Annotated in this window: 837 protein-coding genes, 2 tRNA genes, 8 pseudogenes, 3 riboswitches and 1 other annotated feature (2 of these 851 cut by a window edge); of the genes and pseudogenes, 204 read left to right on the top strand and 643 right to left on the bottom strand. The window is 42.7% G+C overall.

Annotated elements, in window-relative coordinates; all coding sequences use genetic code 11:
* The 4 genes from NSQ55_RS14660 to NSQ55_RS14645 all read right to left on the bottom strand — a co-directional run.
* On the bottom strand, positions 1-102 hold the 5' end (the start) of the coding sequence (locus tag NSQ55_RS14660; protein WP_339174241.1) for a glycoside hydrolase family 95 protein. The gene continues 2,259 nt to the left of window position 1, outside the view; only the first 102 of its 2,361 coding nucleotides appear in the window; the start codon lies at positions 100-102; its stop codon lies beyond the left edge, outside the window.
* A 170-nt stretch (positions 103-272) separates the two neighbouring features.
* Positions 273-2,087, bottom strand: a complete 1,815-nt coding sequence (locus tag NSQ55_RS14655; RefSeq protein ID WP_280752949.1) for a hypothetical protein — start codon at positions 2,085-2,087, stop codon at positions 273-275.
* Positions 2,088-2,377: 290 nt separating this feature from the next.
* Positions 2,378-3,361: an aldo/keto reductase gene (locus NSQ55_RS14650; RefSeq protein ID WP_076217576.1), complete on the bottom strand. Its 984-nt coding sequence runs from the start codon at positions 3,359-3,361 to the stop codon at positions 2,378-2,380.
* A 15-nt stretch (positions 3,362-3,376) separates the two neighbouring features.
* Complete coding sequence (locus NSQ55_RS14645; RefSeq protein ID WP_339174237.1) at positions 3,377-3,967, bottom strand: SDR family oxidoreductase; 591 nt, start codon at positions 3,965-3,967, stop codon at positions 3,377-3,379.
* Positions 3,968-4,123: 156 nt separating this feature from the next.
* Here NSQ55_RS14645 and NSQ55_RS14640 point away from each other — a divergent pair, with 156 nt between their 5' ends.
* Positions 4,124-5,032 (top strand): AraC family transcriptional regulator, encoded by a 909-nt coding sequence (locus tag NSQ55_RS14640; protein ID WP_076184576.1) that lies wholly within the window; start codon positions 4,124-4,126, stop codon positions 5,030-5,032.
* 565 nt (positions 5,033-5,597) lie between these two features.
* Here NSQ55_RS14640 and NSQ55_RS14635 read toward each other — a convergent pair.
* Positions 5,598-7,094, bottom strand: a complete 1,497-nt coding sequence (locus tag NSQ55_RS14635; protein ID WP_339174233.1) for a glycoside hydrolase family 43 protein — start codon at positions 7,092-7,094, stop codon at positions 5,598-5,600.
* A gap of 143 nt (positions 7,095-7,237) precedes the next feature.
* Between NSQ55_RS14635 and NSQ55_RS14630 the strand changes: the two genes are divergently transcribed.
* Positions 7,238-8,101, top strand: a complete 864-nt coding sequence (locus NSQ55_RS14630; protein ID WP_339174230.1) for an AraC family transcriptional regulator — start codon at positions 7,238-7,240, stop codon at positions 8,099-8,101.
* A gap of 460 nt (positions 8,102-8,561) precedes the next feature.
* Here NSQ55_RS14630 and NSQ55_RS14625 read toward each other — a convergent pair whose 3' ends face one another.
* Positions 8,562-9,542: an aldo/keto reductase gene (locus NSQ55_RS14625; protein WP_076125870.1), complete on the bottom strand. Its 981-nt coding sequence runs from the start codon at positions 9,540-9,542 to the stop codon at positions 8,562-8,564.
* A 352-nt stretch (positions 9,543-9,894) separates the two neighbouring features.
* Here NSQ55_RS14625 and NSQ55_RS14620 point away from each other — a divergent pair, with 352 nt between their 5' ends.
* Positions 9,895-11,025, top strand: coding sequence for a glycosyltransferase family 61 protein (locus tag NSQ55_RS14620; protein WP_280752945.1), 1,131 nt, complete (start codon positions 9,895-9,897; stop codon positions 11,023-11,025).
* Positions 11,022-11,441: a TetR-like C-terminal domain-containing protein gene (locus tag NSQ55_RS14615; RefSeq protein WP_339174227.1), complete on the top strand. Its 420-nt coding sequence runs from the start codon at positions 11,022-11,024 to the stop codon at positions 11,439-11,441. Before NSQ55_RS14620 ends, NSQ55_RS14615 begins: the two co-directional genes overlap by 4 nt.
* A 319-nt stretch (positions 11,442-11,760) precedes the next feature.
* Here NSQ55_RS14615 and NSQ55_RS14610 read toward each other — a convergent pair whose 3' ends face one another.
* From NSQ55_RS14610 to NSQ55_RS14560, 11 genes are all read right to left on the bottom strand, one after another.
* A complete protein-coding gene (locus NSQ55_RS14610) occupies positions 11,761-13,626 on the bottom strand; it encodes an ABC transporter ATP-binding protein (RefSeq protein WP_339174225.1) in 1,866 nt (621 codons plus the stop codon).
* Positions 13,613-15,352: an ABC transporter ATP-binding protein gene (locus tag NSQ55_RS14605; protein ID WP_339174223.1), complete on the bottom strand. Its 1,740-nt coding sequence runs from the start codon at positions 15,350-15,352 to the stop codon at positions 13,613-13,615. Before NSQ55_RS14605 ends, NSQ55_RS14610 begins: the two co-directional genes overlap by 14 nt.
* Positions 15,353-15,370: 18 nt before the next feature.
* The gene (locus NSQ55_RS14600; protein WP_076184571.1) at positions 15,371-15,856 is read right to left on the bottom strand and encodes a nitroreductase; all 486 of its coding nucleotides are present in this window, start codon (positions 15,854-15,856) and stop codon (positions 15,371-15,373) included.
* Positions 15,843-16,235, bottom strand: coding sequence for a hypothetical protein (locus NSQ55_RS14595; RefSeq protein ID WP_076217567.1), 393 nt, complete (start codon positions 16,233-16,235; stop codon positions 15,843-15,845). Before NSQ55_RS14595 ends, NSQ55_RS14600 begins: the two co-directional genes overlap by 14 nt.
* A 200-nt stretch (positions 16,236-16,435) precedes the next feature.
* Positions 16,436-18,040 carry a response regulator gene (locus NSQ55_RS14590; RefSeq protein ID WP_339174220.1) on the bottom strand — a complete coding sequence of 535 codons (1,605 nt, stop codon included), beginning with the start codon at positions 18,038-18,040 and terminating at the stop codon, positions 16,436-16,438.
* The gene (locus tag NSQ55_RS14585; RefSeq protein ID WP_339174217.1) at positions 18,030-19,796 is read right to left on the bottom strand and encodes a sensor histidine kinase; all 1,767 of its coding nucleotides are present in this window, start codon (positions 19,794-19,796) and stop codon (positions 18,030-18,032) included. The genes NSQ55_RS14590 and NSQ55_RS14585 overlap by 11 nt, the downstream gene beginning before the upstream one ends.
* Positions 19,797-19,899: 103 nt before the next feature.
* Complete coding sequence (locus tag NSQ55_RS14580) at positions 19,900-20,739, bottom strand: carbohydrate ABC transporter permease (protein ID WP_076302063.1); 840 nt, start codon at positions 20,737-20,739, stop codon at positions 19,900-19,902.
* Complete coding sequence (locus tag NSQ55_RS14575) at positions 20,739-21,638, bottom strand: sugar ABC transporter permease (RefSeq protein ID WP_076125692.1); 900 nt, start codon at positions 21,636-21,638, stop codon at positions 20,739-20,741. The genes NSQ55_RS14580 and NSQ55_RS14575 overlap by 1 nt, the downstream gene beginning before the upstream one ends.
* Positions 21,639-21,695: 57 nt before the next feature.
* The gene (locus NSQ55_RS14570; RefSeq protein ID WP_339174215.1) at positions 21,696-23,051 is read right to left on the bottom strand and encodes an extracellular solute-binding protein; all 1,356 of its coding nucleotides are present in this window, start codon (positions 23,049-23,051) and stop codon (positions 21,696-21,698) included.
* A gap of 219 nt (positions 23,052-23,270) precedes the next feature.
* The gene (locus NSQ55_RS14565) at positions 23,271-23,600 is read right to left on the bottom strand and encodes a hypothetical protein (RefSeq protein ID WP_339174213.1); all 330 of its coding nucleotides are present in this window, start codon (positions 23,598-23,600) and stop codon (positions 23,271-23,273) included.
* Between the two features lie 110 nt (positions 23,601-23,710).
* A complete protein-coding gene (locus NSQ55_RS14560) occupies positions 23,711-23,920 on the bottom strand; it encodes a hypothetical protein (protein WP_339174210.1) in 210 nt (69 codons plus the stop codon).
* 154 nt (positions 23,921-24,074) lie between these two features.
* Between NSQ55_RS14560 and NSQ55_RS14555 the strand changes: the two genes are divergently transcribed.
* On the top strand, positions 24,075-24,521 hold the full coding sequence (locus NSQ55_RS14555; RefSeq protein ID WP_339174208.1) for an OsmC family protein: 447 nt from the start codon (positions 24,075-24,077) through the stop codon (positions 24,519-24,521).
* A gap of 121 nt (positions 24,522-24,642) precedes the next feature.
* Positions 24,643-26,535, top strand: coding sequence for a squalene--hopene cyclase (gene shc, locus NSQ55_RS14550; protein WP_339174205.1), 1,893 nt, complete (start codon positions 24,643-24,645; stop codon positions 26,533-26,535).
* A 1,212-nt stretch (positions 26,536-27,747) separates the two neighbouring features.
* Here shc and spoVB read toward each other — a convergent pair.
* Positions 27,748-29,304, bottom strand: a complete 1,557-nt coding sequence (gene spoVB, locus NSQ55_RS14545; protein WP_339174202.1) for a stage V sporulation protein B — start codon at positions 29,302-29,304, stop codon at positions 27,748-27,750.
* A 476-nt stretch (positions 29,305-29,780) separates the two neighbouring features.
* On the opposite strand from spoVB, the gene NSQ55_RS14540 reads away from it, so the two are divergent.
* The gene (locus tag NSQ55_RS14540; RefSeq protein WP_339174199.1) at positions 29,781-33,260 is read left to right on the top strand and encodes a sugar-binding domain-containing protein; all 3,480 of its coding nucleotides are present in this window, start codon (positions 29,781-29,783) and stop codon (positions 33,258-33,260) included.
* A gap of 91 nt (positions 33,261-33,351) precedes the next feature.
* Here the strand turns inward: NSQ55_RS14540 and NSQ55_RS14535 are convergent, their stop codons facing one another.
* From NSQ55_RS14535 to NSQ55_RS14500, 8 genes are all read right to left on the bottom strand, one after another.
* Positions 33,352-36,141 carry a glycoside hydrolase family 3 C-terminal domain-containing protein gene (locus tag NSQ55_RS14535; protein ID WP_339174196.1) on the bottom strand — a complete coding sequence of 930 codons (2,790 nt, stop codon included), beginning with the start codon at positions 36,139-36,141 and terminating at the stop codon, positions 33,352-33,354.
* 180 nt (positions 36,142-36,321) lie between these two features.
* Positions 36,322-37,803 carry an Lsa family ABC-F type ribosomal protection protein gene (locus tag NSQ55_RS14530; RefSeq protein WP_339174192.1) on the bottom strand — a complete coding sequence of 494 codons (1,482 nt, stop codon included), beginning with the start codon at positions 37,801-37,803 and terminating at the stop codon, positions 36,322-36,324.
* A gap of 301 nt (positions 37,804-38,104) precedes the next feature.
* Positions 38,105-39,013 carry an NAD(P)/FAD-dependent oxidoreductase gene (locus NSQ55_RS14525; RefSeq protein WP_076280663.1) on the bottom strand — a complete coding sequence of 303 codons (909 nt, stop codon included), beginning with the start codon at positions 39,011-39,013 and terminating at the stop codon, positions 38,105-38,107.
* 279 nt (positions 39,014-39,292) lie between these two features.
* Entirely contained in the window at positions 39,293-39,805 is a 513-nt protein-coding gene (locus NSQ55_RS14520; protein WP_076125721.1) for a DinB family protein, read from the bottom strand.
* A 413-nt stretch (positions 39,806-40,218) separates the two neighbouring features.
* Positions 40,219-40,764 carry a CueP family metal-binding protein gene (locus tag NSQ55_RS14515; RefSeq protein WP_076278438.1) on the bottom strand — a complete coding sequence of 182 codons (546 nt, stop codon included), beginning with the start codon at positions 40,762-40,764 and terminating at the stop codon, positions 40,219-40,221.
* 212 nt (positions 40,765-40,976) lie between these two features.
* Positions 40,977-41,843 carry an SDR family oxidoreductase gene (locus NSQ55_RS14510; RefSeq protein WP_339174188.1) on the bottom strand — a complete coding sequence of 289 codons (867 nt, stop codon included), beginning with the start codon at positions 41,841-41,843 and terminating at the stop codon, positions 40,977-40,979.
* A gap of 195 nt (positions 41,844-42,038) precedes the next feature.
* Positions 42,039-43,790 (bottom strand): HAMP domain-containing sensor histidine kinase, encoded by a 1,752-nt coding sequence (locus NSQ55_RS14505; RefSeq protein ID WP_339174185.1) that lies wholly within the window; start codon positions 43,788-43,790, stop codon positions 42,039-42,041.
* Positions 43,787-44,542, bottom strand: a complete 756-nt coding sequence (locus tag NSQ55_RS14500) for a response regulator transcription factor (RefSeq protein WP_076125728.1) — start codon at positions 44,540-44,542, stop codon at positions 43,787-43,789. Before NSQ55_RS14500 ends, NSQ55_RS14505 begins: the two co-directional genes overlap by 4 nt.
* A gap of 191 nt (positions 44,543-44,733) precedes the next feature.
* On the opposite strand from NSQ55_RS14500, the gene NSQ55_RS14495 reads away from it, so the two are divergent.
* The gene (locus NSQ55_RS14495; RefSeq protein ID WP_339174183.1) at positions 44,734-45,765 is read left to right on the top strand and encodes a M23 family metallopeptidase; all 1,032 of its coding nucleotides are present in this window, start codon (positions 44,734-44,736) and stop codon (positions 45,763-45,765) included.
* 200 nt (positions 45,766-45,965) lie between these two features.
* Positions 45,966-46,841, top strand: a complete 876-nt coding sequence (locus tag NSQ55_RS14490) for a deoxyribonuclease IV (RefSeq protein ID WP_339174181.1) — start codon at positions 45,966-45,968, stop codon at positions 46,839-46,841.
* Positions 46,842-46,885: 44 nt separating this feature from the next.
* Here NSQ55_RS14490 and NSQ55_RS14485 read toward each other — a convergent pair whose 3' ends face one another.
* The 10 genes from NSQ55_RS14485 to NSQ55_RS14440 all read right to left on the bottom strand — a co-directional run bounded on the left by NSQ55_RS14485 (position 46,886) and on the right by NSQ55_RS14440 (position 58,126).
* Positions 46,886-47,209 carry a hypothetical protein gene (locus NSQ55_RS14485; protein WP_076302052.1) on the bottom strand — a complete coding sequence of 108 codons (324 nt, stop codon included), beginning with the start codon at positions 47,207-47,209 and terminating at the stop codon, positions 46,886-46,888.
* Positions 47,210-47,293: 84 nt separating this feature from the next.
* Positions 47,294-48,514, bottom strand: coding sequence for a GNAT family N-acetyltransferase (locus NSQ55_RS14480; protein WP_076184556.1), 1,221 nt, complete (start codon positions 48,512-48,514; stop codon positions 47,294-47,296).
* A 94-nt stretch (positions 48,515-48,608) separates the two neighbouring features.
* Positions 48,609-49,976, bottom strand: coding sequence for a Na+/H+ antiporter NhaC (nhaC, locus tag NSQ55_RS14475; RefSeq protein ID WP_339174178.1), 1,368 nt, complete (start codon positions 49,974-49,976; stop codon positions 48,609-48,611).
* 223 nt (positions 49,977-50,199) lie between these two features.
* Positions 50,200-50,826 carry an HAD family hydrolase gene (locus NSQ55_RS14470; protein WP_076184554.1) on the bottom strand — a complete coding sequence of 209 codons (627 nt, stop codon included), beginning with the start codon at positions 50,824-50,826 and terminating at the stop codon, positions 50,200-50,202.
* Positions 50,827-50,884: 58 nt separating this feature from the next.
* Entirely contained in the window at positions 50,885-52,366 is a 1,482-nt protein-coding gene (locus tag NSQ55_RS14465; RefSeq protein WP_339174176.1) for a DUF4179 domain-containing protein, read from the bottom strand.
* 17 nt (positions 52,367-52,383) lie between these two features.
* Complete coding sequence (locus NSQ55_RS14460) at positions 52,384-52,881, bottom strand: RNA polymerase sigma factor (protein ID WP_076125874.1); 498 nt, start codon at positions 52,879-52,881, stop codon at positions 52,384-52,386.
* Positions 52,882-53,047: 166 nt separating this feature from the next.
* A complete protein-coding gene (locus NSQ55_RS14455; RefSeq protein ID WP_339174174.1) occupies positions 53,048-55,432 on the bottom strand; it encodes a polyprenyl synthetase family protein in 2,385 nt (794 codons plus the stop codon).
* 76 nt (positions 55,433-55,508) lie between these two features.
* The gene (locus NSQ55_RS14450; protein WP_076184551.1) at positions 55,509-56,279 is read right to left on the bottom strand and encodes a flavodoxin family protein; all 771 of its coding nucleotides are present in this window, start codon (positions 56,277-56,279) and stop codon (positions 55,509-55,511) included.
* 165 nt (positions 56,280-56,444) lie between these two features.
* Positions 56,445-57,011 carry an adenylyl-sulfate kinase gene (cysC, locus tag NSQ55_RS14445; protein ID WP_076302047.1) on the bottom strand — a complete coding sequence of 189 codons (567 nt, stop codon included), beginning with the start codon at positions 57,009-57,011 and terminating at the stop codon, positions 56,445-56,447.
* Between the two features lie 35 nt (positions 57,012-57,046).
* Positions 57,047-58,126, bottom strand: a complete 1,080-nt coding sequence (locus NSQ55_RS14440; protein ID WP_076184549.1) for a saccharopine dehydrogenase NADP-binding domain-containing protein — start codon at positions 58,124-58,126, stop codon at positions 57,047-57,049.
* Between the two features lie 128 nt (positions 58,127-58,254).
* Here NSQ55_RS14440 and NSQ55_RS14435 point away from each other — a divergent pair, with 128 nt between their 5' ends.
* On the top strand, positions 58,255-59,340 hold the full coding sequence (locus NSQ55_RS14435; protein WP_076184548.1) for a helix-turn-helix transcriptional regulator: 1,086 nt from the start codon (positions 58,255-58,257) through the stop codon (positions 59,338-59,340).
* A gap of 79 nt (positions 59,341-59,419) precedes the next feature.
* On the opposite strand, the gene NSQ55_RS14430 is transcribed toward NSQ55_RS14435, so the two are convergent.
* Complete coding sequence (locus NSQ55_RS14430) at positions 59,420-60,943, bottom strand: MDR family MFS transporter (RefSeq protein ID WP_076184547.1); 1,524 nt, start codon at positions 60,941-60,943, stop codon at positions 59,420-59,422.
* Between the two features lie 276 nt (positions 60,944-61,219).
* Between NSQ55_RS14430 and NSQ55_RS14425 the strand changes: the two genes are divergently transcribed.
* Positions 61,220-61,642 (top strand): MarR family transcriptional regulator, encoded by a 423-nt coding sequence (locus tag NSQ55_RS14425; protein WP_172628892.1) that lies wholly within the window; start codon positions 61,220-61,222, stop codon positions 61,640-61,642.
* An 80-nt stretch (positions 61,643-61,722) separates the two neighbouring features.
* Here NSQ55_RS14425 and NSQ55_RS14420 read toward each other — a convergent pair whose 3' ends face one another.
* From NSQ55_RS14420 to NSQ55_RS14395, 6 genes are all read right to left on the bottom strand, one after another.
* Positions 61,723-62,064: a DUF1801 domain-containing protein gene (locus NSQ55_RS14420; protein ID WP_036677965.1), complete on the bottom strand. Its 342-nt coding sequence runs from the start codon at positions 62,062-62,064 to the stop codon at positions 61,723-61,725.
* Positions 62,065-62,356: 292 nt separating this feature from the next.
* Positions 62,357-65,875 carry a discoidin domain-containing protein gene (locus NSQ55_RS14415; protein ID WP_339174166.1) on the bottom strand — a complete coding sequence of 1,173 codons (3,519 nt, stop codon included), beginning with the start codon at positions 65,873-65,875 and terminating at the stop codon, positions 62,357-62,359.
* A gap of 290 nt (positions 65,876-66,165) precedes the next feature.
* Positions 66,166-66,525: a multidrug efflux SMR transporter gene (locus tag NSQ55_RS14410; protein ID WP_076217536.1), complete on the bottom strand. Its 360-nt coding sequence runs from the start codon at positions 66,523-66,525 to the stop codon at positions 66,166-66,168.
* Positions 66,526-66,542: 17 nt separating this feature from the next.
* Positions 66,543-66,869, bottom strand: a complete 327-nt coding sequence (locus tag NSQ55_RS14405) for a multidrug efflux SMR transporter (protein ID WP_339174161.1) — start codon at positions 66,867-66,869, stop codon at positions 66,543-66,545.
* 13 nt (positions 66,870-66,882) lie between these two features.
* Positions 66,883-67,416, bottom strand: a complete 534-nt coding sequence (locus tag NSQ55_RS14400) for a TetR/AcrR family transcriptional regulator (protein WP_076125775.1) — start codon at positions 67,414-67,416, stop codon at positions 66,883-66,885.
* A 115-nt stretch (positions 67,417-67,531) separates the two neighbouring features.
* Positions 67,532-68,008 (bottom strand): GNAT family N-acetyltransferase, encoded by a 477-nt coding sequence (locus NSQ55_RS14395; protein ID WP_339174157.1) that lies wholly within the window; start codon positions 68,006-68,008, stop codon positions 67,532-67,534.
* Between the two features lie 129 nt (positions 68,009-68,137).
* On the opposite strand from NSQ55_RS14395, the gene NSQ55_RS14390 reads away from it, so the two are divergent.
* Positions 68,138-69,799 carry a ribonuclease J gene (locus NSQ55_RS14390; RefSeq protein ID WP_076302129.1) on the top strand — a complete coding sequence of 554 codons (1,662 nt, stop codon included), beginning with the start codon at positions 68,138-68,140 and terminating at the stop codon, positions 69,797-69,799.
* 72 nt (positions 69,800-69,871) lie between these two features.
* Here the strand turns inward: NSQ55_RS14390 and NSQ55_RS14385 are convergent, their stop codons facing one another.
* Positions 69,872-70,987 (bottom strand): phosphotransferase, encoded by a 1,116-nt coding sequence (locus tag NSQ55_RS14385; protein ID WP_076302041.1) that lies wholly within the window; start codon positions 70,985-70,987, stop codon positions 69,872-69,874.
* 110 nt (positions 70,988-71,097) lie between these two features.
* Positions 71,098-72,654: an ABC-F family ATP-binding cassette domain-containing protein gene (locus NSQ55_RS14380; RefSeq protein WP_036677991.1), complete on the bottom strand. Its 1,557-nt coding sequence runs from the start codon at positions 72,652-72,654 to the stop codon at positions 71,098-71,100.
* 231 nt (positions 72,655-72,885) lie between these two features.
* Between NSQ55_RS14380 and NSQ55_RS14375 the strand changes: the two genes are divergently transcribed.
* Entirely contained in the window at positions 72,886-73,470 is a 585-nt protein-coding gene (locus tag NSQ55_RS14375; RefSeq protein ID WP_339174151.1) for an AAA family ATPase, read from the top strand.
* An 848-nt stretch (positions 73,471-74,318) separates the two neighbouring features.
* On the opposite strand, the gene NSQ55_RS14370 is transcribed toward NSQ55_RS14375, so the two are convergent.
* From NSQ55_RS14370 to NSQ55_RS14335, 8 genes are all read right to left on the bottom strand, one after another.
* Positions 74,319-75,206 carry an RsiV family protein gene (locus NSQ55_RS14370; RefSeq protein WP_076134938.1) on the bottom strand — a complete coding sequence of 296 codons (888 nt, stop codon included), beginning with the start codon at positions 75,204-75,206 and terminating at the stop codon, positions 74,319-74,321.
* A gap of 1 nt (position 75,207) precedes the next feature.
* The gene (locus NSQ55_RS14365; RefSeq protein ID WP_076125785.1) at positions 75,208-75,714 is read right to left on the bottom strand and encodes a sigma-70 family RNA polymerase sigma factor; all 507 of its coding nucleotides are present in this window, start codon (positions 75,712-75,714) and stop codon (positions 75,208-75,210) included.
* 90 nt (positions 75,715-75,804) lie between these two features.
* A complete protein-coding gene (locus NSQ55_RS14360; protein WP_339174147.1) occupies positions 75,805-77,670 on the bottom strand; it encodes an acyltransferase family protein in 1,866 nt (621 codons plus the stop codon).
* 170 nt (positions 77,671-77,840) lie between these two features.
* Positions 77,841-78,911 (bottom strand): stalk domain-containing protein, encoded by a 1,071-nt coding sequence (locus NSQ55_RS14355; RefSeq protein WP_248548228.1) that lies wholly within the window; start codon positions 78,909-78,911, stop codon positions 77,841-77,843.
* 72 nt (positions 78,912-78,983) lie between these two features.
* Positions 78,984-79,445 (bottom strand): NUDIX hydrolase, encoded by a 462-nt coding sequence (locus NSQ55_RS14350; protein ID WP_339174518.1) that lies wholly within the window; start codon positions 79,443-79,445, stop codon positions 78,984-78,986.
* 36 nt (positions 79,446-79,481) lie between these two features.
* Positions 79,482-81,281 carry a peptidase gene (locus NSQ55_RS14345; RefSeq protein ID WP_339174144.1) on the bottom strand — a complete coding sequence of 600 codons (1,800 nt, stop codon included), beginning with the start codon at positions 81,279-81,281 and terminating at the stop codon, positions 79,482-79,484.
* Between the two features lie 2 nt (positions 81,282-81,283).
* Entirely contained in the window at positions 81,284-82,345 is a 1,062-nt protein-coding gene (locus NSQ55_RS14340) for a MoxR family ATPase (protein ID WP_076125793.1), read from the bottom strand.
* Positions 82,346-82,473: 128 nt separating this feature from the next.
* Positions 82,474-82,962 (bottom strand): hypothetical protein, encoded by a 489-nt coding sequence (locus tag NSQ55_RS14335; RefSeq protein WP_339174142.1) that lies wholly within the window; start codon positions 82,960-82,962, stop codon positions 82,474-82,476.
* 205 nt (positions 82,963-83,167) lie between these two features.
* On the opposite strand from NSQ55_RS14335, the gene NSQ55_RS14330 reads away from it, so the two are divergent.
* Entirely contained in the window at positions 83,168-83,596 is a 429-nt protein-coding gene (locus NSQ55_RS14330; protein WP_036678010.1) for a MarR family transcriptional regulator, read from the top strand.
* A 29-nt stretch (positions 83,597-83,625) separates the two neighbouring features.
* The gene (locus NSQ55_RS14325) at positions 83,626-85,260 is read left to right on the top strand and encodes an MDR family MFS transporter (protein ID WP_076184535.1); all 1,635 of its coding nucleotides are present in this window, start codon (positions 83,626-83,628) and stop codon (positions 85,258-85,260) included.
* 91 nt (positions 85,261-85,351) lie between these two features.
* Here the strand turns inward: NSQ55_RS14325 and NSQ55_RS14320 are convergent, their stop codons facing one another.
* Positions 85,352-85,903: a YdhK family protein gene (locus NSQ55_RS14320; protein WP_339174138.1), complete on the bottom strand. Its 552-nt coding sequence runs from the start codon at positions 85,901-85,903 to the stop codon at positions 85,352-85,354.
* A 223-nt stretch (positions 85,904-86,126) separates the two neighbouring features.
* Here NSQ55_RS14320 and sleB point away from each other — a divergent pair, with 223 nt between their 5' ends.
* A complete protein-coding gene (gene sleB, locus NSQ55_RS14315) occupies positions 86,127-86,720 on the top strand; it encodes a spore cortex-lytic enzyme (RefSeq protein ID WP_248548334.1) in 594 nt (197 codons plus the stop codon).
* 190 nt (positions 86,721-86,910) lie between these two features.
* Here the strand turns inward: sleB and NSQ55_RS14310 are convergent, their stop codons facing one another.
* A complete protein-coding gene (locus NSQ55_RS14310; protein ID WP_076184532.1) occupies positions 86,911-87,462 on the bottom strand; it encodes a GNAT family N-acetyltransferase in 552 nt (183 codons plus the stop codon).
* A 326-nt stretch (positions 87,463-87,788) separates the two neighbouring features.
* Here NSQ55_RS14310 and NSQ55_RS14305 point away from each other — a divergent pair.
* Positions 87,789-88,429 (top strand): annotated as a pseudogene (locus tag NSQ55_RS14305) (DUF2935 domain-containing protein).
* A gap of 251 nt (positions 88,430-88,680) precedes the next feature.
* The gene (locus NSQ55_RS14300) at positions 88,681-89,478 is read left to right on the top strand and encodes a hypothetical protein (protein ID WP_076184531.1); all 798 of its coding nucleotides are present in this window, start codon (positions 88,681-88,683) and stop codon (positions 89,476-89,478) included.
* A gap of 64 nt (positions 89,479-89,542) precedes the next feature.
* Here the strand turns inward: NSQ55_RS14300 and NSQ55_RS14295 are convergent, their stop codons facing one another.
* The 8 genes from NSQ55_RS14295 to NSQ55_RS14260 all read right to left on the bottom strand — a co-directional run bounded on the left by NSQ55_RS14295 (position 89,543) and on the right by NSQ55_RS14260 (position 98,413).
* A complete protein-coding gene (locus NSQ55_RS14295; RefSeq protein ID WP_076184530.1) occupies positions 89,543-89,809 on the bottom strand; it encodes a CD3324 family protein in 267 nt (88 codons plus the stop codon).
* Between the two features lie 187 nt (positions 89,810-89,996).
* Positions 89,997-91,391: a protoporphyrinogen oxidase gene (locus NSQ55_RS14290; protein WP_339174135.1), complete on the bottom strand. Its 1,395-nt coding sequence runs from the start codon at positions 91,389-91,391 to the stop codon at positions 89,997-89,999.
* Positions 91,392-91,534: 143 nt separating this feature from the next.
* Positions 91,535-94,138, bottom strand: coding sequence for an FtsX-like permease family protein (locus NSQ55_RS14285; RefSeq protein WP_339174132.1), 2,604 nt, complete (start codon positions 94,136-94,138; stop codon positions 91,535-91,537).
* A complete protein-coding gene (locus NSQ55_RS14280; protein WP_076280380.1) occupies positions 94,135-94,818 on the bottom strand; it encodes an ABC transporter ATP-binding protein in 684 nt (227 codons plus the stop codon). Before NSQ55_RS14280 ends, NSQ55_RS14285 begins: the two co-directional genes overlap by 4 nt.
* A 95-nt stretch (positions 94,819-94,913) precedes the next feature.
* Positions 94,914-95,915, bottom strand: a complete 1,002-nt coding sequence (locus tag NSQ55_RS14275; RefSeq protein ID WP_339174131.1) for a HAMP domain-containing sensor histidine kinase — start codon at positions 95,913-95,915, stop codon at positions 94,914-94,916.
* On the bottom strand, positions 95,916-96,599 hold the full coding sequence (locus NSQ55_RS14270; protein ID WP_339174128.1) for a response regulator transcription factor: 684 nt from the start codon (positions 96,597-96,599) through the stop codon (positions 95,916-95,918).
* A 34-nt stretch (positions 96,600-96,633) separates the two neighbouring features.
* The gene (locus NSQ55_RS14265; protein WP_339174125.1) at positions 96,634-97,434 is read right to left on the bottom strand and encodes a GNAT family N-acetyltransferase; all 801 of its coding nucleotides are present in this window, start codon (positions 97,432-97,434) and stop codon (positions 96,634-96,636) included.
* 211 nt (positions 97,435-97,645) lie between these two features.
* On the bottom strand, positions 97,646-98,413 hold the full coding sequence (locus NSQ55_RS14260; RefSeq protein WP_076184525.1) for an SDR family NAD(P)-dependent oxidoreductase: 768 nt from the start codon (positions 98,411-98,413) through the stop codon (positions 97,646-97,648).
* A 257-nt stretch (positions 98,414-98,670) separates the two neighbouring features.
* Here NSQ55_RS14260 and NSQ55_RS14255 point away from each other — a divergent pair, with 257 nt between their 5' ends.
* The gene (locus NSQ55_RS14255) at positions 98,671-99,279 is read left to right on the top strand and encodes a TetR/AcrR family transcriptional regulator (protein WP_076184524.1); all 609 of its coding nucleotides are present in this window, start codon (positions 98,671-98,673) and stop codon (positions 99,277-99,279) included.
* A 99-nt stretch (positions 99,280-99,378) separates the two neighbouring features.
* Here the strand turns inward: NSQ55_RS14255 and NSQ55_RS14250 are convergent, their stop codons facing one another.
* The 5 genes from NSQ55_RS14250 to NSQ55_RS14230 form a co-directional block, all read right to left on the bottom strand.
* Positions 99,379-99,696 (bottom strand): iron-sulfur cluster biosynthesis family protein, encoded by a 318-nt coding sequence (locus tag NSQ55_RS14250; protein WP_076125818.1) that lies wholly within the window; start codon positions 99,694-99,696, stop codon positions 99,379-99,381.
* 121 nt (positions 99,697-99,817) lie between these two features.
* Complete coding sequence (locus NSQ55_RS14245; RefSeq protein ID WP_339174120.1) at positions 99,818-100,276, bottom strand: DMT family transporter; 459 nt, start codon at positions 100,274-100,276, stop codon at positions 99,818-99,820.
* 31 nt (positions 100,277-100,307) lie between these two features.
* Complete coding sequence (locus tag NSQ55_RS14240; protein WP_076280686.1) at positions 100,308-100,733, bottom strand: DMT family transporter; 426 nt, start codon at positions 100,731-100,733, stop codon at positions 100,308-100,310.
* Positions 100,734-100,923: 190 nt separating this feature from the next.
* The gene (locus NSQ55_RS14235) at positions 100,924-101,325 is read right to left on the bottom strand and encodes an NUDIX domain-containing protein (RefSeq protein ID WP_248548222.1); all 402 of its coding nucleotides are present in this window, start codon (positions 101,323-101,325) and stop codon (positions 100,924-100,926) included.
* 56 nt (positions 101,326-101,381) lie between these two features.
* A complete protein-coding gene (locus NSQ55_RS14230) occupies positions 101,382-102,611 on the bottom strand; it encodes an MFS transporter (RefSeq protein WP_036678069.1) in 1,230 nt (409 codons plus the stop codon).
* 133 nt (positions 102,612-102,744) lie between these two features.
* Here NSQ55_RS14230 and NSQ55_RS14225 point away from each other — a divergent pair, with 133 nt between their 5' ends.
* A complete protein-coding gene (locus NSQ55_RS14225; RefSeq protein ID WP_076184522.1) occupies positions 102,745-103,641 on the top strand; it encodes a LysR family transcriptional regulator in 897 nt (298 codons plus the stop codon).
* A gap of 26 nt (positions 103,642-103,667) precedes the next feature.
* Here NSQ55_RS14225 and NSQ55_RS14220 read toward each other — a convergent pair whose 3' ends face one another.
* Both NSQ55_RS14220 and NSQ55_RS14215 read right to left on the bottom strand, forming a co-directional pair.
* Positions 103,668-105,431 carry an ABC transporter ATP-binding protein gene (locus NSQ55_RS14220; protein ID WP_339174115.1) on the bottom strand — a complete coding sequence of 588 codons (1,764 nt, stop codon included), beginning with the start codon at positions 105,429-105,431 and terminating at the stop codon, positions 103,668-103,670.
* Positions 105,424-106,965, bottom strand: a complete 1,542-nt coding sequence (locus NSQ55_RS14215) for an ABC transporter ATP-binding protein (RefSeq protein WP_339174113.1) — start codon at positions 106,963-106,965, stop codon at positions 105,424-105,426. Before NSQ55_RS14215 ends, NSQ55_RS14220 begins: the two co-directional genes overlap by 8 nt.
* A gap of 330 nt (positions 106,966-107,295) precedes the next feature.
* Here NSQ55_RS14215 and NSQ55_RS14210 point away from each other — a divergent pair, with 330 nt between their 5' ends.
* On the top strand, positions 107,296-108,096 hold the full coding sequence (locus tag NSQ55_RS14210) for a polysaccharide deacetylase family protein (protein ID WP_339174110.1): 801 nt from the start codon (positions 107,296-107,298) through the stop codon (positions 108,094-108,096).
* A gap of 74 nt (positions 108,097-108,170) precedes the next feature.
* Here NSQ55_RS14210 and NSQ55_RS14205 read toward each other — a convergent pair whose 3' ends face one another.
* The 16 genes from NSQ55_RS14205 to NSQ55_RS14130 all read right to left on the bottom strand — a co-directional run bounded on the left by NSQ55_RS14205 (position 108,171) and on the right by NSQ55_RS14130 (position 128,617).
* A complete protein-coding gene (locus tag NSQ55_RS14205; protein ID WP_076302022.1) occupies positions 108,171-109,313 on the bottom strand; it encodes a copper amine oxidase N-terminal domain-containing protein in 1,143 nt (380 codons plus the stop codon).
* A gap of 68 nt (positions 109,314-109,381) precedes the next feature.
* Positions 109,382-110,542, bottom strand: a complete 1,161-nt coding sequence (locus NSQ55_RS14200) for a DHHA1 domain-containing protein (protein ID WP_339174108.1) — start codon at positions 110,540-110,542, stop codon at positions 109,382-109,384.
* Positions 110,543-110,671: 129 nt separating this feature from the next.
* Positions 110,672-110,899: a hypothetical protein gene (locus NSQ55_RS14195; protein ID WP_036678084.1), complete on the bottom strand. Its 228-nt coding sequence runs from the start codon at positions 110,897-110,899 to the stop codon at positions 110,672-110,674.
* Positions 110,900-110,988: 89 nt separating this feature from the next.
* The gene (locus NSQ55_RS14190; protein ID WP_339174104.1) at positions 110,989-112,614 is read right to left on the bottom strand and encodes a DUF4179 domain-containing protein; all 1,626 of its coding nucleotides are present in this window, start codon (positions 112,612-112,614) and stop codon (positions 110,989-110,991) included.
* Positions 112,592-113,182 carry a sigma-70 family RNA polymerase sigma factor gene (locus tag NSQ55_RS14185; RefSeq protein ID WP_339174102.1) on the bottom strand — a complete coding sequence of 197 codons (591 nt, stop codon included), beginning with the start codon at positions 113,180-113,182 and terminating at the stop codon, positions 112,592-112,594. The genes NSQ55_RS14190 and NSQ55_RS14185 overlap by 23 nt, the downstream gene beginning before the upstream one ends.
* 169 nt (positions 113,183-113,351) lie before the next feature.
* Complete coding sequence (locus tag NSQ55_RS14180; RefSeq protein WP_339174100.1) at positions 113,352-114,641, bottom strand: amidase; 1,290 nt, start codon at positions 114,639-114,641, stop codon at positions 113,352-113,354.
* A 95-nt stretch (positions 114,642-114,736) separates the two neighbouring features.
* On the bottom strand, positions 114,737-116,302 hold the full coding sequence (locus NSQ55_RS14175) for an ABC-F family ATP-binding cassette domain-containing protein (RefSeq protein WP_339174097.1): 1,566 nt from the start codon (positions 116,300-116,302) through the stop codon (positions 114,737-114,739).
* A 446-nt stretch (positions 116,303-116,748) separates the two neighbouring features.
* Positions 116,749-118,059 carry a voltage-gated chloride channel family protein gene (locus NSQ55_RS14170; RefSeq protein ID WP_339174094.1) on the bottom strand — a complete coding sequence of 437 codons (1,311 nt, stop codon included), beginning with the start codon at positions 118,057-118,059 and terminating at the stop codon, positions 116,749-116,751.
* A gap of 67 nt (positions 118,060-118,126) precedes the next feature.
* Positions 118,127-118,189, bottom strand: a riboswitch (Fluoride riboswitch).
* Positions 118,190-118,196: 7 nt separating this feature from the next.
* Positions 118,197-118,919, bottom strand: a complete 723-nt coding sequence (locus NSQ55_RS14165; protein WP_036678376.1) for a YebC/PmpR family DNA-binding transcriptional regulator — start codon at positions 118,917-118,919, stop codon at positions 118,197-118,199.
* Between the two features lie 164 nt (positions 118,920-119,083).
* The gene (locus NSQ55_RS14160; protein ID WP_339174091.1) at positions 119,084-120,211 is read right to left on the bottom strand and encodes a 5-methyltetrahydropteroyltriglutamate--homocysteine S-methyltransferase; all 1,128 of its coding nucleotides are present in this window, start codon (positions 120,209-120,211) and stop codon (positions 119,084-119,086) included.
* 139 nt (positions 120,212-120,350) lie between these two features.
* A complete protein-coding gene (locus NSQ55_RS14155) occupies positions 120,351-121,466 on the bottom strand; it encodes a 5-methyltetrahydropteroyltriglutamate--homocysteine S-methyltransferase (protein ID WP_339174088.1) in 1,116 nt (371 codons plus the stop codon).
* A 16-nt stretch (positions 121,467-121,482) separates the two neighbouring features.
* Positions 121,483-122,415 (bottom strand): LysR family transcriptional regulator, encoded by a 933-nt coding sequence (locus NSQ55_RS14150; RefSeq protein ID WP_076105621.1) that lies wholly within the window; start codon positions 122,413-122,415, stop codon positions 121,483-121,485.
* A 120-nt stretch (positions 122,416-122,535) separates the two neighbouring features.
* The gene (locus NSQ55_RS14145; protein ID WP_339174084.1) at positions 122,536-123,663 is read right to left on the bottom strand and encodes a phosphodiester glycosidase family protein; all 1,128 of its coding nucleotides are present in this window, start codon (positions 123,661-123,663) and stop codon (positions 122,536-122,538) included.
* A 175-nt stretch (positions 123,664-123,838) separates the two neighbouring features.
* Positions 123,839-125,368 (bottom strand): TPM domain-containing protein, encoded by a 1,530-nt coding sequence (locus NSQ55_RS14140; RefSeq protein ID WP_339174081.1) that lies wholly within the window; start codon positions 125,366-125,368, stop codon positions 123,839-123,841.
* A gap of 1,181 nt (positions 125,369-126,549) precedes the next feature.
* Positions 126,550-127,482: a cysteine synthase A gene (gene cysK, locus NSQ55_RS14135; protein WP_076129370.1), complete on the bottom strand. Its 933-nt coding sequence runs from the start codon at positions 127,480-127,482 to the stop codon at positions 126,550-126,552.
* A gap of 112 nt (positions 127,483-127,594) precedes the next feature.
* A complete protein-coding gene (locus NSQ55_RS14130; RefSeq protein WP_076185862.1) occupies positions 127,595-128,617 on the bottom strand; it encodes a LacI family DNA-binding transcriptional regulator in 1,023 nt (340 codons plus the stop codon).
* Positions 128,618-128,932: 315 nt separating this feature from the next.
* Between NSQ55_RS14130 and NSQ55_RS14125 the strand changes: the two genes are divergently transcribed.
* A complete protein-coding gene (locus NSQ55_RS14125; protein WP_076129368.1) occupies positions 128,933-129,985 on the top strand; it encodes a 2,3-butanediol dehydrogenase in 1,053 nt (350 codons plus the stop codon).
* A 687-nt stretch (positions 129,986-130,672) separates the two neighbouring features.
* Here NSQ55_RS14125 and NSQ55_RS14120 read toward each other — a convergent pair.
* Entirely contained in the window at positions 130,673-131,269 is a 597-nt protein-coding gene (locus tag NSQ55_RS14120; protein ID WP_339174077.1) for a GNAT family N-acetyltransferase, read from the bottom strand.
* A complete protein-coding gene (locus NSQ55_RS14115; RefSeq protein WP_076185867.1) occupies positions 131,266-131,946 on the bottom strand; it encodes an HAD family hydrolase in 681 nt (226 codons plus the stop codon). The genes NSQ55_RS14120 and NSQ55_RS14115 overlap by 4 nt, the downstream gene beginning before the upstream one ends.
* A gap of 129 nt (positions 131,947-132,075) precedes the next feature.
* On the opposite strand from NSQ55_RS14115, the gene NSQ55_RS14110 reads away from it, so the two are divergent.
* Positions 132,076-132,570, top strand: coding sequence for a DUF6803 family protein (locus NSQ55_RS14110; RefSeq protein ID WP_339174075.1), 495 nt, complete (start codon positions 132,076-132,078; stop codon positions 132,568-132,570).
* A gap of 78 nt (positions 132,571-132,648) precedes the next feature.
* Here the strand turns inward: NSQ55_RS14110 and NSQ55_RS14105 are convergent, their stop codons facing one another.
* Entirely contained in the window at positions 132,649-134,097 is a 1,449-nt protein-coding gene (locus NSQ55_RS14105; RefSeq protein ID WP_339174072.1) for a DHA2 family efflux MFS transporter permease subunit, read from the bottom strand.
* 153 nt (positions 134,098-134,250) lie between these two features.
* Between NSQ55_RS14105 and NSQ55_RS14100 the strand changes: the two genes are divergently transcribed.
* Positions 134,251-134,799 (top strand): PadR family transcriptional regulator, encoded by a 549-nt coding sequence (locus NSQ55_RS14100; protein WP_076129363.1) that lies wholly within the window; start codon positions 134,251-134,253, stop codon positions 134,797-134,799.
* A 60-nt stretch (positions 134,800-134,859) separates the two neighbouring features.
* Here the strand turns inward: NSQ55_RS14100 and NSQ55_RS14095 are convergent, their stop codons facing one another.
* From NSQ55_RS14095 to msrA, 5 genes are all read right to left on the bottom strand, one after another.
* The gene (locus NSQ55_RS14095; RefSeq protein WP_339174069.1) at positions 134,860-136,257 is read right to left on the bottom strand and encodes a HAMP domain-containing sensor histidine kinase; all 1,398 of its coding nucleotides are present in this window, start codon (positions 136,255-136,257) and stop codon (positions 134,860-134,862) included.
* The gene (locus tag NSQ55_RS14090; RefSeq protein ID WP_339174068.1) at positions 136,254-136,961 is read right to left on the bottom strand and encodes a response regulator transcription factor; all 708 of its coding nucleotides are present in this window, start codon (positions 136,959-136,961) and stop codon (positions 136,254-136,256) included. The genes NSQ55_RS14095 and NSQ55_RS14090 overlap by 4 nt, the downstream gene beginning before the upstream one ends.
* A gap of 97 nt (positions 136,962-137,058) precedes the next feature.
* Positions 137,059-137,616, bottom strand: a complete 558-nt coding sequence (locus tag NSQ55_RS14085) for a hypothetical protein (RefSeq protein ID WP_339174066.1) — start codon at positions 137,614-137,616, stop codon at positions 137,059-137,061.
* Between the two features lie 14 nt (positions 137,617-137,630).
* Entirely contained in the window at positions 137,631-138,248 is a 618-nt protein-coding gene (locus NSQ55_RS14080) for a hypothetical protein (RefSeq protein ID WP_339174063.1), read from the bottom strand.
* Between the two features lie 169 nt (positions 138,249-138,417).
* Positions 138,418-138,930, bottom strand: a complete 513-nt coding sequence (gene msrA, locus NSQ55_RS14075; RefSeq protein WP_339174060.1) for a peptide-methionine (S)-S-oxide reductase MsrA — start codon at positions 138,928-138,930, stop codon at positions 138,418-138,420.
* Positions 138,931-139,091: 161 nt separating this feature from the next.
* Between msrA and NSQ55_RS14070 the strand changes: the two genes are divergently transcribed.
* A complete protein-coding gene (locus tag NSQ55_RS14070) occupies positions 139,092-140,000 on the top strand; it encodes an aldo/keto reductase (protein ID WP_339174058.1) in 909 nt (302 codons plus the stop codon).
* Between the two features lie 342 nt (positions 140,001-140,342).
* Here NSQ55_RS14070 and NSQ55_RS14065 read toward each other — a convergent pair whose 3' ends face one another.
* The 21 genes from NSQ55_RS14065 to NSQ55_RS13965 all read right to left on the bottom strand — a co-directional run bounded on the left by NSQ55_RS14065 (position 140,343) and on the right by NSQ55_RS13965 (position 159,079).
* The gene (locus tag NSQ55_RS14065; RefSeq protein WP_076275684.1) at positions 140,343-141,035 is read right to left on the bottom strand and encodes a class I SAM-dependent methyltransferase; all 693 of its coding nucleotides are present in this window, start codon (positions 141,033-141,035) and stop codon (positions 140,343-140,345) included.
* A gap of 108 nt (positions 141,036-141,143) precedes the next feature.
* Positions 141,144-141,542 (bottom strand): Rrf2 family transcriptional regulator, encoded by a 399-nt coding sequence (locus NSQ55_RS14060; protein ID WP_036678138.1) that lies wholly within the window; start codon positions 141,540-141,542, stop codon positions 141,144-141,146.
* 288 nt (positions 141,543-141,830) lie between these two features.
* Positions 141,831-142,916, bottom strand: a complete 1,086-nt coding sequence (locus NSQ55_RS14055) for a CHAP domain-containing protein (protein ID WP_339174052.1) — start codon at positions 142,914-142,916, stop codon at positions 141,831-141,833.
* Positions 142,917-142,991: 75 nt separating this feature from the next.
* Positions 142,992-143,681 (bottom strand): hypothetical protein, encoded by a 690-nt coding sequence (locus NSQ55_RS14050; RefSeq protein WP_076302003.1) that lies wholly within the window; start codon positions 143,679-143,681, stop codon positions 142,992-142,994.
* Between the two features lies 1 nt (position 143,682).
* Complete coding sequence (locus NSQ55_RS14045) at positions 143,683-145,071, bottom strand: serine hydrolase (protein WP_339174049.1); 1,389 nt, start codon at positions 145,069-145,071, stop codon at positions 143,683-143,685.
* 116 nt (positions 145,072-145,187) lie between these two features.
* Positions 145,188-145,424, bottom strand: a complete 237-nt coding sequence (locus tag NSQ55_RS14040; RefSeq protein WP_076219092.1) for a DUF3977 family protein — start codon at positions 145,422-145,424, stop codon at positions 145,188-145,190.
* Positions 145,425-145,454: 30 nt separating this feature from the next.
* Positions 145,455-145,970 (bottom strand): GNAT family N-acetyltransferase, encoded by a 516-nt coding sequence (locus NSQ55_RS14035; protein ID WP_076219091.1) that lies wholly within the window; start codon positions 145,968-145,970, stop codon positions 145,455-145,457.
* 150 nt (positions 145,971-146,120) lie between these two features.
* The gene (locus NSQ55_RS14030) at positions 146,121-146,777 is read right to left on the bottom strand and encodes a CatB-related O-acetyltransferase (protein ID WP_339174046.1); all 657 of its coding nucleotides are present in this window, start codon (positions 146,775-146,777) and stop codon (positions 146,121-146,123) included.
* A 184-nt stretch (positions 146,778-146,961) separates the two neighbouring features.
* Entirely contained in the window at positions 146,962-147,738 is a 777-nt protein-coding gene (locus NSQ55_RS14025; RefSeq protein ID WP_339174043.1) for a DUF817 domain-containing protein, read from the bottom strand.
* 2 nt (positions 147,739-147,740) lie between these two features.
* Positions 147,741-147,956, bottom strand: a complete 216-nt coding sequence (locus NSQ55_RS14020) for a helix-turn-helix transcriptional regulator (protein WP_339174041.1) — start codon at positions 147,954-147,956, stop codon at positions 147,741-147,743.
* 10 nt (positions 147,957-147,966) lie between these two features.
* Positions 147,967-148,449: a DUF2975 domain-containing protein gene (locus NSQ55_RS14015; protein WP_038570783.1), complete on the bottom strand. Its 483-nt coding sequence runs from the start codon at positions 148,447-148,449 to the stop codon at positions 147,967-147,969.
* Positions 148,450-148,657: 208 nt separating this feature from the next.
* Complete coding sequence (locus NSQ55_RS14010; protein WP_339174038.1) at positions 148,658-149,872, bottom strand: hypothetical protein; 1,215 nt, start codon at positions 149,870-149,872, stop codon at positions 148,658-148,660.
* A 24-nt stretch (positions 149,873-149,896) separates the two neighbouring features.
* Complete coding sequence (locus tag NSQ55_RS14005; protein WP_339174036.1) at positions 149,897-150,742, bottom strand: hypothetical protein; 846 nt, start codon at positions 150,740-150,742, stop codon at positions 149,897-149,899.
* Positions 150,739-151,425, bottom strand: coding sequence for an ABC transporter ATP-binding protein (locus NSQ55_RS14000; protein ID WP_076280707.1), 687 nt, complete (start codon positions 151,423-151,425; stop codon positions 150,739-150,741). The genes NSQ55_RS14005 and NSQ55_RS14000 overlap by 4 nt, the downstream gene beginning before the upstream one ends.
* The gene (locus tag NSQ55_RS13995; RefSeq protein ID WP_076129346.1) at positions 151,422-151,838 is read right to left on the bottom strand and encodes a GntR family transcriptional regulator; all 417 of its coding nucleotides are present in this window, start codon (positions 151,836-151,838) and stop codon (positions 151,422-151,424) included. The genes NSQ55_RS14000 and NSQ55_RS13995 overlap by 4 nt, the downstream gene beginning before the upstream one ends.
* A 135-nt stretch (positions 151,839-151,973) precedes the next feature.
* Positions 151,974-153,482: a malate:quinone oxidoreductase gene (locus tag NSQ55_RS13990; RefSeq protein WP_076129345.1), complete on the bottom strand. Its 1,509-nt coding sequence runs from the start codon at positions 153,480-153,482 to the stop codon at positions 151,974-151,976.
* A 216-nt stretch (positions 153,483-153,698) separates the two neighbouring features.
* Positions 153,699-154,739, bottom strand: a complete 1,041-nt coding sequence (locus NSQ55_RS13985; protein WP_076185905.1) for a hypothetical protein — start codon at positions 154,737-154,739, stop codon at positions 153,699-153,701.
* Positions 154,740-154,975: 236 nt separating this feature from the next.
* Positions 154,976-155,977: a Gfo/Idh/MocA family oxidoreductase gene (locus NSQ55_RS13980; protein WP_339174031.1), complete on the bottom strand. Its 1,002-nt coding sequence runs from the start codon at positions 155,975-155,977 to the stop codon at positions 154,976-154,978.
* A 30-nt stretch (positions 155,978-156,007) separates the two neighbouring features.
* The gene (locus NSQ55_RS13975; protein ID WP_076278977.1) at positions 156,008-157,096 is read right to left on the bottom strand and encodes a Gfo/Idh/MocA family oxidoreductase; all 1,089 of its coding nucleotides are present in this window, start codon (positions 157,094-157,096) and stop codon (positions 156,008-156,010) included.
* Positions 157,097-157,128: 32 nt separating this feature from the next.
* Entirely contained in the window at positions 157,129-157,890 is a 762-nt protein-coding gene (locus NSQ55_RS13970) for a sugar phosphate isomerase/epimerase (protein WP_076185913.1), read from the bottom strand.
* Between the two features lie 25 nt (positions 157,891-157,915).
* Positions 157,916-159,079, bottom strand: a complete 1,164-nt coding sequence (locus tag NSQ55_RS13965) for a Gfo/Idh/MocA family oxidoreductase (protein ID WP_076185915.1) — start codon at positions 159,077-159,079, stop codon at positions 157,916-157,918.
* Between the two features lie 154 nt (positions 159,080-159,233).
* Between NSQ55_RS13965 and NSQ55_RS13960 the strand changes: the two genes are divergently transcribed.
* The 4 genes from NSQ55_RS13960 to NSQ55_RS13945 are packed head-to-tail and all read left to right on the top strand — an operon-like array spanning position 159,234 to position 162,378.
* Positions 159,234-160,070 carry an AraC family transcriptional regulator gene (locus NSQ55_RS13960; protein ID WP_305953559.1) on the top strand — a complete coding sequence of 279 codons (837 nt, stop codon included), beginning with the start codon at positions 159,234-159,236 and terminating at the stop codon, positions 160,068-160,070.
* A 29-nt stretch (positions 160,071-160,099) separates the two neighbouring features.
* On the top strand, positions 160,100-160,576 hold the full coding sequence (locus NSQ55_RS13955) for a GNAT family N-acetyltransferase (protein ID WP_339174515.1): 477 nt from the start codon (positions 160,100-160,102) through the stop codon (positions 160,574-160,576).
* 34 nt (positions 160,577-160,610) lie between these two features.
* Positions 160,611-161,465, top strand: coding sequence for an SDR family oxidoreductase (locus NSQ55_RS13950; protein WP_339174026.1), 855 nt, complete (start codon positions 160,611-160,613; stop codon positions 161,463-161,465).
* A gap of 22 nt (positions 161,466-161,487) precedes the next feature.
* Positions 161,488-162,378 carry a LysR family transcriptional regulator gene (locus tag NSQ55_RS13945; protein WP_036678189.1) on the top strand — a complete coding sequence of 297 codons (891 nt, stop codon included), beginning with the start codon at positions 161,488-161,490 and terminating at the stop codon, positions 162,376-162,378.
* A gap of 24 nt (positions 162,379-162,402) precedes the next feature.
* Here the strand turns inward: NSQ55_RS13945 and NSQ55_RS13940 are convergent, their stop codons facing one another.
* The 9 genes from NSQ55_RS13940 to NSQ55_RS13900 form a co-directional block, all read right to left on the bottom strand.
* Positions 162,403-163,086, bottom strand: a complete 684-nt coding sequence (locus NSQ55_RS13940; protein WP_076129337.1) for an ABC transporter ATP-binding protein — start codon at positions 163,084-163,086, stop codon at positions 162,403-162,405.
* A complete protein-coding gene (locus NSQ55_RS13935; RefSeq protein WP_076185926.1) occupies positions 163,083-164,201 on the bottom strand; it encodes an ABC transporter permease in 1,119 nt (372 codons plus the stop codon). Before NSQ55_RS13935 ends, NSQ55_RS13940 begins: the two co-directional genes overlap by 4 nt.
* 69 nt (positions 164,202-164,270) lie before the next feature.
* On the bottom strand, positions 164,271-165,647 hold the full coding sequence (locus NSQ55_RS13930) for a HAMP domain-containing sensor histidine kinase (protein WP_076185929.1): 1,377 nt from the start codon (positions 165,645-165,647) through the stop codon (positions 164,271-164,273).
* Entirely contained in the window at positions 165,644-166,321 is a 678-nt protein-coding gene (locus tag NSQ55_RS13925; protein ID WP_076129334.1) for a response regulator transcription factor, read from the bottom strand. The genes NSQ55_RS13930 and NSQ55_RS13925 overlap by 4 nt, the downstream gene beginning before the upstream one ends.
* A 71-nt stretch (positions 166,322-166,392) precedes the next feature.
* Entirely contained in the window at positions 166,393-167,199 is an 807-nt protein-coding gene (locus tag NSQ55_RS13920; RefSeq protein WP_076129333.1) for an NmrA family NAD(P)-binding protein, read from the bottom strand.
* Positions 167,200-167,216: 17 nt separating this feature from the next.
* Entirely contained in the window at positions 167,217-167,666 is a 450-nt protein-coding gene (locus tag NSQ55_RS13915; protein ID WP_076129332.1) for a MarR family transcriptional regulator, read from the bottom strand.
* Positions 167,667-167,806: 140 nt separating this feature from the next.
* On the bottom strand, positions 167,807-169,000 hold the full coding sequence (locus tag NSQ55_RS13910; RefSeq protein ID WP_076129331.1) for a metallophosphoesterase: 1,194 nt from the start codon (positions 168,998-169,000) through the stop codon (positions 167,807-167,809).
* Positions 169,001-169,152: 152 nt separating this feature from the next.
* The gene (locus tag NSQ55_RS13905) at positions 169,153-169,563 is read right to left on the bottom strand and encodes a bacteriohemerythrin (protein WP_051491008.1); all 411 of its coding nucleotides are present in this window, start codon (positions 169,561-169,563) and stop codon (positions 169,153-169,155) included.
* Positions 169,564-169,698: 135 nt separating this feature from the next.
* A complete protein-coding gene (locus NSQ55_RS13900) occupies positions 169,699-170,568 on the bottom strand; it encodes a cation diffusion facilitator family transporter (RefSeq protein WP_076129330.1) in 870 nt (289 codons plus the stop codon).
* 249 nt (positions 170,569-170,817) lie between these two features.
* Here NSQ55_RS13900 and NSQ55_RS13895 point away from each other — a divergent pair, with 249 nt between their 5' ends.
* A complete protein-coding gene (locus NSQ55_RS13895) occupies positions 170,818-172,176 on the top strand; it encodes a PQQ-binding-like beta-propeller repeat protein (protein ID WP_339174020.1) in 1,359 nt (452 codons plus the stop codon).
* 37 nt (positions 172,177-172,213) lie between these two features.
* Here NSQ55_RS13895 and NSQ55_RS13890 read toward each other — a convergent pair whose 3' ends face one another.
* Positions 172,214-172,717, bottom strand: a complete 504-nt coding sequence (locus tag NSQ55_RS13890) for a ferritin (protein WP_076129328.1) — start codon at positions 172,715-172,717, stop codon at positions 172,214-172,216.
* A gap of 127 nt (positions 172,718-172,844) precedes the next feature.
* On the opposite strand from NSQ55_RS13890, the gene nagZ reads away from it, so the two are divergent.
* The gene (gene nagZ / locus NSQ55_RS13885) at positions 172,845-174,143 is read left to right on the top strand and encodes a beta-N-acetylhexosaminidase (RefSeq protein WP_076301986.1); all 1,299 of its coding nucleotides are present in this window, start codon (positions 172,845-172,847) and stop codon (positions 174,141-174,143) included.
* 19 nt (positions 174,144-174,162) lie between these two features.
* Here nagZ and NSQ55_RS13880 read toward each other — a convergent pair whose 3' ends face one another.
* From NSQ55_RS13880 to NSQ55_RS13825, 12 genes are all read right to left on the bottom strand, one after another.
* A complete protein-coding gene (locus NSQ55_RS13880) occupies positions 174,163-175,251 on the bottom strand; it encodes an efflux RND transporter periplasmic adaptor subunit (protein ID WP_076129326.1) in 1,089 nt (362 codons plus the stop codon).
* Positions 175,252-175,281: 30 nt separating this feature from the next.
* A complete protein-coding gene (locus NSQ55_RS13875; protein ID WP_175619944.1) occupies positions 175,282-176,670 on the bottom strand; it encodes an ABC transporter permease in 1,389 nt (462 codons plus the stop codon).
* A complete protein-coding gene (locus NSQ55_RS13870; protein ID WP_076129325.1) occupies positions 176,660-177,379 on the bottom strand; it encodes an ABC transporter ATP-binding protein in 720 nt (239 codons plus the stop codon). The genes NSQ55_RS13875 and NSQ55_RS13870 overlap by 11 nt, the downstream gene beginning before the upstream one ends.
* Before the next feature lie 39 nt (positions 177,380-177,418).
* A complete protein-coding gene (locus NSQ55_RS13865) occupies positions 177,419-180,016 on the bottom strand; it encodes a hypothetical protein (RefSeq protein ID WP_339174016.1) in 2,598 nt (865 codons plus the stop codon).
* A gap of 132 nt (positions 180,017-180,148) precedes the next feature.
* A complete protein-coding gene (locus NSQ55_RS13860) occupies positions 180,149-181,477 on the bottom strand; it encodes a hypothetical protein (RefSeq protein WP_076185943.1) in 1,329 nt (442 codons plus the stop codon).
* Complete coding sequence (locus tag NSQ55_RS13855; protein WP_076278984.1) at positions 181,474-182,562, bottom strand: DUF58 domain-containing protein; 1,089 nt, start codon at positions 182,560-182,562, stop codon at positions 181,474-181,476. Before NSQ55_RS13855 ends, NSQ55_RS13860 begins: the two co-directional genes overlap by 4 nt.
* Positions 182,563-182,565: 3 nt before the next feature.
* Positions 182,566-183,543 carry a MoxR family ATPase gene (locus tag NSQ55_RS13850; RefSeq protein ID WP_076194299.1) on the bottom strand — a complete coding sequence of 326 codons (978 nt, stop codon included), beginning with the start codon at positions 183,541-183,543 and terminating at the stop codon, positions 182,566-182,568.
* Positions 183,544-183,675: 132 nt separating this feature from the next.
* On the bottom strand, positions 183,676-184,764 hold the full coding sequence (locus tag NSQ55_RS13845) for a GerAB/ArcD/ProY family transporter (protein WP_076280720.1): 1,089 nt from the start codon (positions 184,762-184,764) through the stop codon (positions 183,676-183,678).
* Between the two features lie 21 nt (positions 184,765-184,785).
* Positions 184,786-185,937, bottom strand: a complete 1,152-nt coding sequence (locus NSQ55_RS13840) for a Ger(x)C family spore germination protein (RefSeq protein WP_076185953.1) — start codon at positions 185,935-185,937, stop codon at positions 184,786-184,788.
* The gene (locus tag NSQ55_RS13835; protein ID WP_076129319.1) at positions 185,934-187,376 is read right to left on the bottom strand and encodes a spore germination protein; all 1,443 of its coding nucleotides are present in this window, start codon (positions 187,374-187,376) and stop codon (positions 185,934-185,936) included. Before NSQ55_RS13835 ends, NSQ55_RS13840 begins: the two co-directional genes overlap by 4 nt.
* Positions 187,377-187,575: 199 nt before the next feature.
* Positions 187,576-188,853 carry a right-handed parallel beta-helix repeat-containing protein gene (locus NSQ55_RS13830; RefSeq protein WP_339174513.1) on the bottom strand — a complete coding sequence of 426 codons (1,278 nt, stop codon included), beginning with the start codon at positions 188,851-188,853 and terminating at the stop codon, positions 187,576-187,578.
* Positions 188,854-189,713: 860 nt separating this feature from the next.
* Complete coding sequence (locus tag NSQ55_RS13825) at positions 189,714-190,574, bottom strand: DUF421 domain-containing protein (protein WP_076129318.1); 861 nt, start codon at positions 190,572-190,574, stop codon at positions 189,714-189,716.
* Between the two features lie 207 nt (positions 190,575-190,781).
* Here NSQ55_RS13825 and NSQ55_RS13820 point away from each other — a divergent pair, with 207 nt between their 5' ends.
* Positions 190,782-190,988 (top strand): DUF1657 domain-containing protein, encoded by a 207-nt coding sequence (locus NSQ55_RS13820; RefSeq protein WP_036678243.1) that lies wholly within the window; start codon positions 190,782-190,784, stop codon positions 190,986-190,988.
* A gap of 37 nt (positions 190,989-191,025) precedes the next feature.
* On the opposite strand, the gene NSQ55_RS13815 is transcribed toward NSQ55_RS13820, so the two are convergent.
* The 9 genes from NSQ55_RS13815 to NSQ55_RS13775 all read right to left on the bottom strand — a co-directional run bounded on the left by NSQ55_RS13815 (position 191,026) and on the right by NSQ55_RS13775 (position 201,356).
* Positions 191,026-192,819, bottom strand: a complete 1,794-nt coding sequence (locus tag NSQ55_RS13815) for a sensor histidine kinase (protein WP_339174007.1) — start codon at positions 192,817-192,819, stop codon at positions 191,026-191,028.
* Positions 192,820-192,835: 16 nt separating this feature from the next.
* On the bottom strand, positions 192,836-194,416 hold the full coding sequence (locus NSQ55_RS13810) for a response regulator (protein WP_076185961.1): 1,581 nt from the start codon (positions 194,414-194,416) through the stop codon (positions 192,836-192,838).
* Between the two features lie 171 nt (positions 194,417-194,587).
* Positions 194,588-196,273: an extracellular solute-binding protein gene (locus NSQ55_RS13805; protein ID WP_175617374.1), complete on the bottom strand. Its 1,686-nt coding sequence runs from the start codon at positions 196,271-196,273 to the stop codon at positions 194,588-194,590.
* 72 nt (positions 196,274-196,345) lie between these two features.
* Positions 196,346-197,242 carry a carbohydrate ABC transporter permease gene (locus NSQ55_RS13800; RefSeq protein WP_036678249.1) on the bottom strand — a complete coding sequence of 299 codons (897 nt, stop codon included), beginning with the start codon at positions 197,240-197,242 and terminating at the stop codon, positions 196,346-196,348.
* 29 nt (positions 197,243-197,271) lie between these two features.
* Positions 197,272-198,240, bottom strand: coding sequence for an ABC transporter permease subunit (locus NSQ55_RS13795; protein WP_076129315.1), 969 nt, complete (start codon positions 198,238-198,240; stop codon positions 197,272-197,274).
* A gap of 244 nt (positions 198,241-198,484) precedes the next feature.
* Positions 198,485-199,705 (bottom strand): FAD-dependent oxidoreductase, encoded by a 1,221-nt coding sequence (locus tag NSQ55_RS13790; protein WP_076185964.1) that lies wholly within the window; start codon positions 199,703-199,705, stop codon positions 198,485-198,487.
* A gap of 84 nt (positions 199,706-199,789) precedes the next feature.
* Positions 199,790-200,350 carry a YeeE/YedE thiosulfate transporter family protein gene (locus tag NSQ55_RS13785; RefSeq protein WP_232061338.1) on the bottom strand — a complete coding sequence of 187 codons (561 nt, stop codon included), beginning with the start codon at positions 200,348-200,350 and terminating at the stop codon, positions 199,790-199,792.
* 22 nt (positions 200,351-200,372) lie between these two features.
* Complete coding sequence (locus NSQ55_RS13780) at positions 200,373-200,600, bottom strand: sulfurtransferase TusA family protein (RefSeq protein WP_076129313.1); 228 nt, start codon at positions 200,598-200,600, stop codon at positions 200,373-200,375.
* Positions 200,601-200,666: 66 nt separating this feature from the next.
* The gene (locus tag NSQ55_RS13775; protein ID WP_076135115.1) at positions 200,667-201,356 is read right to left on the bottom strand and encodes a YeeE/YedE thiosulfate transporter family protein; all 690 of its coding nucleotides are present in this window, start codon (positions 201,354-201,356) and stop codon (positions 200,667-200,669) included.
* 173 nt (positions 201,357-201,529) lie between these two features.
* Between NSQ55_RS13775 and NSQ55_RS13770 the strand changes: the two genes are divergently transcribed.
* Positions 201,530-202,414, top strand: a complete 885-nt coding sequence (locus NSQ55_RS13770) for a LysR family transcriptional regulator (protein WP_076135116.1) — start codon at positions 201,530-201,532, stop codon at positions 202,412-202,414.
* 2 nt (positions 202,415-202,416) lie between these two features.
* Here NSQ55_RS13770 and NSQ55_RS13765 read toward each other — a convergent pair whose 3' ends face one another.
* The 8 genes and pseudogenes from NSQ55_RS13765 to NSQ55_RS13730 form a co-directional block, all read right to left on the bottom strand.
* A complete protein-coding gene (locus tag NSQ55_RS13765) occupies positions 202,417-202,632 on the bottom strand; it encodes a sulfurtransferase TusA family protein (protein WP_339173995.1) in 216 nt (71 codons plus the stop codon).
* A 31-nt stretch (positions 202,633-202,663) separates the two neighbouring features.
* A pseudogene (locus tag NSQ55_RS13760) lies at positions 202,664-202,972 on the bottom strand (PhzF family phenazine biosynthesis isomerase); the annotation flags it as partial.
* A gap of 43 nt (positions 202,973-203,015) precedes the next feature.
* Entirely contained in the window at positions 203,016-203,741 is a 726-nt protein-coding gene (locus NSQ55_RS13755) for a DUF5071 domain-containing protein (protein WP_339173994.1), read from the bottom strand.
* A gap of 44 nt (positions 203,742-203,785) precedes the next feature.
* Entirely contained in the window at positions 203,786-204,226 is a 441-nt protein-coding gene (locus NSQ55_RS13750) for a hypothetical protein (protein WP_175618980.1), read from the bottom strand.
* Between the two features lie 332 nt (positions 204,227-204,558).
* Positions 204,559-205,062 carry a GNAT family N-acetyltransferase gene (locus tag NSQ55_RS13745; protein ID WP_339173991.1) on the bottom strand — a complete coding sequence of 168 codons (504 nt, stop codon included), beginning with the start codon at positions 205,060-205,062 and terminating at the stop codon, positions 204,559-204,561.
* 10 nt (positions 205,063-205,072) lie between these two features.
* Complete coding sequence (locus NSQ55_RS13740; RefSeq protein ID WP_076185973.1) at positions 205,073-205,588, bottom strand: TlpA disulfide reductase family protein; 516 nt, start codon at positions 205,586-205,588, stop codon at positions 205,073-205,075.
* A 15-nt stretch (positions 205,589-205,603) separates the two neighbouring features.
* Complete coding sequence (locus tag NSQ55_RS13735) at positions 205,604-206,131, bottom strand: ClbS/DfsB family four-helix bundle protein (RefSeq protein WP_076275707.1); 528 nt, start codon at positions 206,129-206,131, stop codon at positions 205,604-205,606.
* Between the two features lie 171 nt (positions 206,132-206,302).
* Positions 206,303-207,169: a S66 peptidase family protein gene (locus NSQ55_RS13730; protein WP_248548187.1), complete on the bottom strand. Its 867-nt coding sequence runs from the start codon at positions 207,167-207,169 to the stop codon at positions 206,303-206,305.
* A gap of 170 nt (positions 207,170-207,339) precedes the next feature.
* Between NSQ55_RS13730 and NSQ55_RS13725 the strand changes: the two genes are divergently transcribed.
* Positions 207,340-207,834, top strand: coding sequence for a hypothetical protein (locus NSQ55_RS13725; RefSeq protein ID WP_339173986.1), 495 nt, complete (start codon positions 207,340-207,342; stop codon positions 207,832-207,834).
* 63 nt (positions 207,835-207,897) lie between these two features.
* Here NSQ55_RS13725 and NSQ55_RS13720 read toward each other — a convergent pair whose 3' ends face one another.
* The 3 genes from NSQ55_RS13720 to NSQ55_RS13710 are packed head-to-tail and all read right to left on the bottom strand — an operon-like array spanning position 207,898 to position 210,350.
* On the bottom strand, positions 207,898-208,371 hold the full coding sequence (locus NSQ55_RS13720; protein WP_076194362.1) for a GNAT family N-acetyltransferase: 474 nt from the start codon (positions 208,369-208,371) through the stop codon (positions 207,898-207,900).
* Between the two features lie 41 nt (positions 208,372-208,412).
* On the bottom strand, positions 208,413-209,444 hold the full coding sequence (locus NSQ55_RS13715) for a Gfo/Idh/MocA family oxidoreductase (RefSeq protein ID WP_076129304.1): 1,032 nt from the start codon (positions 209,442-209,444) through the stop codon (positions 208,413-208,415).
* Positions 209,445-209,462: 18 nt separating this feature from the next.
* Complete coding sequence (locus NSQ55_RS13710; protein WP_339173980.1) at positions 209,463-210,350, bottom strand: sugar phosphate isomerase/epimerase; 888 nt, start codon at positions 210,348-210,350, stop codon at positions 209,463-209,465.
* A 124-nt stretch (positions 210,351-210,474) separates the two neighbouring features.
* Here NSQ55_RS13710 and NSQ55_RS13705 point away from each other — a divergent pair, with 124 nt between their 5' ends.
* Together NSQ55_RS13705 and NSQ55_RS13700 are read left to right on the top strand one after the other, a co-directional pair.
* Positions 210,475-211,359, top strand: a complete 885-nt coding sequence (locus tag NSQ55_RS13705; protein WP_076185982.1) for an AraC family transcriptional regulator — start codon at positions 210,475-210,477, stop codon at positions 211,357-211,359.
* A gap of 28 nt (positions 211,360-211,387) precedes the next feature.
* Positions 211,388-212,209: a DUF2785 domain-containing protein gene (locus tag NSQ55_RS13700; RefSeq protein WP_339173977.1), complete on the top strand. Its 822-nt coding sequence runs from the start codon at positions 211,388-211,390 to the stop codon at positions 212,207-212,209.
* Between the two features lie 89 nt (positions 212,210-212,298).
* On the opposite strand, the gene NSQ55_RS13695 is transcribed toward NSQ55_RS13700, so the two are convergent.
* The 7 genes from NSQ55_RS13695 to NSQ55_RS13665 all read right to left on the bottom strand — a co-directional run bounded on the left by NSQ55_RS13695 (position 212,299) and on the right by NSQ55_RS13665 (position 219,428).
* A complete protein-coding gene (locus NSQ55_RS13695) occupies positions 212,299-213,093 on the bottom strand; it encodes a hypothetical protein (protein WP_339173974.1) in 795 nt (264 codons plus the stop codon).
* 75 nt (positions 213,094-213,168) lie between these two features.
* Positions 213,169-214,272 (bottom strand): Gfo/Idh/MocA family oxidoreductase, encoded by a 1,104-nt coding sequence (locus tag NSQ55_RS13690; protein WP_076185988.1) that lies wholly within the window; start codon positions 214,270-214,272, stop codon positions 213,169-213,171.
* A 20-nt stretch (positions 214,273-214,292) separates the two neighbouring features.
* Positions 214,293-215,015 (bottom strand): ThuA domain-containing protein, encoded by a 723-nt coding sequence (locus tag NSQ55_RS13685; protein ID WP_339173969.1) that lies wholly within the window; start codon positions 215,013-215,015, stop codon positions 214,293-214,295.
* Between the two features lie 25 nt (positions 215,016-215,040).
* The gene (locus NSQ55_RS13680) at positions 215,041-216,201 is read right to left on the bottom strand and encodes a Gfo/Idh/MocA family oxidoreductase (RefSeq protein WP_339173966.1); all 1,161 of its coding nucleotides are present in this window, start codon (positions 216,199-216,201) and stop codon (positions 215,041-215,043) included.
* A 10-nt stretch (positions 216,202-216,211) separates the two neighbouring features.
* A complete protein-coding gene (locus NSQ55_RS13675; protein WP_076194330.1) occupies positions 216,212-217,255 on the bottom strand; it encodes a LacI family DNA-binding transcriptional regulator in 1,044 nt (347 codons plus the stop codon).
* A 188-nt stretch (positions 217,256-217,443) separates the two neighbouring features.
* Complete coding sequence (locus NSQ55_RS13670; RefSeq protein ID WP_339173964.1) at positions 217,444-218,193, bottom strand: sulfite exporter TauE/SafE family protein; 750 nt, start codon at positions 218,191-218,193, stop codon at positions 217,444-217,446.
* Positions 218,194-218,552: 359 nt separating this feature from the next.
* Positions 218,553-219,428: a LysR family transcriptional regulator gene (locus NSQ55_RS13665; RefSeq protein WP_076278999.1), complete on the bottom strand. Its 876-nt coding sequence runs from the start codon at positions 219,426-219,428 to the stop codon at positions 218,553-218,555.
* Between the two features lie 128 nt (positions 219,429-219,556).
* On the opposite strand from NSQ55_RS13665, the gene NSQ55_RS13660 reads away from it, so the two are divergent.
* Positions 219,557-220,450, top strand: a complete 894-nt coding sequence (locus NSQ55_RS13660) for a DMT family transporter (protein ID WP_076129293.1) — start codon at positions 219,557-219,559, stop codon at positions 220,448-220,450.
* A 71-nt stretch (positions 220,451-220,521) separates the two neighbouring features.
* On the opposite strand, the gene NSQ55_RS13655 is transcribed toward NSQ55_RS13660, so the two are convergent.
* The 6 genes from NSQ55_RS13655 to NSQ55_RS13630 form a co-directional block, all read right to left on the bottom strand.
* On the bottom strand, positions 220,522-222,021 hold the full coding sequence (locus tag NSQ55_RS13655; RefSeq protein ID WP_076129292.1) for an MDR family MFS transporter: 1,500 nt from the start codon (positions 222,019-222,021) through the stop codon (positions 220,522-220,524).
* A 247-nt stretch (positions 222,022-222,268) separates the two neighbouring features.
* Positions 222,269-223,009, bottom strand: coding sequence for a stalk domain-containing protein (locus tag NSQ55_RS13650; protein WP_076186004.1), 741 nt, complete (start codon positions 223,007-223,009; stop codon positions 222,269-222,271).
* A 131-nt stretch (positions 223,010-223,140) separates the two neighbouring features.
* Positions 223,141-223,905 (bottom strand): M15 family metallopeptidase, encoded by a 765-nt coding sequence (locus NSQ55_RS13645; protein ID WP_217696913.1) that lies wholly within the window; start codon positions 223,903-223,905, stop codon positions 223,141-223,143.
* Between the two features lie 14 nt (positions 223,906-223,919).
* The gene (locus NSQ55_RS13640; RefSeq protein WP_076306756.1) at positions 223,920-224,831 is read right to left on the bottom strand and encodes a hypothetical protein; all 912 of its coding nucleotides are present in this window, start codon (positions 224,829-224,831) and stop codon (positions 223,920-223,922) included.
* Positions 224,832-224,890: 59 nt separating this feature from the next.
* On the bottom strand, positions 224,891-226,216 hold the full coding sequence (locus NSQ55_RS13635) for an FtsW/RodA/SpoVE family cell cycle protein (RefSeq protein WP_339173957.1): 1,326 nt from the start codon (positions 226,214-226,216) through the stop codon (positions 224,891-224,893).
* The gene (locus NSQ55_RS13630) at positions 226,213-226,545 is read right to left on the bottom strand and encodes a PadR family transcriptional regulator (protein WP_076186012.1); all 333 of its coding nucleotides are present in this window, start codon (positions 226,543-226,545) and stop codon (positions 226,213-226,215) included. Before NSQ55_RS13630 ends, NSQ55_RS13635 begins: the two co-directional genes overlap by 4 nt.
* Positions 226,546-226,779: 234 nt before the next feature.
* Here NSQ55_RS13630 and NSQ55_RS13625 point away from each other — a divergent pair, with 234 nt between their 5' ends.
* The 4 genes from NSQ55_RS13625 (at position 226,780) to NSQ55_RS13610 (ending at position 229,373) form a co-directional block, all read left to right on the top strand.
* Entirely contained in the window at positions 226,780-227,154 is a 375-nt protein-coding gene (locus NSQ55_RS13625; protein WP_339173955.1) for a hypothetical protein, read from the top strand.
* 159 nt (positions 227,155-227,313) lie between these two features.
* On the top strand, positions 227,314-227,808 hold the full coding sequence (locus tag NSQ55_RS13620) for a hypothetical protein (protein WP_076309349.1): 495 nt from the start codon (positions 227,314-227,316) through the stop codon (positions 227,806-227,808).
* A 210-nt stretch (positions 227,809-228,018) separates the two neighbouring features.
* Entirely contained in the window at positions 228,019-228,552 is a 534-nt protein-coding gene (locus NSQ55_RS13615; RefSeq protein ID WP_339173953.1) for a PadR family transcriptional regulator, read from the top strand.
* Between the two features lie 59 nt (positions 228,553-228,611).
* A complete protein-coding gene (locus NSQ55_RS13610; RefSeq protein WP_339173951.1) occupies positions 228,612-229,373 on the top strand; it encodes an SDR family oxidoreductase in 762 nt (253 codons plus the stop codon).
* 250 nt (positions 229,374-229,623) lie between these two features.
* Here the strand turns inward: NSQ55_RS13610 and NSQ55_RS13605 are convergent, their stop codons facing one another.
* Positions 229,624-231,078, bottom strand: coding sequence for a DHA2 family efflux MFS transporter permease subunit (locus NSQ55_RS13605; RefSeq protein ID WP_076130929.1), 1,455 nt, complete (start codon positions 231,076-231,078; stop codon positions 229,624-229,626).
* Positions 231,079-231,128: 50 nt separating this feature from the next.
* On the bottom strand, positions 231,129-231,698 hold the full coding sequence (locus NSQ55_RS13600) for a TetR/AcrR family transcriptional regulator (RefSeq protein ID WP_339173948.1): 570 nt from the start codon (positions 231,696-231,698) through the stop codon (positions 231,129-231,131).
* An 810-nt stretch (positions 231,699-232,508) separates the two neighbouring features.
* On the opposite strand from NSQ55_RS13600, the gene NSQ55_RS13595 reads away from it, so the two are divergent.
* Positions 232,509-232,943, top strand: coding sequence for a DUF4395 domain-containing protein (locus tag NSQ55_RS13595; protein WP_339173945.1), 435 nt, complete (start codon positions 232,509-232,511; stop codon positions 232,941-232,943).
* 11 nt (positions 232,944-232,954) lie between these two features.
* Here the strand turns inward: NSQ55_RS13595 and NSQ55_RS13590 are convergent, their stop codons facing one another.
* The 16 genes from NSQ55_RS13590 to mraY form a co-directional block, all read right to left on the bottom strand.
* Positions 232,955-233,488: a hypothetical protein gene (locus NSQ55_RS13590; protein ID WP_339173942.1), complete on the bottom strand. Its 534-nt coding sequence runs from the start codon at positions 233,486-233,488 to the stop codon at positions 232,955-232,957.
* Positions 233,489-233,552: 64 nt separating this feature from the next.
* Complete coding sequence (locus tag NSQ55_RS13585; protein WP_076305477.1) at positions 233,553-233,993, bottom strand: NUDIX domain-containing protein; 441 nt, start codon at positions 233,991-233,993, stop codon at positions 233,553-233,555.
* Between the two features lie 26 nt (positions 233,994-234,019).
* Positions 234,020-234,895 carry a serine/threonine protein kinase gene (locus tag NSQ55_RS13580; RefSeq protein ID WP_339173939.1) on the bottom strand — a complete coding sequence of 292 codons (876 nt, stop codon included), beginning with the start codon at positions 234,893-234,895 and terminating at the stop codon, positions 234,020-234,022.
* A 46-nt stretch (positions 234,896-234,941) separates the two neighbouring features.
* On the bottom strand, positions 234,942-235,211 hold the full coding sequence (locus tag NSQ55_RS13575; protein ID WP_076126195.1) for a PQ-loop domain-containing transporter: 270 nt from the start codon (positions 235,209-235,211) through the stop codon (positions 234,942-234,944).
* Positions 235,212-235,291: 80 nt separating this feature from the next.
* Positions 235,292-236,281, bottom strand: coding sequence for an ROK family protein (locus NSQ55_RS13570; RefSeq protein WP_339173935.1), 990 nt, complete (start codon positions 236,279-236,281; stop codon positions 235,292-235,294).
* Positions 236,282-236,317: 36 nt separating this feature from the next.
* On the bottom strand, positions 236,318-237,817 hold the full coding sequence (locus tag NSQ55_RS13565) for a PLP-dependent aminotransferase family protein (protein WP_280752836.1): 1,500 nt from the start codon (positions 237,815-237,817) through the stop codon (positions 236,318-236,320).
* A gap of 31 nt (positions 237,818-237,848) precedes the next feature.
* Complete coding sequence (locus NSQ55_RS13560; protein ID WP_036686713.1) at positions 237,849-238,160, bottom strand: AzlD domain-containing protein; 312 nt, start codon at positions 238,158-238,160, stop codon at positions 237,849-237,851.
* Complete coding sequence (locus tag NSQ55_RS13555; protein ID WP_339173927.1) at positions 238,157-238,873, bottom strand: AzlC family ABC transporter permease; 717 nt, start codon at positions 238,871-238,873, stop codon at positions 238,157-238,159. Before NSQ55_RS13555 ends, NSQ55_RS13560 begins: the two co-directional genes overlap by 4 nt.
* A 148-nt stretch (positions 238,874-239,021) precedes the next feature.
* Positions 239,022-240,125, bottom strand: a complete 1,104-nt coding sequence (locus NSQ55_RS13550) for a PRK06851 family protein (RefSeq protein ID WP_339173924.1) — start codon at positions 240,123-240,125, stop codon at positions 239,022-239,024.
* 135 nt (positions 240,126-240,260) lie between these two features.
* Positions 240,261-241,793 (bottom strand): M56 family metallopeptidase, encoded by a 1,533-nt coding sequence (locus tag NSQ55_RS13545; RefSeq protein ID WP_339173921.1) that lies wholly within the window; start codon positions 241,791-241,793, stop codon positions 240,261-240,263.
* An 11-nt stretch (positions 241,794-241,804) separates the two neighbouring features.
* Positions 241,805-242,164 (bottom strand): BlaI/MecI/CopY family transcriptional regulator, encoded by a 360-nt coding sequence (locus NSQ55_RS13540; protein ID WP_076126183.1) that lies wholly within the window; start codon positions 242,162-242,164, stop codon positions 241,805-241,807.
* Between the two features lie 207 nt (positions 242,165-242,371).
* Positions 242,372-242,812 carry an NUDIX hydrolase gene (locus NSQ55_RS13535; RefSeq protein ID WP_339174510.1) on the bottom strand — a complete coding sequence of 147 codons (441 nt, stop codon included), beginning with the start codon at positions 242,810-242,812 and terminating at the stop codon, positions 242,372-242,374.
* A gap of 67 nt (positions 242,813-242,879) precedes the next feature.
* Positions 242,880-243,500 carry a thermonuclease family protein gene (locus NSQ55_RS13530; RefSeq protein ID WP_076126181.1) on the bottom strand — a complete coding sequence of 207 codons (621 nt, stop codon included), beginning with the start codon at positions 243,498-243,500 and terminating at the stop codon, positions 242,880-242,882.
* Positions 243,501-243,652: 152 nt separating this feature from the next.
* The gene (locus NSQ55_RS13525; RefSeq protein ID WP_339173916.1) at positions 243,653-244,816 is read right to left on the bottom strand and encodes an MFS transporter; all 1,164 of its coding nucleotides are present in this window, start codon (positions 244,814-244,816) and stop codon (positions 243,653-243,655) included.
* Positions 244,817-244,897: 81 nt separating this feature from the next.
* The gene (locus tag NSQ55_RS13520) at positions 244,898-245,209 is read right to left on the bottom strand and encodes an ArsR family transcriptional regulator (protein WP_280752997.1); all 312 of its coding nucleotides are present in this window, start codon (positions 245,207-245,209) and stop codon (positions 244,898-244,900) included.
* Between the two features lie 106 nt (positions 245,210-245,315).
* Positions 245,316-246,269, bottom strand: coding sequence for a phospho-N-acetylmuramoyl-pentapeptide-transferase (gene mraY / locus NSQ55_RS13515; RefSeq protein WP_076183800.1), 954 nt, complete (start codon positions 246,267-246,269; stop codon positions 245,316-245,318).
* 296 nt (positions 246,270-246,565) lie between these two features.
* Between mraY and NSQ55_RS13510 the strand changes: the two genes are divergently transcribed.
* Complete coding sequence (locus NSQ55_RS13510; protein ID WP_076126175.1) at positions 246,566-247,186, top strand: TetR family transcriptional regulator; 621 nt, start codon at positions 246,566-246,568, stop codon at positions 247,184-247,186.
* Between the two features lie 47 nt (positions 247,187-247,233).
* Positions 247,234-249,537, top strand: a complete 2,304-nt coding sequence (locus NSQ55_RS13505; RefSeq protein ID WP_339173911.1) for an MMPL family transporter — start codon at positions 247,234-247,236, stop codon at positions 249,535-249,537.
* Positions 249,538-249,638: 101 nt separating this feature from the next.
* On the opposite strand, the gene NSQ55_RS13500 is transcribed toward NSQ55_RS13505, so the two are convergent.
* The 6 genes from NSQ55_RS13500 to NSQ55_RS13475 all read right to left on the bottom strand — a co-directional run bounded on the left by NSQ55_RS13500 (position 249,639) and on the right by NSQ55_RS13475 (position 255,136).
* Entirely contained in the window at positions 249,639-250,769 is a 1,131-nt protein-coding gene (locus NSQ55_RS13500; protein WP_339173908.1) for a GNAT family N-acetyltransferase, read from the bottom strand.
* A 36-nt stretch (positions 250,770-250,805) separates the two neighbouring features.
* Positions 250,806-251,435, bottom strand: coding sequence for a hypothetical protein (locus tag NSQ55_RS13495; RefSeq protein WP_339173905.1), 630 nt, complete (start codon positions 251,433-251,435; stop codon positions 250,806-250,808).
* 115 nt (positions 251,436-251,550) lie between these two features.
* Positions 251,551-252,336 carry an ABC-2 family transporter protein gene (locus NSQ55_RS13490; protein WP_076190041.1) on the bottom strand — a complete coding sequence of 262 codons (786 nt, stop codon included), beginning with the start codon at positions 252,334-252,336 and terminating at the stop codon, positions 251,551-251,553.
* A gap of 6 nt (positions 252,337-252,342) precedes the next feature.
* Positions 252,343-253,092 (bottom strand): ABC-2 family transporter protein, encoded by a 750-nt coding sequence (locus NSQ55_RS13485; RefSeq protein ID WP_051491475.1) that lies wholly within the window; start codon positions 253,090-253,092, stop codon positions 252,343-252,345.
* 127 nt (positions 253,093-253,219) lie between these two features.
* On the bottom strand, positions 253,220-254,275 hold the full coding sequence (locus tag NSQ55_RS13480; RefSeq protein WP_076126169.1) for an ABC transporter ATP-binding protein: 1,056 nt from the start codon (positions 254,273-254,275) through the stop codon (positions 253,220-253,222).
* A gap of 78 nt (positions 254,276-254,353) precedes the next feature.
* On the bottom strand, positions 254,354-255,136 hold the full coding sequence (locus NSQ55_RS13475; protein WP_036686690.1) for a GTP cyclohydrolase II: 783 nt from the start codon (positions 255,134-255,136) through the stop codon (positions 254,354-254,356).
* Between the two features lie 194 nt (positions 255,137-255,330).
* Between NSQ55_RS13475 and NSQ55_RS13470 the strand changes: the two genes are divergently transcribed.
* Positions 255,331-255,657 carry a helix-turn-helix domain-containing protein gene (locus NSQ55_RS13470; protein WP_076301891.1) on the top strand — a complete coding sequence of 109 codons (327 nt, stop codon included), beginning with the start codon at positions 255,331-255,333 and terminating at the stop codon, positions 255,655-255,657.
* 77 nt (positions 255,658-255,734) lie between these two features.
* Here NSQ55_RS13470 and NSQ55_RS13465 read toward each other — a convergent pair whose 3' ends face one another.
* The 11 genes from NSQ55_RS13465 to NSQ55_RS13415 form a co-directional block, all read right to left on the bottom strand.
* Positions 255,735-256,619: an ABC transporter permease subunit gene (locus NSQ55_RS13465; protein WP_076126165.1), complete on the bottom strand. Its 885-nt coding sequence runs from the start codon at positions 256,617-256,619 to the stop codon at positions 255,735-255,737.
* A complete protein-coding gene (locus tag NSQ55_RS13460; protein ID WP_339173901.1) occupies positions 256,616-257,608 on the bottom strand; it encodes an ABC transporter ATP-binding protein in 993 nt (330 codons plus the stop codon). The genes NSQ55_RS13465 and NSQ55_RS13460 overlap by 4 nt, the downstream gene beginning before the upstream one ends.
* Positions 257,608-258,693: a DUF4179 domain-containing protein gene (locus NSQ55_RS13455; protein WP_339173899.1), complete on the bottom strand. Its 1,086-nt coding sequence runs from the start codon at positions 258,691-258,693 to the stop codon at positions 257,608-257,610. The genes NSQ55_RS13460 and NSQ55_RS13455 overlap by 1 nt, the downstream gene beginning before the upstream one ends.
* A gap of 46 nt (positions 258,694-258,739) precedes the next feature.
* Positions 258,740-259,258: a sigma-70 family RNA polymerase sigma factor gene (locus NSQ55_RS13450; RefSeq protein ID WP_076301889.1), complete on the bottom strand. Its 519-nt coding sequence runs from the start codon at positions 259,256-259,258 to the stop codon at positions 258,740-258,742.
* Between the two features lie 119 nt (positions 259,259-259,377).
* A complete protein-coding gene (locus NSQ55_RS13445; RefSeq protein ID WP_036686678.1) occupies positions 259,378-259,695 on the bottom strand; it encodes a hypothetical protein in 318 nt (105 codons plus the stop codon).
* A 143-nt stretch (positions 259,696-259,838) separates the two neighbouring features.
* Entirely contained in the window at positions 259,839-261,293 is a 1,455-nt protein-coding gene (gene nagE, locus NSQ55_RS13440) for an N-acetylglucosamine-specific PTS transporter subunit IIBC (RefSeq protein ID WP_036686675.1), read from the bottom strand.
* Between the two features lie 47 nt (positions 261,294-261,340).
* Positions 261,341-261,847, bottom strand: a complete 507-nt coding sequence (locus NSQ55_RS13435) for a PTS glucose transporter subunit IIA (protein WP_076126158.1) — start codon at positions 261,845-261,847, stop codon at positions 261,341-261,343.
* A 22-nt stretch (positions 261,848-261,869) separates the two neighbouring features.
* On the bottom strand, positions 261,870-262,742 hold the full coding sequence (locus NSQ55_RS13430; protein ID WP_076126156.1) for a PRD domain-containing protein: 873 nt from the start codon (positions 262,740-262,742) through the stop codon (positions 261,870-261,872).
* A gap of 213 nt (positions 262,743-262,955) precedes the next feature.
* Positions 262,956-263,339 (bottom strand): DivIVA domain-containing protein, encoded by a 384-nt coding sequence (locus NSQ55_RS13425; RefSeq protein ID WP_036686669.1) that lies wholly within the window; start codon positions 263,337-263,339, stop codon positions 262,956-262,958.
* 93 nt (positions 263,340-263,432) lie between these two features.
* Positions 263,433-263,792 carry a helix-turn-helix transcriptional regulator gene (locus NSQ55_RS13420; RefSeq protein ID WP_036686667.1) on the bottom strand — a complete coding sequence of 120 codons (360 nt, stop codon included), beginning with the start codon at positions 263,790-263,792 and terminating at the stop codon, positions 263,433-263,435.
* 1,230 nt (positions 263,793-265,022) lie between these two features.
* A complete protein-coding gene (locus tag NSQ55_RS13415; protein WP_254847608.1) occupies positions 265,023-265,214 on the bottom strand; it encodes a GNAT family protein in 192 nt (63 codons plus the stop codon).
* Positions 265,215-265,465: 251 nt separating this feature from the next.
* Here NSQ55_RS13415 and NSQ55_RS13410 point away from each other — a divergent pair, with 251 nt between their 5' ends.
* A complete protein-coding gene (locus NSQ55_RS13410; RefSeq protein WP_076183777.1) occupies positions 265,466-266,356 on the top strand; it encodes a GNAT family N-acetyltransferase in 891 nt (296 codons plus the stop codon).
* 35 nt (positions 266,357-266,391) lie between these two features.
* Here NSQ55_RS13410 and NSQ55_RS13405 read toward each other — a convergent pair whose 3' ends face one another.
* From NSQ55_RS13405 to aroC, 8 genes are all read right to left on the bottom strand, one after another.
* A complete protein-coding gene (locus tag NSQ55_RS13405) occupies positions 266,392-267,330 on the bottom strand; it encodes a GNAT family N-acetyltransferase (RefSeq protein WP_339173888.1) in 939 nt (312 codons plus the stop codon).
* A 102-nt stretch (positions 267,331-267,432) separates the two neighbouring features.
* Positions 267,433-267,885 carry a hypothetical protein gene (locus tag NSQ55_RS13400; RefSeq protein WP_175619023.1) on the bottom strand — a complete coding sequence of 151 codons (453 nt, stop codon included), beginning with the start codon at positions 267,883-267,885 and terminating at the stop codon, positions 267,433-267,435.
* Between the two features lie 150 nt (positions 267,886-268,035).
* Positions 268,036-268,320 carry a hypothetical protein gene (locus tag NSQ55_RS13395; protein ID WP_339173884.1) on the bottom strand — a complete coding sequence of 95 codons (285 nt, stop codon included), beginning with the start codon at positions 268,318-268,320 and terminating at the stop codon, positions 268,036-268,038.
* Entirely contained in the window at positions 268,295-268,792 is a 498-nt protein-coding gene (locus NSQ55_RS13390) for a hypothetical protein (RefSeq protein WP_339173882.1), read from the bottom strand. Before NSQ55_RS13390 ends, NSQ55_RS13395 begins: the two co-directional genes overlap by 26 nt.
* A 36-nt stretch (positions 268,793-268,828) precedes the next feature.
* On the bottom strand, positions 268,829-269,008 hold the full coding sequence (locus NSQ55_RS13385) for a hypothetical protein (protein ID WP_076305492.1): 180 nt from the start codon (positions 269,006-269,008) through the stop codon (positions 268,829-268,831).
* Positions 269,009-269,068: 60 nt separating this feature from the next.
* On the bottom strand, positions 269,069-269,263 hold the full coding sequence (locus NSQ55_RS13380; RefSeq protein ID WP_076126143.1) for a hypothetical protein: 195 nt from the start codon (positions 269,261-269,263) through the stop codon (positions 269,069-269,071).
* 33 nt (positions 269,264-269,296) lie between these two features.
* Positions 269,297-270,154 (bottom strand): NAD(P)-dependent oxidoreductase, encoded by an 858-nt coding sequence (locus NSQ55_RS13375; protein WP_339173878.1) that lies wholly within the window; start codon positions 270,152-270,154, stop codon positions 269,297-269,299.
* Positions 270,155-270,315: 161 nt separating this feature from the next.
* A complete protein-coding gene (gene aroC, locus NSQ55_RS13370; RefSeq protein WP_076126139.1) occupies positions 270,316-271,371 on the bottom strand; it encodes a chorismate synthase in 1,056 nt (351 codons plus the stop codon).
* Between the two features lie 71 nt (positions 271,372-271,442).
* Here aroC and NSQ55_RS13365 point away from each other — a divergent pair, with 71 nt between their 5' ends.
* The gene (locus NSQ55_RS13365) at positions 271,443-272,375 is read left to right on the top strand and encodes a LysR family transcriptional regulator (protein WP_076308077.1); all 933 of its coding nucleotides are present in this window, start codon (positions 271,443-271,445) and stop codon (positions 272,373-272,375) included.
* A gap of 679 nt (positions 272,376-273,054) precedes the next feature.
* Here NSQ55_RS13365 and NSQ55_RS13360 read toward each other — a convergent pair.
* Both NSQ55_RS13360 and hrpB read right to left on the bottom strand, forming a co-directional pair.
* Positions 273,055-273,639 (bottom strand): general stress protein, encoded by a 585-nt coding sequence (locus tag NSQ55_RS13360; RefSeq protein WP_076126136.1) that lies wholly within the window; start codon positions 273,637-273,639, stop codon positions 273,055-273,057.
* A gap of 98 nt (positions 273,640-273,737) precedes the next feature.
* A complete protein-coding gene (gene hrpB / locus NSQ55_RS13355) occupies positions 273,738-276,230 on the bottom strand; it encodes an ATP-dependent helicase HrpB (RefSeq protein ID WP_339173873.1) in 2,493 nt (830 codons plus the stop codon).
* Positions 276,231-276,369: 139 nt separating this feature from the next.
* Between hrpB and NSQ55_RS13350 the strand changes: the two genes are divergently transcribed.
* Positions 276,370-276,792, top strand: coding sequence for a GNAT family N-acetyltransferase (locus NSQ55_RS13350; RefSeq protein WP_339173870.1), 423 nt, complete (start codon positions 276,370-276,372; stop codon positions 276,790-276,792).
* Between the two features lie 138 nt (positions 276,793-276,930).
* Here the strand turns inward: NSQ55_RS13350 and NSQ55_RS13345 are convergent, their stop codons facing one another.
* The 3 genes from NSQ55_RS13345 to NSQ55_RS13335 all read right to left on the bottom strand — a co-directional run bounded on the left by NSQ55_RS13345 (position 276,931) and on the right by NSQ55_RS13335 (position 279,765).
* On the bottom strand, positions 276,931-277,329 hold the full coding sequence (locus tag NSQ55_RS13345; protein ID WP_076183752.1) for a DnaJ family domain-containing protein: 399 nt from the start codon (positions 277,327-277,329) through the stop codon (positions 276,931-276,933).
* Between the two features lie 453 nt (positions 277,330-277,782).
* Entirely contained in the window at positions 277,783-277,932 is a 150-nt protein-coding gene (locus NSQ55_RS13340; protein ID WP_175617296.1) for a hypothetical protein, read from the bottom strand.
* Positions 277,933-279,621: 1,689 nt separating this feature from the next.
* Positions 279,622-279,765, bottom strand: a complete 144-nt coding sequence (locus NSQ55_RS13335) for a hypothetical protein (protein WP_339173866.1) — start codon at positions 279,763-279,765, stop codon at positions 279,622-279,624.
* 326 nt (positions 279,766-280,091) lie between these two features.
* Between NSQ55_RS13335 and NSQ55_RS13330 the strand changes: the two genes are divergently transcribed.
* Positions 280,092-280,568 carry an SRPBCC family protein gene (locus NSQ55_RS13330; protein ID WP_339173863.1) on the top strand — a complete coding sequence of 159 codons (477 nt, stop codon included), beginning with the start codon at positions 280,092-280,094 and terminating at the stop codon, positions 280,566-280,568.
* Here the strand turns inward: NSQ55_RS13330 and NSQ55_RS13325 are convergent.
* The 4 genes from NSQ55_RS13325 to NSQ55_RS13310 all read right to left on the bottom strand — a co-directional run bounded on the left by NSQ55_RS13325 (position 280,560) and on the right by NSQ55_RS13310 (position 284,946).
* Positions 280,560-281,369 carry an SDR family NAD(P)-dependent oxidoreductase gene (locus NSQ55_RS13325; protein ID WP_036686506.1) on the bottom strand — a complete coding sequence of 270 codons (810 nt, stop codon included), beginning with the start codon at positions 281,367-281,369 and terminating at the stop codon, positions 280,560-280,562. The genes NSQ55_RS13330 and NSQ55_RS13325 overlap by 9 nt on opposite strands.
* 221 nt (positions 281,370-281,590) lie before the next feature.
* Positions 281,591-282,457, bottom strand: coding sequence for a transglutaminase family protein (locus NSQ55_RS13320; RefSeq protein ID WP_339173860.1), 867 nt, complete (start codon positions 282,455-282,457; stop codon positions 281,591-281,593).
* A complete protein-coding gene (locus tag NSQ55_RS13315) occupies positions 282,454-283,407 on the bottom strand; it encodes an alpha-E domain-containing protein (protein WP_076104260.1) in 954 nt (317 codons plus the stop codon). The genes NSQ55_RS13320 and NSQ55_RS13315 overlap by 4 nt, the downstream gene beginning before the upstream one ends.
* Positions 283,408-283,482: 75 nt before the next feature.
* Entirely contained in the window at positions 283,483-284,946 is a 1,464-nt protein-coding gene (locus NSQ55_RS13310) for a circularly permuted type 2 ATP-grasp protein (RefSeq protein ID WP_036686502.1), read from the bottom strand.
* 354 nt (positions 284,947-285,300) lie between these two features.
* On the opposite strand from NSQ55_RS13310, the gene NSQ55_RS13305 reads away from it, so the two are divergent.
* Positions 285,301-286,179, top strand: coding sequence for a DUF1835 domain-containing protein (locus NSQ55_RS13305; protein WP_339173855.1), 879 nt, complete (start codon positions 285,301-285,303; stop codon positions 286,177-286,179).
* Between the two features lie 124 nt (positions 286,180-286,303).
* On the opposite strand, the gene ftsY is transcribed toward NSQ55_RS13305, so the two are convergent.
* From ftsY to NSQ55_RS13245, 12 genes are all read right to left on the bottom strand, one after another.
* Complete coding sequence (gene ftsY, locus NSQ55_RS13300) at positions 286,304-287,311, bottom strand: signal recognition particle-docking protein FtsY (protein WP_076183732.1); 1,008 nt, start codon at positions 287,309-287,311, stop codon at positions 286,304-286,306.
* Positions 287,312-287,347: 36 nt separating this feature from the next.
* Entirely contained in the window at positions 287,348-290,917 is a 3,570-nt protein-coding gene (gene smc, locus NSQ55_RS13295) for a chromosome segregation protein SMC (protein ID WP_076126122.1), read from the bottom strand.
* A 197-nt stretch (positions 290,918-291,114) separates the two neighbouring features.
* Positions 291,115-291,819 carry a ribonuclease III gene (gene rnc, locus NSQ55_RS13290; protein ID WP_038570606.1) on the bottom strand — a complete coding sequence of 235 codons (705 nt, stop codon included), beginning with the start codon at positions 291,817-291,819 and terminating at the stop codon, positions 291,115-291,117.
* Between the two features lie 15 nt (positions 291,820-291,834).
* On the bottom strand, positions 291,835-293,070 hold the full coding sequence (gene fabF, locus NSQ55_RS13285) for a beta-ketoacyl-ACP synthase II (RefSeq protein WP_076101782.1): 1,236 nt from the start codon (positions 293,068-293,070) through the stop codon (positions 291,835-291,837).
* 218 nt (positions 293,071-293,288) lie between these two features.
* Positions 293,289-293,522: an acyl carrier protein gene (locus NSQ55_RS13280; RefSeq protein ID WP_036686493.1), complete on the bottom strand. Its 234-nt coding sequence runs from the start codon at positions 293,520-293,522 to the stop codon at positions 293,289-293,291.
* 125 nt (positions 293,523-293,647) lie between these two features.
* Positions 293,648-294,397 (bottom strand): 3-oxoacyl-[acyl-carrier-protein] reductase, encoded by a 750-nt coding sequence (gene fabG / locus NSQ55_RS13275; RefSeq protein WP_036686492.1) that lies wholly within the window; start codon positions 294,395-294,397, stop codon positions 293,648-293,650.
* Positions 294,398-294,451: 54 nt separating this feature from the next.
* Positions 294,452-295,375, bottom strand: a complete 924-nt coding sequence (fabD, locus tag NSQ55_RS13270) for an ACP S-malonyltransferase (protein ID WP_339173847.1) — start codon at positions 295,373-295,375, stop codon at positions 294,452-294,454.
* Positions 295,376-295,396: 21 nt separating this feature from the next.
* Positions 295,397-296,386 carry a beta-ketoacyl-ACP synthase III gene (locus tag NSQ55_RS13265; protein WP_139329841.1) on the bottom strand — a complete coding sequence of 330 codons (990 nt, stop codon included), beginning with the start codon at positions 296,384-296,386 and terminating at the stop codon, positions 295,397-295,399.
* An 8-nt stretch (positions 296,387-296,394) separates the two neighbouring features.
* Positions 296,395-297,384, bottom strand: coding sequence for a phosphate acyltransferase PlsX (gene plsX, locus NSQ55_RS13260; RefSeq protein ID WP_038570599.1), 990 nt, complete (start codon positions 297,382-297,384; stop codon positions 296,395-296,397).
* On the bottom strand, positions 297,368-297,964 hold the full coding sequence (gene fapR, locus NSQ55_RS13255) for a transcription factor FapR (RefSeq protein WP_036686484.1): 597 nt from the start codon (positions 297,962-297,964) through the stop codon (positions 297,368-297,370). The genes plsX and fapR overlap by 17 nt, the downstream gene beginning before the upstream one ends.
* Positions 297,965-298,322: 358 nt before the next feature.
* A complete protein-coding gene (gene rpmF / locus NSQ55_RS13250; RefSeq protein WP_019911234.1) occupies positions 298,323-298,496 on the bottom strand; it encodes a 50S ribosomal protein L32 in 174 nt (57 codons plus the stop codon).
* Between the two features lie 69 nt (positions 298,497-298,565).
* Entirely contained in the window at positions 298,566-299,078 is a 513-nt protein-coding gene (locus tag NSQ55_RS13245; RefSeq protein WP_036686482.1) for a DUF177 domain-containing protein, read from the bottom strand.
* 209 nt (positions 299,079-299,287) lie between these two features.
* On the opposite strand from NSQ55_RS13245, the gene NSQ55_RS13240 reads away from it, so the two are divergent.
* Complete coding sequence (locus tag NSQ55_RS13240) at positions 299,288-300,526, top strand: nucleotidyltransferase (RefSeq protein ID WP_076308082.1); 1,239 nt, start codon at positions 299,288-299,290, stop codon at positions 300,524-300,526.
* Here the strand turns inward: NSQ55_RS13240 and NSQ55_RS13235 are convergent.
* Entirely contained in the window at positions 300,516-301,553 is a 1,038-nt protein-coding gene (locus NSQ55_RS13235) for a SepM family pheromone-processing serine protease (RefSeq protein WP_076308083.1), read from the bottom strand. The genes NSQ55_RS13240 and NSQ55_RS13235 overlap by 11 nt on opposite strands.
* Before the next feature lie 152 nt (positions 301,554-301,705).
* On the opposite strand from NSQ55_RS13235, the gene NSQ55_RS13230 reads away from it, so the two are divergent.
* On the top strand, positions 301,706-302,932 hold the full coding sequence (locus NSQ55_RS13230; protein WP_339173818.1) for a nucleoside recognition domain-containing protein: 1,227 nt from the start codon (positions 301,706-301,708) through the stop codon (positions 302,930-302,932).
* On the opposite strand, the gene coaD is transcribed toward NSQ55_RS13230, so the two are convergent.
* From coaD to NSQ55_RS13190, 8 genes are all read right to left on the bottom strand, one after another.
* On the bottom strand, positions 302,910-303,422 hold the full coding sequence (gene coaD, locus NSQ55_RS13225; protein WP_339173816.1) for a pantetheine-phosphate adenylyltransferase: 513 nt from the start codon (positions 303,420-303,422) through the stop codon (positions 302,910-302,912). The genes NSQ55_RS13230 and coaD overlap by 23 nt on opposite strands.
* Positions 303,406-304,014: a 16S rRNA (guanine(966)-N(2))-methyltransferase RsmD gene (gene rsmD, locus NSQ55_RS13220; protein ID WP_076183712.1), complete on the bottom strand. Its 609-nt coding sequence runs from the start codon at positions 304,012-304,014 to the stop codon at positions 303,406-303,408. Before rsmD ends, coaD begins: the two co-directional genes overlap by 17 nt.
* 362 nt (positions 304,015-304,376) lie before the next feature.
* Positions 304,377-305,333, bottom strand: a complete 957-nt coding sequence (locus tag NSQ55_RS13215; protein ID WP_339173814.1) for an alpha/beta hydrolase — start codon at positions 305,331-305,333, stop codon at positions 304,377-304,379.
* Positions 305,334-305,562: 229 nt separating this feature from the next.
* On the bottom strand, positions 305,563-305,667 hold the full coding sequence (locus NSQ55_RS13210) for a sporulation protein YjcZ (RefSeq protein WP_081389784.1): 105 nt from the start codon (positions 305,665-305,667) through the stop codon (positions 305,563-305,565).
* 121 nt (positions 305,668-305,788) lie between these two features.
* Positions 305,789-306,211 (bottom strand): hypothetical protein, encoded by a 423-nt coding sequence (locus tag NSQ55_RS13205; RefSeq protein ID WP_076183705.1) that lies wholly within the window; start codon positions 306,209-306,211, stop codon positions 305,789-305,791.
* 112 nt (positions 306,212-306,323) lie between these two features.
* On the bottom strand, positions 306,324-306,608 hold the full coding sequence (locus NSQ55_RS13200) for a holin (protein ID WP_076101776.1): 285 nt from the start codon (positions 306,606-306,608) through the stop codon (positions 306,324-306,326).
* A 20-nt stretch (positions 306,609-306,628) separates the two neighbouring features.
* Positions 306,629-307,438 carry a glycoside hydrolase family 73 protein gene (locus NSQ55_RS13195; RefSeq protein ID WP_248548157.1) on the bottom strand — a complete coding sequence of 270 codons (810 nt, stop codon included), beginning with the start codon at positions 307,436-307,438 and terminating at the stop codon, positions 306,629-306,631.
* A 989-nt stretch (positions 307,439-308,427) separates the two neighbouring features.
* On the bottom strand, positions 308,428-309,036 hold the full coding sequence (locus NSQ55_RS13190) for a pentapeptide repeat-containing protein (protein WP_076126101.1): 609 nt from the start codon (positions 309,034-309,036) through the stop codon (positions 308,428-308,430).
* Between the two features lie 123 nt (positions 309,037-309,159).
* On the opposite strand from NSQ55_RS13190, the gene NSQ55_RS13185 reads away from it, so the two are divergent.
* Positions 309,160-309,540, top strand: a complete 381-nt coding sequence (locus NSQ55_RS13185) for a PilZ domain-containing protein (protein WP_076126099.1) — start codon at positions 309,160-309,162, stop codon at positions 309,538-309,540.
* Between the two features lie 114 nt (positions 309,541-309,654).
* Here the strand turns inward: NSQ55_RS13185 and NSQ55_RS13180 are convergent, their stop codons facing one another.
* Genes NSQ55_RS13180 through NSQ55_RS13160 form a run of 5 tightly spaced genes read right to left on the bottom strand, consistent with a single transcriptional unit; the run spans position 309,655 to position 313,164 of the window.
* The gene (locus NSQ55_RS13180; RefSeq protein ID WP_339173806.1) at positions 309,655-310,383 is read right to left on the bottom strand and encodes a hypothetical protein; all 729 of its coding nucleotides are present in this window, start codon (positions 310,381-310,383) and stop codon (positions 309,655-309,657) included.
* Positions 310,377-311,078 carry an ABC transporter ATP-binding protein gene (locus NSQ55_RS13175; RefSeq protein ID WP_339173803.1) on the bottom strand — a complete coding sequence of 234 codons (702 nt, stop codon included), beginning with the start codon at positions 311,076-311,078 and terminating at the stop codon, positions 310,377-310,379. The genes NSQ55_RS13180 and NSQ55_RS13175 overlap by 7 nt, the downstream gene beginning before the upstream one ends.
* A 13-nt stretch (positions 311,079-311,091) precedes the next feature.
* Positions 311,092-311,466 (bottom strand): GntR family transcriptional regulator, encoded by a 375-nt coding sequence (locus NSQ55_RS13170; protein ID WP_076101764.1) that lies wholly within the window; start codon positions 311,464-311,466, stop codon positions 311,092-311,094.
* Between the two features lie 2 nt (positions 311,467-311,468).
* Entirely contained in the window at positions 311,469-312,215 is a 747-nt protein-coding gene (locus tag NSQ55_RS13165; protein ID WP_339173799.1) for an ABC transporter permease, read from the bottom strand.
* Positions 312,208-313,164 carry an ABC transporter ATP-binding protein gene (locus tag NSQ55_RS13160; RefSeq protein ID WP_339173797.1) on the bottom strand — a complete coding sequence of 319 codons (957 nt, stop codon included), beginning with the start codon at positions 313,162-313,164 and terminating at the stop codon, positions 312,208-312,210. Before NSQ55_RS13160 ends, NSQ55_RS13165 begins: the two co-directional genes overlap by 8 nt.
* Positions 313,165-313,359: 195 nt before the next feature.
* Here NSQ55_RS13160 and NSQ55_RS13155 point away from each other — a divergent pair, with 195 nt between their 5' ends.
* From NSQ55_RS13155 to NSQ55_RS13145, 3 genes are all read left to right on the top strand, one after another.
* The gene (locus NSQ55_RS13155) at positions 313,360-313,731 is read left to right on the top strand and encodes a hypothetical protein (RefSeq protein WP_076126089.1); all 372 of its coding nucleotides are present in this window, start codon (positions 313,360-313,362) and stop codon (positions 313,729-313,731) included.
* Positions 313,732-313,882: 151 nt separating this feature from the next.
* Entirely contained in the window at positions 313,883-314,254 is a 372-nt protein-coding gene (locus NSQ55_RS13150) for a hypothetical protein (protein WP_076126088.1), read from the top strand.
* Positions 314,255-314,355: 101 nt separating this feature from the next.
* Complete coding sequence (locus NSQ55_RS13145; protein ID WP_339173794.1) at positions 314,356-315,192, top strand: sulfurtransferase; 837 nt, start codon at positions 314,356-314,358, stop codon at positions 315,190-315,192.
* An 83-nt stretch (positions 315,193-315,275) separates the two neighbouring features.
* On the opposite strand, the gene NSQ55_RS13140 is transcribed toward NSQ55_RS13145, so the two are convergent.
* Positions 315,276-315,659: a helix-turn-helix domain-containing protein gene (locus NSQ55_RS13140; RefSeq protein ID WP_076183618.1), complete on the bottom strand. Its 384-nt coding sequence runs from the start codon at positions 315,657-315,659 to the stop codon at positions 315,276-315,278.
* A gap of 138 nt (positions 315,660-315,797) precedes the next feature.
* On the opposite strand from NSQ55_RS13140, the gene NSQ55_RS13135 reads away from it, so the two are divergent.
* Positions 315,798-316,151 carry a DoxX family protein gene (locus NSQ55_RS13135; protein WP_339173790.1) on the top strand — a complete coding sequence of 118 codons (354 nt, stop codon included), beginning with the start codon at positions 315,798-315,800 and terminating at the stop codon, positions 316,149-316,151.
* 356 nt (positions 316,152-316,507) lie between these two features.
* Here the strand turns inward: NSQ55_RS13135 and NSQ55_RS13130 are convergent, their stop codons facing one another.
* Positions 316,508-316,975, bottom strand: coding sequence for a hypothetical protein (locus tag NSQ55_RS13130; RefSeq protein ID WP_076126071.1), 468 nt, complete (start codon positions 316,973-316,975; stop codon positions 316,508-316,510).
* An 84-nt stretch (positions 316,976-317,059) separates the two neighbouring features.
* On the opposite strand from NSQ55_RS13130, the gene NSQ55_RS13125 reads away from it, so the two are divergent.
* On the top strand, positions 317,060-317,440 hold the full coding sequence (locus NSQ55_RS13125) for a hypothetical protein (RefSeq protein ID WP_076126069.1): 381 nt from the start codon (positions 317,060-317,062) through the stop codon (positions 317,438-317,440).
* Here the strand turns inward: NSQ55_RS13125 and NSQ55_RS13120 are convergent, their stop codons facing one another.
* The 3 genes from NSQ55_RS13120 to NSQ55_RS13110 form a co-directional block, all read right to left on the bottom strand.
* Complete coding sequence (locus tag NSQ55_RS13120) at positions 317,441-317,899, bottom strand: hypothetical protein (RefSeq protein WP_076126068.1); 459 nt, start codon at positions 317,897-317,899, stop codon at positions 317,441-317,443.
* A gap of 113 nt (positions 317,900-318,012) precedes the next feature.
* On the bottom strand, positions 318,013-318,198 hold the full coding sequence (locus NSQ55_RS13115) for a hypothetical protein (RefSeq protein ID WP_076126066.1): 186 nt from the start codon (positions 318,196-318,198) through the stop codon (positions 318,013-318,015).
* 212 nt (positions 318,199-318,410) lie between these two features.
* Positions 318,411-320,366: an AraC family transcriptional regulator gene (locus NSQ55_RS13110; protein ID WP_339173787.1), complete on the bottom strand. Its 1,956-nt coding sequence runs from the start codon at positions 320,364-320,366 to the stop codon at positions 318,411-318,413.
* A gap of 374 nt (positions 320,367-320,740) precedes the next feature.
* On the opposite strand from NSQ55_RS13110, the gene NSQ55_RS13105 reads away from it, so the two are divergent.
* Positions 320,741-322,804, top strand: coding sequence for a methyl-accepting chemotaxis protein (locus tag NSQ55_RS13105; RefSeq protein ID WP_339173784.1), 2,064 nt, complete (start codon positions 320,741-320,743; stop codon positions 322,802-322,804).
* Between the two features lie 165 nt (positions 322,805-322,969).
* Here the strand turns inward: NSQ55_RS13105 and NSQ55_RS13100 are convergent, their stop codons facing one another.
* Entirely contained in the window at positions 322,970-325,189 is a 2,220-nt protein-coding gene (locus tag NSQ55_RS13100) for a M56 family metallopeptidase (protein ID WP_339173782.1), read from the bottom strand.
* Between the two features lie 5 nt (positions 325,190-325,194).
* On the bottom strand, positions 325,195-325,575 hold the full coding sequence (locus NSQ55_RS13095; protein ID WP_256716494.1) for a BlaI/MecI/CopY family transcriptional regulator: 381 nt from the start codon (positions 325,573-325,575) through the stop codon (positions 325,195-325,197).
* Positions 325,576-325,775: 200 nt separating this feature from the next.
* Between NSQ55_RS13095 and NSQ55_RS13090 the strand changes: the two genes are divergently transcribed.
* From NSQ55_RS13090 to NSQ55_RS13070, 5 genes are all read left to right on the top strand, one after another.
* Complete coding sequence (locus NSQ55_RS13090; RefSeq protein ID WP_076304233.1) at positions 325,776-327,266, top strand: 4-hydroxyphenylacetate 3-hydroxylase N-terminal domain-containing protein; 1,491 nt, start codon at positions 325,776-325,778, stop codon at positions 327,264-327,266.
* 214 nt (positions 327,267-327,480) lie between these two features.
* The gene (locus tag NSQ55_RS13085) at positions 327,481-328,140 is read left to right on the top strand and encodes a response regulator transcription factor (protein ID WP_076135640.1); all 660 of its coding nucleotides are present in this window, start codon (positions 327,481-327,483) and stop codon (positions 328,138-328,140) included.
* A 1-nt stretch (position 328,141) separates the two neighbouring features.
* Entirely contained in the window at positions 328,142-329,515 is a 1,374-nt protein-coding gene (locus NSQ55_RS13080) for a HAMP domain-containing sensor histidine kinase (RefSeq protein WP_076126055.1), read from the top strand.
* A 60-nt stretch (positions 329,516-329,575) separates the two neighbouring features.
* Entirely contained in the window at positions 329,576-330,385 is an 810-nt protein-coding gene (locus NSQ55_RS13075) for a hypothetical protein (RefSeq protein ID WP_076279081.1), read from the top strand.
* 80 nt (positions 330,386-330,465) lie between these two features.
* The gene (locus NSQ55_RS13070) at positions 330,466-330,843 is read left to right on the top strand and encodes a PilZ domain-containing protein (protein ID WP_076126051.1); all 378 of its coding nucleotides are present in this window, start codon (positions 330,466-330,468) and stop codon (positions 330,841-330,843) included.
* A 133-nt stretch (positions 330,844-330,976) separates the two neighbouring features.
* Here NSQ55_RS13070 and mnhG read toward each other — a convergent pair whose 3' ends face one another.
* From mnhG to NSQ55_RS13035, 7 genes are all read right to left on the bottom strand, one after another.
* On the bottom strand, positions 330,977-331,375 hold the full coding sequence (mnhG, locus tag NSQ55_RS13065) for a monovalent cation/H(+) antiporter subunit G (protein ID WP_076126049.1): 399 nt from the start codon (positions 331,373-331,375) through the stop codon (positions 330,977-330,979).
* Positions 331,350-331,643, bottom strand: a complete 294-nt coding sequence (locus NSQ55_RS13060; RefSeq protein ID WP_036686407.1) for a Na(+)/H(+) antiporter subunit F1 — start codon at positions 331,641-331,643, stop codon at positions 331,350-331,352. The genes mnhG and NSQ55_RS13060 overlap by 26 nt, the downstream gene beginning before the upstream one ends.
* Complete coding sequence (locus NSQ55_RS13055; protein ID WP_076126047.1) at positions 331,643-332,116, bottom strand: Na+/H+ antiporter subunit E; 474 nt, start codon at positions 332,114-332,116, stop codon at positions 331,643-331,645. Before NSQ55_RS13055 ends, NSQ55_RS13060 begins: the two co-directional genes overlap by 1 nt.
* Positions 332,117-332,120: 4 nt before the next feature.
* Entirely contained in the window at positions 332,121-333,599 is a 1,479-nt protein-coding gene (locus NSQ55_RS13050; protein ID WP_339173775.1) for a Na+/H+ antiporter subunit D, read from the bottom strand.
* Positions 333,596-333,931 (bottom strand): Na(+)/H(+) antiporter subunit C, encoded by a 336-nt coding sequence (locus NSQ55_RS13045; RefSeq protein WP_036686402.1) that lies wholly within the window; start codon positions 333,929-333,931, stop codon positions 333,596-333,598. The genes NSQ55_RS13050 and NSQ55_RS13045 overlap by 4 nt, the downstream gene beginning before the upstream one ends.
* Positions 333,931-336,795, bottom strand: a complete 2,865-nt coding sequence (locus tag NSQ55_RS13040) for a Na+/H+ antiporter subunit A (RefSeq protein WP_339174507.1) — start codon at positions 336,793-336,795, stop codon at positions 333,931-333,933. The genes NSQ55_RS13045 and NSQ55_RS13040 overlap by 1 nt, the downstream gene beginning before the upstream one ends.
* Before the next feature lie 127 nt (positions 336,796-336,922).
* Positions 336,923-337,561, bottom strand: a complete 639-nt coding sequence (locus tag NSQ55_RS13035; protein ID WP_232061321.1) for a universal stress protein — start codon at positions 337,559-337,561, stop codon at positions 336,923-336,925.
* A 345-nt stretch (positions 337,562-337,906) separates the two neighbouring features.
* On the opposite strand from NSQ55_RS13035, the gene NSQ55_RS13030 reads away from it, so the two are divergent.
* Positions 337,907-338,239, top strand: a complete 333-nt coding sequence (locus NSQ55_RS13030) for a metalloregulator ArsR/SmtB family transcription factor (RefSeq protein WP_076183577.1) — start codon at positions 337,907-337,909, stop codon at positions 338,237-338,239.
* Positions 338,240-338,291: 52 nt separating this feature from the next.
* Positions 338,292-338,828 carry an SRPBCC domain-containing protein gene (locus tag NSQ55_RS13025; RefSeq protein WP_076183573.1) on the top strand — a complete coding sequence of 179 codons (537 nt, stop codon included), beginning with the start codon at positions 338,292-338,294 and terminating at the stop codon, positions 338,826-338,828.
* Between the two features lie 63 nt (positions 338,829-338,891).
* Here the strand turns inward: NSQ55_RS13025 and NSQ55_RS13020 are convergent, their stop codons facing one another.
* The 7 genes from NSQ55_RS13020 to NSQ55_RS12990 all read right to left on the bottom strand — a co-directional run bounded on the left by NSQ55_RS13020 (position 338,892) and on the right by NSQ55_RS12990 (position 344,592).
* The gene (locus NSQ55_RS13020; protein WP_339173770.1) at positions 338,892-339,644 is read right to left on the bottom strand and encodes an alpha/beta hydrolase-fold protein; all 753 of its coding nucleotides are present in this window, start codon (positions 339,642-339,644) and stop codon (positions 338,892-338,894) included.
* Positions 339,645-339,655: 11 nt separating this feature from the next.
* Positions 339,656-340,456 carry an alpha/beta hydrolase-fold protein gene (locus NSQ55_RS13015; protein WP_339173768.1) on the bottom strand — a complete coding sequence of 267 codons (801 nt, stop codon included), beginning with the start codon at positions 340,454-340,456 and terminating at the stop codon, positions 339,656-339,658.
* 19 nt (positions 340,457-340,475) lie between these two features.
* Entirely contained in the window at positions 340,476-341,480 is a 1,005-nt protein-coding gene (locus NSQ55_RS13010; protein ID WP_076144064.1) for an iron ABC transporter permease, read from the bottom strand.
* A 25-nt stretch (positions 341,481-341,505) separates the two neighbouring features.
* Complete coding sequence (locus tag NSQ55_RS13005; protein ID WP_076135621.1) at positions 341,506-342,522, bottom strand: iron ABC transporter permease; 1,017 nt, start codon at positions 342,520-342,522, stop codon at positions 341,506-341,508.
* Between the two features lie 13 nt (positions 342,523-342,535).
* Positions 342,536-343,552, bottom strand: coding sequence for an ABC transporter substrate-binding protein (locus NSQ55_RS13000; RefSeq protein ID WP_076126035.1), 1,017 nt, complete (start codon positions 343,550-343,552; stop codon positions 342,536-342,538).
* Positions 343,553-343,773: 221 nt separating this feature from the next.
* Positions 343,774-344,226 (bottom strand): hypothetical protein, encoded by a 453-nt coding sequence (locus NSQ55_RS12995; protein WP_248548136.1) that lies wholly within the window; start codon positions 344,224-344,226, stop codon positions 343,774-343,776.
* Between the two features lie 27 nt (positions 344,227-344,253).
* The gene (locus NSQ55_RS12990; RefSeq protein WP_076135615.1) at positions 344,254-344,592 is read right to left on the bottom strand and encodes a winged helix-turn-helix transcriptional regulator; all 339 of its coding nucleotides are present in this window, start codon (positions 344,590-344,592) and stop codon (positions 344,254-344,256) included.
* A gap of 165 nt (positions 344,593-344,757) precedes the next feature.
* On the opposite strand from NSQ55_RS12990, the gene NSQ55_RS12985 reads away from it, so the two are divergent.
* Complete coding sequence (locus tag NSQ55_RS12985) at positions 344,758-345,486, top strand: SDR family oxidoreductase (protein WP_076279085.1); 729 nt, start codon at positions 344,758-344,760, stop codon at positions 345,484-345,486.
* Between the two features lie 171 nt (positions 345,487-345,657).
* On the opposite strand, the gene NSQ55_RS12980 is transcribed toward NSQ55_RS12985, so the two are convergent.
* The 8 genes from NSQ55_RS12980 to NSQ55_RS12945 all read right to left on the bottom strand — a co-directional run bounded on the left by NSQ55_RS12980 (position 345,658) and on the right by NSQ55_RS12945 (position 354,358).
* Positions 345,658-347,049 (bottom strand): alpha/beta hydrolase-fold protein, encoded by a 1,392-nt coding sequence (locus NSQ55_RS12980; protein ID WP_339173760.1) that lies wholly within the window; start codon positions 347,047-347,049, stop codon positions 345,658-345,660.
* Positions 347,050-347,409: 360 nt separating this feature from the next.
* The gene (locus NSQ55_RS12975) at positions 347,410-347,535 is read right to left on the bottom strand and encodes a hypothetical protein (RefSeq protein ID WP_339173757.1); all 126 of its coding nucleotides are present in this window, start codon (positions 347,533-347,535) and stop codon (positions 347,410-347,412) included.
* A 14-nt stretch (positions 347,536-347,549) separates the two neighbouring features.
* A complete protein-coding gene (locus tag NSQ55_RS12970) occupies positions 347,550-348,272 on the bottom strand; it encodes a sensor domain-containing protein (protein ID WP_076280779.1) in 723 nt (240 codons plus the stop codon).
* Positions 348,273-348,427: 155 nt separating this feature from the next.
* Positions 348,428-349,567, bottom strand: coding sequence for a toxic anion resistance protein (locus NSQ55_RS12965; RefSeq protein WP_339173753.1), 1,140 nt, complete (start codon positions 349,565-349,567; stop codon positions 348,428-348,430).
* Between the two features lie 24 nt (positions 349,568-349,591).
* Positions 349,592-351,280, bottom strand: a complete 1,689-nt coding sequence (locus NSQ55_RS12960) for a VWA domain-containing protein (RefSeq protein WP_339173750.1) — start codon at positions 351,278-351,280, stop codon at positions 349,592-349,594.
* A 13-nt stretch (positions 351,281-351,293) separates the two neighbouring features.
* A complete protein-coding gene (locus NSQ55_RS12955) occupies positions 351,294-352,037 on the bottom strand; it encodes a hypothetical protein (protein ID WP_339173748.1) in 744 nt (247 codons plus the stop codon).
* Between the two features lie 151 nt (positions 352,038-352,188).
* Positions 352,189-353,430 (bottom strand): molybdopterin-dependent oxidoreductase, encoded by a 1,242-nt coding sequence (locus NSQ55_RS12950; RefSeq protein ID WP_339173746.1) that lies wholly within the window; start codon positions 353,428-353,430, stop codon positions 352,189-352,191.
* 49 nt (positions 353,431-353,479) lie between these two features.
* Positions 353,480-354,358, bottom strand: a complete 879-nt coding sequence (locus NSQ55_RS12945; RefSeq protein WP_339174505.1) for a LysR family transcriptional regulator — start codon at positions 354,356-354,358, stop codon at positions 353,480-353,482.
* Between the two features lie 115 nt (positions 354,359-354,473).
* On the opposite strand from NSQ55_RS12945, the gene NSQ55_RS12940 reads away from it, so the two are divergent.
* Positions 354,474-355,763, top strand: coding sequence for an adenylosuccinate synthase (locus NSQ55_RS12940; protein ID WP_076189928.1), 1,290 nt, complete (start codon positions 354,474-354,476; stop codon positions 355,761-355,763).
* A gap of 142 nt (positions 355,764-355,905) precedes the next feature.
* Here NSQ55_RS12940 and NSQ55_RS12935 read toward each other — a convergent pair whose 3' ends face one another.
* Positions 355,906-356,094 carry a hypothetical protein gene (locus NSQ55_RS12935; RefSeq protein ID WP_036686376.1) on the bottom strand — a complete coding sequence of 63 codons (189 nt, stop codon included), beginning with the start codon at positions 356,092-356,094 and terminating at the stop codon, positions 355,906-355,908.
* Positions 356,095-356,213: 119 nt separating this feature from the next.
* Entirely contained in the window at positions 356,214-357,455 is a 1,242-nt protein-coding gene (locus tag NSQ55_RS12930) for a stalk domain-containing protein (protein ID WP_339173744.1), read from the bottom strand.
* A gap of 167 nt (positions 357,456-357,622) precedes the next feature.
* On the opposite strand from NSQ55_RS12930, the gene NSQ55_RS12925 reads away from it, so the two are divergent.
* Together NSQ55_RS12925 and thyX are read left to right on the top strand one after the other, a co-directional pair.
* The gene (locus tag NSQ55_RS12925; protein ID WP_339173743.1) at positions 357,623-358,159 is read left to right on the top strand and encodes a GNAT family protein; all 537 of its coding nucleotides are present in this window, start codon (positions 357,623-357,625) and stop codon (positions 358,157-358,159) included.
* Positions 358,156-358,872 (top strand): FAD-dependent thymidylate synthase, encoded by a 717-nt coding sequence (thyX, locus tag NSQ55_RS12920; protein ID WP_038570515.1) that lies wholly within the window; start codon positions 358,156-358,158, stop codon positions 358,870-358,872. The genes NSQ55_RS12925 and thyX overlap by 4 nt, the downstream gene beginning before the upstream one ends.
* Positions 358,873-358,925: 53 nt before the next feature.
* Here thyX and NSQ55_RS12915 read toward each other — a convergent pair whose 3' ends face one another.
* The 10 genes from NSQ55_RS12915 to NSQ55_RS12870 form a co-directional block, all read right to left on the bottom strand.
* Positions 358,926-360,332 carry a GNAT family N-acetyltransferase gene (locus tag NSQ55_RS12915; RefSeq protein ID WP_081391841.1) on the bottom strand — a complete coding sequence of 469 codons (1,407 nt, stop codon included), beginning with the start codon at positions 360,330-360,332 and terminating at the stop codon, positions 358,926-358,928.
* An 81-nt stretch (positions 360,333-360,413) separates the two neighbouring features.
* Positions 360,414-360,794, bottom strand: coding sequence for a hypothetical protein (locus NSQ55_RS12910; RefSeq protein ID WP_339173738.1), 381 nt, complete (start codon positions 360,792-360,794; stop codon positions 360,414-360,416).
* A 279-nt stretch (positions 360,795-361,073) separates the two neighbouring features.
* Positions 361,074-361,568 (bottom strand): PQQ-binding-like beta-propeller repeat protein, encoded by a 495-nt coding sequence (locus NSQ55_RS12905; protein ID WP_339174504.1) that lies wholly within the window; start codon positions 361,566-361,568, stop codon positions 361,074-361,076.
* An 88-nt stretch (positions 361,569-361,656) separates the two neighbouring features.
* The gene (locus NSQ55_RS12900) at positions 361,657-362,034 is read right to left on the bottom strand and encodes a hypothetical protein (RefSeq protein ID WP_339173735.1); all 378 of its coding nucleotides are present in this window, start codon (positions 362,032-362,034) and stop codon (positions 361,657-361,659) included.
* 701 nt (positions 362,035-362,735) lie between these two features.
* Positions 362,736-363,743 carry an ROK family protein gene (locus tag NSQ55_RS12895; protein ID WP_339173732.1) on the bottom strand — a complete coding sequence of 336 codons (1,008 nt, stop codon included), beginning with the start codon at positions 363,741-363,743 and terminating at the stop codon, positions 362,736-362,738.
* Positions 363,736-364,422 carry an N-acetylmannosamine-6-phosphate 2-epimerase gene (locus NSQ55_RS12890; protein WP_038570497.1) on the bottom strand — a complete coding sequence of 229 codons (687 nt, stop codon included), beginning with the start codon at positions 364,420-364,422 and terminating at the stop codon, positions 363,736-363,738. The genes NSQ55_RS12895 and NSQ55_RS12890 overlap by 8 nt, the downstream gene beginning before the upstream one ends.
* An 8-nt stretch (positions 364,423-364,430) precedes the next feature.
* On the bottom strand, positions 364,431-365,348 hold the full coding sequence (locus NSQ55_RS12885; RefSeq protein ID WP_076310420.1) for a dihydrodipicolinate synthase family protein: 918 nt from the start codon (positions 365,346-365,348) through the stop codon (positions 364,431-364,433).
* Between the two features lie 58 nt (positions 365,349-365,406).
* Complete coding sequence (locus NSQ55_RS12880; RefSeq protein WP_051491452.1) at positions 365,407-366,294, bottom strand: carbohydrate ABC transporter permease; 888 nt, start codon at positions 366,292-366,294, stop codon at positions 365,407-365,409.
* 12 nt (positions 366,295-366,306) lie between these two features.
* Complete coding sequence (locus NSQ55_RS12875; RefSeq protein WP_052097471.1) at positions 366,307-367,155, bottom strand: sugar ABC transporter permease; 849 nt, start codon at positions 367,153-367,155, stop codon at positions 366,307-366,309.
* A gap of 129 nt (positions 367,156-367,284) precedes the next feature.
* On the bottom strand, positions 367,285-368,676 hold the full coding sequence (locus NSQ55_RS12870) for an extracellular solute-binding protein (protein ID WP_339173727.1): 1,392 nt from the start codon (positions 368,674-368,676) through the stop codon (positions 367,285-367,287).
* A gap of 262 nt (positions 368,677-368,938) precedes the next feature.
* Here NSQ55_RS12870 and NSQ55_RS12865 point away from each other — a divergent pair, with 262 nt between their 5' ends.
* Both NSQ55_RS12865 and NSQ55_RS12860 read left to right on the top strand, forming a co-directional pair.
* A complete protein-coding gene (locus tag NSQ55_RS12865) occupies positions 368,939-370,567 on the top strand; it encodes a response regulator (RefSeq protein ID WP_339173724.1) in 1,629 nt (542 codons plus the stop codon).
* 5 nt (positions 370,568-370,572) lie between these two features.
* Positions 370,573-372,378, top strand: a complete 1,806-nt coding sequence (locus NSQ55_RS12860) for a sensor histidine kinase (protein ID WP_339173722.1) — start codon at positions 370,573-370,575, stop codon at positions 372,376-372,378.
* Between the two features lie 2 nt (positions 372,379-372,380).
* Here NSQ55_RS12860 and NSQ55_RS12855 read toward each other — a convergent pair whose 3' ends face one another.
* On the bottom strand, positions 372,381-373,952 hold the full coding sequence (locus NSQ55_RS12855; protein WP_076126001.1) for an ABC-F family ATP-binding cassette domain-containing protein: 1,572 nt from the start codon (positions 373,950-373,952) through the stop codon (positions 372,381-372,383).
* 167 nt (positions 373,953-374,119) lie between these two features.
* Between NSQ55_RS12855 and NSQ55_RS12850 the strand changes: the two genes are divergently transcribed.
* The 3 genes from NSQ55_RS12850 to NSQ55_RS12840 all read left to right on the top strand — a co-directional run bounded on the left by NSQ55_RS12850 (position 374,120) and on the right by NSQ55_RS12840 (position 377,477).
* Positions 374,120-376,429 carry a hypothetical protein gene (locus tag NSQ55_RS12850; protein ID WP_339173720.1) on the top strand — a complete coding sequence of 770 codons (2,310 nt, stop codon included), beginning with the start codon at positions 374,120-374,122 and terminating at the stop codon, positions 376,427-376,429.
* 616 nt (positions 376,430-377,045) lie between these two features.
* Positions 377,046-377,198 carry a hypothetical protein gene (locus tag NSQ55_RS12845; RefSeq protein WP_179086799.1) on the top strand — a complete coding sequence of 51 codons (153 nt, stop codon included), beginning with the start codon at positions 377,046-377,048 and terminating at the stop codon, positions 377,196-377,198.
* 120 nt (positions 377,199-377,318) lie between these two features.
* Positions 377,319-377,477, top strand: a complete 159-nt coding sequence (locus NSQ55_RS12840) for a hypothetical protein (protein WP_339173716.1) — start codon at positions 377,319-377,321, stop codon at positions 377,475-377,477.
* Positions 377,478-377,580: 103 nt separating this feature from the next.
* On the opposite strand, the gene NSQ55_RS12835 is transcribed toward NSQ55_RS12840, so the two are convergent.
* Both NSQ55_RS12835 and NSQ55_RS12830 read right to left on the bottom strand, forming a co-directional pair.
* Positions 377,581-378,702: a DUF4179 domain-containing protein gene (locus NSQ55_RS12835; protein ID WP_339173713.1), complete on the bottom strand. Its 1,122-nt coding sequence runs from the start codon at positions 378,700-378,702 to the stop codon at positions 377,581-377,583.
* The gene (locus NSQ55_RS12830) at positions 378,695-379,231 is read right to left on the bottom strand and encodes a sigma-70 family RNA polymerase sigma factor (protein ID WP_036686352.1); all 537 of its coding nucleotides are present in this window, start codon (positions 379,229-379,231) and stop codon (positions 378,695-378,697) included. Before NSQ55_RS12830 ends, NSQ55_RS12835 begins: the two co-directional genes overlap by 8 nt.
* A 224-nt stretch (positions 379,232-379,455) precedes the next feature.
* Here NSQ55_RS12830 and NSQ55_RS12825 point away from each other — a divergent pair, with 224 nt between their 5' ends.
* Positions 379,456-379,839 (top strand): winged helix-turn-helix transcriptional regulator, encoded by a 384-nt coding sequence (locus tag NSQ55_RS12825; RefSeq protein ID WP_076125996.1) that lies wholly within the window; start codon positions 379,456-379,458, stop codon positions 379,837-379,839.
* 150 nt (positions 379,840-379,989) lie between these two features.
* On the opposite strand, the gene NSQ55_RS12820 is transcribed toward NSQ55_RS12825, so the two are convergent.
* Positions 379,990-380,415, bottom strand: coding sequence for a hypothetical protein (locus tag NSQ55_RS12820; protein WP_036686349.1), 426 nt, complete (start codon positions 380,413-380,415; stop codon positions 379,990-379,992).
* 197 nt (positions 380,416-380,612) lie between these two features.
* Positions 380,613-380,895: a binding site (T-box leader), on the top strand.
* A 102-nt stretch (positions 380,896-380,997) separates the two neighbouring features.
* Here NSQ55_RS12820 and trpS point away from each other — a divergent pair.
* Complete coding sequence (gene trpS / locus NSQ55_RS12815) at positions 380,998-381,993, top strand: tryptophan--tRNA ligase (protein WP_339173709.1); 996 nt, start codon at positions 380,998-381,000, stop codon at positions 381,991-381,993.
* A gap of 69 nt (positions 381,994-382,062) precedes the next feature.
* Here the strand turns inward: trpS and NSQ55_RS12810 are convergent, their stop codons facing one another.
* From NSQ55_RS12810 to NSQ55_RS12800, 3 genes are all read right to left on the bottom strand, one after another.
* Entirely contained in the window at positions 382,063-383,295 is a 1,233-nt protein-coding gene (locus tag NSQ55_RS12810; RefSeq protein WP_076189916.1) for an aminopeptidase, read from the bottom strand.
* Between the two features lie 104 nt (positions 383,296-383,399).
* Positions 383,400-383,858, bottom strand: coding sequence for a hypothetical protein (locus tag NSQ55_RS12805; protein WP_076219157.1), 459 nt, complete (start codon positions 383,856-383,858; stop codon positions 383,400-383,402).
* Between the two features lie 103 nt (positions 383,859-383,961).
* On the bottom strand, positions 383,962-384,309 hold the full coding sequence (locus tag NSQ55_RS12800; protein ID WP_076125990.1) for a hypothetical protein: 348 nt from the start codon (positions 384,307-384,309) through the stop codon (positions 383,962-383,964).
* 152 nt (positions 384,310-384,461) lie between these two features.
* Between NSQ55_RS12800 and NSQ55_RS12795 the strand changes: the two genes are divergently transcribed.
* Both NSQ55_RS12795 and NSQ55_RS12790 read left to right on the top strand, forming a co-directional pair.
* Positions 384,462-385,598: a VanZ family protein gene (locus NSQ55_RS12795; RefSeq protein ID WP_076125988.1), complete on the top strand. Its 1,137-nt coding sequence runs from the start codon at positions 384,462-384,464 to the stop codon at positions 385,596-385,598.
* An 87-nt stretch (positions 385,599-385,685) separates the two neighbouring features.
* Entirely contained in the window at positions 385,686-387,125 is a 1,440-nt protein-coding gene (locus NSQ55_RS12790; RefSeq protein ID WP_339173704.1) for a serine hydrolase, read from the top strand.
* A gap of 67 nt (positions 387,126-387,192) precedes the next feature.
* Here NSQ55_RS12790 and NSQ55_RS12785 read toward each other — a convergent pair whose 3' ends face one another.
* Positions 387,193-387,957, bottom strand: a complete 765-nt coding sequence (locus NSQ55_RS12785) for an exodeoxyribonuclease III (RefSeq protein WP_076126218.1) — start codon at positions 387,955-387,957, stop codon at positions 387,193-387,195.
* A gap of 191 nt (positions 387,958-388,148) precedes the next feature.
* Between NSQ55_RS12785 and NSQ55_RS12780 the strand changes: the two genes are divergently transcribed.
* Together NSQ55_RS12780 and NSQ55_RS12775 are read left to right on the top strand one after the other, a co-directional pair.
* Positions 388,149-389,294, top strand: a complete 1,146-nt coding sequence (locus NSQ55_RS12780) for an MFS transporter (RefSeq protein ID WP_076183499.1) — start codon at positions 388,149-388,151, stop codon at positions 389,292-389,294.
* 162 nt (positions 389,295-389,456) lie between these two features.
* A complete protein-coding gene (locus tag NSQ55_RS12775; protein WP_076125983.1) occupies positions 389,457-389,744 on the top strand; it encodes a hypothetical protein in 288 nt (95 codons plus the stop codon).
* A 60-nt stretch (positions 389,745-389,804) separates the two neighbouring features.
* Here the strand turns inward: NSQ55_RS12775 and NSQ55_RS12770 are convergent, their stop codons facing one another.
* Positions 389,805-390,665: a helix-turn-helix transcriptional regulator gene (locus tag NSQ55_RS12770; protein ID WP_076183496.1), complete on the bottom strand. Its 861-nt coding sequence runs from the start codon at positions 390,663-390,665 to the stop codon at positions 389,805-389,807.
* Between the two features lie 127 nt (positions 390,666-390,792).
* Here NSQ55_RS12770 and fabF (NSQ55_RS12765) point away from each other — a divergent pair, with 127 nt between their 5' ends.
* Positions 390,793-392,031: a beta-ketoacyl-ACP synthase II gene (gene fabF, locus NSQ55_RS12765; protein WP_076183494.1), complete on the top strand. Its 1,239-nt coding sequence runs from the start codon at positions 390,793-390,795 to the stop codon at positions 392,029-392,031.
* An 84-nt stretch (positions 392,032-392,115) separates the two neighbouring features.
* Here the strand turns inward: fabF (NSQ55_RS12765) and NSQ55_RS12760 are convergent, their stop codons facing one another.
* From NSQ55_RS12760 to NSQ55_RS12745, 4 genes are all read right to left on the bottom strand, one after another.
* Positions 392,116-393,582, bottom strand: coding sequence for a family 43 glycosylhydrolase (locus NSQ55_RS12760; protein WP_076183492.1), 1,467 nt, complete (start codon positions 393,580-393,582; stop codon positions 392,116-392,118).
* 189 nt (positions 393,583-393,771) lie between these two features.
* On the bottom strand, positions 393,772-394,839 hold the full coding sequence (locus NSQ55_RS12755; RefSeq protein WP_076135552.1) for an ABC transporter ATP-binding protein: 1,068 nt from the start codon (positions 394,837-394,839) through the stop codon (positions 393,772-393,774).
* Between the two features lie 139 nt (positions 394,840-394,978).
* Positions 394,979-395,518, bottom strand: a complete 540-nt coding sequence (locus NSQ55_RS12750) for an HXXEE domain-containing protein (RefSeq protein WP_076125975.1) — start codon at positions 395,516-395,518, stop codon at positions 394,979-394,981.
* 67 nt (positions 395,519-395,585) lie between these two features.
* Positions 395,586-396,584, bottom strand: coding sequence for an aminoglycoside phosphotransferase family protein (locus tag NSQ55_RS12745; RefSeq protein ID WP_339173697.1), 999 nt, complete (start codon positions 396,582-396,584; stop codon positions 395,586-395,588).
* Positions 396,585-396,728: 144 nt separating this feature from the next.
* Here NSQ55_RS12745 and fabV point away from each other — a divergent pair, with 144 nt between their 5' ends.
* Entirely contained in the window at positions 396,729-397,919 is a 1,191-nt protein-coding gene (fabV, locus tag NSQ55_RS12740; protein ID WP_076183490.1) for an enoyl-ACP reductase FabV, read from the top strand.
* 18 nt (positions 397,920-397,937) lie between these two features.
* Here fabV and NSQ55_RS12735 read toward each other — a convergent pair whose 3' ends face one another.
* The 6 genes from NSQ55_RS12735 to NSQ55_RS12710 form a co-directional block, all read right to left on the bottom strand.
* Positions 397,938-398,195, bottom strand: coding sequence for a DUF2164 domain-containing protein (locus NSQ55_RS12735; RefSeq protein WP_076183488.1), 258 nt, complete (start codon positions 398,193-398,195; stop codon positions 397,938-397,940).
* Between the two features lie 72 nt (positions 398,196-398,267).
* The gene (locus NSQ55_RS12730; RefSeq protein ID WP_254857018.1) at positions 398,268-399,257 is read right to left on the bottom strand and encodes an aminoglycoside phosphotransferase family protein; all 990 of its coding nucleotides are present in this window, start codon (positions 399,255-399,257) and stop codon (positions 398,268-398,270) included.
* Positions 399,245-400,213 (bottom strand): sugar phosphate isomerase/epimerase, encoded by a 969-nt coding sequence (locus tag NSQ55_RS12725; RefSeq protein ID WP_076101695.1) that lies wholly within the window; start codon positions 400,211-400,213, stop codon positions 399,245-399,247. Before NSQ55_RS12725 ends, NSQ55_RS12730 begins: the two co-directional genes overlap by 13 nt.
* Positions 400,214-400,247: 34 nt before the next feature.
* A complete protein-coding gene (locus NSQ55_RS12720) occupies positions 400,248-401,318 on the bottom strand; it encodes a Gfo/Idh/MocA family oxidoreductase (protein ID WP_076183486.1) in 1,071 nt (356 codons plus the stop codon).
* A 22-nt stretch (positions 401,319-401,340) separates the two neighbouring features.
* Entirely contained in the window at positions 401,341-402,438 is a 1,098-nt protein-coding gene (locus tag NSQ55_RS12715) for a Gfo/Idh/MocA family oxidoreductase (protein WP_036686323.1), read from the bottom strand.
* On the bottom strand, positions 402,431-403,198 hold the full coding sequence (locus NSQ55_RS12710) for a sugar phosphate isomerase/epimerase (RefSeq protein WP_076125967.1): 768 nt from the start codon (positions 403,196-403,198) through the stop codon (positions 402,431-402,433). Before NSQ55_RS12710 ends, NSQ55_RS12715 begins: the two co-directional genes overlap by 8 nt.
* Positions 403,199-403,475: 277 nt before the next feature.
* Between NSQ55_RS12710 and NSQ55_RS12705 the strand changes: the two genes are divergently transcribed.
* Positions 403,476-404,294 (top strand): AraC family transcriptional regulator, encoded by an 819-nt coding sequence (locus NSQ55_RS12705; RefSeq protein WP_076125965.1) that lies wholly within the window; start codon positions 403,476-403,478, stop codon positions 404,292-404,294.
* A gap of 105 nt (positions 404,295-404,399) precedes the next feature.
* Here the strand turns inward: NSQ55_RS12705 and NSQ55_RS12700 are convergent, their stop codons facing one another.
* Positions 404,400-405,131: a class I SAM-dependent methyltransferase gene (locus tag NSQ55_RS12700; RefSeq protein WP_076218191.1), complete on the bottom strand. Its 732-nt coding sequence runs from the start codon at positions 405,129-405,131 to the stop codon at positions 404,400-404,402.
* Between the two features lie 61 nt (positions 405,132-405,192).
* Entirely contained in the window at positions 405,193-405,399 is a 207-nt protein-coding gene (locus NSQ55_RS12695) for a hypothetical protein (RefSeq protein ID WP_076125962.1), read from the bottom strand.
* A 162-nt stretch (positions 405,400-405,561) separates the two neighbouring features.
* On the opposite strand from NSQ55_RS12695, the gene NSQ55_RS12690 reads away from it, so the two are divergent.
* Positions 405,562-406,242, top strand: a complete 681-nt coding sequence (locus tag NSQ55_RS12690; RefSeq protein ID WP_036686316.1) for a TIGR00266 family protein — start codon at positions 405,562-405,564, stop codon at positions 406,240-406,242.
* Between the two features lie 73 nt (positions 406,243-406,315).
* Here the strand turns inward: NSQ55_RS12690 and NSQ55_RS12685 are convergent, their stop codons facing one another.
* Positions 406,316-406,795 carry a transcriptional repressor gene (locus NSQ55_RS12685; RefSeq protein ID WP_036686314.1) on the bottom strand — a complete coding sequence of 160 codons (480 nt, stop codon included), beginning with the start codon at positions 406,793-406,795 and terminating at the stop codon, positions 406,316-406,318.
* Positions 406,796-407,113: 318 nt separating this feature from the next.
* Here NSQ55_RS12685 and NSQ55_RS12680 point away from each other — a divergent pair, with 318 nt between their 5' ends.
* On the top strand, positions 407,114-407,770 hold the full coding sequence (locus NSQ55_RS12680) for an S-layer homology domain-containing protein (protein ID WP_076125959.1): 657 nt from the start codon (positions 407,114-407,116) through the stop codon (positions 407,768-407,770).
* Positions 407,771-407,865: 95 nt separating this feature from the next.
* Here the strand turns inward: NSQ55_RS12680 and NSQ55_RS12675 are convergent, their stop codons facing one another.
* Genes NSQ55_RS12675 through NSQ55_RS12665 form a run of 3 tightly spaced genes read right to left on the bottom strand, consistent with a single transcriptional unit; the run spans position 407,866 to position 410,190 of the window.
* A complete protein-coding gene (locus NSQ55_RS12675) occupies positions 407,866-408,618 on the bottom strand; it encodes an amino acid ABC transporter ATP-binding protein (RefSeq protein WP_076125957.1) in 753 nt (250 codons plus the stop codon).
* A 13-nt stretch (positions 408,619-408,631) separates the two neighbouring features.
* Complete coding sequence (locus NSQ55_RS12670; RefSeq protein WP_076125956.1) at positions 408,632-409,300, bottom strand: amino acid ABC transporter permease; 669 nt, start codon at positions 409,298-409,300, stop codon at positions 408,632-408,634.
* A gap of 53 nt (positions 409,301-409,353) precedes the next feature.
* Positions 409,354-410,190 (bottom strand): amino acid ABC transporter substrate-binding protein, encoded by an 837-nt coding sequence (locus NSQ55_RS12665; RefSeq protein WP_076183478.1) that lies wholly within the window; start codon positions 410,188-410,190, stop codon positions 409,354-409,356.
* Between the two features lie 222 nt (positions 410,191-410,412).
* A riboswitch (TPP riboswitch) is annotated at positions 410,413-410,516 on the top strand.
* Positions 410,517-410,714: 198 nt separating this feature from the next.
* On the opposite strand from NSQ55_RS12665, the gene NSQ55_RS12660 reads away from it, so the two are divergent.
* From NSQ55_RS12660 to thiE, 6 genes are read left to right on the top strand one after another with little or no spacing between them, the layout of a single operon-like run.
* Positions 410,715-411,410, top strand: a complete 696-nt coding sequence (locus NSQ55_RS12660; protein ID WP_081393938.1) for an ABC transporter ATP-binding protein — start codon at positions 410,715-410,717, stop codon at positions 411,408-411,410.
* Complete coding sequence (locus NSQ55_RS12655) at positions 411,391-412,167, top strand: ABC transporter permease (RefSeq protein WP_081393937.1); 777 nt, start codon at positions 411,391-411,393, stop codon at positions 412,165-412,167. Before NSQ55_RS12660 ends, NSQ55_RS12655 begins: the two co-directional genes overlap by 20 nt.
* A complete protein-coding gene (locus NSQ55_RS12650; RefSeq protein WP_076183474.1) occupies positions 412,164-413,201 on the top strand; it encodes an ABC transporter substrate-binding protein in 1,038 nt (345 codons plus the stop codon). The genes NSQ55_RS12655 and NSQ55_RS12650 overlap by 4 nt, the downstream gene beginning before the upstream one ends.
* Positions 413,202-413,242: 41 nt before the next feature.
* Positions 413,243-414,037 (top strand): hydroxyethylthiazole kinase, encoded by a 795-nt coding sequence (gene thiM, locus NSQ55_RS12645; protein WP_076125949.1) that lies wholly within the window; start codon positions 413,243-413,245, stop codon positions 414,035-414,037.
* Between the two features lie 24 nt (positions 414,038-414,061).
* Complete coding sequence (thiD, locus tag NSQ55_RS12640; RefSeq protein WP_339173680.1) at positions 414,062-414,892, top strand: bifunctional hydroxymethylpyrimidine kinase/phosphomethylpyrimidine kinase; 831 nt, start codon at positions 414,062-414,064, stop codon at positions 414,890-414,892.
* Positions 414,882-415,538 (top strand): thiamine phosphate synthase, encoded by a 657-nt coding sequence (gene thiE / locus NSQ55_RS12635; RefSeq protein WP_339174501.1) that lies wholly within the window; start codon positions 414,882-414,884, stop codon positions 415,536-415,538. The genes thiD (NSQ55_RS12640) and thiE overlap by 11 nt, the downstream gene beginning before the upstream one ends.
* Here the strand turns inward: thiE and NSQ55_RS12630 are convergent.
* The 14 genes from NSQ55_RS12630 to NSQ55_RS12565 all read right to left on the bottom strand — a co-directional run bounded on the left by NSQ55_RS12630 (position 415,519) and on the right by NSQ55_RS12565 (position 431,096).
* Entirely contained in the window at positions 415,519-416,211 is a 693-nt protein-coding gene (locus tag NSQ55_RS12630; protein ID WP_339174499.1) for a pseudouridine synthase, read from the bottom strand. The genes thiE and NSQ55_RS12630 overlap by 20 nt on opposite strands.
* 109 nt (positions 416,212-416,320) lie before the next feature.
* Complete coding sequence (locus NSQ55_RS12625; protein ID WP_076218200.1) at positions 416,321-416,503, bottom strand: DUF3934 family protein; 183 nt, start codon at positions 416,501-416,503, stop codon at positions 416,321-416,323.
* A gap of 116 nt (positions 416,504-416,619) precedes the next feature.
* Entirely contained in the window at positions 416,620-417,018 is a 399-nt protein-coding gene (locus NSQ55_RS12620) for a hypothetical protein (RefSeq protein WP_076280801.1), read from the bottom strand.
* 121 nt (positions 417,019-417,139) lie between these two features.
* On the bottom strand, positions 417,140-418,225 hold the full coding sequence (asd, locus tag NSQ55_RS12615) for an aspartate-semialdehyde dehydrogenase (RefSeq protein ID WP_036686293.1): 1,086 nt from the start codon (positions 418,223-418,225) through the stop codon (positions 417,140-417,142).
* 473 nt (positions 418,226-418,698) lie between these two features.
* Complete coding sequence (locus NSQ55_RS12610; RefSeq protein ID WP_036686291.1) at positions 418,699-419,301, bottom strand: response regulator transcription factor; 603 nt, start codon at positions 419,299-419,301, stop codon at positions 418,699-418,701.
* On the bottom strand, positions 419,301-420,437 hold the full coding sequence (locus NSQ55_RS12605; protein ID WP_076279793.1) for a sensor histidine kinase: 1,137 nt from the start codon (positions 420,435-420,437) through the stop codon (positions 419,301-419,303). Before NSQ55_RS12605 ends, NSQ55_RS12610 begins: the two co-directional genes overlap by 1 nt.
* Positions 420,438-420,595: 158 nt before the next feature.
* Positions 420,596-421,660: a fatty acid desaturase gene (locus tag NSQ55_RS12600; protein WP_076125939.1), complete on the bottom strand. Its 1,065-nt coding sequence runs from the start codon at positions 421,658-421,660 to the stop codon at positions 420,596-420,598.
* A gap of 143 nt (positions 421,661-421,803) precedes the next feature.
* A complete protein-coding gene (locus NSQ55_RS12595) occupies positions 421,804-423,000 on the bottom strand; it encodes a hypothetical protein (protein ID WP_076125937.1) in 1,197 nt (398 codons plus the stop codon).
* Between the two features lie 14 nt (positions 423,001-423,014).
* The gene (locus NSQ55_RS12590; protein WP_076183463.1) at positions 423,015-424,613 is read right to left on the bottom strand and encodes a response regulator; all 1,599 of its coding nucleotides are present in this window, start codon (positions 424,611-424,613) and stop codon (positions 423,015-423,017) included.
* A 17-nt stretch (positions 424,614-424,630) separates the two neighbouring features.
* The gene (locus NSQ55_RS12585) at positions 424,631-425,950 is read right to left on the bottom strand and encodes an extracellular solute-binding protein (protein WP_076183887.1); all 1,320 of its coding nucleotides are present in this window, start codon (positions 425,948-425,950) and stop codon (positions 424,631-424,633) included.
* A 62-nt stretch (positions 425,951-426,012) separates the two neighbouring features.
* On the bottom strand, positions 426,013-427,737 hold the full coding sequence (locus NSQ55_RS12580; RefSeq protein WP_076183461.1) for a sensor histidine kinase: 1,725 nt from the start codon (positions 427,735-427,737) through the stop codon (positions 426,013-426,015).
* An 83-nt stretch (positions 427,738-427,820) separates the two neighbouring features.
* Positions 427,821-428,684 carry a carbohydrate ABC transporter permease gene (locus NSQ55_RS12575; protein ID WP_038570403.1) on the bottom strand — a complete coding sequence of 288 codons (864 nt, stop codon included), beginning with the start codon at positions 428,682-428,684 and terminating at the stop codon, positions 427,821-427,823.
* Entirely contained in the window at positions 428,681-429,634 is a 954-nt protein-coding gene (locus NSQ55_RS12570; protein WP_036686279.1) for a sugar ABC transporter permease, read from the bottom strand. The genes NSQ55_RS12575 and NSQ55_RS12570 overlap by 4 nt, the downstream gene beginning before the upstream one ends.
* A 103-nt stretch (positions 429,635-429,737) precedes the next feature.
* Entirely contained in the window at positions 429,738-431,096 is a 1,359-nt protein-coding gene (locus NSQ55_RS12565) for an extracellular solute-binding protein (protein WP_076125933.1), read from the bottom strand.
* 270 nt (positions 431,097-431,366) lie between these two features.
* Here NSQ55_RS12565 and NSQ55_RS12560 point away from each other — a divergent pair, with 270 nt between their 5' ends.
* The gene (locus tag NSQ55_RS12560; RefSeq protein WP_076125931.1) at positions 431,367-431,579 is read left to right on the top strand and encodes a hypothetical protein; all 213 of its coding nucleotides are present in this window, start codon (positions 431,367-431,369) and stop codon (positions 431,577-431,579) included.
* 78 nt (positions 431,580-431,657) lie between these two features.
* Here the strand turns inward: NSQ55_RS12560 and NSQ55_RS12555 are convergent, their stop codons facing one another.
* The 4 genes from NSQ55_RS12555 to NSQ55_RS12540 form a co-directional block, all read right to left on the bottom strand.
* Positions 431,658-431,819, bottom strand: a complete 162-nt coding sequence (locus NSQ55_RS12555) for a hypothetical protein (RefSeq protein WP_172628809.1) — start codon at positions 431,817-431,819, stop codon at positions 431,658-431,660.
* A gap of 144 nt (positions 431,820-431,963) precedes the next feature.
* A complete protein-coding gene (locus NSQ55_RS12550; RefSeq protein ID WP_339173667.1) occupies positions 431,964-432,857 on the bottom strand; it encodes a polysaccharide deacetylase family protein in 894 nt (297 codons plus the stop codon).
* A gap of 144 nt (positions 432,858-433,001) precedes the next feature.
* Complete coding sequence (locus NSQ55_RS12545) at positions 433,002-433,595, bottom strand: TIGR00730 family Rossman fold protein (RefSeq protein WP_076125930.1); 594 nt, start codon at positions 433,593-433,595, stop codon at positions 433,002-433,004.
* An 89-nt stretch (positions 433,596-433,684) separates the two neighbouring features.
* Positions 433,685-435,244: a hypothetical protein gene (locus NSQ55_RS12540; protein WP_339173665.1), complete on the bottom strand. Its 1,560-nt coding sequence runs from the start codon at positions 435,242-435,244 to the stop codon at positions 433,685-433,687.
* A gap of 194 nt (positions 435,245-435,438) precedes the next feature.
* On the opposite strand from NSQ55_RS12540, the gene NSQ55_RS12535 reads away from it, so the two are divergent.
* Positions 435,439-436,110, top strand: a complete 672-nt coding sequence (locus tag NSQ55_RS12535) for a tetratricopeptide repeat protein (RefSeq protein WP_076218208.1) — start codon at positions 435,439-435,441, stop codon at positions 436,108-436,110.
* Positions 436,111-436,195: 85 nt separating this feature from the next.
* On the opposite strand, the gene NSQ55_RS12530 is transcribed toward NSQ55_RS12535, so the two are convergent.
* The 5 genes from NSQ55_RS12530 to rpiA all read right to left on the bottom strand — a co-directional run bounded on the left by NSQ55_RS12530 (position 436,196) and on the right by rpiA (position 441,578).
* Positions 436,196-439,357, bottom strand: coding sequence for an MMPL family transporter (locus NSQ55_RS12530; protein ID WP_339173662.1), 3,162 nt, complete (start codon positions 439,355-439,357; stop codon positions 436,196-436,198).
* A complete protein-coding gene (locus NSQ55_RS12525; RefSeq protein WP_038570382.1) occupies positions 439,354-439,809 on the bottom strand; it encodes a MarR family transcriptional regulator in 456 nt (151 codons plus the stop codon). The genes NSQ55_RS12530 and NSQ55_RS12525 overlap by 4 nt, the downstream gene beginning before the upstream one ends.
* A gap of 171 nt (positions 439,810-439,980) precedes the next feature.
* The gene (locus NSQ55_RS12520) at positions 439,981-440,421 is read right to left on the bottom strand and encodes a GNAT family N-acetyltransferase (protein ID WP_076125920.1); all 441 of its coding nucleotides are present in this window, start codon (positions 440,419-440,421) and stop codon (positions 439,981-439,983) included.
* Between the two features lie 3 nt (positions 440,422-440,424).
* Positions 440,425-440,850, bottom strand: a complete 426-nt coding sequence (locus tag NSQ55_RS12515) for a VanZ family protein (RefSeq protein ID WP_339173657.1) — start codon at positions 440,848-440,850, stop codon at positions 440,425-440,427.
* A gap of 47 nt (positions 440,851-440,897) precedes the next feature.
* Positions 440,898-441,578 (bottom strand): ribose-5-phosphate isomerase RpiA, encoded by a 681-nt coding sequence (rpiA, locus tag NSQ55_RS12510; protein WP_339174496.1) that lies wholly within the window; start codon positions 441,576-441,578, stop codon positions 440,898-440,900.
* An 81-nt stretch (positions 441,579-441,659) separates the two neighbouring features.
* Between rpiA and NSQ55_RS12505 the strand changes: the two genes are divergently transcribed.
* Positions 441,660-441,857: a hypothetical protein gene (locus tag NSQ55_RS12505; RefSeq protein ID WP_076183447.1), complete on the top strand. Its 198-nt coding sequence runs from the start codon at positions 441,660-441,662 to the stop codon at positions 441,855-441,857.
* A 149-nt stretch (positions 441,858-442,006) separates the two neighbouring features.
* On the opposite strand, the gene NSQ55_RS12500 is transcribed toward NSQ55_RS12505, so the two are convergent.
* Positions 442,007-442,462 (bottom strand): hypothetical protein, encoded by a 456-nt coding sequence (locus tag NSQ55_RS12500; protein ID WP_339173651.1) that lies wholly within the window; start codon positions 442,460-442,462, stop codon positions 442,007-442,009.
* 231 nt (positions 442,463-442,693) lie between these two features.
* Between NSQ55_RS12500 and fsa the strand changes: the two genes are divergently transcribed.
* A complete protein-coding gene (gene fsa, locus NSQ55_RS12495) occupies positions 442,694-443,341 on the top strand; it encodes a fructose-6-phosphate aldolase (RefSeq protein WP_036686257.1) in 648 nt (215 codons plus the stop codon).
* Between the two features lie 56 nt (positions 443,342-443,397).
* Here fsa and NSQ55_RS12490 read toward each other — a convergent pair whose 3' ends face one another.
* The 3 genes from NSQ55_RS12490 to NSQ55_RS12480 all read right to left on the bottom strand — a co-directional run bounded on the left by NSQ55_RS12490 (position 443,398) and on the right by NSQ55_RS12480 (position 448,458).
* Complete coding sequence (locus NSQ55_RS12490) at positions 443,398-444,711, bottom strand: MFS transporter (protein WP_081383235.1); 1,314 nt, start codon at positions 444,709-444,711, stop codon at positions 443,398-443,400.
* Positions 444,712-444,843: 132 nt separating this feature from the next.
* Positions 444,844-447,195 carry an RNA polymerase recycling motor HelD gene (gene helD / locus NSQ55_RS12485; RefSeq protein WP_339173647.1) on the bottom strand — a complete coding sequence of 784 codons (2,352 nt, stop codon included), beginning with the start codon at positions 447,193-447,195 and terminating at the stop codon, positions 444,844-444,846.
* Positions 447,196-447,414: 219 nt separating this feature from the next.
* Positions 447,415-448,458, bottom strand: a complete 1,044-nt coding sequence (locus tag NSQ55_RS12480; RefSeq protein ID WP_076125912.1) for an aromatic acid exporter family protein — start codon at positions 448,456-448,458, stop codon at positions 447,415-447,417.
* A 184-nt stretch (positions 448,459-448,642) separates the two neighbouring features.
* Between NSQ55_RS12480 and NSQ55_RS12475 the strand changes: the two genes are divergently transcribed.
* Complete coding sequence (locus tag NSQ55_RS12475; RefSeq protein WP_076183438.1) at positions 448,643-449,146, top strand: hypothetical protein; 504 nt, start codon at positions 448,643-448,645, stop codon at positions 449,144-449,146.
* Positions 449,147-449,214: 68 nt separating this feature from the next.
* On the opposite strand, the gene NSQ55_RS12470 is transcribed toward NSQ55_RS12475, so the two are convergent.
* Positions 449,215-449,856, bottom strand: a complete 642-nt coding sequence (locus NSQ55_RS12470) for a phosphatase PAP2 family protein (RefSeq protein WP_339173644.1) — start codon at positions 449,854-449,856, stop codon at positions 449,215-449,217.
* A gap of 111 nt (positions 449,857-449,967) precedes the next feature.
* On the opposite strand from NSQ55_RS12470, the gene hfq reads away from it, so the two are divergent.
* The gene (gene hfq / locus NSQ55_RS12465; RefSeq protein WP_036686247.1) at positions 449,968-450,189 is read left to right on the top strand and encodes an RNA chaperone Hfq; all 222 of its coding nucleotides are present in this window, start codon (positions 449,968-449,970) and stop codon (positions 450,187-450,189) included.
* A 136-nt stretch (positions 450,190-450,325) separates the two neighbouring features.
* Here the strand turns inward: hfq and NSQ55_RS12460 are convergent, their stop codons facing one another.
* Positions 450,326-451,432, bottom strand: a complete 1,107-nt coding sequence (locus tag NSQ55_RS12460) for a lactonase family protein (protein WP_339173641.1) — start codon at positions 451,430-451,432, stop codon at positions 450,326-450,328.
* 207 nt (positions 451,433-451,639) lie between these two features.
* On the opposite strand from NSQ55_RS12460, the gene NSQ55_RS12455 reads away from it, so the two are divergent.
* Together NSQ55_RS12455 and NSQ55_RS12450 are read left to right on the top strand one after the other, a co-directional pair.
* On the top strand, positions 451,640-451,975 hold the full coding sequence (locus tag NSQ55_RS12455; protein WP_036686243.1) for a hypothetical protein: 336 nt from the start codon (positions 451,640-451,642) through the stop codon (positions 451,973-451,975).
* 185 nt (positions 451,976-452,160) lie between these two features.
* Entirely contained in the window at positions 452,161-453,318 is a 1,158-nt protein-coding gene (locus tag NSQ55_RS12450; protein ID WP_076125905.1) for a peptidylprolyl isomerase, read from the top strand.
* Positions 453,319-453,402: 84 nt separating this feature from the next.
* On the opposite strand, the gene NSQ55_RS12445 is transcribed toward NSQ55_RS12450, so the two are convergent.
* Both NSQ55_RS12445 and NSQ55_RS12440 read right to left on the bottom strand, forming a co-directional pair.
* Positions 453,403-453,597, bottom strand: coding sequence for a hypothetical protein (locus NSQ55_RS12445; RefSeq protein ID WP_036686240.1), 195 nt, complete (start codon positions 453,595-453,597; stop codon positions 453,403-453,405).
* A gap of 71 nt (positions 453,598-453,668) precedes the next feature.
* The gene (locus tag NSQ55_RS12440) at positions 453,669-454,268 is read right to left on the bottom strand and encodes a nitroreductase family protein (protein WP_076125903.1); all 600 of its coding nucleotides are present in this window, start codon (positions 454,266-454,268) and stop codon (positions 453,669-453,671) included.
* Between the two features lie 272 nt (positions 454,269-454,540).
* Here NSQ55_RS12440 and NSQ55_RS12435 point away from each other — a divergent pair, with 272 nt between their 5' ends.
* The gene (locus tag NSQ55_RS12435; RefSeq protein WP_339173635.1) at positions 454,541-455,938 is read left to right on the top strand and encodes a metallophosphoesterase; all 1,398 of its coding nucleotides are present in this window, start codon (positions 454,541-454,543) and stop codon (positions 455,936-455,938) included.
* Positions 455,939-456,035: 97 nt separating this feature from the next.
* Here the strand turns inward: NSQ55_RS12435 and NSQ55_RS12430 are convergent, their stop codons facing one another.
* Together NSQ55_RS12430 and NSQ55_RS12425 are read right to left on the bottom strand one after the other, a co-directional pair.
* Positions 456,036-457,553 carry a copper amine oxidase N-terminal domain-containing protein gene (locus NSQ55_RS12430; protein ID WP_339173632.1) on the bottom strand — a complete coding sequence of 506 codons (1,518 nt, stop codon included), beginning with the start codon at positions 457,551-457,553 and terminating at the stop codon, positions 456,036-456,038.
* A 92-nt stretch (positions 457,554-457,645) separates the two neighbouring features.
* Positions 457,646-458,314 (bottom strand): TraX family protein, encoded by a 669-nt coding sequence (locus NSQ55_RS12425; RefSeq protein WP_076301820.1) that lies wholly within the window; start codon positions 458,312-458,314, stop codon positions 457,646-457,648.
* A 474-nt stretch (positions 458,315-458,788) separates the two neighbouring features.
* On the opposite strand from NSQ55_RS12425, the gene thrS reads away from it, so the two are divergent.
* Positions 458,789-460,702 carry a threonine--tRNA ligase gene (thrS, locus tag NSQ55_RS12420; protein ID WP_339173628.1) on the top strand — a complete coding sequence of 638 codons (1,914 nt, stop codon included), beginning with the start codon at positions 458,789-458,791 and terminating at the stop codon, positions 460,700-460,702.
* 80 nt (positions 460,703-460,782) lie between these two features.
* Here thrS and NSQ55_RS12415 read toward each other — a convergent pair whose 3' ends face one another.
* From NSQ55_RS12415 to NSQ55_RS12360, 12 genes are all read right to left on the bottom strand, one after another.
* Positions 460,783-461,772, bottom strand: a complete 990-nt coding sequence (locus NSQ55_RS12415; RefSeq protein WP_076183424.1) for an aldose 1-epimerase — start codon at positions 461,770-461,772, stop codon at positions 460,783-460,785.
* An 84-nt stretch (positions 461,773-461,856) separates the two neighbouring features.
* Complete coding sequence (locus NSQ55_RS12410; RefSeq protein ID WP_036686231.1) at positions 461,857-462,573, bottom strand: MgtC/SapB family protein; 717 nt, start codon at positions 462,571-462,573, stop codon at positions 461,857-461,859.
* A 181-nt stretch (positions 462,574-462,754) separates the two neighbouring features.
* A complete protein-coding gene (locus tag NSQ55_RS12405; RefSeq protein ID WP_248548095.1) occupies positions 462,755-463,546 on the bottom strand; it encodes an SDR family NAD(P)-dependent oxidoreductase in 792 nt (263 codons plus the stop codon).
* Positions 463,547-463,658: 112 nt separating this feature from the next.
* On the bottom strand, positions 463,659-464,771 hold the full coding sequence (locus NSQ55_RS12400) for a rhamnogalacturonan acetylesterase (RefSeq protein WP_076279782.1): 1,113 nt from the start codon (positions 464,769-464,771) through the stop codon (positions 463,659-463,661).
* Between the two features lie 57 nt (positions 464,772-464,828).
* On the bottom strand, positions 464,829-465,668 hold the full coding sequence (locus tag NSQ55_RS12395) for a carbohydrate ABC transporter permease (RefSeq protein ID WP_038570347.1): 840 nt from the start codon (positions 465,666-465,668) through the stop codon (positions 464,829-464,831).
* A 3-nt stretch (positions 465,669-465,671) separates the two neighbouring features.
* Positions 465,672-466,592 (bottom strand): sugar ABC transporter permease, encoded by a 921-nt coding sequence (locus tag NSQ55_RS12390; protein ID WP_076105030.1) that lies wholly within the window; start codon positions 466,590-466,592, stop codon positions 465,672-465,674.
* Positions 466,593-466,735: 143 nt separating this feature from the next.
* Positions 466,736-468,064, bottom strand: a complete 1,329-nt coding sequence (locus NSQ55_RS12385; protein ID WP_248548093.1) for an extracellular solute-binding protein — start codon at positions 468,062-468,064, stop codon at positions 466,736-466,738.
* A 127-nt stretch (positions 468,065-468,191) separates the two neighbouring features.
* The gene (locus NSQ55_RS12380) at positions 468,192-469,760 is read right to left on the bottom strand and encodes a response regulator (RefSeq protein ID WP_076183420.1); all 1,569 of its coding nucleotides are present in this window, start codon (positions 469,758-469,760) and stop codon (positions 468,192-468,194) included.
* Positions 469,753-471,519: a sensor histidine kinase gene (locus NSQ55_RS12375; protein ID WP_339173617.1), complete on the bottom strand. Its 1,767-nt coding sequence runs from the start codon at positions 471,517-471,519 to the stop codon at positions 469,753-469,755. Before NSQ55_RS12375 ends, NSQ55_RS12380 begins: the two co-directional genes overlap by 8 nt.
* Before the next feature lie 223 nt (positions 471,520-471,742).
* Complete coding sequence (locus tag NSQ55_RS12370) at positions 471,743-472,537, bottom strand: ABC transporter ATP-binding protein (protein ID WP_076135466.1); 795 nt, start codon at positions 472,535-472,537, stop codon at positions 471,743-471,745.
* Positions 472,530-473,453 (bottom strand): ABC transporter permease, encoded by a 924-nt coding sequence (locus NSQ55_RS12365; RefSeq protein WP_036686219.1) that lies wholly within the window; start codon positions 473,451-473,453, stop codon positions 472,530-472,532. Before NSQ55_RS12365 ends, NSQ55_RS12370 begins: the two co-directional genes overlap by 8 nt.
* A gap of 61 nt (positions 473,454-473,514) precedes the next feature.
* Positions 473,515-474,585, bottom strand: a complete 1,071-nt coding sequence (locus tag NSQ55_RS12360) for an ABC transporter substrate-binding protein (RefSeq protein ID WP_076125887.1) — start codon at positions 474,583-474,585, stop codon at positions 473,515-473,517.
* A 324-nt stretch (positions 474,586-474,909) separates the two neighbouring features.
* On the opposite strand from NSQ55_RS12360, the gene NSQ55_RS12355 reads away from it, so the two are divergent.
* Positions 474,910-475,845 (top strand): NlpC/P60 family protein, encoded by a 936-nt coding sequence (locus NSQ55_RS12355; protein ID WP_339173608.1) that lies wholly within the window; start codon positions 474,910-474,912, stop codon positions 475,843-475,845.
* Between the two features lie 90 nt (positions 475,846-475,935).
* Here NSQ55_RS12355 and NSQ55_RS12350 read toward each other — a convergent pair whose 3' ends face one another.
* Positions 475,936-478,632 carry a calcium-translocating P-type ATPase, SERCA-type gene (locus tag NSQ55_RS12350; protein ID WP_339174493.1) on the bottom strand — a complete coding sequence of 899 codons (2,697 nt, stop codon included), beginning with the start codon at positions 478,630-478,632 and terminating at the stop codon, positions 475,936-475,938.
* A gap of 126 nt (positions 478,633-478,758) precedes the next feature.
* On the bottom strand, positions 478,759-479,172 hold the full coding sequence (locus tag NSQ55_RS12345; RefSeq protein WP_339173606.1) for a DUF2500 domain-containing protein: 414 nt from the start codon (positions 479,170-479,172) through the stop codon (positions 478,759-478,761).
* Positions 479,173-479,356: 184 nt separating this feature from the next.
* On the opposite strand from NSQ55_RS12345, the gene NSQ55_RS12340 reads away from it, so the two are divergent.
* Complete coding sequence (locus tag NSQ55_RS12340) at positions 479,357-479,719, top strand: hypothetical protein (protein WP_339173604.1); 363 nt, start codon at positions 479,357-479,359, stop codon at positions 479,717-479,719.
* Between the two features lie 356 nt (positions 479,720-480,075).
* Here the strand turns inward: NSQ55_RS12340 and NSQ55_RS12335 are convergent, their stop codons facing one another.
* Positions 480,076-480,246: a hypothetical protein gene (locus NSQ55_RS12335; RefSeq protein ID WP_175617292.1), complete on the bottom strand. Its 171-nt coding sequence runs from the start codon at positions 480,244-480,246 to the stop codon at positions 480,076-480,078.
* A gap of 424 nt (positions 480,247-480,670) precedes the next feature.
* Here NSQ55_RS12335 and NSQ55_RS12330 point away from each other — a divergent pair, with 424 nt between their 5' ends.
* Complete coding sequence (locus tag NSQ55_RS12330) at positions 480,671-481,531, top strand: YitT family protein (protein WP_076125880.1); 861 nt, start codon at positions 480,671-480,673, stop codon at positions 481,529-481,531.
* Positions 481,532-481,833: 302 nt separating this feature from the next.
* Here NSQ55_RS12330 and NSQ55_RS12325 read toward each other — a convergent pair whose 3' ends face one another.
* The 5 genes from NSQ55_RS12325 to NSQ55_RS12305 all read right to left on the bottom strand — a co-directional run bounded on the left by NSQ55_RS12325 (position 481,834) and on the right by NSQ55_RS12305 (position 487,904).
* The gene (locus tag NSQ55_RS12325; protein ID WP_339173600.1) at positions 481,834-482,055 is read right to left on the bottom strand and encodes a hypothetical protein; all 222 of its coding nucleotides are present in this window, start codon (positions 482,053-482,055) and stop codon (positions 481,834-481,836) included.
* A gap of 702 nt (positions 482,056-482,757) precedes the next feature.
* Positions 482,758-483,045 (bottom strand): stage VI sporulation protein F, encoded by a 288-nt coding sequence (locus tag NSQ55_RS12320; RefSeq protein ID WP_036686212.1) that lies wholly within the window; start codon positions 483,043-483,045, stop codon positions 482,758-482,760.
* Between the two features lie 66 nt (positions 483,046-483,111).
* On the bottom strand, positions 483,112-485,163 hold the full coding sequence (recG, locus tag NSQ55_RS12315; protein ID WP_036686210.1) for an ATP-dependent DNA helicase RecG: 2,052 nt from the start codon (positions 485,161-485,163) through the stop codon (positions 483,112-483,114).
* A gap of 9 nt (positions 485,164-485,172) precedes the next feature.
* Positions 485,173-486,036 (bottom strand): DegV family protein, encoded by an 864-nt coding sequence (locus NSQ55_RS12310; RefSeq protein ID WP_036686209.1) that lies wholly within the window; start codon positions 486,034-486,036, stop codon positions 485,173-485,175.
* 83 nt (positions 486,037-486,119) lie between these two features.
* The gene (locus NSQ55_RS12305; RefSeq protein ID WP_339173594.1) at positions 486,120-487,904 is read right to left on the bottom strand and encodes a DAK2 domain-containing protein; all 1,785 of its coding nucleotides are present in this window, start codon (positions 487,902-487,904) and stop codon (positions 486,120-486,122) included.
* A gap of 190 nt (positions 487,905-488,094) precedes the next feature.
* On the opposite strand from NSQ55_RS12305, the gene rpmB reads away from it, so the two are divergent.
* On the top strand, positions 488,095-488,283 hold the full coding sequence (gene rpmB, locus NSQ55_RS12300) for a 50S ribosomal protein L28 (protein ID WP_036686205.1): 189 nt from the start codon (positions 488,095-488,097) through the stop codon (positions 488,281-488,283).
* A 102-nt stretch (positions 488,284-488,385) separates the two neighbouring features.
* On the opposite strand, the gene spoVM is transcribed toward rpmB, so the two are convergent.
* From spoVM to NSQ55_RS12220, 16 genes are all read right to left on the bottom strand, one after another.
* Complete coding sequence (gene spoVM, locus NSQ55_RS12295; RefSeq protein ID WP_020431362.1) at positions 488,386-488,466, bottom strand: stage V sporulation protein SpoVM; 81 nt, start codon at positions 488,464-488,466, stop codon at positions 488,386-488,388.
* A 177-nt stretch (positions 488,467-488,643) separates the two neighbouring features.
* Positions 488,644-489,309 (bottom strand): ribulose-phosphate 3-epimerase, encoded by a 666-nt coding sequence (gene rpe, locus NSQ55_RS12290; RefSeq protein ID WP_076136152.1) that lies wholly within the window; start codon positions 489,307-489,309, stop codon positions 488,644-488,646.
* 4 nt (positions 489,310-489,313) lie between these two features.
* Positions 489,314-490,219 carry a ribosome small subunit-dependent GTPase A gene (gene rsgA, locus NSQ55_RS12285; RefSeq protein ID WP_339173591.1) on the bottom strand — a complete coding sequence of 302 codons (906 nt, stop codon included), beginning with the start codon at positions 490,217-490,219 and terminating at the stop codon, positions 489,314-489,316.
* Between the two features lie 96 nt (positions 490,220-490,315).
* A complete protein-coding gene (gene pknB / locus NSQ55_RS12280) occupies positions 490,316-492,577 on the bottom strand; it encodes a Stk1 family PASTA domain-containing Ser/Thr kinase (RefSeq protein ID WP_076183400.1) in 2,262 nt (753 codons plus the stop codon).
* Positions 492,577-493,350 (bottom strand): Stp1/IreP family PP2C-type Ser/Thr phosphatase, encoded by a 774-nt coding sequence (locus NSQ55_RS12275; protein WP_339173586.1) that lies wholly within the window; start codon positions 493,348-493,350, stop codon positions 492,577-492,579. Before NSQ55_RS12275 ends, pknB begins: the two co-directional genes overlap by 1 nt.
* 6 nt (positions 493,351-493,356) lie before the next feature.
* The gene (gene rlmN, locus NSQ55_RS12270) at positions 493,357-494,397 is read right to left on the bottom strand and encodes a 23S rRNA (adenine(2503)-C(2))-methyltransferase RlmN (RefSeq protein ID WP_036686196.1); all 1,041 of its coding nucleotides are present in this window, start codon (positions 494,395-494,397) and stop codon (positions 493,357-493,359) included.
* Positions 494,398-494,548: 151 nt separating this feature from the next.
* Positions 494,549-495,880, bottom strand: a complete 1,332-nt coding sequence (gene rsmB / locus NSQ55_RS12265; protein ID WP_339174487.1) for a 16S rRNA (cytosine(967)-C(5))-methyltransferase RsmB — start codon at positions 495,878-495,880, stop codon at positions 494,549-494,551.
* A 137-nt stretch (positions 495,881-496,017) separates the two neighbouring features.
* Positions 496,018-496,953, bottom strand: a complete 936-nt coding sequence (gene fmt / locus NSQ55_RS12260; RefSeq protein WP_076304161.1) for a methionyl-tRNA formyltransferase — start codon at positions 496,951-496,953, stop codon at positions 496,018-496,020.
* 5 nt (positions 496,954-496,958) lie between these two features.
* The gene (gene def / locus NSQ55_RS12255; protein ID WP_036686193.1) at positions 496,959-497,438 is read right to left on the bottom strand and encodes a peptide deformylase; all 480 of its coding nucleotides are present in this window, start codon (positions 497,436-497,438) and stop codon (positions 496,959-496,961) included.
* An 85-nt stretch (positions 497,439-497,523) separates the two neighbouring features.
* Entirely contained in the window at positions 497,524-500,055 is a 2,532-nt protein-coding gene (priA, locus tag NSQ55_RS12250) for a primosomal protein N' (RefSeq protein ID WP_076189879.1), read from the bottom strand.
* Positions 500,055-501,290, bottom strand: coding sequence for a bifunctional phosphopantothenoylcysteine decarboxylase/phosphopantothenate--cysteine ligase CoaBC (gene coaBC, locus NSQ55_RS12245; protein ID WP_339173578.1), 1,236 nt, complete (start codon positions 501,288-501,290; stop codon positions 500,055-500,057). Before coaBC ends, priA begins: the two co-directional genes overlap by 1 nt.
* Before the next feature lie 216 nt (positions 501,291-501,506).
* Positions 501,507-501,707 (bottom strand): DNA-directed RNA polymerase subunit omega, encoded by a 201-nt coding sequence (gene rpoZ, locus NSQ55_RS12240; RefSeq protein ID WP_036686188.1) that lies wholly within the window; start codon positions 501,705-501,707, stop codon positions 501,507-501,509.
* A gap of 51 nt (positions 501,708-501,758) precedes the next feature.
* On the bottom strand, positions 501,759-502,328 hold the full coding sequence (gmk, locus tag NSQ55_RS12235) for a guanylate kinase (protein WP_339173576.1): 570 nt from the start codon (positions 502,326-502,328) through the stop codon (positions 501,759-501,761).
* Positions 502,329-502,347: 19 nt separating this feature from the next.
* A complete protein-coding gene (locus tag NSQ55_RS12230) occupies positions 502,348-502,608 on the bottom strand; it encodes a DUF370 domain-containing protein (protein WP_006209218.1) in 261 nt (86 codons plus the stop codon).
* Positions 502,609-502,656: 48 nt separating this feature from the next.
* Positions 502,657-503,550 (bottom strand): YicC/YloC family endoribonuclease, encoded by an 894-nt coding sequence (locus NSQ55_RS12225; RefSeq protein WP_076129143.1) that lies wholly within the window; start codon positions 503,548-503,550, stop codon positions 502,657-502,659.
* Positions 503,551-503,588: 38 nt separating this feature from the next.
* Positions 503,589-505,457 (bottom strand): bifunctional homocysteine S-methyltransferase/methylenetetrahydrofolate reductase, encoded by a 1,869-nt coding sequence (locus tag NSQ55_RS12220; RefSeq protein WP_076183386.1) that lies wholly within the window; start codon positions 505,455-505,457, stop codon positions 503,589-503,591.
* Positions 505,458-505,642: 185 nt separating this feature from the next.
* Here NSQ55_RS12220 and NSQ55_RS12215 point away from each other — a divergent pair, with 185 nt between their 5' ends.
* Complete coding sequence (locus NSQ55_RS12215; protein WP_036686181.1) at positions 505,643-505,900, top strand: hypothetical protein; 258 nt, start codon at positions 505,643-505,645, stop codon at positions 505,898-505,900.
* Here the strand turns inward: NSQ55_RS12215 and NSQ55_RS12210 are convergent.
* The 5 genes from NSQ55_RS12210 to NSQ55_RS12190 form a co-directional block, all read right to left on the bottom strand.
* Positions 505,873-506,973, bottom strand: a complete 1,101-nt coding sequence (locus tag NSQ55_RS12210; protein WP_339173571.1) for a GerAB/ArcD/ProY family transporter — start codon at positions 506,971-506,973, stop codon at positions 505,873-505,875. The genes NSQ55_RS12215 and NSQ55_RS12210 overlap by 28 nt on opposite strands.
* Before the next feature lie 22 nt (positions 506,974-506,995).
* Positions 506,996-508,282: a Ger(x)C family spore germination protein gene (locus tag NSQ55_RS12205; protein ID WP_339173569.1), complete on the bottom strand. Its 1,287-nt coding sequence runs from the start codon at positions 508,280-508,282 to the stop codon at positions 506,996-506,998.
* Entirely contained in the window at positions 508,200-509,861 is a 1,662-nt protein-coding gene (locus NSQ55_RS12200) for a spore germination protein (protein WP_076310393.1), read from the bottom strand. The genes NSQ55_RS12205 and NSQ55_RS12200 overlap by 83 nt, the downstream gene beginning before the upstream one ends.
* A gap of 146 nt (positions 509,862-510,007) precedes the next feature.
* Positions 510,008-510,844: a diaminopimelate epimerase gene (dapF, locus tag NSQ55_RS12195; protein ID WP_339173564.1), complete on the bottom strand. Its 837-nt coding sequence runs from the start codon at positions 510,842-510,844 to the stop codon at positions 510,008-510,010.
* Between the two features lie 137 nt (positions 510,845-510,981).
* Positions 510,982-513,798: a calcium-translocating P-type ATPase, SERCA-type gene (locus tag NSQ55_RS12190; protein ID WP_076280363.1), complete on the bottom strand. Its 2,817-nt coding sequence runs from the start codon at positions 513,796-513,798 to the stop codon at positions 510,982-510,984.
* A gap of 291 nt (positions 513,799-514,089) precedes the next feature.
* On the opposite strand from NSQ55_RS12190, the gene NSQ55_RS12185 reads away from it, so the two are divergent.
* Positions 514,090-515,979 carry an NFACT RNA binding domain-containing protein gene (locus tag NSQ55_RS12185; protein WP_339173561.1) on the top strand — a complete coding sequence of 630 codons (1,890 nt, stop codon included), beginning with the start codon at positions 514,090-514,092 and terminating at the stop codon, positions 515,977-515,979.
* An 87-nt stretch (positions 515,980-516,066) separates the two neighbouring features.
* Here NSQ55_RS12185 and NSQ55_RS12180 read toward each other — a convergent pair whose 3' ends face one another.
* The 10 genes and pseudogenes from NSQ55_RS12180 to NSQ55_RS12135 all read right to left on the bottom strand — a co-directional run bounded on the left by NSQ55_RS12180 (position 516,067) and on the right by NSQ55_RS12135 (position 525,357).
* On the bottom strand, positions 516,067-516,954 hold the full coding sequence (locus tag NSQ55_RS12180; RefSeq protein ID WP_339174486.1) for a PHP domain-containing protein: 888 nt from the start codon (positions 516,952-516,954) through the stop codon (positions 516,067-516,069).
* Between the two features lie 72 nt (positions 516,955-517,026).
* A pseudogene (locus NSQ55_RS12175) lies at positions 517,027-517,479 on the bottom strand (GNAT family N-acetyltransferase); the annotation flags it as partial.
* 23 nt (positions 517,480-517,502) lie between these two features.
* Positions 517,503-518,402 (bottom strand): selenium metabolism-associated LysR family transcriptional regulator, encoded by a 900-nt coding sequence (locus NSQ55_RS12170; RefSeq protein WP_076129135.1) that lies wholly within the window; start codon positions 518,400-518,402, stop codon positions 517,503-517,505.
* A 161-nt stretch (positions 518,403-518,563) separates the two neighbouring features.
* Positions 518,564-519,001: a hypothetical protein gene (locus tag NSQ55_RS12165; protein WP_076129159.1), complete on the bottom strand. Its 438-nt coding sequence runs from the start codon at positions 518,999-519,001 to the stop codon at positions 518,564-518,566.
* A gap of 164 nt (positions 519,002-519,165) precedes the next feature.
* Positions 519,166-519,429, bottom strand: coding sequence for a YlbG family protein (locus tag NSQ55_RS12160; protein ID WP_036686170.1), 264 nt, complete (start codon positions 519,427-519,429; stop codon positions 519,166-519,168).
* Between the two features lie 40 nt (positions 519,430-519,469).
* On the bottom strand, positions 519,470-519,907 hold the full coding sequence (locus tag NSQ55_RS12155; protein WP_076129134.1) for a YlbF family regulator: 438 nt from the start codon (positions 519,905-519,907) through the stop codon (positions 519,470-519,472).
* A gap of 20 nt (positions 519,908-519,927) precedes the next feature.
* Positions 519,928-521,853 carry a helicase-associated domain-containing protein gene (locus NSQ55_RS12150; protein WP_339173557.1) on the bottom strand — a complete coding sequence of 642 codons (1,926 nt, stop codon included), beginning with the start codon at positions 521,851-521,853 and terminating at the stop codon, positions 519,928-519,930.
* Positions 521,850-523,562 carry a DNA repair helicase XPB gene (locus NSQ55_RS12145; RefSeq protein ID WP_339173554.1) on the bottom strand — a complete coding sequence of 571 codons (1,713 nt, stop codon included), beginning with the start codon at positions 523,560-523,562 and terminating at the stop codon, positions 521,850-521,852. The genes NSQ55_RS12150 and NSQ55_RS12145 overlap by 4 nt, the downstream gene beginning before the upstream one ends.
* Before the next feature lie 119 nt (positions 523,563-523,681).
* Complete coding sequence (locus NSQ55_RS12140) at positions 523,682-524,113, bottom strand: CBS domain-containing protein (RefSeq protein ID WP_076129131.1); 432 nt, start codon at positions 524,111-524,113, stop codon at positions 523,682-523,684.
* 62 nt (positions 524,114-524,175) lie between these two features.
* Positions 524,176-525,357, bottom strand: coding sequence for a M20 family metallopeptidase (locus NSQ55_RS12135; protein WP_076304154.1), 1,182 nt, complete (start codon positions 525,355-525,357; stop codon positions 524,176-524,178).
* A gap of 239 nt (positions 525,358-525,596) precedes the next feature.
* On the opposite strand from NSQ55_RS12135, the gene NSQ55_RS12130 reads away from it, so the two are divergent.
* On the top strand, positions 525,597-525,944 hold the full coding sequence (locus tag NSQ55_RS12130) for a YugN family protein (RefSeq protein WP_036686159.1): 348 nt from the start codon (positions 525,597-525,599) through the stop codon (positions 525,942-525,944).
* Positions 525,941-527,182, top strand: a complete 1,242-nt coding sequence (gene ftsW / locus NSQ55_RS12125; protein WP_081388260.1) for a putative lipid II flippase FtsW — start codon at positions 525,941-525,943, stop codon at positions 527,180-527,182. Before NSQ55_RS12130 ends, ftsW begins: the two co-directional genes overlap by 4 nt.
* Before the next feature lie 88 nt (positions 527,183-527,270).
* Here ftsW and NSQ55_RS12120 read toward each other — a convergent pair whose 3' ends face one another.
* Positions 527,271-527,636 (bottom strand): Asp23/Gls24 family envelope stress response protein, encoded by a 366-nt coding sequence (locus tag NSQ55_RS12120; RefSeq protein WP_019911482.1) that lies wholly within the window; start codon positions 527,634-527,636, stop codon positions 527,271-527,273.
* A gap of 154 nt (positions 527,637-527,790) precedes the next feature.
* Here NSQ55_RS12120 and cax point away from each other — a divergent pair, with 154 nt between their 5' ends.
* Complete coding sequence (cax, locus tag NSQ55_RS12115) at positions 527,791-528,861, top strand: calcium/proton exchanger (protein ID WP_036686157.1); 1,071 nt, start codon at positions 527,791-527,793, stop codon at positions 528,859-528,861.
* 87 nt (positions 528,862-528,948) lie between these two features.
* Here cax and NSQ55_RS12110 read toward each other — a convergent pair whose 3' ends face one another.
* The 6 genes from NSQ55_RS12110 to NSQ55_RS12085 all read right to left on the bottom strand — a co-directional run bounded on the left by NSQ55_RS12110 (position 528,949) and on the right by NSQ55_RS12085 (position 534,375).
* A complete protein-coding gene (locus tag NSQ55_RS12110; protein ID WP_036686156.1) occupies positions 528,949-529,245 on the bottom strand; it encodes a YlaN family protein in 297 nt (98 codons plus the stop codon).
* Positions 529,246-529,447: 202 nt separating this feature from the next.
* The gene (locus NSQ55_RS12105; RefSeq protein ID WP_036686154.1) at positions 529,448-529,693 is read right to left on the bottom strand and encodes an HPr family phosphocarrier protein; all 246 of its coding nucleotides are present in this window, start codon (positions 529,691-529,693) and stop codon (positions 529,448-529,450) included.
* A gap of 106 nt (positions 529,694-529,799) precedes the next feature.
* Positions 529,800-530,915, bottom strand: coding sequence for an aminopeptidase (locus NSQ55_RS12100; protein ID WP_036686152.1), 1,116 nt, complete (start codon positions 530,913-530,915; stop codon positions 529,800-529,802).
* A gap of 95 nt (positions 530,916-531,010) precedes the next feature.
* The gene (locus tag NSQ55_RS12095) at positions 531,011-531,838 is read right to left on the bottom strand and encodes a hypothetical protein (protein ID WP_143762422.1); all 828 of its coding nucleotides are present in this window, start codon (positions 531,836-531,838) and stop codon (positions 531,011-531,013) included.
* Between the two features lie 104 nt (positions 531,839-531,942).
* Positions 531,943-532,095, bottom strand: a complete 153-nt coding sequence (locus NSQ55_RS12090; protein WP_280752774.1) for a hypothetical protein — start codon at positions 532,093-532,095, stop codon at positions 531,943-531,945.
* A 276-nt stretch (positions 532,096-532,371) separates the two neighbouring features.
* A complete protein-coding gene (locus NSQ55_RS12085) occupies positions 532,372-534,375 on the bottom strand; it encodes a sensor domain-containing diguanylate cyclase (RefSeq protein ID WP_076129127.1) in 2,004 nt (667 codons plus the stop codon).
* A gap of 400 nt (positions 534,376-534,775) precedes the next feature.
* On the opposite strand from NSQ55_RS12085, the gene rpsD reads away from it, so the two are divergent.
* Together rpsD and NSQ55_RS12075 are read left to right on the top strand one after the other, a co-directional pair.
* Positions 534,776-535,375, top strand: coding sequence for a 30S ribosomal protein S4 (gene rpsD / locus NSQ55_RS12080; protein ID WP_036686147.1), 600 nt, complete (start codon positions 534,776-534,778; stop codon positions 535,373-535,375).
* 244 nt (positions 535,376-535,619) lie between these two features.
* The gene (locus NSQ55_RS12075; RefSeq protein WP_339173536.1) at positions 535,620-538,535 is read left to right on the top strand and encodes a transglycosylase domain-containing protein; all 2,916 of its coding nucleotides are present in this window, start codon (positions 535,620-535,622) and stop codon (positions 538,533-538,535) included.
* 83 nt (positions 538,536-538,618) lie between these two features.
* Here NSQ55_RS12075 and acsA read toward each other — a convergent pair whose 3' ends face one another.
* Positions 538,619-540,343, bottom strand: coding sequence for an acetate--CoA ligase (gene acsA / locus NSQ55_RS12070; RefSeq protein ID WP_076129125.1), 1,725 nt, complete (start codon positions 540,341-540,343; stop codon positions 538,619-538,621).
* A 159-nt stretch (positions 540,344-540,502) separates the two neighbouring features.
* Between acsA and NSQ55_RS12065 the strand changes: the two genes are divergently transcribed.
* A complete protein-coding gene (locus NSQ55_RS12065; protein ID WP_248548071.1) occupies positions 540,503-541,135 on the top strand; it encodes a GNAT family N-acetyltransferase in 633 nt (210 codons plus the stop codon).
* 3 nt (positions 541,136-541,138) lie between these two features.
* Here NSQ55_RS12065 and NSQ55_RS12060 read toward each other — a convergent pair whose 3' ends face one another.
* The 3 genes from NSQ55_RS12060 to NSQ55_RS12050 form a co-directional block, all read right to left on the bottom strand.
* Positions 541,139-541,834: a 5'-methylthioadenosine/adenosylhomocysteine nucleosidase gene (locus NSQ55_RS12060; RefSeq protein ID WP_339173528.1), complete on the bottom strand. Its 696-nt coding sequence runs from the start codon at positions 541,832-541,834 to the stop codon at positions 541,139-541,141.
* A 92-nt stretch (positions 541,835-541,926) separates the two neighbouring features.
* Entirely contained in the window at positions 541,927-542,937 is a 1,011-nt protein-coding gene (gene ccpA / locus NSQ55_RS12055) for a catabolite control protein A (RefSeq protein ID WP_036686140.1), read from the bottom strand.
* Positions 542,938-543,189: 252 nt separating this feature from the next.
* Entirely contained in the window at positions 543,190-543,654 is a 465-nt protein-coding gene (locus tag NSQ55_RS12050; protein ID WP_076129122.1) for a hypothetical protein, read from the bottom strand.
* Between the two features lie 209 nt (positions 543,655-543,863).
* Between NSQ55_RS12050 and NSQ55_RS12045 the strand changes: the two genes are divergently transcribed.
* Positions 543,864-544,388, top strand: coding sequence for a type 1 glutamine amidotransferase domain-containing protein (locus NSQ55_RS12045; protein WP_076189861.1), 525 nt, complete (start codon positions 543,864-543,866; stop codon positions 544,386-544,388).
* Positions 544,389-544,481: 93 nt separating this feature from the next.
* Here the strand turns inward: NSQ55_RS12045 and NSQ55_RS12040 are convergent, their stop codons facing one another.
* The 7 genes from NSQ55_RS12040 to aroA all read right to left on the bottom strand — a co-directional run bounded on the left by NSQ55_RS12040 (position 544,482) and on the right by aroA (position 553,895).
* A complete protein-coding gene (locus tag NSQ55_RS12040) occupies positions 544,482-545,882 on the bottom strand; it encodes a DUF4179 domain-containing protein (RefSeq protein WP_339173524.1) in 1,401 nt (466 codons plus the stop codon).
* Entirely contained in the window at positions 545,875-546,405 is a 531-nt protein-coding gene (locus NSQ55_RS12035; protein WP_339173521.1) for a sigma-70 family RNA polymerase sigma factor, read from the bottom strand. The genes NSQ55_RS12040 and NSQ55_RS12035 overlap by 8 nt, the downstream gene beginning before the upstream one ends.
* A 177-nt stretch (positions 546,406-546,582) precedes the next feature.
* Entirely contained in the window at positions 546,583-548,352 is a 1,770-nt protein-coding gene (gene ptsP, locus NSQ55_RS12030; protein WP_076183352.1) for a phosphoenolpyruvate--protein phosphotransferase, read from the bottom strand.
* Positions 548,349-550,235 carry a glucose PTS transporter subunit IIA gene (locus NSQ55_RS12025; RefSeq protein WP_036686132.1) on the bottom strand — a complete coding sequence of 629 codons (1,887 nt, stop codon included), beginning with the start codon at positions 550,233-550,235 and terminating at the stop codon, positions 548,349-548,351. Before NSQ55_RS12025 ends, ptsP begins: the two co-directional genes overlap by 4 nt.
* Positions 550,236-551,042: 807 nt before the next feature.
* The gene (locus NSQ55_RS12020) at positions 551,043-551,711 is read right to left on the bottom strand and encodes a hypothetical protein (protein WP_076183350.1); all 669 of its coding nucleotides are present in this window, start codon (positions 551,709-551,711) and stop codon (positions 551,043-551,045) included.
* Positions 551,712-552,092: 381 nt separating this feature from the next.
* On the bottom strand, positions 552,093-552,527 hold the full coding sequence (locus NSQ55_RS12015; protein ID WP_076104783.1) for a CoA-binding protein: 435 nt from the start codon (positions 552,525-552,527) through the stop codon (positions 552,093-552,095).
* Between the two features lie 75 nt (positions 552,528-552,602).
* Positions 552,603-553,895 carry a 3-phosphoshikimate 1-carboxyvinyltransferase gene (aroA, locus tag NSQ55_RS12010; protein WP_076279824.1) on the bottom strand — a complete coding sequence of 431 codons (1,293 nt, stop codon included), beginning with the start codon at positions 553,893-553,895 and terminating at the stop codon, positions 552,603-552,605.
* 110 nt (positions 553,896-554,005) lie between these two features.
* On the opposite strand from aroA, the gene NSQ55_RS12005 reads away from it, so the two are divergent.
* On the top strand, positions 554,006-554,311 hold the full coding sequence (locus NSQ55_RS12005) for a rhodanese-like domain-containing protein (protein ID WP_076183347.1): 306 nt from the start codon (positions 554,006-554,008) through the stop codon (positions 554,309-554,311).
* Between the two features lie 4 nt (positions 554,312-554,315).
* Here NSQ55_RS12005 and NSQ55_RS12000 read toward each other — a convergent pair whose 3' ends face one another.
* From NSQ55_RS12000 to NSQ55_RS11985, 4 genes are all read right to left on the bottom strand, one after another.
* The gene (locus tag NSQ55_RS12000; protein WP_254847616.1) at positions 554,316-554,864 is read right to left on the bottom strand and encodes a shikimate kinase; all 549 of its coding nucleotides are present in this window, start codon (positions 554,862-554,864) and stop codon (positions 554,316-554,318) included.
* Between the two features lie 144 nt (positions 554,865-555,008).
* A complete protein-coding gene (gndA, locus tag NSQ55_RS11995) occupies positions 555,009-556,424 on the bottom strand; it encodes an NADP-dependent phosphogluconate dehydrogenase (protein ID WP_038570246.1) in 1,416 nt (471 codons plus the stop codon).
* A gap of 259 nt (positions 556,425-556,683) precedes the next feature.
* Positions 556,684-557,280, bottom strand: a complete 597-nt coding sequence (locus NSQ55_RS11990; protein ID WP_036686566.1) for a hypothetical protein — start codon at positions 557,278-557,280, stop codon at positions 556,684-556,686.
* A gap of 377 nt (positions 557,281-557,657) precedes the next feature.
* On the bottom strand, positions 557,658-558,947 hold the full coding sequence (locus tag NSQ55_RS11985; RefSeq protein WP_076183344.1) for an MFS transporter: 1,290 nt from the start codon (positions 558,945-558,947) through the stop codon (positions 557,658-557,660).
* Between the two features lie 97 nt (positions 558,948-559,044).
* Between NSQ55_RS11985 and NSQ55_RS11980 the strand changes: the two genes are divergently transcribed.
* Complete coding sequence (locus tag NSQ55_RS11980) at positions 559,045-560,520, top strand: aminotransferase class I/II-fold pyridoxal phosphate-dependent enzyme (protein ID WP_036686120.1); 1,476 nt, start codon at positions 559,045-559,047, stop codon at positions 560,518-560,520.
* A gap of 130 nt (positions 560,521-560,650) precedes the next feature.
* Here the strand turns inward: NSQ55_RS11980 and NSQ55_RS11975 are convergent, their stop codons facing one another.
* On the bottom strand, positions 560,651-560,962 hold the full coding sequence (locus tag NSQ55_RS11975; protein ID WP_036686118.1) for a DUF1292 domain-containing protein: 312 nt from the start codon (positions 560,960-560,962) through the stop codon (positions 560,651-560,653).
* Between the two features lie 80 nt (positions 560,963-561,042).
* Entirely contained in the window at positions 561,043-561,597 is a 555-nt protein-coding gene (locus tag NSQ55_RS11970; RefSeq protein ID WP_036686116.1) for a copper amine oxidase, read from the bottom strand.
* A gap of 164 nt (positions 561,598-561,761) precedes the next feature.
* On the opposite strand from NSQ55_RS11970, the gene NSQ55_RS11965 reads away from it, so the two are divergent.
* Positions 561,762-562,499, top strand: coding sequence for an MBL fold metallo-hydrolase (locus tag NSQ55_RS11965; protein WP_076129115.1), 738 nt, complete (start codon positions 561,762-561,764; stop codon positions 562,497-562,499).
* A gap of 62 nt (positions 562,500-562,561) precedes the next feature.
* Here the strand turns inward: NSQ55_RS11965 and NSQ55_RS11960 are convergent, their stop codons facing one another.
* From NSQ55_RS11960 to NSQ55_RS11945, 4 genes are all read right to left on the bottom strand, one after another.
* Entirely contained in the window at positions 562,562-562,801 is a 240-nt protein-coding gene (locus tag NSQ55_RS11960) for a DUF3892 domain-containing protein (protein WP_036686113.1), read from the bottom strand.
* Between the two features lie 85 nt (positions 562,802-562,886).
* Entirely contained in the window at positions 562,887-563,330 is a 444-nt protein-coding gene (locus NSQ55_RS11955) for a GNAT family N-acetyltransferase (protein ID WP_076136093.1), read from the bottom strand.
* Positions 563,331-563,437: 107 nt separating this feature from the next.
* On the bottom strand, positions 563,438-563,650 hold the full coding sequence (locus NSQ55_RS11950) for a hypothetical protein (RefSeq protein WP_076219148.1): 213 nt from the start codon (positions 563,648-563,650) through the stop codon (positions 563,438-563,440).
* 99 nt (positions 563,651-563,749) lie between these two features.
* A complete protein-coding gene (locus NSQ55_RS11945; RefSeq protein WP_076219152.1) occupies positions 563,750-564,823 on the bottom strand; it encodes a site-2 protease family protein in 1,074 nt (357 codons plus the stop codon).
* Between the two features lie 202 nt (positions 564,824-565,025).
* Between NSQ55_RS11945 and NSQ55_RS11940 the strand changes: the two genes are divergently transcribed.
* The 3 genes from NSQ55_RS11940 to NSQ55_RS11930 all read left to right on the top strand — a co-directional run bounded on the left by NSQ55_RS11940 (position 565,026) and on the right by NSQ55_RS11930 (position 566,929).
* Positions 565,026-566,240 (top strand): copper amine oxidase N-terminal domain-containing protein, encoded by a 1,215-nt coding sequence (locus NSQ55_RS11940; protein WP_339173508.1) that lies wholly within the window; start codon positions 565,026-565,028, stop codon positions 566,238-566,240.
* A 162-nt stretch (positions 566,241-566,402) separates the two neighbouring features.
* Positions 566,403-566,705 carry a hypothetical protein gene (locus NSQ55_RS11935; protein ID WP_036686108.1) on the top strand — a complete coding sequence of 101 codons (303 nt, stop codon included), beginning with the start codon at positions 566,403-566,405 and terminating at the stop codon, positions 566,703-566,705.
* Between the two features lie 152 nt (positions 566,706-566,857).
* A tRNA-Val gene (locus tag NSQ55_RS11930) sits at positions 566,858-566,929 on the top strand.
* Positions 566,930-567,023: 94 nt separating this feature from the next.
* Here NSQ55_RS11930 and NSQ55_RS11925 read toward each other — a convergent pair.
* Positions 567,024-567,362 (bottom strand): ArpU family phage packaging/lysis transcriptional regulator, encoded by a 339-nt coding sequence (locus NSQ55_RS11925; protein WP_339173504.1) that lies wholly within the window; start codon positions 567,360-567,362, stop codon positions 567,024-567,026.
* A 1,376-nt stretch (positions 567,363-568,738) separates the two neighbouring features.
* Here NSQ55_RS11925 and NSQ55_RS11920 point away from each other — a divergent pair.
* The 6 genes and pseudogenes from NSQ55_RS11920 to NSQ55_RS11895 form a co-directional block, all read left to right on the top strand.
* Positions 568,739-569,486: pseudogene (locus NSQ55_RS11920) on the top strand (dihydrodipicolinate synthase family protein); the annotation flags it as partial.
* A gap of 246 nt (positions 569,487-569,732) precedes the next feature.
* Complete coding sequence (locus NSQ55_RS11915) at positions 569,733-569,918, top strand: hypothetical protein (RefSeq protein ID WP_038570197.1); 186 nt, start codon at positions 569,733-569,735, stop codon at positions 569,916-569,918.
* 638 nt (positions 569,919-570,556) lie between these two features.
* A complete protein-coding gene (locus tag NSQ55_RS11910) occupies positions 570,557-571,642 on the top strand; it encodes a hypothetical protein (RefSeq protein ID WP_081383511.1) in 1,086 nt (361 codons plus the stop codon).
* A 618-nt stretch (positions 571,643-572,260) separates the two neighbouring features.
* Positions 572,261-572,512, top strand: a complete 252-nt coding sequence (locus tag NSQ55_RS11905) for a DUF3951 domain-containing protein (RefSeq protein WP_036686019.1) — start codon at positions 572,261-572,263, stop codon at positions 572,510-572,512.
* Between the two features lie 572 nt (positions 572,513-573,084).
* The gene (locus NSQ55_RS11900; RefSeq protein WP_339173500.1) at positions 573,085-573,615 is read left to right on the top strand and encodes a GNAT family protein; all 531 of its coding nucleotides are present in this window, start codon (positions 573,085-573,087) and stop codon (positions 573,613-573,615) included.
* 721 nt (positions 573,616-574,336) lie between these two features.
* Positions 574,337-575,164, top strand: a complete 828-nt coding sequence (locus NSQ55_RS11895; protein WP_076189826.1) for a hypothetical protein — start codon at positions 574,337-574,339, stop codon at positions 575,162-575,164.
* A 162-nt stretch (positions 575,165-575,326) separates the two neighbouring features.
* Here NSQ55_RS11895 and NSQ55_RS11890 read toward each other — a convergent pair whose 3' ends face one another.
* From NSQ55_RS11890 to NSQ55_RS11880, 3 genes are all read right to left on the bottom strand, one after another.
* Positions 575,327-575,653, bottom strand: a complete 327-nt coding sequence (locus tag NSQ55_RS11890) for a YolD-like family protein (protein ID WP_076279830.1) — start codon at positions 575,651-575,653, stop codon at positions 575,327-575,329.
* Between the two features lie 313 nt (positions 575,654-575,966).
* On the bottom strand, positions 575,967-576,164 hold the full coding sequence (locus tag NSQ55_RS11885; RefSeq protein WP_282579736.1) for a hypothetical protein: 198 nt from the start codon (positions 576,162-576,164) through the stop codon (positions 575,967-575,969).
* A 419-nt stretch (positions 576,165-576,583) separates the two neighbouring features.
* Positions 576,584-576,823, bottom strand: a complete 240-nt coding sequence (locus NSQ55_RS11880) for a hypothetical protein (protein WP_076189823.1) — start codon at positions 576,821-576,823, stop codon at positions 576,584-576,586.
* A gap of 134 nt (positions 576,824-576,957) precedes the next feature.
* Between NSQ55_RS11880 and NSQ55_RS11875 the strand changes: the two genes are divergently transcribed.
* On the top strand, positions 576,958-577,917 hold the full coding sequence (locus NSQ55_RS11875) for a hypothetical protein (protein ID WP_339173497.1): 960 nt from the start codon (positions 576,958-576,960) through the stop codon (positions 577,915-577,917).
* A 33-nt stretch (positions 577,918-577,950) separates the two neighbouring features.
* Here the strand turns inward: NSQ55_RS11875 and NSQ55_RS11870 are convergent, their stop codons facing one another.
* The 5 genes from NSQ55_RS11870 to NSQ55_RS11850 form a co-directional block, all read right to left on the bottom strand.
* Entirely contained in the window at positions 577,951-578,385 is a 435-nt protein-coding gene (locus NSQ55_RS11870) for a hypothetical protein (protein ID WP_081386269.1), read from the bottom strand.
* 79 nt (positions 578,386-578,464) lie between these two features.
* Positions 578,465-578,929 carry an NUDIX domain-containing protein gene (locus NSQ55_RS11865; protein WP_339173494.1) on the bottom strand — a complete coding sequence of 155 codons (465 nt, stop codon included), beginning with the start codon at positions 578,927-578,929 and terminating at the stop codon, positions 578,465-578,467.
* Between the two features lie 48 nt (positions 578,930-578,977).
* A complete protein-coding gene (locus tag NSQ55_RS11860; RefSeq protein WP_339173492.1) occupies positions 578,978-579,421 on the bottom strand; it encodes a hypothetical protein in 444 nt (147 codons plus the stop codon).
* Positions 579,422-579,546: 125 nt separating this feature from the next.
* Entirely contained in the window at positions 579,547-579,837 is a 291-nt protein-coding gene (locus tag NSQ55_RS11855) for a DJ-1/PfpI family protein (protein WP_339173490.1), read from the bottom strand.
* Positions 579,834-580,625, bottom strand: a complete 792-nt coding sequence (locus NSQ55_RS11850) for an AraC family transcriptional regulator (protein ID WP_076141723.1) — start codon at positions 580,623-580,625, stop codon at positions 579,834-579,836. Before NSQ55_RS11850 ends, NSQ55_RS11855 begins: the two co-directional genes overlap by 4 nt.
* Before the next feature lie 311 nt (positions 580,626-580,936).
* On the opposite strand from NSQ55_RS11850, the gene NSQ55_RS11845 reads away from it, so the two are divergent.
* Complete coding sequence (locus NSQ55_RS11845; protein ID WP_339173487.1) at positions 580,937-583,435, top strand: Ig-like domain-containing protein; 2,499 nt, start codon at positions 580,937-580,939, stop codon at positions 583,433-583,435.
* A gap of 118 nt (positions 583,436-583,553) precedes the next feature.
* Here NSQ55_RS11845 and NSQ55_RS11840 read toward each other — a convergent pair whose 3' ends face one another.
* Together NSQ55_RS11840 and NSQ55_RS11835 are read right to left on the bottom strand one after the other, a co-directional pair.
* Positions 583,554-583,949 carry a GNAT family N-acetyltransferase gene (locus NSQ55_RS11840; protein ID WP_339173486.1) on the bottom strand — a complete coding sequence of 132 codons (396 nt, stop codon included), beginning with the start codon at positions 583,947-583,949 and terminating at the stop codon, positions 583,554-583,556.
* 12 nt (positions 583,950-583,961) lie between these two features.
* Positions 583,962-584,603: a phosphoribulokinase gene (locus tag NSQ55_RS11835; RefSeq protein WP_248548052.1), complete on the bottom strand. Its 642-nt coding sequence runs from the start codon at positions 584,601-584,603 to the stop codon at positions 583,962-583,964.
* Positions 584,604-584,721: 118 nt separating this feature from the next.
* Here NSQ55_RS11835 and NSQ55_RS11830 point away from each other — a divergent pair, with 118 nt between their 5' ends.
* Together NSQ55_RS11830 and NSQ55_RS11825 are read left to right on the top strand one after the other, a co-directional pair.
* Positions 584,722-584,970 carry a hypothetical protein gene (locus tag NSQ55_RS11830; RefSeq protein WP_076136059.1) on the top strand — a complete coding sequence of 83 codons (249 nt, stop codon included), beginning with the start codon at positions 584,722-584,724 and terminating at the stop codon, positions 584,968-584,970.
* A 133-nt stretch (positions 584,971-585,103) separates the two neighbouring features.
* Positions 585,104-585,781 carry a DUF1796 family putative cysteine peptidase gene (locus tag NSQ55_RS11825; protein ID WP_076189817.1) on the top strand — a complete coding sequence of 226 codons (678 nt, stop codon included), beginning with the start codon at positions 585,104-585,106 and terminating at the stop codon, positions 585,779-585,781.
* Here NSQ55_RS11825 and NSQ55_RS11820 read toward each other — a convergent pair.
* Complete coding sequence (locus tag NSQ55_RS11820; RefSeq protein WP_339173481.1) at positions 585,771-586,091, bottom strand: hypothetical protein; 321 nt, start codon at positions 586,089-586,091, stop codon at positions 585,771-585,773. The genes NSQ55_RS11825 and NSQ55_RS11820 overlap by 11 nt on opposite strands.
* 257 nt (positions 586,092-586,348) lie before the next feature.
* Complete coding sequence (locus tag NSQ55_RS11815) at positions 586,349-587,245, bottom strand: SDR family oxidoreductase (RefSeq protein ID WP_076141729.1); 897 nt, start codon at positions 587,243-587,245, stop codon at positions 586,349-586,351.
* 256 nt (positions 587,246-587,501) lie between these two features.
* Between NSQ55_RS11815 and NSQ55_RS11810 the strand changes: the two genes are divergently transcribed.
* Positions 587,502-587,693, top strand: coding sequence for a DUF6199 family natural product biosynthesis protein (locus NSQ55_RS11810; RefSeq protein ID WP_076130567.1), 192 nt, complete (start codon positions 587,502-587,504; stop codon positions 587,691-587,693).
* Position 587,694: 1 nt separating this feature from the next.
* Here the strand turns inward: NSQ55_RS11810 and NSQ55_RS11805 are convergent, their stop codons facing one another.
* Entirely contained in the window at positions 587,695-589,290 is a 1,596-nt protein-coding gene (locus NSQ55_RS11805) for a helix-turn-helix domain-containing protein (RefSeq protein ID WP_076183302.1), read from the bottom strand.
* A gap of 121 nt (positions 589,291-589,411) precedes the next feature.
* Positions 589,412-590,434, bottom strand: coding sequence for an ABC transporter substrate-binding protein (locus tag NSQ55_RS11800; RefSeq protein WP_076183299.1), 1,023 nt, complete (start codon positions 590,432-590,434; stop codon positions 589,412-589,414).
* Positions 590,435-590,722: 288 nt separating this feature from the next.
* Between NSQ55_RS11800 and NSQ55_RS11795 the strand changes: the two genes are divergently transcribed.
* Both NSQ55_RS11795 and NSQ55_RS11790 read left to right on the top strand, forming a co-directional pair.
* Entirely contained in the window at positions 590,723-591,778 is a 1,056-nt protein-coding gene (locus NSQ55_RS11795) for a LacI family DNA-binding transcriptional regulator (RefSeq protein ID WP_036685989.1), read from the top strand.
* A gap of 176 nt (positions 591,779-591,954) precedes the next feature.
* Positions 591,955-594,390, top strand: a complete 2,436-nt coding sequence (locus tag NSQ55_RS11790; RefSeq protein WP_036685988.1) for a glycosyl transferase — start codon at positions 591,955-591,957, stop codon at positions 594,388-594,390.
* Between the two features lie 99 nt (positions 594,391-594,489).
* Here NSQ55_RS11790 and NSQ55_RS11785 read toward each other — a convergent pair whose 3' ends face one another.
* The 4 genes from NSQ55_RS11785 to NSQ55_RS11770 form a co-directional block, all read right to left on the bottom strand.
* On the bottom strand, positions 594,490-594,798 hold the full coding sequence (locus NSQ55_RS11785) for a hypothetical protein (protein WP_076130570.1): 309 nt from the start codon (positions 594,796-594,798) through the stop codon (positions 594,490-594,492).
* 104 nt (positions 594,799-594,902) lie between these two features.
* Entirely contained in the window at positions 594,903-595,538 is a 636-nt protein-coding gene (locus NSQ55_RS11780; RefSeq protein WP_076303388.1) for a pyridoxamine 5'-phosphate oxidase family protein, read from the bottom strand.
* A gap of 18 nt (positions 595,539-595,556) precedes the next feature.
* The gene (locus NSQ55_RS11775) at positions 595,557-596,126 is read right to left on the bottom strand and encodes an HIT family protein (protein ID WP_256721407.1); all 570 of its coding nucleotides are present in this window, start codon (positions 596,124-596,126) and stop codon (positions 595,557-595,559) included.
* 91 nt (positions 596,127-596,217) lie between these two features.
* Positions 596,218-598,185, bottom strand: coding sequence for a beta-L-arabinofuranosidase domain-containing protein (locus tag NSQ55_RS11770; protein ID WP_339174483.1), 1,968 nt, complete (start codon positions 598,183-598,185; stop codon positions 596,218-596,220).
* Positions 598,186-598,347: 162 nt separating this feature from the next.
* Between NSQ55_RS11770 and NSQ55_RS11765 the strand changes: the two genes are divergently transcribed.
* From NSQ55_RS11765 to NSQ55_RS11745, 5 genes are all read left to right on the top strand, one after another.
* Positions 598,348-599,214 (top strand): AraC family transcriptional regulator, encoded by an 867-nt coding sequence (locus tag NSQ55_RS11765; RefSeq protein ID WP_076183289.1) that lies wholly within the window; start codon positions 598,348-598,350, stop codon positions 599,212-599,214.
* 2,240 nt (positions 599,215-601,454) lie between these two features.
* Positions 601,455-602,057 carry a YitT family protein gene (locus tag NSQ55_RS11760; protein ID WP_339173468.1) on the top strand — a complete coding sequence of 201 codons (603 nt, stop codon included), beginning with the start codon at positions 601,455-601,457 and terminating at the stop codon, positions 602,055-602,057.
* A gap of 81 nt (positions 602,058-602,138) precedes the next feature.
* Positions 602,139-603,401 (top strand): DNA polymerase IV, encoded by a 1,263-nt coding sequence (locus tag NSQ55_RS11755; RefSeq protein ID WP_076189810.1) that lies wholly within the window; start codon positions 602,139-602,141, stop codon positions 603,399-603,401.
* Positions 603,402-603,558: 157 nt separating this feature from the next.
* Positions 603,559-604,323: a threonine/serine exporter family protein gene (locus tag NSQ55_RS11750; RefSeq protein WP_076129956.1), complete on the top strand. Its 765-nt coding sequence runs from the start codon at positions 603,559-603,561 to the stop codon at positions 604,321-604,323.
* Positions 604,324-604,351: 28 nt separating this feature from the next.
* Positions 604,352-604,780, top strand: a complete 429-nt coding sequence (locus tag NSQ55_RS11745) for a threonine/serine exporter family protein (RefSeq protein ID WP_036685970.1) — start codon at positions 604,352-604,354, stop codon at positions 604,778-604,780.
* Positions 604,781-604,889: 109 nt separating this feature from the next.
* Here NSQ55_RS11745 and NSQ55_RS11740 read toward each other — a convergent pair whose 3' ends face one another.
* The 4 genes from NSQ55_RS11740 to NSQ55_RS11725 all read right to left on the bottom strand — a co-directional run bounded on the left by NSQ55_RS11740 (position 604,890) and on the right by NSQ55_RS11725 (position 609,312).
* The gene (locus NSQ55_RS11740; RefSeq protein ID WP_076183845.1) at positions 604,890-605,774 is read right to left on the bottom strand and encodes a DegV family protein; all 885 of its coding nucleotides are present in this window, start codon (positions 605,772-605,774) and stop codon (positions 604,890-604,892) included.
* 528 nt (positions 605,775-606,302) lie between these two features.
* Positions 606,303-606,764 (bottom strand): DIP1984 family protein, encoded by a 462-nt coding sequence (locus tag NSQ55_RS11735; RefSeq protein WP_076129955.1) that lies wholly within the window; start codon positions 606,762-606,764, stop codon positions 606,303-606,305.
* A gap of 2 nt (positions 606,765-606,766) precedes the next feature.
* Entirely contained in the window at positions 606,767-607,291 is a 525-nt protein-coding gene (locus NSQ55_RS11730; RefSeq protein ID WP_254847619.1) for a GNAT family N-acetyltransferase, read from the bottom strand.
* A gap of 2 nt (positions 607,292-607,293) precedes the next feature.
* On the bottom strand, positions 607,294-609,312 hold the full coding sequence (locus NSQ55_RS11725; protein WP_076306228.1) for a Na+/H+ antiporter: 2,019 nt from the start codon (positions 609,310-609,312) through the stop codon (positions 607,294-607,296).
* Between the two features lie 251 nt (positions 609,313-609,563).
* On the opposite strand from NSQ55_RS11725, the gene NSQ55_RS11720 reads away from it, so the two are divergent.
* Entirely contained in the window at positions 609,564-610,325 is a 762-nt protein-coding gene (locus tag NSQ55_RS11720) for an MBL fold metallo-hydrolase (protein ID WP_339173461.1), read from the top strand.
* 77 nt (positions 610,326-610,402) lie between these two features.
* Here the strand turns inward: NSQ55_RS11720 and NSQ55_RS11715 are convergent, their stop codons facing one another.
* The 37 genes and pseudogenes from NSQ55_RS11715 to NSQ55_RS11535 form a co-directional block, all read right to left on the bottom strand.
* Entirely contained in the window at positions 610,403-611,038 is a 636-nt protein-coding gene (locus tag NSQ55_RS11715; protein WP_076189805.1) for an NAD(P)-dependent oxidoreductase, read from the bottom strand.
* A gap of 18 nt (positions 611,039-611,056) precedes the next feature.
* Complete coding sequence (locus tag NSQ55_RS11710) at positions 611,057-611,950, bottom strand: beta-1,6-N-acetylglucosaminyltransferase (RefSeq protein ID WP_143762697.1); 894 nt, start codon at positions 611,948-611,950, stop codon at positions 611,057-611,059.
* Positions 611,951-612,017: 67 nt separating this feature from the next.
* Positions 612,018-612,884 carry a VOC family protein gene (locus NSQ55_RS11705; RefSeq protein WP_076189804.1) on the bottom strand — a complete coding sequence of 289 codons (867 nt, stop codon included), beginning with the start codon at positions 612,882-612,884 and terminating at the stop codon, positions 612,018-612,020.
* A 154-nt stretch (positions 612,885-613,038) separates the two neighbouring features.
* On the bottom strand, positions 613,039-613,347 hold the full coding sequence (locus NSQ55_RS11700) for an N-acetyltransferase (protein WP_256717149.1): 309 nt from the start codon (positions 613,345-613,347) through the stop codon (positions 613,039-613,041).
* A gap of 41 nt (positions 613,348-613,388) precedes the next feature.
* Positions 613,389-613,733 (bottom strand): annotated as a pseudogene (locus NSQ55_RS11695) (protein tyrosine phosphatase).
* A 36-nt stretch (positions 613,734-613,769) separates the two neighbouring features.
* On the bottom strand, positions 613,770-614,321 hold the full coding sequence (locus NSQ55_RS11690; RefSeq protein WP_076183268.1) for a GNAT family N-acetyltransferase: 552 nt from the start codon (positions 614,319-614,321) through the stop codon (positions 613,770-613,772).
* On the bottom strand, positions 614,318-615,076 hold the full coding sequence (locus NSQ55_RS11685; RefSeq protein WP_081387708.1) for a peptidase E: 759 nt from the start codon (positions 615,074-615,076) through the stop codon (positions 614,318-614,320). Before NSQ55_RS11685 ends, NSQ55_RS11690 begins: the two co-directional genes overlap by 4 nt.
* A 5-nt stretch (positions 615,077-615,081) precedes the next feature.
* Positions 615,082-615,684: a GNAT family protein gene (locus tag NSQ55_RS11680; RefSeq protein ID WP_076189803.1), complete on the bottom strand. Its 603-nt coding sequence runs from the start codon at positions 615,682-615,684 to the stop codon at positions 615,082-615,084.
* A gap of 81 nt (positions 615,685-615,765) precedes the next feature.
* Positions 615,766-616,500 carry a metallophosphoesterase family protein gene (locus NSQ55_RS11675; RefSeq protein ID WP_076189802.1) on the bottom strand — a complete coding sequence of 245 codons (735 nt, stop codon included), beginning with the start codon at positions 616,498-616,500 and terminating at the stop codon, positions 615,766-615,768.
* 727 nt (positions 616,501-617,227) lie between these two features.
* On the bottom strand, positions 617,228-617,752 hold the full coding sequence (locus NSQ55_RS11670) for a hypothetical protein (RefSeq protein ID WP_076189801.1): 525 nt from the start codon (positions 617,750-617,752) through the stop codon (positions 617,228-617,230).
* A 177-nt stretch (positions 617,753-617,929) separates the two neighbouring features.
* Entirely contained in the window at positions 617,930-618,352 is a 423-nt protein-coding gene (locus NSQ55_RS11665; protein WP_076100677.1) for an Rrf2 family transcriptional regulator, read from the bottom strand.
* Between the two features lie 455 nt (positions 618,353-618,807).
* Positions 618,808-619,635, bottom strand: coding sequence for a HEAT repeat domain-containing protein (locus tag NSQ55_RS11660; protein ID WP_076183259.1), 828 nt, complete (start codon positions 619,633-619,635; stop codon positions 618,808-618,810).
* A 377-nt stretch (positions 619,636-620,012) separates the two neighbouring features.
* A pseudogene (locus NSQ55_RS11655) lies at positions 620,013-620,603 on the bottom strand (4'-phosphopantetheinyl transferase superfamily protein); the annotation flags it as partial.
* A gap of 56 nt (positions 620,604-620,659) precedes the next feature.
* Positions 620,660-622,084 carry a radical SAM protein gene (locus tag NSQ55_RS11650; protein WP_076183254.1) on the bottom strand — a complete coding sequence of 475 codons (1,425 nt, stop codon included), beginning with the start codon at positions 622,082-622,084 and terminating at the stop codon, positions 620,660-620,662.
* 18 nt (positions 622,085-622,102) lie between these two features.
* Complete coding sequence (locus NSQ55_RS11645) at positions 622,103-622,846, bottom strand: hypothetical protein (RefSeq protein ID WP_036685943.1); 744 nt, start codon at positions 622,844-622,846, stop codon at positions 622,103-622,105.
* Positions 622,847-622,867: 21 nt separating this feature from the next.
* On the bottom strand, positions 622,868-624,040 hold the full coding sequence (locus tag NSQ55_RS11640; protein WP_076183251.1) for an FAD-binding oxidoreductase: 1,173 nt from the start codon (positions 624,038-624,040) through the stop codon (positions 622,868-622,870).
* Positions 624,037-625,044: a hypothetical protein gene (locus tag NSQ55_RS11635; RefSeq protein ID WP_076129942.1), complete on the bottom strand. Its 1,008-nt coding sequence runs from the start codon at positions 625,042-625,044 to the stop codon at positions 624,037-624,039. Before NSQ55_RS11635 ends, NSQ55_RS11640 begins: the two co-directional genes overlap by 4 nt.
* On the bottom strand, positions 625,037-625,297 hold the full coding sequence (locus NSQ55_RS11630; RefSeq protein ID WP_175617289.1) for an acyl carrier protein: 261 nt from the start codon (positions 625,295-625,297) through the stop codon (positions 625,037-625,039). Before NSQ55_RS11630 ends, NSQ55_RS11635 begins: the two co-directional genes overlap by 8 nt.
* Before the next feature lie 18 nt (positions 625,298-625,315).
* The gene (locus NSQ55_RS11625) at positions 625,316-628,657 is read right to left on the bottom strand and encodes an amino acid adenylation domain-containing protein (RefSeq protein WP_339173442.1); all 3,342 of its coding nucleotides are present in this window, start codon (positions 628,655-628,657) and stop codon (positions 625,316-625,318) included.
* A 38-nt stretch (positions 628,658-628,695) separates the two neighbouring features.
* Positions 628,696-628,983, bottom strand: coding sequence for a hypothetical protein (locus NSQ55_RS11620; RefSeq protein WP_076129939.1), 288 nt, complete (start codon positions 628,981-628,983; stop codon positions 628,696-628,698).
* A gap of 27 nt (positions 628,984-629,010) precedes the next feature.
* Positions 629,011-630,663 (bottom strand): carbamoyltransferase C-terminal domain-containing protein, encoded by a 1,653-nt coding sequence (locus NSQ55_RS11615; RefSeq protein ID WP_339173440.1) that lies wholly within the window; start codon positions 630,661-630,663, stop codon positions 629,011-629,013.
* Complete coding sequence (gene uvrA, locus NSQ55_RS11610; RefSeq protein WP_339173437.1) at positions 630,657-633,242, bottom strand: excinuclease ABC subunit UvrA; 2,586 nt, start codon at positions 633,240-633,242, stop codon at positions 630,657-630,659. Before uvrA (NSQ55_RS11610) ends, NSQ55_RS11615 begins: the two co-directional genes overlap by 7 nt.
* Positions 633,235-634,968: a hypothetical protein gene (locus NSQ55_RS11605; protein ID WP_139329832.1), complete on the bottom strand. Its 1,734-nt coding sequence runs from the start codon at positions 634,966-634,968 to the stop codon at positions 633,235-633,237. Before NSQ55_RS11605 ends, uvrA (NSQ55_RS11610) begins: the two co-directional genes overlap by 8 nt.
* A gap of 10 nt (positions 634,969-634,978) precedes the next feature.
* Positions 634,979-636,172 (bottom strand): glycosyltransferase, encoded by a 1,194-nt coding sequence (locus NSQ55_RS11600; RefSeq protein ID WP_339173433.1) that lies wholly within the window; start codon positions 636,170-636,172, stop codon positions 634,979-634,981.
* Between the two features lie 2 nt (positions 636,173-636,174).
* Positions 636,175-636,441 carry an acyl carrier protein gene (locus NSQ55_RS11595; protein WP_036685924.1) on the bottom strand — a complete coding sequence of 89 codons (267 nt, stop codon included), beginning with the start codon at positions 636,439-636,441 and terminating at the stop codon, positions 636,175-636,177.
* 14 nt (positions 636,442-636,455) lie between these two features.
* On the bottom strand, positions 636,456-637,625 hold the full coding sequence (locus tag NSQ55_RS11590) for a peptidase U32 family protein (protein ID WP_339173431.1): 1,170 nt from the start codon (positions 637,623-637,625) through the stop codon (positions 636,456-636,458).
* A 3-nt stretch (positions 637,626-637,628) separates the two neighbouring features.
* Complete coding sequence (locus tag NSQ55_RS11585; protein ID WP_076129933.1) at positions 637,629-638,825, bottom strand: nucleotide disphospho-sugar-binding domain-containing protein; 1,197 nt, start codon at positions 638,823-638,825, stop codon at positions 637,629-637,631.
* The gene (locus NSQ55_RS11580; protein ID WP_339173428.1) at positions 638,822-639,736 is read right to left on the bottom strand and encodes an NAD(P)-dependent oxidoreductase; all 915 of its coding nucleotides are present in this window, start codon (positions 639,734-639,736) and stop codon (positions 638,822-638,824) included. Before NSQ55_RS11580 ends, NSQ55_RS11585 begins: the two co-directional genes overlap by 4 nt.
* A gap of 8 nt (positions 639,737-639,744) precedes the next feature.
* Positions 639,745-641,226 (bottom strand): class I adenylate-forming enzyme family protein, encoded by a 1,482-nt coding sequence (locus tag NSQ55_RS11575; RefSeq protein ID WP_339173425.1) that lies wholly within the window; start codon positions 641,224-641,226, stop codon positions 639,745-639,747.
* Between the two features lie 12 nt (positions 641,227-641,238).
* A complete protein-coding gene (locus NSQ55_RS11570; RefSeq protein WP_036685913.1) occupies positions 641,239-642,033 on the bottom strand; it encodes an ABC-2 family transporter protein in 795 nt (264 codons plus the stop codon).
* A 5-nt stretch (positions 642,034-642,038) separates the two neighbouring features.
* A complete protein-coding gene (locus NSQ55_RS11565; RefSeq protein ID WP_038570104.1) occupies positions 642,039-642,830 on the bottom strand; it encodes an ABC-2 family transporter protein in 792 nt (263 codons plus the stop codon).
* A complete protein-coding gene (locus NSQ55_RS11560; RefSeq protein ID WP_076129930.1) occupies positions 642,827-643,834 on the bottom strand; it encodes an ATP-binding cassette domain-containing protein in 1,008 nt (335 codons plus the stop codon). Before NSQ55_RS11560 ends, NSQ55_RS11565 begins: the two co-directional genes overlap by 4 nt.
* Positions 643,831-644,979: a DegT/DnrJ/EryC1/StrS family aminotransferase gene (locus tag NSQ55_RS11555; protein ID WP_218641646.1), complete on the bottom strand. Its 1,149-nt coding sequence runs from the start codon at positions 644,977-644,979 to the stop codon at positions 643,831-643,833. Before NSQ55_RS11555 ends, NSQ55_RS11560 begins: the two co-directional genes overlap by 4 nt.
* A 12-nt stretch (positions 644,980-644,991) precedes the next feature.
* Positions 644,992-645,849 (bottom strand): hypothetical protein, encoded by an 858-nt coding sequence (locus tag NSQ55_RS11550; RefSeq protein ID WP_076129929.1) that lies wholly within the window; start codon positions 645,847-645,849, stop codon positions 644,992-644,994.
* Between the two features lie 26 nt (positions 645,850-645,875).
* A complete protein-coding gene (locus tag NSQ55_RS11545; protein WP_036685905.1) occupies positions 645,876-646,571 on the bottom strand; it encodes a hypothetical protein in 696 nt (231 codons plus the stop codon).
* Positions 646,568-647,770 carry an electron transfer flavoprotein subunit alpha gene (locus NSQ55_RS11540; protein ID WP_076129928.1) on the bottom strand — a complete coding sequence of 401 codons (1,203 nt, stop codon included), beginning with the start codon at positions 647,768-647,770 and terminating at the stop codon, positions 646,568-646,570. Before NSQ55_RS11540 ends, NSQ55_RS11545 begins: the two co-directional genes overlap by 4 nt.
* The gene (locus NSQ55_RS11535; RefSeq protein WP_256715848.1) at positions 647,767-648,570 is read right to left on the bottom strand and encodes an electron transfer flavoprotein subunit beta/FixA family protein; all 804 of its coding nucleotides are present in this window, start codon (positions 648,568-648,570) and stop codon (positions 647,767-647,769) included. Before NSQ55_RS11535 ends, NSQ55_RS11540 begins: the two co-directional genes overlap by 4 nt.
* Before the next feature lie 222 nt (positions 648,571-648,792).
* On the opposite strand from NSQ55_RS11535, the gene NSQ55_RS11530 reads away from it, so the two are divergent.
* Entirely contained in the window at positions 648,793-649,779 is a 987-nt protein-coding gene (locus NSQ55_RS11530; RefSeq protein ID WP_076129926.1) for a hypothetical protein, read from the top strand.
* 33 nt (positions 649,780-649,812) lie between these two features.
* Positions 649,813-650,901 (top strand): hypothetical protein, encoded by a 1,089-nt coding sequence (locus NSQ55_RS11525; protein ID WP_076129925.1) that lies wholly within the window; start codon positions 649,813-649,815, stop codon positions 650,899-650,901.
* A 196-nt stretch (positions 650,902-651,097) separates the two neighbouring features.
* Here NSQ55_RS11525 and map read toward each other — a convergent pair whose 3' ends face one another.
* From map to NSQ55_RS11495, 6 genes are all read right to left on the bottom strand, one after another.
* Positions 651,098-651,844: a type I methionyl aminopeptidase gene (map, locus tag NSQ55_RS11520; RefSeq protein WP_339173408.1), complete on the bottom strand. Its 747-nt coding sequence runs from the start codon at positions 651,842-651,844 to the stop codon at positions 651,098-651,100.
* Positions 651,845-651,876: 32 nt separating this feature from the next.
* Entirely contained in the window at positions 651,877-652,824 is a 948-nt protein-coding gene (locus NSQ55_RS11515; RefSeq protein WP_339173405.1) for a hypothetical protein, read from the bottom strand.
* Positions 652,825-653,031: 207 nt separating this feature from the next.
* On the bottom strand, positions 653,032-653,658 hold the full coding sequence (locus tag NSQ55_RS11510; protein WP_339173402.1) for an SGNH/GDSL hydrolase family protein: 627 nt from the start codon (positions 653,656-653,658) through the stop codon (positions 653,032-653,034).
* A gap of 164 nt (positions 653,659-653,822) precedes the next feature.
* Complete coding sequence (locus NSQ55_RS11505; RefSeq protein WP_036685891.1) at positions 653,823-655,001, bottom strand: NAD(P)/FAD-dependent oxidoreductase; 1,179 nt, start codon at positions 654,999-655,001, stop codon at positions 653,823-653,825.
* A gap of 40 nt (positions 655,002-655,041) precedes the next feature.
* Positions 655,042-655,485, bottom strand: a complete 444-nt coding sequence (locus NSQ55_RS11500) for a DUF1641 domain-containing protein (RefSeq protein ID WP_036685888.1) — start codon at positions 655,483-655,485, stop codon at positions 655,042-655,044.
* 200 nt (positions 655,486-655,685) lie between these two features.
* Positions 655,686-656,528 carry a DUF2785 domain-containing protein gene (locus NSQ55_RS11495; protein ID WP_339174480.1) on the bottom strand — a complete coding sequence of 281 codons (843 nt, stop codon included), beginning with the start codon at positions 656,526-656,528 and terminating at the stop codon, positions 655,686-655,688.
* A 221-nt stretch (positions 656,529-656,749) separates the two neighbouring features.
* Here NSQ55_RS11495 and NSQ55_RS11490 point away from each other — a divergent pair, with 221 nt between their 5' ends.
* A complete protein-coding gene (locus tag NSQ55_RS11490; protein WP_076129923.1) occupies positions 656,750-657,367 on the top strand; it encodes a nitroreductase family protein in 618 nt (205 codons plus the stop codon).
* 110 nt (positions 657,368-657,477) lie between these two features.
* On the opposite strand, the gene NSQ55_RS11485 is transcribed toward NSQ55_RS11490, so the two are convergent.
* From NSQ55_RS11485 to NSQ55_RS11455, 7 genes are all read right to left on the bottom strand, one after another.
* Positions 657,478-658,098: a hypothetical protein gene (locus NSQ55_RS11485; RefSeq protein WP_076183201.1), complete on the bottom strand. Its 621-nt coding sequence runs from the start codon at positions 658,096-658,098 to the stop codon at positions 657,478-657,480.
* A gap of 3 nt (positions 658,099-658,101) precedes the next feature.
* On the bottom strand, positions 658,102-658,986 hold the full coding sequence (locus NSQ55_RS11480; RefSeq protein WP_076179332.1) for an EFR1 family ferrodoxin: 885 nt from the start codon (positions 658,984-658,986) through the stop codon (positions 658,102-658,104).
* 1,240 nt (positions 658,987-660,226) lie between these two features.
* A complete protein-coding gene (dnaN, locus tag NSQ55_RS11475) occupies positions 660,227-661,369 on the bottom strand; it encodes a DNA polymerase III subunit beta (protein ID WP_339173397.1) in 1,143 nt (380 codons plus the stop codon).
* Positions 661,370-661,705 (bottom strand): hypothetical protein, encoded by a 336-nt coding sequence (locus NSQ55_RS11470; RefSeq protein ID WP_248548037.1) that lies wholly within the window; start codon positions 661,703-661,705, stop codon positions 661,370-661,372. It abuts the gene before it with no gap.
* Positions 661,706-662,567: 862 nt separating this feature from the next.
* Entirely contained in the window at positions 662,568-663,053 is a 486-nt protein-coding gene (locus tag NSQ55_RS11465) for a DUF3888 domain-containing protein (RefSeq protein ID WP_254848934.1), read from the bottom strand.
* A gap of 60 nt (positions 663,054-663,113) precedes the next feature.
* Positions 663,114-664,076, bottom strand: a complete 963-nt coding sequence (locus NSQ55_RS11460) for a phosphotransferase (protein WP_076129919.1) — start codon at positions 664,074-664,076, stop codon at positions 663,114-663,116.
* Positions 664,073-664,234: a hypothetical protein gene (locus NSQ55_RS11455; RefSeq protein WP_179087399.1), complete on the bottom strand. Its 162-nt coding sequence runs from the start codon at positions 664,232-664,234 to the stop codon at positions 664,073-664,075. The genes NSQ55_RS11460 and NSQ55_RS11455 overlap by 4 nt, the downstream gene beginning before the upstream one ends.
* Before the next feature lie 174 nt (positions 664,235-664,408).
* On the opposite strand from NSQ55_RS11455, the gene NSQ55_RS11450 reads away from it, so the two are divergent.
* Positions 664,409-665,623 (top strand): MFS transporter, encoded by a 1,215-nt coding sequence (locus NSQ55_RS11450; protein WP_076129958.1) that lies wholly within the window; start codon positions 664,409-664,411, stop codon positions 665,621-665,623.
* A 77-nt stretch (positions 665,624-665,700) separates the two neighbouring features.
* On the opposite strand, the gene NSQ55_RS11445 is transcribed toward NSQ55_RS11450, so the two are convergent.
* Entirely contained in the window at positions 665,701-666,411 is a 711-nt protein-coding gene (locus tag NSQ55_RS11445) for an SAM-dependent methyltransferase (RefSeq protein WP_339173391.1), read from the bottom strand.
* A gap of 388 nt (positions 666,412-666,799) precedes the next feature.
* Positions 666,800-667,693: a LysR family transcriptional regulator gene (locus NSQ55_RS11440; RefSeq protein ID WP_076278074.1), complete on the bottom strand. Its 894-nt coding sequence runs from the start codon at positions 667,691-667,693 to the stop codon at positions 666,800-666,802.
* A gap of 131 nt (positions 667,694-667,824) precedes the next feature.
* Here NSQ55_RS11440 and NSQ55_RS11435 point away from each other — a divergent pair, with 131 nt between their 5' ends.
* On the top strand, positions 667,825-668,565 hold the full coding sequence (locus NSQ55_RS11435; protein WP_076129915.1) for an SDR family NAD(P)-dependent oxidoreductase: 741 nt from the start codon (positions 667,825-667,827) through the stop codon (positions 668,563-668,565).
* 476 nt (positions 668,566-669,041) lie between these two features.
* Here the strand turns inward: NSQ55_RS11435 and NSQ55_RS11430 are convergent, their stop codons facing one another.
* The 3 genes from NSQ55_RS11430 to NSQ55_RS11420 form a co-directional block, all read right to left on the bottom strand.
* Entirely contained in the window at positions 669,042-672,374 is a 3,333-nt protein-coding gene (locus tag NSQ55_RS11430; protein WP_339174478.1) for a X2-like carbohydrate binding domain-containing protein, read from the bottom strand.
* A 350-nt stretch (positions 672,375-672,724) separates the two neighbouring features.
* A complete protein-coding gene (locus NSQ55_RS11425) occupies positions 672,725-673,483 on the bottom strand; it encodes a DUF6612 family protein (protein WP_339173384.1) in 759 nt (252 codons plus the stop codon).
* Between the two features lie 214 nt (positions 673,484-673,697).
* Positions 673,698-674,939 (bottom strand): metallophosphoesterase family protein, encoded by a 1,242-nt coding sequence (locus tag NSQ55_RS11420; protein WP_339173381.1) that lies wholly within the window; start codon positions 674,937-674,939, stop codon positions 673,698-673,700.
* 226 nt (positions 674,940-675,165) lie between these two features.
* Here NSQ55_RS11420 and NSQ55_RS11415 point away from each other — a divergent pair, with 226 nt between their 5' ends.
* The 3 genes from NSQ55_RS11415 to NSQ55_RS11405 are packed head-to-tail and all read left to right on the top strand — an operon-like array spanning position 675,166 to position 678,610.
* Entirely contained in the window at positions 675,166-675,879 is a 714-nt protein-coding gene (locus tag NSQ55_RS11415; protein ID WP_076179754.1) for a polyphosphate polymerase domain-containing protein, read from the top strand.
* Positions 675,880-675,881: 2 nt separating this feature from the next.
* Positions 675,882-676,610: a DUF4956 domain-containing protein gene (locus NSQ55_RS11410; RefSeq protein ID WP_036683492.1), complete on the top strand. Its 729-nt coding sequence runs from the start codon at positions 675,882-675,884 to the stop codon at positions 676,608-676,610.
* A gap of 29 nt (positions 676,611-676,639) precedes the next feature.
* Complete coding sequence (locus NSQ55_RS11405) at positions 676,640-678,610, top strand: CotH kinase family protein (RefSeq protein ID WP_339173378.1); 1,971 nt, start codon at positions 676,640-676,642, stop codon at positions 678,608-678,610.
* A 112-nt stretch (positions 678,611-678,722) separates the two neighbouring features.
* Here the strand turns inward: NSQ55_RS11405 and NSQ55_RS11400 are convergent, their stop codons facing one another.
* From NSQ55_RS11400 to NSQ55_RS11355, 10 genes are all read right to left on the bottom strand, one after another.
* Positions 678,723-679,364 (bottom strand): DUF1775 domain-containing protein, encoded by a 642-nt coding sequence (locus NSQ55_RS11400; protein ID WP_076130655.1) that lies wholly within the window; start codon positions 679,362-679,364, stop codon positions 678,723-678,725.
* A gap of 63 nt (positions 679,365-679,427) precedes the next feature.
* Complete coding sequence (locus NSQ55_RS11395; protein ID WP_038570057.1) at positions 679,428-680,087, bottom strand: response regulator transcription factor; 660 nt, start codon at positions 680,085-680,087, stop codon at positions 679,428-679,430.
* Positions 680,084-680,857 carry a histidine kinase gene (locus tag NSQ55_RS11390; protein WP_254857126.1) on the bottom strand — a complete coding sequence of 258 codons (774 nt, stop codon included), beginning with the start codon at positions 680,855-680,857 and terminating at the stop codon, positions 680,084-680,086. The genes NSQ55_RS11395 and NSQ55_RS11390 overlap by 4 nt, the downstream gene beginning before the upstream one ends.
* Positions 680,858-681,143: 286 nt before the next feature.
* Entirely contained in the window at positions 681,144-682,037 is an 894-nt protein-coding gene (locus NSQ55_RS11385; RefSeq protein ID WP_339173373.1) for a hypothetical protein, read from the bottom strand.
* A 20-nt stretch (positions 682,038-682,057) separates the two neighbouring features.
* Positions 682,058-682,978 (bottom strand): cysteine synthase A, encoded by a 921-nt coding sequence (gene cysK, locus NSQ55_RS11380; protein WP_076193883.1) that lies wholly within the window; start codon positions 682,976-682,978, stop codon positions 682,058-682,060.
* A 147-nt stretch (positions 682,979-683,125) separates the two neighbouring features.
* Positions 683,126-687,028, bottom strand: a complete 3,903-nt coding sequence (locus NSQ55_RS11375) for a discoidin domain-containing protein (RefSeq protein WP_339173370.1) — start codon at positions 687,026-687,028, stop codon at positions 683,126-683,128.
* A gap of 266 nt (positions 687,029-687,294) precedes the next feature.
* Positions 687,295-688,989 carry a methyl-accepting chemotaxis protein gene (locus tag NSQ55_RS11370; RefSeq protein WP_339173368.1) on the bottom strand — a complete coding sequence of 565 codons (1,695 nt, stop codon included), beginning with the start codon at positions 688,987-688,989 and terminating at the stop codon, positions 687,295-687,297.
* A gap of 161 nt (positions 688,990-689,150) precedes the next feature.
* The gene (locus NSQ55_RS11365; RefSeq protein ID WP_036683474.1) at positions 689,151-689,849 is read right to left on the bottom strand and encodes a cyclic nucleotide-binding domain-containing protein; all 699 of its coding nucleotides are present in this window, start codon (positions 689,847-689,849) and stop codon (positions 689,151-689,153) included.
* 94 nt (positions 689,850-689,943) lie between these two features.
* Positions 689,944-690,468 (bottom strand): hypothetical protein, encoded by a 525-nt coding sequence (locus NSQ55_RS11360; RefSeq protein WP_076130648.1) that lies wholly within the window; start codon positions 690,466-690,468, stop codon positions 689,944-689,946.
* 24 nt (positions 690,469-690,492) lie between these two features.
* Positions 690,493-692,004, bottom strand: a complete 1,512-nt coding sequence (locus tag NSQ55_RS11355; protein WP_339173365.1) for a DUF4173 domain-containing protein — start codon at positions 692,002-692,004, stop codon at positions 690,493-690,495.
* A gap of 112 nt (positions 692,005-692,116) precedes the next feature.
* Between NSQ55_RS11355 and NSQ55_RS11350 the strand changes: the two genes are divergently transcribed.
* Positions 692,117-693,808, top strand: a complete 1,692-nt coding sequence (locus NSQ55_RS11350; RefSeq protein ID WP_339173362.1) for an ABC transporter substrate-binding protein — start codon at positions 692,117-692,119, stop codon at positions 693,806-693,808.
* A 71-nt stretch (positions 693,809-693,879) separates the two neighbouring features.
* Here the strand turns inward: NSQ55_RS11350 and NSQ55_RS11345 are convergent, their stop codons facing one another.
* The 7 genes from NSQ55_RS11345 to NSQ55_RS11315 form a co-directional block, all read right to left on the bottom strand.
* Positions 693,880-695,868 (bottom strand): CotH kinase family protein, encoded by a 1,989-nt coding sequence (locus NSQ55_RS11345; RefSeq protein ID WP_076148115.1) that lies wholly within the window; start codon positions 695,866-695,868, stop codon positions 693,880-693,882.
* Between the two features lie 88 nt (positions 695,869-695,956).
* Positions 695,957-696,448, bottom strand: a complete 492-nt coding sequence (locus NSQ55_RS11340; protein WP_076187349.1) for a DinB family protein — start codon at positions 696,446-696,448, stop codon at positions 695,957-695,959.
* Positions 696,449-696,479: 31 nt separating this feature from the next.
* On the bottom strand, positions 696,480-696,923 hold the full coding sequence (locus tag NSQ55_RS11335) for a GNAT family N-acetyltransferase (RefSeq protein ID WP_339173359.1): 444 nt from the start codon (positions 696,921-696,923) through the stop codon (positions 696,480-696,482).
* A gap of 124 nt (positions 696,924-697,047) precedes the next feature.
* A complete protein-coding gene (locus NSQ55_RS11330) occupies positions 697,048-697,182 on the bottom strand; it encodes a hypothetical protein (RefSeq protein WP_256715869.1) in 135 nt (44 codons plus the stop codon).
* A gap of 79 nt (positions 697,183-697,261) precedes the next feature.
* On the bottom strand, positions 697,262-697,795 hold the full coding sequence (locus NSQ55_RS11325; protein ID WP_339173356.1) for an AAA family ATPase: 534 nt from the start codon (positions 697,793-697,795) through the stop codon (positions 697,262-697,264).
* Between the two features lie 116 nt (positions 697,796-697,911).
* On the bottom strand, positions 697,912-699,330 hold the full coding sequence (locus tag NSQ55_RS11320; protein WP_339173353.1) for an NAD-dependent malic enzyme: 1,419 nt from the start codon (positions 699,328-699,330) through the stop codon (positions 697,912-697,914).
* A 323-nt stretch (positions 699,331-699,653) separates the two neighbouring features.
* Positions 699,654-700,229: a hypothetical protein gene (locus NSQ55_RS11315; RefSeq protein WP_339173351.1), complete on the bottom strand. Its 576-nt coding sequence runs from the start codon at positions 700,227-700,229 to the stop codon at positions 699,654-699,656.
* A 139-nt stretch (positions 700,230-700,368) separates the two neighbouring features.
* Here NSQ55_RS11315 and NSQ55_RS11310 point away from each other — a divergent pair, with 139 nt between their 5' ends.
* Positions 700,369-701,364 (top strand): acryloyl-CoA reductase, encoded by a 996-nt coding sequence (locus tag NSQ55_RS11310; RefSeq protein ID WP_076187339.1) that lies wholly within the window; start codon positions 700,369-700,371, stop codon positions 701,362-701,364.
* Between the two features lie 51 nt (positions 701,365-701,415).
* Here the strand turns inward: NSQ55_RS11310 and NSQ55_RS11305 are convergent, their stop codons facing one another.
* A complete protein-coding gene (locus NSQ55_RS11305) occupies positions 701,416-702,204 on the bottom strand; it encodes a cupin domain-containing protein (RefSeq protein WP_339173349.1) in 789 nt (262 codons plus the stop codon).
* A 183-nt stretch (positions 702,205-702,387) separates the two neighbouring features.
* On the opposite strand from NSQ55_RS11305, the gene NSQ55_RS11300 reads away from it, so the two are divergent.
* Positions 702,388-703,245 (top strand): alpha/beta hydrolase, encoded by an 858-nt coding sequence (locus tag NSQ55_RS11300; RefSeq protein ID WP_339173346.1) that lies wholly within the window; start codon positions 702,388-702,390, stop codon positions 703,243-703,245.
* A gap of 1,487 nt (positions 703,246-704,732) precedes the next feature.
* Here the strand turns inward: NSQ55_RS11300 and NSQ55_RS11295 are convergent.
* Positions 704,733-705,239 carry a hypothetical protein gene (locus NSQ55_RS11295; RefSeq protein ID WP_339173344.1) on the bottom strand — a complete coding sequence of 169 codons (507 nt, stop codon included), beginning with the start codon at positions 705,237-705,239 and terminating at the stop codon, positions 704,733-704,735.
* A 202-nt stretch (positions 705,240-705,441) separates the two neighbouring features.
* On the opposite strand from NSQ55_RS11295, the gene NSQ55_RS11290 reads away from it, so the two are divergent.
* The gene (locus NSQ55_RS11290; protein ID WP_076130327.1) at positions 705,442-705,711 is read left to right on the top strand and encodes an excalibur calcium-binding domain-containing protein; all 270 of its coding nucleotides are present in this window, start codon (positions 705,442-705,444) and stop codon (positions 705,709-705,711) included.
* A 2-nt stretch (positions 705,712-705,713) separates the two neighbouring features.
* Here NSQ55_RS11290 and fetB read toward each other — a convergent pair whose 3' ends face one another.
* The 5 genes from fetB to NSQ55_RS11265 form a co-directional block, all read right to left on the bottom strand.
* Positions 705,714-706,475: an iron export ABC transporter permease subunit FetB gene (fetB, locus tag NSQ55_RS11285; RefSeq protein WP_076280315.1), complete on the bottom strand. Its 762-nt coding sequence runs from the start codon at positions 706,473-706,475 to the stop codon at positions 705,714-705,716.
* Positions 706,472-707,221, bottom strand: a complete 750-nt coding sequence (locus NSQ55_RS11280; RefSeq protein WP_179088807.1) for an ATP-binding cassette domain-containing protein — start codon at positions 707,219-707,221, stop codon at positions 706,472-706,474. Before NSQ55_RS11280 ends, fetB begins: the two co-directional genes overlap by 4 nt.
* 122 nt (positions 707,222-707,343) lie before the next feature.
* Positions 707,344-708,969: a glycoside hydrolase family 9 protein gene (locus tag NSQ55_RS11275; protein WP_339173338.1), complete on the bottom strand. Its 1,626-nt coding sequence runs from the start codon at positions 708,967-708,969 to the stop codon at positions 707,344-707,346.
* 157 nt (positions 708,970-709,126) lie between these two features.
* On the bottom strand, positions 709,127-709,876 hold the full coding sequence (locus NSQ55_RS11270) for a GTP pyrophosphokinase family protein (RefSeq protein WP_076130330.1): 750 nt from the start codon (positions 709,874-709,876) through the stop codon (positions 709,127-709,129).
* 764 nt (positions 709,877-710,640) lie between these two features.
* Positions 710,641-711,219 (bottom strand): TIGR00730 family Rossman fold protein, encoded by a 579-nt coding sequence (locus NSQ55_RS11265; protein WP_339173335.1) that lies wholly within the window; start codon positions 711,217-711,219, stop codon positions 710,641-710,643.
* A 97-nt stretch (positions 711,220-711,316) separates the two neighbouring features.
* On the opposite strand from NSQ55_RS11265, the gene NSQ55_RS11260 reads away from it, so the two are divergent.
* On the top strand, positions 711,317-711,634 hold the full coding sequence (locus NSQ55_RS11260; protein ID WP_036689803.1) for a MazG-like family protein: 318 nt from the start codon (positions 711,317-711,319) through the stop codon (positions 711,632-711,634).
* An 82-nt stretch (positions 711,635-711,716) separates the two neighbouring features.
* Here the strand turns inward: NSQ55_RS11260 and NSQ55_RS11255 are convergent, their stop codons facing one another.
* The 3 genes from NSQ55_RS11255 to lepB all read right to left on the bottom strand — a co-directional run bounded on the left by NSQ55_RS11255 (position 711,717) and on the right by lepB (position 714,560).
* A complete protein-coding gene (locus tag NSQ55_RS11255) occupies positions 711,717-712,577 on the bottom strand; it encodes an alpha/beta hydrolase (protein WP_339173331.1) in 861 nt (286 codons plus the stop codon).
* A gap of 263 nt (positions 712,578-712,840) precedes the next feature.
* Complete coding sequence (locus NSQ55_RS11250; protein ID WP_076130334.1) at positions 712,841-713,878, bottom strand: HD domain-containing phosphohydrolase; 1,038 nt, start codon at positions 713,876-713,878, stop codon at positions 712,841-712,843.
* Between the two features lie 184 nt (positions 713,879-714,062).
* A complete protein-coding gene (gene lepB / locus NSQ55_RS11245) occupies positions 714,063-714,560 on the bottom strand; it encodes a signal peptidase I (protein WP_076130335.1) in 498 nt (165 codons plus the stop codon).
* 156 nt (positions 714,561-714,716) lie between these two features.
* On the opposite strand from lepB, the gene NSQ55_RS11240 reads away from it, so the two are divergent.
* Positions 714,717-715,694, top strand: a complete 978-nt coding sequence (locus NSQ55_RS11240; RefSeq protein ID WP_076187003.1) for an alpha/beta hydrolase — start codon at positions 714,717-714,719, stop codon at positions 715,692-715,694.
* An 84-nt stretch (positions 715,695-715,778) separates the two neighbouring features.
* Here the strand turns inward: NSQ55_RS11240 and NSQ55_RS11235 are convergent, their stop codons facing one another.
* Both NSQ55_RS11235 and NSQ55_RS11230 read right to left on the bottom strand, forming a co-directional pair.
* The gene (locus NSQ55_RS11235) at positions 715,779-716,180 is read right to left on the bottom strand and encodes a DUF4265 domain-containing protein (protein WP_076130337.1); all 402 of its coding nucleotides are present in this window, start codon (positions 716,178-716,180) and stop codon (positions 715,779-715,781) included.
* Positions 716,181-716,549: 369 nt separating this feature from the next.
* Positions 716,550-717,407 carry an SDR family oxidoreductase gene (locus tag NSQ55_RS11230; protein ID WP_339173325.1) on the bottom strand — a complete coding sequence of 286 codons (858 nt, stop codon included), beginning with the start codon at positions 717,405-717,407 and terminating at the stop codon, positions 716,550-716,552.
* 204 nt (positions 717,408-717,611) lie between these two features.
* Between NSQ55_RS11230 and NSQ55_RS11225 the strand changes: the two genes are divergently transcribed.
* Entirely contained in the window at positions 717,612-718,421 is an 810-nt protein-coding gene (locus NSQ55_RS11225) for a hypothetical protein (RefSeq protein ID WP_339173323.1), read from the top strand.
* Between the two features lie 24 nt (positions 718,422-718,445).
* Here the strand turns inward: NSQ55_RS11225 and NSQ55_RS11220 are convergent, their stop codons facing one another.
* The 14 genes from NSQ55_RS11220 to NSQ55_RS11155 all read right to left on the bottom strand — a co-directional run bounded on the left by NSQ55_RS11220 (position 718,446) and on the right by NSQ55_RS11155 (position 725,958).
* Positions 718,446-719,237: a lipid II flippase Amj family protein gene (locus NSQ55_RS11220; RefSeq protein ID WP_036689792.1), complete on the bottom strand. Its 792-nt coding sequence runs from the start codon at positions 719,235-719,237 to the stop codon at positions 718,446-718,448.
* 24 nt (positions 719,238-719,261) lie between these two features.
* A complete protein-coding gene (locus tag NSQ55_RS11215) occupies positions 719,262-719,657 on the bottom strand; it encodes a DUF2809 domain-containing protein (protein WP_339173318.1) in 396 nt (131 codons plus the stop codon).
* A 24-nt stretch (positions 719,658-719,681) separates the two neighbouring features.
* Positions 719,682-720,107, bottom strand: coding sequence for a hypothetical protein (locus tag NSQ55_RS11210; RefSeq protein WP_076130341.1), 426 nt, complete (start codon positions 720,105-720,107; stop codon positions 719,682-719,684).
* The gene (locus NSQ55_RS11205) at positions 720,104-720,691 is read right to left on the bottom strand and encodes a histidine phosphatase family protein (protein ID WP_076130342.1); all 588 of its coding nucleotides are present in this window, start codon (positions 720,689-720,691) and stop codon (positions 720,104-720,106) included. Before NSQ55_RS11205 ends, NSQ55_RS11210 begins: the two co-directional genes overlap by 4 nt.
* Before the next feature lie 16 nt (positions 720,692-720,707).
* A complete protein-coding gene (locus NSQ55_RS11200; protein ID WP_076130372.1) occupies positions 720,708-721,181 on the bottom strand; it encodes an NUDIX domain-containing protein in 474 nt (157 codons plus the stop codon).
* Between the two features lie 30 nt (positions 721,182-721,211).
* On the bottom strand, positions 721,212-721,661 hold the full coding sequence (locus tag NSQ55_RS11195; protein ID WP_076130343.1) for a DUF4362 domain-containing protein: 450 nt from the start codon (positions 721,659-721,661) through the stop codon (positions 721,212-721,214).
* 168 nt (positions 721,662-721,829) lie between these two features.
* Positions 721,830-721,976 carry a hypothetical protein gene (locus NSQ55_RS11190; protein WP_155288116.1) on the bottom strand — a complete coding sequence of 49 codons (147 nt, stop codon included), beginning with the start codon at positions 721,974-721,976 and terminating at the stop codon, positions 721,830-721,832.
* 49 nt (positions 721,977-722,025) lie between these two features.
* On the bottom strand, positions 722,026-722,502 hold the full coding sequence (locus NSQ55_RS11185) for a DUF523 domain-containing protein (protein WP_339173307.1): 477 nt from the start codon (positions 722,500-722,502) through the stop codon (positions 722,026-722,028).
* Positions 722,503-722,648: 146 nt separating this feature from the next.
* Positions 722,649-723,215, bottom strand: coding sequence for a putative ABC transporter permease (locus tag NSQ55_RS11180; RefSeq protein ID WP_036689784.1), 567 nt, complete (start codon positions 723,213-723,215; stop codon positions 722,649-722,651).
* Between the two features lie 164 nt (positions 723,216-723,379).
* The gene (locus NSQ55_RS11175) at positions 723,380-723,559 is read right to left on the bottom strand and encodes a hypothetical protein (RefSeq protein ID WP_038570027.1); all 180 of its coding nucleotides are present in this window, start codon (positions 723,557-723,559) and stop codon (positions 723,380-723,382) included.
* 166 nt (positions 723,560-723,725) lie between these two features.
* A complete protein-coding gene (locus NSQ55_RS11170) occupies positions 723,726-723,905 on the bottom strand; it encodes a hypothetical protein (RefSeq protein WP_036689781.1) in 180 nt (59 codons plus the stop codon).
* Between the two features lie 94 nt (positions 723,906-723,999).
* Positions 724,000-724,686 carry an LrgB family protein gene (locus NSQ55_RS11165; RefSeq protein WP_076130346.1) on the bottom strand — a complete coding sequence of 229 codons (687 nt, stop codon included), beginning with the start codon at positions 724,684-724,686 and terminating at the stop codon, positions 724,000-724,002.
* Complete coding sequence (locus NSQ55_RS11160; protein WP_036689778.1) at positions 724,686-725,096, bottom strand: CidA/LrgA family holin-like protein; 411 nt, start codon at positions 725,094-725,096, stop codon at positions 724,686-724,688. The genes NSQ55_RS11165 and NSQ55_RS11160 overlap by 1 nt, the downstream gene beginning before the upstream one ends.
* Positions 725,097-725,283: 187 nt before the next feature.
* Positions 725,284-725,958 carry an NAD(P)H-dependent oxidoreductase gene (locus tag NSQ55_RS11155; RefSeq protein ID WP_076130347.1) on the bottom strand — a complete coding sequence of 225 codons (675 nt, stop codon included), beginning with the start codon at positions 725,956-725,958 and terminating at the stop codon, positions 725,284-725,286.
* Between the two features lie 150 nt (positions 725,959-726,108).
* Between NSQ55_RS11155 and NSQ55_RS11150 the strand changes: the two genes are divergently transcribed.
* Positions 726,109-726,501 carry a helix-turn-helix domain-containing protein gene (locus NSQ55_RS11150; RefSeq protein WP_076130348.1) on the top strand — a complete coding sequence of 131 codons (393 nt, stop codon included), beginning with the start codon at positions 726,109-726,111 and terminating at the stop codon, positions 726,499-726,501.
* Positions 726,502-726,517: 16 nt separating this feature from the next.
* On the opposite strand, the gene NSQ55_RS11145 is transcribed toward NSQ55_RS11150, so the two are convergent.
* The 10 genes from NSQ55_RS11145 to NSQ55_RS11100 form a co-directional block, all read right to left on the bottom strand.
* Positions 726,518-726,895, bottom strand: a complete 378-nt coding sequence (locus tag NSQ55_RS11145; protein ID WP_081383451.1) for a YkvA family protein — start codon at positions 726,893-726,895, stop codon at positions 726,518-726,520.
* 110 nt (positions 726,896-727,005) lie between these two features.
* The gene (locus NSQ55_RS11140; RefSeq protein ID WP_076130349.1) at positions 727,006-727,644 is read right to left on the bottom strand and encodes a Vat family streptogramin A O-acetyltransferase; all 639 of its coding nucleotides are present in this window, start codon (positions 727,642-727,644) and stop codon (positions 727,006-727,008) included.
* Between the two features lie 165 nt (positions 727,645-727,809).
* Positions 727,810-729,084, bottom strand: a complete 1,275-nt coding sequence (rhaA, locus tag NSQ55_RS11135; protein ID WP_312151373.1) for an L-rhamnose isomerase — start codon at positions 729,082-729,084, stop codon at positions 727,810-727,812.
* Positions 729,085-729,731: 647 nt separating this feature from the next.
* Positions 729,732-731,222, bottom strand: coding sequence for a rhamnulokinase (gene rhaB, locus NSQ55_RS11130; RefSeq protein WP_280752758.1), 1,491 nt, complete (start codon positions 731,220-731,222; stop codon positions 729,732-729,734).
* Positions 731,223-731,248: 26 nt separating this feature from the next.
* Entirely contained in the window at positions 731,249-731,977 is a 729-nt protein-coding gene (locus NSQ55_RS11125) for a lactate utilization protein (protein ID WP_339173290.1), read from the bottom strand.
* Positions 731,970-733,523 carry a LutB/LldF family L-lactate oxidation iron-sulfur protein gene (locus tag NSQ55_RS11120; protein ID WP_339173288.1) on the bottom strand — a complete coding sequence of 518 codons (1,554 nt, stop codon included), beginning with the start codon at positions 733,521-733,523 and terminating at the stop codon, positions 731,970-731,972. Before NSQ55_RS11120 ends, NSQ55_RS11125 begins: the two co-directional genes overlap by 8 nt.
* A complete protein-coding gene (locus NSQ55_RS11115; protein ID WP_076130354.1) occupies positions 733,520-734,248 on the bottom strand; it encodes a (Fe-S)-binding protein in 729 nt (242 codons plus the stop codon). Before NSQ55_RS11115 ends, NSQ55_RS11120 begins: the two co-directional genes overlap by 4 nt.
* A 26-nt stretch (positions 734,249-734,274) precedes the next feature.
* Positions 734,275-735,033: a DeoR/GlpR family DNA-binding transcription regulator gene (locus tag NSQ55_RS11110; protein ID WP_076130355.1), complete on the bottom strand. Its 759-nt coding sequence runs from the start codon at positions 735,031-735,033 to the stop codon at positions 734,275-734,277.
* 40 nt (positions 735,034-735,073) lie between these two features.
* Positions 735,074-737,143: a bifunctional aldolase/short-chain dehydrogenase gene (locus NSQ55_RS11105; RefSeq protein ID WP_339173286.1), complete on the bottom strand. Its 2,070-nt coding sequence runs from the start codon at positions 737,141-737,143 to the stop codon at positions 735,074-735,076.
* Positions 737,144-737,359: 216 nt separating this feature from the next.
* Positions 737,360-737,860 carry a GNAT family N-acetyltransferase gene (locus tag NSQ55_RS11100; RefSeq protein ID WP_248548008.1) on the bottom strand — a complete coding sequence of 167 codons (501 nt, stop codon included), beginning with the start codon at positions 737,858-737,860 and terminating at the stop codon, positions 737,360-737,362.
* Positions 737,861-738,241: 381 nt separating this feature from the next.
* On the opposite strand from NSQ55_RS11100, the gene NSQ55_RS11095 reads away from it, so the two are divergent.
* The 4 genes from NSQ55_RS11095 to NSQ55_RS11080 all read left to right on the top strand — a co-directional run bounded on the left by NSQ55_RS11095 (position 738,242) and on the right by NSQ55_RS11080 (position 742,641).
* Positions 738,242-739,150, top strand: a complete 909-nt coding sequence (locus tag NSQ55_RS11095) for an alpha/beta hydrolase (protein ID WP_339173283.1) — start codon at positions 738,242-738,244, stop codon at positions 739,148-739,150.
* A 29-nt stretch (positions 739,151-739,179) separates the two neighbouring features.
* A complete protein-coding gene (locus NSQ55_RS11090) occupies positions 739,180-740,046 on the top strand; it encodes a sugar phosphate isomerase/epimerase family protein (RefSeq protein WP_339174476.1) in 867 nt (288 codons plus the stop codon).
* 440 nt (positions 740,047-740,486) lie between these two features.
* A complete protein-coding gene (locus tag NSQ55_RS11085; RefSeq protein WP_339173280.1) occupies positions 740,487-741,515 on the top strand; it encodes a glycosyltransferase family 4 protein in 1,029 nt (342 codons plus the stop codon).
* A gap of 157 nt (positions 741,516-741,672) precedes the next feature.
* Positions 741,673-742,641, top strand: a complete 969-nt coding sequence (locus NSQ55_RS11080) for a glycoside hydrolase family 43 protein (protein ID WP_076130361.1) — start codon at positions 741,673-741,675, stop codon at positions 742,639-742,641.
* Positions 742,642-742,714: 73 nt separating this feature from the next.
* Here the strand turns inward: NSQ55_RS11080 and NSQ55_RS11075 are convergent, their stop codons facing one another.
* The gene (locus NSQ55_RS11075) at positions 742,715-743,509 is read right to left on the bottom strand and encodes an AraC family transcriptional regulator (protein WP_076130362.1); all 795 of its coding nucleotides are present in this window, start codon (positions 743,507-743,509) and stop codon (positions 742,715-742,717) included.
* A gap of 133 nt (positions 743,510-743,642) precedes the next feature.
* On the opposite strand from NSQ55_RS11075, the gene NSQ55_RS11070 reads away from it, so the two are divergent.
* Positions 743,643-744,986, top strand: coding sequence for a glycoside hydrolase family 30 protein (locus NSQ55_RS11070; protein ID WP_339173277.1), 1,344 nt, complete (start codon positions 743,643-743,645; stop codon positions 744,984-744,986).
* A gap of 89 nt (positions 744,987-745,075) precedes the next feature.
* Here the strand turns inward: NSQ55_RS11070 and NSQ55_RS11065 are convergent, their stop codons facing one another.
* The 5 genes from NSQ55_RS11065 to NSQ55_RS11045 form a co-directional block, all read right to left on the bottom strand.
* Positions 745,076-747,493 (bottom strand): TIM-barrel domain-containing protein, encoded by a 2,418-nt coding sequence (locus NSQ55_RS11065; protein WP_339173274.1) that lies wholly within the window; start codon positions 747,491-747,493, stop codon positions 745,076-745,078.
* Positions 747,494-747,515: 22 nt separating this feature from the next.
* Entirely contained in the window at positions 747,516-749,120 is a 1,605-nt protein-coding gene (locus NSQ55_RS11060) for an extracellular solute-binding protein (protein WP_339173271.1), read from the bottom strand.
* 48 nt (positions 749,121-749,168) lie between these two features.
* Positions 749,169-750,092: a carbohydrate ABC transporter permease gene (locus NSQ55_RS11055; RefSeq protein ID WP_076130365.1), complete on the bottom strand. Its 924-nt coding sequence runs from the start codon at positions 750,090-750,092 to the stop codon at positions 749,169-749,171.
* 17 nt (positions 750,093-750,109) lie between these two features.
* Positions 750,110-751,033 carry an ABC transporter permease subunit gene (locus NSQ55_RS11050; protein WP_076130366.1) on the bottom strand — a complete coding sequence of 308 codons (924 nt, stop codon included), beginning with the start codon at positions 751,031-751,033 and terminating at the stop codon, positions 750,110-750,112.
* 82 nt (positions 751,034-751,115) lie between these two features.
* Entirely contained in the window at positions 751,116-752,720 is a 1,605-nt protein-coding gene (locus NSQ55_RS11045; protein ID WP_076186969.1) for an extracellular solute-binding protein, read from the bottom strand.
* 256 nt (positions 752,721-752,976) lie between these two features.
* On the opposite strand from NSQ55_RS11045, the gene NSQ55_RS11040 reads away from it, so the two are divergent.
* A complete protein-coding gene (locus tag NSQ55_RS11040) occupies positions 752,977-754,701 on the top strand; it encodes a histidine kinase (protein ID WP_339173267.1) in 1,725 nt (574 codons plus the stop codon).
* A 14-nt stretch (positions 754,702-754,715) separates the two neighbouring features.
* Positions 754,716-756,326: a helix-turn-helix domain-containing protein gene (locus NSQ55_RS11035; protein WP_339173263.1), complete on the top strand. Its 1,611-nt coding sequence runs from the start codon at positions 754,716-754,718 to the stop codon at positions 756,324-756,326.
* Positions 756,327-757,862: 1,536 nt separating this feature from the next.
* Here the strand turns inward: NSQ55_RS11035 and NSQ55_RS11030 are convergent.
* Positions 757,863-758,957 carry a glycosyltransferase family 2 protein gene (locus NSQ55_RS11030; RefSeq protein WP_076193817.1) on the bottom strand — a complete coding sequence of 365 codons (1,095 nt, stop codon included), beginning with the start codon at positions 758,955-758,957 and terminating at the stop codon, positions 757,863-757,865.
* A 181-nt stretch (positions 758,958-759,138) separates the two neighbouring features.
* Between NSQ55_RS11030 and NSQ55_RS11025 the strand changes: the two genes are divergently transcribed.
* Both NSQ55_RS11025 and thiD (NSQ55_RS11020) read left to right on the top strand, forming a co-directional pair.
* Positions 759,139-760,020, top strand: coding sequence for a DUF4850 domain-containing protein (locus NSQ55_RS11025; RefSeq protein WP_076303047.1), 882 nt, complete (start codon positions 759,139-759,141; stop codon positions 760,018-760,020).
* Between the two features lie 131 nt (positions 760,021-760,151).
* Entirely contained in the window at positions 760,152-760,964 is an 813-nt protein-coding gene (gene thiD, locus NSQ55_RS11020; RefSeq protein ID WP_038570000.1) for a bifunctional hydroxymethylpyrimidine kinase/phosphomethylpyrimidine kinase, read from the top strand.
* Positions 760,965-761,164: 200 nt separating this feature from the next.
* Here the strand turns inward: thiD (NSQ55_RS11020) and NSQ55_RS11015 are convergent, their stop codons facing one another.
* The 6 genes from NSQ55_RS11015 to NSQ55_RS10990 form a co-directional block, all read right to left on the bottom strand.
* Positions 761,165-762,508, bottom strand: coding sequence for a glycoside hydrolase family 30 beta sandwich domain-containing protein (locus tag NSQ55_RS11015; protein WP_076193812.1), 1,344 nt, complete (start codon positions 762,506-762,508; stop codon positions 761,165-761,167).
* 63 nt (positions 762,509-762,571) lie between these two features.
* Entirely contained in the window at positions 762,572-764,209 is a 1,638-nt protein-coding gene (locus tag NSQ55_RS11010) for a sugar ABC transporter substrate-binding protein (RefSeq protein WP_038569996.1), read from the bottom strand.
* A 55-nt stretch (positions 764,210-764,264) separates the two neighbouring features.
* Positions 764,265-765,152, bottom strand: coding sequence for a carbohydrate ABC transporter permease (locus tag NSQ55_RS11005; RefSeq protein ID WP_036689738.1), 888 nt, complete (start codon positions 765,150-765,152; stop codon positions 764,265-764,267).
* A 14-nt stretch (positions 765,153-765,166) separates the two neighbouring features.
* On the bottom strand, positions 765,167-766,108 hold the full coding sequence (locus NSQ55_RS11000; RefSeq protein ID WP_036689816.1) for an ABC transporter permease subunit: 942 nt from the start codon (positions 766,106-766,108) through the stop codon (positions 765,167-765,169).
* Between the two features lie 179 nt (positions 766,109-766,287).
* Positions 766,288-767,295, bottom strand: a complete 1,008-nt coding sequence (locus NSQ55_RS10995) for a LacI family DNA-binding transcriptional regulator (RefSeq protein WP_036689737.1) — start codon at positions 767,293-767,295, stop codon at positions 766,288-766,290.
* Positions 767,296-767,466: 171 nt separating this feature from the next.
* Entirely contained in the window at positions 767,467-768,369 is a 903-nt protein-coding gene (locus NSQ55_RS10990) for an ArsR family transcriptional regulator (RefSeq protein ID WP_248547998.1), read from the bottom strand.
* Between the two features lie 150 nt (positions 768,370-768,519).
* Here NSQ55_RS10990 and NSQ55_RS10985 point away from each other — a divergent pair, with 150 nt between their 5' ends.
* The gene (locus tag NSQ55_RS10985) at positions 768,520-770,025 is read left to right on the top strand and encodes an alpha-N-arabinofuranosidase (RefSeq protein WP_339173253.1); all 1,506 of its coding nucleotides are present in this window, start codon (positions 768,520-768,522) and stop codon (positions 770,023-770,025) included.
* Positions 770,026-770,097: 72 nt separating this feature from the next.
* On the opposite strand, the gene NSQ55_RS10980 is transcribed toward NSQ55_RS10985, so the two are convergent.
* Positions 770,098-772,479, bottom strand: a complete 2,382-nt coding sequence (locus NSQ55_RS10980; RefSeq protein ID WP_339173250.1) for an alpha-L-arabinofuranosidase C-terminal domain-containing protein — start codon at positions 772,477-772,479, stop codon at positions 770,098-770,100.
* A 172-nt stretch (positions 772,480-772,651) separates the two neighbouring features.
* Positions 772,652-775,318: a family 78 glycoside hydrolase catalytic domain gene (locus tag NSQ55_RS10975; RefSeq protein ID WP_339173247.1), complete on the bottom strand. Its 2,667-nt coding sequence runs from the start codon at positions 775,316-775,318 to the stop codon at positions 772,652-772,654.
* Positions 775,319-775,455: 137 nt separating this feature from the next.
* On the opposite strand from NSQ55_RS10975, the gene NSQ55_RS10970 reads away from it, so the two are divergent.
* Positions 775,456-776,325 carry an AraC family transcriptional regulator gene (locus tag NSQ55_RS10970; RefSeq protein ID WP_076130584.1) on the top strand — a complete coding sequence of 290 codons (870 nt, stop codon included), beginning with the start codon at positions 775,456-775,458 and terminating at the stop codon, positions 776,323-776,325.
* Positions 776,326-776,372: 47 nt separating this feature from the next.
* Here the strand turns inward: NSQ55_RS10970 and NSQ55_RS10965 are convergent, their stop codons facing one another.
* Positions 776,373-777,278 carry a hypothetical protein gene (locus NSQ55_RS10965; protein WP_076130585.1) on the bottom strand — a complete coding sequence of 302 codons (906 nt, stop codon included), beginning with the start codon at positions 777,276-777,278 and terminating at the stop codon, positions 776,373-776,375.
* 167 nt (positions 777,279-777,445) lie between these two features.
* Positions 777,446-778,270, bottom strand: a complete 825-nt coding sequence (locus NSQ55_RS10960) for an AraC family transcriptional regulator (protein WP_076143215.1) — start codon at positions 778,268-778,270, stop codon at positions 777,446-777,448.
* Between the two features lie 120 nt (positions 778,271-778,390).
* On the opposite strand from NSQ55_RS10960, the gene NSQ55_RS10955 reads away from it, so the two are divergent.
* Positions 778,391-781,501 carry a glycoside hydrolase family 2 TIM barrel-domain containing protein gene (locus tag NSQ55_RS10955; RefSeq protein ID WP_339173242.1) on the top strand — a complete coding sequence of 1,037 codons (3,111 nt, stop codon included), beginning with the start codon at positions 778,391-778,393 and terminating at the stop codon, positions 781,499-781,501.
* 66 nt (positions 781,502-781,567) lie between these two features.
* Here the strand turns inward: NSQ55_RS10955 and NSQ55_RS10950 are convergent, their stop codons facing one another.
* Complete coding sequence (locus tag NSQ55_RS10950) at positions 781,568-782,398, bottom strand: AraC family transcriptional regulator (RefSeq protein ID WP_076100780.1); 831 nt, start codon at positions 782,396-782,398, stop codon at positions 781,568-781,570.
* Positions 782,399-782,518: 120 nt separating this feature from the next.
* On the opposite strand from NSQ55_RS10950, the gene NSQ55_RS10945 reads away from it, so the two are divergent.
* On the top strand, positions 782,519-783,979 hold the full coding sequence (locus tag NSQ55_RS10945) for an alpha-L-fucosidase (protein ID WP_339173238.1): 1,461 nt from the start codon (positions 782,519-782,521) through the stop codon (positions 783,977-783,979).
* Between the two features lie 91 nt (positions 783,980-784,070).
* Here the strand turns inward: NSQ55_RS10945 and NSQ55_RS10940 are convergent, their stop codons facing one another.
* Entirely contained in the window at positions 784,071-785,276 is a 1,206-nt protein-coding gene (locus NSQ55_RS10940; protein ID WP_248547992.1) for a mannitol-1-phosphate 5-dehydrogenase, read from the bottom strand.
* A gap of 42 nt (positions 785,277-785,318) precedes the next feature.
* On the bottom strand, positions 785,319-785,981 hold the full coding sequence (locus NSQ55_RS10935) for an HAD family hydrolase (RefSeq protein WP_036689719.1): 663 nt from the start codon (positions 785,979-785,981) through the stop codon (positions 785,319-785,321).
* A gap of 526 nt (positions 785,982-786,507) precedes the next feature.
* Here NSQ55_RS10935 and NSQ55_RS10930 point away from each other — a divergent pair.
* The 6 genes from NSQ55_RS10930 to NSQ55_RS10905 all read left to right on the top strand — a co-directional run bounded on the left by NSQ55_RS10930 (position 786,508) and on the right by NSQ55_RS10905 (position 793,119).
* A complete protein-coding gene (locus tag NSQ55_RS10930; protein WP_339173231.1) occupies positions 786,508-787,533 on the top strand; it encodes an ABC transporter substrate-binding protein in 1,026 nt (341 codons plus the stop codon).
* Positions 787,534-787,672: 139 nt separating this feature from the next.
* Positions 787,673-789,340, top strand: a complete 1,668-nt coding sequence (locus NSQ55_RS10925) for an AraC family transcriptional regulator (protein ID WP_339173228.1) — start codon at positions 787,673-787,675, stop codon at positions 789,338-789,340.
* Positions 789,341-789,388: 48 nt separating this feature from the next.
* Positions 789,389-789,530: riboswitch (cyclic di-AMP (ydaO/yuaA leader) on the top strand.
* Positions 789,531-789,670: 140 nt separating this feature from the next.
* The gene (locus tag NSQ55_RS10920; RefSeq protein WP_076187287.1) at positions 789,671-790,840 is read left to right on the top strand and encodes a KamA family radical SAM protein; all 1,170 of its coding nucleotides are present in this window, start codon (positions 789,671-789,673) and stop codon (positions 790,838-790,840) included.
* Between the two features lie 142 nt (positions 790,841-790,982).
* Positions 790,983-791,894: a YafY family protein gene (locus NSQ55_RS10915; RefSeq protein ID WP_076193790.1), complete on the top strand. Its 912-nt coding sequence runs from the start codon at positions 790,983-790,985 to the stop codon at positions 791,892-791,894.
* An 83-nt stretch (positions 791,895-791,977) separates the two neighbouring features.
* A complete protein-coding gene (locus NSQ55_RS10910; RefSeq protein WP_339173223.1) occupies positions 791,978-792,493 on the top strand; it encodes a DinB family protein in 516 nt (171 codons plus the stop codon).
* A 56-nt stretch (positions 792,494-792,549) separates the two neighbouring features.
* The gene (locus tag NSQ55_RS10905) at positions 792,550-793,119 is read left to right on the top strand and encodes a YdeI/OmpD-associated family protein (protein ID WP_339173220.1); all 570 of its coding nucleotides are present in this window, start codon (positions 792,550-792,552) and stop codon (positions 793,117-793,119) included.
* 191 nt (positions 793,120-793,310) lie between these two features.
* Here NSQ55_RS10905 and NSQ55_RS10900 read toward each other — a convergent pair whose 3' ends face one another.
* The 3 genes from NSQ55_RS10900 to uvrA (NSQ55_RS10890) all read right to left on the bottom strand — a co-directional run bounded on the left by NSQ55_RS10900 (position 793,311) and on the right by uvrA (NSQ55_RS10890) (position 797,309).
* On the bottom strand, positions 793,311-793,709 hold the full coding sequence (locus tag NSQ55_RS10900) for a hypothetical protein (protein WP_339173217.1): 399 nt from the start codon (positions 793,707-793,709) through the stop codon (positions 793,311-793,313).
* A 134-nt stretch (positions 793,710-793,843) separates the two neighbouring features.
* Complete coding sequence (locus NSQ55_RS10895) at positions 793,844-793,984, bottom strand: hypothetical protein (protein WP_339173214.1); 141 nt, start codon at positions 793,982-793,984, stop codon at positions 793,844-793,846.
* Between the two features lie 820 nt (positions 793,985-794,804).
* Positions 794,805-797,309, bottom strand: coding sequence for an excinuclease ABC subunit UvrA (gene uvrA, locus NSQ55_RS10890; RefSeq protein WP_339173211.1), 2,505 nt, complete (start codon positions 797,307-797,309; stop codon positions 794,805-794,807).
* Positions 797,310-797,566: 257 nt separating this feature from the next.
* Here uvrA (NSQ55_RS10890) and NSQ55_RS10885 point away from each other — a divergent pair, with 257 nt between their 5' ends.
* Positions 797,567-798,004 (top strand): MarR family transcriptional regulator, encoded by a 438-nt coding sequence (locus NSQ55_RS10885; protein WP_076130010.1) that lies wholly within the window; start codon positions 797,567-797,569, stop codon positions 798,002-798,004.
* A gap of 69 nt (positions 798,005-798,073) precedes the next feature.
* On the opposite strand, the gene NSQ55_RS10880 is transcribed toward NSQ55_RS10885, so the two are convergent.
* From NSQ55_RS10880 to NSQ55_RS10845, 8 genes are all read right to left on the bottom strand, one after another.
* On the bottom strand, positions 798,074-800,827 hold the full coding sequence (locus NSQ55_RS10880) for an alpha-mannosidase (RefSeq protein WP_339173208.1): 2,754 nt from the start codon (positions 800,825-800,827) through the stop codon (positions 798,074-798,076).
* A gap of 45 nt (positions 800,828-800,872) precedes the next feature.
* Entirely contained in the window at positions 800,873-804,025 is a 3,153-nt protein-coding gene (locus tag NSQ55_RS10875; RefSeq protein WP_339173205.1) for a beta-galactosidase, read from the bottom strand.
* Positions 804,022-805,341, bottom strand: coding sequence for a glycoside hydrolase family 125 protein (locus NSQ55_RS10870; protein ID WP_339173202.1), 1,320 nt, complete (start codon positions 805,339-805,341; stop codon positions 804,022-804,024). Before NSQ55_RS10870 ends, NSQ55_RS10875 begins: the two co-directional genes overlap by 4 nt.
* 122 nt (positions 805,342-805,463) lie before the next feature.
* Positions 805,464-806,981, bottom strand: coding sequence for an ABC transporter substrate-binding protein (locus tag NSQ55_RS10865; protein WP_076129999.1), 1,518 nt, complete (start codon positions 806,979-806,981; stop codon positions 805,464-805,466).
* 85 nt (positions 806,982-807,066) lie between these two features.
* Positions 807,067-807,990, bottom strand: coding sequence for a carbohydrate ABC transporter permease (locus NSQ55_RS10860; RefSeq protein WP_038569957.1), 924 nt, complete (start codon positions 807,988-807,990; stop codon positions 807,067-807,069).
* 18 nt (positions 807,991-808,008) lie between these two features.
* Positions 808,009-808,938: an ABC transporter permease subunit gene (locus NSQ55_RS10855; RefSeq protein WP_076129998.1), complete on the bottom strand. Its 930-nt coding sequence runs from the start codon at positions 808,936-808,938 to the stop codon at positions 808,009-808,011.
* A gap of 280 nt (positions 808,939-809,218) precedes the next feature.
* On the bottom strand, positions 809,219-810,793 hold the full coding sequence (locus NSQ55_RS10850) for a response regulator transcription factor (protein ID WP_076195203.1): 1,575 nt from the start codon (positions 810,791-810,793) through the stop codon (positions 809,219-809,221).
* Positions 810,768-812,606, bottom strand: coding sequence for a sensor histidine kinase (locus NSQ55_RS10845; protein WP_339173197.1), 1,839 nt, complete (start codon positions 812,604-812,606; stop codon positions 810,768-810,770). The genes NSQ55_RS10850 and NSQ55_RS10845 overlap by 26 nt, the downstream gene beginning before the upstream one ends.
* Positions 812,607-812,856: 250 nt before the next feature.
* On the opposite strand from NSQ55_RS10845, the gene NSQ55_RS10840 reads away from it, so the two are divergent.
* The 3 genes from NSQ55_RS10840 (at position 812,857) to NSQ55_RS10830 (ending at position 818,043) form a co-directional block, all read left to right on the top strand.
* Positions 812,857-816,003: an alpha-mannosidase gene (locus tag NSQ55_RS10840; protein ID WP_339173194.1), complete on the top strand. Its 3,147-nt coding sequence runs from the start codon at positions 812,857-812,859 to the stop codon at positions 816,001-816,003.
* 167 nt (positions 816,004-816,170) lie between these two features.
* Positions 816,171-817,361 carry a pectin acetylesterase-family hydrolase gene (locus tag NSQ55_RS10835; RefSeq protein WP_175617385.1) on the top strand — a complete coding sequence of 397 codons (1,191 nt, stop codon included), beginning with the start codon at positions 816,171-816,173 and terminating at the stop codon, positions 817,359-817,361.
* A gap of 46 nt (positions 817,362-817,407) precedes the next feature.
* A complete protein-coding gene (locus NSQ55_RS10830; protein WP_076129994.1) occupies positions 817,408-818,043 on the top strand; it encodes a TetR/AcrR family transcriptional regulator in 636 nt (211 codons plus the stop codon).
* Positions 818,044-818,045: 2 nt separating this feature from the next.
* Here NSQ55_RS10830 and NSQ55_RS10825 read toward each other — a convergent pair whose 3' ends face one another.
* The 5 genes from NSQ55_RS10825 to sbnA all read right to left on the bottom strand — a co-directional run bounded on the left by NSQ55_RS10825 (position 818,046) and on the right by sbnA (position 825,504).
* Positions 818,046-819,398, bottom strand: a complete 1,353-nt coding sequence (locus tag NSQ55_RS10825) for a HAMP domain-containing sensor histidine kinase (protein ID WP_076186489.1) — start codon at positions 819,396-819,398, stop codon at positions 818,046-818,048.
* Positions 819,395-820,072, bottom strand: coding sequence for a response regulator transcription factor (locus NSQ55_RS10820; protein WP_076100805.1), 678 nt, complete (start codon positions 820,070-820,072; stop codon positions 819,395-819,397). Before NSQ55_RS10820 ends, NSQ55_RS10825 begins: the two co-directional genes overlap by 4 nt.
* Before the next feature lie 59 nt (positions 820,073-820,131).
* On the bottom strand, positions 820,132-822,105 hold the full coding sequence (locus NSQ55_RS10815; RefSeq protein WP_248549223.1) for a serine hydrolase domain-containing protein: 1,974 nt from the start codon (positions 822,103-822,105) through the stop codon (positions 820,132-820,134).
* Positions 822,106-822,306: 201 nt separating this feature from the next.
* Complete coding sequence (locus tag NSQ55_RS10810; RefSeq protein ID WP_076186487.1) at positions 822,307-823,272, bottom strand: 2,3-diaminopropionate biosynthesis protein SbnB; 966 nt, start codon at positions 823,270-823,272, stop codon at positions 822,307-822,309.
* Positions 823,273-823,296: 24 nt separating this feature from the next.
* A complete protein-coding gene (sbnA, locus tag NSQ55_RS10805; protein ID WP_306066622.1) occupies positions 823,297-825,504 on the bottom strand; it encodes a 2,3-diaminopropionate biosynthesis protein SbnA in 2,208 nt (735 codons plus the stop codon).
* A gap of 162 nt (positions 825,505-825,666) precedes the next feature.
* On the opposite strand from sbnA, the gene NSQ55_RS10800 reads away from it, so the two are divergent.
* The gene (locus tag NSQ55_RS10800) at positions 825,667-826,476 is read left to right on the top strand and encodes a YheC/YheD family protein (RefSeq protein ID WP_076129991.1); all 810 of its coding nucleotides are present in this window, start codon (positions 825,667-825,669) and stop codon (positions 826,474-826,476) included.
* A gap of 71 nt (positions 826,477-826,547) precedes the next feature.
* Here the strand turns inward: NSQ55_RS10800 and NSQ55_RS10795 are convergent, their stop codons facing one another.
* Positions 826,548-827,570 carry an NADP-dependent oxidoreductase gene (locus NSQ55_RS10795; protein WP_339173183.1) on the bottom strand — a complete coding sequence of 341 codons (1,023 nt, stop codon included), beginning with the start codon at positions 827,568-827,570 and terminating at the stop codon, positions 826,548-826,550.
* Positions 827,571-827,697: 127 nt separating this feature from the next.
* Complete coding sequence (locus tag NSQ55_RS10790) at positions 827,698-827,994, bottom strand: helix-turn-helix transcriptional regulator (protein WP_339173181.1); 297 nt, start codon at positions 827,992-827,994, stop codon at positions 827,698-827,700.
* Positions 827,995-828,123: 129 nt separating this feature from the next.
* Here NSQ55_RS10790 and NSQ55_RS10785 point away from each other — a divergent pair, with 129 nt between their 5' ends.
* Positions 828,124-828,903, top strand: a complete 780-nt coding sequence (locus tag NSQ55_RS10785) for a helix-turn-helix domain-containing protein (protein WP_076186480.1) — start codon at positions 828,124-828,126, stop codon at positions 828,901-828,903.
* A gap of 44 nt (positions 828,904-828,947) precedes the next feature.
* On the opposite strand, the gene NSQ55_RS10780 is transcribed toward NSQ55_RS10785, so the two are convergent.
* Entirely contained in the window at positions 828,948-831,815 is a 2,868-nt protein-coding gene (locus NSQ55_RS10780) for a glycosyl hydrolase 115 family protein (protein ID WP_339173179.1), read from the bottom strand.
* A gap of 241 nt (positions 831,816-832,056) precedes the next feature.
* Between NSQ55_RS10780 and NSQ55_RS10775 the strand changes: the two genes are divergently transcribed.
* On the top strand, positions 832,057-833,799 hold the full coding sequence (locus NSQ55_RS10775) for an SGNH/GDSL hydrolase family protein (RefSeq protein ID WP_076280302.1): 1,743 nt from the start codon (positions 832,057-832,059) through the stop codon (positions 833,797-833,799).
* 86 nt (positions 833,800-833,885) lie between these two features.
* Here NSQ55_RS10775 and NSQ55_RS10770 read toward each other — a convergent pair whose 3' ends face one another.
* The gene (locus NSQ55_RS10770) at positions 833,886-834,836 is read right to left on the bottom strand and encodes a 5,10-methylenetetrahydrofolate reductase (protein WP_339173175.1); all 951 of its coding nucleotides are present in this window, start codon (positions 834,834-834,836) and stop codon (positions 833,886-833,888) included.
* A gap of 239 nt (positions 834,837-835,075) precedes the next feature.
* Here NSQ55_RS10770 and NSQ55_RS10765 point away from each other — a divergent pair, with 239 nt between their 5' ends.
* The gene (locus tag NSQ55_RS10765; RefSeq protein ID WP_076186474.1) at positions 835,076-835,474 is read left to right on the top strand and encodes a cytidine deaminase; all 399 of its coding nucleotides are present in this window, start codon (positions 835,076-835,078) and stop codon (positions 835,472-835,474) included.
* Between the two features lie 533 nt (positions 835,475-836,007).
* On the opposite strand, the gene NSQ55_RS10760 is transcribed toward NSQ55_RS10765, so the two are convergent.
* A complete protein-coding gene (locus NSQ55_RS10760) occupies positions 836,008-836,379 on the bottom strand; it encodes a hypothetical protein (RefSeq protein WP_339173171.1) in 372 nt (123 codons plus the stop codon).
* A gap of 421 nt (positions 836,380-836,800) precedes the next feature.
* On the opposite strand from NSQ55_RS10760, the gene NSQ55_RS10755 reads away from it, so the two are divergent.
* Positions 836,801-837,256, top strand: coding sequence for a hypothetical protein (locus tag NSQ55_RS10755; RefSeq protein ID WP_339173167.1), 456 nt, complete (start codon positions 836,801-836,803; stop codon positions 837,254-837,256).
* Between the two features lie 350 nt (positions 837,257-837,606).
* Here the strand turns inward: NSQ55_RS10755 and NSQ55_RS10750 are convergent, their stop codons facing one another.
* From NSQ55_RS10750 to NSQ55_RS10725, 6 genes are all read right to left on the bottom strand, one after another.
* A complete protein-coding gene (locus NSQ55_RS10750; RefSeq protein WP_339173164.1) occupies positions 837,607-843,693 on the bottom strand; it encodes a hypothetical protein in 6,087 nt (2,028 codons plus the stop codon).
* A gap of 17 nt (positions 843,694-843,710) precedes the next feature.
* Entirely contained in the window at positions 843,711-846,998 is a 3,288-nt protein-coding gene (locus tag NSQ55_RS10745; RefSeq protein ID WP_339173161.1) for a hypothetical protein, read from the bottom strand.
* Positions 846,999-847,042: 44 nt separating this feature from the next.
* On the bottom strand, positions 847,043-847,894 hold the full coding sequence (locus tag NSQ55_RS10740) for a hypothetical protein (RefSeq protein ID WP_339173158.1): 852 nt from the start codon (positions 847,892-847,894) through the stop codon (positions 847,043-847,045).
* A 3,432-nt stretch (positions 847,895-851,326) separates the two neighbouring features.
* Positions 851,327-851,989, bottom strand: coding sequence for a hypothetical protein (locus NSQ55_RS10735; protein WP_339173155.1), 663 nt, complete (start codon positions 851,987-851,989; stop codon positions 851,327-851,329).
* Between the two features lie 847 nt (positions 851,990-852,836).
* The gene (locus NSQ55_RS10730; RefSeq protein ID WP_339173152.1) at positions 852,837-856,133 is read right to left on the bottom strand and encodes a hypothetical protein; all 3,297 of its coding nucleotides are present in this window, start codon (positions 856,131-856,133) and stop codon (positions 852,837-852,839) included.
* A gap of 16 nt (positions 856,134-856,149) precedes the next feature.
* Positions 856,150-857,142 (bottom strand): MBL fold metallo-hydrolase, encoded by a 993-nt coding sequence (locus NSQ55_RS10725; RefSeq protein ID WP_339173149.1) that lies wholly within the window; start codon positions 857,140-857,142, stop codon positions 856,150-856,152.
* A 366-nt stretch (positions 857,143-857,508) separates the two neighbouring features.
* On the opposite strand from NSQ55_RS10725, the gene NSQ55_RS10720 reads away from it, so the two are divergent.
* A complete protein-coding gene (locus NSQ55_RS10720) occupies positions 857,509-857,682 on the top strand; it encodes a hypothetical protein (protein WP_339173146.1) in 174 nt (57 codons plus the stop codon).
* A 346-nt stretch (positions 857,683-858,028) separates the two neighbouring features.
* Here the strand turns inward: NSQ55_RS10720 and NSQ55_RS10715 are convergent, their stop codons facing one another.
* The 7 genes and pseudogenes from NSQ55_RS10715 to NSQ55_RS10685 form a co-directional block, all read right to left on the bottom strand.
* The gene (locus NSQ55_RS10715; RefSeq protein ID WP_339173144.1) at positions 858,029-858,601 is read right to left on the bottom strand and encodes a transposase; all 573 of its coding nucleotides are present in this window, start codon (positions 858,599-858,601) and stop codon (positions 858,029-858,031) included.
* A gap of 63 nt (positions 858,602-858,664) precedes the next feature.
* Positions 858,665-860,608, bottom strand: coding sequence for an AAA family ATPase (locus tag NSQ55_RS10710; RefSeq protein WP_339173141.1), 1,944 nt, complete (start codon positions 860,606-860,608; stop codon positions 858,665-858,667).
* A 417-nt stretch (positions 860,609-861,025) separates the two neighbouring features.
* A complete protein-coding gene (locus NSQ55_RS10705) occupies positions 861,026-861,856 on the bottom strand; it encodes a metallophosphoesterase (protein WP_339173138.1) in 831 nt (276 codons plus the stop codon).
* Positions 861,831-862,373, bottom strand: a pseudogene (locus NSQ55_RS10700) (metallophosphoesterase); the annotation flags it as partial. The pseudogene NSQ55_RS10700 and the gene NSQ55_RS10705, both read right to left, overlap by 26 nt.
* 59 nt (positions 862,374-862,432) lie before the next feature.
* The gene (locus tag NSQ55_RS10695; protein WP_339173135.1) at positions 862,433-862,975 is read right to left on the bottom strand and encodes a hypothetical protein; all 543 of its coding nucleotides are present in this window, start codon (positions 862,973-862,975) and stop codon (positions 862,433-862,435) included.
* A 158-nt stretch (positions 862,976-863,133) separates the two neighbouring features.
* On the bottom strand, positions 863,134-864,372 hold the full coding sequence (locus NSQ55_RS10690; RefSeq protein ID WP_339173132.1) for a hypothetical protein: 1,239 nt from the start codon (positions 864,370-864,372) through the stop codon (positions 863,134-863,136).
* A gap of 1,289 nt (positions 864,373-865,661) precedes the next feature.
* Positions 865,662-866,780: a DUF3800 domain-containing protein gene (locus NSQ55_RS10685; RefSeq protein ID WP_339173129.1), complete on the bottom strand. Its 1,119-nt coding sequence runs from the start codon at positions 866,778-866,780 to the stop codon at positions 865,662-865,664.
* Between the two features lie 209 nt (positions 866,781-866,989).
* Between NSQ55_RS10685 and tcmP the strand changes: the two genes are divergently transcribed.
* The 4 genes from tcmP (at position 866,990) to NSQ55_RS10665 (ending at position 872,280) form a co-directional block, all read left to right on the top strand.
* Positions 866,990-868,273, top strand: a complete 1,284-nt coding sequence (gene tcmP, locus NSQ55_RS10680; protein ID WP_339173126.1) for a three-Cys-motif partner protein TcmP — start codon at positions 866,990-866,992, stop codon at positions 868,271-868,273.
* A 51-nt stretch (positions 868,274-868,324) separates the two neighbouring features.
* Positions 868,325-869,071 carry a phage Gp37/Gp68 family protein gene (locus tag NSQ55_RS10675; protein ID WP_339173123.1) on the top strand — a complete coding sequence of 249 codons (747 nt, stop codon included), beginning with the start codon at positions 868,325-868,327 and terminating at the stop codon, positions 869,069-869,071.
* Positions 869,072-869,377: 306 nt separating this feature from the next.
* On the top strand, positions 869,378-871,264 hold the full coding sequence (locus tag NSQ55_RS10670) for an AAA family ATPase (protein ID WP_339173120.1): 1,887 nt from the start codon (positions 869,378-869,380) through the stop codon (positions 871,262-871,264).
* Positions 871,261-872,280, top strand: a complete 1,020-nt coding sequence (locus NSQ55_RS10665; RefSeq protein ID WP_339173117.1) for a hypothetical protein — start codon at positions 871,261-871,263, stop codon at positions 872,278-872,280. Before NSQ55_RS10670 ends, NSQ55_RS10665 begins: the two co-directional genes overlap by 4 nt.
* A 432-nt stretch (positions 872,281-872,712) precedes the next feature.
* Here NSQ55_RS10665 and NSQ55_RS10660 read toward each other — a convergent pair whose 3' ends face one another.
* Positions 872,713-872,964, bottom strand: a complete 252-nt coding sequence (locus NSQ55_RS10660) for a hypothetical protein (RefSeq protein WP_339173114.1) — start codon at positions 872,962-872,964, stop codon at positions 872,713-872,715.
* Between the two features lie 1,001 nt (positions 872,965-873,965).
* Between NSQ55_RS10660 and NSQ55_RS10655 the strand changes: the two are divergent.
* Positions 873,966-875,159, top strand: a pseudogene (locus NSQ55_RS10655) (IS256 family transposase).
* A gap of 147 nt (positions 875,160-875,306) precedes the next feature.
* Here NSQ55_RS10655 and NSQ55_RS10650 read toward each other — a convergent pair.
* Positions 875,307-876,659, bottom strand: a complete 1,353-nt coding sequence (locus NSQ55_RS10650; RefSeq protein ID WP_339173111.1) for a TniQ family protein — start codon at positions 876,657-876,659, stop codon at positions 875,307-875,309.
* Between the two features lie 306 nt (positions 876,660-876,965).
* Here NSQ55_RS10650 and NSQ55_RS10645 point away from each other — a divergent pair, with 306 nt between their 5' ends.
* A complete protein-coding gene (locus NSQ55_RS10645; protein WP_339173108.1) occupies positions 876,966-878,204 on the top strand; it encodes an FRG domain-containing protein in 1,239 nt (412 codons plus the stop codon).
* A 9-nt stretch (positions 878,205-878,213) separates the two neighbouring features.
* Positions 878,214-879,128: a hypothetical protein gene (locus NSQ55_RS10640; RefSeq protein WP_036689462.1), complete on the top strand. Its 915-nt coding sequence runs from the start codon at positions 878,214-878,216 to the stop codon at positions 879,126-879,128.
* Positions 879,129-879,281: 153 nt separating this feature from the next.
* Here NSQ55_RS10640 and NSQ55_RS10635 read toward each other — a convergent pair whose 3' ends face one another.
* From NSQ55_RS10635 to NSQ55_RS10605, 7 genes are all read right to left on the bottom strand, one after another.
* Positions 879,282-879,545 carry a hypothetical protein gene (locus NSQ55_RS10635; protein WP_339173105.1) on the bottom strand — a complete coding sequence of 88 codons (264 nt, stop codon included), beginning with the start codon at positions 879,543-879,545 and terminating at the stop codon, positions 879,282-879,284.
* 267 nt (positions 879,546-879,812) lie between these two features.
* Positions 879,813-881,513, bottom strand: coding sequence for a TniQ family protein (locus tag NSQ55_RS10630; RefSeq protein ID WP_339173102.1), 1,701 nt, complete (start codon positions 881,511-881,513; stop codon positions 879,813-879,815).
* Positions 881,514-881,686: 173 nt separating this feature from the next.
* On the bottom strand, positions 881,687-882,697 hold the full coding sequence (locus NSQ55_RS10625; RefSeq protein WP_339173100.1) for a TniB family NTP-binding protein: 1,011 nt from the start codon (positions 882,695-882,697) through the stop codon (positions 881,687-881,689).
* Between the two features lies 1 nt (position 882,698).
* Positions 882,699-884,822: a Mu transposase C-terminal domain-containing protein gene (locus tag NSQ55_RS10620; RefSeq protein WP_339173098.1), complete on the bottom strand. Its 2,124-nt coding sequence runs from the start codon at positions 884,820-884,822 to the stop codon at positions 882,699-882,701.
* 3 nt (positions 884,823-884,825) lie between these two features.
* The gene (locus NSQ55_RS10615; RefSeq protein ID WP_339173095.1) at positions 884,826-885,470 is read right to left on the bottom strand and encodes a TnsA endonuclease N-terminal domain-containing protein; all 645 of its coding nucleotides are present in this window, start codon (positions 885,468-885,470) and stop codon (positions 884,826-884,828) included.
* A 357-nt stretch (positions 885,471-885,827) separates the two neighbouring features.
* Positions 885,828-887,333, bottom strand: coding sequence for a DUF6119 family protein (locus NSQ55_RS10610; protein ID WP_339173092.1), 1,506 nt, complete (start codon positions 887,331-887,333; stop codon positions 885,828-885,830).
* 245 nt (positions 887,334-887,578) lie between these two features.
* Positions 887,579-890,236, bottom strand: a complete 2,658-nt coding sequence (locus NSQ55_RS10605; protein ID WP_280752732.1) for an adenosylcobalamin-dependent ribonucleoside-diphosphate reductase — start codon at positions 890,234-890,236, stop codon at positions 887,579-887,581.
* A 386-nt stretch (positions 890,237-890,622) separates the two neighbouring features.
* On the opposite strand from NSQ55_RS10605, the gene NSQ55_RS10600 reads away from it, so the two are divergent.
* From NSQ55_RS10600 to NSQ55_RS10590, 3 genes are all read left to right on the top strand, one after another.
* The gene (locus tag NSQ55_RS10600; protein ID WP_076129985.1) at positions 890,623-892,368 is read left to right on the top strand and encodes an SNF2-related protein; all 1,746 of its coding nucleotides are present in this window, start codon (positions 890,623-890,625) and stop codon (positions 892,366-892,368) included.
* Positions 892,365-893,429 carry a YqhG family protein gene (locus tag NSQ55_RS10595; RefSeq protein WP_280752731.1) on the top strand — a complete coding sequence of 355 codons (1,065 nt, stop codon included), beginning with the start codon at positions 892,365-892,367 and terminating at the stop codon, positions 893,427-893,429. The genes NSQ55_RS10600 and NSQ55_RS10595 overlap by 4 nt, the downstream gene beginning before the upstream one ends.
* A 156-nt stretch (positions 893,430-893,585) precedes the next feature.
* Positions 893,586-894,608 carry a hypothetical protein gene (locus NSQ55_RS10590; RefSeq protein ID WP_076186466.1) on the top strand — a complete coding sequence of 341 codons (1,023 nt, stop codon included), beginning with the start codon at positions 893,586-893,588 and terminating at the stop codon, positions 894,606-894,608.
* A gap of 68 nt (positions 894,609-894,676) precedes the next feature.
* Here the strand turns inward: NSQ55_RS10590 and NSQ55_RS10585 are convergent, their stop codons facing one another.
* Positions 894,677-894,865, bottom strand: a complete 189-nt coding sequence (locus NSQ55_RS10585; protein WP_036689445.1) for a YqzE family protein — start codon at positions 894,863-894,865, stop codon at positions 894,677-894,679.
* 183 nt (positions 894,866-895,048) lie between these two features.
* On the opposite strand from NSQ55_RS10585, the gene NSQ55_RS10580 reads away from it, so the two are divergent.
* Entirely contained in the window at positions 895,049-895,801 is a 753-nt protein-coding gene (locus NSQ55_RS10580; protein ID WP_248549233.1) for an N-acetylmuramoyl-L-alanine amidase, read from the top strand.
* Here the strand turns inward: NSQ55_RS10580 and NSQ55_RS10575 are convergent.
* The 3 genes from NSQ55_RS10575 to NSQ55_RS10565 form a co-directional block, all read right to left on the bottom strand.
* Positions 895,788-896,648 carry a divergent polysaccharide deacetylase family protein gene (locus NSQ55_RS10575; protein WP_339173083.1) on the bottom strand — a complete coding sequence of 287 codons (861 nt, stop codon included), beginning with the start codon at positions 896,646-896,648 and terminating at the stop codon, positions 895,788-895,790. The two genes, NSQ55_RS10580 and NSQ55_RS10575, sit on opposite strands and share 14 nt — an antisense overlap.
* A gap of 105 nt (positions 896,649-896,753) precedes the next feature.
* Positions 896,754-897,839 carry a glycerol dehydrogenase gene (locus NSQ55_RS10570; RefSeq protein WP_339173080.1) on the bottom strand — a complete coding sequence of 362 codons (1,086 nt, stop codon included), beginning with the start codon at positions 897,837-897,839 and terminating at the stop codon, positions 896,754-896,756.
* An 83-nt stretch (positions 897,840-897,922) separates the two neighbouring features.
* A complete protein-coding gene (locus NSQ55_RS10565; RefSeq protein ID WP_076301191.1) occupies positions 897,923-898,666 on the bottom strand; it encodes an SDR family oxidoreductase in 744 nt (247 codons plus the stop codon).
* Between the two features lie 68 nt (positions 898,667-898,734).
* On the opposite strand from NSQ55_RS10565, the gene NSQ55_RS10560 reads away from it, so the two are divergent.
* Positions 898,735-899,499: a hypothetical protein gene (locus NSQ55_RS10560; RefSeq protein WP_339173075.1), complete on the top strand. Its 765-nt coding sequence runs from the start codon at positions 898,735-898,737 to the stop codon at positions 899,497-899,499.
* Between the two features lie 7 nt (positions 899,500-899,506).
* Here the strand turns inward: NSQ55_RS10560 and NSQ55_RS10555 are convergent, their stop codons facing one another.
* From NSQ55_RS10555 to NSQ55_RS10505, 11 genes are all read right to left on the bottom strand, one after another.
* Positions 899,507-900,097: a TetR family transcriptional regulator gene (locus tag NSQ55_RS10555; protein WP_076186459.1), complete on the bottom strand. Its 591-nt coding sequence runs from the start codon at positions 900,095-900,097 to the stop codon at positions 899,507-899,509.
* A gap of 465 nt (positions 900,098-900,562) precedes the next feature.
* Positions 900,563-901,492 carry an alpha/beta hydrolase gene (locus NSQ55_RS10550; RefSeq protein ID WP_339173070.1) on the bottom strand — a complete coding sequence of 310 codons (930 nt, stop codon included), beginning with the start codon at positions 901,490-901,492 and terminating at the stop codon, positions 900,563-900,565.
* A gap of 68 nt (positions 901,493-901,560) precedes the next feature.
* Entirely contained in the window at positions 901,561-901,968 is a 408-nt protein-coding gene (locus tag NSQ55_RS10545; protein ID WP_051491619.1) for a MerR family transcriptional regulator, read from the bottom strand.
* A gap of 185 nt (positions 901,969-902,153) precedes the next feature.
* A complete protein-coding gene (locus NSQ55_RS10540; protein ID WP_339173066.1) occupies positions 902,154-902,579 on the bottom strand; it encodes a DinB family protein in 426 nt (141 codons plus the stop codon).
* Positions 902,580-902,582: 3 nt separating this feature from the next.
* Positions 902,583-903,110, bottom strand: coding sequence for a pyridoxamine 5'-phosphate oxidase family protein (locus NSQ55_RS10535; RefSeq protein WP_076280563.1), 528 nt, complete (start codon positions 903,108-903,110; stop codon positions 902,583-902,585).
* Between the two features lie 44 nt (positions 903,111-903,154).
* Positions 903,155-903,934, bottom strand: coding sequence for an ABC transporter ATP-binding protein (locus tag NSQ55_RS10530; protein WP_339173062.1), 780 nt, complete (start codon positions 903,932-903,934; stop codon positions 903,155-903,157).
* A gap of 1 nt (position 903,935) precedes the next feature.
* Positions 903,936-904,925: an iron ABC transporter permease gene (locus NSQ55_RS10525; protein WP_051491618.1), complete on the bottom strand. Its 990-nt coding sequence runs from the start codon at positions 904,923-904,925 to the stop codon at positions 903,936-903,938.
* 16 nt (positions 904,926-904,941) lie between these two features.
* On the bottom strand, positions 904,942-905,979 hold the full coding sequence (locus NSQ55_RS10520; RefSeq protein ID WP_081394070.1) for an ABC transporter substrate-binding protein: 1,038 nt from the start codon (positions 905,977-905,979) through the stop codon (positions 904,942-904,944).
* Between the two features lie 232 nt (positions 905,980-906,211).
* On the bottom strand, positions 906,212-906,763 hold the full coding sequence (locus tag NSQ55_RS10515) for a GNAT family N-acetyltransferase (RefSeq protein ID WP_339173058.1): 552 nt from the start codon (positions 906,761-906,763) through the stop codon (positions 906,212-906,214).
* Positions 906,764-906,788: 25 nt separating this feature from the next.
* Complete coding sequence (locus NSQ55_RS10510; protein ID WP_076129972.1) at positions 906,789-907,490, bottom strand: hypothetical protein; 702 nt, start codon at positions 907,488-907,490, stop codon at positions 906,789-906,791.
* Positions 907,491-907,686: 196 nt separating this feature from the next.
* Complete coding sequence (locus NSQ55_RS10505) at positions 907,687-908,058, bottom strand: hypothetical protein (RefSeq protein ID WP_076129971.1); 372 nt, start codon at positions 908,056-908,058, stop codon at positions 907,687-907,689.
* A gap of 166 nt (positions 908,059-908,224) precedes the next feature.
* Between NSQ55_RS10505 and NSQ55_RS10500 the strand changes: the two genes are divergently transcribed.
* Positions 908,225-909,472: a S8 family peptidase gene (locus tag NSQ55_RS10500; RefSeq protein ID WP_339173055.1), complete on the top strand. Its 1,248-nt coding sequence runs from the start codon at positions 908,225-908,227 to the stop codon at positions 909,470-909,472.
* Here NSQ55_RS10500 and NSQ55_RS10495 read toward each other — a convergent pair.
* Positions 909,464-910,273, bottom strand: coding sequence for a class I SAM-dependent methyltransferase (locus tag NSQ55_RS10495; RefSeq protein WP_339173052.1), 810 nt, complete (start codon positions 910,271-910,273; stop codon positions 909,464-909,466). The two genes, NSQ55_RS10500 and NSQ55_RS10495, sit on opposite strands and share 9 nt — an antisense overlap.
* Positions 910,274-910,472: 199 nt before the next feature.
* On the opposite strand from NSQ55_RS10495, the gene NSQ55_RS10490 reads away from it, so the two are divergent.
* The 3 genes from NSQ55_RS10490 to NSQ55_RS10480 are packed head-to-tail and all read left to right on the top strand — an operon-like array spanning position 910,473 to position 912,414.
* A complete protein-coding gene (locus tag NSQ55_RS10490; RefSeq protein ID WP_036689422.1) occupies positions 910,473-910,844 on the top strand; it encodes a GntR family transcriptional regulator in 372 nt (123 codons plus the stop codon).
* On the top strand, positions 910,841-911,731 hold the full coding sequence (locus NSQ55_RS10485) for an ABC transporter ATP-binding protein (protein ID WP_076301198.1): 891 nt from the start codon (positions 910,841-910,843) through the stop codon (positions 911,729-911,731). Before NSQ55_RS10490 ends, NSQ55_RS10485 begins: the two co-directional genes overlap by 4 nt.
* Positions 911,731-912,414, top strand: coding sequence for a hypothetical protein (locus tag NSQ55_RS10480; RefSeq protein ID WP_076186438.1), 684 nt, complete (start codon positions 911,731-911,733; stop codon positions 912,412-912,414). Before NSQ55_RS10485 ends, NSQ55_RS10480 begins: the two co-directional genes overlap by 1 nt.
* A gap of 1,008 nt (positions 912,415-913,422) precedes the next feature.
* Here NSQ55_RS10480 and NSQ55_RS10475 read toward each other — a convergent pair.
* A tRNA-Leu gene (locus NSQ55_RS10475) sits at positions 913,423-913,506 on the bottom strand.
* 182 nt (positions 913,507-913,688) lie between these two features.
* On the opposite strand from NSQ55_RS10475, the gene NSQ55_RS10470 reads away from it, so the two are divergent.
* Positions 913,689-914,135, top strand: a complete 447-nt coding sequence (locus tag NSQ55_RS10470) for a hypothetical protein (protein ID WP_051491615.1) — start codon at positions 913,689-913,691, stop codon at positions 914,133-914,135.
* A 95-nt stretch (positions 914,136-914,230) separates the two neighbouring features.
* On the opposite strand, the gene NSQ55_RS10465 is transcribed toward NSQ55_RS10470, so the two are convergent.
* From NSQ55_RS10465 to NSQ55_RS10455, 3 genes are all read right to left on the bottom strand, one after another.
* Positions 914,231-914,449 (bottom strand): hypothetical protein, encoded by a 219-nt coding sequence (locus NSQ55_RS10465; protein WP_076186635.1) that lies wholly within the window; start codon positions 914,447-914,449, stop codon positions 914,231-914,233.
* Between the two features lie 115 nt (positions 914,450-914,564).
* The gene (locus NSQ55_RS10460) at positions 914,565-914,882 is read right to left on the bottom strand and encodes a hypothetical protein (protein WP_036689410.1); all 318 of its coding nucleotides are present in this window, start codon (positions 914,880-914,882) and stop codon (positions 914,565-914,567) included.
* Positions 914,883-914,983: 101 nt separating this feature from the next.
* Positions 914,984-915,556 carry a xanthine phosphoribosyltransferase gene (locus NSQ55_RS10455; protein ID WP_038569895.1) on the bottom strand — a complete coding sequence of 191 codons (573 nt, stop codon included), beginning with the start codon at positions 915,554-915,556 and terminating at the stop codon, positions 914,984-914,986.
* A 196-nt stretch (positions 915,557-915,752) separates the two neighbouring features.
* On the opposite strand from NSQ55_RS10455, the gene NSQ55_RS10450 reads away from it, so the two are divergent.
* Entirely contained in the window at positions 915,753-916,874 is a 1,122-nt protein-coding gene (locus NSQ55_RS10450; protein WP_076191400.1) for a hypothetical protein, read from the top strand.
* Here the strand turns inward: NSQ55_RS10450 and NSQ55_RS10445 are convergent.
* From NSQ55_RS10445 to NSQ55_RS10435, 3 genes are read right to left on the bottom strand one after another with little or no spacing between them, the layout of a single operon-like run.
* A complete protein-coding gene (locus NSQ55_RS10445) occupies positions 916,861-920,100 on the bottom strand; it encodes an AAA family ATPase (protein WP_339173045.1) in 3,240 nt (1,079 codons plus the stop codon). The genes NSQ55_RS10450 and NSQ55_RS10445 overlap by 14 nt on opposite strands.
* Positions 920,090-921,442, bottom strand: a complete 1,353-nt coding sequence (locus NSQ55_RS10440; protein WP_339173042.1) for a DNA repair exonuclease — start codon at positions 921,440-921,442, stop codon at positions 920,090-920,092. Before NSQ55_RS10440 ends, NSQ55_RS10445 begins: the two co-directional genes overlap by 11 nt.
* Positions 921,443-921,448: 6 nt before the next feature.
* Positions 921,449-922,585 carry a glycosyltransferase family 4 protein gene (locus NSQ55_RS10435; protein ID WP_076191391.1) on the bottom strand — a complete coding sequence of 379 codons (1,137 nt, stop codon included), beginning with the start codon at positions 922,583-922,585 and terminating at the stop codon, positions 921,449-921,451.
* A 157-nt stretch (positions 922,586-922,742) separates the two neighbouring features.
* Between NSQ55_RS10435 and NSQ55_RS10430 the strand changes: the two genes are divergently transcribed.
* Positions 922,743-922,746, top strand: the 5' portion of a protein-coding gene (locus tag NSQ55_RS10430; protein ID WP_339173039.1) for an RsmB/NOP family class I SAM-dependent RNA methyltransferase. It continues 1,397 nt past the right edge of the window; the window shows 4 of its 1,401 coding nt (coding positions 1-4); it begins with the start codon at positions 922,743-922,745; its stop codon lies beyond the right edge, outside the window.

Below are 922,746 nucleotides of genomic sequence, written 5' to 3'. Positions count from 1 at the left end.
CCAATTTGACGCCGGGCTTGTATACCATAATCGAAGACGTTCTGATTCCTGCTTGGTTGCCGGTAATGCTACCTCTTGTTTCGCTCGTCTTCTTTCACTCAACTCTTGTTCACCTGGCCTTTCCTATTTTCAGTTCATATCATTCGTCAGTAACTCCACTTCCTATGCTACTCTTGATCCTGATGTCTCTCCATGGCATAGATTGTTAGGGGTTGTGTTTTTTTATGATCCAAACTAAAAAGGATGCGGAAAATTCCGCACCCTACTGTAAATTATTTTTTTATATTACTGAGCGCATTTCGACCTAAACGTTCCATCAGCTGCTGCTTGTAGAGACTATTAATGACGACATGTTGACCGCAACTGCACCAATATCCATCTTCACGGGGCCGGGAATCATAATCGTTAGGAACCAGTCCGGGTACCTTGCTACCAACATGGCCAATGGCGTAATTTTGAGCGGTTGGTGGCCGCTGTAAAGTGAGCTCTCCGTGTGTATTCCAAGTCACATAATTCGCACCTGCCCAACCATGTCCGCTGCCTAACCACGCCCTATCCCGAATAGAGATGGGAGCTTTGATATTATCGAACAGGCCTCCGACTGACCAGCGATGATGAGGTTCACTGGTGTTATAATTTTTAACAGCTTCTCCATCCAGAAATACATTCGGCCCCGGTACCCAGCTATCGACGGTGAACGCATGCCGCGCCGTCTCTGTATAAATACGTTGAGCGAGATTTAGCTGGCCCATCTGATGTATGACATAACGGCGACCCCCAGTAACCACACTGATCATATCGTACATTTGACAGTCCTGAACCGTAATCCATTTGGAATAACGCTTCATTTGAACGAGAGAATAGGACAGATGATAACCTCTCACCTCTCGAACCCAGCCATTCTTCACACTGTTGAACACGACGAAGCGTTCAGCATGCTTTTCGTCCGCATAATAAGGATCTGTTGTATCGTTATCCATCTTAATATCTATAATACTTGGGTCAAAATCGGACTCTACCCTCATATTCTCTACCCCAACCTGCTGAATGCGGACATCGTCCGTATATTTATAGATCTCTCCGCCGCCCCACTGACGTTCGATAGCATTCGCCAATGGGGCATCGACCGTAATCGTATTACCTACAATAGCAGTGATGACTCGGTCAAAATCCAGATTGAACGGTGACCATTGGGTTACGGTTCCACCCGGGCGCTTATATATGTTACCCATACCAATTTCGTGAATCCAATTTTTATTACCTATTCTGCGGACTATGATCTGATCGCCTACATTGTAAGCACCCCCGTCTTCTACATGGAAAGAACGCGAGCCTGAGGGTACATACAAATCTGAAATCATCTGCTTCGAGTTGCTGTCCAGCATAAGATCTGCATTTTCACCAATTTCAATTAGATTTCGCAGTTTCGCTCCGGTACCATAGAGAATAGTGCCCTCTTTTTCCTGACCTTCACCGCGAAGGACGATCCCGCTTGCTTTAATGAACAACGTGCCTCCGACTTCATATCTGCCTTTTTTCAACAGGACTGCCCCGCGGAATCCGTTCTTATCGAGCGGGAGCATAGCCAACTGGTCAATTGCCACCTGAATACGTTCCGTCGCGTCTCCGTCCAAGGGTAGAACGGTCGACTTAACGGGAATATTCGGGATCTCAACACCACCACCCCTATAACCCGCATTAGAAAAGTCCAAGATCCGATTACCTCGATAATCACCGGTATACATCATCATTCCATCGTTACCAAGGAAAGCGATTGTGCTCTGTCCCGCGGGGATGCTCTTTGGATCCAGCACGGTAAAATAATATGAGTCATACTGAGGAGCTTTTCCGTCCTGCTTGAGGGTCATTCGCAGTTCATAAGTACCCAGTAGATCAGCCGTGCCTAACGGTGTCCATTCCATTAACGAGTCTTTAACCATAGGAGTCTCAGGCAACTCAGTCACCAGTTTCGTTCTATCAAAAATCAATTCACCGGCAACCCTTCCGTTAACACACGGTGTGAAGGAAACCGTCGGGTACACCTGACTTGGATTGAGGATGGCTGGTTGGCCAATTTCAGTATTCATGTGCGTATGCTTCAATGTGGAATTAATAATAAAGAGTTCATCTCCTTTTCTATATTCACTCTCACATGTCGGATACATATTACCTTGGCTAAAGAAGAATGAACATGTCATTTTTATCGATTGGAATGTGTTTTCTTATTCACCTATTTATGCAAACCCTTGCACCCGCATGGTGCTGAGCAACGATTAAGCCAAACTAAAGACAAGTTTCTAAAGGCACTAAATGGTAGATGAAAGTTTAGCTTAGGTAAAAAAAAGGCGCGATCCCCAAGGGTATCACGCTTTTTTATCTAGCTTAGATTTCCTATAACTGGGTGTGGCACATAAGGCTCTTCCAGACTCGCTATTTCACTTGGCTCCAGCTTCACCGATAACGCTGAAACGGCGTCCTCCAGATGATTTGCTTTGGTTGCACCAATGATAGGCGATGTTACTGGCTCTTTTTGCAGAACCCAAGCAAGCGCTACTTGTGCACGTGGAATCCCGCGCTTTGCCGCAATTTCGGCAACTACCTCAACAACCTTGCGGTCAGCCTCAGCCATTTTTGCATAAAATGCCTTTCCGACTTCGTCTATCTCTGAACGAGCTGTTTGTTCATTCCAATCACGGGTTAGTCGACCTTTAGCAAGCGGACTCCATGGGATCACACCGATTCCTTCTTCCCGGCAAAGAGGCAACATTTCCCGTTCTTCTTCCCTGTAGAGTAGATTCAAGTAATTTTGCATAGAGACAAATTTAGTCCAACCGTTACGCTCAGCAACATGCTGTGCCTGCAAGAACTGCCAAGCATACATAGAGGACGCACCAATATATCTAACTTTACCTGCCTTTACTACGTCATGAAGGGCCTCCATGGTCTCTTCGATAGGAGTGTCATTATCCCAACGATGGATCTGGTATAGGTCCACATAATCTGTGCCCAGCCGTTTTAGACTGTTGTCTATTTCGGTCATAATCGCTTTGCGTGAAAGTCCTGCTCCATTTGGTCCCTGATGCATCCGGAAAAACACCTTTGTAGCAATGACTACCTCATCGCGGCGAGCGAATTCTTTTAAGGCACGTCCGACAATTTCTTCGCTTGTTCCGTCTGAGTATACATTAGCCGTATCAAAGAAGTTGATGCCAAGCTCCAGGGCTCTTTTAATAAAGGGTCTGCTCTGCTCCTCATTTAGCGACCACGGAGCCATTCCACGTTCAGGTACTCCGTAACTCATACAACCAAGACAAATTCTAGATACATCCAAACCAGTACGACCAAGTTTTGTATATTCCATTAGTTTGTGTCTCCTTTAGATTTTGGGTTTGTTTACTCCTAAACTGCGGCGAATTTCCATATCTGGTGACTCGGCCAATTTAACAACTAATGCAGCCACACTTTTTCGCGACACTTCTCTCCCTTTAAAAGGTTCACCTTTCTGAGTTGTTTCGTAGTCTATCTCGTCTTTATAGGTAAACCATCCAGGTCTCAGAATTGTATAGTTAAGATTTGAAGCTTCAATAATTTCTGCAGATTTACGATATGGATCCAATATACTGCTGTACTTCTCTCCTGGAACTTCATCGTAAATGCCCATTGAGCTGATAAAAATCAAACGTTTAAGACCAGTGGTGTTCATTGCTTCAACGAGAGTCTTAGACATTTTCTCCAAATTACCTGCCAGATTAGCATAAACAACATCTTGCCCGATCATCGCTTCTTTTAATTGCTCACTATCCAACACATCTCCTTCAACTACTCGAGCACGGCTGGATGTTATATGGCTTAATCTGTCCGAGTTACGGAGATAAAGTGTTAACCGGGCATCGGTTTCGTTCAAAAACAAATCAATCGCATGTCGTGCAATTCCGCCATTAGCGCCTAAGATCAAAACATTGCTCAATTTTAAAACTCCTTTCTTAGTTCTAATTATGCGATAAATGAAGTGAACGCCGTTATCTCAATTATCTTAAATGATTGCCTATTCCTCTCACTATCACTAACACAAAAGATGTTTTTACTTTATAATTGAATAAGAACAAAACATTAGGAGGAGCACATGTCTAAAGAATTACTAGAGCGGAAAGAAGAACTCGCCAGATTGATTGAACATCATTCGAGCCAGGATGGAGTATATGAGACCGCTATCCCCTCATTATTTGTGATTCGTAACTCCAATGTGACCGAGCCAGTATACAGAGTATACAAACCTTCTTTATGTTTCATTGCGCAGGGAACAAAGGAGATCTTATTGGCCAAGGAGCGTTTTGAGTATGGTCCCGCAAATTATCTAATATCATCAATGAATTTACCCGTTATCGGTCAGATTATAAAAGCTTCTCCCAACGCACCCTATTTAAGCTTTAAGCTAGAATTCACGCAGAGTCAGATTTTGAAAGTACTAAATGATTCCGAATTTAAACTCGCTCCGAAAGAAAATGCTAAGCGCGCTATGTATGTCGGGCAGATAGAGTTACCACTATTGGATGCGATCCTGAGATTGGTACGTTTGCTGGATGATCCCAAGGATATTCCGTTTTTGGCTCCGATTTATACTGATGAAATTCTATACCGGCTTCTGCAGGGACCCTATGGAGTTACACTCGCTCAAATTGCGATGGAAGGTAGCAGCACCTACCGCATTCGGGAGGCCATCGAACAGATTATCGAGAACTGTGATAAACCTTTGCGGATTGAAGAGCTTGCTGAAACAGCCAGTATGAGTATTTCTTCGTTCCATAGACACTTCAAAGAGGTAACTGCCATGAGTCCTATTCAGTTTCAAAAGCATCTGCGCTTACAGGAAGCTCGCCGCCTTTTATTATCTGAATCAGCGGATGCAGCGGATGTCGCGTTCCGTGTTGGCTATGAAAGTGCATCACAATTCAGCCGCGAATATTCTCGGATGTTTGGTTCACCACCTAGAGCAGACATCAAGCGTTTGAAGGAAGATATGCTCATTGGATAAAAGCGAACGTGTTCTTCATTCACAATATGGAACTATCCGCTAAAGACCAACATGTATAGGTAACCTTTGCGCACAGGCTGATTCTATCGGGCTGGTCCTATCAGGTTTATCCTATCAGGTTTATCCTATCAGGCTTATCCTATCTGCTGATCACTATCGGACCCAGAGGACCTTAAACGCAGTATTATCTCACATTTGGGATGCTAAAGGACCGCATAGCCGCTATTGGCTCAAAAAACACTCAATATGAATCTATTTCGAAGTAATAGCTGCATTGGGGTCCGAAACTATGCTTAAAAAGTGATAAATACGCAAATAACGTCCTCTGAGTCCTTAAGCCTAAGAGGTTGATAAATACAAGCTGAGGAAGACAACCAACGACGATAAAAAAACAACGATATCCAAACAACAACAACAACAACAACAACCAAAAAACAACACCAACCAAAAACCACAACAACCAAAAACAACAAAGCAGCGATTCATCCATACTTGGAGAATCGCTGCTTTGTATTTTTCACAAGCTAACACTGCTTTTTCTGACGATCACGTAGCCGACCGCCTTTTATTTCTTTTGATAACTAAACCAATCATAATAAGCAGTTGTACCATTAGGAGAGTAGTTATACATGCCGAAGAATACTCCAGTAAATCCGCCTGCGACTTCAGTAGATATCAAGTGTGTCTCGGCTTCGCCAAGCAGATGCCATATTTGATCCACACCTCGATAGTAAAATATATATTTTTCAGGTAATGCCTGGATTCTCAATTCTACCCCTGTTCCTTCGAAAGCCGAAGAATATGCCACATCAATTATGCTCCCTACCTGTCTGCGCAGCGTAATAACATTTTCACCTTCCATCTGCGTTAGTCCAATTGCGTAGTGATACTTCTGATCCATAAAAACTACAAGACCAGCTTCGTCACCATCAAGAGGGCTAAATTCCATTTTGGTGGTAATTTCACAATTCACATGCCGCTGTCTACAGCCAATAAAAGCAGGCGTTCCCTTTTCGTTTAATCTCACATCTGATCCACGTAAAGCTAGCCACCCTTCCCGTTCCTGCAATGACCAATCCACCTTATTAGCATTACGAATGAAATTCCAGCTCATTCTTAGGTCAGATTGATCAAAATCGTCGGTTTCAGGCTCTTCTTCCCACGGCATTGGTGAGGGCAGGTCAGCTTCCATTTCTAAACCAACCACTCCGTTATCACCAATCATTGGCCACCCCTCCTCCGTCCACTGAACCGGAGCCAAATATGTCTCTCTGCCAAGATGATGACGGTAAGGATAGCCTACTGGTCGAATCCCCAGAAAAACCGCCCACCAGCTACCATCCTGTGCTTCAACTAAATCGGCATGCCCTGTAGCTTGAATGGGGTAATCTGAACTTCGATGTGTCAAAATGGGATTGTGAGGAGACGATTCATAAGGCCCATATGGCGATCTACTTCTTGCAATAGTCTCCATATGTCCATATTCTGTCCCACCTTCCGCACACATCAAATAGTAGTAATCGTTTATTTTGTAAAGATGTGGACCCTCAGGGAATTTCCCTCCGCTGCCAGTCCAGATCAAGCGTGTATCGCTAAGCTTTTGACCCGTTTCAATATCAATCTCACATTGGTAGATCCCCATCCCTTGCTCGGAGCCTGTGCTTGTGAAATAAACCTTTCCATCGTCAAAAAACAAGGAGGGATCAATGCCTTCTTGCTCCACATAAAGTGGATTCGACCATTCGCCTGCCGGGTCATCCGCCCAAACGTAGAAATGACCTCCGCTATCCTGATTTGTCGTAACCATATAAAAACGACCGTTATAATAACGAAGAGTCGGCGCCCAAACACCTCCGGACACCACGGATTCATCAAATTGAAGCTGATTCTCACGAGTCAAACAGTACCCAAGCTGCTTCCAATGCACCAAATCCTTGCTGTGCCAAATGGGTATTCCTGGAGAATAGGCAAATGAACTGTTTACCAGATAATAATCCTCGTCTACTCTGCAAATGCTTGGATCTGGATAAAACCCCGGGATAATCGGATTGTTATATTTCATGTAATATTCTCCTTCTCTATCTTAATCACTGAAACCTATGTCAAGGATTATACTGCTTCAACTGGATAGAAAGCCTTGATTATTCGGTCCTAAAATAGCATGATATAGACATTCATCTAGACAAGCTTTTGGAGGGTAACGAGTTGAGTGAATTTTATTTAAAATGGTTTACATCTGATCGTCAATTTCCATTTTTTATTCAATACGGCTATCATGACGAAGACACCGATCTACATAGACATGCGGACTTTTCAGAGCTCGTAATTGTATTGAGTGGCACAGCTACACATATTGTTAATACTGAGGAGTCTTTTATCAAAAAGGGAAATGTGTTTGTAATTAATGGTTCGACCCCGCATGCTTTTACAGATCCTCAGGATTTCAAGATCTGCAATGTTATGTTTCAGCCTGAATTGCTATCGACAGCTGGGGCAGATTTGCGGACATCCAACGGCTTTCAAGCCTTATTTGTGTTGGAACCCCTGTATCGCCATAAACATTCCTACACAAGCAAACTCAGCTTGCCGATTCCTAACCTGGAGTATGTCTCTTTTCTCATTGCGGGCATGATTGAAGAATATCACAACAAGCTACAGGGTTATCAGACCATGCTGGGCTCCAAGTTTATGGAACTGGTCGTCTATTTGTCCAGACAATATGACCCACAGGAAAAAGGGATTCAGGGGAACCATCTGATGCATTTGGCGAATGCACTCTCATATATGGAAGATCGTTATCTTGAGCCGTTAACACTGGATCAGATCACCAAACATTCGGACATATCAGTCAGACACTTAAACCGGATCTTTCGCTCCTACTATCAGACAACCCCGATCGCTTATCTTCATCGTTTACGTCTGGAACGGGCTTGCGGGTTATTAAAGCATTCTAATCTCAGTATCACCCAAATCTCACATGAATGCGGGTTTAGTGATAGTAATTATTTTACTCGCCAATTCACTAAAATCTATGGGATGTCACCCAAGGTCTATAGGAACAAGCTTTGAGGGTAAAAAAAGAACACCAGGCAGCGATTCTCCTATTATTGGAAAATCACTCCCTGGTGTTTTTGAATCAATGCGCATTACCTGATCAGATTATGGGCAAGTGAATATAAACAGACTAATGGTCGCTAATCGCTTTTAACAAACCTTGAACTTGAGGCGATCGGAAGTTCCTCTCCGCATTCATGTAGCTCTACGTTTTAATGGAATCTGGGAGATAACTGCATTCTATACACTTATTCCGTACGCAGAAAGAACCTTCATACTTTAACTGCACTTTATACAACTAAAAACATCCAAACCTACCTAATGGGTAGAAAATCAAGGAAATAGATGTACGAAGTACACTTATATCCACGAGCTGAGTGATTTGAAGGAATATAGCTGTACAAAATACAGTTAAACGTTGGTAAACATCGCTGACTTCGGCTCTACGGGATTATCCTCCCCCATTGATTTTTTATTAATTAAAACCAACGATGGAATGTGGTACATAAGGCTCCTCTAAAAACGCAATTTCTTCAGAGGTTAAAGTAATGGATAACGCACCTACGGCATCTTCGAGATGCGATGTTTTTGTAGCCCCGATGATAGGTGCTGTAACTGGTTCTTTTTGAAGCAACCAAGCAAGAGCGATATGAATCCGTTGAACACCGTGTTTTTCGGCGATTGTCGCAACTCGCTCCACGACTAATTGATCGGTATCGGCAGTTCCATCATATTTAGATTTTTGAATCTGATCAGTTTCTGAACGATGAGTTGATACCGCCCAGTCTCGCGTAAGTCTTCCTGATGCAAGGGGACTATAGGGAATAACACCAATATTCTCTTCCTTACAAAGCGGCAACATCTCTCGTTCTTCTTCACGATAGATAAGATTGAGATGATTTTGCATAGATACAAATCGGGTCCAACCGTTTTTCTCCGCTACATATAACGCTTTTTGAAACTGCCAAGCATACATTGCTGAGGCACCTATGTATCTTGCCTTACCAGCCTTCACTACATCATGAAGAGCTTCCATCGTTTCTTCGATAGGTGTGTGATAATCCCAGCGATGAATCTGATATAGATCTACATAATCTGTTCCCAATCTCTTGAGACTCTTATCAATCTCACTCATAATTGCTTTCCGGGATAATCCTGCTCCGTTCGGACCTTCATGCATACGGTTAAAGACCTTAGTTGCTAAAACAATCTCGTCTCGATTGGCATAATCCTTAAGCGCTCGTCCAACGATTTCTTCACTCGTTCCATCGGAGTATACATTCGCTGTATCAAAAAAATTAATACCCAGGTCAAGCGCTTTTTTTATGATAACACGGCTCTGCTTTTCATCAAGCACCCATTGATGGATCCAACGTTCGGCAACGCCAAAGCTCATACAACCTAAACACAGTTGGGATACGTCCAGCCCCGTTTTTCCAAGTTTTGTATACTTCATTTATCTCGAATCCACACTTTCCAATTAAATTGTAATATCTTAATGCCCTATCTTAAAGGGGTACATATTAATTCATAAAACAGCTCCAACGCATACCGATGAAAAGGAACTGGGGAATAGTTAACACTTCCGGCAGTACATTGCACCTAATCGATGATTTAAACGGCGTTTGAATAAACTGAATTTATATTCAATCCTAGTCCATGTCAAGCCTATTAATCAAGTAATAACAGCATTTGAATCAAATCTTGTTCATCCGCCTCTTTCCGTGTAAGTCTGTGTCCGAAGATTCTTCATTTCATAAAATAGCTTAATAAGTTTTCTGCGCTTCTACTTGGGAATATGAGGTGACATGATGTTATTTTCTGCACAAGGGGTACCACCCCAAGGATATTACCAAAGCATCTGGGACTTTACTTCCCACAACGAAAACAGTACAAAGGAAGCTGGGAATGTCGTTCCTTTTGACTTCGGACGGGCGGCTGAGTTCAGAGCGCCTAAAAGCATTGAAACGAGTATTGCTCCAGCACTAACACCTTATTGTTTAGAGCCCTTTGGCGGATACGTTGCCACCATTTCCAGAGGGAAGGTATGGGGAGAATCTGGTGCTGTTCTAACACCAGAAGGGAAATTGATCTTTGATCTTTCCCAAGAATATGACGCCAAGCAATATAGGATGCTTGAAGCAGATGAGCACCCAGTGTTTCACCGGTGGAATGATCCGCAGCTTCAACATTTTGCCGGGACCGCGGCGGTGTTAACCTTTTGCGGAGCCCATAACTATTTTCATTGGATGTATGATGTGCTTCCTAGATTAGCGATGCTTCAATCGAGCGGAATCACTTACTCCACTATTATCATGAATCCAAATCCGTATGGACCCTTTGTGGAACAAACGTGGGCCATGCTTGGGATATCCGAGTCATGGGTGATCCGGACGAATTCAGAAGCATATGTTCAGGCTGACCAGCTACTTGTCCCTTCCTTAATGATGAATTCACATTATCCTCCTTGGACCACGGATACACTGCGGAGATTTTTGTTACCGCATAGAGAAACAACACTAGTCACTCCAGAACGTTTTTATATCTCACGAAAAAAAGCAAGCTCAAGACGGTTGGTTAATGAAGATGATGTCATCCGCTGCCTTGAGAATTTTAATATCGTACCGATTTGTCTAGAGGACTGGACGGTTGCCCAGCAAATCCAATTATTCGCCTCAGCGAAAGTAATCGTAGGTCCACATGGTGCTGGACTCGCTAATCTGGCTTTTTGCCAGCCTGGAACACAGGTCATTGAAATTTTCCATGCCCAGCATGTTGTTCCAACCTATTGGATGATCAGCAACCATAATAATCTCGAATATTATATGGTGTACGGGCAAGGTGTACCCGATCCTGCGATTCGTTTTCCAGGATTGGAGGACATCTATGTGAACGTAGATCGTCTGAAACAAACGATGCATCTGGCAGGCTTGGAATGAGAAGAATGCTTACTACTTTCTCGAATTCAAAAAGCGCAAAGCATATTTTGCTTTGCGAAGAACATATAGAGGTCCTAAGAACACTTTGTGAATCGGCGTCTGAATTGGGGTTTATCGAGGCAACGTTGACCTGGACGGAATACTTCGATAGAAATTATTCTTTCTTCTCTATGATGCTAGCGAGTAAAGGTGCTCCTTATTTCCGAAATCGTTTCTTAAACTTTCTTCTCGACGAGTTTCGGCATGAAGTAAATGTCACCGCAGGAATAAACCTAGGGTTAAATGAAGAGGTTATTATTAGTTTTGTTGCATCAGCTTATGCAGGGGTAGTGGAATGGTGGTTCAAGAATGAAAGACCTGTGACCTATCAAGTCTTGGCTGAACAACTCGGAACGTTATTAGAGAGGAATTTATAAAAAAAAAGCGGCGATTCTCCTATAATAGGTGAATCGCCGCTCTTTTTTATCGGGCATTAATTACGCCGATAGATTACACATCTTTTTAAGGACTTCGGTCCCAGATGACGTTATTTGGTAGTTTTCAGCTCTTGAAGCAGGGCTTCGGACCTCAAGGATGTTATTCCTTAGAAAGTGACTTATATTTGGTGTTTTTCACGCCAATAGCTGCAGTGGGGTCCTTTAACATTCTGAAAATCAGAAAATCTCGCCTTTAAGGTCAGAGGAGTCCGATAAAAGCATCTACTTACAAATGTTATCGGTTCAAGTAAGGATTCTTTCAAATCGCTCGTTTGAACTGGGTATTGTACAGCTCGTAATAAACGCCTTGCAGCGCAAGAAGCTCTTTATGACTGCCTTGCTCGGCAATTCCGCCACCCTGAATAACGAGTATACGATCAGCATCTTGGATGGTACTAAGCCTATGGGCGATCACAAAGCTTGTTCGTCCCTTCATTAGCTTTTCCATCGCCTGTTGAATATGCATTTCCGTACGCGTATCCACACTGCTGGTTGCCTCATCTAGGATCAAAATAGCTGGATCAGCTAGAATGGCGCGGGCAATCGTTAAAAGCTGACGCTGGCCGTGGCTCAAATTACTGCCTTCCGCATGGAGAATAGTCTCATATCCATGCGGAAGTCTATTGATAAAGGCGTCTGCATTAGCCAATCTTGCCGCTTCCTCTACCTCTTGGTCAGTCGCATCAAGACGGCCAAAGCGAATATTTTCCCGAATCGTTCCCGAGAATACATGCGCGTCTTGCAATACCATTCCCAATTGACTACGAAGTGCATTTTTATCCAGCTCTCCAATATCGCGCCCATCAATGAATATGGAGCCGCCGCTCAAATCATAGAATCTGATCAGCAAGTTGACAATGGTCGTTTTTCCAGCACCCGTTGGGCCAACAAGCGCAATTTTCTCTCCGGGTTTTGCTTCAAACGTAACCCCGCTCAGAATCGGTGAATCCGGCTTGTAAGCAAATGAAACGTCTTTGAAAACAACCTTCCCTTTTAACCTTGGCAGATCGTCACTTTGTTCATCACCGTCACCGTATTCGGATGGCATATCCATAACTTCAAACACACGCTCCGCACCAGCAATTGCCGACTGAATTAGATTGTACTGGTTAGCAAGATCGGAGATCGGTCGTCCGAACTGTTTGGAATACGTAAGGAAGCTAACGATTACGCCAACCGTAGCCATGTTATGAAAAGCCATCCAGCCACCCACCCCGGCAATGATCGCAAATCCAAGGTTATTAATCATGTTCATGACCGGTCCCACTAATCCGGAAACAATTTGTGCTTTAATGCCGACTTTATTCAACTCTCCACTGATTTTGCGGAACCGTTTCACTTCTGTCTCTTCCCTGCTGTATTGTTTGACTACTTTTTGTCCGCTGATGGTTTCTTCGATAAATCCACCCAACTCACCTAGATGGCGTTGCTGATTTTTAAAATAAGTTCGACTTAAACCTATGATTTTACGGCTGGACAATAACACAAGAGGGATCGTTATCAGTGAAACTGCGGTCAACGGAACGTTCATCATTAACATGATCACTAGTGAACCGCTTAAGGTGATCAAACTGTTTAATAACTGGGTCACACTCTGATTAAGTGTACTGGATACGCTCTCTATGTCGTTGGTTGCCCGGCTCATTAGTTCTCCGTTAGCTTGCGTGTCAAAAAACTTAATCGGTAGCTGTTGATATTTGCTGAACAGATCACGACGCAGCTCAAACACGGTATTCTGTGAGACGGATGTCATAACATAGGCTTGCACCCAAGCAACCACACTGCTTAGCCCATAAATACCTATTAGGAGTAGACAAAAACGAATAAGACCCTGATAATCGTGAGGAATTACCGCAGTATCAATCGCTTTACCGATTAGATAAGGCCCAATCAACGAAAGAATTGCATTTAACACAGTAAATACATACACAATGATTAACCCGAACCGCTGGCGGTTCAAATACATCCAAATGCGTTTGAGTGTGCCCGCTTGATTCTTAGCACGTACGATTGGCACAGCTCCGCCCCGTCCGGGGCCAGATCCCGGTCCAGATCCAGATCCAGGTCCGAATCCGCCTGATCGATTAAAAGGAGTGGTGTTCATGCCATTATTAAGCTTTGACATAAGGCACCTCCTCTCCCTTCATCTGTGATCTCCAAATATCTCTGTATATTTCACTGCTGTTCATAAGACCATCATGTGTACCTTGTACAGCAATTCGGCCGTTTTCTAATACCAGAATACGATCAGCGTCAATTACAGAGGTGACACGCTGAGCTATCAAAATATTCGTGCTGCTGCGCAGCCGTGTTTTTAACATCTGCCGGATTCGTGACTCTGTCGCTGCATCGAGCGCACTAGTGCTGTCATCCATAATGAGGATTGTTGGCTGAATTAAAAGTGCCCGTGCAATCGAAAGCCGCTGCTTTTGCCCACCGGACAGGTTAATGCCACGCTGGCCGAGCTCTGTATCGTAACCCTGTGGAAGTTCTAAAATGAAATTGTGAGCTTCAGCGGCTATTGCTGCTTCTTCCACTTCCTCATCTGTGGCATCCGGTCTGCCGTATCGGATATTATCGCGGATAGTACCGCTGAACAGAATAGCCTGCTGCATAACATATCCGATTCTGCTACGCAAATCTTCCAGAGCAATCATACGAGTGTCGGAGCCATCAATTGTAATGGATCCAGAGGACACTTCGTAAAACCGGGGAATGAGGCTGACCAATGATGATTTACCAGTACCGGTGGCACCAAGAATGGCCACTGTTTCTCCTGGCTCCGCAGTGAAATTAATATCGTCTAACACTAGATTTTCATCCGAAGGATCATAAGCAAAAGATACATTGTCAAATACAATCCGACCGTTGTGTATGGCATCTTTTTTAGCGTTGGCAACTTCTTTAATCTCACTAATGGTGGAAAATACTTCATTCTCCCGATCGGCAGAAACCTTGGCTCGTGAGAAGAAGGTCAACATATTGCTTAACATCAGCATTGACATCAACAATTGGGTTATATAGTTAATAAAAGCGATCAGCTGACCAACTGGCAGCCCACCGTTCCAGCTTTGCACTCCCCCAAACCATAGTACAGCAACAATACTGGCATTTAGTACAAGCATCATTAGCGGCATATTTAATGACATTAACCGTACCGCTTTTATCGCAATTTCTGTATAATCCTTGTTAGCTGTATTAAAGCGTTTCTGTTCATGGTTAGCGCGGACGAATGCTTTGACTACACGAATGCCTGATAAATTTTCCTGCAACACTGTGTTCACACCGTCTAATTTGACCTGCATTTTCTGAAACAAAGGAAAAGAAAGGCGGATTAACCCATACAAAATTAAACTCAAGAGTGGCACGGCAACGGCTAGGATGAGGGTCAGCATAGGACTAATCCGAATCGCCATCACCAAGCTTCCGACTAATAGCAAGGGAGATCGAATACTCCGCAAAATCATTTGCACAAAGGTTTGCAGCTGTACCACATCATTTGTTAATCGTGTAATCAGTGAGCCCGTCTTCAATTGATCCAGGTTCTTATTAGAAAATTTCTGAATATGTTCAAACAAGCTAATCCGCAAATCATTTCCGAAGTTTTGAGAAGCAATACTCGAAAAAATAGTGCAGCCCACCCCACCAATTAGACCGATAAACGCTACACCAAGCATGATCAGTCCGGTCGAGAAAATATGAGACAAGTCTTTTGTCATGACACCCTTATCCACAATGCTCGCCATGAGCGTGGGCTGCAGTAAATCCATAGTCACTTCGACCAGCATCAGCAATGGTGCCAACACACACCACACCCAATATGGCCTCAAATAATGCTTAAGCTTCCACATTCCGCCACCTTCAATTGTTTAAGATAAATAAGTGATTTTAGAACTAATCGGTGTTCTAGGTTTCGCATTCGGCACTTCCTCCGGATACCCCATTCCAAATATCCCAATAACATCGTAATTTTCTTGAACACTAAGAATCTCACGATTATGAGGCAAAGCCCCCAGCGAAGCCCAATACGTACCTACACCTGCTTCATGTGCAGCTAATAAGAAATTTTGTACGAAACAAGCAGCAGCCATAACATTCTCATCGCGTTCAAACGCAGTTGCGGCAGGCTTAGACAGAACTGCAAAAACAACAGGTGCGTTGCCAAAATCCGTTTTATGCTTTAATTTCGCTCTAGTATTGGGTCCGATGAAAAGAAGCTCCCAAGGTTCGGTCATACGATGATTAGGAGCGTAACTTGCAGCCTCCAGCCATGAATGTAACTCCTCTTCACGAATTGGAGTCTGTTTGAATTGTTTTGTACTTCTACGGGTTTTAATGAGCTCAGTTATTTTCATCTTTTTCTTTACTCTCCTCTTTATTAACATTTGATGTTGTATCTTCTGGAGCGATCTCATGAATCTGAAAGATTTGTTTAAACTCTTCAATGATCGCTTCCGTTGCTTTTAATTCACCGCTAACCACTTGTTTAATCGATTCAAGCTCAGGCTGATTTAACTGCCGCTGTAATGTAGCCCGGTTAACCATAAGCTTATCTAAAAAAGCGATGGCTCTGCCACGGCGAAAAGTTTGAGCACTTTTAGGATGTGGATCCATTGATTCCGTCATCCCATGTTTCATAAAGCCACGATCTCTGTGTTCGCCACGTCCCTCACGATCTCTATGCTCTCCATGCTCCCTATGACCGCCACGTTTGCCGACATGTCCTTCACGCATTTTATTTCCTCCTTTTGCGGTGTATACATTTGTATACGCGCTCTTCATGTATACAAATGTATACGATATAAACCATTTCTGTCAAGATCATTTTTCCATTTTGTAACATCATTATTGCTTACTTTATATCTTAAAAAACAATAAAAACCCGCATAAAGTGCGGGCTTAAAGAGAAAAATTATCAAATTCAACGGAGTGATTTATAGGGAAAAGCTATTTTTCTTATACTCCTGAACGGATACTCCCATTACTTTTTTAAAACAGTTACTGAAGTAAAATGGATCTTTAATGCCGACCTTTTCAGCAATTTGATAAGCTTTCCAATCCGTTTCATTCAGAAGCTTCACCGCTTTTTCCATTCTGCACTTGAGAAGATAATCCGTAAAGCTAATCCCTGTGTCCTGCTTAAAGATCCGGCTAAAGTAACTGGAATTCATGTGGAATTTATTCGATACATAGGATAAAGACATCTCCGGAATGTGCATCTCCTGTTGAATAAATTCTTTAACTTCATGGATAATATTATTAGTTTTTTTGCTTCGTGCCCGGGTTACTTGAGAGGTTACCTTCTCTGTGAGTTCAAGTAATGTCTGTTGCATGTCTGGCAGGCTATCGAGCTCAAAAATCCTTTTATATGGCGAAATATCGAAAGAAAGATTATTATCTATTATAACTCCCATTTCAGCGAGTGAATTGATTAATGTGGAGACAAATTGGGCCGAAACCAGCCTAGCTCGTTCCACAGAAAAAGCCTTGGACTTCTCCAAATCCTGAAACATTTTCTCAATGGATTGCACAGCCTTGTCTAAGACACCAGCTTTTACAAAAAACAAAATTTCCTCAATTTCATTCGTCTTAACTTCCCAGGATCGGCCCCCGAAATGAATTTCATCATTAAAAAAATAAATGGCGTTACTGCCCTTTAACTTACCATATCTAACTGCCTCCAGCGCCTCTTTATAGGATTCTTTGATCCTATTGAAATCCGTACAGGTACTACCTACGCCAATGCAAGCTTTACATCCAAGCTTTTCATGGAGCGATTGGGCCAGCCACTCTCCAATCTTCGTAAGATTCTGATTATCTTTTCTATTAAGAAGGACAATCCGTTGACTGTTATCAAAAAAAACTTCGATTCCCTCATACTCTTCAAGCGCGTAATCAATAAACCTCTTACAACGCAAAGACTGCAGGATTCGTTGTTCCTCCCCTTCTTCTAAGGGAATTTGAAGTTCAATAAGCATGATTGAAAACAAGCTGTTCGCTGATTCAGGAAAAAAGTAATGGAATCGGCTATCCAGCTGATCGGGGTCCCAGAGGCCTGATAGCAAATCATTTAGAAATTTTTCTTTTAGTTGAACGGCGTTTTCATTTAACTGTCGATTCAGCTCCTGATATTCGTTCCACCGCTCTGTCTCTTCCCGGATTTTTCCATGAAGATCTACCGCAACTCTTCGTACCTCCTCGGCTTGGAGCGGCTTCAAGATAAAATTTTGCACTCCAATGTCCAGGCTTCTTTTTGCATATTCGAATTCGGGATGTGCAGTGATGATCACAATTTTGACTAGCGGATACCTTTCTTTTATCAACCGGCTTAATTCCAGTCCATCCATAAAAGGCATACTGATATCTGTAAATACTACATCCGGTTTCATGGTTTCGATCAGATCTAACGCTTCGCTTCCATTCGAGGCCTCACCTACGAATCTGTAACCAACCGCTTGCCAATCTATAATGATGGGAACAATTTTTCTCGCATTAATTTCATCATCCACAATAATGGCTCTGAGCAGTTCAAGCTCCATGACTATTCCCCTCCTCAAGCGGTAGTTCCAATTCAATCCGAGTTCCTTCTCCCGGTGCACTGACCAAACTACAATTCATGTCCGCCCCATAGTACAGCTTCAAACGCATCAAAGTACCGCGCAACCCAAAACTGGACTCATTTTGCCCATAGGGCTCAGCTTGCATTTCCCGACGTTTGTCTTCATTCATCCCCACACCATCATCTTCCACGACTAGCTTCAGTCGATTCCCCTGAATACGGGCAAGGATGCGAATCTTACCACACTCCCCTAAAGGGCGAATACCATGATAAAGCGCATTTTCTACAAGCGGCTGAAGCGTCAATTTGGGTATCCGAACATACTCAGCTTCTTCCGACACCTCAATTTCACTGATGAAAATTTCTGGATAGCGAATATTTTGTATACTCAAATAACTTTTAGTGATCTCTACTTCTTCTCTTAACGTTACTACATCACTGCCCTTACTAAGACTCTGACGATAGAAGGCTGCAAGCTCAGAAATAATCTGGTACGCCTCATTATTATTTCCTGACAAAGTTAAATAGCCAGCTGATTCTAACGTGTTATATAAAAAATGTGGTTTAATTTGCTGCTGCAAAATATCCAATTCGAGTTTTCGAATCAATTTCTGTTCTTCTTTCTCCCGCTTCAGCGCTTGCTCAATGGTCATAATCATATTGTTATACCTATCTTTCAACTGGTTCAGCTCATCCGTTCTCGCCTCGTACCGAACCAAACTGAAATCTCCAATCTCCACTTTTTTCATGGATCGCAGCATATGTAAAATAGGTGTAGTAATGAATCTAGAAATCCAGACGGAACCTAAAAATATAGAAATGAAATTAAACAACATAATCATTAACAGCATCAGATTAAATTGACGATAGGGGCTTTCCCATTCTCCCAGAGGCTGAGCGCTAGTAAACTTCCAACCACGATCCATTGAAACCAGAGAAGAGATCAGATAATTATGATCTTTGATCTTTACGATTTTGCTACTACCGAGTGGCACATCAAGCATAGAAGAGTTTGTATAGTTCGATAATTCAGGCCGTGTAAAATCAAGGAGTGTCTCATATCCAGTTTCGATCATTAAATCAGGTTTATTATCGTTGATCGAACGTTCATAGCTTTTTTTCAGCTCCTGAACTGTAATGTTCACGACTAATACTCCTATTTTCTTAGAAGTGTTCATGTCGTTTACGATGCGAATCAGAGAAATATATTGTGGATCCTGCTGGGGTTCCTTCGTCTCAAAATTGAAGATACCTCCGGCATTTTTCCTCCAAATTGATTTTCCGTCTAAGGTGACCGCCTCGGAGTACCATTCCGCTGACTCGATCCCATCCGTTCTGATCGGTTTTGCAGACTGCAAATCAATCGCAAACTTACGTCCTGCATTATCGAATAGATAGACAGAAGAGATAGAGGGCTCTGCGAGCATAAAATCTGACAGAGCCACCTCTAGCTTGTAAGTTAAAATTCCGATGTCGTTACCCGCCAGATCACTGCCCAAAATTTCCTGAACCGTATTGTTCGACACGATCATCTTGGAATAATTATTCGTGCTGTCAAGAAGTGATTCGATTCCGGAATTCATGGCGTTCAAGGTTTGAAGCGATACCTCACCTACCTTTTCCTCGGTGAATTTCTCATTGATTCGTTGGTACATAATACCGCTTGCAATCATGGAAACCACTAATAAGGCCAAGTAGTAAAAAACGATTTGTGATCGGATACGTGCAAACCTCATCGGTAACCTCCTGGCCGACATTAAGCGAATACGGACTTTTATTTATAGCTTCTTCAATACGACACTAGTATAGCATTTATCGAAAGATTCCTATCCCATTGCTTTAACCCTTAACTGCCCCGGCAATAATGCTTTTTTGGACTTGATTACTTAGGAACAAGTAGATAATGATCATGGGTAGTGTAGCCACAACCATTCCTGCGAACATAGGTCCAAATTCTGTGGCATAGGCACTTTTAAACGAATTGATGGCGACGGTAATTGTTGCTAAGTCAGGATCATTAATGAATGTATTGGCAAACATCAGTTCGTTCCAAGCGGATAAAAAAGTAAAGATGGAAGTGGTTACGATAGCCGGCTTTACAAGCGGAAGCATAATACGGAAAAAAACCTGATAAATATTGCAGCCGTCTACAACGCTGGCTTCTTCCAACTCCCCTGGCAGCGCTCTAAAGAAACCAATCATGATAAAGATTGTAGTAGGAAGTGCACTAACGGTATAAGGAATGATTAAGGCCCAAGGCGTATTCAGCAAGCTTGTCATTTTTAACATCTGAAAGACAGGTAGCAGCGTAGCATGAACGGGGATCATCAATCCCAGCATGAAGAAAGTAAGCACCACATTATTAAGCTTCCACTTCATTCTTGCGACAGCAAAAGAAACCATTGCCGATAACAGAGCAGAAATAATGACAGTTACCGTTGTATACATAAGGCTGTTCAAAAAGTTACGTGCGATATTCCCCTTAAAAAGTGCGTAGTCGTAGTTCGCCCACCGCCACTCATTAGGCAAGCCCATCACATTTGAGCCTGTAATTTCTATGTTTGTTTTAAAGGAGGAAAATACAAGCCACACGAGCGGATACAGTTGAATAACTGCGAAGATTAGAAACGCAATCTGCAAAACAACCTTTGGCCAGCGGCGGTTATGTGTTGTTGTCATTAGCTCTCCTCCTTATCATCGTAGGTTCTGATCAGTTTTTGTAGAACTAAGTAGAAAAAGAGACATTCCACAACCATAAACACGGCCATCGCGCTGCCGTACCCATACATATTGCGATTAAAAATCGACGAATACATCAATGTACTTGGAACACTAGTTTCCGGTGTAGGGTAGCCATTGGTCATAATGAAGACTAAATCGAAAAACTTCAATGATCCCAAAACAGCAAATATGACGCATACCTTCAGGATCGGTGAAATAAGTGGAATAGTGATAGAGAAGGCGGTTCTTATACTTGATGCTCCGTCAATTTTCGCAGCCTCGTACAAATCTTCAGGAATCCCTTTGATGGCAGCGTACATTAGAAGCATATGGTAGCCGATATATTGCCAAACGATTGGAATCATAACACTTATTAGTGCAGTTCCGCTTTCCGTTAACCAATCATGTGTCCAGGAGGACAAGCCTAATTGATTGAGTATCGTATTCAGCAAGCCATATTCAGGCTGATAGATTTTCAGAAACATAACCCCGATGACAGAGGAGGATACCAAGACTGGAATGAAATACAAAGTACGATACAGCTTTTCACCCCACACCCCTCTGGCAAGAACCAGAGCGAGCACCAGAGCTATCGGAAGTTGCATGAAAACAGAAAGAACTGCCAGATACAACGTATTAAGTATCGAATGATTAAAATCCATGCCGTACGTATCTGCAAAAAATAAATCCTTATAAGAAGCTAAACCAATAAATTTAGCCGGTTGTATCCCATCCCAGTCCAGCAGACTGTAATACATAGACTGAAGGATCGGGAAAAAACCAACAAGAATGTATAAAATCAAAGCAGGAACAACAAATACGGCGATAGCCTTTTTGTTTCCGAATACTTGATGCATGCTTCACTCCACCTTAAATCGATCAGGCAGCGAACAATTCTCGCCGCCTGACGCAGATTATTGTCCTTGATTGACCTTGCTCTGTAGTTCTTTCGTGTAGTCTTCAGGTGTTGTTTTTCCGGCGACGAATTTCATCAGCGAACCAAACATAGATTCAGTGTCATTACCATTCAGCATTTGATCCCACCAGTAGGAGAAACCAGTTGCTGAAGAGGACAATTCACCAATTTGCAGAGCCAGTGGATTCATTTGAGAAGTGTCACCTACATCAACTTTCCATGCTGAGGAGCCTGAACCAGCCAGAAATACTTCTTTAGACATGGTCTCAATAAAGAACTTGTATACTTCCCATATTCTTTCCTTGTTTTTCAGATCGGCATTGAGCACGAATGTTTCACCCGAACCTCCGAACCACTCGTCAGCATTTCCTTTCCCCCCTGGAATAGTTGGGAATTTAATCGGCACCACTTTACCTTTGACCAGAGAGTTGTCATCTTCAATCTGTCCGTTGACCCAAGCGCCCATGAACATCATAGCTGCTTTGCCTGATAGGAACATATTTGTCGCGTCATCATAAGAAGTTCCAACAAAATGTTTGCCGAAGGAGTCCGCATCAATCAATTGTTTGTATTTCGCAGCAGCTTCTGTGAATTCAGGTGTGTCGAATGATCCTGTTTTCGTTAAAGCAGCATTTACAGCATCCACGCCTGCCATCCGGATGGCTAGAATCGCGTTCCATTGCATTGCTGGCCATCTGTCTTTAGCCCCAAGTGCAATCGGCTGAATGCCTTTTGCTTTTAGTGCTTCAATCGCAGCAACAAGCTCATCCCATGTTTCCGGAATTTTTGCTCCTGCTTGCTCAAATAGTTCTTTATTGACGTACATTTGAGCAGTAGCTATATTGATCGGCAAACCGTAAAGCTTGCTATCGAAGATGAAATTGTCTGTCGTACCTGGTACGATTTGGTCCAGCGTTCCATCTTTTGCGAGATCATCAATGGACAGAATCCGGTTCCCCGCTATAAATGGCTCAGAGAATCCACCACCCCAGGTGTAAAAAATGTCGGGCAGTTCATTGGCTGCTGAAGCCGCTTTCACTTTCGTTTTATAAGATTCGCCTCCAACACCTACATGCTCGATTTCTACATTAGGGAATTTAGCCTTGGTTGCCTCAAGTGCTTTATAAAAACCAACAAACCCGCCGTCTTTAGAATTTGGATCCGCGAATTGGGACCACATGGTAATCTTGAGCTTCTCTTCCGACACAGGTGTTTTTCCCGTATTGCCTGCGTTTGCATTAGCCTCAGAATTCACTTTATTCCCGTTGTTCCCACCACAAGCAGTGATAAGCATGGACATAGCCATCAACACTGTTAAAGTTAGGTTAATCCTTTTTTTGTTGACTTTTTTCATTCTTTTTCGCCCCCCTTTTTATATTACTTACAGGACTAATTATATAAATCAATTTATCGAGTGAACATGAAAGCGTTTTACTTAATGATGTATTCTCTTTACATTAGACATTTTTCTTTATTAGCTACACATAAAGAAGACCTCTGATTTCTTCAGAAGTCTTCTTTTTTCATTCATATCAAAACCTAGGGCATGAACACCTCTATATAGCTGAGTGGCTTAGGTTCTATCTTCTCTATTATTAGAAGTTATCTCATGAATCTGAAACATATGTATGAACTCATCGATGATCGCTTCCGTAGCTTTTAGTTCACCACTAATGACTTGTTTTGTCGTTTCAATCTCTGACTCTTTTAGCTGCTGCTGCAACGCCGAACGATTAATCATTAGCTTGTCCAAAAATGCGATAGCCCTAGCACGACGAAAGGTCTGAGCGCTTTTGTGAGGATGCTCCGAACCCTCCTTGACTCCATTTATATTCATTTCTCCATGCTCTCCGTATTCTCGATGCTCGTTATAACCGTGCTTTTCTATGTGTCCTTCGCGCATAATTATTCCCTCCTCTAATTCCACTTACAAATCCATAACCCATTAATAAGACCGAGCAAGATGGAAGCCGTCTGACTCCTTATCCCAAATAATGTATATACCATCTTCACCTATATACTCACAACCGGCTTTAGATCTCCATGTGATGAGTTATTAATTATAGCATTGTATAGATCCTCAGTTACAGGATAGGGTGCAAGAAGAAACGGTTTGATTTCTGCTTTCCATCTACGCTTTATCCCATCGTCTCTTAATTCTATTTCTCCCCCTAAAATTTGCAACCTAGGATAGTCCAAATAGCTCTCAATTTCGGTCGACACTCTAGTTGCCTCCTAACTATTATTTTAATCATGTATTGACGGGTATACAGAATAGAACTATAATCTATACAATTCCTAGAAATATACTATGAATTACAAAAAATAAGAAACATTAAATCATCCTTAGTTTGTCCACAAGAAGGAGTGTAAACACATGCCAAATGTTCAAACTTTCAAAGCAACTGCTCATTTGCAAGACGGCGTAAAGGTCGTTACTAATGCAAGACAATTCGAGCTGGTCATCGATGAACCGACAAGTCTTGGGGGCACAGATACAGGAATGAATCCTGTTGAAGCTTTGCTCGCTTCTTTGGGTGCCTGCCAATCCATTGTAGCTCGGGTCTACGCCTCTAAATTTGAGGTGGAGCTTGAAGATTTCAGAGTAGATGTGGAAGGTGACTTGGATCTCGACGGATTCTTCAACCGCTCTGAAGTACGTCCTGGCTATTCCGATATTCGGTATACATTCTACATAAAGACTCCATCCCCTGCTGAGAAGGTCGAACAGTTCGTACAATTTCTGGAGAGCAAATGCCCTGTAGGTGACACCATTGCAGCTCCGGTTAATCTCAAGCTAAATCGTATTGTGATTAAAAATTAACCGTTTAATAATGCTAAAAGAGCTGCAAAGTTGCGTAAAAGCGACTAAGCAGCTCTTTTTCATGTCCTGTTCTCCGACTTCATATAATGTTAAAAATGATGCCTTCGGAGGAACCCAAAAAATGACGGATATACTAAGTAAAGTAGATGAAGAAATCGAACGTTTGTCAACGTTCTTGCTACAACAGCAGAAGGATGACGGCTCATGGCATTTTTGTTTTGAGAACGGGATTGTGATCGATGCTTATATGATCATTCTCTTTAGGGTGTTGAACCTGCAGAATGAAACGCTCATTCGGCAGCTACATGATCGCATTCTTGATGCACAACAGCGAGAGGGTTGCTGGCAGTTATATAAGGACGAAGAAGCTGGGAACTTATCCACATCAGTCGAAGCTTATTATGCCCTGCTCTATTCTGGATACAGTAAGATAACAGACGAGCCAATACTGCGGGCTAAACGTTATATACTGTCTAAAGGTGGATTAGGCAAAGTCACAAGTATCTTAACTAGAGTCATACTCGCTGCAACGGGTCAAAGCAAGTGGCCTTTAGCAATTTCTTCGATTCCACTGGAGGTGCTTTTGTTTCCCTCTTACTTCCCTATTAACTATTTCGAATTCTCTGGCTACTCTAGGGTACACCTCACTCCTATGCTCATTATGGCCGATCGGCGATTTTCGATCACTACAGCCCATGCTCCTGATCTGTCAGATCTTATAGAGACACGATTGGATACAGATGAATCGCCTACCCGTGGATATCAGGAAATGCAGGATGTTATTCAAATGGGTTTGAGCAGATTACTCGGGAGTCCACACTACATACATGAAGCTGCCAAAAACAAAGCGGAACAATATATGCTCCAGCGAATCGAATCCGACGGTACCTTTTACAGCTATGCCAGCAGTACAATTCTTATGGTTTTTGCCCTGCTTGCTCTCGATTATGATCGGCAGCATCCAATAATTACACAGGCCATTCAAGGTCTCACCGCACTGCAATGCCAATCAAATCATAATACTACAATTCAAAACTCTCCATCTACAATATGGGATACAGCGTTAATCTCCTATGCTTTACAAGAGGCTCAAATTCCGGTTGATCACAAAGGAATAAAACACGCTGCATCTTATCTTCTGGATAAACAGCATCATAAACCTGCTGATTGGAGCATCCATAATCCGGATACAGTTCCCGGTGGATGGGGATTCTCTGAGTCTAATACAATCAATCCGGACGTAGATGATACAACGGCAGCCTTGCGAGCCATCCGAAGCTTATCAACCATTCACCCTTCATATCTGGAATCATGGAATCGCGGACTGAATTGGGTCCTATCGATGCAAAATAACGACGGCGGCTGGCCGGCATTCGAAAAAAACACCAATAAAGAAATGCTCACATGGCTCGCTATCGATGGTGCTAAATCTGCAGCCATTGATCCTTCGGAAGCAGATCTTACCGGACGAACTTTGGAGTTTCTCGGAAACTTCGCTGGTTTAAATACACAACACGAGTTCATTAAAAGGGGTACAAAATGGCTGATTCAACATCAGGAGAAGGATGGTTCGTGGTATGGAAGATGGGGGGTATGTTATATTTATGGCACTTGGGCATCATTAACAGGCCTGCAGGCTGTTGGTGTCCCTATAAATCATGATACATTGCAAAAAGGAGTGAAGTGGCTTCTAAGCATTCAGAACCCGGACGACGGTTGGGGGGAGTCTTGTCACAGCGACCGGCTTCTACAATATGTTCCTTTAGGAGAAAGCACACCTTCACAAACCGCCTGGGCACTTGATGCGATTATCGCCGTTCAGCCAGAGTCAACAGCTGCGGTGGAAAAAGGAATTCAAAGACTAATCACGTCTATTCATGAAGAGGATTGGAAAACTTCTTATCCCACTGGCGCTGGTCTCCCCGGTAATTTCTATTCCAATTATCATAGTTATCGGTATATCTGGCCACTACTCACACTGAGTCATTACAGAAAAAAATACGGTCAAGGTTAGTACTCGGTAATACTCGGTAATAACTAGCGTTGTCCTGCTCCACTTTTTAACTGTCTCGTAAAAGCTTGAATCGCGCCCTATGCCGTCCTTTTTGACAAACTCTCCTTATCAGTTCTTACTTAATAGTCTACATCTCCATTTCAGTCGGTCCGTAAACGGGTACGACCCAGTAATGCAACCAAATCATTCATTAAATGCCATAGAGATTGGTATATCAGCTACCCTACCCTCTCCAATAACTTACTCCAGTACGTATTCCTTTGTTCAAACTAAACTACATGTTTTCTTTCCATAAAGACCGCCTACTATTTCTTTTAGTAAAAAACAGCAGAGCAGCGATCATCCGTTATAGGAGAATTGTTGCTTTGCTGTTATGAACCGGGGGTAGAATGCTTTTGTCCGTTGTACCTACCTCTAAATCACCCAGTCTTGATCAAGTTTAGAGCTTTTCGGACTCAGAAGACGCTATTTGCTTGTTTTTAGGATTTTTAGTTAGGTTACGGACTCCAGTGCAACTATTCCTCAAAAAGAGAGCCATTTTTGGTTTTTTTCATGGTAATAACTGCGATGGGGTCCGATAAAATTCCAAATGTAAGCTAAATCTGCTCTTAAGGTCAGCTGTGTCCGATAGAAAATACGTGTGCGAAAAATGTTACCTAATCAATCCAATTTGCTATTTGGAGCAGCCCTATAGAAATCACTTAGATTACTTATGAGATAGATTCCATTTTTGCATGGAGTCAATTGAGCGTAGTTAACACATAGTCAATCAGGCGCAATCTCCGATAATCAAGGATCGCTGCCTGATATTTTGGATCACTGGCGTTTTGCCTGAGCAAATTATGACTGTAACTTCTGATATCCCCACTCCGTATATTTGTAGCGCAAGATTTTAACGCAATCTGATGAAATAACTGTATTTTATACACTTAATCCATATTGCTAGGGAATAACTCCGACTTTAACTGCATTCTATACAATTAAAATCAAGAGAAATCACCTAATAGGCTTAAACTCGTGAGAATAGATGTAAGAAATACAGCTATTTTCAATGTGTAACTGTTTTGAACGATTATAGCTGCACAAAATACAGTTAAACACCTCGCTGCTCCCCATCCATTACCTTCATCCGCCTCCATACTGTTACACAGAGGGTTGCATAATCAGTCAATTTACTTTTTGGAGCACGGTACCGGAATATCCCCTCCTCTTTCAAGAAACAGGTGTAATCGTTGGTGGTTTCGGTGCCCTTTCCCACGCATGGGTTACCTGCAATGTTGCTGCATAGGTGATTAACGAAACAAGCAACGCTCCGAACAGTTGAATAATCTGCCCCAGGTCCAATCGCTCCAGAATTCCGTGAGCCGCCAACCCGCTAAGCGCCATGACAATTCCTCCTGCTCCAACCTTGAATACAATACGAAAGTCAAAATAAAACCCGATCGTTCCTGCCACAGATAAAAAATTCAACAGTGTCAGCAGCAAGAGCCCCAGTCCGAATCCCATGGCCACCCCTTCGATTCCAATATTAGAACCTAGAACAAAGATCGCAATCACTTCAAAGACATTCGTAAGAATATGATTCCACATAACCGTTGATGCTTTCCCCAAACCAAGCAAAATTGCTTGCAGTGGCGCTCCGAAATAATAAAGAAAAAATAAGGGTGCTATTAACTTTAACAGCTCGCCCGCTTCTGGCGAATGATAGATCATGGTTGTTAAGGGTACAGCCCATAAGTACAGGATGATTGTACATGGGAAACCTACTATAAGCGCGGATCGCATAGCCATATCCATCCGACTATGCATAAGCTTGCTATTGTTGCTCACACTTGCTTCGCTGATCGCCGGAATTAATGCAGTCGACAACGATTGTGTGAAGAAGCTGGGGAGAAACAACATGGGAAGAGCATAACCCGCCAGAAGTCCGAATTGCTTGGTCGCCATCTCAACACCCACACCAAACAGTACTAGACTTTTCGTAATCAGCAGTGGTAGAAAGGCATGATAGAGAGAATGAATAAAACCGCTGCCTGTCATCGGTAAGCCGATGCGCAGCAAATCTCTCAACGTACTGTCTCCTTTAAGTGAAATTCTTGTCGTAGGTGGTGAAGAGGTTTTGACCTTACCTCGATTTGCCCATTTGAAAACAGCGAATAAATAGAGCAAACCAAAACCTTCCCCAACAACGGAGGCAGCCATTGCACCAGCAGCCGCATAGGCAATACCGTAGGGCAACAAAACGTTGACCACACCGATAATGACAATGATTTGCGCCAGATTCTCAATAATATCGGAAAAGGCAAGTGGGTTCATGTTCTGTTTTCCACGAAAATAACCTTTCAGTACAGCAGACATCGCAATAATTGGAATGATCGGCGTAATAGCAACCATAGCATAATACGCCCGCTGATCGGCCAAAAAAATCGATGCGATCCATTTGGAGCCAAACAGAGCCACTAAAGTTAATATAATACTCAACGTACCCGTAATGCTTAAGGATACTGTGAGAATACGCTTTACTCGCGCTTCATCCTGCTTAACCTCAGCTTCCGATACAAGCTTTGAAATCGCAACAGGAAGCCCCAGCTCTGTCAGCGTAATAAATAAGGGAAGCAGTGGATGAGCAATCATAAGCAGCCCTACTCCCTCTGCTCCCAAAAAACGTGCCAGCAAGACTCCGTTCAAAAAACCAAGCCCTTTTGTGAAAAATGACGACACGGTTAATATGAACGTGCCACGAATAAAACTTTGTTTACGCATCCCCATTTATACGCATCTCCACCTATGGTTTGTCCTGTCCTTCTTTCTAACTTATTCGAACAAACACAAGTACATGCAGACAAGTATTTGTAAAGTATTAAATCAGCGATAAGCCCAACACATCTTAGCCGGTGTACCAGGCAATTTCCCTCACTTCACTTTCATTAGCTTCTGTAGCGAAAATCTTTTTCATAGATCAGAGATACTTCTTTGCATCATTCATTAGTACTGTTTTTGTATAAATTTCATCCTCCGCAATAAAAGATATATTAAGAAATAAATAGATAATTTACCAATAGCATGTTATCATTTTGAATGCGATTTCAATAGCTTTGTTATAACAGTTTTTTCACTCTTCTTCGTGAATGTCTTTTTGCAAAATCTTTGATATGATAAAAAAGAATACAAAAGGCTTTACGGAAATCATTCACATCGTTAATAACCACTTCTAAATTTTCCAAAGATAAAGGAGAACTTCATTCATGAGTCAGAAAACAAGATTAAATAATGACTGGTTATTCAGCAAACAGCCGCTTAAGTCCACTTTAGAATCGGTGATAGCAGCTGATTCGGAGTGGATCGACGTAACCTTACCCCATGACTGGCTAATTTTTGATACACATAATCTATATGAAAGTGGAGAAGGCTGGTACCGTAAAAGCATAGTTGTAGATGAGAAAGTGCCAAATAGTCGTGTCTCGCTTCGTTTTGAAGGCGTATACATGGACTCCACTCTCTATGTGAACGGCCATATCGCAGGCGTCTGGAAAAATGGATACTCCACTTTTGAAATAGATATCACGCCATACATATTTGAAGGTATCAACGAAATCTATGTTCAAGTGGTTCATGAGTCTCCTAATTCACGCTGGTATTCCGGTGCGGGCATCTATCGGAGTGTATGGCTGAAGACGTATCCAGGGACACATATTGTGCCTGATGGTATTTATATCTCTACTCATAAAAAAGAGGATTCCTGGAATGTTGAGATAGATACCGAAGTATTGTGCAATGATCTATTACAAACCGCAAATCACTACATAATTCGTCACAGTATACTGGACGCTTCAGGTATCTGTATCTCTCATGCAGAGAATGAAAGTCCAGTACAAGTCGGGTCTGCTGTATCCAGCTCTGCCCTCTTATCCGTCAATAATCCAATGCTCTGGGATATTAACCAGCCTTACTGCTATTCCCTAAAAACGGATCTGCTGGAGAATGATCAGGTAATTGAAGAAGAAATCCAAACCTTCGGATTCCGTACGATGGAGTTTGACAGCCAACAAGGTTTCTTTTTGAATGGCCGAAAGGTGAAGATTCATGGCGTATGCCAACATCATGATTTGGGATGTTTGGGGGCTGCGGTGAATAAGGTAGCTCTAAAAAGACAGATTATCCTCCTGCAGGAGATGGGCGTAAACGCTATTCGTACGGCCCACAATATGCCAGCCGTTGAACTGATGGAACTAGCGGATGAGATGGGCGTGCTCATAGTTTCCGAAGCATTCGATATGTGGGAACGCAGTAAAACTCCTTTTGACTACGCCAGATTTTATCCGGATTGGTGGAAACAAGATATTGCCAGCTGGGTACGCCGGGATAGAAATCGCCCCTCCATGCTCATGTGGAGTATCGGAAATGAAATATACGACACCCATGCTGATGAACGTGGGCAAGAGTTGACCATAGAATTACGCGATCTGGTGCAGGTTCATGACCCTAAAGGAAATGCAGTAGTTACTATCGGTTCCAACTATATGCCATGGGAGAATGCACAGAAATGCGCAGATCTAGTGAAGTTCGCAGGATATAACTATGCCGAAAAATACTATGACCAGCATCATGAGGAACATCCCGACTGGATTATTTATGGTAGTGAAACTTCGTCTACTGTACAGAGCAGAGGCATCTACCACTTCCCTTATGCTCAGTCTGTATTGTCTGACGATGATGAACAATGCTCAGCCTTAGGGAACAGTTCTACTAGCTGGGGTGCCAAAAACACAGAAGCTTGCATCATCGCAGATCGTGATGCGACCTACTCGCCTGGACAATTTATTTGGACTGGATTTGACTATATTGGGGAGCCGACCCCGTACTTCACTAAAAACTCGTATTTCGGTCAACTGGATACCGCGGGATTCAAAAAGGATTCCTATTATATTTATCAAGCAGAATGGACGGATTACAAGGACGCCCCGATGATTCATATTTTTCCGTACTGGGATTTCTCTGAAGGGCAGCTTATTGATGTGCGAGTATGCTCCAACGCACCACAAATCGAATTGTTCTTTAATGATCAATCCATGGGCACGGTTAACATTGACCATAAACATGGTAAAAAGCTGCTTGGGGAATGGCAGCTCCCCTATAGCAAAGGTACTCTCCGAGCAGTCGCTTATGATGAACACGGAGTACAGATCGCTGATGATACGGTAACTTCTTTCGGAGATTCGGCCACTGTGGTCATGAATCCTAATAAAACTCAGATGACTGCTGACGGATCGGACTTGGTATTTGTTGAGATCTCGACCCTCGATCAAGAAGGACGTCCCGTAGAGAACGCCAATAATCGTATTCAAATCTCTGTAGAAGGACCGGGGCGTCTTGTTGGTTTAGATAATGGTGACAGCACTGACTACGATTCATATAAAGGAACAAGTCGCCGGATGTTCAGCGGCAAATTGCTTGCGGTCATTGCCTCTTCATTGGAGTCAGGTACAATCGTTGTACGTGCATCTTCCCATGGCTTACAGTCTGCTGAGCTTACACTGACTTTGGAAGCACGAGAGCTAGATCATTCTAAGGACGAAGAGCTTGTACTTTATCAACACTCATCACAATCACTATCGGATGTGAGCGAGTTATCCCAAAACTATTTATCAGATGAAATTCCCGTTCGCAAGCTGGAAATCATATGCCCGCAAGGAAATCAACTAACTAAGGACACCCGTTCACTTCCGGTTCGTGTGCAAATTCATCCAGAGAACGCATCCTATCAGGAAATTGAATGGCGAGTTACGAATGCTGCCGGTATTGACGCCAATATAGCCGTTCTTGAGGCAAATGGACATGAAGCAGTAATTTCGGCTTTGGGAGACGGAGACGTCTATGTACGATGTGCAACGAAAAACGGTGCAGATCAAGTGCGCCTGTATTCGCTTATGGAATTCCATATTCGAGATATGGGAGCTGCCTTTTTGAATCCTTATGAGTTTGTTTCCGCTGGTTATCATAGCAATACGAGCCGGAACTTAACAAATGGGAATGAACGCGGAGTGGCTACTGCAAGAGAAGGAGAAAGCTGGATCTGTTTTGACAACATCGATTTCGGTGATTATGGAGCTACTGAACTTACCCTTCCTATCTTCGCGCTAGATAACGATAAATATACGATTGATATATGGAAAGGTACACCGGATGCTCCAAATTCAGCTCTGCTGACACAGGTAACCTATCAAAAACCATCCATATGGAATGTATATCAAGAGGAGACCTACCCATTACCTGAGCGAATAAAAGGTGTCACCACCCTTTGTTTTGTTCTTCATAAAAAGATTCATCTCAAGGGCTTTCAGTTTAACAAGCCTTTAAAAGCGTACGAACAACTTAACGTTCTAGAATACAATCAGATTTATGGGGATTCCTTTACGCTGGCAGATGGACAAATCAAAAATATTGGTAACAACGTCTCTCTCATCTTTAAAGATATGGACTTCGGTCATACTGGAAGCACTAAACTAACCTTATGCGGGCATTCGCCTATCGATAAAAATACTCTGCATATTCTATTTAGCGGACCAGAGGGTGAAAAGAGACAGCTTGTGGAGTTTACACAGTCAAGTGATTATTGCGAAAGAGAATTTGTATTGGAGCGCATAACCGGTCCGCAAACCGTCACCTTTATATTTCTACCGGGGAGCCAGTTTGATTTTAAGTGGTTCCAGTTCCAAGCAGAGTAAGGTATTTTCAACTTTAAACTAATCGATTAGCAAAAGGAAAAACCCTGCGCATTAGCGCAGGGTTTTTCCTTTAACTTATATTTAGAGCTACTTAGTCAACTTTATTAAATTCGATCCAGTCGATCTGTAAACCTGGTTTAATGAATTCCAGTTTCATTTCATAAAGACCTGCTTCGAGTTCTACTTTCACAAGCTTTTGTCTAATCCATTGACCTTCTGTCCCGTTGGTTTGAATGGTTGTCATCAATTGATCATTCAAATTAACATTGCATGCACTTTGAGCCAGCTCAGGTTCTGTTGACATGATATGCACGAGGATCCGATATTGTCCAGCTTGGCCAACTTCAAAGAAAGTCGATCCTTCAACGGCTGGCTTAACCTGTGGATTTTGAGATAAGGATTGTACTTGTTCTGCAGTAAGTGAAGGATTAGCCTTAAAGGACTCAACTGTTTCAACAATTTGCTGTTTTCTCGAGAATACTGGAGCATGTATGATGAACTCACAAATATTCATTGCAGAACGTTGCAGCTCTCCTCTAGTCAAAGATCCATTTTCCAAGGATTCAATGGTGTTGTCATTCCATCCATTAATTTCGGCGCCATAGTTAGCTACAACCATGTACAGGTCATTTTGTGCACGGACCATCCAATTTGTAAATTTCCGGTCTGCAGCTCCACCATTAACGACATCATTCATGATAGCCCACCAGTCTGTCATGACAATACCTTTGAAGCCCCATTCTCCGCGGAGAATTGTAGTGTTCAAATCGTAATTTGAAGCGGCCCAATGTCCATTAACAGGGTTATAGGAGGTCATAATTGAATTCGCTCCACCCTGCTTCACTGCAATTTCAAAACCTTTCAAATAAATCTCGCGAAGCGCACGTTCCGACACAACAGCGTCCACTTTACTGCGATGTTTCTCCTGATTATTGCAGGCAAAATGCTTCAGCGTGGCATTAGAGCCACCTTTCATAATCCCACGTGTACATGCAGCCGCAAACACCCCAGAGATCAAAGGATCTTCAGAAAAATACTCAAAGTTGCGGCCATTAAGCGGGCTGCGACGAATATTTAGACCTGGTCCAAGTAAGGTGTCTATGTTGTTTCTTACCAACTCTTGTCCTTCTAACACATACAGCTCTTCGACTAATGCGGCATTCCAAGTAGCTGCAAGAAGCGTTCCGATCGCAACCTGAGTCGCTTTCGCTCCACTATCCATACGAATTCCTGAAGGACCATCTGCCGTACATGCAACAGGAATTCCTAAGTTATATAGACTATCACTTACTCCTCCAAATGCAGAAGCTGTACCCGGTGTAACTAAAGGGCTGCTCATGCCTTCACCCCGTACAATGGCAGCCAAATCATCGTCACTAAGCTGGGCAATAAAAGCTTCCATACTAACTTTTTGTTCAAATACATCTCTTAATTTATGCCCTTGATTGCCTGTCTGGGAGATCGTTGTTGGTAGATTGCTCTCGATCCGTTCAGCTAACGAAATCTTGCGTGTTGGAACCTCTACATAAACAAGTTCATACGAGCCGTCTGCTTTTTGAACGCCAGGTTGCATTCTTGTAAAGCTTTGCGTGGGTGCAAGAACTTCTTGTAACTGTTCCACAACTTGAAGAGTTTCCACGACATAGCCGCTATTCCCTTCAACTTTGACTTCCTCCACTTTTTTAACACTCGTTCCCACAAATATGCGGTACGTGCCTTCTTCTAGCACATAAGCGGAAGCATGCCCTGACACACCAGCATCATCATAGGAAGCCATTGAATGAACAGGGAAACTCACGGTAAGACGTTGAGCTTCGCCTGGCTGAAGGACTTCTGTTTTTGCGAAGGCTGCCAAAGCTTTAGCAGGCTGTCCCAATTTTCCTTGTGGAGCTTCATAATAGACCTGAACAACCTCTTTTCCAGCAAAGGTAGTTCCTGTATTAGTTACGGTTACGCCGACTTCAACATTAAGTTCGCCAGCTTTGTAAATAAGTTTAGCTTCTTCTGACTCGAGCTTAAACGTGGTATACGATATTCCATAACCAAATTCATATTGAACCTTTTCTGGGCAAAATGTCTCGAAATAACGATAACCAACATAGATATCTTCCTGATAAAGGTTTGTAAATTCATTACCGTAGTTGTGTGTTGACGGGTAATCGTTGATGGAATATGCGATCGTGTCTGTTAATTTTCCGCTTGGAGTTACTTCTCCAGCCAGCACGTCCGCAATTGCATTACCACCTTCCATTCCCCCCTGCCAAGAGTAGATGACAGACGAAATCGGATTTTTATAGCTTTCATCGTTCAGCCAGCTCATATCAATAATATTAGAGACGTTCAGTACAACAATCGTTTGCTCAAAATATGTAGTTACCTGCTTCAGCATCGCTTTTTCATCAGCTGTTAGTTGGTAGCTTCCTGAACCATCGACATTATCCTGATCTTCTCCTGCTGTACGTCCGATTACAATGATTGCTTTGTTCGATTTACTTCTAGCCTCAGCTACCAATTCGTCGGATAAAAGCATTTCCTTCTGGTTCCATGGCTCTGCAGCCCAAACGCCGCCACCATTATCAAATGGATTTTGCTCAATCCACTTCTCATATAATGCTGCCAAATCTTCGTTGACCGTAAGGTTCTTTTTACTGCGAAGACCGCCCAGCAGGTTGGTCGTATAAGTAACGTGAACACTACCGCCCGAACCAGTACCACTGCGATAATAATTCACTTGAGTTCTGCCAAAAACAGCAACATTATCACTTTCACCAAGCGGAAGCACCTGATGATCATTCTTCAACAGTACCGCACCTTCTGCTGCTACCGTCCGGCTAAATTCTGCAAAACCTTCTAATGGAATTCCCACACTCTGTGTACTCAACTTGTTTCCTCCTGTTGTTCAATTCTATAGGTTGTTTCTTTAGGCATCAATTACATATCATAAAGTTTAACTATACCATTATAGTACATTGGATAACTGTAATATATATAATAATTATCTTTATTAATATAATAATATTGGTCTGTTAGAGTTGGAAATTTTCAATCGATGTTAAAAATATCAGCTAAGTTCAATGATCTTCGTGGCAACATTATGGCAAAATTCGCGATCATGCTCCACAAAAACGAGTGTTGGTGTATATTCAAGCAATAGCTCCTCAATTTGCATACGTGAAATAACATCAATAAAATTAAGCGGTTCATCCCAAATATACAAATGAGCTTTTTCACTAAGACTTTTGGCGATCAGGACTTTTTTCTTTTGGCCGCCACTGTAAGTGGATATATCCTTATCAAATTGAATTCTGGAGAAATCAAGCTTTCGCAGAATAGATTTAAAAAGACTTTCATCTATCCCATTCTCTCTAGCATAATCTGATAAATCGCCCCGTAGATCTGAAGTGTCTTGTGATACGTAGGAAATGATAAGCTGGCTATCCTTAGTGAAGGTGCCGGTATAATCTATCTCCTCACCGCAGATCAATTTGATGATACTTGATTTTCCGGAACCATTTTTACCCGAGAGTGCAATTCTCTCCCCCTGCTCAATGGTAATGCTTACTTCTGAACATACCCTTTTCTCTCCGTAAAAAACCGAAACATTGTCCAGCTCCGCAAGATGACGTTTATGATAAGCAAGTTGCGTAATCTCTAAGTTCTCAGAATTTTCGATGTTTTTAAGAAGCTTAGACTTTTCGTTGATGGCAGATTGCTGTCTCTGCTCGATGGCTTTAGAGCGTTTCATCATTTTAGCGGCCTTGTGTCCAACATAACCTTTATCTAACTTAGATCCAGAATTTCTAGTTCCATTTTTAGTTTTTTCCACCTCATGTGACCAGTTACCTGTTCGTTTAGATGAGGCTGACAAGCGTTTGATATCTCTTCTAAGTTTTTCGTCTTCCGCTATCTCAAAGTTATCTTGTCTGACTTTATTCTCCCACCAGCTAGAAAAATTGCCCTTTTGAATCTCTATATTGGTTTTGTTAATTGACAAGATGTGGTCCACACAATTATCAAGAAAGGATCTGTCGTGAGAGACCAGAATATATCCACTTTTCGTATTGAGGTAATCACTGACAAGCTTTCTTGCCGTCATATCCAAATGATTTGTAGGTTCATCAATCAACAGGAAGCTATTTTCCTTAATGAATAATGTGGCTAACAGCACTTTCGTTTGCTCTCCGTTAGACAATGAATCAAAGGGACGATATAACACATCCTCAGAAACCTTTAGCAAAGAAAGCTCACGCATTAACTTCCAATGAATATAATCCGGAAAAATCTCGCTGATCACATCTATGGTGTTAAGCTCCTTGTTATTCACCTGAAAGGGGAAATATTCAAAGCTGACATGAGCAGAAATATTACCGCTGTATTCATGCTTTCCAAGCAATAAGCTAAGAAATGTAGTCTTTCCTCGACCATTTCTCCCTGTGAAACCTAATTTCCAATCGGTATCGATTTGAAAGTTTACGTTCTCAAATATGTTATCGTAGCTGCCTTCATAGGCAAAGGTTAGATTTGTGACATTTATTAATGACATAAAATAATCCTCCTGTATTTTAACAAAATAAAAGCCACAAGAAAGTTACTTTCTTGTGACTCAAATAAATACAGCAAATCCAGCCCCAAATGGAGTTAGATATGGATATATTTTCGAGTGAAAAGAAGTAGTAACTTTCTTGCATACAAAGAATAAAACAAACGAAATAAACCATTGTTGTTGTTTTATTCATCATGGGACGCAAGAATAATTACTACACTATACTTTTCAACTCCGATCATTAATTTGTAATTATGTTATCATGCATACTTATTATTTTCAACTTCCTACCCATAATTCGTTAAAAAAGTTCAAATTCTTCTTCTGTAAGATCCATATTTACACTCATAGCTGTCCGACTCCCGTCAGCCGCGGCAAACACTAACTGAGAAGGCATAAAATAAGAAACATCTCCAGCCGAATATAATCCTGGAATCGAGGTTCTCCCCGACCCATCCGTGCTAAACCCACCAGAATCATTCCGCTCTACAGTCAAATGATCTACCATTGATGCCGTTTGGATCAAATTCGGAGAAATAAACCCTCCCGTTCTTAAGATCTCAGTACCATCTGCAAAACGAACCGCCTGAAGTTGCCCGTCATGACCCATAAAAGAGGAAACTGTTTGTTCATTGACTACAACTCCCTTAGCCTCAAGACTTTTTTTCTGTTCATCTGAAAGGAATGTCTTGCCGTTCGTGCAGATAACCAAATCTTTACTCCAATTGAGCAGCATTTTAGCCATATGAAAAACATGTGGATTTTCGCAAACAACGACAAGGGGTTGATCTCGTAGTTCCCAGCCGTCACAATACGGGCAATTAAACAGACTTTTTCCGTATAATGGTCGTAAGCCCTCTATCTCAGGAAGGACCTCTTTTAACCCAGTCGCCAAAATCAATCTGCGAGCTTCAATGTGACGACCAAACGAATCATGTACCGCAAATCCAGAATCAATTTTGTTAATCAAAATAATCTCAGTCTGGATATGCTTAACAGACGGATAACGTAGTACCTCTTCATACGCAATGCGACGAAACTCGGCTGGTGTAACCCCGTCTCTTGTAATAAAACCATGTGATGCATGGGTAACAGCATTCCTTGGCTGATTATTATCAATTAAAGCTACTTTTCTTCTTGCCCTACCAAGAACAAGGGCTGCGTTCAAGCCTGCGGGTCCACCACCAACAATAATGCAATCGTAAATCATATGAATCATCTCCTATATGCAGATATTAAAGACTCTTTTTGTCTATTATTAAACCAAAAAAATATTCGTTCCATCATAGACTTAATGAATCTATAATATCTCCAAATTAGCTAAAGTGTCAACCCAAACTTTCCGATCCTCCGTGAGTTTTATTTAGTGTAATACTAGAAAAAAGTAAATAAGCCCATTACCGTATGTTTGGAGGTAACTTAATACTCCAATATATCAGGTAAGAGCTATATGTTGAACTTACTTGGCAGTGCAGGGCTTCCTCACTTATCAACCTTCACCGTTTGCTAATTCTAAATCATCAGCCGAGGGTCCGTAAAGACCAGGTACCGGCACGTCAAGCAGCCGCAGATAAACTCCAAGCTGCGCCCGGTGGTGAACCATATGATTCAATCCGATGGTACGAAGCGCAGCTGCCCGTGTCTGACGACGGATGATCTGCTCCCCGTTCCGCAAGGTCCACTCCGCGCCGAGCATCTCCACATTGCTTGCAGTAATTAATTCCTCAATCTCACGAGCTTTCAGGTCGAACTCTTGTAGAACCGCGTCGGGACTCTCCAGTGCTTCTCGTCGATATGCCACAGATGCCAAATCAAACTCCGAGTAAAGTAGAATTGCAGATTGCCAGCTCAGAAGGTTAACGAGGTGTGTGGCCAGCCCACCCAGGCTCATTGACTTAGAGTGTGGTTTCCATGTCATATTCTCTTGAGGCAGCTTCTCCAGTATCCGACGTGTACCAGCCAGCTCTTGCAAAACATCCCCAATGATCAGCTCTTTAACCATTCATCTCTCTCCTCTCTTCTGTAAAGCAATTTCTTTTGATCATTCGTGTGATACTTTTGATTTCTTTTCCCAAACACTTTCTAACTCTCCGCTAGATCGGACCGAGGTGCACTTATTTCGTAGATTTATAGCATTTCACCAGGTTATCGGACCCAGATGCAGTTATTTCCCTAAATACACTCCAATTCTGTGCCATTACAAGCCAATAAGAGCTATGCAGTCCGATAAGCTTGAGAAATGCCGCGAAAATTTAAAATAGCTGCAATGGAGTCCGATACGATGGACATTTGGCGAAAGTCCAATACAGAATACATCAGAAGGAAGATCTAATTGGATTATCAATAACGACTTCGACATCGCTTAAGAAACATCCTGCTGAGCATTCGCTTTTCAAGTCTTCTCTCTGCAACTTTTTAGATACTTTCTGCCAATTGCATAGTGGTAACACATGTATTATCACTCTTAAAAGTGGAAAGCTCAGATTTTGCTGTTTTTCCGTCCTGCTCAATGGTTACGTTATATTGTTTGTCCCGGGGCAACCAAAGATCAATAAATCCGTTAGATAGCGATTTCATTTCTTGATCCACAATCACATTGCCTTCGCTGTCTTCGATATATACTTTAAACTCATCATCCGTTAATTCCCCTTGGCAGCCAGTCAAGCTATGTGTTGCGCAAGGATGCGTATTCTCCACATATGGAGCTATAGAAACAAAAAACTCATCTTTAGGCAAGTCGTAAGTTTTCTCTTTATTGTTACTATCGGTTACAATAAGTTGCTCAGAAGTGATAGACGCGGACAGGTTTTCCAGACTGCTTGAACTATATTCTTGCACTAATTGCTTAATGTCGGTTGTATCTTGTGCTGAAGGCGTATCTTTATCGATACCTCCCAATAACAAATACGCACCTAATGCAACAACCGCCGCTCCCGATACCACCAAGATATTTCTTTTCATTTGTAATCATCTCCTTCGCTTATTCGCCAGATTATGTACTCACTCAAAGTATCTTCCATTTCTTTTAGTATAACTAGTTAAACTAAACTAACACAATTATGAACAAGGCAAAATAGTGAAAAGTTATGTATTTGATTCATCCTCTATCAACACAAAAAAAGGCCTCCTCACTGGTTTTTCAACCTCGAGGAAGCCTTTTATCTTTTATATTATTATGCTTGTAAATTACCGACCATAACACGAATGACATCCGCAAGAGGAGTAGCTGAACGTTTCAGCAGTTTCTCTAAATCGCTACTTTCAATATTAAGCCAACCTTCACGAATCCCACGTTGTATAGCTACAACTATTGGAAGCGCAGCTTCTGGGACACCCACCTCCGACATGGTCTTGGCATAAGCCTCGTCGTCAACCTGGATTACTTTGATTTCTTTACCGATTACACTGCCTATGATCTCAGTCAATTCCTCTTGTGTTAAAGGGTTGCCAGACAATTCATACACTGTGTTCTCATGTCCGTCACCTGTCAGAACATTTGCTGCAGCTTCTGCATAATCTCCGCGTGTAGCCCAGCCAACTTTACCATTCCCTGCTGAAGTCACCCATGGGGCACCTGCTAGAGCACCTTGAATGGAGCCGATCTCATTCTCCAAATACCAGTTATTACGGAGGAAGCTGTAAGGAATGCCTGTTGCGCGAATAGCTTCTTCGGTGATGCGGTGAACTTCAGCAAGAAATAGTTCACTCTTGTCTGCTTGTCCTACACTTGTGTAGGCAATGAAGCCGACGCCTGCTTTTTCCGCAGCAGCAACAGCTGCTTTATGTTGACGAATCCGGGTTTCATTATCACCATCTGCAGATACAATTAATAATCGATCCACACTGGCAAATGCTGATTCCAGCGTCTCAGGTTGATCAAAATCACCATGACGGACTTCCACTCCACGTGCCTGAAGATCACTTGCTTTTTCTGGGTTCCGCACACTAACTACAAGATCACTTGCGGGTACAGTTTTAAGTAAAGCTTCTATCACCAATGATCCGAATTGACCTGTTGCTCCTGTTATTGCTATTTTCATTTTTACTTCCTCCTCAAATTAGGATGATAAATTTATTTTAACCACTACCTGTAACTATTGTAGTTACAATCAGTTTGGATGTCAACTTATTTATGATCCCAACTCTGGCTGGATAATAAACAGGAGAATTAAAAAATTATATTCAGAACAAAAAAACCACCGTCATTTCCGTTAGGAAAAACGCTGGTTCTATGATTAGCTCCAACTCAACTTAATAATGGTCCCTTGTCCAGGGCTACTCTCAACAGCAATTCTGCCCTCCATACATTCGATTAATCCCTTGGAGATCGCCATGCCAAGGCCGGATCCGTTGGAGCTAGATACGGTGTCCGTTCCTCGATAATAACGTTCAAATAATCGGTTAAGTGTGACTTCATCCATTCCATCGCCATCATCGGAAAATTGAATAGTAAATCCACTGTCCAAATCATTCATAGTAAGCGAAACCGTTAAAATCGTATCCGAGGGGTTATGAAGTAAAGCATTCGCAGTCAAATTGTTCACAACCCGCTCTAGCCATGGAGTATACAATCGGGCCCTCACTTCGTTTGGTGCCGGCACAAATATAATTCGCTGCTTCCCGTATTCGGGATTTGCAGCAGCTTGATCAAGGGTTTGATGTAACCAAGAGTTCAATTCCACTTCCATCAGCTCTGGTGGCTTGATCCCTGTTTTTAGCCGATAGGTCATGGCAAGATCACTGATCAGCATGTCCATATGGGCTGATTTATCCAGCATCGTCCTTGTAAACTTGCGAACTTCCTCTTTCGACCAATCATACGAAGGCTCCGCCAGTAAATGAGCATAACCAGTTATAGAAGATAAAGGAGTTTTTAAATCATGTGTAACACCTGCGATCCATTCTTCCCTCAAATTCTCTGTTTGTTGCCGCAACGCCTGATCTCTCTGCAAATTAGCAGATAATTTCTCTATGGAGACCATTACATCAGAAAAAACCCGGTATCTCCGCCTCCATTTACCTACGTGTGTTCGACTACGACGATTTCCTTTACGGTCCAAAGGCTCTGTATATATGGCATTTCCAATAGAATCGAGCCATACAAGCATATGCAGCATTGGCGCTCCAAACCTATGAGCTTGCCATAAAGATAGCAATATAAATGCAAGCAATAAAGCCGCGAGCATTGCTAATGAGCCTTTAATGACAATTTTAACCTCTTCAGGTACCCATACCTTTTGTCCTGTATCTGCACCCTTTACGTTCGGTTGTCCAACGATCCATGTTTGGCCCGTTTGTTTATCAAAAGAAGATCGGACATGATAGCCGTAACGTTCACTGTAGAGAGTGCGTAGTGCTAGCTCTGGCACTGAGTACTTGGTGGGAATCATCTTTGGCCTATTATAGGAGAGCAGCTCCGTACCCGATGAATCAATGAGTTGAACAAAAGCCTGTGATGATTTAATTTCTCTTTCAATCGAATCAGGCAGAACCAGATCTCCATCTACTGCATCAAATGTACCTTCGCTCATTTTTTTTAACAAAGGATCTAGTGTATTTGGCGCGCCATAAAGAAGCGTGAATTGTCTCCCATTTTTCTCTTGAATCCATACAGCCAGAGTATACGGAAAAGGCTGAGTCCCTGTCCAATAGGCGACTACTTCACCCGGTCCATATTGAATTGGGACATCTTTTGGAGTGTTGTAGGCACTTTCAACTTTTCCATTTTCATCGATATTTTGCAGCCAGCCCTTATTCTTCTTCACTTGCTCCAGCAAGCTCGGGGAAAATTGAATGCCCTTCTCATCGATTTTGGAGGATTCAACCAGTTGCTCTAAGCCAACATTAGCAAAATCACGCGTAATACTGATATCGAGAAAACGCAACAGCATCCAAGTAAACGTTACTGCTGCAATAGCGAGAACAACCATTCCCGTAATTGCTAGCTGTAGAACGAACCTTAACGTTAACCGACGTTTGATATTCATGGCATGGACAACTCCTGGCGGTCTACCTTCACCAGCTTATAACCAAGACCCCTAACGTTAACAATAAATTTTGGATCGGACGGGTCTGCTTCGATACGTTCTCTAATTCGATGAATATGAACCATAACCGTATTATCATCGCTCAGTGCTTCATCGCCCCATACTTTCTCATATAACTCACTTTTGCTGAAAATCTGATTGGGATGTTTGCATAAGAAGACCAGCAGTTGAAATACAAGTGCCGGACAAGCAACAGACTGACCCTCTACCAGGAGTTCTCCCGCTGTCTCATCTAGCTTAAACCTTCCGTAATCATATACATTTGCAGATTTATGGGGGACTATTTCTACACTCTTGCCAGTAGCCTGTTGGTTAGCAGAAGCAAAATATCTCCGCAGTTGTGCTCTTATACGAGCCACCACTTCAAGCGGGTTAAAGGGTTTGGTAATATAATCATCTCCGCCTATAGCAAATCCCGTTAATTTATCGAAATCAGACGTTCGAGCAGTCAGAAAAAGAATAGGGGCATCCGTCGTCTGACGGATAAAAGGGCAGATTTCGATACCACTTCGTCCGGGCAGCATTACATCCAGCACAATTAAATCATATTTTTTGGATTCACAGGCACTTACTGCTTCTTCACCTGTTTGCACTGTATCTATATTGGCGTAGCCTTCCTTACGCAGCACTGTCTCCATAATGTCTAAAAGCGATACCTCATCATCAACCAATAAAATTGAAGCCTCATTCATATAAATTTTCCCTTTCACAATAGACGTTTTTAACATCATAGCATGATTTTTTTGGCTAGCAATCTTACTAATCTTAACGGAAGCTTAATTCGTATTCATTAAATAGCTAGTAAATTATGTAAGTGTTAATATAGAATTTCAGAAGAGCTAAGGATAGACTGCTACAATCGTAATACTGGGAGGCGATATATATGAACAAAAAACCTAAAAAAATCATTCATAAAGTTATTTTGAATACAAGAACTGCCTTGGCTGTAGGGTCACTGTCTTTATTAATGGCTGCCTGTGGAGGAGAGAATGCAGATGTGCCGACTACTGAAAAGGCGGAGCAGACAACAAGCCCGGCCACAGTTGCCATTCTGAGCGGATTTGCTCCAGATGAACTATCAAAGATTCTACTGGACGGGAAGTACAAGGAGTTGTATGCCCGCTTTAATCAGCCTTTAAAAGATGAAATAAGTGAAGCAGAATTAACAGAGACAGGAAAAGAATTCACTAAGGGTATCCATACATTGGAAAAGGCATCGACCATGCAGCTTAATGGATTTGATCGACGCACATGGGTTAGTGATGCTGGCAATAAGGGGCTTGTCGGGATGTTTGATCCGGATGGGACGATTACATTAATTCAAGTTCAAGAGCTTACCCCTTCTCCTGAAACCGACAATGTACTAAGCAAACATGAATACGCACTGCCGTTTGAGGGAGATTGGTATGTATTTTGGGGTGGTGAAAATGTGCTTGTGAATTATCATTATGAGTTAGAAATCCAGCGGTACGCTTACGATTTTATACAAACCAAAGATAACTATTCCTATACAGGAGATCCACTAAAAAATGAAAGCTATTATGCCTTTGGCAAAAACATTCTCGCTCCAGCGGACGGCACTGTTGTATCGGTTGTGAATGACATTAAAGACAATGAGCCAGTTGGGGTCATGAATCCGAATCAAGCTACCGGAAATATCGTTGTCATTGATCATGGCGGGGAATATAGTCATTTGGCGCATCTCAAACATGGGTCAGTTACTGTAAAACCGGGGGATAAAGTCGAAAAAGGTGAAGTTATTGGCTTAACAGGTAATTCTGGTAATACGAGCGAGGCCCATCTACACTTCCAAATCTCAGATGGAGCTGATCTATTCACTTCCCGGGCAATCAGAGTTAAATGGGAGCAAAATTTAAAACCAATTCAAGGTGAGACTATTTCCGCTGCTAATTAGCGCTAAATTCCGGGTCGCTAAGGTTGTCTCTCATAAATAATAAATCAGATGAGACAACCTTGATCTTCCCTAAAAAACATCCTACTTTCTTGTAATACCAATACATATAATCCGGGTAATTCACAAATAATAATAGACATATAGGATATATAGTAACTAAATATGGCTCTCTTTTCAGAGGAAAGGAAGTGTCAACCCCGATGTCTTTACTCCTAGGCTCTCATGTGTCTATGACCGGAACAAAAATGCTCCTTCGAGCTAGTGAAGAGGCAGCCTCTTATGGAGCGACCACCTTCCTTTTTTATACCGGAGCCCCACAAAATACACGCCGCAAACCCATTGAAGCTTTGAATATTGAAGCAGGACATGCTCATATGAGAGATAACGGTATTTCTAATATTATTGTACACGCTCCATTTATTGTTAACTTAGGAAATGCACTTTCGGCACAGGTCTTTGAGCATAGTATAGAGTTTCTTCAATCAGAAATCATAAGAACAGAAGCTTTGGGTTCAACCCAAATCGTCCTACATCCTGGCTCCCATGTTGGTGCTGGCTCTCAAGCTGGAATCTCTCGGATCGTGGAAGGCTTAAACGAAGTGCTAACAGATAAACGAAATGTTCAGGTTTCATTAGAAACTATGGCTGGAAAAGGTAGTGAATGTGGAGTCTCTTTTGAAGAACTCGCAGCTATTATTGATGGAGTGACCCATAATGAGCGTCTATCAATTTGTTTGGATACTTGCCATATCCATGATGCCGGTTATAACGTAAAAGAAGATTTTGATGGCATATTGGATAAATTTGATCGATTGATCGGAATAGAGCGCCTAAAAGTCATTCACATCAATGATTCAAAGAATATTATGGGCTCACATAAAGACAGGCACGAAAATATAGGGTACGGATATATCGGCCTTCAGGCGCTAAGATATGTGGTCCACCATCCTCAACTAACAACTATCCCCAAACTCCTAGAGACTCCCTCCATCGGTGAAAAGAAATATGTAAACGCACCCTATAAGCATGAGATTTCCTTGTTAAGGGGAGAAACAAATGAGCTGGTAAAAAAATAAAAACCGCCAATTACGCGGTTTTTCATCTGTGCAGCCATGATCGACTATCCTTTTGTGGAATCAATTGTAGTAGGTGCGGTTCCATTTAGCTGGAGTTTTTTTAACGAGTTTTTCTTTGCTGTTAATTCTTTGGAAAGATCAGCTTGCAGGCGATTCATGTTCTTAATTTCATCGTTAAGCTTTTTGATTCGCGTCATTTTACTGCTCAAATCTGTGTGAGACTTGCTAAATTTCATATCCTGTTCTAATTGATTAATTTTGAATTTGGATTTTTCTTTTTTGTTCTTCACGTTTTTGAGCTTGCTCTCTACCTCTATGATTTCTTGTTCTAACCTTTGGATCATTGGTTTGGTGAAATTAATCGCCATTCTTACACCCCATATCATTTAGTGTTGCCGAGAATCAATTCTACTATAAAAGAACAAAAAAGCACACTCATTAGAGTATGCTTTTTAAAAATAATCAGAGAAATAGGGATGTTCTGGCCTGATTAACCCTTCCAGGAATTGAACTGTAGCTTCATCTGCCTGGATCCGACCGATCCTAGCCAAATAGGTAGGTCGCTTATAGCCCATTAACATCGTGGTTAAAGTAGGAATGTCAATCAACAAGGAAGGGTTAGTCCCCCCTGCGTGCAAAACACCTGTTCCATCCTTATCCACATTAAGTGTAAATGTACCCCGGTTCCATTCCAGCATCGGATCACTCAAGGTGAAGATAAGGCAACCATCTTTATCCTGTTTTTTAAACGGATACTGTTCGATAAATAATTGCACATCCACTATCCGGGCCATAAAATAAGGAGCAATGGTTTCCTTGATGTCACCATCATCTAAAACGAAGGAAAGCGGCTCCCCTTTATAAATATCCCCTTTGACAAGAGTAATCATCGAAAAATGTGCACTTATAAAGTTCCATAATCCCACGCGAGCTTCTTCGTTAATATATACCATTTCTTTGATGTAAAAGATCTCCTCAGCAACCCAATACAACAAATACCCTGTGGGCAAATCATCATTGTTATAGTAGATGCCCACTGTCATTTCATCCAGATCCCAGCGTAAATATTCTTCCCAAGCCAACTTATTTCGAAGCATAGCTCCATGATGCTGCATGGAGAACTGATCATATATCTCCTTGATATCTGGATGTTCAATAGTTACCCGCTCCACGTTCCCAGGAACTTTTTTAGTTTTCGGCAGCTGGGTATCCGGAACTTCAAATGAGATTTTATCGGTAATGATCTCCCAGCCTTTCCGCCTATAATACGGAATAGAATACGGAAATAGATAAGAAATTGATTGCTTGCGGCCCCGCATTTTAGTTAATGCATGCAACATCAGCTTATTCATTAAACCTAAATTAGCATATTCGGGATAGGTTCCAACGCCCGTCAGGCCACCCATCTCATAAATTCGCCCAAAAATATTTACTTGAAATGGGTATACTGCTAACTGTGAAATCAATTTATCACCATCAAACCAACCGACCACATCAGCATACTTTAGAACTGGCAGCTTCGCTTGGGTGATTTCACGATTTTCCCAACCAAAGATTTGTAAATCACGATTCGTCACTTGAAATACATAACGTAATAAATTATTAAATTGCTCTGCATGTTTAGTCTCGACATTTGCTAACCTGATTCTATCCTGCAACTTATTGCGACTCACTAGCAATACCCCCGCTGAATTCCCCAGATATAAATCAGAAATCACTCTTATTATTCTTAATATCCGTACAATAAATACATTCTTTCAGAGAAGGTTAGCCTAACGAGTTCTTTTGCAGCTTCGGGATCAAAGCATACGCAAACGTGATGAATGGGCTTAACCACAGAAGGGTGGCATAAGGTATATATTCAATTACCGGCACACCTAGTGTAGCAGCGAAAAAAGCACCGCTAACTCCCCAAGGAATTAAAGGATTAACAAGGGTTCCACAATCCTCTAACGTACGGGATAGTGTCTTTGCTGGAATGCCTCGGCGATTATATTCATCTTTGAACATTTGACCAGGCAACAAAATAGAAAGATACTGTTCACCAGTCATCCCATTAACCGCAATGGATGATGCACCGCTCATAAGCACGATACTGCTTTTACGTTTGAGGGGTTGAATGATTTTGCGAAAAAAAGCCTCTATGACACCACAATGTTGTATTAGTCCGCCTAATGATAAAGCAATCAAGATAAGTGAAACGGAACTCATCATTGATTGCATTCCACCTCGGTTAACGATAGAAGCAACGGTTTCATTGGCAATAGTACTTTCGTATCCATTCTGCATCACACTGAACCAGACACCGATTTCTGCCTGCTGCTGAATAATAGCGGTCACCAGAAGACCAGTAACAATGCCAACCATCAGTGTAGGAAGGATTGGGATTCGTTTGATTGAGCAAATAATAACGGCAAGTGGTGAGATCAAAGTCAACCAGTGGATACGAAATCCATCTTGTAGAGCAAACTTAATCCCCTGAATCGACGATAAATCAATCGCATCGGCTTTTGGTGCGAACAAGAAAAAGACAGTAGTTATTATAAGCGCCGGAATCGTTGTGTACATCATATTACGAATATGTGTGAACAAGGATATACCTACCACTGCAGGTGCAAAATTTGTAGTATCAGATAAAGGTGACATTTTATCACCAAAACAAGCTCCGCAAATGATCGCTCCAGCAGCAAGTGTGGGAGAAATCCCTGTCGTCAAAGCAATACCCATCAAAGCTACGCCGATCGTGCTAACGGTGGTGAATGAGCTTCCAGTAAACATAGAGACGACAATTGTGACATATAACGCGCTTACTGCAAAGTAGTTCGGATTAATATAATCCATACCATAAAATAAAAGTGTAGGCACCGTACCACTCATCATCCATACAGCGATCAATATTCCGATCAACATGAGGATAAGAATGGGCATTATAGCTGTTTGGATGCCTTTAATGATAGCTGCCTCAATATCTTTCCATGACACGCCAAATAAACCCAATAAGACTGCTGTGCCAACTGTGGTTGCGAGAAGAGGGATATGAGGTTCTGCTTTCAATAGGAAAATAGATACAAAAAGAAGTGCAAAAATAAAAGCGATAATAATCATACTTTTTGAAAAACTAAGCTGACGGTCCATAACGATAGTGCTCCTTAACATTGTGATTGGGATAAAATTCGGAGATTGCGGTGCTTCCTTACTTTTAAGCTTTTAAGCTTTTAGGCTTTTGGGCAATGAAGCACAGAGGTAATATTAACGATAAGATAGAGAAGAGTCAATGTTAAGAACATACAATGAAGGTTTTTCCATTAAAAAAACAGAGGGCAAAATGCCTCTCTGCTATATATTCACCCTATTCACTTTACAATTGCAGCTTTAAAATATCCTGCGGAGTTTCAAATTTATATTTCGCGGGAATATGCTCATGCTGCTTGCATCCCCATAAAGCTAATCCAAAATCGACACCAGCATCTCGTGCACATTCATAATCATAAATCGTATCCCCTATGTAAATAGATGATTCAGGGTTTGCTTTTGATACTCTAATAAATTCTAGCAAGGGGTCTGGATGTGGCTTATGCTTTGCTGTATCTTCTGCGATAACGGTATATGATAAATATTTAGTTAAGCCAAATGGAACGAAATCATCATTTAGCTCAGCTCTTGTCTTGGAAGTCACAATTCCTTGAACGATCTCTTTTGACTGTAATGAACTCATTACATCTACAATTCCGTCAAAGATGTTAATAGTATCATAGAAATCTTTCATGAAAACATTCCATCTCTCATTGCCCTCATGAATATCTTCGATCCCAAGTTGTGGTAATGAAGCTGAACCGGGAATACCTAACACAAAATAGAGCTCTGACAATTCATACTCTCTGTTATGATCCACCTTTAACATCTTTTGCAGAGAACTCAGAACAGCGATTTCTGTATCAATTAAGGTTCCATCCACATCAAAGATTACAGTGTTATATTTACGCATAACTACCTCCTATAGGATTACAACAAATACAAGATTATTAATCGTTAAGCTTAATCTATTACTTAGAAAATAACTCTACGGCTTGTGTATCCATAATCGGATTGATATATTTCTCTAGCGTAATCGTTAGGGGTTGAGGATAATCTTTCGCTCCCTTTCCAAAAGTATAACGCATTTCATCCACGGCTGTACCCTCCTTTGAAGTCATGTAGCCACCGAAGTTTCCTGCCGAAGTTGTTTTGATTGCTCTTTTATGCACATTTCCTTCCGCATCAGTAAAAGTCTCAGCAAGTCTAGTATAGTATTTTAAATATTCGGCATCAGTAATTGTATGCCGTAACAAGATCTCTCCTTCATCTGCATAATTCTCTTGCGTTGGAGAAACAAGCTCAAGGCCGCTTCCCGGTGCTTCAATGATTTGCTGCTTATTGAGATCGACAACAATTTTCATTTTATTCTTTTCCACTGCCGAGATACCAAAGGTTTTTAATGAAACGGTGTCTGGCTGACGGTTTAGGCTGCTCTGGCTGTTCCTGAACACCAGCGTAAACTTGGTGTTGTCCGAATAGACTTCAGAATTGTCAGAGTTGACGATGTCGGGGTAAAATAATTTTTCGGTAGCTCCCCCATTTGTATTAATCAGAACTGGATTAATCAATTGAAAAATTTGTTTATCATTGTTCAGATCATACTCCAAATCTACATAGGTACTAAGCGGTGTATATTGCACTAGATTCACTTTAATCTTTTGCCCGTCAACTGTCAGCGTTTTATCCGTTTTTAGAATTCTTTCCTGTGCTTTGAGCATATCAGGATTAAGTTCGAAAGCAACATCCAGATTAGTCCGGTACTTATTACTACTGGATTGTAGCGCCTTATCTGAAGTTTCAGTGATAATGACATTATAGTTTACTTCCTTTGGATATTTAACCGTTGGTGAAAGACTAGTAGTGTATATAAAATCCTTAGACTGGCCTGGTTGAATTCGGTTATCGCTGGCAAGCATACTTAGTGCAGCACCTTTATGTAGATTCGACTCCTGTATGCCTTCATATTGAAGCGCAAAATTCGCATGTATAACTTCTTTGTCTGTATTGTTCTGAACACTGTATAGAATATACACCTTCCTTCCATCTGTTACTGCACCAGTTACATCTACTCGGTACCCCTTGTTTTCCGCGCTCTGACCCACCGGCATCACGAGATTCTGTTCCAGAGCACTAGCAAGCGCTGGTTCTAACCTTGAAAATGAACGATACGCTGCAAAATCATCTGTATTTTTAGGGCTGGCGGTTTGAACTGAAGGTTGAGCCACTTCCTTGGCCGGTAACCCGATTGAAGAGTATGTAAATAATAGGGCTGCGGCTGCAGCTGCGATCACTCCCAAACCTGCGGTAAAAACGCGGCGTTTCTCACGTTTTTTTCCTTCCCTAATTCCCTTTCGCATCGCGTTATAAATTTTCATTTCCTGTAAAGTTTCAGTATTCTGATTCATTTCATCAACATTTTTCTGCAAAATACGATCTTCTTTATCTGTCACTCTGTTCACCTCCCATATCACTTCAACACATTACGAAGCTGTTTAAGTCCCTCGCGTAACCAGGTTTTGATTGTACCTTCAGGTTTTTTTAGCACTTTTGCGATTTCGATTGTAGTCATGTCATTGTAATATTTAAGAAGTACCACATGCCGATATTTGGGCTTTAATCGGTTCAGAGCACGTTCCAGATCAATCCGGTCGTTACTTTTCATTTCCTGAGTTGCAACCTCTGCCAGCTTCTCCGTAGGAATCACTCGTTTTTTTCGTCGTAGTTCATCCATACAGCAATTGATCGTAATTCGAATCAACCAAGGTGTAAATGACTGTTCATCTTTAAGCTTCTTACGTTTCATCCAGGCTCGACATGAAGCCTCTTGTACAACTTCTAACGCGTCCGCTTCTGTCCGTAGATAACTATAAGCGACGGTGTACATTTTCCGATGCTCCACATACAGGCGTTTAAAGAAAACTTCCTCATCCATTCGGGCAAAATCAACCATTCTGACCTCGTCCATCGTCCTATCCACCACTCACCACACCCCCTCTTTTTTTGTCAGTGTCGGTATTAGGATAAAGTCATCGTTCTGATGTTCTTATAAGTAAGACGGAGTTGAACGTAAAAACGATTGATTTTTTTCATAAAAAAGTGCTGGCAAAGATGCCAACACTCCATTTTCATATTTATCGATTACGATTAACCATATAATTCAATAGATGTTTTAAAAAATTGATATTGCGGGGGATCTCTTTTAGCGCCTCCATGGCAAGACAATAGTGCTCCCACATCTCTTTTCTAGCGCCTTCTGAACCCAGAATGGAGACAAACGTTGCATTGTTATTCTCAACATCCTGCCCTGTGGGCTTACCCAGTAATTGTAAATCCCCTTCCAAGTCGAGTAAATCATCTTTAATCTGAAAAGCAATCCCCGCATGATAAGCGAATTTCTTCAAAGCTTCAATTTCTGTCTCCTTAACCTGTGCGAGAATCGCTGGCATAACTAGTGAAGCTTCGAACGCAATGCCCGTCTTATAGAAGCAAATCATATTTAATTGCTCTAGCGTCAATGCTTTCCCTTTAGAATTCAAATCCATCGCTTGCCCCATGCAGGTATCTTCCGCCTTTTGAGCTGAATATTGCATTAAAGCAATTACGGATTTAGCATCGAATGTAGAAAGGGATGCCTGTTCCTCAATCGACTTCTGAATTAGAAAGAGTCCTGTCAATTCCGCCGTTGCGCTATTATACACCTCATGTAGAGTTGAACGGCCTCTTCGAGTGGGGGCATTATCCTGAGAGGGCAGATCATCGAAAATTAAGGATGCAGTATGCATATATTCCAAAGACCTCAAAAGCGGCACAATTGCCGCGCTGTCTAATCCGTATTCGTTCACCCCCATAACCCAAGTCAGAATAGGTCGTATTCGCTTGCCATCACCCTCTAAACTATAATTGGCTGCATCAATTAACATTTCTTTCATAGCTGGTGTCCCAACAGGTTTATTAATCGGCAATTGATTGTTGATTTCACCACGAACCTTTTGAATCGTATTGTGAAAATCCACCTTTTCCTGCTTGTTGTTTTTTAAATTCGTAAGCATTTGATCTCTTAGTAGTTTGTCAAAAAAATCCACATCATCAGCTTTCAACACCATTTGCTGCACGAGTCGATTAAATTCGGGTTGACCCGAAGCAAAGATCTCCATAATCTCTTTATACTTTTCAGTACCCACACGTACTTTACAACGCTTCAAACCGTTAATTGCTCGATCTAGAATCACTTCACGGGTTTTGGCATCGGAGTGATATACGGAATGGATTAGATGAGAGATGACGGTCCAGTATAATTCAAAAGGGTTTATCAAATCTGAACGTTGATCACGGTATTTCAGAAAATAGGTATACGGCGTTACCGCTCCCTCTTTCATATCGTCAAACATATCTGCAAAATCATCAGCCAGTTGATTGTAAAGACCATAATAAAAAGTGCGTTGATCAAATCCATCATCTGTAGGTGCACTAATAACGGATCGGACAATTAAACGGGAAGAAGAGGATTTTAAGATAATGGGGATATAAAGCTCTTCATTGGTGTAATTAGCGTTGGAAAGTTCCTTAACACGGTCCAGCTCCTGAGATTGAAAAAACACAAAGGATTGCTCGAAAAATATGTTCTGCATTTCTGGACGTTGATAGCTTTTAATATATTCGAAAGCTTCACTAAGCTCCGAATGTACGTATCGAATGAATTCCATGTTCTCTCCGGACCATTCTCCAAGCTCAGGCACAGATCTAGTAAGGATAGCGTCGCGTATCATGAGGGAAAATTGCTCTTTTTCTTGAACCGTTAAGACACTGGAATCGAGAAGATCATCAATAAAAGGGTAAGTCAGCCCATAAGAATAACCAAGTCTAATGGCTTCACTAAGCTTCTTAGAACGTTCCAAAGGTGGGGTACTCTCCCCCATTTCCTCCATTACATGCAGAATGACCCCGATAATGATCTTAATTAACTTACGCTGTGCTTGTTCGGCATTCATTTCCTGCGGAATATGGGTTGATACGTTCTTTAGCTTGTCGATCACCCAGATGGTGGCGGTCTCGACGCCTTCTTTCTGCGCCCAGCGATATACTCCTGCCAAGCTCATAAATTCTGATTGATCTCTTATCGTTGTTGAATCGTCTGGGATCAATTGAGATCTAATGTCAGCAACCATTCGCTGAATCCTGTTTTGTGTATCAGTAGAATCCAAGGCTTTGCCCAGATCCCTCATATATAAATAGGACACGCTGCGATCTAAATAATCATCCAATTTACCGTTAAGATTCAGCCAGCCTATATACCTATGATAATCCTGCGAATCAGGTTTCCTTTTCCCTCTAGAGAAAAATGACAACCATGAGCGGCGATGAATATGATGTTTTTTCCATAATTGAATATCTTCAGTGAGAGTAGATACATAAGTTTTTTCTTTGAACTGCATGTGCAGTGAAACAAAATACTGAGCCGCCCTCTGCTCAGCTAGCGAATAGGCTGAATCGGCATGATCGGTTACATTCACATTCATAGGTGGATTACCTCAACTTCTCTTTTGGTTAATTGTCGGTCATGTTCATATCTTATACGGAGAAGTGTCTTTATGGTTACGAATTCTTCGCCATACGTTTCCCAATAAAGTCAAAGATCAGACCCGCTGTCCTTTTTATAGGACCCAATGAAACAGGATAATAATAACCCGACTCAAACCAGCCTTGTTCTTTGTAATAACGATAATCCTTGGAATGATCATCAAGCATTGTTTTTATACTTGTACGTGACATTCGAAACAGCATTAATCTGAGAAAAGAAGGAACTGGAGTCTTGGGCGACATAAGGTCCTTATAGAATCTTTCGGAGGCTTTCTTTATTTCTCTCGTCATTTTTTTCTGCGCAACTTCTGTTCTTGGCTCCAAAGTAGTCAAGACACAGCCTTTTGTAACTTGAAATCCGAAATTCTCGCCCATATTACTAAGGTATTTCACAATTTTGCTGCCTCCAAAGATCCCCTGATTGACAATAGCCGTGAAGGTTTTCCCGAAGAATCGAGGTCTATGAAATACAAAAGCAAGCCGGTCCAAGAGGTTCTTCATCGGTGCCGATACATGAAATGCATAATTAGGCGTGGCGAAAATAATTCCGTCAGAATGGATCATTTTCTCCATCAATACATCGCGATCATCCTTTAGTGGACAATATTCCTCACCTTTATTGAAACATATCTTGCAGCCCCGGCAATATTCAAGCCGATAATCTTTTAAAAAGACATACTCAAATTCAATATCACCATATGCTTTTAAATTATTGCCAAATTCACAAACCGCTTCAAAGGTCGCATGCTTTTGTTGATTCCCAATAAATGCAGTAACTTTTTTCATTTGAACCCCTCCATATATGCATATTTTGAATAACACCCATCAATATGAATGAATATTTTTTTATTCATTCATATTGTAGCACCTTGATCCCTTTTATGCGATATAATTCCATTTGAGAATGCAAAAAAAGAAGCCCGACTTGACCAGGCTTCTGTTAACTTCCCTCTATATCTTTTTAGCGTAATTATGTGTAACAAAATCAACTAGCAGATTCACACTGCTCTCCATATCGTAAATCTCTGTGTTAACTGTCAATTCGGCATGTTCAGGGGCTTCATAAATAGCATCAATACCTGTAAATTCACGAATTTCACCTTTTCTAGCTTTCTTATACAGCCCTTTAGGATCACGTTGTTCGCAGGTTTCTAATGAACATTGCACATAAATCTCTGCAAACTCGCCAGACTGAAAACGATATCTAATCGCTTCTCTAGCAGCTGAAGAAGGTGAAATCATCGGGACAAGCACTATAAAGCCTAGATCCAAAAACATAGATGCTACTTCGGCTGCGCGACGCATATTTTCTTTACGATCCTCTTCTGAAAAGCCTAAATCAATATTCAAACCTTTCCTTAGCTGGTCGCCGTCGATCACAGCACATCGGATGCCTTGCTTAAACAATTCTTTTTCAGCTTGTTGTGCTAGTGTACTTTTTCCTGAACCTGAAAATCCTGTGAACCAAAACACGCCCGCTTTATGACCGTTCAACAGCTCCCAATCTTTTCTATTCATTCTAAGACGCCCCTTTCTATATGATTAATATTATACTAGTTTACCGCAGTCTTGAGAGAAATGGCTGATCCTAATTCCTTCTGTATATACGCTATATCAGTCATCTGCTCAATATGGTAAACTCCACCTGGGGGTGGTGAATCATATAGATGTTTTGCTACTGCCGCTGTTACTTTTGCCGTAATGATAGATTGATTCTTTCCTTGTAATAAAAAATCCGCATGAAGTAATTTACCTTCTGAATTTCTTCCATGTGCCTCAACCTTAATAGCGAACCCATCATCCCCCAAATGCAGCCGCCCCATAACACGAACAATTGAATTCTTCAGCCAGCCTATTTGCAGTAAGCGAACGGCTCCAGTTCTTTTCGTTATTGCCAGTATTTTAGTAACTACAGCTGAATCAAGACAAAATCGTGTAGAGATAGACGATGATTTTAGTGTTCTGCTAAGTGTCTGTTGATCTGAGAATGGAAAACGGTAAGCATATCGCTTACCCATCTCATCACCAAAATGATACAACCTTCTGTCTGTAAAGCTCTCCACCTCAACCTGGCGATTATCCTGCTTCACTTCGAACTTAGCTGCTAAACTGTCAACTGTCCATTCTAGCGCCGCTTTGCCATGAGAATCACCTAATCCGAGCATAATCGCAATTTCTATCTCCTCAATCTGATCCATCTGCCGCTCTGCTTCAAGGGCCAGGAGATTAGTGATGCCGGGAGCAAGTCCTACACTTAAGACAGCACTTGACCCATTGTCTTCAGCTTCTCTCTTGTATTTCTCAATTTCATTCAAAAACAAACCGTTCGCAGATACATCCACATAATGAATACCGCTTCGAAACACCGCTCTTATAAAATCCGTATCCGTTTGATCTAAGCACATAATGATTAATTTCACTCGTTCTAACTTATCAGTAGGTAAAGGTTTATTAATATCCAACTGCATCGGCTTAATTTTCCCATTAGTTGCTTGACTGAATTGCTTTGCTTTTACAAGGCTTCGCCCTGCAGCATATACTTTTCCAGGATATTTTTTCTCTAAGATTTCACAAATGGTACGCCCTACATGGCCATATCCACCGACGACTACAATATCTTCTTTTCTCTGCATTTTATCACCGCATCCTATATAATAGAAATAATTAAGAACCATTCTCAATTATACGGATATGGTTTACATTCACTATCCCATAAATGTGGGATACTTGTTTTTATACTCCATGACTAGAGGGCTGACCTATGAAAACCATAAGACAACTTAATCATATTAAACAACAAATCATAAGGTTAGGTGCTGTTTCTGAATCTTCACATAGCTACCGTACTTCATTACTGTCGATTTTACGCGAGGCTGTACCCTTTGATGCTGCCTGTTGTACCCATGTTGATCCACAGACACTACTCTCGACAGGTGCGGTTACAGAAGATAACGTGGAATCCATTCATCATCACTTGTTCCAGATCGAATACGGTGAAGACGATATTAATCCCTATGAGCAAATGGTTCATAGTAAAGTGCACGTAGCTACTTTATATGAAGCAACCGAAGGGCAGCCAGATTTGAGTGCTCGCTATCAAAAAGTACTGTCTCCGGCAGGATTTGAGGATGAATTACGCGCTGTACTTGTTCATGGAGATGCGTGTTGGGGGTATCTGACACTTTACAGAAAGTCCGGTCAGCCTGTATTTTCACTGGAAGATTGTGAGTGGATAAGCTTAATGCTTCCTGAGATTGCCGCTAGAATGCGGGCTTTCAGTCTTGAGTTGCCTGAGAGAAATCAGACTTGGCTGGAAGAAGATTACGGTTCCGGAATTGCCGTCCTTTCTGATCAACTAATGCTCCTCTCCTCTAATCCTACAGCGGACCGTTGGTTAGAGAAACTTCGTTCATTAGAAAAAATTGATCACCATATCCTGCCACGACCAATTCGGGCGGTGAGCACACAAGCAATCAATAGTCCCTCTGAATCTTCGGGGATGGCAAAGTCCTGTATCCGGATGTCAGACGGACCTTATCTAGTGATCCTGGCTAGCCGGCTTCATGCATACGACGGTCAGACGCAAATTGCCATTTCATTCGAGCCTGCACGTCCAGCAGATATGCTTCCTATCATTGCAGAAGCGTATGATCTAACGAAACGGGAACAGCATTTACTTGAAGGAGTAATTCGCGGATTATCTACTAAAGAATTGGCTGCTGAGTTACATATTTCTGCTTACACGGTTCAGGATCATTTAAAATCCATTTTCGCTAAAGCAGGTGTCAGCAGTCGTAGAGAGCTTATCTGGCATTTACATTCTCGTTATAGCATTTCAGAGAAATAGGGTCGCCGAACTTCTTATCAAAAAAGCCCAAGCCTTTATTAACAAAGGACTTGGGCTTTAATTTTTATCTTTTATTTCCTTAATGCGATGCCGTAAATTCTTCCAGCTCAGAAGCAGGGTCAAACTTCTCCCTGCTCATCACAAATGCTGCCATTAGAGCTATAACAGATGGAATAATCGCCCAAGCAAAGGTATGAACAAGAGAAGAAGATAATCCTTCGGTGATTTTATCAAGAACCTCAGAGGGAATTTTGGCCCGTGTGTCGGGAGTCAAAATTGTACTTGGATCACTTAGATTAACACCTTCTGGTGCCGCGCCTCCCTTACTGAACATGGAAGCTAGTTTATTCGAAAAAATGTGACTTTGAATAATACCAAATACCGTAATGCCAAGTGTCATTCCCAGCTCCCGTGTGAAGCTAAGTGTCGAACTTGCAGAACCCCGTTGTCTTGCTGTAAATCCATGAATCGCTGCATTGCTTAGAACAGAAAATGATGAACCTATGCCAAGACCCACCAGAAACATAAAAATAGTGACTATAAACCGGGAGGAGTCTGGTGTTAGTGTGGTAAGTAGAGCCATACCTGCAACAAGGAGTACTAACGTAGAAATCATGATCGTGCGATAATTAAATTTAGAGAGCAAGAATCCTCCGCCAGCAGCAGTGATAACAGAACCAATCATCATCGGAAGTAGAACAAGCCCCGAATTTGTGGCAGACCCGCCAAGAACCCCTTGAATATAAATTGGAATGTACACCGAGGCTGTAATAAATGCTGCTCCGCTAAATATCGCCATAACATTACTCGTAGAATAGAGACGATTCTTGAACATACCAAAGGTAATGATTGGCTCTTCTGCACGACGTTCGATAACAATAAAACCAATTAAAAACACAACAAAAGCCATAAACAATCCCAGAATCATTGTCGAGTCCCAAGCATATTTCTTACCCCCGAGCTCAATCGCAAACATGAGACAAAGGATTGAAGCTACAAGTGTAAAAGCCCCAAGATAATCAATTTTCTCTTTGGAATGCTCAACAGATTCTTTGTAGAAGAAAGCGATCATAAAGAATGCAATAACACCAATGGGTAAATTGATATAAAAGACCCAAGACCAATGAATATAATCCGCTATATAAGCGCCAATAAGGGGACCAAATATACTGGAAATACCATAGGCAGCACCGAATAACCCACCGATTTTCCCCCGTTTTTCTGGGGCCACTACATCGAACATAATCGTGAATGCAATAGGAACGAGTGCCCCTCCACCAATACCCTGAATTGCCCGATAAATACTAAGCTGGACAATAGAATTTGCCGTACCACATAAAGCTGAACCAATCATAAAAACAATAATACCGAAAATAAAAAATCGCTTACGTCCATACATATCCGATAATTTACCGAAAATCGGCATACCCGCCATCTCAGCTATCATATAAGCGGACGTAACCCACATCAATTTGTCAAAGCCGCCAAGGTCACCTACAATGGTTCCCATTGCGGTTGCAAGTATAGTATTATCCATTGATGCCATAAGTGTAGCCAACAATAGAGCTACTATAATAACCCCAACTTTATTTTTCTTTTCCATGCTCCTTTTTCTCCTCCACTTTTCCCAAATGTTTAGTTCTACTCTAATTGTTAAAGGATTGTGCACAGGCTTCATTCCAAACCATGTGATGTTATACCCTTTGCAAATTAGTGAATAATTCGATAAAATCAAGACAATTAATTAGATGTTCATCAAGCATCTCGTTCATTGATTATCTTGACTATCAAGATATAAACATTTTAAAAGGAGGGTCCTCTTTTGTCAAGAGATCGACACAATCAAGTTACAATTCAGCAGGAAGACTTAACTTTACGCATGCGGGGCCTAGGCAGCCGAACGGTTTTGTATCAGCAAAAAGTAGCAACTTCTCTAGGGTTATACAATAACGATTTTCTATCTATAGATATCCTTCATGAAAAAGGTCCTATCACCGCAGGCGAGCTATCCAAATTAACTGGACTTACTACAGGCAGCATTACCACATTAGTTGATCGACTTGAAAAAAACGGCTTTGTTCGCAGAGAACATGATCCCAATGACCGTCGTAAGGTGATTATTGTTCCTTTATATGAGAATAACGAGGTTGGAAATGCCTACCTTCCTTTGCACACTAAGATGGTTAAACTGGCGTCTTCCTTTACTGAGCAGGAGCTTGAGCTTATAACAACATTTTTAGGCAAAGCAAGTACCATCCTGGAAGAGCAGATTCACTATCTCAGCACTACAACGAGTAACTAAAACTGTATAATCGTCAAAAAGGACGATCTCCCATGAAGTCAAATGACTTTGAGATATCGTCCTTTTAATATAAGTATGGATCAAAGTGAAGCTGAAGCTTGAGCAACTAAAGAGACCAACTGTGCAGAATCAAATGTGTCTCCTTTTCGAAGCTTCAGGGTTTTCCTTTCAGGTGGTCCCTCAAATGCTCCCTCTGGAAGCGTTAGCTCGGTTGTATTAAAGATTACAAAGCTGACTGCGTCTTTTGATGTCGAGATGGCCGCAGCGTATTTTCCATTTTTCAAAAAATGAGGTTTCTTATACTGAATACGTTCCTGCACATCCGGTATAGCCTGATGAACAACCTCACGTAGTGAGGTGGACAACTCCACCTGCCATGATTCTTTTAGCGCTTCAATAAAATCGATTACTTCCTGATTCATTTTTCATCTCTCCCTTTAAGTAATTAAATGGTTTGCCTGAATAAGCGCAGTAAGTTGTTTAACAAAATCAGGAGGTCCTTTGAGATCCGACGCATCTGCTATGACGAACATAAGATGATGAAATCAACACATCTGCAAAAGAATTTCAAAAATTTAATAGTTTAAATTCCCCTTATATTAATTTCTTGTTCATGTAGTCATTATCCTTCTGGCAATTTAGAGATATCCAGCTCGTTACAAGCTAAAAAGGGAAAAGCTCCTAAGAGCTTCTCCCTTAACCTCGTACATAAAATTAATGAATCGTTAGATTAAAACCGCTCTGAATATAATTCAGATTCGGATAAGCAATGTTGGAAGTTGTCAGGTTATTAAAGGTTGCAGCACCATTGCCTGTATAGGTGTAAATAGCTGCACCTTTATGTGGACCTGAGAACCGTGAAGTTGTTATTCCATCAAGTCCTGTACCGTTAATATTGATGTTGTTGAACACGATGTTCTCGAATCCACCACCATATCCAAATTGAATCGCATCACGCTGGGTATTAATGATGTCTATGTTATTAAATGTAACGTTCTTGATAGCATCATTTGATGCTTCAAGATCAATTGCGCCACGTTCACCCCCATAAAGATCTTTACTCGTGCCACTGTTAATAATGGTTGTGTCTGAGAAAACTACACCCGTATTATTCTGGAAATGATAACCTGGAAAAACGGTATTCATACGTATGCCGGAACCACCAACTGTATCAATGATATAGTTATGATCAGCCTTATGACCACTTCCTCCAAAGAAAGCAATCGCTGCCGCACGCCAGTTATTCTCAATGGTGTTATACGAGAAGGTATTATTCACACCAGCAGGTGCACCATTTGTGTTACTGGTCCATACTGCAAGACCATCGTCACCATTATTTCGCACACTGCTATTGCGTACAATTGAATTGCTAGTTCCTTGCGAGAAGTTGATGCCGTCTGCAAGATTGTTCCGAATCCGACTGTTTTCAACTACCAGCCCGGTAGCATAAATAGCAGGTGTATGAGCGTAGTCGCCTACCCACATTCCGCATTCAAAATGCTCTACCCAGACATCATGGATAATAGAGTTGGTTCCAAAGTTATCCATAAAACCTTTGTAAATTGCATTTTGTCCATAACGTGAGCGCAAATTAGAATTCATATATACATTACTGAAATCTAGCTTACCTGAAATACGGAGTGAAATACCACCGCCCGCAGCATTAGGATTGGTGAACTGAATATTGGTATGCCAGAGACCAGCACCAGTAATAGTGAGGTTATTGATCATATTACTAGCAGAACCAATCTCCCACATACTGCTAAGATTAAAGGTACCTGCTGGAATATAAATAGACTTTCCGCTTGCCACGGCTGCATTTACAGTAGCTTTAAAAGCTGCCAGATCATCTTGTCCGTCGTTTGCCACAGCACCGTAATCTGTTACAGATACGGAGTTAGCTGGGCGGGCAATTGCTGTTGGAACAGATTCAATTTCAAGGAAATCCACACCATATTCCAAGCTATCTCCATTGTTCTTCTGGATTCGAATCTTATCCCCAGGTTGGAGGGGTGTATCCATCTTCCAGTGAACTTCATCAAAACGGAATAGTGGACGTCCAGCACTAGGTGTATCGCCAGGCATATCACCTGAGAAATACTGCCAGCTGTAGTATGAGGTTAAGGAAACTGTTTTTACTTTCGCTCCATTCACATACACATCCAGTGAACCATTCAATCCCATCCCATCTGCAGAGTCAGGCATTGTAAATCTCATAGTTACACCTGCGCCGCCTTGACCCTGTCTGACCGTCCACTCTAAGTTCGAACCATTCGAAGGAAGAGCTATATAACGCTGGCCAGAAGCCTCAGAGGCGATTAATCCTTGATCAAAGGTTGGCGCCGATTTCAATGTCGCGCCACCCCCGAGTGTAGCATCCTCGGTATCATATCGACTATACGGCATGCTTGCACCACGCGCAGCATAGACAACGAGATTAGAAACACTTACATTATTCGCTTGCTTGGCAGCTATCTCATTAGCATCCACTTCAACAGTAGTGGTGACTGTGTAGTTACCATTAATCGCTGTCCAAGTCCCTGGAATCGCTACATTAACTATTGCCCCCGCTGCTAAGGCACCGTTATAAGATCCATTATAGGTTTGAATAGTGGAACCCGCAGAGTTTTTAAGAACAACGCTTATACCATGTGAACCACTTGCAGAGGCAATGGTTCCTTGATTCTTAAGATTTACATTAAACGCTACATTGTTATTAGCAACAGGATTACTTGGTGTCCATGTAACAGTTCCCACTAAGTCAGAGCTGGACACTGGAGCGATAATAAGTGACGCTGGGTTCGTGTAGCTGTTATTCGCTTCATTTTGTTCGATAACTAGGTTGTCTTCATCAACTTTGGCACTAACTGAATACGTTGCGGCAGGCTTAACTCCTGCGGTAAGTGTCATCGATGCTGTTGTCGATGCTCCAGTTGCTAGTACACCTACCGGAGCTGAGCCTACAAGCTCATTATTTAAATAGAAATTAACAGTAGCAGCTGGAGAGCTGGCATTGCCGATATTCTTTACGATTGCGTTCAGCGTAATCGCATTAGACTCAACCGGATTCGTTGGTGACCAGGACATGCCAGTAATCACCAAATCCGGATTCGGAGCTGGAGTACCGTATACTTCAAATTCGGCGATCTGTCCAGCTGGAGCACCCGAGTTGGCAGTAATATTAAGCTGTAGACGTTTGACAGTTGCGGAAACAGGAATGGTTACTGTATTTCCTGAAGCTGGATTAAACGAATACGATTGTGCTGACACCAGATTCCCAAATGTCGTTGTGTTCTGATTGTGACCGAGCACTTGAATCGTTTGGGTACGTGCTCCCCATGCAGCGGCTGGATTTAACTTTAGAACGATGGAGGAAACGTTGTAGTTTGACCCCAGGTCAAGTATCAATGAACTAGGATTACTGCCACCTTCCCAGTATGTGTTGGTGTTGTTGTCATTAGCATTTGCTGCCACAAATGATTGCGTATTAGAGGATGCGGTAATCGATTTGCCAACCGCGATATTACTGCCCGCAACAGGCGTGGCTGTTGGCGTTGCTGTCGGTATGGCTGTTGGCGTTGGTGTGACTGTTGGTGTGGCTGTTGGCGTTGGTGTCGGTGTGACTGTTGGCGTTGGTGTGACTGTTGGCGTTGGTGTGGCTGTTGGCGTCGGTGTAACTGTTGGCGTTGGTGTGGCTGTTGGCGTCGGTGTTGGTGTACTAGCTCCATAAATTTCGAACTCAGATACTTGCGCTGCCGGCCAACCCGTATTGCCTGTTACATTCAGGCGTACATAACGAGTGCTGGTTGCTGAAAAATCAATCTTAACGGTGTTCCCTCCTGCTGAAGGATTGAACACATAATCAGCTGAACCAACAATGTCAGTGAATGTAGATCCATTTGTGCTGCCTTGAACGGCGAGTGTTTGCGTACGCGTCTCCCAGCCCGTTGGCAGCTTCAATACGATTTGGTCAATACTTGTCTCTGTACCGAGATCTACTTGGATCCATTGCGGAAATGCATTATTGCTGCTTTCCCAATACGTCTCTTGATTGCTGTCTTTCACATTGTTTGGACTATACGTTTGTGATTGACCACTAGCCGTCACAGTTTTGCCCAGCGTCAAATTCGCGCCACCAGAGGCACTAACAAATGTGAACGGACCCGCTGCCAGGTATAAACTTGAAATCAACAGGGTTACTACAAGCGACCATACGACATACTTGTTGCGCATTATAATCCTCCTCTTAATGTAGATACTCACTAACGTGTCGCCTTATCGGAGTGCTCAAATGATAGCGTTTACAATCAAATTCATCTCAGAGCACATTAAATAACAACCGATCCTCCTTTCAATGTGAGACACTCTCATTATAGAGAAAGAGCGGATCAAGCTATAAGATGTAATTCTACGGAAAAGATATGTGATACCAATATCGCGAAACTACCCTAAATATGGAATCTATTAACATCACGTCCATCAAATAAAGGCCTGATTTCTCAGGCCTTAGTTTTTTATGAAGATTAACTTGTGGTTTTAAGTTCTTTTTCATTAGCTGAATCTGGAGAGTTTAATAAAACCACACCTCCAACTATTAATACTATGCCTGCAAGTGTAAGCATACTAAATGGATCCCCCCATATTACGATACCAACGATTGCGGTTAGAACTGTACCTACACCTGCCCAAATCGCATAAGCTAGGCTTAAAGGTAAAACTCTGAGACTTATGGACAAACTATAAAATGCGATAATAAAACCAATAATAACACCTATAGTAGGCAATATTTGTGTGAACCCTTCTGACATTTTCAGCATAGTTGTACCTATTACTTCGCTTATAATAGCTACCCCAAGTACCCAAAAACCCTTATTCTTGTTCATAACATTTCCTCCAAGCTCTAATGAGATCCACCAGAAAGTTTCATAATGACTACTCCACCAATGATAAGAATCAGGCCGAGTAGTTTTTTCAGATTGAAGTTTTCTTTATAAATGATGACTCCAATTAACGCAGTTAAAGCCGTACCTACCCCCGACCAAATAGCATAAGCCGTCCCTAGTGGAATCGTTGAAAGCGCTAAAGAAAGACAATAAAAGGCTGAACCCATGCCGAGTACGACTCCTATTGAAGGTAAAATCTTTTTAAACCCGTTAGAAACCTTAAGCATGGAGCTACCAAATACCTCGCAGATAATCGCTGTTGCCAGTAACATATATGAATTCAACAATAGCCCCTCCTTACTCCGTCATGTTTATTAATTCTTGAATTACTTTATCTCGTAAATCCTTATCTAAAGCTCCTAATCCGAACATTTCTGAATACCATAAACCGTCCGCTGCCAGCCTGACAATTGTGGAACGTACAGGATCTATTCCATCGTTCTCTATATTGTTTTGCCATACTGAGTATTGATCTTGAAATTTCTTAAGGATATCCGGATTCGTAAAAAGAGCAGCCGAAAGCGCGGTGCTAATCTCTTGCTCTTCCTTAAGATCGTCGTCAATCGCCTGAACAAACGCTCGTCCCCACTTCCCCGTTTCTCTAGATGCATTCGCTACTCTTTCTTGAACATTACTGAAAAAATCACTTGTTAACTCTTCCACCATACTTTTTATTAAAGCTTCCTTATTCGGAAAATGGTGCAGCAGTCCACCTTTACTGACCCCCGCTTCTTTGGCAACGGCTTCAAGCGTAAGCTTCTCCACCCCATTATTTTTAACTACTATAGAAGCTGCTAATAAAATACTACTTCGTTTTGAATTACTGTTCACGATAATCACCTCTGTTATTTACTATACCGTCTGGACGGTTTTATTGTCAAATAAAAAATCATTACCTTATATCAAAAAAAGCCTGGTAATCCAGGCCTCCAACATTTTAAAGCAATTACATTAATTTTTTAATATACCAAGCATCACAAGCAAAATGCTCCGACCCATCAAGCGGTTCATCCAAAAGCTCAAATCCATTTTTCATATAGAAACGGTTAGCTGCGTGCATGTTTTGAAGTGTCTCCAAATAACATTGGTTGTAATGAAGCTTGGCAAAGTCCAGCGCTGTGTTTAAAAGTTCGTTGGCTATCCCGTTACCTCTAATCGACTGAGATAAATACATTTTTTGCAACTCACATATCTTGTCATCATTCCCGAAAGGAGCAATGCCACACCCCCCTAATACTTCCCCTCCCTCTTCGACAACCCAATAAGCCCGATTCTCACTATGATTATAATCATCTGATAAATGATGCAGGCTGTCATCCTCCCAGGCTAGACCCGAGCGATTCCCGCCAAACTCAATTAGGCAGTCCCTAATGACCTTTTCAATGGAGCTATTATCTTTCATTTGTAATAGTCGGATATTCATGAGTAACGTTCTCCTATCTTTCGATTAGCTTTCTTCAGTTATTATATTGTATCAAGCTTCAGAATGGATAATTATAATGGGATTCAAACATAATATAGAGAAATTTATTTAGGAGGGGCTTCAATGAAAATGGCAGCTAAGCAACTCTCGATTGCAGCATTAGGTGGGGTTCATGAAATTGGTAAAAATATGTATATCCTGCAATATGCAGATGATATTGTTGTCATTGATTGCGGCTCTAAATTCCCAGATGAAAGTCTCTTAGGGATTGACCTAATTATTCCTGATGTTTCGTATTTATTAAATAATATTGATAAGGTACAAGCGTTGGTGGTGACTCACGGACATGAGGATCATATCGGCGGGATTCCTTACCTGCTTAAACAGTTGAATATCCCAATATATGCTTCCCGTTTAACCTTAGGATTAATCGAAAATAAACTTAGGGAACATGGAATTTTACGACAAACGAAACTCCATTGTATTAATTCAGAATCTACGTTAACCCTGGGAGCCATTACTACAACATTTTTTAATACAAATCATAGTATTCCAGATTGCCTTGGCGTAGTATTCGATACACCTGAAGGTATCGTAGTTCATACGGGAGACTTCAAATTTGACATGACGCCTGTCAACAAGCAGTATCCAGATATACATAAAATGGCCGATATTGGGAAAAACGGTGTAAAGATCTTGCTGTCAGAAAGCACTAATGCTGAGCGTCCTGGCTTCACCCCTTCTGAAAAGCTTGTTGGCGCTCACATAGAAGAAGCCTTTTTAAAAGCAGACCGTAGAATTTTTATTTCTACCTTCGCCTCAAATGTACATCGTCTACAGCAGATCATTGATGCTTCTCACTTAACTGAACGTAAATTGACCTTACTCGGCAGAAGTATGGTAAATGTAGTCAGAGTGGCCCAAGAACTAGGTTATTTGAACATTCCGGACGATATGCTGATCGAACCTGCAGAAGCTGCTAAGCTCACTCCGGCACAGGTAACTGTTTTATGTACAGGCAGTCAAGGAGAGCCCATGGCCGCACTATCCCGCTTAGCGAACTCAAGCCATCGATTGATGGAGATCCAGGCTGGGGACACGGTGCTGCTCGCAGCCAATCCCATCCCGGGGAATGAACGGAATGTTTCAAGGATTGTCGATAATTTATATATGCTGGGCGCTAAAGTCATCTATGGTTCACGCAGTGAGCTTCACGTCTCAGGACATGGCAGCCAAGAGGAGCTTAAGCTAATGCTGACTCTAATGAAACCTGAATACTTTATTCCGATTCATGGTGAATACCGTATGCTGCATCATCACAGCTTGTTAGCGGAGGCGGTAGGCGTCAAACCGGAAAATATCTTTATTCTAAAAAATGGAGACATCGTCGAGTCATCGTCTGGTGTTGTCCGCCAATCCGGTCGAGTGACCGCTGGGCAAATTCTAGTGGATGGCCTTGGGATCGGAGATATTGGAAATGTTGTGCTTCGCGATCGTCGCCAGCTGTCAGCAGACGGCATACTGATTACAGTGATTACACTGAGCCAAACCGATGGACGTTTATTAAACGAGCCAGACACTATTTCCAGAGGATTCGTTTATGTCCGTAACTCCGATAATTTAATGGACGAGATCAACCAGCATGTAACATCGACCCTTAAAAAAATGAACGAAACTGATCTAGGCCAATGGAATATCATCAAGCAGACCATCAAAGAATCATTAAGTAAGTTCCTATACGAAAAAACGAAACGGCGGCCAATGATTCTTCCAATCATCATTGAGGTTTAATAAAAAGGAGTTCCCGTGGGGAGCTCCTTTTCTCTTTGTATCCAGTTGTAGAGGATAGATTTTAACTACATTTCAACTAAATTGCGCCCATGTATTCATCTTGATACATTCTGTCGCCATATTCCGTTGAATATTAATAATTTGCTCCAATTGGGAAACTCGATCTTGAAGCTTTAGGTTAGTTGGATCCGTTTTTAACTGTGCGGCCAATGAAAAGTATTGAGGCACTTCCCAGATACAACGTAAAGCAGTGCCTAAACAATAACCATATCTTGCAAGGGACTCGTCCCCCTGCCATCCTGAATCTTTTAATCCCTCGATATAGTTTTGGAATAAAGACTCTTTATATTCCTCGTAGCGATGATTAGGAAAAACTCCTAAGCTCATATTTACGCCAAACATTTTGCCAAGGTCTTCACCTATCCCCGATATACTCATAAATTGCCAGTCAATTAATATTAGCCGTTCGCCGTCCGTATCACTTTGAGTTAGCAGCATATTCATTTGACTGAGGTCTTGGTGTGCAAGCACTCGCGGCAAGCTATTCAAAGAACGCAAGCTTCTGTCAATCTGGTCTGTGAAGTCTTGGAACCATGTCCAGATACTACGTTCATTATCATTGTGTAATTGATTTATATATTTTGCTGGATTAGGGGCGTAGATTTTACTCGAGGTAGTCCATGATTTAAGCCAGTTTCTGCAAATCCACTTCTCATCAGGAATTTTCTTTCCTGTCAGATAAGTTCCATTGAAACGACCTAACTGTTCAGCGATGTAATCAAACTGTTCCTTTGTGTAAGCATATTCCCCATCTATTCGTTCCATCCATAACCATACGGTACCATCTGCTTGTTCCTCAACAAGATAACACTTAGGTGCCTTGATTGAGCTAGGAAGCTCGTCGAGAATCTTGGATTCAAAGACTAGAGCTTCTCGTCGCCAGTAATTGTGATGCTGAAGATTATCTTTCTCCGCACTATCTGGCTTGATTATCTTTAATATGATTGACCATGGAAGCTGCTTATGATTAATAGATGCAAAACCGCTTAGACGAAAGATACCCGCTGTTGTAAAGTTAGGTGTTTTATAATCTAAATCTTCACATGTAAAATTGACTATCTTTGCTTCGGATTCTTCAAAAATCCGCTGAACACAGCTGTTAAGCTGATCCATTTTATTCTCTAGCACATAGACCCTCCCTGTCTCTGTTAAGATCCCATTCTATTCCGCTAAAAAAAGCCTATGAAGCGTAACAGATTCGTTATCACTCATAGGCTTGTTCATCAAAGACTTACTTATTAGAATACTTTCGTTGTCCAATCTTCGCAATTCCAGATATCGGTTACGATGTCCTGATAAAAATCGGGTTCGTGAGAAATCATAAGAATGCTTCCTTTGTATGCTTTTAGAGCGCGTTTCAGTTCATCTTTGGCATCGATATCCAAGTGGTTCGTTGGCTCATCTAATACGAGAATATTAGTTTCGCTATTAATCAGCTTACATAGACGAACTTTAGCTTTTTCCCCACCACTTAGTACAGCAATCTTACTCTCAATATGCTTCGTGGTCAATCCGCATTTAGCAAGGGCAGCACGTACTTCGAATTGTGACAGAGACGGGAATGTATCCCAGATTTCCTCAATACAAGTCTTGTAATTGCCTTCCTTCATCTCTTGCTCAAAATAGCCAATCTCCTGATGGTATCCACGTTCTACCGAACCGGACAAAGCAGAGATTTCACCTAAAATGCTGCGCAGCAATGTTGTTTTACCAATTCCGTTTGCCCCAACCAACGCGATCTTCTGTCCACGTTCCATCAACAAATTAAGCGGTCTGGACAATGGAGAGTCGTAGCCGATAACCAATTCTTTTGCTTCGAAAATCATCTTGCCGGCAGTTTTACCTTCTTTAAAGTTAAACTGTGGTTTCGGTTTCTCCTTGGCAATCTCGATGATCTCCATCTTGTCGAGCTTCTTCTGTCTGGACATCGCCATGTTACGGGTAGCCACGCTGGCTTTGTTACGAGCTACGAAATCCTTCAGCTCTGCTATTTCTTGCTTTTGGCGATTATAGGCAGATTCAAGCTGTTGTTTTCTCATTTCGTAGACTTGTTGGAATTGCTCATAATCCCCCACATAACGGGTCAGCTTTTGATTTTCCATATGGTAGATCAGGTTGATAACACTATTCAAGAATGGCATATCATGTGAGATCAGAATAAAAGCATTATCATACTCTTGAAGGTAACGTCTCAGCCATTCAATATGCTGCTCATCCAAATAGTTCGTAGGCTCATCGAGGAGCAAAATATCTGGTTTTTCAAGCAATAGCTTAGCAAGCAAGATTTTGGTGCGTTGACCACCACTAAGATCGGCTACATCGCGATCCAATCCAATGTCAGTAATCCCTAGTCCACGCGCGGTTTCTTGTACTTTCGCATCGATCATGTAAAAGTCTTGATTTGTAAGTGTATCTTGGATGGTACCTACTTCTTCAAGCAGCTTTTCCAGCTCTTCAGGTGAAACGTCACCCATTCTGCCATACATATCGTTCATCTCTTGCTCAAGATCGAACAGGTACTGGAAAGCACTTCTGAGTACATCTTGAATCGTCATTCCTTTGGTTAACACTGCATGCTGATCGAGGTAGCCAACACGCACCCGCTTGGACCATTCGACTTTACCTTCATCAGGTTGCAGTTTGCCTGTAACAATATTCATAAAAGTGGATTTTCCTTCGCCGTTAGCGCCGAATAATCCGATATGCTCGCCTTTTAGGAGACGGAATGAAACATCCTTAAAGATCGCACGATCTCCAAAGCCATGACTTAATCCTTCAACATTTAATATGCTCATTTATGGACACCTTTTTCTTATTTTTCTCGCTATATTATAAGCAGGATTAGCTAAAAACTCAATGGAGAAGCAAAAAATTATCATTTTATGGGCTAATCCGCGAGCAATTTTAGTTTTGTGGACCGTCATTTGCCGAGAATGGGATTACGCTGGCGATTGCTCGTCATCTTTTATATGATAGTATGCATAGATACACATTGGAGTTGACTTGAGAACTAAGGAGAATTAGAAATGAATAAACTTGTATTTTTTCTTGGTCCAGCTGGAGCAGGCAAAACAACGTTAGCTAAAGCGATTGCTTCGCGGCGCAAAATACCTTTTTTCGATATGGATATTCTACTACGGCCTGCTGCTGACGCGATAATGACTTTACACGGACTGGATCCGGCAGATAGAGACTCAGCAGAGTACAAAAGGTTATGCCGCGATTTAGGTTATCGAATCACTATGGATGCTGCAATGGATAATATTGGCTTGGACGTCGATGCTTTTGTGGTTGGTCCCTTTACCAAAGAGGCGGCCAATCCTGACTGGATCAGCCATGAGTTAGCTCGGATCGGGCGTTCCCTTCATGATGTTGAGGTCAAGGTTGTCTTGGTAGGGTTAGCCAACGAGGAATTGTACCGGGAACGAATTCAAGACAGACAATCACCACTAGATGAATGGAAGTTCCAGCATTGGAATGAATTCCGCACTTCTCTTGGCAACCGTACGGTAGAATGGCCGCTCCCGGCTGAAAATATTGCGTTGATCGACAATTCTAACCCGGATATTACTGCTACTGCTGCGGCAGTAGAACGATTTATTTACGGCTAAACTTTCGGACCCAGATGACGTTATTTCCACTTTTATCACCTTTTGTGCAGAGTTTCGGACCCCAGTGCAGCTATTCGTTAGAAAAGTGCGCTTGGGGCGTGGTTTTCATGCCAATTGCGACTATGCGGTCCGATAGAATTGCAAAAGTGCGATAATGCTGCGTTTAGGGTCAGCTGAGTCCGATAGCAGCAGCGTTCGCGTCAAATAATGAGAGCAAACGATGTTTGAGGCTTGGACAAAGAGCCTTGGCTAAACTTTCGGACCCAGATGACGTTATTCCCACATTTATCAGCTTTTGTGCAGAGTTTCGGACCCCAGTGCAGCTATTCGTTAGAAAAGTGCGCTTGGGGGATGGTTTTCGTGCCAATAGCGACGATGCGGTCCGTTAGGATTGCAAAAGTGCGATAATGCTGCGTTTAGGGTCAGCTGAGTCCGTTAGCTACTGCGTCACCCGTAAAATAATGAGAGCAAACGATGTTTGAGGTTTGGACAAAGAGCCTTGGTTAGACTATCGGACCCAGATGACGTTATTTCCGCTTATATCACCTTTTGTGCAAAGTTTCGGACCCCAGTGCAGCTATTCGTTAGAAAAGTGTGCTTGGGGCGTGTTTTTCGTGCCAATAGCGACTATGCGGTCCGATAGAATTGCAAAAGTGCGATAATGCTGCGTTTAGGGTCAGCTGAGTCCGTTAGCTGCTGCGTCCCCCGTAAAATAATGACATCAAACGATGTTTGAGGCTTTGACGAAGAGTTTTGGCTAAACTTTCGGACCCAGATGATCTTATTTCCACTTTTATCACCTTTTGTGCAGAGTTTCGGACTCAGATCACGTTATTCCCAGAATTCTTTTATTGAATATACTTCTGACTGACCAAATCATCAGCAAGCACCGCGGTTGGTATCACAAATTCAACGGAGCCCATATAACCCGGTGCGACATCGTATTTATTAAACACAATTACAAGCTTACCTTCGGTGTTGATATAAAAGCTCTGATCCTTCGTAATGGAGGTAAACTGATCCGTTGGCACATCATCGCCATACTCAGGGATCCAGTAAACTTTCTCAGAGTCTGCTTTCATTTGAGCAATCATCTGTTCTTTAATATTTTCACTGATGCGTTCAATGTATTGATCATCTTTAAATAGCATTGGCAATGTAATAAGGATCTGGTTCACTTTGTCTATCGTATCAAAAGTAACTTCCATTGAAGATGAACCAGCGGTTTCCTCAACATATCTGCCAATGGAGAAAATGCGCTCATTATCCGTTTTCACTTCATAACCTACATCCAGCCCCAAATGGCCCCCACCTTGTTCCTTCAACGCTTCGATCTCCGCTTGGAACTTTTCGTATAGTGCTTTATTCTCACTTAAATATTTGCTGTTCAATCCAAGCTCCAGTTCTTTGTTTTCCATATCGGTAACGGCTGGAACTTTGATATTAGCATCGTAGTTCTCTTCTTCTACAACGTATTCTTTAATAGTTAGTACTTTTATTATCCGATCAACGCCTGGAATGGAAGATAATGCACTAGCTACGGTTGTACTAGTGTTTATGGCTACTAGAAAAATAACTGCGGCCGCACCAACACTAGCCACCCACTTAGTTGTCGTGTGTTTTTTTCTATTGGCTTTAAGTGACTGCTTTATAGAGCGGTTTACAATCAAATCAAGTTCTTCCGGAATGGGAATATCGGTATACTCTTTATGTAATTCTTGTATTCTTTCGTCCATCTTACTTTATCTCCTTTAAGGCTTCATCATTCAGCTTCACCCGCAATAACTGAAGGGCCTGATACAGCCTTGTCTTTATTGTATTGGTGTTCTCGTTAAGAACTTCAGCCACTTCATTAATCTTCATATCCTCAAAATATCTAAGCACAATCACACTTCGGTATTTCGCCGGCAGCTCTTCCAGTGTTCTTTTCAAATCCATATCTGTATAGCTATCCTCAACAGCCGGACTATAGGTTTCTATTATCTCTGGCTCCATCGTCTGAACCTTCTTGTTTCTGCGCAAAAAGTCTAAGGAAGTATTCACGACAATCCTGTAAAACCAGCTTTTCACGGCATCGTGATCCTTTAGCAAATCCATTCGTGTCATCGCTTTATAAATAGAATCCTGCACAATGTCGAGGGCATCCTCTTTGTTTTTCACATAACTGTAAGCAAGCCGGTATACATTTTCTTTGTTTTCTTTGATACATCGCGTCAATATTTTCTCGGTTTTCCTATTCAACATGGTCGATTATCCTTCTCTGTTTGTGATCTGGTGTTGTAACAGGAGTAAGACGTTTGGTGAGTATAAAAAAGTTTGGAGATTCCAAATAAATTATTTATTTTCTTTTTCCAAAGCTTTAATTAGAATTGATGCATAATACTTGGCACCCTCACGTTTCAAATGAACACCATCTTTGTAGAAGTAGTCGTCTTTTCCTTCACTAGCTGAGTACCAGTCTACTATGGTCGTATTCCTGAATTCACTGGAAACTTTTGAAAGGGTGGAATTCACAGTCTGCTCCCACTTTCTCGGCACACGTGTATTGACCAAAATAATCTGCTCCGCATCGCTTAACGAGTTTAGTAGTTTACGTAATTGCTTGGAGTTAAAGGCTCCATTCGTCCCCAGCTCTATGATCATCCGCTTCCCTAACCGTCCTTGTGCTCTAAGCTGATCAATTACCTCCTGTGCCTGCATCATCTGTCTGCCGACCTTTCCATCGATGACAATACCAGGGAGACTTTCTACTAAAAACGGTGCTGCATCCAAAATGACAGAATCGCCAATGGCCGTAATATTCTTTCCGGTTTGATTTTTCTCGGTTACCGCTATGTTTCCTTCTGGTTCAACTTGTTGCTCTTCAGTGTCAGGTTTTTGCTTCTCAACATCAGTCGTATATTTTTCTGCGGGTGGTGCCAATGAATTGTGATCTATTGGATCCTGCGCTGTTCTCTCTTGCTGTACATTCTGCTTATCTGCAACTTCGATTGTAGGTGTGTCAGATTCAGCATTGGATAAATATCCATTGCAGGCAATCGGAATAAGAACCAAAAAGATCATGGTCATAAGAAAGACAGGGCGGTAGCTGCGGCGTTGCTTTGCACTCCAATGGTTCCAAATATCTCTTAATGATCTCCGCCGGAGCGGCTCCTCCACATATTTGTATGATAAGGCTGCCAGTAGAAAACTTCCTGCTAACTGAAGGATAATTCGAAGCACGCCGCTCTCATCTGGATTCCCATTAGGGCTAGTAAGAATAATTACGGGATAATGCCAAAGGTATAAGCTATATGAACGTACACCTATCCATCGCAAGGGTTTACAGCCCATTTTCCGTCCAAGAGAACTGGCAGGATGAGCAAGCACAGCAATCACTACTGCAGTAATGATAGAGATGATCAAAAATCCACCCCGATATAGTGATTCATCAAACTCGTTAACCCGGTAAACTAGCACCATTAATACCAGCAGTCCCAGAGCACCAATGATATCAAACATATAACGAGATCTTTCTGTGACTGTATTTTTAAGTTTCTGACTAGGCCATGCAACGGCAAGCGCCGCTCCAATTAGAAGTGCAAATATGCGAGTATCTGTTCCATAATAGACCCTGCTTGGATCTGTGCCCGGTACATAGAACATAGCCATAGTTAAAGCTGAGACAGCAGCACAAGCCAGAATCCAGGCAATAAGTTTACTTCGACGAGGTATGATCTTTAGTCCTAATACGAGCAGCAGCGGCCATAGAATATAAAACTGTTCTTCAATAGAAAGTGACCATAAATGTCCGATCGGTGAAGGAGGTCCAAAGCTTTCAAAGTACGAAACATCATGAAATATTAACCACCAGTTATTAACGTAAAATAGTGATGACATGAAATCTCCTGTCAGCCCATTTAATCTCGTGGGATCTATGATTAAGAGCCATATGGTGACAACGATCAGCATGACTATCGTCGCCGGCAGCAACCTCCGTGCTCTACGTATCCAAAAGTCCAGAAGGTCCAATCTTCGATGACGCTCCCATTGGTTAATGATTTGGTCTGTGATGAGATAACCCGAGATCACAAAAAAGATTCCCACTCCCAGCAGTCCACCCCCAGCCCATTTCAAATTCAAATGATAGGCTATGACAGCGAGTACGGAAAAAGCTCTTAGTCCATCAATACCAGGCATATAACGCTTGTTGTCATTCATTCTGTTTCAGTCCTTACCCTTAATTTGTTGTTCATAGGCAGGACGCAGGAGCAGCTCAAAAAGTTCTTTAAACTGGCTAATCTGTTATCAAAAGTAAAAAACACCCGCGCAAGAATTACCCTGCTGGATGTTTTTAATAATTCTAACTACTTTTACAAACTTCTAAATGGTTATTTCTGAACTTCAACCTGTAGAATTTCTGATACGAATTGAACAGGTACATAGGTTTTGTTATCTTGCAGAACAGGTGCGGCACCTAAAGCTTTAGGAGTCATTTTTGCGAAGAAGTATGAATCTTTGTTAAGCGTAACACTTGTCCACTGCGCTCCTTTCATCAACTCAGCGGTTTTGGTAGACTGATTCCATTTCAATTCATAGTTTAGTTGACTGGCCACATCACGAAGCGATACCATGAGCACGCCTTTCTTATTCGTGAAAGTAGCTACTTTTTTCAAATCTAGCTTAGTTGTATCCGTTGAACTATGATTTAAGCTGAACCGAAACTCTGGTGAACCTACATAACCTGGTGCAATGCTGTATTTAGGGAATACGATTACTAAGTCACCTTTATCGATATAGAACGACTGCTCAGTTGAAGTTCCTGTGTACTCTTCTAAGAAATACTTATCTGAATCCTTTTTAATCTCTGCCAGAATGTCTGCATCGAGCTTCTCTTTGTAGTTAGCGCCCAGTAGATCCGTTAGTGCAACAGGTTCTGCCTCAGCTATATTTTTCACATTATAAGTATCGATCCGCGGCATGCTTGTTCCACCTTCAGAACCTTCAGTAGTAACAGTCAAGGAGATAACGCCTGCTGGAGAACCTGTTCCATCTGATTTCAGATCATAAGTAATGTAAAGAGTATAAGGATGAAATTCCATTTGATCAGCCTGTGCTTTTTTGCCCATTTCTGCGGCGTCTTTCTCCCACTGTGCCAGATCCTTTTCAGCATGAGAGAGGATAATATCGTTCAGTTCATCTTGATAATGAGTATCCAGCATTCCTGTTAGCTGTGGTACTTTTAAATCTGCAATCAGGTATTTACTTGTTGTGTTAAGTACTTTTTCTTGTACTTCAATGCCAGCAAGGGCTGGTGCCTTCGACGGTAAAGCCGCAGAAACATTAGCTGTTACTTGTGTGGAAACCATAGCATGAACCGGTAAAGAAGCTGCACTCACTCCCATAATGGCTACACATCCAACTGCACTCATTTTAAATAGATTTTTTGTTCTTTTGTTCATATCTCGTCATCCTCCATCTCTATTTATAAGTGCCTTCCGATGACACTCATTAGCTAGGACGCAGGAGGACCTCTAAAAAGTTTGCTGGTTTTCTAATTTAAATATAATTTTTTCAACTTCTGTACCCCGTAACTCTACGTAAAAAGGCTGCACCTTATCATTTAGACAATACTCCAGCCGCAGTCTGAGGTTTTTCCATGTGACCATTTCCAATGCTTGTTCTATCGAAAAAAAACCAACTTCTAAGCTCTCGGAACTAGTAGCAGGTTCGCCGCCGATGGCTTTCCCTAGAAATAGGTTAGTACAAATAGATCGATCAACATTTTGAAAAACTCCGCAGAACTTATTTATCTCTATATCAATGCCCGATTCTTCTTTGGCTTCCCTGATTGCTGCTTCTATAAGGGACTCCTCCTCTTCAACCTGTCCGCCTGGCATCTCCCATCCTCTACGTGGACCTTTTATTAATAAGATTTCTTCTTGATCATTGAATACAACTGTAGCTGCTGAAAGAATATGTTTTGGGGGATTCATATCCATTGTTACCTCGCTCTAAATTTATTCTAAGCCCTAATTAATTCTGAATACAGGTCCTTTGGGTGAGAAAGGCAAGTCATTTCCCTTGGGCAAAATATAAGCATGGTCTCTTTTAATGGTCAGCTTGTCACAATAACCATCCGTAATAATTAGAAGTGGTCCTTTTTTCGGAAAATCCTCAGCTTGTTGAATCAAATCAATAGCTGGTTGTAAGATCGTTCCCCCTCTTCCCTTCACTTGTACCCGATCCGCGATAGCCTCCGGGGGCATGAAACCTGCATCATAAGGACAAGCATCACAAAAGATAATCCGTGCAAAAGGAACATCACGAGCCTGCGCATAACTTGAAATGGCTCCTAATGCTTTGGCCAGAAGCTTTTTATCCATTGAGCCTGAGGTATCTAAAATAACTCCAAAAGTACGGCCATCATCTGCAGCACCGCTATGAACCCACTGTGGTCGAGGGATATCAGGTGTAGAAGATTGACGTCTGCTAATTCGTGAATAAGATCTGGTCTTCTCAAGCGGTGAAAAATAATGATCAAACCACCGAGCAAGCTCTACATCCCATTTAATAGGTGGCTGGCCTAGCGCTCTAATCTCTTCAACTAGGCCTGATGGCAAAAGACCGCGGCTTTGCTCTTCATGATACATCAGTCCTTGTTGCATAGCATTTTTACAGAAATCATCTAACGTCTGTCCTTCTCTCGCATCCCAAAAACTTGATGAACCGTTATCTAAAATGTCACCAAGTCCATTCCCTCTCAAGGTCGCCAGTTTCTTATAAGTGCGGATATCTCCGACCATACGATCATAAATCGTTTCAGCAGATAAACCTTTAAGCTCAGGATCTAATAAGAGTCCAATTCGCGGATACTCCCCCACACTCATTTCTACTAGCCATAGATTTATTACGTAGTCACAAGCCACATTCCAAAGATAATGATCCCGGCCAAGACATCGCTCGTGATGCTGAAGCCCCGCGTGCAGAAGCTCATGCGCCATCACGAAAATACACTCCTCATCGTTTAGTCCGGCTGCAGGGTTCATAAATATTTTACGCTCAATAACGTCAATGGCAGCTATGGAAATATCAAATCGCCGACATATCGCTGGATCTTCTATAATCTCAAAGCCGGCGGCAAGCGCACCTAATAAAGGATATCTGTCCATAAACCATCGTTTTGCACGTTGTGGAGCGGTTAATGAAAGTGCAGGGGCACTAATAGTATTAGCATGGCCTCCAGCAACACTTACTGCATTCGTCACAGCATTAGATAACCCATAAGCAAAATAGGCTTCCCAATCCGGTGCTTTTCCCCAGTATCTTTTGGTGGTTTCTCTAACATTCATATCCAGTTTTGAAACACCCGCAGTCCCAAAATATCTGGAGGTGTCCGGAATTCCTTTTATCATAAACTGCTCGTAAAGCTGTTGTTCATCTTTAATTGTAAGATCAATTCGCGACTCCATATCTGCGGGTATTTTCCCAAGCTTCAAGTCATTTAAAAACTTTGCTATGTACACATCACATGCAACGTTCCACGCCACTTGATTCTCTTTAATCTTTAAATGTCCAAGACCTAAATGAAGAAAACAATGTGCCAAAACGTACATCCATTCAGCAACCTCGCCACGCCGTTTAGGATGAGTGTAAATATAACCGTTATTAGTGACAATTGCCCAGCCGTCTTCAGGATAGGGACTATTTTCATTATGAATAATCGAAGCTCGAACAGATAACGGCGCAAAAATAGGATGATCCGCGATTAACGAACATGCTTCATTAAAATTTTTCAAAGCGGGATTATCTGGAGTTGTTTTTTTAGCCATATTTACCCCCGCTCTTTTATTGCAAGACGTGGTAAATCACGTACAATTTCAACCATTAACCAATCTGGAATATTATCACTTTGCTCCTGCTTAGCAACTACTAGCTGTGCAATTTCAAAGCTAATGACGGACAGGTCTTTAATCAGCTTTTTAACAGTGTGTGCAAATTGGCGATGTCCATCTCGTACGTTATCTTTAATCGGAGGGAGTTCTTTGATAATCTGGGCACGCAAGGATTGCGCCAGGAAATACAGGAGATCCCGATCTTCTGGAGCCGTTGGAAATGAGGATTTACCATCTATAATTTGATTAAGTTCATATTTTCCAGTTAGATTTTTATAAAAAGCCCTGAATTGTGTGGCGTGAGCAGGTGTCAGTGAACCATTCGCTAAAATCCCCACGGTATCCGCATTTATATCATCGCCAAACTCATGTAGTGCATCACTAAGCATATGCCAAGAGCGTGGCGTGGAGAAAGGCTCTTCAGTCTTTGGAGGTGCACTCCACAAATGATCGGGACGCAATTCCAGATATTCAATAACCATAGGATGAATGCTATGCTCATATGCCCAAGAGATCCAATTTTGAAACGATACATTTAACTGTATATGGAACATCCGATTGATAAGCGCGGATGACATAGGTTTAACAATTGCACTATCTTGTGCACGGTTACCAGCTCCTATTACTATAGAGCCCTCAGGTAGGTGATAATCGCCTATGCGGCGTTCGTGGATGAGACTATAAAAAGCTTTTTGCACTTCTTGAGAACAGGCATTAAGCTCGTCCAGGAACAAACAATAAGGTTCATCCCGAGCAATCATTTTTGGAGGACAGAATTGGCTCTTACCGTTAACGATTTGCGGGACTCCAATGATGTCTTCAGGTGCTAATTGAGAACCTAATAGAGACACACAAGGAAGACCCACCTGATCAGCAAAAGCTTCTACTAGCGAAGATTTCCCAATACCAGGCGCCCCCCAGATAAAAACAGGCCGAATCACAGAAACGTTTAGAAGTACTTGCATAAGTTGAATAGGTGTTACAGGAGTTGCTAGATTCAAATAAATGCTCCTTTTTTAATGAAATGATAATAACGATAACTATACACAGTATAACAAATAATTCATTAGCTCAGGAACGAACTTCAACAACAGATGAATAACCCCACATCCTAGTCGAGGGTTACTATTTATTTCAGGGGAGGTTGTTGCGCAGATTTTAATAATTTCCCACCGTCATAATGTTTCCCATATTTTTTCACTATTTCTTTAATTTCATTATCTTCAGGAATTGAGTTTGAGATTTTCCATGTTAAAAAGTAAGCCTGTACTTTCCCGCCATAAAAAACCCATGAAAAAAATCTCATAGCAAATTTATGTGCACCTTTTTTCCTGAAATTATTCATGGAGCTTCCTTTTTTCCACACCGTTATAGTCTGCCCGACACCTCCCTGAAGTTGTCCAGAGAGCTCAGCATATAGGAGATTTTCATTTTTCTGAAGTTGCTTCTTAACGAAATTATTAATAGTTCCATTAATCATAATTCTGAATATATTGAAATTTTCTCCTCGTGTTACTGAGATAATCGCCGTTTGGGGTAACTCTACAGCTCTATCGCCTAAAGTGAACTTTGCACCGTACTTATTGTTTGGATCTTGATGCTTAACCCATTCTCTCAATATAAACTCCCCCGATCCTTTCCCTATATATATTATCAACCCACTCTATTTCATTCGAAAAAACAAACCTTTTCTTGACGAGATATAAAAAAGGATGATATATTGTTTCACGCTTTAATAATTAAGTAGTTAATCATTTAGTTGTTATCTAAAATTTAATGGAATTACTTATTCCGCCCTATTTCATAACTTTAGGAGGCGTGATTTGGCTAATAATGAAGATTTTCTTCAGATTTCTACTATGTTCAAATCCTTTTTAAAAGGAATCTCTCAAGATTGGAACAAACAAGACTACCCCCTAAATATTACACAGTTCAAGACCCTCAGGACTTTATCTAAGAACGGTCCACAAAACGTATCACAGATTGCTGCAGCTCTTGGTATTACCTCAGCAGCAATTACAGGCGTAACAGACCAATTAATCGCTGAAGATTACGTAAATAAGGAACGCGCCAAGGATGATCGAAGGGTGGTACACATCACCATTACGCAGAAAGGAGAAGCAACGATTAAAGAGGTGCAGGAACGCCATCAAGAACTTATGGAATCTTACTTTAAGATACTGCCCGATGAAGATATTGAGCATTTAAGAAGAATTTTCGCAGTTATAATTTCTGATTTAGACAAGAGATAAAATTTAAAAAGTGGCGGGGAAACAATCGAATGGAACATTTATCCAGCAAACGAAAACTTAGTATTATGATAGCTATTATGGCTGCAATGCTGTTCGCAGCGATTAATCAGACAATTACAAGTACTGCTATGCCGCGTATAATCGCAATTCTTGATGGCATGGATTACTATACTTGGACTATTAACATTTATTTATTAACATCAACAATAGCAACCGTTCTTGTCGGTAAGTTATCTGATATGTTCGGACGTAAACCCTTTCTATTAGCAGGTATTCTATTATTTATGGTTGGGGCTTTTCTGACAGGAACATCTTCCGATGTTTATCAATTTATCATTTATCGTGGGATTCAAGGGGTAGGTGCAGGTATTATTCAATCCACCGCATTTACTGCTGTAGGTGACTTATTCCCTCCGCGTGAACGTGGTAAATGGATGGGGTTGATGATGGCCGTATTCGGTTTCTCCAGTGTGCTTGGACCAACGCTTGGAGGCTTTTTGATTGACAATATGGATTGGCATTGGCTGTTCTGGATCTTCCTACCGCTAGGTGTAGTAGCCTTCGTCATGATTCTTACCTTATTTCCTAAAGGCAAACGCGGGGAGTCAACCAGCATCGACTATTTAGGTTCCTTGCTAATGACAACCACCATCGTGCCTCTACTGCTTGCCTTCACCTGGGCAGGTACAGAATATGATTGGGGTTCTTCGCAAATTCTCGGCCTGTTGGCGGGAACTGTCGTTTCGGCACTTCTCTTTATTTTTGTCGAATCCAAAGCTAAAAATCCAATCCTTCCGCTTCATCTATTTAAGAATAGTGTAGTTACCATATCTAATATTATTGGTTTTATTATGAACTTCGGTATGATGGGAGCTATGATCTATCTTTCCTTCTTCGTACAAGGTGTTCTGGGGATCTCCGCGACATATGCAGGGTATGTTACTATGCCAATGTCGATCGTTATGGTTGTAGCCAGTGCCCTTACCGGACAAAAGATGGCGAAAAAAGGGAAGTATAAACGTTACGCATTAATTGGAATACCCATTATGATTGCTGGTATGACAATTATGGTATTTATGAATAATGTACCGATGGCTGTCCTAAGTATGATTGTGTTTGGTCTTGGGTTGGGATTGGGGATGCCAGTATTCTCACTAGCTACTCAAAATGCGGTTTCACACACCGAACTGGGTGTAGTAACGGCCTCCTCACAATTATTCCGTAATTTAGGCGGTACGATCGGTATCGCAGTCATGGGTACCGTTATGTCCAATAGTCTTACCAAAAACTTGAAGGAAGCTCTGCAATCGTCATCAGCACCGGATTTCACACAGATTGATCCAAAACTTGCTGAGCAAATGCTCTCCTTCGCTAATCCACAGGCATTAATGAACAAACCATTGCTTGAACAGACTCAAGCTAGTCTGCCAGCCGATGTGCAGCCTGTCTTCTTACAAATGATTGAGGGTATCCGTGACGCTTTAGGACAGACATTATCATCCGTGTTCTTAACCGGGACCATTGTGCTTGTTGTAGCTTTCGTGCTTGTCTTCTTCCTGAAGGAGCTTCCACTTCGTACTTCTAACCAAATGCCAGTTCCTGAAGAAGCTGAACAGGACCCGTCAAACATGAAATCTTCAAAACTTGCAGTGGATAAAGCCTAACCGCAAATTACTTTGAAACTGACTATAAAACAACAAAAACTGCAACGTACTCATGCGTAACTGAGTAAGTTGCAGTTTTTGTGTTGATCTATTATTTTACAGGTGAAAGCTCATCTTCTGTTACCCACTTATGATTTTTCACTTCATCTCCACCCGTAGTAGGTTTGTAATTAATCATATAGACAGTGGTTTTTTCTGCTGAGTTAATCTGAGCCGTTGCACCCTTCATATCCTTCATATGATCAGATTCCATAATGACCTCTGAGCCTGGTTGATAGGATATATCCTCTGCTTCTTTTATTTCTTCATGAATAATCCACTTATGATTTGTGACCGGCTGACCTCCTGTAGTAGGTCTATAGGAAACATTATATGCTGTCGTCTCATAAGCTCCCACAATTGTCGCAATGGCTCCCTTCATCCCTTCCATATGGTCAGTTTGGATCACAGCTTCACTTCCTTCTTTGTAAGTAGGATTCTCCGCTACCCTCAGATCTTTTGGAACTTCATCTGAACTTGAATGTGAGTTATGTTCCATTTGTGTATCGTTAGAAGACATCTGATTGCCATAGCTATTGTCATTACTACAAGCACTTAAGCTGAAAGCAGCTGCGACGACTAGTAGAAATAATTGCTTTTTCATATAAAAGACCTCCGAAATTTTATCTGCCTATAAGTATTATTTTACCCATTTCAGAAAATCACAAACGGAACTAAGGATTCACAGTTTGTAAAACAGTAATTTATTTTCCATTAAATGAGTATTGTCTCAATGCTTAAACTATATTTATAATGTTTTCTGAAAGGAGGCTGCTATAATGAAGACTAAAATATTCACTTTGTTGCTTCTTTTGGGTCTGGTGAGCATGGCTACTATGATCGGTTCTGCTAATGCAGCTCCGGTATTAACCATAGGAAGTTCTTCAGGAGATGTATGGGATCTACAATATAGATTAAAAACCCTTGATTTCTATACTGAGCCCTTAGATGGGGTATACGGATCACAGACGAAAGCAGCGGTTGCTAAATTTCAAAAGGCCTATGGCATAAGCGCTGATGGGATTTCGGGGACAAAAACTTGGAATATTTTAAAAAAACACACGCTTAATATTAATGAAATGGATATTTTGGCTAAAGTTATCTACAGTGAGTCTCGCGGTGAGCCTTATGTTGGACAAGTTGCAGTGGGTGCAGTAGTCATGAATCGTATACAATCTAGTCAATTTCCTGACAATATCAAAGAAGTTGTATTCCAAAAAGGAGCTTTCACAGCCGTATCTGACGGCCAGTATTGGCTTACACCAAATCAGACAGCTTATTTAGCTGCTCTTGATGCTGTTCGAGGTTGGGACCCGACAAACCATTCAATCTATTATTTCAATCCCGATACAGCAACTAGTGCATGGATTTGGTCACGTCCGCAAAACTTAAAAATTGGTAAGCATATATTTGCAAGTTAAACGCATCAAATAGCTAAGATCAACAAAAGCCGATCTAACTACGATAGTTAGATCGGCTTTTATTATTAAACCTATTCGATAGTGATAGCATCCATTCCAAGCACTAAAGCTACCAAATATTGCAGTCAATTGTACTTATAAGCTTTCGCTTTTAAGAATGAAATCTTAAACATAACTTCGAAATCCCCTTTTATGGATTCGATAATTTTGTTTGGTTATTGAATGTAAAAATCATCTTTAATTCATCATCATATGACTTCCCGCATTCCTCTAAATAACTATCACCAGTGTATTCTTTTAAAGTTTTCCTCCAAAAATGCTGTGCTCTCCTATTTGTATCCGTGGGATTCGTTTGCAGCTCCCAGTTACCCAAATGAAGCTTAAAGACTTCCTTAGCCGCATATTCAGCGATCCCCTTACCACGGAAGGGCCGTAGAATAAAAAATTCATTCAAATAGAATTCACAAGCAGACGGTGTGTATGGTGGTGTAGCAACTAATGCAAACCCTACTGGAATATCATTTTCTTTTATTAAATAAGGATACAAAATGCCAGCTTTCTCCCACCAAATGTCGAAGACTTTATTCTGTTCCTGCAGTGACTGTGTCTCGTCCTCCTCGAATATCCCATATCGATTAGGAATCGTCCCCCATATTTCTGATAGATCGTGTAAGTATAGTGGGTAAAGGTTGTTAATAATAAACTTCGAGGCACTGTCAGTTAAGGTTATTGTAATATTCATGTCGTTCCCTCCTTACCTTCTGTCGAATTCCTGAATATATTTATGGAGATCACTCAAATATTATGGTTACTGGAACAAGCTTAATCTCCATCATACCTCCACAATTTCTTCTCAATAATTACTTCTTTTCTCAGTATAATTAGGACCTCACTCTAGTTATATGCCATATTCGATTAGAATTATTTTTTATATAATGTCACCATTTATATTTGATAATTAAGTTAAGCGTACCTACTGTACTTCTATATACTCGTCTTAACTTTTGCGGATATAGTATAAACCTCACGCAGATTATAATTGTATGAAAATGGGGGGGGTACTCAGATATGCCGGATCCTTTTGTTTCGAGACCTCTAGATGAAATAAGATTCTGGTCACGAATCATCAAAGAACACTCTTTTTTTCTTAAACCTTGGGTTTCGTTGTGAAGACACGCAACAATTTAATGAAGCAAACCATTTCTATGCCACATTCGAAGCCATAGAGAATAAATCACTCGGATTCACTGTGGATTCTGATCCAGCAGTAATATGGAAGTTTAATGAGGAAGTTCATAGTGCAGCTTCACATATCTGGGCGTTTAAAAGGAAAATACTAGGTCTAATTCTACAATGTAAGCTTCCAGGCGGAACGAACTTTCCCTTATTAGTGGATCATGTCAGTGGGGAAGCCAACTATTTTCGAAATCGACTGGAAGAACTGAATCAGGGTAGGTTAGATCTTTTATCAGACGCAATTATTAATGAAAACCAAACCCCTGCTCAGTCAGCAACTTGACGAGAATAAAGTCTCAGTTAAATCTCTCCGTGACTTTAAGAAAACGGCACGTGATCTTATTGAGGAATGCCGAATAAAGAGCATCATCCATCCATTGCTTGCGGATCATGTATTTCGAGAAGCAGAACGATTCCTGTATATAATTGATGCATTTGAAGCCTCTTTGAATATGAATAAACAAATCGTATAGCATTACATATTTAATGGATAGGGCTACTACTTGTATCAAAAAATACAGGTTGTCGCCCTATCTATCTTTATATTTGACTTCATTTAATTCAGTAATCCATTCCCAATCGATGTATAGAGATTTAAAGCACAAAAAGTAGTTGGTATTTGAGAAGAAACACTTTATAGTAAAACTCAGGGAGGAATAGTAAGTTTATGGAAGACGAGATTGCTACCAGTAAATACAAAATCAATAGATAAGGATGATTGAAAATGAAAAGGTTTGGTCGATATTTGATACTATGCACTATGGTTATTGCTCTATTAATGCCATCCACTGTGTTTGCTGCTGATAAGAAATTGCTCAACGAAGCGAGTATTACTTTATCTAGTGATGTTATTCCCGTGGGTGGGACCACAAAAATAAAAGTTCGCTTACTAGCTGAAATGACCAGTCTTACATATGCAAAATTGACACCTGAAGTTTCTGATGAATCTATACTTACCATTGAATTGGATGGTTACTCAGATTATATTATTACAGGAGTTCAAGAAGGTTCTGCAGAAGTAGTCTTCAACATTCCTGGTTGGTCTGAAGAAAGATTCCCTATTACCGTTCTATCTGAGGCAGATTATGAAGAAAAGATGAAAACGCCACAAGAAGTAATAGATTTCACAACCTATTCTAATCAAATAGCAGCGATTTTTAAATTTGACGAAATTGCCTCTGAGGCATATGTAAAGAACAGAATAGATACAGGTAACAATAGAAAACAACGCTATACAGCTTTTAATAATGTGATCATTCCTAATTACACTAAGTTGGTAATAGAGGCGAAAAAGATTAAAGCACCCAATACAGAATTGCAGGCGTTACATGAAATCTACTTAAAAGCGATTAAGTTGCAATTAGAAGCAATGACAATGATGAAAGAAGCACTATACAAAACAAAGGTTTCTAGTACAGCTATTAATGCCGCAAATAAAAAGATGGAAGAAGGCGTGAAGTATGAAGGACAGTTTGTAGATGGGATCAATAAATATCGGAAAAAGTATGGTATTTCAGATTAAATTATAATTAAATTCCAATAACCACGTCAGAGTTTCCTCTAACGTGGTTTTTTTGGATGATAAGCTATTTTTTTGAATAAATGATTTTCTTAATACTATCCCTAGATAGGCAATATTCATCTGAAAGCTGGTCAACCGTTGCACCCACAGCAAACCTTAGACAGATTTCGATGTTTCTAGATCTTAAGTATTTTCTGCTCCCTGACTTTTCGCCCCATTTTACATGTGATTCTTCAGGTTTAGGGATATAAACCATACCCCCGTTGATATATTTCTGAATTTCCTCTAATAATTCTTTTGGGAAAATCGTATCTGCATTTACATATTTCATAATCGCTCTGCTCCTTAAACTTTTTATGAGTTTGAAGGTAGCAAAGTCTATTCTTTAAACAACCCATGCACACTGCACTAGCGGTAAAATCAATTTTTCGCTCTATACAAACAACCGCCGTTGTTTATAAGTCTAGACTTTGCATAGAGCTGATCGCTAATCTTCTCACGATTGTACACCCTCCTTTTTAATGTGTAATTACTTGTTCCAAAATACGCTCTGCTGTTTTTTCTCCATTCGCAATACAATCTGGAATGCCTACACCATAATAGGAGCATCCAGCAAGGATAACATTAGGATACCTGTCTGTCATCTTCTTCTCTAAGGATACTACAATTTGATGATGAAGTTTATGGTAATTTGGCATTACATCATGCCATTTGGTCACATCGTAGGTAGCTGGCTGTCCTGTTATCCCGAGACTGGTCTGTATATCTTTCAAAGCCACCTTCAATAGTTCCTCTTCAGATAGCTTGATCAACGAATCATAATGAGGGTTTGAGCTTTTATAAAAGAGTCTGACAAGCAGACGCTGTTGTCCTGACGTATGCTCCCACTTGCGACTTGTCCACGTACACGCATTACATAGAACATCATCGCTGTTGGCAGTGATGAACCCTGTGCCATTCGCAGGCAGCTGACTGTCGGGGATATCAAATCCTAAATATACACTAATCATAGAACTATTATATAACTGATTGAAATCTTCATTTAGTTCTTCGTCTTGAAGTAGCGCTTGTGCAGTAGAATGCATCGTTCCAAGTACGACAACATCGGAGTCTATGATTCGTCCATCTGCCAAAGTTACCTGGTACTGCTCTCCACGCTTCTCAATTCTTTCGGCACGAATCCCTTTGATGATCTCCGAATTAGAAAGATGTTCTTCCATAGAGTCGATCAAGGCAGATACACCTCCCTTGAATGACATGAACTTCTTATCACCATTCCCTTGAAATTTGGCTTTATTTGCGGATAAGCCTTGAATAATACTGCCGTATTCATTCTTATAATCAATCAAATAAGGCAGCGATGAGGCAATTGTAAGTTCGCTTAGCTTCCCGGAATATACACCTGAAAGAACCGGTGAAATTTGCTTCTCGACAAGTTCTTTTCCAAAGAAAGCTTCTAGAAAATCACCCACGGAATCGTTTTTCGTAAACTTATTATTGGGAGTGTAGAAATCTTTGAGTGCTTCAACCTTTCCTTCAGCTGAGATCAGTTCTGTTGTAGCAAGCGACTCCATACTGAGCGGAATGCCAAAGACTGCATCTTTAGGAATTTGCTTCAGTTTACCTTCTGTATAAATAAAGGATATTCCTGTCGCGTTATATACAACCTCATTTTGTATACCCAACTCTTCAATCAGAGGTGCAACATTCGTTTTACGGGTGACAATAGAATCTGCCCCAGACTCCATAATGAAGTCTTCTTGTTTTAGTGTTCTGATTTTGCCGCCCAGTCTATCGCTGGCTTCAACCAAAATGATTTTTACATCTAGCTTGTTATGCTCTATAGATTTCTGTAAATAGTAAGCGGTAGACAATCCAGTAATTCCCCCGCCAATCACGACAACTGTTCTCAATTCGTTGACACCTACCTCGTGGTTATAATCTGTTCAATTCAATTGTGTACATTATATCATAGGAATTTATAAGAATTTACATACCAACGTGTCAGATATGACACAAAAAAGCCGCGTTAAACGCGGCAATGTTGGGGTAATAGTTATATATTTTCCTGTTTCAATGCATCGATAATGTTCTCTTTTTTCACTTTTGAGCTTGAATATAACATGGCTGCGCTAACGATGATAAACACTGCCAATATGACACACAAGATACTCATCCACGGAAGTGTGAATCCATAAGAGAAGCTGCTCATCATTGATCTATAAATCAAGTACATAATAACGATACTAATCGGAAGCCCATATAGTAGTGACTTTATTCCATAAAAAACACTTTCGTAATTAATCATTTTATTAAAACCGTTTGGCGTCATGCCCACAGACTTCAGCATCGCAAACTCTCTTTTACGAAGAGATATGCTAGTTGATATCGTATTAAAAATATTCGCAATTGATATTAAAGTAATCAAAGCAATAAAACCATAGGTGAAAATAGACATTAACATGATCATCTGCTCACTATTTTGTCTATTTTGATACACATTTTGAACATAGATATTCCGCTCTTTCATTTCCTCTATGGCTTGTTGTGTTGCTAATGGGTTTGTGCTATTCAAGTTAAGCCGGCTTTGAATATCTTTGCTCATCGCATCATTTGTTAGTTTATCGAAGACTTGTTCAGAGACGATGATGTTTATTCCACCAACCATTGCTGAATGTACTCCCATTGGACGTTTATCAGTTAAAGCGACAATTTTTACTGGTGATAAATCCGTCTCTTTTTTGGTATCCCAATCCGTATAAATAAGCTCAAGCTTTTGGCCGACTTCAGAGTGAAAAGTTTTGGTCTCAACAATTTTTTTGGCTTTCTCATCCTCAAAGGTAACCGTATCATTCACAATAGCAGTCATCTGATCAAGCTTCGTTAGTTGTTCATAATTTATACCGACCGTTTCTGCATAGGTTTTCAAACTCTGTTCATTTAGTGCAAAGATCTGAATATAGTAAGGATATTTCCCGTTCTTTAGAACACTCTTATCCGCCTGCACAATCTCTTGCAATTCTTTCGCCATATTTTTCTCATCAATCCATGAACTCACACTAAGTTCCCTAGTCACATTATATTCCGTTATATTAGGTAATTTGGATATCGATTTCGTCAACCGGTCCACTTTTTGAGCGTCCTCAGTCCCCATATATACTTGAATATCATAGTTCAAACCATCCTGTGAGAGTTCTACCGACCTTCTCATATTAGAAGTGAACGCTGATACAGATAAAAACAAAACAATACTAATGACAAGTGAGAACACGGTTGCTTGGTACCTGCGTTTATTTCTCTTTAAATTCTTCAAACCAATTTCTGCTTCAATACCAAACAATCTGCGCACGAACTTGGATGTTTTCACCGCTTTACCTGAGAGCTTAACATCGGTTGTTTGTCTGATCGCATCAATTGCCGAGATCTTTGAAGCCTTTCTGGCTGGAAGATAGGTGGATATAAAAATTGTCAGTATTGAAACTAAACAAGCGGTTAGTAGAGACAGAGGTGTAACAATCAACGTTAATCTCTCAGTTATCCCTAATACATCTTGAATCATCGAATTGATAAACATAAAAGTGATCCCGATGCCTGCTATACCACAAATGATCCCAATTGGAATACTAATTAAACCGATAATCATTCCTTCAAAAAACACTGAATTCTGCTTTTGCCACTTTGTAGCCCCTACACTGGAGAGCATCCCTAAATGTCGTGCACGCTCCGAGACAGAGATCGCAAAAGCATTATAGATTAAAGAAACGGAACCAATGATAATCACAACCATAATAATTACTGACAATGAAAGAAGTGTGTTACGTAAGCCATCGTTATTCGTCACACCATAATAGCGGAGCAGACTATTATTATAAGAGATCGACTCGATCTTATTTTCTTTTGCCAATTCCTCTGCATGCTTGTATATGGAGCTGTCCACCTTTTTTAATACAACCGTCGCTGTGGTTTTTTCAGCTGCTCCAATCATGCTTTCATCCACATAACTTATGGCAGTATAACCCGGAGACCATGTTGGTTCCCAAGTAGGACGTTTTATCACTCCCACAATCGTATAGTTCATTGATTTTTTATGAATAATCTTTTCAAGCAGGGTATCCTCTTCAGTCCGTAATCGTTCATTCTGAGATAGGGGTTGGCCACTATTTTCATCATCGCTAGTGACACGTTCACCCACATCAAGCGTTAAAGTTTCACCAATCTTGTAAGAGACTTTTGCATTCTTTGCAATCTCCTCAGAAATGACTACTTCGTGGTTTGTCTTCGGGAGTCTACCTTCCAGCAGTTCAATCGGAAATTGTTTAAAACCAGCTGCATTATATTCCTTGATATACCAATAGGGTTTATTCTCATTCTTCCCACCCTCTAAAGGGGCGTAGCCACGATCGTTGGAGATCACTAGGGCTTTTGTCGCATCATCTGTTTCAATCGCTTTGAGCTGAGCTTTAGTAACATTTCTATATTGGACATGCCATTCTCCATTTGTAGAGATACTTTGCTTCTTCATTAATTCCATAAAAGAAAAACCTAACGTCGCCACAGCCGTTACCATAGCTACTGAAATGATAACTCCAATGATAGTTACCAATGTTCTTCGCTTATTCTGTTTCAAATGTCTTATAGTTAATTTGTTTACGATATTCACGGACGAATCACCTCATCTTTAGCGATCCTTCCATCTTCAATAGTAATGACCCGATCTGCTTGCAAGGCAATACGTTCATCGTGAGTAATCACAATCAGTGTTTGATTATACGTTTTATTAAACATTTTTAATAATTCAATAATTTCACTGCTATTCTTGCTGTCAAGATTACCAGTTGGCTCATCTGCCAGCATAATTGCAGGGTTACTAATTAATGCTCTGCCTATGGATACCCGCTGCTGCTGTCCGCCTGATAGCTGATTCGGCAGATGGTTTAAACGATTTTCCAAATTTAACGCCTTCACGGTATCTGTAAATTGCTTCTTATCCACTTTATGCTGATCGAGCAGCAACGGAAGTGTGATATTCTCTTCAACCGTCAGCACCGGTATGAGATTATAGAACTGATAAATAAGACCAATTTGTCTGCGTCTAAAGATCGCCAGCTGTGTTTCATTCAAATCATAAATATCCGTGTTATCTACAAATACTTTACCGCTTGTCGGTCTATCCACCCCACCTAATAAATGCAGAATCGTTGATTTTCCTGAGCCGGATGGTCCAATAATCGCTACGAATTCACCTTTTTTAATTGAAAAAGATACATCATCCAGAGCCTTTACTGCGGTCTCGCCTTTACCATATGTTTTAGACAGATGTTCAATCTTTAAAATATCCATTGTTAGACCCCCATTTGTTGATGAGACCAGTATATCTGTCTACAATGACTCTTCAGTGACTCTTAAGTGACATTCTAGTCACTAAGCCATAAGTGTTAAATCACTTGCTTGTAAAATTTGATCCGAAATTGTGTACCCTTTCCTACTTCACTCACCACATCAATCGTGCCGTTTTGTTCAGTGATAATACTTTGCGCCAAGGCAAGTCCAATTCCAACGCTGTCTTCGTTTGCATTTGTACCCTTGTAGAATCGTTTGAAAATAAAGGGGATCTCTGCTTTAGGAATTCCTTTGCCATTATCAGTAATGACAATTTCCGTGAACAGCGTGTTTTCTGCAAAAGAAATCGCAATCTCTCCCCCAGCAGGTGTATGCTCTACACAGTTTTTCAGAATATTAATCATCGCCTCAGTTGTCCAATTGTAATCGCCTATAAATGAGGTAGCGTCTTCACCTTCGATTTGGATCCGTTGCTCTTTAATATCCATTGGAATCAGTATGGGCTCCATAGATTTCTGAACAAGCTTCTTTACTTTTATTGAATCTTTTTTGAATTGAATGGTTCCGGCATCGATCTTTGAGAACTTTAATAATGAAGAAACCAGCCAGCCAATTCGATCGAGCTGAAGGCTGATTTTCCGCGTAAATTCTATTCTTTTCTCAACGTCCAGATCAGGATCACTTAATAAATCTGCCATCACGGTCATGGAGGTAAGTGGTGTTTTGAGCTGATGGGAGATGTCGGAGATCGCATTGGTAAGCTTTATTTTATCCTCTTGCAAAAGCAAACGCTGCTCCGATAACATCAACGTCACCTTATAAATATCATTTTTCAGGATACTAAGCTCGCCTTCCTGATTATCACGAACATCGAGCGAATAATTACCGCTGCTAATTTGACGTAGATACCCTGAAAGCTTCTCAATTTCGCGGTATCTCCAGCGGGTAAATAATAAACAACAACCTATAAGCAGAACTGAAGTTACCGCCGTGATCCCCATCGCTGCTGATGAAATAAATGCCGTTCCTATAATCGCCAGAAGGCTGATCGTAGACATCGTTAGTAATAACCATCTAAATTCTCTGTTTCGTAACATCTAATCACCAACCTTATACCCTAAACCGCGTACTGTTTTGATCAATGTGGGTTCTTGCGGGTTATCCTCTAACTTTTCCCTTAAGCGTTTAATATACACAGACAATGTATTATCATTTACAAATTCTCCGGCGACATCCCAAATCCGCTCTAACAACTGATTTCTGGAAAGGACTTGTCCCACATGATTAGCAAATATCAGAAGCAGACGATATTCTAATGCTGTTAGCAGAACTTCATCGCCGTTCTTATAAACTTTTCCTTCAAGCGTATTAATCCGTATATTCTCTAGTTCAAAATTAGATAGAGTTTGAGCCTGCTTGTTATATCTCCTTAACACCGATTTAATGCGTGATAACAGCTCGCGAATCCGAAATGGCTTAGTTATGTAATCGTCTGCTCCCATATCAAGTCCCATCACTACATTAACTTCGTCATCAATCGCAGTTAAAAAGATGACCGGAATATCGCTCCGCTCCTTCACGATCTTACACAGATCATATCCGCTGCCATCCGGTAGAGAGAGATCAAAAATGCAAAGTGTTACTTCAGATAACCGCTCCGCCAACACCCTCCTAGCAGAGGTTGCATCATAACATAAAATAGTTTCAAAATGATCCTGCTGCAAGGAATATTCAAGTCCTGAAGCAATCGTTCTATCGTCCTCTACGAGCAATATTCTCATAATGTTCATCCTAACCTAATAATTTGCGAAACCGTCATATTGAAAAAGCACTACACTTATATTGATGAATTTGCTGAAATCCTAAACGGAGAGCTAGCTTTTGGGAAGCTTCATTATCTAATGAACAGTCCCAGTAAGGTGTAAAACCATTTGTAAGTATATCCTCCGCTACTAAGGCCGCTAAATGAGTCCCCACTCCTCTATTCCGATACTTGGAGAGAGTTTCAATTCCGATAGCATGTGTATCCTCCGTAACGAAACTAGAATAACATACACCCATAATCTCAGTTCCCTCAACAGCAGCATATCCATAGCCTTTTGCCCTAAAGTCTTCTTTCGATGACCAGAATAAATCAATATTATCATGTACAAATTCTATATTCTTTAGATCTAAGTCCTCCCAGTCCAGCATTTTAAGATTTATAATTCTAATCGCATTATTAAGGGACTCAACGGGCTTGTGGAATAACTTGAACACCATTTGTTCAAAAGGATATAGCTTCCTAGAAGGAAACATCAATGCCAGATTCCATTCATTGTGTTGACCTGAGACTTCAAAATACTCCAGCCCAAGCTTTTTCATCCTCGGTGCAATATGACTGGATATATAACTATCTAAGCTCTTAATAAATAACTCATTGGTGTGATCGCCTATAATATAAAATCCTTGCATCCCCTTACTCCATACCAACGCGCTTTTTGGTGTTACAAGTTGATCTACAAAAATCCAGCCCGGATTATTTCCCTCGATAATGGAGAGAATTTCAGGATGAATAGGAGCACCTGTAAGTAACGGTTTCACTTCATTAAAATCCTGTTGAGATAATTCATGCATATGAACACTCCTCGCCAACAATTTATCTAAATCACTGATCAATACTTAAAAAGATTAAATCCCCTTTGTATATTCTATAAGATAATTCAGCAAATTGCTTATTATAAAATCCGATCCGGGTATCCTAAATAAAAAAGAATTGGACCCAATGCTTGACGCACAGGCCCAATCCTTTATTTGAAGTATCCTTAATGATCGAAATCAGCTTGCATTATTGACCTATCATACCACCATCGACTGTATATAGAGAACCCGTTACGAATGAAGCCTCATCCGAAAGAAGGAAGTTCATCACAGCGGCAACCTCTTGCGGTTCTCCGTAGCGTCCCATAGGTGTTGCAGCTTCGTTAGCTGCCTTGTATTCTTCTGCGCTTCCAAAATTATTTTCAATTTTACGCATCATTTGTGTATTGATCGTTCCTGGGAGTACCGCATTAACACGAATACCAAGTGGTGCAAGCTCATTTGCAGCTACGCGAGTCAGACCAATTACAGCATGCTTAGACATAATGTAAGGGGCCATGCCTGGTGCACCCATGAGTCCTGCCAGAGAAGAAGTGTTCAGAATAGCGCCTGAGTTTTGTTTTTTCATCACAGGAATTACATAGTGTAGTCCAAGAAATACACCACGTACATTGACGTTATATACAAGATCAAGTGCTTTAACGTTAAGCTCTTCGATTTGACCTGCTGGACCTTCAATTCCGGCATTGTTTGCAAAATAATCAATGGTTCCAAATTTCTCTATCGCTTTATTAACATAATTCTGAACGTCTTCTTCATTAGAGACATCCGCAGCTACAGCTAAAGAGTTAGATTCATTTAAGCCTAAATCTTGGATGACATTTTTTATCGCTTCTTCATTCAGATCGACAAGTACAAGATTCAGTTTACGATCAGACAATCGACGGGCAAGCTCTTTACCTATTCCACCTGCAGCTCCAGTAATTACAGCAGTTTTTACATTTGATTCACTCATTGTATGTTCGCATCCTTTGTTATGAATTGGCTATATATTATAGTCTTAGGAGATGGGATAACCTATCTCTATTACTAGAGTACACCCCATTAGTTAACCTATTCAATAATCAGAATTTTAAGTAATGTCGCCTAACCAACATACTTGCTCTCCGTGTTTACTTATGTCTAAATCTTGAACATTAGCTGATCTTTTGTTACTTTTAAAGTAAGAACTATAAATGAACGATAAAAAGATCATAGCTGGAGGTAGTTTTTTTGATACAGGAAGAACATGAAGACAGAAGAACCAGAAGAACACGCCAAGCTCTGAAATCTGCATTCGTTGAGCTAATATTGGAAAATAGTTATGATTCAGTTACGATTTTGGACGTGACTAATCGAGCGGATTACAATCGAGGGACTTTTTATAAGCATTTTGAGAGTAAAGAGGCTTTGCTTAAGGAAATACATGATGAATTTCTACAGGGTATTGGTGAGGCGCTATTAGACCCTTATGAGGGATTGGAACGTATTGAGGCAACGGAGGTCTTCCCTTCCATTCTGCAGCTGTTCGAATATATTGAGGGGCATAAAGCGGAGTTTTTAGCCTTATCCGCAGTGGAACGAGGGAAAATGACTGTTGAACTGTTCGACCGTTTACGGGAATCCATGCGTGAGGATATGCGAATTGAGATAGAAGCTGATGCTGCTCCTGTGGATTATGAAATTATGTTGAGTTACCAAATGTCTGCTACAGTAGGTGTCATTATGCACTGGGCTGAAGTCAATTTCAAATATTCGGCGAGCTATATGGCAGAACAGTTAATTACACTGGTTAACAGCAAAATAGACCATATAGCTTTTATGAAAAAACCCAATGGGTAAGAAACGAATTGCAAGTGCCATATATAGGAACGAAATTTAAAAAACCAGCGCATTGAGAGATGATCTCAAATGCTCTGGTTTTTAGTAGCAGTGCTCTACTCAGCGAATATCTTTTACTCGAATATTGCTTCCTAACAGGCCCGAATCACTACTTAATCTGAATGACGGGTAATTCTCATCTGCTTCAAGTCGCATCTGTTCATCAAATAAAGATTCCTGTTGACGGTCCACAAAAAAAGTAAAGGGCTCTTTCTGAACTTCAATATCTGTAGCATGGGGTTCACTAATAATCTGAATTACGATCACGCCATTACAACCACAGCCCTCTGTATCGAAGAACAATTTAAAATAACCTGGTCGTTCACCAAGGTTTTCATTTAACTTTTCTGTAGTTAGAGAGTTCAATTGTATGAACATTGGATGATCTGCTCCTTATTTATAATTGAGTTACTACTTTCCCAAAGTATAGATTGATTTGCTTTCACTCTCGTGTGACTGCCATCACTTCTATTTTGACAAACATGAGTCTGAGGATAAATTAAGCCGACTTTTGAGTCTCCCGGGCACCACCTAGCTTAAACACTAGAATACCGCCAACAATCACGAGTACTCCGACCAACTGCTTCCAGGTGAATGGAACCTTTTCAAGCCCTAACCAGCCGAGGGAATCCCACAATAAAGCAAACCCAAGCTGAGAGATTAATACGATCGAGATCGCATAGGTTGGCCCAAGACGTTTGGTGCCTTGCACGAGACAGATTACTACACCCACCCCGATCAATCCGCTGATCCAGTACCAAGGCTCCATATTTCGCAAAGTAAATATTCGGCCGCCTTCAAAGATAAGACTCATGATAAAGGAAGCCAGAAAACCCAACCCTAATACTAACGTCGTTGTGGCCCAAGATCCAACCTTTTGATTAACCTTCGTATTAAAAATATTTTGTAAACTAACGAATGAACCCGCGACAAGCGCTAATATTAACCCAAAAATCATAACGTAACTCCTCCAGTTGTTGATTGTATTCTCAGAATTTCAAAATCACTACTCCCGCAATCATCAACCCTATCCCAATAAACTGTGGGAGTCTCATTTGTCGTTTTTCCATCCCAAACCAGCCTTTAATATCAATTAAGAAGGTCAAGCATAGCTGTGCAATCAGCAATGTCGATATAGTAAAAGTAACGCCAATCTGTTGAATGGCAGTGACTTCACTGAAAATAACGACTGCGGCAAAAGATCCGCCAATTAGATATAATGGTTTTACTTCTTTTATTCCTTGCCATTTCCCATCTCTAACAAATAAGAGGATTAGTAACGACATGATAAATCCTGTTAACTGTGTAATTGTCGCAGCTTGCCAAGTCCCAATATCTTGACTAATTCGAGCATTAGATACTCCTTGCAGAGTGATACAAGCCCCCGCTAAAAACGCAAATATAATTCCTCTCATTTCTCTCTCTCCTCAACTTCGATCTCTTACATATTAAAAAGCAATTCAGGCCTTTAAAAAAGGACATCTGTCCCAAAGCAAAATAAACGATGTTGTTGCCCCTATAAGCCTTTCGTATATTTTCAAAAAAAAGACCGCCTCAAGCCATCTCTTAGGCTTAAAACGGGCTTTCAGAACTTTAAATTGTGGATTAGGAAAGTAATTTATGCTCATGCAATTGATCAAAAATGATCTGTGTAACAACTGAAACACGATTTCTATCCTTATAAGATAACCAGGATAACTCTTCAATTTCCGACGCAGGACTAAGTGTACCTTCAAAATCCGCGATATAACATGTCATTTTAACTATGACGCCTTCCTCTTTACCGTGAGCTTCCGCTTCAAAGGTTCCAAAATAGGAGATGGTTTCTGGTTTAATACGAACAGAGATCTCTTCCTCGATTTCGCGCACGAGCGTCTCCTCGTCTGTTTCTCCAGCTTCTCTTTTTCCTCCAGGCAAATAATAGGTATCTTTCCCTTTGGAACGCGCACACAAAACTTGTCCATTCTGAATATGAATCCATGCAATTTTATCAATGATTGTAGTCATACAGTTCTCCCCATATTTTTTTCTAATAATTATATCATACAGCCAAGACCATCTATTTATACAACGTCTATATTTGATTTTTGTATGTGCAGCTTAGCTTTGGCCTGAGGTACATGATGAAGCAAATAGTACGCAGCAAGCGAAAGAAGTGTTACTCCCCCTGCAACCTCATACATCATTCGGTAATCCGTATAAGAAGCAATTAAACCCATGAAATAGGAGCCCGCTCCATAACCCAAATCAAATAACAAGAAAAAGGTCCCATTCGCACTACCTCTACGATCTTTAGCCGCTAATTTAAGCGCAAGAGTCTGGAAACATGGCATAAGTGCACCATATCCAATTCCCATAATGACACCAGACATCATTAACATCAAACCAGACCGAGCTTGACTTAAACTAAGCAATCCAACGGCGAAGATTAGAATTCCGGGATAGATGAGAATATGCTCATTATATTTATCGAATACTTTACCTATAACCGGGCGAAACAATACAATCATAATTGCAAAAGCCACAAAAAAATAACCAGTTAGCTGTGATTGATGAATTTCTTTCGTAAAAGAAGCTATAAATCCAGACAAGGAGCTGTAGGAAAAAGCAAGCGTAAATCCGACAAGTGATATCGGCAAGGCTTTCGGCTCGATTACGTCTCTCCAGCGAAGCCCTTTTCGCGTCTTAGCAGGTTCCTTAACAGCTTCAATAACGTTAGCCTTATCTTCTTTTGGCATCCGAACACCTAACGTGAATAACAGCGAGAGAGCGGCAATCACACACACGCCTAACAGTAGTACATTAATATTCTCATCTTTCCAGAGAAAAAGACCCAATGCGGGTCCAATGACCATAGCAATGCTCATAAACATGCTAAAATAACCGATGCCTTCTCCTTGACGTGAATAAGGAATTAGCGTCGAGGCTATTGTACTAGTAGCTGTCGATGCAACAGCATAACTCATTCCGTGAAGGAAACGAATTACCAGGAATAATACAATCCCATTAGATCCGAAGTAACCAATACAGGCGATTAGAAATATGGTTAGCCCAATAACCGCCATTTTCTTTTTGCCGAATTTATCGACCCATTGTCCCGAAAAAGGACGGATCAATACTCCCCCTATTACATAGATAGTAATCGCTAACCCCATTTGCTGCTGATTCCCGTGTAAGCTTTCCTTTACGTATAACGGGAATGCAGTTGCCAGAATGTAAAAGGTCAGGAACATAAAAAAACTACTTAAGCAAACAACAATAAAATTCCGGGTCCATATTTTCTCTCTAATCACAACAGACTCTCTCCATCCTACCTATAACTTTTTATATGTTACAATAGTATAGGACTGAAAATTAATTAAGTAAAATACATATTATATGATCGATAGATCACATTAGAGTTATAAGTAAAGTGAGGTTTTTGTTATGGAATTCCTTCAGCTTCAATATTTTCAGGCAGTTGCACGCCATGAACACATGACTAAGGCCGCAAAAGAATTAAATGTATCTCAGCCCTCCCTTAGTAATTCCATACAGCGTTTAGAGAAAAACTTAGGTGTTCCCTTATTCGAGCGACAAGGCAGAAATATAAAATTGAACGAATTCGGAAAAACCTATCTGCAACGTGTCGAGCAAGCTTTTATGGAACTTGAAGAAGGACAGCGTGAGCTCACAGATATGGCTGGACTTGAACATGGTGTAATTTCCATTGCGGCCACACTCCCGTATGTATTGCCCACTTTACTAAAAGAATTTCTTACCCTTCATCCGTATGTACGGATCATCCAACGTCAGCTCGGCTCTGCGTTAGAAATGAGAAATGATTTAGAGAGTGCAGCGATTGATTTTTGCATATCATCTACACCTGTTACCGGACCAGATATCGAGTGGCTTACCTTAGCAGAAGAAGAATTATGTTTAACTGTGCCCAAGAATCATCGCTTTGCTAATCGAAAGAGTATTTCTTTGATAGAAGCTGCAGGTGAGAATTTCATTTCTTTATCTTCTAGATATAATTTCCGTGAAATTTCAGATGAATTTTGCCGACAAGCTGGATTTGAACCTCAAATTACGTTCGAGCTTGAAGAAGTAAGCGCCATTCAAACCCTAGTAGAAATGGGACTAGGAATCACCTTCACCCTCCCTCTCTCCTTAGGCAGAAGAAGTCAAAATACAGAAATTGTTCAATTAAAAATAACAGAACCACTATGTCAACGCTCTTTTGGCATCGCATGGAGCAGAAAGCACTTTTTATCGCAAGCAGCTATACATTTCCGGAAATTTGCTGTGGATTTTTTCAGTAAACCTCATGAATATAATTAAGGTAAAAACTACTATGCTAAGCATTTTTAGTTATACCAAGATGATTGTAAAACGTACATATCTGCATAAATCCCTTTATTATTTATTAAGTCTTGATGCTGCCCCACTTCAGCTATACTTCCATTATCAATAACATAGATCGTATCAACATTTTTCGCCCAGCCCAGTCTATGTGAAATGAAGATGGCAGCTTTATCTTGGCAGATATCTAATAATTGTGTATAGATCTGCATCTCAGCATTCGGATCAATCGCAGAAGTAGGTTCGTCAAACACTATAAGATCCGCATCATTATATAACGCACGCGCTATCGCCAGCTTTTGCCACTGTCCGCCTGATAGCTGCCTGCTTCCTTCAAGCATTTGACCTAACCTTACATCTAGTCCCCCTAATTCGTAAAACAAATCCATCAGCTCACATTTTTCCAGAATACTTAGTATTTTCACATCGTCCGCCGAAGATTTGGCATCACCCAACAGGATGTTTTCTCTTAGTGTCATTTCGAATTTAATAGAATGCTGGTACACGACGGATACTTTACCTTGAGGTTCTGGACTGTCTTTCCAGTAAATAGATCCAGAACTAGCAGTGTACTGCCCTAATAACAATTTGATCAAGGTAGACTTTCCTGCTCCATTTTCTCCAACGATGGCTATTTTCTCACCGGGCTTTATGACCATATTGATGTTAGATAAAACAGACTTACTGGATTTGGCGTATTTAAAATAGACATTTGAAACGGTAATAGGAAGCATAGCTTCAGAGCTGTTATTGATATTATTTTTTCGGAAATCTCTATTTTTATAGGTAAGCACTTCATTTAAGTCATATAATTTACTGCTGCTGATGTAAAGCTTGCTTAGCGGCCAAGTCAAACTCATGATTTTACCACCACAAGTTAACAAAGCCAGAAATAATACTGAGATTGTCCCCACAGTAACTGTATTTGACTCCCCCATTTTACTTAACAGATAGACCAATACGATAAAAATAGCACTCGTCTGAACCATAGCCACAATCATCCCTGTTTTGATCTCGAATTTCCTGGCACTATACCTTTTATCATGCTGCTTTTTCATAAGCTTTGCCCAGAGATCCGTAAAATAGGAGATAGAGTTATAGATTCGCATTTCCCTAATCGCATTAGGATCTTCCAAAGTTACAGCTAGATAATCTCCCATTCTTCCGTCAAAAGTAAGCTCTCGCCCTGTTCTTCTAACTTTAATCTCTGTAAACATTCGAAAAGATAAAGTAGATACGATCATTAAACCCACCACCAGTGTGACAAAAAAATATCCACTTGTAGCCGATAACCAGATGATACTTATAAGTCCTGAGACATTCCCTACACTGGACACCAAAAAACCAGTAATTCCCTCTAAATCTTCTCCAACTATTGTTTTAGCTCTTTGCAGCTTGTCCCCAAACTCTTCATCATCAAAATCCTCAAAGTCAACTTGGTTTGCAATATCTATCAGCTCGGATTGGAAAGCGAGAGTTAGTTCCGCATTCATTCGACTTTTCATTATGTTGGTTATACTCACTGAACAGGCTTGTACCCCATGAATTAAAACAAACCATAGAATCGGAAGAAAGGTTATCGCACCAGCAGCTACTGCATTAATGATATGAACTTGAACAGAATACGAGTAAAAAGTTAATAATCCACTGATTACAGGAACTATGATCGTTATTGTTGAGATTGCTGGACTTTTTCCAATCATCCGTGCCAGTATCGTTAAAATATTCTTAAGGTCTCTTCTCAGCAGAATCTCTCCTTTCTCAGCCATATAAAGAGGACTGGCGGTTAAACATTCCCCTGTACTTACCATCCAACTTCATTAATTCTTCATGTGTTCCACTTTCAACGATTTCTCCATGCTCAAACAGAAAAATTCTATCAACGAATTTGGACATATATAGCCGATGTGTCACAATAATGGAGGTCTGCTGCTCTCCTAATTTCATAAAGGTTTCAAACGCCTGCTGTTCCGCGTAAGGATCAAGGGCTGCAGTAGGTTCATCAAAAATCGTAAGCGAGCCGTTGTTGAGGTAAGCACGTGCAATCGCAAGTCTTTGCCATTGTCCACCAGACAGATCGATCCCCCCAAACTGTGGACCTACTAAAGTGTCCAACGCAACACCATAAGAATCGGCTTCTGCTTTTCTCATCGCAGCTAATAATCTTGAATCGTCATACATGGCAGCAATATTCCCCATGGCTATGTTTTCTCGAATTGGTCTATGTAATTTAGTGAAATCCTGAAAAACAACTCTCACACCCTTTGTGACGTTATGAGCCAGAACTTCCTGCTCTCCATTAAACCACTGGATGTTTCCCGCTGTTGGATGATATAACCCTGCTATCAGCTTGATGAGCGTGGATTTTCCTGAACCATTCTCACCTACAAAAGCAACTCGTTCACCAGGTTTGAGGGTCATGTTTATATTTTTAAGCGTGTCCTGTGCATTGGTTGCATAACGATAATTCAACTGCTGAATTATGATCTGCATCGCATCGGTATTCCTTATGGAATCTTCCGGATCTCTTTGAACTTGCTCTTCAAGTTCCAAATACGCACTATACTCATTGAAGCGCACGCGACTTTTGGTCAGATCAGAATACATCCTTGTTAGTGCAGGAATGACAATAAATAATTGACTAGATATCTGAAGTAATAATACGAAAAGTCCGGCGCTCTGCCCGCTACCTCCAAGCGTAATTGCTAAAATAGCAATCGTAAGCCCGTTTAATAAAGTCATAGTTATACTTTGGGAGAAGCTTAAGGTCTCAGATAAAATAACTTTTCGGTGCATTTGTTTGAAATTCCCATTAAAGATCTCTTTCATTGTGGTAACCAAGTAGGAGGACATTCCGTACATTCTTACTTCCGGGAGGGTATTTCTACTAACCAGCAAATCAACGATATAATTAATCATTCGTACAGAGGAGGTTTGATTCGCTGAAATGGCCTCTACTTTCCGAGACATCCATCTGATGAGGTAAAGCTGCAGAATTTGTACTACTAAAATGAACATTGCCAGGATATAAAAGCCATAACAGGATAGGACTACGATTAGTGCGATCAATGTTATAAAGTGGATTGTCACCCCGGTCCATTGATCTAACAAATCGATCAGGGAAAGCCTTTTTGCTTTTTCTCTAATCGTTTTTGTTGCGGGATCTTCCAATAAAGCCGTCGATAATTTAGAGGTCTTAGCCAAAATACTATGTTCCAGTTCATAAATACTAGTTGCCGTTAAATTGGTTACAGAAATGGCTCGAAGAGAACCATTGATGCCAGCCAGATATAAAATTAACATCAGTGAACTTACCAATAGTAAGATATGTAGGTAGGCGTTAGTCGTGAAGTTCTGAATGAGGTCAACCACATATTTCGTTATGAACAGCTCTGCAAATAGAATTGGTGGGCTCAGCAGGTTAGTGATAAAATATAAAAGTGAGTTTCTTTTGTCTTTTACATAGAGTAGTTTTACAACGTAGAGAAAGTCAGGCAGATAGCATCTCTCCTTAAGTGTATATTTTTCACTGAAAACTCTTTCCTTTTCAAACGTGGAATCTGATTATAACGTTAATTGTTTATAATTGGAAGAAGTAATTTCGAGCTTACCAAATTATAGGAGTGTGAATTCATGAAACTTCAATTCAACTTATTCCCAGGCGGATTATCTAAGGCGCTCACTATGAGCTATGATGACGGCCAGAAACACGATATCCGCTTGGCTGGTATTTTTGATCATTATGGAATCAAAGGGACCTTCCATTTAAATAGTGCAATGATCAATGCACCTGGGTTCTTATCGCCCGCTGATGTTAAGCATTCGCTCAGGAATCATGAAGTGTCCGCCCATTCCGTTACTCACCCACATCTAGAGCGTCTTCCTTTACCGATGGTAATTGAAGAGCTGTTCGAAGACCGTAAACGATTGGAAAAGCTGGTGGATTATCCAGTGCGAGGCATGTCCTACCCCTACGGTACATACTCTCAGGAGATAATTGCACCACTTCAGTCCGTTGGAATTGAATACAGCCGCACTGTTCACTCTACTAAACAATTTGATATGCCTCTTAATTTCATGGAATGGCATCCAACCTGCCACCATATTGAAGATCTGCATCAGGTTTGGGAGCGATTCACAATGGAAGGACCCTCCCAGAAACTAAGACTCTGTTATGTTTGGGGCCATAGCTATGAGTTCGCACAACAGAACAATTGGGAGCTAATCGAAACTTTTTGCCAACAAGCAGGTGGACATTCAGATATTTGGTACGCTACTAATATTGAGATTTATGATTATGTCACTGCCCTGTCTTCACTGAAATTAAGTGCCGACAAAACGATTATCCGCAACAATTCTGCCATAGATGTTTGGGTATCTATAAATGATCAACCCGTTCAGATTAAGGGTGGAAGTATGATGACAACGAAATAATCATAAATACATAAAAAAGAGCGATGTTCAACATCGCTCCTTTTTTGTACTAATTATATTGATGTGATTCCGAATTATTTCGCTAGAAGTGTATATGTCACTGTTTTTGCTTTTTCCTCAAGGATTGGCGTATAGGTGAATGTCAGCACATTCCCCTTACGGCTTTTCATCCCTAACATTCTGCTCAGAATGTATTGATCTCTGCCATCATTTACTTTATCCCATTCTTTACGATCCTCACTAGTAATCAGTTGTTCACTGAGATTGACGATTTCTCCTGTACTGCTGTAGACAATATATAATTGTGTTGTATCTAATAAGCGAACAAGTGCCACATCCTCTGCGGCGTACTCCACTATGAAATCACCGGTTGCCCCGGTTAATTTCTCCATCTCAAACAACTTGCCCAAACCGCCATCCTTAGTAATATACTGAACGTTCTTCCCATCGGTCATATACACCTGAGTGGAGGGCACTTGAGGCGCATGAGGATAAGCAGAGATCATATAATGATAATCCATTTGCTTAATTATTGTACCTGCTTGAACTAGTACCTGATAGCTGTTGCTGAAATCATTAAACATTGCATAGTGATTGTCCGTTAACTGGAGTAAGTCCGTGCCATTTCCAAGTTTTTTAATCTCAAATCCATGATTGTAAGCTGACTCCTTAAGGGGTAGTTGGCCAATAATTACTGGTTTCCCGGCTGCCGTAGCCCGGTAATATAAATTAGCGTTTTTTTGAGATATCCAATAGGATCTACCTTCTACAGAAGCAGCAACAAATCTAGGTTCATCTACGATTTGGATAACCCCATCCGTTTTATTGAGCGCGGTTTTACCCCCAAGTACACTGACTGCAGAGACCAATGGCAAGTACAACGAACCTTTTATGATACGAGGAGATTTTGTTAATGCCATCGCTGCCCCGTTCACTTTTGACGTTGCAGCACCCGCGGTGAAGATGACTTCACGCTCTGGACGTACCAGCTTGGCCATTTTGGATTTTTGATCCCACGATAACGTATAACCCATAGCATCTGCGAGTGATTTCAAGGGTACAAAAGTTGTATTCTCCGCGATCACTTGTTTACTGCTGATTCCAATTTCTTTATAGTTAAATTGAATTTGCTTGTCTGCTTGCGCAGATACCGATCCATATCCAGTACTTAAAATCAAAACAGCAAAGATCCCTAGCGTTACCTTCCATTTATTCATATCTATCCGTCTCCTTCGACATTATAATCATATGTAATTAGACGGAAGATAATGGAAAAAGTTTCTTCTCACCCTCTAGCAAACTCATAAAATGCCAAAGCATCCTCCCAAGTTGGGAATCCTGCTTGCGCCAGTTTATCGCTGCCCCCGCCTTTACCATTATAGCTGCCAAGATGAGCTTTGAAAAAAGCTCCACAGGAAATCTCCGTGCTCCCGTTCTGCGCAAAAACAACCTTATTCTCCGCAGAAGTAGCTAATAATACAGGAAGATCACATTTCGAAGTCAGCTTATTAGCTAAGCTCTGTAGATCTTTTAGAGATTTACCCTCAAATACTTGTGCGATCATCTTTCCCGCTTGCTCATTTAAAAGCTCTTGCACAACATAGTCGTCATTTTTTTCTTTAAGCAGGTAAATTTCAGCTTGCAGCAGCTTTTGTTCATTTTCCCATTTTTCAATTCGATCAATAATCTCATCTTTGCCTGTGTTGAATTTGGAAGATAGTGTACCAAGGATTTGCTGACTAGTATTAAATTCCTCTAAAGCACGATATCCACATTTAAAATAAATCCGCGTGTTCGCTTTTATTTTCTCAGCTTTCAAAAGCTTAATCATTCCAATTTCACCCGTTGAGGACACATGTGTCCCCCCACAAGCGTTGTATTCAACATCTTTGATCTCAACAATCCGGATGTTCTCTGTCACTTTTGGCTGTTTAACCAATTTAAGCTGTGAAGCCTCTTCCCCTGTTACGAAATAGCTGAGAATATTGTGATTTAAGTAAATCTGCCGATTAACTTCTCTCTCTATGGAGTACAGTTGATCAGCAGACAGTTCTGGCACTTCTATATCAATAGTGCAATAGTCCTCACCTAAATGAAAGCTTAAGGTCATAAAGTTATATTTTTCTAGACAAACCGCTGAGAGCAAATGCTGGCCACTATGCTGCTGCATATGGTCAAATCTTCTATTCCAATCGATCTGACAAGTTACCGATTCCTCATTAGGTAAACGTTCCAGCTTATGCAGTACAAGCTCTTCCTCACTGATTACATCAAGCACAGGGATTCCCTGAATAGCTCCAAGATCACAGGGTTGTCCACCACCATGCGGATAAAAAGCCGTCTCCTCTAAAAGAACATAAAGACCATCTTCTCGTTCTATGGTTTCAGTCACACGGGTTTGCCAATCAGTCTGGTATGTAGAATTGTAGTATAGTTTGTTGGTCATAAATGGTTTCCTCTCTTTTTTACGTTATCGACATATTAAGTTTATAGTATCATAACGGATAGTTTGAATCTTATTATTTCAAAAAAACCAGCTCCACGCAAAAACTGCGTAGAACTGGTATAAGGGTAATTAACAAGAACAAGTAGCATCTTTTAAATTTCTAATGGCAATTGCATTTAGTCGAAGCGCCTCTACTATTGAGTCTCTTACTGCTAACAATTCAAATCTTTCACGACTGCCAATAGGCAACCTGCAAAGAATGGCTTCAATTCTTTTAAGACTTTCTTTCAGAATCACTCTTTGCTTACGCAATGCGTTCAAAGCTCTTTGAATTTTTCTCTTCTCTGCAGCAGTCATAAACTACCACCTCTTTTCGATTGTGATAGTATATGAGATGCTTATTCCCCCTTATTTGCTTGTACAATCCGGAAACCAAATAACTATATTTACTCTTTTTTGCTAGCTTCCATGATAGGAACGGACCAGTCTACATTAGTATACATTCGATTGTTTATCGTGCGTACTAATTGAAGCTGCTCGGGAATTTGTGTAAGGCCTTCGGCACGGAATTGGAAATATTTCTTTTGATTATTTGACTGAGACTCGATAAATTCAATATAACCATCTTTCCATCCTACCCCTTTAGTAGTAAAAGCTCCTTGTTCAGTGAGTTTGTACTCCTTGCCATCTAGTGTCTTAAATATCCATTCACTATTTAAAAACTCATTTCTCAATCTTCCTCTAAAATGTAATACACCTTCCTTCGCTGATACATTGTTATCGGGAGATGACTCCACTGTAAAATCATTTAACATCAGTTCATCCCCGTCAAATGCAAAGGGAATCGGCTGTTCTTTCAACTTGGCAGGTTCAAATTGCACACTAGAACCATCCTTCTCTGGGATGAAATATCCATCCAATACGAAAGTATAAGGCGTATCCTGAGGTAAATATTTAAACGTATAGCTCCAGTGCATAAGTCCCTTTGTTGCCCCGGGAAGGTTAGAGTAGGACATCACGCTATTCTTATTAGGAAACTTTCTAGCATTAACACTGTGAATCTCTTCGCCTGCTGTATCCTCAAAATGGAATTTCAATCCCTGTTGCTTCCATAGTTCGCCAGGAGAACGGGTCAATGCCTCTTCACTCAATTGCGTATCAAACTCAAAACGAACACCTTGCACCATATGAGTTAATTTTTTCAAGGTCACAGTTAAACCGTCCGGGGAGGTGTAGATACCCGTTAGTGGCATGGAGGTTGTTTGTTTATTCGCTTCTGTCATATCCATAGAAAAATTGAAATTCCAATCGCCTTTAAGAGTAGGGATGTTCTTGCGTTCACTTCCCAATTCAGTAATATGACCTTCGACCGTAATTCGATCAGTTTGCAGAGGTTCAGTGAAATTAGCGATCAAATAGTAAAAGTCACTGGTAAATCCTATATCGTATAACTCCCCAACAACCTTCCCTTGATCATCCTTAATCGCAATACTGTTCCCATCATTAAGGGCCAACCGCTTTTTATCATGCTTTCCATCTGGTCCAAACAACTGTAACGCAACAATTACCCGTGTAGGATCTGCCACTGCTTCATCTATTTTGATTGTGTAGCCCTTATCCTTCACCTTAATATTAGGATGCTCTACCAACCCAAATTCTTGTGCCCGTAGAAGGCCAATGTCCATGTTGTTTTTTACAAAAAGAGAACGTAAAGTCTCTGCCAGTGTAGGAACGGAATATAAGATCACGGCACTTAGCACAACCAGTAACAACGCCGCACCCATAAATAATCTCAGCAACTTATTGCGCTTCGGATGCTTGCGATTCCTTTGTGTTGGAGTGAATTCCTCTAGCTCTACTTGTTCCAAAGAAGCCATTACTTGAGCAGTAAATGAATCTGGTAAGCGCTCTTCATACATAGCCTGCGACCATTCAGCTTGTTCTTCAAGCTCTGCTTCGTAGATCATATTACAATGCGTACAAGTTGCCATATGTTCAGCTACGGCTTGATCTCGAAAGATAGATTTGCTTAAAATATATTCTTCGATCTCATAGGAATTTAAGCACCTCATCGGTCTTCACCTCCTGGAGTGTAATTAGCTGCTTCAAACGCTGTTTAGCCCGGTATAAATCATTTTGAATCTTGCTTAATGGAACATCTAGAACCATACACATTTCTTCATAGCTTAAATCATTGGTATAACGAAGCAGTAAAGCCGTACGATAATTAGACGGGAGCTTCTGCATCAGGTGAAGCAGCTCTGTGCGATGCTCCGATCGCATTAATTCTTCTTCTGGATTATCCGAAAGAGAATGTTCGGCATTGTCTTCCGGCAAACTCGCTGTCGGTCGGTCTTTTTTCCACAAATCCTTCAGTAAATTAGTCGCGATAGCATATAGCCACGCCGCAAAATTCTTATCCAAATCATGTGAGGCCAGCTTGCGGTAAGCTTTAATAAAAGTCTCCTGCGTTATGTCTTGTGCATCTTGATGATTGGCTCCCATTCCTCGCAAAAGCCCATAAATTTTATTCTTATATCGATTTACAAGATACGAATAGTCTTCTTTATGTCCATCGAGAACATTTTGGATCCATAGCCTCTCATCCTCTTTTTCAACTTTCGGTACATGTCCCTTCACCTTGAAGCCTCCTTGAAGCACGATACTATATAGACGATCCCTATTAAAAAAACTCTCACTTTATACAAAAAAAAGTAGATCTTCAAATAAAACGAAGACCTACTGTGTAATCTACCGATTACGTTTTAGAACAAAATACAACAATTGATCCATTTCTAAAGCCATAGAATCACTGAAGCGCTAAAGAAACCACTTTACTCCAATAAATTAACTCTTCATCCCTGCCATATGCCCCGATACATTGAAATCCTAATGGCATGTTATTTATAGAGGCAGCTGGAATACTCACCGCAGGCGCTCCAGCATATGACCAAATGGCCGTCATTCCGGTCCATCCGGTTCGTGAACCCCACAGCGGAGCTGTTCCTGCCTGAGCTGGCGAAATCCACAAATCAATCCCCTGTGACTTCTGCACATCTAAAAGATCATTTCTGAGCTTGATTTGTCCGCTACGATATCCTTCCAGTTCTTCCTCAGTGATGGTTCGTCCAGATAAAATAGCCTGCCGTACGGTATCCTCATAAAGATCTTTATAAATATCAAATAGTGAATGATGGACTTGCGCCATTTCTCCGTGAACAAACCGCACCATGGCATCTCCGTAGATAAAGCTATCTTCCCACGGCATCGCAACTGTTTTTATGCTGAACCCTGCTTCCTCAAGCTTCTTAAGCTGCTTCTGAAAGGTTATCTTGGTGTCATCCTCCAATAATGTCATGTATACACCTTCGGGTATCCCTAGCACAGGTTTACGAGCTTCATTAAATGGTTTCCATTCTGTTACTAGCTCCGCGGCGAGAAAGTCCATACCCTCCATATCCTGAGTGAAAAATCCAAACGTATCAAAAGATGGCGACATCAATTGGACACCATCTATAGGGATACGCCCATAACTAGGTTTAAAGCCGACCACTCCGCAAAATGAAGCAGGTGCCATAACAGAACGCAAGGTTTGTGTACCTATCGCAAATGGACAGATACCCGCGGCAACCGCAGCAGCAGAGCCTGCACTAGAGCCGCCAGGCGTATGATCCAGCTGATGAGGATTGCGGGTTGTGATAGGTCCGGCATAAGCAAATTCCTCCGTCACTGTTTTGCCGGTGAACCAAACCCCTTTTTGCCGAAGCTTTTGAATAAAACTGCCCTCAGACTTCGTCAAAGCTTGTGGGGGAAGGTTCGACCCTGCACAGGTAGGCAACCCGTCTAAGTGAATTAAATCTTTGATTCCAACAGGTATTCCATATAGCGATGGTTTAGGAAATTCCGAATACTTCTCTCTTACCCTAGCCACTTCATTTTTTATTCTATCTGCTCGGTTCTCCTCTGGCACAAAAGCACGCACGTGTGGTTCTACCTTATCGTAAAGATCTAAATATTGTGTAAGATATCTATCCATGGTCACATCTGAGGTCTTATTGCCCTGAGCAAACTGAGCTAACGAAGATTTATTAATGTACATGTCTGATTGGAGCCCTCCTTAATATTCACTTAAACCAGGAAGCCATTTAAAGATGATTGTATTAATTTGGAACAGCTTCATGTTACTAGGTAACCTTATCTATGGCTATACTTTAGTTCTCTATTTCTATTTTCATCCACAATATTGATTACACGATCCACCCACCCTTGATAAAATTGCTCCTCATGAGAAACCAGAATCACTGTACCTTTAAATTGGATTAAAGCATTCTGTAAAGCATCTTTTGTTTCGGCATCTAAGTGATTAGTGGGCTCATCTAAGATTAAGAAATTGCATGCTGTAAGCAATAAAAGACACAGCTTAACTTTGGATTGTTCGCCACCGCTGAGTGTACGGATAGGCTGTGTAACGTGACTATCTTTTACAACACATAATGCTAGATGACGACGTATTTCCTTAATAGTCAATTTTAGATAAAACGATGAGACGATTTCAATAGGTGTCATGTTATCGTTTTCCCAAATTAAATTTTGCTCGTAGTAACCAATAGAGACTTGTTCCGCAAAGCGGAATGCCCCGTCAACACTGGGGATTTGACCAACTAATGTTTTCAGAAATGTTGATTTTCCGATGCCGTTAAAGCCTGCTATGACTATCTTTTGTCCTCCTCGAATGGAAAATGTTAATTTTGGCAGCAGCGGCTTATCGTATCCAACCACAAGATGGTCTACTCTAAGCGCAACTTGTGCATTAACAGGAAGCTCTTGAAAACGGATAGATGCTTTAGTGACAAACGTCGGTGCTTCGATTCTCTCCATACGATCCAGCTGCTTCTGACGGCCACGGGCGATTCTAGAATTAACACCAGCACCATTTTTCCGGATATATTGCTCAGTGGCTTCAATTTTTTTCTGCTGTGCATGGTACTGCCGGATATGGCTTTCTCGAAAATGCTCCTTCTGTCTCAAAAAATCAGCATATTTGCCATGATATTTTTTAATCGTTTCCCCTTCAATATCGCAAATGCTTGTTGATATTTTATCGAGAAAAGTGTAGTTATGAGAGACCACAATGAAGGCTTGATCGAACGCTATCAGATATTCAGCAAGCCAGTTAATATGCGTGGTGTCGAGATAATTGGTGGGCTCGTCGAGCAATAACACATCAGGTTGTTCAAGCAACAGCTTTGCCAATATAACTTTGGTTCGCTGCCCCCCACTAAGCTGATCAATAGGACGGTCCATCCCCATTGCATTTAATCCTAGCCCCGTAACCACTTTACTGATATTGCTCTCGATAGAATAATAGTCGAGCGCCTCAAGTCGTTCCTGAAGGTCTGCTGCCTTCTGCAAAAGCACTTCATTGCCAGTAACAGCACATTCCGCATAAAGTGCATTCATCTTTTCTTCCATTTCGTATAATTCAGTGAACGCTCTCCTTAAATAACTTTGAACGGTACCTGACCCATCAATAACCGCGTATTGATCAAGATGACCTATTTTGATATTGGGCTGCCATTTAATCGTTCCACCATCAGGAATCACCTCGCCTGTCAGAATACCAATCAATGTGCTTTTCCCTGTTCCATTCTGACCCACTACACCTACATGCTCCCCTTTGTAGACTTCCAAAGAAACCTGTTTATACAGCACTTTATCACCAAAAGCATGTGATACATTAGAAACCTCAAGTAAACTCATTTGCTTTCCTCTTTTCTATAATTGTTTTTAAGCACAAAAAAAAGCAGAAGACACCGCGCCCTTGGGCGCAAGCCTTCTGCTTATTAGTGCACGAATAGACGGCACAAATAGATAATTGTCAGTTTGGAAACTGAACATTATAAACACAAAAGGCTGTAGACGAAAATTGTCTACAGCCTCTTAATCATTAACATCGGAAGATGGCGTAATCAAATAAGCATGAATAATCACACTAAAATGACCTAGCTATCTTTCGATGATATAAAAAGCGATTCGCTTTTTGATTAAGCTCCGGACAACGTTTCATCGTTTGTATCCGATTGTTCGGAGCAGCTTCTGGTATATAATTTTTCAGTTTCCACATGAATCATGTTGAACCATCCCTTCGTTTGGCTACATTTTAAATCGTGTAACCGCACTTGTCAACCATCATCCGAGAGGTCCTCTTATTTTTTGCGGGGGCGTTTGACCGTACCGATCCTAGTTCCTTGAGGAATTGTAATGAACTGGCTCTTCGATACACCGATAAGCTGTGAAGTATAAATACTACTATGTCCGGAGAATAAATAACTCACCACACAAGCGATAAACATGTATATGGCTCCTTCCGAACCAAACAGCTCGATCCCCATTAAGAAGCAAGCGATAGGCGTGCTAGTAGCTCCACAGAAGACAGCAATAAAACCGAGGGCACCTAAAAAGGGTCCATACACATGTAATATTTCAGCCAAAGCATTGCCTAGTGTGGCACCAATCACAAATAACGGAGTAACCTCACCACCCTGAAATCCTGATCCTAAGGTAAAGGCAGTAAAGATCAGCTTCCATAAAAAAGCGAACGGTGAGATATCTCCCTCAAAAGAATCCTTGATTAATGGAATTCCGAGGCCTAAGTAATCACGAGACCCTACAAGGAATACTAAGACAATGATAATTAATCCACCTACTGCACCTTTTATCATTGGATTGCTTATCCTGGCGGTGAAGGTTCTTTTTAGAAAATGAGTCAGTTCACTGAAAAGCATACTCACGAGACCAAAAATTACAGAGGCCAATACCACTTTTAGAATAATCATTAAACTTAAGGCTGGAAATTCATTCACTACATAGTGTGTATGATGAACGCCCCACAATCGAGTGGTGACCAGATCACCAACAAAGCTAGCCACAAAACATGGAAGTAATGCCTGTTGGCTAATAAGTCCAATGGTTACTACCTCTAGACCAAATAAGGTTCCAGCCAGCGGTGTTCCGAAAATAGAACCAAAGCCTGCACTGATCCCGCACATTAACAGTATCTTACGATCCAGAGGACTGATTTTAATCAGCTTTCCGAACCATTCCGCAAGGCTTCCGCCCATTTGAACAGCTGTCCCTTCACGCCCAGCGGATCCACCAAACAAGTGGGTTACTAATGTTCCGAACAACACCAATGGAGCCATTCGCAAAGGTATAGTCTCTTGGCCGTCCTGAATTTGTTCTATAATAAGGTTATTTCCTTTAGCGCTGTTTTTTCCGTAACGCATATATAGGAAACTAACAAATACTCCCCCAAGAGGCAACAAATAAAGTAGCCCTGGATGCTCTAAACGTACATCTGTTACGTAATCCAAGCTTTTTAGAAAAAAAGCAGAGGCGGTGCCGGATAAAATACCAACTACACTGCCGAGCACAATCCATTTGATAAATGTACTCCAAAGAGCAAAATAACTTCGCTTCTTAGTGATTTCAAACCATCGGGTAGACCATGGATTCATCTCGACAGCTCCTAAGGACAAAATAAATTAGTCTCAACAATAAAACAGACTCCTACCAGGGAAGCTCACACTGGTAGGAGTCATTAGTCTCAGAGAGACAGTTACGGCGAACTCCATCGCCCTTTATAAAACTTAAATTATTCTTCTTCTGAATCTACGTTATGATACACTTGTTGAACATCTTCCAGGTCTTCCAAAGCATCAATCAATTTCTCGAATTGAGCTTGAGCATCTTCTGGGAGTGCCACATAGTTTTGTGGAAGCATGTTTAACTCAGCAACAGTAAATTCAGTGATGCCTGCATTCTTGAATACTTCTTGCACTGCATTGAACTGATCAGGCTCTGCATAAACAATAACTGCATCATCCTCTTCCAGCACATCGCGTACATCAAGTTCTGCATCAAACATCATTTCAATTACTTCATCAGCAGTTTTACCTTCCACACCTATAACGGCCGTAGAGTCAAACATGTAAGCTACTGATCCGCTGACACCCATATTTCCGCCATTCTTACTGAAGGTTGAACGGATCAATGGAGCTGTCCGATTAACGTTATTTGTGAGCGCATCAACGATGATCATTGAACCGCTAGGTCCAAATCCTTCATAACGAAGCTCTTCATAATTTTCTTCAGCGCTACCTTTAGCCTTATCAAGCGCACGGTCAATGATCGCTTTTGGTACATTGTAAGTTTTTGCACGTTCTAATACAACTTTCAGGGCCCGGTTCGCTTCTGGATCGGGTTCACCCTTCTTTGCTGCTACATAAATCTCAACACCAAACTTTGCATAAACACGACTTGTGTTTGCGTCTTTGGAAGCTTTCTTTTCTTTAATATTATTCCACTTACGACCCATATTGTTCCCGCTCTCTTTCAACATGAATTAAAAACAATTGTTACTTATTATACCCTTCTTCGATAGCTCTAGTAAAGTGCAGTAGTAGGTTAATCCTCTAAGCTGTCACAATACAGATAGAAAAAGCCCCTGATTCGATCAGGAGCCTGCTAATTTTTTATAGATTACTGCCAAATTTCATCTGCAATCTCTTTAATAAACTGCAGTTTATTCCATTGCTGTTGATCTGTCAGATGGTTTCCTTCTTCCGTAGAGGCAAAACCACATTGTGGGCTCAGGCACAACTGATTAATATCCACATATTGCGAAGCTTCTTTAATCCGTCCAATGATTTCTTCTTTATTCTCAAGCTCACCTGACTTCGAACTGAACAAACCTAAAACTACTTGTTGATCTTTAATAAATCTAAGGGGTGCAAAGTCTCCGGCCCGATCCGTATCGAACTCCAGGTAGAAACCATCTACATCCACCGTTCCAAATAACACTTCTGCGATAGGCTCGTATCCGCCGGATGCTGCCCAAGTGGACGCGTAGTTCCCACGGCATACATGCATCGTGATAACCATATCTGCTGGATGATCTTTTATCGCTTCGTTATTTACAAATGCGTATAACTTAGCGATTTCGTTAACATCTACACCCTCTTTTTGACGGGCTTCCCAATACCCTTTATCACAGAGCATCCCCCAAGTGCAGTCGTCCAATTGCAGATTACGGCAACCTGCCTCGTAGAAATCGCGAATAACTTCACGATAAGCTGCAGCAATATCAGCCACTAATTCATCCTGGTTGTCGTAAACAGCTACAGTAGTCTTTTGGTTGCGCTGAAGTTCAGCAAGGAACTGCGCTGGCGAAGGAATCGTTTGGCGCGCTACTACATCATTTCCCGCTATGCTAACCAATTGTCTGTAGTCAGCGATCATTGGATGGTTAGTCCCACGGATTTTACCGGATAATTCTGCAGTTTCCGCTCTGGTCTCTACACCATTAAACAGGTAGCCCACTGGGCTGACTTTCTTTGTTACCCCTTCAAGGCCCCACATAAAATCTAAATGCCACCAGGAGCGGCGGAACTCTCCATCCGTTACACCTTTTAATCCAACCGCTTTTTGTTTTTTCACAACTCTGGCAATCTCTGTATCTTCTACCTTGCGCAATTCATCAGCGGAGATTTCATTATTTTGATATTGGACACGAGCTCTCTTAATCGTTTCCGGACGTAAGAAGCTGCCAACGATATCTACTCTGAATGGCACTTCAGTTCTTTGTTTTCCTTTTTGGATGGTACTCATAGGGGTTCGTCCTCCTTCATTGTCTGTGCTTTTCTGTTGAATTCACTATAGCACTGTACAATCAGGACAGGGTAACTCCTAAAAACTATGGCCTACCATAAGCTTACGCTATAGCAGGCCACCAAATTAGCTTATTTAATTATAACCAGACCTCTCGGGCGGTTTCGATCACAAGGCGTATTTTATCCCACTGCTCTTCTTCAGTTAGAATATTTCCTTCCTCCGTAGAAGCAAATCCACACTGAGGGCTTAGGCACAGCTTCTCAATATCTACATATTGCGCGGCTTCTTCGATTCTTGCCTTAAGCTGCTCTTTACTCTCCAGACCCCCATGTTTAGTTGTTACTAATCCCAACACTACAAATTGGTCTTTAATAAATCGTAAGGGCTCGAAATCGCCAGCTCGTTCATTATCATATTCCAAGAAAAAGGCATCAACTTTGGTATTGGAAAAAAGCACCTCGGCAACAGGCTCATAACCGCCAGCAGCGAACCAAGTGGAGCGAAAATTACCTCGGCAAACGTGCAGCGCAATGGTCATATCATGCGGACGATTCGCAATACTCTCATTGATCAGCCTAACGTAATCCTTTGCTAACTGATCGGGATCTGTACCTCTACTTCGTAAATGGGCGCGATGTCGGCCACTGCTCAGCGTTCCCCAAGTTGTGTCGTCTAACTGAAGATAACGGCAGCCTGCATCGTAAAAGGCTTGAATCGCAGTTTGGTAAACCGCGATGATATCTTGAAATAGAGTTTCCTTATCAGGGTAAACTTCATTTCCATTAAACTCCTCCACAAAGTGAAATAGGGCAGGTGAAGGGATCGTCATTTTGGGTAACCGGTCTCCCGCCATTTCCTTGAGCTTTATAAATTGCTGTAGCATGGGATGATCTTCAAAGGAAATCCGGTCCACAATTCGGAATGATTCTGCACGCTGAACCGTTTCGGCTCTTCCATTCCCTTGGTTTAAGTTAATCTTTTCAGTTCCTTTAATTCCGACAAAGAAATCAAGATGCCACCAGGAACGGCGAAACTCACCATCTGTTACTGCTAATAATCCTACTTCCTTTTCTAATTCCAGTAGTTTAGCAATCTCAATATTCTCTATTTCATTAAGCTCACTACCTGTAATTTCACCATTCTCATATTGGAGGCGGGCTGCTTTAATCTCTTCCGTACGCAAGAAGCTGCCGACGATATCATAGCGAAAGGGTGGAGCATTTCTCTGGGTGCCAGTTACGGGTCTAATCATACCGATCCTCCTACAGCTATAGTAAAAAATGATTTAGATCAAAATAACTTCCGGAAACCAAGTCATTTAAGATTTCTATATACTTGGATGCCATCACACTAGGTCTTCGATCTTTATGCGCAATCCAACCAACCGTAAATACTTCATTACTCTCAAATGGAATCGTCTTCAGTCCATTACCGTTCAGATCGGATGCCATGATTCCTGTACCCACTGTATAACCGTCCGTGCCCATTAATAAATTGGTCAAGGTTGCCCGGTCATTCACTTTAATATTCTTCTCAATCTGAGAAAAACTTAACATTTCCTCCGAGAAGTGAAGTGAATTGTTCTCACCCTGTTCAAAAGTAATATACGGAAAAGGTAAAATATCGTCCTGCGAGATCCTTTCCTTCTGGGCAAGCGGATGTCCAGTTCTAACATAAAGATGTGGGTCAGTATTAAAGAGTGGCGTGAATTTCAGATTACCGTCACTGAACAGCTTATTCATATGCTTATAGTTGCTCTCGTTAATATAAAGAATCCCCAAATCGCTACGGAGAGTACGCACATCTTCGATGATGTCGTAGGTTTGCGTCTCTCTCAAGCTGAAGTTGTACTCTGAGACATCACTTTGCTTCATGAGACTCACAAAAGCATCTACCACAAAAGCATAATGCTGAGTCGAAATGGAAAAATAGATTGGGCTACGCTTTTTCCCAGTATAACGATTCTCCATAAGCTCTGTTTGTTCAATGATTTGACGGGCATATCCGAGAAATTCCATTCCTTCTACAGAAATGCTGATTCCACGGTTCGTCCTTTCAAAGATGGTAATCCCAAGTTCATTTTCAAGCTCTTTAATAGCGTTGGACAGGCTCGGTTGAGAAACAAAGAGTTTCTTTGCCGCCTCATTCATGGAGCCACTATTTGCAATTTCGATAGCGTAGCGGAGCTGCTGCAACGTCACTCCTATTCCCCCTGTTCCAGACCTATTCGTACTACATTCTGTTTCATACTAGCTGATATCGTAGCATAAATACACATCTCATTCCAAGATAATCCTTATTATGTGCCCAATAACGCGTACTTATTGTGTTCTCTTTTTCCCAGCATCAATCTTGGCAGGATCTAGTCCTTTCCAAATATTTGGCATATCAACCTGTTCTGGATGCTCAAAAACTAAAAAAGCTGTAGGCAAATACCGCTCACCATATTGGGATGAGGGTTTATTCATAATCTCATTATCTTTTACTAGTACCGTAGAAGATCCACCATCCAGATTAGCCGCTATCACAGCTCCATGCTTAAGCAAAATTTGCTGCACATCATAGAGATTTGCTCCAATACTATAAGTAGGCTGTCGTCCGTCAATTACCACAAAAATAATAGCGCCATCTGCCCGCTGACCCATTGCTGTTCTAGGTGCAATCCCCCAACCTTCCGCTGCATTCTTAATCAATCCTTTGCCATTAACGATTAGCCGCGGGCTAAAAGTAACTGCCTCCTGAACCCCCATTTTACTAATCTCATCTAGCGTATAATTCCCGGCAACCATTTTTCCTTGTTTATCCAGACCAACAATCTGTGTAGATTTTTTACCGCCAAGACCGTTGTAATATAACTTACCTTGTGAGACTACAATTCCTATGGGTTTAAACCCGTTACCTTTCCAGTTCGGATCAGCGAACCCACCACCGTTAACTCCAGCGATAGCGCCTGTACGCTTCGCCATACTGGTTACTTTTTCACCTGAACCAATCTTATTAGGTATTCCTAGTCGGACTTTGGTTGGATCATTAACAATCATTACATATCCGGTATAGCCACTGCCTGAGACATTCTCAATCTCGACAAGCGGCTTCTCTACCACCTCAGGTTCGGGAGCGATCGTATGTGTATCTATTTCGTCCCCCATCTCTTCAAAACGGGCGGTATATTCGGTTACCCGTTCCTTCAGTTGATCTTCACCTATAATATATTTAGCCATATAGCGATGTTGTGTTGTAATTAACGTATCTGCGATTGTATAACGTAAGTTCTGAGCCGAGGGTGCAAAATAAAGCCATCCACCAGCAGCGATCATTAAGAATAAGCAGAATAAAAAAACTTTGGATAAGGTGCGAAAAAAACTCCGTTTCTTCCGCTTTTTTATTGGTTTCTTTACAGGTTTCTTATTGCGTGCATTGGAACGTTGAGGTAATGATGAAGTGCTCACTTCTGAGTATTCCTCCCTAAATATTACTAATTTGATAATATGTACAACTCGTCCTTATCATAGACGATGATTTTCGTTAAAAGTTTCTGTTTGAGTAATAGTCAGCATTCAAAAACAAAAAAACGAGCAGGTTTCCAATATCTTGGCTTCCTGCTCACATATAGCTAATCAAATTCTAATGTCTTCCTACTCCCCCGCCGCCGCTAGCGCTACCGCCGCCACCTGATGAGCCACCACCGCCGGAATAACCGCCGCCACCTGATGAGCCTCTATCATCATCATCTGAGTAGCTGCGGCTGGATGAGCTTGAAGAATGTCTTCCTGCTCCTCCACCACTGCTGGAACCTCCACCACCATGGTTCTCGTTGCTTGAGGAATACCGTCCTGCACCGCCACCGTTAGTAGAGCCTCCGCCACCACTGTTTCCCCAGAAACTTGATTGCGAATTGTTTGTATTCCTATGGTGGTGATGATAATAACGTCTGTGCCAGCGTCTGCCATAACCGTAATCCGCTTGACCATGCCAAGGACCATAACGGCGTATATTCCTTTGGCTATATGGATTAAATGGCAAACCATACATTTCTATATATCTATTGCGTCGTGAAGCAGTAAATCCAAATAAGATAAGCGAACCAAAAATCGCTGAGAAAATTAGAAAAGCCTTGCTTTTACTAACCCCCTCACCTCCACTTGTAGCTGTAGTAGAGGAAGTACCAGAATTCGTTGTAGTTCCAGGATTAACTTTGTTTCCGTTGTTTCCTGTGACTCCTTGCGGATGATCCGCTCTCGCTAACAAGAAGCTGTAGAACGAATTAACTGTCGTTGTAGCTCCCGTTCCGTAATTTTTTTTCACAAATTGGGGTTCAAGCACGGTATTTAAAATATTACTAATAGCCTCATTGGTTAAAACCTTGTCGATATCCTTGCCTTGTAGAACATGATAGTTGTCTCCGCCTATGTCCAATACAAGCATAACATCCTTAGGACCAGCACCTACCGAAGCAAACTTCATATAGGTATAGTCCTGCAATGTTTTATCTCCAGCATTTTTTACGGTGACCACATAAATTCCACTTCCGGTTGTTGTTTTATATCTGTTGCTGGAATCGTTCAGATAGTCTTTAGTTACTTTTTTGAGCACACCCGCATTATCGGATACGTAATTTTTGGTGCCAACATTTTCTGCCCAAGTGCCACCCATAGCTTGAATAAAAGCTCCATACGTCTTCCTAGCACCATTACTGTATGTTTTAGCTGCGAAATCCGGCTCAAGATATTGTGAAAGAATCTCTTTAATCTTACTGTTAGGCAATGATTCCTCTATACCTTTACCTTGTACCGCCCAATAATCATCATCTTTTATAGAGAGCAGCAGCAGGAGACCATTATTTTTATCCGCAGCCCCCACACCCCAGCTATTGAAAAGCGATTTTGCATACTCTTCCATCGAAACCCCTTCAGTAGAATCCACAGTTACAAGCACAACTTGAGCTCCAGTAGCCTGATGTAATCGAATGCCGTAGTTCACCATGTAATTCTCTGCTTTCTCGTCAATCACATTCGCAAAATCATTCACATAAAATGACCCTGTATGCTTAGGTACAGCAGTTTTGGCTAAACTTACAGCCGGCAAAAGCAATACACTTAACAATAAGGCAGCAAGTGTGGTATGTAGCAGTATTTTTAGAGTTCTCGTGTTCATATGTACCTCCTGATCTATCATTATCTCTCTTATTTATCGGTTACGCGCGGTTAGCGGAATAGTTCCATTTTATTCTAAACTGGAAATTACACAACAGGAAAAAACGCTTAGAGTTTGTGAGGCGGGTGATTTGAGGCGTGCAAGTCGCTTTAGGGGCAATCATCGTGTTGTGTTGATGGATCACACTCAAGATCATTGGAGATTTGGAACCCCCTGCTGGATAACATACTTTTCGCCGATGGATCGGACTCAGGAGTCGTTATTTTGTTCATTTGCGGGTTTGCGGCAGGCTATCGGACTCAGTTGCAGCTATTTACTCAAAACCACACTGTTTATCCACAAATGTTGGCCAATAAGTGCTATACAGTCCGTTATCTCGGCAAAATGAGCTAAAAAGGCGAAATAGCTGCAATACGATCCGTAACACACTGAACTTCCTTGGCTACTATACAAAATGGGAGATTTGGAATCCTCCTACTGGATAACATACTTTTCGCCGATGGATCGGACTCAGGAGTCGTTATTTTGTTCATTTGCGGGTTTGCGGCAGGCTATCGGACTCAGTTGCAGCTATTTACTTAAAACCACACCACTTATCCGCAAATGTTGGCCAATAAGTGCTATACAGTCCGATACCTCGGCAAAATGAGCTGAAATGCTGAAATAGCTGCAATACGGTCCGTAACACACTGAACTCTCTTAGTTACTTGAGATAATGGGAGTTTTGGAATCCCCTGCTGGATAACACACTTTTCGCCGATGCATCGGACTCAGGAGACGTTATTCTGTTTATTTGAGCGTTTGCGGCAGGCTATCGGACTCAGTTGCAGCTATTTACTCAAAACTACACTGTTTATCCACAAATGTTGGCCAATAAGTGCTATACAGTCCGATAACGCAGCAAAATGAGATTAAATGGCGAAATAGCTGCAATACGGTCCGTAACACACTGAACTTCCTTGGCTACTATACAAAATGGGAGATTTGGAATCCCCCTTGAACTTCTTAGCTACTTGTAATAATGGGAGTTTTTGAATCCCTCTTAAACTTCTTAGTTACTTGAGATACCCGTTATCTGGAGATATACAGCCAATACTCAAACAACAAAAAGGCTCAGCCTATAGCTGAACCTTTTGTTTGCTTTTTAAAGCCAATTAATTGGATCTAGCGCTCATGTTCCGTTAAAAATCAAACAGCGTAGTGGTTAAGTAACGTTCACCGGTATCCGGCAGAATCACCACGATGGTCTTGTCCTTATTCTCAGGACGCTTAGCGATTTGTGTAGCTGCGTAAACAGCTGCTCCGGAGGAGATACCCACCAGCAATCCTTCTGTTCGCGCAAGTGCACGTGATACGCTATAGGCATCATCATTTTTCACCTGAAAAATCTCATCCACTACTTCATTATCGTAATTCTCAGGAATAAAGTTTGCTCCAATGCCCTGAATCCCATGTCCCTTAGGACGGCCTCCTGATAAAACAGGAGAGTCAAACGGCTCGATGGCGACAATTTGGACTGCGGGGTTCTTTTCTTTCAACGCTTTCCCAACACCCGAGATAGTGCCTCCAGAACCAACACCCGCTATGAAAATATCAACATCTCCATCGGTATCCCGCCAAATCTCCTCTGCTGTAGTCGTTCTGTGTATTTCCGGGTTCGCAGGATTGCTGAATTGTTGGGGAATAAATGAATTTGGAATTTCCGCAGCTAATTGTTCTGCCTTTCTTACAGCTCCGCTCATTCCTTCAGTTCCCGGTGTTAACACAAGCTCAGCACCTAATGCCAGCATTAATTTACGGCGTTCAATACTAAATGTATCTGGTAGGACGATGATCAGTGAATACCCTAAGCTAGCAGCTGCAAAAGCAAGTCCTATCCCAGTGTTTCCACTAGTAGGCTCAATAATGACAGAATCTTTATTAATGAGACCTCTCTCTTCCGCATCTTTGATCATTGCATATCCAATACGATCTTTAACACTACCTGCAGGATTAAAAGATTCCAGCTTGGCAAGAACTCTTGCTTCTACGTTTTGGGTTTTACTATACTTTGAAATCTCTAATAACGGTGTATTTCCGATCAGATCGGTTAAGCTCTTATAAATATTAGCCATAATGATCCGCACCTCATTTCTTAATTTCCAATCAAATTACTCTGTATTAAGTCTAGCAGGATTTAAAGGATTTACAACCTATTCATTCTTAGTAGTCGCAAACTTAAGGTCTTTAATTCGTACTACGTCTAACCGAAACACTTGACTCTCGCACGATTAATCGCGGATCAAGCTGCACCCTTTGATACTCCCCGGTAATATTATCCTGAATACGTTGCAAAAGAAGCTGTGTGGCTAATCGTGCCACTTCATTCCCCATGATGGAAACTGAACTAATCTGAGGCGTTGTGATAGTAGTCCATGCGTTATTATCTACCCCAACCACCGCCACATCTTCTGGAACACGAACGCCTAATTCTTTAAACCGATTCACAATACCTATGGCCACCATGTCATTCACTGCATAAATAGCGTCTGGCATATGCGTCAGGCTGTAGAAATAGTCAGCGGCTTGTAGTCCAGTTTGCAAGGAAAAGTCTTCTCCAAAATAAACAAGCGAAATATCCACTTGATTTAAAGCTTGCTGATAAGCAAGATAACGATCTTCAATAAGATCTTTTTGTGCCCCTGCATATGCAATTCTAGAACGACCGATATTGATTAAATGCTCCATCACTAATTGTCCTTCAAAACGTGACAAACTAACGACGTCAGCTTTCACATTTTCTGTGATTCTTTTCCCGTAGTTAATGATGGAGACCGGAACACTCGATTTATTAATTAACTCTACCATGGTCTTTGGATAAGCAAGAGGCATGATAATGAGTCCATCTACATGTAATTTTTTGACCTCACGAATCGTTTCGAGCTCAGTGCGCGGGTTGCCAGAAGTATTAATTTGAATTACCCGATAGCTATGTTGTTTGGCGGCTTGCTCTACGGACCAGGCGATATCCGGAATAATTGCGTTGCGAATGTCAGGAACGGCCAGAGCAATCTGCTTCGTTTGGCGGATTTTGAGGCTTTGCGCAGAGGTATTTGGAGTGAAACCCATCTCCTCAATCACTTGCAGTACTAGCGCCTTAGTCTTGGAACTAATTCCCTCTGAATTATTAATGGCTCTTGAGACAGTAGCAATACCTACCCCCGCCCGTTTCGCTACATCCTCTATGGTTACTTTGTTTTTATTAGCCACTCTGATAGTCCCCTTATTTCCGGAATCGTTTTCGTATTTATCTCTATTCCACTCATCTAAAATCAAAATTCCAATGTATAGATTATAACATAATAGTACATAGAAGAATACTTATCTCAGCTGCCACTGTGAGCCTAAAGGCTTGATATAACTCTGTTTTAGTGAAATATTTCACTAATTTTCGATATTAATATTTTCATTATTTAAATTTGACAATATGAAAATTATGTGACATATTTGTTCTCGGAAACGTTTCCTCTTTTCCAGAAATAAAATACTATTTATTATCAATTATTAATCTAGGAGATGAATGATATGCAAGCATTAAGATGGCATAACGTCAAAGATCTACGGTTAGAAACGATTGAAGAACCAGCAGCCCTTGAAGGAAAAGTGAAAATCAAAATTGAATGGTGCGGAATTTGTGGCAGCGATCTTCACGAATATGTAGCCGGCCCTATTTTCATTCCCCAAGGAACAGATCATCCCCTTACTGGTGAAAAAGCTCCAGTCGTAATGGGACATGAATTCTCTGGACAAATCGTAGAAGTAGGTCAAGGCGTTAGCAAGTTTAATGTTGGTGATCGCGTCGTCGTCGAGCCTGTTTTCGCATGTGGTGAATGTGTGGCTTGTCGACAAGGTAAATATAATCTTTGTGAAAAAATGGGCTTCCTAGGTTTGGCTGGTGGTGGCGGTGGATTCTCAGAATACGTCGCAGCAGACCAACATATGGTGCACAAAATTCCAGACAGCTTATCCTATGAACAAGGTGCTCTCGTGGAACCTTCTGCCGTTGCTCTACACGCTGTTCGTTCCAGTCAACTGAAGGTTGGAGATAAAGCTGTAGTATTCGGTGCTGGCCCAATCGGTTTGCTGGTCATTGAAGCTTTGAAAGCATCCGGCGCTGCTGAAATCTATGTAGTAGAACTTTCCGAGGAACGTAAGAGTAAAGCTGAAGAGCTTGGTGGTATTGTAATCGATCCTAAACAATATGATGTGGTCGAAGAAATTCAAAAACGTACCGATGGTGGCGTAGATGTTGCGTTTGAAGTGACAGGTGTACCTCCCGTTCTAACCCAAGCCATTAATTCCACTAAATTGAGTGGACAAATCATGATCGTTAGTATTTTCGAAAAAGATGCTACGATTACTCCAAACAATATCGTACTTAAAGAACGCAACTTAACTGGTATCATTGGTTACCGTGATGTTTTCCCAGCTGTAATTAGCTTGATGGAACAAGGGTACTTCCCTGCTGAAAAACTTGTTACTAAGAGAATTAAACTGAATGAAGTGATTGATCACGGGTTTGAGGCTCTTTTGAAAGAAAAAAATCAAGTGAAAATCCTTGTAAGTCCTAAACAATAACCATAAGCAGCCTATTGGCTGAATCATAAAAGAAGGCGCTGCTCCAAGCAGCTCTTTCTAGAATTTGTAGCGGTCTCTGTTATTAAAAAACAACCAGGCAGCGATTCTCCGGGATTGGAGTATCACTGCCTGGTGTTTTTGATCTGTGGGGGGTGTTTAAGCAAATTTATGGGCAAATCCTTATACGCTCTGGCTTAACTCGCTTAATCATCCGCTGATCCACCAAGTATATTCATCCTCACTAAGCAGGAGTTGCAAGTCTGATGCCTTGAAGAAATCCTTTCAGACAGAACGTAGCTTCCGGTGCATTCCCTCTTGTTATACTTCTAGCACCTAATTTAAAGGATTCGAATGAGATAATGGAGAGTGATATAGGGTAAATGTGAAATAACTGTATTCTGTACACTTATTCCGTGTGCAAAAGTAACTATTCTTGTTTTAATTGTATTCTGTACAATTAAAACCCTGAAAATCCACCTATAAGAAATTAAATGAGGAATATAGATGTACTAAATACAGTTATATCTATGCCCCGACCAATTAAGGAATTATAGTTGTACAAAATACAATTAAACGCTCACTTTGCTTTAACAAATTGCTTCCGTCACCACTCTGATTCATCAATTATAAATGAAGTGTAGCTCCCTATGGAACGGCCCTTAGCCCGTTTGTTTGCTTCATCTATACTTATGCGTATTTATCATTTATCAAATAATGCAGATTCTCTTTTACAGCAGGCCATTCGGTATCCAATATGCTAAAGACCACATTATCATGAATCGATCCGTCAGACTTGATTCTATGCTTGCGCAGAACCCCTTCTTTAACCGCCCCTATTCGTTCTACTGCTCTTTGTGACCTCAAGTTGTTCGCGACCACTGTAAATTCTACGCGGATCAGCTTTAGTTCTTCAAAACAATAGTGTAGCAGCAGCGACTTGCCTTCTGTGTTCACACTAGTTCTCCAATAGTCTGGTGAGATCCAGGTACATCCAATTTCAGCGTTACGATGAACCAAATCCGGATGCATAATACGAGTGGTTCCGATAATTCGCTCCGTTGCTTTATCAATGATAGTAAAGGTAATTTGTGAACCGTTCTTTTGATTCGCTAAAGCTGTTGAGATTAATCCTTGCACCTGCTCGTCCGACGTTATTTTTCGCCAGGTAAATTCCCAGATGTCTGGATTTCTTAACACTTTCGCCAATCCTTCTGCATGACTTTCATCTATTGGAACCAGCTTAATCGATTTCCCGTCAAGTATTACAGTATTCATAACACTCATTTGGTGCACCGTTCTCTCAATGAAATATGCTGAATGATATCTGCAATTTCTTCCACACGAAAGGCGATATGGTCTGCTCCGGCTTGTTCAAGCTCCTCCTTGGGACCATAACCAAAAGTCACTCCAATGGATTCGACACCACAGCCAATAGCACCGATGATATCATGCTTACGGTCTCCTATCATTACCGCTTCCTCTGGATGTATATCATTCTCATCAAGCACGTACTGAATAACCTCTTGCTTCTTAGAACGGGTACCGTCCAGATTACTTCCTCCGATATGTTTGAAATAATGATCGAGCTTATAATGCTCAAGAATCTGTGCTGCAAAAACAGTCGGTTTGGAGGTTGCTACATACAATGAGTATCCATTCGTCTTAAGTCCCTCCAGCAATTGGGGTATACCTTCAATCACCATATTCTCAAATAATCCCGTGGCACTGTAACGCTCCCGGTAAAAAGCAACCGCTTGAAGCGCTTGTTCCTCAGTGAAATGGTGCAGCTCGATAAAAGAATCATATAACGGAGGACCTATGTAAGGAAGAAGCTCATCCAAATGTTCGATCTGTATATCAAATTTGTTCAAAGCATATTCTACGCTTTTGGTGATGCCTTCTTTGGGGTCTGTTAAAGTACCATCTAAATCAAATAAAATGTTTTGTAATCCTCTTCCCACGGTTGTCTTGCTCCCCTCGACTGTTATTATTGCATATATTTATCATACCTTCGTTTCCACATACTTTCCACATACTTCTCGAATACGATAAGTAACCGAAGCTATTACATATTATCGGAGGAGTATCTTATGAACATGACGCATTACATGTCTTTGCTAGCGGACAACCAGCCTTGGAACTTGATTATATTCATGGCAATCCCCGTGATTTTCGCTGAGACGATTACCATTACAGAGTTTATTATTTTGTTCACCAAGAATCTAACAGGCCCGCTACGATCCTTCAACAAAGTCTGCAGCATACTCGCAGGGATATATTTCACAGGTGTATTCCTCTACTTGTTCCTAACTGCGTTTATTCCTTTGTCTGTGAATGGGGATTGGCACACATGGGTTGATATCGTAGCCGTGGGCTTCTATTTAAGCGGAGTACTCTTCTTATTGCCACAAGCTTTGTTAGATCTTGGTCTGATTGCCCGTAAACGATCGGAAGAGCACAAGATGAAGCTGCATTTTCTGCTTATTAGTGGATTCTTGGTCGTGGCGCATATCGCGATGATATTCGGGATGATTAATCCGGAAATTGTAGGCAGTATGAGTGGCATGGGCGATATGATGCATTAAAGTTTATTAACATAACGTAATCTAAGTCAAAAAGCAGATCAAGGATAAACCCTTGATCTGCTTTTTTTATCGCACCGGTCATCCCGCGTTTTGTACAGTTACCACAGTACGCTTCTTGCGTAATAAAAACATCAGTGGAAATCCAAACAACACAATAATGGAACCCACCACGAAAACATCATTCACCCCCATCGTGAACGATAGTAAACGTATCGAATCTGTATTACTTGCGCCGGATCTGATCAACTCTTTAGAGTGGAGTAAAGATCTACTCGACAGCATGGAGGTGAATACTGCAATCCCAAGTGAACTTAACACATTGCGGACCCAGTTATTGATCGACGTAGCATGCCCAGACCATTCGACGGGAATTTCCTCCATTGAGGCTGTACTGCTTGGAACATTGGCTAGTCCAATGCCGAGATTACGAACGACCATCGCCCACATAATAAAGCTATAAGATATGTTCGTTTGCAGCCGACTAAGCATGAATAAACCGATGAATATAAATAAAATACCCGCAGAAATCAACTTCACAGGTCCGAACTTTGGATACAGCTTACCTACGATTGGACTCAGCAAGGCAAGGAGGATCGAGGACGGCAATAAAATCAGCCCTGTTTTAAGCGTTGTAGCCCCTTCTACCGTTTGTAAGAACAAAGGGGTTAAATAGGTTCCGGCATACATCGCAATCGTAACTAAACTATAGATACTAAGCATGGCGGTAAAACGGCGATTACGGAATACACGCAAATTCAGCAGAGGTACCTCCGCCTTCAGCTCGCGCAAAACAAACAAAGCTAACAATACAACTCCCAAAAGGATTAACGATAAGGTTTTCCACGAAGTCCATCCCCAGCTATTGCCTTGGCTAAATGCAGTTAATAATGATAAACTACCGAGGACAACGGTAAGGAAACCAGGAATATCAAATGACTTCGGAATATTCATTCGATAATATGGAATTAACGTTAGGGTTAGAATAACAGCTATGATTCCAATAGGGATGTTAATTAAGAATAACCAATGCCAGCTGGCATATTGGAGCAGCCACCCGCTAAACGTTGGTCCTATGGCTGGCGCGACCATCGCGGATAACGACCAGAGGCTTACTGCAAAAGGTCTGCGTTCTCCCGGTATTACTTGAAATATGATGGTCATTGTACAAGCCATGATGAGACCGCTGCACGAACCCTGTAGCATCCGAAATACAATTAATGATGTTGGATCCCATGCTAAAGCACAAAGCAAAGAGAACATGGTGAATCCCATCAAGGCGAAAAGATAAAGCTTTTTGTAGCTGAATCTTCCTCCGAGATATCCGGCGAGTGGTGCGGTTACTCCTGTCGCCAGCATAAAACCCGTGACCATCCATTGCATGGTGTTCAGACTCGTATTGAAATGATCCATTAAAAGAGGAACAGCAATGTTGATCGTCGTTGTACTTAAGACAGAGACGAAATTTCCGAAGAATATGGCAATCATGATCGGCCAAAAATGTATTTTGCTTGCTTGATTTTCTTCCATGCTTCCCCTCCTCATTATTTTTTATATGTCTACTTTTACATATATAAGGTGACTTGAATAATGTTATAATCGTATGATCAATATGTCAATGATGACATATCCCCGAAAAATTCAATGAAAACGGATTTATAATAACTGGAGGGCTTTATAGTAATGAATACACTGTCTTATGGACTTCTAGCTTTACTTAGCGCTAACTCATTGTCTGGATATGAATTAACTCAGAATATCAAGCCGCTCTGGCGTGCTGGACATAGTCAAATCTACCCTCTATTAATGAGCATGGAGCAGCAAGGTTATATCACCTTTAAGCTCATTGAACAGACCGATAAACCGGATAAAAAAGAATACTCCATTACGAAAGCAGGACTGGAGCAATTGCGGCAATGGGTGGAAACTACTGCAGAGCCTCCGGTGCTACGGGATGAGCTGCATTTTAAGCTGTATAGCTTATGGCTATCCAACCCGGAAGAAGCCAAGGACCTATTGCTAAAACGTGCAGAGTTTTGTAAAAGTGAGCTGGAGCGATACAAGGTTTTGCTCAAAGCAAACGAAGTCTTACGTGATGAACGCGGTGAGACGCGTGAGTTAAAAGCCACCACTTTTGGACGTTATTTACTGATCCACAAACGTGTGCTTGATATGGAGAGCTCTATACAATTTTGCGAATGGGCACTTGAAGAGCTTGAGTCGAATAAATAACATTATAAACATGCAAAAAAGAGACCTCATTTTGTATCTGAAGTCTCTTTTTACTTACATTTATTCGGATTTAGATAGATTAAATAGTTGCACCTCGCAACGAGTACCCGCTCCAGGCTGACTCATCATTCGAATCTTGCCTCCATGCAATTCCACCAGCTTTTTAACAATGGAAAGTCCCAGACCTGAACCTCCGTATTGTCTTGAACGTGATTTCTCTACCCGGTAGAAACGCTCGAAGATATAGGGAAGCTCTTCCTCAGGAATACCTATTCCTGTATCTTCAACTATTAGAGTTGCAGCATCCGCTGCAAATTCCACATGAATAATAATCTCGCCTTCATCCGTATAACGAATTGCATTTTCCAGAAGGTTCATTATAATCTGTTCCATACGTTTTTGATCTCCACGGATCATATACGCATATCCGCTAAGCTGAAGCTTCAGCTGTAACCCCTTCTCTTTTGCTTTCAGTTCAACTCTGCGCACGGCTTGTTCCGTTAGCTGACTGAGATCGATCCACTCTTGGGTAAGTGTAACCTTTCCTTCCTCCATCTTTGCCAGTTCAAATAAATCATCCACCAGATGCTGGAGCCGATGTGCTTCCTGATGAATGATATCCAAGTATAGATCCCTTTCCCCCTCGGTCTCGTAAAGCCCATCTTTTATAACCTTGGTGTACCCCTCCAAATATGTAATGGGCGTTCTCAGCTCATGTGAGATATTTGCCAGAAATTCCTGCCTTGTATCCCTGTATCGTTGTAGATCGACAGCCAGATCATTTATGGCTGCAGCCAAAAAACCAATCTCATCGTTACTACGTATAGAAAGTCTCGTTTCCAGCTCGCCAGCCGCGATTTTCCGGGTTGCCTTTTGCATCTTGATCAGAGGTCTAGACAAAATCATGGCGATCACACCAGTGATCCCTAAAGCCAATATAAAAGCCCCTATTCCTGCAATCAGCAGGAGGTTCCGGATGGAAGCCAAAGATTGCTTCATACTCTCTGTAGAGGACATTACATAAAGTGCAGACTGAGTTGTATCCCCCTCCATTATTGGTTTTCCAATGATAAAATAAGAATGTCCAGCAGGATCTTTATACTCAAAATCAACACTTTTCCCAGCAAAAATCCTACTAACATCCGAAGCATGGATGAATGAACGATCCATACGATCATGCACACCCGAGTGGAGTATCATTTTGCCATCCTTCGAGATATTAAAGATACTGACATCCGAAAATTCTGCAAAGGTACTCATCATCTGCTCGTTTGAACTATCCTGCGATTCCGCCATTCCAATAAAATGTGAGGTGAGTTCCTCCGTCTCTTTTTGCATCTCGTTGTAATAGAAGCTTGTAAACATCCGGTCTATAGTAATTCCAAGAACAAGCAAAACAACCACAAAAACAGACATAATAACAAAACCGAGCTTAAGTCCGATGATGTTATTTTTCATACCTGATTACCGGGAGCATGAAATTTATAACCTAATCCCCACACCGTTTGAACCGGATTATAGGCTAGGCCTGCTTTATGTAGTTTCTCGCGGATATTCTTAATATGGGTGTCAATAACACGATTCTCCCCCTCATAATTATTCCCCCATAATCGCTCCACCAGTTCTTCTCTCGTAAAAACCCGGGTAGTATTTTGCGCCAAAGTGGCCAGTAGATCAAACTCCTTGAGCGTGAATTCAATGGATGTATCCTGAATATGTACCTCCCTAGCTTCTGGGTATATTTTAAAATTAGGGTATGTGAGCACCTTTTCCTGAGATTGCCAGGCAAATGTAAGTGTTGAACGCCGCAGCAGAGAATAAATCCTAGCCACTAATTCTTCCGGCTCAAACGGTTTAGTAAGATAATCATCTGCACCTATACCGAGACCACGTACCTTATCCTTGGTTTCAGAACGTGCGGTTAGCATTAGAATTGGGATAGAGCTTGTCTCCCTCACCAGCTTGCAGACCTGCCAGCCATCCATATCCGGCATCATCACATCCAGCAAGATTAGGTCAAAGCTGTGTTGTTTCAACAGTTGAAGTGCCTCATGACCCGTTGACGCCTCTTTTGTAGACATCCCTTCTTTACTTAAATAAATCCGCAATAAATTCCGCATGTTCCATTCATCATCTACGATCAGTATCTGTAGCTTATTCAAGCCGTTCACCCTCTTTATGACCTAGTTCTTCTCATTATACAAAAAAACACAGAACAAGCCGACATCATCCCTAAATGATGCCAGCCTCTGATTATGGTTAGTGGCCGGAATGCAGATTGCCTCCTGCAGCAGGTGAGATTTCTAGCATGTCATCGATTTCACTTTGTGCTCGCTCATTTATTGTAAGGTTATCCCCAGTTATCCAAGCATGATTGTAAGGACCTTCTGCTGGTGAATCTTGAAATTTAGGTTGAAGCTCCATCATATACTCCATTACTGAATCTGGCAGCCCGTCTTTTTCCGTAAAAATAAGCGGCGCATGTTTCCCCAAATGAGAAAAAGGCGCAGCGGCGATAGCTATCATCGTTGAATCCGTGGTTAACAAAGACAGGTTATGACCGGGTGTATTGATTCCCCAGCCGAATCCGTTATTGGCATCCTTAAAACTTGCAAAAGCTATAGCGTTCTTAAAAACATCTTCTCCAGCTATACGGAGAACTGTTCCGTATTCTTTTAATTGCTTTTCTACATCTGCTGAGACAATGTCTTCTGGTCCTAGGATGTAAATGGTTGCGCTACCTCCACGTTCTTTTAAAGCCTCGACCGTTGAGTTAGGAATTTCGTCTTTGGTTACAAAGAGAAGAGGTTCAGGCATATGTGCGATCCAATTCACTGCGGCAACGTGTACTCAGGGCTATCCATAGAACCAATAATGACCGACTTTGGAAGTTCACCCGCTGCTTTGGCGTAATAAGTATCTATAGCCTGAGCTACTGCCGCTGGCTCATCCCCTTCTATCCGGTCTACTTTTAAATCAATGGCCTTTAATTGTTGTTCGACATTGGATGCCATAGGCCCAACAAGCACTACCTGAACCCCTTTATTGCCTTCAGCACCTATTGGATTCAGTCGCTTAAGTTCAGCGAGAGTAACCTCAGGAACCCCTTCTTTTGTGGTATACAGTACAGGCCCATTACTGGGATGATGAATCAAATCTGCACTAACTGCGGCGATCTGCCAATTACTCACATCCGTCAAAACTACACTTGAAGGTCTATTATTCTTTGTTTGCGCAGTCCATAAAGTCTGAGAAACTAACACTGCGGCTTGAATCGGATCTGAAGTGTTAATACGAGTAGTATTCTTCGTAGCTATCCATGGTTGCTCCACCGTTGCAGAACTAGCTTGCGAATTAACCTTAGATGGAGAATTATTGCCTGATTGGCAGCTTGTTAACACTGTACTCAAAAGCAAACTAACGGCAACAAATGGTATGATTTTTTTCATCCTAAACCCTCCTGTGTGATGTTCTCGCTTGATTTAGAGTAGTTTAGTCTACAAATGTGTGGAAAGTATGTAGAATTTAAAATAAATAAAATTTGTATATAATGCAAAAAGAGCATCCCGTAAGCCATGAATGACTCAGGATGCTCTTGGTTTAAAGTTTTTTCAACACTTACCAGTGTTTAGCGATAAAAGTATCCCGACCGGATTGCTCCCGATCTTCTTTGTAGTGCTTGGGATTCTTATGATGATAATCCTGATGATACTCTTCTGCACGATAAAAAGCTGGCGCCGGAAGAATTTCCGTAACGACTGGACCGGAGAATCTGCCGCTGCCCGCAACCTGTTCCTTCGAGGCAAGAGCTGCTAAACGCTGTTCTTCATTATAATAGAAGATCGCTGTCCGGTACTGAGTTCCTCGATCCTGGAATTGCCCACCATCATCGGTAGGGTCAATCTGAGGCCAATATAATTCAAGCAGCTTCTCGTATGAAAAAAGCGCTGGATCAAACGTAATCTGCACAACCTCGTAATGCCCCGTTGTTCCGGTTTTGACTTCTTCGTAGGTTGGATTCTCAGTTAACCCTCCCGCATATCCCGATACAATTCCTTGAATGCCTGGTAATTCCTCAAACGGTGTCACCATGCACCAAAAACATCCGCCTGCAAACATCGCTTGTTCCATATGATCCAATCTCTCCCTATCTATCTTCATCTAATAAATAATATATGCTATGACGATAAAGCCAAAAGATCATAAAGTCAATGGAAGTCCGAAGCACCATTAGAATTCAATTCTCCAAAACGTTATAATATAACAACAACAGAAGTAGAAAGGAATGCGCTATGAGAAAAAATCGTTTAGGACAATCCGATTTGTATGTAAGTGAAATAGGACTTGGCTGTATGTCTTTGGGTACGGATGAGGCGAAAGCCATTTCCATTGTTCATGAAGCACTCGATCAAGGAATCAATTTTGTTGATACAGCAGATCTTTATGATGAGGGCCGTAATGAAGAGATTATTGGCCAAGCCATTCGTCAACATCGACAGGATGTAATCCTGACCACAAAAGTTGGCAACCGCAGAATTCCCGGCCAAGATGGCTGGAGCTGGGATCCTTCAAAAGCCTATATTAAAAATGCAGTCAAAGATAGTCTCAAACGGCTGCAAACCGATTACATCGATCTATACCAGCTGCATGGCGGCACTATTGAAGATCCAATTGAAGAAACGATTGAAGCTTTTGAAGAACTTAAGCAAGAGGGTCTTATCCGCTATTATGGGATCTCTTCTATTCGTCCTAATGTAATTAGAGAATATGTGAAAAAATCAAATATCGTAAGTGTTATGAGCCAATATAGCATTTTAGATCGACGTCCTGAGGAAGAAATCCTTCCTCTGCTAGCTAAGCATGGAATTAGCATGATCGCACGCGGGCCTTTAGCAGGGGGCATACTGTCAGAGCGTGGTCGCAGCAAAGCCGAGAAGAATTACTTAGATTACAGTAGTGAGGAACTTCTGAATTTGCATGATCAGCTTTCGCAGGAAACTAGTGACTCGCGCAATCTTGCACAAACAGCGCTTCATTATCCACTAGCTAATCCATCTGTAGCCGTTATTATTCCTGGGGCAAGCAGTCTGGAGCAATTAAAAAGCAATGTAATGGCTGCTGATGTAGCTCCACTCACTTCGGAGGAACTTGCAGACATTCAGCGGATAAGCAAAGCAAATCGTTACAAGCTTCATGTATAGATTAGTCACTTTCGTTAAAAACAATGGGGTGTCCATAGCCATACAATGGCTGTTGGGCACCCCCTACTTTTTGGAGCTACCTGATCGCTGAACTAATCCTTAAACTTGGTTTAATTAAGTACTAATCACACTTATGAATCGCACTATAGGACATAGTTGACCTTATACGCTACTTTTTCCTATATTAAGGGTGCTCGCGGACTCCATAGTCGCTATGAGCATGATAATCACCATATATCACCCTCTATTTAAGAAATAGCAGCACTGGAGTCCGAAATCATGCTCCAACGCCTAAATATATACAAATAACGTCATCTGGGTCCGGGTCCGAAAGTATTCAAGTCACTCCGCGTGACACATCCAGCCTGCCATAATTCCAGTAGAATAAAATCGAGTGATTCTCGTGAAGCCTGATTCTTTCAATAACTCTTCAATTTGTTTTTCAGGAAGGAAAGAGATTTTCGTAATATTGCTACTTACATTATCAAACGCTTCGGGAGATTCATACCCTGCAACCCAAAAGCTTTTCCATACGTTTATTCTGTCGTGGAGTTCAGGATCATCCAAATCTCCATATGCACTTACGAGAACAAATGGAGCACCCGGTTTCAGATTATCCTTTATGGAGCGAAGTAATTTCAATTTTTCCTGAACATCATGGATGAAATGAAGGACCAAAATACAACTTGCCACATCGAACTTTGAGTCCTGCTGAGGAAGATCATCGATTGTCCCAGGAATCAGACTGACACGGCTCTCTAAGCCCAGTTCATCTATCTTTAATTTCGCGATCTTAAGCATATCTTCCGAAGGATCCACTCCAGTAAATGTCCAGTTTGGGTTAGATGGCCCCCATGCCGAAAATTCATTTCCTCCCCCCGCACCGACCACGAGCATAGATACAGGGATGTCACCTAACTCGAAGCGAAAATAAGATTGGATCATCGAAAATAATGAATCATAAGAGGGAATCGAAATATGAGTGGTTTTTTCATAGGTCGCCCTCTTGGCATTTAATTTTTGCTCTTCAGTCATTGTAATCATCCTCCATTGTTTTAAACTTCACATTTCAATATCAAAACCCACATTAAAGTCATTACGGATTTATATTGTCTCTAATAACCCCGAAAAAAGAACGGATCTTTACTCCGTCTTCATCGTTTTTGCCAAATCTGCAATTTTCGTGTTCTCTAAGTACTGCTCCATCTGTCGCTCAGCGTCAATCACAACCTGTTGAATCAGACATTCACTTCCGTGATCTAGACTGCATTCAAAAAAGGAAGCCGTTCCTTCGATTGCATGGATAATATCCAAAAAAGATATTTCTTCCGACTTGCGTCTGAGACGATAACCACCATTAGCACCAGGTGCAGATTGAATCAATCCAGCCTTCACTAGCTTAGTCATCATTTTGGACAGATAGGTTTGGGAAACACCTAACTTCTCAGCAAGCAATTGAACACCCACCGGCTTATCAGACGCCACCGTCACCATATAGAGCATTGCATGAAGTGCATAATCTGTCGCTTGGGAATATTTCATTCAGCACCTCCATTAACGACTTTAGAAATCTATGATAACTCTAACATTGCTAAAAGGCAAGTATGTTTGCTTTTTAAAAGAGAAGAAGCTCAAGAATCTTTGTCCCAAGCTGGCTCATTTTTTGCTTCAAAAGTAACGATAAAAACCGGAGTTTTATATAGATGTTTTTGCTGTTGCAGCGTATTTTTTTTCCAGAGCTTGTTCTGAAAACAATTCAAAATTAGGGTTAGACATTAATAAATACTCAGCCATAATATTCTTAACTGTGATCATCCGAATGAACTCCCCTCAACTAATTGGAGTATACTCACCATTAAACTCAAATTCATAGTCATTAGCGATACGGATATAGCCATATACGCAATGCCAGCGATCTCTGTAGAAAACACTGGAATAATTCTGATTATCCCTATTTCCTTCAGCAACTAAGATCTCCTTGTCATCGCATGCTAAAACAATACCTGTATGATCGTGAGGGTCATTAGTTAGCAATTTTTCATAAATCACAATATCACCACGTTGAGGAGTAAACCCCTCTTGCCCGTCAAAATAAAAAAATGCGGTCTCAGGTAGTTGCGCCCACTCTAACCATGCCCCTACGCCAGCTAATCGAAAATCAGCATTCGGATATCGAATCGGCAGCAGAAATCCAGCTTGCATACAGCAGTAATATACAAATGCTGCGCACCAATTGTTTTGTAATACTTTATAAATCGCTTGGTCAGGCCAATATTTACAGATTTCTCGATATCGTTCGTTTCCTGGTATTCCAACAATGTTTTCTTTTCCAAATGTTTCAGCAATATTAGCTAACTTGCCTCGTTTATCCGTAGGCTGGAGAACTTCAGCCCCGCTACTGTAATCTATCTCTTCCAAAAAATCCTCTGGAATCGTCATTTCACGAAGTACATTCCGAAGTCTAGTATTGTCCTGAGGCATTAAGATACAATTCCTATTCTGAAAATATGATTGTAGAACTTGAGCATCCTTTAGAATCTCTTCATAGGGACCCTGAACTTTATTCCTGTCCCCTTGATGGAAGATTGCCTTTAGAATTTGAGTCAGCTCTTCTTTGGTAAACATATTCAAGTCTCTTAATAAAGGCCTTACGGTATCAGCACTGTTGGGACCTGGAAATTCCTTGACTCCGGTTTTGAAGAAATAATAATTATGAAGCAGTCCTATAATGGCTGCCAATTCCTGATTTTGTTCTCTTTTCATGGCAAGCAATGAAGCGAAACTAGACACTCCGTACAGGTGAACACACGCTTCCTGTTTCCATTGTTCGCTACCTATAGACATGATCATTTCTTGAACCAGCACACGCACACTATCGAGGCGCTGGTTCACTTTTGTTATCAGTCGTTGAGTCACTGGAAACCTTCCCTTCCGTTACTACTCAGCTGTAATAATATCAAAACTAATACTGACATGAATCTTTTTATTAATTCAGTCCCTAATGACTTCCTTTTTATGTCCATCCTTGACGAACTCCACACCAAAATAATCGGTATTACCGTTCGCCCCGAATTCAGCAATCCGAGCGTCAGACTTACTCTCAAAGTGAATGTTATGTTTAATATTAGATCTTGGTAACAAGGTAATCTCTTGCGGCTGAACCTCTGCGAATGACCAGATCCCTTGAGGATTACCGTACTCTCGAAAGATTGGACGGATCATAACGGTTTCATTTTGCCCGCCATAGTTGATTAGCCTGATTGTACATTGAACCTGCACAATATCCTCTTGAGTACCGTACATACAGTGCGAATCTTTTTCCAGAAAATCCACAACTTCAATTCCATCATTGTTCATATTCACAAGATAATACAATCGTTCTGTTAGAAATGGATATAATATAATGAAAATGATGATAGCAAGCAAAACGGTTCTGCCTACATATTTTTTATAACACTGTCTAAAGTGCTTTATAGTTAAACTCCCACTGAAAATTAACAAAATGATCCCGAATATTGCTGAATAATGTAAACCATGGTTTGTCGCAGGTTCGCTCCAAGGCGGAATTCCAATGGTTCTGAAGAGGTAATCCCCAAACATAGTACCCTGATGTGTGATTCCCACAAAAACTAAAGAAAAAAGCAAAAATAAAACAGCTATCCAACCTTTACCCTTGGTCATTTCATCCCTCCCAACCAATAACAGTTATGTCTTCTCTATCCTCTAAGGAAAGATTCCTATGCATATGCAGTTCAATTTTTTTACCGCTAAAACTCAAAGAGTAATCAACTACGTAAGGGGTTTCAATGTAATTTACCGTGAGGATTAATTTGGAATCATCATATTGCCAGCTTGCAGATGTACAAACTTCCTGCTCACTAAGGGATAAGTCTTTAATAAATAAACTTTTTGCATGGGTAGGCCTTAAAAAATCGAACGGAAATTCATCTAAATGATCGTCGTAAAGTAAAGAAAAACTAAGGTGCTCATCTTCAAACTTCAGTGTTAATTCTTTGATTTTATGCTTATTATCTTCAAAGATATAAATTCCACTGTACGATCTATAATCTACTTTAACTATCCTGTTTACTAAGGAGGTAAATGTAGGAGGTTTTATAATGTTAGATGCAACCGTTGGCCAATCAAAGTTCAGTAATTTTGCATATATGATATCTAAAAAATCCTGTAACTTCTTCATCTCGGTAAAACTTGAAGTTGCAGCAATCACAATCTCTTGACTCGGATCAATGAAACACAATTGACCAAAAGCTCCATTCCCCATCTTACATCCATTCCTGCACATAAAGAACTGATAACCATATCCGTTTGACCAGTCAGCCTTATTTTGTCCCCAACGATTATCGCTTTGTTCATTTAGCGCCAGCTTTAAATAATCTTTCGAAACAATTCTACGACTATTGTAAACCCCTTGATTGAGGAGCATCTGGCCAAATTTCGCGATTCCATCTGTTGGTATGCTTAGTCCCATTCCACCAGCAACAACTCCTAACGGGCAAGTCTCCCATTCTGGTCTTTCTATGTCCAATGGCGTAAATAATCTTGGCATTAAAAAATCAACAAGATTTTCTCCAGTCGTCTTTTCGATAATAGCCGAAACCATATAAGTGGCGTGTGTATTGTAATTGTAATAACTTCCCGGTTCATCTTCTACGTCCAAAGCTAAAAAGGCACGAACCCAATCATTTTGCTTGGCTATCGCACCATAGATACTATTGTTATGTCCTGTATTCATGGAAAGAAGATGATGTATCGTCATCTTCTCTAAATTAGGTGAAATTGAGCTAGGAAGCTGATCCGGGAAAAAAGAAACCACTTTATCCGTTAATTCAAAATAACCGTTATCCCATGCTATGCCTGCTGCAATAGATGTAAAGCTCTTACTTAGAGAAAATAAAACCTGGGGAACGTTTTTGCGGTACGGTTGACGATAAAACTCGGTAATAACTTCTCCCTTACGTAATAGCATAAAAGTATTAACCGGTAAATCAGATCGTTCAAGTTCTTCATAAAACTTAGACAGCGCTTGGGTCAAATTCTCTGGATTATCCATTTAAACCTCGCTTGTCGTTATATTTTGAGTTTTTAATAATTCTCAGGTAGAGCACTAAGTCTCGTGTCAGGTCTCCTCCATTTGTTCATTTAGACGGCAACCTTGTCATACTTAACCTAAAGACTTGTTATACCAAAAATAATCTTCAACGTTTTACGACTCTTCTTACATATTTTCAAGCCTTGTTTTAAGTCTAGAATGATTACAGTTTTGCCAATCCAAATCCTAAAATATAACGAGCGGAACTTTACCGGTGTCACTATGCCTTTTTCTTCATATTCCGTTCCATCCTCTAACTCCGTTTCAGTTCTAATAAGCCATGTATTGCCGATACCAAATTCGATATACTTCAGAATCTATCTCCCCCCGTACAAGAGCTGCTTTTATTGCTCAATAGTTTTTATAAGATAAAGGCAGAGATCATCGTCGACACAAACATGTGCCCCAGGCTCAATAGGCTTATTATCGTACATGATTCCTCGCCCATCAGGGATAAAACCACGCTTTATATACATCCGTTGTGCGGTTCCATAGTCAGCGTATAATCCAAATCCAATACCAATAGTATTAGATATAGTAAAAGCATCTTTTTCAAGAGCTTCAATTAATACACTTCCTACCCCACGTTTCCTAAATGGCGGGATGACGTCAAAGTTTTGAATTTCAGGTATATTATTCTCTGCAAAATAAGGATATTCCGACCTGTATACCACATGTCCCCATCCAACAAACTCATTTTCACAAAAAGCTAAAAGTGTAACTCGCTTTTCATTTTGATTTTCTTGCCAACAACGTTGGACATAATCAAGAGGTTGGCTTACGTCATGCTCAGATAACCCCATATGTATAATATCAATATCGTTTTGTGTCATTCGACGGATTTGTAAAGGTAAGGCCATAATATAATTTCCTCCTAACTTATTAAATGAGTCCATTCCTATATTAACATACTAATTAGGATTAATCTGGTAAAAAACAATTATTGTTAAACGAACCTGTCAGATAAAAGAACAGGCTGCCGAATATACTGGCAGCCTGTTCTGATTTTGTTATTTTTTTATTTCTTTAAGGTAAAAGTCATATAATTGATCAATAGATGAACTGGAAAAGATAGACGTGGCTTGTTCAATTTTCTCACGTTTCCAATCGAACCAGCGCATTTCCTTTAACTTTTCGATTTCTTGATCTGTAAACCGTTGCTTGATCACTTTAGCAGGATTGCCGCCTACTATCGTATACGGTGGGACATCCTTTACAACAACTGATCCTGCCGCAACAATAGCACCTTCGCCTATTTTCACACCGGGCATAATCATTGCATTCATCCCAATCCAGGCATCACTAGCAATGATTGTATCCCCTTTGGATTCGTAAGAGTTTGCAATCTGGTCTACAAAAGGATACACGGTAATCCATTCAGGATGATGATTGTGATTCCCACCCATGAGAATAATTACACCACTAGCAATACAAACATAATTTCCTATAATCAATTTATCTAAATGCCAACCATAATCTTCACTGGGATTAAACAACTTTCTTGATTGTTCATCACCCCAAAGGTATCTGACACACCCATCTTCAAAATCAAGATTATCGTAATAACCAGAGTAGTAAGAGTACTCTCCTACCTCAATCATTGGGTTGGTGACAATATCCTTTAAATACTTAATTTCAGACCAGTGGCTGAACTGATGTTGTTTCATTTTCTTTCCCTCGCTTCTAAGTAATGTAATTCATTTATACTTAGAAGCTTGATGCAGTAGCGACATTCTTAAACCTTTTCAAACGACGAACCATCGTCCTCATCCTTTTCCTAATTGATGCCGTCATTGTAACAAACGAATGATTTATTCGTCAAATCAACCGTATTGTCCCAACTCAGCTCAATTATGAATTTATCGGATTACGGCTAGCCTTAACATGTTTAAGCTGGGCAACTATAATGACGCTAATGATCACTAGAAGGAACCACGAAATGATCTTACTGAAACTAACCAGTTGCCACGTTTGATATTGATCAGGATATTTCCATGCATTAAAAAATGTAGCGATATTTTCAGCTAACCAGATAAAAAATCCTACAATAAAAAAGGCCAGTGTCAAGGGCATTCGATAGGTAACCGTCCGTACCCTATAAATGATCCATGTTTTCCAGAAGACAACAACCACAAGCGCTGTCAGCCACCAACGAAAATCAGGAATGAAATGATGTGTAAAAAAATTTAAATAGATGGCTCCTCCCAACAATCCCGCTGAAGCAAGCCCCGGCCAACCGGTCATATCCATTTTCAATCTTCGCCATATCTGGCACATAAAGCTTGCGACACTTGCATACATAAATCCACTATAGAGGGGTACACCAAACACCTTCGTAAACCCTGGCTCAGGGTATGCCCATGAACCCATCTTTACCTTATAGATTTCCAGCAATAAACCAATAACGTGGAACACACAGATTACTTTTATTTCATCCAGCGTCTCTAATCCAGTACGGTACATGAGGTACTGCACTGTAAGCAGTATTAGAAGAATGGCATCATAACGGTAAAGAAAAGGCATTTCTATTATGTTAGAAAGAGCTAAAGTCCCAAAAATCGCAACTGGAAATATGCAACTCATCGCCTGATGATATCCGAAATGCAGCAATTGTGTTATTGACTTCATTCTTATGTTTCCTCATCATTTTTGTATTCTAATAGATCTCCAGGCTGACATTCCAAAGCCTTACAAATTGCCTCTAACGTTGATAATCGCACCGCTTTTGCTTTTCCATTTTTCAATATAGAAAGATTAGCCATTGTTATTCCAACTCTCTCCGAAAGCTCAGTAACACTCATTTTTCTTTTAGCCAGCATCACGTCAATATTAAATATAATCGCCATTGTTTTCACCTCAGACAGTTAAGTCATTTTCTGATTTTATATCAATAGCTTCTTTTAAAAGCTTTTGTAGAACTGCAGCAAAAACGGCAATCACCATGGAGGCAAAAATGATAATCAAGCCGATGACTATAATCCCTGGGGCATCATCTTTCTCCGCCATGAGGTAAAAGAGTGGCATACCAACTACATACAAGCAACTGATGATGATTGCACAATATTTTATTTTCTTTAAAACCTGTACAGACATTTCCGAGAAAGCATTGTTCTTGTCAATATATCCTAACAGTTTAAAAGCTTGATACAGTGCAAAGTAAAAAGGTATCGCCGAGGCATACAAATCAATGGCAATGAGATATTTCAATAAACTATAATCCGGATACAGTTCTGCTGCGAAACTCGCTATTTCCGGCACCACAAATATGCACAAGGCAAGCACCGGGATACCAATAAGAATAACCGCTGCCCTTAAAAAAAGTGTTGATCCTCTTTCCATAATAAACACACCTCACAGATTTATTGTGAATTGAATTTATCATATTATTTATCGTTTTACAATATATTTTAATCGATATACAGTGATTATTGGTTGTTTTATAACTTTCGACTAAAAGGCCGAGCTAATTGACTATTAGAAGTCATTAGCTCGGCCTTGGTACCTTTTCATATCTCTTTATCTCTATTTTTCTATTCTACAAGTAATTCTAATACTGACCGAGATCGATAAAATTCAAATCCATGTTAGCTTCATCTTCAGCCTGATTTGCAGCTTCTGTTGATACTGCTTTTCCTTCGTATTCAAGGTTACCGCTTGTCAAATTGAATACATATAGACGATTACCTTTGAAGTACTTATTACCCATATTCTTATAACCCACAATATAGAGATAGTCTTGTTTAAAATCATAGGTAATGTTTTCACTTAAATCTATATCTGTATTCTTCAGAGTAGTCTCATATTCTTTACTCACGAGATCGTAAGAAATAACAGTAAATCCTATATTCTCCTTACCCGATACAGCTTTTTGCAGGAAATAAATTTTCTGTCCATACGCATTCATAATATTATTCAATAACATTTCATGCCCTTGGAACGCGAGCGGCGAGATTTGTCCTGTTGCAACATCTACTTGATATGCCTTTTTATGATTATCTTTACTAACCGTTAAAATCCATTGATCCGAGTGATCCAGATTTTGATTGGCTAACCTAACGAATTGATTATCCCCATTTGCTGCTTCAGATTTAGCTCCTGGTAATACGAGCGGCTCATTCGTAATCTCCTTTGTTGTTAGATTAACACGGATAATCTGCGGTTCAGTTACATAACCTTTGGCGCCGTGATTCAAAAACACCATTGCAACAAGCTCTTGATCAACAAGCTGTACATTTTGTACATAGATATCTGAAATATCATGATCCACATTGATATCGGATCTGATTTCCTGCGTATTATCCTTTTGCTTATTAAGCACAGAAATACTGAGTCTAGCATTTTTCTTCGCTGATGGATCATTTGATTGCTGCTTATCTACGGTCCAATTCACGTAAGCAAGCATATCCTGATTTTCATAGAACCCAGCTAAGTTCTTCTTCCCACGCATGAACTGACGATGCTGATCCCTCCATTTATCCAATTGTGTGTTCACTGGTCTTCGGTTTAAGCTTTGGTTGATCGTTAACTTTTCATCTGGATAATCTGTACCATTTGTAGTGATATTAGCTCGTTTGATGCCAAAAACACTATCCTTAGTCAGATAATTTCCGTATAAGGCTATACCTTCAACGAGGGAAGCATCCCCTTGAACCATCGTCAGCTTATAATTAGGTAGTGTCTCTTGTGAGGCCTGTACATAATACGTCCCGATTGTAACAACCGAGAACACTACAAGAACGGCGGTAACCATATATTTTCTCATTCCTTAACCTCCATACCCCTTCAATTATACCGATATTTTCTTACGCAATAGATATAAGCTGTACCAAAGCGAACCTCCAGCAATAATCACTATTAATCCGAGACAAGCACCTATGATCTCTCCGGGATAGAAGTAGCTATCATATCTGCTATAACCCATAAGATAGGGTATTGAGGCTAATCCAGCCAGAACCGCTAAGTATAATATGATAAAGCCGATCCCTTTCAGTCTGTAGCTCCGCTCCATTAGAATCGCTGTGAACAAGACGATCAAACCCGTAATGCCCAGTCCATAATATAGAACAAACTCAGAAAAGTAGGGCGGAACCAGAACTTTAAGCACAGTAGGATACTTCAAATAATCAAATACCGAGATGTTCCGATATAGTTCAGCAGGAAGAATCGACTGTGCTATCAAACGCTCCAGTGGCACAAGGACAATTTGCAGGGCAACAAGTCCAAATGCGAATAGCAAGATCGTAACCAGCTTGGCAAAATACAAATTCGCCCGATTGGATGGCAAGGTGAGCAGGCGATATACTATCGTATTTTTACCTCTCCAGTCACGGTACCAGATGAAGCAGCTATATATTAGCAACACTGTTGTGCTCAAAAATATGGGTCCGAAATATAGAAGTCCATTATAGCGAGCATACGGCATACTGTTTAGCTGAATATATCCAGTCACATTGTGATATTGCTCAAGCGTCCATTGATTCACTCTCATTGCCTCATTCGCAGAATCCAGCCAATGATTAGCACCGATGGTGACTGCTGCAAGCTGCAAGGCAACTGTCAGCACCATGAGTCCAATATATATTTTGGCAAATCGGTTCATTTCAAAATTCAATAGCTTCACAAAAGCTCTCATTTCATGTACACCTCTCTCATTACGTCCGTAATGGACTTACCTTCCTGCTCGCGAACTTCTTCACAGTAGAATTCACGTTCTACCTTCCCATGCTGTAGCAAGACCGCTTTATCAATTAAATGCTCAATATCGTTAATTTCATGAGTTGTAATAATCACACCACGATCCTCGATCAATTCACTCGTGAACACATCAGTAATTTGCTCGCGGCTGAACATATCAATTCCCGAGAACGGCTCGTCCATTAGGATGTAATCACAATCCAAGGCAAGTCCCAGCAACAAATTCACCTTCGCAGCCATCCCTTTCGACAATGAGGATACGCGATCTGAAGAGCTCAGTCGGAAGAACTTAAGCATTTCCTTTGCACGTTCAGCGTTCCAATTCCGATAAAAGTCAGCCATAAAGCTCAAGCAATCAGCAATTCGCATATTAGAGGGCATCGTTAACGAATCTGGAATGAAAGTGATTTTCTCATACATCGCAGGTGTTAGTGATACATTATCGATTAAAACCTCCCCTTTGAATGGTGTCAGTCCCATGATGGACTTCAGCACTGTTGACTTCCCGGCACCATTGATTCCGATCAGGCAGGTAATCTCTCCCTTGGCAGCAGTGAAGCTAACGCCATTTAGTACCTTCTTGAATCCATAATTCTTTACCATCTGATTCACTTGGATCATCTTGTGTCACCACCCTCTGGAGATAACTTGCGCTCGGATGTATATTTTGTCTTTATGATCTCTACCAGTTCTTCAACTGGAATTTGAATATTCTGAATGGAGCTGATGAATATATCCACTGCACTTTCGATTAATTCAGCTCGAATCGAGTTTAGTATTTGCTGATCCTGTGTAATTCGGCTCGGGGAATTCCCTTCTGTTACGATCAAACCCTGTTCCTCCATTTCCTTATATGCCTTCTGCGCCGTGTTCGCATTAATCTTCATTACTGATGCCAGTTCACGCCGTGAAGGAATTTTGTCTCCCGCTCCGATTTGCCCTGTGGCGATCTGTTCCTTGAAATGACGCACAACTTGAATATATACCGGCTCACGAATATTAAAGCTGACGCCTGATTTCTGTTCTTCTGTCATACAACCAACTCCATATACTAAGTGTGTGTACTAAGTGGTTCATACATCTCATTTATGTACTATACGTGTAATACACTTTTGTGTCAATAGTTCAGATTTGAGAAAAAAAACTGCCTCTCGGCAGCTCCTTTATTACTAAAACACCTTTTGATTAAAAACATGTTCTTTTCCACCTAAACCCAGTGTATCTGCTGTTGTAGTGTGAATTTTCTGCAGAAGCACGGGATTATCCATTAGTGACAAGCCATAAGAAGGAATCATTTCTTTTATTTTGGGTTCCCATTCTTTTATATATTGAGGGAAACATTTGTTAAGCACTTCAAGCATCACGTGAACAGCCGTAGAAGCTCCAGGGGAAGCCCCTAACAATGCTGCGACCGAACCATCAGCGGCACTAATAACCTCCGTACCAAATTGAAGTGTGCCTTTGCCAGCTTCTGTATCTTTGATAACTTGCACACGCTGACCAGCTACAACAAGATCCCAATCTTCAATTTTGGCATTGGGGATAAACTCTTTCAGTTCTTCCAAACGTTTTTCTTTCGATAACAGCACTTGTTCGATCAGGTATTTTGTTAATGACATATTTTTAGCACCTGCCGACAGCATTGTTATGAGGTTATCCGGTTTCACAGAAGTTATTAAATCAAACATTGAGCCCGTTTTTAAGAATTTAGGTGAGAATCCGGCAAATGGTCCAAATAGCAGTGATTTTTTATTGTCGATAAATCTTGTGTCTAAGTGCGGTACGGACATTGGAGGGGCTCCAACTTTAGCTTTGCCGTATACTTTGGCATGATGCTGCGCAATAACTTCCGGATTATTACACACCATAAAAATACCGCTTACTGGGAATCCACCGATATGTTTTCCTTCAGGAATACCGGATTTCTGCAGTAAGTGCAGACTTCCTCCCCCGCCACCAATGAACACAAATTTCGCTGTATGTTGTTCAATGTTACCGCTGGCATTTCTGATTTTTAGATCCCATAAGCCAGCACTGTTGCGCTTCATACTATTGACACTATGTTTGTAGTGAAGATCGACGTTTTTACTCTTTAAATGCTCAAATAAGATACGCGTTAAAGCACCAAAGTTAACATCCGTTCCAGAGTCAATTTTTGTAGCCGCAATGGATTCGTTCGCAGGACGATTTTGTATAATAAGCGGAATCCATTCCATCAGTTTTTTAGAGTCAGCGGAAAATTCCATCCCTTGGAATAATGGATTTTTTGAGAGCGCTTCAAATCTTTTCTTTAAAAAAGCTATATCCTTCTCCCCTTGCACCAAACTCATATGAGGTAACGGCATAATAAAGTCCTGGGGAGTATGTATCAGCTTGCGATTTACAAGATAAGACCAAAACTGCATCGAAAGCTGAAACTGTTCATTAATCTGAATAGCTTTGCTAATATCTATAGATCCGTCTGGCTTTTCAACAGTATAATTAAGCTCACAGAGCGCCGCATGCCCGGTTCCTGCATTATTCCATTCATTAGAGCTTTCTTCCCCTGCTTTTTCAAGCTTTTCAAATACTTTAATTTTCCATTCCGGTACTAATTCCTTCAAAAGTGTTCCTAAAGTCGCACTCATGATTCCGGCACCAATTAAAATGACGTCTGTATCAGTTGCACTTTTGCCCATTATTACCATCCTTATCCCCTGAATTTTGCAGAAAGGATGTGGGCGCTCCTTCTTAGGCGTCACACCTTTTCTGTATCAATTATAACCTTATCATGGTGTATTACAATTATTTATAAATTTAATATCTACTATTATATGAAAAAAATAAAATATTTAAAAGCTTGTAAAAAAGATAGAAATACGTCCTCAAGATTTATGGAACAAAAAAAGGCTGCATCATGCCCTGTTCTCATTGTAGACAATTCCGTTTTGATAGCCCAACCCCACTATTGTTTTTTGAATTTCCTGATCTACTTTTCTTTTAAAAGTTGCAAACTCTAATGTGGTTAAGCCGATTGGAAGCTCTTGTTCTATAAATGAATCAAAATCGATCGCCGTTTTGAAAATACGAAGCTTGTGCAGAAAAGGTAATTGCTCCATTCCCGTCAAATGAGCCAATGTTTTGCAATTCATAATCGTTAGCTCTTCCAGTGCCTTCATCTGCTGATCAAAGTTAATCTCACGTAGCTGGATTTGATCTTCAATCACAAGCTTTTTTAACGCACGAAAAACCGAAATATTACTCAGGTCATGAAAGCCACGGACTCTACAAATTTCCAGGCTCTCGATTTCATTTTCTTCGATGTCCTGAATATGTTCTCTGCCTCCAAGTAAAATACGTAGGTCTTTCAATTTCTTTAGCCGATTAATAAAATGTAAGGGTTTGTTGCTGATGGAGTGCAGCGCGAGATAGGTAAGATCCTCCAGATCTCCAATAGCATCAAGGTTTTTAACCTTACCTATTACATGCAACTGTTCTAAACGGGAGAATTCTTTTAGGTATTCCAGATTAAGCATCTTTTTCTCCGAGCTAATATTTAAAATACTTAGAGACCGTAACGTATCTATACTCAGAATTTCCGGATTTTCAAGTTCATATATCCCCACGCTCAGACTATACAGGTTATTCAGCTTAGCCAATACGTTCGTGTTATGTGCCTGGTGAAGACAATTCAGCAGCAGCATTTTAACATTTGGAATCTGCAGGAGTGTCTCACAATCAAAGGATACAGAATAGTGGCCATAAAAACGCACTCCAAAATTTTCATCAAAACGCGCGCAAAGCTCATTTACTTCATCCAGAATCGAACCATAGGTCGATGGATCAGAGAACTGGACAATAACTTGGTTGCCGCTGTACAAGTCTTGCTGAATCTGAACTGGATCTAGTGAAATAGGATCATTGATCAGAATCCTTCTTTTCCATGTAACACTCATTTCTAATCCCTCCTACTTGCCGTTAATCATCAGTGTATATTTATTGTAAATCTACGAATTACTTACCCAAGAACATAATTACATAAATCAACCCCATGGACAAGCTACCAAGGAAGGTTACAGGTTATTTAGAGTTTCGTTGATTTAGGAGGATTGAGTACAAGTGTTTTACATTAAAATACAATAAGCTGTATCATTCGTAGATTACTCTACTTTTGATACAGCTTAATTATCATTTATTCAGCCTTCTTCGATGAACTATAAATCCCCGCCACCAACTCCAGCGCTTTTATCCCTTCAGCACCATCCAACCAAAACTTTTGACCCCTGGTGACATGCTCATAGAAGTCCTCAATCAGTCTCTTATGCCCGGTGCCCCAATAGGATTTACCTTCCGTGGCACTGAAACTAGGCTCGCACAGCAAGGTTTCCTTTCCATCCTTCCAAAGATACAAATGATCTCTGCGGAGGTTGATAGTACCCTTTTCAAAAACTAGCTCCAGCTCCACTGGAGAATTCTCCAGATAGGTATTTGTACCATAAAAAAGCCCTCTGACATTACTAGTGAAATCGATGCAGGCATGGGCGGTATCTTCTACCTCTATGACCCCATTTAGCACATCCGTGGTAATACTCCCTTTCACCGATGCCACATCTCCACCAAACCACTGAAGTAAATCCAGTGTATGAATGGTTTGGTTAATTAGCAGACCTCCACCTTCCGTAGACCAGCGTCCTCTCCAGTTACTATCGCTATAATAACTTTCGCTACGGTGCCAGGTCACGATTCCTTTCATACAGAGCAACTTCCCATATATTCCTGAGTCAATCACCTGCTTAATATACATCGAGGCATCATTATAACGATTCTGAAACACCACACCAAGCTGACCTGTGCTATGCTGTGCGGCTTCAAGTATTCGTCTGGCTGAAGGAAGATCTGCCGCCATAGGCTTTTCGGTAAGGACATGTTTTCCTGCTTGTAACAACTCCGTAGCCATTTCTGCATGTAAATAATGAGGCGTACAGAGATGTACAACATGAATACGGTCATCCTTTAAAATTTCTCTATAATCATTAGTGGCTTGGCAGTCATATTCATTAGATGTCTGCAATGCTTTGTCAGCATCAATATCTGCAACCGCAAGTAGTCTCACACCATCGATGCCTGTTAATGTTTTTGCATGAAGAGGGAAAATGGCTCCGCATCCAATAATGGCTGCTCCAAGTTCTTTCATCTATATTACCCTCCGTTCATCATTCCATCGTTATCTGAGTATTGCTGGGGTTAGATTGATCGCTTGCTCTTGAGCCTTCAGACATAGCTCGGCAGCTTTGAACACATGGGTCTGTGTCATCGCCAGCTCTGTCCGATTCAGACAGTCAAGGATTAGCTCACCAAAGAAAGGAAAACCAACCTTCCCTGCTACATGCTCATAATGTTCCCCTTCCCCATTGACCCAGTACACATGATCCGGTGTATTTGAACGACTTATATCAGTATATTTACGCAGTTCAATGTATCCTTCAGTCCCCATAATCATCGTGCGCCCGTCTCCCCAAGTGCCCAGCCCATCAGGGGTAAACCAATCCACGCGAAAATATTGTGTTGCCCCATTGTCCCCTACAAGAGTAGCATCACCAAAATCCTCTAATTCGGGATAAGTCGGATGATTGTAATTGGCCACTTTACTATGAATAACCGAAGCATCCTGACAATCGGCATAATACAAAAATTGTTCTATTTGATGACTGCCTATGTCACATAGAATCCCACCATATTTCTCCCTTTGGAAAAACCATTCCGGCCGGTTAGGAGCATTTAGACGATGTGGCCCTAATCCAATGACTTGCAGGACACGGCCAATAGCACCTTGTTGAATCAGCTGCCCCGCATAGATAGCGCTTTCAACGTGAAGACGTTCACTATAGTAGACCATATATTTCTTATTGGTTGCAGCTGCCATTGCTCTAGCGGATTCAAGCTGTTCCAGGGTCGTAAAGGGGGCTTTATCCGTAAAATAGTCCTTACCGTGAGCCATTACTCTATTGCCTAAAGGTCCTCGTTCAGATGGAATTGCGGCCGCTGCAATTAATTGTACTTCGGGATCTTCCAGAACTTCTTCCATTGATCCGGCAGCTTTGACACCGGGATATTTACTAATAAAATTTCTGACCTTTTCCTCGTCCGGATCATATACCCATTTCAGCTCTGCCCCTGCCTCAACCAGTCCGTTACACATCCCGTAAATATGACCGTGATCTAGGGCAATAGCGGCAATGATGAATTCCCCCGCCTTCACTACGGGTTTGGATTCATACGTTGGTGCATAGGTCATCCCATTTTTTCGATTCATAGAAACCCTCCTTCTATTAGTATTACTCCATTCTATAAGGTATTAAGAAGATACCGCAGACTGATCTCCAAGCTTTCAAAAGGATCACGGCGGCAAACATCCTGCTCCACTACGAACCATTCAACACCCGTTTCGCGACAGACATTGATAATTTCTTTATAGTTCATATTCCCTTCACCGATTTCAGCAAAGATCTGTTTTCTATTAACAATCGCCATATCTTTTAAATGCACTACCTGCATTCGACCTGCAACTTTGCGTATCCATTCGGCTGGACTCCCTCCGCCCGCTTGAACCCAATATAAATCCAGCTCAAAACCAACGGCAGGATCAGACTCAGTGAGCAGAATTTCCATGCCAGTCAATCCATCAAACCGTTCAAATTCAAAATCGTGATTATGATAAACAAATTGCAGATCATGTTGTTCTTTTAGTGTAACTGCAATGCCCGACATCAGCTTGGCGAATTCACGGTAACCTTCTTGCCCCGTACGGAATTTTTCCGGTAAACTTCCTAGTCCAATATTTTTGCAGTTCCACAGCTTATGTTCAGCGGCTAAAGCATCCAAATCGCTTACTAGCCGATCCCAAGACACATGGGTTGCACATATTGCCAGACCTGCTTCATCCGCATACTCTTTTACGAGCTTCGGATCGATTGGCCCGATGCCTGAAATCTGAATAGCTTCATAACCCATAGCAGAGACCTTTTGAAAAGTGGATCTTAAATCCTCCGCAGTTTTAGTAAAATCACGTAATGTGTACATTTGAGCAGCAATGGTTGAACGATTCATAGGATCTTTCCTCTCTGATTAAAATTTAATGAGTTCCCTTAACATCAAAGGTTTGGGCGGCTGTGGTTTCTTTGTTGAAGTTAGAATTCTCCACCTTTTCCATGAGCTTCTCATAAAATAAATCTTCATCAATCGGTAACTCCACCCAATCGTCGGTCCAAGCCGATAAATACATCCCATTAGATAACGTTAGACCGTGAATGCCTTCCTCACCCGGAGCTAACAATTTCTCATCGTGTAGAATGGCATTCGTAAAGTTCCGCAAAATTCCTTTATGCTGTTCCCCGCCACCCTCTTCTACAGGAATCTCACATTTCCAACATTCTGGACTGCCGAATCCTCCCGTAAACTCTGCATTGAATTGCGGCTCCGGCGTGCGTAGACGCCAAAAGGTTAATTTCCCGTCTTCCACTATGATTTTTCCATGATCACCAGTAATTTCGAAACGGTTAGTTCCCGGTGCTTCACCTGTTGTGGTGATAAAAAGCCCTGTCGCACCATTTTCATATTCCACATAAGCGGTTACATCGTCTTCAACCTCAATATTGCGGTATTTACCAAAATGACAAAATGCTCTGATCCGCTTAGGCATCATACCTGTCGTCCACTGCCATAAATCTAGTTGATGAGGATCTTGATTCAGCAACACCCCACCACCTTCGCCTGCCCATGTAGCCCGCCAACCACCGGAGTTATAGTAACTTTGTGATCTGTACCAGTTGGTGATAATCCAATTTGTGCGGCGGATTTCGCCTAGTTCACCAGACTGAATGAGATCCCTAAGCTTTTGATACAAAGGATTCGTCCGCTGGTTATACATGATTCCGAATTTGCGATCAGACTTTGCTGCAGCTTCGTTCATCTGCTTAACAGCTTTGGTATAGACCCCAGCCGGTTTCTCAACCAATACATGATAGCCATATTGAAAAGCCTCGATAGCTAAAGTTGGATGATCATAATGTGGAGTACAGATTAATACTGCATCTATGAGATGAGACTCATATAACTCTTGGGGTGTTGCAAATTTCTGTACACTTTCCGGTAAATGCTCTTCTGCCCATTTCAAACGTTCTTCCCTTACATCACATACAGCTGCAAGCTCAGCATCTTTAATATGATTCAACAGACTTTGTGCATGTGCACTCCCCATATTCCCAATTCCAATAATGCCATACCGTACTTTATTCAATCAGATCACTTCCCTATTTGAGGTTATGTTATGAGAATATACTTAATTAATAGACATGAACATGAGCGAAACTAAGCATTATTTGCACAATAATAAGATGATTTAGTTAAATTAATTCGTTATAATAAGGATAATCAAGTCATAGAGGAGCTAGATGATGAATAATCCAGGTAACCTTACCGGCAGATTCCTCCAGAATCTTACCGTAAAAGTGACCCATGCCCAACTTAGAAGCGGATATAGCGGGTGGAATCGTACGTTGGAAACTCCAACATTTAATCGGCTGTATTTTATTGACCGCGGTGAGGGAAAAGTTATCATTAACGGTGTTACTTATTATCCGAGAGCAGGTCAGCTAATGATCATGCCCGCAGGAAGCACTCAAACTACAGAGACGTCAATGAATGATCCCTATACACGCTATTTCTGCCATTTTGATGCTGATATTGGGGAGTGGCCCTTATTCCATTCGGCAAACAAACTGTTTATCTGTGATGCGCCCAACCCAGATTCCGTACGGGTTATTTTCACAGAAATGATCGAACAGTTTCAAAAAGATGATGTATTGTCCATTCTGCGTACTCAGGCGAACGTCCTCAATCTAATTGCTACTTGTCTTGAATCGAACGAGAATATCAAAACAGACTTTATGCAAGAATTTATACATACGGGGGATCAAGGAAAGCTCGCCTATGTGCTTCAATATATTGATGAGCGGCTGGATAAACCCATAGAAATAGAAGAGTTAGCAGAAATTGTCCACTTACATCCGAACTATTTCATCCCCTACTTCAAGAAATTTATAGGGGTTCCCCCCATGCATTATGTACAATTGAAAAGAATGGAGCATGCTAAAAGACAGCTTTCTTATAGCAATTTCAGCATTTCAGATATCGCGGAGCAAGTCAGTATGGAATTAGCCCATTTCTCTAAATATTTCAAAAAGACAATAGGAATCTCCCCTTCTGCCTATCGTAACAGCACTAAGTAAATTTATTAGGGAATGTCTTAATCTATGTGATGAACTATAATAAAAAGGCTCTAACCTTCAATTTTGAGGTGCTGAACGATATTCTTATCAGAACAGCATCTATAAGCGACATTCAAGAGATAGCAAGACTCTCAAGCCAGCTTGGATATCCTTTGAATATCGATCAATTAGGAGAAAGACTACAAGAAATCGGAACACACAAAGATCATACTGTATATGTAGCTGAATCAGATCACCAATTGGTAGGATGGATACATGCGACCGTTCGAATCTTACTTGAATCTCCTTCATTTATTGAAATAGGAGGTCTTGTTGTTGATCAGACTTGCCGCGGAGAAGGAATTGGCAGACAGCTTGTAGAAACCTGTGAACGATGGGCAATCCAAACAGGGTTTAGCAAAATTAGAGTACGTACCAATCAAACCAGAGAAGATGCTGTACGGTTCTATAATCATATAGGATTTTCGCCAAAAAAATCACAGCATGTACTTGATAAGGAACTTTAATCACACTCAGGACTTTTAGGGAGGTTCAATGGTTATGATAGAATTAACTTTGCATCCAGCATTAGAAGGGAAAATCGCTGTGATTACCGGAGGAGCCGGTGTATTATGCCGGGTTATGGCGCTAGAGTTAGGTCGGCAAGGAGCTAAAGTCGCGATTCTAAATCGCACCGCAGCTAAGGGAGATTTGGTTGCCGCTGAAATTACAGCCGCAGGCGGTCAAGCGATTTCACTTTCCTGTGATGTTACAGATCAACAGAGTGTTATGAGAGCCGCAGAAGCTGTTAAGAATCACTGGGGTCCTTGCGATCTATTAATTAACGGAGCTGGCGGAAATGATTCCTCAGCAAATACGACCCAAGAGATTTTCAAAAATGATGACCTGGAGAACCCGAACATATTCACTTTTTTTGACCTTAGTGTAGATGGATTTCGCAATGTGATGGACCTAAATCTAATTGGAACATTGATCCCAACCCAAGTTTTTGCCAAGCAGATGCTCGGCAGAACGGGCACATCTGTTATTAATATTTCATCCATGAGTGCACCTTCTCCAATGACCAAAGTACCTGCCTACAGCGCTGCCAAAGCAGGAATTAATAATCTCACCCAGTGGCTCTCCGTTCATTTCGCTGAGTCTGGTATACGTGTGAATGCCATTGCCCCTGGCTTTTTCCTTACTAAACAAAATGAGAAGCTGTTGGTTCGTGAAGATGGCGAGCTTACAGACCGTTCCCAAAAAATCATCTCTCATACTCCAATGCGCCGCTTTGGACAGCCGGAGGATCTGCTTGGCACACTACTCTGGTTAGCAGATGAAGCAATGTCAAGCTTTGTGACCGGAGTTACCGTCCCCGTTGACGGTGGATTCTTGGCTTATTCGGGAGTATAGACTAATCTAATGAGGGATTACAATGATTGTAGATCCATTACGCGTATTCGTTACTGTAGCTGAACTGAGTCATTTTTCCAAAGCAGGAGAAGCGCTGAATTTATCTCAACCCGGTGTCAGTCTGCATATCCGGAATCTTGAGAATGAGCTCGGTGCTAAACTCCTGCATCGTTCTTCTAAACAGGTTAGATTAACAGAAGCCGGCAGTATTCTTTATAAACACGCCAAACAAATATTGGCTCATTTCGATGAAGCAAGTCAGGAAATCCATATGCTTCAGGACGAAGTCACTGGGAGTATACATATCGGCGCTAGTTTTACTATAGGTGAATATATTTTGCCGGCAAGACTTGCTGATTTTGCCAATCAATATCCGCAGGTCAAGCTGCAAGTGACGATAGGCAATACTGAGGAGATTATTGGAGGCGTTAAATCCAACGAACTGGACATAGGGTTTATTGAAGGTGAGGTCCATGAGAATGATCTGAATGTCACTCCTTATATGAAAGACGAGATGATTATGGTCGCTCCTGCTACCCACCCTCTGTCAAAAGCGATTTCTGTGGAGCAGAGCATGTTGCAGGATCAGGTTTGGGTGCTTCGCGAACACGGCTCAGGTACACGAGCTTTCAGTGATCATTTCCTACAGGAGGAAGATATTTCTGTTAAAAGATCCTATGTCTTCAACAGCTCTCAAGGTGTTAAAGAAGCTGTAGCCTCTGGCCTCGGAATCGCCATGCTCTCCAGATGGATTGTACGGAAGGAACTAGAAAGCGGTGAGATCAAAGAGCTGCCAATCAGGCAACATCATCTGGAAAGGCAATTCTCAATCATCCGACATCAAGAATGTTCTTCTTCCTTAGCTACCGATGTCTTTATAAAAAAGCTACTTGTCTTTAGAAAAGACAAGTAGCTTTTTTTCTTCCACACTATGAAATTATACTTGATGTTCAACCAAATGCCCGTCTTCCAGATGCAGAACCCGGTCACACCATTCGAGCATCCGTTCATCATGAGTGACCATTACCGCTGCTTTACCTTCACTCTTCACCTCATCAGCGATCATGCGTACAACTTCTCTTCCGCGTTTGAAGTCCAGACTGGCTGTCGGCTCGTCTGCAAAGAGAATCGCTGGTTTATTCATCCACGCTCTAGCGATAGCTACACGCTGCTTCTCCCCACCGGAGAGCTGTTCCGGATAATGATTACGCCGTTTCCAGATATCCAGCCGCTTCATCAAATCAGCAGCCCGTTCCTTCGCTTCCTTAGCACTCATTTTCGCCTGCTTGGCTACAAAAAGGAGTTGCTCCTCCACCTTCAAATAAGGCAACAACTGAGCGCTTTGGAACATAAAACCTATCTTCTCTAAACGGAGCTCCGTCAGCTCACTTTTACTTTTATCTGTAAGTGATTCCCCATCTATAAAAATTTCACCACTAGTAGGTGTTAGAAGTGCACCAGCCGCTGAAAGGAATGTACTTTTCCCTGTTCCCGAAGGTCCAAGGACAGCAACGAATTCCCCTTCATTAACGATCAGATTCAAATTGTTCAGCACAGACACCGTTGTATCGCCATCACCGTAGTTTTTGGTTACTTGCTTCATGATTAGTTTTGCACTCATGCTCCAGCCCTCCCAATAGCTTCTAATGCATCTACTTTTGCCACTTTAGCGACAGAAATTAGTGATCCTAAAAGAGACATCCCAACGAATAAACAGCTGGTTAAAAGAATGGTGGAAGGCTCCAGTTGGAATGGCATCGAATCAGGCAGAACCTTATTCATCCCAAAGGTAAGCAGTAAGCTAATGCAAAGACTTGAAATAGCTAAAATCATAACCTGCCCTACCACACTCCAAGCCAAGTAAGACATTTTGGTACCCATCGCCTTCAGAATACCAAACTGACTAGTTTTCTGAATCGTAATGACATAGAAGAATACTGCCAGAACAAACGCTGCGATCACAAACAGGAAAACAATCATCATTAGCAGTGAACCCTGCTCTGCCGAGTAGCCCGGAATATTGGAAATAGCTACTTTTTGCGTAATGACCTCTACATCTTTTACATTCGTTGAAATCTTATTTACTTGATCAGCATTCGCATTAAGGGCAATCACATTAAACGGTACCGACGAAGAGGTTTCTTCTCCTTGGTTAACCCCCTGCTTCATAGCTTGCCAATCCTGATTGTTGATATAAACTACTGGGGTATGGCTGTAAGAGCTATCCTCAACAAAACCTGCGACAGTAAATTCCATCCCGGTTGCCTGATCACGAATGATACTGCCAAGTTTGATTCCTGACTGTTCCAGGTCACGATCAACAAGGACTTTACCGTTTGTCTCATTCGTAATCTTGTCACCTTCAACTACTTTAGGAGCTAATAACCCATTCATATCTACTGCAAAAAAAGTAATATCTGCTTTTACGTCTGCCTCGTTAGCAGTGACAGTGCTCATCTGCATTGCAAGTGAAGATGCATTATTGTCTCCAACTACTGCACGTACATTCTGGAGCTCCGTATCTGTTAACTGAGAACGTCTAAAGGTCTGATCCGCATCACCTTGCACTACAAAATAATTCGCCGGCATGTTCTCTACTGCAGAGATATTTGCATAAGCTAATCCTCTGGCTAGTCCCGTGACGAAAAGTACAAGAAAGGAAACCAATAACATGATAACCATAATTAATAGGTATCTGGCTTTAGAATGTCGCATTTCCCTTAAGGCTAAAAACATATTACCACTCCTTCTAATCTGTATAGTCACAGTTTAGAAGATGAAAATGAACGGAGTATGAATAATGAATTACAAAAGCGGAAGTGTAACTGTAAAGGTAGTCCCTTCACCCAAAGTACTGGTTACTTCAATGGTTCCGTTATGCGCTTCTACTATTTTTTGAGAAATCGCAAGTCCAAGTCCGCTGCTATGGGTTTCATGCGTTCGTGCTCGATCTACTTTATAGAAACGATCAAAGATTAACGGCAACTCCTCGGCTGAAATGCCTTCACCCGTATCAGACACAGAAACAATACAGTTCTGTTCCATAAGCTTCGCGGAAATCATAATGGAACCCTCAGCAGGTGTGTATTTTATGGCGTTAGAGAGCAGGTTCATCCATACCTGGAACAATAGATTTGGATCACCTAGAACGCTGATGTCTGCAAGATTCAAACGCACGGCCAGTTGTTTCTCTGTTAATCTCCATTCCATGATTTGTACGACCTGTCTTAGTTGTGCACGTAAGTCTGTCGACTTTTTCTGTATGGAATTAGGATCATAATCAAGCGAAGACAAGGTAAGCAGCTGTTTGCTTAGCAATGAAAGACGATGGCTTTCTTGGTCAATGATATTGAGATACTGTAACCGTTCATCCTCAGGTAAGGTTGAATCTTGTAACGCTTGGGCAAATCCCTGAATTGATGTTAATGGCGACTCAATTTCATGTGATACATTAGCGACAAATTCCTGACGTGCCCGATTTGTTCGTTCCAGCTCCCGGCTCATAATCATAAAATGGGAAGCTAACTGACCAATCTCATCACGCCGCCACGTATTCAATTTGATATCGTATCTGCCTTTTGAGATCCGTTTAGTGGCCGTCGTCAAACGTGTAATAGGTCTAACTACATGCAGTACGCTAATCATTACAAAGCCTAAGCTAAACAACACGGTGAACCCAATGATCACAGCAAAAAAGACGCGCAGCTCACCGAATTGTACTTCAGCATCCGGACGCATAAACAAAGCATACGTCTCATTGTTTACTTTTACAGGAACACCAATTGAATTACGCAGTTGATTATCAAAAAATCCGGTAATAAATGCACTGTCCGGGAAATCCGCAACCCCATGATAAATTTGCCCATTCAGAACCTTCTCTAGTTGCTGCTCATCCAAATCTTCTTTTCTAAAGGGCTTACCGTAGAATCTTGATTCCCCTTCAGCATCTGTTAAATAGATTTTATAACCCAGCTTGGCTATACTCCGCAAATAATCCTCCATTGTCTCCGGATGTGATTCTGCGAATTGTTGAACCTCGATAGCCATTCCGGTAAGTTTGGCATCGTTCTGAGATTTAATCTGGGCTTGATAATAAATATTAGACACCAAAAATCCAAGAAGGCTACTCACCACAATTACTGAACAGAAGACAATACACATCCGGACATACAAGGATCTCATACGTTAACCATCTCCAATTTATAGCCAATGCCTCGAACGGTTCGGATCACAAAATCTTCCTGATAATCTACGAAGCGCTGACGCAATCGTTTGATATGTACATCGACTGTTCGCTCATCCCCTTCATAATCCATGCCCCATACCAGTTCAATTAACTCACTACGTGTATATAACCTGCCTGGATATTGTGCCAATTGAGCCAGAAGCTCAAACTCTTTTACCGGTAGCAGCAGAACCTCATCACCATCGGTTATTTCATAATTTTTGCGGTCAATAACTAGAGAATTTAATCGAATCCGATCATCTGAAGCAATGGAATAGCGGCGAAATAACGCTTTGATCCGAAATAGCAACTCTTCAGGCTCAAAAGGTTTCGTTAGATAATCATCCGTCCCCCGCAAATAACCTTGCTCTTTATCACTCAGCTGCTGACGTGCTGTCAATAAAATGATCGGAATATCATACGTTTCTCTAATATGCTGACATAGCTCTAACCCATCTACATGTGGCATCATTACATCTACGACCGCTAAATCCGCAATACTGTCCTGCAATTTATGTATCGCATCTCGGCCATCACTGGCCTCCATCACCTGATATCCTTCCCTTGTTAGTACATGTTTTAATAATGTTCGAATATTCACATCGTCATCTGCTACTAAAATCTTCTTCATCATTTACACTCCCTGAATAATGGATGAACTCATAGTAACAACTTTATAACGATAGAACAACTAAAGTCAGATCAAACAAAAGGCTTGATACTCTCTCTTAGTGTGGTAACCGGCCGCTCCATCAGTCTCTCCAGATCTTTTGATGTAGAAGCAGTATCTATCTTCGCTAAAAACGAATAAATCCAATGCTGAATACTTGAATCCTGGCGAAACGTAATTTTTTTCCCTGATAACTCTGATAATACATCAACTAATTCGTTGAAGTCCCAAACGTTTGGTGCAGCTAGTTCGTAGACTTGGTTCATATGTCCATTCGTTGTAAGAACCTTTGCCGTAGCTAAAGCGAGGTCCTCACGAGTGACTGAATTAAACTGCCAGTTCCCTGGATAAGTGGGTAGCTCGCCGCTTTCCATGGCTTCCTTCAACCCAAGCACACCCACAAAATCTATATACAAAGCGTTACGCAGAAACGTATAATCTATCCCTGATTCAAGAATCATCTGCTCAGTTAGTAAATGAACATGATAAGAAGGAATCGGACCTTTGGGTGGAAAGGCAAATCCAGTATAAAGCAGATGCTTCACATTGGCCTTTTTTGCTGCATGAATGACCTGAGCATGCTGATGTAATCTGATCTTATCATCGGTATGAGAGCTGGAGATTAAAAGTAACGTTGTGACCCCAGTAAAAGCTTCAATCAGCGTATCTAACTGGTCATAATCGGCAAAACGGACTTCGAACCCTTTTTCTAAATAATTAACAGCTTTCTCTGGCTGACGAACACAAGCAATAACTTGACTAGCCGGAACGTACTTCTCAAGCTTCTCCATAATTAAGCTGCCTAATTGACCTGTGGCTCCTGTAACCATAATCGACATACATAACACCCTTTCTGTTATTCGAATGTACTCAGTTTTTGTAATAAAAAGATAAGTTGATGAAGCTCCTGATCATTCAGATTCTTCATTCTCTCTGCGACAGCCTGACGATTCTCTGGAAGATGCTCCAGAAGTAATTGCTGGCCTTCAGTCGTAATCGAAATGACGCTTTTTCTGCCATCCTTGGTATCATTCGAACGGGTTATTAATCCATCTCGCTCCAATGGTGTTAACAGCATGCTTATATTAGCTTTGGTAACTCCAATAATGTGAGCCAATGTAGAAGGCAGAATCGCACCTCCCTGTTTAGAGATCTCCACCAAGATACGAATTCTTGCTCCGTTCAATCCTTTCGACTGCCAATATTTCTCAGAAACAGAAACTAAATTTGCAGTAGCTTCAACTAATGTAAAAAATGCTTTGGTATGCAATGGCTGATTCAGCACAAACTGTTGTAAATGATCCATATTCTATAATTCAGCTCCAATATAGTTAAGTCCTTAACTAATTTTAAACATACTACACTCCCCATGAGTTGTCAAAAAAAAGAAGCTGCCTCACCTAGCAGATAAATCTGCTGATGAAACAGCCTCTAAATAAACTCATTTTAGATTAACACCGTTTTTGTGGAAACAGGCTCTTCACTGTATTTTTTAGAACCCTCCAGCATAACCTCCAGCTTAATGATCTCCGACCGGCTTGCTAAACGAATTGGGGGGCCCCATGTTCCATAACCTGACGACACGACTACATGCAAATTGTCCTTACGAAGATATCCCCAGTCCAGCTCGAACAAACGTTTAGTGATCCAGTGATTAGGAGCAATCTGTCCTCGGTGTGTATGACCCGAGAGTAGAACGTCTACCCCAGCTTGAGCGGCTACGTCGAAGCCTGTAGGCTGATGATCCATCATAATCACAGGACGTGTAAGATCAAGTCCTTCGAGCAAGGTGCTTACACTTTGTCTGCCACCAGCTTCCATCGTCTCGGCTGTCTTGTCTTTTCGGCCTACAATATACGTTCCTGCGACTTCTTCAACCTCATCTTGCAGGACCTTGATCCCAATACTACTCATCAAATCGGTATATTCCTTAATTGATCCACCATAATATTCGTGATTGCCCAGTACTGCGTAGACACCATAACGAGCTTTTAACTGTTTAATCTGTTCACTCATACTATTGCGGATAAAAGGTTCAATGCTGTCATCCAAGACATCTCCAGCCAGCAAAATCACATCGGGTTGCATCGCGTTCATTTGTGCCACCATTTTTTTGAGATGACGATTGCCCACGATATTCCCTAAGTGCAGGTCTGAAGCAACCGCGATCGTTAATGGCGTGCTGGTGCCAATAGATTTATCAATAGGTATGGAATGTGTGCGGATCACGGTACTCCAGGCGTTGATTGAACCCCAGACCAGAAAGACTGCCAGTAATATCAGAATTGTCCCGCCCGCTTCTGCAATGTAATAGGTACGATTGATTCCTGACCATCCCAGTATCACATATAATAGGTCTGCCAAAGGTAACATAATGATTGCAAATTCCATACACGCTAAATAATACGATCCAATCACTTTAAAGAATCTGGCGATCGGTTTAACCGATTTTGGCCATGGGATCATTCCAATGACATACGCAAAAGCGATCAGCATAAATAATGTCCAGAATACTGCTGACGAAACACCTGAAAACCATTCATGAATAAGTAACCAGCCGTGATAGCCAATGTAGAAATTAACAAGACCCAGAATGAGCAGCATAGCAAATCCTGAAGCTAACATTCGTAATGTTTTCATCGTTTCTCTCCCCTTTACCTAACTACTTCTCTACTTCTTATCTCAAATCATAACACAAACCGTTAACCCAGTATAAACTGCAATGCGGTGTTCGGAAAACATCGGAACTAAAAAAAGAAAATGCCCATCGGCATCTTCTTTGGAGGTTTATCTTATATCGCTTTATCACGTGTGGCCATACATTGACCAATCAGCTTATCGCATTTATTGATGTGATTTATCAGCCAGTCTGTTAACGTTCGATTAAGCTTGATGGTTGAGAGTACGGATACTCCCTTTGTTTTGACCGTTTCTTCCAATTCGAGAACTGCCTTCACGAAATCAGCATGCGTCTGACGATGTTCAGCTAGTTCAGGGAAGTTGATCTCCTCCATCAGCTGCTCTTCATTACTGAAATGTTCAATCGTGTATTCTTTTAAGAATTTCAGTGTTTCCTCAATCTTTTCTTTCCCTTGCTGATTACTGCATGCTTCAAAGAATTCGTTCAATTTCGCTAACAACTGTCTGTGCTGGCAGTCAATTTTTTCTACACCGATATCATATGAATCTTTCCAAGCGATCATGAAATCACCATTCCGTTTCTTGAAAATTACATTTTAATTTTATTTTCCACCTTTCTCCACAAAAGAACTATTAACAACATCACAGGTGCTTATATTCAACCATTAGCTGTACATATGGCACCTACTGATAAATCTCTACTTCATCACGGGTTCGATATGTACAAGTACATTGGAAACTTGGTGCCGGTCTTTTAACTGTTCTTCAATTTCTTCCGTAATATCATGACTCTGCACTACACTTAGCTGAGAATCCACTAGCACAGTTGTGTCTACTAATACGTTATTCCCATGGATACGGGCTTTGATATCTTTTATGGATTGTACACCATCAATTTCTGCCACAGTTTCTTTCATATGTTCAAGCTCTTCCGCATCAAATCCGTCCGTCAGATCATGCGTAGCTTTGCTAAAGATATCCCATGCCGTCTTACAGATGATTAGTCCGACAATGATGGCTGTAAGCGGGTCAAGCCAAGGAACGCCCAAGGAGGAAGCCACAATTCCGATAAAAGCGCCCACGCTAACTATAGCATCTGATCGATTATCCAGTGCTACTGCCCGCATTGCGTTACTGTTAATGGCACGGGCCAGCCTAATATTATACATATAGACAGCCATCATAACTACAGCACAGCCCACTGCCGTCCACGCCGCTATGAGATCAGGACTTTCCAGTGCTGGTTGAATAAATTTGTTCACAGCTTGGTACAAAACTTGAAGCCCTACCGCAATCATAATGAATGAAGCAATTAATGAAGCCACGGTCTCCGCTCTAAAATGCCCGTAGCTGTGGTTCGAATCCGGCGGTCTTCTGGAAATCTTCAGGCCAATTAGTACCGCGATAGAAGCAATAATATCTGTACTGTTATTCAATCCATCTGCAAGCAACGCTTGAGATCCTGAGACCGTACCTATGAACAGCTTGATAGCTGATAAAAAGATATAAGCAACGATGCTTAGCCAAGCTCCTTTTTCGCCTTGTTTAATGTCGTTATAAGTTTCCAAAAAAAGAACCCCCAAAGAATAGTATTGTTCTATACTACACTTTGAGAATCGGGTGGGTCTAGAGAAACAGTGTTGCTACGGGGCGCAATAGTTCCCTCTGTCAAATAGAGTTGCAAGGTCGTAACTGTTTTGCAGGACGCAACATAGTTTGCCCCCGTTCAACTTTGCTTCCATTCTTCTGGAATAGTAACTTTTTGCTATTTTTATTGTCTAATTATAGTAATGACTAATTCAAAGGAGCGTGGAGTGATGATTCAGTCTTTGCCGAAGAAAATTGTTACATGTTTAGCTATAGGAAGTATTTTAATTCCAATAACAAACAGTAGATCAATGTCAGTCATTTCTGCAGAAAAAGCAATTGTAAGCCTAAGTAACACTTATTACAGTGAAGTCACAGCCCCGATCCTAAAACCTGTTTGGTCAGCACAACTCGCCATTTTAAAAAAAGATAGAATCACCGGACAGGACATTACAGCACTCGCGGAAAACGGAAAGATCTTTGCGTTGCAGCGCAATGAAAAATTAACCGCAATGAATGCGGCAACAGGCAAAAAAATATGGGAGTTCGGAAGTGGATTAGCGCCGCTATTCACGTACAGCAATGGATTTATCTACGGTCTAACCCAAAGCGGCTCCCTATATGCCGTTAATGAGGCAGGTAAAAAAGCATGGTCGGCTTCCATAACACTCCCCAAAGCTACAAATATACAGCGTTTAGGATCTACTATTTATGTTACTCAAGAGGAACAATTAGCAGCAGTTGACGCCGTAACCGGAAAGATCAAATGGAAGGCTGTAGAGAAAGGCAATAACTTTACAGGCTTATCAGAGGTCATGGAATCAGATGGGGTCGTTATTCGCAGCTATCTGTCTCAAGGGGCCTTAACAACTGCTGGACTCGCCGCTTATGACAGTCTGACAGGAAAAAAACTATGGGACCAGACCCGGCAGTGGATGCCGTTAGCAGTGAAGGATGGGCTCCTCTACTCTATCACGAATACATTTATGATGGATGATGACCCGGTAAATCGAAAAGTCAAAGTATCCGTGTTCAACATAAAGACAGGTGAATTAAAAGGAGAACGTTTATATAAATGGACAGATACCGAGAATAAAGATGGTGTGTACAGTTATAATGGGATGAATGGAAACGCGTTTTTGGATGGAAAGGACTTTTACATCTTTCAGGGCAGTAAGTTTGTGAAATATGATTTCTGGAATTATTCTGCAGAGGGTAAACCGGTGCAAACCTGGGCCTCGATGGTTAAAGAAAAAGACTCTCCATTGAACCAAGTTTATCAACAAAGAATGTTATTTCAAAATCAAGATAAAGGTACTTTATCCGCACTTAAGCTAGGAACCGGCCAGCTTGTCGACCTCAATATTGGAGAGAATCCAGTGGTACAGACGGATCTGTTTGGAAACGTGGTTTATAGTGGACAATCTGATGGCCTATTTCACGCTTATGACATGTTAACTCTAAAGCCTATTTTCACTGTGAACACAGGCTCTCGTAACTTTGCCCCTTCCCTTAAAACTGGAGGGATGCTGATGATTCGGACGGATAATAAGCTGCTCGCGATTAAACTTCCTACATCTATAAAATAAAAAAGCCTGATTTCTCAGGCTTTTGGGCTTCAATAAATTATTCAGCCGGAGCTGTAAAAGTACGTGCAGCAAACTCGGCATCCAGCATGTAGAAAGCGTTGCTATCTTTTTCAATTCGTTTCAGTTTACTGATGATGTTGCTAAAGAGTGCTTCTTCTTCTACTTGCTCGTCTATAAACCATTTCAAGAAATAAATCGTCGCATGTTCACGCTCATCCAGAGCAAGGTCAGCCAAATGATAGAACCGTTTAGTGTTCTGCTGTTCATGCGCGAAGGCATGTTCAAAAGCATCTAACATCGAGTTATATTCGTTCTTCGGCTCTGGCAGTGCTTCTAGCGTAGCACGGTTATCCCGGTCGTTAAGGAATTTATAAATCTTCATGGCATGGAACCGTTCTTCTTCGGCTTGAATTAGAAAAAAGTTTGCAAATCCATCCAGACTTTCGCCGGAACAATAAGCAGCCATCGCTAGATAAACATGAGCGGAATAAAACTCGAAATTCATCTGTTCATTAAGTGCTTGTACTAATCCATCTTTCATTGGACCGTCACCTCATTATTCAAATTTAATATGTAAATATTTAAGTTTATCTTATCACCGTGCTTCTAAGTCAGCAAGGATTCCTCTCCCAATATCTAATTTAGCTAACGAAAGGACGACTATTCAGATGATTAGATTCACCCGTCACAGCCTAAAGCCTAAGATTTCCGGTACACTCTTCATTATTGCAGCTATGGTGTCACTGTTCCTCATTGCTGGCTGTTCTAATAGCAGCAGTAATTCACAGTCCGAAGCTACCGATTCACCAACCTCCCAATCCACACCTGCACCAACCACCAGCTTGGCTCCCACCCCCTCAGCAGTCAGCGATCCAATTGCTCTTCAGGTTGCTGAGATGACTTTGGAAGAAAAAATCGGACAAATGCTCCTAGTTGGAATTGATGGAACTGTCCTTGATGAGCAAGCTAAAAAGATGATTACCGAAGACAAAATAGGTGGAATCATCCTCTATAAGGACAATATTAAAAGCCTGAAAGGGATGATCAGTCTTATCAATTCTATGAAAAAGAGTAACACTGGCAACCCTGCCCCACTATTCATGAGTGTTGATCAGGAGGGTGGAAAAGTCAGCAGGATGCCTAAAGAATATGCTACATTCCCTTCTAACGGAACAGTGGGTGCAAGTAATGACGCTGCTGCTGCCGAGAAAATGGGAAAGCTGCTCGCAAGAGAAGTACGTTCAGCCGGATTTAATATGAACTTTGCTCCAGTTCTCGATATCAATAGCAATCCAGACAATCCAGTCATCGGAGACCGGTCGTTCGGCAATGCTGCTGGCCAAGTCATTCAACTAGGGATTGCCGAAATGAAGGGAATTGAGAGCGAAGGCGTCGTTCCTGTTGTCAAGCATTTCCCAGGACACGGAGATACTTCTGTCGACTCCCATCTGGATCTGCCGATTGTGAACAAAACAGCCGGTCAGCTAGCCGACTTAGAATGGCTCCCCTTCCAAGCAGCCATTAAAGAGGGGACGGACGCCGTAATGGTCGCTCATATTTTGTTTCCAAAATTAGATCCAGACAAACCCGCATCCTTATCGCGTACCATTATTGGTGAACAGCTTCGAGATGAAATGGGCTACCAAGGAATCGTAATTACAGACGATCTAACCATGGGAGCCATTATGAAGAACTACGATCTGACTACAGCAGCAGTAGATACTGTGAATGCAGGTAGTGATATTCTCCTTGTCGCTCACGGCTATGATAATGAAAAACGGGTCATGGACTCCCTCCTGCAAAACGTAAAAAACGGTAAGATTCAAGAAACACGGATTGATGAAAGCGTCTATCGGATCTTAGCCTTAAAAGCCAAATATAACCTTTCCGATGAGCAAATCCCGGTTCCTGATCTTACCGATCTTAATAAAGAGATTAACGTTTGGCGTCAAACGATTGAGAAGTAAATCTAAGCGTTAGTCATTGTTACTGAAGAACAACAACATCTCCAACCTTCAACCCAGAGAGAACCTCTGTTTTGTCCGTAGTTTCCAGACCCACTTCGATGTCTTTTCGTTCATATTGCCCGTCCCCTTTATCCAGCATAACGTAGGAGAGGTCTCCTTCATGCATTACAGCTATGCTGGATACAACGGTGGCATTTTCTTTGCGAACTGTTTCAATTTCTCCGTTTAAGCTTAAGCCACCGATCAAATGCTCGTCAGGCTGCAGCGTGATAACCACTTCGAATTGAGGAACCGAACTGGCAGTAGCATTCTGCCCTGAAGCTGTCTTTGCAAATTTCGCTACCTTCGTAACTTCTCCAGATAACTTCAAATCTTTTATAGCTGTCATTTTTACGTCGACCTTCATGCCTGTCTTTATACGGAAGACGTCTTGTTCACCTACAAGAGCAATGAATTCTAGCTTGTTCATATCTACTATTTTTCCGATATATTGATTATCTGTCACTGTTTGCGGAATTTCGCTTGCACTGTCAAATAAGAAAATGCCGGTTGCCGGAGCATAATAAAGTGCTGTTTTGAGTTTGGCTTTTTTCTCTGTTAATTCGCGTGCTTGTATTTCGGCATTGACCTGATTAAGCTCGTCCCCTAGCCGTGTTGCTTCTTGGGCTGTGAGTGCTTTAATCCGTTCTGCTTCAGTTGCACCAAGGGCTGCATTCTCTTCGTCTTGCTGGCTCACAAATGCATTCAGCTCTGCTTCCAGCTTTGCTTTACGGATGGTCGCCTCTTGTGTAGCAATCTCATTCTTCAAGGCTTCCTGATCGAGAGTAAACAGTAAATCACCTTTTTTGACCTGTCCACCGTTCTCAACCTTCCACTTTGTCACCTTTGAAGCATATGGAGCATAAACAAGCGTTTCTTTCTCATAATTAGAATTACCTTTAACCTGTATGGAATTGGTAATGGTCTCCTGTGTGACCTCAAAAGTTATGGCTTGTGGGGGTTCAACAGGCTCTAACTGCGCTTCAGGCTTATACATCTTACTATATAGAAAATAACCTGCTGCAATTATAATCAGTACCAATACAATCCACTTGATTCTCCTCTTCATCACTTTGGCTTCCTTTCAACTTAAAAATAGCTAATCCCGTTTAATCGCCGTGAGTGCATTCGTTCTGGATGCACTGATCGCCGGATAAATACCCGATAATACCCCTGTCATTACCGCAAATGCGATCCCTACCGGAAGAGTCATCAGAGGAATATAAATCACCAAAGGCTCGCCTCCACCCATTCCTGAAGAGTTACCGATGAGCTTATTAATTCCTAATACAATCAAGTATGAAAAGGCTATGCCGAGCAATCCGCCCAACATCCCGAGCAATGCCGCTTCTGTAATGAACATATTGCGGATCTGGCCCATATTGGCGCCCAACACTTTCATAATACCGATCTGCCGTCGTCGTTGATGAGTGGACATAGTCATCGCAACGATAATGGAGATCGAAGCAATAATCAGAATAAATACACCTATACCGAGAGCTGCTTTCTTGACCATGCTGAAGGTATCAGCGAGTGCCTCTTTTTGATACAAATTCGTGCTTGTTGTTAGAGTAAGTTTCTGAATAAGCTTCTCCAGTTCCACGATATTCTCAGTGCTGTCTACCTTTACAATCGCTGAGTTATAGACACCCTTTTGCCCAGCGGTTCCACTCGATAGCTTCATTTGTTCTACAAGCCGCTCGCCAGTCTCTAGTGACACATAGATCTTCTTGTCGTACATAGCCATGTTCTCGTTCGTTCCACTCGGGTTGTCGAGGATTCCCACCACTTGAATCGGTGAGCTAACCAACATCCCTCCAGTTTGAGAGGCGGGATCAAAAGACTGTAATTGAACCTGCTGCTTGTACATATCTGTTGGAAGCATGCTTAAGCTGTTGTACTGTTCCATCAACTTATTGTTATATGGATCTGTACTCAGTTGTTCAAAAAGACGCTGCCGAGTTTCGTTATCAATCAGTCCAACGGTTGCACCATAGTTCAGTACAGCCATTCCTACCAAATCAGAAGCTCCGCCTTGTTTGAATTTCTTATCATATTTCGTTAACAAGCGTAGATCCGTTCCAATAAGCTGTACATCTGTTATTTTATTATCGATAGTCAACATCTGTATGTACCCTAGCTCTTGAAAGGGAGCTGCTGCAGTTACATGCCGCAAGCCTTTAATAATCTCCAGCTTTTGTGCTGTCAGCCTGCCGGGATCAAGCTTTTCATTGGCCGCAGACGATCCGCTGCCACCGTTGCCTCCTCCTTGGGAGGGTATACCTCCGTTGGGAGACACCGTAATTTCATCCATTTTGAAATTGCGGTTGATTTCCCGCTCCGTGTAGCTCTGTGCGGAGTCTCCTATACTTAATGCAACTATGATTGCAGCACATCCAATGGATATGCCAGCCATACAAAGACCTGTGACAACTTTCCGCCGTTTGACCTGTTCCCAAGCCAAGCGGGAAATATCACTAATCCTCAATGAGTATACCCCCTTCGAGTTCAGTATTCGAAGAAGTTTGGTTTTCAGTAATCATATATCCGTCCCGAAGCGTGAATATCCGCTGCATTTGCTCCGCGACTTTTAGCTCGTGAGTTACAACTATGAAGGTGGTCTTCATCTTCTTGTTCAGGTTAAGCAGGATATTGATAATTTCTTCTTCTGTCTTCGAATCTAGGTTTCCGGTTGGTTCATCTGCAAAGATAACAGATGGTTCCGTAATCAAGGAGCGTGCAATACTAACACGCTGCTGCTGTCCGCCAGACAGCTGGGAAGGGAACAAGTCGGCTTTATCAGGAATGCCGACTCCTTCCAACAATTCTAAAGCTTTTTGTTTACGTATAGAGGGTGCAACGGATTGAAAAACCAGCGGCAGCTCTACATTTTCACGGACTGTCATGCTAGTAATCAGCTCATAAGCTTGAAAGATAAACCCGATATTTTTTCTGCGAAATTCCGATAGCTTATTCTCACTCATCTTCACGATATCTTGATCGGCAATATAAATATGGCCTTCCGTAGGTTTCATTAGTCCTGCCATCAGATTGAGCATCGTTGACTTACCGGAACCCGAGCTCCCCAGCAGTGCTACCATCTCCCCCTCTTTCACAGAAAAGTCAATTTGATGAAGCACTGCTGTAGTTTCATTACCGTTTTTATAAGAATGCGTTACATTTTCCACTCGCAACATTGGAGCTGCTCCTCTTCGTACAATAATAGATATGAAATGCTATTTCTCAGTTACAACTGCTCTATCAATCTTGATGTTATAAGCTTGACTAGCCAACTCGATCCGTTCGCCTTGGAATTCATCGTACAGCGTGATCCGGTAGGTTCCTCCTGACAAATTCTTATACATATTATTGCTAAAGCTTGCTGTATACGAGTTGTTGGTCCCTTCAAGAATATCGGTGCCAATGTTCAAGCTTCGTTCCTGAGATAGACCATATGGATCCGTCATTTTGAGGACCAGCTTATGCGTGAAGGTTCCCATATCATAGCTGCTGTCACGAAGAAGATTGTAATTCATAACTATATTTATAGAGTCACTGCCTTGTAGTGAGCGCCCTTCCGAACTTAGAACGGACATGGTATACGGATAAATAGCCACCCTCGTCAAGTTCTTCTCTGGTGGTGTGATGACCGGATTTAATGACAGTGAAGCCATATTAATAAATCCAGTGGATTCCTGACCGGGTTCCGTCAGCTTATTTCCAGTAATCCCTGGCCCAAGGAACAGGCTTACATCAGAAGCATTAACAGCCTTGGGAACCTTAGCCCAAAAGGTGATTAATTGCTTACCGCCTGGAGTAGCAGACGTATCCGGCTGATTGGCTGTAGCTTCGAATAGCTGACCATCTCCCGTTTTGTAATAAGCTTGGAGACGAGCCATTTTGCTTTGTCTTTTCTCTTCACTGCTCAGAAGCAGCTCTGTGTATACGAGATTGGAGTTAAGTCCTTCATAAATAATGGTTTTGTTCTCTTGCACTTTAGCGTTCTTGCCTTTACCAGAGATAACATAACTTCCTCCAGTTTCAATAGAGGCTACAGCGTTCATCATGCTGTTCGTAGTAACTGACAGGAACGAGCTTTTCTCTTCTTTTACCATAGAATAAAGATTTAATTTTAATTTATCGAACTCTTGTGTATAAGGAATTTTGGCAAACACATAGATTTCAGCGTTTTTACCGGGCCCAATCGTTGAAGTTTCCTTATCCATAAACAATTCCGTTGAAGATGTCATGTCCTCATTGTCTACCTGAACAGCTCCCTTTAATTCCGGCAGTGACAAGGCAACCGATTGGGTATTCGTAATATTTAATCTGGCAACAACGATATCATCGTCTTTCCATGGAAAACGCTGCAAGGAAACTAAACTATAAGTAAACGTCCCATATTCATTTGTTGCTCTATATTCCATACCTTTTTGTATCTCAGGACGCAAGGTATAGGAGATCGTAAAGTAAGCAACCGGAACCGTTAGTTTAGCTGTGTTGCTCGTAGCGACATTGGTTCCACCAGTGCTTCCAGTTGCTGCACCTTCTCCAGTAGTTCCCGTTTCACTATTATCTGGAGCAGAAACAGCCTCAATCATCTGCAATTGCAGTGAATTCTGTTCTACCTCAAGGGGTACCTGTGCGGTAAGCGGGATGATTTTTTCCTCCAGCGGTTTTATGGTTAATCCGCTCAAGCCCTTAGAATTGATCGGAAAGGTTGTCCCAGTTGAGGATTTGACGGCAAGCTCATAAGAAGGTAACGTAACGGCTGACTTCCCTGTATTCTTCACTCGCAGCTGAAAAGTCCAGAATCCCTTGTTGTTCTCTGCGTATACGGTTGCGTTATTTAATTGGGTTTCAACCGTATTGTTATTGATGGTAATTTTCTTGATTACACCTTTGCCAACTACCAGATTTGGTGTAGTAGCCGCAGGCAGCTTGTACGAGGATTTGGCAATCTCCAGCTTCAGCGCCTCATCCTTTTGGGTGAATTGCAGTTTCATATTCTCCGTCTTCATATACGAAGGAATTTCTGTAAGATAATAAATGGTCTTTTTCTCTTGGGGCTGAATTTTATAACTAAGCTGAGAACGGTCAAGGGCTAATTCATACGAGCTTCCCCCTGCCGAGACCAAATATGCTGCGTAACCAGGATCACTTAATACTTTGCTGCCTTTATTGGTCAAGCTTATGCCCACCTTGGCATAAACCTTTCCGCTGTATTTGTAGAGCTCCAAGGATTCACTTTTAGCAATAACCGGAATGTCATTCATTGTAGTGCTTACATTTTTTCCGTTTACAGCGGTTGGCGAATAGTTGGCGGGTATATTAAAAGTTCCTACTTGCTTGAGATACCCCTTGGTTTTGGAATCCCAAACGTACATTGGAATCTTGATACCTTTTAACGAATTTACCTGGCCAACATTAACATAATATGTAACGCGCAAGCTTTCGTTAGAACCCACTTTTTTCTTAGTAGCGTCCGCACTTAGTGGATTCCCTGGAATAACAGAGCCGCCAGAGGTCATAACTCTCGAAAAATAATACAGTAGGCTAGCACTTTTGCTGCTGCCATTCGAATAGTTAATTGTATAAGTTAAAATATTGCCTCCAGGCTGTGACCAAATATTCACATCTTCCAGTGTAGCTTTGATATTAGCTCCTAAAGAAACGGAACCCAGATTACTAGGAGCTGTTACAGTTGCAGCAGCTACCGCCGATTTTGGCTGAACAGAACTAACTGCGGCAGCCGAAGCGGTATGCCCTGTCAACTGGCTTATGACAAAGGTGCTTAAGAGTAAAACAACATATGTACTGCTATGCTTTCTCATTGACTTCCCTCCACGAGTATTTTACTAGAATTATTATAGTGGTTAGCACAGATCCAATTGTATCCATGTTGTAACTCTTACAGGTCTTTTGTAACCTATTTGTTCCAATTTGCATATATTCTGAAAATGATTCTATAATTTCAGTTGATTTTTCAAAGCTGCAATATCAGAAGCGGCAGGCTCGTCTTCTCCGTATCTAACTTTTTCATATATTTCAATCAATTGATCTGCTGCTAAAGAATCATCATCCCCCTTACGTTTATGCTTGCTACGATCTCCCCATAGCAAAACATCCCTTTTTGTTTCCTGCGGCGTAAGATAACTTTTCATTTCATAACCGTTATCGCGCTTTATATTAAGCCACCGCCGATAAAGCCAACGGACACGTTCCTGCTCGCCATTCATCTGATCCCAGCGATCCTTACGATGTTTTGAAGGAAGACGAGAGCTCCAGAAATCCTTTAACCCTCGAACGGTTTGTTCCCAAGTAAAGACGCTTTTCTCCTCGTCTAGATATGCTGTATTATTCTTAGGGGTATGTTCCCTACGTAACATCGATAACAATGCATCTATGACTTTCCGCCACTTTTCTCCAGCATTTCTGTACAACCAGCGAAGTGCATAATAGGCTACAAATCCCAATAATACCGCCGCCAAAATATAAAACCCGTATTCTAGTATAATAGCTAGCCAGCCACGCTTTTGCTCGCCAATTGGTGGTAACATCGGAGTTGCTGGCGGCAATTCTGCTGGCGGAGGCTCTGGTTCTTTTGTGCCAGAAAATAACTGATTAATAAAATTGAAAAATGAGCGTAAGAGTCTCCATACCAATGATCCTATAGCTTTACCGACACCTGCCGCTAGTACAGCTGCAATAACTCCAATCACAATGACATATATACGATTATTCCGTTGTATCCCTTTGGGCAGCGTTTCATTCTCTTCAGTAAGTGCGCTGTATCGTATATAGCTGCTATTAGAAATAAGTAAAGTCAGTATTAAATACAGACTGCCACACCAGGTCAATAACGGCACACTTGGCTCCAATTCAGGAACTCTATGAAACGCTATAGTTGCCACAAAATAGATTATTATACCTATCCAAAACATTCTGAATCTATTATTTCTAGAGTCTACCGTCATCCCTAAGAATGTACATATAATTCCAGCCACACCTAAGGGAAGGCTTTCGATGGATAAACTCCCTGAAGCCACACCTAATAATGCCCCGAGGATTAAGGCGGCAAGTAATTGCTTCCATCTTACATTGCAAAAATTGCGCAAAAGAATGCCTGCTAAAGCTAGTATAGGCAGCGCAATCAACCATATTTGTTCATCTTGTTGGGGCAACAAATAAATCTGAAATAGAACCCAAACCGGTAGAAATAGCAACAATTCAATAATAGACCACAACCAGAGTTTCACTGTTTCCCTTACATAGCCAGACAACGTAAGCTTCATGCGCTCTCTCTCCCTTGTTCCGGAATATCCAGCCATTCCACACCATTGCCTTGCTGCATTAGGAGATCCGTCGCCTTTTGCAATTCTGCTCCCCTATGGCAGCTTATGATTAGAAAATCTGTGTCACTAATTCCACTCTCAACCTGCAATTCCAATAGTCGACTCATAGGAAGTGTTCTATCCAGCTTCAGCCTTGCCAGGAGCTCTAACATATCTTCGAGCTGAGCCATCGGCTCTGCTTCAATTGGATCTCTTTCGCCAGCATCGTCCAATCTGCCATTACAGATTAATCCGGTCTCAATTCCATGCTGCATTGCGTATTCAGCTATAGTCGCTGCATATCTTATTCCTTGCTCGATTCGTTCCACATCAGTCACCGTTCTCCACATGGAATCACTGTCCTCTATATTCAGACAGATGACGAGCCGGGAATCAGCCGTGTAATCTTTTTTATGAACCTGCATAACACCAGTACGTGCTGTAGCCTTCCAGTTTACCAATCCCATAGAATCTCCTGAGCTATATTCACGAATGCCAGCAGTCAGAAAAGGGTCTTCAACGATCCATCTTTTCACAGGAAGCTCACCCAGCCAGCTATGAATGGGCAATGGAAGCTCGTCTAGATTCAGCAGAACGGGATAGATCAACAACTCTAACTCGAGTGGATATGTTTTGTTTTTTCGAGTCAAACCAAATGGATCTCCCGTTGTCATAGTCACGGATTCTAAACGATATAAACCACGACGTTCACATGTCACTTGGTGCCGTCTTTTAATATGACGATAAGATTTTAAATAGAATAAACTAATATGATTCTGAGAGATTTCTCCTGTACTAATCCCAAGATTATCCTGACTTCCAAATTCCAGACCTCTCGCAATACTAGACTCCAATCGGAGCCACGGCAAAGGAAGAAGCTTCGCATTAATGATCTCCTCGATCATCTCAATACGTTCTCCTTCATAAGCAGTTTTATGTGAAAAATAGCGAGAATAACTAAGCGCTTTCAGACCATTCCGTTTATAAATGTCAGCAAGAAGTAACACCAACGCCACTGTAATGAAAATGAACCAAGGCAAAGCCATAGGTCATTCCACCTTTCCGCCTCTTAAGGACGTCACGGGTTCAGCAGGCACCTCAACTTCACGAAGCACTTGCAATACAATATCCGCGGCTTGTCCCTCTCTTGAGCCTAATCCCCGATGAAGCAGCAGACGATGTGCAAGCACGGAAACAGCCACGGCTTTGATATCATCCGGTGTTACATAGGATCTGCCTTGAATAAGTGCATATCCCTGAGCTGATCTAAGCAACGCGCCACTAGCACGTGGACTCGCACCCAGTTTTACTGCCGTAGATTTGCGTGTAGCTTCCGTTATCCGTACGATATAACCTAATAAATCATCACTGATACTTACCGATGCGGCTAAACGCTGTGCGGCTTGAATATCTTGTGCCGTTGCTACAGGAAAAGACTCTTCGAGCGGATTATTCTCACGAAAACGCTGCAAAATATGTATCCCTTCATCAAAGGTAGGATAACCCGTAGTAATCCGCATCAAAAATCGATCTAATTGAGCCTCAGGCAGTGGGAAGGTCCCTTGGTTGTCTATCGGATTCTGAGTAGCAATGACAAGAAACGGTGCTTCTAATCCGTGCGTTACCCCATCGATAGTAATTTGCCGTTCCTCCATACACTCGAGTAGGCTGGATTGGGTTCTAGGTGTTGCACGATTAATTTCGTCAGCCAGCAGTATATTGGCAAATACCGGACCTGGTCTGAACTGAAACTCTCCCGTCTTCTGATTGTAATAGTTGATCCCGCTTAAATCGGAAGGCAATAAATCCGGCGTAAATTGTATGCGCTTAAATGAACAATCCAATGATTTGGCAAGCACCTTTGCCAGCAAGGTTTTACCCGTACCAGGTACATCTTCCAGCAAGACATGTCCATTCGCAAGTAATGCGGTCAGCAGCAGGTCTACTCCCTCCTCTTTTCCTACAATGACTTTGGCAAGATTGGCCCTAATAGATTTGATAAGTTCAGCTACTTCTTGAAGATTCATGTGAATACACCATCCAATCTGAGGATAATTATGTAATAAGTGCTTTAATCATAACAGAAAGCGTACCCGATTTATAATTCACAAAAAAAGGCACTGCCCATAATTAGACAGCACCCGTCTTCCATTCGATTTTCATTTCGCCGTCTTATGCCGATATCGAAAGAAAGCTACAATCCCGTAATAAATGGGTATGCTTTCAACGATTAGCCAAATGATCACAATGGCAAAGCTTTTGTAGTGTTCGTAATATCTGCCGACGTCGCGTGAATATAAGTACGCTATTGTCACTGAAGCCAGTGTTAAAAGGGGAACGTAAATTTTTTTACTGTTAGTATTAAACAAACTTGCTACACATTTTGAAGCTATATAGATAAGGAAAGCGCTGTGAATAAACATCGAAGACGACCATATTCCAATCAAAAGCGGGTCTGTATTACCTAATAAATTATCTTCTTTCGAACTACGCACCATCTCAAGAAAAGGATATTGGAGTTGCTGGCCTAAATGTGGACCAAAACTCATCATTGTCAATAACCATCCTATTAAGACCGTAATTGAAACATAGAACTGCGCAAATACTAATCTTTTCATCATTTTCGCTTCAATTTTTAAATCAGGTGCAATGAACAAAAGGACAATCCATTCTCCAAACCATGACATGACCACAATAGAATCTTTCAGGGCGATTCCAGGATCATGATAATGAAAGAAAGCAGGTACCATATTAAAGTCCGCGTTTGGAAGGAATAAATTAAATAAAATGATCACGGTAATAAAGAAAATAATAAATAATCCATCGGCCATATATGTAATTGTTGCAAATCCTAGACTTGCCGTGTACATGATTACGAGACCAACGACACACTGGATAAATAGAGGTGGAGTTCCTCTTAAATAATTCGAGCCGAAAAATAGTACGAAATTCTCTATATCGAAAGAAACATAATAAACACACCAGCATAGTAGGAGCAGAATCATAAATTTATGTGGCCATTTGCCAATGATCTCTTTTCCAAAGTGAACCCAAGCTTGATTAGGTCGCAGCTTACCAACATAGATTGTAAACCACAATAATATCAATCCTAATAAGGAGCCAACGATTAATGCAATCCAGCCTTGATAAGAGGAAGTAGCAATAATAGCTGGTATCAAAAAAATGGTGGTTTGTGAGCTAAAAAAAATGGTGATAAACCGGAACAGCTGCCACTTTGTTGTACGCATAACTTCTCCTTCCTCAGTTCTTTATTTTGCTGTTCCAAAATCCACAATCCGAAAGTCCGTCTTCACCTTAATATCTGCCTCATGAGCGTAGTAATTATCCCAACGTTCTCTTAATTGCTTCCAAAGTTTCGGATCATTCCATTCCAGCAACATGCCCAGCTGTAGAACATCCGCACCTGCTTTTTGGGATAAATGTATAGCTTCGGTCAGATTAGCAGTTACTTTATCGCTTAGTTTCTCTGTAATGATATTACTGATCTCTTCTAGATTTCTTTTCTTAGGATCCCTTAAATAAATCACACTAGCTTTTCCCTTTAATTTCACTGTAAAAACTGGACCCTTATCCGTTATTTTTACTTTTTTCGAAGATTTGGTGCTAACAAATACAACACTTGCTGCACTTTCTCCACCATCCCAGGTAACAGAATAAACCGACAGCTTAAGCTTGCCTGCGGCCCATGCCAATGCCCTCCCCTCTTTAAGCTTTAGTATTCCCTTCATTTTCTCATTCTGAAACAACATAGCTCCTTGAATGCCTGCCCAATATTGTGGTTTGCCTTCTTTTGTAGTTTCTTCTTTTTTGCCAAATGAAAGATTATTTATAGCAAATCCAACGCCCGAAGCCTCAGCGAATATGCAGTCCTTAATTGTAGTCGAAAACATGTATTTTTCTGTTCCAAAGCTCCTCAGTACATCAGAAGGCAATTGTTCATAGATAGGTGTTAATGTATTCATCTCTTTTGCACTGCCGGGACTAGCCATGACATAGGTTCCAAGGGGGAGACTTGGCTCTCTTCTAATCCATAATAGGAGTTCACCAATCCCTTGTTCTGCATAAGCTTTCCCTAAGACAATTATTTTCAATTGGGAAAGACTAAGTTGACGTGTCAGATCTTTCTGAACTAGTAACATGGCGTCTGCGATCGTATCTGCGGTCTTAGAAACTGTAGAATAACTATTCCCATCACCGCCACCACTTGAGGGCTGGCTTCCCGAGTTGAGACGATTGGGCAAAGGAGAGTTAATCGTAATTTCAACGGTGCCTGCTTCTTTGCCTACATCTATAAATAAGCCGTACACAAAGGTTAATTCGTCCAGTTCCACCTTTGAAGACCAACAGCCTGTTAAATTTAGGAGTAGAAGTATAACAACTCCTATCTTTAGAGTTCTCATTTTTGATTCTGTCTCCTTAGATTCCTGTTGCTATAAAGTTTGCTGCGTTTCTTCATATAGTTAGAGGGAAAGCGAGATAATGTGTCCTTCCAATCTTCTAACACCAAAGGGGCAACGGGTTGTAAATATGGTGAGCCTAACGGTCTAAGATTAGCTAAATGCCCGTAAATCAAAAAAGCTGTAATATATACCCCGAGCAATCCCATTGTTCCCCCCATAATCAATAAAGGGAAACGAAGTAAGCGAAAAGTCAGACCGAGCTCATAATGGGGAATAATGTAGGTGGCAATACCGGTAATGGAAACAACAATAACCATAGGAGCGGATACAATTCCCGCTTGCACCGCAGCCTGACCGATGACTATACCGCCAATAATTGAAACGGTCTGGCCTACAGGCTTTGGTATTCGGGTTCCAGCTTCTCTAAGGGCTTCGAAGGTAAGCTCCATAATCAAAGCCTCAGTCAATGCTGAGAAAGGAATGTTCTCTCTGGCAGATGCTATCGTAATTAACAGGTTTGAGGGAATGATCTGAGGATGAAAGGTTGTAATCGCAACATAAAGCGATGGAAGAATCATCGATATGATGGAGAACACAAATCGAACGATTCGAATCCAGCTTGCGGCATAGAAGCTTTGATAATAATCCTCAGAGGATTGTAGCATTGTAAAAAAAGAGGTAGGTGCAATCATTGCAGTGGGTGTGCCATCCTGTAATATTCCGATCCGGCCTTCCATTAAAGAAGCTGCCACCGAGTCGGGGCGTTCTGTATATTGAAATACCGGAAATGGTGTCAAGTTCCCTTTCCGTAATTGTTCCGATATATAACTAATGCCCAATATGCCATCAATATCTATTTCATTTAGTTGCTTTTCAATTTCAGCAAGAACTTCTTTTTTATAAAGTCCTTCAATATATACAACATACACATCAGTTTTGGTATATTTACCAATCGTATAATGAATAGTCTTTAGATCCGGATGTTTAATTTTGTGTCGGAGCAGGGACAGATTTGTTTCAATATCTTCAATAAATGCTTCTTGTGGTCCAATCACCACAAGTTCATTTTGTGATTCCGTAACCGATCTTTTCTGATATTGCGTGATCTCAAAATAATAAACATAAGGAAGCTCTTCAAAATAAAGCACTACTTTTCCAGCGACAATCAAATCCACAGCCTTGTTTATGTCAAACTCCTTAAGATACGGGATGGGAAAAACAGCTCCTCGATCCAGTCGTTCTAAAAAATCCGGCCATTTGTGCTCTGAATTTGCTTCATTTTTTAGCGGCAATGCAATATCTTTATGAAGACTCAGGGAATTTACGATGAATGGGATATAGATCAAGTCACAGGAATGCCCATGAAGGCGAATGTTTTGAAAAACTGCATCACTAGATCCTTCCAGTTGTTCTTTTATTGTTTCAATAATTCCAGACATCTGCAGACTACCTCCAAAATTGTGACTTGTTAATCTGGCTTAGTTTGCCAACGTGATGGAAGGTTTATACTTAAAACAAACCAAATAGGCACAAATCCGGTATAGTACCGGACTCATGCCCATCAAAATATCGAATAAAATGACCTATCTAATCCTACAGAGTCAATTAAATAAGGAGCTCAAACCCCTAGCTTTCAAATCACGGAAAAGTTGCACCAATATTAGTTCCGCTAGGTGTTCCAGTTCCGATTAGATCGCTACCCCCAGTTAATTTGAGGAAACTGCCCAGACTAAAAGAACCATCTGCATTTCGCACCACTGAAGGTGTAAGACTTACAAAATCAGCGGCACTGGCCACCAAACCCTTGGTATTGGTACTTGCATTACTTTTCCACCACACATTAGTACTTAGAATATCGGTTCCACTTGTTTTGTCACTCGATCCTCCAGCAAAAGACAAGTTGTTCGTAAATTGGTGAGTACCGGCGTCAAAAGCAAAGTTACTCTGTCCGTTACTCCAAGAAGTATTATTTGTTAACTGAATGGAACCTGGATTACTATTGTAAGTGAATCCGTGTTTTTTATTTTGAAACGCTATGCTATTCAGCACAATGTGGTTTACTGCAATTTTTTCACCACCTAGTTTGAATCCATTCCCATCACTGTTTGCCGTTGAATTTCCATCTGAGGTCTGTCCGTTCTTATAGGAGATACTATTCTTGATCGTCACCACTCCGATGGGGCCTGTTTCTGATTTACTGTAAAGATCCCAGCCGTCATCTGTATTCCATGCAGCTATACATTTATCGAATACGTTACCAGGACCTATGGTCAGCTTAGCAGCAAAACCATCAGCATCTTCCCCGTTATCCGGATCATAATTATCATGAGAATACACTCCAATGATCTGATTATAGCTCGGCCATTGACTCATGCTGGTCAGTGATGAAGCATAACGGCTGATTTGCAGTCCCGAATCCCGATTATGGTGGGTTTCAACATTCTCAATAATGTTATAGTTCCCGCCAATAAAGATCCCATTGTCTCCTGAGCCTCTTATCTCTAATCCTTTTACCTTCCAGTAGTTACCATATATCTGCAAACCACGTTGAGCTGGGTCAAATGGCTGAGCGTAAAAATCCAATATAGGCTTCTCAGTCCCATATGCAGTGATGTTCTTTCGTAAGTTAGAGCTTCCGCTATTATCTTGTCCAACAATTATTGTTGAAGAATACGTGTAAACCCCTCCACGCATATAGATGGTTTCCCCGGGGGCTACCTTCGTAATCGCTGAGGCCAGTGTGGTTGGACTACCAATTGTTCCTGCGTTGCTGTCCAGACCATTTGGAGCTACATAAATAGAGCCTGCAACTGGTGTTGCTGTTGGTGTGACGGTTGGAGCTACTGTCGCAGTGGGGGTTGCGCTTGCTGTTGGAGTAGCCGTAGGAGCTACCGTTGGTGCAATTGTTGGAGCTATAGTAGGCGTTGGTGTCGGAGTGCCCGTGGTGATATCGGAGACATTGATATTGTCGAACTTCGCTGCTGTCTTATAAGCTACAAGTCCTATACCTCCTGCTGTCAAAATGTTATCGTGTGCATTTAGCTGTAAAACATCATTAACATACATTTTAAGCGAATCTCCACTAAGCTCTAGCCTAACTGTATAGGCAGTCCCTGTAGTTATAGGAAAATCAGTTTTACTAGCCAGTGTTGAACTTGAACCATTCACTTTTTTTCGTATTTCAAGCGTCCCACCATTACTGTTAGACAGAGATGCAGCATAATAGTTATTTCCGTCAACATAGCGCCCGCACACATAAGTTCGATTAGTCCCATTGAAGTTATCAATCTTCACATCAGCTTGAACGCTGTAATCTGTCCACGTTTTGCTACCGGAGAACGAACGTCCTTCGTTTTGACTGGATTGGTAATACACATGATTGCCACCTTCTTCAACTACAGACCAAGTTCCTGTTGTACTCGTCCAATTGTCGGCATTTCCATTCTCAAAATCATTACTGAAGATATTTGCTGCCTGAGCGGTAGGGTTACTCCATGCCAAATTACCTAGAACCAGCGAAGTTGTAAGCGCAACCATAATTCCGAATGAAAATCTTCTTTTTAGTTTCACGTGAACATCTTCCTCCTTGTTTTCTGATGTAAATAAAAAGCGAAGGCATTCCTCCAATCTTGTGTCATCTATAACTCCAGCCTAATCTCAACTATAATTAATATTTCGAAGTTGTACAGCTACTTTATGCCCATATTATTACATTTATTTAAATTAATATACAAAAACACCCTCGATCTTACTCGAGAGTGCCTTTATCTTTATCCTTAGCTTTGAATTAACGGTTTCAAAACCTTCAGTGAAGCCTGCAATTGCTCCGAACATTGTTCATACATTTTTTTAGCTTTTTCGTTATCTGTTGATAAACTGAACATCTCTAAATCAGCTTCACACTTTTTCAGCAAAGCATATAATTGAGGCTTATCCTGCGGCTGTGGGACTTTAAAGTTATCTGCATACAAATCGACAGTCAGCTCACCATAAGAATCAACTTGTCCAAGAAAAACATTCTCAACCGTAAAACCCATTTTCTCAAGGGCTCCATCCAGCCAGCTTCGCGTCAGGTTTAGGGTGTCTAATGGTTTGTCGAGCACTTTACCATCCATAATGACAACTTGCGACTCTTTCTCCGGGGCAACCTTTATACCCAATTGCTTAGGAGTTACCGGCTGATATTCACTCTTGAGTAAAACATTTATGGCTCCATCAGATTCCATAATCGCAAATTCCACTTCCGATATATTGAAAACGTCTTTTTTGCGTAATTCCTCCAGCAGTTCATCTGTGGTTAAACGTTCTTTTTTCATATGATCTTCGAGTATTTTTCCGTCCTTAATTAGTACGGTGGACTTGAAATCAATAAAGTCTCTTGCTTTTTTACTCTTCATCTGAAGGTATTCGATCCCTAAAGAACAAGCCACCCATACAATCAGTGCAATGAGCCCTAAATGCCATAACTTATCCGTATCCAAAGAAATGTAAGCGGCTAAGCTGCCGACGGTTATCCCCGTAATATACTCGAAGAACGAGAGCTGCGATACTTGTCTCTTTCCCAGTAATTTTGTTAAAAAGAAAAGTACAACCACAGCAAAGAGCGTTCGAACTACAACCTCTAACCACTCCGGCATTACAATTACCCTCCTTTTGAATCAAAACTTGTTTACTAACACTCATTATTTGTCAATAAAGGCGCATTCAATCCGGAATTTCACTACTTATTTATGGAAAATCATCTATTACTAGAAGTATGAATTTTTTTCCTGCATAACGCTAGAAGCATTTGAGGACAATAGCATTCGTCATGCTAATAATCCAACACAGAGGAGAGAAACTCAATGACAGTAGCCTCACAAGTTAAAACATGTTTATCTTCTTTAAAAGGTGCTCAAGCCAGTCTTGAACAATTTGCACTAGAAACACAAAACGAGAGTGCAAAAACCTTGTTCACGAACGCAGCCGAGCAAACACAACAAATCGTAACTCAAGTAGAGAACCGGGTAACCGAATTGGAGTCCGAAGAGCCTCAATATAAAGGATTCTAATTAAAATTAAAGGGGTCTTAGGCTAGAAAAACTAGCTTTAAGACCCCTTTTCATCATGTACAACATTCGAACGAATGCCACGCTTGCCCTTATTAGCAGGAATTAGTATCTGAACAGAAGTGCCAATTCCAACACGGCTAAAAATGGTTACGCCGTACTCAGATCCATATTGTAGTTTAATCCGTTGATCCACATTACGGACCCCATAACCTGTATTCGTGTGACCCTTTGGATCAAAAATTTGATCAATACGTTCCTGTCTCATGCCGATTCCATCATCAATGATGCGGAACAGAATATTATTGCCCTCTTTACGCCCAACAATGCGTAAATGAATGTGATCACCACACCAGGCGTGCTTCAGCACGTTCTCGATAAATGGTTGAAGAATGAGCTTTATAGTCTCATAAGGCCAGATTTCTGTATCAAAATCAAACATAACTTCCAGACGATCACCGTATTTAATTTTCTGAATTTCTAAATAAGCGTTTGCCTGCTCAATTTCAGTCGGGACCGGAATCATGGTTCGTCCTTCATTAAGCGTCAGGCGATAAAACTTCGCTAATTCCAGCACCATCTGCTGCAGCTTCTCATTTTGACCAAACTTGGCTAATTGAATAATAGATGACAACGTATTATATAGAAAATGAGGATTGATTTGTGATTGCAGAATTTCAAGCTCTGCTTCCTTCTTCTGGAGCTGCGTCAAATATACCTCTTTAATCAACATATCGATATTTTCGCCCATATCATTTAATGCGGTTGCAATCTGAGAGAATTCATCCTTGCCTCGATAGGAAATACGCTTGTGAAGATCACCTTCCCGATAGGCATTCAGCACGTACACGAACTTATTAATCCGAATTGAAAAATATCGGGATATAAATATGCCGACAAAACTAAAAACTACACAACAGATGAGACACATCAAAATAATAAACAGTCGTACCTTCACTGCATCCTGTTCAAGAATCGTAATTGGAACTAGCGCGTTTAATTGCCAAGCTTGGTTAGAAACTGTAACTGTTTCACTAATCGTCAGGTAATCCTTATTAAGTTCGGCTTCGTTGGAATAGTGCTCTGGTAGTTCTCCCGATTGGTACATCGTTCTTCCGAACTCGTTTTTTAAAATTAGAATACTTCCTTTTCCTATCTTCGTATAATTCACACTATTGAACAGATCTGGAATGCCTACATTAATCCGCAGGAAGCCAATCTCCTTAGGTACAAGAGGATCATATGTATCTATTAATCTACGTAGCAACGAGATACGATTATTTTCTACATCGCGCTCAATCTGCCACCATTTCATAGTCTCCGCATATTTCTCGGTTGGAAAATCATAATACCAGGATTTCCCTTCAATCCGGTTCATATGGTAAAGATGATAGAAGCTACTATTATCCAGATAGCCCTCTAGTGAATTCGAATAGATCTCAGGAATGGATTCATTCTTTAAAAATAGCGACATCCCAATCCTCATACCCGTTGATTGAATAGCTACGTCCAGCTTTGGAAGTACCTTCATAGACATCCGGTCATAATTCTCCCAGCCTTCTTCATAGCTTCGCAGATTCCGATAGAAATCATAATCACTATATAATTGCGTTGATATCCGGGTAACTTCCCCCATTTTATAATCAATATTATCGCGAATTTGCAACAACGTACCTTTAATATTCGAACTTGTATGCTCGCGTAATGAATCATTGTACATAGAGTGAGAGACAAAACCTATCACAGATACTGGGATAATAATGAAAAAAATATACGTCAGCATTAATTTATACCCTATCGGCACATACTTATGTTTACTTCTTGGTTGTTTCATGCAACATCATCCCCCATCACTTCTCCCGCTTACGATATTCCATAGGTGTCATACCATAGGCTTCTTTGAATTGTCTGCTGAAGTAAGGAAGATAACGGTAACCTACCTGGCTCGCGATTTCATAGATTTTACACTTCGGATCTTTCAAAAGCTTGCCGGCTTGTTCCATTCGCAGCTGAATGAGTACTTCGCTGAACGTTTTCCCAGTCTCCTCCTTAAATAGATATCCCAAATAGTTGGGTGAGAAAGAGAACTGCTGTGCAATATCCTTTAACGTAAAATTCTCGCTCATCTTATCCTTCATCATTTGCATAATTTCTCTAATCAGTTTATTGTTCACTGACTCTGTTTTACTGCGTAGATACTCGGATATTTCAAACGTTTTGAGTACAAGCCAAGAGCGTATATCACTGATCGTATCGAATTGAAGCAAAATATCTAAACTATGTAACTCCATACCTAAGATTTCAAATAAATCCTCACTAACCTCTTTCAACTGCTGATCCAGCTTCCATATAATATACATGGCTAGATTATGAATCGTGAATTTAGATCTTAAACTACTCACGGATTTAAACAGCTTATCGATCTCGTCATAAATAAGGACTAACTCATATTCTTTCATCGCTTTAAAAAGTGTATCCATACGGGCATCCAACGTACGGGCATCAATCATTCCAGGTTCGCTGCTAACCGTTTCATACATAATTAGTTTGCCCTTGCCGAGAAACATCTTTCCGTCAACGGCTTCCATAGCTTGCCGATAGGAGGTGTGGACCTGGTCCATAGCAAATGTAGGCTTCCCTACCCCTACGGTCATAGTGACAGGAAATTTTGTGCGAATTGACTCATAAATTTCTTCAATAAACTTCTCCATCTCCTGTTCGTTAATCAACAACGCGATTCGATAAGAAGATACCTTATAGCAATGTGGCATACCGTGCTTCTGAGCAATAGTATTCACTTCATACAGAAAGTCCTTGGACATTAGATGTTTAGTTAGATTATCCTGTTCTTGCAACCAGTTGAAATAATCCAGCTCCAAAACCGCCACACGTATAGGCCATTCCAGCTTATCCAGACCGTAGGACTTCATAAGCTTTAACATTCCAGCTTGAGTGTCCCCCTCCCATTCCCCTTCAAATAAGCGGATCAACAAATCATTTTTGGCCATAGGAATCATATGCTGATAAGCTTCTTCAACGTCACGCCGTTTACTTTCATCATCTAAATCCTGCTTTACTTTCTGTAGTGCAGCAATAAGTTCCTTGTCATCCATTGGCTTAAGGACATAGCTATATGCTTTTAGTGAAAGCGCCTGTTTCACATAGCTGAAATCCTGGTAACCGCTTACAAAAATCACACGTATATCGTTTTTTTTCTCTATGGCAATCCGAGCCAGCTCTAGACCCGACATATTCGGCATATTCACATCACTAACAATAATATCAATAACATGCTGTTCTAAAATATCGCATGCCGTAAACGCGTTATTCGCTGCCTCCACGACCTGCATACCCAGTTCATTCCAAGGAATGAATTGTCTCATGCCTTCAAGATCAAGCATCTCATCGTCTACTAATAATACGTTGTACATCAACACAATCCCCCTTTGAAATGTTTTAATCCAACCAGCTGAATTCTACTAACCAATCTTTTTCAGTATACCATTCATTCTCTTCCCTAACAGCTGATAAAACAATGAGTACAAGAAATGGGACGTAAAAACGAAGGCTTGCTAAATAGCAAACCTTCGTATTACAAATTATTATTTACCTAAAGCTTTCTTATTTTCTGTCCATACTTTTGTTACATAATCAAGGAATTTCTCATAGCCAACCTTGATAGAATCTTCATGTGCTTTATCAAGAATTGCTAATGCTTCTGCATCAGTCTTCGCATACATCGATTTTGCTCTTGCTGTTAACCAGATATCTCTGACACTTTGTCTGATAATCCCTTCTTCACTGTCTGGAGCCGGATCCCAATTCAGGAACTCCGTAAAGTCACCTTGCGAAGCCCAAGTTACTTCCATCTGCCAACGGTTACTAAAGTCAATCTTGTCAGCTGGAAGGGTTTGCAACATCATTTTCTTTGTATTATCCAAGAAAACAGTATTACCTACCCATACCAAGTCACCGGCTTTTCCGTTAATTTCGGACAGAGCTTCTGGCTCATTCAGATATTTATCTTTATTAAATTTAGGAGTAAGTCCATCTGCTTCAAATCCATCCCAATACCCTTCTGGTCCTGGAGGACCCCAGTTAAGAACCATAGAACCTTCTGGTCCTGTCATCCAGTCAAGCATAGCGAATACAGCCTCTGGATTTTTAGCGTTTTTAGTGATTGTAGCAACGTTCCAACCTAACTGATTATACGTTCCTGGAGTAATCTTACTTTGATCCAAACCAGCTTTGTAAATCGGTTTAATAAACATATATCCAGCTTCCGGATCCGTCTTCTTCATCTCTTCATCAGCAGTGGCGAGCAATTTCATTGGATCAAAAGTCGCAATAACAGCAAACTTGCCATTCATCGCTTTCTCTCTAATTTGATCTTCTGTTTGAGTATTCGCATCCTGCGTCATTAGCTTCTCACGCATTAATTTAGCAGCAAATACAACTGACTCACGGAATCCTTCATCCTTGTATATCGAACCCATTTTATCGCCATCAGGTACGGCGTATATTCTAGTATACGACAGATTACTCTCTTTAAAAGAGGAGAATAACTGGTCAATTCCGTTACCATCTCTCGCTAAACCCGTCTCGAACGGAATAACGTCAGGGAACTTTGCCTTAACAGCATTTAAATAAGCATACAAATCATCTGTCGTTTCTAGCTTAGGAGAACCAAGCTCTTTGTAAATCTTTTTATTAATAGCATAACCGGCATTTCCGTTTGGTTGAGTTGTATAATAATTCGGCAACTGATAGATCTTCCCATCAGGGGAACGAAGCAATTCCAAATGTCCAGCTGTTAAGTATTTCTTAAAGTTTGGATATTTATCAATATATTCATCCAAAGGAACTAGCATATCCGCTTGGCGAAGACGTTCTACGTCAGCACCTTTCTCGGTCCACACAATATCCGGCAGCTCGTTACCAACGATCATCGTTTGCAGCTTTTGAGCGTTATTACCACCAGAGCTAATTCCTGTGACATTGATCTTCAGATTATCTAAAATCCATTTAGAAGCAGCATCTTTGCCCCATTTCGGCATTTGATACCAACCGTAATTTCCGTAGAATGAGACTTCAAGCGGTTCTTTCCCTAATTCATACAAATCAGCCGCAGGAGCTTCAGTTGCTGTGTTGACCGCTGTTCCTCCTTCTTTCTCTGGTTCAGCAGTTGCCGCCGGAGCACTTGAATTGTTGCCACCACAACCCGCCACCAAAGTCGTCAATAGCAAGGTAGACATCATACCGAGAAGCATCTTTCTCTTAGTCTTCAATGTATTTTCCCCTTTCAATTTGTAATCTATGTTCAAAGCAATACGCTCTAAACCCAATCTCATTCTATCATCCTACTCTTTCAATGATCCGACCAAGACCCCTTTAACGAAGAATCTTTGTAGGAATGGATACACACATACAATCGGAATGGTTGCAACCATGATCGTAGCCATCGTTAATGACTTCGAGGTTATTTTCTTAGCCGAGTTAATATGAGCAATGGAGCTTGCATCTACATTAGACAGCTGTTCTGAAGCAATATTAGAGAACAATATCTGTCTTAAGATGGTCTGAATCGGCATTAACTCCTCTTTCGTAATGTAAATACTCGCTACGAACCACTCATTCCAGTGATTTACTGCTGTGAACAAAGATAATGTTGCTATAACTGGTCCCGACAAAGGAAGTACGATGCGGACAAAAGTCCCCCAATATCCGCAACCGTCAATCTTTGCTGACTCCTCTAAACCTTGTGGAAGACCTTGAAAGAAGGTCCGGAATATGATCATATTCCATACGCTGACCAGTGCAGGAATTATAAACACCCAAAATGAGTTGAAGAGACCTAAACTTCTGATAAGCATGTATGACGGAATGAGTCCCCCACCGAAATACATAGTAATGATACACATAATCATGTAGTATTTGCGACCCATCAGTTCACGCTTCGACATTCCATAAGCGAATATCGAAGTGGCCAGTATCGCTGTTACTGTACCGATTACTGTCCGCAATGTAGCAATGACGAATCCACCCATTAGACGAGAATCTTCAAAAACAATCTTATAATTCTCAAGCGTGAACTCACGGACCCAGAAAGTAACTCCACCTTTCGAAGTATCCATCCCCTCATTAAAGGAAATAACAAGTGAATTCCAAAATGGATAAAACGCGGAAAATGCCAGTAAGGTCAAAAATACATATATGAATCCTATAAATATTCGATCTCCTATATTAATACGTTTCATAGTTTGGTCCCCCTATATTGAGTAATTCATTACCACAAGCTGTTCCCTGCTCTTCTGGCAATGAAGTTGGCAAAGGTAAGTAATGTCACGCTGATCACGGCCTTGAACAATCCGATAGCAGTCGCATAGGAGTACCTGAAATTGTCTATACCGACACGTACAACATATACATCAACTGAATCTGACACTTCTCGTAGAGCTGGATTGGAAGCTAGGATCAAAATATCTTCGAATCCTGCATTCACCAGATTACCGATTGCCAAAATCATAAAGATGATTACAACTGGCATAATTGAAGGCAACGTTATCAAATATATCTGTTTAAACCGACTTGCACCATCCATCGAAGCCGCTTCGTATAAATGCGGATCAATACCAGCAATGGCAGCTAAGTACACGATTGAAGCAAATCCAATTTCTTTCCATACATTGGTTGTAACTAAAATGCCCCAGAAATATTCTGTCATGGAAAGGAAGTTGATCGGTTCATCAATGAATTTCAATTTCTCAAGCAGCATATTTATACTGCCGTTATCTACGGATAACATCGAGGTAACCATTGAGCCGATAACTACCCAAGATAAGAAGTGAGGCAAGTAAGTAACGGTCTGAATCACTCGTTTAAAGAACATCTTACGGACTTCGTTCAGCATTAACGCCAAAATAATCGGTGCAGGAAATCCAAAACAAAACTTCAGTAAGCTGATGATGATTGTATTTTTCATAACCACCTCAAATTCAGGAGCATTAAAGAAGTAAATAAAGTGCTTTAAGCCAACCCAGTCACTGCTAATAAAGCTATTCCCTAACTTGTAATCCTGGAATGCAATTAGAATCCCGTACATGGGGATATAGGCAAAAATAAAAACTAAAACAAGTGCTGGCAATACCATAAGCTGTAGATCTATTTGCTTAAAAAAGCGTCTGATCCCGCTAGTTCGTTGCTTGTTGAGATTCGGTCCGGATCTCTTGTCTGGTGCGACGCTTGCGTTCGCCATAGGTGAATCCTCCTTGTGATGATTTTGAAGATATGTACAGATAATTGATGTCCTTTCTCCCTCCGCTATAGTTGCAACATTTATAAAATAATCATAAGGTTTAAGCGCTTTCAAAAATATATGACAAAACAACTATTATTGATACTTTGACACTCTCTTGCATTAGCTCGTCTCATATTCCTTAAGCTTGAATAAAAAAAGACACCTACAGAGATAACATCTGCATGTGTCTTTGACTTTCTCCTTAATTAGCAAGAGTCCTCAGTATTTCTTCATTTATCTTTTCAGTAATTACTTTTTGGACCTTCCCATTATCCAGATAAACAATAGAAGGAACTGAATCTATCCCTAGCTTGGCAGCAAGTCCGGGTGACTTATATACATCTACCTTTGTGACCCTGACATCCGAATGGGATTGCTCAAATCCCTCAATTAGAGGCAATAACTCCCGACAGGAAGGATCTGTGGCATTCCATAAATAAACAACAGATGCTTTGCCTTGATTCAGAATTTGATGCTCATACACCTCACATTCAGATATATACTTCTCTGCACCATACCCTGCAATGGCACCATCGCCAACAGCGGTAGCAACTTGTTTAAGAAACTTATCGCACACATCTCCTGCTGCAAAGACCCCAGGTATATTCGTTTCCATTTTCTCATTAATAAGTACATATCCATTACGATTTAGATCTACTACCCCTGATAAAATTTCTGTGTTAGGGGTGTATCCAATAAATAAGAAACATGAATCGACCTTTACGTTTTGCAGTTCATTAGATTTTAAATTTTTCAGGACGACGGAATTCAAACGTTCCTCACCTTCGAAAGAACTTACCACCGTATTCCACATGAATTCCATTTTAGGGTTTTCTAGTGCCTGCGTTTTGGCAATTTCATTACAATCCATTTTCCCATGATCATGCATGACAGATACGATCACTTTATCTGCAAACTTAGTCAGAAACATCCCTTCCTCAATAGCTGCATCACCACTGCCAACGACCATAACTGTTTTCCCCGTATTTGCCGCAGCGTCACAGGTTGCACAAAAGGAAATCCCTTTATCATATAAGAACATATCTTCATTAGCTGCACCTGTAATTCTTGGTTTTCCTCCACTGGCTATGATAATGACTTTACATTCATATCGAACCCGAAAGGTTTCCACTACTTTAATCTCTTCCGCTGCCGAGACAGATTTGACATCTGTCATTTTGAAATCAACACCAAATTTTTTGGCTTGTTTATGAAATAATCCCATAAGATCTGTTCCGGTCGTTCCTTCAGGAAAACCAGGATAATTTTCTATTTCATTAGTATAAGTCGCAAGACCGCCTACCAGCGATTTTTCCAAAAGAAGTGTCTTCAATTTTGCTCGTCCACAATAGATCCCTGCTGTTAATCCAGCAGCCCCGCCACCGATAATGACGACATCATACTGTTCTGTCTTCTTTTCCATTTCAATTGACCCTCCTGTGTAGACTATGATTTCAATAAAATAGGCTGACTCTCGTCAGCACTATAAGCTCAGCCTATTTCACTTTTACATAAAGAATTTGGCTAATAATTTACTGCCTATAAATGCACCAACCAGCAGGAACAATCCAAAAATCCAGCCTGAAAGCGATAAAGAAGCTATAGCCGTAAATAATGCACCTATATTACATCCATTAGCCAGTCTAGCTCCGTACCCCATGAGCAACCCACCAAGTACAGCCGCCACTACCTGCTTTTTGGACTTAATTTTCTTAAGCTTGAACTCGGAAGCAAACAATGTCGCTGCTAATGCACCTAAGATAATCCCTACATTTCGAATGGACCCACCATCATTCAAAAATCCGGAAGATAATGTTTTTTGAGCTTTCTCCGTACTAAAGTAAGCCCAGTTATCTACATTTCCTCCTACCAGTCGATACGCCCAAGCTCCCCAGTCCGCGAAGGCGCTGGTTACTCCCCATCCTTTTGAGAAAACAGCCAGATGTGCTGTAGCGAACACAGCGAGAAGTACAGCTCCAGTTACATAAGTAAACGGTTCTTTGAGCAATTGCTTGTAAAAGCGGTTAGACGATATCTTCAACCAGAATTCGTTCACCGTTTCATTCACCGTCCTTTCCTACTTAGCGATCCTATTTTACCTTCTCAATAACAACTTCCCACTCGCCATCATCGACCTCTTCGATTTCCACATTATGTCCCTGTTTTCTCGCCCATTCTGGTACGTTTTTCATTGCGCAGCTGTGATCAATAGCAACAACTAGAACGTCTCCAACATTTAGTTCAGTCATTTTCTTTTCTGTTCTCATTAACGGTACCGGACAAGCTTCTCCCAGGCAATCAAGTGTAAATTCAGCCATCTTAAAAACCACCTTTTATATTTTTTAAAATTCCTAGTAGTGAAAATATTCACGTAATAACTTAAACTAATCTGCGCTTCCCATCTTTTTCTCTTGCCATTTAACTGCAGCGATGTACAACAGAAGAATGATCAGGAACTGAACAACTAGCGCTCCAAGCCAACCAAAGACGTCTGGTAAAAATACAGTGGGTGCATCCTTTATAACGTTAGCTCTCCACCAACCCATATCATGTGATCCCCAAAGTGACCCAATGACAAAAAACACAAGTGACAACATCTGCATCGTGAATCCTTCACCTACACGCATCAATGTACCCGAAGCGCAACCCCCTGCAATAACCATGCCTATTCCGAATAATACTGCGCCAATTATCAAAGCAAAACTGATTTGACCCACATTGTCCATCCCAGGAATCGGTTTACCTTCCAGGAACGCTGGATACTTTATGGCTGTAAATCCGATCGTAGCGAGAGAAAATGCTATCAGTACAGCTCTTGTTACCGATGTGCTGCCTGTAATACATGGATCTCTAAGTGATGCAGTAAAACAGAAACGTGATCTTTGCAAAATAACGCCAAACGAAATACCGAAAAGCAGGTAGACAACCATTTTATCGTGGGAATGGTCTAGGAAAAAACCAAACCCAATAATGAGAACTGTGACCAGCAACGCGATGGGCAACTGACTCTTTTTAGGTTTTCTAGGAGCTCTGGTTCGGGTTGATTTCGTTTCGGGACTTACGGTTTGCCCCATAGTCTAACACCTCCATCGTTTTATGTAATTGACTATGTGAAAATAGTAACATACTTATTTGCGCTGTGGTTATCTGCTTTCTTTATGCTGTATAAGTGTTACTAATGGCACAGATGGAGCGTAATCAAGTATGCTATAGTTTGCACTAACAGCGGGCAACAGGAGGAATAAGTATGAATATGGAAACGCTTAAATTATTTTTAGATATTGCTTCGTTAAAAAGTATATCTAAAGCCGCTCAGAAATCTCATATCACCCAATCCGCACTGAGTCAGCAGTTGAAATCCTGGGAGAATACCTTGGGTTCTGAGCTTTTTGTGAGAAGTAATAAAGGGGCCAGCCTAACAGAAGCAGGGATTATAGCAGAGAAGTATGCGGAGCAAATCTGTAAATTGTATGATGATATGGTCACAGAGATCAATCATTTACAGCCAACACAACATGAGCTGTCTATTTATGCGATTCCAGAAGTCTGTAATTATGCCCTGCCATGTACCTTATATGAGGTAAAAAAGCATTTTCCCAATTGCCATATCACTCTAAACGAAGGGGCATCGTCACTAGTAGAAGAACGTTTGCTTCTTGAAGAAGGTGATGTTGGCTTTATTTCCGGGCCTTCCCCGAAATCTGAATTAAGCTCCAATATGGTGTTTTCTGATCAAGTTATGCTAGTGGCAAGCAGTACGACCGTTTGTCCTGATAAAATCACACTGAATGAGCTCCCTAAATATCCGTTAATCTGGTCCTCACAGCTTCATTGTGTGCAAAGGGCTTTAAATAACATATCTGCGGGTGAGCTTAAATTAAACATACTGTTTAATCTGGACTCCCTTGAGGCGGTAAAGCTTGCTGCAATTAGAGGACATGGTGTTGCCTTTCTGCCTTATATGTCCATAAAAAAAGAGTTGTATAGTAAACAACTCAAGATTATTCATATTGATCAGTTCCAAGTAAATAACGATGTCTACATGGTAAAAAAACATAATCAGCGTTGTGACAATGATACGAAACAATTAATTCGTTATATAGAAAAGACATTGATTGATACATTGTGTTGAACTTATATCTCAATCGTAATCTCCCATACCCCATTAATAACTTCTTGGATGGTACATTTCAAATTTGAACCACGACAGTAATCCGTGATGGAAACTTTTGCGCAGCTATGATCAGTAACCAGAATCACCTGTTCGCCATTTTGAATGGCTTTTTGATGTTTTTTTAACATCATTACTGGTACTGGACAGATTTCTCCCAGACAATCAATTTCAATCATGAAGTTACCATACTGAATTGAATGGGTAGCACCCCACGTTTGTTTCGATCTTTATCGAGCCAGCCTCACCAAGGATCCCCTTTGTTTTTAAAGCAAATAAAGATGCCATTGTAGCATGTCCACAAAGATTGATCTCATGGCCTGGCGTAAAATACTTAAGCCTTAAATCAGCTACATCTGATGAGACTACAAAAACTGTTTCGTTAAAACCGACCTTATGAGCTATCGCTTGCATGTCACTTTCGCTCAAATGAGCCGCATCTAATACTACACCAGCTGGATTTCCCTTGTTGGGATAAGGAGAAAAAGCATCATAATGAAGTACTTTTATGTTGTTCATTGGTTAGTCTCCTTTCAATTTATTTCAATAAAGCTTGATAACTTCACGAAGTGAGAAACTCAGCAGTAAAAATTTCTATTTCTCTTAAAACTTCTTGGCGGTTAGATATCGCATTACATATATAAAAACGGTCTTTATTGTGCTCATGAAACTGTTTAATTACATTAGGCTGCTGATTTAAGAATTCTTTATGAAGAGCTTCACAATCAAGATGAGTATCATGAAGTTCCTTGAGTTCAAATACAAGGACATCTTTTTTGTGCTGGATTATTTCACAGACCACATCTTTTGCGTATATACCGTGAGTTAATAAGATTCTTAATGCCGATAGGTCATTGGCTTTTTCCTGTGAAATCTTAATTAATTCTGCTTGTATCTGTTGGACTTGTTTCGTGTTCCAATGATCAATTAATTTTTCGAAAATCCAATACACCCATTCTTGATCATCGCTGTGTTGATTTAGTACATCTTTAACATATGGAATCATCGGATCCCCTATTTCAAGTAAAAAACCAGCTATTTCCCCCGCACCTGGCCAATTTAAATCTTGTATCCATTCAAGCAAACCCGGCAATATGCTTTTCACACGTGGATATCCTAAACGTATGACTGTTTCAGCCGCTCCATCCCAATAGTCTTTTGATATAGGTTGTACTAATAAATGCAAAGCTTCATCCTTTATATATTGTAGCTTATTAATTGCATCTTCCTTTTCCTCTTCGCGTGTGTGCCATGATAATTTTTTGATTAGACTAGATGCTTCTTCCACTAGATTCACCCTTTGAACTTGAATTTTCCACCACGCCGTTCTAGCTACAACACTGCTTTCTTCCGCTTCATTATCCAAATTATTAATAAGACGATAACCGATGTCCCCAATAAGAAATACATCCAAATCGTTTTTTTAACCAATTCATCATTGGGATAATGGCCTTTATTATAAGCTTTTACAAAGATATCCTCTTGGGTCTTAATAGCAATGTAATCTTTTGGATCGGTATTGATAATTGAGTAGTAGGGCGTACCTTTAGGATAAATATTCGAGAAATTTCCCCTGTACGTGCCTTCCTCATCGGAATATTTAGTTACATGCCCTATCTTCTTATCGATTTCTTCGGAGGGGATGAGTTCATCGTCTGATATTTCGTAGATGTCACCTGAATAAACAACAAACGAACCGGCCCAATCCGCGGAGACCGCATGTAATGGCAATAAAGCAATTATGGCTAGAATTACAATAATGAATTTCTTCATCTCAACCTCCTAGCTTTGGGATTCGATTGATTTATAGATTGTTTTGAAATATTTTCCATTATTTAATCCATCAATAAGCTCCACTAAACCTGACAAAGATTCCAAACCATCTATTAATTTCTGAATGGGCGATCACATCGAAGTTAAATCCGTCTGGATCAATATCGTTCAAAAGTATCGTTGTTGTGACCTCTGTAAAATCTGGTTCTACATAACAGGTTGAGGATTTATTATATAGACTACAATCAGCATCAGAAGCAAAAATGAAAGAAATGCGGTGATGATTATGAGTTTCTTTCTTTTTTTGATCATAGGGATTAACTCCTTACGGTTTAGATACAAAGTGATTTCCGATAAATGTATTTATGATCCTCATCCATATCCGATGATTTCATATACCCCACACTGCGCCAAAACCTTTCATTTGCATCATTAGTCGGGGTTAACTCGATATACTTTGCACCGTCTGCATAAACATGTTTTTCGACCATTGAATAGGCAAATTCACCATACCCTAAATTCCGATACGTAGGTTCAATATAATACTCCATTAAAAAACACTTTCCACCCTCATCAAAATAAGTAACATACATTAAAAATCCAAGCACAGTACTGTCCTTATGTATAAGAAACAAATTTAAAGGATTTATATCTCTTGTTCTTAGCTCTTCAATGATCTCTCTATACTCGTCTGAATAAAAGTAATCCAGGTCAAAATCATCGCCCATAGATACGTGGAGAGATAATTCATTAATGTAACTATTAAAAAGTCCCCAAAATATATCTACATCCGATTGATCTTTTGCTGCAAAAACCTCTAAATGGATCGTATTCATTTCAACCTCCTTAATCATAGTTTTTAATGAAAATCTTAAACGAGCTCTCAATTGCGTCAAAATCAGTCGAGCCAATAATTTGATCCATAACCTTGCCATCAGAGTTTATAAAAAACAACGCAGGAAAAGCTTGTTCACCAAATTGTTTATGGAGATCACCTGTTTCATCTAGGAGAACAGGATACTTTATGTTGTAATCCGCCACGTATTGTTTTACTTCAGAAAGATCATCTTGATAAAGCAAATTGATTCCGTATATGTTCACTCTATTTTTATATTTCTCATACAATGAGACAATCTTAGGAGCGTCGTCATTACAATATGGACACCATGAGGTGAAAAATACGAATACAGTGGGTTTCTCCGTGAAGTCCACTTGTATTTTGTTTCCATTCGCCAACTCTTTTAGTTCAATGTTCTCAGGACTCTTAATGGGTTTAGAAGTGTTGTTTACTACGACAAGTATAATCGAGCTTAATGCAATCAAAAATATAAATGTACTTACAATAATAGATATCTTCTTCAAAAATAATCCGTCCTTTTATACTTCCTTAGTTACATTAAGCTTTTTCCATTTGCGAATCTTAGAACGAAAAGTCTTAAACGGTGCTACTGAATTAATATGAATCCATTTGACCATTGGCCATCTTGGATTGTTTCCTGTCCATTTCCGCACGCCTTGCGTAAAAAGTTCTTCATCACTTAAAGAATCAATCCAGTTCTGCCACTGATGTTCTGTCTCTTGAAATAAAGATCTTAACTCGTCTAATGAGTAGGCAGCATATGTATGATAAAACGATTGATATAATCCGCCAAGTTGATTCCATTTATAATCCGGTGAAGGTGTAATAACGGTTAACCCTGATTTTTCATCCTTATCCCATTTCATAACAAGATTCAACCAGCCCAATTGATAAGCAATGATTTCTGCTGGGGTACGATCAACCCCTTCCATACGATTGTCTCTTTGGGAGTTCTCAATGCCATCAAATTCATGATCAAGAGACTGATAGGCAATATGAATCGCATCTTTCAATTCTTCTTTTGATAGATAATCTTGTGTAGACATCATACCCCTCCTTTAAAACACTTTACTAAATTACTTTACAAACGTATTATGTACTCGCTCTGATTTCAATAAATATGCAGTCCAAATTGCACACGTAAACGCTGACCTAATGATCCCCTTGAGTGAACTCCATTTCCAAGTTCTCTGGCAAGAGGAATTTGATAAAGAATTTTACAAAGTGATTTTATCGCCCACAACAATACACTTACTGTTACTGCCATGCCCAAGCTCAGCTGTCTTTATGATAGGAATGGAGGCGGAATGGCTAATTTCCTTCACATACTCTTCTACTATCGGGAATTCATTAAAGTTCTCAAGTTCTGAAAACGACCCTAGAATCAATCCAGCACAAGCATCAAAATATTTCAATTGCTGGAGCTGAGCAAAAAAGGAGACTATTTTGTTAGCTCTGCCACTTAAACTCTCCAACAATAATATTTTGTCACAAGGATCCGGAAAATAGCTTGTCCCTGCCAGCTTCAAAAAGCAGCGAATATTCCCCCCGATTACTATCCCGCTCATCTGGTTACCACGAACCCAATGATACCGGAAATCGTAAAGATCGTTTTGACCCTCGAAGAATGTTCGATAAAAAGCCCTTTGCTGCTCCGCGCCATCAGAAGACACTAAATTCATCAACTGATAATGATAGGATTTCGAATTATTTTCCGTAAATAAAGCGTTCAAAATAACTGACAAATCACTCATTCCAAAAAAGGGTTTGGGGTTCATACGGATGCTTTCATAGTCTATGTACTCTAAGATCTGATTGGCAGAATCCCCACCTGAAATATCGAATATCGCGCTAATTTCAGTATTTTTAAATAGTTGATTCAGCTCCACTGCTCTTTCCATGGGATTGCCGCTGAAATAACCCTCTTTTCTAAACAAAGTATTAGCCACCACTACATGGAGTCCAAATGAATGCAAAACTCTTTTTAATTCCTCTACTTTAGCTAGGTTTTCTACTCTCACACCATCTGAACAAGCAATCAGTCCTACTTTATTCCCGCGAGTAAATTTTAAGGTTGTGTTCATTTTAATAATCCTTTCGATGCTACTTTTTAGTTTAATCTCCTCAAATTTACGATCATATTTACACCATACCATATTTAGGGATTTGAATCATTTTCTTCTTGAAATTTTGAAACCACAACATGGTAATATAAGTATAATAATGCAAGATCAAATACATTGGGGGTGTACTAATGCGTAAATCACCGTTGATATTAAGCATGATATTATTTTCCCTGGCGTTAATTATGGGATGTAGTTCAGAAGTAGATGATGCTACTAAAGCCGCAGAGAAATATAAAAATGTAGAATATACCGTCAAGGCTTCTGAGGATTTAATGTCTGATGAATCCATTCTTGCGCGAAATGAAGAGATGAAACCGTATTTTACAGAATACTTTTCCGAAAAAGCTATAGCGAACCGAATTACAACTATCCCATTTAAAATCGCTGATACACAAAAGCTTTCTTTAAAACCGGAAAACCTAAAATTCAACCTTTACGAACAAAAAAAGGATATTGTCGAGTTAAAATATACGGTGGATCTTGTTTTATTGGATAAGGATGACAAAGAAAGTAAACGTGTACCTTTGGAAGGTATATTGACTCTCTTTGATGTGGACGGTAAATGGTTAGTTCAAGGGGATCGATTTGATACTGTAGCATTAATGAACTTGATTGATGGGTAAATTTGAATATCCTTCTTATCATAAAAAGCAGACTGCTCTAATGAGCAACCTGCTTTTTTTGAATTACATTATTTTTTTGCTCATCCTATAATTGACCAACAAAACACCTTTTCGTTCTACACTTTGTTTCGCAATAACCTGGTACCCCAATCGTTCAAAAAAAGGTTTAGCAGTGATGCTTGCTTCGGTATCCATTTCATAAAGACCCTGTTCTTTTGCTTTCAATTCAAACTTATTCACCAATGCAGAGGCTACACCTTGCCCTTGGTAATCTTTGTGAACATATAATCGATCCAAATGTCCTTCTGCTGTCATATCAGAAAAGCCCACAATAATATTATCAATTTCGGCTACATAAGTGATATTTTGACGTAAAGAAGCTCTCCAAGTATTAAGCTTAAGTGCCTCTTCCTCTTTAGGTGCCCAAGCATCCAGCTGTTCCTGTGAGTAGTCTTGTTTGTTTACGGAATGAACTGTTTCGTAGAACAATGAGACAATTTGACTAAGATCTGATTCTCGGTAAGCTCTAATATTCATTTTGATCTCCTTGCTGGCGATTGTAGTAACAGAAGTCAATCTCAAAACTCCACTAGATCGATTTTCCGGCCAGATTCAGCACTTTCCAGCGCTCCGAACACCATTGCCATACTATACCGATTATCTCTACAATTCGTCTCTGCAGGACGTTGCTCTGCTAATGACAAGAACATCTCATCCAAACACCCGTGATGGAATGTTTTACTCATCTCAACGTTTTCACCATTTACACGCTTTACGTCACGAATGAACTTATCACTCTGATCTCCTGCAGTAACTACCTCAGCATATGGCAGCTCATGACCATCCCAGATTGCGGTTCCTTTCTCCCCGTTAACCCGCCAAGAAGCTTCCCATGACGTGGATGCACCTTCTGCACACCAAGATCCCTGATAGGTAAATATTGAACCGTCGGACATCTCGAAAATGCACACTGCCGAAGCATTCCCCTCATACCATGAGCCGGGAGGATTAAACTCCTGACAGTATACGGACACAGGGTTCGCGCCACTAATAAACCGGGCCTGGTCGAAGGTATGAATCGCCATATCCAGCAGCAACGGACTTTTCATAACATCACGGAACCCCCCGAAATGAGCCCCAAGGAAAAAGCTTGCACCGATAAATCCTGTTCTACCAATCGTTCCTGATTCTATGATTTTTCTTAAAGAACGAATACGAGGATCATAACGGCGGTTCTGCATCACCGCATGAGCGTTTCCAGTCCGTTCCGAGATCTCAACAATCTTATTACATTCCTCCATAGTCTCAGCTAAAGGTTTCTCACTAAACACATTACATCCAAGTTCCAATGCAGTGCTAGAAATATTGAAATGACTTCCTGGAACAGTAACGTCAAAGATGAGATTTGCTGCGGTCTCCTGTATCGCCTGCTTAATATCCGTAAACGTCAGACATGAAATCCCATGCTTCACGGCCATCGCCTCAGCTGACTCCAACCTTATATCTACTAGAGCAACGATCTTAGTATCTGGACGCAATAAAGCGTATTCAATCCATGCATTAGCCATTCCTCCGCAACCTGCAACTACTACCCGATACTGTGCTGTCATATTTCTCCCCCTGACTTATTAAAGCGGATTAGGCACAAAGCTGCCTCCGCGGCATTGTTTTAAATGATTCAAGGCATGTACTTGACCCGTCATTTCCAGTTCATCCCGATAGACAGGATCATGCCAACCTTCAATATCAATGGTGCCTTTATAACCAGCTTGACGCAAAATGGAGATAACATCGGTCCAGTTCGTATCACCAAAACCCGGAGTACGGTGCCATACATAAGGTTTCGGGCCGTGGATTCCATATTCTTTTACAATATCCCAAGCGATGGTGGCATCCTTGCCGTGTACATGGAAAATCTTATCTGTCCATTTGCGCAGCTGTGGGATCGGGTCAATCAACTGCACCATCTGATGGCAGGGCTCCCATTCGAGTCCCATATTGTCAGCAGGGACAGCGTTAAACATCTTTTCCCAGGCTATTGGATGATGAGCGATATTCCAGTCCCCAGAAGTCCAATTGCCATCCATGGAACAGTTCTCAAAAGCAATTCTTACTCCGCGATCTGCTGCTCTTTTTGTCAGCTCACCAAATACCTCGGCAAACTTCGGAATCGATTCATCAATGGACACTCCTGGTAGTCGTCCCGTGAATCCTGATACCATTTCAGTACCAAATACATGAGCATGATCAATAAGCCGTTTCCAGCTCGCTAATGCATCGGAATTGTCACCCGTATTCGTCAAAGGATTGCCAAAGATGCCAACCGATGAAATCACAAAATCATGTTTTGCCGCAAGTTCTTGCACACGCTTACCAGTTTCCACAAGATCTGTTTCACCTGTAGTCTGCCAGAAGGTTAAGCTAAAAGATTCGAAGCCATGACCTACGATTTGCGGAATCACTCTAACAGCATCTCCGCCTCCAACTAATGTGCCTATACGCATTGTATCCTTCATCTTGTGTACCACTCCAATATTGGTTTATAGTAAGTTCTATAACCCGAGTATATACTGCATTTGAGCTTAAAACTCTTATTATATTGTGTTTATATAGTCGTATATTGTGGGAGTTGAATAAATATTGAGCTATCCTAATGATCTTAAAGAATACCCTCAATTAGAAGGAAACACCTATCCGTTTCGATTGTTTTTTAATGAATGCAGACATGCGAAAATCGGCCAGAACATCCTTTTTCTACACTGGCATGAGCATTTCGAAATCATTATCATGCAAGCAGGCAGCGCCATTTTCCACATCGACAGCAAGCCCTACGAACTGCATCCCGGAGAGGTTTTGTTTGTTCCTTCTGGAGGTTTGCATGTTGGATATAGTCTGCGGGATGATCATGTCCGATTTATATCCGTCGTATTTCATAGTTCTTTATTTAAAGATTGGAAGCAAGATCCTCAACATGAACAATTCGTAGCTCCCTATTTGGAGAATCGATATCAGCTACCAGTTAAACCAGCGGCACTAGTTCCAACCTGTTCTACTTATTACTCTCTTCTGAACACTATCGTGGATGAAGTGCATCAGAAAGGTCCTGCATTTCAGTTGATCATCAAAAATCAACTTCATCTGCTTTTTGTATTGCTCTCCCGTACCTTTTTGCCTGAGCAGGTTTCTGGCAGAACAAATGAACGTCAATCCTTCAATCGTGAGCGTTTTAAGCCATTGCTGGAGTACATGGAGAACCATTTTGATGAGAAAATGACTATTGAAAGCGCCGCGAGATCCGTTAATCTAAATCCATACCATTTCTGCAAAACCTTTAAGAAGCTCACCGGCCGAACCTTCATCGATTATGTTAATCTTTGCCGCGTAAATGAAGCAGAACGACTGTTGCTGGAGACAGATTTTACTGTAACGGAGATTGCTGGACGAGTGGGCTGCGACAATCCTAATTATTTTACCAAGCTGTTTAAGCAATATAAAGGAACTACACCATCCGGTATTAGAAAATAATTCACACTGGAAAATAGGAGATTATAAAATGAATTTAAAAGAAACGTTGATATGCATAAAAGAAAATGATTACCAAGCACCTCCCGATACCTTCCAGTTGGTACAAGAAATGATAAATAACATTGGTTCTTTAGATGCCCAACTACGGGATGAGCTAATTTATACAACTTTTTCTCATTGGATCCCAGGTAATTCTCTAACTACAAACGGACTGGAACAACTTATACCCGTTATCTTGGATAAAAACCATTTGCATTTTAAGCTTGGCGAAACCAATACAGACTCTGTCTTTACCAGATCCTTCTCTATGCTAGTTATCCCACTCCTCTTCATGAGGCATAAAGAATCACCATTTCTCTCAAGAGAGCAAATTCATCAGATAAAAGAGAAGGTATTTTGCAGTGTGCAAAATGAGCGGGATTACCGGGGGTATGACGAAGAAAAAGGCTGGGCTCATGCTATAGCCCATGCAGCAGATACTTTAGGTGAATTGGCTCAATGCTCCGAACTGGATGAAAATGACCTCATAACTATCCTCGATTTGGTTTACGAAAAGATGACCATAACAGATCGAATATACTCCGATGGGGAAGATGAGCGAATGGTAAGATCCATAATGAGTGTTTTAGATAGAAAAATGCTTAGTCAGACTTATGTAGAGCAATGGATTCAAAGTTTTGGTGATGTGGAGAAAAATCCAGAATTTCTTCCTGCCTTTAAACAAAAAAATAATATAAAGAACTTTTTGAAAAGTTTATATTTTCGAGTTAAATATTACAAAGTACATGCCAATCTCTGTCCAACAATCGAGCATACATTATATAAAGTAGAAAAAGTATACTATTCCTAATTAAAAAAAGTGAGGGTTAGAGCACCCTCACTTTCCATCTACAGTTCAAATACGTGGAGCACTTGCTACCTGTTGACGGGTCTATTAGATTATTCAGTAATTGCTAGCTCCATCCTCCGCACACTCGCAAGCGCGGGAAAAGATTCCAGCACCATCCCTGTATTCCATAACTTAACCTGCTGTACAACCTGTAAATCCTTAAAGCTGATGGTCTCTCCAGCTTCATTAAACATTTCAGATTTCGCATTGAATGTGAACCAGTAAGATGGATCTTCGTTACCAGGTTCAAGGATTAGAATCCGCTTCGCCTGTTTAGTATCGATATCAACGATTGTACCTACTACATGCGGATCACCTATTTCTGAAATATCATAGGTCAACATCTTTGGATCGATCCACTTTTCAATTTCAAGCTTAGCTGCTTCCGCATCATCTGACGGAATGGTTATAGTTACTTTATTACCAATCGTATCTACACCAGAGCCGTAGAGATTCAGCTTCTGGTATAGTTCTTGTTCATGCAACAATTCTTGAGCAGCTAATAACTCTTGCATCGTATATTTCACATCATGAAGTTCATAAGTACCTGCAGTGAAAGTCTGAGCAAGGCTTTGCTCAATCTCCGAGTTCAAACCTACAATATTAATATGAACCTTGTTATCTTGCAGATAAATATCTCCGTTAGGAATCTTCTGAGCTGATAAGAAAGTCTTAACCGCGCCTGGATCATCCATTGCGGGGTTCGTAGAAGCTAAAATTTGTGGTTCTGAACTAATTACAGGAGTTGGAACCGGCTCCTTATTCGCTTGTTGAGCCTCTGAACAGCCACTGATTAACAAAATAACAACGGGAATCCATATCCAACCAATAATTATCTTACGCATCCTATTAACACCTCCACTCTTCATCTTCTCAAACGAAGACCGGAAGTGATAGGTTGCAGATTCAGGAAGAATTCTCTAATCCAAAGTATAAGGAGCAAGACCGATTGGAAGTGCCGCAGGACGAGTGCAGGTGCTTTCCATTTCGTAGAATGAATGAGCATCAGAAGAATCATGGAAAGCCCACATTGCTTCTAATACGTGATAAGCCAGTTCTCCACTGGCACGATGCTCTCTACCCGTCCGAATGGCGTAAGCCATATCTGCTGGTCCAATCCCGCGGGTATTCTGATCATACCCTGACAACAACGGCTGTTCCGTCCACTCATTCTCACCCATAAGCCGGAGTTTCACGGGACCCCCAAAGTTATTCGGGTCTGGAACTTGAATCGTTCCTAGCGTTCCGTAGATTTCTATATGCGGCAGGTTGCTCCCGCCAAAGATATCAAAGCTTGTAATCAACGTTGCAATGGCACCATTTTCAAATCGTAAGGTTCCGGCTACGTGAGTTGGAATTTGAACAGGAATTTTATTCCCAAATTTCTTCTCACTTGTTATCGTACGTTCTTCCAGCGCTTTCCCAGTCATTCCGCTAACCGTATGAATAGGACCCAACAGCTGCACCAAAGCCGTCAAATAGTAAGGACCCATATCGAACATTGGACCTCCACCAGCGGCATAATAAAATTCCGGATCTGGATGCCAATGCTCATGTCCACGGCCCAGCATAAACGAAGTAGCTGCAACAGGTTCGCCAATTACTCCTTCATCTATCAGCTTCAAAACCGTTTGAATTCCCGCTCCGAAGAATGTCTCCGGTGCACTGCCCACAAGTACTCCCTTTTCCCGCGCCGCAGTCAGAACTTTGCGTCCTTCTTCTCTCGTCACAGCTAGAGGTTTCTCAACGTATACATGTTTACCCGCTTCAATAGCTTTCAGGCATACTTCCGCATGAACAGCTGGGATCGTTAAGTTGATTACGATTTCTATCTCTGGATCATTCAGTAATTGTTCTGTGGTATAGACGTTTGGAATATTGTATTTATCCGCTTGTTCTTGTGCTCTCACCAAATCTAAATCTGCACATGCAACTAGATCAAGGATCTCGAACTTTTGACAGTTCTCCATATAGATACTACTGATTTTACCGCATCCAATAATACCAACTTTGACTTTATCCATTCGCTGATCGCTCCCAGAATTTATTGACTGTCTGCCATTCCACTATAACTATTATTACCCCCCGAAACATTGGATAATGCTTGCGCTTTACCTTCAGCTGCCCATATTAATCCTCTGCGCATCATTTCACGCACTTGCGGCTGATCTACAATGTCCGCATGATGCCCCAGTGAATTATAATAAACTCTGCCCAAGCCCCAACGTTTTGTCCAAGCTACTGGCATATCAACAGCCTTATTATACGAATGAGGCCCTTCAACTACTGGAAAACGAGTCGTAGCAAGAACTTCAACAGCTGGATCTACATGCAGATAATATTGCTCTGAGCAAACACTGAAATCTTCTAATCCTTCTACCAGAGGACTTGAGCTTTGACAAATCTCTACGGTATAGTTAACGCCGTCATTCCCAGGATGAGCTACCCATTGTCCACCCGTCATAAACTGCCAATCTGCATTATTACGAAAAGAATCACACATCCCGCCATGGCAACCGGCAAGACCTGTTCCATGCTGTACAGCTGCGGAGACATGATTCACAAAATCCTGCTCGATTGTGCCCATTGTCCATACCGGCACGATCAAATCTAGTCCAAGAAGCTTATCTGCATCAGCAAAAGCCTCCAGTGTATTCGATACTTCAACTTCAAACTGTTCCTCTTGCAACATTTTAGCGAATATATCAGCGACCTGCTCAGGCTCATGACCCTCCCAACCGCCCCATACAATCAATGCTTTTCTCATCTTCAGCACTCCTTCTAAGGTTAGATTACATCTCGGATAAATCGACCCACCGGCGTTCATCAATAGAGCGTTCTACAGCCTCTAACACCGCTTGGCATTTCACTCCATCATTGAAATTTGGTTCTGGCTGACGACCTTCTTCAATTGCGTTAGAAAGCTCCAGCATTTCGTGAATAAACGTATGTTCAAAACCAATCGTATGACCTGGTGGCCACCAAGCCTCTGCATACTCATGAGCAGGATCGGTCGCCAGCACACGGCGAAAACCTTGTACATCCTCTGCATCCGAGGTCAAATAAACTTCTAATTCATTCATACGTTCGAAGTCGAATTTCACACTACCAAGACTCCCATTGATCTCAAAAGAATTGGTAGAGCGATGACCCGCTGCGAATCTTGTAGCTTCAAAGCTGCCCAGAGCACCATTATCAAAACGGGCTAAAAATAAGGTGGCATCGTCAACGGTAACCTTACCCTTGGGTGCATCCTTATCTCCTTTAGCGCTTAAACCAGTCATTTCAGCGGCGAGCGGACGCTCTTTTATGAAGGTCTCGCTCATGCCGATTACTTCCTTCATATCACCTACTAAGAAATGAGCCAAATCTATGAGATGCGCCCCCAGATCTCCATGCGAACCTGAACCGGCGATATCCTTCTGCAGTCTCCACACTAAAGGGAAATCCGGATCTATTATCCAATCCTGTAGAAACCAAGCCCGAAAATGATAAATCTTTCCCAGCTGCCCACTCTCTATGAGCTTCTTAGCCAGTCGAACTGCCGGAGAAAAGCGATAATTAAAACCAACCATATGTGTAACTCCCGCGTCTTCAGCAGCTTGCAGCATTTCACGGGAATCCGCCAAGGTCAGCGCAAGTGGTTTTTCACAAAAAATATGTTTACCTGCTTTGGCTGCTGCCAAAGCTATCTCTTTATGCGCGTTGCTGGGAGCATTAATATCTATAAGATCAATATCCTCTCGAGCGATCAGATCCTTCCAGTCCGTAACACAATCCGCCCAGCCTAACTGCGATGCAGCTTCTCCAAGCGCTTCACTATTACGTCCACAGATTACAGACATTTCCGGTTTAAGCGCTTTCGGGAAAAACATAGGCAAACTGCGATAAGCATTACTGTGGGCTTTACCCATAAATTTATAACCGATCATTCCAATGCGAAGCTGTTTCATCTTATTCCTCCTAAGTGTTGATAGATTTAGATGAAGCTCGTATAACTAGTTCTGTCGGTAATTTGATCTGTACGGCTGGTGCGGGTACTTCTGCCAGATTGTTTCCCAGCAATTCAATGATTTGGGCTGCGGCAAGTTCACCTAGTTCGTAAAAGGGAACCCGCACACTGCTTAATGCAGGTGTGGTAAGCTCCGCAGCTTCCGAATCATCATAACCCACAATAGCTGGCAGGCGATCCCTTGGTATTCCTAGCTCCTGCAGCCCTTGCTGCAAACCAATGGCCATCCGATCATTAGCGGCCATAATCGCATCAATCTCATTCAGCAAAGGCAACATTTCTTTGGCAGCTATAATTCCGCTTTTCCGGCTAAAGTTACCTTCGAACAAAAGTGAAGAATCTACAGAAAGATTCACCTCTGCCAAAGCGCGGGTATACCCCGTTAAACGATCTCGGCTGTTGGAATAAGATTCTGGCCCATTTAGAAAAGCAATCCTCTTAAAACCTTGTTCCAGTAAGTGTTTAGCCGCTTGCCAGCTTCCTTCGACATGATCGGCATCCACCTCGTGAAAAGCTTCCCCAGCAAAATGCTGATTAATCAGACAAAAAGGATGGTCTTCTTCCTTCAAACGGCGGAGTGAGGCTAGCTCACCTGGCTCTTCTTTAGCGCCAAGCACAATGCAAGCATCGATCTTCCGCATCTTAAACAACTCGTTATAATCCATTGGCGCTTCGGCATTCCGAAACAGCATTAACAGATCATAACCCTCTTCTCGCGCCTTGCTCCCTATTCCACTTAATATTTCCGAAAAATAATAAGTGGAGAACAAGCGGGCTTTCGGCAAATAAGGCATCACTACACCCAAGTTCCCGCTCCGTCTACGAGCAAAGCTCTGAGCAAGTGAACTAGGGGTATAGCCTAGCTTCAGTGCAGCTGCCAACACACGTTCCTTCGTTTCTTCCTTAATCGGACCAACATTGTTTAACACGCGAGATACTGTGGCTTCTGAGACACCTGCAAGCTCGGCAACCTCTTTACGGCTGGCGATATAAATTCCTCCTTCTCATAGGTTATGAACAGTGACATTAAGCCTCGTTCAATTCGCTATTCGAAAACGCATTCATTTAATGTACGCGCGTACATTTTCTCATGAACAAGGCTCTTCGTCAACCCTAAGATTGGATAAATTTAAAAGACGTTCATATACACTAAGGAGAAGAACGTCTTTCTATTTCTTTTCAACTATCCGCGAGGTACTAGCATTAGGACACCAAGTAAAATGATAATCAGAAATAAGTAACTCTCAAATTTTTTAGCAGGAATACGTTTATTCACATATACCCCAAGCACCGTAGCTAAGAGAATTGCTGGAATAGAATATCCATAAAGAACAAGAGCATCCACCGTCCACAATCCCCCGATAGCATGACCCGTTACAACGAGTACACCAGAAATAAGAAAATGAGCTTGCAACGTACCCCGAAAACGATCCGGATTCCATTGTCGTAAAGTACCATAGATCACGACAGGGACACCATTAAAGTTATAAGCACCGCCAAGTACACCCGAAGCGAATCCGAAAGGATAGACCCAGCCTTTTGCCTTAAGCAAGGGATGATCGATCGTCTTAAATATTCTCTTCTTAATCACCGAATAAACTCCATAAACAATCAAAAATATACCAAGTCCAGTCATAATTACACTTGCCGGTGCTAAATAAAGCATGACAAGTCCTACAGGAATTCCTATCACTGTTGAGAGTGCTAATCGAATCAAAATAGATCGTTCTATATGCCGCCACCCACTCACAACTGTAAGTGAGGCAACCGTGAGGCCTGCCAATCCAATCAAAGAAACTGAGGTATGTATAGGAATCGGGAGCAGTGCAAGCAGTGGCATGCTCACAATCGCTTCACCAAAACCAAACACGGTTCTCATTAAGGCACCTATAAATACTGCTACTACGACTAGTGTAATTATTGTAACGCTCAATCGTATAATCCTCCTCCTAATCTCATCCATCCGTAATTGTGCATAAAGTCCTCACATTTCCAGAACATCTGAATACATTCCTTATTTCCACACTTCTAATTATAACATATTAATTATTCTAAAACAGATATTAATAGAGGATAAACATGCAATTTAAAGTCTCTCAAATCCTCTATAATGCCGTAAAAACTATAAGATAATGGAGATATACATATATTTAACGAAAATCCTTTAAAATCGATTACAGCGGCCTGTGTGTAGTTCCTGTTTTCTGAAAAACTAGCTGAAGTACTAAACAAAAAAACTGATCTCCCTTAACTTTGATGAGGTATCAGTTTCTTATTTTTTGACGTATTTATTTAGGTGTTATCTTTCAGCCACACCTGCACATGCTTTAGGAATTTTTTGGTGACGGGAGAAGCATATTTCATAGAGTGGACAGCAATTCCTAACGATCTGAAACTACGTTCCTCCAATTCTAGCATGGCCACATTATAATTTTGCCGGGTCAAGACAAGCTCTGGCAAAATACTAATGCCAAGGCCTTTCTCCACCATCGACATAATGGCATAGTCATCACCTGCTGAGAATTTAACATGAGGTTTAATACCCGCCTTATCCAGCACACGTCTAACATCATAATCCGAGCCTGCTTTCGGGATAATGAAATCCTCCTTAGCAATTTGCGATAAGGAAAGAAAGGGTTCTGCACTAAGTGGATTCTCTTTAGATACAATCCCTAACATCCGGTCTTTTTTTAAAGGAATTACGTCAAACTTCTCACGTGTAGGCAGTGAAATAAAACCGCAGTCGATCACTCCAGCCTCTATCCACTGCTCAACCTCCAAATAACCGCCTTCCATCAGCTTGATTTCTATATATGGGTATTCACTGCGAAATTGCTTAATCATCCCTGGCAGCCAATGCACAGACACACTGGTGAACGTACCGATGGTGATCGTGCCAATCTCTAGCCCGTGGATGTCCGCTACCTCCTGCTTCAATTTCTCGTTCCACTTCAAGATTTCACGGATAGGCTGCAGAACTTGTTCCCCGTTTACCGTCAATTTCACACCGGATCTATTTCTAATTAATAACGCGAACCCAAACTCCATCTCCAAGCTGCTAATGGTGTGACTAATTCCGGATTGCGTAAAACCCAACATTTCTGCTGCTTTTGTTAAGCTGCCTAGCTCTACAACTTTCAGAAAAATCTCATATTTATTAATGCTCAACCTCTGTTCCCACCCTTATAAATTACATAAGTTTTACTCATGTATCCTATGATAAACATTCAGTTACCTTATGTATAGAGCCGTATTATACTATATTGAGTTGAAAATGAAGAAGGATGGATGAAGAGATGAAACCGCTCAAAGCTGAGCTGCTGCTGTTAGTTGTAACATTATTTTGGGGCTCCTCCTACATATTTATGAAAATGGGGTTAGGTACGTTAGGCGAATTCAATCTGATTGCACTCCGCTTCGGACTTGCTTTTATATTAGCCGCTATGATATTCCACAAACGATTAAGACGAGTAGACATGAGAACATTAAAATATGGTGCTCTCCTCGGATTCCTCCTGCTAGGCGTATTCACATGTATAACCTTCGGACTTCAAACAACCACCACCTCAAACGCAGGATTTTTAGTTGCATTGACGGTTATTTTTGTACCGATCTTGGATCGAGTTATTTTCAAAAAAAGAGTTGCACCTCCGCAAGTGTTCGGCTCCATCCTCGCCATAGCCGGGATTGGACTTCTTACCTTAAATGCAACCTTAACTATTCAACCGGGTGACTTTCTGTGTATTCTTTCGGCAGTGTTCTATGCGGTACAGATCTTATTTACAGGCAAGGCGGTAAAAGAATGTGATTCCCTGAATATTGGAATCTTGCAGTTAGGATTTGCCGGAGGGTTGGCCTTAGTGTTGTCCGCAATCTTCGAGACACCTTCGCTCCCCTCTACTTTGCCAGGTTGGGCAGCAATTCTAGCGCTTGGTATCCTATGCAGTGCCTGTGGCTTCATCCTGCAACCTATTGCTCAAAAATATACTTCACCAACCCGCACCGGACTAATCTTCTCCCTTGAGCCGGTCTTCGCTGCGATGTTTGGTTATTGGTTCGCTGCTGAGAAGTTATCGATGCAAGGCTATGCTGGCGCAGCGCTTGTTCTGCTGGGAATCGTGGCTTCTGAGCTGCTTGGTAAAGCAAGTCTCCCCGCATCGTGGGCTCAGAAGAAACCAGAGCATTTATAACAATAAAGGCGTCGGTCAACTATACAAGCTGAACGACGCCTTTTCTATATTATCTATGTTTTTGGGTTCAATTAATGCCCCATCATCATCGCCGCATCTGCCTTCTGTCCCTCTCCAGAGGTAGGATCGCCAGCAGAAAGCTTAGGCTTGCGCAAAATAATACTCATCAATACACCTACCACTCCTATGCAACCAGACAGGAAGAACACATCATCAAAACCACTAACTGCGGCTGTCAAAGGATTACTTCCCGCTTTCAGTGCTCCCATATGAACAGCGATCTGACTAGTCAGGTAACCTGTCATTCCAGCTATAGCAAATGAAACAACGACTTGTTGAGCAGCAGCAGTAAGTGAAGTTACACTTCCCACCCATTCACGTGGAGCAGCATTCAAGACATGAGTATTCAAAGGCATCATCGTTAGACCCATCCCAAAGCCTAAGAAACCCAGGTATGTCATAATTAACGATAAATTTGTTGTAACACTAATTCCGGATAACAGGAACAAGGTGACCGTAATGATACTAAGTCCAACAAACGCCAGCGGACGAGCCCCGATCTTATCAAACAACCTGCCGCCAATCGGCATTCCGATTGCTGAAGCTAAAGCCTGCGGAAGTAGAATCAGGCCGGTCTCCAGCGGGGTATAGCTTCGAATCTGCTGCAGGTAAAGGGGCACAAATAACATGGACCCAAACAAAGCAGCTTGCATAACCCAAGTTAAAATAATACCCCGAGTGAAATCCGACGAACGAAAAACTCGCAGTTGTAAAAGCGGATTTTTGTGAAGCAGCTCCACAATGACAAGAAGGATCAATGCAACCCCTCCAACAGATAAGCCAACAATAGCGGGAGTAGACGACCAGCTTGTTCCACCGCCTTCATTCACCCCATAAGCCAACATAGAGAAGGCAATTGGGGCAAGGATAATGCCTAGGATATCGAGTTTGCCTTTGCTCTTTTGTTCAGACTTCGGCAAATATTTAACACCAAGAATAATGCCAACAATTCCAATAGGTACATTAATCAGAAAGATCCAGTGCCAGCTTACGTACTCCACCAGCCAACCGGATAAGACTGGACCGAGTGCCGGAGCTAAGAGCATTGGAATACCAAGCATCCCCATAATAGAACCTCGACGTTCTACTGGAGCTAATTTAAAAACCATCGCCATCCCAATGGGAGCAACCATCCCCCCGCCAAGACCTTGAATGACTCGAAAAATAATGAGCTGAGATGAGCTTTGTGCAACCGAACATAACATAGAGCCAAGAATAAACATCGTAAGAGTTGCCAGAAAAACTTGTTTCGATCCAAAACGATCGGTCATCCAGCCCGCGAGTGGGATTACAGCCGCTAAAGCTAAAGTATAACCCGTAATCGCCCACTGAATCGTTTTGAGATCGGAAGCAAAATAATCAACCAGCTTGGGAACGGCCACATTCACAACAGTACCATCCAGAATAACCATAATCATACCGACAATAATAGCAAGAAGCGGGGGGATGATTGCTTTTAACGAAAAGGGTTGCTCTTCTGCAGTACTCATTCCAGTCATTGTTTTTGTCATCCAGTACTCCACTCATTTCTCTAATTTAATTAAATGCTTTATTGATTATTTCAAATTTTAATTTACATTCGATGAATCTGGAAGTCAACAAATAAAACCATTTTTTACATTAAAAACACATCGGGTTTACGATACCCTTCAGAAATTATCTGGGAAAGTATATTAGAACAGCAAAAAGACTATGCATAATCCCCTAAAATCTTCTCGCTTGGGAAATGTGCATAGTCATCATGGAATCATTTTCCGATTAGAGCGTCTCTCTTAATTCTATAATTTTGCCCGATGTGTTCAAAATAATTTCAAGTGGAATCTCTGTCTCTGCAAAATCCAATACACAGCGGATAGAAAATTGATCCTCGTTATAGCTACTTTTTGTAGATTTAATCCCATGATAATTCCCGGCTTTTATCGTAATTTGCTTCCAGTCTTCCAGTAATCCATTTGAGCTTGGCTTATTTACGACCACATCATAATGATATCGCTCCGATAATTCATTATATTTACCGCCGACCAGTAACCCCGCTATAACACTCGCTGTCACTTCAGGGGTATACACTTCAACTTGATTGGACTCCCCATCATATGAGGTTACTAAACCAATTGTCTTAAAAAAGGAGATTGGAACATAGATATGATCCTGTCTGAATTCGAAATCATCTTTAAAAACTAACTCTTGTGCATTATTGATGCTAACTAAATGTTCGTTAAGCTTCCATTTAATTATTTCATTTATCCTTGTTAGCGTTATAGTTTCTGAACTTTTTTGATATGTTGTTGTATATTTCAGTGCATTGGAAGCCTCTCTGAGCGGAATCATGACCGTGGAACCCTTATTGTAGGCTGAATGGGGATTAGTTTCCAGTAGTTTACCATTCAAAATTACGCTAACCTGGCCGGAGTCTGCCCATACTGTTGGAGCGGCAAATCCACCAAATCCATTAGTTAAAAATAGAACACCTAACACAACAACCGCTGCCATTTTGATCATCCGCTCGAAACCTCCCTTTAGTTATTACAAGTATTATGTGCGTTTCCAGCATGTGCTAATCCTAAGGATAATCAAGACAAGCAAAAAAAGAAGCCGTTCAACATTATGTTGGGCCACTTCTTTAGAAATAATTATTCCACCTTGAAGTCAAAATACTGCTTAGGAAAAGGTTCTTTTATCAGCGTAAAATGCCACCATTCCTTACTATAAGGTTTAAAGCCTTGCTTCACCATAACCTCTTTGAGAATTGCGCGATTTGCTTTCTGAGTCTTGGTGATTAACGATGTATCATAAAAAGAGATCTCTCCGAAAAAATCAAACGGGCTGCCCATATCTACATCTAGACCGGTCTCTTTATTGACGATCGTTAAATCGATGGTACTGCCACGGGAATGTCCTGATTTTTTCGCTATAAATCCGAGTTTGAATAAATTACGTTTATCCAGTAGCGGGTAATATTGCTGCTTCATCTTAGTATCCGCGGAATTCTGTGACCATCTTACAAAATGATTCACCGCGGTCTGCGGACGATAAGCATCATAGATTTTTAGGATATATCCTTTTTTGGCTAAATCCTCACTTACTGCCTTCAAGGCTGTAGCTGCAGTCTGTGAAAAGATCGCTAAAGGCGCTTTATAACCATCAATCCGCTTCCCTACAAAATTATTGTCTCCGTAATAGCGAATTTCAAATTGGGCAGTAGGTATCACTTCATCCAAATAGACAAATCCTTGCGGCAGACGGTTTTTCTTCTCCAGCTGCATTTGCTGCAGTACATTGTCTGTAGATGATCCAACGTAAGCTGCATCTGCACTGCCCATAAAAATAGTGTTTATCCATAACAACAGCACAAATGCGAAAACTATGATTTTTGTTCCTCTAAATCCGCTTCTCAATAGATCCCGCCTTTTCATTTCGAATTAACCGTTTGATTCAGAAATTTCTCCACTTCAGGTGTGAGTTTATTATTCGTGGAATCAAGTAACTGCAGTAGTTTTTCTAAAATCATTAGGATTCTGGTGTCGCTTTTGTTTCCTTTTAATGCATTCTCATACGCCTTCTTTACTTCAGGTTTGATTACTTGCTCATCATAGTCATAAGCTGGTGTGTTGCTTGATCCATATAATAAGCGTGAAGTTGCATTGAGCAGCTCTTTTTGAAGAACGGTTGACCGATTGGAAGCTGGGTATTTCGTCACAAAATCCTCCAGTGCAAGCGCCCTGTTCGTTAACTCTGTCCAACTAATCACAATAGCTGCATCAAAAACACTTGGTTGATTCGATTCAGTGGCCATGATGTCTATATAAGCAGCGATGTCCTTTGTGACATACGGCTTAAAGCTTTTGAACCCCTCATAATGCATCACTGGATAGTACATGCCCTCACTAGTCTCCAGCTTATACCCCTTATCCCGTCCTTCAATTAACATATTGCGTACATTGGGATCTTTGATCGCATTAAGGAGTGTGCTGTAGGTTAGATTTTTGCTTTTGGAAAAAGCATTATTTATCTCTTTCTGAACATTCTCCGGAAAAACCTTCTCAGAGTACACAGGTAAATATGCCTTCTGTGCATTTTCGAGCTGGAGTGTCATCTGAGTTGCTGTCCAGGTATCCACTTCTTTGATATGGTTAATCAAATAATTCCGTGCGTTAGCAAGAGATGCCGGTTTCTGTACATATTGTTGGAATTGGTTATAGACTTTTGCAGATTCTTTCACAGTTGCGGCAGCTACAGTATCAGTTGTATGTATACTCCCAAACCCTCCCATAGAGCCTAGGGCAAAGGCAATACTTAACAAGCCTGTTTTTTTCCATCCCATTAAAAGACCTCCCTTAAGTATTCATACTTAATAATTAGACATACGAGAGGATCCTGAATCTAACTCAGTACAGTATTATCCTGGACGGCTCCAATGTCCTTCCTACGATAAATGCCCATCAAAAGTCCAATAGCCGCATATTCAAACCACACATGACTCCCATAGCTCAGGAAAGGGAACGGGATAGAAGTCAACATCATTCCGCCGCTCAAAACAGCAAGACCATAGGTTAGTCTTATGGCTAGTAAAAATGCCAAACCCAACACTAAAGCTTGTCCATAGGGCTCACGAATCGCTCGTATCGTAGATAGAAGCTTGATAAAGAACCAGGAGATAACTGCAAGCAAAAGCAGCGCCCCCGCCCAACCAAAACAATGAATAAGATAGACAGGCAACATATCTGAGTAAACATACGGCAGCTTTTGTTCTACTGCTCCGAATCCGTGCCCCCACCAACCCGCTGAGCTAATAACTTCACGCATTACTTGATATATATAGCCATAACCTTCTGGATCTAAAGATGGATTTATTGCACTAATAATTCTGACCATCAGGTAGTCGCTATTGAAGATGAACATTAGTCCAACTATTACAAAGAACCCTAATAATACTACACTCTTTATCCAATCGCGAGTAATCCATACATATAATAGTAGTGAAGAGATTAGATACACTACAAGCTCTGGAAGAGAGTTTAAAGAGATAAGAAGCCATGCAGGTGCTAACAGAAGGCTTATGTCGAACAACCCACTTCGCCAAGTTTTCTTTTTAGCCAATTCCTTACGATTCACTAAAATCCCTGCTAACGCGACTATCAAAACATAAGGACGATAGGATGTCATATCAGGTAAGATCAAAAAAATCCTAGGACCATAATTTACTCCATTTATTGTTATCCCCCAGAATATACTCGACAGAATTCCTGCTATTGATGTTCCGTATAATACCCACGAGAAACTTCTCAGCTTTCTGAAATCAATGAAATACAATCCAAACATCAATACAATTCCAATAAGTATATTTATCGCTTGGCGTCTAAACGCATTATCCAAAAAAGCACCTTTAACAATATCACTGTAGCCTACATCCACAGAACTCATTCCGATCAGACTGATCGCGGATAATATAGCTACAACGCCAAACAATCCCCAAGGTACATGTGGTTTATGTATTAGATGAAGTTCTTTTCCTAACGTTTGCGGATTCCCCATTTGTGAGATCGCCCAAGCTATGGCTTCTTCCCGTGATACACCGTCTGATTCTTTTTCACAAATTAAATCTTCTAGATGACTAGCTAATTCTTGACGTATCTCTGGGTGAGTTTTTTTCGCTTTAATCTCTGCACACACTTCATCCAAAAATTGCTGTTGCCTCTCTTTCATCATACACCACCCTCTCCCAGAACGGAGTCAACTGCACCTTTAAACATAACCCATTCTGCTTTTTTCTCCTTGAGTTTCTCTTTACCTTCATCCAGAATTCTATAGTACTTACGCTTCCTTCCCTCTACCTCCATCCAGTAAGCCTCTACCCAGCGCTCACTTTCCATCGCATGCAGAATTGGATACAAGGTTCCTTCTTTTAATGAAAAAACACCCTGTGATCTCAGCTCCAGCTCTTTGATTAACTCATAACCATATAATGGCTTCTCCTGTAAAAGAGTCAGAATTAATGTACCCGTACTGCCCTTCAGCATCTCTTTACTTACTTTCAACAGCTAACACCTCCTAAATTCTAACATTACAATTGGCGTGGGACCGGATTCGGCTCATTCTACGGGATTTATACCGTTGATCTGCTTCCTCGGTCCGGATCCGGCTCATTCTACGGGATATATACCGTTGATTTACTTCGTCGAGCCGGATTCGGCTCATTCTACGGGATATATACCGTTGAGTTACTTCCTTGGACCGGATTCGGCTCATTCTACGGGATATATACCGTTGATTTGCTACCTCGGACCGGAATCGCCTCATTCTACGGGATTTATACCGTTGATTTACTTCGTCGAGCCGGATTCAGCTCATTCTACGGGATTTATACCGTTGATTTACTTCGTCGGTCCGGATTTGGCTCATTCTACGGGATTTATACCGTTGATTTACTTCGTCGAGCCGGATTCGGCTCATTCTACGGGATTTATACCGTTGATTTGCTACCTCGGACCGGATTCGGCTCATTCTACGGGATATATACCGTTGATTTGCTTCGTCGGACCGGATTCGGCTCATTCTACGGGATTTATACCGTTGATTTACTTCGTCGAGCCGGATTCGGCTCATTCTACGGGATTTATACTGTTGATTTGCTTTTTTTCCCATGACTAATATCTGTATATCATGAATATTAGTTATCCTTTTATACCTAGGACAACTATACATCGTAAATCTATGTATGTAAAGTTTCTATTAAGAAAGCCCTTATTCCCTCCTCATTCATGTATAATAATGGTAATACAAGCAGCATGTTGAGGAGATCAACGATGAGAAAAACAACAATAACAATCTTGAGTTTTACCGTTCTTTTCATATTTATTTTCGTTGGATATATGCTCCGTAACAATTCAATGAACTATTATGAGACGTGGAAGATAAATTGGGGCATATCGATCTCTAAACCTACAGAGTCAAAGGTGATTTTTGAAAGTCCACCCAGTTTCCATGGGGATGGCGAAAGCTATTACGTATTAGATTATGACGAAAAGCAATTCAAAGAAATCAAAGATGCAGCATTTTGGCATCCCCTCAATGTTGAATCCATTGACCCCTTAAAAGAGAGAATATCAAGTTTCAAAGACTCTGTGATTGCCATTTATCCAAATGAAAAAGAAAAATACGAAAAATTATTTTGGGCTAACCCTATAGAACTCGAAGAAAGAGGATTCTATTACTATAAGAAAAAAGATGATGGTAGCTACTGTATCGTGATCCTTAACGTGGAGTTACAACGAGTATATATGATGGAATGGACACAATGAAAATTTAATAAGTGAGAATTAAATGACGATCGCTCCCCGGTATTCTGCCAGGGAGCGATCGTCGTTTTTTCGGGATGTCTCTTAATTATTATGAATACATAAAAAAACAACTCCAAGTATCCGTCCAATATATATTGACTCAATATATAAAGGTCTGATATATTGTGATAACGATATACAAATATTTAGAAACTTAAAGGAGGCCCTATTTTGAACAGTCAGGATGTTATTTTAGGCATGCTTATGAAAAAATCGTTGACTGGATACGAAATAAAGCAGTTATTGGAGGAAATATTCTCTAATTTCTATAGTTCTAGTTATGGAACGATTTACCCTACACTTGCTCGCATGGAAAAGGAGGGTCTGATTACTAAGGAAAACATACCTCAGGAAGGTAAGCCTAATAAAAATCTTTTAAACATCACGGATAAAGGAAGAGATAGTTTTAATGCCTATTTACTAGCCCCACTAGAGGCTGACAGTATTAAGAAATCTGATTTTATGATGAGGCTTTATTTTGGTGAATTTGTCGGGTATGAGAAGGTGATTATTTGGTTGAAGCAAGCTCAAGAGGAATCACAACATAAGTTAGATCAATTACTCACTCAGTATTCGCTTTATAAAGATGAAATGCATCCAGCACAGATCATCTGCATTCAAATTGGCATAGAAGAATATAAGGCTAAACTAACAACCATTGCTGAGGGATTGTTAAACATGGAGAAGTTAGTACTTACGAAGTGAGTTTTAATACGAACCAGGTTAAGATGTACCGCTCATAAAACTTTTAGGAGGAATTGTAGATGAAAACAATTTTTATAACGGGTGCTTCGTCTGGTATCGGTAGAACTACAGCAAAACATTTTGCTGAAAGAGGATGGAATGTGGTAGCCACGATGCGTTCACCTGAACAAGAAAGTGAATTCACTACACTTGATAATGTGTTGGTGTTACGGCTCGATGTTGAGAAAGCAGACACGATTCAACCTGCGTTAGAGGAGGCGATCAAACGGTTCGGTAAAATTGACGTTCTTCTCAATAATGCTGGTTATGGAACAATGGGACTTATAGAAGTAGCTACAGATGAGCAGATCAGAAGACAGTTTGAAGTCAACGTTTTTGGTCTTATCAGTATGACTAAAGCCATGCTGCCACATTTTAGAGCTAACCAAGATGGTTTGCTGATCAATATCTCTTCTATGGGTGGGAAAGTAACCTTTCCTACAATGTCTCTGTATCATTCAACGAAATTTGCCGTAGAAGGTTTTTCTGAATCCGTATCTTATGAATTAGCATCACAAAACATCAAAGTAAAGTTAATTGAACCTGGTGCCATTCAGACAGACTTTGGTGGTAGATCGATGGAGTTCTTTTTTAATGAAGCATTAACGGAATATAAACCTTTTACTACTGCATTTTTGGGTAAATTGGGTGAGATGGAAAAACAACCTGCGTATGCTTCGCCTCCAGAACTTGTTGCGAAAACAATATATCAAGCCGCCACAGATGGGACAAGTCAATTCCGATATGTTGTTGGTGAATTGCAAAAATGCTCATTCAAATGAAAGAAAATACGGCCGAAGAAGAATATCTGACTAATATATCCCAGCATTTTTCTTAAAAAGAAAGCTTTAAGTGGAGTCGCTTTTCGGTATTCTACCGAGGAGTGGTCCTCTTTCTTATTGCGAACAAAAAAATCCCCTTCGATCAACAGTGTTAAGTCCAAGAGATCATGAACTTTTTTTCACTGTCTATCCTAAGGGGATTTTACAAACTAACCTATTCGAACACCTTTTCTTGCGTCAAATTTATTTATTAATGCATCGGAGTATTCATTTTATGATTAACAACTACTCTTTTTATGAAGAAAGCAAGAATTAGTCCTACAATCGCCATACTCATTCCGAAAATAAAAGCATTTTGTACACCGTTCGTGAACGCAGGTAACATATTAGCTGGATCTGCTGGGTTCTCCACAGTTTTCATGTAGCTTTTTGAACCCGCGGTCATAATGCTGACTGCTAATGCAGTACCAATGGCACCAGCAACCTGCTGCAGTGTATTCATAATAGCTGTACCATCTGGATAAAGTTCTAGTGGCAACTGGTTAATACCATTCGTCTGTGCCGGCATAAATACCATCGAAATACCAATCATAAGCGTACTGTGAAGTACGATTACGAACACAACCGTAGAAGCTACAGTAATACTGGAGAAGAACCACAAGGCTACTGCTGCAATAATCAGACCTGGAATAACGAGCCATTTCGGACCGTATTTATCAAACATACGACCCATAATTGGGGACATCAATCCGTTTATAATTCCGCCTGGAAGCAGCAACAGACCCGCTTTGAAAGCTGTATAACCTTGTCCTTGTTGAAGGTACATCGGAAGAATCAACATGGAGGACAGAATAACCATCATACAGATAAATACCATAGCTACACCAATAGCGAACATTGGATATTTAAAAGCACGCAGATTAATCATTGGCTCCTTCATCTTCATTTGACGAAGTCCAAACAATAACAGTGCTACTACACCTACGATGATCGCAATGATCACTTTCGGACTTCCCCAGCCCGCTTCTTCCCCGGCGCTGCTGAAACCAAACACAATACCGCCAAACCCGAGTGAAGATAAGACAATAGAAAGGATATCAATCTTCGGTTTCGTCACCTTTGTTACATTCTGCATGAACAGAATCCCGAATATCAATGCAATCACTAAGAATGGCAATGACAACCAGAAGATCCAGTGCCAGCTGAGGCTTTCAATAAGCAGTCCAGCAATGGTAGGCCCAATCGCCGGAGCAACCATGATAACCAGACCGATCATCCCCATTGCTGCCCCACGTTTTTCAGGAGCAATGATGATAAGGATTGTATTAAACATCAGTGGCAACAGAAGCGCTGTTCCCATAGCTTGAACCACTCTTGCTGTAAGTAAGAACTCAAAGTTAGGTGATACTGCCGCTAGGAATGTTCCTAGGATTGAAAAACATAAAGCCGCTATAAACAGCTGTCTCGTCGAGAACCATTGAAGCAGCATCCCCGAAATTGGTACTAATATACCCAGTGTAAGCAGATAAGCTGTTGTCAACCATTGTGCTGTTGCTGGGGTAATTTGTAGGACATTCATAAGATCGCTTAAGGCAACATTTAATGCCGTTTCACTGAACATTCCGATAAAACCTGCTAGTAATAAAGAGACAAGAATTGGAATAGTCTTAAACTTCTTGACCTCTTTTTGTTGATTCCCTTGCATAGTTGCTTCCACCCTTAATCCTCCTGATAATCTTATCTATTTGTCTGTATCTAACCAAGTATTACTGGGATAAACTTTGCCGCCGCGAGAAGCGGTTGTTCCTCCCGAAAAGTCAGCGTCTGGAGAAGCGCCCCTTCAAATAAAGAGATTACCACTGAAGCCATATCGGCCGCGGGCCTGTTCTCTACGCCCTCATCCAAAAGACGTTTCTTGATCACATCCTGCAAGTCCATAAACACAGATTTACATGCAGTCCGCAGCTCCTCACTAATACAGGATGTCTCCGCCGCCAACCAAAAACTAAACGGAACAATCCCCTCGTATGAGGATTCCACAGCATCTTTAGCCATTCCTAAAATGAAATCCTCCATTGCCTCAGACGCACTCTTGCTGTTCTCCATATGATGTCTAAGCTTCTGAGCGACAACTTCACTAGTCCGGTTAATACATGTTAAAGCCAGTTCTTCTTTACCGTGAGGAAAGTAGTAATAAAGAGACCCCTTCGGTGAATCGCTGTCTTTAATAATCTGATTCAGTCCTGTTGCATGATATCCCTGAGAAAAAAACAATTTCGAAGCTGTGTCCAAAATCGCCTCACGCGTATTCGGCTTGTTCGACAAGCTGACACTTCCTTTGCATTATAACAATTGGTCTACATAATAAAACCATATTTCAAAGAGATATGTCAACACATAAATTACTTAAATTCAAAGTAATTTTGGCGGAAGATCGTGGGGGTTGGTTGGGTTGGGTTGGGTTAGGTTAGGTTAGCTCCATCCTCCCTGTCGGACTCAGATGCTGCTATTTGCGCTAAATCATGTCTTTTCACAATTTATCGGACCTCACCGTCGCTATTCCCCTCAAACCGGACTGTTTTCATCCCTTTTTGTGCTCATAGCTGCATTGGGGTCCGATAATTACTCAAAAGGTTACTTTTCCAGCATATAAGGACTCTGGGGTCCGATGGAGTGAATGAGATGAGGTGAAGGAGATGGTGTAAAGGAGATGGTGTGCAGGAGATGGTGTGAAGCAGATGAGGTGAACGAGATGGTGTGAACGAGAGAAGGCCCAATGTGCTGTGGAGAGGAGGTGAGGACGTAATGTGCTGGGTGGGTGGATGCTATTAATGTCCATCTGTATTTTCGCAATAAATTACTACCTGCCTCCATCCAGCCCATCTGCTCCTTCTGTCCTCACTCGCCCCATTTGCTCCATCTGCCCCCTTCTAGCCCGTCTGCTTCATCCGCCCATCTGCTCCACCTACCTCCATACGCCCCATATTCCCCATCCGCTTCCAGCCATCTCCATACCTTCTCTCTCCCTCACTAAATTAACTCCCGACACCCCACGTCCGCTTGAAATTATCTACTTCCCATTCCCACAATCACAGCGTATACTATAATTATTCCAATGAGAAAGGTGTGAATAAAATGCAAAACGTGCCCAAAGGAATTCCCCGGCCATTAGTAAAAACTAATCAGGCGTTTATCGTCATTTCTGTAATATTAACCTGGCTAACAGGACAACACTGGATACTAGCGCTGCCCTTGTTAGCCGGATTGCTCGGTCTTTTGTTCGGTTATAATCCCATCATTAAGCTAGCTGCCAGGTTTCTGACAAAAGAGCGTTCCCACTATGTACTCGAAGACTGGTCACAACAACAGTTTAATCAAAGCATAGCTGTCTTCTGCCTCGCAGGGGGTCTCATCAGCTTCATCGTTGGCTGGACGATCGCAGCTTACATTTTCACAGCGCTCGTTGCGGTGGCCGCCACTGTGGCAATCCTAGGTTTTTGTATCGGATGTTTTATCCATTATCAATGGAGAATGTACAATTATAGACGTAAACAAAGCAGCACAAATTAAATTTGTTAATTTTAATCTCTCTCTTCTCCAACAACAACCCAGCGATGGCGAAATTTTAGTAACCGTGGATGCAGTGATGAAGGTGCAGCTGGCAACAATAACCGAATCTTTACAATCCACTCTTCAAAAGAAGAATAAGACGCGAACTGATTCGCCACCTCAGGCGTTAAATACAGAAAAATCGGCGAAGGATAGATCTCCAAAAGATGCCGCAACGCGGAATCAAGCGGAGTATACTTCTTTCGCTTCCCTTCCAAACTCTCTACCGTGATAAAGCTACGCCCTTGCTCCCTTTTCCATTCATGCAGCCGGTCCTCTCGCTTATAATAAGCGCTCACCGGCTCTTTGGTCATCCGTCGCACCGTTTCCTCATGAAGTGGATATAACACCAGTTTGGTGAAACGCCGGTCTGTTGCAGTTTTTGCCGCCACTTCAAGCTCTTGATCTGTTATATGTTCAAAAGAGTCGTAAAACACTAAAGTCCCTTTACGTTGCTCAACTGGTGGCTCATAGCCATAGGGTACATGCTGAATGTCTCTTTTCAATGAAATCCCTCCTGCTTGTTCTATTTATTAATCATATCATGTGACAACAGCAGGGCTATCATTCTTATCCTACAGCTGAAGATGAATGGTTAATGAAATCCTGAACTTTTGATATCAAGGCTGGGTAAATCAAGGGATACGTCAGCTCTTTTGGTATCTCAGTAAATCCTCTGATTTCTGCCATCTCATAAGGAGGAAGTTCTGCGAACTGTTCCACATTTGCAAAATATAACTTACCATAATTTTCTGGAGCGTCGATACTAGTGACCCTATAAATAGCTATTGGAAAAAGTGAGAATTGTTCCGCACCCGTTTCTTCATATAATTCTCTGGCAGCAGCCTGCTCCGGGATTTCGCCAACCTCTATATGCCCTCCGGCAAACTCCCACGTCGAACGGTTCTGATGTCTCGCTAAGATCCATTCTTCACCATGTTTAACCATAATAACAACGTACTTCAGCTCAACTTCTTTTTCCTTATCCAAATCATAAAAGTTTACCTCCAAATATATCCCTCGCCTTCCCTCCAGCCTCAAACATTTTTTGCCGCATCCCAAGCCAATTTAAATTCCGCTATATTCCGATACCGCTGCTCCCTCACCGCACTGACAGCCCGCAAAGCAACCTCGTAGAGGGCTTGGCTGGTTTCCCATTTTGCAAACGATCGATCGGATGCTCCTCCTAACAAAACAAATGCTGTGGCGCCCATATTAAATACATTCGTAACTTCATCAATCGGCGCATCCAAGATAAACTCTTCCGGTGACTTAAATCTGGATGAACCCCAGAAGTTCTCTCCTAGATCATTTACAGTAGGCTTACGTCTATAATAATCAATATCACAAATTTTAGTTTCATCGTTTACAAAATCATATAGAATACTTCCATCATAAAAATCGACAGCCACATAACCCTGTAACTCCACATATTCATGAAACGAAAAGATTACATCTAATGAAGACAGACGTTTTTCAACGGATAATTGCTTATAACGAAAAAAAGGCGACTCCGGATGACTCAGCTTCGCTTCTCCCGCAAACAGCCAATGCGAATGTAAACATTCACCTGCAAACCAATCAAAGACTGCTACATACCCCGACTCAACTTCAAAATGCGACAGTAGCGTGATCAGCGCATCATATCTAAGTTCGTTATATAACGGAATAGCTTCAATTAAACGGTTAACGGCATCCCGAGGATTCCCGGCATAAGTCAAAGGTTTCGCCCCAGCAAATTTCACAAAATACTTCTTCCCATCCTGATCCACGCCAAAAGAAAGATTTCCGGAGTCTTGCTGATCGAACACTTTAAACACTTTTCCCAGCTTAGTTAACCAAGCAAAATCACAGGCTTCCTGCAATTGAAAAGTTACCGCATCGATTTCATATGTATAATTTTTTTCGCGCAAATTAACCTCCTGCATTCACTTTCTAGATTAAATTTATAAGCTTCATTCATGGTCTTGTTCGATATTTAATCACTAGAATAATAACCAGCAATACAACACATAAAGACATCGTATTCGTAATCAAAAAAGCTAATCCAACCCCCGTAACCGCCAAACTGATCGCATAAGCTTCCATTAAACTAATCCCGAGCAGCATAAGTAAATACGATTTGAGATTTAAATCGGCTACGGATTTTGATTTGAGGATTTGAACAATCTGCGGGATCCATCCCAAAGAAAGAATCACTCCACCTATTAATTGCATGATTGCAAACATAAGAGCACCTCCACGGTTTTATACAGTTGTATTCCGGGCGGCTCGATCTGGTTCCATTTCATGTAAAAAAACAAATAACACTAAGCAAAGTTTAATTTCCCTGCATCTTGCAGTTTACTATACGCATAAGAGGCCGCACCTATAGTTCCTGCTCGACTCCCAAGCTCTGCTTGAACAATTTTACACTTACTGCTTGATAGCTTCAACGCATGCTGATGCACAGTCTCTCTTACAGGTTGGAGCAATTTATCTCCCGCCGCTGCCATTCCCCCACCTACAATAATAAGATCCGGGTTGAGGATATTCACAACATTCGCTAATCCAAATCCAAGTATAGTTCCAGTCACCTGCATTACTTCCATAGAGAGAGCGTCTCCAAGTTCGTAAGCCTCAGATATCATTAACGCGGTAATTTGCTCAACTTGATCCTTAGTCCAAGTCTGAATAATACTTGTTCGACCTTCTTTCAGCTTCTCTTTAAAAGTATTCACCATGCCAATCGCGGACACATATCGCCCCAAACAACCGGAGCTTCCACATTTGCAGGGACGCCCGTTCCTGTACATATTCATATGCCCAATTTCACCAGCGCTATAAGACGTACCGTAGATCACTTTTCCGTCGTTCACAATACCCGACCCTAATCCCGTTCCCAAGGTAATCAGAACCAGATTGTTATACCCTCTTCCTGCACCTTGTTGCCATTCACCATAAAGATTAGCCCTAACATCATTATCAATAAAAGTAGGAAAGTCATAGAATTTTTTCATCTCATCTACAACATGTACAAGCTCCCAATCCGGAAAATTCGGTGAGAAAAAAGAAATTCCCGTTACTGGATCAAGTAATCCTGGCACTCCGATTCCCATTCCTTCTACCAGATCTAATGGAATATTCGCTTCATCCGTGATTAAACGTACTGCTTCTCTAATCCGTCCCAACACATGGGCTGGGCCCTTAGCAGCCTCTGTTGGTATAGATCTTTCTTTTACAGCTATAAAATCAGTATCGTAAATCCCTGCTTTAATATTGGTTCCGCCAAGATCAATCCCTATCATATACCGTTTCATAAAAACCTCCAGAATTAGATATTCTATCGCTTTCGATTAAGTTCTAGTACTAACTGCCGCTTCCGTTTCAGCTAACATCAAGCGGTTCACACCCATCTTAATCTGATTCTCGGTGAGATTAGAATAACCAAGTAGAAAGACAGGACCTTGAGGTTTACTGCCCACGAAATAAGAAGACGCAGGATAGACCCGAACTCCATATCGTAACGCCAATTCAGCTATGCGATGCTCTTCGGCATTGGATTCCAGTTCAATTAATAAATGAAGACCCGCCTCTTCCCCATAATAGCGTACACGACTGCCAAATTCAGCATCCAAACTTTTTACTAGACAAGCCCTGCGGGCAGCATAAAGTTTCCCCATCTGCGTAACATGCCTTGCATAATGTCCATTCTGAATAAATTCCGCCAACGCTTCCTGATCCAGAGCAGAAGACATACGATCTGTTATCCATTTGACCGCCAAAAAAGGTTGAATCAAAGTCGGAGGCAATACAACATAACCTATGCGCAGAGAAGGAAATAACACTTTACTAAAACTGCCTACATAAATTACTCTACCGTCAATATCTAGTCCAGCAAGTGATGATAGCTTCGGACCCTCGTACCTGTATTCACTATCATAATCATCTTCAATAATAAAAGCTTGATTGGCTTTGGCCCATTCCAGTAACTGCACTCTTCGTTTCATCGACAGGGTCACCCCGAAAGGAAACTGATGCGAGGGAGTGACATAAGCTAGTTTTGGTTTTTTATGAGGACCTTCTTTGATGGTATCACAGCTTACTTGAAGCTCATCTACAGAAATACCCTCTAGGTCAACCCTTATGGGTGTAACCACCGCTCCAGCGAACGAAAAAATCTCCCGCACAACGTTATGTGATGGATCTTCAACAATAACATGATCACCTTTTGAAACAAAAATTCTCGATAATATATCCAATGCCTGCGTAGCCCCAGATGTAATCACAATTTGCTCCGGAACCACGGGCATCGAACGTGTGGACCGTAATAAACGTGCAATCTCTTGGCGTAGTCCCAAAGAGCCCTCGACCGGGCCGTAACCCAAAGTATCAGGAGATGCACGACGACAGGCATTCATTAATGCTTTTTGCCACTGATCCATTGGAAAAGCGTCCCATGCAGGTACACCGTGCCGAAAATTACATAATACTGTGTTCAAGTCGTTTTCTATAATAGAAGAAGGATTGAGTGTAAGGAAATCAGGACCTTTCGTTATAAAATTGTAAGGGTTCTCAGAATCCTGGGGGTCTTTCTCCTCCACCGGCAGCCCCGCTATATAGGTTCCTGCCCCTTTTCTCATCTCCAGATAACCCTCTGCTTGTAGTAGCTCGTAGGATTGAAGAATTACACTTCTGGATACTTCCAGTTGATTAGCCAAAGTCCTTGATGGAGGCAGTGAATCCCCCCCACTTAAAGCTCCTGAATGGATAGCATTACGAACCTGCTCATAAATTTGACGGCTTAATGGAATGGGTCTTTGTTTATCGAGAGTAATCAGCAATTCATGCTTCATAAGATTTCCTACCCTTCTAATCCGGGTTTTCTTAATGGTTCATAGTAAGGATTTTTACAATTAGTGCTGCAGAAACAGCACCTAAGATCACGAGTAACAGCGGTATTTTCCTAATTAATACCAGTATAACAGCGACTATACCCGAAGCGATACCTACAAGATTGTCATCTGCGTCCACCTGAAATATCCCAGGAACCGTTAAAGCACTAAGAACCGCGATAGGCAAATATTCCAACAAAGCTTGGACTTTGGAAGAGCCATTCGTATGCTTTGTCAGCAGCAAAGGTACAAAACGAAATGAAAATGTAAGGATTGCCATCCCGATAATGATCAGAATAGTCATACGGATACCTCCTTTTCTACTTCAGCTTGCTCTCGAAATAAGGAGCCTACTGCCATACCCATTAACATAGCTGCAAGTATCGAGGAGTTTCCAAGTACGGGATGTAGGAGCCATGAAGAACCCGCCGCTGCTAAACATATGGCCAAATTCTGAATGCTTCCCTTTAGTTGTGGCACTATTAGTGCTATCAGTAAGGCATATAATGAGGTGTTCAAAGCAGGTAAGTATACAGCCGGAATGTAGGATGCCAGCGATATTCCCGCAGCTGTTGCCAGTAAATTTGCTATATACGGAGGAATTTGTAGACCCAGCAAATATGGAAGAGTTATATTTTCTTTTGAATGATTGCGGGGGATCATACTAACAGCGTACACTTCTTCTGTTAAACTGAACCCAATCCAGACTTTGGCCAGCGGATTGATTGTACGGTCAAGCTGACTCCCAAAAGATAGGCTAATAAACAAATATCTTAAATTAATGATCAACGTAAGCAGCAGGATCATTGGAGCGGCGGCCCCAGCAGCAAGCATTTTCACGCCAATAAATTGGCTGGCTCCCGCAAATACGAGCGCTGACAATAAGAACACTTCCAGACTCCCCAGGCCTAATCCCTTACCGACCAATCCAAACGTAAAACAAGCAGGAATAAATCCTGCAACAATAGCTACAGAATCCTTAAGACCCGTTCTAAACATCACTTTCTGATCACTCATAAGTTTCTCTCTCCCTTATCGTTGTCCCTAGAGAGAGCATACTTGGATACAATTCTGGTGGAAATAACCGCATGGGTGCGTATGTACCATACCAATTTCTTGACATAGAAAAAAGACCGCCCGCTAAGAGAGCGATCTTTAATGAAGGTTAAACCTCCTGAGGACTTTCCATAATCCCGCTGATTTCTTGTTGAATTTGTGATTTAATCTGATCTACATGGTCAAAATCTGTAGCTGCGGCATAGATTGTCTTTAACTCATCCAAAAATACTTTGGCATCTGTCAGATGTTGAATGGATTGTTTCATGGTGCTGGAATATCGCTCTTTAATACTTGCGATGGCTTCGGCAAAAGCTTCATCCGTACCTGGCTGAATGCACCGTGAATACATATCAACAATCTCGTCGGTGGCACGATCAGGGAAATACTCATGCGGAGCTGTGCTGTCAAAAATAGCAAACCCAAGCTCGCGTACGATAATCATATCAAGGCTGTTCGGATCGAAACCACAGTGGTAAATCTCAACATCGACACCACGTTTTATTCCTTCAGCCGCCAATTTTTTTAAAAGTGTAGATTTACCGGAACCCGCGCGACCTTTTACAAGATATCTTTTTAGCCCTGCGGTTAAATTAGGTACAAAATCCACTGCACCCTTAGGCGTAGCTGCACCTAAAAAACGGTGATCCACCCGGCTTACTTTTTCGAAGTTCTGATCACCATACAGAAGTTGAATATACTCCTGAGTCAGCTCATCAGCGGCTTGGAAATTCATTGTCGCAATATAAATCGCTTCCCATTCGTCATGAATGCGGAGTGCTTCAGCAAAGCCTGAATAAGCTAGTTCATGCTCTTCCGTGTACTGATCAACTAAGCTGTCGATCTCAACACAACGCTGGCTTAACTGGAGCGTATCGACGGCCTGCTCCAAATTCACATGTATGATGGCCTCTTCAGGCAATTCTGGCTTAATGACCCGTGGAGCCGTACCATCTATAATTCCTACTTTTAATTCAGGAATAACCACTCCGTCGAGTGAATCATTATCTGACGCTGCGTGAATTAACCAGATCTCATAACCTTGTTGAGCCAGAAGATCTCCAATTTCTCGAATGATTCTAGTTTTCCCCGTACCGGGGCCTCCTTTTAAAACAAACAAACGTGTTAAACCTTGCAATGACGACTCATAGAGGTTAGAGAAGCCGTGAGCTGTGTTACCGCCAGCAAAGAAATTCAGGATTGTTCCGTCCATAATCGCACACCTTTCCGGGCTGATGTCATGTTTCATTGTTCATCTTATTAACGTTCTGCGGGAAGGGTGACGCTTTAGAAATCGAAGTTAAGCAGGAATCTAACATTTATGTGACAACACACTCTTGGATTCTTCTTAATTGTATTTGCTCAGTATCTCTTTCGCTTCCCTCTGCGTCATATTTCCTTGCTTGACTTGTTGCTCACAGTAAGGTTTAACCTTAGCAAGAAGCTCTTCCTTCGTGTCAAACGGGCCAAATGAGATAACCTCACCGTTGTCCGACGAAATGGTTTCACTGTAGACAGAAGTACTTATTTCAGTCGCATTAGAGGACAACATCATATCGTCCTGACCATTCACGGTCTTTGAAATTTTTGTCCCGTTCTTAATATCAGCAAGGTTTTTTTCATACCTAGCGATAACATCATCCACACGCTTCTGTGTCCATGTGAACCACCCATCTCCCGAGGTCCACGCTTTTCCTCCAATTATTTTTGGGAGTTCTATTTTTTCATCTTCGAGCCAAGCTTTGTATTCATCATAAGTCCACCATTCTACATCTGAAACGGGATATTTTGCTTCATACTCCACTTGGTTCATCCATGTCTTTCCTCCATTCGTTGAGTACTGAATATTATCATTGTCCCCACGAGTCAACACAGATGAATCTTGATTCGTGTTCAAGCCAACAGACTTCGCTGAACTGGTTGCAAAAACAGCCGTAGCACCAACAACTAAGACAATGGCTAGAACAGTCGCAGCGGTGGTCGTTTTTTTCATCTTCATAATCATCATAATCCTTTCTTCAATCGCATTTTTTGAAAAATGATTGCTTAAAGGGTTTAGCTTATTCTTTCGTTCTTCCATTGTTATAAGAGACATCGCATAAGCTCTTTTCGTTGTTTCGCCAAATGATCGCACAACCGTTTCATCACAGGAATGTTCAATATCACGATTAGCCAGCATATACATGACCCACACTAACGGATTAAACCAATGAACACAGAGAACAGCTGTTAATATCAGCTTCGTTATCTGATCGAATCGTCGAATATGTACTAGTTCGTGCATAAGAATGTATTGTATCTGCTCAATATTACTCCAGTCTGTATTTTTCGGCAGTAGGATTACTGGATGCTTAATTCCATAGGTTAGGGGTGAACGGATTAAATCCAATTGCCGGATCTGTATCGTGCGAGTCAACTTATGTTCATCTAGCCACTTCAAAGCAACTGGATGATCAACAGGCAAAGAAGCATGAAATTCTCTTCGACATTTCACATAAGTGATGATGAAGTACAATGCGGAAATAACCATACCCATTATCCAAATGACTAAGATAGACGAGATAGCAAAAGACAAATGGTTATTAATCGACTGAACCTCAGACGTCGAAGTCGAACCTACTAGATTCATGGGTAAGGTTAGAGGGGAGGACGGATTAACGAAAGTCACATTGTTCGAATTATTCAAAGGTAAACTATCAACCCATGTGTAAATACTAAATGGTGACGGCAAAGAAAAGGGAATCAGTAGTCTGTATACAACCACCCCCCATATCACCATAAAGGTTTTCTTAGGCAGCTTATTGATGACCAGCGATCGAATGACAATAATAGCCACGATCATCACCGCAGCAGTAAAACTCATATTCATAAAGGTGCTCATAGGCCATCACCTCATTCAACGTTATCGACGATTTGTTTGAGCTTCTCAATCTGTTGAGCAGATAATTTCTTACGCCCCAGTAAGGATGCAAATAACTTGTCGACAGAACCATTGAACACCTTGTCAATCAGCTCATCTGTCTCCATTTCTTGTACCTGCACCTTAGCAATTAACGCATGACACATAAAATTAGGTTCATAGCGCTCAATTGCACCTTTACCAATACACTTTTTGATAACAGTATAAGTTGTATTCATATTCCAACCAATCTCAGCCTTCAAAATATCAGAAATTTGTTTGGCAGACCTATCTCCTTCTTTCCATAACACTTCCATTACTTTAAGTTCCGAATCAAAAAGTTTAATAGTCATTTAAATCATCTCCTTACACTATTGCAATAGTTTGGGTCTTGGATACAGACTACTCCAATAGTTTGACGAAGTCAACACTGCTTCTATAGTTATTTTCAACAGAAAAATTCGTGGTTGTACTGAAACTTCCGAGGAAATGGCCAAAATAAACTAAAGAAAGGGCTACCACTAGGCAGCCCTCTTTAATCTTTTGAATACCATCCGACATCACTTCACAAAACGATCCAAAAACCTCTTAATGACGGGAACATCTGGAGGAGACAGCTCGCTTGGCAATTCTGCATAATTAAAAAAACGCAATTCTTGCACTTCAATTCCATCTACTTTTAGCGCCCCATCAAAGTCTGTGCATAGATACGCAGCCACAACATTATATACTTCATCCCCGCGCGGGTATTTATAATAAAGATCTTTTCCAGAGAACATGTCGAACAATTCAAGACCTTTGGCTGTTAAGCCCGTTTCCTCAAAAAGCTCCCTCTTAGCGACCTCTTCTAAAGTCTCCCCAAGCTCCATCGAGCCACCTGGCAAACCCCAGCATCCGTTGTCCGTTCTACGTTGTAATAATAATTGATGATTGCTGCACAATAAAACACAGGCACCTGCCATTATAAGGGGTCTGGTACCTACCAGCTTTCTTAACTCCATAATATAATCGCTCAAAAAACTACATCCTTTCTTATAATAGGCTCAAATATCCTAAGCTAATTAAAGTTTATTTCTTTTTCTGCACATGAAAACCATTGTCTTGTGCGTAATTTTCAATGCTCCAAATACCTATTCCCCGCTCTCGCGCCTTATCCTGAATCGCTCGAAATTGATCTACGTATTTTGTATTAGGTGCAAATACATAGGCTACACGTGCATAACCCTGCTCTAGCAGAATCTCATTGAACATTTTCCCATCTATATAGAGGTAACAAAGTAGGCGGCCATATTTGTCCCGCTCCGATACATCAAGTTCAATTTGTACATCTTTATCCGTAAGCATCTTTTTGGCGAAATCAGAAGCTTCTAGCGAAAAGGGCTGTGGTTCGGGGATGTTCGGATTCACTGACTCTGGAGTATCAACCAGCAATAAACGAATGGTTTCCTTTTTTCCTCCTATAGTCAGCTTCATGGTGTCACCATCGACTACTCGTGTTACCTTTGCATCTATTAAACGTTTGTTGTCCTCTGTTGTATTGTCTGGCGTAGAACCCAATCCAGAACTGGAATCAGCCGTAATCGTTGGAACTGGCTCTAAAGTAATCTGCTCGGCTAAGTTGCAGGCAGTTGTTGTTCCAAGTAAGAGTGTGATAGCTAGAAAGCTTTTTACTAGATAAATCTTATTCATTGATAACCTCTTTCTTATACACGTATGTAATTTCATGGGGTCTATTAAAAATAAATTAAAAAACTTAAAAACACAAGACTGTACTACTAATCATAGAAAACAGCGACAGCCGTGTACCAGAAAAAAGATACTTGGCTATCGCTGTTTCGCCTTTACTCTACCCCGTTTAATTTGGAAATCTTTATTTTGATTATGATCGATAAGAAAGCAAGCAGGGAAAACATAATTCCGATCCAGATGAGTTGCTGTATTCCTGCATGAGAAATAAACCAGCCACCGATAGCAGTCCCTATAGTAATTCCAAGGTTGGAAAATGAGATAAACAAGCTGTTACCGAATTCGGGAGCTTCTTTCGCTTCGGTCGTTAACCATGCTTGACTGACAATCAGTCCGCCGGAATGCACTGCCCCCCAAATGATTATGATAACAACCATCGGAAGGAAATAAGAACCTAGATAATATACGAATAAGTAAGTTACCGCATATAACAATGGAAACATGATAACGGTCTTTGTAATGCCTTTATGCAAAAGGCTTCCAAATAAAAAATTCCCAAAAATCATGATTATCCCAAAGGCCATCAACATGATACTAATCCATGACCCGTTCATATGTGTTACCTGCCCAAGATATTCAGCAAAGTAACTGTACACAGAAAACATAGCTGCAAAGATAAAAATAACTGCCACAATATTTAACCACAATAGGGGTTTGCGTAAAATACCAAGTTGTTTACCATATGACATTTTTTCTTTAACTGGCATGGAAGGAAGCCAAGATAGTATTCCTAAAAAGGCAATTATACTTACGACAGCTCCAAATAGAAAAGCGACTTCTAACGAAATTTTGTCCGCGAGATAAGAAGTTAAAGGCACACCAAAAGCAAACCCGACCGTTATTCCGGCGAAAACCTTTGTAACTGCTTTGGTGCTCTTTTCCGGAGGGACAAGTTGGGCAGCGGTAACAAGTGCAACTGAAAAAAACACGGGATGAAAAATAGCAGGGATAATACGGAAAATCAGCATTACTTCAAACATGGTCGTATACGCATAAACAATATTTGAAATTGCAAAAATAAGTACAGCAGTTAATAGAATTACTTTACGATTAATTCCAGAAGCCAATAAGGTCAGAAATGGACCTGAAATAGCAACAACTAAAGCAAATATACTTACAAGCCATCCAGACTGAGAAGTTGATATATTAAATTTTTGAGTTACCTGTGGCAGAACACCTATAATCCCCATTTCCGTTGTAATAATGCCAAATACGCCTAAAGCCAAAATAATAATAAGTAAAGGGTTAACCTTTTTCATTTTAAAATAATCCTCCATTTATATTTACATATTCAGATTTGTAGATATGTATTATCAAAAAAAAGCCCTCCCTCCTCTCTCCTATAGTTTCTCTTTAATATAATCGGAAAACTCTTGAATTGTCTTTTCGTTTCGACGATAATACGTCCACTTCCCAATTCGCTCAGATTCCAGCAAACCAGCTTTTTGCATGGTCAATAGATAGCTCGAAATAACCGACTGTGCAAGCCCCGCTTTAGCTTGAATATCTCCCACGCAAATCCCAATTTGAAACTTTAGGCCTTGTTGTAAATAAGGCTTTTCATCAAAAAATTCCTCGGGAGTTTTTAGCCACATCATAATTTGACTGCGAGTCTCGTTAGACAACGCTTTGAATATCAATAAAGGTTCCATGTGTTCCATTATATCTACTTTTATGGATTTGTAAATACAAAAGATGCCGATGTCTAGTTGTTGCAATAACATTATGTAGAGTCATGTTTCGTATCGAATTGTTCGTTTAGTGAATTAAATATTTCCATATCAACCAGCACAGCAGTACGGATACCCACGAAATGAAACCGAAAATCATCACGATTTTGTTCTCACTCCATCCGTATTTTAAGCTGAAGTGGTAATGGATCGGAGCCATCCGAAATAGCCGCAGCTTCGTCCGTTTGTAGTACCAAACTTGTAAAATGACCGACAACTGCTCCGCAAAATAAATGAAAAATAAAATCGGAAGCAAGAGCTCAACCTTTTCAATGACAGCCAGAACGGAAAGGGAGCCACCGATGGCCAGTGATCCAGTATCGCCCATAAACGCTCTTGCAGGATAAATATTGTAAAGCAAAAGCCCTAGCAGACAACCGATCATAACAAGTGAAAATGTCTGCACTTCAGGTTTGTCCGAAATCATAAAAAAGAAAAAATACGACGGTATGGCAACATTGATCAATAGCCCATCGAGACCATCTGTAAAATTGATGGCATTCGCGGAGCCGACCACAAACAGCAAAATGATGGCCACATAAAGGTACACAGGCAACTGCAGATTTTGCCCTTTAAATAACTCGATATCACTCGTCAGGCCGAACGAATGGAACAACACATATAATATAATTCCAGTAAAAAGAAATTGAAGCACTAGTTTTGAGCGGCCGCTGATGCCGGATGGATTTTGCCAAAAAGCCTTTTTGAAATCATCCAAAAATCCGACTGAACTAAACAACAAAAACGTAACGCATAAGAGTAACATTAGAGGCCCAGGTTGAAACTGCAGCGAAATCGCTATCCCGATAAGCAGGATCAACCCTGCCATTAGTGGTGTACCCCGTTTGGCCTGATGATCTGCTGGAAGCTCGGCACGAATCGGCTGCGTTAACCTCAGTCGATGCAGCGTCCAGATTAATAGAGGCGTAAACACCGCCACCAGAAGAAAAGACAGGCCGGAAACAGCCAGAATTCCATACATATAACGAACTCCCCTCTTTGAAAAAGATCATTTATAATACTCACAAAATATTTCTAGAGTTAATGAGGTCGTCTGTAATTATGTACTCTTTTCATCTGTTGATAAAGAGAAATTATTCTATTTTTATTTCCTGTTTTCTGGTGTGTAACAGCTAAGAGTTTTCTATAAGCAGATCCCAAAGCTTAAACTTGCCCAATGAGAAAGTTTGCACTTTGGGCAAGTTTACATTAGTATATAGTCATTAATCCTAATCTTCACCACAATAACAGCCATATGGGAGGTGTATACATAAAATTATGATTAAACAAACGTTGAGAGATTTCAAAAAAGAAGCCACTGAAAAAGCGCTAGCTGAAGCGGCATTCGAACTTGCACTTGAACATGGGTTAGACGGTTTTGTTGTTGAAGATATCGTGCAAAAAGCTGGCTACTCCAGAAGAACTTTCGCAAACTATTTCACATGCAAGGAAGAGGCAGTTGCGATGGGAGCAGTTACCGTACGGAACACGAATGAGTATGAAGAATTGCTCACCAAAATTCCTGATAATGCCTCCCTGCTGGATACCTTATATCAACTAATTAAGATGCAACTTACATCTGAGCTTATAGGGAGGTTGCGTGAGCTTTCTTTACTTTCCCGAAAATTCCCAGCTCTCGAGCCCCATTATCTAAGAGCAATACATCTTACGCAAACTGGAGCACAAAAAACATTGTTGCACTTGTCAAATGGTAAGTATGACGAGGTCTATACTTATCTGCTTATAAATTCGGTTTACGGAACTGTACTTCCCTTAATTGACGGAAAACTTAATGTGCTGCTTCCGGGACAAACGACGAGCGACGATCCAAGTCCTGAAACGCTTACGTTCGATCAATTTTTGGAAACTATTTACGGATATTTACGCAACGGATTCTAATAGGCTAACAATCAGTTTTCATCAACGAGGGAGTGTAAAATAGATACATGTCAACATTATTATACAGAGTGGGAAAAACCGCTTATCGCAAACCTGGGTACTTCATTTTAGGTTGGATTTTAATTTTAGGAATTGTCATCTCTATGATCAGCATGAATGGTATTCATATCAGTTCAGAAATGAAGATTGAAGGCACGGAATCGCAAAAGATTTTGGATCAATTAGCAACAGAACTTCCGGCTGCATCTGGTGGACAAGGAAGTGTCGTGTTCAAAGCACCTGAAAATGAGCGATTGGATACGCCAGAACGTTTGGCAGCGATCACTAAAGGTGTTAATGAGGTTTACGGTATAAACGAAGTGATTAATCCTGCGGATTACGCAGCGGAAGCAAGTAGTTCAACTACTGAAGCAACTCAGGCTGCCAGTATGGATCAGTCTGCAGCAGCCACAGCACCCCTTTCCTATGGTCCTCTGATGGCAGATGGCGTTCCAGTACCTGGAGTTATTCTTTCCGCAGACGGTAGCATTGCATTGTTCCAATTCCAGTTTACTATTGAGCAATCTGCTATCTCTCAAGATATTTTTGATTCTGTAATTGATACCGTCAAGAATGTCGAGAAAGATACTAACATTACTGTACTGCCGGGCGAGACACTTAAATCAGTATCTATCGGTGTAGGATCAGCTGAGATTGTCGGACTTGTCATTGCTGCAATTGTTTTGCTGGTGACGCTTGGCTCTGTCGTTGCAGCAGGTCTGCCCCTTATAACTGCACTGCTTGGAGTCGGCATCGGTGTAGGTGGAGCATTTTCTATTTCCAAATTCATTGAAATGCCTAGTGTCACTTCCGTCTTGGCGCTTATGATTGGATTAGCCGTCGGAATCGATTATGCTCTTTTCATTGTAAATCGCCAACGCCGGATGATTATTGATCAAGGATTAAGCGCACAAGAAGCTGCGGCTAGAGCTATTGGCACATCCGGCAGCGCCGTATTTTTCGCCGGTTTGACGGTTATTATTGCTCTCTGCGGTATGCTTGTAATCGGGCTTACTTTCTTATCAACGATGGCGTTAGTAGCAGCAGCTACCGTCCTTATCAACGTATTTGTTGCCTTAACCCTATTGCCGGCATTGCTCGGATTGGTGGGTGAACGCATCTGTTCGCCTAAAGCTCGCAAGAAAAACAAGGATCATCATAAAACGGGTAACCGCGGTATAGCTGATAGATGGGTTAAATTCATCATCAAGTATCGTTGGGTCACTATTGTTGCCATCGTCGTGGTACTTGGCGTAGCAGCAACCCCCATAGCGAAAATGGAAATGGGCATTCCCGGAGCTGCCTCAGCGAATTTGGACACGGTAGCAAGACAAAGTTATGATGCTATATCCGAGGGTTTTGGAGAGGGGTTTAACGGACCGCTTATTCTGGTTGCAGAACCAAAGAATTCTTCCACCCCAGTCACTCCGGAGCTTCTAGGAAATCTTGTAAAAGAGCTCCAAGCTCAAGAGAATGTCGCGTTGGTCACTCCTCTGGGCATGACTAAGGATTTGGCTATCTTCAGTCTGATTCCTGAAACGGGTCCTAGCGATATAACAACCAAAAATCTGGTGAATGATTTACGGACTACGGAATCTAGTATCGCTCAAAGTAATGATGTTAAACTCGGGGTTACCGGATTTACCGCTGTTAACATCGATATGTCGGCCAAACTGGCAGATGTATTTCCCATTTATGTAGGAATCATCATTCTCCTATCGCTCATTATTCTTCTGTTGGTATTTCGTTCGATTATCGTTCCTATCAAAGCTACGATCGGCTTTCTGCTTAGCATACTCGCTACCTTCGGGATCACCACAGCCGTGTTCCAATGGGGCTGGCTCCATTCTCTCTTTGGTTTCGACACCGGTGGCCCATTGCTAAGCTTTATGCCAATCATCGTTACGGGTATCCTATATGGGCTTGCGATGGACTATCAGGTTTTCCTTGTCAGTTCCATGCGTGAATCGTACGTTCATGGTCATGAGGGATCAGAGTCCGTTGTTCATGGATACAACCAGGTGAGTCGTGTCGTAGTAGGCGCTGCTATAATTATGATCTCCGTTTTTGCAGGGTTTATTTTTACGGATGATGTCATGATTAAACAAATCGGTTTTACACTGGCCGTAGGGATCTTAATCGATGCTTTCATTATTCGAATGGGATTAGTTCCTGCTGTAATGTCTATTTTCGGCAACAAAGCTTGGGCACTTCCAAAATGGCTCGACCGTATTCTGCCAAACCTGGATGTCGAAGGCGAGAAACTGATTGCTACACTCAATGCTAAAGACAAATCTAATTCCATGAAATAGATACAATAATAAACAGCCTGAGTCCTGTATTCCTAGGGGTTCAGGCTGTTTTGTTTCTGTGGTAAGATTCGCTTCCCATGAAACGATGTTGGAGAAAGAGCTTAATAATTAAGGATTAAAGCGGGGCGCACACCGTAACAAGCCAAGATGACATGTCCGTAACTGCGAATACTGCTACGAGTACCTACAAAATACGCACGTGAGGAAATCGCAGGTTGAGTTCTCAGCCACCACCATGAGCAGCCAAACTCTTCATCCTTCTCAAGGATATAATCAGCTTTGACTTTTTTATCATACACATACAATTTACATCCATCGTACTTTTTCACTTTGGAGAATCCCGTTCCTATCGCCATACGCTTCGCACGTAAAGTATCTTCTCCAAGTTTAAAGGTGAATTCATTCGCCTCCGAAACACTAAGCAGAAAAATCTTATCTTCCGTGTTTATACTTCCCTCTCCGTTATCTGTGCACTGTGTAGTCTTGATGAGCCTGTGCTCGGAGTCATTAAAAGCGGCATTATAAAACCCATCGTTCAACCACTTTCGCAAATCGGAGTCATGCCATGTAACGTCAACATATTCATCTTGATACCGCCTGCAATCCAAAATGTACTCGCTCAAAATGAACAGTTCTCTACCTGAATTTTGCAGCACTCGCCACTTTATCGGCATTTGGTCTGCTCCGTCCGCCATTTGCGGATAAGAGCCAAAAGTAATTAGTTCGCCGGGTTTTGCCCGCTCATACACGGAAGCAAGATTATCATTTTCATTACAAATCATAATTATAAATTCTGTAGTTCCTTTAACGATTTCAGCTTCCCTGCTAAATCCTAGTTTTTCATACAAGCGTATCGCTCTATCGTTGAACTTCGCCACTGTCAGCCGCTTTGGTTTTTCCTCGCATCTCTCATTGATATAGTTAAGGACTGTTGTGAAAAATTGTGTCCCATTCCCCTGTCCGGTTAACTCAGGCTTCATTCCTAAACCCACATCTATAAAATCCTGAGAATATGTATATTTATCATTTGGAACCTGTGCTGGACTTCCTACACAGAAGAATCCGATCAATTGTTTATCTGCATCAAGTACAGAAAAAAATGCTTCCTCTAGCATTTCACTTATAGCTTCAGGAGTTAGTTCACTATTGTAAAAATCATAGGGTGGATCATATTGCCAGCTTAAAATATCCCTAGCAGCATCAGCATTCAGCTTTTCCACGTAAAGTTCCATTTCGCATCCCCCTTTGTTTTCAAAATCGATAAGTCCCTAAGTGTATAGCTCCGCTAACTCCTGAAGAATTATCTCTACATCACCATCAGGATTTAACGCTTTGATCATCTCTTTTGTAATGGCTGCACCCTCATAAACTTGTGAAACAACCTCTAAGGGGAGTGTGAGTTCAAAATAACCTTCGGCAAATTCCACGAAATCCTCAGCTGTGCGGAAAATAGTCCCTAGCAAAAAGTCCGAACCATCTTCTGCCCCCGCTGGAATCTCTACCTCCCCCTTCTGCCACGTCAAGTCGTTATTTTCACGCCAAAAACAAAAAGTAACATCATCCTTAGCTATCGCCTCTTCTTCCAGTAAAGACAATAGCGAGGTTGGGACCTCTTCATAGATTCCTGGCCAAATTTCATGTTCGTCGCGCGCATATGGACTTACTTCGGATTCATGATCAAAACCTTTAATTATCGTTCCTTGAGGTGTAAAAATAATAAACAAATTATCGCCTGAGCCATTATCGATCGATGCTAGAGAAACATTCTTATCAAATTTAGAATCAAAACTATGATAGCGAAGCCATTCCTCTGGACATAAGACAATATTTAGAGAAGCAAGTATTTTCATAAGTTTTTTTAAGTTTTCGGGTGCTGGTAAAATATCTAACACATTCATCTATGATTCCTCCCCATTGTAGATATAAATGATTTTAGCATATTCATGAATTCCGGGTGAAAAAAAAAGACTACCCGAAGGTAGCCTTTCCAACTTAACAAAACACTAGCTTAACTTAAGACCCCGCACCTTTATATCTTCGTACACCATAACTCCAGGCTAACAAACCAATCCCCAGGAATATAGCGCCTACTACAGGTGTCATCAGAGCAAGGCTGGTCATCTCCTCCCGCTGTAGAAAAAGCGCGGCTGGATACACTCCGACGAATGCAAATGGAATGATCCAAGTAAGCAATACCTGTATAGCACGATTGTAAATCGTTACCGGGTACCGGCCATAAGTCTGAATGTTGTACATTAACGGAAGAATGCCAGTAGGAGCATCCGAATAGAAAGACAATGAAGTCAACGTTGTGTAAATCCCCGTATAGATGGCGACCGCACTTAACGTTAGAACGATCAGAGCCGGTATCGTCCACCATTCAAAAGGAAGACCCAGATTGCTGCCACTGATGGCCATAATAATAATACCTATGAATGAGCCCATAAGTGCTGGTGGATCAACATTTTCCAAAAAGATCTGGAACAAATTATGAGCTGGGCGTGTCAAAATACGGTCCATCTCACCTTTAACGATGTAACGTTCACTAAATCCCCATAGATTCACAAAACAACTAAACACCCCAAAAGGCACCATAAAGAATCCATAAACGAACACTACTTCATTCTGATTCCAGCCGCCCAGGCTATCTGTGTGCATAAAAATTACGAGAATAAAGATAAAGTTGGTAGCTTGAAAAAGTAAGTCTGAAATGACCTCTACCCAAAAGTCAGCGCGATAGGTGAGCCGGCTCTTCATATAGTTTTTGATATATTCAATTAATAATCCCAGGTAATACATGTTTCCTCAACCTCCCTGCACGAAGAGACGCTGCCGCGCCGCATGATATAACCAGACAATTGGAATCAGCAATACCAGGAACCAAATAATTTGTATCCCTAATACATTCCATATTCCAACCCCTTGCACCCGTCCCGTAAACACTGAACCTGGCAAGTAGGTAATCGCCTGAAACGGCAGCACCTCAAGTACGGAAGATAACCAGTTAGGAAACAGACTGATCGGTACGATTAAGCCGGAGAATAAGTCTACAATCACCCGCTTCATTCGCATCATGCCTTCATTATTTTCCACGAAAAATGCCGAGAGCCCTGTAATGATATTGATCTGTGAATTAATTAAAAAGCTGAAAAAGAGCATCACCAGGAACCCTGCCCAAGCAGATGGCGCTGTTGGCAATTGAACCGGGAACAGCAGCATCGCTATGGCCATGCCGGGAATCATAAATAAGAGGAAGCGGAACATTCCCTCTCCAAGACCTTGCATCATTTTGACTAAAACATAGTTATAGGGCCTTATAAACTGGATAGCGATACTTCCATCACGGATATCCGTAGAAATCTCGCGGTCTAGGTTATTAAAATAAAAGGCTCGAGCCATCCACGACACAGCAACATATGATGTCATTTGCGTTGCAGTAAAGCCACCCAATGAATCCCCATTGCCATAGATGGCCATCCAAGTGAAATAGTTAACCCCAATATTCAGTGAATAGATAAGAATACCTGAGTAGTAGTTAATCCGATAAGCAAGCATGGTAAGAAAACGGATGCGTATAAAATCTAAGTAAGCCCCGAATAGTAATTTACGGCTATTCTCCTGAGGACCACCAGAAGACGCGCCTCCTGAGGAGGAAGACATAGCCGTTGCAGGATTAAGCTTATCAGACATGTAAAGCCTCTCTTTCATCCTTCAGAGCGGCAGCCATTTCATCAGGCTTGTCTGCAGACCCGGATTGATAAATACTGCGAACAATATCGTCCGTATTGGTCTCTATGATTTTGATATCAGTAATGTCTGCTTTTCCCACTACTCTGCCTAATACATCCGATACATTTAGCTCTAGCGGTATCCAGACAGACGCCCCTAAATCGTTCTCCGCAGACCAAGTAACAGGCAATCCCTCAGTCCATAACTCAAGTTGCTGACGTTTCGTAGCATTTCCAAATTGAAATTGAACCTCACGTCCGGTTCCCCAACGCTGCTTCAGGTCTTCCAGTCCTCCGTCATAAATGATACGGCCATCATCAAGCATTATCACTCGGGAGCAAAGCGCCTCAATATCTTGCAGGTCATGTGTAGTCAGCAGTATGGTTGTCCCATGCTCGCGGTTCATATCTTTTAGGAATTCACGGATCTCTGACTTCACCACAATATCTAAGCCAATGGTCGGTTCATCCAGAAATACAATCGATGGATTATGAAGCAATGCTGCCACTAATTCACAACGCATCCGCTGACCTAGACTAAGCTTACGAACCGGACGATTCAGCAGTTCTTGCAGTTGCAGTCGTTCGACCAATTCATCCAGCCGTTTCTTGAAATCTTGTTCAGATACCCGGTAAACCTTGCGCAGGAGCTGGAACGACTCAATCACGCCAATGTCCCACCATAGCTGACTGCGTTGCCCGAATACCACACCGATATTTTTCACGAATTTCTCGCGCTCCAAATACGGAACATACCCACCTACTGTCAGGTTTCCGGAAGTCGGCACGAGAATACCTGTGAGCATTTTGATCGTGGTCGATTTCCCAGCACCGTTCTCGCCGATATATCCACAGATCTCACCTTCAGGAATGGAAAAGGAAATGTCCTTCACCGCAGTCACTTCCGTATATTCCCTTTTAAACAAATCAGCGAAGGCCCCTTTGAGACCCTCGCGGTTTTTTTGTACTTTGAATGTTTTGCGTAAGTCTTGTACTTGAATAGCAGTCATATTGTACCTCACTAAGCTTAGAGTTGGTTCCCAGTACCCCATTATAATAGAAGAAGCGCAAAAGCACTACTTCAATCTTTACTTAGCCAGTCTTTCATTTAGCGAATGGGTGTCCTTCACAGCTTCTAAATGCCCTGAGCGAGCGACTTTAGTCCGCAAATATTTCTCGTTAAAAGAAGATACATCTCCCCATAACGCTACTCTTTTCACAGCATTCATCCCTGCAGCCTTGAGCGCATCCAATTTCTTCGGATTATTCGTAATCAGCGTCACTGGTTTGTGACGTAAAGTTTGCAGAACACTGATTGCCTCTTCGTAGTTTCTTGAATCATCAGCAAATCCCAACTCTAAATTAGCCTCAACTGTATCGTATCCTTCTTCCTGTAAAAGATACGCTAAAGATTTGCTGAACAGGCCAATGCCTCTTCCTTCATGATTCGCGAGATAAAATAATGCCCCAGAGCCATGTTCAACAATCATTTTCATGGATTGATGCAGCTGGAAGCCGCAATCGCAACGTTTACTGCCAAAAATATCGCCAGTATGGCAGATGCTATGCATCCGGATCAATGCATCCTCAGACCCTTCGAAATCGCCATATACCAACACACTGGATTGTTGTCCTTCTGCTAAGTTCATGGATGGCAAACGTGAAATTAAAGCTGCCGTTGCTTTACTGCTATCCTCTTGAAGAAGCTCTGCATCCGTTGTATTCAGCCAGTTGTACCATTTAAAAACAACGGTCTCGCCGTCTAAATTCACCGGTAACGTGATCGGTCCAACCAATATATTTGTGGAATTTGCTAAAGGAATTCGCGTGATTTTATTCTGTAAAATAGAAGTGATTTCTGGTTTAATCATAATTACACCTTCCTCATTGTTCATCAATGCTTAGATAGAGCTAAGCATAAGGATAAAATATTAGTTAAATTATAAGTAACTATTTGTAAGTAAGTTTATCATTGTAATATAACTTCGTCAAGTTATATTATATCTTTAAATATTTATAATTACTTTATGTAAGTTTATGATATAATGAATGTCGAGGTGATATTATGAATGATTTCAACATGTGTCCTCGCTTTGAAAAAGCGGTAGACTTGCTAAGTAAACGTTGGGTCGCGCTGATCGTTTTCGTGCTTATGCCAGGACCACGCCGTTTTGGTGAAATTGAGAGCTGTCTGTCCAATCTCAGTGGCAAGGTGTTATCTGACCGATTGAAGGAAATGGAAATCGAAGGTATTATAGAGCGAACTGTATATCCCGAAATGCCAGTACGTATTGAGTACTCTCTGACTCCAAAAGGCACAGCGCTTGCTCCTATACTTGGTGAAATTGGAAACTGGTCTACCGAATGGATTGAGCTTGGTATTAAGAAATGATTCCCGCTACACAACATAAAGAGCCCTAATTGTCCCGATCATGAGACAAGAGGGCTCTTTTTGGATTAACACCCCCTTTATAAGTCTTTTCGCTCGAAGCGAAGTAGACCTATAACAAATGCTAACAGGGTATATCCTATCGCATAAAAAATAAACATATTTGACGGAACCGTATTAAAATCCAGCAATCCATTCATGCTGCCGAACAATCCCATCATTCCACTCATTTCATTAGCGCTGAACAGGACGGCGGTCATTTTCCGCTGTAAACCATCCACTGGCATAAGCAGTGCCATCATTCCTGACAGATTATTTAATGTGTCAAGGACATCGGGTTCTAATCTCAGCGATCCTCCGATCTTATCAATCATCCCGCCTAACCAGCCTGCTCCATATAACATTGTCATAAAGACACCATTCCCCACTGCTGAGAAGAATCCAGAACCCAGCATAGAAATCGTAATTAGCAAAGGCACTACAGAGGAGAATAACAAAAATGATTTCAATAGGACTACGACGTCTCTAGGAACGGTGGCATGGATCTCAGTAATCCATAAAATAGAAATAAATAAAATCAAGGCATAACCGATCCCAAGCGTCACATATCCAAGCCAGCGACCTGTGTACCATTTCCACCGCGGCAGCGGTCTTGGCAGTAAAGCCTGCATAACCCCTTGTTCCGCTTCACCTGCAATAGCTGAGAAGGAACTGAAGATCGCCAAAAAGGCGAGTACAAAAGCGCCAAAAAAGAATCCAAGTGATAATATAAAAGCACCATTTGTAAAATTAGCTAAGAGATGCTCGCCACTGCTAATATCTGTTCTGTTCGGTATTCCGCTTTGTCCGATCGTATTTGCCACAAACCAAAATCCTATAAGAAAGACGATGGTCATAAGCAATGTTAATACCATTACTCGTTTACGCAGCAATTCCTTCCAGGTCATTCCTATGATTATTCTCATTCGTGTTCACCTCTGTGACTTAGGCCGGATACAGCACTCATAAACCAGTCTTCCAGACGTTCTCGCTTCCGTGAGACTTCATATAAGGTCATGCCCTGTTCAATAATTAACGTGTTCAGCCAGCCTACTTGCTCCTCATTCTCCAATTCCGCTTCCAGCCAAACTGTGCTACTCTCCAATGTAGCTGGGAATGAAGCTCCTTTTTCAGATTGAGCTCCAATATCCGCTGAAACTTTGATCTGAAGTTCGGTACTATCCTGTAACCAAGACAACAAAATAGGCGTAAAACCGCCCACTTTAAAATGCCAGCTTGTTCGCTTATTTAAGATCTCAGATACTTTCCCATGCCGCAGTATAACTCCGTTATTCAGCAGTGCCATACGGTCGCAGATGAGTTCAACATCCTCCAGTAGATGAGAGTTAAGAAATATTGTAACTCCCTTCTCTTTTAGCCTCTGCAAAATATTCCGAACTTCCTGACGTCCAATCGGGTCTAGCGCCGATGAGGGCTCATCCAGAAAAACGATGGCCGGATTGTTTACAAGAGCGCAAGCAAGCCCTAATCTCTGCTGCATCCCTTTGGAATAATGTTTCACACGATCCCGTCCACGGTTTCCAATTCCAACTTCCGCTAGAAGCTCTGGAATTCTTTTGTCGGCTACAGATCGATCTACACGGCACAGCTTGGCATGCAGTCTTACTACTTCTTCCCCCGTAAGCCATTCTTGATAGCGATATAATTCCGGTAAATATCCGATTTGGGACTTGGCTTCAAGTGAACCGATCTTATGACCAAATAGAGTAGCACTACCATTCGATGGACGAATGATACCTACCAACATTTTGACAAAGGTACTTTTCCCCGCACCATTAGGGCCGAGGAAGCCAAAGGCTTCCCCTTTCCCAACAGTAATCGTTACATCACGGCAACCACGTCCGTTATCATATTCTTTGGTCAAAGACTTCGCTTCTATTGCGGCAGCCGTCATTATTCAATCAACTCCCCTAGCTTCTCTAAGAATACAGCTTTATCTGTATACACGCTTCCTCCGTTGAAATCAAACAGTTGTCCGTTCTGTACCCAAACAGCCGAGAACACAATCCCTTGACTATATTCATTCTGATTCAGTAGAACCGTAGTATCTTTAATCTTTATTTGATCGGTATTCAAGCCTTTTACCAGTGGCAGAGGAATTTCACCCGATAAAATGCGGCTCTGCTTTAAGCTGGATTTCAGATAATCTGGCAGCAATGGAAAATCGATTATAGCTTCCAAAGCTTCATCAACCTTTATAGTTGGATCTACCGTAATTAAAGGAGTCTTCGTCTGTGTAAGATTAGCCCATTTATCATTATCTATCGAAAGATCATAATTCACGATCTCCGAAAGATCTAATTTAATTTCTTTCCCATCTATGGCTTCTGGAAGAAGCTGTTTTGCACCCAATCTTTTCATTGCTTTATTAACTGCTTCAATATTAAGCTTCAAGGTTATTTCTTGTGAATTGGTTATATATGCGCTCTTCACATTCTCGAGCAAAGTTCCGCTTGGAAGTGTAAAACCTAGAGTCTCTTCCACCTGATCTAGCGGAATAATCCCTTTATTTGAACCAAAGGAATTTGTAAACACACCAAATTTGTTCATAGCTTCATTCATGGATTGACTTTCATTTACCTGATAAAAAATATCCCGGATATCATTTTCATTCACAACTGTAACTTCTTCCATCCGAAATTGATTCAGCAGCGATGCCATAGCCGTATTTCCTACTGGAGTTCCAAGTATAACCGCAAAGATCGCGGCACCTGCCACTGCTACTCCCCATTTGCGCCGACGATTCATGCGAGGACGCTTGGATCGGATATTAGCTTTTGGATTGTCATCCGTAGATTGAGGCTGGTCTATATGTGGATCTGTTTTGTCATCATCTTTCATACCATCCACAGACAACTGCTGACTCCACAAAGACCATTTGGGACTTGCAGGCTCAGACGCTAACTTGTTTTGCAATTTGGCCCAGGCTTCATCTGTATGTTGTTTATTATGATCTTGATTTAGCGGTTGTTTAGTCATTAGTAATCCCTCCTAAATAATTTGGAGCTTCGCTTATCTCGTTTTATTATTCCGTCTGAGACAGTGATTTTGCTGCATTTTGTCTTAACCTCTGGGTCGCACGGTGCAGTAATGTCCCTACTACGGGAGGTCTTAGACCAAGCTCGCCTGCTATTTCCGCATAACTGTAACCAGAGTATCTAAGCAGAAGCGCTTGTCTATCCCTGTCAGGCAGCTCGTTCAACCATTCATGAACATCCTCCTGATCCAGCTTACTGATTAAGACTTCCTCTCCTGAAGGAGGTGATTCCCTCACTTCGTATAACTGTTCTTGTTTATTTTGCAGCCGCCGTTCCCTTGCTTTTTTGTCCAGATAATCATATCCAATACGAGTAAGGACTCTATGAAGCCAGGCACCCAGCGCTGCTGGATCATCTGGGGGGTTACGATACAATCTCAGAAAAACTTCTTGTGCCAAATCATCTGCTGCCGACTCATCACGAACCAAAGCGGTCAGCTTACGTCTGACAATAGGATAATGTTCATAGAATATTGCTTTAAAAATTTCAGATTCCGGAATTTCCATCTTGTAAATCCTCCTTATCAGCTGCAGCTATAAGTAAGACGACTATCAATGTATTTTTGTATCAAGATTACGTAAAAAAAGACAGCCCCTAAATTAATAAGGAAACTGTCTTCTAGTGTTTACCTAATTCGAATGTAACGATTAAGAATCTTTTTAGATAAAATACTCCGTTCCAGCCTAAGCTCCCAGAGCTGCTCTTTCCACTGAAACTGTTGCTCTGAATGTTCATTCTCCCGTAACTTCTCAAACAGCTTCATGATCATTATGTTAATGGCATCAAACCTTGACCAAAGTTCTATTACACTTTCTTCTTGTATCTGAGGACTTTCCGCTGCTGCACTAAGATTCTTTAAGCGCTCAATGATGTCAGCCTGCCACTGCCCATCTTTAATCGCCTTGGCGTAATTTAAAAGATCCAAATAATCATCGACTGACATGTGTACCGACTCCTTTGCTTACTTATACCAAGTATTATACTAGGCATTATCTATAAAGCAACCCTTTATCTCTGGACACAGCAAAAAAACAGGACTGGTATGAGAACCAGCCCTGTTTAAGGATTTCAACATGATCAATTTAGTTATAAAAGCTTTTGAATATCATCTTTAATTTGCTCTGATTTTGGACCAAATACGATCTGCACAGCCCCTTGACCCAGTCTCATAACACCGGAAGCTCCGAGCTGTTTCAATGCGGAATCTTTAACGGCTTTTTCGTCATTAACAATCAGACGAAGGCGTGTGATACATGCATCGATATTGCGGATGTTCGATGGACCGCCGATGTTCTCAAGAATTTGAGCAGCTTTAGAAGACGATGAAGGCGTTCCATTACCTCCAGGTGGTGCTAACAGACTTTCTTCATCATCATCTTCACGTCCAGGTGTTTTTAGCTTGAACAATGAGATAATAAAGCGGAATAGTACATAATACAAGACGAAGAATCCAAGACCCACAGGAATAAGTATCCATGCATTAGTAGACAGTTTCAGGTTTACAAGATAATCGATCAAACCTGCGGAGAAACCAAAACCAAGCTTAACATCTAAAATGTACATCAAGGCCATGGAGAATCCTGTTAATAAAGCATGAACTCCGTACAAGAGTGGTGCTACGAACATAAAGGAGAACTCAAGTGGTTCAGTGATCCCTGTTAAGAAAGAAGCAATGGCAGAACCGATGAAGATGGAAGCAACCATTTTACGTTTTTCCGGTTTAGCTGTATGAATAAATGCAAGTGCTGCCCCTGGAAGCGCAAACATCATAATTGGGAAGAATCCAGTCATAAACATCCCAGCAGTTTTATCTCCAGCGAAGAAGCGGTACAAGTCACCATGCACCAGTTCACCAGCCGCATTCGTAAAATCACCAATTTGGAACCAAGCAATCGTATTAAGCACGTGGTGAAGACCGAACGGAATTAGCAAGCGGTTAGCTGTACCGAAGATGAATGCTCCAACAGCCCCCAGTGACACAACCCAGTTCCCGAAGTCACTGATAACATCTTGTATCGGACTCCAGATCATACCCACAAATACAGCAAGAACCATCATAGAAGCTGCCGTAATGATTGGGACAAAACGTTTACCTGCAAAAAATCCGAGCCAATCAGGCATTTTTATATTGTGATATCTCTTGTATAAGAACGCTGCCCAAGCACCGGCAAAAATACCACCAAGCACACCCATGTTCAATACAACATCATCATTGATGAAAGAGAATTGAAGCGGTACGATAAGCAGAATCTTAGTCAGTACCATGTAAGAAATTACTGCTGACAAAGCTGCTACGGCGTCACCGGCAAATCCAATGGCAACCCCTACCGCGAAGATTAAGGCTAGGTTACCGAAGATCGCATTCGCTCCGGCGTTTAGAAATGGAGCAAAGTATTGATTCAGAAATCCACCAATGGTCGCTCCTAGCGGAATATCTTTTTCGTAGTTAAGCAAACCAAACCCTTGAAGAATAGCTGCCGCCGGCATGGTTGCAACAGGAAGCATTAACGACTTACCTAGTTTTTGTAGAAAAGCCAACATTTAAAATCATCCTTTCGGTTCAATAGTAGTAGTGCTCTATAAACCATTTACTTTGAAGCCACGGTAAGAATCAGATCCTGTCCTGCTGTAACCTGACCATAATGTCCGCTTACTTGAGGTGGATTCTCCTCTGTACTGGTCACGATTACAGGCGAAATTGTGTCACAACCTGCCGCGCGAATTACGTCCAGATCAAATTCGATTAGGGTTTGACCTGCTTTTACTTGATCTCCAGAGGTTATATGACTGACAAAACCGTTGCCCTTGAGGCTGACAGTATCGATTCCGATATGTAATAGCAATTGCATACCGGAGGAATGTTCCAGAATGACTGCATGACTCGATTTCACGATATGAGCAACCCTACCGTCAAAAGGCGCTTTCAAAATTCCTTCAGATGGTTTTATTGCAATTCCGTTACCCATATGACCGCCAGCAAAGGTTTCATCCGGAACCTGTGCTAGTGGAACTGACTCCCCGCTGATTGGTGCCATGATTTCGATGGTATGTTCAGTATGTTTCTCTTCTTTTTTTGATTTCCATTTGGAAAACATATGCTCCACTCCTCTTAAGATGTTAATTTGATTTCACTAAGGTCTGAAATAACCGGTGCAAATGCATGGCTAGAAAACATAGTTCTTCTTCCGGAATTTCGACCTCAAGCGATCTTTGCATTACTTTACCGAGCTTCTTAGCCAGCTTGTATTCCTCTTTGTATTCTTTCTTAATATGTTTCACAAAGGGATTATCTATTAGTGATCCTTTTAAAATACGTTCCAGCGAAAAACGCAAGTGGATCATTAATCGGATATGATTCATACTGCCGTGCTCAAAAGTTATCTTTCGTTCTTGCTGAATCATGTCTAGAAGCTCATTGACAATATTAGAGGCCTTGACTAACTGACCAACCGATACATTATTGACGGCTGAATACACATGATAAGTAAGAAATCCAATCTCATCTTCGGGGATTTGCACTTGAAATTCAGCATTGATTTTCTCCGATGCCTTGTAAGCGATCTCAAATTCCTTCGGAAATGACATTTTGGTTTCTTGCAAAAACGGATTAATAATATCCATCCCGTTGCGCAGACGGTAGATGGTGAACTGTATGTGGCTCGGGAGTGCCAGATAAATCTTGTCGTTTAACTTGTCAGGAAATTGACTTTGGATATCTGCAATTATCTCATCAGTTATTTTCATTACCTTAGGATCTATATCTTCCAGCAAAACTTGATATTGGCTCCAGGCTTCGCGATCTTCTAGACGAAACAATTTTTCAATCCGAGCATCATTTCCTTCGATCACACCAGAACCCTTCACTGCAAATCCAATACCTTTGCCAATGATGACATATTCCTTCCCGTTTTTGCTTCCCTGAACCATTACAACGTTATTCCCAATTACACGCTGTACTTGAAATTGCTCGATCTCTCGCGACAAGCTCATCACTCCTCTCCCTAATTATCGTCAAATTGGAACAAAAAAAGCCAAGAATTGTCTAATGGAAATAAAGACAATTCTTGGCTCATGCCCTTAACGGTAACACGCCACTAAAATATAAATGATCATTTATGAACATATCATAATTCATGAACTGCTAACTCGTCAATGGTAAATTTAGAAATGTCAAGCGGAGCTCCCATTATCCCAAACAGCGCCTTATAAAAACTCTTCCACGCGAGGAAGCTTATCTTTAAGCTGGCGGACGTTAGTTTCAAGCCTCAGAATAACCTCTTCCAATTCTTTTGGATCAATGCCTCGGGAAACAGGAACCTGGATAACCTCTGTTTTTGTTTCTGCCTTTAATTCCCGCATTTCCAGCTGCTGCTCTTGCCATTTATCCATCAGATCAGCTATCGTCGCATAGAAACGTTCGTAATCTTTGATTACGCTGTCCAGAAATGTATCTACTTCCTCCGCATCGTAGCCACGCAGCTTCATGCTGAATTCTTTTTCATGTATGGTTAGAGCGTCTAATGTGATGCCAAGTTGACTGAACAGCTTCCGCTGTTTGTCTAACCGGCGTTTCATATGTTCATCCATCTTTTGCTACCTCCAAGTATATACTGCAATCATCCGGCAGTAACCATTATAACAGGGTGAGCGCATCCTGAAAATATTACTATAGTTGCAGTTCTAATAGTTGTCCACAACAGCTTTATTCAAAATGCCTAAGCAGCGGTCAAGATCCGTCTTTACCTGCTTTTTATATAATTTTGCTTTCTCTTCTCCATCTGAGGTGAAATGGTAAAGTACGATTTCTTGAAAATCCACTTTAGGGTCATTGCCTTTAAGCTGCTTGGTACGATATAAAATCCCTTGCTGCACCAGCTCATGCAGGGCGCGATAGATTTCACTTTGTGGAGGGGAATAACCATGGGCTTTGAAATCCCGACGTAAATCCTCCAGCATTTGATATCCGTAACCGCGGTGTTGTTCTACCATTGTTATAAGATACACTTTGATAAACGCTCGTTGAGCAATCATAAACGCCATATAAACCCTCCTCATGTTGTAAATGTTGTTGGCTAATCTTTCCTTCTATTACTCTAGTATAAGCACTATTTTCCAACTTTCACAACCTGAAATTTGATAGAGGGTTCACTTATTACGTTGTTTATAGAGATTTGGTGGGATATAGGATGATTTATGTGGATGTGGGTAGGGAGAGCTTAGTTTTTTTGTGGTTTACTATTGTGAATTTTTCATATGGTGAAATTACGGAATAAATGATTGTACATCGTTGATTTCGTAGAATGATCCTCGAAGAAGTAGGTCCACATGCTTCGGCACGATACAAACTCTATCTGGATCAATATACTTCAGTACGATACAAACTCCATCTGGACCCATATGCTTCTACATGATCCTCGTCCCATTCTTTGTTTGGTTTGATCAATTTTGCTCGTTCGAGCTACTATCGGACCCCATTGACTCTATTCGCTGCTTTTCCCCACTTTTGCTGTGCTATCGGACCCTATGGGCGCTATTAGCATAAAAAGTAACATTTATACAGCTATTCTTGGGGAATAGCTGCACTGGTGTCCGAAACTACTCTGAAAAAGCTTAATATTTGCAAATAGCGTCTTCTCGGTCCGAAAGTTTCTGCGCGAAATAAACTCCATCTGAGCCCACATACTTCTGCATGATCCTCCTCCCATTCTGTGTTTAGTTTGTTCAAGTTTGCTCGTTCGAGTTGCTATCGGACCCAGTTGACTCTATTCGCTGCTTTTTCCCACTTTTGGTGTGCTATCGGACCCCATGGATGCTATTGGCATAAAAAGTAACATAAATAGAGCGATTCTTGAGGAATAGCTGCACTAGAGTCCGATACTACTCTGAAAAAGCGAAAAATATGCAAATAACGTCTTCTGGGTCCGCAAGCTTCAATAGAACATCAATTCGAAAAGTAAAACGCAAAAAAGCGATCCTCCAGTTATTGAAGAATCGCTTTTTAGGTAACTAATAAGTTCCACTTTGCCAAGTTCATTTTCTAAACGTCCTTCTCAGCTATAATCCCTGCGCCACTCTGCTTTCCAAGTAACCTCTCCTAAGCACTATTTCATAGCGCTTTTCTCCATAAATTCATCCTTCGTCAATCCAAACAATAGTAAGTCTAAATACTGTCCATTTGTATAAATAACTTTACGGCGCACGCCTTCTTGAACACAACCCACTTTTCTAAGCATAGCTGCTGAGGGTTCGTTACCTTCGAGCGCACATTCGTTAAACTTGTTTGAGTCTAAGCTCCAAAAAAGCATACTTCAACAGGATGTTGATAGCTCTTGTCCCATACCCCTTACCTCGATGGTCTCTATCCACTTGCACGCCTATACTGAACGTACCATTTTTCTCGTCTATGCTATTAAGATTTACTCCACCCACATATTCACCATTCAGATTTTCGATCGTAAACATTAGCCGCTGTGATGAGAATTCTGCAAATGTGAACAGATCTTAGTCTTATTTTCTCATCCTGCCAAAAATAATGACTGTAATCTATCTCTCTCATCTTATACCTCCGAGTCAATAATTTAGAGATTATGATAACACATCTACAGGATTATATTGGTATAGTATTTTTAAAATCAACTTTACGGTTAAAAAACATAGTATTATGTATTCATAAAATGCGAATCCCAAAATCATCTGAAATAGAGGTATATTCTATGAATGAATATCAATTGATTAGCGATTATAAACACATCGATAAATATAAGCTTAGCTTCAATTCTTTAGCCCAATCAATCTTTGGTATTGATTTTAAACCTTGGTATGAACAAGGGGGCTGGAATGACAAATATATTTGTTATTCCTTTATCGATGAAGATCACGTCATTGCGAATGCATCTATTAATAAAATGACTATTCTCATCAACAAAAAAGAATACAACGCCATCCAAATTGGGACGGTGATGACACATCCTGATTATCGTATGCAAGGTTTATCCCGAAAATTAATAGACCACATTATCGCTAAGTACGAACATGAATACGACTTCCTCTACTTATTTGCTAATGAGCGCGCTTTGGATTTTTATCCTAAATTCGGGTTTGAACGCATGCAAGAAAGCAGCTTTTCACTTAACGTTGCTCATCTTAGCAATCAGCCAACTACAACCTACTCTGTGCGGCCTTTATCTATAGGTAACCCCGTTGATTTTAGCATGATCAAAAATTTTGCAGTCAAAAGAACACCGGTATCCTCCGCGCTAAGTGTGATAAATAATGAACATCAGCTGCTGTTTTATTTTATTCTTCCTTTTCACGATTCCTTTTATTATATTGAAGAGGCTGACGTTATTGTGATCTTTAAACATGAGGATCATCAGCTTCATATTTTTGATATTATTAGTACAACAAGTTTTGATATCAACACAGTATTGAAAAGCATTATTTCTCCGGATACTGAAGTTATACATTTTTATTTCACACCAGATTATCCAATCGATCAAGTTAAGGCAGAATTAATTTCCCAGAGTGAAGATACCTTATTTATACGTCCGCTATTAAAAGAACTCCCTCAACATTTCATGTTTCCTATTACCTCTCATGCCTAGTTAACAAAAAAAAGGCTGCCATTTGGCAGCCTTTCTTAGTCGTGCATAGGAATATACATACTCTGTATCTCTTGTACTCCAGGGACAAATCCTAGATTTAAATAAACAGACTCCGCATCATTACCTTCCATGACATATAATCTTAGGATCGGATACTTATCTTTCAGGAGATTAAGTCCTCTTTTCAACATCAGTGTAGCAATCCCTTTTCCTCTGTAAGCAGGTATTACACCAATACTGTAAACTGCTGCGTAATCATCTTGTAAACCCAAAAGACAATTCGCAATTAGCTGTCCTGATTTCTTATCATACACAAGCGTTGACGCTGTCAGTAATTCTTCATTTGTGTAATTAGGTTCTTCACTTGGGATAAAATCTTCATAAGCGAATTTTTTTCTCCTTGTTGCCTCAAGACTTCCATCGAAGCTCGCATAGTTACATTCGGCGATCTGCTCTTCAAGAATAAAACGTTTAGCGCCCATTCCATTATCTTCGATCTGAGGACTTTCAATCCTTAACTCTTCGTTCCATTCGACCTCAAAATGATCTGTAGGACGGTGCATCCAACGGCATCTGAACTCATCAGGCCAAAACCCTGCCCGCGCAAATAATTGAACCTGGTCTGGCAGAACCTCGAAGGTTTTTATAGGTTTTGTTCTATCCGACCAATAAATCAAAAGCTTTTTTAATAGCTTCAGCACCACAAATGTATCGTTAAACGGTGGAATAACAAATAAATGATATATCCGGTTAGGCGACATCTTTACTCCACCTATTTTAGACTCGCCTTTATAAATCCAAAAAGCGTTTCTTTGGGCAGAATTGAACCTTTCTTCTTTAAAAAAACCGTTATATTGCATATTATAATAAATGGAACAATACAGTCCCCACTCTTCTGAGTCTGCCTTACGAATAGAATAATCATTATTTAAGTCATATGAAATCTCGTATTCAGACCATGCCATTAATTGCATTTACATTTCCTCCTCGCTAGTCCTATCACCTTCTGTATTCCATAGTATCACTTCTTAAAGTAAATGTTTGGTAATAAACTGTTATATTAATCTTTTGCCGATTTAAAGCAAATGCTTTTCTTTTATCTTAGAAACGGCTTGTACCCGGTTTTTAACCTCTAACTTTTGATAAGCTTGACGTGCCATCAGCATACGCGCGAGTGTGATTTGTTCGTATTCCCGGGCAACATTAGGTTTATCATTTGCACTAATATGCCTTTTCGTTAGCCATTCATCACCGCTACTTAACAGTCCTTGCGAGAACTGAATTCGAATATATGCGGCTTCCAGCAATCTTTCCCTGCCAGGAGAATGATATTGCTTAAGTTCCGCAATAGCTGTCTGCAAAACCTCCGCTGCATCTTCCACATGACCTATTGCTTTTAACATTTTAGCTTGCAAAATAACCCCTGGTACCCACATGCTCACATGCTTCGAGGAATTACACATAACAAGCACTTTGTCCAGTTGGACATTTGCATCTTTAAGATGATTCCTTTCATAGAAAAGATCCACCAAAAATACAAAACCATGACCTTGTAACGTTTACTATAGATGCAAATTTCTCTATGCCTTCCCTGTTTTGGTCCAATAGCTCAACGAACGTATCCACGTCTCCCTGATAAAATGCAACCGAAGCACGATACAGATCCAACCGCATTTGAATTACGGCTTGCTCTTTTTCCGGAATAATAAATTCCTCTTCCATGAAAAGTTCAACCTTTGTAAGAAGCGTTTGGCATCATCTGATCGTCCAGCGACAGCCATCGAACCCGCTTGAAAATAAAATAAATCAGGGTGCACAATCATATTTTTGATCGACAACTTATCTAGTGAATCTAGCAATGTAGATTCATCGCCATCTTTGATAATTGAATTGAAAGGCCTATCCATACATGATGCAGAAAACGTATAATCCTCTGCCTCAAAAGCATGCTGGATAGCTTCCAAGACCAGCCCTTCCTGAAAAAGAGCGGAAGGCAAGAATTAAACCCGCTGCCCATCCTTCTGTTTTTTTTCCAAGCAAAAATAACTCATCTTGTGAAAGCTGCTCGCTCAAGGGTTGAGATTGTAGCTCATCAATTTCGTCAAATGTAAATCTCAGATCATCGTTACTTAATTCTAGTAGTTCCTGTTGTGCTCTTAGGCGGGATAAGGCGAGTGGCGGGAGGGTTCTACTCAATATTACAAGCTTCACATTAGCCGGAAGATGTCCGATGAAAAAGCCCATACTTTCATGAATCGATTGATTCGTAATCGCATGATAATCATCCATTATAAGTGTAATAGAGCCTGGAAGAGAATGCAGATCGTTTAATAAAAGAGGAATCGCAGTTTCTACTGAACCGTCACGAACAGACTGGATAAACAAATCCAAGCGATTTAAAAAGGGGCGAAAGATTCTCTCAATTGCAGCATGCAAATTTAACCAGAATCGTACAAGATGGTTATCTGCAAGCTATGCAACCTCATCGGAATGAGTACGAGCCCATTCGGCCGCAAGTGTCGTTTTTCCAAACCCAGCTGAGGCGGCAATAAGCGTCACTTTGGCACGATTTTCATCCATGAGTTTAGACATTAATCTTATGCGCTGATCATAATAAGGAGCCTGTTTTAACCATCTATTAAGTAGTAACATAACATTCTAGCTTTCTGACATCCAATATCAAAAAAAGACCGCCAATTGGCAGCCTTTTTTCTAATATATTCTTGAGCATAACCAAAAAGCTGAACCCACTGCGATAATGCCTGCCATAGATACAAACAGGACATACCCTTTCTTTGTTCTAGTAACGGTGTGTTTATCATAAAACTCTGGTTTTCGAACGATTCCAAACCATAGATCAGCAATTAAATTCACGACTACTAAAGAAAAATTCTTTAATTTACTCATGTTATCTCTCCTTGTACATGTTTGGATTCATCTCTAACCTTTCAAGCTCTGAGCAAAACCTGACCTCCATGATGGGTATGATGGACTCCATCCGTAATCCATTCGAGCTTTTGTATTGGACGCTCCCCGTTCCCAGCCTTCTCTGCCCATATGCAAAGGAGGTCTAGGAGCTCCCAAGATTTCAGAAAAAACAGGCACCCAATCTATTCCTCGCGCAGGTTCATTGTCCACAATATTAACTGGACCAGAAGGCCAGTTCAGAGCAAGCGCCGCCGCGTTAGCTGCATCCTCCACATGAAGGAATGACGTAACCGCTTCTGTTGCAGTCAGTCTCCCTTTTCGAATTTCTTCTGTCATTAATCCCGCAGCATCATACCAAGTCCCTTGGCCGTACAACATTCCGTACCGCAAAATCACATGATTAGGAATTTCTGCAACTGCCTTTTCAAGTGAGCGGATACCCTCAATGGTTCTCATCCGGGATTCAGAAGCATTAGTATCTAATGGAGTATTCTCCGTGGCAGGTCCCTCACCAGCTTCATAAGCCCAAGAGATACTTTGGGCAATAATCTGTTTAGCCCCGCTTGTCAGTGAAGCATCGACAATATTTCGTGTTCCTTCTATTCTTATCTTTGAATTATCTGCAAAATTCCGCTGACTTAATGAAGTCAGCTGATGAATTACCACTTCAGGTTGGGCTGCTTGAATAGCCGCAAATATAGACTCACGCTCATACACATCCGCGATTACCGCTTGTGCCCCTAAGCTCTCAAGGATTGTTTTGTTTTCTTCTTTATGGGTCAGACCGATAACCTCATGCCCCGCTTGTAGTAACTTAGGAAGCAATGACCGTCCAATCACACCAGCAGCACCTGCAACAAAGATTCTCATCTATTCCCTCCTTTTCGCTGTACTGTATCTTATGGCATAGCTAGAGACAAAGCATAATTTGAATGATTATCCATATGATACCACATATGCAAAAAAGACTGCACCTCACAGTCTATTGCTAAGAGGTGCAGTCTTTGATTTGTTTCATTTTATAAAGTGTTTCATCCAAAAATAGCAGCTTGTCTTTTATAAAGATCTTCCAATACTAAGCAAGCCATTGCTTCAACAACCGGGACGATTCTCGGACAGATACATGGATCATGTCTGCCCTCCGTTTTAATCTCAACTTCTTCACCATTCGTGTTTATGGTCTGTTGAGTAACAGAAATCGAGGATGTAGGCTTTACACTTATTCGAAAAATAATCTCTTCTCCTGTGCTGATTCCGCCTATAATTCCACCGGAATGGTTACTAAGAAATCCATCCTTATTCATCGCGTCATTATGTTCACTTCCAAGCATAGAGGCCGCTTCGAATCCAGCTCCAAACTCTATTCCTTTTACAGCACCAATAGATAACATCGCTTTAGCTAACTCTGCATCCAATTTATCAAATACGGGTTCTCCAAGACCCGGAATAACCCCTCTAATCCGACACTCCACGATACCTCCGCAGCTGTCTCCAATCGAAGCTAAGTGTTCAATTTTTTTAATCATTTCAGCTCCAGCCTTAGCATCACAGGCGCGGACTGCATTTTGTTCAATAACATCTTCATCAAAGGTTTGACACTTAATCCCTCCGACCTCTTGCGTGTAGGCTAGTACCTCAACCCCTCTTCTTTCGAGCAGTTTCCGAGCGATCGCTCCGCCAGCTACTCTTGCCGCTGTTTCCCTGCCAGATGCCCGCCCACTGCCTCTATGATCGCGAATTCCGTATTTCTGCAAAAAAGTATAATCCGCATGGCCGGGTCTAAATGAATGCTGAATATCGTTATAGGCCTCCGGTTTCATATCTTTGTTGTACAGAACTACAAAGAGTGGAGTTCCGGTTGTTTTCCCTTCGAATATTCCTGATTGTATTTGCACCACATCATATTCCTTACGCGGTGAAGTTACAGAGGACTGGCCTGGTTTCCTTCTATCCATCTGTTTCTGAATATATGCTTCATCAATTTCAACATTAGGTGTAACTCCATCCACTATGACCCCAACCGCTGCACCATGTGACTCTCCAAAGGTAGTAATCTTGAATACTTCTCCAAATGTGTTACCTGCCATAATATTCAAACCTCCATTGCCGACTCTTTTATTATTTATATATCCAAATTATAATAAGGTTGTTGCAATTAATGAAATCACATTTTCAACAGACTGTCATAGAGGTGATCTATATCAAATTCTTTAACCTTGAATGGTATCGCATTTTCTTATATACGGCTCGTTACAAAAATCTAACTAAAGCTGCAAATGAATTGCATATTACACAGCCATCCGTAAGTTATGCCATTAAACAAATGGAGGATTCTTTAGGCCTCAAATTATTTCATCGTTTATCTAAAGGTGTAGAGCTAACCGAGGAAGGACGGGCGTTATTGGAATATGTTGAGCCCTCTTTAGTCATGCTGGATTCTGCACAAAAGCATCTTCATAATCTAAAGCAATTAAACGAGGGAGAAGTTCGGATTGGAGCGAGTGATTCCCTTATAAAAAATCTTTTGCTTCCGCAATTGAACGCATTCCACAAACAATATCCCGGCATACGAATTCGGCTATCACACGGAAAAACGCATGAGATCACCAAACGTTTGAAAGAAGGCGAAATAGACTGTGCGCTCGTCCATATGCCTATTGACGATCCACAATTAAGTATTCAGACGCTTGCCACCCTTGAGGATTGTTTTGTAGTGGGACGAGCCTTTCAGGAACTGGCAAACCGTTCGCTTACGGCAAAAGAACTTGCAGAGTTACCTTTTATTTTATTATCCCCAGAAAGCAGCACCAGACTGTTTGTTGATCATTGGTTTGCTGGTAAGGGATTGTCCGTTAAACCAGATATAGAGCTGGGCAGCATCGATTTACTCTCTGAATTCGCAAGACTTGGTTACGGGGTAGCCTTTATTAGCCGTTCTTTTGTAATTGAGGAGATTCAAAAAGGAGAACTTTTCGAGTTGCAATTAGATGATCCCCCTCCACCCCGGAATATAGGCTTCGCAATCCATCGCGATATGAGGTTATCCGTGGCAGCTGATTCTTTCATCCGCATGCTTCGTATCCTTGATTAAGATCGTGCAAGGTAGCAGCATATAAGGACACTGCGGAACGAGGCATGTGCTTAGAAACCATAAGGGCGCTGCGATACGGGGGGATTTCTTAGCAAAAAACCGGGGGCGTATGCTCAGTAGGATAAGGACACAGAGTCCGGGTGCGCTTACGTAGCAATAGAAGGACATAGTGGAACGATGCACGTATGTAATAGCAAAAGGACTCTAGGGAACGGTGCATGTACGTAACAGCATAAGGACAATGCGAAACGATGCACCTCTAGCATAAGGACACAGTGATCAGGTACGCATACGTAGCAGTACAAAGACAGCACGTGCGTAGCAGTATTAAGGACACTCCGAAACGATCAAGTACGTAGTAGCAAAGGACACAGCGGACCTTAAACGCAATATTATCCGATATTTGGAGCCCTATCGGACCCCATTGCAGCTATTGGCAAAAAAAACAGCAAATAAGAGCCTCATTCTATAGAATAGCGTCCATGGAGTCCGAAATCCTGCTGCAAAGAGCAAAAATTAGGCAATAGCGTCTTCTGGGTCCGTCCCCCTCAGAAGAGGATGAGCAAAGGGTGATTACGGGAGGCGCGATGGACTAAAAATACAAAGGAGCGATTCTCCATTAAATCGGAGAATCGCTCCTTGTAACCTTTTACCGCTTTTAAAGCAGGTTATTATAATGTTATATTTTATCGCGGTTGTAGACTTCAGCCGTCCGATCCGCTCTGTTAGCCATCGAATTTCCTAGTCTAGTGTCTTCGTTATAGACGCCTTCGTAACGCTGAGTATTCAGCGAACGGTTACCGCGGAACACATCATGTGCTTGATAGCCGCGTCCATTATCATCGACTAGTACAAGGATTTTGCCGCTTTCCACATAACCTTCGTACTCTTTAGCCTCATCCTCAGGAATACCGAGCCCGATCAAGCCGCCGACTAATCCACCTGCGCCTGCACCAACTGCTGCACCTGTAAGGGTTGCAACTATAGGCCCTGCCGCCAGGATCGGTCCAATCCCCGGAATCGCCAATGCTCCGATCCCTGCTAATAGTCCGGCAACGCCGCCAACTACACCACCTGTAGCAGCGCCTGTTGCTACTCCTTCTGGAGCTTTTGTGCCTGTATCCTCTGAGATGTTTCTAAGCTCATCACGATCACGTGTGATTACTGATATTTCATCATTATTAAATCCTTGATTGTGAAGTCCTTCAATTGCTCTGGTTGCTTCTTGTTCTGTGTCGAAAATACCTACGATTTTTTTAGTCACTTGAAGCCCTCCTTAGTAATTGTCTTCGCTAGTAATTACCCTTTAAACGGGAGACCAAACATCTAAGGAAAAATTTCAAGAGCATATGTAACCATAAATTATTTTACAGGACGTGTACGATTAGTCGGAATAGCCTGTAATGGGTCATCTGGCCAATAGTGCTTCGGGTACCGTCCTTTCAGATCTTTTTTGACCTCAAAATAGGTCCCCCGCCAAAAACTTGCTAGATCAGAGGTTACCTGCACAGGTCGTCTAGCTGGTGACAAAAGATGCAGCAATGCTGGCACTTTTCCCCCTCCAATTCGAGGTGTGTCCAGCTGTCCAAACATCTCTTGCAATCTTACTGCCAATACCGGGGCAGCAGGATTAGTATAATCTACAGGCACACGCGAGCCACTAGGAACAGATATATGTGTAGGTGCCTCCTTTTCCAGCATCTGCCGCTGATTCCAGTCTAACATCCCCTCAAGCGCTCGCGCTAACGGTACACGCTGAAGGTCGCGGAGGTTCCTCATACCTTGCAGATATGGCAAAAGCCATTCATCCAACGTAGCAATTAAAGCAACATCTGATACATCCGGCCAATCTGAATGTAAGGTATGCATAAACATCAAACGTTCGCGAAGCTGTATGGTTCCCTTCTCCCACGGTAGGATTTCAATGCCATCTGTAGCGATGACACTTAATAGTACATTTGCCATTTCTTCCGCGGAGGGTCTTTCATGTGAAGTTTCTTTTAAGACCAACGCGCCGAGCATTGTGCGACGACTTTTCTTCACACTTCCACTTTCTTTATCCCAATACACATCCGCTTCCTCGGTGATGCGGTCTGCATGATAGGAAAGCAGTTGTCCTTCTTCTATCTCAGCTGCCAGCATAATTGCGCCCTGTGTAGCGCGATCATCGATCGAAGCAGCTACGATATATGATGACCGGGCCAGCGGTTGTCCTTCCCGCATGGCCGCCCCCCGACCGGAGGAGAGCAGAAACGCGCCATCGCCGCGTTTCTGCCCGATCCGGTCGGGATAGGCGAACGACAGAAGCAGCCCGCAGCGGCTGATGTCGTTCACGTTCTCGCCCGGCGCGGCTTGCAACTGCGCCAGGAAATGGCGGCTCTCGCGCTGCACAGCGCGCAGAGCCGCCGGGTCCGCTCCGCCGCTATCAGCGGAGCGCTCGAACCGGAGCAGCGCCTCAACGCGGAGCGTGAGGTCGCAATCTAGGGCCGCGGGACCCTTGAAAAGGTCCCGCTCTTGCAGCAGCGCCGCCAGCCGGCAGGCGAGCGGTGCTGCGCCAAGCTCTGCCGCGCGCAGCAGCATATGCGCGGCTCGCGGGTGCGCGCCAAGCGCGGCCATGCTGTGGCCGTGCGGCGTAATGGCGCCGCCGGCGTCCAGTGCGCCGAGCTGGCGCAGCAGCGCGGTGCCCTGCGCAAAAGGCGCAGCGGGCGGCGCGTCAAGCCAAGATAGCGCGGCAGGATCGCGCACGCCCCACAGCGCCAGCTCCAAAGCGAGCTGCGCAAGGTCCGTCTGCATAATCTCCGGCACATTGTCATCCGGAAGTCGATTATGCTCCTCCTGACTCCACAGCCTGTAGCACACGCCAGGGGCTGTTCGTCCGGCACGTCCCCGCCGTTGATCCGCGGAGGCTTTCGATACCGGGACTGTCGTCAGACTTGGCATTCCTGTGCGTGGTGAGAATACCTGTGTACGACGCTGCCCTGTGTCAATTACCGTTCGCACGCCTTCAATCGTTAGACTTGTCTCAGCGATAGAAGTCGCGAGCACTACTTTTCGTTCACCTTGAACAGATGCAGCCACAGCTGCATCTTGGATATTTTGTGGCAGCTGGCCATATAAAGGGCGAATTACCGTCTGCTCTGCCAAGCTTCCATTTTCCAACTCACTTTGAGTTCTGCGTATTTCTCTTTCCCCTGGTAAAAAGACGAGAATATCTCCGGGTTGTTCAGCAAGCGCACGTCTCACAGCAGCTGCAGCAGTTTTTTCCAGTGGAAGATTCCCAGTAGTTGGTACATAGATTGTTTCTACAGGATAGGTTCTGCCCGGACAATTTACTACGGGCGCATCGCCTAGTAAAGCAGACACCCGCTCACTGTCCAAGGTAGCTGACATGATAAGAATCCTTAGATCCTCCCGCAGCACAGCCTGTGCTTCCAGTGTAAGGGCAAGTCCCAAATCCGCATGAAGACTGCGCTCATGGAACTCATCAAAAATAACTAGACCCACATCACCCAAAGAAGGATCGCTTTGCAGCATTCTCGTTAATACTCCTTCAGTGACTACAACAATCCGCGTATTTTTGCCTACTTTAGTGTCATTCCGCATCCGATAACCTACCGTCTGTCCAACACTTTCTCCAAGGCAGGATGCCATGTAAGTGGCGGCAGATCTAGCAGCAAGCCTTCTAGGCTCTAACATTAAAATGCTTTTACCCGCCATCCAGGGCTCGTCCAAAAACGCCGGAGGCGTTCCTGTTGTTTTGCCTGCACCCGGTTCAGCGATAAGTACTGCTGCCTGCGCAGTGTTAAGTATGTTTTTCAGGTCAGGAAGCACCTGTATAATCGGAAGCTGTTTCATTCTATCTCTCCATCGTCTATAATCATATGTTATAATTTTCCTTGAAGTTATCTTAGATCATCTTCATCATGTGTGAAAAAACCTTAAAGATCAAGACTTACCATTCATACCCTCTATAATATTAATAAGGAGACTTACTATGATATTCGTAACAAAAGCTACAATTTCAGATCTACCCATGCTCACCACAATAGACAGCAAGATCATTGGCAATGAAAGCCGCAAATCGAAGATTGAAAAATATATCAAGCATGAGCAGTGTTACGTAGCATCGCATAATGGAACGCTTGTAGGATTTGCTTGCTGCGATACCACCTTTTTCGAATGCTGTTTTATTCAGCTGGTCATTGTGGATCCTGAGTTCAGACGCCTAGGCATAGCCAAAACACTCCTTAGCTACATCGAGGAACAATGCCCAACCCCCAAGCTTTTCACCTCCACCAATGAATCCAATACGATCATGCAGCAACTATGTCTTTCTCAAGGGTTTGTTAAAAGCGGAGTCATTGAGAATTTAGATGATGGCGATCCGGAATGGGTATATTTTAAACAAATTAGATGAGTATACATGTTCAGTTACACATAACAAGCAAAAAGGCAGCTCTTCTGTCTAAACCGACCAAGAGATGCCTTTTTATTTTACACTATTTATTTTGATGTCCAAATGAATGTAGGCATTTAGGCAGTAACTTAAGCAGCGTTATTCCTCTTCCTTTATCATCTGTTCGTGTATTTGAGCACTGTATTGCATAAAAGCAGGGTTACTATCCAAGCCGCGTTCACGCAATAACTCCTGTAGACGCAGTCTTTTCATAGACAGTTTTGACCGCAAAGCCTTGCCCTCACTTGTTTCTGCACTTCCGCTATTATGACACGCCGCTAGCAATCCTTCCAACGTAACACATTCAGCTCGCAGAGAGATTTCCTCAGGCACCAGTCCGGAGTTCTTCATGATTTTAAAAGACATCCGCAATTCTTCCGGCACACCCGATAAATCCTCGAGCTCCAGCGGCTTGCCATGCCCAGGTAAATCTCGATATTCCCCGTTACGCATAGACTCCTGAATCCGCTGCTCAGCTAACCAAGACATCATCCCCATATACGCAGCCTCCTTCACCAATGCCACACTATTAACTACCCTGCCTAAGCAAAAGTAGATTTTACGGAATTGCGTTAATTTTAGCATAAAAGACTTAGGATTTGCATCAAGGTGCCGGAATGCTTTCTCAGATATTTCCTATGCTGTTAACTATAGGGATGGCGAGCTATTTACTCAAATGCCCCTTGCCCTCGTCGCACAGTTGAATAGCTCAGACTCTGTAACTATCGTACACAATGTATATTCTAAGCCCATAACCGCAACGTCAGCATACACTGGCCACCGTGAAACGTTTGGACCCAGGAGCTCTTGCTTGTATACTACATCCTTCATTACACATTCATTACCTCTTCGTCGCCATAGATCATTCGGACTCAACAGCCCTTATTTCGCTAATTTAGTCCATTTCACTGTACTTTCGGACTCAGATGCAGCTATTCGCTCAAACACGCCCTACTTTTGTTCAAAATCGCGGCAATAAGCGCTATGCGGTCCGATATGTTCAAAATACAAACCAAAAACACCAAATAGCTGCAATACAGTCCGATCCATTAGCGAATCCAGGCCTCCGCAAACCGATCGAAACCAGTAGCTCTTGCTCATATACTACATCCTTTGTACCTTCATTACCTCTTCGTCGCCATAGATCGTTCGGACCCAGCAGCCCTTATTTCACTAATTTAGTCCTTTTCGCTGTACTATCGGGCTCAGTTGCACCTATTCGCTCAAATACGCCCTACTTTTGATCAAAACCATGCCAATAAGCGCTATGTAGTCCAATACGTTCAATAAACACACCAAAAACGCCAAATAGCTGCAATACAGTCCGCAACGCCGATGCATCCTCGCTACCATGTAACGTTCGGACTCAGATGATCTTATTTCACAAATTCAGGCTTATTCCCTCTGCTATCGGACTCAGTTGCAGCTATTCGCTAAAACCCACCTTACTTTTGTTCAAAATCGCAGCAATAAGCGCTATGCAGTCCGATACTTCTAATAAACACACCAAAAACGCCAAATAGCTGCAATACAGTCCGCAACGTCAGCGAATCCATGCCTCCACAAATCGATTGGACCCAGTAGCTCTTGCTCGTATACTACATCCTTTACACCTTCATTACATCTTCGGCGCCATAGATGGTTCGGACCTAGCAGCCCTTATTTCGCTAATTTAGACCATTTCGCTGTACTATCGGACTCAGTTGCAGCTATTCGCTCAAACACACCTTACTTTTGATCAAAACCATGCCAATAAGCGCTATGTAGTCCAATACGTTCAAAAAACACACCAAAAACTCCAAATAGCTGCAATACAGTCCGCAACGCCGATGCATTCTCGCTACCATGTAACGTTCGGACTCAGATGATCTTATTTCACAAATTCAGGCTTATTCCCTCTGCTATCGGGCTCAGTTGCACCTATTCGCTCAAACACACCCTACTTTTGTTCAAAATCGCAGCAATAAGCGCTATGCGGTCCGATACTTCTAATAAACACACCAAAAACTCCAAATAGCTGCAATACAGTCCGCAACGCCGATGCATCCTCGCTACCATGTAACGTTCGGACTCAGATGACCTTATTTCATTAATTCAGGCTTATTCCCTCTGCTATCGGACTCAGTTGCAGCTATTCGCTCAAACACGCCCTACTTTTGTTCAAAATCGCAGCAATAAGTGCTATGCGGTCCGATACTTCTAATAAACACACCAAAAACTCCAAATAGCTGCAATACAATCCGCAACGCCGATGCATCCTCGCTACCATGTAACGTTCGGACTCAGATGACTTTATTTCACAAATTCAGGCTTATTCCCTCTGCTATCGGACTCAGTTGCACCTATTCGCTCAAACACACCTTACTTTTGCTCAAAATCGTGGCAATAAGCGCTATGCGGTCCGATACTTCTAATAACACACCAAAAACGCCAAATAGCTGCAGTACAGTCCGCAACGCCGATGCATTAGCACACACTCGCCACCGTGAAACGTTCGGACTCAGATGACCTTATTTCACAAATTCAGGCTTATTCTCTCTGCTATCGGACTCAGTTGCACCTATTCGCTCAAATACGCCCTACTTTTGTTCAAAATCGCGGCAATAAGCGCTATGCGGTCCGATACTTCTAATAAACACATCAAAAACGCCAAATAGCTGCAATACAGTCCGCAACGCCGATGCATCCTCGCTACCATGTAACGTTCGGACTCAGATGACCTTATTTCACAAATTCAGCCTTATTCCCTCTGCTATCGGACACAGTTGCAGCTATTCGCTCAAACACACCCTACTTTTCTTTAAAATCGCAGCAATAAGCGCTATGCGGTCCGATACTTCTAATAAACACATCAAAAACGCCAAATAGCTGCAATACAGTCCGCAACGCCGATGCATCCTCGCCACCGTAGATGCTACTGTTTACTTCCGCCATTCATCATTCACTTATCCCTCTCTTCACTCCCTTTTCCCCGTCATGCGTACTTATCACCTTCATCACTCCATTTTCACCCTCATCACGCACTTATCCCTATCTTCAATCCCTTTTCCCCGCCAACACTATCTCCGCGCCGTACGCAAATCGAGCTTGTGGACTTGCTTGTGACCTTATTTCTCCCGCTATTTTATTGCCCTCTATTCCCTATAAGTTACGCTTCAAGCCTGATCGTGCAATTAACACAGGCGATTGCTATACTCTTTCTAATGAGCCTCAACTCAATAAAAAAAGGACTACCGCAGTAGTCCAAAGGAGAAATATAAATGTTAGCTAACATCCAAAAAGAAGATCAACATTATGTCGCTCGTTTTGAACGCCAGTTAAAGCATTCCGCAACTGAGATTTGGTCCTATTTGACCGAAAATGAGAAGCTTGCCTTATGGTTCTCTGAATTAAAAATCGAGGACCTGCGTGAAGGCGGACTTATAAAGTTTGATATGCAGAACGGAACGTTTGTGGATATGGAAATTACCGCGCTGCAGCATCAATCTATTTTTGAGTTTACATGGGCTGAGGATCTTGTTCGTTTTGAGTTATACCCTAATTCAGAAGGCTGTTTACTCGTCTTGAACGAAACACTACAAACGCTTACCCCTTATACACCACGAGATCTCGCTGGCTGGCATGTTTGTCTAGAAGTGATCCAGCATCTTTTGGAAGGCACGACGCTGAAGTCACGGAAAGACGAATGGAATAAATGGTACGAGCAATACCGGGAAGCGATCTCGAAATTAGGATAACAAGGACTCCGCGCCGTCAATCACGATTTGCGCACCTGTAATATGGATAGATTCATCCGAAGCCAGAAAAGCAACGAGATCAGCGACATTATCCGGCTTGCCCGGTCCATCCGCCAAAGGTTGCGCTCCATCAGGGAATTCAATCGGAATGACGATTGCTTCAACATCCTCGCTCATTTCAGTGGTTTCATCTATATTCGTAGCAATAGCCCCAGGGCAGATAACATTCACACGAATCTTAAACTTAGCAAGCTCGAGAGCTGCCATTTTGGCAAAAGCCACCTGTCCAGCTTTGGTAGTGCTATAAGTAGACCACCCAAAGCTGGCAAATCTAGTGTTCCCATTAATGGAACTAGTAATAATAATACTGCCCTTCCCTTTATCTTTCAGATGAGGAATAGTATATTTCAGAGTCAAAAAAGTCCCCGTCAAGTTCACCGACATCGTACGCTCCCAGTCGCTCAAGCTTAGTTCTTCTATCGGACCCACAGCGCCATTAATTCCCGCGTTAGCGAATACTACATCCACACCTCCGAATTGTTCCACCGTACAACGTACGGCTTCCTCCATCTTTTTCTCATCCGAAGTATCTACCTCTATGGCCAGCGCACAATCTTTTCGAAGCTTATTAAGCTTTTCTGCCAAGGAAGAGGTTCTTTCAAGATTTAAATCGAACAATGCTACATTTGCACCTTCCCGCGCCAGCTTAATAGCGGTGGCACGGCCAATTCCCGAGCCCGCTCCGGTTATAATCGCTGTTTTTCCAATAAATCTTTGTTTCTTAGATATGTTTGGGCTCATATGTAATCTCTCCTCTAATGTCTGTAAGATAAGTACTATGGATCAAGATTACCCAAATAAACCTGTAATGGAATCATCTCGTTCATAAATCTTCAGAATTTAGGCACGCCGCACAAAAAAATCTCCCCATTCGATAAGATGAGCGGAGAGTTTGTTTCGAATATTTAGAGTATTTAAAATATTTTGATTGTTTCGATGTTCGATGTTTCGATTATTTCAATTCAGTTATCCAGCTTGCGTACGTCCACTTTTACAGTTAGTGTGCCTGCTCCACCGCGATATACCCCTTTTACAGGTACTATATCTTTATAATCCCGTCCATGACCCAGCTTGATATAACGCCAGTTCACTTCAACATTATTCGTCGGATCAAAACCAAGCCAGCCCGTACCCGGAATATGGGTCTCCACCCAAGCATGTGAAGCCTGCTCGAAATTAGCATTGCTGCTCTGTAGATCACCGACAAAATGATATCCACTAACATATCTTGAAGGCAGACCCACACTGCGGCAGACAGCGATCATAAGATGAGCATAATCCTGACAGACACCCCGCTTAAGCTTCAGGGCTTTTTTTACCGTTGTATTTACGCTTGTTGCCTCAGGATCATAGGTGAACTGTTCATAAATCGTCGAAGATAACTTCAGAATCCATTCATACATATCCTCAGCTTCACTAAAAGGGTACTGGGAGGCGAACTCCACTAATTCAGGAGTCACCTCGGTATAACGGGTCGGCAAAATAAACTCAATATATCGGTTCTGAAACTTTTCATCATTTAATAGCTTAACTTGCTCTTCAAGGTTGGTTCGCGGAAGATCGGTACCCTGAGCTTTATCTAGCGTTACTACAGTAGCTTTAGTATGAATGACCATTTCCGTATGTGGCTTATTAACCGAATAGGCATGCACCCGATTACCGAAGAAATCCTCATACGTTAATAGATTAGCTGCCGGAGATACTTCAACCTCATGGTGATAACAGGATTGCCGATAGTTGGTGCGTGGGGTAAGCCTGATTTCATTGACACTGTCCGTAACCGGCTCTGGATAACTGTATGTGGTGGTGTGATTGATTTGAATCTTCATACAGATACTCCTTCTCGCCGAAAAAAGGCGCCCTCCATCGTTTTGCCCAGTCTTTGGCAAGATATTACAAGTGATTGCAGCACATCTTCCACCAGCTCACCGGACATTTCCTCTTTCTCCATATAATCCAGCTCTGCCTTCAGCTTTCCTGCTTGACGGATGACCTTCTCATGACCTGAGCCTTTTTCTGAGGAATCTAATTCAAGTCTAGCTAAATGCTCTTCCAGCTGGTGAAAAGAAAAGCGGATCGAACGTGGAAATTTGGGATTTGCGATCAAAAAATCTAAAATGCTCTCCGGTGACATAGCATCTGCATAGTAACGGCGAAATGCCTGATACCCACTTACCGATTTCAGCACAGCCTGTAACTGAATATAAATTGCATTAAGCTCTTTAAAACGGCAAGAGGCAATAACTGCCTGCAAAATACGCGTCGTATTCTCTGCCCGTTCCAGAAAACGGCCGCTCTCTATAAAATGCCATTCATTTCCCCTAAGCATTACGGATTGTTCTGCTCCTAGAAACATAGCCGCACGTTCCTTCACCTGCTGGTAGAAATGATGTGGGCCACTCATAATATCAGCGACTGACCGCTCCCCAAGCCATAGATTAAAGCTGTTGACGATATCCCATAGCTCACTTGGAAGATGCTGACGCAGTGTGCGAAGATTATTTCTAGCATGATGTACGCAAGAGAATAATGAATTCGAATTGCCCAAATCGAGTGTAATAAAGGATAACACGTCCTGTTCAGAAAAGGTTTCGAACTGCTGCAAATATTCACTTCGAACTCCTAATGCATCGATAAGCCTCGACCATTTATGTCCTTCTTCCTGAAAATCCTCTTCCTGCTGGATATGATAATGTACATTGATTAGCCGCGCATGATTCTCTGCCCTTTCAATATATCGGCCGATCCAGAATAAAGCCTCCGCATTTCGATTCAGCATCTTTAGCCACTCCTTTATCCTCCAAATTGATGCTGCATATTTTTGATTCACAATCAAGACTTACAAGATAATAGATCAAGCCATAACCCAAGTATCCTTTACGCCACCGCCTTGCGAGGAATTCACAACCAGTGAACCTTCTTTCATAGCCACTCGTGTTAATCCACCAGGTATGACATGCGGCTTCCGGTCTGCGCCCATTAATACAAAAGCCCGAAGATCTATATGCCGGGGTGCCATAGTGCCTCCCGACAATACTGGCGCTCTGGACAAGGACATAATTGGTTGGGCCACATAACGGTCCGGATCGGCGATAATTTTCATTCGGAACTCCGCTAATTCTTCTTTGGTCGCCTCACTTCCGATCAACATCCCATATCCTCCGGATAATGAGGTTTCTTTAACAACCATTTCGGATAGGTTCTCAAGAACATACAGGCGTTCATCGGGTCGGGACAACAAATACGTCGGCACATTACCAAGGATCGGCTCTTCATTCAGATAATAACGAATCATATCCGGTACATAGACATACATCGCTTTATCATCTGCAACACCGGTTCCCGGCGCATTAGCAATCGCTATGTTGCCTGCCCTATACGCATTCATAAGTCCTGCCACACCCAATAAAGAATCAGGTTGAAAGGCTAGCGGATCAATGTAATCATCATCCAACCGACGATACAGCACATCCACGCGACGCAGTCCGTTCATTTCTTTCAAATATATTTTGTGATCCTTTGTTACCAAATCTCGTCCTTCGACCAAATGTATACCCATCTGCTGTGCCAAAAAAGCATGTTCATAATATGCAGAATTGTATTCTCCAGGCGTTAGGAGTGCTATAACCGGATCTGACCTTCTTGAAGGAGATAGACTACGAAGCACGGATAAGAAGCGATTTAAGCTATGATCTACATCTCGGATGGAGCTGGCAAAGGACAATTCAGGAAACAATTGATTCATAAGAGTTCTGCCTTTAAAAAGATAGGAAAAGCCGGAGGGTGTTCGCAGGTTGTCTTCAAGTACATAATAATGCCCATCGTGGTGGCGGATCAGATCGATTCCTGAGGTGGTGATATAAGCTCCACCGGGCACTCGCAGACCTGACATTTCTGGCCGGAAGTAACAGTTGGAAATAATCATACGCCTAGGGACGATGCCATCTTTAACAATGTATTGCTCATGGTAAATGTCATGAATGAATAAATTCAAAGCTGTGATACGCTGAATAATTCCAGCTTCTAGCCTCTCCCACTCATTCTTAGGGATAATACGTGGAATCATATCGAAGGGGATCGTTCGCTCCATAGGATGATCCTGAGCCGGGTTATAAAGCGTAAAGGTAATTCCTTCTTCCATCATCCTACGCTGCATTAAATTTTGCTTCCCTTGCAGCTCTTCGGAGCTCATTCCGGAAAACATGCGATTCACATGTCTGTAGTGCGGCCGGACATTCCTCTTATCAGCATACATTTCATCGAAAAAATGCTGTAATGGATACGGAGACAGACCTGGCAGAGGATCTAATTTGGACATGAGCCCGACTCCTTTCGATAGATGTAATCTTTATTAACAACTTATACTTCCATTTCAGAAAACACCCATGAAAATATTGGTTTATATTCTCATAATACGTAAATCCACTCGTTCATGTCAACATATATAACAGAGAAATGTGATTCCGGAGATATTTGTATTTTTTGGAATCGCTTCCTTTCTCTCTTATATAGGTTGCCGGAGATGAAATGTAGATTCATCATTGAATTGTATGCAGGAAGTGTGACAAGCATTACTGTTATGAATTTTTCATATAATGTATTTTTTATATAGTTGCCTGAGGATGTGGATTCATTGAGTATGGTATAATTTGTTGCGATGGGAGAGTGACCTATGGAGCACAAATATACTATGTCAATTGAGCAGGAAGAGACTAGGCGGAATCACATTTATCTGTTATTTGGCCTGTCTGAAGCGGGATCAATGAAGGTAGCCCTTAGTCATCTGGGTTGTCGTCATTTAATACGAGTACTTTCATTTAATGAGACGTTCTCTGCTGGACCGTTGCGTGGATTACATAATAATGAAGGCTATCATACCCGTGAGTTATGGTTTCAGGAACGATTTCCGGATCAGGGTTATCATTTAAATCCCCAGCATAAACTGGCAGCCATGATTCAGACCTTAAAAGAAATTCCCGAGGACAAAAAAATCACTATTTGGTGCGGAGATAACTCCCATGATCAGACAGGTTTACGATTTGCACTTTCTATTCTTAGTGAGAGGACGCAACCTATTCATGTTATTGATTCAGTCAAGGCTTATAGGGAGATTGCCGCTTCATTTGAAATCGGCTTATATCCCAGAGCACTTAGTCAGCTCCCAAATGAAGTTCTGCAAAAAATTATAGAAATTACCGAAAACACATCCCCTATCACCTCCGCTCAAAGAAAACAGTATGAACTAGAATGGCAAAAAATCAGCAACACCGAGGATTTGCTTAGAGTTTGGGCTGATGGCCAGCTTATGAATGTTCCCGAGAGTTACTATGACGAAGAAATTCTTTCTTTAATTCTGCAATTTCAACAGTATGAGGATCGAGATGGCTACGTAAATGCAGGTCTAGTTGTAGGCACAATTATAGGGCAATGGAATTTGTATCTCAGTACCTCATTCATAGAATATCGCTTCTGGAGGCTAATTAGTGAGGGAAAGCTGTTATTTAAAGGGATCCCTTACGCGATGCATTTATACTTTCTAAAAGTCGCTTAGCAGTTGCTACAAAATGACGGACAAACCCTTTATAAAAAAGAAAAGGAATGCCCTCCTAACTAAATATAGCTTCGAGGGCATTCCTTGTAAATATGACTTCTTTATGATTATATTGTGCTGTTGATTACACTTGCTCTTCCGATTCTTCTAACTCTTCTTCCTCGGCAATTAATCCGGCAAAAAGAGCATGTACGAACTGCTGCGAATCAAATGGCTGCAAGTCTTCCATTTTTTCTCCAAGACCTACAAACTTCACCGGCAAATTCATTTCCTGACGAATCGCTACAACGATTCCGCCTTTAGCCGTACCGTCCAGCTTCGTCAAAACCAAGCCAGTGACACCACTCTTTTCACCAAATAACTTGGCTTGCGTAAGTGCATTTTGACCCGTCGTAGCATCTAGCACCATCAGTACCTCATGTGGAGCACTTGGGATTTCTCTTTGAATGACGCGGAAGATTTTGTTGAGCTCTTCCATCAGATTGCTTTTATTCTGCAGTCTGCCAGCAGTATCGCAGATTAAGATATCCACATTGCGCTGTTTAGCCGCTTGCACCGCATCGTACATTACAGCCGCCGGGTCAGAGCCTGCTTGTTGTTTAATAACATCTACGCCTGCGCGTTGGCCCCAAACCTCAAGCTGCTCAATCGCTCCAGCACGGAACGTATCCCCTGCAGCCAAAAGAACTTTTTTACCTTCTTGTTTGTAACGATGAGCCAGCTTGCCGATGGTAGTCGTCTTGCCCACGCCATTGACCCCAACGAACAAAATAACCGTAATTCCATTCGGATTTTCCTTCAGGCTGTTATCATCATCTCCGCGCAGCAGCTCCATAAGTTTACGGGACAAAATCGGCTTCAGCTCGGCAGCATCTTCAATCCGATTTTGCTTCACTTCGGCACGCAAATCCTCGACAAGGGTCATAACAGTGTTTACACCCACGTCTGCACCAATCAAAATCTCTTCCAGCTCTTCGTAGAACTCTTCATCTATCTTTTTGCGGCGGATGATAAGGTCGGAGACCTTCTCTACAAAACCTTTACGGGTTTTCTCTAATCCGTCGCGGAATTGTTTCGTTACACTTTCCGTTTTGCCGGAAATGCTTTCTTTTAATTTTCTAAAAAAGCTCATTTGGTTCCTCCTAAAAGTTTCTCTTCTTTGATGAATTTAAGCAATCTCAGCTTCTTCATCCTCTAAACGTACTGAGACGAGCTTGGAGACGCCGCCCTCTTCCATCGTTACTCCGTATAACACGTCCGCCTCTTCCATCGTTCCTTTGCGGTGTGTAACGACGATGAACTGAGTTTGTTCAGAGAACTCGCGTAAATACTGTGCAAAACGAACAACGTTCGCTTCATCGAGCGCAGCCTCGACCTCATCCAATACGCAGAACGGAACTGGCTTCACTTGCAAAATAGCAAACAATAACGCCATCGCTGTTAGAGCGCGTTCACCGCCAGATAAAAGCTGCAGATTTTGCAATTTTTTACCCGGTGGTTGGGCTACGATATCTATACCTGTTTCCAGCATATGTTCCGGATCCAGAAGCATGAGATCCGCTCGCCCGCCGCCGAACAGCTTTGAGAACACGGTCCCGAACTGTTTGCGGATCGCATCAAAGGTCTGTTTGAAACGTTTGGACATTTCATCTTCCATCTCGCGGATTACTTGATACAAGGTAGTCTTAGCTTCGACTAGATCATCTTTTTGTCCACTGAGGAACGTATACCGTTCATGGACCCGCTGATATTCTTCGATCGCCCCTAAGTTAACCTCTCCTAGCGCAGAAATACTGCGCTTCAAACGCTGTACATCGGCTTGTGCGGCAGGTACATCTTCAGGCACTGGATATCTCTGTTTTGCTAATTCATAACTTAGCTCGTAGTCATCACTCAGCTTGCGGAGAATATTATCCAGCTCCACATCGAGTCGACCGACAGAAACTTCAGTGGCACGCAGCTTGTCCTCGACTACTTTAAGGGCCTGACGTTGATCTTTAGTCTTGCCTTCCTCAAGTTCCAGCTTACGGGTTAACGCTGTACGCTCAGCACGCGCAAAATCCAAAGTTCCAGTCGTCTCTTCCTTCTTCAAGCGGTAACTGTTCAAATCTTCCTTCTGCTTCACAGCTTCCAAAGCATTGTTAGCCAGATCCTGTTCAATCGTATGTAACAGATTTCGATTCTGGCGCAGCTCCTTGTCCTGTGAACCCACATCTTGTCTTAGGCGACGTAACTGCTCCTCCAGGGAGAATATCTCCTGATCGAGCTTGCCTTCCGAGACTTTCATACTGGTCAACTTGCCTTGCAGCTCTTCCTTAGCTGATTCATTCGCTTTACGCGCTGATTCAGCGTTACGGATACCCTCATGGGCTTCCTTTTCTTCCTTTTCAAGGCGTTCAAGCTCAGCAGTGGCTTGCTTCCGCGTCTCTTCAAGCGCACGTACTTCATTCTCAAAGCCGCTGCGTTCCGCACCTGTGCTCTCCACTTGCTCCTGCACATGCCGAAGCTCATGCTCGAGCTGCTTCAAATCACCGGAGACTCTTTGCTCTTCCAGTCTTTTCTCATCGCCATCACGGCGCAGGTCCTCCAGCTTCACGCTAGCGTTCTCCTGCTCCTCACGAAGTCTGGCAATGCCTTGCTTCAGCTTCACTATTTGACGTTCGCTTTCTTCAATCTCACTGCTTAATTGATCCAGCTGACGTTTACGGCTAAGCAAGCTATTATTCTTCTTATGCTGGCTACCCCCGGTCATCGAACCGCCGGCATTAACTACATCGCCTTCCAGGGTAACTACCCGATAACGATATTGGCATCTAGCGGCGATACGGTTCGCTTGCTCCAAGCTCTCCGCAATAACCACATTGCCGAGCAAACTGCCAATAATGCTAGTATATTTATCATCGTAACCAACAAGTTCGGAACCAATTCCAACAAATCCGTCAGCATCACCCACCATACCACGGTCACTGCCAGAAATCTGGCGCGGCCGGATAACATCTAGTGGAAGAAAGGTAGCTCGTCCCAGCTGACGTTGCTTTAGAAATGATATCGCTTGGCGGGACACAGTCTCATTATCCATGACCACATGCTGAAGTGATGCGCCTAGAGCAGTCTCAATCGCCATTTCCAGCTTCTCCGGAACAGAGATCAGCTCCGCAACCGCACCATGCACACCGTTGAGCTGTCCTTTGCGCGCACCCTTGAGCACTTCTTTAACCCCAAGCATGAAGCCGTCGAAATCATCCTGCATCTCTTTCATGGTCTCATGACGAGAGACTTGCGCTTCCCGCTTCTGTTCCCATTTCCGAAGACCGGACTGTGTTTCTTCGATCAGCTTCTGACGTTTACTGAGCTGCTCACTTTCAGTGATATAAGCCCCGCGAAGATTGCTAAGCTCCTTCCCCAGCTGGGCAATCTTGTCCTTCAGCCCTTTCTGGTTGGCAGACAACTCTTCATGCCGGGCTGTCCATTTGCCGCTTTCTTCTTCACTGCGGCTCATACGACGTTCCAGATTCTCCTTTTGCTGATCCGCGTAACGAATTTCGTTACGTGCATTCGCCATAAGGTTCATTAGCTCCAAAAGAGCACTTTTGAGCTTTTCTTCCTGGCTCTGGCTAATCCCGTCTGCCACACCTTCAAGCCTTGTCTCTTCATCTTCGATCTGTTTCCGAAGATCCACAAGCTTAAGCCGCGATTGCTCAAGCTTAAGCTCCAGATCCACGACTTCACGCTGACGATCTGCAGAACGCTCGCCAACCGAACCTAACGTGAGCATTAACTGCTCACGATTACTTTCCAGATTACGTTTGCGTTCCCTCAGCACTTCACCGTAACCTTCGCTCTTCTCAAATGCTTCGCTATAACGCAGCAATTGCTCTTGCTGCTTCTCGATCTGTGCTTCGATTGTGCGCAGTTCAGATCGCCCGCTCTCCAGCTTGGCATCATGAGCCGAAACCACAGTAGACAGCTCCAGCTGCTCGTCCTTCAACGTTTCAAGCTTAGCGTTACCTTCCTGCCAAGCGGTATGAATGCCTTCAATCTGGTGTACGTATACTGAAATTTCCTGATGTTTTAATTGTTCGCGAAGTTCCTTAAAGCGGATAGCTTTCTCGGACTGATCCTTAAGTGGCCCAATCTGATCCTCAAGCTCACTGATCAAATCATGAATACGAAGCAGGTTCTGCTCAGTATCATCCAGCTTTCGACTTGCGTCTTTCTTGCGCGATTTATATTTTACAATACCTGATGCTTCTTCAAAGATGCCTCGCCGATCTTCGGAACGAGTACTTAGAATCTCTTCAATCCTACCCTGCCCGATAATCGAATAGGCTTCACGTCCGATACCAGTATCCATAAACAGCTCTGTGATATCCTTCAGACGGCAGGATTGCTTATTAATTAAATATTCACTATCTCCACTGCGGTGGACTCTCCGAGTCACTGTAACTTCGCTGAAATCCAGCGGAAGTGTGTGATCTTCATTATCAAGCGTAAGTGATACTTCGCCATAATTCACGGCTTTACGCGCATCACTTCCAGCAAAAATGATATCCTCCATCTTGCCGCCACGCAGTGATTTAGCACTCTGTTCGCCGAGTACCCAGCGTATGCCGTCAGAAATATTGCTTTTGCCGCTTCCGTTCGGGCCAACTACAGCCGTTATACCGCGCACAAACTCCATTTCTGTTTTGTCGGCAAATGATTTAAAACCAGCTAATTCTATCCGTTTCAAAAACATACTTGCCAATCACCTCTGACCCATTATACCATAGCGTTTGTACCCTAAAAAACCATTAAGATGTACCTTATCCTTTGTAACGCGGAACATATAAGTTCTTATATTGTCGAAAAAGAGCAGCAACGGTCTGAGCTCCGCCTAAACGCCGGTATTCAGACCTTTGCTGCTCTCCTCCGCTTGTCCCCTTGATGCAAAACTCAGGCACCGTCCTCTTTCAGATGCAAAAGTGCTGCTGCTGCAGCCTGCTGCTCTGCTTCCTTCTTGGACCGGCCGCTTCCTTTACCAAGTGAACGGTTAGCCATATACACCTCTGAGACGAATTCACGCTCATGTGCAGGTCCCCGTTCTTCTATAATTCGATATTCCAATGTACCCATATTGTGCTGCTGAATTAGCTCTTGCAGTTCCGTCTTATAATCGGTCATCTGCATTTGCAATTTCCCATCCGTCTCCACGAGAGGAAATACGTGATTATCAAGAAAACTCCGCACTGTTTCCAGTCCTTGGTCGAGATAAAGCGCTCCCACGAAGGATTCGAATACATCAGCCAGCAGGGCCGGGCGAGTACGTCCGCCCGTAAGTTCTTCCCCTTTGCCCAATAGTACATAACGGCCAAAACCTAAACTCTCCGCAAACTTGACCAGTGAAGGCTCGCATACAATAGCGGCCCGCAGCTTGGTCAACTCTCCCTCAGGTCGGTCTGGCAATAGATTGTACAAATATTCAGAAACCGTTAACTCCAGAACTGCATCCCCAAGAAATTCGAGACGCTCATTGTCCTGATGCTGATTGAAACGGTGTTCATTCACATAGGATGCATGGGTAAAGGCCTGCTTCAGAAGCACAGAATCGTGAAATTGGATTTGAAGTTGCTGTTGTAACTGCTTCAGTTCTCCTTTCACCGCACTGTCCCCTTACTAATTATATTTTTTTAGAATAACTGTTGCGTTATGTCCCCCGAAGCCGAACGAATTCGACATTACAATATCAAGATCAGCTTTACGTGGCACATTTGGTACATAATCCAGATCACATTCCGGGTCTTGGTTGTCCAAATTAATCGTTGGCGCAATCATCCCTTTTTGCAAAGAAAGGCCACAGATAATAGCTTCTACTCCACCAGCAGCACCCAGAAGGTGACCTGTCATGGATTTCGTCGAACTAATTGCCACTTTATAGGCATGGTCACCCAATGCTTTTTTAACAGCAGCAGTTTCTGATCTATCTCCTACAGGCGTTGAAGTACCATGAGCATTGATGTAATCAATATCTTCAGGAGAGATACCAGCATCCCGGATTGCCATCTTCATGCAGCGAGCTGCACCATCTGGATCAGGCTCAGTCATATGATGAGCATCTGCGCTTAGACCATAACCGATAACCTCAGCATAGATCTTCGCTCCACGTTTCTCAGCATGTTCGAGTGATTCCAGAATAAGAATCCCGGCACCTTCACCCATAACAAAACCATCGCGATCCACATCAAACGGACGACTTGCCTTCTCAGGCTCATCATTGCGAGTGGACATTGCTCTCATAGCACAAAAACCAGCCATACCTGTTGGACGAATGGTCGCTTCGGAACCACCGCAGATCATTGCATCTGCGTCTCCACGTTGAATCAAGCGGAAGGATTCCCCAATGGAGTGACTTCCTGTAGCACAAGCAGTTACTGTCGTCGTATTAGGACCCTTTGCACCAAGGTTAATGGACAACTGCCCAGAACCCATGTTAGCGATCATCATCGGAATGAAGAACGGACTAACCCGCTTCGGTCCTTTTTCAAGCAACAAGTTATGATTGTCTTCCCAAGTTCCAAGACCACCAATACCTGATCCTACAGATACACCTATTCTTTCGGCATCAATATCTTCACCGATCTTAAGTCCGCTATCTCGCAATGCGTCCTCACCGGCAGCCACTGCAAATTGTACAAAACGGTCCATTTTGCGGGCTTCCTTACGACCAAAAAGTGCCTCTGGATCGAAATCTTTAACAGAGGATGCTATTTGCGTAGTATACTCACTGACATCAAAGGTCTCAACCTGTGATACACCGGATTTGCCGCTCATAAGATTATCCCAGAACGTCTCCAAATCTTTGCCCAATGATGTAACTACGCCCATCCCGGTAACAACCACTCTATGACTCAAACACAATCACCCCATCTATAGGTTGTATACATTATATTCAGAACTTATATACTTTCTGTTGCTACTATATGAACAGCGATAACCGCATCATTAACCATCCTGCGGTTCTGTTATATCCCTTATATAGTTGCTCAAGGCAACCTTTGATTCATCTTTAATGCTCTATAAATGAGGAGAAGTCCCGCCCTAGCAGGAACGGGACTCTCAATCATATGACTCTAGGTATGAGATTGTATGTACTTCACAACTTCACCCACGGTCGTAATCGTCTCTGCATCTTCATCAGAGATTTCCATATCGAATTCATCTTCCAATTCCATAACCAATTCTACTACATCAAGAGAATCAGCACCTAAATCATCTTTGAAAGACGCTTCTAATGTTACCTCAGCTTCATCGGCACCTAAGCGGTCGATGACAATGCGTTTTACACGCTCTAATACATCGGACATCCGGTTCACCTCCTCTTTTGGTATTATACGAGATATGAGTTCAAAATACCATAGAGCGTCAAAAACGCTTTCTTTATCCCTCACATTTCAGCATTAAAACAGTGTAATTTCTCCTTGACGGAGAGTTACATATACATCCCGCCATCCACGTGTAGTGTCTGGCCGGTCATATACGCAGCGCCTTCAGAGGCCAGGAAGACTACAGCCATAGCAATCTCTTCAGGACGCCCCAGACGAGCAAGTGGAATGCCCTTCTCAAGCTCACTGCGCACTTCCTCAGAGAGCTCACGCGTCATATCTGTATCAATGAAGCCAGGAGCGATACAGTTCACCGTGATCCCCCGTGAGGAAAGCTCACGAGCCGATGCCTTCGTTAAACCGATGACACCTGCCTTAGCTGCGGAGTAATTAGCTTGTCCAGGATTTCCTGTTACACCTACTACGGAAGAAATATTGATAATTCGCCCGTAGCGTTGCTTCATCATAGGGCGTGTAGCTGCCTTTAGGCAGTTAAACACCCCTTTTAGATTCGTTTCGATCACTTGATCGAACTCTTCTTCTTTCATGCGCATAATCAGGTTGTCTCTGGTAATGCCGGCATTATTGACAACAATGTCAATACGTCCCCAGGTATTCAGAACCTCTTTGACAAGGTTCTCGGCCTGTTCACTATTGCCGACATCGCCACGAAGGGCAATACCCTCCGAGCCAAGCTCGACAATCCGAGCTACGGTCTCTTGTGCGGCTGCTTCACTGCCCGCATAGTTCACGGCCACCTTCACGCCATGTTCCGCGAGAGCAAGTGCAATACTGCGGCCGATGCCGCGAGAACCACCAGTTACAAGGGCCGTTTGACCCCGCAATGCTGAGAACATCATTTATTCCCCTTTCGATCATATTGCTATTGATAAACAATGTTTGAACGTATCTTACAAGACAGCTTGCACACTTTCAAGTGTGTTAATGTTGATTACTTTGACCGTTTTGTCTATTTTGCGGATCAGACCTGCCAGAACACTGCCAGAACCAATTTCCACAAAAGTATCCACACCATCAGCAATCAGCCATTCAATACTGTCTTGCCAGAGCACAGGGGAGTACACCTGGCGAACAAGCAGTTCACGGATTTCTTCAGGATCCATTACAGGTGCTGCGGTAACATTGACAATAACAGGTACAGCCGGAGCATTAAAAGTAACACTCTTCAGCTCGTCTGCCAAGCGGTCTGCCGCAGCCTTCATCATCGAAGAGTGAAAAGGTCCACTTACTTCCAGCGGAATAGCCCGCTTTCCGCCTGCTTCCTTAACACGCTGCACAACACCGTTAACCCCGGCTTGTGAACCAGAAACAACAATCTGTCCCGGGCAGTTCACATTCGCCAGTTCTACCACGCCGCTCTCCTCGGATACGCTCCGGCATAATTCTGCCAGAGCATCCCGCTCCGCACCAAGCACTGCAGCCATAGCTCCCTGTCCACCTGGAACAGCTTCCTCCATAAAACGACCGCGTAAACGCACGAGTCTTACAGCATCTTCATAGGACAATACGCCTGCCGCAACCAGTGCGCTGTATTCTCCTAGGCTATGACCAGCTACATAATCCGGCTTCATCCCTTGATCACGTAATGCTTCCAGATAAGCCACGCTTGCTGTTAGCAGAGCCGGTTGCGTATTTACGGTCTGTTTCAAATCACTGTCAGGTCCTTCAAAAATCAGCTGGCTCAGTGGAAATCCGAGCACCTCATCACCTTTTTCGAATACCGCGCGGCTGTGCGGAAGAGCTTCATATACATCTCTACCCATTCCAACTGCCTGTGCACCCTGACCGGGAAAGACAAATGCGATTTTACTCATAAGTAAGAACTCCTTCCTCTATTACCAGATCAATACGGACGCGCCCCAAGTCAAGCCACCGCCGAATCCAACCATCAGAACCGTGTCGCCTTCCTTCATGCGTCCTTCTTCCGCCGCTTCAACTAGAGCTAGAGGAATAGAAGCTGCTGATGTATTAGCATATTTATCAACATTGATTACACATTTCTCCGGTGGCAGGTCAAGCCGCTGCATAGCGGATTGAATGATACGAATATTCGCTTGATGCGGTACGAACAAATCAATATCTTCTTTACCTAATCCGGCTTTAGTAAGCACACGTTCTGTAGCTGAGCCCATAACACGAACGGCAAACTTAAACACTTCACGGCCATTCATATAGATGAAATGTTTCTTGTCTTCAACCGTCTGCTGAGATGCAGGCAAGCGCGAACCCCCAGCTTCCAGCTTAAGCAAGTTTCCTCCAGAACCTTCAGCACCCAGATCGAAGGATTGGAAACCGCGTCCCTCTGGAACTTCACCGATGATTACTGCTCCTGCACCATCGCCAAACAGTACACAGGTGTTACGATCCGTATAATCAGTGATGCGGGATAAAGTGTCCGCACCAATTATGAGTGCATTATTGTACATTCCGTTCTGAATAAAGCCAACCGCAGTAGCTAGGCTGTATACAAAACCAGAGCAGGCTGCTGACAAGTCAAATGCCGCAGCACCTTTTGCTCCAAGTTTATCCTGCAAAATGCAGGCTGTGGAAGGAAAGGAGCTATCAGGGGTTACCGTTGCAATAATAATAAGATCCAGATCTTCGGCTTTCATGCCTGCAGAATCCAAAGCTTTAAGTGCAGCTTCATAGGCTAAATCAGAAGTTGCCTCATGTGGTGCAGCGATATGTCTTTCACGGATCCCTGTCCGACTGACGATCCATTCATCGTTAGTCTCCACTATTTTTTCTAGATCACTGTTTGTTAAAATTTTCTCAGGTACATATTTACCCGTACCGATAATCCCAACCGGCCGCAACTGTTTCATTTCGTCACTCACTTCCCGCTAATTTCCTTGGATATACTTGGCACAAGATCGGCTTGCAGAGCAATCCGCGCTTGTCTTACTGCATTTTTAACCGCATTTCCGTCTGAAGATCCGTGCCCCTTAACTACCAATCCGCTAAGACCAAGCAGCGGTGCACCGCCATGCTCTTTATAATCCATCTTGCCCTTCAGGGCTCTAAGCTCCGGCATCAGCATAGCCGCTCCAAGTTTAGTCTTCAGAGAACGGCTGAATTGCTCCTTCAGTAAAGAGAACAATGCACCCGCTGTACCCTCAAGCGACTTCAACAGGATATTACCAGCAAATCCATCGCAGACAAGCACATCGCAGTTTCCTGTCAGTACGTCGCGTGCCTCAACATTACCGATAAAATGAATGCCCGGCAAGTTCTCCAGCAGTGGATAGGCTTCTTTGGTCAGTTCGTTGCCTTTCCCAGGCTCCGTCCCTACATTTAGAAGTCCAACCCGCGGCTTAGCAATGCCATGCACTTTATTCCGATAAATGCTGCCCATCAGCGCATATTGCACCAGATGTTCAGGCTTCGCATCCATGTTAGCGCCAAGATCAAGCGCAAGCACGCCAACATCATCCAGCGTCGGAATCATAGGTGCCAGCGCCGGACGTTCAATCCCCTGCATACGGCCTACTACAAGTAACCCTGTAGTCATAAGCGCCCCCGTGTTACCTGACGAAATCATAGCATCTGCTTCGCCCTCACGCACCATACGTCCAGCTACAACCATGGATGAATCTTTTTTGCGGCGAACCGCCTTAACCGGCTCTTCATCAGAACCAATAACATCTCCTGCATGCCGCACACTCAGGTTGGACGGCTTGTCCTTCAGCAGTGGCTCTAGTCTGGCTTCGTCACCTACGAGCACAATCTGCGTATCTTTCCATTCCGCGGCCGCGGACAACGCCCCCTCGACATTACATTCAGGAGCGTTGTCCCCGCCCATGGCATCAATGGCGATCAGCACTACGGTTACCCCCTTCACTATACTCTTCATTAGCGGAACGATACACTATAAAGTGGCCTTGAAATACCAATTCTTCTCCGACATAGGTGAATACGTCCACCTCTGCTTTGCCGCCTCTGCCTGCAAGTGACCGCACTTGAGCTTTAGCAATGCACTTCTCACCAAGCAGAACCATACGAACAAATCGTATGTCGGCTGAAGCAGTCAAGGCAATTTCATCGTTAATCACAGCAACCGCAAGCGAATTGGCTTGAGCAAACACGTAGTGGCCACGGGCGATCCCATTTCTGGAAAAGACATGATCCTCACGAATTTCAAAGATCGAAATCCCGCTCTTATCGAGCTGTAAATCCACAATATCTCCGATCACTTCATCCGCAGGCAAAGAGCGCACCTGATCATAGGAATGCTCTGCCATTTGTTTCATTCTTTCACGCAGTTCTGGTATTCCCAGCTCCATCCGGTCTAACCGAATCGTCTGAATGCTCACCTTCAGCTGACGAGTCAACTCCCGATCAGTTACAAAAGGATTGCCTGCAATTATATGTAGCAGCTGTTGCTGACGTTCTTTCTTGGACATCCGCTCGATAGCGGCTCACCTCCTGGCACATGCCAAGCGTAAACGCCTTCGGCGCCCTAATAAGGACGGTAAGCGTTTAAGCGAGAAATATAAGACATAAAGTATAGGTGCATAACTTATACTTCCTTATATTTTAAAGAAAGCATCCGGCCGCTTGAATGGCCGCTGTTATATTAGGTCAAACAATCATAAATATTTTTTAGAACCAGGTACTAATATGTAGTATAAAGCATGCCGCACCAAAAATAAAGCATTGACTTCTGAGCGGAACATAAAGTATAGGTGCATACCCTATCTTTATTAGATTTGGACAAAAAAATAGTACCTCACCGAAGTGAAGTACTACTTATTTTTGAAACTATTGTTTGATGATTTCTCTTGCTTTGTAAGTTCCGCAAACTTTGCATACGTGGTGAGCTAGTTTCAACTCTCCGCATTGTTCACATTTCACCATGCCCGGCACAACCAACTTAAAGTGGGTGCGACGTTTGTCACGGCGTGTTTTAGACGTTCTGCGTTGTGGTACTGCCATGTGTTCCACCTCCTCGTGATATTTCTGTCAGCCTGCTCCTCAGAGCAGGATGTGTTTTGTTGTAATGTTTCATTTGAAAAAGTCTTTCAACCCAGCGAGTCGAGGATCGATCACTGTGTTGTCGCAACTGCAGGTGCCTTCGTTCAAGTTCTGTCCGCATTTCTGACAAAGACCAAGACAGTCTGCCTTGCACAATACCGAATCCGGTAAGTGCAGTACGAAATTTTCTTCCACATACGGGATAAGATCCACAACCTCATCCTTGACGTAAATGAGATCCTCATCTTCGTCATCATCTGGAAGAACTGGCTGCTTAAGCCACTTGAAAGTCTCAGCAAAAGGAATGTTCAAATCACTTTTGACCTCCGTGAGACAACGTGAACATAACATGTCCACATCTCCACTCAGTTTTCCCACCACGTTCACACAATCGGTTCCCGCGGGCAGCGCTTTAAGGTCTACTGAGAGCGGAGCAACAGTTAGAATATCCTTGCGCCCTTTGACTACCTCGCTGACATCCACAACATCGTGAATATGTAACGGTTCGTCGGCATTCGCTAATTTGCGAAAGTGAATCTGCATACTTATCACTCCCAAACAAACAAAATTTATTATACCTAGTATTCTATACCTTTGTCAACCATTTTCCCTTTATATTGTTTCAGAAAATGCGGTGAATTATGATATAACTATTAGTGTAAATCAAAAGATCAGCTTGTGCTAACAGTATCTCTAGAAATCTACCCTACTAAACTCAATAAATATACCTTACTTATCGGAGGGAAGCCACAGTGACAACGGTTGGAATCATCGCAGAATACAATCCTTTACATAACGGACATGTGCATCACTTCACGGAAGCCAAAAGACTTTCCGGCGCAGAGCGCACCATCGTCGTCATGAGTGGTCCCTTTACCCAGCGCGGCGAGCCGGCGGCGGTAAGCAAGCAAGCCCGGACAGAGATGGCGCTGCATATGGGCGCCGACCTCGTCATTGAGCTGCCGGTGGCTTATGCCGTCCAGCCAGCCGAGTGGTTCGCGTTCGGAGCAGTTGCATTGCTGGAAGCGACCGGGGTCGTGGACAGCTTGTGCTTCGGCTCCGAAGCCGGCACTTTGGGCTCGCTGCTCCCCCTGGCCAGATATCTGGCTGAGGAAAGCAGCGAGCTTCAGAGCGAGATCCGCCGCCGCATGGCGCTCGGAGCGAGCTTCCCCGCCGCGTACAGCGCAGCGGCGGCGGTGGCCTTTGAAGGGACTCTCCCGGAAACGGAGAGTCCCGGAGATGCAGGCGAGCTGCTGCGCCAGCCGAATAACAGCCTTGGACTGCATTATCTTATCGCCTTGCAGCGGCTGCACAGCAAGATAATGCCACTAACCGTTCCGCGCACAGCAGCAGGCTTCCATGACCCATTACAAGCCGACTCTTCTATTGCAAGTGCGACGGCCATCCGCAAGCTGCTGCAAGAAGGCGGATCTCCCGCTGCTTATATGCCGGATTATAGCGTGTCCATTTTGGAAAGAGAGCATGCAGCCGGAAGGGGCCCTCTGAGCTTGGAGAGCTTCAGTATCCCGCTCCGCCATCTGCTGACCACCCATACTGCTGCCGAGTTACACGCGATCCATGATATGAATGAAGGCTTGGAGAACCGAATACTGCGGCTTTTGCCTGAGTTGGAGCAATTCTCTGTTTCAGGCCTGCTTCACGCCCTTAAGAGCAAGCGCTACACGCATACACGGTTACAGCGTCTGCTGCTACATGTTCTGTTAAATCATTCTAAAAAAGAAATGACCCCTTCCATACTAGCAGAGGGGCCCGGATATATTCGTATTCTTGGTTTTAGAGAAAGCGGACGAGCACTGCTTAAAGAAATGAAACAAAAAACTACGTTGCCCATCGTCATGCGCCCGTCCCTTTGTTCCCATCCGCAGCTTGAGCGAGATCTTCAAGCCGCTTCCGCTTTCGCGGGAGCTTTTAAGGAACCCCGTAGAAATGATATGTACCGCGATTATTTGGAACCTCCGGTCATGGTTTGACCGGCAGTTCCACCATATACTTCAGCGCCTCATCCAGCGTAGATACAGGCACCAGCTTCATAGATGTGCCGATTTTATCAGCTTTTGCTTTGGCTTCGTCATAATTCTTAACAGGCACGAAAAAAATCTCCGCCCCTTCTCGGTCCGCAGCCACGATCTTGTGTTTCACTCCACCGATAGCACCAACTACACCCTCAGCGTTAATCGTACCCGTCCCTGCAACCCTATGGCCCTTAGTTAAATCTCCAGAAGTAAGGCGATTGTAAATTTCCATAGTGAACATTAGCCCTGCCGAAGGTCCGCCAACATTTGTATCTACAAAGCTGACAGTTTTCCCTGCTTCTTTTGGTTTTACTTTTTGAACGGCGGCAATAGTGACTCCAAAACCAGGTCGAACGGCAGCTCCCTCTTTATCCTTTATTTCAACCAACGTCACTTGTTCTTGTACTTCCTTGCCATTTCTTTGCAAAACAACAGCGACTTGATCTCCGATTTTTTTAGAGGAGAGCAGTTTAGACAGTGCTTCAGGATCGGGCACTTTTTGTCCCTCTACACTAATGATTTTGTCACCCGGCAGAAATTGTCCTTTATTACTTTCTACAGGAACCGAAAAGACGTAGAGATAATCCACTACATCCTCATATGGAATTCCCGCCGCATGATAAGCGGCCTGAACAGAATAAGACTGTGAGCTATTCATATAATAAACCTGCTCTGCAGCATATTCGTCTTCTGATTTATCCCCTAGCCGGGTTTCTTTTCGCACAACCTCTGAATTGGAATTAAAAGCAGAGGCGACCAATAAGGCCACATTAGCATAACTAGCAGACACCGTAGTCATCATAAACGTTCCTTCTTCAGCCGGATCGGCATTCTCTACCTTAATCATAGGGGCAACCTCAGATGCACTGCCTGGCTGATATACGATGTACGGGGTGTTCATAAAGACAAATACATACACGATTACTACAAACGTAAACAGATAAGCTGTGGCGCGGAAACCCGGCCGATGCTTCAGTTGCTTCACTGCTCTTCCCTTCTTTCCCGCGGCACTTTTAGGATATGAATGATTGAACTTCATTACCGCTTCGACTAGTGGTTTGGCATGATGGTTGTCTACTCTGCATAAATTGATAACACATCGTCCATGCCTTAAGTTATGAAGAGGTGATCTGAGAAATGAAAAATATTCAAATACGCCGACTAGCTACACGCTCCACACCATTTATACCCGGGATTATGGCAATCCTGACAGCCATTGCAATTATTATCTCACCGGAGAGCTCCTTTGAGGCTTCACTCCAAGGATTGAAGCTTTGGTGGACACTCGTATTCCCTGCCCTGCTCCCCTTCCTGATGCTGTCAGAGATGCTTACCGCCTCGGGTTTCGTGCATGGTTTTGGAGTGCTTCTGGAGCCATTGATGAAAAAGGTCTTTCGTCTGCCCGGTGCCAGCGGCTGGACCTTGGCACTCGGAATCACAGCCGGATTTCCCGGTGGAGCTGGAGGGGTCATGCAGCTACACAAGCAGAACAGCATTTCTGACAAGGAAGCCGCCCGACTTGCCGCACTTACACACTTCGCCAGCCCGGTAACCATGCTTATAGTAATTGGCATAGCTTTTCTACACAGTACTTCAGCAGGTTATTTCCTGCTGGCCATCCACTGGATCTCTGGACTTCTAGCCAGCTACACCGATGCTCTATTAAAGGGGCGGTCAGCGAACACGAAACCAGTTGATAAGATCCCCACAGACACCAAACAGCCTTCTTTATATAGTCGCGTTCAGCTTGCAGCAACAGATGCCAGAGCAAAAGACGGACGCAGCTTCGGCAAGCTTCTCGGCGAGTCCGTCGCTAATGCCGTGCAAAGTCTGATGGTCGTGGGCGGTTACATGATTATGTTCGCTGTAGTCATCAATATCATCACTACTGTACTTCCCGCATTGCCAGCTGCTCTGCCAGCAAGCTTGCTGGAAATTCATTTAGGCGCCGACGCAATCAGCAAAGGGCTAGCAAGCATAGGAACAGGTCCCTCTAGTATGTTTGGGATAGCTTTGCTGTCTGCTGCACTGGGCTGGAGCGGACTCTGTGCGCAACTACAGGTGCTGACCATGCTCAAACAAGCCAGAGTCAGATTTCTACCCTACGCTACGGTTCGTCTGATGCATGGACTTTATGCTTTTCTGTTAACTTTATTGCTCTGGAAACCATTGCTGGCTATCCCTAAAGCTGCTTTACCAGCACTTGCAGACTCACACCCGACTCCAAGCGGCACCATTAATATAACGGACATATGGAGCTCTTTTCCACAGCTGCTAAGTCTGCAAGCCCTTCTGCTCATCATCCTGTTGGGATTATCTGCTGGAACGTATCTAGTAAGTACTATTCGCCATCGGCTCGGTTAAATTTACGCTTCATCGCTTGTTCAACCTCAGGCGTCACAAAATCAGTCACATTCCCGCCGAAGTGAGCGATTTCTTTAACAACGCTGGAACTTAAGTAGGAATATTTCGGATTAGTCATCATAAAAATCGTTTCTGCATCGGGATCCAGGCTATGGTTGATCGATGCGTTTTGCAGCTCATATTCAAAGTCAGTAACGGTACGGATACCCCGAACAATGACTTGAGCATCTTTTTGACGAACATAATTCACTAACAGATCACGGAAGCTGTCAATTTCCACATTGGGAATATCAGAGGTCGCCTGTCTTAATAGCTCTGTCCGTTCATCAACAGTAAACAGCGGGTTTTTACTCAAATTATTAAGCACCGTTACAATCAAACGGTCGAATTGCTTGGATGCGCGCCGAATAATATCCATATGTCCCATAGTCACGGGATCAAAGGTACCTGGATAAATGGCAACACGTTCTTTTCTAATTTGCTGACTCATTCTCTACCTCCTCACCAGCTTCACTTTCCTCTGCAGGATTAGTTTCATACTGGTAAATAGAAATTGTCGTTTCTCCGTATACGGCCTGACGCAGCCTATAAAATCCTGGAATGTCTTCAGGATAGGCATAACTTGATTCATGCTCCAGAACAATAATTGCGTCCTCTTGCAGCATTCCTTTTTCGACCATCATAAGCATAAGCTCATCCCCGTGCTTCAAGCGATAGGGAGGATCCAAAAAGACCAAATCAAAAATTTTCCCCCGCTTCTCCAACGCACTTAGCGCTCTCCCAGCTTCATTACGGTACACCTGCGCTTGTTCTTCCAGCTTAGTAGCCTTCAGATTGGCGCGGATCGTGTCGATACTTTTAGGATCCATATCAACAAATACGCCGCTTTCCATGCCTCTGCTTAAGGCTTCGATCCCCAAACCGCCAGTACCGGCGAATAAATCCAGCACCGCTCCACCTTCGAAATATGGGCCTACCATGCTAAATACAGCTTCCTTCACCTTATCGGTCGTAGGCCTTGTCCCACTTCCCGGAACACTCTTCAGTGGCCTTCCTTTTGCACTTCCCGATACCACTCTCACTGTTATTCACCCGCTCTATATCTCTGTTTGTTATGCCCAAAAAGGCATAAGTCCACGCCTATCGTAACACATTTGCGCGATGAAATAAAAAATTTGTCTAGATATGAAATAAGAAGGCGAAACAGCTTATTCAGAGAAATAAGTCATCTTAATGTATAAGATTGGACTTCCAGGGACATCATGTAATTATCGACACCACAAATGTCGTAGACAACCGCGGAGCAGGCTTACGTTTCCCCATAAGCTCTTCGTCCGGTTTCTCCTCTCCCATGAAAGGGGCCCTAGAGATAGGGCCCCGAATTTATGTTTAACGGTATTATAAGCACGAAAAGACTACCTTTCGGCAGCCTTTTCAGCAACAACTATTTCACAAATCTTCCGATAAACTCAGAAACTACGCTCTCATACTTAACCGGATCCATGCGGAAAGCTTCTCCGTGACCCGCATTAGGAACGATGTAAAGCTCCTTCTCGACCGGACTATTCTCATATACCGTATGAACCATTTCCGTAGGAACAAAAGTATCATTATCGCCATGAATAAACAGGGTTGGCGTTTTAGATTTCTTCACCTGTTCTAAGGCTGAGGCTTCACCAAAGGAGTAACCTGCCCGAATCTTTGTTAGCATACTGGTCGTATCTACAATTGGAAAGGCGGGGAGATGGTACATTCTTTTTAATTGAAAGGTAAGCTCGTCCTTCACTGAGGTATAACCGCAATCTTCCACAATTGCTTTAACATTAGCTGGTAAATCCTCACCGCTTGTCATCATTACGGTAGCTCCCCCCATGGAAACACCGTGCAGTATAATCTGTGTATCCTCACCGTTTGCTTTCAGAACGTTCTGTATCCACTTCAAGTAATCCTTACGTTCTGGCCATCCAAATCCGATATAGTCACCCTCACTTTCTCCATGTCCTCTGGCATCCGGCAGCAAAATATTATATCCAAGTCTCTCATAATACATTCTGGCATACCCGCTCATTTGAATTGCATTTCCAGCATACCCATGAGCAATAATCACTGTCTTATTGGAATGTTCAGGAGCAGCTAAATAGTATGCTTTAAGCTCTATTCCGTCATCAGAATTCATCTCCCATCTATCAAAGCTCTGGGTATCCCACCACTCTTGGTCTGCCTTCGAGGTATCTTTAGATTGTTCTACCTCTGGACTGGACTGCAGGTCAGGGCTTTCATTCAAGAAGTCCTTTGAAGCACGTGCAATAGCAACATGATAGAAATAAAAGCTTCCCACAGTTACAACAATGATTAAAAGTACAATAACAGAAGAAATTCCGATCATCATTTTTTTCTTCAAACTAGCTCTCTCCTAAATAAAATTTAACAGTATTAATCTATGTTATCAGATTAAGATAACATGTATATTTGAATATTCAAAATCATAGTATTGTAAACTCATGTTATTCACTACGTGATTAGTATTCTTTTAACTTAATATTTTATATAGCCTTAATGGACAAAATACCTACAAAAAAAAAGCCCCAAGTCGGCAAAATGCCAACATGGAGCTCTGCTATTTTAGTGAATTAGAATATGCATGCGCTTGTAATAATTACTAATAAGATGAACAAAACTAAGATTGCGCCTGTAGAAGTAAAAGCACCACCAACATGACCAAATTCAGCACCCATGAGAAGACCTCCTTCGTATTTAGAATACATCATAAGATATGTAGATAACCCCTTAGAAGATTGGGCGTACGGTTAAAAAAAAGACCCCACTGGGTTACCAGCGAGGTTTAGGGCTATACAATTAATCAGAAACTAAAATACCATCAAAGCTTTCTGGGCCCACACGTACTGTACCGAGAAGATTAGAAGAAACAAATGCTGTATAAGTGAGCTGAGGAGTAATCGCGGGTAAGAAGTCATCTGCCGAAAAAGTTATTACTTGTGGAGCCAATATACTAAGACCAAAAGTTGAAGTAGCAGAATACACTTTTGGATCAGTAGCCAAGGTTCCTCTTACAATCGTAATTGTGATACCCACTAACGCTAGCGGAAGTGTCACTGATATCGTTCCTTTAAGGAGAACACGTGGATTGGTAGTCACTCCAGCCGTTAACAACCCAATCTGTCCAAAAAGCTGCGGCGTGTTAAGTACCGTAATAGGAATCGCTATAGAGTTGGCTAGGCTGGCATTTTGAGATGTTCTTGCATCAAGGTAAGTTCCCATCGTTGCACCCCCTTTATAAATTGGCATACCATAATATATTAGTGTTCTCGACTGAATGCATAGCCACATTACCAGTGTAAAACGATTGTTTTATAAAACTCATAGGCAAGATCTATTTATCATCTTTTTTCGTCCCATCCCTTTTATTAAAAGCCAGTTCAAACAAACCGGTCGCTGATAGCCCCGCAAGCCCCCCCGCCCAGAGTCGCAGAATCAGATTCATATCAGTGAACGGATAGGCAACTGCTCCAACCAGCAAGCCAATAGCCAACCCCACTACTGGCACAATGTTCCGCGGAAGTTCAATGCTATTCTTCACAAGTTGTACAAGTGCCATTACAAAAACAGCTAGGACTGAAGCAAAGGCAAGCACACTGTTGAGAGCATCGTTATACATGTTTTTTAATCCTCCTTATTTCATTTTTTACTTCCTGTTACAAGTAAACCTGCACGGTTCAGCACCGTTAATATGCGATAGAAATCGTAACTGCCACCCGATGGAGTATCGAGAAGTCCTGCCGCAGTCGCTGCTTTCACAGCCGCCTCAGCCCATGCAGGGACATTCATGACTGCCCGATTTTCAATGAATGTTACCCGATCCGTAAGCTTATTAATCGACTGCCCCTGTTCTTGCACACCTGTTTTCAGCGTATCCCTGCTATCTGTAAGAGCTGCTATAAGAGCACGCAGTTCCTTTACTTCCGATTCTAGACTAACAAGCTTTTGCTTATCCTCTGCTGACATCTCATCATCTCCTCCCATGGATTTGTCGTCATATTGATACAGATTATAGGTATTCATAATTTGAATCAGCTTAGCTGCATAGTTCGGATCAGTAGCGTAACCAGCTGCGGCAATCTCTTGTGCAGCCACCTTGCCACTTGCACCGAGAACCTTGCTGTAAAGGTTGCGATTCCATGAGACTCCATTCACAATCAAGTCGGAGTGATCCGCGATAGATTCTCCCCAATTGTTATAGGCTCGAAAAGGGGCATTAACTTTAACAGCTTTACCGTTAATATATTCAGTAGTTTGTACAGTAATGCTGCCAGCAGGTCCACTTCCTTTGATCCCAAACAAATTATTCGCTTTGATAGTCAATCCACTGCTGCCCCAGCCTGACTCCAGAGCCGCTTGAGCAATGGTTAACGAAGCAGGAACCTTAGTGAGCTGCATGTCCTTTACAGCAAAATTCGCAATCTTCGCTATAAACTCGCCTTCTGTCATCTCATCACATCCTCTCCATTTATTAAATGCGGGGCATCATAAAATGACTGTGCTTATCCCCTTCTAACATTGTGTTTTTACTAGATTCGAATCCAACTCGGCAACAAAAAAAGCCATCCCATTACCCATGAAATGACTGCTGGAGTAGCCTCAATGATCTGAACATCTAACTTCCTAATTACATCTCATTCGCTTACGAATCCGCTATCGGACTCAGCCGACCTTAGTACGCGGCTTTAGCTCACATTTGGAATGTTAACGGACCCCATAGACGTAATTAGCACCAAAAGCACTCAATATCAAGCTCTTCATATGGAATAATGTCTCTGGGGTCCGAATCCATGCTCAAAAGGTTAAAAACATGCTAATAACGTCATCCGGGTCCTTAAGCTTCAGTAGACTGAATATGACTCGGTGGTGTAAAAGCAGCAATTAACAATCCCAAAAAAAGGAGTAGTAGTTCTCCTATTATTAGAGAACTACTACTCCTTTGTCTTTCATGACATCGACCACTCCTATCCACTATGACGTGGAGCGTCTATGTAAAATGGAGGGGTGCACTTCTCGGTAGCTCAAGCGGTGCCTTAAGTCCTGCATAATGCATCCTCAACTCCTTTCACCCGGACAATATGTAATTATTAGTAAATCTAGCTTGTGAATCCCGTAGAATTAGCGTAATATATAGTAATAATTTACTATATAGGAGGGTCTAACAGACTATGCCTTCATATTATTTTAAAGAAGTATGGACACCCTTACGCTGGGTAGGTATAAAGTTTTTTCGTGATGATGATGGATTCTTATGGATTAAATGGTGGGCAAAACCCAGAAAACGGTTACGTTAACGCATACTATTACATATGCCATAATACATAGGTTCAGCAGTTAGAATACTCATAATAATCTGCGCTGCCCCCCCCTCCGCTTCAAGCATTGATTTGCTAGCGGAGGTCTTTATGATCCACGCTAGCAACTGATGCGTCCGTTTACTAATTCCCTACTTTTGCCCCAAATGAACGTGCCAAGAGTACCGCCTGTTCAATATCCATCCGCACTCCCTGCAGATCCAGACTCTTTAAATCAATTCCTTCGACAATCGCTTCCCGCATATCCGCTCCCTTAAGCTTGCATTGAGACAATTGTACACGGCTCAAATCCGCTCCGCGCAAGTCACTTTTTTGCAAATTACAGCCCATTAAATCCGCTTCTGTAAATCGAATCCCTCGCAGATCCTGTCTGCTTAGATTAGTATGTCTTAGGTTCGTGTACGACCAGTCCCCTCCGAGTAGAGAGATCCCGTCCAAATATGCATTTGAGAAATCCGATCCTACCATCTTGCAATCTTCAAATTTAGATACAAACAGGTTCGCTCCCGTAAATTTACAATTGGTAAACGCTGAACCTTTATGGTGAGACGCATTAAGCATGGCTCCAGTAAAATCACAATCAATAAATCGGCAGCCAATAGAGTTCATCTCTTCCATAGAAGTGCCTTTGAAGGAGCATTGCTCGAATGTGCAGTTATTTAACTCACCATCCTGCAAGCTTCCTTGATCAAAATTGTGATTACGGAACGTTTCATTAAGGTATTGGTACATATAAATCTCATCACCTTCATTAGTATTAAAAAAATTAATTCTTAATTAAAAATAGCACTTTAGTAGATTGTTCTCAACATTCCCTTTCGATATAATAGCAAATAAACAATGGGGAGGAAAATTATGGATGTGTCCAGCAGGAAAGAACCATTCCGTTATGTTATGAACCATCCGCTTGAATGCTGGATTGAAGTTCCGCTTAACAATTCCGGTCCAGGTGCTGGAAAGTTAACAGAGGCTGTATTACTCGATCTTAGCCGTTCGGGTTGTAAGGTACGTACTCCTTTGAATCTTCGATTCACTGCAAGAGATACTAGGCTTATTATTCATCTTCAATTAAATGAAGAGAAGCTTCAGCTCTTATGCAGCGTCCGGTGGGGTTGGATGTTTGGGCTTGGCCAATATCAATATGGAGTTAAATTCCGCTTGGACGAAAATGAGGAAGAACGCCTAATAAGAGAGCTTGAAACATGGACCGCCACCCTTCGGGTTGAAGGTCTATAGAACTTACCCTAACAGATGCCCTTCACTTAGAAGGACGTCTTTTTTTTGCACAAAAACGAAGACAAAGCTAAATCGCCCTGTCTCCGTTCTAAAAACTATTCCGCCAAGTTGTGGCTAGATGTCCACTCTTTTATTAACGAGCTTGATGATGACCGCTATAAGAAGAACTGCTATCACCGCTTCAAACAGAAGAGGAGCTAGATTCAAATGACCCTGTATAAGCTGGATCCCATTTGCGGTATCCGTCTCATCTATCACCTCGAACTGGAATACACTTTCCCAAGCAGTGAAGTTACTTTTGAAAATAAAATACTCCAAATAGAATATTCCATTCTGTAACAAATACGCAGTGGCCAGCCCAATCCATACTCGCCCCTTAAATTTCACACTTCGTGCAACCGTAATGGAGACCATCAAGGTAAGCATGATATAACCGGCAAACCAATACGCCTGCAAGAGAACTAACAATCCCACTTTCCAGAAATTCTCCGGAAGAAATGAGGAGGGATACATTGAAAGATACACGCCAAAATGGATCAAAGCTATTAAAATAATACCCAGCATTAGAGCTAAATAGAGCACTAACGGAGAAATGACTGTGTTCAAAGTTCTTACGGGCACTAGGCGACGATTATAGGAATTTATATTGTTAAAAAAGGTTTTTGCTGCCATGACAAGAAAGATCAGTCCTGCAATAACATAAGCTATTCCGTTCAAAGTAAACCGTTCATAGTCATGCAGTTTGGTAAATCCTAACCCAATCTGCGCCAGAATTATGATTACAAAAACTGCAAGAAACTTATCCCTATCCCGTCTAAAATCATACTTCACTAGCTTTAGCATTCTGCGTACACCTCTCTGAACAGTTCGTCAATACTTTTGCCATGGCGTAGCCGAATATCCTCCACCGCAGTATGCATCAGAATTTTTCCTTCTTTTATAAAAATCACATCATCAAAGATCCGCTCAATATCCGATACTAAATGGGTTGATAAGAGAATGGTACTGTCCTCTTCATAAAACTCTACTAACGCGTTAAGAATTTTTGTTCTAGCTACCGGATCTACACCACCAATGGGTTCATCCAGCAAATAAAGGCTAGCTCGGCGTGATAGGGCAAGTGTAAGCTGTAAACGTTCGTTCATCCCTTTGGACAGGTCCTTTACCTTATCTTGCGCTCTTAGTTTCATAAACTCCAACATTCGCGAGGCTTTAGTCTGATCAAAATCCGGATAGAAGTCAGTTTGGAATTTCAGAGCATCAGAAACACTCATCCAGGATTCTGTAAGCGGCTTATCAGGCATAAACGACACCACCGCTTTACTTTCTGTTCCTACAGAACCCCCAATGACGGATACACGACCAGAGGTAGGTTGTGTCAGTCCAGCGATGATTTTCATAAGTGTACTTTTGCCGCTGCCGTTACTGCCCAGCAGTCCTGTGATCTTACCCGCACTCAGATTAAAAGATACCTTGTGGAGGGCATGCTTGGATCTATATTTTTTTGTAACTTCATGAACCTCAAGTATATTTCCCAACTTGTTTATCCCCCTATTCTTTATCCTTGTTACGGATATTCTCCGCAACCGCCGCTAAAATATCTTCGCCTTGAAAGCCAAGATCCTGCATACCACGAATGAAACGATCTAGCACATCTTTAGCCATTTCTTTTTTGATGGTCAGGATAGTACCTTCATTACTTGTGACGTATCTTCCCATTCCACGCCGGGTTTCCACGATTTCTTCACGCTCCAGTTCCTGAAAAGTTCTTTGCACCGTATTCGGATTAATCTGCAGTTCACTGGCAAGTTCTCGTACTGAGAGTATTTTATCTCCCGGTTTCAGCTTGCCTGTGACGATTTCACCTTTGATGTAATTCATGATCTGTATATAAATCGGCAGGTTGTTATCGAATTCGATTGTCATGATTAAGCAACATCCCTTCGTCTAAAGACGGAGAAACCTACGAGAAGAAAGACAGCTGTGTATAAGACAAGCATCACGATAGAAAAAGTCAGTGTCATTCCAGGCATAGGTGCTCCTCCACCTTCATAAGCAGATAAATTTAAGTTTGGAAACAGAACATATTTGTAAAAATCACGAGAAATAATCAATTTGTCTATCATTAGCGCAAACATAGTAGCCCCAATCGTTACTCCCGTTGAAGTGGTCAATATCCCCAGCATAAAAGCAAGTGTTCCATACACAACCGTACTAACGAGATTATACAATAGGTTTGTAAGCATCTCACTCATACCCGCTTCTCCACCACTTAGTCCAAACCACAAAGCTCCTGTTCCAAAAACGGCTATACCTCCGATGACAGTCAAAGTCAAAGCATACAACAGTACAACCACATATTTGGATGCGAGGATTGCTGTACGGCTTCTGGCGCGGATAAGCAGGAACTTGATGGTTCCTTGACTATACTCTTTTGAGACAATACCTGCTGTTCCGATAATCGCAAGAATTGTAATCACTTGCCCAATCCCTTGGGAAAGCAGCATCATTGCTGAAAAATCATAAGCTGATTCAAACAGGTCAGGTGAGACAGAATGAACTATATAACCTAACAGCAGGGATAATAGAATTAATATCAGATATGGCATAAAAAATGTGCGTTTTTTTGAGAGCTTGAGCCATTCATTCACAATCAGATTATTAAAGTTACGCAATGCGGTTTCCTCCTGTCCATTTCAAGAAATCTTCCTCAAGACTTTGTTTATTCTCCGTAATCCGAAAAATCCCCACACCTTCATCACTAAAAGTAGATACAAGCTCCGGTACTCTGCTATCAAGCAGACTTACTGTCACTTCAGATCGCGTGCTATCCATAGAGATCAATTCCGCATAATCCAAGCGCTCCAAGATATTTATAGCGGATTCGATTGATCCTACACGGATGGTGAGCTTCACTTGTGCGGTTGCTTCCTGCTCCTCACCAATCGTAGTTACGGTCACCAGCTTACCATTCTGGATCACAATAGCCCGATGGCATATTTGTTCAATTTCAGTAAGTAAATGGCTGGAAATCAGAATAGAAATGCCTTCCACTTCGGCGATGGTACGCATATAATCACGCATTTCCCGTATTCCGGCCGGATCAAGTCCGTTCGTAGGCTCATCTAAAATCAATAACTTCGGCCGATTGAGAAGCGCCTGAGCAATCCCAAGACGTTGGCGCATCCCCAGCGAATAAGCCTTTACTTTTTTATTCATCGCTTCTTGAAGTCCTACCAGTTCTACAACCTCATCTATTCTGCCAGCCTCAATGTTATCCGTCATTCTTTGATACTGCTTCAGATTATCAAGTCCAGTCATATAGGGATAAAACTCTGGATTTTCAATTATCGCACCGATATGGCCAATCGCCTGCTTAAAATCCTTTTTCACACTGTGGCCTTGGATAATCACATCGCCTTCGCTCATCCGTATTAAACCCGTCATCATTCGAATCGTTGTGGTCTTTCCTGCACCGTTTGGACCTAGCAATCCAACAATTTCACCCTTACGGATATCAAATGTCAGCTTATCCACAATCGGTCTTCCTTTGATGATCTTACTTACCTCATTCATTTGCAGAACGATTGAATCTTGCATTTCTACACCACTCCCCTGTTTCATGCTAATCCTCCCTGCCAACTAATGTATTGTTCATTTTTTATATTGTGTCAGTGTCATAGTTGAATAGTACACTAATATATTGTTGGAGTAAAGCCCAAAATAATAAATTCATGCAAATAAGGGCTTTCTATTAGACTTTCAGCCAAGCCAAAAAGTTATATGAACATAGATTAGATAACAAAGGAGGAATTACAAATGAAAAAAGAAGTTCACATTTCTCAGACTTTCCCTCGCTTGACCGTGTACGATGAAGAAAACTTCAATGGACGCCGTAGAGTATATACTGGCAACCTGGGTATTCGTAATACGGACAACATCCTCGATGGTATTGAGAGCCTTCGGTTCTTCTCTACTAGCAGCAATGCTACACTGGTACTCTTCACAAGAACCCGGTTTAGAGGAAATTTCCGTGTTCTTCGCGGGAACCGCAACATTAGGGATCTGGATGATTTCATTTCAGGTAATGACGTGGAATCCATTATTTCTACTAACCAACGCTTAACCCTCGAACAAATCCGTAATATCCGCAGCAGCGGTAACTTGCCTTCGGGATATCGTTTGATCTAGGAACTGCTTACAACAACAAAAAGGAGTAATCCGGAGCCTAGCGCCCAGGTCACTCCTTTTTCCAGTCGAAAATACCGCATTCATTTATGGTAAATCTGGCGGCGAGTTGTCGAAAACGACAGTTCGTCAATCGAACTTGGAGGGATTAACCATGATTACAAAAAAAGTAACATCTGTAATATATCCTAGGCTAAGAGTGTTTAGTGAGGAGAACTTTCGGGGGCTTCGCAGAACACTTCGCGGCAACCTGGGCATTGCAGATATAGATTCAGTCCTTACAGGAATAGAAAGCTTGCGCTTCTTCTCCACAAATCCGAACGCTACGCTTGTGTTATTCGATCGTTCTGCCTTCCGCGATAATTTCGTCATTTTGCGTGGCAACCGCAGCATCCGCGAACTGGACGACTTTCTGCGAAGAGGAGATGTCGAATCGCTCATTTCAAGCAATCAACGGCTGACCCCGGCGCAGGTTCGCACCATTCAACGTACCGGCAGCTTGCCATCAGGATATCGTTTGATCTAATTCAATGAGGACGCAGTTTAAGCCATAAGCTTAAGGTGCGCCCTCTTTTATTTTCCGCTATAATGACTCCATACATATTAAACAGGAAAGAAGGCTACTTTATGGAACCGATCGTTTCTACTCGATGGCTGCTTGCTCGGTTATACGAGCCTGAACTTGTTATAGTCGATTGCCGTTTTTTACTCACGGATCCGGAAGCTGGGCGTAAAGCCTATACGGAAGATCATATTCCCGGAGCACTTTATCTACATCTGGAAGAACAGCTTTCCGCTCCAGTAAGCGCACACGGTGGACGCCACCCACTGCCTGAGATCTCGAAGCTAACCACCGTTCTTAGCAAGGTTGGCATTAACAGAGATAGCATTGTCGTTGCTTATGATGATCAAGGTGGAGCTTACGCTTCCCGTTTATGGTGGATGCTCAGTTATTTAGGGCATGAACGTGTGTATGTAATGGATGAAGGCTACTCTGCTTGGAAAAATGGTAAGTTTCCCGTCAGTGATCATCAAGCGGTTAGGATTCCTAGCCAGTATGAAGCAGATGTTCAGAAGAAGATGCTTGTTAGCATGGAAGATGTGCAAAATGTAGTTAACGACGGTGGCGCACTATTGATGGATTCCCGCGAGTCCCGCCGCTATGAAGGACTTGAAGAACCCATTGATCCGAAGGCAGGTCATATTCCCGGAGCGATCAATAAGTTCTGGAAGGATGTACTGGATGAGCAAGGGCGCTGGAAATCAACTGAGGTGCTGAAAGAGCATTATGAAGGAATTAATCCTGAGCAAGAAATTATCGTGTACTGCGGTTCAGGCGTAAGTGCCTGCCCGAATGTGCTCGCGCTAGGCAAAGCCGGGTACAAGAATGTGAAGCTGTATGCAGGAAGCTGGAGTGATTGGATTTCATATGAGGAGAATCCGGTGGCTACCGGAGAGAGTTAAGCGTTCTTTTTATTTGTATATTTAAGAACAGGAAAAGCCCGCAATCTTTGCGGGCTTTTTTAGTGCACTTAATACCGAAACGTTTACCGCAAAAAATCGATTTCCCGAAGCTCGGATGCGCTTGCCTCTGCTTCGTCTTCTTCGCCGTACTGCTTCTGTATATGCTGCACATGCCCGGCTCCCCAGTCGCTCATTGTCTGGAGCACGGGTTTCATTAGCTGTCCGTACTCCGTAATCGAGTATTCGACCTTTGGCGGAATTTGCGCATACACTTCGCGATGCACAATATCGTGATACTCCAATTCTTTCAACTGCTGGGCCAGCATCTTTTTCGAAATATCCGGAATGGCTTTTTGTAGTTCGCTGAACCGCATTGTACCATTGCTCAGTAGGCGTAGAAGAATCAATGATTTCCATTTGCCTGTGAGGATTTCCAGCGCCGTTCCGAATTTGCAATACACCGTCATTCTTATCCTCACTTTCTGGTCTTGCCAAGGTTTACTTTTGGTTACCTGGTTAGGTTTAAGTGCCTACTTCCTGAATGGGCTTTCTCACTTTAGTATAGAGGCAGACATCGAAATCGAACAAGTGAGGGGAAAGAAAAGATGAATGTGACGTTATGGATCGTACAAATCGTATTGGCGGCAGGCTTCGTATATTCGGGATGGATGAAAACTGTTCGCACCGAGTCGTCAAAAAAGACATGGGCCTGGGTAAATGATGTGCCGAAAAGTCTAGTTGTTCTGATCGGAATCGCGGAGCTACTTGGAGCGCTGGGCCTTGTTTTGCCTTGGGCGCTGAACATAACACCGTTGCTTACGCCGATCGCCGCGATCGCTTTGACTGCGGTCGCACTGCTCGGGATGCTGTTTCATATTCGGCGAAAAGAGTACCGGGAGCTCGGCGTGAATATCTTTTTTGTGGTTCTGGCGTTGATCGTGGTAATTGGAAGACTATAAAGGAACCAGAAGGGCGATCTGTTGTCCACAGCCTGGCTTCCTTGAACCGGGCATGAGAACGTGGTCTATTGCGGCTCGGGCGTGATTGCTCCGGAGAAAGCGGGGTACAAGAATGTGAAGTTGTATGCGGTTGATAAAGGGATTGGATTTCGTATGAGGAGAATCTAGTGGCTACTGAAGGAGCTGAGCCTGCTGAAGATTCGCGCCGAAATTCTGGAGCAGCTGCTGACGGCACAGTAATTGCCTGAATGATGCAGAGTATTTCAAAAACAGGTATATAGAAAACGCGAGTCTGGGGAGCATTGCCCTGAACTCGCATTTTTGTGCTAAGTGATTCGGTTATGTATTTCTAGCGCCTATTTTGCCGGGTATCGTTTCAACTGCTGCTCAAACACGGTATTATAGTAAAATTTTCGCGGATAGGTATCCTCCTTCAACACCTTGTAAAGCACGGATTGACCTTCTTCATAACGGACCGCAAATTCACATTCATCATAAAAACGCCGGGACAGCTCACGGATATTGTCTTTCTCGGACGAACAGCGCCATCCGAAATAAATCATGTCTAGCTGGTCCAGCGGATCACGGTAAGTGTCGAGGACAATACAAGCGTTTGGTTGCTCTGGATTGCTGTAAACGAGCACATGTCCGGTGTGAACAGGGTTGGCAAAAAAATGTTCATAAATCTCAGCAACGGGTACTGTAATACCCAATTGATCCATGATGATCTGAAAATTCGGGTGCGGAATATAGGTATCACTCTGCTCATCCGGGTACTCCACCAATTCTGTAATGGATGCCATGACCCCAAATTCATACTTCATATAAACATCCTTCCTGTTGATTGCTTGAAAAATATCCCTATGCTTGCTATGATAACAAAATTATTAGGATGAGAGGCGATTTTCATGAAAAAAAAGCTGCGTTCTATCACGCTCAGGGAACTGGAATACAGCTATATATTGGGCATGAGAATCCATGACGAACGGAGTCTGCTTGAATTAAAGATTTATCATAAAAATGTAAAGCTCCACCCCCTCCGCATCCAACTCCTAACATGGGATGATCCTATTGCCGGTTGTCCGCTAAATACAGGCTATCTGCTGCAAAACCATAAAAAGGGTTTTGAAGATGTCTATAATCTAAATCATCCACAGCGTATCCGCGAATGGATCGAATATGGAACGGCTAAAGGCTGGGACGGCACCCGGACAATAGAGATCATAAATGGATTGGATGCTATGCAGGAAATGGGCTATGATATTACTTCATTGCGCACCTCTATATAATCAGTCGAAAACCTGTTCCAGTGCTTGCGGATAATAAGGGCTGATAATTTTATAGGCATTCAAGTGAGGATTGCTTAAATCATTATCATAAATGATCATATGCTGTCTGCTTTTTAAAATAATATCAAATCGTTGCTTGCAGTCAGCCTGAACTATCGTAATATAATAGCTGAAGTTTTTGTCAGAACTGACATTTCGGGCCGATTTCATTAATTGAACATGAGAGAAATCAGCAAAAATCCGCTCAATAACAGCAGGATCAGTAATAATGATGTCTTTCTTTTCACCGGGAACTGAAGACAATCGCGAGATTTCTAGAGAGGCGATTTCTTCCAAACGGATGGTATTGGCTACGATTCGTTTAAACGAAGTATAGCGGCTTGCTGTATAGGCCATCAAAGAGACACCTACCCCTGTCAGAAGCGCACCGACAAGCATATATTTTCTATTTTTATCCATTTCCCCATTCCTCCCAGTAATACGATTAAGTAAACTACAATTATAAAACTATATAGACACCGGTGCAAATTCAGAAACATAAAGTTCAAACGGTACAAAAGGGCGGTGAGCTCCTAATCCTCAAGCTCGTCCAGCTTCGCTTCCAATTCAGCCAGCTTACGATTCGCTTGATCCAATATTTCTTGAAGCTCTGCAGCTTCTGCTCGTTTTATTTCTTTTTTAACGGCCTTAATCTGCTGCTCCAAATAAAGAATATCGGCTTCATTTCCTGAGTTGTTCCAGATCTGTGAGTAAGTCATAGTCAGCCTCCGTTTATCTATGTCGACGATTCAATCATAACCCGCATTCCACTTCTTCAGATTAATCGATGCTACTCTTGGAGTCTAGCTAATCAACAAAAAACAATGACCGATTACTATTCTATATTCAGCCCTCTTTACTTTATAAACAAAATAAAGAAGCAGCGAGTTCCTCCTCTGCTTCTTTGTTGCGGATTAACCTGAGATCTCATTTATTTAGCCAGCAGTTTAGGGAACTCATCCAGCAGCATGCTGCTGGTCAACATATCGTCATAATTCCATTTGGTCTCCACAAAAGTAACTTTTCCGCTCTTTACAGCAGGGAGCGAGCTCCACAACGCAGTTTTCATTAACTCATTAAAGGAATTTTCCGCATCAGCATTGGCCGGATAGATGACAAACAAATGGTCACCAATAAGCATCTTATGCATTAGCTCAGGGGAGACCTCAATATAGGGTGCACCTTCTGCCGGCTCGATTTCCTTCACTGCCTCGGACATTTTGTAGCCCTGCGGCTGATACAGCAGTGCAGGAATACCACCAGTTTTCATCAAATACATTGTCTTGTTCCAATAATAAATCAGCACTACCGCTGTTTCTCCTTCGGCAAGTTTTCCTTCCTGACGCAATCCGCTCCACATATTCTCGGCCTTGCGATTATATTCGGACAACAGTTGCTCTGCTTCAGCCTTTTTACCCACTATCTCACCAATGACAGGCAGACGCTCAGACAAGGGTTTACTCTGGTCAAATACAACAGTAGGTGATATTTTGGACACTTCTTCATATTGTTTGTCCATCACATAACCCAGCATTGTCAAATCCGGTTCCAGATCCAAAACAAGTTCCAGATTTGTAGGAAATCCAATATCCTGTGCCGGGGTTGTCTCCTTATCCAAATAGACTGATTCTTCAATAAACCGGCGGTCGACACCGACCGGCTGAATCCCGAGTGCCAGCAGGTCTCCGATCGAATTACCTTGCAGCACAATCCGCTGTGGACGCTCTGGAATATCAACCTCATGCCCCTGACTGTCTTTATATACTCTTGTAGATTTTGAATTGGTGGCTGAGTCCGGTGGACTTGTCTCTGTTTGCACAGAGGATACCGGACTAGGGCCAGCATTCACAGAATTAACAGGACTGTTCCCTGAAGAACAAGCACTAAGCATTAAAACCAGACATAACAGCATCGCTGCTCCCATTGACATTTTTGTATTTCTAACCATCGGTAAATCCCCTTTTCTTCTATATTGATAATGATTATCATGATCATTATCAATATAACTTGGCTCAACCCATCCTGCATTAGACAATCTTAGCCTGATTTTAGGACGATCTGATCCTTTGGCAGAGCCTAGGGCCAATGACTTAAAATTACCCGGAGTCACACCGGTTGTTTTCTTGAAAATACGGATGAAATAGGACAGGTCCGTGTACCCCACTCCGGCGGCAACCTCCTGCAATGATGCATCGGTATTTAGCAGCAGTTCCTGCGCCTTATCTATTCGCGTCCGAATAAGAAAATCAATCAGACTGGTACCCGTCTTGCTTTTAAACTGCTTCGCCACATAGGCCACACTATAATTAAGCTGCTCTGCAATAGAGGATAAGGTAATAGGCTGACTGTAATATTCTCGTATGTATCGAACTGCTTGCTCCACCAGATCCGGCTTGACGGGATAGACTCCATATGCCTGTCTCTGCCGCTCAACTTCGTAGACAAATTGATAAAGCATTGCTTTGATCTGAATCCGTTCAAGTGAACTTGAGTCCAGCCATTTCCGGTGCATCTCCTTTACTTGAGACAGCAAAGCCACTGGAGCATTCGGAGCAAATTCATATTGTTTTTGAAAAGGACTGTTTCTTTCAAAAAGTCTACGTACACCTGATCCGGACGTTAGCGAAAGCGAGGCTTTATAGAAAATAAAATAAAACTCCATTTCCTCCCTGACCCAATCAATATCCAGTTGCCCTCCCTTTCCGCTGTGTAGGATATGAAAACGTTCTGCAGCATGTTTATTTCCATTGAGCCGAAAAACCGCGTTGCCGCGAACCATATATAAAAAACCTGCAGCCGGGAACCTATAGGAGGTCAGCTTGTCTCCTGCCTTAAACAACATATGGCGAATATCAATCAGCCGGATATGTGCATAATCCCAGAGCATCAAATTATCATCAGCATTTAAAATCTTTACTCGCCTCCTTCCTATCGGAAGTATAATTGATAATCATTATCAACCGCAAGGGCTGGAAGCAATCTACAAACAAGAAGTCTGATAAAGGCAGTTAAGCATCACCTAAAAAAACAACAATTCGCCTCTAATCAGTAGCTGCAATGTGCCAAGCTACAGGCTAATTGTTAAGATCTCCCTCTCCCCCCACCATCTTGAAATCCCGCACCAGTCAAGGATTTATCCTGTGCATCATCCATTTTAATTTAATTTTTTCATTCTCAAAATTACTATTTCGAAAATCTCACTATCTTCCGATATGTTCTTATGAGCTATTTGCTCAGAGACAACTTGGGGGAGATGGTAGCATGTTACAACAACTAAAAAAAAGGCGGTTTGGTTCATCAAGCATAGCAAATACTTTGTCCATTGTACTTTTAGTTATTATTGTTGTCGTCTTCTCAATCTTGGGAACCTTTATGTTTTCCAGCACTCGCAGCATACTTGTGAAACAACAAGAATCTATGCTTCAGACCAAAACACAGGCACTTGTCAGTCAATTTGATGCACTATTTAAGGAAAAGGGTTCACTGGTCAAGCAAATGTCAACGAATGACTTATTCAAACAATACATCGAAACCACCGAAGCTCCTGAAATGGCCAAGACTTCTCCGCATGCCGCTGAAGTAGCAAAGACACTAGCTGCCATTGTAAAGGTGGAACCCACTTTTGCAGATGCATGGATTGCTAGTACTGCCGGCAAAGGTTTTTATATCCTCAACAATGATACGACATCAGATGCTGCTTTTAACATTAAAGAACGGCCGTATTATAAGCCAGCAGTCGAAGCAGACGGCCTGTACTACTCCGATCCTTATATTGACATCACTACAGGCGATATGCTGATGGGTATTTTCTATCCGATAAAAAATGACAACAATACATTAATCGGTTTTGTCGCGGTTGATATAGCGTCTAAAAATATCCCTGAGATAATGGAAAGCTATAAGCTAGGCAGCACAGGTTATTCCATTCTCGCCTCCAAAACAGGTGATATTCTGTATCACCCAGACCAGTCTAAGGTCACAAAGGAAAAGATTAATGAGCTGCCAGGTGATCTTGGGGGAATCGGCAAGAAAATGATCGCTGGTGAATCCGGCGTACATCTGATTAATGACAACGGAGAACGTCGTTACATCGGCTATGCTACAAGTAAAGATACCGGCTGGTCCGTAGGTTTAACTATTTCAGAGCGGGAAGTGCTCTCCGAATTAAAAAAGTTCACCTGGATTACGATTGGCGGGTTTGTTGCAGCGGCGATTCTGCTCGTTCTATTTTCGTATATCACGCTCCGTTATCTGCTCAGATCCATACCGAAGCTGCTTACCAAAATCAAACGGGTGGAAAATGGGGATTTGACGGTTCTATTTGATGCCTATTCCAACAACGAAATTGGACAAATCTCCAACGGAATATTCAACATGGTCCAGAAAATTCAAGGGATGCTCCAAATAGTGGGTACCTCCGCTCAGGTATTAAACCAATCCTCAAAGGATCTGCAATCTATTTCTTCCCGTACAGCTATAACGATGAACGATACAGCCACAGCCATTAATGAGATTGCGAATGCAACCAACTATCAGTCGATCGAAACGGATACCATTTTGCAAAAAACCGGATCATTATCTGGTCAAATTGACGAAATCGCAAATGATGCCATAGCCATAGAGACGATGGTGCAGGCTTCTGCCGACCAGAGCGAACTGGGTTTGGGTGTGTTGGATCAGTTATCAAAATGGGCAGAAGAAAATCACAACTCCACTCATTCGATATCGTCTGCCATCCATGATATTGATCAAAGCCGTCATGAAATTTCGAGCATCGTGGACACGGTACATCAAATCGCTACGCAAACCAATCTGCTGGCACTAAATGCTTCCATAGAAGCAGCACGTGCGGGAGAACAGGGACGCGGATTTGCCGTTGTTGCCGGAGAGGTTCGCAAGTTGGCGGAGCAGACTGCACAGGCTACACAGGAGATTGGCAGAAAGGTTCATGAAATCGAAGAGAAAACTAGAGCATCTGTGGAATACACAGCCCAAGGACTTGAAATTGCCGAAGAAAATGCAAAATCCGTGCAGGCTACGAAACAGGTATTCTTTAGCATCAACAGCGATTTGGAGGCTTTAAGATTACGTATGATTCAAATCAGCAGCAACACCTCCAAAGTCCATAAACACAAAGATGAAATCCTACAGGCACTCGAAATCATTTCTTCAACTACAGAAGAGAATTCCGCTTCAACGGAAGAAGTTAGCGCAAGTACGCAAGAACAATTGGACAGCATTGAACAGGTTGCCGAACTGTCCCTGCAGCTCAATCAGTTGTCCAAAAAGCTTCAGGACGAATTAAACCAGTTCCAGGTCGAATAGTCCTTTAGTCATCCGTAATTTACACAGTCGTAAGACTGTCCTCCCTTCTAGAAAAATTAAGCAGCCAGTGCATGCCGATAATCTATCGGCGCGTACTGGCTGCTTTTAGTTTCAATTCGCTAGTAATGGTCTCTTCAATAATACGGTACAGACCTTGAAACTTAACTATTGATACGGGTCAGGAATTTCCTCCCACTGACCAGTAAAGACATCTACTTTAATCGTGAATTCCCTGCTTCCTTGCCTAACATCACTGAACAAATAACCATCCCCGATAAAGCCTGAAATCCAGTCCGTATCTGTTGGCTTGAAACCCTCTGTATCAAAGATAGGTTGGAGTAACTTATACAGTTCCTTCTGGTATTCTGTACCGTTAGAGATGTTCCACAGATCTATCGCTTCTCGGTTTACAAGACTTCTCAGTGGACTGCCAGAAGTTACGTCATGAACCGTTCCGGTAAGCGGATTTATTTTATAGCTATTGCCTTCCCCTACGCCATTCAGTGGATCTATATCCACCCTATACTGATCTCCGTCTTTGCTAAAGGTCCAACCACTTGCCGGAAGCTGTTTTTCCATCATGGACTTGATATCCTGTTCACTGAGTGGTGGAGATATAAACGATCCATAGTACATCTGTGCGCTCTCAAGGGTCAGATTCTTCCCGTAAACGGCAATAACTTCGAGCGGAAACTCAGACATAGACGCCGCACCGGACATATGGGCTACAATTTGGTCATCTATCAGTTCGTATGAAACTATAGAGCCAAATCCGACCTTCTCTCCCCAAGCTCCCTCCGTGTAATCATACACTTTGGTCAAATGCTTTCCGTCCAGTTCAGCAGATACATAAGTGTGGTTATTTCGATGTGTAATGGATGATTTCAGCTTCTGATTCAACGTTTCGATCGGATCTTCGACCACAAGCTCTTCCAAGCTAGCAGGCTGGAGCACATGAATCTCACTCATAGAAAGTCCAGTACCCGTGCCGGTCGTAATGCGTATGAAAATTTCTTTAGTTCCATCTCCGTTCACATCTGCTTCTTCAATCAATGGAGGCCGAGTTTTATCTTCTCCTGCATTCCACAAGAACGTACGGCTTACTTCACCACGCACATCTACCGTGACTTTATGCAAAAGTGTATTCTCACCAGTGGGATTAGCAGATACCGTGATTCCGTTTTTTTCCGCCAATAAAGTGCCTTTAACACTGGAATCCGTTGTATTTTTATCCTGCACTTCTGCCTGAAAAGTAGCAGGAGCGCTCATTGCCGGAGCTGATGCAGAATTTAGCTTTGCTCCTGTAAGGGTACAGCCACTTAAGATCATAATTACAGCGAGGCCCAGCATTGAGCTTTTTGCCGTAAATTTTTTGTGCCTGGTGATCATAATAATCCTTCTTTCCATTTCCTTTTTACTGCTTGAAATGCCAGCTGTACCTGCCAACCGGATCGGATCGGGTAAGGTTTCTAACAATTTGAGAAGTGTCAAGGCATAACTTCTGTGGCAAGCTGGTTCAAGATGCTTCAAGGCCAGAGCATCACAGGCAACCTCTTGATCGTCTTTCATTTGGCGTACGGCATACCACAACAGAGGATTAAACCAATGCATGGCCAGCAGCAGACCTGTCAGCAGATTTAGCAAAATGTCATGGCGCTTCACATGTGCCAGCTCATGAAGGAATATATGACGGAGTCCGTTCGTCTCCAGAGTGTGTAAAGTAGAGGTGGGCAGCAGCAACTTGGGCCGCATAACGCCAAGTAGTGTCGGTACGGCAATCTGCTTCGTCCCGATCAGCTTGACTGGGCGACGCACCTGCATTTCCTGCTTACAGGATTTGAACAACCGTTGGACTTCTGAGGAATGAATCTCCGTTTCCTGTCGAACCCGTGCGGTAAATCGCAGTTGCGCTCGAACCGACATGCCCAGCACCACCGCCGCTCCGCCAAACCACACCAAAACCAGTACATGTATCGGCTCCCATCCTGAATCGGTATGCGGATTGACTTGTGCCACATCATCCGATGTCGATTCTCCCGGCAAAGGTCCAGTTTTTGCAATTCCAGTAACTGACGGCGGTTCCTTTTCCCCTCCGGTCAACTCTGGGACATAAGTAAAGCCAACTTCCGATTGCGCTGACGGAATAAAGGAACTCTGCGCCGTTTCTTTCTCCAGCGGCAACAGATTAAAAATACTAAATGTGCTTTCAGGTGCCCAAGGTATAGCCAGCCTCACGATCAATGGTATCCACAGAAGATACGTCCAGGTAGGTTTCAGACGATCCTTGAACAGGAAGCGGGTCAATAAGATCAGCAGAGCCAGCACGCTCGCCATGGCAGACAGCGACAATACCTTGACGAACAGATTGTATGCAGCTTCCAGCAAGCGGCTCAGTCCTTTCGTTCATCCAAAATTCTCTTCAGTTCTTCAATATCTTCCCGGGACAACTTTTCATCCTGCAAAAAATTGACCAACATCGGGCGCAGAGTTCCACCGTAGATCCGCTTCAGAAAGGATCTTGTCTCCGATTGGACACATTCCTCTTCCCGCACCAGCGGATAATAGGAATACACCCTACCTGTCTGGTTATAACCAATAGCCCGTTTCTCTGTCAGACGCTTAATCAACGTCCGTACCGTCTTTGGGTTCCAGTCCCTGTTGCCTTCTAGTGCTTCAACAATCTCACCTGCAGTGCGTGGGGCACTTGCCCACAGCACCTTCATCACTTCCCACTCGGCATCCGAGATCTTTGGAGTTTCCGTAGACATCATTCTATCCGCCTTTCTTTCCTCTGTATGACTACACTTGTAATCCAATATCCAAAATATACAAGTCAGCATCGTTTATGTCAACCCTAAACTCCCAGCTCACCACGGTTTATGGACAATGTACACGGAGATTCATGATTACGTACATTAATAGCAATAATACGGCTTTATTAGTCAAAGATGACTTCAAAGAGGTGGAACCTATGCCTATAAAAACAGGTAATCAATACATCGAACGAATCGACCGGCAAAAGATCAATATCTGGTACAAAGGAACACGTGTTGAAGGTCCTTTATCCAAACACCCTGCCTTTCAAGGTCTCATACAAACACAAGCCGAAATGTATAACATGCAGTGTGATGAACGTTATTTGGCGCAGATGACCTATCCTTCACCTGATACTGGAGATCCGGTTGGTTTATCTTTTCTTCCACCCAAAAATGCTGAAGATTTAGAACGCCGGAGAAAAATGATTGAACTCTGGTCCAACAGACACCACGGATTTTTAGGACGTTCCCCCGATTATATGAATACGGCCATCATGTCTCTGTTCACAGCTGCTGATATCCTTGAGGATCATAATCCGAAATATGCTGAGAACCTCAGAAAATACTATGCCTTCTGTCGAGATCATGACATTACCTTATCCCATGCTTTCATCCAGCCTCAAGCCAGCAAAATATCCGGCCAGATTGATGCTACAGAGGATTCTATCGCTGCTAAAGTCGTAGAAATCAATGATCAAGGGATGTTTGTTACCGGTGCTTTTATGATGGCAACACAGGGAGCTACCTGCGATGAAATGCTTGTATTCCCAACTCCCTCACCCTCACTTGTGGATGATGATAATCCCTTTGCGTTTGCCTTTGCGGTGCCTAATGATCTGCCTGGGATGACTTTTTTTTGCCGTGAAAGCTACGCTGCCTCATCCACCTACGACCATCCGTTAAGTTCAAGATATGAAGAAATGGATACCCTTGTTATCTTTGACCGTGTACTTATCCCTCATGATCGTATATTTTATTATGGCGATGAGAGGTACTGTTCCCGATTATTCGGCGAAAGTAACTTTCATACGCATATGGCCCACCAAATTATCACCCGCTATATTGCAAAGACCGAGTTTTTTCTTGGTATGCTAGAGAGTTTGGCGGAAGAACAAAATGCTGTCCTTGAGGCCTACACGATTTTGCCTATTTCCAGAATATTAACCTATTTAGAAACTTTCAAAGCCTTAAGACTTGCAGCGGAAATAGGGGCTTCGCTCGACAAATTTGGATATCTCGTTCCAGATAAAGGTCCACTGTTGGCTTCAACCATTCACTTTTCAGAGTTTTATCCAGAGATGGTTGAAATGGTTCAAAACCTCAGTTCAAGCGGGCTCATCATGATCCCCTCTGAAGCCGACTTTACATCAAGCGCTGGTTCGTATCTTTATGAGTATTTGAAGGGAAATATCTCGGATGCGTGGTATCGAAATGCCTTATTCCGGCTGGCTTGGGAACTAGGAGCGGGTGCATTCGGAGGTCGTCAAACCCAGTTTGAGCGGTTATTTTTCGGCAACTCCCAAACAGTGGCCTGGCGTATGTACAACAGCTATGATAATCACGAGTATTTTCGTCAAATCGTTCACGAATTTATTGCCCCTGATGCCCACTTGTCTAAGTCAACAACAGATGGAATTTCCAATTAATCAAGAGTTGCGAAGGTTTATAATGATGTTTTTCAGGATTGATTAAGAGACTGCTTCCGCTCTCTTTTTCAGTCCTTTTTGAGCTTTATCAACAAACCAAATTAGGAAGAACTAGATGCTTTTTCATACCTGCACTGGACAATTCTGTAATAAGTTGTTTATAGTTTATTAGCATTAGGAAGTGATTTGCTAGCTTAGGAGGGAACAATGAACTATGGGCCATATCATAGTCGTAGAAGATGAACGTGCAATCAGTGACTTAATTACTATGAATCTAAAATTAGTCGGACATACCTATAGCAAGGCTTATCGCGGGCTGGAGGTTATTGAACTGCTGGAACGTGAAAAGGCCGATTTAATTCTGCTCGATATAATGCTGCCCGAACTGGACGGTTTTGAGATCATGCAGCGGATTGCTCACTTACAAATTCCGGTGATTCTGATCACCGCAAAAGATTCACTGGCTGATCGCATCAAAGGCTTTGAACTGGGCGCCGATGATTATATTATTAAACCTTTTGAAATCCTTGAATTGTTGGCAAGAATCAATGTAGTGTTACGTAGGAGCGAAAAAGGCATTTCCAATTTTCTCTGTGAAAACGTTGAGGTACGTTATCTTGAGAGGCTTGTGATGGTGGATCAGATACCCGTAGATTTAACCGCTAGGGAATTTGAGCTGCTTGAGGTCCTTATCCGCAACAGAAATATTGCTTTATCAAGGGAAAAGTTGCTGGAATTAGCCTGGGGCTATGATTTTGAAGGAGATACCCGTACCGTAGATGTTCACATCAGACAGCTGCGCAAAAAACTAGGCTGGGAAGAACGAATTAAAACCGTATTTAAGCTTGGTTACCGCTTGGAAGTTCAGGTCTAGTATGAGATTCTGGCATAAAATTCTGCTGTCAGTCCTCGCTTTCTTCATCGTCGCCCTAGATGTGAGTGTAATCATGATTATGAAAAAAAGCTGGCAGCTGAACATGGACAGCGAAATGCAGCGTGCTTCAAGCGAACAGCTATTAATTGCAAACAACATTTATGAAAATCTTGAATCGATTCAGACCCGTGGGGCCACACTTACCTCTACTTTAATCTCAAGTGTGGCTCAATCCTATGGTGAATTTTATCATAAGCAGGGAATCGGACTACAGCTCTGGGAGAATGACCAGCTGGTTTATCCGAATGCCGGAGTCCCATCAGTCTCAACACCGGAGTCACATTCTATTCAACTCTCTACTGAGCTCCCTGCTCCCTATCAAGCTTTGTCGATCGTTTATCAACGTGATATCAGTGACCTGTATGCTAAGCAGCATGAGCTGAACCGTTTTTTTGTAATGATTAACTGGATTATCGGTCCAATTCTGCTCCTATTACTCTACTTGCTGATCCGGCAGTTGACCAAACCACTTAAACAGCTTTCAAAGACTACAAAAACGATCGCTGAAGGCAAATATACCGAGCGCGTGCAGTTGCGCAGTAAAGATGAATTTGGTGAGTTAGCCCTGAACTTTAACCGAATGGCAAACGCAGTGGAGCAGCACGTGATCGAACTGTCTAATATGGCCGATGAAAAGCAGAGAATGGTCGATAACCTCGCCCACGAACTGCGCACACCTTTAACCAGTATGCAGGGATTTGCTGAATTTCTGACTTCCGCAAATATAGGCCAGGAAGAACAGCAGATGGCTGGTCAATATATCCTTAGTGAAACCTTACGCCTGAAGAATTTAGCCTTCAAACTGCTGGATTTGTCCGTCCTACGGCATCATCCTCTGACTCTGAAACAAGTAGACATATCAGATTTGTTCAAATCGGTTAAACAGATTGAGCAGCTTAAATTGGACGAAGCAAGCATCAAACTAGAAATGGATTATTCCATCCCTGCGGTTTGGGGTGATCATGATCTGCTAACTTCCTTCTTGGTTAACCTTGTCGAAAATTCCATTCATGCATCTCCGCAAGGGAGCACCATCCGCTTGCTTGCCTATGTATTGCAAAATGAAGCCATATTGGAAGTATGTGATTCGGGATTTGGGATGACACCGGAACAGAGTGCGCGTGTTTTTGAACCCTTTTATCGAGGTGAAAAATCGCGCACACGCGAATACGGGGGTGCGGGTCTTGGTTTATCTTTATGCAAGCAAATCGCAGATGCGCATCAAACTAGAATTTCACTGAATTCTACTTTAGGTCAAGGAACAAGTATCCGCATCTTTTTACAACTCCATAACATCTGTTCACCTACTCTATAACATCTATAGTTTAAGGTTAGGAAGATTCAGCATCATCCGAAGCAAATGGAGGTTATTCAAGTGAATAACAAAAAATTCCCCACTACTTTAGCTATACTCCTGTTCTCGGGGAGTCTGCTAATCGTCAGTGCAGTCATTCAAAACACCACCCATTTAGCTTTAACCAGCACCAAAACCCCAGGGGTGAAGTTGGAAGCACCAACGCCGGTGTCCACAGTGAATGACGATCTGCAACCGCAGATGAGTCCTAAAGAAATACAAACCATTAAGAATTTCATAGACATGGCGGGTCATGAGACTTCTGAATCCAAACGGACCACTGTCACACCGCCTGCTGCAGAGAATTTGAGTCAAACTGATGCCGTTATTCTGGCTGCTTCAAGCGTACGCAAATTATTCGATGTGGATATTGCCAAGCTGCAGATGCGGGTTATTCTGAGTGATACCCGAACCTCGCTGCCGTGGACATGGGCTGTACATTTCAGTCCATATAACGCCAAGACCCTAGAAGGGCAAGGTAAGGAATTCTGGGAATATGATGTACTAATTGATCCCATAAACGGTATGGTAGTGAATACGACCGCGATTAATATTGCTCTGAAAAGAACACCAATTAGCGCTTCTGCTGGCAGCACTATCTATAAAGATGCCCGTTGGATCAATGCGGCCATAACTATCCTAACAGATAAACAAAAAGAAAGCCGGAAAATTGCTACAGCAACACTGATCAACACTGACACCAATGATAAACGCGGCATGGTCGCTGTTCAGATGATGCTGGAAGATGGCAGCAGCTACACGGCAGAAATGCGTTATCCTGATCAAAGTCTGCGCTGCCTTACCTACGAGACTGCTCAAGTAGTGAAATAAATCAAAAATTGAATCAGCTCTTCACTAATCCTACTTTTATGTCGATAATTTATATTACATGGAAAAGTATGGAGGAGCATATGAACACTAATCGCAGAACCGAACCTTTTCGATATACCCTTAAAGAACCTGTAACATTTGATCTTCATATTCTTACTATTAACGGAATCCAGGTTCCTTCCAAGCCTGTAAGGGCTGTATTGTTCGACATCAGTCGATCGGGTTGCCACTTATCGTTACCCCTCAATATCAACCCAGAAAATAACCTAGTACGCATTGGCATGGAAATGAATCTTACGGATGAATCTATGTACATAGAAGGAATATTGAAATGGAACAAAGAACAACAAGGCAGTTTCCACTACGGCATTCAATTGGACATCCCTGAGAATGATGGTGATCGACTCCCAAGAGTACTTCGCATCCTTGCTGGAGAAGGCAAAATATTAGTTCGTTAAGATAACAAAAAAGAGTAGTTTTAATCTAAAAAAGCAACAACCCCGCGTTTTCATGCAGGGTTGTTGCTTTTTAGCTATTGCGATCCAAACTTATTGTTGTAATCCGAAATCGCAGATCACCATTTCATGGATTTTATTCTTGAGGCACATCCCGTTCAGGGGATGCTGCTACAGCTTTTTCTTTCTCCAGTACCTCTCTTAAATCATCTTGAATTCTGCGATTCCATAAGGGAACCCCTGAGCGATAAGCAGCTCTGCCCGTCAAATGCGCAGATAAAGGTGAGGTCATAAATACAAAGACAATCCCCAGTAGCAGCTTAGCACTTATATGATCTAGAAAAAATGCAAAATATAGAAAGGCCCCGCTCAGAACACATAAAACACCAAGGGTGGCACTTTTGGCAGCAGCATGTGATCTCAGATAAACATCAGGCAGCCGAATCAGACCATAAGCACTTACAGCACTAAGCAATGCCCCCATCAGTATTAATAAGGCAAACAGCAATTCACCGACTGTCTTGATCATTTCCATGTTCAAGCACCACTCCCCTTTCGATGTATCTGGCAAATGCCGTCGTGCCGATAAAGGAAAGAATGCCTATTAACAAAATAATTTCGATAAAAGCCTGCGTTCGGAGTAAAACAGAAAGAACGGCTACCATGGCTAACAGATTAATTCCAATCGTATCCAGTGCCGCTACCCGGTCGGGCAAAGAAGGTCCCTTCAACAACCGCCAGGCACATACACCAATCGCCAGCGCCATAATCGTAAGCGAGAGCATAAGAATAAAATGGATCATTAACGGGTCACCTCCAATATCGCACGCTCAAAGGTGTCACGGATATTCGCTCTGAACTGTGCGGGATCCTCAACATCCATGGCATGAATATACAAAGTCCGGTTATCATCCGATACTTCAAGTACGACAGATCCGGGAGTAAGGCAGAGCAATGTGATCAACGTAGCCACTTCCCAATCCGATTTCAGCTCTGTAGTATATTTCAAGATTGCTGGACGTATATTAAGCTCCGGTCTCAGAACAGCTTTTACCACTACATAACTTGAAACGACCAGCTCCCGCAGCAGCAACAGGATTAGCTTAATAATTGCCCACACTTTTCCTAGATATAATCTGGGCCAAAAACGTCGCATTCCGAGCAGAATGAGGATACCGATCAAGAAACCAATGACGAAACGTGGCCCAGTCCAGTCATTGTGCAGGAACATCCACAGGAATGCTATCATGAAATTCAATAATAGTTGAAAAGCCATAGTATCACTCCTTCATGACAGCGTTGATGTATAGTGCTGGATCAGCCAGTACAGCTCCGGCTTGGCTGACAAGTCCGTTTACCGTCTCCGCACCCACACCCATCAGAATTACAATCGCGAACAGAACAGCTGCCGGTGCCATCATAGCTTTATAATGAAGCGGTTTGACTTGTTCTTCCCTTTTCTCGCCACCCCAGAACACTTGCTGGAATACCTTGATCAAGGAATATAACACTACGAAGCTGGATGCAAGTGCAATCAGCGCCAGAGCCACGTGATTCTCGCCAAATCCACTCCGCACCATCATCACTTTTCCAGCGAAACCACTAAGGGGTGGAACACCAACCAATGCCAAAGTCAGTACAAAAAACATCCAGCCGGTCCACGGATAACGTCGGATTAAACCACCCATTTCTTTTAAGCGGTCAGTGCCTGAAGCTGAGATAATCATCCCACCCAGAAAGAATAATAATGCTTTGGCAACCATGTCATGCATTAAATAAAACACTACACCATTTAACGAATCCTGAGTCGCGACAGAGATCCCAAAAGCAATAAATCCTACACTGATGATGATATTATAATTAAATATTCGGCCCAAATCGTTGTATGCCAATGCCCCGATTGCCCCAAGTATCATCGTCGCCCCCGCCATCCAGGCAATCAATGTATGGGTGAGTCCCGGTTCTTGAATAAAAATCAAAGTAAAGGTACGAGTAATTGCATACAATCCGACCTTGGTTAGCAAAGCCCCAAACAGGGCTCTAACAGCCAATGGTGGTGCACTATAAGAATCGGGAAGCCAGAAAAAGAGCAGTAAACCTGCCTTAATCGAAAATACAATTAGCAGCAGGACCGCAATGACGTTCATTACACCGCCTTGTCCCGCCTCTGCTACACGCAAAGATAGATGCGCCATATTCAGTGTTCCTGTCGCGGCATATAAATAAGCAATCGTCGCCACAAACAAGGATGAGGAAATCACATTAATTAATACATACTTTAATGTCTCTCGCAGTTGACCCTTGGACCCACCAAGTACGATCAAAGCGTAAGAGGCAACTAACAGCACCTCAAAGCAGACAAACAAGTTAAACAAGTCCCCGGTGAGGAAAGAGCCAAATACCCCGGTTAATAAAAAATGGAGAAACGGATAGTAATAAAACCTTTCCCTGTCTTCCCCAATGCTAGCGAAGGAAAAAAACAGACAAGCCGCGCCAACAATGGCCGCAGTCAAAACGAGCAATGCCGAAAACATATCGGCAACAAACACAATGCCATAAGGTGGACGCCATCCCCCCATATATAAGGTCTGGATACCGTTTGTATTTACCTGATACACAATGAATCCTGCAACAAAGATATTTACAAACACACTGACGGCACTTATGATTCGTTGCAGACGTACTCGTTCTTTCAAAAAAATGAGTATAACTGCCGTAATGGCCGGAATCAGCAGAGGCAGCACTAACAAGTTGTTCATCGTCTCTCCTCCTTGGTTCCTTCCACATCATCGGTACCCGTCGAGCGGTAAGTCCGGTATGCCAAAACAATAAAAAATGCTGTTACTCCAAAGCTAATTACAATAGAGGTCAAAATGAGCGCCTGCGGCAAAGGATCGACATAAGCTTCCGCTTCCTCACCCAGCAATGGTGCAGCACCTGTCTTGAGGCCAGACATTGTCAGTAACAACAAATGAACGCCGTGCGTTATTAAAGTGGTTCCCAGAAGGATGCGCAGCAAGCTTTTGGAAAGAACTAGATAAACACCTACGGAAAACAGTACACCGATCGCCAGGGCAATAATAAGCTCCATTAACTATCCCTCCCGATCGTAAATATGATATTCATAGTGACACCAATAACAGCTAAGAAAACACCGAGATCAAAGAACATTGCTGTGGTCAGTTCTGTTTTGCCCATAAGTGGCAGTTGGAAATAGCCAAACGCTTGGCTCAGAAAAGGTACATCGAATAAAAACGAACCTATTCCTGTAAGAAAAGCTACAGATACCCCAACCGCGATTAACTTACGATAGTCGATAGGCAATACCTTCTCAACCATATCAATCCCAAAAGTAATGGCGAGCAGTACCAATGCGGCTGATGCCATCAATGCTCCAATAAATCCGCCTCCCGGATTATTATGTCCGGCGAAAAACAGATAAAGCGAAAATATTAGTATCATAACGAAGGCTACTTTAGCTACCGCTTGTAGTAACACATCATCACTTACAGAAGAACGTGGTTTATTATCCTTCACAGCCCGCTTCAGTGGGGCAATAGTTCCATCCGTATCCAGCTGCAGCTTGATCATGGAATAAATAGCAAGTGAGGCAAGGCCAAGCACTGTAATTTCAAACATGGTATCAAAGCCGCGGAAATCAACGAGCAGAACATTAACAATATTTTTACCGCCACCCAAGGTATAGCTATTCTCCACATAATATTTCGAGATGGATTCGAACGGACTACTGCCTAAAGCAGCAAGTGCAACCAATGTCATAGTTATTCCCATCCCGATGGAAATAATTAGCTTAGGCAAGCGAGACCGAAGTTTGAGCGGCTCTTTCTCCAGCTTAGGCAAATGCCGAAAACATAGCAGGAACAATGTAACGGATACTACTTCGACAATCATCTGCGTAAGCGCCAGATCAGGTGCCCGGAACAGAACAAAGAGTAAAGTAACCATATAACCAACCATTCCTGTTAACAAAATGGCTGTGATTCTGGAACGAACAAAGGGGATAGCCAAAGCGCCCACAAGCATAACCATAACAACAATAACTTCAAACAAAGAAAACGGAGCATAATCAGTTGTCCCAAGCGTTATTCCATCGGTATACCACACGGCTCCACCAATGGCTACGATCAGGAAAGCGAATATATACATCAAGTAATGGCGCATGGAACCTGTCATATAGGTGCCAGTCAACGCCCTAGACGATTTCTCGACCAGCCGGATTACTCCATCATAGACTTGATTTAAAGTGTAGCCACTGCCCCATTCTTTATCGACCAGACTCCAGCGGCCATAGATTCGGTATACAATAATACCAAGAATCACAACACCAAGTGTCATCCATATTTCTGGTGTAAAGCCGTGCCAGAAATGAATATTGACAACAAAGGGTTCTCCGGTCTGCAAGATTGGGTGAATAGCATTCATTGCAGGGATAATAAGTGTTTTGGATAATATATTCGGGAAAAAACCGATAAATATAGACAGCACTGCTAGCAGGCACGGGGCAAGCAGAAGTCCAAATGGGGCTTCATGCGGTTTTTTGTCCAGCTTCTCAGGCTGATATTTTCCGAAAAAGGTGTGGAAAACCAAAATCATACTGTATGCAAAAGTAAACACGCTGGCAATCCAGGCCAAAACCGGGAAGAGCGTAAACAACGAGGGAATAGACAATATATCCAGGTTTCGGATATTCAGAACAGCCGTAAAAAACATCTCTTTACTTAAAAACCCGGAAAATGGCGGCAAACCAGCCATCGAGAAACTGCCGATCATCGCTACCGTAAAGGTAACCGGCATAATGGAAATCAATCCGCCCAGCTTTCGCAGGTCGCGGGTACCCGTCTCATGGTCAACTATACCGACCATCATAAACAAAGAGCCTTTAAAGATGGCATGGTTAATAAGGTGAAAGATAGCCGCTGTTGTTGCAGCAGTGTAAAAGACTGAATCTTCCCCTACATAAAATGCCGCTGCCGATCCCATTCCCAGCAATCCCATAATCAGTCCAAGTTGACTAATCGTTGAATAGGCTAATAGAGCCTTCAGGTCCGTCTGCTTCATCGCCTGGATGGAGCCATAAATCAAGGTGATCAAACCGACGCCTGACACAACCCAGAACCACTCATATTGCCCCGCAAAAACAGGGCTGAAACGGGCGACAAGATACAATCCAGCTTTAACCATCGTTGCCGAGTGCAGATAGGCGCTGACGGGTGTCGGTGCCTCCATGGCATCCGGCAGCCAGATATGAAACGGGAACTGAGCTGATTTGGTGAAGGCGCCTAAGAGAATTAGTAGCATCGCCGGAATAAATAAAGCATGCCCGCTAATATCGCCAACCTCACTCCAAATTTCCCGGATACTAAAGGTGCCTGTCATTACATAAAGCATTAAAAAGCCGGCAAACATCGCTAAACCACCAAATACGGTAATCAACATAGATTTGAGCGCACCATACCGCGATTTTTGCCGCCGATGCCAAAAGGCAATTAACAGAAATGACGAAACACTTGTTAATTCCCAAAAGCCATATAACACCATCAAGTTATCCGAGAGCACAACGCCAAGCATCGCCCCCATAAACAACATTAGATAAATATAAAAAGGGGTTAACGCTTCTTTTCGCCGGTCCAGATAATAAATTGAATAGATAATTACAAGACTACCCATCCCAGTGATTAGCAAAGCAAACAACAAACTTAATCCATCCAGATGGAAAACCAAATCAATTCCTAGTGAAGGAATCCATGAAATGGTTTCATATCCCAAATCCCCACCTTTAATAACGGGAATCCGGGTTAAGAAATAAACAAACAAAACGAGTGAACCAGGGAAAACAAGCCATCCTCTATGAAGGTTGGGTGCTCTCTTGGACAAAAGTGCGATTACTAAGGCCATTAGAAACGGAACAAGTATGATTACATGCAGCAAAGGCAGTCCTCCTTTTCCACTTGAGCTTATCAAGTTGTGAACTTTAGTACTTACTTTTTTACCAAAAGCCAAAGATCATATGATTGGTAGGGCCTTATATACAAGGCCCCAATGTTGATAAGGGCAAGCCCGATTATAAAGAATCGGTCAATGTGCCATCACAAATATGCAGATATCTAGCCTTTCCATCTTCTTGCTCAATTCTGAATAAACCGTTCTCAAATTCTGTGTGTAGTTCGTGAAAGAACTTTCCCTTAAGCGAATACTCTCCCTGAGGTTCATCACTGAGCTGGTACTCAGCCCCGTTTTTGACCAGGTAAGCGATAACGCCTTCCTCATGGGTTTCTTCCAGCCCTGCACGCATCCGCTGCACAGCCACGACATGCAGATCCATCATTTTCATTTTACCAATGAGTTCATTGATGAAATTACGTTTGGTAAGCTCCTGCCACCGAGTTTGAGCAGATTGTCCAATGACGATCTGTGTGACCTCATTCTCTTCAGCAACTTCTACAATAATATCTGTTGTTTTTCGGCCTTCACGTTTCCGAATGATAAACTCTGCGCCAGCTTCATCGGCAAGACGTTTCCAGACCGTCATATACATTTCTTTGCTCTGATTATATTCATCAATATCCGAACTATCGACATTTAATACAAACAATGGCGCCCCTATAATTTCAGATAGTTGGACACCACGCCGGATTAAACGCTCCCCATGCGGACCATAATGAACACAAACCATAATCTTTTCATTGTGTATGACCTTCACCCTCCTGTAACATGGCCAAGAAATACAAAAGGAGCCCACTGGCGTTAGGCCCCTTGCGTAATTCTAAAACCCGATAAGTTATACTTAATTATATCTATTCCTATGTTTTTTGTAAAGTTTGTTGGTTATCATGGAACATATTTCTTTTTAATGCTTGTATCATGCCCTTCTCTAGCAGTTGTCATACAATGGTTATTATATATTCCTTTACAGGAATATTCCCTCCGTGGTATATTATCATCACAAACAGGAAATACCAAAAAGGAGGCGCTATAGAGCCGCTCAACCAGAGTATGTCATAATAGAGATGCGAATGAATTTAATGAATCGAAGTGATCTGTGTTTATGAATACTAACGTTATGAGTGCCTTAGCTGAGCCCCACCGCATGCAGATCGTTGAACTATTACGCGAGAATCCTCTAACTGTTGGGGAGATTGCAGAAAGTCTTCAGCTACGGCAGCCTCAAGCGTCCAAGCATTTGCGCGTCCTTAGTGAAGCGGGATTAATTGAAGTTCAAGCTGTTGCTAACAAGCGCATTTGCAAGCTCCGTCCTGATCCATTTAAGGAAATAGACGATTGGTTAGACTCCTACCGCCATATATGGGAAGAACGATACGATCGACTGGATGATTATTTACAAAAGCTACAGAGCAATGAAAACAATAAAAAATCATAGCCTCAGGCCGAAATTGGCAGGAAGCAAACAAATTTTGAGGAGGATCTATCCCATGACAAATTCTAACCCGTCCAACCAAGTGGTATCCAAAGTTGTTGATGGCAACACATTAGTATTAGAGCGCGTATTCCAAGCTCCACGTGAGCTAGTATTCAAGGCTTTTTCAGAGGCTGAGCATTTGAAGCACTGGTGGGGTCCAAAAGGTTGGACGCTTCCCGTATGTAATGTCGATTTCCGTCCAGGGGGTACTTGGCATTATTGCATGAAGTGCGTGGATAAGAATCAAGGGGATTTCTACGGTATGGAGTCTTGGGGCAAGGCGTTGTATAAGGAAATTACAGTCCCAGAACAAGTCATTTATACAGATGGATTCTCAGATGCAGAGGGTAATATTTCAAAAGATTTGCCTGAAACGCTTGTCCAGCTAGATTTTATCGACCTGGAGGGTCAAACGAAGCTGGTGAATACCGGTAAATACACTTCTCCGGAAGCCTTGCAACAAGTGATTGATATGGGGATGTTAGAGGGGATTTCCCAAACCTTCGACAATTTGGATGCCCATCTTGAGAATTTACAGAAGAATAACTAGAGCAGCTATCACACGATAAATAGGACGACGCAAGGATACTCTCTCCTGCTCGTCCTATTATGTTTATTTTGCAGGAAATAAGAACCTGATACTATTCGGAAAATATTGCAGGAAAAACGTGTCATTATGCGTGCCCAGCGGATCCATCTCAAACTTCACTCGCTGATCCGCTCCAACAATCTTCTCTTTTAAAATATCATAAGCACGTTTGCTGTTAGGCACCATGTCCTTCTGGGCATTTGTCTTGTGGATCCCTTCCTGTTCACCAACATACATATAAATTCTGCATTCCCTATTTAGTCTTGAAGTCTCCATGAAATGAATGAAATCTTTAAACCATACAGACGCAGATATCAATATAAAATTCCCAACGGTAGCTTCAGTCTTGTACATCGCGTACAGACTTATTAATCCACCTAGTGAAACACCACCCAAAGCCAATTTCTCCGGCTCGTTAGAGATGCGATAGGAGCTTTTGATATAGGGTACAAGATCCTGATAGACATAATTCAAATAATCATCGCCCTTGCCCCCAAAGGACCAATCCTTAAAAAGAGCAGGCATTTCCCAAGGTGTATATTCATCATTCCGCAACTGAGAATCAATCCCTATAAAAATAACCGGTTCTGTTACTCCCTCTTCCATATCTTTCTCTATAGCTGTAATCGCCTCTTTGAACAAAAAATCTCCATCCTGTAAGAAAACCGCTGGGAATAACCGCTCCGGGAATAAATGGTATTCTTTCGGTAAATACACGGTAATCTGACGATCCATATGTTCAAAAAGCACAAGCTCGCCTGCCCTCATTTGGGTCATATCCCCACTCCTTAACAGTTCAGTACTCGAAACGCTCTACTCATAATCGTTGGTACTACAGAAGCGTGATTTTCATTGGGTGCAACATAGTGCTCAACCTCTAAATTAGACAAAGCATACTCGTTCAATTTTGAAAATAAATCTGCTGCGTCATCGACCATAAAGGATTCTTCACTTCCTACGGTAATCAATAATTTTTGTTTATCGGCTGTCAGCTCTTGACCCTTGTGATAGAACTGCTCCGCATACGTCAGGATTTCATGATCATTCCACCAAATGGATGGACTAGAGGCCAAATAATACTGGAATAGCTTCGCACGAGTGAATAACGTCCAGAGGACAAATAAACCGCTGAGAGAGTGACCAAACAAGGCTTGTTTATGCTGATCCACATTATATTTCTTATTGATTGCTGGCATTAACTCTAATTCTAAAAAAGCCAAAAACTTCTCAGCCCCACCATGTGGACCTATGTCAGCATTTTTCAATCGATCCGGATATACATACTGCTTCGCTGGAGGTGTGAAATCATAAAATCTTCTTTTGGAGACCTCTTCATCTGAACCATAATGTCCAATGCCAATCACAATTGCTGGTGCAATAAAAGTTTTCGGGGCATTTCTTGACTGCAATTTCACAACATCCCGACCCAATTGAAAATATGAATTACCATCGAGCATGTAATACACGGGGAAGCCCTTTTCTGGTGCTGCTTCTCTGGGAAGAGAAACCTTTATATCGTACGTGTAACCCATATACTGAGATTCAAGTTTCCATGATTCTGTGTGTTCGAGCTCTACTTGTGTTGTCATTTTTTCTGTACACTCTCCCCTACACTCTTGACTTTGCTAATAAATATAAGAAATAAGGAATTCCAATAATCGAAACGACTATACCCACGGGTAACTCTGCCGGCTGAAATATTGTTTTGGCAAAATAATCCGAGATCACCAGCAAAAACATCCCTACCACTGCACTGGATAACATAATATAGCGGTGATTAATCCCTACTAATCTTCTGGCGATATGAGGAGCCATCAAGCCTATAAAACTTATAGAACCGGATACGGATACACAAACACTTACGATCCCCACACTGCATAACAGAAAGATCAGCTTTTCTTTTTCTACAGAGATCCCTAAGCTCTTTGTACTGGAATCCTCCAATTGAAAATAATTGAGTAAATAGCTTTTTCGATACATTATAAATCCTAAAATAAGCACCCAAGGTGCGATCATAATGATATAAGTCCAGTTCGCGCTGTAAATACTTCCGACACTCCAAACCGCAGCCATCTCATAATCACTTGCATTCATTTTCAGAGAGATATACAACGACAACGCACCAAAACCACTGCTAATCGCGATCCCTGTCAAAATCAAGCGTTGCATATCGAGTGCACCATTCCGCCAAGAAAAAATAAAGATAATGACAACTGCGGCAAGCCCACCTACAAAACCAAACAGCGGCATGGCTAGTATCGAGAACCAGCTTTCTTTGAAAAAAGTAACTCCCGACATCTGAAAGAAAAACATAAACGCAACGATGGCAGCTCCTGCGCCTGCATTAATCCCAAGGATCCCTGGATCAGCCAGCCCGTTACGGGTAATCCCTTGAATGACAGTTCCCGCCATCCCCAGACCTATTCCTACTAATGAGGCAATAATGATCCGTGGTAACCGAAACTGAAAAATAACCAGGTCAAATTTAGCATTAGGATCTATTCGCAGCAGTGTTTTTATCACATCCATTACAGACATATCAAACACGCCATTCGTAAGATGAAAATACCCGGCCACAAGGGTTAACAGGATAAAAACTAATAATGTCAGCATATAGCGGCTAAACTGTATTTTACTTCTATCCACGCTGCTCTCCCCCTTTAACCCGAATTAAATAAAGGAAGAACGGGATGCCAATAAAGGCTGTTACAACACCAATTGGCGTCTCAAACGGAAAGTTAATATAACGGCTTAAGACATCGCAAAACGCTAAAAAAACAGCTCCAATCACCGCTGAGCAAGGAATGATAAAGCGATAGTCTATACCTACGATAAAACGTGTAATATGAGGAATGATTAGACCCACAAAGGCTATCTTGCCGACTAAAGCTACTGCTGTCCCGGTCAGACATATAACAGATATAATACTGACAATTTTCACCCATTTTGTTCGTTGACCCAAACTAATCGCGGTTTCATCCCCCAGGGAAGCAACCATTACTGACTTAGAAATACTAACCGCCAAGAGCAGTCCAACGATTATAAAAGGAACTGATAATATTAGCATATCTGGATTAACGGTATGTATTTTCGAGCTATACCAAACGCTAACATTTTGTGAGACTTGAAAAAACATCGCTACTGCTGAGGCGATACTACTTAAAAAAGTACCAATTACAGTCCCAATAATAGCTAACCTGACTGGTGATAAACCGTTTTTAACCAATGAACCAAATCCGAAAACCAAACCTGCTCCGATGGCTGAACCCACCATAGATAAAATAATCATCTGAACATTCGATAATCCCGGATAAAACACCATAGCCAACGTAATAACAAATGCCGATCCGTCATTTACTCCCATAATCGATGGTGATGCAAGATAGTTACGTGTAACCCCCTGCATTAACGCCCCTGAAACAGCCAGAGCCGCTCCAACTAATAAAGCGGCGATTACACGCGGAAATCTAGATGTCATAATAATGTTGTGGTCCACATTATTAGCATCGAAGTGTGTAATCGCCTGCCATATTGTCAATATTCCAATATCTTTAACACCATATAAGACGGATACAACAATTGCTAATACGATGAATAATGGAGAAGTTGATAGGATCAATATAACTTTCCAATTTTTTGTATTCATCTTATTCATCGCACCTTCGGTTTTACTTCAACAGGTTTTCAATTGCCGCATCCAGGAATCTTACTTTAGACCAAGCCGTTCCACCTTGTGCCAACGGATCAATTGCATTTACAAACACATGATTATTTTTGACAGCAGTTACGCTTTTGAAGATCGGATTCTTGAGCAAATCATCAAGTGCTGTTGCATTATCAGTATTCTCACTAGTCTCAAACTGCAAGAAAATATAGTCCGGATTAATATCCGCCAAAGCTTCTAATGAAAGCTCTGCTTGTGCCTCTGTAGAGGAGATCACCTCAGGAATGGCAGCACCCAGATCTTCATAAATAACCGGATTCAAATAAACGCCAGCAGGATACACACACATACTGCCCTGACGAATACGAATGACTAGAATGGATTGATCTTTCAGCTTTTCTCCAATTTCAGCCTTTGCACCCGCAGCTTTAGATTCATAATCACTAATAATTTTTTCTGCATCTGTGGTCTTACCGGATAATTGGCCTAATAAGAGCAAGTTATCTTTCCAGTTTGTTGAAATATGTGAATAAGGAATCATCGTTTGAATTTTATTAAGTGCGCCGGCCACATCTTCCCCAAACTTGGAAGACCCTAAGATAACATCTGGATCCAGTTGCAGAATCGCTTCATTACTTGGAGCAAATTTATCCCCCACTAAGGATGCACCCGCTAGGTCAGTTGACAGATAACCTGGAATAGCATCAGCTATTGCAAGTACACCTACAGGTTTCACTCCCAGTATGGCAGCATCTTCCATAGATTCGAGACTTGCTGCTACAATATTATTAATCTTTGCAGGCACGACATAATCCTTGCCCAAATATGTAACGGTTTGTTCAGTGGCAACAGCCTCCTGAGCCGCATTTCCTTTGTTATTTGCAGTTCCTTCTGCTGCTACTGCAGCATTATTTGTGCTTTTTTCTGAAGCTGTCTTATCCTTTTCATTGTTACCGCAAGCTGCCAAACTCAAAGCTAATACTGCTGATACCCCAGCTAATAAATATTTTTTCTGATTCATAATCAATCTCCCCATCTATATTTTATTTATCATTCTTCAAACTAAATTAATGATAATGAGAATCGTTATCATATTAAATCATATGAGAATAATTATCAATACTTTTCTTTGATTATATGAAATCTTGTAATTTAACAGATGCGTTGAATTATTAGTGAACATGCAGAAGAACCCGCACCAACTGCGGGTTCTTCTGCACTATAAATATGAGTCCATTTTTTTTAATCAGCGTTATAAAACTCAGATAAGTCACGGAACAACAATCCGCACGCCTCTAGTCTATTAAGTTCCTCATCCACATCAGTGAGCAAATTGCTTTCTCTCTCATGGGCTGTATTGATTAGCCACGGTTGTCCCTGTTTTAGAAAACAAAGATCATCAGGCAGCCTGGTCTGTACCCACGAGTACAAGCTGGTGGAATAGGATAAAAGAATATTGACGGCTTCAGGCGAACAATCAAAAAAATAAACATCTGCATAATGCCCCATAAGCCGAGTCCCCGGCCAATAGTCATCTTTTATGACCTTTTTGAGAAAAGGTTGCAGCTGTTCAAGCAATTCATAACCTACTGGTTCTAACTCCATCTGATCACGTTTTACTAGAATAAATTCATCACATACTTCCATAGCTACCTGTACCAGCGTCTTGTAGGTCTGACCCGTTGGCTCCTGCAAAATAGTATGAATAATAATGCACCCCCTCTACTTCTTTGTATTATTCAAATATTCTTTATGCATCCTACCCCAGCCACACATGCTATCCAAAACTGTAATTAGCGATTTGCCATGTTCTGAAATACTATATTCCACCCTCAAAGGAAGCTCATGATAACTCACCCGGTCGATAAGCTGATCCTCTTCAAGCTCTCGTAATTGTTTAGCTAACGTACCTTGGGAGACATCTGGGATAATCCGTCTAAGTTCACCAAATCGTTTTGTGCCATCTATCAATAAAATAAATAAAATGAGCGGCTTCCACTTTCCACCGATCTTTTCAAGTGTTGTAAGAACCCCGGTTAATCTCGGCTCCAGCAAATCCATGCGATCCCCTCTTTCGATAGTTATATAACTGTATGTTCGAACCAGCTAGTACGAAAAATCGTACCTAGTACGAAAAAAGTGCGTACTGTGCAGGTTATATTTTATAGCTAATAATAAAAAACAGAACTTAATAAGTCCAATTAACTATGAACGGAGAAGATAAATATGTCCACTATTTCATTAAAAAACCAGCGCATCGTCATTATTGGAGGAAGCTCCGGAATAGGGCTTGCAACTGCCAAACAAGCGGTAGAACAAGGTGCAGCTGTCATAATCGCTGGGCGATCACAAGATAAATTAGAGAAAGCTCAACAGCTTCTGGGATTCGATTCTGTTGAAATTCATTCACTAGATAATCAAAATGAACAGGACTTGAAGGATTTCTTTGAAAAAATCGGCGTTTTTGACCATTTGTTCACTCCGGGAGCCTCCTATGTTAGAGGACCGATTACTTCTAGCTTGGAGATTGCACACAGTTGCTTTAATGCAAAGTTCTGGCCGCAATATAATGCTGTAAAGCATGCCATCCCTTTTATCAACCCTACAGGCTCCATTGTTCTTATGTCCGGCGCATTCAGCCAACGTCCACTTGCAGACGGTGCCTCCTATGCAGCTTGTAACGGCGCGATTGAAAGTCTGGGAAAAGCATTAGCAGTAGAATTGGCTCCGATTCGGGTAAATGTCATCTCCCCTGGAACCATTCATACCAACTTTAATTGGGAAGGCGCAGAACAGGAAACTAGAGACAAGGCTTACGACGAATATACGAATATCAATATCCTTGGCAGGGTTGGTCATGCCGACGAAGCAGCACATACAACGATTTATTTGATGACCAATAGCTATACAACAGGAAGTACTTTATTTCCGGATGGGGGATATATTTTGCGATAAAAAACAGCTGAGTCAATAAGTTGGAACCGCTACTTATTGACTCAGCTTCTTTAGTTTAAAGAATCAGGGAGGAATTCCCTGATTATCAGCCAGGGGATCATTTCCCCTTAGTTACGATCATAGTAAATTCAAAAAAGGAGCATAATCTCAGTTGAATTTTAATTTCTATGACTACTTCGTATTAAAGATTATACTTATGGAATCCTCCTGAATCTCCTTAATTGTATATATACCGATTTTTTCAGCAGCGCTCACTAACGCTGAGATATACTCAGGAGTTGAATTTAATTTCCGAGCAGAAAGCTTCAGGTTAATGGAGAACTCATCCCCATGCTCGTCAACATCAAGAGATTTCACATAAACTTTAAATACCTTTACATAATGCTCATAGTTAACCAAATGCTCTTCAGTAACACCTTGAAATGAAACATTTACTTTCAAGGATTCCGGCTTCAGGAAGCTCACCTTACCTGCCTTGTCTACCTGCCCTACTTCAGGATTCAACACTTGATATTCAACTCCGTCAAGGATTGTAAAATCCATCCCGTTATCCATAGTGACTAGTAAATTAAGACGTATATCGATAGCTTCTGGTCCGATTAATGTCAGATAGTCACTTACTTCATGCTTGATCGTTTGTCCAGCCTCTTTCCCGGCGAACATAATCAATGGACTATGTACACGTCTATTCCATGACTTCTCTTCATGTGTACCCAAAGGGTCCATCTGAAAGAATAGATCCTTCCCTAATACAAATCCCTTCGACTTTAGTACAGTCACAAGCGGATCAATTGGCATTCCTTCGGTTACGCCCATGTCGAGCCAAATCTTCAATGCAGGCTTCCCGGACTCTTTCGCCAACTCATCCAATATACGTCCATTGCTTACCCAAGTGGCAGGGGATAAAGCCCCTATCGCTGAGAAGGTCTCCGGGTGCTGATACCCCATCCATAAAGCCTGAATAGCACCGAATGACGATCCCATTATCATCCGGTGATCCCGATCGGGAATGGTCCGGTAAGCACCATCAACATAGGGAATAACTGTATTGATAAAATATTGGGTAAATTCGGCTGCACTCGCTCCATCCGAAGGAATAGACTCATCCGGAAATGGAACATACTCCATTCCCCGTTCTGATCCATCACTTGAAGCGACTCCTATCACGATAACCTTCTCCATGGTTCCATCAGCAACGAGCTGATCAATGATCTCCTCAACTCTCCATTCTTTGCCTAAAGAGCTGGTATTTGTATTGAAAATATTCTGCCCATCGTGCATATACACAACAGGATAACGCTCACTGTCAGCTTCATACCCTGCAGGTAAATAAACAAATATTCTCCGCTCACCTATATTTTCTATGTACACAGTACCTTTTGCCGCCCCCACATTGGTTGGGTTCTCCGATGCATTAGAAGTATTGCTTATCGTTGGATTGGGGGTTGGTGATGTAGCAACTTTTTCATTTACATTTTCGTTACTGGAACATCCCGAAAGCGCTAACAAAACTAATACTGCAAACCCCAAAAAGCTCCATCTAAATAATCCATTTGAATGCATAGAACCCCTCCTGATTTTTGTTCAAACGTTTTCACAACTCTTATTATACAGGATTTATATGGGATTATGAACATTTTTTCACAAGTTGGGGAGCGTTATAAAGCGCTCAAGTTTAATTGTATTTCATACAACTATAATCAAACAGAAGGCTCGATCACTGGATATAAGTGTATTTCGTGCAGTTATTTTCTGAAATTACTCCCTTATAAGTAGATTCTCTAGTTTTTAGTTGTATAAAGTACAGTTAAAGTCAGGATTATTCTTTGGGCTCTCGAAATAACTGCACAAAGTACAGCTATTTCGCAGATTCCTTCAACATCCGACACCAAAAAAATCAAAGAAGCAATCAGTCAGCTTCCACTAGCTCATCATTTGCAAAAGCAAACCTCCCCGCAGACCAAAAACACCAGACAATGATTCTTCACGAACTGAAGGATCATTGTCTGGTGTTTTATTCAGATTCAGAAGGGGTTGTTTTTGAGACAATCACTTCTTTCCAATTAGTACTGTTGTCTTTCCTCGTAGGATACGAACAGCATTCTACGTTGCACATCCATAAGCATACGAATTACCCAACTTGCTAACAAGGCAACAACAAATCCAGCTACTACATAGGAGATATATTGTTGGGATAATGTCCAGTCGATCTGGAACAAAGCAAACACACTATTCTCTAAAATGTTCAAATCCATGGTTTGCAAGAAAATCTGGTGCAGCACAGGTAGTGTAATCAGGCCCAGTGCAGCCGCTACTACAGTTACTGTTATTGAAAAGAAAATAATACTGGATACGAATCGACCCATAATCAGCATAACGTTACGGGCAAACTTCGCTCCATGAAAACCTAACTTCATTCGTTGCAGGAAGCCCGCTCCCTCTAGCTGCATATCCGATCTGGTCTCTTCACTAGGTCTAGGAATATCTAACAATGATCTGACCAGCTCTTGCTCAAATTGTACGATGTAATCCAATCCCTTAGCTACTGCAAAAAACAAAGGAATTCCGATAAATATTGGGGTTAACGCAATGGATAACGTCAGCCCTGTCACCATAAACACGAAATATACAATCGTAAGCGGCAAAGAGATTAAGAAGTATAAAATACTCCGATATGTCTTTGGACTTGCTCCACGTTTGCGCGTTTTAGATTGGGGTTGTGATTCTGCTGGAATATGCATGGAATCAAGAGCTCCCATCGGCATAGTGTATAACTTATCATTCATTTCTATTGTCCTTTCTCTCACGTTTTTCAATTAATCTCATTATACGTGGGAAAAAGAAGGCTCAAAACAGTCTTGGGGCTGGAGTCATACCAGACTAAAGGCTAGGATTTGTTGCTTCGAAGCGCATAATTAACCAGATTTATGATTTTGCTAGGCTACAACCCCAACTTATTTCCCTTTTCCAGCCGCACAATCTGCTGTTCGCCATTATTTGCCAGCTCTCTGAACTGATTAATGGTTTCACGCATTTTGGGGAGAGCTTCCTGCTTATAAGTACTGATGGAATCGAGAGCGGATAGCACATCTGTAAAAGCTTGCTTTAATGTATCCACTGAAATACTTGATTCTAACGACTGTTTATGGATTTCCGCCCCTTGGTTTTTCAACATTTTTGAGGTACCGCTGATCAGGCTATCGGTGGTTTGATTTAAAAGTTCGATCTTTTTCAAAACAATTCGTTGATTATACAGCGCACTAGCTACCGTAACCGATATTTTCAAGGCAGATACGGTAACATTTCTAGCTCTGTCCACCCCTCTGATCAGCTCTTTATTATTTCGAATAACCACTTCTATGGCCATAATTCCTTGTTGATTCACTACAAGCATCTGTTGCAAATCCATGACACGCTGCCGCAACGGAAAAAGCACTTCTTCTGTAATGAACCGAACTTTCTCCTCATCCTCATCACGCAGCTTAGCGGCTTCCAGTTGCGTCTCTATCTCCTGATCCATCAGCATGCCGAGCTGAATTTCTTTTTGTAGCTTTTTTGTAAGTTCCCGAAGTGCCTGTTGCTCAAATTCCAGCGTAGTATTATCGTTCTTCAAAACGGTCTTACCCTTGTCTAAAGAAATTATAATATCTGAAATGACAGCATCCGCCTTTTGATATTTAGCAAAATAACTACGTAATGGATTAAAGAACTTCCCAAGAAAACCCGTCTTGGCAAAATCTACTGCACTGGGATCCAAATCCTTCAGCTGGAGATTAAGCTCCGTCAAACCTTTTGCTACTTGGCCGCCTTCATCCCCTGTCTTTGATAAATTCCCCACTGAAACCTGCAACAGGGAGTTTTTGTCCGAAGAGGATCTCATCGTTTCCAAACCGAAGCTATCAATGGATTGCAGCACCGCTTTCCGCTTATCCAGTGACTCTAAATTCAGATCCAGAATGGAGGAGACATTGTTTACTGCCAGTGTTTTCAGTTGTGATACTTCCTCAGGCTCAGGTTTGACCTGCTCTTCAATTACTGATTTCAGCTTTTCCTGACTTACGACTTCCATAGTAAACGACATAGAACCCCTCCTATAAAAAATAGCTTACATTTGAACATTGAGCAGGTTGCCGATTTTATAGACTACATCATCTGTATCTGCATTGATGTTGGCCGCTTCATTTATACTCGAAATACTCTCAAGCGCCTTGATATTCGCATTGTAGCCAATCGTGTAAATCGGGATTTTGTAGGTCTCAATAAGACCTCTGATATCATTCAAGGAATGCCCTTCATTGGTCTCTCCATCACTTAATACAAAGATCAACGGCTTCAAATCCGGATTTAGCTGTAATTCCGTTTGAAGCATATGGATGGCTACCGCGATCCCGTCAAAAGTAGCCGTCCCCCCATTTGCTTGTAGACTGTCAATCGCACCAACAAACATGGACTGCTGGTTCGTGTCATATTTTCCAATCGGAAGATTGATTGTAACGTTATCAGAGTAAGAGACAAAACCAATGCTGTTATCCTTGCCCAAGTACTTCTGGCCTGTTAATAAAGATTGCTTTAAGCGGTTCAAAGGTTCCCCGTTCATACTTCCTGAGACATCTGCCACAAATACTGCGGCGATAGGTTTATTGCCATTTTTCTTCTCTTTCCACAGCTTCTGAGCTGAGGATATGAGACTGCCATCCACTGTACTAAGCTCTGATTGGTAATCATTAAGACCATTGAAGCCTTTTTTCTCACCCAGCTCCTGGTATTTATCCTGTTCAACAAACTCAGCAAACTTCTTAATAATATCGAGTTTTTCCTGAGGAAGATCACCCAAAGCATAAAGCGGGCTGTCATGTCTTACACCAAAAGGAGTGAATACATACCCCCCTTTCAAATCTGTTGCATTCACAAAAATCTGGTATTCTAAGACAAAAGCATCAAGCTTACCGGTTTTTGCAGCCTCTCGCATCTGTAAAGTGGTTGAGGCAATAAAGGGAACATTTGCTTGGAATTTCTCAAAGCCCTGCACCGCTTGCTCACCAAGTAAGTCTGAACCGCCAAACGTCCCAAGCGCTGTTACCAGAAAGTTTAAACCCGTAGAACTGGCAAAAGGGTCGGTATAGCCCATTGATAATTCATTATTTGCTATGGCGTCTGTAACCGTCTTAACGTTTAAAGAACCGTATTTCTCTATTAGTTCATCATATTTCGCCTTACTGGTAACAATACCAGCTACATTTCCTACAAGGCGTTTAGTGATTAGCTGAGTGTTCATCCCGTTTGCTTTTACCATTTCGCCCCACAACTCATTTGATGGGGTAAAGGCATCTGGCACATACTTCCCAGATCTTATGTAATCTGTCGCTGTACCTGAAGCAATATTACGGATTTTCACAGAAACGTGAATCCCGTTCACCTCAATATTAGAGTTGTTAAAATCTGTGGCAACTTCATTTAGCCAACCATCATTACCCGTTCCTGATTTCTCTGTAGAAGAGAATATCTCTACAAAGCTATCTGTTGTATTGTCTACGGATACAGGAAACTTTGAGATATCTGGTAATGAATCCCCAATCGCAACAGGATCCAGGTCAATCTGGCCTTTAATTTGCTCAGCAGTGGTCACGTTTATGTTCTTATATAGCTTCTCAAGCTGCTTCCCCGCATCTTCGGAAGAAATCTGGGTTTTGGTTTTTCCTATATTAGAAGTCAAGGTGATTCCAAAATACACGAGAGCAAAAACTACCACCGTAATGGTCCCTAAAACTGCTACTGTTTTTCCTTTATTAGCCATACACATCTCCCCTTCATTGCTTATAGAATTTCGTCTGCTTGATCAGCTCATCGATTTCCTTCATACAAGGCATCTCTTCAACATCTGTATAATCTGTACTGTCAAGTAGCGATATTTCCAGCAGCAGCTTATCCAGCTTCAGCAGAATCTCTTCATTTGCCCCAAGATACCCTGTTACGTAGGCTAAATATTCATTGTACAAAGCTGTCTTTTTTTGCACCAGTTTATCTGAGAACTGCGAGGGTCTATGCTGGCTGGAGAAAAGGGTGAACTCTGAGGCATCAAATACACTGAGTTTATTCAGAATCCCTCGAATGTTCAGGTAAAAAAGCTTTGCTACTTCATAACTGACTGCATTAAATTTTTTGAAGCTAAGTTCAGTGGATTCGAATCTCTGACCTAAAACATCTAACAAGGTACTTCTCTTCTTTTCCATCCGGGATATCTGATCTAGAGCAAGCGCAATGTCTTTTTTCAGCACTTTGACATTTTTGTATTGAGTAAGCGCGGCTATATAATCCTCATAAGATTTCAGTGTTTTCACAGCAGGGATAGATGAAGGTTTAAACAATAAAATATAACTTCCGTAAAGAACAACAAGTAGACTAACAAACAACAATGTCACACCTAAAGCTATTTCAAATACACTGGTTCCTCCGATTTCCACCCCTAATAAACCTGGTGACAACACGATAATGTTCAGTAGTACCACACCGAGAATAAGTCCCAACAGCTTTATGGCTCTAAACCCGTTCATCACAACCACCTCCTGCATCCAGTCACTTCTATTGTATGGAGCAATTTCTGTTATTACGTCTCTTCATTTGCTATATGCTAAAAAAATAAGGAATTAATCAACAAAAAAACCTTAACAGGCAATAAGCCCATTAAGGTTAACGATCCCTATTTTATACCCACGCATCATTTGAATACCCGCGTTGCTCCCAATATCCCGTATGATCGCCTTCGATCAGCTCAATCCGATTCAGCCACTTCACAGACTTGTATGCGAACATCTTCGGAACGATTAACCGTACAGGACCGCCGAGATCGCTAGGAATCGGCTTTCCATCATGCATTACCGCGACCAGCACATCATCCATGTCGGCTTGTTCCAATGTGAGCGTATCCGTGTATACACCATCACCCGAATAGAATTTCACAGTCTTAGCTGTGGGCTTCACACCGGCCTGACTCAAAAGATCTTTTAGCTTGATTCCTTCCCAGGTATTCTTATAGACTGACCAGCCTGTCACACAGTGAAAATCACTCACCTGAACGGTCCGGTTCAGCTTTACGAACTGTTCCCAGTTCCACTTGAAATTCTGCTCCACAAGCCCATCTATCGTAAAAGACCAATTATTGTTCGTAAACTCCGGAATCGGAGTGACTGTATAAACACGGAATTGACCTTGCGCCCCTCCTCCGAGAGGGGGTGAGGATGCCGCCAGTGGCTGGGGTGCAGGCAACAACTGATTACGATCACTTTCGATCAGCTTATCAATTGTTTCGCTGCCCCCGATATTTCCAATTGAACTGCCGAGCCATTTTATAAACGATGGACCTATAGTGACCGCAAGCCCAACACCAATCGATCCGCGTATGAAAGCTCTACGTGTATAAACCGGCTGCGGGGTTTCCCGATGATTCGAAGGGCTACCTGTCTCAATGCCGCTTTTCACTACTCGCCGGCTCGGTTCTTTAAGCCATTTTACCCGAGTCAAAGAATGATAAATAATATAAGGAAGGCCTATCCAGGTCAATAAGTCATGGACGACCAGAGCAACGTTCGATACATGTGGACCCACCACGCGGAATTGCCAGAGTAGTACTCCTGAAACGAACCAACCGAGCAGCAATGAAAGTACAACGATTACATTAAAACGTTGCCAAGGCCGTTCCTTCAGTTGTTTCCAATGTTTCCCTGCCAGCAGCAAATAATAAATAACCGGAATAATCGAAGCGACACCGACCACGATATGAAGCCCTTTGATCCATACTCTGCCTTCCCCTAAGAAGCCACGCCAGAAGCCACCTACAAGCACAAGTCCTGTGAGTGTGAGCAACACAACCAGCCAGCCATTCCAGGTATGAAGCGCCCGAAGCTTTTTCCCGTATCCCTTTCGCAGCCGAGCCAGTAAAGGATTCATTACCTTTCCTCCTCTTCACTATGTATGCTCTAATAGCTCTTTCCTGATTCTACTCTAATAATGTTAGAAAAGACTTTGAAGCAGCTGTAAGAGGAACTCCACGCAGGGTAGCAATTCCTATGTTACGTTCTGGCAAAGGTGGGTCCAGAGGAATCTCGACAAGCTCACCTTTTTTCAATTCTTCGGTTACGTAATCACGAATAACAAAAGCAAGGCCAAAACCACGTTTCGCAAACTGAACAAGCAAATCCACACTTCCCAGTTCAAATTCAGGTGTAATTGTCAGATAATTAGAAGCTAAAAACTGATCCATATACTTTCTGGTGCTGCCACCCGCTTCTAAGCATAACAACGGATACTGCTGAATGTCTGCAAGCGGCATGGTCTTGTCCGCCAAATGACGAAAACCTTTGCCCCCTACCAGGCAATCTTGAAGCTGAGTACTTTTGCGAAAATCAATCTGTTTATCAGATGTCGGCAAGCTGACGATACCAAAATCAATTTTCCCTTCTTTTAAAAGCGTAAGTGTTTCTGGTGTCGTACGATTCGTAATATGAATGCGGATATTGGGAAATTGTTCATGAAATTGCTCCAAATAAGGCAACAGATAATATTTGCATAAGGTATCACTTGCTCCGATATGAATCTCGCCGCTGTTCAGATTGTTCATATCTGCGATCGCTCTTTCGCCCATGTCTACATGATGAAAGGCTTGCTCAATAAAGCTTAGCAGTACTTTTCCTTCTGTTGTTAGATCGACCCCGCGAGAAGTGCGAAAAAATAACGGGCCGCCCATTTTTTCTTCCAATTGTTTAATCGTGTGACTTACTGCCGGTTGTGTAATATTGAGTCGTTCTGCCGCAGCAGTTAAACTCCCAGTATTCGCTACCCAATAAAAAGAGCGATACCACTCCAAATTAATGTCCATCCCCACGTCATTACTCCACCTTATAATAGATATAACTTATATCAATTTTTCTAATGATTTAACTAGCATTATACTTAGTCCTGTAGCCAAAAACAAGCTTGGGAGGCGAAAACGCGTGACCGTAATTGCAATTGTAGGAGCAAACTGGGGCGACGAAGGAAAAGGAAAAATGACGGATGTGCTAGCTGCACAATCTTCCTTTGTCGTTCGTTTTCAAGGTGGTAGTAATGCTGGGCATACCATCATAAACCAATATGGAAAATTTTCATTGCATATGCTGCCATCTGGGGTATTTTATCCTTCCGTTACAAACATTATTGGACCCGGAACAGCACTTGATACAGAAGTATTAATAAAAGAATTGAAAGCTTTAACGGATAGAGGTGTGCCAAAGCCTAGATTATTCGTATCCGAACGGGCGCAAATCGTGCTTCCAATCCACCGTTTGTTTGATGAACTAGAAGAGGAACGTCTGGGATCTCAAGGATTCGGTTCAACAAAACGGGGAATCGCACCATTTTACGCAGATAAATATGCAAAGCTAGGCATACAGGTAGCGGATTTATTTGATACCGCCCGACTTGAGAAACGTCTTGAACAATTACTCGCTTCCAAAAATATCTTACTTGAGCATTTATATAAGAAAGCGCCGATCCAAATCTCGGAATTAATGATTCAGCTGCAAGAAGAAGCTGCACAGCTAGTGCCTTATGTAGCCAATACAACAGACTTGCTGCAAGAGGCTTATGCCAAGGGAGAGACTATCTTACTTGAAGGTCAGCTTGGGGCTCTGCGTGATCCTGATCACGGTATTTATCCTTACTCCACCTCCTCTTCAACACTTGCCGGGTTTGCACCTGTCGGTGCCGGTCTTCCTGCAGCAGCTATCACGAATGTCATCGCTGTAACCAAGGCCTATTCCAGTTGTGTCGGCGCTGGACCTTTTGTTACGGAATTAGAAGGGCCCGTTGCGGATGAACTTCGTACAAGAGGTGGCGATGCCGGGGAATTCGGGGCTACGACTGGCCGTCCTAGACGTATGGGCTGGTTTGATGCTGTAGCTACTCGTTACGGTTGCCAAATGCAGGGTGCCACTGAAGTCGTGTTGACTAATCTTGACGTGCTTGGTTATTTGGATGAGATTCCAGTTTGTGTGGCTTATGAGCTTGAAAATGGAGAGATCACCGACAAGTTCCCGGCTACGAATAAACTGAACTCTGCAAAACCGATATTCACGCATTTATCTGGCTGGAACTGCGATATCTCTCAGATCACCGACTTCGAAGATCTGCCAGAACAAGCTAAGCTTTACATTGATTTTATTGAAACCTCTATTGGCACGCGTATTACTACGATTTCCGTGGGTCCTAGACGCGAACAGGTCATTAATCGGATAACGAAATAATCATATACGTACTAAATCTCTGTAGAATTTAAAAGAAGCGCCTCTCTTATTAGAGAAGCGCTTCTTTATTTTATTCATGAGAAGGGCTGCCTCATACGTAGAAAAATCCACTTTTGAGACAGCCTCTTTTTGTGTACTCTTTTTAAATCAACACGGCATCCACTTTCGTCTGCGGAGCCTTGTCACAGCGTTTACAGACCTTAACGACTGCTCCATCCGTTTTTTTCTTGGGATAAAGCAGCTTAATACGGGTGTTCTGACAGATTGGGCAAGTGCCCCTCCCCCTTGATGGTAAATTCCAAAGTGCATGTCCACGTTTTGACTTTGCCATGAATAAACCCCTCATTTCGGCCAACAATAGTCAACACTTTAATTCTGAAAGTGCTTCTCCAAAATGATATGTCGCAAAGACAGGCTCTATGACTAAAGTAACGCAGAAGTTAGGAAGAATTAATTCGTATAAATCATGGAGACAACACCGTTCGTAAAGGTAACATAGTTATAATTACCATACTGCCAGGTCTCCACTTGAATGCCACTACCTGATAGTGTGGATTTACTTATTGGCTTACCCCAACTAAACTCCACTTGCTGCTTGGTCATCCCAGTAGCAACTATGCTCTTTTTAATCTTACTCCAAATCGCATCCGACCACTTATAGGTCTTAAATGGATCCGTTGTTAAGAAATATTCTTTATTTCCTAATGTACGGATCAACTCATCCCCCGACATTGTATAAGAGTTAAGAATTTGCCCCGTCGATAAAACCTTAAATGAAATGGCGAATTCACCTTCATAATCAGGTAGAATATCTACAATAGTGACTTTTTGGAACTTATAATCGGAGTCGAATTGATTGAGCCAATATGTTTTTCCAATGAACTTAACGAGGTTTCCTTGTTCTTCCTTCTTAAAAATCTGCGCAGTTTGTTTCGTATAGGCGAACAACTCTGCTTTGCCGAAGTAGATCTCCATCGTCTGATAATTTCCATCCCAAATTAACTCTGCTGACAGTGCAGTCTTTAAAAGCGTGGCAGGAAAAACTGTAGATCCGTCGATCTTTTGCACCTTACCACTCATTTTGACCTTCGCACCATTCACCATTGCAATATCGCTTCCGAGTTGAAGCTGTATTGGCAAATCACCTAGACGAATGCTAAAGGTTTTAGTTGCTGTATTAACTTGGACTGTTGCTCCCAACGTTTGAAAAACCGATTGAACCGGCAAATACATTGTTCCATTAACAAATGCACCTTGATCAATATCATGGTCCGCACTGATCGAAACTTTTATTGTTTTGGAATCTGATCCTGAAATGACCGTTACGTTCGTTTCTCCTACCGCTAAGGCTTTCATTGTGCCATCGGCTTGCTTTTGCAGCAAATAAGGCTTTTCAATTACGACATTTGCTTGAGCTAACGGAACGCGTTCGGAAATGCCATCGGCATCTTTAGCATAGATTTGTACCGGAACATTGTCCCCAACAGTGATTTCGGTAGCATCCATCTGAAAAATCAAATCTTCAACCTGCGGATTGCTTTCATTGTATGATGACGAAACTGAACTGGCACTTCGTAAAATACTACCTTGATCGTAATCGACGTTACGCGTATCTGCCGCCTTCACTGTATGTATTGGACCCAACATAGATACTGCTAACGCTGCAGTGATGCTCCATTTAATAGCTTTCATTTTCCTTACATCCCCCTCTAAATATATAAACCTTAATTACTGTATCACAATTCCACAATTTTACTAGAGAAAAATTTACAGAAATATTTTTTTGTATTTCTAGTGAATTTACTCCGTGATAATTACAGAGTCTTCCATTATAATCATGGATTAGGAGGTATTAACTCATGGAAATAATAGCCGACAGATTGATATTAAGAGATTATACAAGCGATGATTTTTCTTTTTATGAAGAACTGGAACTTAATCCTTTGTCTCACAAATATGAAAACACCGCACCAGATGCAAAACAAATTAAAGAGAACTTCCTTTCGATTCTGACTCAGACTACCTGCGATCCGCGTGAGCATTATGATCTAGCAGTATGTACAAAGCAAAATAGAACCCCCATAGGCAACGTAAGTATAAAGTTAAATTGGGAAGAGATCAGAGAGTGGGAGATTGGCTGGGTCTTACTGCCGGAATACTGGAAAATGGGCTATGCGACAGAAGCCGTCAAAACACTGATAGGCTACGCCTTTAGCTCTCTTAATGCCCATAGAGTCGTTGCCTATGCCAATGCAGAGAATCTTCAATCTGAAAAAGTTATGATTAGAGCAGGAATGATTAGGGATGGAATCCTAAGAGAGACTAGATTTTGCAATCAACAATGGTGTGACGAACTCATTTACTCTGCTTTGGAAAAGGAGGCTACATTAAATTGACAACAATCAAAGTTTTAAATGAAGGTTATGTAAGATTAGTAGATCATATGGGCTCAGATTTAACGGTTGCTAACGCTGCGCGTGTTTCTTATGCAAAACAATCTTTTGAGCTTAGTGATCGGGATATTAAACTAATAAAATTCCTTGCCCGTGAAGGACATACCTCTCCTTTCCGCCATGCCATCACTCAATTTGAGGTTTATGCCCCATTAATGGTTGCGAGACAGTGGTGGAAATACGTAGTCGGTTCTGCTCATTACGAAGGTACTGGAGATAGCTTGGAAGCCTGGAACGAATCCAGCCGCAGATACATAACAGAAGAACCCGTTTTTTATCAACCTGCTGCGGGAGAATGGAGATCCAAACCAGAGAATTCCAAACAAGGCAGTGGTGACATCATTGCATGGGAGCTTGGTGAAAAATACACCCGCGAGCTTCAAGAATACACCGAGTTAGGATTATCTAAGTATGAAGCCGCTTTAGCAGATGGTATATGTGCTGAACAAGCAAGACTGTTTCTACCTGCTTATGGATTATTCGTTCGTTGGTACTGGACAGCTTCAGTTCAATCTGTAGCCCATTTTTTAAATCAAAGACTGGAGCATGATGCTCAGAAAGAAATTCAGGAGTATGCAAAAGCAATTTTATCGCTGATTGAGCCACTATTCCCTGTCTCTTTTGATCAGCTGCTGACAACCGGCTCTGTAGATTAATTTATTTCCTTATATAAAAAAGAGCCGCCAAACCCTTGGCGGCTTTTCCCTTTTTACACTACCAACCCTCGTATAACTTCAAACTCGTCCCTACTGACTTCAACGAACCCGAGTGATGTATATAAATTCGTAGCACGTTCGTTTTCGATCCGATGGCCAATAACGATTTTGTCACAATGATGTTCTGCTTTAATATAACGAATTAAGGTATCCATACCCGTTCTGCCTAAACCCCTGTTCTGATATTTCTGGTCAATCATAAAAGCCATAATCCAATAACTTCCATCCTCAGGATCTACGCTATACACAGAGAAACCTACCAATTCTTCATCTGCGTATAAAGCGAGCGGGGTCATACCACAATAAGCTGCTTCTGCTAACCAATAGACCACTGGTACAGGAAAAATAGCCTTTTGCTCATCCGATACTTCTAATTGAGTACAAGCGTACCAGTTTTTTTCAGTGATATCCTTCAGCACTATATGTGCTTGAAAGCCGGTTCGTAATCGGTCACAAACTCTTTCTAATTTCAGTTTAAGCTGTTTCGCCCAATCCGGGAAAATAGAATCATCCGTATTCTCCATACACCGAAGTAATCTAGCAAAACTGTATAAGTCTGCAAATCTTTGAAATTCAGGTATCAACTTCATATACTCATCATCTAGCTGCTTAACCGATCTATATCCATTAATAAAATGGTCAATGTTTCTTCTACTCTCATTATCATCCGATTCCGTCAGGTCTCTTAACGCCGATGTAATATCCATCGCAAACCAGTGATACATAGAGTCATCAAAATCGATGGCACTGTAGCGGGATTCTTCTTGCATATAAAAGATATTATCCATCTCAAAATCATAATGTACGAGCCCAGTATGCCCAACTCCAAAAGGAAGCTCTGATAGCCAAGCTTCAATCCGCTCATATTCCTTAAGCGCCTTATGCTCCTCAGGATGCCTGCTCAATACGGAGTAAATAAAATTCAATGAATCGACCCAGCTTTTGCGATAAGGTGTGCTCGGTGCATAGGTTTCCGAAAAATTATGCAGACGTGCAAGCGATTGGCCCCATTGATAAAAATGAGGTTCCTTCATCTCATCAAGTGAAACATATTCACCCTGGGCCTGTTCAAAAACTACCCCGTGGTATCGCCCGTGATCCGTTAACAACGTTTCAATCCAATTGCCAGACTTAGAACGCACTGGAGAGACAGTCTCATAACCTTGTTCTAATAAATACATCATAAAATCCAGCTCTGCCTGGATATTGTCTGGAGAATTATCCTCTTCATGAGTAAACCTTAAATAAAAGCGGTTACCATTCCACTGAAAGGTATAAATAAAATTGCTGCTGGCCCTTACCATCTTTAAGGTTCCAGGCTCATGATTCCAATACTTAATCATCTCTTTAGCAGGAAGATCGTTCTCCGTTCCCCGCACCATGTTCATTAAAGTCATCATTGTCCGATAGTGCCTCCTGCTTCATGACGGATTTGATTTTGGGTTCCCCCATTAACATTATCGGTAAATTATTCTATTAAATCAAGGGAATTTGATAGGCTCTATTATTTCTGAAAAAAGAAAAGTGTTCAGCTTAAACTTCAGTTTGTCATACTTGATTTCAAACTCAGCATGATCTCCGATAGCATGAGAAATCTGCACACTTATCCCCAGCGTATTCTCCGTCAAGTACCACCTTATATCCGCTTCACTAGTATCTGCGTGCTGAAGTGAAGTCAACAATTCCTCATCTGATCTTTCAGTAAGAATATTCTTTTGCTCAATAATATCGGATTGAAGTTCGCTTTGCTTCAGCTCCTTCAAGTTAGACAAAGATCTGGCGCTTTCACCAATCGTTTCCCAGTTGAATTTCTCCCCCAGTACTGTTGTCCAACCTTGGGACTGCCCGATGGAGATTTGCAAATGAAGTTCCCATTATTCAACCAGCTACTATTTAAAATTTTTCAGGTTGTAACCGCACGAGTTCCCATTTAGGCTGCATCTTAGCCGTCCAATAGGAGGACAGGACGTAAATCACTTCATCATTTGCCAAAATCACCGAATGAATGGAACCTTTGATTGCGGTCTCCGCTAAATGCACTCCTTTTTGGGAAAAAATATCAACAACGGAGTAGCTTTCAATCGAGTTATCCATTAAGCGACTTTGAATAACGTTGCCGCATCGGCCGAGAATTGGCTGAGTTATTGCAAAACCTTTAGTTTCCGCTCTCCATAGCTGTCACCGTCTCGCGTTAAACAAATGAATTCCCCGCCGGTCAAATTTACGTATAAATTACCGTCAGCGCCCAGGGAAGGGCTGGTGTCAACGTAACTTTCCTCCGGTTGGTATATCCATTTCACTTCGCCATCCGGAGCAATGGCATATAACTGGCTAGAAAGACACCAATACATAACCCCATCCTGATCTATGACAGGGGGACGGTGCCCTTCTCCTTGACCCATCCGTTTCTCCCACAACAACTCTCCATCAGGACTAAAAACATAAAGTTTGGAATTCACATTTTGACCAACATATATGATTCCTTCACGGGAAATAACCGGATCGCACCAAAATATGGACGAGCACTTGTAAACCCATCTTATGGTTCCATCCGCGTCAAAAGCATAGAGTCTCCCAATAATTTGTGACTCATCTTCATATGTACACAGGTAAATATGCCCTACGCTGTTTACCACCGGCCTGCCATACGGCACACCATCCACTGCGGTCTTCCAATTTATCCGGCCGTTTTCGTCAACCGAAATGAGCTGATTATCTTGAATGTTATTGGTCGCAACCAAAATGGAGGCTGGGCTGATCAGCGGGGGGAGACATAAGGGATGCCTTAGTCTCCAATAGCAGCTCCACGGTGTCAGATTCAAAGCAAACCCGAAACAGTTTGCCATATTGATGATTAAGCTCGAAATCACCCTGCCCCACAGCCAAAATGGCTCTCCCTTGTTCATTCACTGTAAACGAGCTTAATCCATATGAAAAATCCGGCCGCCCCGAGTCAACAACTCGCTTCAAAACTGAAAGCGATGTTGGAGCTCTGAATCGGGATTGTCTGGTCCAATTCGCCTCAATGGGATGAATGGCTAATGGACGATAGCTGCCTTGTTGAAAACCGCCTATTCCTTCGTTGTTATTATAATCGACCATAATTTTCCCATCCTTTGTTATATAAGTTAAGGGATACAAACTGGAAAATTTGTATCCCTTAAGCCTAATTAAAATCTTAGCTAGGCTGGTTTGGTCAAACAAGTTATCCGAGCCGGACCAGTTAAGGTCGAATTTCCCCGAGTCTTTGGACACATTGAATTCGTCGTAGCGATATCGTGTGATATGCTCACATTAATGAATCATCATCATAAATTCAACGTAAAAAGCGAAAAACTGCTTCCCATAACATGGATTAGATGTGTTGATGGTTGAACGAAGGGTTCATTCGGCAGTGGGTACTGGGGCGGGCTATAACTAATAAAAGAAACCACATGGAGTATTATTCACATGTGGTTCTAACTAAATTATTTTAAAATTTAACCAATCCCAAAACACTAATCAATCTTCAATGGTTCAATTGTTTTTACCGCACTCAGGGGAATCTGAGAAATAGAATAAATGTATTCTATACAGTTATTTCGTAGGCAAATGCAATCATTTTGACTTTAGTTGCATTTTCTACAACTAAAAACACGAGAAGCCACCACTAAGGCTGTAAATCAAGAAAATAGCTGTACAAAATACACTTATACCCATCGGCTGGAGGGATTCGAGAAATATAGTTGTACGATGTACAATTAAACTCGCTTCTACGTATTGCTCCCCGTGATTTTCTATACAGATAGATGGTGAATAGCCCCTTATAGCTCTGCTCTCTTTACTTTATCGGGACTATACTCCCACATCTGCAGCCCCGCACCGATCATTCCACATAAATTACCATAATAGGCTGCTTCAATACGAACATTTTCCAGCATCGATGGCATTACTCTGCCCTTTACTTCCCTTCTAATGCCTTCAAACAAAAGTTCGCCTGCTTCAGCAACTCCACCGCCAATGACGATGACTTTAGGGTTAAAAATATGGATTAATGAAGCAATCGCGGATCCGAGCGCAGCAATCGTGTCTTCCATTAACTCTGTGGCCAGAGAGTCACCTGCCCGCCATCTCGCTATCACTTCCCGTGAGTCTACGTTCTCTGGGGACTGGTTATGTAATAAAAGCTTGTCGCGCATGCGACGTGCGATACTTGTGCCTGAAGCATACTGCTCCAAACAGCCTGTTCCACCACAAACGCATGCAGGTCCTTTGAAATCTACGGACATATGCCCTAACTCTCCAGCCCCACCCCAAGAACCGTGGACAAGATGGCCGTCTACGACTACCGCTCCACCCACGCCCGTACCAAGGGCAAGACAGATAAAGTCTTTTACCTCTTTGCCTGAGCCTAAATATTTCTCTGTTATTGCTAATACATTCACGTCATTATCAACGATTACCGGAAGATTAAACTGTGTCTGAAGCAACTCCTTCAAAGCTGTGCCAGCATAGCCAGGGATAAGCTCCGAAGCGGAGCGGATACGCCCCGCCTCCCAATCCATTTGCCCTGCTGATCCTACGCCAATTCCTTGGAGCTGAATTCCCGCTTGTTGTGCTGTTATTTCATCCATTAATGTCCGAATTGCTAGTATAATGCGATCCATTGTTTTCGTCTGTCCAACCAATGTGCTTAGGCTTACAGTATGTAAAACCTCCCCTTGTGAAGAGACGAGTCCGGCATTAATTTTCGTGCCGCCAATATCTACTCCGATCGCATATTCTATATGAGGATCATACCCTTCCATCGCGGACTCACCTCCGTCAGTCATTGAAATTGCTCACGGCCTTAACATATCTCGAAGTGATCAATTGTGGCCTAGTAATTGCACTTCCTACAACAACATAGGATGCCCCCGCATTCTTAGCTTTTGCTGCGTCTTCCGGTGTCCATATCCGTCCTTCCGCAACAACAGGAATGTTCACTAATTTGCTTAATTGTTGAATTAAGACAAGGTCCGGTCCTTCCTGCTGTGTACTGTATGGGGTGTAGCCTGAAAGCGTGGTACCGATGAAATCCACACCTAATTTCTCAGCGGCAAGCCCTTCCTCAAATGTCGAAATATCCGCCATAACCAGCACACCTCTCAGATGTGCATATTCTATTAATGGCTTTACTGACTCTAAGCGTTCTTCCCGATTCGTTACATCAAGCGCAACAATCTCTGCTTTTGCAGAAACAATCGCCTTCACTTCATCTAAGGTTGGTGTTATAAATATGGCTGATCCGGGAATATCCCGTTTAATAAGTCCAATGACCGGTACATTTACTTCTTTTTTGATAGCTACAATATCTGGAACACCATTTGTCCGGATTCCTATAGCTCCTGATTGAACCGCTGCTCTTGCCATTTTAGCCATTGTATCCCCACCATGAAGCGGCTCATGCTCAAGTGCCTGACAGGAAACAATCAGACCTTTCACCGGAAAGATATCACTTATTCGAGTCATTATTAACCCTATCCTTTCGCTTCAAGAATATAATCTAATATTCTATTGTTCAGAGCTTCCACCCGCTCCTGATCGGAATCCTTAATCGGTAAAAGTGGCATTCTTGGCTGACCTGTTTCAAATCCGCGCACACTAAGGATCGCTTTACACGCACCATATAATGAAGGAAAGGATAGCAATTCAACAATGAGATCATTGATGATAAACTGCCATTTCTGCGCCTCAGCCATCTCTCCTTGCACATAACATTGTTCCACTTTTAGGAATAACTCTGGCATCACCCCATAAGTTCCACCAATCCCGCCATCTGCCCCAATACTGCGGCCCGCCAAATACTGCTCATCAGGTCCATTTAAGACTAGAAAATCCTTCCCGCCTGCGGCTTTAAATTGCTGAAGCTCAAACGTGCTCTCCGCCGAAATTTTCACCCCGATCACTTTATCCTGAGCTGCCATCTTAATCAGCAAGCTTTTCGATAATTGAAAGCCTGTAGTTTGTGGGATGTGATAGATAATAAATGGAAGCGCTGTACTATTAATAATTGCCTGCCAATGACTTTCAACACTGTCCGGAGACAGACGATAATAGATCGCAGGAACAGCCGATACGGCATGTGCGCCAACTTTCTCAGCATGGATAGCTAGTTCAACACTGTCTCTTGTAGATGGAGCACCCACGTGAGCAATGATTGTAAGCTCTTTTCCAACCTCTGCTATAACTGCCTCGAGCATTTGTTTGCGTTCTTCTACAGATTGCAGCATACCTTCGCCAGAGCTTCCGCCAACATAAAGACCTTTTACTCCCGTAGAAGCATACTGACGAGCTAATTTTCGGGCTCCTTCTTTATCGATTTCCCCCTCAGCATCATAACTGGAGTACATAGCAATAATAATGCCTTTAAAGGATTCAAGATCATATGATTTCATAAATTACAGCCTCCATCGTTTAATTCATTACTATTAATTTTCGTTGTTATAAGAATAATTAGCCTTTTACAGCCCCCATAGTAATCCCTTGGGTAAAGGCTTTTTGGAACATTAGAAAAATTGCAATCATAGGAATAGAGGCTAACGCAGCACCCGCCATAAGCAATCCATAGTTTGTTGTGAATTCACCCCGAAGAGTCGCTACCCCAAGTGGTAATGTCATCATTGAAGTCGATCTGGTCATGATCAGCTGACTGAAATAATCATTCCAAGAAGTGATGAAGGTAAAGATAGCCAGTGCCCCTATTGCAGGCTTTAACAAAGGTAAAATGATGGTTCCGAACAAACGAATCTCAGAGCTGCCATCTATTTTGGCTGCTTCAATTAATTCTCCTGGAATCGTCTGCGCGAACTGCTTCATTAGGAAGACTCCAAATGGCCAGCCAATCGCTGGTAAAATAAGCCCTTTATACGTGTTGACCCACCCAAAATCTGCAAGCATCGTAAACAGCGGGACAAGAATAACTTGCTTAGGCAATGCCATAGCGGCAACAAACATCGTAAAGATAATCCCTCGGCCAGGAAAAGACTTTTTGGCTAGCACATATCCAGCACAGGAAGAAACGATACAAATCGCTGCCATTTCACAAAAAGCAATGATGAAACTGTTAAACATCCAGCGCTCAACGGGATTCTTAAATAACTCGGTCCAGTTTTGCAGAGTCGGCTTAGCCGGAAACCATTCCGGGGGGATCGTTGTTGCCACAGTCTGAAGCTTAAATGCCCCTGAAACCACCCAATAAAAAGGGAAGATAAAAAACAACGTTGCTAGAATCAACAGGATGGTCGCTAATATTTTTGGAATCGTCAATTCTTTTTTCCATTTGCTTACTTTCTTAGATTGGCCAATAGGTGCTCTCAGTTCTAACGGATTCGTAGAATTCATGATGTCCCCTCCTTAATACTCAACATCACTGCCAAAGTATTTGAATTGAATGATAGAAATGATCCCGATCACAATCGCAAGGATGACACCCATCGCCGAGGCATATCCAAAATGACCGAGCATAAAGGCTTGTTCGTAAACGCCATACATAACAGTCGATGTGCTATACACAGGTCCACCCGAGGTGAGCAACTGAATTAGTGCAAAACATTGAAAGGTGTTGATCGTGGTAATCACGATAATATATAAGTTCGTTGGCATTAGCATTGGCCATAATATTTTCCGGAAAATCTGCCAAGGCGTCGCTCGATCAATCTCAGCTGCTTCTATGTAAGAAGTAGGAATGTTCCCAATAGATGCCACATATAAAATGATCGGCTGCCCTACAGAGGTCGTTATCAGAACCACGATAATAGCAAGCAGTGCAGTCCTCGTATCTCCTAACCAGGATATAGGCTCCATTCCCAAAAAGCTGGTCAAATAATTTAGAATCCCATAGTTCGGATGATAGATCCAGCCCCAAACGACTGTGATGCTTACGACCGAGGATACAGCCGGCAAATAGAACACTCCGCGGAAAAACGATCTGGCAAACTCTTTTTTCTTATAAATATTCATAGAGATAAATAACGAGAAAATAATAACGATGGGTACGGTGATGAGTACAAGCAATAATGTATTTCCCATCGACTTCCTGAAGTTATCATCTTTTATTAAGGAGATATAATTATCGAGGCCAATAAAGCTGAAATCTCTCAAGGAGTAATCAAAGAAACTAATATAGACCCCTTTCACCATCGGATAAGCTACAAAAAGCAGGAAAAACCCAAATGCCGGCACTAAAAAGAGATAACTCATCATCCAGTCACGAATCACATAACCTTTTATTTTGCGAACCGTTGTCCCCACAGTCCTTCCCCATTTCTTCGATGATTTAAAAAGAAAAGAGTGCTTCCCGCACTCTATTCTTTTGGACACCATTCACTTTTTTTATTTCATTGCAGCCTTTGCTTTCGTAATCGCTTCGTTTGCTTTTGCAGCAAAGCTGTCCAAAGCTTCTTTACCGGTTGCTCCTCCAGTTAAAGCACGTTGTAATTCAGGGAACCAGAAGGTACGAATATCAGCATATCCATCGGCAATGGTAGGTGCATCTGTTGTGAATTTACGAGCATACTCAGCGTATTTGTACTCTGCATCATCATAGAGACCTGTAATCGAATTACGAACAGACAAACCACCTGTTTGAATCAAGTTTTTCTTCCCCCATACAGGATCATTAGCAATAAAATCAATCAGCTTCTTAGAAGCTGCAATCTTAGCTTCATCACCATTATTGAATACAGCCATACCGCCGAGGTAAGGTTCAAGCTTAGGTTCCGATCCATCTAAAGTAGGGAATGGAAGCAGAACATCTTCGAATTCAACCATTTTTTTAGATACGTTCTGAGCTTTAAGTACTGCAGAATAGTTGAGTGTAAAGGCTAATTTCCCTTGTAAAAATAAGTCGTTCACGTCAGCAGCCGCAAGGGAAGCCGCACCAGAAACGCTAAGTTTATCTTTTGTAGCTTGAACGATCCAATCCAACGCTTTTGCAGCATTATCAGTATTGATAGCGACTGCGGAATTATCTTCATTTAGAAATCTGGATACACCTAAGTTAGCAAGATATGCACGAGTTCCTTGATCTCCAGCCTGGCTCTTCGCGAAGAATCCGGTAGGAATAACATCAGGTGCTTTTTCTTTAACAGCTTCCAGCGCTTTCTTATATTCTTCAAACGTCCAAGTTCGGTCTTCCTTATCCAGAGGAAGCAAATCTAGCGCGCCAATCTTCTCAAAAACGGTCTTGTTTACCGCCATCATAAAAGGAGCTGTATTGATCGGATACATAAAGATCTCTTCGCCAACACTAGACTGTTTCCAAAAGGCTTCCGAAATATCATTTTTCACTTCATCGGTCACCATATCATTAAGAGGTGCTAATAAGTCCTTTTTACCCCAGTCAATAATCCGTCCAGGAGCATCATAAATTACATCAGGTGCGGTATTCGAAGCAATTGCCACATTCAGTTTTTCAGGGCCGCCTTCAAAGGTGATCATCTCAAGGTTGACTTTAATTTCCGGATTCTTCTCATTAAAAGCTGCAATGATTTCCTTCTCATATTTGCCAACTTCACCATCTAAAGCTTGAAAGCTCGGAAAATTCCACCATGTTATTTCTACTGGTTTAGCAGCAGTCTCAGTAGCCGCGGGCTCACTCTTATCAGTATTATTACTTGGTTCATTGGCGGAATTCGCTGTATTCGTATTTCCGCATGCAACTAACTGTGTACCTAAAAGTGCGACACCAACAATGCTTATTAGCCCTTTTTTCATTGCTCTCATGTGCTACCCCCTATTATTTTTGTGGAATAGAATGCTTTCTCATTCCTTGCGCTAATCATAAATCAATTATAAATTCAGGAGAATCCCACTCCTTTTACATTTAGGGTCGTATTCTGACCTATACCTTCTTTCAGCCCCTCTTCAATGTTATAATACATTACATATTTCACCTATAATCATTTTAATTTTTAGCTTATAACTTACATTTGATGATATCGTTGTTGAAAAATCCACTATAAATCTAGTCTTCCGGAGGGATTTCATGTACAAGCTTATGATTGTAGAGGATGAACCGTTAATACGGACGGGATTAAAACATTACTTTTCGTGGCAGGAGCTTGGTGTTCAGAGTATTGTTGAAGCGGAGAATGGAAAAGAAGGCGTCGCTACCGCACTACGTGAGCAGCCAGATTTAGTGATCACTGATATTCGCATGCCCGAAATGGATGGTCTTCAGATGATAGAAGAGCTTCGCCAATTCCTTCCTGATACTTTGTTTATTATTTTGACAGGATTTAATGATTTCGAATACGCTCAACGAGCCATCAAGCTTGGGAGTGTGCATGCTTTTTTACTCAAACCTCTGGAATATGAAGAAAGCCTAACCGTGATTCAAGAATGCATGAACAAGCTGCAACTTAAACAACAAGAACAAAGGAAACGTTCTACTCTGGAAGGTTCACAACTTATAAAGCTACTACTCGAAGAAGAACAACCTGCAATTGACACTAATTTAATCGCTGAATTATGTAGTTTCAAAAGTAAACATTATCTGTATCTCCCTTTTGTTTTGGCAGGTTTCCCTATCAGAGAAACACCTTCACCATCCACAAGGTGGATGCGAGAACAGACGACTAAGTTCATACATCTTGCAACGGAGGCCTATCTCCCGGCAAGTCTGCCACGATCTATTTTTACATATGCTGCTAAATCCAAACTATACGGGCTAATAGTCATGGGATCACAGACTGCAACGAGCATTGTCCCTTTTGAGACCCAAGTACTTACTGAACTCGATCAGCATTTGAACAAGCTTACGTTAGAACATTATCTTGCCCTTTATCTTGCCATAGGTACAGTGACGAACGAACTGTCTCAAATCACTTCATTACTTCACGAGTCTGAAAAGCTGTTATATCAACGTTTCTATCAGAATGAACGGAATATATTCCATATCTCTTCTATAAAGGCAGGCGCCACAGCTACTAAACCAATGCTTATCCAACTAGATGACAACGATAAGAAACGAATAATCTCCTGCATCGAAAACGCCAATAAACAAGAGATTCTACAATTAATGCAACGATTGGCACAAGATATTTTGCATAAAACAGATGGCCATTCACCTGATCTATGGCTTGCATATGTACAAGAAATCATAAGTGTCATTATCCGCTTCGCTAATAAAAACCACATTCATAGGGATGGTGTGTACAGCGATAAACTATTAAACCTTACTTTTGTTGAGGATTTTCACTCCCTTGAGGTCATGTTCGAGTGGCTGGGGAATTGGATGGTTCATCTGGGGAACATATATACCGAAGGTCTGACGGATAACCATCAGCAGGATGTGATTATCTTTGAACATATCAAATCCTTCATTAGAGCTAATATTGATCAAGATATTACTCTACAAATGGTAGCGGATCGCTTCTTCTATAACCCTTCTTATTTAAGCCGTCTGTTCAAAAGAAAACTCGATAAGAACTATATGCGATTTGTAACCGAAATCCGTATGGAATACGCGCAGGAATGCTTAAAAAAACCGGAAATTCTAGTGACCGATGTCTGCACAATGTGTGGTTACAAGAGCTATAAGCATTTCGTTAAAACGTTCCGGCTCTTCACCAACATGACCCCATCAGACTATAGAAAACAATCGGGGTGGTAAGCAAAATGATGCAAATAAACCAGCCAAAAAAACGTTATCGGATGCGGCATGTCAATCGGCAGATTTTTGTGCTGATGATCCTGACCATTACTATTCCTTTGCTGATTATATCCGCGATTATCTATATTTTTTCAAATCAAGCCGTCAAAAATGAATATCAAAGCAGCTCTAATCTCATCCTTAATAATCTTTCTTTCAACATCGACCAGTATCTGCAAAGTATTGAAAAAGGGACCCTTAACGCCCAAGTAGATAGTCAATTACAAACCGCTCTCGAGCATTGGACTATCAACAAAGATAATATCGGGAATGATCTAAGTATTCAGTATGGAAACACGATTGAACAGTTCATCAGCGGGATTGAAATGACGATTAAAAATGTCGACAGTGTGCAGATTTTCGCGGGGTCACGTGTATTCTACTCCGCCAATTTCAATCGTGCGGATTATGATGTGAAGGACTACACCCAAGAGGATTGGTATTTACAGACGCAGCAAAAAAAGGGGGGCGTAATCCTGTTTGGAAGTCATCTCCCCTTCTATCGCACCAATTCCAAACAATCCGTCATCTCCATTGCCAGAGTCATTAATAAAAAAGGAAGCAAGCAGCCCTTAGGTGTCATGTTAATCGATATCCGGCTGGATTCATTACGGGAAATCTTAAAGCTGTCCGAGAATAGCAAGCGGAAATTTATTATTTTAGACGATAAGGGGGGCAACGTTTACAGCTCAGATTCATTGGAGACGAGTCCTTTAGAGCCAGTCCCTATCGACAAACAGGCGCTTAACACTTTTATGAACAATGACGCCGGGAGCTTATATGGTACTTTTGATGACAAGGATTCGTACATTAATTTTGTTACCTCTCCTTACTCCAACTGGAAGGTCATTCAATATATTGATGAAAAAGAGATGACTAAGCAGGCTTCTTTTCTTGGCAAAATCATTTTAACCTTGGCGCTCTTATCGCTTGTCACTGCACTCTTATTTATGTATATCCTCTCGGAACGCGTAACCAAACCTATTATTCTGTTAAGCCGGAAGGTGAAGCTGGTGGGGATGGGGAATTTCGATGTGGATTTGTACAGTAATCGTCAAGATGAATTTGGGGTTCTATATAATGGAATTCGTAAGATGGTTAAGGATTTGCAAAACTATATTGAGCGATCTTCGATGGCCAAGGCTCAACAAAAAGTAGCCCAGTATGGTGCGCTCAAAAGCCAAATCAATCCGCATTTTCTGGCAAATGTCCTTGAATCTATTCAAATGAAAGCCATCATCAATGGGCAAAGAGAGCTTGGCGAGATGGTGGGGATCGTGGGCAGATTGTTTCGGATTCATATCCAGACTGGGAAAATCACCGTTACCCTGCGCGAAGAACTTGAGCATGTCCGGCTATATGTGAAGATTCAGCAGTTGCGTTTTGGGGATAAATTACAGTACATGGAGCAGCTAGATCCGCAATGCGAGATCGTTAAGGTCATGCACTTCTCCTTGCAGCCCATCGTAGAGAATGCTATCGTACATGGCCTAGAAAGCCGCAGTGAACCAGGTCTGCTTGAGGTATCCTCGGTGATATCGGGGGAGGATATGCTGATTATCGTTAAAGATAACGGCATTGGCATCGAGGAAGAGAAACTTAAACAGCTGCGTTTCCGTCTCTCTCAACCCTCAGATACCTTAGATGAAGAACATATTGGCATTAAAAATGTTCATGATCGTATTCAATTTCATTTTGGCGAAAAATATGGAATTGAAATTTCCAGTCACGTAGGTGAAGGAACGACAGTGATCATCCGACTTCCCGCGTAATCCTAAACATTTTGCTCAGTAATGCCTAATTCAGGATCAAAGGTGAGCATTTTCGTCGCTATTTTATCAATAAAAAACCGATCATGACTAACTGTTACTACAGCGCCAGGAAAATGAATCAACGCCTGCTCCATCACCTGAATACTGGTTAAATCCAAATGGTTAGTGGGCTCATCTAAAATAATGACAGCAGCTCCGGAGAGAAGGCATTTCGCTAAAGCCACTCTGGCCTGCTGTCCACCTGAAAGGCTGCCAATCGTTTTACTCAGATCCATTTCCGAGAATTGCAGCATCGCTAGAAATTTATTCACCTTTTTCCGCGGTGCGTCCAGTCCCAGTCCATAAACATTTACGGCATGGCTGACGGTATCTTTATGATCCAGCTCATCCCACATCTGATTAAAGTACGCATAACCGACCCCGCGTTCCCAAGTCACTTCCCCCGATTCCGGTGCTTCTTGTCCAGTCAGTACCTTGATGAGTGTCGACTTTCCGCTGCCGTTCGGACCCACGATAGCTATCCGGTCTTCCTTTTGAATATCGAAGCTAATGTTCTGGAAAATGGAGCGGCCATCATAACTTTGTCCAATCCGCTTCACTTCCCCCAGCTTGTCAGGAAAACGTAAATTACTATAAATATCAGTGATTAATACGTTAACTGGATGAGGTTCCACTCGTTTTTTCATATCCGTTAGCTTACGGGATAGACGGTCCTTAGAAGACTTCTTACTACCACGGTTTTCAATGGCCTCGGACTCCATAAGGAGAAGTTCTTCTTCCCACTCAAATTGCCGATCGAGCACTTTTTTACGCATCTTCTTTTTACGAACGTAATCGGTATAATTGCCTTCATATTCCTGAAAATGATAGTTCTCGATTTCTATCGTCCGCGTGACCACTCTGTCAATAAATTGCCGATCATGAGAAACCAGAAGCATCGCCCCATTGAAACGGTGCAACCACTGCTCCAACCATACGATCCCTTCCATATCCAAAAAATTAGTAGGCTCATCGAGCAATACAACATCGGGCGCTTCAATTAAGACTTTAGCCAGTGCCGCGCGGTTCCTCCAGCCTCCGGATAACTCCTCTACAGGTTGATGCCGCGATCTCTCATCAAATCCTAATTTAGTCAGCACCGTATTGATTTCTACAGATACATTCCAGCCATCCAAATGCTCCATTTGTTCAAAAAGCTCAGCTTGGCGCTCTAAAAGTGCATTCATCTGGACATCATCCGACACCTGCCCAAGCTGTTCTCCTATTTGGTTAAGCTCCTGTTCAATGCGTGCTACCTCTTCGAAGCAAAGTTCTAACTCTTGTTGTACAGACAAAGACCCGGAAAGCTCCGAAAATTGAGAGAAGTAGCTGATCTTCACATTGGGATCTAATTCTACTTTTCCTGCCGTTGGCTCCTCTTTTCCCATGATTAGCTTAAAAACAGTAGATTTACCTGCTCCATTTCGTCCGATTAAGCCAATACGTTCGCCCTTGCTCACACGAAAATAAATATCTCGAAAGATCAATGTATTCTCATATTTCTTAGTTACGTTCTCCATTCGGATTACGCTCAAGTCTATCACTCCTAGTTCGTATAGATCAGAATTCATCGTTGAATACCCAAAAAGCTATTATAGCACTAATTAAAAAAAGGACTTTATAATCATATTATTACTTATATTTATTTCCGATATATGTATTTATATTAATATAAATTTATAAATACATAAGGAGGATTACAATGAGTTTGCTAAAATCATTCAAGAAAAATGCTAGTGTTATTATGTGCATTACCCTGCTCTTTTCTCTTTTTATTGTGTATCCGGCAAGTGCTTCTACCTTCTTCCAAGACCGTTTTGAAGAGGGCGATAATCTATGGACATCCACTAGTGGGAATTGGACTATTGTTGAGGACGAAGGCAACAGCGTATATTACCAGTCTGCCACAAAAGAAGGACGTACTTCTGCAGGTGATCCAGCCTGGAGCGATTACACTGTGGAAGCGGATGTAAAAGTTGTTGATTTTAATGGCTCAAACAGAACTTATGTTGCAGGCAGATACATAGATGGAAATAATTTTTATGCAGCTTCTTTGTATAATAATAATGATGGCATGCTGGAAATCAGAAAGAAAGTTTCTGGATCTACTTCAACTTTGTCCAGCAAACCTTACGCTCTGCAAACAGGAGTTTGGTATAATGTAAAACTCGAAATGAGCGGAAATACCATCAACATGTATGTAAATGATACGCTGGAGCTCTCAGCTTCCGATTCCAAATTAAAAAAAGGTGCAGCAGGGCTCGTTACCTTTAAGACAATTACGATGTTCGACAATGTGACCGTTTCTGATACCATTGGCACTACGCCGACACCAACACCTACTGCTACACCATTACCGACTGCTTCACCAACACCTACTGCTACGCCATTACCTACTGCTACACCAACACCGACGGTTACACCGACACCGACTGTTACACCGATACCGACTTCTTCACCAACGCCTACTGCTTCACCGACACCTACTGCTACACCGATACCGACTGCTTCACCAACACCAACTGCTACGCCGATACCGACTGCTTCACCAACACCAACTGACATGCCGACACCGACTTCTTCACCAACGCCTACTGCTACGCCATTACCGACTGCTTCACCAACGTCTACTGCTATACCGACACCGACTGCTTCACCAACGTCGACACCGGTTCAGGTTAGTGAATATGATTTGGCTGGGTTTGCCACAGGAACAACAGGTGGTGGAAATATCCAAGAAACCAGTCCACTCTATAAAAAGGTATATACCGCAGAAGATCTTGCCACTGCACTGAGAAAAGGATCCAAAATAAAGGTTATTGAAATTATGAACGACTTGGATCTGGGATGGAATGAAATTTCTGATGCAGCAAAGATCTCCCCATTTAGCGCTCATAACAATGCTTTAACACATCCCGTATTAATAGAGACTGGTGTCAGCAAAGTGTCTATGGACAACTTCGACGGTTTGACCATTTTCTCTGCTAAGGGTGCAACCATTAAACATGCCGCTTTTACCTTTAAAAGAAGCTCTAACGTCATCATCCGCAACCTTGAATTTGATGAGCTGTGGGAATGGGATGAAGCAACCAAAGGGAATTACGATAAAAACGACTGGGACTACATCACCATTGAAAACAGCAACAACGTATGGATCGACCACTGCACTTTCAATAAATCTTATGACGGAGTTGTCGATGTTAAAAAAGGCAGCAACGGCGTCACCATTTCATGGTCATCCTTCTTAGGGGATGATAGAAACGCACACAGCTGGGTTACTCAGCAAATTAATGCTATGGAAGCCAACAAGGCTGCCTATCCCATGTACGCTTATTTAAGAAGCAGCTCAGTTGGCCTAAGTAAAGACGACATCATTGCGATTGCCGCTAGTCAAAAAAAGGGCCACTTAATAGGCGCAACAGAGTTTGCAGCTGATAATGCGCTTCTTTCTGTAACGCTCCATCACAACTACTATAAAGATATACAAGACCGCATGCCCCGCCTTCGTAGTGGTAATGCGCATGCCTATAACATTGTAATGGACAACGAAGATACCAGATTGGCTAAAAAACGTCTAACCTCCGCTATGGAAAAAGCGATCTCAAGCAAGGGGTATCATTTCGGGGTTACAAGTAACGGAGCCATCTCGACAGAAGGAGGAGCTGTATTACTTGAAAGTTCTGTAATCATTGATGTAGTGTATCCTCTTCGCAACAATCAAGCGGATGCAAATAATAGCAAATATACGGGTGCAATCGCAGCTTTAGATACGATCTATTCACTTGATGGAGCAACATTCAGAGGAGACAGTACAGCAAAGAACAGCCCTCTCTCCCCTGCACCCGCTGCCGTTAAAGCATTTGCATGGAACGGATTCACAACACTACCTTACAGCTACACTTCAGATGACCCAGCTAGTCTAAAATCTAGACTTACCGCTGTTGACGGCTCAGGGGCAGGCAAATTGTCCTGGTCAAACAAGGAATGGTTGAAAACAAATTACAGCAACTAACTCGACTAACTAATTACTGAACACATACTCCCATAACTACAACGAGAAAAGTTACTGACTTAGTAGTTGCCACACTAGCGTCACCTTTGCACCAAATTAGTGCCATATTAGTGCTACTAGCGCCATATTAACGCCATATTAGGACCACATTAGCACCACTTTTGTACGCCGAAATTACTCAGACGCTCAGACGGTGATTTACAGTTTAAAGTGCAGTATTTACGAGGTCAGATGGTGAGTTTACTGTGCAGTATTTACGAGGCCAGATGGTTCGGACTCAGGAGCCCTTATTTCGAAGAATCCGGGCATTTCGCAGTGCTATCGGACTCAGATGCAGCTATTCATCCCAATATGCTCATTTTGGGTGTGGATTTAGACCAATAAGAGCTATGCAGTCCGAAAACTCAGCAAAATGGTCAAAAAAGCCAAAATAGTTGCAATACAGTCCGTTAGGAGTGTTACGCGCGTGAGGAACATGAGGAGCATGAGAAACGTGAGGAGCATGAGAAACCTGATGAGCGTTATTAACTTAGTTGCCACATTAGCAACTCATTTGTACCGCACTAATGACACACTAACGCCACTTTTGTACACCCGAAATAGCTAAGACGCTCAGATGACGATTTTACAGTGCAGTATTTACGAGGCCAGATGGTTCGGACTCAGCAGCCCTTATTTCGAAGAATCCGGGCATTTCGCAGTGCTATCGGACACAGATGCAGCTATTCATCCCAATATGCTCATTTTGGGTGTGGATTTAGACCAATAAGAGCTATGCAGTCCGAAAACTCAGCAAAATGCTCAAAAAAGCTAAAATAGCTGCAATACAGTCCGTTAGGAGTGTTACGCGAGTGAGGAACATGAGAAACCTGAGAAACCTGAGGAGCCTGTGAAACGTGAGAAGCCTGTGAAACGTGAGAAGCCTGTGAAACGTGAGAAGCGTGAGGAACATGAGAAACCTGAGGAGCATTATGCACATACAATCCCGATAGGAGCATCAGGAGTTTGTTCTCATTTAACAAGTGGCGTGTTTGGTATTAAAAGGTAACTCGCAAAGTTAGTATAATGTCCCAACAATAACAAAAAGGCCGAACCAGCGGCCTTTTCTATATTACAACTCCCAACGCATATTCACTAATATCGCTTACCGCTCATTTTTTCAGAATATCAATATACTCTTCTTTCTCTCGATCTGCCCCCGCATTAAGTTTCAGTCGCAGTGACTTCGGGTGATCCAACACATTACTGCTGAAGTAACTTATAAATCCATCATCAGATCCACTACCAGAATTCGGATTAATTTTAATGTCGTGCTTCCCAACCTGCGCTGTTAATTCATAGGGGAGCTTTTGAAACAGTTCATTTCGGACGATCCAATCCGTTTTCAATTCCTCATTTATCGTAAATTTGAGCGCTATGCTTAACGGAGAAAGCTCGACTTCGGCTAGTTTTACTTCCTGTCCATCAATTATGAAAGGGTGGTCAACAACTAATGTCTCCGTCTTCAGCTCCCAAAACTTAGGATCAATAGAGAAGTTCACTTTTAAACGATCAGAATACCGCATGTCGGATAAAACCGTTCCTGTTTTCGGTTTACTTAACATTCCCGGGTCTACAGAGGCAATCTGAAAATCCGCCACTACATCTGTTGGCCTTGGTTTATTTCGGTCCAGTGAAAATACAGTTTTGCCGAGCCAAGTATATATGGTTCCCTCTGCGTGTGCTCCCATTCCGCCTCTATTCCCATTCTCCTCCATTACGTCTCGTCCAGTTTCAGCATCTGTCAGCTTCACACTATTTACACTGTACACTTCCTGACCATCACTTGTTGTCCCTGTATACAGCAGCATGATTTTATTTTCATCAGCAAGCACAGCATTTAGAGTAATTTTATATCCATTTGATTCAGCACTCTTATTAACGATTTGTACATAATCATTCCGGATTGCAGACTCTAGTGTAAGAGCATCAATATCAGCTGCAGCCAATGTTTTAAAAGGCTCCAATACGCCCCAATCGAACGTTTCAACACTCGAAGTCCCTTGCTGTGGCAACAGCTGGGTTGGATTGAAGAACAGCAAGCCCGCTATCATCACTGCAGCCGCCAGCACAGACATCGCGCTTTTTGTGAATATTAACCTTCTGCCACGTTTCTTGCCTAATTCCAAACCTGCTTGGATCGCATAGATTTGAGCGGCTGCATTCTCTATTTTTTGTTCTTGTGGGATACGTTCGGCATCGCTTAACATGGCAAGCTCCTCTTGACTACTCATTGTTCCATTCACCCCGATTCTTTATGATGGTTCGCAACTGCTTCAGCCCCTTATGCTGCCAAGTCTTAACCGTCCCCTCGGGTTTATTCATAATGTTAGCGATCTCAGTCAAGGTCATATCGTTGTAGTATTTTAGCAGCAGCACATGGCGATACTTGGGCTTAACCTGCTCGAGTGCCCACAGCATTTCCATCCGATGATGGCCAATGTGTGTGACCTGTTCTCCTATTCTTTCATCTACCAGCGGCATGGAACGTTTTCTCCGTCTTTGTTCATCTATGCAGACATAAATTAGAATTCGAATAATCCATGATTTGAATGCTTTGGGGTCCTTTAAAGTTTTTCTTTTAATCCAAGCCCGGCAAGTCATTTCCTGCATCGCTTCCAGCGCATCGTTTCGGTTACGCAAGTAACTATAAGCAATACTGTACAGTTGTTCTCTATGTACCAATATCGAATCGTAAAAATCCGTCTCGCTCCGAGTATCAAGAATCGTTACTTTTTTCATTTCTGCATTAGTCATCGTCATGTCCTTCCTTAGCCTCCTCTCTTCAACCTTTCATAGATTAAGACGGGGGAGGTATAGAAACGGTTTTTATTTCGTTTTGCTTTTTTTGCCCAAAGCTCTCTAAATTATAGCATTCTATAAAAATTGAACGAAAAATGTTATGATAGGTTAAATTGGACATAATCAATAGTACGCACTCAAAAGTGCCATAGGTGCTAAAAAGTACCCATACCTTGGAGGTTATCATGACAACAACATCTACAACAACTGTCAAGAAAAAATACAATATTTCTGTTGAAGCCACACTAGAGGTCATCGGAGGGAAATGGAAATGCGTAATTCTATGTCATTTAACTCATGGCAAAAAACGCACCTCCGAGTTAAAACAGTTGATGCCCGGCATTACTCAAAAAATGTTAACCCAGCAGCTACGCGAGCTTGAGGCAGATGGAATCATCAACCGAATTGTTTATAATCAGGTTCCACCAAAAGTAGAATACGAGCTTAGTGAATATGGGGATAGTTTAAGCGATATTTTGACTGCATTATGTAATTGGGGAGAACAACATATCATTAAACAATACGGTGATAAATACGCTGTTTTAGAGGATAACATCTTAAATAAATAAACCGCTATATCAAGGTAATGGTTGGAGATTTATGCTGTGAGAGTTGTACTTCAATTATATGCCCACGAAAAAAGGACAGCTGAATCAGATCGATTCAACTGTCCAAAGCTTTGATTCACCCGTCCCTTAAATGGCGCACAGGAACATAACTTAAATTACGCCCTCTCCTCCAATAGCAGTTGCTGTGAATGATATGGGTCCAAATAGATTAATAGGCAAGTTGCTATCATTCTGAATTACCAATTCATAGTTGTGGACTCCAATATAAGCACCATCGACCCACTGAGCACTTAATTGAATATCAGTAATTGTAGTAAAACGATAAAAGGATCTATAAATATCGACTCCAGCTCGTCGGATGATAACAAGAAATTGGCTATTAGCAAGTGCAGTAAGACTAAAACTACCATTTAACTCGACTCTACTGGAGAAAGAAGCCGGATTAGCCGGACTAATATTTACTTGTGCTGTGGCTAAACCCGCTCCAGCTCCAGGAATCCCTGCAACCGTTATAGCAGTAGTAAACGGATCTAACGGGATTTTTGCCTGTGACCCATAACTTATTATTGTCGCCATTTATCATCACTCCATTTCAAGGTTATAGAGTAGTATATTGTGAATCCGCAATGATAGATTGGACTAAATTCCTGATGATTATATACATTTAAGGTATACTTTGCTAGATCATATAAACCTAGATACCTCGTCAATCACCATACGATTTCCACTCATTGACAACACCCCTGTTCAGAATTACAATAATTCACATATCATGAACAACGATGACAAAGGGTAAGTAGACAGACGAACATGGTCTTCAGAGAGCCGGTGGTAGGTGCGAACCGGTGACCAGCGTATGCTCGAATGGCCTTTATAGTTGTTTTTCCGAACTATCTTAATGGATGCAGTAGGGAAAACCGGGGTTCCCGCCGTTATCAAGGGACCTGTATCGAGAATAAATTCAACCTCTCCATACAGGTAAGAGAAGATCGAAAGCCAAGAATCGTAAGGTGACACGATCATTTAAGGTGGTACCACGACAACTTCGTCCTTATTGGATGAGGTTTTTTTGTCATTTAAAGGAGGTGATGGCCATGGATGATGGCTGGTGGTGGCGACTCGAGTGTAACCAAATGCTAAATAACAGGAGGAATTTATATGATGAACGAACGTGTCTTAACTGGAGATCGAGTGACTGGAAAGCTTCACCTTGGCCATTACGCCGGCAGCTTGCAGACCCGAGTAGCCCTTCAGGAGCAATATGAAACTTTTGTGTTTTTGGCGGATATTCAAGCCCTAACGACCCATTTCGATCGTCCACAGCTGCTGGGTCAACATCTGCATGAGATCACACTGGACTATTTATCTGCGGGTATAAATCCGGAGAAAACAACTATATTTATTCAATCGATGATCCCTGAAATCGCAGAGCTGACCCTCTTGTTCTCTATGTTTGTTACTGTGAATTCTTTACGGCATAATCCCACGATTAAAGCCGAATCGAAAAATTCGAGCTTAGATGAATTGTATTACGGTTTTCTTGGTTATCCAGTTAGTCAGACTGCTGACATAACATTTTGTAAAGCAACGATCATTCCTGTAGGGGAAGACCAGCTCCCTCATCTGGAATTAACCCGCAAAATCGTCCGCAGATTCAACGAGCTGTACAGCCCGATACTGGTGGAACCCAGAGCACTGATCAGTGAGACGCCGAGACTTGTGGGTACGGATGGCAACGCTAAAATGAGTAAAAGCCTTGGCAATGCCATCGAGCTGGACTCCACTAAGGAAGAGATCATCTTTAAGATACGAAAAGCCACAACCGATCCAGCGCGTGTGCATAAAAATGATCCTGGACATCCAGATATCTGTCCTATTTTTGCTTATCATGGTGCTTTTCGCTCAGCGGGGGTAATCGAAATTCGTGAAGGCTGTGAGCAGGGTACTATGGGTTGTTCTGCTTGCAAACAGTTGATTTCGACAGCTCTAGATCAGCTTATAGAACCGATGCGAGAGCTTCGTTCCTATTATGCTACTAAGCCCAAGCTTGTGCAGGAAATCTTAATCTCTGGAACACAGCATGCCCGCAGCATTGCTCAAGAAACAATGGCCGAAGTACGTGAGGCTATGAGTCTTAACTATTTTTCAATCTAAAAATGACCAGTATAGGCACTCAAAAAAAGCCGGAATCTCATTGGAAGAGATCCGGCTTTTTTCTTCTCCTTACAACACCCAATTTCCCTTACGGAATACGGGTTCAATCGTGCCGTCCGCCAGCTCTCCGTCAATATCCAGCTCTGCTGAACCGATCATAAAATCGACATGAGTTAAGCTGACATTAGCTCCTCTAGCGACAAGCTCTTCGTTCGTAAGCTTTGTGCCGCCTTCAATATTTACAGGATAAGCACTTCCTAGCGCGAAATGGCAGGAGGCATTCTCATCAATCCCTGTATTGTAAAAAATGCGGTTCAAGCGAGAGATTGGAGAATCATGCTGCACTAAGGCTACCTCTCCTAGATAAGATGCACCTTCATCCGTTGCCAGCAGTGAGGTTAAATGTTCGCGTCCGGATTCAGCTTCATAAGCTACGACTTTCCCTTTTTCAAAAGTGAATGAAAGTCCTTCAACTAACCGTCCATTCAAATTAAGAGGGAGCGTGCTTCTAACTGTGCCATTAACGCCAGTCCGATGGGGCATGGAATAAATCTCTTCCGTTGGCATATTAGCTACAAAATATACGCCTTTATCATTCTCACCGCCACCCCCGCGCCATAAATGGCCTTCCGGAAGCTCTACATGCAGATCCGTTCCCGGAGCACGGTAATGCAAGCTTTTATAACGTTTAGCGTTCATTCTGTCCTGACTTTCTTTCAACTGACCAATATGCTCTCTCCAAGCAGCTACCGGATCATTGCTTCCCACACGATTCATCTGGAATACAGCTTCCCACATCGCCTCTACCCGCTCTTCTTCAGGAAGATCGGCAAAAACCTTGTTCGCCCAAGCACGTGTTGGCGCTTTGACCAGAGACCAGCTGATTTTGCTGTTCCGAGTATATTTGGAGTAGTTCTTGCGAGCAACAGCCGCTGCTTTGACTGCTCTAGATACCTTAGAAGAATCAATGCCATTAAACAGTTCAGGATCAGGTACTTTAATATGTAAGATGGCACCATTCTCTTCCGCGAATTTCTCCATCATCTCAGCCTGCCACTGTGGATAGTAATCGAAAGAATCCTCTGGGGCTTTTTCATAACGGATCCGTGTAGTTGCTTCATCGTCCCAGTCAACAATTACATATTTAGCTCCCGCTTCATAGGCTTTCGCTACAATCAAGCGAGTAAGTTCTGCGGTTTCTATCGGTGCATGTACCATAAGGACTTGTCCAGGCTGTACATTTACTCCAACTTTTACAACTAGGTTCGCATATTTCTCCAGCATTACTTCAAAATCTTTCATGAATTCTCTTCCTCCATCTCTAGGGTTGCTATAAGGACTCGGTCAGCTTCACTTCTTATTTTAACGCAAAACGAGGATAGTTGCGATTCGATTTAGATTCTCAGCTACTTCACTTCAGGTATTTCACCTGTATAGACACCTAGATCATTCTTATGAATCTCTACATTGGACGTTCCGATCTGCTTATCATTATGGTAAGCAATCACTGTGATCTTGGTATCCTGAGGTTCATCTATTTGCTTATTCCCCCCATCCATTGGACTCCAATAAATTTGATCTCCAGATTTGATTTTCAGCTCAAGACCTTTGTTATGCACCTTGTAGTCAGGGGGAGTCCATAACAATAAATTGCCGGATGTAGCCTGTATCTTAATAACATCCGCCCCTTCAGCAGTTATAAGCATAGGTAATCCTGGAGCACTACTATCAGTCACCCTGTATTCCGCTGTTGGGAACATAACATCCGGTTTCACCTCAAGTGATTGATTATTATGCCGCAAAATAAAGAAGAAAAAAAGTAAAATCGTTAAGCCCATGACGCCTCCGATGATTATTTTTTTCACTATTCAACCTCCCTTCCACCCTAATACTGTAACATATTTCCTTAATTTGGACAGTTATGAGCCAAATTAAGCGGCTCCCACGAGGAACCGCTCACTTCAATCCCTATTTTTTATCCACCTGTAACAGTGTCACTGTCTTCAAAGCATAAGTATGCATGATTTTATCCTCTGAAATTACATTCAACTTGGTCAAGCTTGCCACCTTTGCCGGATCTGATTTGGAGAGCAAACGCCACACTTCGGGGTCTGATAAGGTCTCATATAACTTTGCATCATCATATTCTTTGCGGTTTTGCACGACCAGCTTCACTTTATAGCTGCCAATTTCAGTCTCGTTAGTTTCCTGCTGACTACAATAATTTAAAATATCCTGACGAAGCTCGGCCAATTCTTTTTCAATATCCTTTTGCTTTTGCTTGAGCCGATAATACTGCTGAACCTTTTTCTCCATCCACTTCACGCTCCTTCATAGACATATGTATGCCGGAAACGTTCGATAAATTAGTTGAGTTCCCTATCATAAAAACTTATAATGAGCCGGGGATAGCTTATTTCCAAGTAGAGTCAAATTTCTTATAAAAACAATTCCACGGCAGGTGACTTATGTTTCATTCGTACTTTTTTCCAATTTCGTATGCGTTCATGATGTTTCCAATAGCAGCGCTGGTCTTCACACTACCTTTTCTTATCGTACAATACCGCAGACATGGCTATATACATAAGCTTAGAGCTTTAATCCTATATCTGCTGCTGCTCTATCTGATGAACGCTTATTTTCTTGTCTTGCTTCCTTTTCCATCCTCCCGGCACAATGCAGCACCTTCTGGGAGTATCGTCCAATTCATTCCCCTTCAGTTTATTCAGGATATTGTGGATGGATCGTCAATCATCCCTGATCAAATCTCGACCTACTGGTCATTACTGCGTGAGCCTGCATTTTTACAGGTCATTTTTAACGTTGCATTGACCGTACCGTTTGGAATGTTTTTGGGCTATTATTTTCGTACACGCTGGGTCGTGTGCATTCTACTATCCTTTGCCTTTTCCTTGTCCTTTGAGATCACGCAGATTACAGGAATTTATGGTTTCTTCGATCATCCTTACCGTCTTTTTGATGTCGATGATCTCATTACCAACACAATCGGAGGGATTTTTGGATTTCGAATTTCCATTTGGATCTCCGGGCTATTGCCACGTATAGAACAACTGGATACAAACATTGACCGCTCTGCCAAAAGAGTCTCCTATACCCGCAGAGGAATAGCTTTTCTAATCGATAGTATGGTGTGGAGCATCGGGTTTGGGGTACTCTTCGGATTCGATATAAAAGCTGCCTTCTGGATTGTAACTGGTATTTACTTCATGCTTGTTCCGGCTCTCACGGGCGGACGGACCTTAGGGAAATGGATGGTGCGGATTCGGGTGAAGAGCAGCGGGAATCATGCTTTTTTCTGGGCTCTGATGATCAGATATGGCCTGCTATATTGGGTGCTGCTTGGGATTCACGCTCTTTTGCTTGATTCCGCCCTTCTAGGGCATCTTTCCTCCGTATGGAATATGCTTATTCATCTGTTTGTTCTATTGATAGACTTGGCTTTCTTTATTCATTTAGTCATTAGTATATTCAAAAAAGAAACTCAGCTAATATATGAGAAACTAAGTCGAACTTCTCATGTTATTTCTTGGCCAGAGAAACGGCTCCAATCTGATGTATCCAGCAACAGCCCTGTAGAAAGCTAAACTAGTTATTATTTAAATGGTATTTTTACATTGGAAATTATTATAGAATTAGGAGGTGAGCATTCTCAAAATTTAGGAGATGAGCGTATGGAAACTACAAGCAGCTTGCAGTTATCTAGAAGTCTTCCAGAAAAACAGGGGATTTCATCAACCGCAATATCCCGCTTTATTAGTGCAGTAGAGGAACAAAATTTAGGCCTGCACAGCTTTATGCTACTACGACATGGTTATGTGGTCTCTGAAGGCTGGTGGGCTCCTTACAGGTCCGTTCTTCCGCATATGTTATTTTCCCTTAGCAAAAGCTTCACCTCAACCGCAATCGGGTTAGCTGTTACTGAGAAACTTGTCACCCTCGATGATTCTGTCCTCTCCTTTTTCCCTGAAGAGGCTCCTTCGATTATCACGGAGAATCTATCCAATATGACAATCAGACATCTATTGATGATGGGTACCGGGCATGTCGTGGATACTATGGACACCCTTCGCAAAAGTGCCGACGGGAATTGGGTGAAAGCTTTCTTCTCCGTCCCCGTCGAGAAACAACCGGGTACACATTTCCTATATAATACCGGTGCTACTTACATGCTGGCCGCGATCCTTCAACGGGTTACTGGCCAAACACTGCTAGAATATTTAGAACCGCGCCTCTTCGTTCCTCTGGGCATTCACGGTGCTACGTGGGAGTCTTGTCCACGTGGAATTAACACAGGGGGATTTGGCTTAAACATTACAACCGAGGATATCGCTAAATTCGGCCAGCTATACTTACAAAAAGGAATCTGGAATAATCAACGGGTACTGCCTGAAAAGTGGATTAATGAGGCTACTTCCAAACATATTTCCAATGGCGAAGGTGATCATGACTGGGCAATGGGATATGGGTATCAGTTCTGGCAATGCCAGCACGGTGCCTACCGGGCAGATGGCGCCTTCGGTCAACTCTGTATCGTGCTTCCGGAGCAAGATGCCGTAATTATTACTACCGCTGCATCAGACAGTATACAAGGAATGTTGAATGCTGTGTGGGAACATCTGCTTCCCGCGATGAAGCAAGCTCCCATGCCATTAGAGCCGGCTGCTTCTGTCCACTTGGTCGAACAATTAAAGAATTTATCTATCCAACCGCCACAACTGCAGCCCTCTTCATCACAAGAAGAAAGAATAAACGGCTTAACCTATAAGCTTGATGACAACCAATTTGCCTTGGACAGCTTCTCTATCTCTTTCAATAACAACGAAGCTGCAGTTACTTTCCAATCCAAGATTGGAGAGGAGTCTGTGATCCGTCTTGGTCGAGGGGAATGGCTCGAAAGCTTCGCACAGGTCATTGATGCTTCCTTGAACCGAATCATGTCCAGCTTTACTTGGGTTGCTGATGATCAGCTACAGCTCACTTTATTGTTTATTGAAATGCCTTTTTGCATAACTCTTGAAATAATCTTACTAGAGAATCAGCTAATTCTTAAACAAAAGTTTAATGTGAATATGGGACCGACTGAATTCCCTGAGATCATTGGCAGACTATAATTCTTAATGAATAAAAAAGGCCGCTTCGTCCTTTAAAGAGACTTAGCGGCCTTTTGAATATTCGATTCTAGCCTGTGAAATCAGCAAGCTTGAGGATGACCGGGCAATGATCGCTCCCCATAATGTGGCAATCAATTTGGGCATCGAGCAGATTAGGTGCAAGTCTAGAAGAAGCTAGGAAATAATCAATCCGCCAGCCTACATTCCGTTCTCTCACCTTCGGCATATAAGACCACCATGAATAAACGCCTTCAAGTTCTGGATGAAAATATCTAAAGGTATCTATGAAGCCGGACTCCAGCAGCGTACTCATTTTCCCTCTTTCTTCATCGGTAAAGCCAGAGTTTCCGCGGTTAGCTTTAGCATTTTTAATATCAATATCCTGATGGGCTACGTTCATATCGCCGCATACAACGACTGGTTTTAGCTTGTCCAGTTCCAGAAGGTAATTGCGGAAGCGATCCTCCCATTCCATTCTGTAATCCAATCTAGCCAGATCTCGTTTGGCATTTGGTGTATACACATTCACTAGATAGAATTGTTCGAACTCCAGCGTAATAATCCGGCCTTCCGCTTCCTCATCCTCTTCCATTCCGTATCTCGCAGAGATCGGCTTGATTTTGGTAAATATAGCTGTGCCTGAATACCCTTTTTTCACTGCATAATTCCAATATTGATAGTATTCTTCACCCTGTTCCAGAACAATCTGCCCTTCTTGCAGCTTCGTCTCCTGAACACAGAAAATATCTGCTTCTACTTCCTTAAAATAATCATCAAACCCTTTTTTCACACAGGCCCGAAGACCATTCACATTCCATGATACCAACTTTATCATTAACGTTTCTCCTTGCATTTTGCTTTGATAGTAACCAGTTTATCATATTACGGCCAGAAATTTATAGAGGGTTAGGGTCATCTTGAGCAGTTCCGCGAATAGATTTATATCCTAATCATTTATTATCCATGATACAATAGCAAAATTGACTCTATACAAATTTTCTAACACGTGAGGTAAAAAAACTTATGAATGCACCAAATCTTTTACGAGGGTTTAACTTTTTGTATTTTGCTCTACTAGCCATGTTTATTCCCTTTCTGCCAGTCTATCTAAGTGAACAAGGTCTAAGCCCATCGCAAATCGGCTTCATTATTGGAACTGGTGGTTTTGTTACCATCGTTGCCCAGCCTTTATGGGGGATGATCAGTGATAAAACCAAAACCATCCGCAAAGTGCTGTTAGCTCTGCTGTTATGCTCAGCGGTAACCGGATACTTTTTGTTCGATTCCAGCAGTTACGTTGTTCTCATTCTTTTTGCTATGCTGCTGTATTTCTTCTTGATGCCTATTGATCCGCTGACAGAAAGTTTGAATTTCCGAGTCTCTGAGGCGGCTGGAATTAGCTATGGTTCTATCCGAACATATGGTGCGCTAGGTTATGGTGTAATGGCTCTGATTACTGGCTATGTACTTGGTTTTTTCGGCTCTCATGGAATAGCTCTTCTGTTTGTTGCCATTTGCCTTATAAGCTTTATAGTAAGCTGGAACATGCCAGATGCCCCCGTCACAGGTAAGCCGGTCACGCTGGATAGCCTCAAGCACTTTTTTGGCAACAAAAAGACATTAATGTTTCTGGTGCTCATATTTATTAGCTCTGTACCCGCACGAATGAACGATACATTTATTGGAGTTTATATTCGTGAGCTTGGTGGCAGTCCTCAATTGGTAGGCCAATCATTTTTCCTCGCGGCAATAAGTGAAATCATTGTCTTTGCATTAAGCTTCTGGTGGTTGCGAAAAGGAAAAGAACTGATCATCATATCGATTTCCGGAGCCTTCTATTTCCTTCGTTTCTTGATTTCAGCTTGGATCATTGATCCACACTTGTTAGCGTATTTGCAGATTCTGCAAATTCTTACCTTCCCTGTGTTCTACTCGGCTGCTATTCAATACCTGTACAGCATTGTACCCGAGGAATGGCGTGCTACAGGGCAAACCGTCCTTGCACTATTATTCTTCGGTGTATCAGGTATCCTGGCTTCTTATGCTGGTGGGGCATTATATGATGCCTTTGGGGGTAAAGCTCTTTACTTAACGATCTCCGCAATGTCGTTTGTCGGCATGCTATTCGGATTGATACTGTATCTGATTTATCGTAAAAAAACGGAATAAGCGTACGAAAATAAACCGGGGATGTCCCAGCCGCTATCTAAGTGGCTATTGGACATCCCCGGTTTTTTCTATTAAAAAGTGCTAATTCACCATGGCATTCGCTCTAGCATTAATAGATTTTCAACATAGAATATCCTATCAAACGAAAAGGAGGTCGTTACTATGGCCATCGTATTACCGCTTCAATATTTCAATTTAGCCCCTGTCATTGGTAAATCTTATTATGAAAACCTTGCAGGTGGAATTAACGCTGCTGTTACAGTGAACAATAACTCCAACTTCCCAGTAGATTTAGTAATCACTCGTGTGAATGCTCCAGTTATCACATACACGATTCCAGCATTCAATAGCCTTACGCTTGCAGTTCATGCCCTTTTGGTAGCTGCACTCTTAAGTACTCCTGCTGGCACCACATTCGGAACTATTGAAATTTCAACATCAGATTTCTAATAGTGTAGCATTAAGCATCTCTAGCTGGAAGTACAGCTAGGGATGCTTCTCTATGTGAATCTAGCTTAATCCTTCTATTGTGTGCTGCTCCATAAGCTGCTTTAGCTTGGTTTCAGTATTCGAATCTCCCGCAGGAGTATAGATGCTGCAGCGTAAATCTGCACTGCCATGAACCTGCAAAGAGGTTAGATGAAATAACATTTTCCCCGCCTTGCCATGTCTGAATTCTAGTAACACATCCGGGGCCGAGCTAACCCTACTTTTCTCCCACATCTCATTAAAAGCCGGATGCAATTCTTTCAATTCCTCTATAAATTCATCATACCAATGATCCTCTACATACTGTCCGTAATACGCTCTGAAGATAGAAAGATATCCGCTGACGAATTGTTCCCAATTCACTGCTAAGCGCCTAAACTCCTTACGAACAAATAACAATCGGATCATATTCCGCTCTTCGATGGGCAGCTTTGAGAAATCAAGAAAAACATGGGCGGCAGCTTCATTCCAACCGACGATTCCGCAACGTCTATCAGAGATTATCGTAGGACAATATTTAAGTTCCTGTAAAATTTTCTGCAGCGAAGGACTAATTACAGAAGATTCATCTTGCGGATAGGGTGTGGTGCCGGTTCCAGTTTCTAAAGCCAGTGCAAAAAGATACTTCCGCTCATCTTTAGTCAGCCTAAGTGCAGTGGCAATACAGTCCAAAACAGATGACGAGACTTTTATATCTCTGCCTTGTTCAAGCCACGTATACCAGGTACTGCTTACCCCTGCAAGCTGTGCAACCTCTTCCCTGCGGAGTCCTGGCGTTCTTCTGCGTGTGCCTTCTGGCAAGCCTACAGAGCTTGGTGAAATTGCCGCACGACGTGCTTTCAAAAAATCGGATAATGCTTGTAATCTTGTTTGATTAGCCATAAGCTACCTCCACTTTGGGATTCCTGTTCCTTTAGTATAGTACAAATTATACTAGGATAAACGATAACTTGTAATAGGATAAATAAAGTGGAAAAATACTAGTATACACTAGCTGAGGAGGTTCATTATGGAACGCGTAGTGATTACAGGCATGGGCTTAATCTCACCACTTGGAAATACAATCGGGCAATTTTGGGATCGGCTAATTTCTGGTGAATCGGGTATATCCCCGATCTCTTCATTTGATACAACAGGTTTTAAGACAAAGATTGCTGGCGAAGTACGTGATTTCGATGCAGAGGGCAGATTTGGCCGTAAAGAGGCACGCCGAATGGACAGGTTCAGTCAGTTTGCCCTCGCAGCTACTGAAGAGGCTTGGAAACATTCTGGCCTCCAGCTTGATAAGATTGACAAGGAGAGACTTGGCGTTTATGTAGGATCTGGCGTTGGAGGAATTCAGACCTTGATGGATCAAGGTACGGTCCTCAAAGATCGTGGACCTGATCGAGTCAGCCCTACCTTAATTCCCATGATGATCTCCAATATGGCTGCGGCGATGATCAGCATTAAATTTGGGGCTCTCGGCCCGACCATGTCTCCAGTAACAGCTTGTTCTATTGGAAATACTGCAATTGGCGAGGCCTTCCGTTTAATTCGTTATGGCGGTGCGGACATCGTTATAGCCGGGGGTTCTGAGGCTGCTATTACTGGAATCTCGCTGGCCAGCTTCGGGAATGCCACCTCTTTATCTACACGAAATGAAGAGCCTACTAAAGCGAGCCGCCCTTTCGATGGAGGACGGGATGGCTTTGTAATCGGTGAAGGTGGCGGCATAGTCATTCTTGAGTCACTCTCCCATGCTCAGCGTAGAAACGCCAAGATTCACGGCGAAGTGATCGGGTATGGTGCTAGCTCTGATGCTTATCATATGGTTGCCACTCATCCAGAGGGAATTGGTGCCTATCAAGCTATGAAGTTAGCGCTAAATGAAGCTAATCTCCAGCCCCACAACGTAGATGTAATCAGTGCGCATGCGACAAGTACAGTAGTAGGAGACCATTCTGAAACCCTAGCGATTAAAAAATTATTTGGCGAGCATGCCTACCACATCCCCGTAACCGCTAATAAGTCCATGACTGGACATGCTTTAGGGGCCGCTGGCGGCTTAGAAGCCATCGCTTTAGTTAAGAGTATCCAAGAAGGGATCATTCCTCCTACCATCAATCAGGACACGCCTGATTCCATCTGTGATTTGGATTACGTACCTAACAATGCACGAAAAGCTAATCTCGAAATAGGCATCTCCAATTCATTTGGCTTCGGCGGCCATAATGCTGTTATTGTGATCCGAAAGTTCGTAGACTAATCTTACATTATAAAAGGGGTTTCAACTTAGCCATAACACATGACTAGTTGAAACCCCTTCTGCTGTTAATCCTTTTAAACTATCTTATTCCGAAGGTGATACATGACTTCCCCAGATAGAGATCCCTTCATTAGAAACCGCGGTGAACGTCATAACATTACTGGCTGTAGCTTCATTCCACTCTTTCAGGAACACACCCTTATAAGTAGAACCACCTATCGTTAATTCTGCAGTATGATCGTCGATAAGCTTCCACTTGCCCTTTACTGCGCCTTTGATTTTACCACTCTTCGTCAATTGAATTAGCTCCGATTGCACGATATCTGCCGTAATTTCTTTATTATGATTCACATATTTGTATTCGCCTGCGATTTGCTCTTTCGTATATTTATCAATGGTCTCGCCACCATAACGGTGTGGTGCGACCACCGGCCAGCCATCAGCGTTCATGAACATCTGGTGTACTCTAACCTCATGCTTTTCACCACGATTCGGGAACCGTGTATGGAAGATCAAATAATACTTGCCAGTCTCTTCATCGTAAAATGCGGAGTTATGTCCTGGTGATACATATCCTTCCCCACTTACTGGGAGCTCATCATCATTATTCAGGAATTCGAAATTCCCCATGAGTTTAACTCCGTAAGGAGCATAAGCAGGATCATCAAACAATATGCCAGCTGTGCCCTGTGAATCGATCATATCTTGGCCCTCAGAATCTTCAAAAGGTCCATCAGGTGTCTTCGAGCGAGCTACACGGATGTTATATCCGCCATCAGCAGCCAGCCCACCGTAGGATAGGAACAGGTAGTAGTAATCCGTCTCAGGACTGTACAGCATATAGGGAGCTTCTATCCGCGCATGATTTGCGCCTAAAAGCTTTTTGCCATAACCTTGATCTGGCAGTGGGAATCCTGTGCTTGTATCCAGTTCCATAATAAAAATACCACCGGAATAAGAACCATACACCATCCACAATCTTCCTTCTTTATCAAAGAACACATCCGGATCTACAACATTCGGCTTTTGTGTGGCATCATAAGTTTCTCCGTCATCGCCTACGCCCACCATACCGGACTTTAAGAAGATCCCTTTGTTCTTATAAGGACCTTCAATCTGGTCTGACACGGCTATACCAAGTGCTGATAATGGGGAATCACCTTTACACGCGTTGTAATACATATAATATTTGCCATCCGCCAATTGAATGACATCCGGTGCCCATAAAGTGTCCGTCTTTCCCCAGGTCAAGGCCTCTTTTAATTCCTCTTTGACATTCGGGATGAGTACGTTTCCATCAACAACTCCTGAGGACAATTGAGTCCAGGACATCAGGTCGTCGGATTTAGCAGAAGCCAAATGCGAGCCAAACACATAGTACTTATTATCAGCCAAAATAATGGAAGGATCATGTACAGAAACATTCTTGAAGACAGGCTGAACAGGCTCAGGTCCGCTGTTTGTGTTGCCAGAATTAGCCGTGTCGTTGTTGCACGCGGTTACAGCTAATAATGAAACACTAAGTAAAGTAGTAATAATTATCTTCTTCATCGTTATACCCCCTATGTATGCCTTTTCATTTTGAGATGAAAACGATAAATAGTCAACCCTTTTATTTAATTAAGTTCGTATTAATTCATATTTATTTAAATTATAGTGAACATTGTAGAAAATAAAAAAAACGCTAAGCCAACTAAATGGCCTAGCGTTTCCTCTTATTATTTAGTTAAAACAAGTTGCTTACTTAGCGCCTTCTTGCACTAAAACTGGCTCTGGATAAGCGTTCTTAAGTATACGTTGTCTATTCTTAACGACTGTCGGCGGTTCCACCTTAGGTGCCATCGGATGCATTAACCAAGACTTCACCATATGGGTATCCGAAACCTTATACATTGGAGGCTCTTTCTCCATATCGATTTGCATCGCATAGGTGCTGCGAAGTGCGAAGGCATCACCCTTAGGCGGTTTGATCAAATCTGGAGGGGTACCAGGAATCGCGGTAAGCAAAGAACCTTTGCTCTCTAAACTTGGCATGGATGCAAGCAATCCCCAAGTGTAAGGATGTCTTGGATCGTAGAAGATCTCTTCTGCAGTTCCCATTTCAACAATTTGTCCGGCATACATTACCGCTACACGATCCGCCATTCTTGCTACAACACCAAGATCATGGGTGATAAAAATAATCGCCGTATCAATCTTCTTCTGCAATTCCTTCATCAGGTCAAGAATCTGTGCCTGAATGGTAACGTCGAGCGCTGTAGTTGGCTCATCCGCAATCAGAAGCTTAGGGTTTGCTGCAAGTGCCATTGCGATAACGACACGTTGACGCATACCGCCACTGAACTCATGCGGATATTGATTGAAGCGGCGCTCTGGTGAAGGAATACCTACTAGCGTAAGCAGTTCAACCCCACGTTTATTGGCAGCTTCTTTGGAGATTTTCTCATGTTTGTGCAGTACTTCAGTAATTTGTCTGCCGACCTTCATCATCGGGTTCAAGGAAGTCATCGGATCCTGAAAAATCATACCGATCTCTTTACCACGAATCTTCTGCATTTGCTTCTCAGTCTTACCGATCAAATCTTGTCCATCAAATAAAATTTGTCCACGTTTATATTCTCCTGGCGGCGTTGGAACTAACTTCATTACCGCTTGTGAAGTTACACTTTTACCGGAACCGGATTCCCCAACTATCGCTAGAGTTTCACCTTTATCTACATGGAAGCTAACACCACGGATCGCTTGTACTTCTCCACCGTGTGTTTTGAATGATATCGCTAGATCTTTTACCTCTAAAAGGCGCTCCATCTTGTCACCCTCTCATTTCCTCGTCAATTATGATAATGATTCTCACCAAGTTGTAAGCAATAAGTATTATTTTATCTAGTTCTAAGGGTTCTAGTCAAGATTTTTCTGAAAAAGATATGGCCAGCAGCAGCCTTATGTACTAGTTCTGTTTAATGCGAGTTCTATTCTTCACTAACAACCACAATATTGGCGGAAGCAGCAAAAGAACTAACAGCAGAGACCATCCGATATCTCCAAGAGATACCAAGTTGTCATTCAATAGTCGATAATACGCATAAAGAGAATAGGGAAGAACTACTAGTACTGCTGTAACTACCCCTGGTGTATATATCTTTAAATATATCGTCTGTCCTAGATGAGTAAATACATGTAAGAAAAATACCGCAAGCACTGCCAAGTACAATAAGTAATTAGAAAAGAATACTGCAATACAAGTTACCGTCACTATAAAAATATACACGAATAATACGTCCATTGCAAAATTACGTGTAGTCATTTGTAACATCGAATGATACGTCTTGCGCATAAACGAAGGAATTGCGTCCTCTAACCTGGTTCTATACTTTGCCCCCCATGCTTCAATCGTTAATATTTCTTCAAAATCATGAAACATAAATAGGATCGGCAACAGCCACAGCAAACTTACGATATCTATATGTACACTTAGCCACTCAAACATGAGAATCCTCTCCCTTCTCCTGCTCAGCCTCCTTACCTTCTTATGTTGTAATCTTGCTGAAAATGTCCTAACCCATGAAACGTTCCCAACCTTCCAGCAGATTATCCTGTGCCCACTGGAAATGGCCTTGGCTATCGTATTTACGCGAATAACACTCAATGAAATAAATTAAATCGATATATAAGTCGTAGAGCTTTTTGCGTGCACATTCATTAGGGCTATCAAAGCTGTCCCCATAACCTCTACAGAAATGCTCAGAATTCTCAATATAGCGAAAATAATATTCCATAAGGTGATCGCCCCATAACGCCCGTTCCCAATCGATTAAGGCAACAATGCTTCCCTCTCGCACAAACACATTCCCATCCCATAGATCCCAGTGAACTAAACGTGGCTCAGTGACCACATCCATCACATGTATACGGCTGTTGATCTCCGCCTCAATCTTTTCTAAAGGAATGGGCATCTTTGCCTCTAAGCGCCGAGCATCATCAAGGAGGTTGCCAATCAAATTTTGAAAGGTTTCCCGCCAAGAAGTCCCCTTTATCTTCGAGGATACATTAAATAATCCGAAATGATCCCCTTGAATCTCATTGATAATCCGGCTATAACGACCTAATTCTTCCTCAATACAACTTCTTTGCTGCGGACTAAGCTCTTCCTTAATTTCATTATAGGGCTGGCCGATTATTTTCTCCATGAAAAAAAAGTCACTCGATATTAAATTTCTGCTGTTATCATAAGCGTATACCTCAGGTACAGGTACCGTTCCTTTAGACTTCATTAGCTGCATTGCCGCAACCTCTGTAGCCATGATATCGTGCTCGTAACTTAGCGTGTCTGTCTCATCGGATGGCGATATTTTAAGGATCGTAGCTCTGCCATCTGACAATAGGAGGTCATAAGCTGCGTTGAAATAACCTCCCGTCAATTCCGTACTTTGAATGATTTTCACATGGCTTCCAAAAGCAGCACCCACCAGGATGTCCTGCTGCTCAACCGTTAATTTTGTTTTAGTCTGACTTTCCAAGACTTCACCACCATACAGAGTTAAGTAAAAATGCAAAAATCCAACCTCATAAAAGCCCGGGATTCATTGTATTTGATATAAGAAAGATAAACAATCCTTCTCCATTGGAATGAAAATTGTTAAAATTAGAAATAACACGTATCATTAGCTGCTTTTCATGAAAGAGAGGAAACTATTATTATGATCATAAAACCTAGAACACGTGGCTTTATATGTACAACCGCACATCCGCAAGGCTGCGCTCGTCAAGTCGAGCGGCAAATTGAGTATATTAAGGCACAACCCGCGATCCAAGGACCCCGGAAGGTGCTTGTCATTGGCGCATCCACAGGCTACGGCCTCGCCTCACGGGTTACAGCCGCCTTTGGGGCTGGAGCCAGCACAGTAGGCGTATATCGGCCGAGCAGCAGCAATGGAGCCCGTACAGCCTCTGCTGGGTGGTACAATTCCGCCGCCTTCGAACAACTTGCGGAGTCTGCAGGCCTGCAATCCTACAGCGTTACCGGAGATGCTTACTCCAAAGAGACCAAAGAAAGAACGATTCAGCTGATCCGCAGCGAATTAGGACAAGTCGATTTGGTCATCTACAGTGTTGCTTCTGGGCGCCGTACAGACCCGGAGACAGGTGAAGTATATAACTCTGTTCTCAAACCTATTGGCGACACCTTTACCAACAAAACTGTAAATTTTCATACGGGTGAAGTCACTCAAATCTCCATCGAACCCGCGACCGATAAGGAAGTTCATGATACCGTACGGGTGATGGGCGGTGATGATTGGCAGTTATGGATAGAAGCACTCCAGCAAGCCGGAGTATTAGCTGATCACGCAACCACTATTGCTTATTCGTATATCGGATCAGAGCTTACTCAAGCCGTATATCGCCAGGGAACGATTGGACTTGCTAAAGACCATCTCGAAGCTACGGCAAGAACACTTAACGAAGCGTTAGCTGTTACTCACGGTAGAGCTTATGTAGCGGTCACAAAAGGTCTTGTCACACAATCCAGCTCGGCGATTCCTGTCGTGCCCCTCTATATTTCCGCCCTTTACAAAGTCATGAAAGAGCACGGTCTTCATGAAGGTTGTATTGAGCAAACCTATCGGTTGTTTGCTGAACATCTCTACGCAGCGAAAGGAACTCCTGTGGATGAAGAAGGGCGTATCCGTATAGATGATTGGGAATTGTCTCCGGCAGTCCAGCAAGAAGTTATAGAAATCTGGGACCAGCTTACTTCAGACAATATCTACGACCTAACGGATCTGCATAGCTATAAACAGGAATTCTTCCAGCTATTTGGATTCGAGACTGAAGGTGTAGATTACGAAGCTGATACTGATCCAGACGTAACTGTTATAAATCTGCACTAAAATTTATCGTGTTTTAGATTATCTTCTGCCTGAGGATAAGGGTTGTTCGAGAGCATACATTTCCTCTTCCAGAGAAATCATCTTTTGCTCAATCATTTTTCGTGCATCTGCCAACGCTTGATTGTAAATATAAGGCGAAAGTTCTTTGAGCATAAAATCGAGAAGGTTCTCGCTGGCTAATTGCCCAATTTCACTGGACAGCTCTATATCAAAATATTCTTGAATACTAGCTGTAATCTGAAGCTTATGTTCTCTCGGTATTTTTAACGGCTGCATGGTAAACCTCCAATCTAATTAGTTACAGGAAAATGACGTGCTTTCGCACGTCATTTTTCACACCTATAACCTTCATTCACTGCTGCCTTTAAAACGGTTCCAACCCTCAGTCAAGTTATCATGCGTCCAACGGACATAACCTTCGTCTGCATATTTGCGTGAATAACATTCGATAGTAAGAATAAGATCAAGATAAAGATCATAAAGCTTCTTCCGCTGAATCTCGTTCGGACTGTCGTAGGTTGTTCCGTACCCCTTATAGAAACCGGCAGAATTCTCAAAATGCCTAAAATAATACTCCATCAGCACATCGCCCCATAGGGCTCTCTCCCAGTCAATCAGCGATACGATGACTCCATCCTTCACAAATACATTCCCATTCCATAAATCCCAATGCACCAGTCGTGGCTCGGTTACAGCATCTAATGCAGGGAGATACTTGGAAACCTCCTGCATTATCTCTTCACTGGACGCAGGGAGCTGTGCATTCAGCCTCTTGGCATCAGCAAGTACACTTCCCATCAGGCATGAAAAGGTCTCTCTCCACGAGGCTCTTGGCTCCTCTGAATCCGTTCCAAAAATGCCAAAACGTTCTCCGCGTATCTCATTGATTATGCGATTGTAACGCCCCAGCTCAGTTTCGATAGCGTCTCTCTCCGGAAGTGAAAGACTCTCCTTTACATCACTGTAGGGCTGGCCTTCCAACCTCTCCATAAAGAAATACGGAATAGGAATGAGCAGCAGACTTTCATCATAATGGTAGACGGCAGGCACGGGCACAACACCCTTATCTGCAACCATACGGAGAGCTTCCACTTCAGTTCTCATAATGTTCTTCTCGTAACTTAACGTATCTGTCTCCACAGCAGGGGCAACCTTTAGAATGACAGATTTCCCAGTGCTGAGTTCCAAATCATAGGCTGTATTAAAAAAGCCTCCCGTAAGTTCTGAACTAAGGTTAACCGCAGTTTCTGAACCGAAAACCGCTTTCACCAAAATATCCAGCTGTTCATCATTTAATTTAACTTTCGTGAAGCTCTCCATTTCGTTTAAACCCACCACATTTCTGTCAGTGGCTCCTCAATCAATACTTGTTGAAGGTTACTTACAGCTTTGGAGAAACCTTCTTCAATAGACATCAGCCCATCTTCATGCTCAATACTAACCACATAGTCATACCCAACCAAACGAAGTGCACTAATAATGTCAGCCCAAGTCTTAAGATCATGTCCAAAACCGACAGAACGGAACTGCCAAGCACGGTCAAGCATCTTGGTATACGACTGCATATCAGTTAATCCGTGCATATTGACATTCACAGGATCAATAACGGTATCCTTCGCATGGAAGTGATGAATTGCACCTTGGCGTCCCAAAATATGAATCGCTTGCACAGGATCAATTCCTTGCCACCACATGTGACTCGGATCAAGGTTCGCACCGATCACTTCACCTGCTGCTTCTCTCAGCCGCAGCAGAGTACCTGGTGTGTGTACAGAGAATCCGCCATGCAGCTCAAGACCTACCTTTACATCATGCTGAGCGGCAAAGGCACCCCATTCTTTCCAATAAGGAATAACCTTGTTCTCCCATTGCCAGTCCAGAATTTCTTGATAATCATTGGGCCATGGAGCTACAGGCCAGTTCGGATATTTAGCACCCTCATGATCTCCAGGACATCCAGAGAAGGTATTCACAACCGGAACCCCTAGCTTCTGCGCCAATTTGACCGAGTTTACGAAATCCTCATGATCCTTTTGAGCAAGTTCTTTTTGCGGGTGCAATGGGTTACCGTGGCAGCTCAAAGCACTGATTGTAAGTCCGCGAGATTCCACGGCATGTTTGAATTCTTGTAAGGCTGTTTCATTCTCCAGCAGCATTTTAGGGTCGCAGTGGCTGTTGCCAGGATTGCCTCCCGTACCGATTTCTACCGCCTTTAGCCCTTTGGATACTACGTAATCAAGAGCATCCTCCAGCTTACGACCTCCAAACAAGACCATAAATACTCCAAGTTTCATTGTAGGCCACCTCCTCTTGGAAATAGTTTACTTATTATTTATCGTAGATATCAAAATTCTTCACCACTTGATTACTCTCAGCAGCTTCAAAAATAACTTCAATCAAATTCTGTACCCGCATAACCTCAGCGTTCTTAACGATAGGTTCTGCAGTACCCTCAATGACAGCAGCGAAATTATCATAAAAGCTAGAGCTTAACTCCGACGGCTGAGGTAATTCCTCAGTGATCGTTGCCCCCTCCGATGGAGGTGCCATAGTTTTAGTTAGTCCTACACCTGCACGAATCGGCTTCGGTTCGATTTTTTCACCTGCGTTATTTCTGGTCACCAATCTTCCTGTTAAAGACCAGTCTTCAATAATTCCAGTGCCTTCGATACCCTTCACATACCATCTTGGCAAAGTAATAAAGTTAGTCGTCCCAACCTCTACGATCGCTTTAATCCCATTCTCAAATTGCAGAATAGCTTCAAAACCGTCATCGACATCGTTTCCTAAAATAAAGCTTAGACTACTGCTCACACTGGTGATTTTGCTATCAATCATGAATAATAGCTGGTCCAATAAGTGAACGCCCCAATCCAGCAGCATCCCTCCGCCTTGTGCCTTAACATGACGCCAGTCTCCAGGAATTCCGTTCGCTCCGTGCACGCGGGATTCGATCTGGAATAGGGATCCAATCGTCTCCTCGTCGTACATTTTTTTAATAGTTAGAAAATCTTCATCCCAACGTCTGTTCTGATGCACCATAAACACACGTCCGGCTTTATCAGCCGCCGCCAGTATTTCTTGAAATTCAACCTTTGATAGAGCAACTGGCTTCTCACAAATGACATGTTTGCCAGCTTGTAATGCACGAATCGCAATTTCTTTGTGCACATCGTTCGGTGTGGCAATTAGAATAATTTCGACCGAAGAATCTGCCAATACTTCTTCATAACTTTGGTACGCCTTGTAGCCAGCGTCGTTGGAATTGGTACGACGTGCTTCAAGCACATCGTACGTTCCAACTACGATTAAGGTAGAGGTCTCTTTTATCAATCCTGCGTGATAACTTCCCATTCCTCCAAAACCAACAATGACTACAGAATGTCTGTTTGAACTCATGAACTTCACACCTGCTTCTCGTTTAGTTATCTGATGTTCCGTCAAAATACACAGCACGACCTGTACGGGAAGATTCGTAAATAGCCTCCAAAATTTGGGTAACGACAAGGGCTTGTTCAGGTTTAACTACTGGTTCTTTATCTTCCCGAACTGCTTCAAGCCACAAGCGAGCTTCACGATCAGATTCACTCTCTTGTCCTCCGTTAAAGAAAGCTACTCCCCCTGCGGACAAGTCAATTTTAGTCTCGTATAGACGGCCACCACGGTCACCATTTAAGCGTAACCCGTCCTTCATATCTGCGCCACCCTCTGTACCTGCTAGGAGCGTCTTCGCTTCTCCAAATTCAGATACATTAAGAGCCCAGCTTGATTCCAGTACAATTGTAGCACCATTTTCCATGGTAATAAATCCAAATGCTGAATCTTCTACTTTAAATTGTTCAGGGTCCCATGGACCAAAGGCATTTCCGCCGTTTTTACGGTTACCGAGCTTATGGAAAGTCGAGCCCATAACACTACGCGGTTTATAATTGTCCATCATCCATAATGTTAGATCAAGCGCATGCGTACCGATATCGATCAGCGGACCGCCGCCTTGCTTTTCTTCATCCAGGAATACACCCCATGTAGGAACCGCACGACGACGAACGGCAATCGCTTTTGCATAATAGATCTCACCAAGCTCACCGTTTTCACAAACGTCTTTAAGATATTCACTATCCGCACGATAACGGTTCTGATAAGCTACAGACAATTTCATGCCAGTGCGTTTGGCAGCCTCTAACATTTCCTGTGCTTGAGCTGTAGTCTTCGCCATTGGCTTCTCACACATTACATGATTGCCAGCTTCCAATGCTGCGATTGTGATCACGGAGTGACTGTCATTCGGTGTACATACATGCACGATATCGAATCCTCCGGCTTTCAAAAGCTCTTGATAATCTGTATATACAGCCGCGCCTTCAGCACCATAGGTTTTTGCTGCTTCCTGTGCACGTTCTTCGACGATATCACAGAAGGCTACCATTTCAGCATCTGCTTGACGTGACAAACTTGGCATATGTTTTCCATTAGCAATTCCACCGCAACCGACAATAGCAATTCTCAACTTTTTAGACATGAACATTTCCCCCTTGATTAGCGTATGCTTTTACCCATTTCAAACTATCTTCTACACTTCCTAATGGTGAACGGCTGCAATAATCCTGCTCCACTACCGCCCACTCTACCTTTGCCTGTACAGCCGCATCAAGAATTGCTGTAAGGTTTACTTCTCCTTCGCCTAGAACAACCGTTTCCGGTGAACCATCCTCATGTTTCTTCAAATCTTTAAGATGGATGATTGGCAACCGGCCAGCGTATTTGTTGATATATTCTACGGCATCATAACCTGCATGATGTACCCAGCATGTATCCATTTCAACTTGCAGCAAATCAGCTGGCACCTCTTCAAATAAACCGTCAAACGCTGTACGGTCACCATATCGATCAGTTAACTCAAAGTCATGATTATGGTACAAAAGAACCGCTCCACGCGCCTTACACTTTTCTCCAATAATCTTCAGATTCGCAGCAACTTCTTCATAGTTACGTTGTTCTTCTGACAGATACGGCACAATTAGATGATGATTTCCAATCTCCAGGTTGTACGCGATCTCTGCCTCTGTATCATTCAACAACGCGTCATAGGGACGGTGTGCGCCCAGCGCTACTAGTCCAAGTTCATCAAGCAATTGTTTGACTTCTGCTGCGCTACGGCCGAAGTAATGGAAAAACTCCACACCTTTATAACCAAGGGCTGCTACTTTACGCAGTGTCCCTTCAAAATCCTGTTCCAGTTCTTCTCTGAGCGTATACAATTGCAGGCCTATCTTCAGCATTTTCGAATCACTCCAATTGGATTTAAAGTTAGCTTTCTGTAGTGACAATCACTTGAACAATAATGCTGTAACAGAATTGACTAATCTGATTCACATTAGTTTCCTTAAACTGTCATTCTTGTAAGCACAGCTAATACCGACTGTTTCTAGCGTTGATGGTCGATTTCTTTCTTTATTGCTTAGCTACATAGTAATATGAAAGCGTATATATTAAAATGAATAATATGATTAAAACATGAACAATCTGCTTATCATTTCAATACACCCAGGAGGACCTATGACACATTCTGCTACCTGTCACGTATTATCAGCCGGATTTTCTTTTCATCGCAAGCCTTTTCATATGTCTCAAAGTCAAGGGAACCAGAACTTTCTTATACGTCTGCAAACGGAAGGAAGAAGCCGTGCATTGATCGATGGTGTGATGTCACCTGTGGAAAGCGGGGATATTATGTTATTCGCTCCAAATGATCCTTACTATTTGATCATAGATAAAGAAGAGTACCCTGTGGGCAAGCCACGAATTGAAAGCGGAGATTATCATATCTTTTGCGGAGGAACATGGATTGATGAATGGTGGCAACGTTCACAAAGACCCACTCGCCTAAGTGTGCCGCTTAGTGAGAGTTTTCTTGGCTTGTTTCGCCAATTGATTCTGGAGCACCGTCGACTTTCCGACTTCTCTCCAGAAATATCTGCCTGCTATCTGCAAATTCTATGTATGGAAATCGACCGGCTAATTACAGATCAGCCAGCAATTACTCCAAAAGGTTATCTGGCATACCGAATGAAGCAATATGTTGAGGAGCACGCAACCCTACCCTTTCTATTGGAGGATGTAGCAGGTTTTGTGGGTATATCCGTCTCGCGGGCCGTTCATTTATTTAAGGAAGCCTTTGGGACCAGTATTATTAAATATGTAAATGATGTCCGACTGGAAATGGCCAGAGAACGGATAACCTTCAGTCCCATGCCGCTGGAGCAAGTAGCAGAAACTTGTGGTTTTGCGAACTATACCTATTTTCACCGGGTCTTCCGAAGTCGTTTCGGGATGTCACCAAGAGAATATCGTGTGCACAGCAGAGAACAGGTGTAAATAAAGAAACCCCGTTTCATTGCAAAAGGGTTGTCCCTTAGTAGAAAAAGCTACTTCTAGGACAACCCCCGCTTCTATATTCGAACATAACTCGTGAGCATGAGATTACTCTTTTACAGCCGAAATGATCAGGAACATCGGTCTACGCTCCTCATCCTTCATCCATGGATCATTACTCATTTCTGCTGAAGGCTTTGGTTCTTTAACCGCTTTAATAGTAAAGCCAGCTTCAATCAGGTCATTGAAATAGGTGGAAATCGTGCGATGGTATTTAATCACATTTTCTGTTAAGAATTTCGTTTCACGAAGTCCTTCTGATTGATAATGATCTACGGGCCAATGCAGGCGGTTTCCTTGTTCATCGGCATACCAGTCTTGCTCTTCACGTGAAGTAAAGATTGGATGCTCCACTGAAAAAATAAAACTCCCGCCAGGCTTAAGAAACGAATGCACCTTTCGGCAGATGGCTGCAAAAGATTCAATATAGTGGAAAGCCAATGAACTGAGAACCACATCAAATTGCTCGCTCGCAAAATCAATGTCCTCAATCGGCAGCTGGATATAAGTTATAGCAGGATCGTTCGTTTTTTCACGCGCCTGTTGCAGCATTTTTTCAGAGATATCCACACCTATAACTGAACTCGCCTGCTGCTCACGGGCATATAGGCAATGCCAGCCAAAGCCGCAGCCCAGATCAAGCACACTTTTATTATGTAAGTCTGGAAGAAGCGCCTTTAATACATGCCATTCTCCTGCTGCTGCAAGCCCTCCAATAGAACGGGGCATTTGCTGGTAGGCGGAGAAGAAATTCGAATCGTCATATTTATTTTGTTTCATCAGGGATACATCTCCTATATATTATTTCTTCAATTACTATACGCTGAGCGATGTTCTCTTATCAAATAGCCAATAAAAAAGGAGCATCATCTTGGAAGATCTGCCCCTTATATCTATTCTTATTCAATTGTTCCTGCTTGCTTGGTGTTAATCGTACATGCTGTGAAATGGCTCCATAATCACTATTCAATCTACGACTCTGTGCTGCGCACCAGGCTCCGGAGCGCTCTGCCTTACGCAAGGCTTTTTGTGTCTTGGTTCGTGCCATGTGACACCACTCTCCTATTCATGGGTGAATGATTATTGATCTTACATCTATAAGACAACTTCATTTTAACATATTCCAGACTATGAGCGAAGCAAGAATTCCGTTACACTTAGAGCAAAGCTAGTATTCTATCTTATCTAAATAGATGCGGAGGTTTAAAGGATGAATTACCAGGTTTTGTATGAAGGTGCTTTTGCTATGTTAAAGGTCCAACTAAATCCCGGTGAAAGCGTAAAGGCTGAAATGGGCGCAATGGTCGCGATGTCGCCTAACGTAGAATTAAAAGGAACCGTGGATGGTGGTTTAATGCGCGGTCTCGGGAGAATGCTGAGCGGTGAGAAATTCTTCTTTCAAGAACTTAGAGCGACCCGTGGTCAAAGTGAGGTATTGCTGTCACCTGGCTCACTCGGCGATATTCAGGCGATAGAATTAGACGGATCGTATAAACTGTTAGTTCAAAAAGACGGATTTCTCGCCGGAACTGAAGGCATTCAAGTAAATACCAAAATGCAGAATTTAACCAGAGGGCTCTTCTCCGGTGAAGGCTTCTTCATTGTAGAAATCAGTGGCAGAGGAACGGTGTTCCTGTCTTCCTTCGGTGCTATCCATGCAATAAATTTAGGACCTGGTGAAGAAATGATTATCGATAACGGACACCTCGTAGCATGGCCAGACTATATGGACTACAAGGTGGAAAAGGCAGCCTCTGGCTGGCTTAACAGCATAACCAGTGGTGAAGCACTTGTCTGCCGCTTCCGTGGAGAAGGTGTAATTCTCGTTCAGAGCCGTAACCCTGGCAGTTTCGGAACGTGGATCAAATCCTTTGTACCTACTCGAAGCTAGACTTCTTAAAACTCACGAGTCAAAAAAGACACAGGCTTGGAGAAAGCCTGTGTCTTTAGGTTAGAAAGCAATCTTACGAGACTGCTTTATCTGCTTCTGCTTTTGCTTTTTTGCAGCCAGTACGTTTACATGTTCCATAAGTACCCTTGAAATCAAGGCGGTGATCCGTGACGTTAAAGCCATATTCACGTTCCACTCTTCTCTCCAGCTCCACAAGCCAGTCGTCCTTAATTTCCTCCAACCGACCGCATACGCTGCATATCAAATGATGATGCATATGCGAATGATCGTTCCCGCGCAAATCGTAACGGGCAACTCCGTCTCCGAAGTTCATCTTCTCTACAATGTGTAGCTCACATAAAAGCTCAAGTGTACGGTATACCGTTGCCAGGCCCAGATGTGGATAGCTGTTCTTAACAAGCATATATACTTCTTCTACGCTTAAATGATCCTTCTCATTGTCGAGCAGAACGTTCACTATAGCTTCACGCTGAGGCGTTAGTTTATATTTTTGCGCCGCAAACAATTGACTGATATTTGATATTTGATCCATTTGGTCTCCTACCTTCCCGGAACGATTTAACATCCGTACCCTCTGAGACGCTCCTATTTATGCAGTTAAGACAAACCATAAATAGTAATCGTTACGATATAATCATAACAAAATTAACCACGAATGAAAAGAGCCTGACATCATTATATCATTTCATGCCACTTATCCAAAGTACTACACCCCAATCTGGCCCATATTTCTATTAAAATCTACTTTTTCGTGAAATAATACAGATTAGACCGCAACCTTTCCATAATTTACAACGTTAAAGGAGTGACAAAGGCTAAGGAGCCTATCCATACAACGAGGTGAAAAGACATGAACATGAAAAAGAGCACACTAGCAGCGATCACAACCGTAGCCATTTTCTCCTTTTCTTTGGGTGGTCAGATGTTTGCAGCTGGGAACACCTTTAAGGATATTGATAACATAAACGGCAAAGAAAAAATCATTTCTTTAAAAAATCAAGGGTTAATTAAAGGTGTCAGCGAATCTCAATTTCTCCCTGGCTCTAAGGTAACTACAGCCCAAGGGATTCAGTTTATCTCCGGCGGTCTCCAGCTCAGCCTCGCAGCCATTGACTTTAACAAAGCTCCTGTTGCCAGCGGCTTGTTCACAAAAGTAAAAGACAAAGCCTGGTACGCTGAAGCCTTTATCAATGCTTATTACAATCAAGTTAAGCTTCCAAAAGACATTGATCCTAGCCTAATTATGACCAAAGAGCAATTCACTAACTATCTAGTGCAAGCGATCGAAGGCGTTGGTAATCTGCCGATGATCAATATCGTTCCAGTAGATATCGCCGATGAAGCGTCACTGACCCCTGCATATCAAGGCAGTATTCAGCGCTCCCTGAAATACAAGATCAATACTCTAGACGCTAACGGAAAGTTTAATCCAAAAAGCGAACTCACCCGTGCCGAAGCAGCGATTATGCTCTACAACGCTTTGGAGTTCCTGAAAACTGGAGGATAAGCCAAATTTCAGTTACTCTTCTCATTTGAATAATCTACACAAGAAAAAGCAGCTCCGGATGATTCCCGAGCTGCTTTTTCTTGTATATTGTCTTTCTACTCTTCTTCACCATTCAGTCTATTCAGAAATTGCAGAGCCCGGGGATTCTTCGGATGCTCCAGCACTTCTTGCGGAGTTCCATGCTCTAAGATATGACCGCCATCCATCAAAATGATCCGGTCCGCTACATCGGCGGCAAATTTCATCTCGTGGGTCACAATCACCATAGTCATACCTTCTGCTGCTAATTGTTTGATAACCTTGAGCACTTCCCCTACCAGCTCGGGATCGAGCGCCGAAGTGGGCTCATCAAACAGTAACACTTCTGGATCTACTGCCATAGCCCGGGCGATGGCCACTCTCTGCTGTTGTCCACCTGACAGCTGATGTGGATAGTTATCAGCTTTATCAGCCAAACCCACCTTAGTCAGCAGCTGAAGCCCCCGCTTACGCGCTTCTTCCTTGGATCGCTTCAGGACAGTTACCTGTCCCTCCATCACATTGCCAAGCGCAGTCATATGCGGGAATAAATTATACGATTGAAAGACCATCCCTGTTTTCTGCCGAAGGGCCAATACGGAATTCTGAGGAATTTTCTTATGATCTGTAAAATTGATGGTGATATCCCCAAGTGACAGGCTGCCTTGATCCGGGATTTCCAACAGATTAAAACAGCGCAGCAGTGTGGTCTTTCCGGAGCCGGATGGCCCAATAATGACAAGTACCTTTCCATGCTCCATTTTCAGATCAATACCCTTTAACACTTGGAGTGCGCCGAAGGATTTATGCAAATTAATGATTTCAATCACAAGTATCTCTCCTTTAGGTCGCAGAGTAACGATCGAGTCGTTTCTCCAAGTAATTTTGCAGCACCGACAGCACAGAACAGAACACTAAATAAAACAATCCTGCTTCGGAGTATACCAACAGAGGCTCATAAGTGGTAGAGGCTACCTGCTGAGCAGTTCTAAACATCTCCGTATAGGTGATGATCGCTGCAAGCGATGTATCTTTGACCAAGCTAATAAAAGAATTGGATAACGGCGGTACAGAAACGCGTGCAGCTTGTGGCAGAATTACGCGGCGCAGAGCCTGCCCACGAGTCATCCCGACTGAGAAGGCAGCTTCCCACTGGCCTTTATGTATCGACAGGATAGCAGCGCGTACGATTTCCGATGAATAAGCCCCTACGCTAAGGGTAAATCCAATGGTGGCGGCAATGAAAGGGTCGAGTACAATACCAACAGCCGGCAAACCATAAAATATAATAAATAGCTGCACTAACAACGGGGTTCCCCGAATGACCCATACATAAAAACGGGCGATTAGCTTCGGAATTACCCACGGTGAAAGACGTGCCAACGCGGTTAGGATCGCCAAAATCAATCCAAGCACAAAGGAAAGTAGCGCCAACGGAATGGTAAAAGCCACCCCGGCTTTAAGCAGGGGTAGCAGTGTATCTAAGAAAATTTGTATTTTGCGGTCATCCATTATTCAGACATCCTTTTTAGCTTCTAGGCTTAATTAGCCTTGCTAGCCTTGTATTATTTTGAAACGTCAGCTCCAAAGTATTTCTCGGAAATTTTCAAGTACGTTCCATCACTTTTCATCTCTTTAATCGCATCACTGACCGCATTCACCAGCTCATCATTGCCTTTCAGGAATACCGCAGCACTTTGTGAGCCTTCAGGAATCTCATCAACCACTTTAATTTTTGCATCTGGTTTTTGTTTTTTCAGATCCAGATAAGACAAGCCATCATTCACAGTTGCATCAATACGTCCCGAAGTCAGCAGATCCATCGCTTGATTGAAACCGTCCGTAGCTACGATTTCAGCACCGTTCTCACGAGCGATGTCGGATAAGTTACTGGTCAGGGATTGTCCGGCTTTTTTACCCTTTAGATCAGCAAAGGTCTTAATATCCTCATTGTTTTCGCTCACGATCAATACTGCCTTGGATACAATATAGGGTTCAGAGAAATCATATTTCACTTTGCGATCTTCGTTAATGGAAACTTCATTAAAAATGACATCAAACCGTTTCGCATCCATCCCAGCAAAAATACCATCCCACTGAGTTTCAAAAAATTCAGCTTCAACACCTAAACGTTTGGCTACTTCTTCGGCAATTTCCACGTCAAAACCCGTCAATTTCCCCGCAGTGTCATGATAAGTAAAAGGTGCATAAGTCCCTTCTGTACCTATCCGCAATTTGCCGCTGGCCTTCACAGCCTCCAAACTGTTTTGCGCTGAAGATGCTGCTCCACCATTCGTTCCAGCTGTTGGTTCAGCAGCCGTATTGGTATTCGAATTATTGCCGCAAGCCGCTACAAGGACCACGGTTAACGCCAATATAATAGTTAAACTCCATTTTTTCATTATTAAATCCCCTCTCTCTATCCGGTTTTTTTCCGGTAAATTGAATAGTACACTGCCATCACATGATCGTCAATACTTTTTTCCGATTATATACATCGGAATTGTAATATTAACTAGATTTCTACTTATATCTTACCCAATCTTGGATTAATCCTTCACTTCTTTCTCTCTTTACTTCTCAGAAAGATATGGTATATTTATAAACAAATTAATATGGACCTGTTATTTCACTAGGGGAGTCGGCCGACTGAGACGGAGCTTCAAGCTCCGGACCCTTGGAACCTGATCTGGATCATACCAGCGGAGGGAAGTGGAGCAGAATTTTCATCAAGCATGTTAAGTGTTATTATGCAGAATGAACTTTTTGACCCATTCATTTCCTCTGGAAATGGATGGGTCTTTATTTGTTTAGGCGCTCCACAAAAATATTAGGAGGTTAGATCATCAGGACCATTTTATCTATTCAAGGCCTAACCTACTCTTTTCCGGAAACTGAACAACCCCCTGTATTCGCAAATCTATCCATGGATATCAGGCAAGGGGAATTCGTCTCCGTAGTAGGTGCTAGCGGATGCGGGAAAAGCACATTTTTCAAAACGGTTGCCGGTTTACTCGAACCTACTCATGGAAAAATAAAACTCCCTACGCTCCCCTCAACCGCTAGTCGTTTAGGTCAGATCGCTTATATGCCTCAGCAGGATTTATTGCTGCCTTGGAGAACAGTGCTCGACAACTGCCTTTTGCCCTGGGAGATCAAGCCCAGATTTAGTAAACAGAAAACGATCACTCAGATTCGGGAAATGTTGGCCCGCTTCGGCTTAACAGATGTAGAGAAGGCTTATCCCCATGAACTTTCGGGAGGTATGAAACAGCGAGTAGCATTTCTGCGCACCTTAGTGGCTGGAGGCGGAAGTGGTCTTATGCTGCTGGATGAGCCCTTTGGCGCTCTCGATGCCATGACCAAACGTGAGATACACCGTTGGCTGTTGGAGTTATGGGGTGAACTGAATCAGACGATTATGCTCATCACTCATGATCTGGAAGAAGCACTATTGCTCAGTGACCGGATTTATTTATTATCTGGCGGTGCGCACAGCGAATTACAGGAGATCATTGTCGATCTACCAAAACCAAGACATTATAAGATGAACTATGAACCCCGGTTTATAGCACTACGGGCAGAGTTGGAGCGAAGATTGCATGCAACCTATACCTTTTAAAAAACATCTAGACAACTATGGTCCCTTCATTCTTCTGGTACTGCTCATTCTTGTAATCTGGGAGTCAGCTGTTCGCCTTCACTTGATTCCAGCCTTTATTCTCCCTGCACCTTCATCTATTGGCATCGCATTGATCGAGCACAGTCAATTGTTATTCGGACAACATTTATTAGCGACGTTGCAGGAGATACTGGTAGGTTTTGTCCTTTCTGTGGTTTGTGGTGTATTGCTGGGTACTGGAATGTTCCTGTATCGCCCCATAGAAAAGGCCATTTATCCCTTTCTTATCATTAGCCAGACGATCCCATTAATTGCGCTATCCCCCATTTTTATTATGTGGTTCGGATATTCGCTGTGGAGCAAAGTGGCTGTGGTGTTTTTAACGGCTTTTTTTCCCGTCGTAGTGAGTACATATGATGGACTTCGTATAAGTGGCCAGACTTACAAGGACTTATTATTAACATTTGGTGCAAACCGCTGGCAGCTGCTTGTCAAAACCCAAATTCCACTGGCGTTGCCTGCTTTTTTCTCTGGCTTAAAGCTGTCCATTGTATACTGCGTCATCGGAGCTACTATCGGGGAATGGCTCGGCGGCAGTAAAGGACTCGGTTACTTCAGCCGCAGAATGGCCGGAAATATGCAGAGCGATGAAATGTTCGCGGCTGTATTTCTGCTGTCCGCGCTTGGTGTTGTGCTTTTTATGGCGATAGCTTTACTCGAACAATTATTTTTAAAGAAAAGAGGATCTAACCAATGAATCATTTAAAATCCCCACAACGAGGACTTATTTCTGTATTTCTAGTATGCACACTTTTGCTCTTAAGCAGCTGCGGGAAGGCAGACAAGCTAAATAATAACTCCCAAACCGGTTCCTCCAATACCGAAAATAAGCAGTCACACAAGCTGACGATTATGCTTGATTGGTATCCCAATGCCGTTCATTCCTTTCTATACGCTGCGCAACAGCAAGGTTTTTTCCAAGAGGAAGGTTTGGATGTCGAGATCAAAATGCCTGCGGACAGCAATGACGCCCTAAAGCTTGTAGCAGCGAATCAAATTGATCTAGCGCTCAGCTATCAGCCTCAGGTGCTTATGGCACGCGGCGAGAAAATCCCTGTACGTTCGATTGCAGCAATCGTGCGGCATCCACTGAATCATCTGATGGTTCCTCAAGCAGGCAGTATTCATAGTCCCAAAGAGCTCGTGGGAAAACAAATCGGCTATTCCTCCATTCCGCTCTATGAAGCGATGATTCGGACAATGATCCAGAGTGATGGAGGCGATCCTTCATCCGCCAAGCTGATTGATGTAGGTTTTGACCTTATCCCTGCGATCTCTACAGGACAAGTGGACGCAATAATGGGCGGGTTCATCAACCATGAACAACTGATCCTTGAAAAAGAGGGACATCCGGTCACCTCGCTTAATCCAACGGATTACGGAGTACCTGACTATTATGAGCTTGTGCTGGTGGCCAGCGAACAAGGATTGCAAAATTCTGAAGCCTACTTTAAAAAATTTCTAAATGCCATAACAAAAGGACAGGAATTTGTGGAGCAGAATCCTAAACAAGCCCTGGATTTACTGATTGCACATGAAGATGCAACTTCACCGCTCGACAAGGAGATTGAGAAAAAAAGTCTTGAAATTCTACTGCCGCTGATGAATGCAGGCGATCAAACTTTTGGTTATCAAGACCCGACATCTTGGGAAAAGGTTCAGCAGTGGTTATCCACCAACGATCTTCTACCAGAAGATATTAAAGCACAGGAAGCTTTTATCAATCTGTAACGTTTAGTTGGTTAATCATACAAGCTTGAGGAGGAATTATGATGAGTTACTTAGCCAAAGTACGGGAATCCAACCCCTTGATCCACAACATCACTAATATTGTAGTAGCCAATTTCTCAGCCAACGGTCTGTTGGCGCTGGGTGCCTCTCCCTTTATGGCGGATGCCCACGAAGAAGTGATCGACATCGCCGCTATGTCGTCTGCTGTAGTTCTAAATATAGGCACACTCAATGACTACGCCATTCAATCTATGTTGCTCGCTGGTAAATCCGCTAATAAACACGGGGTTCCCCTAGTGCTTGACCCGGTAGGTGCAGGCGCAACTTCTTATCGGACCGCTGTCACTCAAAAACTAGTGAATGAGATGCAAATCACCGCACTGCGGGGGAATGTGGCTGAAGTCGCTAATGTGATTGGGGAGAGTTGGTCCATTAAAGGGGTGGATGCTGGCGAAGGTGAAGGCGATGTAGTCCTTTTGGCTGAAGCTGCTGCGAGGAAGTTAAGCTGTGTGGTCATCATAACTGGAAAAGACGATGTGATCACGAATGGAAAAAACACTTATATTGCCAGCAACGGTCACCCTATTCTCACGAAGGTTACAGGAACTGGCTGCTTGCTCAGTGCTGTTGTGGGTGCATTTCTCGCGGTAAGTGGTGGTGCCTCGTTGGAGGCCGCAGTGGAAGCCCTCTCCTTCTACGGAGTAGCCGCTGAAATCGCCGCTGAACTAACAACTGGTCGAGGACCGGGAAGCTTTCAGGTTGAGTTTCTAAATCAACTGACATGGGTCACGCCAGAAGTCTTCCTAGAAAGATCTAGTATCAAACAGCTCAGTTAATGACCCTCAAAAGGAGTGAATTCGATGATTATATCCAAAGCTCTAACCATTGCCGGCTCCGATAGCGGCGGTGGTGCTGGCATTCAGGCCGATCTAAAAACCTTTCAAGAGCTTTCTGTCTATGGCATGTCCGTCCTCACAGCTGTGACAGCGCAGAATACGCTGGGTGTCCAAGGGGTTTATCCAGTGACTCTGGAAGCTATAAATCAGCAGCTTGATTCTATAGGACTTGACCTGCAACCAGATGCCGTAAAGACCGGGATGTTATTTAACAGCGACATCATCCGCATTGTGGCAGATAAAATTAAGTATTACGGCTGGTCTAATCTTGTAATTGATCCTGTGATGGTCGCTAAAGGAGGGTCCACACTGCTGCTGCAGGAGGCGGTTCAATCCTTAATCAGCCATCTGCTGCCCTTAGCATTGGTGACGACACCCAATATTCCCGAAGCCGAAATGATCACAAAGATGACGATCTCCACCATAGAAGAACGCAAAAAAGCAGCCAGAATCATTCATGGCATGGGCTCCAAATATGTAGTACTAAAAGGGGGACATGATACCTCGACCACAGCCGTAACCGATCTTCTATATGATGGTCACGAATATACCTTATTGGAGAGTAGCCGGATTCAGACCAGACATACGCATGGTACAGGCTGCACCTATTCAGCAGCGGTCACCGCCGAGCTAGCCAAAGGCAAATCCGTAGCTGAGGCCATTCAAACTGCCAAAGCATTTATACAAGCGGCGATTGAGGACGAGCTGGGCATAGGGGCTGGGCATGGACCAACCAATCATTTTGCTTATCAGAACAGACTGCGGGGGATAAACAGTGCAACGAATGAACAGTGATCATCTGCGAGATCTATTAAAAGTCTATTTCATTATGGGCAGCGTAAATTGCCGTAAAGCTCCTGTTAAGGTGCTGCAGGAAGCGGTTGCTGGAGGCATAACCATGTTTCAATTCCGTGAAAAGGGTACCGGATCCTTAAGCGATAAGGCACGACTTAATCTTGGCAGACGACTTCAAAAGATCTGTCATGCCAATGGCGTGCCCTTTATCGTGAATGACGACATTGATTTAGCGATCGCGCTTGATGCGGACGGAATTCATGTAGGACAGGAGGATACACCTGCATTGGCGATCCGCCAGCTACTTGGAGAGAATAAAATCATTGGTGTATCCGCTCACTCCTTCGCTGAAGCTCAGCAGGCGATTGCCGATGGAGCCGACTATCTGGGCGTGGGTCCCATTTATCCTACGTCATCCAAAGAGGATGCCAAAGCTGTTCAAGGCACTGCGATGATTGAAGAACTAAGAAATAAAGGCATTACCATCCCTTTGGTTGGCATTGGGGGGATCACGCTGCAAAATGTTGCACCAGTATTAACAGCTGGTGCGGATGGGATTTCTGTTATCTCAGCGATTGCCGGAGCTGAAGATATTACCACAACTGCCAGAGGCTTTGTTGACAAAGTCAGTTTAAGCGGGACATAAGCTCATACAGCTCTTCACTTCTTAAATGCCGCCATTGTCCCAGCTCCAAGCCGTCTAATGTAATATTCATAATTCTTATGCGCTCCAGCTTTAGTACTCTATATCCTAACTCCTTGCACATTCTGCGTATTTGCAGATTAAGACCTTGAGTTAGGATAATTCTAAACTGACATTCTGTGATCCGATAGACCTCACAAGGTTTCGTTGTGACTCCAAGAATGTTCACGCCGCTAGACATCTCTTGTAAGAATTCTGACGTAACCGGTTTGTCTACATGAACTACATATTCTTTTTCATGCCCATTCTCGGAACGCATCATTTTATTTACAATCTCTCCATCGTTGGTTAACAAAATGAGGCCTTCCGAGTTTTTGTCTAATCTGCCAATCGCAAAGATCCGTGAAGGATACCCTACAAAATCAATAATGTTCCCAGTCACATGTGGGGCTGCTGTACAGGTAATGCCTATCGGCTTATTCAAAGCGAGATACACTGGCTCCCCTTTACTGCTTGTTATCGGCTCCCCATCGATCCATACGATATCCTCTGGCTCTATAAGAATGTTCGCCTCACAGACAATACCGTTTACAGCGATTCGACCTGCTGCAATTAATCGTTTGGTTTCCCTTCTGGAACAAAAGCCTGTTTCGCTTATATATTTATCGATTCTCACTGCTGATCCTACTTTCATTCTATATACTTACCTCTAGTCATAAAAAAACACCTGATTTTAACGATCAAAATCAGATGTTAACCTTCAGGAATAACCCAGTTTAAGGGAGCTATTTGGTGCTTCCGCTTTTTTTCACGTTACTGCCCTTGCTTCCACTTGCACCTTTAGCACCTGGACCCGTCGTTGGATCACTTTTAGCAGGTTTAACTGGTTTTGCTGTTTTGTTCCAGCGTGTCCAGCCTTTACTCCCCGTACCTCTGCCTGTGCCGCCACCTTTACTTTTTGCACCCATCATATCACTCCGTCAGTCATTCAGAATTCGTATAGTTTATACACTTTACCTATCTTACCACACTCTCAACCTTTCTGTTTAAGTAATAACAAATGCTTCATCTAACTAGCCACTGTTTAGAATTTAGCATCTTTATTCATTTCATGAATATCAAAGGTATCCTGATGTATTTCGATGGCGATGACGGTGTCCTTTTTTTCAAAAAATTGCACATGTCCTAACCGCTTGTCCTCCAGCTCTATCCATCCAGCATCGTTTAATTTATTAAAATAGCCGTCAGGCCGATAAAGACCTTGTTCTCCCCCTATATTATCCAATTCGTACTTTACACCTATTTTTATATTGGGGTTACTTGAAGTTGTTGTCACTTCGATTTCCTTGGCTTTTTTAGGAATAGGAATTTCAGCATTAATGGAACATACTCCATACTCTTGTACCTCTTGAGTTGATGATGTACAACCGCTTGTAAACAGGATTAATGGTAACCATATAAAAGCTAATAAATATTTATTCAATGGTATCCTCTCCTTCCATAACTTATTTTACCAAATTCAAAATTAAAATAAAAACACCCCACCAAAGACTAAGCTTTGATGAGGTGTCTATTCACATCAGCTTTGCAGCTCATGCATGGACTTATTTCGGTTGAATATAACCTTCTGCTTTCAGAAGCTCTGCGATCAACACAGCACCGCCAGCTGCTCCGCGCAGGGTGTTATGGGAGAGACCTACGAATTTGTAATCATAGAGGGCATCTTCCCGAAGTCTGCCCGTCGATACGCCCATTCCGTTCTCGATATCACGATCCAGCTTAGTCTGTGGACGATTGTCCTCTTCAAAATAGGTAATGAACTGTTTAGGTGCGCTAGGCAGTTCAAGCTCCTGAGGACGTCCTTTAAAACTCTTCCAGAGATTCAGAATCTCTTCTTTGGACGGTTTTTTCTCAAAAGAAACAAATACAGCAGCCATATGTCCATCCGCTACAGGCACACGGATACACTGCGAAGTAATCGTTGGCGCTTCACTCTTTACGATACCCTCTTCTTGAACGCTTCCCCAGATCCGCAAAGGCTCTTGCTCGCTTTTTTCTTCTTCGCCACCGATGTAAGGAATCACGTTGTCCAGCATTTCTGGCCAGTCTGCAAAAGTCTTTCCTGCACCAGAAATGGCTTGGTAGGTGGTGACCACCACTTTAGATGGATTGAAGTCTTTGAGCGCATGAAGTGCAGGCACATAACTTTGAATGGAGCAGTTAGGTTTAACCGCAATGAAACCTGTCTCTGTTCCCAGACGTTTTCTTTGCTGTGCAATAACCTCAAGATGCTCCGGATTAATCTCAGGAATGACCATAGGCACGTCAGGCGTCCAGCGATGCGCTGAGTTATTGGAGATTACTGGTGTTCCGGTGCGAGCATAAGCCTCTTCGAGCGCTTTAATCTCATCTTTTTTCATGTCTACAGCACAAAAAATCAAATCCACGTCCGCAGCAACTTCTTCTACCTTAGAAGCATCTTGGACCATAATATTCTTTACGTTCTCAGGCATTGGAGTAGATAACTTCCATCTGCCCTTGGCCGATTCTTCATACGTTTTTCCAGCAGATCTAGCACTGGCAGCAATCGCAGTTACTTCAAACCAAGGATGATTCTCTAAAAGGGCAATAAAACGTTGTCCTACCATACCTGTGCCGCCAACTATGCCGGCTCTTAGCTTTCTTGACATCAGAAAATACACTTCCTTTTGATTAACTGTCCTATTGTGAATAATAGGCCGATAATTAATGATATACGGCGCGGGAACATTTGGCGAGTGTTAACATCAAAATAACATTAAAAATTTTATTTTTAGCGGATTATATTGAATTTCACTAATACTAATGAAGGAAATAGCTGCACTCAGTACAATTATAAGTCTATTTTCTGCTTAGACAACTCTTTAACTGCATTCTCTACAACTATTTCCCCGAAAAATAATGGAAATGCCCTCTAAGTGAACTTTTAGATGTAAGAAATACAACTAAATCGCATCTGACGAGCATTTTATAGCATATAGTTGTAGGAAATACATCTATTTGCGATTGGTGAGTATAAATCAGGAATCTGCGATCAGCAATCAGCGATCAGCGATTAGCGATCAGCGCTCTGCTATTCACGTTTACAAGCTGCTTCAACCAACTAATCGTTTCTTACCCCCGCTCACTTAAACCAACCTTTTTCCTTAAATCGAGTGATTGCCTCGATGCGGTTACCTACATCCAGCTTATCTAGTATAACTGAGATGTAATTCCGGACTGTTCCCGTGGTAATGTACAACTGGCTGGCGATCTCTTTTGTATTTTTACCGTCGGCAATGAGTCCAAGCACTTCCTTCTCCCGCTGAGTCAGAGGATTTACTTCACCGCTGTAGGCTTCATCCATTAGCTCCGGTGCATACATGCGTCGGCCTGCCATCACATTACGTATCGAAAGTGCCAGTTCTTCGCTAGGACTGTCTTTCAGCAGATAAGCATGAACTCCCGCCTTGAGCGCACGTTCGAAATATCCCGCACGGGCAAAGGTGGTTAATATCATCGTTTTGCAGCCGCTATTCTTCAGCGCTTCCGCAGCGTCGAGACCACTCATCGCTGGCATCTCAATATCCATAATACAGATATCCGGCTTATGCTGCTGAACCATCGCTACAGCTTCTTCCCCGTTGCTTGCCCGGCCCACGACCTTCATATCCTCTTCTAAATCCAACAAAGATGCCAGCGCTCCAAGGAGCATTCGCTGATCCTCAGCGATTACAATCTTAATCATTATACGGTTACCTCCTGTTCCGGATGCTTAAATGCATTTGGGACCTTAATCACTATCGTAGTCCCCTCATCTCGCACGATATCCATACAGCCATTTACAAATTCAAGACGTTCCCGCATACCTTGCAGCCCATGTCCTTTAAAATAAAGATCATTGCCCGGGATGCCGGTTCCATCATCTTTCACTTTAATGATGAGATCTGTGCGTGTGGGTTCAATGATAATTGTGCAAGATTGTGCATTACTATGCTTCACAACATTTGTGACAGCTTCCTTAATACACATGCTGAGCACATTCTCCGTAATCAATGAAGTATTAGACAGTTTAGGATTGCCTTGCAAAACATAGTCAATCTCCGCAGCCGCAAGAAACTGCTGAATATGAACGAGTTCGTCCTCAAGCCGAATGCCGCGCATTCGCGTAATCATCTCCCGGACCTCTTTCAGTGCACTTCTTGCCGTCTGGCGTACATCATTGATCTCGGCTTTGGCTTGCGTCGGATTACTGTCGATAAGCTTTCCTGCCAAATCACTTTTCAGACCAATTAACGAAAGCTTCTGACCTAATGTATCGTGAAGATCACGTGAAATCCGCTGGCGTTCCTCGAGCTTAACCAATTCTGAGATACGCTTATTAGCATCCTCCAATTGGTCTTGCAGCTTCCCTTGATTATTGCGGTTATAGGTACTGATTGGCAGCAGGATCACTGCAATCATACTGACAAGAACAAAGGGTAGCTGGCTGATAAATACGGGATTACGCGACAGCAGCTCATAATTGATCGTAATAATCGTAGTCAGCAAATGAATGGAGTACAGGGTGAAGAACCCTACTCGATTCTGGATATTCCCAATAAAAAAGGCTAAAAAAAGCGCAAAATACATATATCCAAACAACAACGTCATCGTTATAGAGACCAGTATCTGCACGCTCGTCCAAAAATAAACTAACCAACCCTTGGAGACAAAAGAAAGCACATAACAAACAAAAAACACAGCGATCATCAAGATTCCTGAAACTACCTGGTAGGGAGAAGAGGACCGAAAGATGAAATAAAACGGTAGAATATAAAATACGACCCATACATAAGGGCTAAGACCTGTACTTTTATGAAAAATATGATGCCACTTCTGCATGTTCGCTCTCCTTTTTGCCATATGCCACTCACCTTATTCTAGCATAAATCCGGTAAAATCCGGTGAACCACAACGATAAAGAGAAAAAAGATTAGAGCGCGAATGAGTTCTCCGGCTCTAACCTTCCATATTGCTGCTATTTGATTACAATGTAGCCATTATTCTCCCTGGAGTCTGGGCTTATGAACTTGCAGGACCTCGCCTGCAGTTTTCGGTTTATTTAATATGGACTTCATCTCTTTGAAGCTGATGAATCGTTTATTTTCCTCATCCCAAAGACGGAAATTAAGAGCCTTCAGGCTGGTACCAATCGTAATTGTTGTTGCTTTTTGTAGCGGTGGCGTCGCGTTATGCGCTTTTTCCAAATTATAGTTTGGCACCTTTGGACTTAAATGATGCACATGGTGGAAGCCGATGTTGCCCGTAATCCATTGCAGCACCTTCGGCAGCTTATAATATGAGCTACCTTCAACCGCGGCCATCACATAACTCCATTCAGATTCATTCTCGAAATAAGAGTCTTCAAACTGATGTTGGACGTAGAACAACCATATGCCGAGAAACCCTGATACAAATGCTACAGGCAACTGCACCATAAGAAATGCCTGCCAGCCAATAGCCCATATTAGCAAGCCATAAAGCGCTGCGATTGAAATATTCGTCAAATAGGTATTCATCCGCTCTTTGCGTCTAGCACCTTTAACATTGAAACGATACTGAATCATAAAAACAGCAATCGGTCCAAGACCAAACATCACGATTGGATTGCGGTAAATCCGGTAATATAGACGTTTCCAGAAGGAAGCTGCTGCATATTCCTCGACCGTCATAATCCAAATATCGCCGATCCCTCTTTTATCGAGATTACTGGAGCTGGCGTGGTGAATGGAATGACTATGTTTCCACTGCCGATAAGGAACCAGTGTCAGTACACCTGTGATCGTTCCGATAATATCATTCGCTTTACGATTCTTAAAAAACGATCCATGTGTGCAATCATGAAAAATAATAAAAGTTCGAATTACAAATCCTGCTGCAGGAATAGCTAACAGAAGGGTGAGCCAATAGGAAACGGATAAAGAGAAATAAGCTCCGCCCCATAACAGCACAAGTGGCCCTAAAGTATTGATGAGCTGTCTTATACTTGCGTTGCGGTCATTTTTCTCGTAAGGGGCTACACTCTTTTTAAGGCTGGAGAGCTGTGATGTCTGTTTTGTAGTCATCTATATCATTTCCTCCTTGATGTGTCCGGCTAAGGATCTTTTCATCTACTCTAAGTATAGGTGATGAAGTGTCATCCTATAAGTCATAAACATCAAGTAGAGAGTATGACAAATGTCATACTCTCCTTCTCATTTAAATTACGTTAGCATTGCAGCCAACATCCATCTTCCTTCACTTCGTATTGACCTTTGATCTCACCAATTCCATTAAGGATTAACGAATCTTTATTAAAAGTTGGAGGTTCATCTAGTACGAGGTGCAGTTTATTAATATTTCGAAGGTCAGCTGTATAGTAGCTAATCACTGGCTTTTCCAGAAAATACTCCGCATCATTGATTTGGATTCGTAAATTATTCTTATGAATGCATTTCTCATCTCCACCAATAATACCCATAGGATTAAAACCCGTAGATTTTATATCTCCTTCAATATACAGGTGGTACCCTTCCAGGCTGATAAAATCAATGAATTCCTTCTCCCTGATTGTTTTGACCGATTGCATAATATCTTCCGTTTCTTTGCTGATGGATATCTCCTCGAAGGGAATGATGACTTGATCCACAAATTGCTTAAAAAACGCATATAAACTTAACTCCGACTTCATAAACTCTTCTTTCCAATCGGTCCGAAGCTCATCCAGCAGCAAACATATAAACAGACCAGAACCGTAGCAGCTTCTTCTGATATTAGCCGAAGATTCAAGTTCATCTATTAAATACGAACTGAATTTGTGCAATACTTCCTCATTAGGTAGGGTGGATTTTTCGGCATAGGCATTTAATTCAACATACCAAGCGGGTCCTTCCAGCGTTTCGATAAGATATTCATTTAGCACGTACTCCCCAAGCAGTTGTTCTCTTTGTTGACGGATGGCAATAAATCTGTACATTGCGTGATTACGCTCTTCAATAGTAGCTGCCATTACACTAAGATATAAATGATGTCTTTCTTGAATCCGCAATTCCATATTTTCGAGGGATAAAGGATAGGTAATCATCAATAATTCATCTGCATAACGTTCATCTCCCATCAGGAATTGATAACCGTGAAATAATTCGTGTACACAAATGGCGTACAAGTCTTCGAATTCTTCATGTAATTCCAGATTAACGATGGCTGTAGGGTGATCCTCATATAAGATGATGGTATCTCCTGAGAATTCATTACTCCAAGGAAGCAAATGTGGATGATATCCTACCGTTTTGAATTTGGGATGATTGTACAGATACACGTTATCCTTATTATAAAATGCAAAAGAAACAGCCTCGAACCCCTTCCAATATTTCTGCAGCTTGTGGTTCGTTAAACACTTAACAATCATCTCCAAATGAAATTCCATCCCTTACCTCCTCGTTAATGGATCTGCTTAGTATGCTCTTCTCGGTATTCTGTTGGCGTTTGACCACTAGCCTTTTTAAAAACCTGTGTAAAATAACGTGGGTCCTGATAACCGACAAGAGGAGCTATCTGATACACCTTTACGTTGCTGCTCTGCAAAATATACTTCGCCCTCTCCATCCGGCAGTGTGTAACATACTCCAAAAAGGTATAGCCTGTTATTTGCTTATATAAAGTGCAGAAATGACTGATGCTGAGATCAGCCAGCTCCGCTACTTCCTCAATACTTAAATCTTTATGGTAATTACTCTCAATATAACGTTTCGCTTTCTCGATGGCGCTACGCGTATCCTCGCGGTTCACAGGCTTGTTCCCTTGCTCCAATCGCACACCAAACTCTTCTTTCAGAGCAGAGATCACTTCATTTAAAGTGCCGAGATTGTGCATCTTGCTAAGTAATCCATGCAAGGACCAATCTGAATTTATATTCAAATACTCATAATTTCTGTACAACACAACGATCAATTCAACAAGAAGACGTTCAGCCATATCCTTAGGAACAGCTTGTGACTCAATAAATAAAGCAAGCTCATCAAATAAAGACCACATCCGGTCTCTATTTAAGGTACGTATACTTTCAATCAGCGCGGTTTCCAGCTCTTTTGGGTATTTCACCTCTTTACTGCTTGGGAACGATATCTCTTCATCAATAAAGACCCCGGCAAGCCCCGAATAGAACCGTTGATATAAGGCCTTCGCGGCCAGAGGGTAAACCGTACTTAATTGATCAATGCCTTGTGTGGTGCGGCTGATGCCTACGGAACAAGACTGCTTGGAGTATCTCTTGATTCCCGCTATCAAATGTTCACCAAGTTCTCTCCTGCTGGCGCTTAAAGATCCAGGGAACAGTAGTATCCACTCTCCATTATGAAACGGGAAAACCGTCAGCACGCCATGCTCCAGTGACCATTCTTCCACAATATTGCGGATTGCAAACAGCCATAGCCGTTTTTCCTCTACACTCCATTGACTGCTCAGTGTGGTGTAGTCATCTAACTGGACAACAGCCATGAAATATCCGCTCTCCAGTTCACTGTTCTCCAGCCATTTCAGATGCTCAAGCGGCCTTGCATTTCCCAAAGTGATTTCTGCAAACAGACGTTCACGTGCAAGCAATGACAGCATCTGTACAGAATGAATCAGCTGATCATTTTGCTTCTGTTCATCCAGCTTGGTTCTGGCGCGGTTTAGCATTTCAACCAGTTCATCATGATCGATCGGCTTCAATAAATAATCAAAAGCACCTTGACGTAATGCTTCTCTTGCATATTCGAACTCTCCGTACCCGCTTATAAAAATAAACACCAGCTTCGGGTTTTTAGACAATACTTCCTTCATCAACGTAATCCCGTCAATTACGGGCATGCGAATATCACTAATCACGATATGTGGTGAAGTGTCTTCTATCAAGCGGAGAGCTAATTCTCCATTTCGGGCCTCTCCCACAATCTCCATCTGAAGATCATTCCATGGAATGGCTGCTTTTAAGCTACGAAGAATAATCGGCTCATCATCCACGATTATTACTTTATATTTCTCTTGTAACTCATCCATTCCCTGCACCTCCAGGATCATTGTACACTTGAGCTTTGGATCAAATTCCAGTATTGAATGGAGGATGCCTGCACTTGCTTTAACGCTTGCTCAGCAGACATTTCTCCGTTAATCATCTGTTCTATAACACTCAGGAACGTTTTTTTCACTTCTGGTGACAATACATTATCATAAGGGACAAAGCTCTTCCGGTTAACTTCCATCATATTCATGACTTGCGCGAATACGGGTCCTGTCTTCTCAGGATCAAAGGCGATGCGCATAGACGGAATTCTCAACCCTTCATATACAATCCGAGTCTGAACCTCCTGGGTGTAAAAAGCTTTCATGAGATCGAGCGCAGCCTCCCGCTTCGCTCCGCTTAGTTCGGAGGAAAGGCCGATGCCAAATGTATAACCGCCGGCAATCGAAGGTTGTTCCCCCTTCTTCAATGTGGGAAACGGAATAACACCTACCTCATTTTGAAAATCCGTAGGAGCTGCTGTTCCGGCAAATAAATTGATATCCCAGTTTCCGTTCAGATACATCGCAGCCTTGCCGCTCGTAAATAGTCCCACCGCATTTTCTGTGGATAACGCATTCGATTTCGTGCTGAAGGCACCTTCTTTGATCCATTGCTCCAAGTGCTGAAAAGCCTTTAAATACGCCTCATTCTGAAAGCTGGCTTGATCTTCACCAGTGATCAGCTTCTCGATCAAGTCAGCGCCGGCATAACGATCCATTAAATAATGTGCAAAAATCCCTGCGGGCCAACGATCCTCGTTGCCAAGTGCAAATGGAATATATCCTGCCGACTTCAGCTTTAGTATGGCAGCATCAAGCTCTTGCAGCGTTTCTGGCGGCTTCAAACCCAGCTTTTCGAATATGGTTTTATTAAAATATAAAGGTTCAGCATTCCCTTCAATGGGCAAGCCATAAATATGGTTGTCAAAGGTCCAGAGATCCAGATCCTTGAATTGATTGGTTAGCGCATTCTCCCGGACGAAATCCGTCAGATCAATCAGACGCTTAGAGCGCACATAGGGCTCAATTTCCGCTCCACCGAACAAAACAAACATATCTGGCGGGGTGCCAGTAACCATCTCGTTCTTCAGCTTTTGGTCACGGTGCAACGTCTGGTCTAAACCTTCAAAGTTAACTTTCACATTTGGATGCTCTAACTGGTATTTGTCCACGATATCTTCATAAATAGTCAACAGTGGCCGATCATGCTCTTTTATCCAGAAATGACGGAAAGTTAATGTGATTTTCTCTGGTGAATCATCTTCAATGGGTTCTTGCTTTCCTAAAGTTATAAATAAAACCGCACCCGAAATCAGCACTAGATATAACCACATCCAGCCCCATTTCAATAACCATTTTTTGATAACATTCTCCCCCTTTCTTTTCGTATGGTCGATTACGGCAGTATTTTTGGTATTCGGATTCGGATGGTTGAACCAAAGCCGGGGGATGAACACACTAGTATGCCGTATGGACTGCCGAATCGAATATTCAAGCGTTCATGCACATTTTTAAGCCCCACGCCGCTATCACTGTATTTCTTCTGAGCACTTCCCTCGTTATCCCAAAGACTCATCATCTTGGCAAGGTCAAAGCCGGGGCCGTTATCTTTTACGATAATCATCATATCCATGCCCATTTCATAGGCCGTAATCTCAATGATCCCTGGGTCCTCCATCTGCTCAATCGCATGATACAGCGCATTCTCAACAATCGGCTGAACGATCAGCTTTTGTGTCATGAACGTCCTAAGACCATCCGAAAGATCTATAATATAAGAGAATTTATCTTCAAAACGAAACTTCTGGATATCCAAATAATGACGGACATGCTCGAACTCCATATGCAGCGGAATCAGCTCCTGATTCTGACTGATGCTGATTCGCAGCAGCTTGCCGAGTGAGATGACCATTTTGCTAATATCTTTATTGCCTTGCAGTACTGCCATCGAATTAATCGATTCGAGTGAATTATAAATAAAATGAGGGTTAATCTGCGCCATTAGCGCTTGCATTTCTGCTTCCTTCTTACGTCCCTGCTCAGTCTCCACCTGCACAAGCAGCTCATTGATCTGCGTGCTCATCCGATTAAAGCCATCAATCAGCAAATCACTTTCATCATCAGCACGATAGGGTGTAGTGATCGGCGTAAATATCCCTTGCTTCACCCGCTTCATCCCGTTAACCGCACTATTAATACTATGAACGAGCCTCCGTACGAAATAGCGGTCGAACAAAATGGCGGACAACAGCGAAACTGTACTTAAAATAATCGCAATATTCCGGATGGATACAGATTCTGACGAGATGAGATTCATAGGTGTAATGGCTACTAAATACCAGGCTGCATTATGAGAAGGTAGGAAGGTTATGAGTGATTTTTCCCCCTGATAGTTGTCGATGTAATAGTCATGTTCCTTAGCATAATCATTCTGTAAAAAGGGGAACTCTGTGCGTTGTCCAATATGTTCACCGGATTTATTAAAAACGATATTGCCTAGCTTGTTGACCAGCAAAATATCCCCCTTCTTGAGGGTTGCTGCTTCCCAGAAAATCTGATCCAATAAATCAGGTTTTACATTAACAACCAGATATCCGATATCTTCGAGAGAATATGAATCTTTGATTACTCTTGCTTGTACAAGTACCGGATTGCCGGAGATCTCCGAGCCATTTTCTCCCGGTCCTGACCACACGGGCCGCCCTTCGGCGCCTTCCATCGCGTCAAACCAGCTTTGTCTCTTCAAGTCCTCAAAAGACATCGATGCATTGTATTGATAAATTAAACGATCTTTACTATAAAAACTAAATGAAGTAATCATTGGATGATCAATGAGATAACTGCTAAGCTCCTGCTTTCGATCATAAGTGATTACAAAGTTCTTCTGCTTCAGTGATTGCTGAACAACCGGCTGCGTAATTTTTGAATTCGTGATCGAGGTGATTTCACTAAGCGCGAATTTAAGCTTTCGATCCGTTTCAAGCAGTGAAATCCAGTAGAAGTTGCTTGATTTTTTCTCCATTGCATTAGAAAAATTAACGTAAGTGACGATCCCCATCAGAATAACCGGAATAAAGACGAGAAGAATAATAGCGAACAAGATTTTACGGCGGAGTTTCATGATATTCCCCTTCCCCCTGCTGTCTCTGTCCTCTAGTATTCTTCACAAAACCGCCTATTCCCTGTAAAGATCAAAAAGTAAGATCAGCTCTTAATAGCTCCTGAAGTAAGTCCAGCAATCACCCAGCGGCTAAATAACAGGAATACAATCAGCAGTGGCAAGGTTGCCGTAAATGTTGCTGACATGATCATTCCGTAGTCTAGACCATCGCGATTGGAGAACAGCTGCTGGAGCGCAATCTGAATTGTGAAATGCTCTTGATTCTTCAGTACCACTAAAGGCCAGAAGAAGTCATTCCAAACGGTCATAAAATTCAGTATACCTAGTGTAGCCATAGCTGGAGTAATGACCGGGATAGCGATGTTCCAGAAGATCCGGAAATGTCCGCCGCCATCGATCCGACCTGCTTCAATCAATTCCGTATGTACAGCTGTAGTGATATACTGCCGCATCCAGAAGATCCCGAAGGCATTAACCATCGCCGGAACAATAAGTGCCTTGAAAGAGTCTATCCAGTGGAGCTTGGCCATAATTACGTAAGTAGGTAATACACCAAGCTGCTGTGGCACAAATAATGTAGCAATTACAAAGTAGAACAGAAAATTTTTAAACGGAAATTCATATTTGGCAAAGGCATAACCTGCCAGTGTACAGAAAAACACGACTGATATTGTAACCATAGATGAGACAAATAAAGAGTTGCCCAAGGCTTGAAAGAAGTCTGTTTTGTCCAGTACCCGCTGGAAATTCTCAAAAAACTGGTCTCCAACCGTAAGCAAAGGTGGCACATGGAATACTGCGCCTCTGTCATTAGTGCCAACTACAAACATCCAGTAAAAAGGAAAGATGGACACGAGCGCACCAACAATCAACAGCAGATAAAATCCTAACTTGCCGATGATCCCTAGATCATCCGGATCTTTTTTAAATACACGCAGCGTACTCACGCTTTACCCCCTCCCGTATCTCCACCCATGCGATTTGAGACCAGCATATTGAGGACAGAGAAAATAATCGTGACCAGGAACAGCAAGACTGCCGTAGCTGCTGCCGTACCAAAAAATCCGTTGCGGAATGCTTCGCTATACAAATAAGTAACCATAGTGATTCCTTCCTGACGTGTAGATCCAGTTCCCGCTTGGCCCAAAAATACATAAGGCTCAGTGAACAGCTGCAAGGCACCTATAGTTGAAAGCAAGGTAACAAATACAATGAATGGCTTCAATAGCGGTAACGTTATAAAGGTTAGCTGTTGTCTTCTGTTCGCACCGTCAATACGTGCCGCTTCATATAGATCCGTAGGGATACTTTGCAAGCCTGATAGAAAAATAATGGCATTATATCCCGTCCAGCGCCACATTACCATCGTAGAAATGGCGATTTTAACGCCCCACCAGCCAGAGTTGAAGGCCATACTATCCAGTCCCAAGCCGTTTAGAATCCAGTTGATCATTCCGTTGTTGCCAAACAGTGTGCTGAACACGAGCGTAACCGCAACGATAGACGTAATATTAGGCATAAAAAATAAAACCCGGAACGTCTTCTTAAAGCGAGTCATCGCCGAATTCAACAAAACAGCAATCAATAGAGCTAGTAATATCTGTGGAACAGTACCCATAAGCCCCATAATTAAAGTGTTGCTAAAAGAAATCCAGAAGGTCGGATCACTTGTGACCAGATCATAGTTTTTCCATCCTACAAATTTCATAGGATTCAGGGCATCCCATTTAAAGAACGAGAGATAGATCGTGAAAAAGATCGGATATAGTCCAAATATCGAGAACAGAATAAAAAAGGGCGAGATAAACGTGTAAGCAGTGATGCGGCTCCTTCTTTGTTCAGTTAAAAAGCGGCGCTTGCTCTCGGCATGCGGACTTGAAATAACAGGTTGTGCCATGTCACACCTCCAGGTAATCTAACGTGTAAATCCGAATTCACAGAGACTGTTTCACTCTATGAATCCGGACCTTCTAGAAATTGAATTTCATAAGCTTGAAATCTTAGCTGCGTTCAGCCAATGTTTTCGCTTGTTTTACTGCTTCGTTCCATTCTTTGGTCGGATCTGCTTTTTTCTCCAACACATTTTTCAATGCGTTTTTGAAGAAAGTATCGGTTTGGTCATGAAGCGGACCGTAGTATACAGGTTTTACCCGGTTTGCTGCTTTACCGAATTCTACAGCGGTTTGTTGTCCACCGAAGAAATCATCTTTGAAATCTACGAATGCAGGATCTTCATACAGGGCAGGAATAGAAGGCATAAGGCCTTTGGTTTTGAAAGATTCCAGTTGGTTTTCCTTGTTATCCATCCATGCGATAAAGTCATAAGCTTCTTTCGAGTGTTTGCCTTCTTTTGGCAGCGTCAGGAACGAGCCACCCCAGTTACCAGCACCTTCAGGGAGCTGAGCAATTTTCCATTTGCCAGAGGAGTCTGGAGCATTACTCTTAACATTTCCCGCCATCCAAGCTGGTCCCATAACTACTGCAAATGAACCGTCGTTCATGCCTTGACCCCATTCAGGAGACCAGAGCATAACATTGCTGATCCAGCCTTCTTGAATACCTTTAACCGTGAAATCATAAGCTTTTTTGACTTGCGGATTGGTATCTCCGATAAAGCTGCCATCAGCTTTGCTGAAATAGATTTCATCGGCAGATTGGTCACGCAAAGCATTAAAGGTAAGATCCGTAAGGTCTACAAATGGTTTGCCTGTTTTATCTTTAAAAGCTTTGGCAACAGCTGCGAACTTATCCCAAGTATCAATAGCAGCGCCGAATCCTTCTGAATCACTTGGCAGCCCAGCTTCTTCAGCCAAATCTGTGCGGTAATATACAACCGTTGGGCCGATATCTGTTGGAAGACCTAGCTGGAAGCTGCCATCTACGGAAGAAGCTTGTTTCCATTTCCAATCCAGATAGTTGGCTTGAATATCTTTGGCACCCAGATCATTCAGGTTATAGAACTTGTCCTGAGCGTTGATGAAACGTTCCATGAAACCGATTTCAAGTTGGAAAATATCAGGCGCACCCGATCCAGCCGACAAAGCAGTGGTCAAATTATTATGGTGAGCGGTTTGGTCACCGGTATTTTGCACTTTGATCGTAATGTTTGGATGCTCCTTAGTGTACTCCTTCGCTAAATCCTCGTAGTTCACGTTGCCCAGCGTCCAGAAAGAAAGTTCGATTTTCTCAGCCGGTTCTGTTCCCTCATCCTTAGTAGGTTCACTTGTGCTTGCTGCGTTGTTACCTGCATTTTTGTTTGATGTGTTGTTGTTCTCGGCGTTGTTGCCTCCGCATGCTGCCAGTGAACCTACGAGCATGATAGCGACTAACGATAGCGCCAAGTGTTTTACTTTATTCATTCCCCTGTACCCCTTTCAAAGGTTTCTCTTACAAGAATTAGTGTACAGGGTTTAAATTCTTTTTTTGAGGAGGTAAACTTCCGATTTATGGTGGAAATAATTACGAAACCATTCATATCTATGTTATGTCTAAGGAGGGAATATAAAATTTCGTCCAAATATGTTCCTCACAGAATACTTGTACTTCATCTTAAATTGGATTTCTTGTGCTTCCGCAGGTATACTATTTTTATTTCTTACTTCATTACATGATCAAAGGAGTTATTTCCCATGCCCATTAACCGCCCGCTGCTAAGCGACAGCGATTTCCAAGAAGCCGTTGACCGCAAATTACCTGTTCGTGTATTTCAGGACGATCATTTAGTAAATTCAGGAGCAACCGTTGTCCGCTTCACTGATTTCGATGTTGTTATTCAATCTAGAGTTAGTGATCTGACTTACTACTCACGCAAGAGCTGCGAATTTTTTGAGGTTAGACCCTAAAGAAAGCCGGAATGCAATGATCTCTAGGATCATCGCGTTCCGGCTTTCTTTAACAGACATAGGGTATAGCTTTCATCTTTAATTTTTGTTGTAGGTGCTGTACGCTTTCATTTTCTCATTCAGAACTTCCTGGAAACTCATTCTCTTCTTGTCTGCTTTTCCTTGCTTGGGATTGACCACGGGCTGAGGTCTAAAAAACTGATGATTGTAAGCCATAAGATTATGTACGATCACATTCATTGGATTTCAACCTCCTTCCGTGATGTTCCTGAAATTTGCATTTCTGCTTGGTTACTTACGGCTTATTTACCCAGCTTCTCCAAAGTATAAACAGTTTTATCAGATTCATATTAAAAAATGAAAAAGTGCAGCTTTTACAATATGCTAAATACATCTTTGTAAATCACGTATGTCTTTCCACGAAATAAGTTTAATCTCCTCATTAATAATCAATTCCTTAATTTCAATATCATTTAGAAGACGATATTCCAATTCTCTTTCTGTATAGCATTTCGTTATTGCTATTAATTGATCTGTTATTTTAGATGGATGTATAGTTAACTGTGTTATACCAGGTTTTAAATTCTTTAACAATTCAGTTAATCTCATTTTCATTTTGCTATAATCTGCAGCAGGGTAAAAACAGTAAGGAAGAGAAATTATATCATCGATTAATAAAATCCCCCTTTCTTTTGCTGAAGAAATTCTTTTTTGAAACAATTTCAACTGATTATTATTAAAAAAGGGTTGTTCTAGTATCCTAATAGGTAAATTAAAGGGCAGGCGGTACTTTTCACACAAATCAAATATTATTTCTAAAAAATCTCGCCCAGTGTATAACCCCATAATACTCCCCCCATGACTATCCAGATGAGTTGGATCAATGTCTTGTACGATTGCACTTTGGATTTGCGATTCTAACTCTATTCTAATCTCGTCATCAGCAGCGTTTCTTTCCAGAAGAGTGGCATCTTGATGAAAATACCCTTCCCCCGTAATTAAACTATTCAAGATTTTTTCTTTGAATACTGGTTGATACGGATATTTCTCGCCACTCGTTAGCGTTAGATGAATTCCAATATTCTTTATTCCTTTCCAATTAATTATCTTCATAGCGTCATTTGAGTCTGGGCAAGGCATCATAATAGATATGGATGTTATAGCTTTTCCTTCAAATAAGTTAACAATAGCTTCATTAGTTCCTTTAGTTATTCCGAAATCGTCGGCATTAATTATTAACAGACGGTCGTCAGCCGCAAAGCCTAATTTTCGAATCATAAGCCTTCCCCCTATTACTAAATGATTTAACAAAAAGAAAAAAAATAAGGACCTAGACACCGTGAAGTGTTTGCGTCCTTATTTTGAATAGCGTGCTAAACCAAAACCAATTATTCGCACCTTAGAGCAGTGGAAACCTTGAATCTAGCGCTGAGACGGGAACCTTGCTTTCCCCTTCTCATCATTATTATGATCCACTCGCCCTCTCATCAGTTCAAGCAGATATTCGGGTTCTGAGTTCATATGCAGCATTTGAAGTGCAGTTTTTGGTGCAAAACCTTCAGCCACACTATGGGAGATCAAGGCTTGCAGTGGATTAAAATAACCTCGAACATTCAGCAGCCCTATAGGCTTCTGATGAATACCAATCTGCATCCAGCACAGAATTTCAAATAGCTCATCGAAGGTTCCAAGACCTCCCGGCAAAGCAATAAAAGCATCCGCCATACCGCTCATTACCGCCTTACGTTCATGCATACTGGAGACCTCAATCAGATTCGTCAATCCGGAGTGTCTGATTTCATCTTGAAAAAGATCCACTGGCATAATTCCTACAGCTTCGCCACCATTAGCGAGTACCCCGTCCGCAACCTGTCCCATAAGGCCATTCCGCGAACCTCCATAGACCAACCTACAGCCTTGTGCCGCTATATGATAACCTAATTCCCTAGCCATTTCCGTATATTCAGAGTTAAGACCTGGATTCGATCCGGCAAACACACATATTGTAAAAGCCATTCCTATCACTCCAGACTGGTTATTATGGTGAAATTGAGATTAATTCACTTATTGTACCTCAGAATATTAATATATGTGTTAAATGTAAGTCATCTTTTTGTTTGTAATGTTAATTGGTACAGCGTACTATTCCACTCCGCAAATAGACCTGTAGCTTTGGCCAAAGCCGCTGCTGGCACTAGAGAAGTGTAGCTTACTTTAATGGATTCTGCTGACGGTAATGAAATTTTCTTCCCAGCTTTCGTCAACGTCAGTTCCCCCTCCAAAGACAGGGTATATCCCAGACTTTCTGCTACATCCCTAATCGGTACTTTTACACTTCCATCCATAAAAATAGCAGACTGTGCGGAATCCATTTTTTGACCATCTACAATTACAGTAACAGGCTTTAAAATAGGAGATATAGCAAAAGGACGTGAATCAACAGCGCTAATTCCGAGTTGACCAAACCTATTTGTTCCCCAAGCCACAGCTGTTCCATCCTTCAGGACTGCATACTTACTATTCTCACCCATGGCAAAAGAAACAGGATCACTCAATCCTTTTATTAACTTAGGCTGCGTAAAAACTAAACGGTTGTCGGTTGTTGGTTGGGTACTCCAAGTCCACACGGTGCCATCTTTTTTAACAGCTGCAAAGTTGTCTAAATCCAGCGTAAGTTTTGAGATCGATTTTACGGCTGTAATCTTTTGCAGACCTTGTAGTGAGGTACCAGCTTTCCATACCCAGTATTCTCCTTTTTTATTGCCAACAAGATTGAACCCGTTTTTCGTCTGGACAGATACAATATCCGTAAGACCTGGCATCTTGCTCATCGTGACTTCGTTATAATTATTGCTGTCAATTGTTCCCCAGACGCTCCCGCTCTCGGTTAAAGCCAGTATACTGCGATCGCTCATAGAGACGGACTTTACATGGTATAGATCCTTAACTGGGGTCGGTTTCTTCATCACATTCGTGTTCTCTGTTTGCGGGATAGCACTCCAAATCCACAGCGTACCGTTAGTTCGAATGGCGGCATGATAAATACTGCTTCCGATCCACTTCACTTCGCTCAAACCCTGTACCTTAGTGGCAGCAGGCAGCTCTGTATAGCCCACATCTGAAGCTTCTGGAGGATTCCACTGGAGTAGACTTCCATCGTTTCTCAAAGCTAATGCACTATGCAATCCTGACGATATACTAACCACATCACTCATTCCTGAGATCCCTTGAGGAAGCAGAACCTTGTGTTGTTTAGCACTTGCCCCATTGCCAGCTTCTGCTACACTCTTATCCCGATAATCTCCCCAAGCCTTAACCGTACCGTCTTCGTTCAGCGCTACATAGTACGCTTCGCCGATCGCCAGCTGTTTCGTATGTTCAAGCCCAGCTATTTTATGGGGAGTAATCGTCCACCCCTCAGGCCCGGCGGTACCATTAGCAAATTGACCAAAAACATTACTCCCCCAGGACCAAACATCTCCGTCAGTTCCCACCGCAAAAGAGCTTCCACCCCAAAAACCAGGCGAAGCAACAATCTCCTTAATCCCACCCAACTTCCCAGGTGATGGAGCTGCACTTATAACTTGAGGGACAGACAATGCAGTCACCAGACTTGAACAAACCAACAAACTAAACAGCCTTAGCTTCCTTGAAAATAAGTGCATCTTGATTTTCCCTTCTTATGATATTATTGTAATTATTATTTCTATTACACTAAGACGCTATAAAGCTGACAAAAGTTGTAGTTTATCTTAAATCCCGGGATTCAGATTGGTTTGAATTATGATATAATTACGCTGCCTTAGATCTACTCTTATTCAACCGCAATACCGGAACCAAATGATCATGGAGGGAAATCATGCTTAAATTTATAGGTATTATGATGCTTTTCAGATTAGTGGGCAACCCTTTTCTGGCTTTATTCATCCTGCTTGTTATCTTGTATTTCTTAGATCGGCGATACGTGGGAATCTTCCCTAGTATAACAAAGCCCTTCAAACGGGTGCGGCAAATCTCCAAGCTGCGCACAACAGTATCTTTGAATCCAAATGATGTTTCTGCAAAATTTGATTTAGCCCGGAATCTGTCAGAACGTAAAAAATACAAGGAAGCCAAGGATATCCTGCTACAGATCGAAGACCGTTACGAACAATCTGCCGAATATTGGGTGGAGCTGGGTCATGTGAATCTTAAGCTGGGCGCTTTGGAAGAAGGCGAAGATCAGATGCTTCGAGGTCTAGAAATTAACCGAAAAGCCCAATATGGTCAGCCATATCTTCGGTTAGCGGAAACCTTCCGCCATACAAATCACGATAAAGCGTTGCATTACGTTACTCAATTTCAAGAGATTCAGTCTTCCTCTAGTGAAGCCTATTATTTAGCCGGCTCCATGTACAAAGCACTGGGCAGAACTGAGGATGCTAAACGTGCTTTCGACGAATCCACCGCCATCTACCGTTCGCTACCCAAATATAAAAAACGGCAAGAACGCGGCTGGGCGTTACGTAGCTTTTTTGCCAAAATGAAATAAACTTTGTACTTATATTTTCACAAAAAAACCTCTAGCCGCCTATTTATTTAGGCAAACACTAGAGGTTTTTTGCTGTGTAGAGTGATTACATGTTTACATCTTGTTTAGTGGGTTCTCCACTTTGTTTGACCGCAAATGGCCACCAGTTCCCACGGCCGAAGATCCGTACCATAACAGGAACAAAAAACGGCAAGAAGATTAGTGCATACAAGGCCAATCCTACAAGCACCACTGTTGCAATCTGCATCATCGACAATACGCCTGAAGGGTACATCGAAGCGAAGGTACCGCCCAAAATAACTACCGCCGAAAGAATGACTGTTCCCATATTTCGCATAGCATGCAGGATCGCTTCCCGCACATCCCAAGTTTTATATTCGTTAAAGCGGGCCATTAAGAAAATACTATAATCTACTCCAAGTGCAATCAGCATAACAAAGCTGAAGAATGGCGTTGTCCAGGTAATCCCTTCAAAGTGCAGAAGGTGAACAAATATAGCCTCTGTAACACCCAATGCTGAAAAATAAGTAATCAAAAGAGAAATAATAAGGTAAATCGGCATTACGATTGAACGAAGCAGCAACACCAAGATAATGAAGATCCCACCCAGCATCAAGATTACTGTACGTGTGTAGTCTTCGTTGGAAATATTACGCAAATCGTTCTGGCTGCTTGTAACCCCGCTGATTGCAGACTCTGCATTTTCCAGCTTCGTACCTTTCACTGCACGATCTACTGCTGCTTGAATATCATCAACACTGTCAATAGCTTCTGAACTATATGGATTCTCAGTGAATACTACATCCAGCGTCATTACCTTACGGTCGTCAGACAAGTAGGTATTAAATACCTGCTCTATGCCTTCAGCTTCAAGAGCCTCAGCCGGTACAAAGAATCCACTCAGCTCATCATCCTTAGCCGCTTGAATCTGATTCAAATAATCTTGTGCAGAGCCCAGCCCACTGGTAATTTGTTCCAATCCGTTTGCACTGTCGCTTAATCCAGTAGTTAAGGCTCCTATCTGCCCTGTTAATTGACCAAACCCATCCGCAAGCTGCTGCTGTCCACCTTGCAATTGATCTAGGCCACTAGTAATGGATGGAATTTTATCTACGATCTGTCCTTGACCTGCTGCGGCCTGCTCCAGCCCAGATTGCAGCTGACCGATGCCCGCAACAAGCTTAGCTAAACCTTGTGCGAGTGCAGTTTGCCCAGCCGAAGCTTTGGCATAGCCAGCATTCGCCTCATTTAAGCCTGCTGCTGCTCCTTTAAGCTGCTCTGAGATCTGCCCAAGACCCGCTGCCAGCTGAGCTGCCCCAGTACCACTCTGCGTTACGGTGCCTTTAATGGTCAGATAATTAACATCCTGCAGAATTTCCGGATAACTGCTCTCAAGACCATTAAAAGAACCATCCAGTCCCTTCAACGCTTCTGCCACACCTTGCAGCTGCTGCGGAAGCTGCCCAAGCCCTTGATCCAGCGCAGTTAAACCGCTGCCGATTTTTTTATATCCCTCCAGCAGCTTCGTATTGGCATCCGCAAGCTGCTTGGCACTAGCAGCTGCCTGTTGAAGTCCTGCTTTGATCTTTCCTGCACCAGCTGAGCCGCTTTTTATTCCGCTCTCAATACGTGCCAGCCCATCGCCTAACGCGACGATTCCATCTTTCAGTTCTGCTGTGCCTTCCGTCAGCTTAGCGCTGCCTTGAGCAGCCTCTGTAAGCTTAGGTGCATTTTCACTCAGCTGTTTACTAGCTTCAGACAATCCCGTTTGAATCTTGGTCAGTCCCTCACTGGTCTGATCCAGACCGTCAGATAAAGTCCCCACCTGATTCGGGATTAAGAAATCACTGATCAGCTCTCCGGTTGGACGAGACATGCTGCGCACCGATTTTACGCTGTCCACTTTTTCCAGCTCGCGGCTGATTTTTTCTGCAAGTCCAAGATATTCTGAAGTATCCATCCGATCATCATTTTTGATTACGATCTTGCCAGGCATGGATTCACCCGGCCCGAAGCTATCCGAAATGATGTTAAATCCTTTTACCGAGGCATATTCTGAGCCAATTTCCTCCAAGCTGTTGAAGGACAGCTTTCCGCTATAGGTAACAAGGAACGGAGCTACGATTACTGCAACAATTAGCAGCGCGGCCCATGGTCTTTTTAAGGAAAAAGAACCTGCTGCTCCCCAAATACGGCTCTCACTGTGCTCCAGCTTCCCGCGTGAAGGCCAGAAGAGCTTTTTGCCAAGTACCGCCATGAAGAATGGAACTATGGTTACAAGCGCCAGCAGCATAACCGCAATCCCCACGGCAACGGCTACCGCCGAGCGATACAGAATGAATTTGGATAATCCAATCGCTACAAAACCTACGAATACCGCAAGTCCGGAATAGAACACCGTTCCCCCAGCCTTACGGTAGGTTGCAATAATAGCACTTTTGGTATCTTCTGCTGTCATCATTTCTTCTTTAAAACGACTGATTAACAGGATACAATAATCCGTACCAATCCCGAACATGACCGCAACCATAAAGATTTGAGTAAATGTAGATAATGGAAAATCATAACGGTCCACTAAAAAAGCCACAACGGACTGAGAAACAATATAGCTGAGTCCTACCGTCAGTAGCGGAACAAACGGTGCCACGAACGAACGGAATACCACGAACAGGATAAGTAAAATAAAGACTACCGTAATATATTCCGATTTCTTAAGCCCGGCTTCCGAGCTAGCAATCATATCCTCAGTAATCAAACCCTCACTGGTTAAATAATGATCCGCCTTAACATCTGTGAGTAATTCATCCACTTTATCAGGAAGTGCGGTGACAGACTCTCCTCCGCCTTTGATAGACAACGCCACCATTATCGTCTTGCCATCCTTGGCAATCAACGTATCCTTAAGCTCACTTTGTGAAAAAGGATCGGTGATGGAATCGATCTGCAGCGTCTCCTTATTCGCAGCCAACTTCTCAACGCCCTGCTGGATACTAGCTGTTTCATTGGCTCCGATTCCCTCTGGATTATTGAATACAAGAGCTACCTGATGCAGTGTCTCTCCGCCCTTATCATTCGCCGCTTCCTTTAAGATTTCTGCCGCTCTAGATGAGGAATAGCCATCAGGTACAGTAACCTGCCCCTTCTCACGTACAAGATCAGAGAACGAAGGGGCCGTCATGACCAAAACTACGGCCACAGCGAGCCAGATTGCGATAACCGCCCATCTTGCTTTTAGAATCGTCTTCATGGATTCTTCCCTCCATCATCATTCTGAATTAAATTCGCCAGCTTCTCGAACATCATGACGAACATTTCAATATCCTTCTCTTCAAAATGAAACAAATACGGGGAAATCACTTCATGTACCTGCGTCTCCGCTGCTTCAAAAACTTTTTTTCCGTGCTCAGACATCGACAAATACACCTGGCGGCGATCATTCTCGTCACGAGTTCGCTCGATTATACCCGCTTGCACCAATCTGTTGATGATTGCAGTAATGGAGCTTTTACCCACGCAAAAAGATTCAGCAAGATATGTAGACGTACATTGTTCCTGAGCATTAATCAATCGAAGAATTTGATACTGATCATTCGTTGTCTCCGCAGCAATACTATCTTTAATTCTTGCTGCTACTTGTCTTGTCACAATCAAATAAGCATCCATGTAGCGATTGATCCAATGTTGCACTTCGTTATCCAAAGCTTCCTACCTCCAAAATATAGTTCAACTATCGAACAGTTTCATTGTCAAACTATAATACCTGCTTTTATAAAAGTCAATTGGCTTTTTTTCGGGCATTTAAAGGCAAAACGCAAAAAAAACAGGCCGAGATTCCTCTCGACCTGCCATTTTATGACCTTCAAAGACTTTTTAGTCCTCATCCTCGGTCTCTTCAACTTCGTATACACATCTTAACATTTCAATTCCGGCTTCATTCTCTCCTAAGCTGTACACCATGAACCCTAGACTGCGATAAAAATCTGCGGCGATTTCATCCTCAGTCTCAGCTACCAGATAACGCGGCTGACGAGTAGCGAGCAGCTCCAGAATCATCCCCCGCGCATAACCTTTCCCTCTATTCTCTGGCAAGACGGCAATATGCCGAATGTCCAAAGAACCGTCTTCGGTTTCTTCGAAGCCTACAAGACCAAGCAGGAGTTCTTCTTCTTCCCAGCCATATAACTGCAGCCCGGCTTGTTCGCTGTACTCAGACGATGTCTGCTCCAACGCGTTGGGGTCATCTATGACCGCATACGTCAACAGCTCGTTCACCTCAGGCGAACCAATAAGGGATTTAAGATCTACCAACATTGTTCACATTCCTCCTTCTCTGTTGCTTCTGTACCCGATTCGAAACATACAGTAACCTGTCCAAATCCCTAACATGTTTAACAATAGATCATCAATATCAAAGCTTCCGACATGCAGCAGCATTTGCAGAGACTCCAAAAGCAGGATGCAAGGAACAGCATATAAAGAGATTCTTTTCCAAGAAATTGGCCGTGTCTTTGCAAGTGGAATTAGTATACCAAATGGGATAAACACAACAACATTTCCAAGCAGATTCACAAACCGGCTGATCAGCGATACCCCGTTATTCATGTCGAAATAAAGTGACACCGTACGTAATGGAATCAAATTGTACTGAAGCGGGCCACCTGTATGGATCTCTCGCCCAAAACCGATAAACATCCAATAGATAACAGTAGCACTATACAGAGTCAGCCCTATCCGTGTCAATGCTCTCAGCTTCCGTAATCTGCTAGATTCTCCAGATCTACGAATGATCAATTACCCGGTTTAACTTCTATAATTTCAATGCTTCCATCTTTTTTACCCACAATAGCCATTGCTGCAATTCCAATAAATAAGCCGTGTTCCACAACTCCCGGAATACTTTGGATGGTCAGTGCCAGCTTCGGTGCGGACTCAATGACTTCGAACCGGCAGTCTGCGATGTAATTGCCGTTATCTGTCTTGTACAGCTCTTCTCCGCTACGACGCAATTCAGGATTGCAACCCAGCTTGGCAAGTTCAGCCACAGTCCATTCCCATGCAAAAGGAACAATTTCCACAGGCAGCGGGAATTTGCCAAGTGTGTTTACCACTTTACTCTCATCAGCAATAACGATCATACGAGTACTGTTACTCGCAACAATCTTCTCCCGAAGCAGCGCGCCGCCGCCGCCTTTAATAAGCTGTAGACTACTATCCAGCTCGTCCGCCCCGTCAATGGTCAGGTCCAGACTATCAATATCTCCAAAAGCTACGATTGGAATCCCAAGTTCACGCGCCTGTTCTTCGGAAGCACGGGAGGTTGCTACAGCGGTAATCTTTAGACCTTCACTGACGCGCTCACCAAGCTTGTTGATCGCCCAATAGGCTGTAGATCCAGTGCCAAGGCCGATCTTCATGCCATCTTTTACAAATTCCACTGCTTTTTCCGCGGCTAATTGTTTAACATTGATACTCATTTTATTACCCCCATGTTATCCGTTATAATGATCTATGATGATGTTGAAATCACCTATTGTTCAGGAGGATTCCGGATGAGAACCGAAAACCAAATTCAATCTAAAATCAACGAATTGACACTGCAGCGCAGATCTCTGGAATCAAGATTAGCTTCATTAACAGAGAACAGCCCACAGCAAGATAACCTGCAAGCTCAGCTCACTAGAGTTGAAGATATGGTCATGATGCTGGAATGGGTGCTTAATGCACCCGTAGGGAGATATCATGCCTAAGGCTGACTGCCATCCATTATTTTACCAAACAATGCCGGTAGCTGTGTTTACATAAAACGCGATTGCTTCCGGCTGTTTGATTCTTTTTTTATATCCAAATTTGTATTATGCTTTGCGCAGAGCAAAAAATCAATATCTTTCACCCTACTCTATGTATATTGTAAATTCACTGCATCCTCTAGATTGAGAATCATCTCTTTTTCTGTGTGATTAGCCGTCCTGTGTAAGTAGGCTTTATGCTCAGAATACGCATCCAAAGGCATTGGCCTCCTAATCTTGTCAAGCATATTACGCTCGACATCAGCCAGTAAGTAATCCCCTTTTCCCGCTGCAACTCTGCACAAAATAATCATAGCTACAGGCTTGTTCACAACAACCGCTCCATTCGACCGCGCAAATACAGTGTATTGAAATAACGGAATGGCCTCAGGTTCTTCAACACCAGCTGCACTAGATTGGTCAAAGATAGAATACATAAGGGAAGGATCACTTGATGCAGTACCGAGTTTCTTCTGATTAGACACCAACTTGCTGTTCTGGTAGGCAAGGAATCCCGCTGCTGCCAGCACAAGCACAAGTAAAATCACCAATATCGCATACATCATCCCATCCCCACCTCCCACTCCAAAATAACAATTCCGGTTATATATTATCATGGAGGGAGGCCTAAGCCAATCTTATATTATCTGAAATTCAGCGCATACAGGTAATACTGATTCTATAAAGTTATTTTGAAATATTCAAAATAACAGTTGAAACTTTGATTTGCATGTCTCATAATGTAAATATGAATGTTGCTTGTCAATCCATATGGAAATCAAGGGAGGAAATTTAAAATGAAGTTTTTCTTGGATACCGGAAACATTGAAGAAATCAAACGTATTACTCGCCTAGGACTAGTGGATGGCGTAACGACTAACCCTTCGCTGATCGCTAAAGAAGGAAGATTGTTCAAGGATGTTATCAAAGAAATCGTTGCAATCGTTCCAGGACCTGTAAGCGCAGAAGTAATCGGACTTACAGCAGAAGAAATGCTTAAAGAAGCATACGAAATTGCTGAATGGGCTCCAAACGTTGTAATTAAACTCCCTATGACTGAAGATGGCTTGGAAGCTTGTTATGAGCTTACTAAAAAAGGCATCAAAACTAACGTTACACTAGTATTTTCCGCGGCTCAAGGTTTGATGGCTGCTAAAGCAGGCGCAACTTATATCTCTCCTTTCGTAGGTCGTCTGGATGATATCGGTGTTGACGGAATGAAGCTGATCAAGGATCTGAAGACTATCCTGACTAACTACAACTTGAAATCCGAGATCATTGCAGCAAGTATCCGCAACATTGCTCATGTTGAGCAAGCAGCTATTGCTGGTGCACACATCGCTACAATCCCAGGTTCACTTCTGCCAACCCTCTGGAAGCACCCGCTGACAGATAACGGTATTGAACGTTTCTTGAAGGATTGGGAATCTGTTCCACAAGCCTAAGAATATCTTTTATTCTTTTATCTAGAGGGCTATCCCACAAGCTGCGGCAACGCAGCTTAGGGATAGCCCTTTTTTCCATCCAGAGACATTGAGGAGGTTTGGCGAATACGTTTCGGCCAGATTGGAGGAATTACCTTCTCTGTGTCTTTAACGCCTGGCTCCCCCTTTTCCCCCTTACTCGGAGTTACTGCAAACAAGGTCAGCAATCCACCAATTGCCCCTACTGTAGCCATCAACGCAAACAAGACCCAATGCCCGCTGCTTAGCAGCAACGATACCACCGGTGGCCCCAACGCTACCCCTATAAACCTCATACTACTATAAAGAGCGGTGATTGTGCCGCTGTTCTCCTTCTCAATCCCCTCCGTGATTAAAGCATCCATACAGGGAAGTACAATTCCGATTCCAACACAGCCTAAACCCATAAACCCTACTAAAAAATAAATGCCTTTGTTGAATCCCGCACAAATCATCGCCGCAGTCAGTAACACCATGCCCCCAAAACCCAGCCATTTCATTAGCGTTTTATTCTGACCAATGATCTTTCCTGTTCCATAGGAGGACAGACATAAGAGGGCAAGCGGTATCGCCAACACAAACCCCTTCGTCGCCCCGTGCATTTTATATTTAGTTTCCAGCATTTCTGATAAATAGAATTGGACACCAAAGGTCACAAACATACAGATGCCGCCTATGGCAAAAATAGCATACAACCAACGTCCCTTTTTGCGTAAAACGCTCACAATTCCAGATAAAAACGCTCGAAGTTCCTGTTTCTCAGGTTCATCCTTTGCTTCGGGCTTTCGGACCAGAAATAAGACTAACAAAAATGAAATTAGACATAAAATGGGAATTGCAATAAAAGGAGCAAACCAGAGCCATATCCCAAGATAGGCACCAAGAATTGGACTGAGTACTTTACCAAACGTATTGGAGGTCTCAATGATTCCCAGACTTTTGCTCACATCTTCTTCTTCCTTGAACAAATCGCCTACAAAGGGGATTACAATTGGAAAAGCACCCGCTGCACCAATTCCTTGCAACAGACGCCCCGCTAAGATCACCCAATAAGCGCTAACTCCCTTCATAAACCAAGCAGCCACCACGCAGACAGCACCGCCAATTGCGGCAATGATTAAACTCGGAAGAATAACCTTCTTTCGCCCAAAACGGTCTGACAGATAACCTGCAATAGGGATCATTACAATTGCCATCAATCCATACACGGTAATCAGCATACTGACTTGAAAAGCGCTAATGCCGAGTTCTTTGGAGATCTGCGGCAGAATAGGCAGCAGCATGGAGTTACCGAGGGTCATTATTAGTGGGATTGATGCTAAGGCAAGCAGATCCCATTTTCTTTCCTTCATGAACTGACCACCTTTGTCATTGTGTACAACATTCTTTATTGTGGTTTGTTCGCCCTTCTTTATTCATGAAAACAAAAAGACCGTCCCTCCGCTGCTTCGGAAAGGACGATCTTAAAATGAAGAAATCTATGGTTACAGCGACCCGGCGCTTAAAGATGCCACATTAGCGGACGGTATAAAATGGCTAGGTTCACCCAGACTAAAAATGTGCAGCAAGTGCATAGCCCGAGTGCACGCCGTATAAAACAATTTGCGTTCACTTTCTCTGCCATATTGTTCAGCCGAGCCATCATAGATGACGACCGCATCAAACTCCACGCCTTTTGCTAAATAAGCAGGCAGAACCAGTGTCCCCTTCTGAAAATTCGGTGTTTCCTTTGTAACAAGTCTCACCGGCAGGCTACGATTCAGTTCAGCATGAACCCTTGCGCTTTCCTCCGCTGTTTTGCAGATGACAGCCACATAATGATATCCCTCAGAATGCAGCTTGCGGATATCCTGTTCCACAGCATTCAGAAGCTCCTTCTCGCTGGATACCACACTTAGCTGGGGCTCTTCTCCCCGCCGATTAAATGGTACGATTCGTTCTCCTCCAGGGATCATTGACCGCGTAAACTCCACGATCTCATAAGTTGAACGGTAGCTTTGGGTTAACGAGATCACTTCTGTGTTCTCTTCACCATATATACTTACGAGACTAGACAAATCCCCCAGTACCTCACCTTGCGCATAAATGGCCTGGTTCAGGTCGCCTAATACGGTCATTTTTGCTCTTGGAAATAAACGCCGCATGAACTCTAATTGGAATGGAGAATAGTCTTGTACCTCATCTACAATCACATGGCGGATCAGTGTGTTGGTCCGGAAGCCTTGGCTTAACTCCTTCAGATAAAGGAATGGCGTAGCATCCTCATAAGCAAGCTCGTTCACTCCAATGGATTCCAATGTTTGCTCACAGATATCATCCCACACCTCTGGTAAAGGATAATCTCCATTGAGGCGCACCATAAGCTCGCGATCTGTAAATAACGTGCTGTACAAGCCCTTAACGTCCACAAAACGACCCCGTTTAGTCCAACCCCGCAGGGGTTTGAGCCGCTGGCTGACTACATAACGAGATAACACTTCTTTTTCCGTATCAAAATCGTCAAAGCTATCCTGCGAAGCTTTCTTCTTCCGACGCAACATCTGATATGCACGGTGATAATCGCTGGAATCCAGCAGCTCGATCTGATCTTCGACCCACTTCGCATTTCTTTCCTCATGAGTAAAATCTGCAATTTTTTTAAGCAGCCAGCGGATCATCAAATCCACACGATTTGCAAGCTTTATGGCAGGATCGTACGCATAGAACTGGCGTTCCATTTCTTCTTTACTGACCACTGCTTTCCCTTGAAACATTAAAGGTTTAAAAAGCATACCCTCCTGTTCCAATAACGTAGCATACCGCCGAATCACATCGAGGAAAGGTACGGACGATTTATAGGCAATGCCTTCTCTGCGTATAGCCACCTCAGGACCCTCAGGAGCATTAAGTAAACTTTCGGTCTGACTAAAGACATCTTCCAGCAGGAATTCATGTCCAAGACGATGTTCTAAATACATTTGGAACGTTGTTTGCTGCATATTTTCTTCGCCTAGCTCCGGGAGCACTGTAGATACATAGCTGTTAAACAGCGGATTCGGTGAAAACAGCAGCATTTGATCTGCTGATAATACGTCACGGTATTTATATAGAAGATAAGCTACCCGCTGCAATGCAGCAGAGGTTTTTCCGCTTCCCGCTGCTCCTTGCACAACTAGCATCCGGCTTTTGTCGTTGCGGATTATCGCATTTTGCTCTTTTTGAATTGTAGCAACAATACTTTTCATTCGATCGTCAGCGCTATGACTTAGCACCTGCTGCAGCAGCTCATCCCCGATCGTAACCCCAGTGTCAAACATAACTTCAATTACACCGTCAGCAATAACAAACTGGCGTTTAAGATTCATTGTTCCGGAGACTAATCCTCCAGGTGTTTCATAAGCTGCAGGACCTGGTGCCCCGTCATAATACAGACTGGAGATAGGCGCACGCCAGTCATAGATCAAAAAGGTGCCATCATCCTCCATCAAGGATCCAATCCCTAGATAAATCTTTTCCAGCCCGCCCGTTGGTTCCTCTGTGAAATCAATGCGGCCAAAGTAAGGAGAGACAACCAGCTTTTTATATTTTTTCAGCGCCTTGCTTGATTGCAAATGATGACGTTCCCGTTCATTGAGGATTTGGGACTGTTGGCGAAGACTTGTTGAGGTTTCTCCCAAATCATCCGGGCTACTGAAGTTTACGGTTACCTCTTCCCAGAAGTCTTTCCGCATATCCACTACATCACTGCGATGAAGTCCAAGCTCCTCTGATAAATTGCGAATATGGGCGGACAAAAGCTTGGTTACTCCGTCAACCCGTTCCTGTTCCTCTTTCCACTGACTTTCATTGTTATCCACTACATTTCATCCCCTTTTGGAAGGTTGACATTCCATTTGAATCATGATATGATAAATTTGCATATTTATGTTTTTAAATGCATACTTATTCGATATCTTACCATTTTAGCAATTTCAGTTTGAGATTTCAAGTATTCTCTTAAATAGATGATCCGGTCCCTGTGGAACCGGATTTTTTGCTGTTACAAAGCTTATATGTTGCTCTTCACAAGGTTATGTTTAGGCTTCATGCACAGATTCTTTATCCTCCGCTATACGATTCATCTGATCGGCCACTTTATCTAAGCGCTCCAATTGATATCCGTAATCATAAATCGCAGCAGCCACAACATATAAACGCAGCTGACCTATTTTCTCTGCATTATACCCCAAAATCGCGGTATTCAGGAATTCATCATTGTCTTCTCCCAAAGGTTCGGATTCATTGGCATTGGGCTTTAATTTGTCTTCAAACTTAAGTAAGATGTGCTGATGATATTTGATTAAATGTTCCAAATGATTATCAAATAGAGCATCTGTATGTTCGGTCCGATCCGCCTGGAAATAATGCCGATCTACGGCCTCGAGAACATCGTAACCTTTTTGCAAAGAAGCTAACAGGTTCTTATACACAACCATTTGTCTAGTCTGGCTATACTTGGCCCGTTTTAACTGCTTCTGTTCCTCCTCAAACAATGCATACTTATCAGCCAACGATTTTATGGATGAATGCAAGGCATTTTTTTCATCACGAAATACACTTTCCTTCATCTCATGAGAAACCGCTGTTCTTAGCAATAAAGAGAGGCTTGAAAAAACATTCTCAATTTGCTTAATGTATTGTTTACGAGGTTTTGGAGGAACGACAATAATATTGATTAGAAATGCAGAAACAATACCTGTCAAAGTTAATAAAAAACGATTAAGTGCGAATTGCCATTCACCCGAAGCCTCCATCACTGTTATTACAGTAACTAACGTAAGACTTATCGTATCCGCCCGGTTGATTTTCATACTGATCATAATGACTAGAATACAGACCAAACCGACTGCTATTGGGCTGTTGGATAACAGCATCCCTCCAAGTAAAGCCAGGACGGCCCCCATTGTACTAGTCGTGAGCTGGTCAAGAAAATAACGCCAAGAGCGATAAATAGAGGGCTGCATAGCGAAAATCGCCGCAATCCCTGCACCCACGGCAGAAGGAAATTGAAGCATTACAGCTAAATACAGGGCTAGCGTAACGGCCAAACCTGTTTTAAATATGCGAGCTCCTAAAGCCAAACCTATCCCTCCTAAAAATTAGCCCACGCTACAATATGAACATCAGCGAACCCTCGTACTTCTAATTACCCCAGCCTGGAGTTGATGAATTTTAAGAACATTTAAGCTCTCACTCATGTTTCTTTCAGCTTTCAGGGAATACTAATTCGAGTAGTGCCTATCACATAACATACGAGGTGAGTGAATGAATAACAATATCAAAAGATTAATGACTTTCACGACCGTTATTTTTCTCAGCCTGTCTCCAGCTCTTGCGCCAATCGGAAGTGCTTCTGCTGAGAAAGTAACCCCTACAGCCACCGCACCTGGTGCCCATCCTTCAGAGAAAGGTCACGGTCACCATCCAGGAAAAGACGGAAAGGTTAGGGCTGGTGGACATTTCATTATTTTTGAAACGGCTAAACTGCTGGAAATGGATCGTACAGAGCTAATCAATAGCCTGAAAGCAGGCAAAACGCTCCCGCAGCTTGCTCTTGAGAAAAAAGGCTGGACGGAAGATCAATATATTCAGAAGCTCTGCGAATCGGCAAACCAACGGCTGGATCAAGCCATCACCGAAGGACGTCTGACAAAAGACGAAGCCCAAAAGCTTAAAGCAGGACTTCCTGCGATGCTGAAGCAAAGAATAAGCAAAATGGGGCAATTCCAGGATCGCAAAACATCTGAACAACATGTGACGACTCCTTAAACAATCCTCTTACACATAAAGACGGATATCTTCATGCGTTATGAAAGATATCCGTTTTTGTATCTATCCTACTTCTTACGCGAGCTCTTGTAGATTTGAAATAAACAAATGGACAACATCAGCCAAGCGCCACTAGCCATATATCCCCCAATTACGTCACTCGGGTAATGAACACCCAGATAGATACGGCTCCAGCCAATCCCCACGGTCATGAATACGGCGAACATTATTAATAAGACCCGTTCATGCCTCCGCCGCAGATGACGCCACAGTAAAAAGGCAATAACGCCGTACAAAGAGAATGCTGCCATTGAGTGCCCGCTCGGAAAACTATAACCAATCTCTTCAACAATGCGATGTAAATTCGGACGTTCTCTGTGAAAACATAACTTCATTATTGTATTCAAGAGCTGTGAGCCTAATCCAACCCACAGGAACAAGATTAATTCAAATCGGTGTTTCAGCAAAAAATAGAGCAGTGCCATGGTAACGATAGATATGCCTATAGCGATCTTAGAGGAACCAATCAGAGATAAACCTTTGGCGAATGAGGTCAACGCCGGTGATTCCGCTGATTGCACCCCATCAATAATATAGTTATCAAAGGTTGATACCTTATTCATACTTACAAGGACAGCTATAACGGCGAAACAAGCAGCAAACCCTAAAAAAAAGCGAAAAGCTCTAGACCAGTTCTGATAATAAAGCATAAATACCTCCATGTCTATTCAGGTGACTGTTGATCTCATTTCCAGTGAGGGACTAACCCATGTTATAATTATTGAGAGAAAAAAATTCACAGAAGATGGAGTGCTGCCAAAGTGGAGAGTTTAAAATTGCAAGAACGATTGTTGAACCAGTTCATTTCCACAAAGGTGCCTGTGACGATTTTTACGACGAATGGTGTGAAAATGCAAGGGCTCGTAACTTCGTACGATGCTTTCACAATCACTTTACAAGGTCAAGGTGATGGCAGGCAAAATGTACTATTCAAATCTGCAGTATCCACTATTGTACCTCTTAAGCCCGTTTCGCTCAAATAGTCTACTCCCTCATTCACCTCATCAACCAGATAATCACAGGCTTTTATTTTCAAAAAAAGGGAACACCGGACTTTATATCCGGTGTTCCCTTTAGCATTTCCCAAGATCACTGATTCACTCTTCAAATGGAGTAACTTTATACAGGAACAATTACGGGCTTCACACATACCGGTTTGGATACTTCAGCTGTATTTCCAGTAAATTCGAGTCGGCCACTTGCCGCTTCTATTGAAAATACAACCAGGTTATTCGCATCACGATTTGCCACGATAAGATAAGCTCCATCTGGTGTCAATGCGAAGTGACGTGGATGTCCCCCACGAGTAGATACATATTCCAGATGTGTAAGCTTAGCAGATGCATTATCCACAGCATACACAGCGATATTATCAGCCCCACGGTTTGAAGCGTACAGATATTTTCCGTCCTTGGAAATGGCGATTTCAGCGCAAGTATTCTCTTCGTTAAAATCATCAGGCAGCGTCGGCACTGTATCTACAGTGTGCAGAGTGCCTGCGGCACTGTCATATGTAAACGATGTAATGGTGGAATCCACCTCGTTAATTACATAAGCAGACTTTCCGTCTGGATGAAAAGTGAAGTGGCGTGGTCCCGCTCCTGGATGCAGCGCCGTATCACCATGCACTTCTAGCTTGTTGGTTTCTCTATTGATTCTATAGGCACGAATTAAATCAAGCCCAAGATCAGATACAAACACATACTGCCCGTCCGGACTGAAAATAGCGGAATGTGGATGAGGGCGGTCCTGCCGTTCAGGATGCTGGCCATGACCTGAATGTACGGCCACATCAACTAATTGATCCGCAGCTTTCTCTTCATTTAATTTGATCAAACCAACGCTTCCACCATGATAACTACATACAACAACGTATTCATCATTCAAATCTCTATTGATATGGCAGGTGGTTGTTTGACGGTTGCCAGAAGCAGGCATGGAGGGAATGCGTTTCAGTTCACTCAATTTCCCGTCTTTTGGATCAATGGCAAAGGTAACAACCTCGCCTTCTTTTCCACCCTCACCATTCGGTTTTTCTCCTATAGCATATAGACGTTTTTCAGCGGCATCTACATTAACAAAGGTAGGATTAGTTAAGCCCTGCACCGAATCCAGCAGCTTTAGCGTACCACCTGCATCTCCATCGAATTCAAACACCTGCACTCCGCTTTCCGCGGCACTTGCATAAGAACCTGTAAACAGCAATAACTTATTCTGCTCATTCATCTCTATATTCCTCCTCAAAAGTATTGCTACTTCACACTCATTAGATGTGATCATCTATATAATCTACAATTTTTAAACGTTAATTACAAACGATAAAGTTAGAAATGTACGAAACAATTCAAAAATGGGTCTTTCCAACGATTAACTGTTGTGATATAATGAAAGCGCTAACATTAGTCTTTTATTCCGTATAAAGGGGGAACATGAATGAGTAGCATCCTGCTGGAAGCCAGAAATGTGTACGAGGACTTCGAGGTGGAGACAGACATTCTGTTCTTTAAGGTCGGGGACCATGATTTGGTCATTTTTCACGGCAGAAACTATAACATAAAAAAGAGAATGACTGCCGAGCAATTAAATCGATTGTTGTCCAATTCAAGTTATTATCATGTGTACGGTGGCTGTTATGTCAACCTGAACAAGATCAGCTCTATCGCAGATGACTGCATTTATTTCGGTGAAATGGGCCTGTATGCTAAAAACGTACGTGTCCCAAGACGAAAACAAGAAAGCATTCGTCATCTTCTGAAAGGACTGAAGTAGACATCTTATTCCCATTAGCCGGAAAGGCATGTTACTGATGCCATTTCCGGCTTTTTGCTTTTTATTAATAGAAACTTAAAAAGATCCTGCCTTTTTTTATACTTTCTTAAGGTTTAGGATTAGGATTTCTGTTAAAGTTGTAAATAGACAAGCAACACCTATATTGAAGGGAGTCATTACTAATAATGGACAAAAAAGATCTGAATGGAAATGAGAACTTAGAAAACAACGGTACCACGGAAGAAGAATTGAACACTTCCGAGATTATCAATGAAGAGGTTGAAGTAGCGCAAGTTGCTGCTGAGGAACCTGTGAATACAACAAAAGCAGACAGTATTCCAGTAATGAACAAAGTCGGTGCGAACAACGCTACGCCACCTACACCTCCGACTGCTCCTAGAAGCAATAAAGCTTGGATGATTGCCTCTATCGTATTAGCTGCAGCACTAATCATTGTTCTGGTCGTCCAAAAAGACGACAGCAAAAAAGCTGTTGCAACAGTAAACGGAACAAAGATCACAAAAGAACAACTTTATGATAAATTGATCGAAGCAGGCGGAGAAAGCACGCTGCAATCTATGATTACAACTGAGCTTGTTGATCAAGAGGCTAAAAAAGCTAACGTAACTGTTACAGATGAAGACATCAACACTGAACTTGAAGATCTTAAAGCACAATTCGGCGGAGAAGCTGCCTTTAATGCTGCTTTGTCCCAAAGCTCAATGACTGTAGACGACTTGAAAAAGCAAATGCCGCTGCAAGTAAAGCTGCGTAAAATCCTTGAGCCACAAGTCACTGTAACGGATGATGAAATCAAAGAATACTATGACACAAATAAAGCTACTTTCAGTGAAGAAGAACAAGTTCGCGCTTCCCACATTCTCGTTGAGACTAAAGAAGAAGCAGATGCAATTCTGAAACAACTGAAAGAAGGCGCAGATTTCGCTACTCTTGCCAAGGAAAAATCCTCTGATACGGGTTCCAAGGATAATGGCGGAGATCTAGACTTCTTCAAACGTGGCGATATGGTAGCTGAATTCTCTGATGTAGCCTTTAAGCTAAAAGTTGGTGAAACCAGTGATGCTGTCAAATCCGATTATGGTTATCACATCATTAAAGTAACCGACCATAAAGATGCTAAAGACTATACACTGGAAGAAAAGAAAGATGAAATTCGTAAAACACTAGTTTCGCAAAAGGTTTCCACTCTGTCCTCCACTTGGATGTCAGAAACAACTGAAAAAGCAAAAATCACGAACACACTTACTGACGCTAAAGAAGATGCAGCTGCAACAGCTGAGCCAACTGCAAGCGCAGCAGCAGGAAATGAATCCACTAAATAATTGTGCCCGTCAAAAAGCAGGACAAGCGTTAATAAACGCTGTCCTGCTTTTTTTCATTTCTATGTTCAGGCCTTTGATTAAGCCTTAATGGCCTTTTTTACGGATTTGTTTATCGTGGTTCTCCCCCCACTCTTTCGCCTGCGCTGTGGCAATTGAAATCGCCCTCCCCTCCTCATAACCATCTTCGAGGAGCGCATTCGCAATATCGATTGCCTTATTGCGAACAGGTGCTGTGAAGTTCTTCAATGATTCTGGATAATCCTCTTTGTTCCATGGCATACCAAAAACCTCCTTAACCAGTCTATATACATACTTAGCCTGGTTAAGGAGGTTTCAAACGCTTATTTCACTTATTTAAAGACTTTAACACGATCTTCAATCGGTTGGAATTGTTTCTCACCAGCAGGAGTAACTGTTTTACCAAATGGCAATTGAGCAATCAATTTCCATTCTTGCGGGATGCCCCATGCTTCTTTTACTTCATCATCAATCAGTGGATTATAGTGCTGCAAGGATGCACCTACACCTGCTTCAGAAAGTGCTGTCCATACTACAAATTGCAGAATACCAGAGGATTGGTTAGCCCAAATTGGGAAGTTCTCAGCATATAGAGCGAAGTTCTCTTGCAGGCTCTTCACTACCGTTTGATCTTCGAAGAATAGTACGGAACCGTAACCTGCTTTGAAAGACGCTAATTTTTGCGCTGTTCCTTCAAATTGTTCGGCAGGAACGATTTTACGCAATGTTTCTGTAGTGATATCCCATAGTTTATCGTGTTGTTCTCCAAGAAGAACAACGGCTCTTGAGCTTTGGGAGTTGAAAGAAGTTGGGCTATGTAGCACCGCTTGTTCAACGATTTCTACAATTTGTGCATCCGAAATCGTAGATTCTTTACTAAGGGCATATATGGAACGTCTTCCTTTTACTGCTTCAAAGAAATTGTTAGACATAAAATAACTACCTCCATTAATTTTAGTAACTTACTTTTGTATATCTTAGCACCTTTTTTCTGAAAACACAACAGTTATTCACAACTTATTTTGTCGGATATATTCGTTGCCAACTCTTATTGTCGCATTTATGGGCTTAATTATGCACCTGATCTATTAATCATTAATCACTTCAGGCGGGCTAGAAACTGCCCTCTTCCTTTTCCGATATACACCACGAGCTAAAATGCGCTACAATAGTGCAGCAAATGTATAGAAGGAAGGTTATAATCATGAAATTCCCAAGCAAGAAAGCCCTTGTTCGGCATAGAAAATCAGCCTTAATCTCATTATTGCTGCTCCTTTCAATGAGCTTGGCTCTAACTAGCTGTAAAGACACAAATTCGTCTAATTTAACCTCAACAGCACAAGATCCGAATGATCTTCACCCCTTCACTTTCTGGGTGGCAACGGACACTCACTTCTTAGATAAGAAGCTACAGGATGGCGGTACAGCTTTTCAAAAATATGTAACTGGCGGTGATGGAAAAATGCTGCCTTACAGTGATGAAATCCTTGAAACCTTGGTTTATGACGCTGAGCAGCAGAAGCCTGATTTTCTCATCCTGAGTGGAGATTTAACAAATAACGGAGAACGCAGCAGCCATCAGGAGCTAACCCAAAAATTAAAGCGAATCGAAGCACAAGGAACCTCTGTTTATGTCATTCCAGGCAACCACGATTTATTTAATCCTTGGGCCAGATCCTTCAGCGGGGATAAGCAGCTTGTTACGGATTCCATTACAGACAAAGACTTTACCAAGATGTATGAGGATTTCGGTTACAAAGAAGCTGTATCACGTGATAAAGAATCACTAAGTTACATCGTTAAGGCAGCGCCAAATTTATGGCTCCTTATGATTGACAGCAGCCAATATCATAACAATCAGAAATACGGTTTCCCCCAAACGGACGGACGCCTGACCGCCTCTACCCTATCATGGATAGATAATTCTGTTAAACTGGCTGCCAAGGAGCATGCTTCTGTTCTCACGGTTATGCACCACAATCTACTAAGCCACACCTCTATGTCTGTTTCAGGCTTTAAGCTTAACAACAGTCAGGAAACAATAAAGGTACTTCGTGAAAATGAACTTAATTTAGTCTTGTCAGGCCATATCCATATGCAGGACATCCGGGTAGACCCGGTAACTTCTTCGGAAGAAACACCAATTTATGATATCGCAACAAGTGCAATGGCTGTCTATCCACATCAATACGGAGCGATGACCTTCGATCCTCTGAGCAGAACCGTCAATTATGAAGCAACGCCCTTAAATGTAGAGGGATGGGCTAAAGCTAATGGCAATACAGATCAGAATCTTTTAAACTTCAAGACCTATGCTGAGGATACTTTTGCTACAAACTCTTATAACAAAGCTATGGATGGTTTAAAGGAGAGTTCCTTTACGCAGTCTGAAAAGGCATCGATGGCAGAGGTAATGGCCAAGCTAAATGTAAGATATTTCGCGGGGACAGCCGGCAGCTCCTCAGAAGATATTAAAGCGATGCCAGGCTACAAGCTTTGGGAAGGCCTACAAGAAGGTTTCTTAGGTGGATACATCCAAAGTATGACAGAGGATAAAGAGCTTAGTAATATAGCTTTAGAGGTGGTATTAACGAAGCAATAACTGGATTATGTATTCATATGAAAAACCCAGCCTCCACCTGCATTTATGCGTCAGATGGAAGCTGGGTTTATTGTGTTAATTAATCGTTAAGATACAACTATTTCCGTACAATAGTAATCCAACCATCTTCATCTACCGACACAGTAGCATGAAGCGCTTCAGCAAGCAGACGCAAGGATACATATGCATCGCCATACTCGTCAACAAATACAGGTTGGGCAAGCTTTACAGCCGTGCCGTTAATCAAGGCTTCGGAAGAACCGATTTTGAATACCAGTTTATCTCCGTACACCCCATCAGTAACGTTAATTGCACGATTGGCCGTATCCCATTCTACAGTAGCATCTAAATCTTCTGCCAAATAACGCAGTGGGATATAAGTAGTGTTCTTGTCTACAATCGGGTAATAATATTCGTCATCAGGTTCGATAACAATGGTTCTCTTCGTGATGCCCAGATCATCCTTCAATATACGATATACATCAGAATCTGGGGCAAAGTTTCTCAAAGTCTCTCCAGGCGTAAGCCCGGAAGAAATATCAAGTGCACCTTCAGTGCTGATTGGATCAGCAGTTACAGCACCGCCAATGTTCCAAATCTGACTGGAAGCTTTAAGCGAGAGGCTCTTCAGTGGGAAATCCTCGGTACCCGGAAGCGCCACTTTCAGATCAACATTCTGTTTACGCACATGCAAAGCACTATCAACGAAAATATCAACAGATAACTTCGTATCCTTACTCAACACGGTCTTCATCTCAGGAGTTGATTTGTAAAGACTGTCCACTTGATTGTCATATACTAGCAGCAATGCATCAACAGCCAATTTGGCAGCATCATGCAATACAGTTACGACAGCTTCTTTATCATCCAGTGGAATATCTCCGAATCCCAGATTGAAAATATCGCCAGAACCGTCTTCATCCATAGCTTTGATCACAGGGTACATATAGTCGTAAAGACCACCCACCAATTCAGTAAAACCTTCTGTGTCTTTGGAAACAGACTTCAGGAAGCCTTTTAACAATGCAGGAAGCTCATCACCAGTCACTTCTGCATGCAGCTTCGTCATGTTCAACTGCTCACCATACACAGCATCACTAACCGGTGTAATGTTGATTACGCCAGGATTCGGAAGATTCTTAACAACGAATTTCGTCAACAGCTTACTGACATCTTCAGCTTTTGCCGTATCCAAGCCTACTTCACCTAAGATTTCATCGTATCCTTGTACAGGGAAGTAGAACGGTTGTTTTGCTCCTTCAACTGTAAAAGCAAGTGTTTGTTTGTCCATAAACAAGGTGAATGGAATATTCAATTGTTTATAACCAACAGTTCCTTGGGCCGATAAACTCCCATTATCTTGTAACTTAGCTTTACTAATATTCAAGGAAAAAGAATTAATAAGATCAACCATTTCCTTATCTTCCGCGCTAATTCCCTCTATGGGCTCAGCATTCATGGAAAAAGTCATACTGGATTCTGATGATTTAACATCAACATCCCCAATCAACGCCTTATTAACATCGAACCCCCCTACCGACTGACAGCCGGCAAGAACTAGCATCAGTGCGACAAAAGGCAAAAACCACTTCAATTTCGCTTTAACTCTACTCATAGCATGTCTCCTTCATCTTATTTTGTGAAATCAATCCATTATCTCAGCTAAGGTAAGTTTTGTAAATCAAAGTTCCTTTTATTGTAAAATGTTTAGATATTCAACAAACTTCGCCATTCGATCTGAGCCCAATCCTTGTAAATTACAGCCTTAATTATCGCCAACATCAGTAAATGTGCAGGATAAAATGACCACCACATCCAGCGCGGAACACGTTGCCGCTCCAAGCGATTCCAAATTAAAGGCGTAAAAGCAATCAGCAAGGTAGGTAAAATACTGAGCATCTGTACAATCCAATAATTATAAAACATATAGAATAGATTCAGTGCCAGGTGGGCTCCAACAAGCCAGTACGATTTCGTATAACGAAAAATCAATACTAAGAGCAAACCGTACGCATTATAATCTATAGGGTAATAATCCATTAACACTATAGCTGCAATTACCACAGGTATACCAAGCCATAGTGAAGGCAGCTTGTCCAAAATAACCAATACGATTGCCGACAGCAATAACGTAAACACCACGTTCCAGCCACCAGAATTTAGCGCTAGATTATAGGGAATCTGGGCAATAATCGCAATCAAGAGCAACCGAAATAAATATTTAGGTCTGGATGAAGTATGGATATGTCCCTGCACAAGCCCATAACAATAAATCGGAAAAGCTATTCTCCCTACATATCTCCAAGCAAGATTCTCCGGGAAAAAGATATAGCCAATATGGTCGATTAGCATCGTCAGCATGGCAATAATCTGCATTAAAATCCCCCTTAAGCATGTTGAAATATAAATTCGCCAAGTCCTTCCTCATTTCCTTTACCAATAAGCAAATGAAGTCCGCGGAGAAACGATCATCCGATTTCTGTGCACCTCCCCCCCTTGACTTTATTGAATACTATTGAGTAATATTAACTAGCAACAGAATATGGCAATGATCAAAGACATGATTTCCTACACGAACTGTCCAGAGAGAGAAGTCCAGGCTGCAAGCTTCTCCAGTTACCGGTTGTGAAGTTACCCCTTTGTAGCCGTGGCGCTGAATCCGTAGAACTTTGTTTTTTCGGTAGTATGTGGCACCGATTTATCCCCGATATCGGATACCAATGAGGTCCTGTCTATATGACAGGTCGAATTAGGGTGGAACCACGAGCTGAACGCACTCGTCCCTTTCTGGGAGAGATGCGTTTTTTTGCGTTCACAACTAACAATATTTGAGAAATGGAGGCTAAAATCATGAAGATCAAGGTAACACTGCAAGATGGAACAATTAGAGAGGTACTGCAAGGAACAACGATTAAAGAAGCAGCAGGTGCCATAAGTACCAGTCTGAAAAAAAATGCTGTAGCTGGAAAAATTGATGGAAAATCTGTTGATCTAAACCAAGCGATCGAACATGATTGCCGGCTCGATATTGTTACGTTGGATAGCAAAGACGGTCTTGAGGTTTATAGACACAGTACTGCACATATCATGGCGCAGGCCATAAAACGTATATATGGAGATAAAGCTGTCCAGCTAGGCATAGGTCCTGTTATCGAAGACGGCTTCTACTATGACATTGATATTGAGAAACCTCTATCCACTGATGATCTTGCTGCAATCGAACAAGAAATGGCGAAAATCATCCAAGAGAATCACCAGATTGTCCGCCGTGTGGTGAGCCGCGCAGAGGCCATTAAACTTTTTGAAGAGCTGAATGAGCCTTTAAAGCTGGAGCTTATTCATGATCTGCCGGCAGACACAGTATTAACTATTTATGATCAAGGTGAATTCTCCGATCTTTGCCGTGGGCCACATCTTCCCTCAACTGGCTTGGTCAAAGCCTTTAAGCTGTTGAATGTAGCGGGTGCCTACTGGCGTGGAGATTCCAATAACAAAATGCTGCAACGTATTTATGGAACTGCCTTTCCAAAAAAAGCGCAGTTAGAGGAACATTTACTGTTTCTTGAAGAAGCTAAAAAACGTGACCACCGTAAGCTCGGCAAAGAACTTGAGTTGTTCATGTTCTCAGAAGAAGCGCCAGGCATGCCCTTCTATCTTCCCAAGGGAATGACAATCCGTACAGAGCTTGAGAACTTTGCCCGGGAATTACAAAGACAGAGAGATTACGATGAAGTTCGTACACCGCTGATGATGAACAATCGGCTTTGGGAGCAGTCAGGGCACTGGGATCACTACAAGGACAATATGTATTTCACAGATGTAGATGAAACAAAATTTGCCCTTAAGCCGATGAACTGCCCTGGGCATATGCTAATTTTCAAAAATAATCTGCATTCCTACCGGGAACTGCCTATCCGTATCTCGGAATTTGGTCAAGTGCATCGCCATGAATATTCCGGAGCATTGAACGGGATGATGAGAGTCCGCACTTTCTGTCAGGATGATGCTCACCTCTTCGTTTTACCAGAGCAAATTGAGGATGAAATAAGACGGGTAATCTCACTGATTGACCATATTTATCAAGTGTTCGGCTTTGAGTATAAGATTGAATTATCAACTCGGCCGGCAGATTATATGGGATCTGAAGAATTATGGGATCAGGCTGAACAATCTTTACAAAATGTATTAGACAATCTCGGGATCGAATATCGTGTGAATGAAGGGGATGGCGCGTTCTATGGACCTAAGATTGATTTCCATATCTTAGATGCGCTAAAACGAAGCTGGCAATGTGGAACAATCCAACTAGATTGGCAAATGCCAGAGAAATTCGATCTTACTTACATCGGGGAAGATAATCTTAAACATCGCCCGGTCGTAATCCATCGCGCTGTTTATGGGTCGATCGATCGTTTTATGGGGATTATTACTGAACATTTCGCTGGAGCTTTCCCACTGTGGCTCGCACCTGTTCATGCGAAGTTATTGCCAGTCTCTGAGAACTATGTTGACTATGCACTGCAAGTGAAGCATCACATGGAGAAGGCTGGCATTCGTGTCGAAGTAGATATCCGAAATGAGAAGTTAGGCTACAAAATTCGTGAAGCTCAGCTTGAAAAAGCACCTTACATGCTTGTACTTGGAGAGAACGAAAAAAATTCCGACACTGTCTCTGTAAGAAAACGTGGTGAAGGTGATCTTGGTTCGAAGAGTATCCAAGACATCATTGAACAGATTAATGAAGAGATTATTAGTAAGAGATAAATTTAAGGGGCTGTCTAATCGTAGAAAAACTACGTTTGAGACAGCCCCTTCTTTATAACCTATTCATATTCACATGAACTCTATTTTACGTACAGGCGGCTGCTCTCTTCCCAATATTCGCCTGGTTTCAGGCTGAACAAGCCGATTTCATCAGCAGGAAGATCTACCATTGGCGCATTCACCAAGTTAATTTGTGGCTCAGGGCAGAAGAACTGTTCTGTAGCACCATTATTCCAGATCATCCATTGTTTGTACGAAGTCCCTACATCGTACACCAAGGTTACTCCAGCTTTGCTATCGGTAAGCTCCATCCGGTTGCGTCCGTTCTGAGGTACAGCCGTGTAGTGATTGTCCATCGATGCAAAATATGGATTCACACCTTCTTCACGAAGCTGAACTTCTCCTGGCTCCAACGCCTGGAATTTGCCTGTTGGCAGCATGCGGTCGTTGAGCTCCCAGCGCTCGCCAATAGTAGCTTTTACGCGGTAATCTTGTGCACTGCTTCCTGGTGCGAAAGGTGCGTTAATGGCAGTGTGGAATGCCAGCAAACAAGGCATCACATCTTCTCCATCATTGTGCACCAACACCTGTTGAGATAATCCTCCTTCGCCGAGGGTATAACGCAATTTGATCGTATACTTATGTGGCAAATACTGATAAGAAGGATGATTCTCATCCACCTTGATGAATACGGTTACGAAGCTTTCAGTCTTACCGCTGCCAAATTCTTCGACTTCCCAAGCTGCAGTATGTAAAAATCCGTGTAAATGGTTGCCCGTTGCAACTTCATTTACTGGGAATTGATAAGTTTGACCATTCCATGGAAATTTACCATCCTCATAACGATTTGGAGGAAATAATACAGGAATTCCGTGAATCCCCGGACTTGCCTTAAAGGCTTCCATCTCTTCAGCTCCAGGCTCATGCAGGAAGCGATATCCGTTTTCGGTATCACGGAAACAGATCAGGTTGCCGCCAATGCCTGGCAGAATAGCTGCCTCATAACGACCGGCTTTCAACCAGATAGCTGCTTCTCCTTCATATTGTCCTTCATACGCTGTGATTGACATAATATATTGTTCTCCCTTCCAGTGTCTGATAATTGTCTCCACTTGATAGATTACCACATCTAGTCATGAGGTGACATGCTCTTTTTACAATTGCTCCACTTCTACGCTCATTACATGTTCAATTTTCTTCACATCGTAATAGATTTCTGTTGCGTAATCCCGATCCGGTGCTGAGATCACCATATCGATCATTTGTCTGCCATCTTCCAAATCTTTAATTTTCATTCTTCGAATCGCTCGGGATGGACCTCTAGTACTACGCTGCGAGCTGACCTGAGGCCGCTCGATTTTTTGGATCACTTCTGTAAGCACAAAATTAGCTTCCATAATGATCCTCACTGAAACTTCATGTTTATTCAGTACTTCTGGTCCTAGCGAACGGATTAAATGAGGAACTAAATTCACAGCAAACATCAGCAGAATAACCGCATATGCTGCCTCAATATAGAATCCCGCACCCACAGCTATACCAATTCCAGAAGCTGTCCAGATGAGTGCTGCCGAAGTAAGGCCCGAAATGGCATCTCCGCCTCTACGCAGAATAACACCCGCACCCAAAAAACCAATCCCGCTGACAATCTGAGCCGCAAGCCGCATTGGGTCCATGTTTGGATGCTCTGGTCCTGCGAACTTATCAAAGGCATGGATAGACACCACTGTGACAAGACAGCTCGCAATGCTTATGACCATACTGGTCCGTATCCCCAGCGGTTTCTGCTTGATCTGTCGGTCAATCCCGATGAACAGCCCGAACAGCATGGCCACTAGTAACTTCATTAATGATTCCAATTGAAAATCCATATCGCAATCTCCTTTCTCCAGAGATACTCCATTATAACGGAAATTGGAGATAATGATTAGCTTTATTTTACAACAAAAAACGGCATAGCCATCCTCACCGCAGATGCTCTTTCGACCCGTGTGGTCCGGCATAGCGACGAGGATGGAATCCGTTATGAGAGGCCAAGATTATGTTGAAAAATTAACCATGCAGAAGCGACTCTGCACCGTCACAATAAATTTCCGTCCCCGTAATATGATCTGAATCTTCAGACGCCAGAAACAGCGCCAGCTTCGCTACTTGATCAGGTCGCCCCGGACCTTCTTCGAGCGGTTGATCTCCCTCAGGAAATTCTACTGGGATTTTCACTTCTTTCAGATCCTCTGATGGAAAAGTGTTGTCATCTATATTGGTCTTTATAGCCCCAGGACAGATCGCATTTACGCGGATTTGAAATTGAGCCAGTTCCAGTGCCGCCATTTTCATAAAAGCAACCTGTCCTGCCTTTGTCGTACTGTAAGCAGAAAAACCAACATTAGAAAATACACGATTTCCGTTAATGGAGCTGTTGATCAGGATGCTGCCTCCGCTTTCTTTTAGATGCGGTATCGCATATTTAACAGTCGCGAAGGTTCCACGCAGGTTAATATGAATGGTCTGATCCCAAGCTTCAATATCCATCGTTTCAATAGGCGTCATCGCCCCATTAATCCCTGCGTTGGCAAAAACAACATCAAGACGACCCCATTTCGCGGCCGCCTTATTTATCGCCGCTTCCACTTGTGGTGGTTCAGCAACATCACATTCGATAACTAGGGCTTCTCCGCCCTCTTTCTCCACTTCCTGTCTAACCTTTTCAGCGTTCTCTACAGTTCTGTCCAATAATACAACTTTGGCTCCGTTACGTGCGAACTCAAGCACGGTTGCCCGGCCAATTCCTGAGCCGCCTCCGGTTACAACTGCAACCTTACCTACAAGCTTTTTATCTGCCATATCGTGATATCCTCCTTCTTATCATGCAAGTCTTCCAGTTAAGTTCTTTCCTTAACCTTAACCTTGCATACAGAAGTTGAACCGACAGATATTTACTTTTCCTTTAGGATTATTATTCTCCCTGACGAAGATGAATGATGAGATCGTTTAATCCAACTTCCCGGATCCCTTCCACTATAAGCTCAGCTAGAAGACGAGCCCCTAAAATCTGAAAATGTGTATTATCATACACCCCACCTGGATGCGCAATAAATTCTCCTGGATAGCTCCACATGAATAAATCTTTTGAGCCCTCTGAGCCATAAGCTTCAAAGAGCTTGCGGCTCTTCTCGGCTAAATCAATCAGTGGAACCTGCTCGGTATCTGCGAGTTCCCGCATGGCGATTAAATAATCTCCATGCGTGTCTACAATTGCTTCTTCACTATCAAATCTTCGCCGATGTACAGAGCTCACAAGAACCGGATAGGCCCCCGCTTCTCGGGCGACTGTAATCAACCGGAGCAAATGTTCTTTATATGTAGTAAAGGGCTCGGTATGTCTTAAATCATCAGTTTTGGAATCATTATGTCCAAACTGGATGAACAGATAATCTCTGGGTCTGATATCTGCGGCAATGCCCTCCAAATGCCCTTCCTCAATAAAACTCTTGGAACTGCGTCCAGAAAGTGCTCGATTATCTACAGCTATTCCGGCTTTGAAGCAGCGTGGCAGCAGTTGGCCCCACCCCGCATAGGGGTAACCTTCTTCCCCTTGATCGGTCACCGTGGAATCTCCCGCCAGAAATAAGACTAGCGCTTCATTGTCCATCTGAATGTCCAAGGCGTTAATACGCGGTGCCGCACCCGAGAACGATAGCTTTAGCTGCCCATCCTTAACCCTAATTGCAAAGGATTCGCGCAAATATTGGCCCGCAGGCACATTTAGCGTGTCCAATACGAACTTGCCTTCTCCAGCTTTGATAAATGTGCTGGTATCTGCCAGAGCATCACCCAACAGCAGCGTAACACGGTAGATCCCATTCGGGAGATCCAGAAGAAAAACTGCTTTCTGTGGGATGCAGCAATCGCTTCGCAGTATATCTGTTCCCCCTCTGAAACGACCAAAGACTGAGGAATCAGAAGTGAAACCATACCCTATTTCCTTAGAATAAGATGTGTCCGGCCGAATTTTGGTGTAGCCAGGCTCAGCTTCCTTAATCCCAAAATCAAAACGATAGCTATCCAAATTCAGCCGCACCTTTCTTAATTAGAGATTTAAAACATTTATATTCGTTTGCTGAAATCAACCTTTCAAACCACTGGTGCTGATTCCTTCTACAATCTGCTTTTGGAAGATAAAGAAGATAATCATGACTGGTGCCAAACTTAGAACAGACATGGCGAACATTGGACCCCAGTTGGATACGGACTCACTGTCCAGGAACATTTTAAGCCCCATCGAAACTGTATATTTAGAAGGTGAGTTCAAGTACAATACCGGTCCAAGCAGGTCTTCCCAGCGCCAATAGAAGGAGAAGATCGCCGCAGTAGCCATAGAAGGACGAATGAGTGGAAGTATAATTCTGAAATAAAGTCCAAATTTCCCACAACCATCGATGGTAGCCGCTTCATCAAGTTCAACAGGAATGGTCCGAATAAACTGCAGCATTAGGAAAATGAAAAACGGGACACCGAAGAACTGTGGAACAACGATCGGTTTGATACTGTCGAGCCATTCCAATTTGGCATAGATAATGTATTGAGGGACGAGCACCACATCGGAAGGAAGCATCAGGGTCATCATCATGATTCCGAACCATAAGCCATGGCCTACAAATTTATTGCGGGCAAAACCGAAGGCAACCAGTGAAGATGAAATGACTGCGCCCAGTGTTGCGACAATAACAATTACAAAAGAGTTCTTGATGAAGACACCAAAGGAGTAACCTGCAATACCTTCCCAGCCTTTAGCATAGTTCCCCCATTCCCATGGATCAGGTATAAGGTGCTGCGCTGTAACAAACACAAGCCGGCTCTCTTTAAAAGAACTCATGATCATCCACAGAATCGGATACAGCATAACGATAGCGAGGCCACCTATAAGGATGTGATAAAGCGGCCATTTCAGTTTAATTTTCGCCATGGATTATTTTCCTCCTTCCGACTCGTAGAAGACCCACGATTTGGATGTCTTGAACAAGATTCCGGTCATGATGCCGACAAGCAACAACATTACCCAAGCCATAGCCGAAGCATAACCCATATTATTAAACATAAAGGCCTGACGGAATAAATAGAGAGAATACAACATAGTGCCGTCCATAGGTCCGCCTTCACCTTTAGAGATAATATAAGCTGGAACAAAGGTCATGAATGCGCTGATCGTCTGCATAACTAGATTAAACAGAATCACTGAACTTAAGAGTGGCATAGTAATCTTGAAGAACTTTCTGAAGAATCCGGCTCCATCCACACTAGCTGCCTCATACATTTCACCAGGAATATTTTTAAGACCTGCAAGAAAGATCAACATGGATGAGCCAAACTGCCACACAGATAGAGTTATCAACATGATAAGCGCAGCATTCGGATTGCCAAACCAACTTACCGGTCCAATTCCGAAAAAGCCAAGCATGCCGTTAATAATTCCTGTATCACTAAAAATATTACGCCACATGATGGAGACCGCCACACTACCCCCTATAATAGAAGGTAAATAATAAGTTGTCCGATAGGCTCCTACCATACGTGATTTCGTATTTAGAATCATGGCCACAAATAATGCGAAGGTTAGACGTAAAGGCACACCGATAAATACGTAAAGCAGCGTTACCTTTAGTGAATGCAAATATTTCGGGTCATTTGAGAACATTTTGATGTAATTATCAAATCCAATCCACTTAGGTGGAGCGAATAAATTGTATTTGGTAAAAGAAAGATACAGCGAAATGATCATCGGGATCAGTGTGAAGCAAAGGAAGCCAATGACGAACGGACTGATGAAGGCATATCCTGTAAGGTTGCTTCGTAACCGCCGGCCGGTGAGGTTCTTTTTCTTAACAGCCAATGGATTCGAAGGTAGGGGATTCGTTAATGCCAAGGGTCTCCAACTCCTTTTTATGTGAATAATATGGGAAACGGGATGCCGCCTAGCGAAATGGCATGCCGTTTCCCATGTGAGACGCAGTATAGTTATCTGTTACCCTACGATTAACGGCTGGAAAGAATAGAGTTCGCTTCTTTTCGGAACTGTGCCGCTGCTGCTGCTGGATCGATTTTCCCGAAGTTCATTTGTTCAGCAAGGTCTGTAAGCAGGGCTACAACCTCTGGTGATCCAACCGGTGGACTCATAGGTGAAGTAGTAGGCTCCATGTCAGCAACAAACTTAAATACTTGCTTACCGGAATCAGTTAATTGTGTAGCTACAGATTCTTTGATTTTGCTTGAAATCGGTACTCCGCGTTCGCCTTTGATCAGGTTGTTAGCTTCCACATCATTAATCCAGAAATCAACGAACTTCGCTGCTTCTTCCTTCACTTTAGAGTTAGAAGTAATTGACCAGTACATACTTGGCTGCATGTAAAGCCCTTTATCCATATCTGGACCAGGCATTTGTGCCAGCTCCATAGGACGATTTACAGCGATTTGCAAAGCAACGTATTGGTTCGACCATTGCCATACACCGATACCTGTCCCTTTAACAATATCCGACTCTTCAATAACCCCTTTATTTTGGCTCAGTTTGTCTTGTGATGGGACCGCTCCATCTTTAATCAAACCAGACAACATTCCGAAAAAGTCAGTGAACAACGCATCGTCCTCATAACCAAGTGCGGAACCATCATTGTTATAGAGTGCCAGCCCTTTTGTACGCAGATAATAGTTGAAGAACACGTCTGCTGCCATGGAACCGTCCATATACAGTCCAGCCGACTTAGCTTTTGCGGCGATTTCCTTGTATTGATCCCAAGTCCAGTTCTCTGGGATAGAATCAACACCTGCCTTTTTCAGCAATTCTGGATCATATTGAAAACCAAGTACGTTAACCCCTAACGGAATTCCGTATTGCTTCTCACCGATCACTCCAGTACTCAGCACGTTCTCATTCACATCGCCGACTTGAATCTGAGAGTTCAAATAAGGTTTCAAATCTTCGAGCTGTCCGTTAGATCCATATTGATTAATATAGGAAATATCCATTTGAACGATGTCAGGAAGTCTATTTGCAGCAGCTTGCGGAGCAAGCTTTTTCCAGTAATCATCAAAGGATGCATATTCAGGCTCAATGGTTACATTCGGATATTTGGCTTCATACATATCAATAACTTGTTGTGTATAAGAATGTCTTGTATCTCCACCCCACCATGCGATACGCAGGGTTACTGGTTCTGCTGAGGTCGTGGCCGCAGGTTTCGTCTCCGAAGGAGTATTTGTAGCGGAATCCGTAGCAGCAGCATTGTTATTGTTGTTACCTCCACAACCAGCTAACATCGACGACAGCAATAATGGTACGGCTAGTAAAGCGAATCTCTTTTTCAATTTCATGTCCCCTTTTCCTATGATAGTGTAAAGGCTCTGATCCCTTTAGGTAGCGCTTTCATTGGTTAAATTTTCTCAAATATTCCGTGATTATTGAATACAAAAAACCGTCTTGTTTGTTCAATAATCAGTTCGCTTGAGGGGGTTTCATGAAATCTGTAGGGGTCTGGCCGGTTACTTTTTTAAAAACCTGACTGAAATATTGTGCATTTCCACCGAAGCCGAACATTTCAGCCAGCTCAAATACTCTTACATCCCCACTTCTCAAAATATGCTCCGATGCTTTAGCAATCCGGTAATTGGTTACGTAATTCGAGAATTTCTCTCCGGTAATTTTCTTGAATATTTTGCCTAGATAGTCGGGATTCATATATAACATTTCAGCAGCGACCGAGCTAAGCGACAGCTCTGCATTCTTGTAATCCTCTGCGATAATTTTGAACATTTTGTCTACAATAAGCGATTGCCGGGAACTAAAATGTCGGTCATACATCGCTGTTAAGCGAACCGCTGCCTCTTTGACGTATGCTTTTAAACCTCCCAAGGTTCTAATTTCGGCAAGCTCCGCCAAGCCCGATGTGAAGCTATTTCTTTCATCAGGGACTGCTAAACGAATCATAGCGGAATATAACTGTAAAACATAAGAACGCGTCACGTTAATATCTAACCGTTCATCAGCGAGCAAGTTGAATAATCGTTCCAATTCCAGCTCCACCGTATTTTGATCGCCTGCTTTTATAAGTAGACAAATATGCTCTTCATCTAGCTCGATATCATTTCTTCCACTTAGCTCATCACTTGGGATATCACTCCCGGTAATCAAACCGCCCGCCTCCAAATAAAAACGATGGTTTAGGCACTGCAAGGTCTGACGATACAATCTCCGGGAATGAATCATAAGGTCAGCATCACTAATCGCGATTGTCACATCCATTTTATAAAACTTGCAGAATACCTCTCTTACTTCAGCGATACGTTTAAGCAAGGGGCTATTCTGCACCGTATTTCCTTCGTCTTCCAGTAATATTAATAAATGACCGCCTATCGTCGCACTCAGGAGTGTTTCCTGAAGTACGTCCTGGGCAATATTTTGCAGAGCGAACAATTGCTCATATTCGTAAGAACCTTCTAGTCGGAACAGGAGCAAGCGTACCGTTTTGTCATTGAGTTCAATGCCGAATAATTCCTGATAGTACTCTAGATCCTGACTTCCATAAGTTTTGTTAGAGATCCATTCCTTCAAAAATTGTTCTTTCACATGGGGCAACACCTTCTGAAGACGTTGTTTCATGCTATTTACGAATTCGCCCCGGCTCTTCTGTTCATCGAGCTCTGCTACCAGCTCAACCAGCGCTTCATGGATCTGATTCTCATTGCACGGCTTTAAAAGATAATGTTTGACCCCGTTCTGCATAGCAATACAAGCATAATCAAAATCCTTATAACCAGTCAGCATAACGAATTTCACATCTGGAAATCGTTCACTGCATTTTTGCACCAGTCCCAAACCATCTAAACCAGGCATAGAAATATCAGTGATCACAATTTCGGGGCTAAGCTCCTCTATTTTTACCAAAGCCTCAATCCCGTTCCACGCCGTGCCTACAAGCTCTGTTCCCGCTCGTCCCCAGTCCACAACCTGCGATATCCCTTCCAGAATCAAGCGTTCATCATCCACCAGCAGCAGTTTATACATTCTCTAGCACTCCTTTTAAGTAAGGTATACGCACATGTATAGTTGTTCCTTGACCCGGTTCACTTTCTATGGAAGTGCCCCATTCAGGACCGAAGACGATTTGAATCCGTTCCGCGATGTTAGCTAAGCCGATGCCTTCTCCACGGGTCTTAACTCTTCCCATCTGCAAATCTTTGATAAATTCAGCGCTCATTCCCGGTCCATTATCACTGACTCTGATATCGAGGCCCTGCTCTTCTTCACTAACTGTTATAGAAATGGTACACGGCTCAATATTAGGCTCTAGTGCATAGCGGATAGCATTTTCGATTAAAGGCTGCAAGGTCAGCTTCGGAATCAAAGCGTCATGCAGATGTTCAGGTACATCCATCCGGAAATCAAGCCTCTCATCAAACCGTGTTTTCTGGATAATGACATAATTGCGCACGATAGTGATCTCTTTTTCTAGTGTAATCAGCGGATCCTTTAGACCAATAGAGCTGCGGAACAAGTAACCGAGCGCTTCTACCATTTCTGAGATTTTGGCTTGTTTGTTCATTTTGGCTAACCAGTTGATCGATTCCAGTGTATTGTACAAAAAATGCGGATTAATCTGTGCCTGCAAAGCTTTTAGCTCTGTCTCTCTAATAATCAGCTGCTTCGCATAGTTCTCATCAATAAGCTCTCTGATCCTGCGGATCATCATTTTAAAAGTCCGGTTTAGCTGACTAACCTCGTCCTGCGCAGTCTGTGAAACCACACCTAATGACTGTTCCTCCAGATTGTCCAGATCGCCTTTCTCGATTTGCTTCATTTTTTTGGTCAACTTAGAGATCGGACGTACAATACTGCGAGCAAGCCTGTAGCCTAAAAGGAGACCAATTAATAAGATTAGTGCGAATATGATGACGACCAGCTTTTTGACAAAAGTAATATGTTTGAACATCTCATTAAATGGAGTGGCATTGATGTAGATCCAATCTATATAAGATGATTTCGTCTTGGTTATAAAATAAGTACCTTCTTGATATTTGGCCGTGCGATATAGCTCCGGACGTTCTGTCTCTTCTTTAAGCTCTTCTGGCAAAAGAATCGGCGCTTCAGGATAGATTGCCTGTCCCGTCGTGGCATCAACTGCGATTAATTGGTCAGTTTCGCTCGTACTATCCGCAATGATTAGATCGATCCGAATACGGATCACGAGTGTACCCAGATCATCCAGCGTAAACGTTGACCCTGTATAAGATTTAATCTGCCGAACCGCCAAAAGTGAATTTCTGTTTCCTTGCGGATACCACACTATACTCCCGCTAGCTTCCGCAGCTAACGGCTTTAACTGATCCTGCAGATCCTGTGATACTCCTTCACGATTGCCCGCAGTCATTACTCCGCCACTCGTATCCATCAGCATCATGGAATAAACGTATTTCTCTGCCCCTGCAAAAGCAACCAGCCTGTTTATGATCTTGTTATGTAGAACTTGTCTTTCATAAGGCTGTGGATCATTCTGCAATTGGCGCAGGCATTCCTGAATTTGCTCATCAGACACCACTGTAAAAGAAAGCTGATCCAATTCTCTTAGGGCATTTTCGATGCTAATGGAGGACATCCCCAGTACCTCAGAGGCCTTTTCATAAATTTGCTTGTCATAGATACGATACACATATTGTAAAACGGTCAAAGAGAATAAAAAGGAAAGTAGAAGCAAAAAGGAAATAATCAGTATCATTTTGTTGAAAATGCCCGAACTTCTGTAAGCGCTAACATTTTTCCAAATCATCTGCATTCTCCGCTCCCTAAATATGATAATTTTCATTTATTATCACTATAATTCCATTATAAACCATAATGTTCCATTTGGGTAAATTTACGTGAACTGAAAGATAAGGATAGTATAATGGCTCGGCGAAAAAATTCCTATGTAAAAAAGGGCTCGAAATGAAATCCAGAATCAGACTTCACTTCAAGCCCTTATATTGAGCTACCTTCACAGCTACAACTGACTAGCCCAGCATCATTCGGTCATCTGCCAATTTATGTCCGCTGATTGTCTCGAATTCTCCGAGCAGCCGTTCTACAGTAAGATCTTTTTTACGTTCCTCATCGATATCCAAAATAATACGGCCCTTATCCATCATGATCAGACGATTGCCAAGACGAATGGCCTGTTCCATGTTATGAGTAACCATTAGGGTGGTTAACTTCATCTCTCGGACAATGGACTCTGTCAGTTTAGTAATCAGCTCCGCACGAGAAGGGTCAAGGGCTGCTGTATGTTCATCTAAAAGTAAAATTTGCGGTTGAGTAAAGGTCGCCATTAGCAGACTTAGCGCTTGTCTCTCTCCCCCTGACAACAACCCTACTTTTGCCCGCAGGCGATCTTCCAGCCCAATCCCCAGACGGCTTAGCTCATCGCGAAACAAAGCTCTTTTAGCTTTATTTACGCCAAAGGTTAACCCTCTGCTTTTGCCTCTTTTATAAGCCATAGCTAAATTTTCTTCAATCGTCATATGTGGAGCCGTACCCGCCATTGGGTCCTGAAAGACACGGCCGATCCAACGACTCCGTTGAAATTCCGCCAAATGGCTGATTGAATTTCCCTCAATGCTGGCTGTACCCAGATCCGGCTTCATGACACCGGAAATAATGTTCATCAACGTAGATTTACCAGCTCCATTACTTCCAATGATGGTGACAAAATCACCGGGAAGAAGCTCCAAGTCAATGCCGAGCAGCGCTATTTTCTCATCGGGTGTTCCGGGATTGAACAGCTTAGATACGTTCTCCAGTTTAAGCATCGATGGTGCCTCCTCTCTTGCTGCTTAGCGCCTGCTCAGCTAATTCAACGGAACGCCTCCGCGCCATATTCTTCTGCTTCAGGAAACGCTGAATCGACGGGAATACAAGAGCGAAAATAACGATAATTGCTGTGATCAGCTTAAGATCCGAAGCTTTCAGCCACGGTACCCGCAAGGCAAGTGCAACTACGATCCGGTAAACTATGGATCCGAGCACAACAGCCAATGTGGCCCGAAATACATTTTTAGCACCGAATATGGCTTCACCGATGATCACCGAAGCTAACCCGATTACAATCATCCCAATACCCATAGAGGAATCCGCAAAAGTAGAATACTGAGTGATTAACGCCCCCGAGAGCGCCACCATTCCATTGGATAAACTGACACCAAGAATAGTGGTATTATCCGTGTTCACACCCAGACTACGGATCATTCTTGCATTATCTCCGGTAGCCCGCAGCGCAAGTCCAAGATCTGTACGCAGGAATAAATCCATTACTATTTTCACAAAAATAACTACAAACGGCAGAACGAGCAGAGGATCAATGGAAGTGAACAAGGTAGTGTCGCCCATTAAAGACCAGTTCGGTTTGCCACCAAATATCCGCAGATTAATGGAATAGAGTGCAATCATCATCAAAATCCCGGATAACAGTCCATTAATCTTGCCTTTCGTATGTAATAGGCCCGTACACATTCCTGCCAGCATTCCACCAGCAATAGCGGCCAGGGTAGCAAGCCATGGTGCATAACCGTTAGTAATCATAACAGCGGCAATGGCACCACCAGTGGTAAAGCTCCCATCTACAGTCAAATCAGGGAAATCAAGAATACGAAAGGTAATGTATACACCTAAAGCCATAAATGCGTAAAGCAGTCCCATTTCAACGGCCCCGAGCATCGAATTTAACATAGATGACTTCCTCCTTCGAGCGGAAAGGGGCGTTCTCACGAAATCGCCCCTATATAATGGCTTATTGAATAATATTGTTAGCTTGATCGGCAACTTCTGCCTTCATTGCATCAGTCACTTCTATGCCTTGCGCTGCTGCAGATTTCAGGTTAAGAATGAGATCGAGTTTTTCTTGCATGGTTACTTTCATATCAGCTGGCTTTTTACCATTTTTCAAAATATCCACGGCCATTTGACCCACTTGATAGCCATGATCGAAATATTTAAAACCAACGGTGGCGAAAGCTCCCTTTTCAACCGTATCACGGTCACTGGAGAAGAAGGGAATTTTCTTGTCATTAGCTGTTTGAATAATGGTATCCACTGCACTTACGACTGTGTTATCCAAAGTAATGTAGAATGCATCTACACGACCCACAAGTGATTCTGCAGCTTGTTTGACTTCAGAGGTATTCGTGATGGCAGCCTTCACTAGCTCGATTCCATGTTTATCCAACTCTTTTTTAGCAATCTCAGCCATAATTACTGCATTTGGTTCACCTTCATTAATAACGATGCCCAGCTTTTTCACGTTAGGAAATTGGGTAGCTATAAATTGCATTAATCTGTTAATCGCTTCGGGATTGGTGTCCGATACCCCTGATACATTGCCACCTGGATGCTCCAGATCCGTGACAATCTTCGCGTCGAGTGGGTCAGTTACGGCTGCGAATAAAATCGGTGTATCCTTACTTGCTTTGCTGAGTGCTTGAACAATTGATTGAGCGGAAGGCGTTGCAATTGCCAATACCAAATCATTAGAGTCAGCGGCAATCTTTTGAGCAATGGACAAGTTATTCGCTTGATCAGCCTGAGCATTCTCAAGGTCAACCTTCAGGTTCTCACCTTCAACGATTCCTGCATCCTTCAAAGCAGCGAGAATTCCTTCACGTGTAGCATCAAGTGAGGGGTGCTCCACATATTGCGAGATCGCAATTTTGTACGTTTTTGAATCTGCTGCTCCTGCATTCGTAGGGGAATTACCGGAATTCGCTGCATTTCCTGCGTTTCCCGCAGTGTTATTGTTACCACAACCAGCTGCTACGAGCATGAAGCATAAGCTTAATCCCGCCAAAATGTTTCTCTTTTTCATCAAAGTACCCCATTTCATTAGTTTATTAACGCATACATCAAGGTGAGCGACTCAGCATTATCACTTTTATCGATAAAAGCATTAAAGCATAAGCTTACACGTACCTCACATTAATGATAGAAATCTATTAAACCTATATTATATGGAGGTTGTTTATCCGTCAATCACTTATCATATTTCCATAGATTTCAAATTCTGAAGAATATATGACATCAAAACAGGTAATGCTTGGTTGTCTCTTACAACGATTGCCTTCGTTTCTTTTACATAAAAAAAATCGCCCTGCACAAACTTAATTTACAGTTTGAAGATGGAGCGTGTTAAATGGCTAATAATCACAAAAGACTACTAACCACCGCTGCTGTATTGCTTGCTGTCGCTTTAACGAGTTCATCCTGCGGTTATTCATCTCAATCGCAAAAACCTAAGGTTAACGCGCTAACTCCTGATGGAACAAATGCCTCCAGTTATTATGAACAATCTGCAATTACTGACGCTCAGGGAAAGTACTGGATTCCACTTAAGCCTGCGGTTACTTCGCTCGGATATCGGATGAAAGATGATGGTTCAAGTGATGGATACACTAAAATCGGTTATAGCGATGTTATGTATATGCTGCGCCCTGGCTCACCACAGGTATTCTCACTTGGGGAAAAAATCACACTGCCACAGGCCCCTAGACGACAAGAAGGGCAAATCTATATCACCCCTTTAGCCTTGTCCAAATTTCTGCAAACAGAAGTAGGCTGGAATCCCCAGTCGGGTGAGATAAACATTGCTACACCGTCCGAACGTAAGACTATCGAAAAATTATCGACGGTCGAATTCACGAGTGAATCTAAATCTTTACGCATTCAAAGTATTTCTGAAGCGGATAAAAAGGAGTTAGTCGCTTTTGCCAAAAATTTCTTAGGTGTACCCTACGACTTTGGCGCTGGATCTTATGAAGAAACCAAAAAATTTGATTGCTCTTCTTTTACAAGGCATGTTTTCAAAAAATTCGGTGTCAGCTTACCTCGTTTAGCTAAAGATCAAGATAATTTAGGTACTCGTGTAAGTCGAAGCGAACTGGATGTAGGAGATCTTATCTTTTTTACCGTTCCCGGCCGATTTGAAAGTGATGCTATACCTGGTCATGTCGGTATTTACATTGGAGACGGAAAGTTTATCCACACTTGGGGCGAACCCGGAGTTCAGATCAGTGACCTCGACTCAGGTTATTGGAGTAATGTAATCCTCCACATGCAACGTGTTTTATAAGCTTCCCATACTTTAAAAGAAATCATTCAAAAAGCCTGAATCCCTATTGAAGGGATTCAGGCTTTTTGACTACAACTCTTAACCAAATTCTTAATCCCAGCTCTTGCCCCTTCCGCTTATCCGGACAAACAGCTTTACAAGTTCTACTATGACAATAATCGCTACAGCTGCTGCACATACTATTCCCCACTGTAATCCACTTAAATGTGAGACACCAAACCAGTCGTTTAAGCCCGGGATGATGATCACAAGCACAAGCATTAGTATAGAGATCAGCGACGCCCATAACATATACCGATTGCTGAACCAACCGATCTGGAATAGCGATTTTTTATTGGATCTGACGTTAAAAGCATGGGCAATTTGCAGTAATCCTAATGTGGCAAAGGCCATTGTAACCGCAATACCTTCATTGTAATGCGTATGCGCCCATTGGTACACGAATAACGTAAGCGCCGCTTCTATAATCCCTTGATATATAATCCCAATCCCCACGCCGCCGGCAAAGATGCTACTGCTTGCTTTACGCGGCTTCTTCGCCATTACATCCTCACCGGCTTTCTCAAGCCCGAGGGCAAGTGCAGGTAAAGTATCCGTAACGAGATTAATCCACAGGATATGGATCGGCTCTAGAATACGCCAACCAATCATAGTGGCAATAAATAATGTCAGCACTTCCCCAAGGTTAGCGGAGAGAAGGAACTGGATTGCTTTGCGGATATTGCTGTAAACTTTCCGTCCTTCTTCAACGGCAACAACTATAGTCGTAAAGTTATCGTCGGCAAGCACCATATCTGATACACCCTTGGCAACATCCGTTCCGGTTATCCCCATGCCCACACCGATGTCGGATGATTTAAGTGCAGGAGCATCATTTACACCATCTCCGGTCATCGCCACAATTTTTCCTTTTTGCCGCCAAGCCTTAACGATACGCACCTTGTGTTCAGGAGAGACGCGTGCATAAACCGAATAATCGGTAACCTTCTCCGCAAATTCCTCTTCGCTGAATTTATCCAGCTCACTGCCCGTTAATACACCTGATTCATCTTCAATAATCCCTAATCTTTTGGCAATAGCCGCTGCTGTATCACGATGATCCCCTGTAATCATTACAGGTCTTATTCCCGCTTTACGGCAGATGGCTACCGCATCCCGTACTTCCTCACGCGGCGGGTCTATCATACCAACCAAACCAATAAATACTAACTCTATCTCCGTGGTATCTGGTGAGAGATCGGTCGGCAGCTGCTCCTCATCTCGGAAAGCAAACGCCAACACTCGAAGTGCGTCATTTGCGAGCATTTTATTACTCTCCATGATATTCCGCTTATGTTCGTCTTGTAGAGGTACAATTTCTCCATCCACATAAATATGGCTGCATTTGGACAAAAGTACATCTGGTGCACCCTTTGTCAGCACACGATATCGACCATCTTCTACCTCATGAATCGTTGTCATCAGCTTGCGATCAGAGTCAAAAGGCAGCTCATTTTTACGTGGATATTTCTTTTCAAGCTCCCTTTTGTCAGTACCTATACTAAGCGCATAATCGACTAACGCGGTCTCCGTCGGATCGCCGATGATTGCTTTTCCGCTCTTGGTTTGGGGATCCTTGTTTCCAGCTTTTGCTTCAGTTTCACTAGGAGTCTTTCCTTCGTCAATGCTGGAGTCATTACAAAGCGTCATAGCTTGAAGCAATAACTCACCACCAGGAATCCCTTCAAGTCCTGCACTGGAATCAGTGGTCTTTCCGTTGACATGTACTTTTTCGACAGTCATTTTATTTAATGTTAAAGTACCTGTCTTATCGGAGCATATAATCTCTGTACTTCCGAGTGTCTCCACGGCAGGAAGCTTGCGAATGATCGCTTTTCGTCCCGCCATTCGCTGCACACCAAGCGCGAGAATGATCGTAACAATTGCTGGCAGCCCTTCCGGGATAGCCGCTACCGCAAGTGAGATCGAGGTGAGTAGCATATCCATTAGCTCTCTTCCCTCGAAGATCCCAACGGCAAAGATAATCACGCAAACGCCAAGAATAATAAAGGTGAAATATTTCCCTAGTTCATCCAGCTTTTTTTGCAGCGGTGTTACATCATTATCTTCCTCCGAGATATAACCGGCAATTCTACCGACCTCCGTCTGCATTCCTGTTGTTGTAACGACACCAACCGCCCGGCCATAAGTAACACTGCTGCTCATATAAGCCATATTGGTGCGGTCACCGATTACAATGTCGCTGCCTTCAAGCACACCGGCCCGCTTTTCTGATGGCAATGATTCTCCTGTAAGCGCGGCTTCCTCCGTCTTTAACGATGCGGCTTCCAAAAGTCTTATATCCGCCGGAACTACATTTCCGGCTTCCAGTAATACGATATCCCCGGGTACGAGGTCTTCACTTTTTATCTCAGTAACCTGACCGGAACGTCTTACTCTGGCATGCGGAGAGGACATGCTTTTAAGCGCATCGAGTGCCTGCTCCGCCTTATTTTCCTGAATAACTCCAAGCACCGCGTTCAGAATGACTACAAGCAAAATAATAATCGTATCCGTCCATTCCCCCAAAACTCCTGATAATACAGCTGCTACTAGCAAAATAAAGATCATTACATTTTTAAATTGTTCGATAAACTTTTCTAATAGCGATTTAGTCTTCGCTTCTTGCAGTACATTCTTCCCATATCGCTCCAGAAATTTAGCCGCTTCATCGGAAGATAAACCCTCTTTCCGAGTTTCCAGCCTATTCAGCACTTCTTCCTCGCTCAGAGTATGGAAGGGTACCAGCCCTTGCGATTGTGGATTATTTGAATTCAAGACCATAGCCTCCTTCCAGAATTGAGATCTGGTAAAACCTCTCATATGAGTTTTACCCAAAACAGGCATGGTGATTCTTGAATGGTATGTACTTTTTTAGAAATTTAGATGTTCTTTCTTCAAATCGCGATTGAAGCTTTTAAACCTAGTCCCTTGATACAGGAGTTCGCCTTGGTCACCTTCTACAATCAGGCCAAAATCCTGATCTCTTACCTGCAACTCCAATCGAGAGCCATCGGCAAACTCAAACGTAACATAATAACTAGTATTTGCTCTCGATTCACCGGATCCACCCCATACCTCGGTTCGTTTGGTGACCGCTGTGCAGTTTGCTTTTATCAAAGGACTTGCGTTATTGGACATCCAGATTCTCACTGATTTAACAATTATAAAAACGAAAAGGCCAAGAAAAAGCAAAGCAAATAATTTAAAAAACAGTGGCATCTCATGAATGAAACTTCCGAAAAAGCTGCGCTCATCAAAACCGTTAAAATCCTGCCATTCGCTCAAATTTATCCCTCCTGACTGAAACTAGATAATAAAAGTTATCTATGCTGCGAAATACGTCATTTTTCCCGTTCGGTTTCATGTTTTCATCATCTATATATGAATTTTTTTCACAAAACAATTTGGATTCAAAGGAAAAGGTATGGTATGCTTTTTATACTACATACCGTTAGGAGGTGTTATTTCGGTGCAATATATAGCGCGTTTATCACTACATTGGTTTCTTCGTATAGTCCTAATTCTGGGAATGATGTTCTCTTTTCCACCTGCCTGGTCTGGAGGATTATTCACTACGGAGCAAGAATCAACGACATCCGAAATTGAACGCTACGAGCGAAAGTTTACACCTCCCGTAAGGATTGCACCTCAAATAACCCCTCAGGTAGGAGCCATCAAAATAACTGAACAGTGGGGTATGAAGTCACTTGCGGTCGTTGCAATACTCCCTGTACTTTCTTTACTGTTCCGTCCAGTGATTTATAAATTCCTGCTTCGACTGCGGCTGTACCTGTTAAAATTCACGTCTCATTTTCTAATTTCACTCCACTAACGAAGTTCACCTCTGCCCTAAATGAATGTCGGCTGAAGGGAATTTAGAACTTCAATTGATAAAAATCTTATGTATCATGAATTATAGAGATGCGGATTTCCCGGTGGGTATACATGCTCGCATTGCTCATCATCCACTGGAAGAAAGCAAGTATCTTGGCTGAACCATGTTCTGGATATCCGTTCCGGAGCGCTTTTACATTAGTAATATTCGCAGCACTATTCTTGATTGCTGGATTCTCCGAGAGCACTCGTCTAGCAGACAGAAGTTATTGGCGCACTACTAGTGGACTTTTCCTCGCTGAAACCGAACATGTGAGACGAATTGAAAAGCTCGTGATCCTATTTCGTTATTTCTTAGGTGCCATCTTCTTCTTCAGCTTGAGACTGAGGTACATCCACCCACCTTAGGCGGTGAGGCGCTCTAGGCTCCCTTGCAGCAGTTATCGTTACGCTGATTGGCAACTTCGTTGCAGGCTTGCTGGCCGGACGCTGCGCTGGTCTAAGCCCTCGTGCTTCATCTATCATGGATGCCTATAGTCTCGCGGGATAAACTTTAAATTGTTTTAGCCAATTTGGGTAAAGAAAGCGGAGTGCTGGCTATTCTTCACTATTTCCAGCCATTCGCAACCAATTGGAGCCTTTGCAACATTCTCCGTCATTTGCAACCATTTGCGGCCATTTACAGCTATTTGCAGCTATTTCCAGCTATTTGCGGCCATTTTCAGCCTTTCGCAGAGATTTGCAACCATTTGCAGCCATTCGCAGACATTTACGTGCTGATCCTTGTTGTCCTTGGACATTGTCTGACGAAGGAATCTAAATAGATTTGTAAAATAACGGATAAAGTATTCAACTTTGAGAAACGACATGATGCACGAATATCAAAAAAAATCTGCCATAGCCACTGAAAATAAGTAAGGTCGTTTCCCCTGTTGAAGGAGGAAAAACTATGCAGAACAAAATAAATCAACGTCAACAGCTACAAAGAAGCTCTACCTTCCGAGTTCTCACAGTCATTGCCGGCGCATTGCTTGCTGCTGTAGGATTGGAATTATTTTTAATGCCACATGGCCTTGTTGTCGGCGGGATTACAGGTTTATCCGCATTATTCGCTCATACTACTGAAATGCAGCTTGGATTGTTTCTATTTCTATTCAATCTGCCCTTTATATTTATGTCGCGAAAACAAGTAAATCTCCGCTTTGCTCTTTACACTGTTTTGGGATTAACCTGCCTAACCATCGCGTCTCTTGCGCTGCATCGTTTTCCTGCTGTGATTAGCGATCCTTTACCTGCCGCAATGGCAGGAGGCATCTGTCTTGGAGTAGGTATTGGAATATCTGTGAGATTCGGCGGTGTAAATAAACAAGCCAGTGACCAAGGGTATTCTCTGCTGAGCGGCGGACCTCCAAAGTCAACGGAAGTCGTTATTATGATCCTGAACTGTGCAATTCTGCTTTTTGCAGGTACATTGTTCGGTTGGGAGCAAGCAATGTATTCTATTATTGCCTACCTGCTGGCTTTCGAAGGTGTTCGTATCTCACTACGGGGATTATCCCACTCCCGCACTGCTTGGATTACCAGCAGCCGATGTTTGGACATTCAGCAAGCAATCGCAAGCTCCCTAAACCGAGAAGCTGCGATTGCTGAAGGTTCAGGGCAAGATGGAGAGGTTAGCACGTTGTTTTGTCTGACGAACAGAATGGAAGAAGAGCATCTTCGGGCACTCGTTCTACAGTGTGATTCAGAGAGCCAAATTGTGTTCAGATCAGCCACTAAAGATCATAGACAAACACGCTTACACGAATAAAAAAAGGGAGCGCCCTTAAGCCATGAAAATGGCTGGAGCGCTCCTTTCTTTTTGAATTTAGCCTTTAATCGCAACCAATTTTTCTGAGCGAGACCTAATTTCTTGAGCGAAGATCCCAATTTTCTGTTTGTGACCCAAAACTTCTTGATCGAAGCCTCAAACTCAGCTTATTCGAACAAGTTTACGCGCTTGAGGCAGCTATCGGACACAGCGGACCTTATACGCGAAATTACCCTGAATTTTGGAGGCTATCGGACCCCAAAGCCCCTATTGGCACAAAAAACGCCAAATATGAGTCTATTTCATATGAATAACTGCACTGGAGTCCGAAACCTTGCTCCAAAGGCGATATATTTGTAAATAACGTCATTGGAGTCCGAAAGCCACAGCGGATGATCATAATTCGGCGGTAGCGACTTGCGGATGAACAAGATTCGGTGGTACCCTACAGCAGATGAACTTGATTCGGTAGCATCAGACGATAGATGAACATGAATCGGTAGCATCAGACGATGGATAAACATAATTCAGCGGTACCCCACGGCAGATGAATGGAATTCGGTGGCATCGGACACAGTGGGCCTTATACGCGAAATTACCCTGAATTTTGGAGGCTATCGGACCCCAAAGCCCCTATTGGCACAAAAAACGCCAACTATGAGCTTATTTCTTATGAATAACTGCACTGGGGTCCGAAACCTTGCTCCAAAGGCGATATATTTGCGAATAACGTCATTGGAGTCCGAATGCCACAGCGGACGATTGGATAAGCATGATTCGGTAGCATCAGACGGTGGATAAACATCATTCAGCGGTACCCCACGGCAGATGAACATGTTTCGGCGACATCGGACGGCGGATGACTATGATTCGGTGGTATTAGACGTAGGATGGATATAATTCGGCGGTATCGGATAGCGAATGATCATATTTCTACGGTATTGGACAACGGTTGACTATGATTCAGTGGCATCTGACGAAGGTTGACCATGATTCGGTGGCATCAAACGATGGATGAACATCATTCAGCGGTACCGGACGACGAATGACCACGATTCGGTGGCATCGGTTTGTCCGGAATAGAGACATATTGCAGCATGCCGTAACTACGACCAAAAACGCAAAGCAGCGATCCTCCAGTAATAGGAGGATCGCTGCTTGCAGACTGTCACATACGATGAAAAAAACATCTATGGACAACCCCTACTTTTCATTTAATACGCTACTTAACGGAACATTCCCCACAAGCGGATCAAATGAAAGGTGTTGTTCGGATCGATTTTCTGCGCAATGATAAACTTTACAATTTGTTCTTCCTGTGTCGAGGTCAATTTCTCGTTCAATACACCTGACGCTTTTCGTACCAATCTGCGAACAACCGCAGGATCCTGCAGCTCCTGTTTCGAGATGCCCTCAATCATACTTTTGATACGATCCTTCACAGTCGAGTTTTTCATCTTCAGCTTGATGCGATCCACCAACTGAGGGCTAATTCCGAATTGTTGATAACCCAAGTGTAGCACCTCCCGTCATATCCAATCTTTCACAGTATATGAGCCTTCGGTGCTACATGTGCCTAGTTAGTCAATTAATTCTCCTTGGAAGATCTGTTCACTCTGTAAATAATGCCGAAGAGATGCATATTCAGGTGATGTCCAAAAGGCTTCATCCTTAAGCAGCTCAGCAACATCATCCCGCGCCTGCTCGAGAATTTCAAAGTCAGCCGTCATATCTGCCAGCCGAAACTCCGGTAATCCACTCTGCTTTGTCCCAAAAAAGTCCCCCGGACCACGCAGCTCCAAATCCCTTCGGGAAATCTCAAATCCGTCATCCGTATCGGTCATGGCAGTCATTCGCTCACGTCCGATTTCAGATTTTGGATCAGCTACCAACACACAAAAAGAGGCATGCTGCCCTCTTCCTACCCGTCCACGCAGCTGGTGCAGCTGTGACAGGCCAAAACGATCCGCATCCATAATGATCATCAATGTAGCATTAGGAACGTCTACACCCACCTCCACCACCGTAGTGGACACAAGCAGCTGCAGCTCATTGTTATAAAACGCCCGCATCACTTCATCTTTTTCAGCGGGAGTCATTTTACCATGTAAAAGCCCAACTTTATAGCTAGGGAAAGCTTGGCTCATCTGAATATGCAAATCAATAGCATTCTGCACATCCAGCTTCTCTGACTCTTCAATAAGCGGACAGATCAGATAAGCTTGACGACCGAGATCAATTTCACGCTTAATCAAATTCAGCACACGATCCATAAGATCATGCTTTACCCAGTAACTAGTTATTGGCACCCGGCCTTTCGGCCTCTCAGATAAAGTGGATACATCCATATCTCCAAAAACAGAGATAGCAAGCGTACGAGGAATAGGCGTCGCCGTCATCGTCAGTACATCTGGATTATATCCTTTACGCCGCAATACACCACGCTGATTCACACCAAAACGATGCTGCTCGTCAGTTACTACAAGACCCAGATCACGGAAAAATACATCCTCCTGAATCAAAGCATGTGTTCCTACCACGATATCAAGCATCCCCATTTGCAACGAGGCCAATAATTCTTTACGTTTTCGGCCAGTCACACTGCCCGTAAGGAGTCCTACAGTAATCCCGAACGGCTCAAACATTCTGGTAAGTGAACGCATATGCTGCTCTGCCAAAATCTCTGTAGGCACCATAAGTGCACCCTGAAAACCAGATCTTACTGTAGCAAAAAGCGCCACTGCCGCAAGCACTGTTTTACCCGAGCCAACATCTCCTTGCAGCAGACGATTCATGCAATATGGTGAACGCAGATCATGTAAAATCTCCAGTTCTACACGTTTCTGTGCATCTGTAAGCTCAAAAGGCAGACTGCGAACGAACTGGCGTACCGTCGCGTTATCCACTGTGTGGACTACCCCATCCATCCGCCCGCGGTTCAGAACCCTGAACGCTTGCATCTTCAACTGGAACAGGAATAGTTCCTCATACACCATCCTACGGCGCCCCTGCTGCCCTTCACGAGTGTCCTCAGGCCTATGAATAGTGGCAATGGCCCGTTTACGCGGCATGAAGTCATATTCCCTCATAATAGAATGCGGTAAAATCTCTGGAATCAGATCCCCATACTGCTGAAGTCCCTGATTAATAACCTTTCTGATCCAGGACTGCGTGATCTTACCACCTACTGAATAGACTGGCTGCAGTGTTCCCGTCTTCCCTTCACCACGATCCGGAAATTCATAATCAGTCACTGTAATCTGATTGCGCTTCTGATCCCATTTTCCGGTCAGCACAATTTCCCGTCCCACAGTGAGTTGCTCTCTTACGTAATGGCGGTTAAACCAGGTTGCTGTGAACATCCAGGGCTCTGCAACCATCTTACAGCTAAGACGAGACTTGCCGCCAAAGCGCTGCAGCACAGGGATACCGATCACTTTTGCCTCAACGGTCACTTTATCCCCGTGTTTAGTCTCGCTAAGCGAGCGGGGCCGATAATCCTCGTAGCGGAACGGATAATACTCTAATAAATCCTTTACTGTAAAGACGCCAAAGGCGTGAAGCTCGCTTTGCTTTTGAGCACTCACGCCAGTTATGTTTTTTACTTCAATTTGATTTAATGCCAGTGTCATATTAATCCCTCATTTTGCAGGCCAAATGAACACAGCTAATGTACCGTTACCGACATGGCTGCCCACGACAGGGCCGACGTTCGTCAGCACTTTTTCTTCCAAGGTGAAGTGTCCTGCAAGCTCATTCAGGAACTCCTCGCCGGAAGCCGGTTCAGCCGTATGACCCACGGCCACATTGATTTTGTTTACACCCTGCAGATCCCGCTTGAACAGTTCAATCATACGGGCGACAGCCTTCTTACGGCCTCTAACTTTCTCCACCGCATAAATAATACCTTCTGCATCAATGGACAGGATCGGCTTAATATTCAGAAGTGTCCCCAGAATAGCGGAGGCTTTCCCAATTCTCCCGCCTTTTTGTAAATATTCAAGTGTATCTACTAAGAAGTAAAGCTTACGCGATTGACGTAGGCTTTCTACAGCCTCAAGTATCTCTTCAGGTCCTTTGCCCTCAGCAGACATTCTGGCAGCTTCCACTACCATAAATCCAAAACCATAAGAAGCGGAGAGAGAATCCACAACAGTGATTCCTTCTCCCTCTTCCTCCAGCATCGATTTAGCCAGCAATGCAGATTGATAAGTCCCGCTCAGTCCAGAAGAAATATGAAAGGAAAGGATAGAACAGCCCGGGTTACGCTCCAGAATACTGCGGTACACATTCATATATTCAACCGGTGAGGGTTGAGAAGTAGTCGGCAGCTGTGAGGTACGGGGAAGACGCTCATAGAACTGCTCCGGAGTCATATCCAGATTGTCCCTAAAAGCCTCTTCGCCGAACATTAAGGTCAACGGTACTACCTCAATTCCGTACGTTTCCGCCATTGCTGGCGGGATATCTGAAGTGCTGTCGGTGACGATAATGGTACGATTCATGGATTTTCTCCCCCAAGCTATAATTTTGCCAACTACGCAATAACAAATTTCTACTCCATTGTTATAGAACCATTAATTCCTATCTATGGCTCTACAGAGAACAGATAATAATACAGGGGTTGGCCACCCTCATGAATCTCAACTTCCACATTCGGATAAGTCTCTTCCAGCCACTCACTCAAAGAATCAGTAGCCTCGGATTCTGTTTCTGCGCCAATAAGGATCGTGACGATTTCGTCGCCATTCTCCAGCATGTTGGATAACAGCGCCTGACTTGCAGCCAAAAGATCATCTGCCGCAGCAACAATTTTGGAATTAGAAATCCCAATAAATTGGCCCGACTTAATCTCCAGCTCATCAAAGCTTGTATCACGCACAGCGTTCGTTACTTGTCCGGACTTCACATGAGAGATTGCTTCCAGCATATTCTCAGAATTAGTCTCCACAGCATCTTCCTCTTGGAACGCAAAAGCTGCTGCTATTCCCTGTGGAATACTTTTACTTGGAATCACCGTAATCTCACGTTCGCCTTCTAGAAGATCTTTAGCTTGTTGAGCGGCAAGAACAATGTTCGAGTTATTCGGCAAAATATAAACATGCTTCGCAGATATAGAAGAAATCGCGTTCACGAAATCCTCCGTGCTAGGATTCATTGTTTGACCACCAGCTAGGACTACGTCCACTCCAAGGCTTTTGAAAATATCAGCAATACCTGCTCCAGAAGATACCGCAATGAAGCCGTAAGGTGCCAAATCATCAGCTGGTGGCTCAGCAGGAGACATTTGCACTGCACTCTTCTCATTCGGCATATCAGCGAATACATCAGGCATTGGTGCAATATCCATACCCGCAGTCAGCAGGTCACGATGCTGCTCTCGCATATTAAGAATGTGAATCTGCGTGATCTCCCCATAAAGAAGAGCCAAGTTCATCACTTCACCTGGAGCCTTAGAATGCACATGCACTTTAATCGTCTCATCATCCGAAATTACAATAATGGAATCGCCATTAACTGACAACGCTTTCCTAAAAGCTTCCTCATCAAAATTAGTTCTCACGTTAACGCCTAACTGGCGATTAATGAAAAACTCCATATCATATAGAAATTCTATATCTTCAGTAGATAGCTGTGACTGCGCAGAAGACTGTACAGAAAACAGTTCATTTTCAGGTTTCGTTAACACGGGTTTAGGCGCTGGTGCAACGGGTGTGTGGGTTTGTCCTTGCACAGATTCAGACAGACGGGTACTTCCGTTCGTCAGATGCTGGTGAAACCCTTCATAAATGTAGACCAAACCTTGACCGCCAGAATCTACAACACCGACTTGCTTCAATACAGGTAATTGCTCAGGCGTATAAGCTAAGGCTTCTTTTGCTTTGGCTAATACCTCTGTCATCAGCTCCACAACGTCAGTAGTACGGCGGGCATAATAAACAGCATGTCTTGCAGCCTCTTTAGCTACAGTAAGAATAGTTCCCTCTACAGGCTTTACAACTGCTTTATACGCAGCGTCCACTCCGGTTTGCAGCGCAGCAGCGAACTGCTGTGTATTAAGCTCATCATGTTGAGCCGCATACCTGCTAAACCCTCTGAATAACTGGGACAAAATAACGCCGGAATTCCCGCGAGCTCCCATTAATAAGCCCTTGGAGAGTACACCTGCACATTGGCCCACAGAAGTGGTGTTATTTTTCTTTAATTCATTCGCACCTGCAGTCATCGTCAAATTCATGTTTGTACCGGTATCTCCGTCTGGGACCGGAAAAACATTTAGGGAATTGACGTGTTCTGCATGCTGTTGCAGCTTATCCGCTCCAGCCAATACCATAGCGGTAAAATCTGTTCCGTTTATAGAACGCTTACTCAATTGAGAATTCCCCTTCCTAACTTCATGCCTAATCATTCTATGATTAACAGGACATAATGCACTAATTTACATTGTACTATAAGTATTAAAAGAAATAAATGTTTTTGAATCGGTTGACGTAGCAAAATTTGCTGTGATATTATAGATAAGTATTGTTTATGCAGGTGTTAGGAATAAGGAGGTGTAATCTATGTCCCGCAAATGTGCAGTAACAGGCAAGAAACCGAGCAGCGGCAACCACGTGTCTCACGCTAATAACCGCAACCGTCGTTCTTGGGGAGTTAACGTTCAGAAGGTCCGTATCCTCGTGAACGGTAAACCAAAACGCGTGTACGTCAGCACCCGTGCTTTGAAAGCCGGTAAAGTTGAACGCGTTTAGTCTTTAGCAATTTTTAAGACCGAACGATAACTTATATGAAGCAAAAAGCACCCTTTACATTTGTAAGGTGCTTTTTTTCATGTTTTCTTTTCTGTTAGAGGCTTAACTCTTCTGAAATGTGTTCAATATTGCTTTAACAAAACCTCCCAAAAACCTTGGCAGCTTAAACGTGTAAAATTTCATGATTTACCCTCCCATCAATTCATGCCGTACGCAGGAGACTTTCCTCTTGTCAATAACGGAAACGAACTGCAGTCCTCCCTGCCAAAACAAAAAAAGGCTACATGAGATTTCTGCTCATGTAACCATATTTATGCACCGAGGACTTGGCCTATACCTCTAGTCTCAATCGCCTATTTTTTAACGCAGTGCTGATTCGGCTGCTTCTCGAATTCCTCGGATCGCCGCAGCACGATCACTCCGGCCAAAAACTGCATTCCCCGCTACCAAAACATCGGCTCCAGCTGCCACAACCAATGGTGCTGTTTCTTCCGATACTCCACCATCTACTTCGATCAATAAATCTGGATTCACTTCATTCGCCCATTCTCGAATTTGAGTGATTTTGCGTAAAGTGTTAGGAATGAATGCTTGACCACCAAAGCCTGGATTAACGGTCATCACCAGAATCATATCCACATCCTCCAGCACCTCACGCACCGCTGAAGCCGGAGTACCCGGATTAATTGCTACACTTGCCTTCAGTCCCAGTTCCTTGATTTGATGAACCACACGATGCAAATGAACGCATGCCTCAGCGTGAACGGTGATCACACTTGCACCTGCTGCAGCAAAATCAGGGATATAACGTTCTGGTGACTCAATCATCAAGTGAACATCAAGAGGCAGCTTGGTATGTAACGATACAGCTTTTACAATAGGTGGACCCAACGTGATATTCGGCACAAAATGACCGTCCATTACATCCACATGTATCCAATCTCCACCACTGGCTTCCGCCTCTGCAACTTCTGGACCTAAACGCGCGAAATCCGCCGACAATAAAGATGGTGCTATTCGTATCATGATGTTAGTACCTCCGCTTTTTATCTTTCATTTCATTAAAAAACAGTTTGTAATGATCATAGCGACTATCCGCAATTTTCCCTGCTTTCCAAGCCTCTATTACACGGCAGCCTGGTTCATGCTGATGACTGCAGCCCCGGAACTTACAATCGGATGCGTATTGAGCAAATTCACGAAAACAAGTGGACAGCTCTTCTACACCAAGCTCCAAGAAATCAAGCTGACTAAAACCTGGGGTATCTGCAACAAAACCTCCACTACCAATATCCATCAGCTCCACATGACGGGTCGTATGACGACCACGCCCCAATCGTAAACTGATCTCTCCAGTCTCCAGTTTAAGCCCGGGAACAATACGATTCAATAAGGTGGACTTACCAACCCCTGATTGACCCGCAAAAACGCTAATACCACCAGTAAGCCGTTGTCTTAGCTCATCGCTTCCGGCACCAGTAAGTGAACTTGTAACCATCACTTCATATCCGATATCCTCATAAAGTTCTTTAACATAACGGGTAGCTTCACCATCATCATCCGCCAAATCCTGTTTAGTCAGAACAATTAGGGGTTCCAGACCCGAATGTTCAATATGAACTAGAAACTTGTCCAACAGATTCAGGTTCATATCGGGCTCCCGAACGGAGAATAAAAGCACTGCGAGCTTAACATTCGCTACAGGTGGACGAATCAGTTCAGATTCTCTAGGTAGAAGTTCATCCACCATTCCTTCTCCATGCTCAGTAAGTATATAAATAACCCGATCTCCAACTAGCGGAGCGATCCCTTTTTTCTTGAGAATTCCTCGGCCTCTGCATTGAACAGAATGCTCTTCAGTCGCAATTAACCCTTCGCGGAGCGGTTTCACATAATAATAACCGCTTAACGCTTTAACAATTATACCTTCAGGCATACATAGTGAGCCTTCCTCTCCTGATTTTGCGAAAATGACCCAAGTCTGATATCCCCGGGTCATTTCGCTACGCCAACCGTTCAGGTTAAATCCTGTTTAGTTGTTGTTTTTATCTTTAGATTTATCCTTGCCTTTATTATTGTTCTTATTATTATTGTGCTTGTTATTGCCATTATTAGTCGATTCACTGTTTACCGAACTATTGGTTACGAACCCTGTCTGATTCACCGCCCCGTTATTCCCTCCGTCATTCTCTGAACCTGAACCCGGCAAGATCTCCGGTTCAATCGTAGGTTCAATTGTAGGCGTAGGTTCAGCAGAAGGTGTTGGAGTTGGCTGTGGTGTTGCTATAACTGGTGGTTCAGGCTCCTGAACGGTTCCGTTCTTAGCATCGATATAAGGAATGACATAAGTGTCCAAAAGTACACCGTCACGGGTAACAATAACTGAACCATCTTTATTAGGAGCCAATACTAGATTCACAGATAACACTTGGCTTTTTCCAATGGTACGTGTTCCCCAATCCTGCTTCTCTCCATTATTGCGCGCATCCACGAATTCGATACGAATCTTGCTCTTTTTCCCATCCTGAGCAGGAGCGACTGGCACATTAAAGGTATAATTCAGGGCTTCAGGTGGATAACCTGTACTTAAGTAAATCGTAATCGCTGTTCCAGGTGGAACAGAAGTACCGGTCCCCTTATCAAATGCCCAGGTCTTTGTTACTTTACCTTCTTCAATGCTGAAGCTGGATTCTTTCTTCACTTCTCCAAGAACAAGCTTGGCGCCTTCAAGCAGCGCCTTTGCCTCACTCTCCGTCTTACCGATGAGATCTGGCAACAGTACACTTTCTTCTCCTTTACTAACGTAAAGGGTGATTTGAACCGTCTCAGGATCGAATTCAGTATTTAATGCAGGGTCAGATTTCACAATGAGACCTTCATCTGTATTTTCGTCATAGAGAGGTTTATTATCAATCCGGTCTTGGGCTACACCCAGCGCCATCAATGCTTTAACCGCATCATCAAAGCTCTTGTTAACTACATCTGGCATCTTGGGTAGTGGCTTAGCCGTATTCACAGTGAGTATAAGGGACGCTCCTTTTTTCACTTTGGCATCCTTTTCCCTACTTTGCTTAATGACCACATTCTCTTCAAAATTCGGACTGTAGTCATACAGAATAGGATCAGCAACCTCAAGCCCCAAATCCTCAAGCTCAGTTTGAGCTTGTTCTATCTGTTTACCTACTACATAAGGAACGGAAACCTCAGGAACAACTAGCTGTGATTTAACGTACCATACGAGACTGGCCATAGCCAACAGCAACAGCAAGGTAAGCCCAATCCATAATGTAGGTTTTGCCCATTGTTTTTTACCTTTGCTTGAAGGCACCGGTTCATCATCTTCATCACGAACCATCCGTTCCTCACGATGATTACGATTACCATTGCTTCTTTGAATCGGTTTTATCGCCGGGATAACCCGCGTACGATCCTCATCTTCTTCATCGTTGAACAGAATCTTCGCCTCACTGCGACGCTCCGGCAATAAGCATGTTTCCAAATCCTGCAACATTTCTTTGGCAGAGTCGTACCGCTCCTCCGGGTTTTTACGCATTGATCTTAGAATTACATTCTCAACGCTTTGCGGAATGAGTGGATTCAGAAGTTTTGGCTCTTCAAACTCTTCTTGCAGATGTTTTAAAGCTACACTAATCGGACTCTCTCCCAAGAAGGGCAGGCTTCCAGTAAGCATTTGATAAAGTACAATACCTAATGAATACAAGTCAGACTTTTCTCCTGTAGAGACACCTTTGGCATGCTCTGGCGAGAAATAATGTACTGAACCAACCACAGAACCGGTCTGTGTTATGGTTGTTGACGTAACTGCTCGGGCAATCCCAAAGTCGGTTACTTTCACCCGTCCATTGCGTCCGATCAGGATATTATGTGGTTTTATATCACGATGAATAATTTGATTCTGATGCGCATGATCTAGGGCATCACAGATTTGTGAAGCGATCCGTACGGATTCATCAACCTGCAATGGCGCTCGTTCTTTTATAATTTCATTAAGATTCTGACCCTCAATATACTCCATGACAATGTAATGAATTTCGTCTTCTTGTCCTACATCGTATATGCTGACGACATTCGGATGAGACAAAGATGCGGCAGACTGCGCCTCACGCCTAAAACGGCGAATAAATTCCTCGTCATGCACAAACTGATTGCGCAATACTTTGATGGCGACATTTCGGTTTAAAAGAATGTCATGTGCTCTATAGACGAGCGCCATTCCACCTCCGCCGATCCGTTCGATGACTTGGTAACGGCCGCCCAATTCGTGACCGATCATCAATCCCACTCCTTTGTTTCGGGCACAGCGGCCTCTCCATGATGTTCTAACAAAGCGACGCTAATATTATCGCCACCGCCGGCGAGCAGTGCCAGCTGAAGTAAACGGTCCGCTCTTTCCTCTAACGATATCTCATGTATACCTGCTACTTTGCCTAAATGCTCATTTGTGACAAAGTTGCTTAAACCATCGCTGCATAGAAGCAAAATTTCCCCTGGTAGCAGAGCTATAGGCGCCATATCAACCTCAACCTCAGCGTCTGTTCCAAGTGCCCTCGTCAGCACATTACGACGCGGATGATTATCCAATTCCTCCACACTGATCTGACCGTTCTTGAACAGCTCATTGACTAGCGTATGATCCTCGGTTAGTTGAACTGCCGCACTGTCTTTTATTAAATAGGCTCTGCTGTCTCCGATATGGCCAATATATCCGTTTGATCCATTCAAAAGAACAGCAACGACAGTAGTACCCATATTATGATACTTATCGTCACCGGAAGCCTCGATGAACACAGTGCTGTTAGCTTCCAAAATAGCAGCTGACAACGCATCACGCAGAGCTTCGTCTTGAAGTTCAGGCTCTAACCCGTCCAGGTTATTCCTCATTGTCTCCAAAGCGAGCCTGCTTGCGGTTTCACCAGCCTGATGTCCACCCATCCCATCGGCAATAATACCGAGTGTATAACCGTGGCGCGTCGCGCCGATCCAGACCGAATCCTCATTGACAGAGCGCACTCGGCCAATATCGCTGGCATGAACTGTTCTGATCAAATATCCTCACCCCAACTCCATATGTTTGGCACGCAGCTGTCCGCATGCGGCCGCGATATCATGGCCTTGCTCACGGCGAATAGTAACATTCACCCCGTTATCAGCCAAAATACGTTGAAACTCAAAGATATCATTGCGTGAAGTACGTACATATTTCCGCTCAGGCACATGGTTTACCGGAATCAAATTGACGTGGCACAACATGCTCTTAAGCACCCCAGCCAATTCCTCAGCATGCTCCGGTTGGTCATTTACCCCGCCGATCAAGGCATATTCAAAGCTGACACGTCGTCCCGTCTTAGCTTGATAATAACGCAATGATTCAATTACATCATCAAACGGAAAACGGCGGTTAACAGGCATTAGCTTTGAACGCAAGGCGTCGTTAGGTGCATGAATCGAAATCGCCAAATTAATCTGGGTATCTTCTTCTGCAAATTTATAAATGCTCGGTACAATACCGCTGGTGGAAACAGTAATATGCCGTTGTCCGATATTTAGGCCCTTCTCATGAATCATAAGACGCAAGAATCTCATTGTTGCATCATAGTTCTCAAACGGCTCACCAGTACCCATGATAACAATGCTGCTGACACGTTCGCCGCGCGCATCAAGGATTTGTTGGGAACGAACAACCTGAGCTACAATTTCTCCCGCTGTCAAATCCCGTTTTAATCCACCGAGTGTGGAAGCACAGAAAGTACAGCCGATTCGGCATCCTACTTGGGTTGTTACACAAACGCTATTGCCATAATTATGTTTCATGATAACTGTTTCGATAGCATGATCGTCATGCAATCCAAACAGGAATTTTACAGTTCCATCTTTAGATTCCATTTTAGTAATTTCAGTTAGTGCAGCAATAGAGAATTGTTCATTCAGCTTCTGACGAAGCCCTTTGGACAAATTGCTCATTGCTTCGAAGTCATTCACACGTTTTACATACAGCCAATCAAAAATTTGTCCACCACGAAAAGCAGGCTCACCATTGTCTTTCGCCCACTGTTGTAACTCTTCTAAAGAAAAATCATATATTAAAGGTTTCATTATTATCTACACCTGTTCTTTCATAAGGATATGCGTATTATTTCTCATTCTTCCTATTTTAACACAAATTTCAGAGACGGTAAAAGAAAACGCCCGCCGTACGGTAGCCCGGCGGGCGGAGGATACTACAATTGTCAGAAAATTTGCTATATTACAAGACTCTCTGAAGCTTGGAAATATAGAACCCGTCGCTCCCATAATGATGAGGCAGCAGCTGAATTCCCTCACCCTCAGCCAGCGCAGTCCCCTCCAGCCTGTCCCATAATGGGGAGGCAAAAGTTACAGCGGTGAAGTCAGGATTCTGCTTCAAAAAGTCAGCTACTACTTCACTATTTTCCGCTTGTTCAGTAGTACAGGTACTATATACCAGAATGCCACCCGGTTTCAACAGTTTAGAGACCGACTGCAGCAATTCCCGTTGCAATGACGCTACGCTAGCCACATCTTCCGGCTGCTTACGCCATTTGAGGTCTGGCTTACGGCGAATTACGCCGAGTCCAGAGCAAGGTGCGTCGAGAAGAATTCTATCAAAGGATTGATGCTCTAAAGTGTGCTCCAGCTCCAGCGCATCTGCACTGCCTGTAGATACGCAATCAAGACCTAAACGTTCTGCTTGATCTGAGATCAATTTCGCTTTATGCAAATGCAGATCATTAGCGTAAATTGATCCTTCATCTTTCATGAGCTCGCCCATATGTGCTGTTTTGCCCCCCGGAGCAGCGCAGCAGTCAAGTACCCTCATCCCAGGCTCCGGAGCTACCGCTTCAGCTACAAGCATAGAACTCTCATCCTGAACGGAGAGATATCCATCACGATACCAGGAGGTGAGCGCCAGGTTTCCGCCGCCTTTCACAACAATGCCATAGGGACTAACCTCAGATGCTGAAGCTTGCAGACCTTGTTCAATCATCTGGTTCAGCAGAGCTTCACGACTGATCATCGTTGTATTCACACGTACACTGACCGCAGGCGGCTCATTATTAGATGCACAAATCGCTTCCGCCGTGTCGACACCGTACTCGGTAATCCAACGTTCCACTAACCACAACGGATGTGAGTATAATATCGATATCCGCTGCGCTTGACTCAGCCCCTCAGGCAGAACCGGTAGATCACCAGCGCGCAACACACTGCGCAGCACACCGTTAACCATCCCTGAGATTCCCTGGTGGCCTTTTTTCTTCGCTATATTAACAGCCTCATTAACAGCTGCATGGGACGGTATACGATCCAGATACATAATTTGATATAAACTTAACCGCAGTAAATTACGGACCCATGGCTGTAGTTTAGCTATCCCTTTACTAACAAATCCTTCAAGCACATAATCCAAGGTGTTCATCCGCGAAATAGAGCCATAAACAAGTTCTGTCACCAGTCCGGCATCTTCTCTGCTAAGCGTTGCCTTCTGTAGACTACTGTTGAGCAGCAAATTGCTATAAGCACCTTGCTGTTCAACCTTAACCATTATATCAAGCGCGATTTCCCGGGCAGAAGCAGGGGTAACCTTACCCTTGTTGCCAGCTCCGCCGTTTTTGCCTACTGCTTTTGAATTATTCCCCTGTCTCTTACCAGCGTTAGGATTTACTGCTGATCGGCCAACACCTTTTCCACCGCCGCTCAACCTAACACCGTCCCTGGCTTCATAACAGCACCACGGCTAAAATCGGCCGCACTCATTGCTTTTTTGCCAGCAGGTTGAACCGTTGTCAGCAGCAGACTTCCGTCACCTGTTTTCACTTCGACACCTTGCTCGGTTACAGAAAGCACCGTTCCTGGAGCACTATCGCTTGCTTTCTGCTCTTCAGGCAGTTTAGAAGCCCAAGCTTTAAAGGTCTCACCATTCCAGAGCGTAAATGCGCCGGAAAAAGGAACTAATCCACGAATTCGATTATAGTTATCACGCGAGCTGGCGTTCCAATCCAAACGTTCATCCTCGCGATTAAGGTTAGGAGCATAAGTTGCTTCACTATCTTCTTGCTGAACAGCTTGAACTTTTCCACTCACTAAACGTGGCATTTCAGACTTTAACAGATCTCGTCCCGCTAGGCTTAGCTTCTCAAAAAGAATTCCTGAGGTATCTTCATCCTCAATAGCCACTTCGACACGAGAGATCATGTCACCGGTATCCAGCCCTTCCGCCATATACATCAAAGTAACGCCGGTCACTTTCTCACCATTGATGATACTACGCTGAATCGGAGCACCTCCCCGATATTTAGGAAGCAACGAACCGTGTACATTCACACAACCATTCCGCGGTAAGTCCAACACAGCTTTAGGCAAAATTTGACCATAAGCAGCCGTGACGATCAAATCCGGCTCATATGCAGCCAGCTCAGCGACTGCCTCAGGACGACGCATGCGTTCAGGCTGAAGCACAGGTAATCCGAGAGCTAATGCGGCTTCCTTAACTGGTGAAGGAGCCAAAATCTTTTTTCTCCCCTGCGGACGATCCGGTTGGGTGATGACAGCTACAACTTCATAGCCTTCATCTACCAGCATTTGCAAGCTTGGCACCGCAAAGGCTGGAGTTCCCATGAAAACAATCTTCATATTCCTCACTCCTCAGTCTCGTTAGCAGTCATCTCGTACACTTTTTCAGCGATATCTGTAAACAGAACTCCATTCAAATGGTCAATCTCATGCTGAAAAGCCCGGGCAAGTAAACCACTGCCGGTTATCGTAATCTCTTTTCCCTCACGGTTAAGGCCACGTACAGTTACAGTCTCCGCACGGCGTACATCACCATTCAAGCCAGGAATACTAAGACATCCTTCTGGTCCTAGCTGTTCACCTTCCATGCTGATGATTTCAGGGTTAATCATTTTGATCAATCCATGCTCTTCATCCGCATCCACCACAATTAGACGTTTCAAAATTCCGACTTGGGGTGCCGCCAGCCCTACTCCTTCAGCGTCATACATCGTATGTGCCATATCATCCAGCAATTTTTTAACATTAGGAGTAACTACAGCTACTTCTTTAGCTTTTTTGTGCAATACTTCATCCGGTTCCTTAACGATCAAACGTATAGCCATTACAAAACACCTTCCCGTTCTGAACATTTCTATATTTAAAGTCAATTTATAAAGCTCTTTTTTTACATTGTAACATGATACGGATTTACATCAACATCTGCGGATCCACATCAATGCTGATCTGAAGACCAGTATCCCGTACAGAATCCTCTAACTCTTCAGCCACTTGGCGGACAAGTCCAATTACATCGATGGCGCCGCGCCATTTTATCATACACTGGAATCTATATCTACCCTTTAATCGAGGGATAGGTGAAGCCACAGGACCCAACAGATCTAACACATCACTGGTTAGCTTATCGAGACTTCCATACCATCTTAGCTGTCTGGCTTTTCCTTGAAGATTCAGAGCATAATTCTCTGCCATCCGCAGTAGAAGCGGCAGCTGTTCATGAGACAATGTGACCAGGATGAGTCTGCAATACGGCGGATAATGGAGGCCTCTACGATGCTTCAGCTCTTCACGTACAAAAGAGAGATAGTCATGTCCGCTGGCATGAATAATGGAATAATGCTCTGGCGTATAGGACTGAACGACCACTTCGCCTGGAAGCTGATGCCGGCCTGCTCTGCCTGCAACTTGTGTAAGCAATTGGAATGTCTTCTCTGCTGCGCGAAAATCGGGCAGGTTCAATGCTGAATCTGCTGTGATTACACCAACAAGAGTGACATCTGGAAAATCCAGTCCCTTTGCTACCATCTGAGTCCCCAGGAGAACATCCGCTTTTTTGTCCCGGAATTGGTTCAGCAGCTTCTCATGTGAGCCTTTTTCTGTTGTTGTGTCCACATCCATACGAATCACTCGTATGCCTGGGAAGAGCTTACCAAGCTCTTCTTCCACCCGCTGTGTACCCGTTCCGAAAAACCGGATATGCTCACTCCCACACTCCGGACAAAGCTTAGGTGCTGGTTCAGCATGGCCACAATAATGACAACGCAAATTGTCACTACGGCTATGATATGTTAGTGAGATATCACATTCTGGACAACCGGCTACATAACCACAGCTACGACACATGACAAAGGTTGAAAAACCTCTACGGTTAAGCAGCAGCACCGTCTGTTCTCCGCGTTCCAGCCTCTTTTCCAGTGCTGAATGAAGCTTTCGGCTGAACATCGAACGGTTGCCTTCTTTAAGCTCTTCCCGCATGTCTACTACGTTCACCTTTGGAAGTTCATTTCCAAGCGCACGGGTAGGCATCTCCAGCAGTACCGGTGAAAAATGAATATCACTCTGCGATCTTGCAGCATGATAGCTTTCCAGCGAAGGCGTGGCAGATCCAAGAATCACAGCTGCCCCACACTGCTCCGCTCTACGAATAGCAGCATCACGGGCATGATATTTCGGATTCTCCTCCTGTTTATAAGAGGTCTCATGTTCTTCATCCATAATAATCAGCCCTAAGTTGGAGAAAGGAGCAAACACGGCCGATCTTGCGCCTACAGCGACTGTGGCCTTTCCTTCACGGATTTTACGCCACTCATCGTAGCGCTCACCAACAGACAGCCGGCTATGCATAACCGCGACCCCGCTGCCGAACCGTCCCTTAAACCGCTCCACCATTTGTGGCGTTAAAGCAATCTCTGGAACAAGAACAACAGCCTGTCTACCCTGATCTAAACAACGTTTAATACACTGCAAATAGATCTCTGTCTTACCACTACCCGTAACGCCATGAAGCAGAAATACTTCGTGAAGCTGCTCTTCTACGGTTCGAGAAATCCTTGTATATACGACCTCTTGTTCCGCTGTGAGCGGTAGAGGTGCGGTAGGTTTAAAATCTCGCCCTTGATAAGGATCGCGATAGACTTCAATTTCACTGATCTCGATAAATCCTTTTTCCTCCAAGGCCTTTACAGTACTTGCCGTTACTTGGAGTGCAGACAAAACTTCTTTAAGGGCCATGGGGAGTGTAGCTTCCATATCAACTAAAAAGCTCAGAACTTCCTTCTGGCGTGCTGATTTTTTCGGAAATTTGTTCAAAGCCTCACGGGCAGCAGTGACACCTATCGCCAGATCGACTGCCTTGAGCTTTTTCTTGCCCATTTTATCCTTAATGGATTGACTCTCTATAAGTACTCCACGCCGCAGCATGAACTTCACCGTCTCAGCAGCCTCAGGAAATGCACGAGTAAGCTGCTTCATGGAAACTTCGCCACTACGTCCAATAAATTCTGTGATTAGCCGTTCCTCATCCCCTGTGTCCGCAAACATTGGGAACAATTCATCCGCTGGAAATGCTGTCTCTTCCTGCACATCTCCAAGTGAAATCAGCCGTTCTGCCTTCCCTTTTAGAGCGGTGGGCAACATCGCCTGCAGTGCTGAAATTCGTCTACATGCATATCTTTTACTCATCCAGTCCGCAAGCTCAACTAATTCAGGAGATAAAGGCGGGAGCAGATCCAACACTTCTTGGATTGGCTTCAGGCTAGGATTCACTAGAGTCTCGCCTGATTCTAAAGAAACTACAAAACCTTGGACTGTCCGGTGCCCAAACGGAACGGCTACCCGACTGCCCACTTCAATCCATAATTTCAGGGATTCTGGAATACTATAATCAAATGGCCGGTCAGTGCTGCGTACAGGCACATCCACAATGACCTTGGCGATATCCATTATAATGAAGCTCCAGTAATTCGCTCTGCCACGAGCGTCAGCAAACGACGAGCAACCTCATCCTTCGACAATTGTGGCAATTCAAGCACCAATCCATTCACATCATATATCGAAACGATATTCGTATCCGCTCCAAATCCGGCTCCTGCAGCCGCTACATTGTTAGCAACGATGAGATCGCAGTTTTTGCGGACCAGCTTGTCCTTAGCATAAAATTCCGTATTGCCCGTTTCCGCAGCAAAGCCAACCAAAAACTGCTTGTTTTTGTTCTTACCGAGTGTTTCCAGAATATCCGTTGTCTTCACAAGCTCAAGCGTCATCGTCTCTCCGCTTTTTTTAATCTTAGAAGGCTCACTATGCTTCGGACGGTAATCCGATACAGCCGCCGCCTTGATCATAATATCGCAGCTGTCCCACTGTGCGGTAACTGCTTCATACATTTCCTGTGCAGATTGAACACGAATGACTGAAATCTCTGGATCCTGTGGAGGGGCCTCATCTGTACGCGCAGCAATCAACGTTACCTCAGCTCCCATTGCGCGCGCAGCACGTGCTAATGCGAAGCCCATTTTACCTGATGAATCATTGGAGATATAACGTACTGGATCAATGCGTTCTACCGTTCCACCCGCTGTGATGACGATTTTTTTACCCTCAAGAGGTTTGGATGCGACGCTTGCTTGGTGTGCAAAAAAATTCTCAACCACACTCACAATAGCCTCCGGCTCTTCTAGCCGACCTTTGCCAACGTATCCACATGCCAGCAGTCCTTCACCAGGCTCAATAAACTGAATGCCCCGGCTAGCGAGAATATTCAAATTATTAAGTACAGCTGGATGCTGATACATATGAACATTCATAGCTGGTGCAACCATAATAGGAGCCGTAGTAGCAAGCAGCGTTGTAGATAACATATCATCGGCGATCCCGTGCGCCATTTTGGCAATCATATTTGCGGTCGCGGGTGCTACCAGCACAAGATCCGCAGCATCTGCCAGATCAATATGTGAAATGGAGGATGGATCTCTCTCCTGGAATGTATCACTGTATACTCGTTGCTTCGATAGTGACTGTAGAGTTAATTCTGTAATGAACTGCTTCGCCGAAGCTGTCATAATGACATGGACCTCGGCACCTTTTTGGACAAGCTTACTGGTCAAGGACGCCGCTTTATAAGCAGCAATTCCTCCTGTGATCCCAAGTAAAATAGTCTTCCCCTTCAAGCTCTTCAACATGATCTCCCCCCTGTTCCCTACTCTTACAACGAATGGCTATCTTTACGACGAGAAAAAAATAACAACCTTCCGGTTGTCATAAAGAGCCCGGTTCTGGGCTTTCATCATAAATTTAAGACCCGTAAATGCTCCATAACCCAAGAAGAAACGGCAGCGCCTCAAAACAAATAGGCGGCATCCGTTTCTACAATAGGTCATTATTACTTATGCTTGAGACTACTCTTCACCGCGGGTTAGAGTAATGCGATCTTCGTAAATTTCCTCAAGAGCAACACCAACAAATTTATGCGATCTAGGATTCTTCACATCTGTCTTGCCACCCTCACGCAATTGTCTAGCACGACGTGCAGCAGCGACAACGAGCGAATACTTACTGTCAACCTTAGTCATCATTTCATCAATGGATGGATATAGCACTGGGACACCTCTTCATAGTTTACTGTTAATACATTTGACCTTCAGCTTAAATTATCTGACTTTACAATGTTCGGCGATAATAATGCTTTCTATTCTCTTACAAGCCAGATCAATCTCATCATTCACTACAGCATAATCATAATGCTGCATTAAGTTGATCTCATCCTCCGCTACAGTCATGCGGTGATCGATCACATCTGGATGCTCAGTACCCCGTCCGCGAATGCGGTCCTTCAACTCGTCCATGGATGGAGGAAGAAGGAACACAAAAATCCCTTCAGGAAATTTCTCTTTGACTTTGAGAGCGCCTTGAACCTCAATTTCGAGAATAATGTCTTTGCCGCTATTGAGAGTTCTCTCCACAAAATCACGGGGAGTACCGTAATAATTACCTACGTACTCCGCGTATTCAAGCAATTGATCGGCTTCGATCATTGCAATAAATTCATCTTTGCTTTTGAAAAAATAGTTGACGCCATCTTCCTCACCCGCACGCGGACTGCGAGTAGTAGCAGAAACTGAGTAGACAAGTTCGGGCATCTTCGGACGTAGTGCTGTACAAACAGTACCTTTACCTACGCCGGAAGGTCCGGATAATATGATGAGCAATCCTTTTGACATAATACACTCCATTTAGTTGTTATTCGTCGTTGTCGTCATCTTTACTGGATAAGCGATGCGCCACAGTCTCCGGCTGTACAGCCGATAGGATGACATGATCACTATCTGTAATGATTACGGCACGAGTCCGTCGGCCATAGGTGGCGTCGATCAACATATGCCGATCACGTGCCTCCTGGATAATACGTTTGATTGGTGCAGATTCCGGACTGACGATAGAAATAATGCGGTTGGCAGACACAATATTTCCAAAGCCAATGTTAATAAGTTTGATTGCCATGTTCCGGTAGTTCCCCCCATAAAGTTCTATGCTATTACCTATTCCCGATTACTCTATGTTCGCAGCTTGTTCTCGAATCTTCTCCAGTTCTGCTTTCATATCTAGCACAAGACCCACGAGAGTTAGATGATTGCATTTCGATCCGATTGTATTCGTCTCACGGTTCATCTCCTGAATGAGAAAATCCAGTTTGCGTCCTACCGGTCCTTTCCCCTTCAGGAGGGCTCTGCATTGCTCGAAATGACTATACAACCGGGTCAACTCTTCATCAATATTACAGCGATCTGCAAAAATAGCGATCTCCATCCCAAATTTATGCTCATCAAAAGCGAACGTCCCATCATTTAGTTCATTTAATCGATGTCGAAGTTTCTCTCGATATTCAATGATTACGACAGGTGCAAGTTCAACCATTTCAGCATGCATGTTCTCAAGATGGTTCAGGCGCTGTTCAATATCAGCGGCTAGAAAACTTCCTTCACGGGCGCGCATCTCCAGCAGAGACTGCAAACACTGCTCAAGTCCCGCCTCCAATACTTCGGAGTAGTCTTCTAATGTCGCAGACACGGCACCCGCAGCCTCGTCTTTGCTGTCCATAATACCGGGTATAGAAAGTATATCACGTAAAGTCAACTCACCACTCAAACCATATTCATTCTTAAGCTGCTCTGCTGCCTTTAGATAGGTCATTACAGCAGAGTGATTCAGAACCGGTCTAACAGTCGACTCATCGTGCTCTCTATTGATGGTAACATCTATTCTTCCCCGTTTGATGTGCTGTTGAACCTTTCTTCTCAACACATCCTCATAACCCGTCCAATCCCGGGGCATCCGCAGTACAACTTCGCAGTACCGGTGATTCACCGATTTCACTTCGAACATAATCTTGTAGCCGCCGAATTGCAGGGACGATTGACCGTATCCGGTCATGCTAAATGACAACGGAATCACATCCATTACACTATTGTAATTGATTATTACTAGCGAAACAAGGGGGACAATTTGCGTCCTGATTTCTCCCACACATACTCCATTAGCTGTGCGCTCATATCGTAGAACATGAACGGAGTCATCAGATAGATCCCATTAAAATGGGCAGTAGCAACATCTAACAGTTCCTTAGCGATAGCGACACCTTCTGCTCTTCCAGCTTCCCCTTCAAGTCCCTTCATGCGGTTGCGGACATCGTCCGTAAGCTGAATACCGGGAACCTCATTATGTAGAAACTCTGCATTACGTCCGCTTGCCAGTGGCATAACCCCAATGAATACGGGAATTTCCAGATGTGCTGTTGCCTCAGCTATCTTCACGATAAGTTCCTGATCATAGACAGGCTGGGTCATAATATAATCGGCACCAGAGGCAATTTTCTTCTCCAGACGTTGCACTGCCTTATCCAAATGTTTAACATTCGGGTTAAATGCAGCTCCGATTACAAATTTCGCTTTCTGTTTCAAAGGTTTACCTGAGAAGGAAATCCCGTCATTCAGCTGCTTGATCATTCTAATAATCTCAAAAGAGGTTAAATCATAAACCGAGCTTGAGCCGGGAAGATCTCCAAATTTCGCAGGATCACCTGTTACGGCCAGCACATGATCAATTCCAAGCGCATCAAAACCCATCAAATGGGATTGAGTACCAATCAAATTACGATCCCGGCAAGCAATATGCACTAGCGGACGAAGTCCAGTTTTAGCGTGCACCAAATGCCCCAAAGCCATATTGCTCATCCGTGTAACAGCCAGAGAGTTGTCGGCGAGTGTCAACGCATCCGCGCCTGCTCTTCTAAGCGCTTCTGCGCCCTGCATAAACTTTGCGATATCCAATTCGCGCGGTGGATCAAGCTCAACAATAACCGTATGTCGTTCCTTTACCAGATCAACCAGGTTCGGCTCTCTACCCTCTCTATCATCATCGCCAAAATTATCTTGCAGCGATACACGCTCCACAGTAGGTGGCAACGATTTAGGAAGCGGTTGCGGTACATAATTCTTCAGTGCAGACGAGATTTCTGCGATATGCTGCGGAGTTGTACCACAGCAACCACCGATTATCCGGCAGCCCATCTCCGCAAAAGTCTGCGCCATTTGCCCAAAATATTCTGGAGAAGCCCCGTACCGGTATTCTCCGTCTACATAATCCGCTACACCCGCATTTGGATACACAGAAGCTGGCAGAACCAGATTCCCTTGTACAGCTTTGAGCGCCCGCTTCATTCCGTTCGGGCCTGTGTTACAGTTAAATCCGATAACATCAGCGCCATCGCTTTCCAGGATACGAAAAGCTTCCGGCAAAGTTAATCCATCTAATGTGCGTGCTGTTTCATCGACAGCTAATTGGCAAACTACAGGAAGCGAGCTGATCTTGCGGAGTGTTCTTAGAGCTAAATGCAGTTCCTCAACATCGTAGAAGGTTTCCAGCATAATGCCATCTACGTCCTCTTCTAACAATGCAGCAATCTGCTGTGTAAAATATTTTTTCAGCTCTGTGGAAGAGAGATTCGCACGTTTACCCGCACGAATAGATCCTACAGCTCCTAATACATACCCATGATCTCCAGCAGCCCGGCGAGCGATTCTAACCCCGGCTCGATTAATTTCCTCAACCTTGGATTCTAGACCATATTTGGACAGCCTGTCATAGTTCGCCGAGAAGGTGTTGCTTTCCAGCAGCACTGCCCCTGCCTCAATATAGCTGCGGTGAACATCTTCGATTACCCCCGGAGAGGTCAAATTTAATTCTTCATAGGAAATGCCGACCGGAAAACCCTTCTGATATAAGTAGGTCCCCATCGCTCCGTCTCCGACTAATACTTTATTTCCCCATGCGGAACGTAAATCCGGCTTCACAACAAGATCCTCCCCTGCCACATTAGTTTCTAACTTTAGTTTCATACTAATGTAACATAAATCGGTATGGATGATAAGCTTTCCAAAAGAAATGCATTTAGACCAAAATATCCACCATGCATGTTCATATATAAAAAGCTTCATACTAACGTTAATGCTGTTATTTCCATAAAGGAGAGAATACTTTGAAGAAAAAAACAAGAAAGTTTCTGATCCGAAAATACGCTGTAACTTTACTGCTAGCCACTCTCTGCTTATTGTATATTTATTTGCTAGATTGGCTGTATGGCTATGGGCTGGGTAACGTCGGCTATATCCTTAATTATCTGTTCTATACCGCCTCAGAGAAAGCTACTGCTTGTATTTTACTGCTCTGCTTGTTCATCCCCGATATCTATTACTGGAAAACAGGACATCAACCAGAACGTGGCGGGGAAAGATGACTTCTTATCGCCGCAACGATGACAAGAATTACAGGGATCAACACCATAAAGAAGGGAAAAATCGTATATAACAATCTCCCGCCCTCATTAATGTGTTCAGTAAAGCTCCGCGCGTTCAACATCGAGCTGAACAGAATGATCAGAGCACAGGGATAGACCATTCTCCGGTAAGGAATCTTGAACAATTCGGAAATCCCTATAAGTGCGGCCGCAAAAAACACTGACATTTTGAAAAAAACGCCGATAATCAGCACCATAACAACTAGAATATCCACCCGTTGAATAAAATCGGAGATTGAAATCTTGCTAATCGTGGGCATCAGAGGTAGGGGTGAACGTTTCACAATATCTGTGCCCAGCACGGAGATATTCAGCATCATAGTCAGACTTAAGAGCAAACCTGAAACAAATATCCCTGCTCCGATGACCCAAGGACCTTTTTTAGCATTGTTCAGATAGGGCATTAGCATGGTAAAACAAATCATTTCACCAAAAGGGAACATATAGTTCTGGCGAATGACAGATTCGATCACAGGCTGGAACCCATTCTCAAAAACAGGAAGCAATCGATTCAAATTAATGGAGCCCGATAACATCAGCATGATCGAGCAAAATATACCGATCAGCATTACGAGAGTTGCGAATACCAATGAAGTTCGGGATAATACCTCTACTCCTTTATGCAAAACATACGCAGAAGATAAGATCATCAACGTAGATATAACAAATAAAGGTGTGCGATGCATGGTAGCCATAACCAGCATGGAACTTCCATCCCGTAAATCACGACCCGCTAAATTGAGAAAAAGGATAATGTAGAGAACAGAAATCACCGTACCGAAGGATCTTCCCAGCAGCTTGCGTGTATAGGTTGTTAAGGGCAGATCCGGAAACTTTCTGTACAAATAAGTGTACCCCGAAAAAATAATCAAACCGATCAAATTTCCGAGCAGTATGGATATCCACGCATCTTTACCAGACTCCATCCCAAGATTCACTACCAGTGCTGTTCCTAGTTCAAACAACAAAGTCAACGTGAAAAATTGGAGTAGTCCTATTTTTATTTTTCCCATAGCTGCCCCTCCTTTATTGTCATTACTTATTCTTGGACTGAAAGGAATCACTCCGCATATCCGTATGCCTGATCACAGCATCCGTATTGATATTAACCTGGCAGGTTTCAAATATACGGTCCCAATGATCTTTTACTTGTTTCCAGCCACGTGGATTAGCTCTTTCTGCTGCTTCACCAAAACCTAGATAATCACTTTTTAACGAACGGGAAGTTGTTATGGCAGCGCGAATCTGTTCTTTAATATTCTTTTCCAAAAGCTTCGAAAGATTATTTAACACCGTTGGATCTGTTAGATCCAAGCCATTGGGCGATTCCTTTAATCCAGCCTGCTGAGTGACGTTAATCGTGAAGATAGGATGCTCTATGTCTTTCGCATCAGCGTGGATATGTACCTGTGATAAATACACATTAAACGATATATAATCATTCTCACCTATCGAGACCAGTACCGGCATCTGAGAGATTTTATTCTTAAGCAGAACGGTACCGATCGCCTCCTCCCCTTGCAGCCACCCTTTAAGCTTGTCTTCTTTAAAAGCTGCAAGACCCGTAACTTTTATTATGGCCTCCGGTCTTATTTTTTTTAAATTATCATTACTTTCCCTCTGCTCCAAATCTCCAGTCACTAGCACGCCATTGATCACTGGCCCTCCACCAGGAACCTGTATCCCCCGGATAATATCATCCACTTCCATCCGATAGTTATATCCGAATTGTTTAGAGGTCGTCTGCAGCTTTTCCACCAAATCGTTAGATGGAATTCTTCCGAACACGGTCATAGTCGTCATACATTCACTAGCAGGCTGTCCCTTGGAAATAAAAATCAGGCTTGTCAGTCGGGTTTCACTTTCCCTTTCCAGCACATCCATGATATCCTTGATGCCTTCTTGCGCGAACTTCTCGGAAATGATGACTACCCGAATATGTCCTAAAGACAAAAAACGTGCAGTCTGACGCGAGGCATTGGCTAATGCTTCAAACATAGAGCGGCCGCTACCTTTATATACCGAAACAGGTGAAGTCCCTCTAGCGTTCTTCCCAGAGATTTCGTCAGCAACGATAACCTGAAAGGATACTACGTATTTCTCTTCTTCTGTAGGTCCTCTATCTATGGACACACCCGAAACGATGGCTCTTCTGTTTAATTCCACACTATCCCAGCAGCCTGTGAGACTAAGACAGATCAATACGCAAGGTAAAAGTCCTGCTAAGAAAAAATTGCATTTACTCAGAATCTTGCTTTCCTTTCTTATGCGACTGTGTCCCTTTAGTCTTATCAAGAATTTTTGGAGATAGGTTCTGTTCATGTCCGGTTGTGATCTCCTTCCCTTCTGAAATGTTCCCTTGCTGCGCAGTAGCAGGAGCTGGTTCTGCTGTGCCAAGCGCCCACAAAGGCAGCCTTAAGACAGCATCCTTCTGACCTCTAGATGACAAAGGCACGATTGGAGACAAATAAGGAACGCCAAAAGTCCGCAGACTGTTCATATGTGCAACCAGTACGATTAAACCCAATGTAATCCCGTAAAAACCAAACATACCGGCCAATATCAAAAAACCAAAGCGGATAATTCTGCCCGCAATCGCCATGTTATACGCTGGAATGGCAAAGCTCGCAATCCCGGTCAACGCGACCACAATCACCATAACGGGCGTAATAATTCCAGCCTCTACCACGGCCTGACCAAGAATCAGAGCACCTACTACAGATACGGTCTGCCCAACTGCACGCGGCATTCTTACTCCCGCTTCCCGGATGATCTCAAACGCACCTTCCATTAGAATAGCTTCGACAAAAGCGGGGAAAGGCACATTTTCCCGTTGCGATAACAGGTTGATCAGCAAAGTCGTAGGGATCATCTCATAATGAAACGTCGTCAAAGCTATATACACGGAAGGCCCTAGAATAAGCACGATAAAACTGATATACCGAATAATTCGCATCAGAATAGCAATATCGAACCTTTGCGCATAATCCGAAGCTGACTGAAAAAAAAGAGTGAAAACCGCAGGCAAAATCAATACAAAGGGGGTGCCATCAACGACAATCACTACCCTCCCTTCTAACAGATTCGTTGCAGCCACGTCTGGCCGCTCGCTGTTATTGATCGTTGGAAAAGGGGTAAAGGTCTTATCCTGAATCAGCTCTTCGATATAACCGGATTCCATGATGGCATCTACATTAATCTGTTGCAGCCGTTTTCTAACTTCTTCAACCAGCTTCTCGTCCGCAGTATCCTTGATGTACATAAAAACCACATCGGTCTGAGTTACCGCCCCGATCTTCACATGCTCGAGTCTTAGTTTGGGTGATCTTATTCTTCTGCGTATTAATGAGACATTCGTAGCCAAAGATTCAACAAAGCTATCCTTTGGACCACGCACAACTAGCTGAGTGGAGGGTTCAGTGACAGAACGAGCTTCCCCTCCTTCAGTCTCACACATGATGCCACTGTCATAACCTTCAATGAGAATCAGTGTCTTCCCAGAAAGAATTCCGAGCAGCACCTCGTTCCAATCCTCCTGCAGCTGCGCTTCACCTATTTCCAGGGCACGGTTTAAAATGAGGTCATTCAGATTATTTGCTGCAGTATTACTTTCCTTAAGCATCTCATCTGTTATGGAGAGCAATGAACCCATTACAAATTGATTCACGGTTTCTGTCTTAGCTAGACCATTAAGATGTACCGCAGCAGCCTCAACAAAGGATTGCTCACCAAGCTTTACCTGGCGGATTCTAAGATCCGGACTATCTCCCAGCTCGGTAATGATATTGTTTAGTGTCTGCTCCAGATGAATGGTTAATCTGGCTCCCGAACCTGAACCCGCCGGGTCTGCTTGCTGTCCCTTACCGGATTTATTTCTTTTAGTTAACCCGTTGATGTTCAACAAGCTCCCCTCCTTTCTCTCATAAACATTGTAGTATTATTCTCGGTTACTCCTTCCATTATTCGGCTGCTTAAAGTCACATCAGGTTAAAAACACAAAAAAGGCAGTCCAAGAATGCGCTCTTGGACTGCCTTTTTTATTATTTTTTATATTGCTACACTGCCCGTGAATACGACCTCAGCAGGTCCAGTCATATAAACATGATTATCCTCTTCATTCCATTCAATATAGAGATCGCCGCCCTTTAGACTAATCCAAGCTGCCCGGTCTGTAAGATCATTCAGCACAGAGGAGACAAGGGTTGCACAGGCTCCAGTGCCACAGGCAAGCGTAGGTCCTGCCCCACGTTCCCAGACACGCATATCCACTCTCCCCCGATCCAGTACCGTTGCGAATTCAACGTTTACTTTTCTCGGGAACAAAGGATGTACCTCAAGCTTAGGTCCCCATGTGGCAAGATCAAAATCCACTGCATCTTCTACGTAAATCACGCAATGAGGATTTCCCATGGATACCGCTGTGAACGTAAATTCGGTTCCGTCCGCTTCAATCGGCTGAGAGAGCACTGGCTCTGCATCAATAGATACTGGAATTTGCAGACCGGACAATACAGGTTCGCCCATATCTACGGTTACAGTCTCCACAACACCGTCTTTCACGTTTAATGTAACCTTTTGTTCTCCGGCACCAATCGTTTCTATTACAATCTGCTCTGAGCTTACCAGTCCGTGGTCATATACATATTTAGAGACACAGCGAATAGCATTTCCGCACTGCTCCGCCTCCGAACCATCAGAATTCATAATACGCATCATGAAATCGCCACGCTCAGAAGGAAGGATATATACCAGTCCGTCAGCACCGATTCCAAAGAACCGGTTGCATAGGGTTACAGCAAGCTCCGCTGCATTACTTGGCAGCTCTTGCTCACCGAAAACAACGATGAAGTCATTACCGAGGCCGTGCATTTTTGTAAATTCCATTAAAAGTCCACTCCTAAAGGTTATGTTATGTTAGCATTCGCTTAAGCTTAAGGTTCTGTGTAATTTAGCATTTCGCAAGCATATGAGCGGTTAACTGCAACAAGTATACCTTTAGGAATGGAGCATTAGTATTGACTTTATGCTGAAATTTTTGTACTTTTTATCATCGTACTGCCGCTGCGCCCCCGATTACGTTTGCCGCCCCAAACACTGCCGGCACCCATCAAGAAGGTTGGGATCCCCGCTGTTACAAACACCAGACACCATTCGCGGAAATTGAGCGGCACTGTTTTGAAGACAGGCTGGAGCACAGGCACGTACATTACGGCCAGCATCAGTAAGACTGATGACAATACGGCAAGCACTAGATACTTATTCTGGAACGGATTGCGGTGGAACACTGAGCGCGAGCTGCGGCAATCGAAGACGTGGATCAACTGTGCCATAACGAGTGTCGCAAAAGCCACCGACTGTGCGCGAATCAATTGTGCAGGATTGTCTGGTGCTATACGTAAAGTTAGCCAAAATGCTCCTAGCGTACATAAGCCAATTAAGAGTCCACGGCTTATAATTTTCCAGCCTAAGCGGCGGGCAAAAATATTCTCTTTCGCACCACGCGGTTTATGCTCCATCAAATCCTTCTCGGGCTGATCCACGCCAAGGGCCATCGCTGGCAGTCCGTCTGTCACCAGATTGACCCAAAGGATTTGAATGGGAACGAGTGGCAATGGCAGAGCGAGCATCATGGCAAAGAACATTGTCAGAATTTCTCCTACATTGGATGCCAACAAATAACGAATGAATTTACGAATATTCTCATAGATGTTTCTGCCTTCTTCGATGGCAGCAACGATCGTAGAGAAGTTATCATCTCCGAGAACAAGTGATGATGCTTCTTTGGTCACATCTGTGCCTGTGATACCCATGGCTATTCCGATATCCGCAGCCTTAATGGCTGGAGCGTCATTCACTCCATCTCCGGTCATAGCCACTACGTGACCATGACGTTGTAGCGATTTAACGATCCGAAGCTTATGCTCTGGAGATACGCGGGCGAATACATACACATTGTCCGATACCTTATCCAGCTCATCATCATCCATCCGGGTTAACTGAGCGCCTGTCAGCACCGTTCCACCACGCTGCAGAATTCCCAGCTGGTGAGCAATAGCCTCGGCAGTTGTTCCATGGTCACCGGTAATCATAACCGTCTTGATCCCGGCCCGGCGTGTGACGCTGATGGCATCGCGGACTTCACGACGTGGCGGATCAATCATTCCAGCCAAACCAATAAAGACTAATTGATTCTCCGCATCCTTTTCACTATTCACATGTTCATTTGGACGCATATCCCGGTAAGCCATACCTAGCACACGAAGGGCTCCAGAAGCCATCTGCTCATTGGCATCAAGCACCTTCTGCCGCAAAGTCGGCGTACAAGGCACAACACCGCCTTCCCAAAGCATGTATGAGCAGCGATTCAGCAATACATCGGGCGCACCTTTCGTACATACCATCCGTCCTCCAGGATGGCCTACGATCACAGACATCAGCTTCCGCTCAGAATCAAACGGAAATTCCTGTTCACGAGTGTAGGTTACGGCAAGCGTCTGAGCGGTCAGTCCCATCTTTCCTGAAAGTGCCACGAGCGCTCCTTCAGTCGGGTCGCCCTTCAGTTCCCAAACGGAAGTGTTGTCTGCAGACTTTTCAAGAATAGCATCCTTATCCTTCCCTTTGCGTTTGCCTCGCACTTCAGACTGGAAGGTCTCGATGATTTCTGCGTTGCTGCATAATGCGCCGACCTGCAACATCCGCCGTAAGCTTTGATCATGTTTTAGATCCACTGCTTTACCTTTCTCCAGAACCTGTCCATTTGGAGCATACCCTTCGCCTGTTACCTCAAGACCACGTCCACCTGTCCATAATCGGGTCACCGTCATTTTATTCTGCGTTAAAGTTCCTGTCTTGTCTGAACAGATTACCGAGGCACAGCCCAGCGTTTCCACTGACGGCAATTTACGAACGATAGCTTTGCGTTTGATCATCCGCTGCACACCTAGCGCAAGCGCAATAGTTACAATAGCGGGGAGCCCTTCCGGAATCGCGGCAACTGCCAAGCTCACACCCGCCAAGAACATGGAGGTGGCAGGCTGTCCATGCAGAATACCTGCTGCCACAACTACAATTGTCAATCCCAGAGATACGTAGATCAGAATCTTCCCTAGCTGCTCAAGCCGATGCTGCAAAGGTGTTTCCTGAGAATCCGTATTTTGGATTAGATCTGCTATCTTACCCATTTCCGTATTCATACCGGTACGGATTACAACAGCTCGCCCTGTTCCTCTGGTTACCATTGTGCCCATGAAGCCTAAATTCTTCTGATCACCAAGCGGAATCTCTTCTGCACGGATCGCTTCCGAATGCTTCGAGACAGGCAATGATTCCCCAGTAAGTGCGGATTCTTCCACATATAGAGCACTGCATTCCAACCAACGTACATCAGCAGGAATCCGATCACCACTCTCCAGCAAGACAATATCGCCTGGCACCAACAGCTTGGCTGGGATAATCTCGCTATTCCCTCCACGTAGCACTTTGGCAGAAGGTGCGGAGAGCTGCTTTAAAGCTCTTAGCGAACGTTCGGCGCGAAACTCCTGAACAAATCCAAGCGCTCCATTCAGTAAGATAATCGCGATGATCGTGATGGCATCCAAGTATTCGCCTAGCAACCCGGATACAAGCGTTGCACCCATGAGCACAAGCACCATGAAATCCTTGAACTGGTTCAACAGCAGGGTAAACGGAGATACTGTCTTTCCTTCCGACAGCTCGTTGTACCCGTTCTCCTTTCGTCTCTCCGCGGCTTCCTCATCACTGAGGCCCGTCCTTGGCTGGACATTGAACATTTTCTGCAGCTCTTCTGCACCGAGACGGTGCCAACTGTTTTGTTCCATGACTTTTCTTTCCCTCCCGGTCGTTTCTTTACTTCCGGCGGCGCACAGCTTTTCCACCTGTTCATGACAAATGTATTCAAGGTCGTCCAATAATATCACCCCTATCCAATTCCCCTTTTGCGCGAATGTCCTAAAGTATGGCATCATAGAGAGGTAAGCATAAACATCTTTGGCGTCCTTATAAGGACAGGTAGGCGTTTGAGCGAGAAATATAAGACATAAAGTATTGTGTGAAACTTTTACTTTCTTATATTTAAGAAATTCATTTCACGGCGACAGGAGAGCTTTATCATGGCATTAGACGGCATTGTTACCCGAGCTATCGTGCACGAATTGCAATCATTCATAGGTGCACGTATAGGAAAAATATATCAACCGAACAATCACGATTTAATTTTTAACCTGCGCGGCGCAGGTGGCGGCGGCAAGCTGCTGCTCTCTGCTAATCCAACGTATCCTCGGGTGCATTTTACCGAAAGAAACAGCATTAATCCTTCGGAAGCCCCCATGTTCTGCATGCTTATGCGGAAGCATTGTGAGGGAGGGACCATTGAAAGCATTACGCAGGTAGGCATGGAACGAATTATTCACATAAACGTCAAGACTAGAGATGAGCTTGGCGACGTATTTGCCAAAAAGATCATCATTGAGCTCATGGGTCGGCACAGTAACATCATTCTTACTGATCTCAGCTCTGGAACGATCATAGACGGCATTCATCATGTAACTCCATCGATTAGCAGCTATCGGATTGTGATGCCCGGCATCGCCTACACAGAGCCGCCTCAGCAGCATAAGCTGAACCCTTTGGAAATCGGCCAGGAGCAATTTCTCAATTTAATCTCGGCTGCTGAAGAAGCTGCGCTGATAGAGGATGTTGAGGAGGAAGCTGAGTCAGAAGAAATCATTGAGGGAGAGCTTGCTAATCTGATCACAAAAGAAGCAGTAGAGCAAAAACCTGACGGCTCTGGCGGTCCATCTCCCTCAGCTGACCCGGTGGGCTGGATGGTACATGCTTTCAGCGGAATGAGCCCGCTGATTGCTGGTGAAATTGCTCTTCGTCTGAGAAACACCTTGGATAAAGGCGAAGTTACAGAATCCGAAGCAGCATTTCCGGCACAGTTATGGATTGCCTTTCATTCCGTAATGAGCCCCGTACGTGATAACGAATTTTCTCCTGTTGCAGGTGCAAACGCAAAAGGTAAGATGATTTTTTCTGCGATCCCCTTAACACTTCTGGGTGAGAGTGCGAAACATTACAATTCCATAAGTGAATGTATGGAGGATTATTACGGGGATAAAGCCGAGCGCGATACTGTAAAGCAACGGGTGAGTGATTTGATCCGTTTCCTCAGCAATGAACGGAGCAAAAACGTTAAGAAACTCGCGAATTTGCAGAAGGATCTCGACGAGGCTCAGGATGCTGATCGTTACCGCATTTGGGGTGAGTTGCTTTTTGCTTCATTACACGCGGTATCCAAAGGGGATAAAGAAGCCTCCTTGGTCAATTATTATGACGAAAATCAGGCAGAGATGGTGATTCCGCTCGATCCGTTATTAAATCCTTCGGACAATGCACAACGTTATTTCAAAAAATACAACAAATATAAAAACAGCCTGCTTGTCATTAATGAACAGCTTTTGAAGACGCATGAGGAAATTTTGTATATGGAGAGTCTGCTGCAGCAACTTGCCCACGCTTCCCTCAACGACATTGAGGAGATCCGCGACGAGCTTGTAAGCCAAGGTTATCTGCGTGACCGGAGCAAAAAGGGTAAAAAGAAGAAAAAGGCCACCAGACCCACATTACAGGTCTTCACCTCTTCAGAAGGAATCGATATTTATGTCGGCAAAAACAATTTGCAGAACGAATACGTCACCAATCGGCTGGCTTCTCCGAATGATACTTGGCTGCATACCAAGGACATCCCCGGATCACACGTGGTCATCCGAAGTGAGCAATTTGGAGATGCAACGCTAGAAGAAGCCGCTCAGCTTGCCGCTTATTTCAGCCAAGCCAAACAGTCCAGCAGTGTGCCTGTGGACTGTACATTGATCCGCTATGTACGTAAGCCAAGCGGTTCCAAGCCGGGATTTGTAATCTATGATCATCAAAAGACACTGTTCGTCACACCTAATGAGGAAAGAATTAAGAGTCTTCCAAATACTTTGAGAAGCTAACTACTAGATATAAAGAAACCTCCAGCTGCAGATGTTGAACATCTAAGGCTGGAGGTTTTTATAATTTGCTCCGCAAATCGACTAATTTCATGCCTTCTTGTTTAAAAACTTCAGTACTTCTGTAGAAACCGTAACACTGCCGATATCCCCGTGAAAAATTACGCCTTGACGGGCACCATGAAAGTCAGAACCTCCGGTTATTAACAGATTATAATCCTCAGCCATAACTTGATAACGTTCTTCTTCCGCAGGTCCATGATCAGAGTGATAGACCTCAATCCCTTTAAAAACGCCTTGCTCCAGAATATCTCGCACCAGAAGGTCATCCCCGTACAAGCCCGGGTGGGCTAATACTGGAGACCCTCCTGCCTCAATGATCCACTCGCAAGCTTCCTCCGGTGTGATTCTGGGAGGTGACACATAGGCTGCTGCACCCTCGGCCAAATACTTGTTGAAGGCATCTCTCATATCGGTAGCTGCCCCAAGCCGAACCAGCTCGTCGGCAATATGTGGTCGGCCGATGCTTTCATCAGGCTTCAATTCCCGCCCAATCCCCGCTATAACCTGTTCCAAGGTAATCGCAATCCCAAGGTCTTGCAGCTTGGTAATTATCGCTTCATTCCTAAGTGCCCGGGTATCTCTTAGCCCTTCCAAACGTGAGAGAAATTGTTCATTCTCAGGATCAACATAATAGCCCAGCACATGAATGTCTTTGCCACCAGCACGCGTACTGATCTCTACACCAGGCACAACGGTTATTCCGTACTTTTCTCCTGCTTCACAGGCTTCCTTCACACCAGCTACTGTATCATGATCCGTAATGGCAACAGCGCTTAGCCCCTTCTCCTTAGCAAGCCGTACATTCTCCGCTGGCGGCTGCATGCCGTCAGAGGCTTGAGTATGGGTATGGAGGTCGCATACATCCTTAGCGGATAGGTTACCTGCATTCTCCCACTCTTCCCGCAGAATCCCCATTTTTATGGCATCATAGTATTCTCCTCGCACGATTCGTGCTTTACGGACGCGAGCTTCTTCCACCATGCCACATTTCGCTGCCAACCCGATCATTCTTTTATTCCCTGACCAGGTGCCTATTCCAAGTCGGACTGTATCAAGAGAATTAAATAAATAATCTATCCACATCTTAAACGCTTCCGTACCATAACCACCTGACCAATAACTAGAATCAAAGATTACTATACCAATCTCCATCCAGTTGGTTTCTTGCGATATCCAGTAGCGCCCTACTTTCCCCTTTACCTTGCCGTCTATTTCTATGATCAACAGGTTACGCGGGGTTTCCGTCTCAACTAACGCCAAATGACCTATGTAGTCCTCGGTAAACTTTTCGAATCTTTGATGCGCCAAAGATTTATAGGGACCATCCCATTTCAAGTGTTCACGGTCTTCAGCTTCATGATAGTGATAATAAAGCTTCTGAAAATCAGCCTCTGTAATATCGCGCAATACTAGCTTTTCTCCACGTAGAACAATTGACATTGTAATATCCCCCGCTTTAACTATCAGATTTGATTCGAATGCTCACGCAAATAAGTCAGGAAGGTTACTGCAGAAATTGGCAGCAGTGTTGATTTTAGATGAATGGCGTAGAATTGTCTTTTAAAAGAGGCATCGGAGATATTCACAATTTTCAACAGTCCCAGCGCAACTTCATGCTTGACCGAAGAGGTCGATATGATCGTTATGCCAAGACCTGCTTCCACCGCTGATTTCACAGCTCCCGTACTTCCAAGCTCCATCACGATCTTCATAGTTCCCGGATCAAGTCCCTTGGAGAACAGCTGCTCCTCCATCACACGCCGCGTTCCTGAGCCCTGCTCACGCAATACAAAAGGATGCTGAAGCACTTGCTCCAAGGTAACCTCTTGCTGCTCCGCAAGTGGATGATCATGTGGCACGATCAACTTTAGCTCATCCCCCATCACGGGCTCGATCTCCATGTCTGGATGTGTGACCGGAGCTTCAATTAAGCCGAAATTCAGTTGATGCTTGAGGATTTCCTCCATAATTTGCGAGGTATTCATCACTTTCATCATAATTGAAATGTTAGGATATTGCTTTCCGAAAGGGCCTAACAGCCGTGGCAGCACGTATTCTCCTATCGTAAGACTCGCCCCAAGCTGCAGCCGCCCCTCCAGCATATGTGTGAATGCTGACATCGCTTGATCCGTCTCACGCATCAGCTGAATACTGCGCAGCGCGTATGGCATCAGGGTGTGCCCTGCTTCGGAGAGTACGATTTTTTTGGTGGAACGGTTAAACAATTTGGTGCCAAAATAATCCTCCAGTGCCTGTACCTGCATGGTCACAGCTGGTTGAGTCATATGTAAAGTCTGCGCCGCCGCCGAGAAGCTTCCCCGCTCGGAGACCGTATAAAAAATATGCAGCTGATGAAAGTTCATGCTTCGCAACTCCTTATATTACAAAAAAGAACGTCCTTTAAAGACGACAATCGTTTCTCGTAGAAACTTAAGAATATTATAATCGTGCAGTATATAAATTCTTATATTTTTAAAAAGGACATGCAGACTCGCCGCATGCCTCTTGCCCGTTTCTTTATAGACTATTTGCGTCTTCGTTTCTTCTTCGACAGCTTTGTGCGGTGAGAATTGCGCAGCAGTGAAAAATAGGTCTTTAAATCTCTCAACTGTGGCATCTCCGAGATTCTCCCAAGAAACGAAACGATGATCATAGAATATAATGGCTGGCCTGAGAGATCTCTCTCACCTGTCAATTCCGTAAACTCAGCGATTACTACAGAGTCATCGTCAATTAAATATGCGTTATAATCACTGCTTGAAAAGGGCTTGATCCGATTCTGCATTAGGCACTGCCACATCCATGCAGCGACCTCTTCGGCATTGCTTGCACCATTGCTGATGCGGTCCATATAACGGCTCTTCGCATGATTTGTTATAACGATATCAGCGACCCTGTAATCGTTCAGCATGATGTGGAAGGGCTCATAAGTGCTGGGCCAATCCGTCCCCTTGTTGCGCATCATCATCACACTCCACCATAAGGGTCTTAGTATGCACTTAATGTTGTCATCTTACCTCATTGCCGAAAGTTGTACAAGTTTCTACCGTCGAGAGTAATGGCGTTTTTTTGTAAATAAGCATAAAAAAAACAGGCGCTGTTTAAGCGCCTGTTTATCTCCTGGAATCACATACTGTAATTACGGGACTTGTCCGGTCCATTACTAGTATACTCTGTCTTAATTTCGTTACGATAAGATCTTTCAATCTTCCGCACATAGGAGAGTCTGCGGACATTCTTCATAACTTCCTCGGCCCGTTCTGCATTTACATACATAACTGCATAATGCATTTTCCGAGAAACATAATGTAATGTTCCGTATTTCTCAAGGTTACGTGCCGCTTTAACGTCACTTACCCAAATGATGTATCCTGTCCGTTCCGCAAACATAAGCTAAACCGCCTTTCTCTCTCTAAATCCTAAGGGAAGCTTATCCGCAGGAGCATTTTCCCCCGCTGCCGCATCCACCTTTAGGGGAAGGATCATTACTTGGTACTTTAATGCTATCTGATACTGAAAAAGCAATCGCTTCCGACATGGAATGCAGAATGTCGTCAAGGGTCTTCTCTGCCAGCTTGAAACGAACAACTTCTTCGAACCGCTCCAGTTCCGCTTCTACTGCCGAAACCTCATCCTTTGCTGAATGATAATTCGGGTGGAAATGTCCGAATCGCTGTGTTTCTTCAAACAACTCCTTCTTAGTCTGAAGTCGTTTGACCATGGCCTGAATTTCGGGGTTCGTATCAACCCGTCCTTTCCAGTATAAGTAATCCGACACCTCGGCGGATTGATTAATCATATCGCCTAATTCATAGGCGTATGTCAGCACTTCAGCCATATCGACCGTATTTATTTCAGCTACGCTCATGAACTCAGCTCTTTTCTTCGTTAATGATCTACCGATTCAGTAGACTTTTCTATCATACCATAATCACTCGCTTGAGCAGAAGAGGAATTTCTTCGTCCTTTGGGAATAACTAACTTCATTTCCTTCCAGTCTTCCGGAGTGAGCTCTATATCTTCAACCGTTTCACCATCGTGATAGAGCAGCTGTCCGGAAACTCTCCATGGATTTCCGCTTATGCGGGAAGGGATAAAATCTAACATCTGATCTTTTAGTGCAAAACGCACCTTGACTCCCCATCTTAACCCTTGCTCCATCACCTTTTGTGCAGTCGAGCTATGATAATGCCGCCATTCTTTGCTCCAGATCTGCGGTACATTTTCTCCACCGAAGAGAATCTCCTCCTCTTGTTCAGGAGCAATAACCGGCAGGTTAAGAAAAGGATTCCCTTTGGACAGCAATCCTAGTTCTACATTCAGCTCTGGAAGAACATACGTAGCTTCGGGGTTTCCTGTTTCATCAGGAAACCAACACCACCCTACGTTTGGATCCTCCACCTGTCCTCCAATGATTCTGGAAGGCGCTAGCCCCGCGGAGTACAGTTCTTTTCGTATCTGTTCCATATATTCCGGGTCCACTATGAAATGTAAAGGACCGATACGTTCAAGATTCTCCTGTAAACGCGGATGAGCTGCGATAGCAGCTCCATCGGCTTCCGTCTGACAGGTCAAGAGAATTACTTGCGATAGTGAAGTACGGCCAATGCTTTTTGCCCATTGCTCAAGGGACATTTGAACCACCGAAGGAAGCCCGCCCATTGCATGCTCACTTATCCAGGAGATGATGTCATTCGGTGACATTCCACGCTCAGCTGCAAGTTCCAACCTCTCTTTCGTCAGCCGGAAGCTCCATATCGTATCACTTTGCTGGAGCTCAGCGCAGCCAGCCAGTGTCCATCGTACAGAATAGGGGACCTCCGGTGGAACCAGCACCTCGAAATCTGGCTGCACAATAAACTGTTCCTGTGTATCTCCAGACCCAACAGCAGCGAATGATCCCCTCTCAGCAGATAGCATTGGCTTAGCAGCGGTCCAGCGAAAACACAACATGCCCTCAGCGGTTTCTCCCAGTTCACACCAGCCAAAGCCTGTTAAACAACGTAACCAGTTCAAGCTTGATTGTTCAAGCTCATTACGGGCAACGTTACCTGTGAGATTAGAAGCCATCATCCAGTCTAATAGTGCGGGCAGCATTATCCATTTCCCGGGGATAAAATCTGCATTAGAAATTATATAACGAAAATGTTGATCGGCTGGCCCCACGCTTCCAGAGCGATTAATTACAATCCCATAAAGAATGTCACTCATCGTCGCTTCAGGAAGCTGCAGCCAACGATCCAACAGCTCCAGATCAAGCGTGTATCCGGTGTTCTGCCTGTGGATAAGTCCAAGACACAGCAGGATGTCTACCGTCACAATGACAGAAAGAGTTTTCTGTTCCTCTAATAGAGAACCTACGGAGAGCCCTTGCAAATGCTCCTCCCCAAAAGAGAGCTGCGCCGCTAAGCGGTTAAGATGCTTTTTATGAATAATCCCCTTGGCTGTCAGCGGCAACCCTTCCCAAGCGGTGAACAGCAAAGCCCGAAACAAATCTATCGCCAGTCCGGCTCCTGCTTCCATGGTAAGACTCACTAAATGCCCGGAAATGAATTGCGGCTGATATGGGAAAAATTCTTGTTCAATTGCCGGCAGCTGATCAACAGGAATCTGGTACAGCTTTTCGCCTAATATTTTATGCCTTGCAGTTAACAGCCCCTCGCGGCGCAATTCGTTCATTGCAAGCTTTTGCTCAGCACGACAAAGCGCCACAGGGCGCAATCGTTCTTCCTTCCCTTCCTCAAACGGCTGGGCAGCATAAGCTGCACATAATCGCTTTAAGACCTCTAATGCTTCTGTAGACAGCTGGTTCAATGGATGGTTCGCTCCTCTCCACTCGGCATCTTTTTAACGACATATTCATAGCCCTGCTCAGTCAAAAACATCCTGCGTCGCAAAGCGAAATCCTGTTCCCGGCTATCTTCAGATACCAGTGTATAGAAATAGGCTTTATTCTCCCCCGCTTTGGGGCGGAGAATTCGACCTAGTCGCTGAGCTTCCTCCTGCCGTGATCCATAAGCTCCTGAGACTTCAATAGCAATCGACGCGTCAGGTAAATTCACCGCGAAATTCGCTACTTTCGACACCACCAGTACCTGTATATCTCCCTCGTTAAAAGCCGCATATAGCTCGTCTCTTTCACGCTGCTTCGTTTTGCCGGTAATTAAAGGCGCCCCGATCCTGTCAGCCAGTTCACTTAACTGGTCGAGATATTGTCCAATAACCAGCACCGAAGAACCTGTATGGACCTTTAGAAGCTTGGCTACAATTTCAGCTTTGGCAGGATTGCAGGAAGCCATACGAAATTTTTCTTTTGCCGCCGCGTACATATATTCTTGTTTAAGCTCCGGATTCATCGGCACAATGATCTCTACACATTCCACTTCAGCGATCCAGCCCTGCTGCTCCAGCTCCTTCCAAGGCAAATCGTAGCGTTTCGGTCCGATTAAAGAGAACACATCCCCTTCCTTCCCGTCTTCTCTAACCAAAGTGGCTGTAAGCCCCAGTCGACGTGTAGCCTGAATGTCTGCTGTAGCCCGAAATACAGGCGCTGGAAGCAGGTGAACCTCATCATATATAATCAAGCCCCAATTGCGTTCGTTAAACAGCTTCATATGGAGAAACGGACCGTCTTTGGACGAACGATGCGTTAATATTTGATAGGTGGCAATGGTGACTGGCCGCACTTCTCTTTTTTCACCAGAATATTCCCCCACTGCCTCCCCAGCCAAATCTGTTCGCTCCAGCAGTTCATCCATCCATTGCCTTACGGACGTTGTATTTGAAGTTAAAATTAGGGTTTCACATTGGAGACTTTCAAGTACTGCTACTCCTACAATTGTCTTCCCTGCGCCACAAGGCAGCACCACCACACCGCTTCCCCCTTGTCCTTCTGTCCCTTGAAACAGCTGAACGGCCTCCTGCTGATATTCACGTAAGCCAAATGAATCGTTTGCCGAATCAGCCTTGCAGGTATCGAGATTCTCCTTCCAGGTCAAGCTAAGCGCTTGCCCTTCATGATATCCGGCGTAGTCGAGAACTGGATACCCCAATCTCATCAGCTCTTGTTTCAAAAGCCCTCTATTCTCCGCAGGGCACGCGCATTCCAGAGGATTTATTCTCAGTAGACCCAGCGATTTTAGACCTTGTTCATCACTCAATTCATCCAAAAGCTCAGGAGCATCCGCTCTTAACATAACGACCTCATTCTGAGTCTCTTGGCCATGAAGAGTCAGCTTTCCATATCTGGACAAAAGAGTTTCGATTTCCTCCTCCAGTCCTGTGGGAACACCCCAGCGTGCAAGGTGATGCAGGCTAGTGATAATCTCCTCAGCAGTATAATTAAGCGCAGCTGCATTCCAAAGAGATAAAGGGGTAATTCGGTAGGTATGGTAAGCAGGAGGACTTTTTATCAGCTCCGCGAAGGTCCCTAGCTTTTTCCTTGCCACCTCAAAATCCGGATGAGCACATTCCAGTAGAATTGTCCGGTCCCTGCGTACGATGCACGCTCCTGATCCATTCATAGCTTTTCCTCCCTAGTGTTCAAGTAATTTAAGCTTGCGCTATGTAATTTTGTTTATTTTCATATAACAGGAAAAAGCCCATCCCCGCATAACGGTCATGAGCTTCCCTATCTGACTATTTAATGTAAATGCTGCTGCGAAATATCATGGAGGGCTTCACCAGCTTCATCCGCAAAAATGTCGCGCACAGCCAGATCTCCAATCGACACTACGCCCACCAGCTTCTGGTCACGTGTCACCGCCAGCCTGCGAATTTGCCAGCCAGCCATTAACTCTGCAGCCTCATCTACTGAAGTATTCTCCGAGACGGCCTGAATCTCTTTACTCATTACAGTTTCCACTGAGGTTGAACCAGGATGTTTAGCCGCATAACCTCTAATCACGAGATCGCGGTCAGTAATTACACCGAGCAGTGTCTTATGTTCTTCATTATCAACAACAGGTATAAATCCCGTGTCATAATCTCGCATTTTCACGGCAACTTCATACACATTATCTTGCAGCGTAACCGTTGCAGGCTCCTTCGTCATAACCTCTTTCACTGTCTTCAAGAATGAACCCTCCTAATCATGGTCTCATGTTATGGGAATAGGTTCTCCTCTATGAAACGAAATTATACGATTGTGTTCTCACGCATACAGGAATTCGCCATAGCAATGAGCAGCTTCATTCCGTGCAGCATGGCATCTTCGTCAAAATCAAATTTGCTATGATGATGTGGATAGTCAGCCTCTTTATCCGGATTTCCGGCACCCACAAACATAAAGCAGCCTGGAATCTCCTTAACATAATAGGCAAAATCCTCAGCTGGCATCAGCTTTTCCATCCGAATCACTTCAACAGATTCTCCTAAAGCCGCTGGGGCCACCTCGAAAAACCGCTGCACTTCACCATCGTGATTTACGAGGGGAGGATATCCCATAACGTAATCTATCTTAGCTTCTGCCCCGTAAGCGCTGGCAATAGAAACGGTCATTTCTTCGATTCGCTGGCGTATCAAATGCCGTGTCTCCTCGTCGAATGCCCGCACTGTCCCTGTGATCCGGCATTGCTCGGCAATGACATTCTGGGCGAACCCCCCTTGAATGGTTCCTACACTGAGTACAGCGGGCTCCAGCGGGTTCACAGAGCGGCTTACAATGCTTTGCAGCTGGGTCACCAGCGCCGCTCCCGCCACGATGCTATCAATGGTACGGTTCGGCATGCCGCCATGTCCGCCTTTGCCAATGATATCTATAAAAAACTCGTCCGCAGACGCCATCAACGGTCCCGGAGCACTCCCTACAGTTCCCATAGGCAATGGAGTCCACAGATGCAGACCATACACCGCATCCGCTCCTTCTAACATGCCTTCGGCAATCATCCCCTGCGCCCCTCCTGGGCATACTTCCTCTGCGGGCTGAAAAAGAAAACGCAGCTCCCCTTCCAGCTCCTCAAGCCGGCTGCTGTAGTAAGAGGCTACACCGAGCAGTATGGAAGTGTGACCATCATGTCCACAGGCATGCATTACCCCTTCATTTTGCGAAACGTAATCCTTCTTGTTCTCCTCTTTAATAGGTAGGGCATCCATGTCCGCACGAAGAACAACGGTTTTCCCCGGCCGCTTTCCCCGTAGTATGCCAAGCACACCATACCCTGTCCCGCTTTTTCTGACTTCAATTCCGAATTCGGCTAACTTATCTGCTATAAATGCTGACGTTTCCTTTTCATGAAAAGACAACTCCGGATGACGATGCAAATGGCGTCTCCATTCCACGATCTCCGGCATGAGCGAATCAACCGCTAAGCTCTTCATAAGTTCTCCATCCCCTTCTCGATAAACCCGCATCCATAGCAAGCGATAGCAGTCCTGTTCACTTTGTTCCAGCCGCGAACGACTATAATTCTTTTATTGTAGCAGAAACGCAAAAAACTGGGTATTGTTAGGCACTGCCTACTCTTGCACAACCTTTAGAAACATACTATCATGAGGTAGAACATCAGCAATCGGATCAGAAATTCATCATTATACTTCATAAGGGGGATATGCGTGCTATGATTTTTGAGAACACGGGCCTCGTAGGATTGAAGAGTGATCTTCTCTATCTGGACGAGAGTGCCACAAAAGCTGGCTTCATCCGCTGGCAATGGGAATACTATCGTGCCACTTACGACTGCAAAATTGAAGACCCACAGGATGGTGGCGAATACTTCCTACGCATTAACACTCGCGCTGTCGAGGGAAAGCTAGAGAAGTCTGATGCCGTACTTGCAATTGAAGCCGTATACTTAGGAAAAGCAACCTTCCCTCATGGCCTGGAATATGAATCTCCGGTGCCAAAACCAGTATTGGACACTGCTGCTAAGCGGATTCTTGAATTAAAGCAGCTGTTAGAGGCTTGAGTAACAGAAAGGGAACGACGAAACAAAATGTCAGCCTGCCCAAAAGAGGAACACCCGATTTCCAACTACTTATCTTAACACTACTACTTGTGGGTTTCGGTCTAGTCATGGTCTTCAGTGCTAGCTCAAGCTTAACCTTAGCAAGCTCGAAGTTCGGTAATGACCCTCTATATTTCATTAAACGCCAAGTGATCTGGATCGTACTCGGAACCGTTGTTATGTTTATAGCTATGAACATTCACTACAGTAAGTTTAAGAAGTGGTATGTACCTATTTTTATCATCACCGTTATACTTCTGCTCGTGGTAGCCTTCTCTGAAAAAATTAATGGTGCCAAGAGCTGGCTTAGTATCGGAAAACTTGGAATTCAACCCACCGAATTAGCCAAAATATCGATTATCCTGTATATCTCAGCACTCATCACCAAAAAAGGTGAACGGTTTAGAGATTTCCGTACAGGATATATCCCTGTAATGGTCATCGTGGGTATTGTTGCCGGACTTATAATGATGCAGCCGGATTTAGGTTCTTGCCTCATTCTCGTAGCTACCAGCGGACTTGTTATTTATGCCGGTGGTGCCAGCATGAAGCATATTCTGGGCTCTATAGCACTGCTAGTGCTAGGTGTAGGACTAGTTGTAGGCGCCAAAGCAGCGATTGATTCTTTATCTCCATCCGATAAAGCCACTGACACTCAGGATTATAGAAAAGGTCGTATCGTTGCCTTTTTAGACCCTTATCAGGTTGCTGAGGGTGATGGTTATAACATTATTCAATCCTTAACCGCTCTTGGCCAAGGTGGAGTAAGTGGTTCCGGCTTCGGCAAAAGCATTCAAAAGCTGGACTATCTAAAATACCCTTATACGGACTTTATCTTCCCCGTAATTGGTGAAGAGTTCGGCTTTCTGGGGACCTCCATATTTTTGATGTTATATCTGTATTTTATCTGGCGAGGTATTCTAATCGCTTTAAGGTGTAAGGATCCCTTTGGTACGCTCGTCGGAATTGGGATTATGGGCCTCATAGCCATTCAGGCCTTTGTCAATATCGGCGGTGTAACCAATACAATCCCTCTTACCGGCGTTACCTTGCCGTTTATCAGCTACGGGGGCTCTTCACTCCTTGTCAGCATGCTGTGCATGGGAATTATGCTAAGCATCTCAAGAGAAACCAACCTTCCTGCCAAAGAGGAAGTAACGAAATCTGTAACAACGGTTAGACAGGTTCGTTCCCGGTAAGCTTTATAAAGCCGGAGGTTAGGGAATTTACACATAAAAAAGCAGCCCAGGGAATTAACCTTGGACTGCTTTTTTGTGTACAAGTTTTTTAAGAGATTTCATCATTCTTGAAAGCTACGCCTTCAACTTTGACATTTACCTCAACAATATGAAGTCCAGTCATGCTCTCCACAGCTTCACGTACGTTCTGCTGAAGCATCCGGCACACTTCGTGGATCGGTGTTTCATAGAGAACGATAATTCGTAGATCTACTGCTGCTTCCAGCTGTCCTACTTCAACGGTAACGCCCTTCTGAACGTTCTTACCGCTTAGACGTTTCGCCCAGCCTTCTGACAGGCCACCAGACATGGCTGCAATTCCCGGAGTCTCCAAGGCAGCCAAACCGGCAATTTTTGAGACGACGTCATTTGAAATTCGTATATTTCCCATTTCCAGTTGAAGTTGTTCTGCCATGCCATATCCCCCCTACACTCATTATCAATTATTGTAATTCCAAAACAGGCTAAAAAGCAAATCACTTTATCGCTTTCTCGTTTACACCTAGGAACAATTTGGGTATATTGATTATGAATTCAATCTAAATACATAGATAGGAGTGTCCTTTACATTGAAAAAATGGATTTCACCATCACTGATGGGTATCGCCTTTATCCTTAGTGCGATCGGCCATTATGCCGATTGGGATCATACCCTGCAGTTCATTCTCTCAGCAATCGCTGTGGTGTTTGTGGCTGGTTTTCTCGGCCGGGCCACTGAAAGTGTAGCTCATTATGCCGGACAACGACTGGGCGGCTTCCTAAACGCCACCTTCGGCAATGCTGCTGAGCTAATCATTGCCTTCTTCCTGGTTAAGGAAGGATTGTTCGACATGGTCAAAGCCAGTCTTACCGGTTCTATTATCGGCAACCTGTTGCTTGTTCTAGGATTGAGTATTTTCGCCGGCGGGATGAAGTTCAAAGTTCAGAACTTCAACGTAACCCTTGCCGGAATGAATGGCTCCCTGATGATCGTTGCCGTCATTGCCTTATTTGTTCCCGCTATGTTCTTTACCACCCACTCTATTACGGAGAAGGATACCGATGTGCTCAGTTTAATCGTTGCCGGGCTGCTCATCGCTTCGTACATAGCTTGGCTAATCTTCTCCATGATCACGCATAAGAAACATCTAGAGGACGTTACAGAAGAGGGTAAAGAAGAATTAGCTCATGAACATGCCCCTGCTTGGTCCAAAAACAAATCCATCCTTTATCTCGTGCTTGCCACTGTAATGGTAGCCTTCGTGAGTGAGTGGCTGGTAGGAACGTTAGAGACTTTGACAGAACGTTTCGGATTCAGCGAGCTGTTTGTAGGTGCGTTCCTCGTAGCTATCATCGGTAATGCCGCAGAGCATAGTGCAGCCATTATGCTGGCCATGAAGAACAAAATCGGTGCAGCAGTAGAAATTGCGGTTGGAAGCAGTCTGCAAATCGCCCTGTTCGTAGCACCTGTCCTAATCTTCGCCAGTTATTTCATGGGTGATACAATGGACATAGTTTTTACGACCATCGAAATTGTCGCCATCGGTGTAGCTGTCTTTATTGCCAAATCAATTACTCAGGACGGCTCGACTAACTGGTATGAGGGTCTCTTGTTATTAACGGTCTACCTGATTTTAGGAGTCTCCTTCTATCTCGTATAATCATTATTAACCATTGTACACAACAAAAAGCGCACATGAGCGATTCGTCCTCATGTGCGCTTCTATAAATACTTAAGAAACCGATATTTATTCTTCCTTCGCTTTGTTGTTCAAAGCCTCGTAGAGTACTGCTAAGTTACGCTCCAGCTTACTTAGTACCATCTTACCAGTAATCTCTGGGACCAAACCTGCTCTAACCGCAAAATCCACTTCTCTGGAGAAACCGTACATCTGGGTATCCAGCACTTCCTCATAGAGAGGGCAGTAGCGTGTTGCCAGATTCTCCATCTGCACTTCTATAAGTTGCTGAATTTTATCGGCATCTTCTTGTAGAAGATTGATTGCTTTAAGATTATACTGTTCCTGTAATTCCGATGAAGTCATGCCTCTATCCCCCCCATGTCCAAAAGTTAAGCTGCTTTTACTATTTTACTTAATATTAGACGAAATCCGGTATCAATACAACAATTCAGTTTATACTAACCATATATTTAAAAGAACCTGCTGCGTTATCCTATCAAGTTTCGTATCTACTTCTAGAAAAAACGCCCCACCGAAAACCGGTAGGACGTTTTTAGCACGACTATTACTCAGCAACAACTGTGAATTTCAAACCGTGTTTTGCAAACACTTCAGTCATTGCCTTCTTAGCTTCTTCAGCATCTGCCCCATGAACATGAAGCTCATAGCTTTGGCTGGATACCAAAGTAGTGAACAAACCAAGGATACTTTTAACATCAATGTACTTGTTGTCCGCTTGAAGAACGATTGAAGAGTTGAACTGGCCTGCCGTTTGGGCAATATCGACAATTGCCGCATTGTTACTGGACATAGAAATCCCTCCGCAACTTGATTATAAAACTTTAGTCTTTTGTTATCATTTCTTATGATACATTGAATCCGCTTACTTGTGCAAGGAGTTTTCTTGTTATTACATTTTATTTCAAGTTTTCAGGATTCAGACCTTCGAGTTCCGGCAACACAAAAATTCCATCCTTACGGATCAATACATCGTCAAAATAAATTTCACCGCCGCCATAATCGGGACGTTGGATCAACACAAGATCCCAGTGAATGGAGGAGCGGTTACCGTTATCTGTAACATCATATGCTTGTCCTGGCGTAAAGTGCAGGCTGCCTGCGATTTTTTCGTCAAAAAGAATATCATTCATCGGGTGAAGAATGTAAGGGTTAAAACCAATAGCGAATTCGCCAATATGACGCGCGCCGTCATCTGAATTCAAAATTTCGTTCAAACGAGCGGAGTCATTGCTGGTGGCTTCAACAATTTTTCCGTTCTCGAATTTGAATTTGATATTTTCAAAGGTCACTCCATTATATACTGACGGTGCATTATAGCTGATCGTTCCATTTACAGAATCGCGAACTGGGGCGCTGTAAACCTCGCCATCCGGAATATTTTTTTGCCCGGAGCATTTCTCTGCACCGATTCCTTTAATCGAGAACTTAAGATCTGTTCCAGCACTCAAAATATGTACCTTATCCGTTCTGCGCATGAGATCAGCTAAAGCATCCTGAGCCTTGTCCATCTTGGCGTAATCCAAATTACACACTTCGAAATAAAAGTCCTCAAACGCTTCAGTGCTAATATTCGCAAGCTGAGCCATGCTCGCATTCGGATAACGCAGTACTACCCACTTCGTATGCTTCACACGTTGTTCGCTATGCACTGGATGAGAGTACAACGAGTTATACAATTTCATATTTTCTTCAGGAACATCGGACAGATCGTTCACATTCTCACCTGCACGAATCCCGATATAACAATCCATTTGCTTCATCCGGTTCAAGTCAATTTCAGCCCATGTCTGAAGACTCTCACGAGTTGCGTATTTAAGCATGCTGCGCAGGACTGTACGATCTGTTAATTGTACAAAAGCATGACCGCCGGCCTTGCCGATTTCCTCTACAACAGCTTTGATTAAATCTCTTTCGTTGCCAATCATTTCGACGAGCACGTTCTCGCCTGGCTGGACATTTACGGAATAACCGACTAGGTTAGCTGCCAGCTTTTGAATTCTGGGATCTTTCATTGTGTATTCTTCCTTCCTCTGTCTAAAAAATAAGCAAGCTTTTCTATTGTAGCACGCCCTGTATGGAGCGCAAGACCTGTGGGATAATGTGAAAATCAACGAAAGCCTGAAAAATTCACCTGTGATACATAAGTTTCATTATCAGATTCATTCCCCGCTTCCGAATAGGTAACCTTACGATTTAAGGTGAGCTTTCTCGGCAGATTATGTTTTGTATCAACGGTTAAATGGTAGACAGTCTCAACATTAGCTTGTTTCAGCTTTTGCTGTAATTCATTATTTTTCTTCTCCCATAGCTCCACTAAAGCTTGCGTAACCGCCTGATCGTTCTTTGTTATTTTTCCAGCAGAATCTGGTGTTTCAGGTCGAAGGTCTTGCATCTCTTTTTCCAATTCAGCAGTCAGCTGCTTTCTGGCCTCAGCAGGCGTCAGCTCGATCCGTAGCACATTTGTCCCTCTGCCTGCACCCGCATCTTCAGTCACATTAGCCTCCATGGATTGCAGCTCCTCCAGCTGTTTCAACGGATTAAGCAAAGCAAGCGGATTTCCGTCCTCAGAGGAACCTTCAGTAGTCAACGCTACCCATTCCCCCTCTTTTTTCTCTAGCTGACTATGGAAAGCTTTCATAGAAGTGATGCTGCTTTTTAAATCTTTAGCGCTATTTGCTGATTTTTTTGTGGATGAGGATTTATCAGGAAGCAGTGTATACAGATTGACCTTCTTATGGTCCTGTACTGTGCCTTCGTAAAATATCATGGATTCCGGAACGGTCTTTCCACCCTTTGTAAGCATGGTTGACCCTTTAAAAGTAACCCCATCGCTGCCCGTTATACCCGCTAACACCAAACTTAGATCTTCCTTGGCTGGTTTGTCTCTAATAACACTGCAACCGCTGTTGAACACGCAGGACAAGGTAAAAATCATAAGAACTAACCCCTTCAGTAATAATGACTTTCTCACGGTCATCAGGCCTTTCTTGGAGTATTTTACTTTACAGCCCACTATAGGGTTCTCCCTTCCTGCGCGCCTTATACAGATGCAAATACGTTGCTGTAATCGGTTTCCATACATTGCTCTAACTTATGCGCGTTCGTCGCTTGCTTCTGAATGTCAATACATACCACCTTCAGACTCACGAAGTTACCGCTGCCAGTCGCCGCACCGTTGTCTCTATCGGACAAAGCTGACCTTAATTACAGTATTTTGCGATATTTCCCATACCAACGGACACCAGCGCAGCTATTGACCCGAAATGCGCCCGATATGCCCCTCTTACTAAACAATAGCGTCTCTGGTGTCCGAAAACATGCCCCAAAGGCAAAATACACGCCAATAGCGTCATCTGAGTCCGAAGGCCTCGCAGCATGATGGATACACAGTCGAAGCAACCAGCCATCTGCCAAAACTAAAAGCAGCGACTCTCCAATAACGGGAGAACCGCTGCTCTGCTATCTTTTTTACTTATGAGGCAATCCCTTCACACCGCCGCCATTCTCTTTAGTGTCAACGATCACCTGGTTACGCCCATTATTCTTAGCTTTATACAGTGCCATATCTGCTCGATAGAACAGGGATTCGACGCTTACACGTTCGTCCATCCAGCTCCATTCTGCTATACCGCAGGACACTGTTACATTAGGTTCGGTCTCATTCATCACTCGCTTACGAATACGTTCAGCCACATTTACTGCCTGTTCTACTCCCATTAATGGTAAATAGACCGACAGTTCTTCTCCACCCCACCTCGCAGCAATATCCCCTTGACGGATGGAGGACTTCACAATTTCACTGACCTCTTTTAAGATCTTGTCGCCCTTTTGATGACCATAGGTATCATTCACCATCTTGAACTGATCGATATCCACAACAATTAAGCAACCGCAAAAATCTTTAGACTGCCGTTCCTTTATTTCTTCGTCCAGATAATGACGAGCATAAAGTCCAGTTAGGCTATCTCTGTTCGCTAAACGTCTAACTTCGGCATGCAGCCTTGCATTCCCTACAGCTAGTCCAATATGCCCCGCCATCGCCTGAAGCAATCTGTAATTGTCATAAGAGAAATAATGGGCATCGCGATGCGCCAACATGATGGCACCACGCACTTCACCACCTACACTTAAAGGTGTGGCAATCAGCGACTGCGACCCGGTAGCATTCATTAAACGAGAAGTAGTATTAGGATTATCTATGTAGTTAGACATGATTAATGATTCCCCAGTAGTATAGACCTTCCCGCCTAAACCTTGTCCTACTTCTAAAATTTCATTTTGCAAGGAGGAATGATTGCAAGCAATAACCTCTAGCCCGCCCTTTTCTTCGTTCATATGTAAAATACAGCAGTAGTCAGCGCCAAACATCTCAAGCAGCTCTTCAAACGCAAATTGAAAAATATCCCCTAAACGCAAGCTCTGATTCAGCCGTTGTGTAAGTTCGTTACTCATACGCAGCTCACGAATGAGCTGATTGGAGCGTTCATACAGCTTGGCATTCTCAAAAGCAGTACCTGCGGTATCCGCCACCATCGAGAGAAACCGTAAATCTACATCCATAAAGATCGAGTTATCCATCACCATGTGGAATACGCCATAAACCCCTTGCTTCCCGCCTAGCGGAAGACCAATCTCTACAATGTGTTGATCTTCAGTGTTGGTGTTCAGAGCAACACGGCCGTCTTTAAATGCTCTAGCGCAGACATCATCACTGGACATCTGAAACGGTAAAGGTTTGACCTGCGGATGAGTGCTGCGGTGATCTTGCGACATAAACAGCTCAAGCCTAGCACCAGGGTACATTGCAGAAATGCTATCTATAACCTCCGTAAGCACAGCGTTCACATCAATATTGTCATGCATCCGCTGAACGATCTGAAATAACAAGGAGCGGCGATTGCTCTCACGTTCAGCATGTTGATGAACACTCGCAAGATCAGTTACAAAAATATGTTCAAACTTATGATAGAATATGGTCCGGTACTGCAAAGATATAGCCTCAGCAGTATCTCGTCCACCCATTAAATATTGTTGTGTCGGCATAGCACAGCCCAGGAAGGCAAAAATTTCTTTGTCAACGCGAGTGATGAGCGGTATAGTAAAAAAGCTCATATCCTGACCCTGCACCGTAAGTTGAACAGATGAGGTTGCGCCAGAAAGTAAACTAGCTGCAGCCGCTTGCTCCCATTGGTGCCTCCATCGTTCTTGCTGATCGGCAATATTAGCAAAATATCTGCCTTCAAAATTCAGCACACACCAATCCCATGATTTAGCGAATGGTAGAGCCTCTAGCCCATCGATCCATTCCTCGAAGCTGTCTGCAATCAGATTGGCCAAATATGGGAAGTCATGGGACACTATTTCCGTTTCCCTAAGCCAGGCGGTGGGATCTTCGGAATCTCTACTAGTGTGCAATTTGTCCTGTATCAGCATACGACTGTCTTGAGAAGCGTATGCTTTCTGTTCTGACATAACGAAGATCCCCTTTGCTTCTCATTTAAGAAAAAAAACCTTCCCAATTAACATCTAATTAACTATATTTTACTCCCTTTCTTTGTGTATTGCATTATATTTTCCTTATTTCCGGGATTTTTTTTAGGACCAAAGAACTAACGACAAAGAATGACAAAAACTCTTTTAATATGCGCTTGACTTTATATGCTACTTTCATATAATATTTATTGTTGAACAAGACTGTAACAAGTCTTACTTGGGCGTAACGTTGTGTCACCCTCACGCATTTCGTTACTGCCAGGGCAGCGGCTGAACTTCCCTGGTAGTGTGGAAGCCAATAATGCTAATCACGGATACGAAATGCGGCGCAAATAGAGCCCTAACCTGAAATTTCAAATATAAAGGAGTCTACTATAACATGGCACGTTACACCGGACCTAAATTCAAACTCAGCCGCCGTCTGGGCATTTCCCTTAGCGGTACAGGCAAAGACCTGAAACGCCCTTTCCCACCAGGACAACACGGCGCTAACCAACGCAGAAAAGTAAGTAACTACGGAATGCAGCTTTTGGAAAAACAAAAACTGCGTCACATGTACGGCTTGGGAGAGAAACAATTCCGTACTCTCTTCGCTAAAGCACAAAAACTTCCAGGTCTTGCGGGCGAAAACTTCATGTTCTTGCTTGAAAGCCGCTTGGACAACCTAGTTTACCGTCTTGGATTTGCTAACTCCCGTGCTGGAGCACGTCAGTTGGTATCCCACGGACACGTAACTGTAAACGGCAAAAAAGTCGACATCGCTTCTTACCGTGTAAGCTTGGGCGACGTTATCGGTCTTCGCGAGAAGAGCCAAGGCATGGCTTCCATTAAAGAAGCTCTTGCTAACCGTAACCACCTTCCAGCTTACCTGGAATATGCTGAAGGATCTTTCGAAGGTAAATATATTCGTTTGCCAGAACGTTCCGAGCTTTCCCAGGATATCGATGAGAAACAAATCGTCGAGTTCTACAACCGTTAATATCTCGCTTTTAGCGGGTATGACCGAAGCCTCCGGATTAATCCGGGGGCTTTTTGTTATGTCAATATCCTAAATTCCATGCCGTTGGTAAAAGGTTTCGCTTCCGCAAATCATACCCTAAATTACTTTATTTATAATTTTTGCACAAAAGTCGAATCTTAAGACCATGAGAATCAGGTAGAAGCGCATTCAAAAACGCCAATTTATGCTATAATAATTCCGTTAAAAGGAGGAATTATCGTCGATGGCTCAAGAGAACAAGAAAAAAAACGCTAAGAAGCCTTCACCCCGCAGATCCGCCCTAAGCAGGTTCGGTTCTGTAGTTAAGTGGATGTTTATTCTTGGAATAATAGGCGTTCTATTTGCCGGTGGTGCTGTAGCAGGCTATGTCGCTTCCATTGTGAAGGATGAACCTGTTCGCTCCGAAGAAATGATTCAGCAGCAGGTCAGTCAAAATGCGATCACCGGATTCGCTTATTTCCGAGACGGCGCACCGATCGGCCAGCTTCGGACAGAAGAAGACCGAAGGCTCATTGAATTCAACGATATCCCCCAGCTTATTATCGATGCAGTTCTCGCTATAGAGGACAATAATTTTAATGAGCATAATGGCGTGGATTTCAAAGGCACCTTGCGTGCCGTCAAACAAAAGCTTCTCAATGAATCCGTTCAGACCGGAGGCAGTACACTCACCCAGCAGCTCGCAAGACGTGTATTCCTGAATCTGGATCGGACAGAAGATCGCAAAGTAAAAGAAATTCTACTTTCTCTTAGATTGGAACGCTTCTTGACCAAACAAGAAATATTAACGGCTTATCTGAATAAGGTTCCTTTCGGCAATGGTTCGAATGGCTACAATGTATTCGGAATTAAAGCAGCAGCCAAAGGGATATTCGGTCTAGACGATCTGGACAAATTGAACGTGGCTCAAGCAGCTTATTTGGCTGGTCTTCCGCAGCTCCCTTCCACTTATTCTGCATTTAATGGCATAGGTGAATTCAACGAAAAAGCTTTCAACAGAGCTATGGACCGTCAACATCTTGTACTTCGTCGTATGCTTGAGGAGAATAAGATCACTACCTCTCAATATGATGAAGCCCTTCAATTTGATATCAAGAGTTCTCTGGCGCCGCACACCAAAAAAGCCTATGCTACCTATCCATATCTGATGATGGAGACTGAGCGTAAAGCATCCGAGATCCTTCTATCATTGAATGAAGAGAAAAATGGCACAACGGATGCCAATAGCACTACTGACAATGCCGTGTTACTTGAGGAAGCAAGACAGCAGCTCATGACCGGCGGTTATCGAGTCTACACAACCATTGATAAAAAAGTTTACAATGCAATGCATAGTGTCTCAGAAGACAGCAATAATTTTACTAAAGACAGCAAAACCAAAGGTATGGAACAAACGGCTGGCATGTTAATCGACAACAAAAGCGGAGCCATTCTCGGCATGATTGAGGGTCGCGACTTCAATATTGAGCAGATGAATTATGCTACCCAAATGATCCGTCAGCCCGGATCGACTATGAAGCCAATTTCAGCTTATTTACCAGCCTTAGATGCAGGGCTGATTCAGCCTGCCGGGATTGTGGATGACGCGCCAATTATTCTAAAAGACGGCGGAAAAGGATTCCACATTCCTAAGAATGCCAACAATCGCTATCAAGGTCTGGTCACTGCCCGTTACGCACTTAACAAATCGCTCAACTTGCCTGCGCTTAAGCTGTTTAATGAAAAGGTCGGAATAGAGAAATCTTGGGCCTTTACTAAAAAGCTGGGGATCACCACCCTCACAGATGATGATTACAGCGCGCAGACTGGGGTTATAGGCGGTCTGAAATACGGAGTATCCGTAGAAGAGTTAACCAATGCCTATTCCGCTATCGGTAACCAAGGAGCTTTTAATGATGCCTACATGATTGAGAAAATCGTCAATTCAGAGGGCAAAATTATCTATCAGCACAAGGTTAATCCTGAGCAAGTATTCTCTAAGCAAACAGCTTACCTAATGACAGATATGCTGCGAACTGTAATTACAGAGGGTACAGCCAGCACAGTAAAAAGAGAATATAAACACTCTAAAGAAATTCCGATTGTCGGTAAGACTGGATCTACCCAGAATTATGGAGACGTATGGTTTATGGGCTACACTCCTGATGTCACACTGGGAATGTGGGTCGGCTATAAAGAGCAAATCAACACTCTTACGGGAGATACACAAAAACGTCAAGCCCAAACATTATGGGCAAAAGTGTTGAATGCTGTCATTGATAAGCAGCCGGAACTATTCGTCACAGACAAATTTGCACAACCTGAGGGAATTATCAAAAAGACAGTTTCCGCATATAGCGGCAAATTGCCAACATCCCTGACTGATAAATTCACAACGGATATATTTAATACAAAATATGTGCCAAAAGAGAGCGACGACGGGATTTCCAAAGCCAAGTATATTACTTACAAAGGCGTCAATTATATCCCGTTGGAAGGCACTCCAGAGGAGTTCCTAAAGGAAAAAATCGTCGTTAAACGTGAGAAGCCGATACAGGAATTAGTCAAAGAACTCCTGGCTGCCTTCCCTAAGATGAAGGATCATAAATCACTGGAGTATTATATGCCAGCCGATGCCAAGACGGATTTCCCAACAGAAGTTGATCCACGTGTGGACGATGGGGCTTCCCCTGCTGCTCCCGGAAATGTTAACGTCTCTTATAGCACTGGTAAAGCGGTCATCAGCTTCTCCGCTAGCAGCTCGGCAGATGTTGTGGGATACCGCTTATATCGTTCATTAAACGGAGGTTCTTTCCAGAAGCAATCTATACTCATGGCAGATGAGAACAAGGTATTCACACCGGGTACACCTGCAAGTGCTAATGCAACCTTTTATGTAACCGCCGTGGATGTTGCAGGTAATGAGACGGCTTCTGGCAGCGTTGCTGGAGGGATTACACCAACACCAGAAGCAACTCCTACACCTGATCAACAACCTGGTACAGAGGCGCCTACAGAGCCTGAGACGACACCAGGAGACATTATTGAGGATCCAGGTAACATTCTCCCGCTACTACCGACGGAAACACCAGTCGGCGGAGGTAACAGTACTGGAGGCAGTAATAATACCACAGCAGGTAATAATGCAGGGACACGTTAACCCAAAGATCATTAAATAAATTTACACAGCAAAACACCGTTCCCATGAATTCATCCGGGAACGGTGTTTTTTTACAATTCATTCTAATCCTCAATCGTGGATAGATCTCCTGTCGGTAGATGCAGCTCCCATGCCTTCAGTACACGCCGCATAATTTTACCTGATCGTGTCTTCGGAAGTTTATCCTTAAACTCGATTTCTCGCGGGGCAGCATGTGCAGACAGACCCGCTTTGACAAAAGCGGCGATCTCCTCTTTCAAGGCAGCAGTTGGAGTATAACCTTCTCTAAGCGAGATAAAAGCCTTAATAATCTCCCCCCGCACAAGATCCGGTTTGCCGATTACACCCGCTTCTGCCACTGCCGGATGCTCCACTAATTTGCTTTCCACTTCAAATGGACCAATACGCTCACCAGAAGAGTTGATGACATCATCAATTCGTCCCTGAAACCAGAAGTATCCTTCGTCATCCATATAAGCTGAATCGCCAGAAATGTACCAGCCAGGAATCCGGAAATATTCCTCATACTTCGTCTGATTGTTCCAGATCGTTTTCATCATGGATGGCCACGGAGTTTTTATCGCAAGATTCCCCATAGAAAAAGGCGGGAGAACATTTCCCCGGTCATCCAGAATCGCTGCTTCAATCCCCGGTAACGGACGGCCCATCGAGCCTGGTTTGATATCCATTGACGGATAATTACAAATCAATTGTGCCCCTGTTTCAGTCATCCACCAAGTATCATGAATACGCTGATTGTAAAATTTATCTCCCCAACGTACCACTTCCGGATTTAACGGTTCACCAACCGATAGAACATGGCGCAAACTGCTTAAATCAATCCCCTGTAAAGAGTGCTCCCCTGCACCCATCAACATACGAAAAGCTGTAGGTGCGCTGTACCATACAGATACCTTATTCCGTTCGATTGTCTTATACCAATCCTGAGGACTAAAGCGGCCGCCTCTGACTACATTGGTCACCCCGTTTAACCAAGGGGCAAATATGCCGTATGAAGTTCCGGTCACCCAGCCAGGATCTGCCGTACACCAGTATATATCGTCTTGACGTAGATCTAGCACTACTCTACCTGTATAATAATGTTGAATCATTGCTCTATGCACATGATAAACGCCTTTGGGCTTACCTGTAGAACCAGAAGTATAATGCATAATAAGGCCATCGTCCAAATCAAGCCATTCTAAATTAAGATCAGCAGAAACGTTAGCCATCTCTTCTGCGAATCCTAAGTTTCCTTGCTCAATATCAGTTGCTCCACCTACTAGAAAAATATGACGCAGCTCAGGAAGCTCTTCTCGCTTGACCCGATGCAGCAATTCTGGCGTAGTTACCAGCGCAACAGCCCCACTATCCTCCAAACGATCCTTAACTGCTGTTTCCATAAAGGCTTCAAATAAGGGTCCTGCTATGGCTCCGATTTTGAGAATACCTAGCAGACTGAAATACAGTTCCGGTTGGCGAGGCATAAAAATAAATACCCTATCTCCTTTACCGATGCCATATTTACGCAATACATTTCCGAACCGGTTCGACCGCTCCTGCAGATCGGCAAATGTATAGGATTCTTCCCGTACAGTGTCACTGTAGAGTAGGGCCGTTGCCGCTCCCCGCCCTTCATCCACATGGCGATCAACGGCTTCATAGGCCATATTAACCTTGCCGGTTTCATACCATGAGAAATTACGTTCAACATCCTCCCACTCAAAATTGGCTACTGCCTCCGCATAATCAGACATATTGGAGCTCTGCACACGACCCGGCAAAATTTCGCTATGGACTTGACCCATCACTCTTGCCTCCCTCACTCGTTTGATTTAAGCTTTAAGGGTAAGACTCATGTTTTAAATAATGATGTCAATGCAATGAATGTGAATTTTTTATGTCTGAATTAGTATACCATAGCAAGCGTTTACATACCATTTTTTTGATCTGAAAGGAGCACTGTCATGGAGCATCGCAAAATCCCTATTTCCCATACTCTCTCCTATATGGGTAGAACGATAACTGTGAGCGGACCCCGATCTCCCGAGGACCTTGAAGTCCTGCATATGCATCAGGACCTTGATGCTTTCCGCAGGCCATTAGAGCAGCAAGAGGCGCTCGTAGAGATCGCCAGCTTGCCAGAGGGCCGTGTAATTACCGCAGTAGAGAATGACGTTATAGTAGGCTATGTGACCTTCCATTATCCAGATGAAATGGAGTTATGGTCACAGGGTGGGATGGAGGATCTTATTGAGCTTGGAGCGATAGAGGTGAGTAATGATTATAGAGGGGCCGGACTAGGCCGGCTGCTGATTTCTACTGCTTTTGAGCGGGAGCAATTGGAGAATTGTATTGTTTTTACAACAGAGTATTACTGGCACTGGGATTTAAAAGGCAGTGGGCTGGACGTATGGGCCTATCGCCAAATGATGGAACGGCTGATGAAGACGGTTAATATGGTTTGGTATGCTACGGATGATCCAGAAATTTGTTCACATCCCGCTAACTGCCTAATGGTTCGCATTGGACAAGAGGTGCCCATGTCCTCTCAGGAGACCTTTGACAGAGTACGTTTTAGACAACGCTTCATGTATTGAGCATTAAATATGCTGCAGCATAAATTCTAATATGGAATGCGAGCGTTGTGAAGATTGTACTGTAAATTCCCTGAAATTCACCTCAGCTGATCCATCAGACTTATCTGACATGGAGCGAATGATGACAAAGGGCGTGGCGTTCATATGACAGACTTGGGCAACCGCCGCCCCTTCCATTTCCACACAAGCCCCCTCCATTTGCTCTCTTAATTCAGCTACAATCTCCGCATTAGAAATGAATTGATCACCAGATAACACCTTGCCTATCAAGTACTTTTGACCTAGCTCATTGCATGCCTTCTCAGCAAGCTGTACTAGCGCAGGGTCTGCCTGGAAGACGGAAGTCTCCTGATAAGGAATTTCGCCTCTTGCGAACCCAAGCCTCGTAGCATCCATGTCATGTTGTATACATGTAGATGATATAACAATATCTCCAATATTCAATTCAGGATGTACTGCTCCAGCAACCCCCGTAAACAGCACACGGGATACGCCAAAATTATCAATTAGAATCTGAGTCGTAACTGCTGCATTTACTTTACCCACGCCAGATTTACAGAGCACTACGGATTTTCCTAATATGTTTCCTATGTAATATTGTATACCTGCTTTAACTTTTGTCCGCTTGTCCTCCATACCCTCTAGAAGCAGCTTGATTTCTTCATCCATCGCTCCGATTAATCCGATGATTTCACTCACAGTAAATACCTCCTTTGATGATTTATTTAGCAAATAAAAACATAAAAAGCTCCATAAGGAGCTTTTTACGGAATAACTGTTCAGTTCTTAAATTACTTATTCAGATGATTAACCGACAAGCGGAGAATCGTTTCATGAGGCAGGATAACCCGCGGATTCTCAACGGTTTCTTTCTTCATAAGCTTGGTCAAAAGTCTCATCGCAACTGCACCCAAATCGTACATAGGCTGAGCTACAGTTGTTAGCAAAGGACGAACCATCGAAGCCATACGAATATTATCCACACTAATGATAGAGAAATCATCCGGTACCTTCAGACCTTCATCTTGAATACTGTGAATGGCACCAATAGCCATTTCATCCGTTGCCGCAAAAATAGCGGTTGGTTTCTTCTTGAGTCCAAGGAAATACTTCATTGCTTCTACACCAGATTCATAGCGGTAGTTACCGATGCGTACCAAATCCTCTTGGTACTCGATTCCTGCCTGTTCCAATGCTTTCTTGTAACCATGGAAACGTGCATATCCATTTGCAGGATCCTGCAGTGTGCCACTGATCATAGCGATCTCACGATGACCGTGACGAATCAATGTGTTCACAGCATCAAAAGCAGCGGTTTCATGATCGATGTCAACGGAAGGATAAGTTCCCTTCTCATCCCGTGTAGCACATAGAACAATCGGAACTGCAGAAGTCTGGAAAGCTTGAATATGTTCGTCAGTTACTGTACCACCCATGAAGAGCAGACCATCGACCTGTTTCTCCAAAAGGGTATTAATGACACGAATTTCTTTCTCTTTACGCTTATCCGCGTTACACAATATGATATTGTAATGATACATGTTCGCGATATCTTCAATCCCGCGTGCAATTTCTGCAAAAATCGAGTTTGAAATATCAGGGATGACAACCCCAACGGTTGTCGTTTTCTTACTGGCAAGACCTCTTGCCACGGCATTGGGACGATATCCCAAACGTTCAATCGCTTCAAAAACTTTCTTCCGGGTCTGCGGTTTCACGTTAGGGTTATTATTCACAACCCGTGATACCGTAGCCATAGATACGCCTGCTTCTCGAGCTACATCGTAAATGGTTACCGTCAAATTACTCTCTCCATTGCGATAAATTTTATCGTTCGACTAATTAAAAATATGATACGACACTTTGTACATTTGTGCAATGATAACGCTTCATTTTCCTTTCAAAATTTCTTTCAAGGCTGAAAACGTCACCCTGGATTAAAATTGTGACCAGTGCTGGTTAACCTGTCCAAGAGCATCAATAATGTAACTTCTATCTATCGTAACAAAAAGTGAGTGAAAAATCCAACATTCCGTGAAAAATTTTCATTATTTTCACACAATTTTTTTATAATCTTCATTTTCAGTCATTTGGAAGGTTAATTGAGACAATCTTCGACTAGTTTCTTCCATCCAATGCTGGTCTGACAGCTTCTCAGCTAAACGATAGATATCGAGAAGCATATCGACTCGGGTCTGAATCCTCTCTCGGATTATCGTCTCTAGTTCTGATATTCCCCCTATTATAGTTTCTGACAAGGATTCTTTTAATACACTGGCCAATTCATTTCTCTCCGTAAACAAAAAATCTTTTCCCGGATCATCTCCACTGAGTTCTTTTACTAATTTGCCTAGATCTGCTTTAATAAACTGCAAAGGTTCATAACTAGCGCATTCTGGGCAGGTATAGACAGGAACATGAGTAATCTTCATCTTCGTATTAAAAATCAAAGAATGCATATGTAAGTTCATGAGGCCACCACAACTGCACAACTTCTCCATCAAATTATCTTTATACATCTTCTACACCTCTTGCACAAAATTAATAACGCACAAAGTTTGACTTTTTCAACTTCTATATTCGACTCCACTCGATTAAAACCCTCCTTTATTGCATATAATGATTAAATTGGCAATTTGTCTATAATTTACATCCCTAAAGATGACTTCTTATTTTAAATTTGATAGAATAATGAAAGAATCATGGGAATCGAAAGGAGCTTAACTAAATGAGACTAGCCGGTAAAAAGGTCATAGCACTCGTAGACGATGAATTTGAAGATTTGGAGCTCTGGTATCCCGTGTATCGGGTGAGAGAAGAAGGTGCCGAGGTTCACTTGGCAGGTCTGGAAAAAGATAAGACGTACATCGGTAAATATGGCGTACCTGCTAAAGCAGAATACTCCTGGGACGAGCTTAATGCCGCAGATTATGATGGGATTTTGGTTCCAGGCGGCTGGGCTCCTGATAAAATCCGTAGATACAGTGCCGTTCTAAAGCTTGTACAGGATTTTAATGCGGCTAAAAAACCGATTGGGCAGATCTGCCATGCAGGCTGGGTATTAATTTCTGCTAAAATTCTGGAAGGTGTAACCGTCACCTCCACGCCAGGCATCCGTGATGACATGGAGAATGCCGGAGCCATCTGGAAGGATGAAGCTGTGGTTACGGATGGACATATCATTTCTGCTCGCCGCCCGCCAGATCTTCCGCCATACGGGAAAGCCTTTTGCGATGCACTCGCTGGGGAATAAAACAGTAGGTATATAGTTTAAAATCAAACAAGCCCTGTTTCTCACAATTTGAGGAACAGGGCTTTTGATTTGAGGTGTTTAAAATCCAGATGGTTATCTAATCCGCATGGAATCCGTCTCCATGATCATATTTGGATAATTTGTAAACCTAAAAGTCAAAGGTTGAGGCAGCTTTTCTTTGCCTACGTTAAGATAATAAGTTATTGTAGTTCCCTTAGCGTCTTCACGGTATTCTCTATATCTAGAATAACCCTCAGAATCATGTACAAGCCAATGTCCGCTTCCAGCACTATCCACAAAATTATCGTCTATCCCAAAACCGGTTGCTTCATGCAACTCCTCAACTTTTTTGGGAATCAATAAATCCAATAATATAATCCCCTTCTCCTCATCCGCGGTCCGTTTAGAAATCGTGAGATAGCTATCAGGTTCCTTCAGAATCTGTTTGGTTTCCGTGTTAATCACTAACTCCACCTTAGATTTATCCAGTGCTGAAATCCCCTCAATTTCAAGCTTGATTGGATCATCGGGTCTCATATTGTCATTGTGGTAAATATTCGAACCACTTGCCCACATAAGTTCCTCTTGATGATCCCCTTTTCCGAGGACAAGCTTAGGTGAAAGCAAACTGAAAATCCTCATTGTATTCTCTCTGCCAAAGGTTTGTCGCATATAAATACCCGTAGGCCCAATATAAACCTGGTCCATTATAATTTTCTGTCCGCCGATAGACAGACTATCCTTCAGATCAACGAGTTCTCCTTCAAAATAATTGTTATCAGCTTCCAGTGGAATTTTGACACCCATTTCTTTTATATCCTTGTTATTAAAAACTTGACCAAGAGCATCTGGAAAAAGCGATAATGTGATATTCAACTCCTCTGGTATCTCATCCTGATATTTATCCCAGACGATTTGCTCATACATACGAGTCGTCCCAGGGGACCCAACCTCTTGTGCATTAGAAGTGCTAAACCCGCTGTATCCACTAAGGTGGTATTTATCCTCTGGAGTCTTTTTCAAAGACAAGCCAAAAAGACGCATCTTCTGATCCGTATTGTTCTGGATTGTATAAAGCACCGCAATGCCTCTTCGGTCTGCAATGATTCCATTAACAGTCCATGTTATCCCGTCCACCTCAGGAGAAGAGATATTTACCTCCTTTATCATCCCCGCATCAAGTGCTGATTTAATCGTCAGATTATTAGCAATAACGGGTCTAAACACTTCAAGCTGACCCCAGCTTTTTGGAGGTAATTGCGCACGTACGGGATTTATCATCTGATTTGCCCAAGGCACAATTATAAGTAAGGCGAATGCCAAGACTACCAATACAACAACAGCGTACTTTTTTCTAAAAGACAAACGTGAACGGTTCCCTTGCTGCATCCCCTTGCGGATCGCAGTGTCCAGTTTTACATCCAGAATTTCTTCTGCCTCCGCATCGATTTTCTGAAAATAATCTTTAAGCAGCTTCTCTTCAGACTCAGCCATAAAATAGCTCCCCCTTCCGCTTCATTTTGTCACGCAGTTGTTTTAATCCTTTATTCAGCCATGTCTTCACTGTGCCCTCGGGTTTATCCAGCACCTCTGCAATCTCGGCAAGGGTCATATCCTTGTAATATTTGAGCACCAGCACTTGGCGATATTTGGGTTTCACTCCATCCAGCGCTTGTTCCATATCCAGTCTGCGGTCACTTTTCATCTCCATGATCCCCTCATCACTTCGAGCAGCTTCTGCGAATGTATTCCTCTTTCGGCGCTTCAGCTCATCATTACAGCAATTAATCAAAATACGTGTTAACCATGGAGCGAAACGCTCCGCATCTTTTAAGCTTTTTCGTTTAATCCATGCACGGCAGGTGGCCTCCTGCAAAACTTCCAGCGAATCCGCTTCATTTCGCAAATAGCTGTAAGCAATGCTATAAAGTTTTCTTTTCTGTCCAGCCACTTGCTCATAAAACAGCTCTTCGTCCGTAGCGGCCATTTCCATTTCGTCATTTATAATGTGATCCATTTTCGGCCTGCCTCCCCCCTTGCCTTTATATCTAAATCGGTTCTGTGTAACTCTCTATGTATTGACTGCGCCGCAGGGCAAACGGTTTTGTTTTTTTTAAAGTATGGCATAAATAAAGAAAAAGGCTCGGCAAAAATGCCGAACCTTGTTATGAATTGAATAAAAGTTACAGTAACTTTAGGATGAGGCTTTCTCCTGTAGTTCCCCGCTTGATCCAAGTGTAAGACCACTTTTTTGTGCAAACGCAGTTAACATTTCTTCCGTCTCTGAGCTTGTACGATGGTGGAAACACGCTTTGGCGATTCTTTTGGCATCCTTGGCCAGTGTGTTCAGTGTGCGGTGTTTAACCTTCAGCAGCGCCTGCGGCGACATGCTGAGATCTCTAATTCCCAGTTCCAGCCAAAGAGGCAAAGAACGCTCATCCGCCGCCATTTCACCACATACACTGATATCAATCTTGGCATTACGTGCCGCTTCTACCGTCATACGGATCATTCGCAGAACCGCTGGATGGTACGGATGATACATATGAGCAATTTGTTCATTCATACGGTCTACCGCTAACACATATTGAACCAAATCATTAGTGCCGATACTGAAAAAGTCAACTTCCTCAGCCAGTAAATCAGCAATCATAACCGCCGCCGGAACTTCAATCATAATACCCACAGGAAGATTCCGGTTAAAAGGGATCTCTCGTTGCTCCAGCTCTGCTTTCACTTCTTCTAAAACAAATTTTGCCGCCTGCACTTCCTCTACGGAAGAAATCATTGGAAACATTAACTTTACATTCCCGTATGCACTTGCCCGCAGAATGGCACTTAGCTGGGTTTTGAACATATCTAATCGGTCCAAGCTGATGCGAATCGCCCGATAACCAAGGAAAGGATTCTGTTCTTCAGGCAGCTGGATATAATCCAACTGCTTGTCCCCGCCAATATCCAGCGTACGAATCACTACAGTGTTATTGCCCACCTTCTCGACAACCTGTTTATACACTTCAAATTGTTCATCCTCAGTTGGAAAAGATCTGCGGTCCATATAAAGAAACTCCGTGCGGAACAGGCCTACACCTTCAGCTCCATACTTAAGTGCTATGTTGAGTTCTTTAACTGAACTGATATTGCCGGCAAGTCGCAGGTTCACACCATCCTTGGTAACAGCCTCCACGGTGGCGAGCAGTTCCAGTTGCTCTTTCTTTTTATGCTGTTTATCCCGAATCGCTACGTATTCATTTATCGTAAGTTCATCTGGATGGATTTGTACAGATCCGGTATCGCCGTCGATCACAAGCATGTCCCCGGTCTGAATAGGATTAGACAGATTATTCTCCAAGCCTGCTACAAGAGGAATGCCTAGCGCACGAGCCATAATGGAGGAATGTGAGGTTTTACCGCCCATCATAGTGACAATACCTAGAACATAAGTTGGATTCAAGTGAGCTAGCTGGGAAGGAGACAACTCCTTCGCAACAAGAATATATGGCTGTGTATCCGATGGTAACGTAACCTCTGGAGCGCCTAAAAGATGTTTTAAAAGACGGTTTCCGACATCCTTGATATCCACCGCCCGCTCCTTCATGTACTCATCGTCTAGCAGATCAAACATCGCTACAAAATGATCAATCGCTTCTTTCACAGCTACTTCTGCCGCCTTGTACTGGCGCTCAATGATCCCGCGGATTTCACTCATGAACACAGGATCATCTAAGATCGCCAGATGAGCATCAAAAATACTCGATTCCTCCGGACCTACCACTTCTCTGAACTCTTTTTTGATGAATTCAATCTCGTCCTTAGAGGTACGGATACCTTCGTATAAACGCTCAAACTCCTTAGCTAGATCCACTGGGTTCACTTGTGTATCCGGTAAGCTCCATTCCCAGTTCGGCAAGACAAAGGCCTTCCCGATAGCTACACCTGCTGCTGCGCCTATGCCTTGTATCATCCTTCAATCCCTCCAACGTTACTTTCGTGTAAGACTACGGACATTACTGATGATTGCCCCTTTTTAACATTTTTAAATGGAGCATAGCTCCATGATTTGACTCGATCAGGATTCGTGATCACCATCGGTGTAGCCAATGAGGCCGCATGTTCACGCAAATAAGCGAGGTCGAATTTAACTAGCAATTGACCTGGCTCCACGCTGTCGCCTTCTTTTACAACCGCCTCAAAGGGTCCCTTGAGCTGTGAAGTGTCGATCCCTATATGCATGAGTACCTCCAACCCTTCCGGCGTCGAAATACCCACGGCATGCATTGTAGGATAGACGTGCATGACTTTCCCGAATACGGGTGAAGTAAGTTCCCCTTTTTCCGGCAAAAATGCAACACCATCGCCCACTAGCTTAGCCGCAAAAATGTGATCAGGCACTTCCTCAATGGGCATCATTCTACCCTGCATTGGCGAACTGAACAGCACCTGCGGTAAATCACGAAGCATAAGCTTATTAATCTCCTCGCGGATCAGTTCTGAATACGTGCCAAATACTACCTGGACATTTCCGCCGCCCAGCTTGATAATCCCAGCAGAACCTAAACCTTTAAGCGCTCCAGTATCTATATATCGGTCATTATGAACGGTAAGCCGCAGACGGGTGATACAGGACTGCACTTGTACAATATTCTCCTTGCCTCCAAGCGCCTCTAAGATCAGCGGTGCCTGATAAGGGATATTGCCGGCCCAATCCCCAAGCTCTGAACCTTCTTCACGCCCCGGTGTCGGGATCTGAAAACGGCGAATCGCCCAGCGAAATAAATTATAGTATACAATCCCGTAGCCGATACCAATCGGAATCAGCAGCCAAGCCCTCTGTGACAAATGCATGTTCAAGAAGAAATCGATGGCTCCAGCCGAATAGGAGAACCCGTGATGGATTCCCAGCATGTAGGTCAGCACCATAGCGAGACCGGACATTACAGTATGTACCGCGAATAAATACGGAGAAGCAAATAAAAATGCAAATTCGATCTGCTCCGAAACCCCGGTCAGAAAACAAACCAACGCCGCCCGCACAAAAGTCTTTTTAATCTTGGGCTTCAAATCCTCGCGCGCTTCCTGAATAATTGCAAAAGCAATGGCAGGCAGCGCAAACATCATAATCGGAAACAACCCCGCCATAAAAATCCCAGCCGTTGGATCGCCTGCAAAAAAACGCGGCAAATCACCCTGAACCACAGCACTGCCATCAGGAGTCGTAAAATTCCCAAATTGAAACCAAAACACATTATTAAGAATATGATGTAGTCCAAAAGCGGTCAGAACCCTATATAGGACCCCATAGATAAAAACGCCAAACCCGCCCGTCTGCAATATTCCCTGAAAAAGATTATCCAGCCCTATCTGCAGCAGCGGAGATATTCCTAACATTACCCATGCGAACCCGGCAGAAAACAAGCCCATGAACAGCAAAACAAAACGCGACCCTCCAAAAAACTGGATCGCCTCTGGAAGCTTAATATTTTTAAACCGGTTTTGCGCGACACCGGCAACGATCCCCAGCAAAATTCCGATTAGTGTTGCAGGTTGTACAAGCCCGTCTCCCATTTGGGTGACAATTCGGTCGTAAGTGAACATCCCAGCCAGCGCTGCAAGCCCCGCTGTTCCGGCTTGATTGGATAACCCCCATGCTACACCTACAGCGAACAAATAAGGCATATAATAAAATATTGCCTGCCCCGCGTAAGTAGCCACTTCAGACACCGAAGAAAGTCCCCATGCAGACCAAGGTAAGCTGCCCAAACTCAGCAAAATGGCTGCCGCCGGCAGTACCATGGTAGGAAGCATTATGGCTCTGCCCAATTGCTGCAATGATCCGAGCCAATTCAAGGCTACCCTCTCCTTTCTTTCTATATTGAATGGTAAGCGCTGCGGGGATTTTTGTCAAAAGAAACTCATGAGATCTTCACGTTACATTTTTAAAACAAATATTCTCACATTCCACTAAACATTTATTCATTAGTATCCATAGAACGGCTGGTATTTACGTGAGGCTATCGATACTACAGAGTTAGAATCGAGTTTAAGTGTACTTTGTGCAACTATTTATATCGGCGTTACTCTGAGCACCTTTTTAACTGCACTTCATACAACTATTTTTAGTGATTTTCCACTTTATCTAATCTTTGAGGCGTTTTAAGTGTACAAAGTGCAACTATTACGCATTTAGGTAGCTATTTCGGCGATTTAGTTGTATAAAGTGCAATTATTCCCTTGCGCAGCTGTCCTATAGATGTCCCTAGCATACCTGGTCCGATCAGATCAGGTATGATTTGGTCTGGTGTGGTCTGGTGTGGTGTGGTCTGGTCTGAACTGATCTGATCTGATCTGATCTCAGAGCATTCGCTTCATAACATCGAACTTTTCTCCCACACTAACTAGCTCCAACACCCTAAACTCACAGTTAGGAATTCCACCTGAGTTTAAGTGTACTTTGTACAACTATTTATATATCGGCGTTACTCTGAGCACCTTTTTAACTGCACTTCATACAACTATTTTTAGAGATTTTCCACTTCATCTAATCTTTGAGGTGTTTTAAGTGTACAAAGTACAACTATTTCGCATTTAGATGGCTATTTTAGCGTTTTAGTTGTATAAAGTGCAATTATTCCCTTGCGCAGCCTCTAAAGATCCTTACCACATTTGATCTGGTCTGAGAGCCTTCACCTCATAATACCGAATTCTTTCTCCCTGATTAACCGGCTTCAGCAACCCCTTCTCACTTAATGATTGCAGCAATCGACGCGCCGTACGGAAATTAATGCAGAAATGCATGGCCACATCCTTTGGACGAACCGGTCTACCGAGACGCCAAGCGAAACGCAGAACCTCTTTTTCCTCAGATAAAATAGCTACGCTAGCAGATTTACGCGCCAAGTAAGGCGCCAGCACCAGTTGTAACAGCATCCGGCAGACCTCGGGACGTTGCTGGATATCATCAAAAGAAAAATGAATCATCCTCCAGCCCATCCCAGTCAAAAAAGTGTCCCGATTTACTGAATAGTTGAATTTCTCGCGGTCCATATCTTTCACATGGCTTTGATATCCATCACACTCGATCCCAAAGCTGCTGCCCGTCTGTGGAAGATAAGCAAAGTCCAGAAATTGTGATTTGCGATTCCAGTCATATACTTCGTATTCTGGATGCAAATCGTCTAGGGACTCAAACATAGGCCACCATACATTCTGCAAAAATAGCTTTTCCGCAAAATTATGTCCTCTAACCAGCCTCCCTCTTCTTTCACCTGTTCTTGATTTCATATGCTGGTCGATAAACAAACCATGCGCTTCTTCAAACTCCATAACCTATAGCCTCCCCTACAAAATAAAAAAACGCCCTTCACCGCAAAAAGCGGTTAAAGGACGTTCTTCGTCTAATCTCATTATAACTAGCTCAACAGGCGATTTGCATTAGAAATCGCACCATGCGTTACACAATACCACTTATTTTGGCTAAACTTAATCATCTAAGTTTGCATTAGCCACAGCATCATAAATTTAAACCTAGTTAGTTTATTTCACCTTTGTTCGTTCTTCACCAGTTAGTTCGTTCTTCACCAGCTAGTTCATTCTTCGCCAGTTTGCTCGTTCTTCGTCAGTTCTTTGTGACGTCCGTTGGTCAACGCTAACTATAATCACTACACATTTAACTCAGTGTTTAGTTTAACAGTTATATAACCGAACCTACTGCCGGCTACGCCCATGCATTGTGATCGCTTCTTCGACCTTGATGCAGCGGTCCATAATGGCGATCATACCGTGCTCAGCGGCGATTTCAGCGGCTTCCGCGCTAACTATACCCTGCTGGAGCCACAGCACACGTGCGCCAATGTCAGCTGCCTCCTGCGCGACCTTTGCGCAGTGTTCGCTTCGACGGAATACATTGACGATGTCCACTGGCTCTGGAATTTCTGCTAAAGTGTGATAACACTTTTCTCCCAGGATTTCTCCGTCCACCGTTGGGTTAACGGGAATGATCCGATATCCCCGGCTTTGCATGGCGCCCGCGACCATATAAGAGGTACGATCTGTTTTGTCTGATAAGCCGACAACAGCAATGTTACCTGCGGAAGCAAGAATATCTCCGATCTGCTCCCGACTTGGATTCTCAAAGCTCATAAGTAGTGCCCCTTTCCATAGTTACACTTAATGATCCTTGTTTAACTGAAGCTAGATACGCTAGCTCCCTTATTCCTATTGTACCCACTCCACATTCGCACCAAGCGCACGCAAGTGATCAAAATATTGCGGATAAGATTTTGCCACATGATGTGCATCCTTAATCAAAAGAGGTTTACGCGCACGCAAGCCTACTACGGATAGTGCCATAATTACGCGGTGATCATAATGCGCATTAATGGTGACTCCGCCTTCGACACCTTCGGGCATGCCGTGAACAATAATCTCATCGCGGCGTTCTTCTACCTTGGCTCCGGCACGGGTTAACTCTGCCAAGTAATCGGTAATGCGATCACATTCCTTATAGCGCAAATTCTCAACATTGTAGAATCGGGAGGTACCTTCTGCAAATACTGCAGCAGCCACCATGGCCAGTACCGCATCTGTTGCAGCATCTCCATCGAATTCAACAGCTTTTAGGATACCGTTCCCTTGGACATGTACTGTACCCTCTTCATGTGTAAGAGGAACTTCCATCATCCGCAGTACATCAACAATGGCTCTTTCACCTTGTTTACTTTGTTCTGCAAGACGGTGAATTTTCACATCCGACTTTGTAACGGCAGCCGCCGCAAGGATTGCCGCAGAGCCTGGGTAGTCACCTTGAACAGTATATGATTTAGCTGCATAAGCTTGACGACCTGGAACTTTAAAGGACATGTAATCATCCGCGGCGTGCACCACAATACCTGCCTGCTCCAACACTTCCAAGGTCTGGCCCACGACAACCTTCGATTTCAAATCATCGAGGACAATAATTTCACTATCTTCTTCAAGCAATGGTGTCAGAAACAGTAGAGCACTTAAGAACTGGGAGCTTACTGCACCAGAGACAGTAATTCTGCCTCCAACCGGTTTACCCCCACGGATCGTGATCGGCAGTTTCCCTTCATTATGCTCAACCTGAACACCTAACTGTTCCAATGACACAATCAAGTCGTCATGCGGACGTTTGCCCAATGAGTCTGGATACGTATTTACAAAAGTAACCTCAGGACTTAACGCGGCCACAGCCATAAGAAAACGCAGTACTGCTCCGGCATTTCCTACATTAAGTTCTTTAACGTCTTTTGGGTGACGTCCGAAGCCTTGAATCACAATCTTTTCCTCATCTTCTGTAAGCACAGCACCCAAATCTGCTATGCAGCGGCGGATCGCGTCGCTATCCTCACTATGTGCAGGATGATAAATCGTACTTACTCCTTCAGACAATGCCGCAACCAGCAGATAACGTGTCGTATAGTTTTTGGAAGAGAGGGCTCCAAATTCTCCTTGCAGAGATGGCGTTGGCCTAACAATAACGTCCATAATATAAACTCTCCTTAGTAGATGTAGTTGGTATGTAATGCTCGTTTGACAGGGTATTCTGTTCTTGTGTTATCATTAAACCATTCTTCTGATGAAAAGAGGTCAAACCCATGCATAATGTACCACAAATCACACCGCAAGAATTACGGCAGTGTATAGAGACAGGTGAAGACCTTGTACTCATCGATGTTCGCGAAGACGAAGAGGTGGCCTTTGGGATGATTCCCGGTGCACAACATATCCCTATGGGAGAAATTCCGCACCGTACTGAGGATATTCCAAGCGATGCCAAAGTGATCTTCATTTGCCGTTCCGGTGCCCGCAGCCAACGTGTCTGCGAATATCTACAGCAATTTGGTTATAACGCTGCGAACCTCAGCGGCGGTATGATTGAATGGAATGAGTCACTCTCTTAAAAGCTCAACCGCGGTAATGCATTAAAATATGTTGCGACACTTCTGCCGCAGTCAGTCCCGTTGTATCGACCGTGTAATGCGCGAATAGGTATGCATCCTGGCGATCTTCCATGATTCGTCTGACCCGTTCTTCTGCATTGCCGGCGAGCAGCGGACGATTCTCATCCCCGCTAACACGTGCAATAATCTCTTCCTCAGTTGCCGTTAGCGCAACTACATGCCCTTTACTCAGCATTAAGGCTGTATTCCCCGGCGCCAATACCGCGCCTCCACCAGTGGATATTAATTTATTCTCAGACTCTAGCATTTGCTTTAGAACCGCAGTTTCTACGCCTCGAAAGTATTCCTCACCATCTTCTGCGAAGATTTCTGCAATGCTTCTGCCTTCAGTCTCAATAATGACATGATCCAAATCAACCAGCTCATAGCCCAGCTCCTCGGCCAAAATAGCACCAACAGTTGACTTACCAGTCGCCATCATCCCTACTAAAATAATGTTTTTGTTCTTATCTTCCTGACTCATCGTTTTTAGTTCTTCTGTATCCCCAGCCATGACTATCCTCCAACCGCGATATTTGTCATATCATAACACAGGGTCAAAACATTAGACAATCCGCTTCTTCCAGTAAAAAAAGACCCGAAAGGCTCCCCATTTCTGGTGAAGCCGTCCGGGCCGCTTGTCATACAGTCAATTAGATTATTCCGCTGCCATCCAGTTGTGGTGGAAGACGCCTTCTTTGTCCACACGTTTGAAGGTGTGAGCGCCAAAGTAATCACGTTGAGCCTGAAGCAAGTTAGCAGGCAAACGTTCTGTACGGTAGCTGTCATAGTAAGCCAATGCGCTGGAGAATCCAGGGACTGGAACACCCAAAGTTACCGCAGAAGCAATGACTTTACGCCATGCAGATTGGTAATTGTCCATAACATTCTTGAAGAAAGGATCAAGAAGCAGATTCTTAAGCTCTGCATTGTTCTCATAAGCATCTGTGATATTTTGTAGGAAACGGGAACGGATAATGCAGCCGCCGCGCCAGATTTTAGCCAGCTCGCCATATTTCAGATCCCAACCATATTCGTCGGAAGCTACGCGAAGTTGAGCGAAACCTTGCGCGTAGGATACGATTTTGCTCGCGAACAATGCTTTACGCACGTTCTCGATGAATTCGGCTTTGTCGCCTTCAAATGTTGTTGCTTCTGGTCCGTTAAGCACTTTGCTTGCTTCTACGCGCTCATCCTTCATAGCAGACAGGAAGCGGGAGAATACGGATTCAGTAATCATGGACAGAGGTACACCAAGATCTAGTGAGCTTTGGCTTGTCCATTTACCAGTACCCTTTTGGCCAGCAGAATCAAGGATAACGTCAACCATAGGTTTGCCGGTTTCTTCGTCATATTGAGCAAAGATATCAGTAGTGATCTCAATCAGGTAGCTGTCGAGCTCGCCGCTGTTCCACTCTTTGAAAATATTGTGAAGTTCTTTTGCATCCAGACCTAGAACATCTTTCAACAACTGATAAGCTTCACAGATCAATTGCATATCACCATATTCGATACCGTTGTGCACCATTTTAACATAGTGTCCTGCACCGTCAGGTCCGATATATGTACAGCAAGGCTCTCCGTCCACTTTGGCTGAGATTGCCGTTAGGATAGGCTCTACAAGTTTATACGCACTTTCTTGACCACCTGGCATAATCGAAGGACCTTTAAGAGCACCTTCTTCACCACCGGAAACTCCAGTACCGATAAAGCGGAAACCTTTTTCTTCCAGTTCTTTACTACGACGAACTGTATCAGGGAAGTAAGCATTCCCTCCATCGATAATGATGTCGCCTTGATCAAGATGCGGCAGCAGTTGCTCGATGGTAGCATCAGTAGCTTTACCAGCTTGAACCATGATCAGAATTTTGCGCGGTGTTTCCAGCGAAGCTACAAATTCCTCAACGGAAAATGTGCCTACGAGGTTTTTACCTTCCGCTTCAGCAAGAAGATCATGTGTCTTCTCCGGGGAGCGGTTGAATACGGATACGGAAAAACCTTTGCTTTCGATATTTAGAGCCAAATTCTTGCCCATTACCGCCAAGCCAATAACGCCGATTTGTTGTTTTGCCATCTGGTCCTCCACCCTTTGCACCCTATATTTTTGTGAAATCCATTTCTCGCAGTATAAGAATACCACCCTTTATCAGAGACAGCAAAGCCTGCCCTGCGAATAGAGATCAATTTCATTGACAAATTCAGTCTAAGAAATGATCACAATGACTATTTTAACGTTTTTAACGTCAGAAGTGAACCCCTGTCTGCAAGTTCCAATACAAATATAAGACACCCCGATGAACGGGGTGCCTTGAAAGAACATTTGCGGCACTTGCTTACCATTCTAACATAAACAATTCCTTGGTCAAAAAGGCAAGCTCAGCTCGACATTTGTCCGCGCGAACCGTATCTCCAGCCTTTAGGGCATCATTTAACCGATCCAACTGTTCATCCACTTCAATTCTCCGCTGGCGAACCCGTTCTTCCCCTTCAATAGAATAAAAGAGTCTTGTCAGCTCCTCATCTGTGAGCATAGGTCCCTTCTGATATAACACGCGCTGCTGATAACCAGAAATTTCAACTAGGCGAATCACTTCGCCAAACAAAATATTTTCAATAATAATCTGCCGATCCCGGAAACGTTTAACGATTGCATGCCCGCGCATATCCCCAATTAATTTCTCCATCCACTCTGACAAGCGAGCATCACGGATCATATAATCACCCACAAGCTTATAGCCGTCTTTAATCCTTTGAAACCGCAATTTCACTAACTTACGACCCGTACGGACCGAAATCACAAAGACCTGTTCATTCTCGCTCCAATATAGGGAATAACCTTCTTGAATCAAATCCTTGATCAGGTCCTGGATATGCTGTCTGTCGAACCGCAGTTCCAGGTTACAATACTCCACCTCGTCGTTTTTGTTCACGGCACTCCCCCCTAACAGCTTCACATCTGTAAAGCCAACCTTCATTAGTTCAATTCCAGAGTAATCATGGCTGCCGGACCTCTTCTTGAGTTAACTTCCTTTTTGCGTTCGTCTTAATCTTATTTTATACTTCAGTTTATGTAGCGGTAACTTGGTTTATTGACTATTTTTACCCGCAACAGCCTTTCTCCAAACGCTGATCGAGAATTTTAATGCCTTTTAGTCCTTTTGGAGCATAAACGTTCTAGTCCTTCAGCTGCACAGTGTCATACAGAAGACCTTCGAAACTTACTTCCGTTATATCGTATATCATTCTAATTTTCTAAAAAGCCGCTGATTTACCGGATCATTCTCCGGTTATCAGCGGCTTTTTTTCCTCAGCTAGTCTTAAATTTCTGTTTCGTTCTATGCACGATAAGCAGATGCAGCCCGAAGAGCAGCAACATTACAATAGCACTTGCCAGGAATGGGACACCATGTCCTACATGATCCCATAATCTACCTGACAATACTGGCCCCGCTACCATTCCTGAGCCTTGGAGTGTCAAGAACAGCCCCCAGACCGTCCCTCGTTCCCCCTTAGGAACTTGCTTAGCCAGAAAGGCATTCCATGCCGGGAGGATAAGCGCGTAGCTTATACCGACCAGCGCAACCGCGATAAAGGCAAGTGGCAGCCAGCGAACCTGAGAGAAAAAGGCCAGCGAAAAGGCAGCTAACAAAAAACCTATATTCAGAAACACCGTTGTCCCTATACGGTCCACCAGCTTACCTGCGGGAATAAGTGCAAGAACTGTAATCCCTCCCCCTGCAATGAGGAGCAAACTGAATTGATTGGGACTAACATGCAGCTCTGTACGTGCAAACAAGGTAACTACAGGTGTCATCAAGCCAATGGCGAAGGCCTGTAGGAACAACGCCGGGTACAGCCATCTGCTGACTTTCAGGGTAGTTCTCACCTGATGCAGCGTTCTTTTTATACTTTCTAACGGACTAAGCTTTTTACGCTCCATTGCTCCGCCAAGTCCATGCATGTCCCTCACGACAGCATGAGACCCGCTAGAAGAGATTCGTTTAGGTAAGAAAAGGGCTACTACAACTACAGCGGCAGCACAACCTAACAAGACTAGAAAAGCTACGTGATAGCTTTGTCCACCCTGATCCATTAAAAAATTCACAACAATTGGACCGATTCCTGTTCCTGCGAGAGAAGCCATCTCAACAGCGCCCATGGCCGCACCACTGCTGCCGCTTTTGGTTGATCCGGCCAGCTCGGTAATCCCGGTCATCACACATGGCCAAAGCGGTGAGGTCCCGATCCCAAGAATGAGACAGGCGATGGATAACGCAACGGCCGTTTTGGCATAGATGATCAAACCAATGGCTACTAGAATCAGCAGCAATGCACTTGTCATCGTCCAGCGGAACCCTATGCGCTCCATAACCCAGCCTGAAGGACTGCGGAAGACGTTGTCCCCCAAATACTGTAGGGCAAAAGCGAATCCCACTACTGTCACCGACAGCCCCAGTATATTCTCCATATACACTGGCAATAAGGCAACAAGCAGCGAACCTTTAACAAATTCAACTAAAAAAATAATTACCCACATCTCAACAATAAATGGTGATGCTAAACTAATATTCATCCGTTGTTCAGCTTTCGTGGACATTCTATCACATCCAAATCCTAGTATTCTGAAGATTGTTTTGTTATACTGATGCTTGCCTTAAAAATTAACTATTCGCGAAAGGTTGTGACAGCATTAAATGAATCAACACCGTACTCCCCTCTTCACAGCTCTAAAAAAGCATGCCGCCGGCAATCCAGTTCAATTTCATATTCCCGGGCATAAGAAGGGGCTAGGAACCGATGCCGAATTCCGTGAGTTTATCGGCGATAACGCTCTATCCATAGATCTAATCAACATCGCACCGCTTGATGATCTACATCAGCCAACTGGCGTAATCCAGGAGGCTCAAAAGCTGGCTGCGAAGGCTTTCGGCGCCGACTATACGTATTTTAGCGTACAGGGCACGAGCAATGCCATCATGACGATGATCCTCTCTGTCTGCTCACCGGGTGAAAAAATAATTGTGCCGCGTAACATTCATAAATCCGTAATGTCGGCCATTATCTTCTCCGGAGCCAAGCCTGTGTTCGTCTCGCCTGTACAGGATGAGAATCTCGGGATAGATCACGGCATAACCACCAGTGCGCTGGAACGAGCGTTAAAGCGTCATCCAGACGCTAAAGGAGTTCTAGTTATCAATCCAACGTACTTCGGCGTATGTGCCGACCTGCGTTCGATTGTCGACCTGGCTCACCGTTACGGGGTACCCGTTCTGGTGGACGAGGCACATGGAGTACTGATTCATTTTCATGAGGATCTGCCGGTATCGGCCATGCAGGCCGGTGCGGACATAGCTGCCACTAGTGTGCATAAGCTTGGTGGTTCCATGACGCAAAGCTCGGTACTGAATCTAAATGCGAAGACTGGGCTGATTAACCCACAACGGGTGCAGACCATTATGAGCATGCTGACTACAACATCAACCTCATATATTTTATTAGCGTCTCTCGATACATCTAGACGCAATCTCGCGCTGAACGGACATGAAATGGCGGAAAGAACCATCCAATTGTCCAACTACGCACGCGAGACCATTAACACTATCGAAGGCTTGTACAGCTTTGGTAAAGAAATACTTGGAACAGAAGCAACTTTCGATCTAGATCCAACCAAACTTAACATTCACGTTCGCCATTTAGGGATCACTGGTTACGAAACCGAAAACTGGCTGCGTGAGAAATACAACATCGAAGTTGAACTGAGTGACATGTATAATATTCTTTGCCTTATTACCCCAGGTGATACTCAAGAATCAGTAGATAAATTATTAGCTGCTTTACGGGTGCTATCCGCTATCCATTATAGCAAGGGTGAAATCTATGAACTGAAGGTTCAGGTTCCAGAAATCCCGCAGCTTGCTTTAATTCCAAGAGATGCTTTTTATGCTGACACTCAGTTAGTTCCGTTCCGCGAATCTGCTGGGTACATCATTGCAGAGTTTATCTATGTATATCCACCGGGGATACCGATTCTCCTCCCTGGCGAAGTCATTACTCAGGATAATATCGACTACATTATCGACCACGTCGAAATCGGCCTGCCGGTTAAAGGGCCTGAGGACCGCAGCATCACTAATGTTAAGGTGATTGTTGAAGCCGATCCTATATCCTAAGATCTATTTTTTTCCTTAAAAACTTAAATCATTTATACAAAAACCCGATACCATAATGAGTATCGGGTTTCTGTATATAAGCATCAACTGTTCCATTCACATAGAACAGCTTAAGTTTAGTCGCTAGAATCTATTCTTGCTGAGCAAGCAGATTGTTGTAAGCTTCTTCAACAGCTTTCCATTCTTCTTCATCTTCGATATTATACAATACCATTTCTTCGTCTTCTTCTTCCATACGCAGAATAATGCCGTCTGCTTCTGGATTCTCGCGCTCTAACAACAGAGCATATAATTTCTCGCCTATGTCGAACGTTTCTACAAGCACCATTTCCACATCTTCGCCCTGCTCGTTCGTCAAGGTCAGCACAAACTCCTCGTGCTCATGGTCGTGATCATGCCCGCAACCGCATGCTTCACCATGCTCATGTTTGTGATCGCTCATTGTAATACCTCACTTTGAATTGTATTATCCTACATCTGGTATCGTACCACGTTAGATTAGTTCAGGTCAATTTAGAACACCTAATTTAACGCTGTTATTACCTTCTCCGACACAAGTACGTAATCGGCATTTTTGGAGGGCTTAATATAGAAGCCTACCCGGTATTTGCCCGCTTCTTTAAAATCATAAGTAAACTCCGAGGTTGGAAACCAGAAATTATCCTTCTGCGAGCCTTCAAGCACCTGTGACTGAATATCCTTAACGTTTCCAGACGGATCTGTCATGGCCACTTTCACAGCTGAAATCTCTTCGGTCAGACTATCTACCTGAGTTAATATCTTTATTTTCAGCTTGCCTACATTGACATTGCCAAAAACCGTATCCCCTTTAAAAAGTACAATATGGACATTAGGTTTAAGGATCGTAACTTTCCCAGAACCGTCCCAAGTAACAACCCCGCCTGTTTCTCTAGCAGGAATGTACGTTTTTCCATCAATTAGATAACCGCCGTCTACAATTTCTTTTCCGTTGCTCCATACTCTAATTTTCTGATTAACGGAATCGGCGAATAATAATGAGCCACCCATTAAGGAAAAAGCAAACACGCACAAAGTGATTTTTTTCCATCTATTCATTTGAGACCCTCCAGATAATTCATGCTGTTAATATATACTTACTTTGTTTCAGCAAGTTGCGCTGATTTCAGGTAAATATTTCATTGATCTTGCGAAAAATGATATTATGGTCTTATTCGAAGTAGAAACATTAGCTATAACCGATTTCAGGAGGGTTCTTTCTTATGAGTCTAAGCCTACAAATGCTAGGAACAGGCAATGCTTTTGCGAAAAAATATTTTAACAACAATGGCTTGCTGCTAGATGAAAATTACACCCTGCTGATTGATTGCGGGATAACAGCCCCGCTTGCCATGCATAGACTTGAAAAATCCTTCAGTGACGTAAATGCTACGCTCATTACACATATTCATGCAGATCATGTTGGAGGGCTGGAAGAGCTTGCGCTAACCTTAAAGCATGTGCACGGTAAAAAAATGACCTTACTTCTTCCGGAGACACTTATAGAGCCCTTGTGGAACAATACGTTAAAGGGAGGTTTATACCAAGAAGATGCTGTATCTTCCTTATCTGATATCTTCGATGTTAAGCCCATGCAGCCTGAAAATACCTACAAGCTCTCTCCTACTCTTTCATTAGAGATCATACAAACACCGCATATTCCCGGGAAAAACAGTTATTCCCTTCTAATAAACAACGAGATTTTTTATAGTGCGGACATGACCTTTCAGCCGGATCTACTGATTAGCCTTGTGCGGGAGCGCGGGATCCGGATCATCCTGCATGACTGCCAACTAGGTGGAACAGGCGTTGTTCACACCACGCTGGAAGAGCTGATGTCTCTGCCTAAAGATGTTCGCGAGCGGATCAAGCTCATGCATTATAGCGATGAACAACCAGATTTCGTCGGACTTACAGGAGAGATGGAATTTTTAGAGCAGCATGTGAACTATAAACTCTGATCTTTACAAAAAAAAGCCGTACATAAACGTCTGTAGACGTATGTACGGCTTTTCGTGTTGAACTATGAAAATGTCGGCAAATTATCCAGATTGTTAGTTGGATCTCCATCCGCATCTCCGCGAATATAAGTTTCTCCATCCTTACCTTTAAAAGCGTTCACTCCGGCAATATTTCCGGCCTGTACTTCTTGCAGGGCTTGGTCATACGCCAGCACACGTCCTGTAGAGGTCTGGAAGCTTGTTAAATCGCCATCCCCATTTTTTTGAACAGCTACGAAAGATTCACGTTCGTTATTTGGCACTTAAGTTCGCCCCTTGCACTTGGATTTGCCATCATTCGGCACATCCTAGCTTGCGTAGAGCGTCCAATAATTATGTGCGCCATCTTTAAAGCATTTTTTGCATACGTACATGTAATATACCTGCATCATAAAATGGTTCTGTAGAAATAACTTCATAGCCGAGTTTCTTATAGAAATTCTCTGCCTGACACTGAGCATCTAGAATTGAAGCTTCCAGTCCAAGCTCCCGAGCAAGCTCTTCCATCGCCAGTAACAAGACACGTCCGTATCCTTTGACCCGATAGTCTTTCAATACGGCGATGCGCTGCATTTTAGCAGTACCTGCTTTGTAATAGATCAATCTACCCGTTGCTACAGGTATCCCTTCATCTATAATCAGAATATGGTGCGCATTCGGACTGATGGCATCATATTCGTCAATTTCTTCCTCGGCCGGTACCTTTTGTTCCTCAACAAATACTTTAGTACGGATATCCAGCCCCATCTGAAGCTGTTCCTCTGTAGTTACCCGTAAGATTTCTGCCGCCATGTTAGTTGCAAACTCCTCTCTCTATGTAGCCAACGATAGTTGTCTATTATATAAAATAATGACAAGAAAGAAAAGCCTACACATGGAATCCGTAACCTCTCAGTAGACTAATCCACAGAATATACTTCTTCAGGGATTGAACGGTTATATACGTCTTGCATCACAGGTGACAACGGAGGATACTGACTTTTAGATTTGCCATCCAGATTGGTCATCTCATTGATTTCGATAACTTTTGCGGGTTTCACCGTAGAGCACCCCACTACACCCAGCAGTAACACTAGGCAAACGCCGACTTCCCATTTCACAATTTTAGACATAAAAAAGCTCCTTTCATCGCAGCTGCAGTTATACTCACTACAGCTTTGACGATTCAGGAGCTTTATAAACAATAGGAGCTATTCATTCCAGTTGCCCTCTTAGAGATTGACGTTTCCAACCAAATGGACTAGATACATCATCCCAACCAAAAAGCCTGCTAAAACAAAATAAGCTGTTCCATATTTCCAGCGTGTACTGGCTGGCACATCGTAATACTTATCATTATCGTGCACGGTACAGCTGATGTCACATTGCATTTTTAAATGAAGACCATTCTCTAACGTTACTTGCTCCAGCTGCGAAATTCTTACCTTTTCAATAATACATTGCTGTGGCAGTGTAGCTTTGCCATAATAATTCAGCTGGTCCCATCTGACCACAACATACTGCTGTCTCTCTAGATCACTGTAGGTAGTAAAAGGTAAATCCCGGCGATGCTCAGCTCCTGGAATCATGTAACCCGCCTCTCGCAAGGGCTCCACGGGAATTAAGAACCCCTTAGTGACAGACTGCGGCCGGTTGTTGTTACGTCTTTTCACATATTTATTATACAGATCGTAAGCAAACATTGCCCAGATGATAAAGAACAAAATCGAACGCAAGTAAACGATTATAGCTAAGCCACCCACCAGACCCACAAGCCACAGCCAGCGCGTAACTGCGGTAGCAATACGTCCACCGTCTAGCGGATGGATTGGCAGCAGGTTAATCAAATTAAGCAATAAGCCTATATAAGCCAGGGAATAAAGAAGTGGACTATCCATATAATATGCCGCTCCAAACACAGCAGTAGCCCCAATAGTACCCAGAATCGGTCCGCCAAAAGCAACATACGCTTCTGTCTTCGCATCCAGCGGATGTTTTTTCATAGTAATTAACGCGCCTAAAAAAGGAATAAATAACGGAGCGCTGACGGGTAACCCGATCCGCTTAGCGGCTATGACATGTCCCAATTCATGAACAAGCAAAAGCAGGACGATACCTATAGCAAACCCCCACGGATAAATCAAAGCATATGCCCCTATCGAAACCATCATGGAAATTAACGGCCCGGCAATTTTACCTATTTTCAGCAGAGACAAAATCGCCTTTCCTTTTAACAGGAGCATGGCGGCTCCGCCCCCCAACCATTTCAGCGGAGTAGAAGTATTCTTTTTCTGCTCATTTTGCATTTGCGGCAAGATCACAAGCTCCTTTATCTTTCAATTTTAAGAAACTACTGTACAGTTCCATCTATCTTATCATAGAAGCATTAAGGATATTTCTACAGTGAGCCCTTTGGAAAGTATACGACGCAACTTTTAGAAACGTTTCAGCGTCAAACCAACTATCTTGGATAAATTTTACTGCCAGATAAAGAAAGGGTTGGTTCATATGCTCTCTTTTCACTCCAAAGCTTGGTTATCCGTCTTAATGCTCTCAACACTTTTACTCCCTGCCACCATGTCAGCAAGCTCTTCATTAACTGTATCGGAGTCCTCTGCGCTCGCCCAAGCTTCCTCTGCTAATACTTCGCAAGTATACTACCAATTTGGCGTTCCTGGTGGAAACATAGGCGGACTTGCGCTGCTCAAAAATGGTGTAATCTACGTAGATGTTCGGGGGATCGCTGAGCAAGCTGGCTTAAAAATGGAATGGGATAAATCCGGCAAACGTGCTCTATTCAAAGGCTGGACTAAAAGTTTTGCTGTTCGAATCGGGAGTCAAACAGGCGTGCTTGACGGGAAAGCGGTAGATCTAGGAGGAATACCTTTTAAATCCAAAGAAGATGGGATATATGTGCCGGCCCGTTTTATCGTTAAGGCTTTCGAAGGCAGCCATCTCCGTCTGGACTCCACAACGAACACACTTTTAGCAGATGATCTGAAGACCTACAATGTTTTCACAGAATCCTTTGGAGGGCGTACCTATACGCTGGTCAAAGCTAATGGTAATTTATATGTCTCACAAGGCAAGGATACGGTGATAAAACTCACTTCACTCCAAACAAACTTTGACTGGGCAGGAATGAAGATCGAGAAAACGGCGGGGGGTCTGCTAGTCATTAAGATTATTGATTCCTATGGAGAGCCTCATATTAATACACGCGAAATCACACTCATATTCAAAAATGGTGCATTACTACGCAAGGCCACATTCGCTTACCAGTTCAGAGGAGATGCGGATTTCAAACCTTATGATGGCAACCTCATCTTGCATGATGGTAATACCTTACGTTTCATCCAAGACGGCACAGGCAATGTAATAGATACTCTTGATCTTGTAAAGCTGGGTGGCGAGGAAGATGCTTACTATGTAGAAAGCATTGATAAAGAAATCATACTTCTTCGTGGAAATCAGAATGGATTGCTAACCTTAATCGACCGCCAAACAGGCGAGCGAACCCTTTTGTATAAGGAGCTACTCACAGCAAAGGATCAGGAATATGCGGAAAATAACGATGTTCCTTTTAAAGGAGATACTTTGAAATTCGTAAAACGGAGCGGTGACAAATTGTATTTTATAAATGACTCACCGCTTACTGGCAAAAAAGAAGTTATCTACTCCATTGAAGCTCATTCCAATAACTCCAAGAATAATACTGATTAGAAAGTACAGCACAAACATGTGTATTGATTAAAGAACTAATCGAATCCTCCTCAGTGATTATCCCTGAAAATTAACCTTCCTACATATAGGCAAACGCCGTGAACGTTGTAGGCAAAGGACCATAGACTGTTATCAGGATTGAAACATTCGAGGAGGATATCCATGGAATCAAATACAAATTTTCATCAACAGGTCGCTTGGAATTGCATGAATAAATATGTAGGTATAGTAACGACTGATGGTCAATCCTTTGACGGCTTCATCGCTCACGTGGATCAGAACTATATCACCCTAGCGGTTCCCAGCAATGAAATGGTCGATCGTATGAACGGAATGCCTGCCGAGCAGTCGAACTATAGACAATTCGGGTTCCAGCCCGGCTTTTACCCAAGACGCCGCTTCTATCCACGCCGTATCCCTTTTTTCGGAATAAGCAGTCTATTTCTACTCCCGTTTTTTATCTGACTCGGTGCAGGGGGATGAAGGGTCATCCCCTTTCTAGCTATTTAACTACTTAATCGGAGAAAATTAAGAAGTAAATACAACTCTACATCTATATTGATTATAAAAAAGAATTGCCATCCTACTCTATCGTATGGTATTATAAATTTCGTCGCAGGACGGTAGCTCAGCGGGAGAGCACTATCTTGACAGGGTAGGGGTCATGGGTTCGAACCCCATCCGTCCTATACGTGAAAGCCTTGATATTCAAGGCTTTTTTTGTTTTCTATTCACTTATCATTCTATTGAAATCCTTCATGATACGAATTTGATAAGCTTTGCCTATATCTTCTGATCCGTGATGTAATCATATTCGGTTATTATATATCTTTCTTTAATCAAAAATGATTCCATTCGTGGAAGCCTATTTACAATCCTTTCAATTCTCTCACAGTACTCCTTACGTGCTGCTAAACTATCAACATTGTGTATGGCAATATTCGCGGTTTGATCTGAAGTTGTTCCCGTTTCGCTTCTCGGAGTAGTTGACCATGCTGCTGTCGTGGCTGCTTCGCGTTCCTCAAAAGTTAGGAATTTATTCTCTCGATACTTATCAAAAGCCGCTTCAACCGCAGCCTGCGTCCGTTCTCTATCTATCTCTGGCAGGAAGCTTTGTTGCACCTGCTATCACCTCACTGTAAATAATCCCCCGACCGAAGCCGGGGCGTGTACCATCTTAAAACGGCAGATCGTCATCATTTTTCGGGATTACCGGACCATTCTTATCTCCTGAAGCAGCTACCTCCTCCAGAGTGAGTTGGTCCTTGTCTTCCAATTCAATCGTACCGTCTGGATTAACCCTTCCTCATACGTCTTCTCTTGGCTCTTCATGATCCTCTTCTTCGTCATCACCACGGAACTCCTCGATGCTCATTTGAGATTGCTTATTGAAATGTGCTGCTATATGAACTTTCATTTATAATTACTCCTCTCAAATTTGGGTTTTATGAAAAAATAACGTCTGCAGCTAGTGCGATAATTGAAGCAACACATATTGCTGCCATGTGCATGCCACGTTGCTTGTAAAGAATAGATTCTTTGTCAGCTGCTGAAATAAAAGATAGGATAGCGATAAAAGCTAAAATAATCTCAATCCACGTTGACGTCAGTTCCTCCCTAAATCCGTGCTATATTAATTAAGAGGTGAATTTTATGAACGGTAAGAAAGTTATCACTATTCTTTTATCCATCTCTTTACTAGGTGTGATTGCTTACTTCGGAATAGCTTATGGATTACTATGGTATATCTTTAATGGGTAAGAAATGAAGATTATCCATCCCCTTTATAAGTTCAGTACAGCCAAACTATCTCTTATATCCTCCTTGTGGGAGAGAGTCTTTTTTTGAAATTTGTTATACTTAAATAAAAACTTTTAATGAGGTGTTATCTTGCAATATTTTTTTTTAATACCGTTGGTATTTGTTTTGGCAATTCCCTTGGTTTTACTGTTAAAAGGTGATTATGGAACCAAAAACAAGGTTTCAGATAAAACTACTAGCATAGAGAAAAAATTAGACAGAATAATAGAATTACTTGAAAAAGATAAGGATACATAAGCATTTTTATCTTTTTTCATGTCGCAATATGTATCTACTACGTCATAACCTTTGTGAGAGGAGGGCTATTAACCCTCTCTGTCCATGTATCTTCGTACTGAGAGTATCCGATTTTGAATCTGTTATGAGCCGATTTCAAGCGAGACAAACTGATAAAATAACTCAACTCACTGGGACACTCCCAGCGTATTACGCCTTCTTTGATATCTTGATATACAAAGGTAAGGATACGGAGTTTGTACATCTGGAGTCCCGGACCAAATCTGGCATGCTTCGAAGCCCAGTATTTACAGAGTTTATCGTATAAGCACTAATAGACCCTTCAGGCATAAGCTTGACAGGTTATTTTATGTTTGTTCTGAATCTAAATCGCTACGGGACAAACGTGGCAACTCATATTTTTTAACAACACCTAGCCTCTAAAATTGGTCCCTTTTTTTATTAAAGAATTGGTAAAGGCAGGAGTAGACTCAATTGGTGTACTGGAATCAACTGGTAACTATGCGTATCTCTTAGTAGAGGGGAGCGTTTGCGTGTCCTTGAGCTTGCTGTTAGTTCTGCTGAAGGGATTCCCGTGATGACAAGCATAAGTGCGATTCGAACTTCAGAAGTACTTCGATTAGCGGAAGATGCACAACAAGCTGGGGCAAGTGCAGTACTCTTGGCTCCTATCTCCTTCAGGCGCTAACAGATGAAGAAGTGTTTTTTCTATACGAACAGGTGACAAGTTCACTCTCCATTCCACTTTGTGTTTATGATAATCCCGGCACTTCACATTTCCATTTCAGTGATGAGCTGCACAGCAGAATTGCTGTAGAAAAACTCAGAGCTGTTATTCCACTCCATGTTACGTTTGGAATAAGCGGGAATCCATCCGCATATCCAGGCTTGAGTGCAGGTTGTGACTTATGGTACTAAGTGCTAGGTGGTTTATTTCCGAGGTTATGTCTAGATATCACAAGAATGACTCAAAGTGGCCATTTAGAAGAAGCACAACACCTTTCAACATTACTAGAACCGATCTGGAAGTTATTCAATAGCTACGGTAGCCTTCGAGTGATTTCAGCAGCTGCTGAAATAATCGGCTTAATTAAAAGTCCTAGTCTTCCCTTGCCTTTACAACCATTAAACAAATCCGTTAGGAATCACCTGAATATCATTCTAAAGGAATTAAAGTTTACTGTATAAACTTAATATAATTCATTGGGAAGTATATATGCTGCTCTATAACACTGGTAAGGATCGTTAGTTTTCATCAATATAACAAATACCCCATCAACCTTAAGTGATTGAGGGGGTATTTGTTATAGACATGCTTATGCCAAAATCACGCTTAAAATATTACAACATTGTCAATTGTCAACTATTTTGCGTTCATTAACAATGAAGTGGGTATTTTATGAATATAATCATCTTATGCAAGGGGGCTATAATATGAATCTCACACTGATTTTTCACGCAATTGAAACAGAATTACAACTACAAATACATTTAGTCAGTGGAGAGACATATGTTGGTTTTTGTCAGGAGAGCGACTCTTCAGGTTACTTCACAATAAGAACTAAGAGTGGTTTATTTTCTTTTCCTTCTTGGGCGATCAAACGGATTAAAGAAGTGTGATATCGTAGGTTATTGAATGCATGCTCTAAATTCAAATCACTTCCAAACAAAATGAGATCCAGCAAGTTTAATAGATCCGGTGCATCCCCTCTACAATCCCACCATAATCTATAAGATGACCTATTGGATCTGGTTCCAAACGAAACCAATCCAAGTATGAGTATCCATAGAGTTGCTGGATTCCCCACAATAAAGTATGTCTCTCTGTATTGAAAATCTTTATTGTTCATCAGTACAAAAACTCCTTGTTCTCCGAACTATCTATTTCTTCGCAACCAATCGTTTTTCTGCTTTAAAGTCCATCTTAATAACTTTATTGTTGTTCATGTAATTATCCCACGAATCATACTTCCAATTAGGTGAAAAGTTATGACTAATCACATCGATGTAAATACGACACTAAGTAAACACTTCCCGCTTCTGGCACATCTTTATTGTAAAGACACTTCTTGCATTGTAGCTGTGGCTCTTGAAGAAAAACGTGGACAAAATTGAGATTAACTCCTGACTGTCCTTGGTGAAGGGGAAGTATCCGATCTTTTTACAACTCCATAACAACTATCCTCCTAATTCTATAATAACTTGGTGTTAAGATGTATAAAGATTCATCATCTTAGATCCCAATGGAGGTAATCCGATTGAACAAGAAAAAGCGGTCCGCTACATTAGTTGTTATCCTGTTTTCAGCTGGTGTGCTTGCAGCCAGTGCGCTGCTCGTCCCCAGCCTGATGGATTCCGTAGTTTTCGCCAAGAACAGTTCATCAATTCAGGGCAGTAACCAGCTGGCTTTGAGTGAAAGCACGATACCCGTGCTGAAGGTGGAGGCGCCGGCGCCAGTATCCACCATACAACAAGACCTGTATCAACAGATGACAGCAGCGCAAATCCAGCAAATCTATGACTTTATAGACAAGGCAGAAGATCCCCATACTTCAGGTCGGGAAGAAACCGAATCCGAAATCAACCGCAGACAAGTGTTGGACGATAAGTATGTGTATGACGGCCTCCGCCCCAAGCAGCAGCTGCCGTTAAAGGCTGGACAAGCAGATTTGTATCTAGATTTAGAAACCAATACGTACACCTACCCGGAGAGGAGTATGACTGATGAGGAACTGTTACAGCTGATTGACTGGTACTACCGGCTGAATTACTTCGTGTCCAAACGAAATCCGACTGTACCTCAGCTTCAGCCTCAGAAAATCAGCCAGGTTGAAGCTGAGGCACTGGCCTCTGACAGTGTGCGCAAGCTGTTCGATGCCGACGTGTCCAAGCTAAAAACATCGGGAATGCTGATTGAGCTGGGACTAACCAAACGTCCAACCTGGACAGTTCATTTTGCTCCTTACAAGACGCTTACCCTGCTCGGATCAGGCGAGGTATTCTGGGAATATGATGTGTTGATTAATGCAACAACCGGTGCCGTAGAGGATACGACAGCCATTAATTTGGCACTGAAGAGAACTCCCATCGACGACGACGCAGCCGGCACCATCCAGAAGGATGCCAGTTGGATTCATAAAGCCGTGCAGGTCATCACGGACAAGCAGGGAGAAACAAGAACCATTATCAAAGCTTATCTAACCGATACCGAATTTAACAACAAACGCGGGATGGTGGATGTTAAACTGTTGCTGGAAGATGGAAGTAGCTATACCGCGGAGTTCCGCTATCCCGATCAGACCCTTCGCTGCCTAATCTATGAAGCTTCTGACAAAGCCAATTAAGCGGAAACGTTACAGAAATACAGCAGTCGGGGCACCGCCGCCACACTGACTTTTTCAAGACCAGTTATTAATGTAATTGTGAGTATTACGCGATCACCAGATGGTTCTGATTCAGGTTGATCTGCCTTCTGAGGGGTAGCTGATGCTTTTGTTTGAAACTTAACTTTCCATTATTATTCAATGTAGTAACTACATAAAAATTGGTCTTATCGTTAGAAACAGATATATCTAAAAACCTATCTTATTACCAAGAAGCACAGTAGATGAAATACACAACATTAAAGGTTCTGTCTCTAAGAGCAGTATCTGTCGATATGGTGCAGAGGTTACATTTAAAGATGAGATCGGATATCCATATGAGTATGGTGTCTGTAAAACAACCTTTCTGTGATGCTTTAAAGTAATTAATATTTAAAACTGTCAAACCACTTCATGTGTAGGTATGACTATTGTGCTACACTTCATTCGTATGTTCGAAGGTTCCACCATTTGTAAAATCTAGTGGCCCAAGCATTTCCTACTGTGCATCAAATCTCAGTCGAATGAATAGTACTCAGCAGCCTGAATCTTGTAAATATTAACATTTGATTATAAAATCAAACAAAGGCGGTGTTAACAATGAGATTAGTACTGTTCATGTTGGCTGGAGTAGGCGCGATTTTCTATCTCTCATTAGGAATCATCATTGTAAAGGTAATCCTTACAAGAAAATTACCAAATAATAATTACACTCCATTTGACTACATCACGGCCCAATCTCCTGTTGAGTTTCACGATGAGAAAAAAGAGATAGAAGAAAATGCAGACCATGGTGATGATAAGGACAAAAACATCATTTCATTATCAAAACGACGACCTTCTCTTCCCTGATGCGCAATAGGCTGCTACTTCTTCATAGCCTTTGGGAGAGGATTTCTGTAACTTCCTCTATCCCTTAATGTCATGTATCTTCGTACTACGTTTCACTCAATCATTTTTTGTTAAAATAAATTTAGATTTTGGTAATTTGTTTAGAGAGGAATTAATGATTTGAAAATATCTATCCAAACATTCTTAATCACCATGTCTTTGGTATTTGGAATTATCATCGTACAAAAAAGCCTTCAATTAATTTTTTCATCTTCGGTACTTATTAGATCACTAAATGTTGTAATGATTATTATTCTTTCTGGTTGTATTGGCGCTTTTATAAGAACATTACTTCTGCCAAAAGAGAAATAGGCTGCATTACCGCTAGATAGCCTCTATACTTCGCAATATGCGTCTACTTCGTCATGACCTTTGGAGGGATACTCCTACTCCTTTAATGATCTGTATCTTCGTACTGTGACATAAAAAAACTCTTACGTTATAATAGTGTTGAATTAAATATTGAAGGGACTGAACTATGCGCAGATATCGATATCTTAACCCCAAAATAAATAGATAATGGAGGTAATATATTGATTACAGAAATACAAACCGAAAGACTAATATTAAGAAAAATGAAATTATCTGACTCTGCTAGTTTGTTTAACATTTGGTCTGATCCAGAGGTTACAAAGTTTATGAATATCAATAGTTTCACTGAGGAAAGCCAAGCAGTAGAAATGATTAAAATTCTTAATAACCTGTCTTTGGAAAACAAAGCTATTCGTTATTCCGTAATTGAGTTAGAATCAAATCGCATAATTGGTTCCTGCGGTTATAATTCTATAGATTCTTCAAATGCTAAAGCAGAGATCGGATACGATATTAGTAAAGATTATTGGGGCAAGGGATATGCTCCTGAGGCCATTCAATCTCTGATGGATTATGCGTTCAACACTTTAAATTTCAACAGGATAGAAGCAAAAGTCGAACCCGAAAACAATAATTCCATCAGAGTTTTGCAAAAGTTAAATTATACATTCGAAGGAACAATGAGAAAGTGCGAAAAGTCCAAAGGAAAGTTTATTGATTTAAGCATTTTCTCAAAATTAGTAACAGAGTAACTTTTAATGGGTGGGCCTACATTTTTATGGTGTAGGCTTTTTATTTACTTCACGTTGCTCAACTCAACTAAATGAATAGTTTGCGGCTACTTCGTCATAGCCTTTGGGAGAAGAGGGATACTCCTACTCATCTAATGAACTGTATCTTCGTACTGTGTATTAAGTAGAGCAACTGTTGTCACATCCTCCAAACGTAGAAGGCTAGACAGACCCTCCTAGCCTCAGCCGATTCCGGATCGAGTTTAGCCGCCTTCTGCCAGCAGCTCCGGGCTTCTGCATACAGATATTTAAATTAGATATTTATTGATAATATTTATTCCTTAAGGAGGTGGACGCACTGTTAATGATCTTTGATAAGTTATTTAATATTTCCAAGGTTGCGGCATATGCAACAATTGCGATGTACACATTCTTCCAGTTTGTACTCACAAAACATAATACGGTAAATGATTTAATCAATAGCAACCTTTTAGTTTATGTCGTAGCTGCTGCTATTCTTGAGGCATTACATAATCTATATGACTTTTTATGTGGCCATCTAGAGCGGTAATCTACTACTACCAAAGCTTTCCCAGGCACACATCATGGCGCAATAATGGATAGATTTACTCTATTGGTCCCTATTTATCATCTATTTTTTATATGGAGCACTTAATTGACCATCTATTGATTACATTGTATAATACAGGTATATTATGTAAAATAAAGGCAGGTGAGGCCGTTGGATGGAAATATCGATTTAGATTTAGATATAAATCTTCTAGATCTTGATCCAGCCGTAAAAGTTCTTAAAATGATATATTCTTTTGAAAGCTGGCCCAATCTTCTAAAACTAGCAGACACCTTTTTCAACCGAATAACTCAAATTTATAATAATTACACACACAATAATGAACTGGAACTAAAACATCAACGACCTTTAATTTATTATTATGGATACAGCTTGCTTATGTTGGGACTAGCCCACAAAGAAATCGAAAATTATGATAAAGCTCGAACTTACATTAAAGCTTACAGTGATTTGAGTTGGTTCAAGGGATTAGATGCTGAAGGATTAAATGAGGTAGCCTATTATAAGTACATATCAGAGCCAAATCTCTTAGAAGTAGAAGTGCTTTCCGGAAATATTCAATTCATAGATCGTTATGTTTCTTTCCTTTTATCCAACACTAAAGAAGTTCTACCGGGACTGATAACTTTGTTAAAGACAGCTACTAATTTCAACTTAAACATTGAATCTCATTTAGAACTTTTCTCTAATAGTATTTCAAAATTTGAGGATACCGCTGCTGATGAAATTATAATAAATTCCTACCAAGAAACTTTTTTTATTAATATGATCAGATATAAAACAAAAATTCAAGATTATAATACAGCTATCAAATATAGCATGAAATTATTAGATTCTGCAGAGGTCACAAACTCTGATAAAATCTTTAAACAAGCAGTAGTATACTTCGAATCATTACGTTCATGTGCTGATGCTACTCAGATTAAAGATTTTGAAGAGAAAATAATAAATTTCAAAGAAAGGGTTGAGTCTCTATGAAAAAATTTGCCGTCTCTTTATTGTTGGTCCTCACTATCGTCAGCATTGCGCCAGCACTGCCAAGTACCTCACCAGTGGTCTTATTCCACGGAGCAGAACATTAATATCAGAAGTACAGCGCGGGTTAGGAGATTGCTCCTAACCTGTTTTTTATGAAGTGCATTATGTAGTTATTGCAATAACATCCTCCATCTTGAACCAATCCCACTCCTCCTCCGACCAGCGGAGTTTAATTCCCTGTTGTTTATCCAGCTTCATCACAATACCTCGTTTTAATATATTCTCCATGGGATCAAACAGAGTGAGTGTAATCGGGCTGTGCTCTTCCATCGAACGATATAACAATATTTCAAAGCGCTCTATCTCCTGTAGATCTAGAGTGGGTTTTTCACGACGTTCCTGCTCATTATTGTCATCTATAATCCGGTTTTTATGTTCGGGCAATATCATTCTGCTACACTCCCATACGTTCTCTAATTTTTTCATCATGAAGCTGCCCTCCTAATAATCCGTCCAGTAGTTCGTTTTACTACCATCTATCCCCCATTGGAGTTCTTGTGGCTCTGACTTTCTCTTTTTAAACCTAGGGTCAATCCTTTCCCAGCCTTCAATAATTCGGGCGCTCTCGGGTGGAGTGTGTGGGGTCCATTCTATATATTTTTCGTTAACTAATTCCCTAAGCCCACTAATGATCTTATCTGGTGTCCGTCCACTCTTGATCTCTAACTCCTGTAGAGTTGGCATATGAGCATGATGCACGGCAGAGTGGCGCATGATCATTAGTAGCTTTCGGGCGGTGTCACTAAGCATAGCGCTTTTTTTGCACAGGCTGCCAAGCAAGAATATTAGCCTCCAGAAATACGCGCGGTGCTCCGGTTGATAAGCAAGTTGCGCGAATATATCCCCCACGAATCCCTTTCACATCAATTTTCCGTTGAGATATCTTACCTGATTTATCTTGATACACTATTTCAATGGTTTGACCGATGCTTATTTGCATAATTACTCACCTTCCAAGGATAAGAACATTTGTTTGTATTATAACCAAACGTACGTTCGTTAATCAATGTAAAAATATCCCGTCAGGCATGAATTATTACATACAAAGTCATCGCTCAGGTTTATAATTTGTTCTATAAGCATTTATTGCATTTCCGCAAACAAACTAAGGAGTATGAGTGTTTTTTATATGTTATAGGGGGAAACGAATATTAGGACCGATGACTGAGGCTGAAGCTATGCGTGAATGGTTTACTCTCTCCGGTACAGTGAAGGAGATTTATATCATTGAGGTAGATGAGAACGATAAGGTAAGACGTCAGATCGGACCCACTAAGAAAAAAAAGAAATAAATATAAAGGGAAAAAACGTAAAAACACCCCGCCGACCCATTAAGGTTGACGAGGCTGTTTTTAATTTTTAAAAAGGAAACTGAGTAAGCGAGACTATTAACAATACAATCCCAACAATCGAGGATAGCACAGCCATTTTATCTTTCGTTTTCAAATACAATGCCGCTCCATTAAATATTAAAGCTCCGCACATCCCCAGCATAGTCCAAGACACTATCACTTGATCCTGGCCGCGGAAAAATGTGATTCCCAGAATGATTGTTGCTGCACTGAATAAAATACCGCACACTCTTAGTACTTTCAGCAAAATGCTCACCTCCGACAAATAAAACACGCTAATCTAATATATTGGTTCCGCCATAAATTATAATTCATAGATTACTATTCCTATATCTGGTAGAATTAATTAGCAATTATTAGCAGATTTAGGGGGATATAAAATTGAACAAAAAAGCTTTTTTATGTATCGTGGCAACTATTGTAATCCTTTCAGGATGTGGTAGTTCCACAACAAATTCAGAGAAAAAAAATACAACGTCTACAGGAGTTATACCGTCCGAAGCAACAGCCAGCCCTTCAGAGCCCACTCCTGAGCCAAAAAAGAAACTTACAGCTTCCGAGAAACTGGCTCTCAACTATGTGGAGATTTTCCTCAATGGTTCAGATATCGAAGCGAAAAAGAAATTCGTATCCGAAAATATACTTCCAGATGTACAACCCATTTTCCAAATGGCTGAATCTACTGAGACACCCGAGAATAATAAACTTAAGAACCCTACAGTAATTGAAACAGCTGATTATACGGACAAAGATGGCGGAAAAGATAAACTCGTGCTTATCCAAGGTGAGAAGTCTTCCTCCAATAGCGAACTTATCATTTTTATTAAAGATGACAAAGTTGGTTGGGGGTATTCGTCTAATGACAAAGATAAGGATGCATTTAACGAAGTGAGGAAACTCTTCAAGGAACCTGTAATTAATACTTCAGATTCAGGTAATGCAGGTACAACTGAACAGACTCCTGAAGCGATGCTTAAAGAAATCAGTAATTTTGTCGTTTCAGATATTTGGAATGATGGATTTGTTGATATCAGCTGGTATGCAGGTTCTGGAACTGGCTCTACGGGTCAAACAATAGATATAGATTTTACAATCGAGCAATTAGGAAAAGCGATGAACCAAAAAATGGAATACGATAGTTATATCAGCAACCTTGATGCAAAATATGACTCAATTAAAAGCATCTGGGCTAAGCTCACGGGTGAGATGGATCGTATGTACAAACAAATCCAAGATACGCCTCCTATTGCAAATGATGCAACCACCAAAATAGATACAGGATTATTCACCCAGTACTTGGAAGCCTTTACTGACGAGGTTAACAAATTACCTAATACTTAGATTAAAAAATAACGTCCCTGCCGGCCGCCACGGTTAGCAGGGATTTTGTTCGGCTTTAATGGCTTGCGACTCAAAATAGTAATCCACCAGAGCATAGATGAAACCAGCAATACCGAAAAAAATAATAGCTGTACTACTATTCAAATGGTATTCCCGTATAAAGCGTTCATCGTACACCTCGTAAAAGAAACCATATCCCGCAATACCACTCAATAAGAATATCATTATGCGGTTTACTAAAGGATTAACTATCTTTCGAATAACCCATGATAAAGGAAGCAGTATAACCGGGTAAAGAAGAACTGAAAAGAGGAACACCAGAAAAATAAAAGCAAACCCAATGTTTTGAAAACCGTAATATTCTGTTGTACTTATTTTAGTTCCTTCCCAAAGCTCCAATCCAAAGGCTGCCAGGGTGAATAAAATCGTCGAAATAAACCATAACATTATAGGCTTAACTGCACGCAAAACAATCCCACCATCTTTATGCTTTTTATACTTACAGCCGATTTTTTTAAATTATCATTTCGCACTTGGTTTAGATGGATTACCTTTTTACCTTGCTGAATAATTCTTGCATGTAATCTTCCGTCATGTATTCTCTAAACTCTTTGTCTAATAAGTATATTTCATCTTGATTTATCCATTGGTAGTTAAAAATAGTCCCATAGTCTTCACCTTCTCCTTCTCCAGTGAAGCTCCACTTTTCAGGTAATCTCGTTTCTGGAATTAGAAGGTAGTCATGTCTTTCGACATTCGCATCTATAAAATCCTTATAATAATATTGTGTGCCTATTTTCTTTACTAATTTAAATTGTTTAAGTCCACTTTCTTCTTGAATTTCCCTGAATAACGCTTCTTCTTCTGTTTCCCCGGCATCGATATTTCCACCTACTAATCTAAAGGGTACTTCTGGTTCATTAAGATAGACTAATAAGGTCTTTTCTCCAACTTCATTGTCTTGCAAAATAAATCCGTATACCTTCTTTCTAATCGGTTTTCCTATCTTCATCGTGACACCTCATATCTTCAACATCTCTTCTGGGACTAAGTGGCTCTTCTAATATTGTTTTTCGATCTCCACACTATTTTTTTGTGCCCATTTATTTAATAGTGTAAAAATATCTTTTGCTTCATCCTTATTTACCTGTATCGTAATTATTTTTTTCTTTTTTCGAGCCGGAATTATATGAAAAAATATTGAAATAGGATTATGAATCACAATTTTTTTCAAGGAACCACACGTAATATTTGTTTCACCAATTACTACACTATCATCTAGTACTTCAAGTTTATGCTTTTCCTTTTGACTTTTTAACGAAATAAATAGAAAAGGAAAAACTGGCAGGACAAAAAATAAATAATAATAAACACTAAGATCAAAAAACACATTCAAACCTACGTATAAAGCATTGGCTAATAAACAATATGAAGTTAAATAAGGATATTTTTTACTATGAGGAAAAGTTACCAGCATTCTATTGCTATTGTTTGTGTCCAACATACTTACACCTCTATTCATCACCTTAATTATTTCACTTTGGATATTATATCATTAATTCCCATATATTATAGTTATGATTTCCCTTTGGAAGGGTTAATTGTCTTTGTAATATGGGTAATCCATCTTCACTTAGTCTGAATCCATGTTATAAAATTAGTATCGAATCTAAGTTGTCGAGTCGATAACCCTCCAGGGATAAATATCAAATCATAGGCTGACAGATCAGGGGAAACCTGGTTTATTTTCAACGTCAATCCTCGATCATCCGTGACTTCTTCCTTGTTGGAACAAAAATCCCACGATACATTTTCTATCGCCTTTAGAACTCCCATCCGGGTAACCGCATCGTAAAAACCAACAAAATCTAACGTGGTCATCCCATCAAATAGAATATAAGCCATCCTCATCATTTTCATTCTACACACTCCTTCGATACTTTTCGGCGAAATTCATTGGGGGTGATCCCGTATTCATTTTTAAAAACACGATAGAAAGAACGCAAACTGTTGAATCCGGAATCAAACGCGATATCCGTGACCGGATGGGTAGTGGATAACAGCAGCATATGAGCAAAGGCTACCCGTTGGCCATTGATGTAATCACGAAATGAAATGTGAAACTGCTCAGAAAAGATTCGGGAAATGATAAATTTACTAATGCCAAGCTCTCTTGAAAGCGTATTCAGATTTATGTGATCTAAAAAATGCATGTCGATGTAAGCTAGGATTTTGGGGACGAGATCCATTTCTTTTTTGTAGTCTACTTTTTTCATTAGCAGTAACGGCAGCGCGTGCCCTAATACTACAGAGGTATAAGCCTTGAGCAGACGAACATCACATTGTTCTTTATATAGTTTATACAAGGTTGCCAACAGATCTTGAAGCACCTTTTGTTTCGAAACTATAGGGTTATCCGGAACATGATTAAGCAAATCCCCCGCAAAATCCCCCGGAAAAGTGGCGTCAAAAAAGAACAGCAGGATCTGGCTTTTCTCTAGGGTTTTGTAGCTGTGAGGTTGATTGGAGAAAATAATCGCTATGTCTCCTTCAGACAAATCATACTCTTTTCCATTGATGTTGATATTGATTTTGCCGGACAAAACCATTGTTATCTCTACATTTTTGTGTAGATGAAGAGGATAAGTGTTATTGGTAGAAATAAAGGAGTGAAACGCCTGGTCACGATGCTGATATTTAATATTCATGTTTTTCTCCCTATCGTCATGGAATGCCAAGCACTATAGCTGCTGTAATACTAAGAACATAATATGAATTTGTTCGTTTACGCAAGAACCAAAGAGCAATAGTTGGCACAAAAAAAGATTTTTTTGGCAGGTAAATACGCCCTAAAAGTTTTAAAGTATTACCAGTAAGCTGCTTGTCGCAGACCAGTAACATTTCACTGAGAGGAGGAAGTATAACAGGAACAGCATTCAGCGATAAGACTGTATCCATGTTATACGTCAAAAAGATGAAATGGAAGAGTAAAAAATCAGGTAAGGTTATAGGTGTCTTATTGAGTTTTTCGGTAGCGTTTTCATTTTTAGGAGGTCACACACTTGCAGCTTCAGGGCAGGCAGACGGAGACAAAAGTTTTACGGGTGCCTCTATTCTTGCTTTTCCTGGCGCGGAAGGTGGCGGCGCCTATACAAGCGGTGGTCGAGGGGGCGATGTATACATCGTAACTACCCTTGAAGATTACGCTGTAAAAGACAAACCGATTGCAGGGTCCCTTCGCTATGGAATTTTATCTACGCCTAAAGAGGGTCGTACCATTGTTTTTCATGTTTCCGGAACGATTGAACTGAAGAGCACGTTAAGTCTCAATAATATTAAAAACCTGACCATCGCTGGACAAACCGCTCCAGGCAACGGAATTACCATTGCAGGTTGGGATACCAATATCAGCAATTCAGAGAATATCATTATTCGGTACACCGCTTTCCGTCCGGGTGCCACTAATGTGTATAATGGCAGTGATTCAATGGATGCGCTTTGGGGGAGAGACAACAACTACTTCCTCATTGACCATTGTTCCTTCAGTTGGAACACAGATGAAACTCTATCTTTATATAGAGGCGAAAATGGCACGATCCAGTGGTCCATTATTTCCGAAAGTCTGACTCTATCCGGGCATTCCAAAGGAAGACATGGCTACGGCGGTATTTCAGGCGGAGACAAAACAACATTCCATCACAATCTGTATGCGAACCATACCTCGCGAAACCCAAGACTAGGCGGAGGTTACGCAGGTGCGGCAGATGCTGATCATGTGGCGGTTGTTCAGTTCTCGAACAATGTAATTTACAATTGGGGCTTTAACGGCACTTATGGTGGAGGTTTTACTTTTACTAACTTTATGAACAATATCGAAATTGCCGGCCCAGGTACAAGAGAGAATGTAACTAACCGAGTGATTGACGCCGGTGAAGCTACCAAGCTGGGCGGTTTCTATATTGCTGGAAACAGAATTAACGGTAAGCTCACAGGCTTACTGAATGATTCTTCAGATTATGTGAAATTTTCTGGCGTACAGAGTGGTGAACAAAAGACGACCCTCGCAGCCACACCATATCTTTCCGCGGACAGTACTGGAGTTAACCATGGTATTACCAATAAAGCATTTGATAATTATGTTAAGTCCGGCGTAAAGCAAGCGAATGAATCACTATTAAAAAGCATTCTGCAACAAGCGGGCGCTACCTATCCACGTCGCGATGCTATCGATGCAAGAATTGTGGCAGAAGTCGAGCAGAACTCGGGAAGATATATCAACACTGAACATGAAGTCGGGGGTTACATTTCAGACTTTGGCGTCATTGAGGCACAATATGATAAGCAATTTGACACTAATAAAAATGGAATAGACGACAAGTGGGAAAAGAAAAATAAAATCTGGGGCAGCAAGGATGCATACAAAACGGTTACTAAAAATGGTTACACCTGGCTTGAGCTTTATATTAACGGCCTAGTTGATATGAAACACGTCGCCGAAAACCCTGATGCTAAGCTTTTAGCGCCAGAAAACAATGCACAATTTGTTACCGGGAAAGAGGTCGTAGTTAAAATCAATGCTTCCCCTAGATCCGGAAACAAAATAAAAAAAGTTGCTGTATATAATGGTTCTAAATATCTTGGGGAAGCAGTCAAAAAAGGCAACACATACACATATACCCTCAAGAATTTAACGGATGCTTCCTACTATATTTCTGCAAGAGTGACCGATACCCAAGGAAATGAGACGCAGACCACAGCCACTAACATCCATATCAATGCTGCTACCTCTTCCCTGGCTGGAAAGGGTTGGACTACAGCAGATATCGGTGATCCGAACATTAAGGGTTCCGGAAGTATGACAAATGATGTGCTTACCGTTAAAGGCAACGGAAAGCTTGGAAAAAGTGAAGGTGGCACAGAACGATCCGAAGCAAACAATGCAACCAAAGATGACTTCCACTTCGTGTATAAAGAAATGAACGGAGATATGGAATTTACCGCGAAGCTCGAAGAAATCGGGGCCGTTGACAACCATGCCTTCACCGGGCTAATGATCCGCGATGACTTGAATAAAGACAGCGCCGCCGCGGCCCTTGGTATCTCCTATGTGAAGTTGTCCAAAGAGACCAGCTGGTCATCTTATCTGACGGGCAGAAACATTAAGGGCGGAGGATTTGATGAATTAACTGAAACTTTAGACAGCGTATCTGCTGCTGAAAAAGCTGGCATTCAACTTCTTTCAGATATTCCATTTAAAATTAATGGTGTGGAGCAAGGGTATTGGCTCAAGCTTGGCCGTAAGGGAGATGTTTTCTATGCTTACGGATCAACGGACGGAAAAGACTGGAAGCTAATTGGCGAGCGAACTATTGTTATGGATGGTTCGGTATATGTCGGATTCGCCGTTGACAGCAATGATGTCGCCAATCAGATTGAGCAACTGAACTATGCTAAGTTCTCTAACCTTACTGTGGAGAATACATTCACTCCAATAGGTGACTCAACGATAAATAAATAGTGTCTGTTCTTCTACACAGTTCCAAAAAAACGGAAGCCAGTAAAACGGCTTCCGTTTTTTTATTGATATCCGACTGGACCAGCACAATATATTGCCTGATTCTCTGTTCACTATGGCTTTAAAGTTTTTTCTTTAACATTACTTCATCATCCTTAACATACCCGCTCAATTCATACGCTTTAATGGCTACACGATTATCTTCTCCTGTTAAAATCTTAACTGTTTTGACTCCACGAGAATAAAGCTGACTTTCCAGAAAAGAAATTAGTGCAGTAGCGACACCATTCCTACGAGCTGACTCTTTTACATACATTTCAGTAATTTCACCATATGCTTCATTATAACAAAATGATTTCAAACTTTGAGCACAGCCAAAACCAACCACTTCAGTATTGCTGTTCAAACACTTGATGATCTCCGGCACAGGACGTTTTACTCCACCATTGAACTCAAGATTTAACCTAGACAAAACATCCGCGTTACATATCGTTGCTAGCCTAACATTTGGAAGCATTCTCTTCCCCCTCTACAATGTTCCCTTTTCAAGAACATACTCTTCATTGGAATTTTTTAAAACGATATCAAATTTATGATGATAAGAATGCATAAACAACTCATATTGCATCCTACGCTGTTCATGGGATTTTCTTAAATAATTAATATCTGTTCCTCTTTCAGAAACATCACGTATACTCCTTCTCATCAACTCAGTTTCTCCATCCGTGTATAAGTAGATTTTCAGATCATACAAATTCGGATCAGTAAAGGCAACGCTCATGCCTTCTACAATATTCACCTTGTTTTGTGAAGATATGAACATACTTTTTGTATAGTCTGTGCCAATTGTGTAAAAATCCAACCCATCCCTCAACATATGAATGTCTCTCTCTAAAGCAAATATATGATGAGCAGCAGGATGACAAGCTGTCACTTTATCGTGATAATGTACATTCTTATATTCATAGTCGATAGAAGTGTATTTTCTAAGACTAGATTCAACAATATAGGGGTCTGTATTAATATAATTCACATCATCCTGCTGCAAAAGCTTTAAAAGATTATGAGCAAACGTTGTTTTTCCAGATGCACCATGACCCGAAATCCCAATGATGAATCTATTAGCCTCACCGCTAATCAAATTAGCTATCTTATGTAACACCTTGTCCATATTATTAGCCCCTCTCCCTACTCGATCCTATGTATTCCTTACTCCGCTATGGTTTAGCACATTAAAATCAATGGTGCATTTTATATAAAGAAATTTATTAGAAAGGGGTAGATCTTCCATGGCTACTCGTCAGCCAGATTTAGTATTGATCAGTTGGAGCAGAAATCCTTTGGTTGCTGGATCAGCACGTAGGATTATTGCCGCCCGTGTTATTGGAAATGCCGTGCCGTGCAGACCTAGCTTGAGACCCAACGGATTGCTTAACACCGCTTTGGCTTGCTTATTAGACAACGATGTTGGTTTTAAAGTGGTCTTTCGTAAAAAAACTTCAAGCATTAGCGGATATATTTTGTTACAACGTAACTAATAGGTTTAGGGGGCAGTGAAAATTGCTGCTCTCTTTTTCCTGTGTATCTCATTGCACTTAAAGTCCAATCAATCCTAGAAAATGGTGTGTATAATTTATTAGAAACTGAATCTGATTGAAAATGGGTGAGTCCATGAAATTACAAGCTGTGAAAAAAAGCTATGATTTAATAGTAAGCTTAGGGATGTCTTGTGCTCCTGCTATAAATCTGCAAAGAAATAGCTTGAGGAAATTCTCCATGCCGCTCGACTGGATGGTTTCTTATTCATTGGCTGATGTAAATAGACTTTATAAGAATAGATTTCAAAATTTCATGGAATTAATAAATCTGCAAATTCTTGATGAAACACATTTTTTTCTGGAGGATGGATTACCAGTCTATCCTAATGGGAATAAAAATGCACTAGTGAAATCCTATTTTATTCAGGATACTTTATATAACATTATCTCAGTTCATGATTTTCCAATCCACCAAGGTAAACACTGGTCTATAACCTATCCTTCGTATAAAGCGAAGCTGGAATTACGAATTAATAGATTTTGGGACAAGTTAATCCACAGTAAAAAAACTTTATTCATTAGATGGTTTGCCTCATATGAACAGGCTGTAGAGCTACAGTCAATTTTGTCTGATTTATTAAAACCGAACGAATTTATTATTCTTATTCTTATTCCCGTTCGTGAATCAATCTCGGTACAAGAATTAAATTGGAACATAAGTGATATTTGTGTGTTAGAAGTTCCTGAGGATATGAACGATTATGATAGCTGGGATTATATTTTGAAAGACATACACGTAACTAATAACTAATTTCGCTTTGATCGATCATATGATTAATTATTTCCTCTGCTGCAAAAACATATGGATACAAATACAGCCTACTGATGCTGACCAATAAAGCAATAGGGTTACTAATTCCAAAATCGTATTGACTCACATGCGCTGCTGGATTTGCGGGTTCAGGCTCTACAAGATCATACTTCTCCATCAGCCTTTCCTTGGTTCCACTATCTACTACTGTTCCGTTTCCTTTATCCGCAAGGACAGATCCCGATTGAAAACACGCCATGAATAAGACACAGCAAATGGTGAGGATCGCTAGTTTCTTTTTTCGCATCATACATCTCCTAATTCTTTCTGGGTCTCCCCTATAACTTAGAGCCGTTCAAATTATTTCTTGGGTAATCGCAGGAAAACTATGTATTCGACAATCTTGATCAGTATAGATCATATTCCATGAAAATAATGGGAGAAAAAGTCTCGAATTCTATAATACTCCTTTCTATATATAAAAACAAAAGCACCCCACAGCTAAAATTAGCAGGGTACTTTTGGATACTTCGCCGTATTTACAATATCAACATTCCGCTGAGCGGTTTATGGAGTTGGAGTTCCGCCGTTCGCATTCAGTGTTTCGCCACTGATATAGCTAGATTCCTGGCTAGCCAGGAATACATATGCCGGAGCCATCTCCGCAGGCTGTCCCGGACGACCTAGTGGTGTGCTCGACCCGAACTCCTTCAGCACTTCCTCCGGTTGCCCACCCACAACTTGAAGAGGTGTCCATACGGGACCAGGTGCTACTACATTGACGCGAATCCCCTTATCAGCTACTTGCTGAGCGAGAGACTTACTGAATGTATTAATAGCAGCCTTGGTGGTCGCGTAGTCCAAAAGGATCGGTGAGGGATTATAAGCTTGAATAGAAGAAGTGTTAATAATGGTGCTGCCCGGTTGCATATGCTTCACCGCAGCTTTGCACAGCCAGAACATAGCATACACGTTCGTCTTAAATGTGTCGTCAAAATGCTTCGTAGTGAGATCAGCGATGTCTGGAACGAATTGCTGTTTGCCCGCGATATTGGCTAAAATATCAATTCCACCTAGCTCTTTAACCGCAGTATCGACGAGTTGTTCGCAGTATGTCTCATCCTTCAGATCGCCTGGAATGGCGATTGCAGTACGACCCGCTTCCTGCACTAGCTTGACCACCTGCTTTGCATCTTCCTCTTCCTCGGGCATATAAGATAGAACAATATCTGCCCCCTCACGAGCAAAAGCAATAGCAACAGCACGGCCTATACCGCTGTCGGCTCCCGTAACTAACGCTTTACGTCCGGTCAGACGCCCAGTTCCTTTATAGGTATCTTCTCCTGTATCAGGTACTGGATTCATTTTCTTCTGCAGACCCGGCTCCTCTTGTTGCTGCTGAAATTCCGGTCCAGCCTTAGTGTACTGAGTGGTAGGATCTTGCATCGTATATTGGTTAGACATCGATCAATTCCTCCTTTATTTTTAGAATTACATTTTTATATTTTCCGAACTCTTTGTTATGTAAACACAACAAGCACGCCTCTAAACATTCACCTTCAATAACATAGCCTTGAATAGTGCCGCAAAAATACCCCAACCACCTGTCAAGGTGGCTAGGGTATCCCCCGCCTAAAAATAAATATATGGAAGCTCACTTGTTAGTTAGGGAACGCTCCGTATAGTCTGGCGTATACATTAGATAAAGGAGTGATAAATCATGGGCTTTTTTATATTCCTCTTTGTACTATTAGCATTGCTTAATATCTTCTTTCCTCATTTGGGATGGTACATGCGCTATGGCTGGATGATGAAAGGTGATGTAGAACCCAGTGATGCCTATTTATTAATGACTCGCATCAGCAGTATAGTGGCACTTATTATCCTCTTTTTTATCTGGACTAGTTTCTGACTTACCCTAACGCTCTTAACACATCTTCAATCTTGCGCTGATGCGACAATACCCCATAATTCATCCAGGCCATAAAATCCACCTCATATACACAACGATTACGAACAGCGGGCAGATTGCGCCAAAGCGGTGTATCCAACAGCTCCCGTCCTTCTCCTTCCTGTCGATCAAAGGTAATGAACAAATGATCTGCAGTGAGGCTCGCAAGCTCTTCTCTTGTTAGGCTCACCCGCTTCTGTCCACGAGTCAACTTCGGAACCAAGGCATGGGGCTGCAAACCTAAATCATCATGGAGTACGCTACCTGTATACCCCAATTGCCCGCATCCATAGAGATTGATTCCGTAGGAAGATATTCTTAGGCATGCTACAGTCTGCCCTTGGACAGAACGGTTTAGCACTCGTCTAGCTTGCTGCGCCCGATGCTCATAATTGCCGATCACTTCCTGGACACGATCCGTTCTGCCAAAGACGGCTGCTGCGGAAAATAACGTGGCCCGCCAATCCTCTTGATGAAAAGGCAGCTTGAACAACGGAGCAATTTGGCTGCACTCATCCAGGTGCCAACGCTGAAAGCCATCATCCAGCAGGATCAGTTCGGGCATGTACTGGGAGAGCTCCTGCCAATTGCCAGTCGAAATATCCACTGCAGGCACATCGAGGAGGGACAGATACTCTTGCTTCCCCCACTGAGCGTGAGAATATTGCGCCACCGGTGTAATATCCAGAGCCAGCAGATAGTCTTCCAGAAAAGGAGCGAACACCCGCAGCCCTTCCTGATGGAAGCTTCTGTATTGGCCGGGCGTAACGCCCACCGATCTTTTGAAACGCCGGTTAAAATAATACTCATTGCTATACCCTACAGATAACGCGATGTCATGCATACGGTCATTCGTAAGCAGCAACTGCTGCTGCGCCCTTTCAATACGAAGTCCGTTCAAATGCTCTAAGGGAATCCGCCCTGTCACTTCTTTAAAAATCTGTGTGTAGCGGGCACGTGTAATGCCTGCCACTTCAGCTAATTGATCGACGGTTATGGCGTGATTGTAGTGTTCCTGCATATAGCGGATGGAACGCTGTACCGCCTCATGGGCTCCTTTCATCTGGATGACAGAGGAATTTGCCCGCATGATCAGCAGCAGTAACTCTTGAAAGCGGGTATGGCCTGCGAACCATTCAATCTCTTCCGTACTTCTGCGACTATGATAGATAGCCTCCAGCAGTAATGCACATTGTGAAAAAGGTCTGCAGCTTAGCGGGCCGGACTGGAGAATTCCTTCTTTAGTCCCCTTTTCCATTCCACTCTGCCTGCTTCCCCCCGTTTCGATGACTTCAAACGTAAGCCTATAGAAGCTAAGTCCTCGCTCCTCGGCATTGATTTTGCTTATTAGCCCAGGTTCGAACAAGAACCCGACACCTTTTTCCAGAGGAAAACGCTTCTCCTCGGCTTCTAACCATCCCTGTCCTTCCGATACAATGATCAGGGTATGATTTTGAAACACTAAGGTCTGTCCGTTCACCGATAAGGATTGGGCTTCTATGTTAATCAAGCTATAGAATAGCCTCTTTTTATTGCTGTCTTGTAAATCTTCTGCCATTCTAGCGCCCTCCAATTGAGAACCATTTTCATTCACTTTACTATAGTTTAGAATAAAAAAGAAGGTCTATCAACTATGCTGATAGACCTTCTTTATGCTATTCCTTACGACGGCTGCCGTTTTATTTCACCATAGCTTTCAGCAAGTCATCAAGCTTCATCGAATTGGCTGTGATGGCACCAGTCTGCCAGTGGGAACGTTCCATTCTATAAACATTCCCGTTCTTCACCGCCGGCAGGCTCTTCCACAACGGGCCATCAAGGATTTGAGTCGCTTCCTGATTCCCTTCAGTATCCCAGCCCCCGTTGTCAGGGAACACAATGATATGATCCGCTTCGAGCTGAGGGATAAGCTCTTCGGAGATAATAGATTGATATTCGGTCATTTCTGCCGCCATAGGCACAGGTGTCAGGCCAAATTGAGAATAAATTACACCGGTGAAACGGTTTTTAACACCGAATAGAGCAAAGGTTTTATCCGCTACGTTGAGCCGGATCACTGCTACTTTTTCCTGACCTAGGGCCTGTTGCAGCTTAGCTTTCCCCTCTGCCACTTTCTGATCGTACGCTGCAAGGACAGATTCCGCCTTCTCCGGAATACCGAGGGCATCTGCAATAGCCGTAAGCACTTGTCTTGAGTCTTGCAACACCGCCTCAGGTAGACGATAGGTTGGTGCTATCTTGGAATATTGTTCATATTTCGCCGCATCCGCACCTCCATCCACAATAATCAAGTCAGGGTCTTTTTCCAGCAACACTTCCATACTACCGGTAATATCAAATTCTGGTACATCAAGATTTAAATAATCCTGTTTGCCCCAGCTTGGATGATACCACTGCACCACCGGGGTAATGCCCAATGCCTTCAAATAATCTTCAACATAGATCCCGGCTACCCGTTGCGGTTTAATTGGAATTTCAACATCCCCGAATTCCCCGGCAATCGTCCGAGTTGCACCCTCTTCTGCGGCATTTCCATTTCCTTCAGTTGGTGCGCTAGTGCTCGCTGAGGTAGATTCCTCTGCATTCTGTGTCTTAGCAACGTTTTCTTTCGCAGTATTGCTATTCGTTCCGCATGCTGCCAGCGCAGTTATTGCCATTATAAGTACCGCTGCCCATAAAAACTTCTGACCCCATCTTGCCATTGATCCCTTCACTCCTATGCTTTATTGTCATTGATTATCATTCTCAATAACCTTTATCACAATAGTAGCATGACTTTCATAGCTTTCAATGCACTTTCTCCGCAAAAAACTTATACAAACTATTTCTAGTTGTTCTGCTCTATCATTATTCGGTAGGATTCTTCTTCTATTAAAAATATGTCATCCTTTATTAATTTAATCGCAAAATTTCTTATTTTACGATTGATTTATACGATGCTTTCGCTTACAATAAACTCATAAACGCGCGTTTATGAAAAGAGGGGAAACATGCGCAGCGAAGATATTGCTAAGTTGGCCGGGGTTTCCCGAAGTACGGTATCCCGCGTGATCAACAACTATTCCAATGTTCCTGAAGAAACCCGGGCCAAAGTGCTGCGGGTGATTGAGCAACATCAGTACGAACCGAACAGCTTTGCACGGGCTCTGGCCGGTAAGAAAACCGATACCATCGGATTGTTCGCCATCAGTATGAACGAGAAAGAGAACACTACCCGAATTTATCAGAACAATTACTTTGCACCATTCGTCGATGCCGTAGTCGACACGTCGAATGCCCGCGGATGTTACGTTCTGATTCATACGGTATACTCTCCGGACGATTTTCTGAAGGTAAAACAAGCTTTTCTGCAAAAACGGATTGACGGTGGTATAATTGTCGGCACTCAGAAGGATATTAATATCGTCCGCGAAATGGTGGGACTCGATTCTCCGCTAGTACTGATTGATTATGATATCTCAGAGATTATGTCGGAGCATCTTGACCGCAATCATTTGGCCATTGTGAATTCCAAAGATTACGAGGGCACCACAGAAGTGATTGAACATTTAATCTCCTTAGGCCATCAAGAGATCGGCATCATCTGTGGGCAAATGAATACGTACTCTGGTCGAGAACGCTACACGGCCTATGAGGACACGCTGAAAAAACATGGTCTGCCTATGAATGAAAAGTTTATTCTTAAGGGTGATTTTCTGAAAGAGACGGCTTATGAAGAGGTCAAGAAGCTGCTTGCTTCTGGTGAACCTTTGCCGACTGCCTTTTTCTCTTCCAACGATGACATGGCTATTTCAGCGATGGAAGCGTTCTCCGAACATGGAATCATTGTCCCTGAGGATATCTCCATTGCGGGTTTCGATGACATTCAGCTGGCATCCCGTATTCAGCCTAAGCTGACCTCTGTACGCTTGCCGATTTATGAAATGTCCAAGGCTGCAGTGGAAAAAGTAATCGAGCTGTGTGATTCACAGCAGCCGACTTTCAGCACGATCAGCTTTCCAGCTCGTTTAGTGGAGAGAGATTCCTGTCAACCGCCGAAGAAGTAGCACAGATTCATCATTCACTGAAGAATACATATTTTTCTGTGGAGCTGCTATCATTGGGTCTCGAAATCACTGCCTAATACTATCTTTTAGAAACAACGGAAAGAATCCCTTCCCTCGAGGGAATTTTTCCTGAAACTTATAAACGCGCGTTCACAATCGAAAGGAGACTTTCTCACATGAAATTCGGTACCTTTGACGACACTCGTAAAGAGTATGTAATTAACACACCAAAAACACCTTACCCTTGGATTAACTACCTTGGTAATGAACAATTTTTCGGACTTATTTCTAATACTGCTGGTGGCTATACCTTCTATAGAGACGCTCGTCTCAGAAGATTGACCCGTTACCGTTACAACAATATCCCAATGGATGCTGGCGGCCGTTACTACTATCTTTATGATGATGGTGATTTCTGGACTCCAGGCTGGATGCCAGTAAAACGTGATCTGGACTTCTACGAATGCCGTCACGGTCTTGGCTACACCTCCATTACTGGTGAACGCAACGGTATCTCTGTAAACCAGCTTGCTTTTGTACCTATGGGTCATAACGCTGAAGTACATCGTCTTGTAGTGAAAAACACGGGTTCCGCGAAGAAATCCGTTAAACTGTTCTCTTTTGCAGAGTTCTGTCTTTGGAATGCACAAGATGATATGACTAACTTCCAACGCAATCTCAGCACTGGTGAGGTTGAAGTGAAGGGTTCTGTTATCTATCACAAAACAGAATACCGTGAGCGCAGAAACCACTACGCTTTCTACTCTGTTAACAAAGAAATCGCCGGCTTTGATACTGACCGCGAAGCTTTCGTAGGGATGTACAATGGTCTGGAAAGCCCGCAAGCTGTTGCTGCAGGTGAACCAACTAACTCGGTAGCGAGCGGCTGGTCCCCTATCGGATCGCACGCCCTGAACATTACTCTGGAGCCGGGCGAAGAGCAAAGCTTCATCTTTGTCCTTGGTTACATTGAAAACCCAGAAGAAGACAAATGGGAATCTCTGAACGTAATCAACAAAAAACCAGCAGAGGCTATGATCGAGCAATTTGCTACAGACGCTCAAGTGGACGCTGCTTTGGCTGCACTGGCTGCACACTGGGATAACCTGTTGTCCAAATATCAAATCCAAAGTGGCGACGACAAGTTGAACCGTATGGTTAACATCTGGAATCCATATCAATGTATGGTTACCTTCAACATGTCCCGTTCCGCTTCTTACTTTGAATCCGGTATTGGCCGTGGTATGGGCTTCCGCGATTCTAACCAAGACTTGCTCGGATTTGTGCACCAAATTCCTGAACGTGCTAAAGAACGTATTCTCGATATCGCCGCTACACAATTTGAAGACGGCAGTGCCTATCACCAATACCAGCCGCTCACCAAAAAAGGTAACAATGAAGTCGGTACCGGCTTTAATGATGACCCGCTTTGGTTGATCCTTGGCACAGCTGCTTACATCAAAGAAACTGGCGACACATCGATTCTTGATGAGCAGGTTCCTTTTGACAGTAATCCGGACAACACAGCTACTCTGTTTGAGCACTTGAAACGCTCCTTCGAGCATGTAACTAACAATCTCGGACCTCACGGCTTGCCGCTGATCGGCCGTGCAGACTGGAATGACTGCTTGAACCTGAACTGCTTCTCTACAGAACCAGGCGAATCTTTCCAAACTACTGCCAACATCGAAGGCCGCGTAGCGGAATCCGTATTTATCGCGGGTCTGTTCGTCTTCGTTGGACCGGACTATGCAGAAATCTGCCGGATGCGCGGACTTAATGACGTAGCTACGGATGCAGAAGCTAAGATTGACAACATGCGTGAAATTACACTCACTCACGGTTTCGATGGTGACTGGTTCCTGCGCGCTTATGACCACTATGGCGACAAGATCGGTTCCAAAGAAAACGAAGAAGGTAAAATCTTCATCGAACCACAAGGTATCTGTGTTATGGCCGGTATCGGTGTGGAAGATGGTCAAGCTGAAAAAGCTCTGACTTCCGTGCAAGAGCATTTGGATACTAAATACGGTATCGTATTGCAACAGCCACCATATTCCAAGTACTATCTGAACCTGGGTGAAATTTCTACGTACCCTCCGGGCTACAAAGAAAATGCTGGTATTTTCTGCCACAATAACCCTTGGATCATGATCGCTGAAACTGTACTTGGACATGGCGACAGAGCGTTTGAAATTTACGCTAAAATTGCTCCTGCTTACTTGGAGGACATCAGTGAAATTCACCGTACTGAACCTTATGTATACTCGCAAATGATCGCAGGTAAAGATGCCGTTCGCCACGGGGAAGCTAAAAACTCCTGGTTAACTGGTACTGCTGCTTGGAACTATGTAGCGATTACACAATCTATCCTTGGTATTCAAGCGGACTTCAATGGTCTGAAGATCGATCCTTGTATTCCTACAGAGTGGGACAGCTTTGAAATCACCCGTGTCTTCCGTGGAGATACTTATGTGATTCAAATCAAGAACCCGAACCATGTATCCAAAGGTGTAGCTAGTCTTACCTTGGATGGCGCAGCTGTAGAAGGTAACATCATCACTCCTGTTGGAGACGGCGCTGTACACCAAGTAGTTGTAGAACTGGGTTAATATAAAAAATCCGCTCAACCGTTCGTTTGAACGATTGAGCGGAGCGGATCTAAAATTAACAGTAGATGCCCCCTGAAGGATTCAGGGGGCATCTTTTTTTTACCCTTCCACAATATCTGCTCTTAAATCACTCGCAACCTCAAGCATTCTAGGAATCACGGCTTCATTGGCGCCAGAAACATAAATATCGCCCTGATAATGTCTAAATGGGATTGTTGTATCACCATAGCTCCACATAAAGAAATCTCCCTCAATGGACATGGTAGTGGCACCTGTTACTGTAAAAACTGATGTATAGGTGAAATCAGGTTTGGATGCGAAATATTGCTTACACTCTTCTAAAGATAGGGTTGTTGCTGAATCTCCAGCATTCTGCATTGCTCTTGTCATCCGATAACGTTTACTCATTGTGATGCCTCCATTATTATCTGTAAAATGATCAGTTACCTTATCCAGATCAAATATAGCATACAATGAAGGGCAAATCCCATTCCATTTCTAAGTCGAAAATGTTAATATAGCCGTTTTTCATAGCTTTCTTTTAGTGATTTTGAGATATCCTCTGGAGTAACTCCAAGTTTACGGGCATGCTGCGCCAGTATTTTTGATGGATTAGGCAAGACTTCTTTCGCAAGCCAATGATCGTCATCCCACAAACGTGACCGCTTAAAGGCTTTTGCACAATGCATATAACATTCTTCTACTTCCACGCCAATTCCAATGATCGGGACTTTACCATGCGCTTCCATAGGTTTCAATATATCTTCATCCTTAACTATACTCGCGTGCCCATTTATTCTTAATGTTTCTTCAAGTCCGGGGATGATGAATATCAAACCGACTTTTGGGTTCTCAAGTATATTCCGCAAAGAATCAAACCGTCTATTCCCAGGGCGTTCAGGGATCACTAAATGTTTATCATCCAACACGTGAACAAAACCTTCTGCGTCCCCGCGCGGAGAGACATCACAAGCACCGGACGAACCGCTTGTAGCCATAAAAAGCATTGGGGATTTTGAGATATAATCACGGCAATGATGATCTATAACAGTTATGGTTTTGTTGTTAACCAATTCGCTTGGGTACCCAAATAAAGACCTTAGCTCTTCTTCTGACTCTATAACTTTTTCGAAAAAGTTTGACTTCATACTTCTCCCTCTCTCAACTTAATAAGCCCCAATGTTCTTATTTTTGCTCAAATATCCGCTTAATAATTGGGCGAAATTTTTTCTTGTTGATTCATCCGATAACTTCCCAAAAGTACCATACAGATTATCCCCATGATATCTTGGAAACACATGTAAATGATAATGCCATACATCTTGGCTGCCATCCGGCTCATTATGTTGTCTAGAAGAAACGCCATCACATTTATAAACTTCTTTAAGACCTTTAGCAATTTCAATTTCCAGCTCATGTATCCGGTTTGAGATCTCAACCTCCAATGTGTAAATATTCTCGATATGCTGATTAGGGATGATTAGAACATGCCCTTCATTATTCGGATACCAATGAGAAGCAATAAAAGCCGTTATGTAATGATCTTTATAAATAATATCCGCTTGCTTAGAATGCACATCTTCATTTTCAATGCCCGAAACCAACAAACAAAAGGGACAAGTATAACCCTCTGGAGCATGATTATAAATATAGCCCGCCTCCACTGTTATAGGATTTAAGAATATTTCTATGTTTCTTCTAATTTCGCCATTTCGCGTGTGTTCTCCTTTTTGCAAAAAGAAAAGGACAGACTGTAAATTACAGCTGTCCTCATCGGTAAATGTTGATAAACTACAGCCATTCCCGAGATCTATGTCTACCTATAACTTAAACGCTGGCTTCCGGAATCCATACCTTCATTTCACCACTGCCACGATTTCCCCATAAGTAATACGGAACCGCCTTAACCTTTACGGTTTGAACTGGTGCTTTGACTCTGCTGTAAAGCTCACCACTCCAGCCCTCTTTATCTACACGTAGCCCCTCTGCCTCGACAACAACAGCGCCGCCGAGCAATGTCTCATCAAAAGCCGCAGGAAGTTCACTGCCTTCTTTTAAGGAAATCGAGCTTAACGGCTCACCATTATCGATACTTTCAAGACAATACACAAGAGGTCCACGCTGAATCGTTACTTTTTGAGCATCAGCACGCAAACTTGGATGTGCGTAGATACGATGTGCCTCCATAGGGTCATGCACTTCGATTACATCTCCTGCTCTCCACAGTCTCCGGATAACGAGGTATCCCTGCTCGATGTTCTCAGCAGTATTCATTGCTTCACCGTTGACTCTGATCTCCATTCCTTGGCTCCAAGATGGAATCCGCAAGGCAATCCCAAACTCTGCTTCCGCTGCGGGATTAATCTTCAACGAGACTTTACCTTCCCATGGATAGTTACTCTCTTGCTGAATCGCAATATCTGTTCCACCCAGCTTTGTTGTCAGCTCACTGCCAATATACAAATTCGTATAGAGCGTATCACCATGGATCGTATAGATATATTGATTAAGCGAAGTCAGCAGACGCGCCACATTCGGAGGACAGCAAGCGCAGCCAAACCAACCTTGGCGCTCGGACTTCACATGATGTTTATCTGGATTGCAGCTGCATGCCTTAGGCCATACTTCCAGTGGATTCACATAAAAATAGTGCTTACCATCCTGTGCCATTGAACCCAACACATTGTTATAAAGCGCCCGCTCCATCACGTCGGCATAACGTGCATCCGGCGATATTCTCAGCATCCGCTGTGCAAAAAAGATCAACCCAATAGATGCACAAGTCTCTGCGTACACCGAATCGTTAGGCAGATCATAATCGAAGGTGAAAGCCTCACCCCGATGCGTAGATCCGATCCCGCCAGTAATGTACATTTGCTTAGTAGTGATGTTATTCCACAGTCTCTCGCATGCTTCGCGAAGGGTGTCATCTCCCGTAAGTGCGGCTAGATCAGCCATAGCAGTATACATATAAACCGCACGCACAGCGTGTCCTACAGCCACTTCCTGTTCTCTTACCGGAAGATGACTTTGGTAATATTTTAAATCTAAATTCTCCTTCTGACCTGTAAAAAAATTGATACTACCCAGATTATCCCATTGTTGCTTTAGGAAATTCGGCTGTTGACCTCGCTCATTAATAAAAAAGCTGCTGAGCTTCAAATACCGCTCCTCACCTGTGAGCCGATACAGCTTCACGAGCGCAAGCTCAATCTCCTGATGGCCATCATATCCCCGCATTTTGCCTTCTTCCGGACCAAACACAGAATCGATATGATCAACCATTCGGCACATGATGTTGAGCAGTTTTCTTTTGCCTGTAGCCTCGTAATAAGAAACGGCTGCCTCAATGAAATGCCCAGCACAGTACAGCTCGTGGCAATCGTTCAGATTAGTCCAGCGTTTGCCGGGTTCTTTTATCGTAAAATAAGTATTTAAGTACCCGTCTTCCTGCTGCGCTTCTCCAACGAGGTCAATCACTTCATCCGCTTGACGCTCCAGCTCAGGGTCACGTTTGATGCTTAAGGAATAACCTACGGCCTCCAGCCACTTGGCTACATCACTGTCTTGAAATACCCAGCCGTAAAATTCACCGTTCTTCCGGCCCGCAGCAATCTCAAAGTTAGCAATGGCATGACTGGGCTCAGCTCCCGCTGCTTTATCGTGCAATGCCTCGTATTGATACGGGATTACAACATCCTGAACCAGCTTTATATAACTTCCCCAGAAATCATCTTTAATGCTAACGGATTGATCTTTTACAACTTGCTGATCCTGGATCGTTTTATTCATCATCATCTTCCCCTTAGCCTTATTTTATACTCGCTAATTACAATTATAGAGCGTACAATAGATAAAAAATATAATCAGAAGCAACCCCTTTTTTGTACTATTTCACACTCCTAATTCCAAGGACAATTTAAGCTCGGACTACGATAAAAAGAGAGGTAGAACACAGTGAGTCCTTCCTATGTACATTTCGCAGCGCCACCTTTTCCATATTTTCTGGAATGCAATCACACTGTTTATCAACCCGGAGAGCAGCATCCAAATAGAAGCCATATCGGCTTATTTGATCTGATTATTGTAGAGCAAGGTTGCCTATTTATCGGTGAAGAGCATAATCAATGGGAGGTTGCGGCTGGGCATACGCTGCTTCTGCTGCCTGACCGCTATCATTATTCCGTTAAGTCTTGCGAGGAGCTGACTTCGTTTATTTGGATTCATTTTCATACCCTCGCAGATTGGTCAAGCTCTGATGGCGAGCCCGTGTATATCAACCGAGAGACACATTTCCGGCAGTTTCTTACTCATCCATATACCATTCGCATCCCGCAGTTTGGTCCCCTTCCTGATCCCTTTAAACGGAGTGGACAAGCTGAGAAGCTTTTACAGCTGTCCACTGGAAGACGTTCCAGTGCAGTTTGGGAGCAGCAAAGGATTTTTGAAGAAATGCTGCGGATGATGGATCTAGCGCAGCATGATACTTCAGAAAGTCATGCGGTAGAGATCGCCGAGAGGACAGAGACTTATATCCGCAATCATTATGCGGAGCCTCTCTCCAATGCCTCTCTGGCGGATGCGCTGCATTTTCATTATAACTACCTTGCCCGCTGCATGAAACGCGTATATGGACTGACTCCGATGGAGTATTTAACAGATTACCGTTTGGAACAGGCCAAGCTGCTTCTGCTTAAGACAGAGATGCCTATAGCTGCGATCGCAGAACGTATCGGTTTCGAGAGCACCGCCTACTTCTCGCGTCGCTTTACTCAGCAGATCGGAATCTCTCCGCTTCGCTTCCGCAAGCGGTATTCCCGATAACGGCAAAAACAGCATGCCTCATAATTGGAGGCGTGCTGTTTTCGTTGTTAATGCGGTGCGCTGTTGTAGCTTTCTTGTGTGCTGCTGGCTTTCTTCTGCGCTGCTGGCTTTCTTGATCAGCTATGGATTAATTGGACGCGAGATGCTCCTCTAGCTCGGAGAAACTTAGGTAACTATTGTGATGGAGCAGTACTCCGATTGGCAGATTTCTTGTGTACCCGTGATCCGTCCTAAATCCTTCTACTGCTCTTACTTCTTACTTCTTACTTCTTGCTTCTTGATTCTTGCTACTTGCTCCTTGCAATAATTTTACTAGTTTACCTTCCTAGGCGTGGCGCACTCATACTTATCATAGATCAACGGCGATCATGCGGCTCGAACCTCCAAGGCTTATCAGCAAGTAACTCACTGTATAGCCATCACACTACTCTCTGTATCCCCCGGAGATGCGTCTGCTTAATCATCCATTCATAGCATTCCCCGTTGCGGACCGGATTGCAGCTATTTGTGATTTTCGATCCATTTTGCGGCAGTTTCGGACTGTATAGCTCTTATTGCTCATAATTTGCGCAGAAAAGGAGCGCATTTGAACGAATAGCTGCAACTGCGTCCGATAGTGTGACAAAACGAGCGAAATCATGGAAATAAGAGCAACTGAGTCCGAACAGTTGCTAAAAAGAACACCGCCTGCCGAATTTGATCCTAAACGTGCTAGCCATTGTTTAACTAGCTGTCTGGGGCTCAACCTATCTACTCCGTGCGAGAAATTAGTTACCTGTTGCTCAAACTAGCCGCCTACGTCTCGATACCTGCTACCTTTTGCTAGAACTTGATCGTATCGGACCGTATTGCAGCTATTTCAGCATATGGGTTCATTTTGCGAAGGTTTCGGACTGCATAGCTCTTATTGCTCATAATTTGCTCGGAATCGGACTACATTTGTGGGAATAGCTGCAACTGCGTCCGATAGTGTGATAAAACGAGCGAAATCATGGAAATAAGAGCAACTGAGTCCGAACAGTTGCTAAAAAGAACACCGCCTGCCGAATTTGATCCTAATCGTGCTGCCCATTGTTTAAACTAGCTGTCTGGGGCTCAACCTAGCTGTCTAATTCTCGAAATCAGCTACCTTTTGCTCGATCTTGATCGTATCGGACCCTATTGCACCTATTTGTGATTTTCGGCCCATTTTGCAGCAGTTTCGGACTGTATAGCTCTTATTACCCTTGATTTGCGCAGAAAAGGAGCGCATTTGAGCGAATAGCTGCAACTGCGTCCGATAGTGTGATAAAACAAGCGAAATCATGGAAATAAGAGCAACTGAGTCCGAACAGTTGCTGAAAAGAACGCCGCCTGCCAAATTTGCTCCTAAACGTGCTGCCCAGTGCTTAAACTAGCTGTCTAGGGCTCAACCTAGCTACACTGTGCAGAATTAGCTACCTATAGCTCAACCTATCTACTCCGTGTGCGTAATTAGCTACCTATGGCTTAACCTAGCTACTCCGTGCGGAATTATTTACCTATGGCTTAACCTAGCTACTCCGTGCGCAGAATTTGTTACCTGTTACTCAACCTATCTACACCGTGCGTAATTAGCTACCTATGGCTTAACCTAGCTACACTGTGCGGAATTAGCTACCTATGACTTAATCTAGCTACTCCGTGCGCAGAATTTGTTACCTGTTGCATAACCTAGCTGTCTACGTCTCGGAATCAGCTACCTTTTGCTCGATCTTGATCGTATCGGACCCTATTGCAGCTATTTGTGATTTTCGATCCATTTTGCAGCAATTTCGGACTGTATAGCTCTTATTGCTCATAATTTGCTCGCAATCGGACCACATTTGTGGGAATAGCTGCAACTGAGTCCGTTAGCTCGAAAAAATGCCTTGTTACTGCCTAATAAGGTCTTCTGGGTCCGCATGGAGGCTGGGCGTGAATTACTCAAATGTCTGTTGATCGTATCGGACCCTATTGCACCTATTTATGATTTTCGGCCCATTTTTCGGAAATTTCGGACTGTATAGCTCTTATTGCTCATAATTTGCTCGCAATCGGACCACATTTGTGGGAATAGCTGCAACTGGGTCCGTTAGCTCGAAAAAATACCTTGTATCTACCTAATAGCGGCTCCTGGGTCCGCATGATTAGGCCCGAAATCAGTTTTTTTGCTTCACTGCAATTTTTTGGAAGTGACAAGCATATTTATAAGACATGCCTTTAATGTGGAGATGTTAAATATGCAGTCATTATTGAGATACGCGGTCATCCTGATCGGAAGCTTGCTCATTGCAGCAGCAACTAATTTTTTTCTAGTCCCATATAAAATCCTAGATGGGGGAATAATAGGAATAGCCCTCATCATCAATTATTTATCCGATGCCAAAATCGGTATAGCTGTCCTTCTCTGCAGCTTTCCGATTTTCCTGTTAGCCTGGCTGAAGGAACGCGATATCTTTTTCAATAGTGTATTAGGTTTATTGACCTCATCGTTTCTGATTGAGCTTCTCGGTCCTTTGCAGTACCACTTTCTGTATTATTTTGAGTTCGGCTCCATTTCCAGCGCCATTATTGGCGGTTTTTTAATGGGAACGGGTCTTGGGCTTATGCTGCGGTTCAAAGCCAGTACAGGCGGAACGGATCTGCTTGCTCAATATATCAAAAGGTATCTCCCGCTTAACCTTGGACTCATCATTTTTTTGACAGATTTTATAATTATCGGCGCGGGGGGACTCCTGATTTCCAAAGAAACCTTCTTCCACTCCATCCTCACGATTATCGCTGGGGGTGTGGCCACAGGTCTCTGCACCTTGGAGACTGAAGAGAAATGGGAAAAAATATGAATATACACGATCATATGTTCGTATTATAATAATAAGAAAATCATCTACCGTATCTCTACCTCACCTGGAGAGTGTGAATCTATGAATAAAGAGCGTGTTATTTTGTTATCCGATTGTCAGAGCTTTTACGCCTCCGTGGAGAAGGCCTCTAATCCGCAATATAGCAACAAACCGCTTATTGTCGCCGGAGATCCGGCTAGACGAAGCGGGATTGTACTTGCCGCTTGTCCGTTAGCCAAATCTTTTGGCATTACTACCGCTGAGACTTTGAAGGAAGCACTCGCGAAATGCCCCGAAGTAATCGTCGTCAGACCACATATGCAGCAATATATCGATGTTTCCTCCCAAATCACGGACATTCTACGCAAATTCAGTGACCTCGTAGAACCTTATTCCATCGATGAGCAGTTTATTGATATCACCGGCAGCCTCAGCTTATTCGGAAGCCCAAGACAGATCGCTACGACCATTCAGGACTTAATCCGCAGAAATACAGGTGTGCGCGCACGTATCGGTATAGGTTATTCCAAGGTTACCGCCAAAATGGCTTGCGACCTGTGGGCCAAGAAGAACCCGGAGGGTCTATTTACCCTCACTCAGGAAGAGCTTCCAGATGTACTTTGGCCGCTGCCCATTAGTGAGTTGTTTATGGTAGGCCGCCGCATGTCCGCGCACTTCCAAAGCATGGGTCTCACAACGATAGGCCATTTGGCACAGATGCCGCTAAGCGAGCTGAAATGGCGCATGCGGGAGAAATTCCATAAAAAATGCGATATCGATGCCGAGCTATATTGGCGAATTGCCAATGGCATCGACGATAGCCCTGTAAGTCCCGCTACCTATGAAGTTGCACCCAAGAGCGTCGGGCACCAAATGACACTGCCACGGGATTACTATACACTGCAAGAGATCAAGACCATCATTCTGGAGCTCTCAGAGCTGGTGTGCAGGCGCAGCCGCAAACTGAAGGTGCATGGTGCAGTCGTGTCTGTTGGCTGCCAAGGCGCCAGCTTTGATGACCCCAGCGGCTTCTCGAGACAGACTACGATGAGCGATCCTACGAATGCAACCCAGCTGGTATACGAGGCCGCCCTCGCTCTTTTCAAACAGCATTGGGAGGGTCAGCCTGTGCGCCGAATTCATCTAAGCCTGTCCAATCTGTCTGACGAAAGCCAATATCAGCTAACCTTATTTGAGTCGCGCCCCCGCTACCGTGAGCTCGAACGGGCCACTGATGCGCTGAAGAATAAATACGGGGAATCGATCATTGGACGCGCTGCATCGTTCACAGATGCCGGACAACTTAAGGACAGATCCGGAAAGATTGGCGGGCACTATAAATAAACAGTGCATCTTTATACATTTTATTTCTGAAACTATATTAAAATATATCCCATATCGTTTATAATGCTATATTGAGGTTGTTATTTTCACACAATGAAGCGACAATCATAAGTATATACACATAGATATGTAACATTCCAGGGGAGGACCGGAGAAGTTGGAAAGCACGAGCAACACTAACACTACCTATTATGAAATCGTTGATCTCTGTCTTCTTGCTGGCAAGATCATGCTGCAAAACGGTGCAGAAACCTACAGAGTAGAAGATACAATGACACGTATGGCTGCTTCTCTCGGTTTTCCAGGGGCACACAGTTATGTGACGCCAACCGTTATTATGTTCACCACCAATAGAACGGAGCCCGTTAAGTTATATCGGATTGCCGAGCGGACAACAGATCTGCAGAAAGTCTCGGAGGTTAATGATATCTCGCGGCGTCTGAACGAGCGTCAGATTACAGCCGAGGAAGCTCGGACACGATTAGGAGAGGTCGATGATGCCGCACATGCGTATCCGGTATGGCTGCAAATCATAGCAGCGGCGCTTACCGGCGCTTGCTTCACCGTTATGTTTAAGGGCAGCTTGTGGGATGCTCTCCCCGCATTGCCGATTTCCGGGTTAGGTTTTGCTGCGGTTATCTACCTGCATCGTCTTGTGCAGACTAGATTTTTTGCAGAGTTCTCTGCTTCCTTCCTGATCGGACTTCTAGCCTTCTATTCTGTAAAGCTGGGCATAGGTCAAGAAATGGACAAAATCATCATCGGCTCCGTGATGCCTCTAGTACCCGGTCTACTCATTACTAATGCCGTTCGTGATCTGATGGCTGGTCATCTGGTCTCAGGCATATCCAAAGGAGCAGATGCCTTTCTAACTGCTTTTGCGATCGGTACAGGCATTGGGCTTGTACTATCACTATTTTAATTTTCCATGTGAAAGAGGTTAGCCCTTCATGATTTTGCAACTTATAACCAGTTTTATCGCCGCGGCAACCTTCTGTATTTTATTTAATGCGCCTAAGCGCGCTCTACTGCAGTGTGGTTTTGCTGGAATGGTAGGCTGGATGGTGTATGTAATCCTTGATGTAGAGTGTGGGCCTGTTGTTGCTACGTTTGCGGCTACTGTAGTGGTGGGCATCGTCAGCCAGCTGTTTGCCCGATCCTTCAAAATGCCGGTTATTATTTTTAGTGTAGGCGGTATTATCCCACTTGTTCCGGGTGGCCTTGCTTACGATGCTATGCGTAGATTTGTAGAAGAAAACTATAATCTGGCTGTAGAAATCGCTGTTCGGGCATTAATGCTCTCTGGCGCAATTGCGGCTGGACTGGTACTGAGTGAAGTTATCGGACAAATGTTCCGCCGTCGTGCAAGCAAAGCATAACCTTCTTACAACGTCATCTCATAGATTCAAAAAAAAGAAATCGTCTCTTGGTATAATGAGGATCATCCGTCCCTCTTCCAAGAAGCGATTTCTTTGTTTACTATCCTATCTACACAAGTACTGCTACAGGTTCAACCTCCGAATAAATACTATTGATCCGGTTATTTTTAATCCAAGAAAGTCCCACGGTACCTTCACCCGCATGAACAGCCACGGCAGGAATGTAAGTCATAATCTCCGTACGTAAATCAGGCGCCATCTCTTTGATGTCTTCTTCTAGCTTCAGCGCCATTTCTAAATTATTGGAATGCATGATGCACACATCGCTAACAAGTCCAACATCCTGTTTAAAGATATCTAACAGCGCCTGCTTCGTCTTCTTCATCGTGCGGATTTTTTCCACAACAATGACCTTGCCCTCGTCAAAACGCAGCAGCAAATTTATCCGTAGTAATTGACTAAGAATTACCTGTGTACCAGAAACACGCCCACTACGGTGAAGCTGGGACAAGCTTGCAGGAATTAAGTAGAAGGACATATTTTGAATGATATTCTCTATCTTTTCTTTAATCTCTAGGCCAGTAAAGCCCATCTTGTGCCAATGAATACCTCGCGTAATCATTTCCCGAATCGGATAAGCGCCAACCTTGGAATCAATTCCAATAACATTAGCTTCCGCTATTTCAGCACCTTGCATGGAAGCATTGTATGTTCCGCTAAGCCCTGTCGAAAGATGCACCGCGATAATCTCATCATATTCTTCCTTCAACCGTTCGTATAACTCGATAAACTCACCGATTGGCGGCTGTGAGCTGCCTACTTGATCATGCTGACGCATTTTCTCATAGAACTCATCGATCGTAATATCTATATTTTCTTTATAACACTCGTTGTTAATAATCAGACGTAAAGGAACAATATACACATGGTTGTTCTTGGCGAATTCAGGATCGATTGTACATGTACTGTCGGTTACCCAGGCAATTGATTTCATGGTCACTTGTCACTTCTCTCTTTCATGAAAGGAATAGTAGAATGTTTGAAGAGACAAGGGCCACTAAACCTTCTCGGCCAATGAATCACTCTCTCATCCTGTACAATCAACATACGAATAGATCAGCGGTTTAGGAAGTCCTCGTGCGTATTCGTAAATTATACAAGATAACGAGCGATAAGATAGGCAAAACAGGCCGATAATGCAAATTTTATTCAACTTTTTTCAACTTTATTCGACATTATTTCACATTATGTATGACGAATATACCTATCCTAATAGAGACAGTTCATGTTATGTAAAAGCCTAACCACAGCAAAAATATCCCCGTCCCCACCCTCACCGTTCTTACATAAATCAGCGCTTGGTAGTTACATTAATAGGTACTCTTTACAGTTGTTACAGTACGGGGCTAAGTTATGATTGGTCAGATATGGCCCAGCATCTGTCAATTTGTCCAACTTTCCCTGTTGGCGGGTTGCGCTCGCCTTTATAAAGATCAGTTACCTTCTGCTGTGATAAAGCTTTTTACGGTGTGATTAAGGCTACCGTCCAGTTTTTCTCCTGAATTTTAAAATCCAACTCGCGATAAGACTTAGACAGTTCATCAATCCGCTTCTGAATCTGAGCGACATCCACCGTTCTCTGGAAACGAACCTCAGAGCGGCTATACCGATCCTGAGTGATCGAAGCTTGCTCAAGCAAATCGCTAAACAGCTTCCGCAGCTGAAGCATTTTATCCCGTTCGGCTAGGGCGTCGGCAATACTCCAATTCTCATTGAAGGCAACAGATGAATTCGTTCGATTAATCGCTCGAATCAAAATCGTCTGCTCGTTAACAGCTATTTCTAGCTCATGCAAAAGAGCCTCCGGCTGCTCTGCCGGATCTTCCCCCTCCTGCACCTTAACGACCCGATCGAGCCGCTGCTTTAGCTGCGCGATTTTACGGGTAAGATCACTTCGGTTCACTAATGCTTCCGCAAGTTTCATCTTTAAGTTCCCCCTAAGATTTTCTGATAGCTGGCGATATCCAGTCTTCGACCAAATTTACAGCCAATCTCCTTGAAGTAGGCACATTGTTCATATCCATTCTTTGAGAAAAGCTGGCGACTGCGTTCATTCTCTGCGCAAACGGTAGCTACTAACACATGGAAATCCAGTTCGGCAGCTCTCTTTTCAATAAAGCGTAAGGCATGCTGTCCTATTCTTTTACCCACACAAGCCGGTTTCAAATACACACTGATCTCCCCAGAGCTATCATAAGCCGGCTTACTCTTATGTCTAGCAATCAGAACATAGCCCTGAATAACATTATCCCAGGATAATATAACGTATGATTTGAACCGCGGATCATCATTCATCACTGATTGCCGCATTTCGTCCAAACTTAAAGGTTCGGTATGAAAAGAAACCGTAGTGTTCAGCACGTAATAGTTATAAATATCGAGTACATCCGACAGATGCTCTTCGCGAATTTCAGTGAATAACAAGCTTTCTCCCACTACTTTGTTCAACACAGCTAATCCTCCCAAATGGATGTTTCCAAATGATCGACGAACTTGCGTAATTTACCGGCTAGCTTGCGGTTAATGGTTCCATCCTGGTACAATTGCTGCACCTTATCCCGTTGCTCCTGAATAGCTTTCAGTTTCAATTCAAGCTTTTGATCATCAACGAGACCATCCTTTGTCCAGCCTTGACCCTGCTCGAAGCGTGAGATTAGTTGCTCATAACTGCATGCAACCTTCTCTACTGCTTTTCGGTTGTTCTCATTCATACTTGCATTAACAGCAGCTATTGCTGCGCGGGACATAGAAATCTTAGCTTTTCTTGCACATTCAGCCTGTTGCAGCATTTGTTGGCTAGCTTCCCGTTCGTTTTGTCCTGAGAACATCCCCGCAAATAGCCTTCTAATCTCTGTAAGGGATAATCTAATTTGAGAGTTGAGACTTCTGGCTAAGAAAACTTCACTATGATCCAAGAATTCTTCCATTTTCTGAGCCACTGAGGCAGGAATCTCATTGTTAGTAAGCAATCGGGTCAGCTCTTTGCGTTCAGCATGCAAGCCCACTATCCTTGCTTCAACCCCAAGCCGACGGAGTTCCTCAAATGCCGGATCGTTCGCTTGATCCTCGCGGTTCAGACTATAAACCTTTTCTCTAAATTCACTCAAAGCTGGCTGTGCGGAATCCTTGCTCTCCTCCGTCATCATACTTTGAAGCAGCGTTATCCCGGCAGCAACGACCTTAGATTTGGCCGCCTGTTCAACCTCAGTGTCCCCTGGTTCGGCAACCGGCTCTTCTTTACCTGCGAGAATTGGTAAAAAGATACTAGCGATCAGCAGTGACATCAGAATCACACCCGCAGCGATAAAGATAATTAGATCACGTTCAGGAAAAGGTGAGCCATCTCCTAACACAAAAGGAATCGAAAAGGCACCGGCTAAAGTAACCGCGCCTCGCACCCCTGAAATGGTCAGGATTAGCATGGACTTTATAGACGATTTTTCCATTTTTTGCAGGCCGGCGCCAGCCAGGGAAAATACATATACCCATATAAAACGCAGCACAAAAAGCAGTAACGTTATCGCTAATACATAACCAATCACCATAAGATTGTCCACCGCTGTATCCCGGTAGATCACTTCAATAACATCTGGAATCGACAATCCGAGAATAAGGAAGACCAAGCCATTCAAGATGTAGAGCAGCACAGACCATGTGCTGGCGGATACCAGCTGTAGCTTATACTGTGGCGAGACCGCACGATCCTTCTCGACCGCATGAATTATCCCCGCTGCAACCACAGCTAAAATGCCGGATACCCCTATTTCTTCACTGATCAGATACACAATGAAAGGAGTCAGGATTTGCAGCAGCACATGTACTGTGATGTCCTCCATCCCCAGTCTGCGGATAAATACACTGAACCGAATCAGGAGGAACGCGAGTATTGCTCCGACAATTAGCCCACCTAAAGCGATAATCACAAAACTAATGGAGGCTTTCGGCAAAGAAAATATGCCTGTAACAGCTGCTGCAATAGCGAAGTTAAACGCAACAAGGCCAGAGGCATCATTCATCAATGATTCGCCCTCTAGAATACGATGAATACTCTTGGGAAGATGTACTCTCCCAGCGATTGCACTTACCGCCACAGCATCTGTCGGCGATAAGATCGCTGCCAGCGCAAAAGCAGCTGCGAGTGGAATGGTGGGAATCATCCAGTTAATGGAATAACCAGCGATAAGCACTGTAGCAAATACCAAGCCTAGTGCCAGCATTAAGATTGGAGCCCGCAGGTTCCATAACTCATTTCTTGGTGTTCGCTTTCCGTCATTGAACAAAAGCGGAGCAATAAATAACACGAAAAACAACTCTGGCTCCAGTGACATATGTATTCCCAAAGGCAGTAGTACGACCACTACACCCAAGCCAATTTGTATTAAGGGTATCGGCACGAAGGGAATGAATCGGTTTATGATGTTGGATATTGCGATAAGCCCAAGTAGGACGAGTACAACTAGAAATGTCTCCAAACCACATCAACTCCCTTTTTTATATTTGATTATTATATCGCAAAGCTTTAGGCAAGGGCAAAATCTAGCAAAAGATTCTTAACATTAAAATCCCCTACAAATTCCACAAAAATTCCATCAGATACATATTGACATAAATATTTATTTGTGTTATAATAAAATATTTATCTATTGTTTTTATTTTCAGTTTTGAGTAATATATGCATTAGCCTCACGGCGTCGCTCTTATTATCAATCACGGAGGGATAATAATGTACATTGCTCAAGGAATAGAAATGCTCGAGATTACAGCGCAGGTTATGGGTGGAAAAGACACGATTTACCCCACGCTACTCTGGGATGAACATGCCGCCGTACTCGTCGATACCGGATTCCCGGGTCTACTCTCTACTTTCAAAGAGGCTCTAAAAGAAGCGGATGTGCCTTGGGAGAAGCTCCGTACCCTTATTATCACGCATCAGGATTTAGACCATATCGGTTGCCTCCCTGCCCTATTGGCTGATGAAGATCTAGAGCTTACTGTTCTGGCTCATGAAATTGAGCAGCCCTATATTCAAGGAGAGCGAATGCTCCTTAAGCACACTCCTGAAGCTTTAGCGGCGGCAGCGGCTATGATCCCAGCTCATGTACCTGAGGAGTGGCGGCGTGCCTTCCTCTCTGTATTAGCCCATCCTCCTAAAGGAAAAGTGGATCAAACGCTTGTGGATGGAGAAAAGTTACCTTTTGCCGGTGGAATTACGGTGATCCATACCCCTGGCCATAGCCCAGGGCATCTCAGTCTTTACCATCATGATAGCCGTACACTTATTGCCGCCGATGCCTTGACCGTTCAGGATGGCGAGCTACAGGGTCCCACTCCTTCCGCCACACCTGACATGGAGCTGGCTTTGTCCTCTCTGAACAAATTCTCTGAGTATGAGATCGATACGGTCATTTGTTATCACGGTGGACGCTACCGCGGAGATGCAAACAGACGTATTGCTGAACTAGCAGAAGGAAAAGGAAAGCTGTAATGATACAAAAGAAGACAGAGCCTGAAATCCGGCTCTGCCTTCTCTTGTTATATAGGATCGTTATTCTTCATTATCACTTAAGACTCTGAACCCACCGTAAACCGTTCACGAATATGCTGCGGCTGTTCGATTTCATCGACAATAGCAACGGCATAATCTTCGTAGCTGACATAACTCTCGCCTTTGGAGTTCACCAGAAGATTATCCTTACCTTTTACATAAGAACCTGTTCTTGTGCCGATGGCAAAATTAGCAGATGGACTAACAAAGGTCCAAGAGAGTGCATCTGTTCCTTGCAGAATCTCCAGATTCTTGGCTTGATTCGTCGCTGTTGGCTTAATAAAGTCAGGAAAGTCATTCGTATCCACTACTTTAAGCGTTTTGGCTTCATCTACATAAAGACTTCCTGCACCCCCAACTACAATCAATCTTGTATCGGGCGAAGCCTTCAACGCTTCAATAAGCACATTCCCGGCATCCACATGCAGATGTTCTTGTCCAAACGGCGCACCAAAAGCATTCACAACCACATCGAACCCCTGCAAATCTTCAGCGGTAAGTGCAAATACATCCTTTTCAATGACATTCGCTTTACTATTTGTTACTTTAGATGCATCCCGCACAATCGCTGTAACTTCATGACCTCTATCCAACGCTTCCTGCGTAATTCGGCTTCCAGCTTTTCCACTTGCTCCAACAACTGCGATTTTCATATGATTGTCCTCCTGAGTTTACGATGTTTTCGCTTTAATATTTATATCAAGGAGCTCCTGAACGATGGTTCTATCGATATCGAGATCAAATTTTCTCCCCCAAAAGCATTCCGTGCCCCGTTGAGTGATCCGATCATAGTCTTCTATCGTTAGCGTTCTAGGATAATCCGGTCCTGTTTCCCAATCTGTATACCGCTTAATTTCATTCAGCACATGCATCTTATAAACACTATTCAAAATTATCGTATGGAAAAAAATTTCGTCTCCACATAAAGTGTTCCTAAAAAATCTGACGTATTCCGGAGAGCTTTTTGTAAAATCCAAGATGTACTCCATACATCCACCTGTAATAGACATCCAGTTTGAGCCTTTATATAAACCGTTCGGCAGAGCGCTTAATCTTCTTTGCAGAAACGGAACGCTCATAATTAGTTTAATGTACCTCATTCGGATCGCTGTCATACGCCGGGTCCTTGAGATGAGGAATCTAGGATAATAAACTGAGACCCGCTCGTAACATCCCCAAGTTTCCGCAGCATTAGGCAGCTGCAAATACTTCACAAATTCCTTACCTTCATTCACCTTAAAGAAATCTAGAATCACTTCATTTGAAGCAAGAGGCAGATCCTGACCGCTTAGGATGTGGATATAATTGAAATCCCCATGTTCTTTGATCAGCGAAAAGCACTTCAAAATGCATTCAATCTGGCTGTAATGCCCCCACTGCACATCAATAGGCTTTTCCACAAAATGAATATCGTTACGATGAATAATATCAGCTTCAATATTACTTTTCTGATCGACATGCAGGAAAAACTCTACGGACTCGTTAGTTAAACTATCAATTAGCAAATTGATCTGCTCCGGATTCTTATGACAAAGAATGATATACGCCATTTTGAATGCTTCCAACAAACTTCACCCTTCCGCCCATCTATTTCCAATATTATAAAATAAATGGACGAAAATGGATATATAATTATCTCTCTAAAACAAGTCTGATTCCAATGTTCCAAGGATCTTGGAATGTAGGATTTCCATTCACTTCTGTAACTGCGTAACCAGCCTGCCGAACTCGCTCCACCACAGCGTTGCGTTCCTCTTCATTCGTAAGAATTAAGGTAAAATAATCAATCCCCACAGTATCAGCTGGAGCCGCAGGTGCGCCCTGTCCGGCCCAAACATTCAGCCCGATATGGTGATGATAGCCACCAGCAGAGATAAACATAGCAGCACTTCCATAATTAGCTGTTAGTTCAAAACCAAGCAAATCGACGTAGAAGGCTTTCGCCTTATTTAAATTCCCCACATGAAAGTGTACATGCCCAATCACTGTTCCCGCTGGCAGCCCGCTCCATGATAAACCTTCAGAAGCTGCCAATAGTCCATCTACATCCACTGGATCAGTGGACATCATTACATGCCCTTCCGCATCATATTTCCATTCACTCTTAGGACGATCTCGATAGATTTCAATCCCATTATTATCTGGATCCTGAATATACAACGCTTCACTGACCAGATGATCCCCCTGCCCCACTTCAATCCCCGAAGAGATCAAATTGCGCACAACCAATCCAAGGCTAGGACGATCTGGAACAAGGATAGCGAAATGATACAACCCAGCCACAGAATTAGGGCGGATCACCCGCGCATTTTCAATCTCCCGCAAGATTAATAACACATTCTGACCGTCAGCGGTCATTTCCACTTCGCGGCCAGTCTGCCGCAAAACGCTTAATCCCACAACATTCTGATAAAAGGTGAGCGAACGCTCCAAATTGCTTACTCTAATCTGCACCAGACCGATCTGAGTGTCTGGTTGAAGTATTGTTTTAGTCGTCATTATAAATTCCTCCTAATCATGCTGTAACTATATCAGTTACAAATTAACTATCTTTAGTATAGTTACCTTCTATATGTTTGTCAATTACCTATAAAAAAATCATGTCGACTGGTTCACAGCCAAACATGATTCACAAAATAATATTATAAGTAATTCAAAAAAAGGTTTCCGGGTATTTCAACTCTCCCTTAATCCTCTGCAGTACGCCCTCCTTCAGCTCACAGACCATAAAGACATTCTCCGGTACCTCAAATTGCTTCAACTCCAGCCCATGTAGCCCTGCGGGTTGAAATCCGAATCTTGGGTAATATTCGGGATGCCCGATCAAAAAGACAAGCTCATATCCGAGCGTTCTACATCTTTTTAACCCTTCTTGGATCAGCGCCTTGCCGATTCCTTGCTTCTGAACGAATGTTTTCGACCAACTGCGCTTCATCTTCCCGATCACCAAAAGCCTCAACATTCACTTGAAATACTCCATTATAGTCTGCCACAGTTTCTGTTCTAATCCTCATTTTTGTTGCTCCATTCCAGAAAATATTCGGATACACTGGATTCCAGAAGGCCGATCAAATCTTCATCCATATACTTATAGTCATCAGCTATGTTCAGGCAAATTATTTTTTTGCCCATTACACAGTCTCTAAATTTATCTTAAATTCTTCGAACATGTTTCTTCTCCATCACAAAAATCACATCCGCCCAACCCAAATGCCCTTCAGAAATTTTAATTCTGGCATGATCTTCAGTCCCTGCAGATCTCACTTCATGGCCATCAATTCCTTGAAAAATCTTCTCCGCAGTTAGACTCCGCCAGCGATTCTGGCTGCAGACAAACAGTAGTTTAATAAGTGCACCTTCCTTATCCGATTGTTAAAAAGATATTTATTGTCTCGACTGCTTCGTGTATTCAATCAACCAACAATCTCTTAGTTCTCCTTCATGTTGTTCGTGCTGTTCAAGGTATTTCTTCTTCACAAAGCCAATCTTCTCGTATACTCTAAGGGCTCTTTCATTCCAGGCTTGCGGGTCCATGACAATTTTATCCGCCTGTTTTGCTTCGACTAGATAATTGACTGTTTCTTTAATGAGTCGCGAACCAATTCCTTGATTCCATAAATCAGGCTCGCCAATGAACTGGTCCATCCCAAAGATTTGACCTTCGAATCCCACGTAGCCGTACACCTCTAATTCTTCATCATCTATAAGATAGAACTGGAGATAACCTATATCCCGCTCCTTGTATTGCACAATACACCGCGTAACTTCGGCTTGCTCGTCGTAAAAATGCTCCTTCACCAGCTCCAAATCATGCGGGCGATCACGACCTTCATAGAACTCCAGTACAACGGGATCTGAAAGCCATTTTACAAGTAATGCGGCATCGTTTAGCTCAAGTGTTCTCAGTCTGATCTCTTGCTTTTCAAAAATAATCATAACGCACCATACAGTTCATGAAGTGGTCTGTAGCTTGGATGTTCTTCTATTTCCGTTACGACAACACCTTGCTCGGAGTCAATCACACGGTAGGCCTTAGCTTCTTCTCTGGTCGACATCACTTTATATTCCTTATCTTTATAGATGATTGCACAATTGTTATCCACCGCGATTCCAGGCAAACCTCCACCTTTAACCATGCGTGTAAAATCTTCAACCCGAATATCCTCATTATAATGCGGACAATGAATGCCCGGCAGAATCCCCATGGCTTCAAGCTTGATATACTGCCATTCCCCCTGGTCGTCGAACGCTTCAGAGTCACTATGCCCATATTCAAACCAACAGATGGAACCTGCGCTAAGCCCGGCCAATACGGTTCCAGAGGAATAAGCTTCTTTCAAAAGCGTATCTACCCCTGTATTTTTCCAAATCTCCAGCATCTTTCGGGTATTGCCTCCACCCACATAAATCAAATCAGCAGCTGTAATTAAATCTGTAATCTCATCATGAGTGTAGGTTTGGCTCACAAGCAATAAGTGACTTGTTTCACATCCAAGAATATCACCATATACTTTGCTAAAAGTATCACAATATCCCGGCGCATCACTACTGGCTGTTGGAATAAATAACGCCTTCGGCTTAGCCTTTTGAGTCAGCTGCACAACTTTACGATCAATTTCCAGCGTTTCAAGCTCGATTAACTCTCCCCCGCCAATCACTACGATAGTGCCCATGATTTCCCCTTCTTTCACTAGGATTACATCCTATTGCTTACTCTTAGCTTACCGATGCTTGTAAAATATTCCTCTGCCAAAATGCTGTAGATCTCCAGATCCACCAGCCCTTTACCCGACCATACATGCGCCTGCCTTAACGTGCCTTCTTTCGTAAAGCCATTTTTCAAAAGCACCCGCTTCGATCGTTCATTAAAGGGCATAACCTCAGCTTGAATTCGATTGACTTCTGCAGTCTCAAATAAATATTTCACCACTAACTGAATGGCCTGAGCTGCAATCCCTTTTCCCCAATAAGGCTCCGCCAAAAAGTAACCGATCGTCACCATATCCACCTTTTGATTAAAATCCATAACTTCAATGATACCTAGCAGTATGTAAGGGTTATTTTTGAGGAAAATCCCCCATTTCACTCTTACCCCTTTGGTAAAATCACGTTCGAAATGACCGATCATATTCTTGACTGTATCTTTATTATGTTTCGGAATAATTCCACAGTACTCAAACACTTGATCATTGCTATATATCCCAAATACCTCATTAAGGTTGCTGACTTCAATCTTTTTCAGTAATAATTGCTCGGATTCCAAAGTAGGGAATTGCTCAAATACGTGACTAAGCTTCAATTTGTTCCCTCCATTACTTTTTGATGGCTTGGATTAAGGTTGCAGTTTGACTTTTTGTTTCCTTTATTATCCTTTCCTTTATTATCCCCGGACACTTCCCCTGTACTGCGCGGTTCTAAGCTCACGAATATAAGGCTCTGCAGCTGGCATATCTGCCTCAACGGCCTGTTGAACAGCTAACTCGATGTCATAAGGCACTCTTACAAATTGCGTATTCAAAGGAGCTGCTGACCCTCCCATGTATTCTCCCTCCATAATCACATAAGATGCCTGGGTTAGATCAAGCGGATTCCCCACACTGCCTACGTTAAATAAGGTCTTACCTTCTAGATGTTGAATAAAAGCATTATGAATATCCCCGTAACCTACGATATCCGCTTGTCGTTTTTCCTTGCAGAGATCAGAATAATCAAACAAAGATAATCGCTTTTCATAATCATCCCAAGGTTGAACGCGTTCATACAGGCTTCGTGGCGAAGCATGAAATAACCGTACAAATTTACCACTCATCATAAGCTCAATCGAAAACGGCAACGTGCTTAAATAAGCTAGGCGCTCTTGACCTAACAACCCGCGGCACCACCGGGCCATCTCAAAATCAACATCCTGATTCATTAAATCATCCCAGTTCCCCATAACACTGATTTCACAATTCTTTTTTATGATATCAATGGCTAGATCTGAGTTCGGTCCTTTTCCAACAATATCGCCTAAACAAAAGATTCTGCTGATTCCCCGCTGCCGGATGTCATCTAAAACGGCCGTAAGGGCCGGTATATTTCCATGAATGTCTGAGATTATTGCAATTTGCTCCACTGTAGAACCTCCGTATATATTGATCTTTAAAAAAGTTACTTATCCTAAAACTAATTGTACTGCATTCTCAATGTTGGCTGTTGCTGCTCATTTAGCGGCCGCTGCTCGTTTATAGGGCATTTTTGCCTTTCTTTTCGCTCATTCAGCGACTGTGGCTCGTTTGTAGGGCATTTTTGCTTCTCTTTTTGCTACTTTGGATGATTTCAGCCAAATCTGAGGCATTTATACCGTACATTTCACCATTCCAGCCACTTCAGCACATTTCAACGGCATTTATACCGTACATTTCACCATTTCAGCCACTTCAGCACATTTCAACGGCGTTTATACCATACATTTCACCATTTCAGCTACTTCAGCCCGTTTCAACGGCATTTATACCGTACATTTCATCATTTCAGCCACTTCAGCACATTTCAACGGCATTTATACCGTACATTTCATCATTTCAGCCACTTCAGCCCATTTCAACGGTATTTATACCGTACATTCCACCATTCCAGCCACTTCAGCACATTTCAACGGCATTTATACCGTACATTCCACCATTCCAGCCACTTCAGCACATTCCAACGGCGTTTATACCGTACATTTCACCATTCCAGCTACTTCAGCCCATTTCAACGGTATTTATACCGTATATTCCACCATTCCAGCTACTTCAGCCCATTTCAACGGTATTTATACCGTACATTCCACCATTCCAGCTACCTCGTTCTAGTCACACTTAATCTTTTGTAAACTTTATGGATTGTAAAATATCCTCTATCCTCTTCATATCTTCTTTATGTACTTCATCCACACTATAAGGGAACTGCACCATAAATGACATTTCCGGTGCCTCAATAACGTAATAGATAGCTTTTCCTTTACTCCCTTCCTCTTCGAATACTTCAGTTTCGTACTTTACGGACTCTAACCCGCCTAAACTAGCTTTACTTTTTGTCAGCTCCGCCCCGTTGTTGTAATTCGTTTGGGCATCCTCGAGCCATTTGTTGACAAGCTCCATGTCCTTAGGCTTAAATCCAAAGAGCATTACTCCCGGACCTTTAAGTCCCTCAGCAGGTTTATAATCAGTCGTAGAGACTATCAACCATAATGGCGCTCCATACTTCTCAGTTACAACCCAATCATCCGGATAGTTAAAGGTGATTCCAAAATTAGTATCCTCGTATTTAGTGGTATCCTTTGATTCATTACATCCGGTAATCATTACTATAATTAGTAGTATAGGCAGTAATTTCTTTAACATTCTTTAGCTCTCTCCCTCAATGTATGTATGTATATTATCTTTAATCCGGCTTCTAAATACAGATTCTATATTCCCTCTTACTTCCCTTCTTTGACCCTAAACCTAATTAAGCAAAAAAAGACCAGAATCACGTTTTCACATGTTCTGGCCTTACTTCTAAGCTGTGATATGGAGGAATCATAGTTCTGGCATTTCATTCACAATCTGTTCCAATGTAACCTCCTGGAGGACATTCTCCATCGCTTTTTGGGCGAGTGAGAACACAGGTACAATTGCACTGGCTATATTTTTGCCAACAGGACAATCGGGATTAGGATGCTCATGGACAGAAAACAACGAGTCCTCTTCCACCGCATTAACTGCCTTATAAATCTGCAGCAGCGTAATCTCGGATGCGCTACGTGTAAGCGAAGCGCCTGCGACTCCGGGGCGGGCATTCACCAGTCCTGCTTTTTGCAGCATACTCGTAAGCCGACGGATAACTACAGGGTTTGTGTTTACGCTACCAGCTATCCACTCCGACGTGCTTTTGCCTTCTTTATTGCTGTCAATCAACGTTAATATATGAATGGCTACCGCAAATCGGGTGCTAATATTCATGGAAATCTCTCCTTCTGCCTTGCTGCAAAACATCCTTCAGATGCAACTATAATAGTTACATTTCATGCATTTGTCAAACTTTTGAGGATATGAACAACTTATAATCTATCAATATTCTCCATATAGATTATTACTCAGTATGACACATATTATTGAATCCAACATCAAGAATTCAAGAACTGCATTTACTTTTACAGTAAATAGAGTAATACTTTTGAGATGATTAAATATAGATAGGTTGGTGCATTTTAATGAAAAAAGATCGTTGGGACATATTTTTAATAATAATAGCTGTCTTTGAATTTATTAATATAACCTACAGTTTAATATTCGAACAATCCATAGAGTGGTTTTCTTTGATTATATTAATTCTCTTTGTTTCTTTAATTGTTAATTCTAATATAAGTAAAAACAAAAAAAATGATTAAATACAACTGCCAAATGGCACTCGTATCCTAAGTGTCTTTTCCTATCTTATCGAATTCCTTTAGGATCTCAGCCACCTGGGCAGCATATTTTTTACTCAGACGCGATTTGCCAAGATTACTCTTCACAATTTTAAGGATTCGGGCATCTCGGCTCTTTGCAAATCTCTCCAGCATAACAAAGCCTTCTTCAGGCTCATTCGCCACAAATACACTCAAGCTGTATTCAAGTCCCTTAGATAATACACGAAAATGCTCAGCGTCCTCATGTTGCGCTCCCCCACCATCTATACTCTCCATGATTCCGGCAGCCAACTGAAGACAATACAGCGTATTTTCTTTCTTTTTTAAAAGAGGAGGATGCGCTAATGCCGCTACAAAAGCCCGTTGTTCAAGCCTGTTCGCACCTTTCTCCCACATGTCAATCAGCTGCCTGAGCAGGGTGAAATCATCCTCCCCTATACTTTGCAGCGCCATAGCAGACGCTTCACGCACCCTCCATCGCGAATCATTCATAGCTGCCTTGATGATGTTTTGAATCAATACTTGCTGCTCTTCTCCAGCGTAACTGTAATAAGCACCCAACGCCCTAACTGCACAAAACGGCAGAAACTCACGGGGATCATTCACGCCAGCTTCAGCTTCAGTAATGTCAGTCCAAGAGACGAGCAGCTCCCAGCCTGTATCTGTTAGATTAGGATGAGCGAATTGTTTGGCAAAATGGTCTGAGAGCTCCAAATTCACTCGTGGTCCTGGGAGTTTACTCTCCTGCATCATCAAATCATTAAGCTGTACCCACAGCTCCTTATCGTTTACCCATTGCTGAAACGGCACTTCAATCATCTTTTGCTCAGCCATCTCTGGTCCCTCCGATAGTTATCTTCAGATTCGAACGATTCCTTGCATCGCATATGCGAGTTTCCTGTTCCATCAATATTTGATCAAATCTCCAGCATTAATCACTCATGGACATTTTACATCACATCAATGACTTATGCATATAACCGATGAGGGAATATTAACACCTTGGCAGAAAACTTCAAATCTAGATAAAGCGAAAACGTGCAAGACAAAAAGCAACTTATCTGTAGATAAGCCGCTTCTCTGTAACAAGTTCAATATCACCTAGGCTTAGATCGTTAAAAAGCATCCAATAGTTGCATGCAATCCTGGTGAAATTGGCATTGGTTTACCACTGAAACCTCCCCGGGAAATAAAGGGTTTTGCGCACATACGGCTAATTTATATTTCTCATCAATATGATACTGCTTAAAGTGATACAATCCGATTGTGTCATCGTTCTCCAATTGAATTCCGTTGTTTAAACGAAACGAAAACGAGTTCAATGGAAGAGATAATCCCTTCCCTATCGCTTTGATATAGCTTTCTTTAAGTGTCCAAAGGTCAAAGAACAGACTCATCCGGCCCATCTCTTCACATTCCGTCAATTGGACATATTCATCTTGCGAAAAAAAACGCTTAGCAATATTAAGATCGGCTTGCTGAATCTGCTCAATGTCAATACCGATTGGCAATTCATCCAATGCGCAAACCACCCATTCTCCTGAATGCGAAATATTAAACTCTACAGGACCCCCCCTTTTTTTTAGGGAGGGTTTTCCGTAGACATTTGTAACAAACTCGAGATCGCGGTTGTTCACTTTTAACCGTTTATTTAAGCTTACACGAACCAGCAATTCAGCAATAAGAGAATGCTGTAACGCTTCCACTCTTTTAAAGCGTTTAAGCCGCTCTCTCTTTTGTTGGGGGATGCGCCACATTAATGTTTCTAACGCAGGTTCAGATATTAGCTCAGCCACCTTCACCCCGAAAATCTCCATCGCTCATCGCTACTCCTTCAGCTCATAAGTACTTGCGGATCCTATTCATGAAAGGACAACACGTCATTCTCTATAAAAGCATCCTTCTCTACAATTTTCCGCTTATAATTCCTTACTTTTGCATCATCTTTCTCACCTTGAAGTGCAAAAAAACTATCCCGTGTTTCATCAGAAATTCCCCAGAATTTTTGCATCACCAAGGAAGTATGCATGTAACTTTCTTCACCATCTTTATAAATTCCAAAATCAAAAAGCTGTTCCTTCACCTGTTCATATAGCTGTGTGCCAACATAAGGAACATTAATATTTATCACATAATTATCAGCCTTTAAGGCTTTAAAAAAAGGTAACATCTCTATATAATCTTGGTCATTGAATCCAGGGCATCCCAGCAAAATATAGGCTGTCCGTTTGATTCCCGCCTCCGCTGCCATGCGGAAAGCTTCCTCGACTTCCGTCAATCTAATTCCTTTATTCACCACTTGCAGCATCCTTTGGTTGGCCATTTCCACACCAAATTTCAAATGCACGCACCCCGACTGCTTCATCTTATCAAGGATATTCTGTCTCACACAAATGTCCACGCGCGCCTCTGCCCACCAGTGAAACTCAGGGTACTCCTCTTTTAGTTCAATCAGCAATCTAAGCATTTCTGAAGTGCGTTTGCCTAAGCCCGGCAGAAAGATCATATCTGAGAAATAAAATCCAAATACATGCATTTGTTCAATGCGGTAGCGGATTTCGCTAACAAAACGTTCGGGAGACATAAAGGAAACATTGCAGCCGCGCAGCGAGGGCTGATAACAGAATGTACAGCGTTTGGGGCACCCGCGCATAGACATAATGTAGTCCCAGTCTTCCGGCTTATTTTTCTGCGCTAAATATGAATCTGTCAATATCGGCAGATCGTTTAATTGCTGGGCCCATTTAACAGGCAGCATTCCCCTTGCATTCTCCTCTACTACAGAAACCGCAAGATCCTCGCCTTCTCCAACAATGATCGTATCCAAATCAGCCGTATCCTTCAGCTTGGCATGTTTAAGCAAATGTCCATAACCAATACAGGTAACCTTATCTCCCCATCTCTTCTTTATCTCTTTTGCAAGGTATGCACAGGACTGAGTGCTTCCAAGCTCGACAGTAGGCATCAGAACATCGCCAACACCAATAAACACATAATCAGGCTGAAAGCATTCTAACTCATTTATGACCATATCAAAGCTTTCATGCCCCCGAGTACAGCGTTCCTGCATAAGCCAGCTGTTCATAGTCATACTGTACCGCTCTGTATAATCATGATCATCTGGAGCATTATCGCCATTAATTAACGTGACTGCATGACCCCTACGATGCAATATCTCGGCTATGTAATGCATAGCAGGACTGATCCTATTGTTTTTCGACTCAATAAGCCGGTAAAACGGGGGAATAACACAGGCTACTCTTTTACTCTGACGATCTGCCATTGATTTCGGCCTCCATTGTTAAATTTTAGTGAAACTGAGGTCTGAATCTGAGACGATGGAAGAACCGACTTTGGCAGCGGAACCGGGAAGTGTTCCAAATCTGGCACCCAAAAAACTGGCAGAGAATTGGGGCATCCAGCCATGCACATTAAAGCAGCCATTTCGGTCAAAACCGGCAATTAACATTCCCGAACGGTCGTATCTCCCTCTTGGAAGCCAAATCCAGTATTCCGAATCCGGGGTATTACCTGTCAAAAATCTCACTCTAGCCACGAACAGAAGATACCTTTCCAAACTAAAGTTAAGATCCCCGCTGTCTTCCACCAAGTGTGCAACCTCTAGCCCTGTGTGTTTCATTAATGAAGGCGACAGCGCAGCCGATGTGCGAATCCAGCAATCTTCCTGCTCCGTTGCGGCTGTCACAAGTGGATCTTTTAAGGCCCAGCTTGAAATTCTTGTAAGCTCACCAATCTGTTCCCGTGTAATTCCCTTGGGAAAGCACAAAATAATTTCTCCATTTTCTCTCGATGAACGAATCTCTTCGCTTGTAAAAGGACAAGGCGATAGTTCGAATTTTCTGCCAATGATCTGATCTACCCCCATCCCACGATACCAGGATTCAAGCTCCAGACGCAGCATTTCGGGATCATCCGGTGAATGCTCAAGGTTTGCGGTAAACCGTTTGAGATCCGTCCGCTGAAGCACATTTGCGTTTAGCATATTATCTATAAGCTTTAACATTTGGTTCTTAGAGTTCTCCATTTCAATAAACCTCCTATACTTCTAAATCTTGTAGTATTCATTAATTTTTCTGCCTGCTGCAGTTAGCCAGCGATTGGACCGCAATGATGATATGTCTAATGTTTGTGCGGAATTCCCGGCTATTTCTTCACTGATTAGGAGTCCGGCGGCCGGGCTGTGCATAAAACCATGTCCGCTGAATCCTGACGCATGGTAAAACCCCTGGATTTTGTTATCAGCGCCCAGCACCGGATGGGAGTCCAGCGTGTCATCATAATACCCTCCCCAGCAGGATTTGATGGTTGCTTCCTGGAGACGAGGCAGTCGACGAAGAGCAGCTTCCAGATGTTTATATTCCCATTCCGGGTCTGAGTAGTTGTAATCCGGATCTTCGCATACCCCTGCAACAAAGGGCTTATTCAAGCCCGTTAACAGACCGCCTGTCTCCTTATGTAAGCCTAGACCTTCCCCGGGGAACACAATAACGGGAAAATCGGCGGGCAGCCATGGGAGCACATCTGTAACCAACAACTGCTGATGGCAGGGGATGACCGGCAACTCAATTCCGGCTTTAGCAGCCACAAATTTGGACCAGGGGCCTGTAGCATTTACAACAACTCGCGAAGTTATCGCTCCTTCTGACGTTACCACTTGCTGTATCGCGGAACCGTCAGTAATAAAGTCCGTTACAGCGACTCCAGGATAATATTTGACACCCAGCTCTCTGGAGAGCCGAATATACGCGCTTGTAATCTTATTGGGGTCGATCAATCCATCCTGCTTATTGTAAGTTGCACCGGCTACATCCTCGAGAACCAGCATCGGCAGCTTCTTTTGAATCTGCTTAGGCTCCATCCATTCCGTTTGCACACCCAACCTTTGCTGCAAAAGCATCGCATCATAAAACTCGGAAAGATTATCTTGTGCCGTGAAAATAAACATATATCCGCACTGGTCCATTTCATCCTGAACAAGGTTATACGAATCAAGCTGCTCCAGCAATCGAAAACTTAACTTGGACAATTCAATATTTATCTCCGTTGTAAACTGACTTCGCATCCCGCCTGCGCAGATAGATGTGGTTGCTCCGCCTAAACTTCCGCTTTTCTCAAGCACTACCACATCGGTTATCCCTTTTTTGGCTATATAGTAGGCTGTACATGCCCCGACTGCTCCAGATCCAATAATAACAACTTCACATTTATCGGGTATCACCGAGAATTCTCCTTTTCTTCTATTTTGCTGATTACAGTACTAAACTCTTTCAAAAGCGCTGACAGAAGCGCGCGCTCTTGCTCATCGATACTCTCCACTGTGCGTGCAGCGATCCGCAACAGGTTAAGGTCAGGCTCAAGATGATATTTCACCAAAATGTTTCTGAGAATAAGAGTGGTTTCGTATATATCCTCATAGCCTTTCATAATGAAATCAGAAAGGTTATATCCACATTGAGACAAATATCCAAGCCTGTTAACCATGCATTTTTTGTGCTCCCAGAGTAAATGAAACGGACGAACACAATAGAAAATTTCGTTACGCGCCAACCTATCTAAATAGTCTAGCAGCGCCCCATACACCTTCATCCCCCAACACGAACCTCCATCTGTTTCTGGGCAGGTTACCATGGTTTTCGGCTGGCGTGAATAGTAATAATCCCCTAGGCTTGCGATCAGTGTAGTTGGCTCAAAATGCATCTTATCAGCTTCATTTAGCCGGACAGAGCGAATCGAATGCCGCTCGAATGCATGAGCGCGCAGCGATGATATGATCTGATCGGCGGGAAGCTCATGAAACTCGAAGATTTTATCGTAATCCGAGCCAGCAATACTAAATGTATGACTAAGATCATCATAGCCGTAAATCATAAAATTCCTTTCGAAATGAACCTTATTAAAATAGTGCTTACCTTCTATATAAAATTCATCCAAGCTTACTTCGACATACTCCTTCTCGGCAAGACAATCCAAGATCTGTTTTACAGCAACACGTTCAGGACCAAGCCTGATCTCTTTAAAATTCAGATAGGGGAAATGCCCCAAAGATTGCTCGGGTGACAGAAATTCAAGATCCATCACATCCATATTCGCTCCAAGATATAAATGAATATAATGGTTATGCAGCCAATCCATCTTACTAGAGCAGACTTCCACTACACTGAGCAGATGAGAACTGTTCATGCTGCTGTTCACCATAGGGTACTTGATCGGCAGGTTAGGCATCTGTGGCACATCCTTCACCATTTTTACTCCAGAGATATGCCGTTAAATCTCCAACCGTAGGAAAATGTCCTGCTACCAAAAGGTAAGGATCAAAGTCCAATTGCAACGCCCGCTCAACTTCAACAATAAATTTGATGTAAGTAAGCGAATCCATTTCCAGATCTGTGAACGCACTTTCGGGCTCCAAGGAAATATCACACTTTACAAATAGGCGCAGCAATACCTCCACCCGCTGTTGTATTTGGTCCATCATATCCTCCCTGTCCATCATTTATCTCTGGCCTAATGTTCCTTCGCCTACTTGCAAAATTTCTTCCAATGACATTCCTAATTGAGATAACACTGATTTCGTCAGCTGTCCTTGGGCTGCAGCTGAGGACGGTTCAGACAGCATGTCCGCCATTCTTGCAATCGTAAATTCGCCTAGGTACAACTCCATAATGGTTATGTTTGTATTGAATCTTTTGTTGACAATACTAACTAGCTTTAGAGCTAATAACGAATGGCCGCCCAGATCAAAAAAATTCTCGGCAACGCCGATCGCACGGCCCTCCAAACTCAACAACTCTTGCCAGATAGATTCTATCTCTGCCTGAAACTCATTTTTAGGAAGTAGAGCGCTGCTCACTTCTTTAAATCTCACATCAGGCAGCGGAAGCGCCTGGCGATCAACCTTGCCATTTCGATTTAACGGAAATCTCTCAAGTTTCATAAAGATGCCAGGAATCATATAGGCCGGCAAATACGCTCTCGCATAGTTTCGCAGCTCCGCAGCAGCAATCTCTTCATCGCTCACATAATAGGCAATCATAAGCTGCCCCCCGTTATTCTGCTTCAGCGGATGGACAAGAATCTCTTTGATCCGGTTGTAACGGCGAAATACGGCCTCGATTTCACCCAGTTCTATCCGCGCACCGTTGAGCTTGATTTGTTGATCTGTTCTTCCCCCATAAATAATCGTGCCGTCTTCGAGGAATTTGCCCATGTCTCCTGTGCGGTACAGACGTTCAGCAGCAGGATGTCTGGAGTAAGGATTGGGTACAAAACTGTGGTTAGTCAGCTCTTCATTTCCGATGTATCCTAGGCCCACTCCTATTCCGCCAATACATATTTCTCCGTAAACCCCAACGGGAACCGGCAGAAGATACTTATCCAGAATGTAAATTCGGAGATTGGAAATCGGTTTGCCGATCGGAACACTTGAATGGCCTCGGCCTTCCGCACAGTCCCAGCAGGTTACATCAATGGCTGCCTCAGCGGGCCCGTACAAGTTGAACAAACGCGCAGCGGATTTAGAGAAAAAAGAATCACGTAATGTGGTACTCAGCTCTTCTCCACTGCAAATGACATTTTTAAGTGAAATGCAGTTTTCTATTGGAACGGAGTCCATAAACTGCTGCAGTATGGCCGGAACAAAATGAATGGTCGTAATATGCCTTTCGACAATCACATTCCCAATATATTCGGGATCATGCGGTTTATCCGGTCGGGCTAATACCAATTCCGCTCCATGCAGTAATGGCCACAGCAGCTCCCATACTGCCACATCAAAAGTGAGCGGTGTCTTCTGCAGCACTTTATCGGTCTCATCCAAACCAAACTGCCGCTGCATCCAAAGAAGCCGGTTGTATAATCCCTCATAGCTGTTCATCGCGCCCTTCGGGGTTCCGGTTGAACCGGAAGTATAGATAACATAGGCTAAATCGCTGGGCTCGGCCGGCTCATTGTGCACAATTTCACACCTTAAGTCAGCTGAATAAGAGCTAATCCCGACGAGGACCACCTTATGCATCGGTTTAAACAGAGCCGCATATTGTTCCTGGGTGATGATCAGTGCACACGACGACTCACAAATCATATGGGCCAGACGTTTGGAGGGCAGCTGTGGATCAAGCGGCATAAATGCCCCGCCGCATTTAATTACCGCCAGAATTGAGGTGACTAGCTCAACAGATCTCTCCAAGCCCAATCCAACAAGGCTGCCACGCCCGATCCCCAATTGCATCAGCCTCGAAGCAAGCATATCTGAGGCCAGATCAAGCTCCTCATAACTCATGTTGTCTTCTTCGCTCAAAAATACAGCCCGCAGATGACTATGCTTCTCAGCTTGTTTTTTGATCTGGCTTATGAACCTTCGGCTGTCCAGACAGCCGAAATCGGTACAAGTATCATTCCATTCGTAGATCACTTTATTGATTTCTTCCGCGGTCAAAAACATGTGGCTGCTAACCGTAGCCTCCGGTCGCTGCAGCAGCTGCTGGAGAATGTTAATGTAGTGGTAATGGAATTGCCTCAATGAGGCCGCGTACCATTTATCATTGTTGTATTCGTAAAATAATTGCACTCCGCTTCCGGTATCATTAAGCCCAATCGTCAGGTCAAAGGCCGAAGAGCTTTTATCTGCCTTTAACGCTTCAACAGTTAGGTTGGATAACTCCAAATCCGTTTTGCCGCTCTGCACATAAGTAAACATCGTTTGAAACAGCGGATTTTCCCCTGGCCTGCGATCTGGATGCATAATACTGACCAGCTTGTCGAAAGAGACTTGTTGATAGGCAATGCCCTCATTAATTGTTTCTTTCTCTTTATTCAAAACTTCAAAGAAGCTGTCTTCAGTCTGCACATTGGTGGTGAGTGGCAACGTATTGGCAAAAAAACCGATAAGATTCCTTACTTCAATGCGGTTACGGTTAGCCATGGTTGAGCCGATAATCAGGTTAGACTGACCGGTGTATCTAAACATCAGGACCCGGTAGGCTGCCAGCATAACGTTATAGACCGTGAATTCGGGGTGACGTTTTATAAAATCCAGCATTTCATTATAGGCATCCTGCGGCAACTCTCCCCCATAATTGCACTCCGAATCGGTTGGTCCAGCAGCTTCAGGCATTGCCGCAAGATTTAAATCAAGCCGCGTATCTGCCGAAGCTAACTTGTTGCTCCAATAATCCATTAGTGTTGAATTGCCGGCATTTGCAATATATTTTTGTTCCCAGACCGCATAAGCAGAATACTGTACCGGCAATTCAGGCAAGCGTGCCACCCTGCCTTCTTCCAAAGCGTTGTAGATCTCCCTGAATTCATTTGTAAAAATATCCAGAGACAACGCATCTGAAATGCTGTGATGGAAACGAAATATCAGTAAATGCTCGGTTGGGCTCATCTGCACCAGTACCGCCTCAAATAAAGAGCCTCCATTTAATTCGAACGGTTTATTAATCTCCATTACCAACCAATCCAGCGCCTGTTTCTCCATCTCTGACTCAAGACAATCCAGACGCTCAATCCTGACCGTTGCGGGCTGTGGAACCGTCTTTTGGTAAGGTTCCCCGTCTTTTTCGTAAAATACAGTGTCTAAAATTTGATGCCTTTCCTTCAAGATACCCAGACATTCAGTCAAGTGTTTATAATTCAGACAACCCTTCAAGCGGTATTGTATCGTCATATTGTAAGCGGAGCTGGTAGGGTTCAATTGATGCAAAAACCATAATCTGCGCTGAGCACCGCTCAGCGGAATATCAGTTAAATCGGAATCAGCACGGATAGGAGGGAGATTTCTATGCATTCGCTCGGCCTGCAGCAGCGCTTCCCAATTTGATAAACCTCGAGTCATACTTCATCCTCCCGATTCTTGGAATTAAAAATCATGCATCAGGAAATTGCCTTATCATTGAGCAACACTTTAAGACAGTTAATAATCGTCAGGGGAGACTCAAAGGTCTCCGGAGTGAGACAGTTGTCTGGAATCTGAACCCGGAAGACCTCCTCCAAATCGTACAGAAGATATAAAGCCCGAAACGAATTAACTCCCCATTCGCTTAAAGTTCTGTTCAAATCAGCAGCCTGTAGCGTCTCTTTCTGTTCTACTGTGGGTAAGGCTCCATTTTTGCGGATTAGTTCCATCACTGTCGCTTGGATATATTCCTCATCTCTGTTCATAACGGTCAAATCCCCTCGTTTCCCGTATTATTTTTCGATTAAGAAATTGCCGACCGCCAGCGCATCCATAGCGGTGGTATAGAAGGTTTTGATGGCGTCGTATGGAGTCTCACACACCGGTTCTCCTCGTGTGTTAAGCGATGTGTTCATTATCAGCGGAATTCCAGACAACTTATAATGCTCGGCAATAAGCTGATGCCAGACCGGATTCACCTCGCTTCGGACCGTTTGCGGTCTAGTGGATCCATCTACATGCACGATGGCAGGAACAGCTTGCCTTCTCTCTTCTTTGACTGTGTAGGCTTTCAGCATATACGGCGAATACTGCGCCTCCTCCACCAACCAATCCGAATGTTCATCCATAATACTTGGCGCCAGAGGTCTCCAGGATTCTCTGAATTTGATTTTTTGATTGACTTTTACATATGAATCATAACTTGCAGGACTGGCTGTTATGGAACGATTGCCCAATGCCCTTGGCCCCATCTCGGCTGCGCCTTGGAACCAGCCAATGACTTTACCTCTATCAATCAGTTCTGCCGTCTGCCGGCAAATATCGGATGAATAGTTATACTTCAAACCAAGCTTTTTTAACACCTCCGATATATGGTTGTCATCATAGGAAATTCCCCAGTAAGGAGTCTTCAGTCTGCCCTTTACAGGGAGAACGGAACGTTCTTTAGAGGCAATCATGGCAGCTCCGATACAGCCCCCAGCATCATTGGTTGCCGGTAATACGAAGATTTCATCGAACATTCCGAGGCGTTCCAGCCTTCCATTCGTCGTACAATTGAGAGCAACACCTCCGCCTATCACCAAATTTTTACTGTTGCCTTGCCGGATGGTCTGCTGGCAAAGATGCACAATAGTGTCTTCCAGCGCCTGCTGCGCCGATGCGGCAATATCTTTGTGCTTCTTGCTGTATTCGACCGTATAATTGAGCCCGCCATACAGTGTATTATTGCTATAGATACGTTTTGGAGGATCACCGAATTTACGGTACATTTCCTTCATCCATATTCGGGTCAGCTTGTTATACTTATCCTCCAAACCAAGCGAACTATCAGGTTCTCCGAAAGGAATCTCGTACCCGTCTTCCGTCAACCGTACAGAAAAGTCATAGACTGACTCTCCATAAGAGGCTAATCCCATCAGCTTTCCTTCTCCCGATGCTCCAAGCTGTAAATAATCACTGACTATGGAATAAAAAAATCCAAGCGATTGTGAAATTCCGTATTCTTGCTTAACCTCAATATGCTCATTCTTCCCATAGGCTACTGTGGTTGAAATATCGTCTCCTTGTCCGTCCATGACCAAAATCACCGCATCATCGAACCCGGATAAATAGTAGGCACTTGCCGCATGGCATAAATGGTGGCTGACCGAAATGATAGTGGGCATTTTTTTGCCTGATAATACCGGGTGCTTCTTGAATTTCTCCAATATCCCCAATTCTTCCGCTTTTTGCGGGTCCCATGATAAAGCAATCAGATCGATATCTTCAAAAGCAACGCCCGCTTGTGACAGACAATTGAGGAGCGACAAAACCGGGGGCTCTCCGTAAGCATGTTTTTTTCGGCAAAAACGCTCCTCCTCAGCATAGGCCACCAAAACGCCATCATGAACCAAACATGCCGCTGAATCATGTCCTAGCCCACCGCTTAAACCAAGAATTAACACGTATACTCCCCCTCTAAGTTTTGTTGATATTGATTGAGAAGCTGATTTACAATTCGACCTGTTTTGGAATTCTTGATTTCCGCGATGTTCTCTGGTGTGCTTTCACCCAAGACTTGTCCCCCCTCCAGGCCTCCCTCCGGCCCCATGTCAATAATCCAGTCCGCCATGACTAAGACATCGGTATTATGTTCTATCACAACGACAGAATTACCCGAGTCGACCAACTGCCCAAGCATATCAATCAGCTTAATCACATCATGCGGATGCAGGCCTGTTGTTGGTTCATCAAGCAAGTACAAGGTGTGGTGTCTACTGCTTTTGGAGAGCTCTCTGGCCAACTTTACCCGTTGTGCCTCCCCGCCGGACAAAGTGGTTGCCGGCTGGCCCAGAATTAAATAATCCAGCCCAATACGGCACATCACATCCAGCTTGTTATATACGGATGGTTCATCCGCGAACAGTTCCATCCCTTCTTTTACAGAGCAAGCCAATACATCTGAAATGCTATGGTTTTTATACTTTACATCCAGAATCTCCGGCTTAAATCGTTTGGTCCGGCATACAGGACATGGGGTCTCAACCGACGGTAGGAATTGCAAATTCACTTGCACAAGCCCGGCTCCCTGACAGCGTTCGCATCGGCCGCCGGGTACGTTGCAAGAAAAGTGTTTGGCCTGGAGATTACGCATTTTCGCTTCAGGCAGCGCAGCAAAAATATTCCTTATCGCCGTGTACACATCTGTGTAAGTTGCCGCGTTTGATCTTGCAGTCTGACCGATAGGGGATTGATCAAAGCTAATGACCTTATGCACATTCTCCCAGCCCTTAACATCTGCATAGGCATCAGTCTCGGTGCTTTGGGTAAAATGAAGCTGTGCGGATCGAGCCAGGACGTCGAACATAAGAGTCGATTTCCCCGACCCTGATACCCCGGTCAGCACAACGAGCTTGCCCAACGGGATATTCACACTTACCTCCTTAAGGTTATGGCGATTGGCGTTTGTAATCTCAATGCATTTCCCGTTTCCTCTACGGCGCTGTTCAGGAAGAACCACTGTATCTTCACCAGCGAAATACTGCCCGGTCCATGATCTGCTGCACTGAATCAGCTGCTGCACGGAGCCAGCCGCAACCACTTCTCCCCCTTGCTTGCCCGCACCCGGTCCGATATCAATAATGTAATCGGCCGCCCGCATAACATCCGGGTCATGCTCGATAACTAGAACCGTATTTCCAAGATCACGCAACTGCCGGAGCACCCGGAGCAGGCCTTCGGTATCTATCGGGTGAAGGCCAATTGTCGGTTCATCGAGAATATACAAAACTCCTGTTAAGCTAGCTCCGATTAATGAGACGAGCTTAAGCCTCTGCATTTCTCCCAGAGATAAAGAAACGGTGGATCGGTCCAAGCTTAAGTAGCCGACACCCACTTCAATCAAGCGAGCCAGCTTTTTTTCCATTTCGGAAACGATGTTCATAAGCGGATCCTGACTTCCCTCTAGCTGTTGAGCGGACACTTTACGCAACCAGCCAAGCAAATGGAAGAGCGGCATTGCAGATGCTTCGGTGATACTTTTCCCGGCTAGCGTAACCGCTCGACTGTCTGTGTTCAGCTTCGTACCGTGACAATCCGAACACTCTTGCAGATGAAAGAATTTTTCAATCTTCTCTCGATAGTCCGATTCGTGTCCGCGTTCCTTGTATCTGCGTTCCAGGTTGGTCAGAATTCCCTCGAACCTTCCCTCTGCAGCATAAGTTGGAGGGGTCTTCTCAGGAAAATGCCTGATAAATCGCTGGCTGTATACACCGAAATACAGCAGATCCCGTTCGACCGTGCCCAAATCTCTCAAGGGTTTATCAGAATCAAACACAAATCCGTAATAGTTACCGGCTGCAACCAAATTATCGGCCATTAACTGTGCTCCATGAGGATTGCTCCCCTTAAGTGCACACTGCTTCAAGCTGAGGCTGTCATTGAAAATTTCTTGTAAATTCGGTTTTCGTTCAACCCCCAAGCCCACACAAACCGGACATGCGCCTTCAGGTTTATTGAAAGAGAAATGGGACATGGTCAATGCTCTAAGCTCATGGCTGCACTCTGGGCACACGGCTTTGCCCTCATCGGAATAGGACATAGGAAGATCTTTAATCTCTGTTTCGATCGACTCATAGTTTTCCTGCCAGATGTCAGCACTACTTGGACCCTTGACTTGGCTTCCGCAATTAGGGCAAGGTCTTTCTCCGCTTTTGGTAAACAATATACGAAGCAAGGTGTACAATTCCGTTGTAGTTCCAACGGTTGACCGGGGATTTCGGTTAGTGTGGCGCTGGTCAATACAGATGGAAGGCGACAACCCTTCAATAGAATCAACCTTAGGTTTGTGGATAAAATCACTTATCATACCGAGCGAATCCATGTATTGCCTCTGACATTCCTGCTGCAAGGTATTCATGGCAAGCGTTGATTTGCCGGAACCAGACAATCCAGTTAACACCACTAGTTTGTTTCGGGGGATAGACAGAGATATATTTTTCAGATTGTTTTCTCTCGCACCTTGAATTTTAATCCAGTCATTCAATGTGATCGGCTCCTTCATGAGACATCGTCATATGCTGCCGTATGAATGTTATCCATTCGGTCTTCGCTTCAGAAATGTTCATCAGCTCACTGAAGCATGATTCATGGTTAAAAGCTACTAACAGATTTCCTTGCATCTTTGATGCTGGTTTTCGTTTTTTGCCGCTCCATATTTCTCCTTCAAAAAAACAATAGCTATCTTCATCAGTTATACAAACCCCGCCTTGAGACTGGTGGCTTTGATTTAACCAGACATACACCAACACTGTAAGGGAAGCAGGATCGGCGGTACCGTGACGTATTACTTGGTCCGCAGTCATCAGTCGGTCGTGTTCCCGAAATATGGATTTCTTCTTCAATAAATCCACATATTCAAAAAAATGCTGTCTCGTATTATAGTCGCTCAGGAACTGACGAATAAGCGGACTATTCATAGATGCGAGAACATAAGCCTGCGGTTTTGTTACTAATAGTGTCTGATAAGCATATTTGGCGTACGTATATACAGAATCCGGCAGATTGCAGCTATATCTCAGCATCGTTTGACGCAGCAACCGATGAAGTTGCAGCGGGTCGGCGCATTCTTTTAAACTGGGCATTGGGCATTCATCCATATATCTAATTCCCGTTGTTAGCGGACGCGAGAATTTAAATACAATACCATCCTTGAACCAGTTATTTAATTGCTCCACCATCCGGTCTGATAAATTCGAACTTCCGGCAGCAGACCAATACTCCCTCTCATTGAACAGCTTGCTGATTTCGGTCTGATAATAGTAAGTACCTGCATTTAATTTAACAATCCGATCTGTGAAAAACAGATATGCCTCTCCAGTGATGGAGACGAGCAAACAATCGTAATTAACTAAACGGAGCTGGACGATATCCGAAGCCGCCAAGCCGCATAATCGGAGCACCGCAAAATAAAATGACATAAGCGGCGTACAATTAGCGGTTAATGGAAAGTGATCTTCAGCCAAGGTCAACAATTCATCATAACTAAACGTTGGAGCAGTAAATTTGCTTGACCAGCTGCTGTTACGATCAGGCCGCTCAATCTGGAAATTGATATTTTCACTTGCAAAATGATATAAGGACTCCAGCGTCCCTAGAGCGGTTGGCTGAAACAGCAATGCTGCCAGATCAGCTACGCGCAAAGACAGCATATTGGATAGAATGGCCGCACATTCCAATTCAGAGTGCACTTCCCGGGAACGTATATTTCGTGGAATTGCCCGAGCGTATAAATTCGCCGGCAGAGGATCGTTGCTGTTTCTAACAATCTCCAATTCCGCTTCATTGGTCCACCAGAAGAGATCAGTCATGGAATAAGTATCGTAATAAATTAGATCGGCTTCGGCCGAACCAAACGGTAGCCAGCTTTTCTCGATCGTTACAACCTTCCATTCTTTTTTGTCTTCAACATAGCGCATAGTATAAATATGCTCATCCTTTAGCTGGTCAAACTCTTCATAAGTAAAGGTCAAAGTACAGGCAGCAACAATTTCAGCAAGACTTATTCTGACATTTCGCACGTTAAATTCTATGCAAGTCGGAACTGTTTTTTGTAAATACCCATGGAACCATGCCCGCTGTGATTCAGCTTCCATTTCATCTTCGAAATACTGGGTCTCCAGCCAAAGTTCAATATCTCCTGTTGTTAAAGCGCGATGAAGACAGTCGAGCAATGTAACGGAAATGGCGGATGTATCCAATGTCTTTTCCACACTCTTCACCTCACCTTGCTGACATTTCGGATTGCAGCATATTCTCCAGATACAGTTCGAATTTTTCAGGCTGGGCCTCCGTTATAAATTCCTGCGCGGCAGCTTTAGAGGCTGCAGAAATGGATTCGTAGAGTGTCCTGTCCGTCAGCAGCCGTTGCAAAGTCTCCACCCATATGGCAGTATCCTGTTCGGGAATAACCGGCATTGTATGTCCTGTTGCTTCATCCTTGTAAGTTTCCGTAATCGGCGTCACCGGAAGATTATAGTCAACCTTGCATTTCGATTGCATGAGGCCGCCTTGGTCGCTTGCAATAACAGGAATACCTCTTAGCATCGCTTCAATTACTGTCTGCCCAAAAGCTTCAGCGCAGATGGAAGGATGAAGCCACACTCGTACCTGTTCAAAAATCAAATTCATCTCGCGCTCCGGTTCAAGCAGTGTCACATTAGGCAGAGCACGTAAAGCGGATTGTTCCTCCTGCTTCAAATCGCCCCATGTAATTATCGCAGCAAAAGGATAGTCCGGAAAAGCTTGAGCCAGCTTCAGAAAAATGGATAAACCCTTTATCTCTGTAGGGTTGCATATCGCGATGTATCCTCTGTTGAAATTATGAAAGGTTGGAAAAATACCATCCCCATAAATTGGGAAACGTAGCGAAACAGCATTGGTATAACTACCCCATTCGGTGATATTATGAGCTACGAAATCACTGTCACCAATAAAGCCGGAGACCTGGGCAAGCTCCTGTCGGAGCAGCGGATTTTCGATCCAGCTATGCGGCCCAAAAGGGAGAGTGATCACATCATGACAAATCACAACCAATTTTGATGCGCTTCCAGCCACGAGCTTTATTCCCGCAGCAACCATGGTGTGGTAAGCCATATTCACAAGAACCACGTCCGGCTTGCCTTTTTTCATCAAATCCCCTGCTGTTCTGTATAACAGCATAACACTCGTGGTGAAATGGCATTCTACACCATTTACTGTACCCTGAAGACTATGCGCGGAACGAATAATATCGTTTACCCCATGCTCCTGCAGCTGTTCCTCCACCTGTAACAGAGAATCTTCCTGGTCTACCAGATGGACTACTCTACATTGATGTCCCCTGGCAGCCAGGGATTCGAATACTGCACGGTTAGCCTTGACGGCCCCTTGATAATAGGCAAAATAAGCACCTTCAGAAAGAAACAAAAGATTCATCGTCAGCTGCTCACCCTTTCCGACTGTCCCTCAATATATGCCGTCAATTTTCCGGTATCATTTAATAGTTCCAGTGCCAGGTCATCATCTTCAATGACGATTCCAAGCTGCTGTTCAATCTTAACGATAATCTGCAAAGCAATCAGTGAATCCATATGGAACGCTTCAAGTAAATCCGCTTGCGCATCCAGTTCCTCCATTGTAACCTCCTTGCTCAAGACCTCTGAAAAAATAGCGGCCAGCTTACCCAGAATCTCCTTGTTCTGCATGCTTTTATCTCCTCTCAGAAAACCTTTGGTTGCCGCTCTGCCGTATCTTGTACCAGCTGCTGCAGCATGTTCAAGCTCTTGGTCCGGGCAGAAGGATCAGGAAACGAAAGGGCTTCAACGGCAAATTGATCGCAATACCCGCATACCGCACAATCCAGCGACCGGCAATCGACTTCTTTGAAAAAATCAATAAAACCTTGCAGCTTAGAATTGTCAAGATAAACATCCAATAAGGTCAGGGCACGGATGCTCTGGCGGCTCTGCTGCGTTTGCCGGGAAAAAACCGCCTTTTCTCGTGTAACCGCACCGGCGGCTCTGCGATGGTTGGTGTGAACGATGTTCAAAATATCAGCCAAGTTCCCCGGATACTGCCTATCATGATAGGCTTTCGCCGCCTGCAACAGCCAGGCAGTAGATTTTGACCGGTCTGTCAGCTTAAAACGGTGTATGCCTATCTTCTCATATTCCGCCAAATCCTCAGGCCTGATCCAGCGCGCCTTCATGATATTCCCTGGATCATTAAATTTCTCGTAAGTGCATTTGACGGAGCAATAATCCATAAAGCTTTGGTTATCCGTTCCACGGTTGGATGAGCCATGGCTCATTACATTGTCATGATAGACCTGCATTGGACATTCATAGAGACAGGTCTGATTGACAATGACCTGGATTTCACATTCAACGCTGTTCTGTATACGTTCAAGCAGCCTGAAATCTCTGGCTATATTTTCTCTCACTGTGATCTCTTTGACGCCCATTGAATCAAAGTATTTTGCCCGTTCCACACTTTCGACCACCGCAAAGGAGGACAAGCTCACTTTGATCTCAGGATGTCTTCTCCTGCAAATATCCACAAGCAGCTGATTGGCTAAGGTGATCCAATCTACACCTATTTCAGCAGCCCAATCCATTTGATCTACAATTTGTCGGTAGCCTTCATCCTCATATTCCCTGTTGCCGAGACAGGAACTGTTCATCAAATAGTTAAACTCTTTGTTGTACATATGGGCCCGCTTAACCGCTTGTTCAATATTGCTCCGCGTACTTATCGGCATTGCCGCAGCCGATCTTCCGCTTCCACAGCCCTCCTTAGAAGAACCACCGAAGAAGCAGCTGATATATTCGTATCCGCCCAGCTCGTCAATAAGCTGGATATCGCCGTTATATGGAACAGATATCTTCATAAATTACACCTGCCAGCTATTTTTTTGTGCCAGTGCGATCAATGCAGCACAGCAATTCTCAGTTCCGCTTAAAGTCCTCAGCTTGGACCTATAATGCCCGCGAAGCTCAGCCAAATTATCGTTCAACGCTGTCTCAACAATCTTACGGATACGGCTTGGTCTGAATGCTTGAACGGGTAGTTTATAAGTGAGCCCAAGATTTTGGAGCTGCGTACAATTATAGTCCCGTTCAAAATGTTGACCGGGAATGGTTATGCTCGGAAGTCCATGCAGCATTGTCGTAAGCATAGTATCTTGTCCGCCATGAAAGATTACCAGAGCTGCTTCCGGCATAATTTCAGCAGCCGGGATAAACCAATGGAATTGAATATTGTCGGTATGGTCAGGAAGCGCCTTAAGCTCATAATGAAATCCGCATAAACAGGCAACACGGTAGGGTTGCTTGTCAAAGATCTCTTTGACAAGCTCAATATAAATTAAAGGGGGAATGGCACTAACGCTTAAATAAATAAAAATTAGCGGCTTGTCCTGCCAGTCCGGATGCCACTGCAGATTTGAAGATTGTCTTGCCTCCAAATCCAGAATGTAACCGGCGAAATCGCACTCCTTCAACGCAGCCAGCTCCGGCTCCAGTTCCGGTAGTGTCGGTGCCATTTTAATCGTTGCTCTTGAAAATAATAATTCAGCCAGATTGGAAACAGAATCCAGTGAATAATCCGCCAACACCTCGTTAAAAGCGGCGATAGCTTTGGCAGATCCCGGATACTGTAGGTTGGCCGGGAAGGCTGGATGGCTTGGCCAGCTCGCAATCATCAAAGCGGGAATCTGGGCCACGGCAGCTGAAATGGAAGCACTCGGACGAGACTCGGCAAATATAGCGTTGGGTTTAAAAGCCTGTATCGCCTTCAGTTCAGCCTCAACCGCTTGACGGATAAAGCCCGATTCTGCCATCCCTGTCCACTCCACATAATCGGCAGCACTGCGAACATCTCCGGAATTCGCTGAAGGAAGCGGAATCGGATAGTCATAAACCTGAAAGCCGTTGGCTCGGACAAATTCAGCAAGCTTGCCGCCAATCACAAAGCTGACCGTGCAACCTTGGCTTTGCAGAACCTTGGCAATGCCCAGCGTTTTGCTTACTGATCCTACAGAACCGGAGCTAGGGGGGCTTGGAAGAAGCATAATTCTTGGCGGACTCACAAACTATTCACCTCGCTTCTATTGGACATTTCTTCGATTAAATAAGGAATCGCATGGGCGTAAGTAGGGTATGCCAGCCGTACATCGGCATTCTTTTTTATCTTTTCGTTTCCCATACGTACGGAAAGGGCGCGTAAACCATGTATACTTAGTCTGATACGCTCAGTGACAGCCTCAGGAGAAATCCATTGTATTTCAGACAGTTGAGCATATTTCCGAACCTCTTTTATCAATTCCTCCTGTGTTAGAGGAAGATCATCACTCACGTTATAAATCTCTTGAACAATAAGATTGCTCCAGGCCAACTGCATCATTGAAATAACATCGTCAATATGCACTTTAGATGAGTAACTGCGTCCGTTCCCCAGCATCTGAGTGCAGCGCATTAATTGCCGGATATAATTATGCTCAAGCGGGCCGTACACTTCAGCGATCCTGAGAATGATATAAGAAAATTTCGCATGGGTGCAGTATTGCTGGACCAGCTGCTCCATTTCGAGTGTAATTCTTCCAAATGGATGAACGGGATGGCACAGTACAGATTCATCGGCCACACAAACGTTGTCGCTTCCATATACAGCCCCATTGCTTGCTACAATGAACTTGCCATACGTTCCGCTGCGCAAAAGTTGGTCCAGCAGATTCCGCGTCCCCTCTACATAAAGCTGCCTCATCCGGGACACAGAACCAGAATGTTTGCCGGCAAGATGATAGATGACATCAATATCCTCCCCTATGCCATCCATCGTTTCAGGGTTCAGAACGTCGCCTACCCACAGTTCCATACCCAATTCTGCAAGTGTTTCGCCAACGCCTTTTTCCTTCGGCAATACAAGCCCTCTGACAGCATGTCCCTGTTCCAGTAAACTGCTTGTTAACCTGCTCCCGATAAAACCGCTGCAACCTGTCACCAGAAATCTCATGGCGTCAGGATGTGACTGGCTGCTTGATTCTGATTTCTCAGCTTCTTCCCATAGCGACCCTTGGGAATGTTATCTGTCCACTTGATTACTCTAGGCACCTTATATGCCGCAAGTCTCGCTGAACAGAATCTGATAATATCATCGGCTGATACCTGGGCATCCAGCGGCACAATCTCCGCAATCAGCTTGCTGCCATAGTATTTATCGGAAACACCATATACAAGTGCTTCTTTAATGCCGTTATGGAGCAGCAGGACTTGTTCAATCTCTGCCGGATTTACCAAATGTCCGCCGACATTGATGTTATCAGAAAGCCGCCCCGACAAATACAGATACCCAGCCTCATCCAACCTTCCCAGATCACCCGTACGTACCCAACCCTGTTGAAAGACCTCTGCCTGCAACTCTGGCTGCCCGTAATACCCGCACGATATATGAGCGCCGCTGACCCATATCTCTCCCTCCTCTCCATGAGCAACTTCGTGCCCCTCCGGGTCAAGCAGCCGAATAGAAACTCCCAGATGTGGCTGTCCCACCGAATCTCTGATCAGTTCTTGCTCATTTGAAGGATTATAGGCAATTGCCCCACCTTCGGATGAACAGAACAATGAACGGATAGACTTGCCCGATAGCTTATAAAAGTCATTAAAAGTCGCTGCGTCCAGATGGGCAGAACAGCTGATGCACAGTCTCACTTTATCCCAAGCTACACTTGAGGATGACACGACTGACTCATTAAGCAAGGCATACATATAGGGAACCGCAAAAAGAATCGTTACCTCTTTGCGATTGATCTGCTCGCAAATTCTAGCAGGCATTGTTCCCTTCGACATGATTAATGTAGCACCGGCACAGAGGGCCGGTAGGACTACAGTGGTTAGCGTCGCGGGCAGCCACGGCGAAATCGGTGTGAACAGCTTGTCGTTTGCAGTAATCTCAAGCCCTCTACAGATAGCCATTACATTATTGTAGATGGCCCGATGGCTGAACTGTACACATTTAGGCGGTCCAGTCGTTCCTGAGGTATAAAAATTCAAAGCAATATCTTCATCAGACTGCTTATCTGCCTGTAAAAAAAGCGTCGCAGTCCTAAAAATAAACATCGGTACTCTGAGTACGAGCTCAAGCTGACTGCTGCCCTCCGAATCAATTGGATCGCAAATTAAATACTGACAATGGCTTGACGAGTGCATTCTCTCCAGTTCCGGTAAGTTCTTCACAGGTTCAAATGGGATCGGAACGGCTCCCGTATGCCAGCATGCAAGCCACAGCATGATAAAAGCAGATTTGTCTGCAACGGCTAAGGCAACTCTGTGCCCGGGCCGGATCCCCGCGAGATCCAGCTTCTCACTACTGTGCTCCAGTTCCTGCCGTAGCTCTTCATAAGAGATCGTTGATCCTTCATAATCAATGGCCGTAAGCCCTGGATTATTCAAGTAATTGAAATAAATCAAATCAAATATGGAAGAAGTGTCCACTTAGAATCCTCCTCAGCTTGAAGCACTTGCATATTTTTTCACTGCTCGTTTAAAAAACGCACTGGCTAACATTAGCAAAACCGCAGCTAGCAAGCTGCCTCCGAATAAATAGGACAGGCTTACCCTGCCCACTAATGCTTCTGCAGGAATAGAAACGATAAAGGCGACAGGAACGATCCAGGTAAGCGCCAATTGGATTGGTTTCTGATATACATTGACCGGAAATCTACCCATCTGCATGATACTGTCGAATATACTCAACATCGGACTTCCGGCATACCAAAACGCCAAAGAGCTTAATAATAGCAGTATTGAGTACAACAGCAGTAAAGCATTGCAAATGGCCCATACAAACATCAGACAAGTGGATATTCCTATCGCTTCTTGCATTTGAGAAACGCCAAGCACCATCACCGCTACTCCCACCATAACATCAAACAGATTAAGCGGAGACCAGTATCTCGTGCTCACATAAAATTGGGTCTCAATCGGTTTGAGCAGTGTTAAATCAAATCCTCCAGTCCATAGCTCCCCTTCCATCCCGGCTAATGAGCCAAGGCTTGGACCAACAAATAGATTTTTCATTGCCAAAATAAAATAGTAAACGCCCGATAATGCCAGCGTATCCGCAAAAGTCCAACTGTTAAGCGAATTTGTGTTGGAAAAGAGGATCGCGATCCCGCCAATCGTCCCGGTTAAATTAATTGCGGTATACAAAATTTTGATTAGAAAGTCACCGCGGAATGACGCTTCCTTTAGAAGCGCTGTAGAGAAAAACAATCTCAGCAAACGCATATATCTCAGCATGTTCCCTACCCTCCCACGGCCATGTATGCACGAATCCCTTTTTTCCACACTAAACGGTTACATAATATGATAACGACCGCCCAAATGAATTGAACAATTATGCCAAAAACAAGCTGTGAATGATCCAACTTTCCAAGGGAAAACTCTATCGGAAAGCTGATCATATATTGAAAAGGCAAATAATCCGAGATATCCTGCATAAATCCCGGAAGCAACGACGAAGGCGCTACCTGTCCGGCCAGCAAAAATACCAGGGTGTCGTTAATAGAAAGCAAGGACTTGATTTTATTGGTGAAAAATGCAAACAGGGAAAGTGTATAGGCCAGCATAAATCTGATTATTTGAGCCATGAGAAGAAGATAAACGGCCACCAGCAAGTCCAGACCGGATATAGCCAGTCTGAAGTTCAAAAAAATGGCAGCCACGCCGGCAACAAATATAACAAAAGGCATACAGACGATTTTGACAGCCAAATCTGACGCAACCACATCGTAAAAAGGCGATATCGGCCTCAACAATACAATCGACATCTTGCCGCCATAGATTTGATCGCCGACCGTCCAGTGTGAGGTAGGGTAGGTCAGCTGGTTCACAAGAATTAACAGAATATAATACCTCACAAAATCCTGCTGAGTGAACCCGGTTATGCTCCCATCCCCCGCAGCAACGGTCCAAACAAACATATAGATGATAGGTCCCATCATCCAACCAAGCGTCAATGTCCAGAAAAACCCTTTCTCAGCCATAAACCCGAACATAGTCCTACGTATCAGCGCAAAGCCTCCGCGAAAATTCAAAGGAGCCTCCCCTCTCGATACACTTCATCAATTACAGAATCGATTGGAGCATCATTGATTGTTACATTTCCAATGCAATAGCTATTAAAGATTTCTGAAACAATCTCAGGTACAGCTTCCTTCTGAATCTTAAACAATACGTAGCTTTCCGCAAGCTCCATGACCTGCAAGCTGTCAGTAAACTTCTCCTTTAGCTCTTCAATTGTGCCCGTTACGTCTTCATCCATAAAACTGACTTTGAGAATGCGGTAGGGAGCTATTTTACCGCTCAGCTGCTCCAGAGATCCGTCGTATAACAGCTTGCCTTGATTGATCAGTACAACCCGTTTACAAAGGGAAGAAATATCCTCCATATAGTGACTGGTAAGCAGGATGGTTGTCTCATGTTTTTGGTTATACTCCTTGATAAAACTGCGAAGCCGCAGCTGCATGCTGACATCTAGCCCCAAAGTAGGCTCATCCAAAAACAATACACGTGGCTGGTGTAACAACGCTGCTGTTAATTCACACTTGGAGCGTTCTCCCAAAGAGAGATTCCGCGCCTGATTCTTAAGCAGATGCCCTATATCCAGCAGTTCTTTTAGCTCATTGAGTCTTTGTTTAAAATCAGCATCAGAGACTCCGTATATTTCCTTCATCACAAAGAAAGAGTCCTCGACCGTAATATCCCAGGTTAACGTCGATTTGTTCCCCATTACCATACTGATGTTGCGCAGAAACTTATGTTGGCGTTCCCACGGTTTGAAGCCATAGACGGAAATGTCGCCTGATGTCGGATACAGGATACCGGAGAGCATCTTCAGCGTGGTTGTCTTTCCCGCGCCGTTAGGTCCGATGAACCCGACAATTTCTCCCGGCTCAACCCTGAGGTCGATACCTTTTACCGCCTCAACTTCGTTGTATTCCATTTTGATCAGACTTTTAAACGCATGCTTTAACCCATGTTCTCTTACAGGGACGCGATAGACCTTTCTCAGATTATCAATAATAATGCCCTCTTTCATTGCTGCCCCCTTAACTCTGCGACCACACTTAAGAATACAGCCAAAACATAATCGATCTGCTCATCAGTCAAATTGGGATAAATCGGCAAGCAGATATGACGCCGACAATAATCATCCGCTAGCGGATATTCCCCACTGAACTGTAGGGAAGCAGCGATCGGCTGCCTATGAAGCGGCGTTGCATATACCTCCCCTTGGAGCGAAACGCCTTTCTCCTTGAGTCTGTCCTTCAAATCGGAACTATCAACGTCCAAAGGCACTATAACAATGTACTTATACCAACTGCATCTGTCCTGCGGCATCACAATCTCGAAATCAGGAAGATTTTTCGTAAAGAAGGAAGTATAACGGTTGGCGATCGCTTCCCGTTGTTCAATGATCGCGTCGAGTCGCTCAAACTGGGTAAGCGCTATCGTAGCTGTGATATCACTCATTCGATAATTGTTGCCAAGCGAGGTGTGGTAAGTCTCCCAGGGCTGGGGCTTGCCATGATTGCGGAACATTCGCAGCTTCTCAGCCATTGAATGATCGTTTGTGACAATGATCCCTCCTTCCCCCGAGGTAATGATTTTCGTGGCAAAAAAGGAATAACTTCCGGCAATTCCGAAAGCTCCCGCACCTTTTCCAGCCATCCTGCTGCCATGTGCATGAGCGGCATCTTCAAATAACCAGAGCCCCTGCTCATCGCACCATTGCCTGATTTCTTCAATCTCCGGTGTAACAATTCCGCCAATATGTACGATAATAACCCCTCGGGTACGACTTGTGGCCTGCTTCTTTATTTCAGCCAGCGACACCGAGAATGTACGGGGATCAATATCAACAAGGCGAACATGCCCTCCGGCAAACAGGACACTGGAAGCCGTGGCAATAAACGTATTTGCCGGAACCAGCACTTCCTGCCCCTTTACTTCGAGCACTCTCATTACCGCTTCAATCGCACTTGTACCCGAATTAACCGCAATGGCATGAGTAACTCCTACATACCGGGCAAAACGTTCCTCCAGCTCCTGTACATACCTACCCTGACTCAACGCTCCTCTCGACAGACAATCATCAATTCGCTCCATAATGATACGCCGCTCCTGCTCAGAAAATGCAATATCGAGTGCGGGTACATCCATAACACCTTGTGTCAACTGCATGACGAACCTCCTCTACCAGTCATAGACTACAGTTTTCCCTTCAAAAAAGCCTTCCGCCGCTTGCCTGATAAATTGCTCCATATGTTCCGCATGAATATGTTGGGCAATTAGGCTGGTTACTTCAAGCTCTTGCTTCCCAATTCTGCGAGAGATTTCCTGAATACGGTCATGCGTTATGGATTCCTTAAGTATTCCAGGTCTTGTCAGATCAATAAATTGTATGTGCTGGTCTGGTGGATCGTTTTTTAAAGCCGAATGCCGTTGAACCTGCGAGAGCAGGTCCGAATCAAGTGCAACAATGGCTCTCTCCTCGCAGTCCCACACACCGCTATTTAACCCGGCCCAAATCTCATCCTTGGCCTCCTTCTTTTCAACACTGAAGCTCAAATCTTCATCCTGCTCAAGCAACCTTAATAAAAGCTTTCCTAGCAGTCCCATTCCCCACAGTTCCACCGTTTTAATGCCTTCATCTGCCAGCTCTTCACACACATTTAGTGCCACACAAAACATAGGAACAAACGCAGCTGTCACAGGGTCTAAGTCGTTGGAAATAAAGATCTGACCATCCACCCCACTGTGCAGAGGGACACATACATCCTTTGTATAATGAGGAGAAAACACAAGAGCTTGGCCTACGCGATGCTCTGCTCCAAGCCCCGCTTTAGTCACTACTCCGACACTGGAGTAAGGATAATGCCCTGGTAAATGGCATGCCCCATGAAAAAGCTGCAAGCAGGATGGGTCCTTTACCGTTCCCGTTAAAGTAAAACGGTTGGTAATGAACAATTCATTAGGACCCGGTTCCGCCTTGCGAGCAGTGGTGAAGTGTACACTAGGCTGAGGCCCCGATTCAGTGAACTTATTGTACATAGCCGAAATAACCGTCTCCTTACTGTTTATATATGGTCAGGTATCCAGGTATAACGTCCGCCCACCATAGGCGAGTGGAAATTCGGCATCCAGCCATGTGCTGTAAACTCGCCAGCCGAGTCGAAACCAACCACAAGCATCGCCTTTCCTTCATATTTGCCGTTGGTAATCCACATCTTTGTCCTTATATCCGGTGTTTGTCCTGTCAGATGCCTCATGCGGGCGACAAATACCAGATACCGCTCCAGACTCATTCCCAATTTTCCGGTTTTCTTGTATGTACGCTGTATTTCCACAGCCGTCCGATCCAGCATATCCGGTTCGGTTGTCCGCGGAACGGTGAACCAGAAATCCTCAATTTCCGGAGTTGCTGCGACCAGTTCACTCTCCAGCGCCCAATTGCGGATATTAAACAAGCAGCCTAATTGCTTGCGACTGACGCCTTGGGGAACACATAAAATGATCTCGTTTCTTCGGTCCGCTTCTTCTAATTCTTCTCTCGTAAACTGCGGCATCCGAAGTGAAAATTTTCGCTGGATGATATATTCGATTCCTAATGTTCTGTACCAATTCTCCATCTCGCTCCGGATGTATTCCGGAGAATATGTGTCGTGGACATCACTTTGAAACCTGAACATATCCTCCTTCTGAAGCAAGTGCTCATCGAGCATGACGCCAATCGTATGCAGCGTTTGTTGTCTTAATAGCTCCTTCTCAATCATCGCCCAACCTCCTGTACTGTGTTCAATGCCGACAATATTTCAGGTATGACTGTAAAAAGATCGCCTACGATCCCATATGTGGAGTAATCAAAGATAGGTGCATTGCGATCCGTATTTATTGCAATTATCGTCTCCGAATGATGCATCCCAACCTTATGCTGCACTGCCCCAGACACTCCGCAGGCAATGTACAGTTTGGGCTTGACCATTTTACCTGTCAGTCCGACTTGATGCATACTATCCATCCATCCACATTCTACAAGCGGTCTGGTAACCGCTACTTTCCCCCCAAGCGCATCGGCGAGCGCATAGATTAAACGAAGATTGTCTGCGTTTTGAATGCCTCTCCCGGCAGCAACAATAATTTCTGTAGTCTCGATGTTCTCCTTGCCCGCGGCTTCTTCAATTACTCCCATAAACTGCAGGACTGAGGAAGAGCAAGAATACTGGGAGCTTAGATCAACAATCTTGCCCTGCACGACGTGTGCGGTCTCAGCAGCGGAATAAAAATTGGTTTTTACAGTTGCCATTTGCGGCCGTCTTGCCGGTATTTTTATCTCAGCGAATTGCTCGCCCATTTGCGTCGGTCTGGTAATAATAAAATCCCCATGATCCGGTCCCATCTTCAAATCGATGCAATCGGCGCATAGCCCCGTCCGCAGGCGGACTGCAACTCTGGGGAAAATAGACCTCCCCCATGCGGTAGCCATACCTAGCACGACAGACGGTCTTTGATCCCGGAGCACCGCAGAAATCAAATTATAATGAATATCTTCGGCGTAACGCTGTATGCCCGGTTTGTTCACCATCCACACTTCATTTACTCCCCATTGAAGCAGACGCTGGGCTAGGTCTTCTATACGCTCTCCGACCACCAAAGCACAAATGCGCTGGGCTCTCATAGCCTGCAGCTGTTTTGCTGCGCTAACCAGTTCCGGAAAATATGAAGAGAGCGCGCCTTCAGCATGTTCCACAACAAGGCAAATACCTTCATGCTCAGGGTACGGTTGTCTGGTCTCCTGTACCCTGTCTTTCATTATAATGGCTTGGTTAGGACAGCAAGACGTGCAGACTGAGCAATAAGTACATGCCGCAACGTCGATACGCAAGCCCTCATCCTCATCTTTGATTGCAGCCGCGGGACAGCGTTTTAAACACAGGAGGCAATATGTGCATTGTTCCTGATCAATCCTAATCATCCACTTCTAACCTCGCTGATTTTGCTGATTATCGGCTCCAATACCCGTAGATATTCATCGCTTTCTAGCAAAATCCCCTTTCTTTCGGAGTGCTGTTCGTACACTGAAACTACTTCAGTAGCCGAGCCTGCCAAACCAACCGTCTGTGGGTCAAGGCCAAGGTCATGACACGACCATACCAGAATATCCTTGGTTCTGGCATGCAATTTGGCAGCAATTGTTAGCGGTTTCAACTCAGAGACGGCTGTCATTCCACCAATACTCAATACTGCCGGAAGCCGGCAAGACTGTCTGGTTGTTACCCCTTCGTCATGCTGGCGGTGGAACAATACCTCATCAGTCGAAATATCCTCAAACCGTGTTACATTTATCGCGTGGGGGATATCTAGATACTCGCCGATTCCCGGACCTACCTGACCGGTATCACTGTCGGTTGAATGGCTGCCGGTCAGAACCAGATCACATCCACCAAGCTTCTCAACAGCACGAGCCAGTACCAGCGATGTCGCCAATGTATCCGAACCGGCAAAAGAAGCGTCGCTGAGCAGGACAGCCTCATCGATCCCATAACCCATGAACTCCTGTAGAACCGTTTTACAACCGGGAGGGGCCATGGAAATAAGAGTTACATTAGCATTACAGCTATTCTTCAGCTCCAATGCCACATGGATGGCTTGCCGGTCCGGATAGTTTAGCTCAAAGGTTGCCTTCGGTGGCGGTGAGGCCGAGATCTTACGGCCATCATCAATGCCACGCACATTGTATTTGTTCACGTGTGCAATAAACTTTAAACAAACCACTATTCGCAATATATCGCTCCCCCCATCACATTCTGCAGCTTTTTTTACCAGAGAAACGTATGCCAAAATGTTTCCAAAAGTACTATTCTTCGCCAGATTACCACTTCCCTTTATTATCATAATATGATTATCATCACATAATTGGAATGAACAATTATTATAGTATAATAATGTCATTTATTTCATTTTTATTTAAATATAATGGAAATATGGAGGTGTAAATTGAGTAAAATTACTTTACCCGTTTCCGATCCACTAATAAATACTTCCAACACTTATGGGACTTTGTTTTCTATTATTTCTTCGGATAACCGCATATGGCCCTGGGTTTATTCCAACTTCATTCAGCTGAGATATGTAACGGATTGGGAAACTTACTTTTTTGACAATCATGAGCTTCTTGTTGATTATTGCCCATTTCTCAATAAGTTCATATTGCCTAGAACCATCATTTCCAAGTGGTCTTCCTTTACGGATTTCGTTGTAGACTCTATCAACGGCGATTGCTATGTATGGTGCCATCTCGACCGGTACTTTATATCTGCATATCAGGAGTTCGGCCAAGAGCACCGTTTTCACGAGACATTAATTTACGGCTACGATCTTGATCGCCAAACAGTCTGCATTCGGGACAATATTACGGGCGGTAAATTTATGACCGCTCAATGCACCTTTTCCGAACTGGAATCTGCCTTTGACTATCTGTGCAGAGAAGAAAATTTTATTACGCGTGTAACTTTGCTTAGCAAAATCGATGCAGAATTTGATTTAAACGTCGAACAGATTGTCGACAGCTTGCAGCGATATCTATCCTCCAAGCGCACATTTGATTTTATTAACCATACCACTACCAGCATTTATGGACAAAGTGTGTACCAACACCTCATTTATCAAATGGAGCACCCTAAAGAGGATGACCCTGAGCTTGACATTAGAGCTTATCATTTGCTGTGGGAGCATAAGAAGCTTATGGTTTTAAGAGTTAAATATCTCCAACAAATAGAACTCCTGATGCAATGCAACCGATGGATTGAACGTTGTACTGAGCTTGAAGAACGTTCTCTTCTGAACAGAAATATGGTGCTTCGGTATAATCTGTCCATGGACCCCAAGGTGCTAGACGCACTCAAACATTCTCTGTTGACCATACAAACAGACGAAGCCAAATTATTGGGCGAAATAATAAGCGCGCTCGGCTCCAAGGGATGAATTGGAGAATTAGCAGCAGTTGGAGGGACAATTATGCAGACGTTGCAGACGTTAGAAATGGAATATTACTATAATTCTGCAGGGGAGCCTATTGCAGAGGTACAGTCACTGGGAAACTGCTATACCCGTAATATTTTTTTCATGCTAAAAAGGTATGTCAATGACTCTAGCGTATTGTACAAGATGTTTTTAGATGATTTTAATCTGAAATTAGTTACCCATACTGACAGTGACCAGTTTGAATTAAGCTTGAACGAGATCAAAGATCCCGAGGATTATATAACAGTCGCTAATAAACATACTTTTAGCAACAATGCAGAGGCAGCCATCCAGACGATAGAGACACTGTTAGCAAATAACGAAGTCGTATTTGTCAATACGTTAATGAAACGAGTCCCCTTTTATAGAACATTTGAATTAAGCCCGGCTCTGGAAACAGATCATATTGTGGATGGGCATATATTTTTGATCCTAGGGCAGACGGCAACTGATTTTTATTTCTTGGACAATTATATAAATTACAACAAAGAGTATTTCAAGCCTTATCCGCATAACAAAAATATCGGTCAAGATGCCAAAACTTCGTTTATGGATGCCTACAATCGGCAGTTTTCCTGTTTCACAGTGCATCCTAATCAAGATGAGCTTGCTGAATTGCCAGCCCGAGCCTCGCTCATTTTAAGAACCGCGCTATCGAATTATTATAAGCCGCCCTCTTGTACCGAAGGACGCCTTGAATATATCGGACGATCAGCTATCCAGGAACTGAACAATCTGTTTGCAAGTGGACGCTTCATCCTCAATACAAAGATTTCAAACCGCCCCCATGACCTTTACTCTTTAACCCGGACGACGCTCACCCGTCATTCAGATAGAAAAAAAGTATTGCTGTTGCTGCTGAATTCCTTAGCGAATCCTAATGCTCTCAGCGATGTCATTCATTATGCTCGGCAAAGCATCGAACAATGGGAACTTTTAAGGAATGTTATGACCAGGCAGTATATCATGAATGAATTTACACTTACTGACCAGATGGAAGAATACATGGCCTATGTCCTTCATGCGGAAGACCTGTTTTATCATTCCATTGAAAAAAACATCGATAACTTATGCCAAATATAGGATATAAGCGTAACGCCTCATCCTAGAAAAAAAGAGACTTGTCAAATAGACAGGTCTCTTTAAAGTATTTACCGCATTGCCACTTATCACGGCTAATAACAACTTCGTTAACGACATGGAAGGAACGGAGGGTCCGGGTAAGGGCTTTTGCTCATATCCCCCTCCATCCTCCACCCCTTTAAGTCGCTATTCGAGCTTACACACTAGTCAGAATAACAGGCTCACCTTTAGTCACGATAATCGTATGTTCAAACTGTGCTACCCGACCGTTATCTACAACACTTAGCGTCCAGCCATCCGATTGCTGCTCCACATAGTCCGCTCCAGTCGAGAGGAAGGGCTCTATCGTAATTACTTGTCCTTCCTTTAGCACCGTGGTCACTCTTGGATTATAGAAGGGTAGAATTTCAAAAGGTTTCTCATGCAGTGATTTGCCAATTCCATGGCTGCACAGATTACGCACCACTCTATAACCGCGTTTGCGAGCTTCAAGTTCCATCATTCTGCCGATCTCGTTAACCTTCATTCCTGCCCGCAGATGATTGATCACACTCATCATGGTTTCCTCTGTACTCCGGCATAAACGCAGAATATCATCGTTATAGGGCGGCAGTTGAAAAGAAACGCCAGCATCCCCATAATACCCATTCAGCTCAGCAGAGACATCAATGTTGATCAAATCGCCAGCATTAATCACTCTCGGACCCGGAATACCATGAGCAACCTCTTCGTTCACACTGATGCAGGTGCTGCCCGGGAAATTATAAGTTATCTTCGGGGCTGAGGATGCTCCGAAGCTTTCCAGAATCTCAGCTCCAATAAGATCTAACTCCGCAGTCGTTATCCCAGGGGTTACTTTCTTTTTCATCTCGACGATGGTGTGGCCCACCACTTTTCCAATAGCTTTTAACCCTTCTAAATCTTGTACCGTATCACTTGTCATCCAACACACATTCCTCTCACTTCATGAATTAATCATTTGTCCAGCCTCTGAAATGCACTCCCTACCCACTGAAAAGTATCTTCCACTTGTTTGCCTGCTGCGTTATCGTAGTAACTTCTCTTGAAGCTATGCTCATCAACTTTATCCAGTTTTATGGAATACCGCTCAGGACTGCTGATAAACAGCTGGTTTTCAGGTTTAATAGGCAGTTCTTCTATCACGTTATTTCTTCTGAGTGTAAAAAGCTTGTAGAAATAACCGTTACTCGTTCCATATTGTCCGATCGTAAAATCGGGATCACCATCTCCATTATAATCCTCAAACTGAAGCTGAAAAAAATCATTAAAGGTCTGGGCAAATTGATCATTTAACGGATAGCTACTCAGTGTTTTTCCATGCTCATCAGTCACTACTAGCCTAAATCGGCCACTCCAGTTTCTTCCCGCTAACGGACTCGGTGTAGTCCAATCTTCGCTATATGTCCCCTCTAGCAGTTGCAGATTTAAAAATCCCGCTCTCCCTGTGACCGGAGACAGTTCATTATGTGATAGGGTTACTGGACCTGTTACCTCGACAGAAGTCTCCACAGGGTCTGCCTGTTCAATGTTCTCCATATCGATTGTTCCATAAATGAGCTTTCTTAACTGGTCAGAGTTTTTTACAGGAATTGTGTAGCCCTGACTGCTGTTCTCTGCTGTAGTAAACATCCCTTCATGTCCAAGTTGATCTCCAAGCGCTATGTAATAATCTTCCGAATAGCCGTCCCCATAAACAAGCTTCATTTCAAATTCCGGACCCCAATCCAGATCATCAGAAAATTTCTTACTCTTGTTCATAGCCTCCGCAAGCGTCTTGATCAAAACAGAATCCTTTAGCGTTAAGCTCTCTGAGTGCAAAGGACGATCCGCTTGTTTCTGATCACTCGTTGCCACGGGTGTCAACGACACGCCTTCGATCCATCTGGCATTGATGAAGCCCAAATGACTTTTACATCCGCTTAACACTACGACCAATAACAAAGGTGCTATCCATATTAACCGCCTAATGCGAATCGCCTCCAATACATAAGCATATTCCAATTATAACAGTGTCTATAAATATATAAAAACGACTTTATGAACACGCGATTAAAAAAAGACTACAACCTGCTTATTAAAGCGTGGTTCTAGTCTTAAAAGGGCGATTGATTAGATTGCTCCCATCGTTTTGAGCCAAGCATCCGCAATAAGTGCATGACCTGCAGGAGTAGGATGTACTCCATCATATGCCCAGTAAGCCGGTTCTGCTTTTACGGAAGCCGCTGCAAAAAGTCCATCTAGCGGAACCAGCGGCGCCCCATATTCACGTGCCAGCTCGCGGACAATATGAATTTTAGGATCAAGATCCTGACGCCAAGTTCTACGATCTTCCGGTACAGGCAAAACAAAAGGCTCTATAAGCACTAATTTAGCATTCAAAGATTTCCGAGTGCGTTCGATCAGGTCCCGATATGAGGCTTCAAACTGCTCGGGAGTGGTTTCTTCACCAGAATCAAAACGCCGCCAAGTGTCATTAATTCCAATATAAATGGACACCCAAGTCGGCTTCAAATCCAGACAATCCTGATCCCAACGTCCCTGTAAATCAACAATACGGTTGCCACCAATACCACGGTTAAAAAAAGTAAGATTCTTCTCTGGATATAAATGCCCCAGTCGAGCGGCGACCATCATTGCATAACCTACTCCAAGTGATGAAGCGTCTTCATGATTACGCCCCCAGTCTGTTATGCTGTCCCCTTGAAACAGAATGACATCGTTTTGTTGAAATATCATAAATGAAATCCTCCTCTAACTACCTCTGTTAATATAACCCAATCTATTATATCAAATACAATGAATACAGCCTACTGTGAAACATCAATAATGCAAACATTTCACTAAAAAAACAATAACAAAAACCCCGCTCAGATTTGAGCAGGGTTTAGGGTTAAGCTATATTAGTAAGCTAGGCTGAACAATCCTTTAATGTGGGACAAGTAACGGATATTACTTGCTTCCTTCATTAGAGTTGCAGGCAAGCCTTTTAACGGAGTAGAACTTGCACCAACGATGGCAACACCGTCTTTACGGCCTAAGCTAGCAAGTGTACCAGAGTTGATTGGGCTAAAGCTTTCAAACGATTTATTTTTCAAGAAGGCATACAGATTGTATCCGATCAATTCACCCATTTGCCAAGCAATTTGCGCAGTTGGAGGGTAAGGACGTCCATCTTCTGCAAAGACCACCGCGCTGTCACCAGCAACGAATACATCTTTGTGGGAAGTGGATTGCAAGAATTCATTCACCGTTGCACGACCGCGGTTAACTTCAAGACCGGATTCGCCGATGAGTGGATTTCCTTGCACGCCACCAGTCCATACAAATGTGTTAGCAATAATTTTTTGACCGTCTTTCAAGTCAATCGCATTGCCTTCTACATTCGTAACAGGAAGACCTGTCAGGAATTGAACACCACGTTTCTCCAAGCTTGCTACAGCACGTTCGATTAATGCATCTGGCAATACTGGAAGGATTTTAGGACCTGCTTCAACGAGCATAAGCTTAATTTCTTTAGGATCAACGCCATATTTTTTAGTAAGTGTAGGCAATACATCCGCGATTTCACCAACAAGCTCAACACCTGTTAAGCCGCCGCCACCGATCAGGATGTTTGCATCTGCTTCATTTTTCGATTTCGCATATTCACGAATACGATCTTCAATATGTTGATGAATTTTGTTAGCATCTGCAGCTGATTTCAATACCATACTGTATTGTTCAAGCCCTGGAATGCCAAAATAAGCTGTAGTGCTGCCAAGACCTACAACAAGCGCATCATAAGTAAGTGTCACACCATCAGAAAGAACAATTTGTTTGTTCTCCACAGAAAATGAATTAACCTTCGCGATTTTCAGGTCAATATCTTTCCCTGCGAAAAGCTTAGTTAGAGGCATAGCTACAGCACCCTCTGCAACACTACCTGCTGCAAGACGATGCAATTCTGTAATGATTTGGTGTGTAGGATACTGATTAACTACAGTAATTTTAGCTTCATCTTTTTTGAGATATTTGCGTACGGTTAAGGCGCTTAGTAGACCACCATAACCTGCTCCTAGAATGACAATATGTTTAGACATGATGTTTCCTCCGTCCCTTACGTATAAGATATGAAAATGATTATTTCTGCTTACTGCGTTCTCCAGCAACTTGAAGGTATGCATTTACGAAACGGAAAAGCTTTTGCGCTTGTGGATCTTTCAACAACTTCATAAGACCAAAAAGACCAATAACTTCGTTACTTTCATTCGCACGATCTTTTGCTTCGATCACTGTAGCTGCCATATTCTTCGCGGAATGCACTACAGGTTCAGCAAGTTCTTTAATTGCACTTACCGTATCACTTTTCAAGACATCATCCGCTGCGACAGTTTGCACAAAGTCATAGGACTTTGTAAGCACGCCAACAAGCTCAGTTAATTTTGGCAACTGTTCCACCAAGACTGTTAATGATTCCTGAACTTCTGGTTTCAAGAGCTGCTCAAGAACATCCATTTGTTCCTTGCTAACAGCTACTTTTGGTGATTCTTGTTCAGGTTGTGTTTGAGTGATTGATTCTGACATATCCAAATCTCCTCTGCAATAAGCTTTGCTGCTTAATAGTAATAAAAAACATAAGAACTTTTAACGCCATATTTCTATTATAGCACTTATCAAGTTATAAATGTCACAAAGTTTTTGAATTTCCATAAAAATTTGTGATTTTTATTACATTATAATAAATTATTTAAATTACTAGTGTTAATTAAAACCGTTTGAGTGAATTAATGTACAAATTCATTCAGATTCTTCTCGGTTTTCAATAAAACATCCACAATGTCCATATTCTTCTCTGTTAGAAGTAACCTGAAATAAAGAGAACGCAGGAAGTTCTTTGTATTTATTCGATTAACGTACTGGCTGTGGCTTCTAGGCCAACTGCCACATTGCGCCAAGTTGAGAATCCAATCGGTTATAGACTGCTGTAAAAGTAAATGATGATCGATGATTGTAACTATAATAGTACCAATCCTTTCATCTTCTTCGTCCCTGAATATGTATTGATCGTTATAAAGCATCTTTTGAATAACTGCCAGAACCTCTTCCCGCACCGCGGCATCACTCTCCGAGCATAAAACCAGCTCATCCAAGGCGTCTGCGCCATGGGCTGCTGCGTGTGCCCAGCCTTCTTTTTCCATATAACCTCTTAAGTCCCGTTCTTCCTCATAATAACGAATCAAATCCTGCTTCACCTTTATAAATTCAGAGCTATCCAATATAGCCATTTCCCTATGCCTCTGGAGAATAAGAGCAACAACTAATACAGAAAATGTTCTTGTATACACCGTCAGATCTTCTTTATTCCCAATGTGATAAAAAAGATGCTGCTCGTCAAGAAGTATCCACAGCAGTTCACGAAGCTCCGCATCATTAAACCAATGTTTCTCATTAATCCATTTGTAGAATGTGGAATAAATCAATTCATCACGCAGTACAGGCTCGGGATCTCCTATATGCTCAAGCATCAACTTCACATAATCCTTTATGTCCTCTCCACTTCTAAGCTCGTAGTCATTCTCTTCGATTCTTTGCAAATCTATCATCAATTGTTCTCTACTATTAATCAATTTATCCACCCTTTCATCCACTGTGTTTCTACATATCCTAATATCCTAATTTATGTCCTATTTTTTGACAACAGGGTGTTCAAGATTAACTTCAATAAATTTTATCATTGACGAATTTTTTAAGCTGTGTTATTTTGAGTTAGTAACATTTAGTTAGTTCATTTACAAATATCAGGTGTTGATATTTTACAACCGAATACATACACAACGGAGGAATACTTATGAGCGCTTTTACAGACTTGATTCAGTCACGCAGATCCGCTATGAATTTTGTGGAAGGGGTTATCATCCCTCAGAATGAATTAGAGGAAATGTTCTCTTATGCCAGATTGGCACCCTCGGCCTATAATCTACAGCATACAAATTACAAAGTGATATCTAACGAGAGCTTAAAAGAAGAAATTCGCGAAGCAGCTTACGGCCAATATAAAATCCATACTGCTTCAGCAGTTATTGTAGTGCTGGGAGATAAGCATGCTTATCAGCAGGCTCCAGAAATCTATGGCGGGCTTAAAGCTTTAGGAGCGATGTCACAAGAGGAATATGATGAACAAATAGAGATGATTAACAATGCTTACATTGATAAGGATGCTTTTCAAAGAGATGAAGCAATACGTAATGCCTCTCTCTCTGCCATGCACTTTATGCTGATCGCCAAAGATAAAGGTTGGGATACCTGCCCGATGATCGGCTTCGATGCTGATGCTATCCAATCCACCTTGAATCTGCCGGATCATATGGTACCTGTTATGCTGATCACGATCGGCAAAGACAAAAAACATAAAATCAGACCCCGCGGCTACCGTAAGCCAGTCAACGAATTCGTTGAATTCATCTGATTATAGATACAGCAAAACGTTCCATCCGAGGCAAGTAGCGGGTGGAACGTTTTTTAATTGGAACTCATCATGAAGATAATGAACCGTGTGCCCGATATACAAGAGGGGCTCTACTTCGCATATTGTAAAATGGCAATCGCTGCTCGTTCCCGTCGTTCGGAGTCATCACAAATCAAAGCATCTTTCAAAATATTAAGCGCCTTAGAGAGCGTCTCCTCATCCAATTCCAGCGGACTATTCACTTCTTGTTCATTAGCAGAAACACCTGTAATCCACAGATCCAAGCGAGCGCTTGGTTTTGGACCCTTATATTGTACAACCGGTGCACTTTGGTTAAATAACTCCCGCACGCCTGCGTTTAGTTCAGAAATCGGCAGACTTTTCAACCACGTCACACCACGTCGATGGCATGTACCCTCGTCAACATTATCAGTAAACTCGTTGTAAAAATAATCTCCGAGGTCCCCGAGATGTACCCAATCTCCATCGGCCACCAGCACATAATCTCCATCTTGCATCGTATGTACAAATAGCTGAAGGGCTTGCAGATGTTGCATAAGCTCCAACTCACTATATTGGTATGTGCCAATCAATCGATCATGAAGTTCCTCTGTGCTTAGATTCTCCAGATCCCCTATTCCGGGGTAGCCGATACTCACATAATTATCCTCCAAAAATGTGCTGATCCGCTCAATCCCCAGTGGCTTCGATCCCATCCGAAACAGATTCATATGTCATTCCTCCAAATACTTAATAAAATGCTTGTAGTAGCCCTTGGATTTGGGAGTAACAAACCGTCCATCATTCGCAGAATCCTTCATTAGTTTATGAAGCTTCGGACCTCCAGTATAGGGATCTACTACGCTAGCCTTAAGTCGTGTCGCTTGGATTGCCTTCTGAGGACAAGAATAAACACAACGCATACATAATAAACAATTTTGACTGAAAACAATTCCTTCTACGCCGCTACTAATATTGGATGTTGGACAGTTTCTGACACATTTTAAGCATAGTGTGCAAGCGTCCGTTGTACGCAATCCTTTGGCGAAGTATTTTCCCCCTTGGTGTTCCTCACAATAATATACTGTTCTCAGAACCCGCTCCAACACAGGGTGAATCGGCAGATTTCGTGGTGTCCGGTTTACGATTTCCTCTGCAAACAATTCCACCTTACGCTGTGCGGCTTGATACAATTGCTTATTCAACCTGTCATTGTATTTGATATAAAAATTACATGGCATCGCCAAAATCGAATTGTGAAAGGGATTATATCCCTTCCCACGCAAAGAACGAAGCACCGTATTCGAAGCACCGTTATTGATATAGTGTGGAGAGGATGCCGTTTTGAATACAAATGCCGGGGTTCCATTACAATCAGGTAGCCCTTCTGCAAAACGTTCAACAAAACCGGAAGCGCCAAAGCCTAGAACCGGATGACCAATACCTATAAGATCATAGGCTTCATATTCTACAGAACGAGTGCCTTTAAAAACATCTTCCACTCTAAACAAATCTACATCTTGCCCTTTACTTCTTAGCCTTTCAGCAAATTGCTTAGCAATAATCTCCGTATTGCCCGTACCTGAGAAATAAAATATGGCCGTCTTTGCATTATGCATTCCATCCCCTCCCAGATCAAATATACCTCATTCCCGTCTGGGAAAGCTGTGAAGTTGAAGTGGGTTTTGGCTATTTCGGACTCAATTGCTCTTATTTCCATAATTCTGCTCATTTTGCTACACTAACGGACTCAGTTGCAGCTATTCGCTCAAATGCACTCCTTTTCTGCACAAATCATGGGCAATAAGAGCTATACAGTCCGAAACCTTCGCAAAATGAACCCATATGCTGTAATAGCTGCAATACGGTCCGATACGATCTAGATCGAGCAAAAGGGACCTGGTTTCGAGATGTAGGCTGCTAAGTTTGGGACGTAGACGGCTAGGTTGAGTAATAGGTAGCTAATTCCGCACGAAGTAGTTAAGTTGAGCTATAGATAGCTAATTCCGCACGAAGTAGTTAAGTTGAGCTATAGATAGCTAATTCCGCACGAAGTAGTTAAGTTGAGCTATAGATAGCTAATTTCGCACGGAGTAGATAAGTTGAGCCCCAGACAGCTAGTTTAAGCAATGGGCAGCACGTTTAGGATCAAATTTGGCAGGCGGTGTTCTTTTCACCAACTATTCGGACTCAGTTGCTCTTATTTCCATAATTCCGCTCATTTTGCCACACTATCGGACTCAGTTGCAGCTATTCGCTCAAATGCACTCCTTTTCTGCACAAATCATGGGCAATAAGAGCTATACAGTCCGAAACCTTCGCAAAATGAACCCATATGCTGTAATAGCTGCAATACGGTCCGCTACGATCTAGATCGAGCAAAAGGTAGCTGGTTTCGAGATGTAGGCTGCTAAGTTTGGGACGTAGACGGCTAGGTTGAGTAATAGGTAACTAATTTCGTGCACGGAGTAGATAGGTTGAGCTATAGGGAACTAATTCCGCACGGTGTAGATAGGTTGAGCTATAGGTAGCTAATTCCGCACGGTGTAGATAGGTTGAGCCATAGGTAGCTTATTCCGCACGAAGTAGTTAAGTTGAGCTATAGATAGCTAATTCCGCACGGAGTAGATAAGTTGAGCTATAGATAGCTAATTCCGCACGGAGTAGATAAGTTGAGCCCAAGACAGCTAGTTTAAGCAATGAGCAGCACGTCTAGGATCAAATTTGGCAGGCGATGTTCTTTTTAGCAACTGTCCGGACTCAGTTGCTATTTCCATAATTTCGCTCGTTTTATCACACTATCGGACTCAGTTGCAGCTATTCGCTCAAACCTACTCAAATACTGTACTTAACAAATCCTCAATCATGCGTCCTCACAGGAGTAATTAAAAAAAGTGTGGACGAAGATGCGTCCACAGGCAGGATCACCAGCGCCCTTTCTTTTCCCGCGAACCTGATTCTAAGCGTCTCACTATCGATCGCCCGAAGGATGTCCCTGAAATATTTTCCGTTAAAGGCTACTCGAAAATGATCACCTTCCAGATGCTCCAAAGGAATCTCTTCTTTTACATCCCCAATTTCTGCAGTCTTGGACACTAAACTTAGCGTATTAGAAGGAAGTACGCTGAGCATAACACTCTCACCAGCCAATATAGAAATACGTTCAACAACATGTAACAAACGGTCTTTCTTAACAATCACTTCGGAGAGGTACGCTTTTGGGATTAAATTATTGACAGAGGGATAAGTTCCTTCTAAAAGAGCAGACTGAACCCTCAATCCATTAGAAATAAATCTGATCTGCTTGGGGCCTATTTCTAAATCGGTGCTGCTGTCTGCATCATCGTTTAATATTTTCAAAAGATCCTCCAGGGTGCTGCCCGGGATTACAACATCTAAAGGAATTGCCCCGTAATCATCTACGCTTTCAACAACATGCTGGGCGAAGCGGATGCCATCAGTGGCGACTACACGAATATTATGCTTCTCTATTTGCAGCAAAACTCCTGTAAGCACAGGTCTGGTTTCCGATGAAGAGACCGCAAAAACCACTCTTTTAAATATTTGCTTCAGGAGAGTGTTCTTCATGCTTATCCTTTGAATGTTTGGATGATCTATGTATTGGATTCTTGGAAACTCTGCCACATCCATTCCACATAAACGAAATTGAGTGCTCCCTGATTGAATATTTAAAATCAATGACTCTTCGATTTCCAGCCTAATTAGTCCAGGATCAAGCTTACGAATGATCTCATAAAAATAACGCGCCGGAACGACGATCTCACCTGTGTTGTGCACAACCACCGAATCCATTTTCACAGGGAGCTTATATTCAATGGTCATTCTTATATTGCTGGCTGTTAATATCAGACCCAGAGTTTGCGCCTGAATAAGTATTCCTGACAGAACACGTGAGGAGCTATTCGCGGATATGGCTTTTAATGCTGCCTGCAAAGCGGTACTAAGAGAATCTTTTGAAACATGGATTAGCAAAGACTTCACCTAACTCTCCTTAGATTCCTTTACAAAATGCGCCTCAATGATGTTCCGAAATACTTGGGAGCGAGATGCGTTCTGATCCGCACAAGCCTGCTCTATCTCCTGCCAAACGTCCTCAGATAACGTCAAAGATACCTTTTTAGTTACACCAGTGCTTTTTCTACCTGCACCTTCCCGAAGACCTCCCCTTGTAAAAAGAAACCCCAACTGCCCGTCTTTAGTAGCTACACCTACTTTGACTTTATCCTCGTTGTTACTTGCGCTATCGCTAGTGACTTTATCTTTAATTTCGCTAATACTGCTTCCCTTTTGTTCGCCCTCGAATTTATGATCACCCAATCCCTTGCACCTCCCAATTTGAATTTAGTAACTTAAATCAATATATTCACTAATTTCATAATACCATAATCGCCATTAATCCACCACAATTCTAACCACAAAAAAACACCCCAAAGATCGGAGTGTGCGGTGCGGTGGGCTGGGCATGAGTTGGGTATGAGTTGGGCATGAGTTGGGTATGAGTTGGTATGAGTTGGGCATGAGTTGGGTATGAGTTGGTATGAGTTGGGCATGAGTTGGGTATGAGTTGGGTATTGCAACGTTAACCCATGGATTTTTTTATTTTGCTTAAAATCGTTTGGGAATGTATGAGTTAATTGCACTTTATACAACTATAAACAATACATTGTGCTGCCCGAGCGAAATAAGTGTATTCTCTGCAACTAAATTCAACGATATTAACAAATAAGTGTGAAAAGACTTCTTTTAACTGCACCAAATGCAACTAAAAGTGACTAAGCTTCTTATCTCCTGCAAGTAAGTGTATAAACTGCAACTATCCCGTTTGCCCGCCCCCGGACGCACGCATAGACGCACACGCACGCACACCCTCATCATGCCACTAACCCAACCTTCATACCCTCTCACTCACCTCATCATGCCACTAGCCCAACCTTCCTCCCCTCCACTCACCCTCATCACGCCACTAACCCAACCTTCATACCCTCTCACTCACCTCATCATGCCACTAACCCAACCTTCATACCCTCTCATATCCCCTCTCCCAAAGACTCCTTTCCCTACAACTCCCAACACAATTACCTCAGAACTCCCTACTCATGTAAAAATAGCTCGCCTCATAACTCAACGTGTGGCACATATTAATATCTACTCTTCCACCCACCCGCCTTACCAAACTACACTATCTCAGGATGTTCTGATAATTTGGTGGAAAGTCTGATTTTTTGGGGTCTTTTAGATGCTTGAACGATTCAAGCTTCACCTTAGGACCAGGAGAGATCCTAAAAGTCATGGTATCTTCTCCAACTGAAATATGTGGACCAACTGTAGGATATACGTTAAGTGTAATCAAGAAATCAAACCCACGGAAACCATTGAGCCGCTTCACCTCAGTCACATCCACAAAGTAAGGATAAACCATTGGCGATTCTCGCAAAAGCGGCGAATAAATATCTGCAATCTTTTTCTCAATATGGGGTAAAAGAAATAACATCAGCATGTCTTGAAACTTAAGTTCGCGAGAATCTTGATCTGGCAGTTGAAGTCCCGAATCAGACCTGGAAGGTGTTACAGATTGAGGTTGAATTAACCTATTTGCGGAGCAAAGTTGTGGCGTCAGAACGAGCATCACTGCGACAAGAAGGGGAGCAATCCAGCTTTTTTTCATCACAATAGCCTCCTTAGGGAACTTTATATAAATTCCCCAAAGAGACCCTATTTCTATACGTTAAATCTCAATCCTGTTAAAAAGAAAGGGTTCTCCCTTAAGATAATTTTTCAGGATCGCTAACGCATACGGCTGTTCTGCTTTTAGACCCTCGGTTTCCCTAGGATCGGATGCGTGATGGCAATAATTTTCGATCATAACCATGACCGTAAAATTCTCTAAAGTCTGAACCCACTCCCCATCAAGCTTGGCGATACTTTCGTACCCCTTAATGACCCCTTCTCTTTGCAATGGATACAGTCCAAGAAGGGTATGTGCCACGTCATAAAGATAATACCCCCAACCACATCTTCCAAAATCAATCGGCCGAGGCTCACCCTCTTTAAATATGATGTTGCCTTGATGTAAATCTCCATGGATAACGCCATAAGACCTTCTGTTCTTATTTTTATGCTGCTTGCTTAACCAATTGTATAACTTCTCAGCTGCCGACTGATACAGCACAAACTCTTCATCCGTAAGAAAACAATGATAATGAAGCTTTAAACGAAGCATTGCTTTTCGAAAGCTATGTTCATCCCAAACAGGACGATTAAAGCCAGGGGGTAACTCCAGCTCCTGTGCCGCCTTATGTAGCTTGGCTAATAGAACGCCTTCTTTGTAAATTTGTTCTTCGGTAAGATTTTCTTTCGCATGTTCCCCTTCAACCCAGCGCATTAATGAGGCATAAACACCTTCTCCATTTCCCTGTTCCACTCTGAACGTTACAGCACCCGTGCGATCATGAACACCTTTTGGCAGGGGGACATCGATTTTGCTCTTCAAAAGCTCCAGCCACGCGATTTCGGAGTTAATTTCCTCTTTAGATCTCCCCGAATGAAGGCGCAGTAAAAAAGTTCCCTCTTTATTAGTTTCTATTACAAAGGTACAGGTATCCGATAGCTGGTTAAAACGAATCTGCGTCCAATCCAGGTCAAAGTTCTGAAGCGCTATTAAAGCTGCCTGCTTATAATTTTTTCTCATCGCAAAGGAAGGAACAATTCAGTCTCATCGGGCCAGGAAGAGTTCGCAAATTGATAGATTTCTATAACCAATCCACGATCATTACTCTGCAAACTGCTATTAAATTCTCGCTTCATTTCCGGCAATTCAAGCACTTGGACTTGGCTTTCATCATTCATAAATAACCATCCCTTCAATGATCTATAAAAATGAAAACTATCTGAAAAAATATTTATCTTGAAAATATTTTCAGAAAACTAAATAATAGAAAAGCAATACTTACATGTCGGATCTATCATCTTAACCAAGGTGGAGCTTCATTACAGGCAGAAGAAAGGTTGAACATCGGCATCATGAACGCAATTCCAAACCTCAACAAGGCACAATCACGCAAAGAACGAGCAGGGAAAGAGCCCTTTCCCATCTCTATACTTTCTCTTACGGTAGGCGCTTTTGCGATTGGTATGACTGAGTTTGTTATTATGGGTATTTTACCAAATGTCGCCAACGATTTACAGGTTAGTATTTCGACTGCTGGCCAACTCATTACAATGTACGCACTTGGAGTGGCCGTTGGCGCACCCATCCTGACCATTCTCACGCAGCGTATTCCGCAAAAGAAACTGTTATGTCTTCTCATGATTCTTTTTATACTGGGCAACGGAATCTCTGTGTTTGCACCAAACTATACCGTTCTCATGGTAGCTCGTATAATTACAGCTTTAACTCATGGTACTTTTTTTGGGGTTGGCGCAGTCATTGCATCCAATCTTGTACAACCCAATAAGCGGGCCGGAGCCGTATCTATTATGATGGCAGGTTTAACGATAGCCAATATTGTCGGAGTTCCTCTAGGAACATTTATTGGACAAAGTATGGGCTGGCGGGCCTCATTTGCAGCGATTGCTGTCATGGGAGTCGCCGCGCTGATCGGCATCCTCATTTTTATTCCAAAGCTTAAACAAGAGAAACCAGCGAGTGTTATCCAGCAGATTGCTGCGCTGGCTAATCCAAAGCTGCTGCTATTCTTATTGATCGGGGCGTTAGGGAACGCCAGCTTGTTCACCGTGTTCACATATATTACTCCACTGCTTGAAGAAGTGACCGGTTTTGCTGAACATAGTGTGACTTGGATTCTAGTCTTATTCGGCTGTGGGGTGACCATCGGGAACATCGTTGGCGGAAAGCTTGCGGATTGGAAGCTGATGCCTTCTATCGTGGGACTTTATTTTGCAGTCAGTATGATTCTAACGATCTTTTCCTTCACGATGCATAGCCCAATAGCTGCGGTAATCACAATATTTTTCTGGGGTATGGTGTCCTTTGCGGTCATGCCAGGTCTGCAAATACGGATTATGAGTCTGGCTCAGGCAGCCCCTGCACTTGCTTCAACGACCAGCCACTCCGCCGGGAATCTCGGTAACGCAGCGGGTGCCTTTATTGGCGGTTGGGTTATTTCTCATCTAGCGATCACTTCGCTTCCTTGGGTCGGTGCGGTTCTAGTGGGCCTTGGTCTGGTATTAGGCATAGCTTGTTTTGTAGCAGAACGGAAAGAAACTGTAGCGTAAGCTTTATAGATATTTATACAAAAAACGAGGGTGCTCCCAAAGTCATCATGGCTTGAGGCACCCTCGTTTTTTATATTTCAGAGGAACAATTCTGCTCTTCTAATCTTCAACATCTGCTTTGCACCTTTTTGAAATTCATAAGGAACCTCTAGTTCCTCTGCAGTAAATCCTTGCCTCACCAAATCATCAATAAGGCGGTCTAAATGCTTATACCTTTTACAAGAGAGGTCGACTAGTGGAAAGATTCGAAGCTCGCCTCTCGTCACCCGCATGAGTTCCTTAACAGTCTCTAAATGAAATTCATAGTCCAGCCGATCGCTGTACATAAATAGAAAGTGAGCAGATAATGTCAGATCAAATGCTTCATCCGCAAATGGCAGATCCGGAAGTATCACAGGAACATATCGCTGCGGGGTTTGTCTTCGATCCTTAGTGCTGGCGGTTAACGCTGCGTTCCTCGCTTCGGTCAGTCCCTCGATTGATTTAAAGTAGTTCCAAACGAAATTATCCTGTACTTTTTCCATTCCGGACATCGCATGCGCAATATCTTGAACCCCTTTGTCTGCCAGCTCATCTTCAGAGTAATAGTAAGCAATATCAGCAGCCGTTACTTCACCACCCAACTGATTCGCTATTGCTGTAAAAGAGCAAGCACCCGCAGGACAATCCAGAATGCTCTGGCCGATAAGATCTGATTCCAGCAAATCAAACATACGTATATATTCCTCATAGGTTCTGCCAATAAAAACAATTCTCTCCAAATCAAGTTTTCCCTTTGCTCCGCTCATCTCAGCTCACCTTTCCTCTTCTAGGCTCATCTACACTTCTACTTCTGTTTTAATATACGAATAAGGTAATCCATTAGAATACCCAAAATCAAAAACGTTCCAAAATGAATAATATATGTTGGGAATCTGACGCTGATTAACGCACTATTGGTTCCCCATCTCGGATTATTTACATCAACCATGAAGCTTTCAAAAGGTTCTGTAAAGATCAATGTATCTATAATAGGGTTCAAACGTACAAGAATAATATTCGCGATCCCCACCCCCAGATAGTCACTCAGACAGATGATGATACTTATAATCGAAAGCCAGAAACTGAATTTCCTCCTAAAAAACATCAAACACCGCCCTTTCTATTTTTTCTATTTCTTAACAATTCGTTTAAAATTCAAAATATCCTTGTCACGGTTAGTTCCTGTTTTAAAAAATGATACAATCTGGAGCTCGCTTGCTTAAGCGGATAATCTGAAAGTTTACATAGGATCCCACAGGTCATATCAATAACCTTCCCCTCCAGCTTCCGTACTATAGTTCCTGCTGGGGCTGGATTCAGCACAATCTCAGGAACAAGTGCCACACCTAAACCACTTCCCACAAAATATTTCAGCGCTGTCATGCTCCCAATCTCCATTGTATCTAGTGGCGGCCCGCCTGATTCCTGCAGCACACTTTCTAATTTTTTACGATAAGGACAATTCGCTGCCGTAATCAGTAAGCGATGACTCTGTAGATCCTCTGGGGTGATACGTTCCTTGGATGCTAGCGGATGCTCTTCTGGCAAAAGTAACAAGAATTCCTCCGCAAATAAGGGTTCAAAATACAGCTCCTTACCGAGCTCTGGTGCCGAACACACTGCCAAATCAATTTCACCACGCAGGAGTAGTTCACTAAGTGCGGCGGTTCCCGCAATATCCACGGAGATCTTCACTTTAGGGAATTGCACCATAAACCTACTTAAAAGCTGCGGCAAACGATAGCTCGCCGTAGGGTCCGTTACCCCTAATCGCACGTTGCCAGCTTCCCCTATTTTTAAATCAGCCAAACGGCTCTCTAGTCGTTCCATATCTTTAACAATATGTAGGCTCTCTTCATAAAACAATCTGCCTGCTTCTGTTAAGCTGATTTGCTTCCCCCGCTCAAGCAATTGACATCCCAGATCAGATTCAAGCCTTTGCATCTGCATCGTAACTGTAGATTGGGCATAGTTCAATTCTTCTGCTGCGCGATTAAAGCTTCCGGAAGTTACGATCGTTTGAAAGGTTTTTATTGTTTTTAGATCCATCCTAGTGCCCTCCCCTATTCAATTCAAATTAATTGAACCAAACCTCCATTATATTCAATTATACGAAATCCACTTTTCTCTATAGAATACTTTATAACAACAACATACGCCAACATAAGGAGTGATTGAGGGTGGATCTCAACAATAAAGTCGCATTAGTAACCGGTGGAGGGACTGGAATTGGCAAAGCTGTAAGCTTGGAGTTATCCAAACGCGGAGCCCACGTCGTAGTGAACTATTCTAGATCTGAGGATGAAGCCAATGAAACCGTAAAGACGATTCTGAATCAAGGAGGGCAGGCTATAGCAATACAAGCGAATGTGTCTAAAGATCAGGAAGTGCGAAGTATGGTCGATTCGATTATTCAACATTTCGGGACAATAGATCTGCTAGTGAATAACGCCAGTATAACTAAACATATTGCTCTCGGAGATCTGGAAAAGGCAACAGAGGAAGTATGGGATGAGTTATATGATGTAAATGTGAAAGGAATGTTTTTCTGCGCCAGAGCGGTTGCACCGTATATGAACCAAAAAAATTCAGGAGCCATCCTCAATCTCGGCAGCATCGCTGGACAGACAGGCTTAGGCTCATCCCTTCCTTATGCCGTCTCCAAAGCGGCTGTCCACGGTCTTACCAAATCGCTGGCACACGCGCTGGCTCCCCATATTAGAGTTAACTGTGTAGCACCGGGAGCCGTTGCTACTAGATGGTGGTCTGGACGAGAAGAACAAATGCATAAACTAGCCCCTAATCTGCTGCTTCAGCATATTTCAACCGCCGAGAATATCGCCCAGTTCGTCTGCGCTGCGCTAGAACAGGAAGCAATGACTGGACAGATCATTACCATAGATAGCGGACAAACATTGTAACAGCCAAAACAGCAAATGGTATGTCAGAACTACTTTTAAATATCATTAGCTGGTTTTTGCGTACCGTACAGGAGGAAGTGAAGCGTTGATAGCATAATTGGGGAATTTCTCCCTAAAATTCTAAGTTTTTTGGTCATCCAGCCAATAATTAGGGAAAACCTCCCTAATTATTGGCTAATTTGCTGGAAACTAACAAATTCGCCTGATTTTCAGGGAATAATTCCCTGATTTCGTTGATTTAAAGCAAATATCGGCTATTTTCAGGGAGGTTTTCCCTAATTATTATATAGCCAACACTATAGGAACCATAAATGCATCCGACATACCACATAACGTATACCACACCCCCTCTCATAGAACGTAGCACATAGCGTACATACCACCTATAGCCTGAGGGTTAAAGTAAGAAGCTGCCCCAAAAGTAGAATTTTCTACTTTTAGGACAGCCTCTTCAGCATAACTATTGGTGAAGATTCTTAGTTAGGTTCATTACCCCAGATCAGGTTACCTGAGATGTAGGCGGGCGCTTTTGTCCAGTCTACAAAATTGGTATCAACCGCATTAAAGGAGTAATCTCCGGTTTGAGTGTAATTTGACCAATCCTCTTTAGCTACTCGCACTTGGATATCGATGCTCGCACCCGCAGCTAGTGAACCTGCTGCACTCGAGAATCCAAGCTCCAGATAATAATCCGCATCCGCTTTAGCCGTTGGCAGCTTCACAAACGTGCCCGTTACATTCGCGCTTCCAGCCTGTGACCAATCGCAGAAGAAGCTTTGTGCCTTCTCTCCGTCAATTGTGTAATAATATCTTAATTTCACATCAGAAAGTGCAACGGCACTTGTACTTGTGTTCACCAGCTTAAACTTTGGATTTAGCGTATTTCCGGAAGCAGTCACTGTACCGTTATACATCTGCACTTTCAGTGCTGCTGTAGGAGCTACTGACGTATCTGAGAGAGTGACAACCAAGGATTGTGCCGCTCCGGCACTAAACTCAAAGGTCAGCGTTGTCGTTCCTACCGCTTGAGTTGCCAAATACTCCTTCTTGAGAGTGACTGTTGATCCACTTACCGTATAATCCGTTCCGGCTACGAGGGTTGCCGTTCCGTTCTTGATCGCACTCAGCGTATTTCCGTTCAACGTCATAGTTACTGCAACGTCTGCCTGATTCGCTGTTTTCTTATCAAATCCCGCGCTTGTTGGCGTTATCGTGGAGTTGGATACTGGTGTTGTAGTATCCGTTACCGCTACCGCCAAAGATTGTGTAGCTCCAGCGCTAAAGCTGAACGTCAGCGTTGTCGTTCCTACCGCTTGCGTCGCTAAATACGCTTTTTTAATCGTCACTGTTGATCCACTTACCGTATAATCCGTCCCGGCTACGAGGGTTGCCGTTCCATTTTTGATCGCACTCAGCGTATTTCCATTCAACGTCATAGTTACAGCGACGTCTGTCTGATTTGCTGTTTTCTTATCAAAGCTTGCAGTTATTGGCGTAATGGTCGAGCCTGTAGCTGGTGGATTTACAGGATCAGCATACAAGGTGCCTCGGCCATTCGTACCGAGATATACACGTCCATAGATTCTTGGATCCCCAGTAATCGCCATATTGATCTTAGCGTATTGGTGAGCATCGTCATTAATACGAACCCAAGTTGCGCCAACATCATCAGAACGGAATACGCCCCGTACACCATCAATCTTAGCTACGGTGTACAATGCCATATAAGTTTGGCCCGGAGCAGCCTTACCATAACCAATAAGATCAGCTTCTTCTACATTCGTTAACTTCGTGAAGCTCGCACCTGAATTAGTGGAGTGCCATAGACCATATTTATTCTCAACCGTATTCCCTCCGGCGAACCAGATGTCACCTTCAATACCTGGAACTGCCTTCATACTGATTTGGGCTTCGTTCGGCTGTAATCCAGCCACATTATTGGTCGGGAAGCCCGAAGCTGCGGTGGCAGTAAATGTAGCTCCACCATCCACACTTACATAGAAGATTCCTGCATAAAATCCATAGTATTTGTTAGGATTCACGCGATCAGACGCTATCTTCGCGCCTGCCGGTAATCCTGCACTTGCTGTCCAAGAATTGCCTGAGGTTTTGGAATAATACACCCCGATATCTGAGGTGCTCCACAGAATGGAATTACCACTTGCAGAGACAGCCACTTGTCCATGGCCAACCGTTGTTTTGGTTCCATTGGAAGGCTCGGAGTTTGGCATGTACCAGTTCACTCCACCATCGTTAGAGATACCAATGGACTTCATACTTGGCGTTTTTTCTTTATCTGCACTGCCTACCCGCACCATATAGGACGGACTCAGTTCAGCATAGTCAATACTCATCGTCGTTGCCCATGAAGGACTGGTCTGGAATTTAGTCGGCGCTACCGACAAATCCTCATGACGGAAACCGGAAACGTCACCAAGTGCAGTGATCAAATGGGAGGTTCCCGTTGGCGGGCTAATTAGCCCCAGCACTGCAGTTTCCTCCACACCTTTTGCCATGACAGAGATATTTACCTTGCCTCCGGTATCCCATGAGGTCAAATTGTTCGAGCCATAAATTGTTGCTCCAGTGCCGTACATCATTCGATTCGAGTTAAATGGATCAATTTCCAAATCACCCATCATCCAGCCTAGCTTCGGTGAAGGATCCAGGGATGTTGAAGTAGTTCCATGATCGAGCCATGGAGCAGCGGTGATGTCCATGCTGAACTTATAAGTCCGTTCTGGATAATTGCCCCAATCCCAAATGCGACTCCAAGTAGCCCCACCATTGGTACTGCGGAAAATAACTTCATCAGGCCACCAAGCGTTTAAGCTGGATACCATCAATGTGTTAGGGTGCTGAGCATCCAGCGCCAATCCACCAAAGCCATACCAGTTATCTTCACCGGTCGTAGGACTGATATTGGTCCAAGCCCCACTAGTTTTGTTGTATTTCCAAACTTCACCCTTACTGCCATCATAGGGACCTACACCATTACTATAAGTAATATAGAGATCACCTGTGGATGACAGCTCGCCGTGATGTGGCAAGAACCCCGTAGGTTGTCCAGCCAGAGCTGTCCAGGTTACTCCACCATCTGTACTCCGATATACGCTGCTAGCCGTATCGGCCACACCGACATATATCGTTTGAGTAGCGTTGCCAAGTGTACCTGTGCTCTTATCGAACGTGATCCAAGACAATCCGACAAGATCATTCCCATAATCAAGTGTCGGATTCTGAATATACGTTCCTACGTTTGGAAAAGAGGTTACCTTTGACCAAGTTACACCCGAATCAATACTCTTCCAGAGACCATTACCACTTCTAGCTCCAAAATAGAGAATGTTGTTCTTATTGGGGTCGATGACTAGACGTTCACCAGCGGAACGGCCAGGCATATTGCCACCTACTTTAAAAGGCAGTGGAGTAGTTTGCCAGGTGTTCCCCCGGTCATTAGAGCGCATAATCTGGCCATTATTATCCCAATGATTAGTATACGTACCCGTTGCCATGTAGACTTTATTAGGATCAATTGGGTCTGTAGCCAGAGCATCAACACCATTCTTGTTCCAATCCACCCAGCCTACCGAGTCACTAATTGATGTCCAGCTAGATGTAGCTTGATTCCAGCGATAGGCCCCGCCAATATCTGTTCTGGCATAAATCAGATTCGGTTCAGTTTGATTAAAAATAATTCCGGGTACAAAGCCCCCGCCAGCTCCCGTTACAACGCTTTTCCAGGTGTAAGGTTCACTTGAGGCAGCATGGGTAGTAGCTGGGAATGCAGAGAATAAAGAGCCTACCATCGCGCCAAGCAGGACCAAAAGTCCTGTTTTCCGGATACGGTTACGAATCACGTTTTACGCCTCCTACGATATAATTGGTTTGTTTATGCCTTCTTCTTACTCTATATCCCTGCTCCTCCCTCCCCCTTAATCCATACCTTCAGAACTTAGACTCCATTTTCTGATAACGCTTTCATTATAATGGTAAGGTTTTTCATTATCGAGAGAAAATGGTTATATTTTGCAGAAGATTGTCTCTAAAAATCGTACCATTTTCACACTTCAGGATACAATTTCACTAAATTTTGATTGAAAATAATTCTGCTGATAAAGAAAACCTCCGGAATAAATCCCAGAGGCTTCTGATATAACTATTCTTCACTAGTATCTACAGGCATAACAATCTCTTTTATAACATTAAAATTGCTGATAGTTGTTTGCAACGTGAGCACTGACTCTGAATTTAAGTTTTCTGATTTCAATGAAGTGAATATTTCTGCCTCCACTTTATGCGGCAAAAGTGTAGTTTTATCCAGCGTATATCTTAGTTTAATCTTGTCTGTCAAATTCTGCTTCATCAATTTCATCGTTTCCTTACTCGCATCATGAGACGATATCTCTATCGAAAGTATGTATTCTTGTTCCTCCTCAGAAACAACGATCCCCTGAGATTCTATCCGGTACATGTCTATATAATCATACGGGTCAATAAATCTTTGTGCGATTTGTTTTTCTTTCGCTGGAATATAATCGTCCTGCTTAATAAATAAATCATCCATTACCTTTGTATGATATTCAGTATCCGATATGTATTCTTCTCGTTCCTTTCCATCCGCAGTCTCCGATTTTAGATATACGGTATAAGGATTTCTAACATAGTCGACATGAAATGAGGCTGCGCTCGACCAATGTTTATCTTCACTTTTTTCCGATTTGCTGGATGTTTCTTCTTGTTTCTCCATTTCTATAGTATAGCTCTCCTGCTTAGCCAGTTCACTCCGAGACATGCTGAGCAGCTCCTCTGCACGCTTATCTCCCTCTCCTTCAGCATCTGATTTAGTGTTCGTTGCACAACCTGTCAAACCTAACATACAAATGATACCGATAAAAACCATTTTTCTGATAAACATATTACTTCCCCTTCACTTCAAATGAAATCCAAATATAACTAAATCTATTTTATCATTATAAAGTTAACAGCTTATATGACGGAAAAGGTAGACATGTGAAAAAACGGCTTAAGATACACTTTTACGCTGGGTTTGGTGCGATGCAAATCAAAAAATACCTCCCCGCCTTTACAGCAGAGAAGGTATTTAAATAATATTATCCAATTCCCTTAACTCAATGTGTCAACACAAACTCATCCAGCAGCTTTCCATCCACATCATAGGCCTGATAGGTTAATGTATCCCCGGTAACGTTAATGCCCGCAAACATTTGCTTATTGTTCTGAAAATGCACCGCATGATAGAACTGATCTTCTTTTTTCTCGTTAAATTTCCCTCCAGAAGCGTTGGTCACCACATAGACTGTCCCTCGTTTAGCACCTTTGGAACTCTCACCTTCTGGAACTATTTTTCCGCCACGTAACGGGTAGGATCTGGAGTATTCATGATTATGACCCTGCAGCACTAAATCAACCTCATACGTATCAAAAATATCCGTCCAATTTTCAACTTTCTTATAGGAGTTCCCCCCGTAAGCCGGACGGTGCATCGCAACGATTTTCCACTTCTTGTCTGTGTTCTTCAGATCTTCCTTCAGCCACTCCGTTTGCTTTTTTAGATTGCTCTCTGTATTCAGTACCGTTACATGCACTGGTCCATAATCGAAGGAATACGAGGTGCCTGCAATTGAACCCTTTGCCCCATTATCCGGCAGGTTGAAGTGTGAAGTATAATACGTTGCATCCTCATCCACCTCATCATGATTGCCTGTTACCGGCATTAACGGAATCCCTGAAATCCAGCCCTGCACATTGCCAAAAAAATCATCCCAGCCTGCCGAATCCTCCGGATTCTCCGTCAAATCCCCGTTATGCACAATAAATTTGGCTTCAGGAAATGTCTGAAAAGCCTTGTTCAGTGTATTTCCCCACAGCTTAAAATCCTCTGCCGTTTCCCCTTGAGAATCCGTTACGTTGATAAAAGACACACTGTCCAGTCCATCTTCTTCCGTTGTAAATTCCGCTGCCGGACTCCATTCTCCTTCAACGCCACTACCCACTCTATAAGTATATAACGTCCCGGGTTCAAGACCCGTAGCTTCCACTTTATGAACACCTTTGGTGCCATTGTCTGTTTTGATGGAACTACTTTTCGCTTCTACCCTTTGTACATCCGTATTTGTAAAAGAGGACACCTGTCCCTTTACAATCTCCAGAGTGCCTGCTGCACTCGAATCACTTGTATACCAAGTAAACGCGCGGCTTGTGCTCGCATCTCCCTTAAAGGTAGTCACGAGATCATACGGTGCTGGTGAATTTGCATTACTTCCGCTTTTCGATCGTTCCAACCCATAAGCCACTAAAATAACCACAATCACAAGCACTCCTAGGATTATGGCAAATTTATAGTCTCTCATCACGGTACCTCCTTATGAAAATTTCTCTCTAGCCTTCTAAATAAGATAGCCCCCTGCAAAGTCAGAAGTCAAATCTGCACACGAATCTTTATACAGACTTTTGTTAACGCAGTGTAAAACATTCAGCAAACATTCAGTCTATTTTAAGTTAAGCATAAGGTCTGTCTCCTAGAATTAGTCAAGCAGGAAGGTTAGCCAGAGATAGAGAGAGAAACGAGGTGTGAAAATGAATAAGAAGCTTCAATTCCGGCATGAACTTAAATTTTTCATTAACTATCATCAATACCTTATATTGCGCCAGCGATTGCAAAGCTTGATTGAGAAAGATCAACACGCTAATGAGAGTGGAGAATACCACATTCGTAGTTTGTATTTTGACGATATCAACAACACGGCACTTGCAGACAAGCTCGGCGGTCTCCGAGAACGGGCCAAATACCGGATTCGCATTTACAACATCCAAGACAACATCATTCACTTTGAGAAAAAAATTAAAATGGACGATTATATCGCCAAAATCAAAGAACCGCTAACCCGGCAAATGTACGACGAGATTATGGCGGGCAACTACGAAGTGCTGAACGTCCCGGACAGTCCGCTGTTCATGGAGTTATACGATCAGATGCGCCATAACCTGCTGCGACCCAAGGTCATCGTGGATTATGTTCGCGAGCCTTATGTTTGCCACAACGGCAATGTGCGAATAACGTTCGATAAAGAACTACGTACGGGCCTGCACTCTACGGATATTTTCGATAAGGATTTGCATCCGATTCGGGCGATTGATGAGAACTTCATAATTTTCGAAGTGAAATTCGATGAGTATATTCCGGAGTACATTAAAATCGCATTGCAGCTGGAGGGACTGAATAGGCAGTCCGCTTCAAAATACGTGATCTGCCGCAAATTCTTAAAAACTAACACTTGGGAGGATTATTGATTATGAATGCATCACTAGCACCGCTAGCAGCTACAACAACGACTACAGATACTACAAATAATTTTTCAGACATTATTAAAAACTCGGTGATCGACAATTTTGTATCTGATATTAGTATCTCCAAGATGCTGATTACCTTGGGCGTAGCTTTTCTGATCGGATACTTCATTTACCTGCTTTACAAACGTGTCTTTAGCGGCGTTTTATATTCCAAAAGCTTTAACGTCTCACTTATGGGCATGACCATGATTACAGCTACTGTCATTATCGCGATTAACTCTAACCTTGTGCTGTCCCTCGGTATGGTCGGCGCATTGTCCATCGTTCGTTTCAGAACACCAATCAAAGATCCAACTGATCTGATCTTCTTGTTCTGGGCAGCTGTAGCAGGGATTGTAACGGGAGCAGGATTTTTCACCTTGGCTATTATCGGTTCGATCATTATCGGCCTCATTTTGTTCCTGTTCATCAAACACTCTTCTATCGAAACGCCTTACTTACTGGTCATTAACTGCGACAGTGATGAAAGTGAACGTGAAGTACACAGCCATATCACCAAATCCGTAAAACGCTACAATGTGAAGCAAAAAACAGTCTCCGCAAACAATATTGAATTGACGCTGGAGCTTCGTCTGGATGATAAAGTAGGCGGCTTTGTCAACACAGTCTCTGACCTAAAAGGTGTCAAAAATGCACTCTTGATCAGCTATAGCGGTGACTATGTATCTTAATTACAACGAGATGAAAGGCGGTGCCCCAGATGAAAACCAGAGGTAAGTCAATCCTGCTGAGTTTTTGCTGCCTGCTGCTGGTCATCGCCGTAGCCGGGTGTCAGAACGCAAGTCCGTCTGCAACAAATAATCCAACGTCTGATGCTCAGGACAAGGTCATTTCGAGTGATGAGAAAAAGCTAGACGAGCAGGTCTTTCCAAAAGATAAGGTCGTGGATGTCAAAATCACCTTGGACCCGGACGATTTTCAGGATATGTTGGATAATGCCAGTGCTGAAGAATATAAAATGGCTTCCGTCGAGTACAACGGTATGAAATACGATAATGTAGCTGTACGGACCAAAGGAAATCTCAGTCTCAGAAGCGTAGTACAGATGACAGACTCTGACCGCTACAGCTTCAAAATTTCTTTTGATGAGTATGTTAACCAGAATTTATTCGGCATTACTAAGATCAACCTGAATAATAATTACAGCGATGCTTCTTATATGCGTGAATTTCTGACTTATGAGCTCGCTGAAAGTGTCGGTCTCCCGACGCCGAAATATTCCTTCGTCAATGTGTATGTAAACGATGAACTGAAGGGTTTCTATCTTGCAGTAGAACAGATCAGTGATGCTTATCTGGAACGCAATTTCGGCAACACTTATGGTGCACTTTATAAAGGTGTAATGACCGGTCAGGGCAGTGATTTGACTTGGCTGGGCGATGATCCATCCCTCTATACTGGACTAGAAATGAAATCCGATAAGTCTAACGATGATATTCTTGTCGACATGCTGAATGAGCTAAACAACGGCACCGATTATGAAAAATACATCGACGTAGAGGAATCGCTGAAGTATATCGCTCTAAATGCGGTCACGGGTAATATGGACAGTTATTTAGGTGGAAATAAGCAGAATTATTACTTATATGAAGACGATGGGGTCTTCTCGATTCTGCCGTGGGATTACAATATGGCTTTTGGCGGCATGGGAAGCGCAGATGTGTTAATTGACGAGCCTACCCAAGGTGCGTTGGCAGAACGACCACTGATTGCGAAACTGCTCGCTAATGATGAATACAAAACGAAATATCACGAAATTGTTAGTGAGATGATTACTGGCTATCTAGCGGACGATACGTTCCAGGCTCGGATGGATGAGCTGAACACGATGATTTCCAGCTATGTCAAAGCGGATCCATCCGCCTTCTACACTTTCGAACAGTATGAAAATGGGATAAAGGCTGTTGAGACCTTCATGTCGAACATGGCCACAAGTATCCAGCAGCAGCTCGACGGCACCATTCCTTCCTCCGGTGACGGATCAGGAAGTGGTGGTGGCATGGGCGGCGGTGGCTTTGGTGGCGGCGCTAAAAATGGCGCAGCTCAAGGCGCTGCGGGTGCTGGGCAGGCCACAGGTGCGGATGGCGCTACTGGTAATACTGACGCAAATGCAGCTGCACCAAATACCGAAGGGCAAGCGGCTACGGGTGGACAGACTGCCCAAGGCGGTGCAGGGGGTGAACCTGGTGCCATGGGCGGACCGGCTATCCCTAATGGCGGCGAGGGGCCTGGCAGTAACTCACAAGCAGCTGCGGGTGGGCAGACTACACAAACAGGGCAAACTGCTCAGGGTGGACAGGCCAACACCAACGGCCAAGCTGCTCAAGAGGGACAGGCCAACACTAACGGCCAAGCTGCTCAAGGTGAACAGGCCAACACTAATGGCCAAGCTGCTCAAGGTGGATTTGACGGCGGCGCGGGTGGTGAGCCTGGAGCTATGGGCGGACCCGCTTTCCCTGAAGGCGGCGGAAATGGTCCTGGTGGTGGCGGCATGGGCGGCGGTGGCTTTGGTGGCGGTATGCCTGGTGGTATGGGCGGTGGCGACTTTGGTGGTGCTGGTACTATGCAGCAAAAAGGCAGCACGAGTGAAGCCATCACAACTGGCGTCGCCATCCTTCTCCTAATACTAACAGCTGCATTCATAACCTTTTACAAACGCAAACGGCTGTAGATAAGTAAAAAGTATCCTCATAAACAAATAATTCATGCAAGAAGCCTCCGTCGTTTATTGGCGGAGGCTTCTTGCATGAACACTATATTCTTGTATCACAACTATTTCCCGCTTACTCTTTTCGCCCGCGCAATATACTTATGGTTGCTATTAAAAAGGCTAGTAAAGAGATCCCTAATGCGATATAGACCATTGGGTTGACACTGGTAGAGTTGTTCTCGCTTTCCATGATGGCATTATGTTCTTCCATGCTCATTCCATTGTCACTGGAACCATGAGAATGTTCATCCCCACCGGAGGCTTGCACAATCGAAGTAATAGAATGCGGACTTTCTGTTCCTGCCTCACCAGACCACTGCACCAAGCTGCCATCGGCATAATGCTGATAAGCATCCCAAGCAATGTCGCCTGCAGTATCAGGATTCTTTGCTGTGAAATAGAAACGTTGGAATTGCCCTGCTTTAATTCCTTCTCCATTAGCTATCCAGCTAACTTTGTTCCCCTCAATGGTAACATCCCAGCCCGGTGTAGCCTCATATTGCTTGAACTCGGCACCTGCCGGGATTCGTAGATCCACTTGTACAGTCGCCACATCTTTTTCTGAAGGAACTTTAAGTGTGTAAGTCTCCCATGCTCCGGTACTGGATTGTGCTGGTGCTACGGTTACATGCGCGCTAGCCACGGCTGCGAACAACAGAAGTGTTGCAGCGGCTGGTGCGAAGAGTGTCATTATTTTGCGAGATAATCTGTTCATAGTTAGAGTGCCTCTTTCTTTAAGTAATTTTATCATTATTCACTTTCATCTCTATCCTCATATTTACCGCGGAAAATCACGTTTACGTGAAGCAAGCCCCTGCTCCAGAGCATAACGCGTCAGCTGCGTACGATTTTGGAGTTGAAGCTTCTGAAGGATGTTTTTCAGATGGTTTTTTACGGTATGCTCCGAAATCGACAGGCTTATGGCAATCTCTTTATTCGTCGATCCGGAAGACACACAGCTTAAAATCTCCTTCTCCCTTGCCGTCAATGACTCTCCTTCGTCCGTTACTGAAGGAACGGTAAATTCTTTCAAGATTTGAAAAGCCAGCTCCCGGCTTAGCGGTGCTTCTTCATTCACAATGGCTTGCAAATATTCAATCCAGGTGGAAGGTGCCAGATTCTTGAGTAAGTACCCTTGTGCGCCTTGCTTCAATGCTTCGAGGAGGTGGGAAATTTCGTCCGATACCGTAACGATAACGATTTTGACATAGGGATATTCCTGCTTGATCCGGCGAGTAGTCTCCAGCCCGTCCATCTCCGGCATCTGAATGTCGATAAGAATAAGATCAGGCATCCACTGGGCCGTGAACGCGATCGCCTCAGGACCACTCTCCACTACACCAATGACCTCAAAACTATCATCCATGGACAAAATCTCACACATCGCCTCACGCGCATGCGCATGATCATCCACAACCAAAACCCGGTACCGGCTCATAAACTTCCCCCTCCTTTCGTAATTTCCACATTTGTCCCCGTATTGCCGGAGCTCACCTGAAGCTTCCATCCCATTCCTTCGACACGTTCCTTCATGATCTGAAGGCCGTAACTTCCGTTCACCTCAAAGGGATCATGCTGAAATCCTTCGCCATTGTCGACAATCGCCACGCTCCAGTTTTTCTCAGTGCCTGCACCTGTGATAGAAACCTTCGCCGCTCTTGTATGCTTACGCACATTAATAATAGCCTCTCGGATACAAGATAGCAGTTCTGCTTTTTCCGAAGGAGAGAGGGCTTCATCCTGTAGACTCCAATCCAAGGAAACCTCAATCATAATCTCGTTAGCCATTTGAGCAAGCTGATCTTTAACCGACTGTTCCAATGAAAAAGAGTGCTGCTCAGACACTGGTACCTTCAGATTGGCGATCGCCTGCCGAACATAACGGTTCACCTCGTGGACGGTCTTTTTGATCTGATCCACATTTTCTTCGCTGACTTCCCCATTCCTGCGGCTTGCTTCCAAACGATCTATTTTGACAGATAAAAGAAATAAAGATTGCGCCATCCCATCATGCAGTTCCTTAGCTAGCCCTTCCCGGGCTTTCATTGCCTCTTTGAGCGCACGTTCCTGCTCCAACTCCCGCTGATTCCGCTCCATCAGCGAAAACAAAGGGACGAGCAAAACAAGAGTGAACAAAAATACGAGGACAGGTGTCAAATAATTCCCCAGATCCATCGAGATATAAGGCATTAGAAACTGATGGCGCACGACCTCCCAGATCCCTACCATTAGCGTTGGCAGTAACAGGATCATATACTTGATTCGGTTATACGTTGCTGTCCCCTCCCGTACATCTAATGATTAACAATATCACCGTCACAATTCTGCTACATGACTCGATCGGGCTATTTAAAGTTCTTATTGTTACAAATTTAAGTATTTTAAAAAAATAATGCTATCCTTCATAATATTATAAGCAATATATAGTGAAAATTTATACTTTCTTATATTGTAGCAAAAAAAAGATACATCCTTCGATGTATCTGCATCCCAGTTATAGTGGTGATGTGTAGCGTCCGTATTGAATGTCCATTTCTTTAAAAACATCTCCCTCTTTTTTCAGGAAAAATGTGTTTACGCCTTCCGCTCCCCACCACTCCATACCGAGTAATGGACCTTCAGCAGTTTCCGCCGCAAAAAGAATAGAGAACATCTCAGGTATCACTTCCCCGCCATCATCCACTCTCCAGACGGAAAATTCATCGCCTTGAATGACAGCCGGATAATCCATAAAGGTAAGCCCGGCCTTATCTTCCAGCACGAGACTAAATAACATCTCCTGATCCTGCCTAATGAATTGAACGAGATACAGCTGCCGATCACCAGACAGGTCAGCAAGTTTCCAAATGTGCTCTACTTCACGATTTTTCGCAGAAACAATATTCTGCCGCACACTTTCTGCAACATTTAGCGAGGCTTGCTTAACCCCCGTAGGCTTAACAGAGATTAGCGCATTCGCATTAAACTCTGCCTGATCCGTCAGGTAATAGGTCTCATCAGGGGTCGCATTCCCCGCTTCAACCGTATAAAGATACCCTGGCAGATTCACAAAATTGTGAGCCATCTCCCGGCCATTACTGTTCTCCGTACCCTCCTGCCATTTATTCAATTTCACTTTTAGCACTTGCCCATGATCGCCGATCGCCTCATTCAATTGTTGCATTTGCGCATCCAGCCCTTTTTCCTGCCCGGTGACTAAGATGCTCTTGCCAGACTCATCTGCAAAACCAAAATTCGCCTTCAGCTTTTCAGCTTCCAGATAAGCTGCTGGCTGCTGCATACTTGCCGTTGGTGTCGGCTCTGCACTTGGAGAAGGGGTTGGCTTGTTAGAGCCTGAGCAGCCCGCCAACAGTAGAACAATAAGGAAACTCACACTGAGCTTATTCATTCCCATTCCTCCAGACGAAACTAAAATATTCCCATACTAAGATACCGTTCCCCTGTGTCAGGTGCAATGCAAAGCACGCGTTTGCCAGCCCCAAGACGACGCGCTTCCTGCAACGCCGCCCATACAGTGGCACCACCGGATGGACCCAGCAGAATTCCTTCTTTTGCAGCCAGCGTTCTTACCGTCTCCAAGGCAGCCTCATCCGCGACTTGAACGATGTCATCGTAGACCTGTGTATTCAAAATGGCGGGTACGAAGCCCGGACTCGTTCCTACCAGCTTATGTGGTCCTGGCTTTCCTCCAGATAATACGGGCGAGCCTTGCGGCTCAACCACAAGAACCCGGATATCAGGTAGATGCTCACGCAAAACCTCACCGGTTCCAGTTATCGTGCCCCCAGTTCCTGATGAAGCAACAAACATGTCCAGCTTACCTTCCATTTGCTCCAGGATTTCCAGAGCGGTCGTTGTCCGGTGAATATCCGGGTTGGCTTTGTTCTCGAATTGCTGTGGAATAAAACTGTTCTCCACTTCTTTTCCCAGCTCAATCGCTTTTGCTATAGCTCCCGGCATCCGTTCTGCTGCGGGCGTCAGCACAACATCCGCACCATAAGCCTTTAGAATATTGATTCGTTCCTTGGTCATATTATCAGGCATGACAAGAATCGCTTTATACCCTTTTGCCGCGGCATTCATCGCTAAGCCTATCCCTGTATTTCCACTAGTCGGCTCAATAATCGTCCCGCCCGGCTTCAGCAAACCTGCTAGCTCGGCTTGCAGGATTAGATTATAAGCTGCCCGGTCTTTTACACTGCCACTTGGATTAAAAAGCTCCAGCTTCACGTATAGTTCTGCATCTTGGGGGCTAGTCAGCCGATTTAATCTTACAACCGGTGTATTCCCAATCAGCTCTGTTATATTGTTAACCACTAAGGATGTCATTTTAGAGCCTCCTTCATTTCTGTACCTTCCATTATTGTAACGTGAGCAGCACCTCCTGTCGATTCAGAACCTTAGTTTCTGCAACCTGAAAACAACCGCCCCCCACGAAAGCGGGAGACGGCTGTTCAGTACTGGCAGCATTTATTTTTAAGGATTAACGTTAATCGTAAAAGTAGACGTATTATTTTTAATATTCGTTACCGTGTTGGTAATCTTCAGATTGTTAAAGGTGGCTGACCCTCTGGCAGGACCTTGCCCAGCCTCAGCCGCTTCATTTACCCAGATGCCCACTCCGGATTTGCTGTCAAAAGCATCTCCACTCTTTTGCGCACCGGAAATTGTGACATTCGTGAAGAGGGTATCTGTCACTGGGAATTGCGGCGTGGAGCCGACATAGTTGGTCTGGAACATGATGCCATGATAGGTTGGATCAATGATATCCACATCACTGACACGAATGCCTTGGAATACCTTAGAGGCTGAGAATACCCAGATTGCCGGGAAGGTCTGTGCCCCCCAGAAATGTCCACCTGCACGAACAATGGAAATATTCTCAAAATTCGTTGTCGGTGAAGCGCCAAAGCCGTTCATTGGATACCCGAAGTCAAGCGAGCTGATCGTAATTCCAGAATAGCAAAGCGTGTCAGCAATATAAATGTTGCGGAAGGTATTGGCATATCCGCCATAGACGGCTACACCGGCTGCCCGCCAGGTCAAGATTGAAGTGAGATTCTCATAAATATTATCCTTCATATCTGCACCACCGGAATCAATAGCTGAAAACAATGCAAAGCTATCATCCCCTGTTGCCCGTGCCTCAATATTGGATACGAGATTATTCGTGCTGCCATTCGTCATATTGATGCCGTCAGCGAAGGTGTTGCGGATACGGGAGTTTTTGATCACCATGTAATCCGTATTAGCTCCCCAATACATACACACCTGATGTTCGGTCCAGATGTTATCGATCGTAATATTTGCCACATTGGAGAAATCAAATACTTTACCCGGGCCATCAATACGTGATGTGTAGTTCCCAAAGTAAGCAAAATTCGCAAAAGTAGAGCCGTTAGCGGTATCGCTTGCCCGGAAACCGATATCCGTATTCTCCTGATTCGTTGGAGCGTAAAATCTGGTATACCATGGGCCCGCACCAATGATTTTCATTGCTTTTCCATAGACCTGAAATTTACTGGAGGTCTGATAGTTACCGGCCGGCAAATACACACCTACGAGATTTCCGGTCGTATCCATGCGTACTTTATCTAGCGCATTTTGCACATCCTGATGTGTAAAGCCGGCTGGGACCGTATATTTGGCCGGATCTGGATTGGCAATCGGTGATACCTGCTCCAAACTGATGAAATCAATGGCATACTGCGAGGTATTTGCCACATCCTTTTGCAGTCGAATCGTACTACCTTTCGGAATCGTGCTGTCGAACATAATGTTAGCTTCATCATAAATATGCCGCGGAGAACCCGCGCTTGGTGAATTGCCGGGACTTATCTCTGAACCGTACAGCCATGCATATTTAGAGGTCAGATTAATCGCCTTGGTATAAACTCCGTTCACATAGATGTTCAGTGTAGCATTCGTACCGTCTCCACTCGCCGAATCTGGAATGGAGAAGCGGGTGACCAGTGTATTAGTGTCAGCCTTAGTAGTGAATTCTACATAACTGCCTGTAGTATTCAGTGTGACTGCTCTTCTGCCTGAAGCCTCACCCGCAAGATCTCCAATGGTCCGATTAGCAGTAAGCTTCACAGCCCCGCCACCAATCACACCCTCCTCAGCCTCATACATGTCGTAAGGCATATTGGCTCCACGACCTACAAAAAGAGACTGTGTTTGAATATTATTGGCCTGTTTAACTGGCAGCTCATTAGTGTCTACGGCAATTTCCGTCTTCACAGTATATTTGCCATTAGCTGCTGTCCAAGTGCCAAGACTAACAGGAGGCGCTGTTACTCCACTGCCAATCACGCCGTTATAGGTTCCAGTTAAGGTTTGGAGTACAGCATTCGTAGTAGCATCCAGAACCTTCAAGGTTATGTTATGCGCACCCCCTGCGGATGCTGCTGTCCCTTGATTCTTGATTGCCACCGAGAAGCTGACCACATTGCCGCCTGCTGGATTGCTTGGTGTCCAGCTAACAGGGGAAGCTACTAGATCAGAACTGGATACGGGAGCAATAATAAGAGAATTTGGGCTAGTGAAGCTGTTATTGCCTTCGTTCAATTCAATAACCGTATTATTCTCGTCAACCTTTGCAGTTAAAGTATAGGTAGCAGCATCCTTTGCGCCCATATTTAAAGTGACGTTCGTAGATGCGCCAGCCGCTAATGCCCCCACTGGGCTAGTGCCTACAAGTGTGCTGCCCAAGTAGAAATTCACATTAGTCGCTATGGAAGCTAACGTTCCAAGGTTTTTTACCGTTGCATTTAAAGTAATGGCATTGGTCTCTACTGGAGCTGAAGGTGACCATGTAAGGCCGGTTATCGCCAAATCCGGATTAGCAGCTGGTGCACCCATCACTTGGAATTCAGCGATTTGCCCAGCGGTTGAACCAGTATTGGTGGTAATCTTCAACTGTACTTCACTAGCCGTGGCCGTTACCGGAATAGTGACCGTATTGCCAGTTGCCGGATTAAAAGTATACACGGTTGCTGGCACAAGACTAGTAAAGGCTGTTGTATTCTGATTATGCCCAAGCACTTGAATAGTCTGAGTACGTGTGGACCAGGCCGATGATGGATTCAGTTTGAGGACAATGGATGTAATATCGGCATTACTACCCAGGTTTACAGATAATGTATTGGGATAACCTCCTCCTGCTCCTTCCCAGTAAGAAGTTACATCACCGTCATTCGCATTTGTAGGAACAAAGGTAAAGACGGAAGAGGAAGCGTTGATGCTTTTGTTCAAAGCCAGATTGGAACCCGCCCCAGGCGTTGGTGTAACTGTTGGTGTCGGGGTCGGTGTTACCGTTGGAGTTGGTGTAGGTGTTACTGTCGGTGTTGGCGTAGGTGTTACTGTCGGTGTCGGTGTTACCGTCGGCGTTGGGGTAGGTGTTGCCGCTGGTGTCGGAGTTGCCGTCGGCGTTGGCGTAGGTGTTGTCGCAGAAGCTGGAGTGACGTTCAAATTATCTAGATTCACATTTCCATTGTCTCCTGCATCGTACTTATAAGTAATCGTGTTAGCGCCAGCATTCAGAGCCAGCGTCTCAATCTTTGTTGACCAAGTATTCCAATTGGCCAGATTCGCAAGTGAGGTTTGCTTAATTTTAGTTCCATTCACATAAACACTAATGGTTTTTGTACTGCCTGATGCATTTGAAAATCTTAATGTAGCATCATAGTTACCAGCAGAAGCCACATTAACGATAAATGCAGTCGCAGCACCTTGATTTAGGTAACCATCAACAAATCCTGTACCTGTATAACCTGTATGATCCGTGTTAACCTTGGCACCACCGGATAATGCGGCATCCTCCGCTTCATATCCTGAGGATGGAGTTGTAGTTGTATTACCATGAACCTCAAATTCCGCTAACTGTGCTGCTGGCCAGACCGTATTGGATGTGAAATTCAGTTTAACATATCTGACATTCGCAGCTGTAAAGCTGATGGTCACTGTATTGGAATCAATCGTTGGATTAAATGTATAATTGGCGGAATCTACTAAGTTATTGTAAGTTGCATCATCTGTACTTCCTTGCACCGCTAACGTTTGAGTTCTTGTTTCCCAATTCGTTGGCAGCTTTAGCACAACCTGATTCACGCTGCTTGCTGCCCCTAAATCTACTTTAATCCATTGCGGAAAAACACCGCTTGCGCTCTCCCAATACGTTCCTTGGCTGCTGTCATTAGCATTGGCTGCTACGTATACATCACCGAAGGAGCTTGAAGTAATAGTCTTCCCTTGGGCTAAATTCCCCGCAGCTAAACTCACCGAAGGATATAACCCTAACTGACCTACAAATAATATAACAATCAAAGAATATAGTACTGCCGTCTTCCCTGTAAATCTTTTAGAAGCTGCTATCATTGAATAACCACCTTCCAAAATTTTGTGGAGCTATGCAGCAGAAAGGATGCGCTTTCAAAACAGTAGTTTTATAGACATTCGCCTCCTACATTTGAAATGATGGATTACGGATACAAGCTAACTAATAACGCTAATAATATAAGTTATAGGTAGATGGCCGTCGATGGCGATTTCTATGCTTTGTATGTGGGATATTACGTTCAACAAAAAAAGCCACAGAGAGGTCAAGGGGACTATATTGCCCCTTAACTCTCCGAAGCTTCGTGTTATACATTAAATCTAGCTACCAACCCTTGCAGTCCATGCGCCATTGTACTTAATTCACTCGCAGAGGATGCAATTTGTTCGACTGAAGCCATTTGCTCTTGTGAGGCTGCTGACACATGCTGAGTACTCGCAGCGGTTGTTTCCGAGATTTGCGTAACGTTACGAATTGACTCTACAATCTCATCCGCAGCCGCCGTAATCTCCTCCACGGCTCCAGATACTTCCTGAACCTGTTCGGCGAGTGAATCTATAGATAATCGAATCTCACCGAAGGAACGTCCCGCTTCCTCGATAATCTCCGTACCTCCCTTTACTTCACGCATGCTGCTCATCATCACCTTCATGGCATCATCTGCTTCACTTTGGATCCCAGTCGCCATTTCTGCAATTTGATTGGCGGATTCCGCGGACTGCTCTGCCAGCTTACGGACCTGATCGGCAACCACAGCGAAACCTCTACCTTGTTCACCAGCACGAGCTGCCTCAATCGTCGCATTTAGGGCCAGCATATTCGTCTGCGAAGCGATTCCTTTTATGACTCCTACAATACTGCCAATCTCTTGGGATCGATTCACAAAACCTTGGACTTGCTGTGATAAAGATTGTATGGAACGATTAATCGATTCCATTTGCTGTCCTGCGGCCTGAAGGGATTCATCTCCTGTAATGGCAAATGCCGCAGAGCGATGGGAGGCTTCCGAGATGTCCTGGACACTGGCAGCAATTTGACCGATTCCTAGTGATATTTCTGAGATTGTAATTGTATTGGTCTGCAAATCATTCATCTGTCTGGCTGTTCCGGAAGCGACTTCACCCATAATATCCGATATTCGTTCTGTGGCGCCTGCCGTCACTCCACTATCTGACCTAAGCTTTGTAGAGGAATTCGCGAGACTATTCGCCGATAACTTCACCTGTTCAATCATCGTGCCCAGATTATCTGTCATTTTATTAAAGTTAAACGCCAGTTCACCAATCTCATCTTTAGAACGAACACTTAATTTGCGCGTAAGATCGGCATCCCCATCTGCAATTTCCTTCAACTGAGTGTTCACATCACGAAGCGGTTTAATAATCCGTCCAGAAATTAGCAGCGCAAGGATCACCGCGAGCACTACCGACAATCCAGTCACACCAAAGCTAGTAATCAAAGCGTTGTTACGATGCGAATTTGCCAGGCTTTGTCCATTCTCTATTTCCTCCATGAGCATGTTCTGAAACACAATCTGAGATTCAATCATAGCGTCTAATGACAGGTTCGTGAATTTCTTCTGGGCTTCCGGGAAGTTGCCTTCCTTAGCTAAGGCAAAAGCTTCCTTCAGAACGATTAAATAATCATTCCATTTGCTCTTCAGCTCAGCTACACCCTTTAACTCAGCTTCACTTAATCGGGCATTCTCCAGCTCTGTAATAGCATTTTCAATCAATGGGAGCATTTCTTCATACTGCGCCAGATAGGAATTCCGCTCATCATCTGTGTTACTCATCACATAACGAGCACCCAGCTCATCTGCGGTACGAATCTTATCCGTTAAGCCTTGAACAAGTGACAGCTTGTCCCAGTTACGATTAACCTGATCTGTCAATTGGGTAACCTTCCCCTGAAACAATGTGTTTCCGGCTATCGCCACTAGAAAGACTATGATCACAGCAGTAAATCCTAAGACTATTTTCCCACGGATACTTTTCACCATCGGTTTTCCTCATCTCTATATGTATGTAGGTCTATTTGGTACTTTTATCCTACTAGCTCTCCCTTAAGCCTCTCTGAATTTGAACTGAATGTTTGCTTAAAAAAACAAAAAGACCCCTATTTCCGGCCGAGGGCAGGAACTAATGGTCTTTTGAGATCTTTTTATTCGTATAAATTTCCGTTAGCCAGCTCTGCCAGCTTCGATTCATCCAGTACGCTTAAGCGTCCACGATTTCGTGTAATGATTCCTTCATCAATAAAACGACGTACGATTCGATTTAGATGCCGATAGCTTGTGCCAAGCAATTCTGCTGTCTCAATAAGACTTGAGGTCCGAATCTCCTCCACTCGCCGGTCACCGTTTTTATCTGCGAACAAAGACATTAAATAACTGGCAAATCGATTCTCCACAGGATACAACAGGTTAAGTGCGGAGGCTTGACCGAGCGTATGCAATTTGTGACTAAGTTCTCCGACGAGAAAACGTAACAACGCTGTATTTTCCTCAAGCTCTCTCAGGAGTAGTCTTCTCCCTGCAAAAAGAATCAAGCTCTCACCCACAGACTCCACTTGATTCTTAACAGGGAACCGGTGAAGGAGCTCTACATCCCCAATCACAGATATCGGATTTGTAAACCGCACCAGCATAGATTTGCCATTTGGCAGCAAGGTCTGAATTTTGAGCTTGCCCTCAACCAATATGAACATCCCATCCAATTGATCGCCAACCAAACACAGCTTTTCTTCATCCGCGTAACGTCTCAACTCCATTTTATGCGTTACCAGCGGGCTAAATATTCCGTCCAGACCGTTCTTCACTGCCAAGGCACGGACAGCCTCACGGTCATTTATCGTCTGCATGTAGTGCCCCCTCTATTGTTTGCTCCAGTGTAATTTAGAATACCCCACAAAAAAAGGACATATGTCCTTTTTAATAAGGTTTTCCTATGACACTTTACATTACAACAGAATCCACACAATAACGAATCATATCTACCTTCTGATCCTGCAGCCAAAATTCAATACTCCGATGGTTGATTTTATCCACGTATCCGATAATCTCAGCCCCTTGCTCCCCTCTTTTATAATAAGAAGTGCCATAAGCCTTGATCACTTCGTCTGCTGAAGCTCCAATATGAATATCTCTTGCCGTACTCATCGTATGATCGGAATAGACGCTGATTAGAATGATCTTATCATCACCACGTGCTGTGGCTATTGTTGTCTCGTGACCCAGATCGTAATACTGATACCGCTCTATATCATTATTTGGCTTAGGTTCCCTAGCGATTGAATCAAGGCTTTGAAGCAGCTGAATGCCGCCCAGACTTTCCTGTTCAAGATGGGTGCTGGAAACACGCGAGTAATGATTTTGTTTGGGCGCATTGTATAAATAGATATGATAGATCCCGTAACTTAAACCTACCGTAATAAAAATGATGATAAATGACCAGCCTCTTTTAAATGGCTTCTTCCTCACTGACCTCACACCTTCTTCTTACCTTTACTGTGCAAAATATTCAGCCAGCTCACGCTGCGCCAGATATTGCGGGAAATTAAACGACTGCCATGCCTGCTCACGCTTATTGAGTTCTCTCCATTCATTCTTTAAAAAATCATCCAACATCCCATCTTCCTGTTCACTAAACTTTATCAGAGAAGGGATGACCTCCGGAGATAAACGGACCAAATAATTGGCATCCAATTTACCACTTGCCGCATAACGATCCATATTTTTATTAGCGATAATAACATCCATCCCGATATAGTTCATGACGACGTAGGAGATCAAGCCCAGCACAATATAACATTTCGCCAATGGCACACGCTGAACAGCTATCCGTAAGGCTGCAACCACCAACAATAAGCCCATAAATATCATAAATGCATGCACTAAAAACCGAGTCGTGGTATAGCCATACACCTCTTCATAAAGAGTCAGACGGGTATAGGCGGAATATAGCATAACTGTCGAGCAACCAACCAGAATGTAGAGCAGAACATTAATAAATTTTTGCAGCCCTCCACTTCTTTTTCCTTCCGACACCAAAGCCAGCAGCAAAATCACGAAATTAATCGCAGCCACCATAATCAGCTCAAAAAATCCACTACGTGCGTAATCAGCATATGAGCTGCCCTCTGGTAAAATCCCTTCCCATGCTCCAAACAAGTAAGAAAACTGTACGAAAACAAACAATACATATACCGTGTTAATGGCTATAAGAATCGTCGTCATAATTATCGGATCCATTTTAAAGCTTACAGGCGCCAGCACTGGACCATATTCCTTAGGCTGCATATTCCAGTCATAGATTTTCGAATTCACATACCCCCACACTAAGCCGAACAAGCCCATGCCCAGTAGGATAATCCACAGCACCCGCACAAAACCTTCCCCAAATGAAATCTGATCCAGCACATTCGGCAGTGCCAGCAGTACATGATGAAACACTCCGTCCGCTGAGGACAGCAGAGTAACCACAACCAGCAATATTGGAAAAGAGATCGCAAGTCCTATCAGCACTTTCCCCATAACCTGCTTACGCTCGTCCTTCATTTTACTGCCGCCAGTCCTTTTAATGATCGTAAACACAGTGCTCCAATGGCGGAAATTCTGTGGAAGCACATGCTCCAGCGTGTTCCCCACTAATCCAAGCCGGCTCCAAGCCGGCCGTTTATCACTAAGCAAATAAGTCATATGTAATAAAATCAACACCGGGATCACCAGCAGGTTCAGCCCAAAGAAGAAAAAATTATGAAAGAATAAATAGGTTAATGAAAGTAGAAATATCGCTCCAAACCAGAAGTAACTGAATTTGTTGAGCTTGCGGATTTTAGCCTTGGCATAATAAAGCATGAACGCATAGAACAGACACACAAAGATTGGATACGATAGGCCCGCCAGCTTTCCATAAAATAAATACTGATGAACTATTGCCAGTAAGAACGCCGCAAGCAAAGCAGCAAGCGATCGATTAAGCCTAAGTCCCGTTTCCGTTTCCATTTCCTCGGTCATGGTAATTACCCCCATTTTCTTACTTTCTCATCCTTATTTTACGTGATAAAATAAGAAAAAAAAGAGAAAGAATTTATTTATAATTTCCTATTTTCCGAAAGGAACCAAAACAATGAAGCTGCATAGCCAATTTTTAAAGCTGCAATCTCATTTTGGGGGAGCCACAGAAATCTCAGTGACGATGGATGAGTTGGCATTGATTTTCGGCTGTACACACCGCAATGCCCTGCATATTGTGAATAAAATGATGTTGCAGGAATGGATCAAATGGACGCCTAAGCGTGGGCGGGGAAGCCGCTCTTTGCTGCAATTTCTTGTTCCCTCCGAAGAAATTGCCCTTCAATCCATGATGCAGGCGATTAGCCGCAAAGATGTCCACAACGCTATAGAAGGTATCAAAACCCATGCCAGCTCCACCTCACTGCAGGATACACTGCAGGGTTGGCTGCTGACCTATTTTGGGCATCATTCTGAAATTCGTAGTGACAAGCAAATTGATACTCTCCGGCTGCCTATTACCCAGCAACTCCATACCTTCGATCCGCTCTATATGAATTTGCTGGCAGAGTCATTTGTTTCCAGCCATGTTTTCGACGGGTTAGTGAAACGAAGTGGTGAACAGGACAAAATTGTTCCCTGTCTGGCTCACGCCTGGGAAGTCGATGAGAGCCGGACGCTCTGGACTTTTTTTCTACGCAAAGAGGTGTTATTCCATCATGGAAAAGTGCTGACAGCCAAGGATGTAGTCTATTCCCTGGGACGGTTGATGCAAACCTCTAAACGGACACTCTATAGCTATATTTTCAAAGAAATCCAGCGGGTCACCGCATTAAATCCATCTACCGTTCAAATTACGCTTAAGCAGCCTAATGAACTATTTCTACCATTTTTGTGTACGAGCAGAGCCGCAATTGTACCGCGTGATTTAGAAGGAATGGATGAGCAGAGCTTTGGCCGTAGACCCGTGGGGACTGGCCCCTTTAAGGTTGTGGATATGACCGAGGACACTTGTGTGCTGGAGGTTTTTCCTTATTATTTTCAAGGACGGGCTCATTTAGATCGGGTTGAAATCCTTTATGTCCCGTGGGATACCGAAACGTCATCCTCTGATACGGGTTCTGCTTTTCACGTGATTCAGAATCCCTCATCCGCCAGTTCTTCGACCTGGAGCCGAATTCATTCGGAGTCTTCCATTCGGAAATTCGTCACCTGCAATACGCAAAAAAAGGGACCGCTAAGCGATCCCCTGCTTCGGGCAAAAATAGTCTCCTGTTTAAAAGACGATTCAGCGTCCATCGAGCAAGAAGCGATAAAAGATCAAGAAATCACGTTGCAAATCTCTACGATTCCACAATATGCTGGCGATGCTGATTTTATTGCCACTAGACTAGAGCAACAAGGTTATAAATGCAATGTCATTTCCGTGTCTCCAGAGGAATTTAAAGGTCCGATTCGGCTGGAATCAGACCTGATTGTTTTCTCATTATTCCGTGACGAGGATGAACAACTTCGTTTGTTTGATCTATACCTCACACTCTCTAAGCATATTGAACCGCACACTAGAGCGGATATTGAAGGCTGGTTATATACCATCGCGCGCGAACCTAATCCGGTGGCCCGAGCGGAAAGTTTCAGTATCATCGAGAACCGTCTGATTAAAGAGCACCACCTACATATTTTGTATGAAAAGCCGACTCAGACAGCTTATCTCCCCTCTGTCCGCGGGGTTAGCTTCAATAGCCAGGGTTGGGTCGATCTTCGTCATGTCTGGTTTCCGCCACTGCTCTCTAGCAGCACGAATTGATCTGCTTGAAATAAAAAATGCGGAAATCCAGAGCTTGCCCCGGATTTCCGCATACGCGATAAAGCTAATTATTAAGCTGCTGTTTTAGTCGTAGCTGTAACTGTAGAAGTCCCTGCATCCCACTTCACATCCATATTCAATCCCTCGGAAATAAATCTTACCGGAACCAGTGTCCGATTTCCGATAATTTGCGGAGGAACGTCGAGTGTGAGTGCTTTGCCATTGATGTAAGCAGTCTTGCTGCCAATGGCCATTACGATCGTTGTATTGTCTTTTACTGCGGTGATTTTCTTAGTCGTTTGATCCATGGTTACTGTAGCACCCAGAGCATTAAAGATTGCATTCACTGGCACCAGCACCCGGCCATCCTTATTCACAGGAAGCTGATCTGCAAAGCTGACCGCTGTTCCGTTTAAAAGTACGGATATTCCCTTAGTGCCCGTCGTGTTCGGATTCGTTGTTGATGGTGTTGTAGTTACAGAGGGAAGAGGTGTGACGTTAAGTCCTAGCTGGCCTTGCAGATTAGCGAGTCTGTTCAGCGCAAAGGTCATAATCGAACCTGCAGCCATTGTGCCCATACCTTGTCCCCCGCCTCCAGCGTTACCTGTTGGAGGTGTAGGATTACCATCAGTCGCAGTCGCTGTATTATCAGGACGTGCTGGCGGTGTCGTTCCATCCGGTGGTGTCATACCCTCCATCCCTTCAGGAGGAGTCATGCCTTCCATCCCAGCTGGCGGAGTCATTCCTCCACTACCACCCATTTCACCTGTTGCTGAATAAGTAACATTACTTTCAAATTGTTCCATGGTATAAAATTTGGTTGGGTCTGCTTGAACGTAAGGTTTGATTAAGGTAGCCAATTCAGTAATTCTGCTCTGAATTCCTTCCAAATAATCAACCAGCTCAGATACATATTTCAGGTATTTAGTCTTATATTCAGGCACTTCCAACAGATTAGCAATCATTGGGACCTGATCTAAACTTATCCCAAGCGTTGGATTATCAATTGATGCAGTTACTGCGTTGGTATTGGCTGCAAGGGTTGTTGCCGAAGTAGAAGTTGTGCCCGCAGCAGCTGTTGTATCTGTTGTCCCTGTTCTGCCGCCTCCGCCACCAGAATACCCGTTAAAGGACATGTTCATATCCCATGGAAGTACACTAAATTTACCGGATGCATCCCCGTACAACATATAATTATGACCTTTATCCCCGTTATAGCTGTCATAGTTACCCAATACAGCATTAGCGGCAATATACTTCAGTGCCGAATCCACATCTAGCACACTTTCAATAGAACCCTTCTCACCGGCAGGCATCTCATTCAGCACCTTGATGAAGTTCTTTAACGAAGCTTTATCATCTTCTTTACCTGTATCATAAGTTATCGTTTCGTAGTCACTGCCTTCTTTGTACTGCAGATAACTTTTTTCTTCTGTATCATACAGAACACCATCGTCATAATTTTCTCCATAGGTACGTTCTAAGTAGCTGTCATCTATTGCTTCCACACCTACATAAAAACCATATAATTCTCCGTTGATATACAGATTGGTGAACACAGTCAAAGGTGCATCCACACCAACAGAACGAAGCGCTTCGTAATGTAAATATTCACGAATATACGAAGGGTCCGAGAAATTATTGTTCAGTACCATTTTATCAAGACCAAGTAACGTTTGCTTCTTATCATATTTATCAAATTTCAGCCGGAAGCTGTATCTGTCCGAGTCTGTCATACTGGCTACCGATTTTAACGTCAGATTCCCTTTAGTAGAAAATCCAACATTTTCAACAACATTCCCGTCAACTTCAACCTTAACTTTTTTGTATTCTTTTTCGAGGGGACTTGCTAATATACTTTTCCAATCCGCATCATCAATCGTTACTTTAACATCAATGATTCTGTCACCCGCGAACAGGGATTCATACGCTTTCGTTACACCTGCATCCGCCGCACTAACTACGGGCGTGTTTCCAGCAACACCAAACGCCGTTGAGACGATAGCAAGACTTAGTGTAGCTGCCATGAACTTTCTCAGCAAATTTTTCTTCTTCACCATGTGTAATCCTCCTTGAAGTACAGATTTATGTTTTCGCAGTTCAAGGAGATTGTAAAATATGAATCTGAATATACGCTGAATAGCTTGTCTATGCTTTGCCAGGTAGGCTGTTTATCAGCCCTTTGCCAATCAGATTAGCTGAAACCGGCGGTTTTCCGATCTCTCTAGCCCAGACCGATAATTGCCCGACATGATGAATCTCATGAGCAATCACATGGCGCATTACCTCACCCCAGGCATCGGTCACGATCCTGCCATCCGGAAGGTGATCCTCAAAAATCCTCTGCTCCAGCCCCTCATGCCAAGCCGTTACAAAGGGTTCCACCTCTGTGTGGAATTTTGCATCCAATTCTCGTACTTGCTGCAAAGTCTTGTACCGCTCAAAATCCTCTTGGAAATCCGGCTTTCCTTGCAATACTTGAATCCAGCTCCACTCCACATCAACAATGTGAAAAAGCGTCTTAAGAATACTGCCTACACCACCTATACGTGTTGCGAGCAGCTCCTCCTCAGAAATATCTCCACACCACTCATACCATTGTTCACGGACCATCCAGTTATATTTAAAAAATGTATGCAGGTTAAAAACCTCCTAGAAAGTTGTGTGCTTTTTAATGGGAGCTTAAATGTTTTCGGTATCCCTCCACCTTTTCATCTCTATAACCTAACGATTCATAGAACACATGCGCTTCCTTCCGCTGCTCACCGGAGACTAAAATGATATAATAGCAGTCTCTTTCCCGGGCCGCTTGTTCAATGGCGTTCATAAGTTTTTTGCCAACGCCTTGACGGCGTGCCCGCACTGAAACCACCACATTCTCAATCACCATAAACGGTTTGCAGTCCCCCACTAAGTCCTGACACACGATCCCCATCAAAGACCCTAGTAACTCTCCTTCTACAAAAGCACCCAACAGGATGTAGCGGTTATCCGCCTTGACCCCTTTAAATACTTCTTCAAGCCTATTAAGGTCAGACGGTTTATTCATCAGCTCTTGATATAAATTCCCCAGTTCAGGAAGAGATTCCATTTCTATTTCTTTAATAACAACCATGATTGTTCATCCTGCTTTCTTTTAAATTAACAGCCCTGCTCATACACATATAGTCCACCATTCCGTGGATGAGATATACGCTTTCCATTATAACCTCTTTGGATCAACTGCTGCGTCAATACCTTCATAAAGAGTAATGCCCATAATTCCAAACTTCCTTCAACTCGAATTCATCTTTCTGTCCATCCCACTCTACTACCACTTTGATGATAGAATCCTCTCGCTCAAACGCACCAATCCCAGAATGTACGGACTTCAACTCACCTTTGACTCCCTCAATATTATTGCTGACTTCTTCTGTAGCCTGTTGAATATATTCCGCCGACCAAAAGTTCCTCCTATACCATTTGTAAATATCTCAGCACGATCTCAACGCGCTCTCCAACCGATAAATCTTCCTCTATTCGTAAAATAGGACATTCCAGTGTGGACATCCATTCCTCATGCAGCACTTTGCTCCTGACTTCAACTCCAGCAACATCATATAATGCCGCCCACTCCATAAAGGTCTGATATGCTTCGTATTTACTTCCTCCAGGCAAAATATGATCACCATATCTCTCGTACTCTCTGGCTCTTAATCTATCTAAACGAATTTCCGGTGGAAGTCCTAGAAAAATAACCAAATCGAATAATGGTCGAAGGCCATCTCCCCAGCCACATACCGCACCGCTTAAAATCCAAGGCTCCTTATGGGTCAAATCGCTTGTAAGTTTCGCTAATCGCGCATTGACCTCACGCTGCTTAGTGAATTTATGCTCCCAAAAATAGTCGTCACTGTCTAACTGGACATGTGGCAACACTTTAGCTAATTCGTAACCTAAAGTACTCGTTCCTACGCCTGAGGCTCCCATAATATGAATTCTTCTCATACACTCCCTCACCTTTAAGTGGATTTAAAGTTGCAATTCGGGCAATTTTCCTCCAAGTATAAAAACAAATAGACTGCTCTCTAAGTAAGCAAAGCAGTCCATTTATCGTATAGATCTTATTCCGTTATAGCTGCTACGTCTTTAGGAATCCGGCGTGCTGCATCCGTGGATATAGCTGCTTGGATTACTGCCAGGCGCACCTGTTCAACTACTTTTTCGTTAAAAATACTTGGGATGATATATTGCTCATTGAGTTCATCCGGATGAACGACCGATGCAATGGCTTTTGCCGCAGCCAGCTTCATTTCCAGATTCACAGTTCTAGCCCGGCAATCAAGTGCGCCACGGAAAATACCCGGAAAACATAACACATTGTTGATCTGGTTCGGATAATCACTTCTGCCTGTCGCTAGGACACGAACAAAAGGTTCTGCCAAATCCGGTTCAATCTCCGGTGTAGGATTAGCCATCGCAAAAACGATGTTATCACTGGCCATACTTTTGAGATGATCCACGGTTAGAATTCCCCCACGGGACACCCCAATAAAGACATCTGCCCCTCGTATAACCTCCGTTATTCCCCCCTCAATTCCCTCAGGATTGGTTGCGGCAGCAAGCTTCTGCCATTCCGGATTATCATATTGGAGATCTTTTCTGAGAACGCCTTCACGATCAACCGCATAAATATAACGCGCGCCCGCTGCCAGCAGCAGATTACATATGGACACCCCAGCCGCCCCAATACCCACAACAACAATCCGTGCATTTTCAATAGATTTATTTACAACTTTAAGCGCATTCAAAAGTCCTGCAAAAGCCACCACGGATGTTCCATGCTGATCATCATGAAATACCGGAATGTCCAGTTCTTCCACAAGCCGGCGTTCGATTTCAAAGCAGCGTGGCGAACTTATATCCTCTAAGTTTATCCCTCCAAAGCCAGGAGAAACTGCTTTTACGATATTGATAATTTCATCCGGATCTTTGGTATTTAAGCACAGCGGAAAAGCATCAATGTTCGCCAATTGCTTAAACAGCATCGCCTTACCTTCCATGACAGGCATAGCGGCTTCCGGCCCGATATCCCCTAGTCCAAGCACAGCAGTGCCGTCCGAAACGACTGCAACTGTATTTCTTTTCATCGTCAGAGAATAAGCTTTTCTGGGATCTTCAGCAATCGCCGTACATACCCGGGCTACCCCCGGCGTATACACTAAGGATAAATCCTCCCGATTTTTAATCGGCATTTTAGGTGTGATTTCGATTTTTCCGCCAAGATGAGCCAGAAATGTCCGATCCGACACGTTGATTATTTTAATTCCCGGCATCTTCGATAATATTGAGATAATATCTCCATTAGCTGCGTCTTGCACATTCACTGTTATATCTCGGGTAGTGACATCCTTCCCTGCACGTATCACGTCAATAGCAACAATATCTCCGCCAGCTGCGGCAATTCCTGAAGCAACATCGCCAAAAGATGCAACCGATTTCCGAATTTCGAGCCTGATAATCATTGTAGTCGCAATCGACATGAATTAGCCTCTCTTTCTTCAATCCTATTATTTAAAAAATACTATACTTTCCCATTTAAACATATCTTCCGCCTATTAACTAGATCAACGAAAAATTTTTCTTCTTACAGTATTCCCATCCGCACCCGACCCAAATACATCAGGTATGACAGCTACGGGCACAGAGCCATTTTTCCCATAAAAATAAAATTCATCATAATCTTAAGTGTATGTAAGCATAAACAAACCGTAAGCTCTTCTACTCTTCATTACCTTTTCTGCATGTTGTAGAGCATCCTCCCGATTTCTTTTCTCCACTGGCCCTTTCTAGTTGTTCTCCTTCACTAAGGTCTGTACTGCTCTTCTAGCAAAACAACCTTACCTTCTACAAATGTCAGATGGAATAATCTATCCATTAGCTCTTCGCTAATAAAACTCGTATAGTCCACTTGCTGATGTCTCGCCCCGTTTAGTTCAGCTATAGTTACATCAGGCTCCAGCTTAACCCGCTTAATTTCTTCGCTTGCGTTTCGGATATAGAATCCATTAGGCAATGATTCGGGTTCTAGTACACCATCTTCTTTAGCTGCAATTTCTGCCGCCGCTCCACCGAACCATTCCACCTCATCCAGATCCAGATAAACCGTATTCCCTTCTGTGATAACGCCCTTTATAAAAGCTAATTTTTTCTCCACTTGCGGTAACTTATAAATAATTTTTTTCAGTTCCTCCACACTCTCACCCTGCACTCCGCTCTCAGAGTTAGATTGGATTGAAATCTCACCCATAGTTTGAACTAGCTCCTTGGTAGTTGGGTTAGTCTCTTTTGGTGGCTTGTTATAAAAAGAATATCCATTAAAACCAAGTGAGACTAATGTGATACCCACTAAGACTGTAACCCTTAAATTTTTCCATTTCATAAGCTTCACCCTCTATCACGTGATTTAACGGAACCTTAATAAACAATTGCGCTATATCATAGACAATCACTAGTTGACCGGGCAGAATAAATATTATATACATGTCTTACCTATAACGTAGTTGAAGGAGCTCACACTTATGACAGAATCATTTCAAGCGTTAGTTGTCGACAAAACAGAATCATCCTTCTCCGTAGCTGTTAAACCGGTTACCCTAGAGGATCTGCCAGCTGGAGAGGTTGTAATTAAGGTTGCTTACTCCAGTGTAAACTATAAAGACGGTTTAGCCAGTATTCCAAACGGTAAAATTCTAAGAACATATCCCTTTATTCCAGGGATAGATTTATCCGGTATTGTGGTATCTTCCACAGACGAACGGTTTCATAAAGGGCAGCAAGTCATTGCGACAGGATATGGTGTTGGCGTATCACACTTTGGTGGCTTTAGCGAATACGCTCGTATTCCCGCAGGTTGGATCACTCCTCTTCCCGAAGGCCTGACGCTTAAAGAAGCTATGATCTACGGTACTGCAGGACTGACAGCCGCCTTATCCATACTGGCCCTGGAAGATCATGACGTTTCCCCGGACAAAGGCAAAGTACTTGTAACAGGCGCTACCGGCGGTGTAGGTGGATCTGCTATTGCCATGCTTGGCGCAAAAGGGTATAGCGTAGTGGCAAGCACAGGTAACGCCGAAGCTACCGATTACCTTAGAGGTATAGGAGCCGAAGACGTGATTTCACGTGAAGAGGTCATTGGCGGCGCCAGCAAACCCTTGGACAAACAATTATGGCAAGGCGCAGTAGATTCGGTGGGTGGTGACACCCTTGCCGCAGTTTTGAGTAAAATCACCTACAGAGGTTCTGTAGCTGCAAGTGGCTTAACCGGAGGCACTTCAGTTCCAACTACAGTACTTCCGTTCATTCTTCGGGGTGTTAACCTTCTCGGCATAGATTCCGTTGAATGTCCTGCAGACCTTCGCCAGAAGGCTTGGAAACGGATGGCGAGCGATCTGAAGCCAAGTCAGCTGGAGAACCTCGTGGATCGTGAAGTCACGTTAACCGAGCTACCGCAAGCATTGGAAGATATTCTACAAGGAAACCTTAGAGGAAGAGTACTTGTCCGTTTATCCTAGGTTTAACAACGAAACCTCCCGGAATCTAGAGTTCCGGGAGGTTTTTTTAGTTTACTCTTGGTTATTCGGATACTGGTAATGCGGCTGCTGCTGTACATAGGGTTGTTGGCGATAATGCTGATCATAACCCTGCGTATAGTACCCTTGCATCGGGTATGGCTGATAATTAAAGGCTTGTGTAGCTGGAGGCATTTGTGAAGATATCGGGATGGGTTGTGCCTGCATATGAGCGTATGGATTCATATTTGGCTGCATATTAGGATGCATATTTGGAGCCATATTAGGAGCCATATTGCTGCTGCCCATTACTTTATCTTCTTCGCAGCAGTCAGCAGGAGGGCCGATGAAGGTTCCAGGCTTGATTGGAGCTAAAGCTTCTTTTACCTTAGCTTCATTTAAGCAGTAAGTATGGGCTAATACATTTGCCGGGGTTTTGCTAAGAATATCCGAACCTAAGATAACCTCAGGAATAGGTGCGTCAAAAATCGCGAGCAGATGTGTATTGTCGACAGTAGCTATCTCATAATGCCACCAGCCTTGCGGCACATTTGCCACTTGACCCGGACAAATCGGAAAATGCAGAAGTTCATTTGTGAACGGATTGATTAAAGACACTACCGCTGAACCGCAGATACAATATACAAGCTCTGCAGCATTTTGATGATAATGAGGTTCAACCACATTTGATTTGCTAAGAAAAATATCCAGCAGTGATATGTTCTCGAGCGTATTCAATTGTTTAACCGACAGCAAGTTAATGAAGTTGTTGGCATCTTTTTTAAAAAGTGTATTAGTGTTCACATCAAAAGTAAACTCTGTATTGGGGGACGTATAGTCCATGTATGAAGTCACTTTTTTTCCTACCTTTCTGTTGCTATAAATTTTTGCTTTCCCTAAACACAAGATATGCGTTTGCCTATGCCTAGGTGCGGAGATTCACTACTCCTGATAAAAATTCATCTTTCTTTTCTAAACGGGGCATCCTCTAAGTATTACACTCTCACCCCACATAGGAGGCACAGTATGAAATCGTTTCGCACAAAAATAGTGTTAGCTTTATGTATCACTGTCTTTACAATTATGGGTTTCCACCCTATGAATCTTAGCTCCACAGTTGAGGCCGCCAATAACAAAACAGCAGCGAAACAAGCGCCTCTTACATTCGTTCTAGTTCATGGGTCTTGGGCTACTGCTGGTTTTTGGGATCAAACGGCCGCCGCACTTCGCAGCTTAGGACACACCGTCTATACTCCGGAATATGCCGGACATGGCGGGGACAAAAACAATAATGTAACGCATGCGCAAATCACACAGTCTGTTGTCGACTATATCAAGCAAAAAGACTTAAAGGATATCATTCTGCTCGGACATAGCTTTGGTGGTTCGGTGATCCAAACCGTCTCTCAGGAAGTACCGGATCGAATCAAACGTCTGGTATTCTTCGACGCCTTCGTACCACTGGATGGGCAAAGTGTGGCGGACCAATTTCCAGCTGATTCGCTGAAGTACTTTGAACAGCTGAGAGATACTTCCGGCAATAACACCATAACGCTCCCTTTCCCTCTTTTCCGGGATACATTCGTCAACACCGCCAGTCTTGCGGAAGCGCAAGCTTTTTACAAACAAGCTCCTCCTGAGCCAGCAAGTCCACTTTTCGAAAAGCTTGATCTCAAGAAATTTTACAGTCTCCAGATCCCTAAAAGTTACCTTTATCTAACGGAGGACACCGCGATACCGCAAGGTCCATACGGATTCCACCCTACACAATCTAGTCATTTAGGCGTCTTCCGCTTCATCGAGGGCAAAGGAGATCACATGACCACCGTTCGAACCGAACCCAAAATGCTGGCGGAATTAATGGTGAAGGCGGGAAGAGATTAGTCGTTTAACAGCTGGATAGTCTAGGTAGCTGTTGTGGCTTGAGCTGGGGTTTTTGGCGCTGAGCCGGTGATTGAGCTGAGCTATGTGATGTGAGTTGGGCTATGCGATGCGAGTTGGGCTGATGGCTCCAGTTGCGCTTTGTGATGTAAGCTGAGCTATGCGATGTGAGCTGAGCTATGTCACTCTGAGATAGCCTTGCCACTTTGAGCTGGCATTGTCACTCTAAATATACTAGAGCTTGGCGGTGATCGGACCGAGGAGCTCTTATTTTCATAATTTCAGCGATTTAGCCATGCTATCGGACTCAGATGCAACTATTCGCCCAAATGTACCCCTATAATGCGTGATTTTAGGGGAATAAGAGCCATACAGTCCGAAACTCTCGCCAGAACGATCATAATGCCAAAATAGCTGCAATACGGTCCGTAACGATGTCTGAAGCGCTGTCTCTTAAGTAATCACCAACGTAGGCTGATCATTTGTGACGCGAGCTGGCATTGTCACCCTGGGCTGAACATTGTCTCTGATGATTTGTGACGCTGAGTTGGCCTTGCCACTTTGAGCTGGCATTGTCACTCTGAGCTGAACATTGCCACTCTAAATACACTAGAGCTTGGCGGTGATCGGACCGAGGAGCCCTTATTTTCATAATTTCGGCGAATTAGCCATGCTATCGGACTCAGATGCAGCTATTCACCCAAATGTACTCCTATAATGCGTGATTTCAGGGGAATAAGAGCCATACAGTCCGAAACTCTCGCCAGAACGATCATAATGCCAAAATAGCTGCAATACGGTCCGTAACGATGTCTGAAGCGAGGTTTCTTAATTAATCACCAACGTAGGCTGATGATTTGTGACGCTGAGCAGGCATTGTCACGCTGAGCTGGCCTTGCCACTCTGAGCTGAACATTACCACGCTGAGTTAGCCTTGCTACTTTGAGCTGGCATTGTCACTCTGAGTTAGCCTTGCCACTCTGAACTGGCATTGCCACGCTGAACTGAACATTACGACTCTAAATACACTAGAGTTTGGCGGTGATCGGACCGAGGAGCTCTTATTTTCATAATTTCGGCGATTTAGCCTTGCTATCGGACTCAGATGCAGCTATTCGCCCAAATGTACTCCTATAATGCGTGATTTTAGGGGAATAAGAGCCATACAGTCCGAAACTCTCGCCAGAACGATCATAATGCCAAAATAGCTGCAATACGGTCCGTAACGATGTCTGAAGCGCTGTCTCTTAAGTAATCAGCAACGTAGGCTGATGATTTGTGACGCTAAGTTGGTATTGTCACTCTGGGCTGAACATTGCCACTGATGATTTGTGACGCTGAGTTGGCATTGCCACCCTGGGCCGAACATTGTCACTGATCATTTGGAGAAACAGACCACGTGGACTGAACGATGTGCTTTCGAATCAAAAAAAGAGCAAGCATATGGGAACCCCCTACTACGCTTGCTCTTTTTCCTATCCATAACTAACCTACTTCCTAGGCAATCCGCCACGCGGCAGCTCGGGGTCCGATGTCACTCCGGTAATCACCCAGCTATTTTTCTCTTGCACAAGTGAAATTGTCAAAAGTATAGAAGGTGCTGGTCCACTTGAAGTCGCAGTATCCAAACGCATTTCTATGACCTCTGAGTTCTTGTTAATTATCGTTTCTTTAGTGACCTCGTAGTTCGTGATCCAAGGGCTGGAGACACCCGTCACCCAGTTTAGTTCGACAAACCGCGGATACATAATCTTTTTGAAATCTTTAGAGAAGATCGAATATTGAATCGAGGCATTCCGATGCTGTAATCCGAACCCGTATAGCTCTGACGCTTGAATTGCAGAAGGTAATATAATGTGCCTAGACTCCGGAGCTGGCTTGGGCATAGCCGATAGCAGTTCTCCATTAACGTGAGTCATAGTAACGGGGGCTGATGCACCCATAGCCATTCCCGGCAGAAGCAACAATCCCGCAATTAAGGCAGTCGCCATTTTCATTTTGCTAATTAGAATCACCTCATTCGTAGCCTGTTCACTACATGTGAATTGAATCTAATTATTCCCCCACTTCACTTATAAATATGTACACGGTTTCCAAATCCACCAATAATGTATACCTCAATGAATTAAACTGGTAATATAAAATACAACGATACTACACAATCATTAATTCCATTAGATTTTTATAGGAGAGGTTCCCATGAAAAAAATCTTAAACATTTGTCTAGCAGCAGGCCTGCTACTCACTCTATCCGTCGCTACCTTGAATACAGCTAGCGCAGAATCCAAGGCCAAAACCTACAAAAACTGCACGGAGCTAAACAAAGATTACAAAGGTGGAGTAGCCATTTCCAGCTCAACCAAGAACAAAGGCGGCAAAACGAAATACAAACCCTACGTATCGAAAGAACTCTATAATGCCAATAAAAAAAGCGACCGTGACAAAGACGGAATCGCTTGTGAGAAATAGGCTTAGCCTTGCTCCACTATTTGCTTGAGCCTTAGATCCGGCGTGAAAAAGAGTCGGTAGCTCAGTACACTGAGCAGCATACTCGTTATGGCAGCAGAGGCAGTGAACGAGAACACAATTAATATCTGATAACGAACAGCTACTACAGGATCAGCACCCGCGATGATCATTCCGGTCATCATTCCAGGGAGTTGAACAAGCCCAACCGTCTTCATACCGTCGATGGTAGGAATCATGCTGAATTTTACAGATCTTTTTCTAACTTCCTGGATCGCCTGTGGGACCGTTGCGCCAAGAGACAACAACGTTTCAATCTCCCCTTTGCTCTGCTGAATTTCATGCTTGATATGGTTAATGAACAACCCTGAAACCACCATAGCACTGCCAATGGTCATACCGCTAATCGGAATGATATATTGTGGCGTAGCCTCAATGATATGTAAGCTGAGCAGAATGCCCATCATGAGCAGTTCCATAGTAGCAATCGCCAGTCCAATTCTCCAGACTAATCCGCGCAAGCCTTTGCCTCTTTTGGCTGCATTCCATGCGGCTACACTGATCATAAAGAGTATTATCACAATTACATAAATGACCTGATCCGATTTAAAAATAAATTGCAGCACATACCCCACCGCAAGCAATTGAATGGCCGACCGCACTGTGCCTACAATGATATCTTTTTCCAGTCCGAGCTTTTGCCACACGGAGACCAACATTGTCCCTAATACAAACAGAAGCGTGAAACTTAGTGCTGTATAACTCATAACAACGACGCTCCTTCCGAAGGCCGAACGAACCTTTTAGCCAATTCTTCCGCAGATTCAGCAAAAAAAGACTCGCTCACATGCTGTTCCAACCTGCCTTTTCCCATAAACCATGTAGTTGTGCTTATTCTGCTCGCCTGCTTAAGATCATGAGTGACCCAAATCATCGAAGTGCCTTCTTCCTTATGCCAATCCTCTAGTAGCTTCTCAACCATTTGAGTGCTGTTAACATCGAGCGAAGCGGTGATTTCATCGAGCAATAATACCGTAGGTCGGAGCAGCAAGGATCGAATTAAAGAAATCCGCTGCTTTTCACCACCCGAACAATCTGCCGCTTTTTTGCTTAAATCCAAATGCTCCAGCCCCAATTGCCCAATTAGTCGCTGCACTAGTTTAAGATCATAAGGTTTGTCATGCAGTCTGCTGACAGTTCTTAAATTATCCTCCACACTGCCAGACAGCATGACCGCTTGTTGTGCTACAAACCCTATTTTCATCCTCCATAATCTCGCATCCATACTTTTATATGAAGTCCCATTTACCAACATATCTCCCTCATTCGGAGCATCCAAGAGAGCTAGGATTCTAAGGAGTGTACTTTTCCCTTGGCCAGAGGCACCAATCAATGCGATGCGGTCCGATTCAGCTATGTCTGCGGAGATCTCCGAGAAAAGATATTTCGAAGTTTGGTCGTTACTTTTCCAATTAAGTTTTGCAAGTCTCTGAATCTCAAAAATACTACTCAATCCCCTACCTCCTAATACCATCCGCTAAAATAGCATACCGTCTAGTATTATAGCATTTCAGCTATAAAAAAGAGAAAGACATCCAGTTTCAGGACGTCTTTCCCTATTCGAACTATTGCTTTTTATTGATTAAAACGGGCCACAACAAACACCGCAGGTGAATTCCAATAGATCGTCACTTCATTCGTAGAATAGCTAAGCTCATGATCGACAAAGCACTGCGCAGCTGGTTTTCCTTGTAAATGCTCAACTACATATTCATCATGCAGCCCACGATCTGGCCCCCCTGACACCAATCCCGGCACCGGATCAGCCACTTGGTCACCTACAGAAGGGCGATGATGCGGATTCATCACGGCATGATCCCCAAACCCGGTAACATAGCTGATATCCAGAACGTTACGCCCCATCAGATAATGTAGATGATCTAAGGCACAGTCCGCAAAACCGGAGTCTCCACTAAAATATTCAGCCGCCAGCAGCAGCATTGCATTGTTCATTACTAGCATATTGCTGCCCCAGATATAGTCCTCCTCTTTTAAGGAGATCCTATAGCCCTCCTCACGACTCTGTTCCGCTAATCGTTGCGCCTCAGCAACAAGCCCTTCTTTTAACGAGGCATATAAACCACGGTCTGCTTGCTCCTCACCATTTAACAGATAAGCAATAGTGCCATAGCCCCCCATATCACCCCAGCCTAAACTGTATTTTGGAAAAGCAAGCTGCACTAGCTGCAGAACAGCTTGATGATATTCCTCTTTCCCTGTCGTACGATACAGCTCCGCCGCTGCCCAATACCGCTCGTCCTTATCGACTCCATCCCCGTATTCTCCAGTGCTAATCTCAGGCGGATTCGTAAAACCGGGTACATCTGGATGCTGTACAAGCCATTCCCATGCTGCCCCCGCAGCATCCAGACATTTCCCCGCATAAGCAGCATCAAAAGGCTTGTACACTCTTGCAGCCATAGCCATAACACCAGCAAAATCCCCAGTTGCAGTAGCAGATAATGGTGAGAAGTACAGGTCTGCTGTATCGTCCTCAGGCATAACATCCAGACCAGGAAAGCTTAACGTAGTCAATTTATGGTATACACCACCTGTTGCGGAGTCTTGCATTTTAAACAACCAATCGAGCTCCACCCTGCATTCCAGCAGCACATCTGGCGTAGATCCATCACTTTCAGGCAATGGGATAGCGCTTACAAAAGCCGAGGGATATAATTCATATGCAAGCAGCATATCCGCGATAGCTTTCGCTCCGGGACCGCTATATTTTCCATAATCACCTGCATCATGCCAGCCACCCGAACAGTCTAGTTGAAGATCCGGTTGCCCATATACAATCCCTTTTGCGGTATGACACGCCTTGTGCTTCCAATCTCCAGCATATTCTTCAGTCAACTCAACACCACAGCGATAATAATAAAAAGCTTTCAGCAAGCCCTGTTGAAGCTCATGATAAGGCTGATCTGAGATTGAAAAGGATGCCGAAGCTAGACCCTCGCCCTGCTCAATCCGATATCTTCCCTCAGTATTGACCTCCGAGAAATCACCTGTGTGCAAAATAACTCCACTGGCTTTATCAAATCTTCCAGTATCTGAACTACCTTTGAACACAATAGTCCCACTATCAACATCAACTACCTGAAAATCATGCTCAGTACCTGTAAATACTACGATCTTTTGTCCATCCAGCGGATATCCGATTTGATTCACAGTAATGGTGCGAAGTGTACGCTCGCTCATCTTCATTCTCCTTTTATGTAAAAATGATGAAGCTGAAGTAACCATTCTCTTCTAGTTGAGAATACTCTATTCTAGTTATCTATGGCAATGATGTATACAAGAAAAAAACCTAGAGTCACCCGAAAGGAAACGGATAACTCTAGGCGGACAAAACAGCTTATTTGTCGTCAAGCAATTTAATAAAGTTAGCTGGAAGTGTGAACTGCTTATTATGAACCACTATACGGCGAAGCTCTTCCTCGAAGGAGCTAAGATCATCTTCATCATCGTCTTTAATTTCCTTTATATCCCGGTGCAGACGCTCCATTTGCAGATCAAGGGCATGAGCGGCATCCGCCGCATTTTTCAGTTCACGAGTCATACTCTCAGGTACTGATTTATTATATTTATAAAAGATTTTATGTTCGAGGCTTGCCCAGAAATCCATAGCAATGGTACGAATTTGAACTTCTACACAGACAAGCTCCTGGCGATCGGACATAAAAACAGGGACTTGAATCAGCAAGTGAAGACTCTGATATCCGTTAGGTTTAGGGTTCTTAATATAATCCTTTACCTCAAGGACCGTTAGATCATCCTGCTTCTGAAGCATCTCACTAACATGATAGATATCAGAGATAAAAGAACAGGTGATCCGCAGACCAGCGATGTCTTTAATACAATTTTTCACTGAATCCAGCGATAATTCACCATTTTTGCGCAGCATCTTGTTCATGATACTTTCTGGAGACTTAATACGCGATTTGGTATGTTCAATTGGGCTGTAATCATGCAGAGACTGAAACTCCTGTTTTAGGATCTCAATCTTCGTTTCCATCTCATCCAATGCAAATTTATAAATTAACATGAAACGAGTGATATCGTGCTTAAGCTTCTTAAATTGTTCGATTTGATTCTCGGGGGTCATTATCTCATTTCTCCTCTTGTAGCGTTTCTCTATATTTATCATAGCCAATCCACTAGTGAATTTCAAATTCAGCGGTAATGTAGCCATAATCCAAACCTCACACTTCGTTTGATTACGTACCTTTTGCGCCGCGAATCCACTTGCGAAGTCGCTATAGGACCCAGTTGACCTTATACACAGTATAATCCCATAATCGGGATGCTATCGGACTCCATAATCGCTATTGGCAAAAAAACACAAAATATGAACCTCTTCATACGAAATAACGTCACTGGAGTCCGAAACCCTGCTCAAAAGGAGATAAACCTAAGAACCAAACCCATGATGCCCAAGCAACTAAATTAACCCAAATAACCAAACTAGCCAAAGCTCCTCAATATGTTACGGACCGTATTGCAGCTATTTGAGCTTTTGGGTCATTTTTACAGAAGTATCGGACCGTATAGCTCTTATCACCATGTAACAGTGCAGAATCGGTGTGGTTATGAGTAAATAGCTGCAATATAGTCCGATAGCTCGCCTAAAACATTCGAAATGGAGAAATAAGGTCAGCTGAGTCCGATCCATCGGAAAAGTGTGTTCACAAGCATGGGGGATAGTTCAAATCGCGCGAGAACCCAAAGTAACCTAAGTGCAAATAACGCCTTCTGAGTCCGAACGCTAAGCGGTAAAGGTCATGGAGAAACTAATGCCTGATTTCGGTTGGTTTACGTCCAGATCACAGTGTACCCGAGTACCCGATCATTAAACTAATAGTTCATTATTCAGTTGAGCTGTTTCCACTTTTGCTCAAGCGTTTGCGGAACATACTCCTTCAATAGAGTTAAGAGTTCCAACGGCTCGTTGGATACGTTTAGCAGACTGAGATGCGAAGAATTAGAGAAGCCTTCTTGAATACTGTTATGTATCAGATTCATCAGAGGATCAAAATAATTCCTGATATTTAGAACCCCTACCGGCTTCTTGTGTATGCCAATTTGTGACCAGCACAAAACCTCAAAGAGCTCCTCATACGTTCCAAACCCTCCAGGTAAAGCAATAAAGCCATCTGCCAGCTCTCCCATTTTTGCTTTACGGCCATGCATATCCTCTACTTCTATCAACTGCGTTAACTCTCTATGTACCATTTCCCCATTAAATAATCCTCTAGGCATTACCCCGATTACCTCGCCTCCACCATTCAAAACAGCATTAGCGACTTCACCCATTAATCCGATTTTTGAGCCACCGTAAATTAAACGATAATTATTCATAGCCATGTAATTACCAAGTTCAACAGCTTTAGCTTTATAATCCTCATGCAACCCTAAATTCGATCCTGCGAAAACACATATTGATTTCAAAATCTCATCTCCAAACTATATATTGATAATGTCCGCTATCTAATATACTATATGTTGGAGTATAAATCATGTGAAAGATTAAGGAGTGCTACATAATATGGAAATTAATGATGTGCAGAAATGGATTAATCATTTTTATGGAGAACGAGGCTGGACTACTTATGGTCCTTTTATAAGAGTCGGATTCTTAATGGAAGAGACAGGTGAAGTCGCGCGAGCTGTTCGCTCCTATGAAATCGGCAGAGATCGACCGGATGAATCGACTCGTACTCCAGAGCAACTGAAAAACGACTTGATTGAGGAAATCGGGGATGTTCTCGGAAATATCGCATTGTTAGCGGACTTATATGGCATCACTTTAGAAGAGGCTTTTACTGCACATAAAGACAAATTAGTGAAGCGATTTAATTCCTAGGGACGAAGTAATCCTAAAAAAATAGGACTACAATCGGCAACACCGAATTGTAGCCCTTCTTTATTTTACTCTATAAGCCCTGTTAAGCTTTACCGCCTAAAGTATGATTCGAAATGGCTTTGATTATTGTTTCCCAATCATCCGGGTGGACTTCGTGGCCCGTTCCTTCCAGGGTTAGAAGCGACGCATTAGGAATTTCCGCAGCAAGCGCCAAGCCATGCTCTATAGGAAGCACCGTGTCTTCTGTGCCGTGGATAACCAAGGTAGGAACCATGATATTTTTTGCCTTGCCCTCGTAGTCGTCATCCCCTGTAAGAAGAGAATGATTAAACATGCTAAGCAAGTTGTTGGCACGTTTTATTTCCATCCTTACTTGTTTATACGCTCTTTTCTCATCGAATTTATGTTTTGAACCACAGAGTATGCCGGAACCTGAAACCAAATAATTGGCTACCTCTTCCTCATTAGACCAATCCAGTGTTGCTCCATCTGCATGGAATGCGAGGATCCGCTCATCCATAGGAGGCAAGTTCCGATCATTATCATCAGATTCGAAAAAACTTGATGCGATCAAGGTTAAGGTTAAAACTTTTTGCGGATGACGTGTAGCAAGGACTTGCGCAATCATTCCGCCTAAGGACATTCCAACGATATTTGCCTGTTCTATATTATAGGCGTCTAGTAACCCAGCAGCATCATTTGCCATGTCCATCACGGTATAATTGGAACTCCCAGGCTCATAAACTACGGAACGTCCGACATCCCGGTTATCATAACGAATAACGTAACGTCCGGTATCTGCTAATCGCTGACAGAACTCTTCATCCCAATAAACCATAGAACAGGTGGCACCCATAATCAGCAATATCGCAGGATTGCTAGGATTTCCAAAACTATCCGAACATATATCAATTCCGTTTACTTTTACTATTTTTTCGCTCATTGTTCATTCCTCATTTCATTCGAATTTTATCAATGAATGCACAGTTAAATAAGACTCAATACATTTTCAAAAAAATGGATGATGTCATCATTGAATTGCACCTCAAATTAACGTAAACGAATGAATTTGATAATCACGATAAGCACTCTCCTATTCCATATTGAAGGGTTTTTAACCCAATTTCGATTATAACACAAAAAAGCTATCCCCTGATTTTACGGATCAGGGAGATAGCCTCCTATTTATCGCCACAAAAATATTCGTTAAATAAATACTTCTTCAACAGTCAAATTACGCTCTTTAGATAAGTCTCTGAACGTAGTCTCATTTATTTTTACCAGAGGTTTGAAAATATCCAACGGATTATTCATAATAATCGTACCTTGCTCACCATTGCTAAGCTGAACGCTCTTACCCACAAAATTCGGCAATAAATGTCCGATTAGAGCTTGTACCGCATTTCCATTCAGCTTGCCAAATCCAAGCTCATGTACCTTGCGCAGAACGTTAATCAGGCCTTGTTTTGGTTGATTCGCTCTTCCTAAGGTCATGCCTACATAAGTATTTGCAACAGCAACAATCTGCGTATACGGATGCAAGTCCTGTTTACGGAGATTGTTAGGATAACCTGTACCATCCTCGAATTCATGATGCTGAAGCGCCACTAGTGCGGTCTTTTCGTCATTCATCGATTTAAGGATAATGTCGTATCCATACGTAGTATGACGTTTTAGTTCTTCTGATTCTTCGGGAGTTAAGTTATCCGTCTTATTTAAGATATGTGGAGCAATCTGGCTTTTTCCGATATCGTGCAAATAACCGGCTCTACTAATCTCAAATCTTTCGGCTTTTGTATGACCTAACCAAGTCGCTATGTAAAAAGATAACAGTCCGACCTGCAATGAATGGTTGTATGTACTGATATCATCACGTTCCAGCAGCAATAATAAAGAAACGACATCCTTTTGTTCATCCAATTTTTCCAGCAATGGCTGCAGCGTATTATCAACATCCGACTGCGTAAAGCTACCCTTGCTGAGTGCTTCCAGAAATATAGATTCATAGTTTTGGATGGCTTGATCAAAATTACCATCTATCCCTTGTGCCACATTCATTTCTTCATTATCCAGCACCATCATGCGTGGTTCAATATCGACATAATCAATTTGATGCCTCATCAGGATGGTGATTTCTTCTCCGTAGACCACTGTCCCCTTCGGAAGCACGTGTAGGCCAACACTATTGAATGTATCTGTGATTAGACAATCGCCATGTTTGAGATCTGTGACATGAGCTTTCAAAATTCAGCACCCCTTACTATATGTAGGTATATTTTACCTTAAGGATAGCTAAATTCTTCCAAAGTAACAATATGGTTAAAGACTCATTAAACCACTCGGTTAGTTCAAAAGACCCCCGCGACTTCAGCACCCCTAAATCTATTTTTAGAGATTAAGCCTTACATTTATCCGTCTTACACACTACCTAAAAGGGATTGCTAAATTCAGCGATTACTTTCCCAATCAACTTATCCTTCGACACAAATGGAGTATCCCACAAATGAGCATCATAGCTTATATTCCGGTTATCTCCGAGAAAAAAATAATGATCGGCGGGTACCGTAACCGGTCCAAAAGTGTAATCCATCTGTTCATTGAGGTAAGGTTCGTTAACCTTCGCTCCATTTCGGTAAAGTGCGCCGTCTTTAATTTCCAAGGTATCTCCAGGCAGCCCCATTAGCCTTTTTACATATCTTTTATTCTCATCACCAGCTACAGGTGGCGTAAATACAACAATATCTCCATGCTCCAGTGTGGTCATCCATAACATTTTCTCAACAATTAAGCGATCATTGATTTGAATCGTTGGGATCATAGAGCCCGTTGGAACTCTCATGGCTTCAGCAACATAGGTTCTAACAAACAAAGAAATAACCACTGCGATCACAATACTCGGCAACCATTGCTTCATAAATTTCAACATTATTGCTCACCTCACATTCATTTTATAGAGTCAAACTTTTTTTAGCTGGTTCATATTCAGTTCATATTGTCGTCATGTATAGTTCATCTTCATCGGGTAAGCTTTCTTTAGCAACTCATTAAGATAGCTAGAATAAAGCGATTAGAACAGGAGAAGATGCGATTGAAACCAGAAGAAGAGGTTATTAAAAAAAGGATGAATAAACCGCTGAAAATTATACTTATTTCCTTAGGGGCTTTAGCTACTGCAATAGTACTTTTTCTAGTGACTGTTTTTGTCGCTAATATTTTCCTCAATAAATCGGACCAAGCTAAAATAAAACCCTATGGTCAGTCTGTAAGCGTCGATGGTAAAAATATGAACGTTTTGATTCAAGGAAAGGGTGAAGAGACAGTCGTGCTCTTACCTGGTTATGGAACGGTGGCACCGGGACTTGATTTTAAGCTGTTAATAGATGAACTATCTCCATTTTACAAAGTTGTCGTGATTGAGCCTTTCGGTTATGGATTAAGTGATAGAACTGAAAAAGAGCGAACCACAGAAAACATTGTGAGTGAAATTCATGAAGCTGTAAAGCAGCTTAATATTGACCGTTATATTCTAATGGCACACTCTATTTCCGGTATGTACAGTTTGAATTATGTGAACAAATATCCAAACGAAGTGAGTGCATTTGTCGGGATTGATAATAGTATTGCAACGGAAGACAGAATAGGTGTTAAAATACCAACAGGAAAATTAAAACTACTTAGAGAATCAGGCTTGGGCAGATTGTTATTTAAATCAAGTGGAAATCCCTATGCTGAATTGCCGTTTGATGATGAAACTAAAGAACAATTGAGATTGCTTACGCTTAGAAACACTTATAATTACACTAACTTAAATGAAGTGGAACATATGTCTTCTAATTATAAAGGGGCTCTAAATTCAACTTTTCCAAAGGATCTCCCCCTTTTGCTCTTTGTTCAAGGGGATGATACTCTCTTAAAAGATTGGATATCATTGCATGAAGAGCAAGTCAAAAATTCCGTACAAGGAAAATTGGTAAAACTTGATGCAGGACATTATCTGCACCATACCAAATCAAAAGAAATCGCCGAAAATTTTAAGACATTTATGGAAGAAATAAAATAAAAAGCGTTTCTTCTATTCTCCATGCTGCGGTCATCATGTGCAAGTTTCCTTGCATTTCATGACGCAGCATTTTTTTCTTAGTATTTAAATCTCGAACCGCTCAATAATTCGATTCATTTCCCCATCAACATCAATTGAAGTATTCTTAGGAATATGAATGACGAACAAACCGCCAAAGATCAACTCACATTTGCCTTCATTCTCTATAATTCTATGTTTAAAAGCTGCAATGGCCGTTGAATCAACAGCTTCTTTACTAAGCAGCCAAGCGTATCTTTTGAAAGGAGATTTTTGAACAGTCTCTTGGTAATAATAGACTCCATTTTCTTCCTTCACCTGTATAATATCTCCCATTGTAACAGCCGGATTAAAAATCGGTGTCTCTTCAATTCGAAATTTATCTTTGCCAAATGGAGTAACATCGAGGATTTCTATTTCACGGCCATCTGCGTTGAAGCAGATATGGATTCCGGACGATTCTAGCATCGGCACACCTCTATCCTTGTTCAATATCTAATCTTGTTCATTCTAAATAACACAAAACAAAGTAAATACATTAGGCTCGTAATCCCGAACAACCTAAAGATTCCCGGTGTTAATAACATATATAAACTGTAGGGAAAACTCCAGATAAATGCAAGCAGCATTAGCCGACTTCTGTTTAAAAAGACACCTATTGCTAATAACCCCGCCGGTAATAACAACATAATTATACTAATCACAAGAGTGGAGCGATTCGTAATCTCAGCATAAGGATTGATGAATATAAAAATTAGCCATAAAAAAACGGTCATCAAACTGGACACATAACCTATTAGTTTAATGATTGTTAAATTTATGGATGACTCCATCCTATCACCTCAATTCTTTCGCAATAATTCTCTCCAGCCACTTCCATGGAAGCAGCGTTTTGCCTAAGATTAAGATTCGCGTACCTTTGCCGATAGGATAACGTAGCCGTGGTGCCTTCATTTCGGTAATACGACCGATAAGATTAGCCACTTGACTAGGGTCAGGCGCTGTCTCAGCAGTATGTTTGGAATATCGTAGCACAGCGTCAAGACGCGCTTTATACGGAGAATCCTCCTTACGTCGAATTTGCTCCATGCCTTTTCCCCATATCGGTGTTCGGAAGGAGCCCGGTTCAATTAATACCACCCTTATTCCATAAGGGGACATTTCATGACGCAGGCTTTCGCTGAAGCCTTCAACAGCAAATTTAGAAGCTGCATAAGGCGCATAACCTGGAAATCCGGATAATCCACTTACACTTCCCACATTAATAATCGTGCCACTCTGCTGTTCTCGCATAATGGGCAGCACAGCTGTTGTCACAGCCACTAATCCAAAAAAGTTCGTCTCCATTTGCCGCCGCCATTCCTCCATAGATATTTCTTCTATGAAACCGCCAATGGCAAAACCTGCATTATTGACTAGAACATCAATTCTTCCAAATGTTTCGTGTACTGAAGATATTGCTGTCTCTATAGAATCGCTGTCAGTTACATCCATGGTCATTAAATGAAGCTGCTTTAAAATTCCTGCCTGCTCTGCCTGCTGCACCAGCTCGCCTTTACGGCTTAAATCACGCATGGTTGCTATCACCTTAAACCCCTGTCCAGCTAATTTGAGCGCTGACAGCAGTCCAAATCCACTGGAGGTTCCGGTAATCAGGGCCACTCGATCGTGCCCATACTCTAGATGTGAACTCATATTTACTCCCCTTTGTATTTCACAATTATAAAAACAAGCAAACAAACGTTCTATTGTTCATTGACTATCCATTAATTTCAAGTTATAGTAAGAGCATCTTTTATATTTCTGTGCGGGAGAAGCACCTCGCAAGACAGGCGTCAATGCCTATCTTGGAGGTGCTTTTTTGCGTATATTAACTAATTCATTAAGGAGCTGAGAGGAATGTTTAAGCCAAAAAACACCGTCAGATGTAGAACGAACATTTTCAGAATTAGGGATTTAAAATGGGTGGCTCAAGTAATGCTGGTAGCAGCTTTCTTAACCTGTAACCTCACACTTGTGTCTGCTGCTACTGGCTGGGATTCCGCGCTGGATGACATTAACAGTCTTCATGGTAATTATACCGCGCTTCAAGCCACCCTCAAGACAGATAACTCAAAAATTCAGAAGTTACGCAAACAGAATAATGACGCTCTGAAATCTATTCGTACCGTCATACAGTCAACAGATCAAGCACTGTTAAGCCGCTTATCTTCAGAAGCTAGCTCAGTTCAGAAGAAACATACTCCCCTTCTGGAACAATACAGCACACTCAGTAAACAGTCTACCGCAGCCAAGAAAGCTAAAGACTTGAAAACAGTCACATTGCTGGACCTGAAGCGTAATAAACTAAAGGCTGCTGTAACCCTCGCCCGAGCCGAAATTAAGACAAAGACAACCGCTTTGGCAGCCGCTCGCAAGCAAACCGCTGCTAAGCTTAAACCCGTCAAAGATGCGTTGGCACCCATCACTGCTTTAAAGAAACAAATAACTGCCGAGAGTAAGAATCTCGCTGCCACGCAAAAAGTACGCGCGGAAGCTGACAAACAATATAAAGCAGCTGTTAAGCAAGGAGATGCAGTTAGAGCCGCCACAGAATTGAAATCATCCTATGAGCAAATGAAACGAATTCATTCCATGCAGCAGAATATTTACAGCTGGGAACAGAAGACTTCGCTAGCACTACGAGCAGCAGAATCTAAACTTCCCTAATGATTATGATTCGCCCCCACCGGCTCAAATCAGCTTCACTAACATACTAATTAATTGGGCTGCAGGCACAATTAGGAGCTGAGCAAATATAGTGCCTACAAATCGTGAACCCATCAATACCACATATATTTTTCCTAGCTGATCACGGTATTCTACATTTTCAGTAGCCTTATGGGTAATAAGACCAAGCTGTGGGTCGATAAATATGGTCAGCAGAATAGTCGCCATACCGTTAATCAGTCCGGAAGCTTGAGAAGCAGTCGTGCTATATTGAGGCATTAGATGAGCAGCGTACAAAGATGATATGACACCTACGGTGTAAAAGGCTGTCACAAAAACATTCATCACAATAAAACGTTTAGGAATCCCCAGGTATCTGAAGTTATATAGATTCACTTTTGGTTTTCTTATGTATTTTCTGGTGTTCTTTAGTTGCCCGATCGTCACACTGGTAAGCAGTTTTGGGATAGAACCTTCGATTTCAAGCTTAGAGATGATTCTCCCAAACAAGCCTACAAAGGTAGGGAACACAGCAATGGCAATTAAAGTCCCTAATGAAGAAGCCAATAATATAATTCTCAAGTAATTAAGAAGTGGAAAATCGGAATGTATTTTGGCATAATCTACGAATTTAGCCGTCAGTGGAGCTTGGATCATATTTGCAGTTCTTGAGACGAGAACAATAATGCCTGTGAGAGATAACGCAATGGCTATCTTGTTCAGCTTCACTCCGGCGTATCGTACCGAATACGATAAGGTTTCTGCCGTGTGAATAATCATCGTAAGCAAGCATACCACAATCAAACTATTTACCATTTAAAGGTTCCTCTCCAATAAACACTATTTATTATTTCGGTGCACCTTTTGGTGAAAGTATTGATCCAATCCATAACAAAGGGCAATGCCCACTAAATATCTAACAAGGTCGATCCACAGGAATCCTTTTCCGAGAATTAGACCACCCAATACTGTAGAACGGATGCTGTTGATCCACTCCGCTTGATACAGCTGGCTAAATTCTATGCCGAAGCTAAACACCAAACTCCATACAAAGGCGAGCCTTAGCTTTTGATTTACCAGTAGAACCCGAAACATAAAATAAACCATACTGCCCCAAAGCGCATCTCCGAAATGTCTAGATACAAACAAAGGCAGCTGATCCGTGCATACTCTAGAGCTTAACCCCAATACAATAACAACGAGGCAGATACAAGTATAAAAAAGTCTTTCTTTCAAATCATTGATCCTCATTTCCAACCTCTATCCAGCTTCTGACTTAAAATTAATGCTTGCGATAATACTAATCATTGCGATATAAAACGGATAAATAATCATGGCTCCTATTATAATCAGTCCTGTTACCGGTGCAGGTTTATCTGCAGGTTCTGTGATTGGGAACCAGGTTGCGAATAAACTAATGAATAGAATCAAATAGGGAAACCATAGGATCGTAGTGAAATACATGGATTTTTTTCCGCTCAAATATTTTTTTGTAAGCCAAATAAATACTATAGAAGATAATAAAAATAAAACAAGCTTGAAGATAAACAGCAAGGTATCTACTTTTCCCAGCTCCAAGCCGGAAATTCTGCTGATTCGATAAATATTCAATGGCAGCTCTATTACAACAAACAACATAAAGGCATAAAGTACGCTTAGTGCATTCAGCTTTATAAAATATTTCATCTGTTCAGCACTTCGGAGTCCCACAGCCGCTCCACATGGGTAAGCTCCAATTCTTCAAATTCCAGCTTATAAATATCCGGCTTGGACGTTTGTTCAAAGAACTCATATCCATACTTCTTATCGAAGTAGTTCAGGATAATGGTCATGATATTCCCATGCGTACCTAATGCGATTTTTCCGCCTTTATGCTGTTGAATTAATTGCTTGATAACAGGAATTGCACGCTCTTGTGCTTCCTGGGTACTCTCTCCATCCGGCATTTTATATTGCTTGTCGTTGAACGATGTCCGAATGCCCTGCAGAAAATCATCTTCACTGATTTCAATCTCGACACTTCCGATTGCTCGTTCTCTGAGTTCTTCATACAGTTCAATCTCTTGGTTCGAAGCTTCTGCCAAATATTTAATTGTCTCTACGGCTCGTCTATATGGGCTGGATACAAAATATGTAATTTTCTCCTCCGCCAAAAGCTCTTTGATTCTATAAGCGTCTGCGTGTCCTTTTTCGGATAATCCCCGTTCCCGCTCGTTCCCTAATACAAAAGGTGACACTGCATGTCTAACCATATAAATGTATGTCTTCATGAGGCACTCCTCTCAGTCACTCAAATATCGTTGCAGTCTTCTCTCGGTCTTTTATAAAAATCTCTCTAGGATAAAGAATTGCAATCTCTGGCAGCTCGTTCTCTTTGAAAAATTTAAATTCTTCGATCTCCCCATCTATAGCTCTAAGCGTTCCTCTGATAATAGAGCACTCAAATACAATAACCGTATATTCTACCTGATCGCCATTACTATATTCGTATCTATATTTCGCTCCACCAAAAACACCTAAAATCGACGTAGGATGAACCATCAACCCTGTCTCTTCATATACCTCTCTGCGTAAGGTTCTTCCGGGACGCTCCCCTGGCTCAATCGCTCCCGCAGGCAATCCCCACAAAGATTCTCCTGGCTTGCGGATGAACAGAATCTCATCCTCTTTATTTCTTACTACTGCAGCTACGGAAGGCATCATTAATAATTCTGAGCCCACTTTCCCACGAATCCCTTGATAGTACTCAGACATCGGCATATTGATCATCCATCCTCTCCGTAAATGGGTTTATAATCTTTCTTTTAAAAAGCTGATCACGTTTATTTTCTCACCGTCTGGCTGAACATTACATTGAGATAACTCGACATTAAACCGCTCACCTGTCTCTATTAGTTCAATCGCTTGGCATACATATTCGATCTTCCCAGGACTACTACTCCATGCATCTCTTGTATCATCCTTTACCCAATGAAGCTCTTTACCATTAGAATAGAAATCATGAATTAACCGTCCACTATCCGTGGTTGGCTCAATCAACATCAGGTTATCTCCTTTACCTTCACTAAACCTTTGAACGGTTTCTTTCATCCTGTTTAAATCTTTTTGATCAAAATGTATTAAAATATCATCATGTTTAGACTCATCTGAGCCTGTCTCACCTAGATCGGCCGCCAACACGCCTACAAGCACAGCAATCATAAATAACTGCACAATGATTATCCATGTTCTAAATTTCATAGTTCCCCCTAAATTCTTTCCTTGGACTTCCCAAAAACCCACTATATGTATATTAGACATCACTATGAAGGAATCCTTTAGATTTCACAATATGCATAGCCGTGGACAAAAAAAGCTTCCGAACTCAAAAAATGCTGAGCTCCGGAAGCAGTTACAATGAGGTGAGTCTTAGTGTTTACCTTTTGTGCCAGCAAGCTGTACGATCATAATGACAAGAACGAGCAAAGCAATGAGCTGATCAATACTCATCTGCGTCCGCCTCCTATCCCAAATGAAGGATGGCTCATCGGACGGCATTTCCTCTCCCAAGGACACTGCTTCGTTCCCCTTATACACACTATGTATCCTACAGCCTATTTATTACTTAAAGAATGCCCTGCCCGTCCATACGTGCGAGTTCCTGCTCGACTTCATCCAGCTGATCTTCGCCAAATACTTTAAACCCATTTTTCCTCAACAGCTCCGTAGTGGTGCCCTCTCCCGGTGCTTTCGTATCTTTAAAGGTTCCATCATAAATATACAGGCTTCCGCATGAAGGACTGTCTTGTTTTAAAATAGCTAATGCAACCTGATGTTCCCTAGCCAGCTTTAGTGTGGCTTGAGCCCCCTTCATAAATGGCTCCGTAACATTAACGCCTGCCCCCGTCACTACCCGATCTCCTTGCCGCTGTGCGTCAGGACGAGGGGTTGGCAAACCTCCCACTACCTCTGGACAAATATGGACAAAACGCCCTTCCTCATACCACTTTAGGAATCGGGCATCGAGACACGGAACATCGCCATTATCATAACGTACTTTATGCCCTAACAGACATGCGCTCACTAGAATCTTCCCTGTCATCGTTATCGCCACCAGTCCGTCTAGTATTTAATATATTGCTATATTATTTATGACTAGAAACGGATATGCAATATCGAAATGCCTGTCCACGAAATGTTTGTGCTTGATACACAAAAGAAGACTCGTAGTACACATATAGAAAACCATTACTTCTGATATTGAGGGGTTTTCTCCATCCGATACCGGCTCCAGCAGGTCCATAATAAATCCGCCATAAAGTAGAACCCCACGATCGGAAGCACGAATTTCCAAATAGGCTGAACACCCGAATATAAAAGCTCCATAAGCGGCTGAATTACATACACACTAGCTACTGAAAGCCCCCACCAATATAGAGAAAAACGCAGGCAAATATGCCCTTGCAGTTGATAAGACATTCCTGAGTAATCCCACCATTGCTTATGGAATACCGTTTTTAACAGCCAACCGCTTATAAATTCCACAGCAGAAGGAATGATTAGCGCAAGAAATAGGAAAAGCGGAAGTGGCAGCGTCAAATCTCTAGCAATCAATAGCAATAGTGGAGCAAAGCCGTACATCGGCTTAAATGGACCTTTTAGAAATCCTTCTTTGCGAAAGCTTCCATTACTGTATAGATTATAGGTCCCTTCCAATACCCAACCTAAAAAGGAATAGACCATAAAATAAAAAAAGTATTGGCCCACCACAGTAACTGCTATATCTCCACTTAACGAAAATATAGGAATAATCATGACCTAATCTCGCCTCCCGTTGTCATTATTTTCTTAGTTGTCCATCCGGCCCTATTATGTCTTGATCGTTCTGGAAATATGCGCACAAAAAAAGACATAACCCAAAAGGTTATGCCTCCATTCCAGAATTCCAGGAGTAAAAGTCTCCCACTTGTTACCTCTAATTATTTATGCTCTTCTTCATGAGGTGTCGTCAGCAACTGATCGTCGTTTTGTTTCTTCAGTGCATCCATCTTAAGCTCACTGCGTACGCCAAAGTTTGAACCGTACTTTTTCTCAAAGTTTCCTGCGAGAGCCTCACCACGTTTTTGCCGGTAACGGCTGTTCTCATTCCGACTACGCATTCCATTTCCTCCCTGTTGGCAAAGATCTGTGAAATTTGCGAAAAGCTAAGACGAACTTGGAGAAAACACTCTGATGAGGTTGTACTTTTATTTATTATACAATACTTACTATAATCATCAACAAAAACAGACTGTCCCCTAAAGGACAGCCTGTCTTCCGAATCATTTACTCCAAATTATCGGGAAGCGGATCTGGGTGTGAGGATTCAGCAGGTTTGGCTACCCACTCATCTGCCTCTGGCTCGATGTCTACACCGTTCTCCATCTTCTTAATTTCAGCTAATGAATCGCCTTCTTTATTTTCCTTGTTGCGGATTTCCGCTTCATCTTGTGTGTGATCGGACATGTGAAATCCTCCTCAGGTGCTTTGCTTTTTTTGTTCCTTAGTTATAGTTACCCGATGGAGTGTTTTGCAAACATAGTCCAATTAAAAGAATAATTTAAGGGTACATCATCCACGCTACAAGTGGGCCGATACAAGAGCCAACTACGGCGCAAACAGTCATCGCAACCGAGCTCATCGAAACGGATTGTTCACCATATTCCAAGGCCTTTGCTGTTCCTAGAGCATGTGAAGCGGTTCCTAGACCAATTCCGATTCCAACCTCACTACGAATTCTAAACAGTTTGATGATAAAAGGTCCGCCAATCGCACCTGTAAATCCAGCAATCATAACAAATACAGAGGTTAAAGAAGAGTCCCCACCTAAGCTGTTCGAGATCTGTATCGCTACAGGTGTAGTGATCGATTTAGGTAATAAAGATAAAACATATAATTTAGAGAAGCCTAGACCTGCCGCCAAAAGCAGTCCACTAAACATCCCTATAAGCAGACCTACAATGGCTCCGCCCAGAATTGCCGGGAGATTCTCAATCAACACATTACGTTGTTTATATAATGGGTAGGCTAACGATACTACAGCAGGACCGAGCAGCTGATTAATCCATTTGCCGCCTATCATATATGTATCATACGGAATATGAAAATATAGTAGTAAAGTTACAACAATCACTGTTGCTGTAAGCGCGGGAATAAGTACAGGAATACGAAATCGTCTATATACTACTGACATCATCAAATAAATAGCTACGTTAAGCAGTACAATACCTGTTGCGATAAAAAACATTATATTTCCTTCCCCTTTTCGCTTAGTCTCTTGCCGCTCCATCCCGCTTTCAGCTTGTTGTTTACGCTAGTAAGCCATTGGCTAGAATGTGCAGCTGCGGCAATCGTGAGAACACTGCTAACGATAAGGATTAGGATTAATAGTAAACCTCTACCACTAAAGATATCCATATGATTCACGATCCCAGCTGTCGCTGGAATAAAAAATAACGGAAGATAAGCTAATATCGTTGTAGCACCCTCTTCAATCCACTTCACAGGCACGACCCTGAATAACAATAGAACAAAAAGTAACAGTAATCCTACGATACTCCCGGAAACGGGGAGATGCAGTTGCTTTTGCAGATAGTCCCCAGCCAAGTAGAACAAATATAGCAGGAACACTTGGATAATAATGCGAATGATTTTCATGATGCAGGATCCCTTCATTATTAAGTTAAAGCGATAGCGCTAATATGGAGTCACCTTCATAAGGGTATCAGAGTTTTCATGAAACTTTCAATTAATTTTTGAATCTTATAAGAAATATCGCAAAAAAACCTGCAAAATCCCCAGAATACAGAGACTTTACAGGCTCAAAGATTAAGATTCAATTTCGTTAAACCCACTGAATTACTTGCTCTGCACCTTGACGCGTCTTACCACGTGGTTCATTCAGGCGATATCCGAAAGCTGCCATACAGGAGATTCCAAAATGCTCAGCATCCAAAATCCCTTCTTCTTCCAGAATCTGCTCAACCTTAGCTTTATCAAAACCTTCCATTGGGCAGGAGTCGATCCCGATTAACGCAGCTGAAGTCAGCATATTCCCAAGCGCCAGATAAGTCTGCCGGCAGCTCCATTCGAACATTGCCCGCTCATTCTCCATCAGTCCGAAATCAACCTTCAAAAACTTATCAAAAACTTTACGTTTTCCTTCCATTCCTTGCGGAGGCAACTCCTGCACATTCTCCATGATCCCTTTAATATAATCGGAGTCAGCAGCCATATCTTTAGGAAGACGTGAGAGAATAAGCACAAAATGGCTTGCGGTTGCCAATTGCTTTTGTGCGCCCCAGGCATAAGGACGTAATTTTTCACGTACTTCCGGACTTTGTACTACCACAAAACGCCAAGGCTCGAATCCGAATGAACTTGGTGACAATCGTCCAGTTTCCAGAATAAATTGAAAGTCCGATTCACTAATTTTTTTATGGCTATCGAATTCTTTAGTTGCATGTCTGAACTGATATGCAGACAGGATTTCATTCTTGTTTAACGATAAAGTATCCATGAGTAACACTCCCTTTACTTGATTAGCATCGACGAGCATTTGACTGTTTGCCGATCACATGCTTAATATTAGTGTATATATCACTTCTTTAAAAGTACGCACAATAATGTTATGTAGTATACAAAATGATACCATGGGAGTTGAACAGCTATGCGTGACCGAAAAGGTGGCTTCGGAAATTTCCCGGAAAGCAACAAAGAAGCTTGCCCTGTAGAATTCACACTGGACGTTATAGGAGGCAAATGGAAAGGAATTCTCATCTATCACTTGATTGATGGCACGAAACGTTTTAACGAATTCCGCCGGATCTGCCCGGGCATTACCCAACGTATGCTGACCCTGCAACTAAGAGAGTTGGAAGAGGATGGGGTTGTACACCGTGAGGTCTACCATCAGGTTCCCCCAAAAGTCGAATACTCTTTAACTGAATTCGGCAAGACACTGATTCCTATTATTAAACTCATGAAAGATTGGGGCGAGGTGTACAAAACAAAACAGCTTTCCGCAGAAAGCTGTCCTGAAGGTACAGATATTACGGTGTAGCTCAATGCTGCACCTTTTATTTTTCCCCATTAAAAAACGCTGCAGCTTTTTCCTTATGTTCGTTGGTTACCTGACCGGATATCGCTTTAATGCCTGCTGCGATAATCGCTGCATCATCTGTAAATCCAAGACCTAGAATCGCATCGGGTATAGCATCTATAGGAGAAATAAAATAAGCCAATGCACCGAAAGCAATTCCTTTCGCCCATAAAGGTGTTTTAGCGTCGACGGCACAATAATACATCGCGATAGCATCTTTAGTAAATGGAATTTTGCCTGCAAACTTTTTAGTTTTCGTCCAAAAATTTTGCGTTACCATTTCCTCATTTTCTTTGCTATATGGAAATTCCTCTGCAGTGAGCTCCATGCTATTCTTGACCTTATCTTTCTTCATTGCCGGTTCCCTCCGAAAGGTTCATATGACGTACATACCTAAAGTATTCCCTCAATTGAGGTTTATATCTTTAAGATAAACTAAAGTCCGTATCCTGAACCTACTTACGGTTAATTGATCGCTTTGATTTTCGTTAAATCGCTGCTGCATAACACTTCAAGATTCTTAAAGATTCGCTCAGCATCCCAATCCCACCACTTCAGCGCTTCAAGATATTCGATCATTTCATCATCAAAACGTTGTCTAATCACTTTGCAGGGATTTCCTCCAGCTACACTATACGCTGGGATATCCTTTACAACTGTAGAATTGGCTGCGATAACTGCTCCGTTTCCAATATGCACACCTGGCATAACCGTAACATTTTGTCCAATCCAAACATCGTTTCCGATGACTGTATCACCTTTTAGCGGCAGATCTTTTAAATCCGGGACCGCCTGTTCCCAGCCATGGGCCATGATATTAAACGGATAGGTCGAAACCGAATTCATCCGGTGGTTGGCACCATTCATGACAAATTCAATGCCTTTGGCAATCGCGCAGAATTTTCCAATAATAAGCTTATCGCCAATAAAATCATAATGATGAGTCACACGTTCCTCAAACTTCTCTGCACCGTTTATATCATCATAATAGGTATAATCGCCAACAATGATATTGTCTCTTGTAATCGCATTTTTTATATAGCAGATACTTTTAATTTGTTCATTGGGATAGAGCGTATTCGGGTTCGGTCCATATTGTTTCATAGTTTGCGCCTCGCTCTCTTTTGGATAAAACATAGCAGAGATCAGAGCTGAATTCAAATCATGTACGATTCATAAACATAAAAAAGCGGCTACCTGCCGGTAACCGCCTATCTTTTATCTACTTATATTGTTAAAGTTCGTTCTACTTCACTTCTACTTCTACCTCTATCTTTTCGATAAAACCTCAGCCTCATACTGTTTCACTTCATTTAGCCAGCTTTCCCGGACCGGTACGCCATTCTTCGCACAATAATAATCCCAAATGGCTCCAAACGGATACGATTTAAATTCCTCGACCAAGGCAAGCCTTGAAGTGTAATCTCCATCCAGCTCAATTTGCTTCAATTGCTCGATTGGCTCCAGCATGGCACGAAGCAAAGCTTTTAATGTATTTCGTGTTCCGATCACCCAAGCAGCAACATGATTGATACTTCCATCAAAAAAATCTAATCCAATATGCGTTCTGTCCAGAAACTGACCACGAACCAGTTCACGGGCAATCTCGAGCAGCTCATCGTCCATAGTTACCACATGATCACTATCCCAGCGTACTGGACGGCTAACATGCAGCAGTAATTGATCCCCAAACAGCAGCCAGGAAGACAGCTTATTCGAAATCGTCTCGGTTGGATGGAAATGCCCAGCATCGAAGCACACCGCCTTGCCCCGGCTTAGCGCATAACCCATATAGAATTCATGTGAGCCAACCACGTAACTTTCCGAACCAATACCAAACAGCTTACTTTCTACAGCATCAATGTTATATTGCTGATCGATTTCCTCGCTGAAGATTTCATCGAGTGACTGCTGAAGCCGTACCCTTGGTGACAAGCGGTCGATCGGCGTATCTTTATAACCATCTGGAACCCAAAAATTAGTGACACAAGGCTGACCTAATACTTGGCCAAAGGACTCGGCGATTCGACGTGAGGCCTTGCAATGAGCGATCCAGAAGTTGCGGATTTCAGGATCTGGGTGACTCAGTGTGAAGCCATCGTTTGCTTTTTCATGAGAAAAACAGGTAGGATTGAAATCCAATCCGAGTCCCTGCTCTTTGGCCCAGCTCACCCAGCGCTCAAAATGCTTAGGCTCTAACGCGTCGAGATCTACAGTCTCTTCTGTATCCGCATAAATAGCATGTAAATTTATTTTATGTTGCCCTGGGATGAGTGCTAGAGCCTGTTCCAAATCCCGGCGCAGCTCCTCCGGATTCCCGGCCCGCCCCGGGTAACTTCCGGTGACTGCGATCCCGCCGCTCAGTTCTTTTTCCTTATTCAAAAAACCCTTCACATCATCACCTTGCCAACAATGCAAAGAAATCTTAATTTCCGCTAGCTGCTCCAACACTTTATCTACGTCGATCCCATGCTGTGCGTAAAGCTTTTTCGCTTCATTGTAGCTGTTCTGAATGCTCTGTAAGCTCTCTTTACTCTGCTCCATGTTTGAGCCTCCTGATTTTTAACTTAGTGTGTTTTAGATGAGGCATTTTTGCCTCTCTTTCGCTCGTGTTCCGCGTATTGCGCTCGATGAGAGGCATTTTGGCCTCTCCTTCGCTCGTTTTCCGCGTACTCCGCTCAAAGAGAGGCACTTTTGCCTCTCTTTAGCTCGTTTTCCGCGTATTGCGCTCGATGAGAGGCATTTTGGCCTCTCTTTCGCTCGTTTTCCGCGTACTCCGCTCGATGAGAGGCACTTTTGCCTCTCTTTGGCTCGCGTTCCGCGTATTGCGCTCGATGAGAGGCACTTTTGCCTCTCTTTAGCTCGTGTTCCGCGTATTGCGCTCAATGAGAGGCACTTTTGCCTCTCTTTAGCTCGCGTTCCGCGTATTGCGCTCGATGAGAGGCACTTTTGCCTCTCTTTAGCTCGCGTACCGCGTATCGCACTCGATGAGAGGCATTTTGGCCTCTCTTTGGCTCGTTTTCCGCGTATCGCGCTCGATGTGAGGCACTTTTGCCTCTCTTTAGCTCACTTTCCGCATACGCCGCACGATGAGAGGCACTTTTGCCTCTCTTTAGCTCGTGTTCCGCGTATTGCGCTCGATGAGAGGCACTTTTGCCTCTCTTTCGCTCGTTTTCCACTAAACTTAGCTACTAATTAACGACCTGTAGCCGGGCGAACTGTGCCAAAGCCGCTTCTTTGGTCGTGGGGTCCATCCCCTTCGGTATATAAGATGTTACTTGGAATGAACGACTTATAATTTCTCTCGCCTCTTGAAGATCAGTTACAGCACCCGTGCTGATCATCTGCACAACCAGATTGCCTAAAGCCGTAGATTCTGTTGGTCCGGCGTGAATTTCCATCTCCAGCAGATCTGCCGTAATCTGGCACAACAGACCGTTATTCGCACCTCCGCCAACGATATGCAACCTCTCTAAGTTGTCACCCGTCAATTGCTGGAGATCCTGAATGTAGAAATAATAAGATAAAGCAAGACTATCAAAAACACATCGAGCTATTTCCCCAGGCGTTTGAGGGACCAGCTGTCCTGCTTCCACACAATAGCTGCGGATCTCGTCAATCATGCTCTGTGGATTCATAAATCGTTCATCATTGCAATAAATGATCGATCTAAAGGGGATTTCTTGTGCTGCCAGCTCTACCAGCTCGCCGAAGCTGTATTGTCCGCCGTACTCCTCACGAACCTTTTGAATCAACCACATGCCCATAATGTTTTTAAGAAACCGGAATGAGCCGTAGGCTCCCCATTCATTCGTATAGTTGCGTAACATTGCCTCTTTACTTGTGATGGCTGAACCCCGTTCCACCCCGATGAGTGACCAAGTACCACTACTGAGAAATCCCCATTTCTCGCTGTTTGCCGGAACCCCTAATACAGCTGATGCTGTATCATGAGAGGCTACTGCTATGAACTCGCAATCTGGAAGATCACCGCGAGCCGCCAAGTCCTCCGTCAACCTCCCAACGGGTTCCCCAGGTTCTGTTAAGGGAGGGAATTGCTCTTTTGAAATACCAAGCACCGACAGAAGATCCTCATCGTAATCACGAGTGTGAAGATTCAGCATCCCAGAGGTGGAACCTATCGTCACTTCACTAATCTTGCGACCCGTAAGCCGATAATAAAGATAATCAGGGACCAGCAGGATGGAATGTGCTGCTTCCAGCTCCGCCTGATCATGCACAAACAGTTGATACAACGTATTTATCGGGAGATATTGTATCCCCACTTTTCCGTAAACGCTTTCAGTTGAGATGTTACGATGCAGCCTCTCTATCGCTCCATCCGTTCGGGAGTCACGATAAGAAAAAACCTCATGGATCCGCGCTCCCTCCTGATCGAGAAGTACATAATCGACACCCCAAGTATCGATGCCCACGGTGCAGCGCTCGATCCCTCTAGCCTTGGCCTGCTGTAAGCCCTTGACGATTTCAGCAACTAAATAATCTATATCCCAATATAGATTACCATTTTGTTCAGCGAATCCATTACTGAAGCGATGAATTTCTTCTATAGACAGGGTTCTTCCCGGCTGCTGCAAGGTTCCACAGACCACTCTCCCACTAGAGGCTCCGATATCAACAGCAATATGATTCTGAATTTGATTATGAGCTTGTGTATTCATCCCTATACAACACTCCTTATCTCCTATCAGCCTACTAGCAAAGCGAATACGATTCCTGGACCATGCACGCCTATCGTCAGATCATTCTCAATATCCGCTGAACGGCTAGGTCCGGAGATAAAATGGATGCCCGCCGGCAGCCCCGATGGCCCAGCTTCATCAAAATCAATAAGCACCTCACCGAGACGAGTCTTCAGCCGCTCCAATGGAACGATGGCAACTAATGCGGTAGGTAATAAGCTGACTGAACGGCCTTTATCCTCAGAGGACAGCACAGTAATGGAGCCTGTATAGGCAACTGCATAATCCGCAATCACAATTCCAATATCAGCCTCGGCTGCCCTAGCTTTCCATGCCTCCTGATCATCCGTATTCCAGACAGACACCCGTGTATCTGTGAGTTCCTCCTCTAGTCGAAGTGCTGCTAGCTCGGTGACATTTTGCCGGAGAATATACCGTGCGAGCATCTCATCCGCTTTGCTGACGATAAAAGCCTTGGCTTCATCCATATCCTGCACACGAAATACATGGCCACCGGCGCTTTGAAAATTCGCCGTAAATTGTTCAATCCTTTCCTCCGGACTCCACTTGAATTGCTGCCAGTACTGCGGTGCGCCGCGAAAAGGGTGTGCGGGAGCTTCAGTAATTCTCGGCCGCTTCAGGCGGCGAGCGATATCATTCATGAATCCCTGCTGCTTTTCACGTGAATCCTGCTCCATACGTTCCAACCAGTTACTGTGCGTCCCTTCAGTCATGTCCGACCCCTCCTTCCAGCTCTTCCCGCTTCCGCTTCGCTAGTAAATCTTCCATTCGCTTCTGTATCGCCGGGTCCATTTCGCGACTGTTCTTGTCTAGCTCCTGTTGCAGCCCCTTCCAGCTCTCACGGAAGGATTGATCTGCCAGCTTCGGGGCGATCCGATAATTGTTCCAGCCTTTCAGCGGCCCCAGTTTCGACGGAATTCCTCCGTCTCGCACGAGCAGCTTTTGCCCGATTCTACCTACCTTCATCACATTACTAAATCGCTGTGACTTCGCCATAATCGCCCCAAAACCCTTCATGCCGAGACCTTCTGCCTTATCCTCATAACCACGTTCAACCTTCCGCCGCCGTAAATAGATGAGCATATCATGCAGAGGAATTTTGACCGGACAGGCTTCATAACATGCTCCGCATAGGCTAGAGGCTGAGGCGATGTCATCCCATTGATCTACATTTTTATTCAGCGCCGGGGTCAACACCGCTCCTATAGGTCCGCTATACGTTCCCCCATATGCATGACCGCCAATATGACGGTAGACAGGACAAGCATTCAGACAAGCTCCACAGCGGATGCAATTCAGCAGCTCCTGAAACTCAGGATCGCCTAGCTGCTCAGATCGGCCATTATCAAGAATAATAATATGCTGCTCTTCCGGCCCATCACCATCGTTGGTTCTGCGGGGACCCGAAATACCCGACATATATACCGTTAACTTCTGCCCTGTTGCCGAACGAGGCAATAATGTAGCCATCACTTCAAGATCACTCCACGAAGGAATAATCCGCTCCATCCCCATCAGGGTAATTTGTGTTTTCGGTAAAGTGGTGACCATACGAGCGTTGCCTTCATTCTCGAACAGCACCATCGAACCCGTCTCTGCAATAGCAAAGTTACAGCCAGTCATTCCGATATCCGCATCAAGGAACTTCTCTCTCAGCTTTCGCCGTACAAATCCAGCAAGAATAGTAGTTTCAGGCAAAAGCTCCTCCCCTGCCTCTTTGGACAACAGCTCGGCAATCTGGTAGCGGTTCTTATGAATCGCCGGAATAATGATATGTGACGGGGTTTCCCCGGCAAGCTGGATAATATACTCCCCCAGATCCGTCTCTATGGTCTCCACACCAATGGATTCCAGCGCCTTATTTAAATGCAGCTCCTCAGTAACCATTGATTTGGATTTGACCACAGAAGCTGCCTGTTTTCGCTGCGCGATTTCAAGGGCAATCTTCACAGCCTCTTCACCCGTTGCTGCAAAATGAATATGTGTGCCGTTTGCTCTTGCCTTGTCAGCAAAAAGATTCAAATAGTAATCAAGATGGGCGATCGTGTGTAGACGGATTTGCCGCCCACGTTCACGCCACTCTTCCCAGTGGCCATGATCGTTAGCCGCTTTTTGTTTTCCATCACGCAGTCTCTCCGTGGTAAAACGAACAGCCTTGCGTAAAAAGTCATTATTCAGTGCCAAGTCTGCACGCTCTTTTACTGTTGCTGGCTTTCCATTCTCTGAACTCGCCGTGGAATTGGTGGTGGCTTGGCTCATTTATCAGTCACCCCCTCATATAGCAGTTCTGCTAAATGCATAACTCGAACGGGTTCGCGGCGGTAACGCAGATTCCCGGCAATATTCATCAGACAACCCATATCCAGACCCGTTAGGATTTCTGCTTCCGTCTCCAGCACATGATCTGATTTCTCAGTGACCATCGCCCCGGAGATATCAGACATTTTCACGGCAAAGGTTCCACCAAACCCACAGCAGTCCTCAGCAAAAGGCAGTGGTACCAGCTCCATCGCCTTCACATTTTGCATAAGCTGCATTGGTTCGTCGCGAATCCCTAGAATCCTTGTGCCATGACAGGAAGGATGATAGGTAACCTTATGCGGAAACACTGCTCCTAGATCAGTTACGCCAAGCACCTGCACCATAAACTGGCTGAATTCATAGGATTTGCGTTGCAAATTCTGCGCCTTGACCAGATTAACCGGATCTTCCTGAAACAGCTTAGGGTAATGATGAAGCATCCCCGTACAGGATCCGGAAGGTGCAATGACAAAATCACTGTCATCGAAGGCCTGCAGAATCGTAAGTGCAGCTTGCCGCGCTTCATTCCAATATCCACTGTTGTACGCAGGCTGTCCGCAGCAGGTCTGCACCTCCGGGAACTCCAGCTGTACGCCATATCTGGCCAGCAGACGAGCCATGGCTTCCCCGACCTTCGGGAACACGGCATCGCTGACGCAAGTTATAAACATCGATACCTTCATGCCTTCACCTCCTGCACAACTATTTACTACACCGTCGTTATTGCGATGTTCAGCTTCTGCAACTGCTTCATTTGTTCTTCAACAGGGCTGTAATCCGTTATTAGAACATCCACATCACTAGGAGCCGCAAAATGTGTGAACGCTTGAATTCCGAATTTACTGGAATCGCATAATAAGATCACTTGCTCCGCTATAGAAATCATCTTTCGTTTCACCATAGCTTGCAGCTCATTTGATTCACTAGCGCCACGTTCGAGATGAAATCCTTTGCAGGAAAAAAACATTTTATCCACGTGATACAATTCAAGCGAACGTTCTGCTAAATGACCCACATAGGACATTGATCTGCGGCTCAGTTGCCCGCCTGTAGAAAAGACCTCGATCCGCTCCTTCCCGCTTAACTCTGCTGCCACTCTAGTAGAATTGGTCAACACAGTGAGCGGCATATCCGGCAAATGCGAAGCCATATACCAAGCCGTTGTACTGGCATCCAGTAAAATCCGATCGCCCGGCTTAATCATCATTACCGCCTCACGGGCAATCCGCTGTTTCTCCGCTGCATTCATGATTTCTCGTTCGGCATAAGGAGTCTCCGGTTGCCGGTCACGCAGGCTAACTGCTCCGCCATGCGAACGCAGCAGCCGAGACGCTTTTTCCAATCGATCCAGATCGCGGCGAATGGTTTCTTCGGTCACTTGGCATAATGTACTCAATTCTGAGACACGGATGCTGCCACGTTCATTCACTAGTTCTACGATTCGTTCATATCTGTCTGCAATCAGCATGATTTCCCTCCGTTATCCCTATCTATATTCAAGCTACTTCTTATCTAGTAAAAGCTGCTGGCACTCCACCGTCGATTGTCAGCATACAACCCGTAGTTTTCTCTGACTTGGAAGAAGCAAAAAAAGCAACGCCTTCGGCAATATCACGTGGATAAATATTAACTAGCAGCGTCGTGCGTTTACGGTAATGCTCCTCTAATTGATCCGGCTCAATCCCGTAAGCAGCCGCCCGTTCATTACGCCAGTTCGAATTCCAGATGGCTGATCCTTGTAGAATTGCATCGGGCAGAATCGTATTGGCACGGATGCCAAACTCTCCACCTTCAGCTGCTATGCAGCGGGCCAGATGGGCTTCGAGCGCCTTGGCAGAACTGTAAGCCGAGACGCTTTTACCTGCAAAAATAGAATTTTTGGAGCCGATGAATACCATGCTGCCTCCGATTTTTTGCTCCTTCATCACTTTAAAAGCTTCGCGTGCAACGAGAAAATATCCTGTGCCCAGCACAGAAATATTCAAATTCCACTCTTTCAATGAAGTCTCATCAAACGGACTGGAGGTTGCAAGCCCAGCATTATTAACAATAATATCGACCCCGCCATAAAAAAGGGCTGTCTCCGCATAAGCTGCGGTTACCTGCTCTTCCTGAGTTACGTCCATTTTAACGGCGAATGCACGATTTTCACCAAACTTAGCGTTAATCTCTTCCGCTACTTTTTGTGCACCCTCCAGATTGAGATCTGCCAATACAACATGCGCTCCTTCTGATACTAAACGACGAGCCGTCTCACTCCCAATTCCCCCAGCACCACCTGTAATAAAGGCAACTTTACGGGAGAACTCCGCTTCTGCCGGAGCCAATGATAATTTATATAATTCCAGGGGCCAATATTCCACATTGTACGATTCATTCTCACTTAGAGAGACGAAATCTCCCAGCGCAGTAGCTCCGCGCATAACAGCAATCGCCCGGTGATACAAGGCTCCGCTGATCTTAGAATTGCTCCAGCTTTTACCTGTGTTGATCATGCCCACGCCAGGGATCAGGATCACACGTGGCGCAGCCTCGAACATTACATCGCCTTCATGTTTATTACGGTCGAAGTACGCTTTGTACTGCTCCTTATAAACGCTAATCGCTTCGCTCAGCTTCACCTTCAAGCCATCGATATCATTAGTATTTGGCTCCCACGCAACAAAAAGCGGCTTCATTTTGGTATGTACCAAATGATCTGGACAAGCTGCGCCTACACCGGATAACTTCTCCGAGTCAGCCCCTCCTACAAAACGCAGCACATCCTCCGCATCGTCGAAGGTCAAAATCATTTTACGCTCATCGCTGACCGCGCCTCTGATCAGTGGCATCACTACCGCCGCTACAGCCCGCCGCTCTGCTTCTGGAAGTGCTTCTGATTTGCGGCCGCCAAATAGGTTCTGATCTTCAATTCTTTCTTCAATATAACTTTCCGCTTCGTTAATTATGGAGATTGTTTTGGCATAACAAGATTCAGGTGTATCCCCCCAAGTCACGAGACCGTGTTTCTCCATCAGCACTAATTCAGCTTTCGGGTTTGCGAGCACACCTTCGGCAATCATTTTGGATAAAGTGAAGCCTGGACGGATGTATGGCACCCATACGAAACGATCCCCATAAATCTCACGGGCAATTTCCTTACCGTTATGAGCGCAGCATAAACTGATAATGGCATCTGGATGCGTATGATCCACATGCTTGAAAGGTAAAAATGCATGCAGTAACGTTTCGATAGAAGCACGCGGATGTTTAGGATCAATCATACAATTTGCGAGATAAGCTACCATCTCTTCATCTGGCATTTCATCACGTTCAAATAACGGGGCAATATCCTGAAGCCTTAGTCCGGTAAAGTTGCCTGCTTTCATCGTAGCAAGGTCAGAGCCGCTGCCCTTCACCCACATTACTTCTACCTCACGCCCGCGAAAATCCAATTCTATCGTTTTGCTGGAGGTATTCCCTCCGCCAAAGTTACAGACTCTGCGATCTTCGCCCAGCAGATTAGAGCGGAACACTAATGCATCCAATCCCCCGTCTAATTTCGTTTCCCGAGATGAATCCCATAAGTTTTGTATCATTTGTGAATACCTCCGTTTTTGAATGTTTGTTTTTTTGTTTATTTTTGTTTGTTTTGATTTTAAACTATTTGTTTGTGTTTGAATAGAGCGCTTTCAAAAAAAATTTAAATTTTTTTCACATTTTAGACGAATCTCTATTGGATGAACTACAATAACATCGCGAATAACAAAAAAGAGCTGCCTCTTGGCAACTCCTCCCCTATTTTTCACACCAGCTTAAAGGGTGATCCAGTAGTTACATTTTTCATTCTCAATGCCATGTAGTATTCCTTTGTTCGCTTCAATAACCTTTCTCGAAGATATATTGTCCGGCTCACAAGTCAGCATGACCTTATCAATCCCCATGTCCGCAGCTTTTTTTAACAGCTCTGCCAAAAAAATCGTGCCATAACCCTTTCCTCTTTCACTGGGTCTGATACTATAACCGATGTGTCCACCTGACTTCCTCAATTGATCATTTAAGGAATGTCTTAGTTTTCCGACACCAACGGGATAAGCGTCAATCAGTAGCCAGTAGTTGGTTTGTGCTACATACTGTGGTGGAAGATTATCACCTTGTGAAAGTGCTATCCGATCCTGGATGAAATCAGGAAATTGACTGTAAGCCAGATCAAATCCGTTATTGACGAATCCATTTTCCCCCGGACCTATCTCCACAATCAGCTCAAAAATATCGCGTCCATCTGAAACACTAGCTTCCTTTAGCTCAACGAGCATAATCATCCCCACCTAGAACGTTATTAATAACTTCCCTATCAAAATTTACCGCAAAAGAGACCGGCATGCATTATTTAATTGCACATTCTACAACTAAAATGATCTTCAATGCTCACGCCTAATGTGTTAAGTGTACTTTGTGCAATTAACTTCGCCCAATTTAGCTGAATCAGCTAAATACGAGAGAAATAGTTGTACGAAGTACATCTATTTCACCGTAGTGAGAGTAAAGTAGCAATTTAGTTGTATGAAATACACTTATCTGGTCTGCACCCCTCTTTTCACAGGAATGTTCCTATTGCGCGCTCCTCCTTCCGCACTCTCGTAGTATACTTATTGGAATAAGATACAGATGTTGTATTTTCACTAAGGAGGTTTGTGATGGTAAATAGCTTTAAGAATGCCAAGGTGCAAGAACGAGTGTGGCAATCCTACCAACAGCTAGTTGATCAGTGGCCTATTCCTCTTGAAGAGCTCGATCTCCCAACCACATATGGGCTGACGCATTGTATCCTTACCGGGCAAAAGAGTAATCCCCCTTTATTTCTGTTTCATGGCGTTGGTGATAACTCGGCGGTCATGTGGCTCCTTAACATCGAGGAATTATCGCGGCATTTTTACTGCGTTGCTATTGATACTCTGGGCGGACCCGGAAAAAGCATTCCTAATGCGCACTTTAATAAACAAAAGTTTGAGCAGGTGGAATGGATTAATGAAATAGCCAAACATCTGAGCATAGACATCTTTAATATTGCAGGGGTGTCAAATGGCGCCTATATTGCTTTTAATTATGCAACCAAGCAACCGGACAAAGTGAACCGTGTGATTTGTTTGGAAGGCGGAATGGTCACCACACCCATCAAAACCATGCTGCAAACGCTAATGATGATGTTCCCAGAGATTCTGATTCCCACGGATCGCAATTTACTGAAAGTGCTGAAGAAGTTAAGTGCGCCTGACTCCCCTTTATTTGACAATCACCCAGAAGCAGCTGCTCATCTAATCCTTTTAATGCGAGCTCATAATCAGCAAGCTATGTTTGTTCATAAGCTTCAAAAATACGATAAAAACGCCGCAGTTGCCGTCAGAGATAAGCTCTATTTTTTAGTAGGAGAACACGCTTTAAAACAATCAAAGGATTTCATAGATATTTTAGAGGATGGAAAGTTTCATTACCAAGTCATCCCCCGTGCGGGACACGGCATTAATCATGAGCAACCGGATAGAGTCAACACTGAAATCATCAATTTCCTGACCGGCGATAATGATAAATCACTTGCATCCTTATGAAAGCGTTACTATTATGAAGGTTATTACTCATACTTACTCTATTAAAGGAGAGGTTACCCATCAGATACGGAACTCTAGCCCACACATTTGGCTGCCTGCCGCTCAAGTCGTTAACTGCAACCCTTCAGAATTATGATATCGATTTTGTTCAGCTTGCATTATCCAAAGCCATTCAGGACATCGACACTTCTACCGGTAAATTAAGTCCAGGTCTTGCCAGCTATATTGGCGAACAATTTGACAAAGCAGGAATACGTATCGGTGTTTTGGGCTGTTACATCAACCCTGTTCATCCGGATCCTGTCATCCGGAGAGCTGAGATCAATCGTTTTAAAGAGCATCTTCGTTATGCCCGCCAATTCGGCGCACCTATGGTGGCAACAGAGACAGGCGCGCTGACTACTTTTCAAGCACAAGATCCGGTCCATTACGAAGCTATCGGCTGGGATACGTTAAGGGCAACTGTAGAAGAACTTGCAGAGGAAGCTGAAAAATGGGGCGTTTTTCTAGGACTAGAAGGGGTCTGCACACATACACTTTCTACACCAGACAAGATGCGCCGCATCTTAGATGAAGTCCCATCAAGCTGTATAGGTGTTGTATTGGACCCTTGTAATTTTATTGGCACGGCTGCGCATTTGCAGGATCAAATTGTCGATGATTCCTTCAGATTATTCGGCGACCGTATCATTCTGGCGCATTTAAAAGATATCTATCAAGATGGTGAAAAAGCATACCACGGAAAAGCAGGCAGCGGAGTATTCCATACCGAGGCTTTCCTGCGCAAACTCCAAGAATATAAGCCAATGATCGATGTGTCATTAGAAGATATCAAGGATCTGGAGGTTAATGATACGGTTGCTTTACTGAAGAAGATTGCTCCTATAACACAATAAAAATCCATTTCTGAGGATAGGTGTTAGCAGCAGCTGCGCATCTATCCCCAGCTTTTTCTATGCTCAAAAATAATGCTTCCAGTTATTGAGCAGATGATCATCCTCTTTCTGCAGCAATTTAGAGGCATATACGATTTGACCTGTATGATAGGAATAATGCTCTGCACTCCGATCATAATCTTTTGAATACTCCAAGTATTATTCTACATTCCAGCCCCCTCAGGGAAACTAATGGTGACCTCCTGTTCTAGATCAGCCTTCGTCAAATTGCCCACCACCGAACGGCTTTCTTCCCTCATACTCCCCCCTCTTCCTTCTACTTTTCTTTATAAACTTGATAAATGGTACTTTTCTATAGGAGCTGAATAAAATAAAAAAAGGAACGATTGAATCATATTTTTTCATATTATAGCTCTAACTTGGAAGGGACGGGATTATCAATGCAATTCACATTCCCTATTCTGACCTTATCTCATGGCGGAGCACAACGTATGCTAGTAGAGCTCACCAATGGGCTGACAGACTTGGGTCATCAGGTCAATCTCCTTTTGCCTGTGGATGGCGCTATTTCTTATGATGTGCGCGCAAACGTAATCCGCTCCTCACATATGAATATTCACGAGCATGACTTTCCTCCCGGAGACGTCATTGTTTCTAATTATTATACAACTGTCCCCATTGCCCAAGCTGCGAGCGAGCAAGGAAAGGGTATTCATGTACGTTTGTCTTTATGTTATGAGCCACCTTTTTTACCGGATAACGGACGCTCCTTCCCCTCCTATCACATCACTGAGCATCTTATCGTTTTATCACGTTGGCAGCAGGAGCTGATCCGTTTAAATCATGGCATCACCGGCAGTATCGTGCCCATTGGCATTAGCTCCTCTTTTAAAAATATGAATATCCGTCACAGTCTTCAAGAGCCTCTAAACATAACAGCTATATTAAGAAAAACAGAACGAGGTTTCTCCTGGCACCGTGAGCAAGATTATCTTATAGAACAGCTGGATTACGTAAAAAGCCAATATCCCGATGTAAATATTAACTTCATCAGTCCGCCTGACGAGTTCAACACCTCAGAAATTCTCCAAAGAATGAAAGCTACTGGAAAATATCGGTTCTTTACGCCAGCAAATGATGAGGAGCTCTGCTATCACTATAACGGTGCGGATATTTTTGTTAGCTCAAGTATTTTTGATACAGGCTCTTTACCGGGACTTGAGGCCATGCGTTGTGGAGCAGCGTTAGTCTGTGTATATTCGGGTGGGAATATGGAATACGCCCATCACAAGAAAAACTGTTTGCTCTCTTATCGATATGAGAACCGGCTCGGTGAAGATGTCATCCGCTTAATACGTGATCCCAACTTAAGAACTAAATTAGCGGAGCAGGGGGAAAGATATTCGCGCAAATGGACTTGGGAAAATAGTGTCAGATTATTTGAACAAGCGATCACAGATTTATTATAAAAATATAAAAAAGCAAGTCTCCGGTGGCCGAGATTTGCTTTTTTATTGATCCAAAAGAATCATTGACTAGAGAAATAATACAAGATATTATGTAAGCGTTATCAATTGCAAAATAATGAAACACTTTAGGGAAATCTAAACTAAAAGGAGAAGGAATATGGCGAAAAAAGGTAGGCAAGGTTATCGGTTGTTATTGTTGTCTTTTTTAATGCTTTTTACAACTGTTTTTTCAGCAGGATCGCAAGCTTATGCAGCAACCTGGAATCTGACTGGAGATACCAATGTACACGACCCTTCATATATCAAAGAGGGAAACACACATTGGGTATTCAGCACGGGATCAGGTCTCCAAGTGATGTTTTCAAACGATGGAACGAACTATATTCGCTCCCTCCCGATTTATAACTCGAAACCCTCCTGGTGGAGCTCTTACGTTCCCAATCAAGAAGGGCTAGATGTATGGGCTCCAGAAATTTTCTACTATAACGGTACCTATTACCTCTATTATTCTATCTCCACATTCGGCTCAAGAGTGTCTGCTATTGGTTTAGTAACTACTAAATCGATCTCCGGGGGAAAATGGACGGACCAAGGTGTCGTTATCTCGTCAAATGACGCCTCCAATTATAACGCCATTGATCCTAACATTACGGCAGATGCTAACGGAAACCTATGGATGACCTTCGGTTCCTGGAGCAACGGGATTTACATTACCTCCATCAACAAAACAACCATGAAGCCAACGGGCAACTCCTATCGCATTGCCACTAAATCCGGGGGGATTGAAGGCTCCAGCATGGTTTACAATCCAAATACCGGATATTATTATCTATTCGTATCCATTGGCCAATGCTGCTCAGGCGTAAACAGCACCTATAAAATTGCAGTGGGACGCTCAACCAGCGTACTGGGTCCTTTCTATGCAAAGGACGGTACTGATATGAAAAATGGCGGGGCTACGGTCATCGATAGCGGCAACAGTTTTTGGGCGGGTCCTGGTGGACAGGATATATACGGAACCAACGTTATCGTCCGCCATGCTTACAGTGTCGCCGAGAATGGTGCACCCAAATTGTTAATCAGTGATCTCGAATGGGATTCAGCTGGCTGGCCTTACTATAATTAACGTCTAATCGAGGAGTTGCCCCTAAGCCCTATTCTGTGATTTATGGGGCAGCTTCTTTTTACTGCTAAACCTTCTACTCTCTCTTTCGATAAATACCTGGCGAGACACCATAACGCTCCCGAAACACCCTGTGAAAATAGGTATAACTTCCAAACCCCGTCTCCTCTGCTATACGCTCTAAGGTGTAATTGGTATTGTCCATTAATCTCAGTGCCATCGCAAGCCGGATTTGCCCCGCATATTGCATAATAGAATAACCGAATTGGATTTTGAATACATGCACGGCCCTTGTCACACTAATTCCAGCATGAGCGGCTACGTCCTTTAGTCTGATCTCTGAAGTAGCATGCTCCTCCACATAACTCTTCATCTTAAGTCCGTGTAGAAGTGAAGCCGAAGATGATGCAGGTGCCTCTTCCATAGCCCGATCTAACAGCAAACATAAAGCTTTAAATAGCGCTTCTAGTATTTCAGGGCTACCCCCGTCTAGTCTTCTATTCTCCAGATCAAGCTGTTGCCATATACTTTGCAGCTTACCATCATCCGCAATTCTAACCTTTTTGGGTCGCTCACGCAGGTTCCACCAGTGGTCCACCCATTCCCCTGTACACATTACAAAATAGTCCACACTATGTCCCAGAGGACTTTTCTTTTCACCGATTCTCAGATCATATATATCATAGGGCTTAAATAATAGTAGATCCCCAGGTACTACGGTAGTCATTTCTCCATCAATGAGGACTTCACATTCCCCTTCGGCTTGCAGCCTGATGATATAGGTATCCAACCCACTGCGATATAGTTGCCGAAAAGGCTGAGTATGGCGGATAAATCCACACAAACTAATTTGAACGCTGTTTGTTTCCATCGCATTTGCTCCTCTTTCTATAATAATCAATGACCAGATTGTTGAGGTTCTTAGCCATATAGTTTCTTCAAAGTGCAGTGAATCTCCTTCTATAATAAAGACAGAATTCATATGTAGGAGGTTATCAACCATTATGAGTAAAACTATTCGCGTCATTCAAACCGCTAAAGAAACCACGGATCGTTTAACAGAAAAGGACCCTCTGATTTTCCTTCCCGATACGTCAGGAGTCGAATCAGAGCTAATCAATATCTATGATGATCTGGAGTATCAAGAAATTGAAGGCTTTGGTGGAGCCCTTACGGAGTCCTCTGCCGTTACTATCGCTAAACTTAGTGAAGCTAAACAAAAAGAAATCATTGACGCTTATTTTCATCCTGAGCACGGCATTGGATACACCCTTTGCCGCTCACACATCCAAAGCTGCGACTTCTCACTGGGCAACTATGCTTATGTAGAGGAAGGCGATGCGGAGCTACGTTCATTCGATATTTCCAGAGATCACGAATCAATTATCCCCCTCATAAAAAATGCTGCCGCAGCAGTAGGTGAAGATTTTCGTCTGTTCTCTTCCCCATGGAGTCCTCCAGCGTTCATGAAGACAAACGGGCAAATGAACGGAGGCGGAGCTCTTAAGCCTGAATATCGTGAGGCTTGGGCTAACATGTTCGTTAAATATATTGAGGCGTACGCTGCAGAAGGGATTGATATCTGGGCTGTCAGTGTTCAGAATGAAGCCAAAGCTGTACAAAGATGGGATTCCTGCCTGTATACCGCTGAAGAAGAAAAGGATTTTGTGCGTGACTACTTGGGACCTGCTCTGGAACAAGCGGGCTTGGGCCATGTAAAAGTTATGATCTGGGATCATAACAAAGAACAGGTATATGACCGTGCTAAGGTTGCTTTTGAAGATCAAGCAGCGTCCAAATACATATGGGGAATCTGCTTCCATTGGTATTCCGGTGATCACTTCGAAGCCCTCTCTGCTGTACATGATCGTTTCCCAGATAAAAAGCTGTTCTTCAGCGAAGGCTGCCAAGAAGGTGGCGTTCATCTCGGCTCATGGAACACTGGTGAACGTTACGGACATGATATCATTGGCAATCTGAACAACTGGATGTCGAGCTGGACAGACTGGAACATTGTCTTGGATGAGCAAGGTGGACCTAATCATGTAGGAAATTACTGTGACGCTCCAATTATCGGAGATACCAAAAACGATGAAATTACTTTTGAGAGCTCTTTCTATTACATCGGGCACTTCAGTAAATATATTCGTCCGGGTGCTAAACGCATTGGTTTCTCCAAATATACAGATAAGCTTGAAACAACAGCTTTTCGCAACCCTGATGGCACTATTGCTGTTATCGTTATGAACCGCACAGAGCAAGAGCTTCCATTCACCCTGCGCTTCCATGACGAACTGGCTGAGAACATGATTCCGGCTCATGCCATTCAAACCCTGCTAATTAAGTAGCAGCGGTTCATTCCTAATAAAAAAGAGGTTCTCTTTATGCCAGCGCACAGAGAGAACCTCCTTTTTTATTAAATTAAATGAAATAGTGCTTAAAGTCTTGCCGACAGTATTTCGCATAACGCTCCATACAGTGTATGTTCAAGATCCAACGAGGCAAGAGAAGCCAGGGCTGCCATCGGCGTTACTGCTGCTTTGACTACATGGTAAATTTGTTCTTTCAATTGGAAAAGAATTTGCGCACGGTTCAGAAGGCTGAACACCTCATCATCTACCGAATTCACCGCAATCCGGGCATCTGTGAACGTTACCTCCAATGAATGCTCTACCGCTTGATCCGAAATCATGATCGTAAGCGTATGTGTAGCCTCATCATAGTCCATGTTTGCTTCGATTTCTGTGCCGCCAGCGAATACCTGTACCTTCGTATCAGCAAAACCAACAAAGGACAGCTTCCACGATCTCCGCTCAGGCACAACCTTTGTATTTCCCTTAGCAGAGAGGATCTTGAAGCTCGCTCTATCCCCCATTTCCAGGATCATTTCTGTATCACACCATTGATCGTCCTGATCCTCCGCAGTATCGCCCTCATCCTCCCAGAGATGAAAATGACCCCTTCCTCCCGCAAATACACGGACCTCCATATGCCTCGGATTATCCACTGAAGAGGTAAATTGCGTCAGATCTGCCATGGGCACAATAGCACCCGCTTTAGCTAATACAGGGATATTCTCAAGATTACGATAAAGAGAAAGCTTTCTGCCACCGTCGTACACTCTTCCGTTAAAAAAATCTATCCAAATCCCTTCAGGTAACCAAGCCTTAAATTCGGCAACGCCTACCTTTGGGTTGACCGGCTGTGTAATCGGACAGGCAATAAGTTCCGTTCCGAAATAATATTCATTGGGCACTTCATAGGCTTCATTCGACAACGCATGATGATAATACATCGGTCGGATTAGCGGAAGACTATCGCGGCTGGCATAGCGATTCATCGTGTACAGATAGGGAAGTAAACTATGCCGCAAACGCAGGCAATCCTTCATCACCTCTTCCGCAATCTTATTGAATCGCCATGGCTCCTTGCTGTTAAAGGCACTAGCAGAACTATGTAACCGCAGAATAGGCGAAAACACACCGAATTGCACCCAGCGCATTGCCAACTCATCGTCTAAATAACCATTCATATGGCCCCCGATATCATGGCTCCACCAACCATATCCCACGTTAGCGGCGTTGGCTGTGAAGTATGGCTGGAAATCCAGCGACTCCCAAGTAACAATGGTATCTCCAGAGAAGCCCACAGGATAACGATGGCTGCCAAGACCTGCATAACGGGAAAAAGTAATCTGCCGGTTGCCTCGCCGGCCGCTATCCAGATAGTGATAATGGTTCAGCATCCAAAGCGGATCTAGTCCCGGTACTTTAGTCACTCCACCCTGCTGCCAATCAATCCACCAGAAGTCCACACCTTCATTCTCTAGCGGATGATGCAGATACTTAAAGTATGCTCGCAAAAAATTCGGATCCGTGATATCAAATTCCACAGCATCCCCTTTTTCCGGGTCCATACCCATCTCCGCAGCAATGGCAAGATAAGGATCTTCAAACGCCCGTACACCGTCTGCTGGATGTACGTTGAGCGTTACTCGAAGTCCTTTTTCATGCAGCCATGCCAAAAATCTTTGAGGCTCCGGAAACAGTTCCCGGTTCCAGGTATAACCCGTCCAACCACTGCCGTACTGCGGATCAATATCGACGAGATGCCAATCCATATCTATAACAGCGACGGAAAACGGAATTCGTTCGAGCTCAAACCGCTCCATTAACGCTTTGTATTCTTCTTCTGAATATCGGTAATAACGGCTCCACCAGTTGCCAAGGGCATAACGTGGCAATAGGGGCGTACGACCGCAAAGGTGATAGAAATCCTTCAAGCAGTGCAAATAATCATGACCGTATCCAAAAAAATAAACATCGAGGCCAGCCAACGCCCGTAGCTCGACCCGTCCATCCTCTTCCAGTACTAGGGAGGTGCTATCATCAATTAACGTATACCCCGCACGCGAAAGTAGTCCGTGCTCCAGCGGAATGGCACCATCTGCATTATCCAGGGTACGTGCAGTCCCTCCCAAATCTTGGACTGTATCTCCATAATTCCAGACACTCATTAGGTGACCCGCTTCGTTTCTCACCCGAACATTGAGACCATGCCGGGAGAAAGGCTGCTTGTCATAAGTTAAATGCAGGCGCTCCGTAATCAACTCAAGTTTATTCCCCAGATCCATTACGCGGAACTCTGGAACCGGGAAATTGCGATTCACAACGGTCTGCGACGCCCGATCTTCGAAAAAACCTTCCTCACTATATTCCATCCGGATAAGCTCCGGAGTTAAGACAGTGAACCGATAGCACTCCCCCTGAATAATCGCGTCAGCATTACTGCCTGGTTCAGAATGCAGCTTTAATTGGGCTGCCAAAGGGGTTGGCTCTTTCATTATATTTCCCATCAAGTAAAAACCTCATTTCTTGTTATTCAACGCCCATATAACGGCTGAAAGCATCTGTCCGAATTTTCACCATCTTTTCGAGGCCCATCCCCCGTAGCTGCTTCACATAGTCATCCCACTGCTCGTCAATATCACCTGAGATTATAAATTGAGCACGCATTGTATTGACGTAACTATCAATATCGGTGGTCAAGGTCGGTAGCTCCTGAAACTCTTCTGCAGTGTACATTACGTTGGGGAAAGGTGGTGTTGTGTAGTTACTTCCCAGCTTATCGAGTTGTAGCTTCAGTCCATCTCCGGTTTTAGGATTTAGAAAGATAGTCTTTTCAAAAGCTGGGCTTACATATTTCGGCCCAAAATCCCGGAGTGACTGTTCCCAATACCAAGCATCCGCACTGGTGCCGGTTGGAGGGTCCATCAATGTATACGTACCGTTGTCATTTTTCTTAATCACCGTTCCAATGGCACCCCAGAAATTCTGAATGCTGGCTTCATTGGTATAGAACTGATCCGCCCAGCGTGCTGCAATTTCTGGATACTTGCAGGATGTGGTGATCAACAGCTCGTTGCGTTCCAGATTCATCCCATACGGGTTCCCAACGGTGTAGCGCTTCCCGTCTGGTCCAGCAATTGGCGGAATGGTCACATATTGATCACTCCATTTGCCAAACATAGCGTCTGGCGTCCACTGATAAGAGAAGCCTACGATTGGAGCATCCGGATTTAGAAACTTTGCCGATCTCATCGTTTCGTCTTGAGTGAATACTTCTTTATCAAGTAATCCGTCTTTAAACAATTTGCTCTCCCATTTGAGCCCTTCTTTGTATTCCTCTGAAATCGGGTAATAAACCGCATTTCCGTCCTTGACCACCATGAAGTTATTATTCAAATCTGCAATTCCGAAGGGACTGATTAGATCATTACTTAATTCGATAAAAGGAATCTCATCCTGTTTTCCGTTTCCATTCGGATCTTGTTCTTTGAAGGCTTTTAGCACGTTATAAAGATCGTCTATCGTATCCGGTACCTTCAAACCCAATTTGTCCAGCCAGGTTTTATTAATCACAGGCTGACGTGAGCTTTTAGGACGTGAGGGTAATCTTGCAGGAAGCGAGTAGATTTTCCCGTCAGGAAAGGTGCTGATTTTTTTCATTTCCGGTGTTTCTTCCATAGCTGCTTTGAGATTAGGCATGTTTTGCTCAATATAATCATCTAGCGACCGAAATAAGCTTAAATTATTGACGATATCCGCATCTCCAAAGGTCTGACTCCCTAAAATGATGTCTGGAAGTGTGCCGCTGGCCAGCATAATAGACTTCCGTTCACTCCAATCATTGGAGGACATCACCTGCCACTCGATTTTGACATTCGTGTTCTTTTCCAAATCCTTGAGCCATTGATTCTCGGTAAAAGAATCTCCCATGCTTACCCACCGGACAGTGAGTACTTTCAGCGTCACAGGCTTATCCACTATCGGCAATCCTTCTTTGTTAAATCCGCCCGGCTCAGGTTCAACAGAATTAACCCCATTGCTCCCTTTACAGGCAGTAAGGCTAGCAAGCAACGTTGTCACTAAAAGAATGACGGTGATTGTTCTATATATCCTGTTTTTTTGTTGCTTTTTCATAACGTTCTTGCTCCTTACGAATGAATGTTAGTAGAATAGCCGAATGTACTATTCCTTCACTGCGCCGATCATTACCCCTTGGTTAAAGTATTTTTGTACAAAGGGGTACACACACATAATCGGAACCGTTGCCACGATAATAACAGAATACCGCATCATATTGGCGAGTCGTAGTGCGATTTGCGCAGCTTCCCCGGTTCCCATCCCCGATTGCATCTGATTGGTGATCAGAATATTTCGCAGAATCAGCTGCAAGGGATACATATTAGGATTTTTCAAATAGATCAAGGCATTAAAATATGAATTCCAGTAACCAACGGCGATCCATAGACCCAGCACGGCAATAATCGCCTTCGATAGTGGCAAAACGATCTGTACAAAATATCGAAGATTTCCACAACCATCGATCTGTGCAGCTTCCCATAAATCTCCCGGAATACTCGACTGAAAAAAGGTGCGGGCAACGATAATGTTAAACACCCCAACGGAGAAAGGCAGTACCATCACCAGAAATGTGTCGTACAGATGGAAATCACGGATCGTTAGAAAAGTCGGAATTAACCCTCCATTAAAAAACATCGTAAAGATGAAAAACAGGGAAAGATATTTTCGCCCCACAAGATCCTTTCTGGACAACGCATAGGCCGCAGAAATATTTACAATTAAACCGATTGCCGTCCCTACCACCGTATACATGATGGTATTCCAGTAACCGATCCAAATATTTTCATGACGCAGCAGCTCTTTGTAACCATCGAAGGTGAACCCTTTAGGAAATAACCAAACCTGCCCCCCCGCCACCGCGGAAGGATCACTGAACGAAGCAATGACGATAAAATATAGCGGATAGATTAAGATAACTAGAAAAATTGCTGATATAACATACATCACTATTTCCATTATAGTATCCGAAGAACGATTCTTCTTTATTTTCCCCACATTCCCTTTAGTAACTGTCTCTAAACCTCCCATTTCAATGCTCCTCCCTTCTACCACAAGCTATTTTCGCTTAGTTTTTTAGAAATCTGATTGACCATGATCAATAAAATAAAATTAATAACGGTGTTAAACAGGTTGATCGCAGAGGAAAAGCTGTATTGACTGCTGAGCAAGCCAATTTTGTAGACATAAGTAGAAAGAATTTCGCTTGAAGTGATGTTCAAGTCATTTTGCATTAAGTACACTTTTTCAAACCCAACCCCAAGCAATCCACCGACCCGCAAAATAAGCAAGGTTATCGCTGTTGGCATCAGCATCGGAATATCAATATAACGAATTTTATGCATCCGGCTTGCTCCGTCTACGGTTGCCGCCTCGTACAAGCTAGGATCAACTGCGGAGAGCGCAGCGATAAAGATAATGCTGTCCCAGCCGACATGCTGCCACACATCTGACCAAACATACACACTGCTGAATAATCCAGCGGAGCCAATCAGATCAGGAGCCTCTTTTCCAAAAAGACTATATATATTGCCCAGCAGTCCGGTGCTAGGTGAGAACAAAATCATCATTAAACCCACCATTACTACTGTGGAGATAAAGTGCGGCATATAGGACACCGTCTGGAAAAAACGTCTGAACCGGTTAGGTCTCATCTGGTTAACCATCAGCGCCAGTATAATTGGAATCGGAAAGGTAATCAGACTGTACACACTGATGATCAGTGTATTTTTAATCGTTGATGAAAATTGATAGGAATGAAAGAATTTCTCGAAGTATTTGAATCCTGCCCAAGGGCTGCCTCCAATTCCCAACGCCGGGCTATAATCCTTGAAAGCAATCAGCACCCCGTACATTGGCTTGTACGCGAATAATAACGTCAGAACTACAGCAGGAAAAAGCAATAGATAGAGACCCCAATTTTGTTTGATTTGTCCGAATTTCCGCCCGAAATGAAGTGGACTAGATTTCATGACATCCCCTCCTTATTTAAAATAGAGAATGCTACCCCACAGCTATCCTGCAGGGCAGCACCTTTTTCGAAAGACGAATAGGTTATTTCACGTTCATATAACGGCTGTAAGCATCCGTGCGAATCTTAACTAACTTTTCAAGTCCCATTTTATTAAGCTTACTCACATAATCATCCCAGCCCTCGTCAATTCCGCCTTTGCTAATAAATTGCGCCCGCATAGTATTCACATAGCTGTCGATATCCGTAGTCAAGGTTGGCAGCTCCTCGAACTCCTCAGAAGTGTACATTACGTTAGGGAAAGGTGTGGTTACATATTCACTGCCCAGCTTATCCAGTTGCAGCTTCAGTCCATCTCCACTTTCAGGGTTCAGGACAATTTTCGATTCAAAGGATGGGCTCACATATTTCGGTCCAAAATCACGTAGCGATTGATCCCAATACCAAGCATCTGCGCTGGTTCCAGCTGGTGGATCCATCAATGTATAAGTGCTATCATCGTTTTTCTTAATAACCGTTCCAATCGCACCCCAGAAATTCTGAATGCTCGCTTCGTCAGTATAGAACTGATCTGCCCAACGTGCGGCAACCTCAGGATATTTGCAGGACGTGGTGATCAGCAGCTCATTACGGTTAAGATTCATCCCAATCGGATTCCCGATCGTATAACGTTTACCATCTGGTCCGGCAATCGGTGGAATCGTCACATATTGATCGCTCCATTTCCCAAACACGGCGTCTGGAGTCCATTGGTACGTAAAGCCTACGATTGGAGCATCCGGATTCTGGAACTTAGCCGATCTCATCGTATCGTCCTGAGTGAATACCTCTTTATCTAGCAAGCCTTCCGCATACAATTTATTTTCCCATTTGAGACCTTCTTTGAACTCCTCCGAAATAGGGAAATATATCGCTTTTCCGTCCTTGATGATCATATTATTGTTATTCAAATCGGCAATTCCGAAAGGACTGATCAAGTCATTACCAATTTCAATAAAAGGAATCTCATCTTGTTTTCCATTCCCATTCGGATCTTGTTCTTTAAAAGCTTTGAGCACGTTATAAAGCTCATCAATCGTTTCAGGCACCTTCAAGCCCAATTTGTCCAGCCAGGTCTTGTTAATCACAGGCTGACGTGAGCTTTTTGGACGTGCAGGAAGTCTTGTTGGCAGGGAGTAGATTTTCCCGTCAGGAAATGTGCTGATTTTTTTCATTTCTGGGGTTTCTTCCATAGCTGCTTTGAGATTAGGCATATTTTGCTCGATATAATCATCAAGCGGCCGGAAAAAGCTCAGATTATTTACGATATCGGCATCCCCAAAGGTTTGATCTCCCAAAACGATATCCGGAAGCGTGCCACTTGCCAGCATAATCGACTTCTGCTCACCCCAGTCATTGGAGGACATTACTTGCCAATCGATTTTGACATTCGTATTTTTCTCCAGATCCTTCAGCCATTGGTTTTGCGTAAAGGTGTCCCCCATACTCCCCCAACGGACAGTCAGCACTTTAAGTGTCACAGGCTCATTCACAATCGGCAGACCTTCTTTGTTATAGCTGCTCGTTTCATTTGTCGCTGCATTATTCCCGTTGTTACCGCCGCAGCCAGCAATTCCAAATACCATCGCAGCCGCCAGCAGACCCACAGTCCATTTCTTTGCAGTTTTTTTCTTACTGTGTTGACTCATCTCTTAATCCCCCATTTCAATTTATCAAAATGCATCTGAATAGCTTTATAATAACTTCTTATTTTTTCGTATTCCGGACACATTAAGACGGTTATCCAGACCTTTGAATTCGCTTACAAAAAACACAAAAGCTAAATGCTCTACTTGGGGAGATTTAATAACAGTATCCCGACTTCTGTATGTGCTATCCGGACTTTGAGGGAAATCACTAGCGAGTTCTTATGTTTTTTTCACGCAGAGGTTTTATAATGACTTTATGATCAAAAAAACAGCGAAACATAAAACCTACCCCATTCGCCATTATATAAAAGTCATGATGTTGGTTTCATTCACAGTCCTTATTCTGGATTTAGGAATCAGCATCGCTTCCATTTCCATCGTTAAGCAGCAGTCCACTCGAAATTTGCAGGATACTGCGGCGCTTTACATCAATCGTATTAATCATGATTTTGCCTACATTAATCACTATATGGGCTGGACGCTTGGGAACGATGAGAGCTTACTAACGATGAATACTTACGGGGTCAACAGTATCGAGTTCTTAAAAGCAAATGATAATCTGTTCAAACGCTTTACCGAGCTGCAAAAAAACTACGGGCATGAGTATAACTTCTTCTACTACTTGAAAAATGAGACCTATTTTTTGAATTGTGCACCGATCAGCGTAAGCTATACGGATTACAGGGAGCTGAAAAAGAAGATTATTTCTTATATTGATGATAAGGAGATGTATGAGAAGTTTTATTCCAAATGGACGCCTATTCTTGTGAACAACCATTATTATGTAATTAATATCGTGCCCTATTACAATCGCTATTTAATTGGACTGATCTCCGCAGATAATCTGATCCGGCCGCTACGCCAAATTAATCTTGGCGCCAATGGTTATGTTTCTCTAGTAGATGAGAATGAACAACCTTTAACCAGTCCGATCTCCAATAGCGGAACGTTAATAACGGAAAATGGGGGATTCGCTAATCTTTTGCAATCGCGTACAACCATCAACAGCGCATTCTCAGACACCACCTTCAGCACCAAAATGGTCATTAAATATGGCATATTCGAAAAAATCATGATTGCCCAGCTGCTTATTATGTTATTGTTCTTCATTGTGACCTCCACGTTATGCATTGTTCTGCTCTTTTTCAAAAAAAGAGTGTTAGGTCCGATTCAAAGCTTCTCCGATAACCTTGCTTTCATTAATGAGTCTGGGCAACCCGCAGATTTCAAAAGCAGTGAGATTATAGAGCTGGAACAAGCAAACACTCAGTTTAAAGGCTTGGTTGAACAAATCAAAACCTTTAAAATCGCTATGTACGAGCAGGAACTGGAGAAACAAAGAATACAGCTGGACTATATGAAGCTACAGATTAAACCACACTTTTTCTTAAACTGTCTGACTAGCATCTATAGCATGGCGCAAATTCATATGTATAAAGAAATTGAAAATATGACGTTGTCTACCTCTAAATATTTCCGTTACATTTTTCAGAATGGCGAGAATTTTGTCCGGTTGGAGGATGAAATCGAGCATGTCCGAACCTACTTGGAGATTCAAAAGCAACGTTATCAGGACGCATTTATTTATTACATCGAACAAGAGGATCAGGCAGGCAGTGTGGAAATTCCACCGTTAGTGCTGCAAACCTTTATCGAAAATTCAATTAAATATGCGATTTCACGCGAACATGAAGCCGAGATCAGACTTACAGTACAACGATTACAGATGGAACAGGAAGAAGAAATGCTCGTTATCCAGCTCACCGACACCGGTCCCGGTTTTCCACCTCAGGTGTTAGAGAAACTTAATCTTGGAGAGCCCTTGGATCAAAGTAAAGGTACGCAAATCGGCATTATGAATACGCTTAAAAGACTAGAGTACCTATATTTAAAAAGAGCAACCGTCACCTTCTCCAATTTGGAGGGCGGCGGTGCTAGTGTAATCTTATATCTTCCGAAGCTTCCTAATAAATCTAAATGAATGGAGAGCAAACTATGAATGTACTGCTTGTTGATGATGACTTTTATGTTATTGCCGCATTGCAAAAGAAAATAGATTGGGAATCACTCCACATTGATACTGTTTATACGGCTAATAATGTCGCTCAAGCACGTGAAATAATAGAAAAGCATTCTGTTCAAATTCTGATTTCAGATATTGAAATGCCGCAGGGCAGCGGACTTGAATTACTAGCATGGATTCGCGAGGGAAATTATAGTATTCAGACTATTCTTCTTACCAATTATGCAGATTTCAACTATGCGCAGAAAGCAATCGAATTGCAGAGCTTTGAATATTTCCTCAAGCCCATTGAATTTGACAAGCTGATGTTGATCATCCAAAAGGCGGTCACCCAAGCAAAAGAGCAGCAAAAAAACGAAAAAGCCATTCAGGGCGGTTACTTTTGGCAAAAAAATCAGGCGAAGATTCTTGAGCATTTTTGGCGGAAGCTGGTCAGTGGCAGTACATCATTTCCGATTAAGTTGGCAGACATCACACATGCCATTGAAGAACAAAACCTCTCCTATCAAATGAGCGATACTCTACAGCCTTTGATATTTAACTTATTCCCTTACAATGGCAGCATGGGAAAAGAAGAAAAGGATCTGTTTGATTTTGCCCTGCTAAATGTATTGTACGAATTGTTTCAACGCCCTTGTTTTACCATCGAAAGCATTCTGGAATATAAAGATTATAACTGGATCGCCATTTTAAAATGGAACCAGGCACCAGACACGCAACTGCTTGAAGCATTATGTTCTTCTTTTATTCAAAAGGCGAATCCTTATTTAAAATGTGATGTCTGCTGCAATATTGGCTTATACGATAAACTGAGTAATGTAGGGAATGTTCTAAAACAATCCCTGACTATGGATGAAGAAATTACGAGATGCAGAAATCAGACCTTTTTGGTGGAGGCTTATCTGCAGCAAGATAAACCGGGCTATGCACCACCGGATCTTGCCTATTTGGAAGAGCTGCTGAACCAGAATAAATTCACTGCTTTTCTTGAAAAAGTTACACAATATTTAAAGGTCATGCTTAACAATAGAACACTTGAGACCTCTGTCCTTAGCTTGTTCCGTTTAGATGTAGTTCAGCTAGTCTATTCATTTCTCAACCTGAAAGGGATACGATCGCACAAATTATACTCTGGCAAAACTAATGATAAATTATCTATGCACTCTTTGGATTCAATCGAGGATATGGAAGAATATCTTAAATACCTTGTCACTACAGCCATGAAATATCGTGACTTTGCTGCCCAGCCTAAGTCCGTCGCAGAAGAAATCAAACAATACATTCATTCACATTACGGCGATGACCTGACCCGAAATGATTTGGCTGAAATTGTTTATCTCAATCCTGATTACCTGGCGAGGATATTCAAACGAGAAACTGGGGTTTCATTAGGCAGTTACGTCATCCACGTCCGAATCGCTGCTGCGAAACATCTATTAGAAACCACAAATATGTCTGTATATACCGTCGCGAACAAAGTCGGCTATAGCAACTACTCCTATTTCTCCAAGCTTTTCAAACAAGAGGTAGGTCTCCCTCCAAACGATTATAAGAAGGAACAACAATACAATCCAGCTTACTAAAAGAGGGTAACCAAGCATCTAGTTCATGGATGCTTGGTTACCCTCTTTGGGATATCTTCTGAATATTAATTACTGTCTACCTTTACTCCTACGCTGCCGGGCGTCATTTACGCCGAACATTACTCTTATATCCAGTAAGCACCCGCCCCACCCTCGCTCCTCTGATGCTTCCGGACCCAGATGACGCTATTTGCCCATTTATCGCCTTTTGAGCACAGTTTCGGACTCCAGTGCAGTTATTCATGAGATATTGCTCCAAATCGAGTGTGTTTATGGTCAATAGCGACTATGCGGTCCGTTAGAATTCCAAATGTGCCATAAAGCAACGTTTAAGGTCAGCTGGGTCCGATAGCTACTTCCTACGCGGAAATCTGGAGCTAATTAGCGTAGCTTGCCGGGGATCAAGGGGACAGCGCAACTCCGCCAGTAACTATCCGCTTCACTCTTGCACACAGTAATCATCCACCGCACCTTTACTCCTACGCTACCGGGAATCTTACACCTCATACCTTACTCTTACACCCGGTAATCATCCGCCACGCCTTTTCTCCTACACTACCGGAGTCATTTACGCCGAGCTTACTCTTACAACCAGTAACCACCCGCCCCACTCTCGCCTCAGGTGCTTCCGGACCCAGATGACGCTATTTGCCCATTTATCGCCTTTTGAGCACAGTTTCGGACTCCAGTGCAGTTATTCATGAGATATTGCTCCAAATCGAGTGTGTTTATGGTCAATAGCGACTATGCGGTCCGTTAGAATTCCAAATGTGCCATAAAGCAACGTTTAAGGTCAGCTGGGTCCGATAGCTACTTCCTACGCGGAAATCTGGAGCTAATTAGCGTAGCTTGCCGGGGATCATAGAAAATCCAAGACCACCAGTAACTATCCGCCCACTCTCGCCCCTGCTTCCGGACCCAGATGACGCTATTTGCTCATTTATCGCCTTTTGAGCACAGTTTCGGACTCCAGTGCAACTATTCCTGAGATATTGCTCCAAATCGAGTGTGTTTCATGCCAATAGCGACTATGCGGTCCGTTAGAATTCCAAATGTGCCATATAGCAGCGTTTAAGGTCGGCTGAGTCCGATAGCTACTTCGTACGCGGAAATCTGGAGCCAATCAGCGAAGATTGCCGGAGATCAAGGGGACAGCGCAACTCCGCCAGTAACCACCCGCCCCACTCTCGCCTCAGGTGCTTCCGGACCCAGATGACGCTATTTGCCCATTTATCGCCTTTTGAGCACAGTTTCGGACTCCAGTGCAGCTATTCATGAGATATTGCTCCAAATCGAGTGTGTTTCTGGTCAATAGCGACTATGCGGTCCGTTAGAATTCCAAATGTGGCATAAAGCAACGTTTAAGGTCAGCTGGGTCCGATAGCTGCTTCCTACGCGGAAATCTGGAGCTAATCCGCGAAGCTTGCCGGGGATCACGGGAAGGTTCCCCACTGCCAGTAATCTTGCAAGCTCCAAAAAAAACATAAATGCCCCAGCAGTCATAATCAGAACGGCTGGGGCATCTCTTTTACTAAATTAAGCCTGAAGCGCTACATATTTATCGCCAAGCAGATTTTTAAAATAGGTGCGATTGTATAACATACTAGGATGGGATGGATAAAAACTCAACGCCGTTTCATTGTGATGATTTGCCTTCTCGTGTTGGCCGAGACGATCATAACAAAGTGCCAATTGAAGATGCGGCAGCCAGGTATAAAAGATTCCATTCTTCATCCCCATCGAATCGTTATCCCGCGGTAGCTGAATCGCTAGCTCATACCAGTATGCGGCTGGATGCAACTGGCCTTTTTCCAGCAGAAGTGCCCCCAGTCGGCAACAGAACTCTGAACGTGGTTTATCATACTGCAAGGTTTTACATAACGCTTCAAATGCACCGTCTTTATCCCCCAGCCGTTCCCGGCATTCGGCAAGCTTTAGGCAAGCCTGGAAATTATCTTCAATCCAGCCCTGCCCACCCGCTAAGAAAATCTCATAGTATTTGCAAGCCTCTTCATTAATAGCATGATCCCTTAATTCATTCGCATAATAATACTGGTCTCTCGGCGAAAATACTTCACCCTGTGCAACTCGTTTTTGATAAATCCGTAAATTACGATCTGTGTATTCCTTATCTTTCTCATGTGTGATGCAGACATCACTACTAAAAGAAGGACCACTTACCTCTAAATACTCATGAACAGGCCCGATCCATTGAAAGTTGCAGCTGCGCCGAACCAGCCTGTTGCGGCGTAAACTAGCTGTGACATTTCCCGCTTCGTCAAAAGCCAGATTATATTGCATGTTCACACTGTGAATATGTCCTGGCAGGATTTCTTTTAGTTTTTTAAAAAGAATCTGATCCTCTTCCTTTATATAATCATCCGCATCAAGCCACAAAATGTACTCCTGAGTAGCTTTGCTAAAGGCAAAATTACGTGCGGCACTAAAATTATCAATCCATTCAAAATCATAAATTACAGCTCCGAAGGACAACGCAATCTCTTTTGTTTTATCCGTCGAGCCTGTATCCACGATAACAATTTCATCTACGAGACTTGCAATGGTAGACAAACATCGGTGCAAGCTTTTTTCTTCATTTCGCACTATCATACATAAACTAATCGTAACCATACTCGCCCTCCTACACGCTTTGTTTGAAATTCTTTCTATATTGATATGCAGGGTTTAAGAAACGGACTCCCTCTCTATCCCGCCCGATCATGAAGAACTTCAGAAATATAAAGGTTATTTAAGAAACTTTCCACTCCATTCTTAGGTCTATATAAGTAAGATCAAAGGAGGTACAACATATATGAAATCCAAACGAAGAGGAGTTAGAAACGGCTGGATCTTAACTTCAATATTGTGCGTCGTAATTGTACTAGTGCTGCTGATTGGATATAAAGGGCTCGACTGGGGTACACCTACCACACCACCCACATCCACCAACGCACAAACTAATAATGAAGCAGATAACAAACCCAGCTCCACTCAAGAAATGCTCGAATTTCCTAGCAGTGATCCCGATAATGGGCAGGTCATCATTCCACTGCACACTACGCTCGCGCAGCTAAATATTGATAGTGGTGACGAATATGTAAATACAGAAATCCCCCCCATACCTGAAATGACCTTTGCTTTATCTCAAGACATGAAAAACCAAGTAGAAGCAACGCTGGTCTACCGTCCTGATATCGGTGGAGGTTATCTTCTACTCGCTCCTGCCGGATGGCAGGCTACTGCGGTTGTCGGCGCTAACGGTTCTTATGGAGTTACCTTTCAGGATCCGAACCATCCGGAACAAAACATGAACTATTCAGATACGGCTTGGACTTGTATAGGCTGTGCCATCACTGCAATCGGAGCTTATTTCCCGGAAAAAGCCGAATGGGCTGACGCGCTGGGATTTACCATTAATAATCCGCTTAAGTTTAGCGAACAGCATATTTTAGGTACTGCTGGGGCTGAAGCAAGGACGGTCAGATATACGCTTCAAGCAGACGCGAATGGTTATCAGGATGAGGGTGCTGCCTATTACGATAAGGGAGAATGGGGTTATTTATTCCGCAGTATCGGAATACATCAAGCTCAAACATCCCCACAGCAGGAAGTAGTGGAGACCCTCATGAAGTTCTTTACAGATAATCATGGACCGCTCTTCATTGCTGACCCAAACGCAGAGAAGCTGGACTAAGGGTGGGAATTTTTAGAGGAAGGTATTTTCAACCTTGCTCTTGCTTTTAGAAAGACGTAGGTGCTATTTTTTGTTATAATCAATGCAATGCGTTGTTTATGAATTCAGACATATATAAAGGGGACGTAACCATGACTCAAATTATTAAAACTCTAACTATTGCAGGCAGCGACTCCAGTGGTGGCGCAGGCATCCAAGCGGATCTAAAAACATTTGAAGAGTATGGTACCTACGGCTTTAGTGCCTTGACCACTATCGTTACTATGGACCCGGACAACGGCTGGCACCATAATGTTTATCCAATTGATGCCTCCATTGTTGCTGAGCAGTTAAAAACTATTTTCGCTGGTGGCCCGGTTAATGCCATGAAGACAGGTATGCTTGGAAGTGTTGAAATTGTGCGCGTTGCAGAGCAAGCGATCAAAGAAAATCTTCAGACTAATGTAGTTATTGATCCAGTTATGGTGTGCAAGGGTGAAGATGAAGTCTTGAACCCTGACAGCGCTGAGGCTATTCGTGACTTATTGCTACCACTAGCAACTGTGGTCACCCCAAACTTGTTTGAAGCAGGTGTTCTTTCAGGTCTTGGCAAACTTACTACCCTTGAGGAAATGAAAGAAGCTGCCCGTCTGATTCATAAGCTCGGTGCACGTAATGTCGTGGTTAAAGGCGGCAAAGCACTCGGCGGCGATCAAGCGATTGATATCTTCTTCGACGGTTCTGAGTACACTGTATTCCAAACAGCCAAAATCGAACCCGCTCACAATCATGGAGCTGGATGTACTTTTGCCGCAGCAATTACAGGCGGTCTAGCTAATGGCTTAACGGTTCATGAAGCTGTTGCAAAAGCTAAAGATTTTGTCTCCGCAGCCATTCGTAATGGATTTGCGTTTAATGAATATGTGGGTCCTGTATTTCACGGTGGTTACCGTTTAGAACGTTAGAACTCGCAATCCAATTACACAAAAAAATAAATGGCAGTCCAGACGCTGAACTTCAGCTTTGGACTGCCATTTTTATTTACTATTATTGAAAATCCGTAAATTCAAAACTATGCTTACCGAACATAGATTTTTTATACGATTATTTTCATAAAAAAAGCACCCAAATCAAGATTCGAGTGCTTCTGAGCTACGTCCTCTAATTATTTTATCAAAATGGATAAAGCACTTTTTGACGCCAAACGGAAAGATAATTCATCCGCTCCCGGCAAGTTCAAAGCCACATTCTCAGCCTTTTCACTATCGTTAAACAGAACAACTGCAATAGAGTTATCTGTATTCTTAAAAGCTACGGAACGAATCACTTCTTGATCGGTGGAGGCGTCAATACGCACAGCCTTCGGACGAATAATTTTACTGAAATGGGCAAGCGCATAATAGTCGAGCGTATACGTAAGCTCCTTGGTCTCTTGGTTGACTGTCACAACACCACGACAAGTACTTTTGCCAAAACCCGGTACGGTTGGGCCGTTCTTTTCATCTAAGGCCATATTCCATAACACAAAGGATTTACTATGATTTCTAAGAATATCAATCCCTGTTCTCATTACATTGGAGAAGGCTTGTTCAAACGGAGGAATCCATTCTCCACCAGAACCTTCTGTAAAATGCACTTCTTTATCAGCAAAAGCTTTCAGAACCTCTGATTGCGCTGACGCATTGCCACCATACCAGTGCCAAGCTACACCATCTACTTCATCTTTTGCATAATCGAGCACGGTTAACGGATAATCTGGACGATCCCAGTTGTGGTCGTAGCAGAGAATTTTTGTAGCGATGTTATGCTTAACAAAGCTTGGCTTCAGGTAGTTTTTAATGAAATCTTTTTGCGCCTCAGGCAACATTAACATACTAGGGTAGTGTTTGGGTTCAAATAAAGGCTCGTTCTGTGGTGTTACAGCATAAGTTGGCAATCCGTGCCCTTCAAAAGCTTGAATATATCGAACAAAATAATCGGCATAAGCCTGATAATATTCTTGTTTAAGTTCTCCAGCAATCATCGATCCGCTAGTCTTCATCCAACCTGGTGCACTCCATGGAGAAGCCATCAGTTTGATCTCAGGGTTAATTTCCAGAGCTTGTTGCAACAAAGGGATAATGTCTGCTTCATCATGTGCGATAGAGAAGTGGGTTAATTCCGTATCCGTTTCCTGTGCAGGTCTATCATCATAGCTATAAATATCTCTAGCATAATCCGATGCCCCCATTGGATTTCTTAATACGGACAAACCAATTCCATCTTGTGCGTCAAAAAGCTTGCTCATGACTTCCTTTTTCTGTTCGTTGTCCAGGACTTGATTAATCAAATAAGCGGATGAATCCGTAAAGGATGCTCCAAAGCCATCCATTTCCTGAAAGGTTTGATTCTCGTCAATAGTTACAGTAGTGGTCGCCTCTGCGTCAGCAATTGGAGTTAATTGTTGCAGACTTTGCTCTACAAACAATGTATTCTCCCCGGTGGATTGATAAATTTTAAGCTCTGGCATGTTGTTTCCCTCCATCTTTCTATGAAGAGGCCCCAGTGAAGGGGCCACATTCTATTTTCTAACTTATTTAAGGCCTAATTTTTCTTTGTTGTTTTTCATTTTTTCAGAACGAACTTCTACAATCTTATCCCAGTTGTTATCATTTAAAAATGTTTTGTAAGCAGCTAAGGTGCTGTCGAATGTAGCATCGTCTTTAGCGCGGATCATACTTACAAGCGTAGTGTTCCAAGTAGTATCAATTGCAGTAAGACTGCGAGCTTCAGGCGTTCCTTGAGCCGGGTTAATGTTTTCAAGAATAAAGTGTGGTTTTAGCTTTCCTTTGCCCCACTCTTGCATTTGTTTAATGGAATCTGCGAATGCGTCATTACTCAGCGCTTTATCACGGTCATGTCCAAAGAACATAAATTCGCCCATCCGGTAATCTTTTTTGAATTTATCGGCATTATTTAATTGCAGGTCTTTGATTTCAGGCAAGAATTCAATTTTACCGCTGTCGTTAACTTTATAGGTTTCTCCTTCAATACCGTAGTTCATGAGCTTTTGTCCTTCGTCGCTGAGCAAATAAGTGTAAATTTGAATCGCTTTTGCAGGATCCTTAGCCTTTTTAGTAACATAGCTAATCATCCAACCTGTAATTCCGGATTGATTCAACGTTGGTTCATGTCCAACAGTACTTTGTGGGCCATCAATAGCGATATATTCCTTGCCTGGATTTTCTGTCATGAAGATTTGCAGGTTACCACTTTGTTGAGGGGTTCCATCCAAAAGTATTGTTGCATATTTACCGGATTTCACTTTTTCTTCAAAGGCAGTACCGTCATCAGCAAAGCTGTCATCACTGATATCACCATTTCTGTAGACTTCATTTAACGTTTTCAACCAAGTCAAGTAATCCTCATCCAGGTTACGGTTGTAGAATTCGCCATTTTCAGTTTCCATCGGCACTCCGATGAAATCCTCCAATACATCTCCCAAAGAACCAGTGCCTGAACCAATGGAGTTAAAACCAAAAGGAATCATGTCCGGGAATTGTTTTTTGATTTGTTGCATAACGCTCTTGAATTCCTCAGGAGTTCCAAAGCTTGGTTTTCCAATGGCTTCGTAAACATCCTTGCGGATGACAAAGGCTGTTTTAGCAGGGATGTTACCGCTATCATAATCGTTTTGCGTATTGGAATAGTTAGGGTATCCATAGGTCTTGCCATCTGCTAACTGGAACCAGTTCATCGTATCTTTTTCTGCAACTTTATTGAAATACGGATCATATTTATCTGCCAGATCATTTAAAGGCAATGCCCAGGTAGCAGCTTTTTGTACGACTGGAGAGTTGGAATCAAAAATAGTCAACAGATCTGGCATTTCACCGCCGGCAAAAATCGTATTCAGCTTAGTGTCATCGCCTGTAATGAATTTAATGTTGATGTTTAAATCCTCTTTAATTTTCTTGGTGACAAGGTCTTTTCCGAAATCAGTATTCCACCAGTCTGCATTCACGTACCAAGTCAGATCTGTTGTCTCTTTTTTTGTATCCAGCTTCCATGCCGGTGTTTCCGGATCTATAGTATAACGGCCTTCAATGGAGCTTAACTCTTTACTGGAGCTGTCAGAATTACCTTTCGATCCACAACCTGTAAATACTAATACAACAGCCATAAGTGCCGTACAAAGTTTGAGTCCTTTTTTCCCAAATGCTTTGTTCATCTTTTGTTTCCCCCTAAAATGTTTTGTAAGCATTCACTACTTGGAGATTTACTTACTATTCCTTCACCGCCCCCATCATCATGCCTGAGATAAAGTACCTCTGTAATATTGGATACATCACAACAATCGGCAAAGTTGTAATGACAATTGTTGCTAGTTGAACCCCTTTAGTCGTAGTTTCGATAATCGCAGATCCACCAACATTCTGCATGGATTGTGTTTGCGACTGAACAATGATTTCATAGAGCTTCATCTGCAGCGGGTAGAGCGATTGATCGGTAATATATAACTTGGTAGTCATAAAGTCGTTCCACTGCCCAACCCCGTTAAATAACGCAATGGTGGCCATAGCCGGCATGGAAAGAGGGATAAAGATTTTTAGGAAAATGCGCCAGTCACCTGCACCATCAATTTTGGCTGACTCTTCAAGTGAATCCGGTACATTTCTGAAGAAGTTCATTAGAATAACTACATCATAATAACTGAACAAGGCCGGGATAATATAAACCCAGAAGCTGTTTAAGAGGCCTAATGATTTAATCAATAAATACGTAGGGATCATTCCACCAGAGAAAAACATAGTGATTACACCCATGGCAACATACAGCTTACGTCCACGTATGTATTTCTTACTCAAGCCATAACCGATCATGGCACAAAAGAATACGTGGGTAATGACACCAATGAATGTTTTGGCAAGCGATACTACGAATGCTAAACCAATGGTCTCATCTTGAAATACAGCACGATAATTTTCCAAAGAGAACTCTGGAGACCAAAATATGAATCCGCCTTCCGCAAGCGCCTTGCCCGAACTTAAAGAGGATATGACTACATTCCATAAAGGAACGACAATAATGATTGTACAAATACAGAGCAAAATAATATTTAAGGTATTAAAGATTCGACTATCGAGATCTTCTTTAGCCACCGTACGATTCACAGAAATGCCTCCTTCTACAGAACTGATTGATTATCATTTAATTTACTGGATACTTTGTTGGCGCTAATCAGTAGGATGACTGAAACGATGGAGACACCTAAACCAACAGCAGTAGCATAAGAGAAGTCACCTTGCGTCATACCCATACGATACACATAAGAATTAATGACCTCCGCCTTAACGCGGTTCTGAGAATTCATCAATACCAGGGTTTGATCCAGATTTGATCCTAATAAACCGCTTACAGTCAGAATCAGATTTAAACTGATAATCGGTTTCATGTTAGGAAGTGTGATATTCCAAATTTGTCTCATACGGCTTGCGCCATCTATTTTGGCAGCCTCATAATAAGTAGGATCAATTTTCGACATAATGGCTAAGTAGAGAATCGTTCCCCAACCAGCCTCTTTCCAAATATCGGATAACGTTGCAATCCACCAGTATTTATTCGCATCAAGCAAAATATTTACCGGTTTCGAAATCAGTCCCAAACTGAGCATAATCTCATTAAACATACCGGATGAGGAAAACCAGGCAATCAGCATCCCGCCGAGAACGATCCAGGACAAAAAGTGTGGTAAATAAGAGATGGTTTGCACTATCTTTTTAAAACGTCCACCACTTAATTCGTAAATCATAACGGATAAAATAATAGGAATAACAAACCCTATGGCTAATTTCAGAAAGCTGATCCCTAATGTATTAACTACAGCGTCCCAAAAATATTTATCAGATAAAATAATTCTGAAATTATCGAGCCCTACCCAAGGTGCAGAATCGAGCGTATCAATTACGGTGTAGCTTTTAAAAGCAATCGTCAATCCGTAAATCGGAATAAAACAAAAGATAATCATAAAAATAATTCCCGGGATGACCATGGATTGAATTTCCCATTGTCTCTTGTAATCAATTACAAATTCTTTGACCCTCTGCCCCATAGGCTTTTTCCCGCTCATTGGATTCTTTCCGTTTGTTGGCACTACGGCTAATTTATCCACTTTTTCTTCTCCCCTCCAAATCATGATCCCCAAACAATAAAAACGTTTTTATTTTTTTGAAAAAAAAACCCTCCCAAAACAACAAAATTATAAAAAATGATCGGGTGAAATCTTGAACCCATTACATATATGTGTTCTTACCGACCAATCTTTACTTGACTAGAACCTCTTACAACTAATTCACCCGCCAATTTCATCATCTCGCCCTGTTCCTTCTTCTGAATCATACGAACGAGGTGATTAATAGCCAAAATACCTTGTCTAGCAATTTGATTTCTTACAGTAGTTAAAGGCGGTGAGAAATATTGCGCAATATCAATATCATCAAACCCCATAACACTAACATCTAGCGGAACTTCGTATCCATGCGATTTCAAAGCTTGAATACATCCAATTGCACTCAAGTCGTTCCCTGCTAAGAAGGCATCAGGTATTTTATCAGGACTATAGTGAAGAAAAGATTTTATAGCGTTGTAAGTGCTTTCTTCTTCAAAATATCCTTGTATAATATACTCTTCATGCGTGGGTAGCTGATACTGACGCAAAGCAGCTAAGTATCCTTCTCTCCGCTGAACACTGTCGTACATCTCATCCACACCAGATATGTAAGCAATCTTTTTATGCCCTAGACTGATTAAATATTTGGTCGCTTCAAACCCCGCTTCAAAGGAATCAAATATCACGCTTCCCATCGTGTCGTTCTTAAGCGGCCGATCCAGAAATACAGCCTTGATCTTGTCTTTCACCATTGCGGCAATTTCTTCTTCGTCTATTCTCAGCTCTTCGTAGATAATGACACCATCCACTCGCCGGCCTAGAATATTGCTCATAATCACTTGTTTATCCTTGGTAACAAATACATTCAGCCCGTAACCTAGCCGATCACATTCACGCGACATGGACTCAACCAGCTTATAGAAGTATGGACCCGACACACTTGTTGTGAAAAAACCCAGCATTTTGGTTTTCCCGTTCCTAAGGAGCTTACCGTTCAGGTTAGGAACATAATTTAATCGCTTCGCAACCTTAAGAACATGTGATTTCGTCTCCGGGTTCAATACATCTACGTCATTTAACGCGTTGGAAACCGTAGAAATGGAGACTCCAGCCTCTCTGGCAACATCTTTGATCGTTACCTTTTCCATAATGATTCAATCTTCCTTTACGAATAAAAACGTTTTTATAGATTTAAATTAACATAAAAACGTTTTCATTACAATATATTTTTTATTTTTATTTTATCAGAGGTAATAATTGGTACACAAGCTTAAATTTTCTACAGAATCTTATAAAACTCCTTACCTGCAAACTCGAAATCATTCGTAATACACTCTAAACATAATGTCTTGCTCGTAATTCCCAAACCCACGGCCATATATGGTTAGTCCGCCTCTTCTCCGTCCGCTATTCTCTGCTGTTAAACGAAAGGTCCACTGATCCTGCTCTACTCGTACATCTTTCAGGGTAATATCTGAAATTTGCTGCCCATCCACAAAGGTTCCACCTGCATTAATCCGCAGAACCTTCAGCAAACCATATTGGTTAACATCTGAACGCCACCAAATGGGATTTAATCGTCCTCTAGTAAGGCCAAAGTCGCCCGGACTAGTCCATTTCCCTAAATCCTGTCCATTCATCATAAAGCCAATATCCGACGGCCACTTCTCATTTACATGTGGAGCTTCGGAACCTATTTCCAGCGAAATCTCAATCTCCTGCACCACTTGATCTTGAAATAGATAATTTGGAATCTTGTACTCGATAGAACCTTTCGCAAACCATACTATGCCGGCATTCACCCGTTCCGGGTCCAGAAAATAACGCGGATCATCATAATAGCCGATCAGCTTCTCAGTAGTAGCAATCCCGCAGGTAGGTAAAGCCTGAATATCGGTATATTGCCCTACAGGGATAGACACCTCAACCACCTTTCTGGCAACTCCACGGGAGCCCGATAATTTAATCTGCAGGTAATTCGCAGACAAAGAACAATATTTATAGGTTCCTCCATTTACTCGTCTCATTTTAGAACTGATCAGGCCTGCTTTTTGCAGCTTTGCTACATGAGTACTAACAATTGCACTACTAAGATAGAGCTCCGCTGCCAGCTCTTTGATGTGCATCTCTCTGCGGTCCAGAAGTTCAATAATTCGCAGCCTAACTTCACTTGCCAGCGCTTCATACACCTGCAAGGATTCAGAATCTGTGGTTAAGTACATTCCAACGTCTCCTATGCTTATTGAATTAGCATTTTAACGAATCCTAAATTAATTCATTGCTTATTATAAGCGAAAATCAGTATCATGTAATCATAAAACAATTACTTAATTAGTGAAATCATTAATTCAACTAGAGGGAGCTGTACACTCATGCCAATTAAATCGACAATGATTATTGACAAAGATTTCAGACTAGCTGAAGTAGACCCGCGGATCTACGGCTCATTTATCGAACATTTAGGAAGAGCAGTATACGGTGGGATTTATGACCCGGGTCACCCTACTGCGGATCAGAATGGTTTTCGGAACGATGCCATCGAAGCTATTCGTGCCTTAAACGTTCCTATCATCCGTTATCCTGGAGGAAACTTTGTATCCGGTTACAATTGGGAAGATGGGGTTGGACCCAAGCATGAACGCAAGCAATCTCTTGAACTAGCTTGGTGGACCACAGAAACCAATCAAGTGGGTACCAACGAATTTGCAGATTGGGCTAAGCTCGTAGGCAGCGAAGTCATGATGGCAGTTAACCTTGGAACACGCGGCATCGATGCAGCTAGAAATCTAGTAGAGTACTGCAATCATCCTTCCGGCTCCTACTACAGTGACCTGCGGATCTCTCATGGGTATAAAGAGCCTCATGCTTTTAAGACCTGGTGTCTCGGAAATGAAATGGATGGTCCGTGGCAGATTGGCGCTAAAACCGCGGTCGAATATGGCCGGTTAGCGAACGAAACTGCAAAAGCTATGCGCTGGGTCGATCCAACGCTTGAGCTTGTGGCTTGTGGCAGCTCCGGCAGCAGCATGGACACTTTTGCCGAGTGGGAAGCTACTGTGCTTGATCTTTCTTATGATAATGTAGATTATTTATCACTGCATACGTACTACAATAACAACAATGACGACACACCTAATTTCCTAGCCCGCTCTATGGATTTGGATCATTTCATCAGCAGTGTGGCTGCCACCTGTGATTATGTTCAAGCGAAGAAAAAGAGCAAGAAGAAAATTAATCTGTCGCTCGATGAATGGAATGTATGGAAATCACAAGGCAGCAGCCGTGCCGAACAAAATTGGCAGATCGCACCGCCAGAATTCGAAGATGTGTACACACTTGAAGATGCACTTGTTGTGGGCTGCTGTCTTATTTCATTATTGAAGCATGCTGATCGTGTGAAAATGGCCTGCTTAGCGCAGCTGATCAATGTAATCGCCCCAATTATGACTGAAAATGGCGGACCGCTTTGGCTGCAGACTACTTATTATCCGTACCTGCATGCTTCCCTTTATGGTCGTGGAACCGTACTTCACCCACTGATTTCCAGCCCTAAATACGATTCCAAAGATTTCACTGATGTGCCTTACTTGGAAGCCATTAGTGTATACAACGAAGAGCTGAATGAAGTAACCGTCTTTGCTGTAAACCGCCATTTATCCGAAGGACTAGAGCTCGACGTGGATCTGCGCAGCTTCAGTTCCGTAAACATTATTGAACATATTGTACTGGAACATGAAGATATAAAAGCTGTAAATACCAAATCCATTCCTCATAACGTGATGCCTAGCCAAGGCAAAGCCGTTGTTGAGAGTGGACATGTAAAAGCCCTTCTCGCAAAAGCTTCCTGGAATGTGATTCGTCTGCGGGTGAACGGCTAAGTTAACTTGTAATAGTCATAGAAATGCCCCCATGAATCTTTAATAAGCCATAGATTCATGGGGGCGTCTTCGTTATTTTATTCTGAAAATTGTCACGGATTGCTTCGGAAACTCATAACTAAAGCTGCTTCCTTCTGTCTTAAAGCTGGTTTGTTTGGGAGAGACCTGCTGCTTATTCTCGAAGTTATTTTCGTCCTCAAGCTGGTATCCCGACATTTCATAGACTTCGATGGTCAGTGCTTCTTTTGCCAAAGATTCCAGTGCAACCTCAGCAGAAACACTATTCTCTTGTACGTTTACTGTCTTGAGGATAATATCCCCCGTTAAGTCTTCCACACTTGCCGTGTAATACAGCGGTTCGATGACCGGAAGTTTATCTTCTGTCTCATTCACCAGTTCTCCGTTAATAAAAGTACGGATCTGTCTGCCCACTACTTCTAACTTAAGATCGTATTCTACATCTGTTTCAACCGTAAACATAGCATGCGTCAGAACAGAATTTCTTCCGTTGATAATTGAGGCCACAATCGAATCCTGATTCTGCCAGCCACCCAGCTCCCAGTACAAATGATTCTGATCATCCGCTTTACCAAAATAGAAGATAAACCCTTTATTTCCTGCAGATCGTGTAGCCTTAAAATGCAAAGTATAGTTTTCCCACTCTGTCTCACCAAGCTCTAGTGTCCGATTAGCCGTTCTGTTCTGAGCAGGGTCAGGCAGATTTGAAACCTCCTCTGATAAGTCAGAATACGTCTTCACTTCTCCCGTAAGATTGTTGACTAAGGTGATCTCGGAGAAACGAGCAGCGGAAGCATCCACACCGAAACTGACGGCTCCAGTGATCGCTTCCTTTCTGCTTTCCTTCGGTGTCGTGAAGCCATCTGCTTCCATCTTCAGCAAATGATCTCCCTGATGGTTCATGAATAACTTTTGCACATAATAGTTTGCCGTTCCGTACACTTCATGATTATTGAACCAGATCAGGTCCGGCTTCCAGTTGATATAATCCACATTGCAGAGCATTGGAGCATAACAAGCTAAGCCAACGGCATGCGCATTATTTTGCAGACCTGTCATAAATGCTGCTTCCACCAATGCATTGTAATAGGTATTGCCCCATGAAGCATATTCACCGAGGAATACCTTTGGTTCATCCGCTTTGAAGTCATCATAACGATGATGATTAGCCAGGAACCATTCAGGTGTACAGTAATAATGCTCGTCTACAAGGTCCGACTTGTTTTCTTTTGCCGACGTCCAGCCCCGTTCATATTCCTGACCGGCAGAGAACGGGCCGCTAGAATTAATGACCTTGATTTCCGGATATTTTGCTTTGATGGCTTGATGAAAGTAAGGATATCTCTCGAAAAAGGGTGCACCTACCTCTTCATTCCCAATGCCGACATACTCCAGCCCAAAAGGCTCGGGGTGCCCCAGTTCTGCACGAATGCCTCCCCACTTCGTGGAAGAATCCCCCTTGGCGAATTCAATTAAATCCAAAGCATCCTCAATCCAAGGCGTTAATTCATCCAGCGGTACCATCCGTTTATGATGCGGGTCATAGCCGCCCGGAAGAACGGGGATCGGCTTAGCTCCAATATCCTCACAGAACTGAAAATATTCATAATAACCTAACCCAAGCGTCTGATTATATGACCAGTTATTGCGTCTTGCCGGTCTTTGTGCAACATCCCCAATCGTATTCTTCCATCTGTACATGGAGTCTCTGTCATCTGGATCCAAGGAACCGTCATGCACCAGACATCCTCCTGGGAACCGCATAAATTTAGGTTTTAAATCAGCGAGCAGCAGCGAAATATCTTCACGCATGCCTCCGGGTCTATTCTTAAAGGTCTTCTCAGGAAACAGGGAAACCATATCCAGATATACCTTCCCGTTACCTTTGGTAACGATTACAAGACGACTGCTTGTGTCAGTGCTATTAGCTGTAATAACGGCTTCATATCGGGTCCATTCAGAGCTGCTTACGGCTATTTCCACTTCACCAAGAATGGTGCCGTCTGTGCTTTCGATGTTTACGGTAAGCGGTACATCAAAGCTTGTCTCCCGGCGGGCATACACCGAGAAGTTATAATTCTCGCCTTCTTTTACCGGAATACCACTGTTAAAGCCTAGATTCATCAGGCCTACGCCGTCACCTTCAGTCACAATATCGATGGCAACATAATGTTGGTTACGATCATTTAAGGGCTTGCTGTCTTCTACAGAGATATTTACCTTTCCATCTCCACGTTCTACAGGCTCCCAAGCCATCAGCGCATGATAATCTGCCCGGTCAATCGGGTCGAATTCAAAAGATCGGTTCTGAACTAGCTCAGCGTAAAGCCCACCATCGGCCGCATGATTCAAATCCTCGAAAAAGATACCGAATAGATCGCCTAACTCCGCCCCCCGCTGCTGCGTATGTATCGTCAATTTTCCTTCTGTCTTCATTCTTTTCTCTTCCTCCTTGTGAATCCAAATTTAATTTATATTTATATTACTTAGTTCATATCAATATAAATCATTATAATAACTCCTCTCTACATTCGTCAATTCGAAAACGAAAAACTGACACCGAATCCCCCTCGATGTCAGTTCACACTAGGAAGCCCCCTAGTAAAGGTTATAAAGAATACGTAAATTGATAGCTGCCCGAACCTAATTGAAGTCTCACTCCGTTATCGACCAAGCTGATACTGTGCACGCCTCTGGACTGCTCTACAGGAACTTCATTTTCTAATAACCCTAGTTGATTGGCTCCAGGCAGAACGACAATACCGTTGGTATTGGCAGGAATCGTAACGTGAATCATCATTCCATTATCCTCTGATCTCCGCCACGCTGACTCCACTTTTCCGTACATGGTTTCAAGACTTGCTTCTGCGTAATCTAAACCGGGGCCTGGCTGTGGCTTGATATGAACGATTTTGAAACCAGGCTCCAACTCATCTGTTCCGATTCCTGCAACGTATCGATACAACCATTCACCTATTGCGCCATAGGCGTAATGATTGAAGGAATTCATATCTGCACTCCAGAAGCTGCCGTCCTCCTTGATCCCATCCCAATGCTCCCAAATCGTAGTCGCACCTTTCGTCACCTGATACAGCCAGGATGGATAATCCTTTTGAAAAAGAAGCTTATACGCGAGTTCATTATTTCCAATCTCGCTGAGCACAGGATTCAGATATGGTGTGCCCACGAATCCAGTAGTCAGATGATCCTTAGCTTCAGCAAGCAGCTCAGTGAGCTTCTGAATTGCACGTTCTTTGGCGACCCCTTTTACAAGATCGAAACGTAGGGCTAATATCTGTGCAGTCTGGGTAGAGACGGACAACCTTCCCGCAGGTGTTATGAACTCATTACTGAATGCTTTTATAATTTTGGCGTGCAGCTCACTATAATAGTCCACGTCCTCCGATTTTTCTAAGGCTATTGCCGCTTTTAAAGTAAGAAAAACGGAATAGGCATAAAAAGCGGTGGCGACATAATCCCGATCTGTAGCTCCCACATAGCTGTCTGGCTTGGAATCAAGCGCTAGCCAATCGCCGAAATGAAAGCCAGTATTCCACAGATAAGGGTTACTTCCCTGTGCATAGATATATGAAATCCATTGCTTCATGCTCTCGTATTGCTCTGCAAGCAGCCTTTTGTCGCCGTACATTTCATAGATTGTCCATGGACAGATCGTAGCTGCATCTCCCCAGGCTGCAGAAGAATGGTTAGTATCTCCGTCGCCAGGAGGCGCTGCTCTCAGCTCTGGAATAAAAAACGGAATGCCGCCCTCAGGGGTTTGGTCTGCCTTCAAATCCCGTAACCATTTCGTAAAGAAAGGTGCCGTATTCATCAAATAGGAGGCTGTTCGGACAAACATCTGAGCATCCCCCGTCCAGCCGAGCCGCTCATCACGCTGTGGACAATCAGTGGGCACATCGAGGAAATTCCCTTTTTGCCCCCACAGGATATTGTGATGCAGTTGATTCACAAGTGGATCTGAGCACTGAAAATCACCCGTACGTTCCATATTAGAGTGCATCACAATTCCTGTGAAATCCTCTAGTTGAAGATCTGCTGAGAACCCACTAAGCTTCACATACCGAAAGCCTTGGAAGGTGAAATGCGGTTCATACGTCTCTTGCTCTCCACCTTTCAGAGTATAGCGGATGCACTGTTTCGCTTTACGCATATTCTCCGTGTAGAAATTTCCGTCCCGGTCTAATATTTCAGCATGCTGAAGTTCTACCGCCTGACCAGATTGACCTTTTACATTAAATTTTAGCCACCCTACCATGTTCTGGCCCATGTCCAGCACTCTATCTCCCTGCGGGGTAGTCAGCAGTGCAATCGGCTTCAAGGTTTCAACTTGTGTCACTGGCACATTTTCCTGGGCAACGATGATCGCTTTGGAATAATTAATAGTCTCCACTGGATGCCAACCTTCTGATGAAGGATCGGTGATATCCAGCTCCAGCCGAGCATCATAGGTTTCACCATTATAAATTTCAGACATCATAATTGCGCTTTTTGCAGCCTGCCAATTCTGATCTGAGCTAATAAGCTCATTTGAACCGTCTGCGTACCGGATATGAAGCTCCAGCAGAAGTGAAGTCTTTGATCCATAAATCTCCTTTTGATTATCCCAGCCCAAATACCCTCTGTACCAGCCATTGCCCAACAGTGCGCCTAACGCATTCGCACCTTCATGCAGAAGCTTTGTGACATCATAAGTTTGATATTGCAGCCGCTTACTGTAACTGGTCCAGCCTGGAGTAAAATAATGATCTCCCACCCGACTTCCGTTCAGCTGCAGTTCATACAAGCCCAAAGCAGTAGCATAAATCCTTGCACTTTCCACTGGACCTTTTACATCCACGAATGTACGAAGCTGTGGGCAAATCTCAGAATCTTGTGAAAAAGAGGCTGTAGGAGCGCTGATCCACTCCGCCTGCCAATTCCCTGCATCTAATAGTCCGGTTTCAAAAAATGCAACCTCAGACCAACCCGAGTCTATTGCATTCTGATTCCATGCCCGAACCCGATAATAATAACGCGTGCGAGCTTCCAGCAGCAGACCTTCAAGCTCAACATGGATCGATTGAGAAGACTTTACTTCCTCTGTATCCCATAGCTTGCCTTGAAAAAGCATATTCTCCGCCACTTGAATTTGATAAGCAGACTGCATGCAGTCCCTGTCATCTGAAACTAACTGCCAACTGATTCTGGGTCTGATCACATCAATTCCTAGCGGATTTTCTTTGTACTCACAACGAAGCTTAGTCATTGCGAACATATAGATAAAAACCTCCTTCTATAGCGACAAATTAGTCTTTGCCCTATAATTATAGCTGGGTTACCGCTTTCATCACCCGGTAAAAAGGACATCATATCCCTGCAATCATGCCATGAATCTGGAAGGGGGAATTCAATATGCAACGAACCACCGAGTTGTTCAAAAATGAAATTTTTTTTCAAAACGATCTGCATCTGCTCGTTAACCGCTATTCAGAGAACTTCCATGCCCCTTTTCATGCTCATGAATTTATTGAGTATTGCTATGTAGCTGAAGGAAGAGGTTTTCATCACCTTGAAAATGAGATCTTTCCCGTTAGAAAAGGAATGCTGTTCGTGATTCCTGTAGGTGCCCCCCATGTGTTCCGTCCAGCATCTTCTGATACTTTAGGGAATCGCCTGATCGTCTATAACTGCCTTTTTGATATGCAAATGGTGGAGCAATTAAATATCGTCCTTCAAGAGCCATCTATCCGGGAGCACCTAGCCACTCTTGGGAGTAGCAGCTCATCTTACTTTTCCGTCTCAGATCGAGATGGCTCTATTGAGCGCTTAATGCTGAATTTATATCATGAAATGTCGGTATCCGGTATGGGCTCCAAAACAATGCTTTACACCCTCTTAAGTCAATTAATCATAGCAGTGTACAGGCAAAAATACGGAGAAGATGACAAATCTACGATGGATATGGCAGACTTCACGCAAGTCATTCAATACCTAGAGCATAATCTGTCGGAAAAGATTACACTTGCCGAATTAGCCCGTATTTCACAGTGGAGCAGCAGGCATCTTCAGCGCATGTTCCACAAGCATACTGGCCAGTCCTTTGGGACCTACTTGAAGAATCTGCGAATGCATAAAAGCTGTGAATTGCTGCGTACTTCTGGACATAAAATTAATATGATTGCCGAGCTAGTTGGTTACCGTGACATCGACTCCTTTAACGCTGTATTCAAAAAAATAGTCGGCCAGACACCCATCGCGTACCGCAAGCTCTACAGATCATAAAAAAGCCGATGTCGTATGAACATCCATACAACATCGGCCCTATTAATTTATTGATTAGTGATCTGTTTAAGTAAAAACTCAACAAAATCAGTTGATTTAGTCTTACTGTCATCTTGTCCTAACGTTCCGACGATCATCTGATTTGAATGGATAGGGAGTTCTGTAGCAAAATCCGTATCTGTGATATCTATGCCAGTAATCAGCTCTTGACCACTCTCCGGGTTAGTCATACGTTTCAAACGGTTATCATCAAGAGGAAGTCCTGCGGATTTAATAAACGACTCCAGATTTTGCAGTCCCGACTGCTGGCCAATCCATTCAAAAGTAGCATCATCCATAATCAGGATATCCGGATGATCGGCTGCCAGCATCGCCATAGCCCGCTGCATATAGCTCATATCCAAGGCTCCACCGTCCGTCCCACCTGTTGAGGGTAGATAAACGATTTCTGCCTCCACTCTCTTCCAAGCCGGGTAACGTTTGATAATTTCTTGTTTTAGCTCTTCATTCTTACCTGACGAGTCCTGAGATTCATAGTTGCCTAGGAACATGATTCGAACATCTACCGGTGGGAGCGTAGCTTCATATTTTCTTTCCTGCCATTGATCATAGAGCGCTTTCCCTCCAAAGATAACTACCAGCAGCACGATAATAGAAATAATAGTGTGCGTTTTGTAGAGTCGAAAGAAATTCTCCGATTTACGTGCTACGCCGGACATGGCTCCCCACTTCTCCAGCCGCTTGTCCTCTGCTTCCTGAATCTCCTTCTGATCCAAGCCATCTAGGATGGTTTTGTAAGCGCGGAACTCCTCTTCATAAGCTGCAACCTCATCTTCAGTCGAATTCGATCGACGGCGTTTCAAATGCATATCTAACCTTTTGTTCAATTCCTCCCGGGTAACGTCTTCAGGCAAGTTCAAACGCTCATAGGCTTGCTTTAGCTTCTCATTCAAAATGATGTCTCCTTCCTGATGCTTTTCGTCATTTCAGATCGTTAATTTGGTTCTATGTATTGAATTCTTGTGGCAGTAAAAGTATGGGCTAAGCCGCAAAAAAAACATCGCAGGAACTCAAGTAAACTATATCATGTTGTGCTAGACGGTAACAAGTAAGCGTTTATCTAATCCAAACCATGCAGCTGCTTAAATTGCTCAGGACTCATCCCTGTCAATCTTTTAAACACCAAACAAAAGTAACTAGCATTATCAAAACCCACTAGCTGGGCAATTTCATACATTTTTTTATCGCGTCCATTAAACATAAGCTGTTTACTCAAATTGATACGTTGCTTATTGATATAGGTTACAGGTCGATCATGAATTGTTTTTTGAAAAAGTCTGCATAAATACTGTGGCGATACAGAAATAATCTCCGCCAGCTCCTTTAAAGGAAGCGTCCTATGCAGATTGCTCTCAATATAACGCAGCACCGGCTTAATTCGCTCCAATTCATGTGCCTCATTCAGAGGCGATACTAGCTTTCTTTTTAAATCCAGAAGCAATGCATAAAGATGTTTAGATCGTGCCAAATTAGTCTCCAGCTCATTGCTATCTGGCAGCATAAGGATTTGCTTTAGAGGATTGAGCCATTGATCTTCTTTTAATCTAGCAGGACCAGACTCGCGGATGCCCGCATAGAGCAGCATTTGACCAACCTCTCTGCCATTGAACGAGACCCATGATACCTTCCATTCCTTCCCACTGATAGGGGCATACGAATGAGGAATATCCGGGAACAAAAAGAACACATCCCCTGGACCCACGAGATATCGGTTCTCATGAATGATAAGCTCACCCTTGCCTTCGTGAATCTGATGTATTTGATAGTCTGGAAAGCCTGCAGGACGTATAGTTTCTGGCTGATGCTCCCAAAATCCAAGGGTTGTAGCATAAAGCGGCAGCATGATTACATCTTCTGTTTGGCAAAAAATAATTTTGCTCTCCATAAAAAGTCCTCGTTTCATATTTTGTTATCTGGGACTAAAATTCTTTTATTTATCCTAATATTACTTCAACTTATAATATGAATATAATAACATTACAATGATTATAAAGGAGATCAACTCATGCGAGCAAAGTTTGTCTACCAGCCACCTGCTAACGGTTATCCGGAATGGAATAACAACCCAGAGACTTTTGAATTAAATCGATTGGATGCACATGCCTCCATGATCCCTTACCGTAGTTTATCCCAAGCGCTAACTAACGATAAAAAAACCTCACCTTTCTACCAAACCCTCAATGGGCTTTGGAAATTCGCTTTTTCCGAAACACCGGATCAACGAATTGTGGATTTCTATAAAACCGATTTCGATTGCAGTACTTGGGATACCATTCCTGTACCGTCTCACTGGCAGTTCCAAGGTTATGACTATCCTCAGTATACAAATCTCCGGTATCCTTGGGCGGAATCCGAGCCAGAGCTTAAAGCCCCCTTTGCCCCAACAAAATATAATCCAGTAGGCTCTTATCTGCGAACCTTTACTGTACCTGAGTCTTGGAACGGTCAACCGGTGTACCTAAGCTTTCAGGGTGTTGAATCCGCTTTCTACGTCTGGGTAAACGGTGAACTTGTCGGGTACTGTGAAGATACATTTACTCCATCAGAGTTCGATATCACCCCATATTTAGTGGCAGGGGACAATAAACTAGCTGTCGAGGTTTATCGTTGGTGTGATGCCAGCTGGCTAGAGGATCAGGATTTCTGGCGCCTGAGCGGTATTTTTCGGGAAGTCTATCTTTATTCGGCTCCTTCCGTTCATATTGCTGATTATTTCGTCCACACAGATCTGGATGAAAACTTCGTACATGCGGATTTAAATGTAGATATCAAGGTGGAAAATTACTTTAACGAGCAAAGCCCATATACACTGCAAATGCAGCTTTACAATAAAGAGGGCCAGCCTGTTTGGGAGACTCCTATCTCCGCTACTGGTTCCTTTGAGCAAGAAGGCGTTCAACAGCTCAAGCTTTCTGCCCCGGTTGAACAGCCTTTTAAATGGAGTGCTGAAACCCCTTATCTTTATACCTTAGTCCTGTCTATAAATGACAGCGAAGGGCGTACACAAGAAACGGTCAGCTGTAAGGTTGGATTCCGCAAGTTTGAGATTAAAGACGGACTTATGAAGATCAATGGCAAAAGAATCGTGCTCAAAGGTGTCAATCGCCACGAGTTCTCTTGCGACACAGGTCGTGCTTTAGCCAAAAAAGATATGCTGCGCGACATCCAATTAATGAAAACACATAATATTAATGCCGTTCGAACCTCCCATTACCCGAATCAGTCTGTCTGGTATGAGTTATGTGATGAATACGGATTATATGTAATTGACGAAACCAATCTGGAAACGCACGGCACCTGGGCATACAGCCAAGAAGGATTGAATGACGGGAATGTCCCTGGAAGCAAACCGGAATGGCGGGCCAATGTCATTGACCGCTGCAACTCCATGATGCAAAGGGACAAAAACCACCCTTCAGTCATCATATGGTCTCTCGGCAATGAATCTTTCGGAGGCGACAATTTTATCGCTATGCACGACTACCTGAGAGAAATCGATCCTTCGCGGCCGGTTCATTATGAGGGAATCTTTCACTGTAGAGAATCGGAAGCAGCAAGTGACATAGAATCTACTATGTACATTAAACCGCAGGATGTTGAAAAATATGCGCTTAATAATCCTAAGAAGCCTTATATCCTCTGTGAATACAGTCATGCCATGGGCAATTCATGCGGTGGGCTGCACTTATACTGTGACTTGTTCGACAAATATGACATTGTTCAAGGTGCATTCATTTGGGATTGGGTAGATCAAGCCATTCGGACCCACACCTCCGAAGGAATTGAATATCTCGCTTATGGCGGGGACTTTGGTGAATCGCCTCATGACGGCAATTTTAGTGGCAACGGATTACTTTTTGCTGATCGTACGGTTACTCCTAAGCTCTTTGAGGTCAAAAAATGTTATCAGAATATTAAAGTAACGGCTGAAAATATCCTAGAAGGACTCTTCCAGATTCGAAATTCCTTCTTATTTACCAACTTAAAGGAATACGATCTCAAATGGGAAGTTCGTTTAGACGGAGTAACTGCGCAAGAAGGCTTGCTGAAGATCTCATGTGCACCAGGTGAGAGCATTTCATGCAAAGTTCCTTACGAGTTGGATTCACTGCGTGGCAATCATGAAGCAGTTCTGAATCTTTCCTTTATTCAGCCTTCAGCAACTATATGGGCAGAAGCCAATCACGAAATCGCTTGGGAACAGTTCATTCTGTCACCTCGTTTCGTAACCAGTACCTCAAAGACAACCGCAGAAACACTGCGTGTCAGCGAGCTTGAGAATGTTTTGAACGTACAAGGTGATAATTTCGAACTGAGCTTTAGTACCACTACGGGTGCTCTGAACTCTTATCGTTCCTCAGGCAAAGAACGTCTGCTTGAGCCTGTAAGACCTAACTTCTGGAGAGCAGTCACAGATAATGATTGTGGCAATAAATTGCCACAGCGGTGTGCAGTATGGAAGCAGGCATCGCATAAACAACACTTAATCAGCTTTACATTTAGAACCGAAGGCTCTCTCTGTTTCGTCTATGCCAGCTACCTTCTGGCTACAAGTCCGGATTCCACGCTTCGGGTCCAGTATGTGATTCGCGCTGACGGGACTTTAGAGATCACGCAAGAGCTGAGTCCAGGCAGCAGCGAACTGCCGGAAATCCCTGAGTTCGGAATGATGTTCGTTCTAGATGGAAGTCTTGATACCCTGTCTTGGTACGGCCGCGGACCTCATGAGAATTATTGGGATCGGCAAACCGGAGCCCCACTTGGACGTTACACAGGTAAGGTCAGTGATCAATTCACGCCTTATCTCAAACCTCAAGAGTGCGGCAACAAGACTGATGTCAGATTCGCTTCAATTACAGAGGGCAACGATGGATCAGGGTTCTATTTTGAAAGTGCAAACCCTATCGAAATTAATGCCCTGCCTTGGAAGCCTGAGGAACTGGAAGCCCATGACCACGTCTATAAATTGCCAGTCTCAAACAAAAGCGTACTGAGAGTCAACTACAAGCAAATGGGTGTTGGCGGGGACGACAGCTGGGGCGCACCAACCCACGAAGAGTTCACTCTGCCGGCTAATCGCCCGTACATCTTCCGTTTCACTGTCTCACTGCTCTAATCTCTTCCACTTATAAAAAAGGCCGTCTCTGGTTGGTTTCTACCACACAGGACGGCCTTCTTTTATTTATTTCACTGCTACTGTTCCTTGTCTGAATTCCGAAGGGCTTAAACCCACATTTTTTTTGAACTGTTTGGAGAAATAATAGAGATCGCTAAAACCAAGATCATGGGCAATCTCACCGACAGAACTTTGCGTCCCCCTCAATAGCTCCTTGGCCTTAGTTATCTTTTTTCTGGTGATATACTGTATGGGTGGAACTCCGATTTGCTGTTTAAATAGCCGGATAAAATAGTTAGGATGCATGTACGCAATCTCGGCAAGCTCGTGTATGGTGATATTACGCTCGATATGGGCGTCTATGTACGTTAATATTTTCGTTAATTTTTCGATCGAGCTTAGATTCTTAAAAGTGATTTCGTCTACATCTATGTTCATAATAAAATAAGAAAATAACTCCATTAACTTACTTTTGGCTAATAAATGAGCATACACCGCATCAGATTTCATATGACTCGTTAGGCTGCTGAAAATCTCTTGGATTACATGAGGATCTACTTCTCTGCATACATGACTTAACTCTAACATTTTGAATAGATTAATGTCTCCGACTTTTGCGCTGAAATGGCACCAATACTTCTCAAAGGGTTGATCACTTATGCAAGAATAAGATTGCTTAACTCCCTCAGGCATCAAAAAAAGCTGACCAGGCTTCGGATAATATTCTCGATCCCCAATCTTTAACCAACCCTCCCCATCGCAAATAAAATAAAATTTACTATAGTCAGGTGTATAGTCGAGATCTCTCCAGTCACGGCCACAAAGATTGTAATCAGCCATAAATAAATCAACCTTTAAATTGGATAAATAATTAGTAAGCAAAACATGGTTATCCATCCCTTACTCCGCCTTATCAGGTTAGTTTTGTACATCTAAAAGTTAATGTCCTACATTTTGATTCCCACATCCATTCACTACAATGAAGAAGAAATAAACGTTTGAAAGGATGATTGCAAAATGGTGGATAAAAGCAAATATTTAAAAGTAATCGAAGATACGATCGCAACTGGAAGATTCAAGGCCGATTGGGATTCACTAAGTCAATTTCAAGTGCCTACGTGGTATGAGAACGCTAAGTTTGGTATTTTCATTCATTGGGGCCTTTATTCTATTCCGGCTTTCGCCAATGAGTGGTATCCCCGAAATATGTATATCCAGGGTTCACGGGAATATGAACATCATCTTGCTACTTATGGCGAGCATAAAACCTTTGGTTATAAAGACTTCATCCCCTTGTTCAAGGCTGAGCATTTCAATGCTGAGGAATGGGCCAATCTCTTTAAATTATCAGGAGCCAAATACGTGATGCCTGTTGCAGAGCACCATGACGGCTTTCAAATGTATAAGAGCGCTTACTCTCACTATAACACATATGAGATGGGTCCCAAGCGGGATTTAGTCGGGGAAATGAAAGACGCTTTTGAGCAGCAGGGATTAGAGTTTTGTGTATCTTCCCATAGAGCTGAGCACTGGTTCTTCCTGTCTCATGGCAAGGAATTTGATTCCGATATCCATGAACCGCTTGTATGTGGAGATTTCTATTGGCCATCTATGCCCGAACCCGATCATCACGATTTATTCGGCTCCCCACCTAATCAAGAATTTCTGGAGGATTGGTTGATTCGCTGCTGCGAGCTGGTAGACAATTATCAGCCGAAAATCTTTTACTTTGACTGGTGGATTCATATAGCTGCCTTCAAACCCTATCTCAAAAAGTTCGCCGCTTACTATTACAATAAGGGAGAGGAATGGGGAACTCCGGTTGCAATCAATTATAAGCATGATGCCTTCATGTTTGGCTCAGCAATCCCAGATATTGAGAGAGGTCATTTCTCCGGGCTTAAACCTTATTTCTGGCAAACGGATTCAGCAGTAGCTAAAAATTCATGGTGTTATACACCGGAAAATGATTATAAATCTGCCGTAGAAATTATCAGAGATCTAGTAGATATCGTAAGCAAAAACGGCAACTTGCTGCTGAATATAGGCCCTAAAGCGGACGGCAGCATTCCAGCTCAGGATCAGGAGATTCTGCTTGGCATCGGAGAATGGCTAAAGGTGAATGGTGAAGCAATCTATGATACGTCCTACTGGCGCACCTTCGGGGAAGGCCCTACGGAGATTGTTGAAGGCCAGTTTACAGATGGGATCACGAAGATTTTCACCAATGAAGATATCCGCTTTACGGTAAAAGGCAGTTATCTTTACGCTACTGTTCTTGTCTATCCAAACAACGGAATAGTGCAAATCAAATCCCTTAAAGAAAACTCTGCTCACTTCCATGGGATGATTAAACAGATCAAAATCTTAGGTTTTGAAGAACAACCTGCATGGGAAAGAACCGATGAAGCCTTGGTTATAAAAACGACCTCGGTTCGCAGTGAGACTCCGGTTGTTCTGCGGATTGAATTGGATTAGAGACTTACAGACCTTCGTAACCTATAAAAAGAGTGTTCTTGCCCATCCAGCAGAGAACACTCTTTTATAGTTTTATAACCATCGATTTATATTAAAAGTAGGGTACCCTGACGTTTATTGTCTTCATTCTAGTCCTATGAGGATATCTCGCGCGTAATTTGTTGGACTCCAAAATAATGCGACCATGAAGCGGATGCTCCCTGGGGATTTTTAGTTGTGCAGCAATGACTTCACTTAGCCCGTGGTTTCGGATGTCCGCTTGAAGCTGTAAGGCTTCTGGATCTTTTTCATGATCAAAATAAAGTGCAGAGGCAATAGCTGAGACTAAATGTGAGGTCTCAAAACCAAGTTCATGAGCAAGCATTGCCGGTTTTACGAGTCGATCATTAGGTGAAAGCTTGCGAAGCGGGGAGCGGGCGACACGTGTAATTTTATCGTTAAAGTTGGGGTTAGTGAATCGTTCCATCATCTTTTCTATATACCGGTCATGTTCTATGGGCTTGAAGCCATATAAATGCACCAATAAGGCCCCTGTTTCCTTAAGCACCCCGTGAACACGAACTCTGATTTCGGGATCAGACATCGCTTCTTGAATGCTAGTATAACCTTCCAGGTATCCAAAATAGGCTGCACTGCAATGACCTGTATTCACAGTATATAGCTTCCGTTCGAGGTATGGCGCCAGCGAATCCACATAATGGACGCCTTTAATTTCATTGTAATTACCAATCATTCCACTGCGGGGAATAACCCACTCACTGAAGGGTTCAACGAGGATTTCAAGTGAATCTGTATTTTTCTGCATAGGTACAATCCGGTCCACCATCGCATTGGGAAAAGCGACATTGCGGTCAGCAAGTTCCTTGAAGGATTGCTTCATATGCCGATAAACTGATTTTTTCAACTTCTGACTGCTTCCAATCCCATTCTCACAGGCAATGATATGAAGAGGGTTGAGATTTCTGCTATTTTCAAGCCTTCGTTCGATGCCCTGCGCAATGGTCTCAGCAATATCTTTTAAAGCGGATATTCCGACGGCAGTTGTCACAATTTCAGCTTCTGCTATAGCTCTAGTAACGTCCTCAGTATCATTCAGATTGATTGCAGTAACATTATCAACAATAAAGCTGTCCCGGTTCTTGTTAGCTAGGGTGACAGGATATTGCCCACGTTTTTGCAATTGGGCAATTTTACTCTTATTTCTTCCGACGAAACAAACATTGTAACCGGAGTCCGACAACATAGGCCCAATAAAACCTCTGCCAATATTGCCTGCTCCAAAATGTACGGCTCTCAATTTGGTATCCCCCTTTAATTTGAACTTAGTTTCTCGGTTTCTCTATACGAAGCAACGTTGAGTAACTACATGATCAAATTCAAGAAGACTTAGATTATCAATTTTATGGTGCTGCTTATCGAATTCAAGAAAATTAGTAATTTCGTTAGGCGTCACAATGCAACGGATGCCAGCTGCTGCCGCTGCCTTAGATCCATTCGGTGAATCCTCGATAGCAACCGCCTCATCAGCTGTGATTCCAAGACAAGCTAACGTTTGGTTATATAGCTCCGGATCTGGTTTCACTTTTGCCACATGGTCGGCAGTCCGAACACATTCGAAATACTCGCGAATACCCAATTGATTCAGATATTTTTCCACCCATTCCAGTGAAGAACTTGAGGCCAGCCCTATGCGTAGTCCAGCTGCTTTGGCGGAATCAAGATAATGCTGAATGCCTGGTCGTATTGTTTCAAGCTCCATAAGTTTGCTGTGTCTCTGTTTAACAGCCTTACTGAACTCTTCTTTGTCAATCGCTAGCTTAAGATCAGTCATTAAATATTCATAAGGATTAAAACTGTTCAAGCTCGTGCCGATGCAGGTGGAATATTGTTCAAGCGTCAGATCCACTCCATATTCTGCATAAGCCTCGTTAAATGCGGTGTACCAAGCAGTCTCCGTGTCGATAATCGTTCCGTCAAAATCAAAAATAATTCCTTTGATCACAATCAACCATCTCCCTCGTATTATGTTTGGTTAGAATATCTTACGCAAAACCTTCTGCATATTCTACAAAAAGCTATTTCGGCTTGCGTTTGACTATAAAAACCATAACAAAGCCCTTCTACTGACGTCAAGCACGGTAGATAACATGCCACGTAATGATAACGATTACAATCAATGTGGACAAACCTGGATTTTTTCATCACCTGAACTTCTTAATACATAACAGTAATCAGATTCAAAAAAACACCACAATCCTATGTGCTTCAAGGGATTCCTTTGCCAAGTTTATTATGAAGACAAGCTCCCTCTCTTTCTCTCGATTGCTGTTATTTAGAGTATTTTTCCAAGCAGCTAAAAATAATTCAAAATAATTTTAAACACATCCTTTTTACTTGATTGTACAAATCAAATTACGGGGTTATTTTTTGTCCATTGAGTAAAAAGAGGCTTTAATTTATGATAGTTTTTAATCGAGAATGATTATCATTATTGGTGGTCGTTACATATAATAGGGAGGCAATAAGATATGAACAAGGTACGACAGTCCTTCGCTGTGGTATGTGTACTATTTTTGCTGAGTACATTGCTACTGGCGTGCGGAAACTCAAAGGAACAATCCTCTGCCAATAGTACGGCAAACGCAACCGGGAACTCTTCCGCTGCAACCGCAGTACCTTCAGCAGAACCCTCAGATAGCAGTACAGATGAAGCAGCAGCGACTACTCGTTCCTATACAGATTACATAGGGCATACTGTAGAGATTCCGGTGAATCCGCAGCGAATTATCTATTCTGGAGAAACTTATGGCGATTTGCTCGCACTTGGTGTGCAGGCGGTAGGTTATCCTCTTTCTATGGGCGAAGGCCAGGTTTTTGAAGATCAATTACAAGGTGTGGAGGATGTAGGCTTCCCTATCAATCTGGAAAAAACATTGGAGCTTCAGCCTGACCTGATCATCTATGCGGGCACAGATGAAGCTGATTTCGAACAGCTCTCCAAAATTGCACCCACTATAATATTTGATACCTTTGCCCCACTCCAGGAACGTATGCTGGACATTGGTGGAATTGTTGGGAAAACGACTGAAGCAGAAGCATGGCTTGCGCAGTATAAAACCGCTGAAGAGAACATGTGGAAGCAATTGAAATCCGCAGGCATGAAAGAGGGCGAATCGGCTGCGGTCTTCACTTATTATCCAGGAGACAGACTGTTTATAATGGCAGCAACCGGACTTTCACAGGTACTCTATGGGGAGAATGGCTTCAAGGCAACTCCAGCTATTCAGAAGATCCTTGATGAAGGTAAAGGGTTCCAGGAAGTATCCATGGAAGTCCTGAAAGAATATGCCGGAGACCGGATATTCCTCTTGACTCCAGTGGCAGAAGAAGCAAAACAATCCACAGAGAATCTATTAAAGAGCCCTATCTGGAAGAGCCTTCCTGCCGTCAAGAACGGATATGTCTATACACAAGACATCATGAAGACTTCAAGTGATGCGACAACAAGAGAATGGCTGCTTGGCGAAATTCCACAGCTATTGAATATGAAATAACCTTCTGTGATGAAGAGTTTAACACAAGGCTGATAAAAAACTGCAAGAAGCATGTCAACAGCTGTTGATATGCTTCTTTTTTTTATATACAATGAATTCATTGATAATCATTCTCACCAAATGAACGGAGGCTGAACCCATGCTGCATACATCATCGTCCTGCCCCCCACTCCACTCTCTGCTATTTCAGCTAAACGAGGCCGAACTGATGATTCAAGCTGCCGATTCAAGCTCTATAACGCGTACAACCCAGGACTATACCCTTCTCATATTTACTGGAGGGAACGGACAATTGAACCTCGATGATCAAAGCGTGATACTAAGTACGGATAAATGTTATCTACTATCTCCTGGAATCTCCTATAGTACGGACAACCAGGAGCTGACGTTGTATTATTACCTCATCACCTTTACAGCAATTTATACAACCGAGCATCCTAAACGATATTCTGGAGAGCTGCTTTCCGGCAGACGGGAGTTAATTGTGCACCCGTTCACCAAGGTAATCCGACTAGTCGAAGACCTGCTCATGAACAGGAATAACACCGATGATGTACAACAATTCAAGCGACAATTAAAATTCCAAGAATTGCTGCTGCTACTTTTTGAGCATAATTACCCTTCCAAACACCTGCCAAGTCCTACGGAATCCGTAGAAAAGACCATAACATTCATTCAGGAGCATTATACAGAGAGTATCACCGTGAAGCAGTTAGCTGAACTGGCGGGAATATCAATCTGGCAATATACACCGATCTTTCAGCAGCTTACGGGTAAAAAGCCGCTTGAATACCTGACGGATCTGCGCATTAATCATTCCAAACGATTCCTGCAGGAATCGACTGAACCACTGCGGGAAATCGCCAGACTGGTCGGCTTCTCGGACGAATACTATTTCAGCCGCCGCTTTCGGCAAAAAACCGGAGTTACACCCGGACAATATGCACATCAGCAAAGTCGTAAGCTTACCGTCAAGGATTGGACGGGTCATGAGGTGGAGATTCCAGAGCGAGCGAAACGTATTGTCTATCATGGCGAAACACTTGGCGACCTTCTCGCGTTAGGCGTAAAGCCTATCGGTGGAGATGAAGCGTTCGCCCGGAACAGCGTCTATAAACATCGGCTTAAGAAGCTCGCCAACGTCGGGTTTCCACTGGACCCGCAGTTGACCGCTTCCCTAAACCCAGATTTGATCATTTTGGCAAATAGTGATGAAAGAGCCTACAGAGCAGTTTCTGGTATCGCTCCGACACTCACCTTTGATTCCTTTGCGCCTCTCGACAACCGAATGCGGACATTAGGCAGTTGGCTAGGTAAACAGCGCGAAGCCGAAGCATGGCTGGAGTCATTCACAATCAAAAACGCTGCCATGTGGCAGCAGCTTTACACGACAACCCTTCAAGTTGGAGAAACCGCCTCTGCTTTGGTCTATGATCATGGAGATCATCTATATGCTATGGGAATGTCCGGATTCTCCACTGCGCTTTATGCCCCATGTGGTTTACAACCGACCGAAGAGATCCAGGCCATATTGGACGAAGAGTTAGGGTTCGCCGAAGTTGATCCAACGCGACTGCCTGCCTACGCCGGAGATCATATCTTCATGCTCATTCCGGAACGCAAAGACTCGCGAGCTGCGATGGAACGATTACTAGACAGTTCACTTTGGAACAGTCTCCCGGCAGTACGTCAGGAACATGTTTATCTGCTCGACGGAAGCAAATGGAACTCTAGTGATGCGTTAACCCGGGAGAAGCTGCTAACGCTGTTGCCAAAACTACTCGGCGGAAGTAGCGCTAGCAATTAAAGGTGAATCTAGGATTCTCTTTTGACTTTTCAAAACTTCATAGGGTATACTTTATCTACGCTTAATTTCCAACTTTTACAGTTGAAAAGCGGGGGAACCAGTTAATTGGGGCGAATCATTGAGCATTAGAATGTAGGGTACCATCTTACCCGAGTCCGTCAGCTAACCTCGTCAGCAGTGGATGGGTCTGCTTTTCATGTTATTTACATAACCAGAGACCCTTGCTAAGGGTCTCTTTTTGTGCTTTTTTTGGACCCTGCTGGCAGTAGATTGGCCTTTGACACTAAGGCTCCCTCATTTCTCACACTACGAGACAAAGGAGAGATGTACGTGCAAAAGGTAAAGTACTTCACGGATATTAACAAAATAGCTATGTTGTCTGAGCTGGAAAAAGAGAATCTGAAAGAAATTACGGACAAATTTGTTTTTCGTGTAAATGACTACTATCTGTCTTTAATTAACTGGGATGATCCAAATGATCCCATCCGTAAGCTGGTTATTCCTAACGAAGGTGAACTGCTGGAATATGGGCGCTGGGACGCCTCCGATGAGGACACGAATTATGTGGTACCTGGTTGTCAGCACAAGTATAGAACAACTGCACTGCTGATTGTATCCGAGGTCTGCGGGGCTTATTGCCGCTACTGTTTCCGTAAGCGTCTGTTCCGAAATGACGTGAAAGAGGCGATGGCTGATGTCTCTCCGGGCTTGGAGTATATCGCAAAGAATCCGGAGATTAACAACGTACTTCTTACGGGCGGGGACAGTTTAATTCTCTCCACACCGAAGCTAAGATCCATTATTGAAAATCTAAGAAGCATTGAGCATGTTAAGATCATTAGACTAGGTTCCAAAATTCCCGTATTTAATCCGATGCGGATCTCTGAAGACGAAGAGCTGCTGGAGCTGATTCGTACTTACTCTACCGAAGACAAACGAATCTATGTTATGGCGCACATCAATCATCCTCGTGAAATCACACCTGAAGCCAAAAAAGCATTTAAAGCTCTCCACAACGCAGGGGCAATTGTCGTAAATCAGACCCCCATCCTCAAAGGCATCAACGATGATCCCGTTATTTTAGGGGAACTACTGGACCGGCTTTCATGGGCTGGCGTTACACCCTACTACTTCTTTGTGAACCGGCCCGTAGCCGGAAACCGAGATTTCGTATTACCGCTCGAGCAAGTCTATCAAATTGTAGAAGAAGCCAAAGCCAGAACCTCAGGACTTGGCAAAAGAGTACGCTTATCCATGAGCCACACCTCAGGAAAAATAGAAATTCTCGCCATTGATAACGGGAAAGCCTATCTCAAATACCATCAATCCAGAGATCAGGAATACGGAAAATTTATGATTCTAGATTGTCCAAAGGACGCCGAATGGTTCGATGACCTGCCTGGGAATGAGCAATATTGGACCCCACCTGTGAAAAAAAACGATGCTATTATTTCTGTTAATGATTTATCAGGCGAGCCTGCGGATTTAATCTGTAAATAGATTAATCAGCTCTGTCAGACTCTGTCATAGGATATTTCTTCATCACCAACAACAAAACTCCTCCCGCCCAAAATTAGCCCGAAAAAATCTATGATATAATCACGCTGTAACACGAAATGGACTAATGGGTGGGAATGCACACATGAAATTGGAACGATTGATTTCTATGATCTATAAACTATTGAACCACGAAGTTTTATCTGCCTCCAAGCTGGCTGAAGAGTTTCAGGTTTCCCAGCGAACAATCTATAGGGATATCGATGTGATTTGTGCCGCTGGCATCCCGGTCGTATCGTATCAGGGTACTAAAGGTGGATATGGCATCATGGACGGATATAAAATGGATAAAAGCCTGCTCCGTTCGTATGATGTCACTTCTCTGATTACTGTACTTAACAGTCTTTCTTCCGTGTTTGAAGATGAGCATACGCAAGGAACCATTGAACGGCTGCAAACGATTGGAACGGAGCCACAGACCTCTAGTCTCGCGGTGGATCTTGAAACCCGGCGTACGGATCCTGACGCACTTCCTCTTTTACGTGCGGCTATTGCGGAACGAAATGTTGTCCGTTTTGATTACATCAGTGTAAAAAATGAACGTACAACCCGTGAAATGGAACCAGTAAAGCTTCATTTTAAATATAGCAACTGGTACATCTATGGTTATTGCCGGGCTCGGCAGGACTATCGGGAGTTCCGACTTTCCCGGATGCTGAATTTGTTCCTGACGCAGGATACCTTTCATTCGCAACATGAGGTACCCAAAGAGGCCGGCTGTTCAAACAGGGCAGATCAGGTGGAGGAAATAGTGATCCGGGTAGGCCCTGAGGCTTTGGCAGAAGCTTTGGATCAGTTTCATCAAGTCGACAAGGAATTTCATTCCGATAAAAGCATGACGATGCGAATTCCTGTGTATAAGCCATTGGAAGCACGTTGGCTTTGGTCCATTCTGCTGAGTTTTGGCAGCGGCGCCGAAGTCCTCGAACCCCCTGCATTGCGAGGTATTTTAAAAGAGCAGCTTCAAAACACACTCAAACTTTATGAAGAAGTATGACAGTCTGATGTCATACTTCTTCTTTTATATTAACTACAGTAACAAAAAACAAATCCATGACCATTCAAAAGGAGAATGTACGAATGACAAATTATCCAGTAGAAATGTTTAAATACCACACATGGGCAAACCAAACTATCCTGGGGAGAATCAAGGAACTCCCGCCTTCTGTGCTAAGTCAAGAAGTGAACAGCTCATTTCCCACCATCGCTCATGCCCTTAGCCATATCTATGCGGTTGATACGATGTGGTATCTTGTATTAACAGGCACTGCCATGCCAGAGGCTTTTCAACAAAGTATCCCGCTAAATTTGAGCATTCTAGATTCTGTGGATGAATACGTAAATATCTTTGCCCAGCTATCAGAACAATACAAAGCATGGTTACACAACCAATCCGATTTGGAGCAAACCATTCTGCTTGACAATCCATTCGCCGGAATCCGCCAAACACGCCAATCAGAAATTGTGTTGCAAGTCGCCAATCACGGGACTTATCATAGAGGCAATGTATCTACTATGTTACGGCAGTTAGGCCATGCTTCCACCATGAATGACTATGCTCTTTTTTGGTATCAGGTTCCTGCGGAAGCTATTTAATCTCGGATGGGCAAGACGCTCCACTCCATACCTAGAAAGGAAATTGTATTTTAATTATGGAGATTGAAAATCTAATTACAGTGAAAACGAGAGAAGATTTAAGAGTTTGGCTGCAGGAGAATTGTAAGACTGAACAATCTTGTTGGGTATTCGTTAGTATGACGCCAAACCCAGAAACGTTGCTATATTTGGACGTAGTTGAGGAATGTTTGTGTTTTGGATGGATCGATGGAGTGAAAAAGAAAATTTCGGAAACGGAGCTGGCGCAAAGACTCTCTCCCCGAAGCAACAAAAGCTCTTGGACTGAATTGAATAAAGAGCGTGTCCGCCGCCTCGAAAAGCTGGGGTTAATGAGTGCTGAAGGAAAACGGGTACTTCCTGATATGAACCCTGATTCTTTTATAGTAGATAAGATTATAGAGCAAAGGCTAAAAGAGGACAGGCAAGTATATGAGAATTTCACGGCCTTTCCAGCCCTTTATAAAAGAGTTCGGATCGACACGATCCAAAGCAATAAACATCAGCCAGATTTATTTAAGAGTAAATTAGACAAATTCATAGCAAACACTAAAGAAAATAAAATGTACGGGCAATGGCATGATAATGGACGTCTGCTAGATTATTAAGCTGCGCTAGATGCATGATCTCCTGCTGAGGCTTTCGGACTCCAATGACGCTATTTACTAATTTATCGCCTTTTCAGCAACTCATCGGACTCCAGCGCAGCTATTTCTTAGAAACAGGCTCTTATACGGTGATTTTTCCGCCATTAGGAGCTATGCGGTCCGATAATACTCCAAATGGCGGATTTTCCTGCTTATAAGGTGTGCTGGGTCCGATACGCCGAAGAATGATCATTCGCTGGGTCTATTGCTACTGTTACTGCTACTGTTACTGTTACTGTTACTGCTACTGTTACTGTTACTGCTACTGTTACTGTTACTGCTACTGTTACTGCTACTGTTACTGCTACTGCTACTGCTACTGCTACTGCTACTGCTACTGCTACTGCTACTGCTACTGCTACTGCTACTGCTACTGCTACTGCTACTGCTACTGCTACTGCTACTGCTACTGCTACTGCTACTGCTACTGCTACTGCTACTGCTACTGCTACTGCTACTGCTACTGCTACTGCTACTGCTACTGCTACTGCTACTGCTACTGCTACTGCTACTGCTACTGCTACTGCTACTGCTACTGCTACTGCTACCATGATCTCCTGCTGAGGCTTTCGGACTCCAATGACGCTATTTACTAATTTGTCGCCTTTTCAGCAACTTATCGGACCCCAGTGCAGCTATTCCTTAGAAATGGGCTCTTATACGGTGATTTTTCCGCCAATAGGAGCTATGCGGTCCGATAATACTCCAAATGGCGGATTTTCCTGCTTATAAGGTCTGCTGGGTCCGATACCGCCGAAGTATGATCATTCGCTGGGTCTATTGCTACTGTTACTGCTACTGCTACTGCTATTGCTACTGATACCATGATCTCCTGCTGAGGCATTCGGACTCCAATGACGCTATTTACTAATTTATCGCCTTTTCAGCAACTCATCGGACACCAGCGCAGCTATTTCTTAGAAAGGGGCTCTTATACGGTGATTTTTCCGCCATTAGGAGCTATGCGGTCCGATAATACTCCAAATGGCGGATTTTCCTGCTTATAAGGTCTGCTGGGTCCGATACCGCCGAAGTATGATCATTCGCTGGGTCTATTGCTACTACTGCTATTGCTACTGATACCATGATCTCCTGCTGAGGCTTTCGGACTCCAATGACGCTATTTACTAATTTATCGCCTTTTCACCAACTTATCGGACCCCAGTGCAGCTATTCCTTAGAAACTGGCTCTTATACGGTGATTTTCCCGCCAATAGGAGCTATGCGGTCCGATAATACTCCAAATGGCGGATTTTCCTGCTTATAACGTCTGCTGAGTCCGATACGCCGAAGCATGATCATACGTTGGTCTCCTGAGTCCGACACGCCGAAGAATGATCATTCGCTGGTCTGCTGAGTCCGATACCGCCGAAGCATAGTCTTTCGCTGTCTTTCGCTGTCTTTCGCTGTCTTTCGCTGTCTTTCGCTGTCTTTCGCTGTCTGATGCTACCGTATCCTAATCATCTGCGGATCAAACACCATTGACTCATGATCATCTCTTATTCCGAAAGTGCTAAGTACGCGCGAATGAGATTGGTTCAGACGTTCAGACGAAGTTTAGAGTTGAGAGCAGAGGTTTGGTTTAAGTTCAAAAAAAGAGAGGTACCCTAGCCATTTTCATGGCTTTGGGCACCTCTTTTATTAAGTTACAGCCCTTCAGCCAGAATCCGTTTCAGGAACATCCCTGTGTAGGATTCCCGCACTTCAGCAACCTGCTCCGGTGTACCTTCAGCTACAAGCTTACCGCCCACAACGCCACCTTCAGGGCCAATATCAATCACCCAGTCGGACTCCCGAATCAGCTCTAAGCTGTGCTCCACAACTACGACAGTATTTCCCGTATCAACCAATTTGCTCAATAAGGTATGGAGCTGCTTGATGTCTGACGGATGAAGGCCTGTTGTTGGTTCGTCAAGCAGATAGAGCGTATGGTTTTTGGAAGGTTTGCTCAGCTCTTTAGCCAGTCTAATCCGTTGCCCTTCACCACCGGATAAGGTTTTGACAGATTGTCCCCATTTAAGGTAACCGAGACCCACCTCACACAATGTCTCGATAATCCCCGCCATTTTGGCTTCCGACTTAAGAATCGGCAAGCTTTCCTGTACGGACATGTCCAGCAGATCCGAGATGGAATATCCATCATATTTCACCTGGAGAACCTCATCCGTAAATCTTCTCCCCTTGCATGCGTGGCATTTAACCTCCAGATCGGGTAAGAAATTCATGTCTACAGTCAGCACCCCAAGACCCTGACAGGTTTCGCAGCGTCCACCCGGTGTGTTAAAGGAAAAATGCTTGGAGGTCAGTTTTCTTTTTTTCGCCTCCGGCAATGCAGCAAACAGCTGGCGCAGATGTGTGAATACATCTGTATATGTCGCTACATTAGAACGCAACATTCTACCCATGGGCGATTGGTCAAAGATCACTATATTTCCAACCTGATCTAAGCCCGCAATCTCCGCACAGCCTATTTGCTCATGTTCTTTCGCACTGCCTTGCGCAAGAATATCAAAGACTAGTGTCGACTTGCCTGAACCCGAAACCCCAGTTACAGAAACTAGACAATCTAGAGGGAATGAAACCTCCGGGATATCAATATTCCGGTACTGTGCCTGTCGGATGGTGATTTGTTTTCCGTCACCTTTCCGGCGAACGTATGCAGCAGTCTTATTACGCTCTTCTCTAAGATAGGCTCCCGTAACAGAAGTCTCGCTTGCCATCAAATCCTCAATGCTGCCCTCGCCAACAACTTGCCCTCCGTCCAGACCAGCACCCGGACCCATATCAATAATATGATCGGCAGCGCGCATCATCTCAATATCATGCTCGATAACGAGCACCGTATTACCCAAATCGCGCAGCTCCTGAAGCACACGAATGAGGCCAACAGTATCCCGCGGATGAAGCCCGGTCGTCGGTTCATCTAGAATGTATAACACTCCAGTCAGACCTGACCCCAGCAATGAGGCAAGGCGCAGCCGCTGTGCCTCTCCACCAGAGAGGGAGACCGTCTGACGGTTCATGGAAAGATAACCAAGACCAACATCGATAATCCGTTTTAGTCGGGTAGGCATATCGTGAAGGATGGGTTCAAGCAGATGAAGTCCCTCGGCGGGCAAAGCCGCCTGCAAGCCTTTCGTCCACTCGTAAACATCGCTTAATGGCCAATCCGATAGCTCCGTAATCGATGCGCCAGCTACCCGAACGAGACGAACTTCTTTTTTTAGGCGAGCGCCAAGGCATTCTGGGCATTGCTGCTCATGAAAAAATCCGCCGTCTTTTTCCTGTGTACCAGCTTCTCCTTCCTTCTCCTTGTATCGCCGCCACAAACCAGGAATGACGCCTTCAAATTTGGTGCCTTGAATCGGCTTAACATTGGGAAAATGGCGCTTAAACGCCTCACTTTCCACTCCGTAATATAACAAGTCGCGCTGAATTTCGCCGTAATCTTTTAAGGGCTGATCCGGGTCAAACTCAAAGCCAAAATGCTTGCCAGCAGCCACTAATATACGCATCTGTATATCACGATGAACACCATTCAGCGAGGCCACCCCACCCTCACGCATACTAAGCTCTGGATTAAACACCGCCGCTTCATTTATAGTTGCCACAGATCCAACACCACCGCAGGCTTCACAAGCTCCCTCCGGCTTATTAAAAGAAAAGTGGGACATGCCCAGCTTCTCAAGCTCAGCTCCGCAATGCGGACAACCCATCGTTTGACCATGCATTTCCTCGTCTTCCTCGATCAGCAATCCCCTCGCTTCAAAAGAAGGTGGAATGCTGCCACTACAGGAAGGGCAAACCCGCTCGCCTAATCTGGAAAAGATAAACCGGACAAACGTATAGATGTCGGTGACTGTCCCAACTGTCGAACGGGGATTACGATTGGTGACATGTTGTCCAACACTAATGGACGGAGACAGTCCAATAATAGACTCCACCTTTGGTTTGCTGATCGTATCTGACGTCATGCCCATGGAATCCAAATACTGTCTTTGGCATTCCCGCTGAAGTGTATCCATAGCTAACGTCGATTTCCCTGATCCCGAAGGTCCTGTCAGGACAACTAGCTTATACTTAGGAATCGTGAGCGAGACATTTTTCAGATTATTCTCTCTTGCCCCTTTAATAACAATAGTCTCTTTCACATCTATTCCCCTCTCAACTCAACCTACTGGTTCGTAATTATATCTTCTATCCATATGGTTCCCCAAAGCTGTTGTATTGCAATTATTTTGCAAAACATTTCTAATTTCGATAGAATGTATTTGATAAATCACAAAATTTTCGAATAACTTTATAATCTAATATCTTGACTATCAAGATATAATTATTTTAAAAGGAGCGTTATCTTTTGTCAAGCCACGAACAACCTACACCAGAGCAGGAACAATTCACCTTGCTTATGCGCAGTTTGGGAAACCGAACGGTATTGTACCAACAAAATGTAGCCGCCTCACTTGGGTTATACAATAATGATTTCTTATCTATAGATATTCTACGGGAGAAAGGTCCTATCACTGCTGGAGAACTGTCTAAATTAACCGGTCTGACCACAGGCAGTGTTACGGCATTAATAGACCGGCTCGAAAAAAATGGCTATGTCCGCAGACAAAATGACCCGAATGACCGCCGTAAAGTGATTATTGTGCCATTATATGAGAATAAAGATGATGTCATTAATACGTACCAACCGCTCCATACCGCCATGGTTAAGCTCGCAGCTTCTTATACGGATGAAGAGCTCGCCCTTATTTCGCAGTTTTTAGGCCAAGCAAGTGCAGTTCTGGAAGAGCAGATTGATCAGCTTGGATCCACTGCGCGCGGCAAATCTTCTTCCTAAGATACGCATTTATACAAAAAGGACGATATCCAAAAGTCATACGACTCTCTGGATACCGTCCTTTTTCATTTATTTTCTAATACCAATCGTTACAATTTCGCATGGACCGATCTGTAAGTCAAAGCTACCTTTCTCATCACTAGTGACTGGGTGGCTCTCCTCTTCTAGAATCGTCGTTTTATAGAAATACTGCTGCGGAATAATCGAATGGAAGGCCAGGTTGGTGTTCTGCTGACTCATGTTGTACCAACGCAGCAGTATGTCTCCAGTCTGCTCGTTCATTTTCAGTGAAGAAAATGCGAGTTCCCTACTCTCCCAATCAAATGGAGTATACACCGGCGCAACCACGCCTGCATGTACATCTGTCGGGCATACAATCCACGGAACCTGGAATTGGTAAGCTTCAGCATAAGCACCAGAAGTTATACCCTCACCTGTGTGCGGGATTAGCTCCATACGAACAACGTGCTCTCCAAGACACTGCGCTTCTGGAGTAGGGAATAGCCCCCAGTCACCAAGTTCGCCAACAGAACGTAGCAGTGTAATCGCAATAGTGTTACGCCCATCTCGCAGCACTTCATATTCATTTAATCCAAAATTAGCGACGGTTAGACCCGCTTTCCCATCACTAATATCAACAAAGGCTTGCTGATGTTGCGTGTTACTCGGATTCTTCCATTCTGTGGCTGGTTCAATATTCCGCTCAGCAACCTCGAACATCGAATCTACACGATGCGTGGCAGCGTTCAAATCTGTTGGAAACAGTATACGAATCCGGTGATCTTTGGCCTGGTTATCTATTGTCGTTTCGATATGCAATCCCTTTCCGCCCCGCTCCAAGGTGATTACAGTACGAAGTTTTAGAATGACTGTGTCACTACTGCGCTGAGCTTTGCGCTCCGGATAGTAAACCAGTGCACGCTGCTCCTCATCCAGCTTATCATCTGCCGAGGCTGGAATCTCCCAGTTATGGTTAATTTCTATAGCGGCGCGAAACGATGTATTTTCCAGTACACAAATGTTAGCCTTCAGTCCTTTAGTCGTCAAAGCTTGTTCGGCCTCTGGCTGTTTGTACATATATTCATTGCCGATATCCCCAGTGTTTTCATATACGCCAAGATCGTTATAGGTCACTCCACTAGTTTTGTCACTTAGCATAAACGAACCATCATCATTAATGACTATCTTGATAACGTCATTTTCCAGCACCCGATCTCCATATAGCAAAGATTCAGCGGCTATTGGCAGTTTTGCATCTGCTCGGCGAACCCAAGCATATGATCGAAGACCTAGCGCAGGAACTTCTACGGCTTCAAAGGTAAGTCTTACCCGGCGGCACATATACGGCTGACGGAACTTATCATCTGGCAAATCATAACCAAACTGAAGCCCCAAGTCCTCCAGCTGGCAGGCAATGTTATTCCCTTGATCGTCTACTAACACACGACCGTGCAAGTCAATTCCAGTCATACGGCTAGCCGTTTCTTCCAGAGAGAATCCTTCTCGCAAATATAGACGCGCCACATCAAGTTCTACGCTCACAGTACCCGTGCGACTCCAACCCGTCATATTCATCGCTACTAATGGAAGCACGTCTTCACCATATGTGGTAAACCCGGACGTATCCACAGCTTCTGCAATCACTCGTTTACTATCCTCAACAATGGTCTCTGCCACATGACGGCTTTTGTCAAAACGGGTGACCATCTCACGGTGTACCTCATCCACGCTGCATCCACAAATACTATCATGCGGATGATTCTGCATTAATGTCTTCCATGCATAGGTGAACAGATGATGGGGGTACTCTTTGCCCAGTAAATGTGCGAACGAAGCAAGTGGCTCGGCCAACTTTTCAAGCAAGATTTGCCCTTCCTGATTCATCTGTTTCAAATAGACACGAGCAGACGCGGTATTCACTAACGTACCCCATCCATCGGTATGCTGGCTCCGCAGTTCGCCCTTTACAGTCGACAGATTGCTACGATCCATTACACCCTCTAGGGCCTTAAGGTAATCAGGAAAGTTCGAATGAATGAACTCCATATCTGGATACAACCACTTCGCAGTTTCGATAGCCTCTGGCAAATCCAGTTGAGCCGGCTGATGATCGCAACCATTCATGAACAGCAGCTCACCTGTAGAGGCAAACTTCCGCGCATCTGCCAGCTTTTTCTCCCAGAACACTTTGGCTTCTGCTTCATTTACAGGCACTTCGTTTCCGTTAGAATACCAATTGGCAAATAGAATGCCGAGCACTTTTGATCCATCAGGGCCTTCCCAAATCAGCTCCGAGAATGAGGATTCGTAACCTCCATCCGACACCGTATTATTGAATCCAGTGGGCTTCACACCTCTTCCAAAAAAGGCATTATTGATGCCGGATTGCAGCATTAATTGTGGAGTCTGGCCGACTAGACCAAAGGTGTCCGGAAAATAACCGATTTTGGAGGGTTCCCCGTAACGCTTCGAATCCTGATGGCCAATCTGCATATTACGAACATTGGCCTCCCCACTAGTAAGGAACGCATCCTGCAAAATATACCAAGGTCCTATTAGAAGGCGACCTTCCGTAATATATTTCTGTAGCCGCTCTTGATTTTCTGGACGTACCTGAAGATAATCTTCCAGAATAATCGTCTGTCCATCCAGATAGAAACTCTTAAATTCGTTATCCTCATCCAACCGGTTCAGTAATTCATCAACCAGTTTCACTAAGCGTACATGATGCTTCTCATAGGGAAGATACCATTCCCGGTCCCAGTGTGTATGGGAAATGATATGGGCTGTCTGAGGGCTAATAGATTGTTTTGAACTTTCCAAAGTGAAGACCTCCTTATATGCAATGCGTTCTATCTACCAAGATGCTTAATGTAGAAGATGTGGATAATTGACATGAATCTCGACTTCCTGCGGGCGATAAACACCAAGCAAATCTCCTTTACTATCCGTAGCAAAGAGAACAGAACGTTCCTGTTCCAACACGAACGAATAAGTTCGGCCAGTGGCTGAATCCTTCACCTCGATCTTTGCATCTTGGGCATATTCCGACACGAAGGTAAAAAGTGCACCCGTAGCAAAGCTCAGTTTTCGTCCGTAGATACCCGCTAAGTCCCCACCACTAATCCATTCAAAATCACGTTCCACAAAAGCAGCATTAACCGCGTAGCGGTAAAGTGCAGCCGTAGTATCCCTACGCTCACTCAATTCAACTGGCAGTGGACTCCATAGGAGTCGACCCTTGCCCAGCGGAAGGTTCACGACAGTGTCTATAGTAGAACTTCCACCATTTTTTTGAATGATCGTTTCCTTCGTCACCTCAGCTATCCGGCGGTGGCCGAAAGAGACAGGCAGTACTTGACCTTGAAGCATAAGCACTTCTTCGCGGCGCACATTACGCAATTCACGTTTGCCAAGAATATTACTCAACCGATCCGAAGAACGCCAGTAGGCATCAATGCCTAACGGTCCAGTGGCAAGCAATACCGCTCCTGTCTCTTCAACGATATGTAACAACCGTTCCATCGCTGCATCAGCGAAGTTATGCGCGCTTGGCAGTATAATCAGCTTCGCAGGGTTCTTCTCCAAATCATCTAGGTGGTATTCAGAAGCCCCCCGAAAAGACATCTTGAGCTCATAAGACAGAATGCGGGTAAGCTCTGCTGTAGACGCAAAAGCCAACTTTCGATTAGAGAAATCATTCGAATAAGGGAACACCACCGCAATCTCTTCCAATTTCCGATTACCAAATATATCACGGATACCTTCTATAAACTTCCCGAAATCATAAGATACGTCTGCCTCAGGCTTCTCGGTTCCATCCGCTCTCAGCGCTCCGATATGGGACTCATTCGCATTATCCATATAGAAATTCGTATTCCAGATCCAGTGAATAGCTCCCGCACCTGCCGTTCCAAAAGCGTAAGCATACTTGCGTTCCAGCAAATTCCGCAGCTCTTGTTCTGAACGTTTGGCTCGGCCATCTGGAGTTTCTACATACATGACGCCAGTCTCCTGAATTAGGTTTGGCTTATTGGGGGTTTTGGCAAAAATGCCATCCCATATCAAATAGTCGTTAAACCACCAGGAGTGCACAGTAGTGTAATCTACCGCTTCCTCATAGAAAAACGGCGAAGGACGCTGCGCTCCTAGTCCCTCATCCTGGCCAACCGTAACCATCTGAGCTGGACATTGCTCCTTAATGGTATCGTATAATTGCTTCACCCAACGGTTATGCATTTCCATAGAGAACAAACAATAATCCAACCAGCGTGTCCCCCTCTTAGCACTGTGCATATCTTGTACGTCGAAGTTCATCTCTTTTGCTTCAGGCAGCCCTGCAGAAGCAAAGTCCGGAAGCTGTGCGGGCGTCATATTCCAGCGTTCCTGCAGCACTTCGATTACACCATGTCTTTCTTGTAGCCATTCCCTAAAAGCTTGTCGCTCAAAGCGATCATGGCATGAACTCGGGCCGTCCGAGAAAATACGGTCCGGATCAAACATCGACGGTTCATTAATAAGATCCCAGTCTACATTCGAAGAATCTTTATGACGAGATACAATAGACCGAATGAACCGCTTCTGAGCTTCCACACTTTGTGGGTCCAGATAAGGGTTCACCCCTCCCCACGTTTCCGGTGTGAAGGAGAAAAACGTGAACGTCACCTGAAGATCATGCTTTTTCGCCGTCATGATGAAGGCGTCGATCGCCCGCAATACTTCTTCCGAGACATGTCCATCGTCTTGCATCACATTGCGATAAGCTGTCCAGATCCCTGTACGGATCCAGTTAATCCCGGCCTTCCGCATCTGGCCCATATCACGATCCCAAACTCCGACGTTCGGCAGAAAAAGAAATTTTCGCGCCACATCACTCGCCATATAAGTCATGCCGACCACTGGTAGCGGACGCCCATCTTTTATAAAATAATCTCTGCCGCTCGTTACCGGATGGCCTGCTGCCAGCAGCTCAGGAGCATGACCCCAGAACCCTTGGCGCAGAATGCGAACCTCACCATCACTGGCTTCTGCTTCACAGACAATCTGGTAGAGGCCCCTACTTATCTCCAAAGGAATAGGCAGACGCACCATGTTTAGTTCTGCATTCGCCTTCATTTCCAAACTCTGAGACCACTTCAAAGAGGTATCTGATTCATGCTCTACATGAATTGTGAAATTCCATGTATCTTCATTTCGCATAGAAGGTCTCACTCGTTCAAGCTGCTGAATCTGAAGGGTTAGGGAAGCACGTTCTCCTGATTCATAAGACGCGTAATTGGGCTTAACCCACATTTCCGTAACACCCTTGCTGCAGAAACGCGCCCAATTGGATATCGCGGAAGGACCTTTTTGCTCCCAAAAAGAAGCTGTTGCAGGTGTATTTACGAACAGCCAGCGTGAACCTGCATACAAACCGCTCGTATTCTCCCAAAGAACCACTGGGGCAGCGGTTTCTCGACCCTCGGACGTAATTCCCTTTAAGAGCGGGTAAATCCGTGTGCTCATCGGACCTGCCGAGCCCATTTGATGTGGTAAATCACTCGTCTTTGTCGTATGTGGCACGAGGTTCCATGTGTCCGCACTCGTTAGAAAAAGAGATTCTTGACCCTTAAGCAGAGGAATGACATCCAAGGCAAGCAATGAATGGTTGCGTGAGCATTCAACACGAAGTGCCTCATGAATATACAGCTCCTGATGATAGGAAGTCTGCTCCGCTTCGACATGCCATCGGCCATTTTCCCAACGAACAGGTTGTTTGAAGGGTGCGCCTCCAATGCTAATCAACCCGCCACCTCTTTGCAGGTATTCAAGAATGGCTATCCAGGCCGCTTTCGGGAAATAGGGTGCATGCAGATTGATGAAACAGCCGCCTTTCGTTTCGCATAGCGTTTGTGCAAGCTGATTCTCACTTACAATAGATCCGAACTCACTCATGGATGTAATCGCATCGCTAGGAATGGGACTGGAAATTGGAAAATCAGAATCATAAAATATGATTACAGGTCTGCTCAGGCTGCTCATAGTAGTCCTTCCTTCATCATTTTATAGACAAGTTGGGAGAACAGACTATTGGACCAGGCGAACCATTTTCTAGTGAACGTATTCGGATCATTAACATGGAATCCCTCATGCATAAAGCCAGTATCCGCATCCGTAGCTTCTAACATCGCAAGCATCTCCAGCTTTTCTTCCTTAGTTGAAGCCGTCAAACCTTGCATCGATAATGCCATATGCCAGATGTAGTCTTTGGGAGTATGCGGACTGCCGATTCCCTTCGCTGCGGTTCCTTCAAAATAAAAAGGATTCTCCTTGCTCAGAGCAAATCGTCTCGTATTCTGATAAATTTCATCCTCTGCGGTAACATAGCCGAGATAAGGAATCGACAGGAGTCCTGGTGTTCCCGCATCATCCATCAAGCAGTAGTTGCCATAACCATCGGTCTCGTAGGCGTAGATTGGACCGAATTTCGGATGACGATAAATACCATACAATTGAATTCCATGATCAATCTCAGCTTCTAATGCTTTAAGCTGTTCCAGAAATTCAAGATCACGGAATACCCATTCAGCGAATTCCTGCATATGACGTAATGCAACAACAGCGAACATATTCCCCGGGATGTTGTAATGAAAGTCGCATGCATCATCACTCGAGCGGAATCCCGACCAGACCATACCCGTGTAATTAACAGGCATACCTAGACCGTTATTACGCAGTGTATCTTCAGGAATCCCATTGTTACGCGTAAACCGGTATGGAGATAATTCACTATGGCGCTGTTCAGTTTTGAACAGGTTGAATATTTTGATCATTGCTGCCTTAAATCCGGCGTCGAATATATCAGCCTTTCCGGTTTCTTTCCAATAGGCATAAGCCAGACGCATGGAAAAACAAAGAGAATCGATCTCGAATTTACGCTCCCACACCCAGGGGGACATTTCCGTAATATCGCTAGTGCTCCAATGCCAATCATTCGCTGTCTCATTAAACGCATTGGCGTACGGATCGATATGAATATACTCGATATGACGTTTAATTAACCCGCCAATAATCCGCTGAAGATCGGGATCGTTTTTAGCAAAGGGCACGTAGTGCATAACCTGCTCCACAGAGTCTCGCAACCAAGAAGCTGGGATATCTCCTGTAATTACAAACGTTGTCCCATCATCCATAAGCTTAGTCGTTGTCTCAAGCGTATTGGGAAAACAGTTCTTAAAAAGCTGCAACAGCTTCGGCCGATGAGCTAACTTCTCCTCTGCTTCGTTCAATACTTCTTGAACCGCTTGAGGAAGCGGCAGCTTCGGCATAGAGATGGTGGGAAGTCGGAATTGTTCCATATTCTCACTCCTTCATAATAAATGGGGATAGATAGAGAGACGGGCAGCATAGCTGCCCGTCTCCACTAATCCTATTTGTGTTACCTTTAGTGATTAATCTTAGGCGTGTTACGTTCATTAGCTTATTTCTTTGTCTGGTTCCACTCATCAAGTTGCTTTTGAACTTCTGCAATGACTTTATCAAGTCCAGCTTCTTTAAATTTCTTCGCTGCTTTTGGCAGATATGTTTTAGGATCAACAGAACCTGTGTATAGCGCTGGCATAAATTCTTTAGTTACGTTGTTGATAGCCGCTACTTCTGTTTTTACAGGTGTAGGATCAAATGCAAAACCGAAGGTAGGGGCTTCTTTTGAAGAATCATTAAACTTCTTGAAAGCATCCCATTTATCAGCAGGGTCATCAGCATGCAGATAAGTCAGTAACATGTTCCCAAGTGTGAAGCCTGGCATTGCATAGCTATCTTGCATAGCTGGCAGATCTTCAATGACATTGTCAGAGATTTTCTTATAATGTGTTCCTTCAATACCATAGTTGAGCAAATTGCGTAAGTACTTATCTGTATTCAAAAGATTCAAGAACATCATCGCGCGCTCAGGATCACCTGAGGTTACGGAAATCGCGTGCATCGAACCTGCGGCGGACTGTGTATATACATAAGGCTCATGCATAGGCGAAGTTACAATTTCATAACCTGCTGAACGAGACCAACCTTTTTCTGCATAAGGCTGTGTAATTTCGCGATCGGCAAACCATTTACCGGTCTTAATGTTATCAATACCTTCAAGTGTTGCAACGTCTGGGCGTAAGTAACCTGCTGTGTAAAGTCTACGCATCGTATCTAACGATGTTGCAAGTTCAGGTGTCTCCAGAATATTAACAACCTTGCCATCTGTGGAATCCATATAGACCCCGATAGGTAGCTCATCACCTAGTACATAGTCAAATGGCATAAATGGTTTAAAGCCTTTAGGAACAGCTAGCGGTGTAATATCAGCCGGCTCGTTCTCTTTAATCGTTTTAAGAAGTGGCTCTAGATCATCCAATGTACGGATATTGGAAATGTCCATGTTGTATTTATCAACATATTTCTTATTGAAGCGCCATACCCATTGCTGTCCAAGCTCCTTATTTACAGGAACACCATAGATCTCACCTTTAATCTTAGTTCCTTCTAAGAAACGAGGGTCCAAAACTTCTTTCGTTTCCTTACCATACTTATCTAACAGATCATTCAGACCCAGGAAAGTACCATTAGCTGCGTTACGGCGGAAATCATTTGTCCAAGAAGAGGTAAAGGCAATATCATAAGGCTCACCAGAAGCGGTGATGACTTGCATCTTCTTATCGTAATCGCCCCAATCGAACATCGTAATGTTCAACGTCGCGTTAATTTTTTCTTGGGTATATTTATTAACTTCTTTTAAGACAAGATCCAAATCCTTTTGAGGTCCACCAATTAAATACATCTTCAACTCATATGGCTTTAATTCTGATGTGTTCCCTGCTGAATTCCCTGCTGCCGCTGAATTGTTTGTTTCTTTAGCAGCATTTGTATTATTATTCGAACCACATCCAGCTAGAAGGCCAGAAAAAAGCATTGTCCCTGCAAGAGCGAGTGTTAAGCCTTTTTTCATTTTCATTTCTATTTTCCCCCTTTAGATTAATGAACGCTTTATTTATATCGATTCCTGTCCTAGCGATTCGAATAAATACATCTTAGTAGTGTTACTCCTTTAAAGAGCCCACGGTTAAGCCTTGTACAAAATACTTTTGGAAGAACGGATACGCTAGTGCTATAGGTAAGGTCGCCAGTACAACCATCGCCATACGAACGGTTTCTGTTGGCAAGGTTGCAGCAATCTCAAAGCTTGATCCCATCTGCATACTGTTCTGAATGACAAACTCCATATTATTCTGAATTCGCATCAGCATCGCTTGGAGTGGAACAAGACTCGCATCATCTATATACAGCAGGGCATTAAACCAATCATTCCAATAGCCCAGCGTACAGAACAATCCAATCGTTGCAATCCCCGGTAAAGAGATTGGAAGTACAATTTGCAGGAAGGTCCGAAACTCACCAGACCCATCAATTTTGGCAGCCTCAATGAGTGCATCAGGTACGCTAGTCTGGAAGAAGGTCCGCATTACTAGAATAAAGAATGCATTCATCGCTATGGGCAATATTAAAGCCCATATCGTGTTGTACAAATGTAAAAACTGCGTAGCCACGATATAGTTGGGAACCATTCCGCCTGAGAATAACATCGTGAAGAAGGCGAAGAAGCTGAAATAATTACGATAGCGAAATGATCTTCGAGAGAGAACATACGCATAAGTTGTTATTAGAAATAAACTAATGAGCGTACCTAGTACAGTAACCATCAAAGTAACTCCAAAGGAACGAAGCAATTGATCACCTGTGTTAAAAACAAACTGATAAGCTGCTAAACTATATTTTTCGGGTAACAAGCTAAATCCATTTAGAGCAAGTACTTTCTCATCTGTAAAAGAAATGGCTATGACAAACAAGAACGGAAACACACAAGTAAAAGCGAAGATGCCAATTATAATATTGAGTACCACATTCCATAAAGGAGTAATGGCGTTGTTGTCGATTTCTTTTGGCTTACGTTTGAATACTGCCATAACGTCACTAACTCCTTTCTAGAATATCGCATTCTCTTTGCTGATCTTTTTCACAATAGAATTCGTTACAAGCACCATGATAAATCCAACAATCGATTGATATAGACCCGCTGCTGTACTCATCCCTAGATTACCTGTCGTACTCATGCTGCGATAAATATAAGTATCGATAACATTCGTTACGGAGTATAGAACACCTGAATCCCGAGGGATTTGATAGAATAAACCGAAGTCCGATCTAAAAATACCACCAATCGCTAAAATCGTTAGCGTTACCATTAAAGGTTTAAGCAAAGGAAGTGTAATAAACTTAATCTGCTGCCATTTGCTGGCCCCATCAATCATAGCTGCTTCATAGTAGGACTTGTCGATACCCGCTATAGCCGCTAAGTAAACAACACTTGAATAACCAATTGATTTCCAAATCCCCATGAAAATTAGGATATATGGCCAAAAGCGAGTATCCCCATACCAGGAAATAGGATCGCCTCCGAAGTAAACAACCACTTGATTCAATATTCCTTTATCTACACTCAGAAAGCTGAAGGTAAAGAAACTAATAATGACCCAAGAAAGGAAGTAAGGCATAAACATCGCCGTTTGATAAACTTTAGCCATCCGTTTGTTCACAAGTTCATTTAAGGTGATCGCAATACCCACCGCAAGAACTAAACCGAGAGAGATCAACGCCAAGTTATAAAGAATCGTATTTCTTGTAATGATATAGGCGTCCTCCGTCGAGAACAAAAAGTTGAAATTTTCAAGGCCAACCCACTTACTGTTTAAAACGCTTGCAAAGAATCCATCCCGATGAATCTTGAAATCCTTGAATGCAATTACTGTTCCAAACATCGGTAAGTAGCAAAAGATCAGGAACCATAATGTCCCTGGTAATACCATAAACCAGAGTACTTTATCCTTAATTAAACTTTTGAAAAATGCAGGCATTATTCCACATCCCCCTTCTCTCTATCCCCAAACAACCCCTATATATCCCTTCGATCTTTTTCCCTCGCCCCTTTAACTACCCTTAATTCTGCGCTATAAAAGCGGTTTCATAAAGTTGAAAAACTCCAGAATCAGATGTAAAAATTAAAGATCCACAGCAGAAGGGACATTTAAAAAGTCTATTCCCCCTTAAATTTGAGCAAAAAAAAGGAAACATTCTCGTTATCAACGTCCATGAAGCCCGTACTTGAACGTGATACTCAGGAACATTTCCTTTATTTTAGGATTTTGCTTTTTTGTACATATTCCGAAGCTCTGTAGGCGATACACCTACTGATTTTTTAAACTGGCGATAGAAATATGCTGGATCCGGATATCCTACTTCAGCTGCAATTTCGTTGGTTAGTAACGTAGTTTGAAGCAGCAATTGTCTTGCCTTTTCAATTCGAAATTGATTAACATAATCAGAGAAACTACGGCCCATTTCCTTCTGAAATAGCTGGCCCAAATAATTAGGATGCATTTCCATACGCTGACTGAGCGTTTTCAGGGATAGCTCTTCTCTATAGTGTTTGCTTACTTGATCAACCATATATCTCATATTCGGACTGAGCTCATCATTTACTAATGATAATTGGTCCAGTGTTTCTTTCACACTTTCCTGCACATGGTGCACCAATTGCTCAATAGTATGTATGCGCAGCAATGGATTAAACACGGCACTAAAATTAGAGTTTTTCTCCATTTTCTTAGCAATCAACATTAACTCAATCGCTACGTTGTAATTATCAATGCGGGTAATCATGCCACAGCCAAACAGCTTTTCGAACGTTTCTGCGATAAATTGGTTCGTAGCCTCCCGGTCTCCAGATAATAATAATTTGGTGAATTCCTCATAATCAATTTCGAGCTTCTCCTCATGCAGAACCATCTTTGATAGTTGTTCCACATCTATAATCGGGTAACCCGGTAGCATAAGATGATCAACATATAAACTCTTCGCCTTTTTATAACTATTTGGGACTTCCTGAAAAGCATGCTCCTTACTTCCTATCGTTATCCAGACAGACTTTTCTAACTCATGCATAATCTCACATTGCACTTGCTCCAGTACACAATAAAGCTCTTCTTTGTTCTCAGCTTCAGCCCGCTCAGCAATAATAAGAACAAGATCACCTTCCATATCTATAAATACAATAACGGTTCCAAGTTGCTCTAATGATTTCACAGCGATACGATAACATTCATCCATAAGCTGATTCCTATGGAGTTTATCCTGGCCCTCATCGTCATCCTGTTCGGTGATAAGCCGAATCGCAGCCACCGTAAAAAATGAACAGTCCAGTGAGATATTTAAGACTTTTGAACGGTGCTGTAGCTCCTGCCGGCCTATATTGCCAGTTACCCAGCGGTTTAGAATATTGTTACGTAGAACTTGCCAATCCTCTTTAGCATGAAATTGTTCAACATCCTCTTGATTCAGCACTTCAACAATTTGTTCAATGGTTGATTCCAACTCATGTATATTAATGGGTTTGAGAATATAATTTTCAATACCTAGACTCATTCCAGCTTTTAAATACTCAAATTGCTCATACCCGCTCAAGATTATAAACCTCATTTTTGAATCAAAAACCTTTATTTGCTGAATCAGTTCAAGTCCCGTAAGTTTTGGCATCGTAATGTCAGTAATTAATATGTCGATCCCTTCATTATGATTGCGTAGAAATTCTAAAGCTTCTTCCCCATTAGACGCTTGTCCCGCGATTCTCAATCCATATTTTTCCCATTCAATCACTGAACGTAATCCTTCAAGAATAAGAGGTTCATCATCCACGATAAGTATATTGTGCATTATTAGTACTCTCCCTTACTACTGGTATATTCATGATGACTATTGTTCCTTTATTTACTTCACTAGCGATCGTTAATCCATATTCAGTCCCATAATAAAGTTTAATTCGTTCATTCACATTACATAGGCCTACCGAAGAAGGAGGTTCATCCATTCTCATACTGACTTGAAGCATGTGCTGTAGCTCTGTCAGCTTGCTGGCAGTAATTCCATTCCCGTTATCACTTATAGCAATTTGAATTCCCCCGCCAGATTCAGTAACTTCAATACGGATGAGATTGCCAAAACGGTCAGGTCTAAATCCGTGAACAATATAATTTTCAATGACCGGTTGGATGAGCAATTTAACGATAGAACAATTCATGGCAACTGGACTTATTTGTGATATGATTTGGAGCCTATCTTTATGTCTAATCTGAAACAACTCTAGATACAAATTGCAGTATTCAATCTCATCAGATATTGTAACGACCATGCTTTTCTTAATCATCGTTCGAAATAATGTCGATAAAATGTAAATCATCTGACCTACATCCTTCGCTCCTTGCGTAATTGCCCGCATCCTAATCGCCTCAAGTGTGTTATATAAAAAGTGTGGATTAATCTGCGATTGAAGTGCAACTAGCTCTGCATTTTTCTGCGTAAGCTCCGAAATGTACACTTTATTAATATAGAGTTCTAACCTTTCACACATATAGTTAAAGTTGTTGGCAATTAGCTGCAATTCATCTTCTCGATTTAGGTGAATACGTGTGCTTAAATCACCTTCCTGTAAGCGCTTCATAGATTTGATAATGATCTTCACTTTTTTAGAAAAACGTAAAATAATTCCGTATGTAAAAGACATTGCAGTAATAATAAGCGCTGTGGTAATCCCGATAATCCAAGTTCGAACCGTTTTCATTTCGTTGTTGACCTGTGACTTCTGAATGATCCCTGCCATAATAAGACCTGAGCTATTCGTTGTATTTAAGTTAACCTTGGAGATCCCATCCAGTGTTGTCCAGCCATCCGCATGAAGCGCATCGAGATGTGGATATCGCTGTCCCATATACCTTCCCAATGAATCATATATAACGTCACCGCTTGGGGTTAAGACCAACAATTGACCATTATTTTCTGCAACTTTTGTGCCAAGCCATTTTGAAATAAGTTCTGCGTCAAAATCTACTATGAGCATCCCGATCGTTTTCAGTGTAATCGGATCTTTAATTTCCCTAGTCATTGTATACAAATTGTTATTGTCTTCTCTTATTTCCTTAAGCACTAATTTGGTTTCATGCGAGACCCAGCCATTCTTCGGTAAGGATAACTTTTGCTTAGAACCGTCCATGTCGCTCAAATAGAATTGTCGGGTATTATTTTTATATAAATAATAAAATTCTTTCTCTGTACTGTATAAAATAACGTCATAAATCCCGTTTTTCTGATTCAAATAGGTTTTGAAATAAGTATCGAACGTATGAGGAACGGAGCTCCCTATGTCTGCATATTGATCTAAACGGTATTTAAGATAATCCCCATAATCATTTTGCAAAAAGTAAGACAAATCCTCACTGACAGAGGCATCGCTATAAATTTGCTGGATGGCTACTTGGATGCTTTCGTACTGCTGATTCATATACAAACTTACATAATCCAGCACCTCCCGATTGGCATCTACATGTTGGCGAGTGATCGTCTGTTCATAGTATTTATATACGGTAATGGATGAGGCAATTAACGTAATTATAATGATCGAAGAGTATATAGCTAAAATTTTATTGAACAGTTTTTTCTGCAAATGGTTTTGATAAAATTTCTTTACATTCAACAAAGCCACCTTCTTTCTGAATATCACCTTTAGGATTAGAAGCTTAACATCACACTTCTTTTTCTGCAATGGAAGCGCATGCATTTTTTTATTTATATATTCTAGCGCTCCACCTTTTCTCTCCACCGAGAGTTTACAACTCACACAAAATCGTCTATAGTTGATTTCTACCCCCCAAACAAACCTATAATAACCCAAATAGATCTTAATTTCCTCGTCCCCCATCAACATATTGGAGGGGCTATTACTCATGTTTCTAACCAAACGCAAACTCAACTCCCAACTAAACGAAATTTCCGAATATCGTTACAGGGATCGTATACACATTCCTTTTTTCAACTCAATGATTGACGAACAAGGTGAAATTGCAGCCGAACCGCCCGTGGATGGAGAATGGTCTAAGCTACGAGTTGGAGATACCTGGAAAGGCCGCGATTTGTATTTATGGCTAACGACAAATATAGACGTGCCTGCCTCTTGGGCAGGCCGTAGAGTACTGGGTCGATTTGATTTTGGCGAGACGGGTGCTGGAAATAACTCCGGATTTGAATCCTTATTCTTTTTCAACGGCAAACCCTATCAAGGTGTGGATTCCAATCATACCGAAGTGTTCTTGCCAAATGAAACGACAGGCACTCAGCTTCCACTGACCTTCCGGTTATGGTCGGGACTCGAAGGTGGCGGCCCTAAAAAAGATCAGACACATGGCATTCGCATGGCTGAAATTTGTTGGCTGGATGAAGCAACGGATGATTTCTATTTTACCGCGCTTGCTGTAGTTGAGACGCTGAACGTACTCGATGCCAAAACTCCAGAATATACACAACTTATGAGTACAGTAGACCGCTCCTTTCTTCTGATCGACTGGTCTCGTCCAGGTTCAGACAACTTCTACGCTTCGATCGGGGAAGCCCGCAATTATTTGCGTGATGAAATTAACAAAATGGAGAAATCCTCACCCGTCACAGTTACCTGTATTGGCCATACCCATATTGATGTGGCTTGGTTGTGGCAATTGAAACACACCCGTGAGAAATGTGCGCGTTCCTTCTCAACCGTACTACGTCTGATGGAAATGTTCCCGGACTATACCTTTTTACAGACTCAGCCGCAACTCTATGAATATATCAAAAATGACTATCCAGAAATCTATGAAAATATTCGTGAACGTGTAGCTGAAGGACGCTGGGAAGCTGGCGGCGGCATGTGGCTTGAGGCAGATTGCAACTTGACCTCAGGGGAGTCTCTAGTCCGTCAATTACTCTATGGAACTCGCTTCTTACGTAATGAATTTGGGGTTGAATGTGACTATTTATGGCTGCCGGACGTATTTGGCTACAGCTGGTCCTTGCCACAAATTCTAAAAAAATCAGGAATTAATACCTTCATGACCACAAAAATTAGCTGGAATCAATATAACCGGATGCCACATGATACCTTTCAATGGCGTGGGATTGATGGCACAGAGGTGTTAACACACTTTATTACAACGCCTGAGCCTTGGTCCGAAGAAGATTCTTGGTTCTACACTTATAATGGCCGGATTATTCCTAAGACTGTGAAAGGAATTTGGGATACTTACCGGGATAAAGAAGTGAATCGCAATCTGTTACTTTCTTACGGATATGGCGATGGTGGCGGGGGTGTGAACCGTGAAATGCTAGAGATGCGCCGTCGGCTAAACGATCTTCCCGGTCTGCCGAAGATTGAAACAGGAACAGCGGGAGACTACTTCCGTACCCTGCAAGAAACTGTTGCAAATACAGATCGTTATGTCCATGTATGGGATGGCGAGCTTTACTTAGAATATCACCGCGGCACCTACACAAGCCAAGCCTACAATAAGCGGATGAACCGTAAGCTTGAGCTGCTATACCGTGAGGCGGAATGGCTAAATACACTGCAAAGTGTGATGACAGGTGACTGGTCGAACTATCGTCAGACCGATTTAGACGAGGGCTGGAGAATTATTTTGCGCAACCAATTCCATGATATTATTCCGGGCTCTTCGATTCGTGAAGTATATGAAGACAGTACTATTGAATATGCACAAGCAGAAGCAATAGGTCAGTCTGTCTGGGAGCAATCCAGTAAGGCACTTGTGAGCGGAAATGAAGCCGGTAAATATACGATCTGGAACAATGCTGCTTGGGAGCTGACAGAACTCGTAGAAATTACTGTTGAAGCCGGGATGGAAACAGGACATTGGATAAGCTCAGAAGGAAAACAACTACAAGCTCAGCGTGAAGGTGACCGCTGGATCGTTGAAGTATCTAACATTCCTTCTCTTGGATACACAACGATCTCCTTCGTAGAAGATGTGAATTCTAAGTCACTAAGCGCTCCATTCAAGCTAAATGAATCAGGAATCTCAACGCCTCACTTCGAAATTGAATGGAACGAACAAGGTCAATTAGTATCCATCTATGATATAAATGAACAAAGACAAGTATTAGCAAACGGAAGTCACGGTAACGTGTTCCAAGTGTTTGAAGATAAACCCCTAGCCCATGAAGCTTGGGACATTGACATCTACTATCAGCAAAAGAAACGTGAAGTCACCGACTGCCGCAGCATTGAAGTCATAGAAAAGGGTTCACTGCGATGTGTTGTACAATTCACATGGAGTTATATGGATTCCAGGATTAAGCAGCAAATGATCTTACATGCACACCATCGTCGTATCGATTTCGTGACAAAGGTAGACTGGCATGAGCGACAACAGCTAATGAAAGTAGCTTTCCCTGTTGCAATACGAGCTACCGAAGCCACTTATGATATCCAGTTCGGTAATGTTACGCGTCCAACACATTGGAACACTAGCTGGGATTACGCTAGATTCGAGACTGTGGGGCATCAGTGGGCAGATTTATCAGATCGTGGTTATGGCGTTAGCTTGCTGAACGACTGCAAATACGGTTATGACATCAAGGATAATGTGATGCGTCTATCCTTAATCAAATCGGCAACGCACCCTGACCCTGAAGCGGATCAAGGTGAACATACTTTCACCTACTCTATCCTGCCTCATACTGGGGATTGGTTACAGGGTGACACCGTCCGTCAAGCTTGGTCCGTCAACAACCCTCTACGGAGCACCATGGGGCAAGCAGAAGGAGCATCCAAGTCGCTTATTCGCCTTTCTACTCAGACGGTTATGGTTTCTGCGATCAAGAAGTCTGAGGATGGTCAAAAATTAATCGTACGTGTGCACGACTATTCCGGAAGCCGTCAGCAAATTGATATGACTAGCGACTTGAATATTATTTCGTGGCAAGAGTGTAATCTAATGGAGCGTCCTGAAGGGGAAGTCCACACTGAACCTGTCATTACTTTTATACTTGAACCTTACGAACTAAAAACATTTGAAATTGAAGCAGCTAAATTAATAAAGTAACATACAAATAAAGTAACATACAAAAATCGGGGTGTCCCTGTAGCCATGGATCAAAGGCTGCGAGGACACCTCTTTATATATTTTCTCACGATTGTTTTATGATTTTAGGTATACACCTTGTGTAATGAGTGATCTTGACGTATACTCCGAGTAAGGGAGAGATGGATATGAGAAAAATGAGGAAAATCACAATATTCACAGGTATTGGATTATTCAGCCTTGTTTTGATTGCCATGTTTGCAATCAGCGCTTTTGTAATCAAAAGACCGGCGACTACCACCCCTGTAATTGCGGAAGTGAAGCCTTACAAGTGGAATAAAGTCACGCTAGACGGAAATGTCATATCAAGTGATGGATCAGAGTATTTTTTGTGGAATAAAAAGGGTGAAAATAATAACTGGATCATCTTTTTTTCCGGTGGCGGAGCCAGCTGGGATGCCCAAAGTGCCGCACACCCCATCAAGCTTATGAACTTTATTAAAGGTGGAGATACAGGCAACTATTTCCAGAACATCCCCTTCTATATGTTGACATTGCTGAGAGGCATGATGGATACGGATAACCCTGCCAATCCTTTTCATGGCTGGAATGTGGTCTACCTTCCCTATTCAACCGGTGACTTCCATATCGGCAACCGCAAAGTTGAATATAAAAAAGATGACGGCAGCCCCTTTACTATGCGTTATAACGGCAGCAATAATGTGCGAAGCAGCCTCGATTGGATATATGCCAACGTGGATAAACCCGGCAAACTACTGATTGCTGGCGAAAGTGCCGGTGGCTTCGGGTCCGCTTTTTGGGCTCCCGAGATCGCCTCTCATTACAAGAACTCCGAGATTTTCCAATATTCAGACAGTTCCTTCTTGAAATCAGACAAGTGGCCAAATGTTGTGAAGCAGGAATGGCAGGCAGACTTCGTGAAGAACTTCGGATATGCCCCTGAAGCGGATATCATCGGGGCAGCTTTTAAAGCGAACGGCCATCTACTTCCTGCGAATGCGATAATATTGCAATCCTACTCGGTATTTGACGAGATTCTAATCCACTTTCAGAACAACATCAACGATTACAAGGGGCCAAGAGATCAAAGTATCATTAATGAGTGGTCACACGAAATGCGGCAATCTGTTTCTTCTTTGGCAGCCACTTTACCTAATTATTATTACTATCTCACCGACTATGGACTGAACGCTAAGACGGGTACAACTCCGCACACTTTTGCCACCAGAGAGACCTTCTTTCAGGCTGAACAGGATGGTGTGAAGCTTCTGAATTGGTTAGGTGATGCGATCAACCGGCAGAACCCCTATTCAGTGGGCAGCAAATTCCTCATGAATTCGAAGCCAGCTCAGAAATAGTGCTAGAAGCAGCGGAAGAGTTGCAACAAGACAGGAGAGAAAATCAATGAATTTGCGGGAAAAGCAAATGCAAATGACAAGGGAGATCATTAAGGATACAGCGCTTAGCTTATTCTGTGCTCAAGGTATTGAGCGCACGGATATGGCACAGATTGCGGAACAAGCCGGCATCTCCCGGCGTACTTTGTATCATCATTATAAAGACAAGGAAGAGTTAGCCGCTCAAATCTATGTCCTTAATCTGGAGCGGATGTTTGGACAACTGCTGTTTGATTTTGATTTTGAACACCCTGTACAGTCATTGGAGAACATTCTCGATAAATATCTGGCATTAAGAGATCAGCAGGAAGCCCTGATCTACTATGATGCCATTTTTGGAGTTTACTACAGCACGCTTTCCAAAAATCCCGCGGAACTTCCTGACTTTAAGCAGGCTATGGAAGGCTGGTATTCACGGTTAATTCTCCTTGAGTCCATATCAGTCGCTCCGGAGGAAAAAAATAAGTGGCTGGACATTCTGCACAAGTCCACCCACCTGTATTTCATGTATTTACAAAAAGCCGTCATTATTACTCATCAGCGGGGGGGTGTGGTTACGGAGGAAGATCGGGTTATGGACCGGCAATTCAAGGATTTCATTATGTTTGGCGTACGGCAATCCAAGAATCAGACAAACCCTTAATTTCACTTATGGGGCAACCTGACGATAATCGTCGTTCCCGCTCCAACCGCACCGTCCACTTCTATGTTTCCCTGATGCAGGGAGACAATTTTTTTAACGATTGCAAGTCCCAAGCCATTGCCATTGTTGTTTCCATTCCGTGACTTGTCTATTTTATAAAATCTTTGGAATACGGCGTTGAACTCTTCCGGGGAAATCCCGATCCCGTTATCACTGATGGTGACCGATACATCTGCTGCACTGTCATCTATACTAATGCGGATGTTCCCGCCTTCAGGTGTGAACTTGATGCTGTTGCTCAGCAAATTCATCCATACTTGCTTCAGCTGATCTTCATCACCCTTAATTTTGACAGTTTCCGGCAGCTCAAGATCGATAACGATGCCTTTGGCTGACCATTGTGGCTCACAGGTCACAACGATGGTTCTAATCTGCTCGTCAAGATTGAAGGAACCTGCATTAAAGGGATGATGTTCAGAATCCAGGGAAGCGAGCTTCAGCAAATTATCACTTAACCTCGACAGACGTTCACTCTCTGCAATGATGATATCAAGATATTCAGAACGTTCCTCTTCCACGATTAGATCATTGTTCTGCAATGCCTTGGCAAAGCCGGAAATAGACGTAAGCGGTGTCTGAATTTCATGAGAAACGTTGGATACGAAATCCTGCCTCATCTGTTCCAGCTGCTTCAGCTCCCCGGCCATCTCCACATAGCTTTGTGTCAGTTCCCCTATTTCGTCTACTCGGTTTACTTTAAGCTCTACCTCGAAATCACCCTTGGCCAGCCTTCTTGTCGCATTCGTCAAAGCTTTGATCGGCTCCACCAAATATCTGGCGGCAATAAGAATGCATAGACTACCCAGTAAAAGCACGAGTAAAAGCACAAAGAGCAGCATCCGATTGACGATATTTTCGTTCTCGGCAGAATACTGCAAGAACATTGCTTGCCACTCCCCGTTAAACATAAAGGGCATCCCGATAAAGGTATCCTTATCTTTCGCGGAGGAACGATAGAGTTTTCCTTGCAGCACTTGTTTCACAGCCTCGGGGGTGATAGTGACGGCCGGACTATCCTTGAGCCTATAAAAGGTATATTCCCCGGAATGATTATACAAGTGGATAGGGTATGCAGATACCTTAACCATACTATTCAAGAACTCGTCTGTATCCTCAGGCTTGGCGTCATCATAACGGTGAATGATCTCCTTCCCCACTGTGATCATTTCATTCTGTCCCTCGTAACTTATTTGTTTCTGAAAGACATACAAACCAATGAAAAAGGAACAGATCAGACTAAAGATAATGATGCCTAGAAACGTGAGAACGACGCGTACATACAATGTCTTGATCATAGCGCAGGGATCAGCCGGTATCCTAGGCCGCGGGCCGTTTCGATTTGAAATTGCTCGTCGTTACCGCAGAATTTCTCCCTCAACCGGCTTATATGCACATCTACAGTCCGGCCGTCTCCTTCATAGTTCAATCCCCAGATTTGAGAAATCAACTGTTCTCTTGTGAAGATTTGCCTAGGGTGACTAGCCAGCAGAAACAGTAGCTCAAATTCCTTCAAAGGAATCGTTACCGGTTCTTCATCACGCGTAACCTGGAAAGTGCGGCGGTTAAGCACCACATTGCCCAACTGCACAGACTGGGAAGAAACAACCAGCGAGCGTTTAAGCAAAGCTTTTACTCGCATCACCAGTTCAAGCGGATCAAACGGTTTGGTCAAATAGTCATCCGTGCCGAGTTGAAAACCTTTCACTTTATGTGCAGATTCTCCTTTAGCCGTCACCATGAGGAGGGGAATGTTGGCATCAGAGCGCCTGATTTCTCTGCACAGATCCCAACCATCCAATCCTGGCATCATAATATCTAGGATGACGAGATCGACTCGCGAGTTCTCTATAATGGACAGCGCTTTGGTACCATCCCTGGCTTCTTTGAGGTCAAAACCTTCTTTTCGCAAAAACAAAGACATTAGCTTTCGGATGTTATCATCATCATCAGCAATAAGTATAGTAGCCACGATTGTCCTCCTCTCTTAAGCTTACATTATATATGATATATTCTTGACAAGAAACGAAGTTATCCGAACTGCCAACCCAACAGGTTCCAATAGTAGAAAAACAGAGTCATCACTACAGCCGAAAGTGCCACTAGTGTATAATGCACACGCTTGAAAGCTGTCCAGTATTTATTCTTCCAAACCAGTATAGCCGAGATTAGCAAAGCTAAAGTCAGTCCAACCAAAAGGATTGGCATAACTAAACTGAGAGAAAGCGAAAGACTGATACCGCTGAACTTCTGCATCGTATCCATGGACATAACCACCATAAATATCGTAACGAAAGATAGCAGCGCCCACCCAGCAGTTCCCGCAGATAAGCGGATGGCCCACTTTTCCGGAGGCGTCATCGCCTTGATCTTGCGTCTGGAGAAGATTAGTCCAAGCAATGCAGTGATGAAAATCAACCCCGAGCCGCCAAGTACGATAAGCCAAAACTTATTCTGATTCAAGAGTGGCGTACGCTCCAGTGGCATTTCCGGTGCCATACCTAAGAGCATATGTGTAACCTTACCGGACTCATTTGTGCGGAAGCCGATTTGTTCGGTGCCTCCCTCGAGCTGGAACAGATTCGGAGCGATTTCTCTATACAACTGTTGTTCACTACCACTTCCCAAAGATAGCTTATTGTCCTTTACCTTAACATTTAGCTGGGCAAAAAAATTGAAAAATTTATCAATATCACTGTGGTTACGGCGTGTGAATTGATAGGTTCCCGCATATTTCTGAACAGATTCTGCAGAAGTGGAGAATTCAGGCTGCTTCGCTTCAGGATCGGGATAATAGCGCTCAAAAAAGGCATGGACTAGGCCTGCCGCGGAATCACCGCCCTGACCGCCGTTATAGGAAACAAAGATACCTACATGCTTGGCAGGCACAAGATAAAACTCCGTATTAAACATAGGGTCGGAACCACCATGAGTGATTAGTCTAAGACCATTGATGCGTTTCTCAGAGAACCCCAGATCTACTCCCGGCATACGTTTATCGAATTGGTACGCCGTTGAATGCATTAGTTCTGCAGTCTCCGTTCTAAGAATCTGCTGGTCACCATATTTCCCGTTCTGCAGATGGGCAATCATAAAGTGCGCCATGTCTACTGCTGATACTGTACCCGAGCCGGCAGGACGAAAGCCGCCCTCGAAGGTAGGTGTGCCAGGAATAAAGCTACCGTTCTCACTCGTGTACCCTACAACTTGATTGGGTATGAATGACTCCGGCAAAGGCTCTACCACCGTCGAATATTTCATGTCGAGCGGATCGAAAATATACTTTTGTATATAGTCATTGTAAGGAACACCGCTGACTTCCTCCACAATCAGACCCGCGAGAGTAGCCCCGAAGTTCGAATAAGAACTCATCTCTCCGGGGGGTCTTACCCGTGCCAGCATATGCTTATTGAGTGTTTCCGAGATTGATCCCGGCAATTTGGCAGGGTCGGTAGTGATTTGATAACCCACTCCACCCTCTTCAAACCCCGCTGTATGTGTCATCAAATGGCGCATCGTGATCGGCTCAGGATAAGTAGCAGGGATCTTCAATGATTTCAGGTAGGTGTTAATATCAGTGTCCAGATCTATCTTACCTTGTTCGACCATTTGCATCACCGCTGTCCAGGTGAACAGCTTTGTTGTTGAAGCGATTCGAAACATGCTGGTTGTCGGATTAACCGGTGCCGCTTCTTCCAGATTGGAACTGCCATAACCTTTGGCCAAAATAATCTTGCCGTCTTTTACAATGGAGATAACCGCTCCCGGAATTTGCAGCCGGTTCATATCTTTTTCCATAATTCCATCAACGAAGCTAGTCAGTCCCGAGGTATCATCGAGATTGGCAAATGCTTCAATTTGCGCTGCCGGCAGTCCGGTTTGACCCGTTTGGTTCTCAGCAGAGGCCCGTTTCCCGGGAAATACCAAGCTTGCGCCAAAGCCGGCACTAATCACAGCCAATAGGGTCAGACCAGCGATCAGCCTTTTTTTCATAGGTGTCAACATTATTATCCTCCGAGTCATCATTTATTGGGGTGGATGATCATCCGCCTAACACTTATAGAGATTATCAGAGTATTATGAATGGAACGTTAACAAGACAATAAAAAAACTAGACAGCAATCCACCCTTAAAAGTGACGGATCATAGTCTAGTTACATCAGAAAAATCTATAAAAAATCCCATAGCGAACGTATGCCTACAACCTTACTGTAGCTCAGTCCCGATCCCTTTTTCTCTAGCCTTCTTCACGAAGTATACCGCTGTTGCGATATCAAAAACCGCCATCCCCATCGGACAAAAGAAAATCGGCTCATCGGCTCTGAGTTCATTCAGGCAATGGCGCGAGACGACATCGGTAATCATTCGGGTATCGGCACGAGTTAACCCATGTTTCAGATGGAGCTGCTGTATGTCAGTATTTTCGCGGCACACCTCATCCCAGTCGTCGACGATTATGGACTTCACCGAAGCTAATGCCTCAGGTTTATAATCACGCAGTGAAATATTCAGTAGAAGACTACCTTCCGCCGGAAGCATATCGATATATCTATGATTGGATACGGTACAGGTGATAAAGATATTGGACTTTCGATAAACGTCCGCCCACGTCTCCTCCACTTCTATCCTATCCTTATATATAGATGAGATGTCTGACAAATCTACTTCCCTTATATCAAAGATGCGGACACGTTCAACTCGATCTCCGTACAATGCCATAACCATTTGAAAATGATATTGCCCGATTGGTCCCCAGCCGATAATGCCAAGATAAATCCGTTCAAGTGAACGTGCCTGCAAAAAGTAGCCAATCATCAGTCCACTGATGGAAGCTGTCCTTACGATGCTGGGGAGCGGAGAGCTTAGGACGGATATAGGCTCGCCCGTAATGGGATCATTCAAGACAATGATGCTATGCGCGCGGGGAAGACCAACCTGGATATTATCCGGGAAGCTGGAAATCCATTTGATCCCTGCTGCGTTCACGTTCCCCCCTACGTATGCGGGCATTGCAATAATACGATTTTGAGGATTTTTATACCTTAGATAAGGTTTTACGGGCTGCGCGTAATCTCCAGAATCAAGTATGCGCACCGTAGTTTCTATCGATTCCACGAGAGAAGGCCAATCAAGCCCCACCTCCCGGATGTCCCGATCGTTTAAATACAGCATTCCACAACCTCCTTTTGCCGCTCGTTAAGCAAGGACATCTCCACCGTCAGCCGAGAACTCCTGCCCAAATTCATTCTGAATCCATGGGTCAGAGTATACCGTATCGAGGTAACGCTCCCCTTTGTCATGCAGGATCACCGCACAGACAGATCCTGGAGCCAATTCTTGCTCCATACGCCTAACAGCGGCAAGGTTAGCCCCTGAGGATGCACCGGCCAGAATCGATTCATTCTGAGCGAGTGCTCGGCATCCTTTTACGATATCCAAGTCTGAGACATGCACGATACGGTCGATTAAATCCGTTCTGCAGAAAGGGGGTACGATGCCAGCACCGAGTCCCGGGAACCGCCGTTTCTCTTTGTTGCCACCAAAAATAGTACTTCCCTCCGCATCGACGGCAACAATCTTAGTCTTCAGACCATGATCCCTTACATATTCCGCGAGACCTCGAATCGTGCCGCATGTACTTACGCTGCAAAACAAATAATCTACTTCGCCAAGCTCAGTCACGATTTCTTTCATGGTCGTATGGTAGTGGGACAAATAGTTATTTGCGTTTGCATATTGATTCGGCCAGTAGCTGCCCGGTATTTCCTCCAAGAGTCGCTGCACTCGATTCAGTCTAGCAGGCAGATATTCACCGGTCTCGGGGTCGGGATCGCTAACAAAGTCAATTTTTGCAGTTAATGTTTTCAGAATCTGCAGATTTGTTGTGGTAGTTCTTGGATCAACCACGCTAATAAACCGCAGCCCTAAATATTGGCAAATCATCGCCAAGCTAATCGCCATATTTCCCGAACTTGACTCAATAATAGTAGTTCCCGGCCCGATTTTCCCTTCCTTCCATGCCTCATGGATCATCCGCAGAGCTGGACGGTCTTTCGCACTTCCTCCCGGATTTAGCAGTTCCATTTTTGCGTAGACTTCGAACTCACTGTTCTGGAACAAATTATTCAGCTTGATTAATGGCGTTTTTCCGATAGTCGACAAGATACCGCCTTGGATATTTATGTCCACCTTAGCTTTGTCCTTCTGATAATATAACTTCTTGTTCTTGACCTGCCCGCTGGCCAGCGACTCCCCTTTAGCTACTATAATGATCTCAATATCATCAAGCAGATGGTTGCGAATCATCATCCCGATTTCCGGAATACACTCCCTGATTTCCTCTTTGATTACCGGAATAATAGAGGGCTTCACAGATTTACTCTTGATATAAATAGAGAGCGCATTGTTTTTTACCTTGACCCGAATGATCGCATCTTCAATATGACGGTATACGACCTGCTCGATATCGTACAGGCTGATCTTCTCACCGTGCTTCAGTTCTTGACCCACTCTTTTTACAATGGACTCAAAGCTTTGTTGTTCAACCCCGTCTATCATCACAGGCCTAAAATCCCTTACAACGTCATAAGTAACAAAACGAAGAGCTGGCAGCATCTTGCGGACAGTTGAGGTAAGCACCAGAATACTTTCATTGTTCCGAAGCGGCCTTACTTCTTCGTCTAACTCCTGAACCCCGATTCCTTCCGCAAAAATTCCGTCGGCAAAAATGTACCTGCCATGATCATGGGAGTAATAAGCGATCGTACCGATTTCAATGGAGCCGTAAGTATCGATGATATCTCTAGGATCAATACCAAACAAGCCAGCCATATTCCGCTGCCACTCAGGCGGAGCAATTTCCCCTACCAAAATAATCTTGCGAATTCCGAATTCACGCGGGTTTCCGGCAGCATATACGATATGGTCAAGGATGGACGGCATCGTATAGAGCAAGTCAGGTTTAAAAGCTTTAAGCTGTTCAATATGCTGTTCGATTGGCAGTTCAAAGGGTATTGAACTTTTCTCCAATCCTAACCTTTCAAAAATGGTCAGCGCAGTATTTGCTGCATGTCCAGTGCCCATATCCGCCAACGCTCTGTTACATCCGCTTCCCGCAATAAGCTCGCCGAATAGCTTCGTTTTAATATCCACATAGTGTTTGTCATCTTCCTCAGAGTAAAGGATTGCTTTTCTACGGCCTGAGCTTGTACCAGACGTCCTATAGACAGTCCAAGAAGGATCGATGGGTTGGTTATAATAGAAGGTTTCAAGTGTTTTCGAAGACATAAGAGGTAAGTTCTGCAGGTTATAATTCGTTTTCTCCCCATCGATCAGCCCCTTGTACCAAGGGTATTCGTCCATTACTTCTTGCACCTTATTCTGCAATTTCCCGAGCAGCATCATAGCCGCCTCCCGTTGACCGCATGCTGCAGCCCAAGTTTAATAAATGCCTCCAATATTCATATGTAGAATTCTTTGCATGTGTTCTATTATTCTGTGGTTGCCCAAGCAAAAACTGCGTATTCCCGTAATATAGCCTATAGATATATAGAACGGAGGAACAAAATGAAGGAGCCAATACGGCGGATATCCAATAAGCTGACGAAAACAAGGGTACTGCTTAGAAAACAAGAGCTAAGGAAGTATATACCGGTAACGAAAAAAATGAATAAAAACGTACTCTATGAGATGTTGCAAAAACATAAAATGGTGTACATTAAGCCCTGCTGTGGATCTTTGGGACAGGGTGTAATCCGGATTGAAAGATCGCAAGATCATTCCTCCAAAAAACGACCAGCCTACAGCTATCAGTCCGGTACGCATAAACATACATTTTCTGATTACGAGATGGCTTATCGGGCAATCTCTAGCGAGACCCAAGGAAAGTCCTATTTGGTGCAAAAAGGGATTTGGCTTTTGGTTTATGAGGGAAGGCCATTTGATATCCGGGTTATGGTGCAAAGAAATCTTAAGGGTGGGTGGGAAGCTACAGGCATTGCGGGTCGCGTAGCTCATCCTCGCAAAGTGGTTACGAATGGGAGCCAAGGGGGAACGATTTATCCGGTAGAGGCATTATTAGAATCCTACACAAACGTAGAGAATAGTAGCGCGTTGATCCGGTCCATGCAACAAATCGGAGTGAACTCAGCCAGACAGCTGAGCACAGCCTATCCCGGCCTGCAGGAAATCGGTGTGGATATTGCTTTGGATCGACGCCTTAAACCATGGATCTTGGAAGTAAATACTGCCCCCGATCCGTGCCCGTTTACCAAACTGAATGACACCAGCATGATTGAGCGAATCGTCAAATATGCAAAAGCCTATGGCCGCACATACAATCTTAAATGCATGAAGTCCAAACAGGGTATGGTCTGAACGGATTTGATTGGTAATAATACAAACAGCCCTGATATATAAAAATCTCTACCAGAGCTGTTTGTGTTGTTTTAGAATTCGGAGTCGCTCACCTTAACAAGCATCTTCCCGAGGTTCGCACCTTGGAACAATTGCAGGAATGCTTCAACCACATTGTCGAATCCTTCAACAACTGTTTCTTCATATTTTAATTTACCTTCTGTTAGCCATTTTCCAAGCTCTTGAAGGCCTTCTGACTGGCGGGCTGCGTAATCACTAAGAACGAATCCTTTGATAAGGGAGCGGGTTTTGATCAATCTGCTCTGAATACGTGGACCCATATCTCCATCTGTACTGTTATAGGAAGAAATAGCGCCACATAGTGGAATACGTGCATAATCATTAAGCAAGCTCATCACAGCATCTGAAATCGATCCACCCACGTTGTCAAAATAAACATCAACACCCTTTGGACATGCTTCTTCCAAAGCCTGGCCTAAATTTTCCGTTGTTTTATAATTAATGGTTGCATCAAAGCCAAGTTCTTTTTTCAAATAGTCGCATTTATCATCGCTACCTGCGATCCCAACGACACGAGCGCCTTTGATTTTGGCAATCTGTCCAACAAACATCCCCACTGAACCCGCTGCTCCAGACACTACGACAGTCTCTCCTTCTTTCGGCTGCCCGATATCAAGTAAACCGAAATATGCAGTGAGCCCTGTTAAACCTAGAACACTTAAGTAAACCGATACAGGTGCAATCGAATCATCGATTTTGGTTACTGCTTTAGCATCTACAGTATTATATAACTGCCAGCCCAGCATACCGATGACTTTATCTCCAGCTTTGAATCGCTCCGATTTGGATTCTACGATCTCTCCCACAAGTCCTCCAGCGATGACTTCATTAAGCTGATACGGAGGAATATACGATTTAGAATCATTCATTCTTCCGCGCATATAAGGATCCACTGACAAATACAACGTTCGTACAACAACTTGTCCTTCTTTTGCTTCAACTACAGGAATATCTTTGAACTCGAAATTTTGCTGGGTTGGCATGCCTACAGGACGTGAAATTAACAGGACCTGTTTATTTTTCAACTGATTCATAGATCACTACTCCATTAATATTTATTTTTGCTGCTACCTATAACTATTAACCAAATCCTGTACATGATTATCAAATAGTTATAAAACTATCAAACTATCAAGAAAAAATTATAGGTTTCCGGACATATTATAAACTGTCCAAGAAACCCGGTAATAATTCGCTAAACGTATCCTCTCGAAGCTGGCTAATCTTATTCTGCCCCATACGTGTGACACTTACTAAATCAGCTTCATACAAAATCTTCAGATGGTACGACACATTGGATTTATCCATTCCCATAGATTCACCAATGGACCCACATGTATTGTTCTCCTTATGGAGATGAAGATAACGAATCATTTCAATTCGTTTCACTTCTGCTAATGCTTTATAAATCTTCACTCGCTTTTCATCATCTTTTAAGGAATATTGTTCGATAGTCATAAAACTATTGTATTCTTCTGATTGCGCAAAGTCAATTTACAATCCCATTTCTTAATTGGATTCATTTTTGTATAATATACCAATCGGCATTAGCGCGGATCTATTTATAAGGAAAGAGGGATGGTAGAAATGGACATTACCAAATACGAAAATCTTGTTCCCCGTGTTTTTTTGTTCGTTGATCGCCGATCCTTCCCGGATTGGGAGATTACGAGGAGTAAAATTGATTTCCATGATCTTACCTTCATCGTAGAAGGGAAGTCTGACTATTTTATTAATGGAGAGAAATTCACGGTTGAAGCCGGGGATATGCTCTATGCCCCTTCTGGCAGCATTCGGGAAGCTCAGACTTTCAAGGAGGCACCCATGCGTTCCTTTGCCTTCAATTTCTTCTGGGAGGGTGAGGACAATCATGTGCAGCTCCCTTTTGAGACTGTAACTAGGAATTGGAGAACTAAAGAGATTCTAGAGGATATTAAAGAATTCTCACATATCTGGATGGGCAAACAACCTTTCTACAAAATGAAGGCCCGGGCCATCTTTCAACTGATTGTGTACCGCTTATTAAGTATCGCCCACCATCAAGAAACACCTCTGATAGATCTAAGAATCCAAAAAGTGATGACCTATATCATGGATCATTATTCGGAGGAAGTTACGATCAAGGAGCTGGCAGATTTGGTTGCCCTAAATCCCGTATATCTTGGTAAGCTGTTTAAGCAGAACACTGGCTCCACCTGTAAAGAATTTATAAACAAGGTGCGCGTGAACAATGCTGAGATGATTCTATCGGCTGGTGGTTTTAATGTGTCCGAAGTGGCAGCGCACTGTGGTTATCAAGATGTCGCCTACTTCAGCAACGTTTTCAAAAATATAAAGGGTTATCCTCCGTCATCTGCCCTGAAATAACGGAGGATCCGAAGCAACCCAGTTGTTCGCCCTATTAATTCAACCTAACTAAGAATGGACGCCGTCCCGCTAGTATAAAAGCTCTCCTCCGGCCCTAAATAGGAATAAGGAAGCTGGGCAGCGGACAATACAAGCTTTTGCAGAACCAGACCCGCATCCAATCCGTAAAAGCGGAGGGTATGAAGACCCTTCGTTAAAGCATGGCTGGTGGTTACAGCATGAATATTGTCCATAACCGCGCGGCACCACGGTTCATTATCATGATTGCCGCCTTCAAAGTTCGTTGGTAAAGCATCCTTAATCACGGGTGCCTGATCATCGAAACCTATCGCATATTTTAACCCGCTAGTTTGTGACAGATTGTTTGTCGGCGCAATATACGCGGTTAAGCTATAATCGGTGTCCTGCTGCACTAGAATCCGATATTCCAGACAAGGTGCATCCTCCGGTTGTTCAAAAGATACAGCATCCGGAAACATTTTAACCGAGGATAAAGAACGTCCATAGCTGTCAATGGTCTTCCATACCACCCCTGATTTCGAAACACGAGTTATGGTATGCTCCGCTTCAATGGACACGATATTATGGGTCTCGATGAATGTCATCGGTGGCATATCCGGAATGTCTATCCAATCCACGGCTGCCTTCACCTTAACTATATTCCCGGCACCGGAGATCGTAATTTCGCCCGTCGATGCTTCTTTGACCTTCTCCCAATCTACGGAAACCTGAAGCGTCTCCCCTGCCTCAATCCAGCCGCGTATTTTCTCAAGCTTGATCCAATCTACGCTGCTCCGCACCTGATATTCAAAACCCGCTTCTCCACCGTTACTGATTGTGATGCGATAGTTTTCTTTTTGGAGATTTGTAAATACCCGAAGATTAGCTGTGCCGGAAACATACGCTTGTTCCGTTCCTTCCACATCGACAATCATTAAAGAACCTCTGGCGGGCGTCAAGGTGTTTACATCCGGATATTTCCACCCTTCTGCATTCCAATGTATATACCCTACATGAGGGGAACTCATCATTCCCTGCCATTTTCCATCCGAAATTCCGCTATTATAAACCAGCTCCAGATACTTATCCCGTTCGATGGTTTCGCGGGTCAGAGCAGCGTAAGTATTTGCCAACATACTATTTCGCTTAGCGTATAGATGGTTCAGTCCAGCATAAATTTGCATTTTGACCACATTGGCCGAGGCAACAGCAGGGAAATATACGAGCTGGAAGTAAGCATCCTTTAGTTGTTCCGGGATTAGCTCATCGTATTTGCCGGCAGCCTTCTCGATCATCACCGCTTGCTCCAGAACTCTGTGCGCCTCATTGTAATGGATAGGACTGAAGGTGGACGGATAAATAATTTCAGGCTTGCGCCGACCGTTCATCCGGATATAATCCCCTAACAATTGTGCGATTCCCAGACATGTCTCTTGTTCCAGCACATATCCGAATTGCTGCTCTACCCAACGGTTGGTGTATTCCACAGTCCGATTGATTGCACCTGTCCCCCAAGCCTCAAAATCGTAGGCCAAATCCAGAAAGTAGGAAATGGGCAATTCCATAGGCTTCAAATCCCCGACGTTCACAATCCATACATCACGGATGCCATAATCGTATGCCATACACATTTGCTCCCAGACTTTTTCAAGCGGGGTCGTATTTAACCATTCATAGGAATGCGGACCACCATGATAGTCAAAATGATAATACATCCCCCATCCTGCGCTGCGGTTACGTTCGTTTTTTGTCGGGATTTTGCGGAGATTGCCAAAGTTATCGTCAGCAAGCAGGATCGTAACGTCATTCAGAACATCCCAGTCCTTCAACCCTTCCACCCCGGCAGTGCCATACCAGTACTTCTCAACTTCCTTATAAACGGCCAAAATTTGCGGCGCATGTTCAAGATTGTATTTCTTCAATAGTTCTTTTTGCGTAAGTATAATGTCCTTCAGCAGATCAATATTCTCCTGGTCGGAGCCCTCCAGCGCAGAGTCACTTTCCCCCCGCATGCCTAGGGTAATCAAGTTATCAAAGTCCTGATTACGCTTGATTCCGTCTTCCCAGAAATCTGTAATCGCCTGTTTATTAAGGGCGAAATCCCATAGGTTACTTGTTCCGTATTGGCTGTATACCTTCTGCCATTCACTGCCTGCCCGGAATAAGGGTTCATGATGGGAGGTCCCCATAATAATTCCGTATTCTTGTGCATGCTTGGCGTTGGCAATCGGGCTGCTTTTACCATTCAGGCTGAATTCGGCGCTCCACATCGCCGGCCATAAATAATTCCCCTTCAAGCGAAGAATGAGTTCAAATACCTTGTCATAGAAATCTTCATTAAAGTCACCAAATCTTTGAGTTACCCAAGAACCTAAAGACGGCCAGTCGTCATTCAAAAAAATACCTCTATATTTAACCGAAGGCTCCTTGGAGATCACATGAAGCTTGTTATCAGGAATGGACAATGCCGGCTTCTTCTCCGGCACAATATCCGCCCAGTACACCCAAGGACTAACTCCAATCTTTTCGGAGATCGAATATAACCCGTAAATCGTCCCCCGTTTATCACTTCCTACAATGACTAGCGCCTTGTCCACTCCCGCTGTGGGTTGTTCAACCACCTGAATTTTATAACATTCTCTTTTATTTTGGATGGCCGATACATCAACGGTTCCCTCCGCGATTAAATCATCGATAAAATCATTGCTGCCTATCGATCCAGCGATTATGACTGTTCCATCCAATTTGTTCAATTGTGTATATATCTCAGGTTCTACCTCTGTTACCTGTTTAACATCTGCTGCAAAAGACTGTGCCACCCGGCGTAATCCCTCATAATCTTTCCCCTTGGGGTCCACGTAAATCTTGGCAGCACTGCCCTGCTTCACAAGGTGCAATTCCTTCGTAGGCATGATAATTCTCCCCTTAAGCATCCTATTTTCGTATGACTAGGCACATTATATAAGTAAGCGATTTCAACATCCATGTGTAAACTAGCAACTTTTTGTAATTATTAAATGAAACTTTGTTTATCGGTTGAACAATCTGGATATTTGGTGTTACTGTTAACAGGTATTCCTTCTAATAAAAATATATTTTTTGCAAGCGCATCCATAACAAGAAAAGCTTATACAAAAAGCGAGGATGATCAATATGAAAAACAATAACGGGATCATTACAGGAGGCAAGATTGAAGGTCCAAAGGCGCCCAAGGATCCGGCTGAACGCAGGAACGGTTTTTTTGTGGTCTACGAAACCGCGATTGAGGCGACAGCCCGGGCCGAAGGTCCACCTTCACAGGAAGTTTATCTGGAAGGTAACTATCTAATCGACAAGGCCAGATATATTGGCGGCGTCACTGATGAGACAATACTGGAGCTGCTAGGAAACTGCGTTGGATTCCGCAAATTAGTCCATAGTATCGGAGTGTCTGTGAGAAGGGATCCTGAGCAGAACGAGCCCATCTCTTTTCTATTGCAGAACTGGGGCAAAACCAGCAAATACGAAACAGGCAGCAGCATACGTGTGCCCTGTCCCTCCGACGGTTCCGAAGTCCTCTTGAAGTTAGAGGATTTGGAATGGTCTGAAGAGGATGCGGTGCTCGGCAAATTCGCTTTTGAATTTAAACATGAAGGCGAACTGGCCATCGCGAGTATAATTTTTTATTTGCATGACGGTTATTCTGTACCAGAGCTAATAATTGAACCGCCTGTAGCGTTTGATTCTAACGAATACCGGGAGATCATTACCCAATCCTTGCTTCATCCGGGCAATAATAAAAGATTAAAAACGGCCATCCATAAGGCTATAAAAGGTGAGGATGTCACGATTGCTTATATTGGGGGTTCCATTACTCAGGGAGCAGGTGCTAAGCCGATCCATACAGAATGTTATGCCTACCAATCGTATCTGAGATTTAAGGAATTATTCGGTACGAATGGTGGTGAGAACATCCATTTTGTGAAGGCTGGGGTAGGTGGAACACCGTCCGAGCTTGGGGTCATCCGTTATGAAAGGGATATTCTCCGGGAAGGTTCTGTAACACCTGATATCGTGGTGGTAGAATTTGCGGTAAACGACGAAGGGGATGAAACGAAAGGCAACTGTTTTGAAAGCTTATGCCTAAAAATACTTTCCGCCGATAATAGACCGGCAGTAGTTCTCCTTTTCAGCGTGTTTATGAATGACTGGAACCTGCAGGAACGGCTCTCCCCCATTGGCCGGGCTTATAATCTTCCTATGGTTAGTGTAAAGGATGCGGTATCCGGGCAGTTCCGCCTAAGCAAAAATGAGGGGAACATCCTCTCGAAACGGCAATTTTTCTATGATATCTATCATCCTACTAATGATGGTCACCGGGTAATGGCTGATTGTCTGGCTTATTTATTCTCCGAAACCCACAAAACGCTAATGGACGAAGATGATCTCCTATTGGATCAACATCCGGTCATCGGGAATGATTTTGTGGGAACCCTCCTGCTGGACCGCAAAAGCCATATTGACGCAGGCAGGATCGAGGTGGGCGGATTTTCGGGGATCGATACCGATTTGCAGCGGGTAGAAATGGATACCAATCCTTTCGGAACTCCGGAATTCCCTCATAATTGGATGCATTCAGCGTCGTCTGGGGAACACAGCTTCAAGCTGACGATAACAAGCAAAAATCTCATCCTTGTATACAAGGATTCTGGCAGCAGCGAATTCGGCAAGGCAAACATTTACGTCGATGGTTGTCTTGTAGTCACCGCTGATCCACATGAGAATAATTGGACACATTGCAATCCGGTAATTCTTTATCAAAATGAGGTTAGTGGGGAGCATCAGGTAGAAATCAGAATGGTGCCGGAAGATCAGGACAAGTCTTTTACTATACTGGGCTTCGGCTATAATGTTTAATAATTTGACCTAGTGGCATATAACCTAAAAAGAAACCCATGGTCTTTAAATGACCTGGGTTTCTCAATAATTTGAGGAATCTTTTTCTATTTGGTAGGCAGCTTCTTATCCAAAATAGCCTTCACATCTTTAACAAGCTGTACGGATGCTTCAATCTCCAACTTACTTGTTGAAACACTTTCAATACTGCAACCAATAGGAATTCCCTTCTCCAGCCCGAAATCTAGCAATTCTTCAAAGATTTTTTGTGATAGCTGGATTGATTTATCCAAAATATCATTCGAGTATTTTAACTCGTTTTCTAACCATCCCGGGATACTGATCCCTAACCACTTCATAAATTGTAATGTTTTCGCGGTGCCGCATGGTGCAAGATTAAATAAAATAGGAACCATCTCAAAACCGTTATTTGTATAGTAATAATATAAATCAGACAATAAATTCTTAGATGCCTCTACATTATAAGTTGCCTGTGTAATAAAAAAGTTGCACCCACTGTTGGTCTTTTCGACAACCCGTATATGCTCATCATTCTTTTTTATATGTCTTTCCGGAATGACAACTCCGCCAAAAGTTAAATTGTTATTTAGCTGTTTACTTAGCTTATAAGCATCTGGTAAATTCAATTTCACCTCTTGTTTACTTGACGAAGCGCCCACATACACGGAAAATCTATCTTCATTTTCGTCAGTTTTAACCCAATCCTCGAACTGGGCTCTAGTATCATTACCGACGCACCGGTAAATTATTTTCGGGACCTCCACCTGTCTTAGATATTTATCACCATAGACAGCCGGATCAATCGTTGGTAAATAGGGATAAGGTCTTTCATGATCCACTCTGTCTACTTCTTCCTGAACATCGTACAGAATTAACGCATCTAAATCAAGGTTTTTAAGTCTCTCAACCTGTTTCTGGGCGATTTCCGAGACCTTTTCTGGTGCGTGGCTTGCCTTCGGTGGTGTCATTCCATATGTTATAATACCCGGTTTTTTGCTCAATATTTTTTGTTTAAATGTATTTTCTGCCGCTCCCAAATTATAAAACCCCTCTACTCGTCGCTTTTAAGATAAGGTTACCATGGCAGGCTTAATATGTGTAACTTCTATTTACTATATCTAGTTATATTTTAAAGCTATGATTCCCTAATGATGCTTTTCGAGTAGTACATGTTGACAACCATTTGGTGTGACTATAATATTAGAAGTCCTGCCAACCTTAAAGTTGGCGATAAGGGGACCGAAAGGTTCATTCTTATTTAAAAAGGGTGAGTATTATGAATAAAGAAGAATTAATGGAAAGCGCACGTAACACAAAGAAAGCTGCTTATGCCCCTTATTCTAAATTTCCAGTTGGAGCAGCCTTATTGCTTAAAGATGGAAATGTTATTAATGGAGTAAACGTAGAAAATGTATCTTTTGGCGCTACTAATTGTGCAGAGAGAACAGCAATCTTCACGGCTATTACAAAGGGCTATACTAAAGGTGATTTTCAGGCTATAGCTGTAGCAGGTGACACAATGGATTTTCTGCCGCCATGCAGTATCTGCAGACAAGTATTATCGGAATTCTGTTTGCCCGACATGCCTGTCTATTTAACCAATGAGAAAAAAGAAATCTTAGAGCTGAGTTTAAAGGATTTATTGCCTTATGCATTCAAAAATTTAGATATGTAAAAATAATTCCTCTCGTAGTGGAATAACAAAAACACGCGTACCTGTGTTAGACAAGTACGCGTGTTTTTGTGTTAAAAAGCTTAGCAGAACCAGAGTTCACAGACCAGACACACCGCGTAAATACGTTGTTACTTACCAAATCGCAATTCCAACCTTATCTTTTTCTTTAAATACTACCTTTATCATTTCCAAAGCATTTCTTACCCTAAATTCAATAAATTCTTTATCATAGTCTGTATGTAGTTCTATAGTATCTAAAACTCATATAGTTAAAACCTCTCAATGAACATCATCAATAATAAAAAAACAAGCGATCCATTGAGATAAAAGGTTAACACTTCCACTCGATGATCACTTGCTTTTAGCTATGCATAGTCACATTTCTAGTTTTCTGTGATTTTTCATTTTAAATGAAAATTCACTATCAGAAAACCCTTATAAAATAAGAGAGACTGTTTCAATTTAATTGAGAATTTAAATCCCCAGTAACTAATAATCATCTAATATTTCATTTCAAATGAGAAAAAGCGCTATTAAAAAGAGTACCGTAAAATAAAATGGGTACACTTTTCATTTAACGTAATAATGTAATATACTGTTTGCTCCTTCAAATGAAATCCTAGGACCTCCACTTGTCCTAGATATTTATCACCATAAATAGCCAGATCAATCGTTGGTAAATATGGGTAAGGTCTTTCATGATCAACTCTTTCTACTTCCTCCTCGAAGTCGTAAAGAATTAAAGCATCTAAATCAACGTTTTTAAGTCTTTCAACCTGTTTCTGTGCAATTTCTGATATCTTTTCTGGTGATTGGCTTGCCTTCGGTGGTGTCATCCCATATGTTAAAATACCAGGTTTCTTGCTCAATATTTTTGGTTTAAATGTACTCCCTGCCCTTCCCAAAATAAAATACTCCTCTACACGTCTCTTTTAAGTTAAGGCTACCATGGCAGATGAAACTGGATTAATTCTCGTACCATCTCCCAGTTCGCCATTCGTGTTAGCTCCCCAGCCCCACACATTTCCATCCTTAGAAATTGCAAAACTAAATAGATTGCCTGCTGTTATGACTTTTATATTGCTAAGTCCAGTTACAATTGTCGGGGTTGAGTTAGTACTGTTACTCGAAAGAGGGGTTTACTATTAATTTCCGCCTTAAAATCCCCGATGATTACATTATAAGGATATTTAGTGTTTTAGTTAAAATTAATCCATATAATTTCAGGGGGTGGTATATAGGTGCTTGAAGTAAGAAGAAAATCTCGATGAAGGGTGATGATATCATTAGAGCATTAAGTGAACGAATGGAAAAGGGGAACGAAAGATGCAGTCATTCAAGACAGGACTACAAGCCATTCTTTATGTAATACTGGTGGTTGGACTGCATCTGATCTTAATCTATTTTTTAAAGATAAGAATAGAGGGATGGGGAACGGAGTTATTAAATATTTCATTTAAGGTGTACTTTATACCACTTTTATTATGTTTTATTAATTCTTTTTTGTTTATAAGGACTCAGAGGATAAAGTACAATGCCATTTGGTTTTTGGTAACTATGCTATCCAGCCTCTTACTTCTTTTATTTTTCAATGCAATGCAAGATGACAGTGATAGTGAATATGGAGTTGTCGTTTCTATTGAATTTTTTCCAAAATATCAAGTGGAAATGCTCTTTCTGCTTCCTTGGAGTATTTCTATTATACAATTTATCTTAACTCTATATTATCTAATCAAAATAAGAAAAAATCTAATCGTTAGAAATAATAAAGGGGGAATATAATATGAAAAGAATATTTTCATTAAGTATAATTATTACAGTTTTTGTTTCTTTATTTAGTCCAACTGGAAAGCTCCAGTGATTTATAAATTGATTGAATTGATAGACGCATGGGATGAAAAACTTTCGAGAAAATCTTGACCACACCTGGCAACCATTCGAAATGTCGTCTTATTCCCCGGATTTTCACCATTAAGGCGAATGAAAGAAATCTTGAGAGCATAGCGATCAGAATAACAGTCCGTTGGTGGAGCATCTACCCGAGTATTCACGTTGACCCTACAAAAAAAGAAGGGTGTCCCAAGTAGCCATTTCATGGCTTATGAGCCCCCTCACTCTTGCATTAATTATACTTACTCCACAATGCTGATTTTATTAAGCGGCAATATGAGCTTTTCTATCACCAACACTGGGAGTGTATTAGCATTTACTGCATTTCCCGGGTAAATGCTGAGTTGAATGACAAACCTTCCTTGTTTGTTTAGAGGTCCATCCTTTCGTTTCATGCACTCATTCAATTGTCTGCAGAATTCCACAACTGATCCTTCATTTTCCTTATACAGGTTAGCATGTTTAAAACAGACCGGAACTGTTATTTCCCCTGTGGCGTCGTCCTGAAAGGTGTGTACGGACAGGTACGCATACTTATAGGATGCTGAGCAGACTATCGAATGCGACAGCAATGGAATACCTCCATCTTCGAACAGCTGGTTCAATAAGGTGCCTACATGCTCTTTAATAGGATGTTCCATGGCTCCGGAGAGTGTTGAAAAATCAATCTCCCTTGTCGTTCTTAAACAAGGTGCAATGGATTCCGTGAGGCTGACCTTTGGCGTCCGGTAAACAAACTCTTCTGCCGTTGCTTCCTCATAGGAGCTGCAACATTTCATTAAGCTCTCATTGCGTGTCTCATAAAGACTTATCCGGGATCTCTGGAGTCTGAAAATGTTGAACTTCTCGATTTGAACAGTCCGCTCCGTATTTTCCGGCAGCATACGCTGATCAAACAGCAGATATTCCCGGTTCCCGTCTGCCCCCATAAAGTAGAAGAGAAATGCTCCCGGGCCGGCGGGTTCGGATTGGTATTTACCTATCTGCATGGAAAAATCCCCTACCGAGATCGGACCTGTAAGCTTATCCAGCATCACTTTCAACAGGGAAGAACTATCCTGCTGCTCCAAAGTATCGAACGTATCGAACGTGGTGGGCTCGCCGCTGTTCACTCCGAATGCCGTCTTGGAGAGCCAGGAATTCCATTTCGAGACGATCTGTTCCACACATTTCTTCAAACACTCCACCGCTTTGGAAACTCCAGTTGAATCAGCTTCAGGCTGCAAAGCCATGCGTATATCCGGCATGATATGGATGAGCTGGGCAAGAGCCTGAGGAAGCTCATCTGCTAATGTGCGCTTAGCAACTGGCAGTTCTTCATTCCAGACAATTTCATGCTTCAAACGATCTTGTCCTGTCATTTCTTGCCGAAGCTTATACGTAAACGTATACTTCCATTCTTTAGTCAAATCAAGCAGAGTCCTGGCATTGTCAATATCCGGTTCTTCCGGGTCGATATAACCATGGCGCAGAAGCAACGGGGGCTCCGGATGCCCTTTTATCACTACAGGGATAACCATGTCTCCCAATGGAAGATCATACGGTACGATTAACGATATCCAGGCTGATGAAACAACCCCCTTCTCCTCAAGCGCATATTCCAAATGTGTAACCCGATAATTCACACCTTTGGCTTGATACCGCGGAAAATGACCGGTGTTCTTAACATTAAACAAATAGGTCAATTGCTGTGTACCCCTGTGAAGCGACAGTTTAGCCGGAGTAAAGCTTGCCTGGACGTAAATCTCACTTCCCGGTTCCGCCTTGCATTCATCAGACAATCCAATGAAGCTTTCCGCCTCAATCGGCCCATAAAAACTCACTTGATCCATTTCACCCGGATCACCGCAAGCGATTCCCACGTTAAACGGCTGCTGTATGACTGTATCCTGCTTATAGGCTTCGGCGAGCTGGACCAGCATTTGCTGCTTGAATCGTTCACGTGCAGCGGCCAAATCGGAAATATCGGAAACCTTCAGCTTGCCCAGATGACTGACTTTGCTCGCATATGCTTCGGCTATTTCGCTTTTTGCCTTGCGAAGACTCTCCAATTGTATGGCTCCATCATGTTTGCCTATCACGCTCAGACAATCCTTGTCGAGCATTTCGTCAATGAAAGCGAACACTTGCTGAACCCAAATATCCAAGTCTTCCACGGATTCCGTCTCCAGAGCATCAGCCAATACTGTACCGCCTGTGGCAGAGAATAATTCATACGGCTGAACGGTTAATGTGCGGCTGCGCTTCATGGTCTCAAACGGTGCTGCACCGTAGAAGAATTCAGCGGCTTGTCGTTCTGTTTTCAAGCAAGCTGTGGCTTTGGTACCTATACCGACAACCCAGAGTCGGTTGCTATCCTCGCTATCACGCCATGCACCCGCACCTATCTTTCGATCAAAGGCCACTTCAAAATATCGGGCGAACGCTTCGATCGTTTGTGTTCCAGCAATTCTGGTTGACGATTCATGCTGGATGCGGCTGGTGCCACTGACTGTCTCTGGAATGGATTTCATGTCAGGATCTATATGCTCTTCGAATGCGCGTAATATTGTCAATTCAAGGGTCAGCTCATAGAGAGGCTTCTCCTTGGTGAGTGTTATCGCTGAAGGATCAATTTCACACTTTTTGATCACCCGATTATAAGGCTCGCCGGAAAGCTTCTTGCAAAGTGAACGCCAGCATTCCAGGGCATATTCAGTCAGGATATCCTTCACATCATGCGTCTTCGTCTCATCAATCGACAAGGTCACTCCCACTTCGACATACTCCTGCGACAACTGATGATAAGCCAGCGCATAGCTGTCTTTGGCAGCACGGGCTTGTTCATCTGTCAGACCGTCCGCAAAAAAAGCCAGAGTTACAACAAGCCCGTTCTGATCCAGACGGTAGCACAGGGTTGTCCCCGGCCACTGATGAGGAGGAATAACAAAATCACGGTAAAGCACCGGTATAATGTAATCGTGTTTTGGTTTGGACAGTGTATTTCCAAGAACATCCCGTGGATATAGGGTTATTACTACTTTTTCTCCCAGACCGGCATAGGGGTTACCCGCGGGCTTATCGCATTCTACAGTCTCCGGCGGCTGTATAGCATGCTTGACAATCGGCAATACAGGCCGATACTGATACCATGGTCCCGGCCACCTGGAGGGATCTGTGGGTAAATCACAGGGCAGTGCATCTACTTCCCCAACCGGTGCGATGGGCACGTCTGAAAGATCCTGCTCAGCAAACGCCAGATTACCCTTTAGCTTTGTACCGATCAGATAAAACATCCGGCGCAAATACGCCTGCAAATCCGTTGACTCCTTGTCGGCAGGACGGTATATCTCAATGCCTGCATGACCGGAAGGAAATGCAGGTTTGCTGCTTCGGAGGGTATCCAGAAAATAAAAGGCTTCATCCGAATCGGAACCTATTACCGTATCCGCCGCATTCACGTATGCACCTAGAGGTGCGTTGTTAACATACCGGAAAAGGATCTGTGCAAGTATAGGATTATCCGGGTCTGGCGGCTGGTCAAATGGATTCTCATACCAAAGATAAAAGCCTCCGGATCGGATAGTGCCGCTGGTATGCAGCAGTTGTGCGAATGTTGCGGGAGTTTGGGCTGTCACCGCAGACAAGCCGTTTACCGGAGGTTCAGTGAACTTTGTCAGATTACTGCTGAGAACCAGAGGCAGCTTGCTGTCCGAACTCCAAATAACCTGACCATCCGATTCTTTACGCAAGTGAAGAACATGAACACTCTCCAGACCTACCGGACCTCTACTTGATTCATTTGCGATCTCCCGGCTTAACCGTTCAAGAAGCAGTTGTCCGTATCCGCTCGCGCCTTTCAGCTCATACATATTAAGAACATTAGTTGGCCACAACCGGATTTCTACAAATGTCGCAAGTCGATATTCGTCTCTGGCGGGATCTAGTTTATGTGCTTGTTGCTTATCCCTTTGCCACAAAGCCAAAGTTCCTGCCTGTGCCGCCAATCTATGACCAAGCGCTGCCGTGAAAACACTCAGTTTCCGTCTGATTCCTGTCGCTGAACGGGTGTTTTCCCATATCTGCAGCTGTTTCCCCGGATAAGTGTTGGGAACGTCAACATAGGGTGTAAGCGGACGGACACATGACCAATCATCATCCGGTAATTCGGTATGTCGCAACGCCGTTATCCGATCCAATTCGCAATCGGGAAAAATGATCGTGAGGGTAGACAGATCACCGTGAGGCTCTGTGCAATTGTTCATTGTTACCGGCAAATTGCTTGGCAGAAGCTCCAGTTTTAAGGTAAGCCCAGTCAACGAATCGGCTAACGGAAATTGCTGCCCAATCTCGCTATAAACAGATTTTTGCTCCGAAGACTTACTCTGCTTCACCAGGAGCCCGAACAGAGTGAATTGGGAGATGCTTGCCGCGACTATTTTCATCCGCTCATTATTATCGACGACTTTATCGACAAGATCGCTTATTAATATCATATCCCCTGGCAAACCTAAGCCTGATTGATCAACGGCTTCTCTGGCCAGGGCACGCGTACACATGGTTACAACATCCTGAATCCACAAGGTAGCCATTGATAGCTCTATATTAAGCAATGGTAGAGGATCGGGTTGAGGGTTAGTTTCTTCACACTTATCTTCATGAACTGGCTCGGCCATCATCTGACGCGAATGTTGTCTTATATACTCAAGCTTATCCGTGGAGATCGTTTGGTTATTTGTGAAATCAATTTTTGAGGTTTGCGGCATTGCTACCCCAAGGAGTGCCTGTTCGACTGTCAGTTCGATATCGGGGAAGATCGGAAAAAATACTAATTGTTTGATTTCCGGCGTTCCGCTGCAACCTATTTCCGGATGGCATATCGAAATCTCAAAATATTCGGCCAGAAATGATACAATACCCGTTCCGCTCTGATTATAGATAATCGGCGATTGGCCGTCTGTTGTGTATCTTTCAATACTCTTTAATTCTTCTTTAGTAATGTTCTGTTGAAGCAACCTGTCGATGGGAGTACCTGAGCTAGAATTACGGTTCAAGTAAGCATTCAGCGTCCATAGCAGTACCCCCTTAGCCCATGTCTTAAATCCGTCGGGTTGAAGAGGATCGTCAATCATGTACAACATGGCTGAGCACTGAACCTTCTTGCTGCCGCCCTCTTCTCCGACGGAAAGCTGCGGCATACAATAGAGCGTTAATTTGCGCCGTTCCAGCGCAGGAACGATAACCGGCCACCAGACCAGATTGTCCGTAGTCAATGAATGGTGTGGGGATTGAAGGGGAGAGCATGTATCCCATGGAGCTGTAGTCTCTTTGCCCATTACAAAATCCATATTCATTTTGTCGTGAAAGCTTCGTGATATCTTCCCCTTTGCGATACCGAAATCGGCTTCTATTTCTCCATGCGCATGGACTTCCAGCACAAAATCGATATTCGTTTCCTTATAGGCTTCAATGATCATGTTGGCCGTTGCGTTGACTTCGCAATCCACTACGGCCTTAAGTACCTTTAAATCCACCTCTCCAAAAACTTTGCCGGATAGTCCCAATATTCCTTGGTACCAGCTGAACTTTGCTCCATTCTTGGAAGGGTCGCAATTCGCGTTAAACGTTGCATTCGTTCCTTCCAGGATTCCAATCCCCGTCAAACTAAGTCCAGCATTCAGCACTCCCCGTTTGAAGTATTTGCCGTACCCCAGATTGACAGCTAGTCCGGCCTCAATAATTGAACTGAAAGTACCTATTGTCGCACTAATTTCTGGAACTCTGCTATACGCAGACGTCTCAGCGCTTAAGCGGGCAAAATAAAAGCCTCCCCATCCAACATACGGCGGAGCCTCTATGCATAATGAACGGCTAAAATCCAAGCCGACCGGAAACCCGACATCGATCTTGAAATCTCCGTTTCGGTAGAGATCGAGTGCAACTTCGGGGACGATCACGGTTACTGCGCCCATCTCGATACGCCGCTGTTCTTCAGGTAGACTGATAGCTCCGGTGAACCGTCCAACGGAGCCTTTTCTTTTTTCATAACTGAAATCACCGTTCAATCCAGCGAAGGGACCTGCCCCATCTCCAAGTAATTGAACAAAAATGCCATAACGGTTATGCTCATCCTGAAATAAAGCGGAAAGATCAACGAATGGAACCGGTTTGAACTGGATACCGGCGAGCCATCTGGCATTGGGGTTATAAAATAGACCATTTGGTAAATGGCCATCATGCATCACTGTAAATAAGTCTTTTATTCTATCGACTGTTGCCTTGGTCTTCATATCTGCTTTAAACTCATCAGAACTAACAAACTGACCTAATCCTGCAAACAGATCACTCATGTTCTCTCGCTCTCCTTTCAGACAGTTGTTAGATACCAGCCGATCTGTCCTTTTTGATTACTGGCTTGAAAGATCGTAAATTGAGTCTTGTAGCTTGTCCCGAACAATCGTACAGCAGCTTGAGTGCTCATTAGATAACCATCACTGGTCAAAGCAAGCTGAAGATCGTTTGGCAACTTCAGATCCAACATTTCCTCCAGAGCCAGCAGCCCCTTTTCCTTATCCAGATCAAGCCCTGGTATTTTGAGCCCGCAATAAAACTTCCCCTCTGCATTCCAGCCTGCAATAAAATTGCCGACAAGCATGCCCTCGGGCAACAGCTTGCCAAGAGTACCCATTTCGAAGTCAAAACCGAGTCCGTACCATGGTCCGTTTGCAGCATTATGGTTTGGCAATCCGGCAATGGGCACATCACGGTAACCAAGCTTATTCCAATCAGCCACAGATTCTACGGATACCAGATAGCGAAGACGGAGCGGAAAGTTGGCGCCCAAGCTGCCAGGACGTCCGTTGCTTTTGGCGGGATCGAGGGAGACTTGTGAGATATCAAAAGCAAACTTACCGGAATTTACGGGGTCATTAATGTCAAAATCCATTGTGACCCTTAAGTTGCCAAACAAGAGACCTAACAAACCCTCATCGACTCCATAGCCAAACAAATCAATCACCTGATCAACCTCTGGGTTCAACTTATCAAGAAAAATTTTCGAACCGTATATGGAAAATACAGTCTTTATATTTTGTTTATCCGAAGCGTCGAGCGTCTGGAAGCTGATTTTGTCTAAGCGCAAGTTTTGTAATATTGGTGGGAGAACCAGTTTCTGGAGAGTTGCACGCACAGGTGTCTTCGTCTGAAAGACATAGGTAGGTACACCTTCATGCTGCTCCATCGATCCGTATAAAGTAAGGATAGGCTTTGGGAACTCAGGGCCACCATCCTCACTGACTATTACTGGACTCCCATATAACGTACGCACAAGCAGCTCAATTTTGGCGTGGAACAATTCAATTTTTGTGTTTACAAATCGGGCCTGCAGCTCGGTTACGCGAAATTTGTAAGTATGAATGTCCCAATCGACAGTATCCAGATCCTCGTACCTGACATACCCGAATAGCGAGCTTGGCTTGTCCAATTTCAGGCCGGCAACAGCATCCCACTCCACCAGGCTGGAATCGAGGCCCACATGGTGTGCGCGCAGGCTTCCTGGTTTAATGCCGCCAATAAGACCTATTAAATCATCCGGCATCTGTTCCGGTATAATATCCACATTGAGAGCAAGAATTCCGTTCCATTTCGGATCACGGCACATCCGGTAAAATGGAACCAATTCTGGGGGAATCTCATTTTCGGCCGCTCCACCCATACAGTAATCGCTCAACCACTTTGATAATATGCCCAATTGCCCTGCTTGATTGAATGCTTCACCATCCGTCCAACGTCCGGGCTGCTCGATGCCATCCAACAACGATCCTTGGCAAAATTTGAAGATGAGGATATTCTGGTAATTCGTACCACCCGGTACTGTCAGTTTGAAGGGCCAACCCGATATAGTCACCAGGTCATCAAACTTTTCCCATAGCGGCGAAGCCGTGGGATTCATTGAAACGACAAGAAAGAGCCTGCTGGACAAGAGGGCGTTTCGGAAAGTCGCAGAAGGGTTAGTAAATTTCAGCATGTCCCATGCTTCGGCTGCCCCCGGAACGAGACCTGCTGCGTTTCGGATGTTCTGCCCGATAATTAATTCCGACCACTGTCCGGCGATGTCCTGAACAAACAAGCCTTGCGGTGTGCTCGAAAGGCCATCTGTAAAGGCAGTGCTGTTGATGGCTGATCTCGCTGAGAGTTGGTTCATACGCTGCTTGCGATTCGGGGCAATTCCTCGCCGCTCCAATGTAAGCGCCTGTGTGAGCTGCATTTCATCATTCCGTTGAACCCCGAGAAGAGGAACCAGAGGTATACTGTTATCTGTATCCCTTGTCCAATCGAAGATAACCGGTTCATGAAAGTGACTAACACTTTCAGCCGCCGGGCGGTAATGAGGATCATCCTCAGGCTGTGCCGAATAAGTGATTGGTGGAGCCTCGAAAATACGGTTGTCGCTCGGGCGTACTGCTATCCAGGACGTATAAGCCTCATCCGTTAATTCTGGAGGTTGTTCTGTTTCGCTACCGGCTGGATCAGAGGACCAGAAAGCAGGTTTGCCCCGTATGAACTCCATGCGGTCACCTCTGTAACCATTGCCTTGAGGTACAAAAGCAATGGTTTCCGTTCCAGTGCTGCCACAAAGCAGGCGCATAGCTCCTGCAAACGGTTCTGCATCGGAGACCGAAAGGTAAAAGTTCCCTTGTGGGACCGTATATGCCGGTTCGAATGCCGCTATTTTATATTTCGGAGATAACACCAGCAATCCACTGCCAGGCAACGGTCGCGGCAGTACCCCTTCAACATTTGGTTCCAATCGGACATCTGGTTGGAGTTCTATAGTATGACCGAATGGGGTTCGGAAATGACTGGGCAATGCATCCGTCGATGGATCAAAGGCTAGATAAGACCGAAGACCTAAATCAGGCAGAGTCTCATAATTCCGGTTAAATGGATCAAGCTCATCCAGAGACACCAGATAATGAAGCCACTTCCCATCTTGTTTCTCAAAAACCGGGTAGTTATGTTCCTCAGTTGCAGTGGTATGCCCATTCTGTTGCGCATAAAAATATTTAAGTCCGACATTAAAATTCCCGTTCTCATCAAACACAGAATCAGAGGGTATTTCGATGCGAAATCGAAAGGTCCCGGCGTCCTTGCCGGCAAACGGTAGATGGATCACTCCTCCATCAATGCTTGCATTATCATTGCTCATAAAATCAATAAACGCAGAGGTGGTATTGCATAAATCAAGTCTCATGTCCTCGTACAAAAAGTTAACTTTTACGCTCATATCAATATCTAATTCATAGGCGCCATTTCCTATCATTACATTTAGATTTTCTTTTACTTTCATTCCCCCAATACCAGATACGATCTTGAGGATACTACATTTGTCAAGCTCAATAGTGTTCAGCCAGATAAGCTGGATTTCATCGGAATCTCTTCTGTTTCGCTCGTACTCTTCCAAAGCATCTAAAAGTTGATTTTCTTGCGGACGAATTGCCGCAAACAGGAATATTCCCTTATCGCCCCAAGCTTCAACCAAACTCAGAGTATCCCGCTCGTATGTCCCCTCACGAGGTCGATACCCCCTCCAGCCAACAGAAGGGTCATCCTCGGCCTCAAATAAGCTTCGACTGCTCATTTTTTTATAAAACAATGATATATCACCTCATCCGTTGATGTGAGTTCATTCACTAATATTTAAGTCCATTGTTTTAACAAATTCGGCTCTATGCAATGCCATTTATTTTGCGCTAAGTAATATCCATCTATACATAAGCTCCCATATACTTCTGCACTCGGAATGGTCATGCGAAGACTGTTAATCCTGATCTCTTTAACAACACTATCTGAAAAAGGGCCTCCTGCCGGAAATAATGCGACGTATTTTTCTTCCAGATTTTGATTGAACAGAAAGATTGGGTCCTTTTGTCTCCTTCCCACCTTGTAGGCTTGAACCAAACCTAAACCTGTTGCTATATCGACGAAAGATATGGAAGCCACATTAATTGCTGGGCAGGAATTAGCCTCCTTCACAAAATCTTTCGAAAGTTCAATATCCATTCTCAGCGGACCGCATATCGGAGAGCTTGTTATAGGAGCGCCGCATAGCCTCGTGATACAGAGGTTCGCCATTCCCTGCCATTCTGCGATTAAATAGGAAACGGATTTGGGAGAGTGGCCATATCGGTCTGTAAGTAATCCCTGGACATATATTTTCCCGCTCTGGCGGTCGACCGCTGGCACGTAACTGATGCATACATGGAACTTTTGCGGACAGCCATGTATCCCGGATACAAAGCAGGTGGATTGCTCCAAACTTTTATTGTCCGACAGCACACGGTCAATCGATGATCCTTCAATGACCATGTATGAAGTTCCGATCCTGAATTTAACTCTTGCAAGGTCAACCTCACTGCCTTTCAGCGAATAAAGCTCAACTACAGCTTCGATCTTATAATCACCTTTACCGATTAATGTAAAACAGACCAAAGGTCCTGTGCATGGTGCGATCTTTCTTTGTACGATGTCAATATTGCTGTTTATGCTCAAGTGATTTACCTCCCTGCTATCATTGCTGCATTATATGTATAAATGGGCTTTTCCTGTGAAGAGTAAGCCCAGGCAAAACAAAAAAATGTTATGAAAATAAAGAGGTGAACTGGAGCAGTTGATTTCATCAGCTTTTTGGGCACGAAAAAATAAGCATTGAAAAATATGTAGTAGACTGAGACTGAGATAAAGAACGTTCTGCAACTGACGCTCAGCCTGCGGATCGCAGAGAGACTATGTCTTGAATGAAGCCAATACGTGCTTTTCAAACGATGATAATTTGAATTGCAACTCACAGCAACTTCTCTATACGGTATGTAATGCGTCCTTTCAATCCCGATATCTTGACGCTATACCAAATAAAAAATGCTCCCTTAAGGGAGCAGGCCGACGGGAAAATACATTTAGGTATCTTCGAGCCTCACACTCGACAGCCTCAAACATCCACAGGAATTGTTTCTACAGTCCAATGGAGCAATCATCATTAAAATGCCCTTTGTACTTGATGTTCCATTTATATCATCAACTTATATAAATACCGCAATAAATTTCATTGATACGAAAAAATCTCGCTCATCACAGATTGGGCAAATTAAATGGCTTTTCTGACGCTCAAATTGGCTACTTCTACAGAAGTTATTTTCTCTGTATCTCATATTATAAATCTCTGCTCGCTTATTTCTTCTAGCTCTCCACTAGGGATAACCTGCTCACAACCATCAAACGGTTCCAAAAAAGCAAATTGCGGCATTAATTGCTCCCTCCCTAATATGAGAGTCATCGACTCATTTACTTATAATTCCAATAAAGATATTCGACATAATAAAAAATGCCAAACATAATTTATTACATTCAAAAAGTCCCGATATAGGAAATTCCTAATCGGGACTTTTTGAATAGTTATTTATTTTTCCAATACAAATTTCTGAGAATAAAACTATATTGTATTTAATCTTAGAAACAAAAGAAAAACAAAGTGAATGTCATTGCAAAATTCAGCATAAATATGCTCTATTGAATATTAATGTAGCGCCTCTGCTTGCTCTAATTTATCATTAAGAGGCAACTGAGGGTTTAAATAAGCATATAAAAGTTGCTTTGCAATTTCGTGATCTTCATTAACGGAGGAATATTGTTCAACTGCCTTGTGTTGTCTGTACAATAAGTAAAAAAGTCAGTTGATTCCAGATTACAGTCCCTATGACCCCCAGACTGTGAGAGCTTATATAAAAGCTTGTGATTGACTCAATTGTCTTAATCGACTATACATTCACCAGAGCAGGAAAAAGGAACATAGTGGTAGTTCAAATTTTCAACAAAGACAGGGTGTCGTCTACATGTAAATAGTAAACCGGGCTGGTCTTCGTATAAATAATTATGATTGCAACACATCGCCTTTCTAAATGTGAAATATTACTCCTCACTCATTCCCTTCACAATCTCTTATCCGGCAGATGATGAATGCGTTCTGAAGTTCCTTTGCGACTTCCAAGATTCGGCCACGCACATGGATATTTCCCTTTGTGGAACCAGCGAGTACAAATTTTGTTGCAATACATAGTTGATGGTCTGCCTGGTATAGCGCGGATGATGGATGGCTGGACCAGAAGGTTGGTAGTAAAGAACTCTCTTCGCTCCTCCTTAATCTCCTACAAAGTCTGATAAGCCTTGTTTAAAGCGATGTCCCACTTCAGAAGGGCCCCTTCAGTGCATTTTTGTAATACACTACAGTATGGTATTGGATAAACAGGTGGATGCACACCCTTCGAGGGAATACTTCCTTAGGGTTAGTGGAGTGGCTTTATCCAACATCAGATAAAAGTCCCGATATAGGAAATTTCCTAATCGGGACCTTTTGTATAGTTATAATATAATTGTTTGCTTGAATCAAACACATAACAACATTTGAATAATTATTCAATGCAACATATAAATATACCTAAATGAATATTTATACAAAATATTGAGTGCCGACCATTTTTCTCACTTTTCATGAGCCATTTTTCGCAGATTTCTTGGTCGTTTTCGCAGCTTTGGTGATCCACCACACATTTTCTGTGATGTTTCATTTTAAATGAGAATTCACTGTTAGAAAATCCTTATAGAATAAGGAGCTCTGTTTCATTTTAAATGAGAAAAATCAGTCCCACTAGTTATTACTCTCCTTTTGTTTCATTTTAAATGAGAAAACGTACTTTTTTCGATTATACAGTATTATGCATAGTATACATTCATAATATCCTTTCTAAATACGTAAAATATTGTTGTATACTTTGCAGTCACAATAACCTTTATTATATAATGTTTAAAAATTAATCTTCATAACAAAAAAAACAATTAAATTAATGATTGGTTTACTTTTATCTTTTCTATATATTTGGTGAAAATAAACAAGGATATAACATGCACGAAAGAACAAAAAATTTGTAAATCGGTTCATAATGAATAAGCGTATTTTTTATCAAAGCTTCCGATCGTTTAGAGGAGGTGGGATATGTAACACTTCCATTCCTTCTTATAACCTTATGAGAATCGAACCTTATAGGCCCAGTGCGATATTTTAAAGAAATCTGTAAATTGCTATCAATACCAGGGTAGGCTCTATCGCTTCGTCTTCTAAATGCCGTTCTTTTAACTTTGCTCAGACTATAAAAATGAGTACACAAGCAACAATTATACACACACCACTGTTGTGAAATTCCCCATTGCGTAAACCTCCCTATACATAATACAGCTTCTAAATCAAACACCTTCATATATCTTTTCAAAATCTAGCAAAGTTAAAATACACTTTGTTGTTAAAGGGTTTAGGAAAAGCTGCTCCTAGTTTTGAGTTAACCCTAAGATAGTAACCAGAAAAGAAATTCCCTCTTACTTGATTATTCCTCAGGGTAAGAGTATGCAAATGTTTGACGAACAACAAAAAAAGTTTTCTTATTCTTACAAACTACCGTCAAACCTCTTAACTTATATGATTCGATATACAGGTTGAGGGTTTCTATTAGATGTTTCTTTCTTTGATCTCCCCCTCAGAAGAATGACTGTTTCTACGTACTTAAATGGCACTCTACTCAACATTTTAGCCTCGTTGTATATTCCCCTCTCTATAATTAGTAGTAGACTTGATATAAATAGTACTATTTAACGCAACTGCATAGGGATCAAAAAATTGTCGAGATTCAATCTTTTAATTAATAATAAACATTCGTAGAGAATCACTTCCTGATATTAATTTGACTTAATCGGGATTCAAAAGCCCTGTGGTATTTAGTCAATAAGCAAAAAAAGAACCTCTGCACTGGACCGGCCAGTGTCAGAGGTTCTTCCCCCGTTTCTATTCAATTACTGATGTTATACACTGATTTTAAAGATAAAAAATAACCCATATGACTTAAAAACCAATAAATTGCTGTATAAAATTCTATTTATTCTTCATGATTCTCGTGAAGACTCAAGCTTCATCTCCCTGTACAGCTCAAGCTGTTTAATTACATATAATTCTTCCCCGGGAGTGAGATTTGTTAATACTGTATTTTTGGTTTCCTGATGCAGAGCGCGAAATTTCTCCTGCTCCACTTCACTCAAAAAAACAGATGGATCTATTTTTATTACACCGTCTTGAAAATCAGTCATCACTCCAAGGTTTCCTTTTCCAAAAGTATCCGGAAGTGATTTTATCATTTCTATTTTTTCTTTAAGACTTATAGTCGCCATAATAAGCTCGATCGTTGATTCATAATTTTCGTTTAATTCTTCTACGTTATTCGCAAGCGGTCTAGCTAATGCCAGAAACAGTTCTTTATTACCCAGGAGCATGAACTTAAATGAATTGAATAAATTATCGATGATTACATTAAGTATGGGTGCCTTTTCTACATAAGAACTCAAAATAATTTCTTCTTCATCTCCACCCAAAACTTCAGCAAGAGCTTTATTGATCTCATCACCAGCAGGAGGCAATTTACCATTTTGCAGTTTGCTAATGTATGCTTTATTAGTAGCTAGTCCTTTGTCACGCAACTTAGATTCGATTTGATTTAGCGTTAAGCCTGAATCTTCAATGTACTTTTTAAGAAGCTTACTATAGGTCATCATGTTAACACCTCATATATTTATGATAAAATCGTTGTCATCAAAAGTCAACACTGATGTATTTCATTGACAACATTCATCAAACATGTTATTTTTGTTTTATTAAAACAACGTTATTTTATAAAAACAATTTAAAAGGAGAAATCACATGGCACTGAGAAATGATTTATTTAAAGTATTGATTATTTTAGCAGTATTATTCGTTATAACAAAGTACCCTGAACAGTTTGGCAATTTCATTTTCACAGCTATTATGGGTTTAAGCGAGGTTCTCATCAGTAAATTCGTAAATAATATACACTTGATGGGTTAAAGAGTCTATGTACATAGAACCCTCATCGACTTATACAGCTTGATGAGGGTTTATGTATACTCACATAATCCCTATTACTTCGGATCGTGAATCTTGTTACCGAGAAAGCATTTCCCTATCATGAATGCATCCACACTTTGTAGATTTGCGGTGCATTAAGCTTGAAAAAACTTAAATTCTTATTAACGGTAAATTCAATTTTTCGGCTAGTCTCTCTGCCTGGCGTAGACTTGACTCGCTAGTATCCTCCGTTTCAAGCAAAAATACAGCAACAGGATTAGTGAATGCGTCGTTATATAAAACAATCTCATTATATACTTCGCTTCTTCTCATATCCTCAGCTCCGCGTTTCTGCATTTTTAAGGAGTCCTTTTCTATTTCTTCAATATGCATCGTTTTGCAGGCATGAGCATCCACACAGCATAAATATGAATCTGCGCTTAACGGCAAAGAAATTAGCGAGAAATCGTTAGCTTCGACAACTATTCAAATCAATATAATACAGCAAAATACAATGATAACCCAGTAAATAATCCTTTATTTATTTAAAGAAATAACTTTGTTAGCCATATCCTTGAAAATTGAATAAGCTTTAAAATCATCGACTTCAAAAATCCGCTTTATTTCATTAAACGCTGATAAAATTCCAGAATAAACACTCTCATCATATTTGAGAATATTTTGAATACTTAACTCTCGCTCTTCTTGAAGAGTCTTTTGTAATTTTTTAATGTATAAATCAGCAAATTTATCTAGATTATTATTTTGAGTTACCAATTTACGAAAATTCATGACGTCGTTTAAATAGTCACTTTCGTTCAATTGATTATCCCCAAATGATCCTTTTTTTTTGAACGGATTTCTCTCTTTGTCGTCATAGAGGCTGACAAGTATATGTTTAAATGAATCTGGATCTTTAGGAGACTTCCTAAAAGCCAATTCTTGACTACGTCCGAGAAAATTCTCTCTTGAAGTTATAAGGGCAGTCTCTACTTTTTCGTTATGATTTCCCAAAATGTCTACCACATTTTTTATATATCTTTCATCGGAAAATATTTCATTGTATGAATCTTGAAAGATCATGTCCCATCTATGTCTATAAACTCCTAAGTAACCCAACTGATTATCTTTCTTACCGCTTACTCTCTGAGCGTTAGCTTTAACTGTATTCCAGCGCATAGATTTCCAATTAGTTACTGAAGCTTTATCAAAAAACATTAAAAGCAAACTTTTTACTTCTTCCTTTATTTTTTGATAATCCTTACTTCCCACATTCAAGGCATCAATTAACTCTTCTGAGATAATATCTAAGCTATTTATTTCTTTAATCAAAATAGAAATTAATATTTTTTTTATGCGTTGCTTATTTATATTATGAAACTTTGGGTTACCTGTACCACAAAATGCTCCTATATTGCCCCTTAGTGTATGATAAATAATCTTCTTTTTACCTGTACTAAACTTTAGCCGCTTATCCAAAGCTTCCTCTAAATCTGAGGAAAAAAGATATTGTACTGCTTTAGGAGAGGTAATATCTCCCGCTTTCCATGAAGTATTGATATCTTTGCTATTCAAATTAAATATGTCAATTCCCGTAAATATACAATATAAAGTAACCTGAGGTTCCACATCATAAATTAACGGTATTATATAATCCAATTCAGTTGGGCGTCCTGAATCTAGTTTTTTCAAATAAAAAACTGCGTCAATCGCTTTTTTAGCTTTACCTAGCTTCTTTTCTCTATTTTCTTTTTGTTCACTAAAGAAATCTTTGAGTAACCTCTTTTTACTAACTCCCTTTTCAATATGGTCTAAACCATGCGTATCGATGAGGCTTAGAGTCTTAATGTCTAAATCATCAAACATAAGAGCAAAATCATTTGAGAACGAGTCGTAAATTATCACTTTTTTAATCATTGCAGTTAATGAGTCTATTCTGTTAGTAAGTAATCCATGTTTTTTATCTTTTATTTGCAATGAAACGGTCTTTAAGGACTTTGAAAGTAGTTCTTGATTTTCTTTACTCCAATCATTAAATTCTAGTGTTAAAGTATTACCGCTTCGGTTTGAGAAATTTAAATTTTCATTTATCACTTTATAAATACAAGAAAAGAAAGAATCCAATAATTTTTCAAGCTTAGTTTCAAAAAAATTATCCTCTAAGCTTTTCATTCCTTTGCAAATGTCATGAATTATATCACAGTAATTAATTGATTCGGTATCTAATGTCAATTTTGCTAATTCTTCCATCTTTAGCAAAACACCACTTTCAGTATTCTCAAATAAAAAATTAAACTCTTCTATTGAAAAGAAACCTTTTTTTTCAAATAAAATTCTCATAAGTTGATTTTTCAATTCAATTTCATTTAATTCAATATTTCCCATTGGATAATCGTATATTTTTTTCACGATCAGACTAATTAATTCTTCTTTTTTTTCATTTTCTGTTGGATCATCTAGCATAATTTCTTTTAGTCTACGACTATATAAATCTTCAAAATCTTCTTTGTCATTTGATATACTTCCGATCTCTTTCCTTTTTATCATCTCAAATTCCAGATTAAGCAGATAATCATCATTGAATATATTTGGACATTTAATTACATCACTTATATTGGAAAGTTCCTCTAGAATTTTCAAGTATTCTTCCACAAGCGTTTTATTGTCTAGTTCTCCTTTACTATTTACTAGCGGTATAGTTATTCCAAGGATTTTTTCGCCGATCTTTATTTTTCCATTATTAATTCTTTCTTCATTAACTAATCTTAGTTTAGTACTTAACTCTTTCATGTAGCTCAATCGATCTTCATAAATATCCAATTCTTTAAAATTAAAAACGTTAACAAACATAAATGAGATAATATCTAACCAAATATCATTTTTTCTTTTTTCGCGGAATTCATTTTCTTTTAAAAATATTACATTTGCTCTTGGATTTTCTTCATATCTATTCAACTTGTATTCAACTTCTGTTCTCGTCGTTTGTCCATCACCTGATGAATTTATTTTTTCTTTATGCAAAGCAAACGAAGTTATAAAAGAGGATTTCCCAGCACCACTTCCACCTATTATTAGTAGGGACAATTCTTCACTTCGTTTATCTTGGTCTTTTATCCATCTTATTTTAATTTTTTTCTCCTCATACTCATATAGAATACATCCTGACTCTCGCAAAAAATTAAGAATATGTCTAATAGTAATAAAGTAAATATTTTTAAATGGGTTCCCTTCATTATGTATAAATGGAATAGATTGATTCATTCCAATTAATGTTAAATCTTCCGAATACACTGGAGCTCCTGATAATCCTTCTAATATTTGATGATCCTTTAAATCCGAATAATGATGGTAATCATCCATTATTCTATAAGATAAAATAGGGTTATCAGGTATGGTTATTATATCCATTTCTCCTTTGAGTATTAACTTATTATTAATTTCTTCTTTAAGAATCCCTGGAAAACCAAGTGTTTCAACTTTTTGACGTATAAATGAATTTTCAAAGCTTACCTTTTGATTTAATGATATATTGCCTGGCTCTATCTTAACTAAGAAAGCTAGAATGTCATCTTCTTTTAATAAAGAATTACTAAAGAATACATCTAGAATATGATTATCTATTGGTCTATGTTTAGAGTCAAAGATTTCTAAATCCACATATTCATTAACGTTATTTTTCACCTCAGTTCTATTAATTTTATTTGAACCTAGTAAATGTAGCGGGGTTATTATTATATGATTTGAATCTGTGGAATCGCCTTTAAGGTTACATGGGAGAATAATTCCTGTCGCCATACTGTTAAATGTTGAAACCTTGACTATATTATTTAGCATTAATCATATTTTCCTTTCAAATATCAATTTTATCTTTGTATAGAATCCGACTGCTAATATTTACATCTAATTCAATCTTTCCTAGTTTACATCTAACTTGCTTTGGAAAAATAATTTCATTATTTTGTTCCTCTAGAACTTTTCTTAAAATCGAAGAACTCGGATGATATTTATTTGGGATTGTAATTGGTAAAAAGAATTTAGTAACACCTATATTACGAGATAAATCTAGAATATCTTTATTATTAGAAAAAGCACCATGATGAGCCAATTTCATTAAATCTATCTTATTCTTATAATCAATTGACTTTAAATACTCAACTATAGTAGGAATGAAGTTATCAGCAGAAAGAAGAACCGATTTTTCCTCATACTGAACTATACACACAAGCGAAGATTGATTAATTAATTTGGAATTTTTTTTTTCAACTAGCCAACTCTTCATTAGTTTTCTTAATGTTTCTTTTTCAGGCAGCAATATATCAATTAAAATAATATTACTAGTATTATTTGTAATGGGTTTAAGTTTATTATTACGTATAAATATTTCAAATCCATTTATATCAAATTTTCTATTTCGTTCAAAACTCCGAACCAACGTAAGATTCGGATACTTATCAATGATTTCTTTTAACCTTTTGCCTTGCTTATAACTTATTGTTGATGAATCAACCAAATCATTAAAGATAATAAAACATTCTTGGCTAAAATCGATATATTTCTCTACTTCAACGTGATTAAGCAACTTTATAATACCGCCAATATGATCATCATCAATGTGGGTTACAATAATACCATTAATTTTATTATGCTTCCCTTCAGGTGCTTCAGTACCTTCAAATTTCAACCATTCAGACGATTTAATTGTTAAAATAAGTTCTTCTATACTATTTCCTTTACCCTCTGAGCCACCATCAACAAGTATTCGTACCATTTTTTTATCATTTGCAAAATTTAGAATGTAAGATTCACCAATGCTAACATTTATCATTTCTATGAAAAAGCTCATAACCTTCTCCTTTGAATTCCTACTTGTCTTATTAAATTATTAAACTTAGGATTCTTCATACTTTTTTAAGTAAATAACAAATTTGTTATTTTAATAGCGAGTATATAATTGCCCCTCATCTTATATAATTCATAAATTGAAATTCTTCACTTCTCTTAATAGAAATTCCTTTCCCAAATTTCTACATTATAATTCTAAATCCTTTTATCTAGTTCTATAGAAGAGATATTAATGATGTTCCAACTAGATATCACATAAAATGAAGTTAATACCTATCTAAATAGAAGGTAATTAAGAAACCAACATAATCTCTCCAGTAACCGATTCGGGTAATACCTAGTAAAAAAACTCGAGGCGGCGATGAAAATGAGCAACGAAGAGATCGAACGGTTGAATACAGCAATGAAACAAATCTCAGACAAACGGCTTCATGAAAGATATCTAGCGGTTCGCCTTCGACTCGAAGGACACACCTTTGACGAAATCGGTGAGTTACTTAGCCGTGCGCGTCAAACAATCAGTATTTATTGGCAAGCCTAGCAAACTCAAGGGCTCACAGGTCTAGAGATGGATCATTCTCCTGGACAACCAACAAAACTTACGGAAGAACAGCGTCATCGGTTAGCCATGACGCCAGAAAGGCCGCATACAGTTGTCCATACACAGCATTTCCTGTTGTCCCAAACAATTTTGGGATGTTTAAATGCTGTTTAATCCAGCGAAAAAAACTTCAATCTGCTACCGTTTTATATATTTTCCTACAATGCTTCCGGGGAGTGCCAATGCGTATTGGTGGCGAGCAAGATGGGGGTTCCCTTAGGATTTTTTAAGATAACTACCCGAAATCGGTTCTGGGTGACGGCCTTGTTCTTTCCCAATTGGTAAGTTAAATCCTGCTCAATGCTCCCCTTAAATGATGTTTGCGCTCTTGTGGGACCAGATTCGTAAATGTTGGGTTGTTTCGAAGGCGAATCACAAAATACTGCCGTTCTTCTTGCTCTTGGTAGCGATTAAACAGCTCATATTTGCCATACGACCGGTCTGCAAGCAAAATATATTTGTGGTCCAGTAGTTTAGGGCAACTGTTTATATCCGCTTCAAATCCTGTTGTTTCCGTCAGGTTATGCAGATTTCCCCAGTCTCCCTTTAGCCCAACATGTAGTTTAAACGCCTGCTTTTTGACCTTTAATTGGGACCCAAGGCAATTTTCCAACACTTTTTCCAAAAGATATTCATGAACTTTGTAGTCTTTCTGAAGTAAAAACGTCCCTCCTCTAAGCATACCCCAACTAGCCAAATAAAAAGCCAAGTGTAAGGAAGCATGATCTACTACTTTTTCTTCATAAAAGAACGTATGGTTGTCTTTAAAAAATTTATAGCAATGTTCCCACGATAAGAACCTATGATGTTTATCCAATAAAGACTGCTTATGATACTCGGATATAATACTAAATATCATCTAAGCTTCCCCCTTACTTCTAATTTTCGGAACATAAAAAAGGAGCTAAGCAGCCTGCTCTGTTTAAGGCTGTTCTGGCTGTTCTGGCTGTTCTGGCTGTTCTGGCTGTTCTGCAGTTGCTGCAGCCATATCAGCAGCTTGCCTATTGGTAGGTGTTATTAGGCTAAATGAATCTTTAAAAACGTCTTCAATGATTAATCTCCAATGAGTTGAAATTGACTCCCAATCCTCCGTCCAATTTTCAGTGATATGTTTATATGCTTTGTATGGCTTTTCATTAGAGGGGGCTGGGTAACCAAGAATGTCTTCGATACAATTTGTAAGCATAATTCGATTATCTTCTTCTCCGACTGCTGCTAAAATCGGATCATTAAATACCTCTGCTCGTGGAACCCCTTCATCTTTATCATGAATAACAATTGGATTAATCCCCATTGCCCTGAGATAGTTTACTAGAGCTATTATAGCTGCCTTCCCCCTTGCCTTAACAATCTGCCAATTACATTCAATATCTTTCTTTACAACCGATGGCATCCGATTGATAGTTTCTCTAAGAACTATATCTTCCGTATCTCCTTCAACGATTAAAACGTTTTTGGAGAAGAACACTCTTGAAATATAATCATCAATTTTAAGCAGCATTTTAACGTAAGTCTTGTCTTCATGTTGAAGTTTTTTGAACTCTTCACTGGTATTGAAAGATGTGCACTTTAACCTTTCAACGTTTAGGTGCCGTTCCCCTACTGCAAGCGTTGCGTTAGTACGTGAAAGACAATTTAGAATTTGAAGCGGTTTTTTACTTAAATCAATCATATAAGGCGAGTGTGTAGTACAAACAATTTGATTATTAGGTGCACTGGCCAATTCATAAATTGTTTCCCGCATTTGTTTAGCTGCATTCGGATGCAAGTATATCTCTGGCTCTTCAAAACCAATTAATAAAGGTCTACTCTGGTTTGTCCCTCTTCTATTCTCCCTTATATTTCTATATCTCAACAAAGCAAATACTGCTGAACGGATAATACCAGTCCCCTGCATATTTACTCCCGTTGTAATGTTACTGAACATAGAAATTTTAAATTGAGGTTTTATAACTTTATCCGCTTCTGCTAAATTAGTAATCGCTCTAAGGCCAGTATTCGGAAAAACATCGCTAACGGTTCTATTAAGTTCAAACATCATCTGACCAAATTCGCTTCCCTCATCTTCCGGGTCTAACTCTGCAGCTAATAAATCCAGATGTAATTGAGCCTGTCTAAAATGATCAGAGGCGTCTCTGACATCATTAAACAGATGGGTTAAAGTGGTATGCAACGCACCTCCCGCTGCAGATAACTCATCCACTTTATCTTGGGCCGGTATAAGTAAAAACTTAGGTAACCTCATCAATACATTGGCAGGTATTCCACCTGGATTAGTAAACCAAACTTCATTTTGCTCATCAAAATCATATAATTCTTCCATTTCTTTTATTAGTTCATGCTCTTTTTGAGTTAATCTTTTTGTTGGAGCTATATGCGCAATTCGCTCTGTAATTCTCGAAATGTCCAGATCTGCATCAATATAAGCTTGAATCGTCTGGCACTGCTCGAATTCAGTTTTTATTGTTTTTGATTGTTCACGCATCTCAATAATACAGTCAGTGTTGGGTTTAAAAGTCTTTCTATAAATAATTCTATAATCTTGCTCACCGTCATCATTAGTGAAACTGAGTATGCGACCTTTAAATCCAGTCCATCCTCTTGCTTCTGTTGGTATATCGCGGAACTCTGCTACTAAAGTAATGGTGTCTACTCCACGAGTATTGGTACTGAGTCCTTCTTCTCGCAGAGCAAAAAAGTCCTCTTCAGTTAGTTTCTTAACATCATTGAGTAAAATATTCAAAGCATTTAGTATTGAGCTTTTTCCAATGTTGTTTTCACCTATCAAGAATGTCGCGTCCGAAAATAACACCTCTGTTTCCAAATGTCTTCTGAATCCTTCTATTTTTAAGCTATATAATTTCATACTCTTTCCTCCTCGTAGACTGTTTTCCACTATAGGATAGAGTTCGACAATTTATTTCACATTCCTCCAAAATAAGTATATATACCCACTGTTTTCAGAACAAAAGCCCAAGCTTGTCCCACTTGAGCTTTCTTTAACCACTGCAAAGCTATTTAGTTCCTTAAATAGTACAAACTGATGCTGCCTAACCATCTTTTTTAACACTAACTGTTCCGAAAAGATAACAATTTCAAGCCGGAATTAGCAGGTTTCGTGCTTTGGCATCTCCCTCGGCCATCATCCCTAAGTATTTGCTCTCATCCTACTCCGATAGGGGCTGGGGAAAAGCGTTGTTCCTTACGTAGGATTCCAGCTCAGCAGGGCAATCGTGCTTATGATTCCAGGTAACTCGCCCCCCCGCACATAGGTACAAGCTCATCATTCTGCTGCTCCATAACACATGTCATTTAACCAAACCTTTATAATTTTCGCTTTTTTGCGTTCATACGGATACCCCAGTGCATTATTCACAAAAGTACAGCCCTCTTTCTCGTAAGCACCATAATGTCCAAAGCACCATGTCTTCCCGTGTAACCGGGGTAACCATGCTGCACCATCAAAGAAATAGAAGCTTTGTATAATATCCTCCTGATGTTTCAGCGGAAGTTGACTCCAGTCTGGTCCCATATGAGTGACAATAACATCGCTTTTATCGAGAATGGGGTCAAGCAGCTCCCGCTCCTGCTGGAAATCAGGCATGTCTGTAATATAATTGATATCGTTCATTCTTGTCCGCCATACCTCATGAATCCATGAGACCTTCTGCTTCAGTACCTGTATACCGTAACTGTAGTCATACCACATCCCGGTGCCGCCGAATATTATTCCACCGAGCTGCAAGGTCTGTCCTTCAAGCACATATACGCCGGGGATATCTGCTGCCAGTTCCTTCATATGAAGCCAGCGTGATTGCGAAGAATTCTGGTACATTTCCTTTTGGCTATTAGAGATTAGATAGAGATCATGATTGCCCCGGACGAAAATAATGTGTTGATAATATTCCCGCAGCACTCCCAGCATGATTACATTCTGCACATTGTAATGACCCAGATCGCCGGCAATCACAAGTGTGTCCGCAGGATCATCCGGAAGAATGCCTTCTACGAACCGGTTAATCCGCTGCTCTAAGCGGTTCGCATTGGTATTACTCACATAAAAGTCCAAATGGACATCCGAGATCAGATCAAATGCCGGGCCCTCCGTTATCATGATACCGCCTCCGAAACTCATTATTGTTGCTGATCAGCTCATCTAAAGTAACCGGAAAAAAATAGTTAATATCCACACCCGCATTCAGCATTCTTTCCTCCTCCAGATACTGTTTGAATACGGGGCTTTGCGTGCTGTTGTGGATATGCCCGAATATATGAATACTGCCTCTATAGTATCTCGCCCATTCCCCAATGGGATAATGAAAGAGAACAATGTGTTTATCCCCGTCGTCAATTTCAAGATATGTACTCACGCTCTCAATATATTTCTCCATATCCGCTTTCTTCGTCCACTGTTCATGGTTCCCCCGTATTAAGTGCTTTTTTTCCTTAAACTGGTCCAGATAATAACCGGGAGTGTTACGGGCTCTAAAAAGAAAATCGCCGATAATATACACCTGGTCCTTTGATTCCACGACACTATTCCACTTACTGATCAGTGATTGGTCCATCTCTTCAATGGAAGCAAACGGACGATTACTATGCTTAATCACATTCACGTGACCGAAATGAGGGTCGCTATATACAACTTACGCATTACTATTACCCCTCTCATATAAAACACTAGCCAGTCCTATAAAGTAATAATTTCTGGTTCATCTAGCACTTGATCGAATTGAAGCGGATATCTGTATGACTCTCTATAGCTATTATACTTAGTTCTGAATGTAGTCTTCCTTATTCTACGTACTAATATATACTTAAGACCCGCATGTATGAAATCCCGCCCTGCCTCCGGCTCAATTAATGAGCATGCATAAATAATATTTTTATTTTCTGCATAACCTCGGCTATGATACTCCTTTACAATAGATGAGAGTGAAATACTTCTATTCATGACTATCACTCCCTTCTGCAGCATCCCGGCTAAACATGCTACGATAAAATCCTTATTTCCGCCCTTGATCCCGGATTTGACGATTACTTTATTTCTATTGTCCATGCACCATTGCTTATTCTCCAGCGTAATATCGGACTGGTCCTTGTTCAAGAAGTTAGCCTGTACGGGGCTTAGCACAATGGATAATGCTTGTACTTCTTCTTTGCCAAATAACTCACTAAATCTGATTCCTTTGATATGGTCCATGTCCATAAATACAATGGTTCCTGTTGTCATGATAACAACCTCTCCTCTTCGTTTTATTGTCTTGATTACTTGTTAAGCACAGTATACAAAACCGCAATCTACTCTTGGGAAGAGGGAATACAAAAAAAAGACGACCGCCTTCCGAAATACCCGGGAGTGAATCGCCTTAATCATTACTGTTATAAGTTTTATTTTTTCCTGGCTCGTGTTCTGCGTGCTTTGCTTTCTACTATCACTTCAGGCCGCTTCTTCACAAGAACAGGCGGCTGTAAGCCAAACTTCTCTTCGGCCACTTTTTTTATCTCTGCAACGGGAATACTGGAGAGTGAATATTTGAAATCCTTGTCAGACAAATACTCATTCAGTAAGTAAACTGAGCAGGCTTTAATTTTTATGTAGTTATTTTCAAGATATGTATTATATTTTTCATTATATGCTTTAACAGAAAGACCTTGACGAAGATCGTGAATATAGGCCTCAAACGCTTCTCCGCTAAGAGTTCCTTCCAGGACGGCTTTCTTCTTATACTCTTCTGTAATCATCCTGTCGCCCAGTACCATCAACAGCAAATGGTCATTACATTCATTCAGGAATAATGTTGCTAATAGCTCCTCGTCATACAGCAGTGTGCTCATGCTCCCCGCCGGATAGATCTTATTTAATGATTTCTCGATCAAAATTTGGAAGTAGGCTAGATTCTCCGATTTGAATTTTTCCTTAATAAACTCCGGATATACTTTTTGTGAGTCAGCAAAGCTGTGGAAGCCTAATTCAGTCATCTCTTCTATTTGCTTATCCACAATCGCGCTCAATTGTTCTATCCGGTGATTAACCTCACTATTAAATCGTTCAAATATATCATAAGCCAGATCACTCAGAAATATCTTATTATCCTTGTACATCTCATCAACAATCCGGTCAATAAGATCATGGAGACCTAACTCCGCAAGCAGATAAAAGCTGTTATACTGCTCGTATAACTCCAGCCAGTTCACCTGTTCAAACCACTTGTTGCCATGCCGTTCCCTTTCAGTCTCTAGCCGTTTAATAATTACTTTTTTCCGGTGATCATAATACTTACTAAATTCCATGTGAAATAGGTTAAACCAACTCTCATCGCTTTCAGCTGAAATATAAGTAAAGTGTTTATCATCAATAACATCAATTTTAGTAACTCCTAAAATAGTCACGACTGTATCATCTTTAAGCCCCAAGAAATTTTTCAACAGACGCACCTTAGCGATAATTTGCGCTTCTTTTTCACCAAATAATATTTTTCCGGATTCATTTTTGGTTACCTTAAAGTATTTAGCCTTCTCTACATATTCTCTATCAATTCCTTGTCTAGTAATATCTACCCCGTATCTCATTAAAAATTTCGCAAGCTGCTCCGAGCTCATTCCTTCATTTCCTATGTGTTTCCCCACACCACTCATCCTTTCTCAAAGTGCATTGGAAATATTCCAACATGCTCATTTCATATTTTTATTCTACTAGAATGTAACCTGGTTACCGCAACTCTTTCATAACTTAATTTATGAAACTGACGCAAAAAGCCCTAGCTTGTCCCACTTGAGCTTTCGCATCCACTTAAATCTATTTATTGTTCTTTAACAGTACAAACTGATGATACCTACCTACCTTTTTTAGCACTAAAAGTCCCGAAAAGATAACGATTTTACGCTGGAGTTTGTTCATAACGTCTTGAGGTTATGGACATTTTACGATGTCAAAAAAGTAAACCAAGGCCATTTAATTATTTTTCGTATCATCTACTATCCTCCTGATAATTTACGCATTCAGTTTAGCAAATATTTCTGCTACCACATAATGTCTAAAATATGACGGGATAGGTTATCCTAGAATAGCTGGAATTGTTGACCGAGACCCTGAAGCCGTCAAGGCCGCGAAGCGTTTACTTAGCCTTGACGGGTGTTTCCAACCTGCGAGGCTATCCCATTGCCCATTAAACCCTTGCTGGGCTTGCCACGCGGTGAGCAACGGGGTGCAGGGGAGAATGCCCCTGCGTGTTCCCCCCAGGGGGACGGAAGGGGGCGTCTATCAAGTAATTTCCTTATTCTCCCATAAAAAGTTAGTCGTCAATGTCCGCCAGGTAGGGTGAAATGGCCAAAGCTGCCCGACAGGGGCCTTTTAAGCTAGAAAACAGAAGAAATTGGACATTTCGACCTGTCAAAGTAGCATTATGAAACGGCATTATAATGGGCTTTGGACAAGATTCCCATCAAAATGAGGACAACTCATTCCATCAACCTTTGGACTGGATAGGTTGGTAATAACAAGCAAACACTGTAATAGAACATTTGTTTGTATTATATATACAAACATCTTTTTCAATGATTAACTTAGCAAGTATCCTTGCATATATTGCTCAGTGGTAACGCTATAAATTCATAAATGATAACCATATCAGTAGTAGTTCAAGTAACTTCGGAATGATTATATTGAATTTTGAACACACAAAAACAAAGACTGTAACTCAATAACAAGTATACGGTCTTTGTCTCAGCAGCAAGCTTCGCCTATTCGATGGTTCTATATTTAAGTATATTCAAATCCCCTTTAATATATACACCTCTCAATAGATATTAATCAATTACTAAGAAGACTAGTACTTGATAATAAACACTCCTAATCACACAGCATAATCTTTTATATGTACTGTTAATTCACACCGAATATCATCCTATACGTTTCTTCATGGCAGCACAATTTGCTCTTTTATTCTTTCATCATCACTTGTTATCTTTAATAGAAACCCTTTACACTTCTCATGCGATTTCCATGTAATTTCATTTAAAAGATTCAAATTTTCTTTTTCTAGCTCTCCAAGGTTACTGATAATGTATTTAATGTCCTCTTCTGAATTTCGTCTGATAAAAGCATACAATTTCCCAAGTAACCCCATCATAATATCAGATAATTGTATAAATTTATTACTTTTGGAATCAATAAAACTATAGTGATCCAACTGCTTTTTTTCATCTACAAATTTGTATTGCTTTAGTATTTTTTCGATGTGGTCTTCTCTATCAAAATAATGCATTGAATTTTTAAACATACGTAAAGGTTGCATGTAGAATGGAGAATAGTCTTGCATTAAAACATGTTTATTTTCATCTTGAATAAAGGGCATGCTTTTATTTCTTCTAGAAGCTTTAAGAATTTGAATTGCCGTCTCAATTCCTAAGTGACTTTTTTGAATGTATCTATATGGTTCTATAATTTCAATAATATCATCCAAAAATTCTACAATTTTATCTTCATCAATGCTAGGATACCCATACTGATAGAAAATTTCTTCAGTCTTCTCAATATTTTTATTCAGAGCAATGTAAAGTTCATTTTTCACAAGATTTGCATATCCAATATCAAAGGCTTTTGTTGTCTCTGAAGACACTATTGCAGAATCAATAATATCAACGATTCCAAAATATAAAGGGTTCAAATTGGTGTAATGTAAGTATATTTTTTTTGAGGATATCCATTTTAAAATCAGATTTATTTTTTTTGATTTCAGTACATTAATAAAATCACCCGAGGCAATATGTTTAAATTTAACTTCGTTTATCGTCTTCTGTAAATCTAAACGTTGAAATAACTCAGTTGGTTCAATATCATTACTTTGACCTTCGTAAACAATACCTCCTAAAATAAAGTTCTGATCAATTGAAATATTGAACCTCCCATCCGCTAAATGAAACTTTCTACCGTTATTTGTTTCATCATAATAAAAGGTATAATTTACATCCATATTTTCCAATCCCTGAAATTCAATCATTAAATCCCTTTCTTCATTGACATTAATAATGTTCATTAGAATATCCTCTCCTTTTTTTTGGATAACAAATTTTCCTAACATTGAAAAATTAATGGTTCAAAAAGTATAACCAATATCATAAGTAAAGCAGTTTCAATATAAATGGCCCCCTTTATAGCACACTTCCATTTTAATACAAAGATTATATCCAAAGTCAATTTATTCATGGTATAATCTGTGAAATTAGACCTATTGAGGTGAATTTCATGTCTAAAAAAGGGGATAATCATTTTAATCAGAAAGACATTCAAACTCATTTAAAACACATTCTTCTTGAAGACTATTTGAAAAACTGGAGCCAGGTTTTTGCAAACGCAAATCATGGTAAGAGTATTAGAACTATCAATTTCGTTGATGGGTTTGCCGGTCGGGGATATTTCGATGATGGGCATTGGGGTTCTCCACAAATTGCAATAAACCGTCTCCTCTATTTTCAAAATATCTTGCAACAGGAGTACGGAAATAATTTAAGATTTAATATTTATAATGTGGAATATAATTCAGAATATTATGATGAACTTGAAAAAATCAAACTTCGTTCTTCACATCCGCATCAAATCAAAAACTTTCCAGGAAAGTTTGAAGAGCATTTGGAAAGTATAATTTCTTTTACTCAGGGCAAGCCAACGCTTTATTTTATTGACCCTTTTGGATATAAAGGCGTCAATATGACAGATATGCACCGAATCCTCCAGCAGCAATCTAATGAACTTTTAATTAATGTGATGAGCTATTCCCTCGTAAGAAATTTACCTATTAAATCCAGTAAGAAGGAATTATGCAATTTTTTTGGAGTTAGTACCCTTCCCCTTGACATTTCAGAGTATCTCCGCTTAAAAAATCTAAACATTGATACACCATCAAATATAACGATGAAAGACCTTTTGAAATTAGAAGATGATATCATAGAATTATATAAAACTCAGGTCAAGTCATGTGGATCTAATGTCTATACACTAAGTAAAAGAATTCATAGTCAGATTAATAATAATATTTACTTCCATTTAGTATTTGTAACCCGAAATCGTAAAGGCTTAATAGAAATGAAAAAATCGATGGTTCAATTCGAAGAATTACGAATTAAAGCCGAAGATACGTATGTTGCTCAACATCGAATAGATACTATTCATCTTCAAGACGATTTATTTTCCGATTTTAATCGTCATGAGTCTTATGAGTATCAAAATTTTGTTAGCGATTTTTTTACTCACTTTAATAAAAAGCCAAATGTAACCTATGCAAAAATCATTGATTTCTATCTTCAAAACTCTCCGCTGCTATTTGATTCTGTTAAAGATGATAAATCGATCACTCATTTTGCTAAAACATTATTTACGACTAATAAAAATTTAATTAAGACAACAAATAAAGCCTTCAAAGACCATAAAGATCTCGCTGAGAATAATATTATAACTTCTTCGTTGCCACCTTCTTTTCTTGCAAACATAGTTAAGCCCCCAGAAACATATGAGCAAATTCGCCTCTTTTAACAACCTAATTTTTTCTACTTATGCTATACTTGGCCCAGGAGGGATTATTAAATGTCTACATCTTCCAGTATTGAATGGACTGAAGCCACGTGGAATCCTGTAACGGGCTGCACAAAAGTTTCTGAAGGTTGTCGTCATTGCTACGCGGCTACCATGGCAAAACGCCTCCATGCTATGGGAAACCCAAGATATGAAAATGGTTTTAAGTTAACTTTACATCCTGATTTAATAGAGCTGCCATTATCATGGAAGAAGCCACGAAGAATATTTGTTAACTCTATGTCCGATTTATTCCATAACGATGTTCCTTTAGAGTTTATACAACAAGTATTTTCGGTCATGGAAAAAGCATCTTGGCATACTTTTCAGGTATTAACTAAACGTTCGGATCGTCTGCTGCAACTTGCTCCTGAACTCCCATGGCCCCCTAATGTTTGGCTAGGTGTTAGTGTTGAAAATCAGAAAGTAATACATCGAATTGATCATTTAAGAGAAACGCCAGCTTTTATCAAGTTCCTCTCTATAGAGCCTTTAATTGGACCTCTAAAAGATCTTAATCTGGAAGGTATCAACTGGGTTATTGTTGGTGGAGAATCTGGATATGGAGCTAGACCAATGGAGGAAGAGTGGGTAATATCCATCAAGGAACAGTGTGAGCTGCAAAATGTGGCATTCTTCTTTAAACAATGGGGTGGGGTTCAAAAACACCGTACAGGCCGCCTATTGCAGGGCAGAACTTGGGATGAATATCCTTTAATTGTCCAACCGGTGAATGCTGAAATTGCAAGGAATTTATAACAATAGTTTCTTTTAATGCCCATTTAAGAACTTTCACTTTTTTTCAACAAGCCATTGGAACCTAATGACAGTAATATTGAGAAAAGCGGCAGTCTAGGACTTATGATATAAGTCTTAGACTGCCGCTGCTATTCAACTAACGTTTACAACAATACAGGATTGGCGGATTTTTTTCCATTTTTTAGGAACTATTAAGAACTTAGTATTTTTTCAAGCACTGATGGTATTGAGCCGGAGTTTGACGAAAAAACAGGAATTACTTTTTAAAATAGAATACATATACTCATTGGAATTGGAGTCTTCAAATTGAACATACTGTATGCAATAATTAAAAATTATAAAAACATGAAGGAAATTCAGTGTAATTTCGGTGGAGCACACTTATATTCTTTAGATGATAATAGGCTTAGCTACATGATTAATGAAAAATTCATACCCTCTTTTTTCAATTTAATAGATCAAAAAAACCGTGCTAACTTACTTAACGTCACAGGAATAGTGGGAGAGAATGGAACAGGAAAATCAACAATGCTAGATTTTATCCTCCGTGTTTTTGATGGAACTATCAGAACACATAGTCCTGAATCAAGATATTTAATTATTTATTCCGTTGATAACCATCTTTACTACCTTGAGAATCTTGAAAACCACATACTTACTATTGAAGATCAAAAACAAAATATCAAAAACAATTTCACTTTAAACGGTCTTTTATATCACAACAAAAGACCAAACTCCGATTGTAATGTTATCTTTTTCTCAAACATATATGATGCCAGAGCCATTGATAACTCTTTCGAAATTAGTGATACTAATATGAAACCTATTAATTTATCTACAAATTATATAAGTACTAGATATAATAGTTTCGCGGAATCTTTAAAGTCTGATTTTACCAAACAATTTATTTTCTTAAAAGAATATGAGGATTATTTGATTTCAAACACACAACTAAATGTACCGGAATTTATTACAATTTCAATAGACGAGTTTAATGTACACTATGAAGATGATGAAAAGTATGAAATTAATCCAGAGAACGATCAATATTACTCCATCGTGAGCAATATTGATGAAGAATTTCCAAGTATCGTGGCCACTTATAATTTTGATTATTTTCAAAGACTATTCCATCAGCATTTACTAATGTCCTTTTTTGCAGATTTATTGGTACAAATAAAAAAATTAATTCCAACTTCTTTTTTACAAAACACTATTCGAGATGCAATTGAGGATGCATCGAAAGATTTATTTTTCGAGCATCTTCCTGAAAAAAATAAAAGTTTATATAAAACTCTTAAAGAAATTTTACACGAAAAGATTGAGGAAATAAAAAAGTATGAATCACTAGAAGATAAGAAAGTCGAAGTAATTGTTACATGCAAAAAACTAATTGATCAACTAATTAAAAGTCGTAATAAATTAACTAAGCTATTCAATAAAATCTATATAAAAGATCCAAAAAACGAGTTATCAATAACAATTAGAACAAATAATGAATACATAAAAGAGTTTGTAAAATTATATCATTGGACGACCTATAACTACTCGTATCTTAATTTTTTTTGGTCCGAGTTAAGTAGTGGTGAGCATGCGTTGCTAACATTATTCGGACGCTTTCATGCCGAGTCTAAAGATATCAAAAAGAACATACTAATTTTAATTGATGAAGGTGATCTGTATTTTCATCCGCAATGGCAAAAGGAATGGTTTCTATTATTTATAAATATAATAACGCTCATCTTTATTCATTCTAAAATACATGTAATATTAACAACTCATTCCCCCTTCGTGTTGTCTGATCTACCAGGAAATCATGTCATCTTTCTAAAAAAAGATATTCAAGGTAAAACAATTACCGGAAAAGGACTTGATGAAAACATCCAGACTTTTGCCTCTAATATACATACTTTGCTTATAGACTCTTTTTTCATTAAGAATGGTCTCTGTGGATCTTTTGCAAAATATAAAATCAACAATCTTATCGATTATATTTTAAGTACAGACATTGAAAAATTAAAATTGAATAAAACAATCATAAAGAATGAAATTGATATTATTGGAGAGCCACTTATCAAAAAAAAGATTATAAGCATATTACAAGATAAAATTGGAACTGATGTATTAAATATTGATGATAAAATTGCCAACTTACAAAAACAAATAGATGAGCTAAGGAAACTACAGCAATGATGAAACTTATTTTGAATAAAGGGATTTTAAATCAACACCTGCTTTTCGGAAATGGCACAGAGGAAAAAACAACCCGTAGGATATCATGCAGGAAAAAATTAGAGGGGGAAATTGAACAAACTACCGATGTCAAGGTAAAAAGGCTTCTAACTTATTTACATAAAAACTTAAACACTATCTTAATAGGAAATCCATCAGAACTTTATAGAATAATAACTGCTTTAAACAAGAAAAAGCTATTTCTGTTTGAGGGCAATGATAATCAATGGCTTGAATTTTTGGGCAAATGCAATGAAATTTTTGTTAAAGACTACGAAGAGTTTGTGAATCGTGAAATAGGGGTGAATAATCTTTGGTGTGCTTATAAATATGTTGAAGAACTAAATATTACTATTTGTCCTTATTGTAATTCACAGTTTGTTTTTTATTATAATACGGAGAAAGGAAAAACACGTCCTGTTTTAGATCACTATTTTGATAAGGCAACCTATCCCTTTCTGGCCATTTCTATTCACAATTTAATTCCATGTTGTAAAATTTGCAATTCAGATTTCAAGGGCACTAAAACGATGTATTACAACAAATTTTTAAATCCTTTTGAAGAATGTTTTGGAGAGGAAGTATTTTTTGAAAAAAAGTTATACCAACAAGATAATCTTGATTATCACGCAGCAATAATTGGTGAAAGCTTCAAATATGATCTCAAAATAAATACTACTAAAGCTTCTCGGGCTCTTAAAGAAAAGGTTAATAACAATAACGATCTTTTCCATATAGAAGATATATATAACTCTTATCATAAGCGCTACGTAAATGATTTAATTATAAAAACCACAATTTACAATGATTTGTATCTTAGTAATTTATCTGAAACATTCAATAAGTTATTCAATAATCAAGTTGAACTTAGACAACATTTGATACCTAATGAAAAAGAGGCTAATGTAGTATTACTTTCTAAACTAACTAATGATATTGTACTAAGAGAATTAAACTGGAGTACTGCTAGTGAATAAGATTTTCAATAACTAAGGTTAATTAGAGCAACATGATAAAGGGCGATCGCTCACACTGCTGTGCTCGATCACCGGGCAATTAGGCGTGAATTCGATAACAAGGAGCTCAAACCTTTTGCCGGTAACGAGGTTTCCTCTCCAGCATGAAAAAACATTCTCTTCCACTGCAGAAAAGCATTCAATCCGCGCTTAAAAGGAACTTTGTTTTCCCTCTATCATATTCTCTTTGTAGGAGTGCTGCACCCCTTATTTGCGTTGCCTTAAAAAGGGGCCTAGATAGTTACTTCTAAACATTTAAAAAAGCTGACTCAAACAACCTTTAGGCTATTGAGAAATCTTAAAATTATCACTAAACTGACGGTCTGATCTTTTAACTCGAAAGAAATGCTGTTCCATTAGCTTTATAACTTACAGTATTACATTCTATATAAATTAATTATTCTCATTATTTTCTTTAACAAAGTAATGATCCGCACAGCGATTAACGAGCAAGGCTCTAGTTTTTTCATGAATTTTCAGCAATTGATTTAACACAAAAATCCGTTGAACATTATCTTCAGTAAACATAAATAGTTGCCTTTTATAATAATTAATTTGCTGTTGATATGAGGCTGAATACCTCTCGTTTTTTTCGTAGACACTTAGTAATTGGAGATGTAATTTATAAACATCATCATAATTCATTTTACTGACACTCCCCAATAATTAATCAATATCATTTGAATCATTAACTTCATTTTTTTGATTCCAATCGGCTTTTTAAATGCCCTATATAGATCTGATTTGAGTCAGAAGAATCGGATTCTCGACTCACTGCTCTATGAAGATCATCAATTTCTTTAGCAAAATCATAAGCATTTAGATTAAAACCACATCTTCTCTTTAACGGTCTATAATATTTGATTAAACTTCTTTAGCGCGATTATCTTCATGTCCCAAAAGGTTAAGTTCACAAATAACATCTTTAATATACGGTTTATTCATCATGTGCTTGACACCTGAATTATCCATAAAATCATCTCCCATCTTCCTGAATTAATTAAGTGATCCGCGTTGTGCACCTTTAACTATAGAAAGTCCATAACGCATTCTCAACTGCTTTTATATTGATTTAGGGCAGCAATTCGTTCTGTATAACCTACCAAGCTTTTTTCATTATTTATTTAAGACCCCAACAGAACTGCATCCTTTATCCTCCTAATTCCGAATCTAGTATTTATTTTTTCCATATGCGAAAAGAATTATTCATACAATCATATCAAAAAGCCCTACTAATATAGCAGAGCTTTAACAATTATTATTTTGAAGAGTTATCTATTTAGTATTGCCAATATACTTATCTCATCTAGCCTTCTTACGTGAGTCTTCAAATAGTTTTTCTCCTTCTCAATATCATTTGTTATATTAAACTTAAGATTTCCAAAGGTGCTTATTGCATATTGACGGGTAGACCTCGTAATTCTGTCAAAAGCATCTCGTAAATCAGTCTCCTGTAATTGGTTATTTCCCTTCATAAGGGCGTTTTATTATGATTTAAAACTTACTTTGTGCAAAAATTAAACCACTTTTTGAGAGATAGGATGGCGTAAAGTAAGTTGTGTACCAAGATTTGGAGTCTAGTCAGGCAACAAAAAAGTAGGGTATTCTCGGGATTGCGAAGTCCACCAAGAAAGGAACCCTACTCGATGACTATTTTACCCGAAAACCCGCTGAATAATCTATTTGAAAATCTTGTCACTCAGTTTGTAAAAGAGAACATGGAATCCATTATGCGTGCTGAAACCCAGGCGTTCATGTCCAGTGAGGAAGCAGGTACACGCAATAGCCGCAACGGATACTAAACGCGAAACCTGTACACGAAATACGGCAACCTGGAGGATCTGGAGGTTCCCCGCGACCGCCAGGGTCTCTTCCAAACTCGGATGTTTGAGCCGTACCAAAGGCGGGACGGTTGGCTTGAGGAAGCTGTGATCCAGATGTATAAATCGGGCATGGGGACCCGGGATGTGGCCCGTTTTATTGAAAGCATGTTCGGGAGTCATTACTCTCCAACGACCGTCAGCAACATTACCGCTACCGTCCTTGACGATATCCACCAGTGGCAGAAACGACCACTGAGCAAGCGCTACTCCGTGATCTACCTGGATGGGCTGTACGTGAAGCTCAAACGGGGCACCGTCCGTGGAGAGGTTGTCTATTTTGCGATGGGCATCGACGAAATGGGGCAACGTCAAATCCTCGGGTTCTATGTGGGAGGTCAAGAGAGTTCGAACGGCTGGCGGGAGGTCCTTAAAGACCTGTACAACCGCTGAGCGCAGGAAGTGCTGCTGGGTGTTTTTGATAGGCTTCCCGGGCTCGACGCTGCCTTTAAAGAGACATATCCGCAGGCGGATGTGCAGCATTGTGTGGTGCACAAAGTACGAGCCACATTCCCCAAAATCCGAATCGAGCACAAAACCGATGTCCTGGAAGACCTGAAGACGGTGTATACCGCACCGGATGAGGAAGTGGCCCAGGCTGCATTTGATACGGTCAAAGCCAAGTGGAACAAGTTATATCCGAAGGAAATGAGGTCCTGGGAGGAGCAGTTGTCCACACTACTAACGTTCTACAAGTACCCGGAGTCCATCCGCAAAGCGATCTACACGTCGAATCCCATTGAGCGAATGAACAAGGAAATCCGCAAGCGCCTCAAACCGATGAACAGTTTGACGAATAAGGATGCGGCCGAGAAAATCGTGTATCTGGAAATGCTCGACTACAATGAGCGTCATGCGCAGCGGGTAGTCCCTGGCTTTGGTATGGAACCCGTCAAAAAGAAGCTACATGAGCTATATGAAGCGCGCTATCCCTCCTTGCCTACACCCGAAGAGGAGTAGCGGAGACATCCTGTTTCTGGGGGGCGGGGTCCCCCCGCCCCCCAGAAACACCTACACCCCCAACCCGTAACCCGGGAAGGTACTTCTACTCTCTTACACAAACTTCTTGACGCTACCAGAGATAGATAGTTTACAATAATTACACACCTATTTAAACAGTATTTTTATATCTTTTTTTTGATACAGATACATTCTACCACCATCAATTTTCAATCCCGACACTGGTTCAATGCCTTTCCTGGATAATTGAGAATAAGAAGTATTAAGTTTTTTCTGTATTTCTTTCAAGGTTATATATGTTCTTTTAAATTTTTTCAAGCTTACTAGAGGAATTAAATTGCCTAGCCCGTCTTCTATATTATTAAATAGCCCTTTCATCATCCAAAACTTAATATGCCATTCTTGACATTTTAATATTTTTCCAACTTCGTTTATATTCAAAAGGCCTTGTGTCTTTCTTTTTAAAGAAAGTTCTTTTTCATATATTATAAATTTTTCCACCATCATTTCAAATTCTTTTATTTCACTTTTTTGTTTTTCTTCTTCTTCCTGTGCTATTTTTTCTTTTATAGGTTGTACATATAATAGATACTCTTCTATAAGAGGTTTTAAGTAACCATTTACTCTTTGAGTTTTCATTAGAGATCTCTCTAAATAATATAAATTCGAATACGTTGTCAAATTCAAAGAATTTAGGAATTTTCTATATCCATCGGGCCATGACTTTAAAATTCGAATTACATTAAGTTGAACTTGTACATATTCCAAAAGTGAAATATCCCCACGCCTATATTTATTCTCTATACTCAGCCCAGTAGTTATTTCTCTTCCTAAAAACCGATGCATTCTATTTAGAGTTAACAAGTCGCAATCTATAAATTCACTTTTATTTCTAAATGTTAACTTCCCTTTGTACAAATCACACATAGAATAGATATATTCGGAAAAATTAACCGTTTCAGTTGCGGCTAAAACCACCTGACTTTTTTTATGTTGATGTCCACAGCGACATAAAAATATATTTCCTTTTCTCCAAGATATTTGCTCAGAACATATACTACAACTATCTATTAACACAACTTTATGCTGCGGACATGCAGTCACATTACCCAGGAGCCAAATCTTCCTAAAATATTCTCTTTCCAATAAACAAAAAGGACAAATTTTCACTCGCACAATCTCAATGTCATCACGACAAATACGATTCCCGCAAAATACTATATCCGGGCTTGTATGTTTAGCTATTGTCATATTTAATATATCCGCAGTTCTATTATTTGTTATATTCTTCAAAACTTCTAAATCTATTTTATTTAAGAAATCCAAATCAATAAAATAACTTTTTATTGTTCGTTTTTCATTAAATAAATCTAATTTCCCATACAGAAATCTTGCGGGTATACCGTTTACGTATGAAAATCTTAATAAATATCCACTTAAGCTCTCATCATGATAAGGAGTAGGATGTAAAGGTTGTGGTTTATTTAATAACTTATTCATCTTTCCCTCCAATCACATAAACTTATTAAGGAAACGAGCAAGTTATTTTTATCACATCATTTATACACTAAGTTAAAGCTTAGACTATAATAATTAATAAACGATCATTCAAATTTTAAACCTTTGTGGAAAATAAACTAAATAACCTTAGTTTTTTCCTCATTGAGTCTTCCCTTACCAAATTCATAAGATGTAAAATAGGTTTATCCTTTATAACCGCGTTCTATGTAAAATGTTGTATAATATATTTATAAATTATCCTTATAAAGGAACATAATTTCATTGTTTTTGGAGGCCAGATATAACTTGCAAAAATACATATATATCTCAACAAAAATAATTAAAAATTCTAGAACAATTACAAGGCTTATAGAACAAACTAATGAAGCTGTAATTTGGTATATCAGTAAAGATACAAACCTAAAGTCAGAGGTATATTATTTTAATAATAAAAATGGCACACTAAAGCGAACTCTACTGAGTAGTGATATTCTTGATAATGCACTTTTAGACACAATCACTTACACAGAAAATAGGTACATGCCAGTAAATAGCACAATGAATGAAATTTGTGTATTAAAAGTAGATAGTTTAATTAATTACATCGAAATCATTGATGTAATTAACGATACTTCCGATTTTGTTTTTAGAGGACAAAAAGATAAAACATGGTCTCTAAGAGCAAGTATTTTTAGGAATGGATATAATCATAATAAGGAATATGATATTTACAGAGAAATTAGGAAAAACAGGTTTGATGATTTTACAAGTACGAATTTTTTAGATAATTTAATTCATATGCAACATTACGGAATCCCCACTAGACTGCTCGATTGGAGTAGAAATCCTCTAATTCCACTATTTTTTGCATGCTCTGATAATAAAAATGACGGGAAAATATTTGCATATAAACCTAATATTATTTACGAGTTTGACCAGGATCAATTTAAACAGATATCCACATACTTAAATGAGGATTTCAATAGGATACAACTAACTTCACAGTCAATTAAACTTCTGGCTTCTATTTTTAGGGGGGCTCAATCAGAATCAATTTTTATTGAAAGTACCATAGAAAATGAACGCTTGAAAGCACAACGTGGCTTGTTCTCATTACAGATAGATATACGACCAAACTACATAGAATACATTAGGGAGGAGATTATTAAATCAACTAAACTTTTTAACAAATATAATAATAAAAACTTATTGGACATTGATCAAATAAAAAAAATAGCTCTGCCAGACTTAAATCATATTATTGATGCATTAACTACATACAAAAGAACTTTCCCTTTAGATGGGATAATAGTTGATAGGGAAGCTGAAGAATTCTTGAACGAGTTGACCCAAGCTAGTTATTGGAAACAAGAAAATACAAATTATGATACTAATCTAAATTCTCATTCTCTTGAATTCATAATACCAAAAGAATATAAAAATAAAATAAGAAAACAACTTGAAAGTCTCAACATTAACTCTATGACTGTTTATCCTGACTTTTTTGGATTTGTACAATATATTAATGACAAGTATGAAGGGTAGGTTCAAGACATGCGAAAAGAGGTCACTAAACTAGAGGCAAGACAACGTAATTTAAAAATGATTATGGTTAGAGAATACACAAAAAAGAAGTTCAAAATTGAGGATAAATTCACTGAAGATGCCATTGTAAAGTTATTTTTCTTTAGACAATCTGATTTACAAAATTCACTTAAATATTTTTTCGCAAAAAAAGGAGAAAACTATATATTTAAAAAGAACATTGCTGAAGAAATTGCTGAAATGAACAGCAAACATTTCAATGCGATTACAAACTCTAAAGAAATTCCACAAAAATATATAGACCTCTTTAAATCATTCAGTGAAGATTATTTGAAGAATATCTTTAAATCTGACAGTAGTGAAAAGTACGACTCTTTTTATAACACCTTTGCTTCGTCTCTTGAAGATCTTCACTGGTTCTCAATTCCAGAATTCTCCGAACAAATCATGATCAATAGAGGAATGATTCCCGAAGATAATATTTCTGAGTACTATAATCACTATCATAGTTTGGAAGATCTTTACCATGTTTTAACAGGAAAAATAGTTCCATTTAACTCCTATAAAGGAGATATTAACTTAAATAAAAGGTTATCATTTAGAGTATTCAGTAGGCGCTGGGGCCACGATGATACATATTCTGTTGAACGGAGAACTGATGGGTGGTTTGTTTCACATTTATCGATCAATGGTTCTTCAAAAAAAGATGGGATTGGCTCCATGATTGACAACTTGGATCATGACTCAATTCAATATCCAAAAGAGGGCGTGAGGTACGCATTTCAAACACTATGGTACTTAGCTGATGAGGATGAGATGTCTATTGAAGAACTTCAAATCAAATTACAAGAAATTGCAGATTGGATTAGTGCTGTTGAAAAAGCAACTGGAGAATTCCAACCTGATTGGTGCGACTACTATTAATATTATTTTGAGGGCAAAGAATGATAAACAATGTGCTTTAATACGATAAAGCAGCACATCCTTCTTAATTAAAAATCAATTACCTTATTTTATACCGAAAGGCCGATAGCCCTTAAATGGGGCCTATTGGCCTTTTCATTGAGATGGTGAAATTTATTCGTTCATCTTTAACAGTTTTTTTAATCGAGTATTTTCAATTGATAAAGTTATCAATTTGTGATTAAGTTCTCTAGACACCTCACTTAAAGAAGCAGCAAGACCATCCTGATAAGCAGCGTTATATGCTTCATTTAATAAGTTGCTGATTGCATTAGCTTGTGTACCACCTTCAGCTTTTAATACAAATACTTCTTCAACTCGATCAGTAAAATATATAGTTTCATCAACAACAAAGTATGGATTTAGCATCTTTTCCATGTTTTTTCTCCTTCAATAATATCATGTTTCCATAACACCCTACTCTTCTCATATTTTAATGAATTGATTTATTTCAAATATCTTCTGAACTATACCTAGGCAATAAAGAATTGCTGTTGTAATAGTTGACATCCCTTTAATATTTGCCATACTTCCCCGTAAGTAAATAGCAAATATATAAGTAAATCATAAAGCTCCTAAAGAATCATTTCAATCCCACGTTTTATTATTTAATCAGAATCTTTGCTCTGTAAAAACCTCAGATATTCATCTCAATGCTTTTCTTATCTCTTCAATTTTTGAGAGAAAATACAGATATCTTTTACGTCCATCTCTAAAAATAATTATTTCATCTGGTTCAATTTGCTTCTCAACTAGTAACAACTTCAATTTCTTCTCGCCTACATGCAGTATTTTCATTATTTCGGAGAAATAATATCCTTTTGTTTCCCTACGTTCCTCTTTCAATAATGTAATACATCTTTCCAATTCATACTCCGAATATGAAACGTCAGCTAGTGTTCCATTGTGACACTTTATTCTTGGATGTAAAATTCCATCTTTTGTAAAACGAATTAGATCAACTATTTTAAGTCCAATTACAGAATACTTGATTAGTGCATCGTGAAATGGAATTCCCCTAAAAGATCGTTGGTAAGTACCAGAAAACTCCTGAAGCAGATCTTCTATATCTTTTTTTAATATCATTTTGTTATGTGCATATGAAGTTGCATACTCTTGGAGAATTTCTGCTTTAATCAAAAGAGTAATTGAATCGCTTGTAATACCAAGAATATTTGCAGCCTCATGTTTATGTATGTAGGTATTTCGATCTTCAATTACTTTATTGAGTGAATCTTGGTTAACAATATACCTTTGTTGATTGCCAAATCCATTTAATTTCAAATCAAGCTTTCCGATTTCTTGGAGTCTATTCATTTTCCCGTAGCCCATTCCCGTAGCGTGTTTAACTTCTTCTCTTCTTAAAGCAATGCGCTTTTTTATTAATTGTTGATTAGATTTAAAAATTGAAAAATCTTTTCTGATACTTCCCTCATTCAGCTTTCCAATCCAAAAATCTTCATATGCCTTTCTTATTATTGAAAACTCTTTATTTACTAGCCCTTCCTCATACCTGCTTTTCTGCTCATACAATGTCTTCCTACTCTTTTTTGAAAACTCATTAAGTACCTGATAATAATTCATAGGAAAATCATCATACATCCATACGAAATTTCCCCACGAAATTAAGTTTTTTTGGTTATCTAAGTTTCCATTTCGCTTATTTGTAAATGTGTTAATTAAGAGATGCTCTTCATTTAAAAAGCTTTGGAGACCTTCCAGAATATGAAAGGATATTCTGGCTAAGCTAAAAAAATCTTCTGCATTACTTATAGTAGTATTTTTAAGTAACGGATTCCCTCCAAGAAAACACTGTTGAATTAATGTCTGTGAAGAAATATATTCAGGTGAAAGAATTGATTTATTATTAGCATCAATTAGGATTTTACAACTGCATTTTTTACATACGCCTGATCTTAATAATTCAGTTAAAGTAATATTTTTATTACACTTCGGGCAAAGATTAATAAGAATTCGTTGATGCTCTAGACAAATGCAAACTGGGTGGAATCCCCAAATGTATTTATGAATTCCCTTTATTTTTACACACTCTGGGCAAAATTTTATTTGATTCCTCAAAACATAATTACTGCTAGACTGATGCTTAATAATCCATTGAAAATAACTTTTCGACGTTAAATTATCAATGAGTTTACCAGTTAAATCTCCTAAAATTATCGCATCTACATTAGAAAACATATTATTTTGTAAATCTCTTGTGGAAGAATGAAGAAGGCGATAAATACCCAAACTATCTTTATAACAATTTTGAGTGGAAATACGTTCAACATAACCCACTAAGCTTTCCTCATCATTAATCCTAGGTCTTAATAAAAATCGCAACATTCTCCCCCCATAAAAACCGTTCTAACTCTAGTATTTCCGATTAATTAATGCTTTATTCTAATAGGACAAAACAAAAAAAACCTACTAGAATTAGTAGGGATCTCACATACTTACTCACTTACTTATCAGGAGAGAAAATAGTATTCATTTTGATTTAGTATATAACCAGAAAATCATTTTCTTTTCCCTTTCTTAGGCTCAGACTGAAAAAGCCGTTCATGGAGTTTTTTCTCTTTCTCAATCTCATCCATTAAATGAAATTTTGTATTTTCAAATGGATTTATGGCGTATGGACGTGTAGACCGAGTAATTCTGTTGAATGCACCTCGTAATTCTATCTCAGATATTAGATCCTGCCCCTTATTTAGGGAGATTTCAGTCGCAATTTTAAGTAAGTTCATTACATATCTTGGAACACCAAAAGAGAAATAAAATATTTTTGCTGCTAATTCAGGGTCCGACAAATTTGAAAGCTTTGATAATGGTAATTTATTATCAATAGATACGAGAAATCGTCTAAATTCAGTTATATCCTCTTTATTGGTGTAAGAAAAAGGGGGAAGCACCATGCGATTAGGATACCGTCCATCTAATTGTTCATTATATGAGAATATTCGCTCCGATTCAGGTAATCCAACAAGCACCACAGGAATTTTAACCTTGTCTATAAATGTTTTCAGCCAGTCAGAGGCACTTGCAAGGACGTAATCTGTATCCCTATCAATCAAATGATGAAATTCGTCTAGAAGTATCATCTTAATACCACACTTATCGACGTAATTACAGATACGATGAGTCATATGTTCTTCAGAGCCAGAATCAAAAAAATGATCTCCCATTTCACGAAGTATTTTCGAAGCCAAGACCCTAGGAGATTTAGCTCTTGGAGGAACGCTGACAAGTAAAACCGGAATTTGAGTTCGTTCGTCTTCCTCTACATGTGGATATTTGGATGCATACAGCTCTATAATAGATGACTTACCAGCACCAGTTTGTCCTATAATACATAATTGTTCTGCCTTAACATTGGCTTTTGAGAGATTATGGATTTTAGTCACTTCTGATGTAATTTCGGAAAACTTTGGATGGACTACTCTTAAAGATTCTATATGAGCATATCGTATATTAAACTCCTTTTCAGATATCCGTTTACCATTAAGTGATTCAAAAAACATCTTTGTCATATTATTCATCCCCTTCACCATTCATATTATAAATGGTATCATATGGCTTTAAGTCCATTTCCAAAGAAGTATCAACAATAGTTGTTTGCTCCACTGACGGTGTTTTAAAACTAGACTTTTTGTTTCCTGTATTCTTGTCTGAGGAGGTAGCTTTACTTTTTCTCTTCCTTTTAAACTTCTCTTTATAATCTTTAATATGTTCTGATGCCTCATCCACTAAACGGATAGACTCCAAATCATTAGGTGCTAATTGAGCATCAAATGTAACATGGGCTGCTGACAAATTTTTCGACATTATTTCTGAACGCTCATCTTTAGGTAATTGTTCGACTACCTTTAATCTCCCCGCACTTTCAGTAATTAGTCTTTTAATGGCTTGATCTGCATGATATAAATCAGATGTATCAAAATCACGATAATTTTTCCCATTATTATAAGAAATAGAATGCAACTGCTCATAATGGACCGGATACAAATCATTAATATTTTTATTTTGCAGACTATTCTTTGTAGAATACACCTCAATATACTGCTGATTTTCTTCATCATAAACATAGATTATTCTCATATCAGCCTTATTAAAGCGTACTCTGACATCTTCTTCATCTTTTCTTCGTTTTTTTCTATCAGCTAGTTCCATAAGCGATGGACTAGTAAAGTATTGTGATTGAATTTTAATTCCCTTATTGGAAATTGACCGATACTCTGTTCCTGAACCCAAAAGTATAATTAGCTCCTCTTTACTAAAAGGTATTCTTCTATGAACTTTTAGTTTTTCGAGGCCTTCCCTCCATACAAAATCAGGAGTTCCCCCAACAGCCAAACTGTAATCATTGGCAATCTTTTCAATAAAAATAATATGAATGATATTTAAAAGAGTAAGCATATCAATGCAAGCTTCTTCTTCAGACTTATATTGGGATCTTTCTTGTGGATTTGAAAAGGTAGATCCTGGATATTTCTGCAAAATACGATTAATCGTTTGCAAACCTCTCTCGATCGTTCCTTTATAGTGTCCTGTTTTAACAGGACAAAATTGCACTTCGACATTAATTAAACCCAATATTTCCTTAAGGTCTCCTGATTCATTTGCTTTGGCATTATCTACTACCACTACCTCGGGAACACCGAAAGCCGTCCAATCATGTTTTAAATCTGGATATAATTTTTTTAGATGAAGTTTAGGTAACATTGCATGTAGGAGGCACTGCAAAATATCTTTTGTATCCGGCTCATTAGGGCAAATATAAAAACCAAGAGGATAGTCACTAAATACATCTATTGCGTATATGAGATAATAACGCACTCGCTTTAATGTTTCTAAATCAACAATAAGTAAGTCAATAGGCGTCCAGTCAACTTCCACACGTTCTAATGGACGTTTTACAACTAGCTCTGAAGTCGAACCATTCATATTTAGTGCTGCTTGTACTGGTCCATGTCTTGATCGATCTTTTGCTCGACTATTAGTTCTATCTTGTACAATACGGAATAAAGTAGCTAGGCCACAAGGTTTAATCTGGTCCTTCTCTTCTCGAAATTTATTGAGATCTTCAATACTTCCTTTTAAATTGATATGTTTATCCCGAATAGTTGTCGTTAATCCTGTTCTCTCTTCATCACGAAGCATTTTTTCAATGAGAGAAATAATAATTGGATCCGTATAAAAACCGCGCTTTTGATACCGCCCTGTAGAAATTAAAGACCTTTTATCACCTGTCTCTAAATATTTCTTTTTCCACTTGTATAGCATGGAAACCGAACTAATACTAAGTTTCAACTCTACTGGTAACGAATCTACGTAATTTCCAATATCCGCTGGTTTTATATATCCTTTAATAACTGGTTCTAAAACTTTGAAGCGGTTCTCCATGATTTTATTTTCTTCATCTGAAATAAGTTCTGGATCCATCAAGCGTGGTAGCAATTGAATAGTTAATTCTTTTTTTGGAATAAGCCGCTTTTCATACCATGCCTCTAACAATTCATTTGTTGAAAAGATCTCCACGCTGTTGTACGATAAGTTTGAAAGTTCAATATCGTCATTTTCGAGACATTTACGAATAAGATACTTGTCATCATCCATTTTAAATTGCATTCCTGGAATTAAAGCGAAAGCCTCCATAATTTACTCCTCCAGTTGGATGCTTATTTCCGAATCATCATTCAACTCTTGATTAACTAAGTCCATATAAATGTTGTGATGATAGATTAAGTAATAAATCCCCTTGTAAAAATCCTCATTTTCCATTTCTATACATCTATTGCATAAATGTTTAATTGTGCATGTTCCTACTTCTTTTAATTTTTGTGTAATGTATATTAATAATTTGTAATCAACCTGCGTAGTACCGAAACTACGAAGATCGTTTAAATTTTTCATTAAAAATCCCTGTCTTATTTCAACCTCAGTTACAACTTTGTATTCCCATCCCCTTGGATCACAGTATAGCTTTCCGACTACATATTTAATTAAATTCTCTTCTTTCCTAAGCTTTTCTGCAGGCTTAATTTCGACAATCCATACATCCCCATTAGTTAAAATAACTTTAAAATCGGGAAAGTAGACACGTACTTTACCTCGATAAGAGTAAAAAATCGCTATCGGTTGACTAATGATTTCATTTATTGTTGGGTCAAAATCTAGAACTTTCACATAATCACGTTCAATACTTCCCTCACATAAAATCATAGATTTTTTTCTTATAAACGGAACTTCGTATCTTGAGTGTTTGCCTCTACTTGGTGGTATTTTCCTAGCTGGTTTTACCATATCTCACCTCAAATCTATTATTATCAATCTATAAAATAGATATACAATTAATAGGATTTACTTAAACTGAAAGTTATAAGAAATAAAATAATAAGTCATAATTTTTTCTCTATTCTAACAAAGAGATATGTGAATTCTTGAACTACCCTATGACTACGAATAGGTTGTATTTAAAAGACCAACTATCTTTTATTGCTAATAATTACCCGTTTAATCTAAACAAACACATTCTATACTTTAAAAACTCAAATTTTTATCAGTCTCCATATCGATTTATATTTTTTATACTGTGTAATAAAATAGCACTTCCCCAGAATGTGGAGAAGTGCTATTTATTATGAGAAACATCATCAGAATCTAAACAGTTTTCGGATCTTTATAACCAATGTTTATAGTGGGATTATAACCTGCCACAATTACATTACGCTTCCATTCAACTAATTTCATAAGAAATATGAGCGATCTGACATCTGATAATTTTTTAATTGTTGTTTTTCTTTCAAATATGAGCCAAAGACACATATTTTCCGGTTCAATTTTTATTTGATTTATAATGATATCTTCGACGTTATTTTGGAGTATTTTTACAGTATTTAAAGATTGGTCTATTACATAACTTAGGTTCTGAGGCTCACCCATTTTGACAAAATACAGAGTTTTATCTTTGTAGAGATCCATTTTCTCTATTTTGTACTTTTCAATATAAGAAAAGTCTTTATCAAAATTCAAATAACCCTCATATACCTTCCCTTTGTTAAAATCATCTTCATTAATATTTGATAAAAGGAAGGTTGTATCGTGATGTAGTATTGTTATTTTATTTACCTCTTTTTGCAAAAAGTTAATATACGATTGGTTAAATCGATGCCATCTTCCGTTTACTAAGCAATATCTTTCATCATCAACATAATCTAAAACTTTTTTTAAAGATTCGCTTCTAGTTCTACTATTTTCACTTTTTATCTGAATCCGAACATCATTGATTGAATCAATCAAATCTATCCCATTTTCATTTACGAAATAGGTAAGTCGTTCTAAAGACAACTCATCAAATTTCAGTTCGCTTTGTTTTAAATTTCCTTTCAAGAAGAATGCATATTGATTATTTTCACTAAAGACAAAGTCGACTCCTGAAACAGAAAACTCCTCAGCTAGCGTCCCTATTGTAGTATTAGATAATAACGATATAGCAAGCTCTCTATCCAAGCGCCGCTTAGTCTCTACATCCTTTACCTCCTCTACTCTTGGTAGTTTAAGAATAGGCTTTTGACTAAGTTTCTGCTCTATAGTATCTAGAAATCCATTAAGTTCTGAAGGAAATATTTTCAGATTGAATAATACTGAGGAACCAAAGCTAACTACGCTTCCCCAATCATCTGCATTAATTGTTTTAGCTTTTATATATTGAAATGATTCTCCACTATCATATTCAATTGGACTCCTGTCTTGATAAGAGGTAATATTTTTAGATCTTCTTCCTCCAAATAATTTGGAGTTTTTAATTCTAAGGTTGTTTTCGTCCACAATCCTTTCGGCTAAATTCAAACCAAATTCCCCGTCACAATATTCACGAAGATAAAAATGCGCTTTGCCAAAACTGATTGCGTAACAGATTTCTTTTTTGACTAATAATAGTATTCCGAAATATAACTCATTTTTAGGAAACTCGTTTACATCTAAGAAATCTTTATATAAATCAACCCACCAAATCTTCACTAAATCAGGTTTATCAGAAAAATAAAATTCGGCTACATAATCACCAATTTGTTTTTCATTTTTCGCAATTAGACCTACTGCACTAAGTTTCCTTTGTAAAGCTTCTCGGTTACCATCCTTAATTTTATAAATATTATATTTAGGCACTCTAAACCATCCTCATCTTTTTTAAGTTACAATAAATTAAATAGGCACAAACAAAAAAAGAACACAGCAACATAATTAAGCATGCTGCGGTGTTCTAGTTGTGATTTCAATGTATTTTTATTCAATTAAGTGTATAAAATTATTTTCTCACTTGAAATGAAACAATTTTCTCGCTTGAAATGAAACATTTCTCATTTAAAATGAAAAATCACATTTTCCCACAAAACACTTATCGGCTCTACCCTTTACCCGCAACGACTATACCCGCAATTGCCACAAGTCTTACAACCCTCAATATTAATCAGCGAGGCGCTGCCGCAGGATGGGCAAAGGTCACGGGAAGCCGTAGCATGGTTATGTCCATGATGACCACCATGTCCATCTTCCGTAGCTGACGGAACGCTCGATTTCAACTCCGCATTTAATGCTTCATTGAAATCCTCCAGCTCCAAAGTTGCCGCAATCGGAGCAGGTACATGATCATCATGAGCATTGTTCAGCACATGTGATTCCAGTGCCTTAGCTACAGCGTCAGCAATGGATTCAACCCGGTTCGCGCCGAAGCCGATAGCTCCTGATCCGCCAATGCCTTTCAGATGTTTAATCAACAGCTCCACTTTCTCACCATGATCTCCGTAACGGAGGAACAAGGAGCAGACGCGGCCTAATGCTTCTGCCATAGCAAATACGTCAGAACCTGCTTTACCTACATTCAGGAAGATTTCAGCCGGTATTCCATCAAGATCATTGATCGTAATATATGCCATCCCAAATGGTGTGTTGATTTTATAGGTAGCGCCGCGCAGAACCTGCGGACGTTTTTTGTATTGTTTATCCGCCTCTTTTGTAGTCACTTGAGGCGCTGGGCTTGCTGCTACAACATTTGTACTCGCTTCTACAGTAGTTGTAGCTTCCTCTGCCGCAACCGTAGCAGCTTCTTTTTTGTCTTCCTTCTTCGTGGTTTCCAGAACTTGAACGTCACGACTTCCATCGCGGTAGATCGTAACACCCTTACATCCTAGATCAAAGGCCATTTCATATAGCTCAGCCGTCTCCTCAACCGTAAAGTCAGACGGGCAGTTCGCTGTTTTGGAAATAGAGCTATCTACCCAGCGTTGGATCGCTGCTTGCGCACGAATATGATCTTTAGCTGACAGATCCATCGAAGTTACAAAGTAGTCAGGCAGCTCTTCACCCGGATGAGCCTCCAGCCACTCTTGAGCGATTGGAACAAACTGTTCATCATAGCCAAGACGACTTTGACGGAAATATTTGAAGGCAAAATAAGGCTCAATTCCCGTAGAAGTACCTACCATTGTACCTGTACTACCTGTAGGTGCTTGTGTAATCACTGTAACGTTACGCATACCATGTTCACGAATCGCTTCGCCAACCTCTGGATACGCTTCGACTATATTTTTCATAAAGCCGCTCATTAGATATTTCTCAGTATCAAAAGCTAGGAAGGAACCCTTCTCTCCAGCAATTTCTGCCGAAGCAAGGTAGGCTTCACGAGCCATAAAGCCGTATAGCTTGTCCAGAAACTCCAACGATTCCGGGCTGCCGTAACGGATGTTCAATTTAATCATCAGCTCCGCCAATCCCATGGTTCCGAGACCCACGCGGCGTTCCTTTTTCTGATTCGCTTCATTTTCCGGGAAATGATAAGGTGTTTTATCAATTACATTGTCCAGAAAACGGACCGAATAACGGGTTGTAGTCGCAAGATCTTCCCAATCTACATCATGATTTTTCTCATCGTAGAACTTGGACAGGTTCACCGCAGACAGATTGCAGACTCCCCAGCCTGGCAGTCCTTGCTCTCCACAAGGATTTGTACAAATAATCGGGTTGAAATACCAGCTGTTAGACATCTGGTTATAGTATTCCATGAACACGACGCCTGGCTCAGCGGATTTCCATGCCGATTCAATGATCGTACGCCACACGTCACGCGCTTTTACAGTGCGATAATGGATAACGTTTTTGCCGGCAGCTTTCCACTTGTCGAGATCGCCATCCCACATTTCGTTATATTCAGGATCGGTTGTATCCGGGAATACGAGATCCCAGTCCAGATCTTCTTTTACAGCCTTCATAAAACCATTGCTCACACATACCGAAAGGTTAGCATTAGTGACTTGGCCCATCGTTTGCTTCACGGTAATGAAGTCCTCAACATCGGGATGCCAGTCATTAATCATCAGCATGAGCGCACCACGACGGCTGCCGCCTTGCTCAATAAGCCCCGTAGTATAACTAAACAAACCGCCCCAAGATACGGAACCACTGGATGAACCATTAACCCCTCTAACAATCGCACGACGAGGACGCAATGAAGACAGGTTAATGCCCACACCGCCACCACGGGCCATAATCTCCGTCATTTCAGACAATGTCTGCATGATGCCGCCACGGCTGTCTTTTGGAGAAGGGATTACATAACAGTTGAACAATGTTAATTCTTCACTAGCACCTGCACCAGCCGCAATACGTCCACCCGGCACAAGCTTCCAATCATCTAGGATTGAACGGAATTTGCCCGCCCATTCTGCTTGAAGCTCAGGTGTCTTCTCTACAGAAGCCATCGCTGTGGATAGACGGTCCCACATTTCCTCAGGAGTTTTTTCTATATTAAGGGTCAACTTTTCAACATCCGATTTCACAAACTCACCGCTGCGTGTCTTTACAGTTACGATTCGACCACTGCGCTCCACAATTTCTCCGACTTCCTTAGTTGGAAACTTCGGATCATCTTTGGTCAGCACCAATACAACATCGCCTACTTTAGCATTGTTGCTGTCTGCATCCTTCCAAGCATAACGATCCAAAAATATTTTTTCACTTAGCCCTTCAAGGCGTTGCTTACGTTCCACTTTACTCAATAAAAAAACCTCCCGCATGTGTAGTAGATATTAGTTTCCGGTCCAAGGTATGGGCCCACAACAAAAACCCCCTTACCATCCTCCACTGCTTAACAGGTGTATGTAGGAAGCTCATCTTGTCAATAACAAATACCAGCTAAGCACTCTATAAAAAATACATTTTCAAGCTTTTGTCACAATATATTGTGTGCGTCAGCTTTTAAACTATACCACATATTGTATCGAAGGTCTTATTCGAAAATAGAGTCAAGTTGCCGGATTATCGCAAACGTTGCTGCTTTTTCTCGCTCTTGCTCTCTTTTTTAAAGGCTATCGTGAAAAATAAGAGGTTATGAATTCTCTCGTTTACGAGCATACTACTCTTACGAATGGTGATATAAATCCGAGCTTGAGGAGGCTGCATTATGACGCAATTATTCCGTAATTCTCTACCCCAGCAAGGGGGAACACCCGCGCCAATACTGCCTGTTCCTCTTTCTTTTGACCGGAATTGGTTGCAAGATCTGGAGCTCAAATTGGAAAAGGGCGGCCCATGGGGAGACTACCGTTTATCTAAGCTTGCCGTACAAGGAGAGGAAACAGGTCTAGTAACGAGCTTCGATGAGCTGCAATGTATGAAGCATTTATCCGGCTTGTCCCCACTTCCCCATCAGCTGGATACAGCGCATAAGGTTCTGTTCGAAATGTCAGGCCGCGCGATTCTTGCAGATGAGGTTGGACTGGGCAAGACCATCGAAGCAGGACTGGTGCTCAAAGAATATCTGGTACGCGGTCTTGTCTCCAAAGTGCTTATTCTCGTACCTGCTTCTCTAGTATTGCAATGGGTTCGTGAGCTGAATGCGAAATTTGGCATCACTGCTGTCGCTCAGAAAAAAGCCTATTCTTGGGGCAACGCCATAGTCGTCGCATCGATGGATACCGCCAAACGAGATCCTCATAAGGAAATCTTGCTGGAAAATGAATACGATATGTTGATCATTGATGAAGCTCACAAGCTGAAGAATAAAAAATCGACCAATTATCTATTTGTACAGCAATTACGCAAAAAATATTGCCTGCTGCTCACCGCGACTCCCGTTCAGAATGATCTGGGCGAACTCTTTAATCTGATCACTATACTGAAGCCGGGGCAACTTGGAAATCAGGGCGATTTTGCCTCGAATTTCGTGGTTGATAAACGCCAGCCCAAGAATGAAGGTCAACTGCGGGACGAGCTTTCGAAGGTCATGATCCGCAATCGCCGTGGTGAAGGTCCAGTTAATTTCACGAAACGAAAAGTCCGTAATATCCCCTTAGTTCTCTCCCAAGAAGAGAAAGATTTGTATAACAGTGTTACTTCCTTTGTCAAAGACCAGTATCAGGAATCCGGCGGCAATCTTAGCAGTATGCTTTCTCTGGTAACCCTTCAACGTGAGGTGTGCAGCAGCCGGGATGCCGTCTTTATCACTTTAGTTAATTTGATCAAAAAGCTGCCTGCGGATTCCCCAAAAAGAGACCGGATGATGGAGCTGCTACAGACCCTCCGTACCGTTAAAACAAACACTAAAGCTGAAACAACCTTAGCCCTCATTCAAGAAATGAATGAAAAGGTCATCGTTTTCACGGAATATCGAGCAACTCAAGAGTATTTACTACAGTATTTCCGTGAACATGGGCTGATGTGTGTCTCTTATTCCGGCGGAATGAACCGTGGAAAAAAAGATTGGATGATGGATCTTTTCCGCGGCCGCGCTCAAGTTATGATTGCAACGGAAGCCGGTGGTGAAGGAATTAACCTGCAATTTTGCCACCATATGATCAACTTTGACCTGCCCTGGAATCCCATGCGCGTGGAACAACGTATCGGCCGTGTCCACCGGTTAGGGCAAGAAAATGACGTAGTGATCTACAACTTGTCTACGCAAGGCACGATTGAAGAACATATCCTGCATCTGCTGCATGAAAAAATCAATATGTTTGAAATGGTGATTGGCGGGCTGGATGTAATCCTGGAACGTTTTGAAAAGAAGGAATCACTGGAGAAAAGTTTATACAAAATCATGCTCGAATCCCGCTCCGACGAAGAATTGCGGCATGAGCTGGACCATATTGGTGAATCCCTCAGTGAGTTGACACAGGGTATTAAAAAAGAAAGTGGGACTGCGACATGACCCTCACCGCACAGGAAGTACGCAAGCATGTGATGGACTATCTTGAAGCTACTGAATGCTCCATCATTGAGGCTTCGCCCCTTCACGTAACTGTGAAATTATCACCTAGAGCTGACAAAATGCTTACCGACCGGCCGTATTATTGGGGATTCGTGGAGCGCACAGGTGTAGATCCTGAGACCCTTTCTTTCACCTTTGTTTTTGATCCGGAAAAATACGACAGTCAAGCTGAAGTAGAGGTTCCCCCCATTGCAAATCGTAGTGCTGGCATTTTGAATCAAGTTGTCACCGGAAGCCTAACTACAGGTGTAACAAACGATGCAGAGGCCAGCACTGACTTACTCGAATCCGCCTCCCCGGGCTCAGAAGCAGTGAATGCTCCATCTACTGACCCGGAGGAAAGTATCCTAGCCCGCTACTTCGGCATTGTGCCGGCACTCCCACGAATTGGGCCAGGAATGATCCGCAGAGAGGATATTATTTACGGAAGCAAGCGATTGCAACAGATTTGGAACGCCGCTCGGGACGAAGGGAAATGCCTTTACTTATTTGAGGACCCGGGCAGCAGGCAGCGAAACACGCTGTTCTCTGCCGCTTACGAGCCATGGCTTAGTGTCTGCTATAAAGTGGAGATGAGCTGCGATTTGAAACGTGAAGAACTCCATTATCTTGGCATCTCCCTAACAAAGGGAACTATCATTGATGACTTTAATGCAAAAGTTTCCACAAAAGAGATGATGCCACGCTTACCGGAAAATGTGCATATCCAGCCTTATGAAATGACAGTAGCAGCCGCTACCGACTTATTGGAAACTCATCTTACCGCTCAGTTAGCCGAACTGGACTACACTTGGGCAGAACAGGCACGTGAGCGGCTAAGGGTTGAACTGGACATCATTGATGTCTATTATGGAGAGCTGCTGAAGGAGCCTGACGAAGAAAAACGCCTAGCGACTCAAGAGCAGTATAATCGGCGTCGACAAGAGACCATTTGGCAATATGAGCCGCAAATCGCAGTTTCTGCGGTGACCTATGGACTGTTTCATCTGCGGAGCCTATAGAATGCGACCCTACTCGCTAAAAGCAGGCAAAAAAACAAGAGAACTTCCGCCTTCCGGCGCGACAGCAAGCAACAGCCTTTTTATAGCTTGTCCTCTACAATAAAAAGGAAGCTTTTACTTTCTGATATTTCATAACAAAGAAAGGTGAACGACGCCATGAAAATAAGTGTACGGCGGAGGCTGCTTCTTGCAGGTCAAAGCTGCTTCCTCCTGCTTCTATGCATCGGACTCATCGCAACGAGCTCCGGTTCCTCTTCTGCGCTTGCCGCTTCCAGAGTAAGTGTAGTTGATTCAGTCACACAGGATTTGATACCTGTACTGCAGATGGATATCTTACCTTCACCCGGTACGGTCCAAGAATTTGCCAAGAGTACACTGAACAAGCTCGCAGCAGAAGCTCCATTTACAGCCTGGAAGGACGCAGGAATAGAATATTATCCTCTGGGTCCAGGTACTCATAGCTGGCTTGTCAACGTTATGAAAGGTGAACAGCGGATCGGCTACATGATCATTTCCGCTACGGATCAAGGTGGTTATATGCTTAGCGAATATGGAGCTGGCACTTACGGACTCCCCTATAGTTTATTAGAACTGCGCCAATTTTTGGTGCAGGAAGGACTTATACCTTCATCTTATACAGGAAAAATAAAACTCACAGCCTTATATGCACCACTTCTACCCGTATGGAAAATCGTCATTGACGATAAGACAATATTTATCAATGCTTCCGTGCCGCAAGTTTTACCGTGGACGCTAAGTAAAGCGGAAGAAGTGCTTAAAGGACAGCAGACAGAAACGGATGTAATCACTAACCTAACTACTGATTTGTCTCCGCTTTCGGTATATCAAAGCGGGGGAACAGATGATCCTTATAAAGATATCATGTGGTTGACCTCCCCAAAACTGCTTGCTGTAGACGGTGACAATATCGCCGCACTGATTCGTCCCAAGGAAAGTATTGCTTATCAAGCCGCTGGCCGAAATGATATCGTAGGGGCGCCTTTTATGATTACAGGTTATCAAAACTGGTTGCCTGCTTCGAATAAAACACAAGCAATAAACAACATGCCTACCGTTTATGCAGCATCAGGGCCAGAAGGAAGACGGTATTTGCCACTCACTGCCTTGCAGGCTATAGGAACACTGCACAAGCTGCCCGACAGAAATATCTATAACTAAACATAACAAATAACCTTCCGCTGCCACCCTCGACAAGGCACTGGAAGGTTATTTGTTATTTGTGAAATTCAATCCTTATCACTGTGGCTCCATTTGCTTCGCCAAATCGACCAACCAAGCGGAAGCATACCGAACCATTTCTGTGACCACGGCTGCTTTGTAGCCGCTCTACGAGCATGAATGGCACGCGGATCCTCGATATAAACAACTACCTTCTCAGTGATATACTTTACAAGCTCATCGCCGCCGGAAGCCATTTGTAACACCTCCTACATTGTAAGTGAATTAAGATAGCCAGCGTCGTTCCATGCTCTTAGTGTGCACCACCGAGCATATCTCTAAACTCTTGTCTCGAATTGTTCGAATAGGTTTACCTATTAAAGCACAATCTAACAAAGAATCTAGGGCACGAGGTTATTCACATGCAAGGAGGAGTTCATTTGAACAATGGGAGAAATAAAGCTTATTCCAAGACAGCAGCTGCAATATGTAGCTTGCGTATTACTTTAACCACAGTTGGACTTCTAATGCTGTTTATGGGGAGTGCATATGCTTCTGCAACTCCATCCAAACCCGTAGTGAATGATGAACGTCAGCATCTCTTAAGCCACGGTCACCGTATGATCTTAATTGACGCAGGACATGGGGGGATCGACGGAGGAACTTCCTACGGGAACATTCTTGAAAAGGATATTACATTAGATATCTCACGCCGATTATTTCTGCTGCTGCGCAGCGATGGATTTGACGTTGCCTTAAATCGTAATGGAGATTACGCCCCAAGCGATGAGAACCGCTGGCTGCGCAGTAAATCCCGGCATCTGCGCGACCTTGCCCAGCGTAAAGAGCTGGCTGAGACATTACCAGCTACTGTAGTCGTCAGCATCCATGTTAACTGGGCACCTTCACCATCCAAGCATGGTCCGCTTGTATTATATCGCCAAGAAGGGCGCAGCTTTATCCTCGCCCAGACCATTCAGCAACAATTAAACAGTCTCTATAATATCCAGGCAGAGACAAGACCGGGTAAACCTTTTTATTTACTCAACAAAATAACCGCCACAACCGTAATTGTTGAGGCGGGTTTTGTAAGCAGTCCGACAGATCGCGAAAAGCTGTGCACCCCTAAAGGGCAACAAGAAATTGCTGAAGCAATTGCTGGCGGCATAGTAGCTTATCTTATGGAAGTGTAGGATTGGAGTTCCATTTCATTTCGTTTTTAACGAGATCAGATATGCCTATAAATTCAACATCACCTTTTATTTGCTCAACACCGCTGCGGATGCCTGCGGCGGTTTCTTTTCCATATACACCAACATGACCAATGGTTACGCAGAATCGTTGATCCTTCGCCAGATTATTTACTAGACCCATTTGTTTCAGCACATGATTAGCTGTGTGTGTATCATCCAAAAAGATATGGTTCTCTACGCGCGGCAGCCCCATTCGATAAGCCATATTGCCAGCAACAGAACGGTAGTTGGTCTTACTGTCCACAAAAAACAATCCCCGCTCTTTGCAGACGGCTAAAATCACACCCATAATCCGTTCGTCCCCGGTAATCTTAGAGCCCATATGGTTGTTTATACCGATAGCATAAGGCACATTATCGAGCGCGGCTTCCACCTTTTGACGCACTTCTTCATCAGACATCTTAGCCAGTATAGCTCCCGGTCCAAGCCATTTAGGATTACCCTGGCGGGGCTCCATTGGCAAATGAACCAGAACATCATCTCCGCGTTCATGCGCGCGTGTGGCGTCCTTCACAGATGTAGGCAAAAAGGGCATAACCGCCACAGTAAGCTTTATTGGCAGCGAAAACATTTCATCCGTCCCTTTCATGCCATTGCCGAAATCGTCAATAATAATTACGACCTTATTACGTTGAGATGTCTTCTCTTCACTTGGTGTGTTTGTAGGGTTGTCTCTGGACTCGGCAGCTGAAACAGACGGTGTCACGGGAACGATTAAAGTAACCATTAAAGCAGCAACAGCAATCCAAATTAGTAAAAAACGTTTGAACTTTCGACTATCCTTCATCAAGAGGAACGCCTCCTTCGTCTTAAACAATTGTTCTCATTGTTTGGTTCACGAAGGTTAAATATGTACGGGGAGGGTTCGCAATAATTTACAATCGGGCTTTTTCTATTGTCCCCGCGCGTCTGCGGCAAGAATTGCTTCCAGCACATCCACAGCTTGAACTTCAAAGGGCATATTCCAGATGGGGCTATCCTCAGAACAGCTAGCTTCCGCCACCATCATCAATGGATCAATATCCTTACTGGTAATTCCAAGATCGTTGAGAGTAACGGGAAGACCGATTTTTTTGCAGAAACCAATCACCTGATCAATCTCTTCATATGGTGCTTTCTCCAGTAAAAGCTGAACGATCGTAGCAAAAGCAACCTTTTCACCATGAAGAGTATTCCTGCATTCCTCATGCAGCGTCAATCCATTATGAATCGCATGCGCCGCAGCAAGTCCTCCACTTTCAAACCCAATGCCACTCAAGTAAATATTGGCTTCAATGATATGTTCCACCGCAGGAGAGGTGATGCCTTGCTTAACATCTTTTAATGCCGTTTCACCCTCTGCAAGAAGGGTATCCAGACAGGCACGAGCTAATGAAAGGGCTGCAATTGTGCTAGTCCCACCTGCGTGGGTAATAGCCCCAGATTCTCGACAAGCTTTTGCTTCGTAAAAAGTGGACAAAGCATCACCCATTCCAGCAACAAGCAATCTTGCAGGAGCTTTAGCAATGATATCGACGTCTACGATAACCAGATCGGGATTTCTTTTTAGTGGAAGATAACAGTCAAAGTCTCCCTCATCCGTATACAACACTGATAAAGCACTGCAAGGTGCATCCGTTGAAGCCACTGTGGGTACAATAACTACCGGGAGGTTACTCATGTGGCTTACTGCTTTTGCCGTATCTAAGGTCTTGCCGCCGCCAATCCCTATAATGACTTCCGCATCCTTCAAGCCAAGTGCTGCAACTATCTCATTAACCTGATTACGGCTACACTCGCCCTTGAATTCACACATCACTAGTGGCATTTCGTTCATTTCAAAACTGTATGTGATCTCTTTTTTGTACACAGAGAAAATATAAGGATCAATAATGGCATAAGCTCTTGTCGCTCCTAGCTGCAAACAATAATCTCCCAGCTTACGAATTTCACCATGTCCTTGTATATATTTAGTCGGTGAGCAGATGATCTGCGTCATGGTTTCACTCCTCCTTTTATTTACATTCATATTAGAAGGATTGACCACATTCAGCTATTAAAAAGATCCCTTTAACCACCAGCTTAAATAAATCCACCATTCACACGGATCGTCTGACCTGTAACCCACTGTGATTCTTTGCTGGCTAAGAACAACACAATGCTTGAGATATCCTCAGGCTCGCCTAAACGTCCAAAGGAATTCATATTCCCCACGGTCGCAATCTCTTCCGCCGATTTCCCTACGGTAAATAACTCCGTATTCACAGGTCCAGGTGAAACAGCATTGATAGTGATTCCTTTTCGTCCAAATTCTTTGGCCAGCTGACGAGTGATTTGTTCCACTGCTCCCTTAGTTCCTGCATAGACGCTGTAGGTCGGGAACATTTGACCCGTAACGGAAGTTGAAAAATTGATAATCCGTCCGTTATCATTCATATATTTAGCTGCTTGCTGGCAAGCAAAAAAGGTGCCTTTTACATTTATCGCAAACTGCTTGTCGAAATCTTCTTCCGTCATATTTAGTATCGGCTTCGTAATCATAATCCCGGCGTTATTGACGAGAATGTCGAGTTGTCCATAGGCTTCTAGTGTGGTTTGGAATAATTGTTCAAGTTCTGCCACCTGGCTGATGTCTGCCCGAATAGCGACGGCCTCTCCACCCTTTTGTTTAATACCGGTTACGACTTCCTCGGCTTTGCCGGGGTTACTCGAATAGTTAACGACCACCTTCGCACCCTGTTGTGCCAAGTTCTCCGCAATCTCCCGGCCCATGCCTCTCGATGCACCTGTTACTAATGCTACTTTTCCAGCTAAATTCTGGTTCATAATTACTCCTCCTATTGCTTTGGCCTTCTTGTTGGTCTGATTATAAATCGATCGATTACAAATTACAAGTGACATTTTTTAATATTTGTCATTTAAAAATTGGTTTTGCACACGGGATTTATACCGTTCATTTACTGCAAGTCGCTCCATTCAGACTAATCTACGGGATTTATACCGTTCATTCGCCGCTAGTCGCTCAATTCAATCATATCTACGGGATTTATACCGTTCATTCGCTACAAGTCGCTCAATTCAGACTAAACTGCGGGATTTATACCGTTCATTCGCCGCTAGTCGCTCGATTCAATCAAATCTACGGGATTTATACCGTTCATTCGCTACAAGTCGCTCAATTCAGACTAAACTGCGGGATTTATACCGTTCATTCGCCGCTAGTCGCTCAATTCAATCATATCTACGGGATTTATACCGTTCATCTGCTAGCAAATCGCTTAATTCAATCAAATCTACGGGATTTATACCGTTCATTCGCCGCTAGTTGCTCGATTCAGCCTAATCTACGGGATTTATACCGCTCATTCGCCGCTAGTCGCTTAATTCTGACCAATCAACGGGATTTATACCGTTCATTTGCCCCTAGTTGCTCAATTCAGACTAATCTGCGGGATTTATACCGTTCATTTACTGCTAGTCCCTCGATTCAGCCTAATCTACGGGATTTATACCGTTCATCTGCTGCAAGTCGCTTAATTCTGACCAATCAACGGGATTTATACCGTTCATTTGCCCCTAGTTGCTCAATTCAGACTAATCAACGGGATTTATACCTCTTTAAGACACAAAAAAACCTCCTGAATATCAGAAGGTTTTAAGTAGATGTTACAAAGAAATCCCGGAAATAATCAAATCCCAAACGGAGGCGAAATCCTGATCAATCGTAGCCGACTGCCACTCTATAGCATGTGCTGGATGATGATACCGCGAAGTAGCATTAAAAATTGCTCTAGCCGTTACCACTGGTTCAACCACTCTATACTCTTTGGATTGTATGCCTTTTTCAATAATGCCTGCGATTTGCCCAATTAATTGATCTACGTGTAGGGTAATCATATCCACCGCTTCTAAAGTTACAGCTGCGTACATAGCAAACATTTCGGCATCATCCACAGCATAGGTGCGTTTACTACGAATCAGCGTGTCCATCCATAATCGGAGCTGCTCTTTGGCATTCCCATCAAAATGCTCTGAAATATTCTTTAAAGGCTCTGAAATATTATACTGCAACCATCTTTCGGTTACGGCTTCTCGCAAAGCAGATTTACTGGAAAAATGTCTATACAACGTACCATGACTTACTTTAAGCACCTTCGCTACATCTACAACAGAAGTCTTGTCCGGGCCAAAACGCCGGAGCACTTGTTCAGCCGCGTCCAAAATGTTTTCTTTTGATAATGGAAGATCATTCGACATATGTATTCCCCTCGCTTTCCCCTCGCTCTATCTCTGGTGGTAATTATCATAGCATATTATGTCCAAAAACGAACTGACAATATTACCACTTTGTCATTCGTTAAATCATTATCAGTATATACTCGCACCCAATTATTAAACTTAGGTCCCAGTTTAGTATCTTATTTTCCGTAGCCCCCGTACTACATGAATTCGGACTGAGGAGCCCTTATTTTCAAAAATCACCGTAATTCGCCATGCTATCGGACTCCAATGCGGCTATTCACCCAAATCCCCACCTTTTCGGCATTCTAATGTGCTAATAAGAGCTATGCAGTCCGAAAAGTTAGCCAATCACGCTAAATTGAGCAAATAGCTGCAATACGGTCCGTTACGATGAAGAAGCCCAACATCTAGCAATCCACCTTCTGCTAACCTACGATTTCACCAAAAAACCTCCTTGATCTCTCAAGAAGGCGGGGAATATCAGCTGCTTTTTTGCTCAATCCGATCTAGTCTCGTTCTAACAAACTTACCGACATTCGCAATCGCTTGCTGCGCCTCTGGCAGCATATAAGCTAAAAAGTGAAAGACACTCCACATGTTCTCCCATATTTCCAGTTCTACATGAACATCCGCAGCCTGTGCTCGTTCAGCCAACCTCGTTGCATCGCTTAACAATACCTCGTGGTCACCTACTTGAACAAGTAAATCAGGTAATCCCTGCAAATCCAACCTTAAAGGAGATAATATAGGAGCTAGTTCTGTCCGAGCACCTAGATAAAATTCAATTATTCGGTTATTTCCTTTTAAGCTGCCTGTTGGATCAAACTCCGCTCGGCTCAGATACGATTCACCATCCAAATGGACGAGATCTGTATGCGGCGAGATTAAAAAAGCACCCGCCGGCAGTTCTCCACCCGCATCCCGTAAAGTAATCAACGTCATCAGCACAAGGCTGGCTCCAACAGAATCCCCTCCAAGCACGACATTCCCGGCAGAATATCCATTCGCGAGCAGCCACAGATAAGCGTCTATACAATCTTCGTTAGCAGCCGGATAAGTAAACTCTGGTGCCAAGCGATATTCAATGAATAGTATTTTCTTACCACTAGCTTTTGCAATTCGTGTAACCAGATCCCGATAAAATTCACAAGTCCCCGAAATAAAACCCCCACCGTGGAAATAAAGGATCACTTCATCAGCGGGTGAAGCAGATTTCACAGGAATAATCCACTCTCCGCTTAAGGTTCCAATCATGACCCGCTCGACGATAACATCAGTAGGACTGGGCATGTTTGCAGCTGTCGCGGCCATCTCCTGCCGTATTTGCCCGATAGACTTGCTATCCCATCGGTTGCTTTGTCGCAAATAATCTTTGATCGCTGCAAGCTGCTCTGTACTTGTCTTTTCCATCTCGTAAATCCCTCCTACAATTCTTTTCAACTCAGATTGTAAAGTCTGTAGGAGACTACAAGGTCAAGTTAAGAATCCATTTTTAGGATTTCGAGCGTGGACTGTACGCCTGGGTGTTTATCTGTGGCTAACAAATTTTTCCTCAAATCTGCGAGGGCTGTTAGTTTTATTTCCTGTTTTGCAATTTCGCCACGAACTCGATCCATTTTCTTATCCACAACAGTTACAAAATCATCAATACTAATGCCGCTGCTTTCAGATTTAGTGAGTGCCTTCTTGATTTCCTTTAAAGTGAAACCACACAGTTTAGCATTATGTATAAAAACAAGGCGGCTAAGCACCTCATCCGAATAAAGACGATAACCAGCTTCCGAACGTAAGGGAGTGCTAATTAATCCGAGCTCTTCATAATACCTTAACGTCTCCATATTCACATTCGCCATTTTGGCAATTTGGCCTCGCAAGTACTCTGTCATAATCAGCGCCCCCTTAGAATCCCCTACATTATACCAAATCCAGAGGCTGCAGAGGACATCAAAAGGACATCAAAGGGACATCAAAAGAACGTCAACAACTACCCAAACTCCCTTTTAAAAACTCCTATTCACGCACAAAAAAAACGACATTTCTGCCGTTTTCTCATCAATCATTTCCCAATTCACTATACTTCACTTCGAACTGCATTTTTCTGTATGAGCGAAATCTGTCCGGCATGAATGCCTGTATGATACATAAGTCTGCCTATCGCTTCAAGCGGTGTAGATGTGCCAAAAGCCGACTCCACACTCACATGCCACGCTTCTTCCGGAAGCTCCTGCATCGCAGCAGTTAGATTCTCATTGGAAACAGTCAGCAGATCAACGAGTTCACTTAATGTAGAATATGCCGCCTTGTCGCCTTGAGGATTAGGTCTTCCAAAAAACCACTCTGCGAACATAAACTCAACCTCCGCATTATGCTGAATTAATCCCCCAATCGTAGAGTTCCCTAGCTTAAGGTTAAGATCTTCTTCCGGCAAAGCCTTCACCATTTTATGAAATCGCGTTTGCACCGCTTGCCAGATTGGCAACACTGAAGTGAAAGTCATAGATTATTTGCTCCCTTGTACAGTGGCTTCTTCGTCTTTTTTCTTGTCGATCACCACATGGTTGAACAGGTTCGCATCTACGTCGATGTCAAAGGCCAAGCCAAAACCAACAACATAACGCCCTTGGACAGGGGTCAATTCAAACAATGAAAAATCCAATCCACGCAGCAAATTCACCATTGCCGCCCCATGATCAGCATTAAACAATTCAAAGATCTCCTCATACCCGTCATTCCCGATATTGCTTGATGTGCAATTCCACCGCACACGTTCCGTTGCAAATTTATTATTCGTCGCAGACTCATCTGCAATTAGAAGCGCATCTACAAAATCGTTATTTTCCATATATCTGTAATGCTCGGCGATCTTACTAATGTAGATATACAGCTTGCCTTCATGCTTAACAAAAGGAGCATAGCTGATAAAAGGTTTTCCTTCGTCATCAATCAAGCTCAAAATCAGATTTTTACGATTCGCAATAAATTGCAAATAGTTTTCTTTATTTTTTTCAACATCTACAGGCTTCTTCATTATAAAATCCCTCCATTAATAGGTTATGTAATCTAGCCACGAATCTAGCGAACGGTACTTAGCAAATGAATACGAGGTTTCGTCTCTGTAGGAACATATTGAACTTCGGCATCCATTCGGTATATATCCCGGATCATATCGGTTGTCATAACTTCATTTGGTGTCCCATACATCGCTTTTTCACCCGCCTGCACCACAACAATACTATCACTATAGGTAGAGGCTTGATTGAGGTCATGCAACACCATCACGACGGTCATCCCCATGTCTTGATTTAGCTCACGTACTAACTCAAGAACTTCATGCTGATGCGAAATATCCAAGTAAGTGGTCGGTTCGTCAAGCAACATAACCAAAGGACGCTGCGCCAAGGCCATAGCAATCCAAGCACGCTGTGATTCACCACCGGATAACGAGGAAACGGCTCGATCCTTATAATCCTTTAAATGTGTCTTCTCCAGTGCCCAGTCGACAATGTCCATATCCTTATGATTTAATTTTTCGAACCATTTTTTATGTGGATACCTTCCATAGGAGACGAGATCGATCACAGTCATATCATTAGGTGCTTGGTTCTTCTGGCTCAGCATACACATTTTTCGAGCGACTTGTTTGGCAGTCATAGACTTTAGATCCGTACCCTCGAGTGTGACCGCACCCGTATGATATGGAATTAGCCGTGATACCGCCTTAAGCAATGTAGATTTACCTGAGCCGTTTGGTCCTATAATCGAGACGATTTCACCCCTTTTTACGGAAAAAGAGAAGTTGTTAATAATGTTTTTCTGCTCATACCGAATCGAAATAGAATCGACAGTAAACATGTTAGAACGCCTTCTTTCTCATCAGGTATAGAAAATAAGGTCCACCGATCACCGCCATAAGGATACCCGCAGGAATATCTAAAGGTGCAAATAGGGTACGTCCACCTGTATCTGCTATCAACAATACCAATGCACCAAGTCCCATACTCATCGGCAAAAGAAATTTATAGTCTGAACCCACCAACAATCGAGCCATATGTGGCACAACAAGCCCTACAAAGCCAATCATCCCAATAGCCGCTACAGAGATAGCCGCTAGAAATACTGCCAGCAAGGAAAGTAGAATACGAATTCGGTCCACATTTTCACCTAAATTCGAAGCTACCTGATCCCCTAAACGTATAATATTCGCCTTGCGGATCGCGAAAAAGGATAAGATCCAGCCTGCTATGGCATACGGGAAAACCATCATCAAGGCATTGTTCCCTTTAGCAGCCAGACTGCCGTTTAACCATTGGACCGCTGCCGGAAGTCTGTCGCTGTACATGATGGTCAGGAGTCCTATTAATCCCCCGCAAAGAGCATTCACAGCAACTCCTGATAAAATAATAGTGATGGGCGAAATACCGGTTCTTCTCCACGCTAATGCATATACAATCCCTGCAGCAATTAGTCCACCCACAAAAGCCGCAATTGGAATGAACTCCGTATATTGTGGGGCTGCAAGCATAATGACAAGCACACATGCAGCCGCTCCACTCGTTACACCGGTCAATCCTGGATCAGCAAGTGGGTTGCCCATCACGGCTTGCAGAAGAGCACCCGAAACCGCGATATTTGCCCCAATGATCATCGCCAGTAATACACGCGGCAAACGAATATCCCATATGATGGTCGCATTCACCGCTTTTGCCGCTGAACCAAAGATCGTGCTTAGGATGTCTGGTATAGGAATGTATACTGAGCCTAGTCCAATCGCAATTATAGCGGCAACGAGCGCAAGTGCTAACGTTACAATAACAATAATTCTGCTACGAGATGTATTTATCACTTGCTGTCTCCTTTAATTATTCATAGAAGTATTTTGCAATTTCGGTTAAGGCTGTCTCCGCGTTAATAATCGAAGTGACACCGAATACGCTGTAATCTAGAATGTTGATTTTGTTATTTGCATAAGCCGAAAGCTTTGTCCAAGTTTCATTTTTCTCTATTTCTTTTTTGAACTTATCCTCAGTCGCTCCGTGATCGCCTGAAGCGAGTACGAGAATGATGTCTGGATCAGCGGCTACAATGTTCTCCATATTGATAGGTGAGTAAGTGTCAGTAACTTGCAATACAGAAGTTGCGATGTTATCAGCACCAAGCTTTTTAACCAAGCTACCTAAATAAGATTTCTCACTCATGACCATAAAGGAATCTGCGGTTCCGATTACTAGCAGCACGCTTGGCAGTTCTTTGCCTTCGGCTAATTGACTCAGCTCATTTTCTTTGTTCAAAATCTTTGTTAAAGCAGCATTCATTTCATCTTTTTTATTAAAATAAGTGCCTAATACTTTGAGACTAAGCTTTAGATCCTCGAATGATTCTGTTCTCAAATATGCTTTTTGTAGGTCGATTCCTTCTAGCGATTTGTCCAACGTGCTGCGAAGAGATTCCGCTCCCAGCAGCAAGTCCGGTTCGAGTTTGGTTACTACCTCCAGATCCGGCGCCATAGGTGATCCAATACGATCAATTGTTTCGAAATCAGCAGGGATTGGATTCGTTGAAGTTGGTACACCTACCGGTGTTATGCCGAGCAAATAAAGCATTTCTGTTAACGGTACAGAAGTTGTTACAATACGCTCCGGTACTGTGGCTGGGAATTGGCTTAACGCTTCGTTGAACAATACTTCATCTACACCATCATTCTCCAGACTGTACACCTTGCCGGCAGCTTCCGCTGTATTTGCTACTTCTGTTGTTTTTGCTGCATTTGCTTCTTTCGATTCATTAGCAGTTGTATTCGTTACCGCTTCATTTTTTGGATTGTCCGCTGTATTTGTAGACGAACATGCAGTCATTGCCGTAAGCGCTGCAATAACCAGTAGTACTAATATTTTTTTCAAAATCTATCCCTCCAAATATGTATATTTATACGTTTTATGTAGTGATAATGATTTTCATTTTCACTTATCGATTCCTATGATAATCGTTATCAATGAGAAGTGTCAAGAATTTTATTTTAATTTTAAATAAGAGGGAATTTCATTATTGTCCGTTGAAGCCAACTAGCATTTCTAATAAAAAAGCCACGCCCTATGGGCGTGACTTCAAATAGTGGTGTATGAAATCCAAGCGTTAGTCAGTAGCTCCCGTATTTAATATCCCATAATGAATAAGGTCTACAAACTCATTCTCTTTATAAATATGCTGTAACAAAACGCCTTCTTTCAGCATGCCAGATTTTTGCATAACCCGTCCCGAACCAGGATTTGAAGCAAAGAATCTGGCGTACACTTTGTGATAATGTTTTTCTGTAAAAGCAAAATTAATGACCGCTTTTGTTGCTTCTGTAGCATATCCATTACCCCAGTGTTCCTCGCCTATCCAATATCCAAGCTTGCCATTTCTGTGTGTCCGGTTATTTCTCAAACCTATAGCACCATACAGTTCGTTTGTATTTTTATCAGTAATAGCGAATTCATATGAATTATCATTATTGAACTCAACTTCATGTGTTTCAATCCATGATAATGCACAATCAATAGGGTATGGATAAGGTAGAGTTAATGTACTTTTGTAAACATTATAATTATTGCAGAGCTCACTGACACGCTGTGCATCAGACAATGCAAAAGGTCTTAAAATCAATCTTTCAGTAGTAATTGTTCTCTTCTCTGAATTGTACAATGGTGTCCCCCCGTTAAACTAATTATTATAAAACAAATACAAGCCAGATAAACAGAAAACTTGGCCACCACTGCTTGCCCGCTTTCACAAACAGCCAGCCAAATACCAAAGAAAAAGCAGTAATATACAAGCCGCTTTGCAGACCATGCGTCAAATGACCTAATCCCCAAGTCAGCATTAAACCTATTCCCCCATAAGGAAGAGAAGGATTCTTAAACCATACTTCTCCTGCACGCTGCATTAGCGCAACCAATAGTACAACTAGTACAGCTTCCACAATGTAATATATGTTTTGAACCAAGGCAACCCATATGCCCATAAAACCATGTTCTAACTTGAAGTTTTCATATTCCCTATAAATCTGTGGAATGCTCTCCCCATTAATCCAAAATTCCAACACAGCGAACAAAAAGCTTGATATAAAAGCTACAATTAACAAAGGAATGACCTTAGAGCTCCAACACAAAGATATAACCGGTCCAATCAACTTCCTCTTCCTGAACCAAAGTAGAAACATCATAGCTCCTACTGCCCACAATAGGGTAACTATGCTCCAATGAACAACTAGTACGTACCAAGGGCTGACAAAAAAGTCGTCTATATTAAACAAATCCCCCCATAACCATTGATCTAATCCCATGATGAACATATCCATTCCTAACATTAAAAATATAAGCAGTCCTAATAAAAAATATTGAATACCTGATATATTCCCTTTTTCTTTCACGAAACCTCTCACCCGCCTTATATATTGTCCATTTTTGTACTATATTCCCAAAATTATGATGCTGAAAGTATGGCATCCCCCCATTCTGTTTGTCTGTAACAAATCACTCACTTGAATCAAAGTTAGAAAAATAAAAAAACAGCATGCATCGATATAAAATCGACGCATGCTGTTTACTTGACCTGGCTTGTCCAAACTAGAATCTAGCCACAAAAAATTCGCGGTCTGCGGGAACGTTAAAACTTCTTATAGTAGCTCCACTCTCATCTCTCAAAGTGAGAAGATAAGGTACCGATGTTAAGGTACTAATTGTTGGAAATCTAACTACACCAAATTCGTCAAAATCAGCAGTAACTGTTGTAGTTCCAGCTCTCAATGAAGCTGTCCACCCCGTAGTATCTTTAGGTGTACCCGTTGCATTTGTACCAATAGCAACAACAATAAATCTATCCAGAGTCTGTCTAATTCTACGTTTTTTTCTTGTAGGAGCTGCTTTCGCTTTTTTAGCCGCGAGAACTTTGCTAGCCATAACTGCTTTCTTGTTAACTGGTTTTTTAATAATTGCCATTTACTTCACCACTTTCTTTTTAGGATACGTTAGTAAATGCAAGAATCGTAAGGTTTGACCTCTCTTTCACCTACAAATCTGAAAATGTGTTAAATCCTAGTTTCATAGTTTCGTGTCCACTAGCTCTGCAGTGCATATAATACCTTCAAGAGGTGATTCATTACTAATGAACGGTCAAAAATGGCTAGAGCAATATCATTCGAAAATACAACATTCCTTGAGAAAAAGAGTTCAACGTTCCTATCTTCCAGGGCATAAAGCGAATACCATTCCAGTTATCATTAAATTCAAACAAAAAATAACTACAGCCCAGCTACAGTCTTTACAAAAGCATTTAAAATCCCACGACCTTCCGATCAGACATCATCTTCACCTGCTCAATTCGATATCATCCAAAGTTTCAAAAAGCTGCTTGAACCGGATGTGCCGCTGGGATGGAATCGAGAAAATTTATTTGGATCAAGTCAAAAAAACATCCCTTAATATAGCCACACCATCCATTGGTTCTACAACCGCCCAAAAGAAAAAGGGGCTTACCGGAAAAGGCATCAACATTGCCATTCTTGATACAGGGGTGTATCGGCACCCTGACCTGTTTCGCCCTGTTAACCGTATAGTTGCTTTTAAAGATTTTATCAATCATAGAAAACAGCCCTATGACGATAACGGCCATGGAACTCATATCGCAGGGGATGCAGCAGGCAACGGATGGATGAGTAAAGGAAAATACAAAAGCCCTGCTCCAGAGGCAGGGATAGTAGGTGTCAAAGTACTAGATAAAAATGGCGATGGATATGACTCCACAATCATTAAAGGAATTGAATGGTGTATTGCGAATCGGAGAAGACTTAATCTTCGTATTCTTTCGATGTCGTTCGGGGGTAAGGTGAATCTTCCTTGTTCAGATGATCCACTCTGCCAAGCTGTAGAAAAAGCAATTAAAGCCGGACTTAACGTTGTAATAGCTGCTGGAAACAGCGGCCCGGGACGCAGTACGATCGAATCTCCAGGGATTAGTCCTTCAGCAATTACTGTCGGTGCAGTGGATGACCGTCGCACGCTCACACAAGCGGACGACCGAATTACTTGGTTCTCCAGTCGCGGACCCGCACCGGGAGGAAGGAAGAAACCAGATCTCGTTGCTCCAGGCGAGACGATCATCTCCCTTCGTGCTCCACGATCCAAGTTGGATCGCGAGCTTCCTTATTTGCGGATAGCTAAAGATTACTTTGTGCTGTCCGGTACCAGTGTCTCAACACCTATCGTCTCGGGTGTGATCGCGCAATTACTCCAGAAGAACCCTTCTCTTACGCCTAAGCAAGTAAAATCCATACTAAAAAAGAACACGTATCGCCTTAAACTAAGTCCTAACACAGCAGGATGCGGTGAGATCAATGCGCGGTTTTTATCGTAAATCCGCTTCTTTTTTAAAGGCAGTAATGACGGAAACCGACAAATCCTCTGTAAATACACCTGTAGGTTCTATTTCTAATAAAGCTGATTTCATATCATCTTCAAAACATTCTAAGTTATCTCTAAATAATCGCTTAGAAGCATAAGACGTAGAATACAAATTTCCTAGTATCGAATCAACAGTCCAAGTGATGGAATAACTCGGTAATACCCGTCTTTTAACGTCTTTAAAACTGGATCGCTTTACAACATCCTCATGTCTTTCTTGGGGATGTTTATATGTACTTTTTCCGGCTATTCTTTCGTCACCCAACCAGCGTTTCACTACTTCCTCTACCTTTTGTTGCCAAGGTAACGGTTCTTGTTGTTCATTAAAAGTATCAATTACAGCAATACCACCGTTATCATCTAAACTATGATAGAGAACTTCAAGTATGGATTCTCGGTCCATCCAGTGAAACGCCTTAGCCATCATGATGAGACGAAAGGAACCCCAGTCATTGAATAGTTCTTCCGCTCTCCCCTGTTGCCAGCTAACATTCTCAACCCTGTTGTACTGTGATAACAGCTTTGCTTCATCTAGCATCTCTAGTTCAGTATCTACGCCAATGATTTCTTCGAACCAATCCGTAAACCTTAGCGCTAACTGCCCAGTACCACAACCTAAGTCCAGCAACCGGCCCTCTCCGTGAAGTGAGAATTTGTCCACTAGATATCGAATCAGTGAGGACGGATATAGCGGGCGATATCTGGTGTAATAGCTTGCAGTATCTTTGAACAGATCCGGACCATAATCATTCATAGCTGAACTCCCCCTTCTTTTTTACCAAGGACAAAATCATAGCAGATATGTTGTGCAAATAAAAGGCTATCCAGAGCATTCTGGGCAGCCTTTATTTATGTGGATACAGCCCAAAATAATTAAAAATATTGACAATTAACTTCGTTGCATATATGGTTAATTACATAACTAACTAACCAATGAAGTTGGCGGTGAATACATGGGAAACTTAATGGATGATACACGACCGATATTTATGCAGATCGCCGAACGAATAGAAAATGACATCATCGAAGAAACACTGCTGGAGGAATCACAAGTTCCTTCGACAAATCAGTTTGCTGTTTTCTACCAGATCAATCCGGCTACAGCTGCGAAAGGTGTGAATTTGCTTGTGGATCAAGGGATATTGTACAAAAAACGAGGAATCGGTATGTTTGTGGCATCTGGAGCGCGTGCAGTATTGATGGAGAAGAGAAAAGAACAATTTTATGAACAGTATGTAGTAACCATGATCCGTGAAGCTGAAAAATTAGGAATTACGTTGGATCAATTAACAATTATGATTCAGAGGGGAGACAACAAGTCATGAATGAAGTTGTTGAAATCAAAGGATTGACTAAGTCATACGGAAATGTCACTGCCATCCATGAACTCAGTTTTTCTTTGGAGAAAAACAAGATATACGGGCTTCTCGGCAGAAACGGTGCAGGAAAAACCACAATAATGCATATGATCACAGCTCAGCTTTTCCCCACAAGTGGTGTCCTGAACGTATTTGGTGAACATCCGTACGAGAATAACCGGGTTCTCAGGCAGATTTGCTTCATTAAGGAAAGCCAAAGGTATCCGGACACGTACCGAATCATCGATGTACTGGAGGTATCCGAATTATTTTTTCCAAACTTTGATCGGGAATATGCTCACTCTTTAATCAAGGATTTCAATCTGCCATTAAAAAGAAGAATAAAAAAGCTATCCCGAGGTATGCTCTCGGCTGTAGGAATTGTAGTAGGTCTAGCCAGCCGTGCCCCGCTTACCATTTTTGACGAACCCTATTTAGGACTTGATGCTGTAGCTAGAAGCCTGTTTTACGATCGCCTAATTGAAGATTATGCTGAAAATCCACGCACAGTTGTTTTGTCCACCCATTTGATCGATGAGGTAAGTCAGCTTTTAGAGCATGTTATCGTCATCGACAACGGCAAGCTAATTATTAACGAAGATGCTGAAGCCCTTCGCGGGCAAGCTGTTACGGTAATCGGCGCGACAGCGAAGATCGAAGATTTTATCGCCGGCAAACAAGTCATTTCCCGCGAGTCTTTTGGCGGATTGCTTACGGCCACCATTATCGGTTTCAACGCGAAAGATCACGCACATGCTGAAAAGTTAGGCTTAGAGATCTCACCTGTATCTTTACAGCAATTAATCGTTCATCTCACAAATAAAAAAACTCTAGGAAAGGAAGTGACCGTGTAATGAATCCTACGGCAGGCATGATAAAAATGCATTTCAGAGATAAGTGGTTATGGTTGTATATGCCTTGGGTAATCTTGTTATCCAGCTTCTTGGTAAATGTCATCGTCGCTTCTTTCATCCAAGAACCAATCTATACCGGCGGTCTCGTCTCCATCTTCATTTATATGTTAATCACCGGTATACTCATTTTGGTGCAGACCTTCCCTTTTGCTCTGGGCTTAAGCCAACGAAGAACGGATTATTTCATAGGCACTTCCTTAATGGCTATTATAACTAGCGCCACCTACTCAATTCTCCTCTACCTGCTCGCAATCATTGAAAGCAAGCTTACGGGTGGCTGGGGTTTGGAACTACATTATTTTCATTTGCCCTTTTTAAATGATGGTAATGCCATGGAACAGCTGTGGATGTATTTTGTGCTCTTTCTTAATATGTTTTTTCTGGGGCTAATGATATCCAGCATCTTCCGGAGATTTGGCCGAAGCGGTTTGTTCATTTTCTCAGGGGCTATGTTTATCCTGTGCAGTCTCGGTGTATTATTAATGACCTATAATCAGTGGTGGGTAGACCTCTTCAACTGGTTTGCTGGATATACCGCATTTGAACTTGCTTTGTGGTCCATGCCTTTGACAGTTGTATACGCTCTTTTATCGTTTTTGATGCTGCGTAGAGCAACAGTGTAATTCATTATCCTATAAAAAAACAGGTGTGTCCCAAAAGCCATGCCGGGTGCACCTGTTTTCTTTCGTGTCTTAGACTTTGATCTAGACAACAAACTTTATTGGATTCGAGCATAGTTGCGCGTGCGATGGTACTATCGGATTTTGCGGGGCGAGTAGCTTAGAAGCAAACACAGTGTCGCTATTGCAGATATCGACGGGTCAAAACACAGATTAGTATTTCGCTAATCAGCGCGTCCGAAGGCTCTATCGGACTCCGCTGACCTTATTCGTGGTTTTAGAGCATTTTGGATTCTATCGGATCCAGCTGACCTTATTCGTGGCTTTAGAGCACATTTGGATTTTATCGAGCCAGCTGACCTTTTTCGTGGTTTTAGAGCACATTTGGATTCTATCGGACCCAGCTGACCTTATTCGTGGTTTTAGAGCACATTTGGATTCCTATCGGACCCTACAGTCGCTATTGGTATAAAAAATGCCTAATTCGTTCCTTTTTCCATGCAATAGCTGCACTGGGGTCCGATACTACGCTCAAAAGGCGATAAATGAGCAAATAGCTTCATCTGGGTCCGTTAGCCTCAGGTGATGATGACGACTCCGCGGGGCGAATAGCTTAGAAGCAAAATAAAAATTAGTATTTCTCCAATCTGCGCGTGGAGAGACGCTATCGGACCAACTGACTTTATTCGCAGCTTTAGAGCACATTTAGATTCCTATCGGACCACGTTGACCTTATTCGTACCATTAGGGCAGATTTGGATTCCTATCGGACCCCACAGTCGCTATTGGTATAAAAAACGCCAATTGTGATCCTTTTTCCATGCAATAGCTGCACTGGGGTCCGATACTACGTTCAAAAGGCGATAAATGAGCAAATAGCTTCATCTGGGTCCGTTAGCCTCAGGTGATGGTTCTTAGGATACCTTCCTCTTTCGCACTACCGTCTGCTGAAAAACATAAAAAAAGGATTATAGAACTGCTACTAGAGCAGTTCTATAATCCTTTTAGCTATGCGGTCAAGAGGACTCGAACCTCCACGATATTGCTACCACTGGCACCTGAAGCCAGCGCGTCTGCCAATTCCGCCATGACCGCGTATTATAATGACTCGCTTATTGCGGTCACAAGATAGATCATACCACGCTGAGAATTCCACGTCAATATATTTTCGTCGTTTTCTTATCATTCATTAATTTATGGATAATTATTGCTTTTGTTGCCGAATATAAGGTATAATGAGAACAAAAGTTCGCATAATATAAATGAGGTGATTTATAATGGCGACTACTAAGCTAAACACATCCATTATTGATGAAGAAGTAACTAAAGAAGAACTGTCCTTGGTCAGAAGCTATTTGCTGCTAACGTTTATTCATAAAGTTTTCGAACGTGACTGCCGTGTAATCAGTAGAAGCGGCCTGTTTAAGACCCCTCAGCTATATATGGAGCTCGTATCTGGTGCCACTAAGAAGACGTCACTAATGCTTCAAGAGGTTACGCGCGAGCTGAGCTCCCATGATTTGAAGATTACTACCGTTCGCCAAGATCAGCGAGGAGTCGAAGCCTTATATTCCTGCAGAGGATTTCAAGGAGAGATGAATATATTATGGCCAGGCTTCCGTAGAGAAATGATGCTGCGCATGCGCGCGTATCTTGGACTGTCCACAGAACTCTCCATACTCTCCAGAGAAGAGAATGCGTCTGAATTAGCTCTAACTATATAGTCCCAAATGACATTACAGAAACAGCTCCCGCCCAGTAGGGCGAGAGCTGTTTTGTATTATGAAGATTATTACTGCGGAAATTATTACTGTGAAGATTATATATTATCCGGATCTTGTCTTGGTTCACTAAATGGCTGGAATATATAATTGCGATCCAACTTCACTACTCGTCTATTCTGACGACGTATCATCACCTGAGAATCATCCCAAGCAAGAACTATCCCTTTTACATCGTTACTTTCCAAGCCATCACGCACTACACGAATTTTCTCACCGGAAATCCGATAGGCATCCAATTGCTCATCGCTAATCATCATTAATCCCTCCTGTCATAGCTTGTCCTATTTAGTCTCAGAAAAAAGACCCAAATGATAAATCATCTGGGTCTCATGTAGGCAATTAACGACTTGCATGTCTACTAAAGCATTCTTATATCAGCGCTTCATTCTTCTCAAACCAGAAGTCAAGAACTTTAGCGGACATCACACGTTGCTCCAGATACTCCACTTGGTTAGTTGTGAATTTCTCCCTCCACGGGAAGGATAACTCTTCGCACAAACCTTTGATTGTCAGAAGCTCTGACCAGGCTACATAGCGTTTGTACCAAAAAAACTGAGGATGTTCAATCATATAGGGATACAGATCGTCGAATTCCGTGTGTTTGCAATCCAGCGCACGCTCGAAATGATCCTTGGCCTCGGTTAATTTATCAATAAAAAATTGTTCAGTCACCGGTTCTTTCCCCATTGTGACGCCTCCTCCCTATGTCTAATTTTTATTATAAAGGAAAATCCATAGGGTGAAAAGCAGTTGTTTAAAAAATAGGCCTGTTCTTATTGCCAATTAGGTTATTCCCCAAATTCGATGGTGCCTCCATTTAGAGAGGTGATTCTTACGAGTGACTCCAGACGAATGCCTTGCTCTCTGATCGTCCGAGCCCCTGCCTGAAAGCTTTTTTCTACTACAACACCAAGACCAACTAGCTCAGCGCCAGAACGTTGAATGATCTTAATCAAGCCACGCGCTGCATCACCATTGGCAATAATATCATCAATAAAGAGGATTTTATCCTCTGGAGAGATGAACTGGCGAGACAACATAATATCGGTAACGATACCTTTTGTAAAAGACGGAACTCTTTCGCAAAGCGCATCCGGATCAGCTAACAGTGTTTTTTTGCGGCGTGCAAAAACTAGCGGCACCTTTAATTCATACGCGGTGGCAAATGCCACGGCAATGCCCGAGGATTCAACGGTCACAATACGTGTAATTCCTGAGTCCGCAAACCTCCCGGCAAACTCCCGTCCCATTTCCATCGTAAGCTGTGGATCAACCTGATGATTTAGCAGTGCATCCAGCTTCAGCACCTCATCCGAAACGACGACACCTTCTTCCAAAATCCGCTGTTTCAACACTTCCATGACTTTGAACCTCCAATACCCTTTATAATCGCAGACATTCCGTACAAATTAATCACTGATCATAAAGCAATTACGACGGAAGTCATGTCCTACTGATCCTCATCATAACCTGTACTATACAGAGTACACAAGGTTATCCTGCATAGCACTCATTATGATTTTTCTTTAGCTTCGTAAAACTATTAGGAGGGGAGCCATGAAATCACATGTCCGAACATTACAGATCGCTTTCACTTATATTGGCACCATTGTAGGAGCCGGATTCGCCACCGGGCAGGAAATATTAAAATTCTTCACACGTTACGGGCACTGGGCAGTCCTGACCATCCTGCTCTCAACTATATTGTTCATATGGCTGGGTACAAAAATGATGGTCATTGCTCGGCGAATAGAAGCGGAATCCTATGAGGACTTTAACCGTCACCTCTTCGGGGAACAGGTCGGAAGCACCATCAGTTTGTTCACGATGGTCGTCCTGATCGGAGTAAACAGTATTATGCTTGCAGGGGCCGGCGCTATTTTTCAGGAGCATCTCGGACTTCATTATCAGACTGGACTAATTATCACATTGCTTGGTTCATACTTTCTGCTAAAACGAGGAATTTCCGGTATTCTGCAAATGAACAGTATTGTAGTTCCTTTAATGCTTACTCTGTCACTTATCATTATTTTTAATACTTTTCAAATTCCGGGAGCTGGACGGTTCCTGTTCCTTGATAACGATCGCTCTCTCTTTGGGGCATGGATGTCACCGCTGCTCTACACCGCCTTTAATTTAGGGATGGCACAAGCTGTTTTAGTCCCTATGGCTCGTCACACAGAGGAAGAAAAATCCCTTGTATGGGGCGGTATTATTGGGGGTACCGGGATTGGTTTTATGTTGATTGCCGCACATTTCGCAATGAGCTCACAGATGCCAGGGATTCTCAAGTTTGAAATTCCGATGGGCAGCATCGCCGTCCGGTTGGGTACTGTAGTGCAAACTATATATCTGCTGCTGATCTTTTTGGAGATCTTCAGCACTTTCGTCGCCGATATTTATGGAGTAGCTGTACAGCTTAAGCAACGGCTTCCCCTATCAACCGCATTGATTACACCACTTCTGATGTTGGTCTGCTATTTACTGAGCCAGTTCGGCTTTAGTTCACTGCTCTCCGTGTTCTACCCAATCTTCGGAGGTTTATCACTGGTCTGGGCTGTCAAACTGCTACGAACACCATGGTCCTCTCCACCAGGTAGTAATACTTCATCGAACTCAAAGGAGAAGGGGAACAGTATCGTATCCGTAAAACCAATCACCCGAACTACACGGAAATAACCGCTGCTGTAGGAATCATACGTGCTGCCGCTTCCGCCACATGCTTGTGACAGGTCATCATCACAATCTGGCGGGAGATCGACAGTTCTCCAAGAAGTCCAAGTGCAGCATGAAGACGAGACTCATCAAAGTTAACGAAGAGATCATCGAATAACAGCGGCAGCGATACTTGCCGTGACATGGTCTCTGCCAATGCCAGCCGGATGGCAAGATACAGCTGTTCTGCCGTCCCTCGGCTGAGCAGTCCGCTGTCTAGTAATCCCCCATTCTTGTGTTCAGCTTTCAGCTCTTTATGCCCTAGTGTCATAACAACCCTTTTATATTCCCCTTCTGTCAGCTTGGAGAAATAATCTGAGGCAAGCAGTAATACCTGTGGCTGCTTCTCCTGCTCATACACACGGCGAGTTCGCCCGATTAGTTCGGCAGTTATCGCTGCCACTGCGTATTTATCAGCCACGATCCGCAAGGCTGCTCTCTGCTCTTCCAGTTGCTGAATAACAGAATCCTCCACGCAGCGCTCCTTCAAATACTCCCTTTCCTGAAGCAGCTTACCTCGTTGCTCCAGCAGGCTGTTCCAACCCTCTTCCTGCCGTTCCATTAACTCTTCAGCCAATGACCGCTCCAGCTGCAATGCTTCCGCATCATGATGATTTAATAATTCCAGCAGAGCAGTAACCCGTTCTTCCTCCCAACCACCGAACATAGCAAGCTCCCACTGGCGAATCGATTTATTCAGATCACTGCGCCGCTGCACAGCTGCTGACCTGCGTAAGAAATCCTCTCCACCAGTCGCCCCGCCTTCCTGTATCAGAAGCTCACGCTGTTCTCTCAGCTCACCTAATATCCTGTGGCTCTCCTTGAGTTCTTCATCCACATCCTGCAATCTTGACTGCATAGTTTCCCGGCGAATCAAGTCCTTTTTCAGATCATCCCATGCTCTTTTTCGCAGTTCCAGCCAGCTTAGTAAGGTTAATGCAGATACTCGTTTCCCCTCTTGCGGATCTATTTCAAAGCCAGCTGCCGCTACACCAGACTCGTCGCCAAGATCAGCACCCGACTCATAAATAAGAGCGAGCAGCTCCTCCTCAAACACGTTACATTCTGCTTCCAGCTCCTTCAATCGTAAGGAGAGTTTATTCTCTTGGCGCAGCAGCTCATTCCCTTGTTCAACCATAGCAAAAATATCCGGCAGCCCTTCAGGAGATAATCCTTCAGGCAACCTGCGTTGGCAAAGCCATCCTTCATATTGCTCAGCCGTTTCCGTGAATGCCGCCTCCGCCCGGTGCATTTCTTCAGCGAGCAGCTTCTCTTGGCCTGCCAGCGTCTCCAGCTCCGTGCGGCAGGTATCACGCTCGGCGGCATAGCGTTCGATGCGCTGCCGCCAAGCTGACCAAGCCTCCATGAGCCTGCGAAGCTCCCTCATGGAGGCCTCCAGCCCGCCTGCGTCAGGGCTGGACCCCGGGGCGGCCGTCCGCCGCCCCGGCACAACGCTCTCCGGCTCCGCTCCGGAGAGCAGCTGCCCCCGCAGCCGCAGCATCTCGGCTGCGGCTGCGCTGACGTCCCCGCCATGCTCTGGCGGGGACGCTTCCGGCCGGCGCGCTCCGCGCAAGCCGGCCCAAAGGGCCAGATCGGCCGCGCCCAGCAGGCCGATCGCAAGCACGGCGCTGGCCGGCGGAGCACCGGTCAGCCACAGCGCTGCGGGCAGCAGCACGATTAGTGCTGCCCCAGCCCACAGCAGGCGCCGGTAGAGCGCGGCCATGCGCTTCGCGCCAAGACCGTCACTTCCGGCGCCGCGCGCTGGCCCTTCGCTGAGCTGCGCTTCGCGCCAGCGTTCGGCCGCCTGCTGCAGCTCGTCCCATAGCTGCAGCACTTCACGGGCGCTGCGCGGAGCCAGCTGCGCAAAAGCTTCCGCGCCGGTAGCGTGCTCACGCGCCAGCGCCCGTTCTGCTGCTTGGAGCGACGCTGAGGCAGCGGCCAAACGGGATCGCAACGACTGCCGCGTTGCACCCTCCGCCTCCATGCGGCGGTCATAACTAGCGAACGCCGCCGCAAACTTCCGTGCAGCTTCACGATCCGCCGCTGTCCCAGAGAATGAAGTCAGCTCTGCAGGGCCCCAGCTCACATCAATGCCGCGCAGAATTCGCCGCAAATGCTCATTCAGCGCCGTTAACTCTCCCTCAAGCCGCTGTCTTTCCGTTCTACGGTTCTCGTAACTGCTCCGATGCCGGTCCAGCCGCTCTAAAACAGGCCCCTGCGCTGCTAATACTTCATCTGGAGGGTTCTTTGCCAGTTCAATAGTAAGCTCGCTTAGAAGACGTTCATAACGTACTACTGATCCCTGTGCATTCCGAATTTCTCCTTCAAACGCCTGAAAGCGAGTTGCTCCTTCTTCAGGAAAGGCTGAAATCAATGGCAATCCTTGCAGCTCTAGCTGAGCCTCGCTCCACTTTAACCACAGCTCACGGACTTCCTGTGCTTTTCGAAACATCACTAGCTGCTCTCCAGTGAGCTTGCGCTGTTGCTCCAATTCATCTAGCTCCGACTCCGTTACCCTCAATGCCACTATATTATCGTTATATCGCGGAAGATAAGAACGGCTCTCAACCATTTGTCGCTCAAGCTTTTCTATGGCTTGCACAACTTTTGCTGCTTCTTGCAGCTTGCCACGAGGTTTGTACAGCTTCTCAGCTTCCTGCACCAAACGGCGTTCCGCACGCATGATTGCACCGCCACCGCCCATACCTGCATGAAAAAGAAAGCTGCTCATCTCCTCAGATTGAAGGGCAGCAAGCTCCTGCAGCTCGTCCAGTGAAACTGCGAACAATTGCTGGAACATACTCCTAGAGATCCCCCCAAGTAAATGTCGTTCCATTTCAGCTTGTCCCAGCTCTTGAGTCATTTCATTTGGATGATTTACTGTAATGTTCAGCTTTTCATTTCTTCCTGATCCCTCAGCACCTGAAGCAAAACGGCGAATGGTCCACAAACCATCATTACTGTCACGTAGCTTCAAGGTTCCCCCATGCAATCCGCCTTGCATAGGTTCATACCTTTCCAAGGGATTTCCACGGCTTGGAATTCCAAACAGCATAGAGCGTATGAATTGCAGTGTCGTACTTTTTCCTGCTTCATTACGCCCATAAAGTACGGTCACTCCCTGCGTTAAATGAATCTCTCGATTGTGAAGACGCCCGAAGCCATTGATATGCAAATGTTCAATTCTCATCGTTTTGCCCTCCGGCTTGTTGATACGAAAGACTTTCCGCCGCTTCAACAGTATCATCCATCCCGCCAAGCATCGTGATTCCCTGCTCTGCTGCAGCACGTAGCCAGCTCAATTTCTCTTCTTGACTAGTCATAGACAACAGCTTTCGCAGCTCCTGATTCTCCAATAGCGGTTTAAGCGCACTATTTAATAGTTCTTCGAGCGCTTCCGGGGAATGTTCCGTATGCTCTGCAATGCGCAGCATTTCTCCAAGAAAACTATCCTCTTCCAATAAGCGTTGGCGATCAATAGCCAAACCGGACTCTATAGCGAACCCTTCCGTCCAGACAAGCCCTTTATAATCTTTACGCTCAGCCCTAATCGCCTCACGTCGCTGGAGTTCAGACAGCAAATCCTCTGCTGCCCCTTTTTCAGCCAATACTTTATGTACGTCCCCTCGCCCAATCAGACGAAATCTGACCACCGACATGAGCTCCGGGAGCTCCGCGCGGATGTCTTCAATAACCTGCTCCACTTTCTGTATCCATTCTGCTTCATTGCTTAATCCTTCTATAGATAAGTCTCTAACCTGCCAGCGAACGAAATCCAGTTCATGAAATTGCAGAGTGGATCTTCCAGCCTCATCTACATCCACAATATAACAACCTTTAGCTCCGGTTTCCTTAATGCTGCGCCCTTGTATATTGCCTGGATATACAATCACAGGCTTCTCATGCAGTACACTACGTTTATGAATATGTCCAAGCGCCCAATAATCAAACCCCCGTTCGATAAGGTCCCTGCGACTGCAAGGAGAATAGGTCTCATGCAGCAAATCACCGTCTACATTGCCATGCAGCATCGCAATATGAAACAGGCGGCTGCCAGGTTTACGAGAAAAGGTTACAGCTGTGTTGTTCGTCACTTTCGCCGTTGGATAAGAGATTCCACTAACGATGGCAACTTCTTGGCCATCTATACGGCGGCAAGCTGTAGCGTGATCTGGCTTCTCTCCGCCAAATACGGTAACATGCTTTGGCATTTCCGTTGTCAGACGCAGTCCGTCAAGCGGATCGTGGTTGCCATGAATCAGGAACACGTGAATCCCGTGCTCACCGAGTTCTTTGAGCGCTTCCTGAAATCGCAGCTGTCCCTGTAATGATGCATCTGAAACATCATACACATCTCCACTAATAACAATAAAATCAACATTCTCTTGGATCGCAACGCGGACAAGCCGCCCGAGGGCGGCAAAGGTAGACTCACGTAAATAAGCACGAATGGCTGGCGAAATATGCGCCAGCCCGGCAAAACGGCTATCCAGATGTAAATCAGCAGTATGCAGAAAGCGAAATGGAATCATAGGTGCTCACCCTTTCGTTCCTGAAGGATACTGTAAATAGGTTTTTTTAAGTTCATTAGCAACTCGTGTCAACGAATATAGGCTTTTGGCTTTATCCCATGCGGAACGTGAAAGCTCATAACGATAAGCCGGATCAGATATCACCTTCTCTAATGCGTCAGCAAGAGCAATCTCATCGTCAGGACTGACCAATAAACCATTCACACCATCTTCAATCTGCTCCGGTATTCCGCCCACATTTGTCCCCACTAAAGCCAGGCAGCTAAGTGCCGCTTCCGCAAACACTGAACCGAACGCCTCCGCCCGAGAGGGCAATACGAAAATATCAAAGAATGGCATGAATTCTTCAGGGTGCAGCGTATATCCGTAAAAGATCGTTTCATTATAGATCCCTAAATGTTGGGCCATCTTTTCCAGATCTGCACGTGAAGGACCGTCGCCAATAATATGCAGTACATACTCATGGCCGCGATTTTTAAGCTCCGCGCAAGCGTTGAGTAATATATCTATTCCTTTGGCCGGAACCAGACGTGTCACGGTCACTAGCTGCGGAATAGCGTTATCATGCGGAACAGGCTTAAATCTTTTTTCATCAAAACCATTCGGTATAACACCTATATTAGAAGGATCAATAATATAAGGGGCCACATACTCTGCAAAAGATCGCGACACCGTCATTAATCGATCACTAACATGCTCAAGTTCACGATAAAGTGAGACTAGAAAACGATGCTCCAAGCCATCCTCGGAAATCGCTCCATTTAGAATCAATTCTCGCTCGTAACTGGAATGCAGGGTATGAATTAACGGAGTATCAGGGAACACTTTTTTCATCGCTAAGCCAGCAATCGGATGATGAGAATGAATAAGATCATAAGGCTTACTCATCCGCAGTTTTGTCCACCATAAATAATCACGATAGGTCTGAATATATTTCTGAACGATCGGACTTTCTCCATACTGCGTCCAATCAAACGTCTCGAATATTACTTCCTCATGCCCCTTATTGCGAATCCGCTTAGGCAGCCAAAACAAATCCATCTCCCAACGGCTTGAACGGAATCTTTCCTGAAGATAAGGGATCATAGATGATACACCACCGGGTTGCTCCGGCGGGAAGAAGAGCGCTTGCAGCAAATTCATATGGTACATCCCCTTTACAATTGCCCTGTGTACTGTAAGACTCGGCAATTATGATATAGTTGAATATATGTAGAATTTCAGGTACGATTACGTTCCCCATACCTTGATTTTATCGGTATAAACATGAAACAGCAACTAAGAAAAAGGAGAATGATCTATGA

Origin of the sequence: Paenibacillus sp. FSL H7-0943 (genome assembly GCF_037963265.1) — a bacterium.
Taxonomy (GTDB): domain Bacteria; phylum Bacillota; class Bacilli; order Paenibacillales; family Paenibacillaceae; genus Paenibacillus_AQ; species Paenibacillus_AQ odorifer.
Note: the sequence above shows the minus strand (reverse complement) of the source record. Positions and strands in the feature narration are given on the sequence as shown.

Excerpts from the sequence above, each read along its gene's own strand:
- NSQ55_RS12170 (WP_076129135.1), bottom strand. The coding sequence starts at position 518,402 with ATGAACTTTCATCAGCTGCATATTTTTTATACGGTCTCCGAGCGGGGA.
- NSQ55_RS14625 (WP_076125870.1), bottom strand. The coding sequence starts at position 9,542 with ATGAAGTATACAAAACTTGGAAAAACGGGGCTGGACGTATCCCAACTG.
- NSQ55_RS14490 (WP_339174181.1), top strand. The coding sequence starts at position 45,966 with ATGTCTTTACTCCTAGGCTCTCATGTGTCTATGACCGGAACAAAAATG.
- NSQ55_RS11240 (WP_076187003.1), top strand. The coding sequence starts at position 714,717 with ATGCGATTGAAACCAGAAGAAGAGGTTATTAAAAAAAGGATGAATAAA.
- NSQ55_RS11200 (WP_076130372.1), bottom strand. The coding sequence starts at position 721,181 with ATGCCGATGTCTGAGTACTATCAAGGGATTCGTGGGAAAGTGGGCTCA.
- NSQ55_RS14120 (WP_339174077.1), bottom strand. The coding sequence starts at position 131,269 with ATGAGTGTTATGAATACTGTAATACTTGACGGGAAATCGATTAAGCTG.
- NSQ55_RS13990 (WP_076129345.1), bottom strand. The coding sequence starts at position 153,482 with ATGGGCAAAAGTGCAACTGATACAGACGTCATTTTAATTGGTGCCGGA.
- NSQ55_RS10625 (WP_339173100.1), bottom strand. The coding sequence starts at position 882,697 with ATGACAAAGATGTTTTTTGAATCACTTAATGGTAAACGGATATCTGAA.
- NSQ55_RS12520 (WP_076125920.1), bottom strand. The coding sequence starts at position 440,421 with ATGTTGGTAGATCTTAAATCCCTTATTGGTTCGCCTGAGGTGAACGAG.
- NSQ55_RS11055 (WP_076130365.1), bottom strand. The coding sequence starts at position 750,092 with ATGGGAGGTTTAGAGACAGTTACTAAAGGGAATGTGGGGAAAATAAAG.
- NSQ55_RS11315 (WP_339173351.1), bottom strand. The coding sequence starts at position 700,229 with ATGAAATGGAAAAATTTAAGGGTTACAGTCTTAGTGGGTATCACATTA.
- NSQ55_RS11660 (WP_076183259.1), bottom strand. The coding sequence starts at position 619,635 with ATGGCTGAGCAAAAGATGATTGAAGTGCCGTTTCAGCAATGGGTAAAC.
- NSQ55_RS10595 (WP_280752731.1), top strand. The coding sequence starts at position 892,365 with ATGACCCTCACCGCACAGGAAGTACGCAAGCATGTGATGGACTATCTT.
- NSQ55_RS11650 (WP_076183254.1), bottom strand. The coding sequence starts at position 622,084 with ATGGCAGATCGTCAGAGTAAAAGAGTAGCCTGTGTTATTCCCCCGTTT.
- NSQ55_RS12880 (WP_051491452.1), bottom strand. The coding sequence starts at position 366,294 with ATGAATTCTACGAATCCGTTAGAACTGAGAGCACCTATTGGCCAATCT.
- NSQ55_RS13855 (WP_076278984.1), bottom strand. The coding sequence starts at position 182,562 with ATGGCTTTGCCTTGGTTCATTTTCATTACAGTGGCGTTGGTGTTACTT.
- NSQ55_RS11220 (WP_036689792.1), bottom strand. The coding sequence starts at position 719,237 with ATGGTAAATAGTTTGATTGTGGTATGCTTGCTTACGATGATTATTCAC.
- NSQ55_RS10570 (WP_339173080.1), bottom strand. The coding sequence starts at position 897,839 with ATGACGCAGATCATCTGCTCACCGACTAAATATATACAAGGACATGGT.
- NSQ55_RS11690 (WP_076183268.1), bottom strand. The coding sequence starts at position 614,321 with ATGATTATTTTTGAAAAGCAAGAGATCAGACTGAGAACACTTGAGCTA.
- NSQ55_RS12435 (WP_339173635.1), top strand. The coding sequence starts at position 454,541 with ATGAAATTCCCAAGCAAGAAAGCCCTTGTTCGGCATAGAAAATCAGCC.
- NSQ55_RS10765 (WP_076186474.1), top strand. The coding sequence starts at position 835,076 with ATGAATAAAGAAGAATTAATGGAAAGCGCACGTAACACAAAGAAAGCT.
- NSQ55_RS12560 (WP_076125931.1), top strand. The coding sequence starts at position 431,367 with ATGCCCATTAACCGCCCGCTGCTAAGCGACAGCGATTTCCAAGAAGCC.
- NSQ55_RS14195 (WP_036678084.1), bottom strand. The coding sequence starts at position 110,899 with ATGACTGCTGCAGAGAAGAGAAAAATTCAAAGAGCTTTGAACGCATTG.
- NSQ55_RS13505 (WP_339173911.1), top strand. The coding sequence starts at position 247,234 with ATGTCAACATTATTATACAGAGTGGGAAAAACCGCTTATCGCAAACCT.
- NSQ55_RS10885 (WP_076130010.1), top strand. The coding sequence starts at position 797,567 with ATGCGCAGTTTGGGAAACCGAACGGTATTGTACCAACAAAATGTAGCC.
- NSQ55_RS14415 (WP_339174166.1), bottom strand. The coding sequence starts at position 65,875 with ATGCGCAACAAGTATGTCGTATGGTCGCTTGTAGTAACCCTGTTGATT.
- NSQ55_RS11975 (WP_036686118.1), bottom strand. The coding sequence starts at position 560,962 with ATGAGCGATCACAAACATGAGCATGGTGAAGCATGCGGTTGCGGGCAT.
- NSQ55_RS14610 (WP_339174225.1), bottom strand. The coding sequence starts at position 13,626 with ATGTCAAAGCTTAATAATGGCATGAACACCACTCCTTTTAATCGATCA.
- NSQ55_RS13385 (WP_076305492.1), bottom strand. The coding sequence starts at position 269,008 with ATGTTACTACTTAATAGATGGTTAAAACAGGCTCCTTATTATGATCAG.
- NSQ55_RS10590 (WP_076186466.1), top strand. The coding sequence starts at position 893,586 with ATGAAAATAAGTGTACGGCGGAGGCTGCTTCTTGCAGGTCAAAGCTGC.
- NSQ55_RS10915 (WP_076193790.1), top strand. The coding sequence starts at position 790,983 with ATGAAATTGGAACGATTGATTTCTATGATCTATAAACTATTGAACCAC.
- NSQ55_RS11410 (WP_036683492.1), top strand. The coding sequence starts at position 675,882 with ATGAATGCATCACTAGCACCGCTAGCAGCTACAACAACGACTACAGAT.
- NSQ55_RS14395 (WP_339174157.1), bottom strand. The coding sequence starts at position 68,008 with ATGAATATCCGACTATTACAAATGAAAGATAATAGCTCCATTGAAAAG.
- NSQ55_RS11620 (WP_076129939.1), bottom strand. The coding sequence starts at position 628,983 with ATGAACAGAGATGAGGAATATATCCAAGCGACAGTGATGGAACTAATC.
- NSQ55_RS10975 (WP_339173247.1), bottom strand. The coding sequence starts at position 775,318 with ATGTTCGCAATGACTAAGCTTCGTTGTGAGTACAAAGAAAATCCGCTA.
- NSQ55_RS13280 (WP_036686493.1), bottom strand. The coding sequence starts at position 293,522 with ATGTCCGATGTATTAGAGCGTGTAAAACGCATTGTCATCGACCGCTTA.
- NSQ55_RS10720 (WP_339173146.1), top strand. The coding sequence starts at position 857,509 with ATGAGCAACGAAGAGATCGAACGGTTGAATACAGCAATGAAACAAATC.
- NSQ55_RS10775 (WP_076280302.1), top strand. The coding sequence starts at position 832,057 with ATGAAAAACAATAACGGGATCATTACAGGAGGCAAGATTGAAGGTCCA.
- NSQ55_RS12410 (WP_036686231.1), bottom strand. The coding sequence starts at position 462,573 with ATGGATTTTCAATTGGAATCATTAATGAAGTTACTAGTGGCCATGCTG.
- NSQ55_RS10500 (WP_339173055.1), top strand. The coding sequence starts at position 908,225 with ATGAACGGTCAAAAATGGCTAGAGCAATATCATTCGAAAATACAACAT.
- NSQ55_RS13915 (WP_076129332.1), bottom strand. The coding sequence starts at position 167,666 with ATGGATCATTTACAACAGTTTGTGCTGAATCAGCCATTGCATACCAAA.
- NSQ55_RS12455 (WP_036686243.1), top strand. The coding sequence starts at position 451,640 with ATGAGTAGCATCCTGCTGGAAGCCAGAAATGTGTACGAGGACTTCGAG.
- NSQ55_RS13435 (WP_076126158.1), bottom strand. The coding sequence starts at position 261,847 with ATGTTTTCCAAATGGAAATCAAAAAAAGAAGAGAAACATACTGAACAT.
- NSQ55_RS12085 (WP_076129127.1), bottom strand. The coding sequence starts at position 534,375 with ATGTCAGAACAGAAAGCATACGCTTCTCAAGACAGTCGTATGCTGATA.
- NSQ55_RS10875 (WP_339173205.1), bottom strand. The coding sequence starts at position 804,025 with ATGAGCAGCCTGAGCAGACCTGTAATCATATTTTATGATTCTGATTTT.
- NSQ55_RS12005 (WP_076183347.1), top strand. The coding sequence starts at position 554,006 with ATGCATAATGTACCACAAATCACACCGCAAGAATTACGGCAGTGTATA.
- NSQ55_RS11550 (WP_076129929.1), bottom strand. The coding sequence starts at position 645,849 with ATGTACAATAAGTTCACTGAATCGGGGCCTCAGCCTAGTGTACACTTC.
- NSQ55_RS13015 (WP_339173768.1), bottom strand. The coding sequence starts at position 340,456 with ATGACAACACAAGTAGAGCTCGAACACACAGAATCATGGAAACTTGAA.
- trpS (WP_339173709.1), top strand. The coding sequence starts at position 380,998 with ATGATGAACGAACGTGTCTTAACTGGAGATCGAGTGACTGGAAAGCTT.
- NSQ55_RS12700 (WP_076218191.1), bottom strand. The coding sequence starts at position 405,131 with ATGAAACAAAATAAATATGACGATTCGAATTTCTTCTCCGCCTACCAG.
- NSQ55_RS11405 (WP_339173378.1), top strand. The coding sequence starts at position 676,640 with ATGAAAACCAGAGGTAAGTCAATCCTGCTGAGTTTTTGCTGCCTGCTG.
- spoVM (WP_020431362.1), bottom strand. The coding sequence starts at position 488,466 with ATGAAATTTTACACGTTTAAGCTGCCAAGGTTTTTGGGAGGTTTTGTT.
- recG (WP_036686210.1), bottom strand. The coding sequence starts at position 485,163 with ATGACACTGGCATTAAATCAAATTGAAGTAAAAAACATAACTGGCGTG.
- NSQ55_RS12430 (WP_339173632.1), bottom strand. The coding sequence starts at position 457,553 with ATGAGTAGAGTTAAAGCGAAATTGAAGTGGTTTTTGCCTTTTGTCGCA.
- NSQ55_RS10460 (WP_036689410.1), bottom strand. The coding sequence starts at position 914,882 with ATGGGGAAAGAACCGGTGACTGAACAATTTTTTATTGATAAATTAACC.
- NSQ55_RS12650 (WP_076183474.1), top strand. The coding sequence starts at position 412,164 with ATGAATCATTTAAAATCCCCACAACGAGGACTTATTTCTGTATTTCTA.
- NSQ55_RS11105 (WP_339173286.1), bottom strand. The coding sequence starts at position 737,143 with ATGATACAAAACTTATGGGATTCATCTCGGGAAACGAAATTAGACGGG.
- NSQ55_RS13325 (WP_036686506.1), bottom strand. The coding sequence starts at position 281,369 with ATGAGCCCAAACATATCTAAGAAACAAAGATTTATTGGAAAAACAGCG.
- smc (WP_076126122.1), bottom strand. The coding sequence starts at position 290,917 with ATGTTTTTGAAACGGATAGAATTAGCTGGTTTTAAATCATTTGCCGAC.
- NSQ55_RS14070 (WP_339174058.1), top strand. The coding sequence starts at position 139,092 with ATGAGAAAAAATCGTTTAGGACAATCCGATTTGTATGTAAGTGAAATA.
- NSQ55_RS10960 (WP_076143215.1), bottom strand. The coding sequence starts at position 778,270 with ATGGAGAGCAAAATTATTTTTTGCCAAACAGAAGATGTAATCATGCTG.
- NSQ55_RS14060 (WP_036678138.1), bottom strand. The coding sequence starts at position 141,542 with ATGAAATATTCCCAAGCGACAGATTATGCACTTCATGCAATGCTCTAT.
- acsA (WP_076129125.1), bottom strand. The coding sequence starts at position 540,343 with ATGGGTCAAGTCCATAGCGAAATTTTGCCGGGTCGTGTGCAGAGCTCC.
- NSQ55_RS14200 (WP_339174108.1), bottom strand. The coding sequence starts at position 110,542 with ATGACCAACAAACTATACTACAATTCTACATACCAGACTGATTGGCAA.
- NSQ55_RS11430 (WP_339174478.1), bottom strand. The coding sequence starts at position 672,374 with ATGGTAGGCTCTTTATTCTCTGCATTCCCAGCTACTACCCATGCTGCC.
- NSQ55_RS13135 (WP_339173790.1), top strand. The coding sequence starts at position 315,798 with ATGAATGTGACGTTATGGATCGTACAAATCGTATTGGCGGCAGGCTTC.
- NSQ55_RS13050 (WP_339173775.1), bottom strand. The coding sequence starts at position 333,599 with ATGAACAACTTGTTAGTGCTGCCTCTGCTGATTCCGGCCATTACGGCA.
- NSQ55_RS12460 (WP_339173641.1), bottom strand. The coding sequence starts at position 451,432 with ATGAATGAGCAGAATAAGTTATTGCTGTTTACAGGTTCTTATGCAAGT.
- NSQ55_RS11300 (WP_339173346.1), top strand. The coding sequence starts at position 702,388 with ATGAAATCGTTTCGCACAAAAATAGTGTTAGCTTTATGTATCACTGTC.
- NSQ55_RS12860 (WP_339173722.1), top strand. The coding sequence starts at position 370,573 with ATGATGCAAATAAACCAGCCAAAAAAACGTTATCGGATGCGGCATGTC.
- NSQ55_RS13680 (WP_339173966.1), bottom strand. The coding sequence starts at position 216,201 with ATGAAACAGCTTCGCATTGGAATGATCGGTTATAAATTTATGGGTAAA.
- NSQ55_RS11720 (WP_339173461.1), top strand. The coding sequence starts at position 609,564 with ATGTACATTGCTCAAGGAATAGAAATGCTCGAGATTACAGCGCAGGTT.
- NSQ55_RS11865 (WP_339173494.1), bottom strand. The coding sequence starts at position 578,929 with ATGAAGATAGGAAAACCGATTAGAAAGAAGGTATACGGATTTATTTTG.
- NSQ55_RS11050 (WP_076130366.1), bottom strand. The coding sequence starts at position 751,033 with ATGAAATCTAGTCCACTTCATTTCGGGCGGAAATTCGGACAAATCAAA.
- NSQ55_RS12895 (WP_339173732.1), bottom strand. The coding sequence starts at position 363,743 with ATGACTGACGGAGGTGAGTCCGCGATGGAAGGGTATGATCCTCATATA.
- NSQ55_RS13030 (WP_076183577.1), top strand. The coding sequence starts at position 337,907 with ATGAATACTAACGTTATGAGTGCCTTAGCTGAGCCCCACCGCATGCAG.
- NSQ55_RS14180 (WP_339174100.1), bottom strand. The coding sequence starts at position 114,641 with ATGTACATTAATAAATCTTCGTTAGCTCAGTTTGCTCAGGGCAATAAG.
- NSQ55_RS12715 (WP_036686323.1), bottom strand. The coding sequence starts at position 402,438 with ATGTCTAAAAAGTTGAGAATTGCTATTGTCGGTTGCGGTGGAATTGCT.
- NSQ55_RS10945 (WP_339173238.1), top strand. The coding sequence starts at position 782,519 with ATGGTGGATAAAAGCAAATATTTAAAAGTAATCGAAGATACGATCGCA.
- NSQ55_RS12490 (WP_081383235.1), bottom strand. The coding sequence starts at position 444,711 with ATGAAGGAAAGAAAATGGGATCTGCTTGCCTTAGCATCAATCCCACTA.
- NSQ55_RS11800 (WP_076183299.1), bottom strand. The coding sequence starts at position 590,434 with ATGGCAAGATGGGGTCAGAAGTTTTTATGGGCAGCGGTACTTATAATG.
- NSQ55_RS12550 (WP_339173667.1), bottom strand. The coding sequence starts at position 432,857 with ATGATTCGAAAATTAGGCTTTGCGGCTGACGACCGTCTGTTAATAATT.
- NSQ55_RS10730 (WP_339173152.1), bottom strand. The coding sequence starts at position 856,133 with ATGCTAAATAATATAGTCAAGGTTTCAACATTTAACAGTATGGCGACA.
- NSQ55_RS14525 (WP_076280663.1), bottom strand. The coding sequence starts at position 39,013 with ATGATTTACGATTGCATTATTGTTGGTGGTGGACCCGCAGGCTTGAAC.
- NSQ55_RS13465 (WP_076126165.1), bottom strand. The coding sequence starts at position 256,619 with ATGAGAATAATCATAGGAATGACCTGGAAGGAATTGCTGCGTAAACGA.
- NSQ55_RS13870 (WP_076129325.1), bottom strand. The coding sequence starts at position 177,379 with ATGTTGCGAGTGGAAAATGTAACGCATTCTTATAAAAACGGTAATGAA.
- NSQ55_RS11065 (WP_339173274.1), bottom strand. The coding sequence starts at position 747,493 with ATGGGAAATATAATGAAAGAGCCAACCCCTTTGGCAGCCCAATTAAAG.
- NSQ55_RS12000 (WP_254847616.1), bottom strand. The coding sequence starts at position 554,864 with ATGGCTGGGGATACAGAAGAACTAAAAACGATGAGTCAGGAAGATAAG.
- fsa (WP_036686257.1), top strand. The coding sequence starts at position 442,694 with ATGAAGTTTTTCTTGGATACCGGAAACATTGAAGAAATCAAACGTATT.
- NSQ55_RS11555 (WP_218641646.1), bottom strand. The coding sequence starts at position 644,979 with ATGCAGTTGACACAAGGTGTTATGGATGTACCCGCACTCGATATTGCA.
- NSQ55_RS11205 (WP_076130342.1), bottom strand. The coding sequence starts at position 720,691 with ATGAAGACATACATTTATATGGTTAGACATGCAGTGTCACCTTTTGTA.
- cysC (WP_076302047.1), bottom strand. The coding sequence starts at position 57,011 with ATGAATAGAAAAGATTGGGAGCTGTTGAACGGTCATAAAGCGGGCGTG.
- NSQ55_RS11630 (WP_175617289.1), bottom strand. The coding sequence starts at position 625,297 with ATGATGGACCAAATACAACAGCGGGTGGAGGTATTGCTGCGCCTATTT.
- NSQ55_RS14105 (WP_339174072.1), bottom strand. The coding sequence starts at position 134,097 with ATGGAAGAAAATCAAGCAAGCAAAATACATTTTTGGCCGATCATGATT.
- NSQ55_RS13565 (WP_280752836.1), bottom strand. The coding sequence starts at position 237,817 with ATGAAGCATGAATTGCTGATTACTCTCGATAAACAAAGACCCATTCCA.
- NSQ55_RS14565 (WP_339174213.1), bottom strand. The coding sequence starts at position 23,600 with ATGCGCGAAGGACACATAGAAAAGCACGGTTATAACGAGCATCGAGAA.
- NSQ55_RS14190 (WP_339174104.1), bottom strand. The coding sequence starts at position 112,614 with ATGAGGTGCTTAAATTCCTATGAGATCGAAGAATATATTTTAAGCAAA.
- NSQ55_RS14440 (WP_076184549.1), bottom strand. The coding sequence starts at position 58,126 with ATGCAGAGAAAAGAAGATATTGTAGTCGTCGGTGGATATGGCCATGTA.
- NSQ55_RS12210 (WP_339173571.1), bottom strand. The coding sequence starts at position 506,973 with ATGGGAAAAATAAAAATAGGACTACTCCAATTTTTCACGTTGACTTTG.
- lepB (WP_076130335.1), bottom strand. The coding sequence starts at position 714,560 with ATGTTGAAATTTATGAAGCAATGGTTGCCGAGTATTGTGATCGCAGTG.
- NSQ55_RS10465 (WP_076186635.1), bottom strand. The coding sequence starts at position 914,449 with ATGATTAGCGATGAGCAATTGGATGCCTATCGGATTTCCGGTGAGAAA.
- NSQ55_RS12530 (WP_339173662.1), bottom strand. The coding sequence starts at position 439,357 with ATGAAGACGATTCTAAAAGCAAGATGGGCGGTTATCGCAATCTGGCTC.
- NSQ55_RS11140 (WP_076130349.1), bottom strand. The coding sequence starts at position 727,644 with ATGAAACAATATGGACCGAACCCGAATACGCTCTATCCCAATGAACAA.
- NSQ55_RS12590 (WP_076183463.1), bottom strand. The coding sequence starts at position 424,613 with ATGGATGAGTTACAAGAGAAATATAAAGTAATAATCGTGGATGATGAG.
- NSQ55_RS10780 (WP_339173179.1), bottom strand. The coding sequence starts at position 831,815 with ATGCCTACGAAGGAATTGCACCTTGTGAAGCAGGGCAGTGCTGCCAAG.
- NSQ55_RS11505 (WP_036685891.1), bottom strand. The coding sequence starts at position 655,001 with ATGTCTAAACATATTGTCATTCTAGGAGCAGGTTATGGTGGTCTACTA.
- NSQ55_RS12660 (WP_081393938.1), top strand. The coding sequence starts at position 410,715 with ATGGATATCAGGCAAGGGGAATTCGTCTCCGTAGTAGGTGCTAGCGGA.
- NSQ55_RS12925 (WP_339173743.1), top strand. The coding sequence starts at position 357,623 with ATGGAAATAATAGCCGACAGATTGATATTAAGAGATTATACAAGCGAT.
- NSQ55_RS14175 (WP_339174097.1), bottom strand. The coding sequence starts at position 116,302 with ATGAGTTTACTTGAGGTTTCTAATGTATCACATGCTTTTGGTGATAAA.
- NSQ55_RS13850 (WP_076194299.1), bottom strand. The coding sequence starts at position 183,543 with ATGAATCTTCAAGAAGTAGCTGAACTTATCAAATCTATTAGGGCCAAT.
- NSQ55_RS12365 (WP_036686219.1), bottom strand. The coding sequence starts at position 473,453 with ATGTTAAATTCGATGCTCGGGGCCGTTGAAATGGGACTGCTTTACGCA.
- NSQ55_RS11290 (WP_076130327.1), top strand. The coding sequence starts at position 705,442 with ATGAAAAAAATCTTAAACATTTGTCTAGCAGCAGGCCTGCTACTCACT.
- coaD (WP_339173816.1), bottom strand. The coding sequence starts at position 303,422 with ATGAGTCAGCAAATTAGAAAAGAACGTGTTGCCATTTATCCAGGTACC.
- NSQ55_RS11735 (WP_076129955.1), bottom strand. The coding sequence starts at position 606,764 with ATGAAACTTGCGGAAGCATTAGTGAACCGAAGTGATCTTACCCGTAAA.
- NSQ55_RS13500 (WP_339173908.1), bottom strand. The coding sequence starts at position 250,769 with ATGGAACTTTACGTGGAAAAGCTGAATGCTGATGCTGCTAGGGATATT.
- NSQ55_RS11170 (WP_036689781.1), bottom strand. The coding sequence starts at position 723,905 with ATGTCCGATCACACACAAGATGAAGCGGAAATCCGCAACAAGGAAAAT.
- NSQ55_RS11465 (WP_254848934.1), bottom strand. The coding sequence starts at position 663,053 with ATGAAAAAAAGCTGGATTGCTCCCCTTCTTGTCGCAGTGATGCTCGTT.
- NSQ55_RS13820 (WP_036678243.1), top strand. The coding sequence starts at position 190,782 with ATGACAGTAGCCTCACAAGTTAAAACATGTTTATCTTCTTTAAAAGGT.
- NSQ55_RS13780 (WP_076129313.1), bottom strand. The coding sequence starts at position 200,600 with ATGGCTGAATTTACACTTGATTGCCTGGGAGAAGCTTGTCCGGTACCG.
- NSQ55_RS13230 (WP_339173818.1), top strand. The coding sequence starts at position 301,706 with ATGAAAAATATTCAAATACGCCGACTAGCTACACGCTCCACACCATTT.
- NSQ55_RS13245 (WP_036686482.1), bottom strand. The coding sequence starts at position 299,078 with ATGCAGATTCACTTTCGCAAATTAGCGAATGCCGACGAACCGTTACAT.
- def (WP_036686193.1), bottom strand. The coding sequence starts at position 497,438 with ATGGCTATACGTTTGATCGTTAAGGAACCGGATGAAGTATTGCACAAA.
- NSQ55_RS13525 (WP_339173916.1), bottom strand. The coding sequence starts at position 244,816 with ATGAAAAAGGTTAACCCTTTACTTATTATTATTTTGGCTTTAGGCGTA.
- NSQ55_RS13045 (WP_036686402.1), bottom strand. The coding sequence starts at position 333,931 with ATGGAGCTTATTATTGCCCTGGCGATCGGTGTACTGTTTTCCGTAGGT.
- NSQ55_RS11235 (WP_076130337.1), bottom strand. The coding sequence starts at position 716,180 with ATGCTAGAATCGTCCGGAATCCATATCTGCTTCAACGCAGATGGCCGT.
- NSQ55_RS12325 (WP_339173600.1), bottom strand. The coding sequence starts at position 482,055 with ATGTTTATCCATCGTCTGATGCTACCGATTCATGTTCATCTATCGTCT.
- thiD (WP_038570000.1), top strand. The coding sequence starts at position 760,152 with ATGACTCAAATTATTAAAACTCTAACTATTGCAGGCAGCGACTCCAGT.
- NSQ55_RS10905 (WP_339173220.1), top strand. The coding sequence starts at position 792,550 with ATGGAGATTGAAAATCTAATTACAGTGAAAACGAGAGAAGATTTAAGA.
- NSQ55_RS14085 (WP_339174066.1), bottom strand. The coding sequence starts at position 137,616 with ATGCCTGAACCTCTTCTCTTTGTAACCAAAGACGAAATTCCTAACTCA.
- NSQ55_RS12405 (WP_248548095.1), bottom strand. The coding sequence starts at position 463,546 with ATGGCAGATAAAAAGCTTGTAGGTAAGGTTGCAGTTGTAACCGGAGGC.
- NSQ55_RS11540 (WP_076129928.1), bottom strand. The coding sequence starts at position 647,770 with ATGATTAGGATTGATCAGGAACAATGCACATATTGCCTCCTGTGTTTA.
- shc (WP_339174205.1), top strand. The coding sequence starts at position 24,643 with ATGACGGATATACTAAGTAAAGTAGATGAAGAAATCGAACGTTTGTCA.
- NSQ55_RS10865 (WP_076129999.1), bottom strand. The coding sequence starts at position 806,981 with ATGAAAATGAAAAAAGGCTTAACACTCGCTCTTGCAGGGACAATGCTT.
- NSQ55_RS13120 (WP_076126068.1), bottom strand. The coding sequence starts at position 317,899 with ATGGATAAAAATAGAAAATATATGCTTGTCGGTGCGCTTCTGACAGGG.
- NSQ55_RS14015 (WP_038570783.1), bottom strand. The coding sequence starts at position 148,449 with ATGGAAAGAGGATCAACACTTTTTTTAAGGGCAGCGGTTATTCTTATT.
- NSQ55_RS12415 (WP_076183424.1), bottom strand. The coding sequence starts at position 461,772 with ATGTCAATCACAGCGTATGAAGGACAATATGAAGGAGAAGCAGCTATC.
- NSQ55_RS12850 (WP_339173720.1), top strand. The coding sequence starts at position 374,120 with ATGAGTTTGCTAAAATCATTCAAGAAAAATGCTAGTGTTATTATGTGC.
- NSQ55_RS13025 (WP_076183573.1), top strand. The coding sequence starts at position 338,292 with ATGACAAATTCTAACCCGTCCAACCAAGTGGTATCCAAAGTTGTTGAT.
- aroA (WP_076279824.1), bottom strand. The coding sequence starts at position 553,895 with ATGGACGTTATTGTTAGGCCAACGCCATCTCTGCAAGGAGAATTTGGA.
- NSQ55_RS10950 (WP_076100780.1), bottom strand. The coding sequence starts at position 782,398 with ATGGATAACCATGTTTTGCTTACTAATTATTTATCCAATTTAAAGGTT.
- NSQ55_RS10830 (WP_076129994.1), top strand. The coding sequence starts at position 817,408 with ATGAATTTGCGGGAAAAGCAAATGCAAATGACAAGGGAGATCATTAAG.
- NSQ55_RS12970 (WP_076280779.1), bottom strand. The coding sequence starts at position 348,272 with ATGAATGATAAGTTATACACTATGCCGATGGGAGCTCTTGATTCCATG.
- NSQ55_RS13975 (WP_076278977.1), bottom strand. The coding sequence starts at position 157,096 with ATGAATCGAAAAAATGGGATGACCTATGCACCAACGTATGAATCCAAA.
- NSQ55_RS13110 (WP_339173787.1), bottom strand. The coding sequence starts at position 320,366 with ATGCTCTGGGATTATGCACATATCCGGCTGATTGATATTCGCCATATG.
- NSQ55_RS11000 (WP_036689816.1), bottom strand. The coding sequence starts at position 766,108 with ATGAGCGGGAAAAAGCCTATGGGGCAGAGGGTCAAAGAATTTGTAATT.
- aroC (WP_076126139.1), bottom strand. The coding sequence starts at position 271,371 with ATGGCAGGTAACACATTTGGAGAAGTATTCAAGATTACTACCTTTGGA.
- NSQ55_RS11840 (WP_339173486.1), bottom strand. The coding sequence starts at position 583,949 with ATGCTTCCAAATGTTAGGCTAGCAACGATATGTAACGCGGATGTTTTG.
- NSQ55_RS13605 (WP_076130929.1), bottom strand. The coding sequence starts at position 231,078 with ATGCAAGGGAATCAACAAAAAGAGGTCAAGAAGTTTAAGACTATTCCA.
- NSQ55_RS12845 (WP_179086799.1), top strand. The coding sequence starts at position 377,046 with ATGACGATTTTACAGTGCAGTATTTACGAGGCCAGATGGTTCGGACTC.
- rhaB (WP_280752758.1), bottom strand. The coding sequence starts at position 731,222 with ATGAATACACAAGCTCATAATCAAATTCAGAATCATATTGCTGTTGAT.
- NSQ55_RS12605 (WP_076279793.1), bottom strand. The coding sequence starts at position 420,437 with ATGCAGAAGTGGCATCATATTTTTCATAAAAGTACAGGTCTTAGCCCT.
- NSQ55_RS13425 (WP_036686669.1), bottom strand. The coding sequence starts at position 263,339 with ATGGATGAACATATGAAACGCCGGTTAGACAAACAGCGGAAGCTGTTC.
- NSQ55_RS14450 (WP_076184551.1), bottom strand. The coding sequence starts at position 56,279 with ATGAAAAAAGTTACTGCATTTATTGGGAATCAACAAAAGCATGCGACC.
- NSQ55_RS13420 (WP_036686667.1), bottom strand. The coding sequence starts at position 263,792 with ATGGCGTTTATGATTGCTCAACGAGCGTTTATCAAAGTGTATCTTATA.
- NSQ55_RS13560 (WP_036686713.1), bottom strand. The coding sequence starts at position 238,160 with ATGACTATTCTGATCATTATCGGGATGGCAATCCTTACATTTTCATTT.
- NSQ55_RS11780 (WP_076303388.1), bottom strand. The coding sequence starts at position 595,538 with ATGAAGTCAAACTTTTTCGAAAAAGTTATAGAGTCAGAAGAAGAGCTA.
- NSQ55_RS12475 (WP_076183438.1), top strand. The coding sequence starts at position 448,643 with ATGAATAACAATATCAAAAGATTAATGACTTTCACGACCGTTATTTTT.
- NSQ55_RS13940 (WP_076129337.1), bottom strand. The coding sequence starts at position 163,086 with ATGAGTGCAAAACTAATCATGAAGCAAGTAACCAAAAACTACGGTGAT.
- NSQ55_RS12955 (WP_339173748.1), bottom strand. The coding sequence starts at position 352,037 with ATGAACGGGTTTAGAGCCATAAAGCTGTTGGGACTTATTCTCGGTGTG.
- NSQ55_RS12725 (WP_076101695.1), bottom strand. The coding sequence starts at position 400,213 with ATGAAACTTGGAGTATTTATGGTCTTGTTTGGAGGTCGTAAGCTGGAG.
- NSQ55_RS11810 (WP_076130567.1), top strand. The coding sequence starts at position 587,502 with ATGGGCTTTTTTATATTCCTCTTTGTACTATTAGCATTGCTTAATATC.
- NSQ55_RS13185 (WP_076126099.1), top strand. The coding sequence starts at position 309,160 with ATGGATGTGTCCAGCAGGAAAGAACCATTCCGTTATGTTATGAACCAT.
- NSQ55_RS11850 (WP_076141723.1), bottom strand. The coding sequence starts at position 580,625 with ATGAATATTAAATATCAGCATCGTGACCAGGCGTTTCACTCCTTTATT.
- NSQ55_RS14345 (WP_339174144.1), bottom strand. The coding sequence starts at position 81,281 with ATGGCTAAAAAAACAACTCCAGATAATCCCGCTTTGAAAAATTTTAAT.
- NSQ55_RS11600 (WP_339173433.1), bottom strand. The coding sequence starts at position 636,172 with ATGAATCTTTTGTTTCTTTCTGAAGGTGCTTATTTTGCCTATTATCAA.
- NSQ55_RS11045 (WP_076186969.1), bottom strand. The coding sequence starts at position 752,720 with ATGAGTCAACACAGTAAGAAAAAAACTGCAAAGAAATGGACTGTGGGT.
- NSQ55_RS13155 (WP_076126089.1), top strand. The coding sequence starts at position 313,360 with ATGAAAAAAGAAGTTCACATTTCTCAGACTTTCCCTCGCTTGACCGTG.
- NSQ55_RS14210 (WP_339174110.1), top strand. The coding sequence starts at position 107,296 with ATGAAACTTCAATTCAACTTATTCCCAGGCGGATTATCTAAGGCGCTC.
- fabG (WP_036686492.1), bottom strand. The coding sequence starts at position 294,397 with ATGTTCTCAGCATTGCGGGGTCAAACGGCCCTTGTAACTGGTGGTTCT.
- NSQ55_RS11595 (WP_036685924.1), bottom strand. The coding sequence starts at position 636,441 with ATGCAGAACAAGGAGATTCTGGGTAAGCTGGCCGCTATTTTTTCAGAG.
- NSQ55_RS13520 (WP_280752997.1), bottom strand. The coding sequence starts at position 245,209 with ATGGAACCTTTATTGATATTCAAAGCGTTGTCTAACGAGACTCGCAGT.
- NSQ55_RS14095 (WP_339174069.1), bottom strand. The coding sequence starts at position 136,257 with ATGAAAAATAACATCATCGGACTTAAGCTCGGTTTTGTTATTATGTCT.
- NSQ55_RS12335 (WP_175617292.1), bottom strand. The coding sequence starts at position 480,246 with ATGATAGATGAAGCACGAGGGCTTAGACCAGCGCAGCGTCCGGCCAGC.
- NSQ55_RS13840 (WP_076185953.1), bottom strand. The coding sequence starts at position 185,937 with ATGAGAACTCTAAAGATAGGAGTTGTTATACTTCTACTCCTAAATTTA.
- NSQ55_RS12610 (WP_036686291.1), bottom strand. The coding sequence starts at position 419,301 with ATGATTAAGATTGTAATCGCTGAGGATCAGCGAATGCTCCTTGGAGCG.
- NSQ55_RS12795 (WP_076125988.1), top strand. The coding sequence starts at position 384,462 with ATGTTTCATTCGTACTTTTTTCCAATTTCGTATGCGTTCATGATGTTT.
- NSQ55_RS10850 (WP_076195203.1), bottom strand. The coding sequence starts at position 810,793 with ATGCACAATATACTTATCGTGGATGATGAACCTCTTATTCTTGAAGGA.
- fabV (WP_076183490.1), top strand. The coding sequence starts at position 396,729 with ATGATCATAAAACCTAGAACACGTGGCTTTATATGTACAACCGCACAT.
- NSQ55_RS14300 (WP_076184531.1), top strand. The coding sequence starts at position 88,681 with ATGAAAAGGTTTGGTCGATATTTGATACTATGCACTATGGTTATTGCT.
- NSQ55_RS12935 (WP_036686376.1), bottom strand. The coding sequence starts at position 356,094 with ATGGCAAAGTCAAAACGTGGACATGCACTTTGGAATTTACCATCAAGG.
- NSQ55_RS13880 (WP_076129326.1), bottom strand. The coding sequence starts at position 175,251 with ATGAAGAGGAGAATCAAGTGGATTGTATTGGTACTGATTATAATTGCA.
- NSQ55_RS14005 (WP_339174036.1), bottom strand. The coding sequence starts at position 150,742 with ATGAGAGCTTTTGTGAAGCTATTGAATTTTGAAATGAACCGATTTGCC.
- NSQ55_RS12585 (WP_076183887.1), bottom strand. The coding sequence starts at position 425,950 with ATGTGGTTATATCTAGTGCTGATTTCGGGTGCGGTTTTATTTATAACT.
- tcmP (WP_339173126.1), top strand. The coding sequence starts at position 866,990 with ATGTCTAAAAAAGGGGATAATCATTTTAATCAGAAAGACATTCAAACT.
- NSQ55_RS12825 (WP_076125996.1), top strand. The coding sequence starts at position 379,456 with ATGACAACAACATCTACAACAACTGTCAAGAAAAAATACAATATTTCT.
- rsgA (WP_339173591.1), bottom strand. The coding sequence starts at position 490,219 with ATGCCTGAAGGTATAATTGTTAAAGCGTTAAGCGGTTATTATTATGTG.
- NSQ55_RS14080 (WP_339174063.1), bottom strand. The coding sequence starts at position 138,248 with ATGAAAAAAATCATACCATTTGTTGCCGTTAGTTTGCTTTTGAGTACA.
- NSQ55_RS14380 (WP_036677991.1), bottom strand. The coding sequence starts at position 72,654 with ATGAGCATATTAAATGTTGAAGGATTAAGTCATGGCTTTGGAGATCGT.
- NSQ55_RS12545 (WP_076125930.1), bottom strand. The coding sequence starts at position 433,595 with ATGGCTTTTACAATATGTGTGTTTGCCGGATCGAATCCAGGTCTTAAC.
- NSQ55_RS12205 (WP_339173569.1), bottom strand. The coding sequence starts at position 508,282 with ATGAACAGAACCTATCTCCAAAAATTCTTGATAAGACTAAAGGGACAC.
- NSQ55_RS10535 (WP_076280563.1), bottom strand. The coding sequence starts at position 903,110 with ATGAAGAAGCCTGTAGATGTTGAAAAAAATAAAGAAAACTATTTGCAA.
- NSQ55_RS12990 (WP_076135615.1), bottom strand. The coding sequence starts at position 344,592 with ATGGATTTGCTGGAGCCGAGATTAACCGGGGTTCTTACAACACTTGAA.
- NSQ55_RS11490 (WP_076129923.1), top strand. The coding sequence starts at position 656,750 with ATGAGCGCTTTTACAGACTTGATTCAGTCACGCAGATCCGCTATGAAT.
- NSQ55_RS11635 (WP_076129942.1), bottom strand. The coding sequence starts at position 625,044 with ATGCCTAACCTGCCGATCAAGTACCCTATGGTGAACAGCAGCATGAAC.
- NSQ55_RS13640 (WP_076306756.1), bottom strand. The coding sequence starts at position 224,831 with ATGGGATGGAAAAAAACAGGCTTGTTAAGTATTGCCTTTGCCCTAGGC.
- NSQ55_RS10640 (WP_036689462.1), top strand. The coding sequence starts at position 878,214 with ATGCGAAAAGAGGTCACTAAACTAGAGGCAAGACAACGTAATTTAAAA.
- NSQ55_RS13115 (WP_076126066.1), bottom strand. The coding sequence starts at position 318,198 with ATGACTTACTCACAGATCTGGAACAACTCAGGAAATGAAGCCGATATT.
- NSQ55_RS11935 (WP_036686108.1), top strand. The coding sequence starts at position 566,403 with ATGGAATCAAATACAAATTTTCATCAACAGGTCGCTTGGAATTGCATG.
- NSQ55_RS11270 (WP_076130330.1), bottom strand. The coding sequence starts at position 709,876 with ATGACCCCCGAGAATCAAATCGAACAATTTAAGAAGCTTAAGCACGAT.
- NSQ55_RS13910 (WP_076129331.1), bottom strand. The coding sequence starts at position 169,000 with ATGAAAACATTACGAATGTTAGCTTCAGGATTTGCTATGCTGCTCATT.
- NSQ55_RS11040 (WP_339173267.1), top strand. The coding sequence starts at position 752,977 with ATGATCAAAAAAACAGCGAAACATAAAACCTACCCCATTCGCCATTAT.
- NSQ55_RS10435 (WP_076191391.1), bottom strand. The coding sequence starts at position 922,585 with ATGAATTTGCTGCAAGCGCTCTTCTTCCCGCCGGAGCAACCCGGTGGT.
- NSQ55_RS14570 (WP_339174215.1), bottom strand. The coding sequence starts at position 23,051 with ATGAAAAAAGTCAACAAAAAAAGGATTAACCTAACTTTAACAGTGTTG.
- NSQ55_RS12505 (WP_076183447.1), top strand. The coding sequence starts at position 441,660 with ATGAGAACCGAAAACCAAATTCAATCTAAAATCAACGAATTGACACTG.
- NSQ55_RS10440 (WP_339173042.1), bottom strand. The coding sequence starts at position 921,442 with ATGATTCCATTTCGCTTTCTGCATACTGCTGATTTACATCTGGATAGC.
- NSQ55_RS11210 (WP_076130341.1), bottom strand. The coding sequence starts at position 720,107 with ATGAAATATTTTATAAAGCTGAATGCACTAAGCGTACTTTATGCCTTT.
- NSQ55_RS12155 (WP_076129134.1), bottom strand. The coding sequence starts at position 519,907 with ATGAGCGTAGCTGAAATAAATACGGTCGATATGGCTGAAGTGCTGACA.
- NSQ55_RS10795 (WP_339173183.1), bottom strand. The coding sequence starts at position 827,570 with ATGAATCAGTTGAAAAATAAACAGGTCCTGTTAATTTCACGTCCTGTA.
- NSQ55_RS13545 (WP_339173921.1), bottom strand. The coding sequence starts at position 241,793 with ATGAGCACCTTTATGAATATGAGTTTTACTGCTGCGGTGATGATCGTG.
- NSQ55_RS12565 (WP_076125933.1), bottom strand. The coding sequence starts at position 431,096 with ATGAATAAAGTAAAACACTTGGCGCTATCGTTAGTCGCTATCATGCTC.
- NSQ55_RS12835 (WP_339173713.1), bottom strand. The coding sequence starts at position 378,702 with ATGAGTAGTCAAGAGGAGCTTGCCATGTTAAGCGATGCCGAACGTATC.
- NSQ55_RS10785 (WP_076186480.1), top strand. The coding sequence starts at position 828,124 with ATGGACATTACCAAATACGAAAATCTTGTTCCCCGTGTTTTTTTGTTC.
- NSQ55_RS12770 (WP_076183496.1), bottom strand. The coding sequence starts at position 390,665 with ATGGCTAATCAAACAAGATTACAAGCATTATCCGATTTTTTGAAAGCA.
- fmt (WP_076304161.1), bottom strand. The coding sequence starts at position 496,953 with ATGAAGATTGTTTTCATGGGAACTCCAGCCTTTGCGGTGCCAAGCTTG.
- NSQ55_RS13930 (WP_076185929.1), bottom strand. The coding sequence starts at position 165,647 with ATGAGATCCTTGTATGTCCGGATGTGTATTGTCTTCTGTTCAGTAATT.
- NSQ55_RS12980 (WP_339173760.1), bottom strand. The coding sequence starts at position 347,049 with ATGCATTCAAATGGATTATTTAGATGGAGCTTTTTGGGGTTTGCAGTA.
- NSQ55_RS13330 (WP_339173863.1), top strand. The coding sequence starts at position 280,092 with ATGTTAGCTAACATCCAAAAAGAAGATCAACATTATGTCGCTCGTTTT.
- NSQ55_RS12705 (WP_076125965.1), top strand. The coding sequence starts at position 403,476 with ATGACACATTCTGCTACCTGTCACGTATTATCAGCCGGATTTTCTTTT.
- NSQ55_RS12075 (WP_339173536.1), top strand. The coding sequence starts at position 535,620 with ATGGCTCAAGAGAACAAGAAAAAAAACGCTAAGAAGCCTTCACCCCGC.
- NSQ55_RS14605 (WP_339174223.1), bottom strand. The coding sequence starts at position 15,352 with ATGTGGAAGCTTAAGCATTATTTGAGGCCATATTGGGTGTGGTGTGTG.
- NSQ55_RS11385 (WP_339173373.1), bottom strand. The coding sequence starts at position 682,037 with ATGAATAAGCTCAGTGTGAGTTTCCTTATTGTTCTACTGTTGGCGGGC.
- priA (WP_076189879.1), bottom strand. The coding sequence starts at position 500,055 with ATGGATATCGCCAAGGTCATTGTGGATGTGCCTGTACGCAGCACTGAC.
- msrA (WP_339174060.1), bottom strand. The coding sequence starts at position 138,930 with ATGGAACAAGCGATGTTTGCAGGCGGATGTTTTTGGTGCATGGTGACA.
- NSQ55_RS13010 (WP_076144064.1), bottom strand. The coding sequence starts at position 341,480 with ATGCTGACATTATTAGTTTTTATCCTGTTAACCCTTGTGGCCGGGTAT.
- rhaA (WP_312151373.1), bottom strand. The coding sequence starts at position 729,084 with ATGGAGCAGAGTAAAGAGAGCTTACAGAGCATTCAGAACAGCTACAAT.
- NSQ55_RS13735 (WP_076275707.1), bottom strand. The coding sequence starts at position 206,131 with ATGTCTACACAAGATTATCTATCAAAAGAAGAATTGAAAGATGCGATT.
- NSQ55_RS11770 (WP_339174483.1), bottom strand. The coding sequence starts at position 598,185 with ATGATGAATAAAACGATCCAGGATCAGCAAGTTGTAAAAGATCAATCC.
- NSQ55_RS14455 (WP_339174174.1), bottom strand. The coding sequence starts at position 55,432 with ATGAATGTGAATGTAACCGATCATGCCGATTCAGCCTATTCGCTAGCT.
- NSQ55_RS11500 (WP_036685888.1), bottom strand. The coding sequence starts at position 655,485 with ATGTCAGAATCAATCACTCAAACACAACCTGAACAAGAATCACCAAAA.
- NSQ55_RS14540 (WP_339174199.1), top strand. The coding sequence starts at position 29,781 with ATGAGTCAGAAAACAAGATTAAATAATGACTGGTTATTCAGCAAACAG.
- NSQ55_RS13925 (WP_076129334.1), bottom strand. The coding sequence starts at position 166,321 with ATGAAGAAGATTTTAGTAGCAGATGACGATGTGAATATTCGAACATTA.
- NSQ55_RS12930 (WP_339173744.1), bottom strand. The coding sequence starts at position 357,455 with ATGAAAGCTATTAAATGGAGCATCACTGCAGCGTTAGCAGTATCTATG.
- NSQ55_RS13265 (WP_139329841.1), bottom strand. The coding sequence starts at position 296,386 with ATGAAACAGTTGCGGCCGGTTGGGATTATCGGTACGGGTAAATATGTA.
- NSQ55_RS11185 (WP_339173307.1), bottom strand. The coding sequence starts at position 722,502 with ATGACAGGGAAGATTCTAGTGAGCGCATGTCTGTTAGGGCATAAAGTA.
- NSQ55_RS14515 (WP_076278438.1), bottom strand. The coding sequence starts at position 40,764 with ATGAAAAGAAATATCTTGGTGGTATCGGGAGCGGCGGTTGTTGCATTA.
- NSQ55_RS10860 (WP_038569957.1), bottom strand. The coding sequence starts at position 807,990 with ATGGCAGTATTCAAACGTAAGCCAAAAGAAATCGACAACAACGCCATT.
- NSQ55_RS11320 (WP_339173353.1), bottom strand. The coding sequence starts at position 699,330 with ATGTCGATTGCGACTACAATGATTATCAGGCTCGAAATTCGGAAATCG.
- NSQ55_RS12720 (WP_076183486.1), bottom strand. The coding sequence starts at position 401,318 with ATGAGTTCAAACAGACATTCTGTAGTCATTGTTGGTTTTGGAGGAATG.
- NSQ55_RS11230 (WP_339173325.1), bottom strand. The coding sequence starts at position 717,407 with ATGAGTTCACATCTAGAGTATGGGCACGATCGAGTGGCCCTGATTACC.
- NSQ55_RS11275 (WP_339173338.1), bottom strand. The coding sequence starts at position 708,969 with ATGAGCGAGCGTACACTTCGCACCATTACTGTGAATCAAATCGGATAT.
- NSQ55_RS13375 (WP_339173878.1), bottom strand. The coding sequence starts at position 270,154 with ATGAGAATCTTTGTTGCAGGTGCTGCTGGTGTGATTGGACGGTCATTG.
- NSQ55_RS12900 (WP_339173735.1), bottom strand. The coding sequence starts at position 362,034 with ATGGTCGATTATAATAACAACGAAGGAATAGGCGGTTTTCAACAAGGC.
- NSQ55_RS10735 (WP_339173155.1), bottom strand. The coding sequence starts at position 851,989 with ATGATGACCTATAGTAAGCTTCTTAAAAAGTACATTGAAGATTCAGGC.
- NSQ55_RS12695 (WP_076125962.1), bottom strand. The coding sequence starts at position 405,399 with ATGGCACGAACCAAGACACAAAAAGCCTTGCGTAAGGCAGAGCGCTCC.
- NSQ55_RS12800 (WP_076125990.1), bottom strand. The coding sequence starts at position 384,309 with ATGGAGAAAAAGGTTCAGCAGTATTATCGGCTCAAGCAAAAGCAAAAG.
- NSQ55_RS12670 (WP_076125956.1), bottom strand. The coding sequence starts at position 409,300 with ATGGATGACCGCAAAATACAAATTTTCTTAGATACACTGCTACCCCTG.
- NSQ55_RS13350 (WP_339173870.1), top strand. The coding sequence starts at position 276,370 with ATGATATTCGTAACAAAAGCTACAATTTCAGATCTACCCATGCTCACC.
- NSQ55_RS11460 (WP_076129919.1), bottom strand. The coding sequence starts at position 664,076 with ATGAGAAAAAATTATAAGCAGGCAGCTTTAATAGCGCTTCAGAACTTT.
- NSQ55_RS10540 (WP_339173066.1), bottom strand. The coding sequence starts at position 902,579 with ATGACTTTCACTTCAGTGTTGCCAATCTGGCAAGCGGTGCAAACGCGA.
- NSQ55_RS11115 (WP_076130354.1), bottom strand. The coding sequence starts at position 734,248 with ATGAAGGTATCGATGTTTATAACTTGCGTCAGCGATGCCGTGTTCCCG.
- NSQ55_RS13380 (WP_076126143.1), bottom strand. The coding sequence starts at position 269,263 with ATGAGTAAATTAAAGAATTTTTCTTTAGTAGTCGTGAATTTAATTGCT.
- NSQ55_RS11665 (WP_076100677.1), bottom strand. The coding sequence starts at position 618,352 with ATGAATATTAGCACCCGATTTGCGGTAGCCATTCATATATTAACGTTG.
- NSQ55_RS14435 (WP_076184548.1), top strand. The coding sequence starts at position 58,255 with ATGAAAACCATAAGACAACTTAATCATATTAAACAACAAATCATAAGG.
- NSQ55_RS12040 (WP_339173524.1), bottom strand. The coding sequence starts at position 545,882 with ATGGCTGAGTCTGAAGAGAAGCTGCTTAAAGATTATTTTCAGAAAATC.
- NSQ55_RS14510 (WP_339174188.1), bottom strand. The coding sequence starts at position 41,843 with ATGAAAATAGCAATAACAGGAGCAACAGGTCAATTCGGATCATTGGTG.
- NSQ55_RS13810 (WP_076185961.1), bottom strand. The coding sequence starts at position 194,416 with ATGTACAACGTATTATTAGTAGACGATGAGATGCTTGATCTTGAAGGC.
- NSQ55_RS13090 (WP_076304233.1), top strand. The coding sequence starts at position 325,776 with ATGCCTATAAAAACAGGTAATCAATACATCGAACGAATCGACCGGCAA.
- NSQ55_RS11485 (WP_076183201.1), bottom strand. The coding sequence starts at position 658,098 with ATGAATCTGTTTCGGATGGGATCGAAGCCACTGGGGATTGAGCGGATC.
- NSQ55_RS13405 (WP_339173888.1), bottom strand. The coding sequence starts at position 267,330 with ATGCAATTAATGGCATGGTCTGAATACGAGATTTCATATGACTTAAAT.
- asd (WP_036686293.1), bottom strand. The coding sequence starts at position 418,225 with ATGTCAAGAAAGCTAAGAGCCGGCATAGTTGGCGGCACAGGTATGGTA.
- NSQ55_RS10505 (WP_076129971.1), bottom strand. The coding sequence starts at position 908,058 with ATGGCAATTATTAAAAAACCAGTTAACAAGAAAGCAGTTATGGCTAGC.
- NSQ55_RS12540 (WP_339173665.1), bottom strand. The coding sequence starts at position 435,244 with ATGCACTTATTTTCAAGGAAGCTAAGGCTGTTTAGTTTGTTGGTTTGT.
- thiE (WP_339174501.1), top strand. The coding sequence starts at position 414,882 with ATGAACAGTGATCATCTGCGAGATCTATTAAAAGTCTATTTCATTATG.
- NSQ55_RS14110 (WP_339174075.1), top strand. The coding sequence starts at position 132,076 with ATGAACATGACGCATTACATGTCTTTGCTAGCGGACAACCAGCCTTGG.
- NSQ55_RS14065 (WP_076275684.1), bottom strand. The coding sequence starts at position 141,035 with ATGACTGAAGAGCAAAAATTAAATGCCAAGAGGGCGACCTATGAAAAA.
- NSQ55_RS13800 (WP_036678249.1), bottom strand. The coding sequence starts at position 197,242 with ATGAAACGTATTAATATAGGAGATCGAATATTTATAGGATTCATATAT.
- NSQ55_RS11820 (WP_339173481.1), bottom strand. The coding sequence starts at position 586,091 with ATGATGCGAAAAAAGAAACTAGCGATCCTCACCATTTGCTGTGTCTTA.
- NSQ55_RS10855 (WP_076129998.1), bottom strand. The coding sequence starts at position 808,938 with ATGCCTGCATTTTTCAAAAGTTTAATTAAGGATAAAGTACTCTGGTTT.
- NSQ55_RS14165 (WP_036678376.1), bottom strand. The coding sequence starts at position 118,919 with ATGGGTCGTAAGTGGAATAATATTAAAGAAAAGAAAGCTTCCAAAGAC.
- NSQ55_RS13685 (WP_339173969.1), bottom strand. The coding sequence starts at position 215,015 with ATGAGAAAAGCATTGATTGTATGGGGCGGTTGGGAGGGTCATGAGCCT.
- NSQ55_RS11125 (WP_339173290.1), bottom strand. The coding sequence starts at position 731,977 with ATGACTGAAGGGACGCACAGTAACTGGTTGGAACGTATGGAGCAGGAT.
- NSQ55_RS14585 (WP_339174217.1), bottom strand. The coding sequence starts at position 19,796 with ATGAGGTTTGCACGTATCCGATCACAAATCGTTTTTTACTACTTGGCC.
- NSQ55_RS13745 (WP_339173991.1), bottom strand. The coding sequence starts at position 205,062 with ATGAATACGATCCATTTAGAGGTTTTTGCAGCAAAAGATCAATCGGAT.
- NSQ55_RS13695 (WP_339173974.1), bottom strand. The coding sequence starts at position 213,093 with ATGCGTAAGATAATTATTGGTTGGATATGGATTCCCGTTGTTATTTTG.
- NSQ55_RS13105 (WP_339173784.1), top strand. The coding sequence starts at position 320,741 with ATGTTACAACAACTAAAAAAAAGGCGGTTTGGTTCATCAAGCATAGCA.
- NSQ55_RS11060 (WP_339173271.1), bottom strand. The coding sequence starts at position 749,120 with ATGAAAAAGCAACAAAAAAACAGGATATATAGAACAATCACCGTCATT.
- NSQ55_RS14310 (WP_076184532.1), bottom strand. The coding sequence starts at position 87,462 with ATGAATATTACAATAACCTTAACTGACAGTGCCTCGAAGTTTATTATT.
- NSQ55_RS11905 (WP_036686019.1), top strand. The coding sequence starts at position 572,261 with ATGAGATTAGTACTGTTCATGTTGGCTGGAGTAGGCGCGATTTTCTAT.
- NSQ55_RS12135 (WP_076304154.1), bottom strand. The coding sequence starts at position 525,357 with ATGAAGAGCTTAGCGGTTGATTCGCTCATGCCGGAGATCGTGGAATGG.
- NSQ55_RS11325 (WP_339173356.1), bottom strand. The coding sequence starts at position 697,795 with ATGAGAAGAATTCATATTATGGGAGCCTCAGGCGTAGGAACGAGTACT.
- NSQ55_RS14390 (WP_076302129.1), top strand. The coding sequence starts at position 68,138 with ATGGCAGCTAAGCAACTCTCGATTGCAGCATTAGGTGGGGTTCATGAA.
- NSQ55_RS13410 (WP_076183777.1), top strand. The coding sequence starts at position 265,466 with ATGAATGAATATCAATTGATTAGCGATTATAAACACATCGATAAATAT.
- NSQ55_RS10725 (WP_339173149.1), bottom strand. The coding sequence starts at position 857,142 with ATGAGCTTTTTCATAGAAATGATAAATGTTAGCATTGGTGAATCTTAC.
- NSQ55_RS12890 (WP_038570497.1), bottom strand. The coding sequence starts at position 364,422 with ATGACTCGAATAAGTGATATCTTTCCGGTGAAAGGTCTGATTGTTTCC.
- rlmN (WP_036686196.1), bottom strand. The coding sequence starts at position 494,397 with ATGAAACCTTTAATATATGATTTTTCTTTAGAAGAGTTACAACAGTGG.
- NSQ55_RS11815 (WP_076141729.1), bottom strand. The coding sequence starts at position 587,245 with ATGTCTAACCAATATACGATGCAAGATCCTACCACTCAGTACACTAAG.
- NSQ55_RS11805 (WP_076183302.1), bottom strand. The coding sequence starts at position 589,290 with ATGGCAGAAGATTTACAAGACAGCAATAAAAAGAGGCTATTCTATAGC.
- NSQ55_RS13315 (WP_076104260.1), bottom strand. The coding sequence starts at position 283,407 with ATGCTGAATCGAAATGCGGAGGCTTTATTCTGGATCGGCCGATATATT.
- NSQ55_RS13550 (WP_339173924.1), bottom strand. The coding sequence starts at position 240,125 with ATGGACGGAACAATCCTGAATTTCTTTGCTGGCGGTAACACAGCTCAC.
- NSQ55_RS13985 (WP_076185905.1), bottom strand. The coding sequence starts at position 154,739 with ATGAGTGTTACATGGAAAAGAAGGATTCTGATCAATGATCCTATTTCA.
- NSQ55_RS13575 (WP_076126195.1), bottom strand. The coding sequence starts at position 235,211 with ATGTTTGCAATCATGCAATTAATAGGTGGAGTGATTCTTTCTTTGGGA.
- NSQ55_RS12735 (WP_076183488.1), bottom strand. The coding sequence starts at position 398,195 with ATGCAGCCGTTAAAAATACCGAGAGAACATAAGCTTCAGATTACAGCT.
- rpe (WP_076136152.1), bottom strand. The coding sequence starts at position 489,309 with ATGATACGAATAGCACCATCTTTATTGTCGGCGGATTTCGCGCGTTTA.
- NSQ55_RS13555 (WP_339173927.1), bottom strand. The coding sequence starts at position 238,873 with ATGAGTGATCAGAAAGTGATGTTTAGAACGGGTCTTAAGGATTCTGTA.
- NSQ55_RS12780 (WP_076183499.1), top strand. The coding sequence starts at position 388,149 with ATGAATGCACCAAATCTTTTACGAGGGTTTAACTTTTTGTATTTTGCT.
- NSQ55_RS11445 (WP_339173391.1), bottom strand. The coding sequence starts at position 666,411 with ATGAGCGGAGCAAAGGGAAAACTTGATTTGGAGAGAATTGTTTTTATT.
- NSQ55_RS14205 (WP_076302022.1), bottom strand. The coding sequence starts at position 109,313 with ATGAATAAATGGAAGGTAACGCTAGGGATCTTTGCTGTTTTGATTTTA.
- NSQ55_RS11415 (WP_076179754.1), top strand. The coding sequence starts at position 675,166 with ATGAATAAGAAGCTTCAATTCCGGCATGAACTTAAATTTTTCATTAAC.
- NSQ55_RS11030 (WP_076193817.1), bottom strand. The coding sequence starts at position 758,957 with ATGGTTACGATTAGTTTATGTATGATAGTGCGAAATGAAGAAAAAAGC.
- NSQ55_RS11085 (WP_339173280.1), top strand. The coding sequence starts at position 740,487 with ATGCAATTCACATTCCCTATTCTGACCTTATCTCATGGCGGAGCACAA.
- NSQ55_RS13655 (WP_076129292.1), bottom strand. The coding sequence starts at position 222,021 with ATGACAAAAACAATGACTGGAATGAGTACTGCAGAAGAGCAACCCTTT.
- NSQ55_RS12595 (WP_076125937.1), bottom strand. The coding sequence starts at position 423,000 with ATGGAATTTCATTTGGAGATGATTGTTAAGTGTTTAACGAACCACAAG.
- NSQ55_RS12395 (WP_038570347.1), bottom strand. The coding sequence starts at position 465,668 with ATGGCGAAAATTAAACTGAAATGGCCGCTTTATCACATCCTTATAGGT.
- NSQ55_RS12790 (WP_339173704.1), top strand. The coding sequence starts at position 385,686 with ATGGAAACTACAAGCAGCTTGCAGTTATCTAGAAGTCTTCCAGAAAAA.
- NSQ55_RS14160 (WP_339174091.1), bottom strand. The coding sequence starts at position 120,211 with ATGAGTACCATCCAAAAAGGAAAACAAAGAACTGAAGTGCCATTCAGA.
- NSQ55_RS11525 (WP_076129925.1), top strand. The coding sequence starts at position 649,813 with ATGCAGACGTTGCAGACGTTAGAAATGGAATATTACTATAATTCTGCA.
- NSQ55_RS10565 (WP_076301191.1), bottom strand. The coding sequence starts at position 898,666 with ATGAACCAGAATTTAGCTGGAAAAGTAGCATTAGTAACAGGTGCATCG.
- NSQ55_RS12190 (WP_076280363.1), bottom strand. The coding sequence starts at position 513,798 with ATGGAACAAAACAGTTGGCACCGTCTCGGTGCAGAAGAGCTGCAGAAA.
- pknB (WP_076183400.1), bottom strand. The coding sequence starts at position 492,577 with ATGATCGGTCACGAATTGGGCGGCCGTTACCAAGTCATCGAACGGATC.
- NSQ55_RS10930 (WP_339173231.1), top strand. The coding sequence starts at position 786,508 with ATGAACAAGGTACGACAGTCCTTCGCTGTGGTATGTGTACTATTTTTG.
- NSQ55_RS14485 (WP_076302052.1), bottom strand. The coding sequence starts at position 47,209 with ATGGCGATTAATTTCACCAAACCAATGATCCAAAGGTTAGAACAAGAA.
- NSQ55_RS11175 (WP_038570027.1), bottom strand. The coding sequence starts at position 723,559 with ATGCGTAGTCGGAATGAGAACAGCCGTTACCGGCAAAAACGTGGTGAG.
- NSQ55_RS11450 (WP_076129958.1), top strand. The coding sequence starts at position 664,409 with ATGAACGCAATTCCAAACCTCAACAAGGCACAATCACGCAAAGAACGA.
- NSQ55_RS11100 (WP_248548008.1), bottom strand. The coding sequence starts at position 737,860 with ATGCTCGTTGAGCTAAAGGAAGCTAGTGTTTCAGATGGACGCGATATT.
- ftsY (WP_076183732.1), bottom strand. The coding sequence starts at position 287,311 with ATGAGCTTTTTTAGAAAATTAAAAGAAAGCATTTCCGGCAAAACGGAA.
- NSQ55_RS13085 (WP_076135640.1), top strand. The coding sequence starts at position 327,481 with ATGGGCCATATCATAGTCGTAGAAGATGAACGTGCAATCAGTGACTTA.
- NSQ55_RS13690 (WP_076185988.1), bottom strand. The coding sequence starts at position 214,272 with ATGGATAAAGTCAAAGTTGGTATTATTGGATGCGGTAAAATCAGTAGT.
- NSQ55_RS10790 (WP_339173181.1), bottom strand. The coding sequence starts at position 827,994 with ATGACTATCGAACAATATTCCTTAAAAGATGATGAAAAGCGAGTGAAG.
- NSQ55_RS14045 (WP_339174049.1), bottom strand. The coding sequence starts at position 145,071 with ATGGATAATCCAGAGAATTTGACCCAAGCGCTGTCTAAGTTTTATGAA.
- NSQ55_RS13000 (WP_076126035.1), bottom strand. The coding sequence starts at position 343,552 with ATGAATCAGAAAAAATATTTATTAGCTGGGGTATCAGCAGTATTAGCT.
- NSQ55_RS10710 (WP_339173141.1), bottom strand. The coding sequence starts at position 860,608 with ATGAAATTATATAGCTTAAAAATAGAAGGATTCAGAAGACATTTGGAA.
- NSQ55_RS14365 (WP_076125785.1), bottom strand. The coding sequence starts at position 75,714 with ATGTTGAATAGGAAAACCGAGAAAATATTGACGCGATGTATCAAAGAA.
- NSQ55_RS14360 (WP_339174147.1), bottom strand. The coding sequence starts at position 77,670 with ATGAATGACAACAAGCGTTATATGCCTGGTATTGATGGACTAAGAGCT.
- NSQ55_RS10490 (WP_036689422.1), top strand. The coding sequence starts at position 910,473 with ATGGGAAACTTAATGGATGATACACGACCGATATTTATGCAGATCGCC.
- NSQ55_RS13845 (WP_076280720.1), bottom strand. The coding sequence starts at position 184,764 with ATGCGTACAACAAAGTGGCAGCTGTTCCGGTTTATCACCATTTTTTTT.
- NSQ55_RS13475 (WP_036686690.1), bottom strand. The coding sequence starts at position 255,136 with ATGATTAAACCAGAAATCACTTCTATTTTACAGAATAAAATCACGCGA.
- NSQ55_RS14320 (WP_339174138.1), bottom strand. The coding sequence starts at position 85,903 with ATGAAAAAGCAATTATTTCTACTAGTCGTCGCAGCTGCTTTCAGCTTA.
- NSQ55_RS12105 (WP_036686154.1), bottom strand. The coding sequence starts at position 529,693 with ATGTCCAGTAACAATGCGGCAATTGTCGATATTGCCCAAACGGCAGGC.
- NSQ55_RS12360 (WP_076125887.1), bottom strand. The coding sequence starts at position 474,585 with ATGAAAAAGAGAAACATTTTGGCGGGATTAAGCTTATGCTTCATGCTC.
- NSQ55_RS11545 (WP_036685905.1), bottom strand. The coding sequence starts at position 646,571 with ATGATTGAGAAGGAGCTATTAAGACAACAAACGCTGCATACGATTGGC.
- NSQ55_RS13445 (WP_036686678.1), bottom strand. The coding sequence starts at position 259,695 with ATGTCAGTCGATGATTATTTGGATCTTTTAAATTACGCCAAGGCGATT.
- NSQ55_RS11110 (WP_076130355.1), bottom strand. The coding sequence starts at position 735,033 with ATGCTGATTGCAGACAGATATGAACGAATCGTAGAACTAGTGAATGAA.
- NSQ55_RS10650 (WP_339173111.1), bottom strand. The coding sequence starts at position 876,659 with ATGAATAAGTTATTAAATAAACCACAACCTTTACATCCTACTCCTTAT.
- NSQ55_RS14500 (WP_076125728.1), bottom strand. The coding sequence starts at position 44,542 with ATGAATGAGGCTTCAATTTTATTGGTTGATGATGAGGTATCGCTTTTA.
- NSQ55_RS13055 (WP_076126047.1), bottom strand. The coding sequence starts at position 332,116 with ATGGCTTTTCAACTATTATTGAATTTCATGATAGCATTCCTGTGGATG.
- NSQ55_RS14505 (WP_339174185.1), bottom strand. The coding sequence starts at position 43,790 with ATGAATATCAAACGTCGGTTAACGTTAAGGTTCGTTCTACAGCTAGCA.
- NSQ55_RS11830 (WP_076136059.1), top strand. The coding sequence starts at position 584,722 with ATGGCTACTCGTCAGCCAGATTTAGTATTGATCAGTTGGAGCAGAAAT.
- NSQ55_RS11095 (WP_339173283.1), top strand. The coding sequence starts at position 738,242 with ATGGTAAATAGCTTTAAGAATGCCAAGGTGCAAGAACGAGTGTGGCAA.
- NSQ55_RS12370 (WP_076135466.1), bottom strand. The coding sequence starts at position 472,537 with ATGCTTAAACTGGAGAACGTATCTAAGCTGTTCAATCCCGGAACACCC.
- NSQ55_RS10695 (WP_339173135.1), bottom strand. The coding sequence starts at position 862,975 with ATGACAACAGGAACCATTGTATTTATGGACATGGACCATATCAAAGGA.
- NSQ55_RS14355 (WP_248548228.1), bottom strand. The coding sequence starts at position 78,911 with ATGAACAAAAGAACAAAAAATCTATTTAAAATGAGTGCAGTTGGATGT.
- NSQ55_RS12120 (WP_019911482.1), bottom strand. The coding sequence starts at position 527,636 with ATGGCAGAACAACTTCAACTGGAAATGGGAAATATACGAATTTCAAAT.
- NSQ55_RS11705 (WP_076189804.1), bottom strand. The coding sequence starts at position 612,884 with ATGACGACTAAAACAATACTTCAACCAGACACTCAGATCGGTCTGGTG.
- NSQ55_RS11715 (WP_076189805.1), bottom strand. The coding sequence starts at position 611,038 with ATGAAAATCGCAGTTGTTGGAGCAAGTGGAAAAGCTGGAAGCCGAATT.
- NSQ55_RS10470 (WP_051491615.1), top strand. The coding sequence starts at position 913,689 with ATGGCGACTACTAAGCTAAACACATCCATTATTGATGAAGAAGTAACT.
- NSQ55_RS13570 (WP_339173935.1), bottom strand. The coding sequence starts at position 236,281 with ATGAAACGGTATATGATAGGGATTGATCTTGGCGGAACCAATATTAAA.
- NSQ55_RS10800 (WP_076129991.1), top strand. The coding sequence starts at position 825,667 with ATGAAGGAGCCAATACGGCGGATATCCAATAAGCTGACGAAAACAAGG.
- NSQ55_RS10450 (WP_076191400.1), top strand. The coding sequence starts at position 915,753 with ATGAAATCACATGTCCGAACATTACAGATCGCTTTCACTTATATTGGC.
- NSQ55_RS11305 (WP_339173349.1), bottom strand. The coding sequence starts at position 702,204 with ATGGACTATACGTCCCCCAATACAGAGTTTACTTTTGATGTGAACACT.
- NSQ55_RS10485 (WP_076301198.1), top strand. The coding sequence starts at position 910,841 with ATGAATGAAGTTGTTGAAATCAAAGGATTGACTAAGTCATACGGAAAT.
- NSQ55_RS13770 (WP_076135116.1), top strand. The coding sequence starts at position 201,530 with ATGAATATGGAAACGCTTAAATTATTTTTAGATATTGCTTCGTTAAAA.
- NSQ55_RS10980 (WP_339173250.1), bottom strand. The coding sequence starts at position 772,479 with ATGAAGACAGAAGGAAAATTGACGATACATACGCAGCAGCGGGGGGCG.
- NSQ55_RS10985 (WP_339173253.1), top strand. The coding sequence starts at position 768,520 with ATGCCAATTAAATCGACAATGATTATTGACAAAGATTTCAGACTAGCT.
- NSQ55_RS10665 (WP_339173117.1), top strand. The coding sequence starts at position 871,261 with ATGATGAAACTTATTTTGAATAAAGGGATTTTAAATCAACACCTGCTT.
- NSQ55_RS14620 (WP_280752945.1), top strand. The coding sequence starts at position 9,895 with ATGATGTTATTTTCTGCACAAGGGGTACCACCCCAAGGATATTACCAA.
- NSQ55_RS10550 (WP_339173070.1), bottom strand. The coding sequence starts at position 901,492 with ATGGAAAAGACAAGTACAGAGCAGCTTGCAGCGATCAAAGATTATTTG.
- NSQ55_RS13460 (WP_339173901.1), bottom strand. The coding sequence starts at position 257,608 with ATGACGGCTGCCGCAATAGAAGCGAAGTCTTTGACCAAAGAATATGAT.
- NSQ55_RS10495 (WP_339173052.1), bottom strand. The coding sequence starts at position 910,273 with ATGAATGATTATGGTCCGGATCTGTTCAAAGATACTGCAAGCTATTAC.
- NSQ55_RS11255 (WP_339173331.1), bottom strand. The coding sequence starts at position 712,577 with ATGAGCGAAAAAATAGTAAAAGTAAACGGAATTGATATATGTTCGGAT.
- gmk (WP_339173576.1), bottom strand. The coding sequence starts at position 502,328 with ATGTCAAAAGGATTGCTCATCATATTATCCGGACCTTCCGGCGTAGGT.
- NSQ55_RS11260 (WP_036689803.1), top strand. The coding sequence starts at position 711,317 with ATGGAAATTAATGATGTGCAGAAATGGATTAATCATTTTTATGGAGAA.
- NSQ55_RS13960 (WP_305953559.1), top strand. The coding sequence starts at position 159,234 with ATGATGAATAATCCAGGTAACCTTACCGGCAGATTCCTCCAGAATCTT.
- thiD (WP_339173680.1), top strand. The coding sequence starts at position 414,062 with ATGATTATATCCAAAGCTCTAACCATTGCCGGCTCCGATAGCGGCGGT.
- mnhG (WP_076126049.1), bottom strand. The coding sequence starts at position 331,375 with ATGGAAATGATCAAGACAGTCGGTGAATTGCTGTTTGCCTTATTAATA.
- NSQ55_RS13130 (WP_076126071.1), bottom strand. The coding sequence starts at position 316,975 with ATGAAGTATGAATTTGGGGTCATGGCATCCATTACAGAATTGGTGGAG.
- NSQ55_RS12035 (WP_339173521.1), bottom strand. The coding sequence starts at position 546,405 with ATGGATCACATTATAAATGACGAAATGGAAATGGCCGCTACGGACGAA.
- NSQ55_RS12915 (WP_081391841.1), bottom strand. The coding sequence starts at position 360,332 with ATGATGACTTTAATGAACATGGTGCGGGGAACGGAGAACGATCTTCCT.
- NSQ55_RS14325 (WP_076184535.1), top strand. The coding sequence starts at position 83,626 with ATGGAACATTTATCCAGCAAACGAAAACTTAGTATTATGATAGCTATT.
- NSQ55_RS10815 (WP_248549223.1), bottom strand. The coding sequence starts at position 822,105 with ATGTTGACACCTATGAAAAAAAGGCTGATCGCTGGTCTGACCCTATTG.
- NSQ55_RS12580 (WP_076183461.1), bottom strand. The coding sequence starts at position 427,737 with ATGAAACTCCGCCGTAAAATCTTGTTCGCTATTATTCTTCTCGTCTTT.
- NSQ55_RS13715 (WP_076129304.1), bottom strand. The coding sequence starts at position 209,444 with ATGACAGCACAGTATCGGGTAGTAGTTGCAGGTTGCGGAGGAATGGCT.
- NSQ55_RS10585 (WP_036689445.1), bottom strand. The coding sequence starts at position 894,865 with ATGGCTTCCGGCGGCGATGAGCTTGTAAAGTATATCACTGAGAAGGTA.
- NSQ55_RS12110 (WP_036686156.1), bottom strand. The coding sequence starts at position 529,245 with ATGACTTCATCGGAATTACAGGAACAGTATAATCTTAAAGCAATCAAT.
- NSQ55_RS14555 (WP_339174208.1), top strand. The coding sequence starts at position 24,075 with ATGCCAAATGTTCAAACTTTCAAAGCAACTGCTCATTTGCAAGACGGC.
- NSQ55_RS11785 (WP_076130570.1), bottom strand. The coding sequence starts at position 594,798 with ATGAGTAAACGTTATCGGATGACAAGAGCAATGCAGAATGCTGGAGAT.
- NSQ55_RS13835 (WP_076129319.1), bottom strand. The coding sequence starts at position 187,376 with ATGTCTGGAATTATTGAAACAATAAAAGAACAACTGGAAGGATCTAGT.
- NSQ55_RS11970 (WP_036686116.1), bottom strand. The coding sequence starts at position 561,597 with ATGAATAGATGGAAAAAAATCACTTTGTGCGTGTTTGCTTTTTCCTTA.
- NSQ55_RS12760 (WP_076183492.1), bottom strand. The coding sequence starts at position 393,582 with ATGAAGAAGATAATTATTACTACTTTACTTAGTGTTTCATTATTAGCT.
- NSQ55_RS14575 (WP_076125692.1), bottom strand. The coding sequence starts at position 21,638 with ATGCATCAAGTATTCGGAAACAAAAAGGCTATCGCCGTATTTGTTGTT.
- NSQ55_RS13950 (WP_339174026.1), top strand. The coding sequence starts at position 160,611 with ATGATAGAATTAACTTTGCATCCAGCATTAGAAGGGAAAATCGCTGTG.
- NSQ55_RS13720 (WP_076194362.1), bottom strand. The coding sequence starts at position 208,371 with ATGAATATTAGAGCTTACCGAGAATCAGATCTTAGTCAAATTGTCTCA.
- NSQ55_RS12440 (WP_076125903.1), bottom strand. The coding sequence starts at position 454,268 with ATGTCTAACAATTTCTTTGAAGCAGTAAAAGGAAGACGTTCCATATAT.
- NSQ55_RS13700 (WP_339173977.1), top strand. The coding sequence starts at position 211,388 with ATGAATTTAAAAGAAACGTTGATATGCATAAAAGAAAATGATTACCAA.
- NSQ55_RS13170 (WP_076101764.1), bottom strand. The coding sequence starts at position 311,466 with ATGACAATCGAATTCGATAACAACCTGCCGATTTATATACAGATCATG.
- NSQ55_RS13495 (WP_339173905.1), bottom strand. The coding sequence starts at position 251,435 with ATGAATGTGTTAGATATTTTACCAGCACCCGAAAACTTAAAAAAACTT.
- NSQ55_RS12045 (WP_076189861.1), top strand. The coding sequence starts at position 543,864 with ATGAGACTAGCCGGTAAAAAGGTCATAGCACTCGTAGACGATGAATTT.
- rpmB (WP_036686205.1), top strand. The coding sequence starts at position 488,095 with ATGTCCCGCAAATGTGCAGTAACAGGCAAGAAACCGAGCAGCGGCAAC.
- NSQ55_RS14520 (WP_076125721.1), bottom strand. The coding sequence starts at position 39,805 with ATGGTTAAAGAGCTGATCATTGGGGATGTTTTGCAAGAGCTGGCTGGT.
- nagE (WP_036686675.1), bottom strand. The coding sequence starts at position 261,293 with ATGTTGGCTTTTCTACAAAAACTAGGTAAGTCGTTAATGCTTCCTGTT.
- NSQ55_RS13750 (WP_175618980.1), bottom strand. The coding sequence starts at position 204,226 with ATGAAGAAATTCATTATTGTAATTCTAGCCATAATTGCTTTATTGCCA.
- NSQ55_RS12015 (WP_076104783.1), bottom strand. The coding sequence starts at position 552,527 with ATGAGCTTTGAGAATCCAAGTCGGGAGCAGATCGGAGATATTCTTGCT.
- NSQ55_RS11365 (WP_036683474.1), bottom strand. The coding sequence starts at position 689,849 with ATGCAGACGATAAATGACCGTGAGGCTGTCCGTGCCTTGGCAGTGAAG.
- NSQ55_RS14240 (WP_076280686.1), bottom strand. The coding sequence starts at position 100,733 with ATGAGAGGAATTATATTTGCGTTTTTAGCGGGGGCTTGTATCACTCTG.
- NSQ55_RS13995 (WP_076129346.1), bottom strand. The coding sequence starts at position 151,838 with ATGACAGAAGAACAGAAATCAGGCGTCAGCTTTAATATTCGTGAGCCG.
- NSQ55_RS11890 (WP_076279830.1), bottom strand. The coding sequence starts at position 575,653 with ATGATGAAAAAATTAGAGAACGTATGGGAGTGTAGCAGAATGATATTG.
- NSQ55_RS14655 (WP_280752949.1), bottom strand. The coding sequence starts at position 2,087 with ATGAATACTGAAATTGGCCAACCAGCCATCCTCAATCCAAGTCAGGTG.
- NSQ55_RS12425 (WP_076301820.1), bottom strand. The coding sequence starts at position 458,314 with ATGCAGATTATTGCCATGCTGACGATGCTAATCGACCATATTGGCTAT.
- NSQ55_RS13510 (WP_076126175.1), top strand. The coding sequence starts at position 246,566 with ATGATTAAACAAACGTTGAGAGATTTCAAAAAAGAAGCCACTGAAAAA.
- NSQ55_RS11355 (WP_339173365.1), bottom strand. The coding sequence starts at position 692,004 with ATGACCGAGGAAATGGAAACGGAAACGGGACTTAGGCTTAATCGATCG.
- NSQ55_RS12470 (WP_339173644.1), bottom strand. The coding sequence starts at position 449,856 with ATGCTTTATTATCAGAACTGGTCTAGAGCTTTTCGCTTTTTTTTAGGG.
- NSQ55_RS11160 (WP_036689778.1), bottom strand. The coding sequence starts at position 725,096 with ATGAAAATCATTCGCATTATTATCCAAGTGTTCCTGCTATATTTGTTC.
- NSQ55_RS11425 (WP_339173384.1), bottom strand. The coding sequence starts at position 673,483 with ATGTTTATCAGAAAAATGGTTTTTATCGGTATCATTTGTATGTTAGGT.
- NSQ55_RS11145 (WP_081383451.1), bottom strand. The coding sequence starts at position 726,895 with ATGAAGAAAGATAAGGTCAAGAATAGCATGGAGCTCACTGCAGAGGAA.
- NSQ55_RS12535 (WP_076218208.1), top strand. The coding sequence starts at position 435,439 with ATGCTTAAATTTATAGGTATTATGATGCTTTTCAGATTAGTGGGCAAC.
- NSQ55_RS12965 (WP_339173753.1), bottom strand. The coding sequence starts at position 349,567 with ATGTCGTTTACTATGGAAGTCGTAAGTCAGGAAAAGCTGAAATCAGTA.
- NSQ55_RS10995 (WP_036689737.1), bottom strand. The coding sequence starts at position 767,295 with ATGGAAAAGGTAACGATCAAAGATGTTGCCAGAGAGGCTGGAGTCTCC.
- NSQ55_RS12870 (WP_339173727.1), bottom strand. The coding sequence starts at position 368,676 with ATGAGAGCAATGAAAAAAGGGCTAATAAGCATTGTTGGTGTCGCACTT.
- NSQ55_RS12555 (WP_172628809.1), bottom strand. The coding sequence starts at position 431,819 with ATGAATGTGATCGTACATAATCTTATGGCTTACAATCATCAGTTTTTT.
- NSQ55_RS13205 (WP_076183705.1), bottom strand. The coding sequence starts at position 306,211 with ATGGGAACTTACCTTGATGCAAGAACATCTCAAAATGCCAGCCTAGCC.
- NSQ55_RS12500 (WP_339173651.1), bottom strand. The coding sequence starts at position 442,462 with ATGATGTATGCGATATTGGTGATTTTACTTGTGCTTGTGCTGGCAGCA.
- NSQ55_RS10685 (WP_339173129.1), bottom strand. The coding sequence starts at position 866,780 with ATGAACATTATTAATGTCAATGAAGAAAGGGATTTAATGATTGAATTT.
- NSQ55_RS10835 (WP_175617385.1), top strand. The coding sequence starts at position 816,171 with ATGAGAAAAATGAGGAAAATCACAATATTCACAGGTATTGGATTATTC.
- NSQ55_RS11080 (WP_076130361.1), top strand. The coding sequence starts at position 741,673 with ATGGCGAAAAAAGGTAGGCAAGGTTATCGGTTGTTATTGTTGTCTTTT.
- NSQ55_RS13890 (WP_076129328.1), bottom strand. The coding sequence starts at position 172,717 with ATGAAAGATGGATTAGTACAAGCACTTAATGAACAGATGAATTTCGAG.
- NSQ55_RS14580 (WP_076302063.1), bottom strand. The coding sequence starts at position 20,739 with ATGACAACAACACATAACCGCCGCTGGCCAAAGGTTGTTTTGCAGATT.
- NSQ55_RS12945 (WP_339174505.1), bottom strand. The coding sequence starts at position 354,358 with ATGGACATTAATTTGGAGTGGTATCGCTCTTTTTATTGGGTAGCGAAT.
- NSQ55_RS11075 (WP_076130362.1), bottom strand. The coding sequence starts at position 743,509 with ATGGAAACAAACAGCGTTCAAATTAGTTTGTGTGGATTTATCCGCCAT.
- NSQ55_RS12625 (WP_076218200.1), bottom strand. The coding sequence starts at position 416,503 with ATGGGTGCAAAAAGTAAAGGTGGCGGCACAGGCAGAGGTACGGGGAGT.
- NSQ55_RS10575 (WP_339173083.1), bottom strand. The coding sequence starts at position 896,648 with ATGAAGGATAGTCGAAAGTTCAAACGTTTTTTACTAATTTGGATTGCT.
- NSQ55_RS13320 (WP_339173860.1), bottom strand. The coding sequence starts at position 282,457 with ATGAAGATTCAAATCAATCACACCACCACATACAGTTATCCAGAGCCG.
- NSQ55_RS12020 (WP_076183350.1), bottom strand. The coding sequence starts at position 551,711 with ATGGAGTTTGAAGAAGCGCATGGTTTGTTTATCGACCAGCATATGAAA.
- mraY (WP_076183800.1), bottom strand. The coding sequence starts at position 246,269 with ATGTATGGAATTCTGGCTGTTTCCGGCCTGTCTTTTCTTCTGGTGGCG.
- NSQ55_RS14245 (WP_339174120.1), bottom strand. The coding sequence starts at position 100,276 with ATGATTTTTGGGTTAATATTAGCGCTTGTCGCGGGTTCATTCGTTAGT.
- NSQ55_RS10480 (WP_076186438.1), top strand. The coding sequence starts at position 911,731 with ATGAATCCTACGGCAGGCATGATAAAAATGCATTTCAGAGATAAGTGG.
- NSQ55_RS12230 (WP_006209218.1), bottom strand. The coding sequence starts at position 502,608 with ATGGCAATCAAACTTATTAACATTGGCTTTGGAAATATTGTGTCTGCC.
- NSQ55_RS13620 (WP_076309349.1), top strand. The coding sequence starts at position 227,314 with ATGAGAAAAACAACAATAACAATCTTGAGTTTTACCGTTCTTTTCATA.
- NSQ55_RS12875 (WP_052097471.1), bottom strand. The coding sequence starts at position 367,155 with ATGATGAGTTATCTCTTTTTAGTGCCGGCATTTGGGTTTTTCCTGCTT.
- NSQ55_RS13725 (WP_339173986.1), top strand. The coding sequence starts at position 207,340 with ATGCGTAAATCACCGTTGATATTAAGCATGATATTATTTTCCCTGGCG.
- NSQ55_RS13160 (WP_339173797.1), bottom strand. The coding sequence starts at position 313,164 with ATGAAACAGGGGAGTGGTGTAGAAATGCAAGATTCAATCGTTCTGCAA.
- NSQ55_RS12690 (WP_036686316.1), top strand. The coding sequence starts at position 405,562 with ATGAATTACCAGGTTTTGTATGAAGGTGCTTTTGCTATGTTAAAGGTC.
- NSQ55_RS11700 (WP_256717149.1), bottom strand. The coding sequence starts at position 613,347 with ATGTTGAGGCTTTTGGTGATCGGGAAGATGAAGCGCAGTTGGTCGAAA.
- NSQ55_RS10455 (WP_038569895.1), bottom strand. The coding sequence starts at position 915,556 with ATGGAAGTGTTGAAACAGCGGATTTTGGAAGAAGGTGTCGTCGTTTCG.
- NSQ55_RS12710 (WP_076125967.1), bottom strand. The coding sequence starts at position 403,198 with ATGCTGAAGATAGGCCTGCAATTGTATACGCTCAGAGAAGAACTGGAA.
- rpmF (WP_019911234.1), bottom strand. The coding sequence starts at position 298,496 with ATGGCAGTACCACAACGCAGAACGTCTAAAACACGCCGTGACAAACGT.
- NSQ55_RS11945 (WP_076219152.1), bottom strand. The coding sequence starts at position 564,823 with ATGCAAAATGAGCAGAAAAAGAATACTTCTACTCCGCTGAAATGGTTG.
- NSQ55_RS12065 (WP_248548071.1), top strand. The coding sequence starts at position 540,503 with ATGGAGCATCGCAAAATCCCTATTTCCCATACTCTCTCCTATATGGGT.
- NSQ55_RS11790 (WP_036685988.1), top strand. The coding sequence starts at position 591,955 with ATGAAATTCGGTACCTTTGACGACACTCGTAAAGAGTATGTAATTAAC.
- NSQ55_RS13865 (WP_339174016.1), bottom strand. The coding sequence starts at position 180,016 with ATGAGAAAGCATAGCAGTACATATGTTGTTTTACTCTTAAGCACCTTT.
- NSQ55_RS13610 (WP_339173951.1), top strand. The coding sequence starts at position 228,612 with ATGAAAACAATTTTTATAACGGGTGCTTCGTCTGGTATCGGTAGAACT.
- NSQ55_RS11510 (WP_339173402.1), bottom strand. The coding sequence starts at position 653,658 with ATGATATTTCAACAAAACGATGTCATTCTGTTTCAAGGGGACAGCATA.
- NSQ55_RS13180 (WP_339173806.1), bottom strand. The coding sequence starts at position 310,383 with ATGCTAAAGCTAGTGAAGTATGATTTTAGACGGGATAGGGATAAGTTT.
- NSQ55_RS13150 (WP_076126088.1), top strand. The coding sequence starts at position 313,883 with ATGATTACAAAAAAAGTAACATCTGTAATATATCCTAGGCTAAGAGTG.
- NSQ55_RS10970 (WP_076130584.1), top strand. The coding sequence starts at position 775,456 with ATGCAACGAACCACCGAGTTGTTCAAAAATGAAATTTTTTTTCAAAAC.
- NSQ55_RS13970 (WP_076185913.1), bottom strand. The coding sequence starts at position 157,890 with ATGAATCGTTCAACCATTGCTGCTCAAATGTACACATTACGTGATTTT.
- NSQ55_RS14025 (WP_339174043.1), bottom strand. The coding sequence starts at position 147,738 with ATGAAGTCAATAACACAATTGCTGCATTTCGGATATCATCAGGCGATG.
- NSQ55_RS11980 (WP_036686120.1), top strand. The coding sequence starts at position 559,045 with ATGAATCAACACCGTACTCCCCTCTTCACAGCTCTAAAAAAGCATGCC.
- NSQ55_RS13485 (WP_051491475.1), bottom strand. The coding sequence starts at position 253,092 with ATGCTTGCTTATCGGATTAACTACTACTCAGGTATTCTTATCTATTCA.
- NSQ55_RS11370 (WP_339173368.1), bottom strand. The coding sequence starts at position 688,989 with ATGGTGAAAAGTATCCGTGGGAAAATAGTCTTAGGATTTACTGCTGTG.
- NSQ55_RS13635 (WP_339173957.1), bottom strand. The coding sequence starts at position 226,216 with ATGATGAAAGAGAGGCAACAGCAATTTTTGGATGAAGTGTGTGCAGAG.
- NSQ55_RS14170 (WP_339174094.1), bottom strand. The coding sequence starts at position 118,059 with ATGAATCCATGGTCTACCCGATGGTTTGAAATCACTAAGAAGCGAAGT.
- NSQ55_RS12755 (WP_076135552.1), bottom strand. The coding sequence starts at position 394,839 with ATGGAGCGCCTTTTAGAGGTAAAAGATCTAGCGATATCATTCAAAACA.
- NSQ55_RS13210 (WP_081389784.1), bottom strand. The coding sequence starts at position 305,667 with ATGGGTGCTGAATTTGGTCATGTTGGTGGTGCTTTTACTTCTACAGGC.
- NSQ55_RS11955 (WP_076136093.1), bottom strand. The coding sequence starts at position 563,330 with ATGGCGGCAGAAATCTTACGGGTAACTACAGAGGAACAGCTTCAGATG.
- NSQ55_RS11025 (WP_076303047.1), top strand. The coding sequence starts at position 759,139 with ATGAAATCCAAACGAAGAGGAGTTAGAAACGGCTGGATCTTAACTTCA.
- NSQ55_RS11950 (WP_076219148.1), bottom strand. The coding sequence starts at position 563,650 with ATGTCTAAAATTGTGAAATGGGAAGTCGGCGTTTGCCTAGTGTTACTG.
- NSQ55_RS14640 (WP_076184576.1), top strand. The coding sequence starts at position 4,124 with ATGTCTAAAGAATTACTAGAGCGGAAAGAAGAACTCGCCAGATTGATT.
- NSQ55_RS12665 (WP_076183478.1), bottom strand. The coding sequence starts at position 410,190 with ATGAAAAAATGGAGTTTAACTATTATATTGGCGTTAACCGTGGTCCTT.
- NSQ55_RS13935 (WP_076185926.1), bottom strand. The coding sequence starts at position 164,201 with ATGTTTTTAGCCTTAAGGGAAATGCGACATTCTAAAGCCAGATACCTA.
- sleB (WP_248548334.1), top strand. The coding sequence starts at position 86,127 with ATGGCTACTATGATCGGTTCTGCTAATGCAGCTCCGGTATTAACCATA.
- NSQ55_RS14275 (WP_339174131.1), bottom strand. The coding sequence starts at position 95,915 with ATGTTACGAAACAGAGAATTTAGATGGTTATTACTAACGATGTCTACG.
- NSQ55_RS11560 (WP_076129930.1), bottom strand. The coding sequence starts at position 643,834 with ATGAAAGAGGGCATTATTATTGATAATCTGAGAAAGGTCTATCGCGTC.
- NSQ55_RS14010 (WP_339174038.1), bottom strand. The coding sequence starts at position 149,872 with ATGAGAAAATATATGGTTACCGCCGTTCTTGTAGTGTTCTCGGTTGTT.
- NSQ55_RS11855 (WP_339173490.1), bottom strand. The coding sequence starts at position 579,837 with ATGAAAATGATGAGGATGGCTTATATTCTATTTGATGGGATGACCACG.
- NSQ55_RS12830 (WP_036686352.1), bottom strand. The coding sequence starts at position 379,231 with ATGACGATGACTAATGCAGAAATGAAAAAAGTAACGATTCTTGATACT.
- NSQ55_RS13480 (WP_076126169.1), bottom strand. The coding sequence starts at position 254,275 with ATGACTGCTATTCAAGTACAAGACTTACGCAAAACATTCAAAGTACAA.
- hrpB (WP_339173873.1), bottom strand. The coding sequence starts at position 276,230 with ATGAAACAGCTTCCGATTATACAGGTGCTTCCTGACCTGAAAAACATA.
- spoVB (WP_339174202.1), bottom strand. The coding sequence starts at position 29,304 with ATGGGGATGCGTAAACAAAGTTTTATTCGTGGCACGTTCATATTAACC.
- fabF (WP_076183494.1), top strand. The coding sequence starts at position 390,793 with ATGGAACGCGTAGTGATTACAGGCATGGGCTTAATCTCACCACTTGGA.
- NSQ55_RS11590 (WP_339173431.1), bottom strand. The coding sequence starts at position 637,625 with ATGAAGATATCTGTTCCATATAACGGCGATATCCAGCTTATTGACGAG.
- NSQ55_RS11350 (WP_339173362.1), top strand. The coding sequence starts at position 692,117 with ATGAAGCTGCATAGCCAATTTTTAAAGCTGCAATCTCATTTTGGGGGA.
- NSQ55_RS13450 (WP_076301889.1), bottom strand. The coding sequence starts at position 259,258 with ATGGAAATTCCGGAATCTGAAATTTTTAAAGCAATATTCTATGAACAT.
- NSQ55_RS11310 (WP_076187339.1), top strand. The coding sequence starts at position 700,369 with ATGACAGAATCATTTCAAGCGTTAGTTGTCGACAAAACAGAATCATCC.
- thiM (WP_076125949.1), top strand. The coding sequence starts at position 413,243 with ATGAGTTACTTAGCCAAAGTACGGGAATCCAACCCCTTGATCCACAAC.
- NSQ55_RS11345 (WP_076148115.1), bottom strand. The coding sequence starts at position 695,868 with ATGGTGAAGAAGAAAAATTTGCTGAGAAAGTTCATGGCAGCTACACTA.
- NSQ55_RS13070 (WP_076126051.1), top strand. The coding sequence starts at position 330,466 with ATGAACACTAATCGCAGAACCGAACCTTTTCGATATACCCTTAAAGAA.
- NSQ55_RS11645 (WP_036685943.1), bottom strand. The coding sequence starts at position 622,846 with ATGGAGAACTCTAAGAACCAAATGTTAAAGCTTATAGATAATATGCTA.
- NSQ55_RS14270 (WP_339174128.1), bottom strand. The coding sequence starts at position 96,599 with ATGAGAATATTGCTCGTAGAGGACGATAGAACGATTGCTTCAGGACTT.
- NSQ55_RS14000 (WP_076280707.1), bottom strand. The coding sequence starts at position 151,425 with ATGATCCAAGTGAATCAGATGGTAAAGAATTATGGATTCAAGAAGGTA.
- NSQ55_RS10545 (WP_051491619.1), bottom strand. The coding sequence starts at position 901,968 with ATGACAGAGTACTTGCGAGGCCAAATTGCCAAAATGGCGAATGTGAAT.
- NSQ55_RS14235 (WP_248548222.1), bottom strand. The coding sequence starts at position 101,325 with ATGACTACAATCATTGATAAAATTGCATGGATTCATATTCAGAATGGA.
- rpsD (WP_036686147.1), top strand. The coding sequence starts at position 534,776 with ATGGCACGTTACACCGGACCTAAATTCAAACTCAGCCGCCGTCTGGGC.
- NSQ55_RS11965 (WP_076129115.1), top strand. The coding sequence starts at position 561,762 with ATGAGTCTAAGCCTACAAATGCTAGGAACAGGCAATGCTTTTGCGAAA.
- coaBC (WP_339173578.1), bottom strand. The coding sequence starts at position 501,290 with ATGTTGAAGAGCTTGAAGGGGAAGACTATTTTACTTGGGATCACAGGA.
- NSQ55_RS14100 (WP_076129363.1), top strand. The coding sequence starts at position 134,251 with ATGAATACACTGTCTTATGGACTTCTAGCTTTACTTAGCGCTAACTCA.
- NSQ55_RS11985 (WP_076183344.1), bottom strand. The coding sequence starts at position 558,947 with ATGTCCACGAAAGCTGAACAACGGATGAATATTAGTTTAGCATCACCA.
- NSQ55_RS10895 (WP_339173214.1), bottom strand. The coding sequence starts at position 793,984 with ATGGTATCAGTAGCAATAGCAGTAGCAGTAGCAGTAACAGTAGCAATA.
- NSQ55_RS12165 (WP_076129159.1), bottom strand. The coding sequence starts at position 519,001 with ATGCGCAACAAGGGGACGGATTGGCCCAGCACTTATGAGCCCTTCCAC.
- NSQ55_RS11455 (WP_179087399.1), bottom strand. The coding sequence starts at position 664,234 with ATGAATGATGAAAGCCAAGTCCAAGTGCTTGAATTGCCGGAAATGAAG.
- NSQ55_RS14650 (WP_076217576.1), bottom strand. The coding sequence starts at position 3,361 with ATGGAATATACAAAACTTGGTCGTACTGGTTTGGATGTATCTAGAATT.
- cysK (WP_076193883.1), bottom strand. The coding sequence starts at position 682,978 with ATGACATCCTTAGTGGTTAACAATATAACAGAGCTGATTGGGAATACA.
- NSQ55_RS12820 (WP_036686349.1), bottom strand. The coding sequence starts at position 380,415 with ATGGCGACAATAATAAGTTATGGGTCACAGGCAAAAATCCCGTTAGAT.
- NSQ55_RS13365 (WP_076308077.1), top strand. The coding sequence starts at position 271,443 with ATGAAATCACATTTTCAACAGACTGTCATAGAGGTGATCTATATCAAA.
- NSQ55_RS11740 (WP_076183845.1), bottom strand. The coding sequence starts at position 605,774 with ATGAAATCAATTGCCTGGGTAACCGACAGTACATGTACAATCGATCCT.
- NSQ55_RS11035 (WP_339173263.1), top strand. The coding sequence starts at position 754,716 with ATGAATGTACTGCTTGTTGATGATGACTTTTATGTTATTGCCGCATTG.
- NSQ55_RS10755 (WP_339173167.1), top strand. The coding sequence starts at position 836,801 with ATGCAGTCATTCAAGACAGGACTACAAGCCATTCTTTATGTAATACTG.
- NSQ55_RS13955 (WP_339174515.1), top strand. The coding sequence starts at position 160,100 with ATGAACTATAATAAAAAGGCTCTAACCTTCAATTTTGAGGTGCTGAAC.
- NSQ55_RS13125 (WP_076126069.1), top strand. The coding sequence starts at position 317,060 with ATGAAAAAAAAGCTGCGTTCTATCACGCTCAGGGAACTGGAATACAGC.
- NSQ55_RS11335 (WP_339173359.1), bottom strand. The coding sequence starts at position 696,923 with ATGGTTGTTATTAAAGAAATAGAAATGGAATCTCTTCCTGAACTGGGG.
- NSQ55_RS10530 (WP_339173062.1), bottom strand. The coding sequence starts at position 903,934 with ATGTTTACTGTCGATTCTATTTCGATTCGGTATGAGCAGAAAAACATT.
- NSQ55_RS11825 (WP_076189817.1), top strand. The coding sequence starts at position 585,104 with ATGAAATTACAAGCTGTGAAAAAAAGCTATGATTTAATAGTAAGCTTA.
- NSQ55_RS14030 (WP_339174046.1), bottom strand. The coding sequence starts at position 146,777 with ATGAAACAACATCAGTTCAGCCACTGGTCTGAAATTAAGTATTTAAAG.
- NSQ55_RS13660 (WP_076129293.1), top strand. The coding sequence starts at position 219,557 with ATGAAACCGCTCAAAGCTGAGCTGCTGCTGTTAGTTGTAACATTATTT.
- NSQ55_RS10445 (WP_339173045.1), bottom strand. The coding sequence starts at position 920,100 with ATGAGAATTGAACATTTGCATATCAATGGCTTCGGGCGTCTTCACAAT.
- NSQ55_RS10635 (WP_339173105.1), bottom strand. The coding sequence starts at position 879,545 with ATGGAAAAGATGCTAAATCCATACTTTGTTGTTGATGAAACTATATAT.
- NSQ55_RS12655 (WP_081393937.1), top strand. The coding sequence starts at position 411,391 with ATGCAACCTATACCTTTTAAAAAACATCTAGACAACTATGGTCCCTTC.
- NSQ55_RS14595 (WP_076217567.1), bottom strand. The coding sequence starts at position 16,235 with ATGCGTGAAGGACATGTCGGCAAACGTGGCGGTCATAGGGAGCATGGA.
- NSQ55_RS12130 (WP_036686159.1), top strand. The coding sequence starts at position 525,597 with ATGATTTTTGAGAACACGGGCCTCGTAGGATTGAAGAGTGATCTTCTC.
- NSQ55_RS12570 (WP_036686279.1), bottom strand. The coding sequence starts at position 429,634 with ATGGCACAACCTGTTATTTCAAGTCCGCATGCCGAGAGCAAGCGCCGC.
- NSQ55_RS11420 (WP_339173381.1), bottom strand. The coding sequence starts at position 674,939 with ATGAGAGACTATAAATTTGCCATAATCCTAGGAGTGCTTGTGATTGTG.
- NSQ55_RS14425 (WP_172628892.1), top strand. The coding sequence starts at position 61,220 with ATGCGGGGCCTAGGCAGCCGAACGGTTTTGTATCAGCAAAAAGTAGCA.
- NSQ55_RS10990 (WP_248547998.1), bottom strand. The coding sequence starts at position 768,369 with ATGTACTTAACCACAGATTCTGAATCCTTGCAGGTGTATGAAGCGCTG.
- NSQ55_RS13200 (WP_076101776.1), bottom strand. The coding sequence starts at position 306,608 with ATGTATAACGATGCTCTCAACAGTGTGCTTGCCTTTGCTTCAGTCCTA.
- NSQ55_RS10900 (WP_339173217.1), bottom strand. The coding sequence starts at position 793,709 with ATGGTAGCAGTAGCAGTAGCAGTAGCAGTAGCAGTAGCAGTAGCAGTA.
- NSQ55_RS13795 (WP_076129315.1), bottom strand. The coding sequence starts at position 198,240 with ATGGCGAACGCAAGCGTCGCACCAGACAAGAGATCCGGACCGAATCTC.
- NSQ55_RS10715 (WP_339173144.1), bottom strand. The coding sequence starts at position 858,601 with ATGATATTTAGTATTATATCCGAGTATCATAAGCAGTCTTTATTGGAT.
- NSQ55_RS12865 (WP_339173724.1), top strand. The coding sequence starts at position 368,939 with ATGTACAAGCTTATGATTGTAGAGGATGAACCGTTAATACGGACGGGA.
- NSQ55_RS14590 (WP_339174220.1), bottom strand. The coding sequence starts at position 18,040 with ATGGAGCTTGAACTGCTCAGAGCCATTATTGTGGATGATGAAATTAAT.
- NSQ55_RS12180 (WP_339174486.1), bottom strand. The coding sequence starts at position 516,954 with ATGGGGATTCTGCGGGAAGAGTGGGAGAATGCAGGTAACCTATCCGCT.
- NSQ55_RS11440 (WP_076278074.1), bottom strand. The coding sequence starts at position 667,693 with ATGGATCTAAAAACAATAAAAACCTTTCAAACGATCGTAACTTCCGGA.
- NSQ55_RS13730 (WP_248548187.1), bottom strand. The coding sequence starts at position 207,169 with ATGAACACAACCTTAAAATTTACTCGCGGGAATAAAGTAGGACTGATT.
- NSQ55_RS11860 (WP_339173492.1), bottom strand. The coding sequence starts at position 579,421 with ATGTTGGACACAAACAATAGCAATAGAATGCTGGTAACTTTTCCTCAT.
- NSQ55_RS13140 (WP_076183618.1), bottom strand. The coding sequence starts at position 315,659 with ATGACGGTGTATTGCAAATTCGGAACGGCGCTGGAAATCCTCACAGGC.
- NSQ55_RS11915 (WP_038570197.1), top strand. The coding sequence starts at position 569,733 with ATGAATCTCACACTGATTTTTCACGCAATTGAAACAGAATTACAACTA.
- NSQ55_RS13790 (WP_076185964.1), bottom strand. The coding sequence starts at position 199,705 with ATGGAAAAGAAGACAGAACAGTATGATGTCGTCATTATCGGTGGCGGG.
- NSQ55_RS14420 (WP_036677965.1), bottom strand. The coding sequence starts at position 62,064 with ATGAATCAGGAAGTAATCGATTTTATTGAAGCGCTAAAAGAATCATGG.
- NSQ55_RS14350 (WP_339174518.1), bottom strand. The coding sequence starts at position 79,445 with ATGAATCCCCCAAAACATATTCTTTCAGCAGCTACAGTTGTATTCAAT.
- NSQ55_RS13775 (WP_076135115.1), bottom strand. The coding sequence starts at position 201,356 with ATGGGGCAAACCGTAAGTCCCGAAACGAAATCAACCCGAACCAGAGCT.
- NSQ55_RS13710 (WP_339173980.1), bottom strand. The coding sequence starts at position 210,350 with ATGAAGGATACAATGCGTATAGGCACATTAGTTGGAGGCGGAGATGCT.
- NSQ55_RS13095 (WP_256716494.1), bottom strand. The coding sequence starts at position 325,575 with ATGATGTCTACGGAAACTCCAAAGATCTCGGATGCCGAGTGGGAAGTG.
- ptsP (WP_076183352.1), bottom strand. The coding sequence starts at position 548,352 with ATGATACAAGGCATAGGCGCAGCAGCAGGTGTAGCTATCGGGAAGGCC.
- NSQ55_RS10910 (WP_339173223.1), top strand. The coding sequence starts at position 791,978 with ATGACAAATTATCCAGTAGAAATGTTTAAATACCACACATGGGCAAAC.
- NSQ55_RS10925 (WP_339173228.1), top strand. The coding sequence starts at position 787,673 with ATGCTGCATACATCATCGTCCTGCCCCCCACTCCACTCTCTGCTATTT.
- NSQ55_RS11755 (WP_076189810.1), top strand. The coding sequence starts at position 602,139 with ATGAATAAAGAGCGTGTTATTTTGTTATCCGATTGTCAGAGCTTTTAC.
- fapR (WP_036686484.1), bottom strand. The coding sequence starts at position 297,964 with ATGTCCAAGAAAGAACGTCAGCAACAGCTGCTACATATAATTGCAGGC.
- NSQ55_RS11070 (WP_339173277.1), top strand. The coding sequence starts at position 743,643 with ATGAGTAAAACTATTCGCGTCATTCAAACCGCTAAAGAAACCACGGAT.
- NSQ55_RS13595 (WP_339173945.1), top strand. The coding sequence starts at position 232,509 with ATGCAAAACGTGCCCAAAGGAATTCCCCGGCCATTAGTAAAAACTAAT.
- NSQ55_RS14600 (WP_076184571.1), bottom strand. The coding sequence starts at position 15,856 with ATGAAAATAACTGAGCTCATTAAAACCCGTAGAAGTACAAAACAATTC.
- NSQ55_RS12885 (WP_076310420.1), bottom strand. The coding sequence starts at position 365,348 with ATGAAATCATATGATCTTGAATCCTTTAAAGGCATTATTATTGCTATG.
- NSQ55_RS14125 (WP_076129368.1), top strand. The coding sequence starts at position 128,933 with ATGCAAGCATTAAGATGGCATAACGTCAAAGATCTACGGTTAGAAACG.
- NSQ55_RS13305 (WP_339173855.1), top strand. The coding sequence starts at position 285,301 with ATGGAGCACAAATATACTATGTCAATTGAGCAGGAAGAGACTAGGCGG.
- NSQ55_RS13195 (WP_248548157.1), bottom strand. The coding sequence starts at position 307,438 with ATGACAGAAGGCGAGTTTATAGCGAAGATTGCGAATTTTGCTGTAAAG.
- fetB (WP_076280315.1), bottom strand. The coding sequence starts at position 706,475 with ATGAGTTATACAGCACTAAGTTTCACGCTTCTGTTTGTATTAGGGACA.
- NSQ55_RS14530 (WP_339174192.1), bottom strand. The coding sequence starts at position 37,803 with ATGTCATTAATAAATGTCACAAATCTAACCTTTGCCTATGAAGGCAGC.
- NSQ55_RS11150 (WP_076130348.1), top strand. The coding sequence starts at position 726,109 with ATGCGTGACCGAAAAGGTGGCTTCGGAAATTTCCCGGAAAGCAACAAA.
- NSQ55_RS13825 (WP_076129318.1), bottom strand. The coding sequence starts at position 190,574 with ATGCCGGAGTGGTTAGAGGTTGTAGTTCGAACGCTCTTTGCTGTGGTT.
- NSQ55_RS14375 (WP_339174151.1), top strand. The coding sequence starts at position 72,886 with ATGAATAAACTTGTATTTTTTCTTGGTCCAGCTGGAGCAGGCAAAACA.
- NSQ55_RS11155 (WP_076130347.1), bottom strand. The coding sequence starts at position 725,958 with ATGGATACTTTATCGTTAAACAAGAATGAAATCCTGTCTGCATATCAG.
- NSQ55_RS13920 (WP_076129333.1), bottom strand. The coding sequence starts at position 167,199 with ATGTCGATTATGGTTACAGGAGCCACAGGTCAATTAGGCAGCTTAATT.
- NSQ55_RS14020 (WP_339174041.1), bottom strand. The coding sequence starts at position 147,956 with ATGGCGATTATATTTAATATTGACGTGATGCTGGCTAAAAGAAAAATG.
- NSQ55_RS12185 (WP_339173561.1), top strand. The coding sequence starts at position 514,090 with ATGGCATTAGACGGCATTGTTACCCGAGCTATCGTGCACGAATTGCAA.
- NSQ55_RS14260 (WP_076184525.1), bottom strand. The coding sequence starts at position 98,413 with ATGAGTGAATCAAATGTAAAAACTGCTGTAATTACTGGAGCTGCAGGT.
- NSQ55_RS13945 (WP_036678189.1), top strand. The coding sequence starts at position 161,488 with ATGATTGTAGATCCATTACGCGTATTCGTTACTGTAGCTGAACTGAGT.
- NSQ55_RS12810 (WP_076189916.1), bottom strand. The coding sequence starts at position 383,295 with ATGAAAGATTTTGAAGTAATGCTGGAGAAATATGCGAACCTAGTTGTA.
- NSQ55_RS13535 (WP_339174510.1), bottom strand. The coding sequence starts at position 242,812 with ATGGAGTTAAGAAAGCTGGTAGGTACCAGACCCCTTATAATGGCAGGT.
- NSQ55_RS12145 (WP_339173554.1), bottom strand. The coding sequence starts at position 523,562 with ATGAATGGATCAGGAGCGTGCATCGTACGCAGGGACCGGACAATTCTA.
- NSQ55_RS13980 (WP_339174031.1), bottom strand. The coding sequence starts at position 155,977 with ATGAAAGAACTTGGAGCAGCCATTATTGGATGCGGAGCCATTTTCCCT.
- NSQ55_RS12680 (WP_076125959.1), top strand. The coding sequence starts at position 407,114 with ATGAACATGAAAAAGAGCACACTAGCAGCGATCACAACCGTAGCCATT.
- NSQ55_RS10675 (WP_339173123.1), top strand. The coding sequence starts at position 868,325 with ATGTCTACATCTTCCAGTATTGAATGGACTGAAGCCACGTGGAATCCT.
- NSQ55_RS12100 (WP_036686152.1), bottom strand. The coding sequence starts at position 530,915 with ATGAAAGATCCCAGAATTCAAAAGCTGGCAGCTAACCTAGTCGGTTAT.
- NSQ55_RS12960 (WP_339173750.1), bottom strand. The coding sequence starts at position 351,280 with ATGGCTAATAAAGGAAAAACAGTAGCAGTTTTAGGGACCATTACGGTG.
- NSQ55_RS11015 (WP_076193812.1), bottom strand. The coding sequence starts at position 762,508 with ATGCCAGAGCTTAAAATTTATCAATCCACCGGGGAGAATACATTGTTT.
- NSQ55_RS11295 (WP_339173344.1), bottom strand. The coding sequence starts at position 705,239 with ATGAAAATGGCGACTGCCTTAATTGCGGGATTGTTGCTTCTGCCGGGA.
- NSQ55_RS12950 (WP_339173746.1), bottom strand. The coding sequence starts at position 353,430 with ATGAATCCTTTACTGGCTCGGCTGCGAAAGGGATACGGGAAAAAGCTT.
- NSQ55_RS14460 (WP_076125874.1), bottom strand. The coding sequence starts at position 52,881 with ATGGACGAGGTCAGAATGGTTGATTTTGCCCGAATGGATGAGGAAGTT.
- NSQ55_RS11165 (WP_076130346.1), bottom strand. The coding sequence starts at position 724,686 with ATGTTTTTTATCGCAACAGGTATTGTACTGCTTAACGTAGCTATTTAT.
- NSQ55_RS10615 (WP_339173095.1), bottom strand. The coding sequence starts at position 885,470 with ATGGTAAAACCAGCTAGGAAAATACCACCAAGTAGAGGCAAACACTCA.
- NSQ55_RS11885 (WP_282579736.1), bottom strand. The coding sequence starts at position 576,164 with ATGCAAATAAGCATCGGTCAAACCATTGAAATAGTGTATCAAGATAAA.
- NSQ55_RS11010 (WP_038569996.1), bottom strand. The coding sequence starts at position 764,209 with ATGAACAAAGCATTTGGGAAAAAAGGACTCAAACTTTGTACGGCACTT.
- NSQ55_RS13860 (WP_076185943.1), bottom strand. The coding sequence starts at position 181,477 with ATGAAGCTTACGTTGTCTGGCTATGTAAGGGAAACAGTGAAACTCTGG.
- NSQ55_RS14140 (WP_339174081.1), bottom strand. The coding sequence starts at position 125,368 with ATGAACACGAGAACTCTAAAAATACTGCTACATACCACACTTGCTGCC.
- NSQ55_RS10600 (WP_076129985.1), top strand. The coding sequence starts at position 890,623 with ATGACGCAATTATTCCGTAATTCTCTACCCCAGCAAGGGGGAACACCC.
- NSQ55_RS11180 (WP_036689784.1), bottom strand. The coding sequence starts at position 723,215 with ATGATTATTCCTATATTTTCGTTAAGTGGAGATATAGCAGTTACTGTG.
- NSQ55_RS14615 (WP_339174227.1), top strand. The coding sequence starts at position 11,022 with ATGAGAAGAATGCTTACTACTTTCTCGAATTCAAAAAGCGCAAAGCAT.
- nagZ (WP_076301986.1), top strand. The coding sequence starts at position 172,845 with ATGATTAGATTCACCCGTCACAGCCTAAAGCCTAAGATTTCCGGTACA.
- NSQ55_RS13340 (WP_175617296.1), bottom strand. The coding sequence starts at position 277,932 with ATGAGCAAGAGCTACTGGTTTCGATCGGTTTGCGGAGGCCTGGATTCG.
- NSQ55_RS10825 (WP_076186489.1), bottom strand. The coding sequence starts at position 819,398 with ATGATCAAGACATTGTATGTACGCGTCGTTCTCACGTTTCTAGGCATC.
- NSQ55_RS13765 (WP_339173995.1), bottom strand. The coding sequence starts at position 202,632 with ATGATTGAAATTGATTGTCTGGGAGAAATCTGTCCAGTACCAGTAATG.
- NSQ55_RS12310 (WP_036686209.1), bottom strand. The coding sequence starts at position 486,036 with ATGAATCGTACCATTATCGTCACCGACAGCACTTCAGATATCCCGCCA.
- NSQ55_RS11570 (WP_036685913.1), bottom strand. The coding sequence starts at position 642,033 with ATGCTGAGATATATGCGTTTGCTGAGATTGTTTTTCTCTACAGCGCTT.
- NSQ55_RS11745 (WP_036685970.1), top strand. The coding sequence starts at position 604,352 with ATGATTTTGCAACTTATAACCAGTTTTATCGCCGCGGCAACCTTCTGT.
- NSQ55_RS13895 (WP_339174020.1), top strand. The coding sequence starts at position 170,818 with ATGATTCAGTCTTTGCCGAAGAAAATTGTTACATGTTTAGCTATAGGA.
- NSQ55_RS14410 (WP_076217536.1), bottom strand. The coding sequence starts at position 66,525 with ATGAACAAGAATAAGGGTTTTTGGGTACTTGGGGTAGCTATTATAAGC.
- NSQ55_RS12445 (WP_036686240.1), bottom strand. The coding sequence starts at position 453,597 with ATGCCATGGAACAAAGAGGATTATCCAGAATCATTGAAGAACTTCACA.
- NSQ55_RS13060 (WP_036686407.1), bottom strand. The coding sequence starts at position 331,643 with ATGATCCATTTTATTCTTATGCTCTCGCTTACGATTATGGCGCTGGCG.
- NSQ55_RS13020 (WP_339173770.1), bottom strand. The coding sequence starts at position 339,644 with ATGACCCAAATGAGGGCAGGCGAGCTTGTGCTTTTTGAACATATGGAT.
- NSQ55_RS10955 (WP_339173242.1), top strand. The coding sequence starts at position 778,391 with ATGCGAGCAAAGTTTGTCTACCAGCCACCTGCTAACGGTTATCCGGAA.
- NSQ55_RS10620 (WP_339173098.1), bottom strand. The coding sequence starts at position 884,822 with ATGGAGGCTTTCGCTTTAATTCCAGGAATGCAATTTAAAATGGATGAT.
- NSQ55_RS14215 (WP_339174113.1), bottom strand. The coding sequence starts at position 106,965 with ATGTTAATTTTATATCTGGCTGGCATCAATGGTTCTCTTCGAGCCATT.
- NSQ55_RS11225 (WP_339173323.1), top strand. The coding sequence starts at position 717,612 with ATGTTTAAGCCAAAAAACACCGTCAGATGTAGAACGAACATTTTCAGA.
- nhaC (WP_339174178.1), bottom strand. The coding sequence starts at position 49,976 with ATGGACCGTCAGCTTAGTTTTTCAAAAAGTATGATTATTATCGCTTTT.
- NSQ55_RS14495 (WP_339174183.1), top strand. The coding sequence starts at position 44,734 with ATGAACAAAAAACCTAAAAAAATCATTCATAAAGTTATTTTGAATACA.
- NSQ55_RS13490 (WP_076190041.1), bottom strand. The coding sequence starts at position 252,336 with ATGTATTACCTGGGATTATTAATTGAATATATCAAAAACTATATGAAG.
- NSQ55_RS11480 (WP_076179332.1), bottom strand. The coding sequence starts at position 658,986 with ATGCATAATGCAAAGACGGCCATATTTTATTTCTCAGGTACGGGCAAT.
- NSQ55_RS14470 (WP_076184554.1), bottom strand. The coding sequence starts at position 50,826 with ATGCGTAAATATAACACTGTAATCTTTGATGTGGATGGAACCTTAATT.
- NSQ55_RS13190 (WP_076126101.1), bottom strand. The coding sequence starts at position 309,036 with ATGTACCAATACCTTAATGAAACGTTCCGTAATCACAATTTTGATCAA.
- NSQ55_RS13905 (WP_051491008.1), bottom strand. The coding sequence starts at position 169,563 with ATGATCGCTTGGAAAGATTCATATGATATCGGTGTAGAAAAAATTGAC.
- NSQ55_RS11400 (WP_076130655.1), bottom strand. The coding sequence starts at position 679,364 with ATGAACAGATTATCTCGCAAAATAATGACACTCTTCGCACCAGCCGCT.
- NSQ55_RS12750 (WP_076125975.1), bottom strand. The coding sequence starts at position 395,518 with ATGTTTGAGTGGCTAAGTGTACATATAGATATCGTAAGTTTGCTGTGG.
- NSQ55_RS13650 (WP_076186004.1), bottom strand. The coding sequence starts at position 223,009 with ATGATCAAAATGGCAGCGGTTGTTGTGTTAGGTGTTCTATTTTTAACT.
- NSQ55_RS10750 (WP_339173164.1), bottom strand. The coding sequence starts at position 843,693 with ATGAGTGATCTGTTTGCAGGATTAGGTCAGTTTGTTAGTTCTGATGAG.
- NSQ55_RS12355 (WP_339173608.1), top strand. The coding sequence starts at position 474,910 with ATGGCTAATAATCACAAAAGACTACTAACCACCGCTGCTGTATTGCTT.
- NSQ55_RS11395 (WP_038570057.1), bottom strand. The coding sequence starts at position 680,087 with ATGAGCCGGTACCGGGTTTTGGTTGTGGATGATCATGCGCATGCGCGT.
- NSQ55_RS13310 (WP_036686502.1), bottom strand. The coding sequence starts at position 284,946 with ATGTCCAAATTAGATCCTCTGCCAGGTCTGTCTCCGTATCCATTACAG.
- thrS (WP_339173628.1), top strand. The coding sequence starts at position 458,789 with ATGAAGATCAAGGTAACACTGCAAGATGGAACAATTAGAGAGGTACTG.
- NSQ55_RS10870 (WP_339173202.1), bottom strand. The coding sequence starts at position 805,341 with ATGGAACAATTCCGACTTCCCACCATCTCTATGCCGAAGCTGCCGCTT.
- NSQ55_RS14635 (WP_339174233.1), bottom strand. The coding sequence starts at position 7,094 with ATGAAATATAACAATCCGATTATCCCGGGGTTTTATCCAGATCCAAGC.
- NSQ55_RS13430 (WP_076126156.1), bottom strand. The coding sequence starts at position 262,742 with ATGAGCTTGTCGCGAGAGATCGAGCAATTTCAAGTACAGCGTGTAATT.
- NSQ55_RS11195 (WP_076130343.1), bottom strand. The coding sequence starts at position 721,661 with ATGAAATTTAGAACATGGATAATCATTGTGCAGTTATTTATGATTGCT.
- NSQ55_RS13540 (WP_076126183.1), bottom strand. The coding sequence starts at position 242,164 with ATGACTATTAAACTTTTTGATTCGGAACTTAAAGTAATGGAAGTGTTA.
- NSQ55_RS11940 (WP_339173508.1), top strand. The coding sequence starts at position 565,026 with ATGCTCTCTTTTCACTCCAAAGCTTGGTTATCCGTCTTAATGCTCTCA.
- NSQ55_RS11120 (WP_339173288.1), bottom strand. The coding sequence starts at position 733,523 with ATGAGCCAAGCCACCACCAATTCCACGGCGAGTTCAGAGAATGGAAAG.
- NSQ55_RS13530 (WP_076126181.1), bottom strand. The coding sequence starts at position 243,500 with ATGAATAAGATTTATCTAGTAAAAAGCTTTCTAGCTATCACACTCTTA.
- NSQ55_RS14225 (WP_076184522.1), top strand. The coding sequence starts at position 102,745 with ATGGAATTCCTTCAGCTTCAATATTTTCAGGCAGTTGCACGCCATGAA.
- NSQ55_RS14250 (WP_076125818.1), bottom strand. The coding sequence starts at position 99,696 with ATGTTCATACAATTGAACTCTCTAACTACAGAAAAGTTAAATGAAAAC.
- NSQ55_RS14295 (WP_076184530.1), bottom strand. The coding sequence starts at position 89,809 with ATGAAATATGTAAATGCAGATACGATTTTCCCAAAAGAATTATTAGAG.
- NSQ55_RS12375 (WP_339173617.1), bottom strand. The coding sequence starts at position 471,519 with ATGATTTGGAAAAATGTTAGCGCTTACAGAAGTTCGGGCATTTTCAAC.
- NSQ55_RS13335 (WP_339173866.1), bottom strand. The coding sequence starts at position 279,765 with ATGGCGGAAGTAAACAGTAGCATCTACGGTGGCGAGGATGCATCGGCG.
- NSQ55_RS11835 (WP_248548052.1), bottom strand. The coding sequence starts at position 584,603 with ATGGACAAGGTGTTACATAAGATAGCTAATTTGATTAGCGGTGAGGCT.
- NSQ55_RS14430 (WP_076184547.1), bottom strand. The coding sequence starts at position 60,943 with ATGGAAAAGAAAAATAAAGTTGGGGTTATTATAGTAGCTCTATTGTTG.
- NSQ55_RS10555 (WP_076186459.1), bottom strand. The coding sequence starts at position 900,097 with ATGTCGAATGATCTTCCATTATCAAAAGAAAACATTTTGGACGCGGCT.
- NSQ55_RS14370 (WP_076134938.1), bottom strand. The coding sequence starts at position 75,206 with ATGGACGAAAGAATACAAGAATTACATAAAGAGTATACCGATATTCCC.
- NSQ55_RS14220 (WP_339174115.1), bottom strand. The coding sequence starts at position 105,431 with ATGGCTGAGAAAGGAGAGATTCTGCTGAGAAGAGACCTTAAGAATATT.
- NSQ55_RS13470 (WP_076301891.1), top strand. The coding sequence starts at position 255,331 with ATGAATGATTTCAACATGTGTCCTCGCTTTGAAAAAGCGGTAGACTTG.
- NSQ55_RS12600 (WP_076125939.1), bottom strand. The coding sequence starts at position 421,660 with ATGACTACAAAACAGACATCACAGCTCTCCAGCCTTAAAAAGAGTGTA.
- sbnA (WP_306066622.1), bottom strand. The coding sequence starts at position 825,504 with ATGATGCTGCTCGGGAAATTGCAGAATAAGGTGCAAGAAGTAATGGAC.
- NSQ55_RS10605 (WP_280752732.1), bottom strand. The coding sequence starts at position 890,236 with ATGCGGGAGGTTTTTTTATTGAGTAAAGTGGAACGTAAGCAACGCCTT.
- NSQ55_RS13815 (WP_339174007.1), bottom strand. The coding sequence starts at position 192,819 with ATGAAACAACCAAGAAGTAAACATAAGTATGTGCCGATAGGGTATAAA.
- NSQ55_RS12330 (WP_076125880.1), top strand. The coding sequence starts at position 480,671 with ATGCAGAACAAAATAAATCAACGTCAACAGCTACAAAGAAGCTCTACC.
- NSQ55_RS12095 (WP_143762422.1), bottom strand. The coding sequence starts at position 531,838 with ATGATTTTTACCTTGTCCTGCGTGTTCAACAGCGGTTGCAGTGTTATT.
- NSQ55_RS11795 (WP_036685989.1), top strand. The coding sequence starts at position 590,723 with ATGCGCAGCGAAGATATTGCTAAGTTGGCCGGGGTTTCCCGAAGTACG.
- NSQ55_RS14035 (WP_076219091.1), bottom strand. The coding sequence starts at position 145,970 with ATGGCCTTACCTTTACAAATCCGTCGAATGACACAAAACGATATTGAT.
- NSQ55_RS14265 (WP_339174125.1), bottom strand. The coding sequence starts at position 97,434 with ATGCATGAATTATCTCAACAGGATTTTAATGAAGTGAAACCGTTACTT.
- NSQ55_RS13415 (WP_254847608.1), bottom strand. The coding sequence starts at position 265,214 with ATGTTTACGATCGAAAATCTGAATGGTGAATATGTGGGTGGAGTAAAT.
- NSQ55_RS12160 (WP_036686170.1), bottom strand. The coding sequence starts at position 519,429 with ATGTTTGCGGAACGGACAGGATACATCATTTGGGTAAGTGACGTTAAA.
- NSQ55_RS10810 (WP_076186487.1), bottom strand. The coding sequence starts at position 823,272 with ATGCTGTATTTAAACGATCGGGACATCCGGGAGGTGGGGCTTGATTGG.
- map (WP_339173408.1), bottom strand. The coding sequence starts at position 651,844 with ATGACAAGTGATACGGTACAAGATTTAGAAGGGTTAAAAGCTATTGGA.
- NSQ55_RS13455 (WP_339173899.1), bottom strand. The coding sequence starts at position 258,693 with ATGACTAAACAACCGCTAAATCAAGATCATAATAAACAACATACAGAT.
- gndA (WP_038570246.1), bottom strand. The coding sequence starts at position 556,424 with ATGGCAAAACAACAAATCGGCGTTATTGGCTTGGCGGTAATGGGCAAG.
- NSQ55_RS11375 (WP_339173370.1), bottom strand. The coding sequence starts at position 687,028 with ATGATAGCAGCTTCTAAAAGATTTACAGGGAAGACGGCAGTACTATAT.
- cysK (WP_076129370.1), bottom strand. The coding sequence starts at position 127,482 with ATGGCTAATATTTATAAGAGCTTAACCGATCTGATCGGAAATACACCG.
- NSQ55_RS14155 (WP_339174088.1), bottom strand. The coding sequence starts at position 121,466 with ATGATTAGACCCGTAACTGGCACCCAGAGAAATGCTCCACCCTTTCGC.
- NSQ55_RS10705 (WP_339173138.1), bottom strand. The coding sequence starts at position 861,856 with ATGATAACGGAGGGCCCGGCATTTGATCTGATCTCGGATGTCCATTTG.
- NSQ55_RS11760 (WP_339173468.1), top strand. The coding sequence starts at position 601,455 with ATGCAGTCATTATTGAGATACGCGGTCATCCTGATCGGAAGCTTGCTC.
- NSQ55_RS10660 (WP_339173114.1), bottom strand. The coding sequence starts at position 872,964 with ATGAATTATGATGATGTTTATAAATTACATCTCCAATTACTAAGTGTC.
- NSQ55_RS13345 (WP_076183752.1), bottom strand. The coding sequence starts at position 277,329 with ATGGGGATGATGTCTTGGTTAGCTGAGCAGCGGATTCAGGAGTCTATG.
- NSQ55_RS12985 (WP_076279085.1), top strand. The coding sequence starts at position 344,758 with ATGTCCACTATTTCATTAAAAAACCAGCGCATCGTCATTATTGGAGGA.
- NSQ55_RS12050 (WP_076129122.1), bottom strand. The coding sequence starts at position 543,654 with ATGTATAAAGATAATTTGATGGAGAAGTTGTGCAGTTGTGGTGGCCTC.
- NSQ55_RS14050 (WP_076302003.1), bottom strand. The coding sequence starts at position 143,681 with ATGACCAAGGGTAAAGGTTGGATAGCTGTTTTATTTTTGCTTTTTTCT.
- NSQ55_RS12450 (WP_076125905.1), top strand. The coding sequence starts at position 452,161 with ATGGACAAAAAAGATCTGAATGGAAATGAGAACTTAGAAAACAACGGT.
- NSQ55_RS13080 (WP_076126055.1), top strand. The coding sequence starts at position 328,142 with ATGAGATTCTGGCATAAAATTCTGCTGTCAGTCCTCGCTTTCTTCATC.
- NSQ55_RS14280 (WP_076280380.1), bottom strand. The coding sequence starts at position 94,818 with ATGGATATTTTAAAGATTGAACATCTGTCTAAAACATATGGTAAAGGC.
- NSQ55_RS11625 (WP_339173442.1), bottom strand. The coding sequence starts at position 628,657 with ATGACTCGAGGTTTATCAAATTGGGAAGCGCTGCTGCAGGCCGAGCGA.
- NSQ55_RS12380 (WP_076183420.1), bottom strand. The coding sequence starts at position 469,760 with ATGTATAAACTGCTGCTGGTGGATGATGAACGCTTGATTCTGGAAGGG.
- NSQ55_RS12685 (WP_036686314.1), bottom strand. The coding sequence starts at position 406,795 with ATGGATCAAATATCAAATATCAGTCAATTGTTTGCGGCGCAAAAATAT.
- NSQ55_RS11670 (WP_076189801.1), bottom strand. The coding sequence starts at position 617,752 with ATGTTAAAGAAATTACTGCCTATACTACTAATTATAGTAATGATTACC.
- NSQ55_RS13005 (WP_076135621.1), bottom strand. The coding sequence starts at position 342,522 with ATGAATAAGATGAATACAAAAAATTGGAAAGTTATATTGATCCTATCA.
- NSQ55_RS10630 (WP_339173102.1), bottom strand. The coding sequence starts at position 881,513 with ATGTTGCGATTTTTATTAAGACCTAGGATTAATGATGAGGAAAGCTTA.
- NSQ55_RS10840 (WP_339173194.1), top strand. The coding sequence starts at position 812,857 with ATGTTTCTAACCAAACGCAAACTCAACTCCCAACTAAACGAAATTTCC.
- dapF (WP_339173564.1), bottom strand. The coding sequence starts at position 510,844 with ATGGAATTTACAAAAATGCACGGCCTCGGTAATGACTTCATCGTTGTT.
- fabD (WP_339173847.1), bottom strand. The coding sequence starts at position 295,375 with ATGAGTAAAATCGCATTTGTCTTTCCCGGTCAGGGTGCACAGGCAGTT.
- NSQ55_RS12775 (WP_076125983.1), top strand. The coding sequence starts at position 389,457 with ATGGCCATCGTATTACCGCTTCAATATTTCAATTTAGCCCCTGTCATT.
- NSQ55_RS13145 (WP_339173794.1), top strand. The coding sequence starts at position 314,356 with ATGGAACCGATCGTTTCTACTCGATGGCTGCTTGCTCGGTTATACGAG.